The organism is Desulfovibrio biadhensis, assembly GCF_055388615.1.
This window is the reverse complement of the sequence record NZ_AP042477.1, coordinates 3,963,434-4,825,000: the sequence shown is the minus strand read 5'-3', so window position 1 is coordinate 4,825,000 and position 861,567 is coordinate 3,963,434. Positions and strand designations below refer to the sequence as shown.

725 protein-coding genes, 7 tRNA genes, 2 rRNA genes, 1 other RNA gene and 14 pseudogenes (2 of these 749 only partly in view) are annotated in these 861,567 nt (G+C 51.9%); 363 read left to right on the top strand and 386 right to left on the bottom strand.

What is annotated here, in order from left to right; all coding sequences use genetic code 11:
• A 23S ribosomal RNA gene (locus ACZ5EH_RS20925) occupies window positions 1-2,528 on the top strand; it begins 403 nt to the left of the window's first position.
• 53 nt (window positions 2,529-2,581) lie between these two features.
• Window positions 2,582-2,696: ribosomal RNA gene (rrf, locus tag ACZ5EH_RS20920) — 5S ribosomal RNA — on the top strand.
• 225 nt (window positions 2,697-2,921) lie between these two features.
• Here rrf and ACZ5EH_RS20915 read toward each other — a convergent pair.
• The 3 genes from ACZ5EH_RS20915 to ACZ5EH_RS20905 form a co-directional block, all read right to left on the bottom strand.
• The gene (locus tag ACZ5EH_RS20915; protein WP_464275798.1) at window positions 2,922-3,122 is read right to left on the bottom strand and encodes a hypothetical protein; all 201 of its coding nucleotides are present in this window, start codon (window positions 3,120-3,122) and stop codon (window positions 2,922-2,924) included.
• A gap of 294 nt (window positions 3,123-3,416) precedes the next feature.
• Window positions 3,417-4,433: a calcium/sodium antiporter gene (locus tag ACZ5EH_RS20910; RefSeq protein WP_464275797.1), complete on the bottom strand. Its 1,017-nt coding sequence runs from the start codon at window positions 4,431-4,433 to the stop codon at window positions 3,417-3,419.
• Between the two features lie 91 nt (window positions 4,434-4,524).
• The gene (locus tag ACZ5EH_RS20905) at window positions 4,525-5,982 is read right to left on the bottom strand and encodes an IS1182 family transposase (RefSeq protein WP_464274022.1); all 1,458 of its coding nucleotides are present in this window, start codon (window positions 5,980-5,982) and stop codon (window positions 4,525-4,527) included.
• A gap of 116 nt (window positions 5,983-6,098) precedes the next feature.
• On the opposite strand from ACZ5EH_RS20905, the gene ACZ5EH_RS20900 reads away from it, so the two are divergent.
• From ACZ5EH_RS20900 to traI, 3 genes are all read left to right on the top strand, one after another.
• Window positions 6,099-7,688, top strand: coding sequence for a sigma-54 interaction domain-containing protein (locus tag ACZ5EH_RS20900; protein ID WP_464275796.1), 1,590 nt, complete (start codon window positions 6,099-6,101; stop codon window positions 7,686-7,688).
• Window positions 7,689-8,482: 794 nt separating this feature from the next.
• A complete protein-coding gene (locus ACZ5EH_RS20895; protein WP_464275795.1) occupies window positions 8,483-8,800 on the top strand; it encodes a plasmid mobilization protein in 318 nt (105 codons plus the stop codon).
• Between the two features lies 1 nt (window position 8,801).
• A complete protein-coding gene (gene traI / locus ACZ5EH_RS20890) occupies window positions 8,802-10,448 on the top strand; it encodes a TraI/MobA(P) family conjugative relaxase (protein WP_464275794.1) in 1,647 nt (548 codons plus the stop codon).
• A 302-nt stretch (window positions 10,449-10,750) separates the two neighbouring features.
• On the opposite strand, the gene ACZ5EH_RS20885 is transcribed toward traI, so the two are convergent.
• The 12 genes from ACZ5EH_RS20885 to ACZ5EH_RS20830 all read right to left on the bottom strand — a co-directional run bounded on the left by ACZ5EH_RS20885 (window position 10,751) and on the right by ACZ5EH_RS20830 (window position 23,164).
• Complete coding sequence (locus ACZ5EH_RS20885) at window positions 10,751-11,587, bottom strand: oxidoreductase (RefSeq protein WP_464275793.1); 837 nt, start codon at window positions 11,585-11,587, stop codon at window positions 10,751-10,753.
• A gap of 271 nt (window positions 11,588-11,858) precedes the next feature.
• On the bottom strand, window positions 11,859-12,689 hold the full coding sequence (locus ACZ5EH_RS20880) for an oxidoreductase (protein ID WP_464275792.1): 831 nt from the start codon (window positions 12,687-12,689) through the stop codon (window positions 11,859-11,861).
• A 166-nt stretch (window positions 12,690-12,855) separates the two neighbouring features.
• A complete protein-coding gene (locus ACZ5EH_RS20875; RefSeq protein ID WP_464275791.1) occupies window positions 12,856-13,848 on the bottom strand; it encodes a DUF362 domain-containing protein in 993 nt (330 codons plus the stop codon).
• 441 nt (window positions 13,849-14,289) lie between these two features.
• The gene (locus ACZ5EH_RS20870; RefSeq protein WP_464275790.1) at window positions 14,290-14,679 is read right to left on the bottom strand and encodes an NADPH-dependent FMN reductase family protein; all 390 of its coding nucleotides are present in this window, start codon (window positions 14,677-14,679) and stop codon (window positions 14,290-14,292) included.
• A gap of 377 nt (window positions 14,680-15,056) precedes the next feature.
• A complete protein-coding gene (locus ACZ5EH_RS20865; RefSeq protein WP_464275789.1) occupies window positions 15,057-16,256 on the bottom strand; it encodes a multidrug effflux MFS transporter in 1,200 nt (399 codons plus the stop codon).
• Between the two features lie 371 nt (window positions 16,257-16,627).
• Entirely contained in the window at window positions 16,628-17,260 is a 633-nt protein-coding gene (locus ACZ5EH_RS20860) for a flavodoxin family protein (RefSeq protein WP_464275788.1), read from the bottom strand.
• 84 nt (window positions 17,261-17,344) lie between these two features.
• Window positions 17,345-17,476: a hypothetical protein gene (locus tag ACZ5EH_RS20855; RefSeq protein WP_464275787.1), complete on the bottom strand. Its 132-nt coding sequence runs from the start codon at window positions 17,474-17,476 to the stop codon at window positions 17,345-17,347.
• Between the two features lie 317 nt (window positions 17,477-17,793).
• Complete coding sequence (locus tag ACZ5EH_RS20850) at window positions 17,794-18,777, bottom strand: alpha/beta hydrolase (protein WP_464275786.1); 984 nt, start codon at window positions 18,775-18,777, stop codon at window positions 17,794-17,796.
• Between the two features lie 98 nt (window positions 18,778-18,875).
• On the bottom strand, window positions 18,876-19,859 hold the full coding sequence (locus tag ACZ5EH_RS20845) for an aldo/keto reductase (protein WP_464275785.1): 984 nt from the start codon (window positions 19,857-19,859) through the stop codon (window positions 18,876-18,878).
• 51 nt (window positions 19,860-19,910) lie between these two features.
• Complete coding sequence (locus ACZ5EH_RS20840; protein ID WP_464275784.1) at window positions 19,911-20,993, bottom strand: alpha/beta hydrolase; 1,083 nt, start codon at window positions 20,991-20,993, stop codon at window positions 19,911-19,913.
• Between the two features lie 56 nt (window positions 20,994-21,049).
• Complete coding sequence (locus ACZ5EH_RS20835; protein ID WP_464275783.1) at window positions 21,050-21,886, bottom strand: aldo/keto reductase; 837 nt, start codon at window positions 21,884-21,886, stop codon at window positions 21,050-21,052.
• A gap of 90 nt (window positions 21,887-21,976) precedes the next feature.
• Window positions 21,977-23,164: an iron-containing alcohol dehydrogenase gene (locus tag ACZ5EH_RS20830; protein ID WP_464275782.1), complete on the bottom strand. Its 1,188-nt coding sequence runs from the start codon at window positions 23,162-23,164 to the stop codon at window positions 21,977-21,979.
• A gap of 245 nt (window positions 23,165-23,409) precedes the next feature.
• On the opposite strand from ACZ5EH_RS20830, the gene ACZ5EH_RS20825 reads away from it, so the two are divergent.
• A complete protein-coding gene (locus ACZ5EH_RS20825) occupies window positions 23,410-24,348 on the top strand; it encodes an AraC family transcriptional regulator (RefSeq protein ID WP_464275781.1) in 939 nt (312 codons plus the stop codon).
• Between the two features lie 105 nt (window positions 24,349-24,453).
• Here ACZ5EH_RS20825 and ACZ5EH_RS20820 read toward each other — a convergent pair whose 3' ends face one another.
• The 11 genes from ACZ5EH_RS20820 to ACZ5EH_RS20770 all read right to left on the bottom strand — a co-directional run bounded on the left by ACZ5EH_RS20820 (window position 24,454) and on the right by ACZ5EH_RS20770 (window position 36,455).
• Window positions 24,454-25,146, bottom strand: coding sequence for a flavodoxin (locus ACZ5EH_RS20820; protein WP_464275780.1), 693 nt, complete (start codon window positions 25,144-25,146; stop codon window positions 24,454-24,456).
• Window positions 25,147-25,279: 133 nt separating this feature from the next.
• Window positions 25,280-26,329 carry an aldo/keto reductase gene (locus tag ACZ5EH_RS20815; RefSeq protein ID WP_464275779.1) on the bottom strand — a complete coding sequence of 350 codons (1,050 nt, stop codon included), beginning with the start codon at window positions 26,327-26,329 and terminating at the stop codon, window positions 25,280-25,282.
• A 260-nt stretch (window positions 26,330-26,589) separates the two neighbouring features.
• Window positions 26,590-27,081, bottom strand: coding sequence for a (R)-mandelonitrile lyase (locus ACZ5EH_RS20810; RefSeq protein ID WP_464275778.1), 492 nt, complete (start codon window positions 27,079-27,081; stop codon window positions 26,590-26,592).
• Window positions 27,082-27,094: 13 nt separating this feature from the next.
• Window positions 27,095-27,505, bottom strand: a complete 411-nt coding sequence (locus tag ACZ5EH_RS20805) for a carboxymuconolactone decarboxylase family protein (protein WP_464275777.1) — start codon at window positions 27,503-27,505, stop codon at window positions 27,095-27,097.
• Between the two features lie 290 nt (window positions 27,506-27,795).
• On the bottom strand, window positions 27,796-28,788 hold the full coding sequence (locus ACZ5EH_RS20800; RefSeq protein WP_464275776.1) for an alpha/beta hydrolase: 993 nt from the start codon (window positions 28,786-28,788) through the stop codon (window positions 27,796-27,798).
• A gap of 367 nt (window positions 28,789-29,155) precedes the next feature.
• Window positions 29,156-29,362: a hypothetical protein gene (locus tag ACZ5EH_RS20795; RefSeq protein WP_464275775.1), complete on the bottom strand. Its 207-nt coding sequence runs from the start codon at window positions 29,360-29,362 to the stop codon at window positions 29,156-29,158.
• A 483-nt stretch (window positions 29,363-29,845) separates the two neighbouring features.
• Complete coding sequence (gene topA / locus ACZ5EH_RS20790; RefSeq protein ID WP_464275774.1) at window positions 29,846-31,531, bottom strand: type I DNA topoisomerase; 1,686 nt, start codon at window positions 31,529-31,531, stop codon at window positions 29,846-29,848.
• 75 nt (window positions 31,532-31,606) lie between these two features.
• Window positions 31,607-33,757 carry a zincin-like metallopeptidase domain-containing protein gene (locus ACZ5EH_RS20785; RefSeq protein ID WP_464275773.1) on the bottom strand — a complete coding sequence of 717 codons (2,151 nt, stop codon included), beginning with the start codon at window positions 33,755-33,757 and terminating at the stop codon, window positions 31,607-31,609.
• On the bottom strand, window positions 33,750-33,959 hold the full coding sequence (locus tag ACZ5EH_RS20780) for a hypothetical protein (protein ID WP_464275772.1): 210 nt from the start codon (window positions 33,957-33,959) through the stop codon (window positions 33,750-33,752). The genes ACZ5EH_RS20785 and ACZ5EH_RS20780 overlap by 8 nt, the downstream gene beginning before the upstream one ends.
• Window positions 33,956-34,459, bottom strand: coding sequence for a conjugative transfer signal peptidase TraF (traF, locus tag ACZ5EH_RS20775; protein WP_464275771.1), 504 nt, complete (start codon window positions 34,457-34,459; stop codon window positions 33,956-33,958). Before traF ends, ACZ5EH_RS20780 begins: the two co-directional genes overlap by 4 nt.
• Entirely contained in the window at window positions 34,437-36,455 is a 2,019-nt protein-coding gene (locus tag ACZ5EH_RS20770; RefSeq protein ID WP_464275770.1) for a type IV secretory system conjugative DNA transfer family protein, read from the bottom strand. The genes traF and ACZ5EH_RS20770 overlap by 23 nt, the downstream gene beginning before the upstream one ends.
• A gap of 132 nt (window positions 36,456-36,587) precedes the next feature.
• Here ACZ5EH_RS20770 and ACZ5EH_RS20765 point away from each other — a divergent pair, with 132 nt between their 5' ends.
• From ACZ5EH_RS20765 to ACZ5EH_RS20755, 3 genes are read left to right on the top strand one after another with little or no spacing between them, the layout of a single operon-like run.
• On the top strand, window positions 36,588-36,842 hold the full coding sequence (locus tag ACZ5EH_RS20765) for a type II toxin-antitoxin system HicA family toxin (RefSeq protein ID WP_464275769.1): 255 nt from the start codon (window positions 36,588-36,590) through the stop codon (window positions 36,840-36,842).
• Window positions 36,839-37,201 (top strand): type II toxin-antitoxin system HicB family antitoxin, encoded by a 363-nt coding sequence (locus tag ACZ5EH_RS20760; RefSeq protein ID WP_464275768.1) that lies wholly within the window; start codon window positions 36,839-36,841, stop codon window positions 37,199-37,201. The genes ACZ5EH_RS20765 and ACZ5EH_RS20760 overlap by 4 nt, the downstream gene beginning before the upstream one ends.
• A gap of 34 nt (window positions 37,202-37,235) precedes the next feature.
• Window positions 37,236-37,397 (top strand): hypothetical protein, encoded by a 162-nt coding sequence (locus ACZ5EH_RS20755; RefSeq protein ID WP_464275767.1) that lies wholly within the window; start codon window positions 37,236-37,238, stop codon window positions 37,395-37,397.
• Between the two features lie 17 nt (window positions 37,398-37,414).
• On the opposite strand, the gene ACZ5EH_RS20750 is transcribed toward ACZ5EH_RS20755, so the two are convergent.
• From ACZ5EH_RS20750 to ACZ5EH_RS20680, 15 genes are read right to left on the bottom strand one after another with little or no spacing between them, the layout of a single operon-like run.
• Window positions 37,415-38,656: a TrbI/VirB10 family protein gene (locus tag ACZ5EH_RS20750; protein WP_464275766.1), complete on the bottom strand. Its 1,242-nt coding sequence runs from the start codon at window positions 38,654-38,656 to the stop codon at window positions 37,415-37,417.
• Between the two features lie 9 nt (window positions 38,657-38,665).
• Window positions 38,666-39,193, bottom strand: coding sequence for a hypothetical protein (locus ACZ5EH_RS20745; RefSeq protein WP_464275765.1), 528 nt, complete (start codon window positions 39,191-39,193; stop codon window positions 38,666-38,668).
• Window positions 39,190-40,128, bottom strand: a complete 939-nt coding sequence (gene trbG, locus ACZ5EH_RS20740) for a P-type conjugative transfer protein TrbG (RefSeq protein WP_464275764.1) — start codon at window positions 40,126-40,128, stop codon at window positions 39,190-39,192. The genes ACZ5EH_RS20745 and trbG overlap by 4 nt, the downstream gene beginning before the upstream one ends.
• 8 nt (window positions 40,129-40,136) lie before the next feature.
• Entirely contained in the window at window positions 40,137-40,874 is a 738-nt protein-coding gene (locus ACZ5EH_RS20735; RefSeq protein WP_464275763.1) for a VirB8/TrbF family protein, read from the bottom strand.
• Window positions 40,875-40,883: 9 nt separating this feature from the next.
• Complete coding sequence (gene trbL / locus ACZ5EH_RS20730; protein ID WP_464275762.1) at window positions 40,884-42,014, bottom strand: P-type conjugative transfer protein TrbL; 1,131 nt, start codon at window positions 42,012-42,014, stop codon at window positions 40,884-40,886.
• A gap of 11 nt (window positions 42,015-42,025) precedes the next feature.
• The gene (gene trbJ, locus ACZ5EH_RS20725) at window positions 42,026-42,826 is read right to left on the bottom strand and encodes a P-type conjugative transfer protein TrbJ (protein ID WP_464275761.1); all 801 of its coding nucleotides are present in this window, start codon (window positions 42,824-42,826) and stop codon (window positions 42,026-42,028) included.
• A 27-nt stretch (window positions 42,827-42,853) separates the two neighbouring features.
• Entirely contained in the window at window positions 42,854-45,268 is a 2,415-nt protein-coding gene (locus ACZ5EH_RS20720; protein WP_464275760.1) for a VirB4 family type IV secretion/conjugal transfer ATPase, read from the bottom strand.
• On the bottom strand, window positions 45,262-45,558 hold the full coding sequence (gene trbD / locus ACZ5EH_RS20715; RefSeq protein WP_464275759.1) for a conjugal transfer protein TrbD: 297 nt from the start codon (window positions 45,556-45,558) through the stop codon (window positions 45,262-45,264). The genes ACZ5EH_RS20720 and trbD overlap by 7 nt, the downstream gene beginning before the upstream one ends.
• Complete coding sequence (locus tag ACZ5EH_RS20710; RefSeq protein WP_464275758.1) at window positions 45,555-45,917, bottom strand: TrbC/VirB2 family type IV secretion system protein; 363 nt, start codon at window positions 45,915-45,917, stop codon at window positions 45,555-45,557. Before ACZ5EH_RS20710 ends, trbD begins: the two co-directional genes overlap by 4 nt.
• Window positions 45,889-46,098, bottom strand: coding sequence for a Com family DNA-binding transcriptional regulator (locus tag ACZ5EH_RS20705; protein ID WP_464275757.1), 210 nt, complete (start codon window positions 46,096-46,098; stop codon window positions 45,889-45,891). The genes ACZ5EH_RS20710 and ACZ5EH_RS20705 overlap by 29 nt, the downstream gene beginning before the upstream one ends.
• Window positions 46,099-46,112: 14 nt before the next feature.
• Window positions 46,113-47,093: a P-type conjugative transfer ATPase TrbB gene (gene trbB, locus ACZ5EH_RS20700; RefSeq protein WP_464275756.1), complete on the bottom strand. Its 981-nt coding sequence runs from the start codon at window positions 47,091-47,093 to the stop codon at window positions 46,113-46,115.
• Entirely contained in the window at window positions 47,093-47,563 is a 471-nt protein-coding gene (locus ACZ5EH_RS20695) for a hypothetical protein (protein ID WP_464275755.1), read from the bottom strand. Before ACZ5EH_RS20695 ends, trbB begins: the two co-directional genes overlap by 1 nt.
• A 3-nt stretch (window positions 47,564-47,566) precedes the next feature.
• Window positions 47,567-48,295, bottom strand: a complete 729-nt coding sequence (locus ACZ5EH_RS20690) for a nucleotide-binding protein (RefSeq protein WP_464275754.1) — start codon at window positions 48,293-48,295, stop codon at window positions 47,567-47,569.
• Between the two features lie 9 nt (window positions 48,296-48,304).
• A complete protein-coding gene (locus ACZ5EH_RS20685; RefSeq protein WP_464275753.1) occupies window positions 48,305-48,649 on the bottom strand; it encodes a TraK family protein in 345 nt (114 codons plus the stop codon).
• Window positions 48,636-48,842, bottom strand: a complete 207-nt coding sequence (locus tag ACZ5EH_RS20680) for a hypothetical protein (protein WP_464275752.1) — start codon at window positions 48,840-48,842, stop codon at window positions 48,636-48,638. Before ACZ5EH_RS20680 ends, ACZ5EH_RS20685 begins: the two co-directional genes overlap by 14 nt.
• A gap of 134 nt (window positions 48,843-48,976) precedes the next feature.
• On the opposite strand from ACZ5EH_RS20680, the gene ACZ5EH_RS20675 reads away from it, so the two are divergent.
• From ACZ5EH_RS20675 to ACZ5EH_RS20645, 7 genes are all read left to right on the top strand, one after another.
• Window positions 48,977-49,279, top strand: a complete 303-nt coding sequence (locus tag ACZ5EH_RS20675) for an immunity protein (RefSeq protein ID WP_464275751.1) — start codon at window positions 48,977-48,979, stop codon at window positions 49,277-49,279.
• A 28-nt stretch (window positions 49,280-49,307) separates the two neighbouring features.
• A complete protein-coding gene (locus tag ACZ5EH_RS20670; protein ID WP_464275750.1) occupies window positions 49,308-49,532 on the top strand; it encodes a hypothetical protein in 225 nt (74 codons plus the stop codon).
• Between the two features lie 191 nt (window positions 49,533-49,723).
• Window positions 49,724-50,104, top strand: coding sequence for a type II toxin-antitoxin system Phd/YefM family antitoxin (locus ACZ5EH_RS20665; protein WP_464275749.1), 381 nt, complete (start codon window positions 49,724-49,726; stop codon window positions 50,102-50,104).
• The gene (locus tag ACZ5EH_RS20660; protein ID WP_464275748.1) at window positions 50,101-50,490 is read left to right on the top strand and encodes a type II toxin-antitoxin system VapC family toxin; all 390 of its coding nucleotides are present in this window, start codon (window positions 50,101-50,103) and stop codon (window positions 50,488-50,490) included. The genes ACZ5EH_RS20665 and ACZ5EH_RS20660 overlap by 4 nt, the downstream gene beginning before the upstream one ends.
• A 281-nt stretch (window positions 50,491-50,771) precedes the next feature.
• On the top strand, window positions 50,772-52,988 hold the full coding sequence (locus ACZ5EH_RS20655) for an ATP-binding protein (protein ID WP_464275747.1): 2,217 nt from the start codon (window positions 50,772-50,774) through the stop codon (window positions 52,986-52,988).
• 3 nt (window positions 52,989-52,991) lie between these two features.
• Complete coding sequence (locus ACZ5EH_RS20650) at window positions 52,992-53,555, top strand: hypothetical protein (protein WP_464275746.1); 564 nt, start codon at window positions 52,992-52,994, stop codon at window positions 53,553-53,555.
• 77 nt (window positions 53,556-53,632) lie between these two features.
• Window positions 53,633-54,538 (top strand): hypothetical protein, encoded by a 906-nt coding sequence (locus ACZ5EH_RS20645; RefSeq protein WP_464275745.1) that lies wholly within the window; start codon window positions 53,633-53,635, stop codon window positions 54,536-54,538.
• Between the two features lie 208 nt (window positions 54,539-54,746).
• On the opposite strand, the gene ACZ5EH_RS20640 is transcribed toward ACZ5EH_RS20645, so the two are convergent.
• The 15 genes from ACZ5EH_RS20640 to ACZ5EH_RS20570 all read right to left on the bottom strand — a co-directional run bounded on the left by ACZ5EH_RS20640 (window position 54,747) and on the right by ACZ5EH_RS20570 (window position 71,563).
• Window positions 54,747-55,100, bottom strand: coding sequence for a DndE family protein (locus ACZ5EH_RS20640; protein ID WP_464275744.1), 354 nt, complete (start codon window positions 55,098-55,100; stop codon window positions 54,747-54,749).
• Window positions 55,097-57,055, bottom strand: coding sequence for a DNA sulfur modification protein DndD (gene dndD / locus ACZ5EH_RS20635; RefSeq protein ID WP_464275743.1), 1,959 nt, complete (start codon window positions 57,053-57,055; stop codon window positions 55,097-55,099). The genes ACZ5EH_RS20640 and dndD overlap by 4 nt, the downstream gene beginning before the upstream one ends.
• A complete protein-coding gene (dndC, locus tag ACZ5EH_RS20630; protein ID WP_464275742.1) occupies window positions 57,052-58,461 on the bottom strand; it encodes a DNA phosphorothioation system sulfurtransferase DndC in 1,410 nt (469 codons plus the stop codon). Before dndC ends, dndD begins: the two co-directional genes overlap by 4 nt.
• 14 nt (window positions 58,462-58,475) lie before the next feature.
• Complete coding sequence (gene dndB / locus ACZ5EH_RS20625) at window positions 58,476-59,561, bottom strand: DNA sulfur modification protein DndB (protein ID WP_464275741.1); 1,086 nt, start codon at window positions 59,559-59,561, stop codon at window positions 58,476-58,478.
• Between the two features lie 647 nt (window positions 59,562-60,208).
• On the bottom strand, window positions 60,209-60,451 hold the full coding sequence (locus ACZ5EH_RS20620; protein WP_464275740.1) for a helix-turn-helix transcriptional regulator: 243 nt from the start codon (window positions 60,449-60,451) through the stop codon (window positions 60,209-60,211).
• A gap of 385 nt (window positions 60,452-60,836) precedes the next feature.
• Complete coding sequence (locus tag ACZ5EH_RS20615; protein WP_464275739.1) at window positions 60,837-61,997, bottom strand: tyrosine-type recombinase/integrase; 1,161 nt, start codon at window positions 61,995-61,997, stop codon at window positions 60,837-60,839.
• Window positions 61,998-62,440: 443 nt separating this feature from the next.
• Complete coding sequence (gspD, locus tag ACZ5EH_RS20610; RefSeq protein ID WP_464275738.1) at window positions 62,441-64,408, bottom strand: type II secretion system secretin GspD; 1,968 nt, start codon at window positions 64,406-64,408, stop codon at window positions 62,441-62,443.
• Between the two features lie 215 nt (window positions 64,409-64,623).
• Window positions 64,624-65,277 (bottom strand): hypothetical protein, encoded by a 654-nt coding sequence (locus ACZ5EH_RS20605; RefSeq protein WP_464275737.1) that lies wholly within the window; start codon window positions 65,275-65,277, stop codon window positions 64,624-64,626.
• On the bottom strand, window positions 65,274-66,638 hold the full coding sequence (locus ACZ5EH_RS20600; RefSeq protein ID WP_464275736.1) for a PilN domain-containing protein: 1,365 nt from the start codon (window positions 66,636-66,638) through the stop codon (window positions 65,274-65,276). Before ACZ5EH_RS20600 ends, ACZ5EH_RS20605 begins: the two co-directional genes overlap by 4 nt.
• Window positions 66,638-67,402, bottom strand: a complete 765-nt coding sequence (locus tag ACZ5EH_RS20595; protein ID WP_464275735.1) for a hypothetical protein — start codon at window positions 67,400-67,402, stop codon at window positions 66,638-66,640. Before ACZ5EH_RS20595 ends, ACZ5EH_RS20600 begins: the two co-directional genes overlap by 1 nt.
• Window positions 67,399-68,040: a PulJ/GspJ family protein gene (locus ACZ5EH_RS20590; RefSeq protein ID WP_464278339.1), complete on the bottom strand. Its 642-nt coding sequence runs from the start codon at window positions 68,038-68,040 to the stop codon at window positions 67,399-67,401. The genes ACZ5EH_RS20595 and ACZ5EH_RS20590 overlap by 4 nt, the downstream gene beginning before the upstream one ends.
• 17 nt (window positions 68,041-68,057) lie before the next feature.
• Window positions 68,058-68,438: a prepilin-type N-terminal cleavage/methylation domain-containing protein gene (locus ACZ5EH_RS20585; protein WP_464275734.1), complete on the bottom strand. Its 381-nt coding sequence runs from the start codon at window positions 68,436-68,438 to the stop codon at window positions 68,058-68,060.
• Window positions 68,435-68,941: a prepilin-type N-terminal cleavage/methylation domain-containing protein gene (locus tag ACZ5EH_RS20580; RefSeq protein ID WP_464275733.1), complete on the bottom strand. Its 507-nt coding sequence runs from the start codon at window positions 68,939-68,941 to the stop codon at window positions 68,435-68,437. Before ACZ5EH_RS20580 ends, ACZ5EH_RS20585 begins: the two co-directional genes overlap by 4 nt.
• A 14-nt stretch (window positions 68,942-68,955) precedes the next feature.
• Entirely contained in the window at window positions 68,956-70,143 is a 1,188-nt protein-coding gene (locus ACZ5EH_RS20575) for a type II secretion system F family protein (protein ID WP_464275732.1), read from the bottom strand.
• Between the two features lie 4 nt (window positions 70,144-70,147).
• Complete coding sequence (locus ACZ5EH_RS20570; protein ID WP_464275731.1) at window positions 70,148-71,563, bottom strand: GspE/PulE family protein; 1,416 nt, start codon at window positions 71,561-71,563, stop codon at window positions 70,148-70,150.
• A 368-nt stretch (window positions 71,564-71,931) separates the two neighbouring features.
• Between ACZ5EH_RS20570 and gspG the strand changes: the two genes are divergently transcribed.
• The 8 genes and pseudogenes from gspG to ACZ5EH_RS20530 all read left to right on the top strand — a co-directional run.
• Complete coding sequence (gene gspG / locus ACZ5EH_RS20565) at window positions 71,932-72,369, top strand: type II secretion system major pseudopilin GspG (RefSeq protein ID WP_464275730.1); 438 nt, start codon at window positions 71,932-71,934, stop codon at window positions 72,367-72,369.
• A 4-nt stretch (window positions 72,370-72,373) separates the two neighbouring features.
• Entirely contained in the window at window positions 72,374-72,886 is a 513-nt protein-coding gene (locus ACZ5EH_RS20560; RefSeq protein WP_464275729.1) for a hypothetical protein, read from the top strand.
• 440 nt (window positions 72,887-73,326) lie between these two features.
• Window positions 73,327-79,620 (top strand): NHL domain-containing protein, encoded by a 6,294-nt coding sequence (locus ACZ5EH_RS20555; protein WP_464275728.1) that lies wholly within the window; start codon window positions 73,327-73,329, stop codon window positions 79,618-79,620.
• A 397-nt stretch (window positions 79,621-80,017) separates the two neighbouring features.
• Window positions 80,018-80,998, top strand: coding sequence for an RHS repeat domain-containing protein (locus tag ACZ5EH_RS20550; RefSeq protein ID WP_464278338.1), 981 nt, complete (start codon window positions 80,018-80,020; stop codon window positions 80,996-80,998).
• Window positions 80,999-81,504: 506 nt separating this feature from the next.
• Window positions 81,505-82,746 (top strand): RHS repeat domain-containing protein, encoded by a 1,242-nt coding sequence (locus tag ACZ5EH_RS20545; protein ID WP_464275722.1) that lies wholly within the window; start codon window positions 81,505-81,507, stop codon window positions 82,744-82,746.
• A 506-nt stretch (window positions 82,747-83,252) separates the two neighbouring features.
• On the top strand, window positions 83,253-85,085 hold the full coding sequence (locus tag ACZ5EH_RS20540) for an RHS repeat domain-containing protein (RefSeq protein ID WP_464275727.1): 1,833 nt from the start codon (window positions 83,253-83,255) through the stop codon (window positions 85,083-85,085).
• Between the two features lie 921 nt (window positions 85,086-86,006).
• Window positions 86,007-86,513 carry a hypothetical protein gene (locus tag ACZ5EH_RS20535; RefSeq protein WP_464275726.1) on the top strand — a complete coding sequence of 169 codons (507 nt, stop codon included), beginning with the start codon at window positions 86,007-86,009 and terminating at the stop codon, window positions 86,511-86,513.
• A pseudogene (locus ACZ5EH_RS20530) lies at window positions 86,414-87,523 on the top strand (transposase); the annotation flags it as partial. The gene ACZ5EH_RS20535 and the pseudogene ACZ5EH_RS20530, both read left to right, overlap by 100 nt.
• Here ACZ5EH_RS20530 and ACZ5EH_RS20525 read toward each other — a convergent pair.
• The 8 genes from ACZ5EH_RS20525 to ACZ5EH_RS20490 all read right to left on the bottom strand — a co-directional run bounded on the left by ACZ5EH_RS20525 (window position 87,507) and on the right by ACZ5EH_RS20490 (window position 98,664).
• Window positions 87,507-87,830: an RHS repeat domain-containing protein gene (locus ACZ5EH_RS20525; RefSeq protein ID WP_464275725.1), complete on the bottom strand. Its 324-nt coding sequence runs from the start codon at window positions 87,828-87,830 to the stop codon at window positions 87,507-87,509. The pseudogene ACZ5EH_RS20530 and the gene ACZ5EH_RS20525 sit on opposite strands and share 17 nt — an antisense overlap.
• A gap of 18 nt (window positions 87,831-87,848) precedes the next feature.
• The gene (locus tag ACZ5EH_RS20520) at window positions 87,849-88,406 is read right to left on the bottom strand and encodes a hypothetical protein (protein ID WP_464278355.1); all 558 of its coding nucleotides are present in this window, start codon (window positions 88,404-88,406) and stop codon (window positions 87,849-87,851) included.
• A gap of 530 nt (window positions 88,407-88,936) precedes the next feature.
• Window positions 88,937-90,481 carry an RHS repeat-associated core domain-containing protein gene (locus ACZ5EH_RS20515; RefSeq protein ID WP_464275724.1) on the bottom strand — a complete coding sequence of 515 codons (1,545 nt, stop codon included), beginning with the start codon at window positions 90,479-90,481 and terminating at the stop codon, window positions 88,937-88,939.
• Window positions 90,482-91,087: 606 nt separating this feature from the next.
• Window positions 91,088-92,962: an RHS repeat domain-containing protein gene (locus tag ACZ5EH_RS20510; protein ID WP_464275723.1), complete on the bottom strand. Its 1,875-nt coding sequence runs from the start codon at window positions 92,960-92,962 to the stop codon at window positions 91,088-91,090.
• 506 nt (window positions 92,963-93,468) lie between these two features.
• Window positions 93,469-94,710, bottom strand: coding sequence for an RHS repeat domain-containing protein (locus ACZ5EH_RS20505; RefSeq protein ID WP_464275722.1), 1,242 nt, complete (start codon window positions 94,708-94,710; stop codon window positions 93,469-93,471).
• Between the two features lie 506 nt (window positions 94,711-95,216).
• Window positions 95,217-96,725, bottom strand: a complete 1,509-nt coding sequence (locus ACZ5EH_RS20500) for an RHS repeat domain-containing protein (protein WP_464275721.1) — start codon at window positions 96,723-96,725, stop codon at window positions 95,217-95,219.
• Window positions 96,726-97,048: 323 nt separating this feature from the next.
• Entirely contained in the window at window positions 97,049-97,435 is a 387-nt protein-coding gene (locus ACZ5EH_RS20495; RefSeq protein WP_464275720.1) for a hypothetical protein, read from the bottom strand.
• Entirely contained in the window at window positions 97,432-98,664 is a 1,233-nt protein-coding gene (locus ACZ5EH_RS20490) for an RHS repeat domain-containing protein (protein WP_464275719.1), read from the bottom strand. The genes ACZ5EH_RS20495 and ACZ5EH_RS20490 overlap by 4 nt, the downstream gene beginning before the upstream one ends.
• A gap of 58 nt (window positions 98,665-98,722) precedes the next feature.
• On the opposite strand from ACZ5EH_RS20490, the gene ACZ5EH_RS20485 reads away from it, so the two are divergent.
• A protein-coding gene (locus ACZ5EH_RS20485; protein WP_464275718.1) for an IS3 family transposase occupies window positions 98,723-99,819 on the top strand; the annotation gives its coding sequence in 2 pieces (ribosomal slippage) (window positions 98,723-98,975 and window positions 98,975-99,819; 1,098 coding nt in all).
• Between the two features lie 224 nt (window positions 99,820-100,043).
• On the opposite strand, the gene ACZ5EH_RS20480 is transcribed toward ACZ5EH_RS20485, so the two are convergent.
• On the bottom strand, window positions 100,044-101,816 hold the full coding sequence (locus tag ACZ5EH_RS20480; protein ID WP_464275717.1) for a UvrD-helicase domain-containing protein: 1,773 nt from the start codon (window positions 101,814-101,816) through the stop codon (window positions 100,044-100,046).
• Between the two features lie 5 nt (window positions 101,817-101,821).
• Window positions 101,822-104,005, bottom strand: a complete 2,184-nt coding sequence (locus tag ACZ5EH_RS20475; RefSeq protein ID WP_464275716.1) for an ATP-dependent nuclease — start codon at window positions 104,003-104,005, stop codon at window positions 101,822-101,824.
• A 656-nt stretch (window positions 104,006-104,661) separates the two neighbouring features.
• Between ACZ5EH_RS20475 and ACZ5EH_RS20470 the strand changes: the two genes are divergently transcribed.
• From ACZ5EH_RS20470 to ACZ5EH_RS20455, 4 genes are all read left to right on the top strand, one after another.
• Window positions 104,662-105,255, top strand: a complete 594-nt coding sequence (locus ACZ5EH_RS20470; protein ID WP_464275715.1) for a MarC family protein — start codon at window positions 104,662-104,664, stop codon at window positions 105,253-105,255.
• Window positions 105,256-105,372: 117 nt separating this feature from the next.
• A complete protein-coding gene (locus ACZ5EH_RS20465; RefSeq protein ID WP_464275714.1) occupies window positions 105,373-105,603 on the top strand; it encodes a hypothetical protein in 231 nt (76 codons plus the stop codon).
• A 355-nt stretch (window positions 105,604-105,958) separates the two neighbouring features.
• Complete coding sequence (locus tag ACZ5EH_RS20460; RefSeq protein WP_464275713.1) at window positions 105,959-106,828, top strand: pepsin/retropepsin-like aspartic protease family protein; 870 nt, start codon at window positions 105,959-105,961, stop codon at window positions 106,826-106,828.
• Between the two features lie 21 nt (window positions 106,829-106,849).
• Window positions 106,850-107,083: a hypothetical protein gene (locus tag ACZ5EH_RS20455; protein ID WP_464275712.1), complete on the top strand. Its 234-nt coding sequence runs from the start codon at window positions 106,850-106,852 to the stop codon at window positions 107,081-107,083.
• A gap of 183 nt (window positions 107,084-107,266) precedes the next feature.
• Here the strand turns inward: ACZ5EH_RS20455 and ACZ5EH_RS20450 are convergent, their stop codons facing one another.
• On the bottom strand, window positions 107,267-108,223 hold the full coding sequence (locus ACZ5EH_RS20450) for an aldo/keto reductase (RefSeq protein WP_464275711.1): 957 nt from the start codon (window positions 108,221-108,223) through the stop codon (window positions 107,267-107,269).
• Window positions 108,224-108,795: 572 nt separating this feature from the next.
• Between ACZ5EH_RS20450 and ACZ5EH_RS20445 the strand changes: the two genes are divergently transcribed.
• Window positions 108,796-109,824, top strand: coding sequence for an HD domain-containing phosphohydrolase (locus tag ACZ5EH_RS20445; protein ID WP_464275710.1), 1,029 nt, complete (start codon window positions 108,796-108,798; stop codon window positions 109,822-109,824).
• 90 nt (window positions 109,825-109,914) lie between these two features.
• Window positions 109,915-110,517, top strand: a pseudogene (locus ACZ5EH_RS20440) (CHASE4 domain-containing protein); the annotation flags it as partial.
• 520 nt (window positions 110,518-111,037) lie between these two features.
• Here the strand turns inward: ACZ5EH_RS20440 and ACZ5EH_RS20435 are convergent.
• A complete protein-coding gene (locus ACZ5EH_RS20435) occupies window positions 111,038-112,495 on the bottom strand; it encodes an IS1182 family transposase (protein WP_464275709.1) in 1,458 nt (485 codons plus the stop codon).
• 47 nt (window positions 112,496-112,542) lie between these two features.
• Here ACZ5EH_RS20435 and ACZ5EH_RS20430 point away from each other — a divergent pair, with 47 nt between their 5' ends.
• Window positions 112,543-116,304: a PAS domain-containing hybrid sensor histidine kinase/response regulator gene (locus ACZ5EH_RS20430; protein WP_464278337.1), complete on the top strand. Its 3,762-nt coding sequence runs from the start codon at window positions 112,543-112,545 to the stop codon at window positions 116,302-116,304.
• Window positions 116,305-116,432: 128 nt separating this feature from the next.
• On the opposite strand, the gene ACZ5EH_RS20425 is transcribed toward ACZ5EH_RS20430, so the two are convergent.
• From ACZ5EH_RS20425 to ACZ5EH_RS20415, 3 genes are all read right to left on the bottom strand, one after another.
• Window positions 116,433-117,500, bottom strand: coding sequence for a DUF3089 domain-containing protein (locus tag ACZ5EH_RS20425; protein WP_464275708.1), 1,068 nt, complete (start codon window positions 117,498-117,500; stop codon window positions 116,433-116,435).
• Window positions 117,501-117,678: 178 nt separating this feature from the next.
• Window positions 117,679-119,094 carry a sigma-54-dependent transcriptional regulator gene (locus tag ACZ5EH_RS20420; RefSeq protein WP_464275707.1) on the bottom strand — a complete coding sequence of 472 codons (1,416 nt, stop codon included), beginning with the start codon at window positions 119,092-119,094 and terminating at the stop codon, window positions 117,679-117,681.
• Window positions 119,095-119,101: 7 nt separating this feature from the next.
• Complete coding sequence (locus tag ACZ5EH_RS20415; RefSeq protein ID WP_464275706.1) at window positions 119,102-120,979, bottom strand: PAS domain S-box protein; 1,878 nt, start codon at window positions 120,977-120,979, stop codon at window positions 119,102-119,104.
• A gap of 448 nt (window positions 120,980-121,427) precedes the next feature.
• On the opposite strand from ACZ5EH_RS20415, the gene ACZ5EH_RS20410 reads away from it, so the two are divergent.
• From ACZ5EH_RS20410 to ACZ5EH_RS20360, 11 genes are all read left to right on the top strand, one after another.
• Entirely contained in the window at window positions 121,428-123,482 is a 2,055-nt protein-coding gene (locus ACZ5EH_RS20410; RefSeq protein ID WP_464275705.1) for an FAD-dependent oxidoreductase, read from the top strand.
• Between the two features lie 15 nt (window positions 123,483-123,497).
• Window positions 123,498-123,920 carry a hydrogenase iron-sulfur subunit gene (locus ACZ5EH_RS20405; RefSeq protein WP_464275704.1) on the top strand — a complete coding sequence of 141 codons (423 nt, stop codon included), beginning with the start codon at window positions 123,498-123,500 and terminating at the stop codon, window positions 123,918-123,920.
• A gap of 23 nt (window positions 123,921-123,943) precedes the next feature.
• Window positions 123,944-125,104, top strand: coding sequence for a Coenzyme F420 hydrogenase/dehydrogenase, beta subunit C-terminal domain (locus ACZ5EH_RS20400; protein ID WP_464275703.1), 1,161 nt, complete (start codon window positions 123,944-123,946; stop codon window positions 125,102-125,104).
• Window positions 125,105-125,131: 27 nt separating this feature from the next.
• Complete coding sequence (locus tag ACZ5EH_RS20395) at window positions 125,132-128,725, top strand: FAD-dependent oxidoreductase (protein ID WP_464275702.1); 3,594 nt, start codon at window positions 125,132-125,134, stop codon at window positions 128,723-128,725.
• Window positions 128,697-129,266, top strand: a complete 570-nt coding sequence (locus ACZ5EH_RS20390; RefSeq protein WP_464275701.1) for a 4Fe-4S dicluster domain-containing protein — start codon at window positions 128,697-128,699, stop codon at window positions 129,264-129,266. Before ACZ5EH_RS20395 ends, ACZ5EH_RS20390 begins: the two co-directional genes overlap by 29 nt.
• Entirely contained in the window at window positions 129,263-130,171 is a 909-nt protein-coding gene (locus tag ACZ5EH_RS20385; protein WP_464275700.1) for a CoB--CoM heterodisulfide reductase iron-sulfur subunit B family protein, read from the top strand. Before ACZ5EH_RS20390 ends, ACZ5EH_RS20385 begins: the two co-directional genes overlap by 4 nt.
• A 16-nt stretch (window positions 130,172-130,187) precedes the next feature.
• Window positions 130,188-131,120 carry a universal stress protein gene (locus ACZ5EH_RS20380; protein WP_464275699.1) on the top strand — a complete coding sequence of 311 codons (933 nt, stop codon included), beginning with the start codon at window positions 130,188-130,190 and terminating at the stop codon, window positions 131,118-131,120.
• 100 nt (window positions 131,121-131,220) lie between these two features.
• Window positions 131,221-132,510: a (Fe-S)-binding protein gene (locus tag ACZ5EH_RS20375; protein WP_464278336.1), complete on the top strand. Its 1,290-nt coding sequence runs from the start codon at window positions 131,221-131,223 to the stop codon at window positions 132,508-132,510.
• 177 nt (window positions 132,511-132,687) lie between these two features.
• Window positions 132,688-133,938, top strand: coding sequence for a (Fe-S)-binding protein (locus ACZ5EH_RS20370; RefSeq protein ID WP_464278335.1), 1,251 nt, complete (start codon window positions 132,688-132,690; stop codon window positions 133,936-133,938).
• A 147-nt stretch (window positions 133,939-134,085) separates the two neighbouring features.
• Window positions 134,086-134,652 (top strand): hypothetical protein, encoded by a 567-nt coding sequence (locus tag ACZ5EH_RS20365; protein WP_464275698.1) that lies wholly within the window; start codon window positions 134,086-134,088, stop codon window positions 134,650-134,652.
• 126 nt (window positions 134,653-134,778) lie between these two features.
• Entirely contained in the window at window positions 134,779-135,435 is a 657-nt protein-coding gene (locus ACZ5EH_RS20360) for a pyruvoyl-dependent arginine decarboxylase (RefSeq protein WP_464275697.1), read from the top strand.
• Window positions 135,436-135,570: 135 nt separating this feature from the next.
• Here the strand turns inward: ACZ5EH_RS20360 and ACZ5EH_RS20355 are convergent, their stop codons facing one another.
• A complete protein-coding gene (locus ACZ5EH_RS20355) occupies window positions 135,571-135,912 on the bottom strand; it encodes a DsrE family protein (protein WP_464275696.1) in 342 nt (113 codons plus the stop codon).
• Between the two features lie 389 nt (window positions 135,913-136,301).
• Between ACZ5EH_RS20355 and ACZ5EH_RS20350 the strand changes: the two genes are divergently transcribed.
• The 3 genes and pseudogenes from ACZ5EH_RS20350 (at window position 136,302) to ACZ5EH_RS20340 (ending at window position 140,767) form a co-directional block, all read left to right on the top strand.
• Complete coding sequence (locus ACZ5EH_RS20350; protein WP_464275695.1) at window positions 136,302-137,402, top strand: efflux RND transporter periplasmic adaptor subunit; 1,101 nt, start codon at window positions 136,302-136,304, stop codon at window positions 137,400-137,402.
• A pseudogene (locus ACZ5EH_RS20345) lies at window positions 137,399-140,480 on the top strand (efflux RND transporter permease subunit). The gene ACZ5EH_RS20350 and the pseudogene ACZ5EH_RS20345 overlap by 4 nt, the downstream one beginning before the upstream one ends.
• Complete coding sequence (locus ACZ5EH_RS20340) at window positions 140,477-140,767, top strand: PG0541 family transporter-associated protein (RefSeq protein WP_464275694.1); 291 nt, start codon at window positions 140,477-140,479, stop codon at window positions 140,765-140,767. Before ACZ5EH_RS20345 ends, ACZ5EH_RS20340 begins: the two are co-directional and overlap by 4 nt.
• A 49-nt stretch (window positions 140,768-140,816) precedes the next feature.
• On the opposite strand, the gene ACZ5EH_RS20335 is transcribed toward ACZ5EH_RS20340, so the two are convergent.
• The 6 genes from ACZ5EH_RS20335 to ACZ5EH_RS20310 all read right to left on the bottom strand — a co-directional run bounded on the left by ACZ5EH_RS20335 (window position 140,817) and on the right by ACZ5EH_RS20310 (window position 146,911).
• Complete coding sequence (locus tag ACZ5EH_RS20335) at window positions 140,817-141,581, bottom strand: dienelactone hydrolase family protein (RefSeq protein WP_464275693.1); 765 nt, start codon at window positions 141,579-141,581, stop codon at window positions 140,817-140,819.
• A gap of 184 nt (window positions 141,582-141,765) precedes the next feature.
• The gene (locus ACZ5EH_RS20330) at window positions 141,766-143,550 is read right to left on the bottom strand and encodes a protein kinase domain-containing protein (protein WP_464275692.1); all 1,785 of its coding nucleotides are present in this window, start codon (window positions 143,548-143,550) and stop codon (window positions 141,766-141,768) included.
• A gap of 247 nt (window positions 143,551-143,797) precedes the next feature.
• Window positions 143,798-145,021: a pyridoxal phosphate-dependent aminotransferase gene (locus ACZ5EH_RS20325; RefSeq protein WP_464275691.1), complete on the bottom strand. Its 1,224-nt coding sequence runs from the start codon at window positions 145,019-145,021 to the stop codon at window positions 143,798-143,800.
• Window positions 145,018-145,359: a hypothetical protein gene (locus ACZ5EH_RS20320; RefSeq protein WP_464275690.1), complete on the bottom strand. Its 342-nt coding sequence runs from the start codon at window positions 145,357-145,359 to the stop codon at window positions 145,018-145,020. The genes ACZ5EH_RS20325 and ACZ5EH_RS20320 overlap by 4 nt, the downstream gene beginning before the upstream one ends.
• Window positions 145,329-145,799, bottom strand: a complete 471-nt coding sequence (locus tag ACZ5EH_RS20315) for a GNAT family N-acetyltransferase (protein ID WP_464275689.1) — start codon at window positions 145,797-145,799, stop codon at window positions 145,329-145,331. Before ACZ5EH_RS20315 ends, ACZ5EH_RS20320 begins: the two co-directional genes overlap by 31 nt.
• Before the next feature lie 176 nt (window positions 145,800-145,975).
• Window positions 145,976-146,911 carry a LysR substrate-binding domain-containing protein gene (locus ACZ5EH_RS20310; protein ID WP_464275688.1) on the bottom strand — a complete coding sequence of 312 codons (936 nt, stop codon included), beginning with the start codon at window positions 146,909-146,911 and terminating at the stop codon, window positions 145,976-145,978.
• A gap of 88 nt (window positions 146,912-146,999) precedes the next feature.
• Here ACZ5EH_RS20310 and ACZ5EH_RS20305 point away from each other — a divergent pair, with 88 nt between their 5' ends.
• The 4 genes from ACZ5EH_RS20305 to ACZ5EH_RS20290 all read left to right on the top strand — a co-directional run bounded on the left by ACZ5EH_RS20305 (window position 147,000) and on the right by ACZ5EH_RS20290 (window position 152,421).
• A complete protein-coding gene (locus ACZ5EH_RS20305) occupies window positions 147,000-147,290 on the top strand; it encodes a DUF1127 domain-containing protein (RefSeq protein ID WP_464275687.1) in 291 nt (96 codons plus the stop codon).
• Window positions 147,291-148,266: 976 nt separating this feature from the next.
• On the top strand, window positions 148,267-148,689 hold the full coding sequence (locus ACZ5EH_RS20300; protein ID WP_464275686.1) for a universal stress protein: 423 nt from the start codon (window positions 148,267-148,269) through the stop codon (window positions 148,687-148,689).
• Between the two features lie 217 nt (window positions 148,690-148,906).
• A complete protein-coding gene (locus ACZ5EH_RS20295) occupies window positions 148,907-150,343 on the top strand; it encodes a sodium:proton antiporter (RefSeq protein ID WP_464278334.1) in 1,437 nt (478 codons plus the stop codon).
• Window positions 150,344-150,807: 464 nt separating this feature from the next.
• Complete coding sequence (locus tag ACZ5EH_RS20290; RefSeq protein WP_464275685.1) at window positions 150,808-152,421, top strand: DUF6798 domain-containing protein; 1,614 nt, start codon at window positions 150,808-150,810, stop codon at window positions 152,419-152,421.
• 164 nt (window positions 152,422-152,585) lie between these two features.
• On the opposite strand, the gene larB (ACZ5EH_RS20285) is transcribed toward ACZ5EH_RS20290, so the two are convergent.
• The 4 genes and pseudogenes from larB (ACZ5EH_RS20285) to ACZ5EH_RS20270 all read right to left on the bottom strand — a co-directional run bounded on the left by larB (ACZ5EH_RS20285) (window position 152,586) and on the right by ACZ5EH_RS20270 (window position 156,833).
• Entirely contained in the window at window positions 152,586-153,341 is a 756-nt protein-coding gene (larB, locus tag ACZ5EH_RS20285; protein WP_464275684.1) for a nickel pincer cofactor biosynthesis protein LarB, read from the bottom strand.
• Window positions 153,342-153,463: 122 nt separating this feature from the next.
• Window positions 153,464-154,372, bottom strand: a pseudogene (gene larC / locus ACZ5EH_RS20280) (nickel pincer cofactor biosynthesis protein LarC); the annotation flags it as partial.
• Window positions 154,373-154,505: 133 nt separating this feature from the next.
• The gene (locus ACZ5EH_RS20275) at window positions 154,506-155,384 is read right to left on the bottom strand and encodes an NAD(P)-dependent oxidoreductase (RefSeq protein WP_464275683.1); all 879 of its coding nucleotides are present in this window, start codon (window positions 155,382-155,384) and stop codon (window positions 154,506-154,508) included.
• Between the two features lie 15 nt (window positions 155,385-155,399).
• Complete coding sequence (locus ACZ5EH_RS20270; RefSeq protein ID WP_464275682.1) at window positions 155,400-156,833, bottom strand: lactate racemase domain-containing protein; 1,434 nt, start codon at window positions 156,831-156,833, stop codon at window positions 155,400-155,402.
• A gap of 790 nt (window positions 156,834-157,623) precedes the next feature.
• Between ACZ5EH_RS20270 and ACZ5EH_RS20265 the strand changes: the two genes are divergently transcribed.
• From ACZ5EH_RS20265 to ACZ5EH_RS20240, 6 genes and pseudogenes are all read left to right on the top strand, one after another.
• Entirely contained in the window at window positions 157,624-158,649 is a 1,026-nt protein-coding gene (locus ACZ5EH_RS20265; protein WP_464275681.1) for a LacI family DNA-binding transcriptional regulator, read from the top strand.
• 136 nt (window positions 158,650-158,785) lie between these two features.
• The gene (locus ACZ5EH_RS20260) at window positions 158,786-159,736 is read left to right on the top strand and encodes a TRAP transporter substrate-binding protein (protein WP_464275680.1); all 951 of its coding nucleotides are present in this window, start codon (window positions 158,786-158,788) and stop codon (window positions 159,734-159,736) included.
• 104 nt (window positions 159,737-159,840) lie between these two features.
• A complete protein-coding gene (locus ACZ5EH_RS20255; protein ID WP_464275679.1) occupies window positions 159,841-160,332 on the top strand; it encodes a TRAP transporter small permease in 492 nt (163 codons plus the stop codon).
• Window positions 160,333-160,343: 11 nt separating this feature from the next.
• The gene (locus ACZ5EH_RS20250; protein ID WP_464275678.1) at window positions 160,344-161,624 is read left to right on the top strand and encodes a TRAP transporter large permease; all 1,281 of its coding nucleotides are present in this window, start codon (window positions 160,344-160,346) and stop codon (window positions 161,622-161,624) included.
• Window positions 161,625-161,791: 167 nt separating this feature from the next.
• Complete coding sequence (locus ACZ5EH_RS20245; RefSeq protein WP_464275677.1) at window positions 161,792-162,520, top strand: sulfite exporter TauE/SafE family protein; 729 nt, start codon at window positions 161,792-161,794, stop codon at window positions 162,518-162,520.
• 44 nt (window positions 162,521-162,564) lie between these two features.
• A pseudogene (locus ACZ5EH_RS20240) lies at window positions 162,565-162,807 on the top strand (IS3 family transposase); the annotation flags it as partial.
• 200 nt (window positions 162,808-163,007) lie between these two features.
• Here the strand turns inward: ACZ5EH_RS20240 and ACZ5EH_RS20235 are convergent.
• Window positions 163,008-163,084, bottom strand: a tRNA-Arg gene (locus tag ACZ5EH_RS20235).
• A 412-nt stretch (window positions 163,085-163,496) separates the two neighbouring features.
• Here ACZ5EH_RS20235 and ACZ5EH_RS20230 point away from each other — a divergent pair.
• Together ACZ5EH_RS20230 and larC (ACZ5EH_RS20225) are read left to right on the top strand one after the other, a co-directional pair.
• The gene (locus tag ACZ5EH_RS20230; RefSeq protein ID WP_464275676.1) at window positions 163,497-164,648 is read left to right on the top strand and encodes an aldo/keto reductase; all 1,152 of its coding nucleotides are present in this window, start codon (window positions 163,497-163,499) and stop codon (window positions 164,646-164,648) included.
• A 120-nt stretch (window positions 164,649-164,768) separates the two neighbouring features.
• Complete coding sequence (larC, locus tag ACZ5EH_RS20225; protein WP_464275675.1) at window positions 164,769-165,947, top strand: nickel pincer cofactor biosynthesis protein LarC; 1,179 nt, start codon at window positions 164,769-164,771, stop codon at window positions 165,945-165,947.
• 6 nt (window positions 165,948-165,953) lie between these two features.
• Here larC (ACZ5EH_RS20225) and ACZ5EH_RS20220 read toward each other — a convergent pair whose 3' ends face one another.
• From ACZ5EH_RS20220 to ACZ5EH_RS20190, 7 genes are all read right to left on the bottom strand, one after another.
• Complete coding sequence (locus ACZ5EH_RS20220) at window positions 165,954-166,688, bottom strand: hypothetical protein (RefSeq protein WP_464275674.1); 735 nt, start codon at window positions 166,686-166,688, stop codon at window positions 165,954-165,956.
• Window positions 166,689-167,001: 313 nt separating this feature from the next.
• Window positions 167,002-167,592, bottom strand: a complete 591-nt coding sequence (locus ACZ5EH_RS20215; protein WP_464275673.1) for an NAD(P)H-dependent oxidoreductase — start codon at window positions 167,590-167,592, stop codon at window positions 167,002-167,004.
• Window positions 167,593-167,619: 27 nt separating this feature from the next.
• Window positions 167,620-168,099: a Fur family transcriptional regulator gene (locus ACZ5EH_RS20210; protein WP_464275672.1), complete on the bottom strand. Its 480-nt coding sequence runs from the start codon at window positions 168,097-168,099 to the stop codon at window positions 167,620-167,622.
• 2 nt (window positions 168,100-168,101) lie between these two features.
• A complete protein-coding gene (locus ACZ5EH_RS20205; protein ID WP_464275671.1) occupies window positions 168,102-168,932 on the bottom strand; it encodes a metal ABC transporter permease in 831 nt (276 codons plus the stop codon).
• Complete coding sequence (locus ACZ5EH_RS20200) at window positions 168,932-169,729, bottom strand: metal ABC transporter ATP-binding protein (protein ID WP_464275670.1); 798 nt, start codon at window positions 169,727-169,729, stop codon at window positions 168,932-168,934. Before ACZ5EH_RS20200 ends, ACZ5EH_RS20205 begins: the two co-directional genes overlap by 1 nt.
• The gene (locus tag ACZ5EH_RS20195; RefSeq protein WP_464275669.1) at window positions 169,729-170,721 is read right to left on the bottom strand and encodes a metal ABC transporter solute-binding protein, Zn/Mn family; all 993 of its coding nucleotides are present in this window, start codon (window positions 170,719-170,721) and stop codon (window positions 169,729-169,731) included. Before ACZ5EH_RS20195 ends, ACZ5EH_RS20200 begins: the two co-directional genes overlap by 1 nt.
• A gap of 179 nt (window positions 170,722-170,900) precedes the next feature.
• Window positions 170,901-171,593, bottom strand: a complete 693-nt coding sequence (locus tag ACZ5EH_RS20190) for a 16S rRNA (guanine(527)-N(7))-methyltransferase RsmG (protein ID WP_464275668.1) — start codon at window positions 171,591-171,593, stop codon at window positions 170,901-170,903.
• Between the two features lie 155 nt (window positions 171,594-171,748).
• Here ACZ5EH_RS20190 and fabD point away from each other — a divergent pair, with 155 nt between their 5' ends.
• From fabD to ACZ5EH_RS20060, 26 genes are all read left to right on the top strand, one after another.
• A complete protein-coding gene (fabD, locus tag ACZ5EH_RS20185; RefSeq protein ID WP_464275667.1) occupies window positions 171,749-172,705 on the top strand; it encodes an ACP S-malonyltransferase in 957 nt (318 codons plus the stop codon).
• 134 nt (window positions 172,706-172,839) lie between these two features.
• Complete coding sequence (gene argS / locus ACZ5EH_RS20180; protein ID WP_464275666.1) at window positions 172,840-174,519, top strand: arginine--tRNA ligase; 1,680 nt, start codon at window positions 172,840-172,842, stop codon at window positions 174,517-174,519.
• A gap of 71 nt (window positions 174,520-174,590) precedes the next feature.
• The gene (locus ACZ5EH_RS20175; RefSeq protein ID WP_464275665.1) at window positions 174,591-175,517 is read left to right on the top strand and encodes an SPOR domain-containing protein; all 927 of its coding nucleotides are present in this window, start codon (window positions 174,591-174,593) and stop codon (window positions 175,515-175,517) included.
• A gap of 51 nt (window positions 175,518-175,568) precedes the next feature.
• Complete coding sequence (locus ACZ5EH_RS20170; RefSeq protein WP_464275664.1) at window positions 175,569-176,120, top strand: pyruvoyl-dependent arginine decarboxylase; 552 nt, start codon at window positions 175,569-175,571, stop codon at window positions 176,118-176,120.
• Between the two features lie 170 nt (window positions 176,121-176,290).
• Window positions 176,291-177,109 carry an MlaE family ABC transporter permease gene (locus ACZ5EH_RS20165; protein ID WP_464275663.1) on the top strand — a complete coding sequence of 273 codons (819 nt, stop codon included), beginning with the start codon at window positions 176,291-176,293 and terminating at the stop codon, window positions 177,107-177,109.
• Window positions 177,110-177,128: 19 nt separating this feature from the next.
• On the top strand, window positions 177,129-177,965 hold the full coding sequence (locus ACZ5EH_RS20160) for an ABC transporter ATP-binding protein (RefSeq protein WP_464275662.1): 837 nt from the start codon (window positions 177,129-177,131) through the stop codon (window positions 177,963-177,965).
• A gap of 85 nt (window positions 177,966-178,050) precedes the next feature.
• Window positions 178,051-178,497 carry an outer membrane lipid asymmetry maintenance protein MlaD gene (mlaD, locus tag ACZ5EH_RS20155; RefSeq protein ID WP_464275661.1) on the top strand — a complete coding sequence of 149 codons (447 nt, stop codon included), beginning with the start codon at window positions 178,051-178,053 and terminating at the stop codon, window positions 178,495-178,497.
• A 34-nt stretch (window positions 178,498-178,531) separates the two neighbouring features.
• On the top strand, window positions 178,532-179,134 hold the full coding sequence (locus tag ACZ5EH_RS20150) for an MlaC/ttg2D family ABC transporter substrate-binding protein (RefSeq protein WP_464275660.1): 603 nt from the start codon (window positions 178,532-178,534) through the stop codon (window positions 179,132-179,134).
• Between the two features lie 286 nt (window positions 179,135-179,420).
• Window positions 179,421-180,185, top strand: coding sequence for an MlaA family lipoprotein (locus ACZ5EH_RS20145; protein WP_464275659.1), 765 nt, complete (start codon window positions 179,421-179,423; stop codon window positions 180,183-180,185).
• 106 nt (window positions 180,186-180,291) lie between these two features.
• Complete coding sequence (locus tag ACZ5EH_RS20140; protein ID WP_464275658.1) at window positions 180,292-180,591, top strand: putative quinol monooxygenase; 300 nt, start codon at window positions 180,292-180,294, stop codon at window positions 180,589-180,591.
• Window positions 180,592-180,723: 132 nt separating this feature from the next.
• Window positions 180,724-181,284 carry a hypothetical protein gene (locus ACZ5EH_RS20135; RefSeq protein ID WP_464275657.1) on the top strand — a complete coding sequence of 187 codons (561 nt, stop codon included), beginning with the start codon at window positions 180,724-180,726 and terminating at the stop codon, window positions 181,282-181,284.
• 495 nt (window positions 181,285-181,779) lie between these two features.
• Window positions 181,780-182,442, top strand: a complete 663-nt coding sequence (locus ACZ5EH_RS20130; RefSeq protein WP_464275656.1) for a CBS domain-containing protein — start codon at window positions 181,780-181,782, stop codon at window positions 182,440-182,442.
• Window positions 182,442-183,224, top strand: coding sequence for an ABC transporter ATP-binding protein (locus ACZ5EH_RS20125; RefSeq protein ID WP_464275655.1), 783 nt, complete (start codon window positions 182,442-182,444; stop codon window positions 183,222-183,224). The genes ACZ5EH_RS20130 and ACZ5EH_RS20125 overlap by 1 nt, the downstream gene beginning before the upstream one ends.
• Before the next feature lie 235 nt (window positions 183,225-183,459).
• Window positions 183,460-185,346, top strand: coding sequence for an AMP-binding protein (locus tag ACZ5EH_RS20120; RefSeq protein ID WP_464275654.1), 1,887 nt, complete (start codon window positions 183,460-183,462; stop codon window positions 185,344-185,346).
• Between the two features lie 23 nt (window positions 185,347-185,369).
• Window positions 185,370-186,257 (top strand): branched-chain amino acid ABC transporter permease, encoded by an 888-nt coding sequence (locus ACZ5EH_RS20115; RefSeq protein ID WP_464275653.1) that lies wholly within the window; start codon window positions 185,370-185,372, stop codon window positions 186,255-186,257.
• Between the two features lie 2 nt (window positions 186,258-186,259).
• Window positions 186,260-187,306, top strand: coding sequence for a branched-chain amino acid ABC transporter permease (locus ACZ5EH_RS20110; RefSeq protein WP_464275652.1), 1,047 nt, complete (start codon window positions 186,260-186,262; stop codon window positions 187,304-187,306).
• 50 nt (window positions 187,307-187,356) lie between these two features.
• Window positions 187,357-188,673: an ABC transporter substrate-binding protein gene (locus tag ACZ5EH_RS20105; RefSeq protein WP_464275651.1), complete on the top strand. Its 1,317-nt coding sequence runs from the start codon at window positions 187,357-187,359 to the stop codon at window positions 188,671-188,673.
• 127 nt (window positions 188,674-188,800) lie between these two features.
• Complete coding sequence (locus tag ACZ5EH_RS20100; protein ID WP_464275650.1) at window positions 188,801-189,592, top strand: ABC transporter ATP-binding protein; 792 nt, start codon at window positions 188,801-188,803, stop codon at window positions 189,590-189,592.
• A 120-nt stretch (window positions 189,593-189,712) separates the two neighbouring features.
• Window positions 189,713-190,597, top strand: coding sequence for a hypothetical protein (locus tag ACZ5EH_RS20095; RefSeq protein ID WP_464275649.1), 885 nt, complete (start codon window positions 189,713-189,715; stop codon window positions 190,595-190,597).
• Window positions 190,594-191,085, top strand: a complete 492-nt coding sequence (locus tag ACZ5EH_RS20090) for a hypothetical protein (RefSeq protein WP_464275648.1) — start codon at window positions 190,594-190,596, stop codon at window positions 191,083-191,085. The genes ACZ5EH_RS20095 and ACZ5EH_RS20090 overlap by 4 nt, the downstream gene beginning before the upstream one ends.
• A gap of 21 nt (window positions 191,086-191,106) precedes the next feature.
• Complete coding sequence (locus ACZ5EH_RS20085; RefSeq protein ID WP_464275647.1) at window positions 191,107-191,574, top strand: L-2-amino-thiazoline-4-carboxylic acid hydrolase; 468 nt, start codon at window positions 191,107-191,109, stop codon at window positions 191,572-191,574.
• A gap of 147 nt (window positions 191,575-191,721) precedes the next feature.
• A complete protein-coding gene (locus ACZ5EH_RS20080; protein WP_464275646.1) occupies window positions 191,722-192,603 on the top strand; it encodes a branched-chain amino acid ABC transporter permease in 882 nt (293 codons plus the stop codon).
• Between the two features lie 13 nt (window positions 192,604-192,616).
• Window positions 192,617-193,594, top strand: coding sequence for a branched-chain amino acid ABC transporter permease (locus tag ACZ5EH_RS20075; RefSeq protein ID WP_464275645.1), 978 nt, complete (start codon window positions 192,617-192,619; stop codon window positions 193,592-193,594).
• Window positions 193,591-194,397, top strand: a complete 807-nt coding sequence (locus tag ACZ5EH_RS20070) for an ABC transporter ATP-binding protein (protein WP_464275644.1) — start codon at window positions 193,591-193,593, stop codon at window positions 194,395-194,397. The genes ACZ5EH_RS20075 and ACZ5EH_RS20070 overlap by 4 nt, the downstream gene beginning before the upstream one ends.
• Complete coding sequence (locus ACZ5EH_RS20065) at window positions 194,394-195,125, top strand: ABC transporter ATP-binding protein (protein ID WP_464275643.1); 732 nt, start codon at window positions 194,394-194,396, stop codon at window positions 195,123-195,125. The genes ACZ5EH_RS20070 and ACZ5EH_RS20065 overlap by 4 nt, the downstream gene beginning before the upstream one ends.
• Before the next feature lie 34 nt (window positions 195,126-195,159).
• Window positions 195,160-196,458, top strand: coding sequence for a phenylacetate--CoA ligase family protein (locus ACZ5EH_RS20060; protein ID WP_464275642.1), 1,299 nt, complete (start codon window positions 195,160-195,162; stop codon window positions 196,456-196,458).
• A 113-nt stretch (window positions 196,459-196,571) separates the two neighbouring features.
• Here the strand turns inward: ACZ5EH_RS20060 and fusA (ACZ5EH_RS20055) are convergent, their stop codons facing one another.
• Window positions 196,572-198,632 carry an elongation factor G gene (fusA, locus tag ACZ5EH_RS20055; RefSeq protein WP_464275641.1) on the bottom strand — a complete coding sequence of 687 codons (2,061 nt, stop codon included), beginning with the start codon at window positions 198,630-198,632 and terminating at the stop codon, window positions 196,572-196,574.
• A 214-nt stretch (window positions 198,633-198,846) separates the two neighbouring features.
• Between fusA (ACZ5EH_RS20055) and ACZ5EH_RS20050 the strand changes: the two genes are divergently transcribed.
• Window positions 198,847-199,848, top strand: coding sequence for a ParB N-terminal domain-containing protein (locus tag ACZ5EH_RS20050; protein ID WP_464275640.1), 1,002 nt, complete (start codon window positions 198,847-198,849; stop codon window positions 199,846-199,848).
• Window positions 199,845-200,966 carry an SPL family radical SAM protein gene (locus tag ACZ5EH_RS20045; RefSeq protein WP_464275639.1) on the top strand — a complete coding sequence of 374 codons (1,122 nt, stop codon included), beginning with the start codon at window positions 199,845-199,847 and terminating at the stop codon, window positions 200,964-200,966. The genes ACZ5EH_RS20050 and ACZ5EH_RS20045 overlap by 4 nt, the downstream gene beginning before the upstream one ends.
• Window positions 200,967-200,996: 30 nt before the next feature.
• On the opposite strand, the gene ACZ5EH_RS20040 is transcribed toward ACZ5EH_RS20045, so the two are convergent.
• Window positions 200,997-201,644, bottom strand: a complete 648-nt coding sequence (locus tag ACZ5EH_RS20040) for a cyclase family protein (RefSeq protein WP_464275638.1) — start codon at window positions 201,642-201,644, stop codon at window positions 200,997-200,999.
• Window positions 201,645-201,740: 96 nt separating this feature from the next.
• On the opposite strand from ACZ5EH_RS20040, the gene ACZ5EH_RS20035 reads away from it, so the two are divergent.
• Complete coding sequence (locus ACZ5EH_RS20035) at window positions 201,741-202,178, top strand: Fur family transcriptional regulator (protein ID WP_464275637.1); 438 nt, start codon at window positions 201,741-201,743, stop codon at window positions 202,176-202,178.
• Between the two features lie 40 nt (window positions 202,179-202,218).
• Window positions 202,219-203,115, top strand: coding sequence for a VOC family protein (locus ACZ5EH_RS20030; protein ID WP_464275636.1), 897 nt, complete (start codon window positions 202,219-202,221; stop codon window positions 203,113-203,115).
• A gap of 90 nt (window positions 203,116-203,205) precedes the next feature.
• On the opposite strand, the gene ACZ5EH_RS20025 is transcribed toward ACZ5EH_RS20030, so the two are convergent.
• Entirely contained in the window at window positions 203,206-204,345 is a 1,140-nt protein-coding gene (locus ACZ5EH_RS20025) for a polysaccharide deacetylase family protein (RefSeq protein WP_464275635.1), read from the bottom strand.
• Window positions 204,346-204,446: 101 nt separating this feature from the next.
• Between ACZ5EH_RS20025 and ACZ5EH_RS20020 the strand changes: the two genes are divergently transcribed.
• From ACZ5EH_RS20020 to ACZ5EH_RS20005, 4 genes are all read left to right on the top strand, one after another.
• Window positions 204,447-205,445 carry a DnaJ C-terminal domain-containing protein gene (locus tag ACZ5EH_RS20020; protein ID WP_464275634.1) on the top strand — a complete coding sequence of 333 codons (999 nt, stop codon included), beginning with the start codon at window positions 204,447-204,449 and terminating at the stop codon, window positions 205,443-205,445.
• A 39-nt stretch (window positions 205,446-205,484) separates the two neighbouring features.
• Entirely contained in the window at window positions 205,485-205,811 is a 327-nt protein-coding gene (locus ACZ5EH_RS20015) for a chaperone modulator CbpM (RefSeq protein WP_464275633.1), read from the top strand.
• Window positions 205,812-205,848: 37 nt separating this feature from the next.
• A complete protein-coding gene (clpB, locus tag ACZ5EH_RS20010) occupies window positions 205,849-208,449 on the top strand; it encodes an ATP-dependent chaperone ClpB (protein ID WP_464275632.1) in 2,601 nt (866 codons plus the stop codon).
• Window positions 208,450-208,540: 91 nt separating this feature from the next.
• Window positions 208,541-209,998 carry an IS1182 family transposase gene (locus ACZ5EH_RS20005; RefSeq protein WP_464274022.1) on the top strand — a complete coding sequence of 486 codons (1,458 nt, stop codon included), beginning with the start codon at window positions 208,541-208,543 and terminating at the stop codon, window positions 209,996-209,998.
• A gap of 165 nt (window positions 209,999-210,163) precedes the next feature.
• Here the strand turns inward: ACZ5EH_RS20005 and ACZ5EH_RS20000 are convergent, their stop codons facing one another.
• Both ACZ5EH_RS20000 and ACZ5EH_RS19995 read right to left on the bottom strand, forming a co-directional pair.
• Complete coding sequence (locus ACZ5EH_RS20000) at window positions 210,164-210,868, bottom strand: EF-hand domain-containing protein (RefSeq protein WP_464275631.1); 705 nt, start codon at window positions 210,866-210,868, stop codon at window positions 210,164-210,166.
• 407 nt (window positions 210,869-211,275) lie between these two features.
• Window positions 211,276-213,342 carry a sigma-54-dependent Fis family transcriptional regulator gene (locus tag ACZ5EH_RS19995; RefSeq protein WP_464275630.1) on the bottom strand — a complete coding sequence of 689 codons (2,067 nt, stop codon included), beginning with the start codon at window positions 213,340-213,342 and terminating at the stop codon, window positions 211,276-211,278.
• A gap of 325 nt (window positions 213,343-213,667) precedes the next feature.
• On the opposite strand from ACZ5EH_RS19995, the gene ACZ5EH_RS19990 reads away from it, so the two are divergent.
• From ACZ5EH_RS19990 to ACZ5EH_RS19965, 6 genes are all read left to right on the top strand, one after another.
• Complete coding sequence (locus ACZ5EH_RS19990; RefSeq protein WP_464275629.1) at window positions 213,668-215,008, top strand: 2-oxo acid dehydrogenase subunit E2; 1,341 nt, start codon at window positions 213,668-213,670, stop codon at window positions 215,006-215,008.
• Between the two features lie 10 nt (window positions 215,009-215,018).
• Window positions 215,019-215,459, top strand: coding sequence for a Lin0512 family protein (locus ACZ5EH_RS19985; protein ID WP_464275628.1), 441 nt, complete (start codon window positions 215,019-215,021; stop codon window positions 215,457-215,459).
• Between the two features lie 18 nt (window positions 215,460-215,477).
• Window positions 215,478-216,437, top strand: a complete 960-nt coding sequence (locus ACZ5EH_RS19980) for a thiamine pyrophosphate-dependent dehydrogenase E1 component subunit alpha (protein ID WP_464275627.1) — start codon at window positions 215,478-215,480, stop codon at window positions 216,435-216,437.
• A gap of 52 nt (window positions 216,438-216,489) precedes the next feature.
• A complete protein-coding gene (locus ACZ5EH_RS19975; protein ID WP_464275626.1) occupies window positions 216,490-217,461 on the top strand; it encodes an alpha-ketoacid dehydrogenase subunit beta in 972 nt (323 codons plus the stop codon).
• A gap of 172 nt (window positions 217,462-217,633) precedes the next feature.
• Window positions 217,634-218,617, top strand: coding sequence for an NAD(+)/NADH kinase (locus ACZ5EH_RS19970; RefSeq protein WP_464275625.1), 984 nt, complete (start codon window positions 217,634-217,636; stop codon window positions 218,615-218,617).
• A 62-nt stretch (window positions 218,618-218,679) separates the two neighbouring features.
• Window positions 218,680-218,985 carry a DUF6506 family protein gene (locus ACZ5EH_RS19965; protein ID WP_464275624.1) on the top strand — a complete coding sequence of 102 codons (306 nt, stop codon included), beginning with the start codon at window positions 218,680-218,682 and terminating at the stop codon, window positions 218,983-218,985.
• An 86-nt stretch (window positions 218,986-219,071) separates the two neighbouring features.
• Here the strand turns inward: ACZ5EH_RS19965 and ACZ5EH_RS19960 are convergent, their stop codons facing one another.
• The 4 genes from ACZ5EH_RS19960 to ACZ5EH_RS19945 form a co-directional block, all read right to left on the bottom strand.
• Window positions 219,072-219,461: a PaaI family thioesterase gene (locus tag ACZ5EH_RS19960; protein WP_464275623.1), complete on the bottom strand. Its 390-nt coding sequence runs from the start codon at window positions 219,459-219,461 to the stop codon at window positions 219,072-219,074.
• Window positions 219,462-219,568: 107 nt separating this feature from the next.
• Complete coding sequence (locus ACZ5EH_RS19955; protein WP_464275622.1) at window positions 219,569-219,895, bottom strand: carboxymuconolactone decarboxylase family protein; 327 nt, start codon at window positions 219,893-219,895, stop codon at window positions 219,569-219,571.
• Between the two features lie 256 nt (window positions 219,896-220,151).
• Window positions 220,152-221,129 carry a lipoate--protein ligase gene (locus ACZ5EH_RS19950; RefSeq protein ID WP_464275621.1) on the bottom strand — a complete coding sequence of 326 codons (978 nt, stop codon included), beginning with the start codon at window positions 221,127-221,129 and terminating at the stop codon, window positions 220,152-220,154.
• A gap of 146 nt (window positions 221,130-221,275) precedes the next feature.
• On the bottom strand, window positions 221,276-222,094 hold the full coding sequence (locus ACZ5EH_RS19945) for a hypothetical protein (RefSeq protein ID WP_464275620.1): 819 nt from the start codon (window positions 222,092-222,094) through the stop codon (window positions 221,276-221,278).
• 320 nt (window positions 222,095-222,414) lie between these two features.
• Here ACZ5EH_RS19945 and ACZ5EH_RS19940 point away from each other — a divergent pair, with 320 nt between their 5' ends.
• Window positions 222,415-223,527, top strand: a complete 1,113-nt coding sequence (locus ACZ5EH_RS19940; RefSeq protein WP_464275619.1) for a hypothetical protein — start codon at window positions 222,415-222,417, stop codon at window positions 223,525-223,527.
• A 27-nt stretch (window positions 223,528-223,554) separates the two neighbouring features.
• Here the strand turns inward: ACZ5EH_RS19940 and ACZ5EH_RS19935 are convergent, their stop codons facing one another.
• The 6 genes and pseudogenes from ACZ5EH_RS19935 to ACZ5EH_RS19910 all read right to left on the bottom strand — a co-directional run bounded on the left by ACZ5EH_RS19935 (window position 223,555) and on the right by ACZ5EH_RS19910 (window position 231,642).
• Window positions 223,555-224,865, bottom strand: a complete 1,311-nt coding sequence (locus ACZ5EH_RS19935) for an APC family permease (RefSeq protein ID WP_464275618.1) — start codon at window positions 224,863-224,865, stop codon at window positions 223,555-223,557.
• Window positions 224,866-225,181: 316 nt separating this feature from the next.
• Window positions 225,182-227,248, bottom strand: a complete 2,067-nt coding sequence (locus ACZ5EH_RS19930) for a molybdopterin-containing oxidoreductase family protein (RefSeq protein ID WP_464275617.1) — start codon at window positions 227,246-227,248, stop codon at window positions 225,182-225,184.
• 35 nt (window positions 227,249-227,283) lie between these two features.
• Entirely contained in the window at window positions 227,284-228,279 is a 996-nt protein-coding gene (locus ACZ5EH_RS19925) for an ABC transporter substrate-binding protein (RefSeq protein ID WP_464275616.1), read from the bottom strand.
• Window positions 228,280-228,300: 21 nt separating this feature from the next.
• Complete coding sequence (locus tag ACZ5EH_RS19920; protein WP_464275615.1) at window positions 228,301-229,092, bottom strand: ABC transporter permease; 792 nt, start codon at window positions 229,090-229,092, stop codon at window positions 228,301-228,303.
• Complete coding sequence (locus tag ACZ5EH_RS19915) at window positions 229,085-229,915, bottom strand: ABC transporter ATP-binding protein (protein WP_464275614.1); 831 nt, start codon at window positions 229,913-229,915, stop codon at window positions 229,085-229,087. The genes ACZ5EH_RS19920 and ACZ5EH_RS19915 overlap by 8 nt, the downstream gene beginning before the upstream one ends.
• Before the next feature lie 630 nt (window positions 229,916-230,545).
• A pseudogene (locus tag ACZ5EH_RS19910) lies at window positions 230,546-231,642 on the bottom strand (IS3 family transposase).
• A 401-nt stretch (window positions 231,643-232,043) separates the two neighbouring features.
• On the opposite strand from ACZ5EH_RS19910, the gene ACZ5EH_RS19905 reads away from it, so the two are divergent.
• The 15 genes from ACZ5EH_RS19905 (at window position 232,044) to ACZ5EH_RS19835 (ending at window position 250,895) form a co-directional block, all read left to right on the top strand.
• Window positions 232,044-232,979, top strand: a complete 936-nt coding sequence (locus ACZ5EH_RS19905; protein WP_464275613.1) for a radical SAM family protein — start codon at window positions 232,044-232,046, stop codon at window positions 232,977-232,979.
• Window positions 232,980-233,734: 755 nt separating this feature from the next.
• Window positions 233,735-236,605: an SNF2-related protein gene (locus ACZ5EH_RS19900; protein WP_464275612.1), complete on the top strand. Its 2,871-nt coding sequence runs from the start codon at window positions 233,735-233,737 to the stop codon at window positions 236,603-236,605.
• A gap of 9 nt (window positions 236,606-236,614) precedes the next feature.
• The gene (locus ACZ5EH_RS19895; RefSeq protein WP_464275611.1) at window positions 236,615-237,220 is read left to right on the top strand and encodes a hypothetical protein; all 606 of its coding nucleotides are present in this window, start codon (window positions 236,615-236,617) and stop codon (window positions 237,218-237,220) included.
• A gap of 11 nt (window positions 237,221-237,231) precedes the next feature.
• Window positions 237,232-240,222: a site-specific DNA-methyltransferase gene (locus ACZ5EH_RS19890; protein ID WP_464275610.1), complete on the top strand. Its 2,991-nt coding sequence runs from the start codon at window positions 237,232-237,234 to the stop codon at window positions 240,220-240,222.
• Window positions 240,222-243,344: a DEAD/DEAH box helicase family protein gene (locus ACZ5EH_RS19885; protein ID WP_464275609.1), complete on the top strand. Its 3,123-nt coding sequence runs from the start codon at window positions 240,222-240,224 to the stop codon at window positions 243,342-243,344. Before ACZ5EH_RS19890 ends, ACZ5EH_RS19885 begins: the two co-directional genes overlap by 1 nt.
• A 262-nt stretch (window positions 243,345-243,606) precedes the next feature.
• Complete coding sequence (locus ACZ5EH_RS19880) at window positions 243,607-244,161, top strand: BRO-N domain-containing protein (RefSeq protein WP_464275608.1); 555 nt, start codon at window positions 243,607-243,609, stop codon at window positions 244,159-244,161.
• A gap of 210 nt (window positions 244,162-244,371) precedes the next feature.
• Window positions 244,372-245,205 (top strand): phage antirepressor N-terminal domain-containing protein, encoded by an 834-nt coding sequence (locus ACZ5EH_RS19875; protein ID WP_464275607.1) that lies wholly within the window; start codon window positions 244,372-244,374, stop codon window positions 245,203-245,205.
• 134 nt (window positions 245,206-245,339) lie between these two features.
• Complete coding sequence (locus ACZ5EH_RS19870; RefSeq protein WP_464275606.1) at window positions 245,340-245,873, top strand: phage antirepressor N-terminal domain-containing protein; 534 nt, start codon at window positions 245,340-245,342, stop codon at window positions 245,871-245,873.
• Between the two features lie 231 nt (window positions 245,874-246,104).
• Window positions 246,105-246,674, top strand: coding sequence for an Hsp20/alpha crystallin family protein (locus ACZ5EH_RS19865; protein WP_011367675.1), 570 nt, complete (start codon window positions 246,105-246,107; stop codon window positions 246,672-246,674).
• Between the two features lie 141 nt (window positions 246,675-246,815).
• Entirely contained in the window at window positions 246,816-247,253 is a 438-nt protein-coding gene (locus ACZ5EH_RS19860) for a Rha family transcriptional regulator (protein WP_464275605.1), read from the top strand.
• A 231-nt stretch (window positions 247,254-247,484) separates the two neighbouring features.
• Complete coding sequence (locus ACZ5EH_RS19855; RefSeq protein ID WP_464275604.1) at window positions 247,485-247,769, top strand: phage antirepressor N-terminal domain-containing protein; 285 nt, start codon at window positions 247,485-247,487, stop codon at window positions 247,767-247,769.
• A gap of 206 nt (window positions 247,770-247,975) precedes the next feature.
• Window positions 247,976-248,542: a recombinase family protein gene (locus ACZ5EH_RS19850; RefSeq protein ID WP_464275603.1), complete on the top strand. Its 567-nt coding sequence runs from the start codon at window positions 247,976-247,978 to the stop codon at window positions 248,540-248,542.
• Window positions 248,543-249,196: 654 nt separating this feature from the next.
• The gene (locus ACZ5EH_RS19845) at window positions 249,197-249,901 is read left to right on the top strand and encodes a virion core protein, T7 gp14 family (protein ID WP_464275602.1); all 705 of its coding nucleotides are present in this window, start codon (window positions 249,197-249,199) and stop codon (window positions 249,899-249,901) included.
• Window positions 249,902-250,163: 262 nt separating this feature from the next.
• Complete coding sequence (locus tag ACZ5EH_RS19840) at window positions 250,164-250,550, top strand: BRO-N domain-containing protein (protein ID WP_464275601.1); 387 nt, start codon at window positions 250,164-250,166, stop codon at window positions 250,548-250,550.
• A gap of 12 nt (window positions 250,551-250,562) precedes the next feature.
• Window positions 250,563-250,895 (top strand): Rha family transcriptional regulator, encoded by a 333-nt coding sequence (locus ACZ5EH_RS19835; protein ID WP_464275600.1) that lies wholly within the window; start codon window positions 250,563-250,565, stop codon window positions 250,893-250,895.
• An 18-nt stretch (window positions 250,896-250,913) separates the two neighbouring features.
• On the opposite strand, the gene ACZ5EH_RS19830 is transcribed toward ACZ5EH_RS19835, so the two are convergent.
• From ACZ5EH_RS19830 to ACZ5EH_RS19800, 7 genes and pseudogenes are all read right to left on the bottom strand, one after another.
• Window positions 250,914-252,479 carry a site-specific integrase gene (locus ACZ5EH_RS19830; protein WP_464278333.1) on the bottom strand — a complete coding sequence of 522 codons (1,566 nt, stop codon included), beginning with the start codon at window positions 252,477-252,479 and terminating at the stop codon, window positions 250,914-250,916.
• A 57-nt stretch (window positions 252,480-252,536) separates the two neighbouring features.
• Window positions 252,537-252,764: pseudogene (locus tag ACZ5EH_RS19825) on the bottom strand (DUF6538 domain-containing protein); the annotation flags it as partial.
• 96 nt (window positions 252,765-252,860) lie between these two features.
• Window positions 252,861-252,954 (bottom strand) — tRNA-Ser (locus tag ACZ5EH_RS19820).
• Between the two features lie 187 nt (window positions 252,955-253,141).
• A complete protein-coding gene (locus ACZ5EH_RS19815) occupies window positions 253,142-254,014 on the bottom strand; it encodes a P-loop NTPase (protein WP_464275599.1) in 873 nt (290 codons plus the stop codon).
• Between the two features lie 162 nt (window positions 254,015-254,176).
• Window positions 254,177-255,058: an MBL fold metallo-hydrolase gene (locus tag ACZ5EH_RS19810; RefSeq protein ID WP_464275598.1), complete on the bottom strand. Its 882-nt coding sequence runs from the start codon at window positions 255,056-255,058 to the stop codon at window positions 254,177-254,179.
• Between the two features lie 23 nt (window positions 255,059-255,081).
• A complete protein-coding gene (locus tag ACZ5EH_RS19805; RefSeq protein ID WP_464275597.1) occupies window positions 255,082-255,945 on the bottom strand; it encodes an HDOD domain-containing protein in 864 nt (287 codons plus the stop codon).
• A 16-nt stretch (window positions 255,946-255,961) separates the two neighbouring features.
• Window positions 255,962-256,528: a tetratricopeptide repeat protein gene (locus ACZ5EH_RS19800; protein WP_464275596.1), complete on the bottom strand. Its 567-nt coding sequence runs from the start codon at window positions 256,526-256,528 to the stop codon at window positions 255,962-255,964.
• Between the two features lie 237 nt (window positions 256,529-256,765).
• Here ACZ5EH_RS19800 and ACZ5EH_RS19795 point away from each other — a divergent pair, with 237 nt between their 5' ends.
• From ACZ5EH_RS19795 to ACZ5EH_RS19755, 9 genes are all read left to right on the top strand, one after another.
• Window positions 256,766-257,662: an ABC transporter substrate-binding protein gene (locus tag ACZ5EH_RS19795; RefSeq protein ID WP_464275595.1), complete on the top strand. Its 897-nt coding sequence runs from the start codon at window positions 256,766-256,768 to the stop codon at window positions 257,660-257,662.
• Window positions 257,663-257,696: 34 nt separating this feature from the next.
• Complete coding sequence (locus tag ACZ5EH_RS19790) at window positions 257,697-258,443, top strand: ABC transporter ATP-binding protein (protein WP_464275594.1); 747 nt, start codon at window positions 257,697-257,699, stop codon at window positions 258,441-258,443.
• 14 nt (window positions 258,444-258,457) lie between these two features.
• On the top strand, window positions 258,458-259,231 hold the full coding sequence (locus ACZ5EH_RS19785) for an ABC transporter permease (RefSeq protein WP_464275593.1): 774 nt from the start codon (window positions 258,458-258,460) through the stop codon (window positions 259,229-259,231).
• Window positions 259,232-259,360: 129 nt separating this feature from the next.
• Entirely contained in the window at window positions 259,361-259,885 is a 525-nt protein-coding gene (locus ACZ5EH_RS19780; protein ID WP_464275592.1) for a hypothetical protein, read from the top strand.
• Window positions 259,782-261,239, top strand: a complete 1,458-nt coding sequence (locus ACZ5EH_RS19775; RefSeq protein ID WP_464274022.1) for an IS1182 family transposase — start codon at window positions 259,782-259,784, stop codon at window positions 261,237-261,239. Before ACZ5EH_RS19780 ends, ACZ5EH_RS19775 begins: the two co-directional genes overlap by 104 nt.
• A 73-nt stretch (window positions 261,240-261,312) precedes the next feature.
• Window positions 261,313-262,299: an HD domain-containing phosphohydrolase gene (locus ACZ5EH_RS19770; RefSeq protein ID WP_464275591.1), complete on the top strand. Its 987-nt coding sequence runs from the start codon at window positions 261,313-261,315 to the stop codon at window positions 262,297-262,299.
• A 15-nt stretch (window positions 262,300-262,314) separates the two neighbouring features.
• Window positions 262,315-263,118, top strand: coding sequence for a PIG-L deacetylase family protein (locus ACZ5EH_RS19765; protein ID WP_464275590.1), 804 nt, complete (start codon window positions 262,315-262,317; stop codon window positions 263,116-263,118).
• 59 nt (window positions 263,119-263,177) lie between these two features.
• Window positions 263,178-264,455 carry a glycosyltransferase family 4 protein gene (locus tag ACZ5EH_RS19760; RefSeq protein WP_464275589.1) on the top strand — a complete coding sequence of 426 codons (1,278 nt, stop codon included), beginning with the start codon at window positions 263,178-263,180 and terminating at the stop codon, window positions 264,453-264,455.
• Between the two features lie 69 nt (window positions 264,456-264,524).
• Window positions 264,525-265,298 carry an MBL fold metallo-hydrolase gene (locus tag ACZ5EH_RS19755; RefSeq protein ID WP_464275588.1) on the top strand — a complete coding sequence of 258 codons (774 nt, stop codon included), beginning with the start codon at window positions 264,525-264,527 and terminating at the stop codon, window positions 265,296-265,298.
• A gap of 153 nt (window positions 265,299-265,451) precedes the next feature.
• On the opposite strand, the gene ACZ5EH_RS19750 is transcribed toward ACZ5EH_RS19755, so the two are convergent.
• Together ACZ5EH_RS19750 and ACZ5EH_RS19745 are read right to left on the bottom strand one after the other, a co-directional pair.
• Window positions 265,452-267,236 (bottom strand): PEGA domain-containing protein, encoded by a 1,785-nt coding sequence (locus ACZ5EH_RS19750; RefSeq protein ID WP_464275587.1) that lies wholly within the window; start codon window positions 267,234-267,236, stop codon window positions 265,452-265,454.
• Window positions 267,237-267,378: 142 nt separating this feature from the next.
• A complete protein-coding gene (locus tag ACZ5EH_RS19745; RefSeq protein ID WP_464275586.1) occupies window positions 267,379-267,684 on the bottom strand; it encodes a hypothetical protein in 306 nt (101 codons plus the stop codon).
• A gap of 231 nt (window positions 267,685-267,915) precedes the next feature.
• Here ACZ5EH_RS19745 and ACZ5EH_RS19740 point away from each other — a divergent pair, with 231 nt between their 5' ends.
• The 3 genes from ACZ5EH_RS19740 (at window position 267,916) to ACZ5EH_RS19730 (ending at window position 276,854) form a co-directional block, all read left to right on the top strand.
• Window positions 267,916-273,789 (top strand): alpha-2-macroglobulin family protein, encoded by a 5,874-nt coding sequence (locus ACZ5EH_RS19740; RefSeq protein ID WP_464275585.1) that lies wholly within the window; start codon window positions 267,916-267,918, stop codon window positions 273,787-273,789.
• Window positions 273,764-276,262 carry a penicillin-binding protein 1C gene (gene pbpC, locus ACZ5EH_RS19735; protein WP_464275584.1) on the top strand — a complete coding sequence of 833 codons (2,499 nt, stop codon included), beginning with the start codon at window positions 273,764-273,766 and terminating at the stop codon, window positions 276,260-276,262. The genes ACZ5EH_RS19740 and pbpC overlap by 26 nt, the downstream gene beginning before the upstream one ends.
• Window positions 276,263-276,440: 178 nt before the next feature.
• Window positions 276,441-276,854: a hypothetical protein gene (locus ACZ5EH_RS19730; protein WP_464275583.1), complete on the top strand. Its 414-nt coding sequence runs from the start codon at window positions 276,441-276,443 to the stop codon at window positions 276,852-276,854.
• A gap of 72 nt (window positions 276,855-276,926) precedes the next feature.
• On the opposite strand, the gene ACZ5EH_RS19725 is transcribed toward ACZ5EH_RS19730, so the two are convergent.
• The 4 genes from ACZ5EH_RS19725 to ACZ5EH_RS19710 all read right to left on the bottom strand — a co-directional run bounded on the left by ACZ5EH_RS19725 (window position 276,927) and on the right by ACZ5EH_RS19710 (window position 281,809).
• Window positions 276,927-278,138, bottom strand: a complete 1,212-nt coding sequence (locus ACZ5EH_RS19725; protein ID WP_464275582.1) for a replication-associated recombination protein A — start codon at window positions 278,136-278,138, stop codon at window positions 276,927-276,929.
• A 2-nt stretch (window positions 278,139-278,140) separates the two neighbouring features.
• Complete coding sequence (locus ACZ5EH_RS19720) at window positions 278,141-278,899, bottom strand: 16S rRNA (uracil(1498)-N(3))-methyltransferase (RefSeq protein WP_464275581.1); 759 nt, start codon at window positions 278,897-278,899, stop codon at window positions 278,141-278,143.
• Window positions 278,896-279,981: a glycine cleavage system aminomethyltransferase GcvT gene (gcvT, locus tag ACZ5EH_RS19715; protein WP_464275580.1), complete on the bottom strand. Its 1,086-nt coding sequence runs from the start codon at window positions 279,979-279,981 to the stop codon at window positions 278,896-278,898. The genes ACZ5EH_RS19720 and gcvT overlap by 4 nt, the downstream gene beginning before the upstream one ends.
• A 76-nt stretch (window positions 279,982-280,057) precedes the next feature.
• On the bottom strand, window positions 280,058-281,809 hold the full coding sequence (locus ACZ5EH_RS19710) for a hypothetical protein (protein WP_464275579.1): 1,752 nt from the start codon (window positions 281,807-281,809) through the stop codon (window positions 280,058-280,060).
• A gap of 480 nt (window positions 281,810-282,289) precedes the next feature.
• Between ACZ5EH_RS19710 and ACZ5EH_RS19705 the strand changes: the two genes are divergently transcribed.
• Window positions 282,290-283,270 (top strand): GAF domain-containing protein, encoded by a 981-nt coding sequence (locus ACZ5EH_RS19705; RefSeq protein WP_464275578.1) that lies wholly within the window; start codon window positions 282,290-282,292, stop codon window positions 283,268-283,270.
• Between the two features lie 54 nt (window positions 283,271-283,324).
• Window positions 283,325-284,131, top strand: a complete 807-nt coding sequence (locus ACZ5EH_RS19700) for an inositol monophosphatase family protein (protein WP_464275577.1) — start codon at window positions 283,325-283,327, stop codon at window positions 284,129-284,131.
• 73 nt (window positions 284,132-284,204) lie between these two features.
• Here the strand turns inward: ACZ5EH_RS19700 and ACZ5EH_RS19695 are convergent, their stop codons facing one another.
• Entirely contained in the window at window positions 284,205-284,756 is a 552-nt protein-coding gene (locus ACZ5EH_RS19695; RefSeq protein ID WP_464275576.1) for an NUDIX hydrolase, read from the bottom strand.
• Here ACZ5EH_RS19695 and rimI point away from each other — a divergent pair.
• From rimI to ACZ5EH_RS19675, 4 genes are all read left to right on the top strand, one after another.
• Window positions 284,755-285,387 carry a ribosomal protein S18-alanine N-acetyltransferase gene (gene rimI / locus ACZ5EH_RS19690; RefSeq protein ID WP_464275575.1) on the top strand — a complete coding sequence of 211 codons (633 nt, stop codon included), beginning with the start codon at window positions 284,755-284,757 and terminating at the stop codon, window positions 285,385-285,387. The two genes, ACZ5EH_RS19695 and rimI, sit on opposite strands and share 2 nt — an antisense overlap.
• Window positions 285,387-286,136: a triose-phosphate isomerase gene (gene tpiA, locus ACZ5EH_RS19685; protein ID WP_464278332.1), complete on the top strand. Its 750-nt coding sequence runs from the start codon at window positions 285,387-285,389 to the stop codon at window positions 286,134-286,136. Before rimI ends, tpiA begins: the two co-directional genes overlap by 1 nt.
• Before the next feature lie 45 nt (window positions 286,137-286,181).
• Window positions 286,182-286,619 carry a preprotein translocase subunit SecG gene (gene secG, locus ACZ5EH_RS19680; protein WP_464275574.1) on the top strand — a complete coding sequence of 146 codons (438 nt, stop codon included), beginning with the start codon at window positions 286,182-286,184 and terminating at the stop codon, window positions 286,617-286,619.
• A 17-nt stretch (window positions 286,620-286,636) separates the two neighbouring features.
• Window positions 286,637-286,723 (top strand) — tRNA-Leu (locus ACZ5EH_RS19675).
• A 277-nt stretch (window positions 286,724-287,000) separates the two neighbouring features.
• On the opposite strand, the gene ACZ5EH_RS19670 is transcribed toward ACZ5EH_RS19675, so the two are convergent.
• Both ACZ5EH_RS19670 and ACZ5EH_RS19665 read right to left on the bottom strand, forming a co-directional pair.
• On the bottom strand, window positions 287,001-287,900 hold the full coding sequence (locus ACZ5EH_RS19670) for an IS3 family transposase (protein ID WP_464275573.1): 900 nt from the start codon (window positions 287,898-287,900) through the stop codon (window positions 287,001-287,003).
• Complete coding sequence (locus tag ACZ5EH_RS19665) at window positions 287,894-288,160, bottom strand: transposase (protein ID WP_464275232.1); 267 nt, start codon at window positions 288,158-288,160, stop codon at window positions 287,894-287,896. The genes ACZ5EH_RS19670 and ACZ5EH_RS19665 overlap by 7 nt, the downstream gene beginning before the upstream one ends.
• Before the next feature lie 89 nt (window positions 288,161-288,249).
• Between ACZ5EH_RS19665 and ACZ5EH_RS19660 the strand changes: the two are divergent.
• Window positions 288,250-289,220: pseudogene (locus ACZ5EH_RS19660) on the top strand (IS3 family transposase); the annotation flags it as partial.
• Window positions 289,221-289,502: 282 nt separating this feature from the next.
• Here ACZ5EH_RS19660 and ACZ5EH_RS19655 read toward each other — a convergent pair.
• From ACZ5EH_RS19655 to rffA, 6 genes and pseudogenes are all read right to left on the bottom strand, one after another.
• On the bottom strand, window positions 289,503-290,204 hold the full coding sequence (locus ACZ5EH_RS19655; RefSeq protein ID WP_464275572.1) for a class I SAM-dependent methyltransferase: 702 nt from the start codon (window positions 290,202-290,204) through the stop codon (window positions 289,503-289,505).
• A 5-nt stretch (window positions 290,205-290,209) separates the two neighbouring features.
• Entirely contained in the window at window positions 290,210-291,172 is a 963-nt protein-coding gene (locus ACZ5EH_RS19650) for a radical SAM/SPASM domain-containing protein (protein ID WP_464275571.1), read from the bottom strand.
• 17 nt (window positions 291,173-291,189) lie between these two features.
• Complete coding sequence (locus ACZ5EH_RS19645; RefSeq protein WP_464275570.1) at window positions 291,190-291,990, bottom strand: creatininase family protein; 801 nt, start codon at window positions 291,988-291,990, stop codon at window positions 291,190-291,192.
• Complete coding sequence (locus tag ACZ5EH_RS19640) at window positions 291,983-292,939, bottom strand: glycosyltransferase family 2 protein (protein ID WP_464275569.1); 957 nt, start codon at window positions 292,937-292,939, stop codon at window positions 291,983-291,985. Before ACZ5EH_RS19640 ends, ACZ5EH_RS19645 begins: the two co-directional genes overlap by 8 nt.
• A 263-nt stretch (window positions 292,940-293,202) precedes the next feature.
• Window positions 293,203-293,906 (bottom strand): annotated as a pseudogene (locus ACZ5EH_RS19635) (WbqC family protein).
• A 23-nt stretch (window positions 293,907-293,929) separates the two neighbouring features.
• Complete coding sequence (gene rffA, locus ACZ5EH_RS19630) at window positions 293,930-295,054, bottom strand: dTDP-4-amino-4,6-dideoxygalactose transaminase (RefSeq protein WP_464275568.1); 1,125 nt, start codon at window positions 295,052-295,054, stop codon at window positions 293,930-293,932.
• A gap of 492 nt (window positions 295,055-295,546) precedes the next feature.
• Between rffA and ACZ5EH_RS19625 the strand changes: the two are divergent.
• Window positions 295,547-296,643, top strand: a pseudogene (locus tag ACZ5EH_RS19625) (IS3 family transposase).
• A 92-nt stretch (window positions 296,644-296,735) separates the two neighbouring features.
• Here ACZ5EH_RS19625 and ACZ5EH_RS19620 read toward each other — a convergent pair.
• From ACZ5EH_RS19620 to ACZ5EH_RS19605, 4 genes are all read right to left on the bottom strand, one after another.
• Window positions 296,736-298,133, bottom strand: coding sequence for a class II fumarate hydratase (locus tag ACZ5EH_RS19620; protein WP_464275567.1), 1,398 nt, complete (start codon window positions 298,131-298,133; stop codon window positions 296,736-296,738).
• 726 nt (window positions 298,134-298,859) lie between these two features.
• Complete coding sequence (locus tag ACZ5EH_RS19615) at window positions 298,860-300,437, bottom strand: hypothetical protein (RefSeq protein ID WP_464275566.1); 1,578 nt, start codon at window positions 300,435-300,437, stop codon at window positions 298,860-298,862.
• Window positions 300,438-300,618: 181 nt separating this feature from the next.
• Window positions 300,619-302,715 (bottom strand): tetratricopeptide repeat protein, encoded by a 2,097-nt coding sequence (locus tag ACZ5EH_RS19610; RefSeq protein ID WP_464275565.1) that lies wholly within the window; start codon window positions 302,713-302,715, stop codon window positions 300,619-300,621.
• 98 nt (window positions 302,716-302,813) lie between these two features.
• Window positions 302,814-303,086 (bottom strand): hypothetical protein, encoded by a 273-nt coding sequence (locus ACZ5EH_RS19605; RefSeq protein ID WP_464275564.1) that lies wholly within the window; start codon window positions 303,084-303,086, stop codon window positions 302,814-302,816.
• A 50-nt stretch (window positions 303,087-303,136) separates the two neighbouring features.
• Between ACZ5EH_RS19605 and ACZ5EH_RS19600 the strand changes: the two genes are divergently transcribed.
• The 7 genes from ACZ5EH_RS19600 to ACZ5EH_RS19570 are packed head-to-tail and all read left to right on the top strand — an operon-like array spanning window position 303,137 to window position 310,204.
• Window positions 303,137-303,517 (top strand): response regulator, encoded by a 381-nt coding sequence (locus ACZ5EH_RS19600; protein WP_464275563.1) that lies wholly within the window; start codon window positions 303,137-303,139, stop codon window positions 303,515-303,517.
• Window positions 303,518-303,534: 17 nt separating this feature from the next.
• Complete coding sequence (locus tag ACZ5EH_RS19595) at window positions 303,535-306,132, top strand: PEP/pyruvate-binding domain-containing protein (protein ID WP_464275562.1); 2,598 nt, start codon at window positions 303,535-303,537, stop codon at window positions 306,130-306,132.
• A gap of 18 nt (window positions 306,133-306,150) precedes the next feature.
• Window positions 306,151-307,803 (top strand): sensor histidine kinase, encoded by a 1,653-nt coding sequence (locus ACZ5EH_RS19590; RefSeq protein WP_464275561.1) that lies wholly within the window; start codon window positions 306,151-306,153, stop codon window positions 307,801-307,803.
• Between the two features lie 44 nt (window positions 307,804-307,847).
• Complete coding sequence (locus ACZ5EH_RS19585; RefSeq protein ID WP_464275560.1) at window positions 307,848-308,264, top strand: response regulator; 417 nt, start codon at window positions 307,848-307,850, stop codon at window positions 308,262-308,264.
• Window positions 308,264-309,337, top strand: a complete 1,074-nt coding sequence (locus ACZ5EH_RS19580; RefSeq protein WP_464275559.1) for a sensor histidine kinase — start codon at window positions 308,264-308,266, stop codon at window positions 309,335-309,337. Before ACZ5EH_RS19585 ends, ACZ5EH_RS19580 begins: the two co-directional genes overlap by 1 nt.
• Window positions 309,303-309,749: a response regulator gene (locus tag ACZ5EH_RS19575; protein WP_464275558.1), complete on the top strand. Its 447-nt coding sequence runs from the start codon at window positions 309,303-309,305 to the stop codon at window positions 309,747-309,749. Before ACZ5EH_RS19580 ends, ACZ5EH_RS19575 begins: the two co-directional genes overlap by 35 nt.
• A 32-nt stretch (window positions 309,750-309,781) precedes the next feature.
• Window positions 309,782-310,204, top strand: coding sequence for a response regulator (locus ACZ5EH_RS19570; RefSeq protein WP_464275557.1), 423 nt, complete (start codon window positions 309,782-309,784; stop codon window positions 310,202-310,204).
• On the opposite strand, the gene ACZ5EH_RS19565 is transcribed toward ACZ5EH_RS19570, so the two are convergent.
• Together ACZ5EH_RS19565 and ACZ5EH_RS19560 are read right to left on the bottom strand one after the other, a co-directional pair.
• Complete coding sequence (locus tag ACZ5EH_RS19565) at window positions 310,186-312,798, bottom strand: PEP/pyruvate-binding domain-containing protein (RefSeq protein ID WP_464275556.1); 2,613 nt, start codon at window positions 312,796-312,798, stop codon at window positions 310,186-310,188. The genes ACZ5EH_RS19570 and ACZ5EH_RS19565 overlap by 19 nt on opposite strands.
• Before the next feature lie 31 nt (window positions 312,799-312,829).
• Window positions 312,830-315,463, bottom strand: a complete 2,634-nt coding sequence (locus ACZ5EH_RS19560; protein ID WP_464275555.1) for a sigma 54-interacting transcriptional regulator — start codon at window positions 315,461-315,463, stop codon at window positions 312,830-312,832.
• A 205-nt stretch (window positions 315,464-315,668) separates the two neighbouring features.
• On the opposite strand from ACZ5EH_RS19560, the gene ACZ5EH_RS19555 reads away from it, so the two are divergent.
• The 7 genes from ACZ5EH_RS19555 to ACZ5EH_RS19525 all read left to right on the top strand — a co-directional run bounded on the left by ACZ5EH_RS19555 (window position 315,669) and on the right by ACZ5EH_RS19525 (window position 321,059).
• A complete protein-coding gene (locus ACZ5EH_RS19555; protein WP_464275554.1) occupies window positions 315,669-316,103 on the top strand; it encodes a universal stress protein in 435 nt (144 codons plus the stop codon).
• Window positions 316,104-316,128: 25 nt separating this feature from the next.
• Entirely contained in the window at window positions 316,129-316,431 is a 303-nt protein-coding gene (locus ACZ5EH_RS19550; RefSeq protein WP_464275553.1) for a DVU0150 family protein, read from the top strand.
• Between the two features lie 17 nt (window positions 316,432-316,448).
• A complete protein-coding gene (locus ACZ5EH_RS19545; RefSeq protein WP_464275552.1) occupies window positions 316,449-317,498 on the top strand; it encodes a sulfite exporter TauE/SafE family protein in 1,050 nt (349 codons plus the stop codon).
• Between the two features lie 38 nt (window positions 317,499-317,536).
• Entirely contained in the window at window positions 317,537-317,872 is a 336-nt protein-coding gene (locus tag ACZ5EH_RS19540) for a hypothetical protein (RefSeq protein WP_464275551.1), read from the top strand.
• 94 nt (window positions 317,873-317,966) lie between these two features.
• Window positions 317,967-318,200, top strand: a complete 234-nt coding sequence (locus tag ACZ5EH_RS19535) for a hypothetical protein (RefSeq protein ID WP_464275550.1) — start codon at window positions 317,967-317,969, stop codon at window positions 318,198-318,200.
• A gap of 33 nt (window positions 318,201-318,233) precedes the next feature.
• Window positions 318,234-319,037 (top strand): hypothetical protein, encoded by an 804-nt coding sequence (locus ACZ5EH_RS19530; RefSeq protein ID WP_464275549.1) that lies wholly within the window; start codon window positions 318,234-318,236, stop codon window positions 319,035-319,037.
• Window positions 319,038-319,103: 66 nt separating this feature from the next.
• The gene (locus ACZ5EH_RS19525) at window positions 319,104-321,059 is read left to right on the top strand and encodes a methyl-accepting chemotaxis protein (protein ID WP_464275548.1); all 1,956 of its coding nucleotides are present in this window, start codon (window positions 319,104-319,106) and stop codon (window positions 321,057-321,059) included.
• Between the two features lie 190 nt (window positions 321,060-321,249).
• Here ACZ5EH_RS19525 and ACZ5EH_RS19520 read toward each other — a convergent pair whose 3' ends face one another.
• Window positions 321,250-322,191 (bottom strand): universal stress protein, encoded by a 942-nt coding sequence (locus ACZ5EH_RS19520; RefSeq protein ID WP_464275547.1) that lies wholly within the window; start codon window positions 322,189-322,191, stop codon window positions 321,250-321,252.
• Window positions 322,192-322,559: 368 nt separating this feature from the next.
• Window positions 322,560-322,853: a winged helix-turn-helix domain-containing protein gene (locus ACZ5EH_RS19515; RefSeq protein ID WP_464275546.1), complete on the bottom strand. Its 294-nt coding sequence runs from the start codon at window positions 322,851-322,853 to the stop codon at window positions 322,560-322,562.
• A gap of 736 nt (window positions 322,854-323,589) precedes the next feature.
• On the opposite strand from ACZ5EH_RS19515, the gene ACZ5EH_RS19510 reads away from it, so the two are divergent.
• A tRNA-Thr gene (locus ACZ5EH_RS19510) sits at window positions 323,590-323,665 on the top strand.
• 424 nt (window positions 323,666-324,089) lie between these two features.
• On the top strand, window positions 324,090-325,841 hold the full coding sequence (locus ACZ5EH_RS19505; RefSeq protein WP_464275545.1) for a DUF389 domain-containing protein: 1,752 nt from the start codon (window positions 324,090-324,092) through the stop codon (window positions 325,839-325,841).
• A gap of 84 nt (window positions 325,842-325,925) precedes the next feature.
• On the opposite strand, the gene ACZ5EH_RS19500 is transcribed toward ACZ5EH_RS19505, so the two are convergent.
• The 13 genes from ACZ5EH_RS19500 to ACZ5EH_RS19440 form a co-directional block, all read right to left on the bottom strand.
• On the bottom strand, window positions 325,926-327,017 hold the full coding sequence (locus ACZ5EH_RS19500; protein WP_464275544.1) for an HD-GYP domain-containing protein: 1,092 nt from the start codon (window positions 327,015-327,017) through the stop codon (window positions 325,926-325,928).
• 4 nt (window positions 327,018-327,021) lie between these two features.
• Entirely contained in the window at window positions 327,022-327,402 is a 381-nt protein-coding gene (locus tag ACZ5EH_RS19495) for a response regulator (RefSeq protein WP_464275543.1), read from the bottom strand.
• Window positions 327,371-330,442, bottom strand: a complete 3,072-nt coding sequence (locus ACZ5EH_RS19490) for a PAS domain-containing sensor histidine kinase (RefSeq protein ID WP_464275542.1) — start codon at window positions 330,440-330,442, stop codon at window positions 327,371-327,373. Before ACZ5EH_RS19490 ends, ACZ5EH_RS19495 begins: the two co-directional genes overlap by 32 nt.
• A 745-nt stretch (window positions 330,443-331,187) precedes the next feature.
• Window positions 331,188-331,928, bottom strand: a complete 741-nt coding sequence (larB, locus tag ACZ5EH_RS19485) for a nickel pincer cofactor biosynthesis protein LarB (protein WP_464275541.1) — start codon at window positions 331,926-331,928, stop codon at window positions 331,188-331,190.
• Between the two features lie 17 nt (window positions 331,929-331,945).
• On the bottom strand, window positions 331,946-332,755 hold the full coding sequence (gene larE / locus ACZ5EH_RS19480) for an ATP-dependent sacrificial sulfur transferase LarE (protein WP_464275540.1): 810 nt from the start codon (window positions 332,753-332,755) through the stop codon (window positions 331,946-331,948).
• 3 nt (window positions 332,756-332,758) lie between these two features.
• The gene (gene larC, locus ACZ5EH_RS19475; RefSeq protein ID WP_464275539.1) at window positions 332,759-334,006 is read right to left on the bottom strand and encodes a nickel pincer cofactor biosynthesis protein LarC; all 1,248 of its coding nucleotides are present in this window, start codon (window positions 334,004-334,006) and stop codon (window positions 332,759-332,761) included.
• 400 nt (window positions 334,007-334,406) lie between these two features.
• The gene (locus ACZ5EH_RS19470; RefSeq protein ID WP_464275538.1) at window positions 334,407-335,399 is read right to left on the bottom strand and encodes a DUF362 domain-containing protein; all 993 of its coding nucleotides are present in this window, start codon (window positions 335,397-335,399) and stop codon (window positions 334,407-334,409) included.
• 585 nt (window positions 335,400-335,984) lie between these two features.
• Window positions 335,985-336,821 (bottom strand): cyclophilin-like fold protein, encoded by an 837-nt coding sequence (locus ACZ5EH_RS19465; protein ID WP_464275537.1) that lies wholly within the window; start codon window positions 336,819-336,821, stop codon window positions 335,985-335,987.
• Window positions 336,822-336,842: 21 nt separating this feature from the next.
• On the bottom strand, window positions 336,843-337,220 hold the full coding sequence (locus ACZ5EH_RS19460; protein ID WP_464275536.1) for a tautomerase family protein: 378 nt from the start codon (window positions 337,218-337,220) through the stop codon (window positions 336,843-336,845).
• Window positions 337,221-337,258: 38 nt separating this feature from the next.
• Window positions 337,259-337,795: a flavodoxin family protein gene (locus ACZ5EH_RS19455; RefSeq protein ID WP_464275535.1), complete on the bottom strand. Its 537-nt coding sequence runs from the start codon at window positions 337,793-337,795 to the stop codon at window positions 337,259-337,261.
• 147 nt (window positions 337,796-337,942) lie between these two features.
• A complete protein-coding gene (locus ACZ5EH_RS19450) occupies window positions 337,943-338,677 on the bottom strand; it encodes a carboxymuconolactone decarboxylase family protein (protein WP_464275534.1) in 735 nt (244 codons plus the stop codon).
• Between the two features lie 11 nt (window positions 338,678-338,688).
• A complete protein-coding gene (locus ACZ5EH_RS19445) occupies window positions 338,689-339,165 on the bottom strand; it encodes a (R)-mandelonitrile lyase (protein WP_464275533.1) in 477 nt (158 codons plus the stop codon).
• Between the two features lie 142 nt (window positions 339,166-339,307).
• Window positions 339,308-339,715, bottom strand: a complete 408-nt coding sequence (locus tag ACZ5EH_RS19440; protein WP_464275532.1) for a cupin domain-containing protein — start codon at window positions 339,713-339,715, stop codon at window positions 339,308-339,310.
• Window positions 339,716-340,271: 556 nt separating this feature from the next.
• Between ACZ5EH_RS19440 and ACZ5EH_RS19435 the strand changes: the two genes are divergently transcribed.
• The 3 genes from ACZ5EH_RS19435 (at window position 340,272) to ACZ5EH_RS19425 (ending at window position 343,511) form a co-directional block, all read left to right on the top strand.
• Window positions 340,272-341,381: an MBL fold metallo-hydrolase gene (locus ACZ5EH_RS19435; protein WP_464275531.1), complete on the top strand. Its 1,110-nt coding sequence runs from the start codon at window positions 340,272-340,274 to the stop codon at window positions 341,379-341,381.
• 51 nt (window positions 341,382-341,432) lie between these two features.
• On the top strand, window positions 341,433-342,566 hold the full coding sequence (locus tag ACZ5EH_RS19430) for a DUF362 domain-containing protein (RefSeq protein ID WP_464275530.1): 1,134 nt from the start codon (window positions 341,433-341,435) through the stop codon (window positions 342,564-342,566).
• Between the two features lie 168 nt (window positions 342,567-342,734).
• The gene (locus ACZ5EH_RS19425) at window positions 342,735-343,511 is read left to right on the top strand and encodes an NADP-dependent oxidoreductase (protein ID WP_464278331.1); all 777 of its coding nucleotides are present in this window, start codon (window positions 342,735-342,737) and stop codon (window positions 343,509-343,511) included.
• A 138-nt stretch (window positions 343,512-343,649) separates the two neighbouring features.
• Here ACZ5EH_RS19425 and ACZ5EH_RS19420 read toward each other — a convergent pair whose 3' ends face one another.
• From ACZ5EH_RS19420 to ACZ5EH_RS19405, 4 genes are all read right to left on the bottom strand, one after another.
• A complete protein-coding gene (locus ACZ5EH_RS19420) occupies window positions 343,650-344,132 on the bottom strand; it encodes a cyclophilin-like fold protein (protein WP_464275529.1) in 483 nt (160 codons plus the stop codon).
• A gap of 169 nt (window positions 344,133-344,301) precedes the next feature.
• Window positions 344,302-345,483, bottom strand: a complete 1,182-nt coding sequence (locus tag ACZ5EH_RS19415; protein ID WP_464275528.1) for an MFS transporter — start codon at window positions 345,481-345,483, stop codon at window positions 344,302-344,304.
• A gap of 54 nt (window positions 345,484-345,537) precedes the next feature.
• Window positions 345,538-346,629, bottom strand: coding sequence for a Gfo/Idh/MocA family protein (locus ACZ5EH_RS19410; RefSeq protein WP_464275527.1), 1,092 nt, complete (start codon window positions 346,627-346,629; stop codon window positions 345,538-345,540).
• Between the two features lie 139 nt (window positions 346,630-346,768).
• Window positions 346,769-347,710, bottom strand: a complete 942-nt coding sequence (locus ACZ5EH_RS19405; RefSeq protein ID WP_464275526.1) for an alpha/beta hydrolase — start codon at window positions 347,708-347,710, stop codon at window positions 346,769-346,771.
• 267 nt (window positions 347,711-347,977) lie between these two features.
• Here ACZ5EH_RS19405 and ACZ5EH_RS19400 point away from each other — a divergent pair, with 267 nt between their 5' ends.
• Window positions 347,978-348,856: an AraC family transcriptional regulator gene (locus ACZ5EH_RS19400; RefSeq protein WP_464275525.1), complete on the top strand. Its 879-nt coding sequence runs from the start codon at window positions 347,978-347,980 to the stop codon at window positions 348,854-348,856.
• A gap of 283 nt (window positions 348,857-349,139) precedes the next feature.
• Here ACZ5EH_RS19400 and ACZ5EH_RS19395 read toward each other — a convergent pair whose 3' ends face one another.
• Together ACZ5EH_RS19395 and ACZ5EH_RS19390 are read right to left on the bottom strand one after the other, a co-directional pair.
• Entirely contained in the window at window positions 349,140-350,381 is a 1,242-nt protein-coding gene (locus tag ACZ5EH_RS19395; protein WP_464275524.1) for a Na+/H+ antiporter NhaC family protein, read from the bottom strand.
• A 779-nt stretch (window positions 350,382-351,160) separates the two neighbouring features.
• A complete protein-coding gene (locus tag ACZ5EH_RS19390) occupies window positions 351,161-352,384 on the bottom strand; it encodes an NAD(P)-dependent alcohol dehydrogenase (protein ID WP_464275523.1) in 1,224 nt (407 codons plus the stop codon).
• A 666-nt stretch (window positions 352,385-353,050) separates the two neighbouring features.
• On the opposite strand from ACZ5EH_RS19390, the gene ACZ5EH_RS19385 reads away from it, so the two are divergent.
• Entirely contained in the window at window positions 353,051-353,929 is an 879-nt protein-coding gene (locus ACZ5EH_RS19385) for an AraC family transcriptional regulator (protein ID WP_464275522.1), read from the top strand.
• Between the two features lie 46 nt (window positions 353,930-353,975).
• On the opposite strand, the gene ACZ5EH_RS19380 is transcribed toward ACZ5EH_RS19385, so the two are convergent.
• A complete protein-coding gene (locus ACZ5EH_RS19380) occupies window positions 353,976-354,857 on the bottom strand; it encodes a LysR family transcriptional regulator (protein ID WP_464275521.1) in 882 nt (293 codons plus the stop codon).
• A 137-nt stretch (window positions 354,858-354,994) separates the two neighbouring features.
• Between ACZ5EH_RS19380 and ACZ5EH_RS19375 the strand changes: the two genes are divergently transcribed.
• Window positions 354,995-355,840, top strand: coding sequence for a DUF169 domain-containing protein (locus ACZ5EH_RS19375; RefSeq protein ID WP_464275520.1), 846 nt, complete (start codon window positions 354,995-354,997; stop codon window positions 355,838-355,840).
• Window positions 355,841-355,979: 139 nt separating this feature from the next.
• Here ACZ5EH_RS19375 and ACZ5EH_RS19370 read toward each other — a convergent pair whose 3' ends face one another.
• Window positions 355,980-358,181: a molybdopterin-containing oxidoreductase family protein gene (locus tag ACZ5EH_RS19370; protein ID WP_464275519.1), complete on the bottom strand. Its 2,202-nt coding sequence runs from the start codon at window positions 358,179-358,181 to the stop codon at window positions 355,980-355,982.
• Window positions 358,182-358,519: 338 nt separating this feature from the next.
• Between ACZ5EH_RS19370 and ACZ5EH_RS19365 the strand changes: the two genes are divergently transcribed.
• Window positions 358,520-359,107 carry a TetR/AcrR family transcriptional regulator gene (locus ACZ5EH_RS19365; protein ID WP_464278330.1) on the top strand — a complete coding sequence of 196 codons (588 nt, stop codon included), beginning with the start codon at window positions 358,520-358,522 and terminating at the stop codon, window positions 359,105-359,107.
• A gap of 168 nt (window positions 359,108-359,275) precedes the next feature.
• On the opposite strand, the gene ACZ5EH_RS19360 is transcribed toward ACZ5EH_RS19365, so the two are convergent.
• The 12 genes from ACZ5EH_RS19360 to ACZ5EH_RS19305 form a co-directional block, all read right to left on the bottom strand.
• Window positions 359,276-359,713 carry a hypothetical protein gene (locus ACZ5EH_RS19360; RefSeq protein ID WP_464275518.1) on the bottom strand — a complete coding sequence of 146 codons (438 nt, stop codon included), beginning with the start codon at window positions 359,711-359,713 and terminating at the stop codon, window positions 359,276-359,278.
• A 1-nt stretch (window position 359,714) separates the two neighbouring features.
• A complete protein-coding gene (locus ACZ5EH_RS19355) occupies window positions 359,715-362,855 on the bottom strand; it encodes an efflux RND transporter permease subunit (RefSeq protein WP_464275517.1) in 3,141 nt (1,046 codons plus the stop codon).
• Window positions 362,856-362,867: 12 nt separating this feature from the next.
• Window positions 362,868-364,289, bottom strand: coding sequence for an efflux RND transporter periplasmic adaptor subunit (locus ACZ5EH_RS19350; RefSeq protein ID WP_464275516.1), 1,422 nt, complete (start codon window positions 364,287-364,289; stop codon window positions 362,868-362,870).
• 11 nt (window positions 364,290-364,300) lie between these two features.
• Entirely contained in the window at window positions 364,301-365,662 is a 1,362-nt protein-coding gene (locus ACZ5EH_RS19345) for a TolC family protein (RefSeq protein WP_464275515.1), read from the bottom strand.
• A 721-nt stretch (window positions 365,663-366,383) separates the two neighbouring features.
• A complete protein-coding gene (locus ACZ5EH_RS19340) occupies window positions 366,384-369,422 on the bottom strand; it encodes a molybdopterin-dependent oxidoreductase (RefSeq protein ID WP_464275514.1) in 3,039 nt (1,012 codons plus the stop codon).
• A gap of 14 nt (window positions 369,423-369,436) precedes the next feature.
• Window positions 369,437-370,048, bottom strand: coding sequence for a 4Fe-4S dicluster domain-containing protein (locus ACZ5EH_RS19335; protein WP_464275513.1), 612 nt, complete (start codon window positions 370,046-370,048; stop codon window positions 369,437-369,439).
• Between the two features lie 129 nt (window positions 370,049-370,177).
• Entirely contained in the window at window positions 370,178-371,197 is a 1,020-nt protein-coding gene (locus ACZ5EH_RS19330) for a transglutaminase-like domain-containing protein (protein ID WP_464275512.1), read from the bottom strand.
• Window positions 371,198-371,472: 275 nt separating this feature from the next.
• Complete coding sequence (locus ACZ5EH_RS19325; protein ID WP_464275511.1) at window positions 371,473-374,652, bottom strand: efflux RND transporter permease subunit; 3,180 nt, start codon at window positions 374,650-374,652, stop codon at window positions 371,473-371,475.
• Window positions 374,649-375,992, bottom strand: a complete 1,344-nt coding sequence (locus tag ACZ5EH_RS19320; protein ID WP_464275510.1) for an efflux RND transporter periplasmic adaptor subunit — start codon at window positions 375,990-375,992, stop codon at window positions 374,649-374,651. The genes ACZ5EH_RS19325 and ACZ5EH_RS19320 overlap by 4 nt, the downstream gene beginning before the upstream one ends.
• A 146-nt stretch (window positions 375,993-376,138) precedes the next feature.
• A complete protein-coding gene (locus ACZ5EH_RS19315) occupies window positions 376,139-376,438 on the bottom strand; it encodes a hypothetical protein (RefSeq protein ID WP_464275509.1) in 300 nt (99 codons plus the stop codon).
• An 84-nt stretch (window positions 376,439-376,522) separates the two neighbouring features.
• Entirely contained in the window at window positions 376,523-377,557 is a 1,035-nt protein-coding gene (locus ACZ5EH_RS19310) for a threonine aldolase family protein (protein WP_464275508.1), read from the bottom strand.
• 146 nt (window positions 377,558-377,703) lie between these two features.
• Complete coding sequence (locus tag ACZ5EH_RS19305) at window positions 377,704-378,366, bottom strand: FecR family protein (protein WP_464275507.1); 663 nt, start codon at window positions 378,364-378,366, stop codon at window positions 377,704-377,706.
• 763 nt (window positions 378,367-379,129) lie between these two features.
• On the opposite strand from ACZ5EH_RS19305, the gene speD reads away from it, so the two are divergent.
• The 3 genes from speD (at window position 379,130) to ACZ5EH_RS19290 (ending at window position 380,694) form a co-directional block, all read left to right on the top strand.
• Entirely contained in the window at window positions 379,130-379,555 is a 426-nt protein-coding gene (speD, locus tag ACZ5EH_RS19300; RefSeq protein ID WP_464275506.1) for an adenosylmethionine decarboxylase, read from the top strand.
• Window positions 379,552-380,523 (top strand): spermine/spermidine synthase domain-containing protein, encoded by a 972-nt coding sequence (locus ACZ5EH_RS19295; protein ID WP_464275505.1) that lies wholly within the window; start codon window positions 379,552-379,554, stop codon window positions 380,521-380,523. The genes speD and ACZ5EH_RS19295 overlap by 4 nt, the downstream gene beginning before the upstream one ends.
• A 94-nt stretch (window positions 380,524-380,617) precedes the next feature.
• Window positions 380,618-380,694, top strand: a tRNA-Arg gene (locus ACZ5EH_RS19290).
• A gap of 113 nt (window positions 380,695-380,807) precedes the next feature.
• Here ACZ5EH_RS19290 and ACZ5EH_RS19285 read toward each other — a convergent pair.
• The 4 genes from ACZ5EH_RS19285 to ACZ5EH_RS19270 form a co-directional block, all read right to left on the bottom strand.
• On the bottom strand, window positions 380,808-381,098 hold the full coding sequence (locus ACZ5EH_RS19285) for a type II toxin-antitoxin system RelE/ParE family toxin (protein WP_464275504.1): 291 nt from the start codon (window positions 381,096-381,098) through the stop codon (window positions 380,808-380,810).
• A complete protein-coding gene (locus ACZ5EH_RS19280) occupies window positions 381,091-381,243 on the bottom strand; it encodes a hypothetical protein (RefSeq protein ID WP_464275503.1) in 153 nt (50 codons plus the stop codon). The genes ACZ5EH_RS19285 and ACZ5EH_RS19280 overlap by 8 nt, the downstream gene beginning before the upstream one ends.
• Before the next feature lie 15 nt (window positions 381,244-381,258).
• Entirely contained in the window at window positions 381,259-381,348 is a 90-nt protein-coding gene (locus ACZ5EH_RS19275) for a ribbon-helix-helix domain-containing protein (protein WP_464275502.1), read from the bottom strand.
• Between the two features lie 375 nt (window positions 381,349-381,723).
• On the bottom strand, window positions 381,724-383,046 hold the full coding sequence (locus tag ACZ5EH_RS19270; RefSeq protein WP_464275501.1) for a LacI family DNA-binding transcriptional regulator: 1,323 nt from the start codon (window positions 383,044-383,046) through the stop codon (window positions 381,724-381,726).
• A 431-nt stretch (window positions 383,047-383,477) separates the two neighbouring features.
• Between ACZ5EH_RS19270 and ACZ5EH_RS19265 the strand changes: the two genes are divergently transcribed.
• The 7 genes from ACZ5EH_RS19265 to ACZ5EH_RS19235 all read left to right on the top strand — a co-directional run bounded on the left by ACZ5EH_RS19265 (window position 383,478) and on the right by ACZ5EH_RS19235 (window position 392,626).
• Window positions 383,478-385,889: a glycyl radical protein gene (locus ACZ5EH_RS19265; protein WP_464275500.1), complete on the top strand. Its 2,412-nt coding sequence runs from the start codon at window positions 383,478-383,480 to the stop codon at window positions 385,887-385,889.
• Window positions 385,882-386,814, top strand: a complete 933-nt coding sequence (locus ACZ5EH_RS19260) for a glycyl-radical enzyme activating protein (RefSeq protein WP_464275499.1) — start codon at window positions 385,882-385,884, stop codon at window positions 386,812-386,814. The genes ACZ5EH_RS19265 and ACZ5EH_RS19260 overlap by 8 nt, the downstream gene beginning before the upstream one ends.
• Before the next feature lie 63 nt (window positions 386,815-386,877).
• Window positions 386,878-388,308: a rhamnulokinase gene (locus ACZ5EH_RS19255; RefSeq protein ID WP_464275498.1), complete on the top strand. Its 1,431-nt coding sequence runs from the start codon at window positions 386,878-386,880 to the stop codon at window positions 388,306-388,308.
• Between the two features lie 78 nt (window positions 388,309-388,386).
• On the top strand, window positions 388,387-389,862 hold the full coding sequence (locus tag ACZ5EH_RS19250) for a sugar ABC transporter ATP-binding protein (protein ID WP_464275497.1): 1,476 nt from the start codon (window positions 388,387-388,389) through the stop codon (window positions 389,860-389,862).
• A complete protein-coding gene (locus ACZ5EH_RS19245) occupies window positions 389,862-390,833 on the top strand; it encodes an ABC transporter permease (RefSeq protein ID WP_464275496.1) in 972 nt (323 codons plus the stop codon). The genes ACZ5EH_RS19250 and ACZ5EH_RS19245 overlap by 1 nt, the downstream gene beginning before the upstream one ends.
• 25 nt (window positions 390,834-390,858) lie before the next feature.
• On the top strand, window positions 390,859-391,815 hold the full coding sequence (locus ACZ5EH_RS19240) for a sugar ABC transporter substrate-binding protein (RefSeq protein ID WP_464275495.1): 957 nt from the start codon (window positions 390,859-390,861) through the stop codon (window positions 391,813-391,815).
• A 157-nt stretch (window positions 391,816-391,972) separates the two neighbouring features.
• The gene (locus ACZ5EH_RS19235; protein WP_464275494.1) at window positions 391,973-392,626 is read left to right on the top strand and encodes an L-fuculose-phosphate aldolase; all 654 of its coding nucleotides are present in this window, start codon (window positions 391,973-391,975) and stop codon (window positions 392,624-392,626) included.
• Window positions 392,627-393,054: 428 nt separating this feature from the next.
• Here the strand turns inward: ACZ5EH_RS19235 and ACZ5EH_RS19230 are convergent.
• The 10 genes from ACZ5EH_RS19230 to ACZ5EH_RS19185 form a co-directional block, all read right to left on the bottom strand.
• Window positions 393,055-394,166 (bottom strand): IS3 family transposase gene (locus tag ACZ5EH_RS19230; protein ID WP_464275493.1). Its coding sequence is split into 2 segments (ribosomal slippage): window positions 393,055-393,914 and window positions 393,914-394,166, totalling 1,113 coding nucleotides; the frame shifts between segments, so codons are not numbered across the junction.
• A 284-nt stretch (window positions 394,167-394,450) separates the two neighbouring features.
• Window positions 394,451-395,146 carry a S1 family peptidase gene (locus ACZ5EH_RS19225; protein ID WP_464275492.1) on the bottom strand — a complete coding sequence of 232 codons (696 nt, stop codon included), beginning with the start codon at window positions 395,144-395,146 and terminating at the stop codon, window positions 394,451-394,453.
• Between the two features lie 157 nt (window positions 395,147-395,303).
• Window positions 395,304-395,459: a DUF3024 domain-containing protein gene (locus tag ACZ5EH_RS19220; protein WP_464275491.1), complete on the bottom strand. Its 156-nt coding sequence runs from the start codon at window positions 395,457-395,459 to the stop codon at window positions 395,304-395,306.
• Window positions 395,460-395,778: 319 nt separating this feature from the next.
• Window positions 395,779-396,306: an inorganic diphosphatase gene (locus ACZ5EH_RS19215; RefSeq protein WP_464275490.1), complete on the bottom strand. Its 528-nt coding sequence runs from the start codon at window positions 396,304-396,306 to the stop codon at window positions 395,779-395,781.
• A 277-nt stretch (window positions 396,307-396,583) separates the two neighbouring features.
• Window positions 396,584-397,408: a M55 family metallopeptidase gene (locus tag ACZ5EH_RS19210; protein WP_464275489.1), complete on the bottom strand. Its 825-nt coding sequence runs from the start codon at window positions 397,406-397,408 to the stop codon at window positions 396,584-396,586.
• Window positions 397,409-397,471: 63 nt separating this feature from the next.
• Entirely contained in the window at window positions 397,472-398,437 is a 966-nt protein-coding gene (locus tag ACZ5EH_RS19205) for an ABC transporter ATP-binding protein (protein ID WP_464275488.1), read from the bottom strand.
• Window positions 398,434-399,435 (bottom strand): ABC transporter ATP-binding protein, encoded by a 1,002-nt coding sequence (locus ACZ5EH_RS19200; protein ID WP_464275487.1) that lies wholly within the window; start codon window positions 399,433-399,435, stop codon window positions 398,434-398,436. The genes ACZ5EH_RS19205 and ACZ5EH_RS19200 overlap by 4 nt, the downstream gene beginning before the upstream one ends.
• 5 nt (window positions 399,436-399,440) lie before the next feature.
• Window positions 399,441-400,316 (bottom strand): ABC transporter permease, encoded by an 876-nt coding sequence (locus tag ACZ5EH_RS19195; protein WP_464275486.1) that lies wholly within the window; start codon window positions 400,314-400,316, stop codon window positions 399,441-399,443.
• A gap of 2 nt (window positions 400,317-400,318) precedes the next feature.
• The gene (locus tag ACZ5EH_RS19190; protein WP_464275485.1) at window positions 400,319-401,329 is read right to left on the bottom strand and encodes an ABC transporter permease; all 1,011 of its coding nucleotides are present in this window, start codon (window positions 401,327-401,329) and stop codon (window positions 400,319-400,321) included.
• A 64-nt stretch (window positions 401,330-401,393) separates the two neighbouring features.
• Complete coding sequence (locus tag ACZ5EH_RS19185; RefSeq protein WP_464275484.1) at window positions 401,394-402,932, bottom strand: ABC transporter substrate-binding protein; 1,539 nt, start codon at window positions 402,930-402,932, stop codon at window positions 401,394-401,396.
• Between the two features lie 605 nt (window positions 402,933-403,537).
• Between ACZ5EH_RS19185 and ACZ5EH_RS19180 the strand changes: the two genes are divergently transcribed.
• Window positions 403,538-404,449 carry a formylglycine-generating enzyme family protein gene (locus ACZ5EH_RS19180; protein ID WP_464275483.1) on the top strand — a complete coding sequence of 304 codons (912 nt, stop codon included), beginning with the start codon at window positions 403,538-403,540 and terminating at the stop codon, window positions 404,447-404,449.
• A gap of 27 nt (window positions 404,450-404,476) precedes the next feature.
• Here the strand turns inward: ACZ5EH_RS19180 and ACZ5EH_RS19175 are convergent, their stop codons facing one another.
• Window positions 404,477-405,340 carry a hypothetical protein gene (locus tag ACZ5EH_RS19175; RefSeq protein ID WP_464275482.1) on the bottom strand — a complete coding sequence of 288 codons (864 nt, stop codon included), beginning with the start codon at window positions 405,338-405,340 and terminating at the stop codon, window positions 404,477-404,479.
• Window positions 405,341-405,871: 531 nt separating this feature from the next.
• Between ACZ5EH_RS19175 and ACZ5EH_RS19170 the strand changes: the two genes are divergently transcribed.
• The 9 genes from ACZ5EH_RS19170 (at window position 405,872) to ACZ5EH_RS19130 (ending at window position 419,425) form a co-directional block, all read left to right on the top strand.
• Complete coding sequence (locus ACZ5EH_RS19170; protein ID WP_464275481.1) at window positions 405,872-406,255, top strand: hypothetical protein; 384 nt, start codon at window positions 405,872-405,874, stop codon at window positions 406,253-406,255.
• Window positions 406,256-406,367: 112 nt separating this feature from the next.
• A complete protein-coding gene (locus ACZ5EH_RS19165; protein WP_464275480.1) occupies window positions 406,368-407,495 on the top strand; it encodes a PQQ-dependent sugar dehydrogenase in 1,128 nt (375 codons plus the stop codon).
• A gap of 236 nt (window positions 407,496-407,731) precedes the next feature.
• Window positions 407,732-408,805: a uroporphyrinogen decarboxylase/cobalamine-independent methonine synthase family protein gene (locus ACZ5EH_RS19160; RefSeq protein ID WP_464275479.1), complete on the top strand. Its 1,074-nt coding sequence runs from the start codon at window positions 407,732-407,734 to the stop codon at window positions 408,803-408,805.
• 199 nt (window positions 408,806-409,004) lie between these two features.
• A complete protein-coding gene (locus tag ACZ5EH_RS19155; RefSeq protein WP_464275478.1) occupies window positions 409,005-409,781 on the top strand; it encodes an ATP-binding protein in 777 nt (258 codons plus the stop codon).
• 47 nt (window positions 409,782-409,828) lie between these two features.
• A complete protein-coding gene (gene cooS, locus ACZ5EH_RS19150; protein WP_464275477.1) occupies window positions 409,829-411,811 on the top strand; it encodes an anaerobic carbon-monoxide dehydrogenase catalytic subunit in 1,983 nt (660 codons plus the stop codon).
• Window positions 411,804-415,511, top strand: coding sequence for an acetyl-CoA decarbonylase/synthase complex subunit alpha/beta (acsB, locus tag ACZ5EH_RS19145; RefSeq protein ID WP_464275476.1), 3,708 nt, complete (start codon window positions 411,804-411,806; stop codon window positions 415,509-415,511). The genes cooS and acsB overlap by 8 nt, the downstream gene beginning before the upstream one ends.
• Before the next feature lies 1 nt (window position 415,512).
• Entirely contained in the window at window positions 415,513-416,883 is a 1,371-nt protein-coding gene (acsC, locus tag ACZ5EH_RS19140; protein WP_464275475.1) for an acetyl-CoA decarbonylase/synthase complex subunit gamma, read from the top strand.
• Window positions 416,883-418,796, top strand: coding sequence for an ASKHA domain-containing protein (locus ACZ5EH_RS19135; protein WP_464275474.1), 1,914 nt, complete (start codon window positions 416,883-416,885; stop codon window positions 418,794-418,796). The genes acsC and ACZ5EH_RS19135 overlap by 1 nt, the downstream gene beginning before the upstream one ends.
• On the top strand, window positions 418,796-419,425 hold the full coding sequence (locus ACZ5EH_RS19130) for a DUF3786 domain-containing protein (RefSeq protein ID WP_464275473.1): 630 nt from the start codon (window positions 418,796-418,798) through the stop codon (window positions 419,423-419,425). The genes ACZ5EH_RS19135 and ACZ5EH_RS19130 overlap by 1 nt, the downstream gene beginning before the upstream one ends.
• Window positions 419,426-419,514: 89 nt before the next feature.
• Here ACZ5EH_RS19130 and dacB read toward each other — a convergent pair.
• A pseudogene (gene dacB / locus ACZ5EH_RS19125) lies at window positions 419,515-421,164 on the bottom strand (D-alanyl-D-alanine carboxypeptidase/D-alanyl-D-alanine endopeptidase); the annotation flags it as partial.
• A gap of 116 nt (window positions 421,165-421,280) precedes the next feature.
• Here dacB and trkA point away from each other — a divergent pair.
• Both trkA and ACZ5EH_RS19115 read left to right on the top strand, forming a co-directional pair.
• Window positions 421,281-422,678 (top strand): Trk system potassium transporter TrkA, encoded by a 1,398-nt coding sequence (gene trkA, locus ACZ5EH_RS19120; RefSeq protein WP_464275472.1) that lies wholly within the window; start codon window positions 421,281-421,283, stop codon window positions 422,676-422,678.
• 1 nt (window position 422,679) lies between these two features.
• On the top strand, window positions 422,680-424,128 hold the full coding sequence (locus ACZ5EH_RS19115; RefSeq protein ID WP_464275471.1) for a TrkH family potassium uptake protein: 1,449 nt from the start codon (window positions 422,680-422,682) through the stop codon (window positions 424,126-424,128).
• Between the two features lie 171 nt (window positions 424,129-424,299).
• Here ACZ5EH_RS19115 and ACZ5EH_RS19110 read toward each other — a convergent pair whose 3' ends face one another.
• The 6 genes from ACZ5EH_RS19110 to ACZ5EH_RS19085 all read right to left on the bottom strand — a co-directional run bounded on the left by ACZ5EH_RS19110 (window position 424,300) and on the right by ACZ5EH_RS19085 (window position 429,404).
• Window positions 424,300-424,971, bottom strand: a complete 672-nt coding sequence (locus tag ACZ5EH_RS19110; protein ID WP_464275470.1) for an adenylate kinase — start codon at window positions 424,969-424,971, stop codon at window positions 424,300-424,302.
• A 114-nt stretch (window positions 424,972-425,085) separates the two neighbouring features.
• Window positions 425,086-426,141: a tRNA lysidine(34) synthetase TilS gene (gene tilS, locus ACZ5EH_RS19105; RefSeq protein WP_464275469.1), complete on the bottom strand. Its 1,056-nt coding sequence runs from the start codon at window positions 426,139-426,141 to the stop codon at window positions 425,086-425,088.
• A 10-nt stretch (window positions 426,142-426,151) separates the two neighbouring features.
• The gene (locus ACZ5EH_RS19100; protein WP_464275468.1) at window positions 426,152-426,484 is read right to left on the bottom strand and encodes a hypothetical protein; all 333 of its coding nucleotides are present in this window, start codon (window positions 426,482-426,484) and stop codon (window positions 426,152-426,154) included.
• Window positions 426,485-426,487: 3 nt separating this feature from the next.
• Window positions 426,488-427,831 carry a glutamyl-tRNA reductase gene (gene hemA / locus ACZ5EH_RS19095; protein WP_464275467.1) on the bottom strand — a complete coding sequence of 448 codons (1,344 nt, stop codon included), beginning with the start codon at window positions 427,829-427,831 and terminating at the stop codon, window positions 426,488-426,490.
• Window positions 427,832-427,834: 3 nt separating this feature from the next.
• Window positions 427,835-428,659, bottom strand: coding sequence for a cytochrome C assembly family protein (locus tag ACZ5EH_RS19090; RefSeq protein ID WP_464275466.1), 825 nt, complete (start codon window positions 428,657-428,659; stop codon window positions 427,835-427,837).
• On the bottom strand, window positions 428,646-429,404 hold the full coding sequence (locus tag ACZ5EH_RS19085; RefSeq protein WP_464275465.1) for a precorrin-2 dehydrogenase/sirohydrochlorin ferrochelatase family protein: 759 nt from the start codon (window positions 429,402-429,404) through the stop codon (window positions 428,646-428,648). The genes ACZ5EH_RS19090 and ACZ5EH_RS19085 overlap by 14 nt, the downstream gene beginning before the upstream one ends.
• A gap of 40 nt (window positions 429,405-429,444) precedes the next feature.
• Between ACZ5EH_RS19085 and ACZ5EH_RS19080 the strand changes: the two genes are divergently transcribed.
• Window positions 429,445-429,807, top strand: coding sequence for a hypothetical protein (locus ACZ5EH_RS19080; RefSeq protein WP_464275464.1), 363 nt, complete (start codon window positions 429,445-429,447; stop codon window positions 429,805-429,807).
• Between the two features lie 148 nt (window positions 429,808-429,955).
• The gene (locus ACZ5EH_RS19075) at window positions 429,956-432,502 is read left to right on the top strand and encodes a glycogen/starch/alpha-glucan phosphorylase (protein ID WP_464275463.1); all 2,547 of its coding nucleotides are present in this window, start codon (window positions 429,956-429,958) and stop codon (window positions 432,500-432,502) included.
• A gap of 87 nt (window positions 432,503-432,589) precedes the next feature.
• Here the strand turns inward: ACZ5EH_RS19075 and ACZ5EH_RS19070 are convergent, their stop codons facing one another.
• The 5 genes and pseudogenes from ACZ5EH_RS19070 to ACZ5EH_RS19050 all read right to left on the bottom strand — a co-directional run bounded on the left by ACZ5EH_RS19070 (window position 432,590) and on the right by ACZ5EH_RS19050 (window position 437,896).
• On the bottom strand, window positions 432,590-433,858 hold the full coding sequence (locus tag ACZ5EH_RS19070) for an EAL and HDOD domain-containing protein (protein WP_464275462.1): 1,269 nt from the start codon (window positions 433,856-433,858) through the stop codon (window positions 432,590-432,592).
• A gap of 151 nt (window positions 433,859-434,009) precedes the next feature.
• Entirely contained in the window at window positions 434,010-435,191 is a 1,182-nt protein-coding gene (locus ACZ5EH_RS19065) for a hypothetical protein (protein WP_464275461.1), read from the bottom strand.
• 1 nt (window position 435,192) lies between these two features.
• Window positions 435,193-436,171, bottom strand: a pseudogene (locus ACZ5EH_RS19060) (HDOD domain-containing protein).
• A gap of 407 nt (window positions 436,172-436,578) precedes the next feature.
• Window positions 436,579-437,082, bottom strand: coding sequence for a tRNA adenosine(34) deaminase TadA (gene tadA / locus ACZ5EH_RS19055; protein WP_464275460.1), 504 nt, complete (start codon window positions 437,080-437,082; stop codon window positions 436,579-436,581).
• Window positions 437,083-437,086: 4 nt separating this feature from the next.
• Entirely contained in the window at window positions 437,087-437,896 is an 810-nt protein-coding gene (locus ACZ5EH_RS19050; protein ID WP_464275459.1) for a phosphoribosylformylglycinamidine synthase subunit PurQ, read from the bottom strand.
• A 397-nt stretch (window positions 437,897-438,293) separates the two neighbouring features.
• Between ACZ5EH_RS19050 and ACZ5EH_RS19045 the strand changes: the two genes are divergently transcribed.
• From ACZ5EH_RS19045 to ACZ5EH_RS18980, 14 genes are all read left to right on the top strand, one after another.
• Window positions 438,294-439,937, top strand: a complete 1,644-nt coding sequence (locus ACZ5EH_RS19045) for a CTP synthase (RefSeq protein WP_464275458.1) — start codon at window positions 438,294-438,296, stop codon at window positions 439,935-439,937.
• Window positions 439,938-439,939: 2 nt separating this feature from the next.
• The gene (gene kdsA / locus ACZ5EH_RS19040) at window positions 439,940-440,782 is read left to right on the top strand and encodes a 3-deoxy-8-phosphooctulonate synthase (RefSeq protein ID WP_464275457.1); all 843 of its coding nucleotides are present in this window, start codon (window positions 439,940-439,942) and stop codon (window positions 440,780-440,782) included.
• Between the two features lie 52 nt (window positions 440,783-440,834).
• Window positions 440,835-441,320 carry a KdsC family phosphatase gene (locus ACZ5EH_RS19035; RefSeq protein ID WP_464275456.1) on the top strand — a complete coding sequence of 162 codons (486 nt, stop codon included), beginning with the start codon at window positions 440,835-440,837 and terminating at the stop codon, window positions 441,318-441,320.
• A 3-nt stretch (window positions 441,321-441,323) separates the two neighbouring features.
• Window positions 441,324-441,932, top strand: a complete 609-nt coding sequence (lptC, locus tag ACZ5EH_RS19030; RefSeq protein WP_464275455.1) for an LPS export ABC transporter periplasmic protein LptC — start codon at window positions 441,324-441,326, stop codon at window positions 441,930-441,932.
• Window positions 441,929-442,450 carry an LptA/OstA family protein gene (locus ACZ5EH_RS19025; protein WP_464275454.1) on the top strand — a complete coding sequence of 174 codons (522 nt, stop codon included), beginning with the start codon at window positions 441,929-441,931 and terminating at the stop codon, window positions 442,448-442,450. Before lptC ends, ACZ5EH_RS19025 begins: the two co-directional genes overlap by 4 nt.
• A 57-nt stretch (window positions 442,451-442,507) precedes the next feature.
• On the top strand, window positions 442,508-443,239 hold the full coding sequence (gene lptB / locus ACZ5EH_RS19020) for an LPS export ABC transporter ATP-binding protein (RefSeq protein WP_464275453.1): 732 nt from the start codon (window positions 442,508-442,510) through the stop codon (window positions 443,237-443,239).
• A 293-nt stretch (window positions 443,240-443,532) separates the two neighbouring features.
• Complete coding sequence (rpoN, locus tag ACZ5EH_RS19015; protein ID WP_464275452.1) at window positions 443,533-444,954, top strand: RNA polymerase factor sigma-54; 1,422 nt, start codon at window positions 443,533-443,535, stop codon at window positions 444,952-444,954.
• A 48-nt stretch (window positions 444,955-445,002) separates the two neighbouring features.
• The gene (gene hpf, locus ACZ5EH_RS19010; protein ID WP_464275451.1) at window positions 445,003-445,563 is read left to right on the top strand and encodes a ribosome hibernation-promoting factor, HPF/YfiA family; all 561 of its coding nucleotides are present in this window, start codon (window positions 445,003-445,005) and stop codon (window positions 445,561-445,563) included.
• 4 nt (window positions 445,564-445,567) lie between these two features.
• Entirely contained in the window at window positions 445,568-446,017 is a 450-nt protein-coding gene (locus tag ACZ5EH_RS19005; RefSeq protein ID WP_464275450.1) for a PTS sugar transporter subunit IIA, read from the top strand.
• Window positions 446,018-446,087: 70 nt separating this feature from the next.
• Window positions 446,088-446,963 carry an RNase adapter RapZ gene (rapZ, locus tag ACZ5EH_RS19000; protein WP_464275449.1) on the top strand — a complete coding sequence of 292 codons (876 nt, stop codon included), beginning with the start codon at window positions 446,088-446,090 and terminating at the stop codon, window positions 446,961-446,963.
• Between the two features lie 187 nt (window positions 446,964-447,150).
• The gene (locus ACZ5EH_RS18995) at window positions 447,151-447,588 is read left to right on the top strand and encodes a PTS sugar transporter subunit IIA (protein ID WP_464275448.1); all 438 of its coding nucleotides are present in this window, start codon (window positions 447,151-447,153) and stop codon (window positions 447,586-447,588) included.
• A 3-nt stretch (window positions 447,589-447,591) separates the two neighbouring features.
• Entirely contained in the window at window positions 447,592-448,062 is a 471-nt protein-coding gene (locus ACZ5EH_RS18990; RefSeq protein WP_464275447.1) for a PTS sugar transporter subunit IIB, read from the top strand.
• Between the two features lie 22 nt (window positions 448,063-448,084).
• Complete coding sequence (locus tag ACZ5EH_RS18985; RefSeq protein WP_464275446.1) at window positions 448,085-448,759, top strand: PTS sugar transporter subunit IIC; 675 nt, start codon at window positions 448,085-448,087, stop codon at window positions 448,757-448,759.
• 226 nt (window positions 448,760-448,985) lie between these two features.
• Window positions 448,986-449,906, top strand: coding sequence for a manganese-dependent inorganic pyrophosphatase (locus ACZ5EH_RS18980; protein ID WP_464275445.1), 921 nt, complete (start codon window positions 448,986-448,988; stop codon window positions 449,904-449,906).
• 65 nt (window positions 449,907-449,971) lie between these two features.
• Here ACZ5EH_RS18980 and ACZ5EH_RS18975 read toward each other — a convergent pair whose 3' ends face one another.
• The 3 genes from ACZ5EH_RS18975 to ACZ5EH_RS18965 form a co-directional block, all read right to left on the bottom strand.
• On the bottom strand, window positions 449,972-452,143 hold the full coding sequence (locus ACZ5EH_RS18975) for a tetratricopeptide repeat protein (protein WP_464275444.1): 2,172 nt from the start codon (window positions 452,141-452,143) through the stop codon (window positions 449,972-449,974).
• A 150-nt stretch (window positions 452,144-452,293) separates the two neighbouring features.
• Window positions 452,294-452,370: transfer RNA gene (locus ACZ5EH_RS18970), tRNA-Met, on the bottom strand.
• 118 nt (window positions 452,371-452,488) lie between these two features.
• The gene (locus tag ACZ5EH_RS18965) at window positions 452,489-453,286 is read right to left on the bottom strand and encodes an undecaprenyl-diphosphate phosphatase (protein WP_464275443.1); all 798 of its coding nucleotides are present in this window, start codon (window positions 453,284-453,286) and stop codon (window positions 452,489-452,491) included.
• Window positions 453,287-453,414: 128 nt separating this feature from the next.
• On the opposite strand from ACZ5EH_RS18965, the gene ACZ5EH_RS18960 reads away from it, so the two are divergent.
• From ACZ5EH_RS18960 to ACZ5EH_RS18950, 3 genes are read left to right on the top strand one after another with little or no spacing between them, the layout of a single operon-like run.
• The gene (locus ACZ5EH_RS18960; protein WP_464275442.1) at window positions 453,415-453,600 is read left to right on the top strand and encodes a hypothetical protein; all 186 of its coding nucleotides are present in this window, start codon (window positions 453,415-453,417) and stop codon (window positions 453,598-453,600) included.
• A 19-nt stretch (window positions 453,601-453,619) separates the two neighbouring features.
• The gene (gene lptF, locus ACZ5EH_RS18955) at window positions 453,620-454,786 is read left to right on the top strand and encodes an LPS export ABC transporter permease LptF (protein ID WP_464275441.1); all 1,167 of its coding nucleotides are present in this window, start codon (window positions 453,620-453,622) and stop codon (window positions 454,784-454,786) included.
• Complete coding sequence (locus tag ACZ5EH_RS18950; RefSeq protein ID WP_464275440.1) at window positions 454,783-455,865, top strand: LptF/LptG family permease; 1,083 nt, start codon at window positions 454,783-454,785, stop codon at window positions 455,863-455,865. The genes lptF and ACZ5EH_RS18950 overlap by 4 nt, the downstream gene beginning before the upstream one ends.
• An 8-nt stretch (window positions 455,866-455,873) precedes the next feature.
• Here ACZ5EH_RS18950 and yihA read toward each other — a convergent pair whose 3' ends face one another.
• Window positions 455,874-456,470, bottom strand: coding sequence for a ribosome biogenesis GTP-binding protein YihA/YsxC (gene yihA, locus ACZ5EH_RS18945; protein ID WP_464275439.1), 597 nt, complete (start codon window positions 456,468-456,470; stop codon window positions 455,874-455,876).
• A 122-nt stretch (window positions 456,471-456,592) separates the two neighbouring features.
• On the opposite strand from yihA, the gene ACZ5EH_RS18940 reads away from it, so the two are divergent.
• The 4 genes from ACZ5EH_RS18940 (at window position 456,593) to lolA (ending at window position 460,979) form a co-directional block, all read left to right on the top strand.
• The gene (locus tag ACZ5EH_RS18940) at window positions 456,593-457,060 is read left to right on the top strand and encodes a type II 3-dehydroquinate dehydratase (protein WP_464275438.1); all 468 of its coding nucleotides are present in this window, start codon (window positions 456,593-456,595) and stop codon (window positions 457,058-457,060) included.
• A 49-nt stretch (window positions 457,061-457,109) separates the two neighbouring features.
• Window positions 457,110-457,667 carry an elongation factor P gene (efp, locus tag ACZ5EH_RS18935; protein ID WP_464275437.1) on the top strand — a complete coding sequence of 186 codons (558 nt, stop codon included), beginning with the start codon at window positions 457,110-457,112 and terminating at the stop codon, window positions 457,665-457,667.
• Between the two features lie 20 nt (window positions 457,668-457,687).
• A complete protein-coding gene (locus ACZ5EH_RS18930; RefSeq protein ID WP_464278329.1) occupies window positions 457,688-460,051 on the top strand; it encodes a DNA translocase FtsK in 2,364 nt (787 codons plus the stop codon).
• 232 nt (window positions 460,052-460,283) lie between these two features.
• Entirely contained in the window at window positions 460,284-460,979 is a 696-nt protein-coding gene (gene lolA / locus ACZ5EH_RS18925; RefSeq protein ID WP_464275436.1) for an outer membrane lipoprotein periplasmic chaperone LolA, read from the top strand.
• 63 nt (window positions 460,980-461,042) lie between these two features.
• Here lolA and ACZ5EH_RS18920 read toward each other — a convergent pair whose 3' ends face one another.
• The 8 genes from ACZ5EH_RS18920 to xerD form a co-directional block, all read right to left on the bottom strand.
• Window positions 461,043-461,489, bottom strand: a complete 447-nt coding sequence (locus tag ACZ5EH_RS18920) for a hypothetical protein (protein ID WP_464275435.1) — start codon at window positions 461,487-461,489, stop codon at window positions 461,043-461,045.
• Window positions 461,486-464,149, bottom strand: coding sequence for a DNA mismatch repair protein MutS (gene mutS / locus ACZ5EH_RS18915; RefSeq protein ID WP_464275434.1), 2,664 nt, complete (start codon window positions 464,147-464,149; stop codon window positions 461,486-461,488). The genes ACZ5EH_RS18920 and mutS overlap by 4 nt, the downstream gene beginning before the upstream one ends.
• 52 nt (window positions 464,150-464,201) lie before the next feature.
• A complete protein-coding gene (locus ACZ5EH_RS18910) occupies window positions 464,202-465,356 on the bottom strand; it encodes a tetratricopeptide repeat protein (protein ID WP_464275433.1) in 1,155 nt (384 codons plus the stop codon).
• A gap of 10 nt (window positions 465,357-465,366) precedes the next feature.
• Entirely contained in the window at window positions 465,367-465,774 is a 408-nt protein-coding gene (locus ACZ5EH_RS18905) for a lipopolysaccharide assembly protein LapA domain-containing protein (protein ID WP_464275432.1), read from the bottom strand.
• A gap of 19 nt (window positions 465,775-465,793) precedes the next feature.
• Window positions 465,794-466,288, bottom strand: coding sequence for an HIT family protein (locus ACZ5EH_RS18900; protein WP_464275431.1), 495 nt, complete (start codon window positions 466,286-466,288; stop codon window positions 465,794-465,796).
• Between the two features lie 39 nt (window positions 466,289-466,327).
• Window positions 466,328-466,804, bottom strand: a complete 477-nt coding sequence (locus ACZ5EH_RS18895) for a TIGR00725 family protein (RefSeq protein ID WP_464275430.1) — start codon at window positions 466,802-466,804, stop codon at window positions 466,328-466,330.
• Window positions 466,805-466,938: 134 nt separating this feature from the next.
• On the bottom strand, window positions 466,939-469,617 hold the full coding sequence (locus ACZ5EH_RS18890) for a CBS domain-containing protein (RefSeq protein ID WP_464275429.1): 2,679 nt from the start codon (window positions 469,615-469,617) through the stop codon (window positions 466,939-466,941).
• A gap of 38 nt (window positions 469,618-469,655) precedes the next feature.
• The gene (gene xerD, locus ACZ5EH_RS18885) at window positions 469,656-470,597 is read right to left on the bottom strand and encodes a site-specific tyrosine recombinase XerD (protein ID WP_464275428.1); all 942 of its coding nucleotides are present in this window, start codon (window positions 470,595-470,597) and stop codon (window positions 469,656-469,658) included.
• A 146-nt stretch (window positions 470,598-470,743) separates the two neighbouring features.
• On the opposite strand from xerD, the gene ACZ5EH_RS18880 reads away from it, so the two are divergent.
• The 10 genes from ACZ5EH_RS18880 (at window position 470,744) to deoC (ending at window position 481,271) form a co-directional block, all read left to right on the top strand.
• Entirely contained in the window at window positions 470,744-471,913 is a 1,170-nt protein-coding gene (locus tag ACZ5EH_RS18880) for an LL-diaminopimelate aminotransferase (protein ID WP_464275427.1), read from the top strand.
• Window positions 471,914-471,921: 8 nt separating this feature from the next.
• Window positions 471,922-472,425 carry a 2-amino-4-hydroxy-6-hydroxymethyldihydropteridine diphosphokinase gene (gene folK / locus ACZ5EH_RS18875; protein WP_464275426.1) on the top strand — a complete coding sequence of 168 codons (504 nt, stop codon included), beginning with the start codon at window positions 471,922-471,924 and terminating at the stop codon, window positions 472,423-472,425.
• A 24-nt stretch (window positions 472,426-472,449) separates the two neighbouring features.
• A complete protein-coding gene (locus tag ACZ5EH_RS18870) occupies window positions 472,450-472,734 on the top strand; it encodes a transcriptional regulator (RefSeq protein ID WP_464275425.1) in 285 nt (94 codons plus the stop codon).
• 757 nt (window positions 472,735-473,491) lie between these two features.
• A complete protein-coding gene (locus ACZ5EH_RS18865; protein ID WP_464275424.1) occupies window positions 473,492-474,337 on the top strand; it encodes a MurR/RpiR family transcriptional regulator in 846 nt (281 codons plus the stop codon).
• A gap of 13 nt (window positions 474,338-474,350) precedes the next feature.
• Window positions 474,351-475,406, top strand: coding sequence for a galactitol-1-phosphate 5-dehydrogenase (locus ACZ5EH_RS18860; RefSeq protein WP_464275423.1), 1,056 nt, complete (start codon window positions 474,351-474,353; stop codon window positions 475,404-475,406).
• Window positions 475,407-475,482: 76 nt separating this feature from the next.
• Window positions 475,483-476,991 carry an FGGY-family carbohydrate kinase gene (locus ACZ5EH_RS18855; protein ID WP_464275422.1) on the top strand — a complete coding sequence of 503 codons (1,509 nt, stop codon included), beginning with the start codon at window positions 475,483-475,485 and terminating at the stop codon, window positions 476,989-476,991.
• Window positions 476,992-476,993: 2 nt separating this feature from the next.
• A complete protein-coding gene (locus ACZ5EH_RS18850) occupies window positions 476,994-478,499 on the top strand; it encodes a sugar ABC transporter ATP-binding protein (protein ID WP_464275421.1) in 1,506 nt (501 codons plus the stop codon).
• Entirely contained in the window at window positions 478,486-479,451 is a 966-nt protein-coding gene (locus tag ACZ5EH_RS18845; RefSeq protein ID WP_464275420.1) for an ABC transporter permease, read from the top strand. Before ACZ5EH_RS18850 ends, ACZ5EH_RS18845 begins: the two co-directional genes overlap by 14 nt.
• A 43-nt stretch (window positions 479,452-479,494) precedes the next feature.
• Window positions 479,495-480,445: a substrate-binding domain-containing protein gene (locus ACZ5EH_RS18840; RefSeq protein WP_464275419.1), complete on the top strand. Its 951-nt coding sequence runs from the start codon at window positions 479,495-479,497 to the stop codon at window positions 480,443-480,445.
• A gap of 160 nt (window positions 480,446-480,605) precedes the next feature.
• The gene (deoC, locus tag ACZ5EH_RS18835; RefSeq protein ID WP_464275418.1) at window positions 480,606-481,271 is read left to right on the top strand and encodes a deoxyribose-phosphate aldolase; all 666 of its coding nucleotides are present in this window, start codon (window positions 480,606-480,608) and stop codon (window positions 481,269-481,271) included.
• Window positions 481,272-481,283: 12 nt separating this feature from the next.
• Here the strand turns inward: deoC and ACZ5EH_RS18830 are convergent, their stop codons facing one another.
• Window positions 481,284-482,009, bottom strand: coding sequence for a class I SAM-dependent methyltransferase (locus ACZ5EH_RS18830; protein ID WP_464275417.1), 726 nt, complete (start codon window positions 482,007-482,009; stop codon window positions 481,284-481,286).
• A 1,160-nt stretch (window positions 482,010-483,169) separates the two neighbouring features.
• On the opposite strand from ACZ5EH_RS18830, the gene ACZ5EH_RS18825 reads away from it, so the two are divergent.
• Window positions 483,170-484,588 (top strand): pyroglutamyl-peptidase I family protein, encoded by a 1,419-nt coding sequence (locus ACZ5EH_RS18825; RefSeq protein ID WP_464275416.1) that lies wholly within the window; start codon window positions 483,170-483,172, stop codon window positions 484,586-484,588.
• A gap of 27 nt (window positions 484,589-484,615) precedes the next feature.
• Here ACZ5EH_RS18825 and ACZ5EH_RS18820 read toward each other — a convergent pair whose 3' ends face one another.
• From ACZ5EH_RS18820 to ACZ5EH_RS18800, 5 genes are all read right to left on the bottom strand, one after another.
• Entirely contained in the window at window positions 484,616-485,059 is a 444-nt protein-coding gene (locus tag ACZ5EH_RS18820; protein ID WP_464275415.1) for a DMT family transporter, read from the bottom strand.
• 86 nt (window positions 485,060-485,145) lie between these two features.
• Window positions 485,146-487,401: a CHASE2 domain-containing protein gene (locus tag ACZ5EH_RS18815; RefSeq protein ID WP_464275414.1), complete on the bottom strand. Its 2,256-nt coding sequence runs from the start codon at window positions 487,399-487,401 to the stop codon at window positions 485,146-485,148.
• A gap of 91 nt (window positions 487,402-487,492) precedes the next feature.
• Complete coding sequence (locus ACZ5EH_RS18810; protein WP_464278328.1) at window positions 487,493-488,401, bottom strand: lysophospholipid acyltransferase family protein; 909 nt, start codon at window positions 488,399-488,401, stop codon at window positions 487,493-487,495.
• Between the two features lie 5 nt (window positions 488,402-488,406).
• The gene (locus ACZ5EH_RS18805) at window positions 488,407-489,045 is read right to left on the bottom strand and encodes a lysophospholipid acyltransferase family protein (RefSeq protein WP_464275413.1); all 639 of its coding nucleotides are present in this window, start codon (window positions 489,043-489,045) and stop codon (window positions 488,407-488,409) included.
• A gap of 2 nt (window positions 489,046-489,047) precedes the next feature.
• Complete coding sequence (locus ACZ5EH_RS18800; RefSeq protein ID WP_464275412.1) at window positions 489,048-490,832, bottom strand: ABC transporter ATP-binding protein; 1,785 nt, start codon at window positions 490,830-490,832, stop codon at window positions 489,048-489,050.
• Between the two features lie 216 nt (window positions 490,833-491,048).
• On the opposite strand from ACZ5EH_RS18800, the gene yedF reads away from it, so the two are divergent.
• The 4 genes from yedF to ACZ5EH_RS18780 all read left to right on the top strand — a co-directional run bounded on the left by yedF (window position 491,049) and on the right by ACZ5EH_RS18780 (window position 495,369).
• Window positions 491,049-491,684: a sulfurtransferase-like selenium metabolism protein YedF gene (gene yedF, locus ACZ5EH_RS18795; protein ID WP_464275411.1), complete on the top strand. Its 636-nt coding sequence runs from the start codon at window positions 491,049-491,051 to the stop codon at window positions 491,682-491,684.
• 75 nt (window positions 491,685-491,759) lie between these two features.
• On the top strand, window positions 491,760-492,497 hold the full coding sequence (locus ACZ5EH_RS18790; protein ID WP_464275410.1) for a pseudouridine synthase: 738 nt from the start codon (window positions 491,760-491,762) through the stop codon (window positions 492,495-492,497).
• A 429-nt stretch (window positions 492,498-492,926) separates the two neighbouring features.
• Entirely contained in the window at window positions 492,927-494,885 is a 1,959-nt protein-coding gene (locus ACZ5EH_RS18785) for a CapA family protein (RefSeq protein WP_464275409.1), read from the top strand.
• 124 nt (window positions 494,886-495,009) lie between these two features.
• Window positions 495,010-495,369 (top strand): hypothetical protein, encoded by a 360-nt coding sequence (locus tag ACZ5EH_RS18780; RefSeq protein ID WP_464275408.1) that lies wholly within the window; start codon window positions 495,010-495,012, stop codon window positions 495,367-495,369.
• Window positions 495,370-495,386: 17 nt separating this feature from the next.
• On the opposite strand, the gene ACZ5EH_RS18775 is transcribed toward ACZ5EH_RS18780, so the two are convergent.
• Window positions 495,387-495,731, bottom strand: coding sequence for a tRNA-binding protein (locus ACZ5EH_RS18775; RefSeq protein WP_464275407.1), 345 nt, complete (start codon window positions 495,729-495,731; stop codon window positions 495,387-495,389).
• Between the two features lie 99 nt (window positions 495,732-495,830).
• On the opposite strand from ACZ5EH_RS18775, the gene ACZ5EH_RS18770 reads away from it, so the two are divergent.
• On the top strand, window positions 495,831-496,697 hold the full coding sequence (locus ACZ5EH_RS18770; protein ID WP_464275406.1) for a lipase family alpha/beta hydrolase: 867 nt from the start codon (window positions 495,831-495,833) through the stop codon (window positions 496,695-496,697).
• A gap of 2 nt (window positions 496,698-496,699) precedes the next feature.
• Here ACZ5EH_RS18770 and ACZ5EH_RS18765 read toward each other — a convergent pair whose 3' ends face one another.
• The gene (locus tag ACZ5EH_RS18765; protein ID WP_464275405.1) at window positions 496,700-498,424 is read right to left on the bottom strand and encodes a glycosyltransferase family 4 protein; all 1,725 of its coding nucleotides are present in this window, start codon (window positions 498,422-498,424) and stop codon (window positions 496,700-496,702) included.
• 179 nt (window positions 498,425-498,603) lie between these two features.
• Between ACZ5EH_RS18765 and ACZ5EH_RS18760 the strand changes: the two genes are divergently transcribed.
• Together ACZ5EH_RS18760 and ACZ5EH_RS18755 are read left to right on the top strand one after the other, a co-directional pair.
• Window positions 498,604-500,097, top strand: a complete 1,494-nt coding sequence (locus tag ACZ5EH_RS18760) for a sensor domain-containing diguanylate cyclase (protein WP_464275404.1) — start codon at window positions 498,604-498,606, stop codon at window positions 500,095-500,097.
• Between the two features lie 151 nt (window positions 500,098-500,248).
• Window positions 500,249-500,947: a queuosine precursor transporter gene (locus ACZ5EH_RS18755; protein WP_464275403.1), complete on the top strand. Its 699-nt coding sequence runs from the start codon at window positions 500,249-500,251 to the stop codon at window positions 500,945-500,947.
• Window positions 500,948-500,951: 4 nt separating this feature from the next.
• Here ACZ5EH_RS18755 and mgtE read toward each other — a convergent pair whose 3' ends face one another.
• Complete coding sequence (mgtE, locus tag ACZ5EH_RS18750; RefSeq protein ID WP_464278327.1) at window positions 500,952-502,241, bottom strand: magnesium transporter; 1,290 nt, start codon at window positions 502,239-502,241, stop codon at window positions 500,952-500,954.
• Window positions 502,242-502,543: 302 nt separating this feature from the next.
• On the opposite strand from mgtE, the pseudogene nadC reads away from it, so the two are divergent.
• From nadC to ACZ5EH_RS18725, 5 genes and pseudogenes are all read left to right on the top strand, one after another.
• Window positions 502,544-503,401, top strand: a pseudogene (gene nadC / locus ACZ5EH_RS18745) (carboxylating nicotinate-nucleotide diphosphorylase); the annotation flags it as partial.
• 72 nt (window positions 503,402-503,473) lie between these two features.
• Window positions 503,474-504,535, top strand: coding sequence for a quinolinate synthase NadA (gene nadA / locus ACZ5EH_RS18740; RefSeq protein ID WP_464278326.1), 1,062 nt, complete (start codon window positions 503,474-503,476; stop codon window positions 504,533-504,535).
• Window positions 504,536-504,591: 56 nt separating this feature from the next.
• The gene (locus ACZ5EH_RS18735; protein ID WP_464275402.1) at window positions 504,592-506,175 is read left to right on the top strand and encodes an L-aspartate oxidase; all 1,584 of its coding nucleotides are present in this window, start codon (window positions 504,592-504,594) and stop codon (window positions 506,173-506,175) included.
• A gap of 199 nt (window positions 506,176-506,374) precedes the next feature.
• The gene (locus ACZ5EH_RS18730; RefSeq protein WP_464278325.1) at window positions 506,375-507,562 is read left to right on the top strand and encodes an ABC transporter substrate-binding protein; all 1,188 of its coding nucleotides are present in this window, start codon (window positions 506,375-506,377) and stop codon (window positions 507,560-507,562) included.
• The gene (locus tag ACZ5EH_RS18725) at window positions 507,559-510,093 is read left to right on the top strand and encodes an ATP-binding protein (RefSeq protein WP_464275401.1); all 2,535 of its coding nucleotides are present in this window, start codon (window positions 507,559-507,561) and stop codon (window positions 510,091-510,093) included. The genes ACZ5EH_RS18730 and ACZ5EH_RS18725 overlap by 4 nt, the downstream gene beginning before the upstream one ends.
• Before the next feature lie 172 nt (window positions 510,094-510,265).
• Here the strand turns inward: ACZ5EH_RS18725 and secF are convergent, their stop codons facing one another.
• The 8 genes from secF to ACZ5EH_RS18685 all read right to left on the bottom strand — a co-directional run bounded on the left by secF (window position 510,266) and on the right by ACZ5EH_RS18685 (window position 518,753).
• Window positions 510,266-511,324, bottom strand: a complete 1,059-nt coding sequence (secF, locus tag ACZ5EH_RS18720; protein ID WP_464275400.1) for a protein translocase subunit SecF — start codon at window positions 511,322-511,324, stop codon at window positions 510,266-510,268.
• A 48-nt stretch (window positions 511,325-511,372) separates the two neighbouring features.
• Window positions 511,373-512,968: a protein translocase subunit SecD gene (gene secD, locus ACZ5EH_RS18715; protein ID WP_464275399.1), complete on the bottom strand. Its 1,596-nt coding sequence runs from the start codon at window positions 512,966-512,968 to the stop codon at window positions 511,373-511,375.
• 160 nt (window positions 512,969-513,128) lie between these two features.
• Window positions 513,129-513,488 carry a preprotein translocase subunit YajC gene (gene yajC, locus ACZ5EH_RS18710; protein ID WP_464275398.1) on the bottom strand — a complete coding sequence of 120 codons (360 nt, stop codon included), beginning with the start codon at window positions 513,486-513,488 and terminating at the stop codon, window positions 513,129-513,131.
• Between the two features lie 65 nt (window positions 513,489-513,553).
• Complete coding sequence (locus tag ACZ5EH_RS18705) at window positions 513,554-514,318, bottom strand: GltB/FmdC/FwdC-like GXGXG domain-containing protein (protein WP_464275397.1); 765 nt, start codon at window positions 514,316-514,318, stop codon at window positions 513,554-513,556.
• 6 nt (window positions 514,319-514,324) lie between these two features.
• Window positions 514,325-515,419 carry a class II glutamine amidotransferase gene (locus tag ACZ5EH_RS18700; protein WP_464275396.1) on the bottom strand — a complete coding sequence of 365 codons (1,095 nt, stop codon included), beginning with the start codon at window positions 515,417-515,419 and terminating at the stop codon, window positions 514,325-514,327.
• Between the two features lie 63 nt (window positions 515,420-515,482).
• A complete protein-coding gene (locus ACZ5EH_RS18695) occupies window positions 515,483-517,006 on the bottom strand; it encodes a glutamate synthase-related protein (protein WP_464275395.1) in 1,524 nt (507 codons plus the stop codon).
• 318 nt (window positions 517,007-517,324) lie between these two features.
• Window positions 517,325-517,936 (bottom strand): NAD(P)H:quinone oxidoreductase, encoded by a 612-nt coding sequence (gene wrbA / locus ACZ5EH_RS18690; protein WP_464275394.1) that lies wholly within the window; start codon window positions 517,934-517,936, stop codon window positions 517,325-517,327.
• 37 nt (window positions 517,937-517,973) lie between these two features.
• The gene (locus ACZ5EH_RS18685; RefSeq protein WP_464275393.1) at window positions 517,974-518,753 is read right to left on the bottom strand and encodes a substrate-binding periplasmic protein; all 780 of its coding nucleotides are present in this window, start codon (window positions 518,751-518,753) and stop codon (window positions 517,974-517,976) included.
• Between the two features lie 282 nt (window positions 518,754-519,035).
• Between ACZ5EH_RS18685 and ACZ5EH_RS18680 the strand changes: the two genes are divergently transcribed.
• From ACZ5EH_RS18680 to ACZ5EH_RS18660, 5 genes are all read left to right on the top strand, one after another.
• Window positions 519,036-519,284 (top strand): hypothetical protein, encoded by a 249-nt coding sequence (locus tag ACZ5EH_RS18680; RefSeq protein ID WP_464275392.1) that lies wholly within the window; start codon window positions 519,036-519,038, stop codon window positions 519,282-519,284.
• 278 nt (window positions 519,285-519,562) lie between these two features.
• Window positions 519,563-520,003 carry a hypothetical protein gene (locus tag ACZ5EH_RS18675; RefSeq protein WP_464275391.1) on the top strand — a complete coding sequence of 147 codons (441 nt, stop codon included), beginning with the start codon at window positions 519,563-519,565 and terminating at the stop codon, window positions 520,001-520,003.
• A gap of 62 nt (window positions 520,004-520,065) precedes the next feature.
• Window positions 520,066-520,527, top strand: coding sequence for a hypothetical protein (locus ACZ5EH_RS18670; protein WP_464275390.1), 462 nt, complete (start codon window positions 520,066-520,068; stop codon window positions 520,525-520,527).
• A 107-nt stretch (window positions 520,528-520,634) separates the two neighbouring features.
• Window positions 520,635-522,353 carry a GspE/PulE family protein gene (locus ACZ5EH_RS18665; protein ID WP_464275389.1) on the top strand — a complete coding sequence of 573 codons (1,719 nt, stop codon included), beginning with the start codon at window positions 520,635-520,637 and terminating at the stop codon, window positions 522,351-522,353.
• Between the two features lie 161 nt (window positions 522,354-522,514).
• Window positions 522,515-523,225 carry a class I SAM-dependent methyltransferase gene (locus ACZ5EH_RS18660; protein ID WP_464275388.1) on the top strand — a complete coding sequence of 237 codons (711 nt, stop codon included), beginning with the start codon at window positions 522,515-522,517 and terminating at the stop codon, window positions 523,223-523,225.
• A 20-nt stretch (window positions 523,226-523,245) separates the two neighbouring features.
• On the opposite strand, the gene ACZ5EH_RS18655 is transcribed toward ACZ5EH_RS18660, so the two are convergent.
• Window positions 523,246-524,511: a uracil-xanthine permease family protein gene (locus ACZ5EH_RS18655; RefSeq protein WP_464275387.1), complete on the bottom strand. Its 1,266-nt coding sequence runs from the start codon at window positions 524,509-524,511 to the stop codon at window positions 523,246-523,248.
• Between the two features lie 36 nt (window positions 524,512-524,547).
• Complete coding sequence (gene upp / locus ACZ5EH_RS18650) at window positions 524,548-525,174, bottom strand: uracil phosphoribosyltransferase (RefSeq protein ID WP_464275386.1); 627 nt, start codon at window positions 525,172-525,174, stop codon at window positions 524,548-524,550.
• A gap of 392 nt (window positions 525,175-525,566) precedes the next feature.
• Between upp and ACZ5EH_RS18645 the strand changes: the two genes are divergently transcribed.
• The 3 genes from ACZ5EH_RS18645 (at window position 525,567) to ACZ5EH_RS18635 (ending at window position 527,868) form a co-directional block, all read left to right on the top strand.
• Window positions 525,567-526,433 (top strand): TolB family protein, encoded by an 867-nt coding sequence (locus ACZ5EH_RS18645; RefSeq protein ID WP_464275385.1) that lies wholly within the window; start codon window positions 525,567-525,569, stop codon window positions 526,431-526,433.
• A 133-nt stretch (window positions 526,434-526,566) separates the two neighbouring features.
• Window positions 526,567-527,538, top strand: coding sequence for a chemotaxis protein (locus ACZ5EH_RS18640; RefSeq protein ID WP_464275384.1), 972 nt, complete (start codon window positions 526,567-526,569; stop codon window positions 527,536-527,538).
• Window positions 527,539-527,868: an Hpt domain-containing protein gene (locus tag ACZ5EH_RS18635; protein WP_464275383.1), complete on the top strand. Its 330-nt coding sequence runs from the start codon at window positions 527,539-527,541 to the stop codon at window positions 527,866-527,868.
• 19 nt (window positions 527,869-527,887) lie between these two features.
• Here ACZ5EH_RS18635 and ACZ5EH_RS18630 read toward each other — a convergent pair whose 3' ends face one another.
• Entirely contained in the window at window positions 527,888-528,235 is a 348-nt protein-coding gene (locus ACZ5EH_RS18630) for a hypothetical protein (RefSeq protein ID WP_464275382.1), read from the bottom strand.
• Window positions 528,236-528,516: 281 nt separating this feature from the next.
• On the opposite strand from ACZ5EH_RS18630, the gene ACZ5EH_RS18625 reads away from it, so the two are divergent.
• A complete protein-coding gene (locus ACZ5EH_RS18625; RefSeq protein WP_464275381.1) occupies window positions 528,517-529,878 on the top strand; it encodes a hypothetical protein in 1,362 nt (453 codons plus the stop codon).
• Window positions 529,879-530,169: 291 nt separating this feature from the next.
• Entirely contained in the window at window positions 530,170-532,527 is a 2,358-nt protein-coding gene (locus ACZ5EH_RS18620) for a penicillin-binding protein 1A (protein WP_464278324.1), read from the top strand.
• A gap of 79 nt (window positions 532,528-532,606) precedes the next feature.
• On the opposite strand, the gene ACZ5EH_RS18615 is transcribed toward ACZ5EH_RS18620, so the two are convergent.
• On the bottom strand, window positions 532,607-533,854 hold the full coding sequence (locus ACZ5EH_RS18615; RefSeq protein WP_464275380.1) for an ABC transporter substrate-binding protein: 1,248 nt from the start codon (window positions 533,852-533,854) through the stop codon (window positions 532,607-532,609).
• A gap of 676 nt (window positions 533,855-534,530) precedes the next feature.
• Here ACZ5EH_RS18615 and ACZ5EH_RS18610 point away from each other — a divergent pair.
• The 4 genes from ACZ5EH_RS18610 (at window position 534,531) to lysA (ending at window position 539,369) form a co-directional block, all read left to right on the top strand.
• Window positions 534,531-535,958: an OmpA family protein gene (locus ACZ5EH_RS18610; protein ID WP_464275379.1), complete on the top strand. Its 1,428-nt coding sequence runs from the start codon at window positions 534,531-534,533 to the stop codon at window positions 535,956-535,958.
• Between the two features lie 214 nt (window positions 535,959-536,172).
• Window positions 536,173-536,847, top strand: a complete 675-nt coding sequence (locus ACZ5EH_RS18605) for a PilZ domain-containing protein (RefSeq protein WP_464275378.1) — start codon at window positions 536,173-536,175, stop codon at window positions 536,845-536,847.
• A 123-nt stretch (window positions 536,848-536,970) separates the two neighbouring features.
• Window positions 536,971-538,068 carry an AAA family ATPase gene (locus ACZ5EH_RS18600; protein ID WP_464275377.1) on the top strand — a complete coding sequence of 366 codons (1,098 nt, stop codon included), beginning with the start codon at window positions 536,971-536,973 and terminating at the stop codon, window positions 538,066-538,068.
• Window positions 538,069-538,124: 56 nt separating this feature from the next.
• Window positions 538,125-539,369 carry a diaminopimelate decarboxylase gene (lysA, locus tag ACZ5EH_RS18595; protein WP_464275376.1) on the top strand — a complete coding sequence of 415 codons (1,245 nt, stop codon included), beginning with the start codon at window positions 538,125-538,127 and terminating at the stop codon, window positions 539,367-539,369.
• A 73-nt stretch (window positions 539,370-539,442) separates the two neighbouring features.
• Here lysA and ACZ5EH_RS18590 read toward each other — a convergent pair whose 3' ends face one another.
• The gene (locus tag ACZ5EH_RS18590; RefSeq protein ID WP_464275375.1) at window positions 539,443-539,598 is read right to left on the bottom strand and encodes a rubredoxin; all 156 of its coding nucleotides are present in this window, start codon (window positions 539,596-539,598) and stop codon (window positions 539,443-539,445) included.
• A gap of 133 nt (window positions 539,599-539,731) precedes the next feature.
• Between ACZ5EH_RS18590 and ACZ5EH_RS18585 the strand changes: the two genes are divergently transcribed.
• The 6 genes from ACZ5EH_RS18585 to ACZ5EH_RS18560 all read left to right on the top strand — a co-directional run bounded on the left by ACZ5EH_RS18585 (window position 539,732) and on the right by ACZ5EH_RS18560 (window position 547,199).
• Entirely contained in the window at window positions 539,732-540,739 is a 1,008-nt protein-coding gene (locus ACZ5EH_RS18585) for a hypothetical protein (RefSeq protein ID WP_464275374.1), read from the top strand.
• Entirely contained in the window at window positions 540,736-544,068 is a 3,333-nt protein-coding gene (locus ACZ5EH_RS18580) for an AsmA family protein (protein ID WP_464275373.1), read from the top strand. The genes ACZ5EH_RS18585 and ACZ5EH_RS18580 overlap by 4 nt, the downstream gene beginning before the upstream one ends.
• A gap of 584 nt (window positions 544,069-544,652) precedes the next feature.
• A complete protein-coding gene (locus tag ACZ5EH_RS18575) occupies window positions 544,653-545,006 on the top strand; it encodes a hypothetical protein (protein ID WP_464275372.1) in 354 nt (117 codons plus the stop codon).
• A 12-nt stretch (window positions 545,007-545,018) separates the two neighbouring features.
• Window positions 545,019-545,339, top strand: a complete 321-nt coding sequence (locus tag ACZ5EH_RS18570; protein WP_464275371.1) for a hypothetical protein — start codon at window positions 545,019-545,021, stop codon at window positions 545,337-545,339.
• 208 nt (window positions 545,340-545,547) lie between these two features.
• Window positions 545,548-546,396 carry a zinc metalloprotease HtpX gene (locus ACZ5EH_RS18565; RefSeq protein ID WP_464275370.1) on the top strand — a complete coding sequence of 283 codons (849 nt, stop codon included), beginning with the start codon at window positions 545,548-545,550 and terminating at the stop codon, window positions 546,394-546,396.
• Between the two features lie 32 nt (window positions 546,397-546,428).
• Window positions 546,429-547,199 (top strand): MBL fold metallo-hydrolase, encoded by a 771-nt coding sequence (locus tag ACZ5EH_RS18560; protein WP_464275369.1) that lies wholly within the window; start codon window positions 546,429-546,431, stop codon window positions 547,197-547,199.
• A gap of 13 nt (window positions 547,200-547,212) precedes the next feature.
• Here ACZ5EH_RS18560 and ACZ5EH_RS18555 read toward each other — a convergent pair whose 3' ends face one another.
• The gene (locus tag ACZ5EH_RS18555) at window positions 547,213-548,199 is read right to left on the bottom strand and encodes an ABC transporter ATP-binding protein (protein WP_464275368.1); all 987 of its coding nucleotides are present in this window, start codon (window positions 548,197-548,199) and stop codon (window positions 547,213-547,215) included.
• Window positions 548,200-548,480: 281 nt separating this feature from the next.
• On the opposite strand from ACZ5EH_RS18555, the gene ssrA reads away from it, so the two are divergent.
• Both ssrA and ACZ5EH_RS18545 read left to right on the top strand, forming a co-directional pair.
• Window positions 548,481-548,838: a transfer-messenger RNA gene (gene ssrA / locus ACZ5EH_RS18550) on the top strand.
• Window positions 548,839-549,199: 361 nt separating this feature from the next.
• A complete protein-coding gene (locus ACZ5EH_RS18545; protein WP_464275367.1) occupies window positions 549,200-549,490 on the top strand; it encodes a HigA family addiction module antitoxin in 291 nt (96 codons plus the stop codon).
• Window positions 549,491-549,534: 44 nt separating this feature from the next.
• On the opposite strand, the gene ACZ5EH_RS18540 is transcribed toward ACZ5EH_RS18545, so the two are convergent.
• Window positions 549,535-553,326: a hypothetical protein gene (locus ACZ5EH_RS18540; protein WP_464275366.1), complete on the bottom strand. Its 3,792-nt coding sequence runs from the start codon at window positions 553,324-553,326 to the stop codon at window positions 549,535-549,537.
• 682 nt (window positions 553,327-554,008) lie between these two features.
• Here ACZ5EH_RS18540 and ACZ5EH_RS18535 point away from each other — a divergent pair.
• Window positions 554,009-554,197, top strand: coding sequence for a HigA family addiction module antitoxin (locus ACZ5EH_RS18535; protein ID WP_464275365.1), 189 nt, complete (start codon window positions 554,009-554,011; stop codon window positions 554,195-554,197).
• A 199-nt stretch (window positions 554,198-554,396) separates the two neighbouring features.
• Here ACZ5EH_RS18535 and ACZ5EH_RS18530 read toward each other — a convergent pair whose 3' ends face one another.
• The 6 genes from ACZ5EH_RS18530 to ACZ5EH_RS18505 form a co-directional block, all read right to left on the bottom strand.
• On the bottom strand, window positions 554,397-554,804 hold the full coding sequence (locus ACZ5EH_RS18530) for an arsenate reductase ArsC (RefSeq protein ID WP_464278323.1): 408 nt from the start codon (window positions 554,802-554,804) through the stop codon (window positions 554,397-554,399).
• Window positions 554,805-554,987: 183 nt separating this feature from the next.
• Complete coding sequence (locus ACZ5EH_RS18525; protein WP_464275364.1) at window positions 554,988-555,572, bottom strand: hypothetical protein; 585 nt, start codon at window positions 555,570-555,572, stop codon at window positions 554,988-554,990.
• A gap of 24 nt (window positions 555,573-555,596) precedes the next feature.
• On the bottom strand, window positions 555,597-557,033 hold the full coding sequence (locus tag ACZ5EH_RS18520) for a vWA domain-containing protein (protein WP_464275363.1): 1,437 nt from the start codon (window positions 557,031-557,033) through the stop codon (window positions 555,597-555,599).
• Between the two features lie 346 nt (window positions 557,034-557,379).
• Window positions 557,380-557,592, bottom strand: coding sequence for a hypothetical protein (locus ACZ5EH_RS18515; RefSeq protein WP_464275362.1), 213 nt, complete (start codon window positions 557,590-557,592; stop codon window positions 557,380-557,382).
• A gap of 253 nt (window positions 557,593-557,845) precedes the next feature.
• Window positions 557,846-558,163 (bottom strand): hypothetical protein, encoded by a 318-nt coding sequence (locus ACZ5EH_RS18510; RefSeq protein ID WP_464275361.1) that lies wholly within the window; start codon window positions 558,161-558,163, stop codon window positions 557,846-557,848.
• Window positions 558,164-558,247: 84 nt separating this feature from the next.
• Window positions 558,248-559,093 (bottom strand): DUF6159 family protein, encoded by an 846-nt coding sequence (locus ACZ5EH_RS18505; protein ID WP_464275360.1) that lies wholly within the window; start codon window positions 559,091-559,093, stop codon window positions 558,248-558,250.
• A gap of 483 nt (window positions 559,094-559,576) precedes the next feature.
• On the opposite strand from ACZ5EH_RS18505, the gene ACZ5EH_RS18500 reads away from it, so the two are divergent.
• From ACZ5EH_RS18500 to ACZ5EH_RS18470, 7 genes are read left to right on the top strand one after another with little or no spacing between them, the layout of a single operon-like run.
• On the top strand, window positions 559,577-560,137 hold the full coding sequence (locus ACZ5EH_RS18500) for a 4Fe-4S dicluster domain-containing protein (protein WP_464275359.1): 561 nt from the start codon (window positions 559,577-559,579) through the stop codon (window positions 560,135-560,137).
• Window positions 560,134-561,000 carry a CoB--CoM heterodisulfide reductase iron-sulfur subunit B family protein gene (locus ACZ5EH_RS18495; protein WP_464275358.1) on the top strand — a complete coding sequence of 289 codons (867 nt, stop codon included), beginning with the start codon at window positions 560,134-560,136 and terminating at the stop codon, window positions 560,998-561,000. Before ACZ5EH_RS18500 ends, ACZ5EH_RS18495 begins: the two co-directional genes overlap by 4 nt.
• Window positions 560,997-562,973, top strand: a complete 1,977-nt coding sequence (locus ACZ5EH_RS18490; protein WP_464275357.1) for a 4Fe-4S binding protein — start codon at window positions 560,997-560,999, stop codon at window positions 562,971-562,973. Before ACZ5EH_RS18495 ends, ACZ5EH_RS18490 begins: the two co-directional genes overlap by 4 nt.
• Window positions 562,946-563,419, top strand: coding sequence for a hydrogenase iron-sulfur subunit (locus ACZ5EH_RS18485; RefSeq protein WP_464275356.1), 474 nt, complete (start codon window positions 562,946-562,948; stop codon window positions 563,417-563,419). The genes ACZ5EH_RS18490 and ACZ5EH_RS18485 overlap by 28 nt, the downstream gene beginning before the upstream one ends.
• Window positions 563,407-564,360 carry a 4Fe-4S dicluster domain-containing protein gene (locus ACZ5EH_RS18480; protein ID WP_464275355.1) on the top strand — a complete coding sequence of 318 codons (954 nt, stop codon included), beginning with the start codon at window positions 563,407-563,409 and terminating at the stop codon, window positions 564,358-564,360. The genes ACZ5EH_RS18485 and ACZ5EH_RS18480 overlap by 13 nt, the downstream gene beginning before the upstream one ends.
• Window positions 564,361-565,434 (top strand): 4Fe-4S dicluster domain-containing protein, encoded by a 1,074-nt coding sequence (locus ACZ5EH_RS18475; RefSeq protein ID WP_464275354.1) that lies wholly within the window; start codon window positions 564,361-564,363, stop codon window positions 565,432-565,434.
• Complete coding sequence (locus ACZ5EH_RS18470; protein ID WP_464275353.1) at window positions 565,431-566,267, top strand: FAD/NAD(P)-binding protein; 837 nt, start codon at window positions 565,431-565,433, stop codon at window positions 566,265-566,267. The genes ACZ5EH_RS18475 and ACZ5EH_RS18470 overlap by 4 nt, the downstream gene beginning before the upstream one ends.
• A 103-nt stretch (window positions 566,268-566,370) precedes the next feature.
• On the opposite strand, the gene ACZ5EH_RS18465 is transcribed toward ACZ5EH_RS18470, so the two are convergent.
• From ACZ5EH_RS18465 to ACZ5EH_RS18455, 3 genes are read right to left on the bottom strand one after another with little or no spacing between them, the layout of a single operon-like run.
• A complete protein-coding gene (locus ACZ5EH_RS18465; RefSeq protein ID WP_464275352.1) occupies window positions 566,371-566,826 on the bottom strand; it encodes a MarR family winged helix-turn-helix transcriptional regulator in 456 nt (151 codons plus the stop codon).
• Between the two features lies 1 nt (window position 566,827).
• The gene (locus tag ACZ5EH_RS18460; RefSeq protein ID WP_464275351.1) at window positions 566,828-567,442 is read right to left on the bottom strand and encodes a cysteine hydrolase family protein; all 615 of its coding nucleotides are present in this window, start codon (window positions 567,440-567,442) and stop codon (window positions 566,828-566,830) included.
• An 18-nt stretch (window positions 567,443-567,460) separates the two neighbouring features.
• Window positions 567,461-567,844, bottom strand: a complete 384-nt coding sequence (locus tag ACZ5EH_RS18455; protein ID WP_464275350.1) for a carboxymuconolactone decarboxylase family protein — start codon at window positions 567,842-567,844, stop codon at window positions 567,461-567,463.
• Window positions 567,845-568,056: 212 nt separating this feature from the next.
• Here ACZ5EH_RS18455 and ACZ5EH_RS18450 point away from each other — a divergent pair, with 212 nt between their 5' ends.
• The gene (locus tag ACZ5EH_RS18450) at window positions 568,057-568,596 is read left to right on the top strand and encodes an Hsp20/alpha crystallin family protein (protein ID WP_464275349.1); all 540 of its coding nucleotides are present in this window, start codon (window positions 568,057-568,059) and stop codon (window positions 568,594-568,596) included.
• 114 nt (window positions 568,597-568,710) lie between these two features.
• On the opposite strand, the gene ACZ5EH_RS18445 is transcribed toward ACZ5EH_RS18450, so the two are convergent.
• Together ACZ5EH_RS18445 and ACZ5EH_RS18440 are read right to left on the bottom strand one after the other, a co-directional pair.
• Window positions 568,711-568,986 (bottom strand): hypothetical protein, encoded by a 276-nt coding sequence (locus ACZ5EH_RS18445; protein WP_464275348.1) that lies wholly within the window; start codon window positions 568,984-568,986, stop codon window positions 568,711-568,713.
• 91 nt (window positions 568,987-569,077) lie between these two features.
• Window positions 569,078-570,880, bottom strand: a complete 1,803-nt coding sequence (locus ACZ5EH_RS18440; RefSeq protein ID WP_464275347.1) for an ATP-binding protein — start codon at window positions 570,878-570,880, stop codon at window positions 569,078-569,080.
• Window positions 570,881-571,065: 185 nt separating this feature from the next.
• Here ACZ5EH_RS18440 and ACZ5EH_RS18435 point away from each other — a divergent pair, with 185 nt between their 5' ends.
• From ACZ5EH_RS18435 to argB, 5 genes are all read left to right on the top strand, one after another.
• A complete protein-coding gene (locus ACZ5EH_RS18435) occupies window positions 571,066-572,301 on the top strand; it encodes an inorganic phosphate transporter (RefSeq protein ID WP_464275346.1) in 1,236 nt (411 codons plus the stop codon).
• 42 nt (window positions 572,302-572,343) lie between these two features.
• Window positions 572,344-573,018 carry a DUF47 domain-containing protein gene (locus ACZ5EH_RS18430; RefSeq protein ID WP_464275345.1) on the top strand — a complete coding sequence of 225 codons (675 nt, stop codon included), beginning with the start codon at window positions 572,344-572,346 and terminating at the stop codon, window positions 573,016-573,018.
• Window positions 573,019-573,299: 281 nt separating this feature from the next.
• The gene (locus ACZ5EH_RS18425; protein WP_464275344.1) at window positions 573,300-574,766 is read left to right on the top strand and encodes a Do family serine endopeptidase; all 1,467 of its coding nucleotides are present in this window, start codon (window positions 573,300-573,302) and stop codon (window positions 574,764-574,766) included.
• 145 nt (window positions 574,767-574,911) lie between these two features.
• Entirely contained in the window at window positions 574,912-576,351 is a 1,440-nt protein-coding gene (gene hslU / locus ACZ5EH_RS18420; protein WP_464275343.1) for an ATP-dependent protease ATPase subunit HslU, read from the top strand.
• 16 nt (window positions 576,352-576,367) lie between these two features.
• A complete protein-coding gene (gene argB / locus ACZ5EH_RS18415) occupies window positions 576,368-577,252 on the top strand; it encodes an acetylglutamate kinase (RefSeq protein WP_464275342.1) in 885 nt (294 codons plus the stop codon).
• A 72-nt stretch (window positions 577,253-577,324) separates the two neighbouring features.
• Here the strand turns inward: argB and pyrR are convergent, their stop codons facing one another.
• Complete coding sequence (pyrR, locus tag ACZ5EH_RS18410) at window positions 577,325-577,858, bottom strand: bifunctional pyr operon transcriptional regulator/uracil phosphoribosyltransferase PyrR (RefSeq protein WP_464275341.1); 534 nt, start codon at window positions 577,856-577,858, stop codon at window positions 577,325-577,327.
• Window positions 577,859-578,162: 304 nt separating this feature from the next.
• On the opposite strand from pyrR, the gene ACZ5EH_RS18405 reads away from it, so the two are divergent.
• Window positions 578,163-578,489 (top strand): IscA/HesB family protein, encoded by a 327-nt coding sequence (locus ACZ5EH_RS18405; protein ID WP_464275340.1) that lies wholly within the window; start codon window positions 578,163-578,165, stop codon window positions 578,487-578,489.
• Between the two features lie 354 nt (window positions 578,490-578,843).
• Window positions 578,844-579,164 (top strand): IscA/HesB family protein, encoded by a 321-nt coding sequence (locus ACZ5EH_RS18400; protein ID WP_464275339.1) that lies wholly within the window; start codon window positions 578,844-578,846, stop codon window positions 579,162-579,164.
• A gap of 100 nt (window positions 579,165-579,264) precedes the next feature.
• On the opposite strand, the gene ACZ5EH_RS18395 is transcribed toward ACZ5EH_RS18400, so the two are convergent.
• The 10 genes from ACZ5EH_RS18395 to ACZ5EH_RS18350 form a co-directional block, all read right to left on the bottom strand.
• Complete coding sequence (locus ACZ5EH_RS18395; protein ID WP_464275338.1) at window positions 579,265-580,530, bottom strand: phenylacetate--CoA ligase family protein; 1,266 nt, start codon at window positions 580,528-580,530, stop codon at window positions 579,265-579,267.
• 116 nt (window positions 580,531-580,646) lie between these two features.
• Window positions 580,647-581,942 (bottom strand): CgeB family protein, encoded by a 1,296-nt coding sequence (locus ACZ5EH_RS18390; protein ID WP_464275337.1) that lies wholly within the window; start codon window positions 581,940-581,942, stop codon window positions 580,647-580,649.
• A gap of 22 nt (window positions 581,943-581,964) precedes the next feature.
• Window positions 581,965-583,248, bottom strand: coding sequence for a glycosyltransferase family 9 protein (locus ACZ5EH_RS18385; protein ID WP_464275336.1), 1,284 nt, complete (start codon window positions 583,246-583,248; stop codon window positions 581,965-581,967).
• Between the two features lie 225 nt (window positions 583,249-583,473).
• On the bottom strand, window positions 583,474-583,749 hold the full coding sequence (locus tag ACZ5EH_RS18380; protein WP_464275335.1) for a c-type cytochrome: 276 nt from the start codon (window positions 583,747-583,749) through the stop codon (window positions 583,474-583,476).
• Window positions 583,750-583,875: 126 nt separating this feature from the next.
• Window positions 583,876-584,127 carry an amphi-Trp domain-containing protein gene (locus tag ACZ5EH_RS18375; protein ID WP_464275334.1) on the bottom strand — a complete coding sequence of 84 codons (252 nt, stop codon included), beginning with the start codon at window positions 584,125-584,127 and terminating at the stop codon, window positions 583,876-583,878.
• Window positions 584,128-584,329: 202 nt separating this feature from the next.
• Window positions 584,330-586,126 (bottom strand): PAS domain S-box protein, encoded by a 1,797-nt coding sequence (locus tag ACZ5EH_RS18370; protein ID WP_464275333.1) that lies wholly within the window; start codon window positions 586,124-586,126, stop codon window positions 584,330-584,332.
• A 512-nt stretch (window positions 586,127-586,638) separates the two neighbouring features.
• The gene (locus ACZ5EH_RS18365) at window positions 586,639-586,845 is read right to left on the bottom strand and encodes a hypothetical protein (RefSeq protein WP_464275332.1); all 207 of its coding nucleotides are present in this window, start codon (window positions 586,843-586,845) and stop codon (window positions 586,639-586,641) included.
• A 29-nt stretch (window positions 586,846-586,874) separates the two neighbouring features.
• Window positions 586,875-587,195 (bottom strand): hypothetical protein, encoded by a 321-nt coding sequence (locus tag ACZ5EH_RS18360; protein WP_464275331.1) that lies wholly within the window; start codon window positions 587,193-587,195, stop codon window positions 586,875-586,877.
• Window positions 587,196-587,313: 118 nt separating this feature from the next.
• Complete coding sequence (locus ACZ5EH_RS18355; protein ID WP_464275330.1) at window positions 587,314-587,865, bottom strand: 3D domain-containing protein; 552 nt, start codon at window positions 587,863-587,865, stop codon at window positions 587,314-587,316.
• 42 nt (window positions 587,866-587,907) lie between these two features.
• Window positions 587,908-588,462, bottom strand: a complete 555-nt coding sequence (locus ACZ5EH_RS18350) for a hypothetical protein (protein ID WP_464275329.1) — start codon at window positions 588,460-588,462, stop codon at window positions 587,908-587,910.
• Window positions 588,463-588,710: 248 nt separating this feature from the next.
• Here ACZ5EH_RS18350 and ACZ5EH_RS18345 point away from each other — a divergent pair, with 248 nt between their 5' ends.
• From ACZ5EH_RS18345 to rpe, 5 genes are all read left to right on the top strand, one after another.
• Window positions 588,711-589,130 carry a hypothetical protein gene (locus ACZ5EH_RS18345; protein WP_464275328.1) on the top strand — a complete coding sequence of 140 codons (420 nt, stop codon included), beginning with the start codon at window positions 588,711-588,713 and terminating at the stop codon, window positions 589,128-589,130.
• 320 nt (window positions 589,131-589,450) lie between these two features.
• Complete coding sequence (locus tag ACZ5EH_RS18340) at window positions 589,451-590,563, top strand: FAD-dependent oxidoreductase (RefSeq protein WP_464275327.1); 1,113 nt, start codon at window positions 589,451-589,453, stop codon at window positions 590,561-590,563.
• A 20-nt stretch (window positions 590,564-590,583) separates the two neighbouring features.
• Entirely contained in the window at window positions 590,584-591,120 is a 537-nt protein-coding gene (locus ACZ5EH_RS18335) for a 4Fe-4S dicluster domain-containing protein (protein WP_464275326.1), read from the top strand.
• 123 nt (window positions 591,121-591,243) lie between these two features.
• A complete protein-coding gene (fba, locus tag ACZ5EH_RS18330) occupies window positions 591,244-592,308 on the top strand; it encodes a class II fructose-bisphosphate aldolase (protein WP_464275325.1) in 1,065 nt (354 codons plus the stop codon).
• Window positions 592,309-592,401: 93 nt separating this feature from the next.
• On the top strand, window positions 592,402-593,085 hold the full coding sequence (gene rpe / locus ACZ5EH_RS18325) for a ribulose-phosphate 3-epimerase (protein ID WP_464275324.1): 684 nt from the start codon (window positions 592,402-592,404) through the stop codon (window positions 593,083-593,085).
• Window positions 593,086-593,100: 15 nt separating this feature from the next.
• Here rpe and ACZ5EH_RS18320 read toward each other — a convergent pair whose 3' ends face one another.
• The 3 genes from ACZ5EH_RS18320 to phrB are packed head-to-tail and all read right to left on the bottom strand — an operon-like array spanning window position 593,101 to window position 595,740.
• Window positions 593,101-593,985: a deoxyribonuclease IV gene (locus ACZ5EH_RS18320; protein WP_464275323.1), complete on the bottom strand. Its 885-nt coding sequence runs from the start codon at window positions 593,983-593,985 to the stop codon at window positions 593,101-593,103.
• A gap of 7 nt (window positions 593,986-593,992) precedes the next feature.
• Complete coding sequence (locus tag ACZ5EH_RS18315) at window positions 593,993-594,358, bottom strand: hypothetical protein (RefSeq protein ID WP_464275322.1); 366 nt, start codon at window positions 594,356-594,358, stop codon at window positions 593,993-593,995.
• The gene (gene phrB, locus ACZ5EH_RS18310; protein ID WP_464275321.1) at window positions 594,355-595,740 is read right to left on the bottom strand and encodes a deoxyribodipyrimidine photo-lyase; all 1,386 of its coding nucleotides are present in this window, start codon (window positions 595,738-595,740) and stop codon (window positions 594,355-594,357) included. Before phrB ends, ACZ5EH_RS18315 begins: the two co-directional genes overlap by 4 nt.
• A gap of 344 nt (window positions 595,741-596,084) precedes the next feature.
• On the opposite strand from phrB, the gene ACZ5EH_RS18305 reads away from it, so the two are divergent.
• Together ACZ5EH_RS18305 and ACZ5EH_RS18300 are read left to right on the top strand one after the other, a co-directional pair.
• Window positions 596,085-598,178 (top strand): VTT domain-containing protein, encoded by a 2,094-nt coding sequence (locus tag ACZ5EH_RS18305; RefSeq protein WP_464275320.1) that lies wholly within the window; start codon window positions 596,085-596,087, stop codon window positions 598,176-598,178.
• Window positions 598,178-598,876: an endonuclease/exonuclease/phosphatase family protein gene (locus ACZ5EH_RS18300; protein ID WP_464275319.1), complete on the top strand. Its 699-nt coding sequence runs from the start codon at window positions 598,178-598,180 to the stop codon at window positions 598,874-598,876. Before ACZ5EH_RS18305 ends, ACZ5EH_RS18300 begins: the two co-directional genes overlap by 1 nt.
• Window positions 598,877-599,070: 194 nt before the next feature.
• On the opposite strand, the gene ACZ5EH_RS18295 is transcribed toward ACZ5EH_RS18300, so the two are convergent.
• The 4 genes from ACZ5EH_RS18295 to ACZ5EH_RS18280 are packed head-to-tail and all read right to left on the bottom strand — an operon-like array spanning window position 599,071 to window position 601,950.
• Entirely contained in the window at window positions 599,071-599,313 is a 243-nt protein-coding gene (locus ACZ5EH_RS18295) for a hypothetical protein (protein WP_464275318.1), read from the bottom strand.
• 6 nt (window positions 599,314-599,319) lie between these two features.
• Window positions 599,320-600,873, bottom strand: a complete 1,554-nt coding sequence (gene gpmI / locus ACZ5EH_RS18290; protein WP_464275317.1) for a 2,3-bisphosphoglycerate-independent phosphoglycerate mutase — start codon at window positions 600,871-600,873, stop codon at window positions 599,320-599,322.
• Window positions 600,870-601,334, bottom strand: coding sequence for a ribosome silencing factor (rsfS, locus tag ACZ5EH_RS18285; RefSeq protein ID WP_464275316.1), 465 nt, complete (start codon window positions 601,332-601,334; stop codon window positions 600,870-600,872). Before rsfS ends, gpmI begins: the two co-directional genes overlap by 4 nt.
• A 34-nt stretch (window positions 601,335-601,368) precedes the next feature.
• The gene (locus tag ACZ5EH_RS18280; protein WP_464275315.1) at window positions 601,369-601,950 is read right to left on the bottom strand and encodes a nitroreductase family protein; all 582 of its coding nucleotides are present in this window, start codon (window positions 601,948-601,950) and stop codon (window positions 601,369-601,371) included.
• 302 nt (window positions 601,951-602,252) lie between these two features.
• Between ACZ5EH_RS18280 and ACZ5EH_RS18275 the strand changes: the two genes are divergently transcribed.
• From ACZ5EH_RS18275 to ACZ5EH_RS18265, 3 genes are all read left to right on the top strand, one after another.
• Complete coding sequence (locus ACZ5EH_RS18275) at window positions 602,253-603,983, top strand: dynamin family protein (RefSeq protein WP_464275314.1); 1,731 nt, start codon at window positions 602,253-602,255, stop codon at window positions 603,981-603,983.
• Between the two features lie 293 nt (window positions 603,984-604,276).
• The gene (locus ACZ5EH_RS18270; protein WP_464275313.1) at window positions 604,277-605,578 is read left to right on the top strand and encodes a phenylacetate--CoA ligase family protein; all 1,302 of its coding nucleotides are present in this window, start codon (window positions 604,277-604,279) and stop codon (window positions 605,576-605,578) included.
• A gap of 54 nt (window positions 605,579-605,632) precedes the next feature.
• Window positions 605,633-606,064 carry an ACT domain-containing protein gene (locus ACZ5EH_RS18265; RefSeq protein WP_464275312.1) on the top strand — a complete coding sequence of 144 codons (432 nt, stop codon included), beginning with the start codon at window positions 605,633-605,635 and terminating at the stop codon, window positions 606,062-606,064.
• 110 nt (window positions 606,065-606,174) lie between these two features.
• On the opposite strand, the gene ACZ5EH_RS18260 is transcribed toward ACZ5EH_RS18265, so the two are convergent.
• Together ACZ5EH_RS18260 and ACZ5EH_RS18255 are read right to left on the bottom strand one after the other, a co-directional pair.
• Window positions 606,175-606,678, bottom strand: coding sequence for an AbrB family transcriptional regulator (locus ACZ5EH_RS18260; protein ID WP_464275311.1), 504 nt, complete (start codon window positions 606,676-606,678; stop codon window positions 606,175-606,177).
• 267 nt (window positions 606,679-606,945) lie between these two features.
• Entirely contained in the window at window positions 606,946-608,196 is a 1,251-nt protein-coding gene (locus ACZ5EH_RS18255) for an OmpA family protein (protein WP_464275310.1), read from the bottom strand.
• Window positions 608,197-608,891: 695 nt separating this feature from the next.
• On the opposite strand from ACZ5EH_RS18255, the pseudogene ACZ5EH_RS18250 reads away from it, so the two are divergent.
• Both ACZ5EH_RS18250 and ACZ5EH_RS18245 read left to right on the top strand, forming a co-directional pair.
• A pseudogene (locus ACZ5EH_RS18250) lies at window positions 608,892-610,351 on the top strand (RtcB family protein).
• A gap of 76 nt (window positions 610,352-610,427) precedes the next feature.
• Entirely contained in the window at window positions 610,428-611,036 is a 609-nt protein-coding gene (locus ACZ5EH_RS18245; protein ID WP_464275309.1) for a nitroreductase family protein, read from the top strand.
• Window positions 611,037-611,105: 69 nt separating this feature from the next.
• Here ACZ5EH_RS18245 and ACZ5EH_RS18240 read toward each other — a convergent pair whose 3' ends face one another.
• The 3 genes from ACZ5EH_RS18240 to ligA are packed head-to-tail and all read right to left on the bottom strand — an operon-like array spanning window position 611,106 to window position 614,654.
• Entirely contained in the window at window positions 611,106-611,714 is a 609-nt protein-coding gene (locus ACZ5EH_RS18240; RefSeq protein ID WP_464275308.1) for a LysE family translocator, read from the bottom strand.
• 34 nt (window positions 611,715-611,748) lie between these two features.
• Window positions 611,749-612,537, bottom strand: a complete 789-nt coding sequence (gene dapB, locus ACZ5EH_RS18235; protein ID WP_464275307.1) for a 4-hydroxy-tetrahydrodipicolinate reductase — start codon at window positions 612,535-612,537, stop codon at window positions 611,749-611,751.
• Between the two features lie 35 nt (window positions 612,538-612,572).
• Window positions 612,573-614,654, bottom strand: a complete 2,082-nt coding sequence (gene ligA, locus ACZ5EH_RS18230) for an NAD-dependent DNA ligase LigA (RefSeq protein ID WP_464275306.1) — start codon at window positions 614,652-614,654, stop codon at window positions 612,573-612,575.
• 38 nt (window positions 614,655-614,692) lie between these two features.
• Between ligA and ACZ5EH_RS18225 the strand changes: the two genes are divergently transcribed.
• Both ACZ5EH_RS18225 and ACZ5EH_RS18220 read left to right on the top strand, forming a co-directional pair.
• Window positions 614,693-615,433, top strand: a complete 741-nt coding sequence (locus ACZ5EH_RS18225; RefSeq protein ID WP_464275305.1) for a DUF3431 domain-containing protein — start codon at window positions 614,693-614,695, stop codon at window positions 615,431-615,433.
• A 135-nt stretch (window positions 615,434-615,568) separates the two neighbouring features.
• On the top strand, window positions 615,569-616,501 hold the full coding sequence (locus tag ACZ5EH_RS18220) for a YceI family protein (RefSeq protein WP_464275304.1): 933 nt from the start codon (window positions 615,569-615,571) through the stop codon (window positions 616,499-616,501).
• A gap of 81 nt (window positions 616,502-616,582) precedes the next feature.
• On the opposite strand, the gene ACZ5EH_RS18215 is transcribed toward ACZ5EH_RS18220, so the two are convergent.
• The gene (locus tag ACZ5EH_RS18215; protein ID WP_464275303.1) at window positions 616,583-618,856 is read right to left on the bottom strand and encodes a methyl-accepting chemotaxis protein; all 2,274 of its coding nucleotides are present in this window, start codon (window positions 618,854-618,856) and stop codon (window positions 616,583-616,585) included.
• A gap of 411 nt (window positions 618,857-619,267) precedes the next feature.
• Here ACZ5EH_RS18215 and tsaA point away from each other — a divergent pair, with 411 nt between their 5' ends.
• Entirely contained in the window at window positions 619,268-619,753 is a 486-nt protein-coding gene (gene tsaA / locus ACZ5EH_RS18210) for a tRNA (N6-threonylcarbamoyladenosine(37)-N6)-methyltransferase TrmO (RefSeq protein WP_464275302.1), read from the top strand.
• A 5-nt stretch (window positions 619,754-619,758) separates the two neighbouring features.
• On the opposite strand, the gene ACZ5EH_RS18205 is transcribed toward tsaA, so the two are convergent.
• The 5 genes from ACZ5EH_RS18205 to ACZ5EH_RS18185 all read right to left on the bottom strand — a co-directional run bounded on the left by ACZ5EH_RS18205 (window position 619,759) and on the right by ACZ5EH_RS18185 (window position 624,305).
• Window positions 619,759-620,370 (bottom strand): FmdE family protein, encoded by a 612-nt coding sequence (locus ACZ5EH_RS18205; protein WP_464275301.1) that lies wholly within the window; start codon window positions 620,368-620,370, stop codon window positions 619,759-619,761.
• An 83-nt stretch (window positions 620,371-620,453) separates the two neighbouring features.
• Window positions 620,454-621,245 carry an ABC transporter ATP-binding protein gene (locus ACZ5EH_RS18200; RefSeq protein ID WP_464275300.1) on the bottom strand — a complete coding sequence of 264 codons (792 nt, stop codon included), beginning with the start codon at window positions 621,243-621,245 and terminating at the stop codon, window positions 620,454-620,456.
• Complete coding sequence (locus tag ACZ5EH_RS18195; protein WP_464275299.1) at window positions 621,242-622,312, bottom strand: FecCD family ABC transporter permease; 1,071 nt, start codon at window positions 622,310-622,312, stop codon at window positions 621,242-621,244. Before ACZ5EH_RS18195 ends, ACZ5EH_RS18200 begins: the two co-directional genes overlap by 4 nt.
• 9 nt (window positions 622,313-622,321) lie before the next feature.
• Window positions 622,322-623,455, bottom strand: coding sequence for an iron ABC transporter substrate-binding protein (locus tag ACZ5EH_RS18190; RefSeq protein WP_464275298.1), 1,134 nt, complete (start codon window positions 623,453-623,455; stop codon window positions 622,322-622,324).
• A gap of 184 nt (window positions 623,456-623,639) precedes the next feature.
• The gene (locus tag ACZ5EH_RS18185) at window positions 623,640-624,305 is read right to left on the bottom strand and encodes a CerR family C-terminal domain-containing protein (protein ID WP_464275297.1); all 666 of its coding nucleotides are present in this window, start codon (window positions 624,303-624,305) and stop codon (window positions 623,640-623,642) included.
• Between the two features lie 134 nt (window positions 624,306-624,439).
• On the opposite strand from ACZ5EH_RS18185, the gene ACZ5EH_RS18180 reads away from it, so the two are divergent.
• From ACZ5EH_RS18180 to ACZ5EH_RS18165, 4 genes are read left to right on the top strand one after another with little or no spacing between them, the layout of a single operon-like run.
• Complete coding sequence (locus ACZ5EH_RS18180; protein WP_464275296.1) at window positions 624,440-625,477, top strand: biotin/lipoyl-containing protein; 1,038 nt, start codon at window positions 624,440-624,442, stop codon at window positions 625,475-625,477.
• Between the two features lie 3 nt (window positions 625,478-625,480).
• A complete protein-coding gene (locus ACZ5EH_RS18175) occupies window positions 625,481-627,280 on the top strand; it encodes an ATP-binding cassette domain-containing protein (RefSeq protein WP_464275295.1) in 1,800 nt (599 codons plus the stop codon).
• A complete protein-coding gene (locus tag ACZ5EH_RS18170) occupies window positions 627,280-628,419 on the top strand; it encodes an ABC transporter permease (protein WP_464275294.1) in 1,140 nt (379 codons plus the stop codon). The genes ACZ5EH_RS18175 and ACZ5EH_RS18170 overlap by 1 nt, the downstream gene beginning before the upstream one ends.
• A 4-nt stretch (window positions 628,420-628,423) precedes the next feature.
• The gene (locus ACZ5EH_RS18165; protein WP_464275293.1) at window positions 628,424-629,536 is read left to right on the top strand and encodes an ABC transporter permease; all 1,113 of its coding nucleotides are present in this window, start codon (window positions 628,424-628,426) and stop codon (window positions 629,534-629,536) included.
• 50 nt (window positions 629,537-629,586) lie between these two features.
• Here ACZ5EH_RS18165 and ACZ5EH_RS18160 read toward each other — a convergent pair whose 3' ends face one another.
• Window positions 629,587-630,747 carry an acyltransferase family protein gene (locus ACZ5EH_RS18160; protein ID WP_464275292.1) on the bottom strand — a complete coding sequence of 387 codons (1,161 nt, stop codon included), beginning with the start codon at window positions 630,745-630,747 and terminating at the stop codon, window positions 629,587-629,589.
• Between the two features lie 164 nt (window positions 630,748-630,911).
• Here ACZ5EH_RS18160 and ubiE point away from each other — a divergent pair, with 164 nt between their 5' ends.
• The 5 genes from ubiE (at window position 630,912) to ACZ5EH_RS18135 (ending at window position 635,771) form a co-directional block, all read left to right on the top strand.
• Window positions 630,912-631,607, top strand: coding sequence for a bifunctional demethylmenaquinone methyltransferase/2-methoxy-6-polyprenyl-1,4-benzoquinol methylase UbiE (ubiE, locus tag ACZ5EH_RS18155; protein WP_464275291.1), 696 nt, complete (start codon window positions 630,912-630,914; stop codon window positions 631,605-631,607).
• Window positions 631,608-631,772: 165 nt separating this feature from the next.
• The gene (locus tag ACZ5EH_RS18150; RefSeq protein WP_464275290.1) at window positions 631,773-632,369 is read left to right on the top strand and encodes a class I SAM-dependent methyltransferase; all 597 of its coding nucleotides are present in this window, start codon (window positions 631,773-631,775) and stop codon (window positions 632,367-632,369) included.
• Window positions 632,370-632,426: 57 nt separating this feature from the next.
• Window positions 632,427-633,791: a cytochrome ubiquinol oxidase subunit I gene (locus ACZ5EH_RS18145; RefSeq protein WP_464275289.1), complete on the top strand. Its 1,365-nt coding sequence runs from the start codon at window positions 632,427-632,429 to the stop codon at window positions 633,789-633,791.
• Between the two features lie 45 nt (window positions 633,792-633,836).
• Window positions 633,837-634,820 (top strand): cytochrome d ubiquinol oxidase subunit II, encoded by a 984-nt coding sequence (gene cydB, locus ACZ5EH_RS18140; protein WP_464275288.1) that lies wholly within the window; start codon window positions 633,837-633,839, stop codon window positions 634,818-634,820.
• A gap of 15 nt (window positions 634,821-634,835) precedes the next feature.
• Complete coding sequence (locus tag ACZ5EH_RS18135; RefSeq protein ID WP_464275287.1) at window positions 634,836-635,771, top strand: UbiA family prenyltransferase; 936 nt, start codon at window positions 634,836-634,838, stop codon at window positions 635,769-635,771.
• 71 nt (window positions 635,772-635,842) lie between these two features.
• Here the strand turns inward: ACZ5EH_RS18135 and ACZ5EH_RS18130 are convergent, their stop codons facing one another.
• Window positions 635,843-636,574, bottom strand: a complete 732-nt coding sequence (locus ACZ5EH_RS18130) for a DUF2231 domain-containing protein (RefSeq protein ID WP_464275286.1) — start codon at window positions 636,572-636,574, stop codon at window positions 635,843-635,845.
• A 181-nt stretch (window positions 636,575-636,755) separates the two neighbouring features.
• Here ACZ5EH_RS18130 and ACZ5EH_RS18125 point away from each other — a divergent pair, with 181 nt between their 5' ends.
• Complete coding sequence (locus ACZ5EH_RS18125; RefSeq protein WP_464275285.1) at window positions 636,756-638,225, top strand: leucyl aminopeptidase; 1,470 nt, start codon at window positions 636,756-636,758, stop codon at window positions 638,223-638,225.
• Window positions 638,226-638,234: 9 nt separating this feature from the next.
• Window positions 638,235-638,897, top strand: a complete 663-nt coding sequence (locus ACZ5EH_RS18120) for a carbonic anhydrase (RefSeq protein WP_464275284.1) — start codon at window positions 638,235-638,237, stop codon at window positions 638,895-638,897.
• A gap of 86 nt (window positions 638,898-638,983) precedes the next feature.
• Here ACZ5EH_RS18120 and ACZ5EH_RS18115 read toward each other — a convergent pair whose 3' ends face one another.
• Window positions 638,984-639,301 (bottom strand): cupin domain-containing protein, encoded by a 318-nt coding sequence (locus tag ACZ5EH_RS18115; RefSeq protein WP_464275283.1) that lies wholly within the window; start codon window positions 639,299-639,301, stop codon window positions 638,984-638,986.
• 349 nt (window positions 639,302-639,650) lie between these two features.
• On the opposite strand from ACZ5EH_RS18115, the gene ACZ5EH_RS18110 reads away from it, so the two are divergent.
• Window positions 639,651-639,836: a hypothetical protein gene (locus ACZ5EH_RS18110; protein WP_464275282.1), complete on the top strand. Its 186-nt coding sequence runs from the start codon at window positions 639,651-639,653 to the stop codon at window positions 639,834-639,836.
• A 163-nt stretch (window positions 639,837-639,999) separates the two neighbouring features.
• Here the strand turns inward: ACZ5EH_RS18110 and rpsT are convergent, their stop codons facing one another.
• The 9 genes from rpsT to ACZ5EH_RS18065 all read right to left on the bottom strand — a co-directional run bounded on the left by rpsT (window position 640,000) and on the right by ACZ5EH_RS18065 (window position 652,051).
• Window positions 640,000-640,263 (bottom strand): 30S ribosomal protein S20, encoded by a 264-nt coding sequence (gene rpsT, locus ACZ5EH_RS18105; RefSeq protein WP_464275281.1) that lies wholly within the window; start codon window positions 640,261-640,263, stop codon window positions 640,000-640,002.
• A 159-nt stretch (window positions 640,264-640,422) separates the two neighbouring features.
• Window positions 640,423-642,513, bottom strand: a complete 2,091-nt coding sequence (gene glyS / locus ACZ5EH_RS18100) for a glycine--tRNA ligase subunit beta (protein WP_464275280.1) — start codon at window positions 642,511-642,513, stop codon at window positions 640,423-640,425.
• Window positions 642,514-642,515: 2 nt separating this feature from the next.
• Window positions 642,516-643,424 carry a glycine--tRNA ligase subunit alpha gene (gene glyQ, locus ACZ5EH_RS18095; protein WP_464275279.1) on the bottom strand — a complete coding sequence of 303 codons (909 nt, stop codon included), beginning with the start codon at window positions 643,422-643,424 and terminating at the stop codon, window positions 642,516-642,518.
• A gap of 124 nt (window positions 643,425-643,548) precedes the next feature.
• Window positions 643,549-644,337 (bottom strand): DNA repair protein RecO, encoded by a 789-nt coding sequence (gene recO, locus ACZ5EH_RS18090; RefSeq protein ID WP_464275278.1) that lies wholly within the window; start codon window positions 644,335-644,337, stop codon window positions 643,549-643,551.
• A gap of 25 nt (window positions 644,338-644,362) precedes the next feature.
• Window positions 644,363-645,514: a helix-turn-helix domain-containing protein gene (locus tag ACZ5EH_RS18085; protein WP_464275277.1), complete on the bottom strand. Its 1,152-nt coding sequence runs from the start codon at window positions 645,512-645,514 to the stop codon at window positions 644,363-644,365.
• A gap of 63 nt (window positions 645,515-645,577) precedes the next feature.
• Complete coding sequence (locus tag ACZ5EH_RS18080; RefSeq protein ID WP_464275276.1) at window positions 645,578-646,561, bottom strand: SurA N-terminal domain-containing protein; 984 nt, start codon at window positions 646,559-646,561, stop codon at window positions 645,578-645,580.
• 137 nt (window positions 646,562-646,698) lie between these two features.
• On the bottom strand, window positions 646,699-647,874 hold the full coding sequence (locus tag ACZ5EH_RS18075; RefSeq protein WP_464275275.1) for a peptidylprolyl isomerase: 1,176 nt from the start codon (window positions 647,872-647,874) through the stop codon (window positions 646,699-646,701).
• On the bottom strand, window positions 647,867-651,454 hold the full coding sequence (gene mfd / locus ACZ5EH_RS18070) for a transcription-repair coupling factor (protein WP_464275274.1): 3,588 nt from the start codon (window positions 651,452-651,454) through the stop codon (window positions 647,867-647,869). Before mfd ends, ACZ5EH_RS18075 begins: the two co-directional genes overlap by 8 nt.
• Before the next feature lie 120 nt (window positions 651,455-651,574).
• Window positions 651,575-652,051, bottom strand: a complete 477-nt coding sequence (locus tag ACZ5EH_RS18065) for a chemotaxis protein CheW (RefSeq protein WP_464275273.1) — start codon at window positions 652,049-652,051, stop codon at window positions 651,575-651,577.
• Window positions 652,052-652,591: 540 nt separating this feature from the next.
• Here ACZ5EH_RS18065 and ACZ5EH_RS18060 point away from each other — a divergent pair.
• Window positions 652,592-652,807, top strand: coding sequence for a hypothetical protein (locus tag ACZ5EH_RS18060; protein ID WP_464275272.1), 216 nt, complete (start codon window positions 652,592-652,594; stop codon window positions 652,805-652,807).
• Between the two features lie 101 nt (window positions 652,808-652,908).
• On the opposite strand, the gene ACZ5EH_RS18055 is transcribed toward ACZ5EH_RS18060, so the two are convergent.
• On the bottom strand, window positions 652,909-654,246 hold the full coding sequence (locus ACZ5EH_RS18055; protein ID WP_464275271.1) for a UDP-glucose dehydrogenase family protein: 1,338 nt from the start codon (window positions 654,244-654,246) through the stop codon (window positions 652,909-652,911).
• A 295-nt stretch (window positions 654,247-654,541) separates the two neighbouring features.
• Between ACZ5EH_RS18055 and ACZ5EH_RS18050 the strand changes: the two genes are divergently transcribed.
• The 7 genes from ACZ5EH_RS18050 to cimA all read left to right on the top strand — a co-directional run bounded on the left by ACZ5EH_RS18050 (window position 654,542) and on the right by cimA (window position 661,237).
• Window positions 654,542-655,267, top strand: a complete 726-nt coding sequence (locus tag ACZ5EH_RS18050) for a pyridoxine 5'-phosphate synthase (protein ID WP_464275270.1) — start codon at window positions 654,542-654,544, stop codon at window positions 655,265-655,267.
• Window positions 655,268-655,327: 60 nt separating this feature from the next.
• Window positions 655,328-655,711, top strand: coding sequence for a holo-[acyl-carrier-protein] synthase (locus ACZ5EH_RS18045; RefSeq protein WP_464275269.1), 384 nt, complete (start codon window positions 655,328-655,330; stop codon window positions 655,709-655,711).
• A 19-nt stretch (window positions 655,712-655,730) separates the two neighbouring features.
• The gene (locus ACZ5EH_RS18040) at window positions 655,731-657,299 is read left to right on the top strand and encodes an NAD(P)H-hydrate dehydratase (RefSeq protein WP_464275268.1); all 1,569 of its coding nucleotides are present in this window, start codon (window positions 655,731-655,733) and stop codon (window positions 657,297-657,299) included.
• Window positions 657,296-657,751: a CBS domain-containing protein gene (locus ACZ5EH_RS18035; RefSeq protein ID WP_464275267.1), complete on the top strand. Its 456-nt coding sequence runs from the start codon at window positions 657,296-657,298 to the stop codon at window positions 657,749-657,751. The genes ACZ5EH_RS18040 and ACZ5EH_RS18035 overlap by 4 nt, the downstream gene beginning before the upstream one ends.
• A gap of 37 nt (window positions 657,752-657,788) precedes the next feature.
• Window positions 657,789-658,274: a tRNA (adenosine(37)-N6)-threonylcarbamoyltransferase complex ATPase subunit type 1 TsaE gene (gene tsaE / locus ACZ5EH_RS18030; RefSeq protein ID WP_464275266.1), complete on the top strand. Its 486-nt coding sequence runs from the start codon at window positions 657,789-657,791 to the stop codon at window positions 658,272-658,274.
• 28 nt (window positions 658,275-658,302) lie between these two features.
• The gene (locus ACZ5EH_RS18025; protein ID WP_464275265.1) at window positions 658,303-659,523 is read left to right on the top strand and encodes an aspartate kinase; all 1,221 of its coding nucleotides are present in this window, start codon (window positions 658,303-658,305) and stop codon (window positions 659,521-659,523) included.
• A 91-nt stretch (window positions 659,524-659,614) separates the two neighbouring features.
• On the top strand, window positions 659,615-661,237 hold the full coding sequence (cimA, locus tag ACZ5EH_RS18020) for a citramalate synthase (protein WP_464275264.1): 1,623 nt from the start codon (window positions 659,615-659,617) through the stop codon (window positions 661,235-661,237).
• A gap of 88 nt (window positions 661,238-661,325) precedes the next feature.
• Here the strand turns inward: cimA and ACZ5EH_RS18015 are convergent, their stop codons facing one another.
• The 30 genes from ACZ5EH_RS18015 to ACZ5EH_RS17870 all read right to left on the bottom strand — a co-directional run bounded on the left by ACZ5EH_RS18015 (window position 661,326) and on the right by ACZ5EH_RS17870 (window position 692,838).
• Window positions 661,326-661,838: a response regulator gene (locus tag ACZ5EH_RS18015; RefSeq protein ID WP_464275263.1), complete on the bottom strand. Its 513-nt coding sequence runs from the start codon at window positions 661,836-661,838 to the stop codon at window positions 661,326-661,328.
• Window positions 661,825-666,156, bottom strand: coding sequence for a PAS domain S-box protein (locus tag ACZ5EH_RS18010; RefSeq protein WP_464278322.1), 4,332 nt, complete (start codon window positions 666,154-666,156; stop codon window positions 661,825-661,827). The genes ACZ5EH_RS18015 and ACZ5EH_RS18010 overlap by 14 nt, the downstream gene beginning before the upstream one ends.
• Before the next feature lie 374 nt (window positions 666,157-666,530).
• Window positions 666,531-667,592, bottom strand: coding sequence for a GGDEF domain-containing protein (locus ACZ5EH_RS18005; protein ID WP_464275262.1), 1,062 nt, complete (start codon window positions 667,590-667,592; stop codon window positions 666,531-666,533).
• Window positions 667,593-667,824: 232 nt separating this feature from the next.
• Window positions 667,825-669,171: a TrpB-like pyridoxal phosphate-dependent enzyme gene (locus tag ACZ5EH_RS18000; protein ID WP_464275261.1), complete on the bottom strand. Its 1,347-nt coding sequence runs from the start codon at window positions 669,169-669,171 to the stop codon at window positions 667,825-667,827.
• Between the two features lie 106 nt (window positions 669,172-669,277).
• Window positions 669,278-669,799 (bottom strand): thermonuclease family protein, encoded by a 522-nt coding sequence (locus ACZ5EH_RS17995; protein ID WP_464278321.1) that lies wholly within the window; start codon window positions 669,797-669,799, stop codon window positions 669,278-669,280.
• Between the two features lie 189 nt (window positions 669,800-669,988).
• Complete coding sequence (gene rpoD / locus ACZ5EH_RS17990) at window positions 669,989-671,752, bottom strand: RNA polymerase sigma factor RpoD (protein WP_464275260.1); 1,764 nt, start codon at window positions 671,750-671,752, stop codon at window positions 669,989-669,991.
• Complete coding sequence (dnaG, locus tag ACZ5EH_RS17985) at window positions 671,745-673,496, bottom strand: DNA primase (RefSeq protein ID WP_464275259.1); 1,752 nt, start codon at window positions 673,494-673,496, stop codon at window positions 671,745-671,747. Before dnaG ends, rpoD begins: the two co-directional genes overlap by 8 nt.
• Window positions 673,493-675,853: an endonuclease MutS2 gene (locus ACZ5EH_RS17980; RefSeq protein WP_464275258.1), complete on the bottom strand. Its 2,361-nt coding sequence runs from the start codon at window positions 675,851-675,853 to the stop codon at window positions 673,493-673,495. The genes dnaG and ACZ5EH_RS17980 overlap by 4 nt, the downstream gene beginning before the upstream one ends.
• Before the next feature lie 9 nt (window positions 675,854-675,862).
• Window positions 675,863-676,315, bottom strand: coding sequence for a GatB/YqeY domain-containing protein (locus tag ACZ5EH_RS17975; RefSeq protein ID WP_464275257.1), 453 nt, complete (start codon window positions 676,313-676,315; stop codon window positions 675,863-675,865).
• Window positions 676,316-676,496: 181 nt separating this feature from the next.
• Complete coding sequence (rpsU, locus tag ACZ5EH_RS17970; RefSeq protein ID WP_464275256.1) at window positions 676,497-676,697, bottom strand: 30S ribosomal protein S21; 201 nt, start codon at window positions 676,695-676,697, stop codon at window positions 676,497-676,499.
• A gap of 240 nt (window positions 676,698-676,937) precedes the next feature.
• Window positions 676,938-677,126, bottom strand: coding sequence for a hypothetical protein (locus ACZ5EH_RS17965; protein ID WP_464275255.1), 189 nt, complete (start codon window positions 677,124-677,126; stop codon window positions 676,938-676,940).
• A 9-nt stretch (window positions 677,127-677,135) separates the two neighbouring features.
• Window positions 677,136-677,408 (bottom strand): HU family DNA-binding protein, encoded by a 273-nt coding sequence (locus ACZ5EH_RS17960; protein WP_464275254.1) that lies wholly within the window; start codon window positions 677,406-677,408, stop codon window positions 677,136-677,138.
• 162 nt (window positions 677,409-677,570) lie between these two features.
• Entirely contained in the window at window positions 677,571-678,374 is an 804-nt protein-coding gene (rsmA, locus tag ACZ5EH_RS17955; RefSeq protein ID WP_464275253.1) for a 16S rRNA (adenine(1518)-N(6)/adenine(1519)-N(6))-dimethyltransferase RsmA, read from the bottom strand.
• The gene (locus ACZ5EH_RS17950; protein WP_464275252.1) at window positions 678,367-678,936 is read right to left on the bottom strand and encodes a DUF2062 domain-containing protein; all 570 of its coding nucleotides are present in this window, start codon (window positions 678,934-678,936) and stop codon (window positions 678,367-678,369) included. The genes rsmA and ACZ5EH_RS17950 overlap by 8 nt, the downstream gene beginning before the upstream one ends.
• Before the next feature lie 6 nt (window positions 678,937-678,942).
• A complete protein-coding gene (gene fusA, locus ACZ5EH_RS17945; protein ID WP_464275251.1) occupies window positions 678,943-680,991 on the bottom strand; it encodes an elongation factor G in 2,049 nt (682 codons plus the stop codon).
• Window positions 680,988-681,710, bottom strand: a complete 723-nt coding sequence (locus ACZ5EH_RS17940; protein WP_464275250.1) for a hypothetical protein — start codon at window positions 681,708-681,710, stop codon at window positions 680,988-680,990. Before ACZ5EH_RS17940 ends, fusA (ACZ5EH_RS17945) begins: the two co-directional genes overlap by 4 nt.
• A 331-nt stretch (window positions 681,711-682,041) precedes the next feature.
• On the bottom strand, window positions 682,042-682,770 hold the full coding sequence (locus tag ACZ5EH_RS17935) for an outer membrane protein assembly factor BamD (protein WP_464275249.1): 729 nt from the start codon (window positions 682,768-682,770) through the stop codon (window positions 682,042-682,044).
• Window positions 682,767-683,687, bottom strand: a complete 921-nt coding sequence (locus tag ACZ5EH_RS17930) for an NAD(P)/FAD-dependent oxidoreductase (RefSeq protein ID WP_464275248.1) — start codon at window positions 683,685-683,687, stop codon at window positions 682,767-682,769. Before ACZ5EH_RS17930 ends, ACZ5EH_RS17935 begins: the two co-directional genes overlap by 4 nt.
• Window positions 683,688-683,690: 3 nt before the next feature.
• A complete protein-coding gene (gene trxA / locus ACZ5EH_RS17925; RefSeq protein WP_464275247.1) occupies window positions 683,691-684,011 on the bottom strand; it encodes a thioredoxin in 321 nt (106 codons plus the stop codon).
• A gap of 403 nt (window positions 684,012-684,414) precedes the next feature.
• Window positions 684,415-685,518: a tRNA (adenosine(37)-N6)-threonylcarbamoyltransferase complex transferase subunit TsaD gene (tsaD, locus tag ACZ5EH_RS17920; RefSeq protein WP_464275246.1), complete on the bottom strand. Its 1,104-nt coding sequence runs from the start codon at window positions 685,516-685,518 to the stop codon at window positions 684,415-684,417.
• A 77-nt stretch (window positions 685,519-685,595) separates the two neighbouring features.
• The gene (gene fbp / locus ACZ5EH_RS17915; protein ID WP_464278320.1) at window positions 685,596-686,606 is read right to left on the bottom strand and encodes a class 1 fructose-bisphosphatase; all 1,011 of its coding nucleotides are present in this window, start codon (window positions 686,604-686,606) and stop codon (window positions 685,596-685,598) included.
• Between the two features lie 112 nt (window positions 686,607-686,718).
• Entirely contained in the window at window positions 686,719-687,504 is a 786-nt protein-coding gene (locus ACZ5EH_RS17910) for a hypothetical protein (protein WP_464275245.1), read from the bottom strand.
• A 42-nt stretch (window positions 687,505-687,546) separates the two neighbouring features.
• Window positions 687,547-688,665, bottom strand: coding sequence for a tetratricopeptide repeat protein (locus tag ACZ5EH_RS17905; RefSeq protein ID WP_464275244.1), 1,119 nt, complete (start codon window positions 688,663-688,665; stop codon window positions 687,547-687,549).
• Window positions 688,655-688,975, bottom strand: a complete 321-nt coding sequence (locus ACZ5EH_RS17900) for an FtsB family cell division protein (protein ID WP_464275243.1) — start codon at window positions 688,973-688,975, stop codon at window positions 688,655-688,657. Before ACZ5EH_RS17900 ends, ACZ5EH_RS17905 begins: the two co-directional genes overlap by 11 nt.
• Before the next feature lie 6 nt (window positions 688,976-688,981).
• Window positions 688,982-689,257: a hypothetical protein gene (locus tag ACZ5EH_RS17895; protein ID WP_464275242.1), complete on the bottom strand. Its 276-nt coding sequence runs from the start codon at window positions 689,255-689,257 to the stop codon at window positions 688,982-688,984.
• An 80-nt stretch (window positions 689,258-689,337) separates the two neighbouring features.
• Complete coding sequence (pgsA, locus tag ACZ5EH_RS17890) at window positions 689,338-689,913, bottom strand: CDP-diacylglycerol--glycerol-3-phosphate 3-phosphatidyltransferase (protein WP_464275241.1); 576 nt, start codon at window positions 689,911-689,913, stop codon at window positions 689,338-689,340.
• Window positions 689,913-690,533, bottom strand: a complete 621-nt coding sequence (locus ACZ5EH_RS17885) for a lytic transglycosylase domain-containing protein (RefSeq protein WP_464275240.1) — start codon at window positions 690,531-690,533, stop codon at window positions 689,913-689,915. The genes pgsA and ACZ5EH_RS17885 overlap by 1 nt, the downstream gene beginning before the upstream one ends.
• 57 nt (window positions 690,534-690,590) lie before the next feature.
• On the bottom strand, window positions 690,591-691,478 hold the full coding sequence (locus ACZ5EH_RS17880; protein WP_464275239.1) for a P-loop NTPase: 888 nt from the start codon (window positions 691,476-691,478) through the stop codon (window positions 690,591-690,593).
• Between the two features lie 41 nt (window positions 691,479-691,519).
• On the bottom strand, window positions 691,520-692,110 hold the full coding sequence (locus ACZ5EH_RS17875) for a YqaA family protein (RefSeq protein ID WP_464275238.1): 591 nt from the start codon (window positions 692,108-692,110) through the stop codon (window positions 691,520-691,522).
• An 83-nt stretch (window positions 692,111-692,193) separates the two neighbouring features.
• Window positions 692,194-692,838: a protein-L-isoaspartate(D-aspartate) O-methyltransferase gene (locus tag ACZ5EH_RS17870; protein WP_464275237.1), complete on the bottom strand. Its 645-nt coding sequence runs from the start codon at window positions 692,836-692,838 to the stop codon at window positions 692,194-692,196.
• Window positions 692,839-693,070: 232 nt separating this feature from the next.
• Here ACZ5EH_RS17870 and ACZ5EH_RS17865 point away from each other — a divergent pair, with 232 nt between their 5' ends.
• The 4 genes from ACZ5EH_RS17865 (at window position 693,071) to ACZ5EH_RS17850 (ending at window position 697,681) form a co-directional block, all read left to right on the top strand.
• Window positions 693,071-693,499 carry a CBS domain-containing protein gene (locus ACZ5EH_RS17865; protein WP_464275236.1) on the top strand — a complete coding sequence of 143 codons (429 nt, stop codon included), beginning with the start codon at window positions 693,071-693,073 and terminating at the stop codon, window positions 693,497-693,499.
• Between the two features lie 78 nt (window positions 693,500-693,577).
• Window positions 693,578-694,903 carry a M23 family metallopeptidase gene (locus ACZ5EH_RS17860; protein WP_464275235.1) on the top strand — a complete coding sequence of 442 codons (1,326 nt, stop codon included), beginning with the start codon at window positions 693,578-693,580 and terminating at the stop codon, window positions 694,901-694,903.
• A gap of 805 nt (window positions 694,904-695,708) precedes the next feature.
• Entirely contained in the window at window positions 695,709-696,056 is a 348-nt protein-coding gene (locus ACZ5EH_RS17855; protein WP_464275234.1) for a type II secretion system protein, read from the top strand.
• 1,277 nt (window positions 696,057-697,333) lie between these two features.
• Window positions 697,334-697,681: a type II secretion system protein gene (locus ACZ5EH_RS17850; protein WP_464275234.1), complete on the top strand. Its 348-nt coding sequence runs from the start codon at window positions 697,334-697,336 to the stop codon at window positions 697,679-697,681.
• Between the two features lie 229 nt (window positions 697,682-697,910).
• Here ACZ5EH_RS17850 and ACZ5EH_RS17845 read toward each other — a convergent pair whose 3' ends face one another.
• Together ACZ5EH_RS17845 and ACZ5EH_RS17840 are read right to left on the bottom strand one after the other, a co-directional pair.
• Window positions 697,911-698,747: an IS3 family transposase gene (locus ACZ5EH_RS17845; RefSeq protein ID WP_464275233.1), complete on the bottom strand. Its 837-nt coding sequence runs from the start codon at window positions 698,745-698,747 to the stop codon at window positions 697,911-697,913.
• A 56-nt stretch (window positions 698,748-698,803) separates the two neighbouring features.
• Entirely contained in the window at window positions 698,804-699,070 is a 267-nt protein-coding gene (locus ACZ5EH_RS17840) for a transposase (protein ID WP_464275232.1), read from the bottom strand.
• Between the two features lie 698 nt (window positions 699,071-699,768).
• On the opposite strand from ACZ5EH_RS17840, the gene ACZ5EH_RS17835 reads away from it, so the two are divergent.
• Window positions 699,769-700,116, top strand: coding sequence for a prepilin-type N-terminal cleavage/methylation domain-containing protein (locus ACZ5EH_RS17835; protein ID WP_464278319.1), 348 nt, complete (start codon window positions 699,769-699,771; stop codon window positions 700,114-700,116).
• Window positions 700,117-700,185: 69 nt separating this feature from the next.
• On the opposite strand, the gene ACZ5EH_RS17830 is transcribed toward ACZ5EH_RS17835, so the two are convergent.
• The 4 genes from ACZ5EH_RS17830 to ACZ5EH_RS17815 are packed head-to-tail and all read right to left on the bottom strand — an operon-like array spanning window position 700,186 to window position 704,417.
• Entirely contained in the window at window positions 700,186-701,382 is a 1,197-nt protein-coding gene (locus tag ACZ5EH_RS17830; protein ID WP_464275231.1) for an S-layer homology domain-containing protein, read from the bottom strand.
• A gap of 28 nt (window positions 701,383-701,410) precedes the next feature.
• A complete protein-coding gene (locus ACZ5EH_RS17825) occupies window positions 701,411-702,397 on the bottom strand; it encodes a hypothetical protein (protein WP_464275230.1) in 987 nt (328 codons plus the stop codon).
• Window positions 702,394-703,281: a tetratricopeptide repeat protein gene (locus ACZ5EH_RS17820; protein WP_464275229.1), complete on the bottom strand. Its 888-nt coding sequence runs from the start codon at window positions 703,279-703,281 to the stop codon at window positions 702,394-702,396. Before ACZ5EH_RS17820 ends, ACZ5EH_RS17825 begins: the two co-directional genes overlap by 4 nt.
• Window positions 703,281-704,417: an N-acetylmuramoyl-L-alanine amidase gene (locus ACZ5EH_RS17815; protein WP_464275228.1), complete on the bottom strand. Its 1,137-nt coding sequence runs from the start codon at window positions 704,415-704,417 to the stop codon at window positions 703,281-703,283. The genes ACZ5EH_RS17820 and ACZ5EH_RS17815 overlap by 1 nt, the downstream gene beginning before the upstream one ends.
• 179 nt (window positions 704,418-704,596) lie before the next feature.
• On the opposite strand from ACZ5EH_RS17815, the gene ACZ5EH_RS17810 reads away from it, so the two are divergent.
• Entirely contained in the window at window positions 704,597-705,115 is a 519-nt protein-coding gene (locus ACZ5EH_RS17810) for a SixA phosphatase family protein (protein ID WP_464275227.1), read from the top strand.
• A 19-nt stretch (window positions 705,116-705,134) separates the two neighbouring features.
• Here ACZ5EH_RS17810 and ACZ5EH_RS17805 read toward each other — a convergent pair whose 3' ends face one another.
• The 5 genes from ACZ5EH_RS17805 to ACZ5EH_RS17785 form a co-directional block, all read right to left on the bottom strand.
• On the bottom strand, window positions 705,135-706,691 hold the full coding sequence (locus ACZ5EH_RS17805; protein WP_464275226.1) for a SpoIID/LytB domain-containing protein: 1,557 nt from the start codon (window positions 706,689-706,691) through the stop codon (window positions 705,135-705,137).
• A gap of 96 nt (window positions 706,692-706,787) precedes the next feature.
• Window positions 706,788-707,705 (bottom strand): tRNA (adenosine(37)-N6)-dimethylallyltransferase MiaA, encoded by a 918-nt coding sequence (gene miaA, locus ACZ5EH_RS17800; protein WP_464275225.1) that lies wholly within the window; start codon window positions 707,703-707,705, stop codon window positions 706,788-706,790.
• A 12-nt stretch (window positions 707,706-707,717) separates the two neighbouring features.
• A complete protein-coding gene (gene coaD, locus ACZ5EH_RS17795; RefSeq protein ID WP_464275224.1) occupies window positions 707,718-708,215 on the bottom strand; it encodes a pantetheine-phosphate adenylyltransferase in 498 nt (165 codons plus the stop codon).
• Entirely contained in the window at window positions 708,161-708,784 is a 624-nt protein-coding gene (gene rsmD, locus ACZ5EH_RS17790; RefSeq protein ID WP_464275223.1) for a 16S rRNA (guanine(966)-N(2))-methyltransferase RsmD, read from the bottom strand. Before rsmD ends, coaD begins: the two co-directional genes overlap by 55 nt.
• A gap of 12 nt (window positions 708,785-708,796) precedes the next feature.
• Entirely contained in the window at window positions 708,797-710,416 is a 1,620-nt protein-coding gene (locus ACZ5EH_RS17785) for an MBL fold metallo-hydrolase RNA specificity domain-containing protein (protein WP_464275222.1), read from the bottom strand.
• A 307-nt stretch (window positions 710,417-710,723) separates the two neighbouring features.
• Here ACZ5EH_RS17785 and ACZ5EH_RS17780 point away from each other — a divergent pair, with 307 nt between their 5' ends.
• Window positions 710,724-711,377 (top strand): LOG family protein, encoded by a 654-nt coding sequence (locus ACZ5EH_RS17780; protein WP_464275221.1) that lies wholly within the window; start codon window positions 710,724-710,726, stop codon window positions 711,375-711,377.
• Between the two features lie 102 nt (window positions 711,378-711,479).
• On the opposite strand, the gene ACZ5EH_RS17775 is transcribed toward ACZ5EH_RS17780, so the two are convergent.
• From ACZ5EH_RS17775 to ACZ5EH_RS17735, 9 genes are all read right to left on the bottom strand, one after another.
• The gene (locus ACZ5EH_RS17775) at window positions 711,480-712,484 is read right to left on the bottom strand and encodes an OmpA family protein (RefSeq protein WP_464275220.1); all 1,005 of its coding nucleotides are present in this window, start codon (window positions 712,482-712,484) and stop codon (window positions 711,480-711,482) included.
• Between the two features lie 316 nt (window positions 712,485-712,800).
• Window positions 712,801-713,325 (bottom strand): hypothetical protein, encoded by a 525-nt coding sequence (locus ACZ5EH_RS17770; protein ID WP_464275219.1) that lies wholly within the window; start codon window positions 713,323-713,325, stop codon window positions 712,801-712,803.
• A gap of 244 nt (window positions 713,326-713,569) precedes the next feature.
• On the bottom strand, window positions 713,570-716,497 hold the full coding sequence (locus tag ACZ5EH_RS17765; protein WP_464275218.1) for a chemotaxis protein CheA: 2,928 nt from the start codon (window positions 716,495-716,497) through the stop codon (window positions 713,570-713,572).
• A 21-nt stretch (window positions 716,498-716,518) separates the two neighbouring features.
• Window positions 716,519-716,887, bottom strand: a complete 369-nt coding sequence (locus tag ACZ5EH_RS17760) for a response regulator (protein ID WP_464275217.1) — start codon at window positions 716,885-716,887, stop codon at window positions 716,519-716,521.
• A 10-nt stretch (window positions 716,888-716,897) separates the two neighbouring features.
• Complete coding sequence (locus ACZ5EH_RS17755) at window positions 716,898-717,803, bottom strand: chemotaxis protein CheW (protein ID WP_464275216.1); 906 nt, start codon at window positions 717,801-717,803, stop codon at window positions 716,898-716,900.
• A complete protein-coding gene (locus ACZ5EH_RS17750) occupies window positions 717,787-718,569 on the bottom strand; it encodes a ParA family protein (RefSeq protein WP_464275215.1) in 783 nt (260 codons plus the stop codon). Before ACZ5EH_RS17750 ends, ACZ5EH_RS17755 begins: the two co-directional genes overlap by 17 nt.
• A gap of 61 nt (window positions 718,570-718,630) precedes the next feature.
• Window positions 718,631-719,506 (bottom strand): CheR family methyltransferase, encoded by an 876-nt coding sequence (locus ACZ5EH_RS17745; RefSeq protein ID WP_464275214.1) that lies wholly within the window; start codon window positions 719,504-719,506, stop codon window positions 718,631-718,633.
• Window positions 719,507-721,438 carry a HEAT repeat domain-containing protein gene (locus tag ACZ5EH_RS17740; RefSeq protein ID WP_464275213.1) on the bottom strand — a complete coding sequence of 644 codons (1,932 nt, stop codon included), beginning with the start codon at window positions 721,436-721,438 and terminating at the stop codon, window positions 719,507-719,509.
• A gap of 338 nt (window positions 721,439-721,776) precedes the next feature.
• A complete protein-coding gene (locus tag ACZ5EH_RS17735; protein ID WP_464275212.1) occupies window positions 721,777-722,877 on the bottom strand; it encodes a protein-glutamate methylesterase/protein-glutamine glutaminase in 1,101 nt (366 codons plus the stop codon).
• A 319-nt stretch (window positions 722,878-723,196) separates the two neighbouring features.
• On the opposite strand from ACZ5EH_RS17735, the gene ACZ5EH_RS17730 reads away from it, so the two are divergent.
• The 8 genes from ACZ5EH_RS17730 to ACZ5EH_RS17695 all read left to right on the top strand — a co-directional run bounded on the left by ACZ5EH_RS17730 (window position 723,197) and on the right by ACZ5EH_RS17695 (window position 731,464).
• Window positions 723,197-723,274 (top strand) — tRNA-Pro (locus ACZ5EH_RS17730).
• A gap of 314 nt (window positions 723,275-723,588) precedes the next feature.
• Window positions 723,589-724,683: a BMP family ABC transporter substrate-binding protein gene (locus tag ACZ5EH_RS17725; protein ID WP_464275211.1), complete on the top strand. Its 1,095-nt coding sequence runs from the start codon at window positions 723,589-723,591 to the stop codon at window positions 724,681-724,683.
• 91 nt (window positions 724,684-724,774) lie between these two features.
• Window positions 724,775-725,434: a phosphoribosyltransferase family protein gene (locus ACZ5EH_RS17720; RefSeq protein WP_464275210.1), complete on the top strand. Its 660-nt coding sequence runs from the start codon at window positions 724,775-724,777 to the stop codon at window positions 725,432-725,434.
• 9 nt (window positions 725,435-725,443) lie between these two features.
• Window positions 725,444-726,937: an ABC transporter ATP-binding protein gene (locus tag ACZ5EH_RS17715; RefSeq protein ID WP_464275209.1), complete on the top strand. Its 1,494-nt coding sequence runs from the start codon at window positions 725,444-725,446 to the stop codon at window positions 726,935-726,937.
• 2 nt (window positions 726,938-726,939) lie between these two features.
• Window positions 726,940-728,055, top strand: coding sequence for an ABC transporter permease (locus ACZ5EH_RS17710; protein WP_464275208.1), 1,116 nt, complete (start codon window positions 726,940-726,942; stop codon window positions 728,053-728,055).
• Window positions 728,052-728,978, top strand: coding sequence for an ABC transporter permease (locus ACZ5EH_RS17705; RefSeq protein ID WP_464275207.1), 927 nt, complete (start codon window positions 728,052-728,054; stop codon window positions 728,976-728,978). The genes ACZ5EH_RS17710 and ACZ5EH_RS17705 overlap by 4 nt, the downstream gene beginning before the upstream one ends.
• An 837-nt stretch (window positions 728,979-729,815) precedes the next feature.
• Window positions 729,816-729,926, top strand: a complete 111-nt coding sequence (locus ACZ5EH_RS17700; protein ID WP_464275206.1) for a PEP-CTERM sorting domain-containing protein — start codon at window positions 729,816-729,818, stop codon at window positions 729,924-729,926.
• An 80-nt stretch (window positions 729,927-730,006) separates the two neighbouring features.
• Window positions 730,007-731,464, top strand: a complete 1,458-nt coding sequence (locus ACZ5EH_RS17695; protein ID WP_464275205.1) for an IS1182 family transposase — start codon at window positions 730,007-730,009, stop codon at window positions 731,462-731,464.
• 148 nt (window positions 731,465-731,612) lie between these two features.
• Here the strand turns inward: ACZ5EH_RS17695 and ACZ5EH_RS17690 are convergent, their stop codons facing one another.
• The 8 genes from ACZ5EH_RS17690 to ACZ5EH_RS17655 all read right to left on the bottom strand — a co-directional run bounded on the left by ACZ5EH_RS17690 (window position 731,613) and on the right by ACZ5EH_RS17655 (window position 745,261).
• Window positions 731,613-732,017: a DUF4150 domain-containing protein gene (locus ACZ5EH_RS17690; protein ID WP_464275204.1), complete on the bottom strand. Its 405-nt coding sequence runs from the start codon at window positions 732,015-732,017 to the stop codon at window positions 731,613-731,615.
• Between the two features lie 70 nt (window positions 732,018-732,087).
• Window positions 732,088-732,738 carry a DUF3540 domain-containing protein gene (locus ACZ5EH_RS17685; RefSeq protein WP_464275203.1) on the bottom strand — a complete coding sequence of 217 codons (651 nt, stop codon included), beginning with the start codon at window positions 732,736-732,738 and terminating at the stop codon, window positions 732,088-732,090.
• Between the two features lie 51 nt (window positions 732,739-732,789).
• Window positions 732,790-733,866, bottom strand: coding sequence for a pentapeptide repeat-containing protein (locus tag ACZ5EH_RS17680; protein ID WP_464275202.1), 1,077 nt, complete (start codon window positions 733,864-733,866; stop codon window positions 732,790-732,792).
• On the bottom strand, window positions 733,863-737,666 hold the full coding sequence (locus ACZ5EH_RS17675; protein ID WP_464275201.1) for a DUF2169 family type VI secretion system accessory protein: 3,804 nt from the start codon (window positions 737,664-737,666) through the stop codon (window positions 733,863-733,865). The genes ACZ5EH_RS17680 and ACZ5EH_RS17675 overlap by 4 nt, the downstream gene beginning before the upstream one ends.
• Before the next feature lie 3 nt (window positions 737,667-737,669).
• The gene (locus ACZ5EH_RS17670; protein ID WP_464275200.1) at window positions 737,670-739,919 is read right to left on the bottom strand and encodes a type VI secretion system Vgr family protein; all 2,250 of its coding nucleotides are present in this window, start codon (window positions 739,917-739,919) and stop codon (window positions 737,670-737,672) included.
• A gap of 22 nt (window positions 739,920-739,941) precedes the next feature.
• A complete protein-coding gene (gene tssI, locus ACZ5EH_RS17665; RefSeq protein ID WP_464275199.1) occupies window positions 739,942-742,227 on the bottom strand; it encodes a type VI secretion system tip protein TssI/VgrG in 2,286 nt (761 codons plus the stop codon).
• 37 nt (window positions 742,228-742,264) lie between these two features.
• On the bottom strand, window positions 742,265-744,502 hold the full coding sequence (locus ACZ5EH_RS17660; RefSeq protein WP_464275198.1) for a type VI secretion system Vgr family protein: 2,238 nt from the start codon (window positions 744,500-744,502) through the stop codon (window positions 742,265-742,267).
• Between the two features lie 141 nt (window positions 744,503-744,643).
• Window positions 744,644-745,261: a hypothetical protein gene (locus tag ACZ5EH_RS17655; RefSeq protein WP_464275197.1), complete on the bottom strand. Its 618-nt coding sequence runs from the start codon at window positions 745,259-745,261 to the stop codon at window positions 744,644-744,646.
• Window positions 745,262-745,934: 673 nt separating this feature from the next.
• Between ACZ5EH_RS17655 and ACZ5EH_RS17650 the strand changes: the two genes are divergently transcribed.
• Window positions 745,935-749,309 carry a PAS domain-containing hybrid sensor histidine kinase/response regulator gene (locus ACZ5EH_RS17650; protein WP_464275196.1) on the top strand — a complete coding sequence of 1,125 codons (3,375 nt, stop codon included), beginning with the start codon at window positions 745,935-745,937 and terminating at the stop codon, window positions 749,307-749,309.
• Between the two features lie 40 nt (window positions 749,310-749,349).
• On the opposite strand, the gene ACZ5EH_RS17645 is transcribed toward ACZ5EH_RS17650, so the two are convergent.
• The 3 genes from ACZ5EH_RS17645 to ACZ5EH_RS17635 form a co-directional block, all read right to left on the bottom strand.
• On the bottom strand, window positions 749,350-749,829 hold the full coding sequence (locus ACZ5EH_RS17645; protein ID WP_464275195.1) for a PilZ domain-containing protein: 480 nt from the start codon (window positions 749,827-749,829) through the stop codon (window positions 749,350-749,352).
• A complete protein-coding gene (locus tag ACZ5EH_RS17640; protein WP_464275194.1) occupies window positions 749,829-750,959 on the bottom strand; it encodes a diguanylate cyclase in 1,131 nt (376 codons plus the stop codon). The genes ACZ5EH_RS17645 and ACZ5EH_RS17640 overlap by 1 nt, the downstream gene beginning before the upstream one ends.
• Before the next feature lie 368 nt (window positions 750,960-751,327).
• The gene (locus ACZ5EH_RS17635; protein WP_464275193.1) at window positions 751,328-752,044 is read right to left on the bottom strand and encodes a hypothetical protein; all 717 of its coding nucleotides are present in this window, start codon (window positions 752,042-752,044) and stop codon (window positions 751,328-751,330) included.
• 712 nt (window positions 752,045-752,756) lie between these two features.
• Here ACZ5EH_RS17635 and ACZ5EH_RS17630 point away from each other — a divergent pair.
• The gene (locus ACZ5EH_RS17630) at window positions 752,757-755,339 is read left to right on the top strand and encodes a DUF4347 domain-containing protein (protein ID WP_464275192.1); all 2,583 of its coding nucleotides are present in this window, start codon (window positions 752,757-752,759) and stop codon (window positions 755,337-755,339) included.
• A 391-nt stretch (window positions 755,340-755,730) separates the two neighbouring features.
• Window positions 755,731-756,291, top strand: a complete 561-nt coding sequence (locus ACZ5EH_RS17625) for a hypothetical protein (RefSeq protein ID WP_464275191.1) — start codon at window positions 755,731-755,733, stop codon at window positions 756,289-756,291.
• Window positions 756,292-756,370: 79 nt separating this feature from the next.
• Here ACZ5EH_RS17625 and proC read toward each other — a convergent pair whose 3' ends face one another.
• The 9 genes from proC to ACZ5EH_RS17580 all read right to left on the bottom strand — a co-directional run bounded on the left by proC (window position 756,371) and on the right by ACZ5EH_RS17580 (window position 764,487).
• Window positions 756,371-757,168: a pyrroline-5-carboxylate reductase gene (gene proC / locus ACZ5EH_RS17620; RefSeq protein ID WP_464275190.1), complete on the bottom strand. Its 798-nt coding sequence runs from the start codon at window positions 757,166-757,168 to the stop codon at window positions 756,371-756,373.
• Window positions 757,168-757,587: a nucleoside-diphosphate kinase gene (ndk, locus tag ACZ5EH_RS17615; protein ID WP_464275189.1), complete on the bottom strand. Its 420-nt coding sequence runs from the start codon at window positions 757,585-757,587 to the stop codon at window positions 757,168-757,170. Before ndk ends, proC begins: the two co-directional genes overlap by 1 nt.
• 158 nt (window positions 757,588-757,745) lie before the next feature.
• Window positions 757,746-759,050 carry a divergent polysaccharide deacetylase family protein gene (locus tag ACZ5EH_RS17610; protein ID WP_464275188.1) on the bottom strand — a complete coding sequence of 435 codons (1,305 nt, stop codon included), beginning with the start codon at window positions 759,048-759,050 and terminating at the stop codon, window positions 757,746-757,748.
• Window positions 759,051-759,207: 157 nt separating this feature from the next.
• On the bottom strand, window positions 759,208-760,476 hold the full coding sequence (locus tag ACZ5EH_RS17605) for a S41 family peptidase (RefSeq protein WP_464275187.1): 1,269 nt from the start codon (window positions 760,474-760,476) through the stop codon (window positions 759,208-759,210).
• Window positions 760,477-760,615: 139 nt separating this feature from the next.
• Window positions 760,616-761,746: a murein hydrolase activator EnvC family protein gene (locus ACZ5EH_RS17600; protein WP_464275186.1), complete on the bottom strand. Its 1,131-nt coding sequence runs from the start codon at window positions 761,744-761,746 to the stop codon at window positions 760,616-760,618.
• Entirely contained in the window at window positions 761,722-762,372 is a 651-nt protein-coding gene (locus ACZ5EH_RS17595) for an endonuclease III domain-containing protein (RefSeq protein ID WP_464275185.1), read from the bottom strand. The genes ACZ5EH_RS17600 and ACZ5EH_RS17595 overlap by 25 nt, the downstream gene beginning before the upstream one ends.
• 7 nt (window positions 762,373-762,379) lie before the next feature.
• The gene (locus tag ACZ5EH_RS17590; RefSeq protein ID WP_464275184.1) at window positions 762,380-762,781 is read right to left on the bottom strand and encodes an STAS domain-containing protein; all 402 of its coding nucleotides are present in this window, start codon (window positions 762,779-762,781) and stop codon (window positions 762,380-762,382) included.
• Window positions 762,759-763,619: a 50S ribosomal protein L11 methyltransferase gene (locus ACZ5EH_RS17585; protein WP_464275183.1), complete on the bottom strand. Its 861-nt coding sequence runs from the start codon at window positions 763,617-763,619 to the stop codon at window positions 762,759-762,761. Before ACZ5EH_RS17585 ends, ACZ5EH_RS17590 begins: the two co-directional genes overlap by 23 nt.
• A 34-nt stretch (window positions 763,620-763,653) precedes the next feature.
• Window positions 763,654-764,487 (bottom strand): ABC transporter substrate-binding protein, encoded by an 834-nt coding sequence (locus ACZ5EH_RS17580; protein WP_464275182.1) that lies wholly within the window; start codon window positions 764,485-764,487, stop codon window positions 763,654-763,656.
• A gap of 565 nt (window positions 764,488-765,052) precedes the next feature.
• Between ACZ5EH_RS17580 and ACZ5EH_RS17575 the strand changes: the two genes are divergently transcribed.
• Together ACZ5EH_RS17575 and ACZ5EH_RS17570 are read left to right on the top strand one after the other, a co-directional pair.
• Window positions 765,053-765,808, top strand: a complete 756-nt coding sequence (locus tag ACZ5EH_RS17575; protein ID WP_464275181.1) for a hypothetical protein — start codon at window positions 765,053-765,055, stop codon at window positions 765,806-765,808.
• Window positions 765,809-766,009: 201 nt separating this feature from the next.
• Window positions 766,010-766,735 carry a hypothetical protein gene (locus ACZ5EH_RS17570; protein WP_464275180.1) on the top strand — a complete coding sequence of 242 codons (726 nt, stop codon included), beginning with the start codon at window positions 766,010-766,012 and terminating at the stop codon, window positions 766,733-766,735.
• Between the two features lie 14 nt (window positions 766,736-766,749).
• On the opposite strand, the gene ACZ5EH_RS17565 is transcribed toward ACZ5EH_RS17570, so the two are convergent.
• The 4 genes from ACZ5EH_RS17565 to ACZ5EH_RS17550 all read right to left on the bottom strand — a co-directional run bounded on the left by ACZ5EH_RS17565 (window position 766,750) and on the right by ACZ5EH_RS17550 (window position 770,511).
• Complete coding sequence (locus ACZ5EH_RS17565; RefSeq protein WP_464275179.1) at window positions 766,750-766,938, bottom strand: hypothetical protein; 189 nt, start codon at window positions 766,936-766,938, stop codon at window positions 766,750-766,752.
• A gap of 529 nt (window positions 766,939-767,467) precedes the next feature.
• Window positions 767,468-768,244, bottom strand: a complete 777-nt coding sequence (locus ACZ5EH_RS17560; RefSeq protein WP_464275178.1) for a DUF362 domain-containing protein — start codon at window positions 768,242-768,244, stop codon at window positions 767,468-767,470.
• Complete coding sequence (locus tag ACZ5EH_RS17555; RefSeq protein ID WP_464275177.1) at window positions 768,241-769,107, bottom strand: slipin family protein; 867 nt, start codon at window positions 769,105-769,107, stop codon at window positions 768,241-768,243. Before ACZ5EH_RS17555 ends, ACZ5EH_RS17560 begins: the two co-directional genes overlap by 4 nt.
• Before the next feature lie 3 nt (window positions 769,108-769,110).
• Window positions 769,111-770,511, bottom strand: a complete 1,401-nt coding sequence (locus ACZ5EH_RS17550; protein ID WP_464275176.1) for an NfeD family protein — start codon at window positions 770,509-770,511, stop codon at window positions 769,111-769,113.
• 279 nt (window positions 770,512-770,790) lie between these two features.
• Between ACZ5EH_RS17550 and rpmH the strand changes: the two genes are divergently transcribed.
• From rpmH to gap, 19 genes are all read left to right on the top strand, one after another.
• Window positions 770,791-770,928, top strand: a complete 138-nt coding sequence (rpmH, locus tag ACZ5EH_RS17545) for a 50S ribosomal protein L34 (protein WP_464275175.1) — start codon at window positions 770,791-770,793, stop codon at window positions 770,926-770,928.
• On the top strand, window positions 770,916-771,287 hold the full coding sequence (gene rnpA, locus ACZ5EH_RS17540; RefSeq protein WP_464278318.1) for a ribonuclease P protein component: 372 nt from the start codon (window positions 770,916-770,918) through the stop codon (window positions 771,285-771,287). The genes rpmH and rnpA overlap by 13 nt, the downstream gene beginning before the upstream one ends.
• A 61-nt stretch (window positions 771,288-771,348) precedes the next feature.
• Entirely contained in the window at window positions 771,349-771,645 is a 297-nt protein-coding gene (yidD, locus tag ACZ5EH_RS17535) for a membrane protein insertion efficiency factor YidD (RefSeq protein ID WP_464275174.1), read from the top strand.
• 7 nt (window positions 771,646-771,652) lie between these two features.
• On the top strand, window positions 771,653-773,302 hold the full coding sequence (gene yidC / locus ACZ5EH_RS17530) for a membrane protein insertase YidC (RefSeq protein WP_464275173.1): 1,650 nt from the start codon (window positions 771,653-771,655) through the stop codon (window positions 773,300-773,302).
• A 69-nt stretch (window positions 773,303-773,371) separates the two neighbouring features.
• A complete protein-coding gene (gene jag / locus ACZ5EH_RS17525) occupies window positions 773,372-774,121 on the top strand; it encodes an RNA-binding cell elongation regulator Jag/EloR (protein ID WP_464275172.1) in 750 nt (249 codons plus the stop codon).
• 46 nt (window positions 774,122-774,167) lie between these two features.
• Window positions 774,168-775,577, top strand: coding sequence for a tRNA uridine-5-carboxymethylaminomethyl(34) synthesis GTPase MnmE (mnmE, locus tag ACZ5EH_RS17520; protein WP_464275171.1), 1,410 nt, complete (start codon window positions 774,168-774,170; stop codon window positions 775,575-775,577).
• A 124-nt stretch (window positions 775,578-775,701) separates the two neighbouring features.
• Complete coding sequence (locus tag ACZ5EH_RS17515; RefSeq protein WP_464275170.1) at window positions 775,702-775,953, top strand: hypothetical protein; 252 nt, start codon at window positions 775,702-775,704, stop codon at window positions 775,951-775,953.
• Between the two features lie 9 nt (window positions 775,954-775,962).
• A complete protein-coding gene (locus tag ACZ5EH_RS17510) occupies window positions 775,963-776,343 on the top strand; it encodes a hypothetical protein (protein WP_464275169.1) in 381 nt (126 codons plus the stop codon).
• 111 nt (window positions 776,344-776,454) lie between these two features.
• Window positions 776,455-777,069: a recombination-associated protein RdgC gene (gene rdgC / locus ACZ5EH_RS17505; protein WP_464275168.1), complete on the top strand. Its 615-nt coding sequence runs from the start codon at window positions 776,455-776,457 to the stop codon at window positions 777,067-777,069.
• Between the two features lie 10 nt (window positions 777,070-777,079).
• Entirely contained in the window at window positions 777,080-777,610 is a 531-nt protein-coding gene (locus ACZ5EH_RS17500; protein WP_464275167.1) for a hypothetical protein, read from the top strand.
• A gap of 6 nt (window positions 777,611-777,616) precedes the next feature.
• Entirely contained in the window at window positions 777,617-778,690 is a 1,074-nt protein-coding gene (locus tag ACZ5EH_RS17495) for an ABC transporter permease (RefSeq protein ID WP_464275166.1), read from the top strand.
• A gap of 6 nt (window positions 778,691-778,696) precedes the next feature.
• Entirely contained in the window at window positions 778,697-779,536 is an 840-nt protein-coding gene (locus ACZ5EH_RS17490; protein WP_464275165.1) for an ABC transporter permease, read from the top strand.
• Window positions 779,537-779,560: 24 nt separating this feature from the next.
• The gene (locus ACZ5EH_RS17485) at window positions 779,561-779,722 is read left to right on the top strand and encodes a hypothetical protein (protein WP_464275164.1); all 162 of its coding nucleotides are present in this window, start codon (window positions 779,561-779,563) and stop codon (window positions 779,720-779,722) included.
• A gap of 13 nt (window positions 779,723-779,735) precedes the next feature.
• On the top strand, window positions 779,736-781,400 hold the full coding sequence (locus tag ACZ5EH_RS17480) for a glycosyltransferase family protein (RefSeq protein WP_464275163.1): 1,665 nt from the start codon (window positions 779,736-779,738) through the stop codon (window positions 781,398-781,400).
• Window positions 781,401-781,429: 29 nt separating this feature from the next.
• A complete protein-coding gene (locus ACZ5EH_RS17475) occupies window positions 781,430-783,049 on the top strand; it encodes a DNA repair protein RecN (protein ID WP_464275162.1) in 1,620 nt (539 codons plus the stop codon).
• Window positions 783,046-783,675 (top strand): hypothetical protein, encoded by a 630-nt coding sequence (locus tag ACZ5EH_RS17470; protein WP_464275161.1) that lies wholly within the window; start codon window positions 783,046-783,048, stop codon window positions 783,673-783,675. Before ACZ5EH_RS17475 ends, ACZ5EH_RS17470 begins: the two co-directional genes overlap by 4 nt.
• A 133-nt stretch (window positions 783,676-783,808) precedes the next feature.
• Window positions 783,809-784,537, top strand: coding sequence for a DUF533 domain-containing protein (locus ACZ5EH_RS17465; RefSeq protein ID WP_464275160.1), 729 nt, complete (start codon window positions 783,809-783,811; stop codon window positions 784,535-784,537).
• Between the two features lie 31 nt (window positions 784,538-784,568).
• Window positions 784,569-785,567, top strand: coding sequence for a TIGR00266 family protein (locus tag ACZ5EH_RS17460; RefSeq protein WP_464275159.1), 999 nt, complete (start codon window positions 784,569-784,571; stop codon window positions 785,565-785,567).
• Window positions 785,568-785,650: 83 nt separating this feature from the next.
• Complete coding sequence (gene gap / locus ACZ5EH_RS17455) at window positions 785,651-786,652, top strand: type I glyceraldehyde-3-phosphate dehydrogenase (protein WP_464275158.1); 1,002 nt, start codon at window positions 785,651-785,653, stop codon at window positions 786,650-786,652.
• 66 nt (window positions 786,653-786,718) lie between these two features.
• Here gap and ACZ5EH_RS17450 read toward each other — a convergent pair whose 3' ends face one another.
• Complete coding sequence (locus ACZ5EH_RS17450) at window positions 786,719-788,668, bottom strand: NAD(+) synthase (protein WP_464275157.1); 1,950 nt, start codon at window positions 788,666-788,668, stop codon at window positions 786,719-786,721.
• Between the two features lie 320 nt (window positions 788,669-788,988).
• Window positions 788,989-791,343 (bottom strand): mechanosensitive ion channel family protein, encoded by a 2,355-nt coding sequence (locus tag ACZ5EH_RS17445; protein WP_464275156.1) that lies wholly within the window; start codon window positions 791,341-791,343, stop codon window positions 788,989-788,991.
• A gap of 305 nt (window positions 791,344-791,648) precedes the next feature.
• Here ACZ5EH_RS17445 and ACZ5EH_RS17440 point away from each other — a divergent pair, with 305 nt between their 5' ends.
• Together ACZ5EH_RS17440 and ACZ5EH_RS17435 are read left to right on the top strand one after the other, a co-directional pair.
• Entirely contained in the window at window positions 791,649-793,421 is a 1,773-nt protein-coding gene (locus ACZ5EH_RS17440) for a hypothetical protein (RefSeq protein ID WP_464275155.1), read from the top strand.
• Between the two features lie 376 nt (window positions 793,422-793,797).
• Window positions 793,798-794,739 (top strand): response regulator, encoded by a 942-nt coding sequence (locus ACZ5EH_RS17435; RefSeq protein ID WP_464275154.1) that lies wholly within the window; start codon window positions 793,798-793,800, stop codon window positions 794,737-794,739.
• Window positions 794,740-794,750: 11 nt separating this feature from the next.
• Here the strand turns inward: ACZ5EH_RS17435 and ACZ5EH_RS17430 are convergent, their stop codons facing one another.
• Complete coding sequence (locus ACZ5EH_RS17430) at window positions 794,751-795,992, bottom strand: patatin-like phospholipase family protein (protein WP_464275153.1); 1,242 nt, start codon at window positions 795,990-795,992, stop codon at window positions 794,751-794,753.
• A gap of 190 nt (window positions 795,993-796,182) precedes the next feature.
• Here ACZ5EH_RS17430 and ACZ5EH_RS17425 point away from each other — a divergent pair, with 190 nt between their 5' ends.
• The gene (locus tag ACZ5EH_RS17425) at window positions 796,183-797,868 is read left to right on the top strand and encodes a gamma-glutamyltransferase family protein (RefSeq protein WP_464275152.1); all 1,686 of its coding nucleotides are present in this window, start codon (window positions 796,183-796,185) and stop codon (window positions 797,866-797,868) included.
• An 86-nt stretch (window positions 797,869-797,954) separates the two neighbouring features.
• Here the strand turns inward: ACZ5EH_RS17425 and ACZ5EH_RS17420 are convergent, their stop codons facing one another.
• Entirely contained in the window at window positions 797,955-799,412 is a 1,458-nt protein-coding gene (locus tag ACZ5EH_RS17420) for an IS1182 family transposase (protein WP_464274772.1), read from the bottom strand.
• Between the two features lie 96 nt (window positions 799,413-799,508).
• A complete protein-coding gene (locus tag ACZ5EH_RS17415; RefSeq protein WP_464275151.1) occupies window positions 799,509-802,769 on the bottom strand; it encodes a methyl-accepting chemotaxis protein in 3,261 nt (1,086 codons plus the stop codon).
• 744 nt (window positions 802,770-803,513) lie between these two features.
• On the opposite strand from ACZ5EH_RS17415, the gene ACZ5EH_RS17410 reads away from it, so the two are divergent.
• From ACZ5EH_RS17410 to ACZ5EH_RS17385, 6 genes are all read left to right on the top strand, one after another.
• Window positions 803,514-804,602, top strand: coding sequence for a DctP family TRAP transporter solute-binding subunit (locus tag ACZ5EH_RS17410; RefSeq protein ID WP_464275150.1), 1,089 nt, complete (start codon window positions 803,514-803,516; stop codon window positions 804,600-804,602).
• 88 nt (window positions 804,603-804,690) lie between these two features.
• On the top strand, window positions 804,691-805,281 hold the full coding sequence (locus ACZ5EH_RS17405) for a TRAP transporter small permease (protein WP_464275149.1): 591 nt from the start codon (window positions 804,691-804,693) through the stop codon (window positions 805,279-805,281).
• Entirely contained in the window at window positions 805,278-806,555 is a 1,278-nt protein-coding gene (locus ACZ5EH_RS17400) for a TRAP transporter large permease (protein WP_464275148.1), read from the top strand. Before ACZ5EH_RS17405 ends, ACZ5EH_RS17400 begins: the two co-directional genes overlap by 4 nt.
• 13 nt (window positions 806,556-806,568) lie before the next feature.
• A complete protein-coding gene (locus ACZ5EH_RS17395) occupies window positions 806,569-807,732 on the top strand; it encodes a pyridoxal phosphate-dependent aminotransferase (protein ID WP_464275147.1) in 1,164 nt (387 codons plus the stop codon).
• 21 nt (window positions 807,733-807,753) lie between these two features.
• Complete coding sequence (locus tag ACZ5EH_RS17390; RefSeq protein WP_464275146.1) at window positions 807,754-809,154, top strand: FAD-binding oxidoreductase; 1,401 nt, start codon at window positions 807,754-807,756, stop codon at window positions 809,152-809,154.
• Entirely contained in the window at window positions 809,136-810,425 is a 1,290-nt protein-coding gene (locus ACZ5EH_RS17385) for a (Fe-S)-binding protein (RefSeq protein ID WP_464275145.1), read from the top strand. The genes ACZ5EH_RS17390 and ACZ5EH_RS17385 overlap by 19 nt, the downstream gene beginning before the upstream one ends.
• 109 nt (window positions 810,426-810,534) lie before the next feature.
• Here ACZ5EH_RS17385 and ACZ5EH_RS17380 read toward each other — a convergent pair whose 3' ends face one another.
• From ACZ5EH_RS17380 to recA, 4 genes are all read right to left on the bottom strand, one after another.
• The gene (locus tag ACZ5EH_RS17380; RefSeq protein WP_464275144.1) at window positions 810,535-812,964 is read right to left on the bottom strand and encodes a tetratricopeptide repeat protein; all 2,430 of its coding nucleotides are present in this window, start codon (window positions 812,962-812,964) and stop codon (window positions 810,535-810,537) included.
• 104 nt (window positions 812,965-813,068) lie between these two features.
• On the bottom strand, window positions 813,069-814,700 hold the full coding sequence (gene xrtD, locus ACZ5EH_RS17375; RefSeq protein WP_464275143.1) for a VPLPA-CTERM-specific exosortase XrtD: 1,632 nt from the start codon (window positions 814,698-814,700) through the stop codon (window positions 813,069-813,071).
• Window positions 814,701-815,174: 474 nt separating this feature from the next.
• Entirely contained in the window at window positions 815,175-817,817 is a 2,643-nt protein-coding gene (gene alaS / locus ACZ5EH_RS17370) for an alanine--tRNA ligase (protein ID WP_464275142.1), read from the bottom strand.
• Window positions 817,818-817,838: 21 nt separating this feature from the next.
• The gene (gene recA / locus ACZ5EH_RS17365; RefSeq protein WP_464275141.1) at window positions 817,839-818,897 is read right to left on the bottom strand and encodes a recombinase RecA; all 1,059 of its coding nucleotides are present in this window, start codon (window positions 818,895-818,897) and stop codon (window positions 817,839-817,841) included.
• Between the two features lie 497 nt (window positions 818,898-819,394).
• Between recA and ACZ5EH_RS17360 the strand changes: the two genes are divergently transcribed.
• On the top strand, window positions 819,395-820,594 hold the full coding sequence (locus tag ACZ5EH_RS17360; protein WP_464275140.1) for a PhoH family protein: 1,200 nt from the start codon (window positions 819,395-819,397) through the stop codon (window positions 820,592-820,594).
• A gap of 210 nt (window positions 820,595-820,804) precedes the next feature.
• On the top strand, window positions 820,805-822,073 hold the full coding sequence (locus ACZ5EH_RS17355; RefSeq protein ID WP_464275139.1) for a hypothetical protein: 1,269 nt from the start codon (window positions 820,805-820,807) through the stop codon (window positions 822,071-822,073).
• A gap of 23 nt (window positions 822,074-822,096) precedes the next feature.
• Here ACZ5EH_RS17355 and ACZ5EH_RS17350 read toward each other — a convergent pair whose 3' ends face one another.
• On the bottom strand, window positions 822,097-822,504 hold the full coding sequence (locus ACZ5EH_RS17350) for an ATP-binding protein (protein ID WP_464275138.1): 408 nt from the start codon (window positions 822,502-822,504) through the stop codon (window positions 822,097-822,099).
• Between the two features lie 18 nt (window positions 822,505-822,522).
• Window positions 822,523-822,852, bottom strand: coding sequence for an STAS domain-containing protein (locus ACZ5EH_RS17345; RefSeq protein WP_464275137.1), 330 nt, complete (start codon window positions 822,850-822,852; stop codon window positions 822,523-822,525).
• 264 nt (window positions 822,853-823,116) lie between these two features.
• Between ACZ5EH_RS17345 and ACZ5EH_RS17340 the strand changes: the two genes are divergently transcribed.
• The 3 genes from ACZ5EH_RS17340 (at window position 823,117) to ACZ5EH_RS17330 (ending at window position 827,518) form a co-directional block, all read left to right on the top strand.
• Entirely contained in the window at window positions 823,117-823,563 is a 447-nt protein-coding gene (locus ACZ5EH_RS17340) for a hypothetical protein (RefSeq protein WP_464275136.1), read from the top strand.
• On the top strand, window positions 823,545-824,699 hold the full coding sequence (locus ACZ5EH_RS17335; RefSeq protein WP_464275135.1) for a transporter substrate-binding domain-containing protein: 1,155 nt from the start codon (window positions 823,545-823,547) through the stop codon (window positions 824,697-824,699). Before ACZ5EH_RS17340 ends, ACZ5EH_RS17335 begins: the two co-directional genes overlap by 19 nt.
• A gap of 116 nt (window positions 824,700-824,815) precedes the next feature.
• Window positions 824,816-827,518, top strand: coding sequence for a cation-transporting P-type ATPase (locus ACZ5EH_RS17330; protein ID WP_464275134.1), 2,703 nt, complete (start codon window positions 824,816-824,818; stop codon window positions 827,516-827,518).
• 64 nt (window positions 827,519-827,582) lie between these two features.
• Here the strand turns inward: ACZ5EH_RS17330 and ACZ5EH_RS17325 are convergent, their stop codons facing one another.
• From ACZ5EH_RS17325 to ACZ5EH_RS17305, 5 genes are read right to left on the bottom strand one after another with little or no spacing between them, the layout of a single operon-like run.
• The gene (locus tag ACZ5EH_RS17325) at window positions 827,583-828,389 is read right to left on the bottom strand and encodes an HD-GYP domain-containing protein (RefSeq protein WP_464275133.1); all 807 of its coding nucleotides are present in this window, start codon (window positions 828,387-828,389) and stop codon (window positions 827,583-827,585) included.
• A 35-nt stretch (window positions 828,390-828,424) separates the two neighbouring features.
• Window positions 828,425-829,660, bottom strand: coding sequence for a S1C family serine protease (locus tag ACZ5EH_RS17320; protein ID WP_464275132.1), 1,236 nt, complete (start codon window positions 829,658-829,660; stop codon window positions 828,425-828,427).
• 50 nt (window positions 829,661-829,710) lie between these two features.
• Window positions 829,711-830,676 (bottom strand): zinc metalloprotease HtpX, encoded by a 966-nt coding sequence (locus tag ACZ5EH_RS17315; RefSeq protein ID WP_464275131.1) that lies wholly within the window; start codon window positions 830,674-830,676, stop codon window positions 829,711-829,713.
• Window positions 830,677-830,683: 7 nt separating this feature from the next.
• On the bottom strand, window positions 830,684-831,289 hold the full coding sequence (locus ACZ5EH_RS17310) for a DNA integrity scanning protein DisA nucleotide-binding domain protein (RefSeq protein ID WP_464275130.1): 606 nt from the start codon (window positions 831,287-831,289) through the stop codon (window positions 830,684-830,686).
• Window positions 831,290-831,296: 7 nt separating this feature from the next.
• Window positions 831,297-832,940 (bottom strand): S10 family peptidase, encoded by a 1,644-nt coding sequence (locus tag ACZ5EH_RS17305; protein WP_464275129.1) that lies wholly within the window; start codon window positions 832,938-832,940, stop codon window positions 831,297-831,299.
• A gap of 219 nt (window positions 832,941-833,159) precedes the next feature.
• On the opposite strand from ACZ5EH_RS17305, the gene ACZ5EH_RS17300 reads away from it, so the two are divergent.
• The 5 genes from ACZ5EH_RS17300 (at window position 833,160) to ACZ5EH_RS17280 (ending at window position 838,459) form a co-directional block, all read left to right on the top strand.
• Window positions 833,160-833,744: a cyclic nucleotide-binding domain-containing protein gene (locus ACZ5EH_RS17300; protein WP_464275128.1), complete on the top strand. Its 585-nt coding sequence runs from the start codon at window positions 833,160-833,162 to the stop codon at window positions 833,742-833,744.
• A 33-nt stretch (window positions 833,745-833,777) separates the two neighbouring features.
• On the top strand, window positions 833,778-835,922 hold the full coding sequence (locus tag ACZ5EH_RS17295) for a cache domain-containing protein (protein ID WP_464275127.1): 2,145 nt from the start codon (window positions 833,778-833,780) through the stop codon (window positions 835,920-835,922).
• 2 nt (window positions 835,923-835,924) lie between these two features.
• A complete protein-coding gene (locus tag ACZ5EH_RS17290) occupies window positions 835,925-836,785 on the top strand; it encodes an alpha/beta fold hydrolase (RefSeq protein ID WP_464275126.1) in 861 nt (286 codons plus the stop codon).
• A gap of 209 nt (window positions 836,786-836,994) precedes the next feature.
• The gene (gene modB / locus ACZ5EH_RS17285; RefSeq protein WP_464275125.1) at window positions 836,995-837,678 is read left to right on the top strand and encodes a molybdate ABC transporter permease subunit; all 684 of its coding nucleotides are present in this window, start codon (window positions 836,995-836,997) and stop codon (window positions 837,676-837,678) included.
• A 43-nt stretch (window positions 837,679-837,721) separates the two neighbouring features.
• A complete protein-coding gene (locus ACZ5EH_RS17280; protein WP_464275124.1) occupies window positions 837,722-838,459 on the top strand; it encodes an ATP-binding cassette domain-containing protein in 738 nt (245 codons plus the stop codon).
• A gap of 34 nt (window positions 838,460-838,493) precedes the next feature.
• On the opposite strand, the gene ACZ5EH_RS17275 is transcribed toward ACZ5EH_RS17280, so the two are convergent.
• Complete coding sequence (locus tag ACZ5EH_RS17275; RefSeq protein ID WP_464275123.1) at window positions 838,494-839,675, bottom strand: UDP-N-acetylglucosamine 2-epimerase; 1,182 nt, start codon at window positions 839,673-839,675, stop codon at window positions 838,494-838,496.
• Between the two features lie 368 nt (window positions 839,676-840,043).
• Between ACZ5EH_RS17275 and ACZ5EH_RS17270 the strand changes: the two genes are divergently transcribed.
• The 3 genes from ACZ5EH_RS17270 (at window position 840,044) to eboE (ending at window position 842,846) form a co-directional block, all read left to right on the top strand.
• On the top strand, window positions 840,044-840,367 hold the full coding sequence (locus ACZ5EH_RS17270; protein ID WP_464275122.1) for a hypothetical protein: 324 nt from the start codon (window positions 840,044-840,046) through the stop codon (window positions 840,365-840,367).
• A gap of 125 nt (window positions 840,368-840,492) precedes the next feature.
• Window positions 840,493-841,731: a 3-dehydroquinate synthase gene (locus tag ACZ5EH_RS17265; protein WP_464275121.1), complete on the top strand. Its 1,239-nt coding sequence runs from the start codon at window positions 840,493-840,495 to the stop codon at window positions 841,729-841,731.
• A complete protein-coding gene (eboE, locus tag ACZ5EH_RS17260; protein ID WP_464275120.1) occupies window positions 841,728-842,846 on the top strand; it encodes a metabolite traffic protein EboE in 1,119 nt (372 codons plus the stop codon). The genes ACZ5EH_RS17265 and eboE overlap by 4 nt, the downstream gene beginning before the upstream one ends.
• Window positions 842,847-842,910: 64 nt before the next feature.
• Here eboE and ACZ5EH_RS17255 read toward each other — a convergent pair whose 3' ends face one another.
• From ACZ5EH_RS17255 to ACZ5EH_RS17225, 7 genes are all read right to left on the bottom strand, one after another.
• Entirely contained in the window at window positions 842,911-845,358 is a 2,448-nt protein-coding gene (locus ACZ5EH_RS17255) for a methyl-accepting chemotaxis protein (protein ID WP_464275119.1), read from the bottom strand.
• Window positions 845,359-846,270: 912 nt separating this feature from the next.
• Window positions 846,271-847,431 carry a sulfate reduction electron transfer complex DsrMKJOP subunit DsrP gene (gene dsrP, locus ACZ5EH_RS17250; protein WP_464275118.1) on the bottom strand — a complete coding sequence of 387 codons (1,161 nt, stop codon included), beginning with the start codon at window positions 847,429-847,431 and terminating at the stop codon, window positions 846,271-846,273.
• An 18-nt stretch (window positions 847,432-847,449) separates the two neighbouring features.
• The gene (gene dsrO, locus ACZ5EH_RS17245) at window positions 847,450-848,244 is read right to left on the bottom strand and encodes a sulfate reduction electron transfer complex DsrMKJOP subunit DsrO (protein ID WP_464275117.1); all 795 of its coding nucleotides are present in this window, start codon (window positions 848,242-848,244) and stop codon (window positions 847,450-847,452) included.
• Complete coding sequence (gene dsrJ, locus ACZ5EH_RS17240) at window positions 848,244-848,627, bottom strand: sulfate reduction electron transfer complex DsrMKJOP subunit DsrJ (RefSeq protein ID WP_464275116.1); 384 nt, start codon at window positions 848,625-848,627, stop codon at window positions 848,244-848,246. Before dsrJ ends, dsrO begins: the two co-directional genes overlap by 1 nt.
• Window positions 848,627-850,237, bottom strand: a complete 1,611-nt coding sequence (dsrK, locus tag ACZ5EH_RS17235) for a sulfate reduction electron transfer complex DsrMKJOP subunit DsrK (RefSeq protein WP_464275115.1) — start codon at window positions 850,235-850,237, stop codon at window positions 848,627-848,629. Before dsrK ends, dsrJ begins: the two co-directional genes overlap by 1 nt.
• A gap of 9 nt (window positions 850,238-850,246) precedes the next feature.
• Window positions 850,247-851,278, bottom strand: a complete 1,032-nt coding sequence (gene dsrM / locus ACZ5EH_RS17230) for a sulfate reduction electron transfer complex DsrMKJOP subunit DsrM (RefSeq protein WP_464275114.1) — start codon at window positions 851,276-851,278, stop codon at window positions 850,247-850,249.
• Window positions 851,279-851,304: 26 nt separating this feature from the next.
• Window positions 851,305-851,847 (bottom strand): RsbRD N-terminal domain-containing protein, encoded by a 543-nt coding sequence (locus ACZ5EH_RS17225; RefSeq protein ID WP_464275113.1) that lies wholly within the window; start codon window positions 851,845-851,847, stop codon window positions 851,305-851,307.
• 346 nt (window positions 851,848-852,193) lie between these two features.
• Between ACZ5EH_RS17225 and hypA the strand changes: the two genes are divergently transcribed.
• The 3 genes from hypA to ACZ5EH_RS17210 all read left to right on the top strand — a co-directional run bounded on the left by hypA (window position 852,194) and on the right by ACZ5EH_RS17210 (window position 854,866).
• Window positions 852,194-852,547 carry a hydrogenase maturation nickel metallochaperone HypA gene (hypA, locus tag ACZ5EH_RS17220; RefSeq protein WP_464275112.1) on the top strand — a complete coding sequence of 118 codons (354 nt, stop codon included), beginning with the start codon at window positions 852,194-852,196 and terminating at the stop codon, window positions 852,545-852,547.
• Window positions 852,548-852,615: 68 nt separating this feature from the next.
• Complete coding sequence (hypB, locus tag ACZ5EH_RS17215; protein WP_464275111.1) at window positions 852,616-853,281, top strand: hydrogenase nickel incorporation protein HypB; 666 nt, start codon at window positions 852,616-852,618, stop codon at window positions 853,279-853,281.
• 127 nt (window positions 853,282-853,408) lie between these two features.
• On the top strand, window positions 853,409-854,866 hold the full coding sequence (locus ACZ5EH_RS17210) for an IS1182 family transposase (RefSeq protein WP_464275110.1): 1,458 nt from the start codon (window positions 853,409-853,411) through the stop codon (window positions 854,864-854,866).
• Window positions 854,867-854,985: 119 nt separating this feature from the next.
• Here the strand turns inward: ACZ5EH_RS17210 and ACZ5EH_RS17205 are convergent, their stop codons facing one another.
• From ACZ5EH_RS17205 to ACZ5EH_RS17195, 3 genes are all read right to left on the bottom strand, one after another.
• Complete coding sequence (locus ACZ5EH_RS17205; protein WP_464275109.1) at window positions 854,986-855,834, bottom strand: VPLPA-CTERM sorting domain-containing protein; 849 nt, start codon at window positions 855,832-855,834, stop codon at window positions 854,986-854,988.
• Between the two features lie 247 nt (window positions 855,835-856,081).
• Entirely contained in the window at window positions 856,082-856,681 is a 600-nt protein-coding gene (locus ACZ5EH_RS17200) for a hypothetical protein (protein ID WP_464275108.1), read from the bottom strand.
• Window positions 856,682-856,930: 249 nt separating this feature from the next.
• Window positions 856,931-857,263, bottom strand: coding sequence for a hypothetical protein (locus tag ACZ5EH_RS17195; RefSeq protein WP_464275107.1), 333 nt, complete (start codon window positions 857,261-857,263; stop codon window positions 856,931-856,933).
• Window positions 857,264-858,122: 859 nt separating this feature from the next.
• Here ACZ5EH_RS17195 and ACZ5EH_RS17190 point away from each other — a divergent pair.
• On the top strand, window positions 858,123-859,862 hold the full coding sequence (locus ACZ5EH_RS17190; RefSeq protein ID WP_464275106.1) for a dipeptidase: 1,740 nt from the start codon (window positions 858,123-858,125) through the stop codon (window positions 859,860-859,862).
• Between the two features lie 44 nt (window positions 859,863-859,906).
• On the opposite strand, the gene ACZ5EH_RS17185 is transcribed toward ACZ5EH_RS17190, so the two are convergent.
• A protein-coding gene (locus ACZ5EH_RS17185; RefSeq protein ID WP_464275105.1) for a cache domain-containing protein crosses the window boundary here: on the bottom strand, window positions 859,907-861,567 show its 3' portion. 772 nt of this gene lie beyond the right edge of the window; 1,661 of the gene's 2,433 nt are visible here — the last part of the coding sequence; its start codon lies beyond the right edge, outside the window; its stop codon occupies window positions 859,907-859,909.

Genomic DNA, 861,567 nt, shown 5'->3' with positions numbered 1-861,567 from the left:
GGTTCCTGAGTACCGCGGGACACGTGGAACCCCGTGGGAATCTGGGTGGACCATCATCCAAGGCTAAATACTCACCAGCGACCGATAGCGAACTAGTACCGTGAGGGAAAGGTGAAAAGAACCCCTGATAGGGGAGTGAAATAGAACCTGAAACCAATTGCTTACAAGCAGTGGGAGCGGAGTTTGCTCCGTGACCGCGTGCCTTTTGCATAATGAGTCAGCGAGTTAATCTTACGTGCAAGGTTAAGCGTAAGCGTAGCCGTAGGGAAACCGAGTCTGAATAGGGCGACATAGTACGTGGGATTAGACCCGAAACCCGGTGATCTATCCATGGGCAGGTTGAAGCTCAGGTGAAACTGAGTGGAGGACCGAACCAGTGAAGGTTGAAAACTTCTTGGATGACCTGTGGATAGGGGTGAAAGGCCAATCAAACCGGGTGATAGCTGGTTCTCCCCGAAATATATTGAGGTATAGCCTCGTGTGATGACTGACGGAGGTAGAGCACTGAAAGGGCTAGGGGCCCCACCAGGTTACCAAACCCTATCAAACTCCGAATGCCGTCAGTTTAACACGGGAGTCAGACTCTGGGTGCGAAGGTCCAGGGTCGAAAGGGAAACAGCCCAGACCGACAGCTAAGGTCTCTAAATCCATGCTCAGTGGGAAAGGAAGTGGGATTGTTCAGACAGCCAGGAGGTTGGCTTAGAAGCAGCCATCCTTTAAAGAAAGCGTAATAGCTCACTGGTCTAATGATCCTGCGCCGAAAATGTAACGGGGCTAAGCATGGTACCGAAGCTTCGGGTGACCACATTGTGGTCGCGGTAGGGGAGCGTTCTCCAATGGGATGAAGGTGGATCGGAAGGTCTGCTGGACTACGGAGAAGTGATTATGCTGACATGAGTAACGATAAAACGAGTGAGAAACTCGTTCGCCGTAAGCCCAAGGTTTCCTGGGTAAAGTTAATCTTCCCAGGGTTAGTCGGCCCCTAAGGTGAGGCAGAAATGCGTAACTGATGGGAAACAGGTTAATATTCCTGTACCTGTATATGGGCGCGATGCGGGGACGCGGAAGGGTAGGTCAGCCGGCTGTTGGAATAGCCGGTGCAAGCATGTAGGCTTAGGGGTAGGCAAATCCGCCCCTTCTAAATGTCGAGATGCGATGCCGTGGCCAAAAGGCCTGAAGTGATTGAGCCCACGCCGCCTAGAAAAGCCGCTAAGTATACCATATACAGACCGTACCGCAAACCGACACAGGTGGGCGGGGAGAGTATCCCAAGGCGCTTGAGAGAACTCTAGCTAAGGAACTCGGCAAAATTACCCCGTAACTTCGGGATAAGGGGTGCTCCTTAGGGTGATGGAATTTACTTCCTAAGCTCCAGGGAGCCGCAGAGAAATGGCGGTGGCGACTGTTTACTAAAAACATAGGACTCTGCTAAGTCGCAAGACGACGTATAGGGTCTGACGCCTGCCCGGTGCCGGAAGGTTAAGGGGAGAGGTTAGCGTATGCGAAGCTTTGAACCGAAGCCCCGGTAAACGGCGGCCGTAACTATAACGGTCCTAAGGTAGCGAAATTCCTTGTCGGGTAAGTTCCGACCTGCACGAATGGCGTAACGATCTCCGCGCTGTCTCAGCTAGAGACTCAGTGAAATTGAATTGGCGGTGAAAATGCCGTCTACCCGCGGAAAGACGGAAAGACCCTGTGCACCTTTACTACAGCTTGACATTGAGCTTTGGGTAAGCATGTGTAGGATAGGTGGGAGGCTGTGAAACGGGCACGCTAGTGTTCGCGGAGCCACCCTTGAAATACCACCCTTGCTTGCTTAAGGCTCTAATCCAACGCCGTTATCCGGCTTGGAGACAGTGTCTGGTGGGTAGTTTGACTGGGGCGGTCGCCTCCCAAAAAGTAACGGAGGCATGCAAAGGTTCCCTCAGGCTGATTGGAAACCAGCCGTTGAGTGCAAAGGCATAAGGGAGCTTGACTGTGAGAGAGACATCTCGAGCAGGAACGAAAGTTGGTCTTAGTGATCCGGTGGTCCCGTATGGAAGGGCCATCGCTCATTGGATAAAAGGTACGCCGGGGATAACAGGCTGATCGCATCCAAGAGTTCACATCGACGATGCGGTTTGGCACCTCGATGTCGGCTCATCACATCCTGGGGCTGAAGCAGGTCCCAAGGGTTCGGCTGTTCGCCGATTAAAGTGGTACGCGAGCTGGGTTTAAAACGTCGTGAGACAGTTTGGTCCCTATCTTCCGTGGGCGCAGGAGACTTGAGAGGGGTTGCCCCTAGTACGAGAGGACCGGGGTGAACGATCCGCTGGTGGACCTGTTGTCCTGCCAAGGGCATAGCAGGGTAGCCACGATCGGAAAGGATAACCGCTGAAAGCATCTAAGCGGGAAGCCTGCCTCAAGATAAGGTCTCCCTCTCTTCGGAGCTGAAGATCCCATGTAGACTACATGGTTGATAGGCCGGGTGTGTAAGCGCAGCAATGTGTTGAGCAAACCGGTACTAATAGATCGTGCGTCTTGCCTATCTCATTATAAAAACCTCCCCCCTCTTTCTTCCTATATTTCCGGACAAATTTGTCCTGGTGACCATGGAGGAGGGGGTACACCCGTTCCCATTCCGAACACGGCAGTTAAGCCCTCCATCGCCGATGATACTGCAGAGTAGTTTGTGGGAAAGTAGGCCGTTGCCAGGGCACCCTTTACAACGAAAGCCCGTCAGCTCAAACTGACGGGCTTTTGGCGTTTCTGGACCCACCACATCCACACCACACACAAAAAAACCGGAAAGTTTCCTTTCCGGCGGCTTCTTTTTACGTTTGGTTCCTCACAAGGAATGATTCCCTATTGGGAGCGAGGTCCATACATCCTTCTGTGTTCATTGTTGAACTGCCAAGGCATTGGGGTTTCCAGCTCAATATTTACACCGTTGCCAAGGTCCAGACGTAATGATCCCGGGGGTTGAGGCGCTTCGATCCATCTGCCTCCTTGATGATAAAAGTAGAGTGGCCGCCCTGGGTCATAATAAATGTTATGGTCCGGCCAGTACCTGTATTCATGTTTTTGTCTGTAGCCATGGGCTGGAGCATGTGGTGGTGGGCCTTGTTGCGTGCCTGGACCATATTGCTCCATCTGCTCTTGTCTGTATCCCTGATCAGGTCTGTATCTTTCCTGCATATGGCCGCGACCCTGACCTTGCATGTGTCCTGGCCCACCTCTCATGTGTCTTTGTTGCCCAGGAGGTACGCCATCCGGGGGTGATGCTGCCGCCAAGACCGGAAATGACAAGGTAGCTAAAAGAACTCCAGTAAAGATCGTTCTGAAAAAATTGTACATAAGCCCTCCTATACCCTTTAGGTTAACCATTCTGAGGGTATTTTTGAAGGATGCGCTTACGGGGATATTGTGGGGAGGAATCAGATTACTTTTGTGATTAGATAACCAGTGTAAGCCAAGTAGCAGAAAATAAGGGCAATGCCTTCCATACGGTTAATGCGCCCCTGGCCTCGAATTCCAAAACCGATAGCGAATATGGAAAGGGTCAAAGCAGCCATGACAGGAATATCCCTGATAAAGACTTCGGGGGAGGCTTCCATGGGATGAATGGCGCCGGCTATACCTACCACTGCCAGGGTATTGAACATATTTGAGCCGATGACATTGCCCAGCGCGATGTCGTGTTCGCCTTTTCGCGCTGCTATGACTGACGAGGCCAATTCAGGAAGTGATGTGCCAATGGCGACCACTGTGAGGCCGATAAGCAAATCGCTTACTCCGAAGCCATGAGCGACTTCCACCGCCCCCCATACGAGAACGCGTGAACTGGTGATGAGCAGGATCAGGCCGGCAAAAAGCATAAGAAGGGCGCGGCCAAGGGGCTTTGCATTGACTGTGAGTTCCTGCTCCATTTCGTTGCCGAATGCATCGCTTCGTTGTCGTAGCCCCTGGAATATGGTCCAGCCCATGATTACGACGAAAAGCAGCAATAAGATGATCGCGTCAAGGCGAGAAACCGTATTGTCACTCAATTGCCAGGCGGCAATTGCGGTCACGCCGAGCAAAAGGGGCAGTTCTTTGCGCAGCACCCTGGAGCCCACTGCGATGGGGCTTATGCAGGCCGTGACGCCCAGAATGAGGGCTATGTTTGTTATGTTGGACCCGTAGGCATTGCCCAAAGCTATGCCCGGATTCCCTTCTATTGCTGAAATAGCTGAAACAACCATTTCAGGAGCAGACGTTCCAAAGCCCACCACTACCATGCCGATGAGCAAGGGGGGCATGCCGAAATGGCGGGCCGTGCAGGCGGATCCTTCTACAAAAAGATCAGCGCTCCATACCAGGAGCGCCAGACCAGCTATCAGTGCGATGGAAGGGAGTATCATGGCGCGCAGTTTATCTACTCTGCGCCCCATGTCCAGTGGAGACAGGCGCATGAAAAAAGGCCGGGTAAATAAGCCCGGCCCAGCTCATTGACAAACCCCGCTTTTTGCAAAGTGGGGTTTGTTTTTATGAACCGATTTCTTTTCAGGCCGCTGCCAGCTGGGATGTTGGCTCGATCGGCCCCAATCGAACGAGACAGAGAGACTGAGGAAGAAAGTACAGGCATTTGGGCTGCAAATATTTGTATGACAGCCCCAAAGGGGCCAGCAGCAAGGCCATTTTCTTCATGTTTTGACATGTGGCGGAAAGCAGGCTTTGAACCTGGACCTTAGCCAGGCCGCAGAACCGAGCATAGCGATGCCCGTGCAGTTGTTTGGCGTCGGCAAAGCTGCGCTCTACGGTCTCTTTCCGGCGAGCATAGATTCTTTTTCCGAATTCCGTGAGCCGGTGCGCATCCACCGTATCCACGTATTCCCGCCACACATGGCGTGTCACTGTTTTCTTGCAATTCCGGTTTGTTGTGCACTCTTTCAGTAACGGACAGCGGCGGCAAACCTTTGGTAACGAGTCATAGAGACGATATCCTTCGCGGTTGGTGGTGGAGTAGTGAAGCTCCTGGCCTTCGGGGCAAAGATAGCAGTCCTTGTCCGGCAGGTATTCAAAGGCGCGTTTGGGGAGCATCCCTTTGCGACGAGTGGGACGACGATAGCCAATGACACCATAAATATGCTTTTCTTCCAGCGTCTTGCAAATGTGTGAGGTGAAATATCCTGCATCGAGGCCGACGTGCTTCACAGCAAAGCCGAAGCGGTTGATTTGTCGGTCCAGCCGATCGAGATAGGGCATGCTGTCATGCACCGAGGCCGGAGTTACGTAACTGTCGGTGATAATGTTGTGTCGGCTGTCCACAGTGCGATGATCCAAGTAAAAGAAGCCCTTAGGCTTGCCCTCGCGTACCATGTACCCGCTGTCCGGATCGGTTGTGCTCTGCTTGATCCGCTTGGACCCCGCTTCGCGGTTGTCCTGCTTCAGCGGTTTCTTTCCATGCCTGCGCCTGTCTTCCTCCACGGCGTCTTCAAGTTCGCCCAAGTATGACTTCGTGCTTTGGGCAACGAGCTTTTCCGTAAATTTATGCTTGTTGGCGTTGGCTTTCAGGTGGGTGGAATCGGTGTAAAGCGTGTGTCCGCCGACAAGCCTCTTTTTCATGGCCTGGAACACTATACCGTCAAAAATGTCCTGGGCAACGCTGGTGTCGTTAAATCTGCGCCGCCGGTTTTGGCTGATGGTGCTGGCATCGGGCACTTTGTCCTGCAATCCCAGGCCAAGGAACCAGCGATAGGCAACATTGACCTGGATTTCCTTGACAAGCTGACGCTCGCTGCGGATGCCAAACAGATAGCCGATGAATAGCATTTTGAAGAGCACCACCGGTTCAATGGCCGGACGGCCATTGCCCTCGCAATACAAATCCTTGGTGAGCTCATGAATAAAGGAGAAATCAATAACCTTGGCAATTTTGCGAAGCAGATGATTCATGGGGACAAGTTCGTTGATCGAAACAAACTCCATTTTCACCTGCTGATTTTTGGGCGGCTTTAGCATGAAGATAGTATAAGAAAACCCTCGCCGATTGGCGAGGGTTTGTCAGCATTCTGAATGGCGTTTATCTGTACACTCGCGGCGACGACCTGGGGGCCGGACGCAGACCCAGCACGCCCTTGCGTGGCCTTGTCAGCGGCGAACCCATCGAAGGCACCACGTCCATGGGCATTTGCCTGGTGGAGCAACAGGCTACCTGCGTCCTGGGCTGTGAACACTATAATCCATACTTCGACAGCTGGTCCTGCGCGGCCGCGCCGATATTCGATTATGAAAACAAGCTGGCGGGCACCCTGTCCATGACCATGGCGCGCGACAACTTCAACCACCATGGCTTCGGCCTGGTCATTGCCGCGGCAAAGGCCGTGACCGAGCAGATGCGCCTGCGCCATCTCCTTCAGGAGACGCAGACAATCATGGAGATCCTGGGCGAGGCGGTTGTTGTGTTGGACGCCAACAACCACGTCAGGATGATAAATCGCTACGCCAAGCAGTTGTTTCATGTACAGGATGATGCGATCGGCCGGGATTTCACCGCGCTGGCCGAAACGATCAGCGGGGAATGCTTCCTGCAGTCCGGCAACAGGGTCAAAGACAACGAATGCTCCATGCGTCTGGCCGACGGTTCCTTTCTGCAATGCGTGTATTCTTCGTCACCGATTCCGGAAGGGGGGCTGTGCGTAACGCTTCGGGAGAGCCGGCGCGTGCACAAGCTGACGAACCGCATCACCAGGGCCAAGGCCGTCTACACCTTCCAGGACATTATCGGCAGCTCAAAAAGCATGCGCACGGCGTTGCAACTGGCGCACAAGGCCAGTGAAAACGCCATGACCACCTTGATCCTGGGCCAAAGCGGGGTGGGCAAGGAGCTGTTCGCGCAAGCCATCCACAACGCCAGCGACAGACGCGACCAGCCGTTCATCGTCATCAACTGCGGGGCCATCCCCCGCGATCTGGTGCAAAGCGAGCTCTTCGGCTACGAAGGCGGCGCGTTCACCGGCGCCTCACGCCACGGAGCTCCCGGCAAGCGTTCGCGCCAGGTGGACGTCCGCGTCGTGGCGGCTACACACCGCGATCTGGCCAGGAGGGTGGCGGAAGGGACCTTCCGGCATGACCTGTATTACAGGCTCAACGTGCTGGCCATCCCTATTCCATCCTTGCGTGAGCGTCGTGACGACATCCAGCAACTCGCCTATTTTTTCCTGGAAAAAATGGCGCATACACTGAACAAACCGTTGAAAGGCTTTACCCCTGAAGCATTGCACTGCCTGGAGGCCTGGGACTGGCCGGGAAACATCCGCGAGCTGGAGAACCTGGTCGAGCGGGCTGCTGTCGTCGCTGATGGTCCATTCATTGGAAAAGCGGACCTGCCGTCGGAGTTCTGGTCGCCGGTGTCCTCGGCTGCGTCGGGACGTGACACGCCCTCGATGCCACAGACGGCAGCGCCCGGTACGCTGGATGCCGGGGACCAGAACGTCGCAGAGGATGCAGAGGCGCACGGACTGCGAGAGCAGGGGGACCCGCAGGAACTGCGGGAACTGGGGGAACAGCCCAGCCAGGAAAAGCAGCGCATAATGGAAGCGTTGCAGACTGCAAACGGCAATGTCCGGGCGGCAGCCAAGGAGCTCGGCGTATCACGCGTGACGTTGTATGCGCATATCAAACGTCACGGCCTTTCTCTGGAGCCCTTCAGACAGCTCAAATCGTAGGGAGACAACAATTATAACAGGAAGATCATTTTGAAAAGAACATTCCCTTCAAGGTGGCGAAGATTGGGAAATGACTTTACTTTACCATGCAGGAACGCAATTGTATTTGGATCAACAATTGTTGTGAATACTAAACCAGATATAAATTTTCAGCAGCTTTTAAGCGATATCGTGGCCAACTCTGCTCTATCCATTATACCAATTCATCGGCTTAAGGGATGCAGGTAACTTTTCCATATCTTTAGCACTAATTTGAGTCATGTTGCGGCTGCAAGTTGCAACTTATCACAAACGACATCGGCCTAATTGGCATCTTTGCCCGCTAGCCACTCAACGCTTACATCATAATTTCAAAAGAAATGCCGAATTCTTCAGCAGAATCCTTACGCCGCCTAGCTCGACCAAGGACCAGCCGGACGCATCAAAGTCGAAGCGAGCACCAACTATCAATAAGGGTACACAGAAATAAATTTGTAAATATGGATATATTATAACATTATGTGTATGTTAGACTGCTTACCCGTGGTATACTACACTCACTTTTGAGGGGCAGGACAAGGGAAGTGTACCCACCTTCGGCGGCTCCATTCCCGTCCTGCCCTGCGGGGCTGCTTATTCGCGTTCCGCTCAACGCAGATTCAAGAGGGTTGGCTCCATAGAAGAATTCCCATGCAGGTCGGGAGTTGGTAGATGAAGATTTCCCCTTAGCTCGCTTTCCCTGCTTGATCCAGACGCAAGCAGACCATTTCCAATCCACGCAGGCCGGCGCGCCTCCAACGAAAAAAGGAGGCCCCATGCCCAGCAAAAAGCTCATTCTCAGGTCCTATCTTACCCCAGAAGAATTTGGCGAAATCCAGGCATCGGCCGCCAAGGCCGGATTATCGCTCTCGACGTTCTGTAAGCGCGTTTGTCTTGGCTACACCGTGCCCAGCCTGGAACACCAGGAAGCCCGGCTGGAGCTTCGCCGTCTCAAAGGCGATCTTGGACGCTTGGGCGGTCTCCTCAAGCAGGCGCTGGCGAACGGGGCCGACCGACTGACCATCCACAAGCTCCTGCATGAACTGGACGCTCGGCAGCGAGAAGTGCAGGCAGCCGTGGGGCGGATACGGTAGCATGATCAGCAAGCGCGTGTTCATCGGAGCAGCCAATGACAATTACGGCCGCTTGGCCCGCTACATCGCTGCTACCGATCATTCCGGAGAAAAGAGCCTCCTGAGTTGGTGTGAGGGGATGCTTGGCGGGAACGATTACACTGAAGGCGTCGCCGAAGTCAGGGACGTGCAGGAACGAAATACCCGTGTGGCCAACAAGACCTATCACATGGTCATCAGCTTCCGTCCAGAAGACGAGGCAAGGCTGACTCCAGAGGTATTCAAAGCTATTGAGGCACGCTTCGCTTCCGCTCTCGGGTACGCCGATCACCAGCGCCATTGCGGCGTCCATAAGAACACAGCCAACCTGCACATGCACGTTGCCTACAATATGATCCATCCGGAGAAATACACTTGCCACAAGGAGTTTCGTGATTTCTGGACCCGCGACAAAGTCTGCCGGGCACTGGAGCGTGAATTCGGCCTGGCTGTCGACCAGGGGATTGAGCGCAGTTCCATCGACCGACCACGCATCAATGAAAAGGCGAGGACCGTGGAGGCCCATACCGGTCAGCAGTCCTTTGCATCCTACGCCCAAAGCCATAGAGAGGCAGTCTTGTCTTCACTGGAGGCAGCGTCAGCCTGGCAAGATTTGCATGCGGCCCTGGCCGCGCATGGCATGGAGATCAAGCCCCACGGCAACGGCCTAGCCATCAAAGACCGGCACGGCAAGCGTGCAGCCCACGCCATGAAGGCCAGCGCCCTGGACAGGAGCCTGTCCAGGCAAAAGCTGACAGCTCGCCTCGGCCCATACCAGCCGCCGCAACACCTCGACCGTATCCGGGAACTGTCACGCTATACGGCCGCGCCCCTGCATCGGTCGCCTGAGCGCGGCCAACTTTTTGTCGAATATCGGGCCGGAATCGAAGCCCGCAAGACAGCGCTACAAAGCGTCAAGGAACAGGAAAGCGCCGCCCTTGCCGCCATCCGAGCCGAATGGGCAATCAAGCGCCGAGAACTGGAACGCAAGAACATCGCCAAAAAGAACCTGCGCAGACTGTTGCAACTGGCCCGCAAGCATGAAGTGGAAGCCCTTGCCAAGGCCCGGTTGTCTTTTCAGGAACCACGCAAAGCCGTGCGTCAAGAGATTCCGTTTACTTCCTGGAACGGCTTCCTGCAGTACAAGGCGGAACAGGGAAACGAAATTGCCCTGGCCGTGCTACGCTCCGTCACCCATATTGTGGCGCCGGAGCAGGAAGCCGCAAGTTGGGCACAACGCGGAGCGGAACAGGTTTCTGCCAAGGCCATGATGCGGGCTGAGCACGCGGCCAGGGAACGGGAAGTCCTTGAACTGAACGGCGTCAGCGGTAAAGGGAAAAGCCGCCTTCAGGCCGTCCTGCGCATGGAACAGGTTTTTCAGGAGAGCAGGGTTGATACTTCCGACATTCGGCACCATGTTGATCGCAAGGGAGCCGTGGTGTTCACCCTTCAGGATGAAGCCAGCATACGGGACACTGGAAGGGACGTTTTTTTTTCAGCTCGAAGCGAGGCCGCAAGGAAAGCCGCCTTGCTCTATGCGCAAAAGAAATGGGGGAAGCACATTCGGCTGGAGGCAAACCGGATTGTCCGACATGAGATGTCGAACCGAGCGCCGGAGATAGAACGGTAGGCGACTATTTGCCAACAATCCTATCCGCCGTGGCGTCAATAAGCTCACTGGGTCGGTCATTAAGGGCGGCGACCATCTCAATTCCATTTGCAGGCTTGGCCGTTTCTTGCCGCTTTCAGGCGGTATGAAGGAATACACCACATCAACGCCAGGGCTTAGTTGCTCTTGGAATGATGTATGGAAATTTATTGTCCAGCTATAGGTACCCATCATTCTAGGACATAATTGTTACTCGAAAAAGCAGCGGGATGCGGGGAGTATGCCTCACCCGCCCCGCTGTCTCTTTTTGCTGCCTACTTCGGTCATGACACTTTCGGGAAATCGGCGCTGAGGGTCACTTTTTCCCAAGTATCGAATTCCGATGCCATCTCAGCCAGGTGTTCGCGCGCCATCTTTAAGCCCGGTGCGCCGAGGATGAGATGTAAAGGCGGCTCCTCGCTGTCAGCCGCGGCTAATATTGCTTCGCCTGCCCTGCGCGGATCGCCGGGTTGTTGCCCATCGGTTGCTGCAAGCTGTTTGATCCGTTTATGAACGGTGTCGTCATAGGCGACAATCTGATGATGAGAAGTTTGCAGCGAAGGTCCCTGCCATTCAGTGCGAAATGGGCCGGGCAAGACGGCCGTCACCTTGACACCAAGGGGGGCCATCTCCTTAGACAACGCCTCAGAAATACCGATAACAGCGAACTTTGTGGCGGCATAGAAGCCTGAACCGGGATTGCCAATAAGGCCTCCGACAGAGGAAATATTGAATATATGTCCTGAACGCCTTTCGCGCATTTCAGGCAATACCCCGCGGGTCAAAGCGATGAGGCCAAACAGGTTCGTCTCGAACAGCTGCCGGTACGCCACTTCCTCGGCTTCTTCGATTGCGGAGATGTATCCGTAGCCCGCATTGTTGACGAGCACATCGATCGGCCCGAAGGCTTCTCGCGCGGCATCGACCGCGGCCGTGATGTCTTCAGGCTGCGTGACATCTAACTTTATTGCGCGCGCGTTTTCGTGTCCGGAGACGAGATCAGAAAGACTCTCCGGTCGACGAGCGGTGGCAATCACATTCTCATGATGCTCGATCAATACCTCCGCCAAAGCTCGACCAAGTCCCTTTGAGCATCCGGTAATAAGCCAATTACGAGACATTGTTACAACCTCCTCTTTCATTTTGATCCAGCCAGGATTAGTTCGCCGGTCGCCAACGGCTTCCGGCCAGCGTGCCTCCTGGCGGAATAGGATAACGGTCCGCATCGGCGAATCGAATGCGCTCCGACGCGAAACCGAAGCCGCCAAGCTCCAGCCGCTTTTAGGATCATGACCTTCGCGTGCCAAACGCTCCTATGCCGGGGAGCGTCCGAGGGGCATACAACAACATGTCACCCGGCGATCATCCGTTTGAATTTTCGCCGGGACGTTTTCAAACGCTGAAATCAGTGCTCACGCTGATGGCTTTCCACGCCTCCAGCTCTGTACGATCCTTTTCGAGCGCGGCACCGACCACCTTGAGGGCATCGCTTCCCAGTAATAACAGATCGGGCGGATCGGACGATTCGACGGCCATGATAATAGCATCGCCAGCACGCGACGGGTCGCCGACTCGATCACCATCGGGCGATTCGTTTTCGATACGGTTGCGTCCGGCGGTTTCGGCATAATCATCAATGGCGTCACGTGACTGCGTCAATGATCGGCCATAGAAGTCAGTCTTGAACTGGCCGGGTTCCACCACAATGACCTTGATACCGAGCGGTTTGGCCTCTTTACGCAGCCCACCGGATATGCCTTCGAGCGCGCATTTTGTCGCTGCGTAATAGCCCGATCCCATGCCGGGATCGCGTGCTGCGATTGAGGAGACGTTGATGATGGTTCCCATACGCCTCGCCCGCATACCAGGCATAACCGCTTTGATCATCGCGATGGGGCCGAAAAAATTAGTGGCGAAGACTTCGTCAATCTCCGTTCGGTCCGCTTCTTCGATGGCGGCTCGAAGGCCGTGCCCGGCATTGTTGACGAGCACATCGATCCCGCCGAATTTGGCTTCGGCCAAGCGTACTGCCTCAGCAATCTGTTCATCGTCCCGCACATCGAGTGCGAGTGCGAGTGCCGTCTTGGGATAAGAGGCGATTATATCCTGAACTTTTGCGGGATTTCTCGCCGTAACGACAGCATTTTCCCCATGCGCCAGCACGGACTGGGCCAATCCCCGACCAAGACCGCTTGAACATCCGGTAATAAGCCATGTGGACATATACGAACTCCTTTATTTTTCAGCTCGATTGTCTGGAGTGTCCAACAACTAAGAAAGAGTTGCCCACAGCCAGTCCTCCTTCGCGGTAGAAAATCCTAGTACGAATATTCCTCTTCTCTACTTCCGCCACCAGATCCCGAGGACATCACCGCCGTAGATAAGGGGGTTATCCGTTGATGCTGATCAGTTGGTACTGCTGTCGACCGACACCCATGGCTTCGGCGTGATCAAGAGTATGTGTGCCGTGTTTTTCCTCGATGCGGGCACGCAGGGAAGCACTTTTCTCCTTGTCAGCAGCATAGATGAGGTCAATACAGGCCTTGTCCAGAGCGACCGGATCAGTAGAAGCCAGGATGCCAATATCGGCCAGTTCTGGCGGAGCGGGATGGCTGTCGCAGTCACAGTCGATGGACAAGTTGTTCATCAGGCTCACGTATACGATCCGCTTGGTGCCCAGCTTGTTGATCACGGACCCAGCCGCCTCGGCCATGGACTCGAGAAACAGATCCTGGTCCGTCTTGAAGCAAAGTCCGAAATCCTCACGGCTTCTCGTTACGCCGGCAGTGTGAATCCACATCTTGCCCTCGCCGGAAGCGATGCCGATGGACATGTTCTTAATGGCCCCGCCGAAGCCGCCCATTGCGTGCCCCTTGAAATGGGACAAAATCAAAAAGGATTCATATCTGGCGAAATGCGAACCAACAAAATTTTCCTTGATGGCTTTACCCGTTGGGAAAGGCAGGCTCAAGGAGCCCTCCTCGTCCATGATGTCTACCGGCGCAATGCCGGCGAAACCGTGATCCTCAAGAGCCGTCATGTGCTCTGCGGTGTTGAAGCGCTTGCCCGGATAGGCGGTGTTGCATTCCACGATGGTGCCGTTCACGGACTGGACCAGATCTTTGATAAGCGCTGGCGCGGGGTAATTATGCCCTCCGGGTTCTCCCGAATGCAGCTTTACCGCCACCTTGCCGGGTAGCTTGCGGCCCTGCATGGCGCCATTGTATGCTTTCATAAGACCTGTTGGACTGATATCCTTAGTAAAGTACACTGGGACAGCAAGCTGTCCCGCAGCCAGTCCTCTGTGTCCTGTGACCGCGATGGAGAAAGCTGCGAGGGTGCTGCTTTTGATGAATTTGCGTCTTGAGATGGAATTGTTCATGATCATTTCTTATGTGCTTTAAGTTGCAGGAAAGATGAAACCCGGCCCTCAAGCGCCCTCTGGAATCATGTTCCAACCAGTCCTCGCAGGGAATGAACGATTCTGGCTTATTCATGCCTGATTCTCCGCAATTATTGTTCGACTCCCTGCCGCAATCAGATGGTGGATAGCCAGAGTTAGGCAATTCGTTGCTCATTGGAGTAGCCTGCACCACGAACTCACGTTTAGGCCGCGCAACCCGGGCAACCTTGTCGCGTGAAGAGACGACGGAATCACCGCGAAGGGCCTTTCCCTCCAGGATTGCCACCCGCCCCAGGGTACCCTGACATATGACGTGGTTTGGCCCAAACCGCTTCCCATATGGGTCATAAACGGGATCATTGTCTTGCCGGAAAAATCGTATTCAAAGAGGAACGGGATGAGCGGAGTGGTGATAGTCCTTCACCAGCACGGCAAGCCGACAAGACCACGTCGTGCCTCCATGCCCTCGACGTTGGTCTTCAGCAGAGGCTTGTAGCCGGATTCTAATTCCCTTTTCGCCTGCACTGTCGTTGGCTTGTATTCGGACGGATACGGATCCACGGTTTCAATGCGGACTATGTCGCCGCCAGCCATTTCCCGAATGTACCCCTCCATGGTGCGGGTGTTGTCGGTCCGTGAATAGTAGACGGGCAACACTCTTTTGCCTTCCAGAGCCGATCCCGCAGCGTATGCCGAGGAATTGCCGAACATGATTGGCCTGGTAATACCGGCCAGCAGACCGGATGTCGCGAACTTGAGCAAATCCCTTCGGGAAAGCTGGAGCCGCCCAGTCTTTTTCTTGCTCGACATTGAGCTACTCCTTGTTTGCTGAATGATAACTCGTCGACAACTATCCGCGCATCGGGCTGCTCGTATTGTCTGGATGCAATGTAGGAAGCATGGGGAAAACCGGGTAGACTGATTCTCCGCAATCATTGCATGATTCTCCGAGAAGGATAGTCAATAAGGATAAAAGGACTCTGAATCATGTCCTTTTGTTCCGAATCGGAAAGGTATAGGCGGAGGGGCATGGATACACCCGAAGACCCGACAGAGGGAAAACAAATTGGGTAAAGAGGGATGTGTCATGGCGCACGCCACCACAATCATGCATACGAGGCACACCAATTTCGACTCGGCCAGCCAGCAGGATGAATGCGTAGAAATGCCAAAATCAAATTGCTGTGTTATGTATATTTTTTTATTTTCCCCAATACGGTGAGAAACGATGCTGCTGTAAACAATAACATTATCCATGTCATGGTCCACGGTGTGCCTTTGCTAAACAAGGCAAGTAGCAACGATGAGATGATGCCGCTTCCATACTGCATAGCTCCGATTAGTGCCGAAGCGGAGCCTGCAATGTGTGGGACTTCATCCAGTGCTGCAGCTGTTGCAGAAGCTGCAACGACACCATTCATTGAAAAAAATATAAAAACCATTCCAACAATAATGTATATTCCGTAGAGTTCTGTTTTAACAAACACGGACATTGCAAAGATGGCCGCTAGGGAAATTGCCGTCGCGATTTGCAGAAGCTGATGCAATGGCATGCGGTATACAAAATATCTGTTGGCAAAACTGAGAAGCATCACGCCTAAAATATTGACTGAAAAAAGCCAGCCATAATTTTGAGGAGCGATATCGAAATAAGAGATATAAACAATTGGTGATCCAGCAATGAATGCATAAGCGGCAACGTAGTAGAACGTGATGCACAAAGTAAAGCGCATGAATACCTTGTGTTTTAATAAATACCAATAGTTGACGAAAGCATTACTTATCGAGGCAGGAGTTCGTTTTTCTTTGGTCAATGTTTCGGGCAACCAAAATAATGATATGAACATCAGCGCCCCAATAGCGGTGAGAAGCCAGAATATGCCATGCCAGCTACTGACCCGAATGATTTGACCGCCGAGCAGCGGGCCAATGATCGGCGCTATGGCCATGATTATCATCAAGGTCGACAACATTTGAGCCGCCTTAGTGCTGGAAAACAGGTCCCGAATCATCGCTCTTGCCAACATCGGACCTGTACAGGCGCCAACCGCTTGGACAATGCGCCAGAAGACGATTTGTCCAATTGAGTAAGACATGGCGCAACCGGCAGCCCCAATCACAAAGACCAACATGCCTATGAAGAGTGGAATTTTGCGACCAATACTGTCACTGACCGGCCCCCAAACAAGTTGGGCGATGGTAAATCCGACTAAAAATCCAGTGATTGTCAGCTCGGCGTTTCCGTTCAGTTCCTTTGCCATTGCCGGCATCGCCGGGAGATAAATATCCGTTGACAATGAAGTAAACGCCATCAATGCCCCAAGAATGGACATGAAGAGCATGCCGGTGATCAGTTGCGCGTCATCTACCGTCTTTGTGTTGTTCATAGAGTTCTCAGTCATACCCGCCGGATTCAATCACCAGCGGCCCATCACGGTGATGCCCGGAGATATGCCCGCTTTAGGGCTGCTTCGCGCTTCGACCTGGTCATGGTGTCATCTGGCTCAGGAATCGGTATTTTGTGCGACTCACGCCGCATACGTCGTCCAGCATCCCCGGCCGTTCGCAAGCTTCTTTTCAAGCTAATAGACAGGAGCTAAGCCAAGTAGGCCGATCCTCTGCATTTATTGCCCGGGTTGTCCAGGAATGGGGCGGAAATGGGGAATATGCAGAAGCCCCTGTCTGATCGCGTGGCAATCGACCGGAACAGGGGGGCTGCGATGTCGGTTTCGTATTCTTTCGAAGAAGCCCTGGAAGGCTACCGGATGAAGTTGGTGATGATCTGCTCTTCCTGCTCGGGCAAGGGGATGCCCGCCTTCAACCCTGCCTCCTTGCACTTAAGGAGCCAGGCCATGTTCTTGCCCAACACACGCATGATCTGCACGCCTTCCTGGTCTTTCATCACCTCTTCCGGAGTGTGGCCATGAACCATATTCCAGTATCTCGAAGAGACGACCGGCATTTCGCCCCAGGTGAGGTATTTGTTCAATTGGTCCAGGGTGGCGGTGGTCCCGGCCCGCCTGGCCGAAACAACGACCGCGCCGGGTTTTAGCCGGAATATCCTGTTGCCGGAACAGTATGTGGAGAAGAAAACCCGATCCATGAAGGACGTCATCGAACCCGAGGCCGCGGCGTAGTGGACCGGCGAACCAAAGACAAACCCGTCGGCCTGTTTCGCCATTTCAGCGAACTCGTTGACCTTGTCCTCGAAGACGCACTGTCCGTCCTCGGCACATTTCCGACAGGCGATGCACCCGGCCACGGGCTTGATGCCGACCTGGAATATCTCTGTCTCCACGTCGTTATCGGCAAGGGCATCGGCCACTACCGACAGTGCGGTGTAAGTGCACCCCTTGGGATGCGGGCTGCCGTTTACCAGAAGAACTTTCATACCTTTTTCCTCTCATACGTTAATTAATCCGGCATCAGCTCTCGCCGATAATATCGGGGAGCCAGCCAGTACAACGCGTCATGATCAGTGCCCGAGAACCGGCTCCAGCCAAGTGACCGGTTCCTTGGTGGGGTGGATCTCGATGGCGATGTGCACGCCCCAGCTGTCTTTGATGGCGCCTGCCAGTGTTTCACGAGGCAGGGATATTGACCACATCGCCCTCATAGAGTTTACGAGCCAGGTTTCGCCACTCCTGATAGTAGCACCAGCCGCCGGTGGCGAGCAGGACCTGACCGCCCAGGTGTTTGTGCCTGTTTGTTACGCAATCCGGCTCTAAGCCACGGTTGCCAAGGGCGACGGAACCACGCCGGGATCAGCATGTTCAGCCAAATGGTGGGCTGTTGAAACTTCGCTTTGAGTCTCCTCATGGGGAAAAGCCGCTTTACTCAAATTGCTCATGATGTTTTTTCTCTCTTGATCTTCGGGGCGTCGCTGCCAAGCGGCGGATTCGCCCCCCAAAAATATTCCGCAACCTATGGTTGACCGGGGAGGTGCTTCTCCCAAAACCGGATGGCGTCTTCCATCCATCCCTCGGCATCCGTTCCGATGCCGAGCCCGAAGCCGTGGCCCGCGCCCCGATATTTGTGATACTCGACGTCGATTCCCGCGGAACGCATGGCATCGACGCGTCTTTCCACAGTATTTAAGTTAACGATGGGATCATCTGCGCTGACCATGACAAAGGTGGGAGGATCGGTCCTCGAAAATTCGGTATGCCCCGTGTACGCCATGACGATGACCGCAGGGACCGGCAGGTCGTCGCCGCCAAAAGCGGCGGTGCCATGAGTCCCGATATAGGCGACCATTCTTGCCCCTGCAGAACTGCCCCACAGGGAGTAGCCCCTGGTGCCGACTCCCAAGCGACCCGCATTTGTAAAAATGTACGATAGGGCGGCCGCCAGATCCTCGGTAGCGTGCTGGCCACTCCCGACCCGATACTTCAGGACGAATGCGTTGTAGCCTTGCCGGCTCAATTCCAATGCCTGGGGAAATCCCTCATGGATGGAGCCGACATAGGAAAATCCGCCACCAGGGCAAACGATGGCGAGAGGCGCACCGGGCTTTCCTCTGAAGAAGAACAGTCCCGTCGCGTTCATGGAAGGGGGCACTTCCTCCCGAGCGTCAGGGTAGAAGTTATAGAAGATGGTTTGTCCATCGGCAGCCGCGTCGATCATGGCATTGAGCACGTCCACGGTCGTTTCCACTCGTATGCGGCTATGATAGGGCAGGAGCGAATGGATGCTCTTCAGCGGCATGGCGCCGTCGATCCTGCGATTGGCGCGGGGCAGAATGAACTGGGCGAACCCGCGAAAGGCGGGGTGGGTCAAAACGGTTTGCACCGTATCATCCACCTGGATGTGTTCAAAGCGCTCCACATCGCTCTCCCCGGAGGCCTGTTTCTGCCCGGCCTCCACAAGCGCAGGGAGGAAGAAAAGAAGGGCCAGCAACCCGAACATTGCCCACCTTCGGTTTATCCAGAATATGGGATAGTGGCAGATTGACCGGAGCCAATTGGCCGTGCTCCATTTATGTTGCTGGCCCTTCATGCTGCTCCCTACTTGCCAACCCGCTTGGCGTATTCCGCAGGGTAGCGATCCCCGGATATTTCGATGCGGGAGAGGGCTCCGTTCAGATCGTTCAGTTCCGAACCGGTCAGTTCGACACCCGCCGCTCCCAGGTTCTCCTCCAGCCGCTCCAGCTTGCGGGTGCCGGGGATGGGTACAATCCACGGTCTCTGCGCCAGCACCCAGGCCAGCGCGACCTGTGCCGGGGTGGCGCCCTTGTCCGCCGCAAGGGTCTTGACCAAATCAACCAACACCTGGTTGGCGGCGAGGTTTTCCGGGGTGAAGCGGGGCACGATACTGCGGAAGTCGTCCTTGCCGAAGGTGGCGGAGCGGTCGAACCGGCCGGTCAGGAACCCCTTTCCCAATGGGCTGAAGGGGACGAACCCAATGCCGAGTTCCTCCAACACGGGCAGCAGTTCCTCTTCGGGCTGCCTCCACATCATGGAGTATTCGCTCTGGATGGCAGTCACGGGTAGGACCGCATGGGCGCGGAGGATGGTCTTCACTCCGGCCTCGGACAGCCCCCAATGCTTGACCTTGCCGGCCTCTACCAGCTCCTTGACTGTCCCGGCCACGTCTTCTACGGGCACGGCGGGGTCAACACGGTGCAGGTAATACAGGTCGATGGCTTCGACCCCGAGCCGGTTGAGGGAGCCTTCCACGGACTGCCGGATGGTCTCGGGTCTGCCGTCGACTACCTGTTTGCCGTCCACGGTCTGGATGCCGAATTTGGTGGCTATGACCACCTCACTCTTGAACGGGGCCAGCGCCTCGCCCACCAGTTCCTCATTGACGAAGGGACCGTAGACCTCGGCGGTGTCGAAGAAGGTGACACCACGCTCGACGGCGGTCCGGATCAGGGTGATCATCTCCCGTTTGTCCGCAGCAGGGCCGTAGCCGTGGCTCATGCCCATGCAACCCAAACCGAGAGCCGAGATTTCCAGCCCGCTCTTTCCCAATTGTCTTTTCTGCACATCGTTCTCCTGATTACATCCTGTTCCGACAGGCGGAGTCGCTCAGTCGGTCTAATCCAGTCCCTTTTCTTTGAGCCATGCCGAGAGCAGATCGGCCACTTCCAGGTTGTTCAGGTCGGAGAACGGAAAGTGGGTATTGCCATAAATCCCAACCTCGGGAAGGTGCACAACCGTGGCATCGCCACCATGCTTGTTGACGGCTTCAGCCCACTTCCGCGCCATGGCGAGACGAATTCTCCACTGGTCTTTGCCTAAATCCTCGGAAGGCTCCTCCGGAATATTGTCCCCATAATAGATGACGATCGGAATTCGGGTCAGCTTCATGAATTGGGACAGGGGCACGCTGGAGGCCTTGAGATCGCCGAACTTGCTCGTGATGGGAGCCGGGACTTCACCCTCGGCAAAGATGAAATTGCTGCCCGGCTCATATGCCGCGACCGCCCGGATTTTGGAGCTCTTCAACACCGCGTCCCAGCCCATGCCGCCACTGTGCGAATGGGTGACGAGAATCCCCTCGCCGATCTTGTCAAACAGGGCCGCAACGGCGTCAGAATTGAGGTCGATGTCGATGGGTCCAGTGTCGGGGGTCATCTGGCGGAAGTACTGGTTCAGCGCCTCTGGATCCTTGGGGAACTGCACACCAGGATAGAAGTTCGGCCAGGTACCCACCCGGAACATGTTGAACCAGAACTGCTCATCTGGAGTGGTCGAAACGGTAACACCCTTGGTCGTCCGTCCGGCATTTCCCCGGCGGGGTTGATCAATGACATAGACGCTGAAATTGCGGCGCAGGAATATGTTCTGGTATCCTTCCCGACCGTCCGGGGTGCTTTCCCAGGTTTTGGAGAACTGGCCGAAGCCGTGCCAAAGCACCATGGGAAGTTTTCTGGGATGTTCGGGAATCTGGTAGAACACATAGGCATGATCCCCATGGAGCGTCTGCCCCTCGGGCGCGCGGCTGAAGGGTGTATAGTCCCCAGGAGCGGTAACGACCGTCCCGCCCACCGCAAAGCTGCCCTGGCTCTTGATGCTCAACGGCCCCTGCGCTCCTGAGGCGATGGAAGCAGATCCCGAGGCCATGAACAAACAGACTGCGAGAAGCAGTACCACATGAAGTCTTATCCTTTTCCTCATGACAACCTCCTTCGTATAAATGAATGGTCGGGGCGCAAGGCCTGTCGCATTACTGGCTATAGTTCCAGTTTTCTTGTTCCTAGCCATTTGACGATTTCGGGGTCGCGGTGATCGAAGAAGCTACTGGTGCCCATGTCCAGTTCCGCGATCCGCGCCAGATCCTCGGCGGCAAGTTCAAAGCCGAACACGTCAAAGTTCTCCTTTATCCTATCCAGGTGCACGGACTTGGGAATGGCGACGACATCTCGCTGCGTCAGCCAACGAAGGACGACCTGGGCAACGCTTTTGCCGTACTTCGCCCCGATGGACTTGAGCGTCGAGTTGTTGAAGAGATCGTTTTTGCCCTCGGCGAACGGGCCCCAGGACTGCATCTGAATGCTGTTGTCTCGGAGAAACGCTTGGGTTTCGGTCTGCTGGCAGAATGGGTGGGTTTCGATTTGGTTGACGGCCGGGACCACCCCGTTGTGGACGATGAGGTCCATGATCCGGTCAGGCTGGAAATTGCACACGCCGAGGGCTTTGACACGGCCGTCACGGTACAATTTTTCCATCGCCCGCCAGGAACCGTGCACATCACCGTACGGCTGATGAATCAGATACAGGTCGAGATAATCCAGTTGCAGCTTGGAAAGCGAAGTTTCGAATGCCTTGAGGGTCTTTTCATATCCCGCGTCCTGGACCCACAGCTTGGTGGTGATGAAGAGCTCCTTCCGCGCTACGTCGCTCTCTGCCAGGGCTTTTCCCACGGCCGCCTCATTCATATAGGAGGCGGCCGTATCAATGAGGCGGTAGCCGGTTTCCAGGGCTTGCAGCACACACCGCTCGCATTCTCCAGGGTCAACGATCTGGAATACGCCGAAGCCCAGGATGGGCATTTCTACGCCGTTGTTCAAAGTGACTGTTCTCATTGTTCACCTGTCTTGAATATCCGCATTGAGCATAGGGAGTGAGCCCGCCCCAAAAGCGGGCGGGAGTCTTTGCTGTTACAGTGCTGCCTGCAATATCTCGATGATGTTGTCTTTGCTCAGTGCAGGACGTCCCAGCAAATTGCCGTCCTTGTCATGGGCAACCAACCGGGCATCATCCGCGTACTGCTCGAAGAGCTCGTCGCCGATGCCAAGTTCGGTCAGGCTGGTGGGACAACCGATGGAGCGCAGGAACTCCTCGTAGGCGTCGATGCCTTCCAGGCCGAAGGATAGATCGTTTTTGTCATCGCGGGAGAGGCCGAAAACGCGCTCGGCGAACTGGGCGAACCGTCCGGGCCGAACCTTGGCGGCGAACCGCATCCATGACGGATTTATGGCCGCCAGCCCGGCGCCGTGAGTGACGTTGTGATGCGCCGAGATGGCGTGCTCTATCATGTGCACCGGAACCTTGTAGTCGGTCCCGACCTGCAGCCAACCATTGAGAGCGACCAGCGCGGCCCATTGAATCTGAGTGCGTGCCTCGAGGTCGCTGCCGTTGGCCACAACTTTCGGCCCCCACTCCAACGCAGTTCGGATGACGCCTTCGGCAAAGCTGTCCTGAATGGGCGTTCCGCCTATGCCGTTGAAATAGGTCTCGGTCACGTGGACGATGAGATCGCAGACGCCGTAGGCGGTCTGGTCTTTGGGAACGGTCAGGGTCAGTTCAGGGTCGACCAGTGCGACCTTGGGATAGAGGCACTTGGTGGAGACGAAGGACTTTACCTTGGTCTCATCATTGGAGATGACCGCGCCGCAGTTCGTCTCGGATCCAGTGGCGGCGAGGGTGGGCACAGTGACGATGGGCAATGCCTCGGTGGGGATGCCCCAGTTCTCTTGGCCGTGTCCGATCAGGTCCCACGGATCGCCGTCGTAGAGAGCCGCGGCAGCGATCACCTTGGATGCGTCCATTGTGCTGCCACCGCCAATGGCGATGACGATGTCGCATCCTTCATCCCGAACAACCTGTGCGCCACGGGCCACGGATTTAATTCGCGGATTTGGTTCGACTCCGGAACATTCGGCAAACTCGACGCCGGCGGCCTTCAGGCTCCTGATTGCACGATCAAACGTACCATTGCGCTTAACGCTGCCCCCGCCGGTGACGATCAGGGCCTTTTTGCCCAGTTCCTTGGCGACTTCGCCCAGTCGGGAAAGAGATCCAGCACCAAAAATCAACCGGGTGGGGTTGTGATATTCGAAATTCATGTTCATCTCCTTTGTGATGTGAATTGAGGCTATACGACCAGTTTTGTAGGAACTTCCAAGAAGGGGGAAAGCGTTTTCCTCTCACTCCGGTCCGATTCAATTGCTGTATTTTTTCTACTGCCAACACTCTTCCTACGAATAGACTGATCCTCTCAATTTTTTGCATGATTGTACGAAATGCCCGACGAACACCTTGTCCAAAAAGAAAAGAAACTGGTATCGATAAAATTCAAAGGAGACCTACAATGAGCAATGAGATGCAAACCGATATCAGCGTTGCGCGCAATGTATTGGCTCAACGAATCGACTATTTGACAGAGAAACAGCACCGGCTTGAGTCGGCCATTCCAGGTTTGCTGGTGGTCCGATATGAAGCACCAACGAAACCGATGAGTGCCATGTACGAGCCGTGCATCTGCCTCGTCGCCCAGGGGGCAAAACGAGTCAAACTCGGCGACGATGAGTACGTGTACGACGCCAACCACTATTTGATCACTTCCGTGGGGTTGCCGGTCGTTGCCAGCGTCGCCACAGCGAGCAAGGAGACCCCACTTCTCGGTCTTGTGTTGAAACTCGACTTAGGTGTGGTGTCTCAACTCATGGTGGACAGCAACCTCCCGACCATGCGTCTTCCCGTAGCAGGACCAAGCATGACCGTGAGCGAAGTCTCCGCGCAATTACTTAATAACTTTATCCACCTGCTGGAGCTGTTGGACTTCCCGGAGGACATACCTATTCTCGCACCGTTGGTTCAGAAGGAAATTCTGTATCGGCTGCTCATGGGAGAACAAGGACAGCGTCTTCGACACATAGCTACCACAGGAAGCCAAGGACATCAGATTGCCAAAGCCATCGATTGGTTGAGAGCAAACTATGTCCAGCAACTCAAGATTGATGGGCTAGCAAAAGAAACCGGCATGAGCATATCCACCTTCCATCAACATTTCCGAGCCATGACGGCTATGAGCCCTCTACAATTCCAGAAAAAGCTCAGGCTTCACGAAGCCCGACGCCTCATGTTGGTGGAACAACAAGATGCTACCACCGCCGCCATGCAGGTTGGATACGAAAGCCCGTCACAGTTTAGCCGGGAGTACAAGCGCCAGTTCGGGGCTCCTCCGTTACGCGACATCAAAAAACTGCATAAAATGGGGCAGAGGGAGGCCGTGTCCGGATCGGCATAACCGCATTCCTCCTAACCACATTTGCTTTCACTGCAACACGTACCGGGGATTGCATTATTTTGGGGTACCGGAAGAAATGAGATGTTCTTTTTGGGCAACGTTCCATTAGTTCTTATAGCCAAGCTCGACCAGCCATTCCGCAACGTCAGGTTCCGCCCGATCCACGCTATTCCTGGAGACGGTGAAACCGTTTCTTAAGACTCGGGCATTCGGCTGCAAGCGGGCAATTGTGCTGACGGTCTTGGAAAACCCGCTCCCGCCATGTGTATTGAATGGGATGACGATTTTACCGGAAAGGTCATAGCTTTCGAGGAACGTGTACAGAATCATCGGCATATCCGCCCACCAATTTGGGTATCCGACAAAAACCGTTTCGTACGCAGCCATGTTTTCAACCTGCCCGGCAATGGCCGGTCTGTCGTTTCTTCTCTGTTCCTCTTTTGCCAGATCAACCAATGTACGATGGTCCGTCGGGTACGGTTGTTGGGGCTCAATGCGAAACATATCGCCGCCAGTCATTTGTTGGATCAGTTGAGCGACGTATTGCGTATTCCCCAGGACCTTTCCGTTGATGACAACCACACTGTTGTCTTCGTCACGGGTCATGTTATTGGGGTTGTCTGTTTCCGGCATGGAAAAATAGACAATGAGAATTCCTTCCCGTGTTGCTTCTGCCGCTCGAGCTGAAGTGCCCAAGGCTGCGGGAACGAGAGCGCCTAGAGCGGCGGCTGCACTGGTCAGCTTTAGCATCTCTCGGCGGGATATAGTCGGGGGATTCATGTGATTTCTTTGCTTCATGCGACGTTCCTCTTTCTATAAACAACCGTGTATTGACGAAAAACACCTCAAGTTGGAACTTGACTGGGTACCAGACTGCCCCAACGATGCTCTCTAATTCCACTTCTCATTCATTTGGGAGCCCCAGGATCCTTCACTTCTTCAGGGAGGCTTCTACATCTGAGAAGACCTGCACTCTGTCTGGGAGGCGCTGTCCCCGGATTTTAATCGATGCGACAGACTCATTCAGTTCGGCCAATTCGGCGGGTGTCAAAGTAATGGTTGCTGCGCCGAGGTTCTGGAGCATATGTTCCCTATTAGTCGTTCCGGGGATAGGCACGATCCAGGGTTTCTGCGCCAAAAGCCAGGCCAGCGCAATTTGCGCGGGAGCGGCAGATTTTCGTTCAGCCCATTTTTTTACCAATTCCACGAGCGCCAGATTGTGCGGTAAATTCTCTGGCGAGTACCGGGAAGTGGTGCCTCGAAAATCACCGGCTGCAAACCGTGTATTCGCATCAATCCAACCGGTCAGGAACTGAACACCGAGGGGACTCCATGGCACAAAGCCGATCCCAAGTTCCTCACACGTCGGGATCACTTCCTTTTCGGGGCCGCGCCAGATCATGGAGTACTCGTTCTGGACTGCTGTTACGGGCAACGCCACATGAGCGCGACGCAGAGTCTTAAGCCCCATCTCGGACAGTCCCCAGTGCAAGACCTTACCCCTGTCCATTAGTTTCTTGACCGTTCCTGCGACGTCTTCAATCGGAACTTCGGGATCGACCCGGTGCTGATAGAGGAGGTCGATGCGATCGGTCCGAAGGCGTTTGAGCATCCCCTCGACCACCCGCTCAATATGCTCAGGGCGGCTGTTGAGTCCCGGGAGCCGCTTGCCTGTTTCCTGATCGATATTCCATCCGAATTTTGTGGCAATCACTATCTTGTCTCGGAAGGGAGCCACGCCTTCACCGAGGATACGTTCCACTTCAAAAGGGCCGTAGGCCTCTGCAGCATCGAAAAAGGTGACCCCATGATCGAAGGCGGAACGGATGACGTTGATCATTTCAGGTCGGTACGGCACGGTGGTTTCATACTTGCGGCTCATATTCTGAACGCCGAGGCCGATGCTCGACACCTCGAGCGCTCCGAGTCTGCGGCCCCCCAAGCTTGAAGGATGATGAAGACCACCTTTGTCTGTATCCATGAGAGGGCCATTCCCCTCCAGAGGTTGTGCAGCGGTTGAAACATGAGGCAGCAACGAGGCTGCGGCCACTCCTGCTCCTGCGATAAGAAATTTGCGCCGGTTCAGCATGGGGGGACTTCCAGAGCGTGATCGCTTTGTTTGGTCTTCATATTAGTAGCTCCTGCTTTTGATTCTAAAAAAATTAGCAACGGCATGTCACTGGTGCCAGTATTTGGGATTTCCGCGAAGTTCCTAAACGGCTAAGAACATACCTTTCAGGGCTATTTTTTTGATGGGGGATTACCATTGTTGTATTGTTGGTCGCTCACCTTCTCCATCCATTCAACGGTCTTCCCATCCAATACTTCAGTAATTGCGATATGCGTCATGCCAAAGGTTGGTGAAGCCCCATGCCAGTGTTTCACGCCAGGCGGGATGCGAACGATATCGCCAACTCTGATTTCCTGAATGGGACCGCCCCAGTTTTGAACCCACCCAACACCTTCAGTCACGATCAATGTCTGGCCAAGCGGGTGAGAATGCCATGCGGTATGGGCTCTCGGTTCAAAAACGACAGTCCCTCCAGCAATACGAGCTGGGGCTTCGGCCTTGAACCGTGAATCAACATAAGCAGTCCCTGTGAAGTACTCCTCGCTCGCCTTGACGGCAGGAGCCGAGCCGAGCCTGGTGACCACGACGGACTGGTCGGACTGGGCGTATGCGTTGGCCACAAACAGGACACTTGATAGAAATGCTATGACGAATATTCGCATGACAGGTCCCCGACTACTCCTGCTCGTTGAAGACTTCTTTTGCCACTCGAATGGCGGTCACCGAGTTGGGCCATCCGGAGTAGAATGCCAGATGGACGATGGTCTCTACGATTTCGCCCTTTTGTACTCCGTTGCGCAGGGCGAGCCTGATATGTGAACGGAGCTGGTCCGGACGGTTCATGGCGACAAGCGCGCTGACCGTTGCGAGGCTTCGGTCCCGTTTGGACAGTTCGGGGCGCTCCCATACGTCGCCATACAGCACATCGTCCGTAAGCTGAGCCATCTTTGGGGCAATGTCGCCGAACAACTGCTGGGCCCGAGTTTGCTCTTTGGTAGGTGTCTCTTCCTGGGCATATGCTGCGGCTCCCATGAGGCCGAGGATCAGCACCGTAGCAAAAATCGCGCTCATTCCTTTATTCTTCATCACTTTCTCCTCTGAATTTTTCGTTCGATGTCCTCGCCAACAGGACACCAGGAGCATGCCGGACAATCCCGGTGGCAATGACCATTATTCTCTTGCTCAGGGGTGGCCAAAAAATTCTTACTGAAATTATGATTAAATGGCGCCTGGGGAGGGCGGTAGATCATTTCTACGAAATTATTGCATAATAATATGCGAGGAAGTATTTCGAAGAGGTTGGGCGCACGCTGGAAAAAATGAATAAGGCGGCCCAGAAGACCGCCTTGGTGCCACCGCACTTATGGAGGCTTTTCCTATTTCAATGTATTTCCGAAAAACTGTGTCATTTTTTCCATGGCCTGCTCCACATATTGCGGCTTCCAGTACGTTTGAATGTGAGTCGCGCCTTCGATGAGGAACAACTCCTTGTCCTTTGCATTGACGGCCTTTTTGAAAGCCTCTTCAGTCATATAGAGCGAATCGGCTTTGCTGCCTGCGATCATTAGCAGCGACTGCTCGATCAAATCCATGTTGGTGGCGGCATCAAAGTTCATCAGGGCCAGCAGGCTGCTCATCGTGTACCTGAAGGTCGAATTCGGATGGGCATGAGTGTTGTAATAGTAGACGAACCCTTCACGATACAGGTCGTAAGGCAACTTTGCAATTTGTTCATCAGTCGGTCTTGCCTCAGCGGCATAGATGAACTCTCCGCCAGCCGCTTCTTGTGCGCGGGCATCGGAGGCCTGCTTCAAGCGATCCTGAATCGTAGAAAGCTGGGAATCCATATAACCGTTGCGTCTGACGCGCCCTGAGTTGAACATGCTTAACGTGGCGATTGATTTGAAACGCTTGTCCGTCTGGGCTGCCTTCAGGGAGTAGCCTCCCCCACCGCAAATACCCAGCAGGCCGATGCGCGTATTCTCAACCCCGGGATACTGGCTGATGTAGTCAGCCATGCCATGAATATCTTCGATACGGTTGGCAGGCTTATCCACATTGCGGGGAGTGCCACCGCTCGCGCCTTGATACGCAGCGTCGGCGGCAATGGTGATGTAGCCCTGTTCGGCCAAGTGCTGGGCGTACAAACCGGCAACCTGCTCCTTGACGCCGCCATTGGGATGGGCGACCACCACGGCAGGATATTTCTTGCTCTCGTCATAGTTGGCCGGGGTGTACACATTGGCCGCAATATCGATGCCGTTCAGTTTGTATGTAACCTGGTGGATGTTTACTTTACCTTTTACGTTTTCGGTGATCGCACCTTCATAAACCAGAGTGAACGGATTCTGTGTATAGTCTGCAGCCATTGCTCCCCCTGCTGAAAAAAGCATGATCGCTGCGCATAGCAGCGGTATGAATTTAAAACGGGACATCGTTTTTCTCCTTTTTAACTAGTACCGATTCATGGACTCAGCCTTCGGAATTAAATCAGTTTCTTGGATTGACTTGCTGTCAGCAGCAGTTGAAATAGTGGGCTATGATTAATTTCGCCCTGACTTCTACCTGCATAAATTTAGCAGCTACCCGGATGAAAAAAAGCCCGATCCTATCGACTTCTTGCCTATTTCACCGCCATTCACTATGCCTCTGCGCCCCTTTTTGTTGTAGCCCCGTCTGCCATGATCGCTTTCGGTGAGCTTGCTAAAGTGGAGTAGTATCATTTCTTGTCGTTGATCAGCTCTGTTGATCACGAATTCTGTGAATAGAAATAAATACATCTATCGCCCTTTTCAAAGAAAGGGTCGCTGAAGCAAGCGCTTTTTTCTTTGGTGTAGCTTGGCCATTTCTCAATTGAGCTTCGCATATTTCAAATGCCATGCTAATTGTTTTTTGCGCTTGACGTTCAAATCTCGCTAAATGAATGGTGGTCTTTTTATTCATGAGGAACTCCCATGGAATAAAGCAGTCGCATAGCGACCGCGATAAAAAAATACCTGGCACATAAGGTGTTTGCATCGCTGCAATTTACGAACAACAAACCGTTCATCTTAACACCACGCACTAAGATGTAACCTCCATGCATAATGCGCCATATTGATGTTCAGTTAACGCCTTACTGTGCGCAGTATCTTAGTCGTTATGTTTAGCGTTGTGTGGCTGGCTAGTTATTTGAATTGGCTAAAGTTTATGGAACATTATCTTAAAAATAAGTCAGTGCAATTTAAAGCGGTATACACAATAATCCGTAATTATTGCACAATGCGCTTGTCCTTAAAAGCAGCCGAGTATTTTTGCCAGCGTATATAACTGGTTTATTTAATGATTAATGCTGGAAATAGATTCAATATGCTTCGGCCAAATAGAGTACTCCCTAAAGCCATAGCCACTATTACCCTTTTTTTAGGCTTGCATTTGGGGGCAGCTTTAATCGGCAGCGTTGGCAAATGCCTGGAGTTCCTGTCTCAGGCGAGCATGGGCCTTGCCGACCACGGTCCGGTAATCGGCCTTGCCGGCGGCAATGTCGTCCAGAGCCAGCTCCATGGTTCGGGTGAATTCGTACTCAACAAAGGAGAAGTGGCCGTACAGGGAATCCACCACGGTCTCACCCAATTGTGTAGGGAGCAGAAAGCGCTTTTCGGTTTTGACGTAGCTTCGTCGCGTGATGGTATCCAGAATGGCTGCATAAGTGGACGGGCGGCCGATGCCCCGCCTTTCCAGTTCGCGCACCAGGCTGGCTTCGGTAAAGCGCGTAGTGGGTTTTGTTTTTTTGGTCAGCACAGTACCGGCCTGGGCCGAGAGCAAGACACCCGTCTTCATGGCCGGGACCGGGTTTTCCAGCTCCGCCGCGCTCTCCAGATCGTCTGATGGCGCATCTTCCGTTACCGCGTCATTCGCTGTCAGAACTTTCCATCCCAGAGAGAGCAGGGTCCGGCCCTTGGCCTCAAAGAGCGCCTGTCTACCGTCCAGGTCCGTGGCGAGTTGAAGCACTCGCACGGCATACACCGCATCCTCCAGTTGACTCGCCAGGGAACGCAGCCGGATTAACCGGTACAGGGCCTTTTCCTCGTCGGTTTCCCCGGCTTCCTCCACCTCGATGTGCGTAGGCCTGATAGCTTCGTGCGCCTCTTGAGCGCCTTCTTTTGACTTCCAGGTGCGGGGCGTTTCCACCAGCGGCCAGCCCTGGCCCTCGCAATAGACGCGGATAGCGTCCACGGCCTCCTGCGAGAGATTGGGAGAGTCTGTGCGCATGTAGGTGATGTGCCCGCCCTCATAGAGTTTCTGCGCCAGCAGCATGGTCTGCTTGGGCGAGAGCTTCAGGACGTTGGAAGCAGCTTGTTGCAAGCTGGAGGTGGTGAAGGGCGCCGGAGGCGCGCAGCGGCGTTCCGATTCTTCGCAGTCCAGCACTTCCAGGGAACGGAGCGCCGCCGCTTTCCGGGCCAGGGCTTTATCAAGCAGGTATTCCTGGCCATCTTCCAACCACGGCTTGACCTGCCAGACAGCCTTCCAGCCCTCCGCGATGTTGTCCTCCTGCTCAAAGGTCAGTTCCGCGCTGTAGTGGATTGTGCTGCGGAAGCTCTTGATCTCCCGCTCGCGCTCCACCACCAAACGCACAGCCGGGCTCTGCACCCGGCCAGCGGAAAGTCTTTCGCCGGCTACACTGGAAAGCGGTCCGCTGACCATGTAGCCGCAGAGGCGGTCCAGCACCCGGCGGCCTTCCTGCGCAGCCACCAGGGCCATGTCGATGGAGCGCGGAGCATCCAGGGCCGTCTTGATGGCCGTTTCCGTGATCTCCGCATAGGTGATGCGTCTGGCGTCCTTGAGCTTCAGAGCGTCCTGCAGATGCCAGGCAATGGCTTCGCCCTCGCGGTCAGGATCAGTGGCGAGATAGACGGCCTCCGCCTGTTTTGCGGACTTGGCCAGACGCGACAACACCTCCTTGCCCCTGTCCGTGGGAACGTACTTCGGCTTGAAATCCGGCGCGGCCACGCCCATTTCTCTGGGAGGCAGATCACGCACATGGCCGACCGAGGCTGCCACCTTCCAGTCGGGACCGAGGATTTCCTGTACCTTCTTGACCTTACCGGGGGATTCGAGAATGAGCAGCTTCATGGCAATTCCTTGCATGTTGCTGCTCTGAGGCAGGCAGGCGTTTAAACACAACGATGGAGCTGAAGGGAGATACGTTTACAAGGCCAATTCCCGCGTTTTGCCCTGGTTGCGGGACTTTTCCGGGGTCAGGCCGATCTGCTTCCGAACTTCTTCAAGGCCGCGCGACTGATGGAGATCGTTGAAGTCCGTCAATCCGCGCGCCCGCTCATCTTCATTGAAGACTGGCGCCACCACTTTGCCGCCCACGGCCCTGGCCGCGTCCTGGGCCATGGCTACGCCTTTGTTCCACGGTTCATTGCCGCGCTTGTGCTGGTGGTCGTTGTCCGCGCAGATGGTGATGGCGACATTGGGGTACCTTTCCCGCAGCTTCCGCGCCACCGGCTCCAGGTTACCTGCGTCAAAGGCCACGGCCACGGGCTTGCCCGTGGCCACGTGCAGGCTCGCGCCTGTGGCGTAGCCCTCGGCCAGGAGGATTTCGCCCTGCGAAAGATCCTTGCCGGGCTCGGAAACCAGATGGAAATTACCGGATTTCTCCATTCCTCGCAGGAAGCGCTTCTGGCCGTCCGGCGAGATGAATTGCAGGCCGCGCAGGTCCCGCTCGGCATTTTGCACCGGTACCATCAAGTTGCCGTCCAGATCCTCCCGGACGCCCAACGGCGGGATGCCCTTCTCCTGGAGGTAGGGATTTTCTCCGGTGGCCCAATCGTAAGCGATCCATTCCGTGTGGGCCTCCCGTGCAGCCTCATTTCGGCGCTCCGTAAGGGCCTGTTGTCGTTCCTCACGCCTTTGGGCGATCTCCGCCCGCTGGACTTCCAGCTCTTCCTTACTCAGGGTATGGCCGCTCGCCACCCATTTGTCCTTTTCGCCGGTGCTGAAGTTCTGCATCCACCCGGCGGGGTGTTCATCCAGGAAGCCGCAATAGGCGCCGTCCAGTTCGCCGCGCTTGCCGCCAACGAGCGGGACCCGGTGAATCGCTCCGTCCATGATCGGAGACTCGCCGCCAAGGTCCAGCCCGGCCTGTTCCAGGGCCAGGGTGAATTCCTCTTGTGGTGCCAGGGAGCGCGGCGGCTCCGGCGTCCGGGTTTCTTCCGGCAGCCAGGCGGCAAGCCGGTTCAAGTCCGTGCCTTCCGGCGCGAACCAGAGCTTGTTTTCCCTGTCCCACCTGGCTCCCAGCTTTTTGGCCTGTTCCTTTTCCTTGTATGGGACGGCCAGGAAGGTTTTCTCCCTGGCCGGGTTGGCGGGTACATCCATGGCCGCAATGTCCTCTTCCCGCTCCGGCGTCTGTGCCGGTCTTCCTACCGTCTGCTCCTGCGCCAGTTCCTTTTCCCTTTCTAATCCCATGATGTATCCCTTGATTTGCTCCGCATCCCGGCAGGCCCGGACGATTTCATAAGGGTCGTCCTCCAGTGCCTTGATCCAGGAGTTCACGTAGGCCGCATGCTGTTCCGGATCATGCGGGATGCCGATGTCCTGGCCGAGCATCCAGGAGGCGATTTCCGCCCGCAGTTCCTCACGGGCATACATTTCCGAACCAAAGGGGCCGTTTTCCCGGTCCAGGCGTGAGGAATGGCGCGTCCAGTGCCCCAACTCGTGCAGGGCCGTGCCGTAGTACAGGCCGGGTTCTTCGAAGTTCTCGCGCGGCGGCAGGTGGATGGAGTCCGTGGCGTAGCGGTAGAAGGCCCGGTTGCTCTGATCGTGCCTGATGTTCGCGCCGGAGGCGGCGAGGATGTTCTCCGCCTTTTCAACGGGCTCCCACTCGAAGGCTCTGTCCGTGAGTTCCAGTGGCGATATGCCGTCGATCTGCTCCGCATTGAAGACGTGGGCGAATCGCACCAGGGGTCTGTCCAGTTCCACGGTCTGCTTCAGAGGCTTGCCGTCCTCACCGAGAACCGGCTTGCCGTCTTCGTCCAGGCGGTCCTGTTCCTTGGTGAACTGGAAGTAGACTACGGGGGTGGCCTTGCTGCCGGGCAGGATGCTCAGACCGTTGTCATTGGCCTGGCGCAGGGTCATCCAGCGTGGATCGTCATAGCCGGACAGGGACAGATGCACCCGGTTCATGCCCCGGTACACCGTGCCCGAGGCCGGATTGTGCGGCGCGGCCAGGACCTTTCCCGCATGCCAGGGCTGCTGCCAGGGCGCTGTCCCGGCCTTGAGGTGGGCGATGATCTTTTCCGCGAATTCCTCATGGAACGGGCGGCGCTTGGCCTTTTGGGGCGTATCACTCATCGTGCAGCACCTCCCCCTGTGCGTTCATGGTCAAGAGCGCGTCCTCGATCATGTCCGCCAGCACAATGGCGTCTTCGGGAAACGCGCCCATGTGGTCGGCCACGTCCGGATCGAGCGGGACGTACAGCGCCGGATCACCGGCAAGTTGCTCGGCTGCCGCCTTTGCGGCGGCGGCAAGGTACTCCTTGTGTCGCATGGTCATTCTCCTTGGTTGAACACGAAAAGGGGCTCCACCCGCCGGAGACCTTCCAGCGGGACGAGCCCGAAATACCGGCTGTCGAAACTGCCCTCATGGTCGGCCAGCACCAGGGCCATACCCGGCGGAACCGTTCCGGCCCGGAGGCTGGAGGTGATGGGCCGCCCCTGGCTGTCCATGCTGCGGACGGCCAGGGAATCGGCTGGAATGGAATCGCCCGGCGCGGCCACCAGGCGCTTGAGCAGCGGACGCAACCCGTTCTCGCAGGAACCGGCGCGCAAATAACCGCGCTCCCGCGCCAGATCGGCGAACTCGCCGGGCAGGCAGAAGCTGACCAGATCGCCCTGTTGGGGTTCGCCCGGCGCGAGCCGGTAGATTCCCCTGGGTAGGGACGGGGTGAGGTTGACGCGCAAGCCTGCGGCATGGGCGAGGTACCCGGCCAAAAGCAGGCCCAGGACCGCCAAGAGCGAGCGCCGGACCCGGTTATTCCGTGAAATAGCGTTCATTGGATTCCTCCTGGGCAGGAGCTTGTGGGGCTTGTTGTGGAGCCTGGCGCGTCCGGTACAGGGAGTCGCTCACGCCTCCGGGATGGGCCGCGCTCAGACCGGGAACCGGAATCTTTGAGCGGGAGGCGAAGACCGGATCGAGAAAGTACAGGATCTGCCGTCCGTAGATGGGCGGCTGCCCGGCCGTGAACACCAGCATGTCGCCCGGAGTGACGATGGGCTTGCCCTGGCGGTCCTTTTCCGGGCCGACCCGCATGCCTGGCAGCCGCATGCATTCGTCCGGCGTGAGCAGGGGCCGCGCCGTCTCCGTCACGTTCATGGAGGCGCTCTTCATGCGCCCGGAGCGCGAGCCGGAAAGCGACACCTTCTCCTCCACCACCGTGGTCTTGCCGGTCATGTCGGAAAGGGTTCTGGCCGTCTCGATGGTGTTCGGCGCGTAGGCGATGCGCACGTGGCAGTTGGCCATGAGCGCATTGTCCTTGCCGTACACGGCATTGAGCTGGGTTATGTCCTGGACGATGACGTAGACCTTGCCGCCATAGCCCGCGATGTAGGCCAGCGCCTTTTCCATGATGGGGAGCTTGCCGAGGCTGGTGAACTCGTCCAGGAGGATGAGCAACCGGTGCTTGTAGCCCGCCACGCTCCCGCCGTCCGCGAACTCCATCCGGGCGCAGATACGTCGCACGATCATGTCCACCATGAGCCGGAGCAAGGGACGCATGCGGTCGATGTCCGCCGGGGAAATCACCAGGTACAGGTTCACCGGCCGGTCGTGGTTCATGAGGTCATGGATGCGGAAGTCGCAGGAGGCGGTGTTCAGCGCCACCACCGGATCGCGGTACAGGGCCAGGTTGGCCAGGGCCGTGGACACGACGCCCGAGGCCTCGTTGTCGGCCTTGTTCAGCATCTCCCTGGCCGAGCTTGCGATGAAGATGTGCGCCTTGTCGCCGCTTTCGTTTTCAGGAAACAGCTCTCGCAGCAGGGACGCGTGGTCCGTTGCCACCATCTCCTGGAACAGGTCCTGGATGGCGCGGCTTTCATCCGCCAGCATGCGGGAAAGGTCATACAGCGTGGCCGTGCGCTTTTGATCGTGGAGGATCATGATGCAGCAATGCAGAAGGGCTCCACCCAGCATGGCGAAAGCCGACTTGCTCCAGTGGTCCTCCAGCCCTTTGCCGTTGGGGTCCACCAACATGGCGGCCATGTTCTGCACATCCGGGATGGCCAGCAGCGTGTCCAACCGAATTTCTTCCAGGGGATTGAAGGCGGCGGAGTCGCCGGACGGGTCGGACGGGTCGAAGCGCAGCACCATTTGGTCCTGGGATTTCCGCCAGCCCGCGGTGAGCGCCCAGTTTTCGCCCTTGATGTCCAGCACTATGCTGGAGCCTTCCCAGGCCAGGAGCGTGGGCAGGATCAGGCCGACGCCCTTGCCGGAGCGGGTGGGCGCAAAGGCCATGACGTGCTCCGGCCCGTTGTGTCGAAGGTACAACTGCTCTTCGTCAGCCCCGCCCCGGAGCAAGCGCGCCAGTAGCGCCGAGCCGGTGTACTTTTTGCGCCAGCCGCCCACGTAGACGCCCTGGCCCGCCAGGTAGCCCATGGCGCGAATTTCCTTTTCCGTGGCCCAGCGGGCCGAGCCGTGCAGGTCGGCGTTGGCCCTCAGCCTGCGTCGAAAAAGGAGCCACGCTCCGAGAATGGCGAATTGTGGCGCCAGGAACAGCGTCTGACTTTGAGCGATGGCCCGCTCAATAAAACCGTAGGAGTCGCTGGGGCCGAATTGTTCCTGCCAGGCAATCACCGACCAGGGCGCATACCAGTGGATTCCCCAGGCCGTGCCCAATGGATTACCAAGCGCCGGATGGTGGCCGAAGAAGGAGGCCGTTCGCTGGGTTGCCAGCGCCATGCTGCCGACGCCAAGGAGGAGTATGAACGGCAGGTATAGCCAGCGCAGACCGTGCTTGTTGGGCTTGTTCGTTCCCAGGCCGTATGGTGCGGGCATGACGTTTCCGCTGGAGGCCGTCATGCGGCGCTGGTTGGGGCGCTTGGCCCTCAAAAAGACAATATGTTGTTATTTTGATGAACTAGGGCGAACACATCTTGACATTGACACCACTAAGCGACACTATGTGTCATGAACAGTAAGCAGCGAAAAACGCTCGCAGCTCTTTTTAGTTCTCCTACACCCAAAAATTTGGTGTGGGCGGATATCGAATCTCTACTGCTCGCCATTGGCTGCGAACTGGCCGAGGGTACTGGTTCTCGCGTCGCATTCAGGCGTGACGGCCAAAAAGCGGACTTCCACAGACCGCATCCTGGCAAGGAAGCCAAGCCATACCAAGTGCGGGACGCGAGGGACTTTCTGATCAAACTGGGAGTTGAACCATGAGCAATACTGACAACACTATGACATACAAGGGATATAGAGCCATCATCAGCTACAGCGCTGAAGATGAATGCCTTGTGGGGCACCTTGCCGGTATAAACGATGTCGTGGGCTTTCACGGCGATTCGGTGGAAGAAATCCGCAAGGCCTTTGAGGAAGCCGTGGATTTTTATCTTGAGAGTTGCGCCAAATTCGGACACAAGCCCAACAAGCCGTATTCCGGTCGGGTTACACTGCGACTCCCACCAGATTTGCATGCCAAGCTGGCGGTACTGGCGGAGACACACGGAAGCAGCCTGAACAACTGGCTGGTGAAGACTCTGGACAACGCCACCCGGCACGATCATGCGCAGTCGACTTGAACGCCAATTTGTTTGGCACAACATGGACAAAAGCATGAATACTAACGCGTACGACCAATTGCAGGAAAGTCTGGCTCTCATGCGCATGCTGGGACAGAGCGCCGTTGATGTCGAATCCATGAACCTCCGTGATTCTGAAGCGGTTTTCGCGAGCATCCGCCGCATGATCGCGAAAAAACGCAAGGCGCTAAAGTAAAACTGCAATTGCATTTCCTACTCCCCCGCCGTGTACGGCCGCTGAAACACGATGTCCTTGGTCACAATGACATTGAACTGATAGCCGGGCCGGATTTCCAGCGTGGGCTTGTTGTTTAGACTCTTTTCCAGAAGCTGAAGCGTTGACTGCCCAAGTTGTGAGGCTAGAGCCGCGCCCATTTCGTCCTGAAGTGTGGGGGCGCTGTCGCTGCTGCCGCCGCTGCTGTCCAGGGCATCCATGGAATAGGACATGCCACCCGTGATTACACTCATGAGCAGGGCCGAGCCGAAGATACGCAGGTAGTGGTTGTCCACTTTGTCCGTGTATCCGGCATAGCCCGCCACGTCCGAGCCGGGCATGGCGCCCAGCGTAACGGCCGAACCGTCCGGAAAGACGATGCGGTTCCAGGCCACCAACACTCGTTTCTGACCGAAAATGACGCGAGAATCATAAACGCCGAAGAGCTTGGTGCCCTGCGGGATGAGCAGTTGCCGTCCGGTGGCAGTGTCAAAGACGTTCCGAGAGACTTGGGCAATGATATTGCCCGGCAGGTCGGAGTTGATGCCCGTGACCATCCCCCCAGGGATGACCGCGCCGGTTTTCAGTTCAAGGGGCTGACCGGCCGTGCGAGAGTAGGGCAGAATCCAGCTTGCGTCCTTTTCTGCACGGTTGAAAAAGGCTTCTTTGTCCTTGTCCGCGGCAGGATCGTAGGAGCTTTCTCGAATACCGTAAGGGTCTGCCGGAAGGTCCGCGCCCGTCGCTTCGCCGCCTTGGCGGACGCCCCCAGTCGCCACAGCTTCCATACTCCCAGCGCGGGCCACTTCCGAAGCTCTTTGCACCCCAAGCGGCGAGGACAGAGCTGTGAGCTGGGCCTGCGCCTTCATGCGGCGCAGGTTCTCCAATTCCCGGTGATACTGGTCAGGCTGCTCCGGCTTGTCCTGCACCACAATCAACGGCTCGTGTTTTGGCGCTTCAGTTGGTGTTGGCTCCGGCCGGACAATGGCTGGGGAATTAGCAGGTGGGGCCAGGGCGAGGCCACGACCTTCGCCCATAAGCAACAGTTGTCCCTCGTCTCCGATGTCTACCTTGGGCGTTGCCGTCTGCTCCTGCTCCTGGTTGTGCGCGAAGTTCACGCTGTACACCAGGATGCCAAGCAGAAAGAACCCGATCAGCAGCACGGCATAGAGCGGCCAACGACTCATGCGGACCGCGTTGACCGTTTTGACCGGCCCAAGGCTGTTTGGGGTTTTGTCGCTCATGATTTCTCCCTATTCAGCAAGGACTTCCACGCCTGCATCCCTGTCGCGGCGCACTCTTTCAGCCGTGTTGCCGACAGGTGAAGACCGGAACTCCAACTCCGTACGGCTCTGGCCCGCTTCTGGCAGACCATCGGCCGTGTACGCCCGCGCAATTGCTTTGCCGTTCGATTTCGGATCAGACAGGCGCAGTTGAAGATACCAAGCGGACTTTTCATTAGCGTCTTCAAGGGCGTCCAAAATGTAGGCAACGGTAATCGCATCGTCCGATCCTGCAGCGGCCAGGGTGAATCCCTTCGCGCGCAGACCGTTTTCAAAGGCAGCTGCGAAATCGTTGTCCGCATCCCTGGCTGGAAGCAGGCGCAGCGAAGTATGACCGGGCGGATATAGCGTCGAAAGGCTGGCCACGGCATCGGCGGCAATGGCCGATACAGCAGAGTGCTTCGGCAGTGGCCCGCAGAAGGAGCCGACCATACCTGGTTTTGCGCAGCCGGACATCAGGACTGCGAATAGGCAGAGAAGGAGTAAAACACGCATCATTTTCCCCTCCGGATGACTTCCACTTTTTCCTGACCGTTCCCCACACCGATAACCAGGGCGATGCGCTCGAACAGACCGTCCACGATCATGGCCGAGCCCTTGACCCTGTAATTCACCAGCACGTCTTGATCGCCCTTGCGCACCAGCAGCACGGGCGTTTCACCGGAAGCGGAATACTCAGGCAGGCGGACGAAGGTCTGTTGCCCGTCGTCATAGACGCGCTCTGGTTTCCAAGCCGCCTCACCCTTGACCTCATAATTGAAGTTCAGGGCGGCCAGGTCCGTTGTCCTGCCCCCCACCGTAGTGGAGCCCCATTCGCGTTCTTTGGCTTTCCTGGCCTCGTTGCGGCCGGCCTGTTGCCTCAGGTCCTCCGCATAGAGAAACCCCACATAGGGCGTGTACCCCGGTTTCTGGTCAGGGTGTTGGGACACGAGGCGCAAGTGGTAGACCCGGCGGTCCGTAGTGACTACGGCCGAGCTTTCCAGGCCGGAATCCACCGGCTTGATGAAGAGGTGCGCTGTCGCGTCCGCACCGGAACCGGCCGTGCCGGACTCCACCATCCAGCGGGAGGAGTCGCCCACTACGATCTCACGCACTACCTCTCCGGCCTCCAACTCCACATCGCAGACCTGCATGGGTGCGGCCACGATGGTGGGCAGGCTCGCGTCATGTACGTAGACCACCTTTCCGCCGCCGGTGAGTACCGGCTCCACACTCTGGCGCGACCAGTTGCCGGAAAGTATGAGCGCCTTTTTTTCCACATCGGTCAGGGGGACGACTTTTGGGCTGAGATAGTCGATTTCAGGCATGGCGAACGAATCGGCATCGGCTGCCGATTGCAGCGCCGGGGGATCAACGTCAGGTACCGGATCAGCTGCAAAAACCGGAGTGCCGAACAGCGCAACAGCGCAGACAAAGAACAACATTTTTTTCATGGTTCACCTCACTGTTTCTGAACGTTGTTGACTTTGGCCGGAGCCGGAGCGCCGACGACCTTGCTCGCCGAGAGCGACGTGATGTAGACCCCGCCGGGATTGCGCAGGAGAACCGCATCCTCGGTCGGCGGATTGATCTGGATCGTCACCGTGGCTTCATAGGTGTGGGAATCGAGCAGAGCACCTGCATGGCTGCGCACGGTCTCCAGCCACTCCACCCGGTAGGAGTCGGAGCTCACCGGCAGGGGCAAGCTCTTGATTTCCACGTGCACGAGCTTGCCGCTTTTGGCGATTTCATAGGGGTTGTTGGCTTCGTACCATTCGCGCAGAACACCCATGGCGCTCCCGGCCATAAAGAAGGAAAGGCGCTCGATCATCTTCTGCTGCAACTCCACATCCGCCGTAACCGTGCGCCAGTCGCTGATGCAGGTCGCGATTTCCGCCTGAATGAGACGCTGTGGGGCAACGCTGGCCCTGTCCGCCCGAGCCACCACGGAGGACTTGCCCAGTTTGTCCACTTCGATGATGTAAGGAATCGTCTTCACCTGGCGGGCCTGTATGACGTTGCCCGAGATGGAAATACCCGTGAGCAGGAGGCAAAAGAAGGCCACAATGCGCCATTGCGCAGCCCGGCTGATATAGGAGCCGTAGCGCTCCAGCCATTCTTCCCGCCCGTTCAGATACGGATTGCCGCCACCGGACTTTTCCGCCACGGGATCTCGCTTTTTTGCTTCGAAAAAGGCCATGGACACTCCCTATGATTTGTCGTTTTGATTCATGCGGGCGCGTTCCAGACGCTCCTGCATTTCAGAACGCATTCTGGTGCTGAGGCTCTTTTCGCCTGATGTTTTGGCGTCCTGCCGGGCGCCCCACAGGGATTTCGCCATGATGGTCGCCTTGCCCATGCCGCTCGCCCCTTCCATGCCCGCCACCTTGGCAGCGTCCCGCACGTTCTGGATGGTGTTACTACCGGCGATTGCCGTGCCCATGGCCGCGCCCATAGCCAGGCCTCCCACGGTGGCCGCAGTAGCGGTCAATGCCGCGCCGCTGGAGACGTGGGAGCCGTTGATGATGCCTGCGCACACGTCCGGCAGGGATTTGACCAGGGCCAGCAGCACGATGGACGCGCCGATGATCACGAAGAGGTCCTGAAGTTCCGCCGTGGAGGTGGAAAAGTCCTCGATGAAGGTGATGCCGATGCCCAGGACGAGTTGCATGACAAAAAGCTTGAAAGCCACGGCCAGCACATAGCGGATGGCGTTGACCGCATAATCCTTGAGAAAGGAACTGCCGCCGAAGGCCACCAGGATCAGTGCCGCGGCCATGCTGACCATGGCCTCGCATTTGATGAACACCACCTGCGCGGAGATGAGCGCAAAACAGATGATGATGACCAGCGCCGCGATGATCAGCGCCATGGAGTTGCCCGGCGACCAGACGGAAAGCTTGTCCAGCACCAATTTGACGAGTTGTATGCCGGTGAGGAACGGCGCGTCCGAGGAATAGCCGCCCGGCGTCAACTCCTTGCCGATGCTGCCGAGTCCGTTGATAAGGTTCCAGGTCCATTCCTGATAAGAGTTGATAACGGCCAGGAAGAACCCGGCCATCAGGATGAGCATGACGAACTGTTTGAAGATGTCGGCAATCTGGTCGCGGTTCAGGGCCGCCTTGATACCCAGGAAGCACACGTCCAGAATGACAAGCCAGCGGAACACGATCAGGGCGTACCGGCGCAACGTCGGCTCCCAGGTGCTGGTCTTGTCGTAGAATTCATGCACCAGCCGAGACACGAAATCTTCCTCGGCGCCGTGGGCTTCGCCGACGCCCACAAGAACCACGCAAAGAGCGAGAGCCAAGATGGCCAAGGACAGATATTTTCCTTTCATGGTAAGACCGCCTAAAAGGGATCGGCTTGGGCCTGGGCCGTACCGATCCTGTCCGTCTTGATGGTCTCGCGCCAGGATTCCTCGCACATCTGGCGTTCCTTCTCCGCCTTCATCTGGCCGACGAGCTCGGACTGCACCTGCGTCGCCATGAGTTCGCGCAATTGCCGGGCCTCCTGCACCTGCAAAGCGGAAAGCTGGTTGCCGGCCATGATGGCCTTTTGCTGGCCGTCTGGGGTGGAAAGCAGGTCGTCAATGTAGCGTTGGAAGCGTTCTGGGTCGCGCTGCAAGTCCGCAAGCTGCTGACCAGAGAGCTGGAAAGTAGCCTGCGCGGCTTGGTCAACGGATTCCGCCCATTTGTCCCACTCCTGCCGGTAGCGACGATTAGCATCCTCCACCTGTGCTGGGCTTGCTCCGGCCAGGGAGCCGAAGAACGCCTGCTCCGGGAACAGCGTGGTGAAAATCTCGCCCAGAGCAACGATATCGCCACGTTGTGTCCTGAGCGTACTGGAAAGACTGGCCAGTCTTGTCAGGTTGTTTTTGAGCCCGTTGACCAAGTTGGCCGGGAGCATGGCCGTGTTCTGGAGCATATTTTCATACTGATCGATATTCTGTTGAACCATGGTCATTTGCTGGCGCGTCTGCTCCACAGCTTCCTGGTATTGATCGATCATGTTGCTTAACTGCTTCACATTGGTAACGCGATCCAGGCTCTGCATGAGCGAGTTGCTGCAATTGATGCAGGTCACGGTAAAGGCCTGGGAGGATGAAGTGGACAGGACTAGCATGCTTATGATGAGAAAAAGCTTTTTCATGGGGGACTCCTCACATGTTGCGTTTGGTTATGCAGCTCCGCGTTCGTGCAGCCAGATAGTCTGCCATTCGTCCGAACCATGTTCCGCTGCCAATTCACGGATACGGGTTATGCTTTCCTTGTCCGACGCGCCCACAAAGGACAGGGTCTTGCCCGTGAGGGCGAGTTGCACCTTGCGACGCCCCTGCGGGCTCACGATGTAATAGTCCTGCTTGGGGAGGCCGGTTTTCAGGATGTTGATCTGTTTGTCGTTGAGGCCCATGCCCGCATAGAGCTCCCGCTGTCCGGCGTCTTCAGCGCTACCGTTGGGTAGGAAGATCTTTGTAGGGCAGGACTCGGCGAGCACGTCCAGGATGCCGGAATTTCGAGCGTCGGAAAGACTCTGCGTGGCCAGGATCACTGCGCAGTTGGCCTTGCGCATGACCTTGAGCCATTCGCGTATCTTGGCCCGGAAGACCGGGTGGCCGAGCATGATCCAGGCTTCATCCAGGACGAGGAGGGCCGGGGAGCCGTCCAGCGCATTTTCAATGCGCCGGAAGAGATAGGTCAGTACCGGTGCCAGGTTCTTGTCCCCCAAATTCATGAGTTCCTCGATCTCGAAGACCATGAACCGGGAGAGGGTAAGGCTGTCCGCATCCGCGTCCAAGAGCCGCCCCATGCTCCCCTGCACGGTGTAATGCTGGATGGCTTCTTTGATTTCTCGGTCTTGCACAACATGGTAGAAACTGGTCAGGGAGCGCAGGTGCGGCGGGTTTGCGGCCAGTGTTCGCATGGCCGTGTGGATGGCGTTGCGGTGCGTGGGCATGACCGTGAACTGCTGCAACTCCATAAGTGAGGCGATCCATTCCTCCGCCCAGGCGCGTTCCTCTTCCGAGTCGATGTGCTGGAGCGGGGCAAAGGCAAGCTGATCGGCATTGCCGATGTCGTAGTGATCGCCGTCCGCCCCGAAACAGAGGGGGAACAGGCTCATGCCCTTGTCAAAAGCGAAGATACGGGCGTTCTCGTAGCAGCGGAACTGCGCGGCTATGAAGGCCAATAAAGTGGACTTGCCTGCGCCGGTCGGCCCGAAGATGAGCGTGTGACCGAGGTCGCCGGTGTGGATGTTGAACCAGAACGGTGTGGAGTTGTCCGTCATCAGGACAGCCAGCGGCCTGGAGTCCGGCGGATAGAACGGACAAGGGCAGACCGGCGAGCCTGTCCACACCGAGGACAGCGGCAGCAGGTCCGCCAGGTTCAGGGTGTTGACCATGGGACGACGCAAGTTAGCGTAGCTGTTGCCGGGATGTGTTCCGAGCCACGCTTCCAGCGCATTGATCGACTCGATGCGGCAACCGAAGCCCAGTGTCTGCACCGTGCGGCGCAAGTCCCGCGCCCAGTCCTGCAAGCGCTCTCTATCCTCGTGCATCAGGACAATGCATGAGGTCAGGTAGCCCGCGCCTACATACCCCCCTTGCACCTCTGTGAGCGCGGTTTCCGCGTCTTCGGCCATGAGCAGGGCATCGCGGTTGGCGCGCGCATTGGGATTGTTAAAGAACTGGTCCAGGAAACGGTAGACCTGCTGTCGCCAGCCTTTGCGGTAGGAGTTGATTTCTTTGGCCGCGTCATACTGGTCCAGGCAGATGAAGCGGCTGGAGAAGCGGTACTCCAAAGCCAGGCCGTCCAGATCCCGTAGCAGAGCCGGATAGGACTCCTGTGGCAGGCCGTCCAGGGAAAGCACCACCAGATGGCGTTTGCCCAAGCGCGGGATGATGCCGCCCACCAAGTCTTCCCCACCAAGCAGTGCGTCCAGGTACATGGGCGTCCGGGGTACTCGCACGGGCTGCAACTCGCCGGAGACGCAATGCTGGAGGTGGGAAAGCAGATCGGATTGGAACCAGGGGTTTCCGTCCGCGCCAGATACTTCATATTCTAGGAGCCGTTGCATGGAGAGCACGGTGGAGAGGGCGTCCTCCAGCTCTTCCAGCATGTTCTGGAAGTAGGCCAGTCCCTTTTCCAGGGCACCAGATGAGGTCAGGCCTGCCTGCGCCTTTCTCGCGAGTTGGGTGGCCTGGAAGTTTGGTTTGTAGGTGACGGTCAGGAGGGTGCTGGTGCTGAAGCATTTGTTCCCGCTGAAGAACTCCCGGCGCTCATCGTCAATGAGCTGCGTCACAGGATCGGGGAAATGCCCCTTTTCTGGAGCCGGGTAGGCTCGGTGGGAGCTGCGGATGGCGTCCACGTGCAGCATCCAGCCGCTTCCCAGTAGTTTTATAGCGTTATTGAATCGACTGGATACCGTGGCGAGATCGTTTTCGCTGGAACTTGCCGTGTCCTGGCCGCGCACTTCCCAGCTCGCCAGCAGGGAGCCGTCCTTGTTCAGGACCACGCCTGGCTCGATGAGCGCGGCATAGGGGAGCAAGTCCGGCAGACCTTTGCTTTTGGCGCGGTAATCGATGAGCTTCAGCATGTGTACCCTCCGGCAACGCGCCAGCGGCTAGGCCGAGCCGGGTAGAACTCCTGATGCCTGATGTGCCTGAGCCAGACCCGGCTCATGATGGGGTCGGCCTTAGCCAAGCGCCGGAGGGCAAACACGGACACGAGCCAGAAGAGAATGGCCGAAACCATGGAGACGGCCGTCAGGCCGCCCACACCCACGAGCAGCGCGATCAGGGCGCTGGTCATGACCAGTTCCCTTTCCGCGCCGAGTACATGGGGATGCCGGTGCAGAGATTGGTGAATGGGGAGAACGCGCTTCATATCACCGCTCCGGAAAAGGAAAAAACCGAGTTCACGATGCTCGCCGCAAAGGCGATGAAGGAAATGCCGAAGACCACGGAGAGGAGTAGTTTGAATCCGCCGCTGATGTCATCCTTGTTCATGATGAAAATGACGCCGCATAGCGCCATGGCGACGATGCTGATCCATTTGCCAGCAGGGCCGGTGATGGTGTTCACCACCTGCTCCAGAGGGCTGGAGAATTCCGTGATGCCGCCGGATGCGGCGGCGATATCAGGAAGGCAGAGACAGAGCGCCAGCAAGCTCCAGAGGATTGAGCCGCGTTTGCTCGTCTTCAGGGAGAGACGACAATTATTTTTGAGAAGATGGTTCGTTTGCATAACGGTCTCCGTGGAGGCCGTCATGCGACGCGTGGTTGGGGTGCGTGACCCTCAGAAACAGGCGGGTTTTACAGCGGGGGCAGTGAAGCTCTATCTCGCCGGCCTCAATGGCGCCCCGCGCCAGCAATCGGTTGCAGTTCCGGCAGCGTATCTCCGGAGTGCTATTCGCAAGAGTCTTCATAAGGATCACCATTCTTACGTGGGGGACACGGAATAGAGCGTGTCTGTTTCATAGGTTTCCGTTCTCGGGCTAAATCCATTGACCTTGATGATACTGGCAATACGACGCTGATTGTCCGGGGTCTTTTCCATGTATACCGCCAAATCTACGGCCCGTCCGATGAGCTTTTGCTTGTGGCCAAGCCCAGCTTCCTCCACCAGTTCCTCCAGGCGCGGCAGAGCCTCTTCCGCGCTGTCCGCGTGGAAGGTGCCGACCCCGCCGGGATGGCCGGTGTTCCAAAGCTTCAGGAGTTCCAGCGCGGCGGAGTCCCGCACCTCGCCCACCAGAATGCGCTGGGGCGCGTAACGCATGCTGACCTTGGCCAGGGTGCGCATGTCCACGCCGGCAAGCACGGAAGTGCGAAAAAAGACCGCGTTGGGGCTCTTTGATTGCAGCTCTGCAGTGTCCTCGAGGATCAGCAGACGGTGCGATGGCGTGAGTCGATAGATAGCCTCGATCACCGCGTTGACGAATGTGGTTTTGCCGGAAGACGTGCCGCCGACCACAACGATATTCAGGCGCTGGCGCACGGCGTCTTCAATGATGGTGACGGCCTCTGGGGCAAGGGAACCGACGATCACATATTCCTCCAGGGAGAACACCCGGCCGGCCCGCTTGCGCAGGGAGAAGGACGGTCCCGGACCGACGATGGGCAGGAAGGCGCCCTCAAAGCGCGAGCCGTCAAGGGGGAATTCCCCTTCCACAATAGGGCTCCGCTCATTCACCGTGATGCCGAGGCCGCTGGCGACCTGTGAGAGAATGAGCCTGCCTTGCTCCGAGGGAATCTTACCAATCCGCTCATGGTCCCGGCCGTAGCGTTCGATCCAGAGCGAACCATCCGGGTTGAGCATGATCTCGACGACTTCCGGGTCCTCCAGGGCCTTCATGAACAGGGGGCCGCAGGCGTGGCGCAGGCCCTCCAGCAGGCGCGGATCGTCGCAAGGGCGCATGAACATCAGCGCAGTCCTCTCAGCACGAATACCGCCACATTGAGCAACGCCGAGAGCGTTACAACGGCGGCCAGCCAGGCCATGCTGCTTTTGAACGCCCGGAGCCCGGCCGCGTGCGCATCAAGGACCTTGCGAATGCCTTCCAGCGAAGCCGAGGAAAGGCTGTCCGTCAATTGGGCAACCGTTGTCTGAACGCCGGACACATAGGCGTCGGTTTTGTCCGCCATCAGCCGGGAAAGCCCCTTCCTATGCCGGGCCTGGAGCTTTTCCACGTCGGCAAGAAACGCGTTGAGAATGGTCAGCTCGATCAGGGTGGGTTCGTCATCGGCGACAACAATGTTGTTGTGCCGGGCGATCAGGGCCTTTGCCTGCTCCAGGGAAATGCCAATACCGTCAGGCAGCAGCGGCTCCTTTTCCTGCGCAGGTTGCTCCAGTGGCTGCTTCAAAGAGGAGGGGGAAACGGTTTCAAGCGGCATGACTTACCCCGTGATTCCGGCTTGCTCGACGAGAGTGATGAGTTGTTCCCAATACCGTTTCAGGCGTGAGCGCACAGCAATGTACCGGCAGGAAGAGATGGCACTTTCAAAGGACTGGCGTTTGGCAAAAAGCTCTTCAAGGTCCCGGCCAAGGGTGTCCTTGTTGACATGCGGGAGCTGGATGATGGCGTGGAACTGGCCGGCGTACTCCTGGTAGATCTTGAATTCCTCGAACCCCTTGCCGTCCAAGCGTATCTCGCCAAAAAAAGGATTGAGCCAGACTACGATGGGCGTTGCGGGAAAGCCATCGGCAAGAACCTTGAGGCCGGTGAGGGTGTCGCTGATGGCCTGACCGCCCGTGACAACGGAATGGAAAAATACCTGGTGCCCTTTTTCCTCCAAGATTTGGACTAGTCCGATGTCCTTCATATAGTTACCGAGCGCCAGGAAGGATGAGGCGCCGTTGTCCACAACGGCGTGGGAGTGTTCTGGCAAGTTGTACAAGCTCTCCAGAAGGTCATCGAAGGCCCTGGCGTCAACCTGTCCTTGCCGCACAATGTCCACCTGGATAGCGGTGAATTCCTTGTAGCCCATGAGAGTGGCGTTCACTGGATCGGTATCAAAGGCCACCACGTCTTTTCCCTGGTAGAGCAGGACTTGGTAGAGGAAGGAGGCAATAACGGATTTACCCACTCCGCCCTTGCCCTGCTGGATGAAATGTATTGTCGCCATAGGTTCCCCTTAAAAGACGGTTGTAGGGTCAATAGTTCTTGGGTCCTGAAGCTCATCGGAACGTGCTTTGATGAGGTTGGGCTGCGAAGAACGGGAAGCGGGCGATTTGGACGCCGGAGGTGAAACCGGTTTGGAAGCCGGGCGGAGGGTGGTGACGCGCAGATCATTTTGTGCAGCCTTGGCGATGAGCTTGCAGAAAGTGACATAGGCCATGGAAATACGGCCTTCTTCCTTCAGGTGTTCATAGATGAGCTGTTTGCTGAAGCCTTGACTCAGCATGGCTTCCACGGTTTCCATGCAGGCGAAAAACTCCACACGCGCCATGTTCCGCCGCAGCCGTTTATTCGTGGTCATGATCCACCTCGTCTTTCTGCCTGATTTCCTGGAATTTCATGTGAATCAGGGAAGTAATGCGGTGCGGTAGTTCCTCCTTGCGCTCAATTTTTCTCCGGATATTCCTGTATTGCCTGTCCGTGTAACCCAGTATTTCAGCGACATCTTCATGGGTCCCAAAATGATCTAAAAGTGCATTAACAGCTTTTATCATTTGATTTCTCCTCAATTTTCCTGAAACAGGAATTTCCTTCTTTACTAAACAGGAATTTCCCTTTAGACCAGGAAAGAAATTCCGGTAAGGCAAAAAAAGAGAAATTGGACAAAATACATGGGGGGAGGGTGTTGGTGCGCAAGAATAATTTTGCCATGAAATTGGAGCGTTCCTTTGTGGAACTTGTCACCGAGAGAGCGGAGACGAAAGGGTATCGCAAGGGAGCATTTGCGGCGTTGCTTTGGCCGGAGGCCAATCCGAAGGCTGCGGCGTCACGCTGGACGGCCATGCGCGGTAAAGCCACGCACACAGGGAAGCCGCAGGGTGTAACCATTGCCGATGCGCAACGCATGGCCGAAGTGCTTGGGGAAGATTTGAGCTATCTTCTTGCCGTGGCGAAGGAAAATACCAGAGGTGGCGAGATGCCCGGTCTCTGACTGGGAGGGAGGATAAGGAGCACGCACTATGCAACGAAAGGGGAAAACCGAGTTTGAAGTGTTTGAGGAAAAAGCCAATGAACTGGTGTCCATGACCTTCGCTCTTTGCGAAAAAAGAATGGCCGAAAGGCAACTTATGGTTTCGCCACCGCAAAAAGCACTGGCGGCAGCAGCACTTTCCGTACAGGAGTCCGTCAAGACTTTTCTGGCCGTCACCAATATCCCGGATGAAACTAAGAATCAGGAAGGGTAGTTTTTTTACCCAATGATATAGGAATTTCCTGCGATTTATATAAATTCCCTCCAAGTAAGGAGTGAAGCCATAGGGTCCGACAGCCTGGCTTTGAACAAACAATTTCCAACTACATCGATAACATGTTGGGATGCCTGCTTGCCCCATTGGAAAACTGAAGCGGTGGGAATACCTGACGCCGGGGGGACCTATTGGGAATCCAGAACCGTCAGGATACGCTCGGAACGCGCAACGATCTTTCAGCTGAGTTCTTTACCGTGAACACGTTGACAAAAGACCTTGCCGTCAATAAACTTAGTTTAAAACTTAGTCTACTAATGGAGGCAAGTATGCAACAAGTAAACATCCATGAAGCCAAGACAAATCTTTCTCGGCTGATCGAGAAGGCTGTTAAAGGCGAGTCCTTTATCATAGCCAAATCTGGCAAGCCTATGGTTACGGTGAGCGCATATACGCCACCGCCCGATCCCGCAAAGAGACTTGGATTTCTCAAAGGGCAGCTGGAAGTTCCTGAAGACTTTGACTCCATGGGCAGAAAAGAGATTCAGGCAATGTTTGAGGGGGAGGAATGAAACTGCTCCTCGATACCCACATGTTGCTCTGGGTCGCTGCAGGTACGTTGCCGAAAGAGGCTGAAACCCTTGTGGTGGACGGTGACAACACGCTTTATTTCAGTCCGGCCAGCATCTGGGAAATCGGCATCAAAAGGAGCCTTGGAAGAAGTGATTTCAAGGTCGATCCAGAGGTGCTCCGGCGCGGCCTCCTGGACAATCAATATGAGGAGTTGCCCATCACCAGCCTGCATGCCTTAGCCGTGAATGATCTGCCCCCACTTCATAAGGACCCTTTTGACCGGATGCTCCTAGCCCAAGCAAAGGCTGAAGGTATCTCCCTACTGACCTCGGACAGCATCCTGCGCGAATATCCGGGACCAGTCATGTTTATTCCGAAAGTGTAAGGGGGCCATGTTGGTGCTCCGCACCGGAGAGTTTGAGATCTCCCCTTCGCAGGATCTCCACCACCTACAGAGTTGGTGGTATGCGAGTGACCAGGATTCATTTAGGCACGTGTTTTGGTAAGTTGAAGTACATTTAAGGCTCTTTTACTGGCAGCTAGAGGGACTATCTGAAATAAGTATTTATTAGCAATTCTAACTGGTTAAAAACAATACAAAGTGCGTTATATAAGAAATGTTGACTCATCTAGAGTAACCTCATAGTTTTCATACAAGGATCAATTATGGCTATCAATTCTTTTACCATAATGCCGAGGGTCTTGTCCCATTTGGGCGATGAGCTCATTCGTAACGAGATTATTGCTCTGACCGAACTTGTGAAAAATTCATATGATGCCAATGCTGAAAATTGCATAGTGAAGTTTTACTTTAATAAAGATGACCGCTCCGACTATAGGCCGCAGAAAATTGTGATCTATGATGATGGGGACGGTATGACTAGGGATGATATTTTGGATTATTGGTTAACAGTCGGAACTGATCACAAAAAACATGATTTATTTGCATACATTCCTTCTAAGAGAATTCCTCTCGGCGAAAAGGGAATAGGCAGATTTGGAGTCCATAAATTAGGGAAAAAGATACGTGTCAAAACTAAGACAAAGGGGACAAAACCTCTTTCTTTTGAGATAGATTGGGGTCTGCTAGACAAAGCTAAGTCATTTAAGGACTTTGGAATCGAAATAAAATCAAGCAGAGTAAAGTTTGATAGAGAAAAAGGACTTACGTATGTAATTGAAGATATAAAAGGAGATTGGACCAAACAGAAGCTCAGAAAAATATATCGCGCCCTGACTGCACTTAATATCGAGTTCGCACCAGAAGATTGTAGACTTAGAAAGAACGAGAAGGTTTCCAAGTTGCTTAAATTTTCAAATCAAGAAGCAACAAGTGACCAATTTAGAGTAAGTATCAAGGCAAAAAATAATGATAGCATCTTTGAAAATCTCAAAGATTTTTGGGAGATTAAAGAATCAGCGTTTTATGAGTGCGACATGCTCTTAAGCGGCAATCAGATTGAAGATTTTGAATACCGATTTAATCCGGTCGGTAATATCAAAGAAAAGTTTGATTCTCGAATCGTAAATCTTTCTAGCCTAAAAGCAGCAGAGCGATTGCTGCAACGCAAAACAGATCCAACAGCGTTTGAAGAAAAAGATGAAAACGATCTGCCAAAAGGTTTGTTCAATAAAAATGAAGTGGTAGACATCTCTCAGTACGAGATTGGTGATGTTTATGTTAAATTGTTTGCCTTTGAGAGAACTCCATCAATCAGAAGCGCCGCAGATGTCGGAGATGACGTAAATACCTACTTGAAAGAAAATAGTGGAATTCGTGTTTATAGGGATGGGATGCGTGTTTATGACTACGGTGAAAAAGGGAATGATTGGCTTGGCTTGAGTAGCACTGCAGATATTGGTAAAAAGCTTAGAAATGAACATGTCGTGGGCTATGTTTTTTTGAACAGGAAGAGCAGCAGTGGATTGGTAGAAAAAACTAATCGTGAAGGGTTTATTGAAAATGGATCGTATGCCGCATTTACCGACGCTTTGAAGTGGGCAATAAGATACACTTTTCTTAATTACAGAAACCCTGACAAAGAGAGACTCTCTGAATATTACACAAAAAGTGCAGAACCAGTTATCTCTCTCCTTGAAGATGCGAAGATTTACATAGACAAGCACCTTGAAAATGAAAAGCATAAGCGGACCCTGGTTAAGTATATTGTTAGGGCCCAGGAAGAGTATAAAACAATTGTCGACACTCTTTATCGCAGTGCTGGACTTGGTATATTGAGCGCAACAATTGTTCATGAGATTGAAAAATTAATTAAAGAGATAAATTTGCAAATAAAATCATCGTCTGAATCTGCAACAGTCAAAATGTTAATACGCAGGCTGGATACTACAATAAAGAAATTTTCGTTTATGATCAAAAAAACAGATATTAAAAAGCATAATGTTGAATCTATATATCGCCAGGCACTTCTCTTCATTGAGCTTCGGCTTAAGAATCATTCGATAGATATAAGTATGAATAGCGATACGGATGCAAAATGTAGTGCTTCAATGAATCACGCTACAAACGTGTTGCTAAACATTCTAGACAACTCAACGTACTGGCTCAACAACGCAAAAGAAGGAAATAAAAAAATAAGAATCTTTATAACTGACAAATATTTGGAAGGCTATGTGACAATGCTAATTGCCGACAATGGTCCAGGATTTCATGACGATCCAAAGTATCTTATAAAACCATTTATCTCAACCAAGCCTTATTCCATTGGATCTGGACTCGGATTGTATATTGCCGATGAATTAATGAGTGAAATGAATGGATCCCTTTCTTTCCCAGACTACGACGACATCTCTGAGTTTTTTGATGGAAGTATCTTTAGATCTGGTGTTGTAGTGGCACTCAACTTTAAAAAAGTGGATTGATTTATGGAGAATATAGATATTTCAAGGTGGGTTAGATCTGCTTTAGTGGTTGATGACAAATGGGGCGAGGTCAAAAACCTCATACAGATTTTGAATTCCAATGGGGTGTCGACTAGTTACTATAATCCAAATCCCGAGAATGATTATTTAAAAGATGAACTATTTGATACTAGTGAGGTGGATGAGTTAGATGGCACTGTAAAGGAAGTTGCTCAACAGGCTATTGATAGCGCTTACGAACAAATTCTTGATGCTCTGGCATATACGAGAATGGAATCTCTGGGTGAGGGAAGTTTAACAGGATACGACCTCATTTTTCTTGATATTGACTTTGGATTTGACCACCTAAGAGACGTAAAGCTTCAAGTCAACTATGCTATTCAAAGGTTAAAGGATGCACTGAATGAGGAAAGCTCACCCTATGGCCTTGTCGTTTGGTCCAAAGAGTCAACATCTCCACACGATGGTGAAGATGGAGAAGCCGAATCTACCTTTGCATATATTAAAGATTTCCTCTTTGGCGATGCTCTTGAGAACAAACCAAAACCATATTCGTTGTTGACTTAGAGAAAGCAGACTTTTGGGTAAGTGGAGATTATTCAGAGCTTTTTCAAACTATTAATGAAAAGCTACAAACAGACAAGATGGCTAAGTTCTTTGCATACTGGAATAGAGAGGTGTTACAGTCAGCGGCTTTTGTCTGTAGAGATTTTCAGCACTACGCTGAAATTTTATCGCAAGAGAGTAATGAACATTTTCAGACAGAATTTTTCAACATCTTAAAACATGCAACATATACTCATTTCGGTTTTACAGAGAGCCAAGATAAAGAATTTTCTGATACGTTGTCTAGGTACTCTTTTAGCTATTTATCATGCTTGTTGTATGACTACTTGAATAGTCATTTTTGCAAAAAGGATATCACCGTTTTTGAGGATCCAATAGACAGTATTCGAAATAGATTATATACACCGGAATTGCAAGTTAAAGAGTGTTGCAATAATTTTCAACAGATTCTCCAGAAGAACAAGATTACGCTAAGCGATGAAACTCAAACGGAGCTAAAAAAAGTCGTAAAGACCTTTGCCTCTAATGAAGCCCAAACGGTAGTACATAATGTACTGGCAGAATTAAACTTCAGAGCCCTATTTGATAGGGTAAGGCCTGATCTTAAAGACTTGCCAGGGTTGATTCATTGTGGTGAATTTAAAAATAAAGCTGTTGTGTACCTTAATATCACACCTCCTTGCGATATCGCCCAAGGAAGAAGGAATGCGAACCTTTATCTAGAAGGAAACATACGAATATACCGATCCTATCCAAAAGCTTTGAGGTACCATCGTAGTAAAGACGGTGAAAGATACTACAAAACTCCACCCGCCTTAGAAGGTGATACCTTTATAATCTTTCGTTTTGATTTAAAAAATATCAAAAGAGAGCTTAATGAAGATATCGACAACGCAATTCTTATGCTTAAAGAGTCTGTTTTTGCAGATTTAATGCAGAAGTTTGGACAACATAATTCCAGACTTGGGGCTCGTACTTTTTAATGATATAATTTATACTGCCTCAGCAAAATTGGACACTCGACTGTTTCAGCCGAGTGGATACGTACAAGAAGATTTTTTCGCATCATCCTTTGAGAGATACCTCACGTTTTGTCTCGCGCGGTGCTGGTCCACCGTCAGATACTTGTTAGCGTTATGTCGAATGGCTTCATATAGGTCTGCTCGAATGGGATTATTCCATGATGCCATGTCAATTTAACAGAATTTCAATGTCTTCAAGGCTTCTACATTGGGCAAATAGGATGTCAACACCACGGTATAGGTGTGCCTTGAAGCATGTAATTGCATTCGGATATAGAGAACTTTTCGCGTGACGCTGAATGGTCAAAGCGCTAATGATCAGATCGAGGTCCCCAAGAAGGACTGATCGGTGTAGCTCCATGCCGTCGCAAACTTGGTCTTCATAGATTGGCTCAGACTTATCCTTTAGGGACAACAAAATAGCATATCGAAGTAGAATATTTGGATTGAGGCCCGTTTTTGATTTCAGGTTAACGAGCCTGTTGGTTGTCTGTTTGGGGAGCTTGATGCGTGTGAATCTCATCGACGTTCCTTATACGCGTCGAGCGTTTGCTTGATGTTTATTTTTGTAATCTCCGTGCAACACCTTCGTTTATCGTATTTGAGCGAGTAAGCATCTGAGAGGCAAGGAACAAGTTCCTGGAGTAGCGCTTCGTCAATCTCCTCGTCTGTCGAAAGTAGAATTAACTGGTTGATAGCTGGGTAGTAATTCCGAACGAGACTTTTTCGGTGGTAGCTATCAAGTCTCGCCAGGGGGGTGTCGATTATTGTTGGTATACTCCCACTTGCGAGAGATGCCAGTGCCCACTGAATGGCTGTGGCCAACATTTGCTGCTCACCAGCGGACAGGCGCTTCATGTCGATACAGGAGTCATGCAGCCCAAATAACTCAAGGGACAAGCCAGGCGTGATCTTCACGTCATGGATGAGGTTGTCTTTTTTGCACAATGTCTTCACGTTATGCAAAACAAGGCGCTGCAGCGTTTGTAGTCTGCGTTTAAACAAGTCGCTTTTTATACGATCCAAGATGTCAGGGAAGCGATTCGCGAGTTCTTCAGATTTGCTCTCGGAGCTTCTCTTCTCAATCTGTTTTAGTAAGCGCTTTTTCTTGTTCTCTATTGCGCTAACTTCACTTTCTATGCGCTTTTTAAATTGAACAATTTCCTCTCGTCTACATTCATGCTTTGAGAGTTGAACATTCAGATCTCGTATTTCAGAGAGGGCCTCCGCAAAATCGGTATTGTTCGAAGTCGTTTCAATTGCCGACTCAAGCGTTTCAAGTTCTTGGCGAGCGGACTTCATCTCAATAAATAATTGCTGAGCTTGTGCTCTAATCACACTATTTGCCTTGCTGATAGTAGCAAAAATCTCATCTATCTGTTTGGAGGACAGATCATGTATTGGCTCAGAAATAGACTCGCTTGACACTTTCAGAACATCTAAAATTGTAGATATTGCAGCATCTGAGGCTTCAGTCTGAATTAGTGCCTCCTCGATTAGCCTGGATTTTTCCTTGGCGTAGTCTCTAATGATCCGCTTAGCCGCTTCCTCCCTCTCTAATACTAATTGATTAATCAATTCTTCTAATTCCTCGGAAAGGACACAAAGGGGAAGAGCATCTTGAGACAGCTCACGTATTTGGGTTTGAGCATTTTCCCTTTTTTGTTTTAGGGCTATTTTCCTTTCTTGTAGAGCTTCATGGGAGGCCGCGAGGTTACCACCAGCTTCGAAGAAGGCGGCCTCTTTGTTCGAGAGCATTTTTTTACACTTCCTGATGGCTTCATTTGATTCGGCAAATTGTTGATGAAAGTGCTCTCCTTTTCTATGCAACTCTTTTAAATCCTCATCGAGAGCCTTGAACTCATTTTGCAGTTGAGGATAGTCTGCTCTTTCTTTCAAAGAGTCGAACAGATACTTTCTTACAGCCTCTTCGAGGCCGTCTATGGCGGTCAAGCCTATGAGCTTTTTTACCGCACCACTAATTTCTCCAGAGCTTAACAACTCTCCTAAGCTGTTGATTTTTTCTCCATCAAAGAAAAATAGATCCATCATACCAATTGGGACTATGCTAAAAATAAATTCTTGATAAAATCTGGATGCAATATCGCGGTATGGCTCCCCATCTTTCAAAATTGATAGCGATTCAGTAATATTATTATTATGACGTTTCCAATTCCTACAGACAGAATAATCATCAATTCCAGACAAAGTCCTGAGCTGAAAGTCCAACATAATATGCGCTGATGCTTCGCTATTTCGAATAAAACTATTCAAGTATGCTTGATAGTCCTTTTTCTTGTCATTGAAGAGGAACTGGCCATATAAAACAATCTTTAATGCTTGGAGGATGCTTGTTTTTCCGGTTCCATTCTCACCTGAGATAACAGAAACTGTCCGTCCAGACCTGTGATTGAATTCAAGAACATGTTCTCCCTCAAAAGAAGTGATGTTCTTTAGCTTTAATCTATTTATAATCATATAATATCCCTGTATATTTCATTCTCTGAGCGCCACTCCTTGTTGAAAATCTTTGCAATTTTATTTTTCAAGCGGGCTTTCGAGCGAAGGCCTTGGTGGTACTGAGCTGTAGTAAGTAATTCCATCGCGAGTTCAGAAGGAAAGCTTTCCTCTTCGCAAATTATTTGTATGGCTTTCTTGTCCTCTAAGGTCAGGAAGCCGATTTCATCAATTCCATTGTCAATCTTCTTCCCGAAAACCTCTTCATAAATTGCGTAAGCACTACTTTCCCAATCGCTTTTTTCTTCTTTCCAAAGTCGCTGGATTTCGTGCAGCTCATTTTCTGTGATCAAGTTTATATAACCAGCATCTTTATATGGGTTGTTCCTGTTAACTTTTTTCTCAGTTTGCAGGAGGGACCGTAAAAAATCTTTTCGAAAAGTCATTGTGTAGGGCCCCCTGCCAAGTTCCTTTATTCCCTCTTCTTCAAATTTTCCTCTGATGAAATAAGATTGTCCGGTTCTTTTGACATGCTCTCTGAACAACTTTTTGTTGTCGGGGAGTTGAGTGAATAAGAGAGTTTCACGAAGATCCTGAAGAGGAGCGAGCCATTCCTCTCCATGCTTAATCAGAGAAGAAAGAGCTTTTTCTTCCCTGACAACGGTGCAACACCAACAACCAAAGCGGCTTTTCCCGCAGCTTGGAGTCTTGGTATCTAGGATTAGGGGACATTCACCGTCGCTCGCATTCTTGTACATGTAAACAAGCTCTTTGTTGTCCGCCCCCCAAGGAGAAGGGTGGTCAAGTAGATAGTCCCAGACCTCTTCCGTTTCCCAATCTTCAATTAGGGTATAGACAAGCGCGGTTGGAATTTCTGGGTGAGGGTTGTAGAGTTTGCCAGAAACTTTGTGGTTTTCTATTCGTTTTTTCCTAGCTGCACTCTCGCCCTTTCGTGACCCAAGAAGTAGGATCGCCCCAGATGATGCGAAAGCTTGGGAACGGATGAAGGTAGATGTTGGGTCGATTTTGAGGCGATCAGTGCACCATCTAAAATTATTAGTTGGAGCCGGGTACCCTTTACCAATTAAGTTTACCCAAAAACTATTACTTGCATCGGGAAAAACCTTGATTGGCGTGAACGGCAGCCCTTGTTGAAGTGCAGCCCCTGACATCATATTCAAATTTAGATCAATGTGATTTATTACCTTAGGAATTTCGACTAAGGTGTCAGATGAGAGAATGTAAACCGATTTAAAAAGTGCTTCCTTGGGCAAATTTTCCAAAGCATTCCATACCAACTGGACAAGGGCTGTAGAGTCTTTTCCTCCGCTATAACCTAGTATCCAGGGCCAGCTATCGGCCCGATACCTTTCTTGGATCTCAGCGTAGATGTCATTTAGCGCTCGATTAGCATATTGACTTTCCATGAACACACTTATCCTTATTTAGCTTTGTATTCGTTCTCAGCCGAAATTTCTTTATCGTTTAACTCAATGCCTAACTGCTTTTTTAATACGTTTGCTGTCAGAACAAAACTGATATTCGACTTGGTAATTTTTCCATTTTGGAGAGCTCGTCCTTCCCAGAGGATGTTGCTTCTCCTCCAATCCATTTCTGAGAAAGTAATGAAGACTGTTTTTGTATTAATACAGGCTAGTCTGGCTGCACTTGCCACAGAAGCCGCTACGTTTAAAAATATATTGTGGCCGCTAAGGTATTCCTGCCTCAAAGAGCTTGAGGCCAGTTCTCCATCACGAAATGCTCTCCATTCCTCTAAGTGGTTGCCAAGAGACTCCCAAAAGCTGATTGCTTGATTTGTGCTGATTTTTTCTTCCTCCAGTTCCTTTCCCAATAATAGCTTGGTCGCGTTGTATATACCATTGAGGGTGAATAGTTTAACTGAGCGATTTGAAATAGTTGTCTTTTCATATTCAATTGAATCCCGAAAAAAAGAGACTTCGGTAGCGATGGAGCGGGCGATCGCCGCAAGTGGATCTCGGGTGTCGTACAGGATACTTAAAGATTGAGCTGGCTTAAGTGTGTATCGATTTAGGTCGGTGAAAAGCTGCTGGCTCATTTTAAGGCCTGGATCATTAAAAAAAATAATCGGTAAAAGTTCGTACTCAATTTCTCGAGATTCTTTCAATGCCTCAATTATTGCAGATATCCTATGCTGCCCATCATTGATGATGTATATCGCTTTGTCCTTGATCAGTAAGGCCCCGGAGGAGTTTGAGGCTTCGTCTCTTTCAAAGCGTACATCGCCGTCGATAGAAACAGTCACAGCAGAAAAAACGTAACTACTTAAGTTTAAAAGTAAATAGTCCCGAATTGCTTTTACTCGGGTTCTGTTAATAATCCGCTGGGCTCTTTGGGCTGCCGGCATGTGGCTGAAATCTAAGTCATTGAAGATTTCTGGCAGTAAGTAGAACGGGCAATTGGCAAGATAATACTCACGCCCTGCTTGAACTCCTCTGACGACTGAAAAGCGCCGTTCATACAAGTTGGTTGGTTGCTCTTTTATCATTTGATTCTCACGGTGGAATTATGTAGAGCCCACTTGGAAGTGGGCGGATCCACTTCCAAAGAGAGATGGGAATGCCATAGTTTTGAAAAAGAGTGAAGTCTTAGTCGTTCCCTTTCCCGACCCCGATCAGAGTCACTTATACTGTATATCTTCACTCACCCTGTACGTAATTGCCACTAATCTTGCTGTGCTTGGTTTGGCTTTCCTGAATCCCGGCCAAGGTGGCAGAGGATCACGGAGATTTTTCTGAGCATCCGGCGAGTTGTTGAATTTGTTCTGAAGGGCGACCCCCATGTCGTCTACCCTCCAGAACTGGGCTATGTCCCACAGAGTGCAATAGGGGTAGTAGACCGGAGGGGTATAAGAAAGGTGCCGCAAAAGTTTGGTTGTGCTCAACAAGCTCCAAGGAGGAGCGAACGACATGCCTGAAGAGGGTGGCGCAGTCGAGTGGTTGATAATACGGCTGCTAGGCCACGCGAAGGGGCAGGGCCCCCTTTGGTCGGCTTTAAGCCCCAGGCAATCGTTCGTCCACAGTGGCCTGATCGCGGGATTCTCGTGACAATGGCGCATCTCCACGAAAGAAACAGCATTCAGGTCCTGGTGGCGCTTAGAAGGTGCTAGCCTGACGGGGCTAACGGAGGTAGGCGCTATTCTTCGTGGTCCACGATCTTGACGCGACAATTTTCGATGTAAGCGACCAGTGTGGCGGTATCATAGCGGACCGCCCGCCCGATCTTGATGTATTCGGGCGGCAGCATTTTAAACCGACGTGCACGAAGGGTTGAAACGGCAAGACCAAGAATTTCGGCGGCCTCTCGTTCAGTGACCAGCTTGATACTGTCCATGGCGTACTCCGCGAGCCCTATCATCCAAGGCGGTGAGTCGGGCATAAAAACCAACCGCCGAAGACCGTAAACCAAACCTGACCGCATCGGCGGTCGAGGGTTCTCTGGCGTTCCGGCGCTGTTGGGTTTCGCATGGAGAATGCGCCACGGGATGCGCGCTGACACTCTGGATATTGTCCATGTACTATAATGAACTTTTTTAGATGTTTGTCAATTGTCACTCTCTACATACAATTGTATTTCCTGTTTCCTCTTTCTATGTATCATGAAAGATCACGGCCAACACGTTTTTGTGTTTTGCTATTCTGCAGCTACACGCCGTGGAGCACTGCCTAATGCTCGACATGATCTTCAAACCTCATATCTCTTCAGCTAATAACAATGCTGCCTACGTTATTATCCTGTTCGAGAAAAACTAAAACGTACACTGTCAACGCTGCTTCCTTTCCGCAAGCGAAATAACGTTGTCCGATTCACACCGCTGCACGGCCTCGTCAATCAGCCCTCCTGCCACGGCGGCGGCACGTTGGAGCGCCTTGTCATGCAGGTGCGCGTACCGCTGCGTCATGGCAGCGCTCTTGTGTGTCAGGAGTCGTTGCAGGGTGTACAGGTCAACCTTGCCCGAACTGGCCAGCATAGAGGCGTAGGCATGTCTCAAGCCATGCATGGGCCGAAAATTTTGGGGCAGCCCAGCGGCATCGCATATCTTCCGAGCGGCGCGCCTGATCTCGACACGCTGTTCCCCGCCCCGCCCCGGAAACACAAAGCTGGACTTCCTTGGCAAGGCTTCCAGCATGGCTCGGGCCTGGCCGTTCATGGGGATCTTTTGAGACTGTCCGCCCTTGGGTTCGCGGATGGTGATGAAGCCCCGGTCGAAATCCACGTCGCGCCATTCGAGCTTTAGGATTTCGCCTTTACGCATGCCGCTGAACAAAGCCATGCGCATGATGTTCGCTACGACCTGATTTTCGGAACGATCCAGGGCCTCCATGAGCCGGGACAACTGTTCCGGGCTCAAATCCTCGGTTCGCAGATTGTCTACCTTGGGTAGCCGGATTTTCAGACGCGAATCGCACAGGCCGCGATTCCGGCCAAAGTTGATGATGCGCCGGAGCAATTCCAACACGTTCGCCGTGGTTTTGGGGGTCAAGGTTTTGCTGAGGCGGATACGGAAACGGTCGATGCTCAGCGGATCGATTTCCTCTGGGATATTGTCCCCGAAGCTCGGAGCGATATGCCGCTGAAACCGGTTCTCGTCGGTAACAAGCCCCTTGAGGTTCGAGCGAGCAGCCTTGTAAAGCTCCCACAGACGGGAGATGGTGGGGCGGTTAGCCTCGGCCTCTATGGCAGCCTGCTTTTTGGCCCGCTTCACCTTGGCGAGGTCGCGCTTGCCTTCAATAAGGGCTGCGCGGACGCGGGCGGCCTTGGCCGGGGTCATATTGTCTTGATATTGTCGCCCCGCCTTTTCCTCATGGACTTTCCCGGCCAACTTGAAAACCACGTAATAGACTTTTTCCTTTCCCGAACCGCCCAAACGGGGCTGCATATAATAGTATACGCCGGGATAGTCAGTCTTGATTCTGGCAGCCATTGGGCCTCCCCGGTAGGGATCGTGCCGGGCTCTTCCCAACCCTCTTCCCAACCTTTCCCAACCAAAACCATAAAAAATGGCAGTCGTCAAGAGTAAACGGAATGAGCGTTACTAGGTGAAATTAAAGAGATAATAGTACAAGATGATAATAGGTGATACATACTGTTCATGGGCTCATAACCCGAAGGTCGTAGGTTCAAATCCTGCCCCCGCTACCAAAAGAAATCAAGGCTTACAGTACATGAGACTGTGAGCCTTTTTTCTTTGGTAAGCACATAGTAAGCATTTGAGCCCCTACGCCAAGAACAAGGGCCTTTCTGGAAACGCATTATCTCCGACCGATTTCATATTCAGATCATCCGCAAGAAATTTCATTTGCAGCCGATATTTTTCAAAGCTCATACAAAAATTAGGATGTGTCTCTTTGTACGTGTCGACATTACTTACTCCGTCTTCCCTCCCTGCATGTCCAGCTCCATTTGGCGCTGCATATGCTCTAGTTTGTCGATCAATTCACGGGATACAGGGTCCGAGTTTTGAGAAACCACATGAGGCGTCACGGCGATGAGCAGTTCGGTACGCTTGCGCTCTTTGGTGGTGGTGGAAGCAAAGAAGCTGAGAACAGGAATGTCGGAAAGAATTGGCACACCCGTGCGTGCTTTGGTGGCATTTTGCTGGATGATGCCGCCGATAACCATGGTCGCCCCACTTTGGGCAATAAGTGAGGTTTTGAGTTGGCGCTCAGTAAAACGGGGGGTGTTGAGATCCACCCCTGGCACGGCCTGGGGGTTTACACTGGTGATGCGTTGATCCACCTCCAATCGCACCAGACCGCTAGAGTTGATGTGCGGCGTCACGCTCAAGATGATCCCAGTGTCCTGATAGCTGATGTCGTTGACAATGGAGGAGTCTGTAGAGGCATCCTTTGAAACTCGTGAAATCGTGGGTTCCCGCCCGCCAACAGTGAAAGATGCGGCGGTGTTGTCCATGGCCAGCAAGGTAGGGGTGGAGAGGATTTGCACTTTGTTTTTTGCATCCAGCAGATTCACCAGAGCCGCGAAATCATCCCAGGTGCCGATGGAGCCGGCGAAAAGCGACAGTCCGCCGGGGATAAGCCCGGCGCCTGAGCCGCCGAGGCTGAAACTCTGGTCGAAGCCCGTTCCCGTATCAAAGGCGGCACTGCCGAAGTAGTCAATATTATTGGTACGTAGAAACCACTCCACGCCATAGCGGAGTTCATCCGAAAGATCGACTTCGGCGATGACCATTTTGATGAGCACGGCGCGGGGCATAATGTCTAGGGTTTGGATGACCTCGCGAATGCGTACCAGATCCGCTGCATTCGCGCGAACGACAATGGCGTTGTTTTCTTCATCCGCAATGATCAGAGCCTGTCCGCTGAGTTCGGCAACCAAGCCGGAGAGATCGGCGCCTTTTGCCACAGCGGCAGCTATAGGTTGTTCGTTTTCATTTTTTTCAGATGAAGTCGGGATTGAGTTTTTCGTGTTACTTGATTCAGAAGTGAAAAGTTCTTGTAAAATTGGCGCGACCTTGGACGCCAAGCCGTTTTCCATGTGGTAGACCATTACCTGATCGCCAGCTGCATCAGTGTGTACGTCTAAAGCGGTAAGCCATTGCCTTACCGTACGTAGTGCTTCCGGATGGGGCGATATCACCAATACGCCTGGCAACCGCTCCAGTGGTACAAAAACCGTTGATGCGTCCACCACACTTCCTTTCAACTGTCCAACGCCGGAAATGATCTCCTTGAGGCGGTTCACGGCTTCCTGAGGTGGTACCGCTGCAAGGGGAACAATCTCGAAACCGACTTCGCCAAGGATGTTCATGTCAAGAGCGCGCAATAATTGAACTATGCGTCTGGCAGCCAAGGGGCGCTCTGCAAAGACGACTGCGTTTGTGCCGGGATATGCAGCAATAGGGCGGTCTTTGCCCAAAAATCCTTTGATTACCTTTGAGGCTTGCTCCGCGTCCACGTATCGTAAGCGGTAAACCACCACCTCAGGCGCGCTACTCCGTGTCATTCCAGGGCCAGCCAGTTCAAGGCCGTCTGCCGCCTGCATAGGGCGCACCGCGAATAAACCATCGCGTTCAACAAGATCCAGGCTGTACACACCGAGCGCCTCTGCAAAAAGCAGCAATAGTTCGTCGGCTCCATAATCACCTTCTATGTGTAGGCTGATATCTCCATCCACTTCAGGCGCCACGGTGTATTCCAAACCAAGTTCCTTACCCAATATCGCAGCGGCCACTTCCGGAATAGGAGCCTGGTTGAATGCCAATACCCTTGCCTTGCGGGTAGTGGCTTCGAGTGATGGCGATTGCCCGCGCCCTCCTGTGGTTCTGATCGGGCCGATAACACCAGACTGGATGCCTGCGCGTTTGCCAGGCAAACGCTTGCGGTGTGGCTTCGGCTCAGTTTTAAGCGAAGATGACAGAGGAGGCTCCGCGGGCGTCGCTTGTGCTTGATCTGTTGGTGGAGCAATAGGCATTGCTGCTGGAAGAGCGCCCTCCTGTTTGCTGCAACCGACTATAAGGATGCCTAGCAGAAGGATGATAAGTATGGTGCGTAATAAAGTATTTATTTTGCGTGTCATTAACAGTTCCATCATGGTTGGATGCTTTGACCTAGGTCGCTGATCAGGCCAAGCTGCAGTCGGAGATGCAAGGGGAGGGTGCGGTTATGTGTTGTCGTTGTGATGCACAATTCCCGGATGAGAAAGGGCGCTTCGGCAGTGTGCAATTTGTCGAGAAGTGCGGCCAGTCCCTGGATAGTACCAGCCAGTTCGTATTCAAATGTCGCAAGGACAATATCACCTTCCTGCGCATCCTGCCGGGGGCGGTAGCTGAGCTTGCGCAGATTTCCTGGCGAGAGCCGCGTTAAGCCAGCGTCGAAACGTGTGGCAGTATCTTCTATAGCGGCATCATCCGTCGCATATCGCGCAAAACGGGCAAGTTGTTCTTTAACGACGCTGTCTGCGCTGGAAGTTGCTTCTAGTTTACGAAGTCGGGCCTCTGTTTGCTCAATTTTACGAGAATAACGTTCGGCCAATCCTTTCTGGGCGGTGATGGAGTTTTCAATGTCAACGATATCCTTGGCCAGAGGAAATAGGAAAATTGCATCGATGCAAAGCAATGCCAGCGAAACTGCAAGCAGTGTATACACCCCCTTGCGACGTGCGTGCAGGCACGGGGATGTTTTCTCAATGCCCCATTTGCGAGCCCGGCGCATGGCTTGGATGAGGGGGGAGCCGTTGTTCATGGCGCGTTCCCTTGCCTCATGGAACGCAAGGCCTGGCCATCCACTTTCAGGACAAGAGTAAATCGCTCCTTGGCCTGATCCTTGGCCTTGGTGACGTTGCCGGTGAACTGTACGTCATGGAAGGGGGGGAGGGCAGTCAGTGTGTTGCGGTAAGCAAGGGCTTCTGATGCTTCGCCTGCCACAGTCAATTGAGTGCCCTCGAGACACAATTCGCGTAACCAAGTGTCTTGCGGGGTGACTCGCGTCAACAGCGAAAGCAGGGATTCGACCGGAACTGCTTTTTCCTCAAACCCCGCAAGCGCACGCTCCATGGCCTCCATGCTATTTATCCACCTGCCTTGCGCCTCTAAGGGGGCCCAAGCACTGCGCATTTCGGATACGGCCGTTGAGACGGCATGCAGCATTTCCTGTTTGAATCCGCGGTATTTATAGAGAGCGGTAAAGGCTAACACATGTAACAGAATAAGGGCTGCTGCCGTGAGTGCCGGCAATGATGGTCGTTTAGGTGTTAGGCGGAATTGTCCTGTAAAACCTTGTACTGGATCAGCCAGCAAGGCTTCATGTGCTAGCATCTCTGGCCAGGTTGCAAGGAGGCACGCTTGACGAGCACCATTGACATGCGGTTGGGGTTTCTTTTCTCCCGAAGCAGGAAGGCCCTCTGGTTCGCCTCGTTCGACCAAATGCAGCATGGGGACTAGGCTGGCGCGTTCTCTTGTTTTTATCTCCCACAGATTTGCTATTGGGCCGATTTCGTTAATAGAAAGGGCTTCGGCGACAGCCTTTTGAGTAACTGAATAGGCAAGAAAATGGTGCTGTGTATAACCGGTCAGCACGCCGTTTGGTGTGCATGGACAAAGTTTGGCCCATATTTCCGGAATAAGAATAACATCAGGCACGACATGGGTTTTTGTCATGCCGGCCGCCAATAAAGTCTGCTGAATCGTTTCGTAGAGTGAACGCTCCATGGCATGAAACGATACCGTGAGCATTGATTTGTGCAGAATCGGTTTATGGAAATAAATCAGATTCTCAGCCAAGCGCAGAGAATGCTCCGGCACATCGAATTCAAGAACGCTTGCCATGCGTTTGCCCATTGCGCGGGGATATTGGAGCAGACGTGTTTCATGATGCATGGGAGCGAGGATCACAAGACCTATGGTTTTGCCTGAGCCCATCTGTCCTTGAAGTGAGGGAGGCACTCCCCAGGCTCCGTTGCCAAGAGCGAGACCATTTTGTTGTTCGCTTATGTTCCAAGCGCCGGCTTTATATTCGCCCCATGACCAAAGCGTGGTTTTCGCACCGCACCATGCGATGCATACGCGCCTTGTTCTGGAGAAAGAAGACGGTGGAATCCTTATCATCAGAACACCCTCCGTTGGAGAATGACAACTCCTGCCGGGTGCGCGAGTTCCTTGCGGGCTGTGATCCAGAGCATGGATGCTACGCCACCACTTCGTCCCATAGCTATAATGTGATAGGTGTGGCTGGCAAAAAATGATGGCGGATTTTGCGATCTATCTAGGTTGCGATCTGCCCCTCCGTGTATCGTAAGCAGATTCAGAAGCGGTGGCGCTGCCTTGCCGCCAGCTTGGCGGGAATTTTCCGCTGTGCGGAATTCCGCATGACTTCCGAAAAAGATTTCGGGAGTCATGCCCGGAACAAGGAGAAGCCTGTCCAAAGTGCGCAAAGGCCAGTGTGGAGTATTGCTGCCATTTATGCGGGAGTCGCTTATGATTGCTGCTATTTTTCGTGGGTTCTCCAGGCCTGCGTTTCTGAAGACGTCAAACAATTCATCCTCTGAAGCTCGGTTCACGTTGAGCATGGCCGCCGTATCACGGATGGTGAAAAAGGCTTCGCCGTGATCATAATCGATTACGGTCGGAATAACGTCGAAATGGTTTTCCACATTTTGTAAGGCAAGACCGGCTATTAATGCCAGGGCTTCAGCGGCGCCGCCTTGTGCTAAGTAGAGCGAACGGGCTTTTTCGATGCGGATACGCGCTTCACTTGATGCTCCATGGCGTGCAAGCGCCGCCATTCCTGCAACGCCCGCTATACTTGCGGCCAGAATAAGCACTGGCAACAGAATCATGCCCTGTTCGCGGAAGGAGGGTAAATGCTTCATTGCCGCGTTCCTCTGTCACGACCTGGGAAATCGAATGCACCTGGATAAAGCGCTGTTTCTTGCCAGACTGTATCGCCAGGGGCGCGGTATCGGCAGATAATAGCTTCAGGCAGTTCCGGGGCGCGATCCCAAACGGTGGAGCGCCCCCTGTTTTTGCTTCGTTCATAGGCAAAGGTGAACATGGTCGCCGGTATATCTACTTCAGAGAACGCAATATCTGATGCGTTCATCCGAAACGTGCGCACGTCTGCAGCAACCAAGCTATCGAGGGACGTTTCCGAGTATTGCAAAATGCCCTTTTCCCCGTCGTTAAAGACGTAACGGACAAGCACGGGAGCCCCATTGTGCCAGGAGCGTAGAGAAAGGAAGGTTGGGAATATCAATTGGCTGGAAGTGCCCTGGAGACCGAGAAAGCGCGCATCATCACCGCTTTGCGCCACGGGATCATAGGAGGCGAGTTGTGCAGTCAGCAGACGTACTGCGGCTCGGACGCCACCGTTGTCACGTTGTTGCTCCCGCCGCCATTCCTCGATGGAAAAATGGAAGGTCGCCCCAAGCATGGAAAGAACAAGGCCAGCAATGGCGATGCCAACCAAAGCTTCCATGAGGGTGAATCCGGCGTTATGGCGCGTGTGCATGGTAGTCACTGGATCCTTCAATAAAGCAATAGGCTACTTTCCAAAGACGTGTTGCCATACACCACTGTTATTCTGACCAGAGAGCGGTTATGATCAGAGGCTACGACATCGTAGCGCACTGTAACTTCCGGAGTGCTCTCAAGGTATTTCACAGCCATAGCGCCTTGCCGTAAAGAGGAGACTCCGGAAAACAGGGCCTGCATTGCGCTTTCCGCTACAGCGAGTTCATATTCTTTGGCTGTCATTCTCTTTGCCGCATCCGCTTGGGCACTGTGGACAGCAGCCACACCACCGACAACCACGGACGCAATAGCCAGAGCCACCAGCGCCTCTAACAACGAGAATCCAGCTTGTTGCATATGTTTATCGCCGGCAGGCTTCCAAGTTGTCATGCTCATTGTCTGGCTCCATCCTCAAGGGAGAACCGTGTGCAACGGACACCATCAAAGGGATGGATTCGTACGTGATAAATTCGGTCTGTTCCGAACACCACCTCGAGGGCCTTGCCAGGGGCGGTAGGCTCAGATTCCTGTTCCATAAATGTTGCCGAACCATCCGAATGAAGGGTTACCGAAATGGAGGCCTGTTTCTCTGAGCGGGAGTTTTTTTCCTGAGCATCGGCGGATGCCATGCGGAGAACCGTGTGCTCCGGAATATCTATTTGTTTGCGCCATTCATCGCATTCCGCCGTTAGGGTGTCGGTATTGATGAATAGTTTTGCCAGCATAAGTTGTTGCATGGCCTGCATTCTTGCCTGTTGCAAGGCTAAAACTGTTCTGCGTAAAAAAAGCAATTCTTCCTGACGTGTCATTCGCATGGTGACCATACCTGCCGCCGCAGCTACCAGCGCCAGCACGATGAGCATTTCGAGCAGGGTAAATCCGCGTGAATTTCCTTTCACCGTTACCACCTCACTCAGAAATCCACGTTCGTCACAGAAACGATGGTGCTGAACATGCCAATGACCACGACGCCGATGATGAGGCCGGTGGCAATGATGACCACGGGTTCTATCCAGGCCCCCAGCCGGGTCAGGGCGGATTTCGTGTCGTCCAGAAAACGCGCCCCAAGTGTGGCGCACCCCTTGTCCAGGGCGCCCTGTTCTTCGGCGATGCGCAGCAGATTGGCGACGCGTTTTGGAAAGAAGCTGTTTTTTGAAAAATATGTGGAAAGCGGGCGGCCGATTTTAACTTCACTCACGGCCGGGGCCAGGCGATCGTAGAGTACCTTGTTGCCGGTGGCTCGTTGTGACAGGGAAAGAGCGGTAACAAGAGGTACGCCCCCTGCGAGCAATTGCCCTAATGTGGAAAAGTAGCGCCCCAGGCCTTGAGCGAGTGTGATGTCCGCCAGTAGTGGAGCATGCAGAAGTATGCCATCGAGTCGTTTTTTGGCCTTATGCTCGAGGTTCCCAAATCTGATGGCAAGCAAAAAAGTCAACAGTAATGACAGGGGCAGCCACCACCAGCCTCTGGCCATGTCCCCCACGGCTAGAAGAAAACTGACTCCGGCGGGTGGGGTGACGTCCACGGAATCAAAGACCAGGGCGAAGTTGGGCATCACGTAAAAGATCATGACCGCCAGGGTCAGCAGGCTCATGATGCAGAGCAGCGCGGGGTAAACGAGGCTGGCGATAAAGGCCTTGCGGAATGCGAGTTCCGCGCGCCTGGAGCACGCCAACTCTTCCAGGGTTGCGGCAAGTCGGCCTGCGGCTTCTCCAGCGCGCACAAGGGGTGAGGCAGCGGGGCCGAAGTAGTCTGTATAGGATTCCATTGCCTGAGCAAAAGAATTGCCCTTGTGTACACTGTTGGCCATTTCCCGTCCTGCCCGCGCAAGTATGGGATCTTCTGTCTGGCTGGTGGCCAGATGAAGCGCTCTGTCAATGGCAATGCCCGAATCCACGAGCCCGGCGATATCCTCCAGAAATTGGACCACGTGTTTTTGGTTGGGAAGTCGTCCCCCGGATGCGTTGCGCTGGCGCACGTCCAAAGGATGTAGCCCTTTGGCTTTCAGTGTCCTGATGGCTTCCTGTCGGCCCCCGGCTTCGAGCTCGCCGACGGCCTTGGAGCCGTCTCGCGCCAATGCTTTGTAACTGAAACGCGGCATCGGGCTACTCGATGCTCGTCACGCGCAGGACTTCCGCCAGGGTCGTGACGCCCTCAAGCGCCTTGCGCAAACCATATGCACGCATGGGGGCGTAAGCGTGTCGCGTTGCGATGCGGGCGATTTCTCCAGCGTCCTTCCCGATGGTGATAGCCGAACGGAGTGCATCGCCGATGGGAATGAATTCGAAAATACCTTCCCGGCCGGACCACCCGGTATGCCCGCAGTGTTCGCATCCTTCCGGAGCAGGTGCGTACAGCGTCTCAGGGCATTGTTCGAGGCTAAGGATTTCGGCCAACGATTTTTTTTCACCTTCGGTAATCGGGATTGCGGTTTTACAAAACGGGCACAGCACGCGAACTAGGCGCTGTGCGGCGACAAGCAGCAGGGAATCGGCAATGAGAAAGGGCTCGACGCCCAGATCCCGTAACCGCGTGATGGCTGTTGGCGCATCCTTCGTGTGCAGGGTGGAAAGCACGAGGTGGCCGGTCAACGCGGATTCGATGGCGATTCTCGCAGTCTCCTGGTCTCGGACTTCACCCACCAGAAGTACGTCTGGATCATGGCGCAGAAATGAGCGCAGGGCGCTGGCAAACGTCAGTCCTATGCGTGGATTAACCTGAACCTGATTCACACCAGGAACCTGGTATTCCACAGGATCTTCCACGGTGATTATTTTGCGGCTGTCGTCGCATAATTCCGTCAGGGCGGCGTACAGCGTTGTGGTCTTGCCGGAGCCGGTGGGTCCCGTAACGAAGATCATGCCATGGGGCTTGAACAGGGTACCCACGAAAAGCGAACGTTGTTCCTCGGTCAGTCCCAGCGAATCCACGTGGTATGCGGTCTGGTCCTTTTCCAACAGCCGGAGAACCACGCTTTCACCGAACAGGGTGGGTGAAGTGGCGACCCGGATATCTACACGTCTACCCAAAGATTTCCATGCGATGGAACCGTCCTGGGGAAGTCGGCGTTCGGCTATGTCCAGACTGGCCATGAGTTTGATGCGACTGATGATCGCTGGTTGTTGCGCCATTGGGATTCTGTCCAGCGGTTTGAGGATGCCGTCAATGCGACAGCGCACGAAAAGGCAGTCTTCAAGTGGTTCGAAGTGGATGTCGGATGCTCGTGAATCAAGAGCTTGGTTGATGAGGTAGTCCACCTTGCGCACAATGCCCGCTTCCTTGGCTAGGCTTTCAAGCTTCTCCAGTTCCTTCGTATCCAGACTGGTGGCTGATTGATACGCATCCTCGGGTGCTTCCTCTTCCTGCGATGGGTAAAGATGCTCGATGGTCATGGCGATTTCTTCGCGCAGGCCAATGGCCAGTCGAGGGGGAGCGGCTCCGTCGTCATTTCTACGCTGATCCGCAATCACGCGCAGTACAGACTGCAGTGCGCCTATATCGAAAGGGTCGTTCACAATCACTACAGGCCCGTGAGAGTCGGCAGCAATGAGTATTGATTGTTTCTTCAAAAAATCTATTGAAATTGCGTGTAGGGGGTACCCCTCTGTCGGGTGCTCCGTTCGTCGCAATAGCGGTAGACCGCACTGTTTTGAGAGGCGGCTAAGCAGCTCTTCCTCTCGCATGTCGGGTTGAAGTGTCAGTGCTTTTGACAACGGAACTCCCTCAATAAAATAAGCTTCTTCAAAAGAAGTTTCTGCAGATGGTGCGTTCCCTGGAACCTGGCGGAAAAGTGATGTTAGCTTCATTATTGTGCCAAGAGTTGGTGAACTTTCAATGGTTGATTTGTATTTATAAGTGCTATATTTGTCAAATTTTAGGGAGATAAAACATGAAAAGCAATAAAATCTTACAGCTGAAGCAGTCTGGGTTTACACTTATAGAGATACTCATTGTTGTTGTTATTGTTGGGTTGCTCGCTGGTCTGGTGGGGCCGGAGTTGTTCAGTCGATTGGGCAAGGCCAAGGCCACTACCGCCAAGGCTCAGATCGAACAGTTGGCCGCAGCCCTGGATTCCTACCGACTGGATATTGGGGAGTATCCCACCACCAGCCAGGGGCTTATCGTGCTGGTAGAAAAGCCCACGCAGAATGCAGTAGGGTGGACAGGCCCTTATCTCAGAAAAGACAATGTCCCTCTAGATCCCTGGAGGGAGCCTTATCGCTATAGAAGCCCGGGGGAACACGGTGACTTTGACCTCTTCTCATACGGGGCGGACAGACAGCCCGGTGGAGAGGGTGAAGACGCGGACATAAGCAGTTGGGAATGAGTCCATGCGACTTTACCTGTGGTTCGCTATGATGTGCACCTGGATCATGTTGCTGGGATGTCTTGTTCATGTGGGATGTGCAGCTGACCCTGTCATTGTGAAACGCAATCTCTTTTCTCCATCCAGAAGGCCGGAGCAGGCCGTAAAGCCAGATGTTAAGCAGCCAACCCCGGATTTGGCGTTTGATGATGACGCCGTGAAACTCCTGGGTGTCAGCATCCACGGGGAACAACGATGGGCGTTGCTGTCTATTCATTCTCGCCTGCTGCCGGATCCGTCGGACAAGGCTCGCCGCTCTACTTCTGGCCGCAACTCTCATGGCAGGGCGCCTCGTGGGGGGCGCGCTGCCTCACGTGATGTTACGGTGCTCGTACTTAAAGAGGGGGAACGGGCAGGAGAGGTTCTGCTCAAGTCCGTGACGCCGGATTACGTTGTTGTTACCCGTACTGGCAAAACCGTTCAGCTGGAATTATACAAATCAGATACTCCCGAAGCTGCAGCAAAAAATTTGCCATAAGTTTAAAAATATTCAGATTTGACCAAATGCTAGATATTGCTTGTGCCGTGAAAATACACTTCCATATTGAGAAACGCGCTTACTGAAGAGTATCCTTTTTTAGAATATCCCTCCTGAAGTATCACAATGGATAATACGAATACTTTTTGAAGTGCTTTTGTATCTAAATGTCGTGTGGATTTAGTATGCAGTATGTCTGAGTTTTGGACGGTGTCTAATATTGTGATGAATGTATTATGAAAACGTGCCCTTAGCTAGTCACTACTCATAGATATTCTACTTGGGTGACGGAATAAAAATGATCAATAATTATGTAATATATTGTATTTTAATATTCATCAATAAATTTATTAGTTGCAAAAAATAAAATTGCATTGCAATACAATTATTAGTTGAGCAATATTTATTCAGAAGTTTACCTCATTCTCCAGGAGTTCATTGTGCGAAACCGTGCCTTCGTCTTGCTTACAGCCCTGGTCCTGTTCTTTGGCGGTGTTGTTTTTCTTGCCGCCCCGCACGCCGAAACCACTCCTGATCCTGCCATCTCCGGAGAGACAACGGTCTTCAGCAAGGAGTACGCCATAGGGTGGCTGCACCTCCTCGTCGCGTATGACAGCTTCAGCCACAGCGCCGATGAAACAGCAACCTTGCGCGTCACCCGCCTTACGCCGGATAAGGATATTAGAGGCTCTTTGCTGCTCTTTAATGAAGACTGGATGAATGGCTTTCGCGATTTCTGCCGTAGCAACGACGAAATATATGAACAAGAAATTACTCTCAGAAGCAATAAGCGCAACAGCTCACTGCTTTATCTGCGTGGCGACAAGGGAGCCAAGATTCGCATTGAAATCCTAGTGGGCGAGGAGATTTTCGTTCCCACTGCCTCCCTTAGCGCCTCGGCCGAAACCCTCACCTACGGCGAATCAGCGGAGCTCACCTGGAGTACGGAGCATGCGGATAGCGTAAATATCTCCCCCGGCCTGGGCGTGGTAGATGCTACGGGCACGGCCACCGTCTCTCCCACGCGCAATACCGTGTACACCCTCACTGCCACGGGCCCAGGGGGCGATGCCACCGCCTCGGTCTCCATCGACGTTCAGGCCGCCGTAGAGCCGCAACCTGAGGAATCCTTTGGCCAGACCTATGAAGACCTGATTCCGCCCGACGCGAGCATCGGCGCCTATGACGCGTCGCGCTTCGCCCTTGTAACAGGGCATATAACCGATCTCAATGGCCAGCCACTGGCCGACGTCGCCGTTACGGTGCAGGGTGCCGAAGCGCTTTACGGTACGGCGTATACGGATGAAACCGGCGATTACTCCATGCCGTTGGAGGGCGGTGGCACAGTCACGCTGCGCTTTACTAAGGATGGATTTATTGAATCACAGCGAAAAAGCGAAGTCTCCTGGAACGACATCACCGTGCTCGACACGGTGGCGCTTGTTCCCTTTGATACCGCGGCAACGACCATCATTCCGGACGGCAACTCGGCCACCGTTGCCGTGCACCAGAGTACGCCCGTTACCGACGATGCGGGAACAAGGGGCGTTACCCTTGTCTTTCCTGGCGATGTCAAGGCTTACAAGGTGAATGATGACGGCAGCGAAACCGAGCTCACGTCCTTTACGGTGCGCGCCAGCGAGTTTCCGACGCTTGCGTCCATGCCGGCCATGCTGCCTCCCACCAGCGCATTTACCTGGTGCGCGGAATTCAGTGTGGATGAGGCTGACGAAGTGCAGTTCAGCGCCCCCGTGGCTGCATGGATTGACAATTTTCTCGGCTTCGACGTTGGGCTACCTGTGCCCGTAGGGTTCTATGACCGCGACAAAGCCGCCTGGGTTCCCGTGCAGAACGGTATCATCGTGCAACTGCTGGATACGGACGGCGATGGACAGGTGGATGCTTTGGACGCCACGGGGGATGGAGAAGCAGACGACTTGGATGGCGACGGCATCCTTACCGATGAAGTGCAGGGGCAGGAGAACGCCACCCTGGGCGCGACATATATGCGCGCCATGCTGCCGCATTTTACATCTTTTGACTGCAATTATCCGGCTATGCTCCCAGATGGGGCAGCCAAGCCTGCAGCCGGTACCCCGCCCCCGGATTGTAACCCATGCAAAAACAAGGTCGGTTCCTATATTTCACACCGTGACCAAGTGTACCACAAAGATGTGGCCATTCCGGGTACGGATGTCTCCCTGCATTATGCGAGCGACCGTGCCGAAGGATACCAACAGACCATCGAGATCCCTTTAAGTGGCGACTCTTTGCCGGAACCCTGTAAAGAGATAAAGCTCAAAGTTGAAGTGGCGGGCAAGGTCTTTACGCGTAGTTATGCCCCTGAGACGAATCTTACAGAAACGTATGCTTGGGATGGTTTGGACCAGTATGGTAATCCTGCGCCTAATGCTACAGCTCATGTTCGAGTGGGCTATGTGTATAATGCGTATTTCGCTGTGCCTGCGGATACGCCCTTTGCTTTTGCCATGCCTGGGCTCAGTCCTACAAAGGTGTACACGCGGGCGGATTATACACTTTGGAGTTCTTACGAAGTCAGTATGCAGAGTAATCCGGTAAACAAAAGCGACGCAGGAAATAACTGGACACTTAGTACGCACCATAGCCTGAATCCAACAAATCCCAATAGTCTTTTCAAAGGAGATGGCGGTACGCTGGAGACGACGACCGCTGTGTATGAGCTGTGGAATTTGGGTGAACACACAGAAGGTATGGCTGTGGCGAGCAATGGCGATTACTATTATACCAATTGGTATTTGAGCCCATCTGCGGTTATGAGGTTTAATCCAGACAAGGACGAGGCTCCTGTCATTGTAGCTGGTGGTCATGAAGGCGATGAGCTTACGGGTTTGGATGGCCCAGCTGTTGAAGCGTCATTACCGATTCCGGGCGATGTTGCTCTTGATAGTGATAATGCGGTGTACTTTTTGACCATCGCCCCGGTTTATGTTCTTAAAGTTGATAACGATGGGATTTTACGCCACGTTGCGGGCACGGGAGAATCCGGTTACTCGGGCGATAATGGCCCTGCTACGGACGCCGCAATTATGTCAGATGCGAAAATTGCGATTGATCAGCAAGGCAATATTTATCTTGCAGAATGGACAAGCCATAGAGTCCGTAAAATCGATACCAACGGTATTATCACCACCATTGCCGGTACTGGGGATATGTGGAATAGATATGCGGATAAACTGGAAAACTTGAATGGCCCAGCTCTCGAAGCCCATCTGTCATATCTCACTGATATCGATATTGATAAATATGGTAATATTTATGTATCTTCCTTGTCGACAAATGCAGTGCATAAAATTACTCCAGATGGAATGACAAGTGTCGTTGCTGGTGTTCCAGGAGAAAGTCGCGATGCTTATGATGGTGGGCTGGCTACCGAGACCCCGCTGTATCACCCTGACGCAATTACTGTTGATGATGACGGTTTGGTATATGTGTCTGAAATTTGGGGGACGGACCGTGTGCGGAAAGTTCTTCCTGATGGCACAATCACAACGGTTATGGGCTGTGCACCAGGAACGGTTTGCGAGACTTTTGAAACCGGCAAAGCTGCCACTACGGCTAAAGGTTGCTATGACGGTCCATATGCAATGGATATTGCCCCGGATGGTTCCCTCGCCTTTAATACCCACACATTTTGTAATGTTTCCACGGGGCGCGTAAAGCAATCCAACTCCGTCCGCTCCCTTTTAGCCGCCGGGCAGCTCCTGTTTCCGGATGACGACGGCACGGGGCATATTGTCGCTGCCAATGGCCGCCATTTGCGCACCATAGACCTTGCCACCGGCGTTACCCTGCGCAGTTTCGAATATGACGACGCGGGGCGCCTCATCGCCCAGGTGGATACCTTTGGCAACCGCATCGAGATCCACCGTGCGGCCGATGGCACACCAACCGCCATCATCTCGCCGGACGGTATTGAAACGGCCCTCACGTGCGATGCGACCGGCAATCTCACAGCCATCACCTATCCGGAAGGGCAGGTCTACGCCTTCACCTACGACGCCACAGGCCTGCTCACCGCCTTCACCGATCCCAAGGGCAGCGACTACACCTATACATACAACGAGTACGGCCATGTAACCGACGCCTACGATCCGGCCGGCGGGCACTGGCAATACGAGCAGCAGCGCACCACGCAGGGGCTGCTCACCAGCGTACTCTCCGCAGAGGGGCAGCAGACCACCTATCTGGACCGCAACGCGGCCGGCGCTCTGGAATCCACCATCACCACGCCCGACGGGGGCGTTACCGAATACTGGCGCAGTCAGGACGAACTCCACGTGCACAAGGAGCTCTCCTGCGGCACCATTTTGGACGTGGATTACGCCCTTGATCCTGAATACAACCAGCCTTACGTGGCGCGACGCGTGGCCTCCACGGAAAGCGGCCTGGCCAGCGTGACCGAAAGCGCCGTCACCTACCTCGACGAGGATGGCGACAGCACCTACGACCTGATCCAGCGCATTACCTCCCTCAATGGCAAACCCACGACCACCGAGGATAACGTAGCGGCTGGCGCCGTCACCGTTACCACCCCGGAAGGGCGCTCCAGCACGCAGTATTATGACCCCGCAACGCTCTTGCCCCAACGCGCCACAGTGCCCGGCCTGCTGGAGACCACCTACGGCTACGACGCCCGCGGCCGGCTGACCAGCGTCGCCACGGGCGAACGCTCCTTGAGCTATGCCTACGATGATAAAGGCAATCTGGCTTCGGTAACGGATCCACTTAGCAGAGTCACAACCTTTACCTATGACGCTGACGGACGGCGGACAGGCATCGCCCGTCCCGATGGATCGAACATTGACTTTACGTATGATCTTAATGGAAATCTGAGTACCATCACCGTGCCCGGCGCGTCGGTGCACACCTTTGGCTACAACGCCGTGGATTATAACAATCTTTACGAAGCGCCCACGGAAGCAAACAAAGCCGCTACGGAGTACCACTATTATTACGATCTGGACCGTCGCCTGGCGCGCGTTGTCATGCCTTCCGGCCGTGAGATCGTGAATACCTACGGCGACGGCGTGCTAAAGAGCGTCAGCACGCCGGAAGGTGAGATTGAATACACCTATTCCTGCAGCGCAAAGGTGGAATCCATCACCAGAGATGCTGAAAGCATGTCCTTCGCCTACGACGGCTCGCTTATCACGTCCGTTACGCAGAGCGGCAGTCTGGAGCAATCTCTCGGATTCGCATACAACAGCGATTTTGACGTTGCTATCATGGATTATGCTGATATCTCAGTGTTCTATACCTATGACGACGACGGCCTGCTCATCCAATCCGGCGATTTCACCATCGCACGCGATGCGGACAATGGCCTGCCCCTGAGTGTGCAAGACGGCGACTATGCGCAATCCCGCACGTTCTCCGAATACGGTGAACAGGCAGGGGCGAGCGTCACCGTCGGTGGAAACGCCGCATTTTCCTGGAGTGTGGAGCGCGATGCCGCCGGCCGCATCACCAGCAAGCAGGAAGTGCTTGACGGCGTTGCAAAGCTTTACGAATATACCTATGACGATTTGGGGCGACTGACTGGCGTCACGCTGAATGGAGCGGTTGTGGAGTCGTATGCCTACGGCGAAAACGGCGCGCGTAGCCTGGAGACCAACGCCCTGCGCGGGGTGGCGGACAAAGCCTACACCTATGCCGAGGACCACCGCCTGCTGAGCGCCGGCGACACCAGCTACACCTACGACGCTGACGGCTTCCTGCAGACCAAGGCCACCGACTCAGACGTCACGCAGTATGCCTATGTCTCCACGGGCGAGCTGCTCTCTGTGCACCTGCCCGACGGCCGCCTGGTGGAGTACGAAAATGACGCCCTTGGCCGCCGCGTCGCCAAAAAGATCGACGGCCAGATTACTGAGAAATATCTCTGGCTGGGGCGCACACGCCTCCTGGCTGTCTTCAACGCCGACGGCTCTTTGAAATCCCGCTTCAACTACGCCGACGGCCGTTTGCCCGTGGCAATGACAAGCAGCGGCGAACGCTTTTACTTGGCCTACGATCAGGTAGGCAGCCTACGGGTCGTAACCGATGCCAATGGCGCGGTGGTAAAAACCGTGAGCTACGACTCCTTCGGCAACGTCCTGGAAGACTCCAACCCTGCGCTTGAGGTGCCCTTCGGTTTCGCTGGGGGATTGTACGATGCCGACACCGGACTGGTGCGTTTTGGGTACCGCGATTATGACGCCGAAGTAGGGAGATGGACTGCCAAGGATCCGATTGGATTTAGTGGGGGTGATAGTGATCTGTATGGGTATTGTTTCACTAATCCAATTGTATTTATTGACCCAGTTGGTTTTGAAGGTGTTAGTATAGCGCGACAATTTGGTTTTAGCTCTGATGTGAAGGCGCAAAGTGAGGCTATTGAAGAGGCTACTAGACAAGCTTATATATATAATACGTATTTGGATAGTAGAGAGTCAGTAGTAGATTTGCAGTCTAGAATGTGTAATTTTTTTGAATGTTTAAATAGAGAAATATCTGTGTGTATTAATGCTATAACACCGGTAGAAACTCCAATAAACATATCTTTGATGCTTATGTTAGGTCAAATGGATGCTGAACGGAATGCTGAGCAGTGGAAAAAAAGTAAGAAAAAAATGCAGAGCGAACTTGAAAATGTAAGAAATACACAAAGAAGAGATGTGCCGAATACAAGGAAAATAATACTTTATGATTAAAAAAATATTTTTATTTGTGTTGTGTATTTTTCTCTCTATATATTTTGCAAGGGAACTTCTTTTGATCATTTTATCTAATGACTTTGATTATAGTATAGGACGTCGGGCTTATTCTGTTCTTGGACTTGTTGTGTTCGGAGTTAACTCATATATTCTATTAATGAAGATACTTAAAAAGAAATGCTAAGTTTTTACTTATATTTTATTTAATTGTGAAATTGTATGGTTTATGTTGTTAAAAAATACAACAAACACGTAATTTGTTGGGTAAACAATTTGTACAGTGATGGTATTTACTTGGCACTCCGCCACTGGACGTGGATTATGCCTTCGATCCCGAATACCGTCAGCCTTACGTGGTGCGACGTGGGCCTCCACGGAAAGCGGCTTGGCCAGCGTGACCGAAAGCGCCGTCACCTACCTCGACGTGGAGGGCGACAGTGCCTACGACGCTGACGGCTTCCTGCTGGCCAAGACTACCGGCTCGGACGTCACGCAGTATGCCTACGCCTCCACGGGCGAGCTGCTCTCTGTGCACCTGCCCGACGGCCGCCTGGTGGAGTACGAGAATGACGCCCTTGGCCGCCGCGTCGCCAAAAAGATCAACGGCCAGATTACGGAGTATTATTTATGGCTGGGGCGCACACGCCTTCTGGCTGTCTTCAATGCCGACGGCTCTTTGAAATACCGCTTCAACTATGCCGATGACCGCATGCCCGTGTCCATGACGGCCGACGGCCAGACCTACTACCTGGCGTACGACCAAGTGGGCTCCCTGCGCGCCGTGACTGACGCCAATGGCCTAGTCGTGAAGGTGGTTGAATACGATTCCTTCGGCAACGTCCTGGAAGACTCGAATTCTGCGCTTGAGGTTCCCTTTGGCTTCGCTGGGGGACTGTATGATGCCGACACCGGTCTGGTGCGGTTTGGGTACCGCGACTATGACGCAAAAGTCGGCAGATGGACGGCCAAGGATCCTATTGGGTTTGGTGGGGGCGATAGTGATTTGTATGGGTATTGTGCTGGGAACCCGGTCAATTGGATTGATGAAAGCGGTTTTATGGGAAGGGTCCCAGATGGGGTACGAAATGATATTAAACAAGATTTAGGCAAGAATTTTAAATTCATTCGTGACTATCCAGACATACTAGAAAAGCTGGTAAAATCTAATTTGTGGGATGATAGAGTTAGGAGTCTACTTCTTAACGAATATTTTAAATGTATGACTTTGCTTTCCCATCCTTGTCATACTAAATGCTATGATTATATTGTATACTTTAAGAACTACTCTGTCATTTCGTCTTTTTTTGATACTTTATCGTATAATTCTCCAGAAGACATTGTTGATTCCATAACAAGGAGAATTGTGGTGCAATGAAATTGTTGATATTTGTGCATTTCGTAAATTTATCAATCGTTGCTTCAAGGGCATACGATTGTATTGCTAGTATTATTCTGCATCAAGATGAATTAGGGATCATTGCAGTGATGTTGTTGTCAACGATATTTCTTTTAGTTGCTTTTTTTGGATCAATATATCGCGTTAAAATTTTTTCGATACTTTTATCAATTCAAATTATAATATCTTCATTGTTGAAATTTATAACTATATATATTCACTTCAATGAGCAGCCTTTGTCTGTATCTTTAATATCAGTTGCCTATACATTGGTTGCTATCTTTTGCAATATTTATTTGTTCCGTTCAGTGCTTCACGAAAAAAGATGATGCGGCTGTGATCAGTCTGTACAGTGATGGTATTCACCCGACACCTCTTCATGGTGGGCGAATGATTTCGCATCCTTTCTCTCCTTTCCGTCTGGAGCACATACACTTGCGACGACAGTCTGCTTATCTTTCATCGAGCGCGACGAACAAAATGGCTTGCCCCTGGCCGTGGATGATGGCACGGCGCACATTGCCCGCGTATTCAACGGTTACGGCGAGGTCGAACGCCAGACGCTGACTGTTAACGGCATTGCCATAGGAGACATCGCCCTCACGCGCGACAATGTGGGGCGCATCACAACCAAGACCGAGACCATTGGCGCTGAGACATTCGCCTACGCATACGCCTACGATGCCTTCGGCCGTCTGACCGAAGTGCAGCTCAACGGCGCCGTGGTGGAGGCCTATACCTACGGCCCCCAAGGGGAGCGCCTGACCGAAACCAATACGCGGCGTGGCATCAGCAACCGCAACTACACGTACGATGCGGAAGACCACTTGCTGACGGCCGGAACCGCCAGCTATGTGTATAATCCGGACGGCTACCTCACCAGCAAGACCGACGCTAACGGTACGACCAATTATACCTACGCCAGCCGTGGCGAACTGAAACGCGTGGAGATGCCCTCTGGCGACGTGGTTGAATACCGCCACGACCCACTGGGGCGACGGGTTGCGAAATACCTCAATGGCGAGCTAATAGAGAAGTACTTATGGCTGGGGCGCACGCGTTTGCTTGCCACCTACGCCCCAGACGGCTCTTTGAAATACCGCTTCGAATATGCCGACGGCCGTTTGCCTGTGGCAATGACAAGCGGCGGCGAACGCTTTTACTTGGCCTACGATCAGGTAGGGTCCCTCCGCGCCGTGACAGACGCGAATGGCGCGGTGGTAAAAACCGTGAGCTACGACTCCTTCGGCAACGTCCTGGAAGACTCTAATTCTGCGCTTGAGGTGCCCTTCGGCTTCGCTGGGGGACTGTACGATGCCGACACCGGACTGGTGCGGTTTGGGTACCGCGACTATGACGCCGAGGTCGGAAGGTGGACTGCCAAAGATCCGATTGGGTTTGCAGGGGGTGATAGCGATCGGTGTGGGCATTGTGCTTGTGAACCGGTTGGAAGTATAGATATAATAGGGTTTGATGGAGTTGCTATTGATTTTGGTGGTGCATATGGATCTGGATGGAGGACTAAAACATATTCTGATGGTAAGGGTGCAGGATCTGGTTTTTATCTTGGCGTATGCCCTAATAAAGTATGTGAAGGTATGCAGTTTGGAGGTTTTATTTACCAGAATCAAGCAGATGAGATTCTCGGTGCTCATATTGGAGGAGGTGTCAATTTTTCATACTATTACGGCGATGCTCGCAACTTTTTTAAAGGTGATGCAAACTAGAAATCTTGGACTTTTATTGGCGTTTCATTTACAAAATTTAAAAATCAAAAAACAGATGAATGCACTGGGTGGGCACTTAGTTTGTTTGGCAAAGGCGTTGGATTTTCTGATGAAGAAGGGACAACGCGAGCATGGTCATCTCCTCTAAATTAAATTGTAGAGTTTGTTGTGAAGTTTAGGAATGCTATTCTATATCCAATTCTTACAGCCGGGAAAATTATTTTATTCTTTGGTATACTAGGGTTTGTAGCACATTTTTATTCTTTGAATGACAGTGAATATACAAATGATTTTAGGATTTTTGTTTTGGTCTGTTCGTTTTCTCATGTTTTCATCGGTCTTACAATTCTACTGCGTACAAAAATAGGATACTACTCTTTTAAATTTTTTTTGTATGTATATTTATTGGGTTTTCCTTTTGGGACATATATTTCTTTGAAATTTTTGAATTACATGAAGACACAAAATATTAAACAATATTTCAAATAACGATCTATTGATATTATTTGTTTAACCGTATATTTACTACGGGAAATCTGAGCACCATCACCGTGCCCGGCGCGTCGGTGCACACCTTTGGCTACAACGCCGTGGACTACAACACTCTGTACGAAGCGCCCACTGAAGCAAACGAAGCCGCTACGGAGTACCACTATTATTACGACCTGGACCGTCGCCTGGCGCGCGTTGTCATGCCCTCCGGTCGCGAGATTGTGAATACATACGCCAATGGTGTGTTGCAGAACGTCAGCACACCTGAAGGCGATATCGAATACACCTATTCCTGCAGCGCAAAGGTGGAATCCATCACCAGGGGCGCTGCAAGCATGTCATTCACCTACGACGGCTCGCTTATCACGTCCATTACGCAGAGCGGCAGTCTGGAGCAATCGCTCGGCTTCGCATACAACAGCGATTTCGACGTCGCCATCATGGACTATGCGGATATTTCCGTGTCCTACACCTATGACGACGACGGCCTGCTCATCCAGTCCGGCGATTTCACCATTGCGCGCGATGCGGACAATGGCCTGCCCCTGACTGTGGAGGATGGCACTTATGGGCAATCCCGCACGTTCTCCGCATACGGTGAACAGGCAGGGGCGAGCGTCACTGTTGGTGGAAACGCCGCCTTTTCCTGGAGTGTGGAGCGCGACGCCACCGGCCGCATCACCAGCAAGCAGGAAGTGCTTGACGGTGTTGCAAAGCTTTACGAATATACCTATGACGATCTGGGGCGGCTGACCGGTGTCACGCTGGATGGAGCGGTTGTGGAGTCGTACGCGTATGGCGAAAACGGTGCGCGTAGCCTGGAGACCAACGCCCTGCGCGGGGTGGCGGACAAGGCCTACACCTATGCCGAAGACCACCGCCTGCTGAGCGCCGGCGACACCAGCTACACCTACGACGCTGACGGCTTTCTGCTGACCAAGACCACCGGCTCGGATGTTACGCAGTATGCCTATGCCTCCACGGGCGAGCTGCTCTCGGTGCACCTGCCCGACGGCCGCCTGGTGGAATACGAGAACGACGCCCTTGGCCGCCGCGCCGCCAAAAAGATCGACGGAACTATTGTTGAAAAGTATTTATGGCTGGGGCGCACGCGCCTCCTGGCTGTCTTCAATGCCGACGGCTCTTTGAAATCCCGCTTCAACTACGCCGATGACCGCATGCCCGTGTCCATGACAGCGGACGGTCAGACTTACTACCTGGCGTACGACCAAGTGGGCTCCCTGCGCGCCGTGACTGACGCCAATGGCCTAGTCGTGAAGGTTATTGAATACGACTCCTTCGGCAATGTCTTGGAAGATAAGAATCCTGCACTGGATGTGCCCTTCGGCTTCGCGGGCGGGCAGTACGATGCCGACACCGGACTGGTGCGGTTTGGGTTCAGGGACTATGACGCAGAGGTTGGCAGATGGACGGCAAAGGATCCGATAGGATTTGATGGAGGCGATAGTGATCTATATGGGTATTGTGGTGGGGATCCGGTTAATAACATTGATTATAGCGGCTTTGAAGGATGGAGGCTTGATCAGTATGATCACGGAGGACCGCATTTTCAAAGAGGAAATGACCGATATGATGCAAAGACGTTGCGGCCAATCAAGCATGGCACTCGTACACCTCCAGAATTGAGTAAAACAGAAATTAAAAAATTAAAAAGAACTAAGGCCTATGTAAAAGCATGTCGTGCTGGCGTTGCTGAAGAAATAGTAAGAGGGCTTGCTCCTCTTGTTATCTTTGAATTTCAACTGCATCATATTAATGAAAATCCTCCGAACATGAAGATAGACACTAATTCACCAAGAAATTCTTCAGGAAAACCAATTTCATAAAGGTTCATATGATGATACAACTTAGAGAGCAAAGAAAGTTAATTCCGAAGAAAATAGTATTAAAGACATTAAAGGATTTTAATTTATGTAATAAGCAAGAATTTCATAATTATGAAGAATTGTGGTACAGCAAGGAAAGACTTACGCAATATGATATTGAATCCGTTACTCAGTTTTTATTTTTAAAAGATATTCTTGGGGAATACGAACTTTCTTATTTTCTTGATATAATTAATTTGAAATTAATAGTTATAAATGATTGTGTTTTTCTAGTATCGCAATGCGACAACACTTCGGATTATTATGTTGATCTTATCAGAGAATATGGTGCTTGGAATGCTCAGGGATTAAACAATCATGTTCATCTTAGGGACTGCAGTAGAAATCCAGTAGTACAGTATTACTTGGCTCATATTTTGTTACAGAAGTTTTATTACAATATTAAATCGTTAAATTTGTGTGATGATTTTATTTTGTACTGCAATGGGAAGTATGACTCGACAATATGCATTTATTTAGCAAGGGGGGTAGATAGTATGTTTTTGTGTAATTTTGACAAGAAAATAAACATTGATGTTGCATGTGTATATTGCTTATAGTCTTATTATATAAATACTTCAGCATGAAAAAGATATGAGTCTATTTTTCGTTTATAGAATATAGCAAAATGATTTTCCTGACACAAAGAATTGCCCTCGATTCTTCGGACCACTTAGCGACGTTTTTCAGGTAGACATGTTTACGAGCTACGCCGCTCTTGCGCCCCCTGTTAGTGGGGGCCCCCTCTGACAGGGATCAGGGGGGGGCTCAACGCCCATTTGGCATTCGGCTATTAAATGATTGTTGTTTTGCAGCACAAATTAACAATTGTATCCGTGGTCGAGCATCGCGAGAGTGGGAGCTAGCGGCTTTTACACCATTATGCGCGATGCGGACAAAGCCTACGCCTACGCCGAAGACCACCGCCTGCTGAGCGCCGGCGCCACCAGCTACACCTACGACGCTGACGGCTTCCTGCAAAGCAAAACCACCGGCGCGGACGTCACGCAGTATGCCTACGCTTCCACGGGCGAGCTGCTTTCGGTACACCTGCCCGACGGCCGCCTGGTGGAGTATGAGAACGACGCCCTAGGCCGCCGCGTCGCCAAAAAGATCGACGGAACTATTGTTGAAAAGTATTTATGGCTGGGGCGCACGCGCCTCCTGGCTGTCTTCAATGCCGACGGCTCTTTGAAATCCCGCTTCAACTACGCCAATTGTAGCCTTCCCTTAAAACAGGACCAGCAAAAACTGGAGATTTCTGGCAAAAGGTTCCCATGGAGGAAGCAATGCGGAAATCTCGATTCACTGAAAGCCAGATCCTCAAGATTCTCAAGGAAGTCGAAGGCGGTCGCAAAGTTGCTGATGTCTGCCGCGAATACGGCGTGAGCCAAGCGACCTACTACAGCTGGAAGTCCAAGTACGGAGGCATTGACGCCTCGGATATCCGGCGCCTCAAGGAGCTCGAAGAGGAGAACCGCAAGCTCAAGCGCATGTTCGCGAACTTAAGCCTGGAAAACGAGGCGCTCAAGGACGTTATCGCAAAAAAGATTTAAGGCCGGCTGAGAAGCGCGACCTGATCGATCATATGCGTCATGAACACGGTCTGAGTATCAGGGCAGTCATGCGCCGCAGTGCGTCTGAGTCGGACCGTCTACGGCTATCAGCCTACGCCGCGGGATGACGCGCCCGTGATCGAAGCACTGCTCAAGCTGGCCGAACGCTATCCGCGCTACGGCTTCGGCAAGCTCTTCGCTGTCGTTCGCCGGCACGGCTATCGCTGGAACCACAAACGGGTCTACCGCGTATACTGCCTGTTGAAGCTGAATCTGCGCCGCAAGGGCAAGAAGCGGTTGCCTTCAAGGAATCCGCAACCGTTGGCCGTGCCACCCGAGGCGAATGTGTGCTGGTCGCTGGACTTCATGCACGACGCCCTCATGAGCGGGCAGCGATTCCGGACCTTCAACGTGCTGGACGACTTCAGCCGGGAGTGCCTGGCCATCGAGGTGGATACAAACCTGCCGGCGGCGCGGGTGACGCGAGTGCTCGACCGCATTGTTGCCTGGCGTGGGCTTCCCGAACGGATTCGTATGGATAACGGACCGGAACTGGTCTCGGTGACCATGGCCAATTGGGCGGAAATCCATGGCGTGGACCTGGAGTTCATACAGCCGGGCAAGCCGACGCAGAATTCGTACGTCGAGCGCTTCAACAAGACGTACCGCAATGAAGTGCTTGATTTTTATCTCTTTCGCACTTTGACTGAGGTCAAGGACATCACGGAGAACTGGATCAAGGAGTACAACGAGGAACGGCCCCACGAATCACTTGGCGACCTGACGCCAGCCGAGTACCTCGAAGCCCATTCACCCCAGGAAATCTCTACTTTTGGCTGGCACTAACTTGGGGAGGTTTACAGGGAGGTTTACATTGCCAGTGCCCGCCGGCCGGATCGTAGGCGTCGGTTACATGGCCGTACTCGTTGTATGTATAGGTGTAGTCGCTGCCCTTGGGATCGGTGAAGGCGGTGAGCAGGCCGGTGGCGTCGTAGGTGAAGGCGTAGACCTGCCCTTCCGGATAGGTGATGGCCGTGAGATTGCCGGTCGCATCGCACGTGAGGGCCGTTTCAATACCGTCCGGCGAAATGATGGCGGTTGGTGTGCCATCGGCCGCACGGTGGATCTCGATGCGGTTGCCAAAAAACAACCATCTCGTTGTTTCAGCTCAATTTATTTTAATATTCTTGGGATCTACAGAATCACGAGGAATATTTTTAATAAAATCATCTTCAAAGTTGCAATCCATCTTATTATTGTTCGGCGAATAGGAAACTAAAAATCTAAGAACTTCTTCTAGCTCATTATAGTTACCAAGCGCCTTTGCTATTCTTCCTTGTATATTGTGCGTGTGAATAATAAACCGCTGTTTTTCTAAAGCAAGGCATCTTGCAACATCTGCTATCTTAGTAGCTTTGATTGGATTGTTCTGGTGAAATAAATAAAAATCAGCAAGGATAGCCCAGGCCATGGGCTCGTCAGGTTTCTCTTCAATAGTATCCCACTGCATCTCCTCGAGGTTCTCTAGAAGTCCACATCTTAAAAATTCTTCCTTTAAAAGTTCCCTATATATTTGGTAGTCACTTTGGTTGTCGGCCGCATCCATCAATTTAAGTATGTAAGAAACAGATGGGTGTTGTGTATCATGATGTTTAGCTAAACAATCACCTCGAATCTTTCTAATTGTACTTCGAATGCGTCTAAGCTGTGAACAACATATGGTCATATCTGATCCCTATTTTCTCTTTGGAGGCCGAAGCCCATCAACACCACGAATCACTTGGCGACCTGACGCCAGCCGAGTACCTCGAAGCCCATTCGCCCCAGGAAATCTCTACTTTTGGCTGGCACTAACTTGGGGAGGTTTACATCATAACTTACTTTTTTTCCTTTTAAAGGACAAACAAACAATGCTTCCCGGACACATAAAGAATAGTGTAAATATAATTGTATTCGTCAGATAGAGCCAAGAAAAATTAGGGTATATATATTTTGGACTTATTGGATCATGAACGACATACCCTGCAAATCCGAATAAAATAACAAATCCAATGAAAGTAAAGACCATTTTTAAAAACATATATTTACATAAAAAATACGAAACAATAAAGAGAGCTATAAAAGAAAAAATATACCCATATTCTGTTGAAAAAGGACATCCTTTTAATAGAGTATCAAAAATATAATCACCAGCTACTACAATTAGAGGTTGTAAAACAACATTCATTAGCCATATCAATATCTTTTTCATTGGTTTTATTTCACGATGAGATGTATAATTCCATCGGGATCACTTTTAATGCTGTTTTTGATTTTATTAGAATCATCATCACCAAACATACCCCCTCCAACGTCTATGCAACCAGCAGAGCCAGGAAAAGAACCTCCATGAATATACATTCCACTGCGGTTGGTGTATGGTTTATCTTCAATTTTGATTCTAAAATCTCCCCAATCTTCAAGCAAAATTAAATTTCGTGACATATCGCCACCTGTTCCTGGATCGCTAAGATTGGATGATTTAATTATATAAGTACCTCTTGGAATTGGGCCGATATTGGGAATATCCTCACAGGAGGGATTGTTCATACACGGTAGGTCATCTTTATTTTTTCCAGAAGTCGCTGACACGTAATAGGAAGTTCCGTCGCTGCTCAACACATCAAGAACACCACGAACTCTATCAAAATACATAGTTATCAGTCCGATGTAATCGACACCATTTTCTGGTTCATCACCGCAATACCCATACAGATCGCTATCGCCCCCACCAAACCCAATAGGATCCTTGGCAGTCCATCTGCCAGCCTCTGCGTCATAGTCGCGGTACCCAAACCTTACCAGTCCGGTGTCCGCATCGTACAGTCCGCCTGCGAAGCCGAAGGGCACATCCAGTGCAGGATTTGAGTCTTCCAGTACGTTGCCGAAGGAGTCGTATTCAATCAGCTTCACGACTTGGCCATTGGCATCAGTCACAGCGCGCAGGGAGCCCACTTGGTCGTACGCCAGGTAGTAGGTCTGGCCGTCGGCCGTCATGGACACGGGCATGCGGTCATCGGCGTAGTTGAAGCGGTATTTCAAAGAGCCGTCTGGGGCGTAGGTGGCAAGCAAACGCGTGCGCCCCAGCCATAAGTACTTCTCTATTAGCTCGCCATTGAGGTATTTCGCAACCCGTCGCCCCAGTGGGTCGTGGCGGTATTCAACCACGTCGCCAGAGGGCAGTTCCACGCGTTTCAGTTCGCCACGGCTGGCGTAGGTATAATTGGTCGTACCGTTTGCGTCGATTTTGCTGGTGAGGTAGCCGTCCAGGTTATAGGCATAGCTGGCGGTTCCGGCCGTCAGCAAGTGGTCTTCTGCATCATACGTGTAGTTGCGGTTGCTGATGCCGCGCCGCGTATTGGTCTCGGTCAGGCGCTCCCCTTGGGGGCCGTAGGTATATGCTTCCACCACGGCGCCGTTGAGTTGCACTTTAGTCAGACGGCCGAAGGCATCGTAGGCGTATGCGTAGGCGAACGTCTCAGCGCCAATGGTCTCGGTCTTGGCTGTGATGCGCCCCACATTGTCGCGCGTGAGGGCGATATCGCCTATGGTAATGCCGTTAACAGTCAGCGTCTGTCGTTCGACCTCGCCGTAGCCATTAAATTCCCGAACAATACGCGCCGCGCCGTCATCCACGGCAAGGGGCAAGCCATTTTTTTCGTCGCGCTCGATGCTAAAGTCGCCGGACTGGATAAGCAAACTATCGTCGTCATATGCTAATGCATTCTCGCCCCCTGCATAAACAATTGAGACGAGCTCCATGGTGTCGTTGTATTACTGGGAGCAGTATGTTTTAAACATCCTGCTCCAGCGGCTTCGCCGCTACCCCGCACCCTCGCTACGCTTGGCCGCGGGTGTAATTTTTAATTCGCGCTGCAAAATTAAGAAATTTGTGCACTCATTAATAGCCGAATTCCAAATGGGCGTTAAGTTTGCCTCCTGACATTCACCATCTAACTAGAATAAAGAAATAAATATAAAATAAGTATTTGTAATTACATATGTATTATTGAGATCTATTATGTCTACTTTGTGACAATCTAGAAAAAAATATACATGCTATGCGAAACACAATCATTCCATAAAAAACGAACAAAATAAAAATTGCCATCGGAAAACTTTTCAAAATAATCATACTAATTAGAATGATAGCATCATGAACAAAAAAGAAAATAAATAGATAGATATCGGCAAAAATTTTATTTTTTAAATATAAAAAAGACATCAATACAGTAATAACAAAAACAATAACCATTGCCACAACAATTTCCGTATCAACAGGAAAGAAAACAGCTCTAACTAAAGACAATGATACTGTTACAATAGCAAGCAAAGTATAAAAACGTTTCTCATTCTTTACATTTGATATCATGACAACAAAAACCATGGTATTGGCTGTGATTCAACAAATGAATATCGTGCAGAGTAACTTTTAAACGCATCATCCGTGTTCCAATAATCAAAGGAGTCAAAAACTGCATCTATCACGCTATAATTACTACATAGGTATTTCCATTTTTCACATTCTGTAGGGCAAACAAGTGGATTTTTAGTGCATTCTCTCCACTTTTTACAGAACAAAATCGGAAGTTTTTTATAGAATGCAATTGTTTTTGCTAACGCTATCTGATCAGGAAAATACCTCCCAAAGTAATTTAGTACACCTCTGAGTTGATATTTTGTATTGTTTATAATTGGCCTAACAGCTTCACGTGCTTTTGCAACTCTATTTTTTCCTGAAACATCAACCCAATTTACTGGATCCCCACCACAATACCCATACAAATCACTAAGACCACCTTTAAACCCTATCGGATCTTTGGCCGTCCATCTTCCGATCTCTGCGTCATAATCCCTGAATCCGAACCGCACCAGTCCGGTGTCGGCATCGTACAGCCCACCGGCGAAGCCGAAGGGAACCTCAAATGCAGGATTCGTATCTTCCAAGACATTGCCGAAGGAATCGTATTCAACCACCTTCACGACTAGGCCATTCGCGTCGGTCACGGCGCGCAGGGAGCCCACTTGGTCGTACGCCAGGTAGTAGGTCTGGCCGTCCGCTGTCATGGACACGGGCATGCGGTCATCGGCGTAGTTGAAGCGGCTTTTCAAAGAGCCGTCCGGGGCGTAGGTGGCAAGTAAACGTGTGCGCCCCAGCCAGAGGTATTTCTCCGTAATCTGGCCGTCGATCTTTTTGGCGACGCGGCGGCCAAGGGCGTCGTTCTCGTACTCCACCAGGAGCCCGTCGGGCAGGTGTTCCGAAAGCAGTTCGCCCGTGGAGGCGTAGGCATACTGCGTGACGTCTGAGCCGGTGGCCTTGGTCAGCAGAAAGCCGTCAGCGTCGTAGGTGTAGCTGGTGGCGCCGGCGCTCAGCAGGCGGTGGTCCTCGGCATAGGTGTAGGCTTTGTCCGCCACTCCGCGCAGGGCGTTGGTCTCCAGGCTGCGCGCACCGTTTTCGCCATACGCGTACGACTCCACAACCGCTCCATCCAGCGTGACACCGGTCAGCCGCCCCAGATCGTCATAGGTATATTCGTAAAGCTTTGCAACACCGTCAAGCACTTCCTGCTTGCTGGTGATGCGGCCGGTGGCGTCGCGCTCCACACTCCAGGAAAAGGCGGCGTTTCCACCAACAGTGACGCTCGCCCCTGCCTGTTCACCGTATGCGGAGAACGTGCGGGATTGCCCATAAGTGCCATCCTCCACAGTCAGGGGCAGGCCATTGTCCGCATCGCGCGCAATGGTGAAATCGCCGGACTGGATGAGCAGGCCGTCGTCGTCATAGGTGTAGGACACGGAAATATCCGCATAGTCCATGATGGCGACGTCGAAATCGCTGTTGTATGCGAAGCCGAGCGATTGCTCCAGACTGCCGCTCTGCGTAATGGACGTGATAAGCGAGCCGTCGTAGGTGAATGACATGCTTGCAGCGCCCCTGGTGATGGATTCCACCTTTGCGCTGCAGGAATAGGTGTATTCGATATCGCCTTCAGGTGTGCTGACGTTCTGCAACACACCATTGGCGTATGTATTCACAATCTCGCGACCGGAGGGCATGACAACGCGCGCCAGGCGACGGTCCAGGTCGTAATAATAGTGGTACTCCGTAGCGGCTTCGTTTGCTTCAGTGGGCGCTTCGTACAGAGTGTTGTAGTCCACGGCGTTGTAGCCAAAGGTGTGCACCGACGCGCCGGGCACGGTGATGGTGCTCAGATTTCCCGTAGTAAATATACGGTTAAACAAATAATATCAATAGATCGTTATTTGAAATATTGTTTAATATTTTGTGTCTTCATGTAATTCAAAAATTTCAAAGAAATATATGTCCCAAAAGGAAAACCCAATAAATATACATACAAAAAAAATTTAAAAGAGTAGTATCCTATTTTTGTACGCAGTAGAATTGTAAGACCGATGAAAACATGAGAAAACGAACAGACCAAAACAAAAATCCTAAAATCATTTGTATATTCACTGTCATTCAAAGAATAAAAATGTGCTACAAACCCTAGTATACCAAAGAATAAAATAATTTTCCCGGCTGTAAGAATTGGATATAGAATAGCATTCCTAAACTTCACAACAAACTCTACAATTTAATTTAGAGGAGATGACCATGCTCGCGTTGTCCCTTCTTCATCAGAAAATCCAACGCCTTTGCCAAACAAACTAAGTGCCCACCCAGTGCATTCATCTGTTTTTTGATTTTTAAATTTTGTAAATGAAACGCCAATAAAAGTCCAAGATTTCTAGTTTGCATCACCTTTAAAAAAGTTGCGAGCATCGCCGTAATAGTATGAAAAATTGACACCTCCTCCAATATGAGCACCGAGAATCTCATCTGCTTGATTCTGGTAAATAAAACCTCCAAACTGCATACCTTCACATACTTTATTAGGGCATACGCCAAGATAAAAACCAGATCCTGCACCCTTACCATCAGAATATGTTTTAGTCCTCCATCCAGATCCATATGCACCACCAAAATCAATAGCAACTCCATCAAACCCTATTATATCTATACTTCCAACCGGTTCACAAGCACAATGCCCACACCGATCGCTATCACCCCCTGCAAACCCAATCGGATCTTTGGCAGTCCACCTTCCGACCTCGGCGTCATAGTCGCGGTACCCAAACCGCACCAGTCCGGTGTCGGCATCGTACAGTCCCCCAGCGAAGCCGAAGGGCACCTCAAGCGCAGAATTAGAGTCTTCCAGGACGTTGCCGAAGGAGTCGTAGCTCACGGTTTTTACCACCGCGCCATTCGCGTCTGTCACGGCGCGGAGGGACCCTACCTGATCGTAGGCCAAGTAAAAGCGTTCGCCGCCGCTTGTCATTGCCACAGGCAAACGGCCGTCGGCATATTCGAAGCGGTATTTCAAAGAGCCGTCTGGGGCGTAGGTGGCAAGCAAACGCGTGCGCCCCAGCCATAAGTACTTCTCTATTAGCTCGCCATTGAGGTATTTCGCAACCCGTCGCCCCAGTGGGTCGTGGCGGTATTCAACCACGTCGCCAGAGGGCATCTCCACGCGTTTCAGTTCGCCACGGCTGGCGTAGGTATAATTGGTCGTACCGTTAGCGTCGGTCTTGCTGGTGAGGTAGCCGTCCGGATTATACACATAGCTGGCGGTTCCGGCCGTCAGCAAGTGGTCTTCCGCATCGTACGTGTAGTTGCGGTTGCTGATGCCACGCCGCGTATTGGTTTCGGTCAGGCGCTCCCCTTGGGGGCCGTAGGTATAGGCCTCCACCACGGCGCCGTTGAGCTGCACTTCGGTCAGACGGCCGAAGGCATCGTAGGCGTATGCGTAGGCGAATGTCTCAGCGCCAATGGTCTCGGTCTTGGTTGTGATGCGCCCCACATTGTCGCGCGTGAGGGCGATGTCTCCTATGGCAATGCCGTTAACAGTCAGCGTCTGGCGTTCGACCTCGCCGTAACCGTTGAATACGCGGGCAATGTGCGCCGTGCCATCATCCACGGCCAGGGGCAAGCCATTTTGTTCGTCGCGCTCGATGAAAGATAAGCAGACTGTCGTCGCAAGTGTATGTGCTCCAGACGGAAAGGAGAGAAAGGATGCGAAATCATTCGCCCACCATGAAGAGGTGTCGGGTGAATACCATCACTGTACAGACTGATCACAGCCGCATCATCTTTTTTCGTGAAGCACTGAACGGAACAAATAAATATTGCAAAAGATAGCAACCAATGTATAGGCAACTGATATTAAAGATACAGACAAAGGCTGCTCATTGAAGTGAATATATATAGTTATAAATTTCAACAATGAAGATATTATAATTTGAATTGATAAAAGTATCGAAAAAATTTTAACGCGATATATTGATCCAAAAAAAGCAACTAAAAGAAATATCGTTGACAACAACATCACTGCAATGATCCCTAATTCATCTTGATGCAGAATAATACTAGCAATACAATCGTATGCCCTTGAAGCAACGATTGATAAATTTACGAAATGCACAAATATCAACAATTTCATTGCACCACAATTCTCCTTGTTATGGAATCAACAATGTCTTCTGGAGAATTATACGATAAAGTATCAAAAAAAGACGAAATGACAGAGTAGTTCTTAAAGTATACAATATAATCATAGCATTTAGTATGACAAGGATGGGAAAGCAAAGTCATACATTTAAAATATTCGTTAAGAAGTAGACTCCTAACTCTATCATCCCACAAATTAGATTTTACCAGCTTTTCTAGTATGTCTGGATAGTCACGAATGAATTTAAAATTCTTGCCTAAATCTTGTTTAATATCATTTCGTACCCCATCTGGGACCCTTCCCATAAAACCGCTTTCATCAATCCAATTGACCGGGTTCCCAGCACAATACCCATACAAATCACTATCGCCCCCACCAAACCCAATAGGATCCTTGGCCGTCCATCTGCCGACTTTTGCGTCATAGTCGCGGTACCCAAACCGCACCAGACCGGTGTCGGCATCATACAGTCCCCCAGCGAAGCCAAAGGGAACCTCAAGCGCAGAATTCGAGTCTTCCAGGACGTTGCCGAAGGAATCGTATTCAACCACCTTCACGACTAGGCCATTGGCGTCAGTCACGGCGCGCAGGGAGCCCACTTGGTCGTACGCCAGGTAGTAGGTCTGGCCGTCGGCCGTCATGGACACGGGCATGCGGTCATCGGCATAGTTGAAGCGGTATTTCAAAGAGCCGTCGGCATTGAAGACAGCCAGAAGGCGTGTGCGCCCCAGCCAGAGATATTTCTCCGTAATCTGGCTGTCGATCTTTTTGGCGACGCGGCGGCCTAGGGCGTCGTTCTCATACTCCACCAGGCGGCCATCGGGCAGGTGTACCGAAAGCAGCTCGCCCGTGGAGGCATAGGCATACTGCGTGACGTCCGCGCCGGTGGTTTTGGTCTGCAGAAAGCCGTCAGCGTCGTAGGTGTAGCTGGTGTCGCCGGCGCTCAGCAGGCGGTGGTCTTCGGCGTAGGTGTAGGCCTTGTCCGCCACCCCGCGCAGGGCGTTGGTCTCCAGGCTGCGCGCACCGTTTTCGCCATATGCGTACGACTCCACAACCGCTCCATCCAGCGTGACACCGGTCAGCCGCACCAGATCGTCATAGGTATATTCGTAAAGCTTTGCAACACCGTCAAGCACTTCCTGCTTGCTGGTGATGCGGCCGGTGGCATCGCGCTCCACACTCCAGGAAAAGGCGACGTTTCCACCGACAGTGACGCTCGCCCCTGCCTGTTCACCGTATGCGGAGAACGTGCGGGATTGCCCATAAGTGCCATCCTCCACAGTCAGGGGCAGGCCATTGTCCGCATCGCGCGCAATGGTGAAATCGCCGGATTGGATGAGCAGGCCGTCGTCGTCATAGGTGTAGGACACGGAAATATCCGCATAGTCCATGATGGCGACGTCGAAATCGCTGTTGTATGCGAAGCCGAGCGATTGCTCCAGACTGCCGCTTTGCGTAATGGATGTGATAAGCGAGCCGTCGTAGGTGAATAACATGCTGCAGCGCCCCTGGTGATGAATTCCACCTTTGCGCTGCAGGAATAGGTATAGTCGATCTGCCCTTCCGGTGTGCTGACGCTCTGCAACACGCCATTGGCGTATGTATTCACAATCTCGCGGCCGGAGGGCATGACAACGCGCGCCAGGCGACGGTCCAGGTCGTAATAAAGACAAAATCCCACACAATAAACAAGTACATATTTGTACTTATATTTTTAAATGAAATTGTCAAAGTCAACATCAAAATACGGAAAAAATGAAAAATACTTGTTTAGAGGTACTCCTAAAACACTATACGTGCCAGGAATGATTTAAATTCGTTAATAGGGCTTTGTTCGATAGAGGCCTGCTTCTGCAAGCAGTTTAAAATAGCCAAAATCTGCTTTATTATGTAATTCACTAAATAACCGCCTTGCCGCTTCAATTTCGCCTTTTTTTTCTAATAAAACAGCCTCATTAAAAATATCATCTAGTCTCTTAAATCGTTGAGAGTCATCTTCATACTCAAGCACAAAATCCCTTTTTATACTTGGTTCTATTTCGTACAACACATTCCTTATAGACCATATTTCAGAAATAATGCGTCCTATAGTCACATACAGAGACTTGGGAAGATCATCCATTTTCTTGGCTTCTTGAAATGTCCGGATTAAATACTCTAGCGCCTCTCCAAGCAAAGTGTCGCAATATTTTTTTGATCCACTCATAATTTATTTCCAGGGTATCTAAAACCTTTTGCATCCATACATTCTTTCATACAATTTGAAAAAGGAATTCCTTGGCTACACGGATCCTGCCCGAGTTCATTTGAACATTCTTCGAAACAATCATCCTCGGCTTTTTTTCGATTCTCCTTATTCTCATCAGGCTGCTTTGGATAAAAAAATTCTTTTCCGAACCCCCAGTTATCATAGTCTACGTTGTCGTGCCAATCTTCTTGATCATGATTTTGATTCCCTTCAATAGTACCGTCTGCGATCTCAGTTGGGGAAGCCAAAATTGCTGTAATAGCTGTGGCGGCAGCTACAGCAGCAGTTGCTAAGGCTGGGGCCGTAATAACAACGGCCGCTACTGCGGCTGGGGCGGCGTATTTAGCAACAGCAGCATCAAGTAACCCTGCAGCATCATTTTTATTAACAGGATCTAACAGACAATATCCATATAAATTCACATCACCGTTAAATCCAATAGGATCCTTAGCCGTCCATTTGCCGACTTCTGCGTCATAGTCGCGGTACCCAAAACGCACCAATTCAGTAGCGACGTCATACAGTCCGCCCGCAAAGCCAAATGGTAACTCCAGTGCAGGATTTGAGTCTTTCAGCACATTGCCGAAGGAGTCGTAGCTCACGGTTTTTACCACCGCGCCATTGGCATCAGTCACAGCGCGCAGGAACCCTACCTGATCGTAGGCCAAGTAAAAGCGTTCGCCGCTGCTTGTCATTGCCAGAGGCAAACGGCCGTCGGCATATTCGAAGCGGCATTTCAAAGAGCCGTCTGGGGCGTAGGTGGCAAGCAAACGCGTGCGCCCCAACCATAAGTACTTCTCTATTAGCTCGCCATTGAGGTATTTCGCAACCCGTCGCCCCAGTGGGTCGTGGCGGTATTCAACCACGTCGCCAGAGGGCATCTCCACGCGTTTCAGTTCGCCACGGCTGGCGTAGGTATAATTGGTCGTACCGTTAGCGTCGGTCTTGCTGGTGAGGTAGCCGTCCGGATTATACACATAGCTGGCGGTTCCGGCCGTCAGCAAGTGGTCTTCCGCGTCGTACGTGTAGTTGCGGTTGCTGATGCCGCGCCGCGTATTGGTTTCGGTCAGGCGCTCCCCTTGGGGGCCGTAGGTATAGGCCTCCACCACGGCGCCGTTGAGCTGCACTTCGGTCAGACGGCCGAAGGCATCGTAGGCGTATGCGTAGGCGAATTGACCTGCCCCCATAAAACTGGACCATGTATTTTGAGAGACTTCCCTGATAAACAGAGGTCAGGAGACAGGCATGCGAAAGAGCCGTTTTTCAGAAGAACAGATCATCAGGATTCTGAAGGAAGCAGAGCTGGCTGAAAGCAACGGTGATGTTTGCCGAAGGCACGGGATCAGCGAGCAGACCTTTTATCGTTGGAAGTCGAAATACGGCGGCATGGAAGTCAGCGAAGCCAGGCGCCTCAAAAGCCTGGAGGAAGAGAATCATCGGCTACGCAAGGCCGTTGCGGATCTAACTCTGGACAAGATCGTCCTGGAGGATTTGCTGTCAAAAAACTTCTGAAGCCTGCCGCGAAGCGCAAAGCTGTGCGTTATGCCATGGAGCGGTATACACTCAGCAAACGCAGAGCGTGCAGGCTGATCGCCATCGGCCGCAGTTCTGAAGCTTACAAGAACCGCCCTGATCGGAATGTTTTGCTTCGGCAGATGTTGCGTGAGTTAGCCATAAAATGGAAACGGTTCGGTTACCGGCGGCTCCATGCATTGCTTCGCAGGGAGCATGAGCCGGTAAACCACAAACGTGTGTACAGGCTGTACCGAGAGGAAGGCTTGCAAGTGCCACAACGGCGAAAGAAACGGATTCCCAAAAGGGAAAGGAGGCCCCTTGCTCCTGCAAAATATCGCAACCAGCGCTGGAGCATGGATTTCGTGAGTGACTGTTTGGAGTCCGGGCGGCGTTTTCGAACATTGAACATTGTCGATGACTACACCCGGGTGTGCCCAGCCATCGAGGTGGACACATCTCTGCCCGGTGAACGAGTCGTTCGGGTCCTGGATAAGATCGTTGAGCGCAGGGGATTGCCCGAGGAACTGATTACCGACAACGGTCCAGAATTCGTAAGCAAGAGCTTGGCGCGCTGGAGTGCTGAGCGCGGGGTAAGACTCAGGTTCATAGAACCGGGTAAACCGATGCAGAATGCTTTTGTGGAGAGTTTCAACGGCCGCTTCCGCGACGAATGCCTGAACGAGCATTGGTTTGTGAGGTTGAAGCAGGCTAAGAACGAAATCGAGGCGTGGCGGGTCAGGTACAACAGAAAGCGGCCACATAGCTCGTTGGACTACCTGACCCCGAGTGAGTTTGCACACCAAAGAGGGGAAGAACTCTCAGAATGATTGGCCCTAAGAAAGGGGGCACTTCATCTGGCTTTCAGTGAATCGAGATTTCCGCATTGCTTCCTCCATGGGAACCTTTTGCCAGAAATCTCCAGTTTTTGCTGGTCCTGTTTTAAGGGAAGGCTACAATTGGCAATAAGAAAGGGGGCACTTCAGACAGACTTAAATGCCTCGGTAACTCGGTAGTTCCTCAGGTGGCAGAGTACATTGCGAAGAAGATTAGACTAATCTAAATTAATCTCACGTCGTTCTGCTTCAGGGAACCATGTGTTGAGTTGGTATTGAGCTGCATCGGACAATTTTTGGGTAAAAAGAAGGCAGAGGCGTTTTTTAGGTCTAGAACAGGCCACATAAAACAAGTTTCGGTTTCTAATAAATGCTTCTTTTTTATCAGAGGGGACATTCTCTAATGTTCCCCATTCGAGAAGTTGATTCCAGTTGTAATGATTCCATCCACGACCGAGCACGATAAGAACATTTTCAAATTCAGCTCCTTTCACACCATGTTTAGTGCTAAACAGAGTGTTTTCATCAAGAAAATGACGAAATGCCTTTACTTGTGCATATGAGACATCTTTAATTCGACTAAGAATTGATACGTTTGTGGATTCATTTTCACGAATTTCTTCATCATTATTTGACTCATCAAGTTTCCGCTCTAACTCAAGTAACTTATCAGGCAAAGACAACGTTCGGCTTTCATTAATAAAAGCTATGACTTCACCTATGGTCGCATCTTCTCCATCGCCAAAGGCAGCAAATCTATTCCATTCTTCTGTCCAGAGAATTTTATCAGCATTATTACGAAGAGATGGTATTGATTTGTTTCGCAAAACATCAAACATCTGTCCAAATTTTCTATTTGAATACGCTAAAATAGCTGGTTCAAGTGTATTGATAAAAAACTCAACATGAGGGTGTTCCAATTTGATCAATCCATCATTTTGCCCACGAAAAGCAGCGATTAAGTCTGAATAGCCTTGCTCAGAAGCAAGAACGTTATGAGTAAGCATTAAAATTTTGGTATTCTTAGAATCAAAATCCCAACCATTCTCGCCTAGATAAGCTTGCGTTTCTTTTAATGCTTGGTGCGCCTCTTCTACTGGCAGATCACCTGCCCAATGACCTCCTCTGCGCCTAGTACCTACCCAAGGATTAGTATCGACAATTACAATCTCACCACGTTCCTCTGGGTCTTTGGGGTCCTGTGGTAGCTCAGGTCGAATTAAATTTAATCCATTTATAATAACTGGCGCTGAACGAAAATTTGAGCCTAGCCCAATCGTCTCAATGGAACCAGAAGCAATTTCACCATACCCATCACCATAAATTTTTTGCCACGGATCGCCAAAAAATCCTACAAGTATAGGCAAGTTAGGTTCAATAAAATATTCGAGTAATGCAGATGCAAAGTCTTTGTTTGTATCCTGGTATTCATCAATAAAAACTACAGGAAAGCGGTTGTATAAAATGCTTTGAAATTTTGGTATAGTCATCAAGCTCACCATTAAGGAAGGAATATCATTATGATGCAATGAAACTTCATCTTCAGAGATATATGGATGGCCTTCAGTATATACAACTTTACGTGCCCCTAAATCATCCAACTCCTTATCCACAATGCGCTCTTTCCATCTATCTGATAGTTCGGGAACTAAAGACCTGAGTTTAATCTGAAAATCTTTTATCATCATCCAGCAAAAAGAATGGATTGTTTCCGTAATTACAGCCGGATGATTGTCAATTCGACTGCTAATTTCATCTTTGGCCACATTAGTATATGTAATGCATGCGACTCTCTGATTTCGCTGAAGAAGTTTTCTTCCTTTTTCTTCAATAATGTGTTTTAGCGCATTGCCTAATGTAAAAGTTTTACCCGCTCCTGCCCCTGCTCTAAGTTCAAAACATCTATTATTATCAATACACTCACACACTTCTTGAAAAGCTGTGTAGGAGGCCTCTTCTGCCGGATTATTGCGTGAATATTCTATAGGCATCGTTATTACTCTGCATTCTCTTGATTATCGTCAGCAGCATTCAGGCTACATGGCATCTCAGCCAACCAGTCCAAACCTTCCTGGATATATTTTGGGATATTCCATACTGTTTCATCTATTGCATATTTCAATGCAAAACTAGATTTATCATCACTACTTTTAGCTGCCTCGTTATAAGCATCGGTAGCTATGTCTTCAGAATCATCTAAATCAAACAATTCTGGATTTGCCAACATGAAGGCATCTTCAAAACTACGCGCACATGGGGAGTCTTCCGAAGGATTCTCATCCTCTGACACCTGGTATGCAATTCTGACTGTATCTCTTACTTTCTCATCATAAGAAGCTGCTAAATAGTGAGAAAGTGGCAAATGCTCATCACCTTCATTAAACCAATTTTTGAGTGTCGCGTTGCTAGTACGATCTCCATCTGCAACCTTACATTTATACCAAGCAACTCTATCTTTTGGGGTACGCCCTTCCTCCACACTATCCAGATCGGTAATAATAAGTGTTGGAATATCCAAAAATACAACTAAAGGAAAAAATAAATGCGCATAGGCTCCACCAACCTCAATAATTGAAAGATAATCAGAGCCAAGAGAATTTTCATCCTCCTCAATATCTGAATCTCTTTTCTCAATCATTTTGGGAAGCATAAGTCTTTCTGAAGTGCCTTCAATCAAAATCATCTTATCTGCAAAGAAAAGATCGCACTTGGTAAGAGTCATATACTTATGAAGAAACTCTAAATCTTCTGAAGGAGTTTCCTTTAACCCAATGCTAATATCTTTTATCTCTGTTTTCCTCTTAGTTGCATCAGTTTCAATGCAGGTGTTTGCTGAGAAATACCTCATAGAGCTAAATTCTGCGGCATTTGCAAGATGAGAAGAGTGAGTAGTTACAATGAATTGAACAGGCCAAGTCTCACCGTCATTAAATTTTTCTGAGAATGCCTTAACCGTAGCATTCAAATTCTTGATGAAGACTTCTTGCATTTGAGGGTGCAAATGAGCTTCAGGCTCTTCAATGAAAATAAGTTGGATACCTGCCGAACATTCTTGTGCCGAGTAGGATTTCATGAATTCATACAATTTCAACAAGATAAAAATCAAATTGCGCGTCCCTAGACCATTGTATGATTCTGGAAGATTGACTTTCCCTGAAGCTGCGTACCCTATTCGAGAAAAATTCTTTAAAATTCCCTGAACATTGAGAGAGGTACTTGTGCATAAAGGAATATCTTGAAGGCTGGGATATCCAAACGGTTTAAACTGGGGAGAAATGACTGTCTTGATGAATTCTGCGAATTGCTTATCAATTTCAGATTCCATCCCCTTAACGGCACCTTCAACTTGTACAGCTATTGATTGTTCTTCTTCAAACATTGAAGTTAAAGAGGAAGTAAAAAGATTCTCAATAGATTTGCTCAAGAGGCCAGACTCTTTGTCAGTTTTATCGTCTAGTCCACGCTGAGCAGTTATAAACCCTGCTGCGAGTAAAGTACGGAGGTCTTTTAATTCGAGTTGTTTTTTGTTGTCAGGATCATTTGGATCAAGAGCATGCACCTTAATCTGATACAATCTTGAGACACGCTCTTTCATTATTTTATAAAAGTGTCCTACTTTGTCACCTGTTTCTACTTCTTCCGATGCATCCTCAGCAACTTCTTCGGAAGCATCCGCCACTTCCTCTTCTTCTGCTGCTTCTAGTTCTGCTTTTGCTTCTATTTCTATTTCTCTAAATAAATTGCGTACTCCATCTTCACCAAGCTCATAACTAACCACAATAACAGCTTTGGTTAACTCAGAATCTAAGTCTATAATGAAATCACCAAGAGAAGCGAAATCATCTAAATTTGCAGCATAATCTACGGTAATTTGAGCCTTAATTATGGGCAGCAAAGCGCGTATAGCTTCGAGGTCTGGATTAGCACTTTCTTTAAAAGCATTATATGCGGTTAAAAAATCTGCATGTGTAGATGCAGAAAAATCTTCAAGTTCAAATTTTGGCGAGGCTTTAGATACACCACTCCAATTTTCTTCAGAAAGAATTCTTCTGAAGAACTCTGTAAGAGACGTTTTCCCGCTATTATTTCGCCCTACAATAACTGTAGTTTCATTTGCGAAATCTAAATTTGCATCCTTTAAAAGGCGGAAGTTATTTATTTGAACATTTTTAATATGCATATATTACCTCTAGGCTATTGAAATTACTCCTCGAACTCGGCGTCTTTGAAGCCAAAAAAGCTGCAATTTCCCTAACTGCTCTTTGAACGCCATCCATCTTTAGACGAACATTCTGAGACTTTCATTTTAAAACTTCTTTGATAAGTATAGAATACTTGGCATCAACCTTCGCTTTTCTTTTGTTTAGACTCAAATAACTTAACACGCAAGATAGGAGAAACTGCCCCTGTGATTAAACATGGCCGTTGGGGCTACTTCAGGCTTCAACCCGAAGGTCAGACTAACCCCCCGTGTAACTATGGTGTAACTTTTTCGCCGGTTACACCGGGATAAATCGGGATACTTCGGGATAATAAGGGATACTATCAAGTGTGGTTCTCATAACCCGAAGGTCGTAGGTTCAAATCCCGCCCCCGCTACCGAAGAAATTCAAGGGTTTACGTCTACAAAAGACGTGAGCCCGTTTTCTTTTGTTTCTACCCTATTTCTATCCCCTGTCGTATCCCCCCGCACCCCCTCTTTTTTCCATCACGCGCCAGTGGTCTGAGCGCCACGCTCCTGTCCTGGGGGGGGCTTGTCCCTTAAATTTCTTATTGCAATTGCAGAGGCATGTTCCCACAATGCCACTTTAATAAAACAGACTGGGGGGAGCCTCCATGATAGAACTTTTCATCAGCTTGAGCATCAAGCTCTTCTTTTTGCTGACACCGTTTTTCGTGCTCAGCGTGTTCCTCTCGATGACAGAGGGCTTGCCCGTATCCGAGCAACGCAAGCTTGCGCTGCGCGTTACCATGTCGGTTATGATTATTTGCCTGATCCTTTACTTTGCCGGCAACAGCATCTTTTCCACCTTGGGCATTACCCTGGATGGCTTCCGCATCGGCTCAGGCAGTCTGCTTTTTTTGTCTGCTGTTTCTCTTGTCTCAGGCAAGCGGCAGCGCCCAGAAAAAGAGGACGACCAAGACCTTGCTGTGGTGCCCCTGGCCATCCCCATCACCGTTGGTCCCGCCACCATCGGGACCCTGCTCATCCTTGGCGCGGAGTTTGACACTGCTTCTGAGAAACTCGTGGGCACGGGCGCGTTGTTGGCCGCCTGCATATGCGTGGGCGCCTTGCTCTACTCAGCCTCACACATGAAGCGGTTTATCGGCTCTATAGGGCTTTCCATACTTACAAAAATCACCGGACTTATACTCTCTGCCATGGCCGCCCAGATAGTATTCACTGGAGTGCACAACTTTCTAAAGTGACGAGAATGGCTTTCTTCTTGTTTGCTGCAACTTCTCCAGTGGGCAAATTGGTGCTCTCCTCACATGGGGGAGCTGTCGTTTGTTAGACGCGCACCCAGTCACACAGAGGAGTAGGGCATGGAAGTACTTTCTTTACTGTTCACCTGCGCGTTTATTCTCGCGTTACTTGTGGTGCCCGTGTTTGTTGCCCTTTGCGCTTGCTACGCTATTGCTGGGGCAATCATGGGTGTATGGCGCACAATCAAAGACCACCGTGGTTTTGCACGTGAATTTCCCGAGCTGTGCCGGCCCAGACGATCAAAACATCGATCTCGTGTTTCCTCTTCGCGCTGGAGGAAGGCGGATTGAGCGTGACGCCTGGGTCAATTGACGCCGTGCTCCCAGCGGGGGAGGGGGAACTGTGTTTTTCCTTGGGATGATTTATTGTTGCTGCCAGGGGGGATTCATTTTCTGTTTATTCAACACTACATTTTTTGTAATTTTCAGTGATATGTCAGTCATATTCTTTTTTGTAACGTATTTTTACATTACAGTTACAGTAAATATTCACCTTGACTTCATGCTAGTGGAGCGAGAAAAGAGGATGCCATAGCAAGAGATTTAGAGGACAGGCTTGATGAGTAATATATGGATGGGGTAAATTGTAGAAGTTTGTAATGTGAATATAAGGTATGTGAATATATTTTTTCTAAGGAATCTATAAATGATTGTAAGACTGTTTTTTTGTTTGATGACGCTTGTTTTTGTTTTGCAATGTGGGCAGGCAATTGCCTTTATTAAGTTAAAAACAATAATCAATGGAAAGCAGGCTGTTTTTCTGGTTGATACGAAGTCAAAAAGTACAGTTCTTTTTGCCCATGCAGCAGAGAGGATCGGGCTTGCATGGACACCTGCAGAGCAGGCCCCTGCAGAGGGGTATGTTGCCGCCGGCAAATCCGAGGTCTGTAAATTCAACACCGGTGGTGGACCGCGCCCTTTTGTCTTTGCCGTTGTGGATTTACCCCAATATCAAAAAATGGCCATTGACGGCGTTTTGGCATGGGACGGTCTGCAAGGGAACATCCTTTTTTTTGATGGCGAGCAGCGACAATTCTCCGCCATCGAGGCAATTCCCGACTTTGCAAAGGGCTGGCAGAAATTCCCCCTTAAAAAGGGGGCAGGCAGTCTGGTTATAAAGACCGAAGACACTGACATTCTTATTGAAACCGGAAACAAGGCAGGACTCCAACTGGGGGCGGCTCTGTGGGAGCGCTGGATTAGTCAACATGAAGGCGCCCCTTATACCTTGAAGGCATATGCAACACCGCAAAACGCCGTGGTTGTGGATAAAGTCTACCATGCAGAGCACTTTGGTTTGGCAGGGTTTGACCTGAAAGATGTGCTGCTCGAACGGGACAGAAATCAGGAGGACGCCGAGTATGATATTTCCCTTGGGCTCGGCGCCCTGTCTTATGTGAATGTCATTGTTGATGGCCCTAATGGGGTTGCTTATGTGAACCAGCCGGAGGTCTTTCCGCCCGCACCGGATTATAATCGCCTTGGTGCTGTGTTTGTTCCGGAAGATGCCGAGTAATCAGTACTGCTTACGGCCATCGTGGCTGCGGGTTCGCCGGCGGCGAAAGCTGGCATAGTAAATGGTGATGCGCTTGTCAGGGTGGGTGATCTGGACGTTACTAAGTGGCGCACCAAGTCTGGAATTTTACCGCTGCTCCGGTTCTGGCAACAGCCCGCTGGCACCAGGATTCCTTTGGAGTTGCTACACAACGGCAGCCCGAAGACGGTTGTGGTCACGCTTGAAGATATTCTGGGTGTTGCCAAAAAGCCTTGATGGCAACATTTATAGCGAGAGTAGTTGCAGCGTTGTGGCAGATCGGTAACTCCAGGTTGTCCAAAAAAGGCGCCCCCCTTTGGGTGTAGGAAGGGGGGCACGCAGAAATCACGCATAAGGTGCCGGCGGCATGCCTGCCGGTTCTTATATTTGTAGTGCTATGTGCAGGCCGAGCGGGTGAGGTCAATAGCGTTCACCCGCCGCGGCATCTGGGGGCAGAATCGTATCAAGATGCTCACGTTCTTGCGGCGTTACAGTGATGTTGATTGCCGCCAAGTTTTCTTCAAGTCGCTCAATGCGCCTTGTGCCGGGGATGGGAACGATGTCATCGCCCTGTGAGAGCAACCATGCCAGCGCCAGCTGCGCAGGGGTGCAGCCTTTCTCCTGAGCCATTGTTTCAAATGCTGCGGCAAGTTCCCGATTCTTTTTGAAGTTCTTCTCTGCAAAGCGAGGGTTGCTCAGCCGCCAATCGCCCTCTGGCAGGTCGTTTCTGCTTTTCAGCTGGCCGGTCAGAAATCCTCTGCCCATTGGGCTGTAGGCAACAACTCCTATTCCAAGCTCCCTGCATGTCTGCAGAATCCCGTTTTCTATTTCGCGAGTCCACAGGGAGTATTCGTATTGCAGTGCGGTAATGGGGTGCACGGTTGCTGCACGTTGCAACGTTTCCGATGAGACTTCAGACAGCCCCAGGTAGCTTATCTTGCCTTCCTCCACCAAACGGGACATGGCCCCCACGGTTTCCTCAATGGGAACGTCAGGGGCCATCCGATGCAGGTAGTAGAGGTCGATGTGGTCTGTGCCAAGGCGGCGGAGACTGGCCTCACAGGCCTCACGAACGTATTCCGGGCGACTGTTGACGCCGACAAATTCCCCTGCATCATTGCGAATGACGCCGAATTTGGTAGCAAGTGTGACATCCTGTCGATGTTCGGCAAGGACAGTGCCGAGGAGTCGCTCGTTTGCGCCCAGGCCGTACATGTCAGCCGTATCCCAGAAGGTAACGCCCAGCTCCAGTGCATGCAGCAACGTCTCCCGTGACTTTGTGTCACTGCTTGGCCCATAAAAATCAGACATGCCCATGCAGCCGAGTCCCATTGCAGAAACTTCCAGGCCTTGGGTTCCCAGTGTTCGTGTTTTCATTTTTTACCTCAAGGTACCTTTTATTGTTGCAGGGGCGTTCCTGCCACAGGAAAGGGAAAATGCTCCCACGCAAGAACCCGTATGCAAGGTATATTTTAGGGGCATGGAGGCAATACACCATTCCATAAGCAAGCAGGTCATGCCTTGAGTAGTAAACGTCTGGCGCATGGATGCCAAGGGGGAGATTAAAGAAGCAAAGGGCCACCCAGTACATGCTTTCAATGTTTACTAGCAGCGCTCTCGTAAAGAGGAGAAAAGTTTTGGTTCATTATAAGCCGCTAAGGGGACAGCCAGTTTCCTTTGAACGTCTGTTGTTGGAAAGGGATATTTGGGAAATATAATGAACCGTAAATTCAAAGGGTCCAATAATAATGGGGTTTGGACTAATTAAAAAATAGTATGGAAAATGATTCGTTAATTTTATACGGTATGTACACTCAGTCGAGACGCTGCTAAAAATAATTGTATAGGTAGCTATATAGGTAGATATGGTAAAGAAATCGCTTTGTTTTATTGTATTGCAATTTGATTTTTCATGTTGAAGTTATTTTGCGCCTGCTTGGAGAAAGGGGATGGATAATAAAACAAGAAAACCAATGGTTCTTATCGTGGATGATACTCCGGCGAATATCGATGTATTGTCCTCTATACTTACTGATTATACTGTTAAAGTCGCCACTAACGGTACGAAAGCACTGGAAGTGGCGAACCGCTTCATCCCAGATATTATTTTGCTGGATATAATGATGCCGGGCATGGATGGATACGAAGTGTGTTCACGTTTGAAGCGGGATTTCAGAACGGAGAAAATACCTGTTATATTCGTCACGGCCATGGACGAAATCGCTGATGAAAAACGTGGATTTGATCTTGGAGCCGTCGACTACATCACAAAGCCTGTCAGCGCGCCTATTGTGCTGGCGAGAATCAAGACGCATATGAAGCTGTACGACCAGAACAGGGCATTGGAGTATCTGGTCGATGAGCGGACTAAGGAGCTCAATGCAAGCAGGCTTGAAGTCATTCGCTGTTTGGGCCTTGCTGCTGAATACAAGGATAATGAAACCGGGATGCACATCATCCGCATGAGTTGTTATTGTAAAATAATTGCGCAGGGCCTGGGGATGAGTGATGAAGATGCTGAACTGTTGTTGAACGCTTCTCCCATGCATGATGTTGGGAAAATCGGTATTCCGGATCATATCCTTGGTAAGCCGGGCAGGTTGACGGACGAGGAAAGGATCATCATGCAAAAACACGCAGCAATTGGAGCTGAAATTATTGGAGAACATAGCAGCCCGCTTTTGAATCTGGCCAGAAATGTGGCCCTGACGCACCATGAAAAGTGGGACGGGTCCGGCTATCCCCAAGGTCTCAAAGGAGAAGATATTCCTTTGGCAGGGCGCATTGTCGCCATTGCAGATGTTTTTGACGCACTCATCAGCAAGCGCCCTTATAAGGAGGCGTGGCCGGTGGAGCGGGCTATCGCACAGATCAAGGAAGATTCCGGACAACATTTCGATCCGAAGCTGGTTTCCGTTTTTTTGGAGAATGTGGACAAAATACTCGAGCTGGCTGAGAAACATGCCGACCCAGAATGATTTTTTACGCTCTCGTATATTTGAGGAAAAGGTAACCCCTGCACGTAGTACTTGCTGGTATTTACGTTTCAACAAAAAGCGAGGGCGGCCGTGAAGCTTCGAACTTTCTCCATAGTCACAATTGCCATTACCATCTCTTTTTTCATTCTGTTTCAAACGCTTATCTCAAATTTTGTCGTTAATACCGGTTTCCAGAACCTTGAGGATAAACAAACCCGACTTCTGGTCAAAGCTGCCAAACGGGCTCTTTATTTGAAATTGACCAATCTGGATAAGTTGTTGTTGGACTGGGCCAGTTGGGACGATACCTATGCATTTGTGCAGGATCATGACCAGGAATATGTCCAATCCAACCTTCCGGCAGATACCTTTCTGACGCAGTCCCTCGCATGCGTGGCGATTCAAAATCGACAGGGGGAACCTGTTTATCTGCAAGCATTCAATGAAGAGGAAGAGTTTGATGCAGACCTTGCCAAAAGTATCTTTCAGCAGGTGTCAGGAGAACTTCCTCCTTTGACTGAAGAGTCTGATGTGAGCGGTGGCGTTATCGCTCTGGATGACGGCACTTTGGTTTTAGTTGTCAAAAGACCTATCCTAACAAGTAATGCCACTGGCCCCTCCATGGGCAGCTTCATGATGTCGCGTTTGATTACAAAGGATGTAACAGAAGAAATATCTACGCTGCTTGGGGCAAATGTATCTATAGTGCAATTAGAAAATTCGAAAATAATATATGAAGATATAATTGATTCAGAAGACGCTATCTATGTTAGTAGTGATGCAGATAATATTTCAGATGGCTATGGATTGGTATTTGACATTCACGACGAGCCAGTAGCATTTTTAAAAGTTGAAGCAGATCGTTTTTTCTCTCATGAAGGTAAAAAAATATCAAACTATTATTTGGTAGCAATTGCAGTTGCTATTTTGTTGTTAGGGATACTTGTTTATACGTTGCTCCATAAAAAAATACTTAATCGCCTTGATGTGCTTATGCGTCAAGTGTCACAACGTGAAAACGCTCAGAATACAAATTATTCAATAGTTATAGAAGGTAATGATGAAATACATGATTTGAGCGTGTGCATAAACACCTTGGTACATAAAATAGAGCATGCAAAACATGATGTGGAGCAAAAAACAGAAGAGGTCAGCTCATTGACAAACCCCGCTTTTTGCAAAGTGGGGTTTGTTTTTATGAACCGATTTCTTTTCAGGCCGCTGCCAGCTGGGATGTTGGCTCGATCGGCCCCAATCGAACGAGACAGAGAGACTGAGGTAGAAAGTACAGGCATTTGGGCTGCAAATATTTGTATGACAGCTCCAAAGGGGCCAGCAGCAAGGCCATTTTCTTCATGTTTTGACATGTGGCGGAAAGCAGGCTTTGAACCTGGACCTTAGCCAGGCCGCAGAACCGAGCATAGCGTTGCCCGTGCAGTTGTTTGGCGTCGGCAAAGCTGCGCTCTACGGTCTCTTTCCGGCGAGCATAGATTCTTTTTCCGAATTCCGTGAGCCGGTGCGCATCCACCGTATCCACGTATTCCCGCCACACATGGCGTGTCACTGTTTTCTTGCAATTCCGGTTTGTTGTGCACTCTTTCAGTAACGGACAGCGGCGGCAAATCTTTGGTAACGAGTCATAGAGACGATATCCTTCGCGGTTGGTGGTGGAGTAGTGAAGCTCCTGGCCTTCGGGGCAAAGATAGCAGTCCTTGTCCGGCAGGTATTCAAAGGCGCGTTTGGGGAGCATCCCTTTGCGACGAGTGGGACGACGATAGCCAATGACACCATAAATATGCTTTTCTTCCAGCGTCTTGCAAATGTGTGAGGTGAAATATCCTGCATCGAGGCCGACGTGCTTCACAGCAAAGCCGAAGCGGTTGATTTGTCGGTCCAGCCGATCGAGATAGGGCATGCTGTCATGCACCGAGGCCGGAGTTACGTAACTGTCGGTGATAATGTTGTGTCGGCTGTCCACAGTGCGATGATCCAAGTAAAAGAAGCCCTTAGGCTTGCCCTCGCGTACCATGTACCCGCTGTCCGGATCGGTTGTGCTCTGCTTGATCCGCTTGGACCCCGCTTCGCGGTTGTCCTGCTTCAGCGGTTTCTTTCCATGCCTGCGCCTGTCTTCCTCCACGGCGTCTTCAAGTTCGCCCAAGTATGACTTCGTGCTTTGGGCAACGAGCTTTTCCGTAAATTTATGCTTGTTGGCGTTGGCTTTCAGGTGGGTGGAATCGGTGTAAAGCGTGTGTCCGCCGACAAGCCTCTTTTTCATGGCCTGGAACACTATACCGTCAAAAATGTCCTGGGCAACGCTGGTGTCGTTAAATCTGCGCCGCCGGTTTTGGCTGATGGTGCTGGCATCGGGCACTTTGTCCTGCAATCCCAGGCCAAGGAACCAGCGATAGGCAACATTGACCTGGATTTCCTTGACAAGCTGACGCTCGCTGCGGATGCCAAACAGATAGCCGATGAATAGCATTTTGAAGAGCACCACCGGTTCAATGGCCGGACGGCCATTGCCCTCGCAATACAAATCCTTGGTGAGCTCATGAATAAAGGAGAAATCAATAACCTTGGCAATTTTGCGAAGCAGATGATTCATGGGGACAAGTTCGTTGATCGAAACAAACTCCATTTTCACCTGCTGATTTTTGGGCGGCTTTAGCATGAAGATAGTATAAGAAAACCCTCGCCGATTGGCGAGGGTTTGTCAGCATTCTGGAGGTTGTTGCAAACGAAAAATTTCTCAGCCAGCTGTTCGATTCGATCGATGCGGGAATATTATTGGTCGACCCAGACTCCAGAACCATTGTCAACATAAACAGATTTGCGCAACATCTGACGGGATATGAAAAGTCAGAAGTTGTGGGACAGGTCTGTCACAAGCTGACCTGTCCATCCGAGGTTGATCAATGCCCGATCCTTGATTTGGAGCAGTCAAGGGACATGTCCAAGCGGAAGCTGTTGCTCAAGGATGGTTCAACAATTCCCATCATGAAATCTGTCTCCTTTATTGAAAATGGGGATCGGAAGCTGCTGCTTGAGACGTTTGTGGATATATCACAAACAGAGCAGGTGCGATTGGAGCTGGAAAAGAGCAAGGAAGAACTTGAAAAAAAGGTTGAAGAGCGAACAGCTTATTTGCGGGGCATAATCGATACGGCTTTTAACGGCATCATCGTGATCGACGCCCAGGGGCTCGTCAACGAATTCAGCCCCGCTGCAGAGGATATTTTCGGTTATACCAAAGAGGAATTACTTGGCAAAAGCATCAAGATGCTGATGCCGGAACCCTACCGTAGTGAGCATGACACCTATATTCGCAACTATCTTCAGGGCGCCCCTGCCAAGATAATAGGCAACCAGACAGTGGTGCCGGCCCTGCGCAGGGATGGTTCCCAATTTCCCATGGAGATCGCCCTCAATACTGCGATTGTAAATAATAATCCAATCTTCGTGGCCGTTTTGAGTGACGTTACAGAAAGGATACAAATGGAGGAAGCCGTCGCCAAGGAGCGAAAACGCTTGCAGGATATACTGGATACCAGCCCTGTTGGCGTGGGCATTTCTATGGACGGGGTGATGGTTTTCTGCAATCCGAGCATGGGGCAAATGGGGTTACAAGTAGGGGAAAGGGCGCAGTCAGCCTATGTTGCCCCAGAAGCTCCTCAAATGTTGCAAAGAGAGCTTGAGAAAGAGGGCGTCGTCAAGAATTTTGAAACCCAGTTTTGGAATCAGGACGGACAGATAATAGATGTTTTGTTGTTCTTGTACAGCTTTGACAACGAAGAGGGAAAAGGTGCACTTGGCTGGGCGCTCGACATTACAGACCGTAAGGCTATGGAAAACGCCGTGCGAGAAGGCCGGGCCAAATACCAGCGGCTTGTGGAGGAACTTGGCGGGCGATTCACCATTTTCAGTCATAAACCGACAGGTGAGCTTCTTTTTGTCAGCGAAGGTTTCTATACAGTTTTCGGACTGCGCCGTGAGGATGTGCTGGGCAAGCGTTGGCAGGATGTTATTGATTGGGCGCCTGGAGCAATCGAAAAGGCAATAAACCTTGTGAGCGAATCCCTCCATTCAGGCCAGGACTTCTTTGAGATAGAGCTTTCGTATACGCATCCGGATGGTGGTGATCGAATAATCCTGGTTTCTGAGCATCCTGTTTTTGATGCTGACGGGCAAGTCTCTACCATCGAAGGTATTTTGGAAGACATTACCCAACGTAAGGCTGCCGAAGTTGCCTTGGCAAAGGCGAAAGCCGTTGCGGAAGAAGCCACAAGGGCCAAGTCTGATTTCCTGGCAAATATGTCCCATGAGATTCGCACCCCCATGAATGCGATCATGGGCATGTCCTATCTTGCGCTGCAAAGCGAACTAGATGCTAAGCAGCGAAATTACATAGAAAAGGTGCACCGCTCTGCAGAATATCTTCTCGGTCTCCTGAATGATATCCTTGACTTTTCCAAGATTGAGGCCGGCAAACTTGAAATGGAACGGGTCGACTTTTTACTGGAAGAAGTGCTCAAGAACTTTTCCAGTGTCGTAGGGCTCAAAGCCCAGGAAGCTGGCCTGCAATTATTGTTTGATCTTCCTTACAACCTCCCAACCGCGCTTGTTGGAGATCCTCTCAGACTGGGGCAGGTGTTGCTCAATCTCGGAAACAACGCCGTCAAGTTCACGGCCAAGGGAGAAGTGGTTCTGTCTGTCCGTGTTGAGGAGGAAAACGACAAGGACGTCACCTTTCATTTTGCCATCCGCGATACCGGAATAGGGCTTACTGAAGAGCAGCAAAAAAAGCTCTTTCAACAGTTCAGCCAGGCCGATTCATCTATTACCCGTAAATATGGTGGGGCAGGGTTGGGTCTGGTAATTTCAAAAAAACTGACTGAAATGATGGGCGGTAACATCTGGCTGGAAAGTACACCTGGCAAAGGCAGCATTTTTCATTTTACCGCCCGTTTTATGAAGCAGTCCCAGGAGCATCCTGATCACCAGCTGCAAGGGGATATGGCCTCGCTGCATGTACTCGTGGCGGACGGCAATTCCACCGCACGGACAATTTTTTCCGACATGTTGCATTGCTTTGGTTTTTCGGTGGGACTGGCTGATTCCGCTTCCTCTGCACTAAGGTTGCTCAAGCAGCAACAAGAAAATCGCCCCTTTGATGTTGTGATCCTGGATTGGGAAATTCCTGACATGAGCGGCATGGATGTCGTGCAAGAAATACTTCATGAATCCAAAAATTCCCAAATACCTAAGGTGATCATGGTTTCGACTCATGATCAGCAGAACATCCTGAAATTAACAAGCGGAGTGGAACCTGTCGTTGATGTCTTGAACAAGCCCATAATGCCCTCAACCTTGTTTGACGCAATCATGATGGCTGGTCATGGCAAGGTTCGTGGTGAAAAGAGCAGGTCCATGCTCCGCAAAGGAGAACTGCAACAAACAGCCGCCATGTTGCACAGCACCTTAATCTTGGTTGTCGAAGATAATGAAATCAACCAGGATGTGATAGGGGCGCTCTTGGAAAGCCATGGAATTGCCTTCAAAATGGCCCAAAACGGACTTGAAGCTATTGAAATGCTGGAGAAGGAGCAGTTCGACGGCATCCTCATGGATTGCCAGATGCCCGTGATGGATGGATATACTGCTGCCAGGAAAATACGTGAAGACGAGCGCTTTACTAAGTTGCCAATAATCGCCTTGACTGCGAATGTCATGGTTGGCGACAGGGAAAAAGCCATTAAGGCAGGCATGAACGACCATATCGGCAAGCCCGTGAAGGTGGAAGAACTTCTTACGGTCCTGGGTAAATGGATCAAGCCTATCAGTTCCGTATCCCCTTTGTCACCGGTTCAAGAAAATGATGCTTTTGCCAATCTTCCTGGCATTGACAGCGAAAAGGGTCTTCGTTCTGTCCAGGGGGATGATACACTATATCGTAATGTGCTGCTAAAATTCTACAAAAAATACAAGGACTTTTGCAGTGTTTTCAAAGAGTCGCAAAAAGAACAGGACAAGGAAGCGCCCTTGCGGTGTGCACATACATTGAAGGGCGCCGCAGCAACCATTGGTGCAATTGGAATCAGGGACAAGGCCCTGCTGCTTGAAGACGCATGCAATAAGAACAGGGCGAAGGAGGAAATCGAGCAGGTGCTTCAGGATACAGTGCAAGCGGTTGATTACGTAATGGCTGGTCTTGAAGCGTTGGTTAACGGTGCGGCGTCACATGAAATGCAACCCGATGGATTTGGCCCCTCTCTTTCTGATCAGGAATTTGCCTCTTCTATAAAGGAGTTGCGTGTGCTTGTTGATGCTTCTGATCTTGGCGCCATGAAAATGCTTGATACGTTACGTTCAAAGTCGGTTCCTGAAGAACAGAAAACGATACTGGATAGAATTGCTTCACTTTTGGGGGAGTATGATTTTGACGCAGCTCTGGATGAAATAGACAAGCTGCATATGGATTGAGCGCAGAGCTTGGCATGGTGCTTATGTTCATAGATACGCAATGGCCTGGGTGATCTGACTTGCAGGCATACAGGCTTCAGGATGTTGCAAAAAGGGAGGGCAAGCTCCCCTTTTTCCCATGTGTCCGGTTATTTTTTCAGTTTGAAGGCCTTTATGCGTTCCTTGGCGTTTTGTTTCAGGTTCTCATAAAAGAGTGAGTAGTCGTCACGGTGGTAGATGCCTTCCGGCATGGAAGAAGGGCTGAGCGCCCCCGGATCGGATATCTCGCAGACAAGGCCTGAATTCTTGATTTGCGCTGATGTAAAGTGCGGATAGGTTTGTGGCTCCTTGCCAGCAGGAAAGAATACCGCCCCCAGATTATTGCTTGCCGGGATTTTATTGCCGTCTGTTGTGCTGCTTTCCCAGGAGAGGGGGTTGGTCACCCAGCTGCCTTTAGCTATCTGGATGGATTTTCCCTGCATGTCATCCTTCACAGCGTTGTAGGTAATATAGCAGTTCGTATCCGTCGCGCCCTCGCAAATACGTATGTTTGGATTGTCTGCAATGTCTTGGGGCGTGATGGACCAGCCGATGATATAAGCGGCCACGAGCTGTTTTTCCTTGCCTGTGGTTCCCCATTTCTCTTTCATAATCTCCAGCAGGTTACTGGAGCCCTGGCTGTGAGCGGCAAGGATGAACGGGCGTCCATTGTTATAGTGCTCAAGGTAGTATTCAATAGCGCGCCACATGTCGTCCTGCCCGTATGCAAGTCTCTTGTTTATGGTCTCCAGGTTGCCTTGGAAGCCGGCGCGGCTGAGCTGTCGATAATATGGGACGTAAAGATTCGCACTGCCGGAGAATACACTGGCCTGGTGGCTGATGGTTTCCCGTGCGGCTTCTTGCAGTTCAGGATCTTTATAATCCATGAGCATCTGTTCCCCGTGCGCCACAGTAGGGTAGAACCATAGCACGTCCACTTCATGGACGCTGGGGGATTCTGGCAATGCAAGCCAGCTTTCCTTTTGCGCATAATCAGGGGCTGGCGGAGCACTGGATGTCGGAGAACTCTCCACGGAGGGGGACGCTTCTTTCTTATGGCAGGCGGTCATGGCGATTGTCAGTAAACAGGCTATGGATAATGCTCCGAGGACACGCAGGGTGGTTTCCATGTTCAGGTCTTTGTTTTCTGGTTCGTGGAAAATGAAACAGCCGGCCATGCAAATGTGGCTGGGGCGTAAATAATGTGACTGCCAACAGGAATGTGGCAGCAATAACTTGGCCACAATGACTTGGCTGCAAAGTGCGGTTCAAAAAAGTATTTTTGCATCCGGAAGGCAATAAATCAAGGCGCTGTATACAGCGTATTGCGGGGGCGCTTGATAAGGGAGAAAGGTATCACTCTCCGGGACGGCTGATTCCGTGCTGCTTCAGCAACGCGTACAACCGTTGCCGGGAAAGCCCCGAGATGTCACAGGCATCCTTGATGCACCACTGCGTCATGTGCATGAGTTGCGACAGATACTCCGTCTCCACCTGGGCCAGAATCGCTGCGCGGTGCTCTTTCAAAGGAGGCAGGGAGCTGTGGGAAACACAGGGCAGACTATGCGGTGGGTGCGAGTCTTCATTGGTGGTCTGGATCATGTTTCGCGCCAGCCGGGCGCGGATTTCCACGGGCAGGTGACGCGGGTACAAAATGCTTTCTCCTGTGGATGCGGCCAGGGTATGCTCTATGGCGTGCAGCAACTCCCGCACATTGCCGGGCCATGGATACTGCTCCAGGGTCTCAAAAAATTCTGGCGAAAATCCTTTGGGTTGCTGGCCGTTCTTCATGGCGCATTGCTCAAGGTAATGGCAGGCTATGCGCTTTACATCACCTTTGCGCTCCCGAAGAGGGGGCAGGTCGATAGTCAGTGTCCTGAGCCTGAAGAGCAGGTCCTGCCGAAACTGCCAGGTGGCTACCATGGCTTCGATATCCCGGTTCGTTGCCGCCACCAACCGAAAGTCACTGGTGATTTCCTCCACCCCCCCCACTGGACGGAATCGTTTGTTTTGCAGGACGCGTAAAAAGGATTTTTGAATGGACATTGGCAGTTCGCCAACTTCGTCCAGAAACAGAGTGCCCCCTGCAGCCTGACGCAGCAACCCTTCGGTGGTGCGGTCAGCTCCCGTGAAGGCGCCCTTTTTGTGGCCAAAGAGCATGCTTTCCACCAACGTCTCAGGTAGGGCGCCACAATCCACCACTACAAATGGACTCATGGCGCGGGTGCTGTTTGCGTGAATGGCTCGTGCAAAAAGCTCCTTGCCTGTGCCGGTTTCGCCGGTGATGAGAACATTGCAGTCGCTTCCTGCGGCCTGGGCAACGATTTTCAGGCAATGTCGTATGGCGCGGCTGTCGCCGATGATGTTCTCGCGCTCCAGGAGCCTGGGCTGTAAATTCTGCTGCTTTTTTTCCCAGTATTCTATAGCCCGCTGTACGGGCAGTTGGATTTTGTTCAGGGTCGGAGGCTTTGCAATGTAGCTCCACGCGCCGCTACGGATGGCAAGCTCTGCGCCATCAGGGTCCGTGTTGCCCGAGAGTATGATGACTTCAGGGCTTGATTTGCTTTCACGTATGGCTGGCAGTGCTTCCAGTCCGTCGCCATCAGGCAGGCGGATATCCAGAATCACAACTTGATAGTCGTTGCGTTCAAGAAGAACTGCGCCTTGCTCCAGGGTCTGCGCGCTGTCAGGGGAGTGCCCCATGGTGCTAATGACCAGGGAAAGAGCCCTGCAGAGTTGCACATCATCGTCTATGATCAGCAATCGCGCCATATTCGCCTCACTGTATGGGCCTGAGCAGTAACTGACCCAGATCGGCTTCGAGTTCTTCCGGAGTAAAGGGCTTTTTGAGTACGCCATTGGCGCCGCAAGCTGCCGCACGCTCTTGAATGACGACTGCTGAATAGCTGGTGCACAACGCTACGGGCAACTCCGGCCGACTGAAATGGATTTCGTTTGTCAGGTCCATGCCGCTGAATTCAGGCAGGCTTACTTCTGCTATGACCAGATCGTATTCTTCAGGGCTTTGGCGAAAAAGCGCCAGCGCCTCATAGGCGTTATGAGAAACCGTCACCTTGTACCCCAGCTCTTCCAGGGCGTTCTTGCCGCCTCTGGCAAGCAGCACATCGTCATCGACCAGAAGTACTTTTAGTGGTTGCTGCGGGTCGGCAAGTTCTCTGTTAGCGCTGTCCAGGATGGTGTACCCCTCTGGGCAGACAGGCAGCCTTACGGTAAAAAGCGCGCCCGAGCCGAACGTGCTGCGGACAGATATGCCCCCGCCAAGCGCGGTTACGATCCGCTGCGCGACTGCCAGGCCCAGCCCCGTTCCCTTGCCTTCTTTGCGGGTGGTGAAGAAGGGGTCGAAAATGCGCTCCATATCTTCACTGGGGATGCCGTGGCCCGTGTCGCGTACGTCAAGGCGTACATATTCGCCAGGTTCCATGGGTTGGTATTCCCGTGAATTAAATTCCAGGCGTTCGTTGCTTAGCTGCACATCCAGCTCGCCACCATTGTTTTCCATGGCCTGCGCCGCATTTGTGCAAAGGTTCATGAATAGTTGGTGTATCTGGGTGGGGTCAGCGAGCAGCATGTCGTTCTGCGTCTTGTTGCTAAAATCCACCCGGATGTTGGGCGGCAGCGAGGGGCGCACCAGCCTGAGACATTCCTTGACGATGCTGGAAAGCCGGAAGGCAGTGGGCTGATCGTGCTCCTTGAGCCTGCTCAGGGACAGAATCTGGTTCACCAGACCACGGGCGCGGTTGGCGGCATCGAGAATTTCTTCAAGGGATACATGCAATGGCGTGTCTGGAGCGGTTGTTTGCAGGCCAAGTTCCGCATGCAGGATGATCGGCCCCAGAATGTTATTGAAGTCGTGGGCCAGCCCTCCTGCCAGAGTGCCTATGGCCTCCATTTTCTGGGCCTTGCGCAGTTGGCGCTCCAATGCTGCAACTTCGGTCACATCGCGCCAGACACTGACATAGCCAAGCTCCTTGCTGCGTTTATACCGTATGCGCGAGATGGTTTGTTCGCATTCAAAGGCGCTGCCGTTTTTACGCGTATTGCATGTTCGCCCTGCCCAGCAGTCCATACGTTCTAGGCTGTGTATCACTTCGTGCAGCACACGCTGTTGACGGGCTCCCTGGTAGAGTATTTCCATGTTTTTGCCCGCCACTTCCTTTTGGGCGTAGCCTGTCATGGCTTCAAAAGATTGGTTTATGTACTGAATATCGAATTCTTTACTAAGGATCATGATGCCTTCCATGGCCTGCTCCAGGGCAATGGCGAGGCGAAAGCGTTGCTCCTCCTGGCGCTTGGGCTCGGAGATGTCCTTGATGGTGATGATTACCTGAGCTGGCGAATCTTCGGGTGATGTCCCGGGGACGGGGATGACCTCAGCGATAAATATCGTGCCGCTGCTGGTTTCGTCTTCCACACGCAAGGCTTTGCCGGTCTTGAGGACAGTAGCGAAATAGGAACGGCGGCGTTCTGCCATTTCAGGAGGGAAAAGAGAGAAGATGTCCTTGCCCGTAAGGGATGATCTGCCAATGCCCAGCCTGTTGGCCATGGCTTCATTGGCAAGCACTACATTCCCCTTGCGATCGAGGAGCACGCAGGGTTCTGCGGTGGCCTCCAGCAACGCCTTGTTCAATGCATCCATGTCCCCCTCCCAGTAGACAATGCGAAGAACGAAGGGGAAGAAACAACCCCCAGAAGACGATGCACGAGGCAGGCCAACTGCTGCAGGCCTGAACATCGCAACTCGCCGGCCTGGCATCCCATGGTGGAAATAATGCACTACAACTGTTTGCGCAGGTCGGCCGGGTAAACCCTTTTGAACAGATAGTTTGTATCTGCCCTGCATCGCCTCGCTTTCGGCTTGCAATACAAGACATGTCTCGTGGTGCAAGACACATCTTGTCCTGCCATGCAAGTCGATCTTTAAATCCAGAATACTCCTTTGTCATAAAGCTGCAAGTAAAACGAGCCATTTTTATAGGCTTTTTTGAAAAACCCGCAATTCGGCACGTTTCTTGTTCTTAGGCAGGTGAAACGCCAGCATTTGCCACGCCGCGCGTCAGGGGCGGCAAACCAGGGAGACAAGAGGCATGGCTACTCGAATAGGCGTCTACGTCTGTCATTGCGGTACGAACATCCACCCAAAGGTGAACACCGAGGAAGTCTCGGCCTGGGCCAAGAAACTTCACAACGTGGTGGTCGCTAAAAACTACAAATTCATGTGTTCTGAACCAGGTCAGGACATGATCATCCGGGACATCAAAAGCTGGGGGCTCAATCGCGTGGTCGTGGCTTCCTGTTCACCCAGGATCCACGAGAAAACATTTCAGAACGCCTGTCTGCGCGCGGGGCTCAACCCTTTTCTTTTCCAGATGACCTGCATCCGGGAGCATTGCTCCTGGATCACCGAGGATTCACGCCTGGCCACGGCAAAGGCCAAGAATCTTGTGGCCGCGGCTGTAAGTCGGGTGAATTACCACGAAGAACTTTACTCCAGGGTGCAGAACGTGCATCCGGACGTGCTCATCGTGGGAGCTGGCATCGCGGGGATTCAGGCGGCCCTCGATGTTGCACGGGCAGGGCACAAGGTGCACTTGGTGGAGCGTTCGCCTTCTATTGGGGGGCACATGGCGCAATTCGACAAGACCTTTCCCACGCTTGATTGCGCAGCCTGTATTTCCACACCAAAAATGGTGGCCGTTTCCCAGGACCCGAACATAAATCTCATGTCCTACAGTGAGGTTTCGGCCTTGGACGGGTTTGTGGGCAATTTTGAAGCCACTGTGCGCATGAAGCCGCGGTATGTGGATATGGACAAATGCACAGGGTGCGGGTTGTGCATGGAAAAGTGCCCCACCAAGACGCCGAGCGAGTTCGAGGAAGGGCTGACCACCGCCAAAGCCATTTATCGTTTTTCCCCACAGAGTGTCCCCAACAAGCCTGCTATCAATCCTGACTATTGCAGGACCTTGAATGGCAAGAAATGTGGTGTGTGTGAAAAGCTGTGCCCTTCCAACGCCATCGACTTCAGCCAGAAGGAAACCGAAGTCAAGGTACAGGTCGGCACCGTTATTCTGGCCACAGGGTATGACACCCTGGATCCTACGCCCATGGCTGCCTATGGCTTTGGCCGCTACGACGACGTTTATACAGGCCTGCAGTTCGAGCGCTTGAACAATGCAGTCGGCCCCACGGGCGGCAAGATTCTCAAGAAGGACGGCACCCCGCCAGAAAGGGTGGCCATCATCCATTGCGTGGGCAGCAGGGACAAGAACTACCACGAATATTGTTCGCGGGTCTGCTGTATGTACGCACTGAAATACGACCACCTGCTTAAAGACAAGGTGGGGCACCACGTCCAGGTCTACAACTTCTACATCGATCTGCGCTGCTTCGGCAAAGGTTACGAAGAATTTTTGCGCAGAGTGCAAGAGGAAGGTGTGACCTTCATCAGGGGGCGTCCTTCCGAAATCGTGCAGGAAAACGGTCATCTCGTGGTCGTAGGCGAAGACACCCTGCTGGGGCGGCCTGTCCGCATCCCCGTAGATATGGTGGTGCTCTGTACCTCCATGCAGCCCCGTCATGACGCTGCCGAAGTGGCCCGTATCTTTGGAATCAGCCAGGGACAGGATCAGTTTTTCCTGGAAGAGCACCCCAAACTGGGCCCCATGTCCACCCCTATGGATGGAGTGTTTCTGGCCGGCAGTTGTCAGGGACCAAAGGATATTCCGGACGCCGTTTCCCATGCCTCGGGCGCAGCGGCCCAGGCGTTGGCTCTGGCAACACGGGGCGAGGTCACGATCTCACCGACAACATCCTGGATCGATCCCGACATTTGTGTCGGATGCCAGACCTGCATCGGCCTCTGCGCCTATTCAGCCATTGAATTCGACCCAAGGCGGCGGGTGTCCGTGGTGAACGAGGCCATGTGTAAAGGGTGCGGCAGTTGCGCAGGGCACTGCCCCAGCGGCGCAGCCCAGGTGAAGCATTTCACTGAAAGGGAAGTCTTCACGGAACTTGCCGGACTCATGGCCGATCGTTGCGCCGAGCCAGATGCGGAATCAGCCCAGGCAGAGGCGCAGGACAAGTCCATGACGCCCCCTCCCCATGAACAAGCGCAAACCGGCGGTCATACGGTCGCCTGAGGCAAGGAGCGAGACATGTCTTCATTCGAGCCTACCATCGTGGCCTTTGTCTGCAACTGGTGCACTTACACCGCGGCCGACCTGGCCGGCACCGCACGGATGGTGCAATCGCCCAACCTGCGACTGATCCGCATGATGTGCACTGGCATGGTGGACCCCAAGTACGTCATCAAATCCTTATTGAGCGGTGCGGACGGCGTTCTTATCAGCGGCTGCCACCCGGGGGACTGCCACTATATCAACGGCAATTACAAGGCGCGGCGCAGGGTCAAGCTGCTGGAGGAAATTCTGACGACCTTCGGTATCGACAAGCGAAGGGTGAAGCTGACCTGGATCGGCGCCAGCGAAGGTAATGAATTCGCTGAAACCGTGAATGAGCTGGTGCATGAAATCAAGGCCCTGGGCCCCAGTGAAATGGCCGCAGTGGCAGACATCTGAAGACGAGCAGAAGGAGAAAGGAAATGGCTACCACCACACGCCTCGAAGTGCAGAATGGCGAAACCCTGGGCTCCATCCGCTCGTTTTTGACCAGGGTACTGGAAGATTCAGAAGTTGCGGCATTGTTCGTGCCCATGCGTCTTGGGGGCAGCATAATGCCTTCCCTGGTTACCGACGCCAGGCAACTGGACAGGGCGGACCCCCTTGCGCCCAGCTTTCCGCTGAACGCGGCGCGCCATGTGGGTAAACTGACCCGAGGGGAGTTGGACGGCTATCTGGTCGCCGTCATGCGCCCCTGTGAGATCAGGGCTTTTCGTGAACTGGTGAAATTGAATCAGGGCAGCACAGACAACCTGGTTGTCATCGCCCTTGATTGTCATGGAGCGTATACGAACCGGGATTTCCAGGCCTACTTGCAAGGCAAGGCAGAAGAAGGGCTCAGCACCTTGGGGCAGGAATTTCTACAGCGTATGCACGATAGCAAGCAGAGTAATGGGGGTGTGCCTGAGTTGGCAAAAGCGTGCAAGGCTTGCGAGCACCCAGCCCCTGAAGGCGCCGATATCCTGATAGGGCTTTTCGGCCAGGATATTGCTGCAGAGCTCCCTGTCATTGCCCAAACACCAGCCGGTGAAGGACTTTTGAGTCGGCTTGGCATGGAGGATTCCAGCATGCCGGCGGCTCTGGCCGCACGGGAAGAGGCTCTGGGCAAACTCTTGGAAGAGCGCATCAGCTATCGTGACGCAATGTTTGCGGAAACACAGGAACAAACGGCAACGCCAACTTTGCTGGCGCAGTATCTGGAAGATTGCGTTAACTGCTACAACTGCAGGGTTGCCTGCCCGGTTTGCTACTGCAAAGAGTGTGTTTTCGCCACCGACGTCTTTGACCATGAACCCTGGCAATACCTGGGGTGGGCAAAGCGCAAGGGCGCCTTGCGCATGCCGGTGGACACCATGTTCTACCACCTTACCCGCTTGGCGCACTCCAGCACGGCCTGTGTGGGCTGTGGCCAATGCAGCAATGCTTGCCCGAACGATATCCCCGTTATGGAGCTGTTCCGGCTCGTGGCTTCCAAAACGCAAAAGGCTTTTGACTACGAAGCAGGGCGCAGTGTGGAAGAACTGCCCCCCTTGACCGTGTTCCAGCGCGAGGAATTCGCCGAGGTCACGGGCGGGGTGATTTAGGAAAACCGTGCAGCAAGGGAGCACGCCATGAGTACGAGCTATGACGCTCTGGTAATAGGCGCCGGCATAGGCGGCATACGTGCGGCGCTGGACCTGGCCGAAACCGGGCAGAAGGTGGCTTTGGTCGAGAGCAAGCCACATCTTGGGGGATTGCTCTTGCAGCTCGATCGCCAATTCCCCACGGATAACTGCGGCATGTGCAAAATGCTCCCGCTTACGGAACGCGAATCTTCTTCGCAGTTCTGTTTGCGCAAGGGGCTATTCCACAGCAACATCGATATCATGACCGGCACGGAGCTGGAGAGCCTGGAAGGTGATCCGGGTGAATTTCACGCCACACTCAGGAAGCGCTCTCCCTTTGTGAACCCCACCAAGTGCATAGGCTGTGGTGTGTGCGCTTCGGTCTGTCCTGTCAGCATTCCGGATGAATTCAATGCCTCCAAAGGTGTGCGCGCAGCCATTTACCTGCCAGCGCCCCATGCGATCCCCAACCATTATGTGGTGGACATGGATCACTGTAAGCGTTGCTGGCAGTGTTATGAAGCCTGCCCAACCGGCGCGATAGACTTTGGTTTTGATGCGCGCGCCGACTTCACCATCCTGGTGGCTGGAGAAGATGCAAGTGTGGTGGAGGAACTCTCCACCTGGTTCGAGAAAAATCCCTTTCCTGTTGAAGGTCCCCTTGGGAGCGATGCTGCCCAGGACAGGCTTTCCAGTGAAAACGCAGGTGGGGTGAAGCTTCTGCTTCTGGACCTTGACGCTGGAATGGACGTGGCGGAAAGGCTGTTTACCCGTGTGCGTGAATTGGCGCAGCGTTTGCCCATCGTGCTGACAGGAAGCGAGGGGGTGGCAGAGGAAGCGCAGGCGTTACTGGAGCGTGGCGCATTGAGCTTCATGCCCAAGCCTCTCGACAAGAAGACCTTGGAACCTTGGCTGGACAAGCTTTTCATGCGCATCGTTTCCGATGAAATTATGGAAGTGGATACAGCAGCCGTGATCCTGGCCGCTGGTTTTCAATGCTACGACCCAGGTGAAGCGGGGGATGTGCTTGGTTACGGCAGCCTGCCGGACGTGGTCACATCACTGGAATTCGAACGGTACTGCAGCGGCGCCGGGCCGACACAAGGGCGGTTGGCGCGCCCCAGTGATGGTAAAAAACCGCGGCGTATCGCCTGGTTACAGTGTGTAGGCTCCCGCGATCTCAAGAAAAAAGCTGATTTCTGCTCGTCCATTTGCTGCATGATATCGCTCAAGGAAGCGTTGATGGCTTTGGAGAAAACAAAAGAGCAGTACGGCGAGGGGTGCGAAGCCACCATATTCAGCATGGACTTACGGCTTTTTGCCAAGCCATATCAACAATATGCTGATGAGGCCCGGGAAAAGGGCGTGCAGGTCGTACGCAGCCGTATCCACTCTGTTATCCCGAGTCCCGATCTGGAAAAGGGCAGCCTGATGATCGAGTATTTTGACGATCTTGGGCAGCGTTGCGAAGACTATTACGACATGCTGGTCCTCGCAGTAGGCGGACGTCCACCCGTTGGCATGGCCCGGCTGGCGGCTGCGGCAGACATTGAAACCAACAAGTGGGGCTTTTGCAAAACCATGCCTTTCGAGCCAGCGCGCACCTCGCGGCTTGGCGTGTTTGCAGCCGGTTCCTTTGCAGGGCCCAAGGATATTACCGAAAGTCTGATTCAGTCCGGAGCTGCTGCTCTGGGTGCTTCACGGCTAATCAACATCTATGCCCCCATCCGGGAAAAACACCCTGAGCCAGAACCTGAGTACCGTGATGTCACCAGGGAATCGCCCCGGGTCATGGTGGCGCTGTGCACCAGTTGCCCCAAGCTGGCAGGCAACCTGGATGCGGAAGCCATCAGCGATGCCTTGTACCGGGAGGCGCAGGTGCGCGAAGTGGTTTGTGTGGAGCGGGCCTGCACGGCCCAAGGATGGGAGCAGATCGTCGAATCCGCCAAGGGGGCGCAGCCCAATCGCATATTGATTGGTGCGTGCATGCCCTACGCCTATGTGCCCAGACTGCATGAGCTCGGCGCTACCCTTAATTTGAGCCCGGCTTTGATGGATGTGGTGGATGTGGCAACGCCCCTTGTCACGGTGGAGCGTTCCATGCGCGCCCCTCAGGAAAGCGACATTGATGTGGTCAAGGACGCCATGGATGAAATTCTGATGGACGCCATGGCCGACGCCAAGCAGCAGGTGCTTTCCCGACTGCGTATGGCCTCCGTGAAACTGCTGGGGGCGGACCCTTCGCCCTTGCCGGTTTTGCAGGCCGTAACGCCTGCTGCTCTGGTGGTGGGGGGAGGCATAGCCGGATTGACCGCAGCATTGGGCGTAGCCGACCATGGTTACAGCGTGACCCTGGTGGAGCGCGAGGAAGAACTAGGCGGCCATGCCCGGATGATCCGCAAGACCCTTGACGGCGAGGAGCCAGGGAAGTTCTTGGATGGCTTGATCGACCAGGTCATGAAACACCCCAACATTACGGTGCATACCGAGGCGCGGGTGGCCCTCTCCATGGGAGCGGCAGGGCACTATGTCAGCGTCATAGACAGTGACAACCCAGACCATGAAGGCAGCATTGCCGTGGAGCACGGAGCTGTGATTCTGGCCACCGGGGCTCGGGAATCCAAGCTCTATGACTGGGGTTTCCGGGTGCATAAAAGCGTTGTCACGCATCAGGAGCTGGAACAACGCTTGGATGATGGCCTTATCGATGCCGCCAGCATTGGCAGTGTCGCCATGATTCAGTGCTGGCGCTCCAGAGAAGAGGAACGCAACTACTGCAGCCGCGTCTGCTGTAGCCAGGCCCTGAAGAACGCCCTGGAGCTGAAACGCCGCAATCCGGACGTGCAGATCTACGTCTTCTATCGCGACCTGATGAGCTACGGCTTCTCAGAGTCCTATTACACCGAAGCCAGGCGGCAGGGTGTGCAGTTTATTCGCTATGAGCCGGGGCACAACCCTGAAGTGCGCTTTGAGGACGGAAAAGCCGTTCTTACCAGCTTTGACCCCATCCTGCAGCGCCCTTTGGAAGTGCATGCGGATCTGGTGTCGGTTGCCAGCGGCATAGAGCCCGAGGATCAGAGCGAACTCATCGAACTGTTTGGCCTGGAGACTGACGAACATGGCTTCTTCAAGGAGGCCGAGGTCAAATGGCGGCCCTTGGATTTCATGAAGCAGGGCGTCTTCATGTGCGGCATGGCCAGGGGGCCTGCCAACATTGAAGAAAGCATCGCATCCGCCAAGGCCGCTGCGGAAAGAACCATCCACATGCTGGGAGAGCGCCGGCTGATGTGCGGCAGCGTGGTGGCCGAAGTACGCCACGCCCTGTGCTCACTGTGCGGGCGGTGTATCGATGTGTGTCCCTACGGAGCCCGGAGTTTGTCCGTGGAATACGACCGTATAGTGGTGGATGAAGCCGCCTGTCAGGGGTGTGGCTCCTGCGCGGCTGTCTGCCCGAATAGCGCCAGTGTGCTGCGCGGTTTCACAGACGGACAGGTCCTGTCCATGATCGACGCAGCCCTGACGCCTGGAGGGCGTGTCTTGGCAAAGGCTTCTAACCACGAAGGAGAGCGGCATGCCGAGTCTGAAGAATCAATTGCCTGACGAGGAGCGTCTGCATCTTGAGCAAGGCGTGGAAGCCGTGCGTCAGATGGTGGCAGCCTGCATGCAATGCGGCACCTGTACGGCTTCCTGCCCCAATGCCCACGCCATGGACCTGACCCCGCGGCAAATGTGGCGGATGGTGCATTTGGGGTTGGCTGAGGAGGTCATGGCTTCCCACACTTTCAAACTCTGTTCGGCCTGTTACACGTGCCAATTGCGCTGCCCTCGCGGATTAAAGCTCACCGAGGCAGTTGCCGCGCTTAAGCGTCTGGCGGCCTGGCAGGAAAGCACGGCAGGCGGCAACGAAACAGCCTTTTACCGCATCTTCCTGGATTGTGTACGCAAGCGGGGGCGGTTGCAGGAAACATCTTTGATGATGCGTTGGTTTCTGGCCAAGAAAGACCCCATGCTGCCGCTTTCGTATACGCCCCTTGGTTTGCGCATGCTGGTCAAGGGAAAACTGGGGGCCCATCCCGCCTCGCGTCCGGGCGGCCTGGAAGCGCTTTTTCAAAAAGTGGGCGAAATGGAGGGGCGGCCATGAGCGATGTACGCAAATACGCCTACTACCCGGGGTGTTCTCTGGAATCCTCGGCACGGGAGTTTGATGTTTCAACTCGATCAGTGATGGAGCGGCTGGGGTGTGAGCTGTACGAGGTGCCGGATTGGACCTGTTGCGGTGCAAGCGCTGCAGAAGCTGTGAGCGAATTGCTTTCCCTGACGTTGCCGGGACGGAATTTGGCACTGGCAGGGCGCGACTTGCCGGACATGGATTTTCTGGTGCCATGCAGCGCCTGCTATTTGAACCATTTAAAAGTGGCCATGAAGTGCGGCGATGACCCGGCGCTCAGGGAAAAGGTTGATGAAGCTCTTGGCAGTGAGGCGCTTCGCCTGCCCGAAACGCTCAGGGTGCGCCACTTGCTCGATGTGCTGGGCAACGACATAGGCGCTGCCGAGATACACAAGAATGTGGAGCGCCCACTCGAAGGATTGAAAGTGGCGCCGTATTACGGGTGCCAGATTTTGCGCCCGTACAAGGTGTTTGATGATCCGGAGCGCCCCCGTTCCATGAATGCGGTGCTGACGGCGTTGGGGGCCGAAGTGGTTGACTGGAGCCATGCGGGCAAGTGCTGTGGGGCTTCTTTGATGGCCACAAAAAAGGAAGCGGCGCTTCCTGCGGTGCGGGCTATTCTGGCTGCGGCTTCCAAGGCGGATGTCATCGCCACGGTATGCCCCTTGTGCCAGATGAACCTCGAAGCGCATCAGGCTGCGGCGCTTAATGGCTCGGCCCTGAAAATCGTCAACGTACTGTACCTTACCCAGCTCATGGGGCTGGCATTCGGTTTTTCGGCCAAGGAAATGCGAATCAATAACAACATGGCGGTGGAGCCCACCTTTGTGGATTCCATACTCGCTGGTGCTTTTGCGCAGCAAGAGGCCGCGCCATAACAAGAGGAGGTGGACCATGTTCAAGGAGATCGTGCTCGCCATTACGCCTTCGGAAATCTGTCATCATGCCGCGGCCAAGGCGTTCGAGTTCGCTCAGCGTTTCGACGCTCGGCTGACCCTGGTGCATGTCACCGGCATGGAACAAGGGTGGGGGCAGATGGAATGGCTGGAATGCAGTGGTGAAACGGACCGCATCCGCGAAAACATCCTGGAATACTACAAGGAAGGATTGGAAAGGGTCGCCAACAGCCAGGTGCTGGTGCCGGCGGGAATCCCGCATAACGAAATAATTCGTACAGCCCGCAAGGTAAATGCCGACCTGATCATCATGGGCCCGCATACCAAGGAATACATGGAGCGACGCTCCAAGATGTGGGGCATGGCCGGTTCCACCCTGGAGCGTGTCAGCCAGCGGGCTACCTGCCCGGTGATGATCGTGACGCGTGAAGCCCGGGAAGAACAGCGCTTTGAAACCATTCTCGCGGCGACTGACTTCTCCAAGCAGGCCGAATGCGCCGTGCTCTATGGCGGGCAGCTTACGCGCCACTACAAGGCAGACTTCATTGTCTTCAACGTGCTTCCTGGCGAGGGATACACCCAGACCGAGATCGAGGCCATGGCCGCAGATACCAAGGGCCGCATGGCCGCAACCTTTGATCCGCTTCTGCGGGGCATCAAGAGTGTGCAGTACGAGGCCTGGGAAGGCAATCCTGCCATGGAGATACTGAAGCTGGCGCGCCAACGCAACGTTGATCTGATCCTTATGGCGCACCACTCCAAGGAAATGGATCCTGAAAAGGCGTTCATGGGATCAGTGGTGGCGCAGGTGGCGCTCAACTCCGTGTGCCCCACCATGAGTATCAACCGCCACTTCGATCTGCGCTGCGGCATGATGTATGACCAGAGCGGCAATGTTGTGAAGAAGGAAACGGCTGCTACTGAAGCCTGACACAGCCTGAGACAAAGCCCTGCCGGGTGCTACCCGGCAGGGCGCAGGAGAAAGAACCATGCAAAATGCAGTGGGCGCGGAACATACGCAGCCCCCCGTCATGGTCCTGGGCGCGAAAAAGGAATCCACCTTTCTGGACAGAGTACGCGAATTGTTGCCCGAGGAAGGGCATTTGACCGCATGCCTGACATGCGGGCTGTGCAGCGCGGGGTGCCCCGCCAGTGGCATAGAAGGCATGGACCCCCGCAAGTTTCTGCGGCTGGCCGCCATGGGCATGGACGAAGAGATCACCTCCACGCCCTGGGTGTGGATGTGCACCATGTGTTTTCGGTGTATGCGGGTCTGCCCCATGGAGGTGAACATTCCCATGCTCATTTACGAGGCGCGGGCGAGCTGGCCCCATGAAAAAAAACCCAAGGGGATCATAGGCTCATGCGAGCAGGGGCTGCGGACCGAAGGCGCAAGCGCCGTGGGCATAAGCAGTGAGGATTTCCGCTTTGTGGTGGAAGATGTTCTGGAAGAAGTGCATGAAAGCCAGCCCGGTTTTACAGATTTGCAGGCCCCCATCAACAAAGAGGGCGCCTATTTTTTCGTCAATCAGAATTCCCGCGAACCTGTGAAGGAACCAGACGAAATGGTGCCTTTGTGGAAGATACTGCACCTGGCCGGGGTGGACTGGACCTACGGCACGCACGGGTGGGGCGCGGAGAACTACTGTATGTTCGCAGCGGATGACGAACGATGGCGCACTGTCCTGACCAAACAGGTGGAGGGTGTGCAGAAGCTTGGCTGCTCTTCCTGGATCAACATTGAATGCGGCCATTCCTTCTATTCCGTCTGGGCCGGGCTGCAACGCTTCAATATCGACGCCGGCGTCGAGTTTGATCACATTGTACGCTGGTATGCGCGCTGGATTCGTGAAGGCAGGCTCACCCCTGATGCTTCCTGGAACAAGGATTTGGCCCTGCGTTTCACTGTGCAGGACCCCTGCATGGCCGTGCGCAAGTCAATGGGCGACCCCTTTGCCGAGGACTTGCGCTACGTGGTTAAAGCCTGTGTAGGAGAAGAGCATTTTGTGGATATGCACCCCAACCGCTCCAACAATTATTGCTGTGGCGGCGGGGGCGGCTTTCTGCAATCCGGATACAAGGACGCCAGGTTCGCCTACGGCCGCATCAAGGCCGCCCAGATCAAGGCGACAGGCGCACAATATGTCATCACCCCTTGTCATAATTGCCACGCCCAGATCGAGGAGCTTTCCGAGCACTTTGAGGGAGGGTGGCACACTGTGAACCTCTGGACCATTCTGTGCCTGAGCCTGGGGGTGCTTGGGGAAAACGAGCGCACCTATCTCGGGCCGGAACTGGCAGACGTCTGGTTGCCCGAATAAAGGGCAATGGTGGATGAACAATGCTTTCCCGCCGGGAATCCAGCTCCGGCGGGAAGCAAAAGGAGAAGCGCCATGGAAAGCACTATTTCGCCGGATGTAACTCCGGAAGTGACACCCGGTGTGCAGGAAGCGCAAGCGCCCCCTGTAATATTGGGCGCGAAAAAGGATTCCGTGTTCATGGACAAGGTTCGGGAGCTTTTGCCGGAAGGCGGTAACCTGAACATGTGCCTGACGTGTGGTTTGTGCAGCGCAGGCTGCCCTGCCAGTGGACTGGAGGGGATGGACCCCCGCAAATTCCTGCGGTTGGCCGCCCTGGGACAGGATGCCGAACTTGCAACCACGCCGTGGGTCTGGCTATGCACCATGTGCCAGCGGTGTATCTACGCGTGCCCCATGAGCATCAACATTCCGCAGCTGGTATACCATGCGCGGCAGCTCTGGCCACGGGAAGAGCGGCCAAAGGGCATTCGCGGTTCCTGCGATGTGGCTCTGGGCACCCCTACCAATAGCGCCATGGGCGTGAGGCCGGAGGACTTCGTCTTCGTGGTGGAGGACATCCTGGAAGAAGTTCAGGAAACCCAGGAAGCCTGCAAGGAACTGGTGATAAACATCAACAAGGAAGGTGCGGAATACTTCCTGAATCAGAATTCACGGGAACCAGCCACGGAACCGGATGAGATGGTGCCCCTGTGGAAGATTCTGAATACGGTGGGCTGCGACTGGACGTATAGTGACAAAGGTTGGGCAGCGGAAAACTACTGTATGTTCCTTTCGGATGATGACAGTTGGGAGGCTGTGGTCCGCAACAAGGTCGACGAGGTGGAACGCCTGGGGTGCAAGTATTGGCTCAACACCGAGTGAGGGCACGAGCTCTTCGCAGTCCGGTACGGACTGCAAAAGTTCGGGATCAAGCCCTCCTTTGAAATCGAATCCATCATCCGCATGTATGCGCGCTGGATTCGCGAAGGCAAACTGCCTGTGAGCTCCGACTGGAACAAGGAGCGGCGTATCACCTTTACCGTGCAGGACCCCTGTCAGTTGGTGCGCAAGTCATTCGGCGACCCGGTAGCGGAAGACCTGCGCTTCGTGGTCAAGTCGGTGGTCGGCGAAGAAAACTTCATCGACATGCACCCCAACCGTTCCAATAACTATTGCTGTGGCGGCGGGGGCGGGTTCCTGCAGTCGGGGTATACTGAAGCGCGCAGAGCCTACGGCAAGCGCAAGTTTGACCAGATTATGGCGACCGGGGCGGATTATTGCATCACCCCTTGTCATAACTGCCACTCGCAAATCCACGACCTGAGTGAACACTTTGGTGGGAATTTTCCCGTGACACACCTCTGGACCCTGATCTGCCTCTCCATGGGCATGTTGGGTGAAAACGAGCGGGGTTACCTGGGAGAGGACCTGCAGGAAGTCGGACTCTGATTTTGAACATGACCGGACGTAAACGCCGCCGCGGTAACGTGGCGGCGTTTTTGTTTAACAGAAAGTACATGCCACTTTTTGTTCGGTATAGTTTTTGCTGTATTTCCCGCAAGCTGATCATTTTTGCCGGGGGGAAGGAGCAAGCACATGGACATGTATTCAGGCGGCCTTTCATTGGAAGGTTCTGGTGTGAAAGCCCTCGATATGAGCAAACTCAAGCGCCACCATGTTTCAGAGCTGCCGGAAGAGCAGTATGAACGCTTTATGGAAGCGCAGGAATCGTTTCTGGAGCATCGCTATTCGCAAATGCCGGACACGTCCTCCAATCCGACGTACAAGGAATATGCAAGCGTCCAGGTAAATGGAGAGGTTGTCGCCACCATCGACAACCATGGCTGGGTGGCGTCATCAAACGCCGTGGGCGCCATGTTAAGGGATGGTCTGCCCGATTCCGCCAATTGGATCAACAGTGGTCCTGCCCTGGCCCAGGCGCGGGCGGTATACATTGCCGATCTTATGGGGGGCGAGGTGGGCACTGCACCTACAGCCATGACCCAAAACGCCTTTAATGGAACGCCGCAGCCAAAGGTGATTGTGGATGTTCAGGCCATGATGCAGGACCCCATGTACGATAGTCTCCAAAAACTGCAACAGCAACGCATGGCGTATTTGAGCAGCCAGGATCAGGCTTCCTCATATACGACGGTTGTATAGACGTGCTTATGTGACTTAAGATATTTGAGCAAATAGCTTTTTTGTAACGAGTTGGTTTGATGATCGTGAAATGATATGGCATGCTTTATAGTTCTTAACCAGTTTACCTGATAAAAGGAGTCTTTCATGCCCGAAGTCGCGCGATTTTTTATTACGAGTTTGCTCCTGATTTTGTTGCTGGCGTTGCCTGCTATGGCAGAGAACGATTTTGGCCCCCGCATTCCCACCGCTTATTTTGTCACCACAGGGGTAGGGCAGTCCGATGAGGGAATACCGCCCGAACCGTATGAAACTTTTTCCTATGACTTGGCACTGCTTGAAGCCGGTATCGAAAACTTCAATGTGGTTTTTTATACTTCGGTATTGCCGAAGGAGTCCTATGAAATTCCATTGGAGGAGGCCAAAAAGTATTTTCACCATGGTTCGGTGCTTGAGACCATCATGGCCAGGGCCGGAGGAAAACGGGGTGATACCGTTGCCGCCGGGGTGGGGCGCGTGTGGGCGAAAAACGCTGCCGGTGAATCCATAGGCGGGTTCGCGGCCGAGTACGAGCGTGTTTATGAAGGACAAAAGATTTCCGCCAATAAGGCCAAGGCAGAAGCCGAAGCACAGCTCACACGGTCTTTGCAGCATGAACTGAGCATCCGCGGTTTGCAGCGGGATGGCGAGATGACCTTTGCCACCACTTCGCTGCAGATCGAGAAGAATTACGGCATGGCGCTTTCTGCGTTGGGCTTTGTGAATTTCATCTCTCCGCCCCCTTATCCGGTGCAGAAGCCGTGATCTGTAAATCGGAAGGAAGTCGGGAGCCCAACGATTTGGGCTAGCGGTAAATATTACGAAGTCCCTGTCGTAAAATCAGACACGACAGGGACTTTTTGTTTTGATGCAGGGGGGCATGCTTTTGTGCAGTCTGGTCTACGGCTTGATGTACGCATATCCCTGGCGTTGCAGGTCTACGATTTCGAGAATACCGGCGGCAACCACCTCGCAGGCAGCGTTGAGTTCTTCGGGGGCGATGTTGAAAGCATTGAGCGCATTTTGGCAGACGCGCAGACTGAGCCCCTTTTCATGCAAGGCCACGAGTTTTTCGGCATGCTCGCCGTCTTTTTTCATGAACTGAATGGCGGGGCCGTTGACCACCAGGACAAGCTTGTATTCCTGCCCTTCGAGTCCGGCCATGACGTTGGCCACGTTGCTGATGGCGATATTCAAACCCTGCGCGTCCTTGTCTGCGTGAAAGACGATATCGTATTGCATAGTAGTCGCATTTCCTTTGTTGAAGAATTCAATTCCATATTACTCTGAAATATCAAGATCCATTGCCCGATGGCGATTGCTATAACCGAGAATGTGCCATCATGGAAGCTGATTCCGGCCGAGCGCCAGGCACTGACCAATCTTCCTGGAGATAAGTTCTTTCTGTACTTGGTGAATGGTGTGCAGCTACCCGGGGCACTACCCGACAGGAATTATAGTGGTATTGCTACGAGTTGCGCGAATCATTGCAGTGAACACGCGGGCAGACAGGGTATTTTAGGGGCAAATTCACCTGTTGCAGTGCAACGGGGGGGCATTTGTGTTAGCTTGCCCCGATGAAGCACTGTAAAATTGCATATTCAAAAGTGTTGCGGCTTTCGTTTGGATTGATGCTTGTCGTATTGTGTGCTTGTGGCAACACGGAGCAAGACGAAAGCGCGACACGGAAGCAGGATGTTCCTGTCATTACGGCACAAGTCCAGAAGATGGATTTTCGTGAGATAGCTTCTGGAATTGGCAGTCTCGTCTCTCCGAAGGTTGTGGAGATCGCGCCGGAAATTCCAGCCATTCTGCGAGAGGTGCATGTTCATGAGGGGCAGCATGTCTCGCGCGGTGACCTGCTGTTTACCCTGGATGCCGACACGCTGCGCAAAGAGATGCATGCAGTAGAGGCGGAACTCTCAAGCGCTCGGGCGGAGCTGGAAAACGAAAGCACAACCTTCGAGCGTTTTCAGCGGCTGTATTCTTCCCGCACCATTTCTCGCGACGAGTATGACACCCGGGCCACTGCTCTGCGCACGGCCAAGGCAGAGGTTGCCCGACTGGAGTCTCGCGTGGCCCTCATGCAAACAAGGCTTGGGGATACTGCCATACGCGCCCCCATGGATGGGGTGATTGATGCGCATCAGGCCGACCCTGGGGATTATGTTGATACGGGGGAGACGCTTACCACATTGTATCGCCTCGATCCTCTAGAAGTCGATTTCAACATATCCGAAGACTACATGGGGCGAGTGCGATCGGGACTGCATGTGGATGTTGTTCTGTCGGGCAGGGATATGCCGGCGCATGCAGGGAAGGTGTTCTTTGTTTCCCCGCGTGTTGCCGAGGCCACCCGAAAATTTCTGGTCAAGGCAGAGGTGGAAAACAAGGACGGGTCGTTGAAGCCTGGCGCTTTTGCAAGCGTGAAACTGGTGCTGGATGTACGCGAGGGGCGTCCTGCAATACCGGAAAGCGCCCTTGTCTCCCAACGGGGGGGCTATGTGGTGTTTGTCGTAAAGGATGGCAAGGCTGAAATGCGAGACGTGAAAACAGGCCTGCGTGAGCCAGGAATGGTGGAAATTCTTCAAGGGGTGGAGCCTGGTGAGCAGGTGGTCGTGGAAGGGCAAATGCGTCTGCAGGATGGCGCAGCCGTATCGGTTCGCGAGGAAGCCGGTTCACCTGCCTCTTCTGGGGAGCAAAGGCGAGAGGAGGGGGCGAGCGCCCAATGATTTGGAATACCACCATCAGACGCCCCGTTCTGACCGTTGTGATCTTCCTGGCGTTAGCCATTTTTGGCGCTTGGGGCTGGCAGCAGATGCCCCTGCGTGAAAATCCGGATGTAGAATTTCCCGTGGTCAGTGTGAACGTTGTGTTGCCCGGCGCTGAACCGGAAGTCATTGAGACGGAAATCATCGAGGTTCTGGAAGAAGAGATCAACACGGTGGAGGGGTTGAAAACCCTGACGTCCACGGCACGGGAACAGGTGGGCGCGATAACGGCCGAGTTTGAGCTGTGGCGCGATATCGATGTGGCGGCACAGGATGTGCGCGATGCCGTGAATCGCGCGCAACGCGATTTGCCAAACGGTATCGAGGCTCCGGTCGTCAACAAGCTTGATCCTGATTCCTTTGCCATCATGTGGATTGCCCTGACTGGTGATGCACGCTGGGACGCCGTGCGGCTGTCCACTTACGCCGACGAGGTTATCAAGCCCCAGTTGGAAAAGATTCGCGGTGCAGGGCGCGTAATAATCGGTGGCGAAAGGCGCTATGCGGTACGTGTGCGCCTGGACCCAGAACGCCTTGCCGCACACAGGCTCACTGTCCAGGATGTGGTGGACGCCATACAGGCCAACAACGTGAACATCCCTTCCGGCAGGGTGGAAAGTAAATCTCGCGAGTTCCTTGTAAAGACGCAGGGGCAATTCGACGCTGCCGCCCCACTAAATAGAATTATCATCGCGTCGACACCAGACGGCCTTGTTCGCCTGGGTGATGTCGGCTCCGCTGTGGATGGCGTGGAAAACGACCGTCAGACGGCACGTTTTGTTGGTGATACATCCGTAGGGCTTGGCGTGGTCAAACGCAGCGGCGCCAACACGGTTGAGCTCGCCAGCCAGATAAAGACGGCAATGGAAGGGATTGCCGCTGATTTTCCTGTTGGCCTGGATTATAAGATAGCCGCGGACGATTCTGTGTATATCGAGCAGAGCATCAATGATCTGGTCATTACCATCGGCATCACAACCCTTTTGGTTGTTTTTGTCGTTCTTGGGTTTTTGCGCAATTTCGGCGGTACGGTCATCGTTGCCGCATCAATCCCGACATCGCTGTTCGTCGGACTTGCCGGCATGAACATGCTGGGTTTTTCTGCAAACAACCTCACCATGCTCGGCCTCATCCTGGCCATTGGTATCGTTATCGACGACGCGATTGTGGTGCTTGAAAACATCTACCGCCATCTGGAGCAGGGAGATGAGCCCCAGCCCGCTGCACGAGTGGGCACCACCGAAGTCGCCTTTGCAGCAATAGCCAACACATTGTCCCTTGCCGCGGTGTTCATACCGGTTGCTTTTACCGCCGGTATCATCGGCCGCTATTTTTTCGAGTTCAGTCTTACAGTGGCGGTGACTGTGTTTGCCTCCACATTCACGGCCCTGACCTTGACGCCCATGCTTTGTTCACGGTTCTTGCGTCGCAAAGAGAAAAAAGGCGCTGTATCGTCTTTCGGAACGTCATCTGCAATTTTTGGAACGGATTTACGCCAAAGTGCTTTCCGGCGCATATGCGGTGCGCTGGCTCACCGTGCTTGGCGCTTTGGGGGCGCTTGTTCTTGGGGTCTACCTTTTCGTAAATCTTTCCACGGAATTTTCACCCGCTGTGGACCGCTCCCAATTCATTATCTCATTTGAAACACCCGAAGGGGCGACCCTGTCCCAGACAAGCGCCTATTCCAGAAAGCTGGAGGCCGTGTTGCAGGATACGCCAGAGGTGGAACACTTTTTTCTTGCCGTGGGGCTTTCCAGGGGCTCCGGACCGGGAAAAGTGAATGAAGGGATAACCTTTGTGCGCCTGGTTCCCCGGGATGCGCGGGAGCGGCATCAGGAAGATGTGATGCAGGCGCTGCGACAGCGGTTTGCAAACATTCCAGGTGGGAGGGCCTTTGTGCTTTCCAGCGGCGCCGGGCCGGGCGGCGATAGCGCCCCCTTGCAACTGGTGCTGCAAAACCAGAATCTGGATCGTCTGGCGGCGGTTCAGGAAGATGTCATGGCGTGGATGCGGGGGCATCAGACGCCACAAGGTCGAGCTGCTTTTATCGGCGTCAATTCCGACCTGAAGATGAACAAGCCGCAAGTGCGTGTGAGCGTGCGGCGTGACAAGGCCAATGAACTGGGTGTGAGTGTTGCCGATATTTCCAATACGCTGCGCTATTTTCTGGGAGAGCCCGATATTTCTGAAATCGAACGTGAAAGCGAGCGATACGAAGTGATTCCAGAGATCACCATCAAGGGAGAAATGGTGCCCTTCATGCTGAAAGGGTTGTATGTCCGGACTGCTGCTGGCGAGTTGGTCTCTTTGGGAAATCTTGTATTGCTGCAGGAAGCTATCGGCCCGAGCGAAATACATCATTTCAATCGCCTGCGCGCCGCAACCATATCCGCTTCCACACCTCCAGGCGTTGCGTTGGGTGATGTTCTGGAGGAACTCACCGCTCATCTGGATGCCAATCTGCCCCAGGAATTCGAGTACGCCTTCACAGGCACCACGCGGGATTTTCAGGAGTCGTTCTACTACCTGTTCCTGACCCTGATCTTTTCCATTGTGTTCATTTACCTGGTGCTGGCGGCGCAGTTTGAATCCTTTATTCAGCCGGGTATCATCCTCGTTGCATTACCTCTTGCCGGGGTGGGGGCGGTGGCAGGTCTCTGGCTCCTGGATATGCCTCTTGGCATCTTCACTTTCATCGGTTTCATCATGCTTATGGGCATGGCCACCAAAAACGCCATCCTAATGATAGATTACACCAATGTTCTTCGGGGGCGGGGGCAGCAGCCGCATGCAGCAGCTTTGGAAGCTGCCAAACTACGTTTTCGGCCTGTGGTGATGACAACTGTTTCCACCGTATTAGGACTGTTGCCCATCGCCTTGGGGTTTGGCGCTGGTGGCGCTGCCCGTGCGCCCATGGGCGTCGCCGTTGCCTGTGGTCTGACGATGACCACAATTTTGACCCTTGTGGTGCTGCCGATTGTGTACACACTGGTCGTGGATATGATGGCGAAATTCAAATCTGATGGAGAGACTTCGTGAAACTGGTGATGATCAGTTGCCGTTTTGAATATAACGGACCGGTGGAGCGTATCCTGGCCAAACATGAAGTGCAGGATTTCATCCGCGCGCCATCGGTGGAAGGTTCAGACAGTGACGGGAAGCACATGGCCTCCAAGATTCACCCTGGGCACATGGCCCAGGTGTGGGCGCAATTGGAAGACGAGGCTGTTGATGCGTTACTGGAAGATTTGCAGGCGTTCAAGGAATCGAAAAAAGCGCACGGACACCTGACGGCCCTTGTTTTGTCGGTGGATAAAAGTCTTTGAGCCCTGCCCGTGAAAAGGCCCGGAGGCAGTACCCCCGGGCCGCGTATTGTTACTTCAGGGTTGCATCCAGAAACTGCGTAAAGCGTTGCCATGACTTTTCATCCGCGTCTTTGCGGTAGCGTTCCGATCCAAACACGGTGAAGGCATGGGGCGCCCCGCTATAGGTGATCATTTCATGGGTAACGCCTGCAGCCTCCATGGCGTCGGCAAGGGCAGCAAAGTCCTGCATGCTCACGCTTTGGTCCGCCGTCCCGTGCAGGACGAGCACCTGACCCTTTGTATTGGAGTAATCCTGACCTTCGGGTGTTGCCAGCCCCCCATGAAAGGTGACGAACGCTTTCAGGTCCGCTCCTGAACGCGCCAGTTCCAGCACGGCTGTGCCGCCAAAACAGTACCCCATGGCAACGGCATTGGCGGTGTTGGCGCCCTGTGCCTTGGCTTCTTTCAAGGCGCCAACCATCAAGGCGCGCATTTTCGCGCGGTCTTTGTACAGTTCCCCCGTGAGCTTGCGGCGCTCCTCCACCTTTTCGGGGCGAACGCCCTTGCCGAAGAGGTCGGCCGCAAATACTGCGTAGCCCAGGTCTGCCAGCATTCCTGCGCGCTTGACTTCATAGTCGGTCAGGCCGTCCCAGTCGTGGATCATGAATACCAGGGGCGCTCCTTCCTTGGGAGTGATGTAATACCCCTGATACTCTTTGCCATCGACCTGATAGGTGATGTCCTTGCCCTTTGCCGCCAAGACGGGGGCGGTGGCTAAAAGCACAATCAGAAGCGTAATGGCGTATTTCGTGGTCTGTAGTAGTCTCGTATTCATGATTCAGGCTCCTTTCCGGCATGAAGGGGCCGGGTATGCCCGCAGAAAGCGGGCGAGGTTTTCCTATTACACTTCCATAGCACAGGTGCAGAGGTAAAAGCAGGGGGGATAAAACGGGGATAAGCTGCCACCCGACATGCCGGCGTCTTGCAGTGGCAGCTATAGGAAGCCATGGGTTGTATGATCAAATATCACGGAATGTTGTGGCCTTTACCGTGACGCCGAGATGTTCGGCCTGTGCGGCAAAGCTTTCAAGCAATTCCTGCAGGGCGGTGTGGTGCGCATCATTATAAAATAGTTGCAATGTAGTGAGGTTATGGGGTGTGTGGCCATTATCACTATAGCGAAGAAACAAGGGGCGCAGGCAATTCATGGCTTCTGCGGCATTGCGGAAGCGATTATCGGGCTCGATGCGGCAGGCCGTGATGATGAATTCCCTGAGTTTCTGGGGCAGATCGGGCGCTGTGTCTGCCGGATCCGGAATCTCCGCAGCGCAACGGATGTCCAAAAGGGCGTGCAAATCTTCTTCAGGGTAGGGGCGATGGCCTGTGACCATCTCGTACGCCATAATGCCAAGGGAATAGATGTCTGAGCGTTCGTCTTCAGGATCAAAGGCCACCTGTTCGGGGGAAGCATAGTGAATGGTGCCCCCAAGACCGCAGCTTCCCATACCGCTTGTCGTGGCCAGCCCGAAATCAAGAATCTTGATCCTGTCTGAGGCGTTTTCGTCTGCGGCGCCTTGCGTCTGGAGAAAAATGTTGTCCGGTTTGACGTCCCTGTGGACGATGCCCCTTTTGTGGGCGTAGCCGAGTCCGTCCAGAATCTGGCCCAGTATGCCAACGCATCGGGCTGGCGGCATCGGGCCTTCACGGTCCAGAATGCTGCGCAGGGATGCGCCGTGCAGGTATTCCATGACAATGAATACCGTGCGGAAAATGTGCTCTATGTCGAAAACCTTTACAATACGGGGGTGGTTCAAGGACGCGATGGTCTTGGCCTCTTTGCGAAAGCGTTGCAAAAAAAGAGGCTCCATGGCCATGTCGTGTCGTAGCATTTTAATGGCTGCGGGCATGCCCAGGGTCTTGTGCGCTCCAAGATAGACAAGCCCCCAGCCGCCTTTACCAATCATGTGGCGGATGACGTATTTGCCGACCGTGCGGTGTGTCACGTGGGGGGAGCACTGATAGCGCTGGGCCATTATCTCTGTCAGAAAACTGCGGATACCTTTGTTTTTCTTGGCGATACGCTCAAAGTCTTCACAGCGCAGCCGGAAAAGAACGCAATCTTGTTCAGCGTCAACGTGCGCCATGCGTCTGTCGCCGGTGAAAACCGCCATCTCGCCTATCACATCACCAGGGCGCAGTCGCCCCGCATGAAGAAGCTTGCCGTCTTTTTCCACACGGGCCACCAATTCTCCGGAAAAAACCAGATAAATGGCGTCCCCAGGAGTTCCCTGGCAGATGAGCCGTTCGCCGGCAATCACGTGCACGCGCTCCAGCTTGTCCAATAAGGACAAGAGCGCCTGCCGGGGCAGACTCTCCAAAAGCGCGGTATTTTCCAGGAATGCCAATTCATGTGGGAGCGCCTTGAGCGGTTTTGTCGGGTGCAGAGCCTCCATTTCAAGGGGGTCCAAGAATTCAATGCCAGCAACGTGGCATTCTGGTATCGAATGCGGTTTGCACCAAATTACCTTGCTGTATTGCGCCATCCAACAGGCATCGGCACAGTCGAACCAGGCAAAGGCAAGTTCCGTTTCGGGCTTCAGAAATACGTTTGATTCGAGCAATGCACCATGCTCACTGATGTTTACGACATCCACAAAAGTATGCAGGTCAAGCGCTTCTTGGGGCGGGCAGTTGCTTTCCTGGGTTTGTAACACGCCAATAATGGGGCGTGACATTGGCGTTCTGGGGTAATGGCGACGCTCAAAACTATGGGTAGGGCAGTAGGTGGCGGAAGAGGATACCATGCAATTGTCCTCATGGGGACATCCCACGACATGTGCCGCAAGATGGTTGCTATCCGTCTGTTCCAGGCCAGGTGCGTCAGAGCTGAGAAAAAAGTAAAAAGAGAGGTGAACACAGAAAACTATGAGAAGTGTAAACCGCCTGACAACCGGCATGTAAAAAAGTCCGATTCCACCTCCCGATACGTGGACACACATGCCTTGTCAACAATGGTGGTGTGGTCCAATGAGGGTGAAAAATTTCAGCTCGCTATAAGTGCTCAACTTCTGAAGCTACCTCGCGACAGGCCTGCAGGAAGAGTTTGTTAGTGGCGTCGTTATGCACGGTCATGCGCAGGAACCTTTCTCCCTGTATGCCCGAGAACCGGTCCAGGTTGGCAGTGAGAAAGCCGCGGCGGGCCAGGGCTTCATGCAACTCCTCGGCGGTAAGCGAGGCATGGCGGAACATGATGGTGTTGGTGTCGGAAGCAACGTATTCAAAAGCTTCGAGCCTGGAGTCGGGGGCCTGTAATTGCTCATATATGTGGGCTTTGCGCGCTGCCAGCCTGGTGCGCACATCCTCTATGTGCTCCTGGTCCAGTATGGCGAGTTGCGCAATGTACAGTGATATCCACGAGAAAGGAAACATGGGGCGGAAGACGTTTACAGCAGCACGTACCTCTGGGGAGGCGCAAGCCATGTACCCCACACGGGTGCTGGGCAGGCAGTAGGCCTTGGAAAAGGTGCGCAGCACCATCAGGTGCGGATTCTGGGCCACCATGCTGGTGGCGCTGACTACCCCTCCCGTATTGTCCGTATACTCGCCGTAGGCTTCATCTACCACCACAAAGGTTCGGCTTTTGGCCGCCGCGTTTACAATCCTGCTGATGCTATCATGCGGGATATGTTGGCCTGTGGGATTTACGGGATTGCTGATCCAGACCACTTTGGCTTCTGCACCAGGACCTTCGCCACACATCCGGGATATCAACTCGTCCACGGTGGCAGCGCTCCAGCGATATTCCGGCGCCGGAAGGGTAAGGTATTCCAGCACAGCGCCGGCTTTGATCGAGCTGCTTTCAAAAACATCGAAATTTGGGACTGGAATGAGAGCCCTGTTGCCGGGGTCTATGACTGCACGGCATATTTGATCGATGACTGATTCCAACCCCGCACCGAGGGTGAACCATTCCGGAGGGAGATCGTGGAGTCGCGCAAGCTGGTTGCGCAGCAGACGGTAACTGTTGTCCGGATATTCAAGCAGGCTGCCTGTTATGAGGCCTATCAGTTCCGGAAGGTTGAAGACATCATCTATGAGCGGAGAGTATCCGTCAGTGTTTTTGCCCACGTCGAAGCGATAGACCTTATCGAGGCCATAATGCTGCTTCAGTTCCTCCACGGTGGCGAGTACGTCCACGTCTTTGCGCAGGTATCCTTGGCTCTCTCGGGCCAGGGTGCGTTTGGCCAGTGTGGCCAGCCTGTCTGCATTGCTCATGATTCCTCTCTGGTCAGTATATAGTAGCTTGCGCGTTCGCCACTGTTTATTGCAGAGACGAATCCATTGGCTAAGAAGCCGCGTTTATTTATATAATCCGTGAAGAGCGTGCGGGTTTCCTGACGAAAGCGTATTGCTTCAGCCATGCTTCTCTTTTTGAGGGCGGCCAGATCGCTGGGGATGTGAACAAGCACGGTATCCGTATCCGGCATGTTTGTGGTGGAGACAACAGGCCAGGAGGCCAGTGCATTATTCAGCTCAATAGGGGGCGGGACAGATTTGGCGCTGCCCAGTTTGGCGCGCACCATCATTCTGTCCTGGGGCAATCCTTCGTGCATATCGCTGTGCGCGTGGTAGCAATTTCCTGGTAGTGATACCCCCGCGCCCCCATGCGGTTAATGTAGACATTGGCGTTGCGACTCTCCAGGGGGTCGAAGGTCCAAACCATTTCGGTTATGCCGCGGGAGCTCAGTGCGTTTTCTGTGTGCTGCATAAGTGCAGTACCAAGGGCATGATCCCGATAGGCATCAAGCAGGCCGAGCATATGCCCGTAAGCTACGGTGGGTTCCAGGGTGCCCAGGGCTATGCTCATGCCTATCATGCGCCCTTTGTCATATGCCCCCAGTACTATTCCGACAGGCGGCGTCTGCTGCGTGAGTGCCTTCAAAGTTATGGGGGACATGGTTCCTTGCTGATCAAGCCCCCAGATTTCTTTTTGCAGGCGGATGCAGTCCTCGATTTCAGCTGTGGTTTGCAACCGGCGGATTTCGTATTCCATGGGTGGCTCCGTGTTGACATGGGGCAGTTGTCTTGATCCGCCAATAATACAATGCTCGTTCAATAAGGCAACCTGGAGGGAGACGACGCAAAAAGGGCAGGATTTGAGAAATCTGCTTGAATTTTGAAACACGGGCACGAAGCGAGCAAGGCGCGGACAACACAGGGGGACGTTTTTCAGGCAGCCTGATCTTCGCCTACCAGTATGCGGGCAGGTTGCATGGCTTCGCCTGCGCAGATGACGTCACTGAGTATGTTGTAAAAGCAATCCGCCCCTGTAGCGCGCCGCTTGCTGCGTGCAAGGAACACGTTCACCAGGGGCAGGGGGGGAAAGCCTTCACGCTCACCAAGCAATCTGACGTCAGGGGGAAATGCGGAGGTAATAAGAGGGGCCACAGCCAGACCGGAGGCCACGGCTGCATGAATGCCGGCGAGTGATGGGCTGGAATAAGCGATACGGTAGGTCCGCCCCCTGTCTTCTAATGCTTGGGTGGCATGGTCTCGGTACGAACACCCCTTTTGAAAAAAGGCCACGGGGAGCGGTTCTGTTTCATGAGCGAAATGGCGTTCTGACGTCACCCACAGCAGGGGCGTGCGCGCAATAATTTCAGTGCCTGGCAGTGTGCGCAACGTTGTGCTGACGTATAGGTCCAGTTCTTCTTGCGCAAGCAGGGTGTCCAGAATGATGCCTGTCTCACAGCGAACTTCCACCTGTATATGCGGGTAGTGCTCCGCAAAGCGAGATAACACTTCGGGGAAGAAGCACATTGCCAATTCGTCACACACGCCTACGTGTATGCGCCCCTTGAGTTTGGGATCGCGTAGTGTGGCGAGAGCTTCGTCATGGGCTTTGAGAATTTTCCTGACGTACGGGAGAAATGATTCACCCGCTTCAGTAAGCCTGACTCCCTTGTTGTTTCCTGCGTTCCCATTTTCGTTTGTGTGAGCGTGCCCACGCTCAAACAGCCTGACTCCCAGTTCGCTTTCCAGCCGTTTGATCTGTTGGCTCACGGCGGATTGCGTACGGTTCACCAACTCCCCGGCTTTTGTGAAGTGCAGGGTTTCAGCCACGGCCACGAATGAGCGTAAAAGATCAGTGTCAACGTCTGTCATTAGAATTCCTACTTGCTTTGATTAAATCAATTCGTTTTACTTATCGCCTTTTGTGCCCCATTATTTATACAACGTCAAGGAGGTAAATATGAACAGGCAAGAGAAGCGAAAGGGAACGATGATTGGCAAGGTACTGGATTGGATGCGTCATACTGTAAACACGATGCAGGTTGCTCGCAACAGATCGCGCTCCTTGCGTGAGTTAGGCGAGTTGAGTGACTACATGCTGCAGGATATTGGCCTGAGCAGAGAGGGGCTTTCTTCTATATCTGGTAGTGGGCGCCCTTTGCGTGGGAGGCTGGCAGGCCATTTGAAAAGTGCGTGGGAACATAGAATAAATGCCCATCATTGTAGTGTATGTCGTTGCGCAGGCAAATAAGGAAAATCTGGGAAAGGGGCGTTAAGAAATACAAAAAGTGTATCGGAAAGTGCTAAAACAAGAAAAATCATGGCACCTGTGCGCTGGTATGGGTGCCTTTTCTTTTTGATTGTTGCGGGCTTGTGGCATGCGACTGTGAGTTCATTTTCGTATTTTATGAATAGTCCGTCTGGTGCTTCTTCAGGGTGTTTATGAAGAAATAAGATCATACTTTTTATTTTTTTGGGGAAGATTGTAGTAGGTGGGGATATGTCCAGTGAAAAGAAGAAATATAGGAAATTATTTTAATGGAAAATTTTTGTTTTCTTTTGTTGTGTAAAGAAAGAATGTGTAATGTATATTTTTAGAATAAAATATTAATTATATTAAAATTGTAATATTAATTATGAATGTTGAGAAGGTGTTTTGATATGGTAATATTGAAAAAAATATAAGTGTAATGTTTTTTGGATGTTAATATTGTTGTGTGTTTATGATCTGTGTGTTTTTTTTATGTGTATTTATGTTCTAGAAGTTCCAAACTGTGTGTTTTGATGGATAAATGTTTTCTTTATAAAAGTTTTGTGCGTCGTCCAGATACGATTATTGTTGACAATCCTTATTCTACACGAGATATGGTAAGTATACATATTCTTTGATGGCGTTAGGATAGCTGGCCCGTCTGGTGCCAGAATAACTGAGGCCAGTCATAACAGGCAATTACCGCCTTTTGCAGCATGTCCCTCGTATTAAGACGAGGGGCAGTGGTGTTGCGGTGGCTTTGTCTTACGTGAAGAGGAGGTTTATTTTTGCTCATGGCGCAGGGAATCGCCGACACTATTACCTGCAGCCAGAAACGTTGCGCATTCGACGCAGCACATACATTGAAGGGGGCGGAATGGATTTCTGCCCCTGGGTCCATTGAAGCGGAAATGCGTTGCAGCTGGAACTGCATGACCGTTTCAGGAGTACAATGTTTTACCAAAGGAGTGCCGGAATGCTGTTCAATAAAATCCTCGTGGCTGTCGATGGCTCCAAACATTCGGAGAAGGCAGCTCACTATGCCCGGGGCGTTGCAAGGACACAGGGTGCGGAGTTGACCTTGTTGCATTGTCCCGGCCACATCCCCCTCCTCATTGGCGGCACCGCGCGTGAGAAGTTGGAGCAGGAGCTTGAAGCAGAAGGACAAAAACTGGTGAAGGACTATCAGAACCTCTGCGATGGCCACAACGTCTGCTACAAAATTGAGGTGCGCACAGGCGAACCTGCCAATGTTCTTATCGATTATGCAGTGGAAAACAATATCGACCTCATCGTCATGGGAAGCCGTGGCCTCACTGACCTTGAAACGTTATTTGTAGGCAGCGTTACACATCATGTTTTGCAGCGGACATGTTGTCCGGTTCTTATAATTCGCTAGCAAGACCACGGCATGGCTTTTCAGTCAGGTATGATACGTTTGTGATAGTGTGTATTCGTTGTGTATTCCAATTTGATTGGATGCAAAGCTGCTACATATCCCATAAAACCTGCCACGTTTTATCATGGATTGTTTCATATAAATGAGGCGGTGAAATTTTTTTGAGGGTGATGCATTCTAAAACTGGAGGATTTTTACAGTGAATTTTCCTGTCTGTATTCGGTATGTTGTATTAGCCTCTCTCTGTGTCGCAAGTTTGCTGCTCCCACAGATTGGATGGGCTTCCAGCGACGGTGATTTGCATCACCTTGCGCAGACTATCGGTTCGGAATTGAGTGTGTATTGGATTGTGCCTTTCGTGGGCATGTTGCTTTCCATTGCCATTTTTCCCTTAACTGCGCCACATTTTTGGCATAAGCACTTTGGAAAAGTTTCGGGGTTTTGGGCGCTTGCTTTTCTTCTGCCCTTTGCAGTGACGTATGGTTTTGATTTGGCCCTGTATGAAACCATACACGTCCTTTTCCTTGAGTATATACCATTCATAATCTTGCTTTTTTCGCTGTTTACCGTTGCTGGTGGCGTGCGTTTGAAAGGAGAGCTCGTCGGCAGGCCTGTCGTCAACGTTGGGGTGCTGCTTGTGGGGACCATCCTGGCCAGTTGGATGGGGACGACGGGAGCTGCCATGCTGCTGATACGCCCCTTGCTGCGTGCCAACGCGCACCGTAAGTACAAGGTGCATACGGTGGTGTTTTTTATTTTTCTGGTGGCCAATATTGGAGGCTCTTTGACGCCTTTGGGGGATCCGCCCTTGTTTCTTGGTTTCTTGAAAGGTGTCAGCTTCTTCTGGACCACAACGCATTTGTTTTTGCCCATGTTATTCCTGACCGTGGTGCTGTTGGCCGTCTACTTTGCCATGGACGCCTGGCTCTACAATAAGGAAGGTCGCCCGGAAATGCCGGAAAGCGCACACAGTGGAGAAAAGCTCGGGCTGGAAGGCAAGATCAACCTGCTTTTCCTGGCTGGGGTTGTTGGTGGCGTTCTCATGAGCGGTATGTGGAAGTCGGGCGTTGAGTTTAATCTTTACGGAACCCATCTCGATTTGCAGAATGTGCTCAAGGATCTCATTCTGCTTGCCATGGCGTTTCTTTCTCTCAAGTTTACCTCCGTGGAAAACAGACGCAAGAATGACTTTGACTGGTTTCCCATCGTGGAAGTTGCCAAACTCTTTATTGGTATATTCCTGTCGATGATTCCGGCTATCGCCATTCTCAAGGCAGGAACCAGCGGCGCACTTTCCGGAGTTATCAACATGGTTACAGGTGCGGATGGGCAACCTCTGGACCACGTGTACTTCTGGCTTACGGGCACGCTGTCGGCGTTTTTGGACAATGCCCCAACGTATCTGGTGTTTTTTAATACAGCAGGTGGTGACGCCGTAGAGTTGATGACGACGTTGGCCTCTACGTTGTTGGCAATATCTTGCGGGGCTGTGTTTATGGGGGCTTGTACCTATATCGGTAATGCTCCCAATTTTATGGTCCGCTCCATTGCTGAAAGCAGTGGTGTGAAAATGCCCAGCTTCTTCGGCTATATTGCCTGGAGTGCGGTCATTCTCGTGCCAATGTTCGTATTGGTGCAGCTTATTTTCATTTAATCGCAACTGCCATTGTAACAGTATTGGGCCTGCCCTTTATTTATGGGGCAGGCCTTTTTTATGAGGAGTCAGGTCAGAATGTCATAAGGGGGCATAGCGTTATTACTGGGAGGCGCCCCGTAAAGTGCTGTTTGCAGTGCTTTGTGAATGCATTGAGGTAATCATTTTGATTCTCTATGCGTCTCGTAATTTTTGGTTGGGTATTTATGGTGGTGTAGCTTGTAAAGTGTGCTGTGAAGTTGTATATTGTTATTGATTTTTTGTGCTGCTTTAGCCGTCTGAATGCAACGATTGAATTCTATGTATGTCTGTTTTTGTAGTTGTATTTACAGTAGAACATATCGTACATAGTTTTCGCTATATTTCAATATGTAATGACCTTGGTTTGTCTAGGAAAGTCTGATTTGATATGGTAAAAGATTGATGGATATTACTAACGGTCTATTTGTAATAAGAATACTGCATTGAAGATATTAAATCCTTATCAAAAAATAAAAGCGTTGCCTCTTGTTGCTTTTATACTAACCTATCTCGCATGCTTTTACCTTCTTCTTCCGTTTTGTTTTGGCTGTAGAAATAATGTAGAAGAAATTCCATTGTTGTATAAAATTGCAGGGAAAGCATTCTATGCAGGTGATGTATTCGTACAGTTGCATACAACGCAATTTACCCAGATAACACCATATTTGTCGTTTGTAAGAATTTTTACATCGCTTTTTGGAATAGACAACCTGCCAAATATATTCTTGGTACTTCATTCCTTTAGTTTGGTGTTGCTGTATTTGGCAGTACGCCTCCTGTACAGAGCGCTTGGGATTAAGAACGAACTGCTGACGGCCATTGGGGTTGCAGGGCTTTTTCTGGTCTGTAAGGTTGGAGTTATCCCTGCAGACAGGTGGCTGTTTACGTCTGTTATGGATCCGGAGTTATTTGTATTTCCGTTTATGATTTTTGCAGTAGGATGCCATCTTAAGCAAAAATATTATTTGGCTGCAGTATTTCTTTTTATTGCCAATACATTGTACCCTGTTTACGCCATTTTCTTTTATGGCGCTCTGATTGTGTGTTTAGCGTGTACCAACATAACAACACATAAAAACAAAATCGTAATTTCAGTTGCGTATAGTTTTGCTGTCTTTCCTTATTTGCTTTTTGTATATGTGGTCAGCAAAGGGACAAGTAATGTTGATGTATCGCCAGTCATAGAAATTTTACGCGCGCCGCACCACTATACAATTTATAATATTTACGATCTTCCGTGGAAATTTTTCTTCCTGTTGGGTGCTGCAATAGTTGCGGTTGGTGCCACCATACGGCGTAATGTGTCTGTTTCTGAATCTTTTCGGCAGATGGAAGGGGTGCTTTCAAGTCTTGCTGTTGTTTTGTTGCTTGTTTCGCTTGTTGCCACGTTTGTGCGCTGGCCTTTGATGATTCAGATAGCGCCCTACAGAATTGGTGTGACGGTGGTGGTCTTTGCTTGGGTGGGGCTCACTGCTTCATTTTTTCTGCTATTTAAGAAGAAGGCAATATCGCCATTTTCTCGGAAATATACGAACACTATGGCCTTTGCCTTGATGGCCATAGCCTCGATTGTCTTGGTGGGGCGCTATCACGTAAATACCCCGTTCACTGCAAACGACCGTGGTGAAGTCCTGGAATGGCTACAAGAAAACACTGTTCCTGAAGCGCTTTTCTTGAATTATTCTGACTTGCCTATAAGAACAGCTGCACTACGTCCTATGTATTTTTCCTTCAAGACGATACCGCTTGTGGCGGATGCACAAAGGGATTGGTACGAACGTTTTCGCGTGCAATATGACATGCATGAAATCGAGGCGCCAGAATCTGTAGACGGTGTGCGTGAGGCCAGACGGCGCGCTTTTACAAAATATGATATTGATATTGCAGAAGTAATAGATAATTTAGATGCTATGATCGATTATGTAGTTATACAGAATCCTGAAACCATTGCTGCCCATGACTATATCAATGGAATAAACATCAAAACATTCAATACGGAAGGCCTTGAGAGGGTATTTTCCCATGGGCGGTATACAGTGTACAAAGTGGTAAAGTGAAAGAAAGTGTTTCCCAGGGGGGCAGTGCAGTGCGACGTCAACGCACAGGCCCGTAGTTGTTGCGGTACTACCTATGTAGCTTGTGTGAATACGTGCGGGATGGCAAACGGTGTACAAGGCGAAACCGCAGGTCCATGCGTTTCGCCTTTGCCGTTACCGCCTGTTCAGTCTTGAAATAGGTTGTTGATCTTGCAGGCGGCGCAGGCACCGCCAAAACCGTTGTCGATGTTGACCACGGTTACGCCGCTGGCGCAGGACGTCAGCATACCCAGCAACGCGGACAGTCCGGAAAATGACGCGCCGTACCCTACGGAAGTGGGAACCGCGATGATGGGTTGCGGTATCAGCCCTCCTATGACGCTTGAAAGGGCGCCTTCCATTCCCGCTATCACGATGACGACGCGCGCTTTGCGAATTTCGGGCAGATGTTCGAACAAACGGTGGATTCCGGCAACCCCCACATCGGAAATGACCTTCGCGTGACTGCCCAGAATCTCGCAAGTTTCCCGGGCCTCTTCGGCAACATGCAGATCGGAAGTCCCGGCCGTTATGATGGCTATTTCGCCGGTATTGTACTGGATGGGTTTGCGCACCAGGGTCAGGGTACGCCCCAGAGAATTGTATTCGACATCAGGGCAGGCGGATTGCACATGCGCCGCCATTTCTGGAGAAACCCGAGTGGCCAGAATATTCGTATAAAAGGCCACGTTCGTAAAAATCTCAGCGACCTGGCCAGGAGTTTTGCCTTCGCCGTAGATTACCTCGGGGAAACCGTTGCGCAACGGACGATGCAGGTCGAACTTAGTGTGCCCCAAATCAATGGATGCGCTGGAAAGCAGTTGCTCCACGCCTTGATCGACGTCCACCTTGCCTTCTCGGACGTCTATCAATAATTGTTTTAATGGGTTGTGTATTTGCACTTTTTTCTTCCATAGCAGCGCAGGTGTTTGCTGAACGGTACTCGCCCGTTCCGCCTGTGCTAGAGCTCTGTCCTGTTGGCCGTGGCCATTGTTGTCTCGGGGGCTTCCACCACGGTTCCCAAGCATGGGAGACTCCTGTGGTCTGCTTTTTTGCCTGATGGTCTGGTTTTTTCTGTGGTGATCAGATGCGCACGCAGCATGTTGGGAATGTTCATCGCCCTGTGGCCGATTCCGTAACCGGTCTGCCAGGTGGTCATTGACGGGGTATCCGTAAAGACGTCTACCAGGGAGGCGAGAATAGCGGCGCCGGTAGGCGTGGTGGTTTCATACTGCGTCCTGCCACGTGTGGTCGGGATACCGTGGAGAATCTCCACTGTGGCTGGCGCAGGTACAGGAATGAGGCCGTGGGCGCAATGAACAAAACCGCCCCCGAGTTCCACGGGGGACGCCCATATGGATTCCACATTGAGCTGGTGATAGCAGATGGCGGCGCCTACGATATCTACAATGGAATCAACCGCTCCAACTTCATGGAAATGTATTTCATTCAACGGTTTGCCATGTACACGGGCTTCGGCGGCGGCAACTTTTTGAAAAATGTTCAGGCTGGTGGCTTTTACCTTTTCCGGCAATGTGCTGTCAGAGATAATAGCTTGAATGTCCTGAAGGTTGCGGTGGTGCGCGTGGCCATGCTCGTGTGTGTGGGTGTTTTTCCCGTTTCCCTGATGTGAATGCGCATGATGTGAATGCGCATGGTGTGAATGCTCATGAGCATGCTTGTGGGCATGAACGTGGTCGCTGTCGGCAGTGGATTCATGCTCATGTTCATGTGCCTCATGCAGCACCACATCAACCCTGGTGCCGCAAATGCCGCCCCTGGATGACCGGTGAACTTTCAGCTCGAACGCATCGTCCAACCCGAGTTTGCTGAGTTCAGACCGCAAAAAATCGGGCTTCACACCAAGGTCGATCATAGCAGCCAGGTTCATGTCGCCGCTTATTCCAGCAAAACAGTCGTAGTACAGAATCATGGTCTTCCCTTGTTATTTCGGCAGCCTTGCCGCATGGCGACAAGGCTGCAGGAAATAGATTCCATGTATTGAGGGCCGAAAATCCTACGCCGGTGTTGTCTCTCCAGCCGCCCTACGAAGAGTGGGCTACCTTTTAAGGCTCAAACGAACGGCGGACGCATTTCCACATTATCGATGTGTCCTTGCCTCCGAGCCCCTGCGCCCTGGCCAATTCATTTAAATAGTTAATGGTCCTGCCAAGGACAGGAGGTGCGTTTTCCGCTTTGGCCATATCTGTGGCCAAGGCCACGTCCTTGATCAAGAGGTTCACGCTGAAAGACGGGTTATCGTAATCGTCAGCGGCGATGCGCTGCCCCAGCTCGACGAAGAGGTTGCTCACCGTCCCCGCGCGGCTCGAGGTGATGGTGTCGTAGAGCAACTTTGGCGCAATACCGAGTTTGTCGGCAATGGCCATCATCTCGGCGGTCATCGCATTGATCGCACCGAACATGAGCTGATTGAGCAGCTTTATGGCGTGCCCCTGGCCGGAATCGCCAACAGGCATGAGGTTTCCTGCATAGCTTTCGAGCACCTCGCGGCATTTTTCCAGCGCCGCGCTGTCGCCGCCGATGGGCAGCGCCCATTTACCGATGGCGGAAGGGCGCCCCAGCACTGGCGCGTCCAGATAATCGATGCCCTTATCCTGCGCCAGGGCCGCCATTGCCTTGGTGGTCCCGGGGTCAGAGGTACTATGGTCGACGACAATGCTCCCCTGACCGAGTGTGCTCAAAACGCCATCTTCTCCGGCGACACATTCGCGAATCTGCACTGGCCCAGGCAGAAACATGACCACGACATCGGCTCCTGCGGCTGCAGCGGCAGGGGTTTCTCCGATGGTCGCTCCTGCGTCCCTGGCGCGATCCTGAGCGGCAGGGAAGGGGTCATATACGGTGAGTGGGAACCCTTTTTCGAGCAATTTGGAAGCCGCCAAAAAACCCATGACTCCAGCGCCCAGTAAAGCGATTTTTTTCATGACTGGTCCTTTGGGTTATTTATCAAGAGAAAGGTGTACCGCGGCTCCGCCCGAGTAGCACTCCGGCGTGCAAAGGATGCGGGGATTTTTACCGGTGTAGCGTTCGGCAAGGCGCATGGCCTCGTCAAAAGTGCCTACGGTGGCGTACCCCAGACCACGAGCGTATTCGGGCTTTTTCGCTCCTACCATGATAACGCGGTCGCAATGGTTGAACGGCACGGAGCCGCCGCTGAGCATGCTCATGGCATGGTACGGGTGGTAGGTGTAATGATTGGAGTAGCTGTACCGGTAGTGCGGATTCATTGCTACTTCATGCGCGTCCGAGGAGTGTAGAAACTCGGGGATTGTATTGTATTTCTGCATTCTTTCATACGTTTCGCGGTAAGAAGGAAACCAGAAATCATTGAACCAGCCGTCGCAGACGGATGCCGCGATGATCACGCATCCTTCGCGCATGGCGTGCCAGCATCGTGATAGCTGTACGCCGATCCCCAGGCTCATCAGGGGCGGGTTGGTGCCCATCCCCGGGCCGTAGTGGAAATTACGGGGAAGCCCGACAACCAGCACGTCCGCGGGCTCCTTCACGCCCTGCAGTGTGACGTTGGTACGCTTGTCAGCCAGAGGGCGGCATGCCTTTTCCACTGCGGATACATCCCCCGCGTGCACTTCGAGCACCTCGGCGAACTGGCCAATGATAGCGTCCACGGCAAAGATCTGTTTACCGATGGAAGCCTGCAAGTGTTCGGAAATCGCCTGGAACTGCTGGCGCATGCGACCTTCTGGCGAGGCGCCGAGCCAGTCTGACCGGTGCATGGTCTCCGGGCAATGGTGAGAAGCGATGGAACGCCATCCGGTTAAACCGGTGGCAACCATCTTGTGCCCCCCGGAATATCCGCCATAGGGGTTGCCGCTGCAATGCCCAATGACGACGACAATATCGGCGTCCGCCACCAGCGGGTTGCAGACAACCGTATTGCCCATGGAATCCTTGCCAAAGTCGCGGATGTTAGGGCTTTCACCATCATGATTCACCAGGCGGTCCGGGTAGAACTGGTCAACTATCTTCTTTCCGAGATACCAGTACCATTCTTCCAGTGTATTCTGTCTGTGCAAGCCCATGGCGCAGACCAGGGTGATGTTCTCGAGCTTGGCGCCGCCGGCGAGCAGTTCTTCGACCACCAAAGGAATCGAGACTTTGCGATGGGCAAGTTCGTGCGCCCCGCCTTTGACCCTGTCAGGGAAGGCGATGACTATTTTTTTGTCAGGTCCGGCCTGATCCTTGAGACGCGGCAGTCCCAGGGGGTTTTCCAAGGCCTTTCGCGTAGCCTCACGCGAATCCTCAACTCCTTTTGGGTCGGTGTATGTCTCACCATAGCGAACGACAATAGCCGACTCCGGGAGCTCAACGCGCATTTTGGAATCACCGTAGTCCAAGAGTACTTCTTTCATGTGCATCTCCTTGCCGTTGGTCTTGCTTTACGCCAATTGTTCGATTGGATGGTTGCGTTAGCAGTTTGCCTTACTTTCAAATGAGGGGCGTAACGTTGCGTCTGCATGCTATGCTCCGTTCCTCCCCGAAATTCTTTTCTTGCTGTCCGTTGCGGTGTGTTCATACAGAAGATTACAAGTAAACGCAAAGAAATTGAAACTGATTTCATAAAAAAATCTCTTCTGCACGTATCTGATGAATGCGTGCTCAGAATCTTTCTAATTATATTATACACCTGAATTAAATGATGTTTTTTGTTCGCCATTGTCCGTTGTCAGGCAAAGGCAACTCCTCAGTTCACGTAGAGGACTCTGAGCAATTTGAAATCGGTTGCATTTATATTTTGCTACTCTATCGCAAAAGAGTCCGCGAGCCCAGGCCACAGCGCAATATTTGTTGTGGAAAAATCTCCTGAGGAGTTTTTGTGTTACTATTTTTAAATTCGTATTCTTTTTTTACATATAAAAATGAAAAAGGTACTCTTTTGATACGTCGCGGGCCTTTTCTTGGGTACAGAAGGAATGAGAAACTTTTAAAAAATCACTCAAAAAAATGAAATTGGTACCATCAGCCCGAAGAGCAAAAGTCACCAAAAATGCATGTTGTTCTTGGTTTTATTTTCCTATAGTTTGCATTGGTATTACGAGCATCAAGCAAAAACTGAATATTTTTGTGCTTGACAGGAATAGAATAATTTAAGATCGAAATTGACACCGGTTACATAACGTCCTGCTAAAAGGAGTTGTCCGCATGGCCGAAGACTTGAGCATGAAAACAATTGCCAGACGAGTTGGTCTTTCACCGGCAACTGTTTCTCGCGTCTTTCATTCTCCACACCTGGTCAGTCCCAAGACCATGGAGAAGGTCATGAATGCTGTGCGGGAAAGCGGGTATATATACAACGCTGCCGCCAAGGACTTTTCAAGTAAAAAGAGCACCGTGATCGGTGTCCTCGTCCCGACCGCCGACTCTCTCTTCGGTAAGACGCTTTGCGCCATCCAGAACGTGACCATGGGCGTCGGGTACTCCACCATACAGGGAGTGACCAGCTACGACCTGGATATTGAACAGAAAATATTGCGGCAGTTCATGGAGCGCCGCGTCGCAGGCATTATCATGACCGGCCTAGTCACTGGTCAGGAAAAGCTCATCGAAAGCCTTGCGAATTCTGGCGTCCCCATTGTCATTGTCTGGGAAAAATTGATTGATCCCCGTTTCAACTATGTGGGGTTTGATAATAAAAAGGGCGGAAAAACCGCCACGGAATATCTTCTTAGCCTTGGGCATCATCGCATCGGCATGATTGTCGGTCCTTATTCCAAGGTATCGCGAGCGAAAAAACGTCTGGACGGATACCTGGAAGCCTTGCAGGAAAACAACATTGAACCGGACGAGAATCTGATTTTGGAACGCCAGCCGCGCTTTATAGAAGGTGCGGAGGCCATGGGCCGGTTCTTGTCTCTGGAGAATCCTCCCACAGCCGTTTTTGCCGCAAGTGACGTGCTTGCGATCGGGGCAATGCATGCAATCCAGCAGGCTGGATTGCAAGTGCCCAATGACATCTCCATCATTGGTTTCGATGACGCTGATTTTGCCGAATACCTCAACCCGCCCCTTACTACCATACGTGTCGACGCCCATGCGCTGGGCATACTTGCAGCGGAAACCATCGTTGGCCTCGCCAAGGGGGAAATTTCTGACCCCAGGCATTACACCCTGGGAACGGATCTCATAGTACGTAAATCCTGTGCAGTTTATCCGGGGCAGGCCCGATAAACAGGCAGGCGCAGGATGGAAAAGGAGCGGAGTAGCCATTTGTAACCCCGACTTCTGCAACCATATGAGCTGTTCGTAAGGAGAGAAGATGATGAGGAAAATGTCGCTGTTATTTACTGTGTTGGCTTTATGTTTGATGGCAGGCCCACGTTTTGCTTTTGCTGCGGACCCCGTTGTCATCAAGGCTGGCCTGATCGACCCCCCGGGACACATCGACACCATTGGCGCTGAAAAATACGCCGCTCTGGTTGCCGAGAAAACCGACGGCAGGGTGAAAATTGAAGTGTACCCGGCTTCTCAGCTGGGCTTTGCAATGGATATGCTTCAGGGCATGCAGCTCGGCACCATTGAAATGTTCATAGGTGCTACAACCTGGCTGGGTGCTTTTGATCCCGACTTCTGGATTTCCGGCTGTCTCTATGTGTTTAATGATCAGGAGCACGCCCGCAGGGTGCAGAATGGTCCTTTCTTCAAGAAAATGGCCGACAAGCTCGCCAAGAACAGTGGTATCCGTATTATCTCCCAGAACTGGGACCGCGGCCCCCGCAACATCATTTCCACCATGCCGGTCAAAACCCCTGAGGACATGAAAGGCCTTAAAATTCGCGTTCCTGAACAAAAAAGCTGGATCGCCAACTTCAAGCTCGCCGGCGCGAACCCCACGCCCATCGCTTTGGCAGAGACCTTTACCGGTCTGCAGCAAGGGATTGTAGACGCTACGGAGCAGGCTTCCAACTGGCTCTACTTCAACAAGTATCATACTATCGCCAAGCACCTTACCCGCTCCAACCACAACTACGAAGAAACCGGCATCATGATTTCGGAAAAGACCTACGAAAAGCTTTCCGAAGAAGACCAGAAAGCATTGTTTGATGCTGCTCAGGAAGTTGCCACATGGCATAACGAACAGCTCAACAAGGATATTGCCGACGCTGAAAAAGCAATGGCCGACGCCGGTGTAGAAATCATCGAAGTCGACCACGAGGCATGGCAAACCCACTTCCGTAACAACTTCAAGACGCTGGTTGAACAGGTGGGCTACTCTCCTGATCTCGTTGAATACATTATGAGCGAGTGGAAAAACTAGCCGGAAGAGTGAAGGATTCCCTTTGATCATCCGTGTGGGGCGCATTCCTTTCCCGCTCCGCACGGATGATCGTGCTTATCCATGCTTTCACGTTGGGAGAAGTCATGAACCTTTTTGAAAAAATGCTCGAGAAACTGGTTGCCTGGATGGTAATCCTGTCACTCGCCGGGATTTTTTTTTTCGTGACCATGCAGGTTACTTTTCGATTTGTTTTCCAATCTCCTTTGCCATGGCCTGAGGAACTCTCCAGGATTCTGTTCGGCTATCTGGTTTTCATTGGAGGGGCGGAAGCCTCCATGGAAGGCAGCCATATCTCCATTGATATGGTTGATAACATTTTTCGCAACCCAAAACGCAAAATCTGTGCGGATATCCTCCGCTCCCTTTTGGTCATCTTCGTTCTCTGCGTAATGTTTTATGGCGCCTGGCGAATAATACCGGCGACATACTCCATGGCGCTTCCCGCCACGGGCGGCTCCATGGCGATAATGGTCGTCCCTGTGCTGCTTGGCTCTTTTCTGATGGCAATTTGGCATATTCTGCACGTATTCAAAGATATCCAGATGTTGCGCACGCCGTCCATTGGTCAATCGTAAGGAGAGGTCATATGTCTCTTGTCATCCTGGTTGGAGGCCTCATGGTGCTGCTCTTGTGCGGTGTCCCCGTCGCCTTCTCCCTTTTGCTGTCGAGCCTCGCCCTTATCCTTTACAAGGGCACACTCCCCACGCTTATTGTGTCGCAACGGCTGTCCAACGCGCTCGACAGTTTTCCCTTGCTCGCCATCCCGCTCTTTATACTGGCGGCGGAGCTCATGAACCACTCCGGCGCCACGCAGCGTATCTTCAAGCTGGCCAATGTGCTTGTCGGACACATCACCGGCGGGCTCGCCCACGTCAATGTCATGGCCAGCATGCTTTTTTCCGGGATGTCGGGTTCTGCGGTGGCGGATGCTTCCGGGCTCGGCATGATCGAAATCAAGGCCATGTTCGATGAAGGATACGATCGCCCCTTCAGCGCAGCCGTCACCGCGGCCTCGTCCACCATCGGCCCCATCATTCCTCCAAGCGTGCCCATGGTCGTCTACGGCGTCATCGCAGGGGCCTCCATCGGGGACCTCTTCCTGGCGGGCATTATCCCGGGTGTTTTTCTCGGCCTCGCCATGATGGTGCTCATTGTCGCTCTGGCCAAAAAAAGAAACTACAATCAGAAGAGCGAGCGCGCACCATTCCCCGAGGTCGTCAAGGTTTTCATCAGCTCCGCGCCGTCGCTCTTCCTGCCTGTGCTCATCCTTGGCGGGATATGGGGCGGTATCTTCAGCCCTACGGAAGCAGCCGCCGTTGCGGTCCTGTATTCCCTGGCGCTCGGCTTATGCAACCGCGAGCTCAAACTCTCGCAGCTGCCAAAGGTGTTCCGTCAAGCCGGAGCATCGACCGCGGCCATCATGCTTATTGTCGCCGCCGCCGCCCTGTATGGATGGCTGATATCCACCGAGCAGATTCCGCAAATGATCCGCACCCATCTGCTCGCTCTGACCAGCGATCCTACAATGCTGATGCTGATCATCAACTGCATATTGCTGATCATGGGCATGTTCATGGAGCTGATAGCCATCTTGACCATTGCAGTTCCGGTTTTTCTGCCCGTGGTCACTGCAGTGGGCATTGATCCCGTCTTTTTTGGGGTGATCGCTGTCTTCAACCTCATGATCGGTCTGCTGTCGCCACCATTCGGCATCAATATCTTCATTATGCAGCGAATCACCAATGTGCCTTTTGGAGACATGGTACGCGAACTTGTTCCCTTTATTTTTATATTAATCGGAACATTGGTGCTGATGGTGTTCTTTCCAGAAGTGGTGATGTTTCTTCCAAACTTGATGCATGGGTAGAGTTTGCATGCCTCTGTGTTGATTGTATGAATACAGATTGAATACTGCATGGCGGATAATCCATGGGAAGGTTGTACATATGCCTGTGCGATTGTCCGCCTTGCTGTTTCCAAATCCTTGTGCCTGCAACTTCTGCGCATCATGATACCAGGAACTCCTGATACAGAATGACACCAGCCCCGTTCCTCTCATTTGATATCTTGTTGCCGGCGTTCGCCATCGTGTTTTGCGGTGCCTATGCGCAGGGTATCATAGGGTTTGGTCTGGCCATGCTTATCAGCCCGCCGTTGCGGATGCTTTCGCCCGACTTTCTGCCTGGACCGGTCCTGTTGCTGGTGGTTGTGATGACAACGACCATGGTCTGGAACGAGCGCAGCAATATCGACGGTCAGGGGGTGAAGCGGACGTTCGGTGGCATTCTGCTTGGAACGGTGGTCGCGGTTCTGGTGCTGGGTATCCTGCCGCAACGGGAGACGAGCATCCTGCTTGCCATCCTGATCCTGGCGGCTGTGGTCTTGAGTCTTTCAGGCCTTAATATCCGCCCCGGCCGTACGGTACTCTTCGGCGCCGGACTGCTTGGAGGGTTCATGGGCACCATCTGTGGCGTCAGCCTTCCGCCGCTGGCCATTGCCCTGCAGAACGAGCCTGTTCCGCAAAGGCGCGCCAGCCTGGCGTGTATCGGCCTGTTTTCCGTGTGCCTGTCCCTCGCCGCGCTGGCCATGGTCGGCCGCATCACCCTGCAAGAATGCCTGGTGGCGGCGCTGCTTACGCCCGCTGTTGTGCTCGGTTATGCAACGGCCCGCCGCAGTGCGCACTTTTTCAACGCCACCATACTTCGCTACGGGCTGTTTCTTTTTACCTCGATCAGCGCCCTTACGTTGTTGTTCAGCCAATAGGCATCCATAGACGGCGAATCAAGCCGACGGCTTTCGATCACATGCATGGTGTGCGATACTTATCGAGTCAGACCTGCGAGGCGTTTGCCATCAGCCAGACCTGTTATCGATACGAGCCCAAACACTCGGCCGAGAACGAATCGGCGGATTGGCTGACGCGCTAGACATACAACCAGCAGAACTATGGGAGGGCGGCCTGTGCTTCCTGTATCTGCGCAACGTGCAGGGCATTCACTGGAATCTCACGCAGAGCATACTGGATTTGTCATAAACTGGAACTGAACATGGCCGCATAACCGCTGCATTTCAAGCCTCTTAAAAATGGGAGGAGAACCGTTCTGCTCAACACGTGCTCACTGGTGTTTGGGGGGAGGGCACTGCCTATACAGCTTTTGTGAATACGTGGTGGGAAGCGAAGATGAAGCGAACAGAATAGCCCTGAAAAAGAAAAAGGCACTCACGCTCTTGCGTAAGTGCCTATTCCATTTGGTGCGCCCGGGGCGATTCGAACACCCGACCTACGGATTCGTAGTCCGGCGCTCTGTCCAACTGAGCTACGGGCGCGGAAGAAATCCTTATAGGTGTGGTGGGTCTGCCTGTCAATAAGAAATTTTCCAGAAATTGCTGTAAATTTTTGAAGCTATTTGATTACAGGGTCTTATCATGAATTGTTTTGGCTGAAAAATGGACTCGCTGACTCTGTTTTGGTGTTGGTCCTTGTCAGGGTTGCACCTGACGCTCCTTTTCCCAAATCATGGTTAGTGCCTGAGTGGGGGAGAGTTCCCACCTCATCAACAATGTCACACTCTTGTCGTCTTTTCCTGGGCATAAACGCAGAGACTTTCAGGCAATATTTTAGTAGGAAATACCAAGCCATTATCTGAGAAAAAAGATAGGATCATATGCTGTCGCGTGTGATTTGGCGCGCAGTTGTGATGCGCTTTGGATCAATGAACAAGAAGACGAGGAGTACTTGATGCTTTACAGAAAAATGCCCAAGAACGGAGATTCCCTTTCGGTACTTGGTTTTGGTTGCATGCGTTTGCCTATGCTCAATGGGATAATTGACGAGCCGCGCGCCATTGCACAGATACGCAGCGCCATAGATTCGGGTGTGAATTACGTTGATACGGCTTGGCCGTATCATGACGGCGAAAGCGAGCCCTTGCTCGGCAAGGCCCTGCAGGATGGCTACAGGGAGCGGGTCAAGGTTGCGACCAAACTACCCACCTGGCTCATTAAAAGCCGCGAAGACATGGACACGTACCTGAACGCCCAGTTGGAGCGGCTGGGCACTGACCATATTGACTATTACCTGGTGCATGCGCTCAATGGCCCGTCATGGGATAGTGTCGCCGCCCTTGGCATCCGGGAATTCTTGGATCAGGCAAAGGCGGATGGACGTATCGGCAACGCCGGGTTTTCGTTCCATGGTCTTGGGGATGATTTTTTGCGTATCGTGGATGCCTATGACTGGGTATTTTGCCAGATTCAGTACAATTATCTGGATCAGGAGTTTCAGGCCGGCACCAGAGGGCTGGAGTACGCCGCTGCAAAAGGGCTGGGCGTGATTATCATGGAGCCACTCCGTGGCGGCAATCTGGCTATTCCTGAGCCTCCCGCCTCCATCGCTGCGATTTGGGATGAGGCCCCTATCAAACGCGCCCCTGTGGAGTGGGCGTTGCGCTGGGTATGGAACCATTCTGAAGTGACGGTGGTGCTTTCCGGCATGAATGACGAGAGCCAGGTTGCGCAAAACCTCGCCATTGCAGAAGATGCCCTGCCAAATTCGCTGCAGCCCGAGGAGCTTGCACTGGTGGATCGCGTACAGGCCACCTATCGCGACCTTATGCAGGTAGGTTGCACGGGGTGTGGTTATTGTCTGCCGTGCCCCATGGATGTGCAAATCCCCACCTGTTTCGACTTTTTTAATAAAATGCACATGTTTGGTGAATTTGCGGAGAGCAAGCGGTTGTATGGTATCTTTGCCGGCGGTATGGTGGGCAATGGTAAGCCTGGGCTTGCTTCGCAGTGTGTTGCCTGTGGCGAGTGCCTGGACAAGTGCCCCCAGCAGATTCCTGTGCCGGATGTCCTGGAGCGGGTGGCTGCAGAGATGGAAAGCGTCTGATTCACAACAGTAGCGTGATATGGGCTGCAGCACAGGAGGGGAGAACCTCTTCTGTGTTGCAGCCAGTCTGAAGCGTTTTTTCGGAAGACGAACCGCGCAACCGATATTGACGAGCAAACCATGAAAATACTGTATTATGACTGTTTTGCCGGCGTCAGCGGCGATATGAATCTGGCCGCGATGCTTGATCTTGGCGTTGCTCCAGAGTTGCTACGTGCGGAACTCGCCAAATTGGGACTTGAAAATGAATTTGCGCTTGAGATTGTCGAGGATTCACGCTGCGGCATATATGGCACGCGGGTGAACGTGCGTCTTTTGGATGGTCATGTTGCAAAAGGGCACCGCAATCTTGCAACCATTGAAAAAATCATCATGGACAGCACCCTGGATCAGGCCATCAAGGACACAAGTCTCTCCATTTTTCGCAAGGTTGCAGTGGTTGAGGCGAAAATCCACGGAAAAGCCATTGAGGATGTCCATTTTCATGAAGTTGGCGCAACGGACTCCATAGTGGACATCGTTGGCGCTGCCATTTGCCGCCACCATCTGGAGGTGGACGCTGTTTGGTCCTCCCCCATAGAATTAGGGGGTGGTTTTGTCAGGTGTGCGCATGGCCTCATGCCTGTGCCGGCGCCTGCCACAGCAGAAATTTTACATGGCGCCCCCACTTCGCGGGGAGCGGTTCCCCATGAGGCGACAACGCCTACGGGCGCTGCCATAATGGCTACCCTGGCGGATACTTTTACCCAACGCCCCCGTATGGTGGTGGAGAAGACTGCCTACGGCATAGGGCATCGGGAAGCTGAACTGCCCAATGTCTTGCGGGTGCATCTTGCTTCTGTTGTGCAGGAAAACAAAGACCTTGGCTCTGAAGATGTGCGTCTGTTACAGTGCAATATTGATGATATGACTGCTGAAATGCTTGGTGATGTCATGGACTTTTTCATGGAGAAGGGCGCCATGGACGTGCATTTTACACCAATCATGATGAAGAAGAATCGTCCCGCAACGATGATTTCCGTACTTTGTTCTGCGGAGGATGCGCAATTCTATACGAAATTGCTTTTCCAGCACACTACAACCTTGGGTGTGAAGGTTTTCCCTTTAGAAAAAATCACATTGGAAAGGCGTTTTGAGCGGGTGGAAACGCCATTTGGAGCGATTACAATGAAACATGCACTGTTGGATGGCGAGATCCTTCGCTCAAAGCCGGAATTTGAGGAATGCAAAGAGATCGCCCGCAAAAATAACATACCCTTGGCTGCTGTCTATGCTGCCATTCACAAGGATCGGAAGTGATCTATACTACGCAGGCGGCAAGTCTGTAGGCAGGGCGTTTTCAATGTCCAGCTTTTCGTACAAAAAACCGTGAAAAAGATACGCCAGCGCCATCATTCCTGCTACGAGCAGGAAATATACCCCGGGAAGCATGGGCATGTGGTATGTCAGCATCCCGATGGTAATGCCCCAAATAGCTGTACTTATGAGTTTTAGCAGTTGCGTAGAGTGTATGAAGTAGCAGGCCAGGCAGGCTACTGCCACCCCAGCAATGACAGTGGGCGCAACCCACGCCAGCACCATGGCCATGAATACCGCTTCGGCCAGCAAAACCCTGAACGCAATCAATCGACGGTTGCGGTCCCGTTTCTTCAGGCGTTTCTTAATGGATGTTTGCACGATGTCATGGAGTTGGTGGCGCTTGAGGTTGAAGGATTCCTCACCTGAAAGCTCGTAACGATAGCGGATGCCATCTAAACCAAAACGCAGGGCCATGCTGGGGTGGGACAGTTCCATGCTGCTCAGGCTGTCTTCAGGAAAATGCTCCAGCATCCATGGATTTTCTATCAAGGCGTCGTTAATACGGATCGTTACCCCTTTGAAATTCTTCAGAAAAAAATCACGCAAGCGTTGCAGATCTTCAATGTATAGCCGGTCAAGGGGGTAGGACTCCACCAGGCTGTGGTGCCTGGTGGCGCTTGCAGCGGTACGCCACGCAGTATCCAAAGTGGTTTCAATGCTCTGCGGATGTTTGCGTTCCACAGTTCGGTCTCCGTTTTCAACGCCGCTTAACTTTAAAAAAGTGTTTAATCCGTTTGCAGAATACCCCTTCCTTTATATGCAAGGGTGGCGTGTGGAGCAAGGCCTACATGCAAGAGAATATTTCCATCAGTCCAGAATAAAGGTGGGGATGGGGCCTTGGTAACAGCTACTGCGGCGCCTGCGCTAAGGGAAGAAAACAGAAGGAACGGAAGTGTAGCATACTGAAAATGTAGCGCTTGTTGCAAAGGAGGGAGGCAAACCCATGGAGGGGTCTGTGGCGCCACCCTCCATGGGATATACTACGTGGAGAGGCTCAGGTCAGGGTGCTTTTTACCAGCAATTTGGCTTCATTAAGCCAACGTTCACGCTTTTTTTGAGATGAGGTGCAGACGATACGAAACATGCGACGCTGGAAACATTGCACACCGCAAAATGAGAAAATACAATCATTCCAGAGCGATTCAAGGGGATCGCCAAAATCTTCCTCTTCGCGCAGTTCCGGCGTGTTCGACGTGTTCAAAACAAGGGCGGCCCTGGCCGGCAGCAGGCCAATGGGGAGGCCTTCACCCTTGTCGCCCGTATCAAAGCGGTAGGCAACTCCGGGGCGCAGCACGCGGTCTACCCAGCCCTTGAGGATTGCCGGAGGTTGCCCCCACCAGTTGGGGTGCACCACGACAATCGCTTCAGCAGTAGAAATTTCCTCGCAATGTGTCTGAACCAAAGGGGGCAGTGCCGCCTCCCGAGCGATTTCGTTTGCCGGCAGCACAGGATCGAAGCCTTCGGCGTATAGGTCGTGAAAATTAACTTCTAAACCGAGTTCGCGGCAGGTCTCCGCCGCAGTATGCGCAAGGGCATGGTTGAAACTGTCCGGGTCCGGGTGGGCCAGGATGAGTGAGACCGGCATCTTGAATCCTTTGTGTGAATTATAGTTTCAGGGGTGGGGAGTGTTCTGAGGTGTCATGGGGAGACTTTGATGTTCACAGGCTTGGCATAATCCGTCCAGGCGGATTTCAACGCTTTCCACCCGCATCGGCATGGCCGCAACGAGGCGCTTACAATCCATGGGAATTTCGCGACTGTCAATACACTGCATGGCGCCACAACGGGTACAGTGAAAATGGCAGTGCATGCAAGGGCCGTCTTTGTGGCTATGCGGGAGGGCGCAATATCTGAAGGAACGTTCGCCGGAACTATGACGTAAAGCAAGCTGCTGTTCTACCAACAGATCCAGAATGCGGTACAAGGTGACCTTGTTTATGGTTCTGGTGGCGCGGATTTTTTCCAGGATATCTTGCGCTGGAGACGGACCGGCATTTTGCAAAAGGCAGGTGAGTACGGCAACGCGCAGCTCGGTCGGCTGTACGTCCTTTTCTTGCAACATGCGCGAAGCTATCTGTTCAAACGAATCCATGGCTATCGCCTTCTGGCGGAGCGGCGGCTGCGTTCACGGAAAAGGGCCGCTCCTTGAAAAAGAAAAAAGCAGATTGTGGCCACGGCGATAATGGTTGCGCCTGATGTCAGGTTGAACCAATAGGAAGCCAAAAGGCCGGTCAGGCAGAAAAGCGTGCTCCATAATGTGGCGGCCAGCATCATGGTGGAAAGCCGCGAGGTACTGCGTTCTGCAAGAAAAGGGGGGATGCTGAGCAGGGCGATGACCAGTATGAGTCCCACAACCTGGATGACGAGCACCACGGAGAGGGCCACCAGCCCCAGAAGCAGGAAATGGAGCAACTTTACCCGAACACCACAAGTTCGGGCAAATTCCCGGTCATAAGAGACCGCAAGGATGTCTTTGTAGAAAAACCAGACCGCCAGCAAAATCAGAAGATCAAGCCCGGCCATGATCTGGATATCCGTCATGGGCACCGTGAGAATGGAGCCGAAAAGGTAGCTCATCAGGTCCACATTGTACCCGGGGGCTAGGTCCAGTAGCAGGATACCACATGCCATGCCCGCCGCCCAAAGAACGCCGACAAGGGGGTCGGCTCTCTCGCTGCGGTGCAAAGTGGCCCAGCCCATCAAACCAGAGGCGCCAAGGGTGAACCCCACAGCGCATGGCATGACTGGCAAGCCGAAAAAAAAGGCCAGCCCGACGCCCCCATAAGCGGCATGGGCAACGCCCCCGGCAAGAAAGACAAGTCGGTTGACGACAACAATGGAGCCGATAACGCCACAAGCAATGCTGGCAAGTATACCTGCCAGCATCGCATTTTGCATGAAAGAATAATCAAAAACTTCGAGCATCAAAGTTCCCTGAACTGGGGCAGGATTTTACCGGGATCGTGCAGGATCAAATCAAACGGGCAGGAGTGCTTGTGCGTGCCGTACACCAGGGCGATCATTTCCGGCGTCAGTTGATTGCTGTTGCCCATTATCATGGTTCTGTTTACTGCAGCTATGGCCGTAACCTGCACGGAAGCCACAACCGGGTCATGGCTGACCAGGATGATGGTGATGCCTTTTTCCAGGGTCGCCAGCAGTTCATAGAGGCAGAGTTTGCCTTGCGGGTCTATGTTGGCTGTGGGCTCGTCAAATACCAGCAAATCTGGTTCACCGGCCAGGGCACGGGCTACGAGGGCGCGTTGTCGCTGCCCACCGGAGAGAGCGTCTATGCGACGCGCCGCCATATCGGCCATGCCAACACGTTCCAGTGCATCCATGGCGCGCTTTTTATCAGCAGCCCGGTAGCCAAAACCAGGGAGCCTGCCACTTTTCAAACCCATTAGCGCCACTTCCAGGACCGTTATGGGAAAGCTCTGTTGGCTTGGGGCTACCTGAGGCACATACCCGATGCGACAAGAGCTGTCTTGAGGCGGTGCACCCAGCACCTCTATGGTTCCCTTGTCCGGTGTCAAAAGACCCAGAATAAGTTTCAAAAGAGTGGTCTTACCGCCCCCGTTGGGTCCCAATACAGCCAGGAAGTCGCCTTTTTGGACGTGGAAGCTTATGTCTTCCAGCACAGGCGCATTGTCATAGGTGAAGCAGACACCTTCCATACGAACAACAGGTATGGATTGATCGTCCTTTGTGGTGGCAGTCATTATTTTCCCAATACTTTGGCAATGGTTGCGGCGGTATGGATGAGGTTTTCACGCCAGTCTTCCGCAAGCGGATTGAGCGGTTCGACCACCCCACCCAGGGCTTGGGCAACAACGTCCGCGCTTTTGCGAGAAAATTGAGGTTGCACAAAAATAACCTTCACACCGTTTTCTTTGGCATGTGAAATCATTTCTTGCAATTCTATTGGGCTTGGCGACTTGCCTTCCACTTCTATGGCAAGTTGGTCCAACCCGTAATCATGGGCAAAGTACCCCCAAGACGGGTGAAACACCATGAATTTATTATCAGGGGCGCTCACACCTGAAAGCATGGAGCGAATCTGTGCGTCCAGTTCATCCAAATCCTTTAGAAACGCCTCCAGGTTGCCGTTGTACTCCGCCGCATTTTCAGGATCTGCTTCGGCCAACGCCTTGGCCATGTTTGTGGCGATTATTTTGGCAAGGGAAGGCGCCAGCCAAACGTGTGGGTCAGCGATTCCTTCGTGATGGTGCTCATGTGCAGCTTCGTCGTAGTGTTCAGCTTCGCCTTGATGTTCGTGCTCATGTGCAGCTTCTTCATGGTGTGCAGCTTCTTCGTGGTGTTCAGCCGCATCATGCTGATGCACGTGATGCGGCAAGGGGCGTTTTTCAATGCCTGCATCCGTATGCACAATGCGAAGCTTCGGATTGGCGCTTTGGAAGCGGCTGAGCCAGGCCGCTTCAAAGGGCACGCCAATGGCAAAATAGAGCCGGGCTTTACTCAAATGGGCCATCTGGCGCGGCTTGGGTTCATAGGTGGCAGGGCTGGCGCCGGGTTGCACCATGACGGTAACGTCCACATGCTCGCCACCTATGCGTTTGGCAAAATATTCTTGCGGAATAATGCTTACATATACAGGCAGTTTCGCGGCGGAGGCAGGGGCCGAAAAGACAGGGGCAAAGCTGAAAATGGCTGTAATGACGAATAAAAATATGATACTGGCAATACGCGACATGGTGGTCTCCTCGTTGTTTGCAGTACAATGCAACTAAGTTGCATGATTAAGTCTATGCACCAGGCATGCGATTTGGTCAACAAGGAATCAGCGACCGGGGAGGCAATACAATAGCCGCACGAAGTTTCGGGGGAGGGGCAGAGATTATGAAAAAAAGAAGGAAAGAGGCAGGGGAGCAATCAGAGAGATTGCGTAAGCGCCCAAAAATACCGCGCCTTGCCGTCCACGGTATATTCCCTGGTTGCGAGCAAGGTCCAAGGGGACGGAAAGTCGCCCTGTGGGGCCTCATTGGCCAGTATGACCAGCACCCCTGGGCGATTGTTTTTTTCTGGCCGGGGCGCAAGATGGTCGGCCACCAGCTTGATGAGCTCCCGCCAGGGCATGAAGGCCCTGCTCAGGATCAGGTCGGCCTCTTTACCGGGGGGCAGGGCCGCCATCGCGTCCTCCGCACGCCCTTCGTATACATCCACGCCAGGAAGGGGGGTGAAGGCGAGCACTTGTTGCAGGAACATGGCCCTCTTGGCCCGCAGTTCCACCATGGTGTAGCGCCCCTTTTGCCATAGCAGGCGTAAAGGTACGCCAGGAAGACCTGCTCCGGCGCCAAGGTCGAGGGTTTGGGGACTTTCAGGGAGCGGGAGTTCACCGAGAAATTCCGCCAGACTCCAACTGTCTGCAACGAGGGTTGAAAGGATGCCACGCCAATGGTCCACCCCCACGAGATTCATGCGGGCATTCCATTTTTGCAGTAAATTCAAATAGGTGCAGAGATGCTCGGCCAGTGCTGCATCACAAGGAAGGCCCAGTTCTGCGCATGCGGCCAGCACCTGGGGTGGGGTTGCCGCAATAAAGGGAGTTGCACTACGCGACTTCATGCTCTATGAGGCGGCCAGCCCATGCTGGCAGAATTTGATATGAAAAAGGAAGCGCCGACAGAAATACCGACTTGTCGCCTTCACGTTCAGTATGAAATAATTCAGGGTTGATTGACCTGCTCTTAACCCTGGCTTTGCTAACAAGGAGATGCATCATGACCGATACGCTTATCACCAATTGCGCTGTACTCTTTCCCGGACAGGGATCTCAGGAAAAAGGCATGGGGCGCGATCTTGCCGAGGCATCAAAGGATGCCATGGATATGTGGAAAAAAGCCGAGTCCGCCTGTGGCGCCGCCTTGCGAGAAATCTACTGGGACGGTGATGACGCGGCCATGGCCGAAACCAAATATTTGCAGCCTGCCTTGACGGTTGTCAATGTCAGTCTTTGGGCTTTTATCGCCGGCAAGCTTAAGGCGCGTTGCAGCGAGCTCGCCATGGCGGGCCACAGCCTCGGGGAATACAGCGCTCTTGCTGCGGCAGAGGTCTTGCCCATCGATCAGGTGCTGGAACTTGTCTCTCTGCGTGGCAAACTCATGGCTGAAGCAGATCCGGAAGGGAAGGGCGCCATGGCCGCGTTGCTTAAACTCTCCCAAGAGCAGGTGCGTGAAGTTGTGGACGCAGCGGCCAAGGAGAGTGGTGGCATGCTGGTGATGGCCAACTACAATTCCCCGGCGCAATATGTCATTAGCGGGCAAAAAGAAGCGGTTGCCGCTGCAGAGCCTCTGGTCAAAGAACGCAAGGGGCGCTTGGTCCGCCTGCCAGTCAGTGGGGCGTTTCATAGCCCTTATATGGAAGAAGCGGCTAAGGAACTGGCCGGCCAGATGAAGAAATGCTCCTGGAGCAATGCAAAACATCCCATTTTTATGAACACGACGGCAGCACCCCAAAGCGATGCGCAGCAGATCATGCAAACCATGGTCGGTCAGATGACTGGCTCTGTGCGTTGGATTGAAATTGTTTCCGGCATGTACGATGCGGGTGCACGGTGGTTTTGTGAGGTTGGCCCCAAGAATGTGCTGACCAAACTGCTGAAAGGCAATCTTGGGGATAAGGGGGACGATTGGGAAACAGCCACAATAGGTTCTGTGGAACAGGCCGACGCTCTCTAGCCGTTATCAGGTGCTATTTTTAGTAAAAAGGGATTAAAGCGCCTTGTTTCCCTTTTTTTTTCGGTTTTTAAGAGCAAGAAGAGCATTTTTTTCTAGACAAGCTTTAGATTTTCTATCTACAAGGAATAATAAGTATGCGCGCAGAAGATTACATACAGTCGCTCCTGCAGGATATCCTCGCGGAGCAGGACCTGGCATGGCCTGCCAGAGCCCTTGTGGAGCCGCCCCGTGACAAGCAGTTCGGGGACGTGGCGTGTAATGTCGCCATGATTCTGGCCAAAGAAGCCAAGTCCAAACCGCGTGATCTGGCTGAGCGCCTGGCTGCTGCGGCCCTTGAGCGAGGGGAGAATCTTGCTGCCGTGGATGTTGCAGGGCCGGGTTTTCTGAACTTCACCCTTACTCCCGCCTTTTGGCAAAAGACCTTGAACGAGGTGCTGGAAAAGCAGGACGCGTTTGGCCGCTCCTCTATTGGTGATGGTCGCAAGGTCATGGTGGAGTATGTCTCTGCAAACCCAACTGGTCCATTGCATATAGGGCATGGTCGTGGCGCTGCCCTGGGTGACAGTCTGGCCCGAATTCTGCGTTTTACCGGGCACGATGCCGCCACCGAGTACTACATCAATGATGCAGGTCGCCAGATGCTCCTGCTCGGCGCTTCAGTATGGGGGCGTTGTCAGGAAATTTTGGGCCGCACTCCCGCCTATCCCGAAGGCCTGGGGCCCGACGAAGGCTACAAGGGCGATTATATCAAGGACCTGGCGGCGGAGCTGCTGGAAAAGGACCGCGCCGCCCTTGAAACTGCTGAACTGGATGCTGCCGTTGCCATTTGCCGTGATTACGCCGTGGCGCAGATCATGGCAGGCATCAAGAAGGATCTCGAAGATTTCAGGGTGGAGCATCAGGTCTGGTTTTCCGAAACGTCCCTCGTGTCCAGCGGCAGCGTTGAAAAGTCGCTTGATAGTTTGAAGGAGCGCGGCTTGGCTTATGAGCAGGACGGCGCGCTCTGGTTTAAAAGTACTGAATTCGGTGACGACAAAGACCGCGTTTTGCGTAAGTCCAATGGGTACCTGACCTACCTTGCTTCTGACATCGCCTATCACGATGACAAGTTCAAACGCGGTTTCTCGTTGCTGGTAGACGTATGGGGCGCAGATCACCATGGCTACGTGCCCAGGATGAAGGCTGCCATTGAGGCGCTTGGTCAGAATCCTGATGATTTCCAGGTGGTCCTGGTGCAGCTCGTGAACCTGCTCAGGGGGGGCGAACAGATCGCCATGTCCACCCGGGCCGGCATGTTCGAGACGCTGGCTGATGTTGTGGCCGAGGTTGGCGCCGATGCAGCCCGTTATATTTTTCTTTCACGTAAAAGCGATAGCCCGCTCGACTTTGACCTGGAGTTGGTCAAGCAGCAGACCATGGATAACCCGGTGTATTACGTGCAGTACGCGCATGCACGGGTCTGCTCGCTGCGTCGCAAGGCTGCTGAGCGCAGTCTTGATCTAGAGCAGGACGCACGGGCCGGGAGCGGCGAGTTGGCCGCCTTGAACACCCCAGAGGACCTTGAACTGCTCAAACTCATGGCGCGTTTTGGGGATGCCGCTGCAAGTGCTGCAACGCAACTCTCTCCCCATTTTGTCAGTTACTATCTTCAGGAGCTGGCAGGCATGGTGCACCGGTACTATACCGTGCACCAGGTGCTGGCTGCCGAGGAACCAGAGGTTGTTCGCGCGCGGTTACTGCTGATGCAGGCTGCCGCTCACGTTGTTAAAAATGGCCTGGCGTTGCTGGGTGTGAATGCCCCTGATCGGATGTAACCGATCTTAACTGCACCTGCAGGGAAAGGGCTTTTTACGCCGGTGGCCGGCCGCAGTAGCGAGGTGTCCTTATGAAATTCGAGATCGACAAGGGCGAAAAGAAAGGCAGCGGCCAAAAGCGTTACAGGTTCGAAGTTTCCTTGACAGGTGCAGTGGGACTGGGCACAGTTCTTGTTTTGGGAGTGGTCTGGGTCTTTATTTTTGGTGTGCTTGTCGGGCGCGGGTACCAGCCTGAGGATCAGCTCCCCGAGCTCGCCAAGATCATGCCCGAGGCGCATCAGGAATCTGCGCAATCGGGGGTGATCAAGCCTGAGGACCTGCGCTTTCACGACGCGTTGCGGGATGAAGGCAAAGCCGGTAGTGCACAGGCCCAGGCAGAGAAGGACGCAGCTCCTGTTGCGTCCGGCAGCACAGTTCAGGAAAAGAATATCGCCAAGGCAGATAGCACGCCTGTAGCAGCTGAAGAACCTGCTGTTGCTGCTGCTGCACCGGAGGCGGAAGCGGCTGCTTCGCAGCCTGCCGTAAACGCTGCTCCCGAGGTTAAATCCGCTGCCAAGGCGGAGGCCCCGGTGCAGGCGCCCCAGAAAGTTGCAGAAGCTACCAAGCCGGTGCAAAGCCGCATTGATGCACGTGGCCCGGTGGCTACTTCCGGTTCTGAGGAAAAGGCTTCTGAATCTTTTGGCGTGGATGATGAAAATCAGGACCAGACAGTTTATAACTATATTTACCAGGTAGCATCTTTGAGCAAGCCCGAGGCTGCGCTCAGATTTCGCGACAAGGTTCGTTCCCTCGGACTCAAGTCTGAGGTGAAAGTCGTAAAAGGCGAGAAGCAATACTGGCACCGGGTGGTAGTGCTCTTTCAAGGGCGCCCCATCGATACCAGGGAAATGAAAGCCAAACTCAAGAGCCTTGGGGTGGACAAGCCCTTGCTGCGGTCCAAGGCACCTCTTGCCGGGCAGGCCAGCGTCCAACCTGCCAAGGTTCTGAGCAGGCGGTAACTTGCGGCGGAAGTGCCGCGATTAAGCCATTGATTGAGAGGTGGCACACACATGCATCAGTCCTTTGTTCCCAAAAAAGCCTTCTTCACAAAAGGCATCGGTCGCCACAAGAACAAGCTCCAATCTTTTGAGCTTGCTCTTCGTGATGCCAAAATTGAGAAACTCAATCTTGTATATGTTTCGAGTATCTACCCGCCCCATTGTAAGCTGCTGAATCTTGAAGAAGGGGTCAAGGAACTGAATCCTGGACAGATCACTTTTTGTGTCATGGCCCGTAATGCGACCAATGAAAAGGGACGCCTTGTGGGCTCTGCCGTGGGCATGGCTTTTCCAGCCGATTATGCTAACTACGGCTACATCTCGGAGCACACTGCCTTTGGCGCCGAGGAAGAAGAAATAGGCGATTTTGCGGAAGATTTGGCCTCTACAATGCTGGCTACGACCTTGGGTATCGAGTTCGATCCCGAGCAGGCCTATGATGAGCGCCGTCAGTTGTACCTTATGAGCGGAAAGATCATTAACTCTGCTTCCGCCCCTTGCGTAACAACAGGGCAGGCTGGAGTGTGGTCCACAACGATTTCCGCTGTGGTGTTTCTTCCGTAGTTTTTACTGCAGTAGCCGTACGAATAATGTGTGCCCGGAACCCTCGGGTCTTGAAGGTAAGTTGAAGAGAGAACGTAACAAAACAGCAAAAGGTCAAGTGTCCTTCTGTGTTTGCAGGAAGACAATAAGGAAACCTTGGGCTGATTTGGCAGTTCTGACCAGGAGTCTTCATGCAGACGAATAATCAAACGCGTCTTCCCTTGTTTTTACGAGGGTTTGAAATCCTGGGCTCCGTGTTTCTTGCTTTTGTCAGTGAGCTCGGCGCCTTGACCATTTTTTTGGCCAAGGCGCTTCGCGAGCTGTTTACCTCTTCCAAGCTCCTGGCCAAGATTGTGCACCAGGTTTTTTTTATTGGTGTAAAATCCATGTTCGTCATTGCCCTTGTTGGCGTTTTCACGGGTATGGTCCTTGGCGTGCAGGGGTATTATACCCTTGTGAAGTTTGGTTCTGAAGGTTTGCTTGGCGCTGCTGTTTCCTTATCCTTGATCCGTGAACTTGGTCCCGTCCTGACGGCGATCATGATTACGGGACGCGCCGGTTCCGCCATGACCGCCGAAATTGGCATCATGCGCATTTCCGATCAGGTGGACGCGCTGGAAGTCATGGACATGCGCCCCATACGATTTCTGGTTACACCGCGTGTGGCTGCTTCCATTATCTGTTTTCCCCTGCTCACGGCCTTTTTTGATGTCATCGGCATTCTGGGCGGATATTTTTCAGGGGTTGTCCTTTTGGGAATCAATGCGGGCGATTATTTTGCACGTATCGAGACCAGTGTGGTCATGGCGGATGTCATGGGGGGATTCTACAAATCAATAGCCTTTGGTGTGCTGGTTTCCTTGATTTGCTGCTTCCACGGTTTCTTTACCCACCTACGTACTGACAGTGTTGGCCCGGAAGGGGTCAGCAACTCAACCACGTCTGCTGTTGTTCTTTCCTGCGTCAGCGTGCTGGTGAGCGATTACATTTTGACAACGTTCCAGATGTAAGAGCTGCAAGGAGAATAGTGTGAAACGCCTTTCCAGAACCAAAGCCTGGGACATCAAGCTCGAAAATTTGAGTGTCGGGTACCCTGGATACGTGGTCCTGGAGGACATCAATGCGAATATTCCTGCAGGGAAAATTTCTGTTATTCTAGGCGGCTCTGGGAGCGGCAAGTCAACATTGCTGCGCCATATCCTCGGGCTTTCCCTACCGATTTCCGGCAGGATACTCCTTGGAGGACGCGACATTTGTGAGCTCGCCGTCAAGGATTTACGCTGCCTGCGCCGACGCATGGGTGTTTTATTCCAGGATGGGGCGCTTTTGGGCTCGATGACTCTGGGAGAAAATGTGGGCTTGCCTTTGCAGGAACACACTGCCCTGCACCCTGATACGATACGCGAAGTCGTCTTGCTGAAGTTGCGGCTTGTAGGGTTGGAGAAGTTTGCAGATTTTTACCCAGGGCAACTTTCCGGGGGCATGCGCAAACGCGCTGGCCTGGCCCGGGCGTTGGTGATGGATCCACCTATTTTGTTGTGCGATGAGCCTACATCCGGTCTGGACCCCATCAATTCAGCGCTTATGGATCAGTTGTTGGTAAATATGAACAAGCACTTCGGCGTCACAATAGTCGTCGTCAGCCATGATTTGCAAAGTTTGTATACAATTGCAGACTACGCCATGGTCCTGAATGAAGGCGCTGCTGTTTTTGCCGGAGATCTCGACACGTTGCGTGCTACTGATGATCCCTACCTGCGACAGTTTCTGGACAGAAAACCCGGAGATTCCGGCATGCCTGACCTTTCGGAACTGGAGGAAGAGCAGGAGGAAATCAGTAACCAGATTGGAACGTGTGATTTTTAGACCGTGAACAGCATACTGACCAAAAGAAAGGGGCACTTGTCTTTTGGGCTGGTATGCCAAGCTCGCAGCAAGAGGGCTGGAGCGCATGCAAAAGTATTCAAAAGAACTATGGGTAGGGGTATTTGTTTTCATCTGCCTGCTTTGCGTTGGGTATCTGACAATAAAGCTGGGCAAGCTCGAAATTTTCGGCAATGACAGCTACAGTCTCACCGCGAAGTTCTCCTCGGTGGCCGGTCTGCGTTCCGGTGCTGATGTGGAAATGGCAGGCGTGCACATAGGCACTGTGGCAGCCATTTCGCTGGACCCGGAATTTGGCATAGCCATAGTGAAGATGCAGATTGAGAATCGTGTGCCGTTGAGTGTCGATACAATTGCCTCCGTAAAAACCAGTGGTTTGATCGGAGACAAATACATCAAACTGACACCTGGCGGTGCTACCGATAAGTTGAAAAATGGCGACTCAATTACAGAAACTGAATCCGCCATTGACATTGAGGAACTCATAAGTAAGTACGTTTTCGGCGACGTGTAATACTCGCCCTTTTTAGTCAACATTGGAGATTTATATGACCAAAAAAATATTGCCTTTTGTTTTCGCCATTTGTCTTCTGTTGCCCGCTCAAATTTGGGGGGCGCAAACTGCTCAGGAGACCCTGAAGAACACCATTGATGAGATGCTTTCCGTGCTCAGTACCCCCGCTAAAAAAGGTACCCCTGCGTACCAGACCGAACGCGACAAGCTGATGCAGATTATTGGCGGCATCTTTGATTTTGAGGAGCTTTCCGCCCGTGCTGTGGGTGTGCACTGGAAGCGCTTTTCCGACGCGCAGAAGCAGGAGTTCATCAAGGATTTTTCCGGTCTGCTCAGGGGCAAGTACCTTGACCGTATTCAAGCTTATTCAAACGAAAGTGTTGAATATGGAGACATCCGCACCAGCAGCAGGGGAAACGTGGAAGTGCATACGCGCATCGTCCAGAGCAATAACACCATCCCCATTGCCTACCGTATGACTGAAACGGACACGGGGTGGAAGGTGTATGATGTTGTGATCGAGGGTGTAAGTCTGGTGAAAAACTACCGCTCCCAGTTCATGGAGATTCTCGTCAATGGTAAACCTGAAGATCTTCTCAGCGCATTGAAAAAGAAGATTGGACAGAACTCCAACTAGTAGTATTGGCATAGTTTCTTTTTGATCCATGAATATGGCAGATAGCACGCTTCTTGCTTTAAGAGGCAATACGGGTAATAATCCCACCATCGTTTTGCCTTCCGTTTTTTACTATCGCGGTAGGAACTAGTAAAAACCCTTATTTAAGGGGGGCTTGTCCGTCATGCATGTAAACGTCAGATTTCTGTTGCTCGCTTTTTGCGCCGTGTTATTGCTGGCGTCTGCTGCGTGTTCCCATACTCCCGCTGATACGTTGACCGTTCAAAGATTTTTTCAGCAGGAACATTTGGGGCTGAGTGCTGGCGAACTACCCACCGTAGAGACAAAGTCGGAATCCCGAGCGCAGACCAGAGAGGGAATCGAGCGTAACAGTGTGATCTATAAGGGGGGGTTCGATGATGATTATGGGGACGAACCTGTACTCATTTCCGACCCTCTCAAGCCCTGGAACATGGTCTGGTTCTATTTCAACGACGGGCTTTATCGCGTTCTGCTGCGCCCTTTGGGAAAAGGGTACAACTATGTTGTCCCTACCCAGGTTCGCACCGGCATGGAAAATTTCCTCTATAATATCAAGTTCCCCATCCGTTTCGTGAACAACCTGCTGCAAGGCAAGGTGGTTGAAGCTGGTGTTGAAATGTCCAGGTTCCTTGGCAACACTCTGTTTGGGGGATTGGGCTTCATGGACATAACTGAGTACAAGGAGGCAGCAGCCCCAACGCCGCCAGAGGATTTTGGGCAAACACTGCAGGCCTGGGGCTTTGGTGAAGGCATTTATCTTGTCTGGCCTATTCTGGGAACCAGTACCGTGCGCGATTCCTTTGGGACGGCAGGCGATTACTTTTTTGACCCTGTTACGTACATTGATCCTCTTTTCCTGAATTACAGTAATCCGCTGTGGATGAGTGGAACAGCCTATGGTACGCGGACGTTTGTTTCTTTTGCCGGTACGATAGAGAATTACGACGATCTTTGGGAAGCTGCCATTGATCCTTATACTTCTTTCCGTAACGCCTATGTGCAGAATAGAAGACGCGAATACAATCGCTGACGCTTCTTAGATTCAATGACAATTACTTACGGCGCGTCTTCCAAGAGACAGGAAGGCGCGCCGTATTCTTTTGCAGGATACTTGATGCCAAAACAGGAGGCGCTACATGCATTTGGAACGTGTGGTAGTAAAAGCGGTAAACATCTTTAAGGTTGAGATACCCAAAGAAGTCATTGACTTTTTGCCTGAGCTTGTTGCCGCCACCAGGCAGGAGGACGGCTGTATCTCCTATGTACCGCATCTTCCCCTTGATGATTCCGCCAAGATATATTTTCATGAAGTGTGGGAAAACCAGGACGCGGTTGATAAACACCTTGCAACAGACCATTTGAAAAAGTTCAGGGAGATGACCGCCCCGCATCTGGAAGATACGCGGGATGTAAGCCTTTGGAGAGTCATGCTCTAAGTGTTTTTCTCTTTGCCCCCTGCAGGTATGCCCCTTTTTGGAGGGGGCGCAGTGCCAAGGCAATAATAACCTCCACTCGTTGTTGTGCTAAAGTTTCGTCGCAGGCGGACGAATAGTCGAATGAGGCGGTTCATGCCCCTCGTTTCCGAATGGACGACAGCCAAGGAGGCGAATATGCGCGCCCTTTATTCTATAGTTTTATTGTTGGCGGTTCTGGTTTTCACCAGCGCCCCCACTGCGTGTGCAAAAGGGAAAAAAGAAGCTGAACAACTGCCGCCACCGCCTCCAACAGCCGAGGAGCGCAAGGAAAATAGCGCATCTCAGCTCAGGGGCATTGCCGCCAGGGTTGCGGAGCGGGTTCAGCTCTCCTTGGGGGAGCGTATAGATCTTCGCGGCGTACCTGTTTATGTTCGCCAGCCATTGGATACCCGTTTTGAGCAGGTCTTCTATGATTTCCTGGTTTCTGAACTGGTGAGCAGAGGTGTGAAGGTCTCTGTTGAACAACAATACGCACTGGTACTAGACTATCGAATAGTTGACGGTGTTGTAGTCACATCATCACTGCGGTACAACAATGTATACGTCATGCAGGACTCAAGTATTCAGTTTGTGGGTGATACTGGCGTAGGGCAATCCTCAAAGAATGCCGTATGGAACAGGTTTGCCAAAAGACGTCCTGTCTACGAACCCTGAGATTGAACATACTCGTCGGTTTTTGGCCGTCTGCAACCATGTATATTGGTTGTGGGCGGCTTTTTTTGTGTGACCAATGATGTGCTTTGACCAAACAGAAAGAGGTTTGTTGTTTTTCTGTGGACGTCATCAAGATATGTCATGTGTAAAACAAAATTGTTAAATAAGTAAATTTCTATTTGTGCTTGACTACTTACTGCAAACTGGTTGATAGCAGTAATAACAAAGAAATTTTTGTTGAGGAGCAAGGTGTTTGCAATGGACATGGCGTTTTCTTCCATTATGGAAGCAGAATGCTTCGCAAGTTGCACCCTGTTTTGCTGCGAGAATAGGCAATATGCGCCGTTCATGGTTCTGAGATAACCGTTGACGGAAAAGTCTGCGCCATCCGGGTGTGGTTGTGGCAGAAAGTAGGCTCGTCAGCATGAGAGCGGCGTTTTTACCGACATGTTCCCGAATTATCGGGGACCAGCTGGCAGAAAGGAGAGAGAAGGCATGTACGTCGGATTGAAGATGCTCAAGCGTGGGGATTTTCCCACCGGAACCAAGGATATGCTGGTTTCTGAAGCCGAAAAAATCATGCTGGACAATCGACTGTGGATGTTGCTCGTAGTGGATGGTGACCAGCTTGTCGGCTACGTTAGCAAGGAAGATGTAAAGGCAGCCTTGCCATCACTGGCTACGAGTTTGAGCAAACACGAACTGAATTATTTGCTGTCAAAGCTGCGGCTGGAAAAAATATTGCGCAAGGACGTGCCTTATGTCCTGCCGGAAGCGGAAATCGAGGAAGCTGCACGGCGCATGTATGATGACGATCTGGCCGGTTTGGCTGTGGTCGACACGGATAATCGTCTCCTGGGCTACATCAGCCGTAGCGTCATGCTTGAAGTCCTGGTGGAGGAAATGGGGCTCTACCAGGGTGGCTCTCGCATTGTTTTCGAGGTTGTAGACCGCCCCGGCGTGATCCACGAAGTTTCGGGCATCATCAAAGCCATGGGCATCAGCATTATCGCCACTGGCACCTTTTACCACAAAGACAGGCGCATGGTTGTTTTTCGGGTGCAGACCGAAGATCCTGGCCCAATCATCAAGGCGTTGGTTGATGTCGGGTACCAGATGGCCGGACCCGAAACATTTGCTGCGGAGTGGCGCGAATAATGGCACTTCTCGAAGTCTCTCGGGTAACGCTTACGTTTCGCGGGCTGGCAGCTTTGCTGCATGTTGGCTTCAGTGTTGAGAAAGGACACATTTGTTCTCTTATCGGACCCAACGGTGCGGGCAAAACCAGCATGCTGAACTGCATCAGCGGGCGCTATCACCCTGATGAAGGGGAAATATCCATTGACGGGCAATCTCTTTTAAAGATGCCCCCCCACCGTCGTACCGAGCTTGGCCTTTCCAGAACATTTCAAAATATTGCTCTTTTCAAGGGCTTATCCGTACTGGATAACCTCATGGTAGGGCGCCACAGTAAAATGCAATACGGGCTCCTTTCTTCCATGATGTACTGGGGCAGGGCTCGCAGAGCAGAAGACGCTCACAGGCGCAGAGTTGAAGATGTGATAGATTTTCTGGGGCTGTCGCCCTATAGGCATCAGGTTGCAGGGCGACTGCCCTATGGTGTTCAGAAACGCGTGGAGCTTGGCAGAGCTCTGGCAGCAGAACCGGAATTGATTCTGCTCGATGAACCAATGGCGGGCATGAACCTCGAAGAAACCGAGGACATGGCCCGCTATATTCTGGATATCAATGAAGAGTGGGGCGTTACCGTGCTCCTCGTGGAGCATGACATGGGCGTGGTCATGGATATTTCCGACCATGTCGTTGTTTTGGACTTCGGCAGCGTGCTCGCCACTGGCACGCCCGAAGAGGTGCAACAAAATCCAGATGTGATTGCTGCCTACTTGGGGAGCGATTCCAGCGTCTACCTAGGTCGCTGACCCCTCCTGCCGCAGATAAAGACGAACTGGGCGTCTTTGTTCTGTGTAGGACCAGCGAAACCTGGATTCGTCCTGGACTCGTTTTCATGAACAAGTAAGTACGGGGATTTGTACTCTTCCTTTACGCAGGCCGTCTATTGCATCTGCGCAGAACATCACCGCACGAGAATAATTGAGCGTTGCTCAACGGCAGGCACGTCGTTTGTGATGATGTTCCTTATCCTTTGGGGGGGATATGTCTCGACCCTATGAAACTACATTGCCGCACCTGTTGCTGCGTAATGCCGCGCGATATGGAGATGCCGTTGCCATGCGCGAAAAGGAGTGGGGCGTCTGGCAGCCCTATTCCTGGAAGCAATACGCAGACATAACTGCTGCTTTTGCTGCCGGCTTGAAGTCCCTTGGGCTCGGCAAGGGCGACATTGTCATCCTCATCGGTGATAACCGCCCTGAATGGCTGTGGGCCGAGCTTGCCATACAGTCCATAGGTGGAATGGCGCTTGGGCTCTACCAGGACGCCCCCGCCGATGAAATCGCCTACATTTTCGAATTGGCGGAAGCCAAACTTGTGATTGCCGAAGACCAGGAGCAGGTCGACAAGATGCTGGAACTGCAGCGTACGCTGCCCAGCCTTGAATACGTTGTTTATCACGATGCCAAAGGGCTTTCACGGTATGATGCACCGGGGCTTCTCTCCTTTGAATCGGTAAGGGAGCTGGGCAAGGCCGATGCAGGTTTGTTCAGCCAGTGGGTGGAGGAGCGTACTCCGGATGAACCCTGCCTCATTGCCACAACTTCCGGCACGACAGGTCGCCCAAAGCTGGCCATGCTTTCTCATCGAAACATGCTGGCCATGGCCTGGAACCTGGGGGAAGTGGACGAAAAACGCACCACCGACGAGTTTGTTTCATTTTTGCCTTTGGCCTGGATGGGAGAGCAGATGATGGCTGTCGCGTCTGCTTTGTTGTTCGGCTTTACCGTGAATTTTCCTGAGGAGCCTGACACCACCCAGGAAAACATCCGTGAAATTGGTCCGCATCTGATTTTCTCGCCCCCGCGGGTATGGGAAAACATGACCGCCAAGGTGCAGGTCAAAATTATGGAAACCACCCCCTTAAAGCGGGTTCTTTATAATTTCTTTCTGCCCATTGGCATGCGCCATGCGGACGCTGTATTTTCCGGCCGCAAGCCTGGGGTGGGCCTGGCATTGGCATACAAGTTTGCGCAATGGGGGCTTTTTCGCGCCTTGCGGGATCGCCTCGGTTTTTCACGCATCCGTTCCGCCTCAACAGGAGGGGCGGCCCTCGGTCCGGATACGTTTCGGTTTTTCCACGCCCTGGGTGTGAACCTGAAACAGATTTACGGGCAGACCGAAATTGCCGGTATTTCCTGCATACATCGCGACGGCGCCATTGATTTTGATTCTGTGGGCGCACCAATTCCTGAAACAGAAATCGTGATCTCAGATGAGGGGGAAATCCTTTCACGCTCCCCCGCGGTTTTTATTGGTTACTACAAGAATGACGAAGCGACACAGGAGACGGTTCGAGACGGGTGGCTGCTTTCGGGCGATGCCGGTTTCTTCAATGAAAACGGGCAGCTTATAGTCATAGATCGTCTCAAGGATGTCATGCATTTGCGAGACGGCACCCGCTTCTCGCCCCAGTTCATGGAAAACAAGCTGAAGTTCTCGCCCTATGTAAAAGAGGCCGTGGTGCTGGGAAATAAACGCGACGCCATCGCCGCCATAATTTGCATCGACTACGAAATTGTAGGCCGCTGGGCTGAGAGCAATCTGTTGACCTACACCACCTATCAGGATCTGGCGGCAAAGCCCGAAATATACGACCTGGTGGCGGAGGAAGTTCGGAGCATCAATGATTCCTTGCCGGAGAACACGCGTATAGAGCGGTTTGCCTTACTCTACAAGGAATTGGATGCGGATGATGGAGAGCTGACCCGCACGCGGAAAGTGCGTCGCGGTATGGTAGGGGAGCGTTACGGCGAGCTCATCGAGGGGCTCTATTCGGACCGGGATGTCATTGAACTGGCCTCCTGCATCCAATACCAGGATGGCCGCACGCGGGATATGTGCGGTGCGATTCGCATCCAACACATATAACGCTGCAGCGCTGGGAGACATGCATGGAATATTACATCCAGCTCATCATCAACGGCCTGGTCGTGGGGAGCATCTATTCCCTGGTGGCTCTTGGGTTTGTGATAATCTACAAGGCGACCAAGGTCGTGAATTTCGCCCAGGGAGAACTGGTAATGGTCGGCGCTTATATTTGCTTTTCGCTGACCGTACAATTCCAGCTCCCGTTTTTGGTTTCCTTCTTGATGACATTGGTTTTTTCCGTTGTTCTGGGGTTGCTTATCGAGCGTATGGTGTTGCGGCCGCTCATTGGTGAACCCATTATCAGCGTCATAATGGTCACGGTGGGGCTTTCCACGGTTCTCAAGGCGCTTGTGCAGCTTTTTTGGGGCACGCAGATACAGGTCTTTCCCCAGGTGCTGCCACAGACACCGGTTGTGATTGCCGGCCTGCCTGTTGCGCCCGTGTACATCGCGGCTTTTGTGCTTGCCGGCATGTTGTTCACTGTATTTTCGCTCTATTTCAAATTCTCCCGTCTGGGCATTGCCATGCGGGCAACTGCCTTTGATCAGATGGCGGCCATGAGCATGGGCATCGGTATCAAGAACATTTTCGCTTTGTCCTGGTGCATTGCGGCCGTGGTTTCGAGCATAGGCGGTGTGATTCTCGGCAATATAAACGGCATCAATTCCCAATTGGGGCATCTGGGGCTCAAGGTTTTTCCCGCAGTGATCCTGGGCGGGCTGGACAGCCTCCTTGGCGCAGCCGTCGGGGGGCTGGTCATCGGGGTTCTCGAAAATATCTGCGATGGCGTGGCTAAGCAATTTTTTGACTTGGGCGGATTCAAGGAAGTTGCGGCATTCATATTTTTGGTAATCATCCTCATGATCAAGCCCCACGGCTTGTTCGGCACTGAAGAAATCGAGCGGGTATAATCATGCAGGGAAAGTGCGGTCTCTTTTTCACCAGCTACCGGCAGGAAGCGCAACTTTTTCAAACCCGGTTCGTCAAAGTCTGCATGGGAATTTTCATCCTTGCCATGCTGTTGTGCCCCTTGACGTTGAACAGTTACCATTTGTCCGTACTGAACCTTATAAATATTGCAGTCATAGGCGCGGTATCCTTGAATCTGCTGACTGGCGTCTGTGGGCAAATATCTCTTGGGCACGGTGCCTTTGTGGGGGTAGGGGCCTATGCCACAGCCTGGTTCGCGCGCCATGGCGTGCCCTTTGTGCCGGCATTGCTGCTTGGCGGCGGCGTCACCGCAATGGTGGGCATGTTTTTCGGCATTCCTTCCTTGCGGCTCAAGGGCATTTATCTGGCCATTGCAACATTGGCCGCACAACTCATCCTCGAATACGTTTTTCTGCATTGGGATGCCGTGACGGGAGGACTCAATGGAGTGCCTGTGGCCTCTCCTGAAATATTTGGGTTCAGCTTCGATAACGACGCCCGCATGTTCTATCTGACCTTTGCCTTTGCCATACTTGTCACCCTTGCCACGTCTAACCTCATGCGCACCCGCCCCGGGCGCGCCTTCGTGGCGATAAGAGATTATTACCTCTCTGCCGAGATCGTGGGCGTCAGCCTTTTTTCCTATAAGCTCCAAGCTTTTGCAGTCAGCTCTTTCATGGCTGGAATAGCAGGTGGATTATGGGGGCACTACACCATGTACCTGACCCCGGAACCCTTTGGTATCGGACTTTCCATCAACTACCTGGCCATGATCATCATCGGGGGGCTGGGCAGTATTCTTGGCAGTGTATTTGGCGCAGTGTTCCTTACTTTGCTGCCAGAGGTGTTGAATACATTGGCGGCCTGGGCGGGGAGTTTTTTTCCGGATGTCAGCAACTATTTTCTTGCCATGAAGGGGGGCATATTCGGCCTGGTGCTCATGCTTTTTTTGATTTTTGAACCAGAAGGGCTTGTCAGACGCTGGAGGCTTCTGAAATCCTACTGGAAACTCTACCCCTTTGCCTATTGAGGCAGCCGGGTTACATAGTACAGGTCAAACCAGAACTACGGGAGAATGTCATGAAACGATTGATTCTGTTGCTTGCCCTGTTGGCCGCCATTGCGCTGGCTATGGGTTGTTCGCAGGAAGAAACAAAAGAGCAACCAGCCAAGGAGCCTGCCGCCACCGAGCAGAAAGAGGCAGCGCCTGCAAAGGCATCCGCAGAAGGGAGCGAAAGCGCTACGACCCCGGCAAAACAGGAACAAGCTGCTGCTGCAGAAGACGCCACAACGGAAAAAACGCCCATCGTGATTGGTGTATTGTCAGACTTGAGCGGCCCCACGTCGTCTGTGGGCGCGCCTTATGCTGATGGTGTCATGGATTGCATCAAGTGGATCAACTCCAACGGCGGCATTGCCGGCCACCCGATTGAAGCTCTGCAGGTGGACTACGCCTACGACGTGCAACAGGCGTTGACCGCATACAAGCGCTTCAAGAACGAAGGCATGGTGGCGCTGCAAGGTTGGGGAACAGGGGATACAGAGGCATTGACCGCCTTTGTTGGCAAGGATCAGATACCGACCTTGTCAGCGTCCTACTCCGCGCATCTGACCGACCCTGCAAAAGCCCCCTATAATTTCTTCAACGCGGCAGACTACTCCACGCAAATGCGCGCCGCCCTGAAGTTTTTGAAGGAAAACTGGGATAAGGAGCGCGCCCCCAGGGTGGCATTCATATACCCCGACCACCCCTATGGACTGGCGCCTATTCCGGCAGGCAAGGAATACGCAGAGGAGTTGGGTTTTGAGATCGTAGGCGAGGAAAATGTGGGGCTCAAGGCAACGGACGCCACGACGCAACTGCTGCGGCTGCAAAAGGCCGAACCCGATTTTATTTGGATCGGCGGCACCACGCCCTCGGCCGCCGTCATCATGAAAGACGCCAAAAAACTGCAAATGGACGCCACATTCTTCATCAATATCTGGGGCGCTGATGAAAATTCCTTCAAGCTTGCCGGCGATACCGCCAATGGACACATCAGCCTGCAGACGGCCGCCGTGTATAACGACGACACCGAAGGCTCGAAGCTGATCCGTGAGCTTTCCGGCGGTGAAGTGAAGATGTCGCACTACATTCGCGGCTTCGCCTCCATGCTGGTCATGGCCGAGGGTATCCGTGTCGCCGCTGAAAAAGGGGATATAACCGGCCCCGCAATCAAGGACGCATTGGAAACCCTGCGGGATTACGACCCCATGGGGCTGACGCCGCCTATCAGCTACTTTCCAGACGATCACCGGCCCAATATGGCGGTGAAGCTCTACCGTCTCAAAGACGGCAGCCTGGAGCTGATTACCACCGAAACGCTGGAACGCAAACCTGAATGGCTCGGTAAGTAGCTGTTCTTGTTGAACGATTATAATGCCCCGTGCAGAGGGAGAGACTTGCGTCATGCAGGTCTCCCCCCTTGCACATAAGTCTGGTGTCTGCGGAAAATGCTAAGTTCGAAGGAGCCCTACGGTGTATATGCTTCAGGTTGAGAACGTAGAGGTCGTTTATAACGACGTTATTCTTGTGCTGAAGGGGCTCTCCTTACGTGCTGAAAAAGGGCGGATTACGGCCCTGCTTGGCGCCAATGGGGCGGGGAAGTCCACCACCCTGAAAGCCATCTCCGGGTTGTTGCTTGCAGATGATGGCGAAGTCACTGAAGGCGCCGTACGATATTTAGAGCGCAACATCACCCATGACACTGCGGATAAGATAGTGCGCATGGGGATATTTCAGGTCATGGAAGGGCGCAGAGTGTTTGAAGACTTGAGTGTTGAAGAAAATCTGCGATGCGGCGCTTATACGCGCCCTCGTAAGGAATACGCCGATAGTCTGGAGCGTGTTTACACCTACTTTCCTCGTCTCAAGGAACGCCGCAAACAGCTTGCCGGCTACATGTCCGGAGGGGAGCAGCAAATGCTGGCCATTGGGCGCGCACTCATGGCCAAGCCACAATTGTTGCTTCTGGATGAACCCTCACTGGGACTTGCGCCGCTGCTGGTGGAGGAAATTTTTGAAATAATCAGCCGCGTCAATCAGGAAGAGGGCGTTACCATCCTGCTTGTTGAGCAAAACGCCCGTGCCGCCTTGAATATCGCTTCCATGGGGTATATCATGGAAAGCGGTCGCATCGTCATGGATGGTCCGGCGCAGGATTTGCTGAACAACCCCGATGTGCAGGAGTTCTACCTGGGACTTTCGCAAGGAGGGGACAAACGCAGCTACCGCGACGTGAAACATTACCGTCGTCGCAAACGCTGGTTGGGGTAAACACGCATGAACCCTGCTCCTTTGGGGGTCTTTTTTTCACAGAGTAGAGGCGCCTCAACAATGGGGGGCCGGCCACCGCAGAAACGTCTTTGGCTGGTCTGGAAGTATGATGACCAGCATATGATTCTCCAGCCTATAAACAAAAATCTCGTTCCTACCGGTCAAAAACAGACCATTTCCTTGCAGGAATTTGAAGCCAGTTACCAACCAGCGCCTGAGTTTGTCATTGAAATGGGGCAAGAGGGAGAGCCACGTCCCATCTGGCGTGCGCAAGACACCCCGGCTCCGGAGCCAGAAGCGCAGGAAAAACCAGCGCAGGAAAAACCAGCACAGGAAGCTGCTCCGGATGCTGCAGATTCTGGGAAAAAGCCCTTTTATCTCATCGATGACGAGGAGGAGGACCTGGCAGGAAAGGTTCTTCTGGATGAGGCGGTAAGCGAAGAAGAGCCCGCGAAAGAAGAGGTTGAGCTCGACGTCGAGCGCGAGATTCGCGAACAGGCGCACAAGCGGCGTATGGAGGCTATGGCGCGGGCTGAACGCGAAGCCCGGACTGCATTTGGTCTGGGCGTCTCCCATTTACGTCGGGGAAACAAGGACCGCGCAGAAAAAATTTTTTCTGATCTGGCCGACATCAAAGGGGAATTTGCTCCTGAGCATAAACACATGTTCAATGAGTTCGGCATTTCTTTACGAAAAAATGAATTGTTAGACTTGGCATTGAAAAATTATTTCAGGGCATTGCAGCTCAGCCCCGGGGATGAAAACCTGCATCACAATATAGCTCGCGTTTATTGGGAAAAGGGGGATATGCACAATTGCTCCCTGTATTTGCGTAAATCCCTGGATTTGAATCCTGACATGGAATATTCGCAGCGATTTCTGCGTTATCTGGAAAAACACAAGAAGCGGCGCAAAGGGATTTTTCGTGATCTCTTGCCACATCCAAAAGGGCAGAACAAGAAACGCCCTGGGAATCGTAGCCAGGCAGGAAGAAAAAAAAGATGATCGAAGACCATGCCGAGCGAATCGAGCGTCTCCAGCGCGCTCTGGCAGAGGAGTATATGGCCCGTGGCGACGTGTTTAACGTGCCTGGTCGGTCTCTGATTTTCAAGGTGGATCCGCACTACTGCCTGGGTCTCTTCCCTGGTGTTGTGGAATTTCTTGCCAGACACGCCGGCATGTTCCCGCATAAGGTCCGCGAAAGTCTTGTGCGCACGGGGAACCTTGTGGTGCATCCTGAAACTGGAGCACCATCTCTGCCGCTGCATTTGCTTTGGGATCAGGGGCAGATCGTGAAGCGCGTCAGGATTGAATGTTGTTTTCTCCACGGTGGATTTGTCGACCGCGCCCTGTTGCTTTTTGCCCGGCAGGAAGGGGAGCTGGCCGTTTCACCTCTGAGTGTGGACGCGCAAGAGCGGGACAAGGTGAATGCCTTTCTCGAAGGCAAGACACCCCTCGCCGGTTTGGCATACCGCGAAGTTGCAGAGCAATAATCTAAACAAAACCGGTAAAATATGCCCATTTCACTCATTGATCGACGTCGCATTGAAGCGGAAACCCTTTGGGCTTTCTACAATGAACTGGCGCGCAGCAAAGATGAAGCATACGCCCTTGACGCCATCGCAAGAACTGTCAGCGGCATTGCCTATAAGGCGGGGCAGGATTTTGCTGCAAAAGCTCCCGCCAGCCCATCGCTGGAACATTTTTCTTCCGTAGTGGACCTTTGGAACGGCACTGGCAACCTGGAAATCGTAAACGTGGAAAAGGAGGCGGACAGGCTTTCCTTTTCCGTAAACCGCTGCAAATACGTAGAGCTGTACCGAGAGATGGGGGTTCCCCAGGCGCTTCTTCCAATTCTTTCCTGTAGTCGGGACGCTCCTTTTGCCAGGGGATATAGCAAGTCGTTGAAATTTATACGACAACATACCATTGGCGAAGGCGCTACAAGCTGCGACTTTCTTTTTCAGTGGGAGGTTGCATAGCAGCTTTTTTGCGGTCAGATGTGTTTGCTGCACTCTGGCCTTGACAATTCAGGGCGTTAGAAGCCATGACACAGCGACGTTTCGGTTGTTGCCAGAACCAATGTTCGACAGGGTGCACGTCGCCCAATCCATACAAGAAAGCCACTGATGACTCTTGCAAGCCTGCTGCAATACCTTGTCTCCGGCCTGACGGTCGGCGCCACCTACGGCCTAACAGGCCTGGGCTTTACCATTATTTTCAATACCACCGGCATCATCAATTTCGCCCAGGGGGAATTTGTGATGCTGGGAGGTATGGCCAGCGTCTATTTTTGTTCCGTTGTAGGGCTGCCATTGCCTGTGGCGATTCTGTTGGCAATGATATTGACCACGGTCGTCGGGGGGGCTATCGAGCGGTTTACAATCCGCCCTGTGCGTAAAGCTGGCGTTATCCAGTTGATTATCATCACCATTGGTTTGTCCATTGTCATTCGCGGCATCGCCATGCTGGTATGGGGCAAGGATACCTTTGCACTCCCTCCATTTTCAGGCGATCAGCCAATAATGTTCCTTGGCGCTGCTATAATGCCTCAAAATCTTTGGATTCTGGGCATTACATTGCTGCTTTTACTGGCCTTGAAGCTCGTCTTCAGCAGTACGCTTTTCGGCAAGGCCATGCTTGCCTGTTCCTATAACCCCAAGGCCGCGTATCTGGTAGGGGTAGGGGTGCCGCGTATGGTGCTGTATTCCTTCATGATATCTGCTCTCGTTGGCGCCATAGGCGGTGCAATTCTGGCGCCGATCACCCTGACCTCCTATGACAGGGGCATTTTGCTTGGGCTCAAAGGCTTTGCCGCCTGTATTCTTGGAGGCCTGGGCAACCCCTTTGGCGCTGCAGCAGGGGGGCTGATCATTGGTGTTATGGAATCCTTTGGTGCTGGGTTTATTTCCTCTGCCTACAAAGATGCGTTCGCTTTTATCATTTTGCTTTTGCTACTCTTTGTGAAACCTTCTGGACTCTTCGGCCGGGCAAGCGCCGAACGCGTATAAAGGGGAGCGCCCCATGCTTTGGCATAAAAGCGCGAGCGCCCAGGTTGCTGGATTCCTGTTGTTGCTTCTGGCTCTGCCGCACATGCTGACCAATGATTATTACGTCAGCGTGCTCTTGCTGTCCGTATTTCACGCCATCATTGCGGTGGGGCTTAACCTGCTTATGGGGTATGCAGGGCAAATATCGCTGGGGCACGCCGCCTTTTACGGCCTGGCTGCCTACACCAGCGCCATTGCCACCTCCACGTTCATGTTGCCCATCTGGGCGGGCGGGCTCATTGCTCTTGCCCTGGTTTGCGTGGTGGCTTTCCTCATTGGTATCCCCACACTTAAGCTCTCCGGCCATTATTTGGGCATGGCGACCCTTGGTTTCGGGGTCATTGTCTTTATTGTCCTGAACGAAAGTGTAGAGCTTACTGGTGGGCCGTCCGGTTTTGTGGGGATTCCGCGACTTGAGCTTTTTGGCTACACCTTTGCCTCGGATATCTCGTATTATTATTTTTCCGTTGTGGTGTTGTCGCTGGTAGTGCTTGCAAGTCTGCATTTGATCCGCTCCCGCACTGGCAGGGCTTTGCGGGCGCTGCACACAAGTGAAAAGGCTGCGCAGACATGCGGTATCGACATCGCCCGCTACAAGCTGATGGTATTTGTAATTTCTGCGCTATTCGCGGGCTTGGCCGGTGTGTTGTACGCACATTATTTGAGCTTTGTCGCACCCAGTTCCTTCAGCTTCATGTTCTCCGTTGTGCTTGTGACAATGGTCGTTTTGGGGGGCATGTCTTCCATCTGGGGTGCTGTGGCCGGAGCTTTTTTCCTGACCATTCTCCCGCAGTTTCTGCATGTATTTGAAAAATTCGAAGTGCTCATCTTTGGCTCCATTCTGGTTTTGAGCATGATGTTCATGCCGAATGGCCTGGCAGGGGCGCTGGAAAAGGGATGGCGGCTGCTGCGCCGCCGGTCTCTGGCCTCGGATGCAGGAGGTCAGGGATGAGTGTGAGCCCGCTGCTTTCCTGTGAAAAACTGGTCGTCCGATTTGGCGGCGTTTACGCGCTCAATGGCGTTGATTTTTCTGCGCCCGCGGGTGAAATAAGCGCGATTATCGGTCCCAACGGTGCTGGAAAAACCACCCTGATCAATGCCATCAGCGGGTTGGGCCCCTTGGCGGAGGGGCGTATTGTGCTGCAGGGGCAGGATATCACCGCCTTACCCAGCCACAGCAGAGGTAAGGCCGGCATTGTCCGCACTTTTCAAAACCTTGAGATTTTCTCCAATATGAGTGTGCTGGAAAATGTCATGACGGGGCGCCACCGGCAGGTTCGCTATAACTTGGTGGACGCACTTTTCAAGACGCCCCGTTATCGCAGGGAAGAACGCGCCTGCCGCGAGGCCGCACGAGAAAAACTGGCGTTTGCGGGGCTTGAAGGATTCGAGGACGTACCCGCCGGCGATTTGGCCTTTGGCAACCAGCGCTCCCTGGAGCTTGCCAGGGCTCTTGCCGCCGAGCCTGAGCTTCTCTTGCTCGATGAGCCCGCTGCTGGTCTGAATATGAAGGAGACCCGTACGCTGGCAAAGCTTATCCGGCGCATACGCGACGAACTCGGCATTACCATCGCGCTTGTGGAACACGACATGGATCTGGTCATGGGCATCAGTGACAGCGTCACGGTGCTGCAGTTTGGGCAACTTCTTGCGAAAGGAGCTCCGGGTGAGGTGCAGCGCAATCCCGAGGTCATAGCCGCCTACCTGGGCGATGATGACGAAGAGGAATTGGCGGCCGGGGGGATGCGCCAATGATCACCGTCAAGAACGTGGATGTTTTTTACGGGAAGATTCACGCCATCAAGCGTGTGTCCCTGCATGTGAAAAAGGGTGAAATCGTTGCTCTTATTGGCGGCAATGGCGCTGGCAAAACAACGCTTTTGACGACCATTTCGGGCATCAATCGTCCTTCACATGGAACGCTGGTTTGTTTGGACAAGGATATCACACGCATGAGCCCCGACCGTATTGTGCGTCTGGGGGTCTCGCACGTTCCTGAAGGGCGTCTTGTTTTCGGCCCCATGAGCGTGGAAGACAACCTGGCCCTGGGCGCCTACACCAGAGGGCGCAAGGCAAAAAACGACACGGCACGCGACCTGGAAGAAATGTACTCCATGTTTCCTGTGCTGCGTGAGCGGCGTAAGCAAATGGCCGGTACACTTTCCGGTGGCGAGCAACAGATGTTGGCCATGGCCAGAGCTCTGATGGCCCGTCCAAAGCTGCTTTTGCTGGATGAACCTTCCATGGGGCTGGCGCCGACAATCACCAAAGAGATTTTTCGCCATGTGAAAGCCCTGCGTGAAAATTTTGGTCTTACAGTGCTGCTGGTAGAGCAGAACGCGAAAAGCGCCCTCCAAATTGCCGACAGGGGCTACGTATTGGAAACGGGGCGTATCATACTCCAGGGGCCGGCAGAAGAGCTTCTGGCCAACCGCGACGTGCAGCGCGCCTATCTTGGCCGTGAGCCCGACGCGACTGCCTGAGCAGAGAATCTCAGCCCACGAGTGAGGAGTCGCCATGTACTGGGATCAGGAATACGAATGCATAGGGCGCGACGAACTTGCCCAGCTGCAACTCGAACGATTGCAATCCACTCTGAATCGCGTTGCCCGCAACGTGCCTTTTTATCGTGAAAAGTTCGAAGAGCTGGATATCGATCCTGACGGGTTTCTGGATATCGGAGACATCCGTAAGTTGCCTTTCACATCCAAGCAGGACATCCGCGACAATTACCCCTATGGTTTGTTCGCAGTCCCCCTGCGGGAAGTTGTGCGGTTGCAGTCTTCTTCGGGCACCACGGGTAAGCCCACTGTTGTAGGGTATACCAAAAACGATGTGAAACGGTGGGCGGACCTTGCGGCGCGTATCCTGTGCGCCGGCGGGCTCACACGTGACGATGTGCTGCAGATAGCCTTTGCCTACGGATTGTTTACCGGTGGATTTGGCCTGCATTATGGAGCAGAACGCCTGGGTGTTTCCGTTATCCCGAGCTCCAGCGGCAACGCACGCAGACAGATTCAGATCATGAAGGATTACCGCGCCACCGCCCTTGCCTGTACACCCAGCTATGCCTTGCACCTGGCAGACACCATTGATGAGATGGGCTTGACCATGAATGATTTTACCCTCCGCTGGGGACTTTTTGGCGCTGAAGCCTGGAGCGAGGGCATGCGTCAGGAAATTCAGGAACGCCTTGGTGTTGTGGCTACGGACAACTACGGAATCAGCGAAGTCATGGGGCCTGGTATTGCCGGTGAATGTCTGGAGCAGGGTGGGTTGCACGTCAATGAAGACCACTTCTTTTTCGAAATAATCAATCCGGAATCTCTGGAACCCGTGCCTGACGGTGAGGTCGGGGAACTGGTCATCACGTCCCTTACCAAAGAGGCTTTTCCCGTTGTCAGGCTGCGGACGGGCGATCTTGCCAGACGCATCGTGGACCCATGCCCTTGTGGCAGAACCTTCCACCGCATCAGCCGCGTTTTAGGGCGTTCAGATGACATGATCACCATCAAGGGGGTCAATGTCTTTCCTTCCCAGGTGGAAGAGGTGCTATTGCAAGTAGAGGGCGCTGAACCGCACTACCAGATTGTTGTCGAACGCGAGCAGAATCTGGATAAGGCGACTGTGCTTGTCGAAGCCACCGAAGCCCTGCACTTTGACCAGATGAAAAAGAACCGCGAACTTATTGACCAGCTTGAGCGCCGCTTGTCCTCCAACCTGGGAGTGCATGTCGGGGTCAAACTTGTGGAGCGGAAAAGTCTGGAACGAAGCGAAGGAAAAGCAATGCGCGTTATCGATAAGCGCGAGCTGTAGGTCGGACAATGATGCCTGCGTAGAATCTAGCGTTTTAATAATGCGATCAAAAAAGGGGGCGCCTTGGCCAAGGCGCCCCCTTTTTCCATTATGCTTCTTTCAGCCGGAGTATTCTACTCGGCGTCTTTTTTACTTGCCTCGATAACCTTGTCGGCTACCGGCGGGGGGGCTTCCTCATAGTGGTCGAACTCCATGATGAAAGTGCCCTGACCGCCAGTCATCGAGCGGAGGTCCGGAGCATACCGCAGCACTTCGTTCATGGGGACGTGCGCCTTGATTTCCGTAACGCCTCCCGTGGAGTCGGATCCCAGAACCTTACCGCGACGGCTGGAAAGGTCGCCAATGACGTCGCCCATGTGTTCGTCAGGGATGGAAACGGTCAGCAGGACAATGGGTTCCAGCAGAATGGGTTTGCACAGCTCCATGGCCTTTTTGAAAGCCAGTGAGCCAGCGACCTTGAAGGCCATTTCAGAAGAGTCCACCGAATGGTAGGAGCCGTCGTACAGGGTGACCTTGAAGTCGACAACAGGGTTGCCGGCCAGGTAGCCGCGGGCAGCAGCTTCCTGAATGCCCTTGTCCACCGCAGGGATAAACTGACGTGGGATAACGCCGCCTACAATGGCGTCCACGAATTCGTAGCCTGCACCGCGGGGTTGGGGCTCCATTTTAATCCAGCAATCACCGAACTGACCACGGCCGCCCGATTGCTTTTTGTGGCGTCCCTGGACTTCGGCATTACCTTTGATGGTTTCGCGATAGGGAACCTTGGGCGGTTTGAGGACTATGTCGGTTTTGTAGCGACGCTTGGCGCGTTCTACAGATGTTTCGATGTGCAATTGCCCCATACCTGAAAGCAGGATGTCGGCGCTTTCCTCATCACGTCCGAGCTGCAGCGTGATGTCTTCGTCCAGGAGCCTGTGAACCGCCTGGTAGACCTTGTCTTCCTCGCCCTTTTCCTTGGGGGTCAGTGCGTAGGTAATGAGTGGCGGCGGCAGCACGGGTTTTTCGAGCTGAAAAACATTTTTTTCCGGGCAAAGCGTATCACCCGTTTTGGTGTTTTTCAGCTTGGCTGCGGCAACAATCGCGCCCGGCCCTTGTGGCCCTTTGCATTGCACCTGGGTCTTACCGCTCAGGTACAGCAGCTGCCCGACGCGCTCGTTTTCGTCTTTGGCTGGGTTGAAGTATGTGGAATCAGGAGCAAAGCTTCCGGAAAGCACCCGCATGATCGTAACCTGCCCGGCAAACGGGTCCGCCAGTGTCTTGATGACGAATGCGACAGGCGGTCCATCGGGTGAGGAGGGCAGCTCATTGCCTTCAACGCCCTGCCATGGCGCGTGTTCCAGGGGCGAGGGCATCAGTGACTGAATGCTCTTCAGAAGCAGGGAACCGCCCTTGTTTTCGAGGGCTGCACCAACGCACACAGGAGCAACCTGACCGCTGACAACACCCTGCCGCAGGCCGGCCCAGATGTCTTCGTTGGAAAGCTCCCCTTCCTCAAGGTATTTCTCCATGAGGTCTTCGTCACTTTCCGCAATGTTTTCCACGGATGTCTCACGCAGGGCGTCCACTTCATCCTGCATGTCAGCAGGTACGTCGCCTTCGGTAATCTTACCGTCGGCTTCGAAGAAGTAGGCCTTGTTCTCCAGTACGTCCACAACACCCTTGAAATCGGCTTGTTGTCCGATGGGCATGTGCAGCAGAACAGGCTTGGCCCCAAGCATGGTGCTCAAGCCTTCGAAGGCCATGTTGAAGTCTGCACGGTCACGGTCCATCTTGTTGATGAACACGAGCCGGGCAAGGCTAGCCTTTTCGGCTGCGGTCCACAGTTTTTTCGTCAGGGGGCGGACGCCGTCAACGGCGTCGATGACAAAGACTACCCCGTCAACGCCTCGCAGCAGGAATTCCATATCCCCGCTGAAGTTGTTGTCGCCAGGGGTGTCGATCAGGAAGTGAGGACTCTTTTCCCAGTTGAATTGCGCAAAGGCGGGCTGAATACTGCCCCGGCGCTTGATTTCTTCAGGTTCGTAGTCCAGCTGGGTGGCGCCTTCCTCAACCTTGCCCAGCCTGTTAATCACGCCGGCGGTAAAGAGCAACATTTCCGCAACAGACGTCTTGCCGCATCCGCCCGTTCCGACGAGTGCGTACGTTCTCTGGTCTTCCAACGCGTTGGCCATGTGCCTCTCCCTTTTCAGCTGTCTGTGGTCGGTATACTTTCTTGCCTTGGCAAGGTAATGGCTTCGAGCGCTCCTTTCTCCATATTCTCTTGTGACAGTTCCATGAAGGAACCGTTACGACATATGGATAGGGCAAGATGAATGTCAAGTGTAAACTATACTGGACATTTATAGTGATGGTCTGACCACACCTCCTTTAATAGGAAAAATGATAATGAAAACGGCATCCACACTGCTTCTTCTCGCTTCTTTGGAAATAGATTGCAATGCCCCCTGGCTTGTTTTTTCTGCAACCGAGGGGAACAATCAGGTATTGAAACATTCTTTGGAAAAGTATGGGCAGCTTGAACCCGTGCTTGTTACAAAAAAAGAAAACAAGTGGCTTCTCGTGCACGGAATACAAAGAGTGCAGGCGCTCTCTGCAATGAACAGGCAGATAATTGCACGGGAAGTGGACGATCTCCCGCAGCACGAGCTGGCTTTGCTGCGTCTGGCTTGCAATAAGGCTTACACGCTTGGAGAAGGTGTGCCCGTCTCGCTGTTGCTTGCAGCTGTTCGTTTTTTCCAGAGCCGGGTGGAAGCCAAGACATTGGAGCAGGTTCTGCCACAGGCCTTTGGATTGAGCCAAAAATCCAAGACATGGCGCAGGGTGGTGCAATGGGCATCCATTTTTCCTGAAGACGCCTCCTGGAACAGGCATCTTGTCGAAGAGCGCATGCCCTTGAGCGGTGTGGAGCAGATCAGCCGATTCGACAGTGCGGAACGCCAGACTCTGGAAGTTCTTTTTCAGCGGCATGCCTGGAGCACAGGTGGCGCCCGGCAACTGCTGGGATTGATTTGGGAGACTTCGCGCAGGGAAGGTGAGAGCGCGGCGGATACCCTGCAGCGAGCTGGTATTCACGCGCTGGAGGATGCTTCCCTTTCTCCCAAGGACGCCATGGCCAGAGTGCTGGATGCCCTGCGAGAAGTACGCAACCCTGTGCGTACTGCCCTGGAGCGGGAATTTGGCGAGGCTGCCAGGACATTGGCAGCTGGATCTGCCTGGAAGCTTGCGCCCGAACAGAATTTTGAGACCGGAGCGCTTCATGTGAGCGCACGGTTGCCCTCTCCGGAAGCTGCGCGCAAGGCAGCCGACAAACTCAAGGACATGGCGGATTCCTCTGCATGGCAAAAAGCCTCCCAAGTGGGGAGCAAGGAGCAAAGGGGGGGGCAATGAGTGAACACAAAAATCCCTTTTTGCCCCCACACCTGCAGGGGATTGGCAATGTTTTTGTGGAGTCCGGGCTCGATGCGGAAACGTGTCCAGGGCTCATGGAGCGTATCAAAGCGCGCTTACCCGAAGCAGTTTGGCATGAATTGCCACGTGGCGAGCGCCCCCCGGAGGTTGGAGTAGGGGAGCACGCTCTTTGGCTGAAAGAATACAAGGGGCGATTTTTGCGTGGTTGTCCCGGCACCAGGCATTATCGTTGCTGCGGGTACAAGATTGCGCACATTGGCGAGAATTGCCCTGTAGGGTGCAGCTATTGCATTTTACAGGCCTATTTTCAGGACAGGGTGCTCAAGGTTTGGGCCAATCGCAGGGATTTGTTTTCTGAACTGGAAACAGTTCTTTCCGCACCTGGGCAACGTCTGCGGCTTGGAACGGGCGAGTTTACCGATTCCCTGGTGCTGGAGCCCCTGACGGGGTGCAGTGCTGCCCTGGTGGCTTTTCTGGCTGATTACCCCAACGCGGTGCTGGAGCTGAAAAGCAAGGTTGTGGACCTTTCATGGATGCCTGCCGCGCGCCGGACTGAGGCCGTATTGCCGGCCTGGTCAATGAATGCTCCCCGTATTGTCGCCGAGCAGGAAGGGGTGGCGGCTTCTTTGGAGGAACGTCTGCAGGCCGCCAGAGAATGCGCTGATGCGGGGTTCAGGGTCTGCCTCCATTTCGATCCCATCATCCGCTACCCGGGGTGGGAAAACTGCACGGACGGGTATCCGGCAACGGTGGCCATGATTGCAGATTACTTGCGCCCCCATGAGGTGGCTTACATCAGTATGGGCAGTTTTCGGTTCATGCCGCAGCTCAAGGCCGTGATGGAGCAGAATCACCCTCAGGCTCGTTATGTGTATGATGAATTTGCCCCTGGTCTGGATGGCAAGATGCGGTTGTTGCGTCCTTTGCGCGTGGAGCAATTCCGTACAATTGCGGGACTGCTGCAGCGTGCGGGATTTGACGACGCACTGTATTTCTGCATGGAGTCTGACGAAGTCTGGCGCGAAGTGCTGGGGCGCACTCCACGCCAGTTGGGCGGCCTTGCGTCCTACCTCATGGCAAGAGCCTTCGGCGTTTGATGCTATGCTATAGCCCACTTTTTGGGGCGGTCAGACAACAAGGAGTGCCCGCACTGGACTGGCTTCGCCGTTTGCTATGGAAAGTGGAGCGCAGAGTAATGTGTAACGCCCCGCAGCTACGTTGGACAAGTCCAATCCTTCCAGAATGAGCACCCCTTTGCCAAGGAGCGTTTTGTGAACAGGGTAGTCCTTGCTGTCGAGGGGTTCTATGGAACAGGCGTCTATACCGACGAGGGGGGTGCCTTTTTGCGCTAGCCACGCAGCTGCCTCCTGGCTGAGCGAGGTAAATGACGGCGGGATGCTGCCGCTGGCATTGAGGCGCAGACGTGAGTTGGCAGTGTGCAGCAACAGGGCCTCACCTTTTGCAATGTCGCAGTGCTCGATATCTTTTCTGGTGAGGATGCGCGGGTGTTCCTCGGCCGTTTCCAGGACCAGGGCGGGAAGAATAAAGCTCTCCGGCGGGTAATCTTTCTGTCGGCGCCCCTCTGGAATGAAGTGAGCCGGAAAATCCATGTGTGTGCCATGGTGCGCGGACATGGATAGGGCCGCCACCTCGCAGCCATGGGTGGGAATATCCAAGGCAAGGGTGCGTGTAAAAAGGGGATCGCCCGGAACTGGTGCGGCGTCATGTTCCATTTCCAAGCTCACATCCAGGACACGATTTTTGGGGTGCAGCATAGCTTTCCTCGCGGGGTTTATTGATATAAAGCTTGTTGCGCAGAAGGAATTTTGCTACTTAAAGACAGCGCATACAACACTTTTTCCGGAGCCTGCATGAGCAATTCTCACGAAGTTTTCAGCAGCCATTTGAGGAGCAATGGCCTAAAGCTCACCCCGCAACGGGAATTGATTCTCGATGTTTTTACGGAAACCGAGGGGCACCCTGCACCTGAAGAGCTGTATCAGGCTGTGAAGAAACGGGATCGCTCCATCGGACAAGCCACGGTGTATCGTACCCTGAAGCTGTTGTGCGAAGCGGGCATTGCCAAGGAAATGCATTTTGGCGATGGGCTTACCCGTTACGAGAACAGACTGGGGCAAAAACACCATGACCACCTTATTTGCGAAAAGTGTGGCAAAAATATTGAGGTGGTCGATCCTGTCATTGAATCTTTGCAAGAAGAGCTGGCCGCCAAGCATGGTTTCAAGCTTACAAGTCACCGCATGTACCTTTATGGCTTGTGCGAAGGGTGCCGCAAAACCGGCAAATAGTACTCCCTGAGCTTTTTGCGCTAAATATGCGAGGCAACCCATGACTTTTTCCAGTCCGGCATTGGTAACGCGGCTGCGCTATCTTTGTATTCCGCTTTTTCTGAGCGCTGCGGTTTTTTGTACGGTGGCGACGGGTCTGGCCTCTTCATCCAGTACTTCCAAATCCAGCGAAAAGCACTCGCCCCGCCATGTCATGGCAGGGGATTTCATTTTTTCTGATTTGTTCACCACCAAGCCGGAAGCCTCTGCTCGTTTTTATAAGAAGGTTTTTGGCTGGGATTTTGGCTTTGCATCCGATGGCAGCCGTGGAGTCATGGTCATCACCATGAATGATCGCTATGTCGGCAATGCCATAACGGTGCAGTCGGGAGAAGGCAGAACTCGCTGGCTTTGTTTTATAGCCGTACCGGATGTGGAGCGGACGTTGCAGCGTGTAAAAAAATTCGGCGGTCTTTCGCCTGGCGCCACCCGCACCGTCAGAGGGCGTGGGATATTTGCCCTGGTGCGCGATCCCTCCAACGCAGCTTTTGCCGTCACCATGCCTTCGCCCTACCTTACCCTGCCCCCTGCAGAAACGCCCAGTGCCTGGGCAGGCAGCGAACTCTGGACAACCGACGTTGTGGGCACCATGGAATTTTACGCATCCCTTTTTGGTTATGACAGTTCCCTGGTGCCGGCAGAAGGGGGCCGGGACATAGCTTTTCTGCGCAAGGGCGGCAAACTCAAAGCCACGATTACAGAAATTCCCTGGAACAACACAAATGAAGAGTGGATTCCCTATGTCTATGTACAAGACGTTGCCGCTACCTGTGCGCGTGTAACGCAGGCCGGGGGAAAGGTGCTGGTCGAGACGGAAAAAGGCGAGCGTATCGGGCAAACTGCGCTGATTGCTGACCCGCAAGGTGGCGTGATTGGCATCCAGCAGGTCCCGAGGTGATGCGGATAGCGTGATTTTTAACGTGTGCTGTAGCTGAGATTTCTACCAATTAGGCTTGCCCCCCGTGAAGTGAAGTTGATGTTTTTTCCACTATATGCGCATGGCAGCGTAGAATCTGGCCATGGTGGGGTTCGAGTATATTTTGAGCCGTGAGAGCAGCCAGGAGGCGCTTTTGTCTCTGGCCTTGAACCTATGCACATGGCGTGGGTTTTTTCCTGGAAGGTTGGCGCCGAAAGAGGTGCAGAAAAAGACCTGAAAACCTATATCTCGTGCGATTTCCAATGCTTCGGGGCTGTATTTTCCCCATGGCCAGGCAAGGCTGCAACGCGTAAGCGGGCGGCACATGGCGTAGGCCAGTTCCCGCTCCAGGATGACGCGGCACTGGGTCAGGTCGTGGCGGACCCTTCTTCTGTAGGCGTCCTCGGTCTCCATCTGCCCCCACTGTTCTGCGGGAAGATCCAATACCGCTTTTTTAAGCGCCTGTGTCTTTTCCTTGTCCAAAAAGAAGTCCGTGGCCTTTTGCAATTCTTGCGGCACCAGGGATTCCACCAGCGAAATCAGTTCGTTTGAAAGAATGAAGCCACGGTTGGGCAGTCCTGCCAGCTCCGGAAGTATGGGCAATCCGTAAGGCATGGCCTGTTCCGGCCTGTCGAATGTCCTATGGCGGGGGGCGGGTTGGTAAATCTCCATCTCTTCAGGTTTATCCTGCCATTTCTCCACAGGAGGAGCTCCCCAGACGGGCGCATGGCTCAAGGAATGCGCAGCAACGTCCAGTACGCCTGAAGCTTCGGCGACTCTGGCTTCATCCCAGCTCATGAAGCGGTCTTTTCTGACGGCGTTGCCCACTTCGTCGGTAAAATATGGGGAATCGATGCTTTCCAGTATTCCATCGCGTTCAGCCGTATTTTCTTTTGATGTAGGGCGGAGGCCTTTTGGTTCGAGTCTGTCCGCCACTGCAAATACGGTTGCGTGGTGCCCGTATTGACTGAGGATGGGCTTGGCGTAGATGTAGTTGTCGAGGTAGCCGTCATCGAAGGTGATAAGCACGCTTTTGCGTGGCAGCTTGGCGCCGTTCAGCAGAAAAGACGCGGCTTCTTCCAGTGATACGCCATGATACCCGGCCTTGGCCATGGCGCGACAGTGCTCTTCAAAGCGCTCAGGCGTCACTGCAATGGAGCTGGGCGCTTTGCTGATGTAATGGTAGAGAAGGACTGGTAAGCTTTTAGTCACGATTGCCAGATATCTGTCAGATGCTTGACACTCAATTTTTCTGCACTATCTCAATAACTACGGAGCATCCCTGACACGACACAAGAGGAGAATAATCGAGAATGAGCGTCGAATACAAGGATTACTATCAAATTCTGGGAGTCTCCAAAAGCGCCCCCAAAGAAGAAATCTCGAAAGCTTACAAGAAGCTTGCCCGTAAGTATCACCCTGACTTGAACCCCGACGACAAGAACGCGGAGAACAAGTTCAAAGAGGTGAACGAGGCCTACGAGGTACTCAAGGACCCTGAAAAGCGCAAGCTCTATGATCAACTGGGACCAAATTGGCAGCACGGTCAGAACTTCGATCCACCTCCAGGATATGAAAATGTCCGTTTCCACTTTGGTGGTGGTGGCGGAGGCGCCCAGGGGTTTGATGCCAGCGGCTTCAGCGATTTCTTCGAAACTATTTTTGGTGGCGGTATGGGAGGCTTTCGTAGCGGTGGCGGCCCTGGCATGGGCGGATACGGCGCCGAAGATCTTTTTGGCGCCGGGCAAGGCTATGCACGGCGCCCCCGTAAGGGAAGAGATGCGGAAAGCACCCTGGAGCTTTCCCTGGAAGAAGCCTACCGCGGCGGACAAAAGACATTGAGCCTGCAAGAACAAGGGCCGGGCATGAGGCCCCAGCTCAAGACTCTGAATGTGAATATTCCAGCCGGGGTCAAGAATGGCGCCCGTATTCGTCTTGCAGGCCAGGGCAACCCCGGTGCGGGAGGCGGCCCCAGTGGAGATTTATACCTGAAGGTGCGCATTGTGCCGCACAGCAGTTTTTCCATGGACGGGGTAAATATTGTTTACGATTTGCCGCTGGCGCCCTGGGAAGCTGTCTTGGGAGCGAAAGTTCGCGTGCCCACCCTGGATGGCGATGTCGATCTGAACATCCCGGCGGGGAGCGACAGCGGTCAAAAGCTCAGGTTGCGTGGACGCGGTCTGGGGCAAGGGGCAAACAAGGGTGATCAACTCGTGCGCCTGGTCATCAAGACACCGCGCGAAATAACTGATGAAGAAAAGGCCCTGTGGGAACAATTGGCAAAGGAATCTCGTTTTTCACCGCGGAATTGATTGCCGCTGCGCAGCAACTTGGAGCCAAAGGAAATCGAAATGCCCGTGAAACATGAAAATGCCATGAATGTACCCGTACGTTCGCAACGGATTTCCTGGGTCGAGTTTCAAGAGGTAACCGGTTGCCACCCGAGCAGACTTGGAGAGCTCATAGAGATGGGGTGGCTGGAGCCCGAGATGCCTGCTCCCCAGGGCGCCGAAACGTATCTTTTCCGCGTCGAGGATATCTACCGCGTCCGCAAGCTCGAACGCCTGTGCCAGGATTTCGAGATTACGAGCGTGGGCGCAAGCATCATCGTGGATTTACTGCTGCGAATTGATGCACTGCAGGCCAAGGTTCGCGAACTGGAAGCATTGAACAGGTGAGCCTGCTGTCAAACTTGATAAACATGAGGTGATATATATGGACCTGAACAAATTCACACAGAAGTCCCAAGAGGCGGTCAGCCTGGCTCAGACCACGGCCGTACGCTACGGGCACCAGCAGGTGGATTGTGAACACCTGCTGCTCGCCCTGGTTGTCCAGGAAGGCGGCCTGGTGCCAAGGCTTTTGGAGCGCGCAGGGTTCGACCCTGACGCATACGCCAATGCGCTTACCAAAGAGCTGGAAAAATTGCCAAGCGTCAGCGGTCCTGGATCGCGTCCTGATCAGATAGTCGTCACACAGCGTTTGAACCAGGCCATGGTCAAAGCGCTGGATCAGACCAAGCGCATGCAGGACGAGTACGTCAGTGTGGAGCATCTCTTTCTGGCGCTTTTGGAAGAGCCGCGTAGCACCCCCGTGGGGAAGATCAACGCTGAATTCAAGATTACGCCGGACAAGATTTTGGCTGTACTCACCGATGTGCGTGGTCGACAGCGCGTGACTTCTCAGAATCCTGAGGAAACCTACGAAGCCCTGGCAAAGTATGGCCGCGACCTGGTGCAGGCCGCGCGCGATGGAAAGCTGGACCCCGTTATAGGGCGCGACTCCGAGATCAGGCGCTGTATACGTATTCTTTCGCGGCGCACCAAGAACAACCCGGTGCTCATAGGCGAAGCCGGTGTGGGTAAGACCGCCATTGTCGAGGGGTTGGCACATCGTATTGTCAAGGGTGACGTTCCGGAAGGACTGAAAGACAAGGTCATCTTCGCCCTGGATATGGGAGCGCTCATTGCCGGCGCCAAATACAGGGGTGAGTTTGAGGAACGGCTCAAGGCGGTGCTCAAGGAGGTGCAGCAGTCAGAAGGGCGCATCCTGATGTTTATTGACGAGCTGCATACCATTGTGGGCGCAGGTAAGGCCGAAGGTGCCATGGACGCAGGCAACCTGCTGAAGCCCATGCTCGCACGGGGTGAGTTGCACTGCATTGGCGCCACTACCCTGGATGAGTATCGCAAGCACATCGAGAAGGACCCTGCTCTCGAGCGCCGTTTTCAGACAGTGTTGGTGGAAGAACCCAATGTGGAGGATACCATCTCCATCTTGCGTGGCCTGCGTGAGCGTTTTGAGGTGCACCATGGTGTTCGCATAGCAGATGCGGCCATAGTGGAAGCGGCTGTGCTTTCGCACCGCTACATCACGGACAGGCAGCTTCCGGATAAGGCCATCGACCTCATCGACGAAGCCGGAGCCATGATCCGCACGGAAATCGATTCCTTGCCTACTGAGCTGGATGAAATCAACCGTAAGATCATGCAGCTTGAAATTGAACGGGAGGCTTTGAAGCGCGAGACAGACGCATCCTCCCGGGATCGGCTGGAAAAGCTGGAAAAAGAGCTGGCCGATCTGAAGTCCGAGCAGGCCGCCTTGACTGCGCAGTGGGAAAAGGAAAAAGGCTCCATCGATGCTGTGCGTACTCTGAAGGAAGAGATAGAGCACACACGCCACGAGATTGAAGAAGCCGAGCGTGCTTACGATCTGAACAGGGCTGCGGAGTTGCGCTATTCCAGACTGCACAATTTGGAAAAGCAGCTTGCCGAAGCCAAGGGCACTGGTGGTGAGCAGGATACCAAGCGCCTGCTGCGTGAGGAAGTTACTCCGGACGACGTGGCGGAAATCATTTCCCGGTGGACGGGCATCCCGGTTTCCAGATTGCTGGAAGGTGAACGGGAAAAGTTGCTGCGTTTGCCAGAGGTTCTGCACGAGCGCGTCATCGGCCAGGAGCAGGCTGTCCATGCGGTTGCCGACGCCGTTTTGCGCGCGCGGGCCGGGTTGAAGAATCCGGCGCGCCCCATAGGCTCGTTCATCTTCCTGGGCCCCACGGGGGTAGGTAAGACAGAGCTTTGCAAAACCTTGGCAAAGGCTCTTTTTGATACCGAGGACAACATGGTGCGCCTGGACATGAGTGAATACATGGAAAAGCATACCGTTGCGCGGCTCATTGGAGCGCCTCCGGGATACGTGGGCTATGACGAAGGTGGGCAGTTGACCGAGGCTGTGCGCCGCAAACCATACAGTGTCGTGCTTTTTGATGAGATTGAAAAAGCGCATCCCGACGTATTCAACGCCTTGTTGCAGATATTGGACGACGGCAGGCTGACTGACAGCCATGGACGTACTGTGGACTTCAAGAACACGATCATTATCATGACTTCAAACATCGGGTCGCATCGTATGCTTGAAGGAATCACTCCTTCGGGCGAGTTTCGTGAAGGCGTTCGTAATGAAGTCATGGGTGAATTGCGGGGGCATTTCCGGCCTGAATTCCTGAACAGGGTGGATGAAGTTGTCCTGTTCAAGCCGCTGCTGCTCGACCAGATCAAAAGGATCATCGAGCTGCAGCTCAGTGGCCTGCGTGAACGCCTGTCTGAGCGCAAGATAGGAGTAACCTTGACGGAAAAGGCCAAGGAATTCATAGCCAATGCCGCTTATGATCCCGTTTATGGAGCACGGCCAATCCTGCGTTATCTGCAACACCATGTGGAAACGCCCCTTGCCAAGGAGCTGATCAAGGGAACCCTGGCAGACGGGCAGGACATCACCATGGATGTACAGGACGACGAACTGGCTTTTATACAGTAAAAATGCACATACAATAAAAGGGGCGCTGGCGAGCGCCCCAGAATGCTGACAAACCCTCGCCAATTGGCGAGGGTTTTCTTATACTATCTTCATGCTAAAGCCGCCCAAAAATCAGCAGGTGAAAATGGAGTTTGTTTCGATCAACGAACTTGTCCCCATGAATCATCTGCTTCGCAAAATTGCCAAGGTTATTGATTTCTCCTTTATTCATGAGCTCACCAAGGATTTGTATTGCGAGGGCAATGGCCGTCCGGCCATTGAACCGGTGGTGCTCTTCAAAATGCTATTCATCGGTTATCTGTTTGGCATCCGCAGCGAGCGTCAGCTTGTCAAGGAAATCCAGGTCAATGTTGCCTATCGCTGGTTCCTTGGCCTGGGATTGCAGGACAAAGTGCCCGATGCCAGCACCATCAGCCAAAACCGGCGGCGCAGATTTAACGACACCAGCGTTGCCCAGGACATTTTTGACGGTATAGTGTTCCAGGCCATGAAAAAGAGGCTTGTCGGCGGACACACGCTTTACACCGATTCCACCCACCTGAAAGCCAACGCCAACAAGCATAAATTTACGGAAAAGCTCGTTGCCCAAAGCACGAAGTCATACTTGGGCGAACTTGAAGACGCCGTGGAGGAAGACAGGCGCAGGCATGGAAAGAAACCGCTGAAGCAGGACAACCGCGAAGCGGGGTCCAAGCGGATCAAGCAGAGCACAACCGATCCGGACAGCGGGTACATGGTACGCGAGGGCAAGCCTAAGGGCTTCTTTTACTTGGATCATCGCACTGTGGACAGCCGACACAACATTATCACCGACAGTTACGTAACTCCGGCCTCGGTGCATGACAGCATGCCCTATCTCGATCGGCTGGACCGACAAATCAACCGCTTCGGCTTTGCTGTGAAGCACGTCGGCCTCGATGCAGGATATTTCACCTCACACATTTGCAAGACGCTGGAAGAAAAGCATATTTATGGTGTCATTGGCTATCGTCGTCCCACTCGTCGCAAAGGGATGCTCCCCAAACGCGCCTTTGAATACCTGCCGGACAAGGACTGCTATCTTTGCCCCGAAGGCCAGGAGCTTCACTACTCCACCACCAACCGCGAAGGATATCGTCTCTATGACTCGTTACCAAAGGTTTGCCGCCGCTGTCCGTTACTGAAAGAGTGCACAACAAACCGGAATTGCAAGAAAACAGTGACACGCCATGTGTGGCGGGAATACGTGGATACGGTGGATGCGCACCGGCTCACGGAATTCGGAAAAAGAATCTATGCTCGCCGGAAAGAGACCGTAGAGCGCAGCTTTGCCGACGCCAAACAACTGCACGGGCATCGCTATGCTCGGTTCTGCGGCCTGGCTAAGGTCCAGGTTCAAAGCCTGCTTTCCGCCACATGTCAAAACATGAAGAAAATGGCCTTGCTGCTGGCCCCTTTGGGGCTGTCATACAAATATTTGCAGCCCAAATGCCTGTACTTTCTTCCTCAGTCTCTCTGTCTCGTTCGATTGGGGCCGATCGAGCCAACATCCCAGCTGGCAGCGGCCTGAAAAGAAATCGGTTCATAAAAACAAACCCCACTTTGCAAAAAGCGGGGTTTGTCAATGAGCTGGGGCGCTGGCGAGCGCCCCTTTTTTTACGCGCCATGAAAATCGACGCCGTGAATGATGTGGGTTCACAGACGCCGCTCAGGCTCGTACATCGCTCATTCTTCCTTATAATTCGTATGCCTTGGAAGCCAGACGCCATACGCTCGAGCTTGTGCCCTCGTTATCGCCAAAGAGATCTGACAAGGACAGGTCGCCGGTCTGGAATGCCTGAAAAAGCTCGTCCATGGTAACGGTTCCGTCTTCATTGAGGTCATACTGGTCGTAGTCGCTGGAGTCTTCCGAATCGCTGGAAGATTCGGCCAGGCCGCCTGAGGGCGGTGTGGTCTGCCCCATACCTTCCATACCAATACCAGAGCTGCCGAGCATGGCTTCTCGTTCGGCTGCCTTGGCTTCCATATCCGCGGCTATTTCGTCCTCGGTGAGGAATCCATCACCGTCGGCGTCAATGAGCGAAAATTGCTCCTCGTCATCCATCCAGAATTCATCAAGACTGATCTGGCCGTCGCCGTCGGTATCTTGATTACCAAGGATGGCGCTGGCCATTTCTGTGGCGTCAGGAGGCGCCATCCCCTGCATGCCCATCATGATGCCACTCATCATGTTGCGCATTTCCTCCATCTTTGTCTGCATGTCGGCGGCCAGTTCCTCCTCTGAGAGAAAGCCGTCACCGTCAGCGTCTGCCTCGTTGAAATGATCTTCATCCAGCATGGCCTCATCGAGGCTGAGCAATCCGTCGCCATCGGCGTCGTCCTGCTCCACAAACATGCTTGCCAGCCCTGCTGTGTTGCCCTGTTCGCGCATAGCGCGCATTTTCTCGAGCATCTCCTGTGTGGTGCCCGATGACATCCCACTACTTATTCCTGATACCGACATGTTCCACCTCTCTGGGAAAAACAGTTGGCGCATCCAGCGATGCGGAAAATAATGCCTTTCAACGCTAGACCCCCACGTAGTTTCGCAAGATCGAGACCAACTGTTCTTAGGAGCTGAAAAAAAAGGTGCTGATTGCCGTATCTGTCTATTATATTGAAAAAATGATGTAGATTGCTGTTTGTGGCTGGAGTTGTTCCACATTACTTGTGTAAAGAAATGTTAAGAAGGCCAGGTGGTGCAGGAAAGAAAGGGGGCAGGGCAGTTAAATTTTTCCGGGAGGTGGCCAAACACAAAAAACGCCCCTTGATACAAATGTACAAGGGGCGCTTACAACTTCAGGAAAGTTAAAAGTCGATGTTGAATTTCTGCATTTTTGCGTACAGCGTGTTGCGTCCGATGCCTAGGGCCTTTGCGGTTTTGCTGATGTTGCCGTCATAGAATTCCAGGGCAGCGCGGATGGTGTCGGCTTCACGTTTTTTCAATTGAAATTCACCATTATGGGGTATTTCATTGACAATGGGCTTTTCACGGTATTTATCCGCGAGGTAAGGGGGCAGGTGTTCTACCTGTAATACGTCGCTATCCAGATTGTTCACCGCGTATTCCAGGCAATTCACCAGTTCCCGGACATTGCCCGGCCAGTTGTGGGCGGCAAGGATGGCTTCGGCATCCGGAGCAATGCCGTTGCACTCGATGGCGAAATCCGAGCAGAAGCGCTTCAGATGGTGGCGTGCAAGCAGCAAGGCATCGTCTCCACGCTCCCGTAATGGGGGGATGGAGATGCCCACCACGTTCAGGCGATAAAAGAGGTCTTCACGAAATACTCCTTGCTCTACAAGGCTTCGAAGGTCTCTGTTGGTTGCTGCAATGACTTTAACATCGACAGGGCGTGGTTCATGCCCTCCTACAGGTACGATGGCGCGTTCCTCAAGCACTCGGTTCAAGTTCACCTGTTGCGCCAGGGGCATTTCAGATATTTCATCAAGGAACAGCACGCCCTTGTTTGCTTTTTCGAATTTACCGATCCTGCCCCGCTTCATGGCGCCGGTAAAGGCGCCTTCGCAATAGCCGAACAGTTCGCTTTGGATCAGTTCCTCCGAAAAAGCGCCACAATTGACTGCGATGAATGGGCCCTTTGCTCGGGGGCCGGCCTGGTGAATGCCTTTTGCGAACAGTTCCTTGCCGGTGCCGGATTCTCCATACAAAAGCACGGTGGAAGGGGTGCGTGCAGCATTAGCAGCCTGTTGGATGGTATTGCGCATCACGGGGCTTGCGTGCTTGATTTTTTCAAATCCAGCCACAGGGGCATTATAGCAAGAGATTCCTTTGTTGCGTGCAGCGATGGCGGCGACAGAACGTGTACGTTGGGCTTCGCATATTGTGACGACGGTATCTTTCCATACGCCATTGTGGTCGAAAATCGGCATGGCCCGGACGAACAGGTTCGGGTTGGTAAAGCACACCAATACGATGGGGTCCTGGATTGAAGCGTGTTTGCTTTTTGCGAGAAACGCGTCGAAGTCAAAGAATTTTTGCGCATTGCGCCCCCTCAATGGGTGGCCGTTGCTTCCGAGCAATGCTTCTGCAGCGCTGTTTGCACTGCGGATGCGCCCTGTTTTGTCTATGGAGACAATGCCCGTCATCACCGAATTGAACATGGTTGAAAACAGCGAAGCCATTTGCCCTTCAAGCTCTGCGCAGTAGAGCTGGCATAAGCGTTGCTCAAGGGCTCTGGCTGCCTGGATCACCAGGCCAAGACTCAGGGAATGATCTGCGTCCTGTTCACCGGAAATATCGAAGCATCCCCAGATGTGTCCGTGCGGGTCATAGATGGGGGCAGCGGTGCAACTCCATTTATGGTGGCTGCGGCAATAGTGCTCTTCTGCAAACACCTGCAAGGGGTGTCCAGTCACCAGGGCGGTGCCGATGGCGTTGGTCCCTACGCTTTTTTCCGACCAGTTCGCCCCCGGACCAAAGTTGAGTTTGTCGGCCTGTCGCAAAACGTCGAGGTCGCCACTGGTACGGGCGAGCCTGGCGTCGGCATTGGCGATTGTCAGCAGGAGTTTTTTGCCCTTGATGGCTTTATAGACAGTGGTTTCGATATCGCCACAAATTTTTTCCAGAGTGGAGGTGAACGACTCCATCTGTTTCAAAGGGGTGAAGTCCCAACAACTGCGTGGCGAATGGTCCACCTCCATTTCGCGGCAGCGTTGCCAGGAGTCACTGACTGTATTTTCTACCTGGACGTCACGGAGTTCTCCGGTTTCCATGAACCGTTTCCACTGGACGTAATCGACTTTTGATTCTGTACGGCTGCGGGGTTGTGGCAATGCGGTATCAAGTGCTTTCGCATCTGTCAGTACACCCCGGCAAATTCCGAACTTCTCACCATTCCTAAAGAGCGAATACATAGTTTCCCTCCTGGTCCCGACATTGCCAAGGTCAGTTTTTTTATACCGATGATGCATCTTTCTCGGAATGGCGAAGTGAGTCAAGTGTTCAATTTCGGAACAGCGAAAAAGGGTTAAAATGCCTTTTGATATAATAAAACAATGTCTTGAAAGTAATTTACTCCTCTTCGCTCATATCTCCGTTGTTTGTTCGTTTCCTGAACAAGATCACGCTGACCTGACCTGTTTTATTGTTTAATATGCTTAATTTTAAGAATTTTTCTGTGTGGCATCACGGTTGCAATCTTGTTGGGCAACACCAGTAATCTATTGAGGAGGTCAGGTCATGGCTCAACAAGTGATCATGCCCAAATGGGGCTTGACCATGAAAGAAGGAAAGATCGCCCGCTGGTTGAAAGCGGAGGGTGATTCTGTGGAGAAGGGTGAACCGCTTCTTGAAGTGGAAACTGACAAAATAACCAATGCTGTTGAAGCGCCGGCAAGTGGGACTTTGTTCCAGATCATTGTGCCGGCTGGAGAGGTAGCACCGGTGCAGGCCGTTTTGGCTGTCATTGCCGCTGCCGGTGAGACGCCGGAGCGGGTTGCAGCAGGAACAGTAGCAGCAGAAGGAGACACACCGGAGGCGGCTGCGGCTGCACCAGCAGGGCAGGCTGCAGCAGCTGCTCCGGCTGCAGACGAGGGCTTTGTGCCGGCCATGCCGGCGGCGCGAAAACTGGCCAAAGAACTGGGAGTGGCGCTTTCCTCTGTGAAGGGCACCGGCCCGGATGGACGCATCACCAGAAAAGATGTGCAGGCCGCAGCAGATTCCAGCGGCTTCAACGCCAGCCCCAAGGCCATCAAGTTTGCCCGTGAAAAGGGTGTTGATCTCAGCCAGGTCACAGGGACCGGCGAGGGCGGCAAGATTACCAAGGCGGATATTTTACGGGCCATGAATCCTGCTGCTTCCGCCCCTGCTGCCCCCAAAGAGGAAGGTCCCAAGGATACAATCGTGCCTATGGAAGGCGTGCGCAAACTGGTGGCCGATAATATGCTGGCCAGCCTGAACAGCGCGGCTCAGCTTTCCTGCTTTGTGGAGCTGGACGTTACTGAAATGGTGCGCCTGCGACAGACTTTGCTCGCGCGTAATAAAAGGGATCCGGAATACCGCCTCTCATACAATGACATCATTGCCTATGCGGTTTGCAGGGCGCTGAAGCGGCATCCGATCATGAATTCCACCCTGCAGGATGACGGCATCCACATGCATCCTCATGTCAATCTGGGCATTGCCGTGGCGCTGCCCAACGGACTCATCGTGCCCAACGTCAAGAAAGCCGACACCTGCACCCTGGAAGAATTGAAAGGGCAGGTGCGTGATGTAGCTGGCCGCGCGCGCAAGGGCGGATTGAGCATGGATGAAATATCCGGCGGCACCTTCACCATCAGCAACGTAAGCATGTTGGGCATGGACGGATTCACCCCGATACTGAATCCCCCGGAAACCGGCATTCTCGGTGTGGGGCGCGTGGTGGAAAAGCCGGCTGTGAAAGATGGCGAGATCTGTATCCGCCAGATGATGACGCTTTCCTTGACCTTCAACCATATGACCACTGACGGGGCGCCTGCCATGACCTTCCTGCGCGAGCTGGGAGACATGCTGGAGAACCCTGGCCTGATGATCATGTAGGGGGCGGAGCATGGCACGGAAACGCTTTGCTATCGAGCTCGGTTACGCCGCTGACCTGCATGGCGAGGATATGACCAAGGTCGCAGTGCGCGCGGTGCGCGATGCCGTTTCGCGAACCTGTCTGTGCGGCATTCTGGAAATACTGGGGCGCGACCACTTTCAAGGCGTGTATGTGCATGCGGATGTGGCGCTGCCCGATCCGGGAGGCGTCGATCAAGAGGCCGTGCTCGCTACCATTCCCATTGGTGAAAAGACCCTGAACGTGATTCCTGGAGGCATGCGAACAGCAGGTATCGAAGTCCCAGGGTTTGGTGAAGGCACCAGCGATATCGTCGTTGCCTGTGCTGCGCTGACCGTTTCTGTGGAGATGGATGCGCTCTCCGAGGAAACGGAGAGCGAAAAGGGAACAAACGGAAAACAGGCATGCGGCTGCATGTTCAAGACCGTATAACGAAGAGGAGAGAAGGCAATGGCTCTCAGTAAAAAAGCATTGGTTCAGATGTTTGAGACAATGAACAAGATCAGGATGTTCGAAACAAAGTTGCAGGAATTTTTCGCCGCCGGCGAGATTCCGGGCTTTGTGCATCTGTACCTTGGTGAGGAAGCAGTCGCCACCGGCGCCTGCGCTGCATTGACCAACCAGGACCTGATCACCAGCACCCACAGGGGGCACGGGCATCTGTTGGCAAAAGGCGGTGACCTGAAACTGATGATGAGTGAAATCTTCGGCAAACAAACAGGTTACTGCAAAGGCAAGGGCGGTTCCATGCATATCGCCGATATGGACCTGGGCATTCTCGGGGCCAATGGCATTGTCGGCGGTGGCGGCCCGTTGGCTGTTGGAGCGGCTTTGTCAGCCAAATACAAGAAGTCGGAAAACGTCGCGCTGTGCTTCTTCGGCGACGGCGCCTCCAACCAGGGCACCACGCAGGAGTCGTTGAATATGGCCAGCGCCTGGAAACTGCCCCTGGTGTTTGTGAACGAGAACAACGGTTATGGGATTTCTTGCCCGCAGTGCAAATCCATGGCCGTGGTGGACATTGCAGATCGCGCAGCAGCCTATGACATGCCCGGCGTTGTGGTGGACGGCAACGACGTGCTGGCAGTGCACGAAGCCGTGACAGAAGCCGTAAAGCGCGCACGCAAGGGAGAAGGTCCTTCCTTGATCGAATGTAAAACCTATCGTTGGCGGGGGCACTTTGAAGGCGATGCGTGCACCTATCGTTGCACGGAAGAGCTTGAAGAGTGGATGGCCAAGGACCCCATTCCCCGTTTCGAGACGAAGCTCTTGGAAAGCGGCACTCTCAGCGCTGAGGAAGTGGAAAAGATCAAGTCCCGGATTGAAAAGGACATTGATGCGGCCGTGGAATTTGCAAAGGAATCTCCTCTGCCGGATACATCTGTGCTGCTGGAAGACGTCTACGCCTAAGAGTTACGCGGTTTTACCCTAGATAAGGACTATAGACCCTACGGAGAAAGCAATGTCTCAAAAATCATACCTCATGGCTTTGAACGAAGCGTTGCTCATGGAAATGGAGCGCGATGAGAACGTGTTCATCCTTGGCGAGGACGTCGGCCAGTTTGGCGGATGCTTTGGCGTTACCCAGGGACTCTTCGAAAAGTTTGGCGAAGCCCGTGTCATCGATACGCCCATCACGGAAAGCGCCATTGTCGGTGCTGCTACGGGCGCTGCAGTCAGCGGTCTGCGTCCGGTGGCTGAATTGATGTTCGTGGATTTCATTGGTGTCGCCATGGACCAGCTTTTTAACCAGGCAGCCAAGATGCGTTTCATGTTCGGCGGCAAGGCCAAGGTGCCCATGACCTTGCGCATGCCGCAAGGTGCGGGCATCGGCGCTGCAGCGCAACACTCGCAAAGTCTTGAATCCTGGTTCATGCATATTCCAGGGCTCAAGGTGGTTATCCCCTCCACCCCTTATGATGCCAAAGGCCTGCTCATTAGCGCCATTCGCGATGACAACCCCGTGGTCTTCCTGGAGCACAAGCTGCTTTACGGGGTAGAAGGGGAAGTGCCGGATGAAGAATACACCATCGAACTCGGCAAGGGGGAGATCAAGCGGGAAGGAAGCGACGTGACCATCGTCGCCACCTCGCAGATGGTCTACTCCGCTCTGGAGGCTGCAGAAAAGCTGAAAGCTGACGGCATTGACGCTGAAGTTGTGGACCCGCGCTGTCTGCAGCCGCTGGACAAGGATTTGATCGTTGCGTCCGTGAAAAAGACCAACGCCCTTGTGGTGGCGCACGAAGCCGTTCAGTTTGGCGGGCCTGGCGCTGAGATCGCCGCAATAGTCGCGGAAGAAGCCATTGATTATCTGGACGCGCCCATCAAACGTGTCGGCGCACCGTTCTGTCCTGTACCGTTTTCACCGCCTTTGGAGCAGTTCTACATCCCGGGTGCGGACAACATCGTAGAAGCTGTTAAAAGCATACGTTAACGCCAGTTTTGGGGTTTGGTGAATTGCGAGGGGAGAGGCGTTGTAACGTGATTTCCCCTCGCGTTTCTCCCATACTGGCCAGTAGCGGCAATGATCTGTCGTTACGTGAAATGAACTTGGGGAGCAGCCCCGGGATGTTGGTAAGCTTATGCAATCTGCAAAGGAATAACCGGTGAGTATAGCAGGACTTCTGGTCAATCCGGCTTCTGGTAAGGACATCCGTCGTCTGGTGGCCCATGGCAGTGTCTTTGACAATCAGGAAAAAGTCCGCATGGTGCGGCGGTTGATCCTCGGGTTGGAAAAGGCCGGTGTGACCCGCATTCTCTACATGCCGGATGGGTACGGTACCGTGCCGCGCGCCCTGAATGCGATCTACCCTTCCATTTCTGTGGAGGCGGTGGAAATGCCCATGCGTAACAACCAGCAGGACACCATAGTGGCTGCGGGGATCATGGAAACCCTCGGGGCTGGCTGCCTGATAGTACTGGGAGGAGACGGGACCAACCGTGCTGTGTGCAAAGGCACTGTAGATGTACCGCTACTGGCTCTTTCCACGGGAACCAATAATGTTTTTCCTTCAATGGGGGAGGCTACCATAGCGGGGTTGGCCGCAGGCCTGGTTGCGACACGAAAACTCGCTCCTGAAGCGTGTTGTTTTCGCTCTTGCATGTTCGACATTTTACTGGATAACAAGCCTGCAGACATCGCGCTGGTAGATGCCGCAGTGTATGACGACGTTTTCATGGCCTCCCGCGCCGTGTGGCAAATGGAAAAGGTTCCCCAGCTTTTTTTGACACGATGCAGCGCTGCCTCCATAGGTCTTTCCGCCATTGGAGGGCAATTGCACAGTATCAGCCCGGAAGAGCCCCTTGGGTTGGCTTTGGAACTAGGAGCCCCTGCAGCTATTACCGTGACCGCGGCGATTGCTCCTGGGATGTTTGCAGACGTGAGTGTGCAGGGGGTGCATGAAATGCTTCCGGGAGAAGAGTACCCCATTTCCGTATCGCCAGGGCTAATCGCAGTGGATGGGGAGCGTGAGGTCGAGATTCACCGCGGCACCAAAGCGGCAATCAAATTGAATACTAACGGTCCCTTGGTTATTGATGTGGCGAAAACCATGGCCCTGGCCAGGGAAGAGTCCCTGTTCAGGTTGTGATGTACTGTTTGCGAGTGCTTTCCACGAGGAAGGGCTTCTAACAATCAGGTGAGGAGACGTATATGAGTACTCCACTGAAGGCGGCGTTTATCTTTATTGCCCCGAATGGCGATCCTGCAACCCACAGGCAGTGGGTCAGGACAGAGGCGATAGAATTGTTGTCCGTGGCTGTTGGTAGCTATGATCAGGCAGAAGTTTTGGCCAAGGAGCTTGTAGAAAAGGATGGTATCGCAGCCATCGAGCTTTGCGGTGGATTCGGCAACGCAGGAACCGCCCGCATTGCTGCTGCCGTGGATGTGCCTGTTGGGGTGGTGCGTTTCGACATTCACCCTGGTCTGGGTAACAAAAGCGGTGACGCATTGTTCTAATCGCATGCGCAAAGGGGAACCTGCTTCCCCTTTGTGCTCTTTCCCCCATTGTAAATTCCTTTTTTAATACGTTGCCTGCGTGTTGTTTACTCGCCTGTCAGGACGTGTTTTTGGGGGACAAAGCAGGTGAACGTTCCCTTGAAAACGATTTCCTCTTCGCAAAATACCTCCACTTCCACCAAATGCTTGCGCTCTTGCGGGGTGGTGTCCTGGGCTTTGGCAACCAGAACATCCGTAATGCGCGAGGGTTTCAAAAAACGCGTATCAGCAGCGCCCAGGACCACGTTTGGATGGTTCACGGCCAGCATGGCCGCGTAATCAGCCAACCCGAAAATAAAGCCGCCGTGCACCAGACCGCTGGCGTCCGCCGCCATGCGCTCATCGCATTGCAGGTGTACTTCGCTAAGTCCATTTTCCACCACAACAGGCTCGCCACACAGTGATCTGTATATTTTTTCATGCGTTCGGATTGCCATGTTTTCCTCCAAAGGGGATTATTCGCCGCAATAGGTTTTGGGGCTGTTGGTGGGTTGCCGGAGCCGGGCTGACAGCACCCGGCTCCGGTAGTCTGGTCAATTGCGCATCAATCGAACAGATCCTCTAGCTCGTCAAACACGTAGTGCATGTACATGACTTTGGGTGATCCACCCATGGAGATGGCGAGCATGGCGGCCTGCATGATTTCCTCTTTTGAGGCGCCATGGCTGGCAGCACCCTGGATGTGTAGCGAAATGCACATCTCGCATTGCGACATCATCGAGCATGCGACGTGGATGAGTTCCTGGGTTTTATGATCTATAGGACCGTATTGACTGATTTCCTTTGTGAATTCGAGGTATTTTGGAAAAACATCACCGGCTTGGGTTGTCATTTTTGCCAGAGTCGTTGCTGCTTTTTCCGCTGCGTCCATGATCCTGCTCCTAGGGTTGGAAGTTGTTGGTTCACCCTAATGAGCAAGGACCATGCCCTTGTATGAAATTGGCTAGTTTATTTTTCTATTTCAATGTGTTGGACGTGTTTGTCTGGCCAAAAAATTTTTCCTGGAATGTTTCGATAAGGAACATTGATCGAGAATCGAACACCGGCACGCTATCCGGGCGTCATATAGTTTTGGGAGAAGGCGCTATACCCAAGATGCAACCCAAAGCCTTCAATGCAATTAGCTGTTAAAACAGGCAATCCAGCAAAACTTCCAGCTCTATGCCCATGAGATACTCATTCAAAGGCACATCCGCCAGCTTGGCAGCAAGGGTGTTTCTGTCATGTCTGCACCCGATAAGCTGCGCCTCCAATTCGGCTATATCCCGGACACCGAAATAGTCACCGTACAACCGGGCACGGGCGATGGCTCCGGACTGGACATCCAGGTGGACTTCCACAACGCCTCCCGGTGTTCTGGTGCTACGGCAAAAACCGTAATCCGGGGAGCCCCCGTAGTTCCACTCCCAGGTTCTGTAGCGTTGAGCGGCAAGCTCTTCGATGCCATGGATCTCGCCCTCCGTCAGGGCCATGTCAGCCTGGGATTTGCCCTGGGAGACATGCGCCATGAGGTGTTCCATAAATTCTGTCACGTCCATGGGGGAAGGGAGGTTTTCGGCTATGTTGGTCACGCGTTTGCTAACGCTTTTTACGGCCTTGTCCCGGTATTTTTCCGGGTCCACGCGTAAAGCGCCGGAAATGTCGGCTATATTGGAGGAGAACAGTAGGGTTCCATGATGGAGCACTCGATCTTTATGGATGTGCTGAGCATTGCCAGATATTTTGCGTCCATCGATAACAAGGTCATTGCGTCCATCAAAGGAACCGGAAATTCCCAACTGGCGCAACGCGTCCAGTATGGGGGTGGTAAAACGCTTGAAATCGAGGCCTTTATCACCTTTATTAGGGCTTATAAAGGTAAAGTTGATATTTCCCAGATCATGGAAAACAGCCCCCCCGCCGCTAAGCCGGCGGATAACAGGGATGTCATGTTCTCGGACATAGGATTCGTCTATCTGTGAAAGGGTGTTTTGATTACGCCCTACAATGACTGCGAGTTGGTTGCGCCAGAGCATGAAAATTTCGCTGTTTGTGTTGGTGAGCAACCACTCTTCGGCAGCCAGATTAAATGCTGGGTCGGTGCAATGATTTATTATGTAGCGCATGTTTTCTCCTTTTGCGGCTATATATGCAAACACCGCGCCCCTTGAATTCGCGGCGGGGAAAGAAAAAGAGGGGGGAAAGACACTCGCGTAATTGTTCTATGCAACATAGAAAGATGCCCGAGGCTGTCCGTTGCTACAGCAGAATGCTATTTTTGTACTTTGGTAATGTACTCCTCTCCACTTTCCGCCAACGTTTTCACAGTCTCTTGTAACTTTTGAGGTGAGCTGGCGAGCTTGGCATAAAAATGCTCCTTGGCGAGCTGATACAGTTCGCAATCCAGCACGTTCTTTTTGACAAAAGCGCTAATGATTTCTTGTGATTGCTCTTCCGCAGCAGGGTACCCCTTGTGAACGTTCCAACGGGTCAGTGGTGGCGGCTGAAAGTCAAGGTCATGGGCGAGCATGGCATAGGTGAGAGGAAATTCCTCTGTCAGGCCGACAAGATCAAGTGCTGCAATCTTTTTGGCTGCAAGAGCCAGATCCTTTGTATTAGCCGGACGATTCCAGTCTATGTCCTCACCCGCATAGGCCAACGTCAGGGTCATGATGTTGTCGGTAAAAGGGGGGGCAGTGCAGGCCAATGCATCCTTTGGGTTTTGGATGTAATCTCCCAAATGCTGGCGCACGTATTTGCTTCTGATCATGAAATAGCACAGGGAAATGAAACGCCTGAAGGGCTCACGAAAAACCGTTATGCTGTAACGGGGTGTTTTTCTTGCCAAGACCCTCTGCCAGTTCTTTGGTTGTTCATGAGGGTGCCCGTGGAAAACGGCAAACCCTTGTCTGGCTGTAAGAGCTTCAAAAACCTGCTGCGTAGCAGGGTCCAGAAAGCTGCCGTCGGACCTGAGGTAGGGAAAAGGGGCCATTGCGTCGTCCCCATACACCAGCGCCAATTGCTTGTTGACGGTTGTACCGGCGGTCTTCATCAGATGGTAGTGCACAATGTCGCACTGAAGTTGCTGCATCTTGGCTCCAATCACGATGCCAGCATTAGTTTGCAAGACATCGGTTGCAGATCACTCTTCCCGCTCAACTATTTGAGTCTTTAGGATAAATGGAGACTATACAAATGTTTATGGATGTGTCCAGGGGCAGTTCCGCACCACGCGGATAACTCAAGGACATTGGAACCAGAGCAGTGTAAATCCTTTTTTACGCCAGATGTTACCTGCCCTCATTTCCATTTATCCATAGGCTCCAATCTCGAGCTGTAACCAGGACCATCTGCATTGCCAAGGAGGGGAAGGCGTTGCATCATGTCCTTTGTTGCGTATATGGTTACGTCATGGCTGGACAATTACTATACCTTTCCAGATTTGCTGTGAAAGAAGGTGGGCACGGTGGGAATCGCAGAACCCGCCAGATGGCTGAGCTGCTTTCCATGCTGCATGTTGGCTTTAAAAGGATCTCCCCTGCTTTTGATTCACAGCATAAACAGATTGACTCCTATTTGTTTACACCAGACCCCGCCTATGATGCCTGCTACAATCTCAATACGTATATAGCTGCTCAATTGGCGGCAGATGCGGCCTGTTCAAGAGAGTTGGATGCAAGACCGCCACGCGCTGTAGTGATTGATGATCCCATCTTTTTTCCAGAGACGGTGGCGGTGTTGTCTCAAAAGAATATTCCCATGGTGTCTGTCGTCCATAACCTGGAATCGTTGTTGCCACGCTCTTTTGACAAGATGCCACAGTGGAATCTTTTTAATGCAGAGTTGCATTTGTTACGTAAAACAAATCTGTGTGTAACCATTTCTTTGGAAGATTCCTGGCTGCTGCAGAACTTTGGAATAGAAAATTATTATTATCCATATTTTCCGGCAGAAGAGGACGAAGAGCGTCTGGCAAAAATACGTATTGCAAGAAGGGGCAGAGGAAAAAAGTTTTTTGCAAGCTACGGCACAGTGTACAATCGTCCTACTCTTCTCGGTATGAAACAGCTTGCTCATGCCTGGCCAGTTCTTTCAGAAGGGCATTTCCCCCTGGTCTTGAGTGGGTACGGTGTAACCCAGTTCATTAAAGAAGAAGAACTCCCTCAGTCTGTTAAGGTAATGGACTGCAGAGAGCCACAATCCTTCGACAATTTTTTGGCTGATAGCGTTGCGTGTATTTTGCATCAGGAGAGCGGGTCTGGTTCATTGACCAAGATTCCAGAGCTTTTGCGGGTCGGTGTTCCTGTTGTCGCAAGTCGCCATGCATCCAGAACCTACACAAATGATCCTGGAGTGTATGTTTACCAAGAGTTTTCTGAGATTCCAGCCCTCTTGCAGCGCGTCATGGAATCTCCTCCACCGCGCAGTTCAGCCAACAAGCCGTCCCCAGCAGGTGCAGTACGTCGCATTGCACAGGCAATGGGGATCTCGCCAGAGGGCGAAACAGGGGCTGCTGTTGGCTAACAATCCAATTTTACAGAGTATGTCGCCTCACGTTATTTGCGCCCTCTGATCCTTTTTTTTGTTATGCAATTTCTCCGTCCAGCGGATGATTCGCGGGCGGCCGAATATGGAAATAATCGCAAGCAGCGCCAGAAAACCTAGTGTCATCGGGCTTTCAAAGCAAAGACGGCCGGCAAGAACTATACATGAAATGCTGGCTCCTGCTGCTCCAAATGCGTATATCCACTTGTAGTTGTGGCACTGTCGCAGCGCTACCATATTGACTGCGGCGAAAGTGAAAAGAAAGGCCAGGCTTGCAGCCTCAACCAGCATTTCCAGGGATCCGGTAGCAGCGAGCACACCTCCTATGCCACCGATTAGCAGTACTGGTCTGTCAGGTACGCCATTCTCATTACGGTGACAAAGTGCAGGGGGGAGCTCCTTGTCCCTTGCCACCTCATGCATCAGCCGGGCAGTGGCGAAGAGTGTTGCATTGATGGCTGATCCGGTTGAAAAGGCTGCCGCAATGGTTGCCAGCACAAGCCCCCACATTCCCAAAGCCTGTTCTCCAGCGATAGCAATGGCGACTTCTTTCATTTCTATGATGTTTCCTGCGCCCACCAACATGGTCGCCCCGAGAGCTACGATAACGTAAACGATAATTACTGCGATAATCGCACTGATCACGGCTTTGGGCAGGGTTTTGTCAGGGGAGCGTATGTCTTCGTAATCGTATGATAGCAGCTGAAAGCCTTCGTAGGCCATAAAAACCGAGGCCGCACCGATAAGTGCGCCTGTGATGCCTTTTGCCTCGATGCCAGAGGTCAATTGTTCCGGGTGCCAGGTCCAGATGCCAAAAACCGCAAGACCGACAAGAATGAGCAGCTTTCCCCACACGGTGATAATTTCCAAAAGCGCGGCATCTCCCACTCCTTTCAGATTCACGCCAGTTAAAAGAATCACTATGGCAAGGGCGCATGCCCGGGGCATCCAGGGACCAAAGTCAAAAACGTGCGCCACGTAATGGCCAAATGTGAAAGCATAGACCGAAATAGTGAGGATATAGCCGAAGATCAGTATCCAAGAGAGGCTGCCTGCGAATCCCTTGCGGTTCACTTTCCGCAAGAAGGTAAAAGCGCCGCCCCCTTCCCCAAATTTTTTGGCAAGTTGCACATAGCTGAATCCGGTGGCAAGGGCGATTAGGCCGGCGACAACGAAGCTCAACCAGGCCCACTTTCCCGCTAGCATGACCACAACGCCAAGGACGGAAAAGATACCGCCACCGACCATTCCGCCCACGGCCATGGACCAGGTGGCATTGAAGCCCATTTTATTGCTTTTTGTTGATTTTTTATTCATTTTTCCTTCGCGTATCGCTCAAATGTTACATGTAAAACACTTGAAAGTATCAATTATTTTCGGTTGCTTCAAGGGGTGGGTATAAAGAAAGAGGTCTCTTAAGAGGGCGACTGAGTAAAAAGTGATAAATTTAAAGGGAGTGGAAAGAGGCGGTTGGAAAAAGAGAAAAGCCCCGGCGATGCATCGCCGGGGCTGGCTTGTTTCATTAAGGACGCCAAACGTGATTGTCTGGCGATTAGAGATGTATAGCAGGCGAGACCTTTTGCATGCCAAATGTGCAGAGTTTTGGTGGGATACGTCCTTCGACCCCCCAGGTTTATGGCAGCAAATGTACTTCGCAGGCAAAGAGCCTGTTGGGCGTACCCCCAGAAATGGGGTCCATGACGGTGTCGTCTACTAGATCGTTGATGCTGGCCTTGCCATCGGTGGGGTTACCCCATCCGAAATCAATCCAAACTAGGCCATTGGTTGTTTTCCGGGTAATTTTGGCTTTCAGTTGGATACGCCCTTGAGGGGAGCGTACTTCAACGGCTGCACCATCAACAATATTCCGTTTGGCAGCATCTTCAGGAGCCAGATAGACAAGGGGGTCAGGGTAGCTTTTTGCAACACGCGGTAAATTTTTAAACCGGGTATGCACAAATTGGTGTGGTCGCCGGCTGGTGCCCATTAACGAATAGGATGCAAGCTCCGAACTATCCGTTACCAAGGATTCGCCCGCCGGGTGGCGGTAGGTTGGCATTGGCGGCAAGCCCAAATTTGCAAACCAGTGGGAATAAAACTCGAGTTTACCGGTTGGCGTATTGAACTTTTGTTTTTCATATTTGCGGTATTGAACTTCCCCCCCTACAAAAGCAATCTGCTCGGCATCCAGGCGGTCAAAGCTCATACCGGTGGGGCTGACCATGAAATCTATCCAGGAAGTATCATCCTGAAAGGGGTAATCCTGGGCCAGGCCCATTTTTTGGGCAATGGCGTATTCCGTTGCGAAAACCGACCGGGCTTCGCCAACTGGAGAAGCAACGGGGCGGGCCAGCGCGAAAAACGCGCCCTTGCTACTTGCATATGCCCTGTATCCATAGGCTTCGAAATCGGTGGTACAGGGCAATACCAAGTCTGCCAGTTCTGTGGTGGCAGTGGGAAAAATGTCAAAGGCCATCAAGAAGTCTAATTTCCCCAAGGCGTGACGTGTGCGGGAAGGGTTGGCCTGGATAAGGGCAGGATTGCCATGATGCACGATCATGGCACGTGGTTGCTCGTCTCCTCCATGCAAGAGGGCTTCCTTGATCATGGGAAATGGAACATGCACGGGCGCAGGAAAACGGTCATACGCGATCCGAGCAGCCCTGTTTGTCTGTCGTGTCGGCAGGGCAGGCGGGTGGGGGAATGGCATCAACACGTTGCCCCCCGGCGCGTCTATGTTTCCTGTCAGTCCTGCAAGGATGGCTATCGTACGTACCGCCTCTACGCCATTGGCGTACATGTCCAGGCCATTTCCTTCATAGATGGCGGCCGAATCGGCAGCAGCGTATGTTCTTGCCAGTTTTTCGATCTCATTGGCGGGAATGCCGGAATATGTCTCTGCCCAATCGGGGGTAAAGGCGCTTACCTGCTCGGCAAGCGCCTCAAACCCCGTGGTGTAGGACGCAACGAACTCTTTGTCGTAGAGCCCTTCTTTGATGATGACGTGGATCATGGCCAAACCCAAGGCATTGTCGCCGCCGGGCTTGATTTTGATCCATTGGTCAGACGTTTTAGCGGTTTCACTTTCGTATGGGTCTATGCAGATAATGGTGACGCCCCTTTTCTTCAGGCGCGGCAGAATGGTGTGCATGCCGTCAAAGGCGGCATAGGCGGCGTACCGTTCAATGCCTACAGGGTTGCTGCCCCAGAAGAGAACCAGCTGTGTGTTCTCATAATCGGGTTCCGGCCGTATGACGCCGATGACCGATTTATAGGCAAGCATGCGGGGGGCCATGCAGATGTTGCCCACACTGGTGAGATTGGGGGAGCCGAAGGCCCCCATGAATTCCAGGAAGCCGTCGCGACTGTTGTATGAAACAGGCGCGCCCGTGCAACGCACAAGACTGTGAGGCCCATGGCGGTGTCTGATTTCCGATAACCTATCTGCTGCGATGGTGAGCGCCTCATCCCAGGATATGCGCTTGAATCCTCCCTTGGTTTTACGCAAGGGGTGGGTGAGACGATCGGGTGAGCGCTGCATCTCTACATTCGCAACAACCTTTGGGCAGCAATGGCCGCGATTCAGCGGGTGGTGCGGATCACCTTTTACGCTAATCTCTCCATTGGCTTTTTGAGTTGCGATCACGCCGCAATTGTTGTGGCAGATTTGGCAGAGCGTTCTTACAGACTTGGAATTCATTGTCTTTCTCTTGTTTAGTGGGCCGCAGCTTTCTCTTACTCTGCGTTTTCAAGTGCCTTTTGCAGGAACGTCTGGTCAACTACCTTGTCCATAGGGATGGGTTCGTTGATCAGGCCTACGTCCATAGTGATCTTTTCAATTGCTTTGTGACCATCAGGCGTAATGACGCCATCGTGGCTGAAGCTTTTGCGAATGTCGGAAATGATTTCCGTATCCTGGGGGCCAAGAAGGTAGGGGGCTACCAATTCCGCGATTTTGGCGCTGTCCTGTGTCTCTTCCCATTTCATAGCCCGTACCAATGCGTTGATGAAATGCTGCACCACCTCGGGGTTTTCCTTGATGTAGTCTTCCGTGGCCATGACTACTTTCAGCGGGTAGGTATCGGTGCCCAGAATCTCACGGTGTTGCTTGGGATCGTTCATGTCTACCAGTACCTTGGCGCCCCTGGACAAGAGTTCGGCCTTGATTTGACCGCTGCCAAAGGTCGCATCAATGGCATTGTTTTTATAGGAAGGTACGATTGCAGACCCGGGCAGGGCGGCAAAGGTAACATCCTTGTCAGGATCGAGCCCGTAGTGGATTAAAATAGTGGAGACAAAAGCCCTGGGCCCGGAACCAGGCATTTTGGCGGAAATGTTTTTACCTTTGAGTTGCTCCACAGTTTCGATTTCCGGCCGGGCCAGAATCGCCCAGGGGTGGGTGGCCGTCGTGGTTATCAGGTTCTTCAGAACACGACCTTTCTCAAACATTTTGAGGGCCTGGTCATAGCTGGTCAGGGTGAACTGAACTTCACCCGCCAGCATGGCGGCAACGGACAAGGGGCTTGATTTGAAGTTGACGAACTCCACCTCCAACCCTTCGTCGGCGAAATATCCCAATTTGTCAGCAAGGTAGATTGGAATCCCATAATTATCCTGCCCCGGTTGGGCCATTTTGATTTTTGTCATGTTGTCGGCGGCCTGGACCACAGGCGCGACCTGGATCGTAAACAGTGCGACGCAAAGCAGGAAAACGGCAAATACCTTGTTCATTGCTGACAACTCCTCTGATTTTTACGTGTGTTCAGCAGCAGGATGCCACTTGAGCAAACGGCGTTCTACAAATCCAAGGCCGGCATTTAGCAGGGCCATTAGAACCATAAGGACGATGATGCAGGTGAAAACGCGGGGGATGTCGTACATGGATCCTGCAAATTCAACCATCCACCCCAGCCCTGCACTAGCGCCAATGTATTCGCCAACTACGGCGCCCAAAAGGGCGGCTCCCAAACCTGCCTTGATGCCTGCCATGAGCCAGGGCACTGCAGAGGGCAAAACTACCTTGACAGTGACCTGACGCGAGCTGGCCCCCATGAGTCGGACCGCGTTGATCAGAGCTTGGTCTACGTTCTTGAAGCCGGCATAGGCATTGAAAAAGACGAGAAAAAAGACCATCAGCGCAGCAAGAAAGATTTTGGATTGAACTCCCAGCCCAAACCACAAGATGAAAATCGGGCCGAGAGCCAGCTTCGGGATGCCGTAAAAGGCCATGATGATAGGATCGAGAATCCGAGCCGTCATATCGAGTTTGCATAAAACATACGCAGCGAAAATGCCGATTACGGTGCCGAGAAACAGTCCCGCCAACGCTTCACCCAGAGTTATTTTTATGTGGGGGATGATCTCACCGGTGACGAATGCCTCTTGAATGTCCAGGGCAATGGCCGTGGGTTGTCCAAAAAAGAAGGTGTCGATCAGATTGAAACGTGCCAGTAGCTCCCAAACAAGAAGTATTGACAGGATCAAGACGCAGCGGAGGATCAACGCGACCCGGGCCTTTGATGTTTGCGTTGTCGGCTCAGCCACAGAGCGCTCCATTTGCTTTTATGACCTCATCACGCAAATCGTTCCAGATCATTTTTTGTAAGGTCACAAAATCCTGCTGAAAACGCGTCTCCAAAGTAGAACGGGGGCGGGCCAGGGGAATTGCGTATTCATTCTTGATGGTCGAGGGACGCGCAGTCATAAGAATGACCCGGTCCGCCAGGGTTATGGCTTCTGCCAGGTCGTGCGTTACGAAAAGGATGGTTTTTCGTGTGGTTTGCCAAAGCTTGAGAATCTCTCCCTGGAGCATTTCTCGGGTGAAAACATCCAGCGCTCCAAAAGGTTCGTCCATGAAAAGCACTTCCGCATCGGCAGCCATAAGGCGGATGATCATAACCCTTTTTTTCATGCCCCCAGAAAGTTCATGGGGGTAGCTCTTTTCAAAACCATGCAAACCTGCGGCATCAATCAACTGCCTTGCGATTTCATACCGTTCTTTTTTGGCAATCCCTTTGATTTCCATTGCCAGTTCAACATTCTCCAGCGTTGTGCGCCAGGGCATCAACGTATCTGCCTGAGACATGTAGCCGATACGCGATGTTATGCCTGTCAAAGGCTTTCCATCAAAAAAAACGTCCCCTTCACGTGGTGGAATTAGGCCGGACATGATGTTCAGCAGCGTGCTTTTGCCACAACCGCTGGGGCCAACAATGGCAACAAATTCCTGGTCACCTAATTCCAGGTTTACATCATGGAGAGTGATTACTGTCTGGCACGATGGTGTATTGAAGGAGTGGCCTATGTTAGATGTCTTGATTTTTACTTTGACATCTTGGCCTGATTTTAGCGTTGCACCATCGTACATGGAATGTATCCAATCTTTAAATATTCTAAAGGAAAATTTAATATGCTTTTAATTGCATGACAGTATTGTTTCAAATGATATTAAATATCATTTGAATATGGCTATCATTCTTGTAAAAACAATACACTTTATCAAGATTGCAACTGTTTAATATTTTCTTCGATTACATTGAAGACAATGTAAGATCAAATTTATAGTTCAAAAAGTTGAGCGTTTCTTTATAAGTTTGGTCTATGGGAAATATAGTATTGTATACCGATGTCGTAGAGTATATTTCCAATAGCTGGTAGTGGGGCGAGTCAAAAAACTGTGGCAATTAGAGGAGTCAAAAAAGTGTGAGTACCTTCGTGGTTAGGTCGATCACGAGACATTGCAGGGGGTATCTCAGTCTGCAAATGGAGCTAGTATCATGCAAATAAGCAAAAACACGCAGATGCGAAAAGGGATGTGGATGAAAGAAAATGTGGGTTTGTAGTGGGAGGCTGTTGCTGAATGTCTTTAACGAAGGACTTGTTGAGAAAGATGCCTGATTGCAACTCTAAGAAGCAGCTGTTTGAAGTGAGGCCAAAAAGGCCAACAAGGGGGGCAGGAACATTATTATTGCTGAAGTGCCCCCTTTCTTAGGGCCAATCATTCTGAGAGTTCTTCCCCTCTTTGGTGTGCAAACTCATTTGGGGTCAGGTAGTCTAGCGAGCTATGCGGCCGCTTCCTATTATACCTGACTCGCCATGCCTCGATTTCATTCTTGGCCTGCTTCAACGCTATGAACCAATGTTCGTTCAGGCATTCGTCGCGGAAGCGGCCGTTGAAACTCTCCACAAAAGCATTCTGCATCGGTTTACCCGGTTCTATGAACCTGAGTCTTACCCCGCGCTCAGCACTCCAGCGCGCCAAGCTCTTGCTTACGAATTCTGGACCGTTGTCGATGACTAGTTACTCTGGCAAGCCCCTGTGTTCGACGACCTTGTCCAGGACCCGAACGACGCGTTCACCTGGCAAAGATGTGTCTACCTCGATGGCCGGCCATTCCCGGCTGAAGTCATCGACAATGTTCAATACCCGAAAACGCCGCCCGGACTCCAAACAGTCACTTACGAAATCCATACTCCAGCGTTGATTGCGGTATTTCGCAGGAGCAAGGGGTCTCTTGTCCCTTTTAGGAATCCGTTTCTTTCGCCGTTGTGGTACTTGCAAGCCTTCCTCTCGATACAGCCGGTACACACGTTTGTGATTTATCGCCTCGTGCTCCCTGCAGAGCAATGCGTGGAGGCGCCGGTAACCGAACCGTTTCCATTTTATGGCCAACTCACGCAATACCTGCCGCAGCAACACGTTCCGATCCGGGCGTTTCTCGTAGGCGTCAGAACTGCGGCTGATGGCGACTAGCCTGCACGCCCTGCGTTTGCTGAGCGCATACCTATCCATGACATAGCGCACAGCCTTGCGTTTCGCGGCAGGCTTCAGAAGTTTTTTGACAGCAAATCCTCCAGGATAATTTTGTCCAAAGTCAAATCAGCAACAGCCTTTCGAAGTCGATTGTTCTCCTCTTCCAGGCTTTTGAGGCGCCTGGCTTCGCTGACTTCCATGCCGCCGTATTTCGACTTCCAACGATAAAAGGTCTGCTCGCTGATCCCGTGCCTTCGGCAAACATCACCGTTGCTTTCAGCCAGCTCTGCTTCCTTCAGAATCCTGATGATCTGTTCTTCTGAAAAACGGCTCTTTCGCATGCCTGCCTCCTGACCTCTGTTTATCAGGGAAGTCTCTCAAAATACATGGTCCAGTTTTATGGGGGCAGGTCATTGCTCCTTTGAGAAATACGCTGTTCGCAAGATCAATAATTTGACAGTATTTTTCTGTTTCGCGCAATAATCGTTGGCGATGTCTCGAAAATAAATCTTCCTTTTTGTGGTATTTTTGTAGAATCCTGCCCGGTGTTAACTCACACAACGTAACAGAAGACTGCTGGAAGGAGGGGAGGCGACGACCTTCACCATGCTCTATGGCAGGAGTTTACTATTTCTTCTCATTTTTTTGTATAAGTCTGTAAAAAAAGCAAATCTGGTTTTTGGATTGAATTTTGCTTAAATGCCACAGGTGTTTGTTGGAATGCCACTATGAGGAGAAAATAATGAGCAAAAATCCCTGTCATTATCACCGCCCTTTTATTGATAGAAATGGAGTTGTTTTTCCATGCTGTTTCTTGAATCGTAATCCACAAGCCGCCATCGGTCATATTGCAGACTCTGATATCAAGTCGAAAATGGAAAATTATTCCATAGACTGCAAATGCGCCTATGCTAATTTTCGTCCTAAAAATGAACGTGATGAAATGTCCACGCTGTATTTTCAATGCTCATTGAAATGCCATGGGCAGTGTGCAGTTTGTTATGTTGGTGCGCCGCACAAAAAAGAGGATATTGAAGTTGATTATGACCATGCACTTCGGTTTGCCAAGGATATGCAGCCAAAAATAATAAGTTTGGAAGGTGGTGAAATCCCTATTCTTCCAAAGGCGATTGAATTTGCGAAGAAAATTAAGGAAGACATGCCCAGCACAACCCTTAGGCTGATCACGAATGGGTGTTATAATCAAAGAAAAGCCGTAACTATCGCAAGTATATTTGATGAGATTACCATTTCGTTTATGGGTTTTTCTCCTATGGTATACTTTGCAGAAACAGGACTGAATGTTGAAAATACAAAACTATTTTCAAGAATCGCACATGAAAGCGATGTTTTTGTAAGGTTCAGGTTTATTTGTACTCCCATGACACTTCCAGATATTGGGCTTTTTCTTGAGTGGGCAACTACATTCAAGAATGCACGACCGCATATCGATGACTGTCAGGTGGCAGAGTTTCTTGAACTTAGTTGCCATAGTAGTTACTGGAGCGATATTATAACGCGTTGTCGGGAATTATTCCTGAAGACTCTTGTGCGGTTGAATAAAACAATGCAAGAAAACAACATTATTTTGAATATTCATCCAAAGGCAGCAAAAACATTATTTTTCAATGCTGCATTGAGAGATAAACTCAAGCTTAACAATGTTGTTTTTGTCTAGAGATGAAATATTACTGCTTGTCGCATGCGCGAAAGTAAAGCGACTTTTCATTCCTCACGGAGAACATTCCAAAAGCACTTCATCTTTTTGATGTGCAGACTGGTGTCAGTCCGCTCCTGAAGGGCAAATCTTTCGATAGCAATAGGCAATAGAGCTTTGTTATGACTTCCTCAGTAAATTGAAGATACGAAGGATCGCCCTACGTAGCGCCCGCTGATTGTATGAGAATTCCTGAGAAGGTTGCGATAAAGAAATGCGTCGCAAAAAGGGATATGGCGGAGAGGGTGGGATTTCACTGGTGGGGATCCCAAAATCTCCAACATGCTGAAAATACAGGGTTATATCCCGTTTTCAGTGAAAGAGTGTGTACCCTGCCTTTGTAGCTAATGAATCACGCTTGGTCAAGATTTTGCAAGCCTGAAATTGATTCCACTACGTTAGGCGCAAAAAGCTCATGTCTTCCTTGCCGGGATTCGAACCGAAATCCCAATCGCATGTCGAAGATGGAAATTGCAAAGAGACGTTGAAATGTGAAGATACGTCGTAAATTTGAGCAGTAATGCCGGATGCTATCCCTTCTGTTTGTTGAAACAAATGAGGCCCCGTGTGGCCTTTTTTGTTTTGTGCATCTCTTAATGTGTTGATTTTAATGAAATATTATCATTGAGCCTTGGCGAAGCAAGCTGGTGGCAACCCCTTCATATCGCACAAAAAACCACGTATAAGGATTCAACTTTTTTGCCTAAAGGAATGCCATGCTTACTCCATACCACGCCAAATTCTACGCACATGCGCTCACACTTCAGGAACCGAACGAAGGGGTTGAAAGACTCTCTCGCTCCTTATTTGACGCCTGTGTTGATCTGAATCCGCACCAAATAGATGCAGCTCTATTCGCATTTCGGTCGCCACTGTCCAAGGGGATCATCTTGGCAGATGAAGTTGGCCTTGGTAAAACCATTGAGGCAGGGCTTCTGATATGCCAGTTTTGGGCGGAAAGAAGGCGAAATGTCATCATTGTATGTCCGGCATCGCTGCGTAAGCAATGGAGCCTAGAGCTTTCCGAAAAATTCAATATTTCTAACATAGTCCTAGATGCGAAAACATACCGCGCCGAAAAGAAAAGCGGCAACCCAACTCCGTTTTCTCAAGGAAAAGTTGTCATTGCTTCCCTTCATTATGCTTCTCGCATGAAAGAAGAGCTTCGCCTTACGAAGTGGGACTTGGTTGTTATTGACGAAGCTCATAAGCTGCGAAACGCCTACCGCCCAAGCAACAAAATGGGGCAAGGGCTTCGGTGGGCTTTTGAAGACTGCTTCAAGGTCTTGCTCACTGCGACACCGCTTCAAAACTCCCTTTTGGAACTTTACGGTCTTTCGACCTTTATTGACGACTATATGTTCGGGGACATCAGCTCTTATCGTTCTCAGTTTGTCAACAGCGGTGGAGACCTTCCCGGTCTTCGGGACAGGCTGGCTCCTTTCTGCAAGAGAACCCTCCGCAAAGATGTCCTTGAATACATCCAGTACACGGAACGGAAGCCAATTGCTTTCAGGTTTCGTTCAACGGACGAAGAACAACGCCTTTACGATGCCGTAACAGAGTTTCTCAAAAGAGAAGAAACGTACTCCTTCCCAAGCCAGCAGCGTCAATTGATTACCCTCATCATGCGCAAATTGCTTGCATCCTCTTCCCATGCACTGCTTGGAACGCTGCAAACAATGAGGAAACGCCTTCTGGACTTAAAAGAAGGAGTTGAAGCCGAACGCAGCCTCGCGGAAGAACTGATCGACTTTGAAGAAATTGAAGATGAGCTTCTTGAGGATGAGGAACTCTCTGAGGTGTTTTCGGACGCAGAAGGTTCTACGGAAAACACAATCGACCTCGAAAAGCTTGATGAAGAGATTCAAGAGCTGGATCGGTATATCGTATGGGCCGAAAACATCAGAATTGATTCGAAATCAAGAACCCTTCTCAAAGGTCTTGAAACTGGATTCGCCGAAATGAAAAAAATGGGGGCAAAACGCAGAGCACTCGTTTTTACTGAATCCAGAAGGACGCAGGAGTATCTCAAAGGCTTTCTTGAAGCGAACGGATACGCCAACAAAGTCATAGCCTTCAACGGAGCGAACTCAGCGCAGGATACACGGGCAATTTATGAGGCGTGGCTCGACAAGAACCAAGGAACAGGCCGAATTAGTGGCTCTAGGGCAATTGATGTCAGAACCGCCCTCGTTGAGCATTTTCGAGACAATGCTCAGATCATGATCGCTACAGAAGCTGCCGCTGAAGGTGTGAACCTTCAGTTCTGCTCGCTGATTGTGAACTATGATTTGCCGTGGAATCCGCAAAGGATTGAACAGCGAATAGGCAGATGTCACCGTTATGGTCAAAAACATGATGTCGTGGTGGTGAACTTTCTAAACGAACGAAATGCAGCTGATCAGCGCGTGTATGAACTGCTTGAGCACAAATTCAATCTCTTCAATGGCGTTTTTGGCGCGTCTGATTCTGTTCTTGGCTCTATTGAATCAGGAGTAGATTTTGAAAAGCGAATTTTGAGTATCTACGAATCGTGTAGAACTCCTGATGAAATTGAAGAAGCCTTCGCAACGCTTCAGGCGGAACTCGAAGAACAGATCAATGCCAAGATGGAAGAAACAAAGCAGCTTCTGCTCGACCATTTTGATGAGGATGTTCACACCCGCCTAAAGGTTCAGCTGGATGATGCTCATGCCCAGCTGGACAGGTTCGGTAAACAGTTCTGGTCAGTGACCCGTTTTGTCTTGAATGGCCATGCAGAATTTAATGAAAATGAATTGAGCTTTAGCCTGAGCAAATCCCCTGTAGTACAAGCCAAATCAGGCAAATATTATCTTATATCAAAAGCCAAAGAAAATGTGGCTGGCGATTTTTTATTTCGTCCCTCTCATCCACTGGGTGAATACGTCATAGAACAGGCCAAAGCCTGTGACACACCAGAAGCTTGTTTGAAGTTTGACATAAGCAACCATCCGACCAAGATTTCCGTCGTCGAGCAGTTGAAAGGGAAAAAAGGATGGCTGACACTTCAGCTGCTCAGCATCGATTCCTTCAGGCGTGAAGAATATCTCCTCTTTTCAGGGTTTGACGACGAGGGAAACTCCCTTGAGCCAGAGGTTTGCCAAAAGCTCTTCAATTGTGATGCCGAAAAAAATGGACGAGCGGCACCGCTTAACGCTACAGACCACAAGCGTTTGCTTGGCGATGCGAATCGTCACGTCCAAGCGACCATAAGCCGCTCAGCAGAAAAGAATAACAAGTTCTTTCAAGAGGAGAGAGAACGTCTTGATCGGTGGGCTGAGGATATGATCTTGGCCTCCGAAAAGGAACTCTCCGACACTAAGGCGCAGATCAAAGTGCTTACACGTCAAGCACGAATGGCGACGACGATGGAAGAACAAAAGGAAATCCAAAAGCGCGTTGCAGAGTTAGAAAAGGCCAAGAGAAGGCAGCGTAGCAGGATTTTCGACGTCGAAGACGAAATTGAAGCAAAACGGGACAGGCTGATCACCCATCTTGAAAAACGAATCAGCAAAAAGACCGAAGTAACACCCCTTTTCACGATTCAGTGGGAAGTCGCATAGGGCAAAAACATGAACAATACTTCTAAATTTTTTGCAGAGTTGGGCGTCAATGTTTCAGAAAGCATACTTGACTCATTGGTCGGAAACGAACTTCTTAAAAGTTTTCCTGTCACGCGGACTGCGGTCAGTCTTGCCGAAGCTGGTTGCAGCTTGAGAGATGGTCTCTTTATTGCCAAAATAAAAGGCTTTCTTGAGGTTGTGGAACCAGTTGAACCAAAAGAGTTTAAGAGAATTGCAGAGCGTTTAGCAACGGAAAAAGGACGCAAAAAGGTTGGTGAAACCCTTGTATTTGTTTTGGAAAGTGCTGACAGCTTGGACAAGGCTAAACTGCTAGGCAAGATATTTAAGGGCTTTATTGACAGCAAAATATCAAAAAAAGATTTACTTAGGCTCTGGCACTGCGTTGATAAGGTTTTTCTTGAAGACCTAAATGAGCTTAAGGCTTTTGACACTCCAACGATAGGCAAGGAAACAATAGGTTTTTCTCTGCTTAATGCGGGATTAGTCGTGAGTGCTGGTATCGATGGAGGCACGTTTATGGATAAAACGTCTTATGAAGGCGGCACAATATTTCGCCTCAGCGAAACGGGTAAACAACTCCTTAATTTTATATAAAAGAGATAACAATGACCGAAAATTACGAACGACTCATAAAGCTCCTGAAGGAACTTTTTCAAATAGACCGCCCTGATCTGGATTTTGGCATTTACAGGATCATGAATCAGAAGCGGGATGAGATAACTACATTTTTAGATAAGGACTTGCTTCCGCAAGTGCAGAAAGCATTTGCGTCCTATGGCTCTGGTGGGCGTAGCGATATTCAGGTCGAGTTGGACAAGATGGTTGCCAACCTCAAGGACGCTGGCATTGATCCTGATTCCTCTCCCAAGGTTCAGGAGCTGAAAGACAAGCTCAATGCCTCCGTGGATGTCACCGAGCTTGAGAACGAAGTCTATTCCCACCTCTACAATTTCTTTCGCAGATACTACAAAGACGGGGATTTCCTGTCTCTGCGGCGGTACAAGAAAGATGTGTACGCCATTCCCTATGAAGGCGAAGAGGTGAAGCTGCATTGGGCTAATGCGGATCAGTACTACGTGAAATCCTCCGAGAATTTCCGCGACTATACATTCAAGCTGGGTGAGCTTCCCGATGAAGGGAAGGAAGACAACCGAAAGACGGTCCATTTCAAACTTGTAGAGGCGGACACGGAACTCGCCAACAATAAGGCTCAGCAAGGAAAGGAACGTCGCTTTGTGCTCTGTTCAGATTCGCCCATGCTCGAAGAGGATGGTGAACTTGTCATTCGTTTTGAGTACAAGCCGCTTGCCAAAAAGCAAACACAAAAAAATCTCAATGAGTCTGCCGTCAAGACGCTTCTGAGTAATCCTGAATTCGCTGACTGGGTACGGGAGCTGGCTAAAGAAGAAAGTGGCACGCCTGTGCTGGCAAAGCATCTCAATACCTATACCGCGAAGAATTCCTTTGATTATTTCATCCATAAAGACCTCGGCGGTTTTCTTCGTCGTGAGTTGGACTTCTTTATCAAAAATGAAGTCATGCACCTTGATGACATTGAGGAAGATACCGCCCCTCGCGTTGAGCAGTATCTTAGCCAGATCAAAGTCCTTCGCCTTATCGCGCACAAGATTATTCGGTTCCTTGAACAGCTTGAGAATTTCCAGAAAAAGCTTTGGCTCAAAAAAAAGTTTGTTATTCAGGCTGATTACTGCATAACCATCGATAAGATTGATGAATCTCTATACAGTGAAATTTGTGAGAACGATGCCCAGCGGAAAGAGTGGGTTGAGTTATTCGCCATTGATGAAATCAAAGGTGATTTGGCAGTTGAAGGTTACTCTGACCCATTAACCGTTGAGTTCCTTAAGCAGAACCCTTTTCTAGTGCTTGACACCAAGTTTTTTGGTGTTGAGTTCAAACGGAAAGTTGTTGCTGGGGTTGAGGACTTTGATAGGAAGTGTGATGGGGTTTTGGTAAATTCTGAAAACTTCGGTGCTTTGGGGACACTTCAAGAAAGATATCGAGACTCCATTAAGTGTGTTTACATTGACCCACCTTATAATACCGGTGGAGATGGCTTTCTGTACAAAGATTCTTATCAACATTCCAGCTGGTTAAGTATGTTATTTGAACGTGTACAACGATCCTCAAGATTGCTTTCCTCTGATTCAGTCTTCTTCTGTAGTATTGATGATAATGAACAGGATAATGCTAAAAAATGTTTGTCAAAAATATTTGGGAACAACAACTTTGTTGCAAGTATAATATGGCAAAAAAGATACTCTGCTGCTGGTGATTCCAAATGGTTGAGCGATGACCATGATTATGTGCTATGTTTCTCTAAGGATAAAGAATTATGGCGTCCGGTTAAGCTTAAAAGAAAAACAGAAAGTAACAAGTTGTACAAAAATCCAGACAACGACCCACGAGGGGATTGGATGAGTGACAACTATAAGTGTAATAAAAACTCCGATGAAAGACCTCATCTATATTACCCTATAACAAATCCAAATACACATGAAGAAATCTGGCCTAATAAAAATGCTGTCTGGCGGTACAGTAAAGAACAACACATAAAAAACGTAGCTGAAAATCGTATTTGGTGGGGTAGCGATGGAACTAGTAGTACTCCAAGATATAAAAGATTTTTAGACGATGTTGGGGGCTTAGTTCCAAGAACAATCTGGCCTTACAGTGAAGTTGGGCATAATCAAGATGCCATCCGTAATTTACGGGATATTTTACCTGAAACCACCTTTACTTCACCTAAGCCGGTTAATCTGATTTCGCGTGTGGCACATATTGCAGGAGAAGGAACTGTACTGGATTTCTTCGCAGGTTCAGGAACCACAGCACATTCAGTTATCGAGCTGAACAGGGAATCAGGGAGTGAGAGAAAATATCTCTTAGTTGATGCGGGTGAACACTTTAAGACCGCTCTCAAACCCAGAATCCAGAAAGTAATCTACTCCGACTCATGGAAAAACGGAAAGCCAATAACCCGTAAAGGCTCAAGCCACCTGTTTAAGTATCTGTCTCTTGAGTCCTACGAGGACACCCTCAACAACCTCGAATTCAAGCAATCCGATGCTCAAGGTGGCTTGCTCTCTGGCACCACAGCCCTCAAAGAAGAGTACATGCTCTCCTACATGATGGACCTTGAAACCGAGGGGAGTGCGTCGCTGCTTAACGTGGATCGGTTTGACGACCCGTGGAATTATACGATGAAGATCGCTACGGGAAGTGCTGGAGAAACCAAAGTGCGGCCTGTCGACTTGATTGAGACATTTAACTACCTCATCGGCCTTACTGTTATTCAGCGTGATTATATCCGTGGCATTGAGGTGATCGAAGGAACCAACCCTGAAGGCGAAAACGTTTTGGTGATCTGGCGAAACACAAAGGAAACCAGCAACGAACAGCTCGACGAGTTTTTCCGCAAGCAGGATTTCAATACTCGGGATTCGGAATTTGATCTCATTTATGTCAATGGAGACAACAATCTGGAGAACCTGAAAAAGCCTGATGAGACGTGGAAGGTTCGTTTGATTGAAGAGGACTTCAAGCGTCTGATGTTTGAAATGGAGGACGTCTAATGCCGCTCCCTTTTTACAAACGTCTCGCTTTGAACAAATGGTGCTTCAGCATCTTTGGTGCGACCAAGTTTGAAGATTTGGCAAAGCATCTTCTCGACGACAATCTTGAAGGATTTGACGAAGACAATATCAGCAAATTCGCCCAAGTGTTGAGCTTGCGCCTTCCCTCAGAATCATCGCTGACCAAGGAGCTGCTCCTTGGGTATGATGAGAATATTGTCCGGCACTGGAGAGCGATGGCCGAACCACGCTCAAAGGGCCGCAAGCTCATCACACCGAAGTATTTCCAGTACCTTTCCCTTCTGTTTACTGAAATCTATCTGGACAGATACTTTCAGGACAAGGAAGGATTGCTCAAGGAGTTGAATCGCTTCTTGAAGGGCTTCAATGCCGAATTGGTTAGAGCTGACAAGGTAGACGAATTCAAACTGGATGAGCTGAATAAGCTGGCTTTCTGGAACGCCACAGGCTCCGGAAAAACACTGCTCATGCATATTAATATTCTTCAGTACAGGAACTACTTGAAGAAGTACGGCAAAGAGCGTGAGCTGAACAGGATCATCCTTCTGACTCCCAATGAAGGGTTGTCAATTCAGCATCTAGATGAGTTTAACTTGTCTAAGATGCCTGCGCACCTGTTCCGCAAGGACCAGACCAGCAGATACTTCAATCAAATTGAAATTATCGACATCCACAAGCTCAAGGACGAAACAGGCGACAAGACCGTCGCTGTTGATTCCTTCGAAGGCAACAACCTTGTTCTGGTCGACGAAGGTCACAAAGGTTCAGGCGGCAGCGAGTGGATGGATAAGCGAAATGCACTCTGTAAGTACGGCTTTTCCTTCGAGTACTCTGCGACTTTTGGACAGGCGTTAAAAGCTGCGAATAAACGTGAACTGACGCAGCAATATGCCAAGTGCATTCTGTTTGATTATTCCTATCGTTACTTCTATCGGGATGGATACGGGAAGGACTACAAAATCCTGAACCTCTCCGAGAATACTGATGATGATCGTATGCAGCTGTATCTCACAGCTTGCCTACTGTCATTCTATCAACAAGTCCGGCTCTTTGAGGAAGGAAGCGTTGAGCTTCGGAAGTTCAATATCCATCGTCCGCTGTGGGTGTTTGTTGGTAGCAAGGTGAATGCGGTCAGGACTGAGAATAGGCAGAAAGTATCTGATGTCACGGCAATTTTGCTCTTTCTCAGCTCATTCACCAAGGATAAAGCAGCAAGCGTTGAAGCAATAGATCGCATTCTCAGGGGGCATGACGGTCTGACAGATGCTCAAGGCCGGAGCATCTTTGCGGCATCATTCGGGCATCTACGCAGAGACAATCTGTCTGCCGAAGAGGTTTTCAACGACATCCTGAAACGAGTCTTCCACTCAAGAGTGCCGGGGAAAATCCATGTTGAACACCTCAAAGGCGGAGACGGAGAAATAGCCCTCAAGCTGGGCGAAGGAAACGATCCCTTTGGAGTGATCAATGTTGGTGATGCGAAGCCGCTGTGGAATCTTTGCGATGAACTCGACGACTTGGTGACCGTCGAAAAGGATTTTTCAGAATCACTGTTTCGCAAGATCAATGACGAAAACGGCGGTATCAACCTCCTCATTGGCTCAAAGAAATTTACTGAAGGATGGAATAGTTGGCGCGTCAGCACTATGGGGTTGATGAATATTGGCCGGAGCGAGGGTTCTGAAATTATTCAGCTCTTTGGCCGTGGTGTTCGCCTCAAAGGATACGAGTTTTGTCTCAAACGCAGTTCGGAAGTTCGAGGAGTCAAGAAGCCGGACTTCATAAAAACTTGCGAAACACTGAATATTTTTGGCGTTCGCGCTGATTACATGCAGCAGTTCAAAGAGTTCCTTGAGGAAGAAGGCTTGCCTTCCGATGTTGAGGAGTTTGTGCTGCCCGTGATCAAAGACCTCGGAAAGGTCAAGCTCAAGGTTCCTAGCGTTTCCAACGAAGTGAACTTCAAAAAGGAACAGTGCATTACTCTAGGGACCGCTCCTGAAGGCTTTATCAAACGTCCGTTTACTCTGGACTGGTATCCCAAAATCCAAGCTATTATTGCCAAAGGGCTTGCTGGCGGCTTGGCTGATGGAGATAAGAACGAAGTCAGGCAGCTGAATGAAAAACACTTAGCTTTCGTCAATTGGACCGAAGTGTTTTTTGAGCTTGTCCGGTTCAAGAATGAGAGAAGCTGGTACAACCTGAACCTGTCAAAAGAGGTTTTGCCTGAATTGTTGCTACAGGGAGGGTGGTATCGCCTGCTCATTCCACAGGAAGACATTGAACCAACCTGCTTTGCAAACATTCGCCGTTGCCAAGAAGTCGTTATCGCTCTTCTCAAGAAGTACTGCGATCGTTTTTATAGCCATAAGAAAGACGAATTTGAAAAGCCCCACATGGGATACAAGGAAATCACCCTTGGTGATCCCAATTTCTTTGATGAATACCGCCTTGCCATTGACAAGTCTGCGGAATCAATAATCGAAGAAGTGAAGGCGATTCAGAAAGCAATTGAGGATGATAAGCTGGATGACATGGAATTTGCCAAGATGCATTCTATTGTCTTTCTGCAACATTTGTATCGTCCTCTTTTGCATATCAAAGGCAACTCGGACCTTGTGCGCGTTTCCCCTGTTGCTCTGAACCAAGGGGAGAAAGACTTTGTTTTGGACCTGAGAGATTTCTATTCCAACAACAAAGACTGGTTTGGTGGACGTGAGCTGTACCTGCTACGCAACTTGAGCAAAGGAAAGGGTATCGGCTTCTTTGAAGCAGAAAACTTCCATCCTGACTTCATCTTATGGCTCGTTGAAGGCGACACTCAGAAAATTGCTTTCGTCGATCCCAAGGGCATCCTCCGGCTTCAAGGATTGAATGACCCCAAGATCATGTTCCATGAAAAGATTAAGGAACTTGAGGTACGGCTGAATGATCCCTCGGTCTCGATGAGTTCATTCATTGTCTCGAATACGCCGTTGGAAGCCGTTAAATGGTGGACCGGAGACGATGACAGCAAGCTCGAATTCACGAAGCGAAACGTCTTCTTCCAAGACGAAGACAAAGACGTTTACGTGCGAAATATCCTAGATCGAATGTCCTGCTAAATACAAAAGCATAGGCATGTTCGAAGGCTGGTTGAGGAGTAATCCTTAGCCAGCCTTTTTGCGTTTACAGAGGCGCAAACTGCTGGGGTTAAATCTCAATAAAAATCAGAAAGTTATCATTTAGGTTGTACTAATGAGCGGAAGAAACGGCTCAACAAACGCTCTCTTCAAAGATGGTAATCAAAAAGCACATGATTTCAAATAGATGCAATTAGGTTGCACCTTTGAGCGAAGAACCCCCAAACTCAAGGAGGACATAAGGATGGATGAAATCAGCACACTCACCCTCAATGGCATGGCCGATGCCCGAACCATCGTGGATGAAGACGGTAAACTCTGGTTCGTCGCAATGGATGTTTGCAAGCACCTTGGTCTCAAACCGAGGGATTCTGTGCGCTACTTGGACGACGACATGAAAAAGCATCTTCCAAGAACCGCCCTCGGAATGAAGCCCGGAAAGCCGCTGCTGATTATCAACGAACCCGGTCTGTACACGCTCATATTCCAAAGCCGAAAGCCTGAAGCCATCGCGTTTCAGGATTGGGTTTGCGAGGAAGTCCTGCCTTCGATCCGGAAGCACGGTGCGTACTTCATGATGAAGCCCACGGACACGGATGAAAGCATAATCCAAAAGGCAATGCAGATCATTGAACTGGCGCGTGAAGATGACGGCATTGAATGCCCCGACATCTTGCGAGAGTTGGCAGACAAGCTTGAAGCCGCCCTGCAAGGTCAATTCATGCCGACATTCACGACCAGCACGTGGAAAGCTTATCCAAATGACACCAGCGACTTAGGCCCCATCATTGACGTCTAACCCAAAGGAAGAAGCTATGACACGCAGTCAATTACGCGTCAAAGCTAAGTGTTTCAAAACGGACTATCACCGCCACATGACGCCCCAAGGCAAACGGCGTCAACGGCACTGTGGAAACACTTAGGAAAACCCCAAACATGAAGGCTGGTTGAGAGAACTCTCGCCAGCCTTTTCTTATTTCAACCATTCCATTCAAAAGGAGAATTTAAGATGACTAAAGAAACCCTCATCCCTGTCCGTCATGAAGAAGTAGCTGTATGCGGTGAATACATCCTTGCCGCTGTCACCGAGGATGGCAAGGCGTACTTCTCGCCGCGCCATGTGTGTGATGCGCTCGGTATCGCGTGGCAGGGACAGCATGTAAAGATCAAGGACGACGAGGTGCTTTCCTCAGTCGTCAAGATTATCGTGACAACTGCTCGTGACGGTAAAAACTACAAGACCTTCATGCTCCCCATCGAGTTCGCCAATGGCTGGCTGTTCACAATCAAGAAGGTCCGCCCTGAACTCCAAGCCAAGCTGAACCTGTTCCGCGCGGAAGCGTTCCATGTTCTGGACCTGTGGTTCAGAAAGGGACTTCGGTATGAAGAAGATGCACTCGAAGCCCTTGGATTGCCTGATTTCGAAAGCCCTGCTGAAGCTGCAAGAGCGTGGGCCGAAGAACGTGAACAGCGCATAGAACTGGAAGCGGAAAATGCCACACTGAGACCCAAGGCCAAGGTCTATGAAGCCTGCTTCGCCGACCGCCAAATGAGCGTTGTCCAGTTCGCAAGGACGCTCCACGGCGTAAACAGCATGAAGGTCAAGGAAGACCTGATGAGAGCAGGATACCTGCGGCGTTCCGGTGGCGTGTACAGGGTGCGCGGCAAGTTCAGAGACAAGTTCTTCGCAGAGCGCATCAGCCCATTCAGAGGCTTTGTGACCATCATCGCCCTCGATGGTGGCAAAGAGAAGATGGTTGAGCTGTATCTCGATGGCAAGCTGACCATGCGAAGAGGTTTCGAACATGCGCACGAGCGATTCTTTGACGAACTGGACTTCTAGATAAATCGCTCAACTTCGCCGCATAACGAATGAAAAGAGCCGGATAAAGCCTTTGGCCTTGCTCGGCTCTTTTTTCGCCCTCAGCAGGCTTAATTCACGCAAATTCAAGCACGTAAGATCATAGGAGAGAGACCATGACCACCACCAAAGCCGTTGCCAATCAGATTGTACGATTCGAAACTGTAACCATTTGTGGCAGTCCCATTCTTGCAGCAGTCGCCGAGGATGAACGGCGTTACTTCTCGCCAAGGCACTTTTGCGAATCCCTTGGAATAAGCTGGCCTCGCCAATTCAGAAAAATCAAAGCAGACCCATTGCTTTCAAGTAGCGTAGTGGAAATGGCAACGCAGCTTCCCGGCTCAAGACAGCGGAGAAAATATACGATGCTTCCAGTTGAAATGTTGTCTGGCTGGCTCGTGAACATCAAACGGGTTCGTCCCGAAGTCCAACCACAACTCATCCGCTACAGGAAAGAGGCATTCCTCGCTCTTGATGCTTGGTTCCGTCAGGGAATTAGGAATGACGAATACGTTCAGAAGAAAGTCATAACGCCTTCATGCCTGCGGGAATTAGCGGATATAATGAAACAAAAAGAATGTGACGATTTGTACTCTTCGGAATTGCAAGCAGGCAGCAATGAGGAGGTAAGGAGCTTGCCAGTCATATAGGCGAAGAGGCAGGCGACGAATTAAAAAGGCTGGTCGAGAGTTCCCCTTGGCTGGCCTTTATGTTTCACAGCGAGCCTGAATCCCATTTGCCACGAACAGACGCTATCTAGTCTGTTTTACATTGTATTGCTCGCATGTTGCACAATTTCTGCGACTCTATCTTGACACGTCGTTCTTTAGATTTATTCATGCTGTGCTGACCATAATTTTAAACTCTTCAAGGAGGACGCTATGATGGTTTCTAAGCTGAATCCATGGAACTGGTTTAAGAAGGAAAGCGAACAGGAAAAGACCCTTCCGGTTAAGCAGACGGAACGGGGAGCAAGGGAATACGCTTCTCCGCTTGACCACTTCCACGCAGAATTCGACCGTATGGTTGATTCGATGTTCTCTGGCTTTGGAATGCCTTCGCCTCGCCGCTTGTTCGACGCTGCCAGCCCGATGCTTGGCAAGTCTGTCATCAAGCCGAAAGTCGATATTTACGGCACTGACAAAGAGTACGTTGTTGAAGTGGATCTTCCCGGCATCGAAGAGAAAGACCTGTCTGTTGAACTGAAAGACGACGTGCTGATTCTCTCTGCGGAAAAGAAGCATGAAGAGAAAACAGAAGAAAAGGGCTACTACCGCGTTGAACGCTCTTACGGTTCCTTCCGCCGGGTGCTCAATGTCCCTGATGATGCGGACAAGGAAGGCATAAACGCCAAGTTGAACAAGGGCGTGTTGCGAATCACCATGCCGCGAAACAAGGCCATTGAAACAGAATCCCGCAAGATTGCGATTGAAAGTTCGAAAGAGGACTAACCTGACAAGGGCATCTTAAAGAAACAAGAGCATTTTTGATTCTATAGTCACTTAGACGATACAACCCCGAAGGCTGGTTGAGGACGATGATCCTCGCCAGCCTTTCTTTTTTGAAAATCAAGAACGTGAAGGAGAAAACTGATGAATACTACGACTGTGACCAACTCCCTTGTGATGCTTCTGGGCGACAAGGCCATGACTACGAGCCTCAAGGTGGCGGAGATGTTCGGGAAGGCGCATCGTCATATCCTTCGGGACATCGAACGCCTGATCGAAAGAGGTGTGCCCAATTTTGAGCAGACCTCATACGTCCATCCGCAGAACGGTCAGGAGTACCGCATGTTCCTCATGGACCGTGACGGCTTCTCCCTGCTCGTCATGGGCTTCACCGGAAACAAGGCACTGGCTTGGAAGCTCAAGTACATCGAAGCCTTCAACCGCATGGAAGCCGAACTGATGAAGCGACAGGCGAATGTCCTGCCCGACTTTACCAACCCTGTTGAGGCCGCTCGTGCATGGGCAGATCAGGTTGAACAGAAGATGGTTTGCGAAGCACAGGCCAAAGCCCTCGTCCCCTAGATTGCAAGCAGACAAGAGTTTCTTTGAATGTACTGACGAGCATCACGAAGGGGGCAAAACGTCCCCTTCAAATAACTAGCTCAAGATATACCCGCCGATTTTGGTGCAAAAATCTGAGCGGGTTTACAACGTTATGAAAAGCGAAAATCCCCCCATGCCCTTTGGTGTGCGCTGAATGGGCGAGGCGTTTCAACCGCTGAAGACTGCAAGGCGTACTTCTCGCCACGCCATGTGTGTGGTGCGCTCGGTGTTAGCTGGCCTCGTCAGTTCAGAAAGATCAAGGAAGATCATGTGCTTGAGGGAGTTGTTGCCGAAATGGCAACGACTGCCCGTGACGGTAAAAACTACAAGACCTTCATGCTCCCCATCGAGTTCGCCAATGGGTGGCTGTTCACGACCAAGATCAAGGCTGATCCGGTGCTTTCCAAAGGTGTGACGGAAATCATCACACCTTCCCGAGGTGGCGATCAAAAGACCACCGTTGGTGAAATGCCAACGATGCGTCCTGAAGGTTGATAGGTGTTTCGGCCTGCGTAATGGAAATGGCAACGCAGCTTCCATCTTCTCTCTCAAAAGGTATACCTTGTGGGACACACATGTCATTGCCTGAAAAGCCGCTTTGCTCCGTGTCTCAAAACCTCGTAATCTCATTTCTTGACACACCTTCTCAAAAAGTCTAGTCCTTCTGTTACACAATGGGCACAGAAGGAGGAAACAGGAATATGGCTCATGTTGGATACATCCGTGTTAGCTCAATCGACCAGAACACTGACCGCCAGCTTGCTGACCTTGATTGCAACTTGGTGACCGAAGTCTTTGAAGAGAAGGCAAGTGCCGCAACGTCTAAGCGGCCTAAGCTGGAAGAGTGCATGAGGTTTGTCCGCAAGGGCGATACGCTCCACGTTCATTCAATAGACCGCCTTGCCCGTAACCTTGACGACCTGCTCTCGCTCCTAAAGAAGTTCATTGGCAAGGGCGTCGCCGTTCAGTTCCACAAAGAGGGGTTGACCTTCACAGGCGAAGACAACCCTTTCCAAACGCTCCAGCTTCAAATCATTGGAGCCGTCGCCCAGTTTGAACGCTCCATCATCAAGGAGCGGCAAAGGGAAGGTATTGCCAAGGCACAAGCCAAGGGAAAACACTGCGGCAGAAAGGCCAAATTGACGCCAGAACAGGCCGAAGAGCTTCGACATAGGGCAACAGTCATGGGCGAAGAAAAAAAGGCGTTAGCGGCTGAATATGGCATAAGCAGGCAGACCTTGTACCGCATCATCGCCGAACCCAATTAACATCCTAAAATATCTGAAACTTTAATTAGGTTGCACTAACAAGGGGGAAGCGGTCCAGCTATACCCCACAACTCTTCACATCCCTGCGACAAATAGACGACCTCTCTCCTATACTTTCATTCTTGGTAAGGCCGGAGAACACTAGCCCGACACAGCAGTGTTCTTCGGCTTTTCATATTGTGACGACTTGTGACAACGACAAGAAGAAAGAGCTGAACTTAAGATCAACTATAGTGACAGCTAAGGAGCAAGGGGAAGTAAGCAGACAAGGAAGAAGAGGAAAGAAGATACCTAAGTCATACAGCAGTGAACATAACGTGAACTGAAGTAACGACAGTGTAACCTAGGTTTCAACCTACCCAATGGCCCTACCCACTCCCACAAGTAAGACGTCCTAAGTATAACTTAAGAAGTAACCTAAGTGTACAGACAGGATTGAGGGAAGTAGTAGGATAGGAAGAAGAAGAAAGGGTGAAGACTTAAGTCAAACTTAAGACAACTACAGTATATATAGGGGAGTGGTCAGGTATCAAAAATAAAGAAATTTGTCAAGATAAAATATGGTCGTTGTGAATTTTTTGTGTACGTCTTCACAGCTACCTACCTCATAGCAACCCTTTAACAGTGTATCAAGATTGAGTAGGAGACAGGTCTATGTGTGAACCAGCTTCAGCTACAGCGGGAACCACAGCCGCAGTAGGTGGAACCACAGCAGGCACTACTGCCGCAGCGTCTACGATTACAGCGTCTCAAATGTTCATGTACTCCCTAGCCATTGCCGCCGCTTCTACAGCCGCCAACATGGTCGCTCAAAGTGAACAGGCGAATGCCATGAACTCATATCAAAGCGAAATGGCAGATAATTACAACAAGACAGCGGTCAAGAACGCCGAACTCGCCAACAAGGATTACATCGAACAGACAGCCGCTGAAAGCATTGCGCTCATGCAGAAGCAAGAGGCGGCATCGCAAGAGGTGCAACGGATTCAAAGGGAACGCCTCGAAAAACAAGGGACGGCTTTAGCTTCAAGTGAGGCGGCTGGTCAGTCGCTCCAGTTCCTCATGGACGACTATCACAGACAAGAAGCCCTCTACAGGGATTCACTGAAGCACCAGCTTGATATGGACAAGGACGCATACGGCATATCCGTGAAAGGCTTAAGAGATACCGCAAAGAACCGTGGAACGGCTTCAGGTCGATACATCCCCAAGCCTGTCAACTTCCCTAATGTCGGTTCAATGGTCGGTGCGGCTTTGTCGATTGGAAGCAAGGGGCTTGGTTATTATGACCAGTACAAGCAACCGATATACGACCAGAACGGCAAATTCACAGGCCGCTATTCGCTGACAGGGAAATGATATGACAGCAACGGGACTGGCAAGCAGGAGAGGATAAAGGCACGAAGGCATAAGCGAAGTATGAAGACTGACACAATGGATACATAAGAGGTGGCCTTGTAGTTCTCCCTAGCTTGTCAGTCTTTTTTATTGAAAGTGAATTTCAATTACAATTATCCGTGTGTTTTTGTCTTTATCAGTGTTTTGTCTTCCCTCATGCTCTTAATGCCCTCAAGTGGCTAAGAGTGGGGCATTTGCTCCATATTTTGATTCTGAGGCGTTTTTGTCGTTTTCGCTTGTCATTCGTCGTGTTTTCTTTTTTAAGCCATTAGAAACGAAATGTGGACGTTTTCTTGTCGTCCTTGTTTCCGGTAAGGCGTCTGTGATTGCATCCGGTACCGTTCGCGTCCTCAAGGGTGAGGGCGGTGGTGAAGTCTGGTTTGTCGCTAAGGACGTGTGTGATGCACTTAGTATCCGTACCGACACGCTTAAGATGATTCTCGATGAAGATGAGGTGACGAAAACGGACCCCAATAGTATTGGGGTCAAATTAAACGCCCCTCACGGCATCTCTCTTATCAATGAATCCGGTCTGTACTCTCTGGTCCTCCGCTCCCGTAAACCTGAAGCCAAGAAGTTCAAGAAGTGGCAACCTCGTGACCGTCCTTGAGAACAACAAGCCATGACCACCAGCCTCAAGGTGGCTGAGGTGTTCGGGAAGAACCACCAGCATGTCATGCGCGACATCCGAACCCTGATAGCAAAAGGAGTCCCCAATTTTGGGGAGTCCTCTTACATCAACGCTCAGAACAAAGAACAGCCCATGTTCCTCATGGACCGTGACGGCTTCTCCCTGCTCGTCATGGGCTTCACCATTCCCGTCTTCCCGTTTCTCCTTCCCCTTGCTCCTGCACAAATCAATCTCGCCGAAGTATGGACACAGACAGCCGCACATTGCTTTTCATATTTCGCTTCTAACGTGCGTTTCGCCTCGCCTATAGGAGAATCATCATGACAGTCTCAAAAAGACGCTCTAAAGGCCTTTTATCCATTGCTTTCCATGCGGCGCAAGGGCGTCAAGCGTGATTTCCCTGTCCCAGTCCACAGGCTGGATGACATCGCGGAAGAGCGTGGATGCTGGGTAGCTGCCTTCATAGATTGACGTGATGTCGTCGAACTCGCCTTTTTCGTGGCCTACGACTTCCTTCAATTTGCGGCGGTCAATGTCGTGGAGCTTTGCCCATGTGATGAACGTATGCCGGAAGGAATGGAAGGTAACGTTGCTGACTTCGCCTTCACCCGCGCCAACGCCGCAATCACGACGGAAGCGCGTGAACCACTGCGTCACGTTGGCGGAGACGTTGCCTTCGCGCTTGCTCAAGGTCTTGCGGGAGAACAGGTGTAGTTCGCCTTTTGACCTAAGTGTTTTCACGCGCTCAAGCAGGCCGAGCCTGATAAGGAACGGATGGACCGGGACAATGCGTTTGCCTGCGGCTGTCTTGAGTTCCTTGTCGCCTTCGTTGTTGATGTCGATACAGGGAACGCCGTCGATTTCGCGGATGTCGTCCAGATGGAGCTGGCATATTTCTTCAACACGTGCGCCTGTAAACAGGGCGATAAGCGGTGCCCAGAACTGCCATGCTTTTGTGAACTTCTGCTTGCCCGTGGCCGTGCCTTGGTAAGGCGCGCTGTGGAACAGGGCTTTCAGTTCATCGCTGGTGAAGGCGCGGCGTTTGGCCTGCTTCGCCTTGAGGGTGTTCTTTTTGAAGGCCAACGCCACGTTGAGAGGCTTTGCCTTGTCTACATACCCCTCAAGCTCTGCCCAGTTGATGAATGAGCGCACATTGTCAAAGCGCGTCTTGATGGATTTGGGCTTGAGGCGGTGGTTCTCAGGAATGTCCATTTTCAGGAGCTGAGCCTTGCTCTTGCCCTTGTAATGACAGCGGTAGCGGAGCGAGGGCAGCTTGACCAGTTCCTCGCGGTATTTCCGCATGTGGTCGCGGGTGACCTCGTGAGTCGGCAGTTTCTTGCCATTGGAAACCATTTCCGCGAACTGCCGAAGCTGCGGAGCCAAGTCCTTCACGCTGGTGACTTTCCATTCACCGCTTTCCGTCTTGGTCTTGATATATTTCTCAACGGCTTCGGTGATGGTGGGCGATTTGCGGGAAGGTGCGGCAGGTTGCTGCGTGACGAAAACCGTCTTGCCTGTTTCAGCTTCCGAGAGCTTGCTGGCAAGCGGTGAAAAGTCAATGGAGCCAGCTTCGTCATACGCCTTGGCAATGCCTTTCATAAGGGCGTCGCACAGCTTCTTGTAGTCCGTGGACTTCTCCGAGACCTTGATGCCTTCCTGCTCCAGAATCCCGCTGACAAGATTCTTCACGCCGCGATAATCGGCATGTGCCGCCTGTTCTCGAATGTCCGAGGCAATGCGCTGGCGGGAAGCTAAGTGCTTTTCAAGCTCATTATCCTGCCAAGGTCTTTCCCGATTGACGCGCAACTCAAATTCATAGTTGAGCGTCTCCTTCATTTCCCTGTCTACAAGTTCCCGAATCTTTTCGTCGGTAAGATGGTTTTGGAGTGTTTCATTCGCTTTAGTCATGGCCTTTCGGTTTCTGTTTTCAAGAGTGGTCGATTTCGTTTTCAGTCGTCGGATTTCCGAAAAGATGTCATGCGCCTTGGATGCCAGCCGCATAGCCTTTGGACGGGCTTCCTTCAGGTGCGAAGTGCCAAGGGAAAGACGATACTCAGTCCTTCCCAGCGTCGGCTGAAGGTCGGCTGGAATACGTATGCGGAAATATAATCCGCTTGGACGAGGAAGCAAGTAGGCAGGTGCGGCTGCGTTTGAAGCCGAATTTGAACCAATGGCAGGAGAACAAAAAGACACAGGCTTATACCCCTTGTGTACCACCGCTGTGTACCAGACGGTGCTTTGGGATATAAGCCTGCTAAAAATTCAGCTATTGCAGCTGCTTGTATGCGCTGGCGGAGAGGGTGGGATTCGAACCCACGTGCCGGCTACTAACCGACAACCCGATTTCGAGTCGGGCCCGTTACGGCCACTTCGGTACCTCTCCGCGAAGTGGAAACATTCTTTTTAGACATTATCGCCTTTGCCTGCAAGCAAAAAAGCAGGGACTGACGGTTTGCCAGTGCATGTTTTGAAGGCGATTTAGCGACGTTATTGCGCTCTGGAGCAGGACAAGAAACGGGCGGCCTTCCTGTAGGGAAGGCCGCCCGTAAGTGTTTGTTTGAGTCTTGGCGCTAGCTGAGGGCGAGAATTGGTTTGACGATCTCGCCGATGGCTGCTGCCGTGGGGCTTTCGGTCTGCACACGCATGAAGGCATAGCCTTCGTCGCCGGCGCGCACCAGTTCCGGGTCCAGGGGAATGCGGCCGAGAAAGTTTACGCCCATTTCCTTGGCCAGGGCTTCACCGCCCCCTGTCATAAAGAGGTTTTCTTCCTTACCGCAATGGGGGCAGACATAGCCGCTCATGTTCTCCACCATGCCGAGGATGGGGTTACCCACTTCGCGGCAGAAGCTGACAGAGCGGCGCACATCGTCGATGGCCACGCCTTGCGGGGTGGTAACGACGACGGCTTTGGCGTCCGTTCCCAGGGTTTGCAGGGCGGAGAGGGGTTCATCGCCTGTGCCTGGGGGGCAGTCCACGATGAGGTAGTCCAGATCGCCCCACGCTACATCCTGTACGAACTGGTTGATGAGCCCGATTTTAACGGGCCCGCGCCAGATGACGGCCTGCTCCTTGTTGGGAAGCATGAAGCCAAGGGACATGACCGAAAGGTTGGGCGTATATTGCCAGGGCACCGGTTCTATGACCTGGTCGCCAATATGGGGCTGCACACCTTGCAAGCCCAGCAGGCGCGGTACGCTTGGCCCGTGGACATCAACATCCAGAAGGCCGGTTTTTTTGCCAGAGAGGGCAAGCGCAACTGCAATGTTGGTGGCGACGGTGCTTTTGCCAACGCCCCCTTTGCCCGAGAGGACAACAATTTTGTTCTTGATACGGCCAAGTGTCTTTTCGAGTTTGACGTTCTGCTGGTCCGGCCCTCCACAGGAGGAGGGGTCGGAGCTGCAGGAACCTTGATCTGAACAGCCGCTACAGCCTGAATCGCTCATGATTCGCTCCTTGAAAACGCGTATTTGCTTGCGACGGTAAAACCCGCCGGAAAAAAATCGAAAATGTCTGCCAGAAAGGAGTGTATTGTCGGAAGGGGCGTTGTCAAGTCTTCTTTCTCGAATTTGCCTTGCAAAGGTGTAAACAGCTTACGTTTGCGGCGGTCAAACCTCAATTTCTTCCCCTTCCCGGGCCATTACAATTCTAGGAGGCAGGGCGCCTTGTTCCAGGCGTAGATTAGCGAGCAGGGCATCCAGTTCGCCGTCATCGCGTGTGGGTTCATGATGTGTCAGACAGACGGCGGGAATGCCAGCTTCCTGGGCCATCTGTATGGCTTGAGGCATTGGCGAGTGCCCCCACCCAGTTTTGGAAAGATATTCGTCGTCGGTGTATTGAGCGTCGGCAATGAGCAGATCAACCCCTCGGATTTTCTCCAACATGGCCTGTTTTTTGTGCAGGATGTGCTGCTGGTAGTCATCGTATTCGGGTTCATGCGGGGCATAGATGTTTTGGTAAGGCTCATGGTCGCCTGTGTAAAACAGCGAGCGCCCATTGTGCGCAACAAGGTATCCCAGACAGAGGACAGGGTGGTTCATGAGAATGGCAGAAATCGTGACGTCGCCAATTTGCACAGAATTGCTTTCAGTCATTGTTTCATACTGTACGTTGGCCTGGAGCTCTGCCTCCCGTATGGGAAAAAAGCGGTAATCAAGCTGCACCGTGAGTACGTCGCGAATGCTCCCCATTGTCACAGGATTGGCCATTCCATAAATAGATACTTTGCAGGTGGGGGAAAAGAGTGGTGCAAAAAAGGGAAGCCCATGGATATGGTCCCAATGCGTGTGTGTGATGAAAACAGAGCATGAAACAGACGCATTTTTGATGCATTCCAGCCCCAAGGGGCGGATTCCTGTACCGGCGTCCAGAATCAAAATCTCATCACCGCCAGTCTTTACCTCGATGCAGGCGGTATTCCCGCCATAACGTACGGTCTGGGGGCCTGGAGTCGGAATGGAGCCGCGAACGCCCCAGAATTTCACGCGCATGGCATCCTCGCAGCCTCTATGTTTCAGGCGTTGATGAAGACACGGGCCTTGTCCAAATCCTGTTCCAGATCCGGCATGCCGTGGCACATGGTCTGAAAATCCATGCCGAAAAGTTGTTCGATTTCAATTGGCAAGGGCTGTATGCCCGACTCGCCACTGTGACCGTAGCGCAGGAACTTGCAAATCTGGTCCGCCGTGAAGACACAGATGACGATGATTTCGGCTGCGCTCTTTTCCGGGGTATGATGCATGGCTATTCCCTGAACCAGCGGCTCGGGGAATCCCCATCTACGGGCGAGCAGCGCTCCCACATCGGCATGGTTGGTCTGCAGTATAGTATATTCGGCATCATACAGAAAATGTTCACTTTCGGCGGCAAGAGAAAGCGCTTTGGCAAAAGCATCCGGCATGGACAGGGCAAGAACAGCCTTGCCGACATCGTGCAGTAATCCTGCAGAAAAAAAGTCTGAGCTTTCCTGTACAGGAACGTGCAGCATGTGCGCCAGCCGACGGCTTACCAGCGCCACGGCCAGTGAGTGTAGCCAGAATTCATTCATGTCCAGGCCGGCTTTGTTGTGTCGGGGGAGAACCCCCATGCTGGCCAGACTGAGGGCAAGGTTTTTTAATGTATTTACACCGAGATAAACACAAGCTTGTTGGATGGAGTGGATACGTGTGGCCAGCCCTATGAACGGTGAGTTGACCACCTTCAAAATTTTCAAAGTAAAAATAGGGTCGTTTTCAAGAACACTGACAAGATCTTTTGGAGCACAATCTAAACGCGCAGTCAGTTGTAAAACCTGCTGCACGCTTTTCGGAAAGGCCGGTATCTTTTCTACGGCCTGCAGAACGTTTTCACGAATTGCTGACGGCTTGTGTTCTTCCATGCAAAAGTGCCCGCTATCAGCTCGCAACAACATGCTTTTGAAGGAGGCCGTTCACAGAGGCGATGGCTTTTTCCATGTGTTCTTTGTCCGCACCTTCGGCCAGCAGGGGAACCTGCTCCTGCAGAATGGCAGCAAGTGGGGCGTCCTGATCATCTGTTGCTGAGAAACTGCTCCAGGCAGCCGCTGCTTTTTCGGGTTTACCCATCTGCAAAAGACACAACCCCAGGTACAAAGAGGAGGTATTGTCCTTGTTCAGGGTGTATAAAACCCGGTCAAATTCAACTCGGGCAGGGATGTAATGCCCTATCTGGTAGAGGCATACCCCAAGATCGCGGCGAGCGTCTTCATCTCTTGAGCGGATCTTTACGGCTTCCCGATAGAGCGGCACAGCCTCTTCGAGCCGGCCCTCCATATGCGCCTGACGGGCCTGGGCAAGCTTATTGGAGACTAATTCTTCCTCGCTGGCGGCTTTTTTTTGCCGCTCCTTTTCCTCTCGCTCTTCTTCCTGCCAGGATTCCTTCCAGGAGTCGCGCCAGCCAATGAGCAATTGCCGTCTGCTCATCCCGTTGTCTTTTTTACTCATTGTCTTCACTCCAGTTGCGTGCACGAACAGCAGTTGCTGATCGTACTCTGAATAATTTTGAAAGAAGGATTTGTCTTAATAGCTTCAAACCGGGGCTGTACGCAACAAGGCTATAACGAGTGACCGCAAAGGGGCTGCTCCGTCTTGCACTCAGCAGCGGAAGTCGGTACTTCAAATGGCTACAGGTTGTTACAATCGCCAAGAAAACAAGTGTATCTAAATGTAAGGAGTGTCTCCATGAAGAAAGGTTTCTTCTTGCTTCTGCTGCTGGTAGTCCCCGTACTGCTGGTTCAACCAGTGGCGGCTGCTCAGAAGCTGCGTCTGGGGATTCTGCCGGTATTGGATACGCTGCCGCTGCAGGTTGCAGTACGCGACGGGCTTTTTGCTGAGGAAGGGTTGGACGTGGAGCTTGTGCCTTTCACCAGCGCGCTGGAGCGTGATACCGCAATGCAGAGCGGTAATCTGGACGGCTATTTTGGCGACCTGCTCAATACCCTGCTACTCATCGATAATGGCGTACCCATGCGGATGGTCACTGTAAGTTGGGCGACAACACCTGGGCAGCCAATGTTTGCTTTGATCCGGGGGGCCGAAGTTGAGGATAAGCCCGCATCCCTGGAGGTTGGCATCTCCACCTCCACAATTATCGAGTACCTGTTGGAAAGGATGCGCGGTTTACCCGTAATGGCCGGGACGGAAGTCAGCATCGTAGAGGTGAAACAGATTCCAATCCGTCTTCAGATGCTGCTTTCCGGGCAATTGCAAGGTGCTTTGCTGCCGGAACCTCTGGCTTCCCTTGCCGTATCCGAGGGCGCGGGGGCCATTGTGACCGACGAAGAGTTGAAAATGCCCCTGACGGTCATTTGCCTGCATGAACGTTTTGCAGATCAGGCGGATGATTTTTTGGATGCCTACCGCCAGGCTGTGAAGCGCATTAACAACGCTCCCGAGACCTTTCGTAATCTGATGGTCGAGACCACACGCGTACCCAAACCCCTTGCCCGCAGTTTTCCGGTATACACTTTTCCGGATCCGGAACTGCCCAATGAGCAGGACGTATGGAACGTACAACAGTGGATGCTTACGAGAGGCTTACTCAAAGGCATGCTGCAATACAAAAAACTCGTTTTTTAGTCCCTGAAAATCCGCCCCATAAGAACTATTGCACATGCTCGACGTTCGCTCCATTGGCAAATCCTACCCCGCAGCATCCGGGGGGCGAAAGATTCTTGAGAATATCAATTTTCATCTGGGAACGGATGAAACTTTGAGCATTGTCGGCCCTTCAGGCTGCGGTAAGAGCACCCTGCTTTACATGCTGTGTGGGTTAACGCAGCCAGATTCAGGCAACGTGTTGCTGGATGGGCGCGAAATTGCCAGACCTGGCAGTGATATCTCCATTATATTGCAGGACTATGGTCTGTTGCCATGGAAAACTGTGGCGGACAATGTTGCCCTTGGGCTTAAATTACAAGGGATAGGGCGCAAGGAGCGCCTGCAGGCTGCCTCGCGTCTTCTGGCGGAGATGGGCCTGGCCGGAAGAGAGCGGGACTACCCCTCTTGTCTCAGCGGGGGAGAGCAGCAACGGGTGGCCATTGCCCGCGCCTATGCACTGTCTCCCCGCCTTCTCCTGATGGATGAACCGTTTTCATCCCTCGATGCACTGACCAGGGAAAAGCTACAGGATACGTTGTGCGCCACCTGGCGTACACGCCGTATACCTTACGTTCTCGTCACCCATAGTGTGGAAGAGGCCGTGATGTTGGGCAGTCGCGTTTTGGTGCTCGCTGGAAGTCCTGCCCGCGTTTGCGCCAGCTTTGAAAATCCATTTTTTGGGCGAACAGGTTTACGCGAGAGCCAGGAGTTCTTCTCGTTGCAGCGGGAAGTGCGCCGGACAATGGAAAAATACTGGTAGGGCAGGAGAAAGGCGTGGCACAACGGTATGGGAAGAAAGCCCAAAGATGGCGCAAACCGCTCCATTACGCATTGACCATAGCGGTCATCCTTGCCCTGTGGAAGCTGGTGTCTTTGTCTGTGCATGCTGCGGTGCTCCCCCCACCGGAAGTCGCTGCCGTGGCTTTTGCCAAAGCCTTGGGTACAAAGATTTTCTGGTTGCATTTCAAGGCCAGCGCCCTGCGCAGTATTGCAGCCATGGCTTTGGCCTTTGGGGTGGGCTTTCCTCTTGGCGTACTTATCGGTGGCAGTAAACGGGTGGAAGCAGTCCTGTCTCCGTTTGTGTTTCTCACCTATCCGATTCCCAAAATTGTACTGCTGCCTTTGGTCTTTTTGTTGTTAGGTCTGGGGGATACAGCAAAAATAGCAATGATAAGTCTTATTCTGGGCTACCAGGTATTGGTTGCCACACGAGACGGAGTCCACAATATCCCACCTGAATATCTTGATTCTGTCCGTTCACTTGGGGCAGGTGGTTGGCGCGTCGTCAACGAAGTTCTGGCGCCAGGAGCTTTGCCCCATGGATTCACTGCTCTGCGGTTGAATGCAGGTGTGAGCGTGGCAGTGCTCTTTTTTGTGGAGTCCTTCGCCACTCGATATGGATTAGGATATATGATTATGGATGCCTGGGGGCGCATGGATTACGAGGGAATGTTCACCGGCATTTTTGGCATGAGCTTTTTGGGGGTTCTGTTGTATGAAGGGGTGAACCTACTCGAGCGGAGAGCCTGCGCCTGGAAATGCCAATAAAGAACACATGGGCGGGATTCATGCTCGTTGGCTCCATTTCTTGGGGGTTGCTCATGGATTGCACTCTGACCATCTAAAATGTATACTTAATTAGTTGAGCCAATAGTCAATATCCGGAGTGATACGCCTGTGGTAAAGTTGTTGCGTCTGCTAAAAAAAACTGAAGTCCGCTCCCTGGTTGAAGATGCACTTTCTTCCTTGGGAGGGGAGGCGGCTATTCTGGATAACGAAGGACAAATAATTTTTGGCGAATCCTCAGACAATGGGCTTTCCACACCGATTTCCATCAAAACAGACTCTGGTGATACATATATTGGGGCCGTGGTCGGGTCAGAGCAGGCAGCTTTTGTAGCGCGTTTGATCGCGTGTTTGGCGCAGCAGGAGTATGAGAAGTACAGCGTTGCTCATGAAACTCTAGACCGCTACAAGGAAATTACCCTTTTATATGGAATTGCCGAAAAAATAGCGACAAACATGGCGCCCCATGAAGTGGGGCTCAGAATGCTGACAAACCCTCGCCAATCGGCGAGGGTTTTCTTATACTATCTTCATGCTAAAGCCGCCCAAAAATCAGCAGGTGAAAATGGAGTTTGTTTCGATCAACGAACTTGTCCCCATGAATCATCTGCTTCGCAAAATTGCCAAGGTTATTGATTTCTCCTTTATTCATGAGCTCACCAAGGATTTGTATTGCGAGGGCAATGGCCGTCCGGCCATTGAACCGGTGGTGCTCTTCAAAATGCTATTCATCGGCTATCTGTTTGGCATCCGCAGCGAGCGTCAGCTTGTCAAGGAAATCCAGGTCAATGTTGCCTATCGCTGGTTCCTTGGCCTGGGATTGCAGGACAAAGTGCCCGATGCCAGCACCATCAGCCAAAACCGGCGGCGCAGATTTAACGACACCAGCGTTGCCCAGGACATTTTTGACGGTATAGTGTTCCAGGCCATGAAAAAGAGGCTTGTCGGCGGACACACGCTTTACACCGATTCCACCCACCTGAAAGCCAACGCCAACAAGCATAAATTTACGGAAAAGCTCGTTGCCCAAAGCACGAAGTCATACTTGGGCGAACTTGAAGACGCCGTGGAGGAAGACAGGCGCAGGCATGGAAAGAAACCGCTGAAGCAGGACAACCGCGAAGCGGGGTCCAAGCGGATCAAGCAGAGCACAACCGATCCGGACAGCGGGTACATGGTACGCGAGGGCAAGCCTAAGGGCTTCTTTTACTTGGATCATCGCACTGTGGACAGCCGACACAACATTATCACCGACAGTTACGTAACTCCGGCCTCGGTGCATGACAGCATGCCCTATCTCGATCGGCTGGACCGACAAATCAACCGCTTCGGCTTTGCTGTGAAGCACGTCGGCCTCGATGCAGGATATTTCACCTCACACATTTGCAAGACGCTGGAAGAAAAGCATATTTATGGTGTCATTGGCTATCGTCGTCCCACTCGTCGCAAAGGGATGCTCCCCAAACGCGCCTTTGAATACCTGCCGGACAAGGACTGCTATCTTTGCCCCGAAGGCCAGGAGCTTCACTACTCCACCACCAACCGCGAAGGATATCGTCTCTATGACTCGTTACCAAAGGTTTGCCGCCGCTGTCCGTTACTGAAAGAGTGCACAACAAACCGGAATTGCAAGAAAACAGTGACACGCCATGTGTGGCGGGAATACGTGGATACGGTGGATGCGCACCGGCTCACGGAATTCGGAAAAAGAATCTATGCTCGCCGGAAAGAGACCGTAGAGCGCAGCTTTGCCGACGCCAAACAACTGCACGGGCATCGCTATGCTCGGTTCTGCGGCCTGGCTAAGGTCCAGGTTCAAAGCCTGCTTTCCGCCACATGTCAAAACATGAAGAAAATGGCCTTGCTGCTGGCCCCTTTGGGGCTGTCATACAAATATTTGCAGCCCAAATGCCTGTACTTTCTTCCTCAGTCTCTCTGTCTCGTTCGATTGGGGCCGATCGAGCCAACATCCCAGCTGGCAGCGGCCTGAAAAGAAATCGGTTCATAAAAACAAACCCCACTTTGCAAAAAGCGGGGTTTGTCAATGAGCTGCGCCCCATGAAGTGGGGCTGTTGCTATTGGACCATGTGCTACAGCGTATCAAGGCTGATACGGCGCTCGTTCTGATTTTAAGCAAAGAGCACAAGCTGGAAGAACTGGCGAGTATGGGGTGCATGGCCCAGGCTTCCCGTACGCAGACAATGGCCGCCGCGCGTTTGTTGGCTGCCTCTGTCATCAATAGCGGTCGTGCGGAAATTTTGAATGATGCTTCATCTGATCCTCGTCTGGCTAATTGCTCCAGTACTCCGGCCTCTTTGATGAGCGCCCCTTTGAAGGTCAAAGACAACGTCATTGGGGTTATGCAGGTTGCCACCAATGAGCCGCACTCCTACACGGCGGATGATCTCAGGTTGCTTTCGAGCATGACCATTCAGGCCGCCACTGTCATAGAAAACGCTCGCCTGTATGACACGCTGCAGGAAACGTTTTTCTCCACTGTAAACGTTTTGGCTGAAACAATTGAGATGCGTGACCATTACACAGGGGGGCATACTCGCCGTGTAGGTCAATATGCCGTAACTGTGGCCCGCTCTATGGGGCTGCAGGAAGAGGAACTGGACACTTTGCGCCTTGCAGCCAGCCTGCATGACATAGGCAAGATAGGCATAGATGACCAAATCCTGCGCAAGCCAGGTCGCCTGACTCCTGAGGAATACGAGAGCATCAAGCGTCATTCGGAATATGGAGCGGAAATACTTTCTCATGTCAGGGAATTGCACCATATTGTTCCTATTGTGCGCAGCCACCACGAACAATATAACGGGAATGGATATCCGGATGGACTTGCAGGAGAGGACATTCCTTTGCTTGCGCGGATTATCAGTGTGGTGGACGCCTTTGACGCCATGAGTAGTCATCGGCCGTATCGCCAGGCATTACCCCTTGATGCCGCTGTTGCAGAATTGGTACGTAACAGGGGAACTCAATTTGATCCCCAGATTGTGGATGCTTTTCTTGGCGCCCTCCGAAAAGGACTCATTTCAGTGTAGTTTCGCGTACTTTTTATGTCAGCTACTAATGAATTTTTAAATGATGCGGCCACTCAGGCAGATTGTATTCTGGCTGTGTTGGCCCACCCGGATGACGAAACCTTCATCGCAGGCACGCTAAAGCGTCACATTGAAGAGGGCGCCAGGGTCCATGGGGTGTGGATCACTTCTGGCGAAGCCAGCGGCGGCCGCGAGCGGCGTGAAAAAGAATTGGCAAGGGCCGCAGCTATACTCGGCCTGGAGCAAAACGCCATCCACTTGCCGCACTACCCAAACCGGGGACTCCTGCCCATTCTTGCGGAAGTGGCGGACTGGCTGGGGCAGACTATTGAAGCCATTGGGCCACAGCGAATATATGTCCCCGCCTATGAAGGGGGGCACATTGACCACGACGCAGTGAACTGGTGCGTATACACTGCCTGGCAAAAATGCCTGCCTGAAGCGGCATGCCTCGAATTCCCGCTCTATAACCGCACGGGCCCACGCCTCCTGCGCGGATGGAGGATAGGGCGTTTTGCTCCCGATACACACGGAACCGCGACTGTCCATTACACTCGCCTGACCCCGGAGCATGTTCGGTGCAAGTTTTCTATGATGCGCGCCTATAAAAGCCAGTGGACGGATTTGCTGCCCTTTCGACTGGCCATGCCGCGTCGCAGTTTGCTGACCCTGGGGGAGCAGTGGGCTGCGTTGCCTCCCGGCCGTGACTATAGTATCCCTCCTCACGCCGGGCCGTTGAATTACGAATTGAATCCGGGAACGTTCAGGTTTTCGGATTTTGCCGCGGCCGTCCATAAGGCTGAAGAGGACGCGGCCTGAGGGCGTTTTTTTCAACCACGTCCGATTGCCTGGCCGCTCGCGGCTTTGCTCTTTTGCCCATGAACGCGTCATTTTCCGATAATATTTCCGCCGCCAACGACAATTTGCCGAAAACAGCCTATGTGCTGCTTTGGTTTCCCGAGCCCACTGAAACATTTCTTTTCAGAGAGGTTCTCGGCCTCTGGAATCAGGGGCTCCCCCTGTCCGTATATACACTGTACGGCCCTTTGCAAAAAAAGCTCTCTCCCGAAATGCGTGATCTTTCACGTCCCGTGGAGCGGATGGGCATTCGCGCTCTGCCCAGCATTTTTCTCGCGATGTGTCGCTGGTGGTTCAAACGGCCTGGTGTCTGCGCACGTCTCTGGCGACAGGTCCCCTTCAGACGCTGGAAGGGGCTGGAAAAAGGGGGGGAGAATCTCTGGGCTTTCCTCGCTGCATTTCTCCTGGCTGAACGCTGCACAAAAGACGGTATTGAGCATTTACATGCGCCCTGGGCCAGTGGCCCCGCCACTGCCGTCTGGTGTGCGGCCCAACTCATGGGAGTGCCTTTCAGCTTCACAGCACGCGCCTGGGATATTCATCCGCCAGATGGCGCCCTGAAGGACAAATTGCGCGCTGCCGCGTTTGTGCGCGTCAACACATTGGTAAACAAAGCGTACCTGGCGGATCATGCAGGTTTGACAGAGCAGGAGGCGGACAAGATTCGTCTGGCCTACAATGGTATATCATTACGCACCGGGGATACTGCACCCGTGAAAATGGAACAGCCCTATCAACTTCTTGCATTGGGGCGCTTTGTTGGCAAAAAGGGTTTTGAATACCTGCTGCAGGCGTGTAGTATATTGCGGCAAAAGGGTCTGGACGTGCACCTGGTGTTGGCAGGTTCAGGACCAAAGAACGCAATGCTGCACAGACTGGCGAAAGAGTTGGATATTGAAAGCGTTGTGTCCTTTCCTGGTTTTGTACAGCACCATCAGGTTGGGAAGTTGTTTCTTGAGGCAGATGTCTTTGTAATGCCATGCGTTATTGATACTTCAGGAGACCGGGACGGCATTCCCAACGTGATAATGGAAGCCTTGGCGCACAGGTTGCCCGTGGTTGCCAGTGACGTCTCTGGCATCAGCGAATTGATTGAAGACGGTGTGACAGGTCTTCTGGCTGAGCAACGCAACCCCGATTCGCTTGCCAATGCAATACAGCAAATGCTGCAGAGCAGGGATAAGGCGTTGGAAATGGCGGAAGCCGGGCGGGCTCGAGCTCTAGAAATGTTTGATCCGGAACAGAACTATGGGAAAATAATCGAATTTTTACAGGATTTTACTCCTAAAAAGGAGTAAGGCCGCAACGCCCCTGTATTTTGATGGCGGCATAGGGCGCGCGGTGGCTCAAAAACCTGGAGGCATGTCGTGACTGCGCGCATTACCTATATTTTTCACAATTGTTTTGTATTGGAACTCGGCGGCAAAACATTTCTTTTTGACTACCCTGATGCCGATCACCGCAACGATCTTGCAGAACACCTTGTCCTGGAAAAAGTGGAAGGCGCAGATCTCACCGTCTTCATTTCCCACTCTCACGACGATCATTTCACTCCCGAAGTCATTGAAATGGGGCGCAAAGCCTCGAGTGTGCGTTATCTGGTTTCCTACGATGTGGCGGATCTGCACCCTGAATTTACGCCCAAGGAAGAAGGGGGAAAGCTCGATGTCACTGTGCTTGAACCCCAGGACGAAGATGTCGTGGAGGAAAAAGGCAGAAGCCATGATGCGTTGCTGGTGGATGATATGTCCATCACGGTCTACGAAAGCACTGATCTTGGCATAGGCGCCCTGATTGTGACACCGCATGGCAGTATTTACTATGGCGGCGATGTTGCTGGCTGGGACTGGGAAAACCTGGACAACCGCACCAGGGCGTTCAGCCGCGCAGCGTATCAAAGCGTTTTACAGGACCTGTCCGGGCGGCACATAGATATCGCCTTCTCCAATACGGATAAGCGTTTGGCCAATTGGTCGGGCGCTCTTGATTTTGTCAATCAGGTCAGGCCTCATGCGTTTGTGCCAATGCACGTTTTCGGTAAGACGGAGTGGGTGTGGGAGTTTGCTGGGGAAATTGGCGATTGTCAGAGCAAGATTTTTTTATATGCCGGCAGTGGCGACGCCATGGAAGTCTCTATTTGAGCAGAATCCACATGGCCATACGTGCGGCATGTTTCTTTACATTTCCAGGAGTCGCAGACAGTTCTGCTTTTTGAAGCGTCACCCCCTTATAATGGGGGGAGAACGTGGGGAGAAGGTCCATAAGGACTTTCTCCCCAGTTTTTGTATGATCTTTTATTTGCAGAGACCCTCGTCCTGAGCAGCTGCAATGGCTTCGCAACGTTGCATGGAGCAGGCTTTCCAGAAATCCCAGCAAGCGGAGTCCGTATCTTTGAGCACGGCGTACGCCTTGCCCCTGGCCAGATAGGCTGCCGGGTCGCGCGGGGTGAGCTCAACGGCCCGCTCATAATCCTCCAAAGCCTGCTGGTATTGCCCTTTGGCAAAGAGAATGTCGCCGCGCATCTTGAGACCCGCAGCAAAGGAAGGCGCCAACTGCAAGGCTTTTTCCACGCTGGCAAGGGCCCCATCAAGATTTTGCGAGGATTGGGCCGCTACAGCCTCATCCAGCAAAACTTGCAACTGTTGCATCAATGCCTCCTGCCCCTCTGGAGTGGCAGGCGGTGCAGGCTCTGGCGTGAAACGAACCTTGACATGGGAGGCCTTGCCAGAAGCGACTACTGCCACGGCCTCTTTGGTGCCGGCCTGGCCGGCGTCTATGCGTATCCTGTATGAGCCAGGTGAAAGCTCCATGCCTTGGGTGAAGGGCATATCCTGATCGAGAAACGTGACGTTTGCCACGTCAGTGTCGGTTTCCACATAAAGTTGTCCCTTGTCGGGATCACTGAGAACCGGGGTGTTGCCATCGTTCTGTTGATTGGATTCGCTCAGCGCAGCGGATTGTTCTTCGTTGCGCTCGGATTCCGGGCGAATATCTATGCCAACGGCCAGGTGTTGCCCCTTGGGCACTTCGACATTGCGGACAATGGTCTCATACCCGTCCGCTGAAACCTCGACTTCGTATTCGCCAGCCCCAACCTCGATACCGGGTTCATATTTTGGGGCGATATTTAGAATGCGCACCTGAGAATCGGCAGGTATCGGGAGAACGTATATACGCTCCTGGGCTTCGCCTGCCGGCGTCATGGCGGTCTCGGTATCTTCCAGCGTTTGCGGCGGAAAATCCGCCGGAACCGGGGTGTCAGAGACCAGTGTGATGGAGACGCGTGTCTCCTTGCCCGAGGAAACATCAACGACCAGTTCAGTGGTTTCATAACCGTTGCGGCTGACTTCTATGGTGTACTGCTGTGGCGGCAGTTTGATGCCTTGTTTGAATTTCGGTTTGATGCCCAGGATACGTACATCGGCATCCTTTGGGGTAGTGTTGACGAAAAGCTTCCCGCCTTTTTTATCCGAAGCTTCTGCAGCGGATTCGGTACTTGCGTCACTGCCTGATTCTTTGTCCAGATTGATGGTGAGGGTAAGGTCTTCGCCCTTTTTCAGGGTAACAGTGCGGACAACCTCCCCCAGGCCTTCTTTTTTGACTTCAACTACATACTCACCGGGGTCAAGCTGCATGCCCTGTTCATATTTGGGGGCGATGTTCAGAATTCTGACCCGTGCGTCATCGGGGGTCACTTTGACAAAAAGTCGTTGTGATCCCGCACTACGTTGTTCATCGCCTGCCTTTTCGGCTTCCTCGGTCTTTTGATCATCACCTTCGGATTGCGCCGCGCCCAGTTCGGCTTGCAAACGCACATCCTTTCCGGCGGTCACCTGCACAGTCTTGGTGAGGGCAGGGTAGCCTTCGGCAGCGATTTTGACCACATACATACCGGGAGCAAGGCGCATTCCCTGGCGAAAGGTTTCCTGGACATTAAGCAGGCTGATAATGGGATTGGATACATTGGCCTCAACATACAATCTTCCCTTGGCCTGCTCAGGATTTTCCTGAGCAATGCAGAATGTCGGCTGCATAACTAAGCAGGCAAGGGCAAGAAGAAAGAAGAGGGCTGTTCGCATGCAAACGCTCCTCGCTGCTACCGGCGCAGACCATGTCCTGCACACGGCGCACGTGTTCATGGTTCAAATAGGCGGTATGAGCAATTACGCTGTTTTGCAGGCTGGCGCAAGACAGTGGCCTGGGATGCAGGCTTAAGGCAGGTCAGACAAGGAACCAGAGCAGTCCTACAATGACGGCAGTCACCACAATGGTGCCGGCTATGAGAGCCATCATCAGGCCCGGGGCAACATAGCGGCGCATGCGTTTGACGTGAACCACCACGGTTTCACCTGCCTGTTCCTCCACCTGCAACACCTTGTAGTGAGCCCAGGCGTCTTTCCACGCCAGATGCGTTGAAAGCACAAGCCGGGGCTTTAAGGCATCCCTGTCAAATTTGGAAGGAAGTTCCTTGATCTCTTCGCCGGAAGCGATATTGATGAAAACTGTATTAACTGTTTTGTGTGCCATGATCTTTAACTGTCGTTATCTGGAAGCAATGCTTTATGTCGCATAGTTTCTTCTGTTTGACAAAATGTATCCAAAGAAAGAGAATTGGTAAAGATGCTGATACGGGTCATTTGTGGTGCCCGGTAGTATCAAATTTCCAACAGATGTCAATTATTCTGAACAGATGTCCCTGTCTTGCAGTCCTATGCAAAGGAAGGGGCCATTCCACATGCAATCAACCGGAGGAAATGCATGAGCCAGCAGCATGATAGCCATGATGGCCCACCCTGGTTCACCAGCGGGAAAAATCTCATCATAGTCGCCTTGGCGATTGTTTCCCTGGTCCAGGGATACCTGCTTTTCAGCAAGAGCCCTTCTCCGGAACTCGACTTTGGCAGCAAGACAGAACAAACCCAGGGGGCTACGCCGGAAGCCGCTTCCGAAAACAGTCAGGCTGTCGCTACACCAGAAACTGACGCCAGCGAGCAAAGCGGAGTATCATCTGGCAGCCCAGGTTCGCAAGTTGAAAAGCAGGGCGTATCCGACCAGGCCCCCGATCAGGTAGCTGCCTCATCAGAAGAACAGTCTGTGGAGCCTTCTGCAGAACAGGAAGCGACTGTAACTGAGCCTGCCGAAGTGCTGAACACGGTTTCTGTGACCGCGGTTACCCTTGAGGATACCCTTAGGCGTTATCTGCTGATTTCCTTTGATAAGCCCCTTGGTGAAGACCTCGTCGGAAAGATCCCTCAGACGGCGCCGGCGGATTTAACTCCGGAAGAACCGGGAACCTGGTCATGGATCAGTCCGTTTACCCTGCGCTATGACTTTCAGGAACCGCTTGAAGCGGGTTCCGACCTTTGGGTCTATATCCGGCCGGATAATTTGCTTCCTGAAGGGATGGAATTTTCTGGTGACGAAAATTTCGCTCTGAAAACAGAAGCTTTTCAGATTGCGGAAATGGAGCTGTACGAAGACTACGATCAGTCTGACCCTGGCAAGGTCGTGTTGAAGGGCAACATTGAGTTCACCTATCCTGTTGACCCTTGGACGTTGCTGGACAAGTTGCGCTTGACCGGCCCGGAGGACGGAAAGCCGGAAGAGATCAGTTTGACCATGGACACCACCTATACGACGCGGTGGTTGGAGTTTCGCAGTGCCCCCATGGTTAAGGATGAAAAAGGGCGGATGCTCACGGTTACCCTGAAGCCCGGGCTCGTTGACGCTGCCGGCAGTCTTGTTCTCGATGAAACTAAAACCTGGCAATACGATTTGAAGCTCGATCCCAACCTCCATGCTCGCAAGGCGGAGGCGGCCAGCAGTCTGGACGGTGCGAACATTCGTATTGCTTTTTCCGCCCCTGTCGATGCCAGGGCGGTTGGTCCTTTTGTGCATGTCTCCCCTGAAGCTGAATACAGTCTATCCCGCAGCGAGATGGACCTTGTCCTAACAGGCGATTTCAAGCCGGGGCAGGAATATGTCGTAACCCTGGACCGCGGGCTTGCCGCGGCGGACGGGTCCGTGTTGCGTGAAGACTGGAAAGAGACCCTGTACATACCGGATTTAGAGCCCAGCGTTGCTTTTCGCGACTCGGGCATCTTTTTACCTTTGCAGGGAACCCGCAATCTGGCTGTGGAAAGTGTAAACGCCCCTAAAGCCGAGATGTTTATCGACAGGGTGTACAGGAATAATATTTTCTTACTGTTGCAAGATTATTCTATGAACACGCTGTTCGAGGAAAGGGGGTACACTTACACGCTGCAGCATTACATGGGTGACCGGATTGTGGAGGAGACCCTCAACCTGTCTGCGCCAAAGAACGAAGTGCAGCATGAAACATTTGATGTTGCCCGTTTTGTGGAAGGTAAAGGCAAAGGTCTGTATCGCATTTTTCTTGGGGCGACCGACAGTTGGGAAGGCTCCCAACGCTGGGTGCTTGTAACCGACATGGGGGTTGTGGCCAAAAAGGGCAAGGATGACCTGCTTGTCTGGGTCAATTCCTTTTCCTCTCTGTCCCCGGTTGCCGGCGTCAAATTGCAGTTGTTGAGTGATCAACAGCAGCTCATGGCCGAAGGCGTCAGCGATGCGAATGGTATTTGGCATGCCAAGGGGCTGGCCAAGGCATTCGAGGAGCACACGCCCTACATGATTGTGGCGGAAAAGGGAGATGACTATTCCTTTTTGCTTCTGGATCGCTTTGGCATTGATCCCGCCGGCCAGGACGTGGGCGGGCAGTACATGCCCGAAAGTGGCTATCTGGCGTATGTTTACGGAGAACGTGACATTTATCGCCCCGGTGAAAACATGGAAGGTGTAGCCCTTCTGCGGCGAACCGATCTGGGCACGCCCCCGGCCATGCCTTTGACCCTTTTGCAAAAGGACCCCCAGGGCAAGGTGCTTTCAAAACGAGTTGTGGAAAGTGATGCACAGGGTGTGGCGTCATTCTCCTATGATATTCCTACTTTTGCTCTCACCGGAAACTACAGCCTGGAAGTATTGGCAGCCGATACGGTGATTGGCACCTACAACTATAAAGTGGAAGAGTTTTTACCTGACCGCATCAAAGTTGAAATTGCGCCTGAAAAGGCGACGTTTTCTCCGGGTGAAAAGATCGAATATGCTGTTTCCAGCCGCTATTTCTTTGGTCCGCCTGCTTCTGAGTTGCCGGTGGAATCAACGGTGAAGCTCCAGGCCGCGCCTTTTGCTCCCTCTGGCTGGGAGGGGTACGAGTTTGGAGATCCCGATGGCGGGTTCGATGCTCGCGAGTTGCAAGCCAGCGAACCTGATTCCAGGTTGAATGAAGAAGGCGAGCGATCTTTTTCAGTCGAATTGCCGGAAGATTTACGTCCGCCTGCTGCTTTGGAGGCCATGCTTTTTGCCCGTGTCAGTGAACGCGGCGGCCGTGGTGTGGGCGCCATGCAACGGGTGAGCATCTACCCGTACCCTCGCTATACGGGGCTCAAGCGCCTGGAAGACAGAGGCGTGGACCCTGGGTCAAAGGTCGACGTAGAATACGTGGTTCTGACGCCCGACGGCAAGCCGACAAAGGGCGCAGAGTTACGTGTGGATTTCTATAAGGACGTCTGGCAGACCGTACTTCGCCGTACTCCTTCCGGCGGTTTCCGTTACGATTCGGTACGTGATTCCATGCTTGTAAGCAGCAATACCCTGAACAATGCGGCTGCTACAGGCAGTGTGACTGTTTCACCGCCTGAATACGGCAGCTACCGCGTCGTGTTGGTGGATGAAGGCGGTGGGGCGGTTAGCCAGACGCAGTTCTACGCGGGGGGCTGGGGGTATTCGCCATGGGCGATCAAGAACCCTGCCCGTATGGACATAGTGCCAGACAAGGACGAGTACGCCCCTGGAGAAAGCGCGACGCTTCAGGTGCGCACGCCATTTGCCGGTAAGTTGCTGTTGACCGTTGAAGGCGACGAAGTTTTTGACACCAAGGTGGTCACCCTGGAGAAAGGGGAGAACACTGCCACTTTGGAAATGCCCATACGCGAAGCATACTCGCCAAACGTTTATGTGACGGGTGTGCTGGTGCGCTCCGCCAAGGGACTGGAGCCCGGTGCTCCTGCCCGTGCGTTTGGTTCTGCACCGTTGTTTGTGGACCGCAATACCAATGACATCCCCCTTGCCATCGATGTTCCGGCGGAGATACGCCCTGAGACGACTCTGGACGTAACCGTGTCGGCTCCCCCTGAATCCGTGGTGACGATTGCCGCTGTGGATGAAGGGATTTTGCAGCTTATCGCGCAGGCAACTCCCGATCCGTTCCCGATGTTCTATGCAAAACGGGCTTTGGGCACGGAGAGCTATGATATCTTCTCCATGCTTTTTCCGGACGTGCCGGCTGTTGAAGGCACGGCCCTGGCCGGTGGTGACCAGGGACTGGACAGGCTGCGCCAGTTTGTTCGCAGCGAAGGTCTGCGCCGCGTGGAGCCTGTGGCCTTTTGGACCGGCCCCTTGGTGGCGGACGCCTCGGGCAAGGTGCAGGCAAGTTTCGATGTGCCTGAATTCCAGGGCGCTCTCAGGGTCATGGCCGTCATGAACAAGGGGCGGCGCTTTGGTTCAGATCATGCGTTGACCCGTGTGCGCAGTCCTTTGATTGTTACGCCAACATTGCCACGTTTTCTCTCGCCGGATGATGAAATCCTTGTGCCCGTGACCCTGCGTAACGATACGGACAAGGATGGCGCTTTCTCACTGCAATTGGATGTGACGGGCAACGCGGCAATTGATGTGCCGGAAGCCACGCTGGATGTGCCAAAGGGCAAGGAGCGCCTGGCTTACTTTACGGTCAAGGTGGGAGAGGAAACCGAAGGCCTGCGTTTTGTCTGCAGCGCCAGTGGCAACAATGAAAAAGCTGCGGCTACGGTCAACGTTCCCGTGCGGCCCGCTTTGCCGGCCAGAACAGCGTCCGCTTCCGGTTCCATGGACAAGCAGGAAGCAAGCCTGGCTTTGAATGCCACTGGATTACGCCCTGAAACCATACGACGCGAAGTTTATATAGGTGGTCAGCCGCTGGTGCGTTTTACCCAGGGGCTGGAGAGCCTGCTCGGCTACCCATACGGGTGTGTGGAGCAAACCACATCAAAAGTATTCCCGCTGCTCTATTGGGAGGCTTTGGCTCAGGCCCTTTCCCCCAAATCCCTGGACGGGCACCAGCCGGACGCCATGGTGCAGAGCGGCATTGCCCGTTTGCTGACCATGCAACTCAATGATGGTGGTTTCAGTATGTGGCCCGGAGGGGATGATCCCTGGCCGTGGGGCAGTCTCTATGCCACGCATTTCCTGTTGGACGCACGTCTGGCGGGACACCATGTTCCGGAAAGCGTATTGAACCAGGCGCTGCAATACGTCGCATCATTGCTGCGTTGGAAGAAGAAACCCAATAGAAGCGATTTGCAGCGTATGTGCTACGCCCATTTTGTGTTGGCCAAGGCCGGCAAGCCCGACCGTGGCGGCATGGATTACATGCGTAAACATTACACGCAGAAACTGAGTCCCATGGGGGCTGCTCTGTTGGCTGGAGCGTATGGGCTGCTGGGTGACATCGGGCGTATGGAGCAGGTGCTTAACGCGCCTGCCGCACCGGCTACAAAATACACGCAAACAGGGGGCGATCTGGATTCCCCCATCCGTAATACCGCCATTCGGCTTACGGCGCTGCTTGAAGTTGCTCCTGAAGACGCCAAGGTGGCTAAACTGGTGCAAGAGCTGACCAGCCTCATGGAAGCAACGCCCTATCGCTCCACCCAGGAAAATGGCTTGGCCTATGTGGCTTTGGGCCGTTTTTATGCCTTGCAGCAGAAAAAGGCGCCTTTTAGCGGAGAGGTATACCTGGGGGATGAAAAACTGGGGTCATTCAGCAGCGAGGATGCTTTTCACAAACTGGAAATCGAAGGCGACGCCGCCTTGCGCATTGTTGTTACGTCAGACAACTTTGAACCCGGTTCCGTGTTTTACAGCGTGTTGACCCGCGGTGTACCCACCGATGCAGCATATTCTCCCTATACTCAGGGTATCTCCATTGAAAGAGCCTATCTTACCCGTGATGGCAAGGAGCTGCCTTCATCTGGGATAAAGCAGGGCGATTTGATTGTGTTACGTACGCGCATCAAGGCAGATGAGCGCCCCATTGATAATGTGGTGCTGCAGGCATTGCTGCCAGCTGGTCTCGAAGTCGAAAACCCGCGCCTTGAAACCACGGAACGTTTGCCCTGGGCAGAAAAGACAGGCACCAAGCCGAATTATCAGGACCTGCGCGATGATCGGGTGCTGCTTTTCCTTTCCCTGCCAGGACCAAGCCGTGGGGCACAAAACTCTCTGGCGAAGAATGAGAAGTGGCAGACATACTATTCGGTGTTGCGTGCGGTAACGCCGGGAAGCTTCGCCTTGCCCCCTGTGCAGGCGGAGGCCATGTATGATCCATCTCTGCTGGCGGCGGGCGCTATGGGTAGCATAAATGTGCTTCCTGATGACCCTGAAGCCGTGCTGCAGCCCTTAGAAACGCCAGCATCCAGCAAGGTTTCTGCGGATGCGCCAACCGAAAGCGCTCCGGCTGCAGGGGAAGCACAGGAGACCGGTGGCGAGGATGGCTCTGCCCCTGCTGCACAATAGTCTGAAAACGCTGGCCAGGGCCTGTTCAAGGCTCTGGTCGGCATTACGTACGCACAGGAAGCGTCTTCTTGTCTGGATAACGGGCGGGACGGCGCTTTTCCTGCTGGGCGGGTATGCGTTGTTCAGCTATTTGGATGCGCGCTGCCCGTTTCCCGTGCATGCTTTTTCTCCCCCCGCTGCCACCATGGTGGTGGATCGCTCGGGGCACCCCTTGCGTTTTTTTCTCCCCTTGGACGGGCGTTGGCGGTTTCCGGTCAGCCTGGAGGAAGTTTCTCCAGAGCTTGTTCAAGCCGTACTGGCATCGGAAGATCGCTACTTCTATTATCACCCCGGGGTGAATCCCATCTCCATACTGCGAGCGGCCTGGACCAATCTTACAGCAGGCAGGGTGGTGCTGGGGGCATCCACAATCCCCATGCAGCTGGCGCGACTGGCCGAACCCAAGGACCGCACCTTTACCGCAAAAATGCAGGAAGCCTTCCGCGCCTTACAACTTGAAGGGCGTTTTTCCAAAGACGCATTGCTTGAACTCTATCTGAATATGGCGCCATTTGGCGGTAACATCGTTGGAGCAGGCGCAGCATCGTATTTTTATTTTGGCAAACGCCCCGGCCGCTTGTCCCTTGGCGAGGCCGCTTTGCTGACAATTATTCCACGCGCCCCAAAAGGGTATGACCCGTTTATTCACCCCGGACCGGCCAAACGTGAGCGGGACCAGCTGCTGGATATTATGGCCCAAAGGGGGGTGATCAGCCGTGCAGACGCAGCGGCCGCCAAGTTGACTCAATTACCCGTTAAAATGCGCCGCCCCCCCCTGCGTGCACCGCATTTGTGCCGGGAGCTGCATACGGCCCATGCCTTGCCTGGAAGTCCTGAAAGTTTGATTATCCGCAGCACTATTGACCTGCGTGTGCAAAATACCGCCGAGGCCATCCTCCACCGTCGTATCGGGGGGCTGAGAGCTCAAGGGTTGGAGAACGCTGCCTTCGTGGTCATGGATACTGCCTCCCGCGAATTGCTGGCCATGGTTGGGGCGGAATCTTTTTTGGACGATGAACGTCACGGGCAGATCAATGCCGCGCGTATCAAACGCTCTCCTGGCTCTGCGCTGAAGCCTTTTCTCTATGCCTTGGCCATGGAGCAAGGGGTTATAGTGCCGGAAAGCTGCGTGCTGGATATCCCTACTGAGTTTGCCGGCTACGTGGCCACCAACTATGACGACCAATACCGGGGGCGCGTTACCGTGCAGGAAGCGCTGGCGCAGTCCCTTAACGCGCCGGCTGTGCGGTTGTTGGCGCAAGTGGGTGTGCAGCCATATCTGGATCTTCTGCATCGTCTTGGATTGCAAACCCTGGATAAGCCGGCAAGCTATTATGGATTACCCCTTGTCCTCGGTGCGGGTGAAGTGAGGCTGGATCAACTGGTCAATGCCTACGCCACCCTGGCTACTGGTGGTGTCATGCTGCCGCTGCGTGACGTGTTGGAGGTTTCGAAGGGGGGGGCTCCCTGGGAAAACCCACAAACACCCCCTGCAGTGCCGGCAGGTGAAGCTAAAGGGGGTGGAAAACATTTGCTTTCCCCTGAAGCTTGCTACCTTACTGGTAATATACTTTCTACTGTCCGACGGACCGATATGCCTCAAGCGTGGAACCTGGCGCGAGATGTTCCTGCAGTGGCCTGGAAGACGGGGACATCTTTTGGTCACCGTGACGCCTGGGCTATCGGCTATTCTGGAAGACTCGCCATTGGCGTGTGGGTTGGCAATGTGGATGGACACCCTGTGCCTGGTATTTCAGGAGCGCATCATGCTGGACCTTTGCTGTTCGACTTGTTCCGGGCTCTGGAGCCGGACGGCGCCCGGCTGCCGGAACCAGACTTTTTGAACCTCGACGAGGTTGAGGTTTGTGCAGACAGCCGGGAACTGGCAACGCCCCTATGTAAGGAGCGCGTAAGGATAACCGTGATTCCGGATGTGACCCAACTGCAACGGGATACGCTGCATAGACGCATTTTTGTGGATAGTGAAACAGGGGAGCGGCTGGAAGGCTCCTGTCTTGCAAAGCGCCCCCATGTGGCGAAAGTGGTCCGGGTTGAACCTCCGGAGCTCTTGGCCTGGCAATGGAGTCGGGGGAATACGGGAGGAGGACAACTGTCGGGCGGACTCCCGCCACTTTCCAAGCTGTGTAACGATGTTCCCTCGGAGGGTGTGCCGCGTATTGTTTCGCCTTCATCCCGTACGCCATACCGTATTCGGGCCGATGCGCCACGGGAGTATCAGAAGCTTGCGCTGGTGGCGCAAATCTCCGGCGACACGAGTAGGCTGTTCTGGTATCAGGATGGACAACTCGTTGCCAGCGGAGCTCCTTCAAAACGCTTGTTTCTCGCCCTGGAGCCCGGCGAGCATCGCCTTGTGCTGCTTGATTCCCAAGGGCGACAGGATAGTGTAACCTATCGGGTTGTGGGCAGAGAGTGAGTATTTTCCTGGTGGCATACAACAATTTTTATGTAACGCACAGGATTGTAACTTTTCTGTTGTTGACATCTTTGCTTGCCACTTATTAGCTTGCTAATAATGTTTGCCGCATGCAGTTTTTATTGAAATAGTATTTTATATTCGTATAAAATGAACATTGGGATTAGAGAGGCAGAATATGAGCGGTTTGGAAGCCAGGACGCAAACTCGTTGGCCTATTGAAGGCGAACACAAGGATATCCTGCGCCACAATGTCGAGCCCATTGGCTTGATAACATTACAGTCTTCAACTTCTGGTAATGAACTGATCTGTACCATGCGCAACCTCAGCAACCGTGGCATGATGGTGGAGATGTGCTGCGTTGCGCCTGAAATGCTGGCTGATGGTGTATGTGATGACCAATGCCTTGTAGTCTCCGCCGTGGACCAGGCCTTGCACCACTTGGTGCAGGGGCGCGAGGTCAAAGTGCTTTGGCAAAATGGCGAGTGCGCAGGACTGATTTTTTCTGAAGAATTGCCACTGGATAACGACAGCCTGGGCAGAACTCTGGAGGAAAACAGGTTGCTCGCCTGGGAAAATTGGCAAGAGTAGGCTTTTGTAATATCCAGTTTTTATTGTTTTTTGTGTTGTCTGTTTTTCTTTATAAGGGCAGATACACGTTGATCATTTCTTTTTGCGCAGGCGCTGCCACCATGCCGCAATCTTTGGTTCTGCGCCTTGATCCTTAGGCGCATAAAAGCGCAGGTTTTCCAATCCATCCGGCAGGTATTGCTGCTCGACCCAGGAACCCGGGAAATTGTGCGGATACTTGTACTCTTCGCCGTATCCCCATTGTTTTTGCATGGCAGTGGTCGCATTGCGCAGGTGCAATGGCACGGGTTTTTTGCCACGGGTCTGCAGTTCCTTTTGCGCAGCGCGGTATGCGGCGTAGCTGCTGTTGCTCTTGGGCGCCAGGGCCAGGTAGACGCATGTCTCGGACATGGGAATGAAGCCTTCTGGCATGCCCACAAAGGAAACAGCCTGTTGACAGGCAACCGCCATTTGCAGGGCCTGGGGGTCGGCCAGCCCCACGTCTTCGCTGGCGGAGAGAATAAGCCGACGGCAGACGAATCGCGGGTCTTCGCCTCCTTCGAGAAGGCAAGCCAAATAATAGAGCGCGGCGTCAGGGTCAGACCCTCTGATCGATTTGATCATGGCGGAAGCAAGCTCATAATGGCTGTCCCCCGCCTTGTCATGACGCAGGACCACCTCGGGCATTGCCTTGCGCAATCCTTCAATGGTGCGTTTGTCTTCGGGCAGAGAGGCCGCAAATTCTACCAGGTTGAGCAGGGTTCTTGCGTCTCCTCCGGCGGCATTGGCCAGTGATTGGAGGATGTCGTCTCCCAGGTCTATTCCTATCTCTTGCATGCCGCGGCGGCCGACCTCTTCCAGTTCGCGCAGATGCAAAGGCTGCAGCCGGATGACATGGAGTCGTGACAGGAGCTGCCGCGTAACGCTGAAGGAAGGATTTTCCGTGGTGGTGGCCAGGAGTGTCACCTCGCCGCTTTCCAACAGGGGCAGGAAAAAATCCTGCTGCGCCTTGGAAAAGCGGTGCAACTCATCCAGAACAAGAATCTCCTTGCCCGGCAGCAGTTGCCGCAGTTTTTGGAGTCCTGCTTCCGGAGCGCTGACACGAATCCATGGGGCGCCGGATTTTTTCGCCAGCAGCAATGCCAGAGTGGATTTGCCACAGCCAGGGGGGCCAAAAAGAAGTAGGCTGGGCAGACGTTTGGCTTGCAGAAGGTTTTCAAGCTTTCTTTGCAGCTGTCGTTGCCCCACAAATTCTTCAAGGGTTTGTGGGCGAATGCGATCTGCAAGGGGCTGCGAATCGCTCATATTCATTCTCCGGCGTCTTTAAGGGCAGGGGTGTTTTGTCGTGTCCACCAGGCCAGCCCCAGGCAAAGCATGGCAGCCGTTTCCCAGCGCAGCACACGCTGCCCCAGGCTGACAGGAAGGGCTCCGGCTTCGCGTAGTAGCGCCACTTCATCCAGGGCAAAGCCACCTTCCGGTCCGACGATAAAGAGCGTGTGCCCTGCAGGGAGAAGATCTTCCATTCCCAGGACGCGCTCTTGCCCCGGCTCTTCCCACAGCAGGTAAGCGCGGTCAAAGTCCGGGATGGCTTTGGCCAGTTCCCGTGCGCCTCCAGTAAGGGTGCAAAGCTCGGGGAGCCAGGGGTTTTTACTCTGTTTGGCGCCGGCAACACATTGCGCCTGCCAAGTGTCCTTTAGCGTATCAGGTACGCGCCCCTGGCTGTGTTTCGCCTGCCAAAGCCATATTGCAGAGGTTTCAAACTCCACGGCTTTTTCCAGCAGCCACCCTCTTCTTACAGCTTTGGCCCACCCCAGGGCCAGGGTCGCCTGGCCGGAAGGGCGCGGGTGTTCCTGAAGCGTGTGCGCACGCAGCAGGGCCTTGTGCTTGCTGGTTTGCACGATCTCAAATTCACCACTGTGGCCTTGCCCGTCAAAAAGCCAGACGCGCTCTCCTGCGCCCAGACGCAAGACCTTGAGCATGTGTTGCGCTTCAGGCCCATCCAACTGAATGGGCTCATGCTCCAGGTGGGAGGGCCAGAGATTTGCGGACAGAAAGAATGCGTTCATTCCACCTTCCGGCGGGCCGTGGCCTGGGTATAGAAGGGCAGTTCACATCTGCTTGCAGGCAGTTCCACACGAGCTGCGCGGATTGTGTAGGTCTCGTTTTCGGCTGCGTCCGCTTGTACATAAGCGAGGGCGATGCAGTGCCCCAAAGAGGGGGCGAAGGAACCGCTGGTCACATGTCCAACTTCCTTGCCTTCGGAAGTCAGTACGACATCGTGGTGGCGTGCACTACGACGGCCTTCGATTTTCAAGGCAATCAGCTTTTCACGCACCTCACCATCCTTGCCTTTGCCTGTGTATTCAGCTGGATTCTGCAGCATGGCTCCATAGCCGGCCTCGGTCGGGGTATGCTGTTCGTCCAGGTCTTGTCCATAGAGAGGGAGTCCCATCTCGAGGCGCAAGGTGTCGCGTGCGCCTAGCCCGGCTGGCTCCACGCGCGGGTCGGCCAGGCAGGCCTCCCACAGGGGCAGCGCCTTGGCAGCGTCGAGATACAGCTCATAGCCCAGTTCGCCGGTGTAACCCGTGCGGCTTACAAGCAAGGGGGCGCCTTGGAAATTGACACGGCCAAAGTTGAAATAGCGCAAGGAGTGAAGGTTTTCACTGAGGATCGACTCCAGGGCGTCCAGAGATTCGGGCCCCTGAATGTCGATTTTAGCCATTTTGTCTGAAACGTTCTTCAGTTCCAACTCTTTTGGGAGACGTTCGGATATGGTCTTGAAGTCGATATCTTCGCGGGCGCCGTTGACCACGATCATGTAACTGTCCTGGTCCATGCAATATACGATCATATCGTCGATGATGCCGCCTTGTTCATTGAGCAGGAAGCCGTAGCGGCAGCGCCCTGGCTGGAGCGTTTCCAGGTTGTGGGTTAGCGCCTTGGAGAGTGCGTCCTTTGCGCCTGCCCCTTGCAAGAGGAATTCGCCCATGTGGCAAATATCAAAGACAGAGGCTTTTTCTCTGGTTTGTTTGTGTTCGGCCAGAATCCCAGTGTATTGGATGGGCATTTCCCAGCCTGCGAAAGGAGCTGTTTTTGCGCCATGTTCTTTGTGCCATTCATAAAGGGGCGTTTTTTTTAAATCGCTCACGAATATCTCCATGGAATTATGTGGGGCGGTAATGCAACGTGCCGCCATGGTGGGAAAAGTGCGCCCTGGCAGGCAATCACCCTGCTTTGCGGATAAGAACGTCGCTACGCTCCATCTTGGCTTTGCGGATGTCCTTGAAGGCATCCACCAGGGCCACGAGCTTGCGGTAATGGCGTTTGACCTCGATGCCGTAAGGGGTGAGGTCGGTGTCCTTTTTATCAACATACTGCTTGCGCAGATAGCTGTCGGAAAGAATCCGGTCTCCCAGGTGGATGGTGTGAGAGACCAAGTCTTCATAGTAATTGACAATTTCAAATATCAGTTCGTGCATGGCGGCAACGGCGCGCTTCAATGAATCAAGCCTGGATTCGCCTTTGTCCTTTTTCCGGCCATATGCCGCATCTTCCAGATATCTGACGAGGCGGGCCTGCTGGATGTAGCTGTACTTGGCCCACACCTCTTGAAAAAGCTCGTTCATCTCCTGAAAGGAGTCGTAATTTTTGGCGTTGAGCAGGTAGTTGTCCAACACCATGGCGATTTTTGAGTAAAATTCGTCTGAATAGCTGATAATTCTGCGCTGGTGCTTGGAAAGCCAGGCAAAAAGGAACTTGAGGCGTTTCTGGTCGGTTTCCGTGTTGACCACGATTTCGTTTCGTTTGTAAACGATGCTGCCCCGGTATTCCCCGCGCACGATATCGTTGAGGCGCAGGAACATGTTGTAGGTGTCCTTGATGATGTTGACATTGCGCAAGGGTTCACCCGTAAGCGGGTGCAGCACTTCCTGACTTTCCACGGAGAGGGCACGGTCCTGGCGCACATTGAAGGGGTTGAATTTGTGCTGGCGGTATTTCACACGCAACAGCACCACCCTGTTGCGCGGGTCCAGAAAAAATCCCCCGTCTTTGAGTTTGGCGATGATTTCCTTTTGTTCCTTTTCCACTTTGACCAGGGCCATTTTTTCCACACGCGGATACGATTTGGCCGAGGGTGAGGAATAAAGTGTGGTTATGCAGCGATCCGACTGGCTACATACCCTGATGAGGAATTCTTCCCCTAATTTATGCAGTCTTCTGGCAAAGAGGGCGGATGACGTTCTGCGTTCCGAGACAATGGGAAACCCATACAGCTCCATGAGGAACTGGTATACGAAAAGGCGGTTGCGCTCATACATGGAGTTGTCGCCAACCTGAAATTTGCCCAGGCGCAGGCCGAAACGCTTGATTTCGGCATCGAGATCGGAAGGAAAGGAAGCATACACGCCACCAAGCGTAAAACTGCCAAAGTTGTCCGTGGCCAACACATGGGCACGGTCCATCTGCATGAGGTAGGGCAGGAGCTTGGGGTAGTATTCGAGGTCGGAGGCGTCAGAGTCCGAAAATTGGGCGCTGAAATCCTGGTGCAAATGCCGTGGCATCCTGTTGGCAAGCGTATGGTTGTTCTGATTGAGGATGGTACGCTCCAGGGGGCAGGTGCGCCCTTGTGATTCTTCCGCCATTTCCATCAGGTTGTGGATCATATCAAACTGGAAAATTTCCTGGAAATAATTCAAGGGGCGATTGAACGCCACAAGGCTGAAGCCAGGCAGTTCGCCATATTCGTAGACATCAGCCTCGAAAGAGGGGAGCAACTCCCTGGAATCCACAACAGGGTAGTTTTTTACCTGGGTGTAGGGTTTTATGAGGCAGTGTTTGGCGTGAACGAGGTCAAGGTACTGCTTGAGGTCAGGCAATGTGCGCAAAGCCGACGATGATATGAACCCCTTTTCAGGGGTGCAGTCATAGTCCGGACCTTTGCAAAAGGCCTCTTGCCAGGTGATTTTCTGCGTCATTGCCGTTCCATTCACAGACCAAAGGGAGTAAAATCAGAATATTCTGTCGAACCTGCCCTCTGCGGTCCCTATCATTAAGCGAATAGCTTTCAAGATCTTATTTGTCGCGCCTCTACACAATCAAGTTGTGTGGGCCGCGTTTGCCTCTGAAATTTCCCGATTCATTTGCCAAGCTGCTTGCCGGTATCTGCTCACGTATCGTCTTTTTGGTGCAGGAGAGCAACCCGGCAGTTATTTTATACGCTGCCAATGCGGAACAGCTTTTTTTGTCGACGCTTGGTAAGTATTTGTTCTCTATGGGTTAAATGTATAGCATAGCAAGGGCCGATTATCAATCAACAAGACATGTTGTGACCAATTCTTCAATTGTGACATATGAAAGCCAATGATGCCAGCGTATTGACAAATACCCCTCTGGGCACATACATCTGAAGGCATTAACCGGGGTCCACCCCCTTATCCCAGGACTATAAGGGCATCATGGAGAACGACAGCTACCTGCAGCGAATATTGGCCATAGTTTGCAGCGTTTTCGACGGCTATTCGGCAGTGCTTTTCCTTCAGGGAGAACAAGAGGACCATTATCAAGTGGCTTCATGGTTCAGCCTTGGCGACAAGGTTGACCCACACAGCACTGTTGTTACGGGCAAGGGGATAGTAGGCGCCATCCTCTCCAACCGTCAGCCCCTTTTGATCAATAATTTCGATCGTAAAAAGGGGTGGCTCGAGTACTACGGCCCTGAAGGCGACCCGAATGTCAAAGCCTTCATGGGGTGTGTGCTCAAGGATAACGCCGGCGTTCTCTGCCTGGACAGCAAGCGCACCTTTTCTTTCAGCGAGAAGGATCAAAAGATCCTGCATCTCTTTTCCGACATGATCAATGACACGCGGTTGAAACTGGTGGCTGCCGGCAGACACCAGAACGAATCGCGGTATTATCACAGCTTGCAGTTGATTCAGGGGCTGCGTAAGCGGCTTACCCGCTGGGAAGCGTTTCTTGAGAATTATTTGCTGCTTGTGGCGGAGACGACAGGCTTTGACTACTGTTTTTTTGCAGCGCGTGACGAGCAGGGCAAGGGCTTTTATCTGGAAGGGGCAAGCCGCCCCTTGTTTACCGGGAAAAATACGGAACTCAAGTTCCCCATAGGCACTGGGCTAGTTGGATGGGTTTTCAAAAACAACGCGCCGGTTTTTTTGGGTGAACATGAAAGCGCAGGCTCTGTCTCGCCTCTTTTTGGTAAGAATGTGCAAACACCGATGTTCAAGAGTTTGATGTGCCTGCCTTTGTATTTTTCCCGCTCCACACGCGGTGTTTTAGGCTTCGCACATGAGGAAGGCGTGGACATAAGCGACCACGTCAAAGCTTTTTCGCTCATGGCTGCGGGGCATCTCGAGCTTTTTCTCGAGAACCTGCACCTCAAAAGCAAGCTGCGCATGCTTCAGTCCAAACCCAAGAAATAGGGCAGGCTGCCAGGCTGCAACTCTACCAACCATCACGACGCAGGAGAAAATACCATGCCGGGCGTAGACTGGAGTTCTTTGCGCGCGCCCTTGCTTGATGCGGCGCGCCAGGCCGGAGGGATAATCCGGGATCATTGGAACAAACCCAGGAATATCAGCTTCAAGGGCCCCATTGATATCGTCACGGAAACTGACGTGGCTGTTGAGGATTTTTTGCGCGAGCGTCTGGGCAAAATCTTGCCTGAAGCGAATTTCGTGGGTGAAGAATCAAGTAACGCAAACTATGATTTCGGCGAAGTTGCATGGGTGGTGGACCCGTTGGACGGCACCACGAACTTTGCCCAAAAGTTGCCTTTCGTGGCCACCTCCATTGGTTTGATGGTTCAGGGGCGCATGCGCCTGGGAGTCATTTATAACCCCATCATGGATGAGCTGTTCGAAGCCGAGGCGGGGCAGGGCGCTTTTTGCAACGGTGAGCGCATTGCCGTCAGCGAGAAAGAAAATCTGCAGCATTGTGTTGTTGCCACGGGGTTTCCCTACAGCATCAGACAGCACATTACACCAGTGGTCTCCGGCGTAGAGCAGACCCTTTTACATTGCCGGGCGCTCAGACGTTATGGCGCAGCTGCTCTTGATTTGGCCTATGTTGCTTGGGGGCGGCTCGATGTTTTTTACGAGGCGCACTTGCACCCATGGGATACGGCGGCAGGGTGGCTTGTGGTGGAAGAAGCCGGTGGAAGGGTTACGCAGCTTGATCCGGACACACCCTACCATTTGACTGCCAATACGTTGCTGGCAACCAACGGCCATGTACATGAATCATTCGCCGGCAAGCTTGCTGGCATAGGATTTGGTGACTGAAAAGCAGCTGCAACGCTGCTCATGGCGAATTATCCAAGCCATGTTTTCGGCTGACCGATCAGTGAAGGCGGCTTCAGTCTACGGCTGGCTGGAACATGAGGGCGTGCTCCCATGCATAGAGCAGGGCGGGGGTGAGTACTTCGCGATAGTGCTCCACCAGAAAGGCGACTTCATCAGGATCATGAAAGGCGCCGTCCATGACCTCCGCAGGATCAAGGCGCAGTGTGCCGTGTAAGCGCCCTGCACTGTAAACGGTGATGTATTCCCACCCGGTAGAGGCATCTGCCGGGACACTGCGTAAATGGCGCATGTTTTCGGCATCAATGCCCAGCTCTTCCCGGAGTTCACGGCGTGCGGCATCTTCCCGGGATTCTCCAGCCTTTACGTGCCCGGTTGCCGAGAGGTCCCAGAAACCGGGGAAGAGTTTTTTATTTTTGCTGCGACGTTGCAGATAGACACGGTTGGCCTTATCATACAACAGCACCAACACGGCACGGTGCATCAGTGTCTGCTTGTGTGCTTCCACCAGTGGCATGATAACAAGTGGCTGATCATTGCCGTCCACAACCTCCACCAGCTCGAGGCCGCCTAAGGGTGGATCGGGTGGAAGAGAACTGCGCTTCATGATGATGCTTCCCTCCTCGGAAAATACTTTCGAAAAAGATGCAAATACCGTCGACTCGACAGTGACGAGCGTTGGCTCAGCCTCCATGAAGGGGGCTAAAGCTGTGTTCGAGCGTTTGGACTCAGGCTATCTGCCAGAGCTTTTGACACTTGAAAAGGCCTGCTTTGCCAGCCCCTGGAGTGAAGAGCAGTTCAATCTTGCCTTGGAGCAAAAACTATTTAATGTTTTTGGCCTTGTTTTGCCGGCTACCGCAACCGAACCGCGACAGCTTTTGGCTTATCTTTCACTCTACCATGTGGCGGATGAAATGGAAATCTTCAACCTGGCGGTAGATAAGTCTTTTCGTCGTCAGGGATTGGCCCGGAGACTGCTCGGACTCGTGTTGCAAATCGGACGCAGAATGGGCATAAGATACACATTTCTCGAGGTTCGCGTGGGAAATGTGCCTGCCAGGAACCTCTATGGATCGTTTGGATTCGAGCAAGTAGGGCTTCGGAAAGGATATTACCCCGACAATGGTGAGGACGCCCTGATTCTGCGTCTGGAATTGAACAATGAGACGGCAAGCAGAGAGGCATCGCCCTCCGAAGCGTCCACCCCCGACAAAGGGGCAACAAATGAGGAGCAATGATGAAGAAACTCATGGCCGCGAATTGGAAAATGCACAAGACACTCGCCGAAGGGCGCAGTACGGCGGAAGCCTTGGTGCGAGCACTGGAGCAGTTGCCTGAAGACCGCGAGGTGCTGGTGTTCCCGCCGTTTACCGCTATTGCCGGCGTTGCTGACGCCTTTGACGGCGCTCCTGACTTTCATGTGGGGGGGCAGAATTTTTATCCAGCCGAAAAAGGAGCGTTTACTGGTGAAGTGGCGCCCGGTATGCTTTTGGACTTGGGGTGTGATTATGCACTCACCGGACACTCTGAACGTCGCCACGTCTTGGGAGAGTCCAACGAGTTTGTAGGTGAAAAGACGGCTTTTGCACTCAATGCCGGATTCAAGGTTGTGCTTTGCATAGGCGAGACCCTGGAAGAGCGCGAAGCGGGAAAGTTGGAATCTGTGCTTGAAGCGCAACTGCGGACAGGACTTGCTGATGTGAAGAAAAGCGTTTCTTCAGAAGATTTGGCGATAGCCTACGAACCAGTTTGGGCAATAGGCACCGGAAAAGTTGCCGGACCTCCAGAAATTGTTGAGGCTCATGCTATCGTACGAAAATTATTGGTGGAATTGCTTGAGCAGGGCGATGTCATCCGCATTCTTTATGGCGGTTCTGTGAAGCCAGATAACTGTGCTGAAATAATTTCTCTTGACAATGTCGAGGGCGTGTTGGTAGGAGGAGCGTCTTTGGAGGCGGAAAGCTTCAGCCGCATCGTGACGGCCTAACCTAACGCCCCAAAAATAGATGCTATCGCCTCTAAGGAGATTCTGTTGGAAACGTTGATTCTCACGCTGCACATCATCATCTGCATCGCGCTTGTCGTGATTGTGATGCTTCAGTCCGGCCAGGAAGGCATGGGCGTGATATTTGGCGGCGGCAGCAGCTCCCTGTTCGGAAGCTCCGGCGCAGGCGGCTTGCTGACCAAAGTTACCGCTGTTATCGCTACTGTGTTCATCGTTACGTCGCTCAGCTACACCTACATGACCCGCGAAGAGCGGATTCAGGGTACAAGCGTCATGGATCAGGCTGTTGAACAGCAACTCGAGAAGCAGGATGCAGCGGAACAGGCCGCTCCTGCTCCTGCCGCAAGTGCTGAAGAGACGAGCGGTATTCAGGTTGACGACGGCACGAGCGAACAAGCCGCACCTTCTTCCGGCGCTGCAAGTGAGCCTGCTGCAGGCCAGCAGGAAGAGGCACCCAAACAATGATTTGCCCTCAAATTTGGGCCGAAGTGGTGGAACTGGTAGACACGCTATCTTGAGGGGGTAGTGGGCCAACGCCCGTGGGGGTTCGAGTCCCCCCTTCGGCACCATATTCATAAAAAAAGCCGCTTTTGCAAGAACGCGGCTTTTTTTATCTCTTCGGTATACATGTGCTTGAGCAGAGTGGATTCCCTTTCGAGTTATTTCATGTGTGCCATCACAGAGGCATCCATACCGCCATACTTGGGCGCGCAACTGTATAACGTGGCGCCGCTCATGCCGTGTTTTCGGCAAAGCTGGGTAACGGATGCCGTTTTGGCCCGCTTGAGGATGCTCAAGATCTAGGAGTCGGTAAGACTGACCTCCCCCCATTCTTTGGACCAAGCTCTATGAGAGGATTGTCACCCCGGTCTGGGTTTCAGCAGAGGGCCGGTGGAGGGAGGGCGTAGCCCGACCGGAACCGGCCCCCTGTCGTGCAAACTCCTCCGGCGTCAGATTCCCCAGCGAACTGTGCGGCCGTAGTGTGTTGTACTCCTGTCGCCAGTTTTCGATAATCATCTGCGCTTCCCTGCCGTTCAAAAAGATCTCCCTGTTTAGGCATTCGTCCCGGAATTTCCCATTGAAGCTCTCAATGTACGCGTTCTCCCACGGACTGCCCGGGGTGATGAACAACGTCCCACATGCCTTCTCGGCCAACCAGTCTTGCACCGCTTTGGCAACGAACTCCGGACCATTGTCACTGCGGATGAAATCCGGAACACCCTTGAGATTGAAAAGCCGCTCCAACGTCAAGATTACCCGTTGTGCGCCAATGGAAGGCTCGACCTCGATGGTCAAGCATTCGCGGGTGTATTCGTCCAGCACCGGCAAACATCGCAACCTGCCGCCACGATCCGTAGGGTCCTCCACAAAATCATAGCTCCAGACGTGATTGACGCCGAGCGCCTTGTTCACGATCTCGATTCTCGGGCCACACTGCCTCCGGCGGGGGCGTTTGCGTTGTAGCAACAACCCCTCCTCTTGCCAGATGCGGTGCACCCTCTTGTGGTTTACTCTCCAGCCCTCCCGCTCCAGGCAAACTTGGATTCTCGGGCATCCGTATCTCGGATGAAGCCGAGCCAACAAGTGTATTGCAGCTTTGAGCGCTTCCTCATCTGCGCTTCGCCTCTGCAGGTAATACAAGCCTGAGCGTGGCGTATCGACCAGTTTGCAGACGCGTCTCATGGAATAACCATGCTCCAGCTGCAGAAGCTTCGCTGCCCCTCGGCGGGCGGAAGGGCCTACCATTTTTTTTCGAGCAAATCCTTCAAGGCATCCATGTCGACGGCTTGCTGGGCTACAATCTTTTTCAGCCTGGCGTTTTCTTCTTCCAGCGACTTCATCCGCCGAACCTCGGACTGGTTCATCCCGCCATACTTGGCTTTCCAGCGATAAATGCTTTGTTCGGAAACACCATATTTTCTGCTGGTTTCAACAACGGTCTGACCAGCTTCCACCTCTGCCAAGATGCGAACGATCTGCTCTTCAGTGTACCTTTTGCGCTTCATCTTTCAGATTCTCCTGGTGGCCGTATGGCCGGCTTTCTACCAGGGGAATCCTCTCATTGAAAGTGGTCCGATTTTCGGGGGGAAGATCAATGGACGCCTCGGATATCCGGCGCCTCAAGGAGCTCGAAGAGGAGAACCGCAAGCTCAAGCGCATGTTCGCGAACTTGAGCCTGGAAAACGAGGCGCTCAAGGACGTTATCGCAAAAAAGCTTTAAGGCCGGCTGAGAAGCGCGATCTGATCGATCATATGCGTCATGAACACGGTCTGAGTATCAGGCAGTTATGCGCCGCAGTGCGTCTGAGTCGGACCGTCTACGGCTATCAGCCTACGCCGCGGGATGACGCGCCCGTGATCGAAGCACTGCTCAAGCTGGCCGAACGCTATCCGCGCTACGGCTTCGGCAAGCTCTTCGCTGTCGTTCGCCGGCACGGCTATCGCTGGAACCACAAACGGGTCTACCGCGTATACTGCCTGTTGAAGCTGAATCTGCGCCGCAAGGGCAAGAAGCGGTTGCCTTCAAGGAATCCGCAACCGTTGGCCGTGCCACCCGAGGCGAATGTGTGCTGGTCGCTGGACTTCATGCACGACGCCCTCATGAGCGGGCAGCGATTCCGGACCTTCAACGTGCTGGACGACTTCAGCCGGGAGTGCCTGGCCATCGAGGTGGATACAAACCTGCCGGCGGCGCGGGTGACGCGAGTGCTCGACCGCATTGTTGCCTGGCGTGGGCTTCCCGAACGGATTCGAATGGATAACGGACCGGAACTGGTCTCGGTGACCATGGCCAATTGGGCGGAAATCCATGGCGTGGACCTGGAGTTCATACAGCCGGGCAAGCCGACGCAGAATTCGTACGTCGAGCGCTTCAACAAGACGTATCGCAATGAAGTGCTTGATTTTTATCTCTTTCGCACTCTGGCTGAGGTCAAGGACATCACGGAGAACTGGATCAAGGAGTACAACGAGGAACAGCCCCACGAATCACTTGGCGACCTGACGCCAGCCGAGTACCTCGAAGCCCATTCACCCCAGGAAATCTCTACTTTTGGCTGGCACTAACTTGGGGAGGTTTACAGTCCTGTTTTAAGGGAAGGCTACAAAGATGGATTTCTTCATGTCGGATCTCCTCGGTCGGGTTTACGAGAAAATACCACTTTTCAGAATCACAAGTTTGCGAGGGAATTACCCCCCCCACCGGCTCCCTGTTGAAAACCAGACCCTTTAAATAGAGTTTGGTCTAAAGAATGGGGGGAAGTCAGAGACTACATCGAAACAAAGTGAAAATTTAAAAAAAGTATAATAAAAATAATTACCTTTATAGAAGAAAAAAGGGAAGCTTGACTAGCAGTTCTCTGTTTCGAGAGATATCCCTGAATCTTTCGCCCACGTATTGAATATAGTAAATCGTGGATCAAAAGACTCATCCTTCCTAAGAAAAAAGCTAAACTCAAACGGCATGTATGAATTGTTTAGCATTACATTCCGAGAATAATGGTAGCCTAATGCAAGTATTTCACTCGGAGAAGAATGGTACGTAAGATCTTTAGTATAGTCGACTTTGTCAGACAAAAAATCAAAAGCAAAACCAATACTGCATAACTGAAATGTTTTAGTAAATACAGCACGAATAAAGTCTAAATTGTCCCCATGCTTCATCTTAAGGTTGAACATTCCCGAGCAAATGGCATAATCACAAAGAGGTAATTCCATTTCTAAGAAATTACCACATTGAAAACTCACTTGATTACTTCCAAATCTCTGGGTAGCTTCCTTGATGAAAGAAGGGACAATATCAACGCCGGTATATTCATAATCGTTGTCATACAGACTTTTGAGGGTTTTGTTTAAATCCCCAAAACCACATCCGATGTCCAAAATTCTTTTGCCTCGCAAATTTACTTGGGAAGTGAGAATGGAAAAGCGAATATCTTGTTTGCCTTTATCCCAATCAAGTGTTTTAGGAGAGTATCCAAATTCACTATATCGACCTTCATAGCGGGAAACAATAACATCTTTATCAGTTTGGTTAAGTACGTGGCTCATAGTAATTAACCTTCTTCTTGACCGACAGAATGTCTGTGTTTCTTCGAGTTTTTATGAGAGGCAGGGTAAAAGAATTCAGCACGTCCTGCGGACCAATCCAGGCAATTTTTACACAGAGGATGGTCAAAATCTCCATTCCAATGACGCTCTCGTCGTTCGGCTAATTTCCCATTCCATATGCTTTTGATGGATTCACTATTTACGTCTCCTGCCGGATAATCTTCCTCATAGTCTACGTCGCATTGGGTAGCCATTCCAGACCAATGGATATTCATGGTTCGGATAAGCCAAGGGCAAGGAAAACGTTTTTGAATTTTATCATTAAGATCAGGAGTACTAACTTTATCACCCCATCCTTGACGTAGACGAATTTTTACTACCGCCCCTTGTTCTAGCCAGTAGTCGTGAAAGCTATCAACTTCATGTTCGTTTTCATCCATTACAATAAATTGAACAGCTATTTCAGTACGGGATCCAGGTGTTTCAGCACGAAGTCTAAGTAAGTTTTTTACGTTTCGCACAGTGCGTTCAAAATCTCCACCAGGGCGTACTTTACGATAAGTATCTATTGTAGAAGCATCTATGGCTACATAAATAGATTCCACGTCGGCTTCTAAAACACCTTTTGCAATATCTCCTTCTAAGAATGTGCCATTAGAGTTTAAATGTATACGTTTAAGTCCTTTGCTTTGAACATATTTGCAAAAAGAGACCAAATTTGTATCTAGAGCTGGCTCTCCCATGACTGCAAGCCAAAGTCGAGTTTCAGGACTTTCAATTGCAACTTCGTCTACAATTTTGTGGAACAGTTGGGGAGACATCTTTCCTTTTTTGCGTTTCATTGTAAGATGAGGACAGACAACACACTGTAAATTACAAAATGCATGTGTTTCTATTGCAATTTCAGCAGGAAAAGGAATTCTAGAAAGGCCTCGAAAATCAATATTAGGCTTACGATCTATCAGCATTTAAAAAGCTCCTGAGTTCATAAATCTGTTGTGTCGGCAACAAACTGATTGCAAATGTGCTCAACAGTAGCTGACCAAGCTTTGCTTGCGAGAGCAGCCATTTCATCATCGCTTACTTTTAAGGGTAATGGTTCGCCAATAACTCCATGTACTGATTTCATTGATAAAGGGCAACCTAGTACAGATGGTGCTTGAATTGAAAAGTTATTAGACTGTTGAAAATGACGAATAGAATTCATTCTTGACTCTGTAAAATATGAATTTCCTAGAATATAATATAAAAAAAGAAACTCACACCAATCGGCATGTTTTCCTGATGGTTGTTGTACAATTTCTTCCAGCAAAAAACGTATTTGAGATAAAGAATATGTAACAAAAACGACCTTCATTTTTTCCAATGATGAGAATTGATTATGCATTGCATTGAAACAAACTTCAACAACAGATGGATGAGCTGGTCCATGACCAGTTAAAAAAACTACAAATCGAAACTTTGAGTACATCATTGAATGGACAATGTCATACAAAACATTTCTAAAAGAATTTTCACTAATAGAAATAGTTCCTGAAAAATCTATATTTGATTTAGATGGGGTATATGAAAGGGCTGGAAAGACAAAGCCGCAATACGATTTTGGTAGGGTATTACATATAGCATCGGATATCCCCTGAGCAATAATTGTGTCAGTTTGGAGGGGAAGGTATGGCCCATGCTGTTCAGTACAGCCAACAGGAAAAAAAGCAACAGGCAATACACCATTTTCGTGGCACTTATCTAGTTTCTCGTCCATTTCAGCATATGAGATTAAACTATTCATGAGCAGAACTCTCACTAGCGTCCAAGCTCGGGGGGTAAACATTCCTAATAATGGAAAATGGACGCCTTTTAACTTCGATAAAAATTTTAGCTAAATATATTCCAATTATACCAAGCGAAGTCAAAATAATACCCCCAACAAGCCAAATTGAAACAACAATCGAGGTCCACCCCATGAGGGATTGTGTAGGGTCAAATATCCAGTTTAGAATTGCATAGGCCATGTAACAGCATGAAAATAAAGCTGTTCCTAAACCAAGGTAGAAAATGAAATACAATGGGTAGTTGCTGAAATTTGTGAAGGCGTTACTGAAAAGGGCAAATCTTCGGAACAGAGTGTAAGTCGAGGTTGATTTTTTAGTCTTTTTCACTGGCATTGTTGTCTGTTTGAATCCGGCAAATGCCATAATGCCAAAGAGATATAGTTCACGGTCTTCAAATTTGATAATTTCGTTAACGTATCGCGATGTCATTAGACGAGAGACAATAGAGTTTTTTGGTAGTTCGACTGGAGATAAAAATTTTATGAGGTTGTAAAAAATGGTGCCTGATAAAACATCGAACCAATCCCCATTTCGCGTTTTTTGGACGCCAATGACAACGTCGAGATCAGGGTCTCTTTCTAGCAAGTTCCACCAATCTACTAGCAACTCAGGGGGTTCTTCAAGGTCGCAATCAGTAAGATAGACTTTATCTCCTTGCGCGTGACGTAATCCGGTCATCATGGCTACATGGTGTCCAAAGTTTCGTGATAAATCTATAACTTTAAGATTGCAGTATTTATTTTGCAGTGAAAGCGCTAATGATAATGATGCATCTTTAGAGCCATCATTGACCAGAATAATTTCAAAAGAATCAGCAACTTTTGCAGCAGCTAAAGAAATTCGTTGAATGAATTCTTCAATATATGGAGCAGACTGATAGAGAGAGCTTACAATGCTAAGTTGCATAAGTAATTATCCAGACAAGATTTTAAGTAGTCGTGTGACTTGAAAAATTTTATGCTAAATTTTAAATTGTATGTTATTTTTTGTCAAGCAATATGCTTTCAAAAAATGGCTAATATAAGCTAAAAATGATGAATAAAGAAAAATATTTGTTTGTAGTGGGTCTCATTAAAAACTTTTAAAAAGTGGTACAAAGAAGATTCATATTAAAAAATTTTTATCTAATCCCTTTATGTATGAAACATTGTTCGATGCTAAAGGATATTTTACAAAATACTACGGTTATAATGCTTCATGTATCGAGGAGAATCTTTACCGCAATTGAAAAGAAGATCTAGAACTGAAACCTCATGTATAAAATCACCCCAGAGCTGCTGATATTCAGGGTAACCATCGTAGTCAAAAAATGTCAGATTTATGTTTTCTGCAGCAAAGAGTTCTTCTTTCATGTAATTTTTGGCGGATGGACCAGAAACATATTCGGTCGCTTCAGCCTGCTTGCATATGCAAAGGAGGCGATCTGTCGCATCGCCTGTAAGGTCGTATTCACTAGAAGATGTAATTTTAGTTGTAATATTGAGATAGTTGCAAATCAGTTCAACAAAGCGGAAGTTTAACAATGAAAGATATTTATCGGAAAAGTTCGCATACAGAGGCTCAATCAAATCTTTAATTTCAGAAAAATGTTTAGCCCGTTTGTAAGAAGCACATAATGTCTTGAAATGTTTCTCTGCCCAGGCGTTGCCGTCAACCTCTGTATCTTTAATGCTTTGAAAATATTTACCTTTGACTTCACAGGAACAGTAAGCCAAGTAGTGCCTTGTGGTGTCTTGATTTTGTTTCTGTTTCGCCAGTCCCGGCGCGTAAACTGCACATCATCATATAGAATAAATTCGTCAACAGACGCAATTAAATCAAAGTATCCCTTCCATGGGATATAGTTTGATTGTACTATCGCTATTTTTTTCATTGAGATGAGTGAAAGAAGAGTGTTTAAGAGTAAAATGAAAAGATTGTCTCGACAACGTATGCTTGTTCCTCTGTAGACATTTCACAGTAAATCGGCAAACGTATAAGGCGCTTGCTTATGTCATTTGTCACAGAAAGATTGCCATGAGCACGTCCGTATCGCATTCCACCAGGTGAACTGTGCAAGGGGATATAATGAAAAACACCTGATACGTTGTTCTTGTTCATGAATGCAAGTAATTTGTCACGTTCTTCAGGTGTGTTGGCTAGGATGTAATAGAGGTGTCCATTTGCTGTATCGCATTGCGGGAGAAGAATGTGGCCTCGCTCTACAAGGGGGTGCAACATGCTACAGTAATTATGGCATAATTTGATGCGCTTGGACGTGATGTACTCGACTTCTTCGAGTTGTGCGGCGAGAAAAGCAGCTATGATGTCAGAGGGGAGGAAGGAAGATCCAACATCAACCCATGTGTAGAAATCAACGTGATTACGTTCGAATTGTTTTCGGTTAGTTCCTTTTTGCCAAATTATCTCAGCGCGTTCTGCCAGTTCCGGGTCGTTGACCAATAAGGCCCCACCTTCCCCAGAAATGATGTTTTTTGTCTCATGGAAGCTCAAGGCTCCCAGGTGACCAATCGTTCCAAGGTATTTGTTTTTATGCTTTGAGAGCATACCTTGAGCAGCATCTTCAATTATTTTTAATCCATATTTAGAAGCGATGGCATGTAGGACGTCCATATCACACGGTGTTCCAGCGTAATGTACGGGAACAACAGCCTTTGTTTTATTTGTGGTAGCATCTTCCACAAGTTGTGGATTAATGTTGAAGTTTTCTTCCAAAATATCCACGAATACAGGGGTAGCGCCTCTTAAGACAAAAGCATTCGCTGTAGAGACAAAAGTAAAAGAAGGGAGGATTACTTCGTCTCCTGGCTCAATATTGCACAAAATTGAAGCCATTTCGAGCGCACCAGTGCAGGAATGTGTTAATAGCGCTTTGGGACAATCCAGATTATTTTCTAACCATGACTGGCAGTATTTTGTGTAATATCCGTCACCAGATGTATTGTTATAGAGCAAAACGGATCTGGCAATGTTTGTGAGTTCCTTACCTACCATCCATGGTTTGTTGAAAGGGATTTTCATCTTATGTTGATTTCTAGTTTGTCAGGTTTGAAGGTGGATGATTGTACAACAAAAAAAGTAAATATAATGTAGGTAAAATAGAAGTGAGTTGCGATTAATATTTACTAGTAGTTTGAAAAAATGAGAATTAAATATGTAATATAAAGATTGAGTTTCGTTTCTGTGCCATAGTACGTAAACTGGCAAATTGAAAATCATGTAACTGAACTGGAACTAGTATCATTTTAGTTTTTTTAATAAAAAACCATGAAAATCAATGATTTTAAATACGCCGGTTGTTGTTCTGTGTCAATGTGCTGCATGACGTCTGGGAGTTATCTACCCTTCTTGAATAATTAAAAAAACATTTTATTGGATGCACGTGTTACTTGATTCTTGTTTTTGAATACTTAGACAATGAAGTATCCAAAAGAATTCTTTTGACCTGCCCCCATAAAACTGGACCATGTATTTTGAGAGACTTCCCTGATAAACAGAGGTCAGGAGGCAGGCATGCGAAAGAGCCGTTTTTCAGAAGAACAGATCATCAGGATTCTGAAGGAAGCAGAGCTGGCTGAAAGCAACGGTGATGTTTGCCGAAGGCACGGGATCAGCGAGCAGACCTTTTATCGTTGGAAGTCGAAATACGGCGGCATGGAAGTCAGCGAAGCCAGGCGCCTCAAAAGCCTGGAAGAGGAAAACAATCGACTTCGAAAGGCTGTTGCTGATTTGACTTTGGACAAAATTATCCTGGAGGATTTGCTGTCAAAAAACTTCTGAAGCCTGCCGCGAAACGCAAGGCTGTGCGCTATGTCATGGATAGGTATGCGCTCAGCAAACGCAGGGCGTGCAGGCTAGTCGCCATCAGCCGCAGTTCTGACGCCTACGAGAAACGCCCGGATCGGAACGTGTTGCTGCGGCAGGTATTGCGTGAGTTGGCCATAAAATGGAAACGGTTCGGTTACCGGCGCCTCCACGCATTGCTCTGCAGGGAGCACGAGGCGATAAATCACAAACGTGTGTACCGGCTGTATCGAGAGGAAGGCTTGCAAGTACCACAACGGCGAAAGAAACGGATTCCTAAAAGGGACAAGAGACCCCTTGCTCCTGCGAAATACCGCAATCAACGCTGGAGTATGGATTTCGTAAGTGACTGTTTGGAGTCCGGGCGGCGTTTTCGGGTATTGAACATTGTCGATGACTTCAGCCGGGAATGGCCGGCCATCGAGGTAGACACATCTTTGCCAGGTGAACGCGTCGTTCGGGTCCTGGACAAGGTCGTCGAACACAGGGGCTTGCCAGAGTAACTAGTCATCGACAACGGTCCAGAATTCGTAAGCAAGAGCTTGGCGCGCTGGAGTGCTGAGCGCGGGGTAAGACTCAGGTTCATAGAACCGGGTAAACCGATGCAGAATGCTTTTGTGGAGAGTTTCAACGGCCGCTTCCGCGACGAATGCCTGAACGAGCATTGGTTTGTGAGGTTGAAGCAGGCTAAGAACGAAATCGAGGCGTGGCGGGTCAGGTACAACAGAAAGCGGCCACATAGCTCGTTGGACTACCTGACCCCGAGTGAGTTTGCACACCAAAGAGGGGAAGAACTCTCAGAATGATTGGCCCTAAGAAAGGGGGCACTTCACTTTCTTTATGATTTGTTCAGCGAGTATAATGAAAAAAGTGCTTTGAACAGCATCTGTTATTTGACTTATTCTTTATTCGGCATTGTCATTTTTCTTGGGTCAACAATGCTATTAAATTCTTCTTCTGATATTGTTTTTGTTTCCAGAACTGCTTCTCGCAAAGAAATATTTTTCTCCATTGCATAATGGGCAACTTCTGCTGCCTTATCATAGCCTATGACTGGAGAGAGTGCTGTTACAAGCATTAAGGAGTTTTGTACGTATTCTGCTATTCGTTTCTCGTCGGCTTGCAATCCTTCCACAAGGTATTTTCTGAAGTTTACCATTCCATCAGCAAGCAATCTGATTGATTGCATTACGTTATGGATCAGAAGTGGTTTATAAGCATTCATTTCCAGGGCGCCACCGCCCCCTGCCATTGTGACGGCGAGGTCATTTGCCATTACTTGCATGGTCAGCATTGTGAGAGCCTCGCACTGTGTTGGATTAACTTTTCCAGGCATGATGGAGGAACCTGGCTCGTTGGCGGGTAGTTTCAACTCTGCAAGACCTGCTCGAGGGCCGCATGATAGAAGACGTATGTCATTTGCAATTTTATGCAGCGCAACAGCCAATGTTTTCATGGTAGCCGACAATTGGACAAGATCATCATGTGATCCTTGGAGAGCAAATTTGTTTGTTGCAGGTACAAAAGGCAATTTTGTTATAGTCGCGATATGTTTAACTACGGCTTCGGCAAATCCTTGTGGTGCGTTAATACCTGTCCCTACAGCAGTGCCCCCGAGTGTGAGGCGGAATACGCCGTTTACGGCATGTTCCAAGCGTGAGATGCAATCTTTGATGAGGGCAGCGTAGCCTGAAAACTCTTGCCCCAGAGTGAGTGGCGTTGCATCTTGCATGTGTGTGCGCCCGATTTTTACAATGTCTTTCCAGGCAACCGCTTTTTCCTTTACTGCCAGATGCAGAGCGCTGGCTGCAGGAAGCAGGGTTGCTTGTATGCCAATAGCAGCGGCAATGTACATTGCAGACGGGAAGTTGTCGTTGGTAGATTGCGACATGTTGACGTCATCGTTTGGATGCACAGGACGCTTGGAGCCCAATGCTTCGCCTGCAATCTGGGAACAGCGGTTGGAGATCACTTCGTTGACGTTCATGTTGAATTGCGTACCGCTTCCGGTCATCCAGACATGCAGCGGGAACATGGCATCATGCTGGTGGTCTGTAATTTCATCACAGACATTACAGATAAGTTGTTGCTTAGCCTCGGATAAATGTCCCAATTCAAGATTGGCAAGTGCGCAGGCTTTTTTCAGAGTTGCATAGGCACGGATCATTTCTTTTGGGATGAGTTCCTGTCCGATGCTGAAGTAGGTGAGAGAGCGTTGTGTTTGCGCCCCCCAGAGCTTGTCGGCAGGTACTTTAACGTCCCCCATGCTGTCGTGCTCAATGCGAAACTGCGTCATGTGCCCTCCGGATCTTCAATTTGTGAGTCGCTCTCACATGGGTGCTGGATGCGCTGGCGCCAACGCCACAACAATGCAAGCGCCACAAGAAATGGTAGAATTCCCAAGCGCATTCCATAAGGAGCAAAAACAGGGTAGGATAGCATACCGAGAGCGCCCGTAGCTCCCCCCAGATAGATTATCACGCTGAGGAATTTTTTTTGTCGCTTTGTGCAATGCAAAGTAACGCCGGCAATTGCCGAAAGAAAAGGGGCGTAGAAAAAGACATCCCCTAAAGAAAGTCGCCACTCGGCGGGGCGTCCTTTCCCGCCTCCAAGCATATTCCACCCTTCTAATAAGGTGTTGGTGCGTGTTTCCAGCCATTCACCATATACAATGCCTGCTAGCGCAATGACAGCACAGAGTACCCCAGCAGCAATCTGCCTGGGGCAGGGGCGCAGTTCGGTTGATACTCCACTTTGAAAAGAGGCTTTGTGAGTACTCTTTCTCATACGAAATTCATGCCTGTGAACAGCATCCAGGTCAATATGGTATGCAATATTCAGTAGATTGGCGTTGCTGAAGAGAAATATAAGTTCTCGACTTTAGGTTGCAGTCTCAGTCCAGAATCTATTGTGCGATTTGAGGAGTGGAAGAATGAGAAATGCTTTTGTAGGATATGTTGGTTGAAAAGGCTTCTTCTTTTAAACATTGAAGAACTGTGATTTTTTGCACCTCACTTTGTAATCAAACGACAATCCCATACTTGTAGAGTATTTCCGTAAGCCCGCGTTTGATATCAGTAGATGTGCGTGAGATCATTGCCAAATCAATGATGACATAGAAAGCGATCTTGTGCGCAGCACTCTCCCAAACTTCATCGATCCTTTTTCGCAAGTGACGGGGGAGTTGTAGAAAATCGTACAATTTTTCAAGTGTTTCGTACTCAATCATCCGAAATTCGAACATGTCTGGATTGTATGTATCCGGCATGAAAATCTTGTTTTTTTGGATGCGTGTAAGGCCGAAATGATACAGGGCTTCTAGCATGTCCACGTCGATACGCTTTTTATGTACGGATTGGATCTTGATCTTTTCTTTTTTATCCAGGCATTTGCGGCGTAGAATATTGAAAAAGTAACTCTCCAGCATAAAAAGCAGGGTCGCCTCCAGGGCGTCCTGATCAAAAAAACGTATTAATTTCCCTGTTTGCTCAATGTCTTTGGCTTCATATATCTGCATGTTTTTTGTTGAAAAAATATTCACCGCCTCAATGAAGTCCTGTTGCATGGTCTTGTAGGCGATGGAAACCCCCAGGGCGGCCGCTAGCAGTTTGCCTTTGATGGTATCGAACTGGTCCAGCAGTTTTTGCTCTTCATTAGTGACGATGTCTTCCCAATCCACAGTGCGCATGGCCTGGTCAACTGCGGCTCGTTTGTATTCCGCGGCAGAAAGATCGAAGCACACCATGTCGATGATCGGAGCTGCCTCTTCATCCGGGATGTCATCCTCCAGGAAGAAGTCTCGATTTTCCAGCAGGAAGTTGCTGACAAGTTGGCGAATTCGTTTGTATTCAAATTCTACGACATCGGTCTGGATAAACGGCTTCAGCTTATCAGAACGCTTACGTTCAACGCCTTCTCGTTTCAATTCTTCCAAGATGAGGTCAAACTGAAAGTTGATACGAACCGTTTTTGGTGTTCGTGAGTAGTTGTATTTAGCCTTGCGCGTTACTTCCTCGTATGCAACTCCAAGCTTCTTTTTGACAAAATACTCTATTATCGCGCGCCAAAAGTTTGGAGAAAATTCGCTGGAATAATAAATTTCGTCGAACTTTCGCGTTCCAGATTCTCCATATATGCCAAGGATTATATCACGGAAGGCGCCAGACACATCAGCCTGTATTCTGACAACGGATTGCAATACACGCAGTAAAAGTATCTCTGAATTGTATGCAAAACCAAAGCGCTTTTCATAAAGTTCTGGTTCTTCCCGTTTATCAGTGCTCATCAAGCGATTTATATCAGTGACAAAACTCTGGATGATATTGTCTATATTTTTATATTTAGAATGCTTGAAAGCGCGTTGGCAAATCATATTGACCACGCCCACCTGTTGCATTGCCTTTTCAGGCAGGTCAGTAAGCTGGTGTGCATTGATGCGCAAAAATTCTAAAAGAAGCTCACGATGTAAGAATTCGTCGCTGATATTACCTTCTCGCAAATCCTGAAGTTTGCGAAAGTAAGTATCAAAGCGTTCTTGCGCGCTTTCTTTAGCTATTTGCTCTGGGGAGGTGGTTGTTGCTGTTGCCAGACCTTCTGGCATGGCTAGCTCCTTACCGTAAGTGGGCATCAAAATGAAGCCTGAAGCAGAGAGGGAGGTACTGCTTCATGCACTTTAAAACATAACTATTTTGAACATGTAATAATTGTATAAATACATGCATAACCCGAAAAAGGGAAGGGGAATGTGCGCGGCTAGTGTCAGTCTGGAAAGGATGGTGCAGTTAGCGACGCAGACGCGAGGGGTCTATATGTTCGAGCTTTGTACTCAGTTCTGAAGTGAATTTGCGCATTGAAGGCATGGTAAAGAAATTTGGCCCACGGAAATAATCATGATGGTTAGTTACAAGTACGACGAAATGATCCAGGGTTTCCTGAGGGGAAAAATCTGTATTTATTTCACGGAGTAATTGGAAGACTTCTTTTTTAAATGGGATAAAGCCGTCAGGTGCGGTTTTTTTCTGTTGTGCAGTGGCAACCTTGCGTAAGCAATTGCCAAGTTTTTGCGCTTTTGGATTGGCTGAGCGACAGGTTTGAACGCACATGGCCCGTATGAATTGCTGTAGGGCGGGGTCGAAAAAGGCAAACTCCCATTGGAAAAAACCTTTCATGCGTATCGCTTCCAGCAGCAGTGGCAGTCCTTCCTTTGCCTGCTTGCGGGCTAAACGGAGCAACAATGTCTCCAGTAATTGTCCTCGTTGCAACAGGCTGGGGTCGGCATCTGCTGCTGCGGAAAATCGTTTAATACTTTGGCGCAACCAGGCCAGATGGTCTATGGCGGCAAATAGTTTGGGGTTATGGTAGAACATCGGGTTTTGCGGCAGTTCAGGATCTTGCCAGATACCCCGGCACAGGGTGCACACCGCGTCCAGCTCCTCTCCAGCCTCAGCCTGCGCCACGGCCATATTGAAGAAGACAGCTGAAATGTTGGGCGGCGTGCGCTCCAGCAGACGACGGTATATTCCTATGGCGCGTTGTGGCCCTTTTTTGCGGCGCACCAACTGCCCCATATAGATGATTTCGTTACAGGCTGCGGTGAAGAATTCCTTTTGATTTGCAGCCTTGTGAAAATATTTTTCCGCGCCCTCAAAGTTGCCCTGGTCCATGGCGGTCTGCCCAAGGAATATGAGCTGTCGGCCGGACATGTCGTCGGTGTTTTTGCCTCCCATCAACATCATGGAATCCCGCGCCATACTTTTGAATCTGGCAACGGCAGGGTGGTTTTCCCCCAGCAATTCATCGAGCTCAAGCTTGAGAATGTCTCCGGCAATGGCAACGACGGCATTGACGTTCTTATCGTTCTCGCCAGGCGAATCAGAACGTTTTACTTCCTCGGCCTTTAATAATGCCCGTCCATAATTATCCACGGCGTCTTCAAGAAGTTTCTGTACATTTGGGCTGTCGGCAGGCTCTCCAGCCCGTATCAATTCCTTTGCCTGCAGCACCCTGACATTGCCAATCTCCTTATTGGGCTCGGGCAATTTTTCGGCAACTTCTTCTGCCTGGTGAAAACGCTTAAGCGCATTGGGGTATTTCTTCATCCGCACATAAACCCGCCCGCTTTCCATGTAGGCGCGCGGGTCCGCTGGGTACAGCTCGATGGCCTGTTTCAAGGCCGTGACCGCTTCTTCAAAATTGCCGGTGCGCTTCAGATCTTCGGCCTTGCGCATCATCTCTTCAGCTTCGGCCTTTTTCTCGGAAAGTTTTCTTTCCTCCCACTTTTCCTTCGCCACTTCGAGAGCCGTATCCATTTGTGGAAGGAAGTCGTCAAGATACTCTTTGAGTTCGATGAAGCGCTCTTTTAGCTGCTGCTGGTAAAGGGCTTTTTTGCGTTGTGGCGTCAGCCCTTTGAGGGGGTCTTGCTTGGAAAGGATGAAAACGCCCGATACACCAAATTCCACTAGAGAAAGTACAATGCGTTCACGTTTGTGAACAAATTCGATGTCTTCAAAAATGGGAACACACATCGAGAGTGTTTTCATCACGTCTCGATTGGCTTTATCCAGAATGAGACGGACGTCGCTGAAAAAATCTGAAAACTCTTTGGCCCCGCTCCCTCCGCCATCCATAGGGGGGCCAACAAGAAACAAGGCATCCCTGGCCTGCAACAAAAAGCGGCCAAGCTGCTGCACGCTTTGCGCATACGCCTGAACAGGAGGGTGCTCGGTAATTTTTGTGAAGCCCAATGCCGTAAGTGTCACCTTGACCTGTTCCCGCAGCACATTACCCGAAATCAATAGGTGTATGGGCTTCTCGAGAAAGGGAGCAAGGGGATTTTCGGAAGAGGGTGTCTGATTCCAGTTTTTATCCATCAGAAGCATTAGGACTCGAATAAAGATTGGCAAAAATTGGGTAAACGGGATTCAGATACTTTGCTTTGCCCTGGCTCGTCAATGCGCTGCAAAACGTGCGAAAGCGCTTAAGCATTTTCTGTAGATTCCAGCCCTGATTCTGTGCATCGGGCAAGATAAACTCTGATTGCGCAATAATGAACGCTTTGCGCGATATGTGCAAGACGTGTCTGGCAAAATTGAGAGTTATCATGTTGAAATATTATATTAAAAATAAATTGCGCAAGTGGTGGAAAATCCCCTCCATGGAATGTTTCTTGCTTTTTTGCAGATATGAAAATCAATTTTTGGCGATTGCGCAAAAGGTATTCAAGTCCTGAAGCTCCAGTTTTCTTCCGCATTCTCGTTCCAGTTTACAAGGCTGACAGGACACAACTCTGGAGGGGATTTCATGGCTTCCATCAAGACGCTTCTAGTTGATGATGAACTTGAGTTTCTTGAACTCCTGCGAAAAAGACTGGCCAAACGAAACGTCGAGGTCGTAGCCGTGGATTCTGGGGAAGAGGGGATCCGCGCTATTTCGGAGGATAATTTCGATGTTGTTATTTTGGATGTGAAAATGCCGGGCATGAACGGAATCGAGGCCCTACGAAAGATTAAGCAGATTGCACCAGATATTGAAGTCATCATCTTGAGCGGCCACGCTGACATGGAATATGTGGATCAGGGGCTGGAATTAGGCGCCTATGATTATCTCGTCAAACCAGTTGCTTTCAACGATTTGCTTTCAAAGATCAGTGACGCCGGCAGCAAGCGGCGCGGAACGGTGTAGCACCGGGAGGCGCTATCATGTCACTGCCCGTATGGATGCAACAACTGTTTCAGCGTTTGTCGCCTTCAATATCTGTGGATGACAGTGAAGCACTGGCCGACTTACGCCGCAGGCATCAGACTCGCTGTGTCGCCTTCAAACTGTTGATTGCTGCAAACAATCAGGCACTGGAGCTGATGGCTGACATGGAAGAGGCCCTTGAGGGGCTGCGTCCGTTTGGCATGCATTATGTCCGCAGCCAGTGCGCTCGTGTGCTGGCAAGCGTACACAGAATAATCGTGCAGCTGGAAGCCCTTTCCGGCAAGAACCAGCCTGTGTTGCACGAGCGGTTTGAGTCCATAAAGGCGAGTATGCGGCAAGAGCTGGAACCACCATGTGTAGCCACTTCAGGCCCCCTGCTTTTGGAAATGCGCAATGCTGGTTTGTGCAATGTGGATGTCGTAGGACCTAAGGTCGCATGCCTGGCAGAAGCGGCAAATACCCTTGATCTACTTATTCCTGAAGGATTCGTGGCCACATCGGACGCGTATCGCGCCCTGTTGGAAGTTGATGGGCTGCAATCCTTTATCGACAAGAAAATTCAGACTGCCGCAGCGGATAGCACTGATGCCCTGTTCACATTGAGCTCTGTCATACAGCAGGCCATAACCATGGCACATCTTCCTGAACAGCTTGCCACCGAACTCGACCAGGCCGCCATTGCGTTGGAGCGTGAGTCTGGTCCAGCCCTTCGCCTGGCAGTGCGCAGCAGCGCCCTTGGTGAGGATACGCTGGGGGCTTCCTTTGCGGGGCAATACCATTCTGAGCTGAATGTCCCCAGAGAGGAGCTTGCTGCAACCTACAAAGAGATAGTCGCAAGTAAATACGGTGTGACGGCAATGAGCTATCGCCTGTCGCGAGGAATCAGAGATGAGGACGTGGCCATGTGCGTTGCCTTCATGCGCATGATCAACGCCGTGGCAGGTGGTGTGGTGTATACCCGCAATCCTTTGGGCGTGCGACACGACTGTTTGATGGTGAACGCGACCTTAGGATTGCCCAAGGCCGTTGTTGACGGCAAGGGGCAATCAGATCTTTTCCTTATCAGCCGCGAAAATTTGAATGTTGTGCGCCGTACTGTGGCTGTAAAAACCAAAAAGTACGTTTGTGATCCTGTGGAAGGGCTTCTGAGTGTAGATACCACACCGCAGGAATCATTGTTTCCTGCACTGAATGACATGGAACTGGTCAATCTGTCTCAGATCTGTTTGCAGCTAGAAGAGCTTTTTGGCCAGCCACAAGATGTTGAATTTGCATTGGATGAGGAACGCAGAATTTACATTTTGCAATGCCGCCCCTTGCAGGTAGAGGACGCTTTAGCTGATCCCGTAGTGGAATTGCCCCAGAACGTCACGCCTTTGCTTAAGGGAGGCGTTACGGCCTGCCATGGCGCTGCTGCAGGAGAAATCTACGTGCTGCGTAAGGATATCGACGTGGTGCGTTGCCCGGATGGCGCGGTGGCGGTTACCGAACAGGCCTCACCGCGCTGGGCGCCCCTTTTACATAGGGTTGCGGCGATGGTTGCCTGCCAGGGCAGCATCGCCGGTCATTTGGCAAACGTAGCCAGAGAGTTCGGCGTTCCAGCCCTGTTTGGTCTTGAAGATTGCGTGGAAAGCCTTGAAGGGGAAGGGCTTGTGACTGTAGACGCTGACGGATGCGCTGTTTACTCAGGAGAAATTCCCGTCATTCTCTCGCGCACCCAGGAGAAAAAACGCTTGATGTTAGGCACTCCTGTGCATGGAGTGCTTGAACGCGTGCTTCAGTTTGTGACGCCGTTGCATTTGCTGGAGCCGGAATCTGCAGCGTTTGTCCCCCATAATTGCAAGTCCTTGCATGACATCACACGTTATTGCCACGAAATGTCAGTGCGGTTGATGTTTGCTGCCGAAGCCGGCCAACCAGGCCTGCAGAGTTTGAGTAAACAGCTTTTTCATAAGGTCCCCATGCAATATTGGGTCATCGATCTCGGAGGGGGCATCATCAGCACGGACAGAAGCAACCGTTTCATACTTATGGAAGACATCATCTCCCCGCCGATGTTGGCGCTTTGGCACGGCATGACCGCAGTAAGCTGCGAAGCCCCTGTGCCTGTAAATGTCAAGGGTTTCATGTCCGTGCTCATGGAAGCCACCACCAATCCCGAGCTTGAGACGTCGGTACAGAGCGGCTTCAGCATGCGCAACTATTTCATGATTTCCGACGAATTCTGCAGCCTGCAATCCCGCTTTGGTTTTCATTTTTGCACGGTCGAAGCGCTTGTGGGGAATAATAGCGATGAAAATTACGCAAGTTTCCAGTTCAAGGGGGGCGCTGCAGACATGGAACGTCGCATTTTACGGGCTCGGATGGTGGCTGACCTGTTAGAGGAATTCGGATTTCGTTGTGAAACAAAGCAGGATGCTCTTTTCGCCCGTATCGAAGGTCTGTCCAAAGAGGACATGGAGCGCAGGCTTAAGGTCCTAGGATACCTGATTATCCACACCAGGCAACTGGATATGGTCATGACGGACAGGGACGCCGTCACGACACGCAGGTCAGCCATGCTGCGAGAAATCAAAACCATGCTGGCTATGTAAGCGTGGTCGGGAGCAAGAATGCACCCCAAAGAATATAGAGTACTACGTTGGAAAATTCTGGCAACCATACTTGTATTTTCCATGATTCCTTTAATGGGGTTGGGCTATGTGCTTTTTTGGGAATTTAACGATGCCTATGAAGAAAAGGCTGTCGCAAATCTGAAGACCATAGTGGACAATAAACAAAGGGCCATAGACCTTTTTCTCAAGGAAAAAGTCTCTTTTTTGCGGACAATCGCCTATGACAATACGTTTGAAGAACTCAATGCTCCGGATGCACTACGTAGGCTTTTCGAAAATATAGAGGGAAGCTCCAGAGATTTTGTGGATATCGGCGTTATCGATAATGAAGGGCGCCATGTCGCTTATGTAGGCCCCTACAGTATTTCAGACGCCAACTATAAAGATGAACAATGGTTTTTTGAGGTCATGTTTCGTGGAGTCTACATCAGTGACGTTTTCATGGGCTTTCGCAACTACCCGCACTTTATCATTGCCGTGATGTGCAGGGAAAAGGATCGCTCATGGATTCTGCGCGCCACAGTCGATCTGGAAGTCTTCAAGTCCCTGGTGCAGACGGTGCAGACCGGAAAACGTGGGGACGCTTATCTGCTGAACAAGGCGGGGGAACTGCAAACGCCTTCGCGGTTCAATCTGCCTGTGTTGGCAAAGTGCGACAAGGTCGTCATGCCCCCCCCATTCCATGGTGTTGCGGTGGACAGGGTGGAAGTGGACGGAGAAGCACGCTTACAGGGGTTGAGCTGGTTGACCATGGTTAACTGGTTGCTTGTCATAAGCGAAGATTCTCGAGAAGAAATGGGCCCCCTGATTCAGGCTGAGCTGAATGCCTTTCTTGTTTTTCTCGGGGGTACAATCATGATTTGCATCGGCTCCATCTTTGTGACCCATAAAATGGTGCAAAAGATCATCGATGCCGACAGGGAAGCAGCACTCCTGAACGCTTCACTACTGCAATCCAACAAGATGGCTGCTCTAGGCAAGCTGGCTGCAGGTGTGGCTCACGAAGTCAATAATCCGTTGACGCTCATTCGGGAGAGCGCCGGATGGATTCGCGATCTTCTCTCCGAAGAAGATGGGGGTAATATGCAAAATTACGGAGAGATATGCGATGTTGTGGACAAAATTGACCGTCATGTGGAACGGGCCAAGGAAGTAACCCATCGCATGCTTGGCTTTGGCAGGCGCATGGACCCCGTGCAGGAAAATGTGAGTTGTAACGATGTGCTCAAGGAAACCTTGAATTTTCTGGAGAGTGAAGCTGTCTACCGCAACATTGAGATGGTTGCACAGCTGGACCCTGATCTCCCGCTTATTACGAATGACTCCAAGCAGATGCAGCAGGTTTTTTTGAACGTTATCGACAACGCTCTGGACGCAATAGGCAAAGATGGAATCATTACTCTGCGCACGGGCGTTTTTCCGGAACGCAAAGAAGTCTTTGTTTCCATCAACGATACCGGTGGTGGAATCCCGCAGGAACAATTGGAAAAAATTTTCGACCCCTTTTACACGACCAAAAAGGTAGGCGAAGGGACAGGACTCGGTCTTTCCATTGTTTACAGCATTCTGGAGAAGCTACACGGTAAAATTATAGCTGAAAGCGAAGTGGGCAAGGGATCAACATTCACCATCACCTTCCCGATTTCCTGATTACAAAAGGGACTGCACGGGGAGTCATTTGCAAAGAGGCTACGATGCACGAAAGCAAGATGGCGGAGCGTAAGCCGGATATCCTGGTTGTGGATGACGAAGTCGATTTCCTTGATTTGTTTGTAAAGCGTTTTCAAAAACGCGGGCTTTCCGTTTCCAGCGCAGACAGCGGATTCGCCGCTTTGCAGTTTATGGGCGAAAATCCGGTGGATGTGGTGATTCTGGATGTGAAGATGCCACGCATGGACGGCATTGAAACGCTTAAGGAAATCAAGAAACGATATCCGTTGGTGGAGGTAATCATGCTTACAGGGCACGGATCCGTTGAAAGTGGTCTGCAGGGCATGAGTTATGGCGCCTATGATTACGTGATGAAGCCGTTCGTGCTGGATGACCTGGTTTACAAGATTAACAAGGCCTATGAGCGCAGAGTGTTGCAGCTCCGCGAGGAAAAGAAGTGATGGCAGAGGCAGTACACAAGGCCAGGGGCAGCGTCATCATGCTGTCACCCTTGGCGGTCTTGCACGTCACCACTTGGCGGGGGGTGCTCGTGCATCTGGTCATTGCGCCTTTCGCTGTGTTGGCCTTGGTGTTTCTGTCCAGAACTCAGAGCCTCACTATGGGCTTATGGATTGGCATTGCAGCCGCCCTGACTGTGGCGGGCTCGGCTGTGTTGCTATTATATTCTGCATCCAGAGCCTGTCACCGCTCGGAAGAACTGGATGATTTGCTTTTCCAATCACGCAAGATGGCTGCTGTTGGGGAGATGTCAGCAGGCATTGCTCATGAGATAAATACGCCCTTGAACATTATAAGCCAGGAGTTGGAGTGGCTGCAGCATCTACTGCAGGCACCCGAATATGCAGGTGTTGCAACGAACAACGATTTTTCCGATTCCCTCCAACAAATTGGTAAACAGGTACGGCGTTGCAGCGAGATTACGCATGGCATGCTGCATTTTGCACGCGCCATGCACACCGTACAGCAAAGCACCGATGTTTCTCGCCTGATGGATGACATGGTGGGATGGGTGGAGCGCGAAGGTAAGGACGCTGGCATTACATTCGTTCGTCATTATGAAAAGGATTTACCAGAAGTCATGACAGACGCGCCCATGCTGCGGCATGTGGTGCTGAACCTGCTGAATAATGCCGTACAGGCGCTGGAAATGCAGGGGAAAGGAGGCGTGATAAGCGCTTCTACACATCGAGACGACTCTTCCCAGGTCATTTTGCGCGTTGAAGACAACGGGCCGGGTATTCACGAGGATCACTTGGCTTCCATCTTCAACCCTTTCTTTACCACCAAGCCGCCGGGCAAAGGCACAGGATTGGGGTTGGCCATCAGCCTGGCGATTGTCTCCCGGCTTGGCGGCTCCATAAGTGTGAAAAGCGAACCAGGGCATGGCGCTTGTTTTGACGTGCGCCTGCCCCTCAGACATACGCCGCCGGAAAGGCAACGCCCCGGTGCCGCAACTGCAGCTAAAGGGAGGCGCGGTAATGGAGACGAAACGCCGCATACTGGTCGTGGATGATGAGGATATTTTTCGCGACAACCTTGTCCGTATGTTGTGCATGAAGGGATACCAGGCGGAAGGTGCCAGTGGAGGGCATGAAGCCCTTGATGTCCTCGGCGCAAGGGAATTCGACGTGGTTCTTTTGGACTTGAAGATGCCTGATATGGATGGCGAGGAGGTTCTGCGCCGTATGCGTGAGGAAGATATCATAACAGAAGTAGTGGTGCTCACTGGCCATGCTTCTTTGAGTTCCGCCGTGACACTCATTCAGGAAGGGGCATTCGATTACCAGCTTAAACCCTATGAACAGCAAGGACTTTTGCGAACGATTGAACTTGCTTTGGAAAATCGCAGATTACGCAAAGACAAACCTTCAGCTGGGAAATCAGTTGAAAAGGAGCGCAAAGGACTTTTCAAGCTGTTTTCATAAACTGAACCTGGACATGCAGTGAGGGGAAGATAATGGCACAAGGCAATGAACATATAAGCGTTCTGGTGGTGGATGATGACGAACGTTTTCGGCGTAATGCCGTGCGGTTGCTTGGGGCAAAAGGGTTTGCCGCCCATGGTGTGGAGAGTGGGAATGCGTGTCTGGAAGTGTTGGAGTGCAGAGATTTCAATGTGGTTGTACTTGATCAGAAAATGCCAGGGATGAGCGGTCTTGAGACCTTGCGTGCAATACGAGAGCAGGGGGGGAGCACGGAGGTGGTTTTTTTGACTGGACACGCCTCCGTTGATGATGCTGTGGACGGCATGTATTTGGGTGCGGCAGACTATCTGCTTAAGCCAGTAGATACGGAACAACTTGCCGACAAGATTCGCGCCGTCTGGGAGAGGAAACAGGAAAAATGCAAAGAACAAAATATTTACGAGGAAAAATCGTAACACCCCTCTCTAAAGCAGCGAGCAGCTCGTTCAACACTGTTTTCACTGTTCATGAGCATATCCATTTGTCGTGTGAAAAGCAGCAGCCGGCCGAGAGCTTCCAGCCGCTGGAGTGATTCGCCGGCTTCATATTTTTGAAATCTTGCGGTGACGCGGTCGCCTATGGCTTCCACATTGAATCCCAGTTCTTCAAGAATCAGGCCGATTGCCCGGACCCGGCGATTACGGCGAACATCGTCCGCTGCGCCCCCCTTAAATTCAAAATTGACATAGTTTTTGTTTACGGTTTTACCGCAGTACGCGTCCACAATGCCGTAATGATACCCCACTCGAGAGCTGAAATTGAGGTATCTGTCAGATACAAGGGCGTAACTTCGATCGCCGAACCGCTCCCCCCCCTGGTTCGGAGGAGCAAGCATTTGTTGCGCCATTACAGAAAGAAACCCACCCAGATGTACTGGACGTGGTTCCTTGGCTCGCAGGTTTTCGTCCAACATGCCTGCTAGCAACGCCTTGAAGGGGGCGGAAAGCACATTCTCAAGACGAACACGTCCTTTGGTGGCCTCGGAAGTCAGCCCGTCACCCAGGTCTATGACGTAAAGGTCAAAGGGGATGGGGGCTTCGAGCTTTTGGGTGATACCGCTGTGGCGAGACGTCACATCGTTGATGGAGAACATTTCCGTATAGGAGTGCTCATGGGCCAGGCGCATTACATCGTGCAATGTTTTGCAATTTTCCACCGTAAAGCTGGATGATTTTGGATTTGTCAATGTCAGGGGCACGATGAGGGATGCAAGTTCCTGTAATTGGGTAAAGATCGGGGTTCCTTTCATGACACCGGCTTGTGCGCTTTGCTGCGTGAGGAGTTCTGACACCTCTCCTGCGTAAATGCGCCGCCCCCAGGCATCGACGGTGACGATTTGTCCCTGTTGGAGGGTTTGCATGGCTTCCCTGGCATTAAAGAGAGCAGGAACACGGAATTCCCTAGCAAGAGACGCCATATGGCCGGTTACACTGCCTGAATCAGTGATGATTGCTGCTGCGTGCTGCAACACGACTACATAACGGGGGGATGAGTGTTTGGCTACGAGAACAGCGCCTTTTGGAAACGTATCCAGATCGTCATCACTTTCCACTAAATGGACAGGGCCGCAGCCAGCTCCTGGGCAGGCGGTATCACCACCCTGCAGCAGTATTTTCTGATCCTTTATAGCCGGTGCGGGCGCGGATTGCGCGGCAAGCAGTTCGGTTCCTAGAGGACGGGTTTGCAATAATAAAAGCTGCCCTTCTTGGTCCATGGCCCATTCGGTATCCTGCGGTGTTCCATAGTGTTTTTCCAGCAGCAGTGACCAGCGAGCAAGCTGTATAGCTTGCGCTTCGCTCAGGCATGGACTTTTCTGTAGTGATTCAGGCACAGGGTGTTCTTTCACACCACCGCCTTTTTCCAAACGTAGTTGCACTCGTTTGGTGGATACTGTTTTGGAGAGCAGGCGTTGTTCTCCGCCACGTGAAATGCGGTATGCATCCGGAGGCACGACTCCGTCCACTGCATAGGGCCCCAGCCCCCATACTGCGTTGATCAAAACATTCTCGTCCGCCGCATCAAAGGGGTGGCGCGAGTACATGACGCCACTGGCCACGGAATCCACCATTTCAAGGCAGGCAACGCCCATGGCTGCATCTTCAAGAGGAATGCCTTTGAAAAGTCGGTAGGAAATGGCGCGGGCCGTGAACAGACTTGCCACGATCAAGCGATAGCTCTCCATCAATCGAGAATACGGGACCCCCAGAATACTCAGGTATTGTCCGGCAAAGGAAAGTTCACTGTCTTCACCAACCGCGCTACTGCGGAGGGCAGTAGTTGGTGGAGGAGCCCCCTCGCGTGGCTGGCTGGCGCTAAAAGCTTGATGCCATGCGTCCTCAAGTGCTGTGGTCACACTCTTCGGTATCCTGGCGGAAAGAATCAAAGCCTGGATTTCTTCGCTACAACGCGCCAACGCTTTTGTGTCCTCTGGAGTAATGTCTATGGCGATGGAGCGTATGCTCTCCAGCCGACCTTCCGCTTCCAACATAGCAGCAAAGGCGGAAGTCGTGATTGCGAATCCTTTTGGAATGGGCAGCCCAAGGCGTCCGGCCATTTCTCCCAGGTTGGCGTTCTTGCCTCCTGCAATGTCCACGGACTCTTTACCCAATTCAGCATGCCGCATGATGAACGGTGCGTTTTTGGTTACGAAACCACGAGCCGCAATTGCATTGATGCGGGTGCGCAATGTTTGCAGTCTTTCGTCCAGGGGGTGGAAGCGCCCTCCTGATATGGCATTCAGGCTTTTGACGATGCGGGTAGCGTGGAAAAGTGCACGGGCTGCTTGAGATCGCAAAAACGCTGCGCCAAAGATTCTGTCACCAATAAGTGCAATCTGTAGTTCGGCAATGATTTGCAGCAGCTCAGAATTTGATTCGAGCAGGTTTCGGAAATGGCTGTACTTATCTCGGAAAGCCTGAACAATATCCTGATCGGAAGAATGCTTCCTGGATTTTGTTGAGCCAGCCGGCTTGTTGCGTGAAGTGAAGAGAGAGCGCAAGACCGCGAGCATACCTTCACCGCCTGGGCACAAAACGCCCGGTTCAATTGTTAACAATCACAATATAACGAGTGGCAGGACCGTGTCCTTTTTTCTTCAAGAGACCTTTGGTTACCATGTCTTGGAGGTCGTAAATGGCTGTTCTGGAGGAGATTTCTCCGCCGAGCAGCTCCTCGTATTCATTGCGGGTAATGCTTTGCAACTCTAGAATCCTGGGCCAAGCATCCTGTTGGCGGGAATTAAGTCCCACCGGGGAAGTGCGTCGTGCATTCGTCTCTATCGCCGATTTGCGCTCCTCGTTGTCCTTCCGGACGTATGCATTCTCCTGCGCTCTTTGTGGTGCTTCTTGTCTGTTTTGTTTTTGCCCGCCTTCCTTGTTGTTCCGTGAAGGAGCAGCCCCCAAGGGCGCATCGTTTTGTGGTGGGAGGGAAAACGCTGACATCTTTTGGACTTCTGTCTCAACCACTACGTCGGATGGGTGTGTGCCATCATGATCGAGAAGCAGTTCGTCTGCCTGAATGACTTCGTTTTCGCTCATCACGGCGGCACGGGTTACACAGTTTCGCAATTCGCGAATATTACCCGGCCAAGAGTATAGTTTCATGCGCTCCAGAGCCCCCCTGCTGAGCTTGAGATCTATTTTACCTGTAATTTGTTCACCTTCTTTTAAATAGTGCAGGGCAAGAAGCAGAATATTTTCTTTGTGCTCACGCAAGGGAGGCGTGTGGATGGTTATGACCTTGAGCCTGAAATAAAGATCTTCGCGGAACAGCTTGGCCTGAATAAGGTGGCGCAAGTCGATGTTGGTCGCCGCGATGACACGCACATCAACGTCCAGATCCTTGTCGCTCCCCAATGGTTTAATTTTACGCAGAGCAATGGCGCGGAGCAGGGATTGCTGTACCCGTGGAGATGCCACTTGGATTTCATCCAGGAACAACGTTCCACCGTCGGCTTCCAGGAAAGCACCCTTGCGGTCATTCTTTGCTTCCGTAAAAGCGCCTTTCACGTGTCCGAACAAGGTGTCCATGAGAAGATTTTCATCCAATTCGCCACAGTTGATGGAAATAAGCGGTTTTACCCTGCGATGGCTGTATTGGTGAATAGCTTCGGCCGTAAGTTGTTTGCCTGTTCCTGTTTCACCCACGATAAGCACATCCACGTCAACTTTGGACGCTTTAAGTATCTCTTCTCGCAACGTGTCCATACGAGGGCCGAAACCAATAATTTCCGGAATAGTACTTGGTCCCAACGACTCCGCCAGTTGCAGGTAGCCCTCATCGGTCTCTATTGCTTCGCGCATGTTTTCAGAACGTATACGCAAATCTCGAATGTGAATTTCTTCAAGCTGTTGTCGTATGGTGCGTAACATTTTATTAATTGCATCTTGTAACGATGCAGTTTCATAACTTGCATTGTGAATACTGATTGGATCAAGCCTGCCTGTAGTCTGTATATCTTTGACCGCCTCCGTCAGTCGATACAAGGGGCGCGTAACAAAACGACTGAGAAGGTAAATAAGCAGGGTGGCCAAAAGACCAGCTGCAAGAGTTATAATGAACATGACATCTACGTGCTTGTAGCCTGCCACAAGAGTCAGCCTGCTGCGATCTTCGAATGCCACGCCGGCATATGGAACAGAAGCTCCCTCCAGGCCAGGTTGGAACATTATTGGGGCATACGCCATGGAGTGCTCTTTAGAGAAGAAATCCCCGGGATAGTATTCCGTGACCGGCAGCAAACCCTGTTTTCCTTCTTTCACTTCAGCGACGATTTTCCAGAATTTTTGGCATTTGGCGCCGGGGCGGAAGGCACTGTCAAGATCAGGAAGTCCAATAGTTCCGGGGCAATCGCTACGTATAAGGTACGTTGCAAGTTCTGACGATGGGTGTTTTGGGTTGTCTGATTGGAAAAGCACCCATCCCTCGAGGTTGAACAGAAAACTATAGCGTACTTCTGGACTGCGTGCGTATGCCCATAATGGTGATTGCTCTGAATTATAAAGACTCAGGATATTACGAATATCTTTGGCATTGATGGACATGACGAGATAGCCGCGCATGTGTTCACCATCAAATACAGGGGCGGCAAGCAATATGGCATGCGCATTGAGCCTGTTGTTGGTGTTTTGCAAAGAGGGAAACGGATAGGAGACTTCGCGGATACCTGAAATCCAGGCAGTATCCTTTTTGAGGCTTTCGATTTTATTATAAATTTCTAATGGATCTGGTTCGCAGTCGCCAATCTCTCTGGGAGGCAGTTCCAGTATCTTACCTTCCTGCTGCACAAGCAGCACGTGCCCTTCATCACTGAGGGAAATGAATCCCAAAAAACAGTGACTTCTTTTGTTGACCATCACCTCGCGCTCCAGAAAGACACGCAATGATGCTGCGTCTGCACGACCTTGCGCGACAAAAAGCAAGGCTCGTTTGCAAGATTCAAGGTAATCTTCAATGGCCTGAACCTGGCCGAGGTTCTGAACTTTCACATTTCTTTGCAGGGCTATGGCGATGTGATCTGCGGAAAGCCTGTAAGTTAGGAAGCCAGTAACCGCCAACAATATTATCAAGGATGGCATCAGCGTGAGAATGAGTTTGCTGACGAGCGTATTTGAAAACAGCTTGTGAGGAAGCGGTAGAAATCCAAGCAGGCGTTGCTTGTTATCAAAAATGCTCATTATTCCAACCCCTTTTTGCAGAACGTGATCCTTTCGTCAGTTACGCAAGAATCATGCGCAAATCTAGATGTCCCCTATTTTCAAAATATTACGACTTTTCTCGCAAGCTGGTCAAGCATCGTGCAGTGGTATGGCAGTTGCTTTGTGTGTGGCATGACGGGGCCAAGCTCCTGAAAAAACGAAAACAAGCAAGGGGTAAAGCTGTATGGGAACAAATCGCGAAAACGGAAAGAAGATTTTGGTGGCCATGGATAATTCCACCTTTGCCCAAAAGGCCCTGAGAGAAGCCATCCGCTTTGCAAAATGCGGCATGGGAGCTCTGACGGTTCTTTGTGTGGCGCCAAGTATGGGGGCTTTGGATGAAATGCCCCCGGCTGTCACAGACAAACTGTTAGCGGAAGCTCAGGAGGTGGTGGATAGGGCCAAGGAGAATCTCAAGGACCATGGTCTCGAAGCGGATGCGCACATTTCGCAAGGGGTATCTCCAGCCGAAGCTATCGTGGACTATGCCCAAGAATATGGTTTCGACCTGGTGGTTGTGGGCAACAAGGGCAAAAGCAACCTGGAGCGTTTCATCATGGGTAGCGTGGCCGAACGTGTGGCAGCGCATGCGCCGTGCTCGGTCTGGATCGTGAAATAAAACCTTTTTTCGGAGGAAGTCTCACATGAGAACAAAGCGAGTAGGACTTTTCATCATGGCGCTCACTGCGCTGCAGGCCGTGATTCCCGGCTGGCTGTGGGCGGCTGGCGGTAGTGCCAGCGACCTGGTGGTCGTAGCAGACACCCGTCTCGTGCAGTCTGGCATCCTGCGCTATTTCGCGGACGTCTATAACACCAACCCGACTCTTATGGCTATCTGGGCCGTGGTCCTTACGGCAATGTATGGCTGTTTTCTTGGTTTTGGCATGGATTTCATCATGTCCCGCACTGGGCTGGACCTGAAGTCGCGTAAAATTGTGGAACATTAAAAAGAGGAGATACGGACATGATGGAAGGCGCAAACTGGCTCTATATGTACATGCCCGTAGCAGGCGTCTACATTTTTTGGCCGGGGCTGGTTCTCATCGGCTTTTCGGTCGGCGTCATTGGCGGTTTCTTCGGCATGGGCGGCGCATGGATGGTTACCCCCGGCCTGAATATTCTTGGTTTTCCTATGGCCTTTGCCATTGGTACAGATATCGCCCACATTGCGGGTAAATCCATGATTTCCACCATCCGACACGCCAAGTTTGGCAACGTTGACTATAAGCTGGGTGTGGTGATGTTGGTCGGCACCATGGTTGGTATTGAAATCGGCGCCCAACTTGTCATGCTCCTCGAACGAATAGGCCTAGTCGGTTCGGTGGTGCGTTGGGTGTACGTCGCCTTCCTGGCGCTCATTTCTCTGATGGTGTTCAGCGACTATGCCAAAGCCGTTTCCAAGAAGAAAAAAGGTGAGACCGGCGGTGAACATGGTACTGAAGGCTTCACCTGGTATAAGACACTGCATAAGATCAATATTCCTCCTATGATGCACTTCAAGGCCTCTGGCTTCACTTGCTCGGCCTGGTTGCCCATCATTGTCAGCCTGATGACTGGTATCCTGGCCGGTTTTCTGGGCATTGGCGGTGGCCTGTTGCGTATGCCGGCCCTGGTTTACCTCATTGGCTGCCCGACTCACATTGCCGTGGGCACTGACCTTTTTGAAGTTATGATCTCCGGTCTCTATGGCGCGTTCACCTTCGCTTACAAGGGGCGTATCGAACTGGTCGCCGTGTTCGTGATGCTGACTGGCGCCGCCATTGGTGCGCAGATAGGCACTGTGGCGACCAAGTACGCCCGTGGTTATGGCATCCGTTTGATGTTCGGCGCGGCCGTGCTCTGCTGCATGATCTCTATCATCCTCAAGCAGTTCAAATACAATGACCTTGCGGCTGTAGTCATCCTTGGCACCATCGGCGTCATTTGTCTGGTGATAATGAAGGTGATGTTCGTTGGCGCGTATCATGAACTCAAGGATAAAAAGAACAATGGCACTTTGGGTGACAGGGCTTGATGTCACCGCACAAGGCGACAAAACACGAGGAGAACGACATGCAAACAGTTAAAAGATTGATTCTGGGTATGATGCTCGCGGCTTTCCTGCTTCCTTCTGCAGCATTTGCCGCAGAAGTGGCGCAGGGAGTGTGTCAAACCTATGATCATGACGGCAAGGTTATTACGATTGAGGAATATGATACCAACTTCGACGCCGAACACAAGTACGGCACGCCCACTGGCATTATCACCGAGTTCGAAGTGACCAAGGCCAAAATTGGCATTGAACCCGAAAGTGGCGACATTCTGCGATTCGCCTATGTGCTGCATGGCGACAAGCGTCAAGCATTGAAGGTGATGAATGTTTCCAAACAGGATCTAATGAAGAAATAGTCCCTCACCCCCCCCTCACTTGCCGGGACCGTCACTCTGCCAGACGGTTCCGGCGTCTCAAGGGGGGCGCAAGCAGGAGTGTAAGGAGAGAAAAATGGACAAGCTCAATACAAAACAAAAGATTGCTCTGCTAACGATGGATGCGCTGCTGCTCATCGAACTGACCATGTGCGTTTATTACAGCTATCAGGATAAGGCTAACATGCCGTATCTCTTCATGCGCGCCTATGTGCCTTTGTGCCTGGGTACCCTGTTTTTCTTTAAATTTCTTATCCGCAAGATGCGCACACGTAACGTAGAGGACATACCGGCCAGCGACAATGCGTGAGGCCTTCACGCAACTACCCTGCGAGAATGAAAAATGCGCATCCGCCTGAATCATATCGCACTTTTTATATTCGGCTTGCTGATCTTGGCCATTGTCGATTCCTGTCAGGGAATCATCGAATCCTCTGGCGTCATCAGGGTTGTCCGAGGTGAGAGCGCGCCAATAAATGGGAAGCTCGACTCTACACTTCCGGATTTGGAAAAGCTCCGTGGTTTGGACACTTCCCCTGAGATGCTTGAAGCCAATCTGATGTATGAGAGCTCTAGCGAACTGATTTACCTAAAATTTTTAGAGCTTAAAGGCAGGATGTGGCGTGGTGAGGTCATTGTGCCCAACGATATGGAGCCAGGCGCCTTTGACCTGGTGGTGCACCAGCGTGGGGTTGCCGTGGACGAAGGCACACCACGCTTTGATGTTAGAATTTTCAAGACAAAAGAAGCGTTGCAGGCGGATTCTGCTACGTTTCTTCAACGGTTGGTCGGCATTCCCCCACTATGGCTTGTTATTGTTCTCCTGCCGTTAGGATTATTGATGCTTTATCTCGCTTACAGACAAAACGACAAGGAAGAAAGCAGGCTGCAATCAAGAGGACTTGGCGCCATCTATAAGTTGGCCAGGCATAAAGAGCACTGGGAAGTAATTTTTGGTCTTGGGCAGAAACATGGCATCCATACAGGGCAGGAACTCTATCTTCTGGACCGCTCCATGAAAGTAAAAGGATGCTTGGTGGCCAGGAAAGTTGGGGAAGACAGCAGCTTCGCCGAAGTTCCTTTGTCCGCGGATATTCGTCCCAGTTATTATATTTCGGACAGGATATCACATCCCAAAGAACCCTGATGCCAGAAGTAGCAGGGGGGCGCGTACTTAGTATATTTTCGAAAACGACCTGTAAGGAGGGGTTCGATGTCCATCAAGGGGCGCCTTTATCTGCTTCTGATCAGTATTCTCATCGGTTTTGCCGGTTTATTTTTCACTTCCTGGTTGGGACAAAAAACAATTGATAAATATGTGCGCCTGGCAGGCTTGGCGCTTGATGGAGAGGTAGAGGTGCTGCAGGCCAGGCGGCATGAGAAAAACCTGATAATGCGCAAGGATTTTGTCTATGTTGAAAGGGTGAGAGAGCGTCTGGATAATCTCAGATCAAATCTCGCGACTATAGCAGAATTAGACAATGACAATGCTGCAGCCTGTCGGAAGGCAGCAAGTGAAAGCAAAGCCTATGAGAAGGACTTTAAAGCCTTGGCGGAACTGATGCGAGAAATGGGTGTGGATGAGAGCCAGGGATTGCTTGCAGCTTTCATATCCGCAGCTCGGAAAATCGAAACAGATATTCAAAAAGTCAAAGACAAGGAAGCGCTCATCGCATTGCTCGAGTTGCGACGACAGGAAAAAAACTTTCTGCAACGTAATAGCGATAATTCTGCAGCATCTTTCAGACTGCGACTACGGGATCTGTATGCCAACCTGGAGCGGCTGCAAGAGGCAGGCACAGGGAATTTGCTATTGGACATCACAGCGTATGACACTGCATTCAGCCGTTATGCAGATGGCATGGCGCAACAAGCTTTGTTGCTCACTGCCCTGGTTGATCAGGGGCGCGCCATGGAACCTCTTGTTCTCGAGTTGAGTGCGCATTACAGGAAAAAGCGGATACAAACTGCAGAGAGTGTGACTGTCATAACATGGATAATGGAATTGTCTGTCACGTTTCTTGTTTGTTTGCTCATGAGGTGGATCACCAGAGGAATAGCATTATCTCTTGACTCCCTGAAGAAATATTCTCGGGCTGTTGTAGCAGGAGATCGCGACGTTCGACCCACTGGCATTTTTCAGGGAGAGTTCGGACAATTGCGGGATGATGTGACGGGTATGGTCAAACACCTCAATGAAAGTATTGAAGACGCCAAGTTGCAGGAACAGAAAGCAGCATGCCAAGCTGAGATGGCGCGCAAAGCACAAGCTGATGCCCTGGAACAACAGGCTCGAATCCAGGAGCTTTACGAAGCCAATACACGAGTTGCAGTGGAGGCTTCCAGTATCGCAGACAAACTTGCAGACGCGGCAGGAGCACTTTCCACCATGGCCGAGCAGGTGGCAAGTGGGGCGATCGTTCAAAAAGATCGCATGCTCGAAACAGCCACGTCCATGGAACAGATGAACGCTACCGTACTTGAAATCGCCCGCAACGCCGGACAAGCGGCGCTTGCTGCCAAGAAAGCACGGGAAAAGGCTTCCTCTGGCGCGGAAGTTGTTCACATGACTGGTAGGTATATGAATGAAGTAAGCAATATAGCCGGAAAACTTCAAGAAACCATGAAGACGCTTGGGCGTGACGCCAAAGGCATTGGAGAAGTAATTACCGTCATCAATGATATTGCCGACCAGACCAATTTACTTGCGCTCAATGCTGCCATAGAGGCAGCCCGTGCCGGTGAGGCAGGAAGGGGATTTGCCGTAGTGGCGGACGAGGTGCGTAAGCTGGCGGAGAAGACGATGACGGCAACCAGTGAGGTGGGTGTGAGGATCAGGGCCATTCAAGACGCAACACATCGCGTAGAAGATGGAATGTCCGAGGTCTCAGGCGCTGTGGACAAGGCGCATAGCCATGCGAAGGCTTCTGGCGAAGCGTTGCAGTGTATTGTGGCTTTTTCAGATGATACTGCGTTGCAGGTACAATCCATTGCGGCTGCCTCGGAACAGCAATCTGCTGCTTCGGAACAGATAAATACCGCAGTGGAGCAGGTAACGAGCATTGCCAGCGAATCAGCGGTAGGCATGGCGCAAGCACTAGACTCCTCGCGAGGGTTGGCCAGTATGGCGGCATCTTTGCGTACGTTGATACAAGAACTCAGGGCTTGAGACGTTAGCAAAACATTCATTTTTAATTTGCTTGCTATGAATTGGCTGGGCTTGTCCCAGCCTTTTTTTGTAGAGATATGAGATGTAGTATCGGTTCTTTGGACATGAAAAATACCCCGCACAAGGACAGAGCCTTTACGCGGGGTATCTTGTCAGAGTGGCGTACGACTGAGTTTTATGGAGACTGGAATCAGCAGCGTACCCAAAGAGCTCTGTTATTAAGCTTCTTCAACACCTTTTCCGTTACGGAGCCCATGAATATCTTGCGTAGCAGTCCAGTGCCAGAACCACTGCGGCCGGCTGCGATGACGGCAAAGTCACCGGCTTCGGCCTCAGAAAGAATAGCGTCCGCTACATCGTTATTGTAGGCGACCTTGGTGTCGATCTTTGTATTTGGGATGCCGGCAGCAGCGAGCATTTTACCCGCGCGGTCAAAAATCTGCATGGGATCACGTGGTCCGGCTGGATTATCACGCTTTACGCGTAGCATGGTGACCTTGTGCATTGTGCTGGGGCCCAGCATGGAGCCAACATGGTCCACCATACGGTATGCAGATTCGCTACCATCAAGGCAAAGAAGCACATTCTTGCTGGTAGGAAGAGGGTGAGCGCATAACCAGATTGGTACATAACAGGAACGCTGCAGCATTTCGTCAGTTATAGGAGTGCCACCTTCAAGAAATCTGTCCAGCCAGCTGCGGCCGCGGTTACCCAATACTATGGCGTCGTACTCCCCTCTGCGCGCCTCTTCCATGATATCCCAGACCTGAGAGACCGTTACAGGCTCATTTTTCTTATCTATCTGTTCCTTAGTGAAGCCCGACTGGCGCAAACGCGAACTTGCCAGAGCCAGGGCTTCGCGCCCTCTTGTTTCGTGCATGGCATAGATACTTTCCTCCATCTTGCCTTCTGCATGGATGGCTCGATACCCGTGCATTTTGCTGCTGGGAGGGGGCAACAAATGGAAAAGGGTAAAGCCGAGGTTTTCTTTATCTCCAAAGAAATGGCTCACAAAGGAGATGCCATGCATGTATTCTCCCTCATCACTAAGAGCCATCAAGAGCCTACGTTCATCCATTCTCTTTATCGTCAGTGGGGTTTCTCGTGTATGCGTATCACTCAGGGTTGCCATGTCGAGACTCCTTTTTACGTTTGCGCGTTCTTTCCAGGACAAGCAAAACATTTGCTCGTCGTAGTGAAGAAAGGCAAACTTCATACCATATCGCATGCTGCGAAATGCGTTCGCTATATACTGTAATCATTATTTATCGTAAAAAAGTAGTGCGAGATGAAGGGAGGTAAACCTCAGGGAAGGTTCTCTGCATTCCCTGAATTCTTGTTGCGCAATGTGAAATAGTATACTGATATTTAAAAAGAAAATTGAACTGCACAAAAGATGAGGCGCCAGATACCGCAAAATATCTCGCAAAGAAGAAAAAATGAAAAACAGATGGGTCTTTCAGTGAAAATTATGAAAGAGAAGGATAGTGGGGCTATTCTTTATTCGTCGTCGGGGTTTTCAAACGGTTCGACTTTAAAGGGAAACAATTCGCGAGCACGGGTGAGGGCCGTTTGCTCCACATCATAAAACCATTCTCTGAACTTGTGCATGAGTTGTTCGCCAAAAGGTGTGAGCTGATACCCCGCGGGATTGCTGCTGGCTTTTTCCAGTAATTTTTGTCCGAGCGCTTCTTCTGTATTTTTCAGCTTGCCCCAAGCTGCCCTGTAACTCATGCCCAGCATCTCAGCGGCCCCTTTCAGTGAGCCGGTTTTTTCAACGGCTTCCAGCAACAACAGGCGCCCCATCCCAAAAGAGAGGCCATTCTGGGATTCAAGCCAAAGGTGGAGACGAATTATAGAAGCGTCAGGATGCTTGGGCGCAGGTGATGAAGATGATTTTTTTTTCATGCAGTGTTTCAATAAACATAGATTTGCAAAGAATCAAGGGCGTTTGATTCTTCCCAGTAACCTGCAAGAATGATAACACTATTCAATATTTCAGTTGTGTTTAGATATAAGATGTCGAAAAAATTGAATAATGCAAAGACTGTAAAGGGGATATCCCCAGCATTTTTATACCGCCGGCATTGTCCGTGGCGCTGATTGAGAACTCGCTTTTTTATGAGAATGTCTCAAGGAGGTGTCGGCTTCATATGCAACAACGGATTTCAGGGAGAATCCAAGCCCGCTAAAAGGAATACGGGAATACTCTTCATTTTGTTGCTTCTGTGTTGTCGCCTGCATTCTGCCGTCCTTGTGGTTTTGAGGTGAATATTTATGTCTAATTTGGCATAATGCGGGGTTGCTGTCAAACTGGTCTGGATGCGTTTCTTTTTTGGGAAGGTATTCTGGTTTAGGACTGTCGGATGCAAATTGCGTTTGAAAATGTAGTGGAGAGGTTTTGCAGCAGAACTCGGGCTTCAAATTCTTATACCTTGTTTTCATATATGAAATATTGGACTGTTGGCATCGTTAGTCATTTTTCTTGACGATGTGACAAAAAATAACGTAAAAAATCTGCTTCACAGATGCCAACGTAGCTCAGTTGGTAGAGCAGCTGATTCGTAATCAGCAGGTCGTCCGTTCGAGTCGGATCGTTGGCTCCAGGAATTTTAAAGGGTTGCAGTCAAAAGGCTGCAACCCTTTTTCCGTATTGTCCTCTTTTCATTTTTTCCTCTTTATGCCCGCGTTTGGTGGTTGCTCATGCCTTAGTTTGTTGAAAGCTACCCCCAGGTAATTTGCCAGGAATAACTTTCCCTCCAACGAAATGAGGGCTTTTCTAATTGCGCTATCGCAAGTGCCCCCTCACTTGTGCTGCATTGTTCCGCGCTGCACGGGGGTAGTATCACGTTCATAAATGGTTGGCGCCACACCTATCGGTAATACCAGGCTCTCGACTACGTGGCTGCTTTGGCATATGAAAATTGAAAGTCTTACCTTATAAGATTCCAAGTGCAAGCACCCACAGAAACAGGGAATTCCATACCCGCATTGTTCCCGTGTTTGAGACCAATCAGGAGTCTCCGCCCTATGCATCGAGATAACGAGAGCTTCATCCAGTACTTATCGCGTTTGTGCAGCAATTCTCTTCGGCTGGAAATCTCCGACACACGAGCGAGAGATGTTTTTGAGAGTATTGCGGATGGCTCTCAGCCAGAAGTACGTTTCTATGTCATGGTGGTGGTCTCCACGCTCATTGCAGGTTTCGGGCTCATTACCAACAGCACGGCGGTGGTTATCGGCGCCATGCTTGTGGCGCCGCTCATGTCCCCCATCTTTGGCATTTCTTTGGCTCTGGTTCGCGAGGACGCCCAACTCATGAACCACGCCACCCGAGCAGAGGCGCTTGGAATGGCCCTGGCTGTTGCCATGGGTTTTGCTGTGGGGGCCATATTGATAGCAGTGGATCCCTATATCTCCATCACGCCGGAAATGCTTTCGCGTACCAAACCCAATCTGGCCGATCTTGCGGTGGCCGTGTTGGCCGGACTTGCAGGTGCTTACGCCCTGATCGACGAAAAAATCAGTCCTGCCTTGCCTGGTGTGGCCATTGCAACGGCCATTGTGCCCCCATTGGCCAACTCCGGGCTTTGCCTGGCCTTTGGCGCTTATAATGGGGCCATGGGGTCGTTCCTTCTTTTCTTTACCAACTTCATATCCATCCTGCTGGTATCCTCTATTTTATTTTACAGAGCGGGCATGCACCGCATTGCCGGTGTGAAGAGCCCGGATAAAATCATCCGTAAAGTTGGCCTAACAGCCATCGGTTTTTTGGTCATAGCGGGCGTGCTGGCCCATTCTTTGTACACAATCACCCGCAACCGTATTACCGACCATGAAATCAAGAAGCGTCTCACCGTGGAGCTGGCAGGGTATACCATCTCCGGCATAGACAAGCTCCTCACCAACGTTCATGACGGTAGGGTGCACGCAATGGCGCAGATTCATGCGCCGATAAAAGTCGATCCCGACATTGTCCAACGGCTAGAGGATCAGCTGGCGGAAAGGTTGGGGATGCCCGTCAGTCTGGTGGTGCGGGAAGTAAGCACCGATGACATTTCGTCCAAGGGCTCCAATGTGGCTGTGGTGGACCACTCCCTGGACGGTTTTTTTATCGATCAGGATGTACGGCCAGAAGTCCGTGCCCTGCAAACCGCCGAAAAAACCATAAAGGGATACCTCAAGAATCATACAGATTTGCACCTTGTGACGATTGATTATTTCAAGCACAAGCATGAGCCTGTGGTCCTGGCCAAAATCGCTGGATTCAGAAAGCTCGCCCCTGATGAGATAAACTATCTTCAGACTTCCATCCGTGAGGAAGTCCACGAGCCAAACCTCGAACTCATTTTACGTTTTGAAAATATTGCCCTTTACACAAACAAGGGGCCCATCCTTCCTGGCTGGGAAACCTCCATTACGCCGAGCAAAAAGCAGCTTCAGGTCATGAACTCTTTGGATCTGGCATTGCAGGACGCATTGCAAAAGAATGAGAACTACATTTTGGGGGCCGTGCATAAGGCCGTTGAAGAAAAGAGCTATGTTATCCTCGCAGAAATAAATGGGGCGGGGTTCTTTGAAAAGGACTATCTTATCAGTCTGCAGCGCGAGCTGGAAAAGCATGCAGACAAGCCCGTGAAGCTTTTCGCCTGGATCAACCAGGGAGCCGTGATGACCGATAAGGGGCTCGTTTCCTTTCAAGAGCTTTACCACTCGAGAAAAACGAAACGAAACCAGGAGGATATGGAGCTGATACAGCGGTCTTTGAGGCGGGTGCGCTAGGGCGGCAATGCATTTAGGAGTGGAGCAGGCTATGCATCTGGAATATTGAAAATTATCCGTACAGTTGAAAAGACTCTTAAGAGACTAATCAATCCAGTTCATGAAAATAGCAGCAACATCCTGCCTGTTTTGCAAAAGGACGCTGACTACTTTGGGGTCGAACTGCGTACCAGATGCGCCTTCAATTATGGCGATGGCGTCTTCTTCAGAAAAAGCTTTTTTGTAGGGGCGCTCGCTGCGCAAAGCATCATAAACATCCACCACGGCAACAATACGTGCTTCAAATGGAATATCTTCACCTTGCAGGCCGTAGGGGTAGCCTTGACCATCCCAGCGTTCATGATGGCAGAGCGCAAGAACTCTGGCGAGGTGTAGCAGTTCGTTGTCGTCAACTCCCCCTTTTTGCATAGGGTCCAGGCAGGTGTCTCTTGCCTCTCTTTTACTGGTGAGGGGGCCAAGGATATCGCACCCGTAAAGGCAGTGGCGCCGCATTTCCTCCCACTCCTCCTCGTCCAGTTTCCCGGGTTTCAACAGGATACTGTCGGGGATACCGATTTTGCCTACATCATGGAGTGGGGCGCATTCGTTGAGAAGGTCACAGCGCTCTTTTGGGAGTCCTGCTGCGCGGGCGAGCAGGGCGCTGATTTCGCCCACACGTATGACATGGTGCCCCGTGTCGTTGTCCTTGTATTCAGCAGCTCTGCTCAAACGCTGCATAACCTGGCGGCGGGTGCGCTCCACTTCTACAGTTCGCTCTTGTACGAGCTTTTCCAGATTATGCTGGTATTCCCGATTTTCACGGATCAAGCGGGAGCGCTCAAGTACCTTGTCTAGCGTAAAATTAATAATTTCAAGATTATGCAGCGGCTTGGTGATGAAATCCCAGGCGCCAAGTCTCATGGCGCGCATGGCGTCTTCCACGATGCCGACACCAGAGAGAACCACGATGGGAAGGTCTGGGGACAGTTCAATCGCTTGTGGAAGGAATGAGTAGCCATCCATTACGGGCATGTTGAGGTCAAGAATGATTGCTGACAGGTCTTGAAGATTGTTCTTCAATACTTCAAGGCCTTGCAGCCCATTTTCTGCCTCCAGAACCGCAAAGTCGCAGTCTTCCAGATACGCTGCTAAAGAGCGTCGCAAGCCTGCTTCATCGTCGATGATAAGTACCGTCACGGTGTCAATTCTCTTGGCAAAGCTGTTTGATGCGAGCGAGCAGCGTTTCCAGGTCCGCCGGCTTCAGGAAGACATCCTCCGGGGTGATGCCTATTCCCATTTTACTCACCATTTCTGATATTTCTACAGAGCCTGTATGGATAAGAAAATGAGCGTCGGGACTTTTTTCTTTGGCCAGACGGATGAATTCGTGGCCGTTCATGTCTGGAAGGCGCATGTCCACAATGCAGATATGTGCAGGTGACTTCTCAATATCCTCAAGCGCTTCTTCAGCAGTATGCATCGCGACGACGTCGAACTCATCAAAGTCTTCCAGAAACATCGCGATCATTTGTCGTATTCTTGGTTCGTCATCAAGAATAAGAATTCGAACTGGGTTCGTCATGAGTATCTCCCTGCTCCAGTGTGGGGAGCTCGATTACGAAAGTGGTCCCTTTGCCTACTTCAGACTTTACAGATATTTCACCGTTATGGCCATTGGTGATGATAAAAAATGAAACGGAAAGTCCCAATCCTGTGCCAACGTTTGGTTGTTTTGTAGTGAAAAAAGGCTCGAAAATTCTATGTAGTTGATGTTCCGGTATGCCCGGCCCGTTATCTTCAATCTCCACCCGGAGTTTTTTGGGACTGGACAAGATACGTAGTATAATTTGGGGAGATTGTGCCGGAGTTTTTTGCGACATCAAGGCCTGCGCCCCATTGCGCAACAGATTGAGAAACACCTGTTCCATCTCTGTTTCCGTACAATTGACAGGGGGTATATCTACCTCGTAATCGCGTATGATTTCAATTCTTTTAAAGTCATAATGTTTTTTAAGGTCATAATCGTTTTTTGCAAGTTGGACAGCCTTGTCCAGGATCGCCCTGAGATCGCAAATCGTACGCCTTGATTCGCTCTTGCGGCTGAAATTCAGCATGTGGCGTACTATGCCAGATGCCCGTAATGCCGCTTCTTTGATATCGAGGATGAATTGATCCATTTGCCGTTGGCGCATATACATATCAAGGAGTTGGAGGTCCAGGCCAATTTCTGAAGCAACCTGAATGTTCTTCTTGAAATCAGGGCGTGAGCGTTGCGCCAGGTTTTGTACGGCTTGCAAAACTATTCCCAAGGGGTTGTTTATTTCGTGTGCGATGCCGGCGGCAATGCCCCCCAAAGATACCATCTTCTCCGTCTGGATCATCATTTGCTGCATGTGTTTCTGGTCGGTCACATCGCGGCCAATGACCATCAGCATGGGAAGGCCGTCAAGAGTCAGTCTCTTGAAGGAAAGGGAGAGAATAAGGTTTCTTCCATCTTTGCATGTAAATTCTATTTCAAGACCTCTTAAGGGGATGTTCTTGCGAATGTTGGCGATAAAGTCTTCACCTTGCGCTTCATTGGCATAGAGGCCGAGTTCTGACCCTGATTTGCCAATGACTTCATCTCGGGAATAACCAAACAGGTGCAGGAAAGATTCGTTTACTTCGTGTATCTTTTCAGTTTCAGTATTGGAGATGACAATAGGATCCGGACTCAGCATGAAAAGTTCTGAAAATTTCTTCTCCGATGCTCGCAAGGCCAATTCAGCACGTTTCCTTTCCGAAATATCTTCCATGGTGCCGTCAATGTAAGGAGGCCCCCCCATAGAGTCTGACTTCAACGTTGCATGAATGATTGTGTAGAGGGGGACATTGTCCTTTCGCTTGAATTCCAATTCAACCGATGTTCCTTCTGGAGAGTTCGCCAGTGCTTGAAGAAAAGTCTTGCGGTCTTCCGCTACCAGATAAATGTCACTTGCCAGGTTGTTGACATTCTCCAGCATCTCTTCTGGCGTTTCAAAACCAAACATTTCGGAGAGCTTAGGATTTGCCTCAAGCAAGTGTCCCTTTTCTGTGGTGCGAAAAACGCCCACAGGGGTGTTATTGAATATTTCACGATACTTTTTCTCGCTTTCAGCAAGGGCGAGGGCAGCGTTCTTCTCTTCAGTAATATCCACAACCATGGACAAAATAGCCTGATTTTCTCCATAGGGAATTTTAACGGTGGAAAAGAGTACATAAGACGTTGAACCATCAGGGTTCAAGGTTTGGGCTTCTTCATTGAACACCCCTTCTTCTTGGATTTGTTTGAAAAGAGCATCCAGTTTTTCCTGGGAAAACATGCTCATGATGGAAGGAGGTGTGGCCAATGCCTGCTCCCTGCTCATTTTTTTGGATTTGAGAAAAGCCTCGTTCACATCCAGAAAGCGTCCATCTTCAAGGCTGTTGATAACGATTGCATAGGGCGCATTGTCGAAAATCGACCTGAAGCGGCGTTCACTCTCTTCCAATGCCTTGCGGGATTCACGAATCTCAGTGATATCTCTGCTTTCAGGAATGATATAAATAATATTGCCGGATTCATCCTTGAAAGGAGAAAATGACAAATCCACAACGATTTCACGCCCGTTCTTGTCCAAATGCCTGACTTCTCGCCTGTAAACCTTTCCCTGGCATGCCGTTTTGATGGCTTCCTCGCACATGCGTTTTGCCGCGGTATTGTCCGGCCACCAGGGCGCTTCCCAGAAGAATTTACCAATTGGCAGGTTCGCATCTTCCAGAAGCACTTTTTTGACGGAACTGTTGATGCGCAGCAGGCGTCCTTCAAGGTCCAATAGACCAAAAAAATTGAACGCTTGGTTAAAAATGGCAGTAGAGAGTGCTTCGGACTCCGCAAGAGCGGTTTGCACTTCCTTAAGATGCTGAATATCGACATTTGTGCCTACCAGTCGAACAGCTTGTCCGGCAGCATCGCGCTCGGCAACCTTGCCGCGCGACATAATCCATTTCCAGCCTCCTTCTTTGGTTCGCATCCGACTTTCAACTTCAAAGTGATCGGCTGACTGGATCTCTCTTTGTATTTTTGCTTCAGTTTTTTTCAAGTCATCAGGATGAAAAAACTTCCGTAAAAATTGGTGATCGCCTGGGATCTCATGGGGCGCATAGCCCAACATCTCGTACCAGTGCGGGCTTAAATTAACCTGCCCAGTAAGGAGGTTCCAATCCCAAATGCCGTCATGGGTGGCATCCAGGACATCCTCGATTCGTCTCTCTTTTTCTGCCAGGTCGCGGAGCATTACGTTTTGAGAGAGGGAGTAGAGGAGGAAGAGCCATAATATTGGAAGGATGGCACCAGTATAGTTCTCCAGTTGCTCCACATCGTGGCGGATTCCAATTGACTCCAACACCATGAATCCTATGTAGGCCAGCAGAAAGATTGCCAGCAAAGCGAAGATATTGCGAAAATGGGGAGTTTTCCTGCTCGCTGGCGTGCGAAAGAACAGGACCAAGGCAATTATAACCGAGGTGATGGACAGAAGGTCGAGTATGGCGATGGAAGGTAACTCCATCATTTTATTATCGATCTGGTGAACAGGAAACTCCAGCAGGCGAGTAGTAAGCATCCAATAAAATACAACGAATGCTCGATAACGTTCATTACATTGAGTAAGATGTAAGATTCAATGACTGTTGCAGTCCACGCCGCCAAAAAACAACAATAGGAAAAAACAAGCACTTTCATGTAGGGCGTACGAAACAACGTCTGCCTGTTAGCATACATGAATACAGGTATTCCCATTCCAACTATCAGAGTGATAAGCTCTATCTCTTCGAACATTTCTCAAGTCCTCTACGGTCTTCTTGATAGAACAATATAGCAAAACTGCGAGGTTAGATAGTATGAAATGCTACGATAACAGATGTATACCAGGACGGCTGAAAAATAAAACATGCTTCTTAACGGTAAATAGCAGTCAAAATTTCAGTAGCAGTTTATACCGAGATCAAACTGCAGTAAAGTTGCTTCATTTTTTCAGTTTGAAAAAATAAAAAGTGATGGTCTTTTATCTGGAGCGTTGTGAATTGGGCGAAATGAAGAACTTTGTCGGTCAATACCTGCTTTCGCCGCTGTGTGTCTGTGCGCAAGACGCCATGATCATGTGATTTTTGCCCCTCCCTGCATACCACGGTGCACCGCACGCAAGCTTCAAAACAATGAAGCCCAGAAGGGATGTTCTGGGCTTTGTTCCAAAGGCTTGGAAGGGGGCTTATGACGGCTGGAAAGCTGCGGTTTGGCCGTGAAGAAGCAGTTTCAAATCATGATGTCGGTGTTCGCATGGTGTGCTGATGTAGGGCTTGGCTGCACAACTACATGTTGTTGATTTTGCAGGCTGCGCAAGCGGCGCCGAATCCGTTGTCGATATTCACAACCGTTACGCCACTCGCACAGGATGTGAGCATGCCAAGGAGGGCGGAAAGTCCGGAAAAGGACGCTCCATAGCCAATGGACGTGGGGACAGCCACAATGGGCTGTGACACGAGGCCACCGATAACGCTGGCCAGGGCTCCTTCCATGCCGGCAATAACGATGATGACTCTGGCTTTGCGGATGTCAGACAATCTGTCCATCAATCGATGAATGCCCGCCACGCCGACATCTGAAATGATTCTGGCCTTGGAGCCAAGTATTTCGCATGTGGCGCGTGCTTCTTCTGCGACGGGAAGGTCGGAGGTGCCGGCCGTGACAATGGCAATTTCCCCGTTTTTGTATTCGATGGGGCTTGTAATGAGCGTCAACGTTCTGCCCAGGGCATTGTATGTGGCATCTGGGCAAAGGGACTGCACGTGATCCGCCATCTCCTGCGAAACTCTCGTCGCCAGAATATTGGTGTGCCCGCGCAACCTGGAAAAGATGTCGCCAACTTGTTCAGGTGTTTTTCCCTCTGCGTAGACGACTTCGGGAAAGCCATTGCGCAGGGAGCGGTGCAGGTCAAACTTGGTGTGCCCTAAATCCAGATAGGGAAGATCACGCAATCGCTCTACGCCGTCTTCTATCTCGAGCTTGCCTTCTTTAATGTCAGAAAGCAGTTTGTGTAATGAGGCGTCCATATATAATCCTCCAAAGACTATTCAATCGGTGTATTGAGACTTCCCATACGGTACCCCTCAAGGTCGAGGGTCACATGCTCGTATCCCAGTTCTTTCAAACGGGTGTGAATAGCATGTTCTTCGTTCGCTTTGATCAAACGCGCCAGGGCATCGTGTGGTACTTCGATACGTGCAACATTTCCATGGCTCCGCAGGCGAACTGCGGGAAAGCCTAATGACCGGAGAATCCGCTCGCCGTTGTCTATGCGTTTGAGTTCCTGTTCTTCCACGTTGCTGCCATGGGGAAGACGCGTCAGCAGACATGCCCCTGCAGGGTGGTTCCAGGTGTCCAGCCCAAATTCCCTGGATATGTCGCGGATATCCTGCTTGGTCATTCCAGCATCAAGAAGCGGACTTTCTACCCCCAGTTCTTCTATGGCTTTGCGCCCCGGCCTGTAGTCGCTCAGGTCGTCGGTATTGCTGCCATCCAACACATGGCTGATTCCGGCATCGCTTGCAATCTTGAGCAAATGGCCAAAAAGGTGGCGTTTACACAGGTAACAACGCTCGGGCGGATTGCCAGCAAGCGCCGGCAGTAATGGCATTTCCTCAACACGATGTGTTACGCCGTATTGTTTCGCCAGGGCGATGGCGCCCTCCACTTCTTCACACGGAGTGTAGGGCAGGGAAAAGGTAACGGCCAGCACGCCTCCAGGTAGTGCTTCGTTGGCGGCGTGCAATAAAAGGGCACTGTCCACACCTCCAGAAAACGCCACCAGCACGTGTTCCATGCCCTGCAACGTTTCCAAAAGGCATGCATAGCGTTCATGTTGAACATCCGAGAGCATTTTTTACCCCTGCGTAGCCACGGCGGTATAGACTTTGGCCAGCGGGACGTCGGCCTTTCTGGCAATGGCTTGGCATTCTTGGTATTCTGGTTTGAAGTGCAATACTTCTCCATCCAAAAGCGCTTCCTTGACGCTGACCGGGCCGTATTGGGTCTGGACCTGCCTGAAGCGGCGCTCCAGAGAGGTCTTCTCCAAAGGAAAGTTTTTTACACCCAAGGTCGTCGTGTTTCTGAACAAAAGGTTCATGAAGCGCTCCGTGTCAGCAGCGTAACAGAGTAGAGAAATTTGGGTAGCCGGGCGATTTTTCTTCATCATGATAGGGGTGAAGTGTACGTCCATGGCGCCGGAATCCATGAGCAGCGCCATGACATCGCCCAGCTGCTCACCGGTCATATCATCTATATTACACTCCAATAGCTGTGCGTGCACTGATTTTGGAAGCGTCTGCTGGCTTTTTCCCGATGTGTCCGATGCCGCTACATTTGCCAGGTGGACCCGAGTCAGATTAGGCAGACCGGTCTTGCAGTGGCCTATGCCATAGCCCGTTTTTGTGACGGTCATGGCAGGTGTTACAGTGAAACAGTCCACCAAGGCGGCAAGAATGGCTGCGCTCGTAGGTGTTGTGGTTTCGTGGTCGGCCCTGCCACGTTTGGTGGGGATTCCTTCCAAAATCTCCACAGTCGCCGGTGCAGGGACGGGAATAACACCGTGAGCGCAACGGACAGTGCCGCTGCCCAATGCAACAGGCGATGCCCACACCGCGTCCACGCCCAGGTGATGATAACAAATGGCGGCCCCTACAATGTCTACAATGGAGTCTGTGGCTCCTACCTCGTGAAAATGAACGTCTTCCACGGGCTTGCCATGAACCTTTGCTTCGGCCTCTGCCACCTTCAGAAAAATGCGCAGGCTGGTTTCCTTAACGTTGTCGTCCAGGCTGCTGGCCATGATGATATCGCGAATGTCTGCAAAGTTACGTTGGTGGCCGTGGTCGTGCGTTTGTTGGCTGTGGTCGCGTGTGGAATGAGAATGATCGTGAGTGTGCGCCCCTGCTGCGAGATGCACATCCACCCGCGTACCATGAATGCCGTTGCGGGCATCTGTGGAAACCGACAGCTCGAATTCCTTGCCCAGGCCAAGTTTGTCCAGTTCCGCAAGGAGGAATTCCGGCGCAACGCCAAGATCGATCATGGCGGCGAGATTCATATCGCCACTAATGCCGGCGAAACAATCGTAATAGAGTATTTTCATTTGTGAGATATCCGTTTTTATCCTGAAACCTTGAAAATATGAAAAGCTGTCCTGGTGGATACGCACCTTCTTCATTCGAGCGTGACGCTATCCAGGAGCCTGGCGATTGCATTGCGTGGTGAGACGTTTGTGATTCCTGGTGCCCGAAACATGGTACATCCAGCATGAGTAAAAAAACAATTCTCACGTGTTTTATTGTGTCTGTTTTTTATTCAGTTCTCAATTGGAATGAGAGATAGTCATCTGCTCGTAGAGTAAAACTATAAGATCGCATCTGACACGTGGAAAGACTCATTCATGGAATAAAGTTGCCTGATTCTCTACGATGGCGAAACGCGTAAAATACAAAGAGGGAGGTGTCCGCCCGCGTTTTGTGCAGGCGGGCACCATGGGGAAGAAGTTAGGCGTCAATTCCTATAAGTGTGTATTCCTGGCGTCCAATGCCTATTGCTTCGGCATGGTCGAGGGTATGTGTGCCATGTCGGGATTCGATGCGCTCCCTTAAGGATGCGCTCTTGCCCTTGTCCGCTGCGTAAACCAGATCGACACAGGCGTGGTCCAGGGCCACAGGGTCCAGGGACGCCAGAATACCGATGTCGTCGAGTTCCGGAGGTGCTGGATTGCTGTCGCAGTCACAATCAATTGACAGGTTGTTCATCAGGTTGATGTACACAATCTTATCGTTGCCCAACTTGTCGATGACAGAGCCGGTTGCCTCGGCCATGGACTCAAGGAATTTGTCCTGGTCAGCGCTCATGGCAGGTCCGAAACTGTCCAGTTTTTTGGTGCCACCGGCCGTGTGAATCCACATTTTTCCTTCACCGGAGGCGATGCCGATGGAAGTATTCTTGATTGCCCCGCCAAAACCACCCATGGCGTGCCCTTTGAAGTGGGAGAGAATAAGGAAGGAGTCGTAGTTGGCGAAATGCTCACCCACAAAATTCTCCTTGATCCACTTCCCCTTTGGATAGGGCAAACTGATGGAGCCATTTTCATCCATGACATCGACAGCTGCTATGCCGGTGAATCCGTGATCTTCAAGGGCTTTCATATGGTCAGCCGTTTTGAATCGCTTGCCGCGATATGCGGTATTGCACTCCACAATGGTGCCATCCACATGGTGGATGAGCTCTTTGATCAAGGCAGGTGCGGGGTAGTTGTGACCGCCTGGTTCGCCGGAGTGTAACTTTAACGCCACCTTGCCAGGGAGGGCGCGATTCTCCATCAGACGACCGTAAACCTTCATCACGCCAGCGGAACTGATGTCTTTTGTTAGATATACAGGAGCACCTTGCGCCGCATTGGCAAAGACGCCATGCCCGGTCATGGAGATGCTCGCCAGAGCTATGGCTCCGGTTTTAATGAAATTGCGTCTGGAAATGGGTTGGTCCATTAGTATCCTCCTGATTTAGAACAACTGAAAAGTCTGGAAAACAACACTTTCAAAGCTACTGCTTTTTTGGGCGGAGGGAATATCAGATCCTATCCAATTCTTGCACAATTCTCTTGGACAGACTCAGGATATGGTAGCCACAAGGGCAGTGTCGTATGACGGATGTGGAGGCATTACCGGGAAGGATTGTGTGGCTCTCAGGAAAGCAGCATTGCCGATTAGTCTTGCGAACTGGGCAGAAAAGTGAGGCATTGCTCACCAGGAAAGTGGTGAACTGCCCCCCCTTTTTTTGTCGCTGCAAGTAGACGGTGCTTCTGTCATAAGAAACAGACGCGCATGAATTAACGCAGGTCGATGCGAGGTCTTCTTTTGTCAGTAGGCTGCGTTGACAGTAGCAAACCGCGTCGCATTTCATTGCGCCAGCAATGGAATTTCTTCAGAACATTGGTTCACATGCGCATCCAAATGATCCCTGTTGCATCGTAGTTTCTACTGTTAGCGACTGTAAACGTTGCCCCTGATTGGGCATTGAAACAGTTCCTGGCTATAAGATGTGTTTTCCTTAAGGAGAAGTTGTAAGGTGCCTTATTTCTCGATCTGAATGGTTCCTGAGAGTTCTTTAATGTGTTCTACACCTTGCGTGGCGCGCCCCAATTCATAGAGTCCTGGTGCGGAGCCGAAAGAACCGTAAAACAGTACAACATCTCCCCACGGTGCATAGTAGGCAAGTGTCCCTGCTTGCACGTTTTTAGCCAAAGGGGTGCCGCTGGTTTTCAGTTTCTCAGGAGGGTAGAATATCTTCTCGTTGCCGCCGTAGTTCTCTACTTCGATGTTCAATGGTAGTTGCGCAACCAGATCTTTGGCAGCCTGGCTGTCATTGAGTTCAAAAACTATGGCATTTCCATTGGCTTTTACTGTTATCTGCATAATGTTGTCACTCCTTGTATCAGTCGGTTCCATCTTTTGAATGACGGCGGTTCCCGACATGGCGGCAATATTATCGATGCCGCTCAAACCGACGCCTAGACGATGCATTTCATCGCCTGCATAAAAATCTTTGTAGAGCATGAAGGCGTCTCCCCATGGCTCATAATAGCTGAGCTCTCCCTTTTTGCCGTCATGGTAGGCTTCGGCCGCAGTCACGCTCAGCTTTTTGGGAGGGTAGAACATCCATTGTGCATCACGAAAATTTGTTAGTTCCAAAGTCAGTGGAAGCTGGCTGTATAATTCTTTTGCAGCTTTGGTGTCATACAGCTGGAATGTCGCTATTTTCCCTTGTGAGGTGATCGTGACCTTCATTTCCGAAAGACTCAATCCGTGCTCTTCACTTTCGGATGAAGCGGCTTCTGCTTTTTGCTGCATACATGCAAGCAAAATGAAAATCGTACAACCAAACACTATCAGAGGAATCAAACGGTCCATGGTAATCCTCCAGGTTGCCCGCTACATGGAGTATCCGGGCTTTTTGTAGAGAAAACTCTTCTTGGATTGAATTTCAGGCTCGTAGACTTTCTCTTTCCAGTCGGCGGAAGAAACTTCCTCAATGGTGACGGAAACAGACGACGCATTGCTCCCAATGATGTTCACAACATCTTCCACAATGGCGTCTGCAAGCCGTTGCTTGTCTTCTTCTGACCTTCCGGGCCAGAGCTTGACGTTGATGTGGGGCATGGTTTCCTCCTTGGATGCATCCGGTGCCAGCGCTGCAAGAACATCTATTTCTCCAGCGCCGGCGAAAGCAGTCAGTTCACATGCAACTGCGGCCCCCAGAGCTACAGTGCTTTTGGTCATGAAATCACGTCGCGTATATTTGTCTTTCATGTGTCCTCCGTGGGGGGAGCGTCTGCGTCAAATGGTCGTCAGGCATGCAAGCCCATTGTATATGCCTGATCCATGGCTTGCGTGCCCTTGACACCTCCTGCGTTCCAGACCCCGGTCACGGAAATGATCCCTTTTTCCCGGATGTTGTGCAGACACCCGGTGAAGACCCGAAAGCTCTCCACGGTGCTGTTTACAGGAAAACTGCCCCCTGCTGCGGAGATGATAAAATACACGTCCTTGTCTTGTATCATGGAATAAATGGGGCAGACCCTGTCGATAAAAGTCTTCATCTGGCCATTGAAGGAGCGGAAGTACACAGGGGTGGCCAAGACCAGCACATCGGCTGCAAGGATTTTCTTGTGGATCGCGGCCATATCGTCCTGCTGCACGCATGTGCCTTTTCCACCCATGCAGGAACAACAACCGGTGCAATAGTTGATGTTGCTGTCAGCCAGTCGAATCTTTTCGGCAGTGTGCCCGGCTTCCTTTGCGCCCCGAACGAATTCGTCGCAAAGGATATCTGAGTTGGCTTGTTTTCTTGGGCTTGAGGAAATGAGAAGTATATTTTTGTTCATGGGATTTTACGGGGGTATATGCAGGTGCTTTGGCATCTGCCATTCAAGAACCCCTTCCCGGCAGGGAGTGCGACCTTAACCGGGAAGGGGGTGGTAGTCCGTTGTGCTTCATCTAAAACACAGCGTCTTTAGTTATTACGCTTGAAACTATTGGCGTTTGGCCAGCACGTCGGCGAGTACTTCCTTGGCGATTTGGGCCTGCTTTTCACTTACCTTGGTTTCAAGCACTTCCACGAAGCTGTGCATCTGACCTTCGGTCAGTCCGGTGTTCATGGCTGCGCCAAGGTGAAAAGCAAGCTGGCCGGCTGTCCCGCTCATGTTGGCAAGGGCCGCGATGGTGGCGAGTTTACGCTGTTGGTGCGTCAGTACGTCCCGGGCAAAGATGTCCGCAAACAGATGCTCTTTCAGGAACGTATCCATGATGGGCGAAAACAGCTGCCATTCGGCACCGGACATGTCTTTTTCAAGCCCGGCAAGCTTTGCACGAATTTTTCCACCGTATTCGTCTTTGTCGAAATCAGCAGGCAGGGGGGAGGCTTCTTTGCCTACTTCGTCCTTGATGCCCCTTGCCTCGCGTTCCTTTACGACGCCCATGAAAGCAGCCATGCCGTTGAGACTGCGGGGAAAGCCACAGTAGGCGTACAGCTGGACCAAAACTTCCTTGATTTCATTGATGGTCATTCCTGCGTCCAAACCTTCATCCAAGGCAGGTTTGAGACGGTCGATGTCGCCGCTTGCTGTAAAGGCCGCAATGGTGACGATGGCCTGCTGGCTGGCGGTTAAGGTTGTCTCTTTGTTCATTTCTTGTGCCTCCGTCATGGTCGTGAAGCCAAAACACAGTGTCAGTGCGAGAATGCCGAAGATGATTTTCTGTATGCGCATGATTTTGGCTCCTAACGACTCATATATTGTTCATCAGTTACTTTTTCCTTCCACACCACGGCCTCGCCATCCTTGATACCAGTGATGACCAGGTGGGTCATGGCCGCATCCGGGGTGGCTCCATGCCAGTGATCAATGCCGACCGGGCACCAGACGGCTTCCCCTTCCTTGAACTCGAGTACTTTTCCGTCGCGCGTTCCAGTCAGGGCGATGCCGGATGTGACGATCATGTGCTGCCCAGCAGGGTGCAGGTGCCAGGCGGTTCTGGCGCCAGGCTGAAAGGTGACATACGCCCCGGAGTAACTGGCTGTATCGTTACTGGGGAAGACCATGTCCACCTGAACATCGCCGGTGAAATACTTTTCAGGCCCCTTGAAGGATTTCTGTGAGCCTTCCTGGTAAAGCACCTGCGATTCCTGTTCTTGCCCTGCATAGACTACTGATACGGCCAGCAGCATCAGAGCGACAATCATGATACCGTGTTTCATTGCATACTCCATTTTGTTTAGTCCGGTGCCCCGCACAAGGCGCCACGTCTCACGATGGTGGAGGCGAGGGGGGTGTCCGGGATTGCCTGGCTAAACCGGTTGTTACCGGCAGGAATTTGTAATGACCACCTGATGCGTTTTCTTAATCGAGCGCGTCGTATTCTTCGTCAGAAACCGGCTCCAGCCATTCGTTGGAGCGATCTGCAGCGGGCACTTCCACAGCCACATGGGCGAACCAGGAGTCCTTGGCAGCGCCATGCCAATGCTTGGTCTCAGGTGGGATATTGACAACATCTCCGGGGTGCAGCTCCTGGGCGGGTTTTCCGGCTTCCTGGTACCAACCGCGACCACCCGTCACCAAAAGAATCTGTCCGCCCTTATGATGGATGTGCCAGAAATTGCGGCAGCCTGGCTCAAAGGTGACGTTGCCGATATAAACGCCTTCCGTTGAAAGCATTTTCAGGTAACTTGTTCCGATAAAATAGTCTGCGTAGGCCTCGTTTTTGTCTCCTTTCGGGAAAATGCCTTCGCCATTGAATACATCGCTCATGATACGTCTCCTCCTATCGTGTTTGAATGAATGTTTTTAAAAGTAGAAACAGAAGAAAAGCCTAGACCTCTTGTAAGGATTTCCGCCCGAGGCCTCTGACTCCTTCTATTCTTATTTTTGATTATCTTCATTAAAACACAAAAAGGGAGGGTGGATTCTCTAAAATTCTTGCTTGATCCTCTAAAATTGAAAAATGCTGCGTTCCCAACATCCAGGAAAGCAGAATTTTCAAATGCTATCAGTACGATACGTTTAGGGCGCATGTGGGGCATTTTTTACTGAAACTGTGACTGCATTCTTTTCAATAAAAAATGGGCGAATCAAACTACCCGAGCAGGAGTGTTCTTCCCTCGGTTTCGGCAAGGTTTGAGAGAGCGCTTCTACCTAAAGAGGGGCAAACGTTGGGTGTGTTCATAGGATTGGGCAAGAAAATTGTAGGATCATGTCTCCCCTTCAACCTTTTGAGACCTTACAAATAATACCACAGCTTATTACTCTAGAATATAATGTATTGTGCAAGCACATCGGAGTGAGGATGGCCAGACGGAGCAAACAAATGATTTATTTATTCGTTATTATAGCAGGTTGCCTGGCGATAGCCGGTTGCGCCATCCTGAATCAGGCAAAGTTCGGCAAAAGCCCGGAGGGGGAGCGGCTCGAGCGGGTTGAAGCTTCTCCAAATTATGCTGACGGGGAATTCAAGAACCTGATCCCTACGCAAACCCTTGCCGAAGGACAAAGCACCTTTAAAATAATAGTCTCTGGATGGTTCTCTCATCCGGAGCGGTTACGGCCGGAAGAACCGCTTCCCACCGAAAGGGTTAACCTGACTGGCCCGAACGCCCTGGATAGAGACAAGGATGTTTTGATCTGGCTCGGCCATTCCTCATATTTCATTCAATTGGGGGGGAAGAGGTTTTTGGTGGACCCCGTCTTCAGCAGTTATGGGGCGCCGTTTTCCTTCCTCAATAAGACATTTCTCGGAACGGATATCTATACCGCTGCAGATATGCCGGAGATCGACTATTTGTTGATTTCGCATGACCACTGGGATCATTTGGATTATCCAACGGTCATGGCGTTGCAAGAGAAGGTTGCCAATGTCATCTGTCCTCTTGGAGTTGGCGAAGACTTCGCATATTGGGGGTATCCAAAGGAAAAAATACGTGAGGGCGACTGGAATGACAGTTTCAAATTTAACGATGGGTTGGAAGTAACAGTCGTCCCCGCCCGTCACTATTCCGGACGTCTCTTCAGCAGGAACAAGACCTTGTGGGCTGGTTTTGTCATCGAAAACCCTGCGCACAGGTTGTATTTGAGTGGTGATACCGGGTATGGGCCGCATTTCAAGGAATTGGCAGCAACCTTTGGTTCATTTGATCTTGCCGCCCTCGATGGGGGGCAGTACGACTCGCGTTGGCCGCTCATCCACATGACCCCGGAAGAAGCGGTACGCGCCGCTCAGGAACTGGGAGCCAAGTCAATGTTGCTTGCGCATGTCGGCAGGTTTTGCATTTCCGCCCATTCGTGGGATGAACCGTTCTATCGTGTAGTTGAGGCAAGCAAGCAACAAAATGTTAACCTGCTTACTCCCAAGATTGGTGAGCCCCTGTGGCTCAATGGTAGTGGGCAACAATTTTCTCAATGGTGGGAAGGGATTAAGTAGTTATTCCCTCATCTTTCATCTACCGCAATAATTTAGCAAAGGTGTAGAAGCATGGAAAAAGCAAAAGTTTTCTTTACTGATTTTCGTACCAAAGCTTTTGGTGACGGTCTGCCGACAAAGCTGAAAAAAATGATCAAAAAAGCCGGGATTGGCGATATCGACATGGACGGAAGGTTCGTCGCCATTAAGTTGCATTTTGGCGAATTGGGCAACATCAGCTATCTGCGCCCCAACTATGCCAAGGCTGTTGCCGACCTGGTCAAGGAAATGGGAGGCAGACCGTTTCTTACTGACTGCAACACCATGTACCCCGGCAAACGGAAAAATGCGTTGGAACATTTGGAATGCGCCTGGGAAAATGGCTTTACCCCGCTGACCGTAGGCTGCCCGATTCTGATCGGCGATGGCCTTAAAGGCACCGATGATATTTGTGTCCCTGTCGAAGGGGGCGAGTACGTAAAAGAAGCCAAAATCGGCCGTGCTGTCATGGATGCGGATGTGTTCATCAGCTTGACCCACTTCAAGGGGCACGAGGTTACCGGTTTTGGCGGCGCCATCAAAAATATCGGTATGGGGTGCGGCTCACGCGCGGGTAAGACTGAGCAGCACAGCGACAGCAAGGCGACCATTAATAAAGAACTGTGCAAAGGCTGCAAGACTTGCCTAAAAGAATGCGCCAACAATGCCCTTGAATTCAATGAAGAAACAAAAAAGGCGCATGTCAATCAGGATAATTGTGTGGGTTGCGGGCGCTGCCTCGGTGCTTGCAACTTCGACGCGATCTCCTTTGGCTTCAACGCAGCCGTGGCGTCTTTGAACTGCCGCATGGCTGAATACACCAAGGCTGTTGTTGATGGTCGTCCGCATTTTCATATTTCTCTTGTCGTAGATGTTTCCCCCAACTGTGACTGCCACGGTGAAAACGACGTACCCATCCTGCCTAACCTCGGCATGTTTGCATCCTTCGATCCCCTGGCTCTTGATCAGGCCTGTGTGGACGCCTGTATGAATGCAAAACCGCTTCCGGGCAGCCAACTCACCGACAACATGGCGCAGTTGGATTTTGTAGACCATAAAGATCACTTCACCAATTCCAGGCCTGAATCCGAGTGGAAGACCTGTCTGGATCATGCCGAGAAGATCGGACTCGGAACAAGGGAGTATGAATTGATCGTGGTGAAATAAAGGAGGTCGTATAATGCAAGTTATTGGACTCGAAGAATATGGAGGACCGGAGGTTCTCAAGCCTTTTGAAATTCCTACCCCGCATGCGGGCGAAGGGGAAATCCGGGTCCAAGTGAAGGCAACGACCGTGAATCCTGCAGACGTTATGCTGCGAACCGGTTACAGGAACTGTATAAAGGTTACGACACGCCCTTTGTCCCCGGTATGGACGTTGCCGGGGTGGTTGACGAAGTCGGCGAGGGTGTCACGTCATGGGAAATGGGTCAGGAAGTTGTAGCGGTCGTCGATAACATCGGCAGTTATGGAGCATACAGCGAGTACGTTGTTGTTCCTGCTGTTTCGGTGGCCAAAAAGCCTGCAGGACTCAGCTTTGTCGAAGCCGCTTCCTATCCCATGAACTCTTTGACCGCGCGCACTATACTCGACACCTTGTCGCTCCCAAAAGGGGCAGTCTTGGCCGTCACTGGCGGACCGGGCGCCCTCGGCAGCTACGTCATACAGCTGGCGACGAACGAAGGCGTCAAGGTTATTGCCGATGCGGCTGACAAGGGCGTGGAATTGCTCGGCTCCTTTGGCGCCAGCGAGATTGTGGCGCGTGGCGACGGTGTGGCTGATCGAATCCGCGAAAAATATCCCGATGGTGTGGATGCAGTTGTGGATTGCGCGCTTTTGCATGACGCCATAACTCCCGCCATTCGCGATGGCGGACAGATGGCTGTCTTGCGAGGGGGGGGCGGAGAACCCGGGCGCGGCATTACCGTCCATCGGATCAATGTACGCAACTCGGTTAAGAACCAACCTGCCATTATCCGGTTGGCCGAGCAGGTTGAAAGCGGTTTGCTTGCCATCCGTGTTGCAAAGACATTCCCCGCAGACCAGGCGGCGGATGCCCATGCAATGATCGACCAAAGCGGTGTCCGTGGTCGCATAGTGCTGACATTCTAGCATTGGTAGCAGTTAGTCAGCGAACGCCGCTCAAGTCGGTTTGTATATAAAACTGAAGAAGAACGCCCCCGCAGCTTTAGGTTGCGGGGGCGTTCTTCTTTTGGGGGTGGGGAACCCGGTAATGCGGAAGTGTGGCTGTTAGTCCAGTTCAATCCGCATGGAGATGGAAGCGTCCAGTGTATCCATCACAGAAAGGGGAGCACGCAGCACACCCATGTTCACGATGCCGTCGAACTGCTCAGAAATCTCCTCATCCTTATACAGAATGGTAAAATAATTACCATTCACAGCAAAAGAGACATCACCGTTCTTCCAACCGTTGCGTAAATCCTTTTCATCGTATTCCAAGGGGTCGCTCATTACACCGCAATAGTCGTGGGCATACCGCTGCAATTTGACTGTGTAGGGAAGTTTGGCGATGAGCGCTTTGGAAGATTTACTGTCGTTCAGCACAGCAGGAATCACGGTGTCGCCCACAATGAGTTTGATCTTTGTACCGTTTTCCAGGGTACGGCTTGGGTAGCCTTCGCCATTGCCGCTTTTGCCCGAGGCCGCGCGGCAGTGCGAGGCCTGTGCAAGAATGCCAAGTGTGATAAGGCTGATTATGGCCAATTTCAACATTTCGAGCTCCTTATTGTCCATTTTCAATATATTAGAAAGTCGAACAGAGAATTTCTGATCTATTAGCTATTGTTCCTGACTATCAAAGGGTATTGTATGTTTCGCAATCAGCGATGTGAACATGCAGTCTTTCGTAGTGGTTGAAGACATGCTGCAGGAATACTCGTTTTTATGCCTGCGATACACCTGCTGTCATTGCAGTACGTGGTTCACGTGCAAAAAGAAGTATTATGACGCAGGAAGTCAGCGCCAGAACACCATAGCAAATAGCGATTTGAAAAAGTCCCATGAAGTGTGACAACTGCCCCGCAATAAAGCTGGGGACTGCTGCACCGGTATATGATGTTGCATAAATGAGGGACAGGACTCCAGCACGCTCTTTTGCGGAGACATCGGCAAGCAGGGAGCGGATGCTCCCTGTTACGACAGCTCCCTGGGCTGCGCCTGCAATTGCGCTTGTCAGCAGAAAAACGCCCACAACAGATATTTTTAATGAAACAAGTATACCGGCAACTGCCACCGTGTATATCACCATGCCAATCCGCTGTGCATTTGCAGGAGAAAGACGCCCGGTCAGCGGTCCGCCAATTGCACTGGGCAGCAGGTAGGATGAAAACACGATTGCGGCTGTCAGGGTACTTTGGGATCCAAGTTGTTCGGCTGCTATCGAGGGGCCATACGCTTGAAAAAAGCCACCCAGAGCCCAAGTAGCAACAAACGTGCATGCGGCAATGGGGTAGAGTCGTCTATCAGCCTGTGGCATGGAAAAACTCGGACGAAGCGAAGCAACTAGCCCTGGCGCCTTTACGACCGTTTCCTTGCTCAAAGCAATTAAAAGGGTGCAGACCACAAGACCAACCAGGACCACCAGATAGCACAGCGTTCTGGGATAGGGGCCAAATTCGACAAGCACTCCAGATGCAAGGGCGCCCAACGTCAAGCCCACCATTGGTGAATTGCCAACAACCACAGCAGGCAGCCAGCGTGGCTCTGGAGGGGCGTTGTCAACGACAAATGAAGCAATGGCGCTGGACGCCAGGCCACACGCCAGCCCCAGAAGAAGGCGGCCAACTATCAATGGCAGGGCGCTGTCCACATCCAGCAATAATATGCAGGCGGCAGCTTCAAGCGCGAATGTTAAATAGATGACAGGCTTGCGCCCCAGATGGTTTGAAATCCTGCCAAAAACCAGCAGGGCTGTGATTGCGCCGACAAAATATACTACCGCAGTAAGCGAAAGGTCGCTGTACGTAAGTCCATCTGCACGACGATAGATGTCATAAAGTGGGATGGGGGTCGCTGATACCGCAAACGCCATCAAAAGCGATACGGTAGCAGCGATAAATCCCATCCTATTGTCATACTTAGTCAATTGTTTCGATCCCGTTTGCCAGGCTATTGATTCTTATTTGGCCATGCTTTGCGAAGTTTGTTCAATGGCGTCGAGCAATTCGTGCAGTTTGACTGCATCCTCAAAGCTTGGCGCCTCCCTGGTGCCATTGCGAATGTCTTTGGCTATCCTGGCGTATATGCCCGCAACATTGCGCGGTATGGTGTTTTCAGGCCAGCCTTCATACATGCTTGCAGGAGGTGTGAGAGGCTTCAGTTCCTTTTCTTCCCCCCTGGCGCCAACCATGGACAGCTGGGTCATTTGTCCATGGCCAAAATCACCGGTTACCTGGATATCGCCTTCGGTTCCGTTGATCTCCCAGAGGAGGTTGGTTCCGCGCGACAGGCCACCCCGATAATGTGCGGCAAAGGCTGCGCCGCTTTTCAGGACGCCATGCACCATGATCTGGTCATCTGCCGTGGGATTGAAGGTCTCTCCTGTATCGGTAACGGTAACCTTGTTGCGTCTTTTCACCAGGCGGCCAGTGACATCAGCAAACTCGCCGAGAACTTCCATTACTCCGGCCATGGTGTGCCCGAAAGGAATGGTCAACATGTTTGCGCCATTGGACTTGTCAAAGAGGTAGGCGAGATCGGCAACGGTTGTATCGCCCCAATTCAGGCCATCACCAACCAGTGTTGTGGACAGCACTTCGCCAACAAAGCCGTCTTCAATGAATTTGCGGAGGTAGATGACTTCCGGAGCGACACGCATTTGTGTCCCCACCGTGGCCACAACACCTTTTTCTTTTGCCAGCTTTGCCAATTTGCGGGCTTCTTCAACACCATTTCCCAAGGGCCATTCGCAGTGAACGTTCTTTCCTGCATTCAAGGCCGCAGTTACCAGTGCGAAGTGGTGGGGCACCTTCACCGTCACAACAACGAGGTCTATTTCATCCGAGGAAACGAGGTCCTGCGGTGTTGCAAAAGCGTAACGCAAGTTCAATTCTTTTGCCGTGCGCTGGGCACTTTCAAGTGTCGAGTTGGCCACACCGACAACTTCAAAATCGTCCTTGAGGAATTGCAGGGCGGGATAGTGCGCCATGGACGCCCAATGGCTATCAGGGTTTAAGCCGATAAAACCAACGCGAATGCGATCTTTGCTCATACTGCATACTCCTTGTGACATACGCCCTGTGGCTTTTGTGTGCAGCAGGGTGCCAGCTAACGCCCATTTTCAGGGGCCCCCCAGGTTTAGCCGGGGGGCGGGATTCAGGGGCTTGTTTGAATCCTGTTGTATTTGTCTGCTATTTCAGAGACTTTGCAAAGAAGTCTTCCAGCTTTTCCCAGGGGATGAGGTCAACCCTGTCATACAGGTCCACGTGTGTTGCACCGGGAACGACAACAAGTTCCTTGGGGTCTGCAGCTTTTTCAAAAGCGTCTTCGCTGAAATAGCGGGAATGTGCGTTTTCACCAATGATGAACAAGATTGGCCGGGGAGAAATGGAGTCAATACGCCCCAACAATTCGTAGTTCATGAACGCCATGTCGCTGGTCATGGTGAAGTGAGCGGTGGAGCGAGGGTGTTGTCCACGGGGCATCTTGTAATATTCATAGAACTCACGGGTAATGGGGTCAGTGTTTTCATCGATTGTTTCGGGAAGACCGAGAGTTACTATTTCGCCGCCGTCGTACTCCTTCCAGCGCTCTTCACCAAGCTGGTCGAGATAGGCGTTTCTGTCTTCAGTGCTCCACGAATCCATCCAGCCATTGGCTTTTACCCGGCTCATGTCGTACATACTGACGGTAGCCACTGCCTTGATGCGACGATCGACCTGTGCCGCGCTCAAAGAAAAGCCGCCGCTCCCGCAAATGCCGATGACACCGATCTTTTCCTTATCAACGTACGGGCGCGTTCCCATGAAGTCGACAGCCGCGTGAAAGTCTTCCACAAAGATTTCCACGGAAGATGTCTTGCGGGGGGCGCCGCTGCTTTCACCATTGTAGGATTCGTCAAAAGCTATGGCGACATATCCTTTTTCCGCCATGGTCTGGGCATAAATGCCGGCGCCCTGTTCCTTGACCCCACCATAAGGCGTGCCCACGATGATGGCGGCATACTTCTTTGATTGGTCGAAGTCTTTGGGCTTGTACATGTCAGCAGCGACATATATGCCAAATCTATTGTGAAATAGAACTTTTTCGTGGAAAACGTCTTTGCTTAATGGAAAGGTCTTATCCCAAGTCATAGGTTCCTCCGATTAGGCTGAAGTTGATTATAAATGGGTGAGTCAGGAGCAAAGATCAGGGAGCAGTGCTCTCTTCAGCGTGTGGTCCAGTGACCATCGTCCTGAGGTCTCCTGATTCCAGTGAATAGTAGATAAGACCTGACCGCTCGGGCTTGAATACCTGTTACTCTTCAAATTTTGCCTGTTTCTCTTTTCATGAAATTTTTTGCTTGAGCACAATCCAGAAAAAGTGTTTATTATCTATCGAAACCACTGGAGGAGTCGTCAGTGCATAATATATTGGATTTGTTAAAAGAGTTGGCTACAGTCGATGGTGATGCCGTAGAATCGATGCTTCCTGGGGTCCGTTTTTTCAAGGACACCAAGCCGGTTGGACGCAGGCCCATGCTGTACAATCCTGGAATATGCATAGTGGCCTCAGGGCACAAGGTCGCCTATCTGGGGGGGAAGAAATTCAGATATGACGTAGATAATTATCTGGTCACTTCCGTCGCCATTCCATTTGAATGTGAATCATACCCCAGTGAAGACAATCCCTTACTCGGCTTGTTCATCGACATAGATATCGCGCAATTAAACGATTTGATCAGTCAAATGGATATGCATTCTGAGGCCGAAAGCCTGGAAGATGATTTTCCCCTTGGCATTGGTCCGTCTCCCATGGAAGAGGACTTGCAGGATGCCGTACTCAAACTGCTCAAAGCTCTTCAGGATGAACGAGAAGCCAAGATTCTGGCTCCAGGGGTGGTTCGGGAAATCTATTACCGCGCTCTTTGCGGCAGTCAGGCGCCGGTGCTCTATTCCCTTGCGCGCGGGAGCAGCGCTTTTTCTCAGGTTGCCCGTGTTATCAGCATTATGGAAGGCAATTATTCAGAAAAACTCGATGTGCAACAATTGGCGGACTCGGCGCATATGAGCGTTTCTGCATTCCATAAGGCCTTCAAGGAGATAACTGCTGATTCGCCCCTGCAATACCTTAAGAAAATCAGGCTCGCACGGGCGCGGGATCTTATCATCCAGAAGGGGATGAAGGCTTATATTGCGGCTGATGAAGTGGGCTATGAAAGCCCCTCGCAATTCAGCCGGGAGTTCAAGCGTCATTTTGGTTTGAGCCCTGCAGAGGTCAAGCGCGAAATGCGCGTATAGTTTTATCCTGATATTGCGGTTCTGGTGTTTTTTCTCAGGAGACATGACCAGGGTGCATAGTTGCATGCTCCTTTCTTGCTTCGCCTTCTTTTTTAAGAGAACCCTGGACTTTCTTCCCCTTAGTATGGGGCGTTTCTTTTCTTCTTGAAATACGTTGCATATTACCGCGGGTGATGGTTCTTGCACTCCCCCTGTAGGGCCGCAGTGTGGAGGAACCATCTCCCGGCGGCATGCTATTGCTTTGATACAGCCAGTCTTTTGGTCGTTTCCAGTTTTCAGTCGGCTATACTTCTTGTCCGGAAGTTTGCAGCACGGCGCCAAGAGGAGAAGGGCGCCTGCTTTTGCGTAGTATCAAGAGGGTGAGTATTGATACCAAAAGGCCTGCTCCCATGCTGAGGGTCAGGCTGCCCCTGGTGAATCCTGCGACAAGGTAGCCTGCGGCACTCCCGGTGAAAGCGACAATGGCGTACGGCATTTGTGTAGAGACATGGTCTATGAGTGAGCACCCTGCATTTGCACTGGAAAGAATTGTTGTGTCCGATATTGGTGAACTGTGGTCGCCAAAAACGCTTCCGCCGAGCACTGCCGCAAGGCTGACAAGCACCAGGGAGGGGTCCAGTGCCTGAACCACAGGAACAGCAATGGGGATAAGAATACTGAACGTGCCCCATGATGTGCCGGTGCTAAAGCTGAGGAAACAGGCCAGTGCAAAGAAAATCACCGGTAGAAAAGCTGCGATGTTTTCCCCTGTGCCCAGCAGATTCGCCACAAACTGGGGTGTTTGCAGCAGGTCGCGGCATATACCGCCCATTGCCCAGGCCAGCACCAGAACAATGACGCAGGGCAGCATGGTCTTTATGCCTTCCACTGTGCCATCCATGAAGGTGCCTAGCGTCAGAACTCTGCGTGGGACAAAAAGTAGAAAAGCAAGGGCCATAGCGCCAAAGGACGCCAATACCAGCGCGCGCCCTGCATCACAGTTGCCGAAAGCTGCAGGGATGCTGTGCAGAGCCGGATCCTCTCCCCAGTACCCGCCTGTGTAGAGGAGTGCCAGAACGGAAAAAACAATGAGGCCGCCAATGGGAAGCATCATGTTTATCATCCGTCCTGAAACTTGGGGATCTTTGCTGCGGGTGGGCTGCAGTTCATCCAGGGAAGCTTCAGATGCAGCGGCTTGATTTTCCGCACGAAGCATAGGACCAAAATCAAACCCGCCCCAACTGACTAAGAACACGATGATAAGTGAAAAAATAGCATAAAAATTCCAGGGGATGGTCGCTACAAAAGCTGAGAAATCACTTTCGAAAACACCGGTAGTCTTGATATTGCTGCCAACGCCAACCGCCCAGCTGGAGATGGGGGCGATGATACAGATCGGGGCTGCAGTCGTATCAATGATATAGGCAAGCTTGGCTCGCGAGACTTTGAATTTGTCTGTGACAGGCTGCATTACGGTACCCACAGACAGGCAGTTGAAATAGTCATCAATGAACATGACGACACCAAGACCTGTTGTCGCGAGCAATGCGCTTCGCTTGCTCCTTATGTGCTTTGTGGCCCATTGTGCATAAGCACTTGTTCCACCTGTCATGCTTACAAGGTATATCAATGATCCTAGTAGCGACCCAAAGACAATGACGTTGAAATCGACTTTTGAGACGATAAGCTGAAAAGAGACTTCTATTGTTTTGAGTAGGTAAGGAGTATTGCCAGTTCCAATGCAATAAATCAGCGCTCCACAAATGATTCCTACAAACAGAGACGATATTATTTCTTTAGTTCGCAATGCCAAAATAATGGTGATACAAGGCGGCAATAAGGAAAGCCATCCGGCATTAAACTGTTCCACGGGAAAATACTCCATAATAATGGTTAAATACATATTGCTGTTGCCGGTTTCATGATTTTGGGAGTGGACAGTGGAAACAGCAAGCAGCACAAAAAAATATCTGCAAGTTGTCTTGGCAACAGCTAGCGGGGGAGCTGATGCCCCAATCCTCTGGCAAAGCACAAGATCGGAGCTTTTTACGCTTCAGGGTGCGATTGGAGAATGAACGATTCTCTTAAAAATATGCCTGAAAATGTATGAAGATTTACTGCCGACAAAAACAACAATGCAAGTTTGTGGGGCAGGGAGCTGATTTATGGGGGGGGGCAAAAGTTTGGACAGCAGAAAACATGCTCGTACCGCGTTTGCCTTTCCAGAGGGGAGGAACTGGGGAAGGTGTTTGCTCATGACCGTCGCAAATTAAAATGCGACGGCCATGAACAAATATTCATGCAGCGAAGCCACCCCGTGCAGGGCTAGCTTTTGGCTCTGAAATCAATAACGTAACGATAGCGCACATCTTTGTTGACAACGCGATCAAAAGCCTCATTGATCTGGTCAGGGCGAATGAGCTCGATATCCGCCTTGACGTTGTGCGCGATGCAGTAGTCAACAACTTCCTGCGTTTCTGCAATGCCCCCGATCATGGAGCCGGCAAGGCTCTTGCGGCCAAAGCCGATGGGCATGCCATCCAGTCCATGCAATTCCTCAAGAGCGCCGACATTCACCAGCGTACCGTCAAGGGCGAGCAGGTTCATGAACTGCTGCATGGGGTAGCCATAAGGAACAGTGGAGATCATCATATCAAACGTGTTCATGTATTTGGCCATGCCCTTTTGATCGCTCCAGAGCACAGCGTCCTTGGCACCCATGTTTTTGGCGTCCGCAATTTTGTTCGGGGTCGTGGTGAAGACGGTCACATCGGCCCTATGCGCAACGGCTAATTTGAGGGCCATGTGTCCCAGGCCGCCAAGGCCGATAATACCAACACGTTGGCCGGGCTTAACCTTCCAGTATTGCATGGGGGAAAAGGTGGTGATGCCAGCGCAAAGCACGGGAGCCATGGCGGGCAGGTCAGCTTTAGGCGGTATGCGGATAACAAAATGCTCTTTGACCACCATGGTGTGGGAATACCCACCGTAGGTCATACCGTTGGAGATCTTGTCTTTGGAGTTGTAGGTGAATGTCGTTCCGTTCAGGCAATTCTGTTCGCGGTCAGCCAGGCAATTTTCACAAACACCGCAGGAATCTACCATGCATCCGACACCGCCGATGTCATCCACACGGAATTTGGTTACCTGGTTGCCCACGGCGCGCACCCGGCCAATAATTTCATGGCCAGGAATGACAGGGTAGGTGGTGGGGTTTGTATTGGGCCATTCATTGCGGGCCTGGTGGATGTCGGAATGACAGACACCGCAGTACATTACGTCGATCAACACATCTTTTGGGCCAAGGGTCCGCCTTTCAATGTCCATCGGCTCCAGAGGGCTGGTGGCGCTTTTCGCCCCATAGCCGGTCGTCGGATATGGGCCATTTCCGGCAGGGGTTTCTTTGGACGCATCTGCAGCGTAGGCAGTCGATGCCACACCGGCCAAGACAGGAGCAGCAGCGAGTAATGCGCTATTTTTCAAAAATTGACGCCGATTATGCGTTTCATTTCCATGTTCATGATTTTGATTGCCGCATTTTTCACACATGATGACCTCCGTTTTCAGGAATGTTGTTATCTCAGAAGGTGTCTAAAAAGATGGCACCGATTGTTGATGATATTTCTAATACTATTTGCTGCGAAAAGAGCAGAACAATTCTACTTAAATCATGCCTATTTCTCTTTTATGTTTGCAAAACATGAGTGGAACAAGATTTTCTTCGCATATACTGCTGCTTAAGAGGATGTCGAAAATTTTTGAAAACAGGATTTTTCTGCAACCTTTACGATGATAATCACGGTTGGATACGCTTATGTGAGGAAAACAGGATGTCGTCATTGCTGAAAAGCTGATTGAAAAGGAATGGAATGATACAGAGCTTTGTGCGCCAGAGCATGGAGTCGGCACAGCATTTCATTCCGATCGCTTCAAGTTTGGTCGGGAGCGCCCTGGGGTCGTGACATTGGGACAAAAGGTAAAAAAAGCAGGTGGTTGTAATACAACTCAAGAATACTATGTAAATGCTATGCTGACTACACCAGATAGATCGGGTGTCTTTTGTATTCACCCTGCGTGTGCGTCTCGCTATTGACCATCTTTTTACCTGTTACTCTTCATAATATGCCCATTTCTCTATACCTGCCGTATTTCCCTTGAATACATGCTAGGAATTGTGTTTATTGTTTTTTCAAAAAATGACGGAGGCATAATTATATGTCTAATATACTTGATTTATTGTATGAATTCTCTTTGCCCGATGGCAAGGCAGTTACGACCAATTTCGCTGGTATCCGTTTGTTCAAGGATACAAAGCCAATACCTCGCAGGCCAATGCTCTATTATCCCGGTATTTGTATTGTCGCCTCTGGGCACAAAGTCGCCTATCTTGGAGGGCAGGCTTTTCGGTATGATGCTAACAACTATTTGATTACGTCTGTTGCCATGCCGTTTGAATGCGAGTCGCACGCCTCGCCGGAAAATCCATTGTATGGGCTTTTCATCGACATAGATATGGCGCAGTTGAATGACCTGGTAAACCAGATGAACCTGCAGGCGGAGGTCGCACGCCTGAATGACCGCAACTATCCGTTAGGTATCGGTCCTTGCGCCATGGATCCCGCTATGAAGGAAGCTGTGGTCAACCTTCTCAAAGCGCTCCGAACGGAAAGAGATGCCAGAATCCTGGCGCCGGGGCTGGTGCGCGAAATCTATTACAGGGTGCTGTGCGGCAGCCAGGCAACCGTTCTCTATTTTCTTGCAAGGGGAAGCAGCACTTTTTCTCAGGTGGCACGGGTTATCAATATTATGGAGGGGAAGTATTCTGAAAAATTGGATATACAGAAGCTTGCAGATACCGCCAATATGAGTGTTTCTGCCTTTCATAAGGCATTCAAGGATATTACAGCAGATTCCCCTTTACAGTACCTCAAGAAGATCAGGCTTGCGCGGGCCAGAGACCTTATGGTGCAGCGGAAAATGAAGGCTTACATTGCAGCAGATGAAGTGGGGTATGAAAGCCCGTCTCAATTCAGCCGGGAATTCAAGCGCCACTTTGGGCAAAGTCCGGCAGAGGTGATGCGGGAATTGCGGTGATACTGGCATGATACCCCTGAACACTTTGCACACCGCTTTGTTTTTATTACAAAAATAAATGTGCAAGCATGTGGTCCATGAACAGGCGGATCCGTCGGGGGAGCTGGGAGGAGCCTGTCACCATTGATACGTCATGCACAAAGCCACCGCTCCAATCCGGGAGCAAGCGTATCAGGCGTCCGGCCTCCTCGTCTTGCCGTGCTTCTTCCCCCCTGATGAGTGCAACGCCATGCCCGGCCAGTGCAAAATCAAGGCATGTTTCTACAGAACTGAAGATGTGTTTCGGCTGTATGTCGAGAGTAATTTGTCTGTTGCCGTCGAACATGGACCAACGTCTGCCGAAACGCTGGAGCACTATACACGGTAGCTTGTGCAGGTCCTCCGGCACCTTCGGGGGGGGATACTGCTCAAAGAGCTTGGGCGAGGCGTAGAGAAAAGGTTCTATGGTCATCAGCTTTCTGGCGATAAGCGGCGGCGCGATGGAAGGTCTGATGAGAAACGCCACATCATAGGGGTCGGTTCGCATATCTACGGGGTGTTCCGCAAAGGTCAACGCCAGCCGAATGTCGGGCCACCTGTTTGAAAACTCGATAAGGGCGTCCTTCATACCCACGTTATACAGGTCTCTGAACATGCAAATGCGTATCAGGCCAGACGGCTTCTGCATGTTCAGGGTTACGGATTCGTAAGCTTTCTGTGCTTCTTCCAAGATGAATCCGCAGCGGTCCAACAGGAATGCGCCGTTATCCGTGAGCTCGACATTTCGTGTATCCCGAAAAAAGAGCAGTACGCCCATCCGTTCCTCCAGTAGCTTGATGCGCCTGGAGAGGGTCGAGACGCCTATTCCAAGTGTTTCAGAAGCCTTGGTGAAGCTTTTTTGTCGCGCGACTTCTACGAGCAAGGGAACGTCACTGAGGAAATCCTGCATGTCTTTATGCTCATTTGTAGAAAAGAGTTTTCTAATATGGCTCTTTATCTTGTTTGTGAGCATGGTAGAAGAAAGTTTCATGGAAGACAATACGCTCTGTGATTGCGGATCTCAGGCGACAAACCACAGGAGGCGCTATGGCAATGCAATCCACTTTCGACGGTACAGCCACCTTCATGGGATACCTTGGCTTGCGCGAAGAACCTTTCGGAGTGCACTACACCGACACCAAGCCGGAAAATGCCTACGGACCAAAAAATGGCACCCCCATCTCCCGCGAACTTGAAGAACGCGGCGAATTGGATATGCAGGAGGTCATGAAGACGTTTACCTGCGTCATGGGCAGTGTGTGGCTGGCCAGAAAAAAACGTGGGGCTGCTTTTGTCTCTTCCGAAGAATACGGTTGTGTTGGGGGCGCCTACTATTGTTCGATGATGAAGCCGCATCTCAAGTTCATCGAACATTATGTTTCCACAGGATTTGAAAGAACTCCTTTGGAAGGGGAGCGGTATATGCCAAACCCCGATGCCATGCGAGAGTTCATGCTCAAGGTCAATCCGCGGAAAGCGCCTGCTAAATATTGCGTTTTCAAACCATTGTCGCAGTTCACGGATGAAGAAAAACCTGAATTTGTCATTTTCTTCGCCCGGCCAGAGATATTGTGTGGTCTGTTTACCCAGGCTGTTTTCACAACGGGCGAGATGGAGTGCGTTGTTTCTCCCTTTGGCGCCGGCTGTACCAATATGCTTACCTGGCCTCTTTACTACAAAGAGAAGGGCATGGATAAGGCCGTCATAGGAGGATTTGATCCTTCTGCCAGAAAATTCATGAAAACCGATGAACTCACGTTCACTGTGTCCTTGGAATTTTATGAAAAAATGTTAGCTGCTCTGCCAGATTCCTTGTTTACCCATGAAACAGACTGGAAAAATGTACGCAAGAAGGTAGAGCGCAGCGCAAAAGCCTGGGGCGAAGACGCTTAGAGGCATCTCCTTTAATCTGCTCAGACAGCCTTTTTTGTCGATTACTTAGTCTACATAAAAAACGCCCCCTTGCATTGAATGTAAGGGGGCGTTCGTAATTGAAGCTTCGTGACTTGGACAGCGGTTTGCTTGTGTTTCCTTACACCTGTGCCGTTTGTTTCGTGTCCTTTTCAATGCGGCATAACAACGCCGTATGGGGCCAGCTGCCAATTTCAGGACTGCAGAACTCAGGTGCATCGGGACACAGGATGTTGGTGTTTGATTCAAAGGCGCCAAACAGTTCCGGCAGGCTGGGGTCACGTTCAGGAAACCACCACGAGTGTTGCGCGTCCGCCATCTTTGGATGGATGGCATCCGAGATTTTGACGCGCTGGCGAATGGAGCCCATCGGCGTCGAAATCACAGCCCAGTCGCCTTCGGCCAGTCCCAATTTTTCCGCAGTGCTTGGGTGGAGACTGACCAGCGGATCAGGCATTTTTTTACGCGCCTTTTCTATCTGCCGTTGTTCAGAGTGATACATGGGCATGAAGCGACTGCCGGTGATGAGAATCAGGGGGTAGTCCTTGTAAATTTCGGGACTGCCCTGCGGACTCCAAAGCGGCTCATGATATTCGGGAAGAGGGGCTGCGCCCAGGTCCTCGAAGATGGAGGATTTGAGTTCAACCTTTCCGGAAGGGGTGCCGAAACCATATTTTTCGTACCTGCGGTATTCCATTTCGCCCAGTATGCCATGTTGCGCAACAAGTTGCTGGAAGGTCAGCCCCACAGGCTCCAGACAGTGATCGTAAACTTCTTCCACGTTTTTCCATGGCCAGTATTCGGATTGCCCCAGCCGTATGCCCAAACCCCGGTAAAAATCATAACTGTTCCGGCGCTCTTCAATGGGCTCGATACCTTGTGGGCAGGCCATGCAGAATCGGTTTGACAGCCACATCTCGGGCTGCTCCACAGTGGTGGACGCAGGGAAAACATAATCGGCCAAAGCTGCGGATGGCGTCATGTAGTATTCCATCACCACATAAAGCTCCAGGGCCTGTAAAGCCTCGAAAACCTGTTGCGTATTCGGCAGGGCGAGCAGCGGGTTGTTGGCCAGGGTAATAGCAGCCGTTACCGGGTATGGCTTGCCGGTCAATATGGCGTTCATAACCTCCCTTGCATGCGCAAGGTTGGAGTGCCAAGCCTCGGGTGCGGCCAGGTATCCATGCGGGAGCTTTTGATTGGCGGCCGAGTTTTTTTCCCAGCCAGGGAAGCCGAAAAAGGGGTACTCGTCTATGCCGAGCTGTTTGGCTCTCTGGCTTTCGGAGATTTTTTCATTCAGCTCCATATACTCGGCGTCTCGGATTTTTCCGACATCTCCCGCCAGGCTGAAGACCTCGCCGCCCGGAATCTCCAGATTGCCGGTAATGGCTCTGAGAATCGCACGCCCCCGTGCGCATTGGGTGGAGTTCACTCCTTGCTTGTCCAGTCCCAACCCAAAGGGAATGACAGCAGGGCCGGTTGTTGCGTACATCGTCGCCGCTTCGGTGATAAGCGCTGCAGGCAGAGAAGTGATTTCAGAGACAACCTCCGGTGTATAAGGAGCAACCGCCTCTTTGAGTTCTTCAAAGCCAATGGTCCATTTTTCCACAAAAGTAGCATCATAGAGATCATTGGTAATGATATGGCGAATCCAGCCCAGCATGAGCGCAAGGTCCGTGCCCGGGCGTATTTGCAGCCATATATCCGCTTTACCTGCCTCTGTTGTTTTTCGAGGATCGATGACGATCAGTTTTGCGCCCTTCTTTTGCGCTTTTGCAATTTGTGGATACAGCAGGATAGGATTGGATTTTGAAGCATTGCACCCCCACAATACGATGCATGAGGCCCCCATCACCTCACTGGCCAAAACCATGCCCCCGTATGTGGCATATTCCGTAGCATAACTTGGGCACATGCAAATGGTGTTGACGCCACAGGTGTTGGGTGAGCCGAAAAGGTTGAAGAAGCGACGGCAATCCCAATGGTAGGTTCGCTTTGTGCCATGAGTAAATGTCAACGTCTCAGCGCCGTACTGTTTTTTCAATCGGGAGAGCTTTTCAGCCACCTCATCCAGCGCTTGGTCCCAGGTAATACGCTGCCAACGTCCTTCCCCTTTTTTCCCGATACGTTTCAGGGGGTAATTCAAGCGCTGTGGATGATATATATGTTCCTGCATCAAGCGCCCTCGTTCACAGATGACGCCTCTATTTATGGGGTGATCCGGATCTCCTGTTACTTTAACCACCTTGCCATCTTCAATGTGCAGCAATGTGCCGCACCGGGGGTGGCAAAGCCCGCAATAGCTTCTGCGAATTTCAGTCATGGGTGACTCCTACTGTTGCAACCGTGATTCATGGACCAGCCGTTTTAATGGCAAAACGCCGATCCGTGACAGGGGGCACGCCCGTGCAGCCGGCACCGACCGGTTGACGCTATGCAGACCTGTATTCTGCAATTGGCGCTGCACCACTGCATTGACTTTGGGAGAAAATTGACTAAGAGTCAATATTAAATTCGACTGATGGTCAAAAAAGATGCTAGTACCCAGTCGTGATCTTTCGGTAGAAAACTGAACTGCAATTTTATAGATTTGAAATGAAAGATAATATGAAACAATCTAGTAAGGCGTCCACGCAGAAAATGCGAAAGGCTACGCACCGGGTGGGTGCACCGCAGGGGCCGAGGCAAGCGAATTTGAGACGCGCATCTTTGCTTGACGCCGCCACCAGGATTTTCATGGAGAAAGGTTACGAAGCCACAACCATGGATGAGATTGCGGCTGCCGCCGGGTTCGCAAAGGGAACCCTCTATCATTATTTCTCTAACAAGGCGGAATTGCTGCACGTACTGCGACGAAATTTTGATGAAGAGGTTATGACCCGCATCAGGAAACAGGTGGAAAGTTGCGCTGCAGATGACTGGCGCGGCCGCATCTGGACATGGATTAACGCAGCGGTCGAGGCCTATTTTGAATTACGCGCACTACATGATGTGGTCATATACGGCTCGGGGCTGCCTTTTCGCAACGCAATGGCTGATTCCGAAATTACCCGGTACCTTGCTAAACTCATAAGCGATGGCGTAGAAGCCGGAGCCTGGAAAGTTGATGATGCACGTTGGACTGCGGTGATGATGTTTTACAGTTACCGTGGGGGGTGCGATGAAGCCTTTCTAGGCACACAGCGTGTAGAAGACATTCCTGAAAAGCTGAATGACCTGTTTCTGCGCATGCTTGGCGTACAAAGTTGACTTTTTTTTAGGGAAGGATATCCCTTTTTTTGTTGCAAGCACCACCAATAGATACAAAAGGAAAGAGCGTGGTAGATGCCGCAATAATTTTAGGAAGCCTCAAAGAAAAGACGGCTGCAGCCAAAAGGCCGCAACCGTCTGATACAAAGAGAGAGCAAGAAGTAGTATTTATTTCTTATTCCACCAGAACTTGGCAACGTGCTTTGCATCGCCAGTTTTGAACAGGCAAATGATACCGTATTTCCCGGAATCATTGGCCGTGAAGTTGGATGCCAGAATCCCACTGTAGTCCTTGAGATCCACAACTTCTTCCTCTCCGTTCGGATGCACGATCTTGACCCGGCCGATCACATTTTCGATCTTGTTGCCGTCCTTGTCCTTGAAGCTGACCATGACGTGATGTGTTGCGCCGGATTCGTCCTTCATGTTCATGCTGGCCAGGCTCATTACCTGGAATTCTGCATGGATGCCATCAACCATGGCGGTGTGCTTAAAGGTGCCGTCATCCATGTCCATGTCTTTGTGGTCCATGCCTTCCATGGCCCAGGCAGTGTTAGTAAGTAGCAGGGCGAGCAACAAAGTGCCCAATACGAGTATCTTGTTCATCTTAACCTCCGTTTTCGGTCGTTTCGGTTTTGTTTGCATGTTTTGGAAGCTTTATGCCTCTCCACAGTCCATAGATTGCAGGCAGAACCACGAGGGTGAGCAGCGTTGCGCTGACCATTCCTCCCACCATTGGGGTGGCGATGCGTTTCATGGTCTCAGACCCTGCGCCGTGGCTCCACATGATGGGCATGAGCCCTGCAATGGTGGATGCCACAGTCATGATTTTGGGCCGCACACGCATGACAGCGCCCTCCATGATGGCGTCGTACAGCAGCTTTCGATCCATCTTGTCGCCGTACATTGATTTGTATTTATCGTAGGCGATATCCAGGTAGATGAGCATGACCACCCCTGTTTCGGCGGCCACACCGGCCAAAGCGATGAATCCGACTCCAACTGCAACACTCATGTTGTACCCCAGCAGGTACATGAGCCACAGGCCGCCAGTGAGGGCAAAGGGCACGCTAAGCATGACGATGAGGCTTTCCGTGATGCTTTTGAAGTTCAGAAAGAGCAGCAGGAAGATGATGGCCAGCGCCACGGGCACCACGATCATCAGCCGTTTTTCCGCACGAACCATGTATTCGTACTGGCCGCTCCAGATGATGCTGTAGCCGGGGGGCAGGTCCACTTTTTCCTTTACCGTTTCCTGAGCGCGCTTCACGTAGCTGCCTATGTCTACACCCGCCAGATCCACAAAGACCCAGGCCGTCTTACGAGCGTTTTCGCTTTTAATAGAGGGGGCGCCCTTGCTTATGCGTATGTCTGCAAGTTGTGTGATAGGCACCTGGGCGCCCGTAGGGGTGGGCACAAGGATGCGTTGCAGATTTTCCATGGAATCACGCAGTTCACTGCCATAACGCAGGTTTACCGGGTAGCGGGCCAGGCCTTCAACCGTGGAGGTGATGTTCATGCCCCCAACAGCCGAGGATATTACTTCCTGCACGTCCGCCACTGTCAGGCCGTAACGGGCGGCTTCTGCGCGTTTGATGTCATAGTCCAGGAAATTGCCCCCCGTTACCCGCTCGGAATATACGGAAGCAGTTCCCTCCATGGGGCGTAAGGCAGCCTCTATCTGGGCGCCAATGTCGCTCAGGGTCTGCAGGTCCTCCCCCATTATTTTTACGCCAACCGGCGTTTTGATTCCGGTGGAGAGCATATCGATGCGTGTTTTGATGGGCATGGTCCAGGCATTGGTCAGCCCTGGAAACTGGATGGCTTTGTCCATCTCGTCCACAAGCTTGTCCATAGTCATGCCTTCCCGCCATTCAGTCTCCGGTTTCAAGGTGATGGTGGTTTCAAGCATGGAGAGCGGAGCAGGGTCAGTTGCTGTTTCCGCACGCCCCACTTTGCCTGCAACCGTATCCACCTCGGGAAATGACGCGATGATTCTGTCCGTCTGTTGCAGCAGCTCTTTTGCCTTGGTTATGGATATTCCGGGCAGGGTTGTAGGCATGTAAAGCAGGTCGCCCTCATTGAGCGGGGGCATGAATTCCGAGCCTATGCGCTTCCAGGGCACCCAGCTCACCGCGATGACAGCTATGGCCAGCAGTACGACGAGCAACTTCATCCGCAGGGTCAACCAGATGACTGGTTTGTAGAGCTGTATCAACAGCCAGTTGATCGGGTTTTTGTTTTCCGGAACAATCCTGCCCTTGATGAAATAGCCCATGAGCACAGGCACCACTGTTACGGCCAGTATTGCAGACCCCATCATCGCGTACGTCTTGGTATACGCCAGGGGACGGAAAAGCCGTCCCTCCTGGGCCTCTAGGGCAAAGATGGGCAGAAAACTGATGGCGATGATCAGCAGGGAAAAGAATATGGATGGTCCGACCTCAACAGAGGCATCCTTGACCAGCTGCCAATGGTCTTTTTTCCCGCCGTCATGTTCTATGTGTTTGTGGAGGTTCTCAATCATGACTATGGAGGCGTCCACCATGGCCCCGATGGCGATGGCGATGCCTCCCAGACTCATAATGTTTGCGTTAATGCCCTGCATGTGCATGATGATGAAACTGACCAGCACGGCAAGGGGTAGGGTGACAACCCCGACGAATGCACTGCGTATATGGAAAAGGAAAATGATGCAGACGAGTGCGACAATGCCCCCTTCCTCCAGAAGGGTGCGTTTCAGGTTGTCGATGGCGCGCATGATCAGGGATGATCGGTCATAGACGGGTTTGATATGCACACCTTCCGGCAGGCCGCCTTCAAGTTCGCTGATACGTTTTTTCACGCGCTGGATAACATCAAGAGCGTTTTCTCCGTAGCGGATAACAACGATGCCGCCGACGACTTCTCCTTCTCCGTTCAGGTCCATGAGGCCACGGCGTAATTCCGGCCCTATTTTTACGTTTGCCACGTTTCGCAAGAGGATGGGCGTGCCCCTTTTATCCACCCCGAGAGGAATGTTGTAGATATCCTCAAGATTCTTGATGTACCCCAGCCCGCGGACCATGAACTCGGTTTCGCCCATTTCCACGAGCCTGCCACCGACATCACTGTTGCTGCGTTGGATGGCCCTACGCACTTTTTGGATGGGGATGTTGTAGGCCAACAGCTTGTTTGGATCTACAATCACTTGATATTGCTTTACAAAGCCGCCCACGGAAGCTACTTCGGCAACGCCTTGCACGCTGGTGAGCTCATAACGCAGGAACCAATCCTGGATGGAACGCAGTTGCGCCAGGTCATGGTTGTCGCTTTCGAGCACATATTCATAGACCCAGCCGACGCCCGTGGCGTCCGGCCCAAGGGCCGGCGTCACGCCTTTGGGTAATCGCCCTGAAACATAGTTTAAAGCTTCCATGACGCGGCTTCGCGCCCAATAGAGGTCGGTGCCGTCCTCAAAAATGACGTAGACAAAGGAATAGCCAAAGAAGGAGTAGCCACGGACGACTTTGGCGTAGGGCACTGCCAGCATGGCAGTGGTAAGAGGATAGGTTACCTGGTCTTCCACCACCTGGGGGGCTTGTCCGGGATATTCTGTAAAAACAATAACCTGTACATCAGAAAGGTCCGGAAGGGCGTCCAGAGGTATTTTTGAGACCGAATACACTCCCCAGCCTACAAGGAAAAGCGTGGCGATTATTACCAGGAACTTGTTGTCCAGCGAGAATTCTATGAGTCGCTTTATCATGCCTGCTCCTGCTCAGGGCTTTGCCGGTTGGCTCTTGTCAGGAGTGCTCATGTCGAGGTCGTCCATGTTCATGTCGTCCATGCTCAGATCATCCATACTCATGTCATCCATTGAGAGGTCGCTCATATCGAGGTCCTGATTGTCGGACGCGGCGCCCTTGTTGCGGATTTCAAGCATTTTTTCGATGGCTTCACGCAGGCGGCTTTCAGAATCGAGCATGAATTGTGCAGAAAGCACGATTTCTTCGCCTTCTTCCAGGCCGGAAAGTATCTGAACGACTTGTCCCTCGCCTTCAGCTCCGAGAGTGACTTCTTTTGGTTCGAATTTTCCCTCGCCGCGGTATACAAAAACCACCTTGCGCTCACCGCTATCTATGACGGCTTCTTGAGGAATGACGAGAGCGTTGTCACTGACGCCAGATTTGATGATTACATTGGCGTACATATTTGGCTTAAGCGTCAGGTCCGGATTGTCGAACGCCAGACGCAGCCTAACCGTTCTCGTTTCAGGTGACAGAAAGGGGTAGATGAAAAGTATCTCTCCGGTAAAGCGCGAGTCTGGAATGTAGGAAAGCTCCATTGTCGCGGGCATGCCTTTTTTGACGAATGGGAGCTCGTATTCGTAGATTTCCACATCGACCCAGACCCTGGAGAGGTCCGCTATTTCGTAGAGGTGCTCTCCAGCCTTGACGGCGTGCCCCTGCAGGGCGGTCTTTTTGACCACAACACCCTGGTCGGGGGAAAAGACGGTAAGGTTTTTGTGCACTTTTTTCGTGCGCTGCAGGTTGGCTATTTGCGCGTTGCTCAAATCCCAGAATTCAAGGCGGCGTTTCGCCGCTGCGAGCATGCGCCTGGAGCTGTCACTGACCCCTATGTAGCCGCTTTTACCCAGGATTCTCTGCTGTTCCAAAGCCAGCAGATATTCTTCCTGAGCGGTCACCAGTTCCGGGCTGTATATCTCAAAAAGTGGCTGCCCTTTTTCAACGGATTCCCCTTCAAAATCTACAAAGAGCTTTTCAATCCAGCCGTCGAACTTGGTGTTCACTGCATAATAGCGGGTTTCATCATAGGTGACCGTTCCTAAAGCTCGGATGGTCCTTACCAGTTTGGAGCGTTTGACGCGCCCCAGCCTGACCCCCATGTTCTGCATCGTTACGGGGTCAATGCGGATGGTGGAGGCGGGCTCTTTTTCGCCGCCTTCTTCCTCATAGACGGGCACCAGATCCATCCCCATCGGGGACTGGCCGAATTCTTCACGGATATAGGTGGGGTCCATGGGAGCCACCCAGTATTTGATGGTTTTACCTGTCTTAGGATCAACTTCCCCGGCTTTGGGCTTGTCCGCAGCCAGGGCCATGGCGCCATACATTGTGAAGACTATTGCCGTCAGCAGGACCAAGAAAAGCCGCTGCAACAGATGATTTCCGGATAGCATCGTTTCTCCTTTTACAGCCCGATTGCCAGCTTGTATTGCAATGACTCATTCGTGGGTTTTTTATCTGCAACAGCGTCAACAGTTTCGAGGGGAACAGGTGCGCCGACCAGTTCCTCCAGTCTGGCGATAGCCGCGCGAATCTGGTGCCGGTAGGTCCGCAATTTTAGGTTGTAGCGGACAAGCCGGAGTTCAGCGGCAAGAGTGGTGTCGAAATCCGCCTCGCCGACCTCGTATTTGGCCAGCAGGCTTTCCGCCCACTGCGATGCCTGCAGGGTCAATACGTTTTGCATCAATTTCTGGTTTTCAAGCAGCGAATTGATTTCCGTCAGGATGGAATCGATTTTATGAGGGAGGGCAGTGCGTACGCTTTGTAAAGAATGTTGGGTGGATTCGACTCTGGTTTGAGCGCCTTCAAGTGTCTTTTCCTGCTTTACCGGAGCCCAAAGCGGAATAGTGAAGGAGATGCCGGCCGAAAGGAAATCGGCCCTGTCATTACCCATAGGGTCGTCATCACGCTGGCCATAGGCCAATGAGACATCAACATCGGGCATGAATTCCTTGCGCGCGATTTTGACGTCAACTTCCGCAATATCGATTTCCGCCTGACGCACTTTGATGGCCGCATTATTTTCCAGAGCCAGGGCCACAAGTTGTTCGCGGCTCAGGCTTGGCCGCACCAATTCTGGTGGTGCGTGGGCAGGAACCTCAACAAAGCGCTCTCGCTGCACCAGTTCGTTGATGCGGTCTTTTTGTTGGCGCAGTGTGCGCTCCAATACGATCCTGTCATCCAGGGTCTGGTTCATTTCCACCTGAGCCTGCAATATGTCCTGCTGCCCCCCAATTCCGGTGGCATAGCGGCTTTCCGCTACTCTGAGGATTGCACCCAGGATCTCGTGCAGTGTGGCGTTAGTCTCCAGGTTTTCGTATGTCGTCCCCAGATCATGATAGGAAACAGCGATGTCACGGGCCAGTTCAAGCTCCTTGCCATGCAAAGCTGCTCTCTGACGCTCTGCCCTGAGAACGACTTTTTTTTGCGCCAGACTGAGTTTGCCAAACCACTTCAGTCGCTGGGAGAGGGCGACCTGCTTTTGGGTCATGGCTTCCTGATCAAAATCAAAGGTATCGGTCGGCACATTGAGTACTCCGAAACTGATTTTGGGATCAGTAAATGCGCCCGCTGCTGGAGCTTCCGCCTCCAGTGCCTTTATTTCCTTGCGCAGGGCCGCCAATTCACTGTTGTTCTGCAGCCCTTGCTCAATGAGTGCCGCAACGTGCTCATGTATTGTCGGTTCTGCTTTGCATACTGCTGGCAGGCTTGAAAGAAACAAACCCAAAAGGCACACAGCCATTGTTTTTACAATTAGCGGCAACATTCCACACTCCCGTTGCTTGATTTCGTCTGTAGTATGAATAAAGGCCCTGAAGGGGGTATTTGGAAATGGCCCAGGATGCTGCTTACAACGTGATCTCCAAAGAATTCCCTGAATTTGCGCTCCAGCATACAATTTCCTACCGTCATAGTCTATTTATTATCAAGTATGATGCCAAAAAGCCTGAAAAAATATTATTATTTTTAAATCAGTAGGTTAGACTCTTGTGTTGGACGGAGAACGAGTCGTTCTCAGAAGAAAATGTAAAGAAAATGTACAACCGATAAAATATGTGTACAGATTGTTTACAGGCTTGTGCGCTTGCGTGTTTCAAGCTTCGGATCGCTACAGGCGCAAACAAAGGACATGGGGGCACCTAGTCTGTTTGCTCAGTTGTTGACTCGAAGTGATAGTTCTTAAAATTGGGTAGTTACTATCATGCAACAGCAACAGGGCGCGACCTGCTTTCTGCATGGGGGGAGAACCTTTTCCCCATGGGAATGGTCTGTACAGAAAATTTACAGCTTAATAATCTAGGGTATCTTGCAAGTTGTTCCAATTAGAATAATCGGGGAGGGCACCGGTAAGGTATAGGGGGAGGGGGCGAATACGCAAGTTCATGCGCTGGATGAGGAAACTTGCTAGCGAGAGGAGGGGGCACAGAGCTTTGTGACTGGGCAAGACCCCTTTCCTCCGGCCTTGCCCAGTCTGTTTTAGATTCTATCTATACTTTTTCGATGCGGACTCTGGTGCTGCTGAAATCAGGAAAACCGCCCAAGAGGTCTACCATCGGGGTATTGGCCAGGTTTTCATCCAGGCGAGCGACATCATTGAAGTTGAGACCTGCAAGATAATCAGCTCGTGGCTGCAGGCCTGCTTTTGTGGCGACAGCATCACCACCATAAAAGACGGTGTTGGCATCTTTTATAGGTAACTGTGTGCCGCCGAATTGCGAATGGCCAAAGTGAAATGAAACAGCTACACAGCCGGGGCGCACAAGGTTCGTACGTTGGACTTTTCCTTCAATGCCCTCTTTGTTGGACGCAGAAAAAAGCCGGACCATATCGCCATCAGCAAGGCCAAGCTTGTCGGTGTCTGCAGCGTGCATCTGGACGTAGTTGGTGGGAGCGATCTGCAGGCCGATATCAAACCAAAGAGAGCGGGACTGTGTGTGTTCACTCATTTTGTAGGTCACCACGCTGAAGGGATAATCCCTGTCTGTGCTTTCCACGCTGTTACCATTTGAAATACGCGGTTTCACAAACTGTGGCAGACCGGAGAAACGCTCTCCAGTCAGGGTGTTGACCGTTGATGCCATTTTTTCATTATAAAGTGCATAACGCCCCAACCCGCGAGTGAAGATTTCCTTGTCAAAAACGGACTCGTAGGAATTGAAGACACCGCCACGAACAAGGGCATAACAGAGTTGCTGCCACTGTTCAGAAGGCAAAACATCCTTATGCTTTGCCAGGGGCGAGGCCTTTTCCAGCAGGTCGATTTCCGTATCGGATGCCTGCGGTGTTTGGGCATTGGCCACAATATTGGCATATCCACGAAGATAAAAATCTTCGCTTTTATTCAAGGGATGCACTTTCCCGTCGGCTCCTGCAATTGCCGTGTCGCCAAAGCCGGGCAGTTTCATGCGTTTTGCCAAATCAATAAGCAATGTTTCCGTGCAAAATGGACGACCGTCGGCCGTCTTGTCCACAACAGGTTCGATGATGGGGATGCGCAGCCCAGTAAAGCGGCAGGTAGGGGCGTGCGGGTTGAGCCACCCGTATAGTCCTTCAGGGTAACACAGGTCCGGCACTATGTAGTCTGCGTATATGTTTGTTTCGTTTATTGCCGTGTCCAGAGAAACGTACAGCGGCAGTTTGTCCGTATCTGCTAACGTTTCCTTGAAGCGATAACCACCGGGAGTCGAATAGACGCCATTGTAGAAGTAGGTGAACAATACTTTGCACTGGTAGGGGTATTGTTCATCAATGCCGCTCAATGCTTCACAGGAGAGCCCCCCTTTTGAAAAGGGGAACCAGGGCCTCTTGGAGGGGTACCCAGAGCCTGTTTTTGCCTTTTTTTGCTGGAATTCTACCGTTTTTTCGTAATGCCCTTTCTCTCGGGAAATACGTGCTCCGGAAGGTTTGCGCTCACCTTCAAAATGGGCCAAATCGTAAAGCCCTTTTTTGGGGGAAGCAGCCCCACCGCCACTTTTCATGTAGCCACCGCGCATATCCACACTGCCGAGCAGAAGCGGGAGTATGGCGACTGCGTAAGCGGCATACGACCCGTCTACGTAATTGCCGGCGCCGTGGTACTGTGTGACGCCGACCCGTGTGCCGTGCGAGGAGAATTCCGAAGCAACCCTGGCAATCTGTTCTCTGGGGGTGCCTGCTGCTGCAGCGTACTCATCGAGGGACAACTCCCGGAGTTTGTCTTTGAACAGTCTGAAGGCAGTGGCCACAGAGAACGTGTTGCCAAAATAGTCAGTTATTATGGTATGGCCTTCAAGCAGCGCATCTTTGGCTTGGTCGGCAGGAGTGGGAATGTTGTTACCAGGTTCAAGCACCATCAAAGTTTCACCTGTATCTCCACCTCTGGAGGGATCGAGATGCTTCAATCGGAGCAGGGCGCCTTCATGGCGGTGCCCCTTTTCGGTGATGACCAGATGTGGCGCATTTGAATAGGCTCCAAACCCTCTGGATTTTGCAACGTCCAGATTTGGGGAGGTGAGGAACTCCTTGTTGTGGCGGTCATTGTCCACAATCCACCTGGCTATGCCCATGGCAAGGGCGCCGTCGTGTCCGGGCTTGACGGGAACCCACTCCTGGGCGTGTGCTGAGGCTTTTGTGGCCCGGGGGTCCACCACCGCGAATTGCAATTCGCCCTTTGAATGTCGTTTGGCGACAATAGCGCCGTACGTGTTGATGCCAGGTTGCAGCGCCTCGTAAATATTTGCGCCAAAGACGAGTATGTATTCAGCCGACCTGGGGTCGGTCTTCAGTTCCACCTGGCGTTGTTCCGTGAGCGCCCAGTTTCCCATGCGAAACCCCAGACCGCAGATATCAGTGTGCCCAATGCGGTTTTGGGACCCCATGGATTTTTTGACAAAGCGATCGATAAATTCCTTACGGCCGCTTTGGAGACGCCCTGTGATACAGACAAATCCATTTCGTTTAGGTCCAAGCGAAGGATCGTCAGGATTGATTGGGGCATCGCTATCAAGCGCTTTGAGCCCTTCAATCTCGCGATCTTCGCCAAGATGAGCAAAAAGCTTGCCCCCGTCTGCAATTTCAGCCACCAGGGTTTCCCAGTCTATGGGCTCGAACTTTCCGGAGCCGCGGGGGCCGCTACGCTTCAAGGGGCGAACCAGGCGGTAAGGGCTGTAGGTCTGGTTGATGCCATCCATGGCTTTGCTGCAAACAGAACTTGGCGTGGCAAGGGCCTGGTCAGCAGGTGTTTCATAGGGAAGTTGCTCAAAATGCATATTATAGGGGTGATACGGATTTCCTGAAATGCCGACCAGTTTACCATCCTTTACAATGCCGCGAATGCCGCAATTGGCGTTGCAAGAAAGGCAGACAGAGGTGACGACGGATGCTTTTGGATCTATGCGCAGCGGGGTTTGCCCCGGGCCGATTTGTTGTGTTGCGGCAGCAGCCTTTTGCGGCAGGGCAGCGCCAAGTGCGGCAGCAGAGGCGCCGATTGCCGCTGTGGTCAGGAATGTTCTTCTGTTTGTATCTGTGGCAGTCTTTTTTTTCTTCATATCGATACTCCTTATCAAGCGCCGGAAATGGTGTATCTGGTGCTGGTGGCAATGCCCAAGTCAGGCAATCTTTCGCGTAGATCTGCGCGGGCGAGGTACTTAGCAAATTCGCCTTTCGGCGCATTGATGTCGCCAAACAGACGCGCGTTGGAAGGGCAGGATTCCACACAAGCCGGCTGCAAACCTTCGGCCAGGCGATGGAGACAGAAATCGCATTTATCGGCTTTGCCGAAACGCGGATCTATGAATCTTGCATCATAAGGGCAGGCGGAGACACAAGCCCCATCTCCTGTACATTTGTTCCAGTCAGTAACAACAATACCATTGGAAAGTTTGCTGATGGCCTTGCTGGGGCATGCCGGCAAGCAGGCCGGAGTATCGCACTGGGTGCAGTTCTGCGGCGTAAAGCGGCTGCGAACTGTGGGGTATTCTCCGTCTTCAATGCTCGAAACGGTTGTAAGAAAGTAGGACCGTGCTGTTTCGTTTTGAAATTTGCACGCGGTAACGCAACTGTTGCACCCCATGCATCGTTCGGTGTCGATGATCATCATATAACGGGCTTTGGCCGGTGTTTTGGGAAATGCACAGGCCTCGTCCGACAGGCTCAGCCCAGCAGTTCCAGCCATCAAAATAAGCCCGTTCCTGAAAAATGCTCTTCTCGTAAGCATATGGCCTCCAAAACGTCCCGACCCGAAACTCGCGGGCCGGGACGGCGAATATGTAGTGAAGGCGACTCTCGCCGCCATGACTGGAGATTAGTCTGCGGTAAAGGTGACGCTGTAGGTGAAGGCTTTGGCGTCGAAGTAGTTGAGGGTTTCGTCATCCACCTGGGCAAAGGGGTACATGAAGTAATTGAGGGGGGCGCCCTTTTGCTGCGGGGTAAAGACAACGCCACGGGAATCTTTGCTGAGCGTGATGCGGAAAAGGTCATCCCCGCCCCAGAACAGTTTGCGCCAGTCCTGGGTGGCTTCGTCGCCAAGTTCCAGTTTGTGCACCAGCATCATTTTACGTACGTCGGCCGGGTCCACCGGCACCCACCCCTTGCCGGGGAGATAGAATTCGGCCCAGCAATGGAAAGCGCTGGTTATATCACCATCTTTTGGAGAACCGAGCCTGAGGCCGTATACATCACGTGCCGGCACGCCGGCTGCTCTGGCCAAAGTGACGAAAACTGTGCTCAGGTCTGCGCATTTACCGCCCCCATTGCATTCGTCCAGCGTTCTACCAGGCTTGGCTAGGCCACAGCCTTTAACGTTGGGGTCACGGAAGGTGTTCTCTACGGTCCAATCGTATACGGTCTTAGCCTTCTCTAAGATACCGGTCTTTCCTTGGGTGATTTCTGCGGCCTTTTCCTTGAATGCATCAACGGGGATCTGGTCAGTGTTTGCCAGATATTTTTCACGGATTGGGGCAGGAATGGGCGCGCCGACATCTTTGAGCTCTCCCACATTCCGAGATCCCAGCTTCACATGATAGGTCATGGTCATTTCAGGTTTTGCGCTCAGGTCGCTCCAACCAGTATACAGGAAAAGAGCGTTACTGTGCGGATCGCGATAGACAGAGGATTCAGACGCATTGGTCTTGATCCGCAAGTCAGATATCTCCTGAGCCTTGTTGGACAAAGGGTATGGAGTCCATAATTTGGCTGTTTTGGAATCCGGCATTACACTGGGCTTGATGGTCAATGTAACTATGCCGGAATATGGTTCAGCCCAGGAAAATGAACTTACTGAACAAAGCAAGAATACTGCGACGATGATACGTAATGCTCTCATGGCACCCTCCATGTTATAGTGAAATGCAATTTGAAGACTCTACATTTAGGGAGATGCATTAACAAATTGATTCTTGTCTCAATTTGTCGAGTAAAGTATGGAATAATTCGATAGTATTGTTGTGCTGAAATAAGCATTTATTGTTGTTTTGTGATGTTATTTTGAACATTATGTTTGAAAATACATGCGATATGTTTGTATAAAAATGAAAATAAAAAAACCGCCTGGCAAAAATGCTGCCAAGCGGTTTTTTATAGCTTATATGGCTTGAGTGCTTATTCTTTCTTGGTAGATGATGTGTCTTGTTCAGCCTCTTTTTGATCTTTTTTGTGATCGTGGTGTTTTTTGTCCTTTCCCCATTCAGTGAGACCTTGAATGGTACGGTAAAGAGTTGGCGTGATGACAACGCCAAGCAAGGTCGCAACGATCATTCCGAAAAAGACCGATGTGCCAAGAGAGTGGCGGCTGGCTGCGCCTGCTCCACTTGCAATGACAAGAGGCAGTGTGCCCAGGATAAACGCAAAGGCGGTCATCAGGATTGGACGAAAGCGTAAGTGGGCAGCTTCAAGGGTGGCATCCCGCACAGATAAGCCTTGTTCATGTCGCATTTTAGCGAATTCAACAATGAGAATTGCGTTTTTCGCCACCAAACCAATAAGCATGACCAATCCGATTTGGGCGTAGACGTTGTTGTCCAGTCCCAGGCCGAATTGCCCCAGCATGGCGCCGAAAACACCAAGCGGCACCGTGAAGAGGACAGAGAGCGGAATGAACCACGACTCATAAAGAGCTGACAGAAAGAGGAAAACCATGAGCACGCCGAGGCCGAAAGCAAAGATGGCCTGGCTGCCTTGTTTGACCTCCTGAAAGCTCATGCCGCTCCAGTCAAAGCCATATCCATCGGGAAGTTTTTCTTCGGCCACTTCTCGAAGCGCCTGGAGTGCCTGCCCCGAGCTATAGCCAGGGGCGGGGCTGCCAGAAATCTCCACCGTCTGGAACAGGTTGAAGTGCTGCACGAATTGCGGGCCAAGGATTTGCTTTACATTGGTCAACGTGGAGAGCGGCACCATTTCGCCGGTTGTGGACCGCACATAGTAGCTGCCTATCTGGTCAGGACGAATGCGAAAAGGCGGCGCCGCCTGCAACATCACCTTGTAGGTTCTGCCGAACTTATTGAAGTCGTTGACATAATATCCACCCAAAAATGTTTGCAGGGTGGAGAATATGTCACTGATTAGGACCTTTTTGGTTTTGGCTTTGGCGCGGTCAACTTCCACTTCCAGCTGGGGAACATCTGCCGTGAACGAAGTAAAGGCGCGGGAAATCTCAGGCCGTTTGTTCAGCTCCGCCAGAAAGTCCTTGGAGACCTGGGCCATTTCTTCGATTGTATGGCCGGAGCGGTCCTGCAGCTCAAAGGTAAAACCGCCGGAGACGCCAAGGCCGTTGATGGCAGGGGGGTTGAAGACGGAAACCACTGCCTCCTGCATCTGGTTGAGTTCTTTGTAGGAGGAACCGAGGAGATACCTGAGTGACGTATCCTCGGTCGTCCGCTCTGACCAGTCATCGAGAATAATGAACATACTCGATGTGTACGAACTGGTGGAGCCGTTGAGAATATTGTAGCCTCCAAGGGTGAGGACATCGGATACGCCCTTCTTTTGTTTGAAATAGTCCTCGACCTTTTTCATCACCGCATCCGTACGCTGCAAGGACGCAGCAGCCGGCAAGGTGACGTTGGCCATGAAGTACCCCTGGTCTTCATCGGGAACAAAGCCGGTAGGGACTTTTTCGAACAGGCCCCAGGTAGCGAAGAGCAGGACGCCCAGAATGGCAAGGGTGACCACGGAAAGGCGGAGCGCCCCCCGCACACTGGCCAGATAGCCGCGTGTCAGCTTCTCGAAGACATTATTGAAGAGCCGGAAGAACCAGGCAAGGGGACCTTTGCCTTCGCTTGCAGGTTTCAACAGCAAGGCGCAAAGCGCAGGACTCAAGGTCAGGGCGTTAAGGGTGGAAATGGCCACTGAGACGCTGAGTGTCAGCGCGAATTGCTGGTAGAGACGTCCGGTAATGCCCCCCATGAAAGTGACTGGGACAAACACCGCGATGAGAACCAGACTGGTGGCGATGATGGCGCCAGCAACTTCTTGCATGGCCTCCACCGTTGCCTGACGCGCACCCACACCTTTTTCGTCGATTATTCGCTGCACAGCCTCGACAACAACGATCGCGTCATCCACGACAAGACCAATGGCGAGTACGATACCGAATAATGATAGTGTGTTGATGGAAAAGTCCAACACGGTGAAGAACGCGAACGTGCCGATGAGAGAAACAGGCACCGCGATCATGGGAATAAGCGTTGCCCGCCAGTTCTGGAGGAAAATAAAAACCACGAGAAGCACGAGGAAAAGCGCCTCGTACAGGGTTTTCATAACTTCTTCGATGGAGACGCGGACAAATTTGGTAGTGTCAAAGGAGACCTTGTACTCCATTCCCTGGGGAAAACGATTTGAGTAGTCCGCAACAAGATCGCGCACAAGGCCGACAGTCTCCAGCGCATTGCCGCCCGGGAGCTGGTAAACGAGAATGGAACAGGTTGGCCTGCCATTGAGCCGGCTGAAGGAGTCATATGAAATGGCGCCCATTTCCGCCGTGCCGAGGTCACTCAGGCGAATGGTTGAGCCGTCCGGATTCGAGCGTATGATGATATTTTTGAATTCTTGAACTTCACTAAGACGGCCGCGGACACGCACAGTGTATTGGAATTCCTGTCCCGGCGGCGTCGGCGGTTTGCCCACCTGACCGGCGGGCGCCTGAACGTTCTGTTCTCCGATTGCTGTGGCAACATCGCTGACGTTGACGCCCAGGTCGGCCATCTTGGAGGGGTCCAGCCAAATGCGCATGGAATAATCGCCAGCGCCATACACGGTGACACTACCCACACCTTTGGTACGGGCAATGGCATCACTCAGGTTGATGGTGGCGTAGTTGGTGAGAAAAAGGCTGTCGTAGGTATTCTCAGGACTTATGAGGTTGATGACCATGAGAATGTTGGGGGAGCGTTTTTTCACGCTCAGTCCCTGACGCGTAACATCATTGGGCAGTGACGGTTCGGCCAGGCTGAGGCGGTTCTGCACGTCAACCGTGGCCATATCGAGGTCGCGCCCGACTTCAAAGGTGACGGTTAGGTTCATGGTCCCATCGTTGGCAGAGATGGACGACATGTAGCTCATCTCTTCCGCGCCGTTGACCTGCTCCTCGATGGGCGTCGCAACCGTATCGGCCACGACTTCCGCATTGGCGCCGGTGTATGTGGCCGAAACCTGAACTGTAGGTGGTGTGATTTCTGGATACTGGGCAATGGGCAAGGTCAATATTGCCAAGCCACCCAGCAGAGTGATGATGATGGAGACAACCCCCGCAAAAATGGGGCGGTCAATGAAGAAGCGAATCATTGCGCGCCTCCGGAGGCATTTGGCGATTGTGCAGCGCCTTCATCCATTGTTTCGCCGTTTTCAGACGCGGCAGCTCCGGATTGCTGGCTGTCTGTTTCATTGTCTCCACCAAGACTCGTTTTCAATTCGCTGAAATCAAGTTCGGTCTTTTCCGGTTCGATGGTCTGGCCAGGATTGATTTTTTGCAACCCTTCTATGAGTACGAGGTCGCCTGCCTCGAGGCCCTTCGTAATAACAACGAAAGAGCCGAGTTCTTGTCCTGGCGTCACTGTTTTGCTTTGAACCTTGCCATCCTTGTCCGCCACAAGGCACATTTTCATGCCTTGCACGTCCTTTAAGGCTCGCTGGGGCAGCAGAATTGCTTTTTCATCCCTTTCTACTGCAAGACGGATGCGCGCGAATTGACCAGGGCGCAGCAGGCCCATGGAATTTGGAAAGGTCACACGCACCCCTATGGTTCCGGTATCCTCATTCACAGTGGGGTCCACCATGTTGATGGTGCCCTTTTGGCCATAAAGGGATCCATCCCCCATGACGAGAATCGGCACGACTTTGGGAGGCGTTTTCTCTTGCTGCGCCTGCTTCATGTACTGCAGGTAGTCAGATTCGCTGATGTTGAAATTTACATAGATCGGATCCACCGAGGTGATGGTTGCGAGCAGGGTGTTTTCTCCCTGTCCCACCAGGTCGCCTTTTTGTTTCTGGGCGCGGCCAATGCGGCCGGAAATGGGCGCTTCGATGGTGGTATAGCCAAGGTTGAGTTGGGCCTGTTTGACGGCTGCGTTGTCCTGTTCAACTGTGGCTTCCAATTCTTTGGCCGTCGTTGCCCTCGTATCCAGTTCTTCACGGCTGATGGCGCCGGTTTTGTAAAGCTGGCTGAAGCGCTGCAGGTCAACTTTGGCTTTTTCCATCGTCGCCCTGTCTCTGGCCAGTTGAGATTGCGCTTCTTTGAGAGCTTCCTGGTACTGGCTCGGGTCGATGGTAAAAAGAAGGTCCCCCTTTTTAACGGAGCTTCCTTCCTCAAAATGTCTTTTTTGCAGGTAGCCGGCGACTCGTGCACGGATTTCAACCGTTTCTTTCGCTTCAAGTGAGGCAGAGTATTCAGCAATGAAAGGAACTTTTACGGGGGTGACTTCCACGACCTTGATTTTAGGAGGGGCTTGTTGCGGCTGCTGCGAAGACTGTGCAGCAGGTTGTTCGCTTTTCTGTTTTTCGGCTTTGGAGGCTTGTTTGTCTTCACTTTTATCGCCGCATCCCGAGAGCAGCATCAGGAGGGTAAGCAGAACAAACAGTGCGAGCCTGGAAGGCCGGAAGACGGGCATTGGACGCGAACTGGACATGGACGTCTCCTTAGATAGCTGGGGCAGGGTATAATTGGACTCTGCGTTCATCACAGGAACAACGATTTATTGAACTTAGATAGATAAATTATGCGTCGGAGAATAGCAATAGTGCATCACAAATAATAAACTTGAAAAAAGAAATCTTATTCATCCTGCATTAATCTGGAAAGCGCCCTGCCAAGAGCAGCGCGGCTGCGTTGTTTACTGCGGAGGTGCCCTCTGGGACCTTTGCGCGCCTGAGCGTTGCGCTCCACAATCGAGCGACTGAGGTTTTCAACGAAATCCCCGTAGGCTGGCTTTTCGCAAGCTTCATTAGTTGAAGGTTTTTTTGGGTTGTTGCCTGAAAAGCAGGAAGGAAATGAAGGGGGCTGGCCTGTTGCCGAAGGCGTGTGCTCTTCATCCTTGGCAGTATTGTGTTGCAGCAGGTCAACGGGGTGTTTCATGGAGGCATCCTGTTGTTGCGTCGGCGTGGATATTAGACCGGATTATCAGCGAGAAGGGTATACCCTTTCGGTTACGTTTATACGTCATCTTGGGCAACAGCGCTGCAGTGCAGCGATAAAATCACGTACGTCCTCTTCAGTCGTGTCCCAGGATGTAACAAAGCGACATTCATTTATTTCCGGTGACCATACATAAAAGAAATATTCTTCCTGCAGTCTGGAAATCACGTGATGTGGCAACATGGCGAAAACATGATTGGTCTGTACTGGGCGCGTCAAAGTCACTCCTGGTACAGTAGTAAGGTGTTTTTCAAGCATTTTTGCCATTGCATTAGCTTTTGCCGCATTTTCATGCCACAGGTTTCCTTCGAAAAGGGCTGTGAACTGCGCACCAATATAGCGCATTTTTGAAAGTAATTGCATGGATTGCTTGCGAACATACTTGAATTCGTTGATCTGCTCCTGCAATGCCGGATTCAAGAACACGACCGCCTCGCCGCAGAGCAAGCCGTTTTTGGTGCCTCCCAGGCTTAGTATGTCTACGCCGAGATCTCGTGAACATTCCCTGAGTCCAAGGCCGAGGGCAGCTGCCGCATTGGACAGACGAGCGCCATCCATATGAAAGATCAGGTTATTATCATGGGCGAATTTCGCCAGGGCTCGGATTTCTTCAGGAGAATACACTGCGCCGAGTTCGGTGCACTGGGTTATGGAGATAACCTTGGGTTGGCTGGTATGTTCAAAACCAACCCCATGCAGGGCTGGCGCACAGGCATCGGGGGTTATTTTCCCTTCCTGGGCAGGTATCTGCAGGAGCTTTGCCCCGGTTAAAAGCTCCGGAGCGCCGCACTCGTCCACATTCATATGCGCGGTTTGCGCACAAATGACGCCATGGAAGCTGCGCGTAACAGCCTTGATGGAAAGAACGTTCGCACCAGTTCCAGTCAGTACGAAAAAGGGCGCCACATCGTGGCCGAAAATGCCGCGCAGACACGCAGTGGCTTTTTCCGTCCAGGGGTCGGCGCCGTAACCGATGGCGTGGTCCTGGTTGGCGTCGTTTATGGCTTGAAGGACTTTTGGGTGGATTGGGGCGTTGTTGTCAGAAGCAAATGAGCGCATTGGTTTTGATCCTTGATTGCTGGCGCATATACGCCGCGTTCAATTAAGTATAGGCGGCGTGAAATAAATCAATGCGTCAGTCCTTGCAAGGGCATGAAAAAAGCCCCCTGTGGGTATGCAGCTACATCCCACAGGGGGCGTTGTCATTAATAATGGTGCTTGATTTTTGGTTTGGGAGCGGGTGGTTTTACACGGGTTTTCATGCGCGAAAAAGTGGACTGCATGCGCATGATGCGACTGCTGACCGACTGGGTAAGCCGCATAAGCGGCGAGAACCGGCCATCAGGGCCGACCTTGACGTAGTAGCCTTCCTCTTTAATGGTGGTTGCGTCTCTTTCAGACGTCAGCTCCACCACGTGCCCTTTTCCCAGGGAAGTGACACCGATCTGTTCCCCCTCAGGCAAAGTTTCGGCAAAGAATTCGGTGCCTCGGATACCAACCGTGGCAATGGGAGTCTTCAGGTTGAAGCTGTCTGGTTCGCGCTCCACTATTTTGCCGGTTACCATTTTGACGAATCCCTTGAAGAGGCGACTGGCAAAGCCAACAATTCCATCAGGCTCCTCGTCAAAAGAATACTGCTCCATGGATATGGATGTGTTTTCACCCATGCTGAGCTCAGTGTCGTCAATAAATTTGACAATCATGGCCGATGCAGAGCCGGTATTCAAAACGTCCTTTTCATAGATCGAGGCTTCTTCCTTCAGGCTGCGTCGCTCTGCGCCATTGACGGCATAGGCCGTACCGTCAAGATTAACCACTGTTCCAATGGCCTTGGTGGTTTGCGCAGCCGTGGCGTGCGTTGGCGTCATACAATACGCTGCCATTAGAAACGCCAAGCAGAAAAATAGATATACAGATACTTTCATAGACGGCCTCCTGAGCTACGGGACGAACCAGGGGTCAAATTGATGTATATCATACCATACGCATTCGACAAAGATATGACAAATGGTTTCATGACAAGGGGCAGATGCCTTTGTTTTACAAGAGACCATCCTCTTACAATCTCCATCCGAAAGGGGCGGAAGTCATTTGGGAGGTACTGCTCCATGCGTGCATGTCGTCATTGCTTTCTCCGGTATTGATTATTTGACTGTCCGTGCGGCTTAGATGATATCGAAAATTAAAGGTAAGGCATTGGATGCCTCATTAATAGAAAAGGGGGGTGATTTCGGTGTAATTTGTTGGTGGAATTAATTATTTAGTGCGAGTCTTTTGTGCTGGCGCCGCATCTGCGATAGTGTCTCCGCAGTAGATGGAAACGACGCCTGCCATGCAAATTATTGTTTGCAGCATATGCATGGGTCGCAGATTTTGTCATGCAAGAACAACACAGCTTGCCGCAGCCTCCCTCTATAGATTCAACCGTGGCGTAACAGAATTGACACAGAAGGTGATTTGGGTATTGTGCACGGGCTTCACGTTGTGAAGCTACGGCCGGAAACCCTTTTCGGCCGATTCATGAACCCAATCCAAGGGATGGTTATGGAAATCGACAGATTTCTGCAGTTTATGCCGGTATCTATGATTCCAGGTGGCTAACGTTGTTTTTCTATCAAGGAGGTGTCGCCAATGACCCAAGCCGGAGCCGGAATCCATTGCATCCTCGAGTTGCATGGATGTCCCTTCGAGCTGCTGGACGATGAAGCCTTTGTCCGCAGCGCCATTGCCCAGGCCGCGAAAAAAGCCCGCTCAGAGCTTCTCACGCTCACCAGCCACAAATTCACCCCGCAAGGGGTAACGGCCCTGGGCCTGCTCGCCGAATCCCATATTTCCATTCATACATGGCCAGAAGCCGGTTATGCCGCCGTGGATTGTTTTACCTGCGGTGATAACTGCGTGCCCCAACGCGCGTGTGATTATCTGGTGGGCGCCATGCAGGCGGATAACCACTCCTGCCTGACGATTCCCCGGGGCAAGGGCGTTGTTCACGAGGTTACAGACGACACCGACTGCACCTGTCGGGCCGAACCGCACGTCATGGGTATGGCCCAATGAGCGAACCTCTGGGTGCTGGCCTATGGCTGCATGAGTATAATACCCCCTGGGATTGCCACAGCTTCGGTATCAAGCGCCTGCTTGCGCAGCGGAAGACTGCCTTTCAGGAAATGCTGGTTGTCGAAAGCGGGCAATACGGCAAGGCATTGATTCTGGACGGTAAATGGCAGGTCAGCAAAGCCGACGAGTTCCTGTATCATGAACCCCTGGTGCACATGGCCTGTTGCTGTGCCGGGGCGCCGGAAAGGGTGCTGATCCTTGGGGGCGCCGACGGAGGGGCAGCGCGTGAAGCCTTGAAATGGCGCAGCGTGAAGGAAGTGGCCCTCGTTGATATTGATGGCGATGTGGTAGCGGCCTGTCGCGAGTTTCTGCCAGAAATCCATAAGGGGAGTCTGGATGATCCGCGGACCACAGTGCACGTGCAGGATGCGTTGGATTTTGTGGCGGCCAGCTCCCCAAAATGGGATGTGATTGTTTCCGACCTCACGGATCCCATTGAGGAGGGGCCGGCGTTCGCTCTCTTCACCCGTGAGTTCATGGATTCCTGCCGCCGTATCCTTACTCCTGGGGGCGTGCTGGTAATGCAGGCAGGGTGCACGGCGCCGTCGGAAATGCGTTTGCACGTGCGGCTGGCCAGCACCATGCGGGCTGTATTCGGCCACGCGCATTGCTTTGGTTCCTACGTTCCGAGCTGGTCCTCGCCCATGGGCTTTATTCTGGGCAAGAACGCCTCTACACCCCAGGAAAAAGAGGATGCAGCAAAGGGGCTGCAGCTTACTCCGGACAAGTTGGACGCACTGCTTGCCGCAAATGTGGCGGGCGAGTTGCGCTGCTTTGATGGCGAAGCTGCGGCCGGCATGCTGCAGCTGCCAAAATATCTGCGCGACGCTCTGGCTGCTGAAACAACTGTGTATACTGCGGCGGCGCCCCCGGGGTATTATTTGGAAAGCGGCCTGTATCAGGAATAGCATGGAGATGCGTGTGCGCCCCGAGCGCGAGTTTTTGCACGCCCCCCTCTTGACCCTGGCCCCCGCCCGCGTGTATGCATCTCTTCTTCCGATTGGCCCCGTAGCTCAGTAGGATAGAGCACAGGATTCCTAATCCTGGTGTCGCAGGTTCGATTCCTGCCGGGGTCACCATCATGGAAATGAGTAAGGCCAGTCTCTTTTGAGGCTGGCCTTTTGTGTTTGTGAGGCTAGCGCAGGGTGCTTTTTTGGGCTTAATAATTTCTGATGCGTTGTTTCAGCCCTATCTATAGCCAAGTCATAACATCTATTCTTTTATGCAGAACACCAATAACATCGACGTGTTGCTCGTCGAATATATAAAAAATAATGTGCTTGTTGATCTTGAGCGAGTAGTAGCAGGTTTTTATACTTGGTCTGCCTCTACCGAGGTTGGGATTTGCAGCCAGCATATTCAGCTTCTTTTCAATCTCTTTGAGATATGCGTCAGCCTTTTGTTCTCCCCAAGTTTCAAAGGTGTATTGCCAAATGGATTTCAATTGTCCTTTGGCGGCAAGCGTAAGGCGAATATTACGCATTGATCTCATTTTTGGCTTCTTGAATGATGTCCGAGATACTTGAATCGGAGAACTCATTGTTCAAAGCCTGTTTTTCACCAAGAGCCAATTCTTTCCGCAAGGCATCAAGCTTCATGAGGTTGACAAGTTCTTCATGGTTTATCATGAACCGTAAAGCGTCTCAGATCACCTCGCTGGCATTGTTGTAATATCCTGATTCAACTTTCTTTTTTACTTGTGCTTCCAGCTCCGGCGTAAGGGAGATATGCATGATGCTCCTCCTTTGATTATGAATAAAAATGTCCCAAAATTCAAAGATTATCAAAGTTTGTATTTCGTGGTGTATTGGTGCCGTCGTCAAAAAAGTACATTGATGCCAATTTATTGCCAACCTTGGGGTTGAGAAATGGTTGTTTTCGCATGAAATTCATTTCAGAATATCCATTTATTTCAGAAATCTATGACTGAGCTCCTGAATTCCTAATTCTGGTGCTCCAGGTTCGAATCCTGTCGGGAGCACCATTTTTAAGTATATCTTTGGGTTAGACGGGGTTTGAGGCTGGCCCTTTTTTTGTGCTGTCAAGCGGATATGCCAACCTCGGGATGAGGGTCTGGTTTTGGATGTGCCCTCACCACTTTGCTTGGATTATTTCGTCGCGACATCATGCAGGGATATTTTCCGGCAGGATTCGCCGATCTCTATGCTGTTGGGCGCCACCTTATGGACAACCGGCGCGTCCTTGTCTTTGACGGAGTCGAAAAGCGCGGCGGCCAGTTGTTGGATGTCTTGCTTTATCGTCGTGATCTTGGGATAAAAATAGGACAGATCGACCCCGTCATACCCCGCCACGGAAATGTTGCCAGGCACGGAGATGCCAAGTTTGTAGGCTTTCATGATGAAACCCTGGGCGATTTGGTCGTTTGCGCAAACCACTGCGGTCGGCGGCTCGTTCAACGACCAAAAATACCCAAGCGCTTCCACCCCCGTCTCCCAGGAAAAACGGCCGAGCTCGAATATATAGTCTTCAACGACCGGAAGGCCGTTCGCACTGAGCGCATCGAGGTAGCTTTTCTTTCTCGTTATCGCGGACTGGTATTTCTCTTTCGGGCCGACGAAGGCTATTTTTCTGTGGTTCAGATTGTACAGATAATCCATGAGGCGCTGGATGCCTCCATAGTTGTCCGATGTGACGAACGAATAGTCCTCCCCTATCGAGCGATCCAGGCAGGCGATTTTCTGGCCAAAATCCATATCCGTAAAGAGATTGTAATTCACGCCCTCCGTCAATATGCTTCCTGTACAGCGAATGCTCTGGCAGTAGCGTAAGTATTTCTCCTCCCTCTCTTGGTTGTCCTCAGTGTCGCAGATCAACAACGTGAATTGATTGTCGAAACATATCTTGTTCAGCTCCTTGATCAGGGTGCTGAAGAAGGGGTTGCCGACATCATAGACAAATAATGCAATGGAGTTCGATGTCTTGGAAAACAGGTTTTTTGCCAGACGGTTGGGAACATAATTATGTTCTTGTATAACTGCCTGAACTTTTTTCCGGATTTCAGGAGACGTGGATTCAGGCTGATTGATGACGCGCGAAACCGTCGCCGTCGAGACCTTGGCCAATGTCGCGATTTCTCTGATGCCGATAGCTTTCTTGAGCCGTTTTGTATTCGCCATGATGTATGGGATGCCATGGTTGTAACTTGTTTCTGTACGTTGTGGTTGAATTATAAACAGCTTTGACGCCTTGTAAACCCCCCCTTCGTGCCCGTCCTCCAGGGGAAGAGAGGTTGCATCCAACAGCTTAACCGAACTGACTTGCTGATAATATTCTAACATCATTGCACATGAATCGGCGGGGGGGATGGGTGGTTGGGCGGGGGAGCCGGCTTGTTCATCTCGCGCCCGGTCCCGCCAGCCTGAACTGGAGGCCCTCCCGTTCGCTAGCAGGCTTCCTGGCGTCCGCAGCAAAATTCGTCTCGCGATGGACCGTACCTTTCACCCTGGTCTGGCTGGGCCGCGCCCGCGCCAATCCCCGGGATCCGGGCGCATTGGCCTGCGCTGCATCGCGGCTCGCGGGAGGGCAAGCCCGCTCTCGCCCTCCGGCCGGATGACAGGAGAGGTGCGCCTGCGTTCTCATTCCCCCGCCACGGACGGCGCCCGGCCGGTGGAGCGGGCAATCGCCGTTGGGAATTCCTTTGATCGTCGAGGGCGCGATTCGTGAAAATGGGAAAATAAACGCATAACAGCTTGAAAACGCGACAGTTGCGGGTTGAGCATGTAGGATTATTCAGAAAACCTATTGACACGGCCGCAAAAGCAGGCGTAGAAGGTTTGTAACAAGTTACATTCAGATAACACGTGGCAAACTCTTCGGAATGCTCAAAATGAGGAGGAAGACCGTGAACAGTAGGATCAAGTCGTTACGCAAGAGGCTGTTTGAAACCGAACCGAGAATCTGTTCCGAGCGCAGCAGCATTTTCACCGCATCCATGAAGAAAAGCGAGGGGATGCCCATTGCCCTCAGAAGGGCGAACGCGTTCTACGATGTCCTGAACCAGATGACCATATTCATTCAAGATGGCGAACTCATCGTCGGCAATCAGGCAAAATGGATCAAGAGCGCGCCCATCTATCCGGAGTATTCCCACGAATGGCTGGAAGAGGAGTTCGCCGGAAAGCCGTATCGTTTTGATGAACGCCCGGGCGACCGATTTTTTTACGACGAGCAGACCAAAGAAGATATCCTCGACGATCTCAAATACTGGAAAGGGAAAACCCTATACGAGAATTTCCGGAAGCTCTTGCCGGAGGAAGTCAATGACGCCTGGAACGCAGGGGTCATCGATGACACCTGGGTCACAAGCCAGGGGCTGGGCAATGTCATCGTGGACTACGAACTGGTCGTCAACAAGGGGCTGAAGGACGTCCTCGATCGCATTGACAAGGAGCTGGCCGAACTGGATCTCAAGGATGTCGGGACGGTAAAAAAGAAATGGTTCCTGGAAGCGGCGCGCATCAGCAACCAGGCGGTTCTGCGCTTTGCGGAACGTCTGGCCGAGGCCTGCGAGGTCAAGGCCGCCGGACTTAATACAATCGAGCGAAAGCAGGAGCTTTTGCGCATCGCGAACAATTGCCGCACGGTCCCCTATGGTCCCGCGCAAACGTTCGAGCAGGCCGTCCAGAGCATCTACATTATCCTGCTGGCCGTGCATCTGGAATCCAACGGGCACGCCATTTCTCTCGGCCGTTTCGACCAATACGTCTACCCCCTCTACAAGAAAGAGCTGGAGCAGGGCACGATCACGCACGAGCAAGGGCTTGAGATCGTCGAGGCGTTCTTCATCAAATGCAACGAGATCAACAAGCTGAGATCGTGGCCCGACTCGGAGTTCTTCCTCGGATACCAGATGTTCATCAACTTGGCAGTGGCTGGCCAGACCGTGGACGGCGAAAACGCCGTCAACGACGTCTCCCACCTTTGCGTGGAAGCCTGCGCCGACGTGAAGCTGTTCACGCCCTCTATTTCCGTGAAATGGTTCGAGGGAACCGACGATGCCTTCATGATGAAGGCCCTGGAAGCCGTGATGGTCCATCAGGGCGGGCAGCCCGCATTCTACAACGACAAAGCCTTCATCAGGACCCTGCGGGATCTCGGTATCGCGGAAGAGGATCTGGTCAATTGGGCGCCGGACGGGTGCATCGAGGCGTCCATCCCGGGAAAATGGGACTTCGCTGCGAAAGGCCCGTGGTTGAACGTGGAAAAGGTCCTGGAAATTACGCTCAACAACGGCGTCGATCCAAGAACCGGCATCACCTTCAAGAAGCTTGACAAGAACATCGAAGATTGCGCCTCAACGGATGAAATACTCGCTGAATACAAAAAGATGCTGACGTATTTCATGGATCTGCAAGTCGTCACTGAGCATATCAGCGACGAATTGCATGTTCTGATGGACATCAATGCGTTCCGGGCATCGCTCGTCGAGGACTGCATCGGCAGAGGGCTGGACTTGGTTGAAGGCGGGTCGGTCTACTCCGTGGACGGCGGCCCCACGGCCGGTACGGTCAGCGCGGGCGACGCGCTCGCCGCCCTCGAAGAAATTGTCTTCGTCCAGAAGAGGCTGTCCATGCGACAATTGCTTCATGCGCTTCAGACCAATTTCGAGGACGGGACGACCACACCTACGGGGCCGCAGATCCAAGCCTTGCTGCTGAACAAGGCGCCAAAGTTCGGTAACGACGACGACAAGGCGGACAAGTGGGTCGTAGCCGTGGAAGACTACATCGGCTCCTCCTACCGGCATAACTACAAAAGCTCGAAATACGGCAAGGGGCCCATACCCTGCTGCTATTCCTACAGCCAGAGCCCGGTCACCGGAAACATCGCCTTTGGGGCCTGCATCGGCGCCACGCCGGATGGCAGGAAGGCCGGAATGCCCGTGAACAACGGCATTTCGCCCGCTAATGGTTCGGAGCGGGAAGGCGCCACGGCCGCATGCAACTCCGTGGCCAAGCTCCCAAGCATCTGGTTCCAGAAGGGCGCCATCTTCAACATGCGCCTGACTCCCGCTGCCTTGGAAAATGCCGAAAAGCGCCAGAAGGTCATTGATATGGTCAAGGTGCTCTTCAACAACTATGGCCAGCAAATCCAGTTCAACGTGGTGGATGGCAATATCTACAAGGAAGCGATGAAGCGGCCGGAGGACTTCAGGGACCTGATGGTTCGCGTGTCCGGGTACAGCGCCCTGTTCACCACGCTGGCTCCTGTCGTGCAGCAGGATGTCATTAGCCGGGTGGAATTGAATGTCTAAACCGGCTCAGATCGATCACGGCGCGGGCTTTGTTTTTAACATAGAACGCTTTGCGACCGATGACGGGAAAGGCATCCGAACGGTTGTATTCATGAAGGGGTGCGCATTGCGCTGTGCGTGGTGCGCCAACCCCGAATCACAATCCTTCAGGCCTACCGTCCTGTTTCATGAGAACAACTGTCAGGGATGTGGCTTGTGCCGTGAAAGTTGTCCGCAGGGCGCAATACGCCTTGATGGGTCGTACGGCATGATCAGCGATCCGGATACATGCGTGGGATGTGGCGCCTGTACGGATGTATGCCTTTATAATGCCCGGACACTGTGTGGGCGCCACATGGATGTTCAGGAGTTGCTCGCCGTCCTGTTGAAAGACGCTCATTATTACAGCATGTCCGGAGGCGGAATAACTTTCAGCGGCGGGGAACCGCTGCTGCAAAGCAAGTTTATCCGTTCACTTTCGATGGAATTGAAAAAGCATTCCATCCCGGTGTTGATCGAAACCTGCGGTCATGTTTCGCAAGATCATTTTGATGATGTGCTCGATACGACAGATTCGATGTATTTCGACATCAAGCACATCGATTCGGCTCTCCATAAACAATACACCGGCAAGGGCAATGAGCTTATTTTGCGTAATCTGACGTATCTCAGTGAAAACTACAAGGGCCAACTGTCTGTCCGGTATCCATACATACCTGGAATCAATGATGACGTGCAGTCCATTGATGCCATGGTCGAGGCCGTATGCGGACTGCGCCGAGTCGATGAACTGGTCTTCCTTCCATACCACCGGCTTGGGCTTCCAAAATACAAAGGTATGGGCCTGGAATATCAGTTTGGAGAAATGAAGTCGCTGAAGAAAGATGCCTTGTATCATCTTCTGAAGCGATACCAGGATTGTGGCATACCAGTACGGATACAATGATCGATCGGCGCACCGCGTCATTGATTTAATACGTAGTGAGTTCGATTTACAAGGGAATTAGTCATGCCTGAAACAAAGCGTTTGATCGCTCTCGATTGCGGCAACTCTTCGTATCGTATGGTTCTGGGGACATATGCCAACGGGAAGTTGTCCATGGAGGTTCTGGCCCAGGAAGAGAACGCAATGATCAGGATGAACGGGATATATTACTGGGATACGGTAAAGATATACCAATTCCTGATACGGAACCTGAAGAAGTGCATTTTCCAGGGTATTCGGCCCGACAGCATCGGCATATGCGCCTGGGGCGTGGATTTCGCATTCTTCGATAAAGATGGTTTCAGCCTCGGTGAGACGCTGAGCTATCGCAACACCATGGGGCAGCGGATACTGGACAGGCTTTCCGCAAAACAACAGGAAGATCTCTTCTATAAAACAGGGATACTCTGTGACCGCATCAATTCCGTCTATTTGATGAAGGCCTTGCAGGAAATCATGCCGGTCCGGACGCAGTCGGCCAACCGTCTTTTGATGTTGCCGGATATCTTCAATTATCTGCTGACCGGAAAAATGGTCAATGAGCCGAGCGAGCTCAGTACGACGCAGCTTATGAGCGCGAAGACCCAACAGCTCGACGTTGAGGTCTGCGAGCGGTTCGGTATTCCGGCCTCCTGGTTCTCTGCCATAGGCCGGCATGGTCGGGCGATCGGCGACCTGCAGCCATCCGTCAAGGAGGAACTGGGCATTACAGGCCCGCTTCCGGTTATTTGCGTTCCTTCCCATGATACCGCATCCGCCGTCGCGGCGATCCCCGCCCAGGAAGACTCCTTTCTCTTCATCAGCTCAGGCACGTGGTCGCTCATCGGCACGGAATTGTCTGCTCCGATCATCACGAAAGAGGCCCTGGAGTCCCGATTTACCAACGAGGTGGGAGCATTCGGAAAGATCACCTTACTGAAAAACTGCACTGGAATGTACATCCTCTCCCGTATGAAGCAGGAGTACGAAGATGAGATGGGCCAGTCCAGCTCCTGGCAGGATTTCTTGAATCTGGCGGAACAGACGGATGAAGATCATGTCATTGACGTTAATGATGAGCGGTTCTTCAATCCGGCGCATATCTCGCAGTCCATTCATGAAGCCTTGAAAAAGCACGATCCGGACATCCCCTACAGATTCCCGGTACTGATCGATGCCGTGCAACGATCGATGGCAAAGAACTACGCCAAGACCTTGTACGACTTGGAGCGGGTCACAAAGAACGCATATAATCGCGTCTACCTGGTTGGGGGAGGCGTCCGGAACACGATCATCAACCAGCTGACTGCGGATTACAGCGGAAAGACCGTCATAGCTTGCGGCGCGGAAAGCACGTGTCTTGGAAATCTTGGAACACAACTCAACTACTTTTTCCCTGACTTGGACCTTAAGAAAATACGGGAAACGATTCGCAGGTCGATTGACATGGTGAAATTTCAACCCGCCGCCGAATAATGGATGTTTGATTCTTTTCCTGTCGTGAACGTGGGAGAGGAAAAGGGGTGAGCAGCAGTGACAGTAAACATACTTGAAATGAAGGACATCAATAAAAGCTTTTTTGGCGTGGATGTTCTCAAGAACGCGCAATTGGAAGTGCGTCCAGGCGAAGTGCATGTCTTGCTCGGAGAAAATGGAGCGGGCAAGTCCACTTTGATCAAGATCTTGTCATCCGCCTATAAAAAGAACTCCGGTCGCATTCTCTTGGAGGGAAAAGAGGTGAATTTTCACACCCCCAAAGAAGCGATCGATGCAGGCATCAACGTCATTTATCAGGAATTCAATCTCAATCCTTATGTTCCGATTTATGAGAACATCTTCCTTGGCAGGGAATTCACCAAGTATGGCTTTATAGACGAGAAGAAGACCATCGCCGAAGCCAGAAAATCAATGGACAGGATTGGGTTGAAAGTGGACCCCAAAACCCTGGTGGGCGATTTGAGCGTGGCGCGGAAGCAGATGGTCGAGATCACCAAGGCCCTGAACGGAAAGCTGAAGATTCTGGTCCTTGACGAACCGACCGCTGCGATCACGGACACGGAAACAACGGAGCTTTTTAAGATCGTCCGGGAACTCAAGGCGAAAGGCGTTGGAATTATCTACATTTCCCACAGGATGAAGGAACTGTTCGAGATTGGCGATCGCTGCACGGTCATGCGTGATGGCGAATTTGTCCAGACCGTGACGCTCGAAGAAACGTGCGAGGACGAACTTACGCGGATGATGGTTGGCCGTTCCGTCAGTTTTGAAAAACGGGTCAACAACTACATCGACGAGGAGCACAAAAGCCTGGAAGTCACGGGGCTCTGTTACAAGAAAGTGGTGAAAGACGTCTGTCTGGATGTCAAACGCGGAGAGATACTCGGCATTGCGGGCTTGGTCGGCGCAGGACGCACGGAGCTAGCAAAGTGCATTATAGGGGCCTACAAGGCTCACTGTGGCACCGTGAAAGTGCATGGAAGAGAGCTTGAAAATGTCTGCATATGCAATACGATCAAGGAAAAAGTCGTCTACCTGAGTGAGGATCGCAAGGATGAGGGATTGGTGCTCATTCACGGCGTAAATGATAATATTGCTCTTCCAAATCTGTCCCGCTTCAAGAACTTCCTGCTAAATGACAAGAAGATCACCTCCGTTGCGAAAAAGTATATCAGCAAGCTGAAAATCAAAACCTCGTCTTACAAAGCGCAAGCAAACACTCTCTCCGGTGGCAATCAGCAAAAAGTCGTTATCGCAAAATGGCTCTGCATCGATGCGGATGTCTACATCTTCGATGAACCAACTCGAGGCATAGACGTCGGGGCGAGAGATGAGATTTATGAAATCATGTACGAGCTGATTTCCAATGGAGCTTCAATAATAATGATCTCTTCAGATCTTGTTGAGATCCTCAAGATGTGCGACCGGGTTGCGGTGATGCACGAAGGTGAAATCAGACATACTTTTGTGAATGATGCCTCTTTGACGCAGGAAAAATTATTGTCTTATGCTTTGCATGGAGGGACTCACTAATGGGAAAAGTAAGCAAGTCTGAGTTTTTTTCGAAAATTGATATACAGTCTCTTGCGCTTTATATCGGCGCTGTACTCATTTTTATCACGTTCACAATTCTATGCAGCGCGTATGGCAAGAATTTTTTCACCCTTGGTAACATGAAAAACATCATCAACCAGTCCGCCGTCATTGCGGTTATTGCCATCGGACAGTCCATTGTCATTTTAACCGGCGGCATCGACTTGTCCGTCGGCTCGATCGTCGGGTTTGTCGGCATTCTCGGCGGATTGCTGCTGAAAAGCGGCATGCCTCTCATGATGGTCATCGGCGTCGTGCTCATTTGCGGTTGTATTATCGGTTTTGCAAATGGGTATTTTGTCTCGTTCGGCAAGGTTCCCGCTTTCATTGTGACATTGGGAAGCATGCAAATTATCCACGGGTTGACCATGGTGCTGAACACCGGGCGTCCAGTCTCCGGTTTCCCCAGTGAACTGCGCATGGTGGTCAGCGCCAAAGTCATGGGCATCCCGATTTCCATCATTTATGTCTTTTTACTGTATGCCATCATGATCACCGTCATGAAAAAGACAACCCTGGGACGGTGGTTTTACGCCATTGGCGGCAATGTCAACGCCGCAAAGCTTGCGGGCGTCAAGACGAAGCAGATTGAAATGCTGGCTTACGTATTTGGCGGCCTGTTTGCCTCTATTGGCGGCATTTTCCTTCTGTCACGCCTTTCATACGCCGACCCAAACGCAGGCATGGGCTATGAGCTTGATGTCATTGCGGCGGTTGTTATTGGCGGAATAGCGCTCTCCGGCGGGAAAGGCAGTATCGGGAACACCCTGGTTGGCTCGCTTATTCTCGGCATGCTGAAATGCGGCCTGCAGATCCTCAACGTCCCGGTATACTTCCAGACCATCATCATCGGCATAACGATTATCGCGGCCGTGTACCTTGACAAAGCGAAAGAGAGAAAAGCTGAATAACACGTAACGAGGAATGGAGAGGCTCATGAAAAAGGTGACATTCTACACGCTGGCGTCCTGTTTTCTCATTTTCAACCTTATCTTGTGTTCCGTGCCGGCATCCGCGAAGGAAAAAATGGTTATCGGCTTTGTGCCCATGACGTTGAACAACGAGTACTTCATCACGATGGTCAATGGAGCTCGTCAAAAAGCCAAAGAACTCGGCGTTGAGCTCGAGGTGCAGGCTGCCGACCAGCATGCCAGTGCCGCCGCGCAGCTTACGATTATCGAAAACATGATCACCGCCGGCGTGGATGGAATCTGCATCGTACCCAGTTCATCCGAGGGGCTGGTGTCCGCGCTGGAACGCTGCAAAACCTCCAACGTGCCGATCATCAACCTGGACACAAAGATCAATAAAGAGGTGCAGGACGAAGTCGGCATGGAGGTTCCCTTCTACGGCACGGACAATTACGCCGGCGCGGCCGAAGCAGGAAAGTATGTCGTGAAGCATTTTGACAAGGGGGCCAAAACCGCTATCCTGAGCGGAATCAATGGCCAGCAGAATGCCGCCGACCGGCGCAACGGCTTCTACGATCAGGTCAAGGATCACGTGAACGTTGTTGCGGAACAATCCGCCAACTGGGAAGTGGACCAGGGCTACACCGCCACGCAGAACATCCTGAGCGCCAATCCCGACCTGCAGTTGATCTTTGCCTCCAACGACGGCATGGCGATCGGCGCGTTGCGCGCGGTTGAAGAAGCCGAAAAAAAGGAGCAGGGTTTTGACGCCATTTCCGAGGCGTTGAACCTGGTGGAAAACGGCGACATGCTGGGCACCGTAGCCCAATATCCCGCCGAAATGGGCATCAAGGGCGTCGAGAACATCACCAAGTTGATCAATGGCGAAAAGGTTGAAATGTACATCAACACCGGCGCCAAGCTCATCACCAAGGACAACGTCAAGGAGCACAAGGACTACTCGAAGCAGTTCGCTGACTAAGAGAGCAATCCGTCACGAGATTCTCAAGAGATTTAAATGCCGGGAATCTGTATTACTCAACCCTAATTTGTGTTGTTCAGCTGCTCGATCATACGGCTTTCCGTGCGGACAAAAACGGGAAGCCGTATTTATCATTCAACCCACAGGAAGGATACACATGAAGTTGCAGGAAGAAAGGAATGAACTTGTCAAATATGGAAAGCTCATTATTCAGGCCGGATTGACCAAGGGCACTGGCGGAAATTTCAGCATATATAACAGGAAAGAAAAACTGATGGCCATCACCCCTTCCGGCATTCCCTACATGGTCATGCAGCCGGAAGAGATCGTCATCATGGATTTGCATGGAAATATCGTGGAGGGCGATCTCATTCCTTCCTCCGAGCATGAAATGCACGCCACGGTCTACAGGGAAAGGGAAGACGCCAATGCCATGATCCACATCCACTCGACGTTTTGTACCACGCTTTCGGCGCTCAACGAGCCGTTGCCCGCTGTGGATTATCTCGTGGCGTTCTCCGGAGGGAAAGAAGTGAAATGCGCGGAGTACGCGACCTATGGCACCCCCGAACTGGCGGCCAACGCCATGAAGGCCATGGGGAAGCAGAACGCCGTTTTGCTGGCCAACCACGGATTGAACGTCGTGGCCGGCAGCATGATGATGGCCCTTGCGATTGCTGAACAGATCGAATTTTGCGCCGAGGTATATATCCGCGCAAGAAGCGCGGGCACGCCGGTCATTTTGAGCGAAGAGGAGATGACGACGATGGTCAAACGCTTCGCCAACTACGGCCAGCGCAAAGAGGGCTGAGCGCCATCACGGGAAGAAGACAGGCGGATATATTGCGATAAGTATGATCACGGCTGGCGTGATCGTATCAGGCGCGGGATTTCCGCCTGCCTTTCATTGCTTTTTCTCGGCGTCCTTGCCCTTCGGGTCATCGAGACGCAAGGCTTTTTACGCCGCCTGGAACAGGCTTTTCGGGTGAGGCCGTATCTCAGGCAAAGACCTTTCCGGCGCTGTTTCCGTTCGAGGCTTCCCTCCCTCTGCGGGCCCTCAACGCGGCATGACTGAATCACAGGGCTCCACCTTAGCAAGGCCGCGAACTTGTCCAACCAACCAGGACCACTTCTGTCCATGGATTTCATGCACGACCAGCTTGAAGATAGCCGCACGTTCAGGCTGCTGAACGTGCTCGACGACTTCAACCGTGAGGGACTGGTGTAAACCTCCCCAAGTTAGTACCAGCCAAAAGTAGAGATTTCCTGGGGTGAATGGGCTTCGAGGTACTCGGCTGGCGTCAGGTCGCCAAGTGATTCGTGGGGCCGTTCCTCGTTGTACTCCTTGATCCAGTTCTCCGTGATGTCCTTGACCTCAGTCAAAGTGCGAAAGAGATAAAAATCAAGCACTTCATTGCGGTACGTCTTGTTGAAGCGCTCGACGTACGAATTCTGCGTCGGCTTGCCCGGCTGTATGAACTCCAGGTCCACGCCATGGATTTCCGCCCAATTGGCCATGGTCACCGAGACCAGTTCCGGTCCGTTATCCATTCGAATCCGTTCGGGAAGCCCACGCCAGGCAACAATACGGTCGAGCACTCGCGTCACCCGCGCCGCCGGCAGGTTTGTATCCACCTCGATGGCCAGGCACTCCCGGCTGAAGTCGTCCAGCACGTTGAAGGTCCGGAATCGCTGCCCGCTCATGAGGGCGTCGTGCATGAAGTCCAGCGACCAGCACACATTCGCCTCGGGTGGCACGGCCAACGGTTGCGGATTCCTTGAAGGCAACCGCTTCTTGCCCTTGCGGCGCAGATTCAGCTTCAACAGGCAGTATACGCGGTAGACCCGTTTGTGGTTCCAGCGATAGCCGTGCCGGCGAACGACAGCGAAGAGCTTGCCGAAGCCGTAGCGCGGATAGCGTTCGGCCAGCTTGAGCAGTGCTTCGATCACGGGCGCGTCATCCCGCGGCGTAGGCTGATAGCCGTAGACGGTCCGACTCAGACGCACTGCGGCGCATGACTGCCTGATACTCAGACCGTGTTCATGACGCATATGATCGATCAGATCGCGCTTCTCAGCCGGCCTTAAAGCTTTTTTGCGATAACGTCCTTGAGCGCCTCGTTTTCCAGGCTTAAGTTCGCGAACATGCGCTTGAGCTTGCGGTTCTCCTCTTCGAGCTCCTTGAGGCGCCGGATATCCGAGGCGTCCATGCCTCCGTACTTGGACTTCCAGCTGTAGTAGGTCGCTTGGCTCACGCCGTATTCGCGGCAGACATCAGCAACTTTGCGACCGCCTTCGACTTCCTTGAGAATCTTGAGGATCTGGCTTTCAGTGAATCGAGATTTCCGCATTGCTTCCTCCATGGGAACCTTTTGCCAGAAATCTCCAGTTTTTGCTGGTCCTGTTTTACGGGAAGGCTACATAAGTATAACAGGCTGTTGAAGAATGGCAGTCTGCAGCGTTGCTGCGATAAGGGCAAACCCTCACGTACGCCTAATACTCATTGTTCTTGTTTTTTTTGCGCCATACATCTCATCATTTTTGAACAGTCTTTTTTATGTACTTTTTCAACACTCTAACGAATTAAAATAATTACTTGACAACAAGGTTAAAGAGTCAAGCATTATTAAAATATTTAATAAAGGGCAGGTAGTTTAAATCCTATGGGATTACTTTGTATAATATTCTTGGCATAACTAGCATCGTAACATATTATTATCCCAGTATTTTCTTTTATATAGCATTGTGAAAGATTTTTATCTCCATGAACTAGCTGCTGCTCAAATCTATACCCTGAAATTATTCCACATACATAATAATTGTTAGAGGTATTTGCATTGTACTTTTTGAACACGACAGGCCCTCCAGAAAATCCAGGATTATTATGTCCGTCTAGGTATATTATGTCCATGTCGTTAGTCTTTGAGAAGCATGACACAGTGGCTTTTTTTACAAATGGGAAAGGAAAGTCATTGTTAAGTTTGCCTAAGTACTCAGATAGTCCATATGGAAATCCTAAAAAGAAAACATCTTGCCCATATGATAGCCCCGTAGAAGAAATTTCTAAAGGATGTCTTGGAGATAGTTGGATATTTGTTTTTAAAACAGCCACATCAATTTGACCAGTTGTAACTCCAACAGTCTCGGATTTAATGGTTTTCCATTCGCTGTTATGAAGTATTTTAATTGTTTCTTGAGCGCTCGAATTATCGAATAAATGCCTAGCAGTGACTATGTATTGTCTATTGTCGACGTCAACGGTGAAGCAAGTTCCTCTTCCATTAGAGGTCTCAATTTGAAAAACTCTCTGAATGACATTGCTTGTAATCAAAACACACCTGTCTTATTATATCTTTTGTAATGGTTTAATCGAAGAATATTCTGATATTATTTTTGTCTAAGTTCATGGCAAATCCATATATGACTTCTAGTTCGTAATTGATATTAAATGCGTTACCACAAGAAACGTCCATACCCATCCTCTTTGATCAGCTACACAAACTCATCGATTGATTTGGTCTCAGGGTAAGGTTTATTACGAAGCCATTTCCGAATCTACCCATCCAGTAGATCTTCCAATTCTTCTGAGATTTGACATAGCTCGCTTTGGCAATAGGACTTTGGACTTTTTGTGATGGTTCCATGAAGTGAGGGCGAATCTCGAACAGCTCGACTGTCTGCTTCTTGGGATCAACCTCGAATCCTCATTTGAGCTTGTCATGGAGATAATTTGGCGGTCCCTGTTCTTTGCAAAATATTCTAAAATTTGTTTTGTACTAATTTTATATCATAGAGTGGTATTAATTACAAGATAGTTAACTTGTATTTCTATGGTTTGTTCCTGTCTATCGTCAATTTTCTAGATTTAGTAAAGCAAAAGGCCAGTCTCTTAACGAGGCTGGCCTTTTATGTTTGCTCGGTATGTCAGTGAGGTAACTACTCACCGTTATTAGCTGTTCCTTCCTATTTTTCCTTTTCCCAGCGCTCTATGCATTCCTTTATTACGTCGTGGGCTTTTGCCACATCGCCGAAGCCCAGGACCTTGGTTGTGCCAGGCTTCTTGAGGTCTTTATAGTGGGAAAAGTGGTGCGCGATCTTGTTTTTCCATTGTTCGCCCAGGTCCTCCATTGATTTGATGCGATTGCCCGTGTTTCTGTCGTCTGAAGGTACGCAGATGACCTTATGGTCCATCTCATTATCGTCTTCAAACTCCAGGACGCCGAGGACGGTGGCCTCTGCGACCACGCCCGTAGGCATGGGTTCGTCGGTAACAAAGAGGACGTCGAGTTCATCGCCGTCATCATCCAGGGTGGCAGGGATAAAGCCGTAATTCACGGGCTTTGCAAATATCGCGGGCTCAACCCTGTCCAGAACCATGATTTTTCTTTTGCGGTCAAACTCGACCTTGTGGGAAGACCCCATGGGTATCTCAATAACAACATTGATGGTTTTCCCTTCAGCGTACGGCGTCAAAATGGCGTTGTAGTCCATGATTTCTCCTTTGAAGCGCTAACCGGTTGATTTGCAGAACAATGATAAACACCTGCTACAGATCATACGACACTATCGCCTCCAAAGAATATTGGCAATCGGTATTGATAAAATATGAAGCGCTTGCGCTGCATTGTCAGGTTAGAATTATTTTACAATAAATCGCATTTTTATGTCCGTGCCCCTTTTTCGATACAGGGAAAATAAAAAAGCCCCTTGAGGAACGCTCAAGAGGCTTGACCAGATACAATAGGACAAAATCGGAACAACAACTGCTTCAAATAAAGGGAATAAGCTCCAGCAAATCAGCCATTGTGTTGAAGGCCTGGAAGGCTTCAAGCACGTCTTCGGCGTCGTAGGCAACAGTCAAAGCGTCCACACGTTCTGTGCGAGGCACGCGCAGGGCGCGGTCTGCACCGGAAGCCGTTGAAAATTGTACTTCCAGGCGCACAGTGCCTTGAATTTGCCAGATAGGGGGCGGTGAACTGCGGCGCATGGCGTTTTCTGCCGCGCTACGGACCAGCTCCTGACATTTCTCCGGCATGGGAGTCAGCACTGCATAGCTTCCTATGCCTTGCTTCACCGCCACGGTTTCCACGCCGGGAAGCAGCGCTTCCGCTTCGGCGCAGGCTGCTTCGTCTCCCGCCACCAATGCCACCGGCGCGTCATAATACCCGGCCAAGGCGGCATTAAGGCCCAGTTCGCCCACACTCACGCCATTCAAGCGCAGCTGCTGCACTCGGCCGGAAAAAATATGCGGTATGGTTGCGTCTGCAGTGGCCGACATGGCATGCGTTCCGACAAAAAAAACAGCGTCAAATCCTTCCTGAATCCCTTCCATCATGGAAAGTGGACGTGGCCCGCCCATGATGAGCCGCGTCTTTGGGTGAAGCATTTCAGGAAGCAGATTCACCCCTACATTGTGGGAATCAGCCACCAAAACATCCGTGGCGCCGTTCGCAAACGCCGCTTCGACTGCCGCGTTCACTTCTCGCGTCATCCATATCCGCGCGCGCTCGTACTCACGTTGCCCGGGGCGTGTATGCTCATGACGCGTCACACACCCGATTCCCTCGATGTCTGCGCAAATAAAAACCTTCATGCGATTGTCCTTTGGTATTGTTTGCCGGCCGACTTTGGTTCTCCTGGCCGAAAGGAGTAAGTTTTATCCGTACAGGTGACAAACCACGGTATGTCCGTCGCGCTCCACACATGGGGGGGCGGTCTGACTGCAAATATCCATCTTATCCGGGCACCTGGGGTGGAAACGGCAGCCTTGGGGAAGGTCCACCGGACTGGGAATGTCCCCGGAAAGGGGCGCCAGGTCTTGTAAACGGGTTGGATCAGGTTGCGGCACCGCCGCCAGCAGGGCTTGGGTGTACGGGTGGAGCGGTGCATCAAAAAGACTTTTTGTGGCAGCGCTTTCCACCAGGGAGCCACAATACATTACGCCAATATGGTGGCTTACGTGGCGCACGACGGTCAGATCATGGGAAATGAACAAATAGGCAACCTGTCGCTGCTGCTGTAGGGAGCGCAACATGTTTAGAATTTGCGCTTGAACAGACACGTCCAAAGCGCTGGTGGGTTCGTCCAGAACAATGAAGTCGGGGTTTGTGACCAGGGCCCGCGCCAGGCCGATACGTTGGCGTTGCCCACCGCTGAATTCATGGGGGTAGCGGCTCATGTGGTCTGGTGAGAGACCCACTTCTGTAAGTTGGGCCGCCACACGCTCTTCCAGCTCGCGCCCCTTTGCGAGATGGTTTACGGCAAGGGGGGCGCCCACAATGTTTTTAATGGTCATGCGCGGGTCCAGAGACGATTGCGGATCCTGGAAGACCACGGACAGTTTCCGGCGTATAGCGCGCAGGGATTCCCCTTCCAATGGGGTGATGTCTTCTTCACGAAAGAATATGCGCCCGCCATCTGGTTTGAGCAAACGCAGGATGCACCCGCCTACGGTGGACTTGCCGCTGCCACTTTCTCCCACCAGGCCGAAGGTGCCGCCTTCCTGCACTTGCAGGCTCACGCCATCCACCGCGCGTACGCAACGAGTGGCGCGCCCCATGAATCCTCCGCGGAGGGCGAAGCGCTTTTCCAATCCCTGGAGCTCTATCACGGGTGCATTCATGCCAGGGCCTCCGCAAATAGATGGCATGCCACGTGCCCCCCTTGGGATGTGGGGGAGATGGGAACCAGCGGCGGGATGATTTGATCACAAGGTCCGAAGCGTTGTTCGCAACGGGTGTGAAACCGGCACCCGCCAGGAGGCGCAATAAGTTGCGGCACCGTGCCCGGGATTGAAGCCAGTTCTTCGGTCATGCGCCCGCCTGCACCTGGTATGGCAGCAATGAGCCCTTGCGTATAGGGGTGGCGGGGGGTGGCGAAGAGTTCCTTAACGGGGGCGCATTCGACAAGTTGCCCTGCGTACATGACGGCCACCCGGTTGCATACCTGGGCAACAACGCCCATGTCGTGCGTGATGCACAGCACAGTCATATCGCGTTGTACGGCCTGGTCTTTTATGATTTGCAAAACCTGCCCCTGTACGGTGACGTCGAGGGCGGTGGTTGGCTCGTCTGCCAGAAGTATTTCAGGATCACACGAAAGCTCCATGGCAATCATGACGCGCTGGCGCATGCCCCCGGAAAGCTCATGCGGGTATTTGCGCAGAATGCGCTCAGGGTCAGGCATTTGCACCTGGGTCAGCGTTTCCATGCAGCGTTCTTCGGCTTCCCGGCGGGTAAGGTTCTGGTGCAGGCGCACGACTTCCGTCATCTGGTTGCCCACAGTGAATACTGGATTCAGGCTGGACATGGGTTCCTGAAAGATCATGGATATCCGGTTGCCACGAATACTGCGCATACGTCGTGGGGAACAGGTAAGGAGGTCTTCTCCCTTAAAGGAAATGCGGCCCAAGGTTATTCTGCCCGGCGGGGTAGGGATGAGTCGTAAAATGCACCGTGCTGTGACGGACTTGCCGCAACCGGTCTCGCCAACAAGCCCCAGTATTTCACCGCGGTGCAAGTCCAGTGAAACATCCTGCAACACTTTGGCGGTGCCCATGTGCGTGTCGAATGCGACACTCAGGTTGGCGATTTGTAAAAGGGGCGCATCATTATCATACATTGGGTTCATCTCCTGATGCGGGGGTCCAATACATCGCGCAGGGCGTCGCCCAGGATGTTGAAACCGATGACTGTGCTGAGGATGAAGAGCCCTGGAAAGGTGGCGTACCACCATTGGTCCATGAGAAATTTGCGTCCAACGCTGATCATGGCGCCCCATTCCGGGGTGGGGGGTTGCGCACCCAGACCGATGAATGAAAGCGAGGCGGCGATCAAAATTGCGTCGCCCATGGTAAGCGTGGCCAGGACAATGACGGAGTTCACGCAATTAGGGAGCACATGGCGGCGGATGATCCAGCCATGTCCCGCACCGGAAACCTTTGCAGCAGCCACAAACGGCATTTCACGGACGGCCAGGGCCTCGCCCCGCACCATGCGTGCGAATTTGGGAATCATCACAAAGGACACGGCCATGATCGCGTTGGTGAGATTAGGACCCATGGCAGCGGCAAGGGCCATGGCGAGCACCAGCGCAGGAAAAGAAAGGATAACATCCATAACGCGCATGATGACGTTATCCAGTTTACCGCCCAGGTATCCGGCCGTGGCGCCGATTATTGAGCCGAGTCCTCCAGCTATGATAATGATAATGACACCGATGCGCAGGGAAATACGCGCGCCGTACATTATCCGTGAAAGAATGTCCCGGCCGAGTTCATCCGTACCAAAAAGATGTGCATAGGAAGGCGGTTGCAACCGGTCGCGCAAACTGAGCGCAATGGGATCGTATGGCGCAAGCCAAGAGGCGGAAAAAGCCAGAAAAAGCATTATGGCGAGAATACACCCCCCCGCCACTGCGGAAGGGTTGTGGCTGAGGATGCGCAGGGTGAGCAGCAGTTCTCGCAAGCGCGGGTGTTCGGCCAAGGTTTCACGTATGCTCATGGTCAGTACCTGATGGTGGGATTGAGCGCAGCGTAGAGCAGATCGACAGTAAGGTTGATGCACACGTAGGCAAGACTGACCACCATGGTGAAGCCCATAATAGCCGGAAAATCCAGATAGTTTACCGAATCCACAACATATTTTCCCATGCCGGGCCAGGCAAAGATGGTCTCGGTAAGGATAGCCCCGCCAAGAAGCTCGCCAAACGAAAGGCCAGTTATGGTAACTGTGGGAATAAGCGAGTTCTTAAAGGCATGCTTGAGCACCACTTTGATCTCGTGCAGGCCGTTGGCTCTGGCTGTGGTGATGTAATCCTGTCCCAGCACCTGGATCATGGAAGAGCGCACGATTCGCGTGATAATGGCCAGATAGACATATGAGAGACAAAAGGCTGGGAGAATGATGTGCGCCAATGCCTGACGCAGGGTCTGCCAATTGCCGGTAAGCAATGAGTCGAGAATGTACATCCCTGTGATATGGACGGGAGGCGTGGTGGCGATATCAAGTCGTCCTGAGCCCGGCAACCAACCAAGATTTCTATAAAAGACCAGTAGTAGCATAAGGCCCAGCCAAAACACGGGCGTTGAGACGCCAAAAACGGAAAACACCCGTGTCAGATGGTCAGTCAGGCGATTTCGGCGCACTGCCGCCAGGATGCCTAAGGGGATACCCACGAAAAGGCAAAGCATAAGGCTGGCAAGCGTGAGCTCCAAGGTGGCAGGAAAATAGTCGGCAAGGTCTTTGGTTACTGGCCTATGGTTGCGAATGGATACGCCCATATCCCCCTGTACCAGACCTGTGACAAAGCGCAGGTACTGGATGGGGAGTGGTTTATCCAATCCGTGGGAGGCGCGGATTTTGTCTATTGCCTCACGGCTCGCTTTTGGCCCTGCAATCATAGAAGCAGGGTCGCCAGGAATAGCGTGCGAGATAATGAAGACCAGCACCGTGACCCCGAAAAGCACAGGGATCATGTAGAGCAGGCGCCTTAGAACGTAGTGAAGTATGCGCATAAGTAGCAGTGAAAAAGGCGCGGCTGCTTGAGCAGCCGCGCCATATTACCGTGGTTCGAGCTTGTTAGTCCTTATAGATGTCTTCGAAATTATACATGCTTTCAAGCATGGGGTTGAAGACATATCCCTTTACGTTTTTCCGAAGCGGCACGATGGTCTTCACTTGATACAGGAAGATGTACGGAGCATCTTTCATGATGATGTCCTGAGCTTCATAGTACAGTTTGGTGCGCTCGGCCACGTCGGCCAGGCTGGCTGCTTTGCGTACCAGTTCGTCGACCTTTTCGTTTTTATAGAAGCTGCGGTTGCCAGGCAGGCCGAAGTTGTTGGAGTCAAACCAGAAGTTCATGAACATGAAGGGGTCGGCAAAGTCAGGGCTCCATGCGCCAAGACAAAGTTCGAAATCGCCCTTGTCTACACGGTCGCGCAGGGTGGGGTTGGCCATGAGCTCCAGTTTCAGCTTGACGCCTGCTTCGGCAAAGTTGGCCTGCATGATGGTGGCAATCTGTTCCCAACTTGGGCGGCGTTCAGAATAGATGAGGGTCAGCTCAAGATTCTCTGCATCGGCTTCCTTCAACAGTTCCTTGGCCTTTGCGATATCCTTGCTGTATTGCATGGCGTCTTTTTTATGCCCCCACATTCCTTCAGGGACAGGGCCGCGCATCTGTACGCCATTGCCTTGCAGCACGTAGTCGATGATGCCCTTGTAGTCTACGGCGTAGCTGAGGGCCTGACGTACACGGGGGTCCTTCAGTTTGTCATTCTGGCAATTTACGTACACGTATTCAACAAGCTGCGAAGGGTAGCGGTTCACAACCACGTCGGGGTTCTTCTCAAGAGCGGGAATCTGGTCGATAAGGATGTTTTCCGCGATATCGACATCTCCCTGTTCAAGGGCCATGCGCCTGTCGGCAGACTCGCTCATGAAGCGGATGATGACTTTCTTCAGTTTGGGAGCAGTGCCCCAGTAGTCGGGGCGGGCTTCCAGAACACACTGTTGGCCGCGCGTCCAGGTCGTGAGCACAAAAGGACCGCTACCAGCCGTGTTTTCCGCCAACCAGGCCTGAGCCAGGTCGCCATCCTTTTCATGTTCCATAATCTTGGGGCTTACGATGGAAGCGCCATCAGTGGCCAAAGTCTGTAGAAAAGGGCCGTAGGGATTTTTAAGCGTGATTTCCAAGGTCTGAGGATCCAGAACCTTCATGGAGGCAATGGCGCCGATGTTGTCGGCAGGCCCCTTGCCAATGTCCAGCGTGCGTTGGAATGAAAAGCGCACAGCTTCGGCATCCAGGGCTGTGCCATCGGCAAAAGTGATGCCAGGCCTGATTTTGAACGTCCACACCATGCCATCATCAGAAACGGTCCAGCTTTCTGCTGCGGAAGGCTCTACTTCCGTGGAGCCGACTCCGTCCACGGTTTTGTATTTTACCAGCCTGTCATAGCAGGGGTAAATCTGTCGCCAGTCATAGTTGTCACTGGAAACACCGGGATCCAGAGTGTGAATGTCAGAGGAGACGCCTACGACAAGCGTATCCTTATCCGCCGCGTGGGCGGGAAGACACAGGGCGAAGAAAAACAGCGCTAACAGAAGGCAACGTTTCATGTAGGCCAACTCCTTATGATTAAATTTAACGAATTAGTTAAAAAACACTACGCCCGAGGGGGTGTTTGCGTCAAGGAACTATTGAAATGCAGTAAATTAGCCCCACCTTTCCGGTGTGCTTTTCATCTGTTGAAAGGCTTTGTAAAAGGCCTGTATTGTTGGCTTATTATGTTGATGTTTGTGGCAGTGATTTTTTTGGATTTATTTTCCAAAGATTGTTTTCTGTAGGGCCTCTGATTATGTTTAATAAAGCAAAATGTATAATTTTTTATAAAATTGTTATCAGGTTGATCATCCTTTTTGTGTTCGGCATTCATGTAAAATTATTGTTTAGTGGTGGTGATCTGTTTAGTGTTGTTTCTTTTGTTGTGGTGTGACCTTAATTTTGTATTTAATAATTCTTTATGAATTAAAATCTGCATAAAATATATATATTCAGTTTTTTAAACTGTGTTGTCGTAATATGTATGAATTTTGTATGATATGTTCAATTCTTTGCTTAATTGGGCATCTAGATTTTTTATTGTTCCAGAAGTAAATTTTCTTTACTTGCCTGTTTCCCTTGGAGTAAATCACGCTTTATTTAATATTCAGGAGAACAGGATATGACACAAAAGCGTTTGTGTACGTTGTTTTTAGCGTGTTTTCTTTTATGTTCCTTTTTTTTGTACGGGGATACATGGGCCCAGGATTCACCTCAACCGGGGGATACGTGGGTCGAACCTGTCACGGGTATGGAGTTCATTTGGGTTCAGGGCGGTGAATTCGAAATGGGGCAGGGAATCTACGAACGTATGTGGCTATTCATGCGTACAGGTTTCGATGGTGATGCTGAATTTTCGGTGGAGCGCCCCAAACATAAAGTCAAAATTTCCGGCTTTTGGATGGGAAAGCGGGAGGTCACGAACAAAGAGTATCGCTTGTTCCGGCCAGATCATGACAGTGGTGACTTTGAAGGGCACGATCTAAATGCCGACGAGCTACCGGTTGTCCAGGTCGATTGGAACGATGCTGCGGCTTTTGCGGCATGGCTTTCAAAACAAGGCAGCGGACATTTTCGTTTACCCAGCGAAGCCCAATGGGAATATGCCGCACGGGCCGGTAAATCTGACCTGTTCACGTGGGGCGATGACCCGATTCAGGCCTGTAAATATGCCAATGTTGCTGATATTACCTCAGGTAACCTATGGCCGGATTGGGTAATAATTGAGTGTGACGATGGGCATGCTACTGCCACGCCCGGAGGCACCTTCCCGCCCAATGGCTTTGGTTTTGAAGATATGGCTGGCAATGTTTGGGAGTATTGTCAGGATCAGTGGCAAGACGACACCTACGCGCTGCAAGCCGACAACGCTCCTGTTGTAGACCCCTTGGTTGCGCCCAAAGAGGGGCAGCGGATTGTTCGGGGAGGCAGTTGGGCCGATTTTGAGATTGCCTTGCGCACGGCCTACCGTAGAAATTATACGGTTGAAACAAAAGATGAAGTCATTGGTTTCAGGCTGGTGCGTTTACCTTAAAGCACCAGCCTGAAAAAAATGGACCGGCTACTGCGCCATGGTGCAGATCGGTTTGCCCATGTCGGTTATGTTGCCGCTGGTGATATCGAACTGCCTTTTTTGTTTGTAAAGAACCGAGAACCCCTGGCTTTCCCACGTAGCAGCTTCTGGGCAAGGGGTCTCTGTCGCCGCTTCGGGAGCTTCTGTCGTCCACTGTAGAACATTGCCCTTCATTACTGGGCCGTCACCGTTTTCGGTAAAAGATGACGCCTCCAGCAGGGATGCATCGTTGGTGAGATCATAGACCAGAAGACCGCGGGGATCGGTGCCTGAGCCACAGTCGATGAGGGCAACGCTCCCCGCCATACCCTGAAAATAGCAGTAGTCGTCATCTTCTATAGTGGGGGCCACGCCATTCTTGGCCGCCACGCACATCTCCTCTGGCGATTTCCCGGGGTCGATCGCCATAAAATGCAAGGAATCGGATCCAGCTTCCTCTTCTGAGACTTCAATGGCTACATATTGCTGGCTGGTGTAGCAGGTATTGTTGCCCATGAAGCGTATTACCACTGGATCGGTGCCCGGGGTGACATAGTAGGGTAATTTGAAGGTCCGCGTGGGGGTAAAGTCAGGGGAGATGGGTTTCACATCGCTGACGGTCAGGTAGTTCAGTTGTACTTTTCGAGGAGAGGCGTCTTCAACAGCTTGGTCGGCCAGCCATATCCTGCCGTCGCGCTGCATTTCCCACATCTCCATTTCACTATCAATTTCACCTTCCATTTTTACTTTTACACCCAGGTAGTCGTAGTAAGGTGATGGGTCGTAGCTCAATTCGTAATATACCTCATTTTTCCCGTCATCTGGGATAAAGCGCAAAAAACCGTCAAGCTCTATGACAAAGGTGCCTGTCATGGAAACTTTTCCGGTTTCGGCATACGCTGCACAAGTACTAAAAGGGCAAGACAAAAAAAGACTGAAGCATACGAACAAGACGAAACAAAACGAAGCGGACACAAAACGATTCATAATGTTCTCCTTGAACATGAAATAATGGGGCGAGCACGAATGGCTTAATGCGGCATTTTTACGCCTGCCATTGTTGGATTCACGGCAACATGGGCCTTATATTCCTGAGCATTGAAAAAGGAAACAAAAATACTTCTGAAAAATAGGCAAATGATGCTGCTCATGGTAGACTCCTTACCACCTGTTGACGCAATGAATGACTTTTGCGAACGTATAGTATGGAGGCGTAAAAATATGTGGGGCGCATTTTCTGCCATATTGCGGGTTGTCAACCTGAAAAGGGTTTGCCCCCGTTGTGGAAACACGCAAATTATCACCACGGAAGACAAGGCCAGGACTGTCATTTGCAATAACTGCGGCTCCAAGATTCCGCCCCCAAAGGTCAAATGAGCAAGGCAACCTGGAGGGTGGGGACTGGTGGATAGCTACATTGCTTCTTCGCGCAATATGGTTGTTTTTTTAGCCATGCTCATCGCAACTTTTCTAGGCTGGTCATTGTATGTCTGGATTTTTGGCGGTGGGGGCACTCCCCTTGAAGTCGTGAATAATTCTCCCATACCAATTACCGACGTGAGGGTGCTGGTTGGTGAGGATGACGTGGAAACAGTGTTTTCGCCCATAGAACCGGGGCAACGCGCCACACTGGATATCAACCCTGAGTCCGGACTACCCGTTGGGCTGGAGTACACCTACGATGGTCAGATGTGTGCATGGCAGGGAGGCTTTGTCCGGGCTTCTAAGACGCCGTACCGCATGCTTGTAGAGGATTGTACAATGGTGCGGTTTCGGTTGGCTGAGTAGCTTCACAAAATAATCCCCCGCTTTATCCCCTTTGTCTCCCTGTTGCCCTGGCGTTTGCTCTCGTTTATTCATACAGCATGGAAAAACACACCCTGTTGCAGAGGAGTTGACCGTGCAAGCATCTGTTTTCAAAACAAAGCCAGGCAGGCTTTTTTCACTGGCTTTTTTAGGGTTGTCGCTAACCTGGACAGCTTTTCTCCCGTCGTTCTGCTCTGCGCTGGAGTTGAACCATATCTCGCTGCCCCCGGGCTTCAACATTGAGCTTTATGCCTCGGTGCCAAACGCGCGCTCAATGGCTTTGGGCGAACAGGGCACGCTTTTCGTGGGAAATCGTAGCGGAGACAGCGTTTATGCAGTGCGCGACGAAGATGGCGATAACAAGGGGGAAAGCGTGACCCCTATTGCTTCAGGGCTGCACATGCCCAACGGAGTGGTCTATAAGGATGGCGACTTGTATGTGGCCGAGGTGAGCAAGATTCACCGGTTCGCAAATATCGAAGACAACCTGGATGCGCCACAATCTGAAGTTGTGTTTGACGGATATCCGGATGCGGAAGGGCATGGGTGGAAATATATCGCGTTTGGTCCTGACGGCATGCTCTATGTACCTGTGGGGGCGCCGTGCAATGTGTGTGAGGCTGAGGACCCGTTTTCCAGTATTACCCGACTGGATTTGGAAAAAGGGCGGTTCGATATATTTGCCCGAGGCATTCGCAATACGGTGGGGTTTGATTGGCACCCTGCGACAGGGGAATTGTGGTTTACCAACAATGGGCGCGACTGGATGGGAGACAATAAGCCTCCGGACAGTTTGCACAAGGCGCCGGAAAAAGGGTTGAATTTCGGCTTTCCCTATTGTCATGCTGGGCTGCCCGATCCTGAATTGCGTAGCGGCAAAAACTGTGACGAATACGCTCCCGCCCAGTTACATTTGCCAGCGCATGTGGCGGCCTTGGGCATGAAATTCTACACGGGGCAGATGTTTCCGGAAGAATACCGCGGCGCTATTTTTATTGCTGAGCATGGTTCCTGGAACCGCTCCTCACCGGTGGGATACCGAGTGACCATGGCGCGTTTTCAGGAAAATGGATCGCTTAGCTATACTGAGTTCGCCACTGGTTGGTTGCAGGGTGAAAAGGCATGGGGGCGCCCTGTGGATGTGCTGGTCATGCCCGACGGCGCCCTTTTGGTGAGTGACGATAGGGCTGGCGCCATCTATCGAATTTCATACAAGAAATAACCTGTCGTTACGTATTGTTTTTGGGGCGGTTTGGGCGCGACTTGCCCATTTTCGCCCCAGTCTCTATAGTACCTACCCTGAACAAAGCGACGAATCCCCCCTTTATGGGCGTATCTGTTGTCTCCATAATGCAGGTGGGGGAACGATTGGCTGGTCCTGTTTCCGAACACACGAGTGGGGCGGCGTGGCCCTGATTTTGCCATTACCCCCCGCATCGCAACGAGGAGTCATGATTCATGCAGAACGCCCCGCGTTTTTTGGCTACGGCCATTGGCAGTATGCCCCACACTGATCCCCAAAAGGCTTTGGACGTGGTTTTTTCAAGCGTACCCGAAGCGCCCATCTGGCCGCAGCTTCCCAAGCGCGACCTGCTCGAGCAGATGGAGATACAGTACAGCGAAGGCCTGCCGCGCGCAGTCATCGACAGAGACAGGGGGCGGATGTATTTCGACACCAGCGGCGATACGTCAGAAGACCTTGCCACGTTTTATGAAACCTACATCATGGCCATGGATCCTGACGAAGGCACCGGTGACTGTTTAGCCTTGGCCATTGGCCCCGAGCATGCGCAGGGACTGTATGCGTGCCTTGAGCGCCTGAAGGCAATTGACGGTAAGCTGCCTTACGTAAAAGTGCATACCACCGGTCCCATTAGTTTTGCCCTTTCCACCGTGGATGAAAACAAGCGCGCCCTTTATTACAATGATGAATTTCGCGACATGGTGGTCAAGGCCATGGCCATGAAATCACGCTGGCAGGTGCAACAGTTTTCGCCTTACGGTGAACAGACCATCTGCTTCATTGATGAGCCGATTCTTTCTGCCTTTGGCTCATCGACCTATGTTTCCGTCAGACGCGAGGACGTGGTGGCCCATTTGACTGAAGTGGTGGAAGCCATCCGGATGGAAGGCGGCATCCCAGGCGCCCATTGCTGTGGCAATACAGAATGGAGCATTCTGGTTGATGCAGGTGTTGAAATCGTGAACTTCGACGCTTTTGAATACGGTGAAACCATCACCATGTATCCTGAAAGCGTAAATGAACTCTTTGCCAGAAATGGCGCCCTGGCCTGGGGCATTGTTCCTTCTTCCGCCGAGGTCCGGAACCAGAATGCCGAAGGTTTGGCCGATAAACTCGACGGCCTCATCGAGTTGTTGGCGTCAAAGGGCGTGGATAAGCAAAAGATCCTTGAACAGGCCATTATCACTTCAAGTTGTGGCACCGGTTCCCTGGATGTTGCCGATGCAGAGCGTATTTTTGCGCTTATCGGGGAAACCAGTAACATGCTCAAGGGGCGCTACGGCTTCTAATTTTACCTTTTGATGGAAGTTTGATCTCATTTATTCCAGGGTGATAGAGTAGCTCTGGACAGTTGTTTGCAGATTGTATATATCAATTTATCTTGATTTAGGGATGAAGTTCCGTCGTGGTTGGTGGAACACGCTGCATATAATACATGTGCAGCCATCCCGAGGTCGACCTGGAAACAATTCCTGATTGTGAGCCACTATGAGCAAGACAATAGCCGTTGCCGGTAAGGGCGGAGTGGGTAAGACCACCCTTGCTGCGCTTATGACCTTACGCTGTATCGGTCTAGGGCCCGTGGGGGCGCCAGCAGGGCGCGTCCCCGTTTTGGCTGTGGATGCCGACCCCAACGCCTGTCTTGACATGGCTCTCGGTGTCGAGGCCCAGGGGAGCGTGGGCGCCCTGCGTGAGGAAGCCCGTAAACAGGCTGAGAAAGGCATGGCGGCGGGTATGTCCAAGCAGCAGTTTCTGGAGATGCGCATAGCTGAAAGTCTGGTTGAGGGGGACGACTTCGATTACATCGCCATGGGGCGTCCGGAAGGGCCTGGTTGCTATTGTTACGCAAATGCAGTGCTCAAGGATGTCATGGCGCAGATAGCAGCCAATTACCCAACGGTTCTCATCGATAATGAAGCCGGACTGGAAAACCTTTCTCGTCGCCTGGTTCCTGAATGCGACCTGCTCGCCATAGTGGCCGACCCTTCGCGGCGAGGCATCGAAACAATGGGGCGCATCCATTCGCTATCATTGGATATGGGGCTTAAGGTCAGGCGCACGGCTTTGGTGGTGAATCGTTGTTCCAGCAGGGAGCCCTCGTCATTTGCCGTGGAATTGGCAGATAAGGTGGGCGCAGACCTGTTGTTGCACATTCCCCAGAATGAAGAGATTGGCACTTTGGCGCAGGAAGGGCGCCCCTTGAGTGAACTGCCGCGGGACAATGAACTCTGGGAAGCAACGGACGCATTGCTACGGCTTTTATGATGCAAAGATAAATTGACGAAAAAACCGCAAAGCGGAAAGGACGCGACATGAGCTCTGATTCGAGCAAGGAATGCAAGGGCCTCTCGCCCGAAGCTCTGGCCTGTGACAAGGCCACTATCGAATTGCTGACCAAGGCCCAGGCCGATAACGTCACCACCTGCTTTTCACGGTATGAAACCCAGAAGAACCGTTGCAAGTTCGGCACGAAAGGACTTTGCTGTCGCATTTGCCACATGGGTCCTTGCCGTATCACCCCTAAATCTCCCCGCGGTGTTTGTGGAGCAGACGCAGACACCATAGCAGCCCGCAACTTTTTGCGCGAGGTTGCTGCTGGCGCTGCCGCCCATTCCGATCACGGGCGTCACCTTACCTTACTGTTGCGCAAGGTTGCCCTTGGACAGGGCGGCCCCTATAAAATCAAGGACGAAGCCGCTCTCAGAAGGGTAGCTGCACTGTTGCAGATAGACGAGGGTGGGCCGGATGGCCCAAAGGACGTGAATGACCTGGCCCTGGAAGTGGCAGAGCTGTTTCTCAAGGAATTTACTTCTCAGGAAGAACCGCTAAAGCTACTCTCCCTGGCTCCTCTCAAGCGAAGGGCGGTATGGACCCAGCGTCGTATGGAGCCTTTGGGCATTGACCGAATGGTCGTGGAGGCCATGCATCGCACCCATATAGGTGTGGACCATGCCCATGAGAATATTCTGAATCATGGCATGCGCACCGCCCTTGCAGATGGATGGGGCGGCTCACGCATTTGCACCATGGTTTCAGACATTCTTTTTGGTACGCCAACCCCAATCAAGAGTAAGGCCAACCTTGGCGTCTTGCGCGATGATACCGTCAACGTCATTGTTCACGGACATGAACCCGCGCTTTCAGAGATTCTTGCCGTCCTCAGCCGCGACCCCGAGCTTGTGCAAAAAGCCAAGGACGCGGGGGCAACCGGTGGCATCACCCTTGGCGGCATTTGCTGTACCGCGAACGAGGTGCTCATGCGGCATGGCATCCCCGTGGCGGGCAATGTGCTGCAACAGGAACTTGCCATAGTTACGGGCGCTGTGGAGCTCATGGTGACGGATGTGCAGTGCGTCATGCCTAGTCTCCCTACGGTAGCTTCCAGCTATCACACCAAGGTTGTTTCCACGTCCGAAATCGCCAAGACCAAGGGCGCAGAACACAAGGCGTTCAGCCATGGCAAAGCCGCTGAAGCGGCGCGTGAACTGCTGGAAATGGCCATTGACAACTACAAGAATCGCGACCCTAAGAAGGTGTGTATCCCGAACGAAACCCGCGAACTCGTGGCGGGCTTCAGCGTTCAGGCTCTCAAATACATGTTGGGGGGCACTTTCCGCGCCTCTTTCCGCCCCTTGAACGATGCCATCATGCAGGGGCGCATCAGGGGTATTTGCGGCATAGTGGGCTGTAACAACCCCAACTCCAAGATGGAGGAATACACCTCCACAATCACCAAGCGACTTTTGGAAAACAACGTGCTTGTCCTGAAGACGGGGTGCGCGGCTGTGGCTTCCGCAAAATCCGGTTTGCTGGCGCCCGAGGCTGCCATGGAGCATGCCGGCGAAGGGTTGAAGGAAGTCTGTAGCGCAGTGGGTATGCCTCCGGTGCTGCACCTTGGCTCTTGCGTTGATAACTCGCGTATCCTGGAGGCCGCCGCAGATGTTGTGGCCGAGGGTGGCCTGGGCGAAGACCTGGCCGACCTCCCTGCTGTCGGCGTGGCGCCGGAATGGATGAGTGAAAAGGCTGTGACCATTGGCTGCTACTTCGTTGCCTCTGGAGTGGATGTTGTTCTGGGAGGACGCTTTCACGTGGAAGGCTCAGAAGCCGTCTACGAGTATCTGCATAACGGTCTTACAGATACCGCCGGTGCCTGCTTTCACGTGCAGGAGGACCCTGAAGAAGCAGCAGCCAAGGTGCTGCAGCTTATTGACGCCCGTCGTGCTAAATTGGGGATCGACAAAAAAGCCGAGCGCAAGCTCATGGACATGAAAGACAGGAGGGCGCAGCTTGTCTAAGGAAGTCTGCTCCGCAGCAATCGATGGCGCGGCACAATGGCTGGCTCAGGCCCGGGAACATCTGGACAAGGCCATTAAGGCCAAAGGGGCCGATCAGGCCGTAGCGTTTCCCGAAACCGCCTACTATCTTCCGGTCATTTACTCGCTTACGGGCGAAAAAATGGAAACCCTTGCTGATCTGGAACGCATTCTGGCCAGAGCGCAAGCCCTGTTGCCTCAGCGTCCCGATACGGCCTGCTGGTTGCCGTATTTGGGAAGCGCTTTGGATGCAGGCGCTGCAGCTTTGTTTGCCTGCGAAGCCATAGAAGCCTGCAAGTATGTTATGGGAGAGGGCGAAAAACACCCTGTCCATGGCATTTGGCGTGGCGCAGCCTCAGACGTCATAATGCGTGAACGAGGCGTCGAGTTTGTGGATGGTACAGCGCCCGGCTTTGCAGCCATAACTGGTGCAGCGCCGGATAACGCCACCGCCGTAAAGATCGCACGGGAACTGCAGGAAAAGAACCTTTACGTCTTCATGGGCGGCAGCACGGGAGGCAAACAGTTTGCAGAACAACTGGCCGAAGAGGGTGTGCAACTGGGGTGGGAAACACGCCTGGTGCCCTTTGGCAAGGATGTCTCGTCACTGATTTACGCCCTTGGTTTTGCCAACCGTGCGGCCATGGCCTTTGGAGGTGTGAAGCCGGGGGATTTTGAGGGGAATTTGCGCTATAACAAAAATCGCGTGTTCGCGTTTGTTCTGGCGCTTGGCGAAGTGGATGACGCAAAATATGCGGCCGCAGCCGGTGCCATCAACTATGGCTTTCCGGTCATCGCAGATACCGAAATTCCTGAGATTTTACCCACGGGTGTATGCACCTATGAGCATGTTGTGGCCAACGTTCCCCATGACAAGATGGTGGAGCGCGCTTTGGAGATTCGCGGCTGCAAGATCAAGGTCACCAAGGTTCCCATCCCCGTGCCCTATGGCTCCGCTTTTGAGGGCGAGTTGATCCGTAAGAAGGAAGTTCATGTGGAATTCGGCGGCAACAAGACGTCGGCCTTCGAATTTTTGACCTCTGTTGACATGAACAGCATCAAAGGTGGCGAAGTCAGCATTATCGGTCCGGACATCGACGAGGTGGAAGAAGGAACCGCTCTGCCGCTTGGTATTTGGGTGGAAGTGGCCGGACGCAAAATGCAGGACGACTTTGAGCCGATTCTTGAGCGTCAGATTCACCACCTGCTCAATGGCGCCGAGGGGCTTTGGCACATGGGGCAGCGAGACATCGTCTGGACCCGCGTCTCCAAGACAGCTTTTTCCCGTGGCTTCAGACTGCGCCACTATGGTGATATCCTCATAGCCAAACTCATGTCGGAATATCCGGCCATTGTGGACAAGGTCGATGTGACTATGATCACGGACGCCGACGAGGTAGAAAAGCGCATCGAGGTGGCCCGCAAGATTTACGATGAACGCAACCGTCGGCTGGAAGCCATGACCGACGATAGTGTGGACACCTTCTACTCCTGTCTGCTTTGCCAGTCTTTCGCACCAAACCATGTGTGCGTAATTACGCCGGAACGCGCGGGCCTTTGCGGGGCTTACAACTGGCTCGATGGCAAGGCAGCCCACGAAATTGATTCCACCGGCCCCAACCAGCCTGTGCCCAAAGGTGACTGCCTTGACCCTGTCAGAGGCGTTTTCTCAGGGGTCAACGACTACGTGTTCCAGAACAGCCACAAGACGGTGGAGCGCATGTGCTGCTACTCCATCATGGATGCCCCCATGACTTCATGCGGCTGTTTCGAGGTCATTTGCGCATACTTGCCCGAATGTAACGGCATCATGGCCGTGAACAGGGAATACCCCGGCGAAACACCTGTTGGAATGAAGTTTTCCACCCTTGCAGGTAATGTAGGGGGCGGTATGCAGACGCCAGGTTTTTTTGGTTGCGGCAAGGTGTATCTCTCTTCACGGAAATTCGCTTCTGCAGAAGGGGGGCACGCGCGTTTGGTCTGGATGCCCAAGGAACTCAAAGAGCAGCTGGGACCAGACCTTGAGCGTCGCTTCAAGGATTTGGGTATTGAAGCCGGTCTCGACATGATTGCCGATGAAAGCACGGGCAGTGACGCCGAGAGCGTGCGAGCACATATGGAGCGTGTAAAACATCCAGCCCTCTCCCTGCGTAACATGGAGGAGCTGAGCGAAGCTTCCGCGGCCGAGACTGCAACAGAAGCCGCCACTGCGGATGAAAGCGTAGCGCCTGCTTCCAAACAGGATGCACCTGCAGAAAAAGCGCCCTCCGCTCCTGCAGCTGCAAGTGTTCCTCCCATTGTTCCCGAAACACCGGCCACGCCCCCTCAAGAGACTGTTCCTGGCATGCAGGAAGCCATTGCGGCGCAAATGGAACAGCTCAAGGCGGAACTGACCACCGAACTTCGCGAAGTGGTGGCCCGGGAAGTGGCGCGTGACATTATTGCCACGCTGACCAGCAAATACCTGGGCGGGGAGGCCGCTCCTGCTTCTATGGATCTTCCTGCAGCCAAATCCGGAACTCCGGCGCCGCAACCTGAATCTGAAAAGGTTGAAGCAAAGGATGCAGAAAAAGCATCTGCAGCATCAACTAACGAAGAGTCCGCGACTCCTGCGCCCGTTGCATCGTCTGCAGCCACTGATAAGTCCAGGCAACCCGGTGCGGACCCGGCCGCGCGTTTGGCCGCGCTCATGGGGTATCACATAAAGGCCGACCCTGCGACCCAGCGTGTACATGAGGTCGTTCTCGGCGCTACTAAGGAACAAGGCGGCACCAGAGGGCGGACCGTGACCATCGGTGGAGCCGGCGCCATGCCGTTTCAACCATTTGACGGACCCTTGGGATGCAAACCTTTGGTTGCATTGGAGATTCTTGATCTGCCCCATGGCAAGTATCCTCCCCTTTTGCGAGAAATGTGGGGGCAGGAACTCCTCGGAGACACGGCCGCCTGGGCCAAGGCCTGTGTGGAGGAGCACGGCGCCGAGGTGCTCAGTCTTCGCCTGGAAGGCACACACCCTGAAAAGGGGGACCGCTCTCCTGAACAGGCGGTGGAAACCGTCAAATCAGTCCTGAAAGCGGTGGATGTCCCACTTGTTATCAGTGGCCCCGCGCCTTTTGATCGCATGAATGAAGTCATTAAGGCCGTGGCGCAGGCCTGCTCCGGAGAAAATCTGCTGCTTAACTGGGCCGAACAGGATAATTACAAGACAGTTGCAGGTGCAGCCCTTGCCTTTGGCCACACTTTGGTGGCTCAGAGTCCCATTGACGTTAACATCGCCAAGCAGTTGAATATTCTGCTGGGCAACATGGACTTGGGCATGGAGCGCATAGTCATAGACCCCACCACCGGAGCACTTGGATATGGTGTGGAGTACACCTATTCAGTAATGGAGCGGATCAGGCTTACCGCGCTTGGTGGAGATACGAAACTGGCTTCGCCAATGGTGGTCATGGCGGGCGCGGAATGTTCCGCCGTCAAGGAATACAAGGCGCCTGCGTCTGACTTTCCGGCATGGGGCGATCTTGCCCGCAGGGCAATGCTTTGGGAGTTGTCTACGGCCACATCGCTGCTGTATGCCGGTGCCGATCTTTGCATTATGTACCATCCCCAAGCCGCCAAGGAATTGCACCGCACTATTGACCGGCTTTGGAAGCTTGCGCCCGTTGCCGAGGAGGTGAACTGAGATGGCGTTGACTGGACTGCAAATACATAAGCTGCTGCCCAAGACCAACTGCAAGGACTGTGGATCCAACACTTGTCTGGCCTTTGCGATGAAGCTGGCCCAGAAAAAAGCATCCCTGGATCAATGCCCGCATGCTTCGGATGAAGCCAAAAAGGTCCTTGGAGCGGCTGCCGAACCTCCTGTTAAAAAGACCACCCTTGGCGCTGATGGAACCCTGTTTGCTGGTGAAGAAACCGTGCTTTATCGCCATGAAAAGACTTTTGTTCATCAGACACTTTTGGCTGTAAACCTGGACCAAGGGGCGTATGAAAAAGACGCTGCCGCTGTGCTGGCAACTGTCCGCGAAGTGCGTGATTACATTTTGGAACGCGTTGGCGAAGAATTGGTTGTTGAAATGCTGGCCGTATCCCAGCAGGGCAACGATCCAGAGGCGTTTGCCGCATTTGTTGGGGCAGTGGCGGAAGAGGGCAAACGGCCTTTGGTCATACGTGGCAATGACACTCCCTCCCTGCTGCAGGCGGCAAAAGCAGCTGCTGATAAAGGCATGCGTGGGAGTGTTCTGTGTGCTGCAACGCCTGAAATGGCGCGGGAACTGACACAAACCGCCAAGGAATTGCAAATGGCTTTGGCGGTGGGCGCACCTGGGCTGGAATCCATGGTGGAAGCGACCATGGCGCTGAAGGACGCTGGTTGCGAAAACCTCATGTTGTACATGAACCCTGTTAGCCTGGCCGAGCGCTTTCTTGCCAATACCCTTGCCCGTCGAGCCGCTCTCAAGGATGGAGCAAAGGGCCTTGGTTATGCGCATTTGGCATTCATTGATGCGCATGATGGCGGTGAAGAGGGGGGCGCAAACGTGACCACTCAGGCCGTGACTGAAATATGCAAATACGGTGGAATTTGTGTTTTGCCCGGCTTTGATCCGGCGCAAATTGCACCCTTGCTGACGCTCCGGCAGAACATTTATACCGACCCGCAAAAGCCCATTCAGGTGGAGCCAAAGGTATACCCCATTGGCGAACCAGGACCGGAATCCCCTGTTTTTGTGACGACGAACTTCTCTTTGACCTATTTCCTGGTCTCCGGTGAAATCGACGGTTCAGGCGCATCGGCCTGGCTGGCTGTGCCGGATTGCGAAGGCATGTCCGTGCTTACTGCCTGGGCTGCTGGAAAGCTTACTGCCCAAAAAATCGCTACGCTCGTCAACGAAAGTGATGAACTCAAGACCATGGATAGAAAACGGGTGATACTGCCTGGCTATGTTGCCGTTCTTAAAGGAGAGCTTGAGGATGGCCTGCCTGATTGGGATGTGCTTGTCGGTCCGCAGGAATCGGCCGATCTTGAATCCTTTTTAAAGGAAATAGCGGCCTGATGCCCACGGTTACCTTTCTTCCGGCGGGGGCCACCTTGGAGGCTCCTGCCGGCACTCCACTTATGAATATTGCGCGCAAGGCTGGAGTTCCCCTTGATTCCGAATGCGGCGGCAAGGGGACGTGTTCCTCTTGCATGGTGCTTGTCGAATCCGGGAGCGTCGTCGGCGACAGCCGCGCATATTTACCCCAAATGGCCATTGAGGAAGGTTTTATCTTGGCCTGTCGGTCTCAGGTGGGGGAAGAAGATGTGGTGTTGCGTCTGCCCTCTAGAGCCGCAGCAGCTACCAAAGGCGGACAGTTTGCTCCAGATGCGATGACGGAAGCCACAGACGAAAACGCTTGTGTGCCCCCCGATCCCGTTGTGCGTCGTTTTACCCTGGAAGTGCCGCCACCTGCTCCTGAAGATGGCCTCTCTGATTTTGATCGTTTGGAACGAGCCCTTTTGCCCCTTTTGGGAGAGGGCGTTCTGCGCTTGGAGATTCCACTGCCTTTGCTCCAGACGTTGGCCAGACGCATACGTGAGCGGGAAGGGCGGGTAACTGTGGTCTGCCATCTGCAAAATGACGTGGCCACGCTTTTGGATATTCAAGCCGGAACACCGCGCGCTACACTTTTGGGGGCGGCTATCGACTTAGGCACCACCAGTATCGCCGTGCAGATTGTGGATATGGAATCAGGAGCTGTTCTTGCCGCTGCAAGCGACTACAATCCGCAACTTTCACGCGGTCTGGATGTTATTAGCCGCATCAACTATTCACAACGCTCAGGCGGGCTGGAAGAGCTGACAACGCTGGTATGCGAGGGGTGCAATACGCTTCTTGAAAGAGCGCTCGACCAGGCTGGCAAGGCTCCGGAAGATGTACTGCTGCTTTCATTTGCCGGGAATACGGTAATGACCCATTTGTTGCTGGGGCTGGATCCGGAATACGTCCGGCTGGCGCCGTATACCCCCACGTCGCACAGACCTGGCCTCTACAGGGCGGTGGATGTGCAACTGGCGGCGCATCCTTTGGCTCCGGTGTTGTGGGCGCCAAGTGTGGGCAGCTACGTTGGGGGAGATATTGTTGCGGGCTTGCTTTGCACGCCCTTTGCGTCAGGCGAAGCTGGTGCATTGCGGCTTTTTCTGGATATAGGCACCAACGGGGAAGTTGTGGTTGGGGATGGTGATTTTTTACTAGGGTGCGCGTGTTCTTCCGGGCCAGCCTTTGAAGGCGGAGGTCTGGGGTGCGGCATGCGGGCCGCCCAGGGCGCCATTGAGCGTGTAAGCATAGATGCCGCAACAGGTGAACCTTCCCTCAAAATTATAGGCGGGGGCAAGGTTGCCGGGTTGTGCGGATCGGGAGCTATCGATCTCTTGGCTGGTTTGTTCGCCACTGGCTGGTTGGATGCAGCCGGCCGGCTGGAAAGGGACGCGCCTTGTCAGCGCATCATCACCGAAGGCAAACGTGCTCGCTACGTGCTGGCCACTGCCGCGGAAAGTGTCGACGGACGGGAAATCGCCCTCAGCGAGGCAGACATTGACAATCTTTTGCGGGCCAAGGCCGCCATCTATGCCGGGTGCGCTCTTTTGCTGGAACAGACGGGACTTGGCTTCGACGATGTGGCTGAAGTGATTGTGGCTGGAGGCTTTGGCCGGTATCTTGATGTAGAGACGGCGATTTGCATAGGTCTCTTGCCTGATTTGCCACGGGAACGTTTTCGGTTCATCGGCAATGCCAGTTTGACGGGGGCGGGCATGACCTTGCGTTCAAAAGAGCGGCTTGCCCTGCAGGATGCATTGGCTGGAAGATTGACGTATGTGGAGCTTTCCACTGAACCGGCGTATATGGATCAGTATATGGCTGCGTTGTTTTTGCCCCACACGGATGCTGGACGTTTTCCAAGCGTAAAGCAGGGAACAAGAGGTGCGTAATGTCCAATGATGCGCAAAATAATAAAACAATGGCTCTGGCTCTTGTTTTGGATAAGGCCCGGGGCGAAGCCGCGGCCATGGATACCAGTCCGGACGCCTGGAAGTTGCGTTGTACAAGGCTGGGGCTGCCTCTCCCGGAAGATGGGAAACTACCCCTTCGTTTTTTTGAGCGTGAAATTTCGGTGGATGTTGCAAAATTGGAGTTCACGCCCCCTTTGGACCCGTTGCGGGAGATATTGATACTTCGCTATTTGCTTTGTGATGCGTCTCTCCCTGAAGTGGAGGGGCAGCCGATAGCTTACAGGGAGTTGCCTGGCGCGGCTTTTTATGAGGGACCTTTTCGTTCCCGCACTGTGGAGCCTCTAGCCCATGCGCTTGGCGGCGATTTTACGCCTCTGGGACCCGTTCTGGAAGAATACGGGGCAACATCTCTGGAGCGTGGTGATGCCGCGTGGAGGGTTCCGGCCATCGGTAGAATCTGGCTGGACCTGGTGTGTTATGAGCCGGATGAGGAATTTCCAACCGGCTGCGAATTGTTTTTTGCCCCTTCTGTGGCGCGAGTGTACAGCGCAGAAGAAGCCGCCATGTTGGGCCAGCTTTTTTGCCTGGGGCTGTTGCCAAAACTTTGAGCCGCTGCAGGGTGGACGCTGCTGCGGCTTACGGTACCGCGTTCAAGGGATGATTGTGAACGCAGCGCATGGGTTCGCAACAGAACGCAAATCTTGTTTTCCAGGTCTTTGACGTAGCTGGTGGAGGGATAGCGCCCGTTGTACATCATGGCGAAAGCAACTGGCGTGCCGTCCATGGTGGTTGTATATCCTCCCAGACTTGAAACACCCTTCATATAGCCTGTTTTTGCGTGCACCATATTGTATGCAGGTGTTCCCCGCATGCGTCGATGCAGGGTGCCAGACTTGCCTGCAAGAGGCAGGGAGCTTTTGTAGATTGCAAAGTTCTTGCTTGCATACATGTGGCGCAGCAGTGTTATTGTTGCTTCTACAGTGATCCTGTTCAACCTTGAAAGTCCTGATCCATCATACATGCTGAAATCTTGCGTCGGAACTCCCATGCCTTGCAGCCAGGTGGATACTGTTTTAGCTCCGTTTTCCCTGCTGCCTCTGCCTTGAAATTCCGCACCCAGTGTTCTGAGAAACTGCTCGGCGTAGAAGTTGTTGCTTTCCCTGTTGGTAAAGGAAACAAGCTGGGATATTGGGGGCGATGCCCGTGTGAAGAGCGGCCGCCCTGTAGGCAGTTCTCCGGGTTGACGCACGACGCGAATGCCCCCTTGGATGGTGATGCCGTGCTCTTGGAGCACCCGTGCCAGAACATCCATGAAATAACCAGCCGGGTCCTCAACAGTCAGGGTCCGCACACGCTCCCTGAAGCGTGTGGGCAGCTTTCCGCGTATCTCAATGACGTTTGTGCCACATTGTCTCGTCATTTCAAGGGTAAGGCGCGAACCTCTGCCTCCAGTTTTAGCCCTGTTCTGGATATGCACGTGTGCGGTCTGTGGTTCCAATTCCACATGCACCGGCCTGCCGGCTCTTTTATCGGGGCGGACAAACACCTTGATCACGTTTTCATTCAAAGAAAGCGCATCCGACTGAGCTGCATACCAGATAGGCTCGTCGTCCGGGTCCCAGCCGGGGCAGTACCCCACGTTCAGGAACAGTGACGTATCTCCCACAAGATTGCCGGTTATGGTGGTGATGCCCATTTGCTTGAGTCGCGCCGCCCATTCCTTGAACACTGCTTCAGGATCATAACCGTGGTCTCTGGCGGCAATGGTGGGGTCTCCGGACCCCTTGATCACGAGATCGCCCTGCAAAATTCCAGCGGATATGTTGCCTGTCGCTTCCACTCGAGTGGTAAAGACATAGTCGGGGCTCAGCAGGTCTAATGCAGCAGCGGTTGTAAAGAGTTTCATGTTGGACGCCGGTATCAGCGGCATCGATACATTACGCTTATAGATAGAGGTGCCGTCTTTCAGGTTCACGATATAAAGGGCGAATGTTCCCTTGCCACCGGAAAGGGCGGAGCCGTGCAGCAATTCGTCAATGGATTGCTGCAGTGTAAGGGCTGCGCTGGAGGTTGCCGGTTGCGAGGGGGTTACGTTTTCTACATCAAGTGGTGACTTTCGCTGTATGACTCGGATTTTTTGTTGCGATTCATGAGGGGCGTCAGATTGGGGAGGCGCAACAATTTCAATGCCAGCTTCCTGAGAAAGCTGACCAGGCGTTGGGGGGGCTTCGGAGTCGGCAAAGGGATTCAGGGACGCGCAGCCAGATAACAGGGCTATTCCCAAAAAAAGTGCCAAAAAAAACGCCCGAAAAACGGGCGAAAGCGCGTGGGGGGTGCGTGTTTTCATGAGTATGGGAAATACATGCTGGTATAACGGGCTGTCAACAAGCCTGTTATGCCCAGGCATACCGGGCTTTACAAGAGGGCTGGATTTGCAAGCCGGATTGGTTTACTGCCGTGCTCATGAAATTCTTCAGCCGTGAAAAGAAAGCGGAACATCTCAAGGTCATCATCGTGGGATGTGGCGAGGTCGGGTTCCATATTGCGGATCGACTTGCTCAGGAGAACAAGCAGGTCGTAATCATTGATCGCAATGCAGAAGCCTTGAAGCGTCTTGCCGAATATGCAGATGTTCAGACGGTGCATGGCTCTGGGTCCAGCCCCCGCGTGCTGGACGAGGCCGGCATTTCGGATTCTGATATTCTTCTCGCTGTCACAGACAGTGATGAAACCAATATCATCGCCTGTTTTTTCGCCAATGTCCTTGCTCCAGAGGCCCTGAAACTGGCGCGTATTCGCAATGAAGAATACACTCTTTACCGCGATGCCCTGTCCAAGGATTTTTTGAATATCGGTATGGTCATCAACCCCGAGGTCGAAGTCATCAAGCGCATCGACCGCCTGGTGACGGTGCCCGGCGCTACCGAATACATCGAGTTTGCTGACGGAAGGGTGGTCATGGTGGGTATTCGCGTGGAGCAGGGCCCCCTGGTCGGCGCTCCCCTGACCCAGGTTCGCCAGCTCATGGGCGACATCCGCGTGGTTGTTGGCGCCATCGTTCGTCATGAAAAACTTATCATTCCCACTGGTCGTGACTATATTGAACAAGGCGATCTCGTATATTTCGTGTGTGAAAAGAGCGACCTGGATAAGATTCGTAAGGCCTGTGTCTGTGATGTCGGCAGCATACGCGATGTGTTGGTCATAGGTGGCGGCAATATTGGTATACGGGTGGCCTCCTTGTTCGAACACCGGGGCTACCACACCAAGCTTGTGGATATTGACGAAGAACGTTGCCGTTTTCTTGCTGAAAAACTGAACAAAACCATCGTGCTCCATGGTGACGGCACCGACCAGGATTTTCTCAAGGAAGAAAATGTTGGTGGCATGGATGTCGTTGTCAGCGTCACAGGGGATGAAGAGACCAACATTCTTACCGCTCTCTTGTCCAAAAATCTTGGCGCCAAGAGGACGGTAACGCGCATCAACAAGACTGCTTATCTGCCGCTTGTGCGCGCCATCGGCATAGAACACAGCGTCAGTCCCCGACTGGCTGCCGTCAACAGCATTCTGCACTATGTGCGCCGCGGCAAGGTGCTTTCCACCGCCACCATCAAGGGTGACGAGGCAGAGGCCATGGAAGCCATTGCCCAGGCTAATTCGGAAATTGTGAATAAACCCTTGAGCGAAGTGAACTTCCCGAAGGGAACACTGCTTCTTTGCATCATCAGGGGTGACCATGTCATCGTTCCCCATGGCGATACGGTTATTCACCCGCAGGACCGTATCGTCATCTTCAGTACGCTCAAAAAAATATCCAAAGTAGAACAAGCGTTGACGGTCCAGTTGGAGAAAATCTGACGTGAATATTCGTAACGCCATGACAGCCGTCGGCGCAATCATTTGCGCCGTAGGGCTGACCATGCTTTTCCCGATTTCCTATGGATTGACGCACGATGACGGGAGTGCACTGCCCCTGACCATGGCAATGGGAGTGACCCTGTTGAGCGGGGCCATGCTCCTTTTGCTGTTTCATAAAAAAGAACCACGGGTAATGAGCCACCGGGACGGAATGGTGGTAGTGGCTTTGGGGTGGCTTGCCGCCGGCTTTTTTGGGGCCTTGCCGTTCTATTTTGGGGACGTCTTTTCAACGTGTGCGGACGCCATGTTCGAGTCGGTTTCCGGCTTCACCACCACAGGGGCCTCGGTACTAACAAATATCGAAGCAGTGCCCAAGGGACTTTTGCTGTGGCGCAGCCTGACGCACTGGTTGGGCGGCATGGGCATCATAGTGCTTTCACTGGCTATTCTGCCGTTTCTGGGTGTTGGCGGCATGCAGCTTTACAAGGCGGAAGTTCCAGGCCCTGTGCCAGATAAGCTTAAACCCAGGATAAAAGACACTGCGCTGCTGCTCTGGCAGGTGTATCTCTTTTTTACTGTGCTCCAGGTTATACTGCTGATGTTTGGCGGCATGGATTTTTTTGACTCTGTCTGCCACACCTTCGGCACCATGGCCACCGGAGGGTTCTCCACGAAAAACGCATCAATAGGGCACTACCACAGCGCCTACATCGATTGGGTTATTATCATATTCATGTTCATTGCCGGAGCCAATTTTTCTCTGCACTACCGCCTGCTCCGCGGTAAACCCATCACACTGTTCCGTGACCCGGAATTCAAGTTTTACACCTTTGTGGTCGTGGCGTTCACCCTCTTCACGGCTGTCAGTATTTATGGCTTAAATTATGATTCCATTGGCGAGTCAATACGGCAAAGCGCCTTTCAGGTGGTCTCCATCTGTACGACAACAGGGTACGCCACCGCGGACTACGAGCTGTGGCCTGCCTTGCCCCAGGCGTTGTTGCTGTTGCTGATGTTTATCGGTGGGTGCGCCGGTTCAACGGGTGGGGGCATGAAATGCATGCGCGTGCTTTTGTTGATAAAGCACTCTTATCATGAACTTATACGCCTGGTGCACCCACGGGCGATAAAACACATCAAATTGGGCGGTCAGATCGTCAAGCCCGAGGTTATTTCCGGTGTATGGGGCTTTTTCGTGCTCTATCTCGGATTGTTCATTCTATCTTCGCTGATGATGGCTGCTTTGGGGCAGGATGTGCTGACGGCATTCGCTTCCGTAGCCGCCTGCATCGGCAATATCGGCCCTGGTCTTGGCACTGTGGGTCCCGCTGAAAACTACGCCCACATCCCCATTTTGGGGAAATGGGTGCTCACCTTCTGCATGCTGCTGGGGCGATTGGAAATCTATACAGTGATTATCCTTTTTGTTCCCGAGTTCTGGCGGAAGTAACGCATATTCATGGCAGGATAGCAGCACTTGGTGGCGCAGGACGTATTGGCAAGTGACGCTACAGGGCAGCTGTCTGGGTGTCGTGCTGCACTGCGTGCAACAAATGTCAGAGGGGGAGAACCCTTGTAAGAGTTCTCCCCCTCTGGAAGCGACACTAAATAAAGAAAAAACCTAGTCCAGTTGCGCCAGTAGGGTATCTTTAATGGACTCGATGGTGCCTTCGCCATCAAGTTCGATGTACTTGGTCTCGCCAGCCTTGGCCAGATCCTTGTAAAAGTAGGCTGCGGCCAGGGTGCCGGTGTCGGCATCGTAGTAGATGTCGTGGCGCTTGTTGATGGCGGTCTCGTCCTGGTCGTCGGAACGGGACTTCAGCGCACCACCGCATACACGGCACTTGTCACCGTCGGGCTTGATGGCATCGATGAAGATGTTGTTGGGATGGTTGGGGTCGTTTTCGCAGAGGCGGCGGCCCATGATGCGATTCTTGGCAACTTCGCGGGGCAGCAGGATCTCGATAACGTAGTCCAGCTTCAGATTGGCAGCCTGCAGGGCTTCCCACAGCTTTTGCGCTTGCACGATGTTACGGGGAAAACCATCCAGCAGCCAGCCGTCCTTGCCCTTTTCTTTCAGGGTCTCAAGAACCATGGGAATGGTGATATCGTCGGGAACCAGCTCACCTTTGTCAATGAATTCCTTGGCTTTTTTGCCGAGCTCGGTACCACCGCCGATGTGCTCGCGAAAAATGGCGCCGGATTCAATGTGGGCCAGATCGTATTTTTTCTTCACCAAGGAACCCTGAGTTCCCTTGCCGCTGCCGTTGGGTCCAAAAATCAAAATATTCACAGACGCTTCCTCCTTGGAAAACTTTTCACAAGCTCTAAAGGAACTCCCCTTCACTTGTCAATGTGAAGCTGCTCGAATGGGCTTTCCTCTTGGGTTTTAAATGCCGCTGCAGCGTTACGTATTCTTGCAGTACGGCAGAAAAAGCAGCCCTTGTGAAACGATGCGCACGCCCTTGTCTCCGGGGAATTGCACCATGGCGCCTGAATGTTTCTCCTGCCTGGCGCGGTCCAGAGCCCGCAGAGATGCAGCCAACGGCTGCCCCGGGCCAAGTCGTTCGAGACAAGCCTTGTATACACGTAGCCGGACAGCTTCGTCACATTGGGCCAAACTATCATGTGGCAGAAACAAAGCGCCTTCATCCATGACTTTAAGTTTATCGAGGATACGCGCGCAAAGTGATTGAAAATGCGCCATGTCTGCGTTTGCCTGACGCCACAGTTCTGCTGCGCATTCAAGGTAGTTGGGGTTTTCCTGCAACATTGTCGGGAGAAGGCCCATGCGCACTCTGTTGCGCAGAAACGCCGTGTCCTGGTTTGAGGCGTCTTCACACCAGGGGATGCTTATGTCCCGTAAAAATGCAAGCAGCGTTTTTTTAGGGGTTAGCAGAAGAGGGCGCAGCAGACGCTCATCTGGTAGGAAAGCCGCCATGCCGCCCAGGGCTGGCCACCCTGTGCCGCGTAAAGCACGCATGAGCTGGTCTTCTGCAAGGTCATTCAGATGGTGCCCGACAAGGGAGAAAGTGCAGTTTTCCTGTGCGAGCACACGCCGCAGGAGGTCTCTTCTGGCTTCACGCCCGGCGTCTTCAAGACCTACCCCTAATGATGTGGCGAGAGTCGGGACATCGATACGTTCAAGCACACTCGGGATGCCCATTTCCTGGCAAAAATTCTGAACATGGCGCGCTTCTTCAACAGAATCCTGGCGAATTGCATGGTCACAGTGCACGGCCAGCAGACTGCATTCGAGTCTGGGCGCAAGGCAATGCATCACCAGTAGCAGCGCTGTGGAATCCGCGCCCCCTGAAAATGAGAGCGCCAGCCGGCTACCGGAGAGGGCATGCAGATTTGGTATTTGGCGCAGAAAACGCTCCACACCAAGACAAAAATGCGCCCACCGAGGCGGCAGGGTCTGCAGGGATAGGCGACCGGAGGCAAAGGGCGCAGGAGGCATGACAGGCGCCTCAGACGGGAATATCCAGCTCTCTCAGTAGCTGGTCCAACCAGTCCATCATATGTGCGCGCAAGGCGGGACTTGCATAGCTGATGCAAGAGCAGCGGATGATGGCGCGAGCGCGTACCAAAAGCTCCAGCTTGAGCCAGGAAGGCCCCAGTTCAAGCGCCATTTGATGCGGTCCGCAATCCGGGTGCTCAAGCTGCTCCGCCCCAAGCAATTCCTTGGGAGTAGGCAACCAGTAGAGATCTTCCAATGAAGACTCGATGCCGCGCTCATTGAGGGCATTTTTTATGCGCTCCATGTGCTCGGGAATGATGTCTTCTATGACGTAAAGGCGCATATCTTATTCCTCACAATGGGGGGGATCGCTGTCAGGCTTGCGTTTTCTATCCATGTGCGCGTCAGGGTGGGGTGGGTCGTCGTCCAGATTGAACATGCGCCTCGTGAGGTCGATAAAACGCTGCGACGATTCCTCTTCCTCAGAACGGCGTTTGAGGAAATCTATCGGGGAGTGCAGAATTTTGCGAACCAGAGAGGAAACCAGCGCCTCCAGCGCCTTGCGGGTTTCAGGATCGTCTTCTGCGCCAAGCCTGCGTAAGGTTTTGGCAAGATCCTTGGAAGCCAGGTCTTCGGCTTTGGACAAAAGGTCGACAATGGTTGGCTGCAACTCCAAAGATTTCAGCCATTGTCCAAATTCCTGGGCTTCCGATTGCACGATAGCCCTGGCCTTGGCCGCTTCTTCCTGACGTTGGGCGAGGTTTTCCTCGACGACTTCCTTCAAGTCATCGATATCGTACAAGTATACATTGTCCAGGTTGTTGACGTCCGGGTCGATGTCACGGGGAACCGCTATGTCGATAAAAAACATAGGGCGGTTTTTACGACGTTTGAGCACTCCTTTGATGTCCTTGGCCTTGATGATGGCTGCCGGCGCACCAGTGGAGCTGATGACAATGTCCACGTCTTCGAGCCTGGAAAAAATGGATTCAAAAACGATGGCTTCCCCTTTGAACTGCTTGGACATGTCCACGGCTCGCTCATAGGTGCGGTTTGCCACCAGAATGTTCTGGATGCCGGAACCTAACAGGTGCATCGCCGCGAGTTCCGCCATTTCTCCAGCGCCTATGAGCATGGCCTGATAGCGCTTCATGTCACCAAATATGCGCTTTGCCAGCTCCACGGCGGCGTAGGAAATGGAGACCGCGCTGGACCCTATATCGGTTTCCGTACGAACCCGTTTGGCAACGGAAAACGCCTTGTGCAGCAGGCGGTTGAGAATCACGGACGTGGTGCCGTGTTTCACTGCCTGACCATAGGCCTTTTTCAACTGCCCTAGAATCTGTGGTTCGCCCAGGACCATGGAGTCCAGGCTGCAAGCCACACAAAAAAGGTGTTGCACGGCTTCCATGCCTTCATAGGCATAAATATAGGGGCGCAATTCATCCGCCGTGGCGCCGCGGAAGGCGGCCCACTGCCGCAATGCTTCCTCGCCTGCCTCGGGGCCATTGCCCACGGCCATCATTTCCACACGGTTGCAGGTGGAAAGGACCATGATTTCCTTTATCGGGTGCGCAGGCGGAAATGGCGCGCTTGTCGCGTTTTCGCATTCAGCCAGAGCGAATTTTTCGCGAATCTCGACACTTGCCGTGCGGTGATTGAGACCGAGCAGGTGGATTGTATTCTGCATAAACTACTGGTTGAAGCTGTGGTGTGTGGGGAGAAAGAAATTTACTCCCAACAGCGACAGCACGGTGATGGTGAAGACCAAAACGGCCAGTTTTGCAGGCTTGCGCCCTTTCCATCCCATTGCAATGCGCTGATGGAAAAGCAGGGCGTAGAGCAACCAGAGAATTACCGAAATGACTTCTTTGGGGTCCCAAGAAATGACTTTACCCCAGGTGAACCTGGCCCATACAAAGCCGGATACGATCCCAAGCGTGAAAAGCGGGAATCCGACAATGACGGCCCAGTGGTTGACCTTATCGAAAACAGCAAGAGCTGGAAGGTCCTTGCGAAAGCCTGTGAGACGTTCCTTGGTCTTGATCTTGTTTTGCAGATGTAAAAATATGACGCCTGCGCCAAAGGCCATGGCCATCAACCCCTGACTCACAAAGATGGAGGTGATGTGAAGCCCGAAAAAAAGGCCAGCCAAGGCTTCGGGCATGACTGCTTTTTTATCACCCAACGTCAGGGAAAAGACGAAAAGCAGCAAGGCCAGTGGAGAAGCAAGCAACGAAAGAAATTCCATTTTCAGCCGCCACCAGAGCAAAAAGAAACTGCCCAGCAGAAACCAGGACATGAGCTTCACGTAAAAGCCTCTGGGGAGCGTCTGAAAGGAATGGCTGGCCATATCCGAAGCCAGGGAAACGGTATGCAGGCCAAAGCCAATAATCGCGCACCACGTTGCAGTGCGCTTCAAACTTTCACGCCGCGACAATACACCGGCGAAAAAAAGTATCGTGCCGATCAGATACAGACAAGCAACGGCAAGACGTAATAGCTCAAGCGAGCCCATGGAGAACCTCATCCAGCGCTGAGTGCAGCGGTTCGGGAAGCAAGCTGCGAAGAATGTCTTTAGCCTGCCCCGTGTCCCGCGATTGCAGGGCTTCGGCCAAGGGGGAATCCACCAAGGCGCGAAAAATTTCAGTGTTAGCAGCCGTGGGACGTCCCAGTTCGAGAACAAGAGGTCTCAAGCGCCCCATCACGACCAGGAGGGGTTCATAGCGCAAACCCAGATATTCCTGCAAGTCGTGCTTTATCCTGCGGGCAAGCGCCGGACTGTGTCCGGAAGTGGAGACGGAGACATTCAAGTCACCACAGGATACTTGGGCAGGGACGATGAAGTCCCCCTTGTCCGGAGCATCGACCACATTGCATAACACTCTTTGCTCCCTGCAAAGACTCGCGACGCGCGCATTGACGTCGTGGTCCGGAGTGGCGGCTATTACCAGAAACTGGCCGAAAATGTCGGCTTCAGAAAAGCTGCGCTGTTCAAAACGCACTTCAGGTCGTGCAAGTAGCGCTGCAGCTTCTTCAGAGGGCGTTGAAGGATCCAGTACAAGTATTTCGTCTGGCCCGGCTTCCAGCAGGGTGGATAGTTTGCGCCGACCTACGCCGCCAAGACCAATCAGCAGACAGCGCTTGCCTTCAAGCCGCACATATATGGGGTAATAAGCCATTTCCAAAGGATAGCAGAGCAAGGGGGCAGATGTAAAAGGGTATTGCCGCCCCCAGCATGTTAGGAAGAGGGGTGGCGTCAAGTCTCGCCTTGATATAGAAGGAAGTAAAAAAGAGGCGCTTATGTTCAATATCAGCGAAAAAACATCGATGCGCAGCCCCTGTTTTGCCACGGCCAGGGTATTTTTGCTGCTGTTTGTGTTGAGTATGAGTTTTAGTCTGGTGCTGCCCCCTGCTTCTGTAGATGCGGGCAATTACCACACGAAATTCATGGCTGACAAAGTGGTCCGGCTCTGGTTTCAACGCCATGACGGTGTCCAAGTTTATGAAATAGTAGAAAAATTGAATTATACAAATCGATTGATGCTCTGGCAAAACGTACGGGAACACCCTTATGTCGAAGAGATCATGGACGGTCTTCATAGCCCCCGTCAACGGATGCTTTATCAAGGATTGGCACAAACTTTTGCCGATTTGTTGCGATAAGAAGACATTCGTTGTTCGTTGCTATCAATGTATTGCGCAATATCTGAAATAGGCTAGTGTGCGTCTGCAATAGTGTTCTTTGCCGTACAAAAAGCCTTTTGACCCTGCGCTGCAGCAGGCAAGCGAAAGCAACAAAGAGAGGGAAAGGATGTCCAAGCACGATGAGAAGAAAGGCCAGATGGTTATAAAGTGCAAGAAAAAAGAGCAGGAACACCCTGCCCAGGGCAGTGAATTCCGCTGGCACGGGGGGCTGTATGAAGAAGACAGCCTGGAAGGCCTGAAAAAAGACGTCATCCGCCACATCGTCTCTACCTTGGGGAGCGACTACTCACGACCTTTACCGTATAACTATTACCAGGGGTTGGCTCTGGCCGTACGGGACAGGCTCATCGACCAATGGATCAAAACCCAGCGCTCGTACTATGATGAATCCGCCAAACGGGTATATTATCTTTCCCTGGAATATTTGCCTGGCAAGTCACTGATAAACAATCTGCATTGCCTGGGGCTTTACGATACTGCCGCCAAGGCCATGAAAGATTTCGGTCTGGAGCTTGAAGATCTGGCCGAAGTTGAATGGGACGCCGGCCTCGGTAACGGTGGCCTCGGACGCTTGGCATCGTGTTATCTGGATTCCATCGCGACATTGAACATACCTGGCTACGGTTACGGTATCCGTTACGACTATGGCATCTTTCATCAGGTCATAGATGAAAACGGCAACCAGGTGGAAAAGAGTGATAACTGGATGCGGACCGGGGACCCCTGGCAATTCCACCGCGGGCGTTTTCTCATCCCCGTAAAATTTTATGGCAAGGTGATAGAGTACAAAGACGAAGAAGGGCGGATACGCCACCAGTGGGTTGATGCTGACAAGGTCCTTGCCATGGCGTGTGATATGCTCGTTCCCGGCTATTGCAACGGGCGCGTCATAAATATGCGCCTTTGGGCAGCCCGCTCCGACCAGGAATTCAACCTGGATTTTTTCAACACTGGCGACTACATCGGCGCAGTGGGTGAAAAAGTAAAAGACGAAAACATCTCAAAAGTCCTTTACCCCAGCGAGCAAGCCCTGCAAGGGCGTGAGCTGCGCCTGAAACAGCAGTACTTTTTCGTGGCTGCCACCATTCAGGACATTTTGCGCCGTTACAAAAAGCGCAACGACACCTTTGACGCGCTGCCTGACAAAGTGGCCATCCAACTGAATGATACGCACCCTGCCATCGCCATCCCTGAATTGATGCGCATTCTTGTTGATGAAGAACTTGTGGACTGGGAAAGCGCCTGGGACGTCTGTTGCCGTACTTTTGCCTACACCAACCACACGATCCTTCCTGAAGCTCTGGAAACCTGGCCTGTTGAGCTCATCGGCAGGGTGCTTCCACGCCATTTGCAGATTATTTATGAAATAAACAGGCGCTTTATGGAAGAAATCGCGCGCCGGTTTCCCGGTGACAATGACAGACTTCGCCGTATGTCCATCATAGGAGAAGAAGGTCATAAACATGTGCGCATGGCCAACCTGGCCATTGTTGGCAGCCACTCGGTCAATGGTGTTTCCAGATTGCATTCGGATATTTTGAAGGCGCGTGTGTTCAAGGATTTTCACGAATGGCACCCCAAACTGCTGAACAACAAGACAAACGGTATTACTCCCCGACGCTGGTTGAAGCAGTGCAATCCTTTGCTTTCCGAGTTGCTGGACGAGCATGTGGGGCCGGAATGGGTGCGTAATCTCGACATGCTGGAGAAAATCGCCCCCTTGGCTAAAGACAAGAAGTTTCGCAAGCGCTGGGCTGCAATCAAGCTTGAGAACAAAAAGCGGCTGGCTGCTTATGTGATGCGCAAGGTTGATATTGAAATCGATGTCAACGCATTGTTTGACGTACACGTAAAGCGGATTCACGAATACAAGCGTCAACTGTTGAATGTCCTGCATGTCATCACGCTCTTCAACAGGCTGAAGGACAATCCGGACATGGACATGGTGTCCCGGACGGTTTTCTTTGGGGGGAAGGCCGCTCCAGGGTATTACATGGCCAAGCTGGTGATCCGACTGATCAATGCCGTAGCACGGTCCGTGAACAGTAGTCCGGAGGTTGCCGGCAGACTGCAGGTGATTTTTCTGCCCAATTACTGTGTTTCACAGGCAGAGCGCATCATCCCTGCCACTGACCTCTCGGAACAAATATCGACTGCTGGCATGGAGGCTTCCGGCACAGGCAACATGAAGTTCAGCTTGAACGGAGGCATCATCATCGGCACATTGGATGGCGCCAATATCGAGATGCGTGAACAGGTCGGTGAAGAAAACATGTTCATCTTCGGCCGTACAGCTGATGAACTGACCGCGCTGCGCTCTCGCGGATATAATCCCTGGGATCATTATCACAAGAATGCTGAACTGCGACGAGCCCTAGAAGACATCAGAAACAATGTGTTTTCACCGCAGACTCCGGGCCTTTTTACCCCTATTTATGATGCGTTGCTCAACCAGGGCGACCACTACTTCGTACTGGAGGATTATTCCAGCTACATTTCCTGTCAGGAAGAAGTATCACGCGTTTACGAGAATCAGGATGATTGGATAACCCGATCGATAATGAATACCGCACATATGGGGATGTTTTCGAGTGACAGGGCCGTCCTGGAGTACACAAACGAGATATGGAAGCAGAACCCCTTGTCTTTTTAGATGTCACAAGAACAGGGGTCTTTTCGTCTGAACGTAAAAAGCCGGGATCTTCCCGGCTTTTTACGTTTATAGCGTAGCTATTAAATACTATTTTGCTTCAGACTTTTCCTGCTGCTGAAAGAACATGCTGGCCCAGGCAATAGACTCATAGTAGGCCTGGGCGACATTCATGGGGTCAAGATGCATCTCGGTGATGATCCTGTTCAGGTTGTCCCAATCCGCAGTTTCAAAACAAATGGCCAGTTCCAGCCAGCGGCTGAAGTGGTTTGATTCGCCGCAGAGCGCTGCCTTGAACGCTTCTTCAAGTGGCAGATTGGCTACAATCTTTTTCATGGGCAGGGAGAGCATCGTGTCCAGAAGCGAAAAAAGACCAAGCAGGAAAAGGCTGTCCGGAGAGATGCGCTCTGCATCGCCATTTTGTGCAGCGAGTTGAAAAAATTTGCCTCTCTGTACCGACATGTAGGGAATTTCAGATGTCTTGTCACTGGGAGTCATGTCCCGCAGCACGGCGACTCGCAGCCAGTTTTTAATCTGTTTCCACCCCAACAAGAGCAGGGCTTGTCTGATGGAGGTGATTTTTTCTCGCAGACCAATGGCAGGTGAATTGAGATAGGAGAGCAGGTTGTAGCTGATTCCCACATCTGACTGGATGGTGGTGGTCAGCTTATCAAAGTCTGGTTCTTCCTGTTCCATGAGGGCAAACAGGTTCAACCGTGATATCTGGGATGCGCTCAGTTTGCGGCCGACCATCATTTCCGGTTTTCGAAAGAAAAAACCTTGAAACAGGGGAAAACCAAGCTTTTGAGCCGTCTGATATTTTTCATGGTCTTCAATACGCTTTGCAATAAGCAAGGGGGACTTGGTATTGGTCTTCTGCACCAGCCTGTTCATATCTGCGACACTTTTGCCAAGGATGTCGATGATGAAAATATCAGCAAGATTGTAAATATCTTCACACCCGTCTTTGCCCTCATATCCGTCAATCGCTATGGTGTAGCCTTCTCTTTTGAGTTGTTGCAGGCACTCCAGATAGCCTGACTCCGTGGGAGAAGCCTCAGCGATTTCCACCACTGTATTCTCTGCCGGAAGAGCCTGGGGAACCTTATCGATAACGGACTTTTCTGAAAAATTTATCAGTAGCTTGCTTTTATTGGTAAAACTCATGCCCTGACAGGAAGCACATGCAGCTACGGCTATTGTTGCGCTTTCTTCATCTGAAAATATTGCAGCAGTCGCATCGCTCGAATGCCTGTATAATAGCTCATACCCCCAGATTTTCTGCTTGGTGTCGAAAATCGGTTGTCTCGCTATAAAAGTCGGAACGAAGAGACTGTCACTGGCCATGTTTTCCGGCATAGACATTTCCTAAAGGGATGATGGCGATTCCGAAGCGTTGGAACATTGCCCGAATGGCAAAAAAAATACAAAAAACACTTTTTTAATGTATATTACAACGCTCCTAAAAGAAGGGCAAGCCACTACCACTAAAACAGTAAAAAGTATTAATTCAGGCAAGGGAAGTTGCCAGCACATCTGCAAGCAGTACGACGTTTTCCTTTTCATCAGCCAAAAATGGATGAGAACGTCCTTGCAGGATCATGCATCCTTTGGGTTCTCCTGAAACAAGCAATGGTAAGTATAGCCAAAATCCTGCGATCTTGTTTTTTGGGGAATATCCAGTTGTAACCTCACCTGAAAAAGAATTTTTGATCATGCATTCTTTCCATGGGTGCGCATCGTCAGCAAAAAAGCCAATGTGTTCATTTGTGTGTTGTTCAAGGGGAAATACGATTACTTTTTCTGGTAGATTGTTATCCGAAAACAACCATACGGAACCATGAAAACAGTCCAAAAATTGCAGTGAGCTTGTTAAAACGTTTTTCGCCAATGAATTAAAGTCTAATTCTTTTGCCAGGTGGATGCATGTCTTGAGTAAAAGGGATGTCCTACTTCTAAAATTTTCTTGTTCTTTTCGAGACTCTACCAAAAGCTCGTGTTGCTCTGCCTGATGCATTTTATTCTGTGTAATATCATTTTTTAAATAAATAATTTTACTTCTTAAATCTTTACACTCAGAATCGTTGTCGTTTCTGATCTTTCGTGATTCTGTAAGTCGTTTCTGCATGGCTTTGCTGTCATTGCGTAAAACGGCGTATAAAGCCTGGCTTTCGATCATTTGTGCGCAGGATTGCAGCACTATGCTTAATAAATGCAAAGAGACGTTATCAGACTGAATCCAATCCGTTTCTGGTAAAGCTATAAATAATCCTCGGATACGAGAAGGTGTGGCAAGACTATGTAAGAGGACGTATTGTGGCGACTTTTTCCCCAGGGCCGTAATGGATGCCACATGGGGCCTGTTGTATTGCAGAACCCAGGCGACAGTTCCGTAGTCGACCAGCTTTTCAAAAGCCTGTAAGAATTTATTTTTGTATTCTTTTGGGGTGTAATAAGAAAGATTGAAATCTGCATCGTCCTCATTGACGAGATAAAATGCAGTGGCTTTGAAAGGGAGCAATGTTTCACAGCGGAACGCGGTTTCGCGCAAGATGGCTTCTGGTCCATCCAGCTGGTTCATGCTGGTGGGAAACGAACTTATGTTTGCTGCCAGTTCCAAAGCGTCTAAAGCACGGCGGCGCTCCTCCCGGAGAAGTTGCACGTCGTCCAGATCCGGGATCGGGCCTTTCATTTCACCTGTTTCCCTGCAGCACGATGCTTCTAAGGGCCTGCACCTGAGACCATGCAGGATCCATAGACAGACTGATGGCGGCAGGAGGAAGCTCCAAGGAACGCCAGGCTTTATGTTGGATGGCCGGGACTATGGAACAACTTCCTTCACATAAGGAGAAAGCAGTGGCCATGGATTCCGCCACATGGATGATTGCCGGTTCCATAACGGGCAACGCGTTTTGTGGTGTATGGTGATAGCGGACAGCATTGGTCAATGATTCAGGAAAATTCCATTTTGAGAGCAACGCCCCGCTGACCATGGCATGGTCGAACCCCAGAATCTCTCTCTCCACCTCGTGCAGGGGCAGTTTATTCTCCATGGCAAAGGAGATGGCGCTGCCTTCAGCTTCTGGTTCGAGCAAAAGCAAAACCAACTTGCCGATATCATGGAGTAAGCCGGCAACAAAGAAACGCTCAACCGACAGGCCGGCTTTTTGGCCGGCAAGGTTTCGCGCCAGAACGGCACAAGCGGTTGCGTGTTCCCAGAAAGCCCGCATGTCGTACAGTTCCGGATCGATATTTTGAAAAGATTCAATAGCGGAGATGCCAATTACCAGAGTACACAGTTCAGATGAACCCAGGAGGGCTACCGCGCGAAATACAGTCTCGATCTTACCGGGGAAACCGTAAAGGGCTGTTTATCAATTGCAGTAGCCGGGCTGTAAGCGCGGGGTCGGTGCTTACGACACGGGCCACATCTTCTACAGAACTGCTGGGGGTATGCAGTACTTCACAAATGCGAAAATAAATGTCGGGGAAGGTGGCCAATGGAGTTGTCTCTGCGATCAACTCCTCGATTTTTATTCTGCGTCTTGGTCTTGGCTTATACTGGGGGGCTGCAGAATTTAGCCTTGAAGGCCATGTGCAGGAGGGCACTGTTTCTTGCAAAGCGCTATTCTTTACGGAATAGAGCAGGGCAGCGCGATAAATCTCCTGCATGCATTCTTCTTCAAGTCCGGCCTGGAGAAAATGCGTTGTCAGGTACTCGTCACAGCGGCAAAATATCTTGGGATCGATATCAATGGCAGAAATGTCATTGACAGTGTCTTGTACCTCCGGGGATCCCGCCACATCGATGTCATTGATGCCCCAAATTTTGAATATGCGCAGGTGGCGGTCTTGTATAGCCGTTCCTTCAGGCAGTAAAAAGCGTCCTTGCCTGCTGTAAAGGTCGCTGGCCAGAACCAAGCCCGTTGTTACATTGGAAATCGGTATATATCCCAATTTTTTGCCTCTATTCTTCACCAGATAATGAATAAACAAATATAATTTTACGCAACTCCTTATCCAATTGCAAGAAGTGCGTGAAGAGAGTGCGTAAACGCACAATCGAAATCATTGACAATTCAAGGGGTGGAACGTCGTCTGAGGAAAAAGTTCTTGAGCATTGTACTACATTCTTCTTCCAATACACCGTGTTTGTACCAGAAACGATGGTTGAGAAAATCAAATCTATGCAGGTCCAGACGCGTGCTGATCGCACCTGTGCGTGGGTCGGAAGCTCCCCATACAACTCCCGACAAACGTGCGTGAACGAGCGCGCCGGCACACATCAGGCACGGCTCCAGGGTTACGGCCATGATACAGCCAGTGAGCCGATAATTCTCAACCGCTGCTGCAGCCTGACGCAGACAACGAATTTCCGCATGGGCAGTCGGGTCATGCGAAGAGACTGGAGCGTTGCATGCAGTGGCCAACAGGTCGCCATCCGGGGAAAGGATGATCGCCCCCACTGGTACTTCGCCGAGTCCGGCAGCGAGCTCAGCGGCTTCCAGGGCCTGGCGCATGGCTTGCTCCCATCCCCAGCCGCCAGGAAGTGTCTCCGGCGGCTTCGGCAAGGGGCGAGCCATTGCCTCAATGCTCCTCGAGATAACGGACGCCGTTTGCCAACAGCTCTGTGCCCAAACTGGAGGATTCACCTCTCGTCCATCTTGGGTGGTTGGTGGGGTGAGAAAACGCTTCAGGATGGGGCATCATCCCCAGAATGCGGCCGGAAGGGTCGGTAAGGCCGGCAATTCCATTGGGCGAACCATTGGGGTTGTAAGGATATTCCATTGTTGCCTTGTCGCCTTCCGCCGTGGTGTAGTTGAGGGCCACAAGCTGTTTGGCTTCAATGGTTTCTAGCAGGGAATCGTCCTGTAGCACCAGTTTTCCTTCGCCATGACGCACAGGCAGGTAAAGTCGGTCAATACCTTTTGTAAAAATACAGGGGCTTTCAGGATTGGCCATGAGGTGCACCCAGCGGTCCTCGAAGCGTGCGGAATCGTTGTTGCTCAAGGATACCTGGCGCTGAAAATAGTTGCCGTCCGTGGCTGGCAGCAGGCCAAGTTTGACCAGCAACTGAAAGCCATTACAGATGCCGAGGATGATGCCTCCGGCATTGAAAAACGTTTCAAGCTGATTTACCAGAGGTTCGCCATTGGCGGTTACTGCGTGCCTCCAGCGCAATGCGGCAGCCTGAGCAGCACCCAGATCGTCTCCATCCAAAAAACCACCAGGAAAGATCAAAAAATTATAATCCTCGAGTCTGGTGCGTCCGGCAACGAGATCAGAAAAGTAGACTACGTCTGCCACAGCTGCGCCCGCTTTTTTTGCAGCATGGGCTGATTCGACTTCGCAATTGGTGCCGTATCCGGTGATGACCAGGGTTTTTGCCTGGGCCATGGAGAGCCTCCAGAGAAATATGTCTAAAATGTTTCTTGACTTCGCCAGCCACATCGGGGAAACAGGAATTCCAGGACTGGGCGCAATGCATCGGAAACCTGTTGCATGCAAACGACTGGAAATGCTGCTATCCCGACGAATAGATAAAAATGATGACCATCTGTCGGTGGAGCCGGATAATAGAGGCCCCGGCCGCAGGCGTCAACACGATGAAGCGCTTCCGTCAAGGGGGGCGCGCGGATTCCGCGCCCCCCTTGTCTGTTTTTTTCAGAGCTCTTTCAAGGGAAAATTTGCATTCAGAAGTCTGGACCATGCCGCTTTACATCGTGCGGTGCCCATACTGGTTTTGTTTCGGGGACATATTATAACAAACCACAAGCCTTAATAAGGGACTGTGATGAAGACCAAATTTATTTTTGTGACAGGTGGCGTACTCTCTTCACTAGGAAAAGGACTGGCAGCGGCATCTTTGGGCGCGTTGCTGATAGCCAGAGGACTCAAAGTCACCATTCAAAAGCTCGACCCGTACATCAACGTAGACCCCGGAACCATGAACCCTTTTCAGCACGGTGAAGTCTTCGTCACAGAAGACGGCGCCGAGACAGATTTGGACCTTGGTCACTATGAGCGCTATCTGGACATCTACACAAGCCAACGCAACAACTACACCTCCGGCTCCATCTACAATTCCGTAATCAACAAAGAGCGCCGCGGTGATTACCTGGGCGGCACCGTGCAGGTCATTCCTCATGTCACCGATGAGATCAAGCAGGCTGTGCTCAGCCTTGGCAACGACGATCTGGATGTAGCCATCATCGAAATCGGCGGCACGGTAGGCGATATCGAAGGTCTGCCTTTTCTCGAGGCCATCAGGCAATTGCGCGGTGACCTGGGTAAGGAAAATATCCTTTACGTCCATTTAACCCTGGTGCCCTATATCAAGGCTGCAGGTGAGCTGAAAACCAAGCCCACCCAGCACAGTGTCAAGGAATTGCGCAGCATCGGTATCCAGCCAGACGTTATCCTCTGCCGTTGTGAAAAAGAATTGCCTTCCGACCTGAAGTCCAAGGTTGCGCTGTTTTGTAACGTGGACGAAGACGCTGTGTTCACTGCGGTGGATGTGAGCAATATCTATGAAGTCCCGCTCAAGTTGTACGAAGAAGGGCTTGACCAGAAGGTGGCTATTTTGCTCCGACTGCCAGCAAAGAATCCTCACCTGCAGCCTTGGCGTGACCTTGTCAGCCGCTTCAATAACCCCAAGGGACAGGTCAGCATTGGAATTGTGGGCAAATACGTGGATTTGAAAGAAGCTTATAAGAGTCTGCATGAAGCGCTGGTTCACGGTGGCGTTGCCAATGAAGTTTCTGTGAACCTGGTGTACGTTAACTCCGAAGAGATTAAAGACAGCAATGTGGATAAGAAGCTTGCCGGACTGAACGGCATCCTTGTGCCTGGAGGTTTCGGCAATCGCGGCATCGAAGGCAAGATCAGGGCCATTCAGTACGCCCGTGAAAACAAGATTCCTTTCTTTGGCATCTGCCTGGGTATGCAGTGTGCGGTCATAGAATTTGCACGGAATGTGGCAGATTTGGAGAACGCCAACTCAGAAGAATTTGACTGCAAGACCCCGCACAATGTTATCTACCTGATGAAAGAATGGTACGATTTCCGTACGAAAAAAGTTGAAAAGCGTGCTGAAGGTTGCGATATGGGTGGCACCATGCGGTTGGGCGCCTACCCCTGTGTGCTGCAGGCCGAGACCAAGGCGCACGAAGCCTATGGCCAGAAGCGCATCGACGAACGCCATCGCCACCGCTATGAATTTAATAAGAAATATGAGAACCAGCTTGCCGAAAAAGGACTTTTGATCAGTGGTCTTTCCCCTGATGAATCTTTGGTTGAAATAGTGGAATTGCCCGAGCACCCCTGGTTCTTGGGGTGTCAGTTTCATCCGGAGTTCAAATCGAACCCCATGCGCCCCCATCCGTTGTTTAGGGGATTCATTACGGCTGCCAAGCTGAACGCCACAAAAAAGGCCTGATAATGTCCGCAACACTTCTTGTCAGAAGCGAAGCCGAAGCGCTCCTTTCCCGCAGCAGGGAGGGGCGCTTCGTCATTGCCGGTCCGTGCGTGCTCGAAAGTCACGAACTCGCCATGGAAGTCGCCACCGAGCTTGCCGCCGTTGCTCATGAGCTTGGGGTTCTGGCAGTGTTCAAAAGCTCTTTTGACAAGGCCAACAGGACATCGAGCCAAGGGTTTCGTGGACCTGGAATGTCGCGTGGCATTGAGCAACTCGCTCGCATCAAAGAGGAAACGGGATTACCCGTGATTACGGACATCCATCTTCCCGAGCAAGCAACTCCAGTGGCCGAGGTGGCGGATGTGCTACAAATTCCGGCTTTTCTTTGCCGGCAAACCGACCTTTTGCTCGCTGCAGCCAAAACCGGCAGGGTGGTGAATATTAAGAAAGGGCAATTCCTTGCACCGTGGGATATGCGCCACGCCCTGGACAAAGTGTACGAGGGCGGCAATAATGCCGTTTGGCTTACTGAACGTGGCGCCAGCTTCGGCTATAACAATCTGGTGGTGGATTTCCGCTCCATAGCTGTCATGCGGCAATTCGGCGCTCCTGTGGTGTTTGATGCAACCCATTCGGTACAGTTGCCTGGGGGGCAAGGGAGTTCCTCAGGAGGGCAGCGTGAGTATGTGCCCTTGTTGGCGCGAGCTGCAGTTGCCGCAGGGTGTGACGGTGTTTTTCTTGAAACGCACCCGACACCTGACAAAGCTCTTTGTGATGGACCTAACAGTTGGCCCCTTGCCCGGCTGAAGACTTTGCTCCAAGAACTGACTGCCATCTGGAATGTGCCAAATGAGACGCTTTTCTGAAAAAACACAACGTATTAGCCGCAAAGCCCTGCAGCGTGCAAGAAACATAAGGATGCTTGTTCTTGATGTGGACGGCGTACTCACTGACGGGGGGCTGTATTACGATACTAACGGTAAAATTCAAAAGCGCTTTGACGTCCAGGATGGTTTGGGGATCAAGCTTGCGCAGGGCGCCGGTATTGAAGTCGCCCTTATTTCCGGACTGGATTCCCTTGCAGTGGAAACACGCGCACGGGAACTGGAAATCGTCGAGTATTTTGCTGGTCATGTGAAAAAGCGCGCCATTCTTGAAGATATTTCCCGTCGTCGGGAGATTGGCTTTGATGAAATGGCGTATCTTGGTGATGACTGGGTGGACATTACGCCGTTGAGTCTGGTGGGCCTTCCCATGGCCGTGGCCAACGCGCAGCCGGAACTGGCGCGCAAAGCGATATGGACCTCTTATGCTTCCGGCGGGCGTGGAGCTGTTCGCGAGGCTATACGTTTTTTGCTCTTGGCACAGGGAAAACTTCCTAAAATGCTTGAAGATTGGAGCTGATACGTGCGCAAGGCCGTTTTTATCGCACTACTGCTGCTTCTCATTGGCCTTGGCGGGCTGTGGTATTGGTGGGTGCAGAATCAAGCAGCCAAACATCTTGCCGAAACCGCCAAGCGTGTTGCCGACGTCGACCTGCAAGCGGACCTTGATGTTGATTTATCGTTGAAGGGCATTACCCTTTCCCAAGGGGAAAAGGGGGAGATGCACTGGCAATTGACAGCTAAAGAAGCCAATTACGTTCAAGAAGAGGGCATGGTCGAAGTCACCGATCCGATTATTAGCTATCGCATTGGAAAAAATGAAGAAATGCTCACTGTGGAGGCGCCTAAAGGCGCTATCCGCCAGCAAGAGCAGTGGGCCCGGCTTTGGCCGAAGGTGCACGCCACGTATGAGCAAAATGTCCTTTCCGCCGCAGAATTGATCTATGATGGCGAAAGCAGAACCATTTCTCTGACCGGGGGCGTGACACTGGCTGGTCCTCAATTTGTTTGCAAAGCGTCACAATTGCGTTATCAATTGCAGCAGGACATGATTGTTGTGGAAAAAGGCGTGGAAGCCACCGTGTACGTTGACGCTGACTTCCTCCCAGAGCAAGGAGAATCCGTAAAGTGAGTTGTGCCAAGCTGATACAGGGGGCCATCGCCTCCATGCTCATATCTCTGTGTTGCGTAACCTTTGCCATTGCGGCCACGGTTCCTGTGGACATCCAAGCCGACACAATGCGCTACAGCCCCTCCGGCAAGGAAGTAGTCTTTGAGGGGAATGTGCATGTCACACGCCAGGATGTCGCCATCAGAGCAGCAACCATCACCATCCACCTGTCGGGTAAGGCGGAGAGTGGTCCTGGTGTGGCAGCCATGGACCCGGGCGCCATTCAGAAAATCGTTGCGACAGGGGGCGTACGTATCGATTATCAGGGCAAGGTCGGCACATGCGCCACTGCGACCTATAACGTTCGCACGGGCATGCTGGTGATGGAAGGCAATCCAGCCCTTGAAGATGGCAAAAACCGTATCCAAGGGCTTGTCATCAAATTCAATCTTAAAGAAAATCGCAGCGAAGTCGTAGGCGGCAAAGGAACGCGTGTCAAAGCCACGTTCCAGGCCCCTGAAGACCTCAAAGCGCCCTAGCCATTCTGCCGCCATGCTTTTATTCATGCAAAACAATAACTCGGGGCGGAGTCTTGGATGAGCGGAACCACCGGTCTCACCGCCACGGGCTTGTGCAAGCGTTATGGCAAGCGAGAGGTTGTCAGAGATGTGGCGCTTTCCCTGCAACAGGGCGAAATTGTAGGCCTTTTGGGTCCTAATGGTGCAGGGAAGACGACCACGTTTCACATGCTGGTGGGAATTCTGGAGCCCAACCAGGGCGAAGTCCGTCTGGATGGCGCCCCTATAACTCGCTGGCCCTTGCACGAGCGGGCCAATCACGGCATCAGCTATTTGCCCCAGGAAAGTTCGGTTTTCAAAAAACTGAGCGTCTTGCAAAACCTTGAACTGATACTTCAATACACGGGTCTCTCCCGCAAAGAGCAACGGCAGCGTTCAGCAGATTTGCTTCAGGAGCTTGGTATTTCACACCTTGCCGGACAAAAGGCGCTGCACCTTTCCGGTGGTGAGCGCAGGAGGCTGGAAATCGCACGCGCGCTGATCCGTAAGCCTCGCTTCATGCTGCTGGATGAACCATTTGCCGGAATCGACCCTTTGGCTGTAGATGATATTCAAATGATTATAGGTGGGCTGCGTGAGAAGGGCATAGGTGTTTTGATTTCAGACCATAATGTGCGAGAAACTCTCAATATTTGTGACAGAGCTTCACTGGTGTTTGAAGGAAGGGTGATATTGGACGGTGCTCCGGAAGCCATTGTGGCGGATGACCGAGCCCGTAGAGTATACCTGGGCGAAGGCTTCAGTCTCTGATGCCGAATATTGTTGCTCCACCATCTGGAACGGTGTTTCTTTTCTAATCAGCTTATATTTTTAATCTTTTTGTATCTGTTCCGCTTCGGGGAACATGTGATGCGTGTTGCAAGCATGGGCCGGATATGGCACATAAGTTGTTACACCAAATCGCATGTACTGGGCGAAACAGGGATTTGACTTTGAGGCCCGTTCGTTGCATGAAGCCGCCTTCAGCGCAAAACCGTTGGGGGGCGGAATAGGGCGGTTTTTGTTGGTTTAACCCTTATACTCGCCGAAAACGGCATTTGCCTATGGCTCTCGAACTCAGACAACAGCTCAAGCTCACACAGCAACTCGTCATGACGCCCCAGTTGCAGCAGGCGATCAAGCTGCTGCAACTTTCCCGTCTCGAATTGTTGGACACAGTGCAACAAGAGCTGATGGAAAACCCTTTCCTCGAAGAACATTACGAGGACGAGGGGAGAGAGAAGGCCGTTTCGGAAGAGATTCGTCCAGATGCGCCGTCGTCCAGCCAGGAAGAAATCATCCGCAATGCCGACTGGGAAGACTACCTTGGAGAATTTTCAAGTAGCTCCCGTCAAATGCAAATGCGTGAGTCGGAATCTCCTGAAGATCAGCTTTCCCTTGAAGGACGCTACGCAGTAAGACCCTCCCTTGACGGTCATCTCGAGTGGCAATTACGGCTTTCTGATCTGAGTGAAAAAGAGAAAGAAATCGGCGAAGTTGTCATCGGGAACCTGGACACAAACGGGTATCTTCAGGCCTCTGCGGAAGATATTGCGGCAATGTCGAACGCCGATCCCGAAGTTGTGGAAAAAGTCATCCTTGAGATGCAAACTTTTGATCCTGTAGGTGTTGCCGCACGCACCCCTCAGGAATGCCTTTTGGTACAACTCCATTCCTTCGGTATGGATGATGATCCCGTTCTTGTGGAGTTGGTTAAAGAACATCTCGAAGATCTGGAAAAAAAGCGCTACAAACCTCTGTGCCGTAAGTTTAAAATCAGCATGGAGGACATAAAAAATTATCTGGAACAGTTGCAACAGCTCAATCCCATGCCAGGGGCGAGCTTTGGCACTGGTGAACCGTTTTACGTAAGCCCGGATGTGTACGTATATAGATTTGGCGACGATTTCCATATCCTTCTCAATGAAGACGGACTGCCAAAGCTCCAGCTTAATTCTTATTATATGGACAACTTGCAAGGTCCTTCCAAAGACAAGGACTACATGCAGGAAAAAATGCGTTCCGCCATGTGGCTGATGAAAAGCCTTTATCAGCGCCAGCGGACGCTTTATAAAGTAACAGAGAGCATAGTAAAGTATCAGCGTGAGTTCTTTGAACAAGGCGTCACCCGGCTCAAGCCTCTGATACTTAAAGATGTTGCCGAGGACATTGGCATGCACGAATCCACGGTGAGCCGGATCACGACAAGCAAGTACGTGGCTACTCCCCATGGTATTTTCGAGCTCAAGTTTTTCTTTAACAGTGGACTGGGGATGGATGATGGCAGCCAGGTGGGTTCTGAAAGTGTCAAGGCCACCATCAAGCAGCTCATAGGGGAAGAAAACCCCAAAAAACCTTTGAGCGACGAACGCATTGCCGAAATCCTCAAAGACAAGCTGCAGGTCAACATTGCCCGCCGTACCGTTGCAAAATACCGAACCGCTTTGAATATCGAGTCGTCTTCCAAGCGCAAGGAAGCCTTTTAAGTCCGCCATCCACAGGTAGCGAGATTATGAGACCAAGGAGGATATAGTATGAACATCAACTTTTTCTTCAAACAATTCGAACCGTCTGAGCATCTTAAGAAGTATGCTCGCAGACGTTTTGAGAAAATACTGAAATTTTTGAGCAACCAGGAGCAGATCACTGAAGTGAACGTGACTATGCTCGTTGACAAATTTCGGCACAAAGCAGAGGTCGTCATCACCTCCGGGCAGTTGCACATTACTGCCAACGAGGAATCCGAAGACATGTATTCCACCATTGACCTGGTTCTGGACAAGGTTGAAGCGCAACTGCGCAAAGTCCGGGAAAAGAGCAAGGATCATCGTCGGGGCAAAGGTGGCGGAAAAACTCCCCAGCCTGTCCGGATGGAATATATTTCCTTTTCCGAAGGCGAAGGGGGGCAACGTGAACGGACTATCGTCTCCCGCGACGACTACGAGCCCAAGCCAATGAATGTTGACGAAGCCGCCATGCAGCTCGACAACCTTAATTATGAGTTTCTGGTGTTCCTCAATGCTGAGACCGAACGAGTGAACGTCATTTATCGCCGCAAGAACAACGATTTCGGCCTCATTGATCCGGGGTTTTAGTCTCATGAAATTAGGGGATTATCTGGACAAAGAACTGGTGCTGCCTGATCTGAAGGCCAAGACGAAATCTGAAGTCCTGGCTGAGCTTGTGGAACCCATAGGGCATAAAATCCCAGGGTTTGATACGGAAAAAGCACACAAGGTTCTGCTGGAACGGGAATATCTCGGCACTACTGGTATCGGCGATGGCGTGGCCATTCCCCACGGCAAGCTGGAGAGCCTCGATGATATCATTCTTGTGGTAGGACGCAGCCCAGAGGGTGTGGACTTCGAAGCTCTTGATTTCAAACTGTGCAATGTTTTTTTCCTGGTGCTGGCGCCCGAACAGGTCGCCGGCATCCATCTTCGCATCCTGGCGCATATCTCCAGGCTGCTCAAGGATGAGTCCTTCCGGGCATCATTCATGGCCTGTGAGGATAAAGATACGCTCTGGGATTTGCTCTCGCAGACCTAACCAAAATCAAGGCTGTCGCTTCTGCGGCAGCCTTTTTTTATTACCATTGCAGAGAAGAGGGGAATGTCTCGTGCACGCCTATCCGCTGCTCATTGTCACCGGGCTTTCCGGCGCTGGTAAAAGTACGGCCTTGAACGTCTTTGAAGATCTCGGCTTCTTCACCGTGGACGGGGTTCCGGCAAGCATGGCGCCCAAGCTTGTTGGGCTGTTTTCCGGGCAAGATAATCTTGATGTGAAGGGCCTTGTTCTCGGTGTTGATGTGCGCCACAGAAAATATCTGGGCGACTGGAACCAGGCGCTTGAAGAAATTGAAGCCCATGGCGCCAAGCCACAAATAGTTTTTGTGGAGGCGCGTACAGAAGTTCTTGTCCGTCGCTACGCTACCACCAGACGCCCGCACCCTATGGAAGGAACAGATTTAGGGTTGGAGCAGGCTATTGAGTTTGAACGCGATCTTCTGTTGCCCCTGCGACGTAAAGCCGCACTTGTGCTGGACACCTCGCTATACTCTATCCACGATCTTCGCCGTGCCATTCAGGAAAAATGGAGCAGCCTGGAAGCGCCTTCCACTGGTATGCGCATTCATATCGTTACTTTTGGCTTCAAGTACGCCCCACCTTCGGAAGCGGATTTGGTTTTTGATTTGCGTTTTTTACCCAACCCTTATTTCGAGGATAGTCTTCGTGAATTGAGCGGCAAGGATCCAGAAGTTGCATCCTATGTGCTCGATGGGGAGCCGGGTAAGGAATTTTTGCGTAAATTCTTGGATTTTTTGCATTACGTGCTGCCACTTTATCAAGTTGAAGGTCGCTACCGACTGACCCTGGGCATTGGTTGTACTGGCGGGCGCCATCGTTCTGTCGCTGTTGCCGAAAAGGTTTTTGCCTCCATAAAGCAGAAAGGGTACTCGGTTTCCATCGAACACAGGCATCTGGACCTGGGCTAGGCTGTAGTGTAGTCTCCCCCCGATTCAAAGAGAACGCGAGTGCCGTAAGACGTTGCATTGCGGCACTGGCGGGTTTTCCCTATTATGTATGCATGCGATGTACCCACACGTCCTAACAGTTGGGTGGAAAGGGAAAACGCAAGCAGATGCATTGTGTGGACATCACGCTAGATAAGGTGCCAATCGGATGAGTAATAATAGCGAACAGGAAAAGAAGCTTGGCGTCGTCCTCGTGACGCATACAGAATACGGAGCCTGGTTGTTGAAGGCTGCAGAAATGATCCTCGGCCCGCAAGACGGGTGCATGTCTGTGAGTGTCGATGTTTCCAAGAATGTAGAGGAAACCGTCAAGAGCCTGAAAAAATGCGTTGAGCAATGCAACACCGGCGTTGGTGTGATGATTCTCACAGACATGTTTGGCGGCACGCCGACGAATTTGAGTCTTTCACTACTTGGGGGGCAAAAGCTCGAAGTCGTTACAGGCGTCAACCTGCCCATGCTGCTCAAGGTTCTCAACTCCCGGACTGAATCATTGGAAAACATGGCCAATGCAGCCAGAGAAGCTGGGGTGAAAGGTATTGTCGTTGCTGGCGAAATTTTGCGTAGCAAGGTCAAGGATCAATAGCAGATGTTTTGGACCAGGATTGACAACAGATTAGTGCACGGGCAGGTTATCGAAACCTGGATACCCTTCACCAATGCCAAGAGGCTGGTAGTGGCTAACAACGAACTGGCGAAAGACGTTGTGCAGCAAGATATAATGTCTCTGGCCATTCCCCACGGCGTTAAGGCCAACTTTGTTTCTGTAGAAGAGGTTGCCGACTTCCTGCAAAAGCTGAAGCTCAGAGTAGGGAAATCAGACGTGCTTGTGCTTTTCGCCAATTGTCTTGACGCCAGAAAAGCCTATGACGCCGGTCTGGATTTTGGTTTGATCAATGTGGGGAATCTCCACTATGGCCCCGGAAAAAAACAACTCTGCGCCCATGTTGCGCTTTCTTCTGCGGATACGGACTGTCTCGAGTATTTCCAGGATCATGGCGTAGAACTTGATTTCCGCTGTATCCCTTCGGAAAATATTCAGGTAAAGCTGCCATGGTGATGCATAATTTGCCTGATCCCTTTTGGCTTCTTGCCATCAGTTTTTTTTTGCGGTTTTTTCCCTTTTCCGTTTCGCACTGAATATCGGGATTCTGGAGCGCCCCCTGGCTGTTGGATTGATATGGGGCGCCTGCACCGGAGATTTCAGCACGCCTGTTGCAGTCGGCGTGTTTTTTGAGCTTTTCTGGCTGGATCAGATTCCGGCTGGCACTTATATTCCCCCAAATAGTGTTCTGAGCACGTTCCTTTGTCTCAGTCTGTGTGAATATTTCAAACTTTCACAACCAGGAGAGATTGTCTATCCGCTGGTATTAACCATGCCCATGGCCGTGTTGGGCGCCAAGCTTGAATACCAGCAACGTCGCTGGCAGGATGGCGGATATAATTCCCTCTTGCACTGGTCGCGCATGCCGGGCCATCGGCGGCATCCACATAAACCAGAACGCCTTGTACTCTTTTCCCTGGTGCAACTGGTTGCACTAAACCTCGCGCTGTTCACCCTCGGTCTTTTGGCGATTCTTGGAATCCTGCTCCTGCTTGGTCTGGATGACAAAGCCGCCATGCTGGACCTGCCCCTTGGCTGGGCGCATCTATGGTTTCTTGCAGCTATCGGCGGCTTACTGGCGTTACGTGTCAAGCGATCGTATATAATTGTCGCCTGCGGCGTAGTCCTGCTCGCTCTCATCAGCATCCTTTGAAACTGCTAAGTTTTAACGCTTCTCAGAACGGTGCAAGATGGCCGTGAGCCTAGAAGTGGTCAGGAAAATGCTTGGCAGTATCTGCAGATTGTGCTATTTGGCGCAAGCCTTGACAGAAACAGATCAAAGGCACGCGAATTTATAGGTGGACCGGAGCTTGGGTCCGGCAACCATGCGAATCGCGATTGAAACCGAGGATAAATCACAACATTTTGGAGGAGGCTTTATGTCCGTTTACGTATTTGGTCACAAGAATCCGGATACCGACACCATCATCTCTGCTATTGCTGTTGCTGATGTTTTCAGCAAGTACCAAGGCATGGATTGCAAGGCTGTTGCTCAGGGCGACGTGAACCCCGAAAGCAAGTTCGTGCTGGACAAGTTTGGTCTGGCTGCTCCTGAAGTCAAGACCTCTTTCGCCGGCGAAAAAGTTATGCTGGTCGACCATTCCGACTTGGCTCAGAGCCCTGACGATCTGAAGGAAGCCGAGATCGTAGGCATCGTCGACCACCACAAGCTGGGCGACGTCACCACCTCCAATCCTTTGGAAATGTGGGTTTGGCCTGTAGGCTGCACCTGCACCATCATTTACAATATCTACAAGTTCGCTGGCGTCGAGATCCCCAAGGGCATCGCCGGTGGCATGATGTGCGCCATCCTGAGCGACACCGTCATGTTCAAGTCCCCCACCTGCACTGACGCCGACAAGGCTGCTGTTGAAGCCTTGGCCAAGATCGCTGAGGTTTCCGACTACATGGCCCTCGGCCTTGAGATGTTCAAGGTCAAGAGCGCTGTTGAAGGCACCCCGATCCGCGACCTGGTTTTCCGTGACTACAAGGACTTCGACATGGCTGGCAGCAAGGTCGGCATCGGCCAGCTCGAAGTTGTTGATCTGGGCATCCTGGATCCCGTCAAGGAAGACCTCTACGCCGAAATCGGCAAGGTCAAGGCTGAAGGCCGCCACAGCGTGTTCCTGATGCTTACCGACATCATGAAGGAAGGCACCGAACTGTTGATCGTTTCTGACGATCCTTCCGTTGTTGAGAAGGCTTTCGGCAAGGGCGGCGACAAGAGCGTGTGGCTGGATGGCGTGATGAGCCGCAAAAAGCAGGTTGTTCCCAACTTTGAAAAGGCTTTCGGCAAATAAGCTGAGCCTTTCATAGAGTGCATTTCAATGCCTGGCGCGGGAAACCGTGCCGGGCATTTTCTTTTTCAAGATGCAGGTTTTTCGACTGCTTGCTCAATAAATCTTTCCAAACCTCGTATTGCCTCAAGATCATCAAACAATCTGTGTCGGTTTTCCAATGTCCGCTGTCGTAAGGCCTGGCGGGCAGTAGCATCGGAAACCAGCCGGACGGCCATGGCAACATATTCGGGAAGGTTACTTGCAAGACAATCCTCGTGTCCCAACATGCGCAGGACAGCCTGGGTATGGCGCCCCCGCATGCCGCCGGTAGGGCAAGAAATAATCGGTAAGCCACAGGTGGCGGCTTCCATTGCCGTATTGAATCCGCTCCAGCCAATGCTGTCCAAAAATATGTCGCAAATATGATTGAGGTTTAAATAGCCTTCCCGCCCCTGATGGGGAAGTAACGCCAGAAAGTGTTCAGGATCCAGGCCTCGCGCCGTAAACTCCCGGGCAATTCGCTGGTGCAGCATATTGTTGGCGGCCAGCATATGCGCATCTGCAAGAAACACGAACAGACTTTCCGGAACACGCGCCGCAATTTCGGCAAAAACAAAGTCATATTGCGGCAAATACTTGGGCAATGTCTGGGGGCAAAAAAACAACACACGCCCCTTTTCTGGCAGTCCAAAATCACTTGGGGACATGCTTTGCCCATGGTCGCGCAAGGGGGAGTAGCAAACCCCGAGGTTCGGCAGAGGGACAAGCTCCTCACTGTACCAATCTTGAGCGTTATCCGGCTCCATGAGTTCACTGGAAAGAAAATAATCCATGGTCGGCAGCCCTGTGGTCATGGGGTGCCCCAAAGAAACGGCCTGGACAGGGGCAAGTCGCAACGCTGCAAGCCTGGCTGTCGTCGGATCCATGCCCACTTCCGGAAAGAGCAAGGCGTCCACCCTGTCGTCACGAATAGCCCGGCAGATGGCTTCAAAGTCATGGGGCTCATGCCGCAGAACATCAAAGCTTCTGCGTGCGTCCTCACTGCAATGGTCCTGTTTTACCCCGGTGGAATAACCAAAAACTTCAAAACGCTCTCTGTCCAGTGCCTTGGTCCACCCCTTTGTGGGAATCTTCCACACGGAGTGCTCGTGCATGAAGCCACAGACAATACCGACGCGTATGCGCTCCTTGGGAGCGCTGGCAGTCAGGGGGGTGGCGAATTCGGGGTGCCTCGCAGCCATGACCCTGTGCGCCAGTACGCCATAGCGTTTTTGAAGAGGGCGGTCATTCAGCCCCTGATACGTGAGATAAAAAGGTTGATTGGCACCGACAACTGGAGAAACGGCCTGCAACGCTTCTTTCTTTGCAGCAGGAAGGGCGGTTTCCAATCGGGCAAGGGCCTGCTCATATGCGGTTCGCTCGGCAAGCATGGATTGTTCGTCTGAATGCACAATGGAGAGGCGGGCAAATGTGCTGCCCCATAATGCCTGCAACCAGGCGGCAGTATCTTGCTGCGCCACGGTAAGCGCCTGAGAAAAACATTCGCGGCAGTGCTCCATGTCGCCATAAGCCTGCCAGGCATTGGCCAGATTACATAGCGTTGCAGGATCACCGGGGGTGATTTGTAGTGCCCTGTCATATGCCTGGAAGGCCTGCTCCAGTTCTCCGGCGTTTTTATGCGCCACAGCCAGATTGCTCCAGGTCTGGGCGGCTTCAGGCTGCAGATTCAAGGACTGTCGATAGGCGGCGATTGCATCGGGAAAGCGCCCCATCGCAAGGGCGCAGTTCCCCAGCCCATCAAGCGCAGCGGCCGCATCTTCTGGCGAAGCGCCACCTGCCAGCCGGAATGCCTGGGTATGCAGTTCGCTGGCCTGCTCTGGCCGCCCCATTTCTAAGAGCACTATCGCCAGAGCATTCAGAGGGGCAGGAGCTTCGGGTAAAAGCTGTGTTGCCAGCTGCAGGGCCTTTGCAGCGGCAGCCAAGTTGCCGACCGCTCTTTCCAAGAGCCCCAGACTAAGAGCGGCTTCGGCATTATTAGGGGTGTGATCCAGTGCCTTGCGATAGGCGTCCAGGGCGGCCTCGGAATCGCCCGTTGCTTCACAGGCCAAACCAAGCATAAACTGCGCGTCGCCATTTTCCGGGACCAAGGCGACTGCTTTTTCCAGGAGCTTGCGAGCAGCGGCAGGGTTGCCATCGCGTAAGAGAGCCAGACCATTTTGTAACAGTGGGGTTATGGACATGGCTAGGAAGTAGACCAAAACATCTCTTCAAGGCAAGGATACCTGCGCTGTGGGAAATTTTCTGGCAGATGTGAATTAAATCACATGGCGTCTATGCTGCTTTTACGAACAGTGCTTTTTAAACAATAAAAAAAGGGTTTCGACATTTGCCGAAACCCTGAATTTTATTGGTAGCGAGGGAGGGACTTGAACCCCCGACACTGCGGATATGAGCCGCATGCTCTAACCACCTGAGCTACCTCGCCGTACGCTGTGGGGGAGACCCCCCGTCACGAAGAAAGGGACCTTACGCAAAGCGGAAAAAAAATGCAAGTAAAAAACTGATTGAAAAAACAACCATCTGCGCAACCGGTAAAAAAAAGTTTAACCTTGCCAGACCCAAAGCACCAGTGCAGCAAGAATTAGCCGATATACGGCGAAGGGACGTAGTGTCCAGCGCCCCAGAAGGCTGATAAAACCTTTTACGGCAATCCAGGCGGCAAAAAAGGATACAACGAATCCCACTGCGAAAAAGGGAATGTCTCCGGCACTGAGGTAATCCATGCTTTTGAGCAGGTCATACCCCGTTGCTGCAAACATGATGGGCACTGCCGAAATAAAGGAGTACTCTGCCGCCAGCATCCGCTCGGCGCCCAGAAGCATACCCCCCATTATGGTGGAAGCGGAGCGGGAGAATCCAGGCCAGAGGGAGAGACATTGAAAAAGGCCAACACCAAGGGCAAGTTTTGCATTCATGTCATCCAGCGTGTGCGCCTTGGGCTTTCTTGGCAGTGCTTCCACAACAAAAATGGCCAGAGCGCCCACGCCAAGGGCCCACGCCACAGGCACTGGCGCAAACAGCTTTTCCTTGATTGCGTCATGCGCGAGCAGGCCAACGACACTTGCGGGCAAACACGTGAGAAACAGGTACCATAAGCCGCGCACCCCCGCGAATCTGTATCCTGCTTGCGGGCGCACCAGTGAAAGAAATCGTTCTTTATAAATGACGACAACAGCCAATATTGCACCGAGTTGAATGACTATTTCAAAGGTCTCCACCTTTGGGCCTGTCATGCCCAGGAGGTCGCCAGTCAGGATGAGGTGTCCGGTGGAAGAAATGGGAAGAAATTCCGTCAGGCCTTCGACTATGCCCAGTACAAGTGCGGCAAACAGTTCGTACATGCTGTTCTCCGGAAAAAAAGTTAGGAACGCCGCCTTGTATGCCAGCCGAAGCAACGTTGCAAGCGCAAGGGGTTATGGTGTAAAGCCGCGGGACAAGCACGGCCGTTATGGCCGGGAGGATGCAAAAAATGACGACTATCATGCCGGACGATGAATTATTGCGCAAGGCCGTACGCCACATTGACGCCATGCTCAAGAGTGGTGAGCAGAGCTTGGACAAGGCTTTAGATGACGCCGCCATGCGTTTTAATCTAGGGCCGGCTCAATGTGAGTATTTGCGTTCCCTTTTCAAGTCGCAACCAGAAGATAACTAATAACTGCTGAAGATATATTGTGAAACTGCTGCACAGAAGACTGCTGGCAGAGATGACGACACTGTTCGCCATCTGTCTTGCCTCTTTGCTCTCCCTTGTTTTGTTGGGACGCATTCTGCAACTGCGTGAACTCATCATGACACTGGGGCTGAGCCTTATAGACGTTATTCTGCTTTTTTTCTATCTCAGCCCGTTTTTCATGCTGCTGATCGTGCCAGTGGCCTGCATGCTGGCTGTTTTTCTTACCTTTTTACGTATGAGCTCAGACAATGAACTCCTGGCCTTGAAATCCGGCGGCGTCAGCATTTACCGTTTGTTACCCGCCACAGCTGCCTTTTGTCTGGCATGTGCACTGCTTACGCTCTTTACTTCGCTTTATGGGCTTTCCTGGGGCATGGGGCAGTTTCGCGATACCATGATAGACTACGCCCGCAGCAAAACCCGCCTCATGCTGCAACCCGGCGTATTTAACCAGGATTTTCCTAACCTCATGCTATATGCCCGCACCGTGGATATGCACAATGGTTTGCTTGAGCACATCATTGTTGAGGACAGAACCCAGGAAACCGCAACGGTTACCATTCTGGCTCCCGTAGGGCTGTTGAAAAGCGTACCTGGGAGAGGGCAGATGATCATCGCCCTCCAAGATGGACGCATTTACCAGCAGGAAGGCGAGCGTGTGAGTGTGTTGCGTTTTGATAATTATCAGGTGCGATTGGACCTTACCAAAATTTTACGGGATTTCGACATAGACGAGCAGAAACCCAAGGAGATGTCCTGGAAACGCCTGTCCTCGATCAATCGTGAACAGGTACAAGAGCAAGGGCACGACGACAATTACTATCGCAAAGTTCAGGTTGAAGTGCACAAACGTTGGGTGTTTCCCTCCGCTTGTCTGGTGCTTGGGCTTTTTGCACTGCCGCTTGCCTGTGCCTTTGAAGGACTCCGGCGACAACTCGGTTTCTTTTTGGCGCTTGGCTTTTTTCTCGCCTATTATACGCTGCTTTCCCTTGGGCTCAGCCTTGGGGAGGCCGGAACATTGCCTCCCGTCGTGGGACTATGGCTTCCCAATGTGATCTTTCTACTTTTGGGAGGCATAGGCATTCGTATGGCGGGAGAGGAGCGCAGCCTGAATATCATGGAGCGTCTGCGCCACGGGCTGCAACACAAAAAGGCGGTTGAATGATGACGCTGCTGCAGCGCTATCTGTTGCGCCAGAATGCCGTTTTATTGGCTGCCTGTCTGGGCTTGGGCACGGGGGTCTATCTATTGGCCGACCTGTTCGACCGCCTGGATGATTTTTTGGAGGCAGACGTCAGTGCCGGACATATTCTCACCTATTTTGTGGTCAAACTGCCGCTGATTGTTTCGCAGATTTTGCCCGCAGTGTTTTTGCTCGCGTTGCTGCTGCAACTGGGGTTCATGGCTCGCAGTAGAGAACTGATGGCCTTGCAGGCAGGAGGCGTGGCTTTTTCCAAGCTGGTGCGTTTTTTCGTGCTTTACAGTCTTCTCTTTTGTCTTGTGCAGCTGGCTTTTTCCCAATTGGTAGGCGTATACGGGGAGCGCGAAGCAGGGCGGATATGGAAGGAAGAAGTACGCAAAACCCAAATGGACAGGCGTGAGTTGCAGAATGTGTGGTTCAAAGAAGGGCGCTATGTGGTCAAGCTCGATCACACCATTCCATCAAAACAAATAGGGAAAGGGATTACAATCTACGTCCTGGGTGATGCTGGCATGGAATGGGAGCGTATTATCAAGGCGAATTCATTTTCAGGAAGTACAAATGGATGGGTTCTTGAGCAAGCAGAGGTTCTGGACCCCGCCGGTTTCGTGGTGCAACAGCACGACGAACTGGAGTTGCCCCTGAAGCAGGACTTGACCGCTTTTGTCGCCATGGACCCCCATCGCGATCCCACACAGCTGCCACTATGGCAATTGGGGCATGTTATCGACGAGCTCGGCGCTTCGGGCAGTAATGTTGAGGCGTTGCGAACGGTTTGGCACATGAAGGTGTCATATGCATTTTCACTATTGGTGATGGGGCTTATTGCCGTTGCATTGTGTACTGTAACGTCAAATATGTACTTGAGTGTGCTCAGTGGCCTAGTACTGACGTTTACCTATTACGGACTGACCATGGTCTGCGTTTCCATGGGGCAGAAGGGGTTTCTGCCGCCGGCAATCGCAGCCTGGAGCGGCAACGCCCTGTTTTGCGCTGCCGCCGCCTTACGCTTGGTTTGGCATGGCAGGACGCGGGCCGTGTAAAGGGCGCACTACTCCGCGTATTCCAGAATACGTTGCCAAAGTTCGCTGCGTCCTTGGCCGGTTTTGCTTGAGAACAAAAGCGGCGCGCTCCCGGGTAACAATGCTTTCCAATTTTTGACACTAGCCGAGCGCTCCGATTGTTTGCACTTGTCGGCCTTGGTCAAAACGGGAATGATGCGTTTCCCTTGGTTGGAGAGATAAGCGGTCAGTTCACGGTCCAGCCGCTGTGGATCCAGGCGGCAGTCAAGCAGAACAGCCACCGCGCGCAGTTGGTCGCCCGTCAGTTTTATATAGCGGTCTACAAGTTTGGCCCAGTGCTCCCTCTCGCTTTTAGAACAGCGCGCATATCCGTAGCCCGGCAGGTCCACAAGGTGCAAGTTTTCCTGCCCCACTTTGTAAAAGTTCAGACTGCGCGTTTTGCCCGGGGTGGCGCTGATTTTTGCCAGCCCCTTCTTGCGCGCTGCCAGACAGTTGATAAGCGAGGACTTGCCCACGTTGGAGCGTCCGGCCATGGCCACTTGAGCACCCAGAGGCATGTCTTCGAGTTGCTTGATGGTGAAGATTGTTGCCTCAATGGTCAGTTGGGGAGTATTCGTATCGTTCATATTGTCAATATTGGTAAGGGTAATAGAGAGGCTTGACAAGCGCGGCGCATGGGCACCATGTTGTCTTCTGCCGCATTGGCTGGAGCATGCCCATAGGGCGCCAGGATTAAAAGGAGAAGAACATGCCTTATGAAATTCTTGTTGTGAATGGCCCCAATCTGGGAGCCCTTGGCGAGCGTCAGCCTGAAATATACGGTAACCAAGGCATGGATGCTCTGCAAGGGGTGGTGGAGCAACTTTTAGGACAGCATAGCAAGGATGTCATGCTGACCCATTTCCAGTCCAACAGTGAAGGGGCCATCATCGATCGCCTTGAACTGGCTCGCAAGAATGGAATGCATGGTATTGTGCTGAATGCGGGCGCATACACCCACACCAGCCTGGCCTTGGCGGATTGCCTTGCCTGGATCGGCATCCCCACGGTAGAGGTGCATTTATCCAATGTCTGGGCGCGGCCTGAGCCCATACGCCACCAAAGTTACATCGGAAAACACGTCATCGGAGTCATTGCCGGATTCGGCATCATGAGCTATGGGCTTGCGGTGCAGGCGCTCTGGAGTCACCTGGGCGGCCCAGTTATGACGGCTTGACACTAGCTAAAGTTTCGCTTTAACTTTTACACAAAAAAAGGAATATCAAATGCTTTCGACCACGAATTTTAAGCGCGGCCTCAAGATCGAGATCGACGGCACCCCATACGAAATCGTGGAGTTTCAACACGTGAAGCCAGGCAAAGGGGGCGCTTTCGTTCGGACCAAGCTGCGCAATATGCTCAATGGTCGCATTACTGAGCAAACCTTCCGTTCCGGTGAAAAGGTTAGCAAGCCGGATATGGAAACCAGGACCATGCAGTACCTCTACAAAGAGGGTGAGGATTTTGTGTTCATGGACATGACCACCTATGAGCAAATGCACATCGCTGAAGAGAGCACCGGTGGCAAAGGTGGTTATCTGAAAGACGGGCAGGAAGCCAAGGTCCTTCTTTACAACGGGAATCCCATGGATGTGGAAATCGCCGCTTCCGTTGTTCTGGAGGTTGTGGATACCGAGCCCGGCGCCAAGGGAGACACCGTCAGTAACGTCACCAAGCCTGCAGTCCTGGAAACCGGCCTGACAGTCAACGTTCCTTTGTTTATTAATATTGGTGACAACATCAAGGTCGACACCCGCTCCGGTGATTACCTCGGCCGCGAATAGTTAAAATAAAAGAATAGTTTCTGACGCAATCCAAGGAGTACGTTACGGAATCCGGCAAGCTCTACCGCGAGCTCTTCGGGCTCATGCTCATATTCTGGGCCCTGTTTCTCTTGCTCAGCTTGGTCACTTATGATCCGGGAGACCCCAGTTTCAATCAGGTGGTCAGCAAGGGACACGTTGTGCAAAACGGCGCTGGACTGGTAGGCGCATACCTGGGCGGTCTGCTTGTGGATGCCTTTGGTATTGTTGCGTTTGCCTTTCCGGTGGGCTTTGCCGTGGCAGGGCTCAAGCGTTTTATCCAACCGCTCCCCACACAGTGGTGGCACTGGCTGGGGTATATTCTTTTTTGTCTCTGTAGCAGCAGCATGGCGGCCGCCGCCTGGGCGCAGGAATCAATTGCCATCGGACATGTGACAGGTGGCGGCTATCTTGGACGCTTTCTCTATTATTACGGGCGCTATTATTTGCGCCCCTCCGGGGGATTTCTCCTCTGGTCCTTTGCGCTGGTCTGTTCAGTGCAACTCATGTCAGGAATGACATGGGGCGCTATCATGGCGCGCCTGCGCAACAAGTTTGACGAATGGAGCTACCAGTGGGCGCAGCGCTCGGCCGAGCGCGCCCAGCAGCGCCTAGAACGTAAGGAACGCGTTCGCCCCCCTTCAAGGCATGGTCAGGCAGATGATGCAGATGCTGCAGACAGAATGGAGCTCCGGCGCAAACCACGCCATCCTGCGCTTAAAAAACGCGAGCAGGAAGCTGACGCAACATCACCAACCGTTGCCACTACGGAAGAAGAGAGGGAGCGTAGAGCTGACGTTCCCCTGCATACTCCTCCGCAGGAAAACCTTGAGTTGCCGCTGGATGGCCCTGACCTTTCCGGGGTCAAACGCAATAAGCGCCCCCGTATGAAACCTGTTAAGGGGGGGCTTCCGTCTCTGGACCTGCTTCCCGAACCCAAGGGAGGGCGCGAGCAAGCTCCCATGGAAGAGCTGCAGGACCAGGCCGAACGCCTTACGTCTTGTCTCGCGGACTTCAATGTAATGGGCGAGGTCCAGAACATAAGTCCGGGGCCTGTCGTCACCATGTTCGAATACAAGCCAGCGCCTGGCGTAAAAATCAGCCGTATTGCAGGTCTGTCCGATGATCTTGCCCTGGCGCTCAAAGCCCTCGCTGTAAGGATCGAAGCGCCTATTCCCGGCAAAGACTCCGTGGGGATCGAAATTCCGAGCAAGAAGCGCCAGACCGTGCTGTTGCGTGAAATTTTGGGTTCAAAGGATTTCAAGTCGTCGGAATCTCTGCTGACCCTCGCGCTGGGGCAGGATATATCAGGTCGTCCTCAAGTGGCCGACCTGGCACGGATGCCTCACCTTTTGGTCGCAGGCGCCACGGGTGCGGGTAAGAGCGTCTGCCTCAACTCAATACTCCTCTCTTTCATGTTCAAGGCGCGACCAGACCAGCTCAAACTCTTGTTGGTGGATCCCAAACGTATTGAACTTTCAGTCTATCAAGACTTGCCGCATCTGGTGCATCCCGTTGTGACTGAAATGAATCTGGCCAAGAATGCCCTTGATTGGGCCGTGCAGGAAATGGACGCCCGTTATCAGTCCATGGCCAAAATCGGGGCGCGCAATATCCAGGGGTACAACACAAAGCTGGCTGCAACACTTGAAAAATATGGTGATAATGAGCCCCTGCCAGAGGAAATCGCCGACCTGGAACCTATGCCGTTCCTGGTCATTGTCATTGACGAACTGGCAGATTTGATGCTGACCGCGGCAAAAGAGGTGGAGATGAGTGTAGTGCGTCTGGCCCAGCTTGCCCGCGCTGCCGGCATTCACATGATTTTGGCTACCCAGCGCCCCAGTGTTGATGTTGTTACTGGCCTGATCAAAGCCAACTTTCCTTGCCGCATTTCTTTTCAAGTCACGTCCAAGCATGATTCACGTACTATTTTGGACCAGGTGGGCGCTGAATATCTGCTGGGTAAAGGTGATATGCTTTTCAAACCCGGAGGCGGGCGTTTGCAACGCATGCATGGCGCGTTTGTCAGCGATGAGGACGTAGCGGCGGTGGCCTCCTGGTGGAAATCGCAACAAAAACCTGATTATAAACTCGATTTTTCGGCCATGCAGGATGAAAGTGAAGGGGGCGCCCTGGGCGGAGCTGCCGGTGACCTAGCCAATGACAGCGTTTATAATGAAGCCGTGGATTTTGTCATGAACCAGGGCAAGGCCTCTATCTCTTTGTTGCAACGACGTTTCCGCATTGGTTTCAACCGTTCTGCACGGTATATTGAGCAAATGGAGCTGGATGGCATTGTCGGTCCCGCTGATGGCAGCAAGCCACGCCCAGTGCTCAAAGGACCCGACGAACTGCCGCGCTAGTCATTCTGAATAGCTGTATTATTTCTTTAGGGGTAACAGCTTGTTGCTATTTTCCTGTGTTCTTTTTGTAAGGTCTCGTCATTCCTGAGTAATGCATTGAGAAGTGGCATTTGATAGACTGTTTTTTCCTTTTTTTTGCATTGAGCTGCAGATGTTTTATGATAAGCAACGACAGCAGAGCCCCCTTGAACACATCAAGGGGAGCCAGATCTTCCCAAGGAGCTGATCATACATGGGAATCATACATATTCTGAAGTATTGGTTTAAGGTGCAACTCGCCATAGTTTTCTGTCTGGTGCTTGTTTCACATGCCTTTGCTGCTGACGGGCTGGTGGCTAAGATTCAGGCAACCTACGAATCTCTGCAATCTTTTGACACCAATTTCTCGCAAGTGCTGCGCAACACTGCAAGTGGTGAGGAGCAGCATCGTGACGGAATGTTTTTCTTCAAGAAACCCAACCTAGTGCGTTGGGAAACCACCTCACCAGAAGAAGAATTGCTTATTGTAGGCGAAAACGTTGTTTGGGATTATTTCAGCGATGAACAGGTCGCCTACAAATACGAAACCGATGCCGTGCTCGACTCCAAAACCATGATCCGCTTCATCTCCGGGCAAGCACGTTTGGATGAAGATTTTTGGATTACGGAGGAACCGGACGAGCAGGGTATGGCCAAATTGAATCTGGCGCCAAAAGAACCGGAACCCCAGCTAGTGCAGGCCTATATCTGGGTGGAGCGTGAAACGGCACTGGTCAAGCGTATTTTGCTGCAGGATTTTTACGGCAATGAAAACGAGTTGATTTTTGAAGACATCAAAATCAACCCGGACCTGCCCACCACGCTGTTCAATTTTTCTCCACCTGCTGATGTGGAGATCTTTGACAACACGGTGCAATTCGGTGTGCAGGAAAAAGACATCACCCAATAAAAAAAGCCCCTGAAACCTTCTGCTGATGGCTTCAGGGGCTTTTTTTTATATTTTCTGTTTCAATCAGGGCTCAGTATAAAAGACCCCTGTTTCGGTTGGCTTGAGTCCCGGGTAGCTGCTGTAGCCCACAAGACGCCAGCGGTAGGCTGCCCCTGGTTCCAAGCCGCATTGTTCTAACAACAATCTCCGCTTGTCCATCTTCAGGTTTGGCGCGTTCAATGGCACTTCTATGCGCTGTTGTGCATGGAACGGGCAGGTAGGGCAATCACCCCCCTCACCACTGCGGGCCAATTCCACACTGAAGCCTTTCAGGTTTTCTGCTTTGCCGCTTATTCGAGCGCGGATTTTAAGACAACCATTTTCAAGATAGCCAGTCACTTTGGTAAAATCAAAGCGCTCGAGTTCTGCCATTGGTTCAGGCCAGGATTTACGGCCACAGCCGTAGGCGAACAGGAGCGTTGCGGCAATACTTACGAGAAACAGAGCGATTGCGGATTGACGGCGCATCATTGCCCCCAGGTTTCTTTCCATTTGTGCAAAAGGTTCAGGGCTTCCATGGGTGTCACTTCGTCTATCGCGACTTTTTGCAGGGCGTCAAGCAAGGGGTGCCCTATTTCTTCATCAGGTTCATTTGCAGCAGGAGCAGGGCCGCTTACGCCGGGAAGAGTGGTCTGCATACTTGTGATGCGTTGCACGCATTCATTGGCATGGCGTGCCTTTTGCTCCAGTTCTCGCAGCAATTCTTGAGCGCGTTTGACAACGCTACGTGGCACGCCCGCGAGTTTTGCAACCTCGATGCCGTAGCTGCGGTCTGCCGGGCCGGGCACCAACCGCCGCAGAAAAATGATGTCGCCCCCCCATTCCTTAACAGCGATATTCAGATTGCGCACCCCAGGCACAACGCCTTCCAGGCTGGTCAACTCGTGATAATGGGTGGCGAAAAGAGTCCTGATGCCCCCGCTGCGCCCGGCCAAATCTTCAACCACGGACCATGCAAGGGCGAGTCCGTCGAACGTGCTGGTGCCGCGCCCGATTTCATCCAGAATGATAAGGCTGTGACGTGAAGCCTGACGCAAAATTCGAGCAGTCTCCGTCATTTCCACCATAAAGGTGCTTTGCCCCTGGGCAAGATTGTCAGACGCGCCAACGCGGGAAAAAATTCGATCGGCCAGACCAATGCGGGCTTCCTGAGCCGGAACAAAGGAGCCCATTTGCGCCATTATGGTGATGATTGCCGATTGCCGCAGCACTGTGGACTTACCAGCCATGTTCGGTCCGGTGATGAGCAGCAGCTTGTGGTTCTCGTCCAGCTTCAAGTCGTTGGGGATGAAGCCGGCAGCCCCTTGAACGGCCTCTACCACTGGGTGACGGCCAGCCGTAATCTCAAGGGCGAATCCTGTATGCAGTTCAGGGCGATTCCATTCAAAACGCCGGGCCACGTCTGCCAGCCCCTGCCAGTAGTCCAGGGCGGCAAGAACATGCGCCATGAACAAAAATTTCGGACGCGCCTTGGCCATTGTTTCGCGCAATTCGAGAAACAATGTATATTCAAGGGTTTTGCGTTGTTCTGATGCGGCAAAAATACGATCTTCCAGTTCTTTCAGCTGGTCGGTGACATACCGTTCGCAATTTGCCAGAGTTTGACGCCGGTTGAAATGATAGGGCGCCTGTACAGCAAGGGATTTCGGAAGCTCAAAATAGTAGCCAAATACCTTGTTGAAGCCCAACTTGAGTTTGCTGAGCCCTGAACTTTCTTGTTCCTTTTCCAAAAGCTGCTGGAGCAGGTTTTCACCGTGCTCTGTGAGCACGATACATTCGTCAAGTTCCTTGGAAAAACCTTGTTTGAACAGGCCACCTTCGGTGATGACAACAGGCGGTGAATCAACCAAAGCGCTTTCAAGCAAATCCTTAAAATCAGAAAGGTCATCCCATTTTTCAAGAATTTCCTTAATCAAGGCAGGAAAATCATTTTGGGGGGCGTCTTCGTCCTCTCCAGAATCCTCAAGCATGGAGCGCAGCAAAGGGAGTACTGTTAGGCTGGTGCGCAGAGCAACGAAGTCCTTGGGCGTTGCCCGCCCCAGAAAAATACGGGTGGAGAGACGTTCAAGGTCATAAATCTGGTCGAGTTGTTCACGGACAGCTGCCCTGAATTGGTTGCGCTGGTGAAAATGGGCAACAGCATCCAAGGTTTTCTCGATTGGATCAAGATGACGCCATGGATGGCGCAGGCGCTCTTGCAACAAACGCCCCCCCATGGGTGTGAGGGTACGGTCCATGACATGCCAGAGGGTGCCGGGACCGGTTTTTCCATCCAGACGTCGGAAAAGCTCCAGGTTGCGCTCGGTTACCTCATCCAGCAAAAGATGGCGCCCCAGATTCAAGGGGGTAAACGCATTCAAATGCTCAAGGTCGCGTTTCTGGGTCTGGGTCAAATAGCAAAGAATGGCGCCGCAGGCTTGTACAAGCTCGCGCTTGTTATGCAGGTCCAGCACATCAAGGCTTGCCACGCCCTGGGCTTTCAAAAGGCGCTCACTCCCCCCGGCATGGTCAAAGTATGCCTTGAAGGGAAGCCGGTTGAGAAATCCACGCCGCTTTTCAAGATGCGCCGGAATCTCCAGCGAATCAGGAACCAACAGCTCACTTGGGGCAAGTTTTTCTGCCCATTGCCAGAGCTCTTCCTGCTTCTTGCTTTGCAGACCACTGAACTGTCCTGTGGAAAATTCTACCCATGCCAAGGCACCTGCGCCATTTTTTGAGTTCCACAAAAGCGCGGCCAGAAAGTTGCTTCCTTTGGCCTGCAGGTTTGCGTCTTCCAGGACAGTGCCAGGAGTAAGCACCCTTGTAACTGCCCGTTTTACCAACCCCTTGGCCTGCTTGGGATCTTCCATCTGGTCGCAGATGGCAACCTTGTAGCCTTTTTCCAAAAGCTGCCCCACGTATCCTTCCACGGCATGGTGGGGCACGCCGCACATGGGGATTTTAGTCTCGGCATTGGGGTTGCGGCAGGTCAGGGTTATTTGCAGTTCTTTGGCCGCCGTCTCTGCATCTTCGAAAAAAAGTTCATAAAAATCGCCCATGCGAAAAAAGAGCAGGGCGTCGGGATGTTCCTCCTTGATGCGAAGGAACTGTTCGAACATGGGGGTGAGCTTTTGTTCTGACTGTGCTGGCATGTAAGGGAGCTGCGTTGCTGTGGAAATGTTTTAGAGACGCGGAGCGTGCTTCTTATTCGTGCAAGGTAAGACGAAACCCAATGGAATGCCAGCTTTGACAACGGGGGCAAACAAAAAAGGTTTGTTCGCGTTTCAAACCACAACTACGGCATATAAAACGTTTGAGCTGCCGCGCCTGCTGCGTGAAAAAGTCAAGCTGACTGGTGAAGGATGGCAACAGATCATCATGTAGTTCTTTGGTCAGGTCGAGCAGGTCAAGCCTGGCGGCCCAGAAGTCATTATTGAGCAGCAAGGCACGTTCAAGCCATGCCTGGGCATCGCGGTGGTTGCCGCAGGCCAGATAGAAAAGGGCGCCGTAATAGGTGAAAAGCAGGTCCTGTTCTTCATGGCCGAAGAGCGAATCAATCTGAATGCAGAGTTCTTCACCCTTGAATTTGGATATTTCTTCCTTTGTAGTTGTATCCGCGTCGAATTCTTTTTCATCCGATATGGCATTCAAAACCCCATCAAGGATAACAAAGTGCAACTTTTGCGGAACAACTTGAAATGCTTCCTGCATCAAGGGAACGACTTTTTTCATATTGCCCGTTGTAGCAGCGTGCATGATAGAGGCAAGCCAAGCTTCCACGGATCCAGGATAAACCTTGAGTGCCTTTTGCAGCACTTTTTTCCCCTGGCTCGCATCGCCGGCGTCAAAATGCTTTACCGCCTGGCGAACCAGGTAATAGGCGTGGGCAATCTCGTTATCAAGTTGGGCATAATATTTTGCAGCCCGCTCATAATCATTGCTTGCCGCCGCAAGTTTCGCCACTTCGTACAATATGTTGTGATCGCGCCCGGCAAGGCTGATCGCCTCGTCAAAGGCGTCCATGGCCCTGTCAACAAAACCGCCACGTTTATAGTCGCGCCCCAGTTCATAAAGGGCGCGCGCCTTGAAGCGGGGGTTAAGTCCAGGACGCAGAATCAGGCTGGTGCGGATGTGCACGGCGCGTTCTATCTCGCCCTGGGCCCGATACAGGTTGCCCAGGGCAAGATAGATTTCAACCAAGTCGGGGTTGTTTTTGACGAGTTGGCTCAGCTCGTTGATCGCCGCAAGGGTATCCTGAGCTTCCAGGGTGAAGCCACCCTGGTCCTCGATGCGTTGTCCCGCTTGCGTCACGTCGCCACGTTGCCGTTTGCCGGCTCGGCCTGACTTGAAGAGAGGCATGTACGACCTCTTAACTTGAGGTGTTGGACTCTTCGCTTTCGTCCTCGGTTTTCTTTTCAGTGCTGGTGGTGCCGTAGGAGCTGGTGTAGCTTGAGGTGCTCGTATTTTCCAGGGGCAGATTGCGCAGAGAATTTACTTCCTGCTCGAGCTTGGAAAGCTTGCCGTTACATTCTTTCAGTTTGCCCGAAAGGCGAATCTTTTCCATCAGGAAGTAGAAAAGAACAAGAATGGAGCCCAGACCAAAGGCGATAAGCAGCAGAAAATAAAAGGGCAGCGGTGTGGACTTGAGCATCCAGCCGTCAATGTAGAAATTCAGGTGCAGCGACATTTCCTGAGAGAGAATCTCAGTGTTCTGAATGAAGAACATCATGGAGATGAGAAACAGCAGGACAAGGGCAAAAACCTTGAGAAAGCGCATGGGCTCCTCCTTCGTGACGTTACCGGTTGCGTTGCAGGTTATCGAAATGCGGCACGAGCTTCTGATAGGTGGAGCGCAGATATTCCGGAATGACCCGCGTCTCCGACATAACGGCCATGAACGAGGAATCACCGTTCCAGCGGGGCACCACGTGAAAATGCAGGTGCTCACGTATGCCGGCGCCGGCGGCCTCGCCCAAATTCAAGCCTACATTGACCCCTTGGGGGGAAAATACATTTTGCACAATGCGGACGCATTCACGTGTAAGCCACATGATTTCGTCACATTCGTCTGCACTGCAATCCACCAGATTCATCAAATGGCTGTAAGGAGTTACCATTAAATGGCCGGAGCTGTATGGAAACTTGTTCATGATAACAAAACAATGTTGTGCCCTGTGCAACACAAGACGCTCTGCGTCTTCATCCGTGTGTTGTGGCAGACAAAAAACACATTCATCGGGTTTTGGTCCCAGAATGTAGTCAATGCGCCAGGGGGCCCAAAGGGTTTCCATAATCCGTACTGCACTCCTTCAAAACAAATAAACAGACCGTCAGGGGTTCTCCGCCAATGCCTGGTCAATCAACTCCATAACGTGGTCAATATCCCGGGCGGCAATAACGTCAGACAAAGCGCTCCAGCGGCCCCATGCTATAACAGTCTTAGCGATTTTTTTTGCCAAAGCCAATTCGGAAAGTGTACCCGATTCGCCTGCAACCGCAACAACGACATCTGCGTTGAGCACAACAAGGTAATTTCGCATGGGCCCAAGGCCTGTGGCGATGGCCGTCTGCACCCAGGGGTTGGCAGCATCACGAGAGTCCCCCGGAAGGATACCTATCGTCACTCCACCCGCCTGGTTGGCTCCCTTGCAGGCAGCCGCCATGACACCGCCAAGTCCGCCACAAACAATATCCCATCCAACCTCGGCGATTCTTTTTCCCAGGTCATAGGCAAAAGTCGCGGTAGGGGCATCGCACATCCCCGCGCCGATTATGGCGATTCGCTTTCGCGGTGTCTCTGCAGCCATGTACTTACAATTCCATAAGCAGGTTGCACAATCGCAGCAGCATGTCTATGTCGCTGATTACATTACACAGACGTCAGCTACAGGGCAAGGGATTATAGACGCCTGCCTTTGAAAAAGATACGCCTTGTAACACTTTAAGAGCCAGCGTGTTTCTCTTTTTCAACAAGTTTTTGCGCGAGCTTCACTTGCTCTATCATGCTTGTGGCCTTGCCATCTATTTTAGCGGCCAACACCTTTTGCAGAATTTTCCCCATAGCCGGCCCGGGGGGTAGCCCCATGGCCATCAAATCCTTGCCGCCGACCTCCACATCCATGAAACGCAAATTGCTGAGATATTGTGAAACGTTACGCTTGATGTGGTCGTGTCGACTCCTGGCCATAAGATACAGCACGCCTTCCAGGCTCACAGGAGATAAGATTTGATGCAATTCACTCAAAGGACCGCTACGGTTGTTCCATTGCAGCAACTCTTCAGTAACACTAACTAATTGCTCACGAGTCGTGGTAAAGTCATTGGCCAGTTTTTGCGTAAAGTTAAAGCGGCGCATGAGGGTTTCGACATCTTCTGGGGCCCACGCAGCGCATAATCCCAAAAGGTTCACTTTCCAGGGGTCTGGTTGCGGCTCCACGTAAAGCAGACGGTACCAGTTTAAAACCCTGTCGATTTCTTCAAGCAAAGCTTCCCGGTTGGGTGTGAGCTCCAGCTTGGGGTGGATGGCCGCCAGCATTTCCAGCTTGGCCATGGAGCGCAAGCAGGACAAGGGATAGTGTTCTTCAAGTATAAGCTTGAATTCATGGAATAACCGTGTTCCTGAAAGGCGCTCCAGGAGTTTGAGTTGCAGGGCGTTTTTAATCAATCGCCGCGTCTGTCCACCGATTTCAAAATCATAGCGTTGTTCAAAGCGAACTGCCCTGAGCATGCGGGTGGGGTCTTCCACAAAACTGAGTGAATGCAATACCCTGAGCGTGCGTTCCTTGATATCTCGCTGTGCAGAGAAAAAGTCCACCAGTCGTCCAAAGCTGCCAGGGTTAAGTTGCACGGCAAGGGCGTTTATCGTAAAATCTCTTCTATAAAGGTCCATTTTTATGGAAGAAAGTTCGACTGTTGGCAATGCCGCCGGGTACTCGTAATACTCGAGTCGGGCCGTGGCCACATCTATATGTTTTTCTTCAGTTGCGTCATCTTGCGTATATATGAGAACTGCTGTTTTAAACTTGTGATGCGCGCGCACGCGGCCATTGAGTCTTGCGGCCAGCGCCTTGGCAAAAGCGATGCCATCGCCCTCCACTACAATATCCATATCTGCTGTAGGGCGTCTGAGGAGCAGGTCGCGGACAAATCCCCCTACCACATAGAGCGGAAAACCCATTTCCTGCCCCAGTTTACCGGCAGATTCTAGCAAGGCGTAGTTTTCACGGTTGAGGCGCTCCCGCATCAGACTGCGAACATTCCGTTCGCGATTTTTCTCCGGCTGCAGTGTTTCGGGAATACGCGCGGGCTCCTCAATAAGCGTATTGATCAGATCTGTCCGGGTAATTACGCCCACAACTTCCCCGTCTTCCACAACAGGGGCAAGTCGCTGCCGCTGGCCAATAATGATTTCTATGACGGGGTAGAGGTCGGAGTGCGGATTGATGACTGAGCACTCCCGCAGCATGTATTCTTCCACTGCGATATGGCCGAGTTCGTGCCCCTGGGCCCTGGTGGCGATGGCCGCATCGAGCACGCCGGCGCAGCGATTCGTGTCAGGTTCTATAACAGGGACAGCCTTCAGGCCGAAACGGGACATCAAGTCCACGGCGTCGTCTATGGTGGCTCTTGTCTCCACCATCAACGGCGGAGAGGACATCAGGTCCTTTACCAGCAGTTGCGGATTTATGTGTGTATACAAGAGGGCGAACAGCTCATCTTTTACCTGAGCAAGGGTACGGTCCTTGATATTGGCCGAGGCAGCATAGGAATGCCCCCCACCCCCTAGAGAAGAGCATATATGCCCCACATCTACGTCGGTTGTGCGGCTTCTGGCCACAAGCACAATGCGGTCCTGCATGCGCCCTAGAGCGAAGAGGATGCGTATATTTTGTATATCCAGCATCTTATGCACTAAAAGAGCAAAATCCCCCACGTAATGCTTCAAGGAAATTTCCGCTATTGTCACCACCACGCCATTTATTTCATGGGTAGTGGAAGATTCCAACAGATCATTGAGAATGGCGACTTGTTCCGCCGTGAGGTCACGATGCAAAATGTCTGAAATAACGTTGAGATCCATTCCCTGTTCTCGCAGCCAGGCCGCTGCCGAAAAGTCATGGGCGGTTGTCGAAGAAAAGGTAAAGCTACCAGTATCTTCAAATATGCCGCACCCGAGGATTGTGGCCTCTTCCTCAGTCAGGCGCATGCCCGCCTTTTGCATCTCCAGGGAAAGAATACTGGTGGTGGCGCCCCATGAGTTAACAATGCCGGAGGAATAGGGCACATCGTCATCTGAATCTGGGTGATGGTCGTAGGCGTGCACCTCTATGTCTGGCTTGTCGAGAATCGCGTGAACATGCCCCAAACGGGAGCGCTGGCGCGTATCGACCATGACCAGTATTTCAACGGAATCAACGTCGATTTCTTTGACGTTTTTGAAATTAAAGAAATAGGTTGCACTTTCAATAAAAAAATTCCGCAGGGTTTTTTCCTGGCTTCCCGGAAAAACCAACACTGCCCCTGGATAGAGTTTGCTGGCTGCTATCATGGCAGCCAGAGCATCGAAATCCGCATTGTTATGCGCGGTGATGACTATTTTTGCATTCTGTTGCTCAGACATTAGGGAACTCTATCAAGGAAGAGGGTGTTTTGGGAATGTCACACGTCGTCAGATTGACGGCGGGAGTGAATGGAGCGGGGGTGGTACTCCTGATGTACGGAAAGCAGTCGCGCTGTCTGGACGTGGGTGTATATTTCAGTGGCTGTGACATCTGCATGGCCGAGCAGCAGTTGCACGCTGCGAAGATCTGCCCCTCCTTCCAAAAGATGGGTGGCAAACGAGTGTCTAAAGGTATGGGGTGAGATATCCTTCCTGATCCCGGCCTTGGAGGCGTAGCGCTTGATGCATTTCCATAAAGCCTGGCGTGTTAGCCCTTTGCCTGAGCGATTCAGAAAAACATACGGCTCTTGGGGAGAAAAAGAGGGGCGCCAGTGGTTGAGATAATTATCCAAAAACTCTTGCGCGGTTTCGTGGATTGGAACGAAGCGCTCTTTTGCCCCCTTGCCTAAAACACGCAGCAATCCTGACTGGATGTCACAATGCAGCGGCTGCAACTTGACGCATTCAGAAACCCGGAGACCGGCGGCATACAACAATTCTAGCATGGTGCGGTCCCTGAAACCGAGCTTTGTTCCCAGGTTTGGCTGCGCCATCATGCGGTGTATTTCATCGCGAGAGAGTACCTGCGGCAGGGCCTTGGCCAGCTTGGGATTTTCAAGAAAAGCCGAAGGGTCTCGTGTCATCGCCCCAGTTTCCATACACCAACTGAAAAAACCGCGTAGCGCCGAAAGGTGGCGCGCCAAACTGCGACTGTTGAGCCCTTGTCCACGCAGGGTTGCCTGATACATCACCAGATCTTCTTCTGATAATTGATCCAGGGGTTTGCCCCAATCGAGCACGAACATAAAAAAAGATCGTAAATCCGTGGTGTAGGCGTTCAGGGTGTTTTCAGAAAGCCCTTTTTCCACTAACAAAGAGGTACAGAACCCATCGAGAAGGGCAAGGTGTGCAGCTGGAAGCTGAATTTCCTTTTCGTCCATTGCAGATATCCAAAAGGCAGGCCCGAAGCAGGGGCACTGCAGGGAAAGAATTGACAGCGCCTTCGGCCGCAATTAGACAAAAAGTCTTTACGCAGGCCACACGCACAGAAAAAAAAAAGTCAAACCACTCAGAGGATACGCAGCTTATGCCCCAGTTTCAACTCGCAGACAGACTGGCCGCCGTACCCCCTTATCTTTTTGCCGAGATCGACAGGGTCAAAAACGAAGTCAAAGCCCGGGGGGTGGATATCATCAGCCTGGGAATCGGCGATCCGGACACGCCGACACCTGACTTCATCATCCAGGCCATGGAAAAATCCCTGTACACGCCGGTAAACCACCAATACCCCTCCTATGTGGGGCTGCTCAGCTTTCGTGAAAGCGTTGCCAGGTGGTACAAGCGTCGTTTCGATGTGGACCTGGACCCCGCCAGCGAGGTCGTATCGCTCATCGGCTCCAAGGAAGGCATCGCACATTTTCCTTTGGCGTTCGTCAACCCTGGCGACCTGGTAATGATTCCAACCCCTTGCTACCCGGTGTACCCCATCGCCACGGCTTTTGCCGGCGGGGATGTGCATTACCTGCCGCTTTTGGAAGAAAACGACTTCCTTCCGGATCTGGATAGCATCGACCCGGCAGTTTGGGAAAAGACCAAGATGCTTTTCCTGAATTTCCCTGGGAACCCCACGGCTGCAACGGCGCCCAAGAGCTTTTTTGAAAAATGCGTGGCTCTAGCCAAAAAGTACAACGTCATTTTGGTCCATGACGCCGCATACACTGAGATTTATTACGATCCTGACAATCGCCCCTTGAGCATTCTGGAAATAGAGGGCGCCAAGGACGTCGCCATTGAATTCCACTCCCTTTCCAAAACCTACAACATGACCGGCTGGCGCATCGGTATGGCCGTAGGCAACAAGCAACTGGTGCAGGGATTGGGAAAAATCAAGGAAAACGTGGATTCCGGCATTTTTCAGTCCGTTCAGGAAGCCGGCATCGCTGCCCTGGATCAGGGAGATGCTTTCGCTGATAAACTACGCGCCATGTACAAGGAGCGTCGTGACGTTGTCATCAACGCTCTGGACAAGATCGGCGTAAGCTGCAAAGTACCGCAAGCCTCCTTCTACATTTGGGCGAGGATTCCGGCTGGATACAAGACCTCAGCCGAATTTGTAACCCGTGTTCTCCAGGAAACGGGCGTCGTGTTGACTCCCGGCAACGGTTTTGGCGGCCCGGGCGAAGGCTTTTTCCGCATCTCGCTCACCGTTGGCAATGAACAACTCGAGGAGGCGGTCTCACGTATCGCAAGCCTGTAACCGCTTTTGTGGGGCTTGGCTCCAACCTGGGCGATAGCGCCTCCATTCTGCAACGTGCACTGGCGGAATTGGAGGCGTTGCCCGGGGTTGTGCGTCTGGATGCTTCACCTTCGTACCGGACCGAGCCTCAAGGCTACAAAGATCAACCCTGGTTTCTGAATCTTGTTGCCAGACTTGCAGTGGAAGAGGGCATGTCCGCCCTTGACCTGTTGCATGACATGCTGGCCATAGAAACCAGACTGGGGAGGGTTCGTTTACCTGCTCAAGGGCAAAATGCCGCAGCGCGTTTCGGGCCCAGAACAGTTGACATCGACCTCCTCCTGTTTGGCTCTGAAGTATGGAGTAGGGAGGAGCTCATCTTGCCGCATCCGCGCATGCGAGAGCGGGCGTTTGTTCTCGTGCCGCTGCAGGATCTCGCGCCGGAGCTTGTTTTTCCTGATGGAACCCCCCTCAACGAGGCGCTGAGGGCAATAGCGTATCACCTCCAGGGAGACGTCATAACCCAGGAATAGACACCAGAGAAAAGGCAGGCAACCATGTGGAAATTCATTATTCTCGCCCTTGCCGGTTTTGTGCTTTACAAGATGTTCACCAACGACACGAAGCGCAAGAAAACCGAGAGCAAAAAGGAGACTGATCGCCTTAAAGCGACAGGGGAATTGATCAAGGACCCCATCTGCGGCACGTATGTCAGTGTAGAAAGTGATATCCGTGTCAGAGAAGGGGAGACGGTACACCGTTTCTGCAGCTATGAATGCCGTGACAAATACCTCAAACAGATCGGCGCAGAGCCTCCCAAGCAATCCTCTGAAGAAGAATAGCGTTCATATCTTCCGGCTTGACCAGCCTGTGTTCCTATAGATAAGGGCAAAACGCATTTTATTTCGCAAGCTGGTCAAGCCTTTCAAAATAGACCTCTCCCTTGCCGTCGCCCCCCACTGCCCACATCGATCAGAAAGGCACGTATTATACGTGTTCGCCGCGTATTGTAATCTAAGCACTTATCATAATTGCACACTGAAATACGTATAATTCGCCAGCCTCCCATGGCCTAACCGCAATAAAAACGCAACCAGCACAAAAAGCAAAGTACTTTAAAGCTTAACTCGGCTTTACATCTTATTTTGATAAGTTTTCGAAACACCGGAAGTACGTCATGACTATACCAAGCTTCAAGAGGGAGTACAGCGCATGAATTATATCTACCTAATCTCCAAAAAGGCGGAATGTTGTTTTTCGGAAAAACGAAAATGACAATTCAGCATAAAAAGTAGGGATTACTCAATGTTACATGGCAGACCAAGTAACATCCTGTTATCTAAGAATATATACCTAATAGCAGCAGACTCTTACCTGGGGGTTTGTTTATGGCAAGCCTAGCGACCACATTCTTCCATACATATTTCTCAGACTTAGAATAATTCCCCCCCTTCCTTTTCTGTTTTTTACGACTTTGTAAAACTATCATTTTAGAAAAAAAGAAGAAAACCATCTTGACACAGTATTGTCACAGAGATAATTTGGAAAAAATTTTTTTCATTTGGAGAATCTTCAACGGAAAAGGAAAAAAATTTTCTTATGAAGAAAATTCTTCCGACTATCCGAATGAACCTGTCGTCCATGAGCAAAACGCAACAGGCGATCAGCAGGTTCATTTCAGAAAATCCTGAGAAGGTTGTAAAAATGTCCATCACGCAATTGGCAGACGCTTGCGGCGCCAAGAGCGAGGCCACCATTGTCAGGTATTACAGACAGCTGGGACTGGACAGTTACAACGATCTCAAGGTGACCCTTGCCGGCGAACTGGCGGAGAATTCCTATTACCGCACCTATGAAGACATAACAGGGCAAGACAGTCTGGCCACCCTGAAACAGAAAATATTCAACGGGGCCATACGTGTTCTGGATTCCAATCTTGCCTTGTTGGAAACCAAAGACATGGAAGATGCGCTGGCATTGCTGGAAAAGGCCGAGCGTGCTTTCTTTCTGGGCTTTGCCATCTCTGCAGCCATGGCGGACATGGCTTGTTTCAAATTCTCCAAACTCATCCCGAATTGTCGCGCCATGTGCGACCCCCATGTCACGGCTTCTGTCCTGGCTCTACCACGACCTGGTGATGTTGTATTCGCCATCTCCCATTCAGGGGAGAGCAAAGACCTCATCATTCCTGTGGAAAAAGCCAAACCTTCTGTGAAGGTTATTGCCATAACCGGCTCCAAGGATTCGCCCCTGGCAAAAGCCGCTGATGTTGTCATTGCCACCGTTTCTGAGGAACTGACCTATCGTACTGATGCTGCCATGACGCGCATTGTGCAGATGGCGATTATTGAGACGCTTTATATCGGCTTGTGCATCCGGAGAGGGGATTCCGCGCTCCAGGCTCTGGAAACTGCATACAGATCAACTTCTTACCTTAAATTCTAACAAAGGATTTGTCATGACTGTACCATCGACAATGCGCGCCCTGAAATTGCACGCACCGGGCGACGTTCGATTTGAAACGGTTCCGGTCCCGGAAATCAAGCCCGATGAGGTTCTTGTCAACGTCAAGGCATGCGGTGTTTGCGGCTCAGATATTCCGAGAATACTTACCTACGGCGCTCATGTTTCAGAACTCATCACCGGACATGAATTCGCCGGAGTCGTGGTGCAGACCGGCGCCGAAGTGGATAACGTGACCACTGGGCAACGCATCACAGCAGCGCCCTTGATTCCGTGCATGAAGTGCGAATGGTGTGACAAGGGGCATTACTCCTTGTGCAAAAGCTATGACTACCTGGGGTCGCGTTCCGATGGCGCCATGGCTGAATATGTACGCGTTCCTAAAGCAAACCTGATTCCGTTGCCCGATGGCGTAAGCTTTGAAGCCGGCGCCATGGTGGACCCTGCAGCCAACGCCGTACATGCTCTGAACAAGGCGGAAATCGGCCCTGACAGTGTGGTGGCCATCTTTGGTATTGGGCCCATAGGCCTGTTTGCTGTGCAATTGGCCAAGCATTTGGGCGCCAAGACCGTCATCGGTGTAGACGTAAGCAAGGATAAGCTGGAGCTGGCCAAGGACGCCGGCTGTGACGAAGTAGTCAACAGTGTTGAAAAAGAAGCGTCTGTAGCCATAAAGGAAATCGCACCCAGTGGGGCGGATGTCATTCTGGATGCTTCCGGTGTGCAGGTTGCGCAACACCAGTGCGTTCTTTCAGCCGCCAATCACGGCGTCATCATATTCCTGGGTATTTCTCATGATTCCCTCACCCTGAGTGAAAAAGCCGTGGATCGTATTTTGCGGGGCGAACTGCATATCCAAGGCAGCTGGAATTCCTTTTCCAAGCCTTTCCCCGGCCGTGAATGGACATACAGTGTCGAACTGATGGAGCAGGGCGCCATGTGGAAGGAGAGTTTCATCAGCCACAGGTTGCAACTGGAAGAAGGGCCTGCATTCTTTGACAAGCTAGCCAACGAGAAGTTCTTCTTCAGTAAGATCATGTTCTTGCCTTAGACCAGATCGTGTTCGAAATCGTCGTAATCCGCCGATTTCCACGACATTTTAGATACACGCATGACTGGAGGACGTGATGGCTCGCAACGTCTTGTTCAGTATCGACCTTGGCACGCAGAGCGCACGGGCTGCCTGTTTCGACGAAGCAGGCAACCGTTTGTCCATGGCCGAAGAAGTTTATGAAACGCGTTACCCCCACCCTGGGTGGGCGGAACAACGCCCCTCTGATTGGTGGAGGGCGATCTGCTCCAGCTGCCATAGGGCCGCTGCTGCGCTTTCCGGAAATTATACTCCGGCTGCGATTTGCATAGGAGCCACATCTTCCACTGTTCTCCCTGTGGACGCCCAGGGCTCCCCTTTGGGTAACGCCATATTGTGGATGGACACGCGTTCCCGCAAGGAATGCGCCATGGTCAACGAGACCAGGCACCCCATCCTTTCATACTGTGGCGGTGGCGTCTCAGTGGAGTGGATGCTCCCGAAAACCCTCTGGATGAAGAAAAACCAACCGGAACTCTACAACAGCGCCTACAAAATAGTGGAGGCGCTTGACTGGTTGAACTTCAAACTCTCCGGAGAGTGGGCAGCTTCCAAATGCAATGCCAGTTGCAAATGGACCTTTTCCGATGTGGAAGGTGGTTTTGTTGAGGAATTCTTCAAGGAAATCGGCTTTCCGGAATATGCGGAAAAGTGGCCCATCTCGGTCAAGGCCATGGGAGAACCCGTCGGACGGGTGACTCCAGAAGCCGCCAAAGAGCTGGGCATCCAGGGAACGCCGATGCTCATTCAGGGAGGTATCGACGCCCACGTCGGCATGGTGGGCCTTGGAACTGTTGTGCCAGGCATCATGGGGGTGATCATGGGAACCTCCTTTGTGCACCTGGCATTAAGTGAAGAACGCATGTTCATCCCAGGACTCTGGGGACCTTATTCCAACGCTGTTGTGCCGGGATACAGCCTTCTTGAAGGAGGGCAGACTTCAGCAGGCGCCATTACCCGCTGGTTCAAGGAAGTATTTGCCAAGGACCTGGGTGATGAGGCGTATGCGCTTCTGGCTCAGGAAGCTGCCACTGCCCCACCCGGGTGTGATGGCCTCACCGTGTTGGACTTCTGGCAGGGCAGCCGCACTCCTGTTTGTGACCCTGACCTTACAGGCTGCATGTGGGGCATGGACCTCCACCACACACGGGGGCACATGTACCGGGCCGTTCTTGAATCCGTAGCCCATGGCACGCGTAATATCCTCAGCGCCTTCAGAAAAGGGGGGTATCACGTGGACAACATGGCCGTATGCGGCGGCGTCACCAAAAACCCGCTGTGGCTGCAAATAATCGCCGACATTTGCCAAACCCCAATAGTCCTGACCAAGGATACGGATGCCGTTCTTCTGGGCGGCGCCATCACGGGCTCGGTTGGTGTAGGCATTCACCCCAGCTTTCAGGCGGCGTCAGAGTCCATGGTCCATCAACGTAGCGTTGTGGAGCCGGATTCCTCCCTTACGTGGATATATGACAAGGCGCATCAGCGATATCTGGCCACCTATGAGGCTCTGAGTCCGCTTATGCGCGCCGGAAGAAAGGAATAGCCATGGCTACCGCTCCCCTTCTTGAAATGCGTTCCATCAACAAATCCTTTCCAGGGGTCAAAGCTCTGGACAACGTGGATTTCAGGGTGAACGCCGGCGAAGTTCACTGCCTTATCGGCGCCAACGGTGCAGGTAAATCCACCCTGATGAAAATTCTATCGGGTGTGTATTCCGCAGATTCCGGTGGCATTTTCATTAATGGCGAAGAAGTCGTCATGCAAAGCCCCAAGGACGGTCTCAAGGCCGGCATCGCGGTTATCTATCAGGAACTTTCCCTGGTGGAGGAACTCACCGTGGCGGAAAACATCTTCCTTGGGCAATACCCTGAAACCCTCCCAGGTGTGGTGGATTGGGGCGTCATGAAACGGCGCGCCCAAGAGTTGTTGGCTCGCCTGGGCATCAAAACTAACCCTGACGCCACGGTTTCCAGCCTCAGTATGGGGCACAAACAAATCGTGGAGCTGTGCAAGGCGTTGGCTGCCGAAGCCAGGGTGGTCGTCATGGACGAGCCTTCCGCCACCTTGAGTGAGGAAGAGTTTAAAGCTTTGGTTAAAGTTGTTTTTGACCTCAAGGCCCATGGCGTAACCATCATATACATCTCACATCGCCTGGAAGAGCTTTTCCAGGTGGGGGATAGCGTGACAGTGCTGCGAGACGGGGCACACGTGCATACCGGCCCCATCAAGAACCTGGACATTAAAGGTCTGGTTCGGCTGATGATCGGCCATGACGTTCGCAGCGGCAAAGGCTGTGCTCTGCCTCCACACAGCGATAGGGACATTATCCGCACGCACTGCCTGACCAACTCAGTACTCAAATGCGTGCATTTCAATGTCAAAGAAGGTGAAATTCTAGGTCTCTACGGTCTAGTAGGGTCGGGGCGTTCGGAAATTCTGCATTCGCTGTTCGGCTCGTTACGCTATGAGGGAAAAATCGAACTCTATGGCAACGAGGCGCACCTTACGTCACCCGTGGACGCCATGCAACGAGGCGTGGGGCTGATTCCCGAGCAACGCAAGACCCAGGGGCTGATCCTGGGGCTTCCAGTTTGGGAAAACGCAGCCATTGCCGCCAGTCCGGATGTTTCGGTCCACGGATTTCTCATCCCCAGCAAGCTTTACGCCTTGGCGCGCTCCTTTGTGAGCAGACTGAGAATCAAGACTCCCAGCGTCATGACCGAAGTTCGCAGCTTGTCCGGCGGTAACCAGCAGAAGGTGGTCATCGCAAAATGGCTGATGAAAAAATCTAAGCTGTTGTTGTTTGATGAACCCACCCAAGGAATCGATGTCGGCGCCAAAGAGGAGGTCTACGACATCATCCGAGGTTTTGCCGGCCAGCCGGAGACCGCCACCGTGGTGGCTTCTTCCGAGCTCGAGGAGCTGGAGTGCATGTGCCACAGGATTCTGGTGCTGTACGAAGGCAACATAGTGGGCGAGTTTACACCGCCCTTTTCAACCAAGCGGATTCTGCACACAGCCATAACCGGAGAGGAACATGAAAGCCGTTAACCCCACCTGCAGCCCAAATAATGCGTGGAAAGAGTTTCTCCGCAAGTATAACTTGCTCATCTTCATCGTTCTCTTTGCGTGCATCGCCGCGGTCATATCACCGAAGTTCTTCACCTTGCAGAATTTCGTGAACTTGTTGCAGCAATCATCCACCATCGGTGTTGTCAGCATCGGTATGACCCTGGTCATCTTGGTTGGTGGCATCGATCTTGGAGTAGGGTCGGTGCTGGCATTGGCCGGTATGGTGGTCTCTGTGCTCATGGCCGATGGATACCCAATTGTCATCGCCCTCCTGGCCAGTATCGCAGTGGGAATACTCCTCGGGATGTTCAACGGCGTGATCAGTGCAAAGGGAGGTGTGCCTTCCTTTATCACCACGTTGGCAACCATGGTGGCTGCGCGCGGTCTGGCCTTGCTTACCACGGACGGCACTCCAGTGTTCGATCTCCCGGAAGCCTTTCAGTGGCTGGGCGCTGGTTTCCTCTTTGGCCTGCCCGTGAGCGGACTTGTTTGGATTGCCATTACCGTCCTCTCTGCTCTGATGCTGAAGTACACCACATTCGGCCGGGGACTTTACGCAGTCGGCGGCAATGCCGAAGCGGCCAGGCTGTCCGGCATCCGGGTCAAACGCAGTGTCATCATCGTGTTCATGCTTTCAGGCGCGCTTTCCGCCCTTGGCGGCATATTGACCGCTTCCTGGCTCACCGTGGGGCAACCAACGGCAGGGAAGGGCATGGAGCTCGACGCAATCGCAGCGGTTGTGCTCGGTGGCGCATCCCTCATGGGGGGGTGCGGCGGCGTGCTTGGCACATTTGGTGGTGTATGGCTGCTCGCCATCATTACCAACATCTTCAACCTGGCAGGACTTTCTTCCTACTACCAGATGATTTTCAAGGGGGCGATCATCGTAATCGCCTTGCTGCTGAACCAGTTCTTTCGGGCGCGTGACTAGAGGTGTTGGGTTTACGCGTTCATAACTACTCAGGGAGGTTGTCATGAAAAGAGGTATGGTTGTTTTTCTTATTGCCATCGCATTGATGGTCAGTGCGAGTTTTGCCGCAGCGCAGGAAAAAGTCATCGGCTTTTCTCAAGTAACCCTTGATTCGCCATTTTATGTGGCCTTGATGGAAGCTGCTGAGAAAAAAGCCGATGAACTCGGCGCAAAGCTCATCTATGTCGATGCTCAGGGTGACATAGCAAAGCAAAACAAAGACGTGCAGGACTTGCTGACCAAAGGTGTGGACGTTCTGCTGCTGAACGCCGTCAATCCCAATGGCGTTGCACCCGCCATGCGTGCTGCTGCGAATGCCGATGTGCCTGTTATTGCTATTGACCGTCCTGCCAAGGGCAAACTGGCAACCTTCGTAGGCCGTGATAACAAAAAGATGGGCTACGAAGCCGGCAAACTTGCTGTTGAGCTGCTCGGTGGAAAAGGCAAAGCAAAGGGCAAGATCATAGAAATCCAGGGCGCAGCTGGCGGCAAGGTCATGATGGATCGTCGTGACGGCTTTCACCAGGCCGTTGACGCAGAAGAGGGCATTGTAGTCGTTCAGAGCCCTTACTGCGAATACATCCGCTCCAAAGCTGTGAAAGCGTTTCAGGATCTGTACGAAGCCAACCAGGACGTTGCTCTTGTCTATGCGCACAACGATGACATGGCCCTGGGCGCTGTTCAGGTGCTGAAGCAGAATGGCAAGTTGGACCAGGTAAAAATCTTGGGAATCGACGGACTTATGCAGGCTGTCAAGGCTATTGATGCCGGCACCTATGACGGAACTGTCCTCAACGACCCTGCGCTGTTGGGCTCCATGGCAGTCGAAACCGCCATGGGTGTGTTGGAAGGCAAATCCTATCCTGAGTTTATCGATGCAGGCACCGGCCTCATCACCAAAGAAAATGCCGCCAAATATCTTGATGATTCCAAGGTATTCGCGGAGACCAAATAGGGCGCTTATTCGGTTTGTAAGAGTCAGGGCTCTTACGTGAAAGTTGTATTCCGACTACAAGGCGCTTGCATGTCAATGTGTTGATTTATGTTGCTACCGGTCCCGCGCTGTCGTTGCAGCACCATGCGCGGGACCGTTTTTTTAACCACTGGAGATAGTTATGAACAAGCAAGAATTGGCCAAGTACATCGACCACACCATTCTGAAACCTGAGGCCCAGGAAGCCGCCATTGTAAAGCTGTGCGAAGAGGCCAGCCAATACAGCTTTGCATCGGTATGCGTAAACCCTTGCTACGTGCCGCTCTGTGTTGAAAAATTGAAAGATTCTGGTGTAGATGTATGCACGGTCATCGGTTTTCCCCTCGGCGCCAATGCAACCCAGATCAAGGCCAAAGAAGCAGCCCTTGCCACATCGCAGGGCGCTACGGAACTGGATATGGTCATTAATGTAGGCGCGCTCAAGGACGGCAAGGAAGACTACGTGGAGCAAGATATCAAGGCTGTGGTGAGTGCCGTGGCTGAAATCAACCCTAAAGCTCTTGTTAAAGTCATCATTGAGACCTGCCTTCTTACGGATGCAGAAAAGAAGACCGCTTGCCAGCTTTCCAAAAAGGCTGGAGCGCATTTTGTAAAAACCAGCACAGGATTCAGCAAGGGCGGCGCCACAGTAGAAGATATTGCACTTATGCGCGCAACCGTGGGACCAGACATGGGCGTAAAGGCTTCTGGCGGCATCAAGAACTACGACCATACAATCGCCATGATCGAAGCCGGCGCCAGCCGTATTGGTGCAAGCGCCGGTGTGGCCATCGTGGACAGCCTGTAATCCTTTTTTGTATTACTCCTGGGAAATAAGCCTGAGCACCACCTGCTGATGGAATTTGCAGTACCCCAGATATTGGGCTGCAAGACCTGATTCTTCCAAATATTCGTTCAGTGCAAGGTGTTCACCATGCTCCCAATCGGGGTAATTGAAGTACTCGTCAAACACCAGGACACTGCCAGGCATGAGATGTTGGGAAAATGCCTGGAAAATTGTCCTGGTTGACGAGTACAGATCGCAATCAATATGCAGAAGGGCAGCAGGGGCGGAATGCGCTTCTAAAAAAGGGACAAGGGTCTGATCAAAATACCCTTGGACAAGAGTCACATTATTCTCGACCTCTGGAGGGGCGGTGCGACTAAAAGCGCCTTTAGGATACCCGTCACGCCAATCTTCCGGCAATCCTTCAAAGGAATCAAATCCATAAATAGTCGTTTCTGGCAGGGCTTTGGCGATATAGTTGATAGTGGAGCCAGTGGCCACACCAAATTCGCACACCAGCGCCTGCGGATGTTTGGCTATAATATCTGTAGAAGCCTCCAGGCCTTGATCCAGAAGAGCCCATTTGTGGGGTAACGGAACCGCATCAGGCATGTGCTGCGTTATAAAGGCGGAAGAACTTTCCATAGCCTTTTTGCGAAAGTGCCGCTCAATATTCTTACTATCTCTTTCCAATGCCGCTTCAATCTCTTCCTCAATCAGTGGCTTCAATAATTCGCGAAGCAGACTTTTTAGCTCCATGGCTTTTCCTTTTTATAATAAATATGAAAATGACATATAGAGTATGCCTCAATATTGATTCAATATGTATTTACCATTTGAAAAAGCTCCGTGCAAGAAATGATAGTATTTACAAGTTTTTTATTTTTATCTTTTAATAACATTTGCACTTTGAACACAAATATTATGATTATTTTGTGCGCCTTTGTTTCGTGCGCCTTGTATGTCAGCTTCAGACCGGCGCAAAGGAAATGCTGTTTATTTATTGATATGGTTGCTGCCCATCTTTGGATGAAATGCAAAACATTTTTGGACATTTCCCAATTCAATTTTCAAGGCCATGGTGGTAAATTTTACTCAAAACCAGAAATCTTCAAGAAACCTTGTGTCACAGGCGCAATCTCTTGTTTTGTCTCATAATGTAAATTATGTTAACTTTTGTATCACCAATGATAATAAACGGATGGCATAATCCGAGGCTCACCCCTTTTATTCAAGCCCTTTGCATATTCTGAAATAATCACAAACGCGGTTCTGTTTTTGTTGGCATTATGAAACGCACAGGCCTAAGTCTCATTCCTGCTGTCTCCAGGTTTGTAATCTGAATCGCAGACAAGGAATTGACGATTATCATCCTCACAGCGTAGTTAAAACCGTATAAGCTTCCTTCACGTTCTTTCGTGCAAAAACTCGCTATCGTAGTATCAGGGGGGCGCCCTTATCAAGACTCGTTTTAAAGGCTTGGATTGCTGCCAGCTTTGCTCTGCTTATTATTCTCAATACGGCTGTACCTTCCCAGGCAATGGAAATGTGGGGGCGGTGGTCAGGCGCATATTATTACAATGACGGACGACCACCTGTGAGCTTTACTTTTGAGGTATCAAACCCTGGTACCAGGTTTTCAGGCAGAATTACCGAAGAGAACACCTTTGGTAATTCAAACTCCCGTTTTCTTTACTCTTATTTTCAAGGACAAATTTGGAATAACGGACAAATAGTCTTTACAAAACAGTATGATGGAACCTCAAATGTTGGGCATGCCATTGAATACGTAGGGCAAGTTCAACCTGACGGCAGAACCATTCAAGGCACCTGGCGCGTTGGCAATGCGTGGGGGCAATTCATAATGAACATGGAGTAACTCCCTGGACAAATGCATGTTTCTTAACAGCTCGCAACCGTTGATCAAAAAGGGCGTTCTTTTTTTAGGCGCCCTTCTTTTCGTTTGCTGCCTGCTCATCTTTGTTCCTTGTATTTGCAAGGCCTCCTCCCCTTTACGGGTGCTTGTTTCAGGATTCGAACCCTTTGCTTCTCACAAAGTAAATCCTACGCAGTTGCTTGCACAGCATATCCAGTCGTGTACATCGCAGCCGGATCAGAGTGATCTGTGCCGATATCTCAGCGCTGCAACTGCGCTCGAGGTCAAGGGACTCACTCTTCCAGTGACGTATGATGGTGCATGGCCTCGTTTACGTGAGGCTTTGGATAAATGGCGCCCTGATGTTGTGTTGGCTTTTGGTCTTGCCGCCGGAGCCGAGACAATCAGGATGGAGCGTGCTGCGCATAACAACAACGGCGGCTTCAAAGATAATGCAGGGCGTGTTGTGTCCGGGAAGATATCCCCTTCCGGTCCTGCCAGAGTTGAAAGCACCCTGCCCCTTGAGACGCTTAAAAACGTACTTGAAACAAAAGGGTTCAAGGCTGGTATATCCCAAAGCGCGGGCGCTTATATCTGCAACAATGTATTCTACCAACTCATGAAATACACAGCACACCAGCCTGCCTTGCTTCGAGCTGGATTTATTCATGTGCCGGATATGCGTCTTTCTGGTGAACACGGGCTGGAGAGCGCGCTTATCAGCATACTACAAACCTTAAAGGAGAAGCATTTGCGATTCGGTGTCTATGAGTTCGAGCCAACGGAAGATGATGTGTCCGACAACCTCTCGAGAATAGAGAAGATCGTCAAAGAAATGTCCAGCCGTGGGGTCGATTTTCATATGTTCCCGGAGATGGCCCTTACCGGCTTCATCCACGATGATCTCAAATCACTTCTGGCCAATAACCCGGAGCTGCAATCACCTGATTTTATGCAGCGCTTGGGAAAACTCGCTGCAACCGTCAAAGGCTATGTGGCAGTCGGAATGCCTGTCTATCAGGATGCCAGGTGGAACAACAGCTATGTGGTCTTTTTCCCTGATGGGACAGTAGGTTATAAATACGATAAAAATCATTTGTACGGGTGCGACCACGAATGGAGCTCCCCAGGCTGTGGAGACTATCCGATTCTGTCATTACCCGGTGTTGCGGCGGGTGTGCTCATTTGTCACGATGTGGTTTATGACGAGTCCTTCACAGAATACATAAAAAGGAAAGTGCCCCTCCTTCTGATAGGCACTAACTGGATAGGCAATACATCCATATTTCAGTATCTTAAAAAGAACAGCTCCTTCGATGCAATACTTGTAAGTGATCGCAAAGGGGAAGAGCAAGGCACGCATTTTCCAGGAAATACAGGCGTTTTGCTCAGTTCTGGACAAATTCTGTTACCACGCGAATTGGCTCCTGGAATTCGCGGCGTGTTATACCTCTCAATGTGAAATTTACTTCAAGTAACGCTTGAATATCTAAAAAAGCCGGATAAGCATAACCCCACAGATGAGCAACGCCACGCCCAGTAGTCGCAAGGGAGTTATTTCCTGAACGGGGTACCCCAGCAAGCCATAATGATCCAAAACAAGTGACGCTACCATTTGCCCGGTCACGGCGAGACCAAGAATGGTAACCGCCCCCAGCCTGGGAACCAGAAATATAATCACTGAGACGACAAAGGCGCCGAAGAGCCCTCCGGTAAAATGCCACCACTTGGTCTGCCCTATTGCAGCCAGGTGTGGCAGGGGCAGTCTGGCTGCAAAAACGATGATCGCCAGTGTCAGCGTGCCACCGGCAAAGCTGATGAGCGCTGCAATAAGCGTATGGTTTGTCCAGTCCTTCAAAGTGTTGTTAATGCCCCCTTGAACAGGCAGGCAAGCGCCGGCGATCAGCGCCAGCAGAATGTATAAAAGACTCATTTGATATCCTTAATTTTTAAAAATGGTGTTTTGCGCATAGGAAAAATTGGGCGAAAAAAGCCCTGAGAGAACAATCAAGGAAGAAATTACTTCGAGCTGTGTGTGAAGACGAAATCCCACCCTTCCCCTGGAGGAGAAGCCTGGAGTTGCATACACCGCTCCTGATAGGCTGCGTATAACTTCATGTCACGATGATTCTGCCGCAAATCTGCAAACATATTTTGGGCAGCAGAAAACTGTTGTTCTTTATAAAGCTGTAGCGCTTCTTCATATTTTTCCAGTTCTGCAGCATGGATTTGTCTTTGCTCTTCCGAATACGGTGTATAAATGCTGATGGGGAGCGCCTTACCTTTTACACGTACAGTATCCAGTTCCTGAAAATACATCGGCGTGGCGGTTGTGTCCATAAGGCAGGCTTCGCGGATGGTTTCACTCAAAACAATACCCACCCCATAGAATTTGGTTAACCCCTCCAGCCTGGATGCCAGGTTAACGCTATCGCCGATAATAGTGTAATCAAAGAGATCTTTTGAGCCCATGTTGCCTACGCGTACAGTGCCGCAATGCAGCCCGATGCCTATGGCCAGCTCAAGGTTGAATTTTTCCTTGAAATATGGGTTCAAACGATCAAGAGCATGCAACATGCCCACGGCAGAATCCACAGCCTTCTTTTGATGTTGTGGTGTATTCAAAGGGGCGTTCCAGAACGCCATGATCGCATCACCAATGAATTTGTCCAACGTGCCATTGGTAGCTGTAATTTCAGCCGTCATCGGTGTAAAATACGCATGGAGGAGTTCGCTCACCTGGTTGGGGTGTAGTTTCTCACTCATGGAAGTGAAACTGCGGATATCCGAAAACAGGATGCTGACTTCGCGTTCCTCGCCGCTTAATGACAAGCGTTCAGGAGACTTGACTATTTCTTCAACAACAGCCTTGGAAACATACTGCGAGAATGCCTGGTGAAAGAACCTGCGCTGCCCTTCTTCTCGCCAGAATTTAAGCAAAGTAAGCAACATAAAGTTGATTGCCAAAGTCAAGGTAGGAATCAGGGGCGATATAAACATGCCCTGGCTGCGAAATAGCCAGTCCGCACCATACCAGATGCCTCCGACACACAGGCCAAGAGGCAAGAGGCTCCATAGCGCACTTGCCCAGGCTAACAGCAAGGTGGAGAGAATACCCAGAAGAAATGTTAGCATTACCTCGATATTCTTGAGGATAGCAGGGTTATGCATGTAGTCCTGCTGCAGGATATTGTCCAGGGTTGCAGCGTGCACCTCGACGCCTGGGTACACCTGGTCCAGTGGGGTCGTGCGGATGTCTTTCAGGCCAGCTGCGGAAGTACCTATAAATATTATTTTTCCAGCGAAGGTTTCGGGGGGCAGACGGTCATTTAGAATATCTGTAGCTGAATAATAAGGGTAGGTCTCCCGAGGGCCATGGAAATTGATGATCATCCGGCCATGGGCATCCAGGGGAATCAGTTTGTCGCCAACCTGAAGAGATGGGGGCTCCTGCCCTTCTTTTGGTGTAGGTCGCAACCACAAAATGATCTGTTTTGTGGGAAAGGCCCGCAGATAGGCGGCAAGCGCCAGGCTGGGGTAAAAATTATCTTCATATCTGATGATAAGCGGTGCATGACGAATCACACCATCAGCATCAGGCAAAGCATTGAAAAAGCCCGATTCGCTGACTACGTTGCTGAGTACTGGTTTGTTGCACACCACAGCAGGGGCTTCGTAAAAAACCTGCTCGACAGGTTGCGAATCTGCCCCCCCCATGACCGAAAGGTGCAGTGGGTGCAGGACGCAATCTTCGGGAGCGGAATCCTGAGATGGTTCGAAGTTGAAATGATAGCCCAGAACGTAAGGCCCGTTTTCAAGGGTTTTTGCGAGGGTCTTGTCGTTATCCAGCAATTCTTCGGACAACCCTTTGAAATTCATGCGTACATTACGCTCACTGAGCATCTCTTTACTGAGTACGCTCAAAGAAGTCCGGTCAGGTTCTGAAAATACCATATCCAGGGCAACGCTTGTTGCCCCGAGTTCTTTGATCTTTTCCAGGAGACGGGCGATTCTGTACCGAGGCCAGGGCCATTGACCAATCTCCAGAAGGCTTTTTTCGTCTATATCGACTATGGCGGGAATATCTGAAGTATCCACGCTATGCGCGCTGCGCATCATGGAATCGTAAAGCTTGTCATCCAGGTATCGAAAAAAAATCGGGCGTACAGCATAAGATATTGTAAACAGGAGCGAAACGGCAAGACCAACAGCCAATAACACCCCGCGCCCTTTTTGTATGAGCTTCCAGAATCGTTTCAGCCATTGCTGCTGCATTGCCCCCCCTTTTGGAGCACCTGATTAACAGTCAACAAATCATACTCCAGAGTACCTCAATAAATCAAATCCTGGAGGGAAAGCCACGGCATCACACGTTGTTCAAGGGGTATTCAGGAACAGATTTGCGCGTTTTCCAACGCTTGTGCATCCACAACCACTGTTCCGGATTGCGACGTACCTGCTGTTCCACAGCCATGGTATAAAAACGGGCTGTCTGTTCAATTTTTTGGGCAACAGGCAAGTCAAGTTCAGACGTATACAGAGGCGTTTCAATGCGTAACTCATACTGTCCTTCAGCTTGCCGCAGCATAAAGACAGGCCATACAGTTGCGCCCGAGCGTACTGCCAGCATGGCGGGGCCAGCATTCACCGCCGCTTCTTCACCGAGAAAAGGAAGAAACACTGCCTCTTTCTGTCTTGTGTTGTGATCCACCAAAAAAGCACACACGCCATTGTTACGGAGCAGGCGTAAAACCTTTGGCGCGGCATTGCGATGCCCGATTATTTCAACGCCCGGGCGCCCTCTTTGTCGTTGCATGAGATAATTCAGCGCCTCGTCGTGCCCTTCGCGCACCACAACACCTTTGGCGCGTCCGGGAATCGCCAATTGGAGAATGCCCGCCAGCAATTCCCATGAGCCCAAATGGGCGCAGGCAAGTACCATGGGGCCTTTTGTCGCCTGAAGAGAGGCTAAATTTGCAGGAGAGGCAATATGGAGACGTTCTTGTTCAAAACGCCAATCTACCAGGTTGGTAATAGCAGCTTCACAAAAAGCGCGCCCCGTATGGGCAAAACTGGCTCTGGCAATGCGCCTGCCCTCTTCTTCAGAACACCCCAAGTGCCTGGAGGCAGAAGCTGCTGCCATGCTGCGTCTGGAGAGAAGCGCATGCCACATTATCCAGCCGGCAATGTCGCCCAGTCTGCGGGATCCTGCAAAGCCCCCCTTTGCGGCAAGGGCAGTGGCTGCTTGATACAAATAGTCCAGCATGGCGCTAATCGCACTCAGCCCAGGGCCAGCATGCGCTGTTCAAGCCGTTCTTGTTCTTTGGCCAACCGCGTGCTGTCCAGTTCGTCATGTTTGTCATCCAGCTCGTAGGGGGCACCCAGTACAATGCGGCACTTTGCGCCGGGTAAGGGGAGCTGAAACTTATCCCATGCTTTTTCAAATACTTTTTTGCGGCTCAAAGTAATGCGGATGGGAACCAGCAGTGCGTCTGTCTTATGTGTAAGGTATATTGCCCCTTCTTTGACTTTGTGCCGTGGGCCTCTTGGGCCGTCCACAGTAACAACGCCAATACACCCTTGCCGCATGCTTTTTCTTGCAAGGATAAGAGCTTTCACCCCACCGCGGGATTTTGATCCCCTGGCTGTAACCAGCCCAAGACGCTGCAGCAGCTGGGCCATGATTTCTCCGTCCTGACTCTGGCTGACGATGGCGACAAATCTGTGGCGCCCTCCCATCAAACGAAGGTATGGCAAACAAAAAGTCTCGTCATGAAAGTGGGCAAACACAATACTACGGCCTGCTGCCTTGGCCTGTTCCACAGCGTCCCAACCAATGACTTCATGGCGCATGCTGGCTTCCCACAGCTTGTACAGCGCCGCCATGGCCGGAGCGTAATACGAAACCGGTATTCGCATAATTATGCCTGTTGCTGGCCGGTGACGACCGCGGTATCGAATTGCATGGCGTAGAGCCTGGCATATAAGGGGCAGCTTTCAAGCAATTGTTCGTGGGGGCCCTGATCCACAATGCACCCTTTGTCCATGACAATTATTCTGTCTGCCCCGAGCACCGTGGACAGACGGTGGGCAATGACAATGCTGGTGCGCCCTTTCATGAGGTTTTCCAGGGCCATCTGCACGATGCGCTCGGACTCTGTATCCAGGGCACTGGTTGCTTCATCCAGAATCAGCAACGGCGGGTCCTTGACCAGGGCGCGGGCAATCGTCAGTCGCTGTTTCTGCCCTCCAGATAACTTGACCCCGCGTTCCCCCAGCATGGTATCGTAGCCAGCGGAAATATCTTTAATAAAATCGTGTGCGTAGGCGGCCTTGCAAGCCTCTTCAACCACTTTCGCATCTATGGAGGGCTGCCCGTAGGCGACGTTTTCCAGCACACTGGCATTGAACAAAAAACTGTCCTGCGAGACAAGTCCCATCCGGCGCCTGAGGGAAGAGAGCGTGAAATCACTGATGTCGCGGCCGTCAAAAGCAATGCGCCCCCCGGTGGGGGTGTAGAAACGCGGAATAAGATTAACCAGAGTCGTCTTGCCTGAACCGCTTGGACCGACGATGGCCAGGCGTTCTCCCCTTTTTATGGTAAAGCTTATCCCTTGCAAAACATTAGTCTGCCCTGCGTCATAGCTGAAGGTCACATCCTTGAAAGTAAGTTCCTGGAAATCTCCGGAAAACGGCGTCTGCCCCCCTTGCTCCACGTCCAGTTCAGGGGAATCGAGTACTTGAAAGACCCGCTCTGCACCAGCGAGGGCGGCCTGCACATCAGAATTGGCATCCGACATCTTTTTTACTGGTTCATAAAGCATTATCAGAGCGGCAATAAAAGAGAAAAATGTTCCTGGGGTTGATTCTCCCGAAATTACCTTGTAGCCGCCATAGCCAATGACCAGGGCGACCCCGATGGCGCCAATGAGTTCCATGATTCGGGAAGACAGTTCAGAATAAATGACTTCCTTTTCCGCTATTCCGACAAGGCGCTTGTTCTCATGAGAAAAGCGCTCCGCCTCAACACGCTCCGTGGCAAACGCTTTGACTACGCGGATACCGCTGAAAATCTCCTGAAGAACAGTGGAGATGTCCGCAAGTTTGCTCTGATTGCGACGGCCATACTTGCGCAGCTTTCGAGCAAAATAGGCAAAGGGAAAGATGGCTAACGGCAGTACAAGCATCGCCCAAATAGCCAACTGCCAGTCCCGGTAGAAGACAACCCCGATAAGGCCGATCATGGTCAAAATCTGGCGCACGATCATCACTATTGCCGGCAGGCTCATGCGTATCTGTAATACATCGTTGATGACCCTGCTCATGAGCATTCCCACCTGGTTTTCTTCGAAAAACCGCACAGGCAAGAGCACTATCTTGTCATAAAGATCATTGCGGAGATCTTCCAATACACGCAAGCCACTGGATTTCATCATGTAGTTTTGCAAATACTGGAAAGTCCCCTTCACCAGTATCAACAATACATAAGCAAAAGGAATCAGGAACAGGGCATCCTCATCTTTGCGGAAGAAAATATCATCCAGGGCTGGCTGCACCAGAAACGCGGCGGCAGCGGTGCATGCGGCAACCACTGCCATGGAAAAAACGCCGAGAATAACACGCCCTTTGTAGGGTGCAAAACAAGCCATACAACGCTTGAGCAAGGGCCAACTCTTGATGGAAGATTCGTCGAGAAGCAGTTTCATGAAGGGTCCGATAACTATTCTGTATGATTGCCTGCCAGATACCTGTGTGCAGCAGAGGCACTTTACACAAGGGCGCGTGCCTGGGCAACGGCAGCTCTGAAAAGGCAAAACACCTTATTTATAGATAAATCCTATCGCAATCTCAAAAATCTATCGTATTGATTCATTTGACCTGAGATTAAGATTGGTATGCATTGCTCATTGGAGGACAGAGTCATGCCAATACAGGAACTTGATTGCAAGGGGTTGCCTTGCCCCCAGCCCGTACTGCGCTGCAAACAGTGCATTGAAAAGGACCGGCCCGCAAGCTTTGTGGTCATCGTAGACAATGAGCCTGCCAAAGAAAATGTAAGCCGCTTTCTTGCCAGCCAGGGATATGACGCCGTAGAGGCAGCTGCCGACGGCGGCACCTGGCGCATCACCGCCACCGACAAACAAGCAGGAGAGGCCGCGCCGCAGTCTCCGGCGTGCAATTGCGAAGTCATGAGCGACGCCGAACTTGCTCAAGTCGGCAAGCAGACCATCTGTGTCTTCATCACCGCCGCCGTCATGGGGCAAGGTAATGATGAACTCGGTGCAAAGCTGATGGGCAACTTTGTAGCCACATTGCCGGAACTCGGCGATGAACTCTGGCGCATCATCATGGTCAATGATGGGGTGAAGCTGGCTACGGAAGGCAGCGCCAGTCTGGAAATACTGCAAAAGCTGGAAAGCCAGGGCGTGTCAATCCTGGTGTGCGGCACTTGCCTCGATTTTTTTGGCCTGTTGGACAAGAAACAAGTCGGCCAGACCACAAACATGTTGGATGTGGTTACCAGCTTGCAACTTGCCAGCAAGATCATCAGGCCGTAAACAAGGGCGCTAACATGTGGTCGCTGCGGCAGGCAATCCGTGTCTGCCGCAGGACCGTTTAAGCACCCTTTTGTTATGGCTGAAGAAAATCTGCTGCGTATAAACAAAGCCATTGCCCAGGCCGGTGTCTGCTCGAGACGCAAGGCGGATGAATATATTCTTGCCGGCCGCGTACGCGTCAACGGTCAGATTGTAGACAGCCCTGGTCTGCGAATTGATCCGCATACTGACCGTATAGAAGTGGACGGCGCCCTCCTCTCTGCGCCTGCAGAAAAACACCTGTACATCGCCTTACACAAACCCCCCAAAATAATGACGACGTTTGACGATCCTCAGGGGCGCAAAACCGTCATCGACCTTTTGCCTTCACAAGTTGCAAACCGTCGTCCAGTACCTGTGGGGCGTCTCGACTTTATGAGCGAGGGGTTGCTTTTGATGAGTACCGACGGCGAGTTGACCCACCGCCTGACACATCCACGCTATCATTTGCCAAAAGTATATCGTGTAGGAATAAAAGGGCGTGTGGACGAAGGCATGCTGCAAATCATGCGCAAAGGCATGCGCCTCGCAGAAGGTGATCAGCTTGCCCCCGTAGGTGTACAGGTCGTGTCTCATAATGAGCTGGAAATGACACTTATGCAGGGCGTTAACCGCCAGATTCGGCGCATGTGCCGCGACCTGGGGCTGGGTATCCGGTTTTTACGACGTGTGGCGCAGGGGCCAGTGTCCCTTGGCACTCTCAAATCTGGAGAATTCCGCCACCTGACTCCAAAAGATGTTGCGGCTCTTAAAAAAGCTGTTGGCCTGAATTAGGCATCTTCCAGATCCGCTCTCACAACAACCACATAATACTCCTGAATCCCACCTGTTTTTCTCTTGAAAGCCTCTTGGTTTTATCTTGAAAAAATCTACAACTACTTGAAATTTTTAAAAATCCTTTTGTATAAAAACTACTCTTCAGGTATAAACACGCAGCTATAGTTGCCGACATGCGCAGCGGTACGGGGAATCACTTCTCTCTTGTACAAGACAGCATCCAGCAGGTTCTCGTCTTGTTTGCTTGGGAGTGTGGTGCCGCGCCATGTCCTAACCCAAGAGGGGCGGTCTTTTATTCGGTCTTGCCATTGAAGTGCGCGTCAAAGCGGTACTAACGCGTTACTGATTGTGTGACCGCCCCTTCTTCTTGAGTCGCAGGAACCGTGTTTTTTCAGAGAAGTACGGTGCATAAAAGTGGGGTGTGGCATGAATTCAGAGCGTGTTGTCTCCTGTTTTGTCCTGTGTCTTCTGGCGTCCTGCCTGCTTTTTGTTACTGCCTGCGCCACAAATCAGGGGGCAACGGCAAACATAAGCACAGCTCCATTTGCAAAAAAGAGCAGTCCCGCCGAGTCTTTGACCGACCTTCCTGCCCCCGTCACTGACCGTCAGTCAACCACGACCGAAAAAATCAAAGGGCCTGTCATTGATGCGGCATCTGGCAGTAAAGAAGTGTACGTCCACGCAGCCGAAAATGGACAGTATAATACCAAAGGCATGTCCCAAGCCATCGGGCAAAAATTTCTGCTGCATTTTGATGTTGGAGAAGCCAGTCTGGATGCCTCCAGCTTGATGTCTTTGAAGCGGATAGCAACATTACTGGATCAAAACCCTGGGACATTTGCACACATCGAGGGGCATTCCGACAGCGTTGGCAAAGCCATAGACAACCAGCGCCTATCCATGCGCAGGGCCCGGCAGGTACAGACGCTGTTGCTTTCACATCACGCAATTTCCCTGGAACGGAGTGTGGTAAAAGGATACGGCGAGATTCGCCCACTGGCCACCAACGACACAAAAGAAGGGCGCGCTCGCAACCGGCGTGTAGAAGTGACAATACTCTCACCCGGTTCCCTGCCTAATGTTTTTGCCAGCCATGAGAATCAATCCTTGGAGGGCAACAGCGATTCTCCCGCAAAGATGCCTGTCCCCTCGCCGCAGCCCCACGAAATTGCCTCCTCACAACCAACTCATCCGGGGCTCAGTATACACAATGACAATCTCCAGGACGCCTCAGTAACGTACACGCCCTTGCAGGCGAAGCAAGCCGCCCCCATGCTCTCTGGGCAGGAAGATACGTCAGTCGTGGCCTCGCGCATGGATTCCCTGGGAAGCTACCAGCCAAAAGCCCAAAATCTGCAACCCCATATGGGCTTGGACTCCCGCGAAGTGATAGATATCGCTGCCGTGGGCGATATCATGATGGGATCTGCCTACCAGGCCAACGCCCTCCCCCCTGATGATGGAGAAAAATTATTCTCCCATGTCGCGCATTTATTCAAAGGGGCGGATGTGGTTTTCGGTAACCTGGAAGGCCCTCTTGCGGATAGTGGTGAGGGGCAAAAATGCACATCGGGTTCTGAAAATTGCTATGAATTCCGCACCCCCACAAGATATGTGCAACACCTGGTGCGTGCAGGGTTCAACACCGTTTCCATAGCCAACAATCATGGTCACGATTTTGGCCCCGCAGGACAGCAAAGCACTTTGGATACACTGCGCAGTAACAATATTCACCCTGCAGGTGGCGAAGCCGTGGCGCATCTGACCATGAAGGGCAAACGTATAGCCGTGGTAGGCTTTGCACACCGTGGCCGTCGATACGCCTACCCAATCCAGGATATTCCGTTGGCAAAACGAATTGTTTCTGAGCTGAAAAAAAACCACGATCTCGTTATCGTTTCATTCCACGGCGGCGCAGAGGGCTCTGGCGCCACGCAAGTTACTGACAAAACAGAAATGTTCTTGGGAGAAAATCGCGGCAATGTGGTGGCCTTTGCCCATGCCGTCATAGACGCAGGCGCCTCGCTGGTTTTGGGCCATGGACCGCACGTTCTGCGCGCCATGGAAGTCTACAAGGGGCATCTTATTGCCTACAGCCTTGGCAATTTTCTCACCTATGAACTTTTCAGCACCAGAGGCTCTTGTGGCCTTAGCGCCGTGTTGCGGTTACAGCTGGATGCTGAAACGGGAAAATTTGTAACGGGGAAAATGGCGCCCATTCGACTGACTGCGCAGGGACTTCCCCGGCCTGACCCCGATATGGCCGCTGCCCGGCAAATTGTGCAGCTTACTCAGGAGTATCTTGCCCTTACAAAAGCTGAAAAAACTGATCTGGCGATGACTTTCGACACCAAAGACGCAGGCTTGATACTGCATCAAAACTAGGCTGGCGCTCCTTGCGCATGTAAGAAAACAAAGTACTCCTTCATGGCGGTCCGCTCTTTGCAAGTTCCAAAACAGGGGGCATTTCGCCTTCCTGTATGAATGACCTTGCATACCGGGGGACGCCATGAGTACAGCAGCACATTCTCCATACCTGATAAAAGATGCTGGAGGTATTGCTGGCAATGATGTGGGGAATCACACCGCAGAATTCTGGCATGCGCTGGAGCCCGACGAAGTCGCTGTTTCCGAGCAGGCTTTGGAGGCCATCAAAAACGTTGCGCGGGAAGTGCTCCCCCGTTACGTACCCGCCGCGAATTTACACTCTCTGACGGTTGCTGACAGTCTGGCCCTTCTCTCTCGCCAATTGTTCTGGGATGAAAAAAGTGGTGTCTTATTTCTCTGCACAGACTTGGGGGATAAAAGCCTTTGCATGGACATTCCGCCCCAGCATTGGCAATTTCGCACTGAAGGCCCAACACATTGAGAGTCGGACCTGGGCCGTCAGTATACCCGCCCCCCTAGGGGAACGTCCTGTTCCGGCTGCAGCAGCACCACACCGGGGGCATCAGGATGCCCGTCAACACCCATGACCAGGACTTCTGAGGTAAAATCAGCAATGCGCCGGGGCGGAAAATTCACCACGGCAACCACCAGGCGGCCAATAAGATCATCAACCGTGTAGTGGTTGGTTATCTGTGCGCTACTTTGCTTTATTCCCAGTGGTCCAAGATCTACCCATAGCTTATAGGCCGGCTTTCTGGCCTTGGGCGAAGGTTCGGCTTTCACAATGCGCCCTACCCGCATGTCCACGCGCAAGAAGGCATCATATTCAAGGTTGTTTTCCATTTATCTTCCCTGATGCTCTTTGTTTGTCATACTTGACAGGTCCATAAAGTACTACTTAAAGGTTCCTGCATCCCTCATGTTTTGTCAAGGAGCAGCGACATGTGTTGGATTTGGGATTTGATTCTTCTGTATTTACTTATCAGCGCACTTGTTGTGGGGCTGACACATATCCTGTACTTCTATGAAATCGTGAATGGTCCTGGCCTTGATTGGTTGCGACAAAAGACACGCCGTTCTATTCCCGCACTCTTGTTGCAAGGTTTCATGCAGGCTTACCTGGCTCAATTGGTTGTCGCTGTCTTTTATCTGCCAGGTTTTGTGAAGCGCCTCTGGTTTCCAGCCATGGCAAAGGATGCGTCCACTCCCCCTGTGATACTGGTCCATGGCCTTTACCATAATGCTTCTGCCTGGGTGTTTTTCCGGCGTCGCTTGCAGGCCGCGGGCTTTCACAATGTTTATGCAATAAGCTATTGGAGTTTCAGGGCAAACTTTTTCAGTATCTCGAAAAAGCTGGAACAACGCATAGAAGAAGCCGCCCAACAGTGCCCCGGTCAAGGCATATACATTGTGGGGCACAGCTTGGGGGGATTGCTGACCAGACACTACATGGCAACGGGCGCAAGACGCAAAGAAGTGTTGGCCGCAGTGACGTTAGGCGCCCCCCATAAAGGCAGCAGGCTGGCCGCGCTCGGTTTAGGAGATCTTGCCCGGAGCTTGATATATAAGGGTGATTTGGCTGCGCGTTTGCAGCAACTGGATGCCCCACCCCCTGCTCCATGCCTGAGCCTGTCTTCATACAGTGACGAATTCGTGACGCCGCAAAGTGCCCTGCAGCTTGGAGTAGACGGCTGGGAGGAACGCCGGGGGCCATGCACGCCGCATGTAGCCATGCTTTTCAATGGGGCGGTGGCGCGTGAAGCCACCACTTTTCTGCAGGAGCATGGGGCCGGCAAAGCTGCCGAATAGCCTCAGGTGTCTAACTCCAGCAGGTCATGCTTCAGAGCCCAGAGAAGGCACCACAGAGCAACGTCCATCGCCAGTCCGTGCTGTTGGGCGAGTCTGCTTGCCAAATCTCCAGCAATTACGCCTTTTCTTGCCAGAAAACATGCCGTACGTATGTATTCTGGCTGCAGCAGACCTTGCAGGCCGGCGTAAATGACCAGGCCCTCTTTTCCCCGGTAAAAAGCCTCTCCCGAGCGACTCCAGCGCAACCGCACCCCAGGTTCAAGTAGCCTGCTCGGATATTCGCCAAAAACACCAGAGAGCGGCAGGTGCAAGGGGTGTGGCTCCTTGCGGATGGCCTGCTCCTGCGGGGTGGGTATCTGGATCTGCCAGAGCTGCTCCCATAAGGTGCAGTAATCCCGAACAATTGTGTCCCAGTCATAGGTGCTGGCAATTTTCTCGCGGGCTGCGCGCCCCATTTTTTGGCGTAATTCAGGGGCCATGGCCAGTTCGCGCAGTTTGTTGGCCAGCTCAGAAACATCCACGGCGAGCTGCTGGGCGCTGCAAAGATGATGCTGATTGTCCATGAGGACCCTTGCGGCGGCATCAATGGTGGTGGTGTCTGACGAAGCCAGGGTTGGGATCAAAAAGCCGGTTTTTCCATGATCAATAAGATGTCGGTAGCCATCAAAATCCGATGCCACTACAGGCAGTTCCATGGCTCCGGCTTCCAGCAGCGTCAACCCGAAGGTTTCCTGATAGTTGTCCACGGGCGAAACAAAGATATCGCTGGAGCCGAACAGCTGTCTGCGCTCTGCGTCATCGGGATTGGTCACAACCTGTAAATTCAGACCGATATTGCCTGCAAGTGTGCGAACATGTTGAAGATAGTCACTATGCTCCCTTGCATCGCTGGCCCCGGCCAAAAGAAGCGTGAACTGACGGCTCGACAAAGGAGGTGCTGCAGCACGGCGTATGGCATGCAAAAGTGGCAACAAATCCAGCTTAGCCGTGTGTGACAGCCTGGCAAAAACCAGCAGTACGACGCTGTCGGAAGCAATCCCATACCCTTCGCGACAGGCCAACCGCTCATCCGCCCCTAGCGGCATAAACTGCCCCAGTTCTATGCCAAGGGGCACGACATTTATAGCTGGGGGAGTAAAACGCATGGTGTCCAGACCATAAGCCTGCTGCAAATGGCTAAAGCACCCTTGTAGCATGTTTTGGGCGGTTTCGCTGGTGGCCACAATGACATCGCGAGGTGTCTTCCCTGGCCAGATATGGGCAAAAAAGTCAGAGCTATAGCGCGCGTAGCTCAAGGAGTGTGTCACAGAAGTGACGGGAAATAGAGTAGGCGCGAGCACATTACGAAGACGAGCCAAGTGGGGTGGATAATTGATGCAATCTGACAGATGAAAACAGTGGTAGTCGTTGGTGTGCAGGGCGCGTAACAAGTCGGGCCTTGTGCCTATCCTGATCTTGCCGGGACAATCCAGGAGAGTGGGATGCTGTTCTTCAAGGAACGTGCGCACTCCTTTGCCCTCTCCTGCCCCAGCCAGAAAAAAATGGTACTCAGGAAAGGGGTCCTGCTTTAGCAGTGCTTTCAAAAAACCGGCGTTGGCGACACTGCGCCCCATAACGCCGGAGTGTTCGATGAAGGGGTCAAGCGTTCCCCAAGCTCCATGAATATCCATGGACGACAGAAGCCATATTGCCCTGCCCTTGTCAAATGACCTGCCGGTTATTTCCACTCCATTCCCTAGATATCTTCAGAAACCGGCAATTTCGTCCGCATCCAGTGTAAAGAAAACAGCCTATTTTCACCGATACCCCCTGAAAACAGATTCTGGCCCTGATCTTGCTTGGTGTCAGGCGTGAACTCTATTTTCCGTCGTTTTTCCGACACGGCGGCACAAAAAGGAGAGACACCTTGAAGTCTCGCACCGCGACAACAGTATTATGGGGTATCGGCCTAGGACCAGAAGAGCGCCGGCGTATTGGGGAATACGCAGGGGTGGGTTTTCAGCTGCGCTCTTTCAATATTTCCGGCTCAGGGAAAACCCCTGGCGAAAAAGATCTGGAAAAAGACGAGCCTCTGGTCCTTTTCATTCCTTTACAAGCGTGGAACGCTCTCTCAGTAGGGCGAAAACGCCTGTATCAAACCTATGACAACATGCAGCGTGTTCTCCTGCTTCAGCCTGATGACGCCATTGAAGAACTCGAAAAGGCGCTGGGCAAAGGGTTTATGGAGATAATGCGCACCCCGTTAAAGGAAAGCGCCATACAGAGTGTGCTGGAACGCGCCACGGAAATGAAAAGTGTCTATGGCGATATCTATCGAATGACACAGGAGATTTACCTGGAGCGTGAACTTCTTGCCCGCAAAAATGAGCACCTGAGCTTCATCAACCGCTTTGTCTCCAGGGTATCGGAATCCCTCGAACCTGCAGAGATATTAAAGCTCGCTTGTGAGGAGATAAGCCAGCTTTTCCCTGTAAAATTGATTCAAGGGGCCGTCTGGAACATAGAAAAAGACGGTAGCCTGGATGCCGAGTTATACTTGGCAAATACTGAAAACACCCAGGCAGAAGATGAATGGGTCGCATTCATAAGCGAGAGCATCCTGAAACTCGCCATGCAATCTGTGAAGAATTATCGGATCACACGGCTTGAAGCGCCCCATGCTGATAAAGACATCGGTAATATTGGGCCACAGCCGGGACGTGTTGCAATTATCCCTATGAATAGCGGCGCCGAGACATTTGGTTGCCTTGTTATGCTCTCAGAAAAAGAATTGCGGCTGGGGCGCGACCAGGTGGAGCTCCTCAACTCCGCTGCAAAGCATCTTTCTCTGGCTTTGCGCAATGCCCAAATGTACAATGAAGTGCGCAATCAAGCCCAGTTCGATGGCTTGACCAAGCTGTATAATCGGAGACATCTTGACGTGCGGCTTGAAGAAGAACTGCTGCGCCACCATCGATATATGCATGAACTGAGCGTACTTATCCTGGACCTGGATTATTTCAAAAACATTAATGATACCTACGGTCATGAAGGTGGCGACATTGTGCTGCAAGAGGTGGGAAAAATGCTCACAGAATCTGTACGCACAACAGACTTTGCCGCCAGATACGGGGGTGAGGAGTTTGCAATCATCCTGCCGCAGACAAGCGCTGATCAGGCATTGGTGCTGGCTGAACGCATACGGGTTAAGATCGCCCGCCGTCGTTTCGCCATGGAAGACAATTTCTTCAACGTTACTGCTTCCATAGGTATTGCCACCCTGCCTCCCGGCGCATTCAAGCCTAAGAGCGACCTGCTCCGCGAAGCTGACAAGGCATTGTATACGGCCAAGGCAAAAGGCCGTAATCAAGTGATGGTCGCCAACGACCAGGAAGCTCAGGCTGAACTTATGCGCGCCTGAGCATCTCGCAACCATACGACTTCTCTAACGCTACGGCACTGCTGCATCAGACAGCGGCGCCGTGGCGTTTCTTGACCTGAGCTCCCGCCTCCTGTAGGGGCAGCGGCGAAGGTTGATTCCAATTCTCTCCCCCAAAAAAGGTACCCTACTCATGAGTAATGAACTTCTCTGGATTTGTTTTGCCCTGCTCGATTTGACCCTGGCGCTGGGAGTTTATCGATTTTTTGGCGCCGTGGGTCTGTATGGCTTGATCGTGTTCAATTTGCTGCTCTGCAATATTCAGGTGCTGAAAACGGTCGAGTTGTTCGGGATGACCACCACGCTGGGCAATGTGATTTACGCCAGCGTTTTTTTGGCTACCGATCTTTTGGGAGAGTTTTACGGCAAGGAGCAAGCTAAAAAAGGCGTCTATCTCGGCTTTGCCACCCTTTTGCTGGCAATGATATATATGCAGATAGCACTGCTTTTCACACCGGCAAAAAGTGACTTTGCAGACCCACACCTGCAGGTTATCTTCGGTTTTCTGCCGCGCATCGCCCTTGCGAGCATGTTGGCCTATCTGATCTCGCAACTGCATGATGTTTGGTCATTCCATTTTTTCAAGCAGCGCACGAACGGTCGCCATCTCTGGCTCCGCAATAACGCCAGCACTCTGGTCAGCCAGCTTCTGGACAGTCTGATCTTCTGTGCTGTCGCCTTTATCGGCGTTTTTGAATGGGGAGTATGGTGGCAGATTTTGCTGACAACGTATTTGATGAAGGTGATCGTCGCTGTGCTGGACACACCCTTCGTCTATCTGGCCAAGCTTATCAAGCCCCGTGAAATTTCACTGGAAAGGGACGTCGCCTGAAGCGTCAGTGAAAAAGGACGACCGTCGCCAGGCCGAGAAATATGAAAAAACCGGCCGAGTCGGTGATGGTCGTCAAAAAGATGCTCGACGCCTGGGCAGGGTCGCGACCAAGCTCTTTGAGCACCAGAGGAATGGAGGCGCCGGCAACGGCGCCCAGCACCATGTTCATGCCCAAGGCTATGGACATTACCTCTGCAAGAGCGATTTTGTGCGTGATCCCAAAGACAAGGAGCAATACGAGCACCGCCACTATCAAACCATTGGCCACGCCAATCTTGGCTTCCCGCAGGATGGCGTACCAAATGCGCTTGCGGTCAAACCGCTCCATGGCCAATTGCCGAATGACAACCGCCAGAGATTGTTGTCCCGTATTACCTGCTTGGTTGGCGACTATGGGCATCAAGGCTGCCAAAATCGCCATTTCCGTGATGGTGCCCTCAAAAAGGTGTACAACATAGGCGGAAAAGGCCGAATTGATCATATTGATGCAGAGCCAGGGCAGGCGCTTGAGAACAGAGGAGCGCCAAGGCGTATCAACGGTTTCGTCCTGACCGGCGCCCACCATACCCAGCATGTCTTCGCTGGCTTCTTCATGGATGATGTCGATGACGTCATCGTGGGTAACCACGCCGAGAAATTTACCGTCATAGTCTATGACGGGGAGAGCCAAAAAGTTGTAGTGGCTGATCTGGTGCGCCACTTCTTCCTTGTCCACGTCAAAATGCACGGCAATAAGACTTTTGCCTTCCACAAGCGTCTTGAGCATGGTGCCCGGCTTGCTCAGCAAAATGTCCCGCAAGGAAGGCACGCCGATGAGACGGTCGTTTTCATCGACCAGGTAGGTATAATAGGGAATTTCCTTGTCCCCTATTTCCTTGCGAATGAAGGAAATGGCCTGATCCACGGACAACCTGTGATCCAGCACAAGGCACTCAGTGGTCATGACGCCACCGGCGCTGTCAGGATCAAAACGCATGAGCCGACGCAGCAGGCGTGCGTCTTCGTGCTTCAGGCGACGTAAAAGTTTATTGCGGCGCTCTTCATCGAGTTCATCAAGGGCGTCGGCCGCGTCATCCGGAGACATTTCTCCCAGGATTCGGGCAGCCAGGGCGGATTCGAGATTTTCCAGCAGTTCAACCCGCTGGTGCTCTTCCATTTCCTCCAGCGCTTCAGCCGCAGTAGGCAAAGGCAACTGCCCGACCCAACGCACCTGTTCTTCCAAAGGCAGGCTTTCAAGATGATCAGCGGCGTCAGCAGGATGGATATTCTCCATTTCTTCTGCAGATATATCCATAACCTCGGAATCGGGCTTTGGACCAGTGGTGTGGAGATCTGGTGTCTCACTTCCCACGGACTGCTCACCCGCAGTGGCAGTATCGTGCGCCCTTTCCTTCTCCGAGTGCTGGGAATCGGGAGATGTTTGCTTTTTTTCTTCCATCGCCATAAGCTATACTCTTATACAACGGGTATGTTGATCTGGGGAGTGAAACTCCGTGCTCACAAAAAGTCGACGTACACCTTAATCACCAAGCAAATCTGAGAATACCGCCCCAGAACTCGACATCACTATCATGAACATGAGCCGCTGAAAACACCATGTACACTACCGATTTTGTCAAATTCTTTCAAAATGAAGCCAGACGTGTGTTATTACGTGTCATTGATCTCGCTATCGAGGAAGATGGACGCGACCTTACCTCGGACGGCCTGTTCGGCCCCGGGGAGTTGGTAGAAGCCACTGTAAGAGCCAAAGAAGACTGTGTCGTCGCGGGGCTCCCCCTTGCCGGCATAATCCTTGAACGTTGTGCTGCTGCATTTTCGCCAAGCGCGCCCTTTACTGTCCTGTTACAGCTCACGGAAGGCGCTTGTGCCCGGAAAGGCGACACGCTTCTTCGTATTCAGGGGCAAGCTTCCCTGGTGCTCAAATCCGAACGGATTATTCTGAATTTCATGACGCATTTGAGCGGCGTGGCAACGCTCACCAAAACCTATGTTGCGGCCATGGGCAACACGAAGACACGACTTCTCGATACACGCAAAACCATGCCTGGCATGCGGTATCTTGAGAAATACGCCGTTTGTCTTGGTGGAGGGTTCAACCATCGCTTGAACCTTGAAGACATGCTCATGCTCAAAGACAATCACATCGACAGAGCCGGCTCCATCACTGCAGCTGTGGCCAAACTGCGCAGCAAATACTCCCCCTGCCCTCCAATTGAGGCGGAATGCAGAACCCTTGAGGAGGTGGAGGAAGCAGTCGGCATCAAAGTGGACCGGATCATGTTGGACAATATGGATAAAGACAGCATGGCCATGGCCCTGCGCATGATTCCAAAGGACATAGAAAGCGAAATAAGTGGTGGCGTATCTTTGGAAAATATCAAAGAATTCGCAGCCCTTGGCGCTGACTTCATATCAGTGGGGCGTATCACCCATTCCGCCCCTAGCGTGGATTTAAGTATGACAGTGAAACCAGTTCAGACTACTCCCGGCCATCCCAGGCTCCATGCCAACATTATTGGTGGTATAGGCGACTCGCCTCTTGATTCTGAAGCCGAACGCGAACGTATAGATGCTGCTCGGAACAAACTTGGCGATGATGTCATAATCTTCGCGCACCATTACCAAAACGACCATGTGGTGCGCCATGCTGATATCGTTGGTGATTCTTTGGAGCTTGCTCGCAAGGTTGCCGCTTTAAAAGCTAAACATATTGTTTTCTGCGGTGTTTATTTCATGGCGGAATCTGCTGCCCTGCTCGCACAAACCGGACAGGAAGTGTATATACCCGATCCGGCAGCCGATTGCGTCATGAGCGAAATGGCGCCAGCCAGTCTGGTGGCCGAAGCACTGGAGCGACTCAACGCGGGGAACCGCAAGGTCGTGCCTGTTGCCTACGTCAATACTTCTGCTGCGGTAAAAGCGGTGTGCGGTCGTTTTGACGGCACTGTCTGCACATCCGCCAATGCCCCTAAAATTCTTTCCTGGGCGCTGCAACAAGGTGACGCCGTATTGTTTTTGCCTGACAAAAATCTGGCCATGAATACCGCGGATCAACTGGGAATGCCCGCAGCAACGCGCTTGGTTTTGGATATCAGGAAAAAGGGGCAGCTTATTTCTCCAGAAGCGGCCGCCGACCACACGTTATTGATGTGGCCAGGGTGCTGCGCCATCCATCATGGCTTCAAGGCCAAGCAAATCGAAGAAGCACGTAAGGCATACGTTGATGCGCGTGTGGTTGTGCACCCCGAATGCCCGCCAAGTGTGGTGCAGGCTGCCGATAGCGCGGGCTCCACTTCGCATATCATACGCTATGTTGCAGAAGCTCCTAAAGGTGCCACGGTTATCGTGGGCACAGAAATCAATCTCGTCAACCGGCTCGCCAAGCAATACGCCGGTGAAAAGACCATCTTGCCACTGGCTGAAATTGGCTGTTCCAACATGGCCAAGGTGACCCAAGCCAAATTGGCGGCGCTGCTGGAAGGCATAGCCTCCGGCAAATCTCCACTTGCGCCTGTAAAGGTGGCCATGGATGAAGCTGAACCTGCCAGACTGGCATTGCAGCGCATGCTCGACGCAAGCGCCTGATTACATTCTTATACCCGCCACGGCATACAGATCGTGACTTTTACGGAGAAGTTTTAATGCAGGAAACACGATTCAGGACGCAAAGCCTGGTCATTGGTTCTGGCATTGCTGGCTGCACTGCAGCATTGATATTGGCCGAGCAAGGCTTGGAAGTGACCCTTGTCACTGCTGGTGACGGTCTGGACAATGGTAATACCGCCCTCGCCCAAGGGGGCATCGTATTTCAGTCAGAAGATTCAGACCCTGGCCAACTGGAGCAAGACATCATCGATGCGGGCAGGGAATTCAACTATGTCCGTGCCGTACGCTACCTCAGCCGTAAGGGCCCCCGAGTTGTCCAGGAACTTCTCGTGGATCGCCTGGAAATCCCTTTTGCCAAAGCGGATTCCTGTGAGTGGGACCTGCGCCGGGAAGGTGGGCACGCTGCAAAACGCATTCTGCACTGCGCTGATTTTACCGGCAGAGCAATAATGGATGGGTTGATGCGCGAAGTGGAGAAAATGTCCAACATTCGCGTGCTCAGGAAATGCACGGCTGTTGACTTGCTGACCAGCCACCACCATGCCCGGAGTCTCGAATTCAAGTACCAGCTTACCAAGCAGTGCGTGGGCGCCTATCTTTTTAATGAAGAACTGGGACAAGTCATCACCGCACTTGCTGATTATACTGTTCTTGCCACAGGCGGCGTGGGGCAAATCTATTTACATACGACAAACAAGCCCTGCTCTATCGGCTCCGGATTGAGCATGGGGTACAGGGCCGGCGCCTGGGTCATGAATTCGGAATTTGTGCAGTTCCACCCCACCGCATTATTCCACAGGGCGCAGCGGCGTTTTCTGATCACCGAAGCTCTCCGTGGGGAAGGGGCTAAACTGGTAAACTCCGATAACGAACCATTCATGCATCACTACGATGCTGATGCAGATTTGGCTGCCCGCGATGTGGTTTCACGCTCCATACTCGAAGAAATGCTGCACAAAGGCGAAGATTGCGTTTACTTGGACGCCGCCAACTATGTAGATGTGGACCTCACGGAACAATTTCCCACTATTTTCGAAAAATGTCTGCAGATCGGCATTGATATCCGTCGTGACCCCATCCCCGTGGTACCGGCAGCCCATTATTTTTGCGGGGGCCTGCTCACTGACCTGCGCGGCCGCACTACCCTTGAACGCCTGTATTGTGCTGGCGAGTGCAGTTGCACAGGTGTCCACGGTGCCAACCGTCTTGCAAGCACCTCGCTTCTGGAAGGTTTGCTCTGGGGCGCCAGCGCGGCTCAAGACATCTCCAAACGACTCCACGGCAGAAGAACCGCGCGCAACAGGCTTTGCGACGCCATACCAGATTGGGAATCCCCTGGAAACGAGCACAACGAAGATCCGGCGCTTGTTGCACAGGATTGGGCCACCCTGCGCCATACAATGTGGAACTACGTAGGCATTGCCCGTACAGGCTCAAGACTGCAACGCGCTGTGGATGACCTGAGAAATCTGCACAAGCACTTGCATGATTTCTACAGACGTACACCCTTGTCAAAATCTCTGGTTGATCTCTTTCATGGCGCGCATGCCGCTTACATCATCACACTTGCTGCCCAGCGTAATAAAAAGAGTATAGGGTGCCACCGTACAATTGATTGAGTTGCCTGAGACAATACGATATAGTTACTCAACTTTGCCTGTATCAAACCATTCCGGGGATTGGATGAGCATGGCAGTTGAACGTAATTTTTCAGACTTTGTTTCAGGAGGAAGCAGATTCCTTGAATGTCTTCCCCTCTTACAGCCAGGGGGCGCTCTTTTAGCGCCCTTTTTTTGTATATTTCTTATCCTGCTGCCATTGTGCGCAACCGCGGCGGATAAGCAATCTGAAAGTATCAAACTCGGCATGTCTGCTGCGTTTACTGGTCCCAGCAAAGGGCTGGGGATAGAGCTCTACCGCGGCAGTATGGCCTGGTTTCAACATATCAACCAAAACGGCGGCGTGCATGGCCGTAAAATTGAGATACTCGCCAAAGATGACGGGTACGACCCCACCCCCGCAATAGAAAACACCCTTGAATTTGTTGATGCAGGCGCCTTGGCCCTTTTCAATTATGTTGGCACCCCCACCGTTGCCAGGGTTCTCCCCTTGCTCAAACTTTTCAACAAGAGAAAAATCTATCTGTTTTTCCCATTTACCGGCGCCCAACCCCAGCGTGAACCTCCCTACAATCAATACGTCTTCAACCTCCGTGCCTCCTATCGCCAGGAAACAGAAGGACTTATACGCCATTTTCAAAAATTGGGGCGCAAACGCATTGCCGTGCTCTACCAGGCGGATGCATACGGGCGTAGTGGCTGGGACGGCGTACGCCGCAGTCTAGCGCTCTATGCGTCTGACATCGTTGCAGAAGCAACCTACGCACGGGGAGCTTCTTTTTACACGTCCATGGTCGATCAAGTTAACATCATTGCTAAAGCATCCCCAGATGCCATCATTCTCGTGGGGGCGTATGCCGCCTGCGCCGCTTTCATAAGGGATGCCAGAGATGCAGGCATTGACGTCCCCATAGCCAACTTGTCGTTTGTCGGCAGTGAAAACCTGCTGCATTTGCTTATTGCAATCGGCGCAAAAAACAAAAAGGACTATACTAATAACCTTATAAACACACAGGTAGTGCCGAGCTACGAGGACATGTCTCTTCCTGCTGTGCGTGAATACAGGAAGTTCATGGATCAGCTTGAACCATCACCACCTCAAGAATTCGATAAGCATGGCTACTCTTCACTGCAATATAGTTTTGTGAGCTTTGAAGGTTTTCTCAATGCAAAAGTCATTACAGCAGTGCTCGAACGAATGGGAAAAAATCCCAGCAGGGATAAAATTGAGCAGGCCGTCATGTCCATTGATGATCTTGATATCGGGCTGGACGAAACCGTCAAATTTTCTGCGGAGCGACATCAGGGGCTGCACGTTATTTATTACACCACAGTTGCTGATAAAGCGTTTGTGCCGATTACTGACTGGAGCGTTTGGAAAAGATGAGGAAATCCAAACTATTCAGGCGCACACTTTTCCTCATGGTCCTGTTGTTCGGGGTTGTGGCAACGTCCACGACAATTCTTTCTGTCTGGACCCTGCACAAACATATGACCCAGGAATACATCAGCAAAGGGCGCGCCATTGCACGCAGCATCGCCAGTTCAAGTGTTGAAGTCCTTCTGAACAGAGATCTTTCAACAATCCAGTCCATGATCGATCAATTCCTTGAGATACAAGGTGTTGCATACGTTTTTGTGGAGGATGGCGAACAAAACATCATCTCCCACACCTTTGTTCCAGAAGTGCCCGCAAAAGTTCTCAATATGCATATCGATCCCCACGGCATGACAATCATCCGCCTGGATATTCCCGGGTACGGCAATGTCATGGACATCTCCAAACCCATTTTGGCCGGCGTGGCTGGGCATGTGCACGTAGGCATGGATATGGGGCTGGTGCGTAGCTACATTGCCACTGCTGCGCTGCGTATGCAGGCGCTCATGTTTTTCATTTTTTGGGGAAGCGTCCTGCTCCTGTACTTGGTCATGCGCAAAATTTCAAAACCGTTGCAACTACTTACGGATTACGCACACAAATTGCGGCAGCACGACTTCAAGGCCGATGTCCGTATAAGTTCCAATGATGAAATAGGTATGTTGGCGGATACCATGCGCACCATGGCGGATGAGCTCTCGTCGCTCATTGCGACTCTTGAGCAAAAGGTGGAAAAAGCCACCTCGGAACTCACCGATACGCTGGCGTACCTTGAAGGTATCTTAGACAACATGGCAGACGGGCTTCTTGTTGTGGACCGGCAGGACCACATTACTCTCAATAACCCTGCTCTGTTGCACCAGTTTGGTCTTCCTATTGCGAATTTTCGCGGTAAGCGAATACTCCAGTTCTTTCCATCAGAGATTTCCGCCATTGCAGAGCAAAGCATTCTGCGGCCGGGAGAGGTATTTACAGCTGAAGTAGACCTTCATGCAGGAAGGTACGGCAAAGCGGTCGCCACGGCCATTCGCCCCCGTGAAGGGCGTGCCCCCATAGGCGCTGTCATCCTGGTAAGTGATATAACGGCTGAAAAGGAAGTGGATTTGATGAAAACGGAGTTCATCACGACCGTTTCCCATGAGCTCCGCACCCCGCTTACTTCCGTGCTCGGATTTGCAAAAATCATCAAGAAAAAGCTCGAAACCGATATTTTTCCGCCGCTTATGCATACTGCAGAAAGCAAACAGCAGCGCACTCTGGACCAGATAAGCGGCAACCTTGAAATCATTGTTTCGGAAGGACAACGGCTTACCGAATTAATCAATGATGTTCTTGACATCGCCAAAATGGAATCTGGTAAGATCGACTGGCGCATGCACGAAGTTTCCCTGCAAAAGGTCGTTGAACACGCATTCTCAAGCACTCGCTCACTTTATGAAGAACGCGGCTTGCGCGTTTTCATCGACATAACCCCAGACTTGCCCATCATCATTGCCGATGCAGACCGATTGATACAGGTCATGGTCAATCTCATATCCAATGCAGTGAAGTTCACCCAGGAAGGCTACATCAAATGCAGCGTGGTCAAGAAGGGGGATTCCATTGTTGTTAGCCTGCAAGATACCGGGGGGGGCATTGCCGCGCAGGATCAGGAAGCCATTTTCGAAAGATTCAGACAGGCTGGCGGTTCCATGACGGACAAGCCCAGAGGCACCGGATTGGGGCTGCCCATTTGCAAGGAAATCATCGAATATCACAACGGGCGTCTTTGGGTGGAAAGCACCCTTGGCAAAGGCAGCACTTTTTTCTTTTCTCTGCCCATAACGCAAGAGATGGCCGACAAACAGATATTTTCATCTGCTGCCCCCCCCTCTGCCCGACAGGCTTTGTCCATGCAAAGCAGGCAGCAGGAACCGCCTCTGCATTTGAAGGTAATGCCTCCTTCTACCAATGAAAAAGACCTGTTATTGGTGGTGGACGACGATCCTTCTGTGTGCGCTTTTTTGAAACAGGTGCTTGAAACTGAAGGCTATGAAGTGCTGCTCGCCCACTCCGGACAAGAGGCTCTGGAGCTTGCTGCAGAACACCACCCCTCGCTCATCACTATGGACTTGTTGATGCCTGGAATGGATGGTGAAACTGCTATCTCCAAACTCAGACAAAATGCCCAGACACGAAAAATACCCGTTGTGGTTATCTCTGCTGTGCTTGAAAGCAGAGGGGCCACCAATGGCGATGCGGAACTTTTGAAACCAATTGATGAAGACAGTCTGCTGCAGACAATCCACGGGTTGTTGCACCTTTCCAGCCCCATGGCGCAAAAATGCCTTGTGTTGAATCCCCAGACCATTTCCGACAATGCCCAGTTCGTCAAACTGTGCTCCGGCGAAATAACCCAGTGCCCTCTGGAGGATGTATGGAGCAAGGTCGAAGCCGGTTTCAAGGGAACGGTTGTTATTCCCACCGCCAGTTGCGAACGCATAGACCTTTCTCGCCTTGCCAGCTATCCTGATATCCTCGTTATCGTTTTGCCTGCCTGAGGCATACCTCTCGCCGCCTCTACATGGACGGGTTTGTACCAGGAACTCCATCCATGTACTTCCCGTTTTACAAGCTGCCGCGCCTACCATCCAACTGGATTCCAGATACAAAAAGGCCGCCTCCCGAATTGGGAAGCGGCCTTTATTATAACCGTATACAAGGTACTCACTGCTAGGTGGCAGTCGGCTCGCTCTCTTCCCTGGGCACAAAAGCCAACAGAATGGGGCTTGCCACAAAGATAGAGGAATAGGTACCCACGCTGACGCCAATCAACAAAGCAAGGGCGAAATCGTGGATAACACCGCCACCAAACATATACAGGCAGATAACAACCATAAGAGTTGTACCAGATGTCAAGATGGTTCTGCTGAGGGTCTGGTTGATGCTCTTATTGATAGTGATTCCAAAAACATTGGAGATTTTGGAACGTAGATTCTCACGAATGCGGTCAAAGACAATGATGGTGTCATTGAGGGAGTAACCGATGATTGTCAGCAACGCCGCAACAATGGTCAGATCGAACTCTTTGTTCAAGAGTGAAAAGACGCCCACTGTTATAAGCACGTCGTGAATCAAGGCAACAACGGCTCCCAAAGCGTAATTGAGCTTGAGCCGCCAACAAAGCGCCAACGTGACAACCATTGCCGCAAACGTCAGGTATCCCATTGAAACAAACAATCCAAGAAAATACATGGCCGAGGCAAGAACAGCAGCCATGAGCGCCGCAGCCCACCAGCGCTGCTCAAAACGTCCCGAGATATAAATGGCGATCAACAGGACTGCGTAGAACATGGCTTCCATGGCCTTTGATCGCAAATCCTTACCGACTTTCGGTCCAACCATCTCAAGACGTTGAATTACAAAGCCTTCATCCTTGAAGTCCTTGCCAAAGGTATCGTTCAGTGCTGCACGCACCGTATTAGGTGCGAGATCCAGTGCGGAAATGCGGATAAGGTATTCATTATCCCCTTCCATACCGAAGCGTTGCACCACAAAGTCAGGCAAATTGCCCTTATCCAGGCTTCCTTTCAGGTCCTTCAGCGGAACTTCATGGTCGAATTGAACCTGAACCATGATACCGCCGGCAAAGTCGATGCCGTAACGAGGGCCGCCTTTCATCAGCAGCGAACCGATTCCGAGCAAAATAAGCAAGCCCGAAATAATAAACGCGATTTTTCGCGCGCCGATGAAATTGATATTAACGTCGTCCTTGATCAGGCGCAGTCCCATTTGTGCACTCTCCTCTAATCTATTGCCCGAGGTGTGGGCCGCCGTGCGTTATATGCTCAGTTTCCTGTTCTTCTGACTGCCAAGCCAGAGTTCGAACAGGATACGCGAAACAAAAATCGCCGTGAACATGGAAGCCAGAATACCCAGCGTCAGCGTCACAGCGAACCCGCGAATGGGGCCGGTGCCGAACTGATAAAGAATGATCGCCGCGATGACGGTGGTCACGTTGGCATCCAGAATGGTCAGCGTGGCGCGGCTATAGCCTTCGTCCAATGCTGCCCTGGGGGTCAGCCCCTTTTTCAGTTCTTCTCGGATGCGCTCGAAAATCAGCACGTTGGCGTCGACTGCCATACCAATTGTCAAGATAATGCCTGCTATGCCCGGCAATGTCAGCGTGGCGCCGAAACCGGCGAGGCCAGCCATGATCAACAGAATGTTCAAGGCCAGAACCACATCTGCGACAACCCCGCCAAAAGCATAGTAAATAATCATGAAGACCAGAACCAGCGCGCCACCAAGCAAGGCCGAGGTAACGCCCTTGTCAATGGACTCCTGCCCAAGGGAAGGACCGACGCTGCGTTCTTCCAGAACCTTGACCGGGGCAGGCAATGCACCGGCTCGCAGCACAATGGCGAGGTCGCGGGCTTCATCAGTACTGAAACTACCGGTGATCTGAGCGGTACCGCCTCTGATTTTCTCACGAATAACAGGGGCGGAGTAGACTTTGCCATCAAGAACAATGGCCAGTCTGCGCTCCACGTTGTCTCCGGTGACACGTTCAAAGAGCCTGGAACCGGCGCTGTTGAAGCTCAAGGAGACATACGCCTGGTTCATGCTGTCAATGTTCGAACGGGCATCAGTAATGTATTCACCCGTCATAAGCGCATCTTTCTGCAGCACGATGGGGCGTTCCGTGGTTGTCCCATCAGGATTCCGATCCTCCATCATCGCCAGCTCGGTATTGGGAGGCAACACCCCTTGCTTGGCTTTCTGCATATCCACATTTTCAGCAACGAGCTTGAACTCGAGGTGGGCAGTCTTTCCAAGCACTTCGATGGCGCGCTTGGGGTCGTCCAGGCCAGGGAGCTGCACCTGGATGCGGTAATCCTGCTGGCGGCGGATATCAGGCTCAGACACACCAAACTGGTCAATGCGGTTACGGATTGTCTTCACCGCCTGATCCAAAGCCATGTCAGCAATGTATTTGCGGTACTCCTTGGAGAATGCCAAAGAGTACTGCACCTTGCCATCTTCTAGAGGCTTTTGTTCCTGGACAACGAGGTTCTTGTAGTTTTTCTCGAGAATCTCATCCAGCGCTTGCTGCTGATCGCCCTTGAGCAAAACAAAACTCAAGTGTTCGTTTTCATCAACGGAAGGACGAAGAACAATAATCTCGTCTTCCCTGGCCAGGGCGCGAAGATCCTGACCTGCCTGAGACAAGGCATTGTCGACTGCCTTATCCACTTCCACACCGAGTGTCAGGTGTATGCCGCCCATCAGGTCCAAGCCGAGCTTGATCTCGTCATTAGGAAGAACATCACGAAATTTTGAATCTTTCGGCAGGACTGTCGGCAGGACGTACATGACGCCCAGAATCGTAACTACAAGTGTTAGCGCTATGCGCCAACGCAGACTCCCTTTCATCGTCTCACCTCGTCGGGGGGGAATGCTCTTTGGCTGTGAACGGCCGGTCTGCCGTAATGCAAGCCAGGCGTGAAACCCGGCAAAGGACAAACCCGAGCAGGCGTGGTCGGTTCAAATGCCGACCAGGCCTGCCCTGGCAGCCGTCACTGCTGTTGACGGCTCAGCTTTCTTCTTTCTTGCTTTTTTTGCCTTCCCGGGGCGGCTCGGCAACGCCAGCCACAAAACTGCGACCGACCTTGACCACCATGTCGTTACCCAGGTCGATGTGCAGCACATCGTCATGAACCTCCGTGATACGGCCGTACAGGCCGCCGTTGGTCATGACATGATCTCCTCTCTTCAGGTTGGCCAAAAGCTCTTTGTGTTGCTTGGCCTTTTTCTGCTGGGGACGGATCAGCAGAAAATAGAAGATCAGGAACATTATGATCAAAGGAGCGAACGCGGCAATCGGGTTGCCCTGCCCCTGTGCGCCACCTTGCGGCGCAGTACCCATGGCGTAGGCCATACTCGTAAAAATCATGTTGCCTCCTTAGACGTTCAGCGAAAGCGAGGTTTTGTAATACACTTTCTCTTGCGCCGCAATGGTTAGTTTGTGCCTACGTACATGTTGCCATACGGTCTATGCGTGTAGGGACGCACTCGCGTAAACTTGCCGGAAAGAATTTCTTCTGCATCAAGGGTTAATTCTGTAGCAAAATCTTCGATTTCCCTACGCAAAAACTCCAGGTCTTCCTCTTCCAAAGGTTCGGCGTGAAGCCCAGGCCCAAGAAGATGCTCAGGAACTTCTTCACGGATATATATTACGCCACCGTGCATTCCCGTGCCCAAGCTGCGCCCGGTAATCGGCGCCCATGGTTTGTTCGTGAACATGCCCAAAAGGATCAACGCCCCTCCTGCCATGTACTCTCCCAAAAAGTCGCCGGCAGTGCCTCCTACGACGACAATGGGGTGTTTGTCCATGTAAGCTTTCATGTGAATGCCGACACGGTACCCCACATCCTTTCGGACATAGACTTTTCCCCCGCGCATGCCGTACCCCAGCACGTCGCCCGCCATACCATCGACAACGACCAAACCGTCGTCCATGGTGTTGGCCACACCATCCTGGACATTACCTGCCACCCGCACTGTGGGGCCACTCATAAACGCTGCAAGGTCCTGTCCCGGCACACCATCGATGGTAAATTCAATGTCGCCCTGCACACCTGCGGCTATATATCGTTGACCATTTACGTTTTTCAGCTCGATACGAGAGGCGCCCTGGGCCAGAAGGTCCTGAATCTGCTCGTTCAACTGGCGATAGTAGACGCCACCAGCGTCCAGACAAAAGGTATCTTTTTTTGCGGACATGGTCCTTTAATCCTCCAGTTCCACAATAACGGGTTCACCGGCCTTTGGTGCCCAGATGGAGTCCAGCACAGGCATCACAGAACGGATAGAGCTTTCCTCGCTGGACATGAAGACCATGTCCCCTTTTTCTCCAACCACCAGGGGGCGCAGCTTTACACGATCATTAAGCCCCATCATGCCCTTGGAATCGGTGACCAGGATAGCAAAGGGGCCGTTCAACATGGCAGGACCGTAGACCATACGCAAGGCTTTAAACGCTTCCTGCCGCTCCGGCTCCATACGGTCTATTTCATCCCAAAACGGAGGTGCAAAAACCCAGCTTGCCATGCGTTTGGACAGGCCATGACGCCGTATGAGCAGGTCGATGAGATAGGCGACGACCTCGGTATCTGTCATGAGCGTACATTCGTAGCCGCGCTCGCAAAGATAACGCCGGTTGATTCCATAGGAAGAAATTTCACCGTTGTGAACTATGGCCCAGTCCAGCAAGGTGAACGGGTGCGCTCCTCCCCACCAACCAGGCGTATTCGTAGGAAATCTGTTATGGCCCGTCCACATGTACGCACTGTACTCATCCAGGCGGTAAAATTCTGCCATATCCTCAGGGTAGCCCACCCCCTTGAAGGCTCCCATATTCCTGCCACTGGAAAAGACAAAGGCCCCATGCACGCGTTTGTTCAGTTCCATGACCACATTGACCATGTAATCTTCTTCGTCTCTCCCCTCCCACTGAGGGCGTTTATTTTTTGCACTGACAAAATAACGCCAAACTATGGGCGGATGTAATACGTTGAGGGTCTTACGCGTGGGGATGGGCTCGGATTCATGGATGTCCAGGTAATGCTTGAGCGCATGTTCGCCTTTGTCTTGCGCAGCCTTGTCCTCGTACATCATATGAAAGGCGTATTTGTCCGCCTGGTGGGGGTAGATGCCGTAGGCGGCAAAACCGCCTCCCAATCCATTGCCGCGGTCATGCATGCAACACATGGCGTTGATCGGCATGGCCCCGGGAATGAGTTCACGCTTTTTATGAATAACGCCAAAAATGCCACATCCGGAGATGTCTTTCTCGAAGTTCCAGAACCCTTGCGGTGCCTGCATGTGTCTATATCTCCTGCATAATGTCCGGCCTTGCAGCCCGGACACGCCGGTTACTGGCGGTTGCTAACGTCCGGCGTGCTTGACGCCAAGTATTTCGAGTTCATGGGAAGAAAGGGCCACGCCCCGCAATTTGTCTCTGTTGCCCCGTACGCTCTCAAGAGAATTGAGCCCCATGCCGCCCAGAATCTCCATGATCTCATGGCTCCAGGCAATGATAAGGTTTACGAGGCGTTGGGTAGCATCATCCACACGTTGCCGCTTCTTGAGCGTCGGATTATTGGTGGCGATGCCCCAGGGGCACTTGCCCGTATAACAACGACCGCACATGGTGCAGCCCACTGCGATAAGCGCTGCCGTGCCGATATATACGGCGTCCGCTCCCAGAGCGATGGCCTTGAAGACGTCAGCGCTACAACGAATGCCCCCGCCTGCAATGATGCTGACCTTGGAGCGAATACCTTCGTCTCGCAGCCTGTCGTCCACAGCAGCGAGGGCAAGTTCCAGGGGAATGCCAACATTGTCGCGAATCATTGTGGGCGCTGCCCCAGTGCCACCTTTGTAACCGTCAATGACGATGATATCGGCCCCGGCGCGGGCAATGCCCGATGCAATGGCAGCGGCGTTGTGAACAGCCGCTATTTTCACGATAACGGGCTTTTCGTACCTGGTAACTTCCTTGATTGCATAAATAAGCTGCAAAAGGTCTTCAATGGAATAGATATCGTGATGGGGCGCCGGTGAAATGGCGTCTGCCCCCAAGGGAATCATACGGGTTTTGGAGACTTCCTCGTCGATTTTTTCGCCAGGAAGGTGGCCGCCGATTCCGGGCTTTGCGCCCTGCCCTATCTTGATCTCCACTGCAACACCGGCGTTGAGATAAGATGCGTGCACCCCAAAACGACCAGAGGCAACCTGAACAATGGTATTGCCGCCATATTCGTAGAGACTTTCATGAAGGCCGCCCTCACCTGTATTCCAGAGGGTGCCCGTTGCAACCGCAGCCCTGGCCATGGCTTCATGCAGAACCAGATTGATGGCGCCAAAAGACATGCCGCCAAACATGAGCGGCGTTTCGATTTTCAATTGCGGTGATAATTTTTCTTCCAGTCTGGGGCCATCCGCATCTTCCAGAATCATGAGCTGATCCGGCTTTGCCCCCAGATACGAACGCAACTCCATGGGTTCACGCAAAGGGTCGATGGGTGGGTTGGTCACCTGACTGGCATCAAGTTGCAAATGGTCCCAATAGATACGATCTTTACGTGGGGAGCCCATTCCCGAGAGTAAAATGCCGCCAGTATCCGCCTGTTTGTATATCTGACGGATATAAAAAGGCGTCCAATGCTGGTTTTCCCTAAATTCCGCTGGATTATGCCTGATAGTGAGGCAATCTACGGGGCATTTTGCCTCACAACGATGACACCCCACACATTTGGAACTGTCATGCTGCACACATGCAGCTTCTTCATCCCAGGTATGCACTCCGTAAGAACACTGCTTAATACAGGCCTTGCAGTTTATGCATGCGTCATAGTCACGCTCAACGATAAAATCGTTGAAGTGCCGGCTAAGAGGTTTCAATGACAACGCCTTATTCTCCTCTTGAGGATTACGACGGAGCAAAGAGAAAGGCGGGGTATCGCCCTACTCTTTGCTCCCTCCTGACTTAGAAAAATCGCTGATTCATTTGCTTGCGAATCGATTCGGTCCGGCGGTACACTGGCTGCTGTTTGGGGAGAACGACTTACGAATGAAGACGATGCGGTCTGAATGCAGCGTCTGATAACTGTCCAGCGATCAAGATGCCGTCCCGGGATGGCAAGTTGTAAAGAGCTATCTATAGGCTATTGCCCTGTCAAGCCGTATCCAAAAAAGAACAAGCTCCCATGGCAGGGGCGCTATTAATTATCCGGCAAGCTTTTTTGCTATGTTTGCCACATGCTGCCCCTGGAACACCGCCCCCTCAAGTTCATTCTTGCTGGGTTGCCGTGAACCGTCTGAAGCTGCAATGGTAGATGCACCATAAGGGGAGCACCCCGTAATTTCGTCCAAAGTCGTTTGCCCCGCAAAGGAATAAGGCAATCCAACGACCACCATCCCCTGGTGCAACAGGTAGATATGCAGGCCCAACAGTGTAGCTTCCTGGCCTCCATGCTGAGTAGCCGAACTGGTGAAAACACTGCCGGCCTTTCCAATCATTGTGCCCTTGGCCCAAAGACCGCCGGTGGCGTCCAAAAGTTGCCGGATCTGACCACAAGCACTGCCAAAACGTGTGGGCGTACCGATTATCAAGGCGTCAGCCGCAGCCATGTCGTCAACAGTACAAACCGGAATATCGGCCCATTGCTTTTGTGGCTCAAGCGCGCCCATTTTTTCGAGCACGGCATCAGGCAAGGTTTCCGGTGCGCGACGCAATACGGCTTCAGCGCCTGCAACACTGTTCACACCTTCAGCCATTGCCTGGGCCATGGTGTGGATGTGTCCGTACATAGAATAAAAAAGAATCAAGACTTTCATATACAATTCTCCTGAGATTTCGGTTGATGACAAGCAGCTATTGTAATTGGTCAGCAAGTTCTGCCGCTCGTTTCATGTACTCTTCTCGAAGTTGTTCCACAACACCTTTACCAATCAAGGACTTCAAAACCCTGCCAAATTTGCCAGCCTGCTTCACCATGGGGGATTTTTTCGAAATTCCCATATACACAGGGTCCAACTGCTCAAATGCAAAGCCGGAGCGGACAATCTTTTTTTCCATATCCATGGCCTTGATCCAAAAAGCAGCGCCCGCTGCGTTGAGAAGAACGGTATCAAGCTTGCCATCGAGCAACATACGCAACAATTGTGGTGTGGTGGCAACCTCAACCTTTGTCAGTGTGTCGTCTTCGTCAAACATGGGGACGTATTTTGCCCCCTCTTTGATGCCGATACGCAAGCCTTTAAGGTCGCCATACTGAACAATGGGGTGTTTGGCGGCTGCCGCCACGTAGAATGCTTTTATATTATGGCTGTAATAACGCGGCTGCACATATTCGATGAACGCTTCCCGTTCGGGGCGCTTCAAAAGGCTTGTCATAATGTCGACCTCGCCTTCCCGCATCAAATCCAGGCATTCGTTCAAATCGCAATCCTTGAATTCAAGGGTAAAGCCCATTTCATCTGCAATGCGCTGGGCCAGTTCCACATCTATGCCTGATTCCTTGCCATCTATGAACATTTTATAGGGTGGAAATTCGCTGAAAGCCATGACAACCGTCTTTTCTGCAAAACAGGGAGCAGTCGCAACAACTACAAGTAGAACTGAAAAAGCAAGACAAGTGGCGGCACTGCGCATGGTACGGCCTCCTTGAAAAAGGCTGGAACGTATAAAAAGGTTTACTATACTTGAATAGCTAGCTTTGTATCATCGAGATGTCAAATGCTTGGAGCTGAGGGTTTTTTGTTCCAGAATGTAAGATCAAAGCACTGCTTCTTTTTTGTCTGAAGCCGATAAGAAAGCCATAAGACGATAATAATCTAGAATTCCGACAAAAAATTGGATCAGTATATTGACCCGTTAATCACAAGCATGATATTTTACGTTACTTCTTTACTAGCAGGATCAAGTGGGAAAAACATGACTCGAGATGAAAACAAACTCTTTTTCAAGATGGTCCGCGGCGCCATGATCGCCTTTGCAGCCCATGTCGAAAAGGCCACTGCATCTCTCGAAGGTGGTGGAGAGGACAGTAATGTCGAACCACGCGAATGCTTGAAATTCGATTTTCTCGAGCTGTTTTATGCGGCTTGCGAACGAGAGGGACTACCAAAATCGACTGCAAAGGAATTCAAAGTCAGAATTCTCGATGTACTGGGCTTCATGTAACGGCAGGGACATGCGCCCATAAGGTCGAAAGCATCAATTAGATGTGCTGTATGCGATTGCTCATGGCAGGGGCATTGCGTTTGTGAATGTTTCATTCTGCAACCAAAGTCAGGGCTGACTCCAATGGCGCGTGAAAGTGCCTTTACGCCAGCCCGGGGAGCAAGGGACGACGTCACGCCAACTCCATCGTTTTCAGGATGTCGCATGAAAATGGGATTCCATGACGTCCAGCCCGAGATGATGCTCGCTGAAAGCGCAGCATTCCAAGGAGAGGCTGTATGTTGAAATGGGTGGCAAAGCAGGTAGGCGTTACACCGCTTCCACTGCAAATTGAGGAGGCGGCTGAGTTTACGGAAAAACTCTCCAGAGTGGGCGACATTGAGATGGGCAACATAGCAGATATGGTTGCCGAATACCGCTTCGCTTTTGAAAAGCGCGGCATAGAAGTATCCGCCCCCTTGGATTACATCCAAAAAAAACCAGCCATTATCACCAGATTGGAAGAATTCCTTAAAGACCTGGAAAAAAACAACGACCAAGTCCGCATGGCAGCTATCATGGTCTGGCTGCATACCATGCGAGCTGCCCTCGCCGAAGTGAAACGGCCAAATCCCAAGTTCATGGGCATTGTAAAGCAAATGTGGGCAGAGTTGTCTCGCGGTTTCTCAGACATCAGTGGAGACAACGACTATCCTCAAGGTTTCGACCCCGGCGCCTAGAGGCCCGCGTCACCTTCGGCACGAGACAATACGCATCAACGCAGAAGCAGAGGAAGAATGTCATGAATAACATCGAAATCATTGCCGGCTCGGTTTTGCTGGGTGCGGCTGCCGGCTTCCTGACAGTCCAGATTTTCGTTTTCTTAGGCAGTATCATTATCAGCCTCATCGGCCTGATAAAGGAGCGCACCTACAATTCTCAGTACCTCATGGTCTGGTTGAAGTCCGTTGCCGGTATTGCCGCCTGTGTCATCTTCTTTTTTCTTGGTGACTATATTTTTCGCAACAAGCTCGGATTTACATATAACATCCTCGACATGTTCATATTCTGGTCCGTACTGACCATAGTCGTGCTTGCTTTTGTGCTGCATATCACCAGGCGCATCAAGCGTTCCTTCGACATTGTCTCCATGCCCGAGTTCGACGTTTTCCACAAAGTGGAGACCGGTACCGAAGGCATTGACGATTACGTCAAGAAAAACATGGAACTTGTCCGGCTTCTGAATGAGGAACGGCACGAGTAACAATCGTCTGGTCACATAGCCAAGAGGCACCATCACCGCATCAATGTGGCTCCTGCGAGGGGATAGGCAGAGCATTGAATAGCGGCCAGCAAGTATCGAGGTAGGCAATGCTGTTTCTAAAATCGAAAAAACTCATAGGGCAAATGCTTGTCGAATCCGGCCTGCTCACTCAGGATATTCTGGATTCCGCCCTTGGGCAGCAGACAACAAGTAAGGCCAAGCTCGGCCAAATTCTTATAGATAATAAGCACGTCACCGAAGACCAGTTTCTCAACGTCCTGAGCAAACAGCTCAAGGTCAAGCGGCTGAACGTCAAAAAGTTCAATCCGAATCCCAGTCTCAAGGAATTTCTTCCTGAAGAAGAAGCCTCCAAGCTGAATGTGGTGCCTTTGTTCAAAAAAGGCTCGCTTCTTTTGGTCGCCATGCCGGATCCCACGGATATCTCCATCATTGATACGCTTGAACGCGTAACCCGCCTGGAGGTGGAACCCGTCATCTGCAACCAGGAAGAGCTGCAGGAGATAGCCAATGGCGTTTACGGGCACAACCTTGAGTTGAAGCAGGAAATAATGCCGGATATGCCCGACATCGATGTCGAGCAGGCGCAAGAAACAGAAGAAATCAGCGAAGATCTTAACCTCACATCACTGCAGCACATGGCTGAGGATGCACCGGTCATCAAGATCGTCAACTCTATCCTTATCCAGGCCTTGCAGCGCCACTGCAGCGATGTGCACATCACCCCCAGAGAAAACAAAATTGAACTCAAATTCCGCATAGACGGGGATTTGAAGGAAATACCCGCACCTCCAAAAAAATATTTTCAGTCCATCATTTCTCGGGTCAAACTTCTTTCGAACATGGATATTTCCGTTACACGCACCCCGCAGGACGGGCGTTTCACCTATCGTGTACGGGATAAGGAAATCAGTGTCCGCACTTCTTCCCTTCCCACTATATATGGTGAAAAAATCGTTCTGCGACTCCATGTGCAAACGTCCAGGAAGCTCTCCCTCGAACAATTGGGCATGAGCGAAAAAGAGCGAGAAGTCATCAATAACGCACTCATCAAGCCCTATGGCATGATCTTGGCCACCGGCCCTACAGGAAGTGGCAAAAGCACCCTGCTCTATTCGCTGTTGGAAAAGATCTGCGCGCCAAACATCAATATCGTGACCCTTGAAGATCCGGTTGAAACCAGACTGGCTGAGGTCACACAGGTGCAGTTGAACACCAAGGCAGGGATGACCTTTGCCAGTGGATTACGCTCCATCCTGCGGCAAGACCCCGATGTCATCATGGTGGGCGAAATTCGAGACGAAGAAACAGCCCGTATCGCAGTACAGGCGGCAATGACCGGACACAAGGTGCTCTCCACACTGCATACCAATGACGCGGCAGGAGCGGTTTCCCGCTTCATTGAAATGGGCATCGAACCTTTCCTCATCGCATCCACGCTTCTTGTCGTGGTAGCGCAACGATTGGTCCGCCGCATCTGCCCACACTGTATCGAGGCTTACCAGCCCGATCCCGACCAACTGACGACGATGATCAAAAATCCTGGTGATGACAAAACCTTCCATTTCTTCCGGGGCAAGGGGTGCTACCACTGCGACAACCTGGGGTACAAAGGGCGCACGGGGGTCTATGAAATCCTGAATATGGACCACGGCATCAAAGAGCTTATCATCAAGCGGGCGTCCGCCTACGAGATCAAACAACGCGCCATTCAGACCGGCAGACTGCGTACCCTGCGTATGGATGCAGCTTACAAGGTCCTTACGGGAGTCACATCCTTTGACGATTATCTGAGCGTTTCTCTCTAAACACATTATAAGGTGCAGGCGCGATGGCGCTTTGCAGCGTGCCTGCACCCTTTTCTGCATACTCCACGAACACACCTTTCAATCACCCGGTATTTCCGTATTCTATTTGCAAATAATGAATCGCGGGACACACCACATTTTGCATTTACCTTGGAGAACAAATGTCTGACTTGCCATCTCAAAAAGACAGTGATCGCCTGTTTACCCCGGAATCGAAGGGGCCGGAATCCCTTGAAGAACGTGCAGGTTTGTACCGCCGTAGGCAATTCCATGAAGTAATCCCGGCAAGGGACAAAAATGCTGTCGTCTCCGACTTTCCATACGAAGGGCGCGAGGAATTTTACCGCTCCATCAATGAACAATTTTTAGGAAATGCGCGCATTGATTATCTGGAATTTGGGGTTGCAGGGGGCGACAGCTTACGCGCCTGGGGGAGAAGCAACAGCGCCCCCGGCTCCCGATTTTACGGGTTTGACTGGTTTCAGGGGTTACCCGAGAACTGGCAGCATGACACGCCTGCGGGGACCTTTTCCACAGAAGGGAAGCTGCCCCATATCACCGACGAACGGATACAACTGATCGTAGGAAAATTTCAGGAGACATTGACTGATTTCAGTGCGGTTTTCGAACGTAAAGGCAGGCTTGTGCTGCATCTGGATGCAGACCTCTACTCTTCGACGTTGTTCGCACTCATGCATATGGACAGGCACTTGCAGCAAGGGGATGTGCTGCTTTTCGACGAGTTCATCGCGCGTAACTGCACGGATGAATTTGCTGCGTTGCAGGACTTTTGTGTTGCGTGCAGTCGGGATTATGAATTGATTGCACGGCGCAGGGACTTTGTGAAGGTGGCCCTCCGCCTGACAAAATAGCGGAGGGCCAACCAATGGTATTACTTCTGTTCTTCGCCCAGACCTTCAGGCAGCAGGAGATTCAGCAGCACGCCGATTATGCCTGCCAGGCCAATACCGCCGAGCTTGAATTCACCTATGGAAAAGGACATTCCCCCTACGCCCATCACGACAATAAGCGCCACGATGACCATGTTGCGTGGGGAAAGAAGGTCCTTGCCGGCTCTTACAAGACCGTTGATACCCACCACCATGATTGCGCCGAAAAGAAGCACCATGATGCCCCCCATGACGGGGACCGGAATGGTCTGCAACAGGGCGCCCAGCTTGCCAACAAAAGCCAGCAAAATGGCGGCTATGGCTGCCCAGGTCATGATGGCTGGGTTGAAGGACTTGGTCAGGGCGACTGCACCGGAAACCTCGGAATACGTTGTATTTGGAGGCCCTCCCAATAAAGAAGCCAAACTGGTGGCCAGACCATCGCCCAGAAGAGTGCGGTGTACGCCCGGGTCCTTGAGATAATCGCGCTTGGCTATGTTGCCGATGGCCAGAATGTCGCCAAAGTGTTCAATGGCGGGGGCGATAGCCACAGGCACAATAAAAAGAATGGCGTCGAGATTGAATTCAGGAAACACAAAATCAGGCATGGCCAAAAAAGGCGCTTCAATCATCTTGGAGAAGTCCACGATGCCGAAAAGCAGGCTGAGGACGTATCCTACAGCAATTCCGAAGAGGATGGGCACAAGACGCAGCATACCGCGCCCCAGTATGGAAACAAGCACGGTGGTCAACAAAGAGACCATGGAAATAATCACAGCCACATTTTCAGGCACCAGTTGCACAGCGCCATCGCCTGTTTTGCCCAGAGCCATGTTTACTGCCACGGGCGCCAACGTCAGACCAATGACCATGATGACTGGCCCGGTGACGATGGCGGGGAGCAATCTGCTCAGAAAACCAGGCCCCTTAAGAGATATCAGCAGGCTGAGCAGAACATAGAAAACGCCTGCAGCCACAAGTCCGCAAAGTGTGCCAGGAATTCCCCAGGTTTCCACCCCGTAAATGATGGGGGCGATGAAAGCAAAGGAAGAAGCCAGAAATACAGGTACCTTGCCTTTGGTTACAATCTGAAAAAGCAATGTACCCGCGCCAGCGGTGAAAAGTGCAACGTTTGGATTGAGGCCGGTAAGGAGTGGGACAAGCACCAGGGCGCCGAACGCCACAAAAAGCATCTGTGCGCCAATAAGCCCGTCACGCAACCGAAAATGATAGTCGTTCGTAACGGGGGACGGAGAAGAAGACGTCATTGAGCGCTCCTGTTGTTTTTCCGGCCTGTAGCCGCGTTATTTTGTTCCAAATATTTTGTCTCCGGCATCGCCCAGTCCTGGCAGGATATACCCCATCTCGTTCAACCGCTCATCAATAGCAGCCAAATACACATCGACATCGGGGTGCGCCTTTTCAAGCTTCTCCAAACCCTCTGGCGCTGCAACCAGAAACAATCCCTTGATTTTTTTGCAACCCGACTCTTTGAGAAGATCGATGGTCGCGATAAGCGTGCCGCCTGTCGCCAGCATGGGATCAATGATAAGAGCCGTCCGTTCGTCCATGTGCTTGGCCAGTTTGACGTAGTATTGCACGGGCTCGAGGGTTTCCTCATTGCGGTACATGCCGACTACGCCAACCTTGGCGCCTGGCACCATGTCCAGAACACCATCGAGCATACCGAGACCAGCGCGCAAAATGGGTATAATGGTTACCTTTTTACCGCGAATCTGCTCCACCTTGACAGGACCGGCCCAACCTTTGATGGTGGCCTTCTCCGTCTCCAGGTCCTTCATGGCTTCATAACTGAGCAGACGTGCGATTTCATTGGCAATTGCGCGGAATGACTTTGTACTCAGGTCGTTCTTGCGCAGCTGCCCCAATTTGTGCCGAACCAGGGGGTGGTCGACGACGATCACAGACATGGCATCCTCCTTGGCATCATATAGGGCTTGTGACGTATGTAACGCGCAAGCGGCGGCAGTGTTACCGAGAAACGAAATTTTGGCAACCCGTTATTTTCGATTACGGGGCAGCACTCTATCTATTAATCAATATATTTCAGAATCTTATTTAATGGGCAACTAAAAGACAAATGCCTAGAGCAATACTTTAACTTTGTTAGGATTTCACGTAATATAAAAAGATGAACTGCAGTCCGGCGAAGTTTGTTTCTATCTTCTGTATAAAAATTTCTGAGCACTTTGAGGTAACAATGACCCCACTCTGCAAGCGCCCCTTGTTTTCATGCGGCATGTTCTGCTTAATCCTCTTGGTGTTATTTGCAGCAAAAGCATCCTGCGAGGAAATGATTTTCATGCGGGGAGATGCCCTTTGGGCCTGCGATACCGAAGGGAACGGACAGCGCCTTGTGGCTTCATTTGACGGTCTATCCCCCTCCACTCCGGCCCTGTCCCCTGATGGCGCGTTTGCCGCCGTTGCTGCAGGACTGGAAGAAACAACTGGACTTGCACATATTTACCTGGTGCCCATGGCCGGAGGAGCACCCAAACGCCTTTTCCTTACTGGCATAACAGGCGCCAAAAGCCCTGCGTTTTCTCCAGACGGCAAATACCTGGCAGTTGTCGCCGCAAGTGATGTGCAAAAAGATGCTGACGGAATGACCTTTGCCACCATGTCTATAAGCCTGGTGGCGCCCACTGGCGGCAGTGTCATTTCCGTTTTCAGCGCCCCGGAAACACTTCTCGATACAGGCTATGTTTACAACAACCCCACTTTTGCACCAGACTGGAACCAAGGCAAAGGGCGTTTAGCCTATCAAAGCAGCGGCAGTGATGTTTCTGGTGGGTTTGTAATTCTGGATCAAAACGGCAACGAAATCTATGCATACCCTACTGATCAAGCGGACTACAGTCCTTACTGGCGCCCCCAATTTTTTCCCGATGGACGCAGGGTTCTTGTCTGGTCACCAGCCATTCAAGAAGGGGGGGCGAATCAGATTTTCATCATAGATACAAAGAACGGTGAAAAAAGCCTGCTCACCGAAGGTACCCGCCCTGCACTGGTGGACAAAGGAACGGCAGTGGTTTTTCAGCGTTGCAGCGATACTTGGAGTGAAAAGGATTGTGCCCTGTGGCGCATCGACCTACAGCAGGACGCCACCCCCTACCTACTCGTAAAAGGGGCGAAAAGCCCCTCAGGTGCACCAGCCTCGATGAAGTGAGACTTGGACGCCCCTGGTCTTTCAAGTATGCTGGTGATACCGTAGGTAAAAATGTCCGATAAGGATTCATTCCATGATGACGGTTTAAGAATTTCAGTGCTTTGAGCAGGCGGCAGAATAAAGGGGACAGTTCATGCAAAAAAATGAGAAAGAGATTCTGCTTGAAACCGGAACCAATGAATTTGAGGTTCTTGAACTGTTTATAACTGCGCAAGAAACACCACAAGCCCCTGAGGAGCATCGTTTTTTCGGCATCAACGTCGCAAAAGTCATGCAGGTCATAGAAAATCCCGGCCTTGAACAGCCAGACGCAGCAAGCAACCCCGCTTTTCTCGGGCTTATCAGCGTTAGAGACAAAATGGTCCCGGTGTTGGACCTTTCCGTGATGTTGGATTTTCCCCGTGCAAAAAACGACTACGAGGTCGTAATCATTACTGAATTCAGCAACACCATAACAGGTCTGCTGGTCTCAGGGGTCACAGATATTCATCGTTTGGGGTGGCATCAGGTAGAACCGCCCGATCGATATCTGGAACACGCGGCGCGGGGTGTCATCGTCGGCATGATTCTTCTGAAGGACCACTTTCTTCAATTGCTGGATATGGAAAGCCTGCTTGCGGAGCTGAATCCAGAAGCGCTGGCGATTACGGCGGAAACCGAAGTCAAAGCCTCAAAAGCATATAAGGCGCTCGTAGCCGATGACTCAGCTACAATCCGGGTTATGCTCAAAAAAATGCTCGAAAACGCTGGCTTTCAGCTGGACATACGCAACAATGGTGAGGAAGCGCTTCAGTATCTTATGGGAATCAAAAAGGATGCTGAAAAAAATAACAATGACGTCAGTAATCTTCTCGATATCATTATTGTGGATATAGAAATGCCCCGCATCGATGGTTACAGTCTTACTCGCACGATCAAAGACGACCCCGTCCTGAAAAAAATCCCCGTTATCCTTTATTCTTCAATTATTTACGACGAGGTGCTGCATAAAGGGGAATCCGTCAAGGCAGACGCCCAGATCAACAAACCGGACATGCCCCGTATGGCAGCCATCGCCCTGGAAATCCTTGAAAAGCAACCTCAGGCATTGGAACCGGCGCTGTAAATGAATGGATTGAACAAAGACCCAGAAGTATTGGCCACTTTCAAAGAAGAGGCTTACGACAGGTTTGCCGAATTGGAACTTGGGGTGAGCTTGCTGGACAAAGCTGCGCCAAACGACATCGCCACCATTGTTCACGACCTTTTCCGCTCCGCCCACTCCCTCAAGGCGACAGCCAATCTGCTTGGCTTCACACGCATCGAAAAAGCTTCGAAATCATTAGAGGATATTCTGCATTCTCTCCGAAAGAACGACCGTAGTTACGACGCCCAGACGGCTGAGAACCTCGTGCGCCTGCTGGATGAGGTGGGGTTGGGCATAGACGCCCTTTAACCCCGGGAAGCACCCTTTACTACTCTCCCAAAGGTTTGAACGGTTGAAACCTTGCCTCAGGGATAGGGCTCATGGGGCCTTGTCTGATAGGCGGCATGGGGTTGAAGGTATTGAATCCGGGTTGTTCGTATTCCGGTAACGTAACTTGCGGTTTATTGATCTCAGAGAAACCTGAATACGTCTCTTCTTCATATTCAGGAATTGCTACTGGCTGCCGCTCCTGCTCTTGAGAATAAGCGTCGAATGATTTTTCTTCAAAGGGGCGCACTTCCCGAAAAGGTTGCATTTCCGGTTCGGTATAGGGGGCGAACTCCCTGAAAGAATCAAAACAAAAGCCAACGGGAACGCATACAAAAATGGCGATCATACCTCCAGCTATGACGCTGCAGAACCGAAAAATCATACTCCACAATACATTTACCATTTTTCTTCTCACAACAAGCGGCTTTTTTTCTCCAGTCTACAATAAGCCGCAACAATTCCCAAGCATTTGGCCCAAAACCAATCAACAGCACTGCGAAAATAAGAATAATTGTAATTGAGTATTCTGCAAGCCTTTACACTTTATCTTTTTTTGTAGTACTGTAACCAGTAAATTGATAGTCGATTTATAATTCATACCATGGTTGATATTGTTTGGAGGGGGGCATGCTTTCAATTTTCAACAAAGGTGCAGTTTGCGCTTTTTTGGCCATGGCGTTGTTTTTCAGCTGGGTGGACCCGGCTTTTTCTTTTAGCAAGCAAGACGTACTTCAACCGCTACAGGATGATCTGGAGCAGGTAAACAGCGCCCTAGCAGAAGTAAAGCGTCAGGCTGCGCTCTACGTTCAAGAACAAAAGGATTTTGGGAAATTTCTTGAGGACAGGCAAGTGGACCTGGAAAAGGCCCAGATACGTCTCCTCCAGGAACAAGAAGCCCGAAAGCTCTCCTTGAACCGTTCGGTTCTCGCCGGTTGGCAACTTGTCAACGAACTCGACGACATCATTCATATCCCCTTGCAAGGTATGATCACCATGGACGAGCTCCTTGCCCGTCGGGATTCGCAATTCAAAGCACTGGAAGAAGAAGCCGCGCTTATCCAAAGCGGCGACGAGCCAATCCACATTCAAGGACTTGGACTCATTACTAAAAACGAACTCGATAAGCGCATCAAAAAGAACCAGGAACTTATTGCTGCCTTTGAGAAACAAGTCGAAGATGGAAACTACACCATCTATTTTCCAGGACTTGGTGAAGTCGATCGATTGGCGCTTGAAAAACACAAACAACACATTGAAACCAATATCATAACGACGACTGCGCAAATCAATTCCGGTGACTACATCGTGGTCATTCCACATGTAGGACCTGTCAGCAAGAACTCCCTGCAACAAAAAATTGATTCTGTAACTGCTACTATTGCCGCCCTCACCGAAAGTTTTAAAGCTGGTGAGGAAAGAATCCTTCGTACTTCCTTTGGCTGGAGCACTGCGAATGATGTCCAGACCACACTGGCAACACTGCAAAAACAAGATAAAACCTTGAAGCAAGAGTTGAAGGATAAATCCTATGCGGCAATGCTCCCAACAGGGTGGACAACTGCCAAGGAAATCAGCAAGCAAATAGAGCAACTTAAAAAGGAAACCAGTGGCATAGAACAGAAACTTGCAGAAGGTGAGTATGAAGTTGCACTCCCTGACGGCACCTGGGCTAATGCCGACGAACTGGACAAGGCGCTCATTAATGCCCTGCTGCCTGCTGCAGTAAGGCTTGCCCTGGAAAAAGGCCGCAAGAATATTGCCGTCACAGCAGCCATAGACATCCGACTGCGGCAGATTGAAGCTGAAAAGCTGAGCGCCTGGCTGCAGGATTTCAACTCTCTTGCAACACCGGAAAAAGCACAGTTGGACCTGAAGCAAAAACTGCAGAAGGAACTGCTGGGGGAATTTCGTAAAGAGCAGGATATGGCATTGCGTTGGTTGAACAAGCACAAACAATGGCTGGAGAAACAAAAACGCTACCTGCCCTGATCAACAGACCTAAGCGTTTCCCGGTTTCGTCCGATACGGAGGCAACCGGGCTGATAATCTTTTGGAGGAATACCCCTCCTCAGCGGCGAGAAGCATTGCCAGAAGCGCCATAAATGGCGTATGCTGTAAAGAATTCAGGCTTGCCAGTTCACCCGGAAAGAAGCACCCCGAGGGGAGGCAGGCACGATGGCGGACGCTAACAAGAGGCGCGTAGCGCAACAGAACAACGACCCTATGGGGGGCAAAAACCTGGGGATCATTCCCCTGGTACGGTCCAGGTCGCCAATATCCATGAGATATTTTTATTTCATCAATGTAGTGCTTGCCCTGCTGCTCTCCGTTGCCATGATCGTGGGCATCGGGGGCGTTGGTCTTTATGTGTATGCGACCAGAGACCTTCCCAGCATCACCCAGATCAAGGACTACAAACCAAGTCTGGTGACGACCGTATACGCCAATGACGGACAGGTTCTCGGCTATCTCTACCGTGAAAAACGTTTCCTCGTTACCTTGGATGAAGTTCCGGACCACCTGAAAAAAGCCTTCCTCGCCTCTGAGGACAGCTCGTTCTACAGTCACGAAGGTCTCGACCTCATGGCCATCTGCCGCGCCTTTGTCATGAACCTTAAAAGTGGCGAAATTGTCCAAGGCGGCAGCACCATAACCCAGCAAATTATCAAACAGCTTCTGCTCACCACGGAAAAAAAATACGAACGCAAGCTCAAGGAAGCCATCCTTTCCTACCAGCTCGAAAACTTCCTGACCAAAGATGAAATCCTCACCATCTACCTTAACCAGGTCTTTTTTGGCGCAGGTTCCTATGGCGTGGAGGCAGCGGCGCGGACTTACTTCGGCAAACATGTGGAGGACATAACCATTGCCGAGGCTGCAGTGCTCGCTGGATTGCCAAAGGCTCCCAGCAATTATAACCCCTTCCACAAACCCGAAAGCGCAAAAGCCCGGCAGCGTTACGTTTTGGGACGCATGAAAACACAGGGGTGGATTACCGAAGAACAATACCAAAAAGCCCTGGAACAACAGCTCGTTTACAAGACAATGCCAGAGCCGACCTGGAAGCTGGGCGCATATTACTTGGAAGAAGTACGACGCTGGCTCATCGAATATCTCGATGAAGAGAACATGCGACGCCAGGGAATCCGGCTCAGCCGCTACGGGGAAGACGCAGTGTATGAAGCCGGGTTGCACGTATACACTGCCGTCAACCTCGAACATCAGGAATCGGCTGAACGAGCGATGCGCAATGGCCTTGTGGCTTCCACCAAACGCCGTGGCTGGCGAGGTCCCGAATTCTCGCTCACGCCCTCGGAATTTGCAGATTTTCTCGAGAGTACGAAGCCCGATGACGGCGTATTAAACCAGGACGATTGGGTTCAAGCCCTCATTCTTGATGTAAATAAAGACGGCGCCCTGGCCATGGTCGGTGACCATGAAGCCTTTATCGACAAGGCTTCCATGGCCTGGACACACCGAGGCAGCCCCCAATCCATTATTTCTCCAGGCGATGTGGTCTGGACATCGGTTATCCAGGACCCTTCGCGTTTGAAACACACCCAAAAAAAATCCACACGGGTGCAACTGGCCCTTGAGCAATGGCCAAAAGTCCAGGGCGCCCTCGTCTCCATGGAGCCTCGTTCCGGCAAAGTCGTAGCCCTGGTCGGCGGTTTTGATTTTCGCTCCAGCCAGTTCAACCGCGCCACCCAAGCCAGAAGACAACCCGGTTCTTCCTTTAAACCCGTTGTATACTCTCTGGCTTTGGACAGCGGTTACACCCCGAATTCCGTTGTCATGGACAGCCCGATTTCTTTTGGAAATTGGGCTCCCAAGAACTATGGAGGCAAATATAACGGCCCCATGACGCTTGAAAACGCACTGGTCAAATCGAAAAACGTCGTCACTGTCCGCCTTGCTGCGCACATGGGCATAAAAAACGTCATCAAACGCGCGCGCACCCTCGGGCTTGAAGGTGAGTTTCCCCCTTATCTGCCCATTTCCCTTGGGGCCCAGGTTTTCAGACCCATCAATCTGGTGCAGGCGTATTCTGCATTTGCCCGCGACGGCTCATACGTAAAACCGCGCTTTGTCACCTCCATCAAAAAGGCGTGGGGTGAAGAGATATTTCGTTCCCAACCGGAATCGGTACAGGCCATCTCCCATGCAACCGCGCATAAGATGGCGCGTATACTGCAGCAGGTGGTGCAACGAGGAACAGGCGTCCGTGCACGGGTGCTGCAGCGCCCTGTTGCGGGTAAAACCGGCACCACCAACAATGAAATCGACGCCTGGTTCATGGGTTTTTCACCCTATCTGCTCTCCGGAGTATACGTGGGCTTCGACCAACTTACCCCCATGGGGCACTATGAAGCTGGCTCCCATGCTGCGCTCCCGATCTGGCTGGATTACCGGCTTGCTGTTGAGCCGAACTATCCTGTCGAAGATTTTTCGCCTCCGCCAGAATTAAAGCTGGCTGACAAATCCAACTTCTGGACAGGAGATGCGGGCACAAACAATATCCATCCGGAAGGTATAGCCCCTGAATCCTTGGATGACTCAGGACAGGCCAGCGTAGCAGCGAGCAAGCCGGCACGTAACGCCGCCACTAGTGAAGAACTGCTCAAGATGCTCTACTGATTTCCTTTTTCCTTTAAATAAAAAAGGGAGCACCGCCATAGGCCGTGCTCCCTTTTGCTTTGTATAAGCATCAGCAGTATCAGTTGGTCATGCGGGCTTTTACAGCCTGTTGCCTCTGGCGCATGGCAGGCAAATCAGCAGGCTGCATGCCACTCTTGGCAGGAGTGAAAAGAAACATGTCCTGTTTGGCAACACCATCCGCCCTCCAGGTGATGGGCGCCATGCTCCAGTTCATTTTTTGCGCACTCTGTATGATCGTGTTCACTTCCAGAGGTGTCCAGTTCTCAGGTATGGCGTTCAGGCCTGAAGCAAAACGTATGAAATCGTAGCCCAGCACATGCCAGAATTCAGGTGTACCCATCTCCGGAATCAACAGGGGCAATTCTCTTGCTGCCGGTGTGTTGCTCTGTGGCCACCAGACCGCAGGAAAAAGTGAAAGCCTGAAATTATGCAGGTCTACATTGATGTTTTCATTAAGCGTCTGCCCCCAAAGCGTGGACCCCATGAGCAACAAGTCTTCCCTTTGGTGGTAGAAGAAAAAAGGAACGAGCATCTCGGCCTTGCTCCATACATCTGGCAAAAAGACCGCCTGGATGGCTTCACCGTCTCCCTTGTACAATAATTCAGCCACGATCTCACTCCAACGCAGGGGGTCTTCCGGCGGATAGGCCTGCACAGCATTGACTTCAACGCCCTCTTGTTCTGCACCGTCAATGAACAACTGGGCTATTCTTTTGCCAAAGGGCTCGTTGGGGTAAAGCACCCCCACATGCACGATGCCAAAGTCCCTACGCGCCACCTGCAACAAGGTGCGTATCTGGTCGTCAGGGCTGGAGAAAAATCGCCATGCGTCACGCCCTTCCAGAGAGGTCCCCATCCCTTGCAAAAAAGTGAAAAAGACCCGCTCTTTGTTCAAGCCTGCATTTTCGACATCGCTGAATGCATTGGGACGCAAAGGCCCCCCAACCACCTTGAAGCTGGGAGGCAAGGCTTGCAGCCGTTGTACCCAGTCGGATGCATACGTATCGATTTCCGCCAGGGATACCGAAACCCCTTGTTCAGCAAGATTTGCAACAGCAGCACGGGCGCCAGCCAAGATCTTTTGCGCGATAGGGCTGTACGGGCCGCTTAAAGGCAATGCCAGGGCAATGTCGCCCCCTTTGGTTACTTGAGCAGGAACATCCTCAACCGGTTCGCTGGCCACGCTGGCAACGTCATCCGTCGCGGCATCAGGCGCCTGTTTTGGGGCGCATCCCGCCGAGATTGCCACTGCCAAGGCAAGAATTGAAAAGGCGCCAAGGATACTAATCTGCCTCAAAAAGTTCATCGCACGCTCCTTGTGCAGTAATATTCTTCACATCAAAGTATGCAGGGTTTATCCGGCGCCCTCCCCCAATTTGCGGGTGGAGAGCACACAAATTTTAATCATTAATACACCAACATGAGCCAACATACAATATGATTCACAAGTAATACACACGCATTGCAATCCGTACATGGCATGGAACAACTAATCCGTGAGGCAAAAAGACGCACCTCACTGCAAAATCCACAACAGATACTCTACAAAATATCTAGATTTTCTTTAGTAAGCAAGTAAAATTCTTTATTCCACTTGCAAAAAAAGATCAGTACAGTATAATAGCAAATGCAAATGGGCGACCACCCCCCTTTATTGCACTCAAAGTGCAGTTTGCATCTCAAAATTGAAAGGGGCGCTGGTCTACAAATGTGGTAGGCTTGCTGCATTCTGGCATATGGCCCCGGGGATACGGACTGAGGGCAAAGTCCGTAGGAGCCAGACTTGAAAAGGTGTGCTCAATAGTATGTTGACACGCTTTCACAGTTGCCAACTGCAACAAGCATCAGGAATTGGATCTTCCCCATGCGACAGGAGCGCGCATGGATCCAGGATGGAGCCTTTGGCCAGGATGATCTCTATGATGCCGAAGGGGAAGTGCCGGAGCACTCCGGCCACACATTGCTTCGTTTGGGGTGTTACAATGAAAAGACTCGCGGTCTTGCTTACCCTTCTTGCTATATTCTTGAATGGTTGCAGCCATCTTACGCCACTCCAAGGCATGTTTGGATTGCCTCAAGGCGAAGATGAGCCGGTTCTCATAGTGAAGTCACAACCACAGGCCCCCATCGAGACCGTAGACGTTGCAACAGTCGGCACTTCCGCTAAAACAGAACGTACCCCACGAAGCGCCGGTCTGGACAGCGATTTGGACGGAATAGTTGATAATGTGGACGAATGTCCCCGCACGCCAGGTGATGTGGCTGTAGATTCTTTTGGCTGCCCTGTTCCCCTGTACATGAAAATGCGCGTGACCTACGCCATGAGCCAGGTGGAAGCCGATGCGTTCATGCTGCAGCGTGTTGAAAATATTGGTCAGATGATGCAGCAAAATCCCAATTCAATGGTTGTCGTTGAAGGACATACCGACGATGTTGGTGACGAAGCTGCCAATCTAAAATTGTCTGAAGAGCGTGCAGTCGGTATAAAAACGCTGTTGACACAAATTTACGGCATTGAAGCTGCGCGCATCAAGACAGTTGGCTACGGTGAGAACCGCCCCCTGGTTTCAAATGCCACGGAAAATGGCCGCAGCCGTAACCGCCGCGTTGAACTTTCCCTCAGCGGCTATTATCGTAGTGAAACATCGTATATAGCCCTGCATCGCCCCTACAATATCAACTTCGATACCGCCGACGTCTCCATCTCCGGGGATTTACAGAAAAAAATTGATGATCTGGGCCGATATCTCAGCCAGAATGAATCGACTGTCGCCTTGATAGACGGCTACACCGACAATCAGGGGGCAAGTGACATTAACAACAGGATTTCCCAGCAGCGTGCTGACTCGGTAAGACAGTATCTGCAGGAAAAGTACGCCATAGCTGGCGAACGTCTCCAAGCCAGAGGACACGGCGAACAATCCCCCATTGCCAGCAATGAAACAGAGCATGGCAGAGCCATGAACCGCAGGGTGACCATCACCGTCAATCGTCTGGACAACCAGGTGCAGACCTCCACCAATCGCTTCAAATCCAGGCTCAGCCTTCATGGCCGTGTAGATACGGCTTCCTATGCGCCCCTGGAGAATCGGGTAAACATCCAATTCAAGGCCGGCGTGGAAGAGCTCGATGCAATCTCACAAAACAAAATAGACGAAATTGGTCTTCTCTTGCAAAAAAGCCCGAATGTCCAAATACTTATTGAAGGACATGCTGCCAGCTCCGGAAACAGAGGCGACACCATTCGCCTTTCACGGGTCCGGGCTGAAAACGTGAAGCGTTATCTGCAATCAAAATACGACATATCTCCTGATAGACTTTCAACCATTGGTTTCGGATCGGATTTGCCTCTCGCCGATGCCGGCCAAGTGGATAATGAGCGGGTACAAATAAAAATCAAACGATTCTGATATAATTTTGCCACGACCGCGGGCTTGTGAGTTCGCACCCGTGGCATTTCCTGTGGAGGGGAGTGGGGGGCTGCCCCCACTCCAGGGGAATATGAAGGGCGCCTGGCTGGGCGCCCTTCGCATTTTATGCACTTTTGTGACTTGCTTCCCTGCACAAGCAACTTATCTTCTCTCTTTGTCCTTGAAACCACCCCTCTATAAAGAGCTATTATTCATGTCCAAACTATTCAATAAAGCACTCGTTATCTGTGGCCATGACACGTGCCCCACCTGTGGGGACTTTGCTGAAGAGGTCATCGTGTATAATGATCCGGCAGAGGCGACAGCCCCCTTGCTCAAACGTGAAGACGATGTAGCGCTTTTCGTTGACGTAAAACATTATCTTCAACTGGGAGCCGAGGCCCGTAACAGATTGCTGGCAGTAGCGCAGGGAACGCCACTTTACCGAATCAGCCGTGATACAAGCGCCGGAACCTTCAGAATCATAGATGATCCCCAAAAAGGTCCCGGAATAGCTCCCTCCACTACGGGGCGCTTGCAACTCCGCAGTGAAGAACGAGTTCCCGTACAATTGAACGCCATTATTGCAAAAGAGGACAATCCGTTCCTCCATGAAGCTGAAAAAGCCAACATTCTGAACATAACCGCCCATGGCAGTTTCATTTTCTGTGTTGGTAATGCGGCGTATAAAGACTTCCTCTATCTCCGCATCAAGGAATTATCTAACAAACGCCCCATCTTATGCAGTATCCGCTGGCATCGAGCGTGGGGGATTGAAGATTCCCTGCCCGGCATGGGGGTCCAATTCGTAGATATTCAGGCGGATCAGATAAGTGAGCTCGAAACCATGTATATCACGCCCCATCTCCATGACCTGGACAAACTTTGATCACGCATCCAGACTGCAAGACTTGCCCATCCATTGAGAAATAGGTATTTTTCCAGCTCGTAGCATCATGAAGGGCGCAACTTCTTTCGCCATTGCCCTACCCCACAACCCCTGGAGCGATTCATGACCGAGCTGCCCCTGCCACGAGAAATATACAAGTTCCTGACAAGCAAGACTCTTGGCCAGGAGGAAGTACTCCAAAAGGTCTCCGTTGCCATTTACAAGCACATCAATGGATTGCGAGCAGGAAACATTTTGCTCATTGGTAACAGCGGCACGGGTAAGACCACCATCATGAATACCATTCAAAAGTTCTATGAACAGCACCCTGCCCTGAAAAAATACCGCGCCATGAGCATCATGAACGCCAACATGCTGGCGGGAGAAGAACTTGGGGACGTCAACCTGGGGCGTATGTTCAAATCTCTTGAATTGGCTGTGAACAATACCTTTAGTATCTACACTACAGATGAAAAGCTCCGGGAATACATGGAAAACGCCACCGTGTGCATTGATGAAGTCGACAAGGTGGCCGCGTATATTTCAGGCAAACCCAACGTGGTGGGTATTGCCATTCAGCAAGCCTTGCTCACACTGATCGAAGGTGAGCGCGTTTTGCATGAGACCGTGCGACAGGATCATAGTGAAAAAAGGCATATCCGCCTGCCCATTGACACCTCAAAAATGTTTTTCATCTGTGGCGGCGCATTCGAAGGCCTCTACGACCAGATCGTATCCTCGATAAAGGAGGGAAAAGACAATCGTCTGCTCACCAAAATCGAGACCACGGATGCTGCCGGGGAAACCCGCACCATTGAGAAGTTCGACCTCAAAGGCCAGGTACGCCTGTCCGATTTGTTCTCGTACGGCATGACACCCCAGTTCATCTCGCGATTCAGTTCAATCGCCGTACTCCAGGACCTTGGGGTGGCAGAACTCAAGAAAATCCTGCTCACGGCGGATGATTCCCCCCTGCGTCATTCCAGAGATTATTTTCACACCATGGGCATAGACTTGCAGATCACCAAGGACGCCCTGGACATGATTGCAAACCATTCCGTACAACATACACGCATCGGCGCCCGTGCATTACGAGAGATTTTCAGCCGGATCATCATTCCATTCGAATACGATCCCTTTAGCACAGGTAAACTTGAGAAGGTGGACAAAGGACTACGGCTGACCATAGACAAAGGCGTCGTCCAGTCCAGCCTTAACTAGGGCGCACCTTATAAACTGCAAACAAGCGCATCATTTCGCCCCATACGGAGGACAGAATGCATCATTTTGAGTACAAGAACGGAGTGCTTCACGCCGAGGATGTCTCGATTGCCGACTTGGCGGAACGCTATGGAACTCCACTTTACGTTTATTCAGCCGCCACGCTACGCAGACACTTCGAGGCATTTGACTCCGCATTCAACAAACTGCCGCACATGACCTGCTTTTCTGTCAAAGCCAACTCCAACCTCTGTCTGCTGCGGTTGCTCGGAGAGCAAGGCGCCGGCATGGATATCGTTTCCGGCGGAGAACTGTACCGGGCCCTGAAGGCGGGCATTCCCTCCGAAAAAATCGTCTACTCCGGTGTTGGTAAGCGATCGGAAGAAATCCGCGAGGCTCTGGAAGCCGACATTCTGATGTTCAATGTCGAATCCCGCCAGGAATTGGAAAAAATCAATGAAATCGCCCTGGAAATGAACAAGGTTGCGCGCATTTCCCTACGTATCAACCCCGATGTTGACCCGCAGACGCACCCATACATTTCCACAGGCTTGAAAAAGAACAAGTTCGGGCTGGACATTGACAGCTCGCTCGAAGCTTACGAGCAGGCGGCTCAAATGAAAGGCATCGAGCCCATCGGCATCGACTGCCACATCGGCTCACAGCTCACCAGTATTGATCCGTTCCTGGAAGCCCTGGACCGTATCATGCGCTTCCGGGAGAAGCTCATCGCAAAAGGCATGGACATCCGCTACCTTGATCTGGGCGGTGGTCTGGGTATCACCTACAACGAAGAACAGCCCCCGCATCCTACGGAATTTGGCGAAGCCCTTACCAAGGCTTTGGCGGGCAAGGATTTGACCTTGATTTTAGAGCCGGGGCGCGTCATTGCGGGCAATGCCGGCATCATAGTCACCAAGGTACTCTACACCAAGGATACGCCTAGCAAGCACTTCGTGATCATTGACGGCGCCATGAACGACTTGATCCGGCCTTCTTTGTACGACTCCTACCACCGCTTCGCAGAGGTTGCGCCCAAAGGCCGTGAGGAGCGCACCATGGATATCGTTGGCCCCATCTGTGAATCAGGTGATTTTCTCGCCCGTGACAGAAGTATCCCCGATGTACAACCTGGCGAACTGCTTGCCGGCTTTTCTGCCGGAGCATACGGCTTCACTATGAGTTCCCAGTATAACTCCAGACTCCGTGCAGCGGAAATCATGGTAGACGGTGACAAAGTCATCGTTGCACGCCGCAGAGAGTCTTACAAAGACCTCGTCGCCCTCGAAGACGGCTGCTAAGCCTCCCCATTACACATAATGAAAAGCCCCGCTTCCAGCATATGCGAAGCGGGGCTTTTTACATTTCAAGAGGCTATACCTTTTCAAAGTATTCTTTTTCAGCACCACAAACCGGGCAAACCCAGTCGTCAGGCAAATCTTCAAAAGCTGTGCCCACCGGTATGTTTCTTTCGGCATCCCCTTCAGCAGGATCATACACATAACCACAAGGGCATTCCCATTTATCCATGCCATCCTCCTGTTTTTTGTATCATGGTTTCGAAATGGAGCCCCCTGCGCCTATCCATCTGATACTTCTTGGATTGGACGAAAAAAGCGTGTATCCATTTCGCGTACGTTTTGTTTAGCATGAGAAAACGATCATGAACAATGATTATTCATCCCAAAAGTCTGCTGCAATCAACACCCATAGAGCCGTACTCTATGCGGCCGGCATACCGGGCTGGGGAGAATATTTAGCGGGCGCCAGGCTGCAAGGCCTGGTAACCCTGCTTGCTTTTCTCGCAAGCACAGCCGCATTTTGCTGGGCAGTCTGGCTGGTAGCGCAACCGCTTATTTCGTTCACATCCCCTTCGCCTCCCACCGTAGCTGCAATGGGCGCCTCGCTGCTGGCCATGCTTGCCTTCTGGCTCTGGGGAATTTTCAACGCAGCCAGAACCGCACGCCAGGCAAGAATCTCCCAGGGGGTTCCTCCACAGTGCTCTCCAGCCTGGGGCGCTATTTTTTCTTGGGTTTGCCCGGGAAGCGGTCAGGCTTACGCCGGCAAATCCCTTTTTGGCTTCATGTTGTTGCTTCTTTCCATTGCAAGTACCGCCCTTCTTGCACCTGCCTATTTGAACTTGGGAAAGGGAATACAAAACCTGCTCCAGAATCCCGCCATCGCGCATGCCCCTTTACTGGTCGCAAGCCGTATCGAGGAACTCTTCTTTACCCTGCACCACTCCCTGCCCAATGTCTTTCTGGAAGGCATAAAAATGTTCTCCATTGCTGACGCGGTTATGGTGCTGCACTTACAGCGCATGGAGCAGGAATCAATATTCACCTTTGATGCCACAGTGCCTGCCAAACGCCCCTGGTACGCCGGTAACGAAGCCAAGGCGGGCGGCCTGTTTATTTTGGGATGGCTTGCACCTGGCGCAGGACAATTATGCATAGGGCGCAATTATGGCTGGATTTTTCTTGGACTTTTTTGTGGGGGACAAATACTCCTGGCGTTCGCACTCCGGCTGCACCTCGTTGCAGTTCCTCTGGCCATGACCTTCTCTTGGGGGCCAACGCTTGTCATGCTTGCGGCAATGGTGGAAGCACCTTTCCGTCTGCTGACCACAAAAGCTCTCCCGCCCGGTGACACCCAGGGAGTCCCCCAATGATTCGCAAGCTTGCACTCGCCGCGGGGCTTCTTTTCCTTTCGTTGGTCACCCTTGCAACACTTGTTGCGCTTTTCGCAGAGCCTGAAGATTTTGATCTCGACGTAGCTGCATGGATAAGCGAACGGACGGGGCGAGAGGTCCAAATACTTGGCAGCCTCAAATACGAATTTTTCCCCTGGCTTGGTATTCGAGTAAGTGATCTGCGCATTGCGCAGCCAGAAGGATTTGATGCGGCACCCCCCTTCCTCTCTGTCAAAGAAGCTCGTGTCCGTGTCCGGCTCATACCGTTGCTCATGCAACGAGAGGTGAAACTGGACCGAGTGGAGATCGTTCGTCCAAACCTACTGTTGCAACGAAAAAAGGACGGCCACGACAACTGGAGTGATCTCCTTGAACTAATTGACAAAAAACATAATGATCCAGATGCGGAACTTTCCATTCATCATGGTAAACGCTCTCTCCCGGTAGCTCCCTTTTCATGGCAAGGGATAACCCTTTCAAAAGGGAGCGTACGTCTTATCGACGAAAAGGCTGGTGAACATTTTACACTTGAATCTCTGGAGCTTACAGCAGAAAAGGGAACTGATTTCGGATACGGCATCTCTTGTCGTTTGACGCGGGCCAAAAGCAAGATGCAAATCGACCTGGCCATGGAAGGCAGAGCTCAGGTTACATTCTCTCCCCTGAACCTTGTTTTGCAGGATGCAACACTTGCCATGGAAACCAGCATGCTCTTGCCCAAAGATCTTTCCCTCGCCGATGACAGTCGCGCACTTCCTCTTCGTGCTGGTCTCACAGCCCTGTTGAACGCGGACCTGGGTGCCGGGGCAATCAAACTGTATGACGCCAATTTAAGAATTGGCGGCATACGTCTATCCACAACCATAACTGGTCAAAACATATTCAGTGCAAACTACGGCGTCCAGGGAAACCTCACGTTAAAGGAGTGTGCCCCCTCGAAGGATTCCCCCCTTGCCAGCCTTTGTACATATCTTGAAAACGTCGCCGCCAATACCGACTTTTCCTTGGACGCCAAATTGTTACGTCTCGCAAATCTCAATATCATCATGGCAGGGGGCGATCTTACCGGTCAGGCGTCTTTTTCATTTGATAAAGCACCAAGTGTTACTGCTACGCTGGCGAGTGACAACCTGGATCTGAACGCCTTGTTTCCTGAAGCGCCACATGAAGCAGATGGCGGAAGCGATACGGAAGAAAAAGGCCTGCCCCAGTGGATGGTCGCCTGGCCAGAGGATTTTCCCCATATAAGTCTCAACTTTGCAGCAGGCAGAGTAAAAACCGGGGACTTTTTACTTCAAAATGCTGTATTTAGCGTCATCAGCGCCCCTGGTGAACTGCACACGACCCTGGAAAAAGCCGGCTTCCTCGACGGTAAAATGGCAGTATCCTGCAGTAGTAAACAGGGCGCCACCTATTGTGAAACCTCACTACAGGGCGTGGACGGAAACGCTTTAAGCGATCTGCTTTTTGGCGCAGAACACATGCAAGGGCAGCTGACCCTTGAGGCAAAAGCATCCTTCAACGGACGCACAGCCAATGATATGTGGAAAAGCCTCAGACTGCAGTCAGACATCACTCTTTCTGATGGAGCTCTGGACTTTACTTCACCACCAAAAGTCCTGCGCACGGCAAGAACCGACGCAAATGCGCCCATGCCCAACTTCTTTTTCAAGAACTGCGACATGTCTGTGGCGTTTTCCAATGCCAATCCAAAAGCAGCCGCTAAGAAAATGCCCTTTGCCTATTCTGTGGACGCGACTTTTACCCATCTGGCGACGCAAGGCTTGTTCGGCAAGCCATTGCCTCCTCGATATGGCGCCCCCCGGCCGGAATACAATGGAGATGTCAGCGGCAAAATGACCTTGCGGGGCATGGCAGTAATGGACACCCTGCAGCCAATGCTGTTGCGTATGGACCGCACCGACGCCACAGTAGATTACAACGGCCCCGGCACAAGTCTCTGGCCCCGGCAAAGGTGGCATTTCAAGGGCAAATCCAAGGGTTTGCTCGATCTTGAAAAAGATGTCCTGGCCTTTACAAACATTGAAGGCAATCTGCCCAGCCTCCCTGTCCTTGGCGAATTGATCATTTCCGACGTCTTTTATCCCGGCCCCCCCACACGATATAAGGGGCGCATAGACCTTTCCCCATTTCCACCGGGAAAGGTCTTGCCGTTCTTTGATGTGAACCTGCCAGAAACTAGGGATCCAGAGTCCTTTGGGCAGGCATATCTACACGCCGCCTATGCCATAGACAACAAGCGTATGGATATCGACGTGGAACGGCTTGGCCTGGATGCAACCACAGCGGGAGGTTCCATATCCATTCAGGAGTTGGACAAGGATGTGCCTTCCCTTCATATTGTTAAACTGCATGCTGATACGTTGGACCTGGACGGTTACCTTGCCCCGGAGGAAGAAACACCTGCCGCTGCAAGTGGTAAAACCGCACCAAAAGAAAAGGCAGGCAGTTGGAAAAATGACTGGTTGCGCCATTTGCGGCTACAAGGAACCGTATCTATCGGGGATTTTGAACTATACGACTTGAAGTACAATGACCTCAGAGCAGACTTCAACGCGTCCGAAGGCCTGCTTACGCTCAAACCCGTGACCGCAGGATTTTATGGCGGACAGTTTTTCGGTGTTTTGGATGTCCGGACCCCGGATCGACCCATCGGGTTGGGGCTCTCCTGCCAGGTCAACATTGCCGATTTCAATCTGGAAAGTGTTGTCAACAAACTGGGAGGGGAGGATCTGGTCGGCGGTACGGCGAATTGGAACATGAATTTGGCAGGTGGTGGCGATTCTTGGAAAAACTTTGTACGCAACCTTGGTGGCAAAGTGGATTTCATCGTCAAGGATGGTTTCTATTCCTTCAGCAACAAGTCCAAAAAGAACGATGCGCAGAAACCATCAAACATGCCCGGGCAATATGACCGTATGCAGCCGCAAAAAGCCGGCGGCGGCAAAGCAAGAACCCCCTTCTCCCGGGCTTCTGCCTCTTTTCGCATTACAGACGGGCAGATAAAGAACGATGATTTCAAAGTCCAAGGGTTGATCTTCAAAGCCCAAGGTTCTGGTTCTGCCTCATTGCCCGCTAAAACATTGGATTACACCATTCTCGTGCAAATGACGGGGGCGCCGACAATTCCAGTTCACCTTACCGGTTCATTCAAAAATCCCGATATGACCATCTGGGAACATGAAATGCTTACTGACTCTGTTGGGCGCTTGGGCGGGTCTGTATTCAATGTCTTCAAGTCCATCCTGACCATGCCCATCAAGGCCATAGAGTCTTTACAGAACTAACTGCATGGGGTGCTTTGAACGAAGGTCTTGTCTTTGAAACGCTTTTTCGCTAACAACACTCCAACACAGACAAACATTTTTCACATCAGGAGCCAGTCATGGATTTCGTCATGGTCTTCATCGGTCTCATCGCAGTATTGAGCGGCCTTTACTACATCAAGAAAACCAGCTGACTTATTTTGGATATTCCGCAAATACGCGGCCGGCAAGGGCTCGTATTTGCGGAACAGTCCACTTCTTCCCTGCCTTTTGTCACTTCCCCCCTTTTCCATTGCGTTGAATTAAACATTTTTTCTGCTTTCGTAGCCTATTACAAAGCAGGATATCCTTAACATTCTCTTTTTTCGACATCTTCGCTCTTCAAACTGTCAATTTTTCTGCTATTGCCTTTAGCGCACCCTGCTGAAAACTCCCCCTTTTCCTGTTCAATGCCAACGACTTGACATCCTGACCTGCAGTTCCTTTTGGGTTTCAAGCTAATATACTGTCATATCAATATTTCCCCCTACAGGCATACCACTTGCTAAAGGCTTGCTGACGCCATTAACCCACTGCCTGAGGGCCGTGAATATCTGGAGGAGAGCATGAACAAGTTCACTCAGTCGAACAAGCAACTTAAAAGCAGCAAGCTTTTGCACAAGATCAAGGAAAACCTTCGAGAGGAAGTACTTGAAGATGTCAAAACAAAAGGCCTGCAGCAGCGCCTTTTCAAGGAGTATTACGACCTCGCCGGAACGACAGGCGCCCTGCTTGGCATGCTGCAAGAGTATCGCTTTGTTGAACAACTCAGCGATGAGGAACGTCAGAATTACGACACGCTCATGACTAAGTTGAGCTGCTGTGGCCTGCGCACCCAGATTTTGCTCGAACAATCCACCGCTGAAGAATACCAGTCTGTTCTGAACAACGCCAAGCCTGCTTCCATGCTGGCAAACTAACCGGAGGAGCAGATGACATCCATCGAAAGCGCTCGTCTTGCCCTGGAAGATATGGCGTCCAGCCTTGGGCTGGACATGAAGGAACTAGTCCTGCGCCGCGACCAGGAAACCTCGACAGACGACCCTGTTGCTGCGAAATCCGACAGTATAGATATTACCCCAAATACATTGCGAAAACTGCAGGCGGGGCTGGCCCAGGAAGAGCCGGTATCACGCGAAGAAGCAGACAAAGCGCTGCGCATGGTACAAGCGGCAGACGCCAATGAGCTCTCGCAGGTGCACTCCGGCCTGGATCCAGCTCGTGTGGCTATCCTGCTCGGCCTCGATGAATAGCACCGCCACACAGGTTTGGTCTTCCGCGTTATGCTCGGGCGATTGCAGGTTCCAGGAAGGAACCTTGCGCCCGCTGCATTGGCATTTTCTTCGCAGCCCCCCCTCCCGCGCAAGTGTATTGACTTGTCGTTTTCCTGCCATATAGTCCTCTGATGCCGCTTCATTGGCGGCACCCATCCTGACAACAAAATCGGAGGAAACAGACTGTATGACCAGTCAGTTGAAGACGTTCATGCTCCTGGCCCTGCTTTCTGCATTGATCATATTTCTTGGCGGCGCCCTTGGCGGACGCACTGGCATGATGTTTGCCCTTTTCTTTGCCGTCATTATGAATGTGGGCAGCTATTGGTTTTCCGACAAGATCGTTTTACGGATGTACGGCGCGCGGGAGACTTCGCCACAAGACGCCCCCGCCTTACATCGTATTGTGGAAGAATTGAGCAACGAGGCCGGTATCCCCAAGCCCAAGGTGTGCATAACCCCGCAGGAAGCGCCCAACGCCTTTGCTACGGGGCGCAACCCCCAACATGGCGTGGTATGTGTAACCAGCGGCATCATGCGCATACTTTCGGCCGAGGAACTGCGCGGCGTCCTTGCCCATGAAATCGGACACATCAAAAACCGCGACATTCTCATCCAGAGCGTTTCCGGCGTTTTGTCCTCTGCCATCATGTACCTGGCATACATGGCTCAGTGGAGCGCCATTTTCGGTTTGGGCGGCGATGATGAAGACGGGGGCAATCCCATTGTCGCCCTCTTGCTGGCTTTCATTGCGCCTATGGCCGCCATGCTTATCCAGTTTGCCATTTCGCGCTCACGTGAATACCTGGCGGATGAAACCGGGGCGCGGCTCTCCCATAACCCTAATTCTCTCGCCTCGGCCCTGGAAAAATTGCAAATGGCGTCGCAACGGGTTCCCATGCGCTCCGGCAATGAGGCAACAGCCCATATGTTCATTGTCAATCCATTCAATGCATCTCGAATGGCGAACCTGTTCAGCACCCACCCCCCCATGGAAGAGCGTGTACGGAGATTGCGGGCCATGGCCGCCAGGTAAAATCCAACAATGTAACAAGCAAAGGAGCCCCCATGAGGTGCCTGTTCAACGGTGTGGGCGAGGCTTTTGACGCCCACCTTCCCAATTGTTCCGTCTGGCTGGAAACGCACCCTGGCGGCGTAAAACGCACATTATTGCTTGATTGCGGCTTTACTGCACCCTTTGCACTGTTTCGCCATCTACCGGAAAAGGAAGCCCTGGATACGGACTTGATCTGGATTTCCCATTTTCATGGCGATCATTATCTTGGGCTTCCTGCCTTACTGCTGCGTTTTCACGAAAGCGGACGCACCAAGCCCCTCACCATTGTAGGGCAGGAGGGCATTGAAGAAAGAACCTGTGAGGCCATGGACATGGCCTATGCCGGCGTGAGAAAGCGCTTTGCCTTTGATGTAACCTTTCTCGATGCCTTTCCAGGAGCCACATTGCTGCCGTTGGGCCTGGCAATGGAGACAGCCTGGAGCGACCACTCCCAACCAAACCTTTCGGTCAAGGTCAATGACGGGCGCCATTCGGTTTTTTATAGTGGCGACGGACGCCCCACACGTCAAAGCCTGCACTTGGCGAAAGGCGCAGACCTTATTGTTCATGAATCATTTTCTCTTGAGCACGATACCCACGGGCACGGCACGGTGCCGGGCAGCATAGACTTTGCGCGCCATGCCGCATGCAACCTGCTCGCCCTTGTCCACCTGCGGCGAGACATCCGCCATCAGCACGCAGCAGACGTTCTGGACATTATGCAAAGCACAAATGACGTGCAGGTCTTGCTTCCAGAGCCTGGCGCGCTACTGGAAATATAAACAGGATGCGGAACTAGCCGCGGTTGTCATATAGCAGGCAACGCACCTGGCGTCCGTCTTCCATGGTAAAAAGCGGGGGGCGCTCTTTGTAGCAGGCATCAAAAGCCTTGGGACACCGCGGATGAAATGAACACCCTGTGGGCAAGTTCCAGAGACTGGGAACGGTGCCTGCAATAGGCGTCAATTCCCTGCGGCCTTCTTTTTTTCTCCCCAAAACCGGGAGCGACCGTAAAAGCCCCTGGGAATAAGGGTGCAGCGGTGTATCAAACAGCTTGTCCACAGGTGCTTTCTCCACCACCTGCCCCGTATACATGACGATAACCCGCTCGCACGTTTGCGCAACCACGCCCAAATCATGGGTTATGAGCATAATGGCCGCGTTACGCTTTTCCTGTAGTTCAAGCATCAGTTGAAGTATCTGATCCTGTATGGTTACATCCAGAGCCGTGGTCGGCTCGTCAGCCAAAATCAGTTCCGGATCACAGGCAAGGGCCATGGCAATGATAACCCGCTGCCGCATACCGCCAGACAACTCATGGGGGTAATTTTTAACCGTGCGCTCCGGATTCGGCAGGCCCACCATCTCCAGCATGCGAGCCGCGCCTTCCAAGGCGGCGGTTTTGCTGAGTCCTTGGTGCAGACGAAACGCCTCGGCAATCTGCTCACCCACCGTAAATACGGGATTCAACGAGGTCATTGGCTCCTGAAATATCATGGAAATCGCGTTTCCCCTGACAGAACGCATTTCCTGCTCATTCAGTGTGAGCAAATCCTGCCCTTTGAACAAAATATTGCCCTTGGCAATGCGCCCGGGAGGAGAAGGCACCAGACGCAAAATGGACAGAGCAAGCATGGTTTTGCCACAGCCGGACTCACCCACAATGCCGACTGTCTGCTTGGGAAAAAGGGTCAGGTCCACATTGTTCACGGCGGCGGCCGCGCCTTGCCCGGTGACGAGCTCGGTGGTCAGGCTATTGATATCGAGTAGCGGCTGGCTCATGTCTTCTCGTAAAGGTATTGGTCGACGCGGCATGCGCCTGCCAGTGAAAACGGCATCATGCGCCACAAGTATGAAGCAAGCAGCCCGCTCTTTCAAGAGTGCAGTCCTGAATATCTGCAACCATCTTTGTGCGCCGCACCAATTGACTCCAAGCATTCCCATGAACTGTAAAAAGGGTGCCCAAAGGCACTCACAACCCCTTGCTTTATTCGCAGGACATGCTTATAGTCATCTATTACGGAAGCAGGCACCCCGAACCTGTACCGTATGATCCTTGACATGGGGGCGCACTGGTTTCGACGGGGATGATGAAACCAAAGCTGCAGGCCGAGGCGCCGCTGGCCTCGTAAAAAGCGGCACAATCACAATCGCCAACAACGATTACGACTACGCACTGGCTGCTTAATTAAGCCGCCTGACCGCGAGGGCTGACGCCTGATAAGCTTTTGCGGTCACACCCCTATCAGGCTGGCAGTGTGTGTTCGCGAGCCGCACATGCTGTGAGATCAAAGGCGAGCTGGTTCAGGAACTGCCCGGGCAGGGGCGAAGTCCTGGATAAGATGTAAACCTGCCCTAAGCCTGTAGACGCTTTGCGCGGATAATTCTCGGACGGGGGTTCGATTCCCCCCGCCTCCACCAAATGTCTGAAATAATTGGCAATACAGCATTTTGGCACCGTTTGACCCGCTTCACACAAAGTAGGGATACAAAACGGTGTCAGACATGAGCATTGCCTAGTCCCCCTCCTACCTTCTATATATCTTTTTGAAATATTCCATAGCTAGTCATAATTGCTACTATTTTCCACTCATATTCGCATTTCCCTAGGCTTATCTGTCTTAATTTGCAGTTAGTTGTTTTCTTTTTGGTTCCCCCCAGTTGTTTCTAATGTATCCACAACTATTCAAATAATCAGAAAATTATTAGATGTGGAAAAACACAAGTTGCAGAAAGCTAGTGCTCCCTTCAGCCCCTTATCTATGCACGTGCTATACCCCCCGTGCATCCCGGTGAAATCCTCAAAGAGGAATTCCTTGAGCCCCTTGGAGTCACTCCAAACAAACTGGCTGTGCGCATCGGTGTGCCATCGCAGAGGATCTATGAAATCTTGGCCGGCAAGCGGACCATATCTTTGGATACAGCCCTGCGCCTGGCCAATTTCTTCGGCACATCGCACACGCTGTGGCTTGGCTTGCAGGCCGATTATGAATATCAGGTCGCCGAGGACCAAGGGCTTGTGGAGCACATCGCAGCACAGGTGTGCCCCTTGAGACGGCTTGAAAGCCAATAATGCGTGTGTCCAAGAAAACACCTTTAGGCTATTATTATGCGCTATCACTTGATGTTGAAAATTGAAGACCGTAACCAATTATCTAGAGCATCGATACGTACAAATTCTGTAGGAACAGCATATGGCGGATTTACCATCCACCAGTATATATCCCGGCTAACGTAAATATCCTTGACTGTTGGCGTACTATCTCCAAGTGGCGGAGGCCAAGCTAATAGCTGCCTCAAGTGATCCAAGTGTTCAAACAGAAAAGCACGACGTCTTTCAATTTTCATGAATTGGCCCCGGTCTGTATCAGCCCCAAATATTCTATCCCTGAGTCGACGAGCGTCTTTTAGGCAATAAGGAGGTTGATTGTATTTACATTCAACAGCGAGCCAATAATTTATTTCAGGCCAGTATGCGAGTACGTCAAAATCCCCTACATCTTCGAAAGATTCCTGAGAGAATCTGCGCTTAAAATCAATATTTTTAATTGTACACGGAGCTACCCTTGAACAAATAGTGTAAGCTTGTTCTTCCAGTGTTTTTTCAATTTTGGTTTTAATTTTTTTAACGCGTTCTTGAACCGCAGGCCATTCAAATTTCGCTGGTAAATAACCATTACTGATTGTTCCGGTCCAGTTAGCAAAAGATCGTTCAGTTGTGGCAGCGCCCCATCCATATAAATCATTACCCAATGAAATTACCGGCCTAATGACGTACCTGTGGGACCGCTTTGTGTGCTCCCATATGGGAACATCTTCTTCATCCACGTCTTTACCAATCAACCGGCAAATGTATACAGGATCAAGTGTTAAAAAATTCAGAATGCGTTGAGCAGTACTTGGAGAAACATTATCCATACCTTGGACAAAAATGTTTATAATAGTTGCCGCGTCTGCCACATAACCGAATTTCAACTCCTGTGTTCCTCCAAACTTAAGCCATTCTGTAAGCAAAATTAATGCTTGCAGTAAATTAGAAAATCTAAAACCAAGATCATTCTTAAATGCATCGTCAATATTCATCAAATTTAGATCATTGGCTAATGAAAAAGACACTTCATCACTACCGATTAAGTCGATTCCAAGATTTACTTGCGCCATATGCAAAGAGTACTCTTGCTGCTTCGACTCACTGTCTTCAGAAAAATATACGATTGGTACAAAATTGTAATCTATTTCAATCCCTCCAACATCAATTTCGTTATGTAATGTATCACTTGCATTATATAAAACAAAAAGCCAGTCAATTAGTGCAATAATCTGAATGATAATTTCTGAAGAAGGTTTTGTAGAACCTTGAGATTTCAAACTAAGGCAACACTCAAGTAGATATCTATAGTTTCTAGCGTTGCGAACGAATTCTTCGCGTCTTTCAGCTAAAATTTTTGTACGATCATATGAGACTTCATGCTTCAAACTCTGTTTAATTTGAACCAACACCCTTTGATAATCTGCAATAAGAATATCATGTTCTTTTATACACAATACAGACAACAGATTACGATCATAACTAGAAATTAGTTCGTGAATGTTTTGCCTAAAAACATCCCTGACCGAGTTAATTATTGACTTTGCTTCGAAAAGCTCATATCTATGTGAAGGAATAACTCCTAACCTCTTCAATGCAACAGCTAAATCACGTCGAGCCAATTTATAATTTTCAGGCCCTGGAATCTGTGCTTTCCCATAATCAGGTACATCAGCACGCCTAACGAGCACTTGTGTATAAAATCTAGGGGGTCTGATTTTTGTTGCCTCAAGCAAGTCATATATTTGAGGGTCAACCTCAGTGCTGATTAACTTTGAAAATCTAGCAATGAATTCAATAAGGCATTCAGCTTCATAGCTGGAGTCACTTGCTGTATCAAGCATCAGACACAAACGTGACAAGTTGGCCTTGACAGATATCGACACAAAGTCCTTTGAAATTGTTTCCAACTTACAATCGGTAAGCGCGGGGTAACTTGCATTTTTTTTGTTCGATTCTTCATCATCCCTGGTCATAAACCTCTCTTCATCAGCACGACACACTATTACCAAGTGACGGTATTTGAATATTTCCAAATTCATTATTATGTTAGAATGTTGACAAATAGAATCAATCAAGCAATGAACAAAAAGTTCAAGTAAAGGTCCATTCTCCTGATCTAGTTTTTGTGCCGTGAGCTCAAATACTGATTGCACCGTGCATTTCTGCACTACCGTTGACCAGGCGAGTGTAGGTGTGCCCTTCGCTTCTAAACGTTGAATACCATCCAGACCCTGTTCTAATTTCCACGCACAATTGCCGTCAGGGAAAAAGGAAGGTGCAATCTTCCAAAATTCTTTAAGAGAATTAAATCGCCAAATTGATCCCCAATGAGGGTCGATTACAATAAAATTAAATTCTGTAGCTCCATCATTCAATAGGCCGTGTGAATCACGAAACGATGCAAAAAAATCAACAATGCTTGCTGGTGTCAAATTATTAGTACTTTCTTGGTATCTAAAAAAGCGATCTAATTCATTTGAGTCCTGCAATTCGTTGAATATAGTAATAAATTCGTGTAGCCATATGATATGGCCATTAATTTGAGGAGGCGTTAACATGGCAGGTGAAGTGCATACATCTGCTATTATAGCAATAAGTTCCATATTATCTGGACTTAAAACTTCCCCACTTTCCAGAACAATATGTGCATATTTCTTAATGCGTTCGAAATAAAATAAACATTCATTTTTATTTTCAAGAATATTATGTAAACTTGTATTGATATTTTCTAATTGTTGCATTTCCTCAGGAAGTATTACAAGAATCAAATATAATTTTTTATCTGTAACTAGAATCTCTAAAGACTCAATTGATATTGGTTGGCATGAAGACTTTAATGTAACAGGTCCGCCTACCCTTTCCTTGGCGGGAATTCTGTATCGCAAAAAACACTCAATCTTCCACTTAATATGTCTTGAAAAGGTATTACCGATATTTATATCTTGTTCATGCCATTGATCAATGACAGCGCTAGTGGCATTACGTAGTGACAATGGAACCAAAGATTCGCCAATCCGAATGAGCATTGCTGGAAGAGCTCTTCCGCTCATCACTGCTTCGGAAAAATCACCTTGCTCGTGCGGCGGTATGAAATTCCCAAGGTCGATAGTCAAAAAATCGCTAATATCATTGAATTCTGTTGCTATTCTTCCGCAGGCATTGTCTAAAGCTTTACGGCAAGACTTCCAGAATTGTTCGGATGGAACTTCTACATACCCAGGTCTTATATTATCAGCCTTTTTTAATACATCTAGCTCAACGCTTTCAATGACTTGATTCTGAAGTGTGGTAGCAAAATTCATATCATTGAATGCTTTCACATTGTCGCAATGCACCATTCTAAAAGCATCAATAAAGTCCGGTATACATTCCACACTACCTCCGTAAAATATTCTCAGATATTCATCGCCAGATGATATTTTTACCTCTCCCCAATCATCTTCAGGTATATAATCTTCTAGTGAAATAAATTCTGGTAAAGCCTGATAAACTGCCTTGATGAAGACAACAAACTTTTCGTATGTATTTATTAAGTTATCTTCTGTGTATTTTTCAACAGGAATTGAAGCGGCAATTCCGAATGCAAACTGATGTTTTACCTGACTTGAAACATTAGGACCCCATAGATCTGAAACACCTAACGAAAGAAATACACATTTGGCGTTATATTGGGAAAATAGATCTACTAATACTTTCGAGCTTTGTGGCAAATTGTTCAACTTTTTTCCATGTAACTGCCTATGATTTAACAAGAACCTGTCCATCGATCTGGAATTTTTTCGATTCTTTTTCTTCCGTTTGTGTTTCTTCTTGCTCATATGTTTGTTCCTCTTTATTCATCATTCTAGCGGGATGCATTCTATACTAATTGCCTTTACTAATTTATTTATGGTATAATTTTATACAATAGGGATTAAGTAAACAATCTACTAGCCCTAACCATCGAAAATTCGCTCACATCAAAGTGGATTTCACAGGTACAACAAGTGGCACAACTGACTTCTTTGTTTTTTTAATTGGTTATTATTATTCATTTAATCTTAAAAATTCGATTCCCCCCGCCTCCACCAAATGTCTGAAATGATTGGCAATACAGCCATTTTGGCACCGTTTGACCCGCTTCACACAAAGTAGGGATACAAAACGGTGTCAGACATGAGCATTGCCTAGTCCCCCTCCTACCTTCTATATATTTTTTTGGAATATTCCATAGCTAGTCATAGTTGCTACTATTTTCCACTCATATTCGCATTTCCCTAGGCTTATCTGTCTTAATTTGCAGTTAGTTGTTTTCTTTTTGGTTCCCCCCAGTTGTTTCTAATGTATCCACAACTATTCAAAAAATCAGAAAATTATTAGATGTGGAAAAACACAAGTTGCAGAAAGCTCGTGCTCCCTTCAGCCCCTTGTCTATGCACGTGCTATACCCCCCGTGCATCCCGGTTAAATCCTCAAAGAGGAATTCCTTGATCCCCTTGGAATCACCCCAAATAAACTGGCGTGCGCATCGGTTTGCCATCGCAGAGAATCTACGAAATCTTGGCCGGCAAGCGGGCCATATCTTTGGATACAGCCCTACGCCTGGCCAAGTTCTTCGGCACGTCACACACGCTGTGGCTCGGCTTGCAGGCCGATTATGAATATCAGGTCGCCGAGGATCAAGGGCTTGTGGAGCACACCGCAACATAGGTATGTCCGCTTGAGGTCGCCGGATGAGTTGTAAAGGGAACATCTCAGGCTGCCATTGCACAACTGGCTTAGCTCACTAATGCCCGCCACAATTCTCGAAGCATTTTTATAAAGCAGATGTGGAATCGCAGGGAGTAAGAGCGCACTCACTCCCTGCAATGTAAGATCGCAAGATATATGCTGCTAGAGGGAAACTAGCCTATCCTTCTATCAGGGAAGGCAATTCTTCCACGAGTTGTTTGATTTCATCTCTCACACGTCTATAGACCTGAAGTTTTTCTTCTTCGGATTCCACTTCCTTTACAACTTCAGGCGGATTATCAAAATATTTATTAATGATCTTCACTTCAGGTGAAAATTTTGGGCAGTATTTTGCTGCTTCTGTGCAGACAGTTATGACTACATCTATTTCTTTTTCAAGAAAATCCTGCACTCGATGTGTTTCCTGGATGGAGATGTCGACACCGACCTCTTCCATCACCTGCACCGCTCTTTTGTCCAGTGGATTCGCCTGTATTCCACCTGAAAATGCATTTATAGTCTCGCCATGCAGCGTACGAGCCCACCCTTCGGCCATTTGACTCCGACAAGAATTGGACTCGCACACGAAGACGACATTCTTTTTTTCCACTTTCGCCCCCTCTGGATTATAAAAAATGGTAGTTAACTTATACAGAACCTAATAAAATGGTAAGGAACAAAAATACATTCATGTTATCCAAAAACGAACTACTAATTCTATACAGTGATTTTTCCAGCACGCTGTCATTTTTATTACCGTTTAATGAAGCTATCCAAAAACAACTTCCAATGGTCCTTTGCCGGAGAGCAGTGACACCCCACCAACTATCACAAGGACGAGGCCTGCAAGACACAACACCAAGCTTATCCCTTTTTCCAGCAGGATGTTAATTCCATGAATGATCTTTTCCGCCACGCTGTCTGCATAATATCCAACTAGTGAGATGGCCTGGCCAAAGATCACGCCAACATAGTGGGTGAACAGCCAGAGCCCCCCTAAAAGCAAGAGTGCCCCAGGATAATCACGCAAATAATGTTGGAGAGTTTGAGCGCCTGCCAGAAACCAGATGGCCCCCGCTCCTAGGACGGTGAGGACCAAAACAAGGTGCGAAACACCCGACATGACAGCCTGAAAGCCTTGAATGTACCCCCAGGCCCATGAGTCTCCATGGCTGACATATTCTTCACGTTTGATAATAATTTCAAGGGCGAGAAATACGCTGGCAAACAGTAATGACAACATTCCAATAGCGAGCGGCAAAGTGTTGCCGGACCAGTGCCACAACAACAAGCCAGACAGGCCCGCACACGTTAGGAGCACCGTTAAAAGCGACAATACACGCAATGGGCGCATTTACTCCGCTCCTCCCCGCTTCCTTTAGGGCTCCCTGGAGAGTTCCACGTCCAGCCGCGTTACCTCTCCGGCAGTGACCACAACCTCTGGCACTTCGACGTTCTCCATTTTTTGCTCCGCCTGGATATCCCCAATGGACAAGGCGTACTTCCCCGGGCTGAGCTTGAATGTCGCCGGCTTGCCGGGCTTACATTTTTCAAACCAGATGAGACTCCCGGTTGCAAACTCCTGTATCGTCACTTGAGCCTTGGCCTCATCCCCCTGTAAAAGGGCGCTCACTTCCAACGTACCGGACTCAAATGCCACGGTCTGCGCCTCTTCCTGCCCCGCTTCTACCGGAACACTTTTCAATGTGATGGTTGGTTCGTCCTTTGTCTTGGAACTTTTGACCGCAATGTCATAGTTCCCTGTAGGAAGAACGAGTTTGGCCACGTGCTTCGAATTATCACTGAACGTCCGCACCAGGGGCGAACTCTCCCCTTCCCTGAACACTTCAATGTATGCCTCGAAAGGAGCGCCATCAATGACAGTTGCCAGATTGATCACGCCAGATGAGAAGTCCACTGTTTTTTCAAGAGTTTCGCCCCCTTCAATTTGCAGGGTCAGCCGCTGTTTGGGTGCATCCGCCGCCTTGTCATCCGTCACTTCCAGCACATATTCGCCTGGGGAAAGCAAACGGGTGAACCCGAGGTTGAGATACGACCAGTCATAGTCGACCCTCTCACCGGACTCAGGATCAAAAATAGCCACGAAAGCCTTGATTTCTTTGCCATTACGGGTTGTAGTCAGATGTATTTTTCCAGCAGCAAGCTCTCGCTTATCCGCTGTCGCGCTAAGGGCGCTTTGGAACTGAGACGCGTCTTCGGCGTTGTAGTAAACCCCGCCCCCCGCATTTGCCATGCACTCGAGCTGCTCCCGCTCATCTGCTTTTACGTCGAAGCCAATGACATCGAGCACAAAGTCTATGCCAGACTCTTTGAGTTCCCGGACAAGGGCGCAGGGGTCGCCATTACAGGTTTCCTTACCATCGCTCACCAGCAGGATTGTCGTTTTTCCTTCTGCCTCCCGAAGACTCGCAGCGGTTCTGCGAACAGATTCGGTAAGAGGCGTTTTGCCTTTTGGCGTCAGGCTTTGCACCTGGTCTATAAGTGCCTGTTTGTCCAAAGTCCCCAAAGTACTAAGGACTTCAACGTCTTCGCAATCCCCTTTTGTCCTGTGTCCATAGGCAACCAAACCGACCAAAAGCGAATCAGGAAGTCCCTGAATCAGGTTCGCAAGAGTCTCTTTTGCAATTTCGATTTTAGCTTTGCCATCTATCTGCCCCCACATGCTTCCGGAGGCATCCAGAATACAAACAAGATTTCCCTGCTCATGCTGCTGGGCCTGTCCACTAAGCACAGGCAGGAGAAAGAAAACGGTCAGACAGGTGATTGAAAGAATCAAAAATCTGGCGATGTTCATGACTGTACCTCTTCAAAACAAGATTACTTGCTGATACGGTCGAAGGGATATCTTGTCTGGTGAAGCAGCATTCGTACCAATCCTGAAATTGCGTTGTATAGAGTCGTAATAAAGATTCTCTTGTCATGATGATAGTCGCACATTTGCAACAAAATCATGACATTTCGGTATTATCCCGAATCGTCTTTATTTAATGAGCAGTACTTTATTGTAGTTGTGCACAACACTCTGTTTATTCTTATTCGCCATGCTTCAAATTTTTTCCACAAATAAAGCCCCCGCTAGAATAATCTTCTGACGAGGGCCATTTGAAAATCTGTAAAAAGCAAATAACGTCTCTTAAATACTACTTGACAAGCTCAGTTGCCTTGTCATGCTGACTTGGATAAAGATCCAAAGGAACTTTCTCTTTCCCTAGACGTTTACAGACATTATATCTTGCACACTCTTTAAAGCTCCCTTTGCAATATTTCTCTTTCATCATATTTGCAGTTGCGGGCTTATTTTCCATTTTGTCATTAAAAAAAATACACTTTGCAATCATCTCACAGTCTGCCATATGCCCCCCTTTCCATACCAAAAAATGTTAAAAAGAACACTGGCAAAAATTTATCACCATATTAAGTTTAATCTCAAGGAAAATAGTGATTATCAAAAAAAATTATAATACGTTCAACATATAACACTACTCATTGCACAATATATAAAGTATATAACAAAAAGAGTAACATATCCGTACTACAACAAAACGATGAGTCGCTTTACAACCAACCTTCAGACACACCATTACAAATAAAATCAGAGTAGTACAGCTATGGACTTGGGGATTGGCAGTATTGAGAGGATTCGAAAAAGCCGACAACATCAGCTTTACTACCAGCCCTAAGCTGTTTTTTTGATGGAGAAATAGCGTACAGGGTGAATATGTTGCCATCTTTGCTTTCTATAAGGTACTGCATTGCAGACCCTTTATTAAAATAAAAGACCCCCTTACCCTTGCTCGATGCATATTCACCCCCGACAACACAATACTTTCCAATCTGCGCAGGTAAATTCAAGGGATTAGCCCGCACTGGCAGGGCCACCAGCAGCGCTCCTACAATAATTACAAACAGCCAAAATGAACGCATCTCTCACTCCTCAGCACATTCCGTCTTATTCTTAAACGATACCTGTCATTTACACATGACGCCCAAATCAAGATTCGACGCTCTTCATTGGTTGACCATGGCGTTACGCAACATGTTGGTGGTAAAACCAAAGGGAACCTGTTCGTCACGAACATATACATACATTGCCGCTTGAAAAATTGTATACAGCGTTGCCTGAATCACACCCAGTAAAAGCAAATACAGTGCGCCGACACCAGCGAAAAACAGCAACGCACCCCCAATTTTGACACTGATGATGATCACAGCCACCCCAGGAAGCGCAAAAAACATGAAAATAGCGCCATAGCTGATATTGGAGACCACCTGTGCCCCCCATGTCTCTTTGATGTAGTGAGCGGATTCCTTTAGAGCAGCAAAAGGACCGAGTCCTTCAACAACAATAACCGGCACAACCAGAAAGCTGGCCAGGGTAAAGGCCACGCCCATAAAGCCGGCAGCGAGTTTGCCGAGAAAACCTGAACGCTCCTCTATCATTCTGAGCACAACGCCGATACTTGCCGACAGCATGGCCCAGCCAGCGATTTCCCATATCCGTTTGCCAGCGATGTGAAAGCCATCGGCCAACGTTGGGTTGTTGTTTCCCAACCGTAAAATTGCGCACCCAACGACTGCTGCATTAAAAAAGGTGATAACAAAATAGTTGCAAAAATAAAAAAGGAGAAGCCAAGCGTAAAAGCCTGCTTCTGTAGAGAAGCTTCCCCCTTGCATCAAGGCGGCGCCCTGCCCGTAGAATATGAGTGGCGCAATGAATGTCGCGGCCACCAGCAGACTACAAACTCCAGAAAGAGCTGTAAAAACAAGAAGCTCTCTATCCTGCTTCAAAACAAACCAGCAAGACCCCATGATTTCCCATGTATGCCCTATGCGGGCCAGCACGCCACCAGCCATGGTCTCCCCCTTCCCCTTGGCAAGCAAATGCCCAGCGTATTTCTTACAATCAAGAAAGTAACGGAAAACTCACACTTCAGCTGTAAAAAATTGTCACGCAATAAAGAATAGGCTGTCGATACAATACTCGGTGCCACACTCATGGCAGGAAAACAATGGTGAACTATGATGTTTCACACATAATTAATCATTTCGAGAGACTGCAAGGAAGCATCAATTGATTATTCAGATGCAGAAGAACCATTGACTTGAAAGAGCGCTGGATTAAAGTATACGTTGGTTTGAAACAAACATTTGAAAGAAAAAATCGTTCGATTACATCTCACTGTCACTCCGTTTACCTCTATCCCCACCTTACAACAAATGGCAATAATTGAAGAATACGCATTGCGACACCTGATCACATGATCTAGATACGCGGTAGGACGCGAACTTTTTTAACGCAAAAAAACGCATCGGCGCGGCAGCCCAAGGAGTTGTGCCATGTCTCGAACACCGGCAAGGTTGGATATAAACACCTGTGACAGGGACTTCATCACCCTGGTCAAAAAACGCTCAGGGCAGAATCCTTCCCTCTGCATCCAGTGCGGCAAATGCACGGCTGGTTGCCCTGCCAGCGGCTTTTACGACTTCCAGGTCAACGCGGTAATGCGTCTTGTGCAAGCGGGTCAGGCGGAAACCGTTCTGCGCAGCCATGCAATATGGCTGTGCGCCCTTTGTCAGACTTGCTCTGTGCGTTGCCCCATGCAAATAGATGTGGCGGAAATAATGGAAACCTTACGCGCCATCGCCTGGGAGCGCGGCCTGTGCAATGAAAAACGTGTAAAGCGCTTTCACCAGGCGTTTCTCAATTCCTTGAGACGCAATGGAAGAATCCACGAACTTGGGCTCATGGCCGAATACGCCCTTACCACTGGACACTTGACCGCTGATGTGGATCTTGCACCCAAAGCCTTGCCCAAGTTATCCATCAAACCGCACAGTATTGAAGGCAAAGAAGAAATTCGCCGGATTCTTGAGCGCCATCAGGAGACGAAATCGTGAGCGCTGCAAACATTGCATACTATCCCGGATGTTCCCAGACTGGTACGGCCATCGAATACGACATGTCGGTCCGCGCAGTGGCCCGAGCCCTGGAGATCACGCTGACCGAGGTTACTGACTGGAACTGCTGTGGCTCAACCCCTGCCCATTCCAAAGACAGGGGGCTTATGGCGGCGCTGGCGGCGCGCAATTTGCGCCAGGTGCATGAGATGGGGCTTTCTCAAGTGGCAACCCCCTGCCCCAGTTGCCTGGCAGCCCTGAAAACCGCCAATCAGTGTCTCGAATCCCTGGATAAAAAGGACACACTCAACGCCTTGCTCGATGCCCCTTTGCAAGAGCAAGTGCCCAGCCGTTCAATCCTTCAAGTCCTGCTTGAGGATGTTGGTTTGGACGCCATCAGGAACAAGATTTCCAAACCGCTTAAGAACATGGTGGCCGCGCCCTATTACGGGTGCCTTTTGACACGCCCCGGTTCCCTAATGGAGTTCGACGACCAGGAAAACCCTACATCCATGGACAGGCTCCTGGAAACCGCCGGCGCCACGGTTCCGGATTTTCCATTCAAAGTGGAATGCTGCGGGGTCAGCTTTGGCGTGACCAGAAACGAAATGGTCCGCAAACTTTCCGGCCGCATTTTGGAGATGGCCCAGCGTGTAGGCGCCAATACCATCGTTGTGGCCTGCCCCTTGTGCCATCAAAATCTTGATCTGCGACAGCGCCAAGCAAGACCTGACGCTGCCCCCATTCCCGTGCTATACATCACCCAGGCTCTTGGACTGGCCATGGGGCTTTCGCCACAAGAACTGGGGCTGGACAAGCACGCAGTATCCACCGCCCCAATCTATAAGGAGGCAGTCCGATGAGGATCGGCGTCTTCGTTTGTTTATGCGGCAGCAACATTGCGGCAACTGTAGATACCGAAAAGGTGGCCGCCATTGCACGCGGCTTTCCTGACGTGGTCCATGCCAGCGCGGAAATGTACACATGCTCCGAACCCGGGCAGGAGGCTATCCGTGACGCCATCGTAGCCAAAGGTCTGGAAGGCGTTATCGTGGCGTCCTGTTCGCCTAGAATGCACGAATTGACTTTTCGTCGCACTGTGGAGCGCGCCGGCATCAACCCATACATGTTTGAGATGGCCAACATCCGGGAGCATGTTTCCTGGGTAGGGCTCGACAAGGAAGCCAATACCCGCAAGGCTTCTGAACTGGTGCGAGCTGCAGTGGAAAAACTGCGCTACAACAGAAAGCTCAAGTCTTCGAAATTCGATGTCAAAAAGAGAGCCATGGTCATCGGTGGCGGTGTTGCCGGCATCCAGGCTGCCCTGGACCTGGCCGAAGGCGGCCTGGAAGTGGTGCTTGTCGAGCGAGAAACCTCCATTGGCGGCAAGATGGCCAAACTCGACAAGACCTTTCCCACTGTTGACTGCTCCACCTGCATCCTGGGGCCCAAAATGGTGGATGTGGGGCAACACACCAAGATCAAACTCCACGCCTATACCGAGGTGGAAGAGGTCTCCGGCTATGTGGGCAACTTCACAGTAAAACTGCGCAAAAAAGCGCCTTACGTGGATTGGAAGGCCTGCACCGGCTGCGGTCTGTGCATGGAGAAATGCCCGAGTAAAAAGAGCTTTGATACCTTCAACGAAGGGCTCAAGCCTACAACCGCGATAAACATTCCTTTCCCGCAGGCCATTCCCAAAAAAGCCAGCATAAATCCCCAGACCTGCATCATGCTGCAAAAGGGAAAATGCGGCGCCTGCGCCAAGATCTGCCCTACAAAAGCCATTAATTTCGAAATGCAGGACGATATCGTTACCGAAGACGTGGGCGCCATCATCCTTGCAACGGGGTACGACGTTTTTAACCCGGATATTCTTCCGGAATACGGTGCTGGCCGTTATCCAGATGTCATCACATCCATGCAATACGAACGCATGCTCAACGCGTCCGGCCCCACAGGGGGGCACATCCAGCGCCCCTCCGATGGTAAAGAGCCGAAACGCGTTGTTTTCGTCCAATGCGTTGGTTCCCGTGACCGCTCCATAGGGCGCCCGTATTGTAGTGGTTTCTGTTGTATGTACACGGCAAAACAGGCCATTCTGACCAGGGACCACATCCCGGACTCCCAGGTTTCCATCTTCTACATAGATGTGCGCGCACCTGGTAAGCTGTATGAAGAATTTTACGCCCGCGCCCGCGAAGAATACGACGTGCAGTACATCCGGGGGCGCGTTTCGCGACTCTATGAAGTAGATGGCTCCGTCATGGTGCAAGGGGCGGATACTCTACTGGGCACCCAGGTGGAAATGGACGCCGACCTGGTCGTGCTGGCTGTGGGAGGAGAAGCTTCTGCAGGCTCTCGAAACCTGGCTGAAAAGCTGCGTATTTCTTATGATCAACACGGTTTTTTCATGGAGGGGCACCCCAAACTGCGCCCCGTGGAAACAAACACAGCCGGTGTCTTTCTGGCCGGCGCCTGCCAGGGGCTCAAAGACATACCGACTTCGGTGAGCCAAGGCAGTGCGGCCGCATCAAAGGTGCTGGTGCTGCTCTCCAAGGACAAGCTCGAGTCCGATCCTCAGGTGGCCCGGGTGGATGTTAAACGCTGCATTGGTTGCGGTAAATGCAAGACTGTGTGCCCCTTCCAGGCAATCGAAATGAAAACAGACCGATGGGGGCAACCCAAGGCCGAAGTCATCGCCAGTGTCTGCCAGGGATGCGGCGTATGCAATGTGGCCTGTATGGATAAGGCGATTCAGCTTGAGCATTTCACTGACGACCAGATACTCGCAGAGGTGCGTGCGCTATGTCGGAACTGGAACGAGGCGAACTGAGAATAATTGGCTTTTTGTGCAACTGGTGCTCCTACGGCGGCGCCGATACTGCTGGTGTGGCGCGCTTCAAGCTGCCTACAGACCTGCGTGTCATCCGCCTGCCCTGCACGGGACGTATGGACCCCTTGTTTGTTTACCGTGCCTTTTTGAGCGGTGCAGACGGCGTCCTTGTTTCCGGTTGCCACCCCAATGACTGCCACTATACTTCCGGAAACTTTTTTGCCCGCCGCCGGTTGGAAGTTTTCAAAGGTTTTCTGCCCATCCTGGGTATAGAGCCTGGGCGCTTTGAATACACCTGGGTCTCGGCCTCGGAAGGCGCAAAATGGCAAAAAGTTGTTACCGAATTCACCGAGCGTATCCATGATCTGGGCCCTGCTCCAAAGCTCATGGATCCCGGCGACATGCCGCTACGCTTCAAGGAAGGTGTCGATATATGGCCAACTTAGAGACGTTAAAAGAAAAAATACTGCAGGTGCTCCCGGACGTAGAATTCGTTATCGGATGGCAACGCGGCTACGATCCCCTGCACGCCGCGCCCCTGTTCATCAGAAAACCAGAAGACCTGGAAAAGCTGATTTGGGACGAGACCTGCGTACACAACCTGGCCAGCTACCTTGCAGGGTACAGGGGGCGCACGATCGGCCTGCTGGTCAAAGGGTGTGACAGCCGCTCCGTCGTGCAACTGCTTCAGGAACGTCTTCTCGAACGAAACGACGTCAAAGTCATCGGTATTCCATGTACGTACATGATCAGTGTGGATAAGATCCGCGCCCGCATGAACGTGGATACCGTTACAAACCTTGAAGTTACGGATGAAGAAGTCATCGTCAGCACGGACAAGGAAAAGCATGCCTTTCCTAAATGGGAAGTAGCTGCGGACAAGTGCCTTTCCTGCAACTACCCGAATCCTCTGACGTTTGACCATCTGGCTGGCGAACCGGTGGAGCACGAACCGCCCAAAAGCGACCGTTTTGCCCGTCTGGACGCCTTTGAAAGCATGTCCATGGAGGAGCGTTTTGAATTCTGGCGGCGTGAGATGAGTCGCTGCGTTCGTTGCTACGCCTGCAGGAACGCGTGCCCCTTATGCGCGTGCAAAGAACACTGCATCGCGGAATCCCGCCTCCCCCATTATCAGACCGCCGAAGCTGACCTGATTGAGAAATGCTTTTTTCAGGTCATTCACTCCGTACACCTTGCAGGGCGCTGCACAGAATGCGGTGAATGCGAGCGCGCCTGCCCCATGGATATTCCCGTGCTGCTTTTCAAGAAAAAGATGGCCAACCTCATTCAGGGGCTTTTTGATTACGAGGCCGGCATCGACCAAACCGCCGTGCCCCCTCTGCTGACGTTCCAGGTAGAGGAAACGCACATCCACGAGGAGGGGTAAATGGCGGATATACTCTTTCTCCCGGAAGCGAAACTGCACGCCTGGCTCGATGCCGTGGCCAAAACGCGCCGCGTGATGGTCCCGGTCAAGGAAGGCAACGCCGTGATGTTCCGTGATTTCGAACCCGATGCGCCCATCATCTTGGGCGATCAGACTTCGGCCAGCCCGAAATCCGTCATCTTCCCGCAGACCGAGTTCCTGCTGCGCTATCGGCAGCAACGCACTGCAGACGAACAGGGTACACGCCAGATCGAATTCGAACCCGTCTATCCCGATGAAGACGCGCTGCTTTTTGGCGCCAATCCGTGCGGGGCGCGGGGGCTGCACATCATGGACCCCGTCTTCATCAATGACCGCATTGTGGACCCCTATTACCACGGGCGTCGGTCAAGAGCCCGCATAGTGACCATTGCCTGCCGTGTCCCCGGCGCCGCATGTTTTTGCAATTGGACCGGAGGCGCGCCGAACAGCACAGAAGGCGCCGACATGCTTTTCACGCCCGTCAAAGATGGTTTTCTGGTGGAAATCATCAGCGAGGGCGGTAAAGAGCTTGTTACCGACGAAATGACGCCAGCCACAGAAGAACAGATTGCCGAAGCCAAAAGCGCCATGCAAAAATCCAATGAAAGCATGCCGCCACCGCCAGCAGACCTTGCAACGTTGCGACAACAGGCAAGGGGCGCCTTCGATGATATGGACCTCTGGCAAGAAGTCTCGGACATCTGCTTGAACTGTGGCGCCTGCACCTACCATTGCCCTACGTGCCATTGCTTCAATATCACTGACGAACCATACGGTCTGGCCGGCGATCGCTTGAGGAGCTGGGACTCCTGCATGTACTCGCACTACACGCGTGAAGCCAGCGGCCACAATCCGCGCCCCACAAAAGCGCACAAATTCCGTAATCGCGTGCTGCACAAGTTCGCCTACTACCCCGCAAGCCACAACGAACAATTCATGTGCACAGGGTGTGGGCGCTGTATCCGCCACTGCCCTGTGAGCGTGGACATCCGCCGGGTTCTTACTCGTATTCTGCAGAACGAGCCGCAAGCCAGTTCCGGAGACAAACAATGAACACCATGGTCAACCCATATCTGCCGGACCGCGCTACGATAAAGGAAATCGTTGAGGAAACGGCCAACATCAAAACCTTCCGTGTTGTGCTGGATGACGCTGAAAAAATGCGCGACTTCACCTTTGAGCCAGGACAGGTGGCCCAACTCTCCGTTTTTGGAGCGGGTGAATCCACGTTCGTCATCAATTCACCCCCGACGCGCATGGACTATCTGCAATTCAGCGTTCTGCAAACGGGGGAAGTCACCAACCGGCTGCACACCCTCAGTGTGGGGGACCATGTCGGCGTACGCGGCCCCCTGGGCAACGCCTTCCCGTACGAAACCATGAAGGGCAAAGACCTCATCTTTGTTGGGGGCGGCATTGGCATTGCTCCTTTGCGGACACTGATCCTTTACTGTCTGGACAATCGTGCGGACTACGGCAAAATAACCATATATTACGGGGCGCGCACGCCCGAGGACTTCTGCTACAAGGAAGACTTGGCGGACTGGGAAACGCGTGAAGATGTTGAATTGGTGCAAACCATCGACGATACCTGCACGCTCTGGAACGGGTGCGTGGGGCTCGTGCCAAACGTCCTGCTGGAGCGCGCCCCCAGCGCGAAAAACGCCATGGCCATCACCTGCGGCCCCCCGATTATGATCCGCTTCACCGTGGAAGCCCTGGAAAAGCTGGGATTTGCCAAAGATGCCATCATCACCACCCTGGAAAAGCGCATGAAATGCGGTGTGGGGCTCTGCGGCCGTTGCAATATCGGTGAAAAATACGTGTGCATTGATGGCCCCGTGTTTTCACTGGCCGAGCTGGAAGAGCTACCCAACGAACTGTAATATAAAAACTACTTACCACAAGCCACAAACCGCTCACCCTTAGGCATGTTCCCAAGGGTGAGCGGTTTTTTCTTTCACCGAGCAGAGGTGAAGTTACACCTTATCAAATCTCTTCATTTGATGCACTGCACTCCATATGCTCCTGAATCACCCCATAATATCCAGGCAGCACCGCATCCAGGCGTTTTTTACCAGCAGGCGTGAGGCTGAACAGCTTTGACCGGTTGTCTCCCTGATGTGGTGCGCTCTGCACCAGGCCATCACTGACCAATGACTTCAAGGTATTCGAAATCACCGGTTTGGAAACATCCAGGCGTTGCCCCAGTTCGCTTGCTGTGAGGGCAGATGTGTCCGGCTCTCGATCAATGACGATGAGCAGCAAAAAACGTGTCTGCGAGAGACCATGCCCCGCAAAATAGGACTCCAGCTTACGCAGCAGACTGCTGGCGGATCGGAGCATGGTCAAAGCCTTCTCAATGCAGGGAACATCCATTGCCGGATAACGACGGCCATAGGTTTCCAGAATTTCCCGCGTAGGGAGCTCCTTCAAAAAGAACACACTACCCTCCAAGTTGGTCGACCAGCCACGACGTGTCGACCGTTTTCCCGAAATGGTGCGCAACATGCGTAGTGAAATATTCGCGTTGTTCTGGGGCAAACACCCCACACGCATCCGCCGGCACCACAACATTGTATCCCATGTCATGTGCTTCACGCATACTGGACTCAACGCACACATGCAGGGCAAACCCCAACATAATCAATGTAGAGCGCCCCGTATTACGTAAATAAGGATCCAGGGTTGCATTCTTGAGCACACTGGCGCCCGACCGCCCCTGCACCACATACTCGCCAGGACGAGGGGTAAATGGCTCCGCAAAAGCCACACCACTCCCCGTCCAGGTTTTTGCCCTTGGTATTGCGCCGCGCAGACCATATACATCTGCTCCTTTATTGAAAAGAAGGTATTCCGGGTCTTGCCGTAAATCCAGGCCTGCATGAACAACGCACCACCCGTGTTCTCTGGCCGTTTCCATGATTTGTGCTGCATTGGCTACTGCAGCGTTGAAGTCTGCATCATTCTTGACCAACACACGTCTGAGCGTGCCGTTCGGCTCCAACCATTCGTTCTGGAATTCAATGAAAACAATGGCTGTCTCCTCATTGCGCAGCATGTTTTGCCCTCCAAATCATCATGCAGACTGTTCAGCCTTTTCTTGTTGTTCAATTTCATCGATGGCAAACAAGGTATTCAGCGCTGCGGGGAACCCTGCGTATACTGAAAGCTGCATGGCCACCTCTTTCAATGCATCAAAGGAAATACCTACATTGCGTGACGCTTTTACATGCACTTTCAATTGCGGTGCGGCGTTGCCCATGGCTCCCAATGCTGCAACCGTAATCAGCTCCCGCTCACGCAGATTCAGGCCGGGACGTGCATAAATGTCACCGAATGGATACTCTACAAGATAACGCGCAAAATCCGGCGACATTTTGGCAACCCTGGCGACAACCTCTTCCCCAGCCTGGCCGTCAATGGTTTCAAGATTTTTGAGTCCTTCTTGGTACCGTTCCATACTGCTTCCTCCTATTTTAGTTAGCATACTAACAAAACAATTAGTATGCTAACTAATTTAGTCAAGCATTATGGATGGCGAATCCCCAAAATACTTCTTAACCATCTTATTTACTGAACAAAAAAATATTTTTTAGATCTCTTGACGTAATCATTTGCTGCTTTACATAAGCATCAGGAGAACAACAAAAGAATCAAACAAAGGAGGGAGTTATGGACATTGCCAAGCTCAATCCCTGGAATTGGTTCAAAAAGGAAGATGAGCAGGAAAAGGCATTGCCGGTGAAGCGTAGAGACACGCAAGAGTATGCCGCAAACCACCCATTATTGTCGCTGCATAATGAAATCGACAGGATATTTGATGCAACGTTGCGTGATTTCGGCATGCAGCGCTGGCCCCTGAGGGAAACAGAGGGCCCTTCTCTTTTTAAGCCAAAGGTGGACATTGCAGGAAGTGACAAGGAGTATTCCATCACAGCCGAACTGCCCGGTATCGAAGAAAAGGATATCACGCTTGAGTTGCAGGGTGACGCACTGGTCATCAAGGCGGAGAAACGACAGGAAACAAAGAAAGAAGATAAAGGCTACTATCGCGTGGAGCGCAGTTACGGCTCGTTCCAACGTGTGCTGGCAGTGCCGGAGGATGCGGATACAGAACAAATCAAAGCCAAATATGACAAGGGTGTCCTCCATGTAACGCTGCCCCGCAAGGAGACTGTGGAAAGCAGCGCTAAGCGGATTGCAATCGAATAAGCACATATTGCATCGGGGGAGTCACTTTGGGCTCCCCCTTTCAGCAGATAAAACCAAAAAACGCGCCCCAGTATTTACTGGAGCGCGTAATCTAGTGTTTTAGCATGATAGAACTCAGGCTCTGGTGTTGACGATATGCCCTCCACCTGTGGTGGTCAAAAAACCACCGCCAACAGTAACCAGATTGCCGGCAGGCGCGGTGATCAATTCTCCGGCGCCATCAATGACAACATGTCCCGCAGGGCCAGGAGTCACTTGCCCAGCAGGCGTAGCCGTCACTTGTCCAGAGGGCGCAGGTGTTATGTGCCCCCCCGAGACAGGGGTGGTGTGGCCAGGAGGCCCGGGGATGGTTTCACCTGGAGGAAACGCTATGTTGCCGTAATAACTCATGTCGTCCAACGTTCCTGAGTGTTACTGCAGTTAGTTCTTACCTATTATATATACGCCCTGCCCTTCTTTTGGCAAGGGTATATGGACTGCTTCAGGCGTGTTTCTGCGCAGCTGGCAGTGTGAATACAAAACGGGCGCCATCTCCATCTTCAGGGCGCTCCAGACCAATTGTGCCTCCAAAACGCTCCACAAGGTGCTTGCAAATGGCCAGCCCAAGACCGGCGCTACCTTCCTTGCTCGTTTGATTTTCTGCCGAGCGATAAAAGCGCTCAAAGACACGATCCTTGTGTTCCTTGGAGACTCCAGGACCATGGTCGCGTACGGAAATCCGGACCTGATTCCCTTCACGCGTTGCAGCGATATCAATGGTTTGCCCTTGTGGGCCAAACTTCAGTGCGTTCTCCAACAGATTGCGGAAGATATTCTCGACCGCTCCCTCTTCTGCCAAAACAGGCATTTCCGAAAGGGGCGTATCATACACAACCTTCACCTCCTTGCCCTGCAGCAAGGGGTCGAGGGTGGCAAGGGCCTGATCCAGAGCAGCTTGTGGATTCACAACCACGGAACTGTCAGTACGGAGCTTGTGCTCTGCCTTAGAGAGTTCAATGAGTCTGAGCACCATATCCTGCATGTGCTCCGCATTTCGCAGAATGGTGGAAAGAAACTGTTTGCGTGAGGCGAACTGATCGTCCTCTGCCGTTTCTGGCATGTCCAGCAGCGTCTCGGCATAGCCACGAATGCTGGTGATGGGGGTGCGCAACTCATGGGACACATTCGCGACAAAGTCACGGCGCATTTCTTCCAGACGACGCTGTTCGGTAACATCCCGCAGCACCAGCATAAGCCTGACGCCATCAGGAATAGCAAAGCGTTCCAGACGGATGTCGAAATGCCGCCCGTCCTTGTCAATATAGCGTACAATTTCACCTGATTCGGTCTCGCCTTTTTCTTCCATCAGCCGCGTGATGGAAGCGTGCAATTCAGGCTCGCCAAAGAGTTCCAGAGGCCAGCGACCACTTGCGGTTGCCAGTTCGGGGTGCATGTCCAGAGCGGCCTTGTTCCAGGACTCGATGCGCCCACTTCCATCCAGAACGACAACGCCGTCTGACATGGCGTCGAATACAGTTTCAAGCCGCTTCTTGCCTTCTTCCAGATCGTGCACCGTGATGCGGATGTTCTCCGCCATGGTGTTCAAGGATTGCACTAATGGTTTGAACTCGCGCCCCGGGTAATAGCGAATTTTCTTGAAGGCATCGCCCTTGCCAATGGCGGCGGCGGAAGCGGAAAGCTCCCTGATGGAGCGGGTCAGCGCACGTGAAAGAAAAAGAGCGAAAACCATGGCTGCACCGAGGGTCGCAAGAAAAATCCAGCCCAATGGAGTAGCTACGCGATCATACTGGGCATGCATGGCTGAAAGTTTTACAGCCAGTCGCAGCATGCCTGCAGGCACACCGGAGTCAGCCGCCATGGGGCGGGCAATGTACATTAGCTCCTGCTTGATGGTTGCGGAGCGGCGAATATCCAGCCCCTCGCCTTCTTCCTTGGCCTGCAACACTTCGGGGCGGGTTGAATGGTCTTCCAGGCTTGGCAACAAATCATACTTTACCTCGGAATCAGCAATGACATCTCCCCCCACAATGTAGGTGATACGCGCGTCCATACGTGAGCCAAGCGCATCAAGCCAGGCGTCAAAAGCGGCCATATCCTCAAAGGGGCGATGCTCGTGGATCAACCACTCCACCAGCTCAAGATTTTCCTCGGCATTCTGGGTGGCTTCTTCCTGTAGACCAGCCCGCAGGGAATGGCGAATAGCGAAAAAGGCCGTAAGCAGTGCCAGAAGCAGCAAGCAGATGCATCCAAGGCTGATTCTGGCCTGAAACGATAACGGTCTCATTTAATACTCCTTTTTACAAAAAAGACGTTACACTTATACCAACATGATAGTGCATACTAGAATTTAATTTTGACAGTCAGGTTACAACGTCATAAAAATGTCAAAATTTATTGCCTATGCCAATTTTTGGCAAGCGCTCCAAAAGCGCAAAACCCTGGAACCGCGTCAAAAGGGTCTTTTTGATAATGACTGTCTTCGACGTATTTCTTGTTTTGTCTGTTCTTGCCGGCGTGCTCATGGCCTTCAATCTTGGGGCCAATGATGTAGCCAACTCCATGGCTTCCGCCGTGGGCGCCAAAGCAATCACTGTCCGCCAGGCCGTCATCATTGCGGCAGTATTGAATTTTATCGGCGCCACGGTTCTTGGAGCACATGTTACCTCAACCATTAGCAAAGGCATCATCAACCCAGCACTGATTTCCGATCCCAAAATCATGATGATCGGAATGTTCTCCGCACTTCTTTCAGCGGGATTATGGGTGCTTGCCGCAACGCTCACGTCATTGCCCGTTTCGTCTACCCATTCCATTGTGGGCAGCATTCTCGGGTTCGGGTTCGTCGCCGGAGGGCCGGATGTCGTTCAGTGGTGGAAGCTCTTCGGAATTGTCATGTCCTGGATTGTATCACCTTTTTTTGGAGGATTCATCTCCTACGTGGTGTTCACACAGATTCGAAAACGCATTCTGTTTGGCACCGACCTGCTAGGTCAGACACGACGATGGGCTCCTTTCTGGATAATGGTGACAGTGGCGCTGGTGGTCTTTTCTTTCTTTTACAAGACCCCCCTCGGGAAAAGCATCCCGCTTCACTGGACCATGAAGCTTGCCCTGGCGATTGGCCTATGCATGCTCGCATTCCTACTGGGGCGCATGCTTGTCAACAAATTGCTGGCTCCCCTGGGTAATATGGCTGAAAGCGTGGAGAGTATTTTCCGCAAAATGCAGGTCGGCACCTCCTGCTACGTGGCGCTTTCTCAGGGAGCAAACGATGTTGCCAATGCCATTGGTCCCGTAGCAGCAGTATACATGATTGCCAGGGGAAGCGGATTCGGCGCAACCGCAGACATCCCCTTTTGGCTGATGGGTCTTGGTGGACTGGGAATCGCCGTAGGCATCGCACTTTTGGGCTATAAAGTGATGGTTACGGTGGGACAAAGGATTACCGCGCTGAATAACACTCGCGGCTTTGCAGTGGATTTCGGCGCGGCGACAACTGTTCTGGTTGCGTCCAACATGGGGCTCCCCGTCTCTACAACACACGCGGCAGTAGGTTCCGTGGTGGGCGTAGGGCTGGCGCGTGGTTTCCAAGCAGTGGATATGCGAGTTCTGGGCAAAATCGTGATCTACTGGGTGGTAACTGTGCCAGTGGCCGCCTTTACCAGTATCATTATTTTTCAACTCTTGCGCTGGTTCGCAATCTAGATTTCCAGGGGAATACGCAAACTCCCCATGGAGGAATTCATTATGATGAGAATACCTTTTTTCGGACTGTTGGCCCCCAAGACACATTGGGAAAAGTTGCTTGCTCATTACGACAAAATCATCGAAGGCATGAAGCTGATCGAAGACGCCCTCGAATGCTATATCCACCAAGGAGGGGAGTGCCCCGGATTTCAGGACCTTTCCGAGCAGGTAAACCTGGTGGAAGCCGAAGCGGACAAGATCAAACGCAACATACGCAACCACTTGCCACGGGGACTGTTCATGGCCGTGGACCGGGTTCTGTTTTTCAACTATACTCGCAGCCAGGACAATATCCTGGACGACGGCCAGGAAGCCCTTAACTGGCTGGTGATGCGAACCATAGAAATTCCTGAGAATCTGCAGGCCCGGCTTTCAGAGTTGCTTGCCGAAGTGCAACAAACGGTTGCCTATTTGAAACCCGCCCTGGATTCCACAATCAAACTGCTCCAGGGAGATCACTATGACCGCCAGGCCACAAAGGATACTTGCCGCGTGGTCAGAGGACAACACGAGCTGGTGGTAAAACTACAGGCCGCGGTCATAAACGAAATCTACAACTCGGACATGGATTTTAAGGACATTTTCCAACTTGTCAGGTTTTGCGAAAAACTCCATGGCATGAGCCATAACGCCGAGGGTTGCGTTGACCTGCTGCGAGCCATGATTGCCCGCTAAACAACATCCTTTCGGCCGCCCCTGTATTCCTTGTGAGGAGGAGCCTGGTGTTCGGAGGAAGAACCCCTTCCTTCTGGAGAGACGAACACGAGGAAGCAGGCAAGTGAATGCAGGGGCGGTCGTTTTCTTTTTCCTTATCCCCATCTTCTCTCAGGCACGGAGTTTACAATAGCCCGTGACGACGTATATTAAATAGATTGATCGCCATACAGTGCGTTTGTTCTGTTTATACTCGCCGTGCACAGCCGGTGAAACCGTCGTAGCATTTTCAGGAGCGAACTATGCCAAGACGCCACATAGCCCAGGTGATCTGCCTGGTGTTTCTGCTGGCTCTGACCAGCACCCCCTGGTCGCCCAGCATCGCAACTGCTGCCGAAAATATGGCTGACTTGCCCGAACTTGCAGAGTTGGCCGAAACGGCTGGACCTGCAGTGGTCAACATCAGCACTGAAACCACAATTTCTCCTAAAGAGGAAATGCGTGACTTTTTCAAATTCCACCCCCGTGGGGAGCAGTTTGAAGATTTTTTCGATCAGTTCGACAAATTCTTTGATGCCCCTGATAGCGAGCGCAAACAACAGTCCACGGGATCCGGTTTCATCATTTCTGCTGACGGACTGATTGTGACCAACAACCACGTTGTTGGCGACGCCGACAAGGTGATGGTGAACCTGAAAGGCCACGGCAAAAAACACGAATCCTATAAAGCTGAAGTCATCGGCCGAGATGAGGAAACCGACCTGGCCCTGATCAAGATCGAAGTGCAAGGCGATCTGCCCTTTCTGGAGTTTGGCGACTCCGAGCACTTGCGGGTAGGAAACTGGGTCATGGCGATCGGCAACCCCTTTGGCCTGGACCATACCGTGACGGCAGGTATCGTCAGCGCTAAAAGCAGGATCATCGGCTCCGGCCCTTATGATGACTTCATCCAGACAGACGCCAGCATCAACCCGGGCAACTCCGGAGGACCACTTATCGACCTCAACGGCCAGGTCGTGGGCATCAATACCGCCATCATCGCTTCCGGACAGGGTATCGGCTTTGCCATCCCAAGCAGCCTGGCAAAGCGCATCATCACCCAACTCAAGGAAAACAAGAAAGTTACCCGAGGGTGGTTGGGTGTCAGCATTCAAGATGTTGATGAAAATACAGCCAAGGCACTGGGCCTGGACGAACCCAAAGGCGCTCTCGTATCCCAGACGTTTCCCGGCAATCCCGCGGAACAGGCTGGTGTCAAAGTAGGCGACGTTATCCTGGCCATAGGTGATACTCAGGTAAAAGATTCCAACGAATTACCGCGCGCCATTGCTGCGGTGCTGCCTGGCGATAAAACAGAAATAACCGTCTGGCGCAAGGGTAAGGAGAAAACCCTGCATGTGACGATGGCCGAACGTGATGCGGAAACCCTTGCCCAGGCAAGGGGCGACATGCCCGAAGAGGAAGCGCCCGAACAGGAAAAAAGCGCAGAATTGGGACTGACCCTGCGCCCGGTTGTTGAAAACGATCTGGAAGTCCTTGAAATGGACAAGGCCGAAGGATTGCTCGTCATAGAAATCTCTCCTGCCTCCAAAGCGGACGAGGGCGGCATTCAACTCGGCGATGTCATTCTTGAAGCGAACCAGGAAGAGATCAATACCGTTGACACCTTCAATTCCCTGATTGCCAAGGCGCAAAAGGACAAAGGCGTAGTCATGCTGCTCATCAAACGGCAAGGCAGAACCCTTTTCCGAACGATTCCACTTGACTAAATTGAAATAAAAAACGACCAGTGCTACCCCGAGGGGGCTGACTGAAACCATGTGGGGGAGGCATAGCTTCCCCCCTTTTTCTGATAAGGTCGAAAACCACCCCTGCCCTGGCAAACGCAGGACAGGCGCATCGAGAGGCTTTGTAATGGACGTTAAAGAGGTTCTCACCCCACGTGAAATAGTTGCAGAACTGGATAAATTCATCATAGGTCAGGAGCAGGCCAAACGCATGGTGGCAATCGCCATGCGCAACCGCTGGCGACGCCAACAGATAGACCCTGAACTACGCGAAGAAATCGCACCTAAAAATATCATCATGATTGGCCCTACCGGTGTAGGGAAGACAGAAATTGCCCGCCGCCTGTCAAAACTGGCAGGCTCCCCCTTCTCCAAGGTAGAGGCCACCAAATTTACCGAGGTTGGCTATGTAGGTCGCGATGTTGAATCCATGATTCGCGACCTGATGGAAATAGGGGTGAACATGGTCAAAAAAGAAGAAGCCGAACGTGTTCGAGAACGCGCTCAAACCCTTGCAGAAGATCGCATGCTGGACCTGCTGCTGCCCTCTTCCCGCAAGGAAGAACGCCGTGCGGGCTTTGGCGCGGACCCAACCCCGCCCTCCTCTGCAAATGTGGGAGCAATCCCCATGCCTGCCTCTCAAACGAATGAAGCCCCCTCCACAAATGAACAGGCCAGCAGCGCCGGAGCTTCCACCCGTGAAAAAATGCGGACAATGCTCCGTGATGGCAAACTGGACGACAGAGTCGTCGAAGTGGAAGTCAGCTCCTCTTCCCAGGTGGAGATAATGGCCATGCCCGGTATGGAAGATATGGAAATGCAATTCCGTGACATGTTTTCCCGTGTCTTTCCCAATAAGAAGAAAAAACGCTCCATGCGCGTCAAGGACGCCTACGAGCTTGTCATCCAGGAAGAAAGCGAACGTCTCGTGGATATGGACAAGGTCACAGAAATGGCCAAGGAACGCGTTGAGCAAAACGGTGTGGTTTTTGTCGACGAGATAGACAAGATTGTTTCCAAAAGCGATGGCGGCGGCAAAAGCGGCGACGTATCCCGCGAAGGCGTACAACGCGACCTGCTGCCAATTGTGGAAGGCTGCAGCGTGAATACGAAATACGGCATGATTCGCACAGACCATATTCTGTTCATCGCAGCCGGCGCATTCCATACGTCCAAACCCTCCGACCTGGCTCCGGAACTGCAGGGGCGCTTTCCCCTGCGTGTTGAACTTGATTCACTTGATCGATACGATTTCCTGCGCATCCTGACCGAGCCTAAAAACGCTTTGACGCTCCAGTATTCCGCGCTGCTTGAAACAGAGGGCGTTTCAATCGAATTCACACGAGGCGCCTTGGAAGAGATATCCGCCTTTGCTGAACAGACAAACCAAGAGACAGAAAATATTGGAGCGCGTCGTCTGTACACCATTATAGAACGGCTGCTGACCGATCTTTCTTTTGAGGCCCCCGAACGTAAGGGCGAAAGTGTTGTAATCGATAGTGAATACGTCAAGAATCAACTTGAAGATGTCATGGAAGACAGAGACCTCAGCCGCTACATCCTCTAACCAGGGGGTTGCAGACATGGAAAAAGGCAAACGCATAGCGCGGTTGCTGATGGAAGCCCTGCCTTTCATCAGAAACTTCCGCGGCCAAAGCGTTGTTATCAAATACGGCGGGCACGCCATGAAGGATGAAGAGCTCAAACGCGCCTTTGCCAAAAATGTGGTGTTGCTCAAGTATATTGGCGTTAACCCCATCATAGTACATGGCGGCGGCCCGCAGATCGGTAAAATGCTGGGCCAGTTGGGCATTGACAGCCATTTCCGCGAGGGCATGCGCGTTACGGATGAAGCCACCATGGATGTGGTGGAAATGGTCCTTGGCGGACGCGTGAACAAGGAGATCGTCAACCTCCTGAATCTGCATGGAGGGCGCGCCGTCGGTCTCTCAGGCAAAGACGGCTGGCTGATACGTGCGCGCAAGATGGAAATGTACGTAGACAAACACAACGCACCGCCCGAAATCATAGACCTGGGGCGCGTGGGTGAAGTCACTCACGTCGAAACAGCACTCATCCAATCACTGGAGCGGGAAAGCTTTATTCCGGTCATCGCCCCCATAGGCGTGGATGAAGACGGCGGAACATACAACATCAATGCCGACTCCGTAGCAGGAGCCATTGCCGCGGCTCTGCGCGCAAAACGTCTGATCCTGCTTACTGACGTACCAGGCATACTGGATAAAGAAGGCACTCTGGTTTCATCTTACACCCTGTCCGGGGCAGCCCTCGCCATTGGCGACGGCACCATACAGGGGGGCATGATCCCAAAAGTGAAATGCTGCCTCGAAGCCTTGGACGCTGGTGTGGAAAAGGCGCACATCATTGACGGCCGCATGGAGAACAGCCTCTTGCTCGAACTTTTCACCCAGGGCGGCACCGGCACCGAAATAGTGCGCATGAACTGACAGGCAGACGACCATAAATAAAAAAAACGCCGGAGCTTTACTCAAGCTCCGGCGTTTTCATTGCAATATCACTCACGCGACCAGGCAAACCTTGTCCTTGCCATCACGCTCTCGCAAATAGACATTGACGTGCTCTCCACGGTCAGTCTCCACTCGCTTGCCGACATAATCAGGCTGGATGGGCAGCTCGCGATGCCCTCTATCCACCAGAACAAGCAGTTCCACCAGGCGAGGACGACCAAAATCCAAAATCGCCTCAAGTGCAGCACGAATGGTTCGTCCAGTAAACAGAACGTCGTCGACCAGTAAAACCGCCTTGCCATCGATCTCAAACGGGATTTCAGTACGATTGATCATTGGTTGCACATCAGTACTGGTCCAGTCGTCACGGTACAAATTGATGTCCAAACGCCCCAGCGGCAAACTGCGGCCCACCCTGGCATCCAGAATTTTCTTCAATCGTTCGGCGATGTCCGCACCACGACGCTGGATACCAATGATCGCCAGGTTTTCGCAATTGGCGCGGTTCTCCATGACCTCGTCAGCAAGCCGCTCGAGGGTACTACCAATTTCAGGAGCAGTAAGAAGGTCCTTGCAGTCTTCCATAGTTCGAATCCAATACCACCATATGCAATGACTTTAAGCCATCAAGGCGGCGCTATGCGTTCATTTATGCAAAGGAAAAACTCTCCTATTCAAAAATACTTTATACAGCATGATCCATGAATTTGCAATCAACCCATCTTTCACACCATGATAAGAAGGGGAGAATTCCTCATAAGAGAAAACCGTGGTAGCAAACCGCCCTCTTCTATAGATACAAACAATAGGTATTTATCGACCATTGCAATTGACACAACAAAGAATGGTCCTTACCTGCATAAGAACGAAAAAAATCTGGAGGATATCCATGCTCGAAATGACTGACAATGCCCAGAAGGAACTGGATGCCTACTTTGCCGACAAGGAAAAATCTCCAATCCGCATTTTCCTCGCTCCCGGCGGTTGCTCCGGCCCCCGACTGGCCCTGGCTCTTGACGAGCCCAATGATAAAGACGACGTTTTTGAAAACAGCGGCTACACATTCTGTGTTGAAAAAGCACTGACCGCAGAAGCCAGCTTCATGAAGCTGGACATGACCCACATGGGTTTTACCGTTGATTCTGATCTGCCAATTCAAAGCGGGGGCGGTTGCTCTTGCTCTTCCGGATGTGACAGCGGTGGCTGCGGCTGTTAATAGCGCACACGACCTTCTGCTCCAAAGGCCCTCCCACTTTGCTACAAGGTCGGGAGGGCTTTTTTATTTCCAACTCAAGAAAATAGCACCAGACATGTTCCCAGAAGATTTGGAACTTCACGCACCACTTTTTCTTGTTTGCGTATTTCCATCAGATTATCATTTTTAATCACGCCAATAATTCTTCCTATATTTTAGTCTGTTTTCTCCTCGTTAGCAGGTGGTTAGAGGTCACAACAAAAACCCCCCTCAACCTGTAGGTATTTATAAATCTAGTATTATTGACATTCATCAATTGACAAGGCAACTAGTCACTCTTATTTACTGCCCTGAACGCAACCATTGGAGGATTTCATGCTTGAATTGACTGCAAACGCCCAGAAAGAACTGGACGCCTACTTCGCGGACAAGGAAAAGAGTCCTATCCGCATTTACCTCGCGCCAGGGGGCTGAGCTGGCCCGCGCCTGGCATTGGCTCTGGATGAGCCAAACGAGAATGACGATGTGTATGAAGAAGGTGGCTACTCTTTCTGTATTGAAAAGGCCCTGGCCAATCAGGTGAGCTACCTGAAGCTGGACATCTCCTACATGGGTTTCACCATTGACTCCGACCTCGTTATTCAAGGCGGCGGAGGATGTGGCTCCAGTTGCAGCACTGGATCTTGCGGCGGTTAGCCCTTGTAGTAATCAGAAAACGCAGGGCCCTTACCGGATTGCCGGAAAGGGCCTTTTTTTATACGCTCTTTAGTGTGCGCTTTTTTTCGCACCCTTTATCTCAATCGAAGGTTCTATCGTCTACGAGTGGTGCTCCCCCTTCAGGAAGCTCCTGCTCATTCTGCACAATTTCCAGTATAGGGCGCAGTTTCATTTTCTCCTGAAATGCAGTGACAAACCGTTCCTGCTCCAAGTCTCCCTGCAAAAGCAATTTGACGGTAATCCTATCCTTGCCCTCTGGATTGGCCACAACAATCTGCCATCGTTTAATTGCGGAAAACTCCTGAACGACTGCAGCGGCCTGCCCAGGATAGATGAACTGTCCCTTGACTTTGGCAGTGTCGTCCACTCGCCCCAATATACCCTGCAGTTTCGGAGCTGTCCGACCACAACTACATGGTGTGGCGCTTAAGCGGGACAAATCCCCTGTCGCCAGCCTTACAAGGGGGTAATCCAAAGTAAAAGGCGTAACCACCACCTCACCGATCTCCCCAACGGGGAGCGGTTCCTTTGTCTTGGGATCGACAATCTCCACCCAGCAACGCGAAGACAAATGCATGCCGCCAAGTTCTGGACACTCATAGGCAATACAGCCAACATCGGCCGTGCCGTATCCCTGGCGTACGAGTATGCCCAATTCCTGCTCAAGCTCATTGCGTAAACTTTCCGGCAGCCGCTCTGCCGCAACAAATGCCGCGCCAAGGGAAATTTCCTTTGCAATGTCCACTCCCATGGCTATGGCCTTGTCTTTGATGACTTTCAGGTAGCTGGCCATCCCCACAAAGCCAGTGACGGGGAGACGGCGCATGAGATCTATCTGTACCTCCGTGTTGCCCGGGCCGGCGGGTATTACGCCGCACCCCAACAGTCGCAAGGGTTCCTCAAGCATGAGACCCGCAGGCGTCAGGTGGTAGCTGAAGGTCATCTGCACGAGGTCGGCATTGCGAAACCCTGCGGCGAAAAACCCTTCGGCCCACCCCCAGTAGTCTTCCGCCCTGCCTTCTGGATCAAAAATAGGGCCAGGCGAAAGGTATACCCGGGAGAGATTTCCAACAGGGCAGGAAAGTAACGCTTCGAGACCGTCTTGTTGTTGCAGAGAAATGAGCTGTTTCTTACTGAAACAAGGAATTTTCGACCAATCATTGAGGGAGGTGATATGGCCAGGTGTGAGCCCGGCCTCCTGCATGCGTGCGCGAAAATGGACGCTGTTCTCCCAGACCGTATCCAGCACCTTGCGCAAAGCCTGCCAGGCCCGCTCTCTGCGGGCGACTTCGCCAAGACGCTCAAATTCACTGAACGTGCCAGTAGACCGAGATACCTGTGCCATAGCTTCCCCCTCGTGTGTGCTCGCAGCACCACAAATTTACAGGGGCATCATTTACCGGATGCGCCCCTTTTTTGGCTGGCGGATGCAGGTCGCTTCAAAAACTGTCGTGCTGACGCCTATATCCTTTTGCTGGATCCCTGCTCTTTTGGTTTGGTGTATTGTTTACGCCACTCGTCTAAAAACAGAATGGCTGTTTCCATTTCGCTGAGTGCGCCTTGCTGTTTTCTGAGCGCCCAGACCACATCATCAAAGGCAGCCGTATCCGGCAGGGCCAGGCGCTGCAAAAGGGTATTCAATTCGCCCTTAAACTCAGGAGGCAGCACATCCCCTGCAGACTGCCGCTCCTGTTTTGCAGGCCATCCGGGTATGCGTTCCTGCATAAAATCCAGCAATGTCTCCATGCGGTGCGCATAGGTATGCTCTGCCAAAACGCGTGCTCTGGCTTTTTCCGCCATTTGCTGGCGCTCTTCGGGGTGTGTCAGAAAATAATCTATGCGTTCCTCAAGTTCCGCCATATCCCCAAAAGTGGCTATTTCCTCGGAATCAAAGAGCTCCGGTAGCAAACCGCGCTTGTCCATCAGTTGAAACGCACCGCAACTGGCCAACTCGAAGGCTCGGGGATTCACAAAATCGCCCTCCGGCACCAAAACATCGCTTTGCACACTTGAATGCAAATTCAGGTTGACCTTTGCTGCGTTGAAAATCTTCACACATTCTTCCGGAGAAATGCGGGCGCCGTCACGTTGCAAACATCGCTTCAGTACGACTTCACCATCCCAATCGCTGCCCCACAGTTTGAAATCAAAATGCATGAGCTGGCGAAAAGCACGACGCCGGTTGGGATACCCGGCCCCCAAAAAGGAGACGTCCGAACCAAAGGTTTTACGTTCCATTGCGCCCAGATCCAAAGGGCGGTGAAAATTGGGATCCGCCGCCATGGGCAAATACAAGGCATTGGGTTGCCCGATCTTGTCCAACTCTTCGAGGAAAGGCGACTTCTGAATGACTGCAAAAACATCGTACAAAGGAGCGAAGGCCCGCCAATAGGTAAAAACGCGGTAATCCTCCACAAACCACATGGCAGTCTTCACACCTTCACGACGCAAACGCTGCAATGCCTGGCGGGAAAGCGGCGCTTGAGCAAGCGCAAGCACCAGGTCCGGAGCAAAGCTTTCCACTTTAGCCAAAACAGCCTGAGAAACAACCTGCAAAAAGCTGTTTTCCAGATACTCCAGCCTGTCGGATGCTACGCGCAATCCTTTCAACGCGCTGAATGCGCCATAAAACTCGGGCGCCTCAAAGGTCTCCACCAGATGCCCACTTTCTTGGAGCGCTGCGACGCAATATTGTCCAACAGGCAATGACCCGCCATACATGGGGAGCACCAGCAGCACACGCAGCGCCTGATCCATTTTCTCGACTCCTTCAGAGAGCTCAGTCAAAAATGCCGGAAAAACAAGTATCGTCGCCCAACAACCAGTCACGCTCCTGCCAGAATTCCCGGGCAAAAGCCTGCACAGATTCTTCCGCAGCCAGATTGCAATCTTCACCCAGCAGGTATTTGGCCAGAGCGCCACGCTGTGCCGCTCGCTGCTGTCCAAAAGAGTCTTCCCCGGCAAGCGGAGTACATATCTGCCCTGCTGCATCAAAAACATTGCCAAAGGCCACTAATCCACCGGGAAGTCCTTTACCGGCAAAATCAAGCCCCATGGCAATTGCCCGCAGGGTTTCCTTGGCCCTGAACGGCGCGAGACAGGCAATATCATTATGGCAGGGGCGGCTTTCAACACAAGGAGCACAGTACTCCACCGCCTGCAGGGTAATATGCCCTGCACCATAGGGGCCGGTTTCATGAACCCATGCCGAAGAAAGAAAACAGGCCAGGACAGGCGTGCCCAAATGGCAAGCCAGATGCATGGTGCCCGTATCAGGAGTCACAAGCAAATCAAGGCCTTGCAGAGCATCTTCAAGGCCAATCCAGTCGGTTTTGCCACACAGGTCCGTACACATCTTTTGCAGAGAATGGGGAGCTTCCCGCAAAAACGCCCGCGCTGCCGGGCGCTCGCTTTTGCTTCCCAGCAACCAGCATTGCCTGGCGCCCACCCCTTGCATGGCAGCTTGAACCAGCGGGACAAGGACATCCATGGGCAAAGAGCGCCTGGCATTGCGCCCAGCCAGAACCACACCGACACCACGCCCCCCTGCGATGGCTAGGGGATTGACGCTTTCGGGTTTGAGCGGGGGGGTATCTCTCCCTACCAGCCATGCCCAGAAATCAACCAGATTCAAGGGACTGGACTGGCGCTGCTTTGTCCAACGGAATGCGAGAGAGGGCCAGAAATCACGCAGGGCCTGCCCCTTTTCCAGTCTGTGACCATGCACGATAGCCGCAGGAAAAAGCTTGGATATAGCTAGGTTGAGTCCCGAATAATTACAATTGTAAACAGCATCCCATTCCAAGGACGCCAGTTCACCCAGGCTGTTTTTGTTCTGTAGAAAGAGAGAATGTACTGCATCTGCCCCCATCGTATGAGAGCCTTGTGCATGGGCATGCACCCCATGAACATGGATTGCAGGATAAATACGTTTGGCCAGCTGTGCGAGGGAGTGATCCACGCAAAGATGCGTTTCGCCCCTTTTTTCCAGAGAGCGAATAAGGCGTTTTGTCTGCAACAAATCACCAAAGCGTGCGAGTTGCACCACGAGTTGGCGCGGCATGGTTCTCTCCTGGCGTACGCCCTCTCCAGCAAAGAGAATCCTGCCTTACGTCACGAATTCTGGAGAATCGGGCGCAACAAACAGCGTACTCCCATAACGTACCGCTCTCTCATGTGTGCGGGATGGGGTAAAAGCAAAGTAGCCTATAGCCATTCTCTGTGCAAGGCGCAGAGCCCTATTTGAGCCCTGCGCCCCTTGTCGCGATGGGTACAGACATTTTGCGTGTTATTTACTGGCAAAATAGGCTGCGAGATCCGCGATTTGTACTTCAGAGTACTTGGCAGCGATGCGGTTCATGATCTTTTGCTCAATACTGCCATCTTTATAGCCCTTCATCTGCGAAATAAACGAATCAGGAGCCATTCCATCAAGATCGTTTTTATGACAAGTGCAAGACTTGCTTAAAGATTTACCATTATCCGCATCACCAGCAGCCATCACGGACCATGAAAACAAAACCATTGTGCACAGTACCAGTGCGACAGCTACAAACCTATGCATTTCTTTCCTCTCTTTAAACTGGCACGACCGGCTCACAGGTTCCCCTGTTGCCGGCCGTACCTATTATATTCTTTCCAGTCGTGCAGCAGCAGAGCTGCAAATCAACGCTGAGGCAAAGCTACGGAGTTACTCACCCGTCTTTTCGTACCATTCGATTTCAAGCTCAATGCTGCGTTTGATGCCTTCAGATTTTACTTTTTCTTCAATCTCAACTTCAAACTTCACCTTATCATCTACAGCCATGCAAACAGAACCGTAGTCATCCTTAATGTGTATCGTACCGTCAGCGATGCCGTCGGCAATACGGTGCAAAGCTACAGCAACATCATAACGCAGACGCATGTCCTTGCTTTCGTACAAAACGTTCTTACTGCTCATGATTTATCTCCTTTGTGCTTGCTAAGGTTCGCAGTCGAATTTTGCTCTATTCATACTTGTCCAACCAATCGGGAAGAGAGCAGATAATTTCCTAAATGAAACTTCAATCTACTATATATACAACAGATTATGTTATGTATCAAGAGTTGGAAAGAATTTGGTAGGAAAAAGACAAACAGGCAACACTTTGTGAGCGTTCAGGTTACTTTTTCGGGCGGTGAAAAAATGGCAGGTAGACTTTGAGCGTTGTACCCTGCTCTTCTGAAGTAGCGTAATCTATGTCTCCACCGTGGGTTGTCGCAATCAGTCTGGCTGAATATGTGCCGAGCCCGGTGCCATAGCGCTTACCCGACGTGGCGTACTTGGTAAAAAAATGAGGTCGGACGGCTTCGGGTATTGCACCCATGTTATGAATGGAAATACACGCCACTGTATCCAGGGGAGAAATATCAACACTGATTGTTTCACCAGGGGGAGAAGCCTGTGCGGCATTCATGAACAAATTAGCAAACATCGAATAACAAAGAAGTTCTTCACAAGAAATAGTGAAGCTGCTTACGTCATCCACCTCTTTGCCTGCAATGCTGAAGACAAGAGACAAATCCTTATGACGTTCAGAGAGAACGGCTTCTTTTGCCGCCTTGCGGATAACGGAAAGCAGGTCCACCTCTTTGGGATCAAAAGAATATGTACCTGTCTCCATCTTGTAGAGGTCAAGAGAGAGATTGATCATGTTAAGCATGCGAACTCCGGACTTTTCCATCTCAGCCAGGACTTCCCGCTGCAGATCAGTCAGGTTGCTGTCTTTCCACAACATGCGCACGCCTAAAATGCAGGAGGTAAGCGGACTTTTCAGATCATGCCTCGTAATGCGCTCCACATCCTCACGCAGGTGTTCCAACTCTTTCTGCTCAGAAATATCGCTGACAAAACCTTCTATATGGTGGGGCTGACCATTGGCGTCACGCAGTAATCGCACATTTCGCGAAGTCCAAAATTCACTGCCATCCTTTCGCCTGGAAAGAACCTCATAATTTGCAAGAGAGCCTTTTTCCAGGAGCGTTGTCACCATCTCGTCCCGGCGAGAAGGCGCCACGTACAATTGACGTCCGATATCCTGAACCTCTTGCAAAACTTCTGCGGGCGACGTGAACCCATACATGGCTGCAAATTGGGGATTCACGCTCAGATAGCGCCCTTCCAATGTGGACTGGTAAATGCCAACCGGAGCATTGGTAAAAATCGAACTGAACTTTTCCTGAGATTCCCGAAAAGCTTTTTCTGCCTTTTTTCGATCGGTGATGTCATCAACCATTCCCAATAGATAGGAGCCCTTGTGCACTGGGTCCTGGAGCACAGTGACATTCAGTTTAGCAGAAAAAATGCTTCCATCTCTTCGGTAGAACTCATTTTCAAAGCTCGCCAGTTCAGGGTTGCTGCGGATGAAATCGATAATTTCCTGGCGACTTTCAGGATGCACAACAAGATCACTGCCTATGTTCGCAATGGTATCCACCACTTCTTGCGAAGTTTCATAGCCGAGCATCGTGGCCAGGGTCTGATTGACTTCAATGAAGCGCCCCGAGTTGGTGGCAGTAAACACCCCTACGGGGGCGTACTGAAATATAGCATGGTACCGCTGCTCTGTCTGGCGGAAGTCCAAACAGGCGCCCTCTGCACTGCCGCCATCCAGAATAAGCAGAACCATGGCGCCTTCTGAAAGCGGCAGCGCCCTAACCAGTATTTCAGGCGGCGCTTCCACCACAGCATTGTGCAGCGAACACTCCAGATATGCATCCCGCAACGTCAGCTTGTTACGAGTTTCAGTCCAAGAGAACGGGCTGAAGTCGAGGGCAGCATGCACATCCTTATCCACAAGACGGACTTCGAATAAGGCACGTCCAGGACCATTAACAGCCAAAATGGCCCCGTTCGCATCCACCGCCATGGCAGGGTGCGGCGTCAACTCCAGCATTATGCGCACAAGCGCTTTATCCATGAACAAGGACTCCCTATAGGGCGAGCATCATGGTGCACCGCCAGCTAGAACTGAATCTATTCGCAAAATAGGATTCGCCTTGATTTTAATACTGATGATATTTTAGATGATTTTGTTGATAAATAGCAAGTGCATTATCACATGAATCCTATTTTGATCACATATTATAATGCAATCTTAATTTGAACTGGCATTCAAAGTAACTCGTCATAACCTTTCTAGGTCGACTTTTAACGTTACCACTTGATATTTAGCGTATGCGAAAGATGTACACACCCATCATTGTATTCAGTGATAGCTCCTGAGCAAAAAGCTAAAACAATCCAGAATCCTCTACCACTATAAAGATAAAGAAATAGATAATTCTTCCCTGTTCTCAGGAAAGAAAACAAGAAATCGCTACCATGGTGTGGCATATTTTTTAATACTTGGGCGACAAAAGAAAGAAAGGAGTCAAAAAAAGATATTTTTACAAATAAGAGGAAAAGGAGAAATGGAGTAGAGAAGTGGGATCAAGCACCCCAACGGTTTTCACGAACATAAATAAGAACGACAGGAGACCCGGGCACGACTTCAGTAATAGTATACATCTGCCAGCCGCGCCCTTCTTCATGCCAGTTCACTTCCTTCCCAGGTTGCATTTCCTCAGGGTCGTAAGGCAACTGGGCAATGAGTTTGCCACTGTTTTCCAGCACAATCTTGGCGTTCAGGTTGTCCATGTGTGTTCCGTAATCCGAGAAATGAAATGTCAGCTCTTATCACCGTCACCGAAAAGCAATTCTTTCGGGTCGTCTTCAAAGGAATAACCTTTATCTTCCATGCATTGTTGAATAAATTCACGGTAGCGGGGACTGAATTGCTCAAACCGCGTCACATACGGGCGTGAGGCCGTCGTGCTATAGGGGTGATTTTGCACGGCGTAATCAGCTTGCACAACGCACATGTTGTAATCAATCTCCCAGAGATACTCCGACTTTTGAGGATGTGAATAACGTGGCGAGCACCCCCATGCGCCCAAAACTACTAAAAGGACACCACACACTGTAACTATACGAAGCGAGCTTTTCATGCTTTCCTCATTGGTTGCACATCCTTGCACGAAAAAATCCTAAAGACGACATAGAAGCAATCGACTTGTCAAAATGCCATCTGGCGGCACTATTGGTCAAGCCTGTGAGATAGAGTGCTTATGCGCCCAACAAAAAAACCCTGAGTCGCTTACGGCCGAACCGCAGGGCTTGATCCCTGGAAGTCATAAAAATATCCAGCTGGTTACGTTTGCGTCGGGCCAGCAAGTCCTCAATGGTATATACGCCATATCCCACAACGTAAACCTTGCGCCCGAAGACCCATCCCTTGCGAAACAAATCCTGTGACACGGCAACAATGCCGGGACGAACGCGACTATTGCTCGCGGTAATGAAGGGGGTTGCATCGGTCTGCCCTACTTCGGCATTGTAGGCGGTGATGGTCAGCACATGGCCTTTTTGCAGGCTCTCAATGAGGTGCTCTTTAATGTTCACCAACCTGCGCAGCCGCAAAAGCGCCTGACGGTCTGTTCTTGTGCTCAGGTAAAGACCTGCAAGAGTACCACGGGAGCCTGCAAATTCAAGCTCCGTATCACTCAATAGGGTCTGCGCCTGTTGCAGTTTTGCCTGGGTCTCAGTGAGGTGTAAATGCTGTATCCAGACCACCAGCACAAGGAGGACCACAACAATTGCGAGTAGAAACCTCAGCATGGCGCTCCTTTTGTGTCCACTACTTGCAATACTCTGTTTCCTCTAAAGAAAAGATTGCGCCAGCCGTGTTAGAAAGACGTATTGATGATATGCGTAAAATGCGCCAGCAGAAATAGCGGCTGCGACCACGGCCTCGGTAACGGAATTCACCAAACGGGGCAAAGCCAGTTTGAATACGCCACAAATAATAATCGATACAAATACTGAAACAAAAAAAGTGAACAACGCGCCAAAAGCACTCACACCAATCTTGAAATACAAGACATACTGGTCTGTTTGTTCCGGATTAAAAAGCTCTTTTGCCAATTTAATATAATAGCGATCCTCAAAGGGACTATACAGGTAGTAACCATAGCAGAGAGCACCAAAAACACAGATATACAGCAAAAAGGCCAGAAATCCTCGACCCATGGATTTACGCTTACTGCCTTGAATAGTGGAATCAATAATATCGGCTTGTTTGCGCAAATACTCGGATATGGTCAGAAAATCATCACGCCCAAGGTCGCTGGGAGAAGTTTCCAGAAAAAAATCCGCCCGTTTGCGCAAGGCAGTGGCAACGTTTTGTATCTTCGACAATTCAGGTTTGTGCATCATACCTCCATCTCTGTACGCCAAACAACAGCGCCAAGGGAAAGCCGCCTGCAAGAAAGAACGCTTTCACGCGGTCATGGACACGCCACATACAACCAGGCACGGTGCAACACGAACAGTTTTCTTATCACGAGTAAAAAAGGTAAACAACCACCGTCTTCTGTACTTTTTGCGCAAAGAATATCGGAATCCTTTTGAATGTGCCGCCCAGCCCCAGGTACTTTCAGAAGCTTGTCCCACAGAGAAAAAAAGTGAATACTGCGGATATGAATCTACAAACAACGCTTATGAAACGGATTCTCGGCTTTTCTCTCCTTATCTCCTTTATAGCGACATTTCAATTTTATTCGTTTTCTTCCGCAGAATCCTGCATGGAATCCGGAGAGCGCAGAATACTCCAACCTTTTGCAGATAAACGAAAGACTCTTGAATTTTATGTAAAAAAAAGCTGTGGCAAATCTGCACGCACGATCCTTGAAATCAATTCACCTATACATTCCCCAGAACGCCAAGAAAAGTGCAGAAACAAAATCCTCGTCGATGTATATATTTCAACATGCATTTATTTCAGAGATGTTGTTTATCCAGAAGCATTTAATCCATGCTGGGATTGGGGACGAGAACATTACGCACACTGTGTGGCGGGCGATGCAGCATGGTTTGGAAAATGATACACCTGCAATAAAGTACCTGACTACCATAACATGGCTCTGTATCACGCCACTCCACAGGCATTGAACATATAGCAAACCTGAAGCATTGCGACTGTACCTACGATATTGAGTGCACAGTATCTACCCCATACAGCCTATAACAGTATTTTATCATATCATGCCCATGAGCTGCTCATTCTGATTGTTTACGGATTCTGACGGGAAATCGACATCGCGCAAAAAAGTACAATGCTTTCACTGATCATTTCTTTGTGGCATTCTTGCAGCATCCCTGCTCACGCAGCAGATGACAAAACCAACTTTCAAAGGATGCTTAAATGGCAAATGGTATGAATTTCGCTCACTTCTGCAAGACACCTCCCCCACCTAATGGCAGCAGTGTCGCCATAATAGGGGCGGGGCCATCCGGCCTTGCTGCAGCGGGCTATCTTTCCTGCCAGGGATACGAAGTCCATGTATACGACAAACTCCCAAAGGCCGGTGGTCTGATGGTCTTTGGCATACCTGGGCACCGCATTCCTGCGGAGCGCATAGCCAAAGGCGTCGCAAAAATGGAGCACCACAATGTACACTTTCACTTGTGTACGAAGATCTGCACTGAAAAACGACTGCATGTGGATACGGGCGACCATTTTACTCTGGACATGGTCAGCCTTGGCGAACTCGTCGAAGAGCATGACGCAGTCATGATCTGCACCGGCACGTGGATGTCCAGAAAGCTGAATGTTCCTGGCGAAGACTTGGAAGGCGTCTACTCCGGTTTGCAATATCTTTTTCCAATCCGCGCCCTCCATTATGCAGTTGAAAGTGTTTCGGCCATAGATGTGAAAGGCAAACACGTTGCCGTAATAGGTGCAGGCCACTCTGCGGTGGATGTTGCCCACAGCGCCGCGGCACAGGGCGCGTCCAAAGTATGGATGCTTTACCGTCGCACCAGATTCGAGGCCCCATGCGGCACTTTTGAAATCGGACAACTGGAAAAAGCCGGTGTGGAGTGGATGGAACTGGTGACTCCGCTGCGCATTCTCGGTGAGAATCACGTACAAGGCATTGAGTTATTGCAATGCCAGTTGGGGGAACCCGACGCTTCAGGGCGACGCTGCCCCCTCCCGGAATCCGGAAGCAAAAAAACGCTTGATCTGGATGTGGTTGTAACAGCCATTGGAGAGATACCCACCGCCCCCTTTGCCAAAGAACTGGGCCTGGAAAATGTACGCAAAGGCGAGGTCCACTGGTTACAGATGACACGACTGGCAGGCGTTTTTGTTGCTGGCGATGCGCTGAGCGGCCCCAGCAAAATTGGCAAGGCTGTGTATAGCGGTCTGCGCGCTGCGCGCGCCCTGGCCGAATGGCTTGATCTGGCAGCCCAAAACCGTGCCCAGGATTATGATTATGAAAAAGACTCCATCAAGCCGGGCGAGTTGCTCTGATCCGGTAAGGTACATACCCCATGTCTAAACGATTGTTTATAGATTACAGCAAGTGCATCGGGTGCGAGACCTGCGAAATGGTTTGCAAGTTCAACCATGGGCAGCCGCGCATCCACATGACGCGCTCCAAAGCCGGTGTCATGATGCCATTGTATTGCCAGCATTGCGATAACCCCCAATGCCAGCGCGTTTGCACCAAGGGCGCAATCACCCGTGACCTTGACGGCGCCCTGTGTCTTGACAGAAGCGCTTGTGCAGACTGTGAACACAAGGAGTGTCTGCAATTTTGCCCGTTTGGCTCCATTTTTTGTACCGGCGACCTGGAACTGCCAGTGGTGAAATGCGACATGTGCGCCGAACGACGCGAGCAAGGACTGGGCCCCGCCTGTGTGGAGATGTGCCCCTGCCAGGCCATATTATATGTAGATCGCGACGCAGTTCCTTCCCTGCAGACACCTGAAGCGGCAGAAGCCTTCAAACGTGTGATGCAACACGTCAAGCCGCCGAAAGACCTGCCGAATCTGCGTAGTGATGCTGACGACAAGAAAAAGAAGTGAAAACGGCGGACAATCGGGCTTCGCCATTGCCAAAAAGTTCGGAGTTCCGTACACCTGGGCTGACGGGCGCGATTCCCGCCCCGCTGATAGCGACACCGAACCACGCAGCACAAGGAGGAGAGCATGCCACTCATCTCGTTGCGACAGCTATTGGACCACGCAGCTGAAAACGGCTACGGCGTCCCAGCGTTCAACGTAAACAACATGGAACAGGTCCACGCCATTATGCTGGCGGCCTCGGAAACCCAAAGCCCTGTGATTTTGCAAAGCTCAGCCGGAGCTCGCAAATACGCTGGTGCTTCATTCATCCGCCACCTTATTTTTGCCGCGCTGGAACAATGGCCGGACATTCCGCTCTGCCTGCACCAGGACCACGGCGCGTCTCCAGCAGTCTGCATGCAGTCCGTCCAATCCGGATTTTCTTCCGTAATGATGGACGGCTCACTGATGTCTGATGCCAAAACCCCTTCCACCTATGAATATAACGTGGAAGTCACCGCCAAGGTGGCTGAACTGGCCCATGCCTGCGGCGTGTCAGTTGAAGGCGAGTTGGGCGTGCTCGGCTCCTTGGAAAGCGGCAAAGCCGGCAAGGAAGACGGCGTTGGTGCGGAAGGCAAATTGAGCCGCGACCAGATGCTGACGGATCCTGAGCAGGCCGCAGACTTTGTAAAGAAGACCAAGGTTGATGCTTTGGCCATCGCCATCGGCACCAGCCATGGCGCATACAAATTCACCCGCCCGCCGACGGGGGAAGTCCTGGCCATCAGCCGCATCAAGGAAATCCATGAACGTATCCCAGACACGCACCTGGTCATGCATGGGTCTTCATCCGTTCCGCAGGACTGGCTGAAAATCATCAACGACTTTGGCGGCGATTTGGGACAGACGTATGGTGTTCCCGTCGAGGAAATCCAACAGGGTATCAAGTTCGGCGTTCGCAAGGTCAACATCGATACCGACCTGCGCATGGCCTCCACTGGCGCCATACGCAAGCATCTGTCTGAAAAACCAAAAGATTTTGACCCCCGCAAATACCTGAAAGACGCCACCATGGCCATGAAGGGCATCTGCCTTTCCCGCTACGAGGCCTTTGGCACAGCAGGTTGGGCTCCCAAGATCAAGGCCATCTGCCTTGAAGACATGGCGGACCGCTACTTAAAGGGTGAGCTCGAGCCCAAGGTCAAATAACTACAGCAACAACAGTAACTATTACCACCCCCGCCTGGCGCGTTTACATATGCTGCCGAGCGGGGGTGGTTGCAGATCATAAGGAATACAAACATGCCTCAGCAGCACAAAGAGCTTCCCGTCATCATCAGCCCTTCCCTGCTTTCTTCCGACTTCTCGCGTCTGGCCGAAGAACTTGAACGGGTCGAAGCCGCGGGTCTTTCATGGATACACTGGGATGTAATGGATGGTCGCTTTGTGCCGAACATCACCTTTGGGGCGCCTGTCATAAAAGCCTGCCGTAAAAAAACAAAACTGTTTTTTGACGTGCACCTCATGATCGAAGAACCAGGGCGCTATATAGGTGAATTCGTCGATGCAGGCGCCGATCTCATCTGTGTTCACGCCGAATCGGAAATACACCTGGAGCGCACTGTCAGCGAAATCCTTCGACTTGGCGCCAAGCCTGCCGTGGCGCTGAATCCGCACACGCCCTTGAACGTGGTGGAATATCTGCTGCCCGAGCTTTATATGGTGCTGGTAATGAGTGTGAACCCCGGCTTTGGCGGGCAAAGCTTCATTCCCTTCAGCATGGACAAGATCCGTAGCCTTTCCAGGATGATACGCCAGCGGGATTTACAAACCCTGATACAAGTGGATGGCGGTGTGACTCCGGACAACACGCACGCCTTGGTGGAAGCTGGCGCAGATGTGCTTGTTTCAGGCTCGGCCTTCTTCAACTACCCCCCACTGGATGCACGGCACGAAACATTCCTGAAAGCCGCAGCGGGAGAATAGCAGCCAGGCAACGCTCTACTCCAGCAACGCCCATAGCGTTGAAAGATTCATGCGGTCAAAGGCCCCTTCCTTGTCCTTTGGGGTCTCCAAGACCATGGGAACACCAGCCAGGCGTGTATCCTGCAATAGCAGTCTGAAGGGCTCCACCCCCATCTCGCCCTTGCCGATGTGTTCGTGGCGATCTTTACGACTGGCAAAAGGGTTCTTGCTGTCGTTCAGATGCAACAAGCCTATGCGCTCAATCCCCACCAGAGAATTGAAGGCATCCATTGTGGTTGCGTAGGCTTCCGGGGTCCGCAAATCATACCCCGCGCAAAAAGCATGACATGTATCCAGACAGACTCCCAGGTGCTCAGGATACCCGCTTTGTTCAATTATCCAGGCGAGTTCATGAAAATCGGCCCCCAATGAACTGCCCATGCCGGCTGTCGTTTCCAAAAGAATGCGTACATTAGCGCCCTGCAAATCGCCCTCTTCTTCCGCAAGAGCTATGGCGCCATCCAATGCCTGTACATAGCGTTCAAGCCCTGCTTCACGCGCCTTATCTCCCTTGCCCTTGAAATTTCCTGGATGCGTTACCACCAATTCCACACCAAGGGCGCTACAGCGAGCAAGCTCCCCGGCAAAAGCCTGCATGGAACGTTTTCGGGCGGCATCTTCAGGCGAAGCAAGATTGATAAGGTAACTGTCGTGGGAAGCAACTGGATAGCTGCCCCAATCAGCCCGCGCAGCCTTAAAATCTTCGATTTCTTTTGATTCAAGCGGCGGCGTTTGCCATTGTCGCTGATTCCGCGTGAAGATCTGCAGCGCAGTGCCCTTTAAGGCAGCAATGCGCTCCACTGCTTTATGCAACCCACCTGCCGTAGAACAATGAGCGCCAATATATCTCTCTGCAACCATTCCAAAATCACTCTTTTATGTAGCGGACCCAGTAGCGGCTTTCATTCTTGCTATGCTCACCCGTACTCCCATCAGCAGACTGGCTCCAGCTGCAAAACCTTACCCGCACAGGTAAATACAGAGAATCAATACGCAACTCGTGTGCGTAATTATGCGGAATTTTCTCACGCTTGCGGCTTGCAATGCCATCGCAGACTTCTTGCCAGTTGCTCTCGAAAACAGGTGTGTGCACTTCTCCTTGGGCATCCTGTACCAATTCAATGTGCACACCGCACCCTTTTTTTTGTGAATCAACAAGAACCCACGTATTCAGTTCACGAAGATCGAACACCGACTCACTGATATATACCACACGCTCGACACCATGACTCATGTCGTGTTCTCCCGCTGCCAGCGAGAAACGTATGCGGCAACATCAAATTTGCGGCGGCAACCATTACTGTTCATATATCGAATTTTACCGTACACGGGGCGCTCCTTCCACGGGCGGTCATGCAAACCTCCAATGGACCACAACACACCCACGTATCCGTTGGGATCACGTCCGTCCAACTGGTAGCGATCATTCAGCAATATGGCTATTTCTACGGCTTTTTCGGGGCTTTCGCTCCACTCCAGTATCTTTTTGGCCCAATACATGCGCATGTACCCGTGCATGCTCCCGCTTTGCAGCAACTCCTGTTGTGCAGCATTCCATAATACGCTGTGTGTGGCAGCTGCCTCAAACTCCTCAAAATCATACACATAGGGGCGCTGGTCCCCTGCATGTTCATCCAAGGTACGTTGCGCCCAGGCAGAGCACCCCTCCAGATTGTCATAACTTTCCTGATGCAGGCAGAAATTATCGGACAGCTCACGCCTTACAACCATCTCTTCCAGCCAGGCCTGGACATTTTCATCCTCACGACCATACCGTTCCAATACAGCCAATGCGGCTCTGTGAGGTGAAAGCTGTCCAAAATGAAAATAGGGCGACAATCGGGAGACAACGCCGCCATTGGGATCGTTTCGCCGTGCAGCGTAATTGGGAAGGCGTTCATCAATAAACGCATCCAAAGCCTTCGCAGCAGCTCCCCCCCCTGGTGCACACCACTTCACCGCGGCGGGGCCACTGGCTGTGAATTCTCTAAGCAATTCTTCCCAATTGATTTGCGGCGGCTCATGCCGCAAAGGGTACGGGTGTTCATGCAGTTCGGGGTAAGGCTCGAGATATTCGGCAAATCGTTTGGAAATCTTAGGGCGCAAGGTCCGTGCCCCAACTTCCTGCTTGCCGGATATCTTACGACAGGGTGCAATATTATGTCCGTCAATCTCAATCAAAAGGCGGTCACTCAGCCGAGCGACCTGCTGTTGCCACTGCTGCTTGATGCGCAAAGGATCAAAATCCTTAATAATGGCATGGGCATCAAGTTGCTCGGCAAGCCCGGCTACAGCTTGTTCCGGCTCACCTCGTAACAGAAAAAAAGGAATCCCCAGAGATGCAAGATTCTGTGAAGTCTCGCGTAACCCTCGGAGCATGAAATCATACTGACGAGCCCCTGCGTGTAAAAAGGCGTCAGCAAGGCAAAAGACACAGGCCAATGGCCGCTCTTGTGCGCGAGCAAGTTCTTGAGCATAGAGCAAGGGCCAGTTGTCAGCAGCGCGTTGCTCCCTGCTCATCCAGTAAAGCACCGCTCCTTTGCCTTGCTTCCCATGGTGCAGCACATACACCCGATCTGCATGGATTTTTTCGACCTCGTAAGACTGTGAACTCATATAATATGCACCACTTTATATACTTACAGATTGTATCTGATGATAGTGTCACACCTGCAGAAATAATTCCAGTTCTTTTGATTTTCTGGAGCAGCATCGGCTACGGCATTCCTATTTTACTGAAGCGTTATTGCTACATAGAATACTGTTTGCACACCAACTACCCGTAATATGCCCGTTGCTGCCCCTTCAGCTTTTCATGAGATTCCGCCAGAATGGGAAGCATACCGTATTAAAGTAGTTCTTGAACATTCTGTAAAACTATCGCATATTATACCAAAATGACTAATATACTCAAAGAAGAACACAATTGTTGGAAAATATCTCATGCTCGGCGCTTTTCAGTGCTCGTGGATGCGGGGTCTTATTTTTCAGCCCTTTACAGCTCACTGTTACAGGCCAGGCACTGCACCCTGCTGTGTGGCTGGGACTTTCACAGTCGTACCGCTCTTTTGCGCGATGAAAACGACCCCATCGAAAGCAGCCGTTTGCGTAAAGTTCTGGACAGAGCCGCAAAACAATCCCCGGATTTGCAAACGTATGTGCTCGCCTGGGACTATGCCATGCTCTATGCCCTGGAGCGAGAACCCCTTTCTGTGTTCAATTTTGCCTGGCGCTCGCACTCCAGGGTGCACTTCACCATGGATGGGCAACACCCCATCGGGGCATCGCATCACCAGAAAATTGCCGCCTTGGATGACTGTATCGGCTACACGGGAGGGGTAGACATTACCCAGCGCCGTTGGGATATGCCGGAGCACAAGATCAAAGATCCCAGAAGGACAGACCCATCTGGCTCGAAATACGCCCCTTTCCATGATTTACAAGCAGTTGTAGAAGGCGAACCCGCCTATTGGCTTGCCCAATTTATCCGGCAACGCTGGCATAGTGCAACAGGCAAGGAAGTGGCGCCCCCACCCCCTGATATGGAAAGTATCGACTGGAAGCAATCGCCATGGCCTGAGGATGTGGCGGCCGACCTGACAGACGTCAAGGTCGCCGTAGCCAGGACCATGCCTCGTTTCAAGCAACGTTCTTCAGTTAAAGAAATCGAACAGTTATATCTGGACGCCATAGCTTCGTCCAAAAAAACAATATACATAGAAAACCAATATCTTGCCGCCCAGAAAGTCGTGGATGCGCTGGCCACCAGGCTCGCTGGAGATGCACCTCCTGAAGTTGTCATCCTGTTGCCCCTGCACTGTACTGGCTGGCTGGAAGAACAGGTCATGGATTCTTTGCGCATCCATGCCTACAAAACCCTGCGAGAAGCGGACAAACATGACCGATGCCGGCTGTTTCACCCTGCTGCCGATCCTGCAGGGGAACACCCGATCAAAGTCCATTCAAAGTGTATGATCGTGGACGATGCCTTCATTACTCTGGGATCAGCGAATTTGAGTAACCGCTCCATGGGGCTGGATACTGAATGCAACCTAGCTGTGGAGACAAAAAAAGCCACTTCTCAAAAGGGAATAGCAAACATCAGGGAAAGATTGCTGGCAGACCACCTGGGCGCCGACCAGGCACACGTGAGAGCTGCCATGGCGGAACACGGCTCCTTGTTGCAGCTCATCGACGCCGATCACGGGGGCGGGAACAGCCTTGTCCCCCTTGAAAAACATCTTGAAACGACATCCAACGACATTCCCATCGATATGGTGCGCTCACTTGATCCGGAAGACCCCGTCACACTCGATACGTTTCTCGATCAAATCATCGAGACACCGCAGTTTCTGAAGCAAGGCAAAGTACAGCTTACCTTTGCCACGCTCATAATACTGGGGATCGGTGCTCTTGCCTTCTGGCGCTTATCTCCCTGGGGAGGGGCGGATATGGTCTTTTTTCTGGACCAGACCGCCATGCACCTGCGTGAATGGTCCTTGGCGCCATATCTTGTAATTGGAGCCTATGCCCTGGCTGGCATTCTGCCACTGCCCCTCGTCCTCCTGACAGCCATAACAACTTTGATATATGCGCCTGCCCCCTGCTTTTTATACATTGCAATAGGCACTCTCCTTGGCGCTTCCCTTGGCTATATTACAGGGCACTTTCTCGGTAAAAAAACAATCAGACGCATAGTGGGGTCGGGACTCAACAATCTGAGTCGCCACCTGGCCAGAGGCGGATTCATACCTGTTCTGCTTTCCAGACTCGTACCGCTCATGCCCTTCAATATGGTCAATCTCGTTGCCGGTGCATCGAGAGTGCATTACTGGCAGTTCATTCTAGGCACAGCCGCAGGCCTTGCGCCCGTACTGGTGGCCTTTTGCGTAATTGTAGAAGGACTCCGGGAAATGCTCCTTGCTCCATCCTGGCTAACCACCACATTTTTGCTGGGGAGTGGTAGCGCCATTCTTTTTGCATTGTCATTGCTCAAACGCCGGCTGGAGCCATATAAACCAGATGCTGCAATGCAAAAGGAAGATTCTGAGTAATGCCTCGTTTACGACTGGGCACCTGGAACCTCCACAGCTGGGTAGGCGCAGGCGGGAAACGACAGCCCCAACGCGCAATGCGGGTACTGGGGGGCATGGACCCGGACGTGCTTGCCCTTCAAGAAGCCAGCATGCCAACCTTGAATGAATACGCCCCTGCCAAGGAATTCCTCGAAAAACACACAGGGCTATATGCCGGCATCGGCTTTACCCTTGTCCGTGAGGACGCTCACTTCGGCAACGCACTGCTTTCAAAATTACCGTATAAGGAATTACGAAACCACGATATCAGCTACAGCGGGCGCGAACCCCGCGGTGTCATAGAGGCAGTCATCGAAACGGGCGGCGCAACCGTTCAGATAATGGCAACACACCTGGGGCTGCGTTCCCGTGAGCGTCTCCGGCAGGCAGAGACAATTCTGGACCTGGCCCAGCCCAAGACGTTTGATTGCATCATTCTCATGGGTGATTTCAATGAATGGCACCCTGCAAGTAAGGCCATGCAAAGGTTGCGCACCGTTTTTGCCACACCGGCTACGCCACGGACATTCCCCGCCCGCCTGCCCTTGCTGGCCCTGGATCGCATCCTCGCCACCCCCAACGGGGTGCTGCAAAATGTCGCTGTGTTCAAAGACCACGATGCCCGGCTTGCTTCCGACCACTTGCCCCTGGTGGCAGAATTGGCAATCGGCCAATAATCCCCTGTCTGGGCAAGCTCTTTTCTTTTTTTTAAAAAAAAGGAACAAAGGCCAACCAGGCAGTGGCATCAAAAGAGAGGAGACCTGGAAAGTGTGCCTGCCTGCGCCTCTAGCGTGCAATGCAAGCAAACAAAAAAAGGGCATTGCCAGCGCTTGCAATGAAACCGCTGCAACACCCTTTTATATCTAATGGATTACATAAAGTCGGGATCGATACTGGCCTTGCCGTTCAGCAGCATGATCTTGAGGTATTGTACGGTGCGCTCGTCCACCGGAACAATGGGGAAGTGCCCTTTGCAGGCATCACATTGGGCCATTGAAGGCTGCGTGGGGCTGATTATCGGCACTTGCCGTTCGCAAAACGGGCACAAATAAAGATATATAAGTTCCATCCCGGAGGGGCGCACGGGCATAATAGGCTTGTTCTTGTCCTGCATCCTCATCTACTCCGCCAGAAGACTCTGGCCGGTCATTGGTTGCGGCAAATCCTTGCCCCATAGTTGCAAAATGGTGGGGGCGATATCCCCCAACTTTCCTTCCTTGCGAAGGACGCCGTCCTTTTTTCCTTCGTACTGCGCATCCACCAGCACCAGGGGAACCGGATTCTTGCTATGCGCCGTCTGGGGCTCGCCATTCTTGTCCAGCATTTCCTCGGCATTGCCATGGTCCGCAGTCAGCAGCACGCGCCCCCCGGATTCAAGCACCGTGTCCACCAGCCGTTTCACGCAGGAGTCCACGGTCTTGCAGGCCTTGATTGCCGCGTCAATAAACCCCGTGTGCCCTACCATGTCGAGGTTGGCCAGGTTGCAGACAACCAGAGAGTACCGCCCGGATTCCCACTGCTCAAGACAACGGTCTGTAACCTCAAGGGCGCTCATCTCCGGCTTTTGATCATAGGTCGCCACTTCTCGGGGCGAAGGAATGAGCACCCGCTCTTCTTTCTCAAAGGGCTCCTCGCGACCACAGTTGAAGAAGTAGGTCACGTGGGCATACTTCTCGGTCTCGGCTATGCGTAGCTGTTCCAACCCGAGAGCGGCAACGGCTTCGCCCAGAGTGCCTGCATAATCTTCCGGAGAAAATGCCACAGGCAGTCCAAATGAGCTTTCGTATTCCGTCATTGTGGCAAATCCGGCCAGATTGGGCCTGACTTCCCGCGTAAAATGGGGAAAATCTTCCTCAAAAAAAGCCCGGCTGATCTGACGTGCCCGGTCTGCGCGAAAATTGAAGAAAAACAGTCCGTCGCCATCCTGGATGGGGCCGACAGGCGTACCGCCTTCATCCACAATAACACGCGGTTTGACGAACTCGTCATTTTCACCGGCATCATACCCCTGCTGCACGGCCTGCACTGCATCCGGAGCGTGCTCACCGCACCCCAAAGTGAGGGCATGGTAGGCGAGTTCATTGCGCTCCCAGCGTTTGTCGCGATCCATGGCGTAGTAACGTCCCACTACGGTGGCGATGCGGCCATACCCTATCTTGTCCAGGTGGTCCTGCAGTTCCTGCACATAGCCCTTTCCACTGCGCGGCGGCGTATCGCGCCCGTCCAGAAAGGCATGGATGACAGCGGCAACACCGTGAGCCTTGGCTATTTCAAGCAACGCATGAAGATGCTGGACGTGGCTGTGCACACCTCCGTCGGAAATCAGCCCCATAAAGTGCAGGCGCCCCCCCGCTTGTTTTGTTTTTTCAACAAGATCAAGGAGCACAGCATTTTCTTTCAAGGAACCATCTTCGATGGCCATATCTATGCGCGTCATATCCTGATAGATGATGCGCCCTGCACCGATGTTCATGTGCCCTACTTCAGAGTTGCCCATAAACCCGTCAGGCAACCCCACGGCTCTGCCGCTGCAGAGCAGGCTGGTTTCAGGAAATCGGCTGCATATATCCTGCAAGTTCTCTGGTTTGGCCAGAGTGACTGCATTGCCCGGCCCTTCTGGCGCTTTTCCCCAGCCATCGAGGATCAGCAGCATGGTCGGTGTTGGCTTACTCATGAAACGTCGCCCTCCTCATCCTCATCCATGTAGTGGGACTCGTCTTCAGAAGCGTTGGAGTCCGGAGAAGGCGACAGTCCACTCGCGGAATCCTCCGGCTGAAAAAAAACGGGCGCCTGGGCCCAAAGTCCCTCGAGATTGAAGTACCCCCGGACATCCCGCTGGAAAATGTGCACGACCACGTCGTTCATATCCACCAGGACCCATTGCCCCGTCTTGTAGCCTTCTATACCCAACACTTCGTCTTTACGCTCGGAGGCGCATTTCATGAGTGCATCCGCCAATGCCTGGGAATGGCGGACATTGCGGGCTGTGGCCACCAGCATGGCTTCACTTGTGGAGCTAAGACCCTGGAGATCCAGGCCTAAAATGTCGGAAGCCTGTTTTTCTTCCAGGCATCCGGCGTAAAAGTGGGCCTTCTCCAAAGGATTTTCCTGATTCTTTTCGATGTCGTTATTCATTTGCTTCTTGTTTTTTACCCGGCAAATGCACGCTTCATGCGTACTGCGCCAGAATTATATCTTTCAAGCTTCGTTTTGGCACTTTGTGAACGTCTTTGTCATCACGATAATACTTTATGGAGCCCTCTTCACCAAGGGGTTCAATCTCCGCACGCTCTGCAGGGCGGCCCAAGGCAAGCACCAGGAGAATCCGCATATTGGGCGGCAGGTCCAGGACAGCATTAAGATTTTCACGATTGACAGAGCCTAGAATACAACCGCCCAAACCCAGTTCCGTAGCACCTAGCATGATAGTCTGCGCTGCGATACCCTGGTCGCAGATAACCTTGTCGGTTATACTTTCGTCCAGACAAATCACAATATATGCAGCAGGGCGTTCGCCCTCTTTGGGACCAGGCCATTTAGCCAAATAAGCCGCCCATCCCAGACTTTGAAATATTGCGGCATTCTTTTCTTTCTCACAGCACAAAACATATTTGAGCGGCTGAAAGTTTGCGGCCGATGCAGTGCAGCGAGCAAGGTCCACAAGAGATTCAAGCGTCTCCATGGGAACAGGTTCATCTTCCAAAAAGCGTCGGTAGCTGCGCGTTTTAAGCACCAGGTCGCGAAAATTCATTGAATACCCTCCTGGCAAAAAGTCCCCAGGGGCAAAAACGGTTAAAAAAAGGTAAAGCATCCATTTGCCATGCCATACCCGGCCATTTCGTGGTCATACTCATAAAGCAATCACCGCATCCTTGCAATGCAGCCACCACATACAATACAGATTTCCAAACTGCTGTTTTCCCCTCCTAAAAACCAAGACAGCCTCCTCTAATCCTTTGCGAAGCCGCTCGGCTCATGCTATGCAAGCATACCCAACCTGACACAGGGTATTCACGTCGTTCAATAGATACTATTGCGGAGGCGAAGCACCCGATGCAGCCCACGATCATGAAACAGGCGTACAGCCGCTTCAAGGGCGATGTTTCATCTCTTTTTACCCAACTTCATGAATTGGCCGTTGAACTGGGCGCCCAAGACCACAGGGAGGCGGCAGCCAAACTCATAACCAACCTGAACCAGCCTTTTTTGTTCGTCGTTGTGGGCGAGGTTAAGGCCGGTAAAAGCAGTTTCATCAACGCCCTCCTTGGCGAAGATATTTGCCGCGTTGCACCAGACCCCTGCACCGATGTGATTCAAAAGATCACACACGGAGAGGAACGTTCCGAACGACGTGTCAACGAATATCTCAAGGAAGTATTCCTTCCTGTGGACATACTCAAAGACGTGGCCATTGTAGATACGCCCGGCACCAACAGCATCATCCAGGGGCATCAAATAATCACGGAACGCTTCATTCCGGAAAGCGACCTCGTGATCTTTGTTTTTCCTGCCCTCAACCCCTACGTTAAGTCCGCCTGGGATTTCTTCAACCTGGTGCACGCAACCTGGCACAAAAAAATCGTTTTTGTCCTGCAACAGGCCGACCGCGCCACCCCTGAAGAACTGGAAACCAGCCGCCGTCGCGTGGCCGAATACGCAGCCGAACGCGGTGTTGAAGCGCCGCGCATCTTTGCCGTCTCCGCCAAGCAGGAAGTCGAAACACATGACGACAGCGGCATGGCCGAACTCTGGGACTTCATCCGCGCAACCATCACAGGCGGGCGTCATTATGTGCTCAAGATGGAATCCCTGCTCGTGACCGCCCAGACAATCCTGGATAATGCGGGCGCAGAATTGTCCCGTCAGCAAAATGCTCTAGAGCAGGACAGAATAGAAGAACAGCGGATCATCGACCGGCTGGAGCAGGCAAAACAGTCCGCGGACAGGGAAATGGACGCCCTGAAAGCCAGATTGCTACAGGCTTACGATAAGCAGGCTGAGCAGGCCATAGAAGAATTTGAAAACGGCTTGAATGTATTCAATCTCATCAAAAACTCCTTTTCCGGCTTTTTGCATCGAAAGAATTCCTTCAAGGACTGGATGAACGATCTCAACGAGCGTTTCACCACACAGTTGGCGCTCAAGGCGGAAGCCCTTTCCCGAGAAGGTGCGCAAGCCGTGACAGCCACCACGGTGGCCTCCATGCAGGCTCTTCTGGACGATTTACGCGGCGGCCGAGCCTTGGCTTCCTTTGGCAGCACGGATGTTAACGTGCCAGCCATTGCCGGGCGCAGGCTGGAAGTCATAGATGAGGTCATCGCCAAACTCAAAACATTGCTCAGTGATGCAAGCTTAGGCGAAAAGCTGACCCCGCAGGTGTTGCGCAGCATTGGCGACCGCACTGTCATGGGGGGCTTTATCACGGCTATTGGTGCGATTATCGCTGGCGCAACACACATTGTAGTGTTTGATGTCACAGGCGGTGTATTCGCCACAATTGGGGCATTGCTGGCCATCAATACCCTGGCGTTCAAACGCGGGTCCATCGTTAAAACCTTTAAGAAAGGTTTCAAAGACGGGCGTGACCAGTTCGACGAACAACTCTCCGATCTTTTACCCGCCAGAACCCAGGCCATTTTCGACGATCTCGTCCAAATTTTTGCCCCCTTCTTCCAAAATATTGATGAACGGGAAGAAACCCTGCGCCTTTTGGATGAAAAGAGAAAAGCCCTGGGCGAACAGCTCGCAAAGGAACATGAACGCCTGGACTCTTTGAAGGAGTGAGATGCCTTGCTTTTATGTAAAGCGGGTGATGCCCTTGACCCCTCTGCGCGATTGAGGCAGGACCTTAATAAGAGTCTATTATAATGGAAAAACAAGATATCCTGCTTTCAGTTTCACACTGACGTAATCAAGGCAAGCCGATACCGGGCTGACCTTGCAGTAAACGGGAATGGTTGCGTCGTTGCGTCTCCCGTAATATGAAATACCTCTGCCCGTCATTCGGCCTGCAGGCCAAGGATAAACTGCCACTGGGCGCCAGCCCACTCGACCCTGAGGGGAGGAGACACACCGTCATGATCTTTAATCAGAAAATGGAAACCCTGCCGCGCGAAGACCTTGAGCAACTGCAACTGCGCCGCTTGCAGAACCTGGTAACGCGGGTTTACGCCAACGTCCCTTTTTATCGTAAAAAAATGGATGAAATGGGGGTCTCCCCCGGTGACATCCGCACGCTGAGCGACGTCAAGCTGCTCCCGTTCACTCAAAAGCAGGACCTTCGCAACCATTACCCCTTCGGCCTTTTTGCCGTGCCCAAGGAAAGCATTGTCAGGCTGCACGCTTCCAGCGGCACCACAGGCAAGGCAACCGTGGTCGGTTACACCCAGCGCGACCTGGAAAACTGGGCCGAATGTATAGCCAGGTCCTTTGGCTGTGCAGACGTGGGGCCGCGTGACGTAATCCACAACGCCTATGGCTATGGTCTTTTTACGGGCGGTCTTGGCGCCCACTATGGTGCAGAACGCCTGGGCGCCACAGTTGTGCCCATGTCTGGGGGCGCTACCAAACGCCAAGTATCTCTTCTCCGGGATTTCGGCGCCACAGCTATCTGTTGCACGCCTTCCTACATGCTGTTCCTGGCGGAAACGGCCCAGGAAGTCGGCATTGATTTTAAAAGCCTGCCCCTCAGAGTCGGCATCTTCGGCGCTGAGCCCTGGACGGATGAAATGCGGCGGGAAATCGAAACCAAATGCGCCATTAAGGCCACGAACATTTACGGACTCTCTGAGGTCATGGGCCCCGGCGTCTCCATGGAGTGTGTCGAAGCGCAAAACGGTATGCACATTTTCGAGGATCACTTTCTGCCTGAGATCATCGACCCCGAATCGGGAGAACCGCTCCCTCCTGGCGAAGAAGGCGAACTCGTTTTCACGACCCTGACCAAGGAAGGCATTCCCCTGCTTCGCTACCGTACTCGCGACATGACGTCCCTCGACTATACCCCCTGCATCTGCGGCCGTACTATCGTACGCATGAGCCGGATTATGGGGCGCAGTGACGACATGCTCATCATACGCGGGGTCAACGTCTTCCCGTCCCAGATCGAAAGCATTCTGCTGGAAGCCGAAGGCGTTTCGCCTCACTACCAGATCATCGTCAATCGCGAAGGCAATCTCGATAACCTCGAGGTTCAGGTGGAAGTCAGTGAATCCATGTTTTCTGACGAAGTCAAAAAACTACAGCTTAAAGAAAAGCAGATTCAGAAAACCATCAAGGAATTTCTGGGCGTCACGGCCAAGGTCAAACTTGTGGAACTGCATTCCATCGAACGTTCGATCGGCAAGGCCAAACGTGTTATAGACAACCGTAACCAATAAAATTGCCCTGGCCAGATAACACTTGAAGCAGAGCATGAAAAAGCGAGGAACGCCATGAAAGTGGAACAAATCTCGATATTCCTGGAAAACAAGGCTGGACGTCTTGCAGAAGTTACCCGCACCTTGGCCGAGGCCAAAGTCAATATCCGCGCCCTGTCCCTGGCAGACACATCGGACTTCGGTATCCTGCGCCTCATTGTAACGGATATTGAAAAGGCCAAAACCGCGCTCAAGGATAACGGCTTTACCGTCGGACGCACCACCGTTGTTGCCGTAAAGGTGCAGGACAAGCCCGGTGGTCTGGCTCACATTCTCAGCGTACTCAGTGAAGAAGGCGTTAATGTCGAGTACATGTACGCTTTTGTGCAACAGAGCGGTGAAAACGCCATTCTCATTTTCCGCTTCGACCGTACAGATCAGGCCATTGAAATCCTGCAACGCAACGATATTCCCATCGTGCCCGGCAAGGATATTTACAGCATCTGATTCCTTTACGGACACCAGCACAGCCGGAATAATCAACGGGCCTTGCAGCAATACCTGCAAGGCCCGTCTTTTTTGAACGTTAGTTAATCTGCCTTTTTATTCGCGGATACTTAAAGCAGCGTGCGACACAACTTCAAAAGCACAGGGGCAAGCAGAACAACCAGAATAATGCGGGTAATGTGAAAGGTCAGTACCAGGAACAAGTCGATATTAAGACCACCGGCCATGCCGGTCATGGCGGTCATTGCTCCTGGGCTGGTGCTGATGAAAGCGGTAGTCAGATCCATGCCCCAATATTTTGAAAACAAAATGGCCATGCAACTTCCCAGAAGGATAAGCAACAAAGCTGAACTCAGAATTGGAATCGCAAAAAACTTTAGCTGATGCAGCATATTCGGGGAAAAGCTTACCCCCACTGCTGCGCCTACTATAACCTCAAGGACAAAAGGCCACTGCTTGGGGAGGGCCATTGGCTCCCCAAGTATCAGCTTCACAATGATGACACTGAGCATGGCGCCTATTATCGTTCCACCCGGGATATTAAAACGGCTGACGCCCCAGCCACCAAGAAAGGCCACTCCTAAAATTATTGCAAGATTTATGAGTTGATGCATTGTCAGACCAAACCGAGAATTAATAGTGTTTTTGAACCCTTGCCTTTTTCCGTAAAAGCGAGAGCATCCTACGCCTAGAGTTGTTGCCCTGCAATGCGATTTTCCCTGTTTGAAAATACCGAACGCCTTACCGATAAAAACACAAAAAGCCTCACAGCCCCTTTACAGGTACCGTAAAGATTGAACCGACCAGGGTGTCGGGAAAAAAACGGAGAGCTACAGAGAGTGACTTCCGCCCTCTAACCGAGGGTGCTGCCTTCTATCCGGTCAAAAGTGGATATCGACCTCGGTGCCAACGGGAATGGTCCTGGCCAACTCGATACCGTCGTCATTGAACATACGAATACACCCCAATGAGACTCGTTTACCAATCATGGAAGGCCGGTTTGTGCCGTGAATGCGGTATCCGCCGCCATTATTTGCATGTGAGAGTATTATCTTCACAGCCCCCATCGGATTATTGGGCGCTCCGGGCGCCACAGGGACCAAACGCTTACCGATTTGCCGGGCTCTACTCTTCATGTTTTGTGTTGGATACCACCAGGGGTCATAATCAATGCCCATGACCATGCCCGTGCCACTGGGCCAGGGAGTGCCAGGCTTAGCCGTGGCCACCTGAAAGGGGCGCACAAGCCGTTTGCTTCCATCTGACAAAATCTCATACAGCCAAAGCGTGCATTTACTGACGCTGATTTCCACTTTATATTTCTTGGGACGCTGCGAAACAGGGCCCAGCTGCTCGTAGGTTACATGAGCTTTTGGTATCGAAGCCAGATCCATGGCCGCATTTTGATTTTTTGCAGCTATTGCAGGCGCATTGTTCGCCACCCGCAACGTGCTACGCCGCACTTTGTTTTTAGATTCCGGAGCATTAGCAACTACAACTGGCGTGGGGGCTTCCTTGAAGCGTACAACGACACGACGATTCAACGAACGCCCTTCTTTGGTTGCATTGGAAGCCACAGGGTCCAGTTCCCCCTTGCCAATAACTTCCATCCGGTCAGGTGAAATGCCGAAATCCTTAATGAGGGCAATCTGCACTGCCAACGCCCGCTGATAGGACAGCAATTCATTGTTCTCACGCTCCCCTACATTATCCGTATGTCCTTCAATCACAGCATTAAGCGTTTGATTTTCCTGAAGGCGCCTGGCAATCGCAGCCACGGCGGGGGAAAGTTGCTCCTGCACCCTGGAACGCCCGGAGTTAAAGGTAAAGGTCAATGTATCAGATGCAGCAACATCCGCGGTCACCGCAGGAGCATTATGCCTTGCTGCCCCCTCTGTTGACGCGTTGATTGTTTTTGCTTCTTCTTTAACCGCGGCAAGGACGGATGGAGCAATAGGCGCCACATGCGGCATACTGACGACGATGGCAGCCAAAGCACCCTTTTCCAAGGTGATGCCAGCATTCTTGACCTGGATACGAGGAGGGGCAATATTGCAATTGGAAACTATAAAGTCTGCGATGTGCTGCGCCTGGGCTTCGGCGCGGGATGCAGCCGCGACCTCTATACTCACAACCGACTCAGGCACTGCCTTGAGAAGTAAATAAAAGGCATCAAAATCATTAGAGAAAGCCTGTCGCAAGGTGGATTGCGAAAGAGATTCGGAAGATTCAACCACTAGTCGGACTTGCCCGTGGTTATTTCGAAATGCATGAAGCAATCGCTTGTTGTGGTCCGTCTTTGCTGCTGTAGATGCAATGCCTGGCTCTTCTTTTACCGCGTTGGCATTTTTCTTCCCCTGGATGGCGCCAGCAGGCGATGCAACAGACGCCACTTGCGCCGTATGATGGGCGCAGCCAGCGAACAAGAACAAGCAACACACAAGCAAAACAAGTGACCTGGCCATATAACACCTCCACCCCGAACTAACTATTTCCAATGGACCAGCCTCGCCCGTAAAACGAGCACTACCGGCCATGGCATTTACTATTCACGCATAATGAGAAGCTCCTGCCAAACATAGAATCGTCCACAACAGGAACAATTCGCATCCCCGAGACAGGATTTTTTCAATACCTACTGGCCACAAAATCGCACATAACATACACATAGTATACGACATCCACACTTTTCCGCAAGACAAAGGTGATAATTTGCATCACTTTTAGATTTTATTTAGAATTAATCAATAGACTATACAACCCTTGAAAAGTGTTTTCACAGTACAGCACCACTGCACTACATAGTTAAAGGAACCAGGTTTCACCTATGTATTCATCACTCAGGCCTCCCGATTCAAACCTTGAAGTAAACCAGATTGAAAACAACATATGGAAAATTCCCAGGCAGGGAAAAATGCTTGTACCGGCATTCTTATTTGCCAACCAACAGCTTATCCAGGGTCTGGACCAGCTTGTTTTCACCCAACTGGCAAATGTGGCCAGCCTGCCCGGCATAGTGGAAGCAGCGTACGCCATGCCGGATGCACATTCAGGCTATGGGTTTCCTATTGGTGGGGTGGCGGCATTCTCAAAGGAAAAAGGCGGAGTCATTTCTGCCGGTGGCGTAGGGTTTGATATTGCTTGCGGCGTACGTGCATTGCTCACCCCACTTGCCGCCCAGGATATCCGCGACAAACAGAAGGAACTGGCAGACGCCCTTTTCAAGGCAATTCCGGCTGGCGTAGACAAAGGTGGCGAACTGGTTCTCAATACCCGCGAAATGGAAGCAGTGCTGCGCCACGGTGCACACTGGGCAGTATCCAATGGATTCGGTTTTCAGAGCGACCTTGAACGTTGTGAAGAAAACGGCATGATGCAAGGGGCGCTTCCGGAAATGTTTTCTGACAAAGCCAAGGAACGTCAGAAAAATGAGGTGGGCACCCTTGGTCCGGAAACCATTATCTGGAAGTTCAAGAGGTGGTTGAAGTCTTCGATACGAATGCAGCCGAGATATTCGGTCTGCGCAAAGGGCAGGCAGTGTGCTCCATACATTGCGGCTCACGTGGACTGGGGCACCAGATTGGTAAGGACTATATGCAGCGTATGCGGGAAGAGGCGCAACGCCACGGGCTCACGTTGCAAGATCCACAACTTGCTTGCGCCCCCTTGCGTTCACAGCTTGGCAGGGAATACCTGGGGGCCATGCGCGCTGGCATCAATTGCGCCCTTGCCAACCGGCAGGTTCTCACCCACCTGGTGCGCAAGGCCTTTGCTTCGATTTTTGGTGATGCTGGGCTCCCAATAAGCTTACTGTATGATGTCTCCCACAATACCTGCAAAGAAGAGCGCCACATGGTTGGTAACAGGGAAATGACTCTTTTCGTCCATCGCAAAGGCGCGACACGCGCCTTCGGCCCTGGAACTCCCGGACTGCCGGCGCCATTCTCCATGACAGGCCAACCCGTGATCGTAGGGGGCAGTATGGGAACACGCTCCCATATTCTCAGAGGTTGCAAAGAGAGTGCTTCCCAGGCCTTTTCCTCCGCCAACCATGGCGCAGGCCGGCAAATGAGCCGTTCTCAGGCCAAAAAGCAATTTCAGGCTCGCGATGTTGCCACGAAGCTGGAGCGCAAAGGTATTTTCATACGGGCCGGCAGCTTCAGAGGCATTGCTGAGGAAGCTCCGGGCGCTTATAAGGATGTGGAAAATGTCGTAGAGGTCGCCCATGCCACCGGCCTGGCAAGAAAGGTTGCGGCATTGGCGCCCATCGTCTGCGTCAAAGGTTGACGCACGAAAAAGCTGGCGTAGAATATTTCCTTTATATTTGAACACAAAATCTGAAACATCCATTCAGGAGAAGATCATGGACGTACAACAAGCCATTGAAGCCCGGCGCAGCATCCGCAAATATACTGGCGCCCCCTTGGATGAAAAAAGCATTCGAGAACTGTTGGAAGCGGCCCGGCTTGCACCCTCAAGTGTGAACAGCCAGCCCTGGCGTTTCAAAGTCATAACAAAGCGCGAGGAGATCGACTGGATAGCCTCGGAAGGCAGCAAGGGGCAACGCTGGGTCTCCAGCGCAGGCGCTGTGTTCCTGTGTTGCGTGGATACCAGCGCATACGTCGATGATTCACGTAAGATGTACAAATATCTGAAGGATAGTGGCGCCCTTGTCCCCGACATGGTGCCAAATCTTGAACAAATGATGGAGCGCATGAACGGTCTGCCGCAAAGCACTCTCAGGCTGGCAAGCGCCATCAATACCGCCATCGCCATGACCATGATGATGCTTCGCGCAGTCGACATGGGGCTGGGAACCTGCTGGATGGGTATGTACGACGAAGAAAAGATGAAGGAACACTTTGCAATTCCGCAGGAACTGGACCTGGTGGCGCTATTGGCAGCAGGGCATCCTGAGGAAGCCCCTGATCAACGCCCCCGAAAAAGCATGGATGAAATCATCATCCCCTGACCTGAAGCGTCTTTGCAATACATGCGGGAGAAGCACAACCCGTGTTTCTCCCGCTTTTTCCGCCTCATGTTACAAGGCCTGTGCCACGGCCGCCACCCCCAAGAACAGCAGCAACCCGCCGCAGCACCGTTGTATCAGCGGCATACGGTGCATAACCTTCTGACGCAAATGCCCCCCACCAAAGGCGATGGCAATCCACCAGAGCATGGAGCCACAAAACACGCCCGCCACAACAGTAGCTGCATGGCCGACCTGTGTATGCGCCTGCCCCACTCCCAAGCCTGCAAATATGGCCAAAAAAGCAGCCAGGGTCATGGGATTGGTAAGAGCAAGAAGAAAGACCGTAACAAAGGCGCCAGCCAACCTGTGATAGGCAGCGCCAGCAACCGCCACGGGTTTGTACCGGCGCAGCATTAAAGCTCCCATGCCGCACAACAATACACCGCCCGCTATCTGGATGAGGAAATGGTGGTTGTCCAAAAACCTTGAAATAAAATGCAGACCAAAGGCTGCGGCCGCGCCATATAAAGAATCGGCAACGGCTGCAGCCAGTCCGCTGAGAAGCCCCGCCAAGACCCCGCTGGAAATGGTGCGCTGCAAACACAGCACCCCTACCGGTCCCAAAGGCAGGGCTATGACAATCCCTATCAATAAACCCTTAAAGTAAAACTCGAGCACGGGCGAACCTCCCCTGCTCTAACAAAGTCAGATACTATAAACTTTCCAGCATATCTGCGATGGCGTAGAGCTTGCCAGGCTTTTGCCCTGACAGCCATTTTGCAGCGCTTATGGCGCCCTGGGCAAAATTCTCACGGGAATGCGCCTGGTGTGTTACTTCTATGCGCTCACCGGGGCCCATAAAATACATGGTGTGGACCCCCACGACATCGCCCCCTCTGATGGTCTGAATGCCGATTTCCTCATGAGGGCGCTCGCCGATGATACCTTCACGGCAACAACGCTTAGTTTCGTCCAGGTCCCAATCTCTGGCCTCCGCCAGGCACTGGGCCAGCTTAAGCGCGGTACCACTGGGTGAATCCTTCTTTTTGGAGTGATGCAGTTCCACCATTTCCATATCGTAGTTTTCGCCAAGCATACGCACCAGCCGGGGGAGAAGCTGCAGCAAAACATTAATGCCCAGGCTCATGTTCGGCGCCCAAAGCACAGGAGTGGAGTTGGCTGCTTCTTCCAGCACCGCCACCTGCTCCGGATTCAGCCCTGTAGTGCCAGAAACAAGAGGATTGCCATACTTAGCAGCGGTCCTGGCGGTTTCCACAGTCCCTTCAGGCGATGTGAAGTCGATAATCACCGCACCTTTGGCCTCGGGCAATACTTCATCCAGACTCGTGCCCTTTGTGCAGACAAACCCTTCAAGCCCCTTTGTACATGTAGGGCGCTCAACCACTCCAGCAAGCGTAACATTTGGGTCCTGCCCTACCAGACTGGCAACGGTAGAGCCCATCCGCCCCATAACTCCGTTGATGACTACGGCTACACTCATTTCTGCCTCCCAAAAACGATTACTGTTGCAGGGCGTCAGCCCTTGATTTTTTCTATTTCCCTTATAAAGGCCTCCCGCTCTCCTTGTTCAAGAAGCTCGAAAAACCTTTGATAGCCAATAACCGGCACGCCAAATCCCGCTGCTTTTTCCAGTTTGCTGGCGCCAGCGTTTTCCCCCTGTACCATGAAATCGAGTTTTTTCGATACCGAACCAGGGGTTGCGGCTCCAGACCGTTCCAGAAGTTGTTTAACCTCATCCCTGTTCATATCGGGCAGCGCCCCCGTAACGAGAACGCGCATACCTGCAAGCGGCGCATCACCTGAAGCTTTTTCAGCAGGGGACTTAGCAGCTTGCGGCCAGAGCCCGAGCTCGCGAAACCGTTCAAGCAGCTTGCGATTATTCTCGGCATGGAAGAAAGCGCGCACAGACGCGGCAACTTCAGGCCCCACGTCATCCACTTGCATGAGTGACGTTTCGTCAGCTTGCATCAAAGCATCCATGCTCTGAAAACGGGCGGCCAATGCCTTGGCAGTCTGCTCTCCCACATGGCGAATACCCAGTGCACGGATAAACTTTGGCAGGGTTGCGGTTTCTTTGGCGTGTGCAATGGCGCTGACAATGTTCTCAGCAAGCTTGTCCCCCATGCGATCCAGGGGCAAAATATCTTCCTTGCCAAGTGTAAACAGATCAGCTGCAGAGTGTAGCAATTCCTTGTCCACAAACTGCTCCACCCATTTTTTGCCCAGTCCTTCGATATCCAGACCGGCTTTTGAAGCAAAATAAATGATGCTCTGCCGTCTGACGGCAGGACAACTGACATTCTGGCACCGGCGAACAGCCTCGCCAGGCAAACGGGGCGCTTCGTCATGGCACACGGGGCAATGATCCGGAAAAGAAAAAGCAGTGGCATTCTGTGGTCGTTTCTCGCGGACCACACGGACAACTTCCGGGATGACATCTCCAGCACGTTGTACAATGACTGCGTCGCCCTCTCGCAAATCCTTGGCAGCTATTTCATCTTCATTATGCAGCGTAGCGCGAGAAATGGTTACGCCGCCAACGGTAACAGGCTCCAGAATCGCAACGGGAGTCAAAGCGCCGGTACGTCCCACCTGAATTTGAATTTCCTGCAATTTCGTTTCGGCCTGATGCGCCTTGAATTTAAGAGCAATGGCCCAACGTGGAAAACGCGCCGTAAAACCAAGCTCACGCTGCACATCCAAAGGATCAACCTTTGCCACCACCCCATCTATTTCAAAGGGGAGGTTTGCGCGCTCTTTCTCCAGCCTGTGAAAATACTCCAATACCTCGCCGGGAGATGCACACAACACCGCCTGGGGCGGTATGGCAAAGCCCAATGCACCAAGATCACGCATGATGTCGCTCTGCGTCTGCCAGCTGGCTTCGGGCCAGTCCACTTCCCCTACGCCATACACCACAAATCGTAAGGGGCGTTTTGCGGTGATGCGAGAATCCAGCTGCCGCACGCTACCGGCCGCAGCATTACGCGGGTTGGCAAAGGCCTTGCCCCCTTCTTCCAACTGCCGACGATTCAACGCCTCAAAATCCTTATGCCGCATAATCACTTCACCACGAACCTCAAGCCGCGCAGGAAGGCCAGCTTTTGTCTCTCGCAGTCGCAAGGGGACCGATCCTACTGTGCGCAAATTGGCGGTGACGTCTTCACCAACTTCACCGTCCCCTCTGGTGATGGCGGCAACAAAACGCCCGTCCTCATATATACATTCCAGAGCCAGGCCATCCATTTTTGGATCGACCCAAAAACCAAGGCGCTCCACATTCCGGGGCAAAGCGCGCTGTATACGCCCAACGAATTCATTGAATTCAGAATCTGAAAACGCGTTGTCCAGGCTATACATGCGCAAGCTGTGGCGTCGCTGTTCAAACTGATCCAAGGGGCGCCCGCCTACGCGCAACGTTGGCGAATCAGGCGTACGTAATTCCGGATGCGCTTTCTCCAATTCAAGCAACTCCTGGAAAAGCGCATCGTATTCGGCATCCGTTATTTCAGGATCATCCAGAACGTAATACCGGTAGCCATGATGCTCTAAGGTCTTTCTAAGGTGCTCTACCCGTTCCTGCAGCGTGTCGCCCATTGTCAGCTCATTGGTTTGGCCACCGGTTTACGACCGACATGACCGTTGCCATAAAATTGCACATCTTGCCATTCTTCGACTTTCGTTTAAGTATCGCGGCTGTGGATACCGCAGAGAGCAACACCTTACAACTAGTCATTGCACGCTACAAGGAGGACGTCTCCTGGGTAGCGGAAACCGGCATACCCGCCACAGTTTACAACAAGGGCGACGCCATGGATCCATGCCCTGCGGCGTGTATTCCTCTTCCAAACATCGGCCGCGAATCCCACACCTATCTCCACCACATAGTCAGACATTATCCCCATTTTCCCGGGCATACCGCCTTTTTGCAAGGCTCCCCCTTCATGCACTTGCCGCAAGGCATGGGGGCGCAGGCCCTTGCCCAAGAATTGCGCAGACTGGCAGCCAAAGGCGTCCCCTTTAAAGGGCTGGCCTACTACACATTGAAATGTGACCATCTCGGCCGTCCACATGATCTGAAATCACCACAAAATGAAGGAAAATGGGCAGGATGGGGACGCGATATCCCCGTGGGAGAGGTATACGGCAAACTTTTTTCAGGGACAGTGCCTGAACGGTACCACGCCAAAGGCGTTGCTGGCTGTTTTATTGTTTCACGCCAGCGGCTTCTCTCCCGCCCTAAAGCCCTTTATGAACGGGCCCTGCAAATCATTCTCGACGACCCCAACGATGCATACAACACCGGCCATGCCTTCGAGCGTCTCTGGTCTGTTATCTTCAATGGCTACAGCGCCTTGCACGAAAACTGCTACTAGCTTTTACTCCCCGATGCGAGTTGCGCCAGCTACCTTTCCATTTGTAGACAGAACCACACCTTTTCTGCATAGCATGGGAGTATAAATCTTCTTTTACACGCCCACTGCGGCAGCGCCGTCTGCAAAGGAGTACAAATGCCTGATATTGCCTCCAAAATAACTACCGACGAACTGAAGAACATGCTTTCATCCCAAGAACATCTGGTTGTGGACACCCTTCCTCCGGAACATTTTGAACGAAGACACATTCCCGGCGCTAGGCAGGCGTGCGTCTATGAAGTCAATTTTCTGCAGCAAATTACAGACCTGGGCGCCACTCCAGAGACTCCAATAGCGCTGTATGGTGCAGGCCCGCTTTCCCAGGACTGCCTTTGCGCTGCAAACAAGCTGCTCCAGGCTGGCTTCAGCAATGTTTTCATCTATCGCGATGGACTGGAGGGATGGCGCAATGCCGGCTACTCCCTGGAAGGCACAGCTCCTGACGAAGTAGACGCGCCACACCCGGAACTGACCTTGGAACAGGAGCGCTACACCCTGCTCCCTGCTGAATGCGCTTTCACCTGGATAGGGCGCAACAACAATGGCAGACACTGGGGCACGCTTCTTGTCAGCGAAGGACACCTTGAGAAAAAGCAGGGGGGCGACGGCCAAGAGCTTGAAGGCCAGTTCCAGCTTGATATGCATAGCATCCGGAATCATGACCTGGAAGGGGACGCCATGCGCCCGGTGTTGGAAGAGCACCTGAAGTCGGATGACTTCTTTTTTTCCCAGTCGTTCCCAACTGCAACATTTACGATTGACTCAATGCGCCCCATCACTGAGTCCTGTGCGACAACCGCCAATTTCGCCGTAGAGGGGGAACTGGCGCTCCGGGGCCTGAAGCGCAAAGTGGCATTCGACGCTCAATTGCGCAATGTCGCTGATGGGCGCCTGGGTTTCATGGCGCATTTTGACCTGGACCGTACGCGTTGGGGGGTGATCTATGGCTCAGCGCGTTTTTTCCACCATCTGAGCTACCATCTGGTGTGGGACACCATAAGTATTGAATTTCGTCTCATACTGGATTGACAGTACCAACCTGATACCAAGAAAAGGCGCGCAAGCAGATAATCCCTGCTTGCGCGCCTGTTAGTTGATACGTGTTACATTCTACTCGCTGCGCAATTCAGCGATAATCCGCTGCAAGGATTCCAAAAGCTTGGAGAGTTCGTCCACAGCGTCAGAAGCTTCTTCCATAATATGCGCGGTTTCCTGTGAGATATCATTGATCTCGGTAAAGGAGCGGTTGATTTCCTCACTGGTCGCGGATTGTTCTTCACTCGCCGTGGCAATGGAGCGCACCTGATCCGTGACGTTGTCCACGAGCAACACGATCTCGCGCAGGGCGCCGCCCGATTTCTCTGCCAATTCAGTTGCATGGGCAACAAGCTCAACTGCCTGTTCCACCTGCTGCACGTTTTGACGGGTGCTGTCCTGAATGCCAGCAACGGTATTGCCAACTTCCTTGGTGGCAGCCATGGTCTTCTCAGCCAGCTTGCGCACCTCATCAGCAACAACGGCAAAGCCGCGTCCTGCTTCGCCTGCGCGAGCCGCCTCGATGGCAGCGTTGAGAGCAAGCAGGTTGGTCTGGTCCGCAATGTCGGTAATCACGTTCATGACCTGATCAATGGCTTCGGCCTGGCGATCGAGATCATCCATGTTGTTCTTGAGCTCCTGGGCCTTGTCCTGCACCTGCGAAATGGCGGCCACAACCTGACTAACCACTTCGGAGCCATAACTCGCCTGGGATTTTGCCTTGTCGGATGACTCTGCAGAAGATGAAGCGTTGCGTGCGACATCGAGAACAGCGGTGTTCATCTCTTCCATGGCGGTGGCAGTTTCATCAGCTCGGGCGGACTGTGTTCTGGCGCCGTCGTTTGCCTGCTGCACCCGTTGCAGAAAGCTGTCCGTCGCACGTTGCAAACGGTTGGCTACTTCATCAATGCGTTCAGATGCCTGTATCATGCCTTCCCGTTTTGCGTCCTCGGCCTTCCGGGCAGCTTCCTCCGCGACTTCACTGGCATGACGGCAGGCTTCTGCTTCCCGCTCGGCTTCCTCGGACTTCTGCTCGGCTTTGCGCATAGTCTCCTTGAGCTTCTGCGCCATGGTGTTCAAGGATTCACCCAAACTGCCAATTTCATCGTCTGAACGTACATTTACCTTAGTATCAAGATTACCTTCTGCAATCGCATGGGCAACCATGGTGGCGTCCTTGATGGGGCTCACAAAACGTCTCGCCACAAGAATCCAGATACCCATAATGAGCACCAACGAAACAACGAGCACGATGACCGCAGTATTCAGGTTGCTCTGATTCAGTTTTTCAAGACGGCGCACCAGATTGAACAGTTCTTTTTGCTGGCCAGTGGCCACAATGATCCAGTTCCATTTCTTGAAATAGGCGAATTCGGCAACCATTTCTTCTGCATTGCCATTTTTTTCCAGCGTATACGAAGTATTCTCCAGTTCACCTGGAGCAAGCTGCGTAGCCTTGTTGACGATTTCCTGAACATAGGCTTGGCCATTGGCGTCCTTGGCGTCTATGACGCTTTCGCCATCGTTCTCACCCTTGGGAGAAATGACCATTTTCCCATCGGAATCGAGCACATATACGTAGCCGCTCTTGCCGATCTCAATGTTGAGGATCTGCTCGCGCAGGCTTTCGGCGCTGTCTTCTCTCACACCGTAATACAAAACGCCTATGATATCTCCATTGGCGTCTTGTATACCCTCATAAGCAGTGACATACCATGCGTTCGCCACATAGGCCCTGCCGACAAACCGTTCGCCAGCCATGATTTTTTTGATGACAGGATTCGGCTTACCATTGGGATTGACGGCCGGGATATAGGTACCCGTGGCGCGTGTGCCATCCAGCTTTTCAACATTGGTGGCAACACGCAACATGCTTCCGGCGTCATCCATGCGCTGAAAAATGGTGCAGGTACCGCCGACCAATTTACCAATATTATCGACGAGAGCGCTGGCTTGAGAAAAATCGCTCAGCTGCTTTATCGGGTCAGAACCGATATACATCTGCGGCAAAGATATTTGTGTGGCATCTTTTGTATACTGATTGATGGCTTTCCAATCCCAGGTGCCATCACCAATTTGGACCTCTCCGTACTCCTTGGCGAGCTCGAAAGTTACGTTAAGATTGCCTTCCACGACTTTTTCAAGCAGCTCCTGCTGCGTGACAAGCATGGAGTAGACTCCGGATACGGAATTTTCCAGATTACCCAGGGCCAGTTGCCTCGTTTCCTCCCCTGCAAAACTGATCGCCTTCGTTCCCTGATAAATGTTGATCCCCCATATCGCCAATAGCGGCAACAACGTCAGGATAACGCCCAGTACGACGAGCTTGGTAAGAATACCAATGCGCATTATGACCTCCGATTCCTGCGGCTTATAAGTTCCCACAAAGGAGCAAACCGCCCCTAGTCCATAAGGCCCCTGCAAATAAAGTGCATAGTTGAACGCAATAAATACGATCATGCACTTTGTTTCTTTTTGGTTACAAATTGTACTCACTTATTATTCCTGGCGCAACCTTAGACGGACACATATCCAAATAATTTTAAGGTAGTGCGGCCTGCAGCGCCAACTTTCCATTGGATAACATTCACCAATGTAATGAAGCCCATCGACACTACACATGCCGCTCTTGGCCATATACAAATTTACCTGTCCGATTCTTAATATTCCTCATAATTTGGTCGAGAAAAGGAATTTTAATCTTCCTGGCGTACGAGTGCCCCTCGTGGTAATCTACCGCCCATGCAAGGAGAGCTATAAATGAACAAGCACATCGACCTGACATGTATCGGAATAATTCACACACCCTATAAGGATTTGAAAAACATGCCTATTCAACCAGTAGGCGCAAAGGATACCGAAGGTACGTTAGAGTTGGCGCCGGAATATGCCGCCGGCCTCAAGGACTTGGAGGGATTCAGCCACGTCTACCTGCTCTATCACTTTCACAAAGCAGGAGAAATGAAGCTTGAGGTCGTGCCCTATATGGACACGCACACAAGAGGGGTGTTTTCCACACGCTCCCCGCTAAGGCCAGGGCGCATAGGTTTATCAATCGTAGAAGTGGTGCGTGTGGAAGACAATGTGGTGCATTTGAGAGGGGTGGACGTATTGGACGGTACCCCTCTCCTGGACATAAAACCCTATATTCCGCAGTTCGATCAGCGGGATAATGTCCGCACCGGGTGGATGTGCAAAGACTGCGAGGATGTGGCTAACGCGCGTTCAGATGACCGCTTCGTATGAATGACTCAAATTTTCTGCTCCACATTTTGGAAACATGGAATGCATAGCGTGCGCCCGGCAAAACGTCGGGTGCGCGATTCCATGGTTTTTTCGCCGCACGTCTCACAGACCATACTCTTAAGAATGGCGGCAGCCCGCGGGGGGGCAGGCTCCAGTTCAGATACAAAAAACATTTCTTCGAGATCAACCTCCATGAAACGCTCATTCATTTCGCGTTGCAATAAGGCAGATCTCTCCTTGTCGCTCTCGTCAGCCGTACCAGCAGTGATTTTCGTGTTCAAAGCCCCGATTTCTTCGTCCAGGTCCGCCCGAATCTCTGGATTCAACAAAACCCGGAACCCTTCACCTGTGGGGCGATAATAAAATCTGAACGCCATCTTACCATAATCCTTATGGATCAAATTGCCCTTGCCAAAAGTACAACCAAGAATGAATTGGATTGCGTCAACACCACACATATCCGTTTCCACTACAGAAACCAGTTCAGCATCGGATGCATTGGGCCAACGCCTGCGCGCAAGCTCCGCTGCACGCAATCCAATAGCCAGGCCGGGACAACTATGGCCATGAAAACGGATCGTATCCTGAATCTCATCCTGCGTAAGCAAGCACGCCATAACTTTCTCCTTACTATCACGCATGTTGCAGTCTGTTTTCCACGAGGCATAAGACATATACTCAGTTGCAAATAGGATTTGCCTCACATCGCACGCTGACTCCCCTCGCTGCAGCCGCAGCCATGTAAAGGCACAACCAGGGGCTGACTATTTACCATGTGCAGCTCTACGGGCAATCCGTATACCTCTTCGATAATCGCCGCATCCACACCGCTCTTATCCACGGCCGCCAAGACAACGCCGTTTTTTACGAAAATGAACTTGTGAGCAAAGCGCAAAGCGGTGTTCAAATCGTGCATGGTCATAACAGCGGCCATTTCATGCTGATCAATTATATGGCGCAGCATCACCATTATTTCTATTTGATTCCGCAAATCCAACGAGCTGGTAGGTTCATCCAGCAACAATAAACGCGGCTCCTGAACCAGGGCCCTGGCGACAGAAACCTTTTGCAGCTCACCGCCACTCAATTGATCTATATGGCGCAGCATCATGGTTTCAAGCCCCAACCGCTTAAGGGCCGCGTCCACTATGGCCAGGTCCTTATTCCCCGCTTTCCAGCGGATATGGGGTTTACGCCCCATGAGCACGGCATCGAACACCGTTAGACGCGCAGATTCGCTACGCTGCGCCACGTACCCCATGCCACGTGCGATTGCGTCGGGTGATAACCGCAGCACATCTGTACCTTCCACCAGCACCGCTCCATGGGAGGGGCGATGAATGGCGTTTATACATTTGAGCAAAGTGGTCTTACCCACTCCATTGGGGCCGAGGATGGCGGCCAGTTCGCCCTCCGCAACCGAGAAGCAAACATCACGCAACACGGGGTGACTGTTGTAACTGAAGGCAATGCCCTGCACATCAAGTATCATTTGCGATGCCCCCTTATGATCAGCCAGAGAAAGACTGGGGCGCCCATAAAGGCCGTCAGCACGGAGACGGGCAAAACCTGGGGCGCCAGCACCAACCTGGCCACCGTGTCCGAGACAAGCAGCAGAAGACCACCCCCTAAAATGGTGGCAGGCAGGAGAAATCGATGATCCGCACCGAGTACCGCCCGCACCATGTGAGGGACAACCAGGCCCACAAAGCCGATTATTCCCAGACTGGAAATGATGACGGCGGTGAGCAGGGAAGCCAGAAACATGCCTACCATGCGTATACGCTCCACGCGCACGCCCAGGCCTTTGGCAGTCTCGTCCCCAGCATCCATGGCATTGTAATTCCAGCTGTTGGCGACAAAATACAGGGAAGAAGCAACAGTAATAACTGTTAGAAGCCCCAGTTCGTTCCAGGATGCGCGCGCTGTATCGCCAAATGTCCAGAACACCATGGCGGCGAGCTGCACATCATCTGCAAAATACTGCAAAAACATGGTGCCTGCGGTAAACAGCGCGCCCAAGGCGACTCCTGTCAGCACCATGACCTCTGGAGTGGCGCCTCGTACGCGGGAAACAAGGATGATAACTGCAGACGCCAACATGCTAAAGGCAAGGGCGCTGCCCGTGGTTACATACGGGTTGGTGATGGAGACCGCCCCCACATTGGTGGAGGTCATTATGCCACTGTCCAAAACCATAACGCTGAATGCGGCGCCAAAAGCCGCTGCATGGGAAATGCCCAGTGTAAAGGGAGAGCCCAGGGGATTGCGCAGTATCGACTGCATTGCAGCGCCGGACACGGCCAACCCTGCTCCTGCAACGATGGCCGCTAAGGCCTGGGGCAAGCGAATATTCCACACAATGACATCGAATCGCCGCGCTACTTCGCTTCCCATGAGCGCCTTCACCACTTCAGAAATGGGAACATCTGCAGCACCCAGGGAGATGGAGACCACCAGTCCACCGCCCAAAAAAAGGGCCGTAGCGCTGATGCACAAGAGCTTCCACCCTATGTAGCGTCGATAGGCTTCCGGGGTATTTCCGTCGGCAAAGTGCATGATACTGTACTATTGAACCGGCACTGCCGTGAACGCTTGCCCGCCGAACAACTCGTTCATTTTTGCGAATACGGGTTCACCCACGAGGAATGCGTAAATCTCATCCGCCTTGGCAACAGGGTCAATATCTTTAAAACGTTCAGGATAAAGCAATTTACCAATGAACCATGCATTTGCCAGGGTAGAACCGAAATTCTCGGTATACCAGTTGTAGGGGAGCAATCCATAGACCTTGCCTTCTTTTACGGCAGTCAGCGTTTTGTAGGCCGGATCATTGCGCAACTCATACAGACCGCCCGCCTCTGCCCCCAGCTGTAGCGTGGCGAGATCAAGGAACAATACGTCAGGATTCCACTCCACTATTTTTTCTTTCGCAATATCCGCGTGCTGCAGTTGCTTACCATCTTGCCCCGTGCTTGCCAGATTCCGAGCATGGACGAATGAAAAAGGAGGATACCCTGGTTCTGTAGACTGATAGCCATGGGGTCCCTTATGAGCGACGCCGCCAACAAATACCGTTGGGCGCTCATCTTCGGGAATGGAAGCAGTCCGGCGCTCAAGCTCGCCAATATTGTCTTCGAAAAAAGCTATTACTTCTTCGGCGCGCTGTTGCTTGCCAAGCGCTTGCCCCATCACACGTAAGGATGCGTAGAGTTTCCCCCTGTTGGCGCCGAGATCTCCGTACTCCAGCGGAATGACGGGGGTGCCGGTTTTTTGCTGCAGCTCCTTTGGGTCATGCCCCATGGTGGCAAAGGTTTTGAAAACAACCTGCGGCAGAGGGTCCAGGGTCAATATCAACTCCGGATTATCGTGCCCCCGAAATTCTCCGAAAATCGGCATTTTCTTGAACTGCTTGTTGGCCAATGCATAAGGGCGCGCATCGAATTGCCGACGACGTGTTTCAATATCATCCACACCAACGATCTTGTCCTGTGACTGCAAGTAGACGAGCAGACGTAGGCATCCAGGACCGGAGCAGATAACCTGCTGCAAGGGAAAAGGAGCTTCGTCTGCATTCAGGACATTTCCCTGAGCATCAATAATTTTTGCGGGAGCAGAATCGTCCATGGCCCGACTCTGAAAAGGGGCGCCCATCAATAGAAAAAAGACAACAGCACAAAAAAGGGTGACACGTATTGCCATTTGCTCGCTCCTTAAATAGATGCACTCAGATTTCCGACCTCTGTGCTATATATTTTTTTTAGATTCGTGTTACGAAGAGCGATTACTATTCAGCCTTTTATACGTCAAGAGAGAATAGAACTGAGCATCTTGCCGGACAGGCAAAAAGAAGAGAATTAGATTTCTTGCTGTAAAAACAAATACTTCAAAGCTGTTTTTGCCGTATGCGATCCATGCCTCCAATGCAGAACTGCACAATATGGTCGCACACTGTAGCAACAAAAGATGGGGTGTTACCGAAATCTGGCAGAATGGTGCAAAACGCGGTCAGATTCTGAAACATGGCCAAGAACTGGGAAACAACGCTTATGGAGCAGTGAGAGACGACAGCAGACTCCAAGGGGCACTCAAGGTATTCGGCAATAATGGTGCGAAGAATGATCGACTTGGGGAGTATTTCATTCTCCACCAGATTATTGAATGCAGGCGTAGGGTTTGCCATTTCACGGGCGATGACCCGTAGATGCCAGCTGTCCCGGGGGGTAGCGAACAAACGCGGGATGATAAGCCGCAAAAAGCTCTCAAGCTTGACCTCTGGGCTCGCGGCTTCGGGTATTGCCCCCGCCTGGGTTTCAATGTCCAGAATACGGCGATGCGCTTCCTGCAGAACAGCTTCGTAGAGCCCATCTTTGGTGCCAAAATAATAGTTTACCGCCGCGGGATTAACACCAGCAGTAATGCATATTTCACGGGCGGTAGCTCTATCAAAGCCCTTCTCGGCAAACGCTTCGCCAGCTGTGGAAAGTAACCGACTGCGGGAGCTTTCCCTCACAGCTTTCTGCGAATCATTGTTTTTGATATGGTCAACCATTGTATCTCCGTGTTTTTTTCTCAAACTGCCTCAGCAAAAAATGAAAGTCAAAATTAAATTTTAAATTTAAATTTGACACAGCCCTTCACCAGGCGTAGCAATCAGGTACAAACCATGAAGAACGCGGGGACGCTATGCGCAAGCTACTCATTCTAATAATAGTTTTTGGCGGGCTGGGATACGGCGGTTATCGCTGGTACCAGCAGGAAAACACTCCCACCACACAAGAAGGCATGCTCACACTGTACGGAAACGTGGACCTTCGCGACATTGAGCTCGCGTTTATGGATGTTGAGCGGGTGAGAAAGGTTTATGTCGAGGAAGGCGATTCCGTCATAAAAGGGCAGATACTCGCAGAATTGGAGACAGACAGGCTGCGAAAAGCCATCAGCGCGAGTAAAGCCTCTGTAGAGGCCCAGGAATTTGTGGTTACGCGCCTGGAGAATGGCTCCCGCCCAGAAGAAATTGCAAAAGCCATCGCCGAAGTGCAAAGCGCCAATTCTGAACTTGTGGTTGCCGAGCGAACCTTTGCACGTAAATTGAGTCTTCTTTCAAGGGGGGCTACCACCCAACAGGATGTGGATGATGCACGTACCGTCCGTGACGTGGCCAAAGCGCGGCTTGAAGTGGCGCAAAAGCAGAAAGAACTCGTTGTTGCCGGCCCCCGCTGGGAGGACATAAAGGAAGCACAGGCCAGGCTTGCGGCCCTGCAAGCCGAATTGCAACGCCTTGAAGTACAGCTTGAGGAATCACGCCTGCGCGCCACCCGTGACAGCATTGTCCGTAGCCGCAACCTGGAACCCGGCGACATGGCTTCCCCGCAAAAACCTGTTTTCACCCTTGCCGTACTGGACCCCAAATGGGTGCGTACCTATGTGCCGGAAAGCGACCTGGGCAAGCTCAAGCCTGGCATGTCCGGGTGGGTCACAATCGATTCTTGGCCCGACCGACGCTATGCGGGGTGGGTTGGATTCATATCTCCCATGGCGGAATTCACGCCGCGTTCCGTAGAAACGCCTGAATTGCGTACCTCTCTGGTTTACGAAGTCCGGTTCATGGTCGACGACCCAGAGAATGACTTGCGCCTCGGCATGCCGGCGACCGTCCACATTACAACCGAAAAGAACGACGCCACCGAATCAAATCAGGGTAATCCGCCGGCCGGAGAGTGACACGTGGCCCGGTTCAACATGCAGGAAACGCCCTCTTCCTCCCCACTGCACATAGAAAATGTGCATAAGCATTTTATGCGCGGCAAGCGTAACGTAAAGGCGTTGGACGGCATTTCCCTGGAAATAGCGCCTGGTTCTGTGAACGGGCTTCTAGGCCCGGATGGCGCTGGCAAAACAACGCTCATAAGGCTGGCTGCAGGGTTGCTTTCCCCCGACCAGGGCCGCATCTCGGTTCTCGGCATGGACAGTGTCCGCCAGGCCAGGGATATTCAGGCTGCCATCAGCTACATGCCGCAGCAATTCGGCCTTTATGAAGATTTAAGCGTTCAGGAAAATTTGAACCTTTACGCTGACTTGCAAGGTGTGAACAAACAGCAGCGCAAGGAAGTCTTTCCGAAGCTCATGGAGATGACGGGACTTGCGGCATTCACCAGTCGCCTGGCCGGCAGACTCTCCGGGGGCATGAAGCAGAAACTGGGGCTTGCCTGCACACTGCTGAAAACTCCCAAACTCCTCTTGCTCGATGAACCAACTGTTGGGGTGGACCCCTTATCTCGACGTGAACTTTGGGAAATTGTGGACAGCCAGGTCAAGGAACGCCAGCTTACAGTGCTTATGAGCACTGCCTATCTGGATGAGGCCGAGCAATGCGACCAGGTTTTCATCCTCCTGGACGGGCACATGCTGGGGCAGGGCCCCCCGCAATCTTTTACGGAAAAAGCCAAAAACAACGCTTGGTTGCTCACGCCGAAACAGGGTGCAGATTCACAGCCGCCGCGGCATTTGCAAAGCATGTTGTTCAAGGAACCCGGTGTAGCAGACGCTACGCTCCAGGCTGGCAAAGTGCGGCTTGTCACAACAGAAGGCGCCCTTCCAAAAGAAACCCTTGCCACAATAAAGGCCCCGAGGCCAAAACAGACACCCCCTGTTTTTGAAGATGGTTTCATGCTGTTGTTGCAAGAAAAAGCAGCTCAACAAGACGCAGGTGGTGAGCTGGATGTGAATGTCGCCACCCCTGAAACCTCCAAAAAAAGCAGCACTACATCGCCGAATGGAACCGCCATCAGTGTGCAGGGACTGGAAAGACGCTTTGGAGATTTTTATGCGGTCCGCGACCTCACATTTAATGTAGGGCGCGGTGAAATTTTCGGCCTGCTTGGGCCAAACGGCGCAGGTAAATCCACAACATTCCGTATGCTCTGCGGTCTGCTGCCGGCAAGCGATGGTAAACTGGAAGTTGCAGGGGCGGATCTGCGCAAAGCGGCTGCCAAAGCCCGGCAGCATGTGGGGTACATGGCCCAGAAATTTTCCCTCTACGCGCAGCTTACCGTCAAGGAAAACCTGCACTTTTTCGCCAAGGCGTATGGCTTGCACGGCAAACGAAACAAGGAACGCATCTCCTGGGCCATGGAGCATCTAGATCTGCACAAAGAAGCCGAATCCACAACGGGCGAACTCCCCTTTGGCATAAAGCAACGCCTGGCCCTGGCCTGCGCCCTGATGCACGAGCCTGACATCCTTTTTCTGGACGAGCCGACATCAGGCGTTGATCCCTTGGCACGGCGACAGTTCTGGCAACGCATCAATTCTCTTTCTGAACAGGGAGTCACCGTAATTGTCACCACGCATTTCATGGAAGAAGCCGAATACTGCGATAAAATGCTTATCATGATGCAGGGGCGCTTACTCGCCATGGGAACGCCGGATGAAATCCGCGCAAGAACCGACAAGAAGGACGCCACGGTAGAGGATGCATTCATTCATCTGGTGGAAGAGCAACGCGCGCACAAGGGGGAGGATTGATGCCCTCCATTCTCAATCCAATACGGGTTAAAGCCCTGCTCTACAAGGAAATGCTCCAGATTTTGCGGGATCCCTCAAGCATTGCCCTTGCCTTTATCATGCCCATCATCCTGCTGCTGTTGTTCGGGTACGGCATAAGCCTGGACCCAAAGCAGCTGCCCGTCGCTTTTGTCATCGAAAACCCTTCTCCTCAAGCCAGCGATTTCCTGGCGCGCTTCGTCATCTCTGATTATTTCAAGCCCATTCCACTGACCTCATGGAAAGAGGCTCAGGAGATGATGCGAGCACGAGAAGTGGACGCAATCATTCGCCTGCGCAGTGATTTTACCCGCAAATTGCAGACCGGGGGAACTGCCCCCATTCAAGTGATCGTCAACGGTGTGGATTCAAACCGGGCCAATCAAATAAAAGGATACGTGCAAGGCGCCTGGCAACGCTGGATGGTAAGCGTACGACCAAACGCCATGCTCCTGGCCGAAGAACGCGCCATGGGGCTTGTGCAGGTGCAGCAGCGTGTCTGGTTCAATTCTGAATTGCGCAGTCAAAACTTCCTGGTGCCAGGTTTGATGGCCATGATCATGACCCTGATCGGCACCCTACTTACCGCATTGGTCATGGCCAGAGAGTGGGAGCGCGGCACCATGGAAGCTCTTCTTGTAACGCCTGTAAGCAGGCTGGAAATAATCATCGGCAAACTGGTCCCCTATTTCATCCTGGGTATGGGCGGGCTGGCCCTGTGCATGGTCATGGCCCTTTTTCTTTTTGACGTGCCATTCAGGGGATCGTTATGGGTGCTCTTGCTTCTCGGGTCATTGTTCATGGCAGCAGCCCTCGGTTTGGGCCTGTTCATTTCCTCGCTGGTGCGCAACCAGTTTGTGGCGGCGCAATCAGCCATTCTTGCAGCCTTTCTCCCGGCCTTTTTTCTTTCCAACTTCATTTTTGAGCTGGCCAGCGCCCCTAAAGTGATAAGAATCATCTCACATGTCGTCCCGGCAAAATACTTCGTGGCCATAGTGCAAAGCCTTTTCCTGGCCGGCAATGTGCATTCTGTTCTCTGGCCCAACGGTCTTTCCCTGGCTGCCATGGCAGGCGTTTTCATGTTTCTGGCATTCAAAAAAACCCGCAAGAGTCTGGAGTAATCTCGTGGACAGACTCCGCCGCATAATGGCCCTGGTTGTGAAAGAGCTTTTGGTGCTGATGAAAGACCCGAAAAGCCGGGTTGTGCTCATCATCCCGCCGCTCATGCAAACCATTGTTTTCGGCTATGCAGCCACCTTCGACCTGACCCATGTGCCTTGGGCGTATTGGGATGCAAGCAAGACAACGGTTTCTCGTTCGTTGTTGGCGCGTGTGGAAGGCTCTCCCCGGTTCGATCTGGTTAAGGAACTCCACAACGAAGAAGAGATTCGGGAAAGTATCGACAGTGGCGAGGTCAAACTGGTGCTGCGCATAGATGAGCGTTTTGCCGAGAACCTGTTGCAAGGGCAGGACGCATACATCCAGGCAATACTGGACGGACGCAACTCCAACACTGCAGGAATTATCGGTAACTACCTTTCAGAAACAATATACAGCTACAATATGTCGCGGGCTGAAGCCGCGGGAGCGCACCCCCCTTCTGTGCTGATATCACGGGCCTGGTTCAACGAGAATCTGTTGAGTTCTTGGTTCTTTGTTCCAGGTATCGTCGGCCTCATCGCCACCATCGTGACAATACTGGTGACTGCACTTTCCGTTGCGCGGGAGCGGGAGCACGGTACCTTTGACCAACTGCTTGTCACGCCCATGTCCCCGGCGGCCATTTTGGTTGGCAAGACGCTGCCCGGTCTGCTCATCGGCATTCTCGAAGCAACCATCGTCATCCTGTTGGCCGTGTTTTGGTTCGAGGTGCCCCTGCGGGGAAGCCTGGCCCTGCTCTATCTGGGGCTGTTATTCTTCATTTTCGCCACGGTGGGCATAGGACTCATGATCTCTTCCTTAAGCGCAACCATGCAACAGGCGCTCATGGGCAGCTTTTTGTTCATGATGCCGGCCGTACTGCTCTCTGGTTTTGCAACGCCCATAGCAAACATGACGTCCGTAGTACGCCATATCACGCTCATAAATCCGTTGCGCTACATAATGATTCTCTTGCGCGGCGTGTTCATCGAAGATGCGCCGACCTCTGTACTGCTCATGCAGGTGTGGCCACTTGCCATCATCGGGTGCATCAGCCTTCTTCTGGCGGGCTGGCTTTTTCGCAACAGAATATATTAGCCTCTCCCGTTACGAATCGGCAGCATATTTGAGCGTTCTCGCCCTCGACCTCACATTCTTTGCGCAGAATTTTTAAGGGGAGACATACGCCCCATGAAGGAGGGCAGTATGGGGCCCTTGGCATACGGGCGTCCTACAAGCTGCGGAAAGTAGTTATCCAGCAACCACACCACGGGCAAACAGACGGTCAGGCTGATGGCTGTCATTGCGCACCCTGCAAAAAACACACTCCATGCCCCTCCGGAAAAATGGGCCATATACCAATCTGCATAGGGGCCATTAAAAAAATGGTAGAAAACGCCATTAAGGCAAAACAGAATCAGCACGTTGCGCCCCATATATTGTAGCCAGCCCACACTGCCGCTGGCATGTGCGAGCAGAATCAGGGCAAGAGAGCCAGCAATGGCAGTGAGCGGAAACAACAGAATGTTGCCATGCCCCCCAGCAATGATGACAACGGCGTCGAACAGACGAAATGGCCCCTGGTTCAAATTGAAGGTAAAAACTACGACCAGCATGAGAAGAATACCGGCAATCAAGCTGCCCTTTCTGTTCTTGACCTCCATGAGGAAATTACGGCGTCGCATGAAGACGCCCAACAGATAAAAGGCATACACAACTGGCGCTTCGTTTACGAACCAGAAGTTTCGACCTTTCAAAAGAAATTCATATTTCAGGTTGAGCCAGTATCCCACGAGATAAAAAAGGACGGCAACCAGCAGCAATCTCTTATTGTTGGAAACTATAGGCGCCATTATCCTGTGCAATACTTCCACAGTAAACAGGCAGGCGAGAAACCAAAGCGGGATATTGAAAATAGGGAATCCCATGGCAGTGGCTATGGCGCCCTCTATGTAGCCTTTGGCCGTTGAAAGATCGATGACGACATAGTGTCCGACCCAGATCAACGAAGCGACTGCGAGGGCAGCGCTGAAAAAGACGTACGGTACAAGCCGGGAAAGCGCCAACCGTTTAAAAAAATCCTTAAACCCCAGTTTCACCTTGTCCGGGCTTGCCGCAAACCCCGAAAGTAAAAAGAAAAAAGGCATGTGAAACGAATAGATGAACTTGTAGTGCATTGCCGCCGTCGCATTGTCCAGATACATTATCCGCTCAATGATATGACCATAATAAACCAGAATCATTCCGTAAATCCTGGCGATATCCAGCATGGCAATCCGCACTGATGGGGAAAGTGTATGATTTTTCATGCCTTGCTCCATATCCCAAAAAACGTTTTGATTCAACTACCACATATCACTAAACCTCCTATCGTAGTATCGCTTTTGGACTGGACCTGAACCCTTCCCCCAGGATAAGAATTCTTTTTCGCAGGGGATGCGCTTTTCGGTAACAAAAACTGTCTGGAGCAGAGATGAAAGATTTTCAGGTTAAGGAGATGTTCGAACGCATAGCCTTTTCCTATGACTTCCAAAACAGTGCGTTGTCACTTGGTATAGATATTCTGTGGCGAAAAAAACTGGCGCGCATCGCTTCGTTGCGCCCTGGAGCCCGGGTTCTGGACGCAGCCATAGGTACGGGCGAGATCGCCTTTGAATTGCTGCGCAACTACCCGGAAGCGCGTATTCTAGGGGTGGATTTTTCTCCTGCCATGTTGGGCAAAGCCAACGAAAAACGCGCACGTCGCAAGGAAGGACAAAGACTGGAACTTTCTTGTGGCGATTGCCGCGCACTGCCGGTGGCAGATCAAAGCGTCGACCTCTGCACCATTGCCTTTGGCATCCGCAATATTCAGGAACGCGTCGCCGTGCTCAAGGAATTTCACCGCGTCCTGACCCCAGGCGGCAAAGCTCTCATCATGGACTTTGGCATCCCGCCCAACCCCATACTGGGGCGACTGTATCGTTTCTATTTCGACCACATCCTCCCCCCTGTTGGAAACTTTCTTTCCAAAACAGACTACGCCTACAGCTATCTGGTCGAATCCGTGGACGCTTTTCCTGCAGATGCAGTTTTTTTGGCGGAAATGCAGGAAGCAGGCTTTGATGCGCCTCAGGTCATTCCCTTGACCTTTGGCATCGCCAAGATTTTTTCCGGTAAAAAGACATAGTGCATATACGTGTTTTATCCGCCCTGCTCACATCAAAAATCATGGCGGCCATTGCCCCAACCGGGTATTTTTCGTAATGATATTGGTATATGTTTCCTTTTCCTCTTTTCAAGCATTTGATAAGGCAACTGCCATGGTCACCTTGATCAAAGGTTTTCTGAAATCATGAATGTCAATTTTCCTGAGCGAATATGGTGCAACAGCTCTCTTCGTCGCGTTGTACAACGTCGCGAGGTGGGGTATTGGAAATCTTTGGGGTCCATACCGCAGCAAAGCGTCATTTTGGAAATCGGTTGCGGCAATGGCGCCGGCGCACTGATGTTGATGGAGGCTTTTGGCCCCCGTCATGTTTTTGCCCTGGACTCCGATATGGAAATGTTGCGACTGGCGGCAAAGCGCCGAGAAAAACGTCGTGCACATTCCAGGCTGACACTTATGCAGGGCGACGCCCAGTATATCCCGCTGGCCGACAAGAGTGTTGACGCAGCCTTCAACTTCGGCATCATACACCATCTTGAAGACTGGCGCTTAGGGCTCAATGAACTGGGGCGCGTCATCAAGCCGGGGGGCTCCTTCTTTTTTGAAGAAATATTCCCCCCTCTTTATGCCAATGCAGTGATGAAGCGCCTGGTCCTGCACCCCACGGATAATCGCTTCCATGGCCCGGAATTCGTGGAAGCGCTTGAACAAGCCGGACTCAAGCTACAGCCAACCCGCAAGGAATCGCGGTTCGGCATAGTTGGTCTGGCAATCAAACAGTAAGGCTCGAAACGGTAGCCAGGCAAAAACTGGCGGCCATATTCAATACGAGGAGTGACAATGGACTGGTTGACCGATCATATATTTCTATCACGGCTGCAGTTCGCGTTAACGACCATGTTTCACATCACCTGGCCGCCGTTTTCCATTGGTCTGGCCTTGTACCTGGTCTTTGTCGAAGCCATGTGGCTCAAGACGAAAAACATAGCGTATCTGCATCAGTACAAGTTCTGGGCGAAACTGTTCCTGCTTATCTTCGCCGTGGGCGTAGTAAGCGGCATTCCTCTGGAATTTCAGTTTGGTTCCAACTGGGGGCCCTTTTCTCGCAGTGTGGGCAACTTTTTCGGCCAGATTCTTGGTTTCGAAGGCACAATGGCCTTCATGCTCGAAGCCGCTTTTCTCTATCTGATGCTCTTTGGCTGGAAAAAAGTGGGCCCCAAAATGCACTTTTTCTCCACCTGCATGGTGGCTTTAGGATCATCCCTTTCGGCTTTCTGGATCATGGTGGCCAACTCCTGGATGCAAACACCAGCAGGCGGACACATGGAAAACGGGGTATTCGTGGTTACGGACTGGTGGGCAGCCACCTTCAACCCTGATCTCTGGTACGCTTTCAGCCACATGTGGGTTGCCTGTTTGCAGGCCTCGCTCTTTTTCATCGGTGCTGTGGGCGCGTGGTATCTTCTGAAGGGAAAGCATAAGGATTTCGCACTCAGAGCGTTCAAATTCGCCATCGTTGCCGCCCTCGTCATCACACCGCTGCAAGCCCTTATCGGCGATATCAATGGCCAGGAGCTGGGGCGCATCCAGCCTGCGAAAGTTGCAGCCATAGAGTCCCACTGGGAAACAAACGCCCCAGGTGAGGGAGCACCTTGGAACATGCTTGCCTGGCCTGATCCGGAAAACGAACGCAACCTCTTTGAAATTCCGATTCCCTATGGCCTGAGCCTGCTGATAACCCACACCTTTACCGGCACGGTGCAGGGGCTCAAGGATTTCCCAAAAGAAGACCGCCCTCCTATTGTGATCCCATTCTATTCTTTCAGGTTGATGGTGGGTATCGGCTTCGCCATGATTGGGCTGGCCCTGTATTCGGTATGGGCCTGGCGCAAGAAGAAATTGACACTGGAAAACGTGGGCAGCCAAAAATGGCTGTTACGGCTTTGGATATTGTTCGCCCCCCTGGGACTGGTGGCAATTGAAATGGGGTGGCTGACGCGCGAGATTGGACGCCAGCCTTGGATTGCCTACGGCTTGTTGCGTACCAAGGAACATGCATCACTGCTTCCTGCTGAATCCGTAGGGTTCACCATTCTTGGGTTTGTCCTGGCCTATACGGTGCTGTTCGCGGTGTTTCTTTTCTTTGCCCGCGCCATCATCAAAAAAGGCCCCGAAGAAAAGGCCCCTGAAGGCAGCATCTCCTGACCATGGGCCGCACCAAGACAACAACGACCAACAAAGGTGGTTGCAATGCTTTCCTTAGCTGACATCTGGCTCGCCATACTGGCCTTGCTGCTTTATTTCTATATTGTCACAGATGGTTTTGACTTCGGCGTGGGTATTCTCACCCTGGTCAACCCTGTCCCTGCTGAACGGGTCACCATGGCCTACACCATCGAGAGTGTCTGGCACGCAAACCAGACCTGGCTTGTCATTGCAGGGGGCGTTCTTTTCGGCGCGTTTCCCATGGTATACGGCAGTGTGCTTTCAGCCATGTATCTACCCTTGGGGTTGCTGCTTTTCTCGCTGATGATGCGCGGGGTTGCCCTTGAGTATAGCGCCCACTCCCAGAACAAGGCTTTGGCCCTTTTTCTCTTTGGCGTTGGTAGCCTTTTGTCGGCTTTTTTCGAGGGAGTGATCCTGGGTGGAGTTATCCAGGGCGTACCCCTGGTGGATGGCGAATACATGGGAAGCGCTTTTGGCTGGCTGCGCCCCTTCCCCATTCTGCTGGGCGCCACCGTATGCGCGGTGGACATTCTGCTTGGCGGTTGCTGGCTGGCCATCAAGACAGAAGGCTCTCTGCAGTACAGGGCCATGAACTGGGCGCGCACGGGTCTTATACTGACGGGGGCGCTGTTGGTCGCCATTCTTGTAACCGTGCTGTTTTCTCCCAGTCTGGACCACCTTTTCAACGGTTTGTTCACTCCTTTGTCGGCTATCTGCCTTGCAGGAGCAGTGGTGTTGCTGGGGCTGGTCATGGCCAATCTGCATGAGCAGACACCAAACCGCTCCTTTGTTCTGGCCGCAGGCGCAGTGCTGCTTTTAATGCTCGCTTTTGCTGGTGCACTGTATCCAATGATGGTGCCGCCAAGCATGACAGTGCAACAGGCTGCTTCTCCCGATAACATGCTGCGCATCATGCTTTATGTAATCGGAGCGTTTCTGCCGCTGCTTATCATTTACAATGCTTATATTTTTCACATTTTCCGTGGCAAAGCCCAACCCGAGCATTAACCATAAAGGATCGGCATGAAACAGGAGGCCGGCGCATCCACTTTGTTCGGTCGTCTCAAGTTGTATTTGGCGCTTTCCCGCACGCCCCATGGCGTGCTTGACCTGGCGACCCCGATAGCGGCCATGCTGCTTTGGCTGGGAGGATTCCCCCCTCTCAGCATCGTGCTGCTTGGTCTGATCACTGTATTTGCCGGGTATACGGCAATTTATGCAGTGAACGACATCGTGGACTACAAAACCGACAAGGCAAGCTTCCACGATGGTGCGCGTCACAACGGCTCCGGCTACCTGGACGCCATCTTCATTCGCCACCCGCTGGCCCAAGGATTTTTAACCCTTGGCCAGGCGAAACTCTGGGCATTGTTCTGGGGAGGTATTGCATTCATTGGCGCATGGCTGCTGAATCCTGTCTGCGCCTTCATATTACTGCTCGGCGCAGGACTGGAAACCCTGTACTGCAAGCTGCACACTGTCACGCACCTGCGCGCCCTTATAAATGGGATTGTGAAAACCCTTGGACCAATGGCTGCGGTTTTGGCTGTTGCCCCCGCACCGGACTTCAGTTTTATGCTGCTTTTATTTCTCTGGGTCTTTTTATGGGAAATCGGGGGGCAAAACATCCCTGCGGATTGGCACGATATCGAACTCGATGCACGTCAGGGAGCGCGTACAATTCCCGTTGCTCTGGGGCCAGACCGAGCAGGACGTCTTGCACTCAACTGTTTGACCGCCAGCCTGCTGGTGAGCATTCCCTTGCTGACGACAGCGCCCCTGGACATGCACTGGCTGCTCATGATCCTTGCGGTTGCCTGGGGGTGGCGGCTCACGGTGGCGCCAGCTCGCAAGCTGGACCGTACAAACCGTCGCGAAGATGCCTCCCTGCTTTTCAATCGTGCAAGCTGGTACCCTGCCGCAACCCTGGCGGCCATCCTGGTCAGCGTCATCTTCTAGAATAAAAAACAGGGGAGAAACCTTTCTAAAAGGCTTCTCCCCTGTACATGTTTGCCAATTCCCGTCAGATGTTACTCGTCTTCCTTATGAATGGGGAACGTAAGATTGGCCCCAAACCAGCCAATGACACCTACAAGAGGAAACAGGAGCAGCACGGCAAAAAGATAGAGCCAGTATTCTCCAAAGCCTTTTTCCATAAGTCCTGGGGTGCTCACCCGTTCAATGAACGCCCAAAGCGTTATGATGAACAAGATCGGTGGCAGCACCAATTTCATCAGTGTTTCTTTCATAATCCTGGAATTGTAGTTGAGCCACCAGGTGAACAGTCCCGTGGCGATGGCCACCGGAGTGAAGAAAACACTTGCGCCCAGGCAGCACAATGAGGCGCTTTCAAAGCCTTGCCACCCAAAGATAAGATACAGCATCAAAAAACAGGGGGCGAACACTGAAAAGACGATGGGAAAGTGCACCGTCATAGGGTGTGGATGGCGGTGCAGGAAGGGATATTTCCGCACTATCGCCGGCATGGAAGGTCCGGAATCCGAAGCTGCTGCAGCCTGGTCATCTTTAAGCACACCAACCTGCGGATAGCGATCCAGCACGTCTGACTTATGTGGGGCGTTCTGAAATTCAGCGGTCAGGTCCATGGCGGCAGTATGTCGATTCATATGCTTGCCCCCGCGCCACATCTTACTGCCGGAGACGTCATACACCTTGCCTTTGTATGCCACATAGACGGCGCGTCCTTCCTGTCCGTCGTACTGCTTCAATTCTTCGAGTGTAAATTCCTTGTTCTCACTCACTGTGCGCTCCTCGTTACATAGATATCCATTGGGGCATAGTAGTTCCAGATTTAAAGGGGATGGTCAATGCCCGGCCGCCTGAATTAACCCCATCTGATTCAGGCGGGGCACACACGCTTGCCAATACCACATCAAATGATACATTACCCCGTTAGGACGACAACGCAAGTAAGGAGACCCCATGGATTCCATGTTCGAAATGATTGAGGGCTATGACCCAAGTGACAAAGACCTTGTTTTATTGCTGCATTTGGATGCAGAAACCCCTTGTTATGATACCGAGCGCCTACCCGCTGCATTGGCAAACTGCCCTGCCCCTGAAGATGCCGGTGGAAAACGTTGGTGTCACGCAGCCGCAATCGACGGCGCTTTTATCGCCGCCATGAGTGTCCGACTCGATGGCGCCGACTACCCATCGAGTGAAAACCTGAAACAGGCTGTGGTAAAGGCCCTGGCGACTGCCAAGGAAGAAAAACTCGCCAGGCTTTGCATCCCCCTGGATAATTCTTTCCCTGGCGCAGAAAGCCTCGCTAAGGCCATTCAGGAAGGCGCAATTCTTGGTGGCTACGCCTTTGACAGCTTTTTGAGCAAAAAGGCCGAACCATTGAAATGTGTTCTGTGCCTGCAAGCCCCCCCCACAGCTGATCTTGAGAAAATAATCGCCGAAACAGGGACTGTGACTGCTGCAGTCAACCAGGCGCGCGATCTTTGTAACGAACCGCCCAACAGCCTCTATCCTGAAAGCATGGCGCAAAAACTGAAGACCATGGCCGAGCAGGCCGGGATGAGCGTCTCCATATGGGATACCGACAAGCTTGAACAGGAACGTTGCGGCGGGATTCTTGCCGTGGGGCGTGGCTCCTCGCAAAAACCGCGTCTGGTTGTGGCCGAATACCAGCCAAAAGATGCAACAAGCTGCTGCACCCTGACACTTGTAGGTAAAGGCGTCACATTTGATACGGGCGGGTACAGCCTCAAACCCAGCGAATCACAAGTGGGAATGAAATATGACATGGCCGGCGCAGCAACGGTGTTTGCCGCTGCAAGCGCCATCGCCTCACTTGGTTTGCCCTTGACCATCAAGGCGTACGCCCCCCTTGTGGAGAACAACGTCTCCAGCAATGCCTACAAAGTGAACGACATAGTCACGACCCGCTCCGGCACAACGGTAGAGATCCTGAATACCGATGCTGAGGGACGCATGCTTCTGGCTGATGCCCTGGCGCTGGCCAGTGAAGAAAAGCCAGACTACTTGGTGGACGTTGCAACACTGACCGGGGCTGCAGTGGTTGGCCTGGGTGAAGATATCGCAGCGGTATACGGCACGGACGCATCGCTCACGGCGCAAATGCTTGAAGCCTCCAGCGAAACGGGGGAATTCTTCTGGGAAATGCCCTTGTACGCACCATACGCCGAGAAGCTGAAGGCAACCGTTGCGGATGTGAACAATACGGGTAAAACACGCATGGGTGGCTCTATTGTCGCCGCGTTGTTTCTTAAAAAGTGGATTAACGAGGGGCAGAAATGGCTGCACCTGGATGTCGCCGGGCCGGGCGGCAAGGAAGATACTCTTGGCCCCATAGGCAAGGGCGGTAAAGGATTCGGCGTAAGGACCCTCGTGGCCTTAGCCAAAATTCTCAGTCAAGCTTAGGAAGGCGTAATGCACGAGATAGCCAAGTTTCTGGCCGGATTCCGTCGTTTTCAGGCCAGTTATTTCTGTAATGAGAACAACTATTTTGAGGAACTGAAACAGGGGCAGAACCCTGAAACCCTGGTTATATCCTGTTGTGACTCCAGGGTTGATCCAGCACTGCTCATGGATTGCGCTCCCGGAGAGTTGTTTGTGGTGCGCAACGTTGCCAACCTTGTACCACCCTACGAACCCGACAAGGGGCATCATGGCGTGAGCGCAGCTTTGGAATATGCCGTGACAAGTCTGGAAGTTAAGCACGTCATAGTTCTGGGGCACGGTAATTGTGGCGGCATCAAAGCCTTGATGGGTGCTGCACAGCAGCAGGAAAACGCCAAAAAAAGCGAATTCATTGGCAAATGGGTAGACATTGCAGCCAGCGCACGGGACAAAGTGCTGACGGAACTGCCCCATAAATCGCCAGAGATGCAGAGGCGTGCTTGCGAACAGGCTGCCGTGCTTGTGTCCCTGGATAACCTGCTGACCTTTCCCTGGTTGCGAGAGCGCGTAGAAAACCAGCAACTCATGCTCCATGGCTGGTACTTCGATCTCGAGCGCGGCGAACTGTTCAGTTTTATTCCCCAGACTTCGAGTTTTGAAATTCTGGTCTCCCGTTGCTCCACTGGCGAGTAAAGTAAGCAAATCCCGGCCGGGAATAAATCCTGGCCGGGATATTTTATCGCACGTGAAGTTGCCTTAGACCAACGCCTCCACCAAACTTAAATCGGTGGTGCGATGACCACCAGGGCTCGCAAATCCTCGATGGCGCGCAGACCATGCGGCTCAGCGATATCCGCCACGAGTACATCCCCCGCTCTGGCAGGCAAGGTGGCGCCATCTGCAGCGAGAAATTCGCCTTCCCCTTCCAAAATAGTGATCTTCAACTCTCCCTCGATATCATGGCTATGTACAGGGAGCTCCTGTCCGGCCTTGAAGTTGAAATTGAGTATCTTGAAATAGGGCGAATCGTGCACTAACAGCTTGGACATCCCCGTTTCCTTGAAGCCATTCTCTTCGTAAAGATTTATCTTCTTCATTTGTCTTCTCCTTTCAAGCGTTTCGCCTGATAGCTGTATTAGCAAATTGCAAACTCTGCGACGTAGACAACTGCATCCTACATGGGATGCACGAAAAGCATTTGACCCAAGTCAAAAATGGCAACTATTTTTGAGGGAATTAGCCAAGACATTGCCCTACTGAAGATATTGGATTTTTCGGGAGAAAGGATGCACGAAAAATAGCGCAGGTTAGCGCGGTCAGTGGAATGGTCAACTGCGGGGGAGTTACTAAAAGGCAACCATCTTCCTTTCAAGGGCTTCCCTTCCGCCCCGCTCTTCTGTAGTTTCAGGCTATTGCACTGATACAAAACCGGAGGGAGGAAGCCCCATGCCGCAAGGATCAGATTACCATCAGAGGCAAGCATCTCAAGAACGCCGGGACCGCTGCAATCTGGAAAAAGTCTGCGCAGAACTGGACGAGCTGCGGATGCGTGTGCGTGAACTGGAGGAACTGGTAGATCAGATGGCCAAGAAACTGGACATAAAAATAACGGATTGGAGCTTCTGGAAGTAAACAAAAAGGTACTGGCTTCCCATCCGGCTGACGGCACGAAAAAGACCCGCCGTTCCAACATGCGTTTGCAAGGGAACGGCGGGTTAGCTGTTATCTGGCGTGTTCAGCCACTACAGCCTCAAAGCGATACATCGCCAAGGCTGCAGCAAAGCCAAAACAGGCGTTAGGCCATTTTGTTCACGGCCTGATGCAGCCGGGAAATGCGCCTGGAAGCATTGCGCCAGTGCACAACCTTCTTGGTGGCAGCCTTATCCAGGATGCTGGTGGCCGAGTTGAGGGCCTGCAGCGCCTTTTCTTTATCGTTCTGCTCAACCGCTTCACGGACAGACTTGACCACATTCTTGATACGGGTCCGCACAGCGCGGTTGCGTGCATTGGCCTTGAGATTCTGACGATGCCGCTTGAGGGCCGACTTGTGATTCGCCACTGCGTCTACTCCTTAACTATCCTGGTCCTGTAAGAACTCGGTTATTATTCGCGTCAATTTGGAAAAGAAGTCTTTACATTCCAAAATGGAAATTTGTCAAGTACTTTTCCAGACATTTATCTCACACATTGCCTGCAGCGTTTACGCAACATACTCCTACTAGACCTGCATGGCATTGAAATCCGCCAAACGGGCCAGCTTCTCCACCAGGGCCTGCAGCAGATTCAAACGGTTCAACCGCAACGCCTCATCATCGCACATAACCATGACGTTATCAAAAAAGGCATCCACATAAGGGCGCAACTCCCGCAACAGGCCCATGAGTTCGGCATAATCATCCTGCTGCCAGAGACTATCAAAACGCGGCGCCATGGCTTCGATCTGGGCGGCAAGCTCCTTCTCCTGGGGCTCCTGCAGCTTGGCAGCGATAAACTCCCCGGTCAAAGGCTGTCCGGCTTCGCTTCCTTGCTTGCGGATGATGTTCCCCGCACGCTTGAAGGTCAGTACCGCCTGTTCAAAATCGGCCTCTTTGCTGAAGCTCTCCAGGGCTTTTATGCGCGCTTCAAGCCCCCAGACGTCTGCTATACCGGCATTTACACAAGCGCCCACAACCAGGGTGGCGTGCCCTTGCTGTACAAAAAGCCCCCGTAAACGCTGCCCAAAAAACTCACGCAGCGCCAGGGCAGTTTCTTCAGGGCTCTTTTTCCAATCGCGTTCACCATAGCCTGCAATGGCTTTCTGGATCAGTCCTTCCAAATCCAGGCGGATGCCTTTTTCCAAAAGGATACGGCAAATGCCAAGTGCGCTGCGTCTGAGTGCATAGGGATCGTTTGCCCCAGTGGGGGCCATATCCAATCCAAAACACCCAGCCAGGGTGTCGGCCTTATCCGCAATGGAAACAAGAGCGCCCGCTACACTTCCAGGTACAGGGCTATCCGGCCCTGCTGGCAGGTAATGTTCGTAGATTGCCGTGGCAACCGCATCGGTTTCGCCCTTTTTACGTGCGTATATCCCACCCATCATGCCTTGCAGATCGGCAAACTCGCCAACCATTTCGGTCACCAGGTCGGCCTTGGCCAGCAACCCTGCACGATGCGCAACATCTTTGGCATCGGGTGCAGCCTCCTCGGCAAACGCAGTTGCCAAAGCCTGAATACGTTTGGCCCGATCAGCCATGCTCCCCAGAGGGGCGAGGAAGATGACGCTCTCGAGCTTTGCCAGCCACTGGTCAAAAGATTGGGCGAGGTCGGTCTTCCAAAAGAAGCGGGCGTCTTCAAGACGGGCCTTGAGCACACGCTCCCACCCTTTGCGCACCAGATCCAAATCCTTGGGGTCCAGATTCAGGGTGCAGAGAAAATGCGGCAGCAGCTTCCCTTCGCCATCCTCGACGCCAAAGCTCTTCTGATGACTTTCCATGCTGGTCAGCAGAACCTCGCGCGGGAGTTCCAAAAAAGCAGGATCAAAATTGCCAAGCACAGGCTTGGGAAATTCCACCAGGCCGGTGACTTCTTCCAACAGCGAATCCTTCCAGACCACACTGCCACCAGCGCTTTTTGCCTGCGCGTCGCCTTGCTCCATGATGCTGGCGCGACGCACTGCCGGGTCCAGCACAACCTGCCCCTTGTCAGCGACTACATCGCGATAAGCCGTAGCATTGGGCACTTCCCAAGGGCCAAAACCATGCACGCGATGGCCGCACGTAGTGTTGCCACTGGACATGCCGTCCATGGAAAAGGAAATGGTCTTGTCATCAAGTAGCGCCAGCAACCACCTGATGGGGCGGCCAAAGGTCTGCTCCCCTGCGCCCCAACGCATACGTTTGGGGAACGGCAAAGCATTTGCCGCCGCAGCCAACAATTCAGGCAACAACGCAACTGCGGGCGCCCCTCCAACAGTCTTACGCACAGCCAGATATTCGCCCTTGTCCGTGGTGTGCCAAAAAGCGTCTTCCAGGTTTACACCTTGCGTTTTGGCAAAACCGACTGCGGCCTTGGTGGGGTTGCCGTCCTGATCATATGCGACCTTGCGCGGCGGCCCCGTCACCAGTTCCTCGTTGGTACGCTGCTCTGCAGCAAGGGAATCCACGATAACGGCAAGTCTGCGGGGGGTGGCGTAGGTCTGCAGCCCCTCGTAATCGAGCAAGGCAGCCTCAAAGCGGGCAGCCAGGTCCTTGACAAGAGCCTGCTCCAACCCGTTCAAAAAGCGGGCAGGCATTTCCTCGAATCCGATTTCAAATACAAAAACAGACATGGCTAGCGCACCTCCCCGGTGGAGTTGTCATTCATTGGGGCGCCGCCAGGCAACATGGGATAGCCCAGGTCCTCGCGCTGTTGTGCATATAAACGCGCCACACGGGAGGCCAGGTTGCGTACGCGGGCAATATAGGTGGTGCGCTCCGTAATGGAGATGGCGCCGCGTGCCTGCAACAGATTGAAAGTATGCGAACACTTCATGCAGTAATCATAGGCGGGCCAGGGCAATCCTTCCTTGCACAGCGCCAGCCCTTCCTTCTCAAAGTCATTGAAGTGTGCAAGCAGCATGGATGCGTCGCTGTGCTCAAAGTTATAGCGAGAATTTTCCACCTCGCCCTGATGGTGCACCTGCCCATAGGTAACACGGTCGTTCCACTGCAAATCGTAGACAGATTCCTTTTCCTGCAGGTACATGCTGATGCGCTCAAGGCCGTATGTCAGCTCTACACTGATGGGCGAGAGATCAATGCCCCCTACCTGCTGAAAATAGGTGAATTGCGTAACTTCCATGCCATTCAACCAGACTTCCCAGCCCAAGCCCCAAGCGCCAAGGGTTGGCGATTCCCAGTCGTCTTCCACAAAACGCACATCATGGGAGCGCTGATCAAAGCCCAATGCCTCCAGGCTTTTCAGGTAGACTTCCTGAACATCCGGGGGGGAGGGCTTGAGGATTACCTGGAATTGATAATAATGCTGCAGCCGATTGGGGTTTTCCCCGTAGCGCCCGTCAGTCGGACGTCTGGATGGCTCAACATAGGCCACATTCCATGGCTCTGGCCCGATGACCCGTAAAAAAGTGGCGGGGTTGAAGGTACCGGCCCCAACCTCTACATCATAGGGCTGTTGAATAATGCAGCCGTAATCGGCCCAAAAACGTTGCAAAGTAAGAATCACGTCCTGAAAATGCATGCTGGTCTCCTGCAAAATGTGGTGCGGTTGCGCGAACCTGCGGGCAAGCGCATAGCATCAAAGCGGACTGAAAGCCAGTAGTATTACCTGCTGCCACCAGCCACAAAATGGTTTTGCATCCGGATCAGGTCTTGCGGAAACCGCCCTTTTCCCAGGCAAGACCCAGATGATAGCGTACGAAGTGATCCACAAGTGTGGCGCATTCTCTGCGCACAGCAGGCGGAAGATTGAGATTTTGCCAATTTTCGGGCGAGGTGTCACGCACTCTGGCCAGCGTTTCAAGGGCCTGATTGCATACGGGCAGGTGCAGGCCACGCTCTCTGGCATTACAGGCAGGGCACAGCGCATGCCCCTGTTCAACCAGAAAACGCGCACCATAGCGCGGCACACCGCCCTCGCCGCAGGTTGCATCAGAATCACCACACAAGGGGCGACCGCAATCCACGCATGCTTCCAACTGGGGCCAAAGCCCCTGCTCAAATGCCAATCTGGCCCGAAAAAGCACTGGCACCATGGGAGAAGGTTCGCATTCGCCATCCAGCACCAGCAGTGTTTCACGCAATAAGGAGTAGGCAGCTGCACCGCTTTCGGTTCTGTCTGCAGCAGCTTCAGCAAACTTTATGCAGTTTACCGCCAATCCCAGTCGTGAACCATCACTGCGAAGTCTGGAGGGGGAATGGGTCAACACCCCTTCTTCAAGATTGAGATAGGTGCCTGTGCGGTTGCTTTTGACCTTGAAAAGCACTTCATTACACGGATCAAGGCACCCACAGAAACGCCGCCGGCTTTTACAACCGCCAAAAGCAAAGGCAGTGAGCACGCCACGAGTGGGCGAAAGAAAACGCACCCATGCGTCCGCTTCCCGGAAACGCCCCACACGGAGCACCAGGACTTTTTCGGAGAACTCCTGCACGCGGCCGGCCTCTGGTTATTCAGGTTCAAGGCGAGGGCGGAAACGTAAGCGTCTTAACACCGCTGGGAGGTATGCTGGTGGTGTAAGGCGATCCGTTATACGATAACGAAACCTCGCCTATATTGCCAAACTTCACGGCAAGGGTGCGCGTGAACCACAATTGTACACGCTCGCCCTCTCTGACATAAAAATCAGTAGTAAAATCCTTGTCAACTTTGGCTTCTATCCAGCACTCGCCACTTCCATTCACCTCGAGGATACTGACGGTGCTTTTGTCAGCAGCCCTGGCGGCAGAGGAAGCAATGACGATGGGTTTTTCTCCGGAAGCTTCTTCGGCATTCTCCGGGGTCTGCCCGGCTTCCGCCTGCGCGGCCTCTGTCTGCCCGGGTTCTGCAAGCCCGACGTCTGCCTGCCCGGATTCCGTTTGACCAGATGCATCCACAGGCGCAACAGCAGTAGCAGCTGTATCCCCCTGACCCGCGGCATTCTCCTGGGCGCCATCCGCTGGCAATGCTTCAGCAGGAACAGTCAATCCGGGGGGGGCAGGCATATTACCAGGCTGCTCCATGGAACTCGCCCCTGGCAAAGGCTCGGGAATCAATTCCACAGGAGGCGCTACAGGTTCAGGAGGCAGCATCGGTTGGGCATCATTTTCCCTATTGATCTGCCCGTTCTGCATTCCGCCAGACGTTTCCTGTTCGGTTTCCGGCTCAGTGGATTGCGGCGTCACCACAGCTGGCTGCATGGAGTCAGAAGAACCGTTTGTGCCAGGCTGGAAGAAATACCACCACACCCCGTAACCGGCGCCCCCAAGAACTGCCAGCAGCAATATCACTACAATAATCTTGGACCCGGGACTCTTCCGGTTACCTGAACTAAGGGTAATGTCACGCGTACGATGGCGTCTGCGTTCTTCTTGCTCTTCTTCTTCGATGACATGGGCAAAAGCAGTATCGACAGCCGCGCCCAAGCCCTTGACCTCGATGCTAAGCATACGCGCATAGGTATTTATGAACCCCTTCACATAGACGGGATGCGGTAAATCCTCCACGCGACCATCCTCAATGGCCTCGAGGTGGCGACGGCTCACCTTGGTCTCCTGCATCACTTCTTCAATGCTGAGACCTTTTTGCAGACGCTCCTGCCGTAATATTTCGCCAACTTCCTGAAAGTTCATCGTCCTCGTTGCCTTTATGAGGCTACAAGATTTATTTTGCGGCAACGCCTTCCGATCACAAAACTACAGTCTGTCGTCTATGACGGCATTTTCACGAAGACGCTGCGTATATTCCTTGAAAAGCTTCTCGGATTTTTGCTCTGCAAGTACGGACCTGATCTGATCGCGCACCGCATCAGTCAAAGCAGGCGCACCAGTATTACTGCTGCTTTTGTCACCACTTGCAAGCAGAATAAACGCTGGCTTGCCACCAAGCACAAAAGGTTTGCTCACCTGGCCTATTTGGAGATTGCTGGCCACAGCCTTGATTTCGGGAGCCAAATCCTTGACATCCACCATCCCCAAGTCACCGCCCTGTTCTGCGGCAGGGCCTACAGAATACTTTTTGGCGGCAGCCGAAAAGGTCATTTCACCAGCAACAATGCTGCTCCGCAGATCATCAGGATCAGGCGTCGGCCCCAAGACTATGAGACTGAGGCGCAATGCATCGGCGCCTGCGCCGGAGATTTCGCCTTTGTGTTCCTGGTAGAACTGCTCCACCTCTTCATCTGTAATGATAATCTTGCGGTTAACCATTGCAGTAACAAGTCTGTCGCGCAACATCTTACGTCTGATTCTGTCCTTGTAACCTTCAAGGGTCATCCCTTGCTGCGTAAGATACCCCTCGAGCTGTTCTTGCGTCAGATTGTTCTGCTCTTTAAATCTATCAAGAAAAGATCTGATTTCACCATCAGACACTTCAATCTGATATCTTTTGGCCTGCTCTTCGATCAGGATATCAGCGATCATCTTGTCCAGAATCCGGCGACGCAAGTCCTGCACGTCCATATTCATGTACTCGGAGTTCTGACTTTCCTGCACGGTCTTGAGGAAGACCTCGAGGTTTTGGTTTACCTCGGAGAGCGTGATAAGCCGGCCGTTGACCACAGCAACGATACGGTCAACAACTTCAGCCCCTTGGACTGCTGGAGCGCCATAAAACAGAAGCAACAGCAATGCAAAAGACAGTGTACAAAGGACTGACCGGGTGCGAGTAGCTACATTCATATGCATAATTATGGTTACCTGTTTAGGTACGTTGTCAGAGTATCGGGTAAAAAAACAGTGCGAAGGTACCCGTTGTCGCAAATCTTTGCAACTGCCCTACGCGTATCCCCTGCCCCCCGGAAACTGTAAACTTTTTACTAGGCAGCAGTACCGCGGTGGCCATACACGCCGCTTGTAGCCCCATCCTGGGAACCGCTCCCTGAATTCTCAAGAGCAGAAGGCGCTGGCTGCGAATTCTGCCCTGGAGAAACAGCGTCTCCCTCTTCCATGGGCGCCTCGTCGCCCAACGGGGCTTCGGAACCAGGAGCAGTGGGCTCTTCGGCAGGAGCAACCTCCTCCTGCGCCGGTTCTTCCGCATCATCGCCATCAGTCACAAGTTGCTGACTTACAAAAATATCTGCGCCTGCCAGTTCGTTTTCAAGCCAGTCCGTAAACGCCTTTTGCAGCTTGCGCTCCATCAACTGCTTTTCTATCATTGTAGCGGCTTCCTGCGGGGAAAGCTGATGCGCAGGAGTGCGTTCCAAGAGGATTAACGCTTCGGCCCCGCTTTGAGCAGACAAAGCTTCACTGCCTTCACCTTCGGCAACACCGGCAAGAGCGCCCTGCCATTTACGCGTCAGCCTGTCTTCCAGTACGCGCATTTCTTGTAACTTTACCGTAGGAAATTCCCCTGCAAACGCTTCTGCATCGTGATTCTTTTCATAGTGGGCCACAGCAGCGGCCACGGTGTCCTTGTCAGGGCCTGTCACCAGCAAAAAACGGATCCTGGAAGGTACATTGTACTGATCAATGTGCGCTTTGTAATAGTCCTCGATTTCCCAAGGCTCTACCGTAACACGGGGGCGCAATATCTTTTCCAAAAGCTTATTGTATGCCAGATGCGCCCGCAGTTGCTCCCGCCATACATCCAGGTCAATATATTCTTCAACCAAAACCTGCTCGAACATTCCTTTGGGGTAATCCGCCCGCACCGTTGCCTCTGCCTGAAGCAATTCGTCCCTGGTTACGGGCATTCCCTTTTCGTCGAGCACCTGGAATATCAGTTCCTGGGCAATGAGTTCGCTTAGAATGCGGTTATAGTCGGCCTTCAGCTTTCCCAAACTAGGAGAAACAGTGCCGGACCACCCCAAATGCGACAGGTCGTATTTTGCCTCAAGCTGCTCAAGAAAAATGGGTTTTCCATTAACCCGAGCAACAACCCCCACATCGCTGGGTTCCTGGCTGCACCCCGCAAGACCACTGCCAATAAGTATCGCTGTCATCATGGCCGGCAAAGCCAGCCGCACAAAAAATGCTCGCTGTTTCTTAAACATGTTCTCGCTCGTACTGTGTTGATTCGGCGGCAGCACCAATCAGCCCCTCGATGGAGGCGTACGCCTTGCGCAGAGCGTCTCTGCGGGTGCCGCTGGCATCAAGCTTCAATTCCAGAGTAGAAGGCGGTTTGAGCCTGGCTTTGTCTTTGTGTTCCGCCACCCATGTTACCAGGGTTTGCGGTTCGATAACGCCAACGTCTTCGCTCCATGTCATACGAATCATGCCTGGAGCAAGATCTGCCTTGGCCACCTGCAATTTGCCAAGCAGCCGTTTTATGGAAAGCACCTCAAGGAAATCCTGCAGGGTTTCTGGCAAGGGACCAAAACGGTCTCGCACTTCTGCCTCCAAATCCTGCATCGCCTCCTGACTCTGTGCCGAGGAAAATCCTTTGTAAAACCGCAGTCGTTCACCTGCATCCGAAATATACGACTCGGGAATATTGGCGGAAAACCCGATGTTGAGTTCGGTTTCTGTGGCCTGAACCATGGGGCCGCCCTTGATACGTCGCACTTCCTCTTCAAGCATTTCGAGGAAAAGGTCCAGCCCGACCTTTGCAATATGCCCGGATTGAGACTCGCCAAGTATATTACCGGCGCCACGCAAACGCAGATCCTCCATGGCGACCTGGAAACCGGCGCCAAGATAGTCCATATCCATGATAATCTTCAAGCGCTTACGTGCGACCTCTCCCAGACGCTCCATGCTGGGAGTCACAAAATAGGCATACGCCTGGCGATCCGAGCGTCCCACACGGCCGCGGAGCTGATACAATTGCCCCAGCCCGAACATCTGCGCCTGGTCCACTACCAGGGTATTGGCCCGAGGAAAGTCCAATCCGGATTCGATAATCGCAGTGCAGACCAGGACATCAAGCTCACCATGCCAGAATTTGTGCATTGCCTCTTCGAGCTGCCGTTCCGGCATTTGTCCATGGGCTTGCCCTACATTTGCTTCGGGAACAAGTGAACGAACAAATTCTTCGACCTTTCCCAGGCCTTGCACACGGTTATGTACCCAGAAAACCTGTCCGCCCCGATCAAGCTCGCGCAAAAGAATATTGCGCAACATATCAGGCGTACGCTCCACCACGGCGGTCTCAACGGGTTTACGTTCTCTCGGGGGAGTTTCGATCACGGAAAGCTCTCGAACGCCGGAAAGAGAAAGCTGTAATGTGCGTGGGATAGGCGTTGCCGTCAGGGTGAGCGCGTCAATATTCTTGCGAAGCTTCTTCAACCGTTCCTTATGCTTGACCCCAAAACGCTGTTCTTCATCCAAAACCAGCAAGCCTAGATTGGGGAGCAAAACGTCCTTGGAAAGCAACCTGTGGGTGCCGATGAGAATATCCACCTGTCCACGCTTGGCGGCATCTATCACCTGGGATTGTTTCTTTGCCGAAACAAAACGACTGAGCATGGCCACATTCACAGGGAATCCCTGCAGGCGGCTTTTGAAATTCTGATAATGCTGTTCCGCCAAAACAGTGGTTGGGCACAACAGGGCAACCTGTCGATTATCCAAAGCAGCACGGAAGGCAGCGCGCAAGGCGACTTCCGTCTTGCCGAACCCTACGTCACCACAAATGAGGCGATCCATGGGTTCTGGCCGTTCCATATCATCGAGCACATCCTGAATGGCCCGCGCCTGGTCAGGTGTTTCCTCAAAACCGAAGGAAGCCTCGAACTCCCTGTATATCTCATTCAGCGGACCATAGGCATAGCCTTTGGCGATCTTGCGAAAGGCGTACATCTCCACCAGATCATGAGCGATCTTTTCAATGGCTTTGCGAGCCTTTTCTCTGGTGCGCACCCAGCCAACGCCACCCAGACGATCCAGTGCAGGCTCTTCACCATCGGGCCCCTTGTAAGGTTGCACCCGGGAAAGCCTGTCCACTGGCAGATACAGCTTATCCTCGCCTTGAAAAAGGAGCAGCAGGTAATCATTGGCCACACCGCCGGCCTCCACCCTGCTGAGGCCGCCAAAGCGCCCCAGTCCATAATCGCGGTGTACAAGCAAGTCCCCTTCTTTGAGCCCTTCATAGCTCTTCATTCCCTTGAAGGCGCGATCAGCCGGCCGGGCCTTGAAACTGCCCTTGGGCTGCAGCACTGGTTCGCCCAGCACAAGGGTCTGGCTCCAGTTGAGCTCGTACCCCTTCTGCAGTGGTCCCACCAGGGCGAAAAGCCCCTGGGCTTGGGAATCATACTCCACACGAAAGCGCAGGCCTTCGTCTTCCGCCAGTTTAAGGAACTTACGGCGCCCCTGCTCGGTGTGGAAAGCCAGAATGGTCTGTCTACGAGAACGCCCCCATTCCCGTAACAGGGCGACCAAAGAATGCCAGGGGCGGTCCTTACTCAAGCCTGCATCGCGGTAAGCATCTTCGCTTGCGGCATCCTCAGGCAAGGAGCGGTCCGGATCAAACGCATCGTGCCGGAAACGGGCGAACAGTTCGTCAAAAGACTCCACCCGTGTTTCCAGAAGATCATTTCCCTGCTTTTGCGCCCCAAGCGCCAGGTCCTGAAAGACAACGCTCCTTCTGGAACGCAACATCGCATCCAGGGAATCAGTGGAGCGCATGGCCAACGAGAGGGGCGGCTCCCTGTCATCACTTTCCTGACGCTGCTCCCACCCCCAGAGGGTTTCCTGCAACCAGCTTTCGCTGAAGCCGCTTCCGATGTGAACGCCACCAGGAGTCGAGAGCAGGAACACGGGATTGTAGGGCAGCCAGTCTTCAAAAAGCGAAGGGGTTTCGAAAAAGACTCCCGGCAAAATAGGGACGCGCCCTTCATCCAGACCGCGCAACAGCGCTTGTTCCTGTTCCGGTTGCATTTCTCCCTTTTTGCGTAGCCCCTTCCAGCGGGAGCGCGCCGCATCGGCTTCACTGCCCGTGGGGGAGCCGGGTTGCACCGGCAGTAGCACAGCCTCGTCAAGTTGGGCCTTGGCACGCTGACTGACAGGATCAAAGAGGCGAATGTCCTCAACCACGTCCCCAAAAAACTCTACACGCAGGGGTGTGTCGTATCCAGGGGCGAAAACGTCAAGGATGTCGCCACGCATGGCCATTTCACCGGGTCTCGAGACCATGGTGACGCGCTCGTAGCCCCATATTGCAGCCTGCTCCAGCAATATTTCAGAGGAAAGCTCTTCCCCGCGACGCAAAGACAACTGGTTGTTGCGCAAAAAATCCAAAGACGGCCATAATGGCAAAAGATTTTCTGCTGTCAGCACCAATCCTCGTGCTCCGGCCCCCTCTTGAAGGGCATGCAGACAAGCCAGACGCTGTGGCCAACCTGCACCGCGCCCCGAATGTCCGTTTTCCGGAGAAAAAGGCGGCATGATTATCCAGCGCTCATCCCAAAGCGCATTATGGCATGGAGGATCCAGAAGTCGCAGCAATCCTTTGACCGCTGTGAGTTCGGTTGGATCACGCAGCAACATGACCGGGCTGGCATTATGCTGTAAAAGAGCCTGGGCAAGAAAAACCCAGGTCGCGGGGCCGCTTTTATTAATGACGACGCTTTTTCCGGATTCACGCAGAACGTCTTGTACAAATCCGGGAAGAGCTACTTTTGGGGGTTGTGGCACTGGTAAGTATTTGGTTCGAGGGCAATCTCGAAGGCTTGGCGCAATCCCGGCCGTAAATATAAACCGCACGACTTCCAAATACAGGGAAGTCGTGCGGCAGATAGCCGGTGCGTCTTGTTGTTACAGCTGGTTGAGCATGCTGCGCTCTTCTCCGGAAAGCAGGCTGTCGAGATCGAGAAGAATCAGGAGGCGATCTTCAAGCTTACCGACACCAGAGATGTATTCAGACTCGAGCCCTGCAACCACAGGCGGCGGCGGCTCAACCGTATTAGCGGGAATTCGCAGGACCTCGGACACGGAATCAACCACAAACCCAACAATCATGTTATTGATTTCAATAACGATTATACGGGTATGCTTGTCATGGTCGCGAGATTCCAGACCAAACCGCTTGCGCAGATCAATAATGGGAATAACCTTACCGCGAAGGTTGATGACACCTTCAACGAATTCCGGCGCCCTGGGCACCTTGGTTATTTCCATGGTGCGGATTATTTCCTGCACCTTGAGGATGTCGACGCCAAACTCTTCTTCGCCGATACTAAACGTCACAAGCTGTAGCAGCTCGGCATCCTGTTTTCTTTGCTCTTCATTCATTCCAGATCTCCGATCGGCGAAAGGTTGGGCTTTGAGGATTTCGCCATCCCCGTTTCAACATAAATTCGCTGAAAAATCCTATAAAACACAACCTGTGGAACTGCAAGCCCAACAGGCACATAAAGTCTCCGTCACAATGTCGATCTCACTTGATTTCGACTCCGAAAAAATACTTTTTGACCTGCTACCTGATACGACAGCACAGAATCATGCAACCAACCACAAAAATCATGCGAATGATTTATGCAAAAAAATGATCTGATACAGCACGACCCATTGAAAATGGTATTTATCCCAGAGTTTCAGAGCCAAAGCATGAAATGAACTACATACAAAACGTCAATTGAAAAACATTTTCACTCGCAAAACATATTCAAAGAACGAAGCTTTTCCTTTACTTGAGCCCCCTTGAAAAGCATTCCGTTGCAATTTTGCAAAAGATACTTGCAAGCCGAGCCGATCTTCTATACATGGGGGCCATCCACCAAGGGGACTGGCTGGGGATATCCTGCCGCAGCCGCACCTGAGAAAGGAGTTCAAATGGGACGTTTTTTCTTACAGACGGAAGATTTTCCGCTGGCCGAGCAGATCAAATCCCTGGGCGATGATGAGCTGCTCGATTTTTGGGAAGAAACTCAGTATCTTGAAAAGTTTCTTGAAGAGGAATTTTCGTACGAGGGCGAGTACCCCGTAGAGTATGAACGCATCATCCTGCAGGAACTGCAGCTCAGAACCTGTCTTAGACTTCTTGCTTGATCTGTTAGCCTAACACGCTGAAAATACCAAAAGACGATGCCTCATCCGACGCATACAGCCGGATGAGGCATCTTTTTTGTCTTTATCACTTCAGACAGCTTCTAGAAGCTGGGGCTGGGGCGGCCTACGCAAAAGTAGACAAAGCCCATATCCGTCATAAGCTGGGGAGAATACAGGTTACGGCCGTCAAAGATGGCCGGTGTTTTAAGCAGTTTTTTGATGCGGTCGAAATCCGGACTCCGGAACTGGTTCCATTCTGTCACAACAGCCAGAACATCAGCGCCTTCGAGTGCTTTGTACTGCTCGTCGACAATCACGGCGCGAGGGTCGTTGAGTTGTTCCATGGCGCGCTTTCCTGCAACCGGATCAAAGGCCTGCACCTTGCACCCCTTGGAAAGCAGGTAGCGGGTTATCTCCAAGGAAGCGGCCTCGCGCACATCGTCAGTATTGGCCTTGAACGCCAGCCCCCAGAGGGCGACCGTCTTGCCTTCGCAACCATCGTGCGCTTCGAAATAGTTGGTGATCTTCTTGCCCAGCATAAGCTTCTGGCGGTTGTTGACCTCATCAACAGCGTTAAGCAGTTGTGGCACATACTCGATGGAATCGGCAGTATGGATCAAGGCCTTGACGTCCTTGGGAAAGCAGGAACCGCCATAGCCAACGCCAGGGTATATGAAGTTGTAGCCGATACGGTGATCCGAACCGATCCCCATGCGAACATCGCGGACATCAGCACCGACCCGCTCACAGATATTGGCGATTTCGTTTATGAAAGAAATTTTGGTGGCCAGCATGCAGTTAGCGGCATACTTGGTCATCTCCGCGCTTCGCACACTCATGATCATCATTTTGTCTCTGCTGCGAGCAAAAGGCGAATACAGAGCCTTGAGGATCTCCGCAGTCCGCACATTATCCGTCCCCACGATGACACGGTCGGGCTTCATGAAGTCATTAACCGCGTCGCCCTCTTTCAAAAACTCGGGGTTGGACACCACGTCATACTCAACATCGACATTACGCTTGGTCAATTCTTCCTGAATGATGCTTTTCACGGAATCGGCAGTTCCCACAGGAACCGTGGATTTATCTACGACGATTTTATAGCTCGTGATCAACTGCCCCACTTCACTGGCAACCTGATGTACGTATTTCAGGTCGCAAGAACCATCATCATTACTCGGGGTTCCCACGGTGATGAAAACGAGCAGAGCGTCATCAAGCCCTTCTTTAAGGCTGGTGGTGAAGCGCAAACGCCCTTCTTTGTAGTTGCGGATGACAAGGTCTTCCAGACCCGGTTCGTATATATGGACCTTGCCCTGAGACAAGCTTTCCACAACTTCGGGATTCACATCCACGCAAGTGACGGTATTTCCAGTCTCAGCAAAACAGGCTGCGCTGACCAGCCCAACATATCCGGTTCCGACGATGCAAAGATTCATGGTATACTCTTTTGTTACGATTTATAGCTTTTCAAAAAGGCGATGAAGAAAATGACCCCTATTCCATTTGAGCGGGATTCGTCAACACAGGTCAGAACCGCAAAAGCTTGTTCCAGAACCATTGCCAGCGGTTTTACGCAGCAGAAAGCTTGACTTTCAGTAGCCTGGAACTATTACTGGGGGCACAAAATGACCAGCAATTCGCGATGTAAAGGTACACTTCGTTGCGCCGCTGCTTATGGCATAGCACTGCAATGCCCCCTTTGCCAAAACAACACAAACCCGGGAGGTCCCCATGCCTGTTCTGGTTGTCAACGTCGATCATGTGGCCACATTACGCCAGGCCAGGCAAGGAAAGGAACCTGAGCCAATTACTGCCGCGCACATTGCGGAACTTGCCGGAGCGCGCGGCATAATCGTCCACTTACGCGAAGACAGACGCCACATTCAGGATCGCGATGTGGAACTGATGTCCCAAACCCTGAACACCAGGCTGCATCTGGAAATGGCCGCCACCGAAGAGATGCAGGCCATAGCCCTGCGCACGAAGCCGCACATGGTATGCCTGGTGCCAGAGAAACGCGAAGAGCTTACCACCGAAGGTGGTCTCGCAGTAGCAGGACGTGAAGCGGAATTGCGCGAGTTTCTTACTCCGCTCAAAAAGCAGGGCGCCCTGGCTAGCTTGTTCATTGAAGCAGCGCCGGAGCAAATCGAAGCAGCGCAAAAAACCGGCGCGGAATACATTGAAATCCATACAGGGCACTATGCCGACGCAACGACAGAACAAGAAGCTCTGGCAGAATTCAAGAAGATCGTCGCCGGTATCGACCTTGCCCAACGCATTGGCCTGGAAGTCAATCTAGGTCATGGCCTCAACTACACCAACATCCAGCGTTTTGCCCGCATTTCAGGCATCAGGGAATACTCCATAGGGCACAGCATCATTTCCCGCGCGGTGCTGGTTGGTTTGGAGCGCGCAGTCAAGGACATGGCGGAGATCATCTCCACATTTGCAGAGTAGACGGCTCTGTCGAACCAGCCTTGCGATCGAAACGCTTTCTGGAAAAGAAAGAGGAAATATATGATAGTCGGCGTGGGTATAGACGTATGCGAACTGGATCGTGTCCAACGCATCTGGGAACGCCATCACGAGCGCTTTTTTTCGCGCATTCTGACCCCCAGAGAATTGGAGGAAATGCCCAGGGGAGCAACACCTCGCATCGTAGCGTTTCTGGCTGCGCGTTTTGCCGCCAAGGAAGCAGCCTCAAAAGCCCTTGGCACCGGCTTTCGCCATGGTGTGGGGTTCCACACTCTTGAAGTGCGCCACCTTCCGTCAGGCAAACCAGAACTTTTTTTGTTAGGTGCAGCTAAAGAGCACGCGCTTCAGTTGGGCGTCTCGACAACTCATATCAGCCTCACACACGGGCGCGATGTTGCGGCAGCCGTGGTTGTGCTTGAAACCTGACCAAACAAGGGACCATCTCATGGGCAGCACTGAAAGCTACTACACCCCCTTGCCGACACCTGCAGAGATGGGGGCTTGGGATCAGGCAGCCATACAGCAATATGGTGTAAAAAACGAAATACTTATGGAGAACGCCAGCCGTGAAGCCCTGGCCGTTCTTGAGGAAGAGAAAAAACTGTGCGACCGCGAACGGGTCGTTCTGCTTGCCGGCAAAGGCAACAACGGGGGTGACGCCATTGCCTTAGCCCGCCATTTGCACGACAGGGGGATAGCAGTTTTGCTGCTGCTTGCTGCGCCCCTATCCCATTATAAAGGAGTCAGCGGCTATCATCTTCGCCTTGCGCGAAGAACAGGCACCCCCATGGCGCAGCTTGCAAACACGCCGCCAGAAAAATGGGGAGAGGCCACTGTACTGGTAGACGGCCTGCTGGGGACTGGCTTCAAAGGCGCCCTGCGCGCGCCTTATGCGTCCTGGATCGAGGCCATCAACCAACGCAGGGAACACGCCTTCATCCTGGCCCTCGACATCCCTTCTGGCCTGGACGGCATGACAGGCAAAGCGTCACCCATTGCAGTCCGCGCCAACGCCACCGTAACCTTCCAGGCAGCAAAAATCGGCCTTGTGTTGCCTGAAGCTCAAGATTTTGTCGGACGCCTCCATGTCCGTCACATCGGCATTCCTGCTCGTATTCTGGAGGATGCGCCACCGTCTTATGGCTTGCTGGACGCCCGTGTTGCGGGACTCCTGCCCCCCCCTTCCTCCACAATGCACAAAGGAAATGGTGGGCGTGTCTGCATAATAGGCGGTTCCCGCGGCCTGAGCGGTGGAGCGCATCTTGCTGGACTGGGAGCATTACGCGCTGGCGCAGGTCTGGTCACTGTAGCCTGTCCAGCCGGCATTACCACCGAGGTCAAGCAAGGGGCGCCTGAACTGATGGTACTGCCCCTCCCCCATGAAACATCCAAAGCGATTGCCTGGAACGCCGAAGACTTGGCGTCATTGAAAGACTTCATCAATGGCTGCGACGCATTGGTAGTCGGCCCAGGATGGGGGCGGACGCCAGAGATGCAGGACTGTCTGGAACGAATTTTACAGTGGCAACGCCCCTCTGCGGTGCTTGATGCGGACGCGCTTTTTGCCCTTGCAGAGCGGCCAGGCCTTTGCTCCTTGCTCAAGGAAGGCGATGTTCTTACGCCACATCCAGGCGAAATGGCACGCCTGTTGGGAACTAGCACAGCCACAGTACAAAGTGACCGGGCAGGTATCGCCAAAACCTTTGCCAAAGAGCACGGCGTCACGCTGGTGCTAAAGGGTGCGGGGAGTCTGGTTGCCAAAAACGGCTACCCATTGCTGGTTTCGCCCTTTGCTACACCCGCCCTTGCAATCGGGGGTGCGGGAGACGTATTAAGCGGCATTATTGCAACGCTCATGGCGCGTGGGCTTTCAGACTTGCGCGCCACCTGCCTTGCAGTGTATTGGCACGGTTTCGCAGGCGTACGCCTCGAACGGGAGTACCCCTTGAGAGGGAACTTTGCTTCCGAAATCGCCCATGCCCTCCCTGGGGCTATTAAGGAGTTTTCTGCATGATGACCGTCAAAGAAGTCATGACCCCGAACCCGACGACCGTAACGCCTGATACGGATATCACCGAGGCTGCCCGGGTTCTGCTGGAAAAAGGATACAACGGATTGCCAGTGGTGGACGCTGCCGGTGCGCTTGTCGGCGTGCTGTGCCAGAGCGACCTGATCGCTCAACAGAAAAAACTGCATATTCCTTCCGTGTTTACATTGCTGGATGGATTTTTTCCGCTGTCTTCCGCCAGCGATTTGGAACGTGAGATGGAAAAAATCACAGCCACACGCGTAGACAAGGCTATGACGCCAAATCCCACCAGCGTTTCCACGGAAACGCCATTGGACGAGGTGGCAACGATCATGGCGGAACAAAAACTCTACACCTTGCCCGTTGTTGAAAACGACAAGGTTGTCGGCGTAGTTGGCAAAGAAGATATTCTCCGCGCCCTGCTCGGTGGAAAATAGCCGGCGTGTGCCGTCCACATTGGCTGCGTAGACTGCCATGACGTTTTTACTCACACTGGCTGACAGTGAGGCCACCCTGCATCTGGGGCGTATGTTGGCTGCGAGCCTGCCAGACGCCCCACCGTATGCTGCGTTGCTGCTAGAAGGGGATTTGGGCGCAGGCAAAACCACGCTTGTACGCGGCATGGTGGAATCCATGCCGGGAGGCGATGAAGCCGAAGTCGCCAGTCCCAGCTTTACGTTGCAACACGTATACCCCACCAATCCGGAATGTGTGCACATGGACATATATCGGTTGGAGGGCATGGAACCTGATGCTGCACTCTGCGAATCGCTCAATGCCGGACATGAATTTGTAGTTGTGGAGTGGGCGCAGTTCCTCCCGGCGCATTGCCGACCAGACAATTTTGTGCGACTAGTCTGGCAACCAACCTCTGACGGACGTGTTGTGAGCCTGACTGCGGAAGGCCCGGTGGCCCTGCAGTGGTTAACAGACCTGCAGGACCATATGGCGCGTTCATAAACCTTCAACCCTCTACAGGGACTTTCCCATGCGGATATTGGTACAGAAGTTCGGCGGCACCTCCGTCAAGAATCTTGAATGTATGCGTATGGTGCAGAGCAAGGTCTGCACCGCCCTGGACAAAGGGTACAAGGTAGTGGTGGTGCTCTCTGCCATGGCTGGCGTCACCAACACCCTGCTGGACCAGGCCAGACAATGGTCCAGTCGTCCCGACCCTTCTGAAATGGATGTTCTGCTGACGACTGGCGAGCAAGCCTCGGTTGCGCTTTTCAGCATGCTGCTCAAAGATTGTGGCATCAAAGCCCGCTCCCTGCTGGGTTTTCAGGCTGATATCCGCACTGACAACGATTACGGTCGTGCTCGCATTCTTAATATTGACACCGAAGGGCTGACAAACCTGATGCAGGAGCATGACGTGCTGGTGGCGGCCGGCTTTCAGGGCTGGGATGATTCCCGGCGCATCACCACCCTGGGGCGCGGCGGTTCCGACACATCGGCCGTGGCTCTTGCTGCAGCCTTGAATGCCGAGCTGTGCGAAATATTTACCGACGTGGATGGCGTTTACACCACCGACCCCAACATCTGCTCCCAGGCGCGCAAACTCGAGAAAATCGCTTATGACGAGATGCTCGAGATGGCCAGCATGGGCGCGAAAGTATTGCAGATCAGGTCTGTGGAATTTGCCAAGAAATACAATGTTCCGGTCCATGTGCGCTCCACTTTTTCGGATGCGCCGGGCACCGTAGTCAGCAAGGAGGACCCGAAAATGATGGAGTCTGTTATGGTTTCAGGCATTGCGTACGATAAAGATCAGGCTCGCCTGACCCTGCGCGACGTCATTGACCGCCCAGGCGTTTCCGCAGCCATCTTTTCGCCGCTTGCCGAAGCAGGCATCCTTGTGGATATGATCGTTCAGAACACCAGTAAGGAAGGCGTTACGGACATGACCTTCACGGTGAGCCGCAGCGATCTGGAACGCACTCGCGATATTCTGGAAAAGGTGAAGATTGAAATCGGCGCCAGAGAAATCCTTACTGACATGCACGTTTGCAAGGTTTCTGTCATTGGCGTAGGAATGCGTAATCATTCCGGTGTTGCGGCCAAGGCTTTTACCGCCCTGCACAAGGAAAACGTAAACATTTTGATGATCAGCACTTCTGAAATCAAGATTACCTGCCTGATCGAAGAAAAGTACACTGAGCTGGCCGTGCGCACCCTGCACGATGCTTTCGAGCTGGCCGGCGCCTGATCAGGGCCCAGAAACAGCATCATCCGCGCAGGCCTGGCAAAGAGCTCTGCTCCACCCCAGGCCTGCCAACCATGCGAGCAGCAAGACAGTCATGAAAGCCATAAAGATATACGACACCACCCTTCGAGATGGTACCCAGGCAGAGGACATAACCCTCAATACCGATGACAAGATAAAAATAGCCCGAAAGCTTGACGATCTGGGCGTCCACTATATCGAAGGGGGATTCCCTGGCTCCAACCCTACGGATGTAGCCTTTTTCGAGGAAATCCAGAATTACGAGCTGCAACACGCCCGCATTTGCGCCTTTGGCAGCACGCACCACCCCAAGGTCAAGGCAGAAGAAGATCCCAACCTGCAGGCCATGCTCAACTCTGGCGCCAGCGTCATGACCTTGTTCGGTAAGACCTGGGATATCCATGCCAAGCAGGCTTTGCGCGTTCCTTTGCAGCGCAACCTGGAGCTCATCCACGACTCCATTGCCTTCATGAAGGGTAAATGCCAGGAGATTTTCTTTGATGCCGAGCATTTTTTCGACGGCTTCAAAGCCAATCCTGAATATGCGTTGCAAGCTCTGGAAAGTGCGCACAAGGCCGGAGCCGATGTGCTTGTGCTGTGCGACACCAACGGCGGCACCATGCCGGATGAACTGGGCGAGATAGTGCGCACTGTTGCGGAGAAGCTGCCCAAGGCTTCTCTTGGCATTCATCCGCACAATGATTGCGAAATGGCTGTGGCCAACGCCCTTGCCGGTGTCCAAAACGGCGCAACCCAGGTGCAGGGCACCATCAATGGGTACGGAGAACGCTGCGGCAACGCCAACCTCTGCTCCATAATACCCATTTTGCAGGTTAAAATGGGAGATACATACACCTGTTTGCCGAAAGACAAACTCGACCTGCTGACACTGACAGCAACCTATGTCTCAGAAGTCGCCAATGTGCGTCTTTTCAATCGCCAACCCTTTGTAGGGCGCTCTGCGTTCGCTCATAAGGGCGGCATTCATGTCAGCGCCGTTTCCCGTGATGCCCAGCTCTATGAGCACATCAATCCGGAAGTTGTGGGGAACCGACAGCGTGTTCTGCTCAGCGAACTGGCAGGGCGCTCCAATATCGTCAATCTGGCTAAACGCTTTGACCTGCATATGGACAAAGACGAGCCTGTGGTACGCGGCCTGCTCAACGAATTGAAGGCGCGGTCGAGCATGGGGTATGACTATGCGGCTGCAGAAGCTTCCATGGAATTGCTGCTTTTCCGGAAGATAGCACAACGCGGCGTGCGGGAATTCTTCACGCTCAAGAAATTCCATGTTCTGGACTCGAAAGAATCGGTTGATGGCGAACCGTTGAGCGAAGCCACCGTCATGTTGGAAGTGGAAGGAATGGAGGAGCATACAGCAGCTATGGGGAAAGGCCCTGTCAATGCGTTGGACAACGCCTTGCGCAAGGCGCTGCGCCCCTTTTACCCTACCCTGGATGAAATGAAGCTGTTGGATTTCAAGGTGCGAGTGCTCAGCCAAAGCTTCTCGGAAACCTTTGGAACAGCTTCTGGTGTCCGCGTTCTTATTGAATCCGGCGACCCCTGCGCCCGCTGGGTGACTGTAGGGGTATCGCACAACATCATCGAAGCGAGCTGGCAGGCGCTGGTGGACTCCGTAACGTACAAGCTCTACCGCGACGAACAGAAACGCCGTAACGGTACTTGCGAACAATAGACTCTTCTTAAAAAACTACATAAAAAACGGGCGCTCTCGCAATTTTCGACAGCGCCCGTTCTTGTTTCAATGTCTCCAGATATGCAGGTCAGGCAACACGCCCTTTTGTCTGCATAACCCGGTGCATCACCCGGGTGAGCTCTTCCCAGTCCAAAGGCTTGGCCACATAATCATCCATACCTGCATCCATGCATCGCTGCCGGTCCCCTTTGTCACTGAATGCAGTCATCGCAATGATGGGTATATCTTTGAAATTACAAACGATGGAGTCGTCCGGGCGACGGATGCAGCGTGTCGCTTCCAGGCCATCCAACACGGGCATGCTTACGTCCATGAGCACCAGATCGAAACTCGCCCCACTTTGCAATGTATTCAGCGCCTCGCGCCCGTTTATTGCGCAGGTGACACTATGGCCGTCACGCTCAAGGATCATCTGTGCGAAACTTCTGTTGACTACATTGTCTTCTGCCAGAAGAATACGCAGCCCCAGGCTAGATTCTCCATCAATCTGTTCACCTGCAGCAGGTGCCACCTTTTGATTGGCTTCCGTCGTCGGGGATAAATCGCTAGCGGCCTTATCACCGTATTTATCGCTTTTCATATTTCAATATCCGTCCGGAACTGAGAAGGCCGCTGACCTGGCCCTGTTCATCGTATGTCAGCTTGTTATGCCAAGATACAAGTACTTCATTGCCATCAAAATCTTTCAGGGTGTAACGAACCTGTTCAAAAGGATCCAAGTCCCCCTGCATCAGGCGTTCAAAATCTTTTTTTGCTGTTTCTCGTTCATCATCAAGAAGTGCAATGTCGAACCAGTTTTCTCCAAAAAAATGATCACTTCCCTTGCCCAAGACTTCACGTCCGCGCTTATTAAGCAATATAATATTGCCTTGACGATCCAACCCTAAGAAAATGGAGTCAAGGGAGTCCAGGTAATAGGCTTCACTCCCCAATTCCAAAGAGCACTGAGCGACCATGTGCTCAAGGTGCACGCGCTGATGTTGCAAGTCAGCCCTCGAAGTAACATCCTCTGTTATATCCATTATAGTGGTAACAACAGAGCTAACATCCCCAGAAGTACCGAGAACAGGAGCTGCGTTGATAGATAACATGCGGCGACTTCCTTCAATATCCTCAATGCAATGCCGCACATCGAAAACAGTTTTTTTCGTACGCATCACAATATTGAAAGGCAAATCGTCTTCAGCATAGGGCGCACCATCAAGTGTGGTAATGCGCCAAGCTGAGTCATCAAATGTTCTTTTTATCAAGGCATCTTTCGTGAGACCAAGCAATTCTTCCGCCAAGTGGTTGGCATAGACAAGTTTACCTTCGTTATCCAAAAGAACAATGCTGACGGGACTTGCCTCGGAAATGCCTTGAAAAATCTTGTGCTCCTGTTCCAGGCTTAACTCCGCCAACTTTCGCCTGGAAATGTCTTCAACTACAACAATGATATATTTTGTCTGTGACTGGGAATCATCGGACAAAGAAGCCGTTATGGTCGTCCAGATCGGAGTGTCTTCTACAACTATCCTCACTTCCAAAGAAAAGTCAGAAATATTACCCCGACGCAGAGCATCAACTTCTGCTTCAAGCACAGCGATGTCATCGGAAAAAACCAATTCCTTCCAGTTTGTGGCGACAACCTGTTCGCGATCTTTCCCAACAATTTCACAAAGCTTTTCATTCACCCGTATCCAGTTGCCCTGAAAAGTAAGGTGGCCAAGACCTACTGCAGCCTGCGAAAAAGTGGAGCGAAAGCGCGCTTCGCTCTCAAGCAGCTCTTGTTCTGTTTTCTTGCGTTGCGTTATGTCCCTGAAATAAAGGGCTACAGAGTCATTGAGGGGAAAAACATGAAATTCCATCCATGCATCGAATCCGGACAAGTACTCTTCTAACGTGGTATTCTTGCCATTGCTCTTGGCGGAGTGGAGTTCTCGAAAAAGTTCACTTTGGACAGTCTCAGGGAAAATATCCCAAATTTGTTTGCCCAAAAGCAGGTCCCTACTCTTCCCAAGGAGTTTCTCTGCTTTCAGGTTCACGTATTTGAAGCGCCAGTCTGCATCCAACTCCACATAACTGTCCGTTGTACTTTCAAGGATGTTCATCACGCGCAACCTGGATTGTTCCAGCTTATCGCGGCTTTTTCTGCGCTCTGTCACGTCTTCGGCGACCTTCAAAAGATTTACTACAGTGCCGTCTTCATTCTTCACGGGGACAATGGTTGCATCTTCCCAAAAAAGCTCTCTGTTCTTCTTACGGTTTACAAACATCCCACTCCAGGTTCTTCCGGAATGCACTGCCTCCCAAAGATCATCGTATTCTTCTTGCGGTGTTTCGCCTGTCTTGAAAATGCGGGTATTGCGCCCAATAACCTCATCCGAAGAAAAGCCTGTTATCTGCGTGAAACTATTGTTCACATACTCGATGGTGCCTTCAGCGTCGGTTATCAGCACGATGCTCGGGCTCAACTCAAGAGCGTACGAAAGCTTGCTCAATTCTTCGGTAGCTTTTTTCAGGGAGGAAATATCAATAAACGTTATGACAACGCCTTTGATCATGTTGTCATCAGTACGATACGGCAAAATCCGCAGTAACAGCCATTTGCCTTCTGCGGTTTGCACTTCTCTTTCAAAAGGGGCGAGGGTGTGGAGCACCTTCCTAGAATCGTTCAGAATATTGTCATAATTAATATTGAAAACAATATGACTGATGGGGCGACCGATGTCCGTTTCCATCAAATTTATTTCGCGTGAAATCGCAGGCGTGAATTTGCGAATCCGCAGGTCCTTGTCCAAGAAAATGGTGCCAATATTCGTGGACAACAGCAGGTTATTCATATCATTGTTCAATTCGGTAAGCTCTTGAATCTTGCTTTGATACTCCGAATTGACGGTGATCAACTCTTCATTGACGCTTTGCAGTTCCTCGTTTGCGCTCTGCAACTCTTCATTTGCAGAAAGCAACTCTTCGTTGGTAGCTTGCAGCTCTTCGTTTGTTGTTTCCAGTTCTTCGATTGTTGCTTGTAGGTTTTCACGAGTATATTGCAGTTCATGCTCAAGATCATTTATCCGTTGATCAGAACCATCCCACGGAATAGATTTCGCTGTGGTTTCAATCGATCTTGATTCCGCATCCATTCTGTCAAAAACAACAAGCAAGAGTTCATTGCCTGAATTTTTTCCGAGAAAAGGAATTATCCGGAGTGTTGCGCGATGTTCTTCTCCGTGTTGCGTGTAACGAATATCGTTATATACGACTTCGTTATCCTCGCGCATGGCTTTGCTGATCCCTGTTTCCACCGCAATGGAAAACTCACTCCTGATTAATGTCTGGATGTTGAGATTGATATTGCCGGGTTGAATCTTGAGAAAGTCAGAAACCTCCCCCAGCACATGTACGAGTTCGTGATTGCTATTTATTATCGCTCCCGGAGGAACATATTCTTTGAAAAGCGACTCGTATATTGTTGCAACCTGCTTGCGTTGATCAACATGCTGCGGCACGACCCTATCCATGACACTACCGAGTTCACGTTTGCGATAGACAGGGGTAACAGAAAAACTGTCCAAAGAAAGACCTGTCTGTTTGCCTCTGCTACGGTAAATTTTCCACTTTGTATCAACAGAGGTGAACAAATTGGTGAAATGGCCAATGGTTTCACTGGAGCCTTGAAAAAGGAAACCGCCCTCGTTGAGCGCAAAATTGAAGCTCATCAAGACTTTTTTCTGCAACACGGGCTGTAAATAAATCAGTAAATTGCGGCAGGACAGCAAGTCGATCTTATTAAAAGGCGGGTCTTTTATCACATTGTGCTGTGCAAATATCACCATTTCCCTGATATGGTTTGCAATCTGACATTTATCCCCTTTGCGTACAAAATAACTGCGAAAACGCTCGGATGTCAGATCCGCAACTATATTTTCCGGATACTGGCCAATGCTTGCAAATTCCAGAGCTTCGGTATCAACGTCCGTAGCAAAAATCTTGACTTCATTTTTAGCCTTGGCGTTTTCCAACGCCTCACGAAACATGATGGCCAGGGAATAGGCTTCTTCTCCGGTGGAGCACCCTGCCACCCAAACCCGGATAGCGCTCCCCTGCTTGGCCTTGATAATTTCAGGAATGACCTTTTCCTTAAGGATAGCGTAGGCGTCCGGGTCGCGGAAAAAGCGTGTCACCCCAATCAACAATTCCTTGTACAGAGTCTGTACTTCATTTTGATTTTGATACAAATAGTTTACGTAATCTTCCAACTTCTCTATCTGATTGACCGACAGCCTGCGCTCAATGCGGCGGGAAACCGTACTCTGTTTATAGTGGGTGAAATCCAGCCCGCTGTGCTCCTTAAGCAAGGCGAAAATACGTTCCAGCTTGTTTTCTTCTTTAAGAAGCCAGCTTTCACCAGTCCTCTGTGTTGCGACAAAGGGGTGCTGTACGTACTTTATCAATTCCTCTGGCATTTTTTCAGGCGGCAAGATGTAGTCAGCCAGGCCTGTTGCTATGGCGTTGCTGGGCATTCCGTCAAACTTTGCAGAGTCAAGGTCTTGCACCATAATGATGCCGCCCTGCTCCTTTATGTTCCGTATACCGCGGGTGCCATCGCTTCCTGTTCCGGAAAGAACGATGCCGATTGCCTGTTCCCCTTTGTCATCCGCCAGGGAATTGAGAAAGATATCTATGGGGAAATTAAGGGACTGAACCGTCTTGTCAGCAAGATGGAGCTTGCCTTGTAGTACGGTCATGTTCTTTTTGGGCGGGATAAGATAGATGTGGTTTGCTTCGAGGCTCATCCCTTCAGTTGCCTGCAAAACTTCCATTTCTGTATGCTTTGAAAGCAACTCGACCATCAAACTCTTGTGGTCTGGAGACAAGTGCTGCACAACCACAAAGGCCATCCCGCTATCGGGTCGCATACTGCCGAAAAATCGCTCCAGAGCTTCAAATCCACCGGCAGAAGCGCCGATGCCTACTACGTAGAAGGATGGCCCCACCTCTTGAGCTTCCTTTGCATCACTGTTTTTCGACTGATCGTTATCTGACGTATCCTGAGACATGGGGAACCTCTTGCGCTATGATTTTACAGTCGAAAAAAACGTCAGACACTACACACCCTGCTGTCAGCAGCACTTGTTTGGTCACGCATCACATTTCTGACAACAGGAAGATAGCTCGTGATGGCTGTAGCGCTGATTTTATCTTATGCAAACCACCAATGACCAGCGCAAATGACAAGAGATTTTTTGAATAATTTTCATAAAAAAATGAGCCTGTTACGGGACACTTCACATCAATCCTTGCAATCATATTCTTTGAGATTCGCGGAACAGACCCTGTCACGACCACTGGCCTTGGCTCTGTAAAGCGCTTTATCTGCACTATCCACAAGGTTTTCAATAAAAGCTCCGCGCCATTGAGGACTGATTTCTGCCACACCAATACTCACAGTGATGTGAATATTACGTTTGATGACCTCACCGTGTGAATCCCGGATTATAAAATTATAGCGGGAAACCTGCTCTCGAAGGTCCTCCGCAATGGCAACAGCCTGTTCTTCTCCAACGGCAGGGAGAACAACGGAAAATTCCTCCCCTCCATAACGTGCAAGAAAGGCTTCAATATCTTCAGCTTCAAGGGAGGCGCCTACCCGTCCCATGATCTTTGAAACAGTTGCCAATGCCTGGTCGCCGATGCGATGTCCGTAGTTGTCGTTAAATTTTTTGAAGTGGTCGATGTCGAGCATCAGAAGAGAAAAAATTCTGCCAGTGCTTTGCCAACTCTCCAGACAGGCATTAAGAAACTCATCCAACGCCCTGCGGTTCATAAGTCCGGTCAAAGAATCGGTGCGGCTAAGCTGGTCGAGCGTATCCGCATCTCGCTGCATTATATCAACTATTTCCTGAAACGACTTCTTGAGTGTGTTGAGAAGGACTTCAGGATCTTCTCCACTGTTAATGGCTTCAACAGTGGTGTCTCCCAAATTGGCGACTTCACCGCCACGCTTCCGAAGAAGAGTGCGGAATTCTTCAACCATTTGAGCCGTTTCAGAAAGTGCGGCCTGAAGTCTGCGATTGCAGGGTCCGTTGAGAATCTCCTCTTGCTCACGCATGATCGCCATAAACTTCTCATCCGAGTAGTCCCGTTCCTGCAAAGTTCTAATCACGAGTTCCTGGATGCGTGCTTTTTGGCCATCAGAGAGAAAATCATACGTGTCTATGCCACGCATATAGAGAATCAAAGTTCTCCATTTTGCGTCAGTCGGCACACCTGCGCGATCTAACGTCTTGCAAAGATGTTCTGACTGACTGAAATCGCAGGGGCTGGTACGCCTGACACCATTCTCTTTGCTCATTATTACAACCCTATTAAAACGTATCCAACGATGATTTCAACACTATGCTGTCAGCAGCGTGCCCCCCTCCCCGAGATGCATGCAAAACCAGCGACAACTTCCCTATGCTGCACAATTACAAATCAGACTACAATTTCAATTATATAAATATTAAAATCTTAACAGCACGTTAAAAACCTCAGCAAGAGTGGCTGCCGCCCAGGGCAGTCCAGCGCGACAGCCACCAGAACATCTACCTGTCAATTTGCGGGCACTGCAGCAGCGCCTTACGTATTTCCTCATCAGGATAGGCGTAATTCGTAAGCTTACCCTGCAAGTATGCATCGTAGGCAGCCAAATCCAGAAGGCCGTGGCCGGAATATAAAAATACGATTACCTGGCCGGGTTCTGCGTTTTTCGCTTCTTCAATGGTGGCCTGAATGGCGTGAGACGTTTCAGGTGCAGGCAGAAAACCTTCAGTCTGCATAAACAACAGTGCAGCCTTGAAACAATCCTCCTGATAATAGGCCTTGGCTTCCACCAACCCCTCATTGACCAGGTTACACACGATGGGGGCATCGCCATGGTAGCGTAATCCTCCCGCATGAATTGGCGGCGGTGTGAAACTATGCCCCAAGGTGTGCATCTTCATCAGCGGTGTAAGGCAAGCCACGTCGCCATAATCATAGCGATAGTCACCGCGTGTCAATGTTGGACAGGCCTGAGGTTCAGCGCCAAGCATACGGATTTTTTTACCTGAGAGTTTGTCAGGCAAGAACGGAGTCACAAAACCGCCAAAATTGCTACCGCCCCCGACGCAACCAATCAGCAATGAAGGGTCTTCGCCTATCATTTCAAGCTGCTTCTTTGTCTCAAGGCCAGCAATAGTCTGGTGCAGCAGAACGTGATTCAGCACGCTACCCAAGGCATAGTTGGTATCGTCGCGGCTCGCTGCATCCTCTACAGCTTCCGAAATTGCCAGCCCAAGGCTGCCCGGATTGTTTGGATCCTCAGCCAGAGCGTTGCGGCCAGCCTCAGTGCGATCAGAGGGAGAAGGAAAAATCTCAGCGCCATTGGACCGTATCCATATACCGCGGTACGGCTTCTGCTCGTAACTGACCTTCACCATGTAAACCGTGCATTCCATGCCCAGCATCTTGCAGGCAAAAGAAAGTGCAGTGCCCCATTGTCCAGCACCGGTTTCCGTGGCAAGGCGCTTTACACCGGAAATTTTATTATAATAGGCCTGCGCCACAGCAGTGTTCGGCTTGTGGGATCCGGCCGGAGAGAGCGATTCGTTCTTATAGTAAATTTTCGCCTTTGTTCCGAGGGCCTGCTCCAGACGATGCGCGCGAACAAGAGGTGTGGGGCGCCACAGACGGTAAATATCCAAAACTGGTTCAGGAATTGAAATCCACCTTTCAGAGGACATTTCCTGCTCTATGAGCGGATCCGGAAAAATCGCCTGCAACATTTCAGGAGGCACTGGCTCATGCGTTCCCGGATGCAGTGGCGGCGGCAGAGGGGTCGGCAGGTCTGGCAAGGCATTGTACCAGGCAGTGGGCATTTCGTTTTCGGGAAGATTGATACGATAATCCATGCAATTGGCTCCTCAAGATAATTTTTCTCTCGAAAAAGAAATACTGAAGCCTATACAAAAAGGCAACCAGACCATTTTACTCTTATAAAAAAATTGCAGGACACTTCTATTCTTCAGGCCAGATACCGCAATGTCTGGCCGGGGTGTAACCAGCAAAAAAAGCTTCTAGGGCAGATACATATGATACCCGATTTCGAGGCGCTATTTTTTCATATCCATCACATCCATTGTTGAAAAACCGCATGCTACGTTCATTGCCGCGAATGCTTCCCGCTTGCAGTAAAGCATTGCGCACACCGCGCCACATGCCCGTCTCATTAGTGATGGCCTTACGTTGAATATCCAAATACTTACGCATCAGTTTTCGGACTTTGCCTTCCAAAGGCGGGTGCGGATACATAAAAGCCGCGCCTTTGGCCAATAAAATTTCATTAGCCACATTCCCATCCGGCAGATGTAAAATGCCCAAAACTCTGCCGTAGCGGTCATGGTTCTCTGGTGCACGCTCAAGAAACACCTCTTTGCCGGCCACAAGGGTTTCGAGTGCTTGCTTTGCCTGCTCACTCCAATACTGGGCAGGGCGTATTTCATGGGCAAGTTCGGGCGCATCAATGCCCCAAAGTCGCACTTTTACGCCCCCTTCAAGGATACACGTATCACCGTCCACCACATACTCTACGCGAAAACGATCACGCGCAGCAGTAGGTCCGGCAGTAAAAAGGACAATAAAAAAGACAAGAAGGAGGAGGGGTAAAAACGCACAAAGCCGGCACAAGGCCGGCTTTGCGTTGGAAATCAGAAGATTGGGCACGTAGAATCAACTTTCGTAATAGGAGCGCAACGTCTGGCTACGGACAGGGTGGCGCAGCTTACGCAACGCCTTGGCCTCGATCTGCCTGATACGCTCACGCGTGACATTGAAGAGCTTGCCGACTTCTTCGAGAGTATGGTCCGACTTTTCGCCAATGCCAAAACGTTTGCGCAATACCTGCTCTTCCCTGGGGGTCAGGTCGGCAAGTACACTGGCAATCTGCTCGCCAAGCTTGGTGTTGACCACTTCCTCGGCGGGAGCAACGGCTTTCTTGTCCTCGATGAAATCTCCCAAGCTCGAATCCTCTTCGTCGCCGATGGGCGTTTCCAGAGAAATGGGCTCCTTGGCGATCTTGAGCACTTTCTTAACCTTTTCCAAAGGATAATCCATGCGCTCGGCGATCTCTTCAGGCGTCGGGTCGCGCCCCAATTCCTGCACCAGGTACCGGGAGGTACGAATAAGCTTGTTAATTGTCTCGATCATATGCACCGGGATACGGATGGTGCGAGCCTGATCGGCAATGGCGCGGGTAATGGCCTGGCGTATCCACCATGTAGCGTACGTGGAGAACTTGTAGCCACGCTGGTATTCGAACTTGTCCACCGCCTTCATCAGGCCGATGTTGCCTTCCTGGATCAGGTCCAGAAACTGCAACCCGCGGTTGGTGTATTTTTTGGCAATGCTCACTACCAGACGCAGGTTGGCGCGAATCAGTTCCTGCTTGGCGCGGGAGGCTGCGCGGCTGCCGTAGCGGATGCGCCAAAGCACTTCCTCCAGGTCCAGAACCTGATGACAACACTTCTCCTGCAGACGACTCAGGATTTCCATTTTACCGGAAATCATTTCCTTGAACGAAAAAAGCTCCTCAACAGTCAATCCCAGTTGGTCCGCAGCAAGAACAGGGCTAACTTCGCGGTTATCCAGCTGGTTGAAGAGCTCCTTGATTTCGATCTGGGTCTTGCCAGTGGAAAGAATATAGGCGGAAAGGTCGCGCTGGCAGTTGTGCATCTGCCGCACATAGTCGTTCACCGTCTCTATGATGCGGTCTATCAGCGTCTTCTCGAGCTTGATGTCGCGCAAACGGTTAACGATTTCTTCCTTGTAGCTCATAATATCCTTCTGGATGCCATACACGCGGCGGTCCAGGCGGGCGCATTCGTCGAGCCGCGCATACACCTTTTTCTTCTTGCGGTATATGGCCTTGATCTCATCCAGAAGGTAGATGACACGCTGGCGCTGGTTCATCTCGTCTTCGCTGGGGTCATCTTCTTCGATGGTCTTGACCACGTCTTTGAGCTTGATGCGGTTCTGCTTCAAGTCCTCACCAACGTTGACCAGTTCCTCGATGGCGACGGGAACTTCGACCAATGCCAGCAGCACTTCCATTTCACCGGATTCGATCTTTTTGGCGATGTAGACTTCACCTTCGCGGTCAAGAAGAGGAACTGCACCCATCTCTCGCAGGTACATGCGCACAGGATCAGTGCTGCGGGAGGAATAGTCAGCCGTGTCTTCGTCTTCTGTAAACGAGAGCTGGCTGCTGGAATCATCATCTTCCTGCGGCGAAATGCCCAGCTTCTTGACGTCCTTCTCAGAGTCCACAATGGCAATGTCGAGCTGATCGAAAATACCGATGATCTCTTCGATCTGCTCAGGCGTGTTGATCTCCGAAGGCAGGGCCTTGTTCACCTCATCAAAAGTGAGGAACCCATTCACCTTACCTTTGGCGATCAACGTCTTGATCTGTTGGATGTCCTTAACGTTACCCATTCTTCCTCCCTAGAGTCTCTTGCAGGGCGCGCAACAGTTCGAGATCATCACCCCCAGCGTCTGGCAGGCTGCGGCGGATCACCGCCTGTTTCTCTCGCATCTGTTCTAGCCCCAAAAAACTGCAAATCTCTTCCAACTCGGCCTGGGTGTCAGCGTCATCCGTGACGCACTCCATCCGTTGCTGGATGAAAAATCGTTTGGCATCATCTTCCAACAAAGGGAGCACATCGCCTCCCTTTGCCTGGCGCATGGCTTCCCACAGGGATTTGGCCCAGTTGCTTACCAGCAATCTGGCAGCGCCAGCCATGTCCAATTGCTCAAAATGCTGTGGGCAGCGTACGGCAAAACTCAAAATCTGGCGCTCGTGTTTGTCACGGACACCACTGCCCCCTCCGGGTTGCACTTTCCGTCGCTCGCTCCGTCGTCCCGGATAGCGTCCTTCAGGCCGTGGCGCCAGTTTCGGTGCAAGGCTTTCACGCATTTCGCTTTCAGCCAAACCAAGCCCTCCAGCCAGTTTCGGCAGATAAAACGAAAGCAGGGCGGGGTCGTCCAGTTCAGCCGTGAACGTCCGCGCCCACTCAAGGATTTCCTTGGGCGAAAGTGTATCGCGCACCGTGCGCATGCAGTATTCCAACCCTTCAGGGGCTTGTTCCATCAAGGCATCAAAAGCACCTTTTCCGGACTGCTGCAGCAGGCTGTCCACATCCTCTCCTTCAGGCATCAGCGCAACACGACAGGAAAGCCCACGAGTCATCAACATCTGTGCGCTCCGCAAGGCAGCCTTGCGGCCGGCCCTGTCCCCGTCAAAAAGGAGGTCCACCCTGGAACAAAAACCTGAAAGCCGCTTAATCTGCTCCTTGGTAAGAGCAGTTCCCAAAACACCACAGGCGTTGGTATAGCCGAACTTGTGCAACGTCAGCACATCAATGTACCCCTCGGTGAGCAGAGCATATCTGCTATGGGTGATCTCACGCCGGGCCTGGTAGAGCCCGTAGAGATGTTCACCTTTTTTGTACAAGGGTGTGTCACTGCTGTTGATGTATTTCGGCTCCTGATCCGATGTAATCACTCTGCCGCCAAATGCAATAACCTGACCCGAAAGATTGTGAATGGGAAACATCAACCGCCCTCTGAAGCGGTCATAGATGTTGCCCCTGTCGTTACGTGACAGCAAACCGGCTTGCAAAGCCTGCTCCTGGCTGACACCGCTCTGTTGCAGGTAGCGCAACAGGCCATCCCACCCTGGCTGGCTGTAGCCCAGTCCAAAAGAGCGCGCCAGTTCTGAATCCATGCCCCTGTTTTGCAAATAGTCCCGACAGGATTTGCCCTGTGGCGAATTCAAGTTATCGCGGTAGTGTTTCTGTGCACGGGCGTACATATCCATGCACAAGCGGCGGAAATCTTTTTCTTGCCTGGCGCGCTGCGCCTGGGGGCCGCTAAGGGGAGCCTTTTGCAAGGTGATGCCGGCTTCAGCAGCCAGTTGTTCAATGCCTTCGCGAAAATCAAGACCATTAATCTTGCAGTAGAAGTCGATGACATCGCCGTGTGCCTGACATCCGAAGCAGTAATAAAAACCCTCTTCTTCATTGACTGAAAAGGATGGTTTTGTCTCCTGGTGAAAAGGGCACGGCGCAACCCAACGCCCTCCGGCGGCGTTGCGCAGGTTCACATACCGCCTGACGACCTCCACGATGGAGAGCCGTGCTTTCAGCTCCCGCACACCGTCCATGCGGCCACCGCTCATTTCAATTCCACCAGAGTCATGCCGTCACCGCCCTGCTCTTCATTGCCAAGGCTGTAGTTCTCCACGGCCGGAAATCCTGACAAAAAGCGATGCACTTCGCGGCGGAGCGCTCCAGTGCCTTTGCCATGGATCACCTCAACCTGCCCAACATTTCCAAGCAAAGCCCTATCCAGAAAGCCTTCCAGCCGACTCACTGCCTCATCGGCACGGAGCCCGCGCAAATCCAGCCGCAAGCCTTCTGGGCGCGCGGCCTTGACTGTGGTCTGTCCGGGCTGCGGCGCAGTAGGAGCACCCGAGCTTTTGCTCTGAGCCAGACTATCCAGAGGCACCCACATGGAGACCCCTGAGATATCCACCTTTGCAGCCTTTTTCTTTGCGTCCAACTCTTCCACACGCCCTTTTTTATTCCAGGGGCGGTAGATGACTTCCAGACCGGGGGAGATATCCTCAAGGGCAACCTGCCCCCCTTGCTCACTTTTTTCCGCTGCGTCGGCAGCAGCCTCGGCCTGCAGCTTGCGACGCACCTCGGCCAACTCTTTCATGGCCTGCTTGTGCCCAGCCTTTTTGGCCTGCCAATCACGCATGATATTGCGGGATTCGCCCTCCAACTGATCCAAGAAGGAGCGGCGCTCCCGAACATAGCGGTCTTCGAGCTTTGCACGCTTTTCAGCCAGCTTTTGACGCTCTTCGGACAGCTTGCGTAATTCCTTATCCCTGGCGGCGGCAAGTTCGTTAAGTTTCTCAATCAAGGTGCTGGTGTCGGAACCATCCAACAGCATATAATTTTCGGCCTTGCGCAAAACATCTTCTGGCAGGCCATGCTCCCGGGCTACATCCAGGGCCAGACTCAAGCCCACCTGGTCAAAAGCCAGACGGAACAAGGGGCGCTTCGTCTGGGGATCAAAAAGCACCGAAGCGGCACGAATGTCTTCACGAGCCAATGCATAGGCCTTGAGCGCGGGAAAATGCGTTGCAGCCGCAACATGCGCGCCCTTCTCCAACAGGCCGTCCAACACGGCCTGAGCCAACGCAGCCCCTTGGGAGGGGTCGGTGCCGGCGCCGAATTCATCCAGGATGCAGAGTGCCTTATCGTCCACATGCTCCCACATGGTGGCCAGCTTGTGGATTTGCGCCGTGAAAGTGCTCACCGAGTCTTCCAGGCTTTGTTCATCTCCCAGAAAAACAAAAATGGAACGCCACCCGGGTAAGGTGCTTCCTTCAGCAACAGGAACAGGCAACCCGCTGGCAGCCATGGCGGCGAGAAGGCCCAGCGTCTTCAAGGTAACAGTCTTGCCGCCGGCGTTTCCGCCGCTGATGACCAACCCCTGCTGCGGGGGGTGCAACTCCATGTCCAAAGGCACCACAGAATGTGACGCCTTCTTTTTATCATTTTCCGAACTGGAGCCTTTTTTGCGTGCAGCCAGCTCCAACAAGGGGTGCCGCGCTCCTCGCAAGGATAGCGGCAATCCAGCGTCATAATCCACAGGTCGGGCGTCAAGACTTTCGGCAAAGCCAATCTTGGCCAGCAGCACGTCCACCCCTACCAGGGCGGAGTACGCTCCTGTAACGCCGTCCAGCTCCTGGCGGACCATGGCGGTGATATCAAGCAGAACCTGGCGTTCAGCTTCACGCTCTTCCTGCTTCAGCTCCTGAAGCGTATTGTTCAGATCCACCAGAAAAAGGGGCTCAAAATAACAGGTCTCCCCTGTCTGGGAATAATCGTGAATAACGCCCTGCAATCGTCCCTTGAAATTTGTGCGCAGGGGCAGGACATAGCGATCAGATGAAATGGTCATGAAATCATCCTGGAGATACTCCCCCAGGTTGTGCTTCATGACAAAATCCTTTGCTTTCCTGGTGCATTGCTGATGAATACGCCTGATTTCCTGGCGTGCGGAAAGCAGTTCTGGCGAACTTTGCTCCCGCATTGATCCGTCGTCCGCAATGCAACGCTTGAGCATGGACCAGACTTTTGCAGGCCAGGAACTGGCGTGCAGGTTCTCCGCAAGAAGAGGCCAGCGTTCCGCGGCGTCTCCCTCCATGCTGTCCAGAACATCACGGGTCAGCAACAGGACATGCTTTAACGCAACAAGCGCATCGAGATCCAAGAAGCCGTGTTCACGCTCCAGGATATCAAAAAGACCGTCGAGTGGCGGGAAATCTCCCAGACGAATTTTGGCCAGCCCGCTCCAGTCCTTTGCCTGACGAAAAAGCTCGCTTTCCCGCGTAGCAAGCGCGTTATCCGCCAAAGGCGCAAGAGAGAGACAGGCCTCGCGGCCTGGTTCAGATGCGGCATGCGCCCCCAAGGCTTGCAGGACCTTGGGAAACTCCAGCAACGATAGGGTTCTGGAATCCATGTGATCGCTTTAGGAAGCTAAACGGGCCCGGACCAAGGCGCTGACGGCTTTGCCGTCGACCTGGCCCTTGAATTGCTGCATGACGTCTTGCATCACGCGACTCATATCCTTCATGGAGCTGGCGCCGGTCTCCGCGATGATGCGGTCCACGGCTTGCTCAAGCTCCTCCTCGGAAAGCTGCTCCGGCAGGTAGCGCTCCAAAATGACAAGCTCGGCCTTTTCCTTTTCAACGAGGTCGTCACGACCGGCCTTATTGAATTCGGTAATGGAGTCGTTGCGCTGCTTGGCTTCTTTGAGCAAAATCTCCATGGCGTCTTCGTCCGTAAGAGGTCTGCGCAAATCCTTTTCGCGCATTGTCAAAGCAGCCTTCAGCATGCGCAAGGTACCCAGCGTTTGCTGGTCTTTAGCCTTGAGCGCTGTCTTGAAATCATTCGCAATATCAGAAAGGAGGCTCTGGGTCATATTGGCATCCCTGAGGGGGTTGGGAAAGGTTGCGGGGATCGAGCTCTCCACGGCAAAAAGCGCCGGCCGGGACAAAGTGCATCCCGACCGACGCGAACATGCATTTTACGCGACGGCTCCGCTGCCAAAGGCCATGGTGCTCGTAAGCATACGCAGCCTCCAAATGGCGCCGGAATACCGGCTACATGAGGTTCATCTTGCGCATTTTCTTCATCAGCCGCTTGCGTGCTGCAGCTTTCTTCTTCTTACGCATTACGCTGGGCTTTTCATAATGCTGCCGTTTCTTCAGCTCAGAAAGAATACCGGCTTTTTCCACCTGCTTCTTGAAACGACGCAGTGCGACGTCAAAATGGTCGCTTTCATCCAAGTATACGCCTGGCAAACGAATCACCTCCCTTTACCGGCATAGCGTTCATGTCGCCGGCAGATCAAAGAAGACTAATATATATTTTCAAAAACTAATGCAAGACAAAAAAGAGTCAATAGGACCGGAAACTTGCCAAAAAACAAGTTCGGAACAGGTGGGCATGCGCCTGACAGAGATGTCAAGTATTTATGAGTGGCGCATATGAAAAGGCCCATCCCCTTCATAAAAAGGATGGGCCTTTTTCACTCACATTACTCAGTGATGGCCGTTATCGTGACCCTTTGAGCAGTAAGTCTGACGAAGAGACTGCAGAATCACAACGGCAACCCCTGTGCCAACAATGCCGAGCACGAGGTAAAGAACGCCCATGAACACAAAATGATCAGGCATCCACCAGGGAATATCCCAGGGCAGCACACTATGGATGGTTTCTCCGTGCAGCATAGTATACCTCTACTTAACAGCGTCTTTCAGCAGCTTGCCAGGGCGAAATTTCACAACCTTGGATTCAGGAATGTTGATCTCCTGACCAGTGCGGGGATTGCGGCCCTTACGCGCCTTGCGGGTTTCAACGGCAAAAGTACCGAAGCCGGTCAGCATCAGCTTGCCGTCCTTTACAAGAGTATCCTCAACCGCATCCAGAAATGCGTTCAGAGAACGTTCAGCATTCGCTTTGGTCAGCCCAGCCTTCTCAGCAATTTTCACCACCAACTCAGCCTTGGTCATCAGCCATCTCCTCCTCTATTATGGTATGGCGGAACGCCCTTGCAGGTCGTTCTCGCAACTCGCCGCAACATCTTGTCGCAACATCGGACGCGTGACACAAACGTCCCCGGAGCGTCATGCGCGAAATCAATAGGTTCCTAAAACCTGATTTTCTACCAGAAGTCAAGCAGGAATGCCGAATTCCAAGCGTTTTGCCAGCTCGTTGAAGACCTCGACGCTCAATTCCTCAGGTCGCTCTTTTCCTGAAAGTCCCATTGATTCCAAAACATTACCAACATGGCCGCCAAGGGGTCGCAAAATACCGCCAAGCTGCTTGCGGCGTTTCTGAAAACATAGATGGAGAAACCGTGACAATACCTGAGAATCGTGCGCCAACGCACGTTTTCGGGGCACCATGACCACGACGCCGGAATCCACTTTTGGACGTGGGCGAAATACCTGTGGACCAACCATGAAGGCTGTCTTTACTTCACAAAAACTCTGTACCCACACACCAAGCGCCCCATAAAGCTTGTTACCAGGGGGAGCTGCCAGCCTGCGCGCCACCTCTTTCTGGATCATGAACACCCCCCGCGAGAAGGCGCGGGATGCAGCCATATCCCAAAGCATGGGGGATGCGACATTATACGGCAGATTGCCCACCACTTTCCATGGAGGATTCTGCCCGAGCCGGTTCCAATCCATGGTCAACGCGTCTGCCAACGCCACAGACAAAGTGGTATGCCTGCGTGGTAATTCAAAGGCCCAGTGGCGGTCTTTTTCTATGGCGCACAAAGCAGCACAAGGCAGTTCGGCCAACCAGCGTGTCAAAGCCCCCTGACCAGGGCCTATCTCCAGCACCTTGTCCTGGGCGTCCACCTCAAGCAAGTCAACTATCTTGCGGGCAATATTTGCATCCGCAAGAAAATGCTGGCCAAGGCTTTTTTTTGCGGGTGGGATTATATTCTTTCTTGAATCACTATGCATTGTCACGCTTTTGCAACAGTTTCATGGCACGCCGCCTGCGGTAACCAAGCACCAGATTTCGAGTCACAAAATACATGATTATGGCGCTGGGAACACCGAGAACAACACCTCCCACACTCATGACGGCGACAAGCCGCCAGCCTTGATCCACCAGCTCCATCAATTTCAGGTGATGCGGGTCGAAATGCACGCGCTCGAAAGGCAGCACCCAAATGCCTACCATATAGAGCATGGTATAGAAAGGAATCAGATTCAAGACGTTCGAAATAAACGTACAGGAAAAGGCTGCGATTTTGTTGGCCCTGAATATGAACGCCAACGTCAGCACAACTATGGATTGAAAAGGAATGATGGGAAGAAAGCCGACAAAAATACCAAAGGCAGCGCCCAATGCTATGGAATGGGCTGAAGTCTTGAGCCTGAGTATTTTTAAAAAGTTAAACCTGACAAGTCGACCTAGCCGAGCCCATATACCGCCATTTCCGGCTCCATTATACGACGATTGGGGTTTGATACTGAACAATTGCCGGAGTTTGTATCTCCCCCCCTTGAATTTACTCACTGAATATCACTCCAATACGTCAAAGCGGGCAAAAGTGAGCATCATGCCTGCGCGTCCCTGCGTTGCAGAACGCAGATCAGTTGAAAACCCGAAAAGACTACGCATTGGCGCCAGGGCTTTTACTGTTTTTTGCCCAGCGCGATCAAGAATATTTTCCACCTTGGCACCCTTGCTGCCCAGAAGGCTTATGGCGTCGCCCACAAATTCCTCTGGCAAAGAGATTTCAACCCACATGATGGGTTCGAGCAATTGCGGCCTTGCCTCATGCAAGGCCTGTTTGAGAGCTGCCACAGCAGCCATGTGATAGCCCGCCGGGGTGCTTTCCCCTTCTTTGCGTTCAAGACCAGTAATACGCACTTTCATATCACGCACGGGGCACCCTTTCAGGACTCCGCTCTGCAAACTGTCGTTTATTCCCTGGGCCACAGCATCCAGCCAGGCTGTCGGCCAGGTTTCCTGATCAACAGCAAACTGAACTTCGATACCGCTATCACGCCGCAGAGGCTCCACCTCCAGATGAACACGACCATAATGCATCTGTTCGCCAAGTTCGCGATGGAATTCGCCCTCTCCTTTGGCGGGAACACTGATGGTTTCGTGAAAAACGACCTGAGGATTCCCCACGCGTGGCGAAACATTATATTCACGGCGCAGTCGCTCGAGAACGACCTCAAGATGCAGTTCCCCCATACCGGAAAGAACATGCTGCCCTGTGTCTTCATCCACCTGGAAAAAGAGCGTCGGGTCCTCCTGAACTGCCTTGTCCAAGACCTCCACAAGCTTATCGCCTTCAGCCGTGTTACGCGGCTCCAGGGCAAGAGAAATAACGGGTTTATAGGCTTCTATGGATTCCAGCAGAATCGGGGCTGCACGTGTTGTTAACGTATCCCCTGTGCGCGCATGTTTCAGCCCTGCCAGGGCAACTATATCACCCGCCAAGGCGTGTTCGGTCTTTTCTTTCTGCCCTGCATGAAGATGGAATATCCGCGCTACGCGCTCATCTTCGTCACGTGTCAGGTTGTAGACCTGCTGTCCCGCCTCTATCGCCCCCGCATAGACCCTGGCAAGCACAAGCTTGCGACCGGTCTCCATGCTGATTTTGAATACAAGGGCGGCAAGCGAATCATCCGGTACAGGCTCTATGCTGCGAGTTTCCTTGGTTTTTGGGTCCACCCCATGCGCCCTGGCAGCATCAAGCGGGCTTGGCAGATAGAGATTCACGGCGTCCATAAGGGGCTGAACCCCGATATTTTTGAGGGCCGAACCAGCAAACACAGGCACGATGCGGAAACTGCAGGTAGCCTTACGTATGGCGGCTTCAAGCATGTCCGTCGAGATTTCCTCACCACCGAGATAACTTTCCAGAAGGGCGTCGTCCCCCTCAGCCAGGGTTTCGAGGAGTTTTTCACGCCAAGGTTCGGCATAGGCGGTCTCTTCCTCATTGAGAGGAAAGGCTTCGAAACTGCGCCCCATGTTTTTTTCATCGAACTGCAGGCGCTGCATACGTATGAGGTCTATTGTGCCTTTCAGCTCCTGCCCCTGGCCCAAAGGAATATGCACAGGGAGAGGGCTAGCCTTTAGCTTATCCCGCATAGCTTGCAGCACGGCCTCGAAATCCGCGCCCATACGATCCAATTTGTTTATAAAAGCAAGCTTGGGAATGCGAAATTTTTCTGACTGGCGCCATACGGTCTCAGATTGGGGTTCTACGCCCCCAACTGCACAAAACACGCCTACAGCTCCGTCCAACACCCGCAAGGAGCGCTCTACCTCTATGGTGAAGTCCACATGGCCGGGCGTATCGATAATGTTGATGGTGTTGCCTTTCCACAGGCATGTGGTGCACGCCGAAGTTATGGTAATGCCACGCTCTTGTTCTTCGGGCATATAGTCCATGGTGGCCATGCCCTCATGCACCTCGCCCATGCGGTGTATTTTCTCGGTATAATAGAGAATTCGCTCAGTTAGCGTGGTTTTGCCCGCATCAATATGCGCAATGATTCCGATATTGCGAAGTTTTTCAATGTACTTTTTGGGATAGGCTTTTTTGCTCATGCTTGCTCCTCATCAAAGGGGGGCTGGTGAGCGTCTTCCCCGGCGTTTTCCAAAATTGGTCGGGAGACCCCTGCTGCAAAACGTACAAAGATATCAGGAGAAAGGCCAGGCCAGAGCCAGCAACCTTCTTCTCCTTCACCTAATGCGAGACACCCGTGCTCCAACACTTCTTTGTGCATGGTGCGGGGAGCAAAAGCCCACGCGTAATGCCTCGCCAAAAAAGCCCCCCTGTCTGGTGTAGCAAGGGCCAGGGTCTGTGGCAAAACCCCATTGAACACTGCAAGTCCGGAATACGATTCTGGAGCATGGCAGCGAATAACTGCATCCGGTTGGGCCCACGTCAGCGCTTCCATATCCCACTCGATTTCCTCGGGATAGACGCCAATTTCCCCCGACCATCCGGAACGCCACAAATTGCAATGCGGCGCCTCCGCCAAATGCAACAGCACATCTCGTCTGATTAACGCAACGGGCTGCGGCATGATTATTAGGCCCGGACCGTGCAAAGCCTGTTCAGGGGCTACAAGATGCAACAACAGTTCATTAAGGGCGCGCTGCCCAAGCTGAGCACACTGCTCCACACCAGCCAGTTCAATACCGGCAAGCATGGCATGCGGCCAGGGGGACTTGGAGGGAGCTGCACGGACGATGAGTACGTCCTGCACCCCCGCCAGCAGAGGCGGTAATATGGCAGCCAGACTACGTGGCCCCGACGCCATGCTCCCGTCCAAAATGACAAGACTCCACGACATGGGGCGCGTAGAAAAAAGACTATGGTATGCTTGGGAATGAATGGTCTCAACGCACCTGGAACCGGTGTCACTTTGCCCGTAAACGGAGTGCAACTGAGCAATACACGTCTTGAGCCATGAACGTTCAACAGCAGAGACACGCTCATAAGCACGTTGAAGGGCGGTATCGCTAACGAACCGCCCTTCTATCCATTGTGGGAAAATGCTGTCCTTCATGGTCATAGGCCCAATAATATACAGAGAGCGGCGCTAGCCTAATAATTTGAGGCTAGCGCTCCCCGGAAGACCCGAAGGAAAATCAGAGCCACTCGAACCAGTCTTTCCAGGTGCCCTCGCGTGTTTCACGCGCTTCCTGCGATTGTTCTGTCTGGTCTTTGAGATAAGCCATGTCGGCACGCGCCTGGGCATACTTCTTGACTTCTTCGAGGTCAGAGAAATTATCCACGACGTACTGATAACGGTGCCAGGCAGGACCATACTGCCCTGTTCGCCAATAGAAATCGGCAACGAACAGTTCGCGATCGGCAAGAATACGCCGACACTTGTCAATGTATTCTATTGCCGCTTCCGCGTACTCAGTTTCAGGATAGGCCTCACGCAATCTGTAAAGATATTGCAAACCTTCTGAAACCTCATTCTGCGGACGGTCGACAGCGGTAAAGCCTTTGTAAGCGGACACGCCAATCTGGAAGAGGACATAAGGTGTTTCCTCATGCCGGGGGTGCATGGATTCGAAGTCCATGTAAGCCTGCATGGCCAACTTGTAGTCTTCGTCCAGATAATAGGCGTCTGCAAGGGATAACTCAGCCTGGGTCGTATAGGGGCTGAATGGGAAACGGTCCCTGAGCTTGGTGAAATACTCGATCGCCGTGTAATAGTCCTTTTCTTCCATGGACATTACACCGAGTTCGTAAAGCTCCTGGGCGGTGTCTTCCGGTACAGGAAGAAAGAAGTAGTCGATGACGCCGCAGCCCGATGCACTGACGAGCATTAGGCACATCGAAAGGATAACAAGGATACGCTTCATGAATGTCGTTCCAAATAAAGAAATGCCGTGTTGGCGGCGGTGGCGCCATCCCCCACTGCCGTAGAAACCTGCCTGCAAAGCTTGGAGCGTATATCGCCGGCAGCAAAAATCCCCGGCAGATTTGTACGCATTTCCGTGTCCGTGATGACGAAGCCGTCCTCATCCACTTCGAGCTCTTCGGGAAAAAAGCCGGATTGCGGCATGAAGCCAATAAACACAAACAATCCGTCCAGTTCAATCTCTCGATTGGTACCTGTAGCGCAATTCTCAACCACTACGCCCGTCAGGTTATCCTTTCCCTTGATTTCCGAGATGGTGTGGCCAAGGACGAGTTCGATCTTCGGATGAGAACGAACCTTTTCGTCGTAGCATTGACACCCCCGAAACTGCTCTCTGCGGTGGATGAGGTACAGCTTTTTAACCAGTTTGGTCAAGTAAAGCGATTCCTCGAGAGCGGCGTTGCCGCCACCAACGACTGCGACAACCTGATCACGGAAAAAATTCCCGTCACACAGGGCGCAATATGAGACACCACGCCCTGTAAGTTCACGCTCATTGGGCAACCCGAGATGACGATATTGCGCGCCACTGCAAACAATCACAGTCTTGGCTTCTACCCAGGTATCGCCAAGCTGCAGCAGGTTCTTGCCCGGGGAGGGTTTGAACGCCAGAACTTCCTCTGTATAGCGATCCACATCGAATTCATCGAGGTGGGCGGCAAAGAGGTCTGACAATTCATACCCTTTGAGTCCTTTGGGGAACCCGGGGTAGTTGTCAATAGTTTCGGTCATCAAGACCTGCCCTCCGGGGGAGAGCTTTTCCACCAGCGCCGTTTTGGCGCCGGAACGCAAGAGATAGAGGGCGGCCGTTAAACCTGCCGGGCCGCCCCCTATTACTACACTATCGTAGACCTTCATGAATTACAGAACTTTTTGGGTAATGAGTTCTTTGATGCTGCTTTTGGAAACAGCGCCAGTAACCTGCTCCACAACCTCGCCCCCTTTGAACAGGATCAGCGTAGGAAGGGCACGGATGCCATACTTGCTGGGCGAAGAAGGGTTCTCATCAACATTCATTTTGGAGATCTTCACTTGCCCGGTGTATTCCTGGGAAAGTTCATCGATCACAGGCCCCATGGCCCTGCAGGGACCGCACCAGGGTGCCCAGAAATCGACCAGAACCGGTAGATCACACTTCAAGACTTCCTCTTCGAAGTTGCTGTCTGTCACTTCCAATGCCATGGGATTCTCCTCTTCTATTCAGTTTCGCATGGTTCTGCAGCTGATACACCCGGCAAGCTGGAAAATGTACCAGCGCTGCCAACCGGTGCCTGCATCGCGCTCTACCTTTAACCGAGTAATGGATTCAAGTTGTGCGCTCACCCTGCAATCATGCGAATCTATTGTTGCGCAGCATGACTGTCAAGGGCGCAGGCAATTTCAGCTCAGGCTCCATTCAGTTGATTTGGAACGTTTTACACGTTCCCGGGTTTCCAGAAACAATTGCTTCGGAGTCCTGCTCACACTGCGCTTGCACCCGAAGCAGCACAAAACACAGATCGCCCTGACCAGCACACGGAAACCTCGTGCACCAACAAGCCTCATGAACCAGGGCGTTCAATTCTAGAGAATAATTATTACAGCATCACCTTTTCAGACGCAAGTGTTCCAAGGGAATCATATCATCAGGCACTTTTCGCCCCCTTGGAATGGCTTCAAGGTCAAGGCCGTGCCCCCGGCCGGCCTTGGCTGCACACTCCCCTGCAAAAGCAACCATGGCGGCATTGTCTGTACACAGGGGCAAAGAAGGAAGAAAAAGCTCAAGACCATGGTCAGAAGCCACTTTGGCCATGGATTTGCGGAGCATGCTGTTTGCAGCTACGCCCCCTGCTACAATAAGCGAAACCACCTGGCCTGTTCGTTTCAGAGCCCGTTCGACCTTGACCCGCAAAGTGTCCACGACACTGTAGTTCAAGGAGGCGCAAAAATTAGCCAGTTCCTGCAACCTGACATCAGTGGCGCATCTGGATGCCAAGACATCGGGCTCTTCCAGTTCCTCCACAGTGAGTTTGAGGTCCTGGCGCTCCTGCATGGCCAGAGAAACCGCCGTTTTCAAACCGCTGAAGCTGAAATCCAGATTCTGGTTATCCAGGTACGGACGGGGAAAGCGGCTGGTATCTACCGTTCCTGCTCGGGCCAGGGCATCCACATAACGCCCTCCTGGATAAGGGAGTCCCATCAGGCGCGCACTTTTGTCCAAGGCTTCGCCTGCGGCATCATCAAGGGTCCGGCCAAGTCGTGTGAACGCGACTGGATCTTCAATAAGATACACATGGGTGTGCCCTCCGGAGACTAAGAGCCCCAAAGCAGGAAAAGACAGTTTCCGTTCCAGCCCCGGCGCCAAAAGATGGGCATGCAGATGATCAACACCTATCAGATCCGCAGCACAGCCGAGAGCCAATCCCTTGGCAAAACCCAGCCCCGTCAACAGGCTGCCAAGAAGGCCCGGACCTCGGGCAACTGCGATCACGTCCAACTCCGCTGGTAAAAGCCCATGTTCGGCCATCAACTGGTCGAAAAGCGGCGCCAGAATTCGATAGTGTTCGCGTGAGGCTATTTCCGGAACAACCCCACCGAAAAGCGCATGCATTGGCGCCTGCGTCGAAAGCGCCTGCCCCAGCATTTTACCATCACGCACCAGGGCCAGGGCGGTTTCGTCACAGGATGTCTCGATACCGAGAGTCAACATAACAGGTAGATGAATTAGGGGTAAGAGACAGAGAGACGCAGATCACTCTGGCTGCGCCTCTCTGTTTTTGATTACGTTCAGGAATTGTCGCGATAAATCTCAGCGACTTTACGGACGTCATTTTCCGAGCCCATGAACAAGGGGACACGCATGTGCAATGTCGTAGGCTCGATGTCGAGAATACGATTCTTACCATCAATGGCAAGTCCGCCGGCTTGTTCAGCGACCATGGCCAAGGGCGATGCCTCACACAAATAACGCAGCTTGCCGTGTGGATCCACCCTGTCACGATAATCCAGAGGGTACATGAAAATGCCCCCCTTCAGTATGGTCCGGTGAAAATCCCCCACCAACGAGCCGATGTATCTTTGGGAATAAGGGCGACCAATGGCGTTTTCAGAGCCGGTAAAGTAATCTACTACCTTACGGGTGGCTTCATCCCAGTAATGCCGGTACCCCATGTTCACGGAGAAAATCTTACCCTGCTTGGGGATGGAGATATTGGGGTGTGAAAGCAGAAACTCACCAACGCTGGGATCCATTGTAAAACCATGAACGCCCTCGCCGGTGGTGTATACCAGCATGGTGGAAGTGCCGTAGAGGAAGTACCCTGCGCCCACCTGATGCACACCGCTCTGGAGCACATCCTGAAGGGTGACCTCGGTATCCACCGGGGTTGTTCTGCGCAGAATGGAGAAAATAGTGCCAATGTTCGTGTTGACGTCAATATTGGAAGAGCCGTCGAGAGGATCGAAAATGAGGATATAATCCCCTTTCTGAAAATCTTCCGGCACAAGGATGAGGTCAGCGTTCTCTTCTGAAGCCATGGCGCAAAGGACGCCGGCTCGCTCCATCCGGTGAATGATGATGCTGTTGGCGTATTCATCCAACTTCATCACTCTCTCACCTTGAACGTTGATGTCACCGGTAAAACCGAGGACGTCGACAAGGCCAGCCTTGTTCACTTCCCGGGAAACGATCTTGGCCGCGAGGATGAGATCGTTCATGAGTGAAGTGAACCGGCCTGTGGCGCCTCTGGCCAGTTTTTGATGGTAGAGCATGTGCTCGGTAACGGTAATCTGGCCCAAGGGCATATCGAACTGCCTCCTTATCTTCAGGCGATTCTTTCTATCCAGGCCACGTCATGGACTTGGCGCAGCCGCAAATGCGGGGGCATCCCGCTCTCCGATCAGGCGCGTCCTATTCCGAAGCCGGCTGCTCCAAAGGCTCGGCCAGGGCGGCGTAAATAATATAATAAAATCCCAAGTGCCTGGCTATCCAATAGTATTCTCCCCTGGAACCCTCATAGCCACCAAATTCCCGGTCAGCCAGGATTTCTTCCCAGGGAAGCTGCGCCATGGCCTGTGCATCCTGATCGTATTTTCCTGGCCACAGCACGTCATCCTGGCTGAGAAGGATCAGTTCGTCAGGGTTGGGGCAATACGGCAAAAGCTTGCGTGGGTCGAAGTGCACCACAATAAGGCCTTGCCATTCGTTGTTCTCAAAATACGGGTTGGCCAGATAAATCTCCGGGCCAAGCGGCGTATTGACAGCAGTGGCGCGCATTTTGTGATCTTCCCAAGCTTCCCCCCATTCAAAGAACGGCGAAAGATCGTGCTGCTTCATGCTTTCCTGAGGATAACGGAACCGAACGCCACCGGCGATGTCGGTTATCATCACGCCACTGATCCACTGATACTGGGTGAACAGAGTCTTGAACCAATCTTCCTTGGGCAGACCGTCTGTCCCTTCCAAATACCTGCGCAAAGCATTGATATTGACGTCCACAGGCTTGAATAAATTGGCAAGACGCAATTGCCCTTCGTCGAGATCGTCAAAATCGAGATCGACTTCAGGCATGGGGACGATATATTCCCGGTAGAGTTGTTTTGTTTCCTTAGTTGTTTCGTGAACCGTGCTGCATCCCGTCACAAATACGAACAAAAGAAGTACAACCAATAAGAACTTTATGCGTGAGAGTTCCAAGGAACCCCTCCCTTATAATGTCATTTGCACTGGCCCTGCAGCTTAATGGGCGGCCTTTGCTTCCAGCCGCGAAGCGAGGGCTTCTAGCGCGCTAATGAGTTTCGTCTTACTTTTCAGGCCCTTGGACTCCACCTTTTGGGGAGAGGGCGAACCTTTTTTGACCTTACCGCCTGCACTGCCAGGTTTTTCCTGGGAAAGTCTGCGCATATCATTGGCTAAATCTTCGAGCTCTTTTCGCGTCGCTTCGTCCGGCGCAATGATAATCAGCTCGCGATAGATGTCCAGGGCGCCATCGTAGTCGCCCTGCTCTGCCAAAAGATCTGCCATGGTTTTGGTACGCAGAGAAAATGTTTCTTCATCCCCCTCGTCGTACTCTTCCTCGTCCTCCTGCCGTTCGTCTTCTTTCTCATCGCCAGCCTCTTGAATCTCTTTCATGGTAGAGGCGGCGCCTTCGATTTCATCAGAATCCAGGTCTGCGTCAGCCACCGCGGCTTCAATATTTTCCAGGCTACGATTGCTGACGGGGCCATCATCACCCGTATCTTCCAGTGCCTCCGGGCGGTCATCGTGGTCCAGCGGCAGTGCGTCCGCGGCATCGACCATGTCATCCTGTTCGCCCGTATCGTCTGTATCTTCGTCTTCTTCCAGTTCTTGATCATCGTCTTCCGTAATTTCTGTTCGGACAACGGAAAGCCGAGATTTGGCAACAGCTTCAACACCGGTAAGGCGTGGCTTGGCCGATGCTTGCTGCTCCCCCAACAGAGATTTGAGACCATATTCGATGATCTTGGCCCAACTGATTGTTTTGCCGGAAAAATAAGCTGCCAATAAGCGCATTGCCAGGGCAGGATCGTAACCGTCCTTTTCCTGTGCGAGCTGACGGGCCCAAGACTCCCAAAAAGCAGGGTATTCGCCAAAACCCGAGGCAATATCCTCGACAATTTCATCGAGTTCCTCGGTCTTATCCAGATGAGCAAGCACCTCAACCAGCAAAAGCTTGGCCTCGACAAACTCAGGATGCCGCAGCAGGCCTTGCTGCAGCGTTTTGAAGGCCTCCTGGTATTGCTCGTTCTCAATAAAGAGCTTGGCCAAGGGAAAAAACACCTTGGACTGAGGCTCGATTTCGAGAACTTCCCTATACCAATTGATTTTACTCTTCATCTGGGCCGGCTCCGGCAGCGTTTTCTTCGACAATGCCACTAAAGTCGTAGAGTATCTCGTTATCTTTGACGAGATTCATCTGCTCACGGATCATTTTTTCGATATAGCCGCTATCCTCTTGTAAAAGACGAATATCCTGGCTGAGAGTCTGTGTTTTGCTCTGGAGTTCTTCTATGCGTCTTTCCATTTCGCCGTATCGCTTGCGCATTTCCAGGTAACCGAAAAGACCCTGGTCACTGAGCAGGATACGGTAGAGAAACAATAGGTTCAGCAAAATAATCAGCCCCAGCAGGAGGCGGTTCCAGACCATGTATTCCTAATGCAATTGTTGGCGTTTTGCCGCATCCCCAGGCACCATGGCGAGGGGAAGCTTGAGTTCATCGAGAAAGTTCGAAGTGGCAAGCTCAATGCGTAAAACATCATCTTCCTGGAGAGAGACGTCCTCCAATTTTTCGATGAACGAACGCAAGGTAGCATAGTCCTTCAACAGAACATGCCCCATTTCCAATTGTTCAAGAGCTGGCTCAAGTTCCAGAATTGTCTGCAGGCAATTCTTGAGACGTAATTGCAGACTCATAGTTTCTTCAAGCATTCCGGATTATCCTTGGCATCTTATTTTTCACGGTCGGCAACATCGCCCGCACCGCTGTAAAAACCTGCAGCCGTCTCTCTTTACGACGATTCCTTGACGGCTTCCGAAGAGTTTTTCATAAAATTGTAGAAATAATTTCCACCGGAAAATACTGTCATTCCTAAGGCAATGTAAAGCATTATCTGCCCAAAGCCTGCGACATCAATACCCCAGAGGGGGAAATGCAAAATAAGAGGGCAAAGAGCAATTATCTGTAGAATGGTCTTGATCTTGCCATAACGGTCTGCAGCCAGCACCGTACCTTTCTCTACAGCCATTGCGCGCAGCCCGGTGACAACAAGTTCTCGCCCGACAATAAGGATGACAACCCATGCTGGAGCCCAGGAGTGACCAGCAGCATCACGCTGATATACGAGCATGATAAGTACTGAGCTTATAAGGATTTTGTCTGCCAGCGGATCGAGAAATTTCCCGAAGCTGCTGACCATATTGAACCTGCGAGCAACGATGCCATCTATCATATCTGTCAAACAAGCCAGCATGAACAATACCATGGCAATAAAGCAGGTGGCCCGTGTGGGCCAATAAAGCAGCGCTATAAGAACGGGCACGATGATCACGCGCGTTAGCGTGATTTTGTCGGCAAGATTTAGCATCAGGTTCCGGCCTTCATTCTCCTGTAGCGAGCGAGCACTTTCTTGACGTACGCCTGGGTTTCAGGGAAAGGCGGGATACCGCCATACTGCTCCACCCTGCCCGGGCCTGCATTATATGCAGCCAGGGCCAGCTGCACGCTGCCAAAGCGCTCCAGCATCTTTTTAAGATAACGCACTCCAGCCTTCACGTTTTCATCCGGATCAAAGGAATCCTTCACACCCAAATCTTTCTGCGTTGCAGGCATTATTTGCATCAGCCCCTCGGCCCCGGCAGAGGAGACTGCGCCTGCGTTATAACCGGATTCGACTTCAATCACAGCCTGCACCAGATAGGAGTCAATTCCATATCGTTTTCCGTGCTTTCTTGCCAATTGTATGATTTTATCCCGCCCCAGTCCAGGATGGGAGCGCATAATATCACGGAAAACCATAAATACCCTGTACCCCTTGGCCAGGGAACGCCTGTTCGTGAAATGGTAAACGCCTTGATCATCTTGTTTATAATAGATGACAGTCTTGGCGTTTACTGCAACTGGAGCCAGCAACGAAACGCAAAATGCCAGCCCCAATGCAAGGGGCGCGATCCTCGAAAGCGCACATAAGCAGTTATTGAGCAGCATGTCAGCCCACCTCCTAGCTTGCGGCGCTTGCGGGGGCGCCCCCCTGCGTCACGCCGTTCAGGATTTATCGCTGGCAGCCGCCTCCAAACTGTCCCTTGCCTCCGCGTCTACGAGCTTGGCCACCTCAAGCAAGGCCTTCTTGGCCGGGGTGTCTTCCTCGAGCAACACGATGGGCTGTCCGATATCGCCAGCCACCACAGTGGCGGGGTCCAGAGGAACGGCGCCGAGAAACCGAAGTCCATATTTCTTAGCAAGCTCCATGCCACCGCCTTTTTTAAACAAAGAAATCTCACCCTGGCAGTGCGGACAAATGAGACCGCTCATATTCTCCACAACCCCGAGAACATTGGCCTGCGCGTATTGCAGGAAATTGATGGCCTTACGCACATCGGCCAAAGAAATCTCCTGCGGTGTCGTGACTATCACGCACAGTGCGTCGGGAATGGTCTTCAGCACCGTCATATGTTCGTCGCCCGTGCCCGGAGGAGAATCGATAACCAGGAAGTCCAACTCACCCCAGTTCACATCCGCAACAAACTGCCTGATGGCCGAATGCTTCATGGGGCCACGCCAAAGCACGGCCTGGTCCTGATCCTTAAGCAATGAATCCATGGAAACGGCCATGAGGTTGTCGTTGTAGCGTTTGGGGTCAATGGTTTTCCCGCGTCCACCTTCAAGACCGCCTGAAAGACCGAGAAGTTTGGGCACGCTGGGGCCATGAATGTCTACATCCATGATGCCCACTTTGTGCCCCATGGTGCTCAGTGCGGCAGCAAGGTTCACAGCCACGGAACTTTTTCCAACGCCCCCTTTGCCACTCATGACAAAGAGTTTGAAGCGAATTTTGTCCAGGGCATCCTTGATCAACTGGTCTTGCAGCAGTGTACTTGCGCTTTTTTTGTTGTCACCACTGCCACCGCCGCAGGAAGTGCAGGAATCACTCATGATTATATCCTCTCAATATATCGCGCCGTACATGGTCGGCGCTATTTGATGAATTTAATGGCAGCAAACCCCAAGATCACCAAAATCGTAGTAACCAAAACAACGAGGTTGAATCTTCGCTCCAGAAAAAAACGCACCCGTTCGCCAAAAAGATAAATGAGGCTGGCGATGACGAAAAACCGCAGCCCTCTGCTCAACGTGGAGGCGATGATGAAGATCAGAAAATTGATCTTGAAGGCCCCCGCCGTGAGTGTGCACAACTTATAAGGAATGGGGGTGAGACCAGCCACGGCAACGGCCCAAGCGCTGTATTTCTCATACCACTCCTGCACCACGATGTATTTGTCCATCAGCCCATAAAAGTTCACAATGGGCATGCCCAACATGTCCATGAAATAGAAGCCGATGTAATACCCGAGAATACCCCCTGCCAAAGAAAACAGCAGACAATAGGCAGCCAGGCGAAAAGCGCGTTTCCTGTTTGCCAGTGCCATGGGGATGAGCAGCAGATCCGGCGGGACAGGAAAAAAGATGGACTCGGTAAAGGAGACACCTGCCAACACAGCCGTAGCCCCTTTGGAGTCGGCCATGTTCCAGAGTTTGTCCATCCATGCGTTGTAAAAGCGCTTCATATCACCTCAAAATTTTGGGAAGCTAAAAGAGTTACTGGCAACACGCAGCAGCAATGCCACAGACCGGCTAGCGCCAAAGCGCCCTACCAGCCGTGCTCTCCCACCAGGTCGACAAAGGCGACGCCGCCTTTGCGTTCTTCGTGAACCTTTCCGTCCTGCTTGCGCACTATCACCAACTCCTGATTGCGCCTGGCCCCGCCTACGGGAATGATGAGGACACCAGGATCATTAAGCTGTTCCACCAGAGGAGCAGGCACTTCGGGACCGCCGGCGGTCACGATGATACGATCAAATGGAGCTTCATCCGGCCATCCAAGGGTGCCGTCATCCAATTTGAGGCGAATTTTGAAATATTTCATTTCAAAAAGCCGCTCCCTCGCTTGGGTGTACAGCTCACGAACGCGCTCCACGCTGTAGACGTCGCAGCCCATGGCGGCAAGAACAGCCGCCTGATACCCCGAGCCAGTCCCGATTTCGAGTACTTTCATGCCTGGAGTGGTCTGCAGCATTTGTGACATGGAAGCAACTATATACGGCTGGGAAATGGTTTGTCCGTACCCAATGGGCAGCGGGTGATCCTCATAGGATTGCGCACGTAGCGCGTCCTGCACAAAAAGATGCCGGGGCACCTTACGCATGGCTTCCAGCACCTGCGGGTCAGTAATTCCCCGTGGCACCAGCTGCTCGCGCACCATGCGCTCCCGGTTGCGTTTTAAATCTACCCTCACACGCTCCCCACACTTGCAGATGCTGGCAATCGCCTCTCGAACCCTCGTTCGCCGCTTTACCAGCAGTATACCAAACAGGAATTCAGAACAAATTTCAGAAGCCAAGTCAACAGAGCCAACCACCTGACGTGCGAAATACAACGCCCTCTTGCCTGCTGCCAAGGCGAGGTGATAGGTTATTCTTCGAGCTTGGAGCGCAACTGCAGGCCAACACGCAACACCTGGAGACAACATGCTGTTAGTCAAAAATATGATGACGACTGAACTCTTTACGCTCAAAATGACGGATACGCTCAAGACTGCGCGTTCCATGATGTCCCTGGCCCGTATCCGGCACATTCCGATCATCGGCAAAGGCAATGTGTTTATCGGCCTGCTAACCCACAGGGATATTCTTCAAGCCAGCATATCCCGTTTTGCAGAGGTAGACAGCAGCGTTCAGGACGAAATAGACGCAGGCATTCCAGTTGCCGAGATTATGCGCACCGACGTTACCAAGGTGCATCCGGAAATGAACGTCCGCGATGCAGCAGAAATTTTACTGCACCACAAATATGGATGCCTGCCTGTGGTGCACGACTCCCAACTCGTGGGCATCGTGACCGAGGCTGATTTTCTGAAGCTCACCATTTCTTTAATGGACGCTCTTAACGAATCCTGACGCAACAACACCGACGCCAAACCCCGAAACGCCCTGTCTCCTCTTTTTTTGAGCAGGGCGCCTCTTATGGAGGAATATGTGTCTTCCACATCGAGTAAAGGTCTTTATTTTCTTGTTATTCTCATCCTTGCCGCCATTGGTGGCGCCATGTACTTGCTGCTCAAGGATATGCAGCATCCAGAGGTTTCCCTTTCCCCACAACAAGAATTCGTATCCAATAATACTGAATTCATTGTGGAAGCCCAAGACACAGGGGCAGGGATCAAGTCTTTTGGCATTTCAGTAAATCAAGGAGACAAACAAGTCTCGTTGCTCGAAAAAACATTCCCGAAGGCCCAGGCGAAAGTCCTGGAAAAGGTTACTCTCGAGAATGCCGGACTGGAAAATGGCCCCATAGAACTGGTGGTAACCGCAGGCGACGCCTCTTTTGCCAACTTTGGCAGGGGTAATGCCGTCCGCGTGGAGCAAGTGTATACTCTGGACACGATTCCACCGCGCATCATCCAGCAAGCAATGATCCAAAACGTTACACAAGGGGGCGCCGGCTGCGTCTCATACCGCCTGGATGCCCCTGCCTCCCAAAGCGGCGTGTTTGTGCGAGATATGTTTTTCCCTGGTTTTGAACAGCCAGACGGCTCCTACACCTGTCTCTTCCCCTTTCCTTACTATATGGAACCCGAAACCTTCAGGCCGATCCTGACGGCAGTCGACCCTGCGGGCAACCAGGCCAACATAACATTGGGCATCAATGCGCTTTCGAAAAAATTTCGAGAGGACACAATCAACCTCCCAGACTCCTTTCTGGACACCAAAATGCCGGAATTTGCCCAAACTGTACCCGGCAACATGACCAACCTTGAACGCTTTCTCAAGGTAAACAGGGAACTCAGGACAACTAACCGTGACGCACTGAAAGGTGTGGCCCGCATGACAGCGGCGACCCCCCTTTGGCACGGTGTTTTTCTGCGCATGCCAAGAGCTGCTACTAAGGCAATTTTTGGAGACCATCGCACCTATCTTTATAATGGTAAGGAAGTTGACAACCAAATTCACCTTGGCGTCGACCTGGCATCTGTAAAGCACGCTGACATACCTGCCGCCAATGACGGTACAGTAGTCTTTGCCGATTACATGGGCATTTACGGGCAGGTTGTGATCATTGACCATGGTTTGGGCTTGCAAAGCCTGTACGGTCACCTCAGCCAGATTCTCGTAACCAAGGGGCAGCAGGTTAAAAAGGGCGACACCGTTGGAAAAAGCGGTATGTCTGGCATGGCAGGGGGCGATCACCTCCACTTTGGCATGATCATCGGTGGCGTCCCCGTGAACCCAATCGAATGGTGGGACGATCACTGGCTGCGTGTGAGTTTAAAAGACATCATGCCCCAGGCTGTTGGTAAATAACCTTACAAACGCCCCACCACATTACAACCAGGCGGTGCCAGCCCTCTCCCAGGCTGCACCGCCTTTATTTATAAGCGCTTCCCAAATTCTGGCATCAATAGTGATCAAAAAGTCCAGACAGCACCGTACATTTTTCCACAGTATTATTTGTCAGCTAGCTTAGGCATCATCCTGAAATCACGAGTCATGCAAGCATCTTTGCCTAGTTGTTGGGGCGTTATCCTTCTGCTTAATCAAAATCCAAACTGTTTTCATGGAAATGCCGACTATGCTCCAGGAAAGCAGCCTCCAGCAAAACGTCACACAATCTCAATACAATATTTAATCAAAAATTTCAGACTATTAAACAATACAAGCAATCATGATGCAGATTTTGAAGGAGTTCAATTGCCCACTGAAACCATTTTGACATCAGTTAATAAAATGACGATCATCAGAAGGTCCTGAATTAATGTATACCTCGAGCTTATTAAATAACCATTCAGTCAAAAAACGACACTGAAACTCCATTTTTCTGGCTTTATCCCAACATCACGTTTTGAAGACTGAACTACATTTTTTGTAGTTTTTTAATTTCAGGGCTACAAAAAACGCTTTTTTCGGCCTTTTGTCGCAACCTTCTTAAAGATTAAAAAATCACTAAAACAACAACTTATGATAAAAATTAAAAAACTGCTCACCCTTTTCGTTTGTTTTGGCACAGCACATGCTTATTCAGCAACAACCGACTGGGGAAAATCAGTAGGTAGAGACGAAAAACAAACGTGTAAACTGAATGGACTTAACAAACATTTTGGAGGACAAAATGAACAAGCAAGCCGGTTTCACCCTTATCGAAATCATCGCCGTTCTGGTTATCCTGGGCATCCTGGCCGCCGTTGCCATCCCCAAGTACCAAGACCTGCAACAGTCTGCCCGTCAGAAAGCCCTTGAGGGTGGCGTTTCCGCCGGTCTTTCTCAAATGACCATGGCCTACTCGAAACTCCTTCTCGATAACGACGGCGTTGCCCCTTCAATTTCTGAAGTTGCTACGGAAGCTGCCTGTGGCACTAACGTAACTGGCGACTTCACCGTTGGCTGCGATGCCTCCGGTGTTGTAACCGCAACCGACGCAACTGGTGAAACTGCCACTGCCCAATGGAATTTACCGTAACCCAACATATTACGAAATTTAGTGAAAAGCCCCGACAGCAATGTCGGGGCTTTTTTTATACTACACCCTTCCCTGTGTGGATAGTTCAATAAAGGCGAAGCCTATCCCCATGTTGAAGCAGTCATTTTTCGAAATCGGGCTGTTAAGACGCCTAGCTTCGCTGACTTCAATGCCTCCATATGTCGACTTCAAAAGTTAAAAAGTATGCTCTCTGATCCCGTACCTCTGCAAGCATACCACTGCTTTCAGCCTACTCTGCTTTCTTCATACTATTAATGGCTCACTCTTCTTAAAACCGGCTTTTTCTATCTGCCTCCCGGATTCTGTTTATTAGGAACTCTCTCAAAATACATGGTCCAATTTTTGAGGAGATCAGGAAGAGCGTGGCAAAATCACCTACCAACATAATTTGATCGAGCGAAAAGACCCATTTATGGGTAGCAAGGAAGCAGTGCAGAAGTCTGAACAAACGCTCTAAGATTGCTGCCGATCACAGGCCCTTATAGGGCCAGATCAAACCGTCCCTTGAAGGAGCGGTCCTGATTGGCAGCCTCCACGCACTGGTATCCTTAGAGATCAAAAAAACTAGACTGCGCTGTAATTTTATCTTGATAAAAAATGGCAGCCAACTTAGACATCATCCTGAAATCACAAGTTATGCAACCATCTCTCCCTATCTGTTAAGGCACTACCCTTCCGCTTATTCACAATCCGAACTACTTTCATGAAAAAACCGACCATGCTCCAGGAAAGTAGCCCCAAGCAAAACGTCACACTTTCTCAATCCAACCAATTAACACTAAATTTCAGAATATTAGACAACATTAAAGGCAGCCTTGCAGATTTTGAAGGAGTAAAATTGCCAACTGAAACCATTTTGATATCAATTCACAAAATGACGAAAATTAAAAGGTCACGATTTAACGTGCACTTCGAGCTTATTACTTAATCATCCAATCAAAGATCGACACTACAACTCCTTTTTTCTACCTTCTTCCCGACCTCATGTTATGCAGAATAAACTACATTTTATGTAGTTTTCAAGTTTTCAAGCAACAGAAATTGCTTTCTGCACCCTTTCGCTACAATTTTCTTACAAATTAAAAAACTTTTAAAACAGATACCTACACAATATCTAAATAATTCATATCACCTTTCGCAACCTTTTGGCACGGCACGTGCTTTCCACACAACAACCGACTGAAGAAAATCAGTAGGTAGAGACGAAAAACAAACGTGTAAATTGAATGGACTTAACAAACATTTTGGAGGACGAAATGAACAAGCAAGCCGGTTTCACCCTTATCGAAATCATCGCCGTTCTGGTTATCCTGGGCATCCTGGCCGCCGTTGCCATCCCCAAGTACCAAGACCTGCAACAGTCTGCCCGCCAGAAAGCCCTTGAGGGTGGCGTTTCCGCCGGTCTTTCTCAGATGACCATGGCCTACTCGAAACTCCTTCTTGATAACGACGGCGTCGCCCCTTCAATTTCTGAAGTTGCTACGGAAGCTGCCTGTGGCACTAACGTAACTGGCGACTTCACCGTTGGCTGCGATGCCTCCGGTGTTGTAACCGCAACTGATGCGACAGGTGAAACTGCCACTGCCCAATGGAATTTACCGTAACCCAACAAATTACGAGAATTTGTGAAAAGCTCCGACGGCAACGTCGGGGCTTTTTTTATGCTACCGCCCCCCCTTTATCGAGGGGGGTCCAAAAGAGCGAAACCTACCCCCATGCATACGCTGCCGCTCTTCAAAGCGAGGCAGAAGTTGTTCCGACATCTGCAACTAACCAAGGATAGCGATAATGGTTTCAGATAAGGTGACCTCCCCCCATTCTTTGGACCAAGCTCTATGAGAGGATTGTCACCCCGGTCTGGGTTTCAGCAGAGGGCCGGTGGAGGGAGGGCGTAGCCCGACCGGAACCGGCCCCCTGTCGTGCAAACTCCTCCGGCGTCAGATTCCCCAGCGAACTGTGCGGCCGTAGTGTGTTGTACTCCTGTCGCCAGTTTTCGATAATCATCTGCGCTTCCCTGCCGTTCAAAAAGATATCCCTGTTTAGGCATTCGTCCCGGAATTTCCCATTGAAGCTCTCAATGTACGCGTTCTCCCACGGACTGCCCGGGGTGATGAACAACGTCCCACATGCCTTCTCGGCCAACCAGTCTTGCACCGCTTTGGCAACGAACTCCGGACCATTGTCACTGCGGATGAAATCCGGAACACCCTTGAGATTGAAAGGCCGCTCCAACGTCAAGATTACCCGTTGTGCGCCAATGGAAGGCTCGACCTCGATGGTCAAGCATTCGCGGGTGTATTCGTCCAGCACCGGCAAACATCGCAACCTGCCGCCACGATCCGTACGGTCCTCCACAAAATCATAGCTCCAGACGTGATTGACGCCGAGCGCCTTGTTCACGATCTCGATTCTCGGGCCACACTGCCTCCGGCGGGGGCGTTTGCGTTGTAGCAACAACCCCTCCTCTTGCCAGATGCGGTGCACCCTCTTGTGGTTTACTCTCCAGCCCTCCCGCTCCAGGCAAACTTGGATTCTCGGGCATCCGTATCTCGGATGAAGCCGAGCCAACAAGTGTATTGCAGCTTTGAGCGCTTCCTCATCTGCGCTTCGCCTCTGCAGGTAATACAAGCCTGAGCGTGGCGTATCGACCAGTTTGCAGACGCGTCTCATGGAATAACCATGCTCCAGCTGCAGAAGCTTCGCTGCCCCTCGGCGGGCGGAAGGGCCTACCATTTTTTTTCGAGCAAATCCTTCAAGGCATCCATGTCGACGGCTTGCTGGGCTACAATCTTTTTCAGCCTGGCATTTTCTTCTTCCAGCGACTTCATCCGCCGAACCTCGGACTGGTTCATCCCGCCATACTTGGCTTTCCAGCGATAAATGCTTTGTTCGGAAACACCATATTTTCTGCTGGTTTCAACAACGGTCTGACCAGCTTCCACCTCTGCCAAGATGCGAACGATCTGCTCTTCAGTGTACCTTTTGCGCTTCATCTTTCAGATTCTCCTGGTGGCCGTATGGCCGGCTTTCTACCAGGGGAATCCTCTCATTGAAAGTGGTCCGATTTTCGGGGGGAAGATCAAAGGGGATATCTCAAAGTCAAGAGTTCACAGATGATTTTTGTGGATTCTTAAACCTGAAAAACGTATGAAAATCAGTGTATTACCATGGTGAAACTCATTCTAGAAAACAATGCGAAACAACATTAACAACCACCACCATAGTTTGATCAGTTGCAAAGCCCCTTTTTTTGGGTAGCTAGTTCTTAGTTCGGAAGCCGTAACAATAAGTATTCTTGCGTGTTCTGCCGGTAACAGCACTTATAGGAGATCATCCCAAACTACCCCTTCAAGGGGCGGTCCTGGCTCTTGATCTGTCCACACTGTCACTAAAACTAGCCACAACGAAAAACCCATCGCCAAAACAATTCTTCCAACTAAATTACTGTAAAAATTCCGTTTGCCGATAATATATGCCAAGTCATTTCAGATTCTTCTTTCGAATAAATTACTATTTACCGATAAACATTGACAAATCTTCCTCTTTATTTTACTATACATATACTGAAACACGACACTTTCATTACTAGTTTATAGATTTTTAATTATTAATATATGGATACAAACTTATTTCCATCACGCACAAACTCGCATCAACACCTCGCCCCTGCAGCTAAAAATAGACTTGAAAAATTAAATACGCACATGGCTTTACTTTGGTCGAAATTAATTGCGTATTACTTATACTTGGCACCCTTATAAGCATCGCCATACCAAAGTACCGATCACTTCAACTTGCAGCTGAACAACGTGTCGCCGAAAGCTTGGTCGGAGCTGGCATTTCTCAACTCAACATGACTTTTTATGCTGCATTACTTCGCAATAACGGGAATGTTGCAGCGGCCAGGGCTGCAGCCTTGAGTGATGACTGTTCCAGCATAGAGCGCTCAGCAGACTTTACGCTGCAATGTGGAAGCGGTCTCGTTTACGCTATAGGGCCTCTAGGCGCCTCTGCATACAAAGTCTGGGAAGCACAATAGTTCATATTCAAAAGAAAACCCCCCGCCTGCCATACAGAACGGGGGGCTATCATTTTAAAACCAGCTTGCTTAGAAAACTCGTAATTCTTCCTTCAGCTTTTTCACTGCAAGCAAAGCATCGACACCTGAAACCGGGGCCATGGGTTCAAAACTCCCGGACCGCCCCTCTGTTGCCAGCAATCCTCTTGTCGTGGTCAACATGGCCGCATTAAAGGCTGGGTGATCCGCCCGCAAATCCGAAAAAGGACTCGCCTGACCTATATAGCGGGTGGCCAATGTAGGCTCATTGGCGGCACGGATGAGAATATCTTCCAGAACCATGGCAACTTCTGCTCGGGTCATCACCTGATCCGGTCGAAAGGTATTGTCAGGAAACGATTTCAATCCGCGAACTCCATAGCCTGTAACGATCTCTATGGCGCCGGAAAGGGGGTGGCCTGATACGTCCGTCATCATCCCCCCGCCCTGCTCTTGCTTCCATGCCTGATCAGGTTTAGTCGGCGCCTTGAACGATGTATCTGCGGGCACTCCGGTACGGCTCAGAAAATCATCAAAATTCAATTCCTCCACCAATAAAGCAGCCATATCCGCACGTGTAATCTGCTCTACCAGGGCAATTTTGAGTCCAACATGGGTCTGTGGCGCAGCCCTGCGAACCTTTTGCACCAACTCCCAACGTTCTTGGGCTTCAGCTTCCATGCCCCTGTGTAAATCCAGCACCCGGCGGTACATCTCTTCTGCCTGCTCCATTTTCAGTGCACGCAGATAAAGCTCTCCCTGATAATAATACAACTCAGGTGTTTCCAATCGAGGGGAATCCTCAATAATGTCCATGGCATCATCATAGGCATCCTCTCCTTCCTCCAGGAGTTCCTGTACATCCGCCCCTTTTGCGTCCGCCATCGCTGTCAGCGTCCGTATCCTGGCGACCAACGCACGGATTTCCTGCTCCGGATTTGTTGCTTCATCCAAAGCATCGTCCACCTGGTCTATGCCCTCTGCATCTCCGAGCATGGCTTTGGCCAGGCCTCTACCGGCGAGGGCGGGCCCGTATTCGGGGTCGAGTTCCAGGGCCTTGTCAAACTCGCTAATTGCTCGCCCTGCATCCTTCTTGTCCAGGTAGTGCATCCCCGTTTTGTAATGATGTTCCGGCGAATCCATCATACCGCTCGGAGTACGCGGCTCCTTGCCTGCGCAGCCAGCCAGCATGACAGCTAGGCAACACGCCGCCAGCAGTATTGCGAGTGTTTGGAATCTAATTTTCATGAGGCTCTCCTTTCGTCCTTCATACACATCAGTCGAGGACGATCATAACCCTGCATTGCTCAAGCATGTCGCTCCCTGCTGCTGCAGCACGAATTTGCGCAGCAGTTTCGTTGCTCACGACGAGATCAGTACCGGCCTGACCGGTTACTGCCTTGGCTTTCACTTGCAGTGGGGCGCTGCCAACTCTATCACTTGCTGCAGCCTGCTCCACATCCTTTGCATAACCGGCCATTCCTTGCTGGATAGCGTATTCACGCCCCACAAAAGCCGACCCGTATACCTCCTCGCCATTTTCATCCACAATGCGGGGACTCATGGCGGGGCGCGCGCCCAAGCCACGGGCATCTATGATAAGACCTGAAGCCCCATCCATAGTGGGGGCAATGCTGGTAGCTACAGATGGCGCGGCCGCCACGCTGCCGCCATCCGGAATGGCTGGGCGGGAGGCGGGTTTTTGTTCCGTCTTTTGCAGCGCGGTTGGCCCTGGCTTCTGTTTAGGAGGCTTGGGTGGTGTCGGCGGCGTTGCAGCAGCGCCAGGCAGAAGCGTTCTGGAAACAGGGCCACGCAACTCAACCTTTGCAACCACTTCCACTGATCCGTCCGACATGTACGCCGTATCCTCAATGATGGCGCGGTCCAAGTGCCCGTTCACGCGAGATACAACAGTATCATCGTTGACTAAATAATTCTGCACAGTGGTGGCGGAATCGATCTGCACCCCTCGCAAAAGTTCCAAAAGATTGCGCCTGGCGATTACAGTGGCTGCACGCAAAGCCATGGCTCTGGCCTGCGCCGCATTCACCGCATTGGCAGGGGGGGCGCCAATGCCTTTAGCCCGCACAGTCCCTGTCAGCCAGTCCACGGTGCCATTTTCATGTTTTTCAACAAACCCTTCTTCAGCCAACGCCACGGACGCCCCTGCAAGGAGCAAAAGGACAAACAGAAAGGTGATGGCCCAACACAAGCGCCGTGAAAGGCACAGATGCGCTCTGCCTTGAATTGTATGACTCTTCACGGGACAAGTCCTCCCACAGCTTTGCAGACACCCTTGGATGAAGCGCCCGCTCTCAGATAATAACGTGCAGCCCTGTTGCCCGGATCATGCTGCAGGGCCTCGTTCCACAATTTTTTCGCTGCACCCACGCTGCCTGTTGCGCAAAATGCCAAAGCACGTTCATTTGCAGCAGCAGCCAGACTTTTTCGTGCTTCAGACGCCGTTTCAGGGACATCCAACGCCATGCGCATCATATTCATGCCAGCATCCGCCTGCCCCTGATTGTAGAGAAGCCACCCCAAACCGAGCAACGCGTTTCCATTTTCAGGAGCAACCTGCAACGCATTCCGGTATGCGGTCTCAGCTTCGTCCACCATATTCAACCTTACAAAAGCCCGAGCCAGGCGACATTGCAAAGCGGAATCATCAGGGGCGTTGGCGCCAGCCTTTTGATAATGTTCCAGAGCCCTGTCCACCTGCCCCTCACTGGCGAGGATGACTCCCAGAAAATAATGGGCGTCAGGATTGTCCGGATCTGCATCGAGTACTTCGCGAAACAGGATATTCGCTGCAGCGGTGTTAGCTATGCGCAATTCCATGGCGCCCAACCAAATGCGGGCAAAGGAGTTGCCTTTATCCAACGTCAATACACGCCTAAATTTTACTGTTGCAGCTTCAAAACGCCCTTGGCGCAACAGGCAAAGCCCGAGTTGATTCAATGCGTAGACGTTGTCGGGCGTCTTCTGTAAAGATTGCCGCAATGCCTCTTCTGCCGCTTCCAGGCGCCCCTGCTCAAGGAAAGCCGCCCCTTCCAGCAGTTCGTGTTCGCCTGCTTCACTGCCCAAGGCGCTCTGAGGCAATACAGTGCAGCACACCAAAACTTGCAGCAGCAGGATTATTCGCATTACGCAACCCCCTGCTGTTTTGCTCCAGGTTGCGTCACACCTTGCCTGGCCAACCGGGACAACTCTCCTGCCAGGGTTTTCGCCAGGCGCTCACGCCCTTGGTCGGAAGCAAGCATTTGCGCATCCATGGGGTTACTGACAAACCCCGCCTCTACAAGAACCGCCGGCATTCGGGCCTTGCGCAACACAGCAAAATTAGCTCCATGCACACCCCGATCTTTCAAGGGGAGCGATTTGGCCAATTCCTGTTGCATGGCGCCTGCTAGCAATTTGCCTGTCTTCCAGGCATGTCCACGCTCAAAACGAAATATAATGTCTTCCAAATCAATAAACTGGCGTTGCTGAACGGCAGTTTCCTTTTCCGGTGCCGCATTTTCCCGCGCCGCCACTTTGGCTGCATACGCGCTGCTGGGGCGCTCTGCACAGCGATATGTTTCCACCCCCCCTGCTTCCGGATCCTCATGGGCATTTGCATGCAGAGAAACAAAAAGATCGGCCTCAAAATAATTGGCCGATACCGCGCGCGACTCCAAAGGCACAAAATAATCATCAGTACGGGTAAGATGCAGCTTCACACCCGGTTCCATATGTTCCATGACACGCGCCGTACGTCTGGCGACATCCAAGACAATTTCTTTTTCCTCCAGCCCTTCACGCACAGCACCAGGATCAAAACCGCCATGGCCAGGGTCTAGAACAATACGCCGCAACGCCAGAGAAGACGCCGGGGCTTCCGGCTGGGGAAATTGTTGTTGTTTCCCACCAGCAGCCTTTTTTTCGCTAAGCTGGTCACGTATCATAAGCGCTGTTGGTTCATCAGGCTGCAAGGTCAGGATGGAGTTCACGGCTTCAAGCGCCTTTGCATCACGCCCTGCCAGCAGATTCCCCCTGGCCAGCAATCCCAATATCCAAATATCCTGGGGAGCCAAAGCATTGGCGCGTTCAAGGATGGGCAATGCTTGCAGCACCTTGCCATTGGCAAGCAGCCCTTGTCCCTCCATGGCCAAATCCATGGCGCCAGATGATGCCAACACCATTTGTGGGGCTGTGCAAAACGCCGCAGCACCCGCAAGCATGGCCCCAATTGCCCGCCTGCGGGTGGCGACATGTGGAGGATAAAGCACGTCGGTTTTCATGCCCATTGCTTTGCAAAAAACCGACCATCTTCTAAGGACACAATTAGAGGCAACCCCTTGCGGCAAATCTACTGGTCTGATAGGTCGTCTAGAAGGCCTGACACCAACTGCAAACGTCAGCAAGGCGACAGTGCAAATAAACGCCACGCAAGTCCGGAACGGACACAAGGAGCCGGAGCATGGAACTTTATCTGATGCAACACGGGCTGGCCCTCTCTAAGGAACTGGACCCAGAACAACCACTCAGCCCTGTTGGCCGTGATCAGGTTGAAAAAAGCGCGCTTGCCGCCAAACTTATGGGCCTTGACCTGGATGCAATGATCTGCAGCACAAAAAAACGCTCGCAGCAAACGGCAGCCATTCTTGCCCAGGCAGTGAATTATCCTGTCAAAAATATCCTGGTAAGTGATGCCGTCAAGGCCATGACGCCTCCGGCAAGAACATTGGAATATCTCCAAGGGCTCCAGCAAAAACACGATGTTCAACGTGCCTGCATTGTAGGGCACATGCCCAATATTGGAGAATTGGTGTCGCTGCTGATTACCAATGACTCCAGGGCCGCCATCCAGGTGGAAAACGCAGGTCTTTTGCGCGTGGATATTATGGATTTCAACCGTCCCGCCGGGACGCTGTTGTGGTATCTTGGCGTGCACCAAATGGGTTTGATTAGCAGCACGCCACGACCGGAAAGCCGGTAAAATACTTATAAAACAAGCATTAGTAGCGCCGCTGTATTGCAACGCCGGGATAATAGTGGGCCAGAATAGCGCGGTAATCGCTGCCAGCCTTGGCCATTCCCTGCGCCCCCCATTGGCTCATGCCGACACCATGGCCGAACCCCTTTCCCGTAAAAACCACGCCCCCGTTGCGCGGGTGCAGTTCACACAGGGTGCTGCGCATACGTACTGAGCCAAGCGCACGCCGCAAAAGTGTGCCGGAAATTGTAATATTCCCCGAGTCCTGCAGTACACGGACTGCTCCCAGCCGCCCAGAGCCTGTCCTCTCGACAACTTCAAGTCCGTGTATTTGCCCTGCCTGCAGCCCTTGCTTACGCAAAGCCTTGGCTAACTCGTCCCAGCCGACGTCCAGAGTCCAGGACATGTCTTTTGCATTGTTGGATACCTGGTCTGCTTGCACCTTATAAAAGGGCAAGTCCCCATTCCATACGGCGGCGTCATCCTCCAGCATACCACCACTATGAGAATGAAAATAACTGAGCAAAGGGCTGCCTTCATGCAGCAACATTTCCCCAGAAGTGGACTCGACGGCCTCCCTGATGCGGGGAGCCCCCGTCCGAACGCCCTTATATACCTGGGAAAGCTTGCTGGCCGTCAGGTCCCATTGTTCCCCCTGCTTCCCCAATAAAAGTGCTGCTGCATACGAGCGTGAAGCCACCGCCTGGGCCGCCAGAGCTTGGGGGGCGAAACTTGCCGGCATCTCAGCAGGGATAACGCCCCATAAATAGGTCTCCAATGGCAGACGATTGATAAGCGCCAATTCCTGATCCACCACAGTCACGGCGACTTCACCAGGATAACGCTTTCCTTTCCAGAAAAAGCCGCCGCCTTCAGGCAGCAACACCACACTGGAACCGAATTCCCGTCCTGAAATCACCACCCGCCCTTCATGGATGGTGAACACGAACTCTTCTGCAGCAAGAGTTTCATAGCCTCCGCCCTTGAGCAACACATGCATCCCCTGCGGCGATTGAATGACGACGGAGGCGGCCTTCTCCAGCAATACCCTGACAACGGGCTCTTTTGCCGTTACTTGGAAGGGCGCAACTCTCTTTGCGGATGGCATTGCCGCACCATCAGATTCCCGGCGCGAACGCTCCAGCATATAGTGTGCGCTTTGACGGCGTGGGCCTTTTGGATAAGAGGCTAGGTAGGTGGCAAAGCCTTCCGCGGCATTGGAAAAGCGCCCCATCTCATATTGCAGCATGGCGGCGTTATAGAGGGCAGTTGCATGCAATGCCCCTGGAGGCGCCATGGCAATGGCCTCCTCATACAAGCGCAGAGCTGCCTTGGGCGTGGCAAGGTAGAGTGCAGCTATGCCGGCCTGTCGGACAAGGGCCAGGGTACGTATTTCCGGGTCAGTGCTGAGTTCTTGAACCTGTTCATAAGCTTCTGCACTTTCAAGTACCTGCCCCTGTTGTAACAAGGCAGCGGCATCGCGCAACAAGGGGGCTGGATCAAAATCCGCTCTACCTTGAGCTGTGGCAAGCCCCCCAGCCAAAAACAAAAAAAGAACTGTAAGTAAACACTGCCGCATCTATCTGCCGCCTTGATAAGAGGGAGGCCCTCTGCCTTTGGCCAGTATCTCAGGCAAACAACCAGGCACACTGGCGGGGAAAGACAATGCAAAGGATCAAACCAAAGGGGCCACCAACTCCAAAGCTGTAGCTTTCCCTGCTCCATCCGGCGTCACCCAGTGCAGCCCAGTTTCCTTGCGGAACCAGGTCATTTGCCGCTTGGCGTAGGCGCGGGTATTGCGCAGCCAGAGTGTTTTGGCTTCTTCCAGGGTGCTTTCACCCTTGATGTGCGCCAAAAGCTCTGCGCACCCTATGCCGCTCCACCCCGGCGCCTTGGGATCAGAACATTTGGCATAGGCAGCCCGCGCTTCTTCCAGGGCGCCTGCCTCAAGCATGAGCTCAATACGCCGCGCCAGAAGGGGCTCCAGATCCTGCATGGAAACGTGAACCCCCAATTTGACGGATGTGTAAGGAGAAGGTGGTGTCGGTTGCCCGTGCCACCAGGAGAGAGAGCGCCCCGTGGCGCGCCATACTTCCAATGCCCGCAATGTACGCTGCGTATCATTCGGGTGAATTTTAGCCGCATACTCCGGATCAACCTCCTCCAGCCGGCAACGTAGAGCTGGAAGTCCCTTTTCCTGAAGATCATACGCCAGACTTTCCGTAACTTCCGGCGGCACATCAGGGATAGGGGCGAGTCCTTCCAATAACGCCCGCAAATAGAGACCCGTGCCCCCCACCAAAAGGGGGAGACGCCCCTGTGATGCGGTTTCCTCAATGGCCAGGCGAGAAAGTCGCACAAACTCGCCAGCCGTAATCTTGGCATCGCAAGATAAAAAACCATAGAGTTTATGTGGACAAACGCTCTGTTCGTCCTGGCTGGGCTGGGCCGTGATCAAAGGAAAATCGGCATAAACCTGCCGCGAATCGGCATTGATCACATCCAGAGGAATAGTGGCGGCCAAGGCAAGGGCCAATCCGGTCTTGCCGGCCCCCGTGGGCCCCACCAGAATGGCAACTGGTTGTCGGCTCACAATGTTTCTCTGCTAGATGTGGCCGTAGCGCTTCATCATTTTGAAGTAGACATTGTCCGGCACCAGGCCGCGTACATCGCCACCGTGCTTGCCAGCCTCTTTGACAATGGTGGAACTGATGTACAACCAGCGGTAATCAGTCATCAAAAACACCGTTTGCACCTGGCGGGAAAGCTTGCGGTTCATGAGCGCCATTTGAAACTCGTACTCGAAGTCCGAAACAGCGCGCAAACCGCGGAGCACAGCACGGGCGCCGCGCTCTTCTACATAGCGCACCAGCAGTCCGGAAAAGGGCTCCACACTGACGCGATCCTCATCCATAAATGCTTCATCCGCCATTTCAACCCGTTCTTCCAGGCTGAAAAGGGGATTTTTCGTGGTGTCCTTGGCAACGGCAATGACAATGTGATCGAAAATATCCAGGCCACGTTTTACCAGGCTCATGTGCCCGAACGTCAGGGGGTCGAATGTTCCTGGGTAGATGGCGAGATGGTCGCGTTGTTTTTCCATATCAATATCCTTGTCTGGCCGTAGCGACGATCGGCAAGCAACTCCAAATCTGGGTGCATCGCTTCCGGCTCTATATCCAGGGTATGCTCGATTTCAGCCACTACCAACGCCTCATCGGCAACCCATCCATATTGCATGGCGCCTTTCAGCGCACGGAGCAAAAACCCCTTACCATAAGGGGGGTCAATAAATACCAGTTCAAAAGAAGGAGCGCCCAATTCACCACGGCGCTGCATCTGGCGAAAGAGGTCCTTGGCTACGACCACAGCCTGCCCGGGGTCCACATCCAGACTTTTTGCATTTTCCCGTATCAAAGCTGCAGCCTTGGGGTCTTTTTCCAACATCCATACGGAACGCGCACCTCGAGAAATGGCCTCGAACCCCAGGCTGCCGCTGCCGGCAAAGAGGTCCAGCACCATCATGTCACTCCATGCACACCCTCGGGCCTCCAGCATGGAAAATAGCGCTTCACGCACCTTTCCCGTGGCAGGCCGGTACCCAGGCCCCTGCCCTGTCTTCAAAAGCCGCCCTTTCAGGCGTCCTCCAGTAATTCGAAGTCCTTGTGCCATATTCAATACTCGTTAAAGCTCTGAAATCAAACTTGAAAGTTCAGAACTTATCTCAAAAAGGCGCTCCCGTACATCCACCTGATCCTCCCAGGGGCGCTCTTTGACGCGTTCCAGCCTTTCCTTGAGGGTCGTCAACTTGGTCTCATATTCACCCAAGACATACTCCCAGTCGATACCCGGCCTTGCAATACGCTCCGGGGCTTCCACAACTTCGGGAGCCTGCCCCGGCTCCAGAGTACACTCTTCAAGATAGCCAGGGATATGCACTTGTAACCCCATGCGCTCCTTGATGAGCCCGGCAAGCGTTTTCTGTGCCTTTACTTCACCATGAACAAGAAAAACCTGCGGCGTTTCTCCGGCCTGTTTGCGCAGGGCGTCTAGCCAGTCGAGAATCTGGCTTTGTCCGGCATGGGCTGAAAATCCGCCAATGGTGAACACTTTGGCATTGATGGCCACATCTTCGCCAAAAATACGGATTTTCGGGGCACCGTCCACGATGCGTCGTCCGGGCGTTCCCTTGGCCTGATAGCCTACAAAAACAACGCTCGCCCCCTTGCGCCAAAGGTTGTGGCGCAGGTGGTGCTTGATGCGCCCGGCATTGCACATGCCGCTGGCGGAAATAACAATGGCCGCGCCCTTGGTGGTATTGATGGCCTGGCTTTCTTCAGTGCGCAAAGTGAACCGCAGGTCCGGCAACTCCAAAGGGTTTTCACCATTTTTGAGCAATGCCTGGGTCTCTTCGTCAAAGTATTCAGGATGCTTCCGAAAAATTTCCGTTGCGCGAATGGCAAGGGGACTATCCAAATAAACGGGCATGTCTTCAGGCAGTTTGCCGGCCTTATGCAGCATATAGAGTGAGTAAAGAATCTCCTGCGTGCGCTCCACCGCAAAAGCAGGAATGATGACCTTCTCCCCATTCTTATGGCTATAGGCAATGGCTTCGGCCAGTTCGTCCCGACTGGTTTGCTCATTCTTATGGTTACGATCTCCATAAGTGGATTCCAGAAAGACATAATCCGTGGGGCCGGCTTCGCTGGGATCGCGCAGCAACAACTGGTTGGGGCGCCCCAAATCGCCGGAAAAAATCAAACGGTAGGTCTTGCCGTCTTCCTTCAGAAACAGCTCGATAAAAGCTGAACCAAGAATATGGCCGGCATCCTTGTAGGTAACCTTGATGCCGGGTGCAGGCTCAAACGATTTCTCGTAGGCCACTTCCTGGAACAACTTGGAAGTGGCAATGGCATCATCCTGCGTATAGAGAGGTTCTAGTGGGGGTTGCCCGTGCCGGCGGCGCTTCTTATTGGTCCAGGCGGCCTCCATCTCCTGAATATGAGCGCTGTCCAGGAGCATTATTTCTAGCAGGTCCTTGGTGGCCGAAGTGGCGTATATCTTCCCTTCGAACCCAAGTTGCACCATGCGGGGCAATAGTCCGGTGTGGTCTATATGCGCATGCGTTACCAGAAAAAAATCAACATTTGCGGCATCATAATGATCCACATTACGGTTACGCTTCTCTATTTCATTATTCCCCTGGTGCATGCCGCAATCTACCGCAAAACGGACATCACCAACCTGCATCATATAGCAGGAGCCCGTTACTGTCTGGGCTGCACCAAGAAACTGAACTTTCATAATCTCCCTCCAGATTGTCGCACGAGCTTGCCCGGATTTTTTTTTGGCTCCAAGCAAAATGAGCGCTGCATACTCGTTGCAACACTATCATTTCTTGCGCTACGATTCCGGCACAATCGGCCACACACCATGCATCCTGTTTTGTTTGTCTCTCTCTTGCCCCCTCACGCTTAGGATTTCAAGGTGTTTCTCGCCTGTTGACCGTATGCGCCTTGCCAGTTTTCAGCAAAGCACATATTAAAACTCCCCCGGCAATGGCAAACATGAGCAATCCCCACCTGCCCTGGGAAAGCACGCGGAGAACAAGATGAAAAGCAAGCAGTATCTTATTGACGACCTTTCGATGCACGAGTCCTGGCGCCTCTTTAAGATCATGGCCGAAATTGTGGATGGTTTCGACGCCCTGTCCGAACTTGGCGCTGCGGTAAGCATATTCGGCTCCGCCCGCGTCTCTTCAAGCGACCCATTGTATCAGGAAACAGAGGAAATCGCCCGGCTGCTTGTAGAAGAAGGATACGCCATCATCAGTGGCGGCGGTCCCGGGATCATGGAAGCGGCCAATAAGGGCGCCGCAGAAGCCGGGGGCAAGTCAGTAGGGTTGAATATCCGTTTGCCAATGGAGCAGGCGCCCAACAAATTCCAAAACATCCCTTGTGAATTCAAATACTTCTTTGTACGAAAGGTAATGTTTGTGAAATACGCCATGGCGTATGTGGTCATGCCAGGGGGCATAGGCACCCTGGACGAGCTCTTTGAAGCTTCGGTGCTTTCACAAACAAAACGGATCAAGCCATTTCCCATCGTCCTTTACGGGAGCGATTACTGGAGCGGCCTTCTCGAATGGATTCGTAAAGAGATGGTATTGCGTGGCTTTGCCAGAGAGGAAGAGTTGGACATGTTTACCATTCTGGATACGCCCCAGGAAGTGGCCAACTTCATCAGACGGCACGTGATCCTTTAGAAGCGTCCCTTTTTAGTGCGCAAAAACGCCCCGCCAGCACAGGCCAATGGCTCTGTACTGGCGGGGCGTTTTCCCTATATCCCCTTGCTCCAATAAAGCGCATCAAACGTTGGGGGTGGCGGCTCCGGCCATACGCCGGGGTGCACGCTCCGGTTTCTGAATGGATATGGTGACACGTCTGTTCTTGAAACGCCCCTGCTCGGTTTCGTTATCGGCTATTGGCCTGGAATCGCCAAAACCTTTGGCCTGCAATCTTTCTTCTGCTATGCCATACTGCTCTATCAACATCTGCCGGACACTGGCCGCACGCTCTCGAGACAGGATAAGATTCTTGCCGCTGTCTCCCAGATTATCGGTATGCCCTTCGATCATGGCCTTGGATTCCGGATTCTCTTGCAGCGTTTTGGCAAGAGTGGCGACGCGCAGAATATCTTCTTTGCTCAATGAAGACTCGCCAAGGGCGAAGTTGACCATTTCCGGTTCACCCAAAGCCACATACACGACCTTTTCAGCATAGTAGCCATTGACGACCATCTCCACACGACGGTTACGCTGACGCCCCGCTTCCGTGGCGTTGCTTACCAATGGTCGCGCTGCACCGTAACCGATAATGCTTATACGCTCTGGGGCGATATCGTACTGTTCTATCAGAGCGGCTTTTATGCCTGCCGCACGCTTCTCGGAAACGGCCTGATTTTCCTGCAATGAACCTGAATCGTCAGTATGCCCCTCCAATTGCAGGGTAGCAGCCGGATTCTCGGCCAGCAGCTTACCTACACGCTCAATCATGGGAGCATACTGGATTCCCGGCTGAATACTCTTGTCAGGATATTGCACACGTACAGCCACATACAGCGAAATCGGACACCCCATGGCATCCACCATGACCCCAGCGGCGCTCTGCGGACATTCGTCCATGTCATCAGAGATGCCGTCAGCGTCTGCGTCCAACACCTGAGGCGCCTGCGGTTCCATTTTATAACGAACTGCAGTTGGATTGCCGTGTACCCAGGAATCTATGGTCCGAGCAAAATTCTGCATCATCTGCCCGCACCCGGCCATAAGCAAGGAAATAACAATGACACTTAACAGTAGGATGCGTTTCATGGACGGCCCCCGATATGTCCAATTCCTGCCAATGCGAGGAACGCTTGCAGCAGGCAAGGCAAGATGAAGTCGCCCCTCCCCCTGCGTGAGAGAACTGATACTATTGTATATTGTGCTACACGAACACTGCCAGCAAATTCAAGTGGAAAAATCCTTTCAAATATCTAGATTATCTTTAGATTAAATGTAAAATAGAGTAATAAATCATTTTTACAACAAAATATGCGTTTAAAGAAAAAAACGGAGACGAAAAAAACCGCACCCCTCTGTCTCACAGAAAGGTGCGGCTTTTATATGGCGAACGCAAAAAAACAGACTACTGACAAAATTTGATGGAGTCCTGTATCTGGCGGAGCTCGGGATGCGCCGCGGTGAAATCTTCATTTTCTGTAGCAGTCATAAAATTATAGTAATAGTTTTCTCCATCATAAGCCTGCCAGATGATGCGCTGAAAACTATTCTTTTGTGGGGCTTCGGTCTGCTCCCAACCAATGACGCCACAACCGGTTTTAATGTTTCCATCATCGCGGCGGTGCGCATCCAGAAGCTTGTTTATCTGTACTCGCTCCTTGTCCTGCTTCAAACCGGCTTCAACAGCTGCCGCTCTGGGGAAACTGGGGACCATCTGTTCAATAGTGATGATGAAAGAGCGTGGAGTTCCCACTTTCATCACGGTGACCGATTCAGAATTGGGGTCAGTAACTGGCTCCCATCCTGCAGGCAGGGTGAATTGGAAATTGCGGACCGTGTTTCTGTAGGTGGTGGGAGAAGTCGTGCCGCCACCTCCGGTATCAGCTGCAGCGGGCTGTTGCATGCTGGCGCTGGTGGCGGTGTTCAACATACTTGTGCCTGAAGTGACACAAGAAACACAAAGCAAGGCTAAGGCAAAAACCCAAAATTGTCTAAAAAACATAAGCACCCCCTGGCTTTATAAAAAGATGATGAAGAGATTCGAAACGCAATTTCAAAACCCTGCAACATCTATACGTCATTCAAACCAAGTGCGCCAATGTTTTTCACAAAAAGGGTACAGGATTTTTCCTTTTATCTCCGCTTTTTCCTATCACTGCCACATCAAGAGCTGCTTATATAGCCTTAGAAGTAGCCATTATGTATATCTCATGGGGGTCGAGGATAAGCACTACGCTACCGTCCCCCATAATGGTGGCGCCCGAAAGACCTTTTTGATCCCCAAGGTAGCTGCCAAGGGATTTGATGACGATTTCCTGGCGTTCAAGCAAACTGTCGACAATAATGCCAAGTCTGCGATCGTTATCATGAATGACAAGGATCGATAGAATTTCGGTTTCTTCTCGAGGAGGCATTTCAAGCAGTTCGCGCAGATCCACAATCCCCAGCACCTCGCCACGAATGGTAACCGCCTTGCGGTTGTTCACATCCGTCAGTCGATCAGCTTCAATCTTGGTGGTTTCGGAAACAGCATCAAGGGGAATGGCAAAGGTCTGCCCGGCAACTTTGACCATCAACGCGTCAATGATCGCCAGCGTCAGAGGCAGTGAAAGCACGAAGCGCGTATACTTTCCCACCTCGGAGGCAATGTTCACACTGCCTTTCAAATTCTTGATATTGGTGCGCACAACATCCATTCCAACACCACGACCGGAAATATCCGTGACCTGTTCGGCGGTAGAAAAACCCGGAGCAAAAATAAGCTCCAAAGCCTCACGATCATCAAGATTCTTGGCTTCCTCAGGGGTGATGATGCCTTTCTTGATGGCAGACTGGCGCATTTTCTCAGGATCAATGCCGCGGCCATCGTCTTCCACTTCGATGGCGACGGAATTGCCCCTGTGATAGGCGCGCAGGTACACGGTGCCTGTGGAGGACTTTCCGGTTGTAAGCCGCATTTCCTCAGGCTCAATACCATGGTCAACAGAGTTACGGATAAGGTGGACCAAGGGGTCGCCGATCACTTCCACAACGCTCTTGTCGAGTTCAGTCTCTTCACCTTCTGTCACAAGCTCGACCTTCTTGTTGCTCTTACGGGAAAGGTCGCGCACCAACCGAGGAAAACGCGAGAAGACAGTCTGCACAGGCACCATACGCACTTTCATGATGGTATCCTGCAAATCGTCAGAAATGCGGGCCATGGCGTATGTGGTTTCGGTCAGGCTTTGGGCGATTTTACCGACGTCGCGCCCCTCTTCCAAGCCACGGGCAAGCATGGAAAACCTGTTGCGGTTGATGATGAGCTCGCCGATCAGGTTCATGAGGTGGTCAAGCTTCTCATGGTCCACGCGGATGGTGGAAGAGACTTTCGGCTTTTGTTGCTGCTGCGCTGCAGCCGGTTGCGCCGCAGGCGCTGGCTTGGCAGCGGGTTTGGGAGCAGGTTTCGCAGCCGGTTTGGGCTCGGGCTTGGGTTCCGGCTTTGCCGGGGCAGCCTCTTTCGGAGAATCTTTTGCAGGAGCGGTAGCCGCAGGCGTCTCTTTCTCTTTTGGAGCAGGAGCCGGTTCCTTCTTTTCTGGGGCTTTCGCTTCCTTTGCGGCCGGCTTTTCAGGAGCGGGGGGCGCTTCAGCTTCAGGCGCTCCCCCCTGTGCTGGGGCGCCACCTTTTTCAACTGCCGACTTGAGGACATCCAGCTCTTTAAGCAGCATATCCTTCAAGATGGAGACTTCCTGGCGCATGATGTCCATCAGAGGCTCAAAGCCCATGCCACTCTTGCGCGCCTGGTCAACCAACTTGGCAGTCCGCTCTGCGTAGACCTTGATTTCTTCAAGGTCCATGTAGCCAGAAGAATTTTGCAGCGTCAGCAAGGAACGGTACAAACCGTCGATATAATCTCCCTGATCTGCATCTTTCTTGAGTTCTTCAAGGGCAATATCGATGTTATTCAGTTGCTGCGAGACTGTGGAGTCGAAAACCGCCACATCTTCAGGATCAACATCAATTTCAGGCTCTTGAGATGCATCCGCAGAAACTGCGTCCACAGCGCCTGCAGTCGGGGCTTCAGCTTCAGATGTCTTGCCGCTGTCCTCTTTCGCAGCATCCCCGTTCTGTCCGGCATCAGGGGAACGGACATACTCAACAACGCCTTCATTCACTGCGCGCTGCAACTTCTCCACCAAAGAGCCGATTTCTACGGGAGTAACCTTACCGCTCTCCGCATCCACTTTGCTGACCAGCACTTCAATGAGGTCGACAACCCCCAACAAAAGATCAATAAGCGCATGAGTGGATTCAATTTCACCTTTGCGCACACGGTTCAGCAACGTTTCGGCTTCATGGGTCAAGCCGTTGAGCTCAGTGAAACCGATAATACCGCTATTACCTTTTAAATTGTGGAAATAACGGAAAATATCATTTACAAGATCGCCACCCGCCGTGGGGTCCTTTTCAAGCTCTAAAAGGCCGCTATTGAGATTGGCTATAATTTCGGCGGCTTCTTCAAGAAAATCATTGAGATGTCCTTCACCAAAAGTGGTCAAGGTATACGGATCACCAATCTCCTCGTATTCGACAGCAGTCCCATTCTCGCGCCCCTGCCCATTTTCCGAAGACGCCTCAGGTTCTTCTGCAGCTTCCGTAGCGCTTTCTTCAACCTCAGGCGCAGCTTCCGTTTCAGGCGCAGCATCAACAGCCGCGGCTTCAGGCGGCAACTCGCCCGCCAACAAGGCTTCAATTGTCGCAATGATGGGGTCGACATCGACCTCACCTTCGCTTCCAGTTGTTTCGAGGTTATCGATGAGTTGGCGCAAGGCATCCGTAGAAGTCAGAATGACATCCATGATTTCGCTGGTCACGGGCATGGAGCCCTTGCGCAGCTCTTCCATGATGTTTTCCGCTTTATGAGCCAGCCTGTTGATTGTATTCAGGCCCAAAAAGCCTGACGCCCCCTTAAGCGAATGCATGGGGCGAAAGATGGAATTGCACAAATCAAGATTGTCAGGGCTCTTCTCCAGTTCGAGAAGATTTGGCTCGATGGTCTCGAGATGTTCTTTAGCCTCAACAATAAAATCGGCGAATATTTCCGGATCGTTGAAATCCTGGCTCATAGGCTTCCTTTGATACCTTGCTTACCCTAACAACATCTTGACGTTACGCAGCAATTTTTCGGGCTGCGCAGGTTTAACCATATAAAGATTGGCGCCCAAATTGATGCCATGTTTGATGTCCTTTTCCTGGCCTTCAGTGGAAAGAACTATAATCGGTATATCCTTATATGCATCTTGCTCACGTACGGCTTTGATAAAGGAAAAGCCATCCATCCGAGGCATATTTACGTCTGAAATAATAAGATCAACCTCTTCAGCAGAATACAACTTCTCCAGGCCATCCAGGCCATTTTCAGCTGACGTAAGCTTAAAACCTTCCTTTTTCAAAATAAAAGCAACAAGGTTGCGAACAGTTTTAGAATCGTCAACTATAAGAATATGTTTAGGCATGGGCGTCACCTCACCGTGTCATAATTCTCTCTACGATTTTGTCGATGGAGAGGATTCCGACCAACGTGTCGTCATCCTTGCGCATCAACGCCGTAACCAGCTGCTCCTGGGTTCCTCCCAGCCGAGACTCAATATTCCACTCAATCTTCTCTTGAGAAATGCGATACATCGTAGTCACTTGGCGGACCTGCAGGCCAACCTGCAACCCTTTTTTACGGCAAACAACTATGAACTTGTCCTCACCATCATCGGGTTGTCCTTCTTCGGTAACCAGCTTTTTGCCCTGCTCAATTCCCAACAAGGCATCCAGCTTGACCAGAGGAGTGACTCTGCCGCGTAAATTGACCAGCCCTGCCATGTACGAGGGCGCTTCCGGAACCTGAGTGGGCTTGACCGCGCGGACAACCTCCTGCACAGCGTCAATGGGCAAGGTATACTCCTGATGGCGCACCATGAAACTGACCAGCTGCAACGAATCGCGAAGCTGCAGATCAGAATCCGTGGGCTCCTTTTCAGCAAGTCCCTCTACCGCAGCTTCTGTAGCCTCGTCTTCTCCGGTGTCCTCTTCCTCCCCCGTCGCAGGAGTAGCCTCCTGAACTGCAGCGACAGGCTCCACCTCCGCAGCTGTTTTCTCAGGCTGCTCCACAACCTCGGGCGCTTCGGAAACTTCGTCGACAGCAGCCGGCTCAGGCGTGGCTTCCGGTTCAGACTCAGGAGCAACCTCAGGCTCAGGAACAGAGACACTCCTGGGCTCAACAGGCGCCTCTATCCCCAACTTTTCGAGGATATCCGGTTCTTCGAGTCCAAGATACTTCTCGAGAAAGGCCTTTTCAGCTTCAGTGAAGGAATCTTCCCGGGTTGCCGGTTCGGAACGAAATTCCTGTTCCTGGAAGTATTCTTCAGGCGTCTTTGTCATATTTTTCTATCTCTTTTGCCAACTGCAGATATTCCTGGGAACCTCTGGTTCCAGGAGCAATATCATATATGACTTTGCCATGAGCGCAGGCCTCACGGAATTTGGTATCAACATGAATGATGCTGTCAAACATGCGCCTGCCCATCTTGTTTCGCAGCAATTCCATGACCCGTTTGCACGCCCCGGCGCGTTGATCATACATCGTAGCCAATACGCGGTATTCAATGGGGTCGGGCAGAACCCTGTTGAGCGTACGCATTGTGTCGAAGAGCAGTTTCAACCCATGGAGCGCTAAAAAATCCGTCTGAATCGGCACCACGCACATGTTCCCTGCAACCAATGCATTGACCAGTAATATGCTCACATGGGGAGGACAGTCCAGCAGCACGTAATCGAATTCCTGGTCGATATGAGCAAGGGCCCGCTCCAGGATTCCTCCTTTATGCGGCCTGTCGCGCAGGTCCATTTCAAGTTCAGCCAATCTGGTGTGACTGGGCACAAATTCAAAATGATCGCCTGGAGCCTTATAGCGTATGCGTGACCAAACCTGCTCCCAATCCTCGTTCACCTGAGTAAAAAGGTCATAAGCGGTGGCGTCAAGCCGATCAGGATAAAATTTTAGGTGAATGGTGGCGCTGGCATGAGGGTCCAGGTCCATGACCAAACAACGTTTGCCAAGGATCCCTAAAGCTGCGCCCAGAGAAAGAGTTGTTGTGGTTTTGCCCACACCTCCTTTCTGGTTCGCCACCGGAATGATTGTCGCCACCTGCTCTCCTCTTCAATATCGTTTGTACCACTACCAGTTGCTGCAAGCCTGATATCCGGATTCAGGCCTTTTTGTAAACGATTGCCCCGGGATGATGTACGGGGGTGAATGCTCGGCTGATGTTGTGCAGCGATTCAGAGTGACCGATAAGCAGGAAGCCACCTGGCAACAAATTATCATAAAATGACGAGATCACACGTTTTTTCATATCATCATCAAAATAGATAATTACGTTGCGGCAAAAAACGATTTGTGACCGCTCAATACGTTTTACGGCAAGCCTGTCAGAAAGGTTGATCGGACCGAAACTTACAAGTCGTTTCACCTCGGGCTTGATTCTATAAGCGATATCATCTTTATCAAAATATTTGGTAACCAGCTCTTTGGGCGTAGTGCGCAGGGTGTACTCGTTGTAAATCCCTTTTCGCGCAGCTTGAAGCACAGCCTCGGAAAGATCATTGGCCGTTATTTTAATACGCCAGGAAGAAATTTCGCTGCCTAACGCCTCATGCAAAATGATTGCAAGGGTATAAGGCTCCTCTCCCGTGGAGCAACCGGCAGACCAGATATTCAGGCGCTTCATGCCCTTTTTGCGTTGTTCATCCAATACTTCTGCAAGAACTTTTTCCTTGAACACCCTGAGCTGCGGGGGGTTCCGGAAAAAACTCGTCTCATTTGTCGTCACTGATTCAAAGAGTTTACTGAGCTCCTGTCTGCGCCCTGTATCGTAACGCAGAAAGTAGTAGTACTCACCGTACGTCTTGAGGTTGAGCTCCTTCAGCCGACCGGCAAGTCTGTTTTCCACCAGGTACTTGCGGTTGTCGGCAATAAAGATTCCACTTTGATCATAAATGAAATCACGCAATTGCGTAAACTCTTCATCAGATATCCCCACAGCCTTACGCATGGAGATGGAGTCGGAAAAAAGAGCTGCCATCTATACTCCTTCTTCGGGGCGTTCCTTGATGCTGGCAAGAGCGCTTTCAGCTTCAGCCTGTAACTCAGGGTCTTCGCTGTCCAGCATTCCCAGCAGGGCTCTGAAGGCCGCCTTTCCTCCGATTTTGCCCAGCGCTTCGATAACCTTGAGTTGCAACAAACGGTTTTCACTTTCAAGCAGAGGCACTATCTGACTCAGCGCAGATGTGTCTTTGCGTTCACTCAAGGCTTCAATAGCCCTTATCTTCACCCAGTCGTCCTCATCTTTCAGTGCTTCCAGCAGGTATTCTTCGACGCCCGCAATACAACATGCGCCCCCAAGCATCTGGACCACGGCGATTCGAACTTCACGAACCTCGTCATACAAGCGCGAAAGAACAAGGTTAAAATCTTCTCCCAGTTCGTTACAAACCGGCGCAAGCGCATCCAAAGCCACCTTTCGCACATCAGGAACATCATCTTCGAGAGCAAGTCGCAACTCATCGAGATTCTCTATGGCGCCCATTTTACCAAGGGCGTATACAGCCATGAAACGCTGCAGCGGCTCATTACTGCGGAAAAGCACCTTGAACTTGTCTCGCATTGTCGGACCATCGAGTGAAATACAGGCTTCCAACGCCGCCTCTTTCACATCATCGTAAGGATGGTCCAGCATGGAAAATATTTTCTCGCCATCCACGGCATCCAGGGGCAAGTTTCCAAGATACCGCAATGCGCCTTTCAAAATATGGCCATCATCATGGCTTTGGAGCAAATCAAGATAGAATTGGCGCAAATCGTCGCAATCCATTGTCTCCAGGGCATCGATCATGGCGCGTTGCATTTCGCGGTCTTTTTCCGGAAAACTATCGGTAATAATTTTGGCCCCAGCAGCATTACCAAGGATTCCCAACGCATTGATAGCGACCATGCCCATTTTCCAGGGGCCGTGCTGAATGGCATTGATCAACGCTTGTGTGAGGCCAATCGACGCCAGTGCAGACGCAAGCTTGTCTATGCGTTCCTGATCGCGGATGGGGTCAAGTGTCTCGGCCAATTCGAGCACAGAGGAAGAGGCCTGTTCCCCCCCAACATAAGCAAGACCTTGAACGGCTGCATCCTGGATATCCGTGTCTTCATCCTGCAAGGCAGCCAGGGCATAAACGCGAAAGTGTTCACGTTCATTATCCGTAAGCATGGTAAGGGAGCGGCCGCCCAGAATATGAACGATGGCTTTGACAATCTTATTGCGCAAAGCTGCTGGCGAAGCGTCCATGCGTTTGAGCAAAAGCGGCACTGCCTTTAGGTTGCCCATCTCCGCAAGGGCGTCAACAATCATCGAGCAGACAAGGTCCGAGCTTTTATCCATCGCCTTGGACAGGGCGTTGACCGAGGATTCATCCCGCAATTTTGTAAGCGCCTCGATGACGGCGAACTGAACCCAATCCTCGTCGGCCATGGCGCGGTTAAGGCAGGTGGCTGCCTTTGGCTGCGACAAATTCCCCAAGCTGACCGCAGCCTGATACCTCACGTTGACTTCTGGGTCTTTCAATAGTGCCTTGCACAATGGTTCAACGGCAACGGCATGGCCAGATGAACCAAGGATATCGGCAACAAAAATGCGTATATCCGCATCGTCGTCACGGAGAAGTTCAGTCAAGGCTTCAATGTCATCCGCCCCTATTTCCCGTAGAATATCCATAGCCAGGTTACGGGCTGGCGCTTCTTCTGAGCGCAACAGCGGTATGACCGCCTGAACGGTTTCCGGCCCCCCAATGCTTCGCAGAGCCTGGTCGGCAGCTTCCTGAACACCGAGATTCTGGCTTTCTAGGTGTTTGGCCAACATCGGGATGCATTCTTTGCAGCGATTGTCACCGGCTGCAAAAGCGCCTTCGCGAATCTGGTCGATGTCGTCGCTTTCAAGCATGGACTTGATATCTTGGAACTCCGGCATATGGATCGACTCCCCCTGCTGCGTTTGCCTTATGGCAACGAATTCGTCATCCGAACTACCCAACTACTCCGAGGCCACTTTTCCACCTAATATATCACTTACGACAAACTCAGAGTTAATGTCATTATGCAGCGTATTTTTATTCTTACACATAGTGCCAAGCGGGGACAAGAAATTATATGCTCAGAATGTAAGATTATAATACGCCCAGACTTATCCCCCGGCAATTTCCTTCAAAAAGCACTTGCTGATACTTCCTGCAGAGCACGGGCTTCTAACTTTATGACAGTAAGAACTGCAACAGCACGCGCCATGAGCACTGCCGCATCGCCAATGCATCAGGACATATACATGTTCTTCAGTATAGCTTCCGTCATATCGTCTATATCAACTATTTCATCTGCAAGCCCTGCATCGACGATTGCCTTGGGCATTCCGTAAACAACACATGTCGCATCACTTTGGGCCAAAGCACGACCACCTGCTTTCTTCAATTCACGAATGCCTTCCATACCATCATTGCCCATACCGGTCAGAATAACGCCCAATGTTCTTCGCGGAGCCCCTTTTGCCGTTGAACTGACAAGTACATTGACAGAAGGTTTATACAATGCATCTTTTGGCTCGGGAGACACCCTGAGATCTATACGACTGACTTTCTGATCAATGAGCAAATGCTTCCCCCCAGGCGAAACATACGCGGTGCCCGCAGCCATTCGCTCGCCATCCTCCGCCTCTTTTACGGTGATATTGCACATGCCGTTCAATCGTTTGGCAAAGGGCCCGGTAAAGGCCTCAGGCATATGCTGGGCAATGAGAATCGACCCCTTGAATCCGGCCGGAATCTTTGAAAGCACTTTTTGCACGGCCGGAGGACCACCGGTGGAAACGCCAATGGCAACAATATCTCGAACAAGACGCCCCCCTGGTATGACTGGAGGGGCGCTCGGCGCTTTTACACCAGGGACGGCAGGAGCAGCACCACCTCTAGCCTGCTTGGCGACAGGTCGGGCATGGGTGCGGGTCGCAATGGGGCGGCGGAATTTTCTTCCAGCGATTTCCCTTACCTTGCGTCGCAAATCTTCTTCAATCTTGACGATGTCAAGGGACACCTTGGAAAGCTGTTTGGGGATAAAATCAACAGCTCCAAGTTCCAGCGCTTTGAGCGTGGCTTCAGCGCCTTCAGTGGTCAGAGAACTCACCATCAGAACAGGGCGTGGCATTTCCATCATTATATGACGCAGGGCTGTCAACCCGTCCATACGCGGCATTTCGATATCCAGGGTTACAACATCAGGGTCGTGCTTGCGTACAAGCTCGAGCCCCTCCTCGCCATTACGAGCAGTAGCAACAACCTTGATATTCGGATCCTTGTCCAGCATGCTGGAAAGGGCTTTGCGCATGAAAGCGGAATCATCAACGATAACTACCTTGATCAAAGCAGTCTCCTTTATTCACGAAAACTATGGTCCTGGCGCTCTGCGGAAGTCACCTTTATGGCAAAGATAGCCTCCCCCACCCTGGGACCTTAGCCCTTAGAAAAAACATCGCAATACATCGCCTATTCCGGCGGACAAATACCGTATTGACAAAAAAAGAGTCTACAACGGATTGCCACGACAGGCAATGTACAAGCCTTGGCGTTCGATGACTATATGGAATTGCCACATTAAAAACACGAAAATTAGAAAATGAATGCGTGATAAAAAATTATCTTGCATGCGACGGAAGTTCGGCGTAAAGAATTTGTTTCTTAAGCGGGATGTGGCTCAGCTTGGCTAGAGCGCAGCGTTCGGGACGCTGAGGCCGCGCGTTCGAATCGCGCCATCCCGACCAGTAAAAACAGGCGGTTACAGATAGATTCTGTAGCCGCCTTTTTTCGTGAGCACATACCTTAAGACACATCCGCTCTGTACCGCCCTCTCCTCACTGCTTAAGAAATAATGGACAAATTGCCCCGCTGCCAGCAGAATGGCTTCCGGCCAAGGCAATGTCCCTTTTCATGATGCGCGATCCTTTTTTCAGTTCGACAATTCCATACCTTATTATATATTTTTGGTCATCTGGTGTTGACAATACTGTCATTTAACGCACAAGAGACGTCTTGAAGGTTGTGTGCTTTTCCCGGAACACATTGAAGGAGAATCCATATGCGCAAATTTTTCAGTATCCTCGTCGCAATCGTCCTCTGTCTTGCTGTTTCCATGCCCTCCATGGCCCAGGAGAAGAAAATCAAAGCAGCCTTTGCCCTGCTTTGGACCATCGATGACCAGGGCTGGACCACCGCTCATTACAAAGGCATCGAAAAGATGCAGAAGCAGCTCGGCGATTCTGTTGAGGTGGCCTACACCGAAAAAGTCCTGGCCGCTGACGCGGAACGCGTGTTCCGCAAATATGCCGAGGAAGGCTACGACATCATTTTCGGAACAACCTTTGAACATATGGATCCCCTGCTCGCCGTGGCCAAGGATTACCCCGACATTAAGTTTGAACATTGCTCCGGTTACAAAACCTCAGAAAACATGGGCAATTACTTCATGCGCATGTACCAGGGCGAATACCTGGCAGGCTACATGGCCGGTCTCATGGGCTACAAGAACGTGGGCACGGTGGCCACACAGCCCATTCCAGAACCCATCCGCGGCATCAACGCCTTTACCATCGGCCTGAAAAAGGGGCTGACCGAAGCAGGCGTAGAGTTCGATCCTGACAACGTAAACACGGTTGTCTGGCTGAAAGCCTGGCGCGACGCCGTGAATGAAACCACCCTGGCAGAAACCCTGGCTGCTCGTGGCCATGACCTCATCCGCCAGATGGCCGATACGCCTGACTCCTCCGTGGCCGCCTGTGCCGCCGGCGTACCCGCCATTGGTTACGGTTCGGACGCATCCGAAGCCGGCGCCCAGTGCGCACTGGTATCCACGGTGTGGAACTGGGGCGTTTTTTACGCCCAGGCCGTGAAAGAAGTGCAGGAAGGCACCTGGAAAGCGGATGAATATTGGAAGGGCATGGACGTTGACGGCATTCTTATGAGCAACTTCAGCAAAGATGTTCCTGCTGCAGTGAAAGAAAAGGTCATGGCGGAAAAAGCCCGCATCGCCGCTGGCAACGACGACATTTTTGCTGGCCCTGTAGTGAACCAGAAGGGCGAGGAAGTCATCAAGGCCGGCGCCGCTGCTTCCGACAAAGACCTCTTGACCATGCGTTGGCTTGTCAAAGGCGTGAACGGCAGTATTCCTGAATAACGATATTGAATTACGGCGGCCTTCTGGCATGCGAGTATTTTACCGCATGGGCAGCAGGCCGCCGTGCTTTTCTTTTTTGCTGGAGGACACCATGGATGTGCTGAACAGTCTGGAATCGGGTGAAAAATTTCTCTTCAAGGTACCGGGTCTGGACTATGAGGTTGAACTGCCTCTGGTGGTCGTACCCTCGGCCAATGGCGGCCTGCGTATCGCCTCTTTGAATCTCGTGGGGCAAATCCGCCTGAATCGCGATATGGGCAAGCTCATGGCCGCCCAAATCCGCGAAGTCCTCAACAACGACCTTGAGGGCGTTGTGATTCTCACTGTGGTGGAAAAAGCTCTGCAACTGACCCAGGTTGTGGCGGAAGAATTGGGCATGGACGCCGTGGCTGTGGCTTTCAACAGGGTCAAGCCGCACATGGAAGCTTCCAGGCGCCCTGTCATCCAGATCGGTGTCGACTCCATCACCTCTGGGGGAAAATTTCTTGCCGTATATGAAAGGGATATGAACCTTTTGCTTTCTGCCCACCGCGGTTTTGTGATTATCGACGACGTGGTTTCGACAGGAGGCACCATACTGGGGCTGGTGGAACTCATCGAAGAATTGCGCCGACGCAAAGGAAGCGACGATGCTGAGATTCTAGGCATTTTCTGTGCGGCGCAGGAAGGCGCTGCCAATCCGCTGCTGCCCGCCCCTGTCTATAGCCTGGCCCAACTTCCCAAGCCCACGTTGGTGGAGCAAGACTCCTAACGAACAGCCATGTCTCATTCTGCACAGCCGCTCTTCAGCATGAAAGGCGTCACCAAGCGCTTCGGTCCGGTGATAGCCAACCGTGACGTCACCTTTGACGCCTATGGTGGACGCATACACGCGCTTTTAGGTGAAAACGGCGCGGGCAAATCCACGCTGATGTCAATCCTTTCCGGCCGCTACAAGCCTGATGCCGGCGCAATGTTTTTGCGGGGCGCTCCTGCACAGTTCCACTCACCCGCACAGGCGCTGACTGCCGGTGTAGGCATGGTTTATCAACGATTCATGCTGGTGGAGAACCTGAGCGTTCTGGAAAACGTCCTTTTGGCGCTGCCGCGATCGGTAAAACCACGCGAGGCAAAAACCAGGCTCCTTGCTCTTGGCGAAGAATATGGGCTCCCCGTACCGCCGGACAAGCGCATCTGGGAACTTTCCATGGGGGAGCGACAGCGTGTTGAAATCCTTAAGCTGCTGCTGCGCGATACGGACCTGCTTATTTTCGACGAACCGACATCCATCCTCACGCCCCCTGAGGTAGAATCCTTTTTTCAGGTACTCAGGCGGCTGAAACAGGTCGGAAAGGCTATCGTTTTCATCACGCACAAGCTGGAAGAAGTCCTTGCCCTGGCAGATGACATTTCCATTATGCGTAAGGGGCGCCTTGTGGCCAGGCTCACCCCTGACCAGGCCCCGTCAAAACGTGAACTTGCCAGACAAATGGTCGGCCGCGAAGTGGTCCTGAAAGTGGATAAGGAGGACCTGCCCCCTGCGGAGGTGGTTCTCTCGGCTGCAGGGCTGTCAGGTGCGAACTTCCAAGACATACATCTGGAACTCAGGCGGGGCGAAATCACCGCTCTGGTCGGTGTGGCAGGCAACGGACAAGAAGAACTCGCAGCTACGCTTGCCGGGCTGCACCCCTTCATCAATGGAACCCTCCACTTCATGGACACGCCATATACCTCTGCAGCGTGGGCAACATCTTCCCTCAGGCGTCAATCCGTGGCCTATGTTCCGGAAGATCGTTACCGCGTAGGGAGTGTTGGCGACATGAACCTGGCCGACAACACTGGTCTCACCACGCTATCTCGATTCTGCCACGGCCCCTTGCTCAACAAGGACGCCATGCGTTCTGCTGCGGAACAGGCCATCAAGGATTTTGAGATTGCCGCCCCAGGCTCATGGATTAATGCCGGAGCGCTATCCGGAGGCAACCTGCAAAAACTGATACTGGCCAGGGAACTTTCCAAGAATCCCGCATTATTCATTGCAGAGCAGCCCACCCAGGGGCTGGACATTGCCGCTACTGAGGACATCTGGCAGGCAATCCTCCAACAACGCAAGGAATCAGCCATATTGCTGGTAACGGGCGATCTCAAGGAAGCACTGTCCCTGGGAGATAAAGTCGCCGTCATGTTCAGGGGGCGCATTCTCGACATCGTAGATGTTGATGAAGAAGAAACCGTGGGCCGCATCGGGCTGCTCATGGCTGGAGTGGAGGCCTGATCATGGGAGTGCGCATTGAAAAACGCAGCACACGCCCGCGCTTTGCCAAGGCAAGGGCTCTGGCCGTTGCCCTGGGAGCCGCCTTCATCGCAGGTAGCATACTTTTCGCCATGCTCGGCGCCAATCCTTTCGAGGCATACGGCGTCATGTTCTCCTCTTCATTCGGCTCGGGCTATGCCTTCTCTGAGACCCTGGTCAAGGCAATGCCGCTCATATTTACCGGTCTTTCCGTAGCCCTGGCCGCCACCATGCTGTTGTGGAATATCGGCGCAGAAGGACAATTGGTGTTCGGCGGCATTGCAGCCGCCACCGTGGGCCTTTTCTTTGCTGATTTCATTCCGGGGGCCTTATTGATCCCTACAGAAATCCTGGCTGCCGCCATTGCAGGGGCTTTCTGGGCGCTGATCCCGGCAGGCCTGCTGGTACGCTTCGGCGTCAGTGAAATTCTGACCACGCTCCTGCTCAATTATGTGGCTGTGATCTTCATGGAGCATCTTTATTTCGGCCCATGGCGCGATCCCGCAGGCTACGGCTTTCCCGGCACGGCCATGCTGCCGGAAGCAGCGCAATTCACACGCTATTTCGCAACTAGGCTCAATTTCTCCATGTTTCTGGCACTGGGACTTGTCCTGCTGCAACGTTTTTCACTCATGCGGCTGTCCTGGGGGTATCGCGTTCGTGTCATAGGCATGGGCCCCCTTGCGGCGCGGTACGCCGGCATGAACGTTGGAAGTCAGACACTTATGGTCATGGCCTTTTCGGGAGCGTTGGCGGGATTGGCTGGCATGGCGGAAGTTGCAGGCATTCACTACCGCCTGCAACAAGGGTTGGCCGTGGGGTATGGATACGACGGCATCATCGTTGCCTGGCTGGCCGGACTCGACCCCCTGCTGGTGCCACTGATGGCAATACTGCTGGGCGCCATCAAACTTGGCGGCGAGGGACTGCAATCCACCTTGAGGTTACCTGCGTCCATCAGTTTGATTCTTGAAGGGGTGCTGCTTTTTGGACTTTTGGCTGGCGAGGCTGCCTGTCGTTACCGTTTGCGCTGGACCCCTTCCGCAAAGAGTGGCGCGAAAAGCAATGACGCTACAGGCAGTAGGGAGGAAACGGCATGAATGAACTGGTCTTCATAGCCCAGATTGCCGTAAAATCCTCTACCGCGGTGCTTTTGGCCACACTGGGCGAAATTCTGGCCGAACGTAGCGGCGTGCTGAATCTCGGTGTGGAAGGCATGATGCTGCTGGGCGCCCTGGCGGGTTTTGCAGCCGGTGTAGCGACCGGCAATCCCTGGCTGGGCATAACGGCCGGTATGGCCGCAGGGGCTTTAGCCTCACTGCTCCATGGCGTGTTCGCGATATCGATCAAGGCCAACCAGGTGCTTTCCGGCCTGGCGTTGACCATCCTGGGGACCGGGCTGGCTAATTTTCTGGGACGCTCTCTGATTGGCGTAAGGGGTGTCCGCATGGGCCTGCTCCCTGTACCAGGGCTGAGCGATATACCTTACATCGGCAAGATATTCTTCCAGCAGAACGCCATTGTCTATCTTTCTTACATCCTGGTGCCGCTGATATGGTGGGTGCTTTTCAAGACGCGGTTAGGGCTGACTATCCGCGCAGTGGGCGAAGATGCTGCCGCCGCAGATGCTGCTGGCGTCCGGGTATCTCTGATGCGCTATGGATGCGTACTCGCTGGGGGAGCCCTTGCAGGTCTGGGCGGTGCCTATCTTTCTTTGGTCTACACACCCGGGTGGAAGGAAACCATGACCTCCGGTCAAGGCTGGATCGCCATCGCAATGGTGGTATTCGCCACCTGGAATCCAGTACGCGCATACGCTGGCGCTCTCTTGTTCGGCTTCCTCACGGCTTTACAATTTTCTTTTCAAATTTCCGGAAATGAACTCATACCTGCCTGGGTTTTACGCATGCTTCCCTACCTGCTCACAATAGGCGTTCTGGTCCTTGTGAACAGCTTTGAGGGCGCGCGCCACCGCGTAGGCGCACCAGCGAATTTGGGGCAACCCTTTTCCCGCGAATCCTGAACCGCTCCTTTGCTGCCCATGATACTGGCGGAGCAGCCCCATATGTAGAGAGTCGCTCTCTCTTTTCCCTTCTTTTCCCCTTTTCGTCTATTGTCTTAAAAAACCAGACCATAGTAAATATTTAACAATATGTATTTGCGTTTTTATTCTTTTAATACCGTCTCTAAAAATCAGGAAAATTCATCATGAGCGTACAACATGGTAATTTTACGTATCCTAACTTATGAGAAAACAGACTATTTCTCTCATTCACATTTCATACTAAAATTATATAAAATAATGCAAATAATACTATTACATGATACGGTGCAGTATTTACAAAACAAGAGCAACTTTCCAGGCGCTCCACGGAAAAGCCTCACACTACTGAAACGCTAATATACAACATTACAGTTCTTATCAAGTGGGGCTATATGTAGGTTTCAACTTCAGTGAAACAAAGTGGATACAATGAAACATTTTGTATCGGCTGTCTTCATCCTGCTGCTAATATCCTTTACAGCAGCAGCTCATGCAGACATATGGCGGATTGAGGCAACACCCAAAGAAGACACCCATTATTGGACAAGTTTTTGGTTAGAAGTCTCACTCGATCCTGGAGTGACAACAGCTTATGTTGGCGACGTGGTCAACTTCAGTGGCGCCACACACACCCTTTATACGCCCAATCGGTAGTATGACGCCATCTATGGTTTTCCCGACTGGACCATCGGGCCTCTGACCTTTTCTTCTGATCCAAACGATAGCTTTATTTCAGAAGGCTGGTCGTTTTATTTCGCGGGGAGCACCACCCAAGGAACCTATGCTAAGGCGCGCCAATGGACATATACTGCAGAAATGACCTCAGCGGTACCGGTACCAGGCGCACTCTGGTTGTTGGGATCCGGACTTTTCGGACTTGTTGGCGTCAAAAACCGAAAAAGACTTTTCAAAAAAAGGCAACACTAAACGCAAAAAAGGGGCGCATAAGCGCCCCAGAATGCTGACAAACCCTCGCCAATCGGCGAGGGTTTTCTTATACTATCTTCATGCTAAAGCCGCCCAAAAATCAGCAGGTGAAAATGGAGTTTGTTTCGATCAACGAACTTGTCCCCATGAATCATCTGCTTCGCAAAATTGCCAAGGTTATTGATTTCTCCTTTATTCATGAGCTCACCAAGGATTTGTATTGCGAGGGCAATGGCCGTCCGGCCATTGAACCGGTGGTGCTCTTCAAAATGCTATTCATCGGCTATCTGTTTGGCATCCGCAGCGAGCGTCAGCTTGTCAAGGAAATCCAGGTCAATGTTGCCTATCGCTGGTTCCTTGGCCTGGGATTGCAGGACAAAGTGCCCGACGCCAGCACCATCAGCCAAAACCGGCGGCGCAGATTTAACGACACCAGCGTTGCCCAGGACATTTTTGACGGTATAGTGTTCCAGGCCATGAAAAAGAGGCTTGTCGGCGGACACACGCTTTACACCGATTCCACCCACCTGAAAGCCAACGCCAACAAGCATAAATTTACGGAAAAGCTCGTTGCCCAAAGCACGAAGTCATACTTGGGCGAACTTGAAGACGCCGTGGAGGAAGACAGGCGCAGGCATGGAAAGAAACCGCTGAAGCAGGACAACCGCGAAGCGGGGTCCAAGCGGATCAAGCAGAGCACAACCGATCCGGACAGCGGGTACATGGTACGCGAGGGCAAGCCTAAGGGCTTCTTTTACTTGGATCATCGCACTGTGGACAGCCGACACAACATTATCACCGACAGTTACGTAACTCCGGCCTCGGTGCATGACAGCATGCCTTATCTCGATCGGCTGGACCGACAAATCAACCGCTTCGGCTTTGCTGTGAAGCACGTCGGCCTCGATGCAGGATATTTCACCTCACACATTTGCAAGACGCTGGAAGAAAAGCATATTTATGGTGTCATTGGCTATCGTCGTCCCACTCGTCGCAAAGGGATGCTCCCCAAACGCGCCTATGAATACCTGCCGGACAAGGACTGCTATCTTTGCCCCGAAGGCCAGGAGCTTCACTACTCCACCACCAACCGCGAAGGATATCGTCTCTATGACTCGTTACCAAAGATTTGCCGCCGCTGTCCGTTACTGAAGGAGTGCACAACAAACCGGAATTGCAAGAAAACAGTGACACGCCATGTGTGGCGGGAATACGTGGATACGGTGGATGCGCACCGGCTCACGGAATTCGGAAAAAGAATCTATGCTCGCCGGAAAGAGACCGTAGAGCGCAGCTTTGCCGACGCCAAACAACTGCACGGGCATCGCTATGCTCGGTTCTGCGGCCTGGCTAAGGTCCAGGTTCAAAGCCTGCTTTCCGCCACATGTCAAAACATGAAGAAAATGGCCTTGCTGCTGGCCCCTTTGGGGCTGTCATACAAATATTTGCAGCCCAAATGCCTGTACTTTCTTCCTCAGTCTCTCTGTCTCGTTCGATTGGGGCCGATCGAGCCAACATCCCAGCTGGCAGCGGCCTGAAAAGAAATCGGTTCATAAAAACAAACCCCACTTTGCAAAAAGCGGGGTTTGTCAATGAGCTGAGGGGCGCTTAAGCGCCCCTTTTCATTTTTAATCCGCCACAGAATATCCCAGACAGCAGGAACTACACGCTTTCTCCCAAAAGTTCCTAGCCCAAGGCCAAAACCGTGGCCTGGCTGGGGCACATGCATACGCCAGGGGCATTGGGCAGCACTCCCATGGCATTCTGCCCCGTTACACTTGTCAGTCGCTGTGCCGGAATGGCATCAACCAACACGGTAATGCACCCCACAACGTAAACGGTCTCCCCGGAAATATCTTCGGAGACCAATCCCAACTCGGCGCCGGCGTCATCACCTACGCTGACCAACCCTTCTGAAATCTGATTCAAAGCTGGTGTGCACTCCACAAGTACATTTTCCGCCATGGGTTCGCTGGTCGCGGAAAAGGCTATATCCGGGTACGGAATAGGGACAGGCACACCCAAAACGGGTGTTTTACATACGTCAGGAAAAGCCATATCCATTCCGGGTCCCAAGCTGAGCATGAACATTCGTGTCACTCCCTATTATTGACAGACAACTTTCTGAAAAAGACAGACAAGCGTCTGGTACAGCACTGCGTTAGCCCAAATGCACCTGCTCCGCATCCACCTTTACGATCTCGTCAGCAACATGAAAGGCATTTTTTGCATGCATTGTCAGGGTCTCCTCCACAACATGGCGTTCATTCCCTGCCTGATGCTCGCTTTGCTCTTCCACATAGCAGAACATATCCTTGAAACGCTGCGTCAGCCGCTTTGCGGTGGTCTCGATTCGCTCCGCCACTGCATGTACAATCTGGATATTCGACTGCAGCACCTGCCCCAACACGCTCATCCGCTCAATGCGAACCTCCCCGGAATCAGCAAGGGCGGTCACTCTTTCCGCCATGAGCGCACACTGTTCCGCTGCGGCGATGTTGACGTCCTTCTCAGCCAGAATATTGAGTGAACCACCTGAAACGTTCAGATTCACTTGGCCGGTAAAATCCAGATCCGTGACAGGGGCGTCTTCCGCTCTGACAAGCACAGAAAGAATAAAGCAGCGGCCAGTGCGATCCAGTGACACCAAGACCTCGTCACCTGGTGCGGGGCGCATCATGCAACTCGCACTGGGCACGGCATGCAGCCTGTCCCCCCCGCATGAGAGCTCAAAACCATCTTCGCTCGCTACAAGCACGCTTGCGTATTCCAAATGCGGGGTGGGAATAATATTTCGTACCGCCTCGCTCATCTCATGCTCCTTGATTCAAATAAGTTACGCTATGTATATGCCCCATAAGCCCTATCCTTTCGGTTCTGGCGGCGGGGTCCATCGTTCGGATTCCAAAAAATCTTCATCCGGTTTACGTGAAGGCTCTCTTTGCGCGCCTTCCCAAACGGTATTCTCTTCCATCACCGGGTGCAGCTTGCTCATACGCAAGTCCGCGTAGCTGAAATCACAAAATGTCAGATCGGCAAACATGAAATCGGCAAAACTGACATCAGCGTGATTGAAACGAGCGCCCCGGCACTTTGCCTTGCCGAAACGACAATATTTCAACTTTGCTTCCCGAAAATCCGCCCCTGTTAAGTCAGCTTCGGTAAAAACGGATTGTTCGGCGTCTGTACCAAAAAATACAGCTTCTTGAAATTTCCCGCCTTTTAAAAGAGCCTTCTGCATGATGGCGTTTTCAAAATGAGCACGGTTGCAGTTAGCTCCAGCAAAATTGGACATGGAAACATCAGCGCCGCTGAAGTCGGCTTCGCGTAGATCAGCCTTGTCGAATTGTACGATGTGCAAACGCATGCCGCTAAAATTCTGTCCTGCCAAAGAACACCCTCGCATGAGAACCTTGGTCAGAGCGGCGCCCCGAAAAGTGCACCCCAAGAGGTCGGCATCATTAAATGTAGAGCGGGTCAGGGTGGCATTGGTGAAATCAACGTTTTGTGCTGAAGCGTGTTGCAGAATGCTCTTTTCCAGCGTGGCCCCTTGGCAATCCACTCTGTCGAACTTGCTGTTCTGCAGAAGACAGCCGACAACCTTTGCGCCGCGAAAGATCGCCTCCGTGAGACTGGAATGTTGCATCAGGCACTTTTCCAGGGTGGTTCCCTGAAAATTAGCGCCATCAAGGGGCGTTTTTCTGAAATCCACCTTGGTAAGTTCAGTTTCCGAGAAATTCACGCCACTAAAATCGCAATGCCTGAAGCCGGTTTTGCTGATATTGACATTGCGCAAATCGCCCCCTTTGAAAGAGACGTGCTCGAAACGTCCTCCTGTCAGGTCGGCGCCGGAGAGGTCTATCCCCTGCAGATCGGTATTTTCTATCAGTCCGTTGTCCTTAATGGCGCGCAGGACATCATCGCGTGTCATGGTGCTCATTTAAACAGGTCCGTATTTTCAAAAAGCAGGGTTCGTTTGAGGTTGGCCAGACGAAAACGGGTCTTGCCTACAGTGGCCTTGTAAAAATCCACGGCAAAAAGGTTGGCGCCGGTAAAATCCGTCTGAACCAAACGTGTCATGCGCAGCGAGCCCATGGCAAGGTTCACGCCGGCAAGCTTTGCGGCTTCCAGATCGCATTTGGTAATACGGGCGTTCTTGGCGGAAATGCGCTCCATCTTGGCCTTGACCAGACTGCACCCTTCAATGAGCGCCGTATCCAAAACTGCGCCGTCAAACTCAGCTTCTTGAAGAAAGCTTTCACGGAAGCAGGCGCCATGGAGGGTTGTTCTGCGTAGATCAGCCCTTGGAAAGTTGCTTTTGGAGATAATCCGCGCGTTATCCATGTTGGCGCCGACAAAGCGGACGTTTTCCCCATGTGAGCCTTGGAACACGGCCCTGGCAAGAGTGGCGCCTCCAAAATCCCCTTGGTCTATTGCGCACTCGCGAAAAACGAATTTATTGAGCTTTGCCCCCCTGAAAAAAACCTTGTTCATGGAGCAGGAAGCAAGCATTCCCAGACGACAGTCGGTATCGGCGAAATTCGCTTCATCGAATTTGCCTTTCTCAGCATGAATCAAATACAACCGCGCACCAGAGCAATCCGCCTTGGTCATATCAACGCCCCGGAGCATGACCCGCTCAAGGTTTGCTTCTCGCAGCGAAGCTTCCACAAATTTTGATTTTGGAAACAAAGCGCCCTTCATATTGGCGCCTGTGAGATCAGCCTTGCTGAAATCCACCTCTTTGACGACGGAGCCTTCAAAACGGGCGCCTGACAAGTTGCTTTCCTTGAAGAGTGTCTTGTCCAGTATGGCCTTGCGCAAATCAATGCCGGGCAACTCCAGTCCGGAAAGATCCACCCCTGTCAGGTTACGCTTCTCAAAGCTTTGCCCTGCCTTGTATCGCTCTATCACCTGCTCCCGTGTCAGGGGATTGAGTGCGTCCGGATCAAGACCACTGGCAGCCATGCGTTCGCCTGCCAAGCCGGGCAATTTCTTGGAGCGGGCCTGGGCAGCCATTTTTTCGGCTTTTTGGTTCATCTCCTTGAGACGCGCCGTATGCCGCTCGTATCTTGCTTGCGATTTTTGTGAAATTTCACGAACCTTTGCGGCTTGCGACTCAAGCTTCGCCTTTGCCTCTGCGGAGAGGTTGCCCGTGGCTTCCACCTTGCGCCCCTGAGCCAGCATCTGCTGCGACATCTCATCGCCCATCTCGGCGTATGACTTGCGCGGCTGCTTTGCCGCTTCAGCCAGAGAGTGCTCAGGGTCGAGCCCTTTGCTGCCGAACTGCTGCTTCAGGGACTCGATCATTTTGCCGCGGTTTGCCTTGACCTTGTCAATTTTAGGCTGATGCGCGCCTTTTACATCCTGCATAAGGCTGGCAACAAAGGCACCAATATCCAAACCAAGGCCAGGCACTTTTACCTTTGCCATTTCCCCTTTTTCAGGAGAAAGATCTGGGAATAGTTCATGGTGCTTGGCAAATTGCGGAGGCAGAGCGTCCATTATCAGCGCTCGCACATCAACGTTTGCGGCCTTTGCTTCAAACACCGTGCGCCCTTTAGGTAATGGCAAGGGCAAAGCGCCCTTCATGGCTTTGCCCCAGGGTTCCCAGGCAGCTCTGGAGGCATTATGCCCTTCCGGCATTATTACCAGAACGGCCATGGCTTTTTCCAAGGCCTGGGCCGCATCTGGCCCCGGCTTTTCCGCTGGTGTCTTCATCGCCAACACGCCACAGGCGTCCCCCGCCTCCTGCTCCACAAAAAGAGCCTGCAGATCGTCCCCCGCAACAACTACGGGCGCCCACGTTTTCTCATCTTTTTCGGCAGCATCCTCCGGAGCGCCCCCGATACCTTGCGGTTGGGCTGCTTCAAGAAATAACGGGGTCTTGTCCGAACCAGGCACAAGCTGCTCGTTCTGCCCCAATAAATATGTGTCTTCCGGTGCATCCGCGAGGCGCAGCACAATGCGATTCAAGACCTTGCCATCAAATCGGGGCACTACAATCCCTTCCGGCACCTTGAACTGCTGCGGCGATTTCAGCCCCCAGAGTTCGCCAGTCTCATTGGAAACCGCTGTGTTCACCCCCAGCCAACTGCGCCGTATCGTCTTGGGAGACAGTCCCATACGCGCAAGTTTGCCTTGCATTTCCTGGTCTTGCTCAAGGTTGCGCCGGCACTGGACCACAAAGGGAAAGCCCCTGTCGTGCCAGGGATTCACCTTTTTGTCCGGAAAAAGCTGATTGGGGTCCACACCAGCCTGCTTTATTTGCTCAGGCGTCAAATTATCTTCAAGGAACTTCTTATTTTTGGTAATGATCGATGCTTTTTTGGCGGCGGCTTTCTTACTTGCGGCGTCCAGTTTGCCCACTGCCTTGTCAATATCGCCTTCAACCTTGGCGATCTTCTGTCGCATCTTACCAATAGTGGCCGTATCCACGCGAACAACATGCCCCCACTTTCCATTCATACGGGTGGCAAGGGCTTCAAGTTTGTCCAGGGTTTTCATCCGCGCCGCCAAGACACCTTTACCCTTGGAGGCAATTTCTCCAGCAGTGCGTGGCATGGTTGGCAGCTGCCCATTAGCGCGTTTGCGGATGTGCGCGGCTTCCTTGGGTACGTTTTTCATTGTCAAAGCAAGCTTCGACAATTTGCCTTTGGCCGCCTCAAAGGGCGCCAGATCAACCGGCACGCCCCTGTCCAACGCCTTTTTCTGCTCTTCGAAATAGTGCTCCTTATCAAGAGGGGCTTCAGCCATGGATTCAGTTGCTAAATAAACACGCACCACATCCGCCATATCTTCATCGGCGATAGGGATAGCGCCACGATAAATAAGCACGCCACGTAAAATATTCGGAAAAAGCCAGATGGTTTCAGGATGCAGCCGCACCTCCTGAAACACTTCGGTGAAACTCGTGCGGTCTTCAAAACGCTTGAAATTCTCCAATTGCGTCGTGAAACAACGGACCCGCAAACCAGGAAGAGAGCTTTTCAGAAACTGATAGTCTGGATGCATGTTACGGATTTCAATAGACTCGTCACCATTGAAAAAACCATTCTTCCGCTGATTGGTTGGTGCAGCATTGAAAAAATTGAAATCAAAATCGTCAGGCAATCCAGGCCAGCGCTCTGCCTTCCAGCGGTCATCATAGGTTCCGGATTTCATATTCCGCTGGGGCCAGGTGACATCCATGGGCCCAAGGCTGGCCGGTTCGGGCCTGTCTTCCACGAGACCGACAAGGTGTTCAGGGTCTTCCACGTTTGGGAGTGGCACACGAACTTTTTCGCCCACCATGCCCTGTTCGATACCTTTGCCCAAAGGGTTACGCTCCCAGTCCATGCCGCCAAAAGCGTTTTCCCAGGTAACAGGCATACGGGTGAATGCTTCTGGATCACTTATGGCGCCACTGTCCTGCCAGTGGCGGTCACCATAGATATATAGCCGTTTTCGCAAGTCCCCCACACGAACAAAAATTTCCGATGATTGGCGTGTTTCATTTCTTGGAGCGCAGCAGTCCCCGACCACAAGATATTCTGCATTCATCTTGGGCACACCTTGGTCGAGTATCGGTGTATCCCCCAGTTCCTTGGGAATCGTCTTCCAAAGATCCTGCTCATCAAGCAAAGCATCAGGAGCTGTCAGGTCAAAATAGAGTAAAACCCCCAAAGCCAGATGCTGGCGCCCTTGCAAAAACATGGGGCGGGGGAAGAGAGAAAGTTCTTTCTTTTTGATAACTTTCATGCATTAAACCTTTGTAGCAATATCTACAACTGTCACGACATTTTCTATCACTCTGTCCCGCGTTGCAGTCATATGCGTAACAGAATCTATCATTTCCGTTTGTGCCTGAGCGAGTTTCGATGTTTCTGTTTGCAGGCGTGTCAACGTTTCTGCTGCTGCATTCTTTTGTTCAACAGCATTTATTTTCACATCGCCAAGTCTGACTACTGTATCACCGAGTTGACCATTATCCTGTTGCACTCTTGATGAGACTTGCTCCATATGTTCCTTACTTTCATTTACAGATACAGCAGATTCCTGCAGAGATGTTTTCTGCTGTCTTAATTTCGTGGTATTCAATTTCAGTGCAGTTTCCTGCTCCGCCAACTTTTGTCGCATTTGGCGCATTTTCAGAACATTATTGGCAATTTCAAGATTTTCTTCACCAAGTTTTTCTTCAGTACCTATTGCCTTCTGCACATTACCATGCAGATAGCTCATGATTGGCGACCATTTTTTTGCAAATGGGTCCTGCCACACAAAATAGTCACCGATATTGATTTCAGTTGCAAAAATAGCAATGTATTTTTCACGGCCACCTATAACTGTGACAGAATTTTCAATCATAATAACTTCGTTTTCAGTGCCTGCGTACACTTCAAACGCATCATTGGTCTGCAGTTTCCAGCCTGGTTTATCTTCTTCTTTTTCCCACTTGGAGCTAGGTGGATCGTTCGGTTCCCCTAGACGAAGGTAGGTTTCGCTGGTCGGAGTCCGCATCAAAATACGTTCACTACCTTGCTTGTCTTCTATGTGCATGATGTTGTTGCCAGATGTCGTGAGCATACACTTTGTATTGCCGGCAGACGTCACAAGGCTCTTTTGCGCAGGGTTTGGCACTGCGGAAACAATAAAGGGTCTGTCCGGATCACCCTCAATAAAACCGAGAATAACTTCCGTCCCCTTATGCAACGGAAAATGCAGACCATGATTGTCCCCTGCGTATGGCTGCATCATACGTAACCACGAAGAAGCCTTGCCGTCTTTGCGTCCTGAAAGATCAAAGGGAAGTATGACCTTGTAACGCCCCTGATCGTCCAATTCGGCATACTGCCCGCTTCCTGCAGCATCGATATGGGCATTCAAAACCCCCTGAAAACGGGGGCGTGGTGTAAGCCGCTCCGGCCGATATTGCACACTTGTCGGAATGGCTATGAAGCTGTTGCGATAATAAAGCCCTTTGGTCTCCTCGCTCCCGCCAAGTCCTGCAGTGAGTGATGCCGCCTGATTGCCCTCATGGACAACCTTGAGCAACAGATATTCCTGATTGGCTGCAGAATAAAAGTGGTGTTGCAGGCTGCAGGTGAAACCGCTGCGCAACAGGGAAACTGAGCTACGTCCGTAATAAAGGGCTCCCCTGCAACTCAGTTCCTGCGCTCTGACCTTTGCCAGGCCTTTTGCCTCATCGGGAGTACGGAGGTGCTCCCCCCAGGAATAGACAACCCCCTCTCCCTGGGACGAGACCTCTGCATCGGCTTCAATGGAAAGTGAAGGTTTTTCGTAATTGTAATCCTTCAGCAGGACCTTTTTAGGAAGCAGACGTTCTTCGCAGCGCAATGCAGTTACAATCTCATTGACGTAAGGCGCTTCCAGGCCGGACTGTGGAGCAAACCGCAGACTGCCCCCACCGGGAATGGCATTATGAAAAGACGCATCATCGGTGATGATCAATTTTTCACCGACGTCTTCCTGCTCAAAGAAGTAGTACATCCCGTATCGCTCCATCCAGCGTGATACAAAAGCGAAATGGGATTCACCATACTGGCAAATATACTCCCAGGCAGGATAATTGCCGCGCAGTCGCAGCTCGAAATCTTTGCCATTTTCAAGCCCGCCGTCTTGGAGCACCTGCTGCAAAAACTGGGGGCAGGTCTTATTCAGAAACACCTGGTTGTGTTGTGTCAGCGTGAGCCACCACAGCTTGGGCACCAACATCGCACGGTAAAAAGTAAGGCCATGGTTGTTCTGCAATTGCTCAAAACTTTCTGGAATACCATGGAATGGCAGTTTGCCATCCTTGTGCTCCAAAGTCAGACAGATGGAGTTTTGCACAACATCCAACGCATTGATGTTGTCCTTTTTTGAGACAAGCAAAATTTCAAAACGGTATAGCGTACTCAGCCCTTCCTCTCCCTTGAATCTGACAACGGAGAAAGTGTTTTCGGGCAAGGATTCCGAAGTGAAACTGAAAGCTTTTTTAGAGGCAACGGCCATGTTTTGCTCCCGACACGACGGGTTACGGTATGGTGAGTTGTCCAGCTATATTATTCACGCTTGCGCCCAACTCATTGATGTCTGAAGACAATGAAGTGTGATCTTGACTTAGCTCATTAATCGATGCCCCTAAATAAGTAATCTGGTCACACGCTTCATCCATTTCTTGAGTGAGATCGGTGACCGAATTCTGCACGTCTGTAATCTCGCTGTAGAGCTGTAGTTCAGTCTGCGCGAGCTTGTTTTTTTCCTCTCCAAGCTTGGTTACAAGCTCGCAGATTTCCGTATGTTCTTCAGCCAGGTGAATGTTATCCTGCGCCAGGTCAGAATTTTCATCTGCCAGCTTGGTGTTTTGCTCAGAAAGTTCCGTCACACTTTGCTCCAGCCTGGTAATCTCATCGAGTATCTCGGTCATTTCCTCGACGAGTTCTTGTGCTATTCCAGCTTCTTTTTCTTCGGCTTCGCGCAAACTGTCTTCGGTTTCCTTCCACTTGTTATGGATGGGCTGAATTTTTTGCTTGATTGCCATGACGAGCCCAATATCGAATCCAACAGTAATCGCATTGGAAAACGGCGCGTAGTTCGCAATGTCCAGTCCAAGGTAGGTAGCAGAACTGTTGCCCATGATAACCTTGAATTGCGATCCTGCAAAAACGGTCAAGGCCTTGGAGGTATAAAGTTTTGCTCCCTTCTTGCCGCTTTCCTTTTCCTCCCCTTCTTCATTTTCATTTTCATTTTCATTTTCGTTGTCGTTTTCATTTTCAGGAGGATCATTAGGCGCGCCAAGGCGCATCCAGGTTTCCTTGGCAGGACAATGGAGCAATATTCTTTCTTCGCCTTCTTTGTCTTCGAAATGAATAGTATTCTTGCCCGAAGTAGTTATAACGCTCTTAGTTTCGTTGGCGCTGGTAACCTGGCTGGGCTTATCCGGATTTGGCGCAGCAGACAAAATGAGAGGACGATCGGGATTGCCCTCCACGCAAGAGAGCAGGACTTCAGTGCCTTTGTGCAGCGGGAAATGAAAGCCATGGTCGGCGCCACCATAGGGTTGCGCCATACGCAACCATGATGACGCATTGCCATTCTCCCTGCCGGAGCGATCAAATGGTAAAACAACCTTGTAACGCCCCTGGTCATCCACCTCGGCATACTGTCCGCTTCCTGCGGCATCAATGTGTGCGTTCATGACGCCGCTGAACTTCGGCCATGGCGTCACCCGCGGCGGACGGTACTGCACGGAGGCCGGAATGGCGGTGAACGAATTACCGTACGTGATTTCCCGATCTTCCCCTCCTTTTCCCAGGGTGTCGAACAGGTATTCACTCTGGCTGCCGTGGTGACTCACTGCGAGCAACAGGTACTCCTGGTTGAAATCACTACGATAGTGCTTATTCAGACTGAACGTGAAGCCAGAGCAAAGGTACGGTATGCTGCTTTTGCCATGGAACAGGCGCTGGCTGCAGAGCAGCTCCTGGGAGCGAACTTTGGCCAGGTCATCAGCCTCGGAAGAGGTTTGAAAATGGTCACCATAAAAATTGAACGCCCCCCTGCCTTTTGCATCAACCTGCGCTTTTCCCTCCACGGGCCTGTCTGGCGTGCGATAATTCCAATCGCGCATCTGCACCTGTTTTGGCATGGGGCGTTGCAGCATGGAAAAAAGCGGCAACACTTCATCACCATGGGCGGCGTCCAGGCTCGTATCCGGTGAATAGGTAATATTCGGCGCTTTTGGCAGTGGCGTATGGGCCTGCAAACTGTCTGTCAGTATAAGTTTGCCGTCATGTTCCTGATCAAAATAGTAATACGCCCCATAATGCTCCATCCAGCGCGATGTAAAAGCAAAATGAGATTCGTTATACAGGCAAACGTAATCACGAGGGTGGTATTTTCCACTGAGACGAAATTCGAAATCCAACCCCTGCTCCAGCCCTCCATCCTGCAGACAGGTCGCAAGATACTGCTGCAGGGAGTTTTGCAGAAAAATCTGATTGTGCCGTGTAATAGACAATCGCCAAAACCGAGGGACCAGTGTAGCCTTGTAAATAGTAAAGCCATAGGCCTGCTGCACTGATGTAAAACTGGACAGCACACCATTAAAGGGAGCGCCTCCTTTACTACCAGAAATATTCAATGAAGCAGGCTCTTGCAGAAGCGATTTGGCATCAATCCCATTCTTGGTTGAAGCAAGAGTAATTTCAAATCGAAACAGGCTTGAAAGCGCTTCCTCGCCCTGAAATTCCAGAACATAAAAGGTATCTTCCGGCACTGCATTGGATGTGAAGTGGTATTTCAATTTGAGTTGAGGCATAACCTTCCCATGTCTACAATACTATACAACCCATAGGTTACATGTCATTCTGTTCCGCAGCCATCGTAGCTTTTGAAGAACTGACTTCACTTACACTTTCCGCAACTTCAGCTTCTTCTGCTGCAGTGACTACTTTACCCATTGCGGCAGCGTAACTATTTTCAGCAACCTCCACCTTCTCCATGACCGTTTCCATTTTGGTTTCCGCAGCACTTGTGGCTTCCTGCACAGCCCGCATCCCACTTGCATGCATATCCTGATAATTACTAAAAAGTTCAGTTGATTGTTCAGCAAGCTGTGATCTGTTTTCGGTCATGGAAGTTTTATTCATTGCAACCTTGGTCTTTTGTTCCGCAAGGGATGTATGCATCTGTTGCACCTTGACTGCATTATTCGCCATTTTGATCTTTTCTTCAGCAGTCTCCATCCTCTCTTCAGCGACCTCTGTATGCTCATCAATCAACTTGCTTTTTTCCAACCCCAGATACACCCCAAGAGCATGAATCTTTCCCTCAAAGGGGGCGAACTCATGCGTATACGCAAGCACCAAAGCCAGATTGAGCCCTATGACAGTCTTGGTGCGAATGCCGCCTGTCTGGCGATGTTCCCAGCCAAGAATGGTTTCAAACTGGTTGCCCAGAATTACCGAGTTCTTGCTGCCGGCCTCCACCTCGAGCCAGTCAGGTGTACTCAGCTTCCAGCCAGCCATATCATCCGATTTCGACCAATCCGGTGGCGGATCGTTATGCGCCCCCATGCGTACATAGGTCTTAGCCTTTGTCGAATTCATGACCATTCGCTGACTGCCAGACTTGTCCTCGATGTGCAGCTTGTTTTGCGCTTTGGTGGTAATACGGCACTGGGTCTGGGTTTCCGCAGTCACCTGGCTGGGGTGTTCAGGATCAGGCGCAGCCCCCTCAATTATGGGGCGGTCTGGATCGCCATCAACATAGCCAAGCAATGCCTCCGTTCCTTTGTGCAATGGAAAGTGCATACCATGTCCACCCCCCCCGTATGGTTGCGCCATACGCACCCAGTGAGAGGCCTTGCCGTCCTGTCTTCCGGAACGATCCCAGGGCATGGTGATTTTGTAGCGGCCATGTTCGTCGAGCTCCGCATACTGGCCACTGCCAGCCGCATCTATATGCGCTCCAAAAGCACCGTCCATTTTGGGGCGCGGAGTCGTATTTTCGCTGCGAAACTGCACGCTGGCCGGGATGGCAGTGAAGGTATTTCGATAAAAATACGTATCTCTGTTGTCGCTAGTCGCTCCTGAAAACAAATATCCTTCCTGGTTTCCACCATGGTGGACATCAGTGGCCAGCCAGGCTGTATTGACAGAAGCATCATAGTATCCCTGGATCTGAAACAGCCAGCCTGCGCGAATAAAAGGGGAGGCACTCTCACCATCGCAAGTGAACTGCTTGCAAGCGAGGGATTCGGCTCGAACAGCGGCCAGGGCTTCCGCTTCTGATACTGTCTTAATATTGTCAGCGTAACTGTACACCGTACCAATACCATCCGCGCTGACAGTTTTCTCAGCATGGATTTTCAGATTCGGCGTCCGGTAATTGTAGTCCTGAACCTGAAGCGTCTTGGGGACAAGGTTGTGCTTGGCGTGCAGGCGGGGAACAGAGGTTTCCTCGTGCTCCTTTTCCAGTCCGGAGGGAAGCACATATTGCAATGCACTGGCGCCTGATACGTTCTGATGCGCAATGGATGTATCCGTGAGCACAAGTTTTTCGCGTTGTCCGGAATGGTCGAAATAGTAGTAGATTCCAGCATGCTCCATCCAACGGGACAAAAAAGCATAGGTGGATTCATTATACTGGCTTATGTATTCTCGCTTGGCGTACTTGCGTTGCAACCGCAAATCAAAATCAGTGCCTTCCGAGAAATCCAGTTCGCGCAGGCACTCTTCCAAGCAGTCTGGGATGGATTTATTCAGAAAAATTTTACTATTACAATCAAGCGTCGCACGCCAGAGCCTGGGCACAAGAAGCGCCCTGTAATAGGTTAGTCCGTTTGCCTGATCCAGGAGTTCAAATCGAGAAAAAATGCCGTGAAACGAATAGCTGCCTGCATTGGCGTGATGGGTGAGGGTTGCTTCTTGATCCAGTGCCTGAGAGCCGGAAATGACCGGACCGTCCCCTACGAGCACAATATTGAAGTGATAAAGATTGGAAAGCGCTTCATACCCTGTAAAGCGCACAATATTGAACTTCTGTCCAGAAATTGTCGGGATATCTATCGAAAACAGGATACGTTTGTCCATTCGTCCTCACTCTGAGTGACAGCACCTGACACGCCTCATCCATTTCTCGGCTATTTCCCACCGTCAAAGACAATATTCGAAACGTTCCATGCGAGTCAACAAATCAATTTCGCAGAAAATATCTAAGCGTCTTTTATGGTGTCAGGGTGCTTTTTTGGTCAACAGCTTATTTTTCCACCAGGCCAGCAGGACTTTGGCATTTTGCAAGGCTTCCTTCGGCTTTGCCTGAAACGTTACAAAAAGACGGGCATTTTCACACCGCAGACTTTTGAGCTCGATGGAACCGACAATCGCATCCATGGTAGGAGATTGCCCGTCCAGCGGGACACGAATACGCCCTTGCGCATCGACAATCCCCATCTTTTTGTTCAAAAAATCTGCCCCAAACAAGGCACTTGTAATCCTTGTGACGGATGACGCCAGGATGTCCTTATATTTCTTATCCATACTCACATTCTGGCGGGCAATCTCGAATAGCAAGGCGTGCTCTTCCTCCTTCCATACAACCCCTGCGGGGGTGATATCCGCATCGAACCGCCCTCCCCCTGCCTTGTCTATACGTCCTTTGACGTGGATATGATCGTCTTCCAGAACCATTTCGCCATCTTGGATGCCCTTACTCTGCATGGCTTCAACAATCTGTTTGCGAAATCTGCCCAATTGTTCGTTTGTCAGAGAAATGGTGTGGGCGTCGCGAATGAATGCTGCAGCATCATCCTTTAATTTGCCTGCCCTGCCCAAAATTTCCTCGAAATTCATGCTCTCTCCAAATAAAGGTCCTTGGATACTTATAAGATTCAAGGCAATGGTTCATTCGACCCAAAAACGAACTTCGCGTCAAGGCACACTCTTTTATGACAGGCAGCTTTTTTGGCATGCTTCAAGGAGTGCGGCGAGCTCAGTCTCAAAAAGTATTTGAAAGTAAAAGAAGTTTTTGTAATGAAATAAAAAGAACTCTTGTCCATGCGCTATGCTGCCGGACTGCAAAGGCCTTTGCTGTAAATAGATTTTTTTGACACATTTTTGTGAGAATGGTAATAATGTGCATTACCTGAAAAGAAAATCCTTTAACTTCTCAGATAGTAGCGAATCACATTTGTTATTTTCAAGCTAATTGCCATGATGCTATAAAATGATGACATTACAAATGTATTACCTCCACAAAAAAGGGGGCTTCTGAGGAGCCTGCTGTTTCTATACAAACTGCATTTTCTGCTTTTTTCTGAATTTATTTTATATTACTGACACTACCATTTTCGAAAACATTGTCTTATAATGTATCTCAACCTCTTAAGGAAAAAGCACAAAAACTATAATGCAAGTAGAATACGTTATGATTCTTGCTAAAATTATATGCTGAGCAACTCTCGAAAACACACTACAGAAGCTTTAAAAAACATAAAAAAATAAAATTTTCGGATATTATAATATTATGACAGATAACAAATACATAGCAACCCGCCTTAAAGAGTTGGAAGACGAAAATGACAGACTCAAAAATTCAATACGAGAACTTGAATTACGTTTACACGACAAAGAAAATGATACAGCACATGATTTGAATAATACGGATGGCAAACGTGCTGCCATGAACAGTGCGATCAGCGACCTTGCCAATAATAAAGAGGAATACGAAGAACTTATTGACAGACTTTCGCAAGGCTTAAAAAGTGAGCGAGACACAAATAAACTTATCATTGATGAAATAGAACAACGTAAAAAAACAGAACTGGCATTAAAGGAAAGTGAGGAGCAATTCCGCAACATTGTCTACAACATGCCGATAATGATTCACGCTCACGGCGATAACATGGAGTATGTATTTTGGAACAAGGAGTCCGAGCGCGTTACAGGATATTCGGCAGAAGAGGTACTGTACAACCCGGAAGCCACAGACAAACTCAAAGTCATTGAAACCGGGGAGGGAGCGGACTACCTGAACATGCGATTGGAAGTGCAGAACAGAGACGCCACTTACCGCGAGTTCGAGGCCCCAATCCGCTGTGCGGATGGCAAGGAAAAAATCATTGCCTGGTCAAACGTATCTGACATCTGCCCCGTGCCAGGATGGACGCGGTGGGAAATTGGCAGAGATGTTACCTATGAAGTGGAATCCCGAAAAAAACTACGGGAGTCTGAACAGCGGACACGGCAAATATTCCAACTCTCCCCTGACCCGATCTTTCTTCATCGCAACGGACGCTGTCTCTATGCAAACCCTGCCGGCAATGTCATCTTCGGCTATAGCGGACTGTTACCCAAGCTGGACATGCCCCTTTCGGAAATATTCTACGAGCTTCCTGAAGCCTGGACCACAACGCCACAACCTCAAGTGACGGGTGAAAGCTGTGACGAGGTCATGGTCCGCGCAACAGGACAACACCTGGAAGTCCATTCATCCGCCATACTGCTACACGGGCAGCCGACATTCCTTACTATTGCACGAAACATTACAGACAGAAAACTCTTTGAAGAAGACATACTGCGCAGTCGTGACATAGGGCGCGCGCTCGTAGACGCTACCAATGATCACTTGGCGCTGTTAAACAAAGACCTGGAAGTAATTGCCTGCAACGTAGCTTTTGCAGAAGTTGCAAGAAGCCATCCTCGTTTGATTGTAAAACGCCCCTACAAAGATATTGTTCCAGAATCATTATACAACGCAACATATCCAATAATCGAGGATTGCTTTAATAGCAAAAATAACATTGAAGCTGTTATCCTCCATGAGAATTCTACACTTGACATCGCAATACGCCCCATACTCAATGACAATAATGAAGTCATTTATTTTGCACTTGCCATGCACGATGTTACCAGTGCAGTAATTGCAGAGCGCACACAGCGACAAACGGAATATAAATACAAAGCTGTCTTCGACCAGGCCAAAGACGTCATTTTCATTGTGGACACACAGGGAATATTCCTGGAAATCAACCCGGCGCTCAAAAATCTTCTGCAGTATACTGACGATTTTTTTGAAGATATCGACATTCGAAAACTAACCGACGACAATGATTCCGGGAAATTCTTCGATTTTTTTGAAAGTGGACAGGAATCTTTTAGTGCGTCCTTATCCTTTCGCTCCGGCTCAAACCAGATCCTCCCCCTTGAGATCAATGCGAACAGGATCGAATACTACAACGAAGACGCATACTTATGCATCGGGAGAGATCTTACTGAATGGCGAAAGGCAGCGACCATGCTGCAGCAGGCAAAGGAATCTGCAGAAGCAAACAACAGGCTCAAGGATGAATTTGTTGCCAACATCAGCCACGAACTCAGGACCCCGCTGAGTTCAATCATTGGCATTGCCGACATCCTTATCAATGACAGCCTGACCACAACGCAAAAAGATTACGTCTACAAAATCACATCCACTGCGGACATCCTGCTCAAGCTGATTAACGACCTTCTTGACCTCTCCAGAATAGAGGCCGAGACGTTTGCCCTTTCCAAGGGCGTTTTCAGTCTGGACTCCACAATCAGCAATGTGAAAGACGCCTTTTCTTTCGCACTGGCAGAAAAGAATCTCACTCTGACCATTTCCATCGAACAGAGCATCCCCGACATGATGGTTGGGGATTCCCTGCGACTACTCCAGGTTGTTTACAATCTTATCGGGAATGCGATCAAATTCACCAAGGAAGGTTTCATTAGCCTGAAAATTGTCCAAGACAAGAGTGAGCAACCCAACGATGACGACACACTCCAACTCGTTGTCAGTGTTCAGGATACGGGAATTGGCATAGAAAAGGACAAACTCCGGCTGATATTCCAGAGGTTCTACCAGGCGGATACATTTCTGAGCAGAGAACACAGCGGAACAGGTTTGGGGCTCTTCATTTCCAAAAAATTGGTTGAGAAAATGGGAGGCAGCATCTGGGTGGAAAGCACGGTAGGCAAAGGGACTACCTTCTATTTCACAATCAAGCTGACTCGCGCCAATGCCTCACAAGTTATTGAAGCGAAACAGCAAAAGCAAAAGCCCCACAATAAAGTGCGCCCCCTGAAAGTTCTGGTGGTAGAAGACAACGCTCTCTACCGTTCCATTATCAGCCAGCTCATCCGGTCAGACAACCACATTGTGGCAACAGCCAGCGATGGTTTCGAGGCCGTGGCAGCTCTGGAGCTTGAGGAATTTGACGTGGTCTTTCTCGATTTGCAGATGCCCCACTGCGACGGGTTCCAAACAACACGACTCATCCGGGAGCATAAAAACCCCCGTGTTGCCAAAACCCCGATAATTGCTTTGAGCGCCCATGCACAGAAAGATTACGAACTCAAGTGCGCCCAGGCTGGCATGAACAGTTACTTGAGCAAGCCGGTACGGCAAAACCAGCTGCGTACAGAGCTGATAAAACTATTCCCCGAATCAAATGAATTGGAACCAGACCAACCAAATACACCGCAGGAGGCAGGGCCTTCTGAAGAAAAAACCTCAATAAGTGAGCAGAAAGCCAGTTTGATCGACTTTGATACACTGCGTAAACATGTGGGTGACAGCGAAGAAATGCTGCTGCTTTCCTGTTCCAAATTTCTGGACCATTCCAGCAAGTACATCGAGGATTTGCAACACGCTGTAAACGAAAAGAACCAGGAAGAGCTTAAGCGCCTAGCCCATTCATTCAAATCTATCACCTCAACGTTTGGCTGTACCAAAACATATGAGAAACTTGTAGATTTGGAAAAAAATAGTGCAACTTACTCATGGAGTACTATTGAAGCATCTGTAGCGTCTGTAGTTGAGATGACCCATCAGATTGAAAAAGAGGCGCGTGACTATGTGGATACGGCAGAAGGATAATTTCCAGAAATCAACCCTCCTGCCGTTGTACTGATAATTTCTAATGCATTCGTTCAGCTAGCATTTTATAGTCATCAAAAGAACCATCAACAAACTTGAGTCCTATTTCCGTGGAACTGTCCTCTGCTTCAAATCTACAGGGTATGCACTGAAAGGAAAGTGTCTTACCACTATCATAAGGCGAGAAAACAAGCATCATGCTAGAGTTTTTACCGACGCTGTCGAGGTTGAACTCAGAGGACGCACTGATCTTTGCCCCGCCGAGTGAAACGTCTATTATCTGCACTGGATGAATCTTACATTCTCTTTTGTGCTTCGAGTATTCCACAACTGCGGGGATACTTACATTCATTCTGGGAAACAGACGCCTTTCACTCCCACTAGAGAAATCGTTCCCATTCAAGAAAGTTTTGACGATATCGTCTAGAACATCGTTCACCGAACACATCTTCTGTGCAGACAAGTTTTCCAATTGTCGCATGGTATGTGAGTCAGGAGAGTACTCAATCATTTTGGACATTACTCGCTCCCGGGGAAATGCTGTCCAACATTATTACGCCCATAAACCAGATTCTCAATGAGGGCATCTGCAAAGAACTTGGCCTCTTCTGTATCTTCAAAACATAATCCATGAAACACTTCACCATGATTCTGTGGCTCGCTACGCACAATACGAGCTTGTGCTATTTTCGGTGTAGAGCTTGTAGCGTCCGATTCTTTCATTTCAACTAACACTTTATCATCCATTGACAAGTTTTGTCCTGTACTGATCAACGCTCCAGTCTTGCTGATATTAAGCTTCAAGGCGTTCTGCGGTGCAGACGAGCTGTCGAATCGCAAATCCACATACAAACGTACCGGCAATCGCGGTGAAAATCTCTTGTCGTCATACGCTGAACATACAGTATTTTTTCCTATGCGCTTCGCCCTATAGAGGGCGTTGTCACAACCGTGCACCAGGGCGTTCACCGTCATGCCCTTCCGGTAACTGGCAACGCCTACACTGATCGTCATATCGTCATGATCAAAATGGGCCATCTCAACTTCACGCCGTACGCGTTCCGCAACAATCAGGGCATCCCGCATCTGGGTGTTCGGCATGAAGACCAAAAACTCCTCCCCTCCATAGCGGGCAACCTGGTCAGCCTTTCTGCAACCTTTCAGAATGGCTGCGGCAATCCGCTTCAATGCGCCATCTCCCGCGATATGGCCAAAGCGGTCATTGTAATGTTTAAAATCATCCACATCAGCCAAGAGGATTGAAAAATCACCGGCCGTGCGTTTCGCCTTGTCGATCTCTGTCTTCAGTACTATGTCCAGAAATCCACGATTGTATAACCCTGTGAGGGAATCTTCGACTGCCCTGCTTTGCAATTGCTCATATTCATCCTTGCGCAGAACCACGATCTGTTTTTCTGCAGCACTTTTGTTATATTCATCGGCAAGATTCACAATAAGTTTAAACAGTCCCTCACGGTCTGATATTCTGCTTTTTTTGGACAGATATTCCAGGACAGCGATGGCGAATTCCTCTTTATCCCTGGAATTATTCAAAAAGTCGCCATAGGTGGAATGCACGATATCAAGGATCGCGTCCCACTGGTTCGAGTACTCTTCACCCTTTTCCTTATGGCGGAAAGATTCAATCATAGCTTATAGATAGTAGGTAAAAAGTTAATACTGCTCCAATAGACTCACCTTCCTATCAACTGCTTTACTTTTGTCATGAAAGAAATGTGCCAAGTGTGTTACGCCTGATACTATTAATTTTCACACTGGCATAGCGAAGGACAAGCGGACAACAAATCCGACATGTATTCAAACAAGGTTAAATTACGTGTTCAGGTAAATATTCTCGAATTTTACAACAACCTCGTTAGAAGCTTCTTTTGAATTTGTAACAATCAAGGGATCACAAAAAAAAGCATTCGGAATATAAAAAAAGACTTGTCATGGTTTACAAAAAAAAGACGCATCGACTAAATCGATGCGTCTTATCAGTGTAAGCAATTTCTCTACTATGCGCTCTTACGCTTACGGGATCTTACACCTATAAGTCCGAGGAGTCCGGACCCGAACAGCCACACAGCACCCGGAATTGGGGTGGCGTTCACGTTTTCATACAGCACGTCATTTGCGCAGGAGAACGTGAAGCCTATGACCAGTTGACTCAAATCAACACCGGAGGTGTCTCCCCAGAAGTTCGCCAGCGTCCAAGTCAGACTTCTATTGGAGTAGCCACCTTCCTCGAGGAAAGAGGCATATCCGACAAAGTCAGCAGATTGGTCGAGGTCAGCCCAAACAGGGTGGCCTTCACGGTAGTCGGCACCGTAAAATCCATTATTATTGGAGTAGTCGTAGTCAGATGAGGCAAGGGGGAGCTCGACGGAATAGAGATTCCACCAGCTATTAAAACCACTTTTCGTGAGAACGTATTCCCAGTTGGAGTCTCCATCCACGCTGAGGAACAAGTCTCCTTTCCCCAAATCTCTGTACGTATTATATGTTCCGTGCGGAATATTCAGATCTATTCTCAGCGTCATGGCATCGGTATTGACGGCCCCACCGATAATATTAGGTGTTCCGATAACATCCTGATGCGGGTGTGAAGTATTGTAACCAGGCCAATTAATCGAGGTATCGCCAAAGGAATAGACACCAGCCTGGGCGACACCGGTCACTCCAACCAAAAGAAACAATGTGGCAGCTATGATGAAGAGGTTTACCTTTTTCATGGTGGACTCCTTGGTATCTTCGGGCCCTCACCCCCCGCAAAAATGCTATCCTCGGGGCGACCGCAGGCCGTTTTGTGTCTTAACTCCACTTTAGCAATTTCGGTGCCATATTTTTTATATCGTAAAATCAACATTTTAAAAAATAACTATTTGTAAGCAACTGCTAATTTCCGAAAAAACAAGACATCCTACTACAGGCAACAGCTTGATTTAGTAGTCATAAAAATGATTGTTTTTACGTCATTCACGGCTGGCTTCCTCATCTTTGCACCATCCAAAACCAAATAGAAAAGTTCATTTGCCAAACCACGAAGAAAGGCTTACCTACTATACAGGTATGAAAATACGAGTTCTCAATCTCATGAGGAGTCCTAGGAGAGGCAATTTTAGAAAGAAAAAAAAGCAAGGGAAGTAAAAAATATTTCTATTATTTATTTTATTGCTTATTTTTTTCTTCTATTTCAAGATCTTTGAAAATTATGTATTCTATTCCGAAAAAAGCGGATTTAGTTGTCAGATTAGAATCTAGAAACCCTCTAATATCCGGATTTTCCAGAAGGCTCCAAGAGAATGAAAAGGCAATATTTTATCAATACTCTATTTTTATTGAACTTTATCACTTTAGCACATATTTTGCTAAGTTTGAATTACCTTCGAATTTGCGCCACAAAACAATCAGTATGCAGGTGCAATAACTAACGAGGTGATAGCCATGTTGAAAATTATGCGACTCGAAGAAAGAATTGTCCTGGATGGCGCAGCTGCGGCCGTTGTTGCCGAGCAAGCAGCAGAACATGCTGCCGCTGATCCGGCTGATGCCCATACCGATAGTCATAAGGATAACTCCCAACAGCAAGCCCAAAGTGACGGTCACCCCAGCGAAAAGGACGACAGCTCCGCTGCGCCGCAAAAGGATGGGGCCGCGCCTGACGAACAAGGCCAGGGCGAAAACCAAAAAGACGCTTCTGAGGCTACCCCACCTGCTGGTGGTGCCGAAGAAACCATTAGTAAGGATTCCGGCTCTGCCAAGGAAACCTTGCAGCAGACCGGTGTTGAAAAGGATCCGCTGCAGAATGCTCAAGACGACTCGTCTGAACAGCAAGGTGAGAGTCAGTCCCTTACCCAGCGCGACACCCAGCCGGGCGAACAACCTGCTGAGCAAAAAGAAGCCTCTGATGCAGTTGGTGCACAAGAAGCTCCCCAGACAGAAGCAGGGCGCGATACGAAAAACACAGATGGCGCCCAGGATGGAGACAACGGACAACAGGATGCAGCTGCTGCGAACAACGGCGCTGCGGCCAATGGGCATGACTCCAGCCCGGAAAACCAGGCTGCTGACCATACCAAGGATGTCGTCTCCTTTGCTTATGAAGATGACGGGGCTGCACGCGAATTGTTGCGCCAGATTCAAGCTTCCATCGATGCCAACGGCATGAACGGGGGCACCCTGATCGCTCAAGACGGCGACAGCGCCCACAACCTGTTCAGCGGTTCCGGCGCAGACAATGATTCCATCTTCACCCAGCAAGAGCTCCAGGGCTTGTGGCAGAATGTCGGTTATACCGCCGACTCTGGCGGGAACGGTGCACCACAGGGTGATGCCTCCGGTGACGCCCACCCCGATAACATCCTCGGCGTCTTGCAAGGCAAGGATGGCGACCAGAAGGACGGTGCAGGACAAGAACAAGCCGTCGTGGAAAACAATATCGTCGATGCAGCCGCCTACACTGCACTGGTCACCCCTCGCGGCAAGGAAACGACCAACACTGACGAACTGACCAAGATGCTCGATGCCGCCGCTCAAGGCGATGGCAAGCATGTGCTGGTCATAGACACCAGCGTTGATGATTACCAGCAACTCATCGACAATGCTGACCCGTCCTTTGAAATAATGCTCATCGACGGCAATAGTGATGGTCTGCAGCAGCTTGCAAACCTGCTCGAAGGACACGATAATATCGATACTCTCGCCATCGTCACCCATGGTGATGCCGGCGAAATCCAACTGGGTGACAGCACTCTGAACAATGTCAACCTTGGCGCCTCTCAAGACGTTCTTGCCGAAATCGGTACGCACCTCAGTGAAAATGGCGACATCCACTTCTACGGATGTGACGTTGCCTCCACCACTGATGGCGAAGTCTTCCTGTCCCGCATCTCGGCAATCACCGGCGCTGACGTTGCAGGTTCAAACGACGCCACGGGCTCCAAAGCCCTTGGTGCTGACTTCGATCTCGAATACGAAGTCGGTGTCATAGAAAAGGTCGCTCCCTTCAGTGCTGCTGCCATTCAGGCTTACACACATGTGCTGGATGTCAGCGAGGGACCGAACCCTGTACAGGGACCTGGTGGCGGAGACGTTGAAACCGGTCAACCCCCTGTCGCTGGTGATGACACCTCGACAACCAACCAGAATGATCCTGTCGACATTGATGTCTTTGCCAACGATTCCGACCCTGATGGAGACCCCATCTACGTAGTGTTCACTGACACTGCCGGAACAAAGGGCACCGTGACTTACAATGGAGACGGAACATACAGTTACGACCCCAATGGTCAATTCGACAACCTGGGCGTTGGTGAAACAGCTACCGACAGCTTCACCTACTACATCTCCGACAACAGAGATGGATTCACGCACGCCACGGTTACGATCACCATCACTGGTCCTGAACCTGAACCGACTCCTCCGGAAGAGGCGGATGACGGCCTCGATAGCCTGATTCCTGACCAGATCTTCAATACTGAAGGCGAAGTACCTCCAGGCGGCATCGACTACGGTCCTTTTGACCCCCTGCGGGCAGGCCCGGGCGTCATTGCCGACAACGTCCCTGATATAGGTACTGTCGGTTCCGGCACCACTGTCAACGCTGGCCCTGTAATCCAGCCAACACAGCGAGTACTGAGCGGCAACCCGATTGAACAAGGTGTCGTGGCGCCACTGCTCGGCATCGAGACCTTCATCGGGGGCGGTGATGATGCAGCCGAAATCATCTCCCGCCGCATCGACGAATTGTTCACCGTCGATGAGAACACCAGAGAAAGCCTCAAAGACGTGAACACTGCGGTGAGCAACGCTCTCTTCAATAATGAAGTGACCGACCGCGCAGAGGCCATCCGCCAGGCATACGATCAGATCAACGCCCTGGTGGCTTCAATGACCCAGCAGGAGATCAACGATACTCGTAGCATTCTCCAGGTCTGGATCAGAGCTCTCGAACTTGAATCCAACCAGAACGGGATTCAGCTGGAAGGCATGGACACGCTTCTCAGACAAATCGGTGTTATTGCATAACTACGGTAATGGCTACAAGCCGCCCTCCCTATGAGGGCGGCTTGATCACCTCGGCGACGAGCCCTGGCACTGAACAAGCAGGGCTCGTTCATACTTTTACAGGGCCACATGCAACCTGTTGAAAGAAGTAGAAGTCTGGATTTTTCATAGTCTTTTTTCCGATTTATCCGGACTGACTCTTGCTCAAGTGATAATTTTCAGACTAAAATTGTCCAACCAAGCAAGGAGCCGCAGATAAACTGCCAACATTCTGAAAGAAATTTTTCTTGGCACAAGGCTTGCTTATATAAAACCAAGTTGGAACGAAATCGCTCAGTGCCCCGGAAATGGTCCCGGAACCAATTGCACAGCGAAAGGCAGATTCTTCCACGATAACAAATGGAGAACAGCCATGAAGATACTCAAAACACTTATCACCGCAGTTATGCTGGTTTCGCTGATCACCATGTCCGCAGGCATCAGTAGTGCTGCCGTCATTTTGACTCCTGACGACTCCTTCAGCGGCACCTTTGACTGGAACGATGACGGTAACGGCTGGATTGACAAGATCGCCACTGATGCTTCCTCTCAGACGTGGAGCATCACCACATTGATTCCTACGACCCTGAACATTGACGTTGTTGATGATCAGACCCCATGGGGTGACGAGTTTGAACTGTACATCAACGGCGCACTGGTCAACTGGACGTCCAGTGTGGAAATCTCAACTGTTAACCCGATGCCTTGGGATAATCCTACCTATCTCAAGTACTTTCTTGAAGACTATCTTCTTGAAGGCGGGGCGACGTACACCATAACGCTTAACGTACTTAAGGTTCCTACAGCGGACTCAGGTCGTGGCTATGCGAACATAACGACTGCAACGCCTATCCCTGGCGCCGTATGGCTGCTCGGCTCCGGTCTTCTCGGACTGGTCGGCTTCCGCAAACGCAACAAGTTCTTCTCGAACTAGTTGCACACCAACACAGCACAAAAAAAAGGCCGCCCCTAGTCACTCTAGGGGCGGCCTTTTTTATATGAAGAATAAGTAGTTACGACAATTCTTTGCACTTTTGGCAAGCTGCCTTGGCCGCCTGGATGATGCTGCCGCGAACGGCCTTGTCATCCAAAACGTTGGTGGCGGCAATGGTGGTGCCGCCGGGAGAGGTTACCATCTCCCGCAACAAGGAAAGGTGCTTGTCGCTCTGGGCGGCAAGTGTAGCGCTCCCGGTAAACAGCCCTTCCACCATCTTGGTGGCCTGATCACGGTAAAGTCCCAAAGCCACGCCTGCTTCCACCAGGGCTTCCATGAAATAGAAGACATACGCAGGGCCACTGCCGGCGATGGCAGTAAACGCATCAAAAGAGCGCTCAGGCAAATCGTGTGCCTGCCCGAGAGTGCTGAACATATCTAAAACAAACTGCTTGTGATTTTCCTTGAGCGCTGGATCTTCCAGGCAAATGGCGAAAACGCCCTCTTGCACCATGGCCGGGGTATTCGGCATCACTCTTACAACAGCGCAAGAGCCACTGGAATAATCCTTGAGTTGCTCAAGAGTCACGCCGGCTGCAATGGAAATGATGACCTGGGAGGTACGCAGACGCGCTTTCTGCTCGTTAAGCAAAGTGCGAACCTGGTTCGGTTTTACGGCCAAAAGCACGTAATCGGCTTCTTCCAAAAGCTGGTGGATATTGCTCGCCACCTTCATTCCGATTTCATTGGCCAGGGCTCCCGTTTTTTGTGGATCAGCATCCACGCCCATGAGTGCAACACCTTCCTTGCCGGCCAAACCGCGCAGGATAGCGCCCCCCATATTACCACAACCGATGCAACCAAACGTAACAGTCATTAGCCTACCATCTCCAATGAGTTAAAAAAATAAGCGATTTCCGTAGCAGCTGTCTGCGGGGCATCCGAACCGTGTACGGAGTTCTTTTCCACATCCTGCCCGTACGCTTTGCGGATGGTGCCTTCGGCTGCGTTGGCCGGATTGGTGGCGCCCATAAGCTCACGATAACGGGTTATTGCATTTTCACCTTCCAACACGCTGACAACGATGGGGCCGGAAGCCATGAACGTGCAAAGGCTGTCGAAAAAGGGCTTGTCGCTATGCACCGCGTAAAAACCCTGAGCCTGAGCCTTTGTCAGGCGAATCATCTTCATGGCCTTAACCTGCAGACCGGCATCCTGAATCATCTTCAGAATCGCTCCTGCGTTATTGGCCTCAACTGCGTTGGGTTTAATTATGGAAAGGGTATTCTCTGCCATTGCCTGCCTCCAGTGGTTGTCTGCTGTGGTTGCTGTCCCTGACCCGCTGCTTTTGCAAACGGGCTCTCTCTCCAATATCAGTGTCCATAAAAGACCAGCTGTTCACCTTTTCCCTGCATCTACGTGAACAGCCACTGCCCAAATCTGTCTCGCTGGCTCTACCGAGAAATGCCTTTCTGTGCAAGTGGCTTGCTGTTTTCACTATCGAGAAGCCTGCTTGCCGCTACGATTTCAACCTCAGGATCTCTTGCTTCACTCCAAAGGCGCAGAGCTTCCAGGGTTTCCGGATACGGGTGGCATATCGCTGTAGCGCTTCCATTGCTACGGGCCATCTGTTCAGCCTTGTGCAACTGGAACAGTATAGATTCCGTATTGCGCACCACATCAAGAAAAATATCACGTCGTAATACACGTACACCGGCTGCTTTTGCTGTTGCTGCCAGAACAGAGCCAGCATGCGTCACGCTGTCCAGAATAAAAAGACCTTTTGTGCGGGCGATATCCACCACAGTAGCCATGGCCTTGGGGTCCTGCGTAAGGAGCGATCCCATGTGGTTGTTGAATCCGGAGGCGCCGGGAACGTCCATTAAATTCACTGCCATGATCCGGTTGATCGTGGACGCCTTCATGTCTGGTTTCAGAGCACCCGGCCCGGGGTTGATACTGGAGTCAACCGGTTGCATGGGTTGGTGCAACATGAGTTCATGGCCAGTCTCTTTGGCAATCCGTGCAACATCCTGTGAATGCGGCAGCCTGGGCAGCACTGAAAAGGTGATATTCAGGGGCAAAGCCGCCAACCTTCGCGCAACCTTGGCGCTCAAGCCCAGGTCATCCATGACAATGACGAGTTGCCCTTCTCCTGAGGCAGGCTGCGCCAATTGTGCAGCATCGAAATCAAATTTCAGTTCATGCGTGGGGAGTGCGTCAATGACGATACGCCAGGTATTCCCCTGTGTTTCCAGCTGCACTTGCCCAGAGATGTGCTGCAACTCTTTGTCCAACTTTTCCAGAAAAGCAGCGGAGGGCATTTCCGAGTGCAGCACGATACGTTGATAGTGATAACCACTCGTCGTTGTATCAGGCGAAAGAGCCGGCGACTCAATCTCTTCGATACGAATGCGCCCCGGCTGTACTCCCGTGGTCAAAAAAGCCGAAACAATGGCGTGGTCAACCTGCTTGATGCGTTGCTCAAGAGGACTGCCTAGGGCCTCCTCGTAGGGAGTGCCCATTTTTTTTTCCGCAGCCTCAGAAGTTTCTTTCATCTTCTTAGCCGCATCGGCGTCTTTATTTGTGACCACTGCAGGTTCGGGTACGACAGGAGTCTGCACTTTCTGATGCCAAGGGTACAACGCATAACCAACGGCAACTGCCAGCGCGCAGACCAGCACAGCCAGAAAAAAATTCGCTGGCTTGCGTGATTTTCGCTCAACCGTTCTTGTAAAAAAGGAAGAGAAACGCCCCATATTCACTAAAAAGCTCCGTATACGATGATCGGAAGGGCGCCCTGGAAGCGGAAAAGGGAAACGTTGCGGTTATAAGCCCTTCCAGCAAGAAGCGGGCGCCGCCTCATTCATACGAACCAAGGCCGGCGCCCGCCAGAAGTTGATGTCTACCTGATGATCAGAAAGAAGCAGCGGGCTGTTTCTTCACAAGTTGCAGTCCGATGCGCAGCTGGTTGTCCGTCTCGAGCATCTTGCGAACACGCTCTTGGTCATCATCTTTTGCGGATTTCTTCTTTTTGCCGTTACCGTTGTTTTCCAGGTGCTTGTTCAAATCGCTTTCACGCACGACCAAAGGATTATCCTGAGGGTCGGCAAGCGGAATGTTCATATCGGGCTGGATGCCCTCTGCCTGGATGGAGCGACCACTGGGCGTGTAGTAAAGCGCTGTGGTCAGCTTCATGCCGCCGCCATCGGCCAGGGGAATGATGGTCTGTACAGATCCCTTGCCGAAAGTGGGATCGCCGATAAGCAGAGCACGGTGGTGGTCCTGCATGGCGCCGGCTACAATTTCCGAAGCCGAGGCCGAACCCGCGTTGATGAGCACAACCATGGGTACATTGAGGTCGTCGCTTTGCTTGCGGGCAACATAGTCCTTGCGGGAGTTGGGATCCTTACCCTGGATGTAGACGATCATGCCATCAGCCAGGAAGGTATCGCAAACGCTCACCGCCTGATCGAGCAAGCCCCCAGGATTGTTGCGGAGGTCCAGAACAACCCCCTTCAACGGGCCCGCTTTCTTAATTTTGGTCAGGGCTTCGTGCAGTTCGTCGGTGGTATGTTCATTGAAGCGGGTGATCCGCAGGTAGCCATACCCATTTTCAAGAACTTCAGACTTCACGCTGATGATGGGAATGGTATCGCGAACAATATTCACACGATCAGGCGTTTTGGTGTCTTTGTGCAGCACAGTGAGCTTTACAGCGCTCCCCTTCTTTCCACGAATCTTGCGCACTGCATCGATAAGGGAAATACCTTCGGTGGGTTCGCCGTCAATTTCGATAATGACATCACCGCTTTTGAGACCAGCCTCGTAGGCAGGCGTATCTTCAATGGGCGAGACAACTACCAACTGACCGTTACGCATGCTGATTTCGATGCCGATTCCGGAAAATTCTCCGGAGGTACTCACCTGCATTTCTTCGAACTCTTCTTTATCCATGAACGAAGAGTGCGGATCGAGCTCCTGAAGCATGCCGCGCACGGCGCCTTCAACCAGTTCGTTACGCGTAACGTCGCGAACATAGTAGCGCTCAACCATATCAAGGACTTGGCTAAAGCGTTTCAGGGGTTCGTAACGATCCTCCGCCTTGCTGGCCATGCCGGAGCCGAAAACTCCAAGCAATGCGCACACCAAAAGCAGGGATCCCAATACAACTTGCACTCTCATATTTCTCCTCCGAAATGGTGCCTCGATCTTTCGTCTCATTATCTGTTCTGCCTATTCTCTGTTGGAGGAACAAGCCAAAATGTCCCAGTATAGCCGGTCAGACGATACATTATGTGAGGCATTTTGACCGGCAAACTACTCATTTCCGGGCTACGAGCCATTGCCGAGGGTTAATCGGTTTTTGGCGAAAACGCAATTCAAAATAAACTCCAGGGCCTTTTATGGCAGGGTAATACCCTGCACGACCTATCATTTCGCCCTGCGCCACCTGTTGCCCTTTGGATACATCGCTTGATGCAAGAAAAGCGTAAAGACTATAATAATCGTCACCGTGCAGCAGAATGACAACCCTTCCAAAACCTCGTAACACTTCGTTATGCACCACCCGCCCCCATGATATGGCGCGAACGGGTTCACCATCCTGCAAGGAAACACCAAGACCACGTTTTGGGGGTTTTGATCCAGGATTGTAGCCAACCTTGACGGATCCTGTTGCAGGCCACGGCAGCTTGCCCTTTAGCTGCTTGAACGGCAATTTCGCGGTCGTAGCCTTGCCCTTGCTCTCCTCTTCCAGACGAACCTTATAGTTCATCTCATCCAGGGCAGCCAACAATTCCTTGAGTTCTTCCTCTTGGCTTACCTTGCGTTTACGGATTTCAGCCAACTGTTTGTTGAACTTGAGCTTTTGTGCCAGCAGCGCATCCTTGTCCTTATTCACTGCAGCAAGCTGCGACCGCGCCTTGGAGGCAAGAGCGCGCTTTTCTTCCAGCGCGGTTGTAATGGCCCGTTCCTGATTCTGCACGTTTTCGAGTGCATCCTGAATCCTGGAGTAGGTCTTGGACATCCACACAAACTCTCTGTCAGCCTCATCCCAGGCAGGCAAGGTCCGCCCGTGCAAGACATCGCGGCGTACCTGCACCGGCCAGATTTCCCGCGCAAGGTTACTCAGATGCCGAAGGGATTCATTCTTTTTTTTCTCTAATGCTGCGAGCTGCTTACCTACCTGCGCTTCCGCCTTTTCCACGTCCGCAACAGCACTGTCAGCTTTTGACACCCGCGCCTGGAATTTTTTAATGGCGTCTTCCGCTGCAGCCAAATCAGCATGCACACGCCGCTCTTCCTTACTCAGACGCTGCAATTCCTTCCGCGCTGCCTCTGCCTGTTGTTTGCTCACAGCAGCGCAAAGGGGTGCGGACGGTTGCACCATACTCATAAAAAGCAGGGTAACGAGCGTCAGGGAGACGCTCAAAAAAAACTTTGCAAAGGACATGTCTCGCACAGGGGTTTCTTTTTCTTGCACCAGTTTTTTGCAGTACGGACGATCAATGCGTGGTATTCATTATATAACTGCACATCTTCAGGCAATACATCCATGTAATATGCACGCAGTTCCTCGTAGTCCACCTCTTCGGGAAGAAAGCCGTGCCGGTTAGCCAAGCGCTTTGTATAGGCGTCCACCACAAAACTGGGCATTTCAAAAGCATATAGCAAAATAGAATCCGCCGTTTCAGGACCAATCCCCCTAACTGCAAGCAGTTTGTCCCGGAGATTGAACATATCCTCGTCCCGCAACGAATCCACATCGAACCTGCACTCGTTTTTCAAAAAAACCAACAGGTTTTTAAGTCTCCCCGCCTTCAGCCTGAAATAACCTGCTGGTCGAATCAGCTCGGCGAGTTCACTTTCAGGGAGGGCGTACAACTTTTCCGGATGCAACAGATCTGCATCTTTCAGATTATCAATGGCGCGCGCAACGTTTTTCCAATTTGTATTCTGCGTCAGCACAGCGCCAACCATGACCTCAAATGCACTTTCTCCCGGCCACCAGTAGCTGGGCCCGAGCGCGGCATGCATTGCCTCGTACATATTCAGAAGTTTTGTCTCACGCGTAAGCATGCCAGCCTCACTCCTCATCGGCCAACGCATTCAGGGCCAGGGCAAGAGAATCAAAAATGCCAAACACGGCGTCCACGGTGACGGCTTTGAGTACGTTCAACACATTTGGGTGCAGATTACAAAGCGCAACTTGCCCGCCAGCCTGATGCACCGCGTTACGCAGTCCAACCAAAGCGCCAATGGCCATGGAGTCAAGAAAATGCACATCGCGAAGGTCCACCACCAGTATCGGAGGCTCCAGCCCCAGGAGTCGACGCTCCACATCCTGCTTGAATTCCCGACAAACCGTAAAATCCAAAAATTCCACAAAGGGTCGCGCCACCAGGCACCCCCTGCCCCTGGCAAACTCGATCTTCAAACGGTCGCCCCTTTGCCAGTAGGCCAGATCATGCAGCCCGCTCCCAGACAAGGGCAGCCCACTCTCCCTGCACCACTTCCATTGGACGCGGCAACCCTTGCGCCAGATACGCCTGAATCACTTTCTCTCGTTGGATATCCAACAACCCGGAAAGCACCAGAGCCCCGTCTGGCTTACGCAGGGCGCATATTTCAGGGGCCATATCAATCAGCGGTTCAGCAAGAATGTTGGCCATTATCAAATCAAAACGCTCCCCCGCGACAGATTGGGCACTTCCCAATTCCACCACGAAGTCTTCGCCAACGTCATTCACCTGCTTGTTTTCCAGGGCGTTCTCCACAGCCAGAGGGTCAGTATCCAGGCCAATACCCACAAGCCCCAGCTTTGAGGCGCCAAGTCCTAAAATTCCGGACCCGGTCCCTAAATCCAGAAAGCGCATGCCGGAACGGAATTGTCCCTTGCGATGCAATCCGGAAAGCACCTCCAGACATAACGCGGTGGTGGGGTGGTGTCCCGTACCAAAAGCCATCTTGGGCTCTATCACAATGGGGATTCTGTCGGGAAACGGCTGTTCATCCAGCATCCATGGGGCTATGACGATAAAATCCTCGCCACAAGGAACAGCAGTGAAAAACTCCCGCCAAGCCAACGTCCATTCACGCTTGGGCACTTCGGCCCACTCAATGCGCACCGAGGGCCAATTCGACTCCAACCGCTGCCGCAAGTCCTGACAGAATTCCGGCTGTTCGGCATGAATACGAAAAATGGTTGCGCCACCCTCTCCTTCACGCTCTTCCCAGCCATGAGCAATGTTATTGAAAAGAAAGCCCGTGATAGCGTCAACGGACTCTGGGGGAACGGCGATATCCAAACGGATCAGCTCTGACATTCGCCCTCCTCGGCAAAAAAAGCTAAGCCCACGCTCACGGCCATAGTGTCATCTCCCATTTTAACGGAATATGGTATTTGCTGTCAGGCCCAAACCATTTTTTGTATATCTCAGAATACTTACCACTTTTCCAGATCGCAACGAGGGCGCTATTTACGGCATCCTTGAAATCGGAATCGTTTTCAGGAACCCCGATGGCATAGGGCTCTCGGGAAAGCAATTTTTTGCTAATGACCCACTCGCCAGGATTCTCATCAACCTGTTTCAACCCAAGAAGAATAACAGAATCACTGGTCAAAGCGTCCACGTCGCCATTTTTCAGGGCCATAAAAGCCTGTGGATAATTCTCGTAGCTCATCACACTGCAGTTGGGCTGCAACGTTTTTATGGTTTTCTCGGAAGTTGAGCCCCGGACTGTACCTACTCGTTTGCCGGCAAGCGAAAGAACATCTGTGATTCCCGATTTTGCGGAAGCCATGATTTTTTGGCCATCCATAAAATAGGTAATTGAAAAATCGATTATTTCTTCCCTTTCGTAGGTATGCGTCATGGTGGCGATGACCATATCCACAGCGCCCTGCAATAATAAGGGAATCCTGTCTACAGAAGTAACCGGCACCAGCGCCAGGCTCACGTGCATCTGCTCTGCCACTTCCCGGGCGATATCAACCTCAAAACCAACGAGCCGGTTGGTACTTTCATCCAGAAAACCAAAAGGAGGCGTGGCGTCCTTGACACCAACGAGCAAAGCCCCCCTGTCCTTGATATCCTGGAGTTTTCCTGCCGCAGCGATCCCCTGGTGTAATACGACAAGGGCAAACAACACATTGAGGGCAAGTATAAACCTGCCTTGAGCAGATAAGCGCACGAGCAACCTCCATACTGATTGCAAACGCTTTACAGCCGACCGCAGCCAGAGCGCTGAGCAACACTGCCGTCAGCAAAAAAAACAGACCTTACGGCGCGAGCAGTCCCCCGAAGACCGCTTTAAAGGAGGTTACTATTTTACGAGCATGACGGCGTCAAGGAAACTTCATCACCCCCAATGATTCCTGATAGTCACAGTATTGAGTTGCTTTTGATATGTAATGCAGCCTGCAAACCACATCGCTCCTGTTGCGACAATTCACACCTGCTCAGTATAAAAACATCCTGTAGCAAATCATTAATACTGTAGAGCTGTAAAACGCTTTTGTACGATACACCCTATGCAATGTAGGTCATACCTTACATCATTTTCTTGTTTTCTGAGATTCATAGAATATATTTTCCATTTTTTTTGGATTAGGAGATACCCTTACATAGTAAATTATCAGTAAGCATCTGCAATAACAACTCCATTAAGAAAGGTATACTTCTTGCTCGTTGCGAGGAATATCTTTCATCGTATGCCCTATGGGGGGGCATTACAAACCCAAGAGGGAGGAGTTGTAATGAAATCGGTAGGAATTTACGCAGTTGCCCTACTTCTTATTCTTGCATTTTCCGTTCAATCTCACGCTGCAGTATATGAACTCGAAACATTTGACGGCGCAATAACCCCTGAATGGAGTTCACGAGACAGAACACTTCCGAGCACTGTGGAATTCGCAAGTTTCCAAGGTGACTCCCGGCTGCATTACGTCCTCGACAAGGACGCTGAGGGCGCTGGTGTTGACTTTTACCGCTATGAAGGCATCAAGCACGGCGTCAACATGCACCAGTCCCAAATACAGACTTTTTCCATCGATATGTATATTAATGACTACGATACATTCAATTCTGGCATGTGGGCGCAAGGACTGAACAACTCCGGTGGCACCTCCGCCTGGTCCATCCTCTCATACAGGAAAGGCGGCACCGACCCTTCAGGATTCTATTTTTATGACTACATCAATGGCGCCTGGATTCTCGGGGTAGAGATGGAAACGTCCAACACCTGGCACAACCTCAGCTTCACGCTGACCCAGGGCGTTGGTTACGAATACTTTGTCGATGGCGTCAGTGTTGGCACCTTTGCCGACATTGAAACCTACGACATGACCAATCTCATTCTGAACGCCGTGAATGACGCAACAGTGAACAAAGACATTTATTTCGACAACTTCAAAGCGACCGCCACCCCCATTCCCGGCGCCATATATCTTCTGGGCTCCGGCCTGTTCGGCCTCATCGGGGTCAGGAACAGAAAAAAATTCCTGCGCAGCTAAGCACAGATTACGTTCCAACGAAAAACCGGCGTCCCGCATATTTTGTGAGGCGCCGGTTTTCTTTTCTTCCCCGCGAATATGACTTCCATATTTACCCCTCCTGATAAATGGCTTGAGAGATTTCTTCATCCCTGCTGAAAATTGGTGTACTGTCCTTTCCACAACGTTTCAGCAACAATCATTTTCGACCGGGAATAAAACATGTACCTACGCTTATCGCGCCTCCGCCTCTTTTTTCTCGCAATATACGCGGTATTCTGCTGCCTGGTTCCCTTTACAAACTTGGCAGTGGCGCAAGAAGCGGAAGCCCCTACTCCACCAGAACAAGAAGAACAAAAAGCGATGCCAGGAGAAGCGAAAGAACCATTCGTGTTTCTCGGTGTCGGTGCGACATCGCACATAGACCCCACCCGTAAAGGCACCTTCGAGGATTTCATCATCAATATGGAGCGTATTTGTACAGGGTGCTGGTGCAACAGCATCTTCGGAGACAATCTGAGCGAATCGTTCAATGACCTGGTAGGCAAGTCAGAGGCCGTAGCCGCCCTTTGGCAAAACGTGAGTGAATGTATTGCCCCGGAACGCAATACAATAGCGCAAATTAGAACGATCCCTCTGGAACCGTTATACGACGATATTGATTTCGCAAAAGTGACGTTTCATTTCTCTGAATTTTTGGACACCCCCATAGCCATCACCATGCAGGTCAGGACACCTGATGCGTATCTAGAAACACTCACCAAACGATTTGGCCCCCCGGAGATTATTGATGACACCTGGTACTTGTGGCGCCGACCAGGAGCGATCATGATTTTCGACCTGTTCAATGTCCGGCGCCATAAGTGGGACCTCGCGAGGCTGTGGGTCGTTTATACTGAAACCCTTGAAGCACACTTGGAAAAAGTCCGCCAGATCGAAAAAAAATAATACTGCTGCAAAACCTATTGCACCTTGCCAAGGGAAAGAACCTCCCGGCCGTGATCGTAGGCATCGAACCAGCTCGTGAAGCCTTCCCTGTGGTAGCGCCTGCCGCCACCTTCCACAAACAGGGCAAAGTCACGCTCGTTTTCCGTGTGAATGCACATGACATGCTGCTCTTTACCCACGTTTTCCTTGAATATGCTCGTCACATTATCCTCCGTTTCTCACAACGCCATGGTTGCCGCTGAACAGATCACAGAGAGTCAAAAGTTTGTCTAGAAAAATCCTAGCAATTATTTAGCAATTTACATGCCATTTCCAATAAATCATTACATGCTTCCTCTCCCTTGACGCTGCCGATACGGGTGCTTACTTAATAAGTAACCTGGAGCACACGTGACGATTCGCTCCCAAAGAGAACCAACAGCACTATAAAGTATAGGGTGAACACCCAATTACACAACGTGTTCTCGGCGGACGTCGCACGGTGCCCCGGGATTTTTTATGCCCTGCATTGTCACTTCTTTGTCACAGACTTCCCCTGCACCAAAAACATCGCGCATCCTTCCCCCCCAGGAAATACACGCATATTGCCGCCTCCCCCTGCAAATGGAAAAGCCGGTTTTCCGACGCTGCAAACAGGGAGTAGATTCTCCACAATCCTTGCAATACGCCAGGATAAGCGATTTTTTCCCAAGATCATGGAAGGGAGCTTTGCAATGCCGGTGCCAAGGATGATTATCGAAGATGCCCTACCTGACGCCAGTCAAGGCCAAGCAGGCCAGCAGCACTACGGTCGAGTTCGCGGGCATCTGCGCTGGCAAGCAGAACGCCGGCAGGAGGCTTAAGGGTCGGCCCTCCCAAATGAAATGACGCCAGACCGACGCTGGCGTCCATCACTGAAAGGTCTGGACTGCGGTACTGGCAAAGATCATAAACGGATTCCTGCATTTGCCCATGGAAAACAGCCTTTTTCCAGGAACCATGCCTTCCTCCGTAATATTTCGGGGGCGCTGCCCCCATCATGTTCTTCATTGCTCCCGAAACCTGGGCAAGGGAGTGCGCTTTGAGCACAGGGACCGAGACAACAAAATAGTTGAACAATACCTCTGGAAGAAACATCTCCTTAAACACAGGGCGGCTTGGATCTTCCAATCGACGCAAAGGGGCATGATTCAAATCAAGAAGCGCCACGCCCTTTTCACCTGCAAGCTTGGTGTAGCCGAGAGATTCGAAGACTTCCGGCGTTTCCCGCCCCATATCTCCTGTACCCTCAGCTATCACTATCTCGCAGTCCACCAGGTCCCTGATGGCATCGATAAGAGCCGCGCACATGGCAGGTGGCGTGGTGACCGGAAACGGCGACGCGTTCACAAGGTTTGGCTTGAGCATCACCCGAGGGTTGCCGGCAAAATAAGCGCCCGCCCCGACCTTTTCCAGGACGAGGCGGACACTTTCAGAATAGTTTATAAAAGGAACCTGCGCCACTAAGGGCGCAGATTGCTCTTCAATCATGAGTCCTCCTTTTCGGGATCAGACAAAGGGGGCACGGTCGGGTCTGGATGGAAATCCCCAGGCAAATGGTGCTTGCTCGGGTCAGGTTCTTCCACCGGCATGCCTTGCACGCTTTGCCGCAAGCTCTGCACCATGCTGTGGCCCAGGCCCATAAGATCAAAGGGGATGGGGATAACTGTAGACTTGCTCTCGGATCCCATCTCCCGCATGGTCTGCAGATAGCGCAACTGCATTGCTTCAGGATAGCGCCGGATGATCTTTGCGGCATCAGCAAGCCTGTCGGCGGCCTGAAATTCACCTTCAGCATTGATGATCTTGGCACGACGTTCGCGCTCCGCCTCTGCCTGCTTGGCCATGGCGCGCTGCATCTCCTGCGGCAGGTCGATATGCTTCAACTCCACGGAGATCACCTTGATGCCCCAGGGATCAGTCTGCTGATCAAGAATGGACTGAATCTTGGTGTTCACCTCTTCACGGTGCGCCAGAATCTCGTCAAGCTCAACACCACCGCAAACGCTACGTAATGTGGTCTGCGCCAGTTGCGAAGTTGCGAATAAATAGTCCTCGACCTCGATGATCGACTTGATGGGCTCGAGCACACGGAAGTAAACGACTGCATTTACTTTGATACTGACGTTGTCACGGGTGATGACATCCTGATTCGGCACATCCAGGGTCTTCACACGCAGACTCACCCGAACCATCTTATCAATAATTGGAATGATGATAACAAGACCGGGCCCCTTGGCTTGAATAATGCGCCCCAGCCGAAAAACCACCCCGCGTTCGTACTCGTTCAAAACTTTGAGCGCGGCAAAAAGAAACGCGATAAGAATGAGAATTAATGGAAGATAGCTAAACATCTTCTACTCCTTGCCTTTTTCGGCTGCAGTTGCCGGCAGGCCTCCATGAAAAGAGGCGTTTTGATTATCCTGATTTACAGCCTCCCCAGCCTCTACTTCAAGCAGAAGCCCCTGCATTTGAACGATACGTACCTGATCGCCTCTTGCAAGTTCCAACACGGAACCACTCCGAGCGCTCCAGAGGGCGCCATCAACAAATACGACACCGCGTCCGCCCTGCCATTGCCTGACCTCGGCAAAACGGCCGACAAGGGATTCCGCCCCTGTTGCGGGCGATGAACGCATGGATCGTCCCACAAGATAAAGACAGAATCCAACAATAAGCGCAACGCCAGCCACGGTAACAATTATCATGGTAAGCGGCAGGGCAGAGAACCCCTGCCCTGGTTCAACAAGGAGTAAGGAACCTATGAACATTGATATGATCCCGGCCAGTGTCAGCAGGCCAAAACTGGTTATTTTCAATTCCAGGATAAACAACACAAGTGCAAAAAGCACAAGCAGCACCCCAGCCGCATTTGTAGGCAGGATAGAAAGGGCATACAATCCTAACAAAAGACTCATACCACCCAAAACTCCTGGCAACACGGCGCCGGGAGTGGTTACCTCGAAAAAAAGCCCTGCAATGCCTCCGAGCAACAACATATAAGCAATCTGTGGATGCAACAGCCAGGAGAGAAAACGATAGCGCATGCCGGGCTCGTGTTTGAGCAAGACGACCTGTTCAGAGGTGAAACGCAGCGTCCCGGATGCAGTCTCAATTCCCTTGGTCCCGGCCTGGTCGAGAAAATCATAAGGGTCTTGCGCCACAAACTCCACAACCCGCTCCATCACGGCCTCTTGCGCTGTGAGGCTGGCAGCCTCTTCAACCGAACGCTGGTACCATTCCAGGTTGCGATCTTTTGCGCGCGGCACGCCCCGAAGCAGGCTCATAAGGTCGTTTTGCACCTTGCTGGCCATGGTTTTCGAAACGTCACCACCGCCGATGTCAACAGGAGAAGCAGCGCCTATGGAGGTAGACGGCGCCATGGCAGCAACAGAAGAGGCCGCTACAAGAAAAACGCCCGCGCTGGCAGCATGGGCGCCGGATGGTCCTACCCATACCGCCACAGGTACAGGCGCATTGAGCATGGATTTGACCATGCTGCGCATGGAGTTTACAAGACCACCGGGTGTATCCAGACGAAGCAGCAACAATGAAGCGTCTCGCTCACTACAGGCATCGACCGCATCCTTCAAAAGTTCTTCCTGAGCAGGCGTGACAGGGCCTTCCAGTTCCAGATACAGTACCCGGACAGCGTCTGCATCTTCCAAGGAAGCACTTTGCCCCAGGTTGGCGAAAAGGCCTGTGCCAACGAGCAGTACTGCAATGCAGGCAAGACATCGCATTTTAATAAGGAGCATGGGAGCACCCTCCGTGCGAGAGCGTAGGCGGGACGCCCCCGCTTGCAACCCCTCGCAATTTTTCCGTCATTGAGAATATCCCACCTTTAAGGTTAGGCGTCAACACAGTGTACAGCGACAAACGAAAAACGTGCACTCCGGTAAGAAAAAGTGGCCTTGTACATCTTGCGATATTCAAACTTAATGTGTACTATCCGCTTTTTGCACGGTGAGCAGCCTTGACGGCTGCATCCCGATTACGTAGAGAGACCTGTTCATTCACGATAAAGGAGTTTCATCATGAGCAAACGTACATATCAGCCCAGCAAGACCAAGAGGAAACGTACCCACGGCTTCCTGGTTCGTTCCCGGACCAAGAGCGGGCGCGCCATTCTTCGTCGTAGAAGGTCCAAGGGCCGTAAAAGATTAGCCGTTTAACTCACCCCGGGGAGCGCCGGCTCAAGAAGCGACCGGAATTTTTGGTCTGCTACAACACCGGACGCCGTTACTTTTCCAAGCGCTTTGTCGTCTTCGTTTCCAGACGTCCGGATAGCCAGGCCCCATCCAGGCTCGGTGCTGGGGTGGGGAAAAAGACCGGCAACGCAGTAAAACGCAATCGGGTCAAGCGACTCATCAGGGAATTTTTCCGCCAGAATCAGGAGTTCATCGGCCCAGGTCTTGACTTGGCGATTGTTCCCAAACGCGGAATCGACGTTGCTTCTCTTCACTTGGAGAACGTCACCCAAGAGTTGCTCCCGTTGCTGGAAAAGGCTCTGGCCGATGCCGCCCGCTTCTAAGCGCTTGGCCTTCCCGGAATCGTAACAAAAATGACCGAGAAGCCTGATATTACGGCACGGCATGCGTAAAGTGACTGCCTTGGCCCTATCGGCCTACAAATACTGCCTGTCGCCTTTTCTGCCTCCGGCGTGCAGATTCCAACCAACGTGTTCGGAATACGCCAGGGAGGCGGTTTTGCGCTTTGGTTTGCCCAAAGGCGGTTTGCTCGCCTTATGGCGGCTGATGCGCTGCAACCCCCTATTCAAAGCTGGATACGACCCTGTGCCCGAGACCTTTTCCTGGTCCGTGCCGCATCGAAATCACGAGAAGCGCACGCGCACGCGCACGCGCAACTGCGCGCAAACGAGGAGCCAGTAACCCTACTATGGACATCAAACGCGTCATTCTCGCCGTCGCCCTTTCTATGGTAGTCCTGGGCGCATGGACCTACTTCATTCAGCCCATGTACGCCCCTACGCCGCAACAGAGAGTGGAGCAGGCGCAAGAACAGCAAGGTGAAAAGACGGCAGAGCAACAAGGTGGTGTTACTGTCGAAGAACCCAGCAAGCCTTCAGTTGAGCTTGGCGCAGGGGATAAAGTGGCAAAGGCAGCACCTGCCGGCCGCACTATCACCGTCAAAACACCGCTCTACACCGCTATTTTCAATACTGATGGCGGCGTGCTGCAGTCCTTCAAACTCCATAAGTACAAGAGCAGCATCGAACCCGGCTCTCCTGATGTCAATCTCGTAAGCGCTGAAGCAGCTATGCTCCGCCCCATGGAACTCCAGCTCGGTGGCAAAGCCGAATGGAAGGACATGGGAGATCAGGACATTACGCTTGGCTCCGGCGACGAACCGGCCACACTCCATTTTACCGGTGTCATGGGTGACGTGGTCGTGACTCGCGTGCTCACGTTCAATCCTGATACGTACCTCATCGACGAAGACGTCCTCCTGCAGAACAACAGCCAAAACCGGCTCAAGGGCTCGCTTGGCTTCACCCTCGATGCCACATCCCTCAGCAGCGAAGACAACAAATACAACTTCACACGTATCGCAGCGTATTCCAAAGACGGCTTGCAGGAAGAAAAAGATACTGACGACCTCATGACTGAAGGCTTCAAGAGCGCAGATCAGCTCAAATGGGGCGGTATCTCTTCCAACTACTTCCTCATGGCCATGCTGCCTCCCGTCTCTGAAACTGCTGACGAAAACGGTGCGTCTTTCCGCGCCAGCATGAAAGATGATGTCTACACCATGGTCCTGGATCAGCCCCTGGGCGGTGTCGAGCCTTCCGCGGAAAAAAGCTACTCGCTCACGTATTTCATGGGGCCAAAGGTCCAGGAAATCCTTGACGCTGCCCCCAACGATCTTGGGCTCGCCGTCAATCTCGGCTGGTTCGACTTCATCGCCAAGCCATTACTTGTAGCGCTGAAGGTCATTTATAATTTTGTCGGCAACTACGGTATTGCCATCATCATCCTTACCGTGATCATCAAACTCATTCTCTGGCCCCTCTCCCACAAGAGCTACAAGTCCATGAACCAGATGAAAAAGCTCCAGCCCATGATGGCGCAAATCCGGGAGAAGTACAAAGACGACCGCCAGAAGATGAACGAAGAGATGATGCAGCTGTACAAGACGTACAAGGTCAACCCTGCAGGGGGCTGCGCGCCCATGCTGTTGCAGATCCCCGTATTCATTGGGCTTTATCAGGCGTTGCTCAACTCCATTGAATTGCGCCATGCTTCGTTCATCTCGCATTTGCCCTTTACGGACATGATCTGGCTTGCTGACCTGTCGGCTAAGGATCCGTACTACATCACGCCCATTATCATGGGTGCGACCATGTTCCTGCAACAGAAAATGACGCCTGCCCCAGGCGACCCCACCCAGCAGAAGATCATGCTCTTCATGCCGATCTTCTTTACTTTCATCTTCCTGAACTTCCCTTCAGGGCTGGTGGTCTACTGGCTGGTCAACAACGTCCTTTCTATCGCGCAACAATGGTGGATGCTCAGAAAAACGAACTAATTACGAGCTCCTGGCCATATACTATGCACCCGGCATCTACCGAGCGCGACAACGGTGCAAGGAGTCTGCATGAGTGACTTTAAGGTCTTTGAAGGAAAAACCATTGACGACGCCATATCACTGGCTTGTGAGCATTTTGACAGCGACAGAGAACAACTTGAAATAGAAATCGTTTCGGACTCCAAAGGCGGTATTTTTGGCCTTGTCGGCGCCAGAAAGGCACAAGTAAAAGCCAAAAAAAGAAACAGTTCCGCCGAGCTCGAAGCACTTGTCATGAAGGTGGTGGAGCGCATCGTCTCCACCATCATTCCTTCACCTGCCATCACGGTTGAGGCTGAAGACGCCTCGCGTGTCAAGGTGAATATACAAGACGATGAGGATTCTGGTCTGCTCATTGGCCGTGAGGGACAAACCCTGGCAGCCGTGCAATATCTGGCCAATCGCATCATCGCCAACCTGTGGAAAGAGCCGGTCAAGATTCAGATCGACACTGGCGATTACCGCGAGCGGCAAGACGAAAACCTGCGTCAACTTGCCCAGCATTTGGCAGATCGCGCAAAAGATGCCGGCAGGCCGCAGAGCACAAAGCCGCTCAGCTCGTATCACCGCCGTCTGGTGCACCTGGCCCTGCAGGATGACGAAACAGTCACTACCCGCAGTAAAGGTGACGGCCCTCTCAAGCGCGTATTGATCCTGCCCAAACGCGAGCAAAAAGGGCGTGGCAGGCAGAATCAATCAAACAGGGGCGGCGGCCGTTCGCGTAACGGCAGAAAAAACGCCGCAGGGGCCACAGGAAATGCTTCCGGGGGGCAGGAATAACGCCTCCCTCCTTACTGATGGAGCCCCATACGTAGACGGGGCAACCATGAAAAAAGAAACACCGACCACACAGCGTCGTGATAACGACGATACCATTGTTGCCATAGCCACGCCGCCCGGACAGGGCGGCGTGGGCATCATCCGCCTGAGCGGCCCCGATGCCGCTCCTCTTGCCACAAGTATCTTCCGCTCTGCCGCATCTTCCTTCACTGGTTTTGTACCGCGCCACATGCATTATGGGCATGCAGTCTCACCGGACGCCAATGAGGACCTTCTTGACGAGGTGTTGGCAGTCTGGATGCCTGGTCCGAACTCCTTTACTGGCGAAAACGTGGTGGAATTTCACTGCCATGGCGGTAACGCCATTCTGCAAAGTGTGCTGGATGCACTCATCCAGTGCGGCGCACGTCCTGCAGAGCGTGGCGAATTTACCAAACGCGCCTTTCTCAACGGGCGTTTGGACCTGACCCAGGCCGAAGCCGTGGCCGAAGCCATCGCCGCTCCATCCAGAGAGGGCGCCAGGCTGGCCCAGGCGAAAATGGCAGGCCGCCTTGGCCATGAAGTGAGCAAGCTGCGGCGGCTCCTCATGTCTTTGAAGCAAAATATATGCGTGTCACTCGATTTTCCGGAAGACGAGATTGAAGAGGCGTCTCCGGAGCAACTGGAAGCCAGCCTGTTGCCCGTGATGAAAGGCATCCGGACATTGCTTGCCGGACATGAACGCGCCCGGGCCTGGCGTGAAGGCGCTCTTGCCGTCCTGGCTGGCAAAGTCAATGCGGGCAAGTCCAGCCTGCTCAACGCGCTTCTCGGTTATGAGCGCGCCATCGTTACCGAATTGCCTGGCACCACCCGCGATTATCTGGAGGAAACGCTTCTTCTGGATGGACTGCCCGTACGCATGGTGGACACGGCGGGTTTGCGCCCTACCGGTGATATTGTAGAGCGCCAAGGTGTGGAGCGCAGTCGTGACCTGGCAACCCAGGCCGACCTTGTTGTTTTTGTACACGATGCAGCCTCTCCCCTGGGGAGCGAGGAGCATGAACTCCTGCTGCAGCACCCTCCTGAACGGGTGCTGGCAGTCCTGAATAAAAGCGATACGCTGCAAGGAGGCGCACCCCCCGCTGCTGCAATACTGCAAGAAAAAGGCTACGAGTGGCTCCAGCTTTCGGCAAAGTCCGGGCAGGGAGTAGAAGAATTGGCGCTTCGCTTGCGCGCCAGACTGGGGGACTCCCCGCCTGAAGGCGATTTGGCCCCAAATCTGCGCCAGTCTAAAGCCCTGGCCGCAGCTCTTGAAGAACTGGAGGCCATGCGCAATGACCTTGCCGCCGGCGTTCCTTACGACTTGCTCGATGTCCGCGTAGAAGCGGCCTCGCACCACCTTGCGCGCATAACGGGCGAAGTCACTGCCGACGACGTGCTCAATGAGATTTTCGACTCCTTCTGCATCGGCAAATAAGTATCTGCCCTCCCTTCTCCCCTCTCCCCCAACTGGACATCACCGCCCATGTGTGTGACATGCAGATGGAGCGATTCCGTATAGCTGCAAGCCCTGGAATCCAAACACTACGCAAGGAGTTGAAATGCCAGCGCACAATACCGGAACTTCCGTCACTGAGGCCCTGCGTCTGCTGATGCTGGCGCTGCAAAACGAAGCCGACCCTTTCATCAAACTGCTGCACATTTTCTCCAAAGGCGGTCAGGGGTGGGAAGAAATGAAACAGACCATAGACCGGGTCTATGATACGGTATATCCTGATGTACCCCCCAGCGATGAACCCCAGGAAAGTGAAACCGCCCCCACATCTGAACAGGACAAATCCAAAGAGCAATAGGAGGGCGCCATGCACAGACCCGGCACCGTCTTTATCTTTCTGCTTTTGTTCTCTTTCTTGATCTCTCCCTTGGCAGCTTTCGCGGCAAAGCCGGCTCCCAAAGGGTGGGAGCGCACCTCCCCTCCCTCTGAGGAACCTCTTGAACGCATCCCGCCTCGGGAAAATGCCGAGACAACGCCTCCCCCACAGAGTCCTTTGCAAGGCGTGCGCGATATGCTGCGCACCATGGATGCGCTGATCGAGGCTTTTCAGGAGGAGTCGCAGACATTTTCGCGACTGCTCGATGTGTATCGTCATGGCGGCGCCCCCTGGCGTAAACTGGAGCAATGCATCAACGAAACTTGGCGTGAGGCAGGGAATCAGGAAGAAGAAGCGGACGACACTCCCTGAGCACCCATTTCCCCTTGAAAGAAATGGGCAATGCTGCCCTCTGGCATTGCTGCCGAAGATAGGCTACAACTCCGCTCCGACACGATATGCAACTGCAAGGAGCCTGATACCATGGCATTCATAGCCGCCAGCACCAGCTTCACCCGATACAGAATCATAGACCCCGTTCCGGACAGCCTTTGGGCGGAAGCACCGGGTCTTCTCAAACGTTTTGCCATCCGGGATATAGACGCTTCGGCCGAGGAGCGCTCCTGGGGGTGGGTCAGTTTTGACGACTGGCTGGACACGGAATGGCGCAGCGCGCCGCCCGAAAAAGGCGCGTATTTTGCCTTCAGCATGCGCCTGGACACCCGCCGTGTACCGCCTGCGGTCTTTAAAAAGCATTTTCAACTCGCAGTACGCGATGCCGAGGTCAAAGCCAAAGAAGAGGGACGCAAGGGTATTTCCCGCGATCATAAGCGCGAACTCAAGGATCAGGTCATGATCAAGCTGCGCGCAAGGACCCTGCCCATTCCGGCGGTGTTCAGCGCAGTGTGGAGCATCGAGGAAAGCACTATCTGGTTCGATTCAACCCGCGACAAGGTTTGCGAGATGTTCAGCGAACTGTTCACCGAGACATTTGACCTGCATCTCGAACCCCTTACGCCCTATTTCCTGGCGCTGCAGGCGCTGGGACCTGAGGCGCAACCCAAACTCGACGACATCGAAGCAGCGCACTTCGCATAAAGGAAACTCCATGGATCTCTATCTGGGGCAAATAAAAGACGTCATCCTCGGCCAGGATTTCCTCACCTGGTTGTGGTACAGAAGCGAACGCACCAACGGCATGTTCAAGACTCCGGAAGGATTGGACTTTGAACTGCATGTGGAGCAACGCATCAGTGTACAGGGCGGTGAGGGCGACAATGTCGAAACCGCCACTGTCAGCGGCGCCATGTCGGAATTGCGCGAAGCGCGCCTGGGGCTTGCCACGGGAAAAAAGGTCAACAAAATGCTCGTGCGCGTTGAACGGGATACCGAAGTCTGGCAAGGAACACTCAAGGCCCAGGATTTCAGCTTTACCAGCCTGCGGACCCCAAAGGTGGAAGCCGGCAACGAAGATGGCGACGACCCTGATGCCGCTTTTTTGGAAAAGGTCTTCCTCATTGAACGATTTCTTGAATTTGTAGATATTCTGTTCGTTGATTTTGTTAAACTTCGTCTGTCCAAAGATTGGCCAGAAGAAGAAAAAATGGTCCGCGACTGGGTGCACGAACAGGCAGTCTAACGTATTATGACCGATACCCCCTCCAGTACTCCCTCTGCACAAGCCCCCCGCAATGAAAACAAAGGCGGCGGGCTTTCAGGCAAAGCCCTTGCCGGGTTGCTCACCCGGCTTGGCACAAAACTGCTGTGGGTTCTGGTGGTATTCTTTGGTATCACGGTCATCAGCTTCTGGGTCATCCACCTGGCGCCCGGCTCTCCCACTGATCTGCAAACCACAATGAATCCGGAAGCCGGTGCAGAGGCCAGAGCACGGCTGGAAAAACTCTACGGACTAGACAAGCCCCTGCACATCCAGTACATCAACTGGGTCAAACGCCTGACAATGCTAGACTTTGGTCGATCCATGAGCGGCGACCACCGCCTTGTCTGGGACAAGATCAAGGAACGATTGCCCCTGACGTTCTCCATGAATGTCATCTCCATGTTTCTTTCCCTGCTCATCAGCGTCCCCATCGGCGTTGCCGCTGCCTACTGGCAGGGGCGTTTATTCGACCGACTATCAACGGTATTCGTCTTCATCGGCTTTGCCATGCCCGGATTCTGGCTGGCGCTGTTACTCATGCTGCTTTTCGGCATTCAGTACCCCATTCTTCCGATTTCAGGTCTTAAATCTCTGGATTACGAGCAGTACAGCACCCTCGGCAAGATGTGGGACCTAGCCAGGCACCTTGCACTGCCCATTTTCATCTATACCTTTGGCAGTCTGGCCGGCATGTCCCGGTTCATGCGCACCAGCATGCTTGAGGTGCTGCGGCAAGACTATATTCTTACCGCCCGCGCCAAAGGACTGCCGGGGCGAATAGTTGTCTTCAAGCACGCCCTCCGCAATGCTCTGTTGCCTGTTATCACCATCCTTGGTCTCAGCGTCCCCGCACTGATTGGCGGCAGCGTCATCATCGAATCCATTTTCGCGCTTCCTGGTCTGGGGCAGCTTTTTTACCAGGGTGTCATGTCCAGAGACTATTCCCTGATCATGGGCAACCTGGTGCTAGGCGCTGTGCTGACATTGGCCGGTAACCTGTTGGCCGATGTGGGATACGGCCTGGCAGATCCGCGGATCAGACTCAGAGGCAGAGGGTAGGCGCAAATGCAAAACGCCATTCTCAGCCGACGCTTCTGGTCCCGTTACGGGCTGCTCATCCTTGGTGGCAGCATCGTCCTTTTCATGTCCATTGCAGCGATATTCGCCCCTTTCATTGCACCCTACAATCCAACTGATCTGAATGTGGACGCCATCCTGCAGCCACCGGGACCACAGCACCTGCTCGGTTCAGACGCGCTAGGCCGTGATGTGCTCTCACGCATGCTTTACGGAGCGCGTGTCTCACTTTGGGTTGGATTCGTGGCTGTAGGCATCTCCGTTGCCATTGGCCTAGCCCTCGGCCTCATGGCCGGATACTTTGGGGGGTTGGTAGACGAAATCATCATGCGGGGCGTGGACGTCATGCTCTGTTTTCCCTCTTTCTTTCTGATCCTGGCGGTTATTGCCTTTCTGGAACCGAGCCTGATGAACATCATGATCGTCATCGGGCTGACCTCCTGGATGGGTGTTGCGCGCCTGGTCCGTGCCGAGACCCTCTCCTTGCGGGAGCGCGATTTCGTGGCTGCCGCCAAGCTGGCAGGCGCTGGTCCTGTGCGGATTCTGCTTGTCCACGTTCTGCCCAACGCCATAGCCCCTGTCCTGGTATCGGCCACCCTGGGCGTTGCCGGCGCCATACTCACAGAATCGGCGCTGAGTTTTCTCGGTCTGGGAGTGCAGCCGCCTACGCCGAGTTGGGGCAACATCCTTATGGAGGGCAAAGACGTACTTGAAATAGCCCCCTGGCTTTCATTGTTTCCTGGCTTGGCAATCCTTTTGACGGTGCTTGGCTATAACCTGTTGGGCGAGAGTCTTCGCGACATTTTTGATCCCAGACTCAAGTCCTGACGCTATTCTCAGAAAGGGAACATCATGAAACTCCACTTCTGCGACAAGTGCCGCTTTCGCGCCTATGCCGAACGCAAACCACATACACTGCTGGCCTGGCTGTGGCGCATGCACACCCATGTATGCCCTGGATGGAAAGCTTACCAACGCAGCTTGAAACGCGAAGAAAACACCCCTCGTTCTTGAGGAACCTACATATATGCGCATTTGCCTCGTTTCCAGCAACCTGGGCCCCTCCCTGGAGCGATTGGGGCACGAGGTTCTTACCTTTCCTGAAAAGGAACTCACCCCCATCTTTGATATCCAGGTGGCGCTGCACAAACGAGACTTCAAACCCGACCTTCTTTTCCAATCCGAGGCATTGGGACAGCGCATACTGCTCAAAGGGCTGGGGACACTGCCTTGCCGCAAAATTTTTTGGTCAATAGACACTCACCTCAACCTGTTCTGGCATCTTTACTATCTGCGTCTTTTTGACGGGGTGGCGACACCGCATGTCAGCCTGTTGGAACGCTTGCGCACCCCTCTCCCCCCAATACTGCGATTAGCGCGACATGGGTGGGAACTACCCTGGCGCGGTTTCTCGGCGCGTGCACGCGACATAGGCTTTGTGGGCAGAATATCCAAAGAGCGCCCTTTGCGGGGGTGGCTCATAGACTTTCTTCAAACTCGCTACAACACCGACATTGCCTCGAATCTGAGCTTCAAAGAAATGCTGGCCTTCTACCGTGACACCAGGCTGGCGCCCAATGAAAGTATCCTCGGTGAGGTCAATTTTCGACTTATGGAAACGGCTTCCTGCGGCTGCCTGCCCTTTTCTCCCGACCTGGGAGCAGACCAGGACGCGCTTTTCGAAAAAGGGCGGGAAATACAAACATATAGCAACATATTAGAGTTGGAGTCATTGCTGGACCATTTTCTGGCACGTCCGGAGCTTGCAGAACGCAAGGCCCGGCTCTGCTGGGAGAGGGTTCAGCGGGAACACCTGCCCACCCACCGCGCTCAAGCGCTACTCGGCTTTGCAACCGAGCTTCCGCAACGACCGCTTTCCAAAAAGGAAGGCCCCACCGCCTTCTGGCTGACCGTTTGGAACCTGCACAGGGCGGGGCGCTTCCCCATAACTCAGACAGCCTTGGGCGACGCGCTGGAGCTTTTGCCCCCAACGGCTGAGTGCTTCTGCGCCAGGCTTAGTTTTCTCGTCTACTACAAACAATTATCCAAAGCCCTTTCTCGCGCCGCCGCACTGCTGCAAAACGGAGACTACGCCGACGATACCGAAGCAAACCTGGCTTGCAGCGCCACATGCCTGCTGGCAGGTAATTTCGACCTGGCGCGACAGTTCTGGTACCGTCAATGCAAGTCGATGCACATGGAAGCTGCCCGCCCTGAGAGCGAACTGGAATTGATGCTGCTCTGGTCCCAGACGCTACAACGCGAAGGGGCTCTGGCAATCCCTGGCGTTTCCTATGACCCGACCAGGCATCTACCCACTTCTGCCTTGGAGTGCTTGTACCTCGGGCAACATTTTACGCCAGACAATCTTGAGCTGACGCGACAATTCGACGCACTTTTTGCGCGAATCCCAGGCCTGAGCTATTATCGGCTCGGCACACTTTCAGAACTCAGCTTGCACAACAGGGGCAACTGGCGTTACGCACTGTCTTTGGGTATGACCAACCTGCAAGCATTCCGCCCCCGGCAAGGATTGGACGAAGTGGCCCTGGCCTGGGATTTGGCGGACAAACAAGGCAAGGAAAACGCATTCTTGCGAGCCTTGCAGGGAATAGACCCAAAGGGGTTGATTCTGGCTGCCATTCGCAGTTTGGCGGCAGAACGCACAAACAACACCCCCGAACATTCCTGAACCGACAACACCGTCCGGATGACGACACCATGTTGGAATATCTGCGCATACGCAGCCTTGCCCTTATCGAGGATATTGAACTCGAATTCAGCTCCGGCTTGAACGTCCTGACCGGCGAGACCGGAGCAGGCAAGAGTTTCATTCTCAAAGCACTCAACTTTCTCACCGGGGAAAGGCTGACAGCCGATATGGTGCGCCCCGGCCAGGAAAAAGCCCAGGTTGAAGCGCTTTTCGCACTTGAAGAGGGTGATTTCGTCCTCAAGCGTGAATTGATTGCCGAAACCAACCGGTCCAGGCTTTTCATAAACGGCGAGCTCAGCTCCCAGGAGAGCGTCAAGACACTGCGCCCCAGGCTGATACTGCACACCAGTCAGCACGGCCAGCAGCGCCTTTTACAAACCTCGTATCAAAACCGTATTCTCGACGCCTTCATGGAAGACGCCTCCCCGGTGGAACGCAAAGACGCTCTTTTGGAGCAGCTGCGCCGTCTGGCGCAAAAACGCGTGGAATTGGACGAGCGTCTGCACTCTTTGGTGGAGCGACGAGATTTTCTCGAATACCAGCTCAAGGAAATTGAAAAGGTTGACCCGCAACCAGGTGAAGAGGAAGAACTAGAGGAGCGCAAAAGGCATATCGATGAAGCCCGTGCCGCACAGGAAGGGGTTTCTGCGGCTCTTTCCCTACTTTGCGCATCGGAAAACGGTATGCTGGAAACCTGTGGCGAGTTGGAGCGCCGGTTGGCAGACCTGGCCGCTGTGGTAGACGGCTACGAAGACGAGCGCACACGGGTTGAGGAATTCCGGCTGCAACTATACGAACTGGAACGCCGACTGCGCAAAGAGCGCAGCTTTGACGCTGAAAACGATGCAGAAGCCATAGAAGCCCGCCTTTTCGCCCTGAATCAGTTGCGGCGTAAGCTCAAACGCCCTTTGGAAGAAATTGTCTCTTTGCGCGAGGAAATTGAAAACAATCTTTCCTTTTTGGATTCTTGTGGTCTGGAACGCAAACAGTTGGACAAGGAAGAAAAAGTCCTTGCCAAGGAACTGGCCGCAGTTCTGAGCACGCTCAATACCGCCCGAGAACACGCCTCCAAAAAGCTGGGGCAGGCGTTGGAGCAGGAGCTTCGTGGCCTTGGTTTTTCGGAACACGTCAAGGTCATCTTTGAATTCTCGCCTCAGGAACTGTACCCAGCTCCGGAGGGCACCCCTCCTCTGGAAGAACAGCGCGTTCGCTTTCTCTGGCTCCCCAACCCGGGACAAGCGCCTCAGCCTTTGGACAAGATCGCCTCCGGCGGTGAACTCTCACGCTTTCTCCTCGCTCTTGTAGGACTCATGGGGCGTTCCGAATTACCCACACTGATTTTCGACGAAGTCGACGCAGGCGTTGGTGGCGTTACCCTTACACGCGTGGGTGAGAGGCTGAAGGAACTGGCCGACAGACAGCAGGTGATCCTGATTTCGCACTGGCCGCAATTGGCCAGCCTGGCGCGCCGCCACTTTCTTGTACAAAAAGAGGTTGTTGACGGGCAAACCTCCACAGGCTGCGTGCAACTTTCCGGCAAACAGGTCTTTGACGAACTTTCCCGCATGGCAGGCGGGGGCGAACAGGGAGACGCCATGGCCAACAAATTGCTGGAGAAGGTAAAATGAGCGCTGGCCGAGCGCTGCTCATCCTTCTTTGCCTTTACAGTTTGTGGTGTTTCTCCGTGCACACTGCCGCAGCAGCCGAATCCGCAAACGCACCCGAAAACGCCACAACCGGTCCGGACCTCTCCAACCAGGTCTTGGAGAACTTTACCTATCGGTGTGGCCTGGAAGACGGCCTGACGCTGCGTATGCGCAACGGCCTTTACAGTGAACCCAATCAGAAAAATGACGGCGCCACCCAAAGCATAAACGCCAACCTTGTCCTGGCTGCCCGAGGCGCCATGCCTCTGCAATGGCAAGACAGTACGCAGGATACGGACGTGGCGGCCGTGGTGTATGTCTACAACACCGGCGGCAGCGGGTATTTCTATGCGCTTTCGATTCTGGGCCCCTGCTCTGATGCGCCCGAAGCAATATGTGAAAGGGCTTGCACCCCCCTGGGCGACCGTGTGCAGGTACAGTCCGTCTCAATAGACAGTGGGCTGGTTTCCCTAGATATGGTGATGCATGGTGATGCTGATCCTGCATGCTGCCCAGAGAAATTTGTGACACGGTCATTTGCACTGGAGTCGGGTACATTACAGGAGCAAAATACTATCCAAAAAGCCTTACCCCCTTCCACACAATAGCACTGGCGACGTTTTTTCCCGCATTTTAAGTACTTCTTCTCGTCTTGACGTTTGACTAAGCGCCCATCCCCGCATATACAATTCGATTCATACATGTAGTTGCTATTGTATTCGAAATCTCCAGGGAGTACGAATGTTCAATGCTGAAAAACTGCTTGGCGGTATGCTGGGCGGCGCCATGGGCAAAGGCCTGAGCGGTAATATAGGTAAAGGCTTTGGCGCTGACCTCGCACGTTCTCTGGGTAAGGGCAGCACAGGAGGCGCAGGCAAGGCAGCCATCGGCATGGGTGTACTTGGCGTTGCCCTGGCAGCCGCCGAACATTTTCTGCAGGAGAGTCATGGCACACAGTCGGCCGACGCCACCAGGGGTGCCGTACCTCCACCCCCAGCACCCCCCGCCGCCCCGGGAAATATGGCCGACACGCCCCCTCCTCCACCTGCTGCCGGTGCGGCTTTTACGCCGGCCCCCGGCCCCCCGCCTTCACCTTCCGCGCAAGATTTCCCAGCATCGCAACAAAAAAAAGCCGTACTGCTCATCCGAGCCATGATTGCAGCAGCATATGCAGATGGCACTCTTGATCCCGAGGAACGTTCCAGGATCATGGCCCATCTCGATACATTCAGCTTGGATGACGAAGAACGGACGTTTATGGAATCTGAGCTGAAAGCTCCTGAAAGCATTGAATCTATTGCCGAAAAAGCCATATCTTTACAATTGTCCCAACAGGTCTTTGCTGCTTCCTTGCTCGCAGTGGAGGTGGATACACCCCAGGAGCAAGCCTACCTGGAACGCTTGAAAACGTTGCTGCACCTTAGCAGCGAGAATGTTGCCGCCATTGCACAGGAAGTGGGGCGCGCATGAAACCAAAGACGGTCTCGAGAGGAGAGTTCGTATGAGCCAGTGGTATTTGAGTTATTCTGGTACGCAAGAAGGTCCTATGGACCTGTCTGAAGCACAGTCCCGGGCCTCTGCGGACTCTAATGGATTTGCCTGGCGTCCCGGCTTTGCCGAATGGCTGCCCATATCGCAAATCGGTGAACTTACGCGCACCACGCCTGCAGCATCCATGGCGCCTCCACCGCCATCCATGCGCAGTTCCGATGAAATCGACTTCAAGATCATTGGCTCTGAAATGCAATTTGTGGAAGTTGAGCTGGACCCGGGCGAAAGCGCTGTAGCTGAAGCCGGCGCCATGATGTACAAAGCCCCGGACATCCAAATGGAAGCCATTTTCGGCGACGGATCACACCAGAGTTCCAGCAGCGGATTCATGGGCAAGCTCATGGGTGCAGGCAAGCGTCTGCTCACGGGTGAAAGCCTGTTCATGACCGTATTCACGCACACCGGCCAGGGCAAAAGCCATGTTGCGTTTGGCGCACCCTACCCGGGTAATATCCTCCCCGTGACCCTTTCCAATGTGGGGAACTTTCTGGTTTGCCAAAAAGACTGCTTCCTTGCTGCCGCAAAAGGCGTTTCCATTGGCATCTATTTTCAAAAGCGCATCCTTACCGGCCTGTTTGGCGGCGAAGGGTTCATCATGCAGAAGCTCGAAGGTGACGGTGTTGTTTTCATCCATGCAGGCGGCACGGTTGTGGAACGTCAACTCGCCCCTGGAGAGGAACTGCACGTAGACACGGGATGTGTTGTGGCCTTTGAGCACGGTGTCGATTTTGACATCCGACAGGCCGGCAATATCAAGACTTCCCTTTTTGGCGGCGAAGGGCTTTTCTTTGCTGTGCTCCGCGGTCCAGGCAAGGTATGGTTGCAATCGCTTCCCTTCTCGCGCATGGCAGGACGCATGCTACAGGCCGCGCCACAACACGGCGGCAGCAAGGGAGAAGGCTCCATCCTGGGTTCTCTGGGCAACCTGTTGGATGGTGACAATTCATAAACAATCCCAGGCAGGGACTCTGGAATACGATTCCGGACATACGTATTTTTGAATGAGGCTAAACTACAGAAAGGAGTGAGACTATGGCAGTGAGGATCGGTATCAACGGATTCGGTCGCATCGGACGCTACCTTGTACGACTTATGGCCGAGGAAACCGATGTGGAAGTGGCATGCGTGAACGCCCGCGCCGATAATTACGACCTGGCCCATCTGCTTAAATACGACTCATGCCATGGCACCTTCAAGGGAGAAATCTCGAGCAATGATGAAGGCATGGTGGTCAATGGCAAGACCATCAAGGTAACCCGCAAGAAATTGGGCGAGTGGGATTGGAAAGACCTGGGCATTGACATCGCCCTGGAGACCACAGGACAGCTCAAAGACCGCGCCGCATTGCAGCAGCACATTGATCGTGGTGCAAAAAAAGCCATCATCTCGGCCCCTGGCAAGGACGTGGATTTCACCTGCGTCATGGGTGTCAACGACGGGCTTTACGAACCCGCCAACCACCATGTCATTTCAAATGCCAGCTGCACCACCAACTGCCTGGCTCCCGCCGCCAAGGTCATCCATGAAAAATTCGGCATCCAGCATGGCCTGATGACCACCGTGCACTCTTACACGATGAGTCAACGCATTCTGGACGGCTCCCACAAAGACCTGCGCCGCGGCCGTGCTGCAGCCATGTCCATGATCCCCACCACCACGGGCGCCGCTAAAGCCGTTACCCAGGTTATCCCTGAACTGCAAGGCAAGCTGGACGGCATGGCCATCCGCGTCCCCACCCCGGACGTATCCCTGGTGGACCTTGTTTGCGAACTGCATAAGGAAGCCGATGACGAAAGCGTAAATGCTGCGCTCAAAGAAGCTGCGGAAGGTCCCATGAAAGGCAACATGGGCTATTGCGACCTGCCCCTGGTCTCCGTGGACTACCTGGGCAGCACATACGGGGGCGTGGTGGACGCACTCTGCACCACGGTGCAGGACAAGCGCCTGCTCAAGCTCATCATCTGGTACGACAACGAAGCCGGATTCACCAATCAGCTTATGCGTCTCATCAAGATGGTAGCCAAAGACCTGTAAACAAGAGAAAAAGCAACCAAGAGGGACAGTCCGCCACAGCGGGGTGTCCCTCTTTTTTATTTACGTTCACTCTTTTTCAAAATCCTGCAGCCATGCAGTCCACAGGGCATCACTGGGCATTCGCCAGTCACCACGGGGGGAAAGGGCCACGGTGCCGACCTTGGGTCCATCGGGCATGGCGGAACGTTTATATTGCTGGCCAAAAAAGCGTTTGATGAAAACCTGAAGCCAACGCTCTACAGCGGCGTTGTCAAACTGCCCCTTGAAGGCCTGTTGCGCCAGAAAGCGTATCTTTCTGGGAGCAAACCCCATGCGCACCAGGTGATAAAGAAAAAAATCATGCAGCAGATACGGGCCGATGGCGCATTCGGTCTCCTGCATACACCCCTCTTCGTCTCCCGGAAGCAACTCTGGTGAAATGGGTGTAGCAATGACATCTTCCAGCACTTCGGCAACCCGTCCCTGAAACATTTCCTCTGCGCACCAGCCAATGACATATTGCACCATGGTTTTAGGCACGCCTGCGTTCACATGATACATGGACATGTGGTCGCCATTGAAGGTGCACCAGCCCAAGGCAGCTTCGGACATATCTCCCGTACCAACAACAAAACCGCCCTCTTTGTTGGCAAGGTCCATGAGTATTTGGGTACGTTCCCGTGCCTGAGCGTTTTCAAAGGTCACATCCCGGCTATCCAGAGGGTGGGAAAGATCCCGCAAATGCCCTTCCACTGCGCTTGAAATGGAAACCTCAAGCAAATCCACACCTAGCCCGGCAGCCAAGTCGCAAGCATTGTTCTTGGTGCGTTTCGAGGTACCCGGTCCGGGCATGGTCACGCAGAGGATGCCGTCGCGTGGCAATTCCAGGCGGTCAAAGGCATGGCAACAGACAAGCAAAGCAAGAGTGGAATCAAGCCCTCCCGAAAGGCCCAACACAACGCGGTGAGACCCTGTGTGCAGCACCCGCCGCGCCAGTCCGACGGACTGTATGGCGAAAATTTCCTGGCAGTGTGCAGCACGCTGTGTCAGATCACCAGGCACAAAAGGGGTTGTGGTCAGGGGGCGTTCCAGTGGTAGCTTGCCCGTGCTTGGGGGCAACGTGAAGGATACGCTACGGAAACGCCCTTCCCTTGGCGCTTCGCTCCAGGAAGAATTGCGCTGGCGATCAAGTTCGAGACGCTGCAGGTCGACATCTGCAAATATCATATCCGTGGCAAAGGAAAAATTGCGACACGCAGCAAGAAGCTGCCCATTCTCCGCCACAAGCAGATGGCCAGAGTAGACAAGGTCTGTACTGGATTCCCCCGCCCCTGCCGAGGCATACGCATAGGCGGCAAAACACCGGGCTGATTGCTGCTGTACAAGATCGCGCCGGTATGCCATTTTGCCCAGGAGTTCATTACTTGCCGAGGGGTTTAAGAGTATGGAGCATCCTGCCAGAGCCAAAGCTCCACTCGGAGGGGTGACAGCCCAGAGGTCTTCGCAGATTTCGATTCCCACCTTGCACAACGGTTCATTCTCTGCTGCAAACACGATGTCCACGCCAAAAGGGATATCCTCACCACCCAGGGAAATGGAGCCAGAGGTCTGCTGTCTGCCAGAAGTGAACCAGCGCTGCTCGTAGAACTCGCCGGTACAAGGCAGGTAGGTTTTGGGCACAATGCCGCAAATGCGCCCCCCTTGTATGAAGGCAGCGCAGTTGAACAGGCGTCCTTCCAGCGCCAGAGGCACACCCACTACATACGCCAGAGGCAATGCTGCCGTCCGTTTCGCCAATTCAAGCAACGTTTCCCGGGCGGCATGCTGCAAAGCGGCCTGATAGAAAAGATCCTGAACCGTATAGCCTGTTATCGCCAGTTCTGGCAGCACCGCTATACGTGCGCCCGCCGCGGCAGCGTCTTCCAGAGCCGCCACCAACAAGTCGCAATTCTCAGAAGGAGCGGCCAGCCGCAATTCAGGGGCAATACAGGCGATGCGGACGTAACCGAAAGACGGATCTAAAGCCGCAGACGGCATGTAATATCTCCTTCACCCCAGGATTGAGCACTGTTCCAGGTCGTCTTGATCCAGAACATGCAGTCTCAGTCCGGAGGTGCCTGTTTCAAACACTGGTTAATGCGAGGGCAATCTCAATTCTATACTGAGACAATCCCTACGGAGCACGTCCAAAAAGAGCCTTCGCTTCCGGAGGCAACAAACAATGGACACATGCCAAATGCCCTCGGAAGCTCATTACACAGGCGCTGCCATATACAAACAGCTTCAATCTGTTTGCTATCAGTGACGCCCAGGCGTTGTACAGCGTCAAAGGACGCTTCAGCGTATGTTCTCTCTTCTTAACCTTTGTGCTTATTTTTTTCTGCTTCCTCGCGTTCCAACTGCTCTTGAACGCCTTCCGCCGCGGCCGCACTGACCTGTTGCAGTGTGTCATGGTCATTGTGCATGCCCTCGGGCAACACCACGGAGACCTTACGGTGAGCAAACTGAATTCCCGCCTCATCAAAATAGCGCCGCAGCTTGCCCCATATCCATTTACGGAGGGTGAACTGTCCGCCCGGCTTGGTGGTCATCTTGATGCGCATGCGCATGCCGTAATCCTCAATATCCTTGACGCCCTGCGATTTAACATCGCCCAACATAAGATCGGCGAGTTCAGGAACTTCCTTGAGCTCCTTGTTGATGCGCTTAACGATCTTTTTCACTGCCTGAATGTCAGTATCAAATGGCACCAGATATTCGAGTTTCATGATCGCCCAGTCGCGGGTCAGGTTGTTGACCAGCTTTATGGAACCATATGGCACGGTGTACAGCGACCCCCGGTGGTGGCGTAATTTCAAGGAGCGTACGGAAATCCCTTCCACCGTTCCTCTGGCATCGCCTAAGTCGATGTAATCTCCAATGCGAAAGGCATCGTCCATAAGGAAAAAGACACCTGAAATGATGTCCTTGACCAATGTCTGGGAACCGAACCCCAAAGCAAGACCAACGACACCGGCGCCGGCAAGAAGAGGGCTGGTATCCACCCCGAGGGAGGTAAGCACGATAAGCGAGACGACCACGATGAGCGAGACGAAGATAAAACGCTTGAGGAGTTCGAGCAGGGTCTTGAGCCTGTCCCCGCCGGCGCCGCCAGGCTCGCCATGGGCAACGCCTTCAGGCTGCTGGGAGCGCAGTTTGCGCTCGATGGACGCCTTGGCAAAAGCCCAGAAAAAATAGGCCAAAATCAACGTGACCAGAATGCTGAAAGCTCCTCGCACCATATTATCGGCCAGGGGCAGATCAATCTTCCAGATTGCGGCAAGGATGATGACAAAGGAAACAAAAAGTAAGAACCCGAATACCTTGCTTAAAAAACGCCGGAAACGAGCCACGGGGCAATCCAGAATCAAAAGACTGCCGTTCTCATCCATCGCATAGTCGTTGGCAGGATCAGACGGCTCGGTCCCCGGCTTCAAAAGCGCCCCACTGGCCATGCTGCCAGCGTGAATGACCACTTTATCCATGGTCCAGGTCAGCAGCAGATAAAGTGGCAAGGCCAGCATTGTCAGCAGGCCAGGAAGCATGGAAACCTTGCCGGAAGCCACAACATGGGCCACCCATACCAACCAGAAAAAAATGACATAAAACACGGTGATGATATGCCAGGAGCCTGCAAGCTGAAACCGGATAGTGCCTCGCGGAAAGGCCTGACGCAATGAGGCTGCAACATCTCCGGCTTTCCAGAGCACCATGAGGATGACGGTGATGGAAACAACGAAACCCGTAGCCGCCAGAGTCAGCAGGTAGGCGGCTTCTGTGCCGCCGGTAAGCTGCAGCAGACCACAGAGAGTAAGCCCAATGCCCGCCTCAACCGCGAGGACCTGACATACGTGGTAAAATTGCCTGGCGGCTGCGTCACTAAGAGGGAAAAGTCGCAGGTTCTCCACCCGTGGGGCAAAAAACAGCCTGGCGATCAGCAGCAGCAGTTCCAGTATGATTACAATGATCAGCCAGTAGAAGAGGACCGCCTTGACCCCGGTGTGGCTGTTGAAAAGCGCAAGGTACACTGCCACGGTAACCACGGCCACCAAAGCCAGCAGCATAACCTCCACAACGGCCTTGAACGCTATGCGCACCAGTTTGAATAATGGCCCAGAGACCTGAGAGGTCTTGGTGAGTCTCTCTCGCAATCCTTTGGTTTTCCAATAAAGAAGTTGCTTCAGGCCTATCCAGATGGCGAAAAGGGTAATAAAGCCCAGAATAAGAGACGGGACCGGCAGGGGGCCTTTTTCATCGAGCATGCCCTGCAACCTTTGCGGCAACAAATCTGAAGCCTTGGCAACACCGGAAAAAACAAAAACCAGACGATTGCGTAAAAACAAAATCCGCTCGCGTACATGATCGAATCTGTCCACCAACGTCGGTGAAGCGGGAGACGGATCAAGCTGTGCGGCTTCTTTACGCAGAGACTCAATAAGGAGGCGGCGTACCTGCTCGTCGCTCATGGAGGCCAGCAGCGCGTCCATTTTATGAGGGCCGGCTTTAACAAGCGTATCAACCGTTGGTTCTTCAGCCTTTCCCGAAGAGGAGCTGGAAGAGTTGAGCGCCTTGGATTCCTTGGCCATTAAAGCCTGCTGCGGCGTAGCGGCAGAAACAAACGTCGCGGCCATCAGCATAGCCATGGCCAACACCAGAGAAGCGATCCTCCTCATGGTTCCTCCTGGTTCATGTGAATAATACGAAAGGTTAACGGAGCATACCCAACCATCTTTTTGCTCTTTCATTGATTTCAGGTCAACAGTCTTTCCCATACGCATTTGCCACCTTTGCTGGGCGCCATTTTTCTCTGGCAAACGGAGCGGAAAGTTTTTACCTTTCTGCCCCCGTGGCTCGTTTGCTTATAATTTTACAAAATCAGTCTTCCATCTGGCGGCATCGACGTAACAAAATGGTATACATTCTGCTGTCTGCTTACTATCACACCGACAGTACCATCAATTTTGGAGACGAAATATAAATGCCTTTTTCCCAGCCCCCCCATACGCCTTCGCCCTGCTCTTCTATTCTACACGACCGCCCTTTGCTTTTGGCCTCGCTCGCCCCTTTCTTTCTCATAAGTCTGTGTGTGGCGCTTTTTGGCGTAGATGTATTGTTCTGGGACGAATGGATGATCTGGAGCCACCTTCTTGAAAGAATGCAAGAAGGACATGTCAGCCTTTCCGCTCTGGTTGCGCAGCAAAACGAACAACGCAACCTGGCGGCGCGTATTTTCGGGCTATTGTTCATGCCTTTTTTCTCGCTAAACCGCTTTTATGAATACGCGGTGATGCTGCTGATGACGCTCGCCAGCTTTTTGCTCCTGGCGAAAATGTGGCAACGGACCTGCGCTGCAGAATCATTGGAAAAATGGCGCTGGCTTCCCGTGCCCATCAGCCTTTTGCTCTTCTCCACCCTGCAATGGCAACTTTTTACTTTTGGCATCAATACGTCCATTTCGCTTACCATTCTCGCGATGATCGCTGGTGCGGCGTTGATTCAGCCGGGCCGGCTTGAATTCTGGCGGGTGGCGGCGCTGATCGCTGTTGGCTGGGCAGGTTCCTTCAATTTTGCCAATGCGCTGTTTTACTGGCTTTGCATGCCCCCGTTGATGCTTCTGACAAAGGAAAACAAACGCACAAAAATCCTTGCGACGGGCATCTTTGTGATTGCTGGCGTGGCTGCCTGGATTGCCTATTTTCATGGATACGTTAAACCGGCGCACCATCCATCGCTTTTTTTCGCCTTTAGCAAACCCTTCTCCTTCATAGGCTTTATTTTCGCGTACCTGGGAGCTCCCCTGGTTTCCGATAACAACCTGCTCCCTTTATCCGTACTCATGGGGTTTGGGGCAGTGTTTTTCATGCTCCTGCTGCTTTGGAAGCTGTGGCGTGGAGCGCGGGAACAGTTGCTCCCCCTTGCCCCCTGGTTGAGCCTGGCCCTGTTCGCGCTCATGAGTGATGGAGCAACCGCGGTCGGTCGCGCCGGCTTTGGGGTGCACCAGGCTTTGCAAAGCCGCTACATCACGTTTGCTAATCTTTTCTGGGTTGCACTGCTCGTTGTCTGGGCCGTGGCGAAAAAGAGACTGCCCCAGGACAACAAACTGCAGCTCTGGTCCAAGAGGTTCATGTCTCTGAGCCTGTGTGTTTTCATTCTCGGATCGATACTGTCCATCATTGTTCTGTACAATCGCGCCCCCCGTCTGGAAGCAGGGCGAGACTCACTTTTTTCTCTGACAGAAAACGCCCCTTTGGAAGGAATTTTCCCCGACCCCAACTATCTGCGCAAAGAATTGCCCCTGTTCTTTGACGCCCGCGAAACCGTTTTCCGTGACATTAAACGCCTGAAAGACTATGCCCCTGCCCCCCCTGAGATGGGAACGGCGGGGCGCGTTTCCTCTGTGAGGATACTGGAACCTGACCAGAAAGAAGACGCCACGGCTTTGCCAAGCGGCATCCTGCTTAAAGGGCAGGCGTCCCCCGTCAGTTCTGATGGCGCCATGCCTGGATATGTGCTCTTTGTAAGCGAAGGAAAAATAATTTTCGCGACCAAACCCTCCCCGAAGGATGGCAGCTTCGAGGCTTTCATTCCGGCGGGCTGGTTCAATAAGCGTAATATAACCATCATGCCCCTGGCTGTTCTTGAAGACGGCAAGACAGCCGTTTTCATGGACATGCCGAACAACGGCGCTATAGAACTGCCCGAGCCCTGGTATCCGCCATTTGTGGTGGATCACTATTTTTATGCCGAATAAAAATTAGGGTATGACTATCTGTTCCCCCCGGGAACAGGCAGTGCGATATCAATCACTTTTGCAAAGAATCATAAACCTTTAAGCTGTAAGAAGTAATGCATGTGCTTTCTGTGCCGGATTTCTCTATAAAATCAGACTATTTTAGTATATTTCCTGTCCTAACACCTTGAATTACCGCATTCCGGACATATTTATATGTCATGCCTTTCGCTACCAGCACAGAAGGACTATGGTCAAAAATGAAAACCAGTATTGATGAAATACCACGTATAAACAGTGACCGCCCAGGCAACTCTACCCCGGCAAGGAGCTTTGACTTCAGGATCAAAAAGATAATCCGTGACGACAATAAGCTCCGCAAGAAAAGGGGGCGCGCATGAACAATACTGATGCAACCAAAAAAACTTTTGATTTGGCAAAGCAGCTACACGAGGTGGCTCATGAGCTTCTCACGAAGTCTCACGACTGCCCCCCGAACATCATAGATGGGCTTGGGATGATTGAATCCATGGCCAAAAAACTGGTTGCGCAATTGGATGTCAGTTGTCATGCGCCCCTTGCGATGTCGTGCAGCCGCGCCCTTGTTGTGGAAGATACGGAAGTGAATCAGATAGTGGCCCAACGTTTCCTGAAAAAGCTGGGGTGCCAGGAAGTGGATATTGCCCCTGGCGGGGGGCAGGCTTTGGAGTTGCTGGCCAAGAGCCCTTACGATTTTGTGCTGATGGATTTGGAGATGCCAGGTATGGACGGCTACGAAACCGTTCGCAGACTGCGCTCCGGCGAGGCGGGTGACAAGGCATCCACAACTCCCGTCATAGCACTCACCGGCCATGCAACAGACACAACCAGAACGTACTGTATTGAAGGTGGTATGAATGGCTTTCTTACCAAGCCTCTTGCTTTGGAAGCCTTGCGTGCCTCCCTTGAAGAGGCCATGGGCCTGGCAAATGGAGAACCGAGCAAGCTGACCGGTGAATCTTGTGAATCAGGGTACCCTCTACTGGACCAGGCAGCAGCGCTTTTGAAAATTGAGGGTGATGAAGAAATTTACCAAGACCTTTTGGCCGCCTTCATGCTTGAACACCCAACCACCATGGAAGAAGCGCGCGCCGCATTTGCTCGCAACGACTACACTGCCATCCGCGATGTGGCGCACAAAATGAAAAACCTCTACAAGGCAATCGGCGCCATGTCATGCGGGGCGCTCAGCAGTTGTCTGGAGTCTGCCGCCAAGATCAAGGACATGGGCGAAGCCCGCAAGACCTTTGCCGACCTGGAAGAAGAAGCTGAGCGGCTCATGCCCATGTTGCAAGGCTGAGCCGCCCCGCCTTAATTGACTCTGTACCCGGGAGGCGTATCCAGCCACGGGTCTTTGGAAAGTATGGCCTTGCGCCCCATGTTGAATAAAACGCGCATGGCAACAGGATCAAACTCTTCCTTGCGTTCAGGGTAATTCTTGGTGGGAATGCTCATCAACCTGAAATTTATACCGTCCCGCTGCGTATACAAGTAGGTCTTGAATAGCGCATCCATTGCCTGAGAGCGTATCAACGACGAAATGGAGGTCGCCGCTATATCTTTGAGCAAAGGCGGCACGACCTTCCATGTCGGAGAAAGCCTGTTGTTCACAATGATATACATGTCTCTGTTGATCAATTTACCATGACCTTTATCCAGGGACTTGATAGGCTTGGGCCTTATAAAAGACTCGTAGGACACATATTGTGACACGGCTCCACCATCCACATGCATTTCGTCAAAGTCCTGCTGCCCCCCTTCAATGGAAATATATGTCGGCGGAAAAAATACCGGTATGGAAGCCGAAGCTCGCATGACTCTGCGGAACAATTCCAGGGCATTCGGGTGACCGCTGGACGCAATGGCGCCCATGTCCCAGACGACGCTGCGTTTGGCGTCCAGATTTGTGGTGGCGATGATAAGATTGCGCCCTTTTTCATATTCACGGGCAACCGCCTCCAGAACTTTTTCGTCAACACAGGAATCTACGGTTCTGGCTAGAGGCGTCGTATCTGCCAAAGAATCTCCGCCAATAATATCAAAAATGCTGCGGATGCTGAAAATTTGCTTTGACGTGATGGTCGTGTACATTTTTTGTATGACACCGTCATACTCCGATCCCAAAAAAGCAAACGGAGCGATGAGCGCTCCTGTGCTGACACCTGAGACCATTTGGAATTCAGGCCGGTCTCCCCTTTCCGTCCAGCCGCACAGCACACCGGCGCTGAAGGCGCCGTCCGCCCCACCGCCAGAAAGGATAAGGTAGGACATGTCCATGGGGCGCTCGAGCTTCCCATCAGCAAGCATTTCCTTTAACTTTTTATCCCTGATCGCAGTGACGGTATCCACTCTTTTCTGGAACAAGGGACTGTATTCATCACCCCAGGCTCGCACATTGGAAATGCCCATGGGCTTTCCCCAATTACTCCGGGATTCAGGCGCAGGATGCCTGCTCACAATCATGCCGCAACCACTGATGAGAAACGACAACGTCAGCAGCAGGGCAATTACGATTATTCCAGAACGCACACCACCTTTCGAACTTCTGAACATAAATTTCCCCTCGCTATATCAACATGTTGCCCGCACTTCACAATCGCACTGCAAACGCTTTTTCAGCCAGTATAAAAGCACTCAGAATTTGTCTCCTTTTTACAACAAATTGTCTGCACCTTGACAAGCCAAATAGTTGCGTGAATTTATGGGATTTTCGTCAAATGCATAAAAACGTTTCGAGGCCCCCATGTCAGAAATCCCGGCATTCAGCTTTTCCTCCAGGCGCTCACCTGTTTTCAGTTCACACGGCATGGCTGCGGCCAGCCAGCCCCTAGCCGTGGCAGCAGGTCTGAAAATACTATCCGCTGGGGGCAATGCCGCGGACGCTGCGGTTGCAATGGCAGCCACCCTGGCAGTCACGGAACCCTGCTCTACCGGGCTGGGAGGTGACGCTTTTGTCCTCCATTATGATGCAACAACACGCTCCGTTACCGGGCTCAACGGTTCGGGACGCGCCCCTGCAGCCCTGAGCTTGGAGCTGCTCCAGAAGAAAAATCTGCAGCATATCCCTGCTTCAAGTGCCCTGGCTGTTACTGTGCCAGGTGCATGCGGCGCATGGTGCGACCTTTTGCAGCTTCACGGCAGCATGCCGTTGGTAAAGGTTCTTACGCCCGCCATAGGCCTGGCATATGACGGATTCACCCCTGGGCCTGTAACGGCGAATCTTTGGCAACAAGAAGCGGATAAATTGCGAAACACCCCCCATGGTGCGGAATTGTTGCTGCCCAATGGAAAAGCGCCGGGACCAAAAGACCGAATGTTCAATGCCAACCTTGCACATGTTCTGGAGCATATAGCGAAGGGCGGTAAAAACGCCTTTTATGCAGGCTGGCCGGCAGAACGTATATCTCGAGCCGTTCAAGCTGCGGGCGGCGTCCTCACAGAAGCGGACCTGGCCGCCCACGGTTCTTTGGTTGCAGATACCCCCTCCCCTGTCAGTACGGTTTTTTGCGGAAAACGCATCTTTGAATGCGCCCCAAACGGCCAAGGACTGGCGGCCCTGATTGCCTGCAATGTCCTCACTGTTTTACGCGCCCGCGGGCACTACCAGGGCGCTCCTCTTTCATGTGAACGCGTACATGCCGGGATTGAAGCTTTGCGGTTGGGCTTTGCCACTGCGCGCAGTTGGGTTGCCGATCCGGAACACACCAGGCTCCCTCTCGATACCTTGTTGTCCCTGGAGCATGCCGAAAAACTGGCCGCCCTTTTTTCTCCCAAACAAGCCATGCCCCAAGGCTTTGGAGCGCCCTTGCCGTCCTCTGACACAGTGTACTTTTGTGTAGTGGATGCAGACGGCAACGCCTGTTCCATGGTCAACAGCAACTACATGGGCTTTGGCACAGGAATCGTCCCGCAAGGGTGCGGCTTCTCTCTACAAAACAGAGGGCACAATTTCATCTCACGCCCTGGCCATCCGAACTCCTTGGAGCCGGGAAAACGCCCCTACCATACCATCATCCCGGCCATGGCGCTTTACGAAGCCCCCGACGGGGAAGAACACGCCATGCTTTACGCCCCCTTTGGCGTTATGGGCGGCTTCATGCAGCCACAAGGGCATGTACAGGTCCTGGAACACCTTCTGGTACACGGCATGGACCCGCAGGCAGCATTGGATAAGCCCCGTTTCTGCATAACAGGTGATTTGCAAGGACAAACCGCCCCTGAATCGGAACTTGTCATTGCATTGGAAGAAGGCATGCCCACACATCTAGCCGCTGCACTCCAAGCTCTCGGACACAACACATCCTGGGTTACAGGGCACGATCGCGCTCTATTCGGCAGAGGGCAAATTATTCGCAAAGACCCGGCAACACAAATACTGTGCGCAGGAAGCGACGGTCGTGCCGATGGTTGCGCCATGGGAATGGTCTAAAAAAAAGGCCCCGTAAAGGGGCCTCAGCTCATTGACAAACCCCGCTTTTTGCAAAGTGGGGTTTGTTTTTATGAACCGATTTCTTTTCAGGCCGCTGCCAGCTGGGATGTTGGCTCGATCGGCCCCAATCGAACGAGACAGAGAGACTGAGGAAGAAAGTACAGGCATTTGGGCTGCAAATATTTGTATGACAGCTCCAAAGGGGCCAGCAGCAAGGCCATTTTCTTCATGTTTTGACATGTGGCGGAAAGCAGGCTTTGAACCTGGACCTTAGCCAGGCCGCAGAACCGAGCATAGCGATGCCCGTGCAGTTGTTTGGCGTCGGCAAAGCTGCGCTCTACGGTCTCTTTCCGGCGAGCATAGATTCTTTTTCCGAATTCCGTGAGCCGGTGCGCATCCACCGTATCCACGTATTCCCGCCACACATGGCGTGTCACTGTTTTCTTGCAATTCCGGTTTGTTGTGCACTCTTTCAGTAACGGACAGCGGCGGCAAACCTTTGGTAACGAGTCATAGAGACGATATCCTTCGCGGTTGGTGGTGGAGTAGTGAAGCTCCTGGCCTTCGGGGCAAAGATAGCAGTCCTTGTCCGGCAGGTATTCAAAGGCGCGTTTGGGGAGCATCCCTTTGCGACGAGTGGGACGACGATAGCCAATGACACCATAAATATGCTTTTCTTCCAGCGTCTTGCAAATGTGTGAGGTGAAATATCCTGCATCGAGGCCGACGTGCTTCACAGCAAAGCCGAAGCGGTTGATTTGTCGGTCCAGCCGATCGAGATAGGGCATGCTGTCATGCACCGAGGCCGGAGTTACGTAACTGTCGGTGATAATGTTGTGTCGGCTGTCCACAGTGCGATGATCCAAGTAAAAGAAGCCCTTAGGCTTGCCCTCGCGTACCATGTACCCGCTGTCCGGATCGGTTGTGCTCTGCTTGATCCGCTTGGACCCCGCTTCGCGGTTGTCCTGCTTCAGCGGTTTCTTTCCATGCCTGCGCCTGTCTTCCTCCACGGCGTCTTCAAGTTCGCCCAAGTATGACTTCGTGCTTTGGGCAACGAGCTTTTCCGTAAATTTATGCTTGTTGGCGTTGGCTTTCAGGTGGGTGGAATCGGTGTAAAGCGTGTGTCCGCCGACAAGCCTCTTTTTCATGGCCTGGAACACTATACCGTCAAAAATGTCCTGGGCAACGCTGGTGTCGTTAAATCTGCGCCGCCGGTTTTGGCTGATGGTGCTGGCATCGGGCACTTTGTCCTGCAATCCCAGGCCAAGGAACCAGCGATAGGCAACATTGACCTGGATTTCCTTGACAAGCTGACGCTCGCTGCGGATGCCAAACAGATAGCCGATGAATAGCATTTTGAAGAGCACCACCGGTTCAATGGCCGGACGGCCATTGCCCTCGCAATACAAATCCTTGGTGAGCTCATGAATAAAGGAGAAATCAATAACCTTGGCAATTTTGCGAAGCAGATGATTCATGGGGACAAGTTCGTTGATCGAAACAAACTCCATTTTCACCTGCTGATTTTTGGGCGGCTTTAGCATGAAGATAGTATAAGAAAACCCTCGCCGATTGGCGAGGATTTGTCAGCATTCTGAGGCCCCGTAAAGGGGCCTCTTCATGGTTGTGTCCCAAGAGAATCAGGCGTTCATTTCAGCTATAAGCGTGTTGAGGTTCTGGGCGAGACTGGCCAGTTCCGACACGGCCTTTGACGACTGGATCATGGCATCGGAAGTCTCCGAGGAGATGCGGTTAATCTCGTCCGTGGCGCGTGTTACCTGTTCCGAGGCCGCAGACTGTTCCTCGGAAGCAGCTGCAATGGCTCTTACCTGATCTGCCGCTCCTTCTGCCAGTTGCACAATCTGGGCAAGGGCTTCTCCGGACTGACGCGCCAGTTCCGTGCTCTGGGCAACGACCTCGGCTGCCCGATCGGTATCTTCTATATTACGGCGGGTGCCCTCCTGGATAGCATGGATTGCGTCACCGACTTCCTTGGTTGCAGCCATGGTCTTTTCCGCGAGTTTGCGAACTTCATCCGCCACAACAGCGAATCCGCGGCCGGCTTCACCAGCGCGAGCAGCTTCAATGGCGGCATTGAGGGCCAGCAGGTTTGTCTGATCAGCAATATCGGTGATGACGTTCATGATCTCACCAATGGAGTCGGCCTGTTCGCCGAGTCCGGCCATATTATCCTTGAGGCCCTGGGTAAGATCATGCACCTGATTGATGGCGTTCACCACATTGTTCACGATCTTTTCGCCCTCTTCTGCCTTTGCACGTGTGTAATCAGTATTTTCAGCCGCGCTCGAGGCATTCTGCGCCACTTCCAGCACTGTGGCGTTCATCTGCTCCATTGAGGTGGCCGTTTCGGTGGCGCGTTCGGTCTGCTGTTCGGCGCCATGGCTGGACTGTTCCACCTGGGCGGCAAGTTCGTCGGCAGCAGAAGACAAACGTGATGAAATGTCCGTGGCTTCACTGGCCAGGCGCTGCATCTTGCGTTGCCCTTTAACGACTTCTGTTTGGTCCACTACCAGCTCAAAAGCCCCTACCACCTGGCCATCTTTGTCGAAAATCGGCAGAGCAGTATAGTCTATCTCCAGGTCATTGCCGGCAGGGTGCGCATCCGTTGAGCTGTTCTTTTGCTCCATGGCTTCCATGGCTCGTGCACAGGCACACCTTTCCGACCTGCAATCACTTGTATTGAAATGATCGTGGCATTTCCGTCCTTCTTGTTCCTGCGGTGATGAATTGCCCACAGCAGCGCCGGTTTCATTCAGGAACAACACATTGTAGCTTTTATCTATGGCCATGACAGGCATGGGGATGCTGTCCAGATAATACGTGTATACGTCGGCCAAAGCGTTGACGTCGTTCATCAAGCGGCCATACCCACCTTGAAGATGCGAGGCGTCAATGCGTTCTCGCAATTTGCCGATCCTTACCGCGTTACTCATCACATCAAGATCGGTCACAAGGGATTCCAAATTCTTTGGAATCTGCTGGACAGCTTCGGCCATCTGACCGACTTCATCTTTTTGTTTGACAGGCAGTTCCGCCGTAAAATCGCCTTTTGCAACCAAAGAGGCGAATTGCACCACTCGTTGCAGTGGCCTGGTGATCGAGAGCGCCACCAAAATTCCCACAATGGCGATGATCAACGCGGCAATACCACCTGTCCAGGTTATGAGCTGCTCCAGATTCCGGCTTGGAGCTTCTATTTCCTCCGTCGCAATTTCAGCTATCAATGCCCACGAAAGATTGCCGAAATGCACGGGTTCATAGGCAGCCAGAGTTTTGCCCCCCATGTATCCTTGCAACATTTCGACCCCAGTCTCACCCGCCAGAGCCTTGCGCACTGCATCAGTGGCAACGCCATTTGCATCGGGCGAACCAGCCAGTGAGGCGGCAACAGAACGGCCTTTCGGATCACGGTAGGAATCAGAACGCATGAGAGTATCTTCACCGACCAGATAGGTTTCCCCCGTTTCTCCCATGCCCGTGCGTTCCCCCATGATTTCATTGATTTTATCTATGTTTAGCTGCAACGCCACCACCAGTTGCACTTCGTCATCTAGCAGGTAGGGCTTTGCAATAAAAGCAGCTGGAAGTCCGCCACTAGGCTCGTATAATTGGTAATCCGTGAGACCGAACGACTTGGAGTCCAGAACCTTTCGAAAAAGTTCGCCAAGCATTGTTCCGGCGTAAGGACCGTTTATAAGGTTGGTTCCGTAATCGGATTCCTTTTTGACACTGTAGAAGATGCGTCCTTCCGGATGAATGAGAAACAGATCATAAAAATCAAAGGATTCGATATAAGAAGCGTAAAATTCTTTTCCATCGACAGTTGGAGAGACGACTTCTTCGAGATCCACCTTGCTGACTACCCCCCAGTTGAGCCCGGGAGTGTTAATCGGTGCAGCGGTAATCATGACGGGCTCTCCAGAGCTGTCTTTATAGATACCTCTGAAGGATTCTTTTTGCGCAAAAAGTCTTGATATATACTTCGTTTCCAGGGGAGTACCGACAACCAGGCTCCCATCTCCCATGGTTTTCAAATCAGAACGCAGCAAAAAGCCGCCACCAACACCTGCAACAAGGTAGGTCTCTCCGCTCTCTCCCATCCCGGTACGGTCTTCCATAATGGCGTTCAAACCTTCCGTTGTGATGCGGATGCCTACATATCCTCCTGTCTGTCCGTTCAGGTCCTGGAGACGTGTCAGCATGAACATGCTTTGCGCACCACCTGCAGGGGCGTAGGCGGAAAAATCAGCAACGGCCACTTCATCAGCAGGCATTTGCGACGCCAGTTCAAAGGCCTTGGCAAGACCACTGTCAACAAGCTGCTCTGTGACAGAAGCGCCAAGATCTTCTGCGCGATTGACGGTATAGATGACAACGCCCTCGGGGTTCAAAAAATAGATGTCGGCCCAGCCATTATCTCGCTGGATTCGCTCCATACCGCGATCTATTTTTCTTACCAGAAGTTGCCAGCCAATATCCCCGGGGGTGTCTCCCCCGTCTATGACGCGTTCGAGTGCATCCTCAGTGGAAGAATTATGAGCAAAGCCGTGAAGTTGTTCAGAAAGCTCGAAGATGTAATCCTGAACATGATTGGCCTTTAGCTGCCGCACAGCAGCAAGTTTGGAAAAGGCCTCATTCTCCAGTCCAGCAACCGCGTTCATCAACACGTCGATTTCATTCTTTTGCTGCTGCAGGAACTCTTCGATTTGTTTTTTCTTGATCTCGCGAACCGCTTCGAGCTGGTCGAAGGCCTGTTCCATGAGTGCGTGAGAAGATGTGGTGGCTGCGCGCCACCCTACCAAGGCCAGGGGCATGATACCGACAAGCAGGAACAGAATAATAAGCTTGGGTTTCATGGGCAGATTGCCCAGTTTGAACATGCGATCCTCCTTGAAAAAAGTCATGTTGTTATTGCAGCATGGGAATAAAGGTGCCCCTGGTCGTCTTTATTCCCTCCCCGAATGAAGCTTATACCATGTAAGTGAAATCTTACAACACCAGAACTCCAATTTCCTACCTGATGACAGGGAATCCTCTCAATCTTGTAGACGTTTTCTCGGGTACACCAACTGACCACAAAAAATTAAGTGTTTAATTTTTATAACAAATAGGACATTTACAATAAAAAAGGCAGCATCAACGAGACACAGAGCCCTTCCGACACAAGAAATAATTGATAAAGATTATCAAAGTCAACTGGGCGAATATTTTTCAATCAAGGCAGTTACCAAAAAAGGGTTACCATTCTGTGCCGCATTGCCTGCTTTTCACACCGTCCCCCCTTGGCGCTTCACTCCAAAGCGCCCTATCCCTGCGCCCTCTCTAGCAGTTACCATTCCACGTTGTTCCAGAGCATAAAAGAAACGGAATAACAAACCATTGCGGAGGGCCGAAGAACACCCGTTTCAAGACGCCTGTTTCTGACTGACTGTTGCTGTACAGGCAGTTTCACGCCTTTCTTATCTCCCTTATTTCATACTTAAAATAAGGAAGTTATATTTCCCCTCCATTCTCCGTAACCCCTTCTTAACCTGATTGACAAATTGTAAAAAACGGGGCTATCTAGTTGCCCCAGATCGTGATTTTTTCACAATCGTGTAACTAAAGCCCCAGAAGGAGCACTCATGAAAAAGCTCACCCTGCTGTTTGCGGTCCTCCTGGCCATGTTCTTGTGCGCCGGCGCCGCCCAGGCAAAGGTCGTCATCAAATTGGCCAACTCCGGTCCTGACAACCATGACAACCGAACTGTCAAGGCTGTGGACATCTTCAAGTATCTTGTCGAGACGGGGACCAATGGCGAGGTCGAGGTCAAGGCATACCACGCCAGCCAGTTGGGTGCTGAACGTGAAGCCCTCGAAGGTGTCCAAATGGGGACAATCGAGATGGGCACCTTGTCAGGCGGCCCCGTGCCAGGCTTCTTCCCTGAAGTCATGATTTTTGACATCCCCTACCTGTTCACCTCCAACGCTGCAGCCTGGAACTTTTTCCAATCTCCGGTTGCCGAGGAATTCAAACAGGCCTTCCTTGAGAAGACCGGGGTTCGCATTCTGGACATCACTGAAAACGGTTTTCGTCATTTCACCAATAAAAAGAACGCGATCAAGGTTCCTGCCGATCTCAAGGGCCTGAAAATCCGCACCATGCAGAATCCTGCGCACATGGCCATGGTCAAGGCCCTGGGCGGCGACCCCACCCCGATTGCCTTTTCCGAGCTTTACATGGCGCTGCAGCAGGGGGTGGTGGATGCAATGGAATGCCCCATCGCGCTGATCCACGACATGAAGTTCTATGAAGTCCAGAATTTCATGATTCTTGACGGTCACCTGTACAACCCGCTTTTCGTGTTCATCAACGACAAGTTTTTCAACGAGAAGCTGACTCCTGACCAGCAAAAGGTGGTTGCCGAAGCAGCCCAGGTACTGGGCATGGCGCATTGCGGCTTCAACCAGGAGGCCAACCGCACCGCCATCAAGAACCTGGAAGGATTTGGCATGGAAGTTTACAAGCCCACGCCTGACGTCATTTCCAAGTTCCGTGACATCGCACAGCCTGCCGGCCTGGAATTCATCCGCGAAAAGATCGGGGACAAGTGGGTTGACGAAACTCTGGAAGCCGCTGCCGCAGCCGAAAAAGCAGTTGCCGGAAAAGAGCAGGAAATCGTGGAAAAATACATCAAGGACGCCAACGAGGCGCTTGCAAAAGCACGCAAGTAGTTTCTGGACGCCCCTTTTTCATCTTGTATACCTTTGACGGCGGAGGCCTGCTTGGGCCTCCGCCGTTTTTCACAGGCAGCCTCCAACCATGAAGCCACTCCACGCCATATCTTACGCCGTAAACCAACTTGCCAACTGGCAGGTAAATGTATGCCGTGCGTTCATCGCCCTGCTGGGCGCTGTAATGGTCATCATCATCCTACTGCAGGTTTTTTTCCGCTTTGTGATCTACGTCCCCTTCCCATGGAGCGAAGAACTGGCGCGCTATCTCATGATCTGGATGGCAATGTTCGGATCAGTCATCGCTCTGCGCAGCGGCAGACATATCGGTGTACGCGTTCTGGTGGAGCGCCTGCCTGAAGGCGTGTACGACCATCTCGCCGTGCCGATTGTACAAATTTCCATGACGATTTTTCTTGGCATCCTTGCCTGGCAAGGCTGGGATCTTTCTGCCCGCAACGCCATGCAGATGTCGCCTTCTCTCGATATTTCCATGCGGTGGCCCTACCTGGCCGTGCCTGTGGGAGCTGGAATGATGATACTCGACCTCGTTGCCGACATGTTGCAAGACCGCTTTCCCACAAGTGCGGGATCAACAGCCAATATTGCGGCTGCGGCCCTGGAGACCGCCCCCGTTGCCTGCACAGCAGAAGATTCCTCTGAGAGGAAGGACTCATGACAACGCTAGCAGTCGTCTTCCTCGTGACACTTTTTCTCGGCTTTCCTGTAGCCTTCTGCCTTGGAATCACTTCCGCCGTGGCCCTGTGGACGCAAGATATTCCTTTTGTTCTGCTGGCCCAGCGTTTTTTCCAGGGGATGAACTCATTTCCGCTGATGGCAGTTCCCTTCTTTGTGCTGGCTGGGGACTTGATGAACCAGGGCGGCACCACACGCAGGCTCATAAATTTCGCCAACATGCTTGTTGGACGCATTCCCGGCGGTCTGGCCCAGACAAACGTGGTCGCCAGCATGTTTTTTGGCGGCATAAGCGGTTCTGCCGTGGCAGATGCAGCAGCCATGGGCTCCATTCTCGTTCCGGGCATGGTCCGTCAGGGATACGGACTTGGCTTTTCCGCCGCGGTCACGGCAGCATCATCCACCATGGGCCCCATCATCCCCCCCTCCATCTTTATGGTTATCATGGGAGTAACCACTGGTCTTTCCATTGGAGGACTGTTTGCCGCCGGCATCATTCCCGGCCTGATGCTGGGACTGTCCATGATGGCCCTTAGCTGGATCATTGCCGTCCGACGCAAATTCCCCAAGGATCCCGAACCGATCACTACAGGGCGCGTGCTGCGTGAATTGCGCTCCGCAGGACCTGCGTTGCTGGCTCCAATAATAATCCTGGGCGGCATATTGTTGGGTATTTTCACCCCCACTGAGGCCGCAGCTGTCGCAGTATTTTATGCCCTTCTGCTCGGAATATTCGTCTATCGCGAACTGGACATGAAGAAGCTGCTGCATGTGCTGGTGCAAAGCGGCGTCACCACATCAGTGCTCTTGTTGATCATTGGCATGGCCAATATTTTCGCCTGGGTGCTGACCTCGGAACAGGTGCCCATGCGTCTGGCCGATGCCATGCTACAGATTTCGGAGAATCCCTACGTTCTGCTTCTGCTCATCAATGCGCTGCTGATCTTCATCGGCATGTTTCTTGAGGGCGGCGCCGCCATCATCATCCTGGCCCCCACCCTGCTTGCCGTCACAACCCAGGTAGGCATAGACCCGCTCCATTTCGGGTTGATCATGGTGCTGAACATTGCCGTGGGACTGCTCACTCCACCACTGGGCGTCTGCCTTTTCGTCGTATGTGGCGTAACGGGCCTTTCCTTGCCCCGCATAACGCGGGCGGTCATGCCTTTTCTTGCAGTGGAGGTTATCGTGCTTCTGATGGTTACCTACCTGCCAGGCCTTATTCTTTTCCTGCCCAGACTCCTGGGCTATTTATGACGGAGTTTTCGACGTGCACAATATAAGTGAAAACATAGCTGCGCTGCGGTTCAGTGTCATACGCAAAATGGGCATGCGCGCTCAGGATTATGATGACGTCATAACCCTGGGCATTGGCGAGCCCGACATGCATACCCCTTTGCCCGTCTGCCAGGCGGCCTATGATGCCACCTGCAAAGGGCAAACGCATTATGCGCCATCTCAGGGCGACACCGAACTGCGGGAGGCGTTGGTCGCACATCTGAATAGCAAGGGATTAAACGCGTCTCTGGATCAGGTTTTTGTCACGCATGGGGCCATGCATGCATTGGCCTGCGCCATGCGCACACTGCTCGAACCCGGAGACGAAGTACTTATCCCATCGCCCCATTTTCCTGACTACGCGGCCCATGTGACCTTTGCCCACGGCAAGGTTGTGGATGTGCCAACACGCTTTGAGGACGGATTTCTCCCTTCCGTTGCCGCCATTGAAGAGCGTATCACACCGCGCAGCAAGGTTTTGATCATCAACTCCCCCTCCAATCCTACTGGGGCGACAATATCGGGCAAACTCCTCGACGATCTGGCGGAACTCGCCATTCGCCGAAACCTGGTCGTCATCTCGGACGAAGTATACGACCGCATACAGTTCCAGGGCGTGCACGAGTCCATAGTCACCAGACCAGGAATGGCTGAACGCACGCTGGTTGTTAATTCCTTTTCCAAGTCATTCGCCATGACAGGCTGGCGTGTAGGGTATGCGTTCGGTCCCCTTTGGCTTATGGAGCACATGCTCAAGGTCATCAGCTTTTCCATGGCCAGTGTGAATACGCCAGGGCAACGCGCCGCCCTTGCCGCGCTGACCGGAGACCAGTCTCCCTACGAGGAAATGGCGCAGGAATTTGCACGTCGCAGCAGTTATGTTTACGAACGTCTGGCTGACATGCCTGGGATAAAGGTAAACAAGCCTTCAGGATCCTTTTACATATTCCCCTCCATTGCCGGCGTACCCGGGCAGGATGCAGATGGTGAGCGCTTTGCCCTGGAACTGCTGGACAAGGCTCAGGTTGTGGTCATTCCAGGATTCACCTTTGGCGCAGGGGGCGATAGCTGCGTACGCCTGGCCTGCACCGTGGAGATGAAACGCCTGGAAACCGCCATGGACCGCATGGAACGTTTTATCCGCGCCCTCTCCTGATGTGGGCGCAAAGATTGCTATATGTCTGACACTCCAAACATACCCAAGGCGCTGCGCGCAAGTTTACTCAATATTCTCGGCCCAGAAGGCCTGCTCGACGCTCAGGAAGACTTGCGCTGCTACTCCTTCGACCTTTTTGCCCGCGGACTGCCTGATCTGGTGGCCTTGCCTGCAGATACGCAACAAACCGCCCGTGTCATTGCTCTTGCAAATGAATACGACATTGCGGTAACGCCCAGAGGCGCCGCTTCAAGTCTGACGGGTGGGCCGGTTCCCGTTGCCGGGGGTATTGCCCTTGCCACCACGCGCATGAACGCCATACTCGAGGTGTCGCCTGCAGACAGACTTGCACGAGTACAGGCTGGGGTTGTTACTGACGACCTTAAACGAGCGGCCCATGCGAAGGGGCTGCTGTACGCACCAGACCCGACCTCCGCTGCCTACTGCACCATTGGCGGAAATATCGCCACCAATGCAGGGGGCGCTGCCGGCGTGAAATACGGGGTTACCCGCGATTCTCTGATGGGGATTACTGTTGTTCTGCCCTCCGGCGAAATCCTACAAACAGGAGGGCGCTGCCACAAGAGCGTGACCGGCTATGACTTCACACATTTTCTGTGCGGCAGTGAAGGACAACTCGGCGTAATTACGGAAGCGACCGTCAAACTGCAGCCTTTGCCCGAAGCCGTGCGCACCGTGCTTGGCTATTTTCCGGACCTGGAAGCAACCGCACACGGTGTAGCAAAAGCAGTTGGCGCAGGGCTACCCCTCTCTACCTTGGAAATCATGGATTCCGGCTTTCTCTCCACCGTTCAGCAAGTCTATGGCGTTGAAGTTCCTGAAGGCGTAGGCGCGGCACTGCTGGCCGAGGTGGACGGCCCTTCAGAAAGTGTGGACCGCTATGCCGAAAGCGTACACACACTGTTCACCGAATCGGGCGCCATAAAGACCAGGCTTGCAAGGGGTGAAGATGAACGCCAATTGCTGTGGAAAGCCCGCAAGGGAGGCACCGCAGCACTGGTGCGCAGCGCCAAATTTATGGTCACACTCGATTACGCCGTGCCCTTGGCGACCATGGCCAAAGCCATCACAGCCGTGCAAAGCTTGGCCGAAGAACTCGACATCCATACCGTTATCATTGGCCATGCGGGTGACGGCAACCTGCACCCCATGTGCATTTTCGATCCGGACTCGCCGGATGAACTAGCCCGCTTCCAGGAACTGGAGCACCGCAGTTGCCAGACCATGCTTGAACTCGGGGGCACCCTCAGCGGTGAACACGGGATAGGGCTGGAAAAAGCGCCCCTCATGGCTGATGAACTGGGGCAGACTGCCATGGATTTGAGCCAACGCGTCAAAAAGGCTTTTGATCCGAAAATGATCCTTAACCCGGGCAAAGGCGAATGGGCAAAAAAGAAGTAACGCCGGTCGTACCGTCCTTGCCCTCTGGACCGGAGTGCGAACGCTGCGGCCGCTGCCTCAGCGTCTGTCCGAGCTACCGCGGCTACCTGCAAGAGACCATGAGCCCACGGGGGCGTTGGGAGCTGGTGCATGCGGCGGCAAAAGGCGAACTGACCCTCGGCAAACGGGGGGCGCAGTCCTTTTCTCGATGCCTGCAGTGCATGGCGTGTAAAGAAGCCTGCCCAAAAGGCGTAGACGTGCCTGCCGCGGTTATGTCCGGAAGGGGCGCCATGAGCGTGACCCCCACCCTGCGCAATACAGTAGAGCGCAAGGCCTTGGAATTTTGCATCCCGCATCGCCAGGGCATGGCGGACCTGCTCCGTATGGCCACGCCACTGCGACGTTTGCTCCCCCGTAAACTCAGTGGAAGCCGCCACCTGCCCCTATTCCTGCCGGACATTTTGGCAGGGCGCAGAGTCCCCCGCATGGCCAAAGAAAGTATCTTCGGCCTGGCGCCTTCTGCCTACGCAGCCGCAGCAACGCCCTTCCGTGGGGAAGTTGTGCTCTTCACCGGGTGTTTTTTCGGACTGGTGGACCCGGCCCCAGCCCAGGCGGCAATCCACGCGCTCACTGCAAACGGCTTTGCCGTCCGCATCCCTCACACTCAAGGGTGCTGCGGCGCTCCCGCCTATTACGGGGGGCACTTGGACCTTGCTATTAAGGCCTTTGAACGCAACCTCGACGCGCTCCTCATAGAACCCGGCCTGCCCGTGCTCACCCTCTGCGCCACTTGCGGCAATGTGCTGCAAAACGTAGGGCACAAACTCATCGAAAAGGCCGGCGCAAAAGCGGCTGATCTTACAGAGAGGATTATGCGGCTCGGGGAACGCGTCCAGGATTGTTGTGATTTTCTTGCCCAACAGCCCACACTCAAAGAAGGGCGCAAGCGCACTACCCGCGTCACTGTTCACGATCCCTGCCACCTGATCCGCGGCATGCATGTCAGTGATTCAGTTCGCACCATGCTTTCCGCCGTGCCCGGTCTGGACATTGTGGAGGCTGATTCCAGCGTGGTTTGCTGTGGTGGCGGCGGTCTAAGCGGCTTCAAACATCCCGAACAGGCCGACCGCATAGGAGCGGCACGCGTACAGGCTCTGGTGGCAACCCGAGCCCAGGCCGTTGTGGCCCCTTGCCCCGGCTGCCTGCTGCAACTGCGCGATCAACTCTCCCGCAAAGAAGAACGAATGCGCGCATTGCACCCCATTGAACTGCTGGCAAAAAGTTACTGCTGAAGCAAGTTGCGACTGACTAAACAATAAAGCCAGGAGAATTTTCCCCTGGCTTCATTGTTTTCACGGTGTGGCCTGTCAGTGACCACTGTGCGGCTGTATGTCTTTTTTTTTACTGCGCTGGAGTCTTCAATTTGTCCTGCAAAGACTTGATCTTGCCGGCAAGAGGTTCTTCGTGCTTGGAAGCATCGAACTTCTCTATCACATCCTTGGCCGTGTCCTGCGCCCCTGTCTGTTCAAGCGCAAGAGCGTAGTGGTAAGCGATCTCGGGATTTTCAGCAGCCAGTTTGTAGGCTTCATCAAGGTTGGTCAACGCCTTGGCGTCATCACCCAAAGCCATCTGCACAACACCAAGCGTATCCAGAGTATTGGCGTTTTTACCATCATTTACAGCCTGCTGGGCAAGCTCCAAAGCTTCCTGAAGCCTTTCCGGCGTGGGGTTGTGCTCTGTCATAAGATAAGCAAGGTTGTTTTTGGCAGGCACGAATTCCTTTTGATCCGCCAGCACATCGCGGTATCCCTGCTCGGCCTCGGCCAAATCACCATTCATTTGTCTGAGAACGGCTATGAGGAATCCAAGTCCCTTGAAATCCGGATTATCTGCATAGATTTTGGAGAAAGTTTCTATACCCTCTGCCAACCGTCCTGAATTACTATAAAGGCTTGCCAACCTGGAGTATGGCAGCGCCCACTTGGGATTGGCCTTGATAGCCTGCATATAGTCATTCACAGCAGCATCGGTATTGCCTTCAAACTGATCAATACGCGCCTGAAGCTCAAACAATACCGGATTGTCGGGGTACTTCTTCATCTGCTCGTCCAGAAAAGCTCTGGCGGCTTTTGGATCGTTATTCTGCAGATTGACCATGACCATTGCTTCATTGAGCAAGGCGTTATCCGGAGTTTTTTCCAGTCCTTTACGGAGAATGCCCAAGGCTTTGGCGCTATCACCCTGCACAGTGTACAGGCGCCCGAGCCTGAAATAGCCAACAGGAGCGGTCTGCTCCTTATCAATAAGACGCTTGAAAAACGCTTCTGCTTTCTCGGGTTGCCCGGCCTGCAAAAAATAATCGCCAAGAAAAATGATCACATCTTGTGGCACGTTATTTTTCGCAGCAAACTTTGCAAGCTCTTCCGCCTGCTCTGCAGCACTATCCGGTTCTTCCATGCGGGCGTAAAGGCGCATAAGTTCCATACGCGCCGGATAATAATTGGGATTTCTGTCCAATGCGTCGCGCAGAACCACTTCGGCCATTGTTGGCTCATCTAAAAGATAGTGCGCCTGCGCCATCAAACTGTAGGCATCGCCCAAATCGGGTTTTTCAAAGACCACCTGCCGCAGCAAAAGAATCGCTTCGTTGAATTCGCCCCGGCTCATGAGAATGCGCCCTTTTATATAGAGCGTCATAACATCTTCCGGGTTCTTTTCCAGGATGGTGTTCAGTTCGGCGAGTGCTTCATCCTGCTTGCCTTCCTGCAATAAAATCTGCGCCAAGCCACGTCGAGCGTCCAAAGCTCTGGGAGCCTCCTCATCCAACGAGATAATCGTATTGTAGATCTCCCGCGCCTTGTCGATGTTCCCTTTCTTGAGCTCAAGGTCAGCCATTTTGAAACGCAAGGGATAGTCGGCTTCCCCTTCACTTATGCCTTCCTGAAGCAGGGCAATCGCTTTGTCGATGTCCCCCTGCAATTCATAAAGCTCGGCCACCTGTGTCCGCAATGTCTGGTCATCAGGCTTTTCCTGAAGTGCTGCAGTAAGCAGCTCTAAACCTTTTTCCGGTTGCCCCATCTGAATGTAGAGCTTGACCAGATATTGCAGGAAAATGGCGTCATCAGGATGTTTTTCATGCAAACTGAGAAGTATGGCCTCGGCCTTGTTATAGTCCTCGTTCTCTGCATAAAAGTTTACAAGCTGCAGACGCAGTACAAGATTTTTCTCAACGGCCTCCACGCCTTTCTCCAACAAGGAGATGGCTTCGTCATTACGCCCCTGCGCCTTGTAAACGTTTGCCAGCAACGGATAGACATTCTCGTTGCCAGGTTCCTGTTGCATCACTTCCTTGAGAATCGTCTCTGCTTCGTCGTACTTTTCCTGCTTGGTTCTTATGGCTGCCAGCAATATCCTGGCCTCAGCCTGATCAGGCGAGTTTTGCAGAATTTCGTTTACGCTTTCCTCTGCTTTCTCAAGGTTATTGCTTAACAGGTACAACTTGGCCAAACCGAGCTTGGCGCTTTCAAGGGTGGGGTCAACTTCCAAAGCCTGGCTCCAGGCATTGAAGGCGTCCTGCCATTGCTGTTTTTCGAAATGGATATTGCCCTTCAGATCGAGTGCGGCAACATACCTATTGTCATCCTTCAAGGCATTGCGCACTTCAAGCATGGCGTCTTCGAGTTTGCCATCCTTGAAGTATTGAGTTGCCCTTTCATAATACTCTTCCTTATCATCTGCATAACTGTTGCAATCCGTAAACGTAATTACAAATGAAGCAAGCAACAAAACAATGCAGGACAGACGAAACATCTTGCTGTGTTGTAAAAACATACTTTATCCCACCTGAATGTTCTTAAGTTAGCCTTATTGCGCCATATCAAGACAATGCACTACATACATTAAAATCCAGTAAAGTTCCTCACTCCTGGTATCAGCTAATCACTGGTTGAGGAAGCGCCCCCATTTGCCGTAGATGCAGCTGAATCCGGAGCTGCTTTAATTTCTCCCTCACGCAATTCCCGCTGGGGAAGAAATTTTTTGAGTTGTGCACTAATCTCCCCTGAGAAAGAATCCATGACCTTTTCTCCCTGCTCAAGGGTTTGCCCAGGTACAAGCACCATCTCGATTCGTATCAGGGCCCCGTCTGTACGATGCATCATGAAGGCATCCCAGGTTAAATAGAATTTATTCAACCATTCGTTCGTGATATGGCGCCCTCTCTGCGAAAACCAGAAATAAGAAATAATAGTGTAGTCACCCTTTGTCAGCAGCATGCGCGACACGGGAAACGGCCTTCCATTATCAGGAGCAGGAGGCAATTCCTCCTTGGAAACAATGGTCCAGCCACTTCCCAAAAGACAAGAAGTGGGAGCGTGAGCCGTATGTGATACGGTCTGGTGGTTGTAATAAGGAATGAGCACCTGCGCCACGTTGCCCGTATCTTCGTTTTTAAAACGCCCCATAAAATAGTCGTCTGCCCAAAGAGACTCGAGTGTCGCCTTGTCCAGAAAGGCCTGCTGACCTTTCCAATCACCTATATTAATAGGAAATTCCTTTAACGGCCTTGAATGGGGCGTTATCTGATTGACAAGAAAATTCCCCTGCAACATTCCAGCCCCCAAAAGAACAACAGCCAGAATGAGCAAGGCAACCACATGTGAAACGCCAGAGGGGAGGGAACCAGAGGCCTCCTCTGGAGCTGGGGCGCTTTTTTCCTTATCGGAACCAAAGCGAAAGAAACGCCTTAAAACTAAAAGGATTACACCAAGAAATGCGATATTGGCCATATATACGAGCCAACCCGAAAAATCATGAAAAAAGCCTTCCCCTAAAGCAGGAGACACAAAACGGACCAGAATACCCGTTATTGTGATGCGAAGAACATTGGATGCAATGGCAACAAAGGGGCTGATAATTACGAGCAGCCACTTGTGCCATTTTTTCTTGAGGAAAAAATGCGCCAGCAGCAAAGCGATCAAAACGGTCGGCACAAAATACCGCAAACCACTACAAGCATCCACGACTTGCAATTGCACGACCCCAAGGTCGATGATATTCCCTTCTTGATAGACTGGAATAGAAAGGAAATTTAGCAATTTAGCAGAGAGTACAGAAGATAGAATCTTCAGTTTGAAGCTCAGTACATTGGTAACAAAAGGAGGGGCAGGGATGGAGAAAATCAGAATGAACAGGGGAAACCACATTGTTCGTATTGACTTGTCCCCTAACAAAGCAAGAAGCAATGCTGCAAACGATGACCACATGGAAAGGTGGATAAGCATTTGCACGCCAGAAAATTTCCCAGCGAGATACAAAAACACTGCTCCCACAATAAAGACGTAGCTGAAAATCTGACGTCCGCCGGTGCTTTGTAAAATTTCCTTTTTGGATTCGTACAACAACCACAAGAAAACCAGAGGCACAAGATAACAGTAGGAGTAGTCGTCGCTATTCCACTTGCTTACCAAGCCGTTGAAGTGGCCCCAAAAAACGAAGACCCAAACACCCAACCCCAGCAAAAAAGCAAAAAAAACTATATTTTTAGAACCCTTGTCAGCTGACACCATGGCTCGTACGCTCCCTGCTCAACCAAGATTTCACTGTAGAAGCACTATGCGCATCCAAAAAAAGAAGGCAGCCACTTTCAAAAAGATACCAGAAGGATACTAGATAAAATGCGTGTATGGTGCCCCCCAGAAAGTATGACTTGCTCAAAAGCCCAAACGCAGAAGAGAACTTATATTTTTCTGCACTTTTTTCTATTCTTGAATAACATATAAGAATTTCAAGGACAGAGCAAATATTTTTCAAAAATGGGGATAACAGCAGGGGCAGTTGTAATCTTGGCATATTTCGAACAATGAACAGGCGCCCCCTCCTCTGCGCCATTACAAAACATATCCTGAAATCTGCTATGTATACAATATACATACTACTTCGCGGGCATAAAACAATTCTTATTGAAAAAACTGCACCCGCACAAAAAAAGGCGCCTCCAAACGGAAGCGCCTTTTTATTGGCTAAACGATAGTTGGTCGTATTCAGCTCTGAAGCAAAGAGCGGAGAGCGGCAAAGGCCTTCTCAAGGCCTGCGGGATTGGTGCCGCCAGCCTGCGCCAAGTCCGGTCTTCCACCACCGCTGCCATCCACGTGACTGGCCACATCCTTTATCAGTGCCGGTGCAGTAAAACGGTCATGCAGGTCCTTGCTCACGTAGAGAAGAAGAGGAACCTTTCCGTCAGTCTCGGCAGCCAAGCAAGCCACGCCCGAAGGCATCTTCGAACGCACATCATCCATAAGATCGCGCAGAGCCTTCACGTTGGGAGCATCCACCTTGACCGCGAGAAGTTTGACGCCGCCGACTTCCTCGACCTTGTCCATTATGCCCCCTCCTGAGGTGGAGGCAGCCTTGGCGGCCATGCGCTGCAGTTCTTTGTTCAGGCGCTTGACCTCGGTCTGCAGGCCTTTGACCTTGCCGGCCAGATCGTCATCCTGGGACTTGAACAACGCAGCTATGGCGCCCACCTGCTCGCGCTGCTTTTCAATGATATTCATGGAGTGCCAACCGGTAGCAGCCTCAATGCGGCGCACTCCGGCGGCAACGCCGCTTTCGGAAAGGGTCATGAATGGTCCGACCTGGCCCGTGGACGCGAGGTGCGTCCCACCGCAAAGCTCGATGGAGGCGCCAGGCACTTCCACCACGCGCACGTCATCGGCGTATTTTTCACCAAACAACGCCATGGCGCCCTTTTCACGGGCTTTTTCTATGGGCATGACCTCGGTTTGCACAGGCAGGTCCGCCAGCACAGCCCCGTTCACATGCTGCTCAACAGCCTTGATTTCCTCGGGAGTCATGGCTGCAATGTGGGTGAAGTCAAAACGAAGGCGCCCCGGCCCTACAAGGGAGCCAGCCTGTTTTACATGATCCCCCAGCACGTCGCGCAGGGCGGCATGCAAAAGGTGGGTGGCCGTGTGGTTTCTGGCAGTGTCAATGCGCTCACCTTCTTCCACTTCCAGCCGGGCCTTCTGGTTCACTTCCAGACTGCCCTTTTCCACCGCAACCTGCTGCACAATCAAGGCAGGGGCGGGCTTGATGCTGGCCTCCACTCGGGCAGTGCCAGTGGCGCTTTCAATACGCCCCGTGTCACCAACCTGTCCGCCTGATTCACCGTAAAAAGGCGTTTCTGCACAGACCACAAACCCGTTTTCTCCAGTGGCCAATGTTTCAACACGTTCAGCCTTGGCGTCCAGAAGCGCTACAATTTCGCTCTCGGCCGTTATGCTTTCATAACCGACAAATTCCGTGGTCACACCTTCTTCCGTCAAAACACGAAAGCGGGTGGAAAGATCGGCTTCACCTGAACCTTTCCAGGCAGCCTTGGCGCGCTCCTTCTGCTCGGACATGCGCTGGTTGAAGCCTTCCTCGTTTACGCTGAGGCCCCGTTTTTCGGCAATGTCATTCACGATGTCGATAGGGAACCCAAACGTATCGTACAACTTGAAAGCGAACTCCCCATCAATGGTCTGGTTATTATGGGCGCGCAGGTTCTCCATTTCCTCTTCGAGCATGGCCAGCCCTTTGTCCAGGGTCTGGGAGAAACGCTCTTCCTCTTCCTTGACCACACGCCCCATAAATTCACGGTTTTCCACTATCTCAGGGAAAGCTTCTCCCATGTGTGAAACCACTTGCCCCGCGACGTCATAGAGGAAGGGATCCATCAGCCCGAGCAGGCGGCCAAAGCGGTAGGCTCGGCGGATCAACCTGCGCAGGACGTATCCACGCCCTTCGTTGGAAGGCAGGATGCCGTCGGCAATCATAAACGCCATGGCGCGGCTATGGTCCGCAATAACCCGAAGGGCCGTGTCCTTATCTTCGTCTCCGGCCTTGAAGCGGACAGAAGCCATATCCGCCGTAAAATCGATGATGGAGCGGAACAGGTCGATGTCGTAGTTGGAGTAAACGCCCTGACACACCGCGGCAATCCGTTCCAACCCCATGCCAGTATCAATACTGGGGCGCGGCAGATTTTCACGCTGATCCGGAGTAATCTGATCGTACTGCATAAAAACCAGGTTCCATATTTCAAGGAACCGGTCACAGTCACAGGAGCCGATGCCGCAATCAGGACCGCACTTCATGTGCTCGCCCTGGTCTATGAGTACTTCGGAGCAAGGGCCGCAGGGGCCGGTGTCCCCCATTGACCAAAAGTTGTCCTTTTCCCCCAGGCGGAAGATACGCTCGTCAGGAACACCGGCAATCTTTTTCCAGAGCCCCGCAGCCTCGTCATCGTCCAGATACACTGTGGCGTAGAGCTTTTCCTTGGGCAGTTCCAGTTCTTTTGTCAGCAGGTTCCAGGCAAAGGTAATGGCGTCTTCCTTGAAGTAATCTCCAAAGGAAAAGTTACCAAGCATCTCGAAAAACGTATGGTGCCGGGCTGTACGTCCCACATTTTCAAGGTCATTATGCTTGCCCCCAACACGCAGACACTTTTGGGAGGTAACAGCGCGCTTGTAGTCGCGCTTTTCCTGCCCCAGAAACGTCTTTTTGAACTGGACCATACCTGCGTTGGTAAAAAGCAGGGACGGATCATCCTTGGGCACCAGGGCGGAAGACGCAACAGGCGTATGCCCTTGTTTCTTGAAATATTCGATGAATATTTTTCTCAGATCATTTGCGGATATCACTGTTTCACTCTCCGGCAGCGCCTAGTCTGCGGCCTCGGGTTCCTGTTCAACGGGCTGTTCCTTGCGCTCAAAGCCCAAATGATCGAGCAGCTTGTCCTCGATCTGCTGTCGAATTTCGGCATTTTCCTGCAACAGGGAGCGTACGTTCTCGCGCCCCTGGCCAAGTCTCTCAGAGCCAAACGCATACCAGGCGCCGCTCTTGTCCACTATGCCGGCGTCCACTCCCATATCCAGGATTTCGCCCTCGCGTGAAACGCCCGTCCCATAAAGGATGTCAAAAAGCGACTCCCGGAATGGCGGGGCGACCTTGTTCTTGACGACTTTGACCCTTACGCGGGAACCGTAGACCTCTTCCTTGTCCTTGAGAGTCTGTATCTTGCGGATATCAAGACGCACCGAACAATAAAATTTAAGCGCGTTACCGCCGGTCGTGGTTTCGGGATTGCCGTAGCCCGTCATGCCGATTTTCATGCGGATCTGGTTGATAAAAACCACCGAGGTATGGGATTTGTGGATGGTGCCTGTAAGCTTGCGCATGGCGTGTGACATAAGCCGCGCTTGGCCGCCGACCTGGGTTTCTCCCATATTTCCCTCAAGCTCTGCCTGGGGAATCAATGCGGCGACGGAGTCCACCACAACGATATCCACAGCACCGGAACGCACCAGCATGTCGGCAATGTCCAAAGCCTGCTCACCGTAGTCGGGCTGGGAAATAAGCAGTTCTTCGGTCTTCACGCCCAGTCGTTTGGCGTAATTCACATCCAAAGCGTGCTCTGCATCAATAAATGCCGCCGTACCACCCAATTTCTGGGCTTCGGCAATAATATGCAATGCCAAAGTGGTTTTACCTGAGGATTCAGGGCCGTAGATCTCGGAAACCCTGCCCCTTGGAATACCACCGACGCCCAGAGCCAGGTCCAGACCGATGGAACCCGTGGGGATCACCGGTATCTTGACGTGGGCCTCGTCCGAGAGCTTCATTACAGAGCCCTGGCCGTATTTACGTTCGATGGTCGTCAGCGCTGTGTTCAGAGCTTCCAGCCGCATATCCTGGGGACTGGGGGCGCTTTTTTTGGCCATGCTAGTCTCTCCGCTGGTTGTAGTCTCGTTATCAAACAGAGCAAAAAGAACAGGGTCTTTCCACTCATTTGGCTCGTCGGCATGCTGCTGCAATGCAGAGGCCTTTCAGTATCTTCTTACAATGCCGTGCGTCCGGAAATAACACGTTCGAGGTGGGCGTCACATACCAGAAGCGGACGAGAGGAGCAAATGCTGCCTACCCTGGATTTCTGATCCGATACGCGGTCATCATTTTTTTGCCCGCGCGTCACATCGTTGTAACCAGGAGATTCTAGAGTTTCTCAACACTTTTATGCAATGACAAACAAGACAATCAAAACACTCCTCTTTGGTTCGCACCCCCTTTCCAGTCCTTTGCCCGGCCATATCTCCGGGTTTACGGCCAAGGATAAAGCCAGTATACTTCGAACGAACCTGAAGCGGCTTATAGCCGAGGCAGGCGCGTTTCCATCGTTCGAAGGTTTCATACACCCCAGGCAAGGAAGGCGCCCCAGACAATGACTGACAAGAAAAAAAACTACATCCTGGACACGAACGTTCTCATCGAGAACCCACAAAGCGTGCTCACGCTGCGTAACGGCAATGACAACAACATCTTCATCCCCTACCATGTCCTCATTGAGCTGAACCAGCTCAAAACGAACAACCGCGTACGCCACATCGTCTCCAAAGTGGTGGATGTGTTGCTGGACAACAAGGACCAGATCACCTTCATCCACAATGATTCGAGCATCTCGCCGTTTACAGAGGAAATAGTCGACAACTATATCCTCAAGGAGATCAAGAGCTCCTCCGAGATTGAAAACCCCATTCTCGTTACCAACGACCGCATCCTGCAACTCCAGGCGCGCATGTCCAACATTGCCTGTGAAGAGTTCAAGGATTCCAAACCGTTTGAATCTGAGTCACAGCTCTATACCGGTTTTTGCGAAAATGGCGAGACTCCGCCTCCCAACAGCTTCTCCTGGAGCGAGGGCAAACCCTTGTTCCACAGTCCGACGGGTGATGAGATCATCAACTTCACCCTGAGTGTGTGGAACGTCAAGCCCCGCAGCATCTACCAGAATCTTGCCATGTTTCTGATGCAGCACCCATCCATTGACCTGGTTTCCGTACAGAGTGAAGCCGGCTTCGGTAAAACATACCTGGCCCTGGCCACTGCTCTTTACCTGGTGCTGGAAAAACGCTTTTTCGACAAAATCTACGTGGTCAAACCCACCATCGAGCTGGGCAGCAAACTCGGCTTTCTGCCGGGTGACATCAAGGAAAAGATGGAGCCGTATGTCAAGTACATCCAGGACCTGCTGCTGAAGCTGCACATGCAGCGCCCGGCGAATAAGCTTTTCGCCAACCCCCAGGAAGAATCCCCAAGGTACAATCCCAAAAAATTCGAAATTCTTCCTTTGGCGTACATCAGGGGCATGAACATCGAAAATGCGGTCGTGATCATCGATGAAACCCAAAACCTCTCGCGCAACGAGATCCGCGCCCTTCTTACGCGCATGGGTGAAGACGTAAAATGCATCTGTCTGGGAGATACCAGCCAGGTGGACAACCCCTATCTCAGTGAATCTAACAACGGCCTTAACTGGGTCGTCCGCAAATTCAAAGGATTCAACAATTACGCGCACATGGTCCTTAAAGGCGATAAGTCTCGCGGCCCTATCACCGACCTTGTGCTGAAATCCAAACTGTAGGCACGATTGGGAGAGGCTTCCGCACCAGGAAGCCTCTTCTTTTTTCCAAGACAGATCGAATGGGGCGTTTCCCTTTATTTTTCCGTTTATTTGTTGTATGAGCTTGGTCACAAAGCAGTTTTTGGCACTACAGGGGTTGTGACCTTACTGTGTGCCGGGTTGTGTGAGGCCGTAACTGAACAAACAAGTTGTTTTCCGTATAGGCCTGCTATGAAGATACCTTGCGTCCGTTGCGGCAAACCGATCGATTCCCCAAGCACCTACTGCCGTGATTGCGCCCGGGATATGGAGCAAGGCAACCTTGAACAAAGTGTTGCCCCCGCCCCTAAAAAGAAACGCCGCATCTTTCCCATTCTTCTGATTTTTCTCATCCTGCTGGCGGGCGTCTTCTGGTATGCGACCCCGGGCAATGACATCCAGCAAAAAATTTCTTCATTGACCCATGATGTACCGTCCATCACCATTGTCGCGGATCAGATAAAAGAAACGATACAGCCGGACTCTCCCACCACTGGCGAGCAAGACACTCCGGCTGTCGAGGAGGCATCCCAGGCGACAACGCCCCCCGCAGCGCCCCCAACTGCCGCAGAGAAAGAACCAACCCCTGCAACAGAACCTGCCGCAGAACAGGACACGCCCCCCACGCAGCAAGAGCAAACGCAGCCGGAAGCTGTCCAGCCTGAAGTCGCGCAAAGCGAACAGGCCCCAGATGCCCCAAGTGCCCCGAGTGCCATAGACGCCACCGAGCAGGCCGCGCCCTCCCAGACCATGGCGCCTGCATCACAGGAGGCTCAAACAGAACCCGCCACGCAATCCGAAGCTTCCGACGACACTATTGAATTCGGTCCCGCGTCTCCTGAGGAATTTCCTTCCAACACAGAGCAACAGGAGCAACCTTCCGTAGCGGACGCAGGTGAAGGAACACAAGAAGCAGCCACCGTGGAGCCTATTGCGACAGAGGAGTCCACTGACCAGGGCAAGCAACCGGCCACGGAAGAAACTACGGACGAGATAACGGAAGAAGACGCTGCCGTCGCAGAGGAACAGCCTGCTGCAGATCAGGAACAAGAAGCAGAACAGGCTGCCGTAGAGACCACTGAAGAAGCTGCCCAAGAAGTTGTTGCAGAACAAGAACCTACAGCAGAAAAAACTGCAACAGAAGAAGAGCAGCCTGTCACGCATGACACTGGAATCTGGATTTTTTGGATGGACAAGGAAAATGCCGACAAGACCCTGGCCGCCCACCTTCAGGAGAACGGCTGGGTGAACGCCAGTGCAAAAGGCAAATGGCCCGGCCACTTCAATGACAAGAATATCTTTTACCGTCATGAAGATCAGACTGGGCTGGCAGACCTGCACAAAGACCTGCCTTCGAACGATTTCTTTGATTACTACTACAATAACGAGCGTATAGGGCAGAGCGTCAAACGCATCTTCCGGGAAAACGACAACGTCAACTTTGTCATCATTCTCCAGTAACCATCTCTAACTACGGACTTTCTTCAGCTACGCACATCGAAGCCCAGCATGAGGATGTTGGACTGTCCATCGTGCGTGTATTCGATCTTATCCGCCATCTGTTTGATGAAGTGGATGCCCAGCCCCCCTATCTGACGCTCTTCAAGGGGCGTATCCATATCAGGCGATGGATGTTCCAACGGATCAAAGGGGCGCCCCCAGTCCTTAATTAAAAATTCCAGGCGCTCCCCTTCGTGTTGGCAAACCATTTCTATTTCGCCGCCATCCTGCTCATAGGCATGGTGCAATACGTTGACAATGGCTTCTTCCAAAGCCAAAGCCACACGTTGCACCCGCACAGGGTCCATGCCGGCAGTCGCAGCAAAATCCTCGGCAAACTCCCTGAGTTCGTCGAGATGCCGGATATGTGCCTGGCGGCGGATGGATTTCATGATGTCAAAGTGCTGCGGCTACTGCGCCAAGGCCTCTTCCACGCTGGCACAAACAGGAAACATGGAGCCGAACCCGGAAATGGTGAATACTTCCTGAACCATGCCTGAAAGATTGCAAAAGGCGATCGCGCCTTGCTGTTCCTTCAACTTCTTGGCTGTTGCCAGAATGCTGCGCAGGCCGGCGCTGCTGATGTATTCGAGCCCCCCAAGGTCGATGACAAGATTCTTTTCTCCCTTGTCCATCCAGGTACCGCATTCGTTCTCAAATTCAGGCGCAGTCACCGCGTCCATGCGCCCTGAAACCTTGATAACGACCTTTTCGCCTTGCTTGCTGCTCTCGAATTCCATGCTCGTCCTCCTGAGACGCGATGAAGTGTCAATAGGGGTGCGCAAGAACCCCACGCCTCCGCAAAAACTGCCAGAGCGGTGCGCTCACGCACAGCAAATGCGTCTATCATTGCACCTCTCAGATGTCCATGTTGCAGTGGCAGTCCCTAAACCCCAAAGATTTCCTCTTTCAAAGAGAATCATTTCACGACAGGTTCTTGCATGCCTTGGGGAGCACGGGTAGTATATACCAGATTCAAAAACAAAAACCGATATCCGAGAGCCATGTCCGCCACCTTTATTGCAGACGGCATCAAAACAAGCATCCGGCAAAGCCCCGGGCTCTTTGCCCGCATGATGGCTTTTTCCGTTGTGTTTTGCGTTTATTTTATACTTTCAGCTCAGGCGGTTACAGCTCAAGAAACCTTTCAGGACCAGAACAAGACCTGCACCATGAAGATTATGGATGTAGAGGTTCCTGAAGGCAATACGCCCCGCTTCCTTGTGGGTATCATTTGCGAGAAACGCAAGGTGCTGTCCTTTTGGGAATGCCCGGAAGCACAAGGCGGCAACTTTTCCGCTTACGTCTGCACCGAAAAAAAAACCCATACCGTGGAAACAGAACAGGTAGCGCCCAATGAACGCAAGGGGCGAGAATTGCGCATCTACGCACCCAGCAAGGAACGGGTTCCTTACGTACTCTGTGGCAAACTATGCGATCCAATACGCTGACATTCCTCTGGGGGGTGCTCCTCCTGGTCATGCTGGTGGCAACGCCAAATGCTTGGGGCGCCAAGCAACAGGTGACCTATGGCTTTCACAACAATTTCCCCCCCTTTTCCTACCTTGAAAACGGCAAGCCTGCCGGATTCGAAGTGGAACTCCTCGAGGCTGCGCTACGCACCAGCGACTACCAATTGCGCTTGCGCCCCATGACTTGGGAGTCGATCCTCATTGAACTCAGCAGCGGCGCGCTGCAAGTCACTTCCGGCATGGCGCCCACACCGCAACGCCGCAAAGCCTATCTGTTTGCCGAAACCCCGAATATCGAGCTGGTCACGCGCATTTTCCAGCGTACTGACGCCACAATCAAAAGTTTCAAGGGACTGACCGGCGCTCGCGCCTCCGTCAAACGGGACTCCCTCTACCAAATTGACCTGGAAAACCTAGGCAACATTCAAGTGCTGCTTTTCAACAGTCAACTCCAGGCCATGCAAGCCCTGTGGAACGGTCAGGTCCAAGCATTCTGTAGTGCGGACAAAATAGGCTATTACTACCGCCGCACAGCCAACCTTACAGGCATAGCCGCAACAGGGGCGCCTTTGCGGATTACAGAGCTTCACTACGCGGTCAGCAAGAATCAAGGCCCCCTCCGCGACGCCATTGACGCAGGGCTTCAGGCTTTGCGCGAATCCGGACAGTATGACCGTATATATCGCAAATGGTTCGTGCAGGAGCTCGCAGAAAGTGAAGCAGCCAAGCTCATTGCCCTGGCCAAAGAAGGGGCGGACCGCTCTTATATACCGTATACCCTATCGCCACAGGGCGCTGCCGTACTCACTCGCTCTGGCCGCTATTATGCAGCCGGACAGGTGGAAAGCGGCTTGTCTCGACTCAACGCTGGAGCCCTGACTGTTGCGGTACAGAAAGCCGTATCCGCAGGTGATACCGACATCCGTGCTGCAGTGGTTGTTGGCCCTGACGGACACGTCCAGGTGCCTCCAGCCAATGAGCGCCGTCTGCTCTTCCAATTCGGCAGGGGCGTATTGGTCCTCACCGAACCAGATCCTAAAGAATATGTCGTCCGCATGATTACAGAGCTGTTGCCCTTCCCCCAGGAATTTTCTCCTTGGGGAACCAGCTACTGACCCTCTCTTTTTTGAAAATTCCTTTACCTTTTTTCTGTGGCCGGTTAAGTAAGTAATGCTGACCTGGGCCCGTCATTTTCTATTATTCACCCAAATAAAAATATTGTAGGAAAAAAATGGAAGAATTGCTCAAAAACCGCTGGTATCAGATCGAAACGAAAGAAGCAGCAGAGCTTATAGGTAGCGATTCAGAAACAGGACTCGACCAGTTTGAGGTAAAACGTCGTCAGGAACGATTTGGCCCCAATGCCATTGCGCAGGCAAAAGGCAAAAGTCGAATCGAACGTTTTTTACTCCAGTTCCATCAGCCCCTCGTTTACATCCTGCTGATTGCAGGACTTGTTACGGCCATTTTGCAGGAATGGGTCGATGCCATCGTTATTCTGGGCGTTGTCCTGGTCAACGCCGTAATCGGCTACATGCAGGAAGCAAAAGCGTTGGAAGCTCTGGCAGCACTGGCCCAATCCATGACCACAGAGGCAACCGTGGTGCGCTCAGGGCACTCCATGCGCATAAATGCCGAAGAACTGGTGCCCGGCGACTTGGTATTGTTACGCTCTGGGGACAAAATCCCCGCAGACATCAGGCTTACAGCCGTTCGCGAACTGCGTGTAGACGAAAGCGCATTGACGGGCGAATCCCTTCCCGTCCACAAAGACGCGACCCGGATAAATCAGGAAACACCCCTGGCTGAACGCATCAATATGACCTACGCCACGACCCTGGTGACCTACGGAACAGGGCGCGGTTTTGTCGTCGCCACAGGCGGCAAAACAGAAATTGGGCGCATTTCCGAACTCATCGCCAAGGCTGATGAACTACAAACTCCGCTTACCCGCAAAATAGCCTCCTTCAGCCACCTGTTGCTCTGGGTAATACTGGGCCTCGGTGCTGCCACCTTTGTTGCCGGTATTTTGCGTGGGCAGCCGTTTGTAGAGATGTTCATGGCCGCCATCGCCCTTGCGGTGGGCGCAATCCCCGAAGGCCTGCCCGCGGCTGTCACGGTGATCTTGGCCATAGGCGTATCACGGATGGCCAAACGCAGGGCCATTATCCGCAAACTCCCTGCTGTGGAGACGCTGGGTTCGACCACCGTAATATGCACTGACAAAACGGGAACACTGACTGAAAACCAAATGACTGTGCAGGAAATTGTCGTTGAAAACGCACGCTATGGGACAACGGGTCTTGGCTACGATCCCAGCGGCTCCATCAGCGCCTCCATGGGCAATGCCCCGCATCTTCTGGAAGAATGTATGCGCGCAGGAATGCTCTGCAATGACGCCTCCCTCATCATCAAGGAAGGCCGCTTTGCCGTGGAAGGTGATCCCACAGAAGGCGCGCTCATTGTCTCGGCCCGCAAATCCGGGCTGGACGGAGAGCAGGAACATTTGCGCCTGCCGCGTATAGACTCCATCCCGTTTGAATCCGAACACCAATACATGGCGACCCTCCACAAAAACGACAATACGCCCATTGCTTACGCTAAGGGCGGTATTGAAGTCATGCTCAAACGTTGCGACTCTGTATTATTGGAAAACGGCGAAACAGCCCCCCTGGATGCCGCCAAGCGTGAAGAAATAGAAGGACATGCAACCGAACTTGCCTCACGCGGCATGCGTGTATTGGCCTTCGCCTCCAAAAAATTCAACGCGGAACATAAAACACTGGCCCATAAAGACCTGGATGAATCCATGGTTTTTCTGGGATTGCAAGGCATGATCGATCCTCCCCGCGCCAAGGCTATTCGGGCCGTTGAGGCCTGCATCAAGGCTGGCATCAGGGTCAAGATGATCACCGGTGACCATGCCGTCACCGCCCTGGCCATTGCACGCAAATTGGGCATTGCTCAACAGACCCCATGCAACGACCGCGTGCTGACCGGCGCAGAAATGAGCACCTTCAGCGATCAGGAACTCATCGACCAGGCCGATTGCGTCCACGTGTTCGCGCGTGTTTCCCCCGAACAGAAGCTCAGGCTTGTAGAAGCATTGCAGGCCAAAGGGCATGTGGTGGCCATGACAGGCGACGGCGTTAACGACGCCCCTGCGCTGAAACAGGCTGATATTGGTACGGCCATGGGACTTGCCGGGACAGATGTCGCCAAGGATGCCGCCGACATGATTCTTACGGACGATAATTTTGCCACCATAGAGGCCGCCGTGGAGGAAGGACGCGGCGTGTTCGACAACCTCATCAAATTCATCGTCTGGACCATTCCCACCAACCTGGGCGAAGGTCTTGTGATTCTGACCGCCATATTTATTGGCGCAACCCTGCCAATACTTCCGGTGCAAATTCTTTGGATAAACATGACGACCGCCGGCACTTTGGGACTGATGTTGGCATTCGAGCCCAAAGAACCCGGCACAATGGACCGCCCGCCCAGGGCGCCAAACCTGCCGATTTTGACCAGAGATCTATTGTTCAGAGTGCTTATGGTTGGCGCAATACTCCTGGTCGCGGCTTTTGCCTTGTTCAAATTCGAACTGGCCATGGGCAGGAGCGTGGAAGTAGCCCGCACAGTTGCCGTCAACGTCTTTGTCGTTGTTGAAGCATTTTACCTTTTCAACTGCCGATCCCTGAGCCGTTCGTCCTTTTCCATCGGCTTTTTCGGCAATCCTTGGGTGATTTTTGGCTTCTGTCTGATGATGGTGTTGCAGGTTTTCTACACATACGTACCATTCATGAACAAAGCCTTTCAGAGCGCCCCGGTGGGCATCACTTCCTGGCTTGAAACCATATTGGTTGGCTTGGCAGCGTACCTGCTGGTGGAATTCGAGAAAAAACTGCGCTACCGCGCAAAACACAAAAAGTAATAAAAAAACCGCGGCAGGGGGTTCCCTCCTGCCGCGGTTTTTCCAAGTCTTAACTATATAATTTTCAGACCATATCCCCATCACCTGCCGGAAGCACAGACTCGCAAAAACGCTCCACCAGTAAAGGATCCAGTGCTGGCCCTGCCAATTCCTGCAGAATCGTCATTGCTTCTTCTCTCGTTCGCCCCTTCTGATAAGGGCGGTCCGTAGTAAGCGCATCATACACGTCAGCCACAGCCACAATGCGCGCCCCCAAGGGTATCTCATCTCCGGCCAGCCCTTGGGGATATCCAGTGCCATCGATCCGCTCATGGTGGGCGAGCACATACTTCATGGCTTCGCCAAGGAACTCCAAATTTTCTACTATATGTGCGCCTATTTGCGGATGTCTCCGAATTTCATCCAGCATTTCGGGCGTGGGTTTGTGGTCTTCATTGTGAAACATCACGTCGCTGAAACCGATTTTGCCTATATCGTGCAGCATGCCGGCCCACCAAATGCGTTCTACCTCCTTGGTATCCAGCTCCATTTCCTCGGCAAGACTGCGGGCATACCCCGCCACCCGTGAGGCATGCCCCTGTGTGTAGGGGTCGCGTGCGCCCAGGGCTTCCGACATGCTCGTCACGGTCTGCATTATGCTTCGCTCAAGACGGACATTGAGATCTTGCAGTTCCTCGATCAAAAGCTTGAGTTGAAACTCCCTGGCCTCGACCTTGACAAGCATCATGCCCATGGATTCGGCCAGACGTTGTACGGCTGGGGCGTTGGCTTCCGTGGTATACGACATAATATCCGCGTCGTAATCACCCTCCGCCACACGCTCCATAATTTTGATGAAGACATCTATGGTCTTTGCATCGTGTTCAGCCACGTCTCCTCCCGGGTCATGCAAATGCCAAACAAGCGCTACCTGTCGCGAATCACAACAGGTACTCTATAGTAGGCGCCACTCCTGAAAACAATAAACGTCAACCTTACACCGGGCCGAGTGGCCTGAACAATTGAGGCCAGCTCCGAACTTCCTCGAATTGGACGCTCATTCACGGCAACTATCACGTCGCTACGCCTGATGCCCGCGTCATAAGCGGCCGTATTCGGGATGACGCTGGTTACCAACACGCCATGGCTCCCTTGCAACCCTAGAGCCCTGGCAGTGGCGGCATCCACATCCTGGCTGGTGATGCCCAGGCGCCCGCTACCGGAGGGGGCATTTGGTCGCGTAGTATGCCCTGTCTCATTCGGAGCAGGGGCAGAAGACACTCTGCCCGGACGTGAACGAATACGCTCTATGGCCTGTCTGGCCGTATCACTAGGAATGGCAAACCCTATTCCCTGTCCTGAAGCCACCATGGCCGTGTTGATGCCCACAACCTGCCCTTGCAAGTTGATCAGGGGACCACCGGAATTGCCAGGGTTGATGGAAGCGTCTGTCTGTATGTAGCGGGTCGTGTCATTACTGTCGATGGTGCGCCCTTTTGCACTGACAATGCCCATGGTGACGGTATGATCCAGACCAAAAGGATTACCGATTGCCACAACCCAGGCGCCAACCTTCAAGGCAGATGAACTGCCAAAGCTCAGTGCCGGCAAAGAGCGCCCCGCGTCAATCCGCAGCACGGCCACATCGCTTGATGTATCAACGCCGACCACCCGAGCCTGATACCCTTCTTCTTGAGCGTCCTCGGCAGCGCCCTGCAAATAAACGCGGATACGGTCCATTCCCTCGACCACGTGCCTGTTGGTCACAATAAGTCCTGATGGATCGATAACAAAACCAGAACCGAGGGAACGCACAGAACGAGGGCGCGATTGCGGCAGCATAGGCTGCAGCTGCCTGAAAAACTGCTCGAAAGGTGATCCTGGCCCCCCAAAATACTGAAAGAAATCAGAGAGCCCGTTGCCGCCAATAGTTTTTTCCGTGCTGATGTTGACTACAGCGGGTCCCGCCATTGCAGCAAGGCGGGTGACATCCGGCAACGTTGCCGCGGCAGGCGCCTGATATCCCTCGGGCACCGCCTTGTTCTCAGTGTTGGGCGCTTCGCGTTCCACACACCCAAAAAGAAATAGCACTGCCAGCAGGAGTCCAGCCAGTTTTCCCGTTGCGATAGCCGTTCTTCTTAAAAAACCGTGTTCATGATACATGATTTATCCCTTTCCAGACGCACAGACCGCCCCAACGCATTTTTAGAGCTTCAGCGCCAGAACCCCATGGGACGCCAACGGGGGCGGTGCAGTACTTCATTCAGGCCTCCTGGAACAGCCGGGCCACTTCTGCCTGCAGCATGGAGGGGGGCATCATTTTCCATCGTACTGGCCATGGCCAGCAACCGCCCCACCCGTTCTCGGGTATCCGGATGTGTACGCAAAACAGATGGGTTGGGCTCCTTCCGTCCCGGCAGGAAGATGCGCTCGAGCAGGTTGCCCTGATAGCGCTCGAGTTTCTCCAGCGCAGCAGCCAGGGCGCGGGGATCGCCGCTCAAAATAGCGGCATCCTCATCCGCATCCATTTCACGCCTGCGTGAAAGTGCCAACTGCAACAAAGTGCTTACCAACGGCGCTGCGATGAGCACCAGGATAGGAAGAAGCGGTATATGCACCACGCCCAACAAAACCAGCGGCAGACTCACCAGCAACATGATCTGCCCGAGCAAGGAAAAGGTCGAGGTCAGACGGCTAATGACATCTGCCAGCCCCATGACCCACATGTCGTTGTTGCGGATATGGCTGATTTCATGGGCAAGAATCCCGGACATTTCACGCAGACTCATGGCGCGCAGCAGCCCGTCACTTACGGCAACTGCTGCGTCGTCACGGCTGCCCACGGCAAAGGCGTTCATGATCCGCGAAGGCACATAAAAGAGCGCCGGCGTTCCGGACAGGCCAGCCCGCTGCGACAAAGCGTCCAACAATTGATAAAGAGCTGGCGCCTCATGACGCGAAAGAGGGCGAGCGCCATAAAAACGTAAAATGGCCCGCGGTGTAAGCCTGGGGGCAAAGGCCAATACGAGCAGCCCCCCTAAAAAGGCCCATATCACGCCATTCAGTCCAAAAAGCATCCACCCCAGCAGACATAACAATCCGCTCATTCCTGCCAAAAGCAATACGGAGTGAAGCAGGTTGTATATGGTGTGTTTCTTTCGATCATTTGCCGCAAACATTGCATCCTCAATCATCCAGCTTTGAGACAACTGTATACTTGTCATCTTGCCGTGTTTCGTACCGACCGCTCATGTGCAGACTGTGGCGACTGAGCATCCATACCTCTGGAATGATTTCCGATACGATTTCACCGTCATCAAAAACACGGACCATGGAGCTTTGCGAAACGACCACGGCCACTGCCTCCGTGCTGTGGGTGATGCTGGCAGCGGCGACGTGTCTGCTGCCAAGCCCCAAAGGCAGATCTATGTCTGTTGCGCTCGCGTCCAAATACCTGGCGGCAGAAACCACCACACCACTATCGCTTACGATAAAGGCTCCATCCAGCTGAGAAAGCTCCTTGACAGTCTCACGCATGTTGGTGTCGGTCAGGCGTTTAACAACGTCACTGTGCCCGGCAAGCGGGTCCAGAATAAGGCACCTGGAGTTCGCCAGTACAGTATCATGATCGCCCACCGTAAACATGGTTCCGATCTTGCGCCCTTCTCTACCTTCCCGGGCAATCTCCACTGCAAGGTAGATGACTTCCTGCAGCACCTCCGGAGGCACGCCCCTTTTTTCCGAGCAGATGTCCTTGCAAAGCGAAAGCCCTTTATCTTCTGTATGCGTCATGTTCAGATCACAACTCCTTGTCTGGCTGCCCATAGAAATCTGCAGCATCATTACGCAGTTTTTTGCGAGCCTGCTCATGAGTATAAAGCATGTGCCCCCCTTGGTATAGACGCACCTGAAATTTTTCCCGCAGGGAAGAAGGCAGGTGCATCTGACGCAGGGTATACAAGCCCGCCAGATAGGGGGTGGCCATGTCGTAATACCCGCAAATCAACCAGACGCGCATTTGCGGATTCACACTCATGGCTTCTGCGAGATCATCGGAGGTCATTATGTAGCCCTGCTTTTGGCGCATGCCCGAGGACCAGTCCCACTGCTGCCCCACAGAGGGATTCAACACCTCGTATGGGATGTCGTTTTCGTATTGCAGCTCTTGGCGCACGTATGCATTGAAAGCAGTCGCAAAAGGCGGGATTAACGAATCCAAGGCGGGGTCATAGCTTGGGTACGGGGATTGCGGATCGCCGTCCTCACCAGTGACAGTGCCGTCCATGCGGCCTACAATCTTGCGCTGGTCGCGTAAAAGTTCCTTATAGAAGACATAAGGTCTGATGCGCCCCAGATGGTGTTGTACAAGCGTCAAAGGCAAACCCGTCAAAGCCGCCACATTCACGTATAAGGCTTCACGTTCCTTGTCGGTGAGGGCGTCACCTTTGAACAAAGCCGGCACGTAGCTGTCTTCCACCCATTTCTCCACTGATTTTTCGAACGCTTCCAGGTTATCACCCTTTTCCTGGCCGAGAATGGCGCTCACATCACCCAACTTTCCATGATAACGAGCGGTGGCGGCATAAGACGGCAGCAAAAAGGCATAGGGGAGATTGCTCTCATCCCCCAGCAGCGTGCTGTAATCAATGACCGGAGAAACGAAGATCAAACCAGAAAGTGCAACGCCTGCATCTTCCAACAATTTATTGGACAAGGCGGCCACACGAACCCCACCGTAGCTTTCTCCCGCCAGATACGTGGGGGAAAGCCAGCGTTCATTGCGTGTCAGCCAGAGTTGTACAAAGGAAGCCATGGAGTCGACATCCTGCTGCACTCCCCAGAATGTTTTTGCCTCGCTCTTCTTCTCGCCTTCTTTGCCTTCTTCCTGCACAGCGCGGCTGTAGCCAGTGCCCACGGGATCTATGAACACCAAATCCGTAAAAGCCAGCCATGACATGGGATTGTTTTCATACCCAACAGGCGGCTGGCCAATTTCACCTTTAGGTCCCAGTGCCACCCGCATAGGGCCAAGAGCGCCCATATGCAGCCATACCGAAGATGCGCCAGGCCCTCCGTTAAAGGCAAAGGTCACTGGGCGCTTGCCCTTGTCGGCGCCTTCCAGTTCATAGGAAACAAAGAAAATTCGCCCTTGCATGGCTTGGGGGGAATCACCGGGCTTAGGAGGAATGACCATCTCCCCTGCGGTTGCCTTATACCGTAGCGACTGGTTGGGGGTGTGCAGGACATGACTTGTAACCACCAGTTCTTCGTGCCAGTCCTTTTGCTCCTTATCCTGTACCTCGTCATGCTCCTCTCGCGCAGCGCTTTCCGAAGCACGGAGAGGGGCAGTAAAAAAACTTAAAAACAGGGCCATCGTAAGAAGCAGAATAAGCGTGAATTGATTGTGCGCCGCTTGCGCGTCATGTTCAAAATGTCCAGGCATTATAATCTCCCGATTTCACTACAATCAGTTACATAGGCAAACAAAAGAGTAAGAAAACTCCGACGCTTTTGGATACCAGTTGCCGCCCCCGGCCACAACCTCGACCTCATATTTCTCTTAAGAGAAAAGACTGTCTTTGCGTGTTGCCCATTCTTGCGAAGCAACGTATTATTCTAATTTGAATAACCCCTGGCTCTGCTCTCTTGGAAGGAAAGCCGGATGGCCAACACCCCGCTATACCTCAACACCGCTATGCTGGAGATGCTGCATAAGCTCCCGATGTTCAGCATGTTTTCAGAAGCTGAACTCAGGCGCATGATTTATAGTGGCAAATTTTTACGCATAGACCGGTTCTGCCCTGAAGATGTCATCATTCAGGAAGGCTCTTTTGGCCGCTGGGTCTATGTCTTGCTCAAAGGCGCCGTTAAGGTTGTCAAAAAAAACATAGAGATATGCACACTCACTGAACAGGGCACCATCCTTGGTGAAATAGGTGCAATCCAGTCGCAAGTACGGTCGGCCTCTGTCATAGCACTTGAGCCCTGCTTTTTCATCGCCATCGACATCTCCGTCATCGAACACATGTCGGGCCATGAAAAGCAGGAATACATCCAAAGAATTAAAGACTTTCTCTCCCCAATGATTCAGGAGCGGCTGGCGCAGACCATGGAAATATCCTCATTGATTGAGGAGATAAGGTGCAAAAGAAACGAAATAGACCACTTGCAACAACGACTGCGTGCGTTGGGAGCAAGTGAGGAAAAATCCATTCTGCAGTTACTGTTGGAAGGCGAAAAGGATTAAACACAACTATTTACAGCATACTTGTGAGACGACATGGCCCGACGCAGCATAATAGCTACTTTCATCGCATACGTTAGCGTGTTTGCGTTCTTTTCCGTGCTGCTGCTGGGTGGTCTACTGCTCTATTCCCTCAACCATGAATACATGCAGCGGGCAGAACAGGCACGTGAAAATTTCATGCAGCGAAAACGCGATCAGCTACGTACTGAAGTTTCCCGCTCTCTTGACTATATCAACTTCGTCAGAGCACGGAGCGATATAGTTCTGCGTCAAACACTAAAAAGCCGCGTGGATCAAGCCCATACCCTTGCTCAGCAACTGCTTGAGACCTTTAAGGATGAAATTGGAGAAAAAGAGCTCCGCAGGCTTATTATCGAAGCGCTGCGTCCCATGCGTTTTGATGACGGCCGATGCTACTACTTTGCCACTGGAACCGATGGAACAGTGCTGCTTTATCCTGAAAATCCAAGCTATGAAGGGCACAACGTCCTAATAGATAAGTTTCCATTCCGAGGAAAAATAATCAAAAAAATGATCGACCTTGCCAGGAAAGATGGTGAGGGGTTTATCGAATACGCATGGACCATGCCTGGAAAAGCTGGAGAGCAGCACGACAAGATTTCTTACATCAAATATTTCGAACCGTTTGACATGTTTATTGGCAGCGGTGAATATCTCGAACATATACAAGAACAGACACAACAGAAGGTCATTGAACACCTGCAAACCATTCATTTTGGTGATGATGGCTACATCTTTGCTAGTACATGGGAGGGGATCTCCCTCATTGGCCCTGCAAAGGGAAAGAACGTTTGGGACGCCACCGACGTCAACGGCGTGAAAGTTGTCCAAAAACTCATCGACGCTTCCAAAAAACCAGAAGGTGACTTTCTCACTTACGTCATGCCTCCTGTGGACTCGAAGTATTCGCAGCAAAAACGCTTGAGTTTCGCAAGGGGGGTGCCTGATTGGCAATGGTACGTTGGTGCTGGTGTCAGCCTGGACGCATTGAATGAGGTCATTTCCCAGAACACGAAAGAAATGACCGCCGACATGGAAGCCAAGACTTGGCGCATAGCCGGCGTGCTTCTTCTGCTTTTGATCTTCAACGCCGGAATGGCGATCCTCGCTCAGAGAAACCTCTCGCGCAGTTTCAACAGCTTTTATTCCTTTTTTACGGAAGGCGTGAAAGGATACGGCAAAGTAGATCGCAACAAACTCGCTTTCAGCGAATTCGATACAATGGCAATTCTTGCCAACCAAATGATCGAGCGACGGATGCAAGTCGAAAAGGAACTCGAAGACTTGAACCGCCACCTGGAAGAAACCGTGGAGGAACGTACCGAAACGCTTATCAGGCAGACTCGCGAACTGGAAATCGCCAACCAGAAGCTGCGCGACCTGGATGAGATGAAATCAAATTTCCTGAACACAGTCTCCCACGATCTCCGCACCCCAATGACTTCCCTGCTCGGCTTTTCAAAACTTATCCAGCGCGACTTCACCAGGCGTTTTGTTCCGGTTGCTGAGGAAGATGCCACGCTCTCAGGCTATTCGCTGCGTATCATCAAGAATTTTGACATCATCAACAGTGAAGGAGAGCGCCTGCTCCGGCTCATCAATGACTTTCTGGACCTTTCGAAAATTGAGCAGGGACGCCTTGAATGGAACGATCACCCTGTCAATATGGAAAGGCTTGTGCAACAGACGATGTACTCAGTTGATGGACAATTCGCCGCCAAACCTGATGTTTCGGTGGAGACCATAATTGATGGGCACATACCAAAACTGGTTGCGGACCAGGACCGCCTCCAGCAGGTGCTGGTGAATCTATTAGTGAATGCCGCCAAGTTCACAGAGACAGGCAAAGTTGAGCTGAAGGTGGCAGCTGCCGGTAACGAACGCGCGCCAATGGTGCGCTTCAGCATTTCCGACACGGGAATCGGAATCCCCGAAGAAGAACAACAGCGCATTTTCGAACGGTTCTATCAATCAAAAGACGACCACTCCCCAACTTCCATGGGGGTTGAATATCAGGGATCTGGGCTGGGGCTCTCCATCTGCAAGCTGATAGTAGAACATTACGGGGGGCGTATCTGGGTCAATTCCAGCCTTGGTCACGGCAGCACCTTCCATGTGGAGCTGCCTGCAGAAAAAAACAGTCCTTCAGAGGAGTAACCATGCCCAGCATCAATATACACGGTGAACAGGACATTCAGATTTACTATGAAACCTATGGAAATTTCACCACAGGTCCGGAACAACGGCAAACACCGCTATTGTACATTCTGGGATTAGGCAGCGACACTGCGAGCTGGGAGGATATATCCAACCGCCTCGCTGCCGGACGCCCTGTCATAGTCTGTGACAATCGCGGCGCCGGCCGCAGCAGCCAGCCTGCAGCTGCGTACACCATCGAAGCCATGGCTCAAGACATCCTGGCTGTGCTCGACCACATAGAAATCCCGCAAGTCCATATTCTGGGGCATTCCATGGGGGGCTTTCTGGCCCTGGAACTTGCGGCCAAGCACCCAGAACGCGTAGCCGGCCTGGTGCTCTCGAGCACGGCGCTCACCTTTGGAGCGCGCAACACCACACTTATGACTATGTATATTGATGGGTTGCGCAATGGCATGCCCCCCGAATGGATTACTGCAGACCTGGCGATGTGGCTTTATAGTCCTGCTCGATTTGAAACCCCCGACTTCCTCGACAACCTTGTCCAAGACATCATGCAGTCGCCCTATCCACAAACACTGGACGGATTTGCAGGTCAGACTGCCGCCTGCACAACATTTGACGGCAATGTACTGGCGCCGCAGGTACAGGCTCCAGCCCTGATCATTTGGGGCGACCAGGACATACTGACGTCCCCCAAACAAGGGCAGGCGCTTGCTGCCAGCCTCGCCACCGTGCAAACATTCTGCATCGAAGAAGCCGCCCACCTGCCACACCGAGAAAGGCCCGATGCCTTCTGTTCCAAGGTGCTGGACTTTTTGGACAGCTGTGACGCTGGAGATGTTGTTTCTGAAAGGACCTAACCCCGCAAGGCACTACAAAAGTGTAGACATCCTACATTCAGAATGACTACACTTTTGTAGCAGAACAACATGCGCCCTTCCCCGCCATGCGCAATTTTCTTTTTATTTCAAGATACTACAATCAAGGAACAACTGTTGCTATTACCAAGGGAGCAGGATTTGTCTCCAGGCTCGTACGGTAGCCACCCTCTGTAATAGATAAGGTTTCCATGCACGAATTATTAAACGCCGAATTCTTGTTTCCCTTGCGCCTGACATTACAGGTGGCCGGTCTGGCGACCCTTGTGTCCCTGGTCCTCGGCGTTGCCGCTGCTTATGTATTCAAGCGTTTTCGCTTTCCAGGGCGAGACATGCTCGATGCCATACTGACCCTCCCCCTGGTCATGCCGCCAACGGTATTAGGATATTACATCCTCGTACTCATCGGGCGGCGCGGCCTCATAGGCCAATGGTTGGAGGAGGTTTTCGGTTTTACACTCATGTTCACCTGGCAAGGCGCTGTCGTGGCCGCCGCCGTGGTTTCCTTTCCCTTGGTGTTCAAGTCTGCCCGCGCTGGTTTGGAAGGGGTGAGCAAGAACTACGAAAACGCCGCAAGATCCATTGGGGCGGGCGAACTGGAAGTTTTTCTGCGCATCTCCCTCCCCCTGGCGTTTCCCGGCATTCTGGCTGGCGGCATGCTGGCATTTGCCCGCGCCATGGGGGAATTCGGCGCAACGCTGATGGTGGCCGGCAACCTGCCGGGTAAAACGCAGACCTTGTCCCTCGCCGTGTACAGCGCCGTACAGGCTGGCAACGATACGCTGGCCAACTGGTTAGTGCTGGTTATTTCCCTTGTTTGCGCTGGCATCCTGTTCGTCACAAGCAAATTGCTGCGCCCAAAATGCAATGGCTGAAGAACTTAAAAAATACTGATAGTATTCGATGATAAGGTAGCCCATGTTCGACTGTTCCATTCGCAAACGCCTGCATGATAGTTGCGGGGGCGTTTTCCACCTTGAAAGTACTTTCGTCACCAGCGGAAGCCGGCTTGTACTTTTTGGCCCTTCAGGATCTGGCAAATCACTGACACTACAAGCAATTGCGGGGTTGATCACCCCGGACAGCGGCCATATTCGCATCAAAGGGCATACCCTTTTCGATAGCGAAACCGGAGTGAATCTCCCCCCGCGCAAACGGAAAGTGGGCATCATCTTTCAGGATTACGCGCTTTTTCCACATATGACGGTTCGCCAGAACGTAGCATTCAGTTGCAAACGCCTCGGGCAACGCCTGAAACATGATGACAAGGAAAAAGTGGATTCACTCCTGGAGATTTTCGGCCTGTTCAAAGTACAAAACTCATTGCCCAACCAAATATCCGGAGGCCAAAAGCAACGAGCCGCACTGGCCAGAGGACTGGCTGCCGAACCCGATGTACTCTTGTTGGATGAACCGTTTTCAGCGCTGGATATGCCATTGCGACGGCGCATGCACGAAGAGCTCTCCAAGACCTTGCGAAATTTTTCCATTCCTCTGGTGCTGGTGACGCACGATGCTGCAGAGATGGAATACTTTGCTGATACCGTAGTGGTTTACGACCAAGGGTCCATCATCGCCATTGAAGGGCAGAACGGAGGAAGCATAGATAAACACAGCATTCATCAGGCCATAGAAAAGGCCTACGACTGGGCGTAAGGATTTGCGTCTCCCGAATCAAGAGAGCAGCAGATCAGCAAGAGCAGCCGCCCCCGCTGCATCCACAACCGCTGCCGCATTCTGCTCCGTTCAATCTGGTCCGGATCAATGTGGCAATTTTTTCGGCCACTCCCGTTCCCATTTCCAAAACGGCAGGTGTTCCCTTTTTAACCCGCCCTGCATCTACATCCTGCAGCAAGGCTTCGAGCATCACCGGCTCGCGGCGGACCAGCGTGGTGGTGCCGCGTTCCTCATAAAAAATCCTGGCGGACTTCTCACCACAAAAGAGGCAGGGCACATCAAAGAATGCGGCTTCACTCTGTACGCCTTCCGCGTCAGAAAGCACAACTTTGCAGTTCTGCAGCAGTGAAAGATACGCGGCAAAAGACAGGGATTTGGTCACTTGCACGCCCTGTATCGCGGATGCCTTATCCTGAAAACGCTGCACAAACTCTCCATCACCGGCGGCTTCGAGCTTGCGCAAGGTTTTGGGTGAAATATGCAATACTACTGGACGCTTTGCGGCGAGGATGGAGACAAGCTCCAAGGAGCGCTCCAGTTCATGCACATTTTGCAGGCTTTGCTTGTTTTCGAAGCAAACGAGTCCATAGCTCCCTTCCTCAAGGGAAAGCGCAGCAAGTATGTCACTCCTCTCAATTTCCTGACGGCAATTTTCCAGAGCCTCGAGCAGCAAATCTCCCACAAGGTGGGCGCTTCCAAGCCCCAGTGCTTCAAACTCGAGATTCTCCATTCCTGAAGGCTCGGAAGCAAACCGCATGGCAGCTTGCGAATCACTCCAGCGGCGGCACCGCTCGGATTCGCTGGATTCATCAAAAGAACGCAGGCCAGCCTCCAACCGCGCCACAGGCACGTTCATGAAGCCCCCCGCCATGCTGGACGCCAGTCCACTCAGTCCGTCGCCGATGGAGATGATCATATCGGGCTTGTTTTCGCCGCACGCCTGCACATATTTTTTCGCCAGTGCTTCTGCAGCTTCTTCCAAGGGGCTTTCTCCTGCCTCCAGGTACTGCAGTCTGCTTTTAATCCCCAAAGATCCCAGACAAATATCACTAAGCAAGCTGTCAGCGTCCACCCCTGGCGCTGTGGCAAGGACAAGTTCCATGTCCACGCCACCAACGTTTTCAAAACCTTTGAGAAGTGCTGCGGCTTTCAAAAAATCCGAGCTGTCCATCACGATACTGCTTACTCTATGCATCTAACCCTTCCTTCACTGGTTTGCTTACTGTAGTCGATCGTATGCTTTGATGCTTTTCAAGACAACCCCTGTCCAAGTTCCCCGAACTAATCAATGAGTTCGGCACTGTCACTTATATTACGTTATTATCCTGGAAATATTTGGCACAGATTGGCAAAATACATATCTTGGTTGTGCTTTTCCAGGTCTGGGAAAAGCATCATTTCATACCTTGCGGCATCCCTTTCTAATTGAGGTTACAGACAATTCTGGACACGCCATCTTCTGAAAGGTAGAGTACGATTCATATTTTTGTGGCTGTATATTTTGTGCGCAAAGCGCCTGCCAGCCACCAAGAATCTGAACACAACGACAAGGAGCGTTATAAAATGAAAGCCCTTTTATTCATCCTGCTTGCCTTCGGGCCTTTCTTGATCTTCGCTGTACGTGGGCTGGTGAATCGTAGCAAGGCTGAAGAAATCACCGTCAAAGGTGTCGAGGTTTTTTTCCATTGGTTCATTTCCCTGATGATCCTGACTGCACTGGTCAAGCTTTTCGGCCTTTCTCTGACAACTGCCGTGGTGGTCGTCGTTCTGCACCATATCGCCTGGGTGCTTGTGGCCTACTATGGTGAAGAGCGTTCATGGCAATTCATCAAATCCATGATGCGCAAAGTGATGCGCAAGGACAAGACCGCCGGTAGCGCAAGCTGAGCAGCACAATATACCAGCTTCAAGCCGCCCGGTGTACGTTTTCATTAGCTTCGGGTACGCATTTTGGGGCAGGCAATACGTCATAGAGCATTGCCCCAAAAGCGTTTCCCATGTATATGAAGGGGATGAAACAGTTTCCAAGTACTGCAACGCGTTTTGACCAGCGAGTATCCATCTCCTATGATTTTCCCGTACTGTTCGGACGGCATCTGCTAGCTCCGGACAATCCTTTGCTGGCAAACGTCTTGGCCGGTGCCACTGCAAGCCCTGCCACTGCTTCGTCATCGCTCCCTCAGGCATCCATTTGTGGCGCCATGCCATACAGGGTAGCTGTTTTCATTGATAATGGAGCAGCATCCGCCTTCCCCTCCCTTACAGACGACTTTAGCGCCTATGCAACGGCGCACGCCGAAGTAATGCAACTTGTTGCTCCTCCTTTTATCGTTCAGGGAGGAGAACAGGCCAAGACCAATGATAAGGTCGTGATGCAGGTGCTCGAGACCGTCTGGCGTCATAAACTCTGTCGTCAGTCTTTTATTCTCGCTCTTGGAGGTGGGGCGGTTCTCGATGCTGTAGGATTTGCCGCTGCCACTGCCCATAGAGGCGTTCGCTTAATCCGCATGCCCTCCACCAGCTTGGCGCAGTGTGATGCGGGAGTTGGCGTCAAAAATGGCATCAACCTTTTTAGTCGTAAAAATTTCTGGGGAGTCTTTGCGCCTCCATTTGCCGTGCTGAATGACTACGCCTTGCTGCAAGGGCTCGCCCCACGAGACCTTCGTGCAGGGCTCTCAGAAGCCATAAAAGTTGCGCTCGTGCGTGATCGCGAAGCTTTTCTCCGCATCCATGCGCACAAAGAAGAGCTGGGACGCCTGGAATTCCCCGCTGTCGAGCCAGTATTGGAAGAATGCGCCATTGCACATCTGGAGCACATAGCGACTTCCGGGGATCCTTTTGAACTGGGCTCTGCTAGACCTCTGGATTTTGGGCACTGGCTCGCCCATGCCCTGGAAGAATTAAGCGACGGCGCCCTGCGCCATGGAGAGGCCGTATCCATAGGCATTGCCCTGGATAGCATATACTCCACCCGCGCTGGCATGTTGCCTGAGCACGAGCTTACCATGATTATCGAAACCTTGGCGGCAACCGGCCTCCCCCTGACCCACCCTGCCTTTGAAGCCATGGAACGCAGCGTAATGGAAGACGCGCTGCAAGCCTTTCGCGAACATCTCGGAGGAATTTTACACGTCACACTGCTGCAGAAAATCGGCAGCAAGGTAGAGGTCAACAGCATCGATATGGAGCGCATGCTTTCTGCCAAAATAGAACTGCTGGAGCGTGCGGCAAAACTGGTGAAAAAGCCATGAGTAGCTCCAATTTTACCCACCCGGTAACCTACTGTACAAACATCCACCCTGCAGAGAGCTGGGCAGCTACCTGGAAGAATCTGAAGCGCTTCACCCTGCGCGTCAAACACGCCTGTAGTCCGGACGCTCCCTTCCCTGTGGGGCTGCGGCTATCGGGGCAGGCATGTAAAGAAATTTCGGATGTGGAGGCTGAACGGTTCAGGGAGTGGCTACAGGACAAGGGGCTTTACGTGGTGACACTGAACGGTTTTCCCTATGGAACCTTCCACGGCGTCCCCGTCAAGGAGCAGGTCTACCTCCCGGATTGGCGCGATCCTGAGCGCTTGGCATATACGCGGCGGCTTGGGGATTTGCTGGCAGGATGGTTGCCTCCTGAAATGCATGGTTCCATTTCCACGGTTCCCGTTGCTTTTGGCAAGTCACTTTCCAACAAGGATTTTGCTAGCGTCAAAAATCATTTTCTTACCGCCCTTTCCCATCTGCAGCATTTATATGAAGAAACTGGGGCCTTTATCCACCTGTCCATTGAACCGGAGCCAGGTTGCCAACTGGAGACGACCGAGGAGTTGATTGCGTTCTTCGAGAGGCTGGATGCGCCCCCTGCCGTACGCCAACACCTTGCCTGTTGTTATGATTGCTGTCACCAGGCCTTGCAGTTCGAAGATCCTGAAGTATCCCTATCGCGCTTGCAAAACGCCGGTATCACCATCGGCCACGTGCAAGTATCTTCCGCCCTGCATTTGGACGAAGACTGCATCTCCATGTTGCAGCGTTTTGACGAAGGCACCTACCTGCACCAGTCCGTGGCGCATGCAGAGGCAGGGCTGCTACGCTTCGACGACCTGCCCAAGGCCTTTGAATCCAGTTGCGATGCCAAAGAATGGCGGGTCCATTTTCACTTGCCTGTCTTTCTCGAAAAACTTCCGGAATGCCGCACCACACAGCCTTTTTTGCAAAAGGTTCTGCCTCTGTTCGATGCAGCAACCCCCCTTGAAGTGGAGACCTACACGTGGAGCGTGCTGCCGGAGGAATTGCGGACATCAGATGTTACCGAATCCATCATACGTGAAATCCTTTGGGTGGAGACGGCGCGACGCAAAGTAACGACAAAGTGAACACAAAAAACGCCGGCCCTGTGCTCCAGGACCGGCGTTTAAATCACACTATATGCACGTGTTTTCAGCTACGCATATCTTCAATAACTTCAGCCAGCTCCGTAATAACTTCCGACATACCTTCCAGCGCCTTTTCTGAGAGCGTCATGGCCTGAGCGGTTTCATTGGCTATACGTTGCACTGCATCAGCAGAAGCAGTGATCTCCTGTGTTGTTGCCGATTGCTCTTCCGCCGCGGTTGCAATAGAGCGAATCTTTTCGGTGGTTTCTTCAACACTGGAAACAATCTTATCCAAAACGGAGCCGGACTGACGCGCCAGTTCCGCGGATTCACTCATGCTGGTAACGGTACTGCGAACGCCCCCAACATTGGCTTGTATGCTGTCCTGAATGGAGCGGATGAACGAATCAACCTCATTGGTTGCACTCATGGTTTTTTCCGCAAGCTTGCGCACCTCGTCGGCCACCACGGCAAACCCGCGACCGGCTTCTCCTGCACGGGCCGCCTCAATGGCCGCATTGAGCGCCAGCAGGTTGGTCTGATCGGCGATGTCATTAATAACGTTGATGATCCTGCCGATACCTTCCGCCTGGTTGCCCAGTTCATTCATGTTCTGAACGAGGGAATTGGCCTGATCTTCACTATCGCCAATGCGCTTTATGAGCGAATCAACAATCTGTGCGCCTTCATGGGCCTTGGCCATGGATTCGTCAGCAGATGAGGAAAGCGAGGCAGCATTTTGGGCAACTTCACGAACCGTTTCATTCATCTGTTCCATGGCAACGGCAGTTTGCGCCGTACGGTCCTTCTGCTTTTCCGAACCGCTGATGGAGACGGAAACGTTGGTTGCAAGCTCATCTCGGGCGCGCAGCATCTGTTGGCTGATCTGATTTGCCTTATCTGCGCTGGCCTCAATGGCCTGGTTCTTGGTCTCGATGAGTCGCTGGTTCTCACGGGCCCTGGTCAGATCAGTTATCAGCAAAAAGCCGCCAATAAGGTTTTTATCCAAGTCATAGAGGGGCGCCATGTCAAATCGAATGAACAGTTCGCGCCCATCCTGGGTGTTCAACTCAACTTCCTGGTCACGATGACTAACGCCATCGCTCATTGTTTGCCCCATAGAAACCGTGTTGCTGGAGTTGTTTTTGAAGACTTCGTTCAGCTTCTTCTCCGCATAGTCATCCGGCGCCCCTGGGAAGCCAAAAAGGTCAAGGTATTCCTGATTGATAAATGTGACTTCCTCTTCAGTATCAACCACAATGCATGGTTGTGTAAGCCCCATGAGCAAGCCATTGCTGAAGCCCAGCTTGGTTTTCAGGTCGCCAACCATGGAGCAAACACCCCCGATTGTCTCGCCGATCACATCATTTGCACAATATTCGAGACTTGCACCGTAATTTCCGGATGCAACCTCACTGGCAAAGGAATTGATTTTCTTGAGAGGACCGGAGGAAACCCGCATGATAAACCACAACGCCAGACCAGCAAGTAACAGCAGTACGGCGCAAGCAATGAGGTTAACCTGGTAAAACTTGGTATCTGCACCTTGCAGCATATTATCGGAGCTCATGCCAACAACGATGTGCCACTGCCAGGGCTCAAAAAACTTCCCAAAGATGGTATCATTATCCCCTCCCACCTTGAAGGAATGAAAAGAATCCTTTTGCGCGACGATATCCTTGAGAATGGAACCGTCCAGCGAAGGTGCGCCGGCGGACGTGGCGAGGACGCTGCCGTTTTGATCCAGAAGTAAGGTGAATCCCTGGCCTTCAATGGTTGAAGACTCGATAAGCGATGCAATGTCTTGCGAAAGCAAGGGGCGCCCTACCGCAATGACACCGGCATACTCGTCAGTCTGAGCAAGCCTGAAAGCGTGGTAGCCAACCAGATAGCGGACGCCGCCGATATCTTCTTTGTGAATCTCCGTACTCTCAAGCATGGAAGCAGCCTGATCAGAGCCAGCGGAAATATAGGGAATGATTTCGGGAAGTTCTTCCCCTTCGGCTGCAACCCGCTTCAAAGGAACAAGGTCACCCTTGTCATACTGATAGATGGCGCAAAATCCCCCAAATCGCGCAACAACCTCTTCCAGATTCTCCCCTTGGCCCAATTGGTCGCCACTGGAATAAATCCGTTGCAATTCGCGGGTTTCTTCATTGTTCGTTTCGGGATCAAAGACAGATACCTGATCAGTCTTGCGCGAAGCCAGAATCGTGCCGCTCAAAAGAAGTTTCCTGGCGTATTGCAATGAAGCGTCAAGCTGCCTTCGGCTCATGTTTCGCTGGATGAAAATTGAGTCGGCAAGCGATATGGCACTAGACTTGATGCTGCGCTTGCCCACATCTTCCAACGACCCTGTCACTTGGACAAGGTTCAACGAAGTCAGGCTGACAATAGACAGGATTACGACGCCGGAAATGAGAATGCCCAGTTTTACGCCGTATGGCAGTCGGGCATAGAAGGAACTGCGGGAATTTTTGGCATTCCCTGAAGTCGCACCTTCCCTACGCATGTTCAGCTCCAGTGGGTTCTGGATGCCTTGTGTTTTACTTCCCCCCTACAGCCCTCGAGATACCAGTGAATTCAGAATACTCGGGCCATCAGTATCACAACAATTACATCCTGGTGTTGAAGTGAAGATTTGCAAAATGCAAATAATACCAATGACTTCAAAAAAACATACTACGTAACAATCCATGAACAGCATCAGAATGAACCTGATGCAACAGCCACCACATACGGCAACCACAAAAACTGCACTTTTCATATCTTTTATTTTTTCAAAACACAAACTTCAAAACCAATGAAAATCCCTTATGAGCGCTGTGAAATCATAGAAATCTACTCCATGTCAAATGGCTTCGGATAGCCCTAGGGGCCGTCTTGATGTATTTATAAAGCTCATGCCGGCTATTTGTGGAACACAAGCTCTCTCATGTTTCATAATGTGGCAACAAAGAAATTACCCCTGCAAAGACATGCGTGAATAATCAATATTGTAAAAACTGAATAGCGAATTAAAATAGCATTTAATACAGGCTCCAATTGTATAAATGCACATTGCAGGGCTTGCATACAGCCATGGCAAGCAGATTGAAGGATTCATAACCTTGATTACTAAACGGCGACAGCAAAAGACAACGTAAATAATTCCTCCTGGCATGAATGAGTTGCATTTTTGCCACATCCTCAACGTAGCATATATAAATTACTATCCAAGAGTTGGGCACATTCTGCTGTCAGATGGCATTCTGACAATTCTGATATTCCTATAATAAAGTGGCTCCTAACCAAACAACGGTCTGCGTGAATACCTGAAAAAAAAGCCCCCCGCCTTTTCACAAAAGACGGGGGGCTTACTTTTACGTGCACACCCAGAATCATGAGCGACAAGTAAAGCTTCGCTCAAATCCGGAATGTTTTATTATGCGTGGCCAACCTCGCGTTTGACATCAATGGCTATCTTCCACAGCACTGTCACGATGATGGCGCCAATGGCGTAGATGCCTAAGCCGATGGCAATCTCGGTAATAGACGGAACGTATTCGGTCACACCATCAAACATGTTGGGCGTGAAACCACCGACCAGGAGGCCGATGCCCTTGTCGATCCAGGTAGCCAGCACCAGGATAATAAGCGACCAGGGAAGCAGGTTGTGGTTGTCACGAAGTTTGGGGGGCAGCAGCAGCGCCAGCGAAAGAATGGCCAGCACAGCAGCGGTCCACATAAAAGGCACCCACTGCTCATGCCCGTGTATCCCGGAAAAGAGGTAGACGATCGAATGCATATGTCCGGGAATATTAGAGTAGAAAGCCGTGAACAATTCAAGAACAAAGAAGAATACGTTCAAGGCCATGGCGTAGGCAATGATCTTGGACAGCGACCTGATAGCTTCCTTGCCCGGATCGAAGTTTGCGATGCGCTTCAGCAGGAAGCCCAGCAGCAACAGGATGGCGGGACCGGAGCAGAAAGCCGAAGCCAGAAAGCGAGCGGCCATGATCGCAGTGAGCCAGTAGTGGCGGCCGGGAATACCAGCGTACAGAAAGGCCGTCACGGTGTGGATGCTGAATGCCCAGAAGATGGAAAGCACAACGAAGAACTTGACCCATTTGGGAGGGTCGACTTCAAAACGCTCGGAATGCAGCGTGGTCCACCCTACTATGAGGTTGATGAACAGGTATCCGTTAAGAACGATCATATCCCAGAAGAGGATAGACCCAGGCGTGGAGTGGAAAATCACGTTCATGGCGCGCTGCGGTTGACCAAGGTCAACAATGATGAACAGCAGACACATGGAGACGGCGCCAATGGCCATGAACTCGCCAAGGATGATCATCTTTTTGAACGGCTTGTAGTGGTGAAAGTAGTACGGCAGCACCAGCATAACGGCCGAGGCGGCGACACCGACCAGGTAGGTGAACTGGGCGATGTAAAATCCCCAGGACACATCCCTGCTCATACCTGTGAGCTTCAAGCCGAAGTACAGCTGGAAGCAGTATGCGATGACGCCGACAGAGGCAATGCCGCCGAGAAAGAGAAGCCAAATCCAGTAGCTCGGTGGTCCTTTGATAGCTTTTTCAAGCATGGCTTACCCTCGTAATCTTTAAATAATGTAGTACACACTGGGCTGCGTTCCCAGTGCGGGTTTTCTACGAATGGAGAAATTATCACGCAGCGCGGCACGTACTTCCGAACCGGGATCATCGAGATCGCCGAACAGAATCTTGCCTTCCGAGGCTTCGACACAGGCGGGCATTTGCCCTTTTGCAAGGCGTTCAGCGCAGAAGTTGCACTTTTCGACGACGCCCCGCATCCGTGTAGGATACTCGGGATTGACATGCTTGAGGTACGGCCTGGGGTCGCCAAAGTTGAAGCTACGCGAACCATAAGGACAAGCGGCCATACAGAAGCGGCATCCGATACAACGGTGCATGTCCATAATGACGATACCATCGGATTCACGCTTGAAGGTTGCCTTGGTGGGGCAAACCCGAACGCACGGAGGATTTTCGCAATGGTTGCAGAGCAACAGGAAGTCGTGATGCTCGACATCTTCCGGCAGGAATTCATTGGGGTGCTCAGGAAAGGTATGCTCGAAGCTGTCAGTCCAGAGCCACTTCACATCCTGATTAGTCGGGATGCTCGGTACGTTATGATAATCATGGCAAGCATCAATGCAGACCTGAAAATCTTCAGGACCTTCAAATTGCTTGGTGAAAATCACCATGCCCCAATGGGTGGCGTGGAGTCCGTTTTCAGTTTCCTGGTACTCAGGTTGCTGCTCTTCTGCGTGGGCCAGAGGCAGCCCCTTGCCAGCGATATCAAGCACTGGCCCGGCCCCGATCCCAAGGGCAGACAGACCGGCAAACCTAAGAAAGTCTCTTCTGCTCTTTTTCATTATTTTAACCCCTCCGGATCGAGATGGCAGGTCCAACAATAAGGCGAGACGCTGGTTGCGTCATGACATTTGTCACAAAACTCAGCCTTGTTGGTGTGGCACTTCATGCAGGTGTTCTGCAGGCTGATGTTCCACTCTTTGCCGTTGCTGGCTACGTACACTCGCTTTCCTTCGCGTACGACCATGTCACGCCAGTCGTTCAGGAGCTGCATATGCTCCTTGCGCATGAACTCCGTGGACTCGATGCACTCCTTCTGGTCCTTGGGGAGTTTCAATTCCGGCTCAGAGTAGCTGCTACCCGTGAGGACGTTGTACAGGAATGGGGCGAGCATCAGCACCGCAAAGATCACGATCCCCGTGATGACGTACTTGCTGTTATACATTATTCATCCTCCATTCCGGGCAGGTCCTCCTGCCTGAGGTCCATGGTGCGCTTCTTTTCGCCCTTCATAACCAGAGCGTTGCCCACGAGCTCATGCAGACCGGTGACGTTCACACCCGGCGCCCAGTAGTTGGCCAGCGGCGGCAGAGTGGCGCGGTCGATGGCGCAAATGCAGGTCATGGTGTTAACACCATGCTTGTCCTGGACATATTTCAGCGCATTACCGCGCGGCAATCCGCCGCGCATGCGAATTTCCATGATCTCGTCCGTGTTCAGTCCCGAACCGCCCGCGCAGCAGAAGGTCTGCTCGCGAATGGTGTTGATGGGCATCTCATGGAAGTTGTTGCACACGTTTTTAAGCACGTAGCGTGGCTCCTCAAGCAGCCCCATACCGCGAGCAGGGTTGCAGGAGTCATGGAAGGTCGTCACGAGATGATCGTTACGGCTGGGGTCAAGGCGCAGTTTGTTGTGCTTGATCAGGTCAGCCGTGAATTCGGCGATGTGCACCATCTTGGTGGCAGCCGCGTTCTCGAACTTCGTGCCGGTCAGCGGGTTGTACGGAGTCACCATGTTAGGAGGCGTAGGCCCGTTGTGGGTCTCCATGTACTGGTTGATGACGCGCCACATGTGTCCGCACTCACCACCCAGAATCCACTTGACGTCCAGGCGCTCTGCTTCGGCGTACATCTTGGCGTTGAGCTTCTTCATCATCTCGTGGGAGGTGAAGAGCCCGAAGTTGCCGCCTTCAGAAGCGTAGGTCGAAAGCGTATAGTCCAGCCCGATCTCATGGAAGAGCATCAGGTAGCCCATAAAGGTGTAGATTCCGGGGTCGGCGAAAACGTCACCCGAAGGCGTGATGAACAGAACTTCGTGCCCCTTCTCGTTGAAGGGAGGATTGATCTTGATACCGGTCACTTCTTCAATGTCATCGCACATGAATTCGACGATTTCCTTGAAGGCGTGGGGCTGAATGCCCAAGTGGTTACCGGTGCGGTTACAGTTCCTTACAGGCTCCATCATCCAGTTGATGTTGATGCCCAGAAGCTGCAGCAGCTCACGCGCGATCATCGTCACTTCGCAGGTGTCAATGCCGTAGGGGCAGAACAGCGAGCAGCGACGACATTCCGTGCACTGGTAGAAGTAGTAGAACCATTCTTTAATGACATCGATGGTCAGCTTGCGCGAACCATTCAGCTTGCCCCATATCTTGCCGAAGGTGGTGAAGTCGTTGCGGTAGACAGAGCGCAGAAGCTCAGCACGCAGCACCGGCATGTTTTTGGGGTCGCCGCCGCCAATGAAGAAGTGGCATTTGTCAGCGCAAGCACCGCAGCGCACGCAGACGTCCATAAAAATCTTCAGTGAGCGGTACTTGTCAAGACGTTCGCGAAACCCGTTGAAGACGATTTCCTTCCAGTTCTCAGGAAGCTTCCAATCTTCGTCCTTGGGGGACCATTCGCGGGGGTTCGGGAAACCAAGGTCCTTGAGCACATCCGGCTTGGCCGGATAGCAGAAGTTACCATCACGGAACTCTGGCTTGGAATCCATCCAGTGTCCCTGGGGCATCCCGTAGTTGAACTTAAGAAGTTCTTCTGGAGTAATTACTTTGGCCATGGTGACTCCTTATTCTTCCGCTGCGGGCTCTTCCTGCCCGGCAGTTTCGTCCGGCATTTTGTCAACCGGGAGTCCAGCCTCGACCATGAGCTCCCTGAAGTCGTCCTCGTACGCCGCATACGTGTGGTATTTCTTGGGCGGATTCCAGGGGTTCTCGTAGTGCCTGATGCGCGAGTCGTTAGGCAGGTTCCGGGTCGGGCTCATGAAAACACCACCCATGTGCATCAGTTTGCTGAACGGGAAATAGATCAGCAAAACGCTGACCAGGAACAAGTGCATGAAGAAGATGGGCGTGATCCCTTCTGGAATCGACGGAGACAAGGTGACCAACCCCATGGTCAGAACCTTCACCGAAGGGATGTCGGTTTTGCCGATGTAGCGCATCCAGATGCCCGTCATCGCGATGCCGATGATAAGAAGCAGCGGGAAGTAGTCGGACAAGAGCGAAATGTAGCGGACCTTGTCCAGAAAGATGCGGCGGCTCAGTAAAAGCGCAGCGCCCACAGCGAGGAGGACACCGGACATATACAACCGAGGCACACCAATCTGCATCATACCATCAAAGGCTTCAAGCACAGTCACGAAGAAGGGGGTGGGCTCAATGAAAAACCTGAAGTGGCGCACCACTACGATCAGAAAAGAGTAGTGGAAAATCAGTGCGAAAAGCCACAGCCAGATCGTCTGGGGATAAATCACCCGGGGACCAGGCTTGATCGAAGTTTTGGTGTTCCGGAACAAAGAGCGGAACAACAACACTTCGGTGAGCATACGCACAACGGTCCAGCCCTTATTCGTAGGGTTGTCGATTGGGTTCGACTTGATCCAGGAGAAGCTCTTCTGCTGTCCGCCCGTAGTCGGAATTGAGAAGGGCACCGGCGAACGAGCCCAATCAAGGATTCTGTATATGAATCCTACTACAAAAACGGCTACAGCCACGTAAGGAATAACTATTCCAAACAGTGACTGGTAGCCAAGCTGAGCACCGAGGTACCCTACGTACCCCAATGCGCAGACGACCAGTAAGGAAATGAAAAATGCCATGCCGATACCTCGCTTCCTCTAGGCTGTCATGGGTTAGTGGGGTCCGGTTCCTCTGCCGACGTATCGAGGACCAACCTAGCCCGCCGTAAAAGACTGGCCTGACTGTTCTTCACTTCGCGCACACGAAGCTCGAACAGCTCTTGTTTGCACTGGGAGTATATATCGAATGAAATCAGCGCCAAGCTATCGATTTTCGACTCGAATTGCAACAGTTCACGCAGCAAGGCGACATCGCCGAGCTGTTTTTCCAACTGTTTACGGACCAGACCTTTGATCAAAAACATAACGCCAACGCCGCGAGCAGGAGTGAAATCCTGCACCGCCCGTACCCTGACTATCTCTTCAACCCAAGGTTTCACAGCTACGGTATCGAGACCGTCGTCCTCCAGCAGCATATCCACCAAGGTGTTCACTGCCTCTTTGGAGCGATGATAAATCGGGTTTTCAAACTGGTCATGCTGACGGCGCATAAAGCCGACAGTATCCAGGGGGTACGTACGGAATATGGCCTGGAGCCACTGCTCTTTCAGCTCGTCGCGTTTTTCGCGCAAGATGCCTAACAAGCTCATTTTCTTGATTTTTCTCCCTCACGTCACAACCGTTGACGGCACCTCTGCCCTACCGAAACGGCACTTTGCTATACGTTTTTTTTTTGAGTTTGTCCAAAAAAAAACAAACACCTTCCCATCTGGCTAAGCCTGGCACCTTTTGCGGTAGCCCTGGCTTTTTGACAAATTAGGAAAGGCCACCTTGCCAAAACGCTGTTGCGCTCTTACACCAGCCACCCTTTGTGTGCAAGGGCTTCTCCCAACGGAACTTTCTGTACAGCAAACATCATATTGTTCGAACTTCATATGTCCTTTCCGTTCCAGTTTCCCTTTACGATGGCACGGGTTTCCTGCTATCAGCCTGCCCATGCATGAAATGTCAATCGCCACCAGCCTGCTGGACATCATCCGTCAGGAAATGGAGAAGCACCAGGCCACAAAGCTGGTGCTGGTCCGTGTCAAACACGGTGCGCTTTCCCAAATCGTTCCGGATTCACTCTACTTTGCCTGGGAAGTGCTGACCAAAGAAACCCCCCTTGAAGGCGCGAAGCTCGAATTGGAGGAAGTTCCCCTGCGGCTTGCGTGTAGCGAATGCGGGCACGAATTCGAGCCGGAGGAAATACAGCTCGTTATTCACCCTTGCCCCAAATGCGGTGAAGAATTCGGGCATAAAGTCTTGAGCGGCAAGGAACTCTACCTCGACCATCTCGAAGCGGAATAGCCAGGTATTCACACAAACCACCAAAAAGGGCGTTACACAAGCATTCGCCCCTAGAGGCAGGAGCAGCCATGGAAATCCCAGTCGTACGCGACATATTGGAAGCCAACGACCGTATCGCGAAACAGCTTGAAACTCTTTTCGCATCCCACGGCATCTTCGTGCCCAACCTCATCAGCTCGCCGGGCGCCGGCAAGACCAGCTTGCTCGAACGCACGCTCACAGACCTCAAAGACGAGTTCAAGATGGCGGTCATAGAGGGCGACCTCATGACCGACAACGACGCTCGCCGGGTTGCCGCAACCGGCGCCAAGGCAGTCCAGATCAACACCCAAGGCGGCTGCCACCTGGACAGCGGCATGGTGCTCGACGCCCTTTCCAGCCTGGACCTCGAGGGGCTGGACATTCTCTTCATCGAAAATGTCGGCAACCTTGTCTGCCCTGTGGAATTCGAAGTGGGGGAAGACTGCAAAGTTGCCCTGCTTTCTGTGACCGAGGGGGACGACAAGCCTGAAAAATATCCACTGCTCTTCGCCGAATCCAAGGTCATGGTCCTGAACAAGGTTGATCTCCTCCCCTACGTGGACTTTGATCTGGACACCGCGGAAAAATACGCCCGCGCCATGAACAAAGACCTGGACCTCATCCGCGTCTCTTGCCGCACGGGTGATGGCCTTGAAGACTGGTACGGCTGGCTGCGCAAACACGTCGCCGCCAAACGTGCACTGAAAAAATAGCTGAGAAGCCCCCCTTTGCCTGCACGTTCTGGGGCATTTGCTACCACATGAAAAGGGCGCCCTTTACGGCGCCCCAGAATGCTGACAAACCCTCGCCAATCGGCGAGGGTTTTCTTATACTATCTTCATGCTAAAGCCGCCCAAAAATCAGCAGGTGAAAATGGAGTTTGTTTCGATCAACGAACTTGTCCCCATGAATCATCTGCTTCGCAAAATTGCCAAGGTTATTGATTTCTCCTTTATTCATGAGCTCACCAAGGATTTGTATTGCGAGGGCAATGGCCGTCCGGCCATTGAACCGGTGGTGCTCTTCAAAATGCTATTCATCGGCTATCTGTTTGGCATCCGCAGCGAGCGTCAGCTTGTCAAGGAAATCCAGGTCAATGTTGCCTATCGCTGGTTCCTTGGCCTGGGATTGCAGGACAAAGTGCCCGACGCCAGCACCATCAGCCAAAACCGGCGGCGCAGATTTAACGACACCAGCGTTGCCCAGGACATTTTTGACGGTATAGTGTTCCAGGCCATGAAAAAGAGGCTTGTCGGCGGACACACGCTTTACACCGATTCCACCCACCTGAAAGCCAACGCCAACAAGCATAAATTTACGGAAAAGCTCGTTGCCCAAAGCACGAAGTCATACTTGGGCGAACTTGAAGACGCCGTGGAGGAAGACAGGCGCAGGCATGGAAAGAAACCGCTGAAGCAGGACAACCGCGAAGCGGGGTCCAAGCGGATCAAGCAGAGCACAACCGATCCGGACAGCGGGTACATGGTACGCGAGGGCAAGCCTAAGGGCTTCTTTTACTTGGATCATCGCACTGTGGACAGCCGACACAACATTATCACCGACAGTTACGTAACTCCGGCCTCGGTGCATGACAGCATGCCCTATCTCGATCGGCTGGACCGACAAATCAACCGCTTCGGCTTTGCTGTGAAGCACGTCGGCCTCGATGCAGGATATTTCACCTCACACATTTGCAAGACGCTGGAAGAAAAGCATATTTATGGTGTCATTGGCTATCGTCGTCCCACTCGTCGCAAAGGGATGCTCCCCAAACGCGCCTTTGAATACCTGCCGGACAAGGACTGCTATCTTTGCCCCGAAGGCCAGGAGCTTCACTACTCCACCACCAACCGCGAAGGATATCGTCTCTATGACTCGTTACCAAAGATTTGCCGCCGCTGTCCGTTACTGAAGGAGTGCACAACAAACCGGAATTGCAAGAAAACAGTGACACGCCATGTGTGGCGGAAATACGTGGATACGGTGGATGCGCACCGGCTCACGGAATTCGGAAAAAGAATCTATGCTCGCCGGAAAGAGACCGTAGAGCGCAGCTTTGCCGACGCCAAACAACTGCACGGGCATCGCTATGCTCGGTTCTGCGGCCTGGCTAAGGTCCAGGTTCAAAGCCTGCTTTCCGCCACATGTCAAAACATGAAGAAAATGGCCTTGCTGCTGGCCCCTTTGGGGCTGTCATACAAATATTTGCAGCCCAAATGCCTGTACTTTCTTCCTCAGTCTCTCTGTCTCGTTCGATTGGGGCCGATCGAGCCAACATCCCAGCTGGCAGCGGCCTGAAAAGAAATCGGTTCATAAAAACAAACCCCACTTTGCAAAAAGCGGGGTTTGTCAATGAGCTGGGGCGCCCTTTACGGCGCCCTTTATACGTTTGTATGCAGTATTATGTTACGACGCCACTACTTGCGCCGTCTGCGTATACCGATGATACCGAGCAGGCCGGACCCAAGCAACCAAACAGCGCCAGGAATCGGCGTGACTGCAGCATAGCTCGGAGAAAATGCGTCGGGATTGAGATCTTCCCTGTTATCCCAGGCCCAGTTGGTCATGTTCAGAGCAAGCTCAAAGGTGTAGAAACCATTATTCTCAGGATACGTGGTGCTTACGTTTTCAAAAAGTCCTGTAAAACTTCCCGTTACGCTGGTGGGGTGCACAAAGGATTCAATAACGCCCTGTGATGTTTCCACCCCCTGGAGGCCGCCAGCCGTAAGGCTGAGATGGTAGTTGTAATAACTGACCTTATCTGCCCCACCCCCCTGATAGTCGATCCAGAAGCGTGCGTAGGAATTGTCGTACGTAGCGTTTTCGCCTGTAATATCCAGGTTGAAATCAGTCCAATACGTTCCATCGAAATTTGAAAAGGACATGGCCGTCGAGGTATCAGTTATGGAGTTGCTATCATAGAGCTGCAAGAAACCTCTTCCGGAATTCCCGGTTGTGTTGCCATATCCCTGTGAGCCTTCAGTGGAGTACCACCACGAGCCCATGATAACGTTGTAGTTACCTGTGGAAATATCGATAGCCAAGTCACGATTACCAATGGCGATGTCAGTTCCCACTTGGTTTGTTCCGTTTTGCGCGTCTGACAAGCTGCCATAGCGTTTGACAACACCTGTGTATCCAAAACGGTCAGTGGAGAAAAAACTGTCTGCTGCAGCGTTTGCCTGCTCTACTCCGAGTGAGGCAACCAAAAGAAAAAGAGCCAGAAGAAAAACTGTTTTGGCCTGCAACTGCTTGTACATCAACATAAAGACCCCCCGAACAGATTGAAAGTTGCTTTGCAAAAAAACAATTGAACGGCTTATGTTGTGGCTTTCCCCTGAAACCAATAGCTAGGATATTACAAACTAGGACTGGCTTCAGGTGCTGTTGCCCCCAAAAAAGCTGGCTCCAGCACTATTCACAACAAAGCACCTCACCTCCCCCAAAAAAAAAGCGGCGAACCAAAGGTTTACCGCTCATTTTTTCATAAAGTATCAGCTCCGGTTCGCCTTCTTATTTACGAAAAACCTTCCGCGTACCGACCAGGCCCAACAGTCCTGACCCCAAGAGCCAGAGGGCGCCAGGTATTGGAGTGACGGAAACAGCCTTGAAGTAGCTGTTGCTGACACCATCACCACCGGCGTTTCCATCGTCATCATTGAGAAGAACCAGATAATTGAAAGTGCTGCCGGCGCCTAAAGCAGCAGTAAGGTCAATACTATACGTGGTATAGTTGCCTGTGTCCGTGTAGTTCAACTGGTTGGTGCCCCAGGCCTGAGTACCCCAGGTAATGAAAAAGTTATTCGAAGTATTTGAGAAGGAATTGTCGTAATCAAAACCTATGCCTGCGATTTCAGGAATCTCAGAGCTTTTGTACGAAAAAGTCAGAATGGTTTCTTCACCGACAGTCAGCGGCAGGTAGTAGGAAGTCCAAATGTTGTTGATCAGCTCGACTTCGGTACCACCCCCCAAGACATTGTAGGAACCGGAGGAAGGTTGTCCTGAATAAATGGACAAATTGCCGGTAAAATCGAGATACGTCGTTGCATTGACGGTTGATGTTGTCAGCAAAAAGGCGACAACCGCAATGGTCGCCAGTACTCGTTTAGTCATCACTGCCCCCGATTTGTGGTATAAAGGTTGAACAAACGCAACTTTTATAGCAAAAAAAATGCCACCTCTCCATTTCCAAAGGTTAGCCTATTTTTTTTAAAAAAAGCTGCGCATCTGCCAGGAGAAAACGTCAAAGTCCATTTTTTCCGGAATTGTAAAAAGGGAAATTAAAGCGTTGTAACGATAGAAAATGAAAAAAACAGCTCAACAGCGGGTTTTTCTGTAGTTCTGAAAAACCTGGAACAAGAATCAGTTTTTCTTCACCCTGAAACGCCACACACCGAGCAATCCGAAAATGCCGGCCCTCAGGAGCCACAAGGCGCCAGGAATGGGTGTAACAGAAACAGCCTTGAAGTAACTATTGCTGCCATCACAAGGGTCTTGATTTGGTTCGGCACCGTCATCATTAACAAAAACAAAATAGTTGAACGATGTTCCCTGAGCAAAATATGCCCCTAGATCTATGGTGTAGGTAACGTAATTGCCCGTATCGGAATAATTTAGAGCATGAGTTTTCAGTCTTGGGTGCCCAGGTAATGAAAAATTTTTCTTCATTGTTGTCGAATGCAGCGTCAGTATCAAAGCCAATTTCCGATATTTCTGGAGTACTCGAGCTCATGTAGGAAAACTGCAGGATGGTATTAGCCCCAACTGTGGTAAGCAATGGATTGGCTTTCCAAACGTTGTTCATAAACTGAACTTCACTCCAACCGCCAAGCACTACGACCGAGCCGGTGGAATGTTGCTAAGAATACGTCACCAAGTTGTTGAAATCCAGAGTGGTAGCATTGGCAACCGCCACAAAGGTAAGGGCTATCACAACACCATGAACAAACGTTTGATCATCGCACGCACCTCCAGGCACTTGATAAATGGCTCGCCTCAGCACGAGATTGGCAATGACAATAGCAATTCATTAGAAACAAGCGTTAAAACAAAACATACCCAAAGGAATCAGCGCTCAGACTTATTTGCAAGGCGCTGTTTCTGTATTTTTTGCGTTCAGATTTCACTATTTTCCATTTTTTGCCGAAAATCCTTGTTGCATCTAAAAAACAGTCGCATCTGATAGTCTTCTATCCATTTTCCAACTATGCGCATTTCGACTCAGGACATGGATAATGGTTTGTATTATTAATCCAGAATTCACTTGCTTCCTTTTATTTCCTGACCTCATTTTATACGTCATTATTTTCCAGCTCCACGCTCCTGCCCACGCTTATGGCCACTGCCCTTACAAGGAAGGTTTTTATATTTTACCCACACAAACAACTAAAGCGAACACAAAACAAGTTGATATCCACACTTGCCAAACAAACCCAAAAAGGACTAAAATTATTGATGAAAAAGATGCTTATCTCCATTATTTTTGTGGAGAGATTCCTCTTCAATGCCTCTGGCAAAGGGTCTGCAACTCCAATTTGATGCGAAGGAGAAAAGGATGCGACACGCCGTACCACTACTCACTGTGATTGTTTTCGCCGCACTTTGCACCACTGCCCTCACATGCACCACAACGTTAGTGGGTAAAGACGCTTCAATTGACGGCTCCGTTATGGCCAGCCACTCTGAGGATGGCCTGCACGACCCCCGACTTGTCTATGTCCCTGCCAAGGATCATGCGCCTGGCGAAAAGCGTGCTGTCTATTTTTCCGAATGCGCGCTGGGGTACGAAGCACGCTTCGGCGCTGAAACCGGTACACGTCTGAACATCAAGGAGCGCAGCCCGTATTATGATGCCGGCGACAAGATGCCTGCCAGCATCCCATTGGGATATATACCTCAGGTAGCCCATACGTATGCTTATTTTGACGGAAACTATGGCGTGATGAATGAGCATCAGTTGATCCTGGGCGAATGTACCGACAAAGCCAAGGTCCATCCTGAACCAGAGCAGGGCAAACGCATCTTTTATTCAGACGAACTTTCTCGTGTCGCCCTGGAGCGCTGCAAAACAGCACGTGAGGCAATAGCCCTCATGGGCGATCTGATTATGAAGTATGGCTATTACGGCACCGGTGAGACGCTGCTGGTCGCTGATCCCAAAGAAGCCTGGGTGATGGAAATGTGCGGCTATGACATGAACGGCACAGATGGCGTTTGGGTGGCGCAGCGCGTGCCAGACGACCACATTTTTGTTGCGGCTAATCAGTTTCGTATCCGCGATGTGCGCAAGGGCGCTGACGACATGCTGTATTCGCCGAACATTTTCGATGTTGCCCATAAAAAGGGGTGGTGGAAACCTGAAGATGGCCCTCTCGATTGGGCAGAAGTGTATGGTGATGGGGAATTCCACCACCCGTATTATTCTTTGCGCAGAGTTTGGCGCGCTTTTTCCCTTGCCGCCCCTTCCCGCAACTTTTCGGCCTGGGTAGAGGGCGCTTTCACAAAGGCCTACCCTTTTTCCATAAAGCCCGACAATAAGATGGGTGTGGAAGACGTAATGCGCATCCACCGCGATAATTACGAAGGCACGGAATTCGACCTGACCAAGGGTATGGCCGCCGGACCTTTCCATGACCCCAACCGCTTTGAAGGCGGTGCGGAAGCCACCATGGCCCAGGAAAAAGGCCCCGGTGTCAAAGGCGCATTCGAGCGCCCTCTTAATATTTACAGATGTATTTACGCTTACGTCTGCCAGGCGCGTGCTTCCTTGCCCGATGCAATTGGCGGCGTAGTCTGGTTTGGAGCGGACCGCCCCGCTACAAGTGTCCTGATGCCGTTTTATGCTGGCGCGGGAGAACTCCCCACCAGTTTGCAGAAAGGAAATCCCTTTGTGTTCGACAAGGGCAGCATGTGGACAGCTTTCAACTATGTGGCCAACTATGCCATGCTGAAATATAGCTATATGATCAAGGATATAAAGGAAAAGCAGCAACAGTTCGAAACCCGTTTCTTTGCGGAGCAGCCGCAGCTGGAAGCCAGCGCATTGGAGTTATGGAACAATGGCGACCAGAAAGGTGCACGAACAATGCTTCTGGACCAAGAGAAGAAGCTCGCAGACCAGGTGCTGCAAGGGTGGTGGAAACTATCAGAAGACCTTTATATTACCTATAACGATGGGTATTACAACGAACCGGGCAACCTGGCGCAACCACTGTTTTACCCTGACTGGTGGCTAAAAGCTGTGGGCTATGAAAACGGCCCTACAAGCTATGCAAAGCCCGAACAAACACAGTAACCCCATAAAACAGGGGCGCGGCTTCCATGGCTTCGCCCCTGTTTCTATTGTTTATCCTTTTTTCCCCCCTGCCATAGCGGCAGCAAAACATCAACACGCGTGTATTTCCCATATTCGCTGGAAATTGAAATCTCGCCCTCGTGCTGTTTCACTATCCTGTTGCTGATATAAAGCCCCAGACCCGTGCCCTTTGATTCACCTTTAGTGGTAAAAAAGGAGTCACACACCTTTGTCAGGTCCTGCTCCTGAATGCCAGGGCCCTGATCAATGACGGAAATACGCGCCCTATCCCCTTCCGCCTGTTCCACCACAATCTGCAAAATCTTGTCCTCATGGGCGCCAGGATACTTCTCTTCGAGGGCGTCACGAGCATTACCTATTATATTCAAAAAGACCTGCTTCAACTCTTGAGGACGTCCTTTTATGGTAAGGGGCGCTGCAGGTGGCGTCATTTCCAGGCGAACATTCTGCTTCATGAATTGCAAATTGTTGAGCAATAAAACTTCTTCAAGCAGGACCATGGCATCCACAGGCCCAAATTCCACCTTTTTATCGCGAACATAGGAAAGCAGACTGTTAACTATGTGGGATATGCGCTCCCCTTCCTGTACAATCAGACGAGAAAATTTTGTCGTATTTTCAGTCTCTTCAGGAGCATCAATCATAATATCTGCCAGATTGATGATTCCGTTCACGGGGTTGTTGATTTCGTGGGCCACGATGGCCGCGAGCTCGCCCAAAGAGGCAAGGTGGGCAGCCCGCATGGCTTCAGCCTCAAGCAACCTTGTTTCGGTAACGTCTAATGCCACGCCACACGTTGCGAATACGCTGCCTGAATCACTTACCAACGGGAATCTGGTGGAAATCAACACCACCCCGCCTTTTTCAAGCTGCAGGCGTTCTTCTATTGTCCTGGGAATCCTGCTCTTCAGGACGTCCTCATCTCTGGCGGCAAAAGTGGCCAATTCGCCGTCCAGAACAGCTTCAAGGGTAGATCCTTTCAATTGCTCTCCATCAACCTGAAAAAACTCCTTGAACCTGTTGTTTACCAGAATCATCCGCCCTGCCGCATCCTTGAGCCAAATCAACAGCGGAGCATTATCAAACAGCCCTTGCAACAGAACATTGCGCTCACCAAGTGTCTTGGATACCGCCCTGCGCTCCTCTATTTCTCCAAGAAGCTCGAGATTTGCATGATGCAGCGCCCGGGTACGTTCGTTGACGCGCCGTTCCAGTGTCTCATTGGCATCCTTCAACTGTTTGGCATAGGCCTCCTTCTCAGCAGAAATACGCGTCAAATCGGCCAAATGCCCATCAAGTCTGCTTTGCATGGCGGCGAAGGCTTCAGCCAATTGCCCTGTTTCGTCTTTTTTCGAATCGGCTATGTACTGCACATTCTCCATGGTGCTGGCGTCTGCCCTAAAATCATGTTCGGGCAACTCTCTGGCGTACTCTGCCAGTACAGTGAGAGGAATTGTCGAACGACGTACAAGAAAATACAGAAGAACCATGGCTGCAAAGAAGATCACCGCCAAAAGTTTCAGCTGCCCAAGCATGAGCTTACGGGCAGGTTGCAACAAGGTATCCTTGGAAACAACATAATAGACAGTCCAATCCAGGGCCTTGAACTCGTCTGAAAAAACCGCAAATTCCTCCTCACCACCACTGGTGGAGAGTTGCAACAATGAACGGGAATCTGAAGGAG

Coding starts and splice junctions, on each gene's coding strand:
- ACZ5EH_RS19445 (WP_464275533.1), bottom strand. CDS start 339,165: ATGAAACACGGTATCATGATTGTCGCTCTGATGCTGCTGGCCGTATCA.
- ACZ5EH_RS19915 (WP_464275614.1), bottom strand. CDS start 229,915: ATGTACGATGGTGCAACGCTAAAATCAGGCCAAGATGTCAAAGTAAAA.
- ACZ5EH_RS17200 (WP_464275108.1), bottom strand. CDS start 856,681: ATGACTAAACGAGTACTGGCGACCATTGCGGTTGTCGCCTTTTTGCTG.
- ACZ5EH_RS20270 (WP_464275682.1), bottom strand. CDS start 156,833: ATGAAAGAAGTACTCTTGGACTACGGTGATTCCAAAATGCGCGTTGAG.
- ACZ5EH_RS19695 (WP_464275576.1), bottom strand. CDS start 284,756: ATGAAGCGCAGTTCTCTTCCACCCGATCCACCCTTAGGCGGCCTCGAG.
- ACZ5EH_RS18475 (WP_464275354.1), top strand. CDS start 564,361: ATGGCGGATATACTCTTTCTCCCGGAAGCGAAACTGCACGCCTGGCTC.
- ACZ5EH_RS17560 (WP_464275178.1), bottom strand. CDS start 768,244: ATGATTGAAGAGCAATCTGCGCCCTTAGTGGCGCAGGTTCCTTTTATA.
- ACZ5EH_RS19210 (WP_464275489.1), bottom strand. CDS start 397,408: ATGAAGGTTTTTATTTGCGCAGACATCGAGGGAATCGGGTGTGTGACG.
- ACZ5EH_RS18275 (WP_464275314.1), top strand. CDS start 602,253: ATGCAGCCCACGATCATGAAACAGGCGTACAGCCGCTTCAAGGGCGAT.
- rimI (WP_464275575.1), top strand. CDS start 284,755: ATGATGATGCTTCCCTCCTCGGAAAATACTTTCGAAAAAGATGCAAAT.
- ACZ5EH_RS18525 (WP_464275364.1), bottom strand. CDS start 555,572: ATGCGCCCATTGCGTGTATTGTCGCTTTTAACGGTGCTCCTAACGTGT.
- ACZ5EH_RS19895 (WP_464275611.1), top strand. CDS start 236,615: ATGAACAATACTTCTAAATTTTTTGCAGAGTTGGGCGTCAATGTTTCA.
- ACZ5EH_RS20350 (WP_464275695.1), top strand. CDS start 136,302: ATGCTTGTCGTATTGTGTGCTTGTGGCAACACGGAGCAAGACGAAAGC.
- ACZ5EH_RS19880 (WP_464275608.1), top strand. CDS start 243,607: ATGGATGAAATCAGCACACTCACCCTCAATGGCATGGCCGATGCCCGA.
- ACZ5EH_RS19940 (WP_464275619.1), top strand. CDS start 222,415: ATGGCTGGACAATTACTATACCTTTCCAGATTTGCTGTGAAAGAAGGT.
- ACZ5EH_RS19955 (WP_464275622.1), bottom strand. CDS start 219,895: ATGGACGCAGCGGAAAAAGCAGCAACGACTCTGGCAAAAATGACAACC.
- ACZ5EH_RS19220 (WP_464275491.1), bottom strand. CDS start 395,459: ATGGAACCATCACAAAAAGTCCAAAGTCCTATTGCCAAAGCGAGCTAT.
- ACZ5EH_RS20355 (WP_464275696.1), bottom strand. CDS start 135,912: ATGCAATACGATATCGTCTTTCACGCAGACAAGGACGCGCAGGGTTTG.
- ACZ5EH_RS20005 (WP_464274022.1), top strand. CDS start 208,541: ATGCTAAAGCCGCCCAAAAATCAGCAGGTGAAAATGGAGTTTGTTTCG.
- ACZ5EH_RS18220 (WP_464275304.1), top strand. CDS start 615,569: ATGCCTGATATTGCCTCCAAAATAACTACCGACGAACTGAAGAACATG.
- ACZ5EH_RS18505 (WP_464275360.1), bottom strand. CDS start 559,093: ATGGCTGGTGGCGTGCTGGCCCGCATAGGGCATACATGGGAAATCATG.
- ACZ5EH_RS18375 (WP_464275334.1), bottom strand. CDS start 584,127: ATGAGCAGTAAGAACGTTTTGTACGAAAGCAAGGACATGCGTCTGCGT.
- ACZ5EH_RS20115 (WP_464275653.1), top strand. CDS start 185,370: ATGGAATATTACATCCAGCTCATCATCAACGGCCTGGTCGTGGGGAGC.
- ACZ5EH_RS17770 (WP_464275219.1), bottom strand. CDS start 713,325: ATGTTGAACACCGCCACCAGCGCCAGCATGCAACAGCCCGCTGCAGCT.
- ACZ5EH_RS19345 (WP_464275515.1), bottom strand. CDS start 365,662: ATGTTGCCGCTAATTGTAAAAACAATGGCTGTGTGCCTTTTGGGTTTG.
- ACZ5EH_RS19330 (WP_464275512.1), bottom strand. CDS start 371,197: ATGAGAGCATTACGTATCATCGTCGCAGTATTCTTGCTTTGTTCAGTA.
- ACZ5EH_RS17810 (WP_464275227.1), top strand. CDS start 704,597: ATGGAACTTTATCTGATGCAACACGGGCTGGCCCTCTCTAAGGAACTG.
- ACZ5EH_RS20720 (WP_464275760.1), bottom strand. CDS start 45,268: ATGCTGAAGCTCATCGATTACCGCGCCAAAAGCAAAGGTCTGCCGGAC.
- ACZ5EH_RS20030 (WP_464275636.1), top strand. CDS start 202,219: ATGACTTTTTCCAGTCCGGCATTGGTAACGCGGCTGCGCTATCTTTGT.
- ACZ5EH_RS19375 (WP_464275520.1), top strand. CDS start 354,995: ATGGCAATGCAATCCACTTTCGACGGTACAGCCACCTTCATGGGATAC.
- ACZ5EH_RS20375 (WP_464278336.1), top strand. CDS start 131,221: ATGGTCCTGGGCGCGAAAAAGGAATCCACCTTTCTGGACAGAGTACGC.
- ACZ5EH_RS19790 (WP_464275594.1), top strand. CDS start 257,697: ATGCTCGACGTTCGCTCCATTGGCAAATCCTACCCCGCAGCATCCGGG.
- ACZ5EH_RS17740 (WP_464275213.1), bottom strand. CDS start 721,438: ATGCCGGAGTTCCAAGATATCAAGTCCATGCTTGAAAGCGACGACATC.
- ACZ5EH_RS19800 (WP_464275596.1), bottom strand. CDS start 256,528: ATGAGTAAAAAAGACAACGGGATGAGCAGACGGCAATTGCTCATTGGC.
- ACZ5EH_RS17310 (WP_464275130.1), bottom strand. CDS start 831,289: ATGACGCATACAGAAGATAAAGGGCTTTCGCTTTGCAAGGACATCTGC.
- ACZ5EH_RS18035 (WP_464275267.1), top strand. CDS start 657,296: ATGATGACCGTCAAAGAAGTCATGACCCCGAACCCGACGACCGTAACG.
- ACZ5EH_RS18980 (WP_464275445.1), top strand. CDS start 448,986: ATGTCCGTTTACGTATTTGGTCACAAGAATCCGGATACCGACACCATC.
- ACZ5EH_RS17445 (WP_464275156.1), bottom strand. CDS start 791,343: ATGAGGAGGATCGCTTCTCTGGTGTTGGCCATGGCTATGCTGATGGCC.
- ACZ5EH_RS17895 (WP_464275242.1), bottom strand. CDS start 689,257: ATGCTTGAAGAAACTATGAGTCTGCAATTACGTCTCAAGAATTGCCTG.
- ACZ5EH_RS17575 (WP_464275181.1), top strand. CDS start 765,053: ATGAAATCGGTAGGAATTTACGCAGTTGCCCTACTTCTTATTCTTGCA.
- ACZ5EH_RS20490 (WP_464275719.1), bottom strand. CDS start 98,664: ATGGGGGCAGGTCAATTCGCCTACGCATACGCCTACGATGCCTTCGGC.
- ACZ5EH_RS18820 (WP_464275415.1), bottom strand. CDS start 485,059: ATGAGTCTTTTATACATTCTGCTGGCGCTGATCGCCGGCGCTTGCCTG.
- ACZ5EH_RS20810 (WP_464275778.1), bottom strand. CDS start 27,081: ATGCGAATATTCGTCATAGCATTTCTATCAAGTGTCCTGTTTGTGGCC.
- ACZ5EH_RS18015 (WP_464275263.1), bottom strand. CDS start 661,838: ATGAAAAGCGATAAATACGGTGATAAGGCCGCTAGCGATTTATCCCCG.
- ACZ5EH_RS20875 (WP_464275791.1), bottom strand. CDS start 13,848: ATGAACAATTCCATCTCAAGACGCAAATTCATCAAAAGCAGCACCCTC.
- ACZ5EH_RS20480 (WP_464275717.1), bottom strand. CDS start 101,816: ATGCCTATAGAATATTCACGCAATAATCCGGCAGAAGAGGCCTCCTAC.
- ACZ5EH_RS20780 (WP_464275772.1), bottom strand. CDS start 33,959: ATGACCATGCGACACAAGGAGTACCTTGCCGCCGCCGCAAAGGCGGCA.
- ACZ5EH_RS18395 (WP_464275338.1), bottom strand. CDS start 580,530: ATGGCACAGGTATCTCGGTCTACTGGCACGTTCAGTGAATTTGAGCGT.
- ACZ5EH_RS19410 (WP_464275527.1), bottom strand. CDS start 346,629: ATGAGCAAAGATCGCATTCGCGTTGGTTTTATCGGCTTAAACCCTGAT.
- ACZ5EH_RS17640 (WP_464275194.1), bottom strand. CDS start 750,959: ATGATTGAATCTTTCCGCCATAAGGAAAAGGGTGAAGAGTACTCGAAC.
- ACZ5EH_RS19565 (WP_464275556.1), bottom strand. CDS start 312,798: ATGCTCGCGGTCTTGCGCTCTCTCTTCACTTCACGCAACAAGCCGGCT.
- ACZ5EH_RS18520 (WP_464275363.1), bottom strand. CDS start 557,033: ATGAACATCGCCAGATTTTTGATTCTTTCAATCACCTGTCTGACCGTT.
- ACZ5EH_RS17495 (WP_464275166.1), top strand. CDS start 777,617: ATGACCGATACCCCCTCCAGTACTCCCTCTGCACAAGCCCCCCGCAAT.
- ACZ5EH_RS18640 (WP_464275384.1), top strand. CDS start 526,567: ATGCAAAAAAATGAGAAAGAGATTCTGCTTGAAACCGGAACCAATGAA.
- ACZ5EH_RS18000 (WP_464275261.1), bottom strand. CDS start 669,171: ATGGATTATCGTATCAATCTTCCCGAAAACGAAATGCCCACTGCCTGG.
- ACZ5EH_RS20870 (WP_464275790.1), bottom strand. CDS start 14,679: ATGTCGAGCAAGAAAAAGACTGGGCGGCTCCAGCTTTCCCGAAGGGAT.
- ACZ5EH_RS19295 (WP_464275505.1), top strand. CDS start 379,552: ATGAGCGAACCTCTGGGTGCTGGCCTATGGCTGCATGAGTATAATACC.
- ACZ5EH_RS18580 (WP_464275373.1), top strand. CDS start 540,736: ATGATTCGCAAGCTTGCACTCGCCGCGGGGCTTCTTTTCCTTTCGTTG.
- ACZ5EH_RS17420 (WP_464274772.1), bottom strand. CDS start 799,412: ATGCTAAAGCCGCCCAAAAATCAGCAGGTGAAAATGGAGTTTGTTTCG.
- ACZ5EH_RS17710 (WP_464275208.1), top strand. CDS start 726,940: ATGGGAGTGCGCATTGAAAAACGCAGCACACGCCCGCGCTTTGCCAAG.
- tsaE (WP_464275266.1), top strand. CDS start 657,789: ATGACGTTTTTACTCACACTGGCTGACAGTGAGGCCACCCTGCATCTG.
- ACZ5EH_RS18670 (WP_464275390.1), top strand. CDS start 520,066: ATGAATAACATCGAAATCATTGCCGGCTCGGTTTTGCTGGGTGCGGCT.
- mutS (WP_464275434.1), bottom strand. CDS start 464,149: ATGCCAGCACAGTCAGAACAAAAGCTCACCCCCATGTTCGAACAGTTC.
- ACZ5EH_RS17980 (WP_464275258.1), bottom strand. CDS start 675,853: ATGGATTCCAGAACCCTATCGTTGCTGGAGTTTCCCAAGGTCCTGCAA.
- ACZ5EH_RS19080 (WP_464275464.1), top strand. CDS start 429,445: ATGTTCAATATCAGCGAAAAAACATCGATGCGCAGCCCCTGTTTTGCC.
- ACZ5EH_RS20075 (WP_464275645.1), top strand. CDS start 192,617: ATGCTTTGGCATAAAAGCGCGAGCGCCCAGGTTGCTGGATTCCTGTTG.
- ACZ5EH_RS17430 (WP_464275153.1), bottom strand. CDS start 795,992: ATGTTCAGAAGTTCGAAAGGTGGTGTGCGTTCTGGAATAATCGTAATT.
- ACZ5EH_RS19875 (WP_464275607.1), top strand. CDS start 244,372: ATGACTAAAGAAACCCTCATCCCTGTCCGTCATGAAGAAGTAGCTGTA.
- ACZ5EH_RS17350 (WP_464275138.1), bottom strand. CDS start 822,504: ATGAAATCCATCCGCCGCCAGGCACATATCCGGCATCTCGACGAACTC.
- ACZ5EH_RS17510 (WP_464275169.1), top strand. CDS start 775,963: ATGCACAGACCCGGCACCGTCTTTATCTTTCTGCTTTTGTTCTCTTTC.
- ACZ5EH_RS19720 (WP_464275581.1), bottom strand. CDS start 278,899: ATGAACGCATTCTTTCTGTCCGCAAATCTCTGGCCCTCCCACCTGGAG.
- ACZ5EH_RS18850 (WP_464275421.1), top strand. CDS start 476,994: ATGGCTACCGCTCCCCTTCTTGAAATGCGTTCCATCAACAAATCCTTT.
- ACZ5EH_RS18120 (WP_464275284.1), top strand. CDS start 638,235: ATGCACGAGATAGCCAAGTTTCTGGCCGGATTCCGTCGTTTTCAGGCC.
- dsrK (WP_464275115.1), bottom strand. CDS start 850,237: ATGGCCAAAGTAATTACTCCAGAAGAACTTCTTAAGTTCAACTACGGG.
- deoC (WP_464275418.1), top strand. CDS start 480,606: ATGAACAAGCAAGAATTGGCCAAGTACATCGACCACACCATTCTGAAA.
- ACZ5EH_RS20825 (WP_464275781.1), top strand. CDS start 23,410: ATGAGCAATGAGATGCAAACCGATATCAGCGTTGCGCGCAATGTATTG.
- ACZ5EH_RS20850 (WP_464275786.1), bottom strand. CDS start 18,777: ATGTTCGGGTTGCTGGCCCTTCTTTTCTTCCTCCCTGCGCTTGTGGAG.
- ACZ5EH_RS18910 (WP_464275433.1), bottom strand. CDS start 465,356: ATGCCTCTCTTCAAGTCAGGCCGAGCCGGCAAACGGCAACGTGGCGAC.
- ACZ5EH_RS17345 (WP_464275137.1), bottom strand. CDS start 822,852: ATGGAATTCGAGAGCAGCAAGCAAGGCGAAAAGGTCGTTATCAAGGTT.
- ACZ5EH_RS19795 (WP_464275595.1), top strand. CDS start 256,766: ATGAAGAAAGGTTTCTTCTTGCTTCTGCTGCTGGTAGTCCCCGTACTG.
- ACZ5EH_RS20855 (WP_464275787.1), bottom strand. CDS start 17,476: ATGTGGTCAATATCCCTGCCTCGTGAAACACTGGCAGGCGCCATCAAA.
- ACZ5EH_RS19885 (WP_464275609.1), top strand. CDS start 240,222: ATGCCGCTCCCTTTTTACAAACGTCTCGCTTTGAACAAATGGTGCTTC.
- ACZ5EH_RS20245 (WP_464275677.1), top strand. CDS start 161,792: ATGACACCAGCCCCGTTCCTCTCATTTGATATCTTGTTGCCGGCGTTC.
- ACZ5EH_RS18920 (WP_464275435.1), bottom strand. CDS start 461,489: ATGATGCGCCGTCAATCCGCAATCGCTCTGTTTCTCGTAAGTATTGCC.
- ACZ5EH_RS20500 (WP_464275721.1), bottom strand. CDS start 96,725: ATGTTATTCACCTACGACGGCTCGCTTATCACATCCATTACGCAAAGC.
- ACZ5EH_RS19005 (WP_464275450.1), top strand. CDS start 445,568: ATGAAATTAGGGGATTATCTGGACAAAGAACTGGTGCTGCCTGATCTG.
- ACZ5EH_RS18600 (WP_464275377.1), top strand. CDS start 536,971: ATGACCGAGCTGCCCCTGCCACGAGAAATATACAAGTTCCTGACAAGC.
- ACZ5EH_RS19460 (WP_464275536.1), bottom strand. CDS start 337,220: ATGAAAGACAAATATACGCGACGTGATTTCATGACCAAAAGCACTGTA.
- ACZ5EH_RS18870 (WP_464275425.1), top strand. CDS start 472,450: ATGTGGAAATTCATTATTCTCGCCCTTGCCGGTTTTGTGCTTTACAAG.
- ACZ5EH_RS19705 (WP_464275578.1), top strand. CDS start 282,290: ATGGAGAACGACAGCTACCTGCAGCGAATATTGGCCATAGTTTGCAGC.
- ACZ5EH_RS18845 (WP_464275420.1), top strand. CDS start 478,486: ATGAAAGCCGTTAACCCCACCTGCAGCCCAAATAATGCGTGGAAAGAG.
- ACZ5EH_RS19245 (WP_464275496.1), top strand. CDS start 389,862: ATGGGAAAAGTAAGCAAGTCTGAGTTTTTTTCGAAAATTGATATACAG.
- ACZ5EH_RS18075 (WP_464275275.1), bottom strand. CDS start 647,874: ATGTTTAAGAAACAGCGAGCATTTTTTGTGCGGCTGGCTTTGCCGGCC.
- ACZ5EH_RS18865 (WP_464275424.1), top strand. CDS start 473,492: ATGAAGAAAATTCTTCCGACTATCCGAATGAACCTGTCGTCCATGAGC.
- ACZ5EH_RS20705 (WP_464275757.1), bottom strand. CDS start 46,098: ATGAAGACTCTTGCGAATAGCACTCCGGAGATACGCTGCCGGAACTGC.
- ACZ5EH_RS20315 (WP_464275689.1), bottom strand. CDS start 145,799: ATGGAATACGAAATCCGCCGGTTGCAAACCACAGCTGAAATCGAGGAC.
- ACZ5EH_RS19740 (WP_464275585.1), top strand. CDS start 267,916: ATGAGCCAGCAGCATGATAGCCATGATGGCCCACCCTGGTTCACCAGC.
- ACZ5EH_RS18800 (WP_464275412.1), bottom strand. CDS start 490,832: ATGAAACTGCTTCTCGACGAATCTTCCATCAAGAGTTGGCCCTTGCTC.
- cydB (WP_464275288.1), top strand. CDS start 633,837: ATGCTTTCCTTAGCTGACATCTGGCTCGCCATACTGGCCTTGCTGCTT.
- ACZ5EH_RS20760 (WP_464275768.1), top strand. CDS start 36,839: ATGAGCAATACTGACAACACTATGACATACAAGGGATATAGAGCCATC.
- ACZ5EH_RS20130 (WP_464275656.1), top strand. CDS start 181,780: ATGTACGTCGGATTGAAGATGCTCAAGCGTGGGGATTTTCCCACCGGA.
- ACZ5EH_RS20885 (WP_464275793.1), bottom strand. CDS start 11,587: ATGTCTCGTAATTGGCTTATTACCGGATGCTCAAAGGGACTTGGTCGA.
- ACZ5EH_RS19470 (WP_464275538.1), bottom strand. CDS start 335,399: ATGGACCAACCCATTTCCAGACGCAATTTCATTAAAACCGGAGCCATA.
- hypA (WP_464275112.1), top strand. CDS start 852,194: ATGCATGAAATGTCAATCGCCACCAGCCTGCTGGACATCATCCGTCAG.
- ACZ5EH_RS20120 (WP_464275654.1), top strand. CDS start 183,460: ATGTCTCGACCCTATGAAACTACATTGCCGCACCTGTTGCTGCGTAAT.
- fba (WP_464275325.1), top strand. CDS start 591,244: ATGCCACTCATCTCGTTGCGACAGCTATTGGACCACGCAGCTGAAAAC.
- ACZ5EH_RS20275 (WP_464275683.1), bottom strand. CDS start 155,384: ATGAAAAAAATCGCTTTACTGGGCGCTGGAGTCATGGGTTTTTTGGCG.
- ACZ5EH_RS19440 (WP_464275532.1), bottom strand. CDS start 339,715: ATGAGCGATGTATTCAATGGCGAAGGCATTTTCCCGAAAGGAGACAAA.
- ACZ5EH_RS18895 (WP_464275430.1), bottom strand. CDS start 466,804: ATGGCTGCAGAGACACCGCGAAAGCGAATCGCCATAATCGGCGCGGGG.
- cooS (WP_464275477.1), top strand. CDS start 409,829: ATGAGCTCTGATTCGAGCAAGGAATGCAAGGGCCTCTCGCCCGAAGCT.
- ACZ5EH_RS20880 (WP_464275792.1), bottom strand. CDS start 12,689: ATGTCCACATGGCTTATTACCGGATGTTCAAGCGGTCTTGGTCGGGGA.
- ACZ5EH_RS20755 (WP_464275767.1), top strand. CDS start 37,236: ATGAATACTAACGCGTACGACCAATTGCAGGAAAGTCTGGCTCTCATG.
- ACZ5EH_RS20360 (WP_464275697.1), top strand. CDS start 134,779: ATGCCCGAAGTCGCGCGATTTTTTATTACGAGTTTGCTCCTGATTTTG.
- dsrJ (WP_464275116.1), bottom strand. CDS start 848,627: ATGTATAACAGCAAGTACGTCATCACGGGGATCGTGATCTTTGCGGTG.
- ACZ5EH_RS19255 (WP_464275498.1), top strand. CDS start 386,878: ATGCCTGAAACAAAGCGTTTGATCGCTCTCGATTGCGGCAACTCTTCG.
- ACZ5EH_RS18470 (WP_464275353.1), top strand. CDS start 565,431: ATGAACACCATGGTCAACCCATATCTGCCGGACCGCGCTACGATAAAG.
- ACZ5EH_RS18135 (WP_464275287.1), top strand. CDS start 634,836: ATGAAACAGGAGGCCGGCGCATCCACTTTGTTCGGTCGTCTCAAGTTG.
- phrB (WP_464275321.1), bottom strand. CDS start 595,740: ATGAGTTCACAGTCTTACGAGGTCGAAAAAATCCATGCAGATCGGGTG.
- ACZ5EH_RS19950 (WP_464275621.1), bottom strand. CDS start 221,129: ATGCGCTACATAATAAATCATTGCACCGACCCAGCATTTAATCTGGCT.
- ACZ5EH_RS18775 (WP_464275407.1), bottom strand. CDS start 495,731: ATGGAAAACAACCTTGAATATGATGCCTTCTTGCGCGTGGACATGCGG.
- ACZ5EH_RS17700 (WP_464275206.1), top strand. CDS start 729,816: ATGACCTCAGCGGTACCGGTACCAGGCGCACTCTGGTTGTTGGGATCC.
- ACZ5EH_RS20305 (WP_464275687.1), top strand. CDS start 147,000: ATGAACAGGCAAGAGAAGCGAAAGGGAACGATGATTGGCAAGGTACTG.
- ACZ5EH_RS17720 (WP_464275210.1), top strand. CDS start 724,775: ATGGATGTGCTGAACAGTCTGGAATCGGGTGAAAAATTTCTCTTCAAG.
- ACZ5EH_RS20660 (WP_464275748.1), top strand. CDS start 50,101: ATGAAACTGCTCCTCGATACCCACATGTTGCTCTGGGTCGCTGCAGGT.
- ACZ5EH_RS17630 (WP_464275192.1), top strand. CDS start 752,757: ATGTTGAAAATTATGCGACTCGAAGAAAGAATTGTCCTGGATGGCGCA.
- ACZ5EH_RS17610 (WP_464275188.1), bottom strand. CDS start 759,050: ATGGGGCGTTTCTCTTCCTTTTTTACAAGAACGGTTGAGCGAAAATCA.
- ACZ5EH_RS19135 (WP_464275474.1), top strand. CDS start 416,883: ATGCCCACGGTTACCTTTCTTCCGGCGGGGGCCACCTTGGAGGCTCCT.
- ACZ5EH_RS17400 (WP_464275148.1), top strand. CDS start 805,278: ATGACAACGCTAGCAGTCGTCTTCCTCGTGACACTTTTTCTCGGCTTT.
- ACZ5EH_RS18065 (WP_464275273.1), bottom strand. CDS start 652,051: ATGAATGAAGAGCAAAGAAAACAGGATGCCGAGCTGCTACAGCTTGTG.
- ACZ5EH_RS20065 (WP_464275643.1), top strand. CDS start 194,394: ATGATCACCGTCAAGAACGTGGATGTTTTTTACGGGAAGATTCACGCC.
- ACZ5EH_RS17880 (WP_464275239.1), bottom strand. CDS start 691,478: ATGAGTGATTCCTGCACTTCCTGCGGCGGTGGCAGTGGTGACAACAAA.
- ACZ5EH_RS18960 (WP_464275442.1), top strand. CDS start 453,415: ATGACGACTATCATGCCGGACGATGAATTATTGCGCAAGGCCGTACGC.
- ACZ5EH_RS19925 (WP_464275616.1), bottom strand. CDS start 228,279: ATGAACAAGGTATTTGCCGTTTTCCTGCTTTGCGTCGCACTGTTTACG.
- rsfS (WP_464275316.1), bottom strand. CDS start 601,334: ATGAATAACGACATCGAAAAGAATCAGGAAAATCCTTTGGAGAAGGCC.
- ACZ5EH_RS20515 (WP_464275724.1), bottom strand. CDS start 90,481: ATGGAGCTCGTCTCAATTGTTTATGCAGGGGGCGAGAATGCATTAGCA.
- ACZ5EH_RS18655 (WP_464275387.1), bottom strand. CDS start 524,511: ATGACGTCTTCTTCTCCGTCCCCCGTTACGAACGACTATCATTTTCGG.
- ACZ5EH_RS17655 (WP_464275197.1), bottom strand. CDS start 745,261: ATGAATTTCGAGGAAATTTTGGGCAGGGCAGGCAAATTAAAGGATGAT.
- ACZ5EH_RS20040 (WP_464275638.1), bottom strand. CDS start 201,644: ATGCTGCACCCCAAAAATCGTGTCCTGGATGTGAGCTTGGAAATGGAA.
- ACZ5EH_RS18830 (WP_464275417.1), bottom strand. CDS start 482,009: ATGGAGCTAAAAAGTCTGCTTCGCGAATTATTGAAGCCACTGATTGAG.
- ACZ5EH_RS19980 (WP_464275627.1), top strand. CDS start 215,478: ATGGCTCTCAGTAAAAAAGCATTGGTTCAGATGTTTGAGACAATGAAC.
- ACZ5EH_RS20175 (WP_464275665.1), top strand. CDS start 174,591: ATGAAATTCGAGATCGACAAGGGCGAAAAGAAAGGCAGCGGCCAAAAG.
- ACZ5EH_RS20165 (WP_464275663.1), top strand. CDS start 176,291: ATGCAGACGAATAATCAAACGCGTCTTCCCTTGTTTTTACGAGGGTTT.
- ACZ5EH_RS18880 (WP_464275427.1), top strand. CDS start 470,744: ATGCCCCAGTTTCAACTCGCAGACAGACTGGCCGCCGTACCCCCTTAT.
- ACZ5EH_RS17210 (WP_464275110.1), top strand. CDS start 853,409: ATGCTAAAGCCGCCCAAAAATCAGCAGGTGAAAATGGAGTTTGTTTCG.
- ACZ5EH_RS18785 (WP_464275409.1), top strand. CDS start 492,927: ATGAATTCAGAGCGTGTTGTCTCCTGTTTTGTCCTGTGTCTTCTGGCG.
- ACZ5EH_RS19930 (WP_464275617.1), bottom strand. CDS start 227,248: ATGAATTCCAAGTCTGTAAGAACGCTCTGCCAAATCTGCCACAACAAT.
- ACZ5EH_RS19340 (WP_464275514.1), bottom strand. CDS start 369,422: ATGAAGAAAAAAAAGACTGCCACAGATACAAACAGAAGAACATTCCTG.
- ACZ5EH_RS19505 (WP_464275545.1), top strand. CDS start 324,090: ATGCATCGAGATAACGAGAGCTTCATCCAGTACTTATCGCGTTTGTGC.
- ACZ5EH_RS19815 (WP_464275599.1), bottom strand. CDS start 254,014: ATGAGCGATTCAGGCTGTAGCGGCTGTTCAGATCAAGGTTCCTGCAGC.
- jag (WP_464275172.1), top strand. CDS start 773,372: ATGAGTGACTTTAAGGTCTTTGAAGGAAAAACCATTGACGACGCCATA.
- ACZ5EH_RS17255 (WP_464275119.1), bottom strand. CDS start 845,358: ATGCGTAGGGAAGGTGCGACTTCAGGGAATGCCAAAAATTCCCGCAGT.
- dsrO (WP_464275117.1), bottom strand. CDS start 848,244: ATGAAAAAGAGCAGAAGAGACTTTCTTAGGTTTGCCGGTCTGTCTGCC.
- tadA (WP_464275460.1), bottom strand. CDS start 437,082: ATGGCTCGCCCCTTGCCGAAGCCGCCGGAGACACTTCCTGGCGGCTGG.
- ACZ5EH_RS17570 (WP_464275180.1), top strand. CDS start 766,010: ATGTACCTACGCTTATCGCGCCTCCGCCTCTTTTTTCTCGCAATATAC.
- ACZ5EH_RS18160 (WP_464275292.1), bottom strand. CDS start 630,747: ATGAAAAATCATACACTTTCCCCATCAGTGCGGATTGCCATGCTGGAT.
- larC (WP_464275675.1), top strand. CDS start 164,769: ATGAAAATACTGTATTATGACTGTTTTGCCGGCGTCAGCGGCGATATG.
- ACZ5EH_RS20420 (WP_464275707.1), bottom strand. CDS start 119,094: ATGGCGCGATTGCTGATCATAGACGATGATGTGCAACTCTGCAGGGCT.
- ACZ5EH_RS20445 (WP_464275710.1), top strand. CDS start 108,796: ATGGATAATAAAACAAGAAAACCAATGGTTCTTATCGTGGATGATACT.
- traF (WP_464275771.1), bottom strand. CDS start 34,459: ATGAACGCTATTTCACGGAATAACCGGGTCCGGCGCTCGCTCTTGGCG.
- ACZ5EH_RS19890 (WP_464275610.1), top strand. CDS start 237,232: ATGACCGAAAATTACGAACGACTCATAAAGCTCCTGAAGGAACTTTTT.
- ACZ5EH_RS19275 (WP_464275502.1), bottom strand. CDS start 381,348: ATGCATATCTCCCTTACGCCGGAGCTGGAAGCACAAGTAAAAAAGAAA.
- ACZ5EH_RS18725 (WP_464275401.1), top strand. CDS start 507,559: ATGAGGAAATCCAAACTATTCAGGCGCACACTTTTCCTCATGGTCCTG.
- ACZ5EH_RS18735 (WP_464275402.1), top strand. CDS start 504,592: ATGCAGGAAACACGATTCAGGACGCAAAGCCTGGTCATTGGTTCTGGC.
- ACZ5EH_RS19870 (WP_464275606.1), top strand. CDS start 245,340: ATGACCACCACCAAAGCCGTTGCCAATCAGATTGTACGATTCGAAACT.
- ACZ5EH_RS18355 (WP_464275330.1), bottom strand. CDS start 587,865: ATGCTGAGGTTTCTACTCGCAATTGTTGTGGTCCTCCTTGTGCTGGTG.
- ACZ5EH_RS20300 (WP_464275686.1), top strand. CDS start 148,267: ATGCTGTTCAATAAAATCCTCGTGGCTGTCGATGGCTCCAAACATTCG.
- ACZ5EH_RS18700 (WP_464275396.1), bottom strand. CDS start 515,419: ATGCAGGCACCGCAAGGGTTCTGGAACTTCGAGAAAGACATCTCCGGA.
- ACZ5EH_RS18050 (WP_464275270.1), top strand. CDS start 654,542: ATGCCTGTTCTGGTTGTCAACGTCGATCATGTGGCCACATTACGCCAG.
- ACZ5EH_RS19600 (WP_464275563.1), top strand. CDS start 303,137: ATGGCTTCCATCAAGACGCTTCTAGTTGATGATGAACTTGAGTTTCTT.
- ACZ5EH_RS17305 (WP_464275129.1), bottom strand. CDS start 832,940: ATGCCTGGACATTTTGAACATGACGCGCAAGCGGCGCACAATCAATTC.
- ACZ5EH_RS19065 (WP_464275461.1), bottom strand. CDS start 435,191: ATGAAAGGCCCGATCCCGGATCTGGACGACGTGCAACTTCTCCGGGAG.
- ACZ5EH_RS18125 (WP_464275285.1), top strand. CDS start 636,756: ATGGATTCCATGTTCGAAATGATTGAGGGCTATGACCCAAGTGACAAA.
- ACZ5EH_RS19760 (WP_464275589.1), top strand. CDS start 263,178: ATGAACGCGTCATTTTCCGATAATATTTCCGCCGCCAACGACAATTTG.
- ACZ5EH_RS18370 (WP_464275333.1), bottom strand. CDS start 586,126: ATGGATAAAGCGCTTGTGCGCATAATGCTGGAGTTGACGCCGCACCCT.
- ACZ5EH_RS19215 (WP_464275490.1), bottom strand. CDS start 396,306: ATGGACTACAACGCCATTTTGACGCCGTACGCTGAAGGGAAAACCATC.
- lysA (WP_464275376.1), top strand. CDS start 538,125: ATGCATCATTTTGAGTACAAGAACGGAGTGCTTCACGCCGAGGATGTC.
- ACZ5EH_RS19700 (WP_464275577.1), top strand. CDS start 283,325: ATGCCGGGCGTAGACTGGAGTTCTTTGCGCGCGCCCTTGCTTGATGCG.
- secF (WP_464275400.1), bottom strand. CDS start 511,324: ATGGGACTGCGCCTGATCAAGGACGACGTTAATATCAATTTCATCGGC.
- ACZ5EH_RS18575 (WP_464275372.1), top strand. CDS start 544,653: ATGAACAAGTTCACTCAGTCGAACAAGCAACTTAAAAGCAGCAAGCTT.
- kdsA (WP_464275457.1), top strand. CDS start 439,940: ATGTCCGCAACACTTCTTGTCAGAAGCGAAGCCGAAGCGCTCCTTTCC.
- ACZ5EH_RS19380 (WP_464275521.1), bottom strand. CDS start 354,857: ATGCAGGATTTCCTCAGTGACGTTCCCTTGCTCGTAGAAGTCGCGCGA.
- ACZ5EH_RS20195 (WP_464275669.1), bottom strand. CDS start 170,721: ATGTCGCGTATTGCCAGTATCATATTTTTATTCGTCATTACAGCCATT.
- ACZ5EH_RS18805 (WP_464275413.1), bottom strand. CDS start 489,045: ATGCGAATACCGGTTTCGTATTACGCTCCGGCCATGGCGGCGCTGTAC.
- trbB (WP_464275756.1), bottom strand. CDS start 47,093: ATGTTCATGCGCCCTTGCGACGATCCGCGCCTGCTGGAGGGCCTGCGC.
- ACZ5EH_RS20830 (WP_464275782.1), bottom strand. CDS start 23,164: ATGAATTTCGAATATCACAACCCCACCCGGTTGATTTTTGGTGCTGGA.
- ACZ5EH_RS18590 (WP_464275375.1), bottom strand. CDS start 539,598: ATGGATAAATGGGAATGCCCTTGTGGTTATGTGTATGATCCTGCTGAA.
- ACZ5EH_RS18205 (WP_464275301.1), bottom strand. CDS start 620,370: ATGGCGTGCTTGCTTACGCAGGATGAGATTCAGGATACGATCCGTTTT.
- ACZ5EH_RS20640 (WP_464275744.1), bottom strand. CDS start 55,100: ATGAGATTCACACGCATCAAGCTCCCCAAACAGACAACCAACAGGCTC.
- ACZ5EH_RS20110 (WP_464275652.1), top strand. CDS start 186,260: ATGCAGGGAAAGTGCGGTCTCTTTTTCACCAGCTACCGGCAGGAAGCG.
- ACZ5EH_RS19615 (WP_464275566.1), bottom strand. CDS start 300,437: ATGCCAGAAGGTCTGGCAACAGCAACAACCACCTCCCCAGAGCAAATA.
- ACZ5EH_RS19370 (WP_464275519.1), bottom strand. CDS start 358,181: ATGACTGAAATTCGCAGAAGCTATTGCGGGCTTTGCCACCCCCGGTGC.
- ACZ5EH_RS18565 (WP_464275370.1), top strand. CDS start 545,548: ATGACCAGTCAGTTGAAGACGTTCATGCTCCTGGCCCTGCTTTCTGCA.
- ACZ5EH_RS20395 (WP_464275702.1), top strand. CDS start 125,132: ATGAGTACGAGCTATGACGCTCTGGTAATAGGCGCCGGCATAGGCGGC.
- ubiE (WP_464275291.1), top strand. CDS start 630,912: ATGAAAGATTTTCAGGTTAAGGAGATGTTCGAACGCATAGCCTTTTCC.
- ACZ5EH_RS19580 (WP_464275559.1), top strand. CDS start 308,264: ATGGCAGAGGCAGTACACAAGGCCAGGGGCAGCGTCATCATGCTGTCA.
- ACZ5EH_RS19655 (WP_464275572.1), bottom strand. CDS start 290,204: ATGAGCCACGTACTTAACCAAACTGATAAAGATGTTATTGTTTCCCGC.
- ACZ5EH_RS17300 (WP_464275128.1), top strand. CDS start 833,160: ATGGCCAACACCCCGCTATACCTCAACACCGCTATGCTGGAGATGCTG.
- ACZ5EH_RS17760 (WP_464275217.1), bottom strand. CDS start 716,887: ATGCCTAAACATATTCTTATAGTTGACGATTCTAAAACTGTTCGCAAC.
- ACZ5EH_RS17435 (WP_464275154.1), top strand. CDS start 793,798: ATGAACAATACTGATGCAACCAAAAAAACTTTTGATTTGGCAAAGCAG.
- ACZ5EH_RS19450 (WP_464275534.1), bottom strand. CDS start 338,677: ATGCGCATACAGAAAATCATCTTCGGCATTCTCGCACTGACACTGTGT.
- ACZ5EH_RS20815 (WP_464275779.1), bottom strand. CDS start 26,329: ATGGATACAGACAAAGGTGGTCTTCATCATCCTTCAAGCTTGGGGGGC.
- ACZ5EH_RS17330 (WP_464275134.1), top strand. CDS start 824,816: ATGGAAGAATTGCTCAAAAACCGCTGGTATCAGATCGAAACGAAAGAA.
- ACZ5EH_RS19465 (WP_464275537.1), bottom strand. CDS start 336,821: ATGGACCGTTTGATTCCTCTGATAGTGTTTGGTTGTACGATTTTCATT.
- gpmI (WP_464275317.1), bottom strand. CDS start 600,873: ATGAGTAAGCCAACACCGACCATGCTGCTGATCCTCGATGGCTGGGGA.
- ACZ5EH_RS18145 (WP_464275289.1), top strand. CDS start 632,427: ATGGACTGGTTGACCGATCATATATTTCTATCACGGCTGCAGTTCGCG.
- larC (WP_464275539.1), bottom strand. CDS start 334,006: ATGAAAATACTCTATTACGATTGTTTCGCCGGCATTAGTGGCGATATG.
- ACZ5EH_RS19670 (WP_464275573.1), bottom strand. CDS start 287,900: ATGGTAGGCCCTTCCGCCCGCCGAGGGGCAGCGAAGCTTCTGCAGCTG.
- ACZ5EH_RS20535 (WP_464275726.1), top strand. CDS start 86,007: ATGCGCGATGCGGACAAAGCCTACGCCTACGCCGAAGACCACCGCCTG.
- ACZ5EH_RS20465 (WP_464275714.1), top strand. CDS start 105,373: ATGGAAGTACTTTCTTTACTGTTCACCTGCGCGTTTATTCTCGCGTTA.
- ACZ5EH_RS17415 (WP_464275151.1), bottom strand. CDS start 802,769: ATGTTCAAACTGGGCAATCTGCCCATGAAACCCAAGCTTATTATTCTG.
- ACZ5EH_RS20595 (WP_464275735.1), bottom strand. CDS start 67,402: ATGAAGCATTTACCCTCCTTCCGCGAACAGGGCATGATTCTGTTGCCA.
- ACZ5EH_RS19960 (WP_464275623.1), bottom strand. CDS start 219,461: ATGGCAATCCGAACGCATGAAAAAATATACAGATCACTGTGTGGCGAG.
- ACZ5EH_RS17380 (WP_464275144.1), bottom strand. CDS start 812,964: ATGTTTTTACAACACAGCAAGATGTTTCGTCTGTCCTGCATTGTTTTG.
- ACZ5EH_RS19985 (WP_464275628.1), top strand. CDS start 215,019: ATGGCACGGAAACGCTTTGCTATCGAGCTCGGTTACGCCGCTGACCTG.
- ACZ5EH_RS19235 (WP_464275494.1), top strand. CDS start 391,973: ATGAAGTTGCAGGAAGAAAGGAATGAACTTGTCAAATATGGAAAGCTC.
- ACZ5EH_RS18510 (WP_464275361.1), bottom strand. CDS start 558,163: ATGCGTTCATTTTGGCTGTTTGTAATTATTGTAGGAGCGCTGCTGGTG.
- ACZ5EH_RS19520 (WP_464275547.1), bottom strand. CDS start 322,191: ATGGCAACCCTGAGTGATACGCATACACGAGAAACCCCACTGACGATA.
- ACZ5EH_RS19935 (WP_464275618.1), bottom strand. CDS start 224,865: ATGAATAAAAAATCAACAAAAAGCAATAAAATGGGCTTCAATGCCACC.
- ACZ5EH_RS17855 (WP_464275234.1), top strand. CDS start 695,709: ATGAACAAGCAAGCCGGTTTCACCCTTATCGAAATCATCGCCGTTCTG.
- ACZ5EH_RS20060 (WP_464275642.1), top strand. CDS start 195,160: ATGTACTGGGATCAGGAATACGAATGCATAGGGCGCGACGAACTTGCC.
- ACZ5EH_RS20785 (WP_464275773.1), bottom strand. CDS start 33,757: ATGAGTGATACGCCCCAAAAGGCCAAGCGCCGCCCGTTCCATGAGGAA.
- ACZ5EH_RS17900 (WP_464275243.1), bottom strand. CDS start 688,975: ATGGTCTGGAACCGCCTCCTGCTGGGGCTGATTATTTTGCTGAACCTA.
- ACZ5EH_RS18860 (WP_464275423.1), top strand. CDS start 474,351: ATGACTGTACCATCGACAATGCGCGCCCTGAAATTGCACGCACCGGGC.
- ACZ5EH_RS18040 (WP_464275268.1), top strand. CDS start 655,731: ATGGGCAGCACTGAAAGCTACTACACCCCCTTGCCGACACCTGCAGAG.
- ACZ5EH_RS19050 (WP_464275459.1), bottom strand. CDS start 437,896: ATGGCCCAGGCAAAAACCCTGGTCATCACCGGATACGGCACCAATTGC.
- yajC (WP_464275398.1), bottom strand. CDS start 513,488: ATGATTTTTACGAGTATGGCCTACGCCATGGGTACTGCGCCGCAAGGT.
- ACZ5EH_RS20100 (WP_464275650.1), top strand. CDS start 188,801: ATGCTTCAGGTTGAGAACGTAGAGGTCGTTTATAACGACGTTATTCTT.
- ACZ5EH_RS17360 (WP_464275140.1), top strand. CDS start 819,395: ATGACTGACAAGAAAAAAAACTACATCCTGGACACGAACGTTCTCATC.
- ACZ5EH_RS17820 (WP_464275229.1), bottom strand. CDS start 703,281: ATGCGAATAATCCTGCTGCTGCAAGTTTTGGTGTGCTGCACTGTATTG.
- ACZ5EH_RS18115 (WP_464275283.1), bottom strand. CDS start 639,301: ATGAAGAAGATAAATCTTTACGAAGAGAATGGCTTCAAGGAAACGGGG.
- ACZ5EH_RS17705 (WP_464275207.1), top strand. CDS start 728,052: ATGAATGAACTGGTCTTCATAGCCCAGATTGCCGTAAAATCCTCTACC.
- ACZ5EH_RS20450 (WP_464275711.1), bottom strand. CDS start 108,223: ATGAAAACACGAACACTGGGAACCCAAGGCCTGGAAGTTTCTGCAATG.
- ACZ5EH_RS17885 (WP_464275240.1), bottom strand. CDS start 690,533: ATGCTGCTCAATAACTGCTTATGTGCGCTTTCGAGGATCGCGCCCCTT.
- trbD (WP_464275759.1), bottom strand. CDS start 45,558: ATGAAGCGCGTTCTCCCCATTCACCAATCTCTGCACCGGCATCCCCAT.
- ACZ5EH_RS19385 (WP_464275522.1), top strand. CDS start 353,051: ATGTCTAATATACTTGATTTATTGTATGAATTCTCTTTGCCCGATGGC.
- ACZ5EH_RS20820 (WP_464275780.1), bottom strand. CDS start 25,146: ATGAAGCAAAGAAATCACATGAATCCCCCGACTATATCCCGCCGAGAG.
- ACZ5EH_RS18900 (WP_464275431.1), bottom strand. CDS start 466,288: ATGGAAACCCTTTGGGCCCCCTGGCGCATTGACTACATTCTGGGACCA.
- ACZ5EH_RS19240 (WP_464275495.1), top strand. CDS start 390,859: ATGAAAAAGGTGACATTCTACACGCTGGCGTCCTGTTTTCTCATTTTC.
- ACZ5EH_RS18480 (WP_464275355.1), top strand. CDS start 563,407: ATGGCCAACTTAGAGACGTTAAAAGAAAAAATACTGCAGGTGCTCCCG.
- ACZ5EH_RS17335 (WP_464275135.1), top strand. CDS start 823,545: ATGCGATCCAATACGCTGACATTCCTCTGGGGGGTGCTCCTCCTGGTC.
- ACZ5EH_RS18390 (WP_464275337.1), bottom strand. CDS start 581,942: ATGGATCAGGCGCTGCGTGTGCTGCTGGTGCTCCCCATGTATGGCGGG.
- yihA (WP_464275439.1), bottom strand. CDS start 456,470: ATGAACGATACGAATACTCCCCAACTGACCATTGAGGCAACAATCTTC.
- ACZ5EH_RS19965 (WP_464275624.1), top strand. CDS start 218,680: ATGAGTACTCCACTGAAGGCGGCGTTTATCTTTATTGCCCCGAATGGC.
- ACZ5EH_RS19650 (WP_464275571.1), bottom strand. CDS start 291,172: ATGCTGATAGATCGTAAGCCTAATATTGATTTTCGAGGCCTTTCTAGA.
- ACZ5EH_RS20800 (WP_464275776.1), bottom strand. CDS start 28,788: ATGGCTGCAGACTATACACAGAATCCGTTCACTCTGGTTTATGAAGGT.
- ACZ5EH_RS18320 (WP_464275323.1), bottom strand. CDS start 593,985: ATGGTTGCAGAGAGATATATTGGCGCTCATTGTTCTACGGCAGGTGGG.
- ACZ5EH_RS20795 (WP_464275775.1), bottom strand. CDS start 29,362: ATGAATAAAAAGACCACCATTCATTTAGCGAGATTTGAACGTCAAGCG.
- ACZ5EH_RS19320 (WP_464275510.1), bottom strand. CDS start 375,992: ATGTCCAGTTCGCGTCCAATGCCCGTCTTCCGGCCTTCCAGGCTCGCA.
- ACZ5EH_RS20405 (WP_464275704.1), top strand. CDS start 123,498: ATGTCTTCATTCGAGCCTACCATCGTGGCCTTTGTCTGCAACTGGTGC.
- trbL (WP_464275762.1), bottom strand. CDS start 42,014: ATGAAAGGAAAATATCTGTCCTTGGCCATCTTGGCTCTCGCTCTTTGC.
- ACZ5EH_RS19835 (WP_464275600.1), top strand. CDS start 250,563: ATGACCACCAGCCTCAAGGTGGCTGAGGTGTTCGGGAAGAACCACCAG.
- gap (WP_464275158.1), top strand. CDS start 785,651: ATGGCAGTGAGGATCGGTATCAACGGATTCGGTCGCATCGGACGCTAC.
- ACZ5EH_RS17765 (WP_464275218.1), bottom strand. CDS start 716,497: ATGAGCCAGGATTTCAACGATCCGGAAATATTCGCCGATTTTATTGTT.
- dapB (WP_464275307.1), bottom strand. CDS start 612,537: ATGAGTGTAGCCGTAGTCATCAACGGAGTTATGGGGCGGATGGGCTCT.
- mgtE (WP_464278327.1), bottom strand. CDS start 502,241: ATGGATATATCTGCAGAAGAAATGGAGAATATCCATCCTGCTGACGCC.
- ACZ5EH_RS18335 (WP_464275326.1), top strand. CDS start 590,584: ATGTCTAAACGATTGTTTATAGATTACAGCAAGTGCATCGGGTGCGAG.
- ACZ5EH_RS20380 (WP_464275699.1), top strand. CDS start 130,188: ATGTTCAAGGAGATCGTGCTCGCCATTACGCCTTCGGAAATCTGTCAT.
- dnaG (WP_464275259.1), bottom strand. CDS start 673,496: ATGAGCGGTGGCCGCATGGACGGTGTGCGGGAGCTGAAAGCACGGCTC.
- ACZ5EH_RS20585 (WP_464275734.1), bottom strand. CDS start 68,438: ATGAGCATGACAACTTGGAAGCCTGCCGGCGATAAACATATGCAACAA.
- ACZ5EH_RS20685 (WP_464275753.1), bottom strand. CDS start 48,649: ATGACCACGAATAAACGGCTGCGGCGGAACATGGCGCGTGTGGAGTTT.
- ACZ5EH_RS18025 (WP_464275265.1), top strand. CDS start 658,303: ATGCGGATATTGGTACAGAAGTTCGGCGGCACCTCCGTCAAGAATCTT.
- ACZ5EH_RS20670 (WP_464275750.1), top strand. CDS start 49,308: ATGCAACGAAAGGGGAAAACCGAGTTTGAAGTGTTTGAGGAAAAAGCC.
- fabD (WP_464275667.1), top strand. CDS start 171,749: ATGACCGATACGCTTATCACCAATTGCGCTGTACTCTTTCCCGGACAG.
- ACZ5EH_RS20805 (WP_464275777.1), bottom strand. CDS start 27,505: ATGAAGAATAAAGGAATGAGCGCGATTTTTGCTACGGTGCTGATCCTC.
- ACZ5EH_RS18195 (WP_464275299.1), bottom strand. CDS start 622,312: ATGCACTTTGCCGACGGAAATACCCCGGAAGCCTATCGACGCTACATA.
- ACZ5EH_RS18995 (WP_464275448.1), top strand. CDS start 447,151: ATGAGTAATAATAGCGAACAGGAAAAGAAGCTTGGCGTCGTCCTCGTG.
- ACZ5EH_RS17470 (WP_464275161.1), top strand. CDS start 783,046: ATGAGCGCTGGCCGAGCGCTGCTCATCCTTCTTTGCCTTTACAGTTTG.
- ACZ5EH_RS20460 (WP_464275713.1), top strand. CDS start 105,959: ATGATTGTAAGACTGTTTTTTTGTTTGATGACGCTTGTTTTTGTTTTG.
- ACZ5EH_RS17405 (WP_464275149.1), top strand. CDS start 804,691: ATGAAGCCACTCCACGCCATATCTTACGCCGTAAACCAACTTGCCAAC.
- ACZ5EH_RS18555 (WP_464275368.1), bottom strand. CDS start 548,199: ATGAGCCAGCCGCTACTCGATATCAATAGCCTGACCACCGAGCTCGTC.
- ACZ5EH_RS18940 (WP_464275438.1), top strand. CDS start 456,593: ATGCCTTATGAAATTCTTGTTGTGAATGGCCCCAATCTGGGAGCCCTT.
- ACZ5EH_RS20215 (WP_464275673.1), bottom strand. CDS start 167,592: ATGCCGGTCTCACTCATCCTGGCCCACCCGGACCCGGACAGTTTCAAC.
- ACZ5EH_RS18380 (WP_464275335.1), bottom strand. CDS start 583,749: ATGCATAGGTTTGTAGCTGTCGCACTGGTACTGTGCACAATGGTTTTG.
- ACZ5EH_RS18485 (WP_464275356.1), top strand. CDS start 562,946: ATGTCGGAACTGGAACGAGGCGAACTGAGAATAATTGGCTTTTTGTGC.
- pbpC (WP_464275584.1), top strand. CDS start 273,764: ATGGCTCTGCCCCTGCTGCACAATAGTCTGAAAACGCTGGCCAGGGCC.
- ACZ5EH_RS19310 (WP_464275508.1), bottom strand. CDS start 377,557: ATGCGCTCATTTGCTTCTGACAACAACGCCCCAATCCACCCAAAAGTC.
- larE (WP_464275540.1), bottom strand. CDS start 332,755: ATGCTCTCGGATGTTCAACATGAACGCTATGCATGCCTTTTGGAAACG.
- ACZ5EH_RS20905 (WP_464274022.1), bottom strand. CDS start 5,982: ATGCTAAAGCCGCCCAAAAATCAGCAGGTGAAAATGGAGTTTGTTTCG.
- ACZ5EH_RS20230 (WP_464275676.1), top strand. CDS start 163,497: ATGCTTTACAGAAAAATGCCCAAGAACGGAGATTCCCTTTCGGTACTT.
- ACZ5EH_RS20435 (WP_464275709.1), bottom strand. CDS start 112,495: ATGCTAAAGCCGCCCAAAAATCAGCAGGTGAAAATGGAGTTTGTTTCG.
- trkA (WP_464275472.1), top strand. CDS start 421,281: ATGAAATTCTTCAGCCGTGAAAAGAAAGCGGAACATCTCAAGGTCATC.
- ACZ5EH_RS20015 (WP_464275633.1), top strand. CDS start 205,485: ATGCCCGTGAAACATGAAAATGCCATGAATGTACCCGTACGTTCGCAA.
- ACZ5EH_RS19540 (WP_464275551.1), top strand. CDS start 317,537: ATGCAAACAGTTAAAAGATTGATTCTGGGTATGATGCTCGCGGCTTTC.
- ACZ5EH_RS20190 (WP_464275668.1), bottom strand. CDS start 171,593: ATGAAGTCGCGTAGTGCAACTCCCTTTATTGCGGCAACCCCACCCCAG.
- glyS (WP_464275280.1), bottom strand. CDS start 642,513: ATGTCTGTTTTTGTATTTGAAATCGGATTCGAGGAAATGCCTGCCCGC.
- ACZ5EH_RS18270 (WP_464275313.1), top strand. CDS start 604,277: ATGATCTTTAATCAGAAAATGGAAACCCTGCCGCGCGAAGACCTTGAG.
- ACZ5EH_RS20320 (WP_464275690.1), bottom strand. CDS start 145,359: ATGCACGAAGGATTGCCCCAGGACAGAATGATGGTGCGCGCCAAACTG.
- ACZ5EH_RS18405 (WP_464275340.1), top strand. CDS start 578,163: ATGCTCGAAATGACTGACAATGCCCAGAAGGAACTGGATGCCTACTTT.
- ACZ5EH_RS20085 (WP_464275647.1), top strand. CDS start 191,107: ATGCCCATTTCACTCATTGATCGACGTCGCATTGAAGCGGAAACCCTT.
- ACZ5EH_RS18385 (WP_464275336.1), bottom strand. CDS start 583,248: ATGCCGCGCCAACTCGTGGTGCAACTCGCACGCTTTGGTGATTTGTTG.
- argS (WP_464275666.1), top strand. CDS start 172,840: ATGCGCGCAGAAGATTACATACAGTCGCTCCTGCAGGATATCCTCGCG.
- ACZ5EH_RS17265 (WP_464275121.1), top strand. CDS start 840,493: ATGAAACAGTTTCCAAGTACTGCAACGCGTTTTGACCAGCGAGTATCC.
- ACZ5EH_RS17875 (WP_464275238.1), bottom strand. CDS start 692,110: ATGAAGCGCTTTTACAACGCATGGATGGACAAACTCTGGAACATGGCC.
- ACZ5EH_RS19765 (WP_464275590.1), top strand. CDS start 262,315: ATGTCAGCTACTAATGAATTTTTAAATGATGCGGCCACTCAGGCAGAT.
- ACZ5EH_RS17605 (WP_464275187.1), bottom strand. CDS start 760,476: ATGAGAGTGCAAGTTGTATTGGGATCCCTGCTTTTGGTGTGCGCATTG.
- xerD (WP_464275428.1), bottom strand. CDS start 470,597: ATGGACGAAAAGGAAATTCAGCTTCCAGCTGCACACCTTGCCCTTCTC.
- ACZ5EH_RS19335 (WP_464275513.1), bottom strand. CDS start 370,048: ATGGCTGGAACTGCTGGGCTGAGCCTGTCGGACGAGGCCTGTGCATTT.
- ACZ5EH_RS18450 (WP_464275349.1), top strand. CDS start 568,057: ATGGACATTGCCAAGCTCAATCCCTGGAATTGGTTCAAAAAGGAAGAT.
- ACZ5EH_RS18815 (WP_464275414.1), bottom strand. CDS start 487,401: ATGCAGCAGCAATGGCTGAAACGATTCTGGAAGCTCATACAAAAAGGG.
- ACZ5EH_RS20770 (WP_464275770.1), bottom strand. CDS start 36,455: ATGCCCGCACCATACGGCCTGGGAACGAACAAGCCCAACAAGCACGGT.
- ACZ5EH_RS17680 (WP_464275202.1), bottom strand. CDS start 733,866: ATGAGCACCATGACACGCGATGATGTCCTGCGCGCCATTAAGGACAAC.
- ACZ5EH_RS19045 (WP_464275458.1), top strand. CDS start 438,294: ATGAAGACCAAATTTATTTTTGTGACAGGTGGCGTACTCTCTTCACTA.
- ACZ5EH_RS18630 (WP_464275382.1), bottom strand. CDS start 528,235: ATGATCGCCATTTTTGTATGCGTTCCCGTTGGCTTTTGTTTTGATTCT.
- glyQ (WP_464275279.1), bottom strand. CDS start 643,424: ATGCATTTTCAGGACGTGATTCTTACTTTGCAACGTTTTTGGGCCGAT.
- ACZ5EH_RS18490 (WP_464275357.1), top strand. CDS start 560,997: ATGAGGATCGGCGTCTTCGTTTGTTTATGCGGCAGCAACATTGCGGCA.
- mnmE (WP_464275171.1), top strand. CDS start 774,168: ATGAAAAAAGAAACACCGACCACACAGCGTCGTGATAACGACGATACC.
- ACZ5EH_RS19415 (WP_464275528.1), bottom strand. CDS start 345,483: ATGGGATTTATCGCTGCTACCGTATCGCTTTTGATGGCGTTTGCGGTA.
- ACZ5EH_RS18225 (WP_464275305.1), top strand. CDS start 614,693: ATGACCGTTGCCATAAAATTGCACATCTTGCCATTCTTCGACTTTCGT.
- dsrM (WP_464275114.1), bottom strand. CDS start 851,278: ATGGCATTTTTCATTTCCTTACTGGTCGTCTGCGCATTGGGGTACGTA.
- ligA (WP_464275306.1), bottom strand. CDS start 614,654: ATGGGCGACACGCTGCAGGAACGGGTAGAGCACCTTAGAAAGACCTTA.
- ACZ5EH_RS20170 (WP_464275664.1), top strand. CDS start 175,569: ATGCATCAGTCCTTTGTTCCCAAAAAAGCCTTCTTCACAAAAGGCATC.
- ACZ5EH_RS20895 (WP_464275795.1), top strand. CDS start 8,483: ATGCCCAGCAAAAAGCTCATTCTCAGGTCCTATCTTACCCCAGAAGAA.
- mlaD (WP_464275661.1), top strand. CDS start 178,051: ATGCAAAAGTATTCAAAAGAACTATGGGTAGGGGTATTTGTTTTCATC.
- ACZ5EH_RS20140 (WP_464275658.1), top strand. CDS start 180,292: ATGCATTTGGAACGTGTGGTAGTAAAAGCGGTAAACATCTTTAAGGTT.
- trxA (WP_464275247.1), bottom strand. CDS start 684,011: ATGGCATTGGAAGTGACAGACAGCAACTTCGAAGAGGAAGTCTTGAAG.
- ACZ5EH_RS18085 (WP_464275277.1), bottom strand. CDS start 645,514: ATGAACTTTCAGGAAGTTGGCGAAATATTACGGCAGGAGCGTCTGCAA.
- ACZ5EH_RS17280 (WP_464275124.1), top strand. CDS start 837,722: ATGTTCGACTGTTCCATTCGCAAACGCCTGCATGATAGTTGCGGGGGC.
- proC (WP_464275190.1), bottom strand. CDS start 757,168: ATGACTGTTACGTTTGGTTGCATCGGTTGTGGTAATATGGGGGGCGCT.
- hslU (WP_464275343.1), top strand. CDS start 574,912: ATGGACGTTAAAGAGGTTCTCACCCCACGTGAAATAGTTGCAGAACTG.
- rpmH (WP_464275175.1), top strand. CDS start 770,791: ATGAGCAAACGTACATATCAGCCCAGCAAGACCAAGAGGAAACGTACC.
- rsmD (WP_464275223.1), bottom strand. CDS start 708,784: ATGGCACAAGGACTTCGAATTACTGGAGGACGCCTGAAAGGGCGGCTT.
- ACZ5EH_RS18055 (WP_464275271.1), bottom strand. CDS start 654,246: ATGAATCTTTGCATCGTCGGAACCGGATATGTTGGGCTGGTCAGCGCA.
- ACZ5EH_RS17840 (WP_464275232.1), bottom strand. CDS start 699,070: ATGAAGCGCAAAAGGTACACTGAAGAGCAGATCGTTCGCATCTTGGCA.
- ACZ5EH_RS19130 (WP_464275473.1), top strand. CDS start 418,796: ATGTCCAATGATGCGCAAAATAATAAAACAATGGCTCTGGCTCTTGTT.
- tilS (WP_464275469.1), bottom strand. CDS start 426,141: ATGCCTCCTGCGCCCTTTGCCTCCGGTCGCCTATCCCTGCAGACCCTG.
- ACZ5EH_RS18790 (WP_464275410.1), top strand. CDS start 491,760: ATGGCTGAAGAAAATCTGCTGCGTATAAACAAAGCCATTGCCCAGGCC.
- ACZ5EH_RS18440 (WP_464275347.1), bottom strand. CDS start 570,880: ATGAGACCGTTATCGTTTCAGGCCAGAATCAGCCTTGGATGCATCTGC.
- ACZ5EH_RS20250 (WP_464275678.1), top strand. CDS start 160,344: ATGTCTCTTGTCATCCTGGTTGGAGGCCTCATGGTGCTGCTCTTGTGC.
- ACZ5EH_RS18200 (WP_464275300.1), bottom strand. CDS start 621,245: ATGATACTTGATGTGCAGGGCATTGCCTTCAGTTACAACAGTCACCCC.
- ACZ5EH_RS17355 (WP_464275139.1), top strand. CDS start 820,805: ATGAAGATACCTTGCGTCCGTTGCGGCAAACCGATCGATTCCCCAAGC.
- ACZ5EH_RS18680 (WP_464275392.1), top strand. CDS start 519,036: ATGACTCGAGATGAAAACAAACTCTTTTTCAAGATGGTCCGCGGCGCC.
- ACZ5EH_RS19075 (WP_464275463.1), top strand. CDS start 429,956: ATGTCCAAGCACGATGAGAAGAAAGGCCAGATGGTTATAAAGTGCAAG.
- ACZ5EH_RS19975 (WP_464275626.1), top strand. CDS start 216,490: ATGTCTCAAAAATCATACCTCATGGCTTTGAACGAAGCGTTGCTCATG.
- ACZ5EH_RS17845 (WP_464275233.1), bottom strand. CDS start 698,747: ATGAGACGCGTCTGCAAACTGGTCGATACGCCACGCTCAGGCTTGTAT.
- ACZ5EH_RS20200 (WP_464275670.1), bottom strand. CDS start 169,729: ATGACTGCCACCACAAAGGACGATCAATCCATACCTGTTGTTCGTATG.
- ACZ5EH_RS20765 (WP_464275769.1), top strand. CDS start 36,588: ATGAACAGTAAGCAGCGAAAAACGCTCGCAGCTCTTTTTAGTTCTCCT.
- ACZ5EH_RS20575 (WP_464275732.1), bottom strand. CDS start 70,143: ATGCCGCGTTTCAGTTACAAAGCATTGGCGCGAGACGGCTCCAAGGCC.
- ACZ5EH_RS20205 (WP_464275671.1), bottom strand. CDS start 168,932: ATGCTCGAAGTTTTTGATTATTCTTTCATGCAAAATGCGATGCTGGCA.
- ACZ5EH_RS18585 (WP_464275374.1), top strand. CDS start 539,732: ATGAACAATGATTATTCATCCCAAAAGTCTGCTGCAATCAACACCCAT.
- ACZ5EH_RS17635 (WP_464275193.1), bottom strand. CDS start 752,044: ATGAAAAAGGTAAACCTCTTCATCATAGCTGCCACATTGTTTCTTTTG.
- ACZ5EH_RS18180 (WP_464275296.1), top strand. CDS start 624,440: ATGCGCAAGCTACTCATTCTAATAATAGTTTTTGGCGGGCTGGGATAC.
- ACZ5EH_RS19775 (WP_464274022.1), top strand. CDS start 259,782: ATGCTAAAGCCGCCCAAAAATCAGCAGGTGAAAATGGAGTTTGTTTCG.
- ACZ5EH_RS20210 (WP_464275672.1), bottom strand. CDS start 168,099: ATGGATTCGTTTGAACAGATAGCTTCGCGCATGTTGCAAGAAAAGGAC.
- rpe (WP_464275324.1), top strand. CDS start 592,402: ATGCCTCAGCAGCACAAAGAGCTTCCCGTCATCATCAGCCCTTCCCTG.
- ACZ5EH_RS17780 (WP_464275221.1), top strand. CDS start 710,724: ATGAAAAGCAAGCAGTATCTTATTGACGACCTTTCGATGCACGAGTCC.
- ACZ5EH_RS20265 (WP_464275681.1), top strand. CDS start 157,624: ATGGCCGAAGACTTGAGCATGAAAACAATTGCCAGACGAGTTGGTCTT.
- ACZ5EH_RS20495 (WP_464275720.1), bottom strand. CDS start 97,435: ATGAGTGGATCAAAAAAATATTGCGACACTTTGCTTGGAGAGGCGCTA.
- trbJ (WP_464275761.1), bottom strand. CDS start 42,826: ATGAAAAAGCTTTTTCTCATCATAAGCATGCTAGTCCTGTCCACTTCA.
- ACZ5EH_RS20470 (WP_464275715.1), top strand. CDS start 104,662: ATGATAGAACTTTTCATCAGCTTGAGCATCAAGCTCTTCTTTTTGCTG.
- ACZ5EH_RS18540 (WP_464275366.1), bottom strand. CDS start 553,326: ATGAGCAAGAAGAAACACAAACGGAAGAAAAAGAATCGAAAAAATTCC.
- rpoD (WP_464275260.1), bottom strand. CDS start 671,752: ATGGGTAACGTTAAGGACATCCAACAGATCAAGACGTTGATCGCCAAA.
- ACZ5EH_RS17390 (WP_464275146.1), top strand. CDS start 807,754: ATGTCTGACACTCCAAACATACCCAAGGCGCTGCGCGCAAGTTTACTC.
- ACZ5EH_RS17550 (WP_464275176.1), bottom strand. CDS start 770,511: ATGCTCCTTATTAAAATGCGATGTCTTGCCTGCATTGCAGTACTGCTC.
- ACZ5EH_RS19605 (WP_464275564.1), bottom strand. CDS start 303,086: ATGCGGAAGAAAACTGGAGCTTCAGGACTTGAATACCTTTTGCGCAAT.
- ACZ5EH_RS20475 (WP_464275716.1), bottom strand. CDS start 104,005: ATGCATATTAAAAATGTTCAAATAAATAACTTCCGCCTTTTAAAGGAT.
- ACZ5EH_RS18990 (WP_464275447.1), top strand. CDS start 447,592: ATGTTTTGGACCAGGATTGACAACAGATTAGTGCACGGGCAGGTTATC.
- ACZ5EH_RS19100 (WP_464275468.1), bottom strand. CDS start 426,484: ATGCGCCTTTACGTCATAGAAGACATCATTCCCGAGCACATGGAGCGC.
- ACZ5EH_RS18780 (WP_464275408.1), top strand. CDS start 495,010: ATGAGTACAGCAGCACATTCTCCATACCTGATAAAAGATGCTGGAGGT.
- ACZ5EH_RS19585 (WP_464275560.1), top strand. CDS start 307,848: ATGCACGAAAGCAAGATGGCGGAGCGTAAGCCGGATATCCTGGTTGTG.
- ACZ5EH_RS19595 (WP_464275562.1), top strand. CDS start 303,535: ATGTCACTGCCCGTATGGATGCAACAACTGTTTCAGCGTTTGTCGCCT.
- ACZ5EH_RS18045 (WP_464275269.1), top strand. CDS start 655,328: ATGATAGTCGGCGTGGGTATAGACGTATGCGAACTGGATCGTGTCCAA.
- ACZ5EH_RS20260 (WP_464275680.1), top strand. CDS start 158,786: ATGGCAGGCCCACGTTTTGCTTTTGCTGCGGACCCCGTTGTCATCAAG.
- ACZ5EH_RS18260 (WP_464275311.1), bottom strand. CDS start 606,678: ATGCATCAACTCATAAATCTTGCAATAATTTTAGGAGTGGCCTTTCTT.
- ACZ5EH_RS17315 (WP_464275131.1), bottom strand. CDS start 830,676: ATGTTTGCGGCAAATGATCGAAAGAAACACACCATATACAACCTGCTT.
- clpB (WP_464275632.1), top strand. CDS start 205,849: ATGGACCTGAACAAATTCACACAGAAGTCCCAAGAGGCGGTCAGCCTG.
- ACZ5EH_RS20095 (WP_464275649.1), top strand. CDS start 189,713: ATGATTCTCCAGCCTATAAACAAAAATCTCGTTCCTACCGGTCAAAAA.
- ACZ5EH_RS18855 (WP_464275422.1), top strand. CDS start 475,483: ATGGCTCGCAACGTCTTGTTCAGTATCGACCTTGGCACGCAGAGCGCA.
- ACZ5EH_RS17225 (WP_464275113.1), bottom strand. CDS start 851,847: ATGAGCTTGTTAGGCATCTTGCGCGAAAAACGCGACGAGCTGAAAGAG.
- ACZ5EH_RS17695 (WP_464275205.1), top strand. CDS start 730,007: ATGCTAAAGCCGCCCAAAAATCAGCAGGTGAAAATGGAGTTTGTTTCG.
- ACZ5EH_RS20150 (WP_464275660.1), top strand. CDS start 178,532: ATGACCAAAAAAATATTGCCTTTTGTTTTCGCCATTTGTCTTCTGTTG.
- recA (WP_464275141.1), bottom strand. CDS start 818,897: ATGGCCAAAAAAAGCGCCCCCAGTCCCCAGGATATGCGGCTGGAAGCT.
- ACZ5EH_RS18300 (WP_464275319.1), top strand. CDS start 598,178: ATGCCTCGTTTACGACTGGGCACCTGGAACCTCCACAGCTGGGTAGGC.
- ACZ5EH_RS17650 (WP_464275196.1), top strand. CDS start 745,935: ATGACAGATAACAAATACATAGCAACCCGCCTTAAAGAGTTGGAAGAC.
- ACZ5EH_RS17660 (WP_464275198.1), bottom strand. CDS start 744,502: ATGGACAAACGTATCCTGTTTTCGATAGATATCCCGACAATTTCTGGA.
- ACZ5EH_RS19530 (WP_464275549.1), top strand. CDS start 318,234: ATGCGCATCCGCCTGAATCATATCGCACTTTTTATATTCGGCTTGCTG.
- ACZ5EH_RS20070 (WP_464275644.1), top strand. CDS start 193,591: ATGAGTGTGAGCCCGCTGCTTTCCTGTGAAAAACTGGTCGTCCGATTT.
- ACZ5EH_RS18685 (WP_464275393.1), bottom strand. CDS start 518,753: ATGCGCAGTGCCGCCACTTGTCTTGCTTTTTCAGTTCTACTTGTAGTT.
- rpoN (WP_464275452.1), top strand. CDS start 443,533: ATGGCTCTCGAACTCAGACAACAGCTCAAGCTCACACAGCAACTCGTC.
- hemA (WP_464275467.1), bottom strand. CDS start 427,831: ATGCAGAATACAATCCACCTGCTCGGTCTCAATCACCGCACGGCAAGT.
- ACZ5EH_RS19430 (WP_464275530.1), top strand. CDS start 341,433: ATGGAAAAAGCAAAAGTTTTCTTTACTGATTTTCGTACCAAAGCTTTT.
- ACZ5EH_RS18430 (WP_464275345.1), top strand. CDS start 572,344: ATGATGAGAATACCTTTTTTCGGACTGTTGGCCCCCAAGACACATTGG.
- ACZ5EH_RS18515 (WP_464275362.1), bottom strand. CDS start 557,592: ATGGCAGACTGTGAGATGATTGCAAAGTGTATTTTTTTTAATGACAAA.
- wrbA (WP_464275394.1), bottom strand. CDS start 517,936: ATGAAAGTCTTGATTCTTTTTTATTCTATGTACGGACACATCCACACC.
- tpiA (WP_464278332.1), top strand. CDS start 285,387: ATGAAGAAACTCATGGCCGCGAATTGGAAAATGCACAAGACACTCGCC.
- argB (WP_464275342.1), top strand. CDS start 576,368: ATGGAAAAAGGCAAACGCATAGCGCGGTTGCTGATGGAAGCCCTGCCT.
- ACZ5EH_RS18245 (WP_464275309.1), top strand. CDS start 610,428: ATGGACGTACAACAAGCCATTGAAGCCCGGCGCAGCATCCGCAAATAT.
- ACZ5EH_RS18500 (WP_464275359.1), top strand. CDS start 559,577: ATGTCTCGAACACCGGCAAGGTTGGATATAAACACCTGTGACAGGGAC.
- ACZ5EH_RS19990 (WP_464275629.1), top strand. CDS start 213,668: ATGGCTCAACAAGTGATCATGCCCAAATGGGGCTTGACCATGAAAGAA.
- ACZ5EH_RS20865 (WP_464275789.1), bottom strand. CDS start 16,256: ATGAACAACACAAAGACGGTAGATGACGCGCAACTGATCACCGGCATG.
- ACZ5EH_RS17670 (WP_464275200.1), bottom strand. CDS start 739,919: ATGGCCGTTGCCTCTAAAAAAGCTTTCAGTTTCACTTCGGAATCCTTG.
- ACZ5EH_RS20035 (WP_464275637.1), top strand. CDS start 201,741: ATGAGCAATTCTCACGAAGTTTTCAGCAGCCATTTGAGGAGCAATGGC.
- ACZ5EH_RS17965 (WP_464275255.1), bottom strand. CDS start 677,126: ATGCTGCACGGAGAAACCATCCATAGTGTGCTGCCCTGGGATATTCCC.
- rsmA (WP_464275253.1), bottom strand. CDS start 678,374: ATGCATAGTGATTCAAGAAAGAATATAATCCCACCCGCAAAAAAAAGC.
- secD (WP_464275399.1), bottom strand. CDS start 512,968: ATGAAAGGGAGTCTGCGTTGGCGCATAGCGCTAACACTTGTAGTTACG.
- ACZ5EH_RS18645 (WP_464275385.1), top strand. CDS start 525,567: ATGCGGGGAGATGCCCTTTGGGCCTGCGATACCGAAGGGAACGGACAG.
- ACZ5EH_RS18150 (WP_464275290.1), top strand. CDS start 631,773: ATGAATGTCAATTTTCCTGAGCGAATATGGTGCAACAGCTCTCTTCGT.
- ACZ5EH_RS20255 (WP_464275679.1), top strand. CDS start 159,841: ATGAACCTTTTTGAAAAAATGCTCGAGAAACTGGTTGCCTGGATGGTA.
- tsaD (WP_464275246.1), bottom strand. CDS start 685,518: ATGTTGACTCTCGGTATCGAGACATCCTGTGACGAAACCGCCCTGGCC.
- ACZ5EH_RS18605 (WP_464275378.1), top strand. CDS start 536,173: ATGTCCAAACTATTCAATAAAGCACTCGTTATCTGTGGCCATGACACG.
- pyrR (WP_464275341.1), bottom strand. CDS start 577,858: ATGGAAGACTGCAAGGACCTTCTTACTGCTCCTGAAATTGGTAGTACC.
- ACZ5EH_RS17425 (WP_464275152.1), top strand. CDS start 796,183: ATGTCAGAAATCCCGGCATTCAGCTTTTCCTCCAGGCGCTCACCTGTT.
- ACZ5EH_RS20050 (WP_464275640.1), top strand. CDS start 198,847: ATGAAAACGGCATCCACACTGCTTCTTCTCGCTTCTTTGGAAATAGAT.
- ACZ5EH_RS19850 (WP_464275603.1), top strand. CDS start 247,976: ATGGCTCATGTTGGATACATCCGTGTTAGCTCAATCGACCAGAACACT.
- ACZ5EH_RS20425 (WP_464275708.1), bottom strand. CDS start 117,500: ATGGCCGGCTGTTTCATTTTCCACGAACCAGAAAACAAAGACCTGAAC.
- ACZ5EH_RS19570 (WP_464275557.1), top strand. CDS start 309,782: ATGGCACAAGGCAATGAACATATAAGCGTTCTGGTGGTGGATGATGAC.
- traI (WP_464275794.1), top strand. CDS start 8,802: ATGATCAGCAAGCGCGTGTTCATCGGAGCAGCCAATGACAATTACGGC.
- ACZ5EH_RS18365 (WP_464275332.1), bottom strand. CDS start 586,845: ATGGACAACCTGAACGCCAAGATTGTGCTGGAAAACAGTGGCAAACTC.
- ACZ5EH_RS20750 (WP_464275766.1), bottom strand. CDS start 38,656: ATGAGCGACAAAACCCCAAACAGCCTTGGGCCGGTCAAAACGGTCAAC.
- ACZ5EH_RS19405 (WP_464275526.1), bottom strand. CDS start 347,710: ATGACTTGGGATAAGACCTTTCCATTAAGCAAAGACGTTTTCCACGAA.
- ACZ5EH_RS19945 (WP_464275620.1), bottom strand. CDS start 222,094: ATGCAGCAACTTCAGTGCGACATTGTGCACTACCATCTGATGAAGACC.
- ACZ5EH_RS18755 (WP_464275403.1), top strand. CDS start 500,249: ATGAGTAATGAACTTCTCTGGATTTGTTTTGCCCTGCTCGATTTGACC.
- dndC (WP_464275742.1), bottom strand. CDS start 58,461: ATGGAAAGTCAATATGCTAATCGAGCGCTAAATGACATCTACGCTGAG.
- ACZ5EH_RS17940 (WP_464275250.1), bottom strand. CDS start 681,710: ATGGCGTCGGGGCCACGTAGTCTGGCTGCCATATTACCGCCTCTGCTG.
- ACZ5EH_RS19160 (WP_464275479.1), top strand. CDS start 407,732: ATGCAGAACGCCCCGCGTTTTTTGGCTACGGCCATTGGCAGTATGCCC.
- tsaA (WP_464275302.1), top strand. CDS start 619,268: ATGAACAAGCACATCGACCTGACATGTATCGGAATAATTCACACACCC.
- ACZ5EH_RS20860 (WP_464275788.1), bottom strand. CDS start 17,260: ATGAAAGTTCTTCTGGTAAACGGCAGCCCGCATCCCAAGGGGTGCACT.
- lptB (WP_464275453.1), top strand. CDS start 442,508: ATGAGCGGAACCACCGGTCTCACCGCCACGGGCTTGTGCAAGCGTTAT.
- ACZ5EH_RS18705 (WP_464275397.1), bottom strand. CDS start 514,318: ATGTCCGCAAAAAAAGATACCTTTTGTCTGGACGCTGGTGGCGTCTAC.
- ACZ5EH_RS20735 (WP_464275763.1), bottom strand. CDS start 40,874: ATGGCCTTTTTCGAAGCAAAAAAGCGAGATCCCGTGGCGGAAAAGTCC.
- ACZ5EH_RS17690 (WP_464275204.1), bottom strand. CDS start 732,017: ATGTTCATGCTCAGCTTGGGACCCGGAATGGATATGGCTTTTCCTGAC.
- yidD (WP_464275174.1), top strand. CDS start 771,349: ATGCGTAAAGTGACTGCCTTGGCCCTATCGGCCTACAAATACTGCCTG.
- ACZ5EH_RS17595 (WP_464275185.1), bottom strand. CDS start 762,372: ATGCTTACGCGTGAGACAAAACTTCTGAATATGTACGAGGCAATGCAT.
- ACZ5EH_RS18460 (WP_464275351.1), bottom strand. CDS start 567,442: ATGCTGCGCAATGAGGAGACAGCCATTGTTTTCATTGAATTCCAGAAC.
- ACZ5EH_RS18360 (WP_464275331.1), bottom strand. CDS start 587,195: ATGAAAAGCTCGCTTCGTATAGTTACAGTGTGTGGTGTCCTTTTAGTA.
- ACZ5EH_RS19205 (WP_464275488.1), bottom strand. CDS start 398,437: ATGAATGCACCCGTGATAGAGCTCCAGGGATTGGAAAAGCGCTTCGCC.
- fusA (WP_464275641.1), bottom strand. CDS start 198,632: ATGGCCAACGCGTTGGAAGACCAGAGAACGTACGCACTCGTCGGAACG.
- dsrP (WP_464275118.1), bottom strand. CDS start 847,431: ATGCTTGAAAAAGCTATCAAAGGACCACCGAGCTACTGGATTTGGCTT.
- ACZ5EH_RS18840 (WP_464275419.1), top strand. CDS start 479,495: ATGAAAAGAGGTATGGTTGTTTTTCTTATTGCCATCGCATTGATGGTC.
- trbG (WP_464275764.1), bottom strand. CDS start 40,128: ATGAAAAAAATGTTGTTCTTTGTCTGCGCTGTTGCGCTGTTCGGCACT.
- hypB (WP_464275111.1), top strand. CDS start 852,616: ATGGAAATCCCAGTCGTACGCGACATATTGGAAGCCAACGACCGTATC.
- ACZ5EH_RS18675 (WP_464275391.1), top strand. CDS start 519,563: ATGTTGAAATGGGTGGCAAAGCAGGTAGGCGTTACACCGCTTCCACTG.
- ACZ5EH_RS20080 (WP_464275646.1), top strand. CDS start 191,722: ATGACTCTTGCAAGCCTGCTGCAATACCTTGTCTCCGGCCTGACGGTC.
- larB (WP_464275541.1), bottom strand. CDS start 331,928: ATGGACGCCTCATTACACAAACTGCTTTCTGACATTAAAGAAGGCAAG.
- ACZ5EH_RS19350 (WP_464275516.1), bottom strand. CDS start 364,289: ATGCTATCCGGAAATCATCTGTTGCAGCGGCTTTTCTTGGTCCTGCTG.
- yidC (WP_464275173.1), top strand. CDS start 771,653: ATGGACATCAAACGCGTCATTCTCGCCGTCGCCCTTTCTATGGTAGTC.
- ACZ5EH_RS18660 (WP_464275388.1), top strand. CDS start 522,515: ATGTCTGACTTGCCATCTCAAAAAGACAGTGATCGCCTGTTTACCCCG.
- ACZ5EH_RS17685 (WP_464275203.1), bottom strand. CDS start 732,738: ATGAGCGAGGCGGTACGAAATATTATTCCCACCCCGCATTTGGAATAC.
- ACZ5EH_RS19575 (WP_464275558.1), top strand. CDS start 309,303: ATGGAGACGAAACGCCGCATACTGGTCGTGGATGATGAGGATATTTTT.
- ACZ5EH_RS19280 (WP_464275503.1), bottom strand. CDS start 381,243: ATGATAAACCATGAAGAACTTGTCAACCTCATGAAGCTTGATGCCTTG.
- ACZ5EH_RS19260 (WP_464275499.1), top strand. CDS start 385,882: ATGTCTAAACCGGCTCAGATCGATCACGGCGCGGGCTTTGTTTTTAAC.
- ACZ5EH_RS17460 (WP_464275159.1), top strand. CDS start 784,569: ATGAGCCAGTGGTATTTGAGTTATTCTGGTACGCAAGAAGGTCCTATG.
- ACZ5EH_RS19180 (WP_464275483.1), top strand. CDS start 403,538: ATGACACAAAAGCGTTTGTGTACGTTGTTTTTAGCGTGTTTTCTTTTA.
- ACZ5EH_RS17600 (WP_464275186.1), bottom strand. CDS start 761,746: ATGTCCTTTGCAAAGTTTTTTTTGAGCGTCTCCCTGACGCTCGTTACC.
- ACZ5EH_RS20745 (WP_464275765.1), bottom strand. CDS start 39,193: ATGATGCGTGTTTTACTCCTTCTCTGCCTATTCGCAGTCCTGATGTCC.
- ACZ5EH_RS19545 (WP_464275552.1), top strand. CDS start 316,449: ATGATGGAAGGCGCAAACTGGCTCTATATGTACATGCCCGTAGCAGGC.
- ACZ5EH_RS20020 (WP_464275634.1), top strand. CDS start 204,447: ATGAGCGTCGAATACAAGGATTACTATCAAATTCTGGGAGTCTCCAAA.
- ACZ5EH_RS20560 (WP_464275729.1), top strand. CDS start 72,374: ATGCGACTTTACCTGTGGTTCGCTATGATGTGCACCTGGATCATGTTG.
- ACZ5EH_RS17515 (WP_464275170.1), top strand. CDS start 775,702: ATGCCAGCGCACAATACCGGAACTTCCGTCACTGAGGCCCTGCGTCTG.
- eboE (WP_464275120.1), top strand. CDS start 841,728: ATGAGTAGCTCCAATTTTACCCACCCGGTAACCTACTGTACAAACATC.
- ACZ5EH_RS19455 (WP_464275535.1), bottom strand. CDS start 337,795: ATGAACAAAAATATACTTCTCATTTCCTCAAGCCCAAGAAAACAAGCC.
- ACZ5EH_RS18610 (WP_464275379.1), top strand. CDS start 534,531: ATGAAAAGACTCGCGGTCTTGCTTACCCTTCTTGCTATATTCTTGAAT.
- fusA (WP_464275251.1), bottom strand. CDS start 680,991: ATGAGCAAAAAAGCCTATCCCAAAAAGTACATTGAAAAACTTCGCAAT.
- ACZ5EH_RS20605 (WP_464275737.1), bottom strand. CDS start 65,277: ATGAACAACGGCTCCCCCCTCATCCAAGCCATGCGCCGGGCTCGCAAA.
- ACZ5EH_RS20520 (WP_464278355.1), bottom strand. CDS start 88,406: ATGACCATATGTTGTTCACAGCTTAGACGCATTCGAAGTACAATTAGA.
- ACZ5EH_RS18295 (WP_464275318.1), bottom strand. CDS start 599,313: ATGCAGGACAAGAACAAGCCTATTATGCCCGTGCGCCCCTCCGGGATG.
- ACZ5EH_RS20710 (WP_464275758.1), bottom strand. CDS start 45,917: ATGCAAACGAACCATCTTCTCAAAAATAATTGTCGTCTCTCCCTGAAG.
- ACZ5EH_RS19555 (WP_464275554.1), top strand. CDS start 315,669: ATGGGAACAAATCGCGAAAACGGAAAGAAGATTTTGGTGGCCATGGAT.
- ACZ5EH_RS17465 (WP_464275160.1), top strand. CDS start 783,809: ATGTTCAATGCTGAAAAACTGCTTGGCGGTATGCTGGGCGGCGCCATG.
- ACZ5EH_RS20620 (WP_464275740.1), bottom strand. CDS start 60,451: ATGCCCGACTCACCGCCTTGGATGATAGGGCTCGCGGAGTACGCCATG.
- ACZ5EH_RS19355 (WP_464275517.1), bottom strand. CDS start 362,855: ATGATAAAGCGACTCATAGAATTCTCGCTGGACAACAAGTTCCTGGTA.
- ACZ5EH_RS17585 (WP_464275183.1), bottom strand. CDS start 763,619: ATGTCAGAGCTGATCCGTTTGGATATCGCCGTTCCCCCAGAGTCCGTT.
- topA (WP_464275774.1), bottom strand. CDS start 31,531: ATGAAGCTGCTCATTCTCGAATCCCCCGGTAAGGTCAAGAAGGTACAG.
- ACZ5EH_RS20695 (WP_464275755.1), bottom strand. CDS start 47,563: ATGCCGCTTGAAACCGTTTCCCCCTCCTCTTTGAAGCAGCCACTGGAG.
- ACZ5EH_RS19490 (WP_464275542.1), bottom strand. CDS start 330,442: ATGCTTACTACTCGCCTGCTGGAGTTTCCTGTTCACCAGATCGATAAT.
- ACZ5EH_RS19590 (WP_464275561.1), top strand. CDS start 306,151: ATGCACCCCAAAGAATATAGAGTACTACGTTGGAAAATTCTGGCAACC.
- ACZ5EH_RS17485 (WP_464275164.1), top strand. CDS start 779,561: ATGAAACTCCACTTCTGCGACAAGTGCCGCTTTCGCGCCTATGCCGAA.
- ACZ5EH_RS18215 (WP_464275303.1), bottom strand. CDS start 618,856: ATGCGCATTGGTATTCTTACCAAGCTCGTCGTACTGGGCGTTATCCTG.
- ACZ5EH_RS19995 (WP_464275630.1), bottom strand. CDS start 213,342: ATGTATTCGCTCTTTAGGAATGGTGAGAAGTTCGGAATTTGCCGGGGT.
- ACZ5EH_RS20325 (WP_464275691.1), bottom strand. CDS start 145,021: ATGAGCAATGCAGACAGGCTGGCCACACTGGCCAAACGCACCCTGGCC.
- ACZ5EH_RS18770 (WP_464275406.1), top strand. CDS start 495,831: ATGTGTTGGATTTGGGATTTGATTCTTCTGTATTTACTTATCAGCGCA.
- ACZ5EH_RS17865 (WP_464275236.1), top strand. CDS start 693,071: ATGCTGTTAGTCAAAAATATGATGACGACTGAACTCTTTACGCTCAAA.
- ACZ5EH_RS18280 (WP_464275315.1), bottom strand. CDS start 601,950: ATGAATTTTCGCGACCTGGTGCTTAAAACGCGCAGCTACCGACGCTTT.
- ACZ5EH_RS19070 (WP_464275462.1), bottom strand. CDS start 433,858: ATGCCGGAAAACATGGCCAGTGACAGTCTCTTCGTTCCGACTTTTATA.
- ACZ5EH_RS20415 (WP_464275706.1), bottom strand. CDS start 120,979: ATGGATGCATTGAACAAGGCGTTGCTGGAGGCCACCGCAGAACCCTGC.
- ACZ5EH_RS19745 (WP_464275586.1), bottom strand. CDS start 267,684: ATGGCACACAAAACAGTTAATACAGTTTTCATCAATATCGCTTCCGGC.
- ACZ5EH_RS19645 (WP_464275570.1), bottom strand. CDS start 291,990: ATGAATAGTTTAATCTCATATGCTGAAATGGACGAGAAACTAGATAAG.
- ACZ5EH_RS17340 (WP_464275136.1), top strand. CDS start 823,117: ATGTCCGCCACCTTTATTGCAGACGGCATCAAAACAAGCATCCGGCAA.
- ACZ5EH_RS20915 (WP_464275798.1), bottom strand. CDS start 3,122: ATGGTCCAGGCACGCAACAAGGCCCACCACCACATGCTCCAGCCCATG.
- ACZ5EH_RS19360 (WP_464275518.1), bottom strand. CDS start 359,713: ATGAACAAGATACTCGTATTGGGCACTTTGTTGCTCGCCCTGCTACTT.
- ACZ5EH_RS20690 (WP_464275754.1), bottom strand. CDS start 48,295: ATGGCGACAATACATTTCATCCAGCAGGGCAAGGGCGGAGTGGGTAAA.
- ACZ5EH_RS18110 (WP_464275282.1), top strand. CDS start 639,651: ATGCCGCAAGGATCAGATTACCATCAGAGGCAAGCATCTCAAGAACGC.
- ACZ5EH_RS19900 (WP_464275612.1), top strand. CDS start 233,735: ATGCTTACTCCATACCACGCCAAATTCTACGCACATGCGCTCACACTT.
- ACZ5EH_RS20365 (WP_464275698.1), top strand. CDS start 134,086: ATGGACATGTATTCAGGCGGCCTTTCATTGGAAGGTTCTGGTGTGAAA.
- ACZ5EH_RS18620 (WP_464278324.1), top strand. CDS start 530,170: ATGAGATATTTTTATTTCATCAATGTAGTGCTTGCCCTGCTGCTCTCC.
- ACZ5EH_RS20600 (WP_464275736.1), bottom strand. CDS start 66,638: ATGATAAGGATTCCACCGTCTTCTTTCTCCAGAACAAGGCGCGTATGC.
- ACZ5EH_RS17385 (WP_464275145.1), top strand. CDS start 809,136: ATGGGCAAAAAAGAAGTAACGCCGGTCGTACCGTCCTTGCCCTCTGGA.
- ACZ5EH_RS19620 (WP_464275567.1), bottom strand. CDS start 298,133: ATGACGCAGTTTCGCATTGAGCACGACAGCATGGGGGACGTTAAAGTA.
- ACZ5EH_RS18665 (WP_464275389.1), top strand. CDS start 520,635: ATGCTGTTTCTAAAATCGAAAAAACTCATAGGGCAAATGCTTGTCGAA.
- ACZ5EH_RS17205 (WP_464275109.1), bottom strand. CDS start 855,834: ATGTTGATGTACAAGCAGTTGCAGGCCAAAACAGTTTTTCTTCTGGCT.
- ACZ5EH_RS19550 (WP_464275553.1), top strand. CDS start 316,129: ATGAGAACAAAGCGAGTAGGACTTTTCATCATGGCGCTCACTGCGCTG.
- ACZ5EH_RS20390 (WP_464275701.1), top strand. CDS start 128,697: ATGCCGAGTCTGAAGAATCAATTGCCTGACGAGGAGCGTCTGCATCTT.
- ACZ5EH_RS20590 (WP_464278339.1), bottom strand. CDS start 68,040: ATGCACACGCGCCATAACGCCGGATTCACCCTCATGGAAGCTTTGGTT.
- ACZ5EH_RS19175 (WP_464275482.1), bottom strand. CDS start 405,340: ATGACAGGCACCTTTGTCATAGAGCTTGACGGTTTTTTGCGCTTTATC.
- ACZ5EH_RS19810 (WP_464275598.1), bottom strand. CDS start 255,058: ATGCGCGTGAAATTCTGGGGCGTTCGCGGCTCCATTCCGACTCCAGGC.
- yedF (WP_464275411.1), top strand. CDS start 491,049: ATGCCAATACAGGAACTTGATTGCAAGGGGTTGCCTTGCCCCCAGCCC.
- pgsA (WP_464275241.1), bottom strand. CDS start 689,913: ATGCTAAATCTTGCCGACAAAATCACGCTAACGCGCGTGATCATCGTG.
- ACZ5EH_RS17190 (WP_464275106.1), top strand. CDS start 858,123: ATGCGACACGCCGTACCACTACTCACTGTGATTGTTTTCGCCGCACTT.
- ACZ5EH_RS18425 (WP_464275344.1), top strand. CDS start 573,300: ATGCCAAGACGCCACATAGCCCAGGTGATCTGCCTGGTGTTTCTGCTG.
- ACZ5EH_RS19860 (WP_464275605.1), top strand. CDS start 246,816: ATGAATACTACGACTGTGACCAACTCCCTTGTGATGCTTCTGGGCGAC.
- ACZ5EH_RS18560 (WP_464275369.1), top strand. CDS start 546,429: ATGAGGTGCCTGTTCAACGGTGTGGGCGAGGCTTTTGACGCCCACCTT.
- ACZ5EH_RS17270 (WP_464275122.1), top strand. CDS start 840,044: ATGAAAGCCCTTTTATTCATCCTGCTTGCCTTCGGGCCTTTCTTGATC.
- ndk (WP_464275189.1), bottom strand. CDS start 757,587: ATGGCAGAGAATACCCTTTCCATAATTAAACCCAACGCAGTTGAGGCC.
- ACZ5EH_RS18315 (WP_464275322.1), bottom strand. CDS start 594,358: ATGAGTCATGGTGTCGAGCGTGTGGTATATATCAGTGAGTCGGTGTTC.
- ACZ5EH_RS18615 (WP_464275380.1), bottom strand. CDS start 533,854: ATGAACTTTTTGAGGCAGATTAGTATCCTTGGCGCCTTTTCAATTCTT.
- ACZ5EH_RS19865 (WP_011367675.1), top strand. CDS start 246,105: ATGATGGTTTCTAAGCTGAATCCATGGAACTGGTTTAAGAAGGAAAGC.
- ACZ5EH_RS19250 (WP_464275497.1), top strand. CDS start 388,387: ATGAAGGACATCAATAAAAGCTTTTTTGGCGTGGATGTTCTCAAGAAC.
- ACZ5EH_RS19805 (WP_464275597.1), bottom strand. CDS start 255,945: ATGGAAGAACACAAGCCGTCAGCAATTCGTGAAAACGTTCTGCAGGCC.
- gspG (WP_464275730.1), top strand. CDS start 71,932: ATGAAAAGCAATAAAATCTTACAGCTGAAGCAGTCTGGGTTTACACTT.
- ACZ5EH_RS17290 (WP_464275126.1), top strand. CDS start 835,925: ATGCCCAGCATCAATATACACGGTGAACAGGACATTCAGATTTACTAT.
- ACZ5EH_RS20385 (WP_464275700.1), top strand. CDS start 129,263: ATGAGCGATGTACGCAAATACGCCTACTACCCGGGGTGTTCTCTGGAA.
- ACZ5EH_RS17930 (WP_464275248.1), bottom strand. CDS start 683,687: ATGAAGGTCTACGATAGTGTAGTAATAGGGGGCGGCCCGGCAGGTTTA.
- ACZ5EH_RS17775 (WP_464275220.1), bottom strand. CDS start 712,484: ATGAAACGCATCCTACTGTTAAGTGTCATTGTTATTTCCTTGCTTATG.
- ACZ5EH_RS19195 (WP_464275486.1), bottom strand. CDS start 400,316: ATGAGCATACGTGAAACCTTGGCCGAACACCCGCGCTTGCGAGAACTG.
- ACZ5EH_RS17625 (WP_464275191.1), top strand. CDS start 755,731: ATGAAGATACTCAAAACACTTATCACCGCAGTTATGCTGGTTTCGCTG.
- ACZ5EH_RS20045 (WP_464275639.1), top strand. CDS start 199,845: ATGAGTGAACACAAAAATCCCTTTTTGCCCCCACACCTGCAGGGGATT.
- cimA (WP_464275264.1), top strand. CDS start 659,615: ATGAAAGCCATAAAGATATACGACACCACCCTTCGAGATGGTACCCAG.
- ACZ5EH_RS19190 (WP_464275485.1), bottom strand. CDS start 401,329: ATGCGCATACTTCACTACGTTCTAAGGCGCCTGCTCTACATGATCCCT.
- ACZ5EH_RS18435 (WP_464275346.1), top strand. CDS start 571,066: ATGACTGTCTTCGACGTATTTCTTGTTTTGTCTGTTCTTGCCGGCGTG.
- coaD (WP_464275224.1), bottom strand. CDS start 708,215: ATGGAAAAACAACGCGACCATCTCGCCATCTACCCAGGAACATTCGAC.
- ACZ5EH_RS19560 (WP_464275555.1), bottom strand. CDS start 315,463: ATGAGCATTTTTGATAACAAGCAACGCCTGCTTGGATTTCTACCGCTT.
- ACZ5EH_RS17755 (WP_464275216.1), bottom strand. CDS start 717,803: ATGACAAAGACGCCTGAAGAATACTTCCAGGAACAGGAATTTCGTTCC.
- ACZ5EH_RS18060 (WP_464275272.1), top strand. CDS start 652,592: ATGGGACGTTTTTTCTTACAGACGGAAGATTTTCCGCTGGCCGAGCAG.
- ACZ5EH_RS19730 (WP_464275583.1), top strand. CDS start 276,441: ATGAGCGGTTTGGAAGCCAGGACGCAAACTCGTTGGCCTATTGAAGGC.
- speD (WP_464275506.1), top strand. CDS start 379,130: ATGACCCAAGCCGGAGCCGGAATCCATTGCATCCTCGAGTTGCATGGA.
- ACZ5EH_RS20400 (WP_464275703.1), top strand. CDS start 123,944: ATGGCTACCACCACACGCCTCGAAGTGCAGAATGGCGAAACCCTGGGC.
- ACZ5EH_RS19905 (WP_464275613.1), top strand. CDS start 232,044: ATGAGCAAAAATCCCTGTCATTATCACCGCCCTTTTATTGATAGAAAT.
- ACZ5EH_RS17975 (WP_464275257.1), bottom strand. CDS start 676,315: ATGACCCAGAGCCTCCTTTCTGATATTGCGAATGATTTCAAGACAGCG.
- ACZ5EH_RS18635 (WP_464275383.1), top strand. CDS start 527,539: ATGAATGGATTGAACAAAGACCCAGAAGTATTGGCCACTTTCAAAGAA.
- ACZ5EH_RS18350 (WP_464275329.1), bottom strand. CDS start 588,462: ATGATGCACAAACCTGAATTGTCGAAGATACAAAACGTTGCCACTGCC.
- ACZ5EH_RS19610 (WP_464275565.1), bottom strand. CDS start 302,715: ATGCTTCTGATGGATAAAAACTGGAATCAGACACCCTCTTCCGAAAAT.
- ACZ5EH_RS17725 (WP_464275211.1), top strand. CDS start 723,589: ATGCGCAAATTTTTCAGTATCCTCGTCGCAATCGTCCTCTGTCTTGCT.
- ACZ5EH_RS19525 (WP_464275548.1), top strand. CDS start 319,104: ATGTCCATCAAGGGGCGCCTTTATCTGCTTCTGATCAGTATTCTCATC.
- ACZ5EH_RS17320 (WP_464275132.1), bottom strand. CDS start 829,660: ATGTATCATGAACACGGTTTTTTAAGAAGAACGGCTATCGCAACGGGA.
- ACZ5EH_RS20125 (WP_464275655.1), top strand. CDS start 182,442: ATGGCACTTCTCGAAGTCTCTCGGGTAACGCTTACGTTTCGCGGGCTG.
- rffA (WP_464275568.1), bottom strand. CDS start 295,054: ATGAAAATCCCTTTCAACAAACCATGGATGGTAGGTAAGGAACTCACA.
- ACZ5EH_RS17960 (WP_464275254.1), bottom strand. CDS start 677,408: ATGACCAAGGCTGAGTTGGTGGTGAAAATTGCTGAGAAGGCTGGGCTG.
- ACZ5EH_RS19665 (WP_464275232.1), bottom strand. CDS start 288,160: ATGAAGCGCAAAAGGTACACTGAAGAGCAGATCGTTCGCATCTTGGCA.
- ACZ5EH_RS17480 (WP_464275163.1), top strand. CDS start 779,736: ATGCGCATTTGCCTCGTTTCCAGCAACCTGGGCCCCTCCCTGGAGCGA.
- ACZ5EH_RS20135 (WP_464275657.1), top strand. CDS start 180,724: ATGCCCCTCGTTTCCGAATGGACGACAGCCAAGGAGGCGAATATGCGC.
- ACZ5EH_RS19420 (WP_464275529.1), bottom strand. CDS start 344,132: ATGTTGAAATTGGCCATAATCAGCCTTATCACACTTGGCATTCTTGCA.
- ACZ5EH_RS17805 (WP_464275226.1), bottom strand. CDS start 706,691: ATGCGGCAGTGTTTACTTACAGTTCTTTTTTTGTTTTTGGCTGGGGGG.
- ACZ5EH_RS20330 (WP_464275692.1), bottom strand. CDS start 143,550: ATGGTATCCTCTTCCGCCACCTACTGCCCTACCCATAGTTTTGAGCGT.
- ACZ5EH_RS20910 (WP_464275797.1), bottom strand. CDS start 4,433: ATGCGCCTGTCTCCACTGGACATGGGGCGCAGAGTAGATAAACTGCGC.
- modB (WP_464275125.1), top strand. CDS start 836,995: ATGCACGAATTATTAAACGCCGAATTCTTGTTTCCCTTGCGCCTGACA.
- ACZ5EH_RS19305 (WP_464275507.1), bottom strand. CDS start 378,366: ATGACGCCAACGCACGCCACGGCTGCGCAAACCACCAAGGCCATTGGA.
- ACZ5EH_RS17440 (WP_464275155.1), top strand. CDS start 791,649: ATGCCTTTTTCCCAGCCCCCCCATACGCCTTCGCCCTGCTCTTCTATT.
- ACZ5EH_RS18190 (WP_464275298.1), bottom strand. CDS start 623,455: ATGGCAATACGTGTCACCCTTTTTTGTGCTGTTGTCTTTTTTCTATTG.
- ACZ5EH_RS19185 (WP_464275484.1), bottom strand. CDS start 402,932: ATGAAACGTTGCCTTCTGTTAGCGCTGTTTTTCTTCGCCCTGTGTCTT.
- ACZ5EH_RS19200 (WP_464275487.1), bottom strand. CDS start 399,435: ATGTATGATAATGATGCGCCCCTTTTACAAATCGCCAACCTGAGTGTC.
- ACZ5EH_RS19090 (WP_464275466.1), bottom strand. CDS start 428,659: ATGGGCTCGCTTGAGCTATTACGTCTTGCCGTTGCTTGTCTGTATCTG.
- ACZ5EH_RS17785 (WP_464275222.1), bottom strand. CDS start 710,416: ATGAAAGTTCAGTTTCTTGGTGCAGCCCAGACAGTAACGGGCTCCTGC.
- acsC (WP_464275475.1), top strand. CDS start 415,513: ATGGCGTTGACTGGACTGCAAATACATAAGCTGCTGCCCAAGACCAAC.
- ACZ5EH_RS17830 (WP_464275231.1), bottom strand. CDS start 701,382: ATGAAAATTAGATTCCAAACACTCGCAATACTGCTGGCGGCGTGTTGC.
- ACZ5EH_RS20645 (WP_464275745.1), top strand. CDS start 53,633: ATGGCTAAGTTCTTTGCATACTGGAATAGAGAGGTGTTACAGTCAGCG.
- ACZ5EH_RS18010 (WP_464278322.1), bottom strand. CDS start 666,156: ATGCGACCCGATAGCGGGATGGCCTTTGTGGTTGTGCAGCACTTGTCT.
- ACZ5EH_RS20680 (WP_464275752.1), bottom strand. CDS start 48,842: ATGATAAAAGCTGTTAATGCACTTTTAGATCATTTTGGGACCCATGAA.
- ACZ5EH_RS19035 (WP_464275456.1), top strand. CDS start 440,835: ATGCTTGTTCTTGATGTGGACGGCGTACTCACTGACGGGGGGCTGTAT.
- ACZ5EH_RS20650 (WP_464275746.1), top strand. CDS start 52,992: ATGGAGAATATAGATATTTCAAGGTGGGTTAGATCTGCTTTAGTGGTT.
- ACZ5EH_RS17905 (WP_464275244.1), bottom strand. CDS start 688,665: ATGAAGAGTAAAATCAATTGGTATAGGGAAGTTCTCGAAATCGAGCCT.
- ACZ5EH_RS19155 (WP_464275478.1), top strand. CDS start 409,005: ATGAGCAAGACAATAGCCGTTGCCGGTAAGGGCGGAGTGGGTAAGACC.
- efp (WP_464275437.1), top strand. CDS start 457,110: ATGCTTTCGACCACGAATTTTAAGCGCGGCCTCAAGATCGAGATCGAC.
- ACZ5EH_RS20090 (WP_464275648.1), top strand. CDS start 190,594: ATGATCGAAGACCATGCCGAGCGAATCGAGCGTCTCCAGCGCGCTCTG.
- ACZ5EH_RS18950 (WP_464275440.1), top strand. CDS start 454,783: ATGATGACGCTGCTGCAGCGCTATCTGTTGCGCCAGAATGCCGTTTTA.
- ACZ5EH_RS18340 (WP_464275327.1), top strand. CDS start 589,451: ATGGCAAATGGTATGAATTTCGCTCACTTCTGCAAGACACCTCCCCCA.
- ACZ5EH_RS17275 (WP_464275123.1), bottom strand. CDS start 839,675: ATGCATAGAGTAAGCAGTATCGTGATGGACAGCTCGGATTTTTTGAAA.
- ACZ5EH_RS20410 (WP_464275705.1), top strand. CDS start 121,428: ATGGCTACTCGAATAGGCGTCTACGTCTGTCATTGCGGTACGAACATC.
- ACZ5EH_RS19390 (WP_464275523.1), bottom strand. CDS start 352,384: ATGTGTGAAAAATGCGGCAATCAAAATCATGAACATGGAAATGAAACG.
- ACZ5EH_RS17745 (WP_464275214.1), bottom strand. CDS start 719,506: ATGGCAGCTCTTTTTTCCGACTCCATCTCCATGCGTAAGGCTGTGGGG.
- ACZ5EH_RS18005 (WP_464275262.1), bottom strand. CDS start 667,592: ATGAGCAAAGAGAATGGTGTCAGGCGTACCAGCCCCTGCGATTTCAGT.
- ACZ5EH_RS18265 (WP_464275312.1), top strand. CDS start 605,633: ATGAAAGTGGAACAAATCTCGATATTCCTGGAAAACAAGGCTGGACGT.
- ACZ5EH_RS20000 (WP_464275631.1), bottom strand. CDS start 210,868: ATGCGCGCTATGCGCGAACAGGGCAACACAGCAGGGCTGGCAAGCATG.
- ACZ5EH_RS17555 (WP_464275177.1), bottom strand. CDS start 769,107: ATGTTTAGCTATCTTCCATTAATTCTCATTCTTATCGCGTTTCTTTTT.
- ACZ5EH_RS20105 (WP_464275651.1), top strand. CDS start 187,357: ATGAAACGATTGATTCTGTTGCTTGCCCTGTTGGCCGCCATTGCGCTG.
- ACZ5EH_RS19315 (WP_464275509.1), bottom strand. CDS start 376,438: ATGAAACACCCCGTTGACCTGCTGCAACACAATACTGCCAAGGATGAA.
- ACZ5EH_RS18455 (WP_464275350.1), bottom strand. CDS start 567,844: ATGGAACGGTACCAAGAAGGACTCAAAAATCTTGAAACCATTGACGGC.
- ACZ5EH_RS20655 (WP_464275747.1), top strand. CDS start 50,772: ATGGCTATCAATTCTTTTACCATAATGCCGAGGGTCTTGTCCCATTTG.
- ACZ5EH_RS18890 (WP_464275429.1), bottom strand. CDS start 469,617: ATGTCTGAGCAACAGAATGCAAAAATAGTCATCACCGCGCATAACAAT.
- ACZ5EH_RS19710 (WP_464275579.1), bottom strand. CDS start 281,809: ATGACGCAGAAAATCACCTGGCAAGAGGCCTTTTGCAAAGGTCCGGAC.
- ACZ5EH_RS18445 (WP_464275348.1), bottom strand. CDS start 568,986: ATGAGTTATTACGGCAACATAGCGTTTCCTCCAGGTGAAACCATCCCC.
- ACZ5EH_RS17715 (WP_464275209.1), top strand. CDS start 725,444: ATGTCTCATTCTGCACAGCCGCTCTTCAGCATGAAAGGCGTCACCAAG.
- ACZ5EH_RS18625 (WP_464275381.1), top strand. CDS start 528,517: ATGCTTTCAATTTTCAACAAAGGTGCAGTTTGCGCTTTTTTGGCCATG.
- lolA (WP_464275436.1), top strand. CDS start 460,284: ATGGGAATCATACATATTCTGAAGTATTGGTTTAAGGTGCAACTCGCC.
- ACZ5EH_RS18570 (WP_464275371.1), top strand. CDS start 545,019: ATGACATCCATCGAAAGCGCTCGTCTTGCCCTGGAAGATATGGCGTCC.
- ACZ5EH_RS20310 (WP_464275688.1), bottom strand. CDS start 146,911: ATGACAGACGTTGACACTGATCTTTTACGCTCATTCGTGGCCGTGGCT.
- rdgC (WP_464275168.1), top strand. CDS start 776,455: ATGGCATTCATAGCCGCCAGCACCAGCTTCACCCGATACAGAATCATA.
- ACZ5EH_RS19750 (WP_464275587.1), bottom strand. CDS start 267,236: ATGCGAACAGCCCTCTTCTTTCTTCTTGCCCTTGCCTGCTTAGTTATG.
- ACZ5EH_RS17410 (WP_464275150.1), top strand. CDS start 803,514: ATGAAAAAGCTCACCCTGCTGTTTGCGGTCCTCCTGGCCATGTTCTTG.
- ACZ5EH_RS17850 (WP_464275234.1), top strand. CDS start 697,334: ATGAACAAGCAAGCCGGTTTCACCCTTATCGAAATCATCGCCGTTCTG.
- ACZ5EH_RS17490 (WP_464275165.1), top strand. CDS start 778,697: ATGCAAAACGCCATTCTCAGCCGACGCTTCTGGTCCCGTTACGGGCTG.
- ACZ5EH_RS19285 (WP_464275504.1), bottom strand. CDS start 381,098: ATGCGTAATATTCGCCTTACGCTTGCCGCCAAAGGACAATTGAAATCC.
- ACZ5EH_RS18080 (WP_464275276.1), bottom strand. CDS start 646,561: ATGAATGTAGCTACTCGCACCCGGTCAGTCCTTTGTACACTGTCTTTT.
- ACZ5EH_RS19830 (WP_464278333.1), bottom strand. CDS start 252,479: ATGACTAAAGCGAATGAAACACTCCAAAACCATCTTACCGACGAAAAG.
- tssI (WP_464275199.1), bottom strand. CDS start 742,227: ATGCCTCAACTCAAATTGAAATACCACTTCACATCCAATGCAGTGCCG.
- ACZ5EH_RS20335 (WP_464275693.1), bottom strand. CDS start 141,581: ATGAATACGAGACTACTACAGACCACGAAATACGCCATTACGCTTCTG.
- ACZ5EH_RS20615 (WP_464275739.1), bottom strand. CDS start 61,997: ATGGCTGCCAGAATCAAGACTGACTATCCCGGCGTATACTATTATATG.
- ACZ5EH_RS19640 (WP_464275569.1), bottom strand. CDS start 292,939: ATGCAACTTAGCATTGTAAGCTCTCTCTATCAGTCTGCTCCATATATT.
- ACZ5EH_RS17500 (WP_464275167.1), top strand. CDS start 777,080: ATGGATCTCTATCTGGGGCAAATAAAAGACGTCATCCTCGGCCAGGAT.
- ACZ5EH_RS19435 (WP_464275531.1), top strand. CDS start 340,272: ATGATTTATTTATTCGTTATTATAGCAGGTTGCCTGGCGATAGCCGGT.
- ACZ5EH_RS19325 (WP_464275511.1), bottom strand. CDS start 374,652: ATGATTCGCTTCTTCATTGACCGCCCCATTTTTGCGGGGGTTGTCTCC.
- xrtD (WP_464275143.1), bottom strand. CDS start 814,700: ATGGTGTCAGCTGACAAGGGTTCTAAAAATATAGTTTTTTTTGCTTTT.
- ACZ5EH_RS17450 (WP_464275157.1), bottom strand. CDS start 788,668: ATGCCGTCTGCGGCTTTAGATCCGTCTTTCGGTTACGTCCGCATCGCC.
- ACZ5EH_RS17935 (WP_464275249.1), bottom strand. CDS start 682,770: ATGAAGCGTATCCTTGTTATCCTTTCGATGTGCCTAATGCTCGTCAGT.
- ACZ5EH_RS17645 (WP_464275195.1), bottom strand. CDS start 749,829: ATGTCCAAAATGATTGAGTACTCTCCTGACTCACATACCATGCGACAA.
- ACZ5EH_RS19725 (WP_464275582.1), bottom strand. CDS start 278,138: ATGAGCGATTCGCAGCCCCTTGCAGATCGCATTCGCCCACAAACCCTT.
- ACZ5EH_RS20840 (WP_464275784.1), bottom strand. CDS start 20,993: ATGAGGAAAAGGATAAGACTTCATGTGGTACTGCTTCTCGCAGTCTGT.
- dndD (WP_464275743.1), bottom strand. CDS start 57,055: ATGATTATAAATAGATTAAAGCTAAAGAACATCACTTCTTTTGAGGGA.
- dndB (WP_464275741.1), bottom strand. CDS start 59,561: ATGATAAAAGAGCAACCAACCAACTTGTATGAACGGCGCTTTTCAGTC.
- ACZ5EH_RS17675 (WP_464275201.1), bottom strand. CDS start 737,666: ATGAAAGTTATCAAAAAGAAAGAACTTTCTCTCTTCCCCCGCCCCATG.
- ACZ5EH_RS17815 (WP_464275228.1), bottom strand. CDS start 704,417: ATGAAAACCGACGTGCTTTATCCTCCACATGTCGCCACCCGCAGGCGG.
- ACZ5EH_RS18965 (WP_464275443.1), bottom strand. CDS start 453,286: ATGTACGAACTGTTTGCCGCACTTGTACTGGGCATAGTCGAAGGCCTG.
- ACZ5EH_RS19535 (WP_464275550.1), top strand. CDS start 317,967: ATGGACAAGCTCAATACAAAACAAAAGATTGCTCTGCTAACGATGGAT.
- ACZ5EH_RS17475 (WP_464275162.1), top strand. CDS start 781,430: ATGTTGGAATATCTGCGCATACGCAGCCTTGCCCTTATCGAGGATATT.
- ACZ5EH_RS19845 (WP_464275602.1), top strand. CDS start 249,197: ATGTGTGAACCAGCTTCAGCTACAGCGGGAACCACAGCCGCAGTAGGT.
- upp (WP_464275386.1), bottom strand. CDS start 525,174: ATGTCTGTGATCGTCGTCGACCACCCCCTGGTTCGGCACAAATTGGGG.
- ACZ5EH_RS19495 (WP_464275543.1), bottom strand. CDS start 327,402: ATGACGAACCCAGTTCGAATTCTTATTCTTGATGACGAACCAAGAATA.
- ACZ5EH_RS18185 (WP_464275297.1), bottom strand. CDS start 624,305: ATGGTTGACCATATCAAAAACAATGATTCGCAGAAAGCTGTGAGGGAA.
- ACZ5EH_RS17295 (WP_464275127.1), top strand. CDS start 833,778: ATGGCCCGACGCAGCATAATAGCTACTTTCATCGCATACGTTAGCGTG.
- ACZ5EH_RS18170 (WP_464275294.1), top strand. CDS start 627,280: ATGCCCTCCATTCTCAATCCAATACGGGTTAAAGCCCTGCTCTACAAG.
- ACZ5EH_RS18905 (WP_464275432.1), bottom strand. CDS start 465,774: ATGCGCTTTCTCAAGGTTTTTGCCCTTGTCCTGCTGTTTCTCATCTCC.
- hpf (WP_464275451.1), top strand. CDS start 445,003: ATGAACATCAACTTTTTCTTCAAACAATTCGAACCGTCTGAGCATCTT.